We start from the raw sequence: 905,675 nt of genomic DNA, 5'->3' as shown, positions 1-905,675 counted from the left end.
TCATCGGCTGTGAACGGTGCAGCCGTCGGACAGTGCGGCCGCCGTGGCGGGCCAGTTCGGGCTTCTTGCGGGGATCCTTCTTCAGCGCCGCCCGCACCTGCGTTGCGAGGGCGGTGAACTCCGGACCGTCGTCCGGGCAGACGACGCCGGGGTCGGCCGCGCCGCACTGCGTGGCGTGCCGGATCGGATCGGCGATGCGTCAGTCCGCGCGGAAGCTGTCGCCTCACACAGTCATTGACGCATGCCGATATAGGCATATGATGGCGTCATGGCACGAGCGGCGACGACCTCGGACGCGTTCAACGCGATCGCCGAGCCGCAGCGGCGGGAGATCCTGTTGCTGCTGCGGGGCGGCGAGCGGCCCGTGACCGAGCTGGCGCGGGACCTGGGGATGAGCCAGCCGCAGGCGTCCAAGCACCTGCGGGTGCTCCGCGAGGTCGGGCTGGTGCGGGTCCGCGGGGCGGGCAAGCAGCGGCTGTACGGCCTGGACGCCCGCGGGCTGCGGCCGGTCCACGAGTGGGTGGGCGGTTTCGAACGGTTCTGGAACGAGACCTTCGACCGGCTGGACGAGTACGTGCGAGATCTGAAACAAGCACGGCAGGAGGAACCACCGGATGACGACGACCAGTAGCGGCGGCGAGCCCGACCCCACGACCGCGGACCGCGAGATCGTGGTCTCCCGGGCCATCGGTGCCCCACGGGAGCTGGTGTTCGAGGCGTTCACGCAGGTCCGGCATCTGTCGCGGTGGTGGGGGCCGGAAGGGTTCACCACCACGACGCGGTCCTTCGATTTCCGCATCGGCGGGGTCTGGGATTTCGTGATGCACGGGCCGGACGGGACGGATTACCAGGAGTGGATCACCTGGACCGAGATCGTCCCGCGGGAGCGGATCGTGATGGTGCACGGCGAGTCCCGCGACGACCCCAACGCCTTCGAGTCGGTCCTGACCTTCGAGCCGGCCGGTGAGGAGACCCGGATCGTGATGCGCGCGGTGTTCCCCACCAAGGAGCTGCGCGACGAGGCGGTGGAGAAGTACCACGCGATCGAGGGCGGCGAGCAGACGCTGCGGAACCTGGCGGCCTACGTCGCCGAACTCACCCGGAACGAGACCACACCGAAGGGAGCGGAGGGCTGATGGCAGGGAAGGTGTTCTTCAGCGTGACGATGTCGCTCGACGGCTTCATGGCGCCGGAGGCCGTGCCTGTCGAGGACGTCTTCTCGCCCGAAGGCCAGAACGACCCGAGGGTCCAGCGCTGGATGGCGAAGTGGTCGGAGCTGCAGGCGTGGCTGTTCCCGCAGCGGTGGTTCCGGGAGAGCCTCAAGCTCGGCGAGGGCGGCGAGGAAGGACTCGACAACGACATCGCCCGGGCGACGTACGAGCGCACCGGCGCGAGCGTCATGGGTAAGCGCATGTTCGACGCCGGCGAGCTGGCATGGCCGGAGGAGGCTCCGTTCCACACCCCGGTGTTCGTCGTCACTCACACCAGGCGTGACCCGTGGGAGCGGCCGGGCGGCACGACCTTCCACTTCGTCAACGACGGCATCGCCAGTGCACTGGACCAGGCCCGCGAGGCCGCCGGCGACCGGGACGTCCGCATCGCCGGCGGCGCAGAGACGATCCAGGAGTACCTGGACAGCGGTCTGATCGACGAATTCTCGATCACCCTCGCGCCCGTCCTGTTCGGCACCGGCATCCGCCTGTTCGACCGCGTGGACCCGGCCCGCCTCGCCCTCGACCAGAGCCGCACGAACGCATCGTCCCGGGTGACCCACCTGACCTACACCGTCAAGAAGCGATAGCTCGCGCTCCCGCAGGGTTGAGGTGCCGGCGTGCCGCTCGACGTGCCGCGGGTGTGGCCACGCTGACTGCCCGGCTGTGAGGATCGCACGGGCGCGCTCGCGGGGATGGAGGTGAGCAGATGGGTGTGGTCGTGCGGTGGGCGCGGTCCAGGCCGCGCGGCCGGACGGCGAGTGAGGCGGTGACTGCGTGACGGGCCTCGGCGGCTGCGGGTGGCGAGGGCCTTCGTTCGGCGAAGAGCCTGCGCGGTGGCGTTCGGGTTGCCCGTCACGGCCACGGCGCGGGCGGTCAGCGGGGGCAGCTGCTCGTGCCCGCGCACCCACAGTCCAAGGGGGGCAGTCGGCACCGAGGTCGGACAGGGAGGCGGGTCGCACCTCGTCCGACGGGATGACGAACCGGCACGTCGGCTGCGAGTTGGCGAGTCCCTCGCGCGGCTTGTGCCGGGCCAGGCGGCCGGTGGCGTCGTGGCGGACGCCGTACAGCCAGACGCGCTGGGGGAGTGGTGGGCGAGACGGGTGGCGACCTGACGGGGGAAAGTGGACGGTGAGCGCGGCGCGGGCGGCGCGCTCGGACTGGGCGGTGCTGGCCATGGTGTACCTCCGTGAAAGGGGCGGCGGGCATGCTGCTGCCGCGAGGGGCGGCGCGGGATCGAGGGGGAGAGAGCAGTCAGCGGGCGGCGCGGCTGGGCGCGGTGACGGCGTCCCAGGAGCTGCGCGCCTGCGACTGCCACCAGTCGGCGGCCGGTTGGGCGGCGGGAGCTGCGGCCGCGCGGGCGGGCCGGGCGTGGTGAGCGGGTTCGGGTGCGGCGCTCGCACGTGTTGCTGGGGCGGGGGCGCGGCCGGCGAGGACGGCGGGCAGGGCGTCGTCGATGGAGGCGACGTGGTGGGCGAGGTCTGCGCCGACCTGGGCTGCGTCGAGGCATGTTGTCGCGCAGTGCCAGGTTTCCGGTGGCGATCACGTGGACGGAGTCGGTGAGGCACTCGGCGACGTGCCGGGCGAGAGGTCCGGTGACGGTGCAGATGACCGGGACGGGCTGGCCGTCGTGCCACTGGCCTCGGGTGCGGTCGTACTCGCGGCGGACCTGCACGACGGTGAACCGGGCGGCGGGGGTGCCGCGTTCGGTGTGGCGCAGCTGCACGGTTCCGAAGACGCGGCCGCGGATGACGGCAGGGTCGCCGTGCGGCATTACGGCGACCGAGTCCACCAGCCGCACCAGCCGGGGCGGTTGATGGTCGGCGGGCTCACCGGGGTGGCTGCACATGTCCTGGATCGCGGGTCGGCCTCCTGGCGGGTGGGTTCCGCCCTTTCTCACCCGTTCGGGGCGGTGGAAGCGCCGGGAGGGAAACGGGTGGCGTGGGCGCGGTCAGATGTGCCGCGGGAAGCGTTCGGGGCGGAAATCTCCAGGTGGATCGACCAACAGGGGAAAGAGCGTCGGCCCGGGGGCCAGGGGCGAACGCCTGGTTTCCGGGCCGGTGGTGCGTGTGTGGCATGTAGGTTGTCGGACAATGGGGTGGGAGTACCCCGGCCCGATTGCGGCGGGCCGGGGCCCCGTATTGGGCTGCTCGGCTTCGGGGTCAGTCCCAGCCGCCCTCGCCGCCCCGGCCGCCTTCGTCGCCCCGGCCGCCTTCGTCGCCCCGGCCGCCCTCACCGCGGTCGTCGTGGTCGCAGACCACGCGGAAGCTGGCGACGACTCCGTTCTTGACCTTCACGCCGTCCTCCGTCTTCTCGTGGTGCTCGCCGTTCTCGTCGTGCTTGCCGTTCTCGTCGTGCTCGCCGTTCTCGTGGTGCTCGCGCTCCTCGCAGTTCTCGTTCTCGTCCCCGTTCTTCTTCTCGTCCTCGTCCTTGATCCTCGGGCAGACGCCGTCGGAGGAGCTCCAGGGGCCGACGGTGGCGATGGGGGCGCCGTTGTCGCAGACGGCTCCGCGGAAGACCTCGAGACGCTTGTGGCTCTCGTTGCGGATGTTGAGGGTCTTGGCGCCCAGGCCGCTGACGACGGTGATGCAGTCGCCGGGGTGGGCGGAGTAGGACCGCTCGTTGATCTCGATCCGGCCTCTGTCCTCGTGGCGCCGGCCTTCCTCGCGCCGGCCTTCGTTGCCCCTTCCTTCGTTGCCCTTGCCCTGTCCTTCGTTGTTGTTGGCCTTGTTCTGTCCGGAGTCGCCGCCGAAGGGCGCTGCCGAGGCGGCGGCCGGGACCGCCTGGGGTGCCGGGGCGGAGGCCGCCGAGGCGTAGGTGATGCCGGTCACGGCGAGCGCCGCGGCGGCTGAGACACCTGCGGTCACCATGGTGGAACGAGCGAGCTTCATGTCGCCTCTCCTGTCTGGATATCTCGGAGACGTCGGCTCGTCAGCCGACTGCGACCAAACGTACTCACAGCTGTCATATCGGGTCATGTTGAAAGCTGTGCGATGGGGGCCGACCGGGGTATATACGGCCTTGCCTGGTGCCCTGTCAGAATGTGAAGCAACTCGAAGACCAGGCAGATTGAATGACCATTAGCCCTCCCGGATGAACTGCTGACGCCTGCTCACCCTCTGCCGGCTGCGTGTCGCTACGCAAGCCATGACTGATCCGTGTTAAGGGAGCGGCTGCGCCAAAGCCTGCTCGCCGTACAGCCCGGCACGAGACCCCAGCATCGCGGTGAGCCGACTGGCTACGTACGTCATAAGCGGCTGGGCGCCGGCCGGTGATGGAGATTGCCGAGGTGCCGCACGAGCTGATCCGCTGGACCTCCCGGCGCAATGACCAGATCGCCGCCTGCCTCTCCGAGCTGGAGCGCGAGTAGGTCACCGCCGTCGACGACGACGGCGAGCCGCGGTTCCTGCCCGTGGTCTCCGAGCGGGCCCGCGCCAAGCTGAACCAGATCACCGCCCGCAAGACCCACCCGCCGAAGCAGAAGGCCCGGCCGCTCGCGCAGCTGCGCGCGTGGTGGAAGGTGAGCGCGATCCTCACCTCCGGGGTGGCCGTCGACGTCATCAACTCCCTCCTCAAGTACGCCCGTGCTGCGGCTGCGGAGATCCGGTCCCGGGTCGCCGCCGTGGTCGACGTCGCCCAGGCGGCCGTCGACGTCACCGCGACGGTGTTCGTGATGAACGACGGCGGCCGGTTTCACCGTCGGCCCCTGCGCGCCGAAGCCCGCCGCCACCTCGCCCTTGTTCTGCGCGGCCGACGCCGCGACCCCGGCCTGCACGACCAGATCGTGGCCGCCGCTCTCTTCACCCACTGCCTGGATGTCAGCGAGCCGAAGACCGTGCGTGGCCTGGAGTCCGGCTACCGCCTCCACGCCGCACGGTGGGCGCTGTCCGACCTCCCTGCCCGGCGCCGCCCACCAGCCCCTCGCGCACGACCCGGACCGGCAGCCCCCAGCGGATCCCAGCGCGCCAGTTGCGCCCCGGACCCCGGACCAGACAGCGGGGGAGTGGCAGATCCCCCGCCTCCCGCTGAGCTACGACCGGGCTGTCCTCGCCGGCGCGGTGGACCGCGAGAAGCTGCGCACCACCATCGACGTCGGCGTGCGGGGCCGGGAGGACGACGTCGTCGCGCACCAGCAGGCGGCGATGCCCGAGCAGCTGCTCGCGCCCCCGGCCGCCGCCCCGGGCACGGCGACCCGGAGCCGGAGGCCGGCCGACAGGAAGCGGTCGACATGACGGCGCTGCGGGCCCTGCGGGAGTCCCGCACCGACGTGGAAGCCCTCGATCCCACGGCCGAGCGACTGCGCCACCTCCGGGACGCGTTCACCAAGGCGGCCGACGACTCCCGCGCCCGCAAGAGCCGCTATGCCGACCGGGACGATGCTGACGAACCGCACCCGGTGCGCGAGGACGACCAGCAGGCGCACTGTCCTCAGCAGCCCGGACCGCACCGTGGCCGGGAGGTCGGCCACTGAGTACATCCGGTACCGCATCTACCGCCGCGCTGGGCCGTCAACAGCGCGGCACGGCGGTGCGACTGGGGTTTGCGCATGGTTGTTCGGAACCCACTCCGAGAAAGATCCGCATCCGGCGCGTGTGTGCCAACTGCCAACGAGGGACGGGGCTCATGGACGAATTCTGCGTGGCCCCCGGGCCGTAAAGACCTGCACCGGCTGATCGTTCCCGGCGAGAACTTCGCTCGCAAGCGCCTGTACGTGCCGTACCGCCTGCTGTCTGAGCAGCCAGGCCTGCACCCGGTCCAGCCGCAATGGATGCACCTCACCGTGCTGCACGCCGGACCGCAGGACAGCGCCAGCGCCAGGGAGGTCGACCAGATCACCCGGGAGGTGCCCCGGCGGGCCGCCGACACCGACCCGTTCGAGGTGCGACTGTCCCGCCCGGACACCGGCGCCCTGGCGATCGAGAGCAAGGGCTATCCCGGCTGGCCTCACCGGCAGTTGTGGGAGATGACCTGGCAGGCGCACCAGACGGTCGTAGGCGATCGGTGGCCGCGCATCCCGACGGCCTCGTATCCCCATCTCTCCCACGCCTACGCTGGCCTCTCACGCTCGTGGCCGAATGGCATGACCGTCATGAGATCGTGTGGGACGTTCTCGCCGAAGTGCCCCTCGGCACGCGGCCTTAGGACATGGCGCCCGGCTGCACCGCGGCGACCTTGACCCACATCTCCGCCCGAGCGATCGCCTGCTCGGCGTCCAGCCGCTGGTTCTTGAGGTGATCCAGAAGCCACCGCTGCCACTCGCTCAGCTCGCCAGGAGCAGAGTTGCTGAGAGATTTCGCAGCCTCCCATTCCGCCCAGGTGTGTTCCGGACTCCCGGCGACACGTGCCCAGTTGTAGGCCTGAAGCGACGCGTTTGTGCGCCGATCTCCGGACTGGTCCATCAGTAATCCCCTTGGTCCGGCAGGCGGTTCGGTGTCCAGCCCCTACCCACAGCCGAGGCCGCGCCACGGTTTGCCCGGGCGCTGTGAGAGCTTCGCCGTGGCCGACCGCTCTGTCGGCGCTCGCCGGTGACAGCTGGTCCGGCACACGTAACTGCAACCACGGCGTGGCGTTGGACAGATCACAAAGAGGATGACCGTCTCATCGAACAGGAGCATCACAGTGATCATGAAGGCTCTGGCCGGCGCGGCTTTCGCGATTGCCGCAACGACGGCCGTGGCTGTACCCGCATCGGCGACGGACTTCGGAGGACCCAACGGCGGCACCGGCGCCACGGACTTCGGAACCCGCAACGGCAACACCACCATCGCGGGCGAAGCAGGCGGCATCGGCAACACCTATGGTGCTCCGTTCGCCAATGTCGACCTCCGCTGTGCGGTGCCCCTACCGGAAGGTGAGGGCATCGGGGGGCACCTGCTCGGCGGGCCCAAGCCCGCGTGCAACCTCGCGCCCGTCGACCAGTACCAGGCACCGCAGAAGCTGCTCTGACAGCAGCCCCGAGAGGTAGCGCTCCCGCGCCGGCTCCGCGGATCCCGACCACGAACCCCTACCCCCCCCGACCAGGACACCGACCACGCCGACCGCGAGCCCGACGTCTTCGGCCCCGGTCCGTCGTAGGAACTCGGCGATGTCGAGCAATGCTGCACGCCATCCCCATGAACCGGCTGCCGACGTGTACCCGCCGACCGCCATCTTCGGTCGGCGGGTACACGACGACCTTCGGCGTCCCGGTCACTCATCCAGGGTGGGCGGCCGCCGGGAGCGCGCACGCGGGACGCCGGAGCCGTTCGTAGGCTGGTTGCAGGATCTCGCCGCGTCCGACATGTCGATCTTTTGCGACCTGGGCTTTCTTGGTTGTCTCACGGCCGTGTCACCATGATCAGTCTCAAGTCCGTGGCATTTCCTCGTCCGACACCGGGCAGGTCAGCGGTCGTCCAGCCCACCACCGCTGTTGGCCCATTCCAGGGCGCTCAGGGGCGCACGCGAATGACGGTCTTGCCCTTGCGCCGCTCGGTCGGGTTGAGCGCAGGGACGGCGTCGTCGAGGGTCGCGATGGTTCCGATGTGCGTGCGAAGGCGCCCGTCCCGCACCCGGTCGACGATCTCCACCAGCTGACTCGGAACGGATTCGACGACGAAGTCGACCGCCAAGCCGTCGACAGGGCGAGCCTCAACAGGCCCGACCACCGACACCAGCGTCCCGCCAGGCCGGATGATTCTCGCCGAGCGCCTTTGGATGTCAGCGCCGATGACATCGAAGACCACGTCGACCCCGCCGATGTCGTCGAGATCCTCGGTGGCGAGGTCGAGGAACTCGTTCGCGCCGAAGTCGAGCGCCGCCTGGCGGTCCGCTGCCCGCCCGGTCCCGATGACGTAGGCGCCGAACTCCCGGGCGAGCTGCGTAACCACGGACCCGACTGCGCCGGCGGCGCCGTGTGCGAGGACGCTCTGCCCCGCCTGAAGACGACTGTGCTGGAACAGACCTTGCCACGCGGTCAGGCCGGAGATCGGCAGGCTCGCACCCACCGTGAAGTCGACGTTCCCCGGCAGCGGCGCCAGGTTGCGTGCCTCCACGGCCGCGTACTCGGCCAGGGTTCCATCGCGGTGCCAGTCCGTGATCCCGAACACCCGCTGTCCCAGCGAGAGCCCCGTCGTGCCGTAGCCGAGGGAGGTGACCACTCCGGCGAACTCGTGGCCGATGATCGCCTGGGCTCGATCGCGACCGGCGCGATCGACCCACGTCGAGGGCCACTCCCACTCCGCGGGGACGAAGCCCGACGCACGGACTTCAACGACGACGTCGTTGATCGCCGGCGTCGGCTCAGGCCGCTCCGCGAGTGTGATTCCGGCTGCTTCCGCGGCCGGATCCGTCGCGACGATTGCCTTCACGGGTACCTCCGTATATCTCGTGCTCGCCGTCTCTGTGCGCCGCCCAAGCCATGGAGTGGGCTGGTTAACCCACAGAGGAACGGCAACAAGATCCGTCACCGGACGGATGGACGACTGAAACGCGTCGAGTCCAACCGGAGCTCGACGAGCACCACACACCCAGGGCACGCAACACCCACCCACGCGCTAGTCTCACGGCGATGTCGTATACGACATCGGTACGACACGGCTCGTGCGATGACGACATCAGCCGTAAGACCCAACAGGTTCGTGTGGGATCGCAGATGCCACGTCATGGCGCGACGCTGTGAGCTGAGGCATTTCGGTTTGTCTCACGGTGGTGGACGCCGTTGCTGTCTCAGGACTGTGTCCATTTCCCCAGGCCGGTCCTTACTCCGCTACCAGTGCACTGGGAGTGCGGTCATGCGCTGCAGGACGGTGCCGGGCTGGAATCCCGCCGTGGCGGTGGCCGGGTCCAGGTGCAGGTTCGGGAACCGGGTGAGCAAGGAGCGGAAGGCGATGTGCAGTTCGGTGCGGGCGAGGTGCTGGCCGAGGCATTGGTGGGGGCCGGTGCCGAAGGCGAGGTGGCGGGGGGATGCCTGCTTGGTGTCGATGATGTGTGGTGCGGGGTAGTGGGCGGGGTCGTGGCTGGCGAGGGAGAGCGAGACGACGATGCCGTCGCCGGCGCGGATGGCGTGGCCCTCGATGGTGATGTCGGCTGTGGCGACGCGCATGACGATGTCGAATACGCACACCAGTCGCAGCAGTTCCTCGATCACCGCGGGCAGGGACTCGGCCCCAGCCCGCAGCTGGTTCACGCAGTTGGGGTGCTGGAGCAGGGTGTACGTCCCGATCGTGATCACGTTGGCGGTGGTCTCGTGGCCGGCGGTCAGCAGGATCACGGCCATCCGTACGAGCGTGAACCGGTCCAGGCCGCCATCGGTGCGCGCGTGTTCCAGGAGGACATCGAGCAGGCCCTCGCCGTGTCGGGTCTCCTTGGAAGTGAGGAGGGCATCGAGGTGGTCCATCAGCTCGCTGCGTGCGGTGAGAGCCTGGTCAGGGGTTCCGGTGAAGAGCAGGTGCAGCCGGGATTCGAAGAAGTCGCGGTCGCCGGCGGGGACTCCGAGCAGTTGGCAGGCGACCTTGGAGGACAGCGGAGCAGCGAAGGCAGAGACGAGGTCCGCGGGAGGGCCTTGTTCCTCGATCGCGTCGAGGAGGGTGTCAGTGATCTGCTGGATGTGCGGGCGTAGGGCAGCGGCGCTTCTGGCTGTGAAGGCGGGGACCAGTGGGCGACGCTGGCGGGCATGCTCGGGCCCGTCTACGCCCAGCAGCGGGGTGGGGATGTGCCGCAACGCCTCGAAGCGCGCGCCGGGCGAGGGGAAGTCGGGGTGCTGGCGGTCAGCGGACACCTCCCGGTGACTGAGCAGTCGGCGCGCTGCGTCGTGGCCGGTCACAAGCCACACGGTGCGCCCGTCATAGAGCTGCACGCGTGACAGCGGTTCTTGGGCGGTCAGCGGGAGGTAGGCGTCGGCGGGCTGGTACGGGCACGTGCGGTCTTGCGGGAAGGTGGGCACGCCAGAGTTCGCCACGTTCGCCTCTCTCTTCACGACAGCGGGGACGTTCGGGCAGAAGGTCGGCGCGTCCATGGTCTCCAGCACAAATGGCAGAGCATCCCGCACGAACAGGCCAAACCTGCTGATCAGTTCCGAGTTCCTCCAGCCACTGCCCTCGCCTCCCGGGGGCAGCTGTTCGAAGGCCAGAAGCCCGCCGTGGGCGCGACGAGGAGCGAGCTACCGACACTCGGAAGGGTGAATACGCTGACCAGGGAGTCTCAGCATCGCTGCACGTATGCAGCCGGGATGCAGCCGGGCTTGAGATTGTGAAGCCGGATCTGAGATCCCACAATGACTGTAGGTTCTCGTCGCCTGTGGAACAGGCTGTGCTTGTTGACCAGCGGTTCTTCCGCTATTGCAGGCCGATGGCATAGCCTCTCAGTCTCACGGACGTGGCATTTCCTCACGGTCTGGGATGACTGTGAATGACACTGGTGCTCCCGCCCACATGAGATGTTGCACCATCGGTGCCGCTCGTTGCGCTGGCGGCTGTTTCGGTCAGGCTGAAGTGGTGGGTGTCAGGCCGGTGGGGACCTGCCACTGGTAGCGGCGGCCCTTGTTGGTCAGGCGCAGGCCCTGCTTGAAGACGGCCAGGCCGAGTTCGTTGGACGCCTTGGCGAGGAGGGGCACGGTGTCGCCGGCCTTTCCGTAGCCCATGCTCAGCGGGGACTGGGCGGCGAGGGCGAGCTTGGTGTGGTCGGCCGGCGGGACTGAGACGATGTCCGCGGTCCGGTCTCCGGCGAGGTGGCGCATCAAGGTGGGGCCCACCCCCGCGAACAGCGGGGTTGGCAGGACCTCGCGGATGTAGTCCAGGACGCCCTTCGTCAGGACGGTTCCGGCCTCGGAGGGCCGTTGCTGTCGGCGCAGGACGGCGTCCACCAGGGCAGCACCGTCGTCGAAGGTGGACGGGTTGACCTTCTCGGCGACGCCGAGGACGTAGCCGATGATCCGCCAGATGTGGAAGAAGGCGTCCCTGTCTTGGGCGGGAAGCTCGACGCCGAGCCGGGCCAGCCCGCGGGGGATGATGACGGAGAAGCTCATCAAGGTGGCAGCCAGGTCTTCCTGGTTGACGGGCACGCCCCAGGAGGTGTCCCAGTCCTCCTTGCGCGACAGGTGGTACCGCATCGTGGCGTGCAGCAGCCGGATCTTCTGGGCCGTGCGCACCCCGCGTGCACCGGGCCCGAGGCCGCCGGTCTCCAGGACGTCGACGACGAACTGGGCGGTCTCCATCAGCCGGCGGAACACACCCTGGGTCAGGCGGGTGGAGCTGTAGAGGACCTGTGCCCCGTCGCCGCAGCTGTAGCACAGGGGCAGGGAGCCGCACAGCAGCGTGGTGGTGATGTGTCCCTGGTAGCGGCCGAGCAGGCCCTGGCCACGTGCCGTCAGCCGCGTGTCTGCCCACTCGGGCAGGACCGCGCTGCGGGTGAAGTACTCCTGCAGCTTCGGCGGCAGGCCGTCCGGGACGGCCTCACTGTTGCCCTCCAGCGCGAGGAGGGCCTCGCGGACCTGCTCCTGCCGGCCGAGCTCGTAGATCTCTTCGATCGCGGCGTCGGCCAGGGGGTCGCCGGCCTTCCGCAGGGGGTCCAGCAGCTCATCGGTCCACTTCATTGCGGGCACGCGCATCTCCATTGCAACATCACTGCAAGCGGGTGGTGTGTGGGAGTTAGTCCGCCCGCCTTGCTGTGGCTCCGGAGTCCGGCGTGCAGACCGCTCGATCACCTTCCTAGTGGCCTGCGTTCCGCCGTCACCGCCCCAATCACCCGAACAGACCAGGCTGAATCGATCCGTCGTCCCTCTAGTGGGGCCTGTGCCTTTCAGCGGCGTGACGCGCAGCGTGCGAGCGGCTCTGCCCGACGGGGCCGCGCCTCGCTACGACTTGATTACGGCTCCGGCCGGCCGCCGGGATAGCTTCTGGCGAATCCCCGCGGCTTCGGGACGCAGACCCGTCCCCATCGCCTGATTGAGGCCAAGCGCCGCTACGGCCCCACCGACCTCCCCCTTCACGCAGTCCGTCGCCGCGGGCGCCAACCAGGCTGGCCTTAACAGATGTTTCCGACAAGGTTGTCCCAGTTGTCTTCACAGAGCCGTGAAGCTCATGACGAGGGCGTCCCGGTACCCGCCGGTGGGGCCGGCCGAGGTGACGCCGGACGCGCCGTGCAGGGTCCGGCGGTCGTAGAGGAAGAGGAAGCCGCCGGGGCGGAGAGCAGGGCGCCGTGGGTCGGCGCCCCGTTCCCGGCTGCGTAGCTGGCTCTCCGGCTCATCCGAATGCCTGTTTCGCCCCGGAAAGGCGGCATGGATCGTGTGTGACCGCCCGACAACAATGTGCGCCATGAGACGCATAGACGCTGCGAGCCACCGGTGACGAACTCCCGCCCACGCATAGCCCTCGTACTGTTCGGCGCGATACGCCAGCACGGCGGCATCGGCACCAGCGTGCTGCGGCTCGCCCGCGGCCTGTCCGCCGACGGCCGGTTCGATGTGGACGTCGTGGGGCTGCGACCCGCTCCAGACGCGCAAAGCAGCGACTCGCTGACCGGACCCTCGTTCGACAGGGATCCAGGGATCGGCTTCTTCGAACTGCTCCCGGATGACGTGGCGGCGCCGCGGCCGGATCGCGAACTGGTCGTCCAGCAGGCCCTGGTCGCGCTGGCACGCCGCCGCCGGTACACCCTGCTGCACGGTTTCTCCGCCGCCTCGGCGGGCTTCTACGCGACCTTGGCCGCAGCCGAATGCGGCATACCGTCCGTGGTGGGCGTGCGCGGCAACGAGGTCTACGGCCAGGTCTTCGAGCACGCCCGGCTGCCGAGGCTCCTGTGGGCCATGGCCCACGCCACCCACGTCATCGCCGTCAGCGAGGTCGCCGCCCGCAGAGCCGACATGCTCACCGGCTGTGGGCCGCGCACCACGGTCGTCCTCAACACCATCGACCCGGCCGTCTACCGGTCCGGCACGGTCCGGGTGCCGGGATCGCCGGTCATCGGCACGCTCGGACGGCTCACGGCCGGCTCAAAGGGCGTCGATCTTCATGACGGTCTCCTCTCTCAGCCGAAGTGGCGGATGCGGGCCGCGGTCGCGGGGGCGTAGGGCAGCCAGTCGCCGGTCGCTCCGGTGGTGACGAACTCGGCGACGGCGGTCGCGAATTCGAGGCCCAGGGCGCGCTGGGCCTCGCCGGCGCCGACGAGGATCGGGCTTCCGAGGTAGGCGTCGAAGGTGTTGAAGAGGAAAGGCAGTTCGGCGCAGTGGGTGGCGCCCAGGCCGTAGGGGTCCTCGGCGGGGGCGTGGTCGAACTGGTAGACGTAGGTGGTGTTGCCGCCGGCCGCGTGGTGGTCGGCGATCTGAAGCGAGCCGTCGCGGAAGAGGCCGTCGGTCTGCACCGAGGTGAAGATCTGCGACGGTGTCGCCTGCGGGAGGCGGTCGGCGTGCTGCTGGTAGACGTCCCTGGCGGCCTGCCGGCCGACCTGGGCGGTGAGGATGTCCAGGGCGGTGTCGGTGGTGAGGTTCTGGATGCGGGGGTCGAAGGCGAAGAAGGCCGTCGCCTCGTCGCGGGTGGTGCCGATCAGCAGCGGCTTGCCCTCCAGCGCGCCGTCGGTGAGCGCCTGCTGCGGGGCGCGGGGCACGCCGGGGGCGCCGAGGACCGGGTACATCGGCGGAGCCGCGTTGCCCGGAGCCGCGAGCCGGCCGGACAGGCGGCCGTAGGCGTCCAGCAACTGCTCGGCCGGCAGTGCACGTAGGGCCTTGGCAGTGTCCGTGCCGTTCGGGATGTCCAGCAGGCGCAGGTAGGCGTCGGCGTTCTCGGTGGCCTGGTGCGGATCCTGCGGGTTCAGGCCGAAGGGACCGCTCTGCAGCAGCACCCGGGTGATGGACCCGTTCGTCGCGGGGTCGAGCGCGAGCGACAGGGCCGAGTACGCTCCGGCGGACTGCCCGCCGACGGTGACCGTACGCGGGTCACCGCCGAAGGCGACGATGTTGTTCTGCACCCAGCGCAGCACGGCGGCCTGGTCCTGGGGACCGAGGTTGGCCGCGCCGATCTCGGGCAGGTAGAGGTAACCCAGCGGCCCCACCCGGTAGTTGGCGGTGACCACCACGATGTCACCCAGCGCGGCGAGGCGGCCGCCGTCGTACCAGTCCCAGCCGCCGGACCCACTGGTGAAGCCGCCGCCGTGCCACCAGAGAAGGACGGGCCGGGCGGCGCGATCCTCCAGCGCCCGGCGCGGAGTGAAGACGTTCACGGTCAGGCTGCCGTCCTCGTTCCAGTCCGGCACTCGCTGCCCCTGCACCTTCTCCAGCCGGGAGGCCGCCTGCGGAACGGACGGGCCTGCCGCGGCAGCGTCCCGCACCTCCGTCCAGCCGGGGTGCGGCTGCGGCGCGGCGAACCGCAGCGCGCCGACCGGCGACGCGGCGTACGGGATGCCCCGGAAGGACACCGCCTCGCCCTCCGCGATCCCCCTGACCTTGCCCCGGTCGGTGCCCACCACCGTGTGCTCGATGCCGGTCATCGTGCTCACCTGCTCTCTCTCGTCTCGGCTGCTCTGAGACGGTTCTAAGCCGAGGCGAGAATCTGAGCCATGAAAGGCCGCAGAAATTGAGGAAGTGAGACGTATGATCTTAAATCGTGGAGAAAGTGCGCCAACAGTTGAATGAAACGGACAGCCGGATCGCCGCCGCGATGCTGGCCGCACCCCGTGCCTCCTGGCGTACGGTCGGCCGGGTCCTGGGCATCTCGGAGCGCACCGTCGTACGGCGAGCGGCACCGTTGTTCGGCGACGGCACGCTGCGGGCCACGGCCGTACGCAACCCGGTCCACTTCCCCGAGCTGATCCCACTGGCCCTGCGCATCCGGTGCAAGCCCAACCGGATCAGTGCTGTCGCCGCCACCCTCGCCCGCCGTCCTGACACCATCTGGGTGGACGTTCTCGGCGGCGGCGACGAGATCTGCACCATCCTGTTTCTGGACGGACCGGACGCCCGCAACAACCTGCTGCTGCGGGACCTGCCCGCCACCCCCGCGGTCCAGTCCTGGACCTCGCACGTGCTGCTCCGCGTCTTCCCGGCCGCCTTCGACTGGAGCGGCGGCCTGCTGACGCAGACCGAACTGACCAGCCTGCGGCCGGACATGCCCGCGGCACCCAGCCGGCCTGTCCTCCAGTCCCTCGACCACCAGCTGATCACCGCACTGATCGAGGACGGCCGAGCCTCCTACACCGACCTCGCGCGCCGCGCCGACACCACCGCCCTCACCGCCCGTCGCCGGGTAGAGGCACTGGTGGGCGGCCAGGTCCTCAGGCTCGCGACCGAGGTCGACCTGGCCCGGCTGGGGATCCGCACCGAAGCCCTCCTGTGGATCACCGTCGCACCCGGCGGCCTGGAGGAGACAGGACGACAGCTCAGCCGCCACCCGCAGGTCCGCTTCGCCTCCGCCACCACCGGGTTGGCCAACCTCCTCGTGGCCGTCGCGGCAGCCGACCTCAACGCGCTCTACCACTTTCTCAGCGAGACCATCGGAGCCCTCACACACGCCACCACCCTTGAAGTCACCCCCATCCTGACCGGGGTCAAGAGGACCGGCCTGGTCCGCCCCGGCAGCCTCTGAGGCGATCACAGTGCCGGTCAGGCGGGCCCTCAATGCGGGCTACAGCGGACTGGGATGACGCCATCGCCCTTTCGGGCAAGGCGATTCGCACCGTGCAGCAGGAGTATGACCAGGGTGAGCCGCTGGCTGTGCGGGCCGGGGCTTCCGGGACACCAAGTTCTGGGACATGGTGGACCACATTAGAAATGCGGGAGACGGAGCCTTTTTCACCTATCAGTCCGTCAAATACATGACCATGACCACCAAAGAGGACAAGTACCGTGTTTGCGGTCCTCCCTGTATCTCGGTGCACCACGTGACCGGGGAATGCCGGTTCTTCAGCGTTCAGGAACTCAGGGCCGTTGGGGATCCCTTCAACTGGTGGCAGGAGGCCCGGGGCTTCCACCTTGGTCGTGGAGATCGGTTGTCATGCAGTGATGGTCTGTGCAGTTGATCCCTGTTCGAAGGCGACCGGCGACAGCTTTCGTGGACCGACGGCCTGGACGAGGTCGGGCATGGAGCCGCGCACGTCGGCGAAGTAGACGCTGTCGCAGTGCTTGGTGTCGACGCCCCCACCGGACGCTTGCACCGAGCCGAGGAAGCTCTTCTCCACGACCGTGCCGTCCGCCGCGATCTGCTCGGCGAACTCGGCGAGGACCTGCCGCCGGCGGGTGGGTTTGTGCTCGCCGCACAACCAGCCGGCCCAGACCTGACGCGGGCGCATGAGGCCCCCTCGGTAGTGCGGTTGCGTGCGGCCAGAGCGGCAGTCGATCACGGAGCGCGGGCAGTTGTTGTCGGAACGTGACTGCCGCAGGCTCGAAAACGCACGACGCCCCGCCGTCCGGACCGCGCAGGTCTGGAGGCGGGGCGAGACGGGCGAGCCCCGGCTGGTTGATGCACTGGCCGGGGCTCGCCGTGGCGTTGCTAGGCGGGAGTGACGTTCTCCGCCTGCGGGCCCTTCGGGCCCTGGGTCACGTCGAAGTTCACCAGCTGGTTCTCTTCGAGGGACCGGAAACCGCCAGCGTTGATGGCGGAGTAGTGGACGAAGACGTCGGGACCGCCGCCGTCCTGGGCGATGAAGCCGAAGCCCTTTTCCGCGTTGAACCACTTCACCGTGCCAGTAGCCATGTGCCTGTCTCCTTTGTGGGGACTTGTATCGGGCCCCGCACCATGCGGGACCCGGAGGTGATCGCCCTGGTCCGGAGAGGCGTTGAACAGCAAAAACGCCCGCGATGGCGATCACGGGCGAACGGGACTTCGGAACCACGACTGCTGATCACAACGCTACACCGGCGGGTGCCGCTCGGCCACAAAGACCCACGACAGCAACGCGCCTCCGTGGGTCGACCGGGCGCCTCTGGCAGCCGTCTCCCGAGTGCGCCTCACCTGCGACCGGGTGAGGCTGAGGCTATGGCTGAGCCTCGCGTGATCGTATTCCCGCCTGGTGAGGGCGGCGGCCGACAGATCCGAATCGACAGCGAGACGCGGGGAACCGCGTTCGGCCTGCACGACCTCAGCGTGTTCCTGGAGCGTGCCGGCCTGGAAGGGTTGGACGTGGTGGACCTGATGAACTCGCCGCTGATCGAGTGGCGGGGCGGCGGGCCGGAGGTGTGGCCGGCGGTGAAGTGACGCACGATGCCCCGTCCTGGTCCGGTCCGATGAGGCGATGTGCCTGACCCACCTGTCGCCTGGGTGGGCAGCGGCATGCGGGGTGACGGTGTCGGTGGTGAACCGGCGCGCGCTGCTTCCTCGCTGGGCGCGAACACGCGCGCCGGCCGCGCTCGGGTCCCGGGGTCCGTTTCCGATCTGACTTGCCTCTCAGGAAAGTGGGCGCTACTTTCCTCATAGGAAAGTAATCACGTTGAGGGGGCACATCATGAACACGCTCAGTCCCGCCGAGGCCCGGGAAGCGCTGGCCCGCGTCCGCTCGGCCCGCGTCAACGCCGCCGAGTCGCTCCGGACGCCCTGGTGGCTGTGGACCGTCCTCGGCGTCGTCATGGCCCTGGTCTTCGCCGCCAACGACTTCGGTTCTGCTGCCCAGGAGGTCTCCGCTCTCGGTTTCGGCGCCCTCGCCGTCGCCTGGGTCGTCGCCGGCCGGCGCAGCCCCCGCGTCGCTGCTGTCTCCGGCGCCCTGCACCGCAGCGCAGCGCCCCGGAACGCCTGGCTGCCCGTTGTGCTGATAGGCCTCGTCCTCGGTATCGCCCAGCACTTCGCCGGCCCCGCCGTGCACCGCATGCTGACCGGCCCCGGCATGCCGGCCTGGATCCGCGAGCACCCGTACACCGCCGCAGCGCTGCCGTACGCCGTCCTCATGGTCGCTGTGGGCCTGCTGATCAACGTGGTGGTACGGCGGATGGCCCGTCACACGGCGGCCGCGTGAGCATGATGGGCCACGCCGCCGGCACCGCGCCCGATGCCGTTCCCCCCGGACTGGAGCAACTGCTCCTGGACCCGACCAGGTTGACGATCCTCTCCCTGGTGTCCGCCACCAACTGGTGCGAGTTCGCCTTCGTCCGCGACCACGCCAGGCTGAGCGACTCGGCGTTGTCCAAGCAGCTCACCACGCTCGGTGGCGCCGAACTCGTCGAGATCCGCAAGGGGTACACCGGCCAGCGGCGCCGCACCTGGGTGCGGGCCACCGCCGCCGGCCGCGAACGGCTGCGGGCGCATCTGGCCGCGCTCCAGCAGATCGCAGACCGTGCAGAGCAGGCCGCTGCGGCCCACCCCGACGCCGAGGACGAGGTTGGCGGCGACGCACAGTAGCTGTGGGCAGACGGAGGACCGGCGAGTTGCCTCCCCGCGCTGAAGCACGGAGAGGCGGAGGCCGCCGCCGTGGCCTTCGTCGCCTCAGCGGACAGCAGCTTCATGCTCGGCACCACCCTGCACGTCAACGGCGGCGAGAACCAGTTCTGACCCCGCCACACCGACTCCCGCCCCGCCCGGGCGAGTCGCCACCTGCGGCATCCTGCTGGCCGGCACGAGCACCCGCGCAGCACGCCCGGACTGGACGCGGTCTCAACGACGTTAGTCGTCTGTACGACGGTGACCTGGGTGGACTGAGTTGGATGAGACAGGTCGACTCGGTACGTTGAGACGAAAGGCCGGAGCCGGCCCGTGGGACCTCGCTCAAGCGGGGCCCTACGTCGGGATCAGACGGTGAGGACGAGCTTGCCCTGGAGGTGACCTGCGTCGAGCAGCCGGTGCGCGTCGGCGACGCGCTCGAACGGGAACGTCTCCTGCACGTGGACCCGGAGCCTGCCCTGTTCGACGAGTTCGGTGAGTCCTCGCAGGGCGACCGGATCGGGGTCGACCGCGATGCCGCTGAAGCGCATGCCGGCCGCCTCGTACCTGGCGGCGAGCTCCGCATCCTCCTCGGCGACCGCCGTCACCAGGTGACCGCCTGGGCGGAGCACGGTGAGCGACCGTGCGGCGGATTCGCCGCCGATCGTGTCGAGCACGACGTCGACGTCGCGGACCGCCTCGGTGAAGTCGACCGCCGTGTAGTCGATCACCTCGTCGGCGCCGAACCCCTCGACGAACTTCCGCTTGCTCGTGCTGGCGGTCGCGATCACGTGCGCGCCGAGCGCTTTCGCGATCTGGACGGCGACGTGGCCGACCCCGCCGCCACCGCCGTGGACCAGGACGCGGTCGCCCTCCTTCACGCCGCCGAGGTCGACGAGGCCCTGCCACGCCGTCAGCCCGACGACCGGCAGCGCCGACGCCTCGACGTGCGAGAGCGACGCCGGCTTGCGCGCCAGGTGCAACGCCGGCGCCGACACGACCTCGGCGTACGCGCTCGCCGCCCGGGGGAACAGCGGCATCCCGAACACCTCGTCGCCGGGCCTGAACCGCCACGTCCCCGATGCCTGTACGACCTCGCCGCTGATGTCCCAGCCGAGGACGAACGGCGGCCGGCCGATCAGCGGGAACTCGCCGGCGCGCAGACGCGCCTCCAGCGGGTTCAGCCCGATCGCCTTGACGCGGACGAGAACCTCGGTCGGGAGGGGCTGGGGCTCGGGCACGTCCACGATGGTGAGCACCTCGGGACCGCCGAGCGTCTCCTGGGTAATGACTCGCATGACTCTCCTGGCTTTTTTGGAGGGGAGCAGAGAACCCAGGCTATGAATTTGATAGGAACCAGCAGGTACCTTTGGCGCCATGAGCGGTTTCGGTCCCGGTGATCCCTTCCTCGCCGACTGTCCGGCGCGTCTGGCGGTCGAACTCATCGCCGACAAGTGGACGGTGGTCGTGCTCTACGGCCTCAGCAAGGGCCCGGTGCGCCATGGCGAGCTGATCGAGCTGATCGGCGGTGTCTCCCGCAAGATGCTCACCCAGACGCTCCGACGGCTCCAGGCGCACGGACTCGTCCGCCGCCACGCCTACGCCGAGGTGCCGCCCCGCGTCGAATACGAGCTCACCCCGCTCGGGGCAACGCTGATCGATCCGATCCACATGCTGACCGAATGGGCGAGGGCGAACGGCGACGCAGTGCTCGATGCGCTCGACGCCGATCCCGAGCCGGTCGCCCACAGCAACTGAGGCCCCTGCTAAGGCACTGAGTATCCTCTCAGCCCCTACTCGGTATCCGCCCGGCCGCGCCCGGTCTGCAGGCTCTCGGTGCGTTGGACGATCTGCCACATCGGGGTGGCGGTCCTGGTCACGACCACGAGCGTCTCACCCCAGGCGCGGTACACGAGGTCAAGCAGCGGGCGGTCGCCCCGTCCAGCCGCACCCTGTTTGTGCCGCATCATGGCCCCGAAGGCCTGGTCTGCCGCCCGAAGATCTCATACGCCTGATCCTCCGTGCACCGCGCGTTCAGACAGTAGTCGGCCCACTTCGCCACCTGCTCGAAGGAGGAGTCCGCGGCGATGCGGGCCGTGGCGGAGGGAACGTCCAGGAGGGTGCGGCGTAGCTGGACGTCCGGGCCGAGCAGGGCCCAGTGGGCGCCGGGTCTGCCGTACGGCATGCCGATGCTGCCGGGGTTCACGACGAGGCGGCCGGCCGCGAGGCGAGTGAAGGGCATGTGAGTGTGTCCGCAGACGACAGTGGTGACCTCGGGGCCGACGTCGGCGAACGCCTGCGCCCACTGCTCAAGGGGACTGTCGACCAGGAGCACCTCCTCGTCGTCGCGTGGGGTGGCATGGCAGAACAGCACCGTACCGAGCCCCTCGACCGGGAGGGTGAGTGAGGTCGGCAGCCCTTCGAGGAAGTCGACCTGGTCCTCGCGCAGACCACGGGCGGCCGAGGGGCCGATGGGGTCGGGGATGGAGTCCCGCAGCCCGCGCCGGTACTCGACCAGTTCACGGTCGGCGTTGCCCCGGATCCAGGCCACTCGGTCGCCGAGGCCCCTCAGCAGGTCCAGAACCGCGGTGGGCTGCGGTCCGCACGCGATGTCACCCGTGAGGACGATCAGGTCCGCGTCGGTGACATCGGGTTCCGCGAGGACCGTCTCCACGGCCGGCAGCACACCGTGGATGTCGGAGAGGACCGCTACACGCTTCACCATGGCCTCAAGTATCCCGGCTGCACGTCGACTTGGTGACTTGGCATGGCTCGGATCAGGTCAGGGCCGACGCGCGCCGGCAGGCCGAGCAGAAGGCCCGCCAGCAGGAGTACAAGGAGCAGCTGCGCCGCGAGGCCGAACAGCAGAAGGCCGAGCGGGAAGCGCGCCGTCCCGCGTGTGCCGGCTGCGGCACGAAGTTCACCGACGGACGGTGGGAGGCCGCGGAGAACTGTCCGAAGCAGGTAGGGCGGTGGCACCCCACGCTGTGCGGCGAGTGCGAGGAGCGGGTTGTCGAGGCGGAGCAACAAGCCGAGCGAGAGGACCAGGCGGTGCCCAAGCAGAAGGACGGCGGCTGGCTGTCGCGCTTCCGTACCTGACCGGGCGAGCCTCCACTGTCAGTGTTGGCTGCAAGGCTGGACGGATGCACCGTGAAGACGAGCAACCCCTACGGGGCCGGGTCTACGGCGCCGATCACGACCATCCGGGCCCGGTGCCGGGCCAGCGCTACGCCGAACTGGTGGGGCCGCTGGAAGCATTACTGCTCGACATCACCGGCTGACGGCCGGACAGGGCTTCGGCGTAGTCGGGTGACATCCGGTTCGTGACGGTGCGTCGGGTTGGGGCACACGCTTGACGTCCGCCGGGCAGCACCCGTTCGCGGCCTCCTCCCTGACGGACGTCACCATGGCTGCGGCCTGGTACACCATCCCCTCCTGGGGCATCGTTGCCGAGTCCGACAACGTCCATCCCGCCGGCCCTGGTGCGCTGGGAGTACGCGCGCCCACTCCCACGTCGTCCAGGTCTCGGGCGCCTCCCACGTCGGGATGATCAGCCACCCGGCCCTGGTCGCCGACGTCAGCGAGGACGCGGCCCAGGCCACCTCCTGACCGCCCCGCAGACAAAGCGGCGTTGCCGGGACTTCCGTCCCGGCAACGCCGTCTCGGCGTGCGTCAGCCCCAGAACTCGGCGAGTTGACGGGCCAGGGGCAGGCCCTGGTTATAACCGGCCCGAGCGGCGGGCTGACGGGTCGACAGATCCATCAGGTTGGTGCCGAAGTAGACGTTGCGGGACTCGTCGTCCGGCAGGATGCATTCAACCCTGCTGCCGCCTGCACGGAGTTCCCCCGCCTGCGCGTCGAGCTGCATGCCCCACTCCAGCGGGTGCCGTGTCCTGCCGCCCAGGGGCGACAGCACCAGCACCCGCCCGTATCCGGCCGCGAGATCAGCGTTCTCGTTGCGCCGGTAGCCGCCGTCGATATACCGGTTGTCGCCGATGGCGTAGGGAGGGACACCGAAGCCGTTGGCACAGCTGGCGGCGACGGCGTCCGCCAGGTCGACGCCACTGTGGCGGTCGAACAGGACCGGCTCACCGGTGTGGGCGTCGACAGCCACGATCCCCACCGTTCGCTCCGGCCAGGCCTGGCTGGGCAGCCGACCCGCGACGGTGGCCCGCCACCGGGCCTGCGCGGAGCCGTCCGACGCCGCATCCGCTTCGAGCGCCGCCGCACCCATCCGGCGGCGCATGTCGGCCGCATCCTCGGCGGCGCCGATGATGGCGGCTGTCCGCTCCATGTGGCCTGCGGCCGGCCCGATCGGAGGACGCCCACCGCCGGATCCGGCCGGACCGGGCCGGTGCTGGGGCGCAGTGGCCAGGACGGCGCAGAGTAGCTCGGTCGGAGACACAGCCGTCACCTGGGCGGCGGCCGTCGATCCGGCCGAAGTCCCGATGATCAGATCAGCCTGGGTCACATCCAACCCGGCCTCGAACAGACCGGCGATCACGCCGATCAACCACGCATTGCCTGCCGCCCCGCCACCACCGAGGACTACCGCCCGCTCACCAGCGGCACGCACCCGCACGGTGGCGTCGATCGTCGAAGTGGGGGGCATGTTTGAGGAAGAATCAATGTGCATGGGAGTCGCCTTTCGCGAATTGCCTGGCGAGCACTCCCGGTGGCGACTACCTAAGCCGCGCGATCGTGGGCTGCAGGGGAGCACCCAATTACGGACACTGCGGTCATGGTGCTCACCTCCTGCTGCTAGATCACGATCGGAACGACGGTAACACGCCGAAGAAGCGGCGTGCAATCGACACCACCACACCGGCCCAGGACTTCAGCGTAGGTCAGATGACGTCCGGTTTGTGATCATCTGAGGCCGAGGAGTGCAAGTGGGCGGCGGGGGTCGCGGGCGTTGCGCCGAAGGCCGGCGGCGACGCTGACGGCCCCGGCGAGTTTCAGGGCACCGATGGCGAGGTTGCGGCAGGTGGCCATGGCGCGGGGTGCGTTGCCGGTCCGCAGCTGGGAGGCGTCCTCGGCGAAGGTGGTGTCACGGACGTGGTGCAGAGCCTCGACCTGCCAGTGTTCCTTGACCAGTTGCGCGAGCCGGGCGGGCGAGGCCTGCTCGGCCGAGAGACTGGTGACCGCGTAGACGGTCTTGACCGTGGTCCTGCCGGTCTTGCGGTCGGTGCGCCGCCTCTTGATCTGGATGGCCTGCTGAGCTCCGGGGAACAGCGGGTTGTTCACGGTGCAGACCTTGATCCGGCGGATCTCCGAGCGGCCGTGGCCGACGCCGTGAGTCCGCCCCTGCAGCGGGATGTCCTTCCAGGGAAGGGACTTGAGCTGCTTGCGGAGCTCCCTCGTGTTGCCCTTGACGATCACGATGTAGTGGGCCTGCCGCCCAAGCAGATAGGCGGCATGCTCGCGCTGGGTGCGCAGGGCGTCGGCGGTGACGACCATGCCGGCCAGGTCGGCGACGGTCTCCAGCGGTGGCCGAAAGCGGGTGATCTCGATGGTCTTGTCGCCGACGTCGAGCCGGGCCAGGACCAGGCCGGTGGTGTGTTCTAGGGCGACGAGCAGATGAATCTTCCGCCCGCCCGCTTTCGCGGCGCCCCGCAGGCTCTTGCCGTCCACGGCCAGCGCGCGCAGTCCGGACGGCTTTGGGCGACGGTCCGCGAGCCAATGCGCAACCGCCCGGTGCAGGGCGTCGCCGTCGATTCGGGCCAGCAGCCGGCGCACAGCGGACTCCGAGGGCAGTTGCCGCGCGGGCAGCACCGGGTCGGGGCGGACGTCGAGCTGCCCGAGCACGTGAGCTGGCGTGTCGGCGATCCACTCGCCCGCTGTCAGCAGCGAGGTCGCCCCGGCCAGCACCGCGCATGCGGTCAGAGCCAGGACGACGGCCGGGCCGTGCCGTACACCGCGCGGATCGCGCGGGTCCGGCACCTCGGCCAGCCGTTCCAACGGGCCCAAAACCTCCCCAGAGCCGGCCTGCTGCTGATCACGGAGCCCGGCCAAGAACAGGTGGGATCGGAGCTGTTACGCGGGCAGGCACGGTCTTCCAGTTGGATCACGGGGCGTCGACAGCTCCATGATCTTGGAGACCGTGCCTGCTTCCGTTCCCGATCTGCCCCCACCCGACACACCGCCACGAACCGGACGTCACCCGACTACGCCGAAGCCCTGCAACCAGGTCCCCCAGCACGGCAGCACCTACGAGCAGCCGCCGCTGCCGTACTCCATGGGCGGCGGTGAGACCTGGTCCCATGCCAAGCTGCTGGCCTCGGGGGAGTACACCGGCGACGGCAAGGGCGACCTGATCGTGGTCTGGACCGACGGCGAGGTCACCCTGTACACCGGTGATGGCAACGGCGGCTTCACCGGCGAGCGCCAACTGGCTGCACGCCACGGCATCTTCCAGAACGCCAAGTCCATCACCGGCGGGGACTTCGTCGGCGGCAACGGTTCGGACCTGCTGGTGGTGTTCGACTCCGGCGAGGTCAGGCTCTTCCCCGACGTCGGCACCAAGGGTCTGGACGGCGGGATCAAACTGGCCGACACCGGTTCCATCTGGAGCCATGCCGATCAGATCACCGGGGGCAGCTTCGGCACCGCGACGTACGTCAGCGACCTGCTGGTGCGCTGGAGCGACGGCGAAGTCACCGACTGCACCGCCGTCAGCGACAAGGGTTTCGGCACCGAACACCAGCTGGAGAAGCCGAAGAGTGCCTGGAAGGACGCCACTTTGGTGACTGCGGGTGACTTCACCGGCGGCAACAACTGGGACACCCTGGTGCGCTGGTCCGACGGACATGTCTCCCAGTTCCAGGATACCGGCCCCGGCGGCACCGGCATGGAGATCCAGATGGCTCCGGCCGGCAGCATCTGGTCCCGCGACTCGGTGATGACGGCGGGCAGCTACGACTCCAACGGCTGGCCGGACGACCTGCTCGTCCGCTGATCCGACGGCGAGACCACCATGTACACACACCGGAGCCACCTTCGGCACCGAACACATGCTCGTCCCCCCGAAGTAACCGCCCCACCACCTGCCCCACACCGCGGGCGGATCCGGGTGACCGAACCCACCGCGCCACCCGGATCCCCTGCAGGTCCACCCCCGCCGCTCGTTCCTACCGGCCTACGTCCAGCGCATCCCGATCGCGGACAGCTGCTCGTGTCCAGGAGCGGTGTTTTTGATCAAAGGCAGGTGTTCTGGCCTGGGCTGATCAGTTTGGTGTGCTGCTGGACTACTAAGCGACCGCCGTCCTTTGCGCAGTGCGCGTCGAGTCCTGGAGATGCTCACAGATCCTCTCCGTGGACCGCCGGGACGTATGACGAACCCGAGCTGAGGGGGTGGGGCCAGGCCCCCTGGAAGCACGGATGCTGACCGGATGGGAGGGCCGATGGAGATCAGCGAGGCTCTGGCCATGACGAAGAGCATCCGCAACGCCTCACTCCTCGCCGCCACCGCCGTCCTCCTTGTCCTGACCGCTCCGGTCAGGGCCTCAGCCAGTGTCGACGGCCCGCTGCACTGGGCCAGGTGTGAGGGCACTGGCCTTGACCCCCGACAGGAGTGCGCGACCCTCGCAGTGCCGATGGACTACGCCGACCCGAACGGTCCGAAGATCGACCTGGCGCTCTCGCGTATCCGCAGCGAGAAGCCGTCGGCGCGCCGAGGCGCCCTGCTGCTCATCCCCGGCGGGCCGGGCGGCGACAGCCTCGACGAACCGTCCAGCAAGGGGCAGAAGCTTCCTCAGGCCGTGCGGGACCAGTACGACCTGATCGGGTTCGCGCCGCGCGGCAACGCGCCCTCCACCGCGGTTGACTGCGGGGTCGACCACGGCGACCTCGCCCTGACGGCGCTGCGGCCCTGGCCCGACGCCGACGGATCGGTCACCGGGAACATGGCCACCGCCCGGCGCATGGCGGACGCGTGCGCCCGCAACGGCGGCGCGTTGATACGACACATCAGCACGGTAGACAACGCCCGTGACGTCGACCGTATCCGGGCCGCACTGGGCGAGCGCCGTCTGTCGGCGTGGGGCGTCTCGTACGGGACATACGTCGGCGCGGTCTACGCCCAACTGTTCCCGCAGCGCACCAACCGCGTCGTCCTCGACAGCAACGGCAACCCCGACCCGGTCAGGGCGGAGCGCGCCTGGCTCGCCGCGTTCGAGGTGGGCGCCGAGGACAACTTCCCCGTGTTCGCCAAGTGGGCGTCCGCGCCACGCAATCCGTACCGGCTGGCCGGCACGGCTGCCGAGGTGCGCCCGCTCTTCCTCCGCCTCGCCGCCCGCCTGGACCGCGCCCCGATCCCCTGGCCCGGCGCCAACCCGGCCGAGCTGAACGGCAACGTCCTGCGCCAGACCATGCTGAACAGCTTCTACGACCCCGACGACTACCCCGGTCTGGCTCAGCTGATCCTGGCTGCGCGCGAGGGCACGGTCCCGCCCGCACCACAGTCGCCCCCGGACACCGTGCTGCAGAACCTCACCGGCGTGGCCGCCGCCACCATCTGCAACGACGTCGCCTGGGACCGGTCAACCACTCTTTACCAGAAGGCCGTTGACGAGAGCCGCGCCAAGTCCCCCCTGACCGCGGGCATGCCTCGCAACGCAATGGTCTGCGCCGCCTGGCCGTGGCGGCCGGAACATGCGCCGGTGCGGATCACCGACCGCGGACCGGTCGGCCGGATCATGCTTGTCCAGAACGAGCGCGATGTGGCGACCCCACTGAGCGGCGCCCTCAAGCTCCGTACCGCCCTGGGCCGCCGCGCCGTCATGGTCACCGTCAACTCCACCGGTCACGAGGCCTACCTGGCCAACGGCAACGCCTGCGGAGACGAGACGGTGTCGCGGTTCCTGGCCACCGGCCGGCAGCCCGGGGCGGACGTCTACTGCGAGTGAGCGCACGCTGCCGCAGCGCCGAGTCCGCCTTCCCCGCCGCCGGAGCGCTCTGCGCGCTGTCCCGGCCGCTCCTGCTGACGGTACGGATGCGGTCCCTCGGGTCGGGGGACGCGGAGCGGCCGGGGCCCGGCATCGCGCGGCGGCACCTGCTCGACGGGTTGCGCTACATCCGGCGCCACCAACTCATCGGCTCGCTCGTCGCCGCCGACGCCATCTGCGAACTCGGGCTCATCGGCATCCTCGACGTTGGCATGGTGCTCCTCAACGCCGAGCGCGGCCGAGGCTCTTCCCGCTTCGGCTGGATCGTCGCAGCTTCAGCGCAGGAGCAGCGGCCGGCGCCGCGCTGCTCGCGATCGCCGGTCGGCTGCACCCGTGCCAGAACCGGCGCACCTGCAACGAGATCACCAATCGCAGGCTCACCACCGGGCGTTCAGCCAGCCGGCGTGTCTAGCGAGAGTGGATGCGACGCCCTGGACAACCACAGTCCGGACAAGATGGCGTCCAGCCGCAGGCCGACGCCTCGACGACCACCCCCTCTGCGGCGACACAGACCGCCGTGACACGCACATCGATCCCGGGAAACAGCACATCCTCGACCCCCACAACCCTCATATCTGGGCAATCCCCACGAGAAACGTTCCCGCACTCGGGCCATGACCTGGGGATTCACGGCATCGCGGCCAGAACCACTAGCGTGATCGTCCACACGGGACTGACACTGCCTGCCGGTGATGACCGCTTCGGGTACGACCGTGCGCGACTGAGTGTGCTGGTCGGCTGGTTGACCCCGAGGCGTGGGCCCGAATGCTGTGGACGGTGCGGCCGAACCGGTGGCATCGTCAGCGATCGTGACTGAGCACGGTTTCCTGGCGTTGACGCCGCAGTACACCACGACTTCCGAACTGCTCTCGACGTCGGCGTATCGGCGGGGGATGGATGTAGAAGTACTTCCTGCCCACGGTGGTGCGGGCACAGCCACGGAGAGGCGTGGTGGTCACTACTATGGCGGCCCCGCTTTTGCGGCACGCGTCGTGGATGCCCTTGACGTCGCGCTCTTGGAGCCGTCTGACGACTGGCTGGCCACACTGCCCTACGAGTACACGGGACGGCGGATCGCCATGGCGACGCTGGGCGAGGCGCGCAGTCTGTCCCGGCCGGCGTTCGTCAAGCCACCCAGTGACAAAAGCTTCCCGGCCGCCGTCTACGCCAGCGGGAGTTGCCTCCCGACGGGGCCTGAGCTGTCACTGGACGTGCCGGTACAGATCAGCGACGTGGTGACCTGGGCAGCGGAGTTTCGCCTGTACCTCCTGGACGGCGAGGTCCGCACGGGTTCGCAGTACGCCACCTTCGGCCGTCTCGAGACCGAGCGGTTGGACGGGCACCGGTATGAGGACGCTGTCCTGGAGTTCGCGGACGATCTCCTGGCCACGAGCGGCGGTGGCCTGCCCAGCGCGGTGGTGCTGGACATCGGACTCCTGGCCACACCTGAGCACGGCGCCGCCGACCGGTGGGCGGTGGTCGAGGCGAACATGGCATGGTTCAGCAATTGCTATGCCGCGGATCCTGACCGGGTCCTGGACGTCGTCCTGCGCTCAGCCGGTCCGCGGACACAGATAGCTGAGCGAGACCGCCCGTTCTGCCAGAACATCGAGGACGCTCACCTGGCCGGCTGAAATGCCGGCAATGCGGCGTCAACTGCTTGCGGCATACCTGCAGCGGGCGGCGCACGGTCCGCCGCTTCCTCGCAGCGCCCTCGATGAGCAGAACTCGCCACTCGCGGCCTACGGGGCTTTCCTGGGAACTGGTGGCGGGCGCGCTTGAGGTATTCCGTTGTGCTGCGGTGGAACTGCTCGGCGGGTACGAGGGCCGTGATGAGGGCCTTCTGGTCGTCTGGACCGGTACCGTGCCAGGCGAGGTGGCGTCTTCCGCCGCCCGGTTGGGGTTCGTGACGCGGCAGGGCTCCTGGTCGTTCGGTTGATGATCTCACTCATCAACACCCGGACGCAGGAGCCCTGTTGGTCTCGCGTTGGTCAGATACTTACCCGGAAAGCGTCAGGTCCCTGACAATGGCGACCTGGAGCGGGAGCATCGCAGCGTCACTCACACGTCACCGCCGAGATCCACCGGATGCTCCTTATGGAGTGCGGCCTTGGCTCCGCGACCGGAGCTGACCAGGGCTGCTGTGGAAGCGGCAATGGTGACGGCGAGTATGGGCATCGTAACCAGATGGGCTGCGTAAACGGTATTCATGGTCAATGCTGCGGCGCAGGCGATGGCTGTCGTCGTCACGGCGAGTGCCACGGCAACCCCGGACAGGGCAAGCAGCCGCAGGACCTTGACAGATGGCCGGCACCGGGTGACGACGACGGCCGGTGTCACCGCCATGGTGATGAGGAACGCTGCCGGCCCAAGTACCGCCAAGGCCCCGATCAGATAGGAGATCCGGTCGATCGGGTCGATGGAGGCGAACGCCAGGAGCAGCGGCGCGATCAGCCATGTGGGCAGCGTCGGGAGAAGAACCACCAGAGGGCGCCACGCGGTCCGGTTGCCGGTTCTGGAGGTTTCCGCAAGCAGGGCGAGACCGCCGACCAACAGGATGAGCCCAGCGCCGTACATGGCGTACTGCGCAACGTCGAGCAGTCGCCACACCAGGTCCGGAGCCAGCCCGGGTTCCTCGGACAGGACGAAGTGCAGCATCGGCAGGGCATACAGTGCGGCACACCAGGTGACCCAGGTGGTGGCGACGCTTGCCTGCATGCGGCGGCGGCGCCGTTCGGCGGACTCTTCGGGCATCGCCGGGTGAAGCCATGCCCGCAGCGCGCCGACAAGGAGGTCCGCGACGGCGCGAGGGCCGGCGCCGGTGTCCTCGACCAGTGCTTCTAGTTCGCGACCGTAGCGCTCCCGGAACGAGGGAGGGTATGCCCGCAAGGCCACCCGGGCCGCCATGTTGATCACGCGTTTGCCACCCCCAGCCGGGTCAGTCCGGTGCGTGCGAAGCGGGCCATCGCCCGGAGCCTGTCGTCGAGCACGGTCTGGCCTTCCGCGGTGATGCGGTAGGGCCGCCGGCGCTCGTCCTCGTCCAGCGGCGCGACCAGGCCGCCTTCCTCCAGCCGCGCGATGGCGGCATACAGCGTGCCCGGCCCCAACCTGATGGACGTCTGCTCCTCGACATCCTTGGTGATCGCGTAGCCGTGCTTGGGGCCGTCGGCCAGGCTGGCCAGGATCAGCAACGCGGGTTCGGCCCATCCGACGCGGTCCCGTTGACGCGGCATCAGGCACCTCCTTCATCCCTAGCGGCTACTACGTTATACGATACTGCGTCGTACGTAGTATTAGTCGAATCCGGCAAGACCCGGGCGCGATGAATCTCGCTACCCCCCGCCCACCGTGGAGGCCGCGCTGACCAGCGGCAGATCCACCTGGCCCCCCGGCGTGCCGCCTCAGTGAAACCCTTCTCGTCCTGAGACTCGGGGCTGATGGCGCAGGCCTGGTGGGGGTACGTGACGTGGCAGGGCTCCTGGTCGTTCGGCTGGTGATCTCACTCATCAACGCCCGGATGCAGGAGCCCGGTTGGTCCCGCATCGAGCCATGCTCGACATCCCGCATGAGGTAGTCGAGTACGTCTCCTGACTCATCTACGCCCGAAGGCGTGAACTGCGCTCGCGCTGGCGGCGACTGAGCTGCTTCCAGCAGGCCGCCCTCGTGCTGGTGCACCTGCTCTGCCCGGGCGGATCCACGACCTCACGGCCGCTCGCGCTAACGGAGTGATCCAAGCGTGCCTGACCAGGCAGATCCTGGTGCTCGCCGACCGCGCGAACCGCGGGGCCGGCGCAAAGGTCCGCACCCCCTACTATGGCCGCGACCTACCCGAGAAGTACGCCCAGTTCAACGGGGACCACGCCCAGCTGCGGGCACCCGGCGAGCGAGTCTTCGCGCGTTCAAAGCGATGGTGGATCTTCCGCAAGGCCCGCTGCAGCCCGAACCGGATCAACCGGACCGTCGCCGCCGTTCACACCATCGAGACCGCCCGGCGATCAGGATGAGAAAGCTTCAGTGCCTGCGACGTCTCGTCGGGACCCATACCGAACGCCGGCGGCCCCACACCCACGAACGGATCCAGAGTCCATTGCTGCCGTTCGTCGTCCGCCAGCACATGCCACCACTCGAACATGACCACGGAGACTACGGCAGCGCCACGGACCCAGGGCCACCGGCCGCAAGTCCCGCCGGACGGGCTCTGGTCAAGGGCGGTCTTCAGGCGGCGCCAGGCTTCGACGACCCAGCGGTGGACGCCGAGTCCTGAGCCGTGATCGGTACCCCGGCGGGCGATGACCGGGCGGATGCCCAGTCCGCGCAGGTCGCGGCGGTGGATGTCGTAGTCATAGCCGCGGTCGGCGTACAGCGCGCCGGGGCGTCGGCGGGGGCGCCCGCGGTTGCCCTTGACCGGTGGTACGGCGTTGACCAGGGGCATGAGCTGGGTGACGGCATGGCGGTTGCCGCCGGTCAGGGTGGCGGCGAGCGGGATGCCGTGCGCCTCGGTGATCACGTGGTGCTCGCTGCCGGTCCTGCCGCGGTCCACCGGAGACGGCCCGGTCTTTCGCGCCGCCCTTCATCGCCCGCAGGTGCGAGCCGTCCACTGCGGCCCGGGAGAAGTCCGGTTTGCCGGCCGGCCGTAACTCGGCGAGCAGTAACTCGTGCAAGGCCTGCCATACCCCGGCCTCATGCCAGTCCCGCAGCCTGCGCCAGCACGTACTCCCTGAGCCGTGTCCCAGCTCCTGCGGAAGGAACTTCCAGGGGCCCCGTGTACAGGACGAAAAGGATCCCGCTGGGCACCCGCCGGTCATCCAGCCGCTTGCGCCACGGATACCGGGCATGCCGCTCTACCACAGGCGACAGCGAGGTCCATCGGGGTCACCAGGCCAGGGGGGAGGCGCCGAGCGGCTCGGCGGAACGGTCGAGGTGCGGGCGCAGGGTCGAGTACGCGATGCGCGTGGGCAGGTAGCTGACTTCGCCGAACGGCCCGTGAACGGTGGCCAGTTCACCGGTGGCGCGCATCAGGTCGGGGGCGGGCAACGCGGCGACGTCGGCCCGTGGGAACAGTCCGAGGTCCTGCACCCACATGCAGACCTTGGCCAGGTCGACGTGCACCCGCCAGCTGCCGCCCTCGCTCGCCCGGCGGCGCAGCGCCTCGATCACCCCGGCCGCGCCGAGGATCGCCGCGAGGTAGTCGTTGAGGAGGTAGGTCGGCGGCAGCCGCGGACCGTCGAAGGAGCCCTCCTCGGCGGAGAACCCGCTGGCCGCACAGGCGAGTTGGTCGAAGCCGCCGCGCCGCGACCAGGGGCCGGTCATGCCCCAGCCGTGGTAGTCCAGCAACACCAGACCGGGCCGCTGCTCGAACAGGGCCTGGGGTCCGAAGCCCTTGGTGTCCAGGTTGAGGTAGTTGCTGACATACACGTCCGCCTCGGCGAGCACCCGCCGGAAGGCCGCGGCCTGCACGGGGTCGAGCAGGTCACAGAAGGCGGCGCGCTTGCCGATGCCGGTCTCGATGATCATCCCGTTGGGGTCGGGGTGCGTGGGCGAGGAGACGTGCAGTACGTCGGCGCCCAGCTCGGCGGAGATCCGCGAGGCCATCGGGCCCGCGATGACGTGCGAGTTGTCCAGCACTCGCAGCCCGGTCAGCGGCAGGGCCGGCGGCAGCTCCCCGGCGGCCGGGAAGGGCTCGGGCGCGCTCTCACCCGCCTTGTCCAGGTGGATCAGCGGCTGGCCGTCCAGCAGTTGCCCCTGCGGGTGGGCTCGCCACTCCTGCTGCGTGCGTACGGCGACCGCGGTGCCGCCGCGCGAGCAGATCGCCTCCTCAAGCTCGAAAGCGTCCCAGTGGGCGATCGCGTCCGCCATGCGCTGCCGGTCGGGCGGGCAGTCCAGCACCTCGCAGGCGATGTCGCGCAACTCCGGGTAGGAGAGCAGCACATAGATGTAGCGGCCGTCGCCGGCGCGGTAGAAGTCGCTGTTTCCCAACAGGTTGGGGTCCTCGCCCAGCTCGCTCACGGGCACGCCGCTCACCCGCGTGAGGAAGACCGCCATCAGCTGGTGGATCGCGGACTCGGCGGAGACCGTCACGTCCTGGGCGTCCCCGCCCCTCTCCCGCCACAGCGCCGATGCCTCGGTGCCGAGCGCCGCGAGAGCGGCGGCGCAGGCTTCGCCGATGCGGTGCACGGAGGGGGTCAGCGGGTCGGCGCCGGTGATGGTCACCTTCCCGCCGGCCTCCTCACCGGTGATGCCGAGCTGGTGGTAGAGGCCCTGCAGTGCGTCGTAGGAGGTCGTGGTCTCGGTCGCGCTCTCGGTCATGGCCCTCGTCCTTCCGTAGTGGCCGGGTTGGTATTTCCATGACAGCAGCGGGAATTTGCGGGCGTCCAATACCAATGGCAGCGGGCGGCGATATGTGATGCCCTATATAGCCGGTCTGACCTGCTGTCATATCCGGTTCCCTATCGGCTTCCCGGTCAGTCGGTATTGGACGCGACCTGAGGTGCGGGATTTTCCTCGAAGGCGTCGCAACGGCCGAAATGACTACCGTGAAAGGAATGCTATGAATGGAATGCTCTCCGGGGTCCGCGTCGTCGAACTGGGCAGCGTGATCATGGTTCCGTACGCCGGCCAGCAGCTCGGCGACCTGGGCGCGGACATCATCAAGGTCGAGCCCCCCGGCGGAGACATGACCCGCCACTACCCACCGGCCCGCCACCCCGGAATGGGCGGCGCCGGCCTCAATCTCAACCGCAACAAGCGCAGTGCGGTCATCGACCTCAAGGCGCCGAACGGCCGCGACGCGCTGGTCGCCCTGATCCGTACGGCGGACGTGTTCCTCACCAACGTCCGCCCGCAGGCCCTGGCCCGGCTCCGGCTCGGGTACGAGGAGCTGCGGGCCGTTAACCCCCACTTGGTGTACGTCAACGCGCAGGGCTTCCGCGCGGACTCCGCGCTCGGCACCCACGCCGCGTACGACGACATCATCCAGGCGGTCTCCGGGCTGGTGTGGCTCAACCAGCGGGCGGGCGGCGAACCGCGGTTCGTGCCCAGCCTGATCGCCGACAAGATCTGCGGACTGCAGATCAGCCAGTCCGTACTCGCCGCCCTGCTGCACCGCGAGCGCGGCGGCAGCGGTCAGCACATCGAGGTGCCGATGGCCGACACCATGCTCGCGTTCAATCTGGTCGAGCACCTGGCCGGGGCGGTCATGGAAGGCGAGTTCGGCGCGCCGCGCTCGCTCAGCCGCACCCGGCGGGCGCAGCGTACAGCGGACGGCTGGATGTGCATCCTGCCGCACAGCGACCGCAACTGGCGGGACTTCTGCACCTTCGCCGGCCGCCCCGAGTTCGCCGCCGATCCGCGGTTCGCCGACCGCGCGCTGCGGGCCCGCAACGCCGACGAGATGTACCCGGTGCTGGACGAGATGACGGTGACTCGCACCTCCGCCGAATGGCAGGAGTTCTGCGACAGTGCCGGCGTCCCGGCCTCGCCCGTGCACAGCCTGGAGTCGGCTGTCGCCACCGCCTACGCCCGCGAGGGCGGCCTGCTGGCCGAGGCCGAGCACCCTACCGAAGGCAGGTACCGCTCGATCGCCCGTCCGGTGCGCTACTCCGCCGACCCTGCACCGACCGTGCGCCCCTGCCCCGCCCTCGGCGAGCACACCGACGAAGTGCTCCGCGAGGCCGGTTTCGACCCCGCCCTGCTGAACAAGGAGTAGTTCCATGACCACGACCACCGACACCCTGCAACTGCGCCGGGAGGTGCGGGACTTCCTCGCCGAGGAGCGCGCCCGCGGCACCGTGCTCGGCCGCCCCGACTCCTGGCTGACCGGCTGGGACCCGGAGTTCAGCCGCCGGCTCGCCGGACGCGGCTGGGTCGGCATGGCGCTGCCGCCCGAGTACGGGGGCGGCGGGCGCGGATTCGCCGCCCGCGTCGTCGTGATCGAGGAGTTGCTCGCCGCTGGGGCTCCCGTCTCCGCGCACTGGGTCGCCGACCGCCAGGCCGGACCCTCGATCCTGACCCACGGCACCGAGGAGCAGAAGCAGCGGTTCCTGCCCGCCATCGCCGCCGGGCGCTGCTTCTTCTCCATCGGCATGAGCGAGCAGGAGGCCGGCTCCGACCTGGCCAATGTGCAGACCCGCGCCGAGCGCGTGCCGGGCGGCTGGCGGCTGACGGGTACGAAGAAATGGACCGGCGGCGCGCACGTCAACGACTACGCGATCGTGCTGGCCCGTACCAGTGAGCACGAGGACCGGCACCAGGGGCTCGGCCAGTTCATCGTGGACCTGCGCGCCCCCGGCGTACGCACCGAGCCGATCCACCTGCTCACCGGCGAGCACACCTTCAACTGGTTCCACCTCGACGGCGTCGAGGTCCCCGACGGCATGCTGCTCGGCCAGGAGGGCGACGGCTGGAAACAGGTCACCGGCGAGCTGGCCTTCGAACGCAGCGGGCCCGAGCGTTACCTCTCCACCTTCCCGCTGCTGATCTCGCTGACCCGTGAACTGCGCCGGGGCGCAGCTACCCCCGACCAGCAGGCCCGGCTCGGCGCCCTGCTCGCCCGGGTCTTCGCGGTACGGCAGCTCTCGCTGGGCGTCGCCGACGCGCTGGACGCGGGCCGCCCGGCCGACGTGCAGGCCGCGCTGGTCAAGGACCTGGGCACGCGCCTGGAGGGCGAACTCGTCCACGAGGTACGGCGCATCCTGCCTGTCACTGCCGATACCGGGGCCACACCCGGGTCGTACCCCCACCACCTCGCCTACGCGCTGCTGCACAGCCCCGGCTACACCCTGCGCGGCGGCACCAACGAGATTCTTCGCGGCATCATCACCCGCGGTCTGGAGCAGCAGTCATGACCACCACCCTTGCCACCCGCGTCACCGCCCTGCGTGAGGCGGGCCGCCTCGCTGAGCCCGGCCCGTTCGGCGAGGCCGTGCTCGGGCACCTCGAACTCACGCTCCCTGAGGCCTCGCTGACTGTCGCGCTAGCCGACGGCCTCACCCTCGCGTACGCCCACCCTGCCGTCACCCGGGTCGGCCCGGCCGGCACCTCGGGCGAGGACGCCGCCCTGCGCGTCTCGGGCACGCTGCCCCGGGTGCCGTACGGCGCCACGTCCACCGTCATCGTACTGACCGAGGGTCCGGGCGGGCCCGTACTGTTCCCGGTCGACCCGGCCCGTACCACCGTCGTCCCCGGCACCAACCTCGCCGGCGAGCCCCGCGACACCCTCCACCTGCACGACTACGCGGTGTCCGCCGCCGACGTCCGCCCCCTCGCCCCGGGCGAGCTCGCCGAGGCCGGACTCCGCGCCGCTCTCGCCCGCGCCGCGCTGATCGCGGGCGCCGCCGAGCGCTGCGTCGAGCTGACCGTCCGGCACACCACCACCCGCACCCAGTTCGGCCGCCCGCTCAGCCGCTTCCAGGCCGTCAAGCAGGAGGAGGCTCGCCTGATCGAGGAGTCCGCACTGATCCGCGCCGCGGTGGACGCCGCCGCCCGCGAGCTGTCGCTGGTCGGCGTGGCTGCCGCCAAGGCGCAGGCCTCCGCCTCGGTCGCCGAGATCGCCCGCATCGCCCACCAGCTGCACGGCGCCATCGGCTTCACCGAACTCGGCGAACTACGGTTCGCCACCACCCGGTTGTGGTCCTGGCGCGACGAGGAGGGCGACGAGTCGTACTGGGCCACCCGGCTGGGCCGCGAGGCGCTCGCCGCGGACGACGTCTGGGCGCTGCTCGCCGTCTGACCCGCACGTCACCCGGACCCCGGCCGACCGGGCCGGGGTCCGTACTTCCGCCGCCTGCCTACCCACCACCCGATCTACGCTCACCTCATGGATCTCACGCCCCGCCTGCTGGAACAGTTCACCGTACTGGCCGAGGAGAAGCACTTCGGCCGCGCGGCAAGCCGTTTGATGATGAGTCAGCCCCCGCTCAGTCAGGCGGTCCAGCGCCTGGAGAGGATCATCGGCACCCGTCTGCTCGACCGGAGCAGTCAGGGCGTCAGCCTCACCCCCGCCGGTGAGGCCTTCGCGGCCGACGCCCGACGGATACTGGAGGCGCAGGAGTCCGCCCTCGCCCGCGCCCGCCGGATCGCCTCCGGCGAGGAGGGCGAGCTGCGCGTCGGCTTCGTCAACGGCCTTGGCCACTGGCACCTGCCGCGCCTGCTCGCCGACGCCGCCGAGCAACTGCCGGGCCTGCGCCTGCACCTGCGGCAGGGATCCACCGCCGCGCTGATCGAGCTCGTCCGCAGCGGCACCGTGGACCTCGCGCTGGTACGCCAGCCCACGTTCGACGACGACTTGACCGTCCACCGGCTCACCGAGGAACGCCTCGCCGCCGCCCTGCCCGCAGCTCACCATCTCGCCGCGGCCAACCGCCTCTCCCTCGCCGACCTGCGCGAGGAGTCCTTCGCCCTCGCCGGCGACGGGCCACTCCTGCAACTGGCCCAGCGCGTGCTACTGGCCTGCGACCGCGCGGGCTTCGTCCCCACCGTCCGTGCGCACGCCGACGACCTGCCGGGCCTGCTCAGCTACGCCGCCTCCGGCCTGTGCGTCACCCTCGCCCCCGAGCACACCGCCGCGCTCTCCTTCCCGGGCGTGCGCTTCCTCCCGCTCACTGACGAGGCTCCCGAACTCACCACCACCATCGCGGCCCTGCACCGGCCCGGCGCCGACCCGGCCGTACGCTCGCTGCTGGCCCTCGCAGCCGCCTCGCTCGCAGGTTAGCCGCTGGCTCACGCAAATCGGGGCATGGTTCACTCTGCGGTCGTGACGAGGGGGCAGAAGCGTTGTGAGGTTTCTCCAAGGCCGGTAGTTTCTCACGCCCTTTCTGCGAACAAAGATGTCGCCGGAGCACAGCCCACGCGCCGGCTCAGATCGCGAAGGCCCTTCGTGCTGGGTGCATGCCGGAGGCCGGGGAACGCCCAGGTCATCTTGTCCCAGACCCGGCGGTATCCGACCTCGGGGAACAGACACATCGCGAGCAGGAAGCGCACGCCAACCCCCGAGGGAAGATTCCGCAGCCGCTGCTGGACCGTACCAGCTGCTCCGCCGGGCCATGGTGGAGGCAGCCGAATCACGCTTTCCTGGTTTGCGCGCAGGAGGTCACCGAGCAGGACATCGGGGCGATCGTCCGCAGGGTCCTGTCCGCGTTGGCGCCTCAACGCCGTCCCCGCGTCAGCACCCGCACGGTGAAGTCGCCCATCTCCCGCTATGGCGAACGAAAAAGCACGGCCACTGCGCTCGCATTCCCGGTCGCCTCCAGCGCCACCTGGTCGTCCGGACGCAGCTGTGCGGCGAACTCCCGCAGCGCCTCCGTCCGGCACCCCACCCGGCCCCAGTCCGTGACGCGTCCGTCCTCGACCATCGCGACCTGAGCGAAGTCGCGGTGAATATCCAACCCGATGAACCGTCCCATCATCCGTCTCCATGTCTCGACATGAACCCGGTACGGGGATCAGCTGGGCGAAACGACACCTACGGAATCGCGCTCACGACGCAGCCAGACAAGTCGCAGGGGCGGCCATCTACTAAGGCGGGCTCACAGCCCGTCGTTCAAGATCGGCCTGCCCATGCTGATTCCCCGGGCGCCCCTTGTCCTGACGGTCGCACCGTACAACCGGGCCGAAGTCCGGTCACCAGGACGCAGACAGCGGCGCCCACAGATTTCATACCTGGTACGAATCCCATCGAGTCCACGTTCGCCACCGTCCGTCTGCGCACGAAGGTCACCGAGGGCGTCGGCAGCGCGGTCGCCGCCCTTCGCCATGGTCTCCAAACTCGTTGAGTCCGCTCAGCAGCGGTGGCGAGCGGTGAACGCACCCCACCTCGTCGCCCTCGTCCGCGCCGGAGCCCGGTTCGAACGCGGACACCTCGTCGAGCGCCGCAAGGCTCACGCAGCCTGACTCACCGGGTGCTGCGGTCAGTGCGCCGAGCCCGGAGTTCCAACGATCAGTGACAGATCGCCCAGATGCGCGAGCAGCACATCCATGCATGCCCGCGGGTTCAGGATCTCGGGGTGCAGGACGGCGCTGAGGCTGAGCCCGTCCAGGAGCGCCGTGAGCCGCTCGGACTCAAGGTCGAGGTCGAGGCCAGGGCGCAGGGTGCCCGCTGCGTCCAGCCGGGTGAGCACGCGGCGCATCAGCCATCTCGTGCCTTCGGCGGCTTGGCGTGACAGGTCGCCGAAGGCCGGGTTGGTGCGGGCAGCGGTGTTGAAGTCCAGGAAGACGGTGACCTCGGCGCGGCGTTGCTCGTCGAGCGGCAGTAGCTCGGCCAGGAACCCGGCTGCGAGCTGGAGTTGTTCGGGGCGGGGGTGGCCTTCCAGGTCTCCGATTCGCTCGACGTGTTCGAGCAGACGACTGCTGGCCCGGTCGAGCATCGACTGCATCGCGAAGCGCATCAGGTCCTGCTGGCTGGCGAAGTAGTGGCGCAGGGAGCCGATGTTGAGCTGGGCTTCGTCGGCGACGGCTCGCAGCGAGGTGCGATGCAGACCTTCACGGACGACGACTCGGAACAGCGCGTCGACGACGAGGCGACGGCGAGCGTCCGGGTCTACGTGCTTGGGCATGCAGCCTTTCTATCACGGCTGTGATACAACGGTTGTATCACAGCCGTGATACAACGGGTGGAGGCTTCTTCGTGGAGACGTATCTCAATCTCATGCTCATCAGGTTCGGCGTGGTCGTGGGCGGTCTGGTGGTGCTGGCGCTGCTGGTCTTCGCCATCGCTGTGACTCTCAAGCGCAAGGGCAGACTCGACGAGGTACGACAGTATGCAGACCCCGTAGTGAAGGCCGGCCTGCGTGCTGCTGCCCGACGGCTTGAGGGCGGGAAGAACGGGGCGTCCTGGTCGCGGCGACAGGATGGCCGACGATGAACAGCCTCGGAGCGGAGTCGTCGGAACTCCTTCACCACCTGCTGCTGGACCGCGCGATCAAGGTCGTCATCGTGGTCGCAGCCCTGGGCATTCTGGCGCTTGGGATGACGGTGATCTGGCGGAGGGCCGGGCGTTCAAAGAAGCGGCTCGACTGACCGACGACACCAACCGATCCACAGCTATGGACTATTCCTCCAGCAGGCGGCGGTGATCCGCCAGTTGAGTTCGCCGCCGGTGCGGTCCTGAAGCCCTTCGGGCAGGTCGTCCATGCCGTCCTGGAGGATGGGTGCAGCTCTTCTGCAGGGGAGCTGTGACCTGCGTGGATTGGGCTCGTGCGAACACTGGGCGGTGCTCCCACGACCGAACGGGTCATGGGAGCAGCACCGCGCGAAATCCCCGGTTATGTCGGCTACTCCCGTGGTTGAGCACCCTGTTTCCGGAGAGAGGGTGCCGACAGCGGGCGCACAGTCTCAGATTTTCTCCCCGTAGTGGACCGCGCCCTGCCAGTCCACGACCACGACCGGCTCGTCGCTGACCACCCAGGCGTCGTGGCCGGAGGGCAGCACGGTGAGGTCACCCGGCTTCGCGTCGAACTCGGTCCCGTCGGCCATGCGGATGCGGATCGTCCCGGACAGGTGGTACTGGAAGTGCGGAGCCTCGCACCACTCCGTGCCGGCCAGGGGTTTGACGTCCTTCGACCAGCGCCAGCCCGGCTCCAGCACCAAGCGGCCGACCGCACCGCCGCCCACGTTGATGATCTCCGCACGACCGTTGGGGAAGGTGCGGACCTCGTCCGGGGCCGAGAAATCCAGGTGCTCGGGCCGCGCCGGCGCAGTCGCCTCCTGCGTCTCCGCACCCTGGGTCTCCTCGTCCCATGCCTGCAAGCTCGTCTGCGTGGTGATCCGCCCGTGCCGCAGGTCCAGCATCGAGGTCGACAGAACCTTCGTACCGTCCGGGTACCGGCACTGCTCCAGGTACGCCGCGTGGCTACCATCGGCGGAGACCACGACCTGCCCCAGGCGATGCTCCATGTCCCGGCTGCACACGTCCTCGAGGAACTCGCCGATTGCGGCCGTGCCGGCGATCTCATGCGGGTGACTCGGCTGGTCGCGATGATCCACCATGGTCACCCGCGCATCCTCCGCGTACAGGCCCCGCAGGGCCGAGGCGTCACGATCCTCAATCCCGCGGCGCAGCGTTTCGATGTCGAACATCGGACTGCTTTGCGTAGTACTCATTCGCTGCCACCTCTGATTCCGGCAGTCCTTCCGATCTCAGGCGTCGGCGGCTCTCGGGCGTCTCCGGCGGCCGATCCCTCGCCTTGGTGTTTCTCCTTACGACGCTCCTCCTGCCGACAAGACGCCGCAACCAGGCCTGTGCTCGCCCTCTCAGACTGGGGGTCGGTCCCTGACAACAGGGCCAGGGCCGCCTGCCGGCAGGAAGGGCGGCGCTCGGGTGGAGCTGGCCAAGACGGTCGAGGTGGTGCTGCTCGGTCTGGGGGACGGCGTCACTCGGGTCCAGCGCAAGCAGTACACGGCCTACCGGCGGCTGCGGAACTCAGCCCGTGTGTCTGCGCGCTGCAGCAGACCAAGCGGCGCACGCCGGGGCGGGCAGGTGCCACCGAGGGCCTGCGACGCACCGCCGTCATCGGCAGCGGCGGGGCGGGCCTCACCGCCGCGTACATCCCGGCCCCGATCCGCGAAGAGATCGGCATCACGCACCGCACGTGGCTGGAACCGATCCGCAGCCGGCTCCTTGCCAGAGGCCTGACCCTCGACGAACTCGTCTCCCGCTCCGGCTACTTCAAGACACGCCTGTCGGAACTCCTGCGTGGCAAGGGCTACTACCCCGGCTGGGAGATCACCTACAGCGTGGTGAAAGCCCTGGACTTACCACCGTGGCCGCTGCGCCGGCTGTGGACCGTGGCCGCCCGTGAGGCGGAGAAGATCACGATCTGGATCGAGAACGGCATCCGCGCCGTGCAGCCGCTGGGCCCTGAGCGGCCGCCCGTCGCCCACCGCGGCTTTACCCAGGCCATGCGCCCTCCCTACAGCGCCTACGCCCGGGCCTTCCTCCAGACCGAGGACCGCACCCGCCGCGCGGTCGGGGAGACCTTCGATCTCCTGTGGCTCACCTGGGACGCCGCGACCGCAAGCCCCTACACCCCGCGTCACGCCTGGCAGATGCTCCGCTCGCGGTCATGGCACGGGCGGACCAGAGGGACGGGCACCCCGATCTGAGGCACGCGGCGTTCTACACCACCGCCCAGGCCGGCATCACCGACCTGACCGAGCGCATAGCCCATATCGACACGATGGCCCGCTTCTTCGACGCGGTTGCCCGGCTGCCCCAGGACCAGATGGACGTCATCGTCCTGCGCCACCTGTGCGAGGTCCACCCCGACGCCGTGCCCGGCATCGTCGGGCTGACGCCCGCCATGACCCACAGCCTGGACCGCCACGCCCGAGGGCTCCTGAAAAGCCTCCGCCTCCTCGCCGACACCCTGGAGTGATCACCCCGGCCATGAGCATCATCGACGACCTTCTCGCCCAGTGCCGGCTGCTGCCCGATCCGCAAATCCCTTCCGACGTCGTCCCGTACGGCGTGCGTTGTTACCCGACAGTGTTCTCACGTCCGCGGCGTGGGCACTGAGAGCCTGGCACGCCAGGTCTTCGGCGGCGTGCTCCAGGTGGCGCGGTGGCGTCTGGTTGGGATAGTCCCAGACGGCCGGGTGGCGCCGGCCGGGAGGCGGAATGCAGTAGCGGTGGCCCAGGTCGCTGGTGAGCGCGGCCCGGGCGGCGGGCGACAGGAGGTTCTCGCTCGCCACGAGGTTGGCCGTGGTGAGCGGGCGCTGCTCATGGAAGTCGATGAGCTGAAGGATCTGCTGGATCGGAACAGGGCGCGTCTTGGGCATGCTGTCGGCCTCTCAGTGCGATTCCCGGGTGGGTACCACCGTCCATCGACGGTGTTGACACAGTTCCGGCCGCGGGCTCACGACGCCCGGCCACAGATGCTCGTGCGACTGTCGGCGCGAAGAGGGGACGCGGCGGCACGGACTACGGATACTCGGACCGGATCTGCGTGGAGAGCAGGGAATGCGACGTGCGGCTGATTCAGCGCCGGGCCGGAGCGGCTTACTACCCGGAGCGGTTGCTCGGCGCGAGGATCATCAGCACGGTCGGCCGCGGGCGCGGGCGCCTGCTGTACGTGACGGACGTTCCTGTCGCCGACGCCGAGGAGCAGGTCGGCTACTACCTTTTGCTCACCGGCGTCCGCCCGGCGGCGATGCGGAGGGTTGAGCTGGCGAGTGTTGAGGACCCGTCTTGGCGATGGCTCAGCCACAAACTCCTGGACCCCGCGCGTGCGCAGGAACGATCGAGTGGAGCACCACGGACGGCTACAGGCTGCGCAGCGTCGTCAACCTGACCATCGACCGCACCGTCCTCAACGACGCGACCGTGTCCGGCTACGTGACCGAGGGCTTGTTCTAGGGGCACGGCTTCAGCGGTACGTTCTCGACGAGTCTGTTCGGTGGTGCGGGCAAGTGCACCATCGGCGCCCCGTTCGGCGGTGTGAAGGAGGCCGCGTTCACCGGCGAGTACAGCATCGACTGACGCTGCTGCAGTCGGCGTGAGCCGCCGCGACGACTTCGGTGGAACGCCTGGCCCTTTTCGAGCTCGGCGAGTGCCCGGCAGATGCTGGCCAAGGTAGAGATCTGGTCCTTGCGTTTGCCGGTCGGGAATCGGCCCGGGAGCCGCGCCGCCGAGCGCTGGGAGGAGTTCTCGGTGCTGTCCGTCGTGGTCGGCGTGGTGGAGGTCGGTCCTGTTCACCCGCCCATGCGTGCGGATCATGTCAGCCCAGCCTTCGTCCCCAGGTTGCGGCGCAGCGCGTTCTTGTCTGTCTTGCCGGTGGGCGTCAGCGGCATCGCGGCCAGCCATCGCACTATCGCCGGTCTGTGGGCCGGGGCAAGGGCATCCACCACCATCTGGCACGCCTCGGCCGCCGTCTCCTGACGGGGTGAGTGGCCCGGTGAGGGGACGAGGAACGCGACGATCTCTTCGCCGGTCGTCGGGCTGTCACGGCCGACGACGGCAGCCTCGGCTACGGCCGGGTGACGGGTGAGGGCGGCCTCGATGGGGCCGCTGTAGATGTTGCGGCCCTCCACGATGATCATGTCCTTGAGACGGTCGACGATGTGCAGGTAGCCGTCGGCGTCCAGGCGGCCGATGTCACCGGTGCGCAGCCAGCCGTCGTCGAAGACCTCGGCGTCGAGGTCGGGGCGGTTCCAGTAGCCGGCCATCATCGCCGGGGACTGGACCCACACCTCCCCGGCCCGGCTGGCCGGCAGCGGCTTGCGTTCGTGGTCGCGGATCGTGACGTCGACGCCGGGCAGGGGACGACCAGCCGAGGCGAGCAGGCTCGGTTTCCCGTCCAGGGCGGCGGCATGGTCGTCGGGCGTCAGCCGGGCGATCACGCCGGTCTCGTTCGTGCCGTAGCCCTGGCGGAACGCGGCGGTGGGAAAACGGCCGAGAGCTTCGGCGAGCCGTTCCGGGTGGATCCGGGAGTTGCCGTAGCTGATCGACACCAGCTCACGGATGCCCTCCCTGGTGTCGGGGTGCTCGAGCAGCCGGTAGATCTGGGTTGGAGTGAGGTAGGTCGCGGCGACCTCGGCACGGCGGCACGCGGCGGCGAACTCCTCGGGCGAGAACTCCGGCATGATCTCCACTCGCCGCCCCGACAGGAGGTGCTCCAGGCAGCGTCCGCCGGCGCGTTGCGCCAGCGAGGTCGCCGAGACGAACACCAGCTCGGCAAGGCCGCTGTCCTTGCGGGCCCACGCGGTCCGCGCACCCAGGGCGCTAAACCGGGACGCCACACCCTTGGGCAGGCCGGTGGTGCCGCTGGTGTACATGACCCGGGCGATGTCGTCGTCTTCCGCGTGCACAGGCATGGGGTCCGCGCTCTGGGAGTCGGCCCGCTCCAGCAGTTCCGTCAAAGGGAGGGTGGGCGTTTTGACGGCGGGGACCGGGCCGTCGTGCACCACCAGTGCCGGATTGCAGTCGCGCAGGATGTGGGCCAGGGCGTGGGTGTCGGGGGCAATCACCACCGTGGTGATCCGAGCCCCCAGGACGTGGGCGGCCAGGCGAACCAGCAGCGCCTCCGGCCGGTTGCCGCTCACGCACGCGATGCCCGTCCCGCGCCGGACGCCGAGGTCGTGCGTGGCCCGGGCGAGCCGGTAGGCCGTGTCCCTGACCATGCCGAAGGACAGCTCTGTCCCCTGGAAGACGATGGCAGGCCGGTCCGCGTACCGGTCGAACGCCTCAAACAGGCTGGTGACGTACTGGGCGGGCAACCGCGCCACCTCCCGAGTCCAGGGGGACAGACTGTCCACCAGCTTCACACATCGGAAAGAACCGCCCGGGGATCTGTAGAGGACTTCAGGCGGCAGACATCGGTCGGAGAACCAACACCCCGACAACGACGGACCTTGCCCGCACCGCGGGCGCCGTAGCTCGTGACCCTGGTCTGAACGATACCGGTCCGGATGGAGTTGGCGTCCTTGCGAATGTCGGTGGCAGCCACCGCCGCCCTCGAACGCCACGCCCCCGCCAGTGACCAGCCGGGCCCGTCGCCACCACCTGCCACGAACTCCTATGCCTGCCCGGGCTTTTGGGACGATAGAACTGGTTCCTCTCGTACACCTTTTGTGCCGCTGGTAGGGCCCGCATCGTCTGGCAGCACCTATGCATCCGATCGCTGCAGGGCCGCTCCCCGCCGTCACCGGCGTCTCTGGGACCGGACTGCCAACCAGCTTCTGCCCGGCTGCTGTGACAGCCGAAGCGGCGGTGCCCTTCCATCCCCGCTCGTGCGAGGCGATCGCAATCCAGCGCCCAGGCGAGGCGGTCATCGTTGAACAGGCCGGGCTCACCACCGAAAGGCTGCGCGCTTCGCGCTGTCGCGAGCCATGTCACTGTGATTCACCTCTCGCGCCCATGTGAAATCGATCGGATTTCCTTTGGTATTGAATGAAAACCGATCGGTTTACGGCCGTGGTCGGTGTGAGGCCAGGGAAATCTTGATTTCGCATCATAACCAGACAAGGAAACAGGCCCTGTAATCGGAATAGATATCAATGGTGCACTTCCGGGGCGGGATGGACCACTGGGATCCGGCCGTCACCGACGGGCTGGCCGCGAACCGCGAAGTGATCCTGTTCGACTACGCGGGAGTAGCCGGGTCCAGTGGCGAGGTGCCGGAGACGTTCGAGGCTTTCGGTGATGACAGTGCGGCAGTCATCCGGGCGCTGGGCATTTCGCGGGCCGACGTTCTCGGTTTCTCCATCGGCGCCTACATCGCCCAGACCCTGACGCTGCGCCACCCCAACTCGTGCGCCGGCTCGTGCTGGTTGGCACGGGACCGCGGGCAGGTGAATTCGAGGGCCAGGACCCAAAGATCTATGAGGTGGGCGGGCACGATCCGGAGATCACCGACGATGGTTTCCTGTTCCTGTTCTTCGAGCCGTCTGAGACCAGCCAGCAGGCCGGCAGGGACTTCTTGGCGCGGCGCCACCAGCGCACCGCCGACGTCGTCCCGCGGAGCTCGATGCAGGTTGCCAAAGCCCAGGTCGGGGCCATGGCCAAATGGCGCGAGCAGGTTGGTGAGCGGTGGAGCGAGCTGAAGACCATCCAGCAGCCCACCCTGGTCGTCAACGGCAGCCACGACATCATGGTGCCGACGATCAACTCCTACATCCTGCAGCAGCAGATTCCGAACGCGCAGCTGATCATCTACCCCGACTCCGGGCACGGCGCGCTGTTCCAGTACCCCGAGCTGCTCGGGAACCACGTGTCCCGGTTCCTGGACAGCGAACGCGCCTTCGACTGACCGGCACGGCCGCCAGTTGTGGCGCCGGAGAACGGTCATGAGCCGGTCGGCCGGTGAGCGAGGCGGGCCCGGTCATGCTCGCGTCCTACGGGCGCTCCGGCGCGCCCCGCCGCGACCGGGCAGCCGTCCGCGAGTAGCGCGGGAAGGGCCCAGACGCCCGCCCCTGTGGGCTGCCCAGAGGCTGGGCGGTGCGGCCGATCTCTGCCGGTGCCCTGTCTCGCGCCCGCGAGCCAGTAGAGGCACAGCCATGGGGGCGTTCCCGATGCCAGGGTCCGCCCCCACACACTTCCTCAGTGCCGCTCAGGGCCAACCGGCTCGTTGGCTGCGCAGGCGTCGTCCGGGGCTTCCACTGTGTGGCTCTGGGCGATCAGTGTCTGGCAGTGGCCCGCCCGGCGGCCTGGACGGCCTTGCCGACGGCCTGCTCGGCCTTGGCACGGCCTTCTGTTCGGCGGCCAGGCGGCTCACCCATGCCCGCTGCCGGTTTCAGGCAATGGCTGTGCGATGAAGAACGGGGCTCCACCTTTGCGGGCCCAGCGCGAACCCGGTGCGGCCGATGGATGGAGGGCCCCTGGCCATGCCATGCCGACCGCGAGCTCTACCGGCCTAACAACCTTCTGTACACGGACAGGCTTATCTATGGTTGAACGCACCCCCTGGCTCGCGCGACGGCCGAGACCACAGTGGCCCGGGCACTTACCGATTGGCGTACAGCTCGTCAAGTCCCCCCGAGAGCGCGGCGCGTACCCGGCGGGTGACCTCGTCAACCAGCACTTCGGGTTCATCACTGAGCAGCCCCGTCATGGTGGCCTCGGCCACGTCGTCCGCGAGGATTTTCGGGGAGTCGACGTCCGCGGCCAAGTCGGTGTCGACATAGCCGGCATACACGCCGACCACGAGCGTGCCCTGCTCCCGCAGCGCCAACCGGAAGGCGTTCGTCAGTGACCATTGAGCGGACTTGGAGGCCGCGTAGCTCGGAAACTGCCGATTGGCCACCCACGACGCCACGGAGAGCATGTTCACCAGTGCTCCCCCGCCATTGGCGGCCAGCACGGGCGCGAACGCACGCGAGACAGCCCAGGTGCCGAAGTAGTTGACCTCCATCTCGCGCCTGGCACCGTCCAATGAGCCCTCCAGGAGCGACGGGCCACCGGTGACCCCGGCGTTGTTGATGACAATGCTGACATCATCGGCGGCACGTGCGGCTGCGGCGACCTGCTCCTCGTCGGTAACGTCCAGTCGCAGCGGCGTGAGGCCGGAGGCCAGGGCTGCGTTCGGGTCCCGGACGCCGGCGTAGACCTTTGCTGCGCCCTGCGCGAGGAGAGCCTCCGTGAATGCCATTCCGATGCCACGGTTGGCTCCGGTGACAAGGGCTACCGAACCGTTGATGTCCATGATCATCACTTCCGTCAGCGAACGCGGAGGCTCTCTTCTCCAAGGTTAGTACTCCAGCCGAACCTCGGTATTTATCCTGGTCAACGGCCTGGCGGTGACTAGTGCTGCGTTCCTCGAAGGGTGTACAGATAGCGGCGGCGCAAGCGCCTGGTGGGTGGTGCAGGTCTGCCCCAGATCCAGGTTCGGGCACGGGCGTTGAGCTGGGCTGTGGCCACTTCGGTGGCGTGGGTGATGTGGTCGCGGTCGCCGAAGGAGCGGCCGGCCAGGGCGGTCTTGCGGAAGGTGCGCCACCAGCCCTCTTGGAGGTTGAGCCAGCAGGCACCGACCGGGATGAACACGTGCCTGATGCGAGGATGGTCCTCGAGCCAGGTCCGGGTGGACACGCTGTTGTGCGAGGACAGATTGGCGGTGATCACATAGATGTCCCCGGCAGGGTTGGCGTCTTCTACCAGCTGAAGGAACTGCTGGTACGACACGCTGTTGCGGGAGGTGGCGGTCATCGTGAGTTCCTGGCCGTTGCGGATGCGTAAGGCGCCGTAGACCCAGGTTTTCTCCGGTCCGCGGGAGTAGTCGATCTCGTTCTTGATGCGGTGTCCGTCCGGTGACCAGCCCGGTGCCGGCGGGAAGGTGCGGGGGATCTCCGGGCCGTGCTCGTCGGCGCAGACGACCGTCGCGCCGTCGGGCGGGCTGGTGTAGAGCTCGGCGATCCGCGTCCTTTTCCCTCGAAGTCCATATCTCTCGAGCGGGTCCACGAGCGTGCATCGCCAGCGCACGCCCTCGGCCAGCAGGATCCGGCGCACCTGGGAGCGGCTGACCTCGATGCCCAGATCCCGGGCCGCAGCAGCCGGTGTGTCCAAGGTCCACTCCGAAGGCCCCGACTCGTCCGTGGCCCACGTCTCGTTCGACGGCTCCGTCGAGCGGACCGCGCACATCATCGCCGACATTCAAGCTGTGGGAGGCCGACTACGCCAGGTGCGGCTCCTGCACGCCCGGCTCCAACTGCCACTGACCCACTACGGCGTTGAGGACAAGACCCAGACTGGCGAGGTGGTCTTCCCGGCCCTCGCGGTACGCATGGCGGATCTGGCTCTCCAGTACCTCAACTACTCACACCCGGAGACCGCGACCAAACCGTTGATGCCGCCGTGTCCAGTCCGTGAGCAGCGCTGAGCTGCGGCTTCTCCAGCTGCTCGATGCGCCCAGTGTCGAGGCGGTCGCGGGCGTGGAGCCGGCGAGTGTCGGCGATCCACTGCCCGAGTGGGAAGCCGACGAGCGAGGTCGGCCACACCTCCTGTAGCTCCTCGCCCTCGCTCTTGGCTTCCCACTCCTGCTCGTTGGGGACGCGGAACGTGAACGGGACCTTCAGGTCGCCGTGCTCGCGGGTGTAGAAGACGGCGGCTTCCACGCCGCGCCGCCAGTGCTCCTTTTCGGGGTTGAGGACGCGGAGGTTGATGAAGGCGGCGAGGGCGGTCCCGGCCGTGCCGGTCGAATGGTGGCTGCCCGGCTCTGGTGAGGGAGCGGGGCCGGGCCCGCCGCTACGGCCGAAGAACGTCAGTCGGTGTATGCCTGGAACACCTTGAGCGTGTCCTCATAGAGATGGAGCTGGACAATCCGGTCGCTCTCGACGCGGAAGTGCATGGCGACAGGCATGTCGTAGGTCCGGCCGGTGCTCTTGGCCACGCGCGTGAACCGCCGCAGCATGACCGCGTGTTCGCCGTCGATCAGCAGCGCGTCCACCTGGTCCACGTTCCTCTCCGGGATGATGTTGTTGCCGAGGGTCCTGAGGTAATCGGCCACCTCCGCACCCTTGGAACGATGCCCGGTCCAGGGCAGGGACGGCGAACCGGGGACGTACCAGTCGATGTCGTCCGCGAAGACCGGTACCACGGCGTCCGGGTCCCCGGCGCCCAGCAGCCCGAAGAACCGCTCCACCACCTCGCGTGTTGTCATGATCGAGAACCTTCCGTGAGCGAGGTGTGTCGAACTTCCCAGGGCGGCAGCTCAGTTGGTGCCGAGCGCCGTGCGGAGGGTGTGGACGGCCTGCTCGATCGCTGCCGTCGAAGCCTGCGTGGGCCGGACGGGATTGAGCATCATGAAATCGTGGATGATGCCGTTGTAGCGGACGCTCGTCGTGGGCACACCGGCCTGGCTCAGGCGACGCGCATAGGCTTTGCCCTCGTCACGCAGGACGTCGTTCTCGTCCACGATGACCAGAGCCGGCGGCAGTCCGGACAACTCCTCCTCGGCGGCCCGCAGGGGGGGACGCGGTCGTTTCGGCACGCTGCCCCGGGGCGGTCGTGTAGGCGTCCCAGAACCAGGCCATGGCCTTGGCGGTCAGGAACGGACCGTCGGCGAACTCCCGGTAGCTCGCGGTGTCCTGAGCTGCATCCGTGACCGGGTAGTACAGCGACTGGTGCACGAAACGGACATCACCACGCCGCTTGGCCAGGATCGCCAACGCGGCGGCGATGTTGCCCCCGACGGAATCCCCGGCGACCGCCAGACGGGACACGTCCAGGCCCTCGGCCGCGCCGTTCGTGGTCAGCCACCGCGCGGTCGCATAGGCCTGCTCGATCGCCACCGGGTAGTGGGCTTCGGGAGAGCGGTCGTACTCGACGAAGGCAACCGCCGTCCGCGCGCCTACGGCCAGTTCCCGCACCAGCCTGTCGTGGGTTCCCGCGTTGCCCAGAATCCACCCTCCGCCGTGTACATAGAGGGTGACAGGCAGTGGAGCCGCCGCGTTCCGGGGTTTCACGACACGGACCCCGACGTCACCCACCTCCGCCGGAACGGTGATCCACTTTTCCTCGATGTCGAGCAATTCGACGGGTGCTGCCTGGATGTCGTCCAGTACTTTGCGGGCACCTTCCGGGCCCAGTTGATAGAGGAACGGCGGCTGCGACGATGCGTCCGCTATCGCTTGAGCGGCCGGCTCCAGGACAGGAGCACTCATGCCGATCACTTCCTCCGTGCGGATCACAATGGGCCGCGAATACCGACATCGGCGGCCATGCGTCCCACGCATTCCAGGCTGCGCCCCGTCCAGGAAGACCGCCAGCGCGGAGGTGGCTGCCGTCGGCGGCCAGGTCTAGTGTGAAATTGGACAATTCGACCGACGGGGCAGAGAAGTTGAATTCAGGATTCAGCATGTCTCCCCGGCGTTGCATCCAGATGTACCAACAAGTAGTTCATCGTCGCTAAGGGTGACCACCGGAGGCCATCGTGCTCTCTACGCATCACCGGACCGCGACCGTCGACGCACAGCAGGTGTTCTATCGTGAGGCGGGCCCCGAGGAAGCCCCGACAGTTCTGCTTCTGCATGGATTCCCCAGCAGGACACACATGTTTCAACACCTCATTCCCGGCCTCGCCGACCGCTGTCACGTGATCGCCACCGATCATGTCGGATACGGGCCGTCGTCCATGCCCCAGGCCGGTGAGTCCACCTACACATTTGTTCATCTGGCCGCCATCACTGCGGGATTGTCGGAGAAACTGGGGATCAGCCGTTTCTCGGTCTATGTACATGACTACGGCGCGCCCATCGGCTGGTGCCTTGCCCTGAATCCCGCGTTCGAGGTGACCGCCATCATCTCCCAGAGCGGCAACGCCTACATGGAGAGCTTCGCCAAACGCTTCTGGGACGATCTGCTCTCGTACGCGACATCACCCGGTCCCGGTCCCGACACCGAACCCGGCGCGCGGGCGAAGTTCAGCGCCGAGACCACGCGCTGGCAGTACGAGAACGGGGCCGAGGACCCGAGCCCGGTCAGCCCGGACAACTGGCTGCACGACCAGACCTGCTGGACAGGCCGGGCAACGACCAGGTGCAGCTGGCGCTCTTCCGGGACTACCCGACGAACATCGAGGGTGAATCGCAGCTCCACGAGTACTTCCGCGCCAGCCAGGTGCCACTGCCGGCCGTCTGGGGTGAGCGCGACGAGATCTTCGGGCCGGACGGTGCTCACGCCTTCTCGCGCGATCTGCCCGATGCCGAAGTCCATCTGCTCCCAGCCGGTCATTTCGCCCTGGAAACGCACCTGGACGCCATAAGCGGTTACATCCACGGATTCCTCGGCCGTGTGACCGGCTGAGGGTCGACGAGGAGGGCGAGCGGTGGCCACCTTGATCTCAGTCAACGTGGGGATGCCGAAGGACGTCTCCTGGCACGGCAGGACCGTGTACACCGGGGTGCACAAGCAGCCCGTGTCCGGGCCGCGGATGGTGCGGCGGCTGAACATCGACGGTGACGGTCAGGGTGACCTCGGCGGACACGGCGGGGAAATGCGGGCCGTGCTGGTCTACCAACTCGACTCGTACCGCTACTGGTCCCAGGAACTGGGCCGGGACGACCTGACGCCGGGCATCTTCGGGGAGAACTTCACGGTCGACGGGCTCCCCGACGACGAGGTGTGCATCGGCGACCGGTACCGGGTCGGCCAAGCCCTTCTGGAGGTCTCGCAACCGCGGGTGACCTGCTACCGGGTCGGCATGCGCCTGAAGGAACCGCGCATGGCGGCGCTGCTGGTGGCCCACCATCGGCCCGGCTTCTACCTGCGTGTCATCGAAGAGGGCGAGGTAGAGGCCGGGCAGCAGATCGTCAAGGTCTCCACCGGCCCGGAAGCCATGAGCGTCGAAGAGATCGACTCCGTCCTCTACCTCTCCGGGCACACCCCCGACCAGGTGCGCCGTGCCCTGCGCATACCGGCTCTCAGTCCGGGCTGGCAGGGCTCGATGCGCGACCTGCTCGAACAGGCCGACAAGGGCGCGACCACGTCGTCCGGCAGCGCCGGCCTCACCGCCGCGGCCGGCGTCCCGCCCCCGGCGTGGCGCGGCTTCCGTCCTCTGACGGTCACGGACGTCCACCCCGAGAGTGACAACGTGATCTCCCTGAGTCTGGCCGCGGCTGACGGCTCCGCCCTGCCCGCAGCGCTGCCGGGACAGTTCCTGACCGTGAAGATGCGCACGGCCGAAGACGGGACTTCCCTGATCCGCAGCTACTCGCTGTCGGGCAGACCCGGCACGGGTACGTACCGGATCAGTGTGAAGGTGGAACCACACGGCCTGGCGAGCACCTATGTGCGCACGCACGTCCGGGCCGGCGACAGCCTGGAGTTCGCCGCACCGCGCGGCACCTTCTGCCTGCCCAGTGGTGACACGCCGGTCGTGCTGGTGTCTGCCGGCATCGGGGCGACTCCCGTGCTGGCCATGCTGCACTCACTGGCGGACACCTCCTCCCGCAGACAGGTGTGGTGGCTGCATGCCGCCCGCAACGGCCGTGAGCATTCCTTCGCCCAGGAGGTGCGTGACCTGGTGGGACTCCTGGCCGACGCACGGTCCGTCGTCTACTACAGCAGGCCCGACCCCGCCGACGAGCGCGGCAAGGACTACTCGGAAGCAGGCCGCATCTCCGGGGAGCGGATCCTCGGTCTGGGCCTGCCCACCGATGCCGACGCCTACATCTGCGGGCCGGCGGCCTTCATGGACGGCATGACCGACGCGCTGGTCAAGGCCGGCTTGCGGCCGTCCCGCGTGCACACCGAGAACTTCAGCGGCGGCCCCTCCCTCACTCCGGGGATCAAGGGCACGTCCGCGGCGAGGGCGCCGCACCGGCCCGAAGGCGCCCCGGGCACCGGTCCCTCCGTCTCCTTCGCCCGCAGCGGACTGACCGTCCCGTGGAACGACGACCAGAACTCCCTGCTGGAACTCGCGGAAGCATGCGACGTCCCGGTCCAGTGGTCGTGCCGCACGGGCGTCTGCCACACCTGTGAGCTCGCCATGATGTCCGGGTCCGTGGACTACTTCCCGGACCCGGTCGAGCCGCCGGGCGAGGGGAACATCCTCATCTGCTGCAGCAGACCCGCGCAGGACGTCGTCCTGGATCTCTGACACCTGCCCGCCCGGCGGGCGGGCCTTCTCGGCGGAAGGACGAACGGATGGTTCCCAGGACAGCAGCGGTGGATCCGGATCGGTCGGAGTGGGACGTGATCGTCCTCGGCGGTGCCGCGGCGGGCGAGAACGCCGCACAGTACGCGAGCCAGTTCTCCGGCCTGTCCTCGGTGCTCGTGGAGGACCGCCTGGTCGGCGGCGAGTGCTCGTACTGGGCGTGCATGCCCAGCAAGGCCCTGCTCCGGCCGGTCGAGGTGGTCGACGCCGCTGCCCATCTGCCCGGCGTCTCCGCACGGCTGGATCCGGCCGGGGTGTTCGCCCGACGAGACCGCGTGATCAACGGACTGGACGACACCTCCCAGGTGACATGGGCTCTGGACACCGGGATCGACGTGGTGCGCGGCTATGGACGACTGGCCGGTGAGCGCGTGGTCGTGGTGAGCCGGCCCGACGGTTCGACCAGGACGCTGACCGCCCGGCACGCTGTGGTCCTCGACACCGGTTCCTGCCCGGCCGTCCCGGATGTGCCGGGCCTGCGCGCCGCGCTTCCGTGGACCTCTCGCGATGTGACCACGATGAGTGAGGTGCCGCGCCGGGTGGTCATACTCGGTGGTGGTGTGGTGGCCTGCGAGGCGGCCACCTGGCTGCACGGCCTGGGGGCCGAGGTCACGGTCGTCCATCGCGGCGAGCGGCTGCTGGCCCGCAACGAGCCGTTCGCCGGGGCGCTCGTGGCCGAGGAACTGCGGGGCTCGGGGGTCCGTCTGTGCCCCGGGCAGAGCCTGTCCCAGGTGAAGCGGTCGGACACCCGTGACACGGGCGAGGGGCGGGTGCACGGCGGTGAGCTGAGCGTGGCGCTGGACGACGGGACGGTCATCGTGGCGGACGAGGTCGTCGTCGCCGCCGGGCGCACCCCGAACACCGACGACATCGGCCTGGAAACCGTCGGGCTGCCTCCGGGCGGCTTCCTCGACGTCGACGACCAGCAGTGCGTACGGGCGGCGGACGGCAGCTGGCTCTATGCCATCGGGGATGTGTGCGGTCGCGTGCTCCTCACACACATGGGCAAGTACCAGGCGCGGATCGCCGGGGACGCCATCGCGGCCCGCGCCGCCGGCCGCGCCGACCTGCCGTCCGCCGCGGCCGGACACGTCGGGGCACCGCAGGTCGTCTTCACCACGCCGGAGGTCGGCAGCGCCGGTGCCACCGAGCAGCAGGCGCGCGAGGCGGGCCTGGACGTGGAGACCGTGGAGTACGACCTCGCCGCGCTGGCCGGCACGTACGTCATGCGCTCGGACTACCGTGGACGGGCCAAGCTCGTAGTCGACCGCGGTGACGACGTGGTGGTGGGGGCCACGTTCGTCGGCGCGGGCATCGCCGAGCTCGTGCATTCGGCGACCACAGCCATCGTGGGGCGCGTCCCCGTGCCCACCCTCTGGCACGTCGTGCCGAGCTACCCCACCGCGAGTGAGATCTGGCTCCGCCTCCTGGAGACGCTGCGCGGGCAGCGCCACACCGCTGGCTCGGACCGGCGCCACAGCCCATAGGACTGCTTCCCGGTCGACAGAACCTCAGAAGATCCTCGGCGGATACGAGGCCCCCGGCTCGCGGAGGGCGACGTCGCCGTCCTGGCGGCCCGCCCCCGTGCCCGCCGACCGGCGAGGGAACGGGTGACGGCCGCGCGGCGGTTGTCGACGGTGATGAAGTGCCGGCACACATGCCGGAGGCAGCCTCGATCCCTCCGTGCTCACCGGTCGCCACGATGGCACGGATGCCCATGTCGGTGCCCAGCGCGAACAGGGCCAGCAGCAGGCGCCGCTGGAGGGTGGCGCGGTCGATGTGCTCGTACGCGGCGAGCGAGGCGCCCCATAGGGTGATCTCATGTTCGATCGTTTGGAGATCCGGGTGTTGCCGCCGCGAGCCCGGTTCGCTGCCCAGTTGAGGTTCTGGGTCAACGGCGAGGACGTGATCGAAGGGGCGGTCCACGCGGGCGGCCGTGGGCCGTTCGCGGCTGACGTGCTGCCTGCTGGCCGGCCCAGCCTTCTGCGGGCGACCAGCGAGGCACGCCGTCTGGAGCTGGGGGAACCGGAGTGCACCGGCGGTTGCTGCGGTTTCCTGTCCGTCGTCGTGCAACGGTTCGGGGACATCGTGCAGTGGTCGTACTGGGAGGTTCCGCACGCCCCCGCCTCCCCGCCGCCGGAGTTTCACTTTGACGCCGGCCAGTACGACGCCGAAGTGGCACGTGCTGAGGCAGACCGGTGGTGGCAGGCCCACACGTAGTCCAGCACGACGCGCCCCTGCCTGGCTGCGGGCTCTTACCGTCGCTGAGTCCTTGGATTAGGGGGAACGCCCCCAGCCAGCCCGGTGCTGTCGGAAACTCGTGAACATTCGGACCAGGCCGCGGCGGCCGTTCCGCAGGCCGATGTAGCTGTTGGGGTGTGCGTTGTCCCTCCGTTTCCGTTCCGGTGAGCAAGTCCCGTCTCTGCCCGCGTAGATCGCGCGGGCGAGCAACCCGGACGGTACGACGGCGATGTGGGTGCGGGACCGGCTGGACGGGCTGTGGGACGACGAGGACTTCGCCGGCTGGTACCCGCGCGACGGCCGTCCGGGTCTGTCGCCCGCCCAGCTGGCCACCGTTTGCGTGCTGCAGTCCGTGCTGGGGCTGTCGGTCGCTGTTCATGGGGTCCGCAGGGACTGGGGGTGCGGCTGGTGCCCGGCAGGCCTGTGTCACTCGCCCGGGCGGATCCACGTCCGAGCGAGTTCCGTGACCCAAGTGGCCGCCTCGTCGGGAGTTGGCGGGGGCGCGCCGACGACGACGAGTTCGGTGACGCCTGCCGCGGCGAGCTCCGGGAGATGCTCCGGGGTGCTGTCGCTCGGTGCGACGGCGACCGTGAGCTCGTCAAGAGTGCGACCGTGGAGGGCGCACTCGTCGGCGAGCACGGCGATGCGTGCCGGGATGTCGGCCATTGGAAGGTTGAAGCCGTACCAGCCGTCGGCGAGCGTGACCGCGCGGCGCAGTGCACTATCGCTGTTGCCGCCGATCACCACCGGGAGTCGGCCGCCGCGCAGCGGCTTGGGGTTGACCCGGATCGCGTCGAATCGGGTGAACTCTCCGGCGAAGGAGGCAGGGTCCTCGGCCCAGAGAGTACGCATCGCGGCGAGGTACTCGTCGGTGCGCCGCCCGCGTCCGGCGAAGGGGATGCCAAGGGCGGTGAACTCCTCGGCCGACCAGCCGGCCCCGACACCGAGGCTGAACCGCCCGGCGGAGAGTACGTCGAGTGTGGCGGCCTGTTTGGCGACCACGACCGGGTTGTGCTCGGGCAGCAGGAGTACGCCGGTGGCGAGCTCGATCCGGCTGGTGACCGCCGCCGCGAAGCTCAGGGTGAGCAGGGGGTCCAGCCAGTCTGCGTCCGGGGGTACGGCGATCCGGCCGTCTGCGGAGTAGGGATAACGGGAGGCGGGCGCGTCAACGAGCACCACGTGCTCACCACACCACAGCCTCGCGAAGCGGTGCGTCTCCGCAGCCGTGGCCACGGCCCGGATCACCTCTGGACGGGCACCGTCGCCGATACCGAGCGCGTGCAGCCCTACCCGCATTGTCCACCTCCCGACCCCTCACCCTAGGCACGAGAGCGCGGATGCGATCGACGTGGCGCGCCGCGCGCGGAGGGCGGGGCACGCGGCCGACGAGCGAGCCACTACCCAGCTGGGCTGCCGACCTCCGCGTCACCACCGACTTCCAGGCCGCCCGCCGCCACTGCTACGGCACCACCGCCGCCGAACCCCCACCCGCCAGTGCGTCCGCCCGGCCCGCCAACCGGTGGCTCACCCTGCCCGCCCTGGACCGCCTCGCCTCTTACGACAGCGCCGCCCCCTGCGCTGCCCCGTGCACGCCGCCGCCGATCGTCTGGCGACACTGTCCGTCGGCCGGGCGTATGGATGTCGGGGGCCCAGGCGGCTCCCCACGGCCGGAACACCTGCCCGCCCGATCGGCCCCCGGACCGGAGGTCAGTCCGTCCGCCGACGCGGCGCGGGGGAGCCACTGCCGCCGGGCGCCGGCCGGCGGGACCGGCCCGACCGATGTCGCGCCCACCGGACGCGGAGCGGCCCGGCACCGTGTAGCCGGTGCCGGGCCGCCCATGTGTTTCGCGCTTCAGCCCTGGCGGGCCTTGAAGCGCGGGTCCTTCTTGTTGATCACGTATGTCACGCCGTGCCGGCGGACCACCTGGGCGCCGGGCTTGTTCTTGAGCGAGCGCAACGACTTGCGTACCTTCATGGCCGTCTCCTTTCCGTGCGATCGAACCGGGGGCGTCGTCGACGGCACTGCCGTCAACGGCCGGCCCGAGTGGTGCCTGCGTAGCGCCGCTCGAACCGCTGGACCCGTCCCGCTGTGTCGACGACGCGGGAGGTGCCGGTGTAGAAGGGGTGGCTCGCCGACGAGATCTCGACGTCGACGACGGGATAGGTGTTGCCGTCCTTCCACTGGAGCGTGTGCTGCGCAGCGGCGGTGGAGGGGACGAGCAGTTCGAAGCCGGCTGCGCGGTCGCGGAAGAGGACGGGGCGGGAAACGGGGTGGATGCCATGCCTCATGACAGTGTCCTTCCTGGGTGCCCCTGTCGCCCGGGGCGCCGGGCGACAGGGGCGGGGGTCAGCGTTCTTCGCGGAAGAGGACGTGGGCGCCGGCCTTCGGGTCGTACTTGCGCAGGACCAGCCGGTCGGGGTCGTTCTGGCGGTTCTTGCGGGTCACGTAGGTGACGCCGGTGCCGGCAGTCGACCTCAGCTTCACGACGGGCCGCGTGGTGCTGCGTGCCATGAGGTGCCCCTTTCACGTGCACCCGAGTCGGTTGACTCGGGCATGTCAGGCAAGATGTACAACGGCATCCGCCGGTCCCGCATTCCCGGCGCCGGCGGACCTCAGCGCGTGACGAGCGCCGCCCTGTCCCGGGCGGCCCGCACCCGTGGGGTGCTCGGCACCCACAGGCGACGAGCCCGGCATCGCGGCGGCCCCTCGGTGCCGGCGGCCACGCTGATGAGGACTCCCTGCACGGCCCTGCCTGACACACCTTCACAGCGGGCGCAGCTGACGACGGTCACGCTTGCGGGAGCCGTCCCTGTCGAACGCGTTCGAGTAGCGCGCCCCGCGGTCCTTGCGCATCTGCGCGCCTCGGGGTGATCGGTAGAAGGGCGTCTGGCTGGGGCTGTCGATCCGGAAGTACCGGTGGCCGTCAGTGGGGTTGGAGGTTATTGGCTAGGTGGTCTTGGAGTTCTTGGCGGCGGAGCTGGTAGGCGGTGCCGGAGATTCTGAGTAGGCCTGCGTGGCAGGCCCAGGTGAGGAAGTGGTCGAGGCGCCATGGCAGGCGTTGGCGGGTGCATAGCAAGGTGGCGACATGTCGGCGCCAGGCACCCGCCCAGCGCGCCCTCCCACGTCGCCGCAGGCGCCGCAGCGATGATTCGTACCGAGCCGCCGGACCGATTCGAGACCTTTGAACGAGTCAAGAAGGCGGCGGCTGTCATTGCAATGGCAGGCGGGTTCTTCGTCCCCCACACCCTTGGGCCTGTTGGCGCCCTGGCCTCCACCGTGGCACATGGCATCGGGCTCATCTGATCAACTCGCCCGCCGCGCGCAGCCCGCACGATCTGGCCCCGTTCGGCGCTGCTCTCGTCGCCGGTACGCTCCGGTAGCTGAGCGAGCCGTGTCAGGGCTTCCGTGTTACCGGCGTCGGTGGATTGCCGGGCCAGGGCTTCGGCGCGCGGGCCGGGCCGGCGGCGGCCCCGTCATGAGGTGCCGGCGTTCCTGCTGGGTCTGCCTGCCGGCGTCACGTCCCTTTCATTCCCCAGGTGTGCTCCGTGGTGCTGCTCGGCGTTCCCGGCGTCCCCTCATAGTGTTCATCTTCAGATCATTGCAACGAACTGGAGTGAGGGGTGTTGCGTTAACTCTTAATCCGTTGCAACGATGTTGCGGCATCTACCTGCGGAGTTAAGAAATAGGCGCAACGATGCTGTTGCTAGATATATGAATGCAACGTAGCGTTTCTGTCATCGGAAACGACGAGCCAAGGAGTGTACGATGCAGAAGAACCAGAGCACGATGCAGAAGTTCGACACCCCCGCCCCGGTCTCCGCCGTCCTGGACATCCCCGCCGGACGCGTCCGGTTCATCGCCGCGGACCGCGCCGACACCACCGTCGAGGTCCTGCCCGCCGACCCCTCCAAGAGGCGCGACGTCCAGGCCGCCGAGCAGACCACCGTCGACTGCGCCGACGGCGTCCTGCGGATCCGCACCTGCGAGCCCAGGAACCAGCTCTTCGGCCCCTCCGGCTCCGTCGAGGTCACCGTCCAACTGCCCGCCGGTTCCCGCATCGAGGCCAGGACCGCCGGCGCCGAACTGCGGACCGCCGGCCGCCTCGGCGACGTCGCTTTCGAAGGCGCGTACCGTCAGATCGAGATCGACGAGGCCGCGAGCGTGCGCCTCATCGCGGTCGACGGCGACGTCGAGATCGGCCGGCTGGGCGGCCCCGCGGAGATCAGCACCGCGAGGGGCGACATCCGGATCACCGAGGCCATGGGCGGCACGGTCGTGCTCAGCACGCAGTCCGGCGACATCACGGTCGGCGCGGCCGCCGGCGTCTCGGCCTCCCTGGACGCCGGCACCGGCCACGGCCGCATCAGCAACGCCCTGAAGAACGACGGCAGCGCCGATCTCGACATCCGTGCCACCACCTCCAACGGCGACATCGCCACCCACAGCCTCTGACCCACTTGCGCCGAAGCGGCACCCCCAACACCAACCTGGCCACCAAAGCGACCGCGAACGCGCGAACGCCAAGGACGCCACGCCGGGGCGGACATGCCGCAGACGAACGCAGCGCGGCCACCGTCCCGGGAAACACCTGGCAGCAGCCACACCTCACCGCGCCACCACACGCACCCACACACCCCGCAAGGAGCACACAGTCATGTCCCTCAACCTCACCGACCAGCGCAGCGGCTTCTCGGAAACCGGGCTGCGCAGGATCCGCGACGTGTTGGCACGGCACGTCGGGTCCGGAAGGATTCCCGGACTGGTCGCGCTGTTCAGCCGGGGCGACGAGACGCACGTCGAGGCGGTCGGGACGATGCGTCATGACGGTGGTGCGCCGATGCGCCGGGACACGATCTTCCGGATGGCATCGACGTCCAAGCCGGTCACGATGGCGGCGGCGATGGTCCTGCTGGACGAGTGCCGGCTGCGGCTGGACGACCCGGTGGAGCCATGGCTGCCGGAACTCGCCGACCGGCGGGTGCTGAAGCGGATCGACGGCCCGCTGGACGACACCGTGCCGGCACGGCGCCCGATCACCGTACGGGACCTGCTGACCTCCACCTTCGGGCTCGGCATGGACCTGACGGCACTGGGCACCCCGATCATGGACGCGGTCTTCGAGCGGGGCGTCTTCAGCCAGAGCGCGACAGGGCTCGGCACGCCGGACGAGTGGATGGGCCGACTGGGCACGCTGCCGCTGATGCACCAGCCCGGAGAGCACTGGCAGTACCAGATCAGCAACGATGTGCTCGGCGTGCTCGTCGCCCGGGTCACCGGGCAGTCGTTCGAGTCGTTCCTGGGTGAGCGGATCTTCGGCCCGCTGGGGATGAAGGACACCGGTTTCCACGTGCCTGCCGGCCAGATCGACCGACTGCCGCCCTGCTACACGCCGGACCCGCAGACAGGGGAGTTCACCGTGTGGGACGAGGCGGCGGGCGGGCAGTACAGCGCTCCCGCAAAGTTCCAATCGGGCGGCGGCGGCCTTGTCTCCACCGTCGACGACTACCACGTCTACTTCAGGATGCTGCTGAACCACGGGACGCACGGCGGCGAACGCATCCTGTCCCGGCCGGCCGTGGAACTCATGACCACCAACTGCCTCACCCCCGACCAGCAGGCCGCCCGCAGCGACCTGGCCCGCAACAACGTCCACATCTCCTTCGGCCAGGGACAGCACGGCGGCTGGGGCTACGGCATGGCGGTTCGCACCTACCGCGGCGACTACGCGCCCATCGGCCAGTTCGGCTGGGACGGCGGCACCGGCACCACCGCCTACGCCGACCCGCGCAACGGACTCGTCGGCGTCCTCCTCACCCAGGTCGGACTCTCCCTCCCGGCCCCGGCACAGCTCATCCACGACTTCTGGACCACCCTCTACCAGGCAATCGACGACTGACACCGAAGCCCACGCCCCGGCGCGCCCGCCTCTGACACGCGGCAGCCGGCAGCCAGGCCCTGACGCCGAACCGCCGACGTTCTCATAAGGCTTGGCCGTGGCCCTGTCCCAGCGCCCGTGCCTGAAGGAGCTTCGCGTGTGCACACGATCGTCATGGAAGGGCGGTTGCCCTGCGAGTGCGACGGAGCTGGCCTCCATAGGGGGCACAGGAGACAGCCGTCCTCGCGGTTCCGTGGCCATCACGCGCCCACGCGGCCTTCCCTGGGGGCATCCAGGTCATCCGGGCAGCTGTCCCTTGACGAGGGCGGCGGGGAAGGCCTGGTGGAGTACTTGGTCGCGCGGGAAGGAGAGCTGGAAGACCTGCTCGCTGCAGAGCTGGAAGACGTGGGCTCCGTTTCGGTCGAGGCCGTTGGTGTAGCCGGGGCTCATCTGGCCTGGCCAGTGTCGGGCGGCCAGGGCAAAGGAAAGGTCTACGTGAACTCGCCGAGCAACTGCCGGGTCACGGTCCCAGCGAGCAGTTCGACCGGTTCCATGGGGCTGTGCCGCGCGCCGGGGTCACGCAGTGCCCGGCACAGGGGATGTCCTCGCGGGCCAGCCAGGTAATGCCGTCGTCGGCCACTGTTCGTCTCCTCATGCGGGAAGGAAGCGCCGTTCCCGTCGTCCGGACGGCGTGGCGAGAAGTCGACGTTGATGTCGGCTGCAGGAGTAGGCTCAGTGCGCCTCAACGCTTCCTGCCCCGGCACCGGCAAGGTGATCCGTTCTCCTCGGCGCGGTGTTCGCCGGAGATGTGACATGACGGCAGGCCGCCTGGTGCGCAAGAGACCGGGCGATGGTGTGAAGCGGCGTCGATCCGCCGGCGCCGGTGCTCGGACAGACAGCGCAGCCGTCCCTCGGTTTGCTCTCGGCCTGCGTCATCTCCGTGTTCGCGGTCACGGCGAGTACCGGGCGTACGACGTGCAGCTTCCGTCGTGGAAGTAATCGAACGGGCACGGGAGCAGCCGAAATCACTCTGGAGCTGGGGCCATCGGACCGGCTGGCCGGACCCAGCCGTGAGAGGCCGGCTCACGACACACGGATGGTGAGGTCAGATGACCGAAGTCGTACGGAAAGATCGGTCCGGGAGCGCAAAGGGGAACCGTACGGAATTACGGTCGATACTCGGGTTCAGCCTCCCGATGTCGGTCGCCAACTACGTGCAGCAGTCGTACCTGTTGGCCGACAGCATTATTGTCGGGCACTACGTGGGTGTCGGCGGACTGGCCGCGGTTGGCGCCGCTCAGCCGATCTTCTACCTGGTCAACGCCGTGTTCCTGGGGCTGGTGAGCGGTTTCGCCATACGGTTCGCGCGCATGACCGGCTCCGGCCGCGCCGAGCACCGGCAGGACGCGGTCATCGGCCTCGCGGCCTTCACTGTCCTTTGGGCCGGCCTGTGCGTTGCCTTGGTGTTCTGTGCCACCGGTTCTTTCCTGAACGCCATGGGGATCCACGGCACAGTGGCCCACGCCGCCACGACCTATCTGCGGACACTGTCCTTCGGGTTCGTCGGTGTGTTCGGGATCGGCGCGTTGGGCGGCTTCCTTCGGGGACTCGGCGACTCCCGCACGGTCATGTACATCACGGTGTCCAGCAGTCTGGTCAATATCGTGCTCTCCTGGAGTTTCGTGGCGCTGCTGGGACTTGGGGTGCGTGGAGCGGCCCTGGGCACTGTGGCGGCGAGCTCCGTGGCCTTCCTGGCGGGAGTCGTGCTTGTGGCCCGCCGGCACCGGATCCACCGCTACCGCAGCACCCTGCCCTCACTGGCCTGGCAGGCCGCCTCGTCTCTGCGGCTGGGCTTCCCCGTAGGCATCCAGCACGTCATGCTCTCCCTTGGCACTATGGTCCTGACGTCACTGATTGCCCCGTTCGGGACCGCCGCGATCGCCGCGTTCAGCATCGCCGCCCGGCTGGAGGCCCTCGCCGGCCGGTTCTACCTGGACCTGTCCGGCGCCGTGACGGTCTTCGTCGCCCAGCACACGGCAGCCGGGGACGCCCAGCGGGCGCGCCGAGTGCTGCTCCAGGCGTTGCGGGTCTGCCTGTGGGGGACCGTGACGGAATCCGTCCTGGTCATCCTCGTCCGGCAGGACATCGCCGCAGCGTTCACCACCGCAGGGTCGGTTCGCGGGATCGTCGCCTCCTACATCCTCATGGCGTACCCGTTCTTCCTCCTGTACACGGCGATGGCGGTCACTCACGGCTTCCTGAACGGCATCGGCCGTACCGTCTTCCCTCTGGTGTGCACGATGCTGTCGTTCCTCGTCGTCCGCGTCCCCACGGCCTCCCTGCTGAAGGGCCCCCTGGGGCTGGACGGCATCATCTGGGCGGTGCCCATCGGCTGGCTCGTCGGCCTGGCGTACACCACGTTCGCGGTACGCCGGTACATCCAGGATGCCGAGCGGTTCATCCCCCTGCCGACATCTGCCGGATGAGGCGCACGTGCCCACCACGACCTGCCCCCCCGCGATCTCGGGCCTGGGGTCTGTCGTGCCGCGCACACCTGGACGTCCGCTCTGCCTCCTCATCGATAGCTGGGCCCCGGAGGTCCCACCATCACGCTGTACGGCGAGCCGCAGGGGGACGTCTATCGCGTTCTGCACGCAGGCAGGTTCGGCGACGAGTTCCTGCTTCCGGAGCCGTTCGACCTGAAGCTCGACACTGGCGAGTTCGTCGTCGACTGGCCCTCATCCCAACACCGCCGCCACCCCCACCAACACCGGCACCGACACCACCGTCGACAGCAGGATGGACTCTCTCGCCAGGGACTCGGCCACCCGGTACCGGCTCGCGTACGTGAACAGGTTCTGCGCGGCCGGCAGAGCCGAGGTCACCACCACGTCCAGCAGCGGGGCGCCGTGCAGGCCGAAGACGCCCCACGCCAGTACCCACGCCACGGCTGGTTGGCCCAGGGACTTCAACGCCACCGACAGCAGGACCAGTTGGCGGTCTCGCCCCCGGCCAGGGGCCGCGCTGCCGTGCAACGACATGCCGAAGGTGAGCAACGCCGCCGGGACGGACATGTTGCCGATCAGGGTCAGCGGATTCATCACCGGGCCCGGTACGTGCCAGCCTGCCGCCGACACCACCACCCCCGACAGCGAGCCGATCGCTATCGGGTTGCGGAGCGGGGTCAGCAGGCGCTGCCACAGCCCACCCTTCTCGCCCATGCCCGACAGGTCCAGGATCGTCAGCGCCAGCGGAGTCACCAGGACCACCTGGAACAACAACACAGGCGCCACCAGGCTCGCGTCGCCCAGGACGTACGCCGCGATCGGGATGCCGAGGTTGCCCGAGTTGACGTAGCCGGAGCACAGGGCGCCGATCGTCGTACGGCCCGCGTCCCAGCCGCGTAGCATGCCGATCGCCGCGAAGAAGCCGGCCACCGCGGCCGTGCTCAGCGCAGTCACCAGCAGGCGCGAGGAGAAGAGGACCGACAGGTCGGCCTTCGCCAGCGTCGTGAACAGGAGCGCGGGGCCCGCCACCGTGAAGGCCAGCCGGGTGAGGACCTCGATGCCCTGGTCACCGAGGGTGCCGCGGCGGCCGAGGCCGTAGCCCACCGCGATGACGATCGCGATCACCGCGAAACCGCTCAGCACCCCCTCCACAGGGCCAACCCTCTACGGAACAAGGTGTCCCGGTCAATGTGATCTACATCGGTCTCGCGGGGTACGCGATGAGTTCCTGCACTGGCCCGACGACGTCCTTGAGCAGTTCCTCTTCGATCACGGGGACAACGGCGCTTTCGTGTACGACTACGACAGCATCGACCTGCTTGAGGTCAAGCGGCGGCTTGAGACGATCCCGGCCGCGGACTTCATCGGGATGCCGACCGGAGCGTCCGATGCCGACTGCATCGAGAGCTACGCCGAGAACCCGGTGCACTGGGTCAAGGCTCGCCGCCCCGAGGTGGGTCGGCACTGGGAAGAGCACGGGACATGGCTGCGCCCGCCGATCCTGATCGCCCGACGCCTCCTGGACCCATCAGACAGCGGGCTGCAGGTCGTAGAGGGCAGGACACATGTTGGTGTCCTGCGCGGCCGCCTGCGCGAGGGGCTGCACGTCGCGTCCTGCCACCAAGCCTGGGTCGGGCGCGCATGACAACGCTTCGCGCACCACAGTGCGTACGCTGCGAGCGTTTGACCGTTTTTTCGAGGAGACGCTGCGGATGACTGAGAACCCGTCTGTGCCCGGACCGCGCCGGGACCTGGCGATGCACAACGATTGGTGGGCTTCGGGCTGGGACCACGTCTTGCCCCGCCAGGACTTCCCGCTGACGATGCTGATCGGGACCGCGAGTTAGCCCGGTTTCACCGGCTCCCTGGACGACCTCCTCCAGGAGATCTTCGAAGGCCACTGGGACATGATCGGCGGCGATCTCGACGGCGTGCTCACGTTCTCGTGGCCCGACGAGGAGTGGGACTACGAGGAGGCGCCGGAGGGGCGCGAAGCGAACGAGGCACATCGCTGGGAAAAGTTCGGCGTCATGCTTACGGCCGCCGGCTACCCGGTGTCCAAGACCGTGCGGGACCTGTCCGAGCTCTACCTGACGTGGGGCCTGGCGCACTGCGAGGAGACACCGGACGGCCCCCGGTGGTCGATGCCCGCCGCGCGGCCCGGAGTTGAGCAAGGGGAAGTCGCAGTTCGACGCGAGCGACCGGGCGTTCCTGGCTGCGCTGTTGCACCCGCTCTCGCCGAACGCGCTGAGCAGGGTGCGGCTGCTGGTGCGGCCCGACACGGTGCTGCGATGGCATCGCGACCTCGTCGCACGCCGCCACACGGCTCGCTCCCGGAAAAAGCGCCCGGCCGGCCCCAGACCGTCCACTCGATCCGCGCCTTGGCCCTGCACCTGGTGCGCGAAATCCCCGGGTGGGGCTACAGGAGAGTGCGCGGTGAGCTGCTCGTGCTGGGGATCAAGGTTGATGCTTCAACGCTGTCCGGGTGCCGGCATCCAGCCCTATGGGGGGAAGCCGGAGCCCGGGGGAGTGCTGGCACCACCCCGAAGACGGACACCAGCATGATTGTTCGAGCACCGTCCGGGCTCGAACATCGAATCAGGCGCCGTGCGGCCGGGCGCGGCAGTGAGAGGATTCGATGTCCAGATTCTTGAAGTTCACGTCCTCGGTGTGCGGGTCCCGCGCGGTGTGGTGGCCGGCGGTCTCCGTCTCGGGTGTGGTGACCGCGGCCGTCGCGGCGGTGGTGGCGCCAGCCGCGGCACAGGCCGGGCCGGCCATCGGGCCGCCGTCCGCTGCGGCCCACTATGCCGGCCAGCGACTCGACTGGCAGCCGTGCGCCCAGGCCCCGACGCTGGAGTGCGCGAAGATGACCGTTCCCCGCGACTGGCACCACCCGGGCGTCGGCGCGGACCTCACCATCGAGGTGTCCCGGCACCGGGCGGCCGGTTCCGCGAAGCGGCACGGGGTGCTGATGATGGCCGCCGGCGGACCGGGCGCGTCGGGGCTGAACCGGCCCGCGGGGTTTGTGAAGGCGTCGCCCACGGTCGGCGCCGCGTATGACGTGGTCAGCTTCGACCAGCGCGGCGTCGGCAGCAGCTCGCACGCCACGTGCCAGACCGACGCCGAGTTCCAGGACTTCTACGCCGGCGACTTCCGCGACCGCTTCCCCGCCGCGGTCCAGGGCGTCGTGAACCGTTCCCGGCAGTTCGCGAAGGACTGCCAGGAACGCAGCGGCGATCTGGTCAAGTACCTCAATACGGACCAGGCCGTGCACGACATGGACCTGTTCCGTGCGCTGCTCGGCGTGCAGAAGATCTCGTACTACGGCCCCTCGTATGCCACCTGGCTCGGTGCGTATTACGCGACGGAGTTCCCGCAGCACGTCGAGCGCGCCGTGCTGGACAGCAATGAGCCGTTCGGCGCGACCTGGCAGCAGGCCGAGCTGGGGCAGCCGATGAGCTTCCAGCGCCGCTTCGAGCAGGACTTCCTGCCCTGGATTGCGAAGTACGACTCCGTCTACCACTACGGGGGTACGGCGGCCGAGGCGAAAGCCACGTGGGAGGCACGCCGCGCCGCGCTGCACGACCACCCCATCACCATCGGCCCGCTGACGATCGGCCCCAACCAGCTCGACAACGCCACGCTCCAGGGCATGTACAACGCCGACCTGCAGTGGCGCTCTCTGGCATCCGTACTGGCCGCCCTGGAGCACTGGGACACGGCGACTCCGGCCGAGCGGCAGTTGGTCGAGAAGACTTTCGCGAGCTACCTTTCTCCCGGTTTCGCCGCTGCCTTCTTCCCGGTCACCTGCAACGACACCCCTTGGAACCGCGACCTCAACTACTGGCTGCGGCAGAGCGCCACGGACACCAAGAAGTATCCGCTGGTGGGAGCCCGGGAACTCGCGTACGCGGCGACGTGCGCTTCCTGGCCGAAGTCGGACGCGCCGCACGTCAAGGTCACCGGCAAGGGGCTGCCGCCCACCCTCGTGCTCAACTCCGTGCACGACCCGGCCACGTACTACGAGGGCGCGCTGCAGGCGCACAAGGCGCTGAATGGCTCACGGCTGGGCACGGTCACCGGAGGCGGCGACCACGGCCAGTACCAGAATGGCAACGCGTGCGTGGACTCGGTCGTCGACGCCTATCTGCTCAAGGGGAGGATCCCCGCGCACGACATGATGTGCCCTTCTAAGCCCCTTCCGACACCAACGGGTTGATCGTGTACGGGCAGGTCGGTTGCGTCCGCTGGGACCTCGGGCCGACACCGTCCGCCCGGCCCAGGCACAGAGGGCTGTACGCCGGGGACGGTTTGACCGGCGCGCTCACCGACAGGGTCCTGGGCATCCGCCGGGCCCCGGCCGCCTTCAACCCAGCCCCGGCAGCCCTGGACCTGTCCCGCCCGCGACCTGCGGGCATCGTCGGACAGGGCGGCGCCATCGGCCGTCACCTCCGCGATCCGAAAGCACGCATCAGATATGCCCCTCCTTGGTGATCAACGCGCAAGCGCAAGCGGAGCTACAGGCACCCGACCGCACGGCGTAATGACAAATTCACGCCACGTCACCGGCCTTACTCGCACTCACCTCGCCACCTCCTTCCTCTGTGCGCGGGCCAGGCAGGGATGCCGGGCACCGGGATAACCGCCGGTGGCGCCGGCGCCGACAACCAGAATCTTCATGAGGAGGAACCCTTCTTGGCAGGGGGAGTGGGAGGCGGTGGGGAGCACGCAGCGCGGGCGGGCCAGCGCGTGGATGACCAAGTCGGCGTCCTCGCCGGGCGGTTCGGGCCGATCGCCGGTGATTGCTCGTGCGGTGGGCGGCACCGACTCCGCCCACCGCACGCCTCCCTCCCAGCCCCCACGTGAACCGCTGGGGCTGGGAGGGAAACCTACGCAGCACGCTGTCCGGCAGAGATCTGAAGCACGCGTCTGCATGCACATCAAGCGCGGCTGACGAGCACCGCCTGGAGGGCATGGGGAGCGGCCTGCACTTCGGCGCCTCGGCTGGCCGTGGCCGGTCTGGGTGCTGTGTCGCGGAGGAGAAGGGCGTCTTGGCATCGTGTGGCCCGGACAGTCACCGCGCGCCTCGCCCTTCCGGCCGGCTCGCGCTGCCTCACGCGCCGAGGGCGCCTCGGTGCCGTCGCGGGCTCATCCGGGCGTCGGACCGGTCTTCTCGGGGTGGCGGCGGAGCATTTCGTGGTAGGTCTGGCCGCCGCTCATCCCCAGCGCTCGGGCGATGGGACGCTTGGTCAGGGCGGTGGCGATCAGGTCGCCGATGCGGGGGGAGACGGCCTCGCCGAGCAGCAGCATGCCAGCCATGCCGGGCAGGACGACACGCCGCCTTCCGTGCCGGGCCGCGGCCACCACGGCGCGTCCCACATCGTCGGGTGACAGCGGGCTCATGTGCCGGAAGGGGGGCGGCATTTCGTCCTCCTTGGCCTCCCGCAGCAGATCGGTGGCGGTGAGGGCGGGGTGGATGACCGAGACTTGGATGCCGGAGCCGGCCACCTCCTGGCGCAGGCTGTCGGAGAACGCGGAGACCGCGTGAAGAGGCGATCCCGCAGTCGACAGGTGCGGGGTCACTCGTGCTGGGCACCATCGCTGTCGCGCTGATCGGCTTTCCTCTGCTTCCGGCGTCCGTTCCGAACCAACTCCGCTTCCCCCCTCTCTTGTTCATCCTGCCCTGGGGATCTGGGCGGTTGTCTCCGGGGGCATCGCCCTACGAGGCATGCGCGGCGGCGAGGGAGTCAGTCGCATCCGGGCGCGGGCCGGGATCACCCTCGGCACGGTGGCCATCGTGACGGCAATGACCGTCATCGTTCGGGCGTGCTGGGCGCTGCGCCACATCTAGCAGTGCCCATGACGCCCCCAGCGGGAGAACGCACCTCACGTTTTCCGGTCCCACCCGGGGGCCGTCAGGGTCCCGGCCCTGACGGCGGACGAAGCCCCCTGCCAGGGGGTTCGCCGTGTCGGCTGACAGCCGGCTCCGTGTGCGTGCGTGTGGGAACCGGTGGCTACGGCCTCTGTTAGGCGTGGCGGTCGCCTCGCCGCGCGCCTGCTGCGTCAGCTGCAGCCATCATCGTGGCCGGCGTTCATTGATGGAGGCCGAACGGGCCGGTCCTCCGGCTTGACTTCGAGCGCGCTCCAAGTCCTAGTTTCGGAGGCGTTCGTCAGTGCTCAAGGTACCGCCCGGTCCGCCGGGCAGGAGGAGTATCCGCGCATGATCACCCGAACCACGCTCGGCTCGCCCGGTCTCACCGCCAGCGCGATGGGCCTGGGGTGCATGGGGATGAGCGAGAGCTATGGCGCCGCCGACTGGGACGGCGGCCTGGCCACCATCGACCGGGCCCTGGAGCTGGGCATCACGTTCCTGGACACCGCCGACGCCTACGGCACCGGGCACAACGAGGTGCTGGTGGGCCGGGCCATCCACGGGCGCCGGGACCAGGTGCAGCTGGCCACCAAGTTCGGCATCGACCGCAGTGCCGGCGACCGGGCACGCCGCATCCGCGGTGCCCGGGACTACGTGCTGCGCTCCTGCGACGCCTCGCTGCTGCGGCTGGGCGTCGAGGTGATCGACCTGTACTACGCCCACCGCCCGCCTCAGGACGTGGAGATCGAGGAGACCGTCGGGGCGATGGCCGAGCTGGTCGAGGCGGGCAAGGTCCGCCATCTCGGCCTGTCCGAGGTCGACGGTGAGCTGCTGCGCCGGGCGCACGCGGTGCACCCGATCACCGCGGTGCAGAGCGAGTACTCGCTGTGGACCCGCGACGTCGAGGCGGTCACCCCGGTGATGGCCGAGCTGGGGGTCGGGCTGGTGCCGTACTCGCCGCTGGGGCGGGGGTTCCTGACCGGCACCCTGGACCGCTCCACACTGGGCGAGAAGGACTTCGGGCGCACCAACCCCCGCTTCGACGGCGAGGCGGGCGAGGCCAACGAGAAGATCGCGCAGACCGTGCGCGAGGTGGCCGACCGGCTGGGTGCCACCCCGGCCCAGGTGGCGCTGGCCTGGGTGTACGCCCAGGCCGAGCGGCTCGGGGTGGCGGTGGCGACCATTCCGGGCACCCGCAGCCCGGCCCGGCTGGAGCAGAACGCGGCTGCGCTGGAGCTCACCCTGGACGCCGAGGCGCTGGCCGCGCTGGACCCGCTGAGCGACCAGGTGATGGGCGAGCGCTACACCCCCGCGCACACCGCTGAGGTCGCTCGGGGTTAGCTGGTGGGCTCGACGCGCACGACGTCCAGCTCGACGAGTAACGATCAGTGAGCAGGTGGCGGTAGCCGGGGGCGGCAAGACGGCCGTGTCGTGGGCCAGGCAGTGCGCGCAGCCGCGTTTGCGAAATCATCGCAGCACCAGACCAGCACCAGCACCGTTTGGCGGAAGCGACCGGGCGCGCGAGCCCTTCGGGGGGCGACGCGGTGGCACGTCCCGGTCACCCGTCTGTCAGTGCGTGTGGGACGGTGCCGGAATCGCGTCGGGGTGCGCGCAGCCACTCGACGCGGTCGCGGCTGACGTCGTCAGCCGGGGTGCAGTCGTTGATGTAGGTCTCCGGTGTGGCGGTGACGGCGAGCGTGGTGCACCGGTACACCACCTGGCCGACCGCCGGGTTGGCGTACACCCGGAACTCTCTGGTCGCCGGCAGGGCGACTTCCTGGGCGGCCCACAGCACGGCGAACTCCGGGCTCGCCGCCGACCGCCTGCGGACCAGGTCCGTCCAGGCGGGTCCCTTCAGGTGCCGCGCGTACGCGGCACGGAACGTCGCCACCAGCGCCGGCAGTTCGGTTTCCCTGTTCTCCATCGTGTTGCAGCAGGGGGGACGAGGAACACCTCGCAGAGCAGGTTGAGTTCGCCCCGTTCGATGACGCGCGGCCGAGGGCGATCGTCGGCAACAACCGTCGCGATGGGGCCATGACGGATGACAGCCGCCACGTCTGCCGGCGGGGTCCAGTCGCAGTCCGGGGGTGCCGGGCTGCGCTGGCATGGTCATCGCACGTCGACGTAGTCCGTGACCAGGGGGCTCTTGAGGTATTGGCCGCCTATGTTGCGGTTCAGGGCAACTGCCCAGGTGCCGTCCTGGGTGTCGTTTTGGGTGATGTTGCGGATCCGGCCCTTGGAGTCGGTGCTCAGGTCACTGATGTAGCGGTAGGTGGAGGCACCGCGAGGCCGGAAGTACAGGGCGGGGTTGGCGTCGGCGAGCGGCTTCCAGGTGGTACCCGTGTAGTACTGGAGTGTGCCATTGAGGTGGATGAGGCCGTTCCTGCTGACCGGTTCGGGGGTGACGTCGAACCCGGTGATCCGTGTGGGGTAGCGGCGTAGGCGGACGGGCTTGGTGGTGCTGCTCGCGAGGTCGGGGTTGCCGTTGAAGCGGGCACGCCAGTAGGCGTTGTTCTGCGCGGTGAATGACGCGCCGAAGACTTCCTGGAAGTTGGGCTTGTTGTAACGGATCTTCACCGGGATTGTGGAGGCGGACTTCCAGCCGGTCTTGCCGTCCTTGGAGTATTCGATGGTGACGGCGGTGTTGGACGGCCAGTGGGCACGGGGATCGCTGTACTCGATGTCTCCCGAGACGTGTAGTCGGGAGTTCTCGTCGAGCGTGGCGTCCATGGTGAGGTCAGTCGTGTATGCCACGTGGAGGCTGAAAGGCTCAGTGGCAGGCTGCAAGAACGGCGTGTCGCCGAGGACGAGTTGGCCGGTCGGCAACGGATTGTCCGAGGGGACGCGCAGGCTGTAGAACCCCTTGTCGTCCGTGGTGGTCGTCCCCCCGAACCCCTGCGAGGAGCCGGTACCTATGAGGCTGAGTGACGTGTGCGGCAGCGGCTGCCAGCCGTCGGCCGTCTGGATCTCCGCGTGCCCGGTGACCGTGCCCGTCGTTCCCTCGCGCAGGTTGAGGGCCTGTGTGCTCGCCGTGAACCGGGTCGGTGCCTGCACGGGGTTCATGGGCTGCTGGGGCGAGCGCAGGAGGATCGCCCCGGGGTAGGCGCTGGAGTCTTGTGGCCATGCCGTCATGTCGGCCCAGTACACGGTGGGGACGAACGAGAAGGTGAGGCGCCCGTCGGCGCCGGTCTGCGTGTTGAACCTGTTGTATGGGGAGGTGCCCTGGCAGGTGATGACGACCGGCGCGTTGGCGACCGGAACCCGTGTGCCGGGCGTCCGCGGGTCCTCGGCAACTTCGGTACCGCTGACGGTCACTTTTTGATGGAAGTAGTCCGGCTTGGTCGGCGTCACCGCAAGGTCCGGGACAGTGAGAATGGTCTGGTACTGCAGTGTCGAGCGTGAGGCGACGCCGGTGACCGTGGCGCCGGAGGAGTCCTCCATATCGACGGTGATCCGGTACTCGCCGAGGTCCGCGAGGTGCACCGGGGCCCGCCAGACTCCAGAGCGGCCGTCCGTGCCGGACTGCTGGGTGAAGTCGTCAGTGGATCCGGCCTCGGGCGCGCCGTTCGGGCTGCCGACGGGGGTGAAGTGGGCGGTGATATGGGTGATCGCATTGTCCGAGTGCGCGGTGATGAAGACCATTCCGGGATAGTCGTACCAGGAGTCCGCGTTATCCAGGACGGGTCCAGTCCCTGGAGCGGCATCGGCACGGGCCAGGGCAGGGCCGGTGAACATCGAGGTCGCCAGCGCTGTGGCAGTGGCAGTCGAAAGCAGAGCAGCACGTCGCACGGTGTATCCCCCCACAGGATCACATGGCCCCGGCTCAGGGGGCCATCCGGTACCCGGCCCGACATCACCATTGGTGCGGATCGTGACCAAGTGATGGATGAATATAGCGGCTGGATCGAACACAAGCCCTCACCGGCCACCCGAAGCGCTGAGTCACCACTGCGTGTTCGCGGACACTCGGATGCGACCGGACACAACCAGGTATCAGCTGCGCCTTCAAGAGTGAGGCTGCCGGAAGCCGGCCTGCGGCCCGGGGCTCAGTGGATCGCGGGCGCGAAGTGGAAGTTCCGGTGTCGCATCCCGCGCATCCAGCTCCCGTAGCTGCTCCGCCTGTTCGAGAGACACTGACGCGGCATCGGCACGCCGGTTGGCCGGCCACCGCCCCGGATCGAACCCCTCTCGCACCCGGCCGTCGGTGCGCGCGACAGCCAGATGCCCGAACCTGTCCACATGAAGACGGCCCGCTCCAGGCCTTCGGCGAACAACCGCGCCTGCCACTGCTTCAGGCCCTGACCGTGCCCGGTCCGCCGCGGCACTGCCCGCTCCGCCTGCCACCCTCCCGCCGCTACCGGCCCGTCGCGCACCACCGCACCCGAACCCGCACCGGCTGTGGACGTTCGCGTTATTGGTGCTGGTCCCTGCTTCCGTGATGGTTGCGACCGAGGCCCTGTCAGGCTGCATCGCGCGGGCGCGACCTCCACGGAAACAGGGCCGCAACCGAGTTGCCCGCTCTGGCACTCAAACGGGGCCCCGATATCGCCCTGTTGGCCGGGGCTTTGGGAGAGGGGCAGACGATGGTCCGGTCGTTTTCCTGTCAAGCAGCCGCACGGTTGACCAGGATCGCGTCATCTCGGTGGTTGGGCCGAGCAGGGTGAGGCCAGCGCGGGAGCGGCTGGCTCCCCGGCAAACCACTATATTAGGTCAATTACTATGATCACCCCTTAAATCTGTTTTGGTGATGAATCGTTCCGCTTGGGCAGCGTGCAGGCGAACCACATCCGACCGGAGAGGGGTCGCCAGCATGTCCGACTGGAAGCACATCGACGGGTCATTAACGCGGATCGCGGTGGGATCCCGGACCAACGTATGGGGCGTCAACGCCGCCGGTGCGATCTACCGCTACACCAACAACGACGCCAACCCCTGGATCAACATCCCCGGGACACTGTCCGACATCGGCGCGGGCGCCGACGGCACCGTCTGGGGATGCAACGCAGCCCACCAGGTCTTCCGCTACACCGGCGACCAGGACACCAACAACTGGAAGCAGATCAACGGCTCGCTGGTGCGGATCACGGTGGGATCCCGGACCAACGTCTGGGGCGTCGACCCCGCCGGTGCGGTCTACCGCTACAGCAACAGCGACACCAACCCCGCCAACCCCTGGATCAACATCCCCGGGACACTGTCCGACATCGGCGCGGGCGCCGACGGCACCGTCTGGGGATGCAACGCAGCGAACCAGATCTACCGCTACACCGGCGACCAGGACACCAACAACTGGAAGGGCCTCAACGGCTCGCTCAAGGCGATCGACGTCGGCTCACGCACCGCCGTGTGGGGCTGCGATCCCGGCGACGCTGTCTACCACTACAGCTACTGCGACACCAGCCCAGCCAACCCGTGGATCAACATCCCCGGGTCGCTGTCCGACATCGGCGTAGGTGCCGACGGCACCGTCTGGGGAGTCAACGCCGCCGGCGCGATCTACCGCTACACCGGCGACCTGCCCGGCTGACCCGCGGAGCAACCTGGTGTGCCACGCAGCGCCCCTCGGGCACTGCGTGGCACCTCTTGCTCGGGCGCAACTGCCAGCAGCGAGATCGACTGCTGGCACCTTTCTGAAGAGCCTCGCCGCCGCCGCATGCTCATACAGCCGTAGGCTTCATGAAAACGCGGCCAGACCCCCAGTTAGCCAGTGAGTGCTTCAGTTGACCGGCGCTGCGCTCTGTGGGATCGCGATGCCGGTGGGGTGGTTGCGCGCATCTCCTTGGATACGGACGGAGGCGCTTCTACCGCCCGGCGGAGCCGTCACCGGGCGGTAGTGGACTCCTGCTGCTATGGCCCTTCACTGCGACCGACCCGGCCGACGCGCAGGCGGTCCGGAAGCAGCTTTACGAACGGCTTTCTGCGGCGTGCTGCCAGGTCACACCGAGGGCGGAGCCGCTGTACAGGGTGCGTGGAGTCTGCGAGGAGCCGGACGGCTGCCAGCCGAGAGCGTCGAGGATGCCGGCGAGCCGGGCCGGCTCGGGGGGCACTTCAGCCGGGTCTGGAGGCAGCAAGGCGCCGACACCGGCGGACTTCGACAGGGTGTCGACGCCGTCGTCGCTGTACCAGCCGGCGACCAGGTAGCTGAGGGTGCCGTCGGCGAGAGCGGGTTCCCCGTTGCGGTACACCAGGGAGTCGTGGATGGAAAAGACGTCCTGGTTGTAGGGCTGGTAGGCGGCGAACGTCGGCAGGCCGGGGCCGACCGCAGTGAGGAACAGTGCGCCCTCGGGGGCCTCGGGTTCGAGTTCGACCCAGGAGCCGACCCTCTGGTCGAGCCTCCTCCCTGTTGCGGCGGCCCCGGTCCTGCTGTCGTACAACGCGATACTCCGGGCGGTGCCGCGCGCTCCGTGCGGACCGTCGTTGTCCAGGAAGTCACTGTGGACAATCCAGCCGACGGCCTGGCGTGCGTTGGCCGGGCCGTGGTAGCGAGTCACCAGCCAGCGGTTGGGCACCAGGGGGAAGCGGGTCTGTCCGCTGGCGGGGTCCTCGTACCCGTCAGTGAGGGCCTCGGGGAGCTGCCACTGCACGTGCACACCCGCATCGGACTCCTCGAAGCTCCGTGTGTTCGAGATGTTCGCCCGGTTGACGGGCAGCGCGTGGACGTTGATCGGCACAAACAGGTCGGTGTCGCTCATCGTGAACTCCTTGCAGATGCGGAACGCAGCTCCAGCCTCAGAGGGGTGTCCGGCGCGGTCGTGGGCACGGTCAACTCGATGGCGCGGGGCGGCTGACTGGCCTGGTCAGACATACGGGCCTTCCACTTGCCTGCAGCCTTCGCTGGACAAATAGAGTATTCCGCCCACCACCCTCCCGAGATAGATCACCTTTGCGCCACTTGATCCCAGCCATCGGCAGCTCTCTTCACCCACCCAGCTCCCCGTCGGTCACACGAGGGAGTCACAGAGCCAGCCGACACCTGGCGACTTCCCTGAGCGCAGCACTGGCCAACTCAAGCATTCAGTGGCCAACTGGAGCGCGATCGGCCGGGCCGGATGCCGCGCTCGATCCACTTGCGGAAGTCATCCACGGCGTGGTCGAGTTCAAGACGCTCGACCTGTGCCTCGATCAGGTTGTCAGCGACGGCCCGGGCACAGGCGACCAGATAGTCCGAGAGCAGGATCCGGGTCTGCCGGTCGAGGTCCGGGTACGCCCCCCCGCCAGCCGATGCCGCGGACTTGGATGTCCAGGTCGGCGATGATCTCGTCACCGAGTACGCCTGGGTGCTCCTGGTCCAGGCCGAGCGCGTTCCCGAGGCGCAGGAAGTGCGACTCATCGACGGGCAGAGGCTGTGGGTAGTTCTTCCGCAGTCGGTGCACGTCATCGTTCAACATGTGGACCAGGGTCCTGGCCGGAACCCCTTCGAGCAAAGGAATTCTGGCCGCCCGCGCGCCACCCTCATAAGGGGACCGTCTCGGGCTTGAACAACTCGGGTCACCGCTACATCGCCCCCCGAGGCTGACAGCCTTGAGCACATCGAGTTGGCGAACCCGGCAGCGGAGACTTCCTGTGATCGCGCCCTCAGCCCAGGCCTCTTGCTGGCTTTCATCAAGGGCCCGGGCGAGTGCCGCCGACAGGCCTGTCTTCTGCAGCTTGTGCGCTGTCGGCGGCGGACAGCCGTCGCATCTCCTCATCCTCTTCGAGGTACCGGTCGTAGAGAGCCGAATCCGCTTGACGCAGTGCTCTGAGGTACGCCGTCGTGAGGCCGGCGTGTGCCTCCTTCGACAGCGGCGCGGCGAGGAATTGTCATTCCTGAAGGGGCGGGTTCTGTCAACGGTGGTGTTTTTGCTGGTTGTTGGCGGTATCGGGCAGGGCCGACCGACTCGTGGCCGGGGTGTGGTCCCGAGGTAGGTGTGAGCATGCGGTTGTGGGTGTCGCTGTTCTCCAGTCCGCGATGCGGGAGGGCAGGGCCGTACTCGGCTGCCGGTCATTCCTTCGCGGCGCTGGGCCGCATGGAGCGATACGACGTGGGGCAGGCGGGGCCAATCAAATCCACGGCCGCGCCGTTGAGGGGGCCAGACAATTGCCCGGCCGCGCGCCTGCCGCCACCGAGCTGCTCACGCCGTCTGGCGGGCCAGGGCGCGGATGTGTCCGTCGCGCAGCCCGTAGTAGACCAGCGTAAGCAGTTTTCGGGCCGCGGCGACCTTCGCGATGTTCCTGCCGCGGCGGGCCTCGATCCGTGCCCGGTCTTCGGCGATCTTGGGTGTGGTGGCGCGTTGGATGGCCTCCACGACGGCCCAGCGCACGAGCTTGCTGCCCTGCTTGGTGACGTGCCCGCGGCGCACGACGGTGTCGGATTCGTAGTGGCGCGGGGTCAGTCCGGCCCAGGAGCACAACCGGTCGGCGGAGGGGAACCGGTGCACGTCGCCGATTTCGGCGACCAGTACTGCGGCCAGGACCGGTCCGATGCCGGGCAGCCCCCGGATGGCCCCACAGCCGGCATGGCCGCGAAGCCGCTCGGCGATCCGGGTGTTGAAGACGGCTTCCTCGGCGTCGAGGATGTCGATCAGCTTCAGCAGGGAGACCACGCGCTGGGTGTAGGCACCGGACAGCGTGGTCTGCCCCAACTGGCGGCGGCCGTCGGTGCCGAACAAGTCGGAGACGGCGATGAGGACCCCGGCCTTCGCAAGCACCGCGTGGACCTGGGCCTTCAGCCCACTGCGCAGGGCCACCAGTTTGGCCCGGTAGCGGACCAGTTCACGCAACTCCCGCAGGTCGGGCGGGGCGATCCAGGACTCCGGAAGACGCCCCATGCGCAGCAGGTCGGCAAGGTCCGAGGCGTCCTTGATGTCGTTCTTGACGCGCCGGTAGGCGAAGCCCTTCACGCCCAGCGGGTGGGCCAGGTGGACCTCGGCCCCGGCAGCCTGAAGCACGTCAACTGCCCAGTACCAGCCATAGGTAGCTTCCACGACCACGTCCGGGCGACTGCCGGCCTGCTCGATCTGCAGGCCCAGCGCGACCGGGTCGTTTGCGATACGCACTGCGCTCAGCTGCGTGCCGTCCACGGTCTGACGCACGATCACGGAGCGCCGGCGATGCAGGTCGATGCCGACATACTGGTGTCCGTCGTACTCGCTCATCAGGGGCCTCCTTAGCCATGACGAACGTGAACACCGGGTATGTACCCGGCCCCCCGAGGGCGGAGGCCCCGCCCCTTCATCGCATCAAATCCTGTGGACTGGCCGGACAGCCCAATGACCGGTCGGTCAAGCAAGCGGCTTGCGGTAACGGACGTACTCGTTCTGCCGCCGGAACCCCACGCTCTCGTAAAGATCGTAGGACCGGTGCGGGTTTGCCGTGCCCGTGAAGAGCCGGGCGGTCGTTGCACCCTGCTCGCGAAGGCTTCGCAGCCCGTCCAGCAGCAGGGCCCGGCCGATTCCGAGGCGTCGCTGGTCCGTCCGGATACTCAGCTCTTCGACCTCGCCGACGGTGCGGTCGTGACGGCGGATGGAGCAGAGGGCGACGCCGACCATGTCGTGCCCGTTCCATGCAGCCCGCCAGCATGCCGGGTCGGCGGTGTCGACGAAGTCCTGGAAAGGCCATTTCTGCGTGAAACCGGTGTCCGCATACGAATCAACGACCGTCCTCCAGGCTGCACGGTAGTGGCTTGTCCCGATCGGCCCTGTCCGTATCCCGGCTGGCAGTTCGCTGCCCGGCTCGGGCAACTGCTGCAGATCGCCCAGCTCCAGCTCGACCAGACTGAAGACACGTCGGTAGCCGGCTGCGCGCAGAAGTGCCGTGGCGTCCTGCTCGGAGGCCATGGCGTTCGCGCCGATCACTGCCGTCCGCGCCGTTCCGTGCTGTTTGACGAGCTGGCGGATCCGCTCTTCGGCCCAGCTCAGCATGGCTGAGCCGATGCCCTGGTGGCGATGCTCGGGCAAGAGGTAGCCGCGGTGCAGGTATAGCCACGTATCGTCCCGCTCTTGCCACCACCGGATCGTCGAGTAGCCGACGACGCTTCCGTTGCGCACTACCAGGATCTGATTCTTGGACGGCTCCTCCAGTGTGGCAGAGGCTTCGGCGATCTCGGCCGCTGCGGGGAGCCCTTCCACAACCGAGTGGGCATCGACCCGGTCCCGTTCAGCACACCCCAGCCGCACCGCGGCCATGGCGCTGTGGTCTTCGTCGCCGCGATACGGCCGGAACCCGAAGCCGACCGGAAGGTCCTGTCCTGCCGTGCCATCCAACATGACCGGATGATCTCGAACTTCGAGGCAGGTCCGCCACCCTATTCACGCCGCGGTCGGCTGCGGCCGTTCAACGAGCTGGCCGCGTTCGAAACGGGCCCCGGCGCGGACGAGGGCGACGAGGTGCGGTGCGTTCACGGCTCGCCACCGCTGTTGGGCGGACTCGACGAGCTTGAAGACCATGGCCAGGGCGGCGGGCGCGCTGCCGGCACCTCGGGTGACCTTGGTCCGCAGCCGGACGGTGGCAAACGTCGACTCAATCGGGTTCGTCGTGCGCAGGTGGATCCAGTGCTCGGCGGGGAAGTCGTAGAACGCCAGCAGCTCGTCCACGTCGTCGGTGATCTTCTTGACGGCCTTGGGGAACTTCGCTCCGCAGGTCTTGGCGAACGCGGCCACGGACTTGAACGCGTGATCACGGTCCTCGGCGTTATAGATCTCCTGCAGGGCCTTCTTCGCCCCGGGCTGGGCGGACGTCGGCAGGGCGTTCGCGACATTGGCGATCTTGTGAACCCAGCACCTCTGATGGCGGAGATCCGCCCACGAGTCGGCGGATTCGCGGTAGCCGTCGTTCATGGCGATCAGCTCTTTGGTGCCGTCCGCGCGCACGCCCATCAGCACGAGCACGCACGACTTCGCCTCCCGCAGGCGTATGCGCAGGTGGATGCCGTCGGCCCACACGTATACGTAGTCGCTGCTGGACAGATCACGTTCGCCGAATACCCGGTGGTCGGCCTGCCACTGCTGGGTGAGGCGGGTGTCCGTCGCTGCCGACAGGCCGGCCGTGGAGCCGAGGAACTGCTTGAGGGCGGGCACGAAATCGCCGGAGGACAGGCCATGGAGATAGAGCAGGGGCAGCACTTCGCTGATCTTGGGCGACTTGCGGCACCAGGGCGGCAGAATCGCCGAGGAGAACCGCTTGCGCTCGCCGGTCGTCTCGTCGACCCGCTTGTCGTTCACCCGCGGCGCCTTCACCTCGACCGTCCCGGCCGCGGTGGTGACCTTCCTGGGCTGGTGGCAGCCGTTGCGGACCACCAGGCGGCGCCCGCTCTCGTCTCGGTGGTCGGCCAACTCGGCTATGCAGGAGTTGACTTCGGCCTCCAGGGCGGCGGCCAGCATCCGCCCCGCGCCCTCGCGGACGATGTCGTCGATCAGGGAGCCGGTCTCGGTCGTTCCATCGGCATTCACTACGCTCAGCACGGCCGTGCCTTCCCGACCGACGGCGCAACGTCGGCCTACTCGATGACCAGAAGTCGATCTCTCGGGAAGGTACGCCCTTCGCGTCCCAGCCCGAGGCCGATCCACAGGTCATGAGCATTGCTCCGGCGCCGGCACCGGCCGGTGGCTGTGGCCGCGCCGCCGTCCTGCTGTGAGTGGTGGTAGGCGCCCGTCCTGGTCCTCGGCGCCTTGCTGCCGTGGTCACGTCTTGTTGTGCCCTTGGGTCTCTGGGGCTGTTGCCGTCTGGTGGTCTGTGCTCGATTCAGACAGTGTTGGGCGAGAAGAAAAGGGGTGGGATGTGGGTGTTGTTCGCAGTGTGTCGCGGTGGATTCGGGTGTTGGGATTGCTGGGGGCAGTCCTGGCGTTGGGGGTGGTGACTACGTCCCCGGCCGGGGCGGTCGCGGGCGGTGTGCCGGCCAAGTAGTTCGTCCGTCTGCTCGGTCAGGCCGACGAGCGGGTCCATGAGGAGTTCCCGAACGCCCGTTTCCTCTTCGCCAACGGATCGTCTCCCGAGGGTCCGTCGCAGAGCGTCGAGGACTTCGGTGTCTGGCGGTTCGCTTTCAGTGTCGAGGAGGGAACTGTGTTCCTCCAGAACGAGAAGCCCTGGGACCCCTCTTTCGTGGTCGAGTTGGTTACGCATCACCTCGTCGGCGCCCGGGCGATTCCCGTCCCGTCCGTGCAGTTGGACACCGCCGACGCCGACAGGCTCATCAGGGACACCGGCTACACCGGGCCGTACAGCTCGATCCAGCTCAACTGGCCTCTCGCGCCCGGAGTGATCGAGCCGGTCTACAACTTCAGGACTCCCAGCGCAGGGTACTGGTCCATCGGTGTCTACACCGGGAGGATCTCTCATCACGCGTGATCGCGCCCGCGGCGGACGGACGGCGTCGGTCAGTGAATCTGCGTAGTGGCGCGAACATGTACGAGAGCCTGGTCGGCAGCACGGCCCTGTGGCCCCTCCGCGCCCTGTACCCGGCGGCGTAGCGGCCTCCCAACGGCTTATCGGCTGGGTGTAAGGAAACCGGTCAGCGAACGCCGCCACCGGAGCCCCAGGCCCCTGGTGACCTGAGTCAGAGATTCGTCGGCAATACGCGGCTACTTTGTCGAGGATCTCGTCGGTGGTCTTGGTCCAGGCGAAGGGCCTGGGGTCCTCGTTCCAGTCGGTGAGCCAGGTTCGGATGTCTCGTTCGAGGGCTTGGACGGAGCGGTGGACACCGCGCTTGAGCTTCTTCTGCGCCAGCTCGGCGAACCACCGCTCGACCAGGTTGGGCCAGGACGAACTCGTCGGTGTGAGGTGGAGGTGGAACCGCGGGTGTGCCAGCAGCCGCTTCTTGATGGCGGGTGTCTTGTGGGTGACGTAGTTGTCGAGGATGAGGTGGACATCGAGCCCGGTCGGCACTTCCTTGTAGAGCTTGGCCAGGAACTTCTTGAACTCCACGGCCCGGTGGCGCCGGTGCAGGGAACCGATCACCTTGCCGGTGGCGACCGCCAGGGCGGTGGACAGGGTGGTGGTGTCTGCGCGGACGTAGTCATGGCTGCGGCGTTCGGGGACGCCGGGCAACATCGGCAGGACAGGCCGGGACCGGCCCAGGGCCTGGATCTGTGACTTCTCGTCCACGCACAGCACCAGGGCCTTCTCCGGCGGGTCGAGATAGAGGCCGACCACATCGCGGACCTTGTCGATGAACAGCGGGTCCGTGGACAGCTTGAACGTCTCGAAACGGTGCGGGGCCAGGGCGAAGGCACGCCAGATCCGTGAGACGGCCGACTGGGACATCCCGGTCTCCGCCGCCATCGACCGGGTCGACCAGTGCGTGGCGTTCGCCGGCTTCTCCTCCAGCGTCTTGCCGACGACCCGCTCCACATCAGCGTCGGTGATCTTCCTCGGGACACCCGGCCTGGGCTCGTCGGACAAGCCGTCCAGACCGCGGTCGAGGAAGCGCCTTCGCCAGGTGCGGACCGTGTCCGGAGCGACCTTCAGCCTCCGTGACACCTCCATGATCGAGTGCCCGTCGGCACACTCCAGAACGATCCGGGACCTCAAGGCCAGAGCCTGAGCCGTCGACCGGCGACGCACCCGTCCCTCAAGCACAGCCCGTTGGGCATCCGTCACCGACAAAGGCGGGATCTTCGGGCCGCGGCGGGTATGGCGATGGCGGCGGGACGGAATACCGCCTCCGTCGGCACTGTGGCTGCGGGATCTCAGCGGCAGTTGCCTTCCTCGGCGCCCGTTTTTTGCCTGTTCCTTGATCCGTTTCACCGGGGCCGAGCGGTTCTCGTCTCAAGGGCGAGGCCGATTCCCGTTGAGCCCGACTCGGTGAGACACCTGCCCTTGGGCGAACACGTCAGGTGTGTTGCGGCAGGCGTGTGAGGAACTCCTGGAAGGCCGGGATGCCAACAGCGTCCAGTGGAGCGCCGTGGGCGAAGCCGACGGTGGTGAGGTCCTGTGGCAGGCGCTGGAGGCTGGCCGGGCGCAGGGCTGGGTCAGCGGCCAGGGCGGCGGGGCCAAGGGCCAGTTTGCCGCGGTTGAACATCGCGTCGCCGACCAGCAGGGCGCGGCTGGGCTCGTGGAGGAGCACGATGTGTCCGGGCGAGTGTCCAGGGGTGTGGATGACGCGCAGTCCGCCGGAGTTCTCGACCAGGTCGCCGTCGGCGAGGGTGGCGTCCGCGTCGAACGGCGTCCAGTGCAGAGCGGGCAGCCGGTCGATGAATCGGCCCAGCGCGCCGCATCGGCCCTCGGCGGGGACGCGTCCGGCTTGCAGCCAGGGGCGGTCGGCCGCGTGGATGAGGATGCGCGCGCCGGTTTCGCGGCGCAGTGCGGCAGCGCCCTGGACGTGGTCGGGGTGGGCGTGGGTGAGCACGATGCGGCGGATGTCGGAAGGCTTGCGGCCCAGTGAGGCAACGGTGTTGAGCAGTACACCGGGGGCCTTGGCCCAGCCGACGTCGACGAGGGTGAAGCCGTCGTCTCCGTCGATGAGGAAGGCGTTGTCGCGTTTGCTGGTGGTGATGCGGGTGACGCCGGGGGCGATGCGATCGTACATGGGGGTTCCTGAACTGTGTGAAGGGGGCGGGTCAGCGATCGTGGTGGGCGTCGCCGACTTGTTGGAGAGCCCGATGGGCGCCGAGGCGGCGCTGCACGCGCTCGGAGAGTGTGGGGAACTGGGCACCGAGCGCCATGAGTACCCGGGTGCGGGCGGGGCGCCACCGTGACTTCCGCGGTGTTGCGCTCGATGGCGCGGATGACGGCCGAAGCGACCAGGTCGGGGGTGACCTTGGGCAGCACGGTGGGCGCGGTGACGTGGGTGGTGGCGAACTTGCCCGCGTCGCGCACCGCGGTGGGTGCGAGCAGGGACACGCCGACGCCGGTGCCGTGCAGGTCCTGGCGGAAGCCGAGGGCGAAGCCGCGCAGGCCGAACTTGGTCGCGTTGTACACGGCGCCCGAGCGGTGGGTGATCTTGCCCGAGAGGGAGCCGATGAAAACACCAGGTGCCCGCGGCTCTTGGCCACGAGACGCGGTGCGGCGAGCCGGGCCGGCAGCATCCCGGCCCGCAGGTTCACGTCCCCGAAGGCGGGCAGGCCCGCGTTGGAGACGATGACATCGCAGGCGCCCGCCGCCTCAGTCAGCCGTGCCACGTCCTTGGCATCGGTGAGATCAGCGACGACCGCACCGGCGCCGCAGGGTGCGGACAGCTCCTCCAGTTCCTGCGGGTCGGGGCCGGAGAGCACGAGCTGGGCGTCGGCTTGGGACAGCCGGTGGGCCAGGGTGCGGCCGATGCCGCCGGTGGCGCCGGTGAGCAGGACGGTCGCGGCCGCGATGCGCATGAGGTGTTCTCCGGGCTCGTGGTAGCGGAGTGGAGGGAGGTGGCGGGGGCTCCACCGTCTTGCCAAGCCGCCACCACCGGCTGAAGGGACCGCCTTCTAGGCGGGGATGGGGACGTAGCCCTCGCGGGCGAGCTTGGGCAGGATGCCGCCGGCTTCGAGGATGTCCAGGACCATGGGCGGCAGGGCACCGCCGTCCAGGCGGCGGTCCGAGGCTGTGTTCTCGACCCAGCCCTCGGCGAAGTCCAGGCGCATGGTGGCGCCGTCGCTGAAGACGTCCGTGACGCCGGGGACGGTGAGGGCGGGCAGGCCGTGGTTGATGCAGTTGCGCAGGAACAGCGAGTTGAACTCCTCGGCCACCAGCGCGGCTATGCCCAGTTCCCGGAAGAGGGCGGCGACGGGGCGGGAGGAGCCGAGGCCGAAGTTGCGGCCCGCGACGACGATGTCGCCGGGGGAGACCTGGTCGGTCCAGCCGGGGCGCAGTTCGTAGAAGATGTGCTTCGCGGCTTCGGGTACGGGTAGTTTCATGGCGAAGGCGGGGTACATGGCGTCGGTGGTGACGGAGTCGCCGACCGCCCAGACCCTGCCGGTGAGTTGGGTGTCCATCAGTTCTGGGCCCCTCGCGGGTCGGTGACGTGGCCGGTGAGGGCGGAGGCGGCGACGGTGGCCGGGGAGGCCATGTAGATCTCCGCGTCGGGGCTGCCCATGCGGCCGGTGAAGTTGCGGGTGGAGGAGGTCAGGCAGACCTCGCCGGGGGCGAGCAGGCCCATGTGGTAGCCGAAGCAGGCCCCGCAGGTGGAGTTGGTGACCACGGCTCCGGCGTCGGCGAGGTCTTGCAGGTATCCGGCGCGCATCGCGTCCCGGTAGACCTGCTGCGAGGCCGGGGTGATCAACAGGCGGACGCTGGAGGCGATTTGGCGGCCGCGGACGATCTCGGCGGCGATGCGCAGGTCTTCGAGCTGACCGTTGGCGCAGGAGCCGATGAAGCACTGGTTGACCGGGCGCTTCTCGATCGCCGAGATCGGCAGGGAGTTGTTGCTGACGGTGCCGGGCCGGGCGACGTGGGGCTCGAGCGCGGACAGGTCGATGGTGCGTACGGCCGTGTAGGTGGCGTCGGGGTCGGCGTCGGCGGCCTCGTAGGAGCCGGGGGGCGCACCGTGTTCGGCGAGGAAGTCGCGGGCGAGGTCGTCGATGGGGAAGGTGGAGAAGTCGGCGGATATCTCGGCGCCCTGGGTGGCGATGGTGCGCCGGTCGTTCATCGGGATGGAGGCCAGGCCCGGCCCGCCGTACTCGAGGTTGTGGTTGGTGGCATCCCCGTACTGTCCGGCGATGTACAGGAAGATGTCCTTGCCCGAGACGGCGGCCGGCTTGGTGCCGGTGAACTCGTAGTGGATGGTCGGGGCGGCCTGGAACCAGGTCTTGCCGGTGCACATGATGGAGTACACCTCGGCCGGTCCCAGGCCCCGCGCCGCAGTGTTGTACGCGCCGCCGGCACAGGTGTGGGAGTCGGTACAGGCGAGGATCTCGCCCGGTCGGGCGAGTCCGTTCTCGGCGATGACCTGGTGGCAGATGCCGTGCCGGCCGACGTCGTAGAACTTGTCGATGTGGAAGTCGCGGGCGAAGGCGCGGGCGTGGGTGCCGCCGATCGCGTCGTGGACGCTGGGGGCGGGCACCGCGTGGTCCATGATGACCGCGACCTTGTCCGGGTCGTTGATCTTCAGGGGCTGGACCCAGCTGGTGGCGAACTGCAGGTCGATCATGACGGTCATGTCGACGTCGCACACCACGGTCTGCCCCGGGCGGACCTGATCGACGCCGGCCTTGCGAGCGAGGATCTTCTCGATCATGGTCATGGCCATCAGGAGACCTCCTTGGTGTGGTCGCGGTAGCGCTCACCGATCGCGGACCACTCGCGCAGGCCGACGAGTTCGAACAGGCCCTGCGGGTCGGGGGTGGCCTCGGGCATGGTGCCGCCCAGGCGGGTCAGGGCCTCCAGGCCGTGCAGCACGTAGGGCGCGAGCAGTGCGCCGGGGTGAATGGCGATGCGGTAGCCGAGAGCTGCGAGCCGGTCCGGCGCGGTGTCGGGGGTGAGACCGCCCTGCACCATGTTGATCAGCAGGGGCGCCTCGACAGATGCGGCGATCTTCTCGATCTCCTCGACGGACTCGGGGGCCTCGACGAAGATCACGTCAGCGCCGGCGGCGGCGTAGCGGTGGGCGCGCTCGATGGCCGCGTCGATCCCGAGGGGGCCACGGGCATCGGTGCGGGCGACGATCAACGCGTCCGAGCGCGCCTGCAAGGCGGCGTCCAGCTTGTCCAGGAAGGGTTCGGCGGAGATGAGTTCCTTGTCGGGCAGGTGGCCACACTTCTTGGGAAACGCCTGGTCCTCCAGCTGGATGGCGGCGACGCCGGCGCGTTCATAGGCGCGTACGGTGCGCACCACGTTCATCGGGGCGCCGTAGCCGGTGTCGGCGTCGGCGATCAGCGGTACGTCGCCGAGCGCGTCCACCACGAGGTGGGCGCGCTCGGTCATCTCGGTCTGGGTCAGCAGGCCGATGTCGGGCAGCCCGAATCCGGCGACCGCGACACCCGCGCCGGTCAGGTAGGCGGCGCGGAAGCCGGTGCGGGCGACGAGCGAGGCGCCCAGGCCGTCGAACACACCGGGAGCCACGGTGAGTTGGCCTTCATTGATCAAGGTGCGCAGGCAGGCACCTGGGGTAGCGGGCATGGCGTTGCCTTTCCTCCGCGTGCGAGTGAGGGGGGCCAGGGCGTGAGGGCCTGGACCTAGTCGAGGGCGCCGCGGACGGGAGCGGCGAGTAGGTCGATCAGGTCGTCGAGGCGGTCCTGGCTCTCCAGGTCGAGGACCACCTTTTCGATCTCGGCGGCGCGTGCGGTGTCGGTGACCTGGGCGGTCAGTGCCCGGTACTTGTCGCGGATCTCGGCGTTGGTGAGCGGGTCGTCCGGTCCGCCGTGCGGCTGGTTGAGCGCGCGCGTCAGCTGCTCGCCGCCGTGCAGGGTGAGGGTGACGCGGGTGTTGTAGCCCGGTTCGGTCCAGGCGGGGTCCTGGGGCGCGCTGTCGAGGAGCACCTCGGTGCGTTCGATGAGCTGCCACACGTCGTCGGCGTCGATGCGCGCGTCGTGGAACTGCGCGGGGCGCACCTGGCCGTCGAGCAGGGCCACGGCGACGGCGTAGCCGATGTTCATCTGGGCGCCGATGGTGGTCAGCGGGCGCTCGGGCTGCCACCAGCCGTGGTGGTAGATCGCGTCGGGGACCTGGATCCGGATGGACGCGATGTCGTCCGCGTCAAAGTTGTGGTCGGCCGACAGGGACAGGGCGGCGTCGATGGCCGGGTGCAGGCCGCCCATCGCGGCATGGATCTTCACCGTGATGGCCTCGGTGTGCCACTGCTCGCCCAGGTCCTTGGTGATCTGTGCGGCATCCGGGTCGTGGCCCTCGCCGAAGGTCGACAGGAAGCCTCCGTACGGCCGCTCGAAGACCCGCTTGATGCCGGTGTAGCCGGCCTGCGCGAGGCCGGCGGCGTAGAAGCCGTTGCGGGCGGCCAGGCCGTGGTGCATGCGCTTGGACATCGCTTCGTACTGGGCGGCCATCAGCCCGGCGGACTGGGTGGCGGCCAGCCCGAGCGCGTCCTCGAATCCGGCTGCGTCCAGACCGCGCAGCGCGCCGCAGGCGGCGGCCGCGGCGTGCGTGCCGAAGACGGACCCCGAGTGCCAGCCGCGCGAGAGCATCTGTGAGCCGTGCAGGGCGAGCCCCACGCGCGGCCCGGTCTCGAAGCCGAGCACGCTGGCGCGCAGGAAGTCCGCCCCGCGCACCCCGTCGTATGCCGCGACGGTCGACAGCAGGGCGGGCAGCACCAGCGAGGCGCTGTGCAGCGGGGCCCGGGGGTAGTAGTCGTCGAGCTCGAAGCCCTGGATGAACGTGCCGTTCAGTACCGCGGCGGCCGGTCCGCTCGTGGTGCGTCCCCAGCCGATCACCGGCGTATCGCCGGTGCCTTCCATGGCCAGGACGCCGTCCACGGCCCGGCGGGACCAGGGCAGCTGAGCGCCGATCAGGGCGCAGCCCAGTCCGTCGAGTATGAGGTGGACGCCCCGTTCGCGAACGCTCGCGGGGATGTCGTCCAGGGTAGTTGCGGCCAGCCACTCGGCCAGGCGGCCGGTCGGGCCGTCCGGGTCGGTGGGCCCATTCGGGGCGGATGGCTGTCGGTCGGCTGCGGGTGTCGGTGCGGACATGGACACGGCTCTCACCTCCATTGATGCGCAGTAGCGGACGAGGAGGGCCGCCTCAGCCACTCCCATTAGAATATATAACATCTAGTTTTGTGGAGTGGCTCGCTAAGATGCCGGGGTGGCACTGAAACGAACCTCTCTCCCTCGTACCGCCGAGGCCGCGGCCCTGGTCGAGCTGCGCGAGGCCATCGTGCGCGGCGACCTCGCGCCCGGCGCACCGATCCGGCAGAGCGCAGCCGCCGAGCAGCTCGGGCTGAGCGTCATCCCGGTGCGCGAGGCACTCAAGACGCTCGCGGGTGAGGGCATCGTCACCTACGTGCCCCAGCGCGGCTACACCGTCACCGAACTCAGCCCCGACAGCGTCAGCGGCATCTTCCGGGTCCGCGAGCTGCTCGAGGCCGAGGCCGAGCAGTGCGCGGCGGCCCGGCTGCGCGAGCAGGACGTCGCGGCGATGCGCACCGCCCTTGTGGAACAGGCCGCGGCCGTCGACGCGGCCGACGCCCTGGCCGTGATAGGCGCCAACCGGCGCTTCCACTTCGCCCTGCTCGAGCGGTGCGACAACGAGTGGCTGCTGCGCTTCGTCACACAGCTGTGGGAAGCCCTCGAACCGCACCGCGCCCTGTCCTACCGGCGGGCGGCCGCCGTCGGCGACCACGAGCGGGCGCGGGCCATCCTCGATGAGCACGAGGGCATCGTGTGTGCCTTCGAGCAGGGCGATGTCCCGCGCGCGCTGCGCCTGCTGGCCGCCCACCGCAGCGGCGGGCAGGGCGACTTCCGGCGCCTGCTCACGCCGCCCGAGCACGGCTGAGCGCTGCACCGTCTAGATCCCCTCCAGCGCCGTCGCGTTGGTCCTCGGCCCCAGCGCGGCCACGGCGACGCTCAGCGGTGGCGGGCATCGATCGCGGCGTCCAGGACGGCCCGAGTAGCAGGTGTGGCGTTGGCGTATCGGCCCACGAGTGCTGGACCGGCCGCGAGGAACTGCGTTACGCGGCCGTCGTGACTCCAGACAAGCGGCTCAGCGCCTTCACCGACGACGGCAACCTCGAACGCACCCTCCGGCGGAGCCTACGACACATCCAGCTCCGCCCCGCCCTGATCGACGGCTGCCTGGCCGGCACCGGACGGCGCCGGACCGCTTCCGGGACGGCCGGTCGCGGTGCCCAATCACGGCCACACCTCCGGTCACGCCGCCTTCCACCTGCCGGACTCCCACGCAGTGATCACCGGAGACGCCCTGCTCACCGCGCACCCGACCTCGCTCTTCGACGGACCACAACTGTGCCCCTGGTTCTTCGCCCATCCGCTGCAGGACGCGCTGGCGGCACTGGTTGCCCTGGAAGTCCTCGACGCCGACGTCATTCCCACCGGCCACGGCGACCCCCTGCGCATGCCCATCGTGAAAGCCGTCGGCATCGCCCGCCTCCACGCACACGACAGCGGCTGCGCCCCATCACGGAAGGCATGAACCACCATGGCATGCATCGACCTCCCCGACCTCGCCACGATGCCGGACGCGGACCGCGCCGCGTACGACCGGTTCCCGGCAAACTGACCGGCGGACTGCTGTGCAGACGGCCGAGATCGCCGACGGCTACCTGTTCCTGGGCACAGCCTTCCCACGACCCCCCTGGACCCGAAGCTCCGCGAGCTGGTCATCCTCCGGGTGGGCGCACCCAGCCACAGCGCTCACGAGCGGATGCAGCACATCGGCATTGCCCAGTCCGTCGGCGTCACCGACGGAGAAGTCGCCGCGCTGGAAGCCGGCCGCATTGACGAGCTGACCGTGGAGCAGGCGGCCGTCCTGTGGTTCGTCGACGAGTAGCACGCCCCCCGAAGGCCACCGCCGCATTCGATGAGGCCGTCAAGGCACTGGGCGAGCAGGGAATGGCCACGGTCGCCCTCCTCGCGGGCCACTCCATGATGACCGCCCGGCTCCTTGAGACCCTCGACATCGAACTCGACGCCGAACCCACGAGCTGGGAGTCGGCCCGCGCGTAGGCGTCCGATCGGGGCCGTGGCCTCGCAGGAGATGTCCTCCTTCACTCCGTCGGCCGTGCCGGCATGCGTCTGCACCGGCCATTGAAGACTATCGATGCGAAGGACAGAAGCTCAGGGAAAGTAGGCCTTCGCGACGGGTCGCTCCGTCCACATCGCTGGGTGGCCAGGTGGGCGGCGTCGTGATCGCAGGAGGTGAAGGGTGCTCTCGTACGCCCGGGCACTGGGTGCCGGAATCGGCCTCGGAATCATGTACGCGCTGATCAGGGTGCCTTCCCCGGCGCCGCCTCCGGTCGCGCTGACCGGGCTGGCCGGCATGCTGATCGGCTTCGGCATTCTCGAAGCGATCGCATGAGCCGCGCCGTCGTCCGCTACGCGCTCTCCCTCGGTGCCGGCATCCTCGCCGGATTCCTGTGCTGGCTCATGGGCGTGCCTACCCCGGCCCCGCCGTGGATTGCGCTCGTCGGACTGGTGGGCATCGTCATCGGCGAATCCGGGGGACGTCTGCTGCTCACCCGGCTGCGCCGCCGACCCGGCACTACAGCCGATGCCCCCGCTCCGGACGGCGGCGAGTCCGCTCGTCACGTCAACGACTGACAGAAGAAGGGCGTTGCCATGCTTCCCGTGACCTACTATCCAGTCGCCACCCAGGATCTGTTCCGGCGCAACAGCGAACGCATCAAGGGCAAGCCGTACGCCAAGTACTTCAACGGCGACCTGTGGCTCCACGACGACGTGATGCCCGCCATCCAGGGCGCCATGCCCTCCAGCGCTGCCATCACCAGCTCGCCCGAGGACCTCAACACCCTGCTGGACGCCGGCTACCACAAGGTCGAGACCGGCTTCTGCATCACCGACGACGGCCACCCGTACGTCACCAGTCTCACCCGCTTCCCCGGCTGCACACCGGAGATGTTCACCTGGTGGTTCTGGTGGCACTCCGTCGAGCCCGAGCGCTACTCACTGTGGTACCCCTACAACCATCAGCAGGCCATCCCCCGCGACCAGGACATCCTCACCCGGCCCGGTGTCGCCGACATCGATCGCTACATCGGCAACACCCACGACATCATCGAGTACATCGGCCCCATGCGCTCGGAGCTGACCATCCAGTTCCGCCACCCCTCCGAACTGGGCTTCGACACCAACCGCTTCGCCGGCTCCGAGATCAGAGCCCACGCGTGCGGCAAGCTCAGCATCAACAACGGCGTCATGCTCCACCTCGTTCGTACCACGGCCGACGGTTTCGAACTCCGCAGCCGATACATCTTCGACCGCGGCAAGACCTACAGGACCGACGAGGAACGTGCCGAGGCACTCGGTTTCGCCTACGAGATGCTCTTGCACGACCAGACCGAATTCACCCACCTGTCCACCTTCCTGGCGTCCATCTACCAGGAATTCGGCAACCAAGGATGAGCCGCCGGACTGGTCCCGGGCGGCCCGCCGGACAAAGAAGTATCGCCCTCCCCACCCGCCGGCCGGAGGCCCCGGTGGCGGATCCCGTCGTGTCCGACGTCGTGTCCGATTTCCGCTAGCCCGGGTCTCCGGTCCGGCGCAGACCGGACGGTGTGAATGGCCGCTGCCCGAGCAGCGCCGCCAGGCCGAGCGCCGCGTCCGAAGCGGCCATCCCCGTGTCGATGGTGCCCGTCGCCAGTTCGTCAGCGAGCGCGAGCACCTTCTGGCAGTTCTCATACTGACGCCGCTTGCATGTGCCTGAGTCGATTTAAGGCGGGAACGGTTGACAGCCGCCACGGGCAAGCCGACTGGCCTCGACATCCGCCACGGGAGGCGCAACTGCATGGTCGAGGCGCAGACCCGGCCGGGCGTCGACACGATCACGGGACAGAGCCGCCGATGGCACGGACCTTGCCGTGGTCGAGGCCGCGCTCGGCGACCCGTCCTGTACGCCGGAAACCATCAGCACCATCCGGGAAATCGGTGAACGCTGCGGTGTGTCAGTCAGGATGAAATCAGACGTGCTGCACTACGCGGAGCAGGCCTCCATGGTGGCCGTCGGCTGACGGCCACGGTGGCGTGAGGAATCGGTCACCTTCTTCGAGCGCGTGCCGCTGGAGATCGTTGAGAACGTCAAGTGACCGACGCACGGACGGACAGCGTGGCACCTTGCCGGGCCAGGCGCCCCGAGAGCTCCAGGTGTTGAGGGTTTTGGTGCACGGGCCGGACAGTGCAGGTGCGGGCGGAGGTTCCGAAACTCCCGGCGAACGCGGGCCGGGGTGAGCCGTGCGGGCTTGGCCGGTTTCTCCCAGGGGCGGCGGAGGTCCGTCGTGGCTTCGCGGGTGTCTCGACAGAGGCGTGTCCGGGCGGCGGTGTTCCCGAAGTCGACGTGTCGGCAGTGGACGTCCCGTCGTCCGGCAGTGAGGAGCGAACTCGTGATATCGCTCGGCGTTGACCCGCACAAGTCCGCTCGCACCGCTACCGCCGTCGACCCTGCCTCGAATCAGCAGGCCGGTTCGCTGAGGATCGAAGCAGACCTCGCGGATTACCGGCGTCTCCCGACCTGGGGTCGCCGCTGGCCGCAGCACAAGTGGGTGGTGGAGAACGCCAATGGGCTCGGCCGGCACCTGGCCCAGTGGCTCGTCGCCCGCGGCGAGACCGTCGTGGATGTACCTGCCTCGGCGACCAGCCGCGTCCGTCAACTCACCCGTGGTGGCGGCCGCAAGAACGACCGGATCGATGCCGCCGCGGCTGCCGCGGCCCACATCGACGGAGACAGGCGTGAGGTGAACACGGACGATCACACCACGGCTCTGGCCCTGCTCGACGAACGACGCGTCAACCTCGCGCAGGCTCGAGTTCGTACCGTCAACCAGTTGGACGCGGTGTTGCGTGATCTGCTGCCCGGCGGTGCCCCGCCGCAGCCGTCGGCGCACCAGGCCGCCGCGCTGCTGCGTACCGCCCGCCCCGCCGGCGACGTCGAAACGGTCAGCAAGCACCTGGCTGAGGCCTGGTCACGGAGATCCGGGCGCTGGACGAGCGGCTGGCGGAGAATGCCGTACGCATGGAGGAACTGGTCGATTCCGCAGGCAGCACGCTGATGAACACGCCCGGCGTCGGGCCGGTGCCGGCGGCACGGCTCGTCGGTCGCGTCGGACGTGCCGGCCGGTTCGCCATCTGGAACCAGTCACCTGCGTGCCGACCACGGCCGGAACACACCACCGTCACCGGCCTCACCACGCCCGGGCACACCCCTCAGCATCCAGCACACGGACAACCTGACAACGCCGTTCAGTGGCCCATCGCGGTTCGGGTCGCGGTGAGCAGTTCCGGCAGGCCGTGGGGTTTCAGGATGCTGTAGTGGTCGCCCTGCAGTGGGACGACGGTGGGCGGCGTGGCCGAGTATGCGGTGTGGGACTCGATGAAGGAGTAGTCGTCTCCTCGGGCCTTGAAGAGGGTGATGGGTGCCTGCACCGTGCGTTCGGTCAGTTCGCGGAAGGTGTAGTCGAACTCGTAGGTGATGGTGACGATGCGGGTGATGCGGCGGATCGTGTCCTCGTCCAGGGACGGCAGCTGATCGTGGATGCAGGTGACGAAGCTGTCCTCGTCGTGGGTCCGTTCCAGGCAGGCGTCCAGGGCGGGGCCGTGGATCGTGCCGGTGAAGACGGAGAAGAGGATCGTGACGTACGCCGGGTTGTCGTAGGACGCCTCCCGGCCGTGGGTGTTGCCGTTCTCCTGGCGGACCTTGGGGTTGCCGGGGCAGATCAGGAACAGGCGCTCGACCTTCTCCCCGGCCTGTTCCAGCTGCCAGGCCGTCTCGAAGGCGATGCGGGCACCGAAGGAGTAGCCCCACAGGGTGTAGGGGCCGCTGGGCTGGATGCGGCGGATCTCCGCGAGGTCCGCGGCGGCCGTCTCGCGGATGGTGTCGTACGGGATCTCTCCGGCGTTGATGCCGTGCGCCTGGATGCCGTAGAAGGGGCGGTCCAGGTTGGCCTGCTGGCCCAGCAGGCGCAGGTTCATCGGGTAGCCGCCGAGGCCGGGCCAGCAGAAGACCGGGGCGAAGCCGCCGTCCCGGGCGAGCGGGATCATCCGGGAGGCCGCTGCGGTCGCGTTGTCGTCGACGCGGGCGGCCAGGTCGCGCAGCTTCGGTGTCTCGAAGAGGACTTGGAGCGGGAGGCGGGTGCCGAAGTGCTTGTTGATGCGGTTGACGAGGGCCACGGCGATCAGTGAGTTGCCGCCGCAGGCGAAGAAGTCGTCCTCGCTGGAGACGTCCTCGTACTTCAGCGCCGTGCCCCAGACCTCGGCCAGCCATTGCTCGGTCGGTGTGGCCGGTGCCACGCACACGCCGGGCTGCCGGGCGGCGGTCACCTCGGGGGAGGCGGCCAGGGCTTTGGTGTCGACCTTGCCGTTGGCCGTCAGCGGCAGTGCGTCGAGGACGAGGACCCGGTTCGGGAGCATGAAGTCGGGCAGGGAGCGGGCCAGTTCGTCGCGGATCATCTCCGCGGGCCCCTGGGTGTGGACCGCGTCCTCGTACATGTCCTCGCCGGCCACCTGCTCGTCGCTGACGCGGCCGCCGAGGAAGAAGTACGACGGGCCGGCGGGGATGCCGGCCGAGCCGAGGATGTCGTCGAGGCGGCGGGCGGCGGGCAGCGGGTGCCCGGACTTGGAGGAGTAGCCCGAGGACATGAAGCCGAAGCCCGGCGTGCGCTGGAAGTGGTGCAGTCGGGTGCCGAGGGCGATGTACTCCAGCCAGGGTTCGGCGGCCCGGCTGACCGCGCTGATGGCGAAGCTCGCGCGGGCGTACACGCCCTGGTTGATGGCGATGACGTGCCGGGCCTCGATCAGCTCGTCGCCGATGCGCTCCAGCGCCCCGTCGCGGTAGCGGTACTGACCGCCGGGCAGGCCCTGGATGCGGCCCGGGTGGGCCTGGACATACAGCTCGGTGGGGTCCTGGCGGGGCCGGCCGTCGTTCGCGGTGATCTCGAAGGTGCCGAGGTAGTGGTCCTCCTCGGCGACGTCCAGGACGTCCTTGACCGGCGGGAAGTGGCCGAGCGGGGCGATGGTCAGACCGTGGGCGGGCAGCACCCGTTCGAACACGCCGAGCATATGGCCGGTCTCGAATTCCAGCACTTCCTGGATGTTGGTCCGGTAGACGGGTTCGATCGCTTGCCGCTTGCCGAGGAAGTGCACCAGCAGCCCGCCGTCCGGGCAGCGGCCGGTGCCGCCACCGACGCGGACCAGGCTGTGGTCGACCGGATGGTAGTAGTACACGCCGGGCGCGAGACCCGCGACGCCACCGGACTCGACGTACAGCTGGGTGGCGTACAGGGCGCCCGGTGAGGCGTAGGAGTACTTCGGCAGCAGCCGTTCCTCGCTGTGGAACTGGCCGAACCAGCGCAGGATCCGGCCCAGTTCGGCCGGGCTCAGCTCGCTCAGCGGCCGGGAGGACTCCGGGACCGGGCGCGGTGCGAGCACGGCGAGGAGGTCCTCACGGGTGACCGGGCCGCCGTCGTAGAAGCGGTACGTCTTGCGGGCGAAGGTCTCCCGGCGCTGCACGGCGGTCTCCGCACGGCCGGGCAGGGCGATGGCCGGGCGGCCCGCCAGTTGGGCCGGCTCGCGCAGGCCCGGGTTGGACAGCTGTGCCTTGACCTGGAGTTTCGACGCCTTGGACTGGTGGTGGGCGCCGTGCGAGCCCTGGTCCATGACGGCTGCCGTACGGGGGTTCAGCTCGACGCACGCGACCAGCGCCGGATGGCCGGTGCGCACCTCGTCGGTGACGATCGCGGCGGCGCGGCGCACCCAGGTGTGCTCCTCGATGCGCGAGGCCACCTCCTCCAGCTCCACGCGATAGCCGCGCAGCTTGACCTGGTTGTCGGCGCGGCCCGCGAACTGCAGGGTGCCGTCCGGGTTCCACAGGCACACATCCCCCGTGCGGTACAGGCGCTCGCCCGGCTCGAACGGCGAGGCGACGAAGCGCTCCAGCGTCTGCCCAGGGCGGCCCAGATAGCCACGGGCCAGCTGCGCGCCGCCCAGATACAGCTCGCCGGCCACAGCGATGTCGACCGGTGCCAGGTTCTCGTCCAGGACATACGCCGTAACGCCGGTCACCGGTACGCCGATGGGCACCGTGCAGGACGTGCCGCCGTCGATGGCCGCGGGGTCCACCTCGTGGAAGGTGGCGTTGATGGTGGTCTCGGTCGGCCCGTAGAGGTTGACCAGACACGCGCCCGGCAGCCCGTGGAAGAAGTCGCGGGCCAGTTTGTGGGTGAGCGCCTCGCCGCCGGAGAAGACACGCCGCAGCGAGGTGCAGGAGGCGAACTCCTCGGTGTCCAGGAGGGCCTGGAGCAGCGTCGGCACGCACTGCAGGTGGGTGACACCGTGGGCGCGCACGGCCTCGGCGATGGCCTGCGGGTCCCGGTGGATGCCCGGGGTGCCCATGACGACATGGGCACCGGCGGCCGGGGCGAGGATCTCCCACTGGGCGGCGTCGAAACTCATGGGCGTCTTCTGCAGGATGGTGACCTGCGGTCCGAGATAGCCGCGGGAGGCGAGCCAGCGAAGCTGGCTCTCGACGGCCCGGTTCTCGATCCCCACCCCCTTGGGCCGGCCCGTGCTGCCCGAGGTGTAGATGACATACGCGAGATGGCCCGGCTGCCCCTCCAGTGCGGAGGCGCGCTCACCCAGGCCCGGCGTCACCTCGTCCGACGTGAGCACCAGGACGTCCCGGGGGGCCATGGCCGCCAGACGCTCGCGCAGGTGTTCTTGCGTCACAATGACGGGCGCCCCGGAATCCTCGATCATGTAGCGCAGCCGGTCCTCGGGGTAGTCCAGGGACAGCGGCAGATAGGCGGCCCCCGCGCCCAGAATGCCCCACACCCCGATCATCAATTCCAGGGACGGCTCGGTGAACAGACCGACACATGTCTCGGGGCCGACGCCGAGCCGGGCAAGACGGTCACCCAAGTCGCGGCTCTGCCGGTCGAGTTCACGGTAGCTGAGCCGTTCGTCGCGGAAGGTGACCGCCGTGGCCTCTGGACGCAAAGCGGCCTGCCGGGCCAGCAGATCGGGCAGACACAGGCCCGTGAGAGAGGTGCCGGATATCAGTGCGCTCACAGTCCTCATGGCATCGTCCCCACGTAGGTGTGCTCGATGGGTGGCGACGGCGGGCACCGGGCGGGAGACTTCTGCAGATCTCCCGAGCCAGTACGGCCCGGCAGCAAGACGTGCGCGGGAGGTCTTCGGCAATAGCTGCAGTCAGGATCGGGAGCACCATGCCTCGCAACCTGCGCGGGACCAGCGCAACGCGATACTCCCTGACAGCGTGAAAGGCCGACCGCCGTGACAAAAGCATCCTCGCCCCGGAAACCTTCGCCGGGACTCGCTCAACGCCTCCGTTCTTGCCGCCGTGCGCCGGCCGCCAGCCGAACAGGCGGACGGGGCCGAGTGGAACACTGACAACGTTGTCGGTGGAGCGACTCCAAGTGTACGACCGGGACATCGAACAAGCAGGTCGAACGGATCCGGTGAACACGCGACAAGGAACGGGCACGGAACGCCGACGTTCTGGCTGACACGGCACGCGAATCCCGCGGCGACCGGATCCCCCTCGAAGAGGCGGCACCAAGGCAACCCTAGTGAGCCCTGGTGCCACCTGCCGCGGCTCACTCACGTCCAGGTCACTCCAAAGAGTGGGGGAGAGGGGATTGACTGATGGGCCGTACAGGGCCCGTGCGGGCATTGTGCTGCGTCCAGGGGGCCGCGACACCCCGCTCGAAGGCCCCAGAGCCCGCCTTTCGGACTTCGGCGGGTGCTTCCTGCTCCGGCGGGTGTGGCACGACGCCGACTGTCTCCGGCAGCTCGCGCTACTTGGCCATCAGGCCCTGCCACGTGTTGTGCCGGCGTTGCCTGGCGAGCCGCTTCCCGATGTCCATGCGGTGGACCGTGACGCCGGGCAGGACGTCCGCTTGGCCCTCTTCCTCGCCGACCAGCTCGCACAGCGCGGCATAGTGCCGCTGCCAGTCCGGAGTCCAGTCCGGGTTCCAGTGCTCATCGACCGCTTCCAGCGCGGCCTTCCACGTCGAGTGGCCGTTGAGGGCCCCGGGCCGGCGCAGGTTGGACAGTCGCTGTCCCACCGGTCGGTCCAGGGCGGTTGCCGTCCTGGGTGCGCGCAGGGTCCAGTGGACCTCGTAATACGCGCGGGCGGCCTCCAGGTTCTCCTCGAACCGCTCGTCGGCGACCGACCAGACCATGCCGAGCTGCTCCAGCCGCCCGGCCCGTTTGCCCGTCATCTGCCCAGCTGAGTAGGCGCGCCGCTGTTCGGCGAACCACTGGCCGAGCGGGTGCGCCCTCCCCGTGCCCGTACGGCACCCGCGCGTGCCCCGCCCGCTTCGTGAACGCCTTGGTTATGTTCATGAGAACGAACAGCAGATGGGCGCCACTTCGGGAGGACCGCTGTCCGGCGCTGTCCGATTGAGGCAGCGGCACTCGGGGTTCAACATCCGCGGGCGCCGCGCCTGCCATTGCCGCCCCTCCGGGTCATCGATCACGTCTGGCGGGAGCTAGGTGCGATCCTGCACGCATGAATCTTCTCGGCGACGCGCACCTGCGTACTTGGACGCTGCGTTTTGTGGCTCTCCTCGCAGCCGACCCTCAGGCTCAGCTTGCCTGGCTGGGTGAACGGGAGCTGGAGACAGAGTCTGTCGTTGAAGAGGTGGAACTCCTCTGCCGCATCTCCGAGGGACTCGCGGAGCGCGGAGCCGTTGAACCCGAGAATCTGCGGGATCTTCAGGCCATCGGCCGTTGCCTCGCCGAGGCCGAGGCCGTATGCCGCGTCCCCCTCTGGGCCAACGCCCTGGTCACAGATCCGGTGTGGGACGCAATACGTCCTCTCGCCCGCCAGTTTCTCCTCACGACGCTGGGCGACTGGCGTCAGCCACTGCCACGCCCCCTCCACCCGCACACGGGCGACCGATGAGCACATCCAAGCCGCCTGAGCGACTCTGACGCGGTGAGCCCCCGCGGCCGCCTTATGGCGAGACGCCGACCAGCAGGCCGCCGGATCGGGATCGCGGACCCCGTGCTGGGCGATCGCCTACAAGCTGCCCGCCGCCGAGAAGATCACCCGGCTGCTCGAAGTGGAGTGGAACGTGGGCCGCACCGGAATCATCGCCCCGCGCGGCGTCCTGGAACCGGTCGAGATCGACGGCTCCACCCTCACCTACGCCACGCTGCACGACCCGGCCGACATCACCCGCCGCGATCTGCGTCTGGGCGACCACGTCATGGTCCACCGCGCCGGCGACGTCATCCCACGCATCGAGGCCCCCGTCGCCCACCCGCGCACCGGCGCCGAGCAGCCCATCGTGTTCCCGTAGGTGTGCCCCCGCGATGCGGGTCCGGCATCGACACCACCGAGGAACGCTGGCGCTGCGAGCAGGGCCGCAACTGCCACCTGGTCGCCTCCCTCACCTACGCCGCCGGCCGTGACCAGCTCGACATCGACGGCCTCGGCACCACCCGTGTCGTGCAACTCGTGGAAGCCGGCCTGGTCACCGATCTCGCCGACCTGTTCGCCCTCACCCGCGACCAACTGCTCTCACTGCAGCGGATGGCTGAAACGAGCAGCGACAACCTGCTGGCCGCCCTGACCCAGGCCAAGACTCAGCCGCTGTTGCGGGTGCTGTGCGCACTCGGCGTCCGCGGGACGGGCCGCTCCATGTCCCGGCGGATCGCCCGGCACTTCGCGACCATGGACAACATCCGTGCCGCCGACGCCGACGCCCTGCAAGAGGTCGAGGGCATCGGCGCCGAGAAGGCACCCTCCATCGTCGCCGAACTGGCCGAACTCGCCCCGCTCATCGACAAACTCGCCGCAGCCGGAGTGAACATGACGGAGCCCGGCGCCACGTTCGCTCCGACCGCCGCAGACACCGGCACCGAGGGCGCGACCGCGGCCTCCACTGCGGCCGCCGGCCCGCTCACCGGGATGATCGTCGTGGTCACCGGCGCGTTGACCGGGTCGCTGGAACAGCTCAGCCGCAACCAGATGAACGAACTCATCGAACGGGCCGGCGGCCGCTCCTCCTCCAGCGTCTCCGAGAAGACCACCCTGGCGGTCGCAGGCGACAACGCCGGGCGCGGATCACCTCCACCTCGCACATGTCTTCTCCGTCGGCGCCAAGACCAGCCTCCGCTATACGACCGCGGTCGCCGTCTCAGCTGCCGAACACGAGTCGCGTACCTGCTGAGCTGGAACTTTATGGGCGGCGTGCCCAGAACAGGGCATGTCCGCCGTCGCCCTCAGGGACGAACTCCTCCCGCTCGACCGTCAAGCCGGCCTGTTCGATCCACTCACGGTTGGTGGCAGCATCCGCATGGCTCCACCACATCGGGGCGCCGCCCCCGAGCCAGTTCTCCTCGATTCCGGTCCACTCGCCGTGTCCCGTGGTGGCCACGAAACAGCCTCCCGGGCGGAGCCACCCAGCAATCTTCCGCAGCAGGGGCGGCTGCTCGGCCAGTGGAATATGGATCAGGGCGAAGAAGGAGACGATGGCGTCGAAGGACGCGGCGCCGAAGGAGACAGCCGTGGCATCAGAGTGGATGAACTCTGCCTCAGGTACCCGCTCGCGGGCCCGGCGGATCTGCACCTCGCTGATGTCTATGCCGGTGACCCGGTAGCCGGCGGCGGCCAGAGTGCGTGCGACCGGCACCCCGCTGCCGCAGCCCAGGTCCAGCACCGTCCCACCGGCCGGGATCCGCTGGCACAGGTCACCGAGCAGTGACTGGTACTTCGTCTCGGCGCCGTATGCCTCGTCGTAACGCAAGGAGACGGCGTCGTACCCACGTCGGACCAGGTCCTTGGGATCTGTGATGTCCACGGTCGAGACGTTAGCCAGTGGTCCCAGCCAGGGCGAACAAATATCTCGACACAAGCTGAACCGGAGTGCCCATACAGGCCGCCTGCCAGCCTGGACCCGTGGGTTCGCCACGAGGACCTCTCAGAATTCGCGAACTCGCGGAGGTTCGGCTTCACCCCTTCTACTGCGAGCCCGGACTGCGCGGCGCCCATGAGAAGGGCGGAGTGGAGGGCCAGATCGGCTGCTTCCGGCGCAATTACCTCACCCCCGTCCCGCGAGTGGAGACGCTGGAGAACCTCAACGGGCAGATCACGGCGTTCGAGGAGCGGGAGCTTCAGCGGCGGATCGGCTCACGGATCCGCACCATCGGCCAGGACTTCGTGCGGGAGGCGCCGCGCCTGCTGCCGCTGCCGATGGATGCGTTCGAGACGGCGATGACCTTTCAGCCGCGGGTCGACCGCTACAGCCGGATCACGGTGAAGATGTGCTCCTACTCCGTCCCGGTCCGATTCATCGACCACAAGGTCACCGTCCACCTGACCGGCGACATGCTGGTCGTCTTCGCGGGCCGCCGCGAGATCGCCCGCCATGCCCGGCTCGCCGGCCGCGGTCTGGAGCACCTGGTCCTGGACCACTATCTGGAGGTGCTGCTGCGCAAGCCCGGCGCCCTGGATCGCTCCGAGGCACTCCACCAGGCCCGCGCGGAGGGCACGTTCACCGCCGAGCACGAGGCGTTCAGGGCCATGGCCCAGCGGCAGCTCCGCGAGATCGATGGAACGAAGGCCCTGGTCAGAGCTCTGCTTCTGCACCGCCATCAGCAGCACGCGGACGTGCTGGCGGGCCTGAGGGCCGCCGTCGACCTGGGCACCTGCAGCGACGACGTGGTCGCCCTGGAAGCCCGCAAGGCCGCCCAGGCAGCCGGCCGGGCGCCCACCGTCACCGCCACACCGGCATCGGCGGACCCGACGGAACTGTCAGATCCCCAGTTGTCGCAGGTCAACCATTTCACCCCACGCCGTCTGGCCCGGCCCCTGCCTGAGGATGCCCGCCCGCTGTCCCGCCTGGAGCAGTGGGACGAACTGCTGAACCTGCGCCGGAAGGATTCGTCATGACTGCCGCCCATCACGCGCTCACCGCCCAGGCGTCCGACGCCGCGATCGACACCGCCTGACGGATGCTGCGGCTGCCCACCATGCGGGCGCAGGCCGCCGACACCATCGCCCGCGCCGAACGCGAAGGGCTCTCCTACGCCGGATTCCTCGCCGAGCTCCTGCTCGCCGAGTGCGACGACCGCAGCCGCCGCAGGGCCGAACGCCGCATCCCGGCTGCGCACTTCCCGCGCGAGAAGTCGCTGCGCGAGTTCGACTACACCGCCAACCCCAATGTCGATCCGGCCGTCATCTACAACCTCGCCACCTGCGACTGGATCGCCAAGGGCTACCCGCCGTGCCTGATCGGGGACTCTGGCACCGGCAAGTCCCACCTGCTGATCGGCTTGGGCACCGCGGCTGCCATGGCCGACTTCCGCGTCCGCTACACCACTGCGGCTTCCCTGGTGAACGAGCTCGTCGAAGCCGCCGACGACAAGCAGCTCGGCAAGACCATCGCCCGCTACGGACGTGTCGACCTGCTCGAAATCGACGAGCTCGGCTATCTCGAACTCGACCGCCGCGGCGCGGAGATGCTCTTCCAGGTTCTCACCAAGCGCGAGGAGAAGAACAGCATCGCGATCGCCTCCAACGAGGCGTTCACCGGCTGGTCAAAGACGTTCACCGACCCGCGGCTATGCGCGGCCATCGTGGACCGGCTGACCTTCAACGCCACTTTGATCGAGACCGGAACGGAGTCCTATCGACTGGCCCGCACCAAGGCGAACATGACCAACGGGCTGAAATAGCCCTGAGCCGTTCCCCAATACTGTCGCCGTACTCGCATTGCGGCGCGTGTTGCCGAGGCTGTCGGCCCGCTGGCCTACGTTGCTCATCCGCCCGGTTCGGTCACCGTGACCGGGCGTACCGCCGGTTCGAGCAGCGACAACGTTCGCTGCTGCGCGTCGAGGGCGACGCGGATGCCGACCGGCATCGGCAGATTCGGTCCGGCATGTCCGAACTCGACGTTACCCAGGACCGGGATGTCACGGTCGCCGAGGACGTCGAGGACGATCTCGCGCAGGGTCGGGGCCCCGTCGGGCGAGTCGAGTCCGTCGATCGCCTCCGGGATGCCCACGACCATGCCGGAGATCCGATCGAGGATGCCCGCGTGCCGCAGTACCTGCAGATAGCTCCACATATACGCTGCCTGGCCGCCGCTCTCCTCCCAGAACAGCACCGCGCCGTCGAACCACTCGGGCGGCAGCGCGTAGGGCGTCGCCTGCGCCAGCACGATGCGGTTGATCACCCCTCCGATCAGGCGGCCCTCGGTGCGACCAGCACGCCAGCACTCCCACGATGGAGTGGACGGCAGCGCACCGATCGGCTCCGTACCTGTCAGCAGCGTCGAGTAGAGCTTTTCGAGTTCCGCCCTGCGTGCTGCGCTCGCGCGCTGCCAACGCCCGCCGATTCCAGGGGTGGCCACGTCGGTATGGAAGCCGACCAGACCCGTGCGCGCGTAGAGCACCAGATGCAGCAGCGAGATGTCGCTGTAGCCGAGGATCGGCTTGGGGTCGGCCACGATCGCCTCGACATCGATCAGGTCGAGGTAACCGAGCACCGTCTGGCCGCCGTCATGCGCGATGATCGCGCGCACTTCGGGATCCCGCAGAAGAGCATTGAGCTCTTCGGCGATCTCCGTCGGCCGAGCCGCACTCCACCAACGGTGCCGTCCCGCTTCGAGGAGCGGCGCCCGACGCACGCGGAACCCCATCCGTTCCAGCACGACCACCGCCTGCTCAAGGTCGGGCTCGTAAACGGCATGGAGCGGCCCGGACAGCGATGCGACAACGACGAGATCTCCGGGCCTCAGCGCACGAGGACGAAGCAGTTCAGGCAGCGCAGTAAGGATCACCGAGGCAGTATCCCGACACCCTCAGCACCACGCGACACGTTTACCGGCGTCCAGCCACGAAGCCCCCGGGCCCAGAGCAAGCCGCCTTCCGGGGCCACTTGCCGACGCCTGATCTTCGCGCATCCTCCCCAAAGGGGGGCCCGTTGGAGTCGCCCTGAGTGGAGCCAAATAGCGCCGCCCTAGCCAACCGTGCTGCCGGCCGCGGCGATCGTGGTCGCCACGGCCACCGGCCCCCCGGTCTGGCTGGTTGTCTGCACCGCCGCCCTGCTACTCGCCTACCTGCTCGTCACCGACGCCTGGACAGTCGGTGTCAGCGCCCCGCCCGGCCACCCGCAGGCGACACCCGCACCGACATCGCCGCCGCGACCGCAGCGGTACTGCTCGCCGCCCAAGCGCCGGTCGAGGGCACCTCATGGGCACGGCTGCCCGCTTCACTCGCCATCGCCGCGACTAAGGCCTGCCTGGTACTGGCGCTGCGCACCCGTCGCAACCCGCCCGGATGACTGCCGAGACTACTGGCGGGTTTGGCGCTTATCCCGGCGACACCCCAAAGATCGTCAAGTGGGGCTTCGACGTTGCAGAGGGCATCGGCCTCCGCGGACATGAGCGCGTCGGCGAACGTCTTGACGATCGCGCGCAGCAGATCGGGACTCGCCGCTGCGAGGTTGTCCTCGGCGAGGGCGTGCAGGGGCAGACTGTCGGGTGCGGTCATCGTGCTGATCTCCTTCGAGCTTCGACACCTCGAAGATCAGCCGGTGGCCGTTCAACTATGCGGCCCTCACCCCGACGCCGGAGCAAACCCCCGTATCAGGTCGAACCCGTACACCACTTCCTTACTTCCTTGGACGCAACCTGATCGCTCAGTTGGTGTGCAGGATGAGTACCCATACTCAGGTGTATCTGCGGATGGGGCGGCACGCTGGCGGACATGCAGCGTCCTTCGGTGTGGTTGGATCTTGGGCTCACGATCGCGCTTCTACCGGTGTCGGTCATGCTTATTGTCTGGCTCGGGATGCATGTGATGTTCTCGGGTGATGACTTCGGATCCCCCGGCATTCGCACTGCCCAAGCCGGGCAGCGCGGAGCGTGGATCTGTGGTTGCGCAGCGGTCGTGGCGGGAGGTGGGTTGATGGGCCTGCGGTTGTGGATCGCTGGGTCCGTTCACCTGCTCGTTCTCGGTGCGGCGGCTGTTCTGTTTGCCGGCGTTGCTGCTCAGAATCGTTGATCACAGCAGTCGCCGGTAACAGATCAGAGCGCTGGCGAGGCCGACGAAGGCGGAGGAAGCGCTCGGCCTTGCGCTCGTAGGGGCGGTGCAGGCGGCGGCAGCCACCCAGCCACGACAGCGTGCGTTCGATGGGCTTGACTGCGTGAGCGGTTCACGTCCCATCGAGACCCCCGAGCGTGTGTGCAACCGGTGCAACTCACTTCTTACTCTGCGCCCTTGCCCGGTAGAGCGCAGCGGAGTTGAGTGATTACCGGCCGTCCGGTGATCGTTCCCGATCGGCCAGTTGACGGCCTGCCGGTCCCTTTCACCCCCTAGGGGGACCGGCGGGCACCGCGGACGACGAACGAGGCCTGACGATGACGACGCGCGGCACATCTTCCGGCCCGGGCGCCCTGGTGGACGCTCCCGCGCTGCACCTGGACCAGTTGAGCGACCAGCAGCGCACGGGCCGCTCGTGATGCTGGTGCAGCGGCACCCCCGACCCGCGGTTCCCCGTGCGGCTGGGCCGACCGGCAGACACGGTCAGCGCGGACCTGCACGCGTGCGAGCCCTGCGTCGGCATGTGCGGAGTCCCGGCGGCCGAGGCGGACGCGTGGGTGCCGGCGAGGACTTCCCGGCCGGGATGGACTCCTGGACATCGCGTGACTAGGCGGACTACCGGGCCCGGGTCGCGGACGGTGAGGGCAGCGCGCGGGCGATCGACCCAGTGCAGCGCCGCCGGAAGCGGGCCGAGACATCGCAGGTCGGTGCGCGGTGACCGGTACAGCGGTGACACGTCCGGCCGGGGTCGGGGACCTGGTCCGGGCCACGGCGCGTGGCCGGGCGGAGTTCTGACGGATGTGCAGGGCGGTCTGCCGTTCCTTCGGCCCCGGTACGGCGCAGGCGAGCCGTGGCCCACAGTGTGGGCGGCGGTCGAGCAGGTGGCCAGGCGCGGATCGTGGGAGGCGACGTGACCGGCCGTCACTGGGCACCGGCACCACCCGGCAGGGCCGCTCAGGCCTTCACGAGTTGACCCGAGGGGCCGCCCGGAAGCGCTGGTCGGGGGTGCTTCACCTCGCGTGGACTGGGTGCGTAGGGTACGAGCGGCCCGGGAGCGCGCGCCGGGTCGCCCCCGGACGGGCGATGCGACCGAGGGGCCGAGGACGGGGGGGGTAGCGGGGATGACGGACGCGACGGATGTGGGGCGGCGTGCGGACGGGGAGGCCGGCGGGGGGATCGCACCGCTGGACCGGCGGGTGTTCGCCGTCGCGGGGGTGGTCTTAGCCGTGCTGATGGCGCTGTCGCCGCGCTACGGCTTCCATATCGACGAGCTGTACTTCCTGGACTGCGCTCGGCACCTCCAGGCGAGCTATGTGGACCAGCCGGCGCTGGCGCCTCTGCTGGCCCGGGTCTCGCTGTCGCTGTTCGGGGTCTCGGAGGCGGGCCTGCGGCTGTGGCCCGCGCTGGCCGCCGCGGGCACGGTGGTCGTGGGCGGGATGACCGCGCGTGAGTTCGGCGGCGCGCGGCGGGCCCAGTTGCTCGCGGCGGTCGCGACCGCCACCATGCCCGTGCTGCTGGGCGGCGCGCACGTTGCCAACACCACGTCGTACGAAGTGCTGGCGTGGGCGGCGATCGCGCTCGTGGTCGTACGGATCGGCCGTACCGGCGACACGCGGTGGTGGCTCGCTGCGGGAGCGCTGGTCGGCATTGGCGCGGAATTCAACCACCTCGCGGCTATTTTCGGGGTCGTGCTGCTGGCCGCCGTGCTGCTGGGGCCGGCCCGCCGGACCGCGGTTGACCGCCGACTCCTCGCGGGCGCCGCGATAGCCGTGCTGCTCGTGCTGCCGGACCTGTGGTGGCAGGCGCGGCACGGCTGGGCGATGTTCGAGATGGCGCGGGCGCTGAACGGGAAGAACGGGGGCCCGGGGAACATCCTCACCTGGATCGTGGGGCAGTTCGGCATGGCCTGTCTGGCGATGACGGTGCTGTGGGTAGTGGGCCTGCGGTTCCTGTGGCGGTCCGGCCGGCCGCTGTGGCGGTGCCTGGTGACCGCGTACGCCGTGCTGTACGTGCTGTTCGCCGTGACGACCGGAGCGCAGGTGTACTACCTGGGCGGCCTGTATGTGTGCCTGCTGGCGGCCGGGGCCGTGGGACTCGACGGGTGGCTGCACTCCCGACCGGGCCGGCTGCGCGGCTTGATGGTCGCAACCGCCGTCTCGACTGCGCTGCTCGCCGTGATCGTGCTGCCGGTACTGCCGCCCTCCGACGTGGCCTGGACGTACGGCATCAACTCGAATTCGGGGGAATCCCTGGGCTGGCCCCAACTGGTGGGCACCCTGCGGCAGGTATGGACCGGTCTCCCGCCCGAGCAGCGCGCGAACGCGGTGATCTTCACGGCCGACTACGGCGAGGCCGGCGCCATCAACGAACTCGGCCGCGGTACCGGGTTGCCCACCGCAGTGAGCGCCCACAACACCGACTGGTGGTGGGGTCCCGGCAACCCTGACGCCACGACCGTGGTGGCCGTCGCACCCGGCCCCGACCACGCCCCCGAGTACGCCGCCCATCTGCGCCAGTACTTCCGGCACGTCCGCGTGACCGCCACCCTCTCCAACCCCTACGGCGTGCACAACGTCGAATGGGGCGGCCACGTCTACGTCTGCACAGGCCCCCGCCGCCCCTGGGGCAAGATGTGGCCCGAACTGCGCAACTACGCGTGACGGCCCCGCCCCAGCGGCAAGAGCCGGACGGCATGAAGCGTCCTGACCGCTGCACCACTGGGTGTTCTGCGCGGCCGACGCCGCGACCCCGGCCTGGACGACCAGATCGTGGCCGCCGAATCTCCGCCCACTGCGTGGACATCAGCGAGCCGAAGACCGTGCGCGGCCTGGAGCCCGGCTACCGCCTCCACACCGCACGGTGGGCGTTGTCCGACCTCCCTGCCCGGCGCCGCCCACCGACCCCCGCGCACGACCCGGACCGGCAGCCCCGGCCGATCCCAGCGTCCCGGCTGCGCCCCGGACCCCGGACCAGACGGCGGGGGAGTGGGAGATCCCCCGCCTCCCGCTGAGCTACGACCGGGCTGTTCTCGCCGGCGCGGTGGTGCGGGAGAAGCTGCGCACCACCATCGACGCCGGCGTGCGGGGCCGGAGGTACGACGTCGTCGCGCACCAGCAGGCGGCGATGCCCGAGCAGCTGCTCGCGCCCCCGGCCGCCGCCCCCGGGCGCGGCGACCAGGAGCCGGAGGCCGGCCGGCAGGAGGAGGTCGGCATGACGGCGCTGCGGGCTCTGTGGGAGTCCCGTACCGACGTGGAAGCCCTCGATCTCACGGCCAAGCGGCTCCGCCACCTCAGGGACGTTTTCACGGCGGCGGCCGACCGGGTCCGCGCCACCATGGCACGCTACGCCGAACAGGACGATGCCGATGGAGCGCACCCGGCGCGCCAGGACGACCAGCAGGCACACCGCCCGCAGGAGCCCGGACCGTACCGCGGCCGGGAGACGGGCCACTGAGTGGCTCCGCGTGCGGAACAAGGTCAGGCTGTCCGTCGGCACCCCCAGGCCCCTCCTGGCGCGGTCCGATGCCATCAGCTGTCTGTGGCACCTCTCTTCGGTGTCATGGGTTGGCCACCGGCGCATTCGCCGTGGCCAGAACCTCAGCGCAATACGCCTGGGTGGTTTACCCGGCGCGCTCGCCGGTCGGTCGCATGCCCCCAACTACCTTCAACGCGTAGCCAATTGGCTACTACGAGTGAACGGAGACTGTGGATGCGTCCGATGTCTATGGGCCGACTGGCAGCCCTCGCCTCGACAGCCTTGCTGGCACGTCCTGGAAGATCCATGCGACACCCCGTCTCCCGCCTGCGCGCGCGAGCACTGGCCGTGGGACTCGCCCTGGCGGCGTCCGCGCTTGTGCCCTCGGGCTCCGCTGGTGCGGCTGATCGGTACGAGTGGGCCGCGCTGGGCGACTCGTACACCGCCGGCGTCTTCGTCGGGGACCCGCAACCCGCACTGGGTGATACATCGCGGGACGGCTGCGACCGCACCACCGACGCCTACCCCGGCGATGTCGAGCGGGAGCTCGACGAGTTCCCGCCGGGCAAGCCCGTCCACCTGACCAACGTCAGCTGCGGCAACGCCACCATCGCCAACATCGCCAAGGACAAGCAGACGCCGATCAGCCCGGTCCAGCCCCCCGCCGCCGGCTGGCCCGCAGTGGACCCGCAGATCAAGCGGGCCGGCCTCAACGACCAGACCGACGTCGTCACCATCGGCGTCGGCGGCAACAGCCTGCCTTTCGGCGGCATGCTCCTCAAGTGCCTCGAACAGGGCACGAGCGGCAAGTCCTGCCGCGACTACTACACCAATCCCCCCGAGGGGGAGGAGAGCATCCAGGACAAGCTCGCCCGGGTCCAGGACGAGTACATCGAGATGCTGGCCCAGGTGCACCAGGCCGCGCCCAACGCCAAGGTGATCACGGTCGGATACCCGGCCGTCCTGCCGGACAAGGGCAGTGACTGCAACCGCGCGTCCCTCACCGAGCTCGGCTCGATCACCCACGCCGACATCGACTGGCTCCGTGACGACGTCCTCAAGCCGCTGAACAACACGATCCAGCGGGTCACGTCGTTCTTCGGCGACCGCTACGTCGACGTCTACTCCTCCAGCGTGGGCCACGACGCCTGCCAGCCCGCTGACACCAAGTGGGTCGAGGGAATCTGCGGCAACGCCGCGGACTATTGGCCCGCCAAGGTCCCCGGCACGCTGCTGAACTGCACTCTCGTCGGCAAGCGCGCCACCCTGGTCCACCCCAACGCCGCAGGACACGCCAACACCGCCGCCCACGTCGAACGAGCCATCCGCATCGCCCTTCTCGAACGCTGACCAACCAGTCCGAACCCCGCCACCAGAACCACGGCACCCGCACGGAAACGCGGCCCGGGGCCAGCTGACCCGCCAACAAAAAGACCGGCGTCTTCCGGAGACCGGCACTTGCCAGAGCCCGCCGCGCACCTAGCGCGAGATGTACCCGGAAGCCGCCGGACAGGCCCACGCCGACTTCGCCGCCCTCACCGGCGGCGAAGTATGGGCAGCCCCGTAGGCCCCCAATTGGCCAACAGAGTCCACGACCCGTGTCAAGGAGAAGCGCACGCTGCCCTCAACCGGGCCGTTCCACCGCATTGAAGCCACTCGATGCGCACCACTGAGCCTTCGCCATCTTCGAACGTGCTGGTCAGAGGGGCTGGTGTGACGTGCGGTCGGGGTGCCCGTGCTGGTCGTGGGCGGGAGTTGGCAGTCTTGATCGTCCGGCGGATGGCAGCGGTGCGGCTTCGCCGGTTTCTCCGCGTCGCGGGCCCGGCTGCCCGAGTCGGGCGGCGGGGCCTTGTGCGTTGCAGCGGTCAGCCGCCGGTGAAGTCGCCCGGTCCGTGGACGTGCTGCGCTGCGGCAGGCTGGGCCAGGCCGCCGGTCATGTCGCCCGGTCCGTGGACGTGCGTGAACGCGAGCCCGGCGACCGCGAACCCGGCCAACGCGACTGCGGCGACCATGCGCCGGAACAGCGTCGAACGCTTCATGATTATCCCGTTCTGTGGTGGCGAGGGCTCCAGTGTGCGCAATGGCTGGGGCGGACGAAACGGCTCCGCCAATCGGATCCAACCGGAAGCCATGGGGCGGCAGTTGGTGGCGGACAGGACTGGCATGCATCCCGGAGCAGGCGACAGCGCGTCGCGGCACTGTGGCCCTGGGAGCTCGACCGCATGAAGGCCCGCGCGCCTGCGCGCCCGGCCCCCGGGGAGTAGTCGGGTGCACGGGTGGGGGAGCATTCGCTCAGCTGCTGTTCGTCTGTGAGGGGGCCGTCATGAGTTCGTTGGGTCGTCGCGCTGTCCCGCTGGTGGTGCTGTCCTGCCCTGTGCTGGCGGGGTGTTCGCTGATTGTGTCGACGACAAGCGGCAACGCGTGCTGGTGAGTTCCGGGAACGGTTGAGGGTGCTCGGCCGCAGAAATGTCGGCGAGTTTCAGCAACGCTGTGTCCCGGTCCCGATCATCGTCTTCAGGGCGATGGGGCGGCCTGGGGGCGAAGCGGGCGTCCGATGAGAGAGTCGAGGATGTCGCGAGCGGCGATCAGGTCGTCGATCGCTGTGTTGATCCGGCGACGCTCTTTCGCCAGGCCGTCGATGAGTTCTGGGCATTTCCCGGCCAGGACGACGGTGTCATCGACGGCGCAGGGAAGGATCTCTGCGACGGCGGATGTGCCGAGACCTGCGGAGAGCAGGATCTGGATACGCCGCACGGTGGTGACGGTGCGTTCGTCGTAGTCGCGGTATCCGTTCGGCAGGCGCGTCGGGGTGAGTAGTCCTTGCTCTTCGTAGTAGCGCAGTGAGCGCTGGCTCACGCTGGTGCGTCGTGAGAGTTCACCGATCCTCATGAGGGAGAGTCCAGCAGTGCTTGACCTTGACGTCAATGTGAAGGTTTAGCGTTCTGTGCATGATCGCAACCTCTGATGACAACTCTCGACTGACATCCGTGACCGTCCTCGGTCTTGGCCCGATGGGCCGCGCCCTGGCCTCGGCTTTCCTCAATGCCCGCCACCCGGTAACGGTGTGGAACCGCACGCCGGGAAAGGCCGGAGACCTCCCCGACCGGGGTGCGGTAGTCGCCGGCTCGGTCCAGGACGCGGTGCAGGCCGGACAAGTGATCATTGTCTGTCTCATCGACTACGCCGCGGTGCGGGCCACGCTCGAACACTCGCCGGCGGACTGGGAAAACCGACGGCTGATCAACCTCACCAGCGGAGAACCGGCACAGGCTCGCCAGATGTCACGGTGGGCCTCTTCACGCGGGATCGACTACCTCGACGGCGCCATCCTGACGCCGACCCCGACGATAGGCACTCCAGCCGCCGCCGTCCTCCTCAGCGGCTCCCGCGACGTCTACGAGGCCGTTCAGGAGACGATGGCCGCCGTGGGCGGCACGACGATGCATCTCGGCGACGATCCCGGCCAGGCATCCGCCTACGAGGTTGCGCTCCTGGACATCTTTGCCACCTCGGTCAACGGCATCGTGCACGCCTTCGCTCTCGCGTCCGCCGAGGGAATCGAGCCAGAACGGTTTGCCGCCTTCGCCGCCGGTATCGGTGGACTCCTCCCGGAGATGATCACGCGTTTCGCCCAGCAGATCCAGACTGGCCACTATCCGGGAGGCCGGTCCACGATCGCTTCCGCAGCGTCCGGGATTGCCCACATCATCAGCACCGCCACCAGCCACGGAATCGATGTGGGGATGCTTACAGCGGCGAAAAGCATCATCGACCAGGCCGTAGCGGACGGCTATGGGCCAGAGGGACTGGCCCGTCTGACGACCGTCCTTCGCAAGGCCGGCCGAGTGTGAATTCCTGACCTCCTTCAGCTGGTGGCAGATTGCGCGACCTTGGCCCGGGTCTGTACGAGGCGGTAGGAGTCGGTGCCGGTTCCGATGATCGTGCCGTTGAAGGTGAGCCGGTCGACGATCGCGGTGCAGAGCCGGGGATCCGTGAACCTCTTGGTCCATCCATCTGGGGCTGGCCGTGCATGCGTCCCTCTTGGCGAAGCACTCCCAGGCGCTGCATACCGTCCAGACGTCTCGCCCGGCCCCTGCCAGGACTGACAACTGCCAATCCACAGTGCCTATTAGGCTTACTCATCCCGTCGCAACCGCCGCTACCTGCGGCGACGCCAGATCAAGCAGACGATCCCCGAACCGAAGAACCAGCGGGCCAAGCGACAGCACAAAGGCAGCAGGGGCGGTCGGCCTGCCGGCTTCGACAGGACGATCTACAAACGCAGGAGCGAGGTGGAGCGGACGATCAATGCCCTCAACAGCTTCCGGGCTGTGGCGACGAGGTTCGACAGACGCGCCTACGTCTTCTACGGCACCGTCACTGTTGCCTCGATCCGACTTTGGCTCCGGTCGCAACCCACCGGAGAGACCTAGCTAGTAGTACCCTTTCGCCCCGTCGAGCAGTTCCCTCACGATGTCCGCGTGCCGTCCACTCTCCTCAACGAGATTGCTTATGGATGCGCTGGGCCTCGTACGACGCACACACGCGGCCGGGAGTGCACCCATCGCTTCGAGGGAACCGGATGCGCACCACCGGCCGTCGTTCAGGCCCGGGTGTAGCCGCCGTCGGCGAAGAGTTCGGCGCCGGTGACGAACGATGAGGCGTCCGAAGCCAGGAAGAGGGCGGCCTCGGCGAGGCCTGCGGCGGCGCTTGATCTGCATGGCCTGCCGGGCGTCGGGGAAGAGCAGGTTGTTCACCGTGGCGACCTTGATCCGGCGGATCTCGGAGCGGCCCTGGCCCTGGTCGCGGGTGCGCCTGGAGGGGGATCTCCTTCCAGGGGAGGGACGTGAGCTGCTTGCGCAACTTCTTCTGGTTGCCCTTGACGATCGCGATGTAGTGGGCGTGGTGATCCACAAGGTATGCGGAGTGCTCGTGCTGGGTATGCAGCGCGTCGCTGGTGACCACGGTTCCAGGGAGGTCGGCGACCGTGTCGAGTAGCGGCTGGAAGCATGTGATCTCGTTCGTCTTCTCACCGACGTCCAGCTGAGCCAGGACCAGGCCGCTGGTGTGCTCCACTGCGGCGAGAAGATGGATCTTTCGGCCCCTGGTCCTGGTCGCGCCCCGCACGGCTTTGCCGTCCACCGAGAGCCCGCGCAGGTCAGAATCGTGCGCCGGCTCCAGGCGGCGGTCGGCGAGCCAGCGGCCAACGGCCTGGTCCAACGCGTCGCCGTCGAGCCGGGCCAGAAGTCGGCGTACCGCTGACTCGGAGGGCAACAGAGGGCGCGGCGACAGCGGATCCGGTAGCAGGCCGAGCTGTTCGAGCACGTGGGCAGGGGCGTCGGCGATCCACTCGCTCACTGCCAGCAATGAGGTCGCTCCGGCCAGGACCGCGCACGCGGTCAGCGCGAGCACGGCCGCCAAGGCGTGCCGCACGCCGCGCGGATCATGCGGGTCCGGCACTTCCGCGAGTCGTTTCCAGTAACTCCGGGACCTTCCCGGGTTCGGCTTCGAACTGCTCGCACAGTTGGTCAAGAGCGGACAGGGTCGGCGATGATGCGGCGGCGGGCACGGTCTTCCAGACAGGTCACGGGGGCGTAGGAACTCCATGATCTTGGAAGCCGTGTCCGTTCAGGCTTCGGGGGCCACCTGCTGCTGATCCGTCGGACTTCCGCTCAGGGGAGTCAACTTGTTGCCCTGTGGCGGGCGCGGTAGGCCGCGACGGTGGTCCGGCTGGCGCAGGCGTTGGAGCAGAAACGCCGGGTGCGGTTGCGGGAGTCGTCGACGTAGAAACGTGTGCAGCCGGTGGCGTGGCAGCGGCCGATGGTCACGGCCGGGTCGCCGCATACGACGTGGGCGAGGGCTGCGGCGCAGCTGCGGCCGAGCCAGCTGACGGCGTCTGCGGCGTTGGGGGCGAAGTGCAGGTGTGGTGATCCTTCGCCGTCGTGGTCGTCGACGCGGATCAGGGGCGGGTGCTGTTCGAGCAGGGCGTTGACGGGGCCGATCGGCCCAGCCTGGGAGGCGGCCTCCACGGCGGCGCGCAGCGCCGGGAGGAACTGGGCGAGATGTGTGGTGTCGGGCTCGGCGATCCGGTGCTGTCGGAACATCTCCTGTCGCAGCTCGCTTGGGTCATCACCGTTGACGATCTCGACCGCGATGCGGGTCAGGTTCCCGATGTAGTCGACGTAACGCACTTGACCACCTACCTGTCGGAGCTGAAGAGTAGGCATCATGATTACTGATGCCACCTACATGATGGACGGTCCGGCCGCCACCGCGCGAATGCTGCACCGCGTGGGCCACTGGGACATGGCACTCGCCGTCTTGCCGTCGCACGCCGGGGCCGAGCGTGCCGAGATCCTGGTGGACAGCTTCTGGTGGCGCCTGAGCGGCGCCGACGCAGCCGAGGAGGCCGTCGACGCACTCGCCCTCGCCCAGCCGGTGCTCGCCGGGTACCTCGGCGCCCAGATCCGGTACACCCGGCTGCTGTTCGGCCTCAGCCCGCTCGACGACGACCTCCACCGCGCCCGGGAGGGTTTCACCCAGGCCAGATCCGAGCGCCGACTGGCGGGTTGGGCCACCTTCTGGCTCGGCGTGCTCGCCGACAACATCGACGACGACCCGCACGCGGCCGGCCTGGCCTACCGGGACGGTCTGGAACACGCCCGGGAGCAAGGGGACGCCTTGCTGGAGTCCTACGCCGAACGCCACATCGGCGGCCACCTCCTGGAACAGGACCATGAACAGGGCGTCGACCACCTGCGCAGGTCCTACCACCTGCGCGCATCCCTGGGAGCCCGTCCTCAGACGGCTGCGGCGGCCATCACCCTCGCCGGCGAACTGCCACCAGGAACCGAAGCCGACCAACTCCGCGAGGCGGCCGGACTTACTGCCCGCGAACTCGGACTGACCTGGTTGCTGCGCGCGCTGTGATGGCGTCGTCCGAGCCAGGCGTCCGACCAATGGGCTCGATGTCTGCTCGTAGGGTCTGGGGCAGCGCATCGGCCCCGCCCTCAGCCCCCTGGCTGATCATCAATCGACTGGGGTATCCCCAGTCTCTCTGGGGCATCACCCACCACCCTCGCGGGGAAAACCTCTACCGCCATCACTGCTCGACAGACCATCAGGAACCGGACGCCAGCCGACTACGCCGAAGCCCTGGCCGCGCAAGGCGGTTCATACTGGCTCGGCCCGGCTCATTCCAGGTTTCCGAGCTGCGGAATCAGGATTCGGGAATCCCTTGATGATGCTCGTGATGCCGTCGGCCCGGCGAAGGCACTGGCCGGACAGGGCCGGGGCAGTCTGGGGTGTCTGGGGCAGGCCGGACGCCCGGGAGCTGTGGTCCGGCTGCCCGGGCGGGATGCCACACCTTGTGGGGCAGCAGGTGGATGACGACCGGCCCCGCAAGGCGCGGGTGACCCGGGCCGAGCAGGCTGAAGGGCCGGACCTGCGGGCCCGAGTGCGGGCGGCCAGTGAGAATTCCCCACGTACGGCCACCTCCGCTGTCACTCTCCGTCGATGTCCTGGGGTCCGAGTTGCACGGGGCGAATCAGGCCACAGCGGGGCCTGGGCGCGGACGGCATCGCCGTCGGTAGTGCTCTTGGGAATACGGATCCGTGCTTGATCTTTGAATGCGGTGACACGGGTCGGCGTCGGCCCTCTGGCGCGCGGCTGGCCAAGCCTTGTCCGGACGAGGAAGTGCGGTGATCACGCGATGCGGGCGGTGCGGTTTCATGAGTACGGCGGGATCGATGTTCTGCGGGTGGAGGAGGTGGAGCGGCCGGTGCCCGGTCCTGGGCAGGTGCTGGTTGAGGTCCGTGCGACCGGGATCCAGCCCGGCGAGGCGCACATCCGCACGGGCGCGCTGCACGAACGCTGGCCGGCGGCGTTTCCCTCCGGGCAGGGTAGCGATCTGGCCGGCGTCGTGGTGGAGGCCGGCCCGCACGTCCGGGGCTTCGCGGTGGGCGATGAGGTATTGGGCTTCACCCACAGGCGGGCCAGCCATGCGCAGTTCGTCGTGGTCGACGACGTGAATCTGGTCTCCCGTCCGGCGGGGTTGGCGTGGGAGGTGGCCGGGGCGCTGTACGTGGCCGGCACGACCGCCTATGCCACCGTGTTCGCGGTGGACCCCGGCCCGGACGACACGGTCGTCGTCTCCGGTGCGGCGGGCGGTGTCGGGTCGCTTGCCGTGCAGCTCGCGCGGCGGCGCGGTGCCACGGTGATCGGGCTGGCGAGCGAGCGGAACCACGCCTGGTTGAAGGATCGCGGTGTTCTCCCGGTCGAGTACGGGCCGGGTGTGGCCGAGCGGATCCGTCAGGCGTCCGGCGGCAGGGTCGACGCGTTCATCGACACCTTCGGCGACGGCTACGTGGCACTGGCAGTGGAGCTGGGCGTGCGGCCGGAGCGAATCAACACGATCCGCGACTGGCAGGCCGCGGCCACGATCGGCGCGCGGACCTACGGAGAAGGTGCGGCGGCGTGTGCGGTCGTGCTCGGCGAGCTGGCCCGGCTTGCCGCGCGCGGACAGCTGGAGGTGCTGATCGCCCGCACCTACCCGCTGGAACAGGTGCGAGACGCCTTCCGCGAGCTGGAACAGCAGCACACGCACGGCAAGATCGTGCTCCGGCCCTAGCCGCGGCTGCCCGAGGCGACCGTCGAGCAGGCGTCCCGGAACATTAACGCAGCGTCACCGATGGCGGCCAGTTGACTCCCATCAAGTGGCCGCCAGCGGGGAATTGCAAGGCTCTTCGGCACTTTCCGTGAAGCCGTTGATCTTGGGGTAGCCCTCCCCGGTGGGGGATCATGCTTCTGGCCTGCTGAAAGTCCTGTTCCCGTCCCTGTCCGCCGTGGTCATCGATCAGTTGGTCCGGGTCGGCAGCGCAGTACGCATCAGCGCCAGGTGCACGACACCGACGGCCAAGTGCCCCGACTGCGGTACTTCCTCGGGGCGGGTACATGGCCGGTACGCACGAAGACTCGCCGACACGGCTACCGGCGGGCAGCCGACGGCGATCGATCTGGAGGTCGCCGCGAGAGCGCTGCGGGGCTTCTCCGTGTGCTCAGGAGGCATCCACGGCTCGGCCGAAGAGGCGGCCGCCGAGGTCGACGCCGAGTACGGTGCCGGCGGAGTCGCGGGTAAAGAAGCCACGCTGGCCCTTCAGCCCGCCCTCTGTGATGAGGTACTCGTCGCCGTCACCCGGGAGGAAACCCATGGTCGCGGCGGGGTAGTCGGCCGGCATGTCGATGTCCGAGGCGGCGCGGATCTCCGGCTTGATCCCGACGGCCAGGGTGAGTCGGGTGCCGTCGTTAAGGATGTCGAGGTTCATGACGTCGCTTTCGTAGCGGCCGGCCACCTCCCGTGCCCGCTGCTCGTCGTGGGCGATCGGCTCCGGGTCGCGCTCGACGAGCCCCAGGCAGTGTTCGAGGGCCCAGCGGGCGACGGCCTGCGTCAGGACGTAGCCGTCCGGGCCTGCGGCAAGGGCGACCACGGCGAAGTTCCGCTCGGGCACGATGACCAGGTCGGCGAACTGGCCGTTGCCCGAGCCGCCGTGGCCGATCGTGCGGACGCCGTCCACCTCGCGCAGGAACCAGCCGATGCCGAAGCCATCGCCGAGCGAGCTGCCGCGCAGCTCGACCGTCCGCTCCCGCATCCCGTGCAGCGTCCCGGCGGGCAGCACACCGGCCCCGCTGCCGAGCTGGAAGCGGGCCCAGGCCAGCAGGTCGCTCACTGAGGAGACGATGCCGCCGCCGGGGTTGTTGCCGCGCGCACCGGCCCGGTACGACTTCCACGGCCGGGCGGCCCGCAGGGTCCCGTCCTCGTCGCGGTTGTAGCCCACGGCGAACTTGCGGACCATCACCTCGTCCAGGTCGAAGAAGGTGTTCGACAGCCCGATCGGCTCCAGCAGCATCGAGGCGACAGCCTGTTCGTAGCTCTGGCCGGTGACGTTCTCGATGATCCGCCCGACCAGGTTGTAGCCGGCCTGGCTGTACGAGGCCCGGGCTCCGGGCGGGGCGATGAGCGGGAGCTCGGCGAGCTTTGCGACGAAGCCGGCCAGTGTGCCGTCCTCGTCGCCGGGGTCGATCAGGTTCCAGTCCAGTCCGGCGGTGTGGTTGAGCAGGTTCAGCACGGTGATCCGCTCGGCCGCCCGCTCGTCGACGAGCCTGAGCTCGGGCACGTACCGGCGCACCGGCGCGTCGAGGTCGACCCTGCCCTGTGCGGCCAGGCGCATCAGCGCGGTCGCCGTGAAGGTCTTGGTGACCGAGCCGAGGTGGAACAGCGTGCGCTCGTCCACCGGCAGCGGGTGGTCGATGCTGGTCACGCCGTGGGACGCGAAGATCTCCTGACCGTCCACCAGCACTCCGACGGCGACACCCGGGATGCCGAGCTTCTCGGCCGTCGCCGTGACGAACTCGGACAGCTGCTTCTGCGGCATGGTTGATTCCCCCTGCAGGCACTTGAACTAAGTACAGGAAGACCGTATGCGACCGGGTGAACTGAACACAAGAGTGCTTCCTGCACTAAGTTCAACTAAGCTGGCGCCATGCCACGACAGACCATGACCGCCGACCAGATCGTCCGCGCCGCGATCGAGCTGCTGGACGAGGAGGGCCTCGACGGCCTCAACATGCGCAGCCTGGGGACACGGCTCGGCTCGGCCGCCACGGCCATCTACTGGCACATCAAGACCAAGGACGAGCTGGTCCGCCTGGCCGCAGACGCGGTCTGGGCGGAGGTCGAGGTGCCCGAACCCGGCACCACCGGGTGGCGGGAGGCCGCCACCGCCATGGCCACCGGCATGCACGCGATGCTCACCCGGCACCCATGGCTCGGCCAGGCCTTCGGCAGCCACCTGCTGTACGGCCGCGGCAAGGCCCGCCTGGACGACTACAGCCTCGCCGTCTACGAGCAGGCCGGATTCGCCGGCGCCGAGGCGGACCGGGCCGCCGCCACCGTGTTCGTCTTCGTGCTCGGCAGTGCCCTCGGGCCCGCCGCACAGGTCTCGCTCACCCGGCGGCTGAGCCGCAGCGGCGAGAACCCCGAGCAGCAGCTTGCCGACACCATCGCCCGGAGCACCGAGATCGCCATGGAGTTCCCCCGCCTGCGCGAGCGGGTCGGCACCACCGACTACGCCGCCGCACCCGACAGCAGCTTCGAATTCGGCCTGCGAGCCATCCTCGACGGCTTCGCAAGCCGACTTGCCACCGGCAGATAGCGACCTGTGCCGCCCAGTCCCTGCCGGACGCGCCAAACGGGATCATCGCCGGGCTGCCGATGGAAGAAGACCAGAACAGCTGAACCCAGGACAGCTTGGGCCCTCGGTGGCAAAGCCCTGGGTCCGACCTCAAGTGAGCTGTCCCGAGTTTCGTAGCGCATACGGTTGTCACCTCGATTTCGTGGTGGTGCCGGGTCTGGTCGGAGCGGATGCTGGCCAGGGGCGGTGACTTCACGGTGGCGCTGTTTCTGGCGGTGCTGTTCGAGATACTGCTGGCACGCCGCGTGCGTCGCGTTCGCGTGGCAGGTGGCCGCTGTACGACGGCTGAGCCGCCGCCGCTCGGGTTGCTTGTCAGGCCGGTGCGAGGCTGGGTTCCGAGGCTGCTGCTTTCGCAGCTTGCTCTTGAGCCCGTTCTTCCCGCTCCCTCCGTGCCTTGGCCTCCGCCAGGCCCACCTCGATCTGCGTGTTGTTGGTCATCCGGGCCGCGACGATCGTCATCGACGCCAGGATCCCGGCTCCCATGATGAACGGTGCGCGCAGCCCCGCGACGTGCGCGAGCCAGCCGCCGAACAACGCGCCGAGCGGTCCGGCGCACAACGCGATCAGTCGGGCGGTGGCGCCGACCCGGCCCATCAGCTCGTCCGGCACGATCGCCTGCCGGACGGCCGGGGCCAGGCTCATCGTGACGCCCATGGCCATGCCCAGCGTCAGCTCGGCCGCCCCGGCCACCCAGGCGTTCGGCGCGAGGCCGATCCCTAGCAGCGCCGCCGCCTCCACTCCCGCGGTGATCGTCAGCGCGGTGCCGGTGCCGAGCCGCGCGGCCAGCCGCGTCCCGATCGATGTGCCGATCAGCGCGCCGATCGCGTTGGCGGTCAGGTAGACGCCGTAGGCGGTGGTCCCCAGGTGCAGGGTGTCCTTGAGGAACAGCACCAGTACCGCGCTGGCCCCGAGGAAGGCGAAGTTCCCCACCGCCGGGCGCAGCGCCAGCCCCACCAGCAACCGGTTGCCGAACAGATACGCCGCGCCTTCGCGCGCCTCGCGCAGCAACGACCCGCGCGGCTTGGCCGGTTTCGCCGGCGCCTTGGGTAGTGACCGGATCATCAGGGAACTGACGAGGAACGACATGGCTTCGGCCAGTACCGGCACCGCCCGCCCCAGCCCGAACAGCAGCGATCCGGCCGGCGGCCCGACGAACCCCTCGAACGTCTGCTGCGCACCCAGGAGCCGGGAGTTGGCCCGTTGCAACGTGGCCAGATCCCGGTCCTGCAACACCTCCGGCATGAAGGCGGTGGACGCCGTGTCGAAGAAGACCTGTCCGGTGCCCAGGAGGAAGGCTGCCGCGAAAAGCAGATAGATGTCCGCCGTGCCGGATGTCACCAGCACGGTCACCAGCACCAGCAGCGAGAACCGGAACAGGTCGGCGACGACCATCGTCCGCCGGCGGTCCCAGCGGTCGACCAGCGCGCCGCCGACCATGCCGAAGCAGAGCCAGGGCAGCAGAGCGCAGGCCTCCATCGTGCCCAGCAGGATCGGATTGTGAGTAAGGGTCAGTGCCAACAACGGCAAGGCTGCGAAGTAGATCCCGTCACCGAGAGCGGACACCGCCGAAGCAGTCCATATTCGATAGAAGCGCTGAGGCATGCGGCTCGCCAAGCTGATCACACGTCCTTCGGTCGGTAAAACGCCACGAACAGGTCGGCGGCGGGTTGGGTCGGATCGGAGAGCTCGTTCAGCTCGGTCAGCAACGCCGTGAGCCGTTCGTTGAACTGGTCCCATGCCTGCGGGCTGAGCCGTGCGTGCTTCAGGAACACGCTCTTCTGGTCACTTGGCGGCGCCGACTCGATGTCCGTCAACGCGTGCCGCATCAGCACCTCGTGCTGCCCGGCCCCGGTCTCCGGCAACTCGATGGTCTTGCCGGTCATCGCGTAGTACTGCTCGGTGACCCCGCCGATCTTCCGAGTCTCGACGACGTGCACCAGACCGGCCTTCGCCAGCACCTTGATGTGGTGGTTCGAGCTGCCCTTGGCGATCCCGAGCCGTTCGGCGACCTGGGTGATGGTCGCCGGGCCGTCCCGCAGGACGCGCAGGATGCGGTGCCGCATATGGCTTGCGATGGCACGGAGTTGCTCATCGCTCTCGATGTGGACGCGGGCGGCCGAATGTCCAGGGTCATCAGGAGTGGTCACGAGATCTATGGTCAAGGACTCTTGACCGTCAGTCAAGAGTTCTTGACCATCGGGTTGTGCAGGGAGGGGGAGAGGGATGGTTAGGTCCCGTCCTGCGGATCATGTGACTGCCTCGGGTTCGAGTCGTCGGCATGTCCATGGGACGTGGAGATCGGGCCGCCACCACCGCACCCCAGTGCACCGGCACCGTCATCGCCTCCCGGCAGAGCCGTCAGTTCCTCGCCAACCCCCGCCTGGCCGTCTACGACAATCCCCACACGCTGCTGATGTGCGTCTATAAGCGCGACAAGGCCCTGTGTCACCGCGGCCTCAAGGGCACCCTCAGCCTCAACCAGTGCGTCCCCGCCTGCGCGAACATCGCCCGCACCGATCAGCACGCCGCCGGCCTCCGTCGCCGCGCCACCGCGCTTGACCAGCAGGCTGGTCACGTCCCCGGCCTGCCAGGCGAGCGACTGCGCGACAACGCCACCCGGCTGCGTGACCTCGCCAATGCCCACCACCGCACCCGCACCACCCTCCAGGGCGGCACCGCATGAGCCCCGCACGCGACGAACGCGACCATATCCGCGCGGCCATGGACCGCATCCTGCAGGGAACCGCGCAGCACTTCAACGGCGCGCTGACGATCGGCGCCCTGGCCCAGGAAGCCGGCGTACCGCGCAACGCGCTCACCCAACGCCACCTGGACCTCAAGAACTACTTCTACGCACAAGTGAGGGCGAGCGGACAGACGCCGGACTCTGAGATCCGCCTGCGTCAGCAGATCGGCAGACTGAAGGAGCTCCGCGCCAAGGACGCTACCGAATTCGCCCAGCTGCGGACGGCCGTCGATCATCTCGTCCGCGTCGTCAACCAACTGACCACGTACAACCGACAGCTCCTCCACGCGCTGTCCCAGCCCAATCCTCCGGTCCGGGCCCTGCCGACCCAGCCGCACCCGGACCGGGGCCACTGAGCTGCTGGCACCCCGCGCGGTGGAGCACGGTCCGGCACTACGAGAGTTGAGCCGTCCCGCGCCGCTACCCGGGGAACAGCCCAGGTACGCCAGAAATCCGCATGGAATGATCTCGGAGTTCGGATGGCCGCCGACGAACCCGACGCCTGCGCGCCACACTTGGACGTCGACTTCACTCTGATCCGCGGCGACGGGCCGCCGAGACGGATTCAGCGAGGCCGCGTGAGCGACCCAGGGCCGGATGCCTGAGCTGGCCCGGCGCGTGTCGGCGGGCACCTCGCGGAGCTCTGGCACGGCATGCGAGGGCTGATCGCGGGAACCGGGTTGAGGTCACAGCAATCGGTCGACCAGCCCGTCGATGTAGTCCGGAGTGAGCGGGACCATGCCGAACAGGACGCGGATGTACATCGGGGCCAGGATGTGGTCCAGGACGTCGAACGCGTCGGGTGCGTGCTCGCCGCGTTCGCGGGAACGGTCGAGCATGGACTGCAGTTGCCGGGTGCGTTCGTCGCGCAGGTCGTCACGAGCCTGCAGGCCCTGCTGACCGATGGTCGACAGGGCGACGGCCAGGCGCACCAACAGCAGGCCGTCGGGTCCGGTGATCTCGCGGGCCACTTGGGCCGCGTAGGTACGCAGGTCGCCGTCGAGGCTCCCGGTGTCGGGCATCGGCGACTGCGCGTTGAGGCGGGTGAGCGCCACGTCGGTGAGCAGGGTTTCCAGGCTGCCCCACCGGCGGTAGATGCTGCTGTCGGCCACGCCGGCGCGGGCTGCGACCTCGCCGACGGTGAAGTTGCCGTAGCCGCGCTCGCTGATCAGGTCGGTGACGGCCTGGTGCACCTGCGCGCCGACGCGGGCGCTGCGCCCGCCGGGCCGCCGGGTTCGCTGTCGATCGTTCACACCCCCCACTTTAACGCAGTCACTGCTTGCGTTTACGGGCGACCCTCTCTATGGTTATCTAACGCAGCCAATGGCTGCTTTAGGGCATTCGGCTGTATCGCCACCCGCGATGACCGCGGCCGGGCGCAACTATCGATTGAGGGGGACCCCGTGGCTGCATCACATGCGACCGTAGGCAGTCGATCAAACCGGGCCGTGCTGCTCACGGTGACTTGCCTGGGCCAGTTCATGGTCCTGCTCGACAACACGATCGTTGGAGCGGCGCTGCCCGATATGCAGCACCGCCTGCACACTCAACTGACCGGTCTGCAATGGATCGTGGACGCGTACGTACTGCTGGTCGCCATGCTGCTGATGTCCGGCGGCATCTTCGCCGACCGGTTCGGCCGCAAGCGGGTGTACCTGACCGGCGTGGCGGTGTTCACGGCCGCGTCCCTGGTATGCGCGCTCGCGCCCTCGCTCGGCTGGCTGATCGTCGGCCGGGTCCTCCAGGGCATCGGGGCCGCGGCACTGAGCCCCGCCTCGCTCGCCCTGCTAGCCGCCGCCTACCCCGTGCCGCAAGAACGCATCAAGGCGATCGGGATGTGGGCCGGACTCAGTGGAATCGGCCTGGCCGCAGGTCCCGTGGCCGGCGGGGTGCTCACAGAAGCCTTCGGCTGGCCCGCCATCTTCCTGGTCAATCTGCCCATCGGCGTCGTCCTGCTGCTGGTCGGCCTGCGCCACCTCGACGAGTCCCGCAACCCAAGCGCCGCCGCGATCGACATCCCGGGCACGGTGCTGTCCATTCTGGCAGTGGGGATGCTGACCTACGGGCTGATCGAGGGTAGCGTCCGCGGCTGGACCTCACCGGTGATCCTGGGCAGCTTCACCGCCGCTGTGATCCTCCTCGCCGCCTTCGTCACCGTCGAAGCCCGTCGTTCCGAACCGATGCTGCCGCTGCGGCTGTTCCGTCAGCGCCTGTTCACCGTGTCCAACACTGCCATGGTCGTGGTGGGGTTCGCGCTCATGGGCTCGTCGTTCTTCTTCTCCCAGTTCTTCGTGCGCGTCCAGGGCAGCTCGATTCTGCGGGCCGGCCTGCAGACCCTGCCGCTGTCCCTCGCCATGGTGGTCGTCAGCCCGTACGCGGGCCGGCTCGCCGCCCGGTACGGCTTCCGCATCGTGGCCACCACCGGCCTGGCCCTGGCCGGCCTGGGACTGCTGGCGCTCGGCACAGTGCACGCCGAGACCGGCTACGGGAACGTGTGGTGGCGAATGGCCCTCGTCGGCACCGGCTTCGCCCTGACCATGTCCCCCCTGACCGGGGCCGCCATCCAGGCGGTCAGCCCGCAGGAGGGCGGCCTGGCCTCAGGTATCAGCAGCACCACCCGGCAGATCGGCGCGGTACTCGGTGTGGCGCTGCTGGGAGCGATCGTCCGCACCCAACAGTCGGGCGGCGCCTCCTTCGAGGCCGGTCTCAAGAGCGCCTTCCTCGCGGCCGGCGCCGTCACCCTGGCCACCGCCGTGTTCACCGGCCTGTGGCTGGCGAGGTCCAAGCCCGCGAAAGGCGCTGTGGTGACGCAACACTCCACCGATCCAGATGCTGTCACCACCTCGAACGAAGCATCCGCGAACAGCCATTGACAACAACAACGGCCATGGCCGGGAGAAGCGGCTGCGCGCCGATGGCATCAACATCACCATGCCGCTGCCGAGCACCCCTGAACGAACGCTATTTCCAGGTCACCGACCCCAGCGGCGTGATTGTCCAGTCCATCGAGTGGGTCACCCCGCCCAGCCCCGAGAACACCTCAAACCCCACCGAGCCATGTTGATCCGGCCCCGGCCCGGCGACGCCTCCACCAGGGCCGTGCGGCATCCCGTAACCACGTAAAGGACCCCGACCTTGTCCCCTGACCCGACCACCGTGCACCCGCTGCCCGCCCACGACCGCGTGGTGTTCCTCAAACCGCTGGTCACCTCACCGAACATCACCGTGGGCGAGTACACCTACTACGACGACCCGGATGGCGCCACGGACTTCCAGCACCGTAACGTCCTCTACGCCTACGGGCCTGAGCGCCTCACCATCGGCAGGTACTGCGCGATCGCTTCGGGAACCACCTTCCTGATGGCCGGTGCCGAGCACCCGACGATGGGCGTCTCGACGTACCCGTTCACCATGTTCGGCGGGCGGTGGGCCGAGCAGACGCTGGACATCGTCACCGCCATGCCCAGCCGCGGAGACACGGTCGTCGGCAACGACGTCTGGTTCGGGTACCGGGCGACTGTCATGCCCGGCGTACGGATCGGCGACGGCGCCATCATCGCGGCCGGCGCCGTGGTCACCGCCGACGTCCCGCCCTACACGATCGTCGGCGGCAACCCAGCCAAACCGATCCGGCAACGCTTCACCGACGCCGACACCGAGCGGCTGCAGCGCGCAGCGTGGTGGGACTGGCCCGCCGACCTGGTCACCGAACACGCCCGCACCATCATGGCCGGAACCCCGGCCGACATCGAACGCATCGCCGCCGAGCACGGTTTGGGGAAGCCCCTTTGAACCACGTACCCCAGATGTCCATCGAAGAGCACACAGTGGCCGACGACGCGGCCGGACCCTACGCCCTCACCACGGGACCGGACGGTGCTCTGTGGTTCACCCTCGTCCACAGCGGCCGGATCGGCCGCCTCGTCCCCGGCGAGGAGCCCACCAGCCACCGACTCGACCCCGACAGCGGACCGACCGTCATCACACCCGGCCCCGACGGCGCGCTGTGGTTCACCGAATACCGGGCGGACCGGATCGGGCGGATCACCATCGACGGCGTGATCGACGAGTTCGACGTGCCCGGCTCCGGCTGCGGGCCGTTCGGCATCGCGGCGGGACCCGACGGCGCGCTGTGGTTCACCGAGACCGCCGCCGACCGCATCGGCCGCATCACCGTCGAAGGCCACCTCACCCAGTTTCCGCTGCCCGTCACCGGCGCGTTCCCCTCGGCGATCACCGCCGGCGGCGACGGAAGCATGTGGTTCACCCTCAACCAGGCCAACGCCATCGGGCGGATCGGCATGGACGGTGCGGTCTCCCTCCACCCCCTGCCGACCGAGGCGGCGGCGCCCGTCGGGATCGCCGCAGGCCACGACGGAGCACTCTGGTTCGTCGAGATCGCCGCCGGTCAGATCGGCCGGATCACTCCCGACGGGCACATCACCGAGTTCCCGTTGCCCAACCGCGCCGCCCGACCACACGCCGTCACCGTCGACGGACAGGGCAAAGCGTGGTTCACCGAATGGGGAGGCAACCGCGTCGGAACGATCACCCCCGACGGCTCCGTCACCGTCCACGACCTGCCCACCCCCGACTCCGAACCGCACGGCATCACCGTCGGCCCCGACGGCGCTCTGTGGACCGCACTGGAGATCGGCTCACTCGCCCGTATCGCCCTGCCGGACAGCACCGCCTGAACCACCCCCCCTCACACCGTCAGCAGTAGTCGCCCGCACGGCGGCCCGAGAGGAGTCCATTTCCGGGGCGGCCCCGCTGAGGGGTGGACTCCCGCGGAGCCGCGCGAGGATGACGTGAAGTATGTGTGGCTGGAGAACACGGTCTCTGGTGAGTCCGGCCGCTACCGCCGGACCGTTGAGCACGTCTACATCCACGGCGTTCGGCGCGTCATCTTCGAGTACGACCCGAAGTAGCTCGGCCGCGCTACCTCCATCGCTGCCCCGGCTCCTCGTCTGCCGGCACGTCCACAACGCCTCGCGCCGCACACGCGAGGCTGGCGCCCGTTCGGCAGACAGGCTGGGAACCATCCCCCTAAGACTCGGAATACGCACGCGAGGCGTAGTAGGAGCACACGAGTGAGTACCTCTGGCGCTCACCTCGGACACAGAGACGCTGTGCGTCGCGGGACCTGCCACCTCCGGCACTCGGAGCGGGCCGGATCGGTGGAATACCGGTGGGCCAGGAGATTCTCGACTGGCGGTTCACTTTGCGGTCAGGGTCGCTTGGAATAGCCGCGCATCGTATCAATAACCATTTCCTGATATCTGGCGCTCACCATTCGGACGAAGCAACTGGTGCGGACCGCGCTGACGTGGATCACTAGGGCTGGTGTGACATACCAGACGGCCTCCTCGAATTCTTCGCTCAGCCGTGTCGGCCTGCCCAACACTTCGGCCATTCGCTTGGTCAACGTGGCGAAGGCGTCGGCGATGAAGTTCTGTGCTCCGGGTGCCTCCTCGTTGACAGTGTCGGTGACCTTGCAACTGGCCATGGCGATGCCGCGGCCCCAATCGGTAAAGACGGCAATAGGCTCATTCACCTTGACAGTCGTGGTGGTGCGGACTCCGGGGCCGCCGCGTTCCGGCTTGGTCCAGCCCATCCCCGCGCAGAAACTCGGGGCGTCGGAGTGGGTCCACGTCCACTGGAACTGCCTGGCCGCGGCAACGATCGCGACGGCGGCGAAAACGTCTACTCGGGGGCCGGCCGCGACCGACTGCGCAGGCGTCCCGCTAGCGGCGGCCGACATGCTCGCGGCGATCTCGACCACACTGGACACTCCTGGAAGTCTCTGTCCGCTGGCGATGTCCCACACCGTCGTCTCGTCCCGCCCGGCTGCCACCAGAAAGCGGCCGTTGCGGCTCACATCGAGGAAGGTCACCTGGCTGGGGGCCGAGGGGAGAGTCCGTGGGCTGCCAGGAGTCAGGAGATCCCAGACGCGGATACCGTCCGGCCCCGCGGCGAAAGCGTGCGAGTTGTCAGGGCTCAGACACACCGCCGACACCGCGTCTCTCGACGGCCATAGAGTCTGTAGCAATCGGCCATCGGTCAGGTCCCACAGCCGGATCAGCATGGGGTTGTCGCCGTTGAGGACACGCTGGCTGTCCCGTCCTGCGGCCAGCGCTCGTCGACCTTCCGCGTCGACCGCCAAAGCGACGACAGGATGGGGACCCGGCAGCGCCCAGAGACATTCGGTGTCGGTGACGCTCCATAGGCGGATGCTCCCTTCGGCGCCGTTGGCAGCGAGAACCAGCCGTCCGTCGCCGCTCAGGGCCTTCCTACCTGATTCGGGAAGTAGTGTGCCGGCTAACCTGCGGCCCGTGTCGATCGACCACACGGTAACGACGTCGCCCTGACCGGCGGAGGTCAATCGGCGACCGTCGGAGCTGAATCGGAGGACGCCTTGCGGGGGCTGGCCGGAGTCGAATGACCTGAGGAGCCTGCCGGAAGGCAGGTCCCACAGATCGATCCGGCCTCGGAGGCCCATCGAGGCGGCGCTGCTGCCATCCGGACTTATGTCAAACATGGAGACTCCCCTCTGCCATAGCGAACTGATGACTCATCCAATTCCGGTGGCCACGAGGGCCTGGCGGAATTCCCCAACCTGCTGATATCCGATGATCGGCCGCTCGCGTAGAGCGTGGTCGACGACCTCGGCCAGCGCCATCGGAACGGCAGGGTTCCGTTCTCGGATCGGAACCGGCGACTCGGCCAGAACGATCTGCCAGGGGTCTCTTTTCGGCCGGAACGTCCGTGGATAGGCACCGGTGAGCACCCGATACAGGCTCGCGGCCAGCGCCCACACGTCGACGGCCGGTGAGACCTCACGGAAGTTGACGACCTGTTGGCGCGGCAGGTAGTACGGCTTGCCCGCGGTGGTGCCGGTGCGTGTCAGGCCGGACAACCCGGCGTCGTCGAAGGCTTTGGCCAGACCGAAGTCTGCGAGTTTGGCCTGGAGCCCGCCGCGGGGCTGGGACGCGAGCAAGATGTTGGCCGGGCTCAGGTCCCGATGGACGACACCTTGGCCGTGCGCGTGGCCGAGGCCGTCGGCAACCTGGATGATCAGGCCCACGGCCTCGGCAGGAGACAGGCGCCCGCCGCGCTGTTGCAGCAGCTGCTCCAGATCTCCGGAGTCGCAGAATTCGGAGGTGAAATAGAACGCGCCGGCAGCGAAGCCGGCCTCGTAAAGCTCTGCGATGTTCGGGTGTTTCAGGCTCCGGGTGAGGTCCACTTCGCGCTCGAACCGGCGTCGGGCCTCAAGTCGGGGCGCGACCTGCGGCAACATGACTTTCAGCGCGACCGGGCACGGGTCGCCTTGGCGACGTGCCAAGTACACCGCGCCCATGCCGCCGCGGCCGAGTTCCTGTTCGACCTCGTAGCCGGCGATCGACGCCAGCTCCGGGCGGTTGCCGCTGTCGGCCGCCGCCAGCAGAGATCCGACAACCGCCTTCGGTTCGGCCTGGCAGCCTGGGCAGAGGTAGTCGCCGGGCGCGATCGCGGGCTCGCAGGTGATGTCGATGCCGCAACGAGCACAGAGCACGCCTGCCAGGGTTTCCATATCAGCGTCGTTCGACGTAAGAACGGTCAGCCGCAGGACGGTGTCGCCGACCCGGATCTCGTCACCGTCCGTCAAATCATGCTCCGGAAACGCGACGGATGCGGCTTCCCCCGGACTCTGATGCGCCTCGCGTTGCCCGATCTTGCGGCCGTTCAGGTACGTCCCGTTCAGGCTGCCGAAGTCGCGGACGCGAACGGCTGGCGGGTTGATGTCGAGAAGGCAGTGGTGTCGCGAAACTAGGCGGTGGTGCCGATCGTCGGGCAGCTGCGGGGAGCAGTCCGGCGCGCGGCCGAGCAGGGCGGTGGTGCGTTCATCGAACAGGAACTCACTCGTTGCGAGCTCGCCGTTGACGACCGTCAGGACGACGGCAGGCATCTTGGGCGCATGCTTCATGGTCCCTCTCCGATCACCCCGTGACGTCAGGACTCCGGCTCCATACAAGCATCCCGGTCCGAGGACCCGTCCTCCTCGCCCCGTCCTATGCTGACCGACGAGGAGGCACCACCGGCGAGTTCGATGGAGAGGCCCATCATGGAATTCAGGGAATTCATTCCGCAACCGCTGCCGTCGGACATGCCGGCCCTGGCCGGCGGGGTGCCACCTGCGCCGCACGGCACCATCTTCGTAAAGGCCGGGCCCAGCGGTTTCGCCGTGCCGCCGCGCAAGTTCACGCTGCACGTCGGGCGTGCGAAGGCCGACGTACACGTGTCGATCGGCGGTGACGACCGCTTCGTCAGCCGCCTGCACGGCGTGTTCAGTTGTGACGGGGACCAGTGGTGGCTCCGCAACGAGGGCCGTCGTCCGATCCGGATGCCGGGCGCCGACCCGGTGCTGCGGCACCACGTCGTGCGCATACGCACCGGCTACACGCCGTTGACCATCGACACTCCGAACAGTCGCTCGCATCTGTTGGAGTGTCATGTCGTCGGCTCGTCGGACGGCCTGGGCCAGGATCAGTCACAGGAGCTGACCTTGACGTCGGATGTCTACGACCTGTCCCCGGTCCAGCGACTACTGCTCACTGCCTTGGCGCAGCGGTACTTGCGCCGCGAGCCATATCCGGCGCCGGTGACGTGGAAGCAGGTGGCGGACACCCTGAACGAGGCAGCGCCGGATCCAGTACGGCCTTGGACCGCGAAGGGGGTTGAGCTTCGCATCGCCAGCCTCCGTGCCCGACTGGCGACCGGGCCCGGCGCGATCCCTGGCGTCGTGAAGGACGACGATATGGCCGAACCGATCGGCAACACCCTGAACGACAACCTGATCCGGGCGATGTTGGACAGCGGCACGCTGGTGCCGGAGGACTTGTACCTGCTTGGGGAAGAGGCCTGAGATGATCGCGGCAGGGGGGCGCCAGCCGGGAAGCGCCGACAAGGTGCTGGACGGCCGGTACGAAGTCCTGGAGCTGGCCGGGGAAGGCGCAATGGGGCAGGTGTTCCGGGTCCGGCACCTGCAGTGGGGCATCGACCTGGCGCTGAAGCTCCCGCGTCGGGACGCCGTGGCCAGCCGCGGGCGGCGCGAACGGTTCATCGCCGAGGCTGAGGCGTGGGTGCGCCTTGGGGTCCACCCGAACATCTGTGGCTGCCACTATGTCCGCATTCTGAAGGACACCCCCATGGTGTTCGCCGAATACGTTCAGGGCGGCAAGAGCCTGGCTGACTGGATCGATGGCGACCAGCTTTATCAGGGCCCGCCCAGAGAGGCACTCGCCCGAATCCTGGACGTAGCAATCCAGTTCGCGTGGGGTCTCGACCACGCACATACGCGGGGACTGGTCCACCAAGACGTGAAACCCGCCAACGTCCTGATCGAGGCCGGCAGCCGTCCGGTGGCCAAAGTCACCGACTTCGGTCTGGCCCGGGCCCGCACGGTCCCGCCGGCGATCGCGGCGAGCGCCGCCGAGGGAGTGCTTCCACGCCTCAGCGTCGCCGTCAACGACGGCGGGATGACTCCGGCTTACGCATCCCCGGAACAGATCGCGGGTGAGGAGCTGAGCCGGCGCACCGACATCTTCAGCTACGCGGTATCCGTGCTGGAGATTTTCAACGGCGACTTGACCTGGAGATCCGGCGCTGCAGCCGGGGAGGCGCTCAAGAACTACCTTGCCTCGGGTCCGGCCAGGACAGGACCTCCCAAGATGCCACCGGAGATCGCAGTCCTACTCGGGAGCTGTCTCGCCGACGACCCACGCGAGCGGCCGGGCTCGATGGCGGACGTCGCGGAACGGATCATCAAGGTCTTCCGTGCCGTGACTGGCGCTACGTATTTCCGCCAGCTTCCGCGTCCCACAGACCTGCTCGCCGACGGACTCACCAATCACGCGGTCTCCCTCCTCGACCTGAATCGGACTGCCGATGCGGAGGAACTACTGGCCGCCGCACTGACCGCCGACCCCTTGCACCCGGAAGCGACGTTCAACGCAGGACTGCTCAAGTGGCGGCGCGGCGAGATCACCGACGAGGAACTGCTTGCCGAGCTTGAGAGCCTTCGCAACAGCCTGAGTGACGCAGGGCGGACCCGCCACCACGCCGCGCTCGTCCACCTGGAGCGGGGCGATCGGAGCCACGCAGCGGAGATCATCATGGAGCTGCTCACCGAGACGCCGAATGACCGCGAGGTGGCGCAGACCGCGCAGGCGCTGCACTCCGAGCGGGTCGCCGACTCACGCTGTGTCGAGGTGCGAACGGTCCCCTGGCAGGGGTATGCCCGCGATCGGATCCCACCCGAGCACGAGATCCGACTCAGCGCCGACCGCACTCGCGCCCTGGCCGGCCACGCAGATCACACGGTGAAGCTGTGGGATGTCCGCACCGGAAAGCTAGTCAGGTCCCTGTTCGGGCATACGGATCGCGTCGATTCCGTCGACATCAGCGCCGACGGCCGCTACGGCATCTCGACCGGCTGGGACAGTACCGTCAGGTACTGGGACCTGGCCACCGGCTCTATGCAGGCGACGGTTCGCATCACTCGCTGGCTGGACGGCACGGGTCCGGCGAAGTCACTGGAACGAGACCGCCAGAACGAGGCGAACCGGCTTGCGGGCCGTTCGTCTGTCACATCCAGTTCGCGGGTGTCTGACGACTCCGTGATGCTCAACACGGCATCGTCAGCGGTCCGGTTGAACGCCGATGGACGCATCGGTCTATGGGCTGAGCCGGACGGCCGGATTCAGGTCTGGGACTTTCACGCGGGCCGCCACTTGTTCGCCCTGAACGGCCATTCCGGCGGGGAGAAAGCCGAGGTCAGCCCAGACGGACGCTGGGTGCTGTCCGGGAACGGCGTCCGGGAGGACCATGTTCTGCAGCTGTGGGACCTCACGACTGGGGAATGCGTGTGGCAGCCGGCTGATACCGGTTCTCCGGTTCGGGACATGTGGATGGGCCCGAATGGCGACACCGCGATCATCCTGGGCGAGGACAAGGTGATCCGGGTCTGGCACCTGCGCCAGCACCGTCTACTCCATACTCTGAGAACTCCGTCAGACTGGCACGCGCGATCCGCCGCGCTGAGCAGTGACGCGCGGTACCTGGCCATCGGCGACTGGTACGGCCACATCTCCTACTGGGATCTGGAGAACCACCGCTGCCTGCGTACCTTCCAGGGCCACCGCAACGCCGTGAGCTCGATCCAACTGTCCTCCGACGGCCGCACGGCGTGGTCGGCTGGACTAGATGACACGGCACGCCGATGGCGCATGCCAAACACATTCAGGGCGCCGCTTCAACTGAGCCGCCCACGGCGGCACACCGAACTGGCCGATACGGGCCAGCGGCTCGACGCCATGGTCGCTGATGCCGAGGACGCGATGGCCGGAGGTCGGACACGGGCCGCGTTCAGACTGCTGGAACAGGCCCGCACGCTGCCCGGCTGCGATCGTGCGCCGCGAGTCATGGCCGCCTGGAGGGCTCTGGGTAACCACACTGAGCGCGTGGCGCTGCGCGGCGCGTGGCCTGCCAAGACCCTGAAGGGGCGAGTCGGTGAATACCAAGACGTGGTCAGCGGCCGCGCCGTGGATCTCACGGCCGATGCCCGGCTCGGCGTCTACAGCGACATCGAGGGGCGGATCCAGGTGTGGGACTTGAGGACCGGACGACGAGAACGCATATTCGATGGGGAGCAGGGCTCGATCGACAGGCTACGGCTGAGCCCGGACGGTGAGCGGGTGGCGTCCTCGGGTCAAGGCGTCACGATCAAGACGTGGTCGCTCAGCACCGGTAGGTGCCTCAGCACCCTGAAGTTTCCTTACTTGCACGGGGTGCAGTTCAGTGCGGACATGCGGCTGGCTCTTGCCTTGGATCGGGTCGCGCGGCGCATCCTGCTCTGTGATCTGGAGACTGGGCGCACCGTGCAGACCATCCCGTCCCACGGCGGGTTGAGGAGCGCCATGTGGATCGGGCCGAGCGGCCGCCGCGCCCTGAATTTGGGCGAGGACAACCGGATCCGTCTTTGGGACATGGCGTCCGGGAAGTGTGTTCTCGACATCCCTTCGCAAACGGAGTCGGTCCGTTCCCTGAGCATGAGCCCCGACGAGCGGTTCATCATCGCCTCGGGCAGCAGAGACGTCCTTCGGCGAGAGCCGACACCTGCCCCAGACAGGTTCCTGGACCGGATCCGGATGTGGGACGCGGGGACCGGCGAATGCGTCAGGGTCTTCGAACCCCGGCGGTACCCAGCCTCGAAGATCCAGCTCAGCGGCGACGGACGCTTCGCGGTATCCGGCAATATCGACGAAGAGGTCGCGATGTGGGATGTCACCACCGGCAAGTGCCTGTGGACCATGGGTGGCCACACCCGAGGCACCACCGCGCTGGCACTGACGCCGGACGCGAACTTCGTATTCACCGCGGACAGCGACGAGACCATACGTCTGTGGGAACTCGACTGGGACCTCCGGCTCCCCTCGGGAGTCATCCAACGCTGATGTGGAGGAGGGACCTGTGTCACGGCTCAGCAGAGGACGATGGCAGGGCACATGGCAGCACACGGATGGCAGTGCCTTTCCGGGCGACTGGTGCGGTCGCGGATCCAGGGAGCACGAGGACAACGCAGAAACGTACGTCACGGAACTGAAGCGTGGCGTCGATATACGCCGGAGGAGGAGGCGGCGGCTCACGCGGACCTATTGGTCGCTTCGGGTCGCCGTCATCGCAACCGGTGTCGCCATCGCCTTCAGCAGCGCGGCGTCAGCCCCGAAGTGGGTTCTGGGCGTTTTGGGTTCACTTGCCGCAGGCGTGGAGACGCTGCTGACCGCTGCCAAACTGGAGCAGCGCGCAGCCACGCACGAGGTGCAAGCGAATCGCGTAAGTCGTGAGCTGCGTGCGTTCGACCTTGGTGTGCAGCCGTACGACGACGAAAACAGGACAAGCACTCTGTTCCACGCAGTGGAAGCCATACGGCAGCAGGCTTCGCCCAGCGAAATCGAGGTGGCCGCCGAGGCCCGCGGCCAGCTTGAGCCGTCGTGAACTGTCGGCGTACGCCCGAACGTGGCCCTGCATCTGCGTGGAGTTGTCCAGGAGCTTCTTGTCGAGCTGGCGGATCTCGGCGATCAGGCCCCGGACGATCTCCTTGCGGACCTGCTCGACGCCTCCGGCAGGACGGACGGTCCGCAGCAAGGAGACAGCCAGGTCCGCGGACAGCTGAGCCGGAGTGCCGCTAGACAGCAGGTCACGCAGCAGAGCGTTGCAGCTGGTTGACGGTACGGACACGGGCCTGAGCAAGATTCACGCGTCGCTCGTCCATGAGGGGGCCAGGGCCGTCGTACGGTCCTCGGGCTCGACCTCGCGTCCGTCGCCGTGCAGACAGGCCGCGGTGACCGCTGCTGCAGCGTCAATCCGGTCGTTCTTGCGTCGCCCGCCGCGCGAGAGTTCATGCACTCGGCTGGTCGCTGCCGCGGGACCGTCGACGACGCTCTCACGACGGGCAATGAGCCACTGCGCCCAGCCCTTTGGCGTTCTCGACCGCCCACTTGCGCTGCGACCACTGCCTCGCCCAGGTCAGCAAGCGTCGGTACTCCGCCAGGCTCGACTCGATCCGGATCGAGTCGACCTGCTGGTTCGACGACGGATCGACGGCCGCGGCAGTGTGAGTGGATGTAAGGATTTTCCCGGACTAACTCAGGTGGCGTGTGGGGCGTCATGATGGAGACCTCCATGCGAGTGGAGGCGGGGCGCGGCGGCTCTGGTAGGTGGCCGCGCCTCGCGTGCTGGACAGGGGGTTGAGAGTTGTGGAGGCGGGAAGCGCGCGTGGACATCACTGAGCACGAGCTGGCCGATCCGTGGGAAGGACTTCTCGTCGCGCCTGCTCGTGGCAGTGACGTCGGGATGTTGGTCCTGGCAGGATCCGGCGGGCGTATTGAGCGCGAGCGAGCGCGCATCCTGGCTCAGCAAGGATTCACGGTTCCTTCCAGGCTGGAAGTTCCTCTCCTTTGCGGCGCCGATGCGGAATGACCAGGCCGGTGCCTTGATAGCCGCCGTCGGCGATGGTGATCGTGTTGCCGAGGGCGGCCTTGGCGCCGGATTCCTCCCAGCCGCGTGAGTCGTGGCGGTTGCCCGGCAGGGGCCGGCCGACGACCACGACCAGGCGGGTGTCGGCGTCGATGACCACCTGATGGGCCGTGGAATAGCGGTAGTTCTTCGACTGCTCGGCCACCGCATGGTCGCGGGTGGGCACGAGGGTGCCGTCGACGATCAGGACGGTGTCCTTACTGAACCGCTTGCGCGGCTGCAGCCCGAGCAGTGGCCCAAGATGGTCAATGATCCGATCTGCCGCTGACTTCGAGACACCGAACAGCGGAGCGATCTGGCGCATGGTCAAGTTCGTCCGCCAGTAGACCGTGACCAGCAGAATGCGGTCCTCGAGCAGGAGCCCCCAGGGCCGTCCGCGGCGGAGCTCGGCCGCGGTCTCGCGCCTCACAGCGATCACCAACTTGCCGAAGCAGCGCGGGCTCAGCCCGGTGAACGGATTAGGACGGCTCCGACGCCGTGATCACACCAGCCAGACGAAGATCATCTCAGCCGTGGCCAGCCGTTCGTGAGCAGGTTCAACTGCCGCTCAGGGGTGAGTCCCATGCGGGATCGTGCCACGATCTGTTCGTCAAGCGAGCAAGTAGATAGTCCGCCGTGCTGGAAGCGGTATCCTGCGGAGCCCCGACCGCGATGAGGGCGGTGCTGACCCTCTCAGAGGCACCCTCCGAAACGTCCGGATCGCCCAGGAGGGGCAGGATCAGCAGGAGGCGGGCGGCGCAGTCGTCGACCCCAGCGGCCCCGGGTGCTGGATTGTCCGCGATCCTCACAAGGTCCTGCCACGTCAGCCCGGTTCCTGACAGTTCCCCTACCCAGCCGGCGATCCGTTGCACGCCGCCTTGGCCTTCGGGGACGAGCAAGAAGTCGGTGCCGTAGTCGCCGACCAAGTTGCGGTAGACCACGACGATTCCGGGGCCACCCGAGGCCGGCACCCGGAACACAGGCCACCAGTCGGGGTCCATGAGGGTCTCGGACAAGGCTTCAGCATCAGCGCCATCATCGCCGAACCACTCCGGGCTGGGACGCTCAACGCCCGTCCCGCCAGCGCAAATCTCCAGTAGGTAGTTCGACCAGAACCCGGAGTGAGTCAGTAGAGACTCCCCACCAGCCAACGGGCCGTTGTCGTATCCCTCGATCAACATCCCGCAAGCCTGTCACCTGTCGCTGATCAAGCTCGCACCGGGGACTGGAGGGGCCCACCGGTAGGACTTCCCTTAGACCGTGTCCTATGTGGTGAGGCGGGCGTTGACCCGGTTATGGGGCGGGGAACGTGGAGCTGGATCGTGCCGGACGGGCTGTGGGAGATCGCGAGGCCGTTGATCCCGGAGCAACGAACACGGCCGCAGGGCGGCGGAACGGCCAATACCCCTGATGAGACGCTGTTCGCGGCCGTCGTCTACGTGCTGGTCAGCGGGTGTGCCTGGCGAGCGTTGCCGCCGTGCTTCGGCGTCTCGAAGTCGACTGCCCACCGCCGCTTCCTGATCTGCTCCCGTGCTGGGGTGTGGGGCCGGCTGCACCAGGCCGTCCTCGACAAACTCGCGGCCAAAGACCTGCTCGATCTCTCCCGCGTGGTCCTCGATACTGCCCATGCGAGGGCGAAAAAAGGGGCGAACTCACAGGTCCGAGCCCCGTGGACCGGGGTAAGCCAGGTTCCAAGATGCATGCCCTGTCCGACCGGTCGGGACTGCCTCTCGTGGTCGGTATCTCAAGTGGCAACACCCACGACAGCCAGGGACGCAAGCCCATGATCGCCGGGCTCCAATCGAGACACGACCCCGATCGTGGCCGACACTACAAGCCCCGCAAGCTCCACAGTGCCTATTAGGCATATGACCATCCCGACCTGTGTAAATGGGTTCGCGGCAAGCGGATCGGCGTGCGTATCGCCCGCAAGGGTATCGAGTCCAGCGAGCGTCTGGGGCGTCACCGTTGGGTGATCGAACGCACCATGTCGTGGCTGTCCGGCTACCGCCGCCTCAGCCCCCGCTACGAGCGCGATCCCCGCAACTACCTGGCCTTTCTCGGACTCGCCGCCGCCCTGTGCTGCTACAAGCGACTCGCCCGCCTCACCACATAGGACACGGTCTTAACGAACTACCGGTAATCGCACTCAAGGAGGCGACGGCGGACCGTGGTTGAAGGCGGCGCCGTGGTGGCACGTACCGTCGTTCTGCTTGCGGCTGTGTCAGGTGGCTCGCAGAAGAAGCACCGCGATGTCGTCGGTGTGCCGGCCCGTGGGCCAGGTGTGGTGGACCAGGCCGTCGATCAGGCCCTCCAGGTCCGTGTCGTCCGTGCCGGCCAGATGCCCGACCAGGCTGGCGGTGACTTGTGTGGTGTCGGTACCCGCGACCTCCACGAGACCATCGGTGTACAAGGCCAGGGTCGCGTCCGAGGGCAGGGAGACCATGGTGACGGGGTAGTGGGCGAGGGCGTCGATGCCCAGCAGCGGCCCGGGCTCGATGTCGTCCAGGACCCGGGCGTGATGGCGGGCGAGGCGCAGCAACGGGGGGACGTGTCCGGCGCTGGCGAGGGCGATTTCGCGGGCAGCCAGGTCGAGGTGGGCGTAGAGGCAGGAGACAAGCAGGTCGGAGTCGAGTTCGGCCAGGAGCCGGTTGGTGCGGGCCAGGACCTGGTCCGGCGTTGCTCCGGCGGTGACGTGGGCGTGGATGGCGGTGCGTACTTGGCCCATGAGGGCGGCTGCGGCGATGCTGTGGCCCTCGACGTCGCCGATGACCGCGACGGCGCTGGTGTCGTCGAGCCGCAGCAGATCGTAGAAGTCGCCGCCGACCTCGATGCCGTGGCTCGCCGGCAGGTAGCGGGCGGCGATGTCGAGGCCGGCCACGGCGGGTAGAGCGCGCGGCAGGAGTGCCTTCTGGAGGCCGTGAGCGAGGTGCTGCTGGGCGTCGTACATGCGGGCACGGTCGAGTGCCTGGGCAATCAGACCCGCCAGAGCGGTCAGGACGGCCCGTTCATCGGCCGTGAAGGTGTGGGGTCGGTCGTAGGACAGGACGCAGCAGCCCACCGCTCTTCCTCTGATGGTCAGCGGGAGGATGGCCCAGGCCTGTTTGCCGCTGATCTGGGGCGCCTCGGGGTGGCGTGCGGCCATCTCGGCCGGGCTGGCGAAGAAGGCGGGGGTGCTGCTGGCCAGGACCTGGCCGGCCGGTGTGAGATCGGTGTCCAGGGGCAGCCCGTCGATGCGTGCGATGGCATCGGCCGGGTAGCCGTGAAAGCCGATTACCTTCAGACGGCCGGCCTCGGCAGCCCACAGCGTCAGGCCCTGGGCGCCGAAGGCGGGCAGGATCTCCCGGGCGACCAGATCGACGAGATCGCGCACGCTCACGGTTTCGGTGAGCGCGGCGGACAGATGGGTCAGCTGGTACATCCGGCCGGTCCGCGCCACCGGGGCCCGGTGCACGGTTGCTTCCCGCGGGCCGGGCGGGGTCTGTTCCGCGTGTGAGGTGATGCGGACGCTGATGCCGCTGACGTCCGGATAGAACCGGAACTCCAGCCGGTGATCGGGCGGACGCACGGCAGTGAAGGACAGCGGAGCCCGGCTGATGACCGCAGTGCGGTACCGGTCCTCGTACACGGGGTCGTCGAGCCAGGGCAGCGCCTGCCAGGGCCGGGTCCCCAGCAGCTGGTCCGCACTGCGCCCGAGCAGGCGGGCGGCAGTGGTGGTGATGTAGGTGATCCGGCCCTCCAGGTCGAGGGACAGAGCGCCCTCGGGGAGGCGTTCGAGGTACTCGGCGGCGGCCAGTCCTGGCAGTACGGGCCGAACCGGAGCGTTGACAGGGACGACGTGCGGCCGGTCCGGCAGGGTCGGCGGGTGAGGTGCGTCGTCCAGGAGACGGGCCAAGTGGCGGGCACTGGAGGTGATGTAGCCGCGTTCACGGGGCGTGGCCTCACGCGGGACATCAGCGGGCCACATCAGCACGATCCCGCCCCAACAGCGGCGCACTCCGGTCAGCGGGATCGCGGCGAACGCGATCCGATAAGGCAGAACGGCGGCGGTGCGTGGGTAGCGGTGGGCCAAGTCGTCCTGACAGCCGACCCAGACGAACCGGTCCTCACGGATCGCGTCGGTGAGCGGCAGGGAAGCGGTGAGCGACACACGGTGCCATGGGGCAGTAAATTCGAGGGGCAGGCCGCACAGCGCCACCAGACGCATCGCCGGTTCCTCCTCCTCGATCAGGTAGAGGACACCCGTGGAAGCGCCGGTGTGGCGAACGATGTCGGCCAACCCCACATCGAGCGCGTCGTCGAGTGACTTGTGACAGGCCGGTGGGCCAGAGATCCCGGACATGATGTCCTCCGGTCCGGTGTCGTGGCGGTTGGCGGCCCGCTGGACGAGGCAGGAGCGCGGCAACGGTTGCCCACACGGTACGCCCAGAAGGATGAATCGGTACAGAGTGGACATGGGTGGTCGGCCGATCGGAGTGCTTGGGGCCCTGCCCCGTCACGGTCGGTGACGGCCCGGGAGTGACCGGTGGTCGGCAGTCAGTCACCAGTCGGTCGGCGCGAGGAACGGAGTGCGTCCCGCCGAGCGCCTTCCACTACCCGCAGCTCAACGGGCTGAAGATGGCCATCGTGGGTACGACACCGGGGACGAAGGTTCTCGCGCAGACCATCAAGGACAAGGCCGGGGATGATCTGGACGTTCTCACCGTGCACGACCGGCACTAGGGCGCAGAAGATCTGATGGCCCGTGACCTCGCCGGCGCTTTCGTCCCCGCGCGGGAACACGCCGAACTGCTGGTGGCCGGGGCAGGCTCGAACGCCACTGCCGTCGCCATGGATACTGTCTTCCTAGCCGTGTCCGGCAAACTCTGTCAATTGATCATCTACTGGCTCCGGCTGGTGAAATCAGACTGGACGACCTCCGGGACGAGAAATTCGTTCTACCTGACGTGATACCCCAGTTCACCGCGCGATGGGGCTGTAGCTACGGTCAGAACCGGCTGCAAGGCCATCCGGACCAAGCCCCGCACACCGGCGAAGGAGCAGGTCAACAAGCTCATCGCGTCCGTGTGCGCAGTCTGCGAGCAGGCATTCGCGCGCCAGAGGAAAAGGCACATCCTCACCAAGATCCGTCTGCTTGCACGTTACGCAAGCACGCAGGCTTCCGACCGTTTCCGCCGCCGCACTTCCAGGAGCGGGGCACGGTTCGTTCCCCGAAGGCCGCGGCTACAAGGTGCGGGGCGCTGAGTGCCGCCCCTCGACTGCTACCACCCTGCTACCCTGAGGGTGTGACTTCTACGAAGAAGCAGACGCAGGTCAGGCTCGAAGAGGACGTGCTGGCAGCTGGCAAGGCCGCCGCAGCCGCTCGCCGGCTGGACTTCAACAAGTACGTGGAACGGCTCATCATCGAGGACACCACGGGTGCCCGCGCCGCCGGTATGACGGCCGCCCAGCGGCTCATCAATGATCACGGCGCGTTCCTCGACGACCTGGAGGAGCAGCTCGACACCCCGTACGGTCAGCGACAGCCGGGCGCCGCCGCGTGATCCTGCACGTCGACGAGTCTTGGATCCTCGAAGTGGCGGAACGGGCCGGGCACCGCGACCCGGCCGCCGACGACTACGGCGTACCCATCGCGGCCGTCGCCCGCCATCGCGGCGAACTCCTTGAGACACCCGTCTACGACGGTGCCTACGCCCGTGCCGCCGCCCTGGTACACACGTTGGGCCGGTGCCGCTGGCTGGAGCGCTCCAACCTCACCGTCGCCTGTGCCGTCGCGGTCATGTATCTCGAGGCCAGCAACATCCCGGTCAGCCCCACCCGCGAGCAGCTGACCGCGCTCGCCCACGAGCTGAACAATCCGCGTTGCACCGCCGAGCGGATCGCCTCCTTCCTGCGCACCTGGAAGCCTTGACCATAGGCTCCATCCGGTGGAGACCTTTCTGATCACCACGGCGGCCGCCCTGTGGGGCAGTGACGCGGGCGTCTTCATACCTCGGCCCGCGTACCGGCTCTCCGTGTCTGCCGGTACCGCCTGGCGGACAGCATGCCCAGACGGCCGTCCCCTCACCGGCATGGGCAGGGGATGTCTCGGCCGTGCCCGCTGCGCCGGCGACGCCTTCGGCCCGGGCGCCCTCCGCATCGCAGCGGTCACGGGTGTGGTCTGCGCTCTGCTGGCTGCCGCCACCGGCCCCCGATCCGAGTTGATCGACTGGCTGCTGCTCAGCCCGCCGGCCGTGCTGCTTGCGACCGTCGACCACGCGGTGCACCGACTGCCCGATGTCCTCACCCTGCCGAACGCCGCGACCGCGCTCGTCCTCCTCGGCGGCGTAGCATTGCTGCCCGACGCCGGCGGCAGCTGGACGTCCGCGCTGCTGGGCTCCCTTCTCCCGGCCCGCGGCTACTTCGCGCTCTTCCTGATGAGGAGCGGTTTCGGGTTCGGCGACGTGAAGCTCGGCCTGCTCCTGGGCTGGTACGGCTGGCCCATGGTGCTGGTCGGGACCTTCGCCGGATAGCTGATCGGTGTGCTGTACGGCGTCGTCCTCATCCTGGCGGGCCGGGCGGGCCAGGACACCCGCATCCCGTTCGGCCGGCCCTGCTCGCCGGGGCGCTCGTCGGTGTGCTCCTGGCTTCCATCGGTTGAGCCCGTGGGGGGCCTACCCCAGGGGGGCGGTCGCGAAGTGTTCCCACTCGTGCATCTGATTGTTGCGGTATTTGACGATGAGTTCGGCCGTGCAGATCCGGGCGTGCGCCGGCGTGAGTTCGAGCCCGTCGAGGGCCCGGGTGACGGGTTCGGCGGAGCCGTCACTTGCGCTGTAGGCGACGGAGACGTGCGGGGTGAACCCGTCGGCGCTTTCTGGGACTTCGTGGAGGACGTCGCCGATGGCGCCGGGCGCGGTCGCGAGCTCGGCCAGCTCTCTGAGTCCCCGCTCGACCAGGGCGAGCAGCTCGTTGCTCGCCTCGCGGGTGGCGTCCGCCTCGGCCAGGACGCCATCGCCGTCCCGCTGGATGTGCTCGCCCAGCTTCGACAGCTGGTAGCGAGCGCGGGACCGCTGGTACTCGCTGATGCTGGACGCTTTCACGGTGTGACTGCTGCGCAGCAGGTTGCCCCACTGCACCAGTTGTTCCAGCCGGGCGGTGAGGGTGTCGGCGTTCGAGCCCGGCGGCAAGACCTCCGTCCTGGCGCAGTTTCGCCAGGATGTCCGGTACGGTCAGGTCCGCCAGCAGGGCCCCGCACCCGCATGATCGCCAGGTGCTCCAGTCACTCGGGCGCGCTGAGGGTAGGTGTACGCGTCCAGCCGCCGGCGTGCTTCGTCGTGGACATCCTGCGTTGCGGCGTCTTGCGCTGCGCCGGGTGCGGGTGCCTCCATGCCTGCGAGGTTACGCGGCGCATCCGGCCGCCGCCGGTGTGTGGCCGAAAAGGCCACGGACGCATGCCAGCCTGTAGCGGCTTCCGTGGCAGCGGCCTGTGCGGCAAGGGAGTGTTCCAGGTGCGCCCTGAATGGGCTGGAATCCGTGCTCGATGCACACTCGTTGTACTACTGGGACTTGCTCAATTTGAACCGGTCGCCCCGGCCCGCAGAGCGGGCGCCCTCGTGGTCGGTGCTGGGCGCGAGATCCGTTGCGCACTCACCGGAATTGCGTGGGGGTTTCCTGTCCACAGGCATCCACTTCCGGGGTCACACGTAGCCAGGGAAAGGCTGGACGCCCATCAGGACCGCGCCGGCGCCTTCGTACATGCCCTCCTGGAGGAAGGCGTGCTGCGGTACGACCGACGCGTCGCGCAGGTAGCGCTCCAGGGGGCTGTCGGTGGCGATGGCCGTGGTGCCGCCGAGCCGGTAGGCGATCTGCACGACCTCGAAGGAGGTCTTGGCGAGGTGCGCGGAGGCCAGCCGCAACAGGCTGGCCTGCTCGGCAGTCGCATGGTTTCCCGCCTCGATGGTCGCCCAGACCTCCTCGGTGATCTCGTAGAAGAAGGCGCGCGCAGACCGGAGTTGGGCCTCGCCCTGCCCGACCGCGATGCGGTAGGTGGCGCGTTCGGCCGGCTTCGGCGCACCGGTGTAGCCGGAGCGACCGCCTTCGGCGATGACATGGTCGAGTGCGGCGCGGGCCACTCCCAGGCCCACGACGGCCAGGACCTGGGCGGCGTAGGGGACGGTCGGATAGCGATAGAGCGGTTCGTCCACGGTGGGCGCGCCACCGCGGACGAACGTCCACTCCTGAGGCACCACGGCCCCGTCGACCACCAGGTCGTGGCTGCCGGTTCCGCGCAACCCGATGACGTCCCAGTTGTCGGCGATCTCCACCTGATCGGGCCGCAGTACGGCGGTCAGGGGGCGGCCGGACCGGTCGTCGCCGACCTTGATGCCCACGCCGAGGACGTCCGCGCTCGTACAGCCGCTCGCGAACCTCCAGCGGCCCGACACCCGGTAGCCGCCCTCGACGCGCTGAGCGGGCTGTTTCGGGAAAAGGCCGCCGGCGAAAACCACGTCAGGCCCCTCCCCGTACAGCACGGCCTGCGATTCCAGAGGAAGCCCAGCCAGGTAGACGGTGGACGAGCCAAAGCTCGCGACCCATCCGGCCGAACCGTCGACCAGCGATATCCGCTCGACGAGGCGCAGGAATTGGGCGGGCGGCAGGGCGTCTCCACCGAAACGCCGTGGAACACCTGCTCGGTAGATTCCCGCACGCTTGAACTCGCCGATCACCTCCGGCGGGACATGCCGTTTCTCCTCGAATTCAGCTCGTCGTTCGGCCACCATTGCCAGCACTCGATCGAACTGCGTCATAAGGGAATCTCCTTGCACCGCCGGATCGGGAGTCGGCCGGAAGGCCCTCCCCGGACCATCACCACCCCGCAGATCACCCTAAGTTAAAGTTCAGCAGACGCGGACTTACGCGTCGAGTACACATCCTCGGCCGACATTGGCATCAAGATGTACCCCCCCCGAAAAATCTTTCCAACTTTTCGTCAGTTTGTCCTTTGATAACGAAGTTGTCCACCGTGGTGATGTCCCGGGCACGATGGAGGCGAACCGCCACAACGCCGGGCTCGACGCCAACGACATGTTCATCCTGCTCACGCAGGACGGCCGGGTCCAGTCCTGGATGGGCGGCGGGCACGAGGGATAGGGCAGCTTCAAGCTCATGGCTGGCTGGACGGCAAAGGTCACCAAGGTCGGTGAGAATCACTACAGGTAGTTCGTTAGATCCGGAGGTACAGGTCAATGCCGTGTCCTGTGGTGACCGCGTCGATCAGCGCCTGGAGCTCAGAGGGTGGGTCCGTGTCCGTCCAGGCCCGCCGCCATTGGGTGAGGGTGACGGCTGGAGTGAGCCGGGAACGGATGGCCCGTAAGGCCCTGGGCCAGCAAGGCGGTTGGGGCTGGTGGGGTAAGACTGGGCCCCCTCTCTGGCCCCTCGTCGGGGCACGGGTCGGGCGCGGTGGCGTCCAGGGGTCCGGGTGGGGCGAACCATTGGTCCCAGCAGAAGGAGAAGGCGCAGTTGACCAGCATCTGGTGGCGGCGGATGGCGCGGTCGGAGCGGACTTGGAAGTCGGCCCAGCCGAGTTCGTCCTTGATCTGTTTGCGGCTCTGCTCGATCCACGGCCGCAGGGCGTAGAGGCGGACGATCTCCGCGAGGTCGGCTGGCGGGTGGGGGCTGGTGGTGGCGTGGGGTGCGTCGGGGTGGGGCAGGTTGGTGGCCAGGTACCAGGTGGCCTTCTCCGGCAGGCCGGCTGGGTCGGTGGTGGCCACGACCAGCCGGCAGGGTGAGTCGGGTCCGTAGCCGCCCGGGCGGGCATCGGCGGCCCACCAGGTCTCGGTGTGCCCGTCGCGGAAGTGACGCTCAACGGGTGTCCAGTCGCCGGGATGCCTGGCATCGCGCCAGGCCAGGGCGTGGGCGGCTTCGATGGGGGTGTGCGGCTGGTCGGTCCGGGCCCAGGTGCCGCGGTGCGGCTTGAGCGCGACCACGTAGGCCAGGCCGGCCTCGCGCAGCGCGAGGTACCAGTCGTCACTCACGGAGTAGGCGCAGTCGGCGACCACCGCCCGGCAGCCGAAGCCCGCCTCCTTCCCGCGGGCCGCGAGGGCAGCGGCCAGCTGCGGTTTCGTGCGGAAGGACGGATCGGACCGGCCGCGGTCGAAGTGATGGGCAGGGGTATGCAGGGGTATAGGGAGTCGCGTGCAGCGGGTAGTACACGCGGCCGTCGGTCCATACCGTGGTCACCGTGACGATGCCGTTGTCCGTCTTGCCCAGTCGGCCCAGCCACTGCCGGCCCACGTGCGCAGTGGACGTGCCGTCCTTGCGGTCTCCGGAATCGTCGATCACGATGACCCCGCCGTCGTGCGGAGCCGTCGCCGGCTCCTCGCGCAGCAGTTCAGGCCGCCGGTCGTTGACCAGCTCAGCCTCCCAGGGCGACTCGGACAGGAAGAACTGCAGCCGCTGCACCCCAGGCATCCTCGCACCCGCCACCGGTTCCGCACCTGCCACGCAGGTGATCGTCTTGTTCCGCTCCCGCGGCGCCAGCAGTCCGGTCAGGTACTCGCGAAACCCTCGCCGCTGGGCCAGGCTGAAGAAGATGTCGTCGAACCGGGCCGCGTAGTCCTCCAACGGCCCCGGCGCGGGCGGACACGGACGGCGAGCAGCCATCTTCAGCCCCAGCAAGGCAGTTGAACTTGTTGACTCCCATCACCGACCTACGACCAATCCGACCTGCCGTCAACCCGCACCGCCACCGGATTTAACGAACTACCGGTAACCGCGCGCGGGTCCTCGGCGACGCGGCGGCGTGTCCACCACGCTGGACGCGAACGAGCACGACGCCGGTGTCGAGGTCGACCGCGTCTACCTCGTGCTCAGCGACGGCGGCGTGATCAGCGCCCACATGTAGCCGCGGAACCAGGCATCACGGTGGGCCTACCTCCGCCGGTTCCACCGCGGTGACCGAAGCCGCAGCACTCGGCCTGGGCCGGGTCTGATAGTTGATCTCGTGGTGGGCCCGGGGTGGGTCAACGGATGCGGCGCGAGAGCGGATAGCGCCACTGCTGCCAGGTGTCGACTCCCAACGCAGATGATCAGCGCGCCCCGGCATGGCGATTGAGCTGCCTCGGAGGGCTGGTTCCACTGGGCAGCATGCTGAAGGATCCGGCCTGCGTCGCACAGCAGGCCTGCCGCGCGTGCCGCGTCCGGCCCATTGGCCTGCGGCGCCGCGACCAGGCCCGAGTCGACATCGAACTGCTGCCCGCTGCTGTCATATGCCATGGAGGGTCCACCAGTTCGGGGCCCGCGAGGGGAAGTGAAGCCGCACCGTACCGTGGCTACGGGGTGCGGTGCGCCGGAAATGTCAGCGCAACCGGCGCTCGGCGTCGTTCCACCTTGGTGCGGGCGTCTGCGGGTCGGCGAGGAGCCTGCGGACGTGGTCGACGGTGGTGTAGGCGACCCTGAGGTCACGGACGTCGCCGAGTGGATGGGACACAAGAGCGTCGACGTCACGTTCAAGATCCACCGGCAACTTCTGCGGGGCTCGATCGGCAAGGCGGCGCGGGTGCTGGACATGGCACTCGCGGCCCGACGCGGTGGGTGATTCCTGGCCGCGCCGGCGGCCAGGAATCCAGCGTAGGGGGACTCAGCCGATCTTCTGCTGCCGAGCCCAGGCGTGAACATCGGTGATCTTGAACTGAGGCTTTGCGCTACGGCCGTTCCCGAACTTGCAGGGGACGAGTCCGAGCTTGGGTGCATCTCGGTACACCCACGTGATCGACATGTTCAGATACTAGGCGGTCTGCTTGGCGTTCATGAACTGCGTGGGGCATGCAAGGTGCTCAGGGTCACATGGGTCGACGACAGGGCCTGAGCCTCCGCTGTGGGCCACGGTTTGCCGGGGCACCGGATCGAGTGGTAATGAAACGCGGCCTCGTGATTTCCGAGCACCGGCATCTGAGCCCTTGGCCCCAGGGTCGGCGCGCAGTGGTTGACTCGACCGGGGATAGGGGATCCGTCCTTCGGTGCGCTGCACGTTCGTCTCAGCAGTTCCCTGGCTGCTGGTGGTGCACCATCTGCGCGCCTCTGACCCACGCAAATGTCTGATGCCTAAGGCGGTGGCCATCTTCTCGATCACCGGAGCGCCGATGGCCGCGTCCCAGCCGTTGCCGTCTGAGAGGTGATTCAGCAGCTCCTCCAACACCTGGGCTGGGGTGCCGGACCAAGGAGGCCAGTGGGGCGCCCGTCGAGCCCAGGATGGGCGGTTTGTCGTTGCAGGGCTGTGACGGGACGGGGGGATTGTTGTCGAGAACGGCCGAAAGAATGGCGTGCATGGGACAGGCGCGACCTGCCTGTTTACACGTCATGTGCTCTTTCTGGGGGGACCAGTTCTGATGCGTTCCACTATGCCTCGCGCGATGGCTTCGACCGCTGTCGCGGTGTCCGCCGTGTTTCTGCTCGGCGCGTGCAGCAGTACCGGTACTGGTTCTGGGGCTGGTTCGGTTCATGCGGGCGGTTCGGCTGCAGCGGCTCCGGGCGGGACTCAGCCAGCGGCCACCGCGGCTGCAGGCGATGGCCAGACGGTGACGGCTGCGTCTGCGAAGATCACCGGCTGTCGGAACCTGATCGCGACCGCGGCGGTCAAGACGGCGGTCACCCGGGCGTACACCAGCCACAACGCCCTTTTCCACCACATCAAGCCGCGCCCGGGCCAGTTCCTTTACGGGCAGTGCGGGGACACGCGGTACGCCGCGACCGCCTTCGAACTCACCCCGGGCGCGACGCGCCAGGAACAGGTCGGCATCCAGGACGACGGCAGTGCGCGCAAGTACTTCATCCTCCGGGGCGGCCAGCCCTGGGGTTACAGCCACAGCGCCGCCCCGTTCAGCGGCGGCTGCGTCGGAATTCCCCGGGAGCTCTCCCAACTCTGGGACAACTGCCCCTCTGAATGACGGCTGACCAGTGCTGTGGGGCCAGGATGGGGACGAAGCGTCGCCGCCTGGCCTCCAAAAGCAGGTGCCGTTCGTGTCCGGCCTTACACCCAGGGCTCGCCGGGGCGCACGCTTGAAACGAGAACTGGGCCCGTCGGCACGGGGGAGAGCGACGGGCCCAGCGGCCCCACGGTGCCACACCGTCGGCCGAAGCGCACCCAATTCGAGAAGCAGAAGCAAGAGCCGTCAGCTGAGACCGAGCCTGCCGAGCGCCGTGGTCCAGTCGGTAGCGACGGCCTGCTGCGCAGCCGCCCGGGTGACCTTCCCGGAGCAGACGGCCACCTTGTACGAGAACGCGAACCCCTACCTGATCAACGAGCCGTCCGGTGTCCTGGACACCGGACGCGCCAGATACACCGCGCTCGATGACCGCACCGTGCGGGTGAGCGGGGCCGAGTACCACGAGGCGGACACCTGCACGATCAAGCTGGAGGACTCCCGCCTGGTGGGCTGCCAGACCATCGCGATGGGCGGGATCCGCGACCGGGACGTCATCGAGCACCTGGCACCACTGCCTCGCCCGGGCCGTGAAGGTCTCCTTCCCCCCGGCCTGTCCGGCAGGGTGACGGCCACGACCGCGACTGCTGTGGAGGCCGGCAGCACGCGGCGCTGATCGATCTCCTCGTCCCCGCGGCGACCGGCCAACCCGCGGAGGCGACCCGAACACCAGCGGTGGTGGGCCCCGCAGCCGGCACGGCCGGAAAGCGGGTCTGGTGGCCCCCAGGACATGAACCGCGACGAACTCACCTGGCAGGATGTGCTGTTCAAGGGCTTCGAGGTACTGGTCACCGCGGCGGCGCACGGCGGGTGCGGGATGGTGGCGCGGTTGAGCGGCCGCCGCGACGCGGGCTCGTGTCCGGCCTGTGGCCGGGCATCGGCCCGTGTGCAGGACCGCTACGAGCGCCGTCTGCAGGATCTCCCGGTGGCCGGGCACGCCGTGCGGACCCTGCTGTCGGTGAGGCGATTCGTCTGCGCTGACGGCTCCTGCTCTCAGCGCACATGTGTCGCAGAGATACGGGGTTTGACCAGCCCGTACGCGCGGTGCACCGATCGACTGGGCGCGGTGCCGGACCGGATCGCGCCCGCATTGGCCGGCCGGGCCGGAGCTCGGATGGCCAACGCCCGGGAGTCACGGCGGGGCGGATGGGACTGTTGAACCGGATCGGGGCGATGCCCGACCCGCTCTACGACACCCTGCGTATCCTCGGTGTCGACGATTTCGCAGCCGAGGAGGACAGGAAGCCGCGGACCTTCAGCAACCGCAGATCCAGGATCGGGTTGTCGGTGCGGAGCGCGTGCACCGCGAACGCTGCGAGCAGCAGGACCCCGATGGCCAGCGGGACCACGACGTGCCGATCGGCGGAAACGTGCTTGCTGGCCTCGTTCAGGCCGAAGGCCACCCCGGCGCAGGCCGGGGAGAGCACCAGCAGGCCAAGGACATCCAGCTTCCCGGCGGTGCGTGACCGCCTGGTCGGCACGGTCCGCCAGGCGAGCGCGATGGCGGCGATGCACACCGGGACGTTGATGAAGAAGATCCAGCGCCAGTTCCAGTCATCGACGATGGCGCCACCGACCACCGGGCCGACCACCGGGCCCAACGCGAGGCACAGGCCGATGCTCGTGCTCCACATCGTCCGGGCGCCGAAGCGTTCCAGGGTCCAGCCGTCCAGGGCCATTACGGCGGCCATCGCCAGCGGGTATCCAGAAATGCTTGTGGGGCCTGCCATCCGGGCAGGGAAGGCAGGCCCCACAGCGGGCATGGCTGCGGGTCAGGGCTCGGTCGGGGTGTCGGCCGATCCGCCTTCGGGGACGAGGTGGGCCGTCATCTCCTCGTGGGTGGGAGCTGCCGGCAGGGTGTGGGTGCGTTCCGGGCGCAGCCCGTCGAGGAAGACGCCGAGGTGCCGCGCGGCCAGCGCGGTGGCCTGCTGGGGTGGGAGGTAGGGCAGGGGGCGGCAGATCAGCGCGGCAGTGGTGATCAGGTCGACGGCTGTGATGTCGGGCCGGAGAGCCTTGCGGGTGCGCCCTTCGGTGAGGATCTCCTCCAGTGCGGCGGCGATCTCCCGTTGCAGTTCGCGGGCCTGGGGATTGTTCGTCATCGGGCCCCCGATCAGGGGCAGTGAGAGCAGGTCGCGGTTGTCGATGAGGTTCTGCAGGAAGGTCTCCACAGCCGTGAACGGGTCGGTCTGCGCCTGCCTCGCCGCCGCGCGGGCGGTGTCGAGCACGAGGGCGAATCCGTCCAGGAGGACCTGGGCGATCAGGGCGTCGCGGTCAGGGAAGCGTCGGTAGAGGGTGGCGATGTTCACGCCTGCCCGGCGGGCGATCTCGTCCAGGGGGACGGCGGTGCCCGACTCACGGAAGGCGGTGCGTGCCGCGGTCAGGATCTGGGCGCGGTTGCGTGCGGCGTCGGCGCGCAGCTGCGGGGTCCCGTCTCGCCCTGGGGTGCTGCCGGTCACCGTGGTCCACCTCTGCTGTCGTCGTGCTCCGCTTGCGTGCCGAGCGTACGACACTCAGGATAAGTGAAGGATTTACTGCAGTTAGTGCTAGCCTGGTCCGCGTCGGCCCGTGGAACGCGATGGCTGGACCCAGAGCCCCGACCTCCCCTGCATTCGTGGGCAGGGGGCGGCGGCGCGGCTGGTGCACCCGGTGTGTCCCGAGAGTCGGTTCGTCAACACGGGAAGGAAAGAAGACCTATGACCTCACTGGGCAGCAACCGCTTCGCGGGCAAGGTCGCGGTGGTGACCGGAGGCAGCCGGGGGATCGGCGCGGCGGTCGTCGCGCGGCTGGCCGCAGAGGGAGCCGCGGTCGCCATCGGCTACCGCGGCAACAAGCAGGCGGCGGACGAGCTGGTCGACACGGTCACGGCCGACGGCGGCAGGGCACTGGCCGTGCGCACGGACGTCGCCGATCCCGAGCAGACCAGGACCCTGGTCGAGCAGGCGGTGTCCGAGTTCGGTCGGCTCGACGTCCTGGCCTCGTGCGCCGGCATCGAGCACTTCGACGCGCTGGAGAACATCACCCCGGCCGACTTCGACCACGTCTTCGCCGTGAACACTCGCGGTCAGCTCTTCGCCGTCCAGCACGCCGCGGCCCACATGCGGGAGGGTGGGCGGATCGTGCTGACCTCCTCGGTGAGCGCCTCCCGGGCGGTGTTCGGCCACACCCTGTACGCCTCGTCCAAGGCGGCCGTGGAATCCATGGTCCTCAACCTCTCCGCGGAGCTCGGCCGGCGCGGCATCACAGTCAACGCGATCGCCCCCGGCGGCACCGCCACCGACATGGCCGCGGAGCACGGCGCCCGCTATCAGCACCCCCTGCTCAGGGATTCGATGCCGCTCTCCCAGTGGCTGTCGGTCCACGGCGCTCTCGGGCGTCTGGCCAAGCCCGAGGAGATCGCCGCGGGTTATGCCTTCCTCGCCTCCGACGACGCCGCCTACATGACCGGCCGCACGCTGCCCGTGGACGGCGGCTTCTTCTAGAAGCCTTCTGGACCGAGGCCCGCTGCCGTCGACGGCCCATGCCGTGACCGGCGCCGGTCCCGCCACCCCGCTGCGTGACCGGCGTCATGCGGCCGGCCGGCAGCCGCTGACGCGGACTGGCCCGGCCCAGGCGCTCCGCAGACAAGTCCGCACGGATGAAGCCCAGTTGGCGCTCATACAAGAAGTCCCTACCGCAGGCCGCGCGTAAGCGGCAGATACCCACATGCAGCACACCACGCCCGTTCCCCCGCACACGTACCCCGAGGGTGTCGAGTCGAGCCCCTCCACCTCCTCGGTCGACCCGTCGGCGGGGGCGTCCGTCGACGTGCCGCTGAGCTCCCGCCGTGAGAACAGCGAGCGACGCGGCCGCCATGCCCTGCTCGACACCGAGCCGGGTGTCCCCACTTCGGTACTCGCCGCAGGCGCCACGATCCGCAAGGCCATGCTCGTCCCGGTGGTGACCGCGCTGGCGATCGGAACGGTGTTCGTCGCGGTGTACCTGGCGGCCTTCCACGCGCCCACGGCTCACCACCAGCCACTGGGCATCGCAGCCTCCGACCGGACGGCCGCACGCACCGAGCTCGCCCTGAACGACACCGCGCCGGACGCCTACACCTTCCACCGCTACGCCGGCGCCGAGGCCGCCCGCGACGCCGTCACGCACGACCGGGTGTCCGCCGCCCTGGTCACCGAGGGCAAAAGCACGGTGCTCCTCGCGGCGGGCGCCCAGGGGCCGTCCACTGTCGCCGGCCTGCAGGCCGCCGTCACCTCGGTGGTCGGGCACCCGGTAGTGGTCGAGGACGTTGTACCGCTGGCGTCCGGCGATGCCCGCGGACTGTCGGTCTTCTACGCCTCCTTCGGCGTCGTGCTGGCCGGCTTCCTGTTCTCGGTGGCCTCCTACCAGATTGCCCCGCGCCTGCAGCTGGCCGCCCGGCTGGCCTCCACCGCGGTCTTCGCGGCCGCGAGCGGCGTCATGGTGGCGCTCCTCGGCCACCAGGCCTTCCACGCCTTGCCAGCCGCGTTCACCACCGTGGCCGTGATCGCGGGCCTGTTGGCCATGGCCACGGCGGTATCAGCCGGAGTGCTGCTGCGCATATGCGGTCCGATCGGCATGCCTGTGGCGTCGGTGGTGCTGCTGATCTTCGGCAATGCCACCTCCGGGGGCATCCTGCCGCCCTCCTTCCTGCCGCCGTGGCTGGCTCCCCTGGCGCAGATCATGCCTCCGGCCGCCGCCGTCCGGGCACTGCGCGGCGCCGGCTACTACCACTGCGCGCACCTGACCAGCGGCCTGCTCGTGCTCGCCTCCTGGACGCTCGGGTGCCTGGCCGTCCAGTACACCCTCGACGTCCGAGCCGCTCGGCGGAAGGCGCCCGCGGCATGACCACTCCGGGTACGGCGGACGGCCCAGAGCCACCGGAACGCGGCCCGGGCAGCGGCTGAACGTGTTCAGGTGGCCGCGGCCCCGCCCGCGGAGTAGGTGGCGGCCGGAGCGGTCGTCAGGTTCACCTCGATCCGTCTCCGCACCCGCAGGGCTTCTTCGCGCTCCCCGTCCGCCGGCCCTGCGGCGGTGAGCTCTTCCAGGTCGTGCCATGCCCGCTGCACCCGGTCGCGCAGGGCCTGGCCCACGCGAGTGGCGGCCACGACGACAGCCCGACGGTCGAGCGGAGAGGGCCTGCGGGTGACGAAGCCGGCCTGCTCCAGGCACTGCCCGGTCGCCTCGCTGTCGCGATGGCGCTGCGCACCACCCTTGACTGCTATTCAGATCCTCGCGCGAGACGCCGACTCTCCAGACCGTAAGCCAGAACGTTCAGTGCCAGCGAGACGCTCGCTACGACGGTCTGCGGGCCACGGACCCTGGGCGGCCTCGCCGGGACCTGTTCCTCCTGTTCCCGGCCGCTGCCCGGTCCGGACGCCCCGGCGTCCGCGCGGTCAAGGGCGGACGCGGGCCATGGCCCGTCGAACAGGGCTGTTCCCGGGAAGAGGGTCGACGACAATTGCGTGATCCAGTAGACGGACGCGGAGGCGGTGCTGACCTGCAGGCGATCCCGGGTCCAGGGGCCGCGGCGGCCCCACAGTGTGTAAAGGCCGGCCATGCCCACCGCGGTGCCCATGCTCATGGTCTGAGCGTTGTGGAACTTGGCGTGCGGCGGCCAGTTGGGGTTGTGGATGTGGGTTTCGTTCCAGTCGAAGAAGTAGCTGCCATACGCCGTCACGAGAGAGGTCAGGGTCAGCAATGTCTTTCCGGTGCTGATCCTGGTCATAGAAGCCTCCTTGAGTGGATGGTGAGGGGCTGAATTCTCCATAGCTTGGAGCACATTGATGCTCGGCCCTGGGCGGGCCCAGAGCCCAGCCAGCCGGTTGTAGATGGCGATTTTCGACATAGGCAGGCCTGCAGTGGCGATATCCCTGACATTCGACGAGCTCGATCTCAAGATCATCCATGCGCTGCAGGTGGACGGGAGAGCACCCTTCAGCAAGATCGCCGGCGTGCTCGGACTGTCCGACCAGACTGTGGCCCGCCGCTACGCCTCCCTGCGCTCGGCCAAGAAGATCCGTGTCACCGGCCGCACTGACCCAGCGCGAGTAGGCGAGGTCGCATGGTTCGTCCGGGTCCGGTGCACCCCCGACGCCGCCCGGGCTATCGGCGAATCGCTGGCCCGCCGGCCGGACACCTCATGGGTGAAACTGACATCCGGCGGCACTGAGATCGTCGCTATCGTGCGGGCGCCCACTGGCCGCGACAGCGAGACACTCCTGCTGGGAAAACTGCCCCGTACGCCGCGTGTGATCAACGTCAGCGCCAACTGCCTGCTCCACGTGTTCTTCGGGGGACCACAGGGCTATGTCCACGCACTGGCCCCCGAGCAGGTGGCCCAGTTGGAGTCCCCACGCGCCGCGGACGGGCCACAAGTCGACCTGGACGACACTGACAAGCAGTTGCTGGCTCTGCTTGAGCGCGATGGCCGCACGGATGTCACCGCGCTGGCCACGGCCACCGGCCGGCCCGCGACCACCCTGCGGCGCCGCCTCGCCGACCTGAGGTCAAGCGGGGCCCTCTACTTCGACGTCGACTTTGACTACCGCAGCCTCGGCATGGCCCACCAGACCATGCTCTGGCTGTCGGTAGCTCCGGACCAAATGGTCGCAGCCGGCCAAGCCCTGGCCGCCCATCCCGAGGTCCCTTTCACCGCCGCGACCACCGGATCGACGAACCTCTTCGCCAGTGTGCTGTGCCCGGACCCCAGCGCCCTGTACACCTATCTCACCACCAAAGTCGCGACCCTTCCTTCAGTCCAGTGCATGGAAACGGCCCCGGTCATCCAGACGCTCAAGAACTCATGAGTCCAGCGGGTCGCTGACACCGGGCAGCGCTGGCCAAGACGATTGCCACGACAACGAGGGGCACGTCGGCCGGGGTCATTGTCCGAAAGCGTCGCCATTGGGATTCCCGCCGCCGGCGGCCCACACAACAGCCCGGTCCAGCACGTGGTCACCGCGCCGCGTAGGCGCCGCCGTTGACGTGGATCACCTGGCCGGTCAGGTGGCCGGAATCGGGCCGGCAGAGGAAGAAGATCGCCTCTGCGATCTCGTTCGGGGTGCCGGGCCGCCGGTTGAACGCGGCGGACACCCGTGCCGCGACCCATTCCTCGGACACCGTGCCGGCGAAGAACTCGGTGTCCAGGGTGACCCCCGGTGCCACGACATTGGCAGTGATCCTGCGGGAACCCAGTGTCCTCGCGATCTCGACGTTCCACGCCTCCAGGGCAGCCTTGGCCGCGCCGTACGAACCGGATCCCTGCTTGGCAGCCACCGAACCGACGGTGACTATGCGTGCTCCGTCCGCCAACCGCGGCTTGAGTGCCTCAGTGACCAGGACCGTGGTGAGCACGTTGGCCTCGAAGTTGGCCCGCCACGCGTCGGCCACACCGGCAAGGTCGCCTGCGGCGACGGTCGGACGGCGACGGTCGGTGTTGCCGCCGGCGTTGTTGACCAACACGTCGATGGTGGCCGGCAGGTGGTCGAGCGCCGTCCGAACGGCGGCCGGGTCGGCGGCGTCGAACGCGGCGTGGGTCACCCCCAACCGCTTGGCGGTGGTGGCCAGCACGTCACTACGTCGACCTGTGATCGTGACGTCGTGCCCGGTCTTGGCGAACAGTTCTGCGGTGGCGGCGCCGATGCCCGTCCCGCCACCGGTGATGACGACGCTGCGCTTCGTCGTAGGGGTCATGGGGCAGAAGTCTCGACTCTGAATATTCGAGGAGTCAATAGATATTCGAATATCCAGGGTCACTTCGAAGTTGTGTATCCTGCCGTCCATGTCAACCAGCGCGAAGACCCGCACGGACGAGGTGCACGCTCGGCTGCGGGCCGACATCCTCGGCGGGCGCTTCGCACCGGGCGAGCGGCTCAAGTTCACGCCGCTGTGCCAGGCCTACGACGCAAGCGTCGGGCTGATCCGGGAGGTGCTCAGCCGGCTGGCCGAGCAGGGACTGGTACTGGCCAACCCGCAGGCTGGATTCCAGGTCACGCCGATCTCCGTCGACGACCTGCTCGATCTGACCCGGACGCGGACGGACATCGAGTGCCTGGCCTTGCGGCGTGGCATGGAGCGGGGCGACATGGCCTGGCGCAGCCAGCTCGTTGCGACCCATTTCATCCTTGCCGACACGCCTCGCCGCGACGCGTCCGCTCCAACCCGCGTCACCCCGGCATGGGAAGCCGCCCACGCGAACTTCCACGACGCCCTGGTCTCCGGGAGTGGCAGCCCTCGGCTCTACGCGATCGCGACGGCACTGCGGGACAGCGCCTGCCTCTACCGCCGCTGGTCGGAAGCCATCGACCCGTCCGACGCCGCGCGCGATCCGGCCCAGGAGCACGCCACCATCTTTCAGCACGCGATCGACGGCGACGCCGACGCCGCCGTTGCCGCGCTGGCTGCGCACATCGAGTTGACCACCACGTTGATCGTGGCCTCGCGCGCCCCGTCGTGAGCCGGAGTGCGGGGTTCCGGGTGGTCTTCCTGACTAACACCCCAGTGCCGTTTGGTGATCAGGGACCCGCTTGAGCAGCGAGGACTGTGACGGTGTGAGCTGGCTGCCCGGATCGCCGTCGGCCTCTTCCACGCTCATAACGCGTAGCAGGTGATGCATGGCCGAACGCAGCTCGTGGGCCGCCTCCGTGAGCGCATGATGCGAGAGCGGTTCGGGCTCGGACTCGGAACAGCGCATGAAGCAACCACAAGACTTCGAGAGGAAAGCTTGCAAGCTTGGCTGTCGAAATCGGGGGTGCGTGACTATCGGAGGGCGGCAGGTATCTGCTGCGCACGCAAGGGATCCAGAACGAGGTTGCAGGCGTGCGTGTCGAACGGGAGTCCGATTGGCTGGCCGTGGCGTTCCGTGACTCACCGGTTCGGAAACGGCGCATCGCCGCCCCGGTGCTTGGGAGGTGCCCCGGCCGGTGACTGGAGCCTGAGTGTTGACGAGACCATGGTCCGCTCTGTTGGCAGGACTGCGCCGTGATGGGTGGGGAGGCCGATCACCTCACCACATTGAACTCTCCTCCGCTCAACCGGCCTTCGGCGGAGATGGCGCATCGGCCTGTGACGACTGGCCGGGAACGGTCATCGAGATGGATGTTGATGACGCTGGGACGGGCCATGGACTCGCCCTGTGCGATGGCCAGTCGCTTGGAGACGCTGAGCAGGCCGAGGTGGTCCAGGTACGCGCACAGCGGCCCGGCGGCGCTTCCAGTGGCTGGGTCCTCGTCGAGCCCGGAGCCGGGGTTGAAGAATCGTGCCGACACGCTGGTCACGGGGCGTTCGTCTCCGATGGACACCGCGTAGAGACCCTGTGCCTGGCACGTGCGTGTCACCCGGACCAACGCGGCCTTCTCGGGCGCACATCGTGCCAGCGCCGCGGTGTCGTTGATCGCGACAAGGAGATGACTGGCGCCGGTGTCGACACTCCGTGGGGTCAGCGAGAGGTCGAGATCCTCAAGGCTCAGCCGCAGCGCGTCGACTACAGCCGCCGGCTCCGCCAGCCGGCCGATGCGTGCCGGCTCCTGCACCATCCCGAGCGTGTCTTCGAGGACGAGGACGTCCGACTGCCGGTCGCCGATCTGCTGCGAGATACGGCCACTGTCGTCCGGTCGTGTCACACGGCCGGTCTCGAAGAGCCACCACCACGCTCCCAACGCGTTGTGGCCGGCCCCGAAGACCTCGGTCCCGCCTGCGGTGAAGGAACGCAGCCGGGCCGCCGCATTCCGGCCCGCAGCAGCTTTCGGACGCAGGACGAACGTGGTCTCGGCCTGGTTGAACTCACGCGCCACCTTTTGCATCCATGCGACGGGCGGGTCGTCGTCGAGGTGGCTCACGTCGACGACGGCCAACGGGTTGCCGGTCAGTGGCGTGTCGGCGAAGACGTCGACCAGGGCGAACGACACGTAGTCGTCCGGGGTCCGGTGTTCCGACATGGGGCGGCTCCCTCAGTTCTCCGCATCTGCTGCCTTTCCGATCTTGTGACATACCCGTCAAGTGGGAGTCCCCGATGCGGCAGTGTTCCGCGACGCCGACCGGACGGTTCAGCTCCGTCGCCCTGGCGCGTGACTGCCTGGCCCACCGGTTCGCAAACGCTGCCGACAACTGGTCCCGGCAGCCGTGCTGCCCGACGGGCATGACGGACGCGAATTGGGCGGCCATCCGGCTGCTGCTGCCCGTGCCGGGCAGGATGCGCGGTCGGGGTGGCTGTCCGGAGACGTCGGTGGTTGGGATCGCGGCGCTGCGGGTCGCCGCGGCAGTCCAGCTGAGATCGGCCACCGTCGTGCAGCGCGGCCAGGCGGACGTCCGGCGGGCGCGAGTGAGCGGCCCCGGCACAGGGCGTGCCCGAGGCGGTCGCCGATCGCCGCGATCGTCCACTATTTCGCGGTGAGGCCCGGTTCGTCCAGCTCTGGCCAGCCAAGGGGCGCGGTGAGAGGGACGCCGGAGCGCCCTGACATCGTAGGGGGCAACCGGTGTCTGGGCGTTGCGTTGCACGTCCTTCTCGTGGGCATGCTCGACGAAACCGACCATGGCCGGCCCCCATGGCCGCCATGGGGGCCGCCGTGAGCGGCAGGTGCACCAGCATCCACAGCACGGTGCTCGCGCGGGTGGCCTTCGGCAGCCGGTGGCCGGTGAAGTCGAAGTATGTCCACCAGGCGCCGAAGCCGACAACCACGGCGATCAGCCCGACGGCGAGGGTGAGCGCGCTGGTGTGCTCGTGGGCCAGTCCGTCGACCACTCCTGTGACGGTCTCGCCCAGCATGATGATGAACAGCCCGAACCGTTCGGTGAGCGCGTCGGTCACGCTGAGCGTGACCGACCGTTCCGGGAAGGCCCACCCCAGCATGACAGCAAGCCACGCCAGGTACGCGACCGCCAGCAGACCCCACGTCAGCATGCGGAGACCCGCAGGCAGGGCGGCGCTCGCGGCCAGGACGACCGCGCACACGGCCGTCCCGGTCACGAACACCCTGCTGGGACGGCGGAATTCGGCGCTGTTACCGCGTCCGGCGAGTAGCCACAGCACCGCCAGCACCGCGAACAACACCCCCGCGTCCACGGCAGACGCGACTCCTCGGGCGCCGCCCGCCTCGGGGATGAATGTACCCAGTGGGACCAGTAGCGGGATCTGCAGCAGGAACATGCTCGGGCCGCGGGCATCCTCGTGCCCGTGCAGTTCGTGGTGGAGGCTGCCGTTGAACCAGCCGTTGTCCACCAGCTCGAACCACCGCGAACTCACCCAGCCCGCGCCAGGTCAGATGCCCGGCCAAGCGGTGGGCGGCCTGGGCGACCAGTACCACCACGACGAGGTCGTAGAACAGTTCGGGTGGGCCGACCACCCGCTCCCGCGGCTGCTCACCATGGGCACGCGGCGGGCGCCACAACTGGCTGCGCAGCCGGGTCCACTGCTCGTGTCGCGACGTCATGCCGGCAGCGTAGGTCGCTAGCGGGCGAGATCCTCGGACACGGCCCACAACCGGGCCGCGTTCTCCCGGTCCAGGGCGTAGGGCGCTACACCGGCGACCGCACCGGCCCGCTCGGCGACTGGCTCGGCCTCGGCACAGTCCTCGAAATAGCGGCCGGTGATGCCCTCCACCGTCGGCGAGGCTGCCAGCAGCACCGAAGTCGCGGCGCCCTGCTCCACCGTCTTCTGCGGCGGCAGCGCGATGGCGCCCGAGGCGATGAAGTCTGCCACCTGCTGCATGTCCATGTGCCGGGCCAGGGAGGTGTCGCCGACGTTGCCCGGCATCAGCGCATTGGCGGTGATGCCGTCGTCGGCCCATCGTTCCGCGGCACCGACGGCGAACAGGATGTTGGCGGTCTTCGACTGACCGTAGGAGGTCCAGGGGTCGTAGGGGCGGAAGCGGTAGTCCAGGTCGTCGAAGACCACCGGTGAGAAGAGGTGGCCGATGGAACTCACCGAGACGATCCGAGCGCCGCCCGCCGCCGCGAGAGCCGGGCGGAGGCCGACGGCGAGGGCGAAGTGCCCCAGGTGGTTGACGGCGAACTGGGTTTCCCTGCCGTCAGGGGTGTGGGTGAGTTCCGGCAGGGCCATCACCCCGGCATTGCCCACCAGGATGTGCAGCGGTCCCGTCCAGGCGGACACGAACGCCGCGACCGTCGAGCGGTCGGCCAGGTCGAGTCGCCCCACGGTCAACTTCCCCGATTTCGGGGGAAGTTCGGCCTCCAGGCGTGCCACCACGCGCGCTCCCGCGTCAGTGTCACGCACTGCCAAGGTGACGTCGGCTCCTGCCGCTGCGAGCGTCCGAGCTGTCTCCACGCCGATTCCGGAACTGGCTCCGGTCACCACGGCCCGGCGGCCGTGAAGGTCGACGCCGTCGATCACGTCGGCGGCGGTTGTGCTTGCCCCGAACGTGGGGGGTGTCTGAGGCACTGACATGAGTCGAGTCTCCTGATCTGAGAACACCGAGGGCCTCAACGCGTGCGGCATGGTTGCCGATTGCGTTCGGCGGCCTCGGCAATGGGGGTCGGTCGAAAGGCGATGCCGGACCGCCGGGACGGGGTCTGGCCGGGTCACCGGGAAGACGGAGAACGGCCGATGGGAGTCCACGCTGATCCGGGACCGTATGGCCGGCTGGTGGCACGGGAGCTGCTTAAGACGTGGGGGCCTGGCGCTCTGTATCGGGGGCCAGGGGGGCGTGGCCTCGCAATGAATCTTGTGACGGGCCGGTCGGCTGTCAGCCGTTGAGCGTTCCCATCAGCTCGGGTGCGTAGCGGTCGCCGGTGACGACGCCGTGCGGGGCGACGGCCTCGATCGCAGCGATGTCGTCGGACGTCAGAGTCACCTCGGTCGCGGCGACGTTTTCCTTGAGGTAGCGGCGGCGCTTGGTGCCGGGGATGGCCACGGCGCCCTGGTGCTGGACCCAGGCGAGCGCCAGCTGCGAAGGCGTGACGTTCTTGTCGGACGCGATGCGGCGGACCTCGCGGACGACGTCCAGGTTGCGGGCGAAGTTCTCGCCCTGGAACCGGGGGTCGGTACGGCGCCAGTCGTCCTCGGCGAAGTCGTCGGGGCTGGTGATCGCGCCGGAGAGGAAGCCGCGTCCCAGCGGGGAGTAGGCGACCAGGCCGATCCCCAGCTCCCGCAGCGTGTCGCGTAGCCCGTCCTGTTCGATGCCGCGCTCGAAGAGTGAGTACTCGGTCTGAACGGCGGTGAGCGGGTGCACGGCGTGTGCCCGCCGGATGGTCTGCGCCGAGGCTTCGCACAGCCCGATGTGCCGCACCTTGCCCTCGGCGACCAGCTCGGCCAGGGCGCCGACGGTTTCCTCGATCGGCACCTTGGGGTCGATGCGGTGCAGGTAGTAAAGGTCGATGTGGTCAGTGCCCAGGTGCCGCAGCGAGCGTTCGAGAGCCCGCCGGACGTACTCGGGCCTTCCGTTGAGGCCGAGCATGCTGCCGTCGTCGGTGATCTCCGCGCCGGTCTTGGTGGCGACCACCGCGGCATCCCGCCGCCCCGCCAGCGCCTTGCCGAGCAGCTGCTCATTGATGAAGGGGCCGTAGCTCTCGGCGGTGTCCAGCAGGGTGACACCGAGTTCCAGCGCGCGGTCGATGGTGGCCAGCGACTCGGTCTCATCGGTGGCGCCGTAGAAGGCGCTCATGCCCATGCAGCCGAGGCCTTGCGCGCCGACGATCAGACTCTGGCTGCCCAGTGCGCGGTGTTCCATGAGGGTTCCCGTTCTATCGACAGAGGTAACTAACTGGATAGATACACGACCGTAGACCTGCGATCCGCGCGTGTCAATAACTAGATAGTTACTTGCTAGTGTGGCGGGTATGTCACGGGACTCCAGCGCCACAAAGGCCCGGCTGCTCGACGCCGCCTTCACCGAATTCGCCGCGTACGGCATCGCCGGTGCCCGAGTGGACCGCATCGCCGAGACCGCGGGGGTGAACAAGCGGCTGATCTACGTCTATTTCGGTAACAAGGAGCAGCTGTTCGACGAGGTCTTGCGGCGTGCGCTGACCGCGGGTGCCGAGTCTGTGCCGTTCAACGTCGAGGACCTGCCCGGATACGCCGGCGCCATCTTCGACCACCTCGTCGCCCGGCCGGATCTGATGCGCCTGCGACTATGGAAACTGCTGGAGCGCCCCACCGCCACCGGACCCGAGGCCGAGGCCTTCGGTCACAAAACGGCCGAAGTTGCCGACGCGCAGCAGCGTGGTGACCTCGCCCGGGAGATGGAGCCTGCCGATCTCCTGACCATGGTTCTCGCCGCCGCCCAGGCATGGTTCTGGGCCGCCGAGGGCGTCGACCCCAAGGAGGCCGGCCAGTCCTGGTCGGCACAGCGGCTGGCCCTGCACCGCGCGGCGGTCGTTGAGGCCGCCCGCCGTATCAGCGAACCCAGGACCGCTGGTGAGTAGCAACGGGAGGCAAACGTGCCCGAAGCTGCCGGTCACGGTCCGCTACCGCGCCTGAGTGTGCTCGCGTCGCGCTGTGGTGTCGGTGCCGTCCCACTGGTAGCGATCGGTGCCGGGCAGGCCCAGGAACTGCAGGACGCGTTCGACGAACTCGTCCCGCAGTTGCGCGAGTGTCTCCGGCACGTTGTAGTACGTCGGGATCATCGGGTACACGGTGGCTCCCGCCTCCGTGACAGCGACCATGTTGCGCAGGTGGATGAGGTTCAGCGGTGCTTCCCGGAGACAGAGGACGAGTTTGCGCCGTTGCTTCAGCATCACGTCCGCGGCTCGCTCGATGAGGCTCTCGGTCTGGCCGTGAGCGATGCGTCCGAGTACGCCAGCGGCACACGGCAGGATGATCATGGCGTCGGTGGGGTAGCTGCCGCTGGTCACCGGTCCTGACATGTCGGCCGGATCGAGGAAGCGGACTTTCGTCGACGTGGCCTCCAGGGCCTGGACCACCGAGTCCGGATCTTCGCCGGTCTGGAATTCGAACGCCACCAGCTTGCGCCCGTTGGCCGACACCAGAAGGTTGACGTGGCCGACCCGGTCGTCTCTCTGAAGTGAGGCGAGCAAGGCTTTGGCCACTCCGGTGCCGCCTGCTCCCGTGACAGCAACTGTCACATTCTGCTGGGTCACGTCTGTCCCCTTCCTGACGCATCGGGCTGGCGACCGCACCTTCTCGTGCCTGACGAATGCAGGTCTCGAGGCCGTCGTTGAGGACCGCTGTCCGCGTCGGTCCGACACGCACGCTGATCGGTACCTCGCCAGGTGAGCGCCAAATCCCATGAGTCACTCGGCCGGCGGCTTGTCGTGATGACTCATTCACCCGGGCGGTGGCAGCCGCCGGCCCCGAGCGGAGGGTCCCTCGAGGCCGACGGCCGAGCATGCCGGTCGGGAGACGGCCACCTGGTGGATACCTCCCGCGATCCGCGGCACCCAGGCGTCAGCGCGATGCGGCAGAGCCGGTGTCGCCTGCCGACTCGGATTCGGCGGCGAGGACCTTGGCGCGCACATCTGCCGGGAAGACGCCGTCGAACGTTGCGGGCGGTACGCGTCCGCTTCCCATCGCCGGGAGCAGGGCGTCGTGCACGACGATGGCTCCCCAGCCGTTGTGCAGTTCCTCCTCGGTGAAGCACGGGTACCACGGCATGATCGGTCCGTGCCACTGCTCCTGGCGGAGGGACGGGTGCACCCTGGTGGCCAGTGCCCAGAGCAGATCCGAGTCGTTCGACGGATCCACGTCGTCGTCGAGGACGTAGACGACGGGGGAGAGCCGCCCCACCCGGGTGCCGTTCAGCACCTCGCCGATGCGGTGCACGAAGCGCGCGGTGTCCATCCCCGGCAGCGAGTCGCGCCAGTTCTGCGGGACGGTGATCACCGTCCAGAAGCAGGCTGCACCGAGCGGGAGCCATGCCGTCGTGATCGGCAGCCCCGCCTTCCGCAGTACCGCGACGACCTCTGCGGAGATGCCGGCAGCCGGTGCGACGTGCGAGTCGTCGACAGGCCGGCCGGCGGCGGCCAGCGGCCAGATCGGGTCGTCCCGGTAGGTGATCGCCTCGATACTGAAAAGCGGCTGCGGCGACGTCTCGGGCAGTGCCCAGCCGTGGAACTCCGCGAACGGACCCTCCACGGCGTCGCGGGTCGCGGACAGGTGTCCCTCGATGACGACCTCGGCGGAGGCCGGCACCTCCAGATCGTTCGTCTCGCACTTAACGACGTCGACCGGCTTGCCCAGCACCGCTCCGAGATACGCGCCCTCGTCGACCTCGGTCGGGACGGTCATTCCGCCGACGACGGCAATGCCCGGGTCGCCTCCCTGCACGAGGGCGTAGGGCATCGGCTCACCGATGGCCTCCCACTCGCGCCAGATCATGCCGAGGTGCTGGCTCGGCAGCACCAGTCCGGTCATGTGCTGGTCGTCGATCTTCATGATTCGGGAGATGGACCAGTTCGTCCATCGGCCGTCCGGCGTCCTGGCGATGATCACGCCCCAGGTGTTGACGTAGGGGCCGCCGTCGTCCTGGTGCACGCGTGGAATGGGGAACCGGTCGAGACGGGCTTCGTCACCCGTCAGGATGTTCTGCTTGCAGGGCGCCGAGTCGGCTGCCACCCGCCGAGGTGGGAGCAGTTCCTTGGTGCCTGCTTCCCTGAGGTGTTCGACCAGTTCGGCTGCGGTCGTCGTGTGCGGCAGACCGAGAGAGAGGGAGACCCGCGCCAGCGGATGCCCGGGAATGCTCGACAGGGCACCCGGGGCGCCGATCATGCGGAACCCCTCGTCGACTCCGCTGAGGTGCTCGAAGAACGGGGCGGGCCTGCCGTTCTCGGTGGACCGACGAGTGATGGCCGACGCTTCCAGGTTCGGATCGATCACGCGTGAGATCCGTTGAATGTCCCCCAGCTCTTCGAGCTCGGAGATGTAGGACCGGAAGTCATTGATTTCAGACATCAGTTGGTTACGCCTTTCAGTTCGGAGGGGCGCGGCATTCCGTCCCAGCGCTGCGCCGAAGCCACCTGGATATCGAGTTGGTCCAGGACTCGGACAACGACATGCTCAACGAGCTCGTGAATGGTTTTCGGACGGCTGTAGAAGGCCGGCATCGGCGGCACGATCCTCGCTCCCATGCGCGAGAGCGCCAGCATGTTCTCGAGATGGATCTCGCTGAGCGGGGTCTCCCTCGGTACGAGCACCAAGGGGCGGCGCTCCTTCAGCGTGACGTCGGCAGCTCGGGGGATGAGACCGTCGGCATATCCGGTTCGGATTCCGGCGAGTGTCTTCATGCTGCACGGCGCGACAATCATTCCGTCCACGCGGAATGAACCTGATGAGATTGCCGCCCCTTGGTCGTTCCACGTATAGGTCACGTCGGCCAGGTCGGTGACTTCGCGGACCGACAGGTCGGTCTCCAGATGGATGGTCGCCCTGGCCCATTGGGACAGAACGAGATGAGTCTCCACATCCGGCTGCTCCCGCAGTCGGCGAAGCAGTTCGACACCGAAGACGGCGCCGGTCGCTCCGGTCATTCCCAAGATCACACGTCGGGACATGGGATGCACCTTCCGTACACGGTAAGTCCGTACACGGAACAATGTAGCTGCCGAAACTTCCGATTGCAAACAGTCCGTGTACCGACTGACCGTATACGGAGGTAGCCTGTACTTATGACGACCGGAGCGCGATACGACGGGACGCTGGAAGACGGCATGGCCCACCAGCTGCGACGCGCCTCGCAGGCGGTGAACGCCTCGTGGCAGCTGCGCAGCGGTGACCTCACGCCTCCGCAGTTCGCGGTGCTTCACGTCCTGGACGAGCGCGGAAGCCTCGACCAGAAGACGCTGGGCGCCCTCGCCGCGGTCGACCGGTCGACACTCACTCCCCTTCTCGACCGGCTCGTGGCCCGCGGCCTGATCACCAAGAGCACGGATCCCGGCAACCGCCGCCGGCAACTGGTCTCCCTGACTCCTGCCGGGCACGAACGAGCGGCTCTGGGCCGCCAGCAGGCACAGGAGACAAGCCGCTGGATCGAGGAGCTGCTCGGACCCGAGCGGCTCGCGACCCTGACCCTGCTGCTCAAGGAACTCGGAGACGCAGGCCGCGACCAGCAGCCGTAGTGAGGGAGTCAGGAAAGGGGCGTCGTGTCGTGCCGTCCCTGTCTCCGGGGCCGGGGCGCGGAGCCGATGGTTTCGTGGCGCCTGTTGTCGAGCTGTTCGTGACCCACGGCTCGGTCGGACTCGAGACTACCGGCGCGCCGGCCGCGGGTGACGCGGTCCGCTTCCCCGTGAGCGGTGGCCAGCGGATCAGTGTCCGGCGCCCGCCGCACTTATCGTCCGGGAGATGCGCACGGGCCTCGCGATCTGTCCATGCGAGGAGGCAGCGCCGGGTACCGGTCCGCGCGGTCCAGCGCCGCACGGCCGATGGCGCGCGCATCCCGAGACCGCACGGGATCCCTGCCGCCATCAAGCGATCACCCTCACACCGTTCAGAAGCGAGTGGTACTGGACGACGCCGATGCCGAACCGCCCTGGCTCGACAGTGAGTCGCTGTCCTGCGGGCTGGTCGATGGCCCCCGGCATGGACAAGCAGAAAGACACACGTGCCCTTCAGCCACCGGCCCGGCGCAGCCACTGCTCTTCCTCACCTGGTTCGGGCAGCACACGACCGCCCTCCACAGCGGACCCGGCAGGTCCGTCCTGCAGCACCACCATGGTTTGGCGCTCGTCCAGGCCGGAAATCCGGGCGATCGCCGAGGACAGCTCCAGAGCCAGTCGCGTCGCCTCCTTCTGCGGATGGCCCCGTCGCACCCAGCCAGTGACGATCAGTGGTGTCGCCGGCTGCCCGCCCGCGAAGACACTGTCTGCAGGCAGCTCGGAGAAGACCACGTTGACGTAGGCCGGTGAAACATGGTTGATATCCAAGTGGATCCGGGTGATCTCGGCTGCCAGCAGGGCCTTCACCTCGCTGGTCAGCGATCCCTGCGCAGCAGTACAGGTGTAGACGGGCATGACGAATCTCCTTTCCTCGACGTGATCCGTAACGCCGCCGACTTGGTTCGGGAAGCCGGCGCCGCAGTCCCGCAGACCGCGAAGCCCTTGCTTCCCCGTCGGGCCGCCCCACCAGTGGTGGCTTCCGGCCGCGGCACGCCGGACTGGTACGGGCGAGTACTGGCCGCCCAGTTCGGCGCTCCCGGGACGCCCCGGCATGGACACCCGCTCGGTACACGCTCTTGGCCGCTGACGACCACTCTCGCGCCGTCCGCCCCCAGTTCGCGCGCGGCACACCCGGTCCTTCAGTCCGAAGTCCATGGCTGCTGTCCCTTGCTTCGTGGGTCGGCGACGGTCGTTCGACGGGGTGCCCTGGCGTGCTCTGAACCAGCGCTACAGCGCGGCCTTCTGGGGCTGGGTGGAGACCACGATGACGGTGATGGAGTCGGCGTGCAGCGCCGCGTTGAACGCCTTCTCCAGCTCTTCCGCGGTCTCCACCTCGGCGGTGCGGCAGCCGTAGCCGCGGGCCAGGGAGGCGATGTCGATGCCGGGCAGGTCCAGGCCCGGCACGCCCGGGGTCTCCTCCAGTACCGCGAAGGACTTGAGGATGGAGTACTCCCGGTTCCGCATGACCACGTACACGACCGGCAGCTGGTGCTGGGCCGCGGTCCAGATTCCCTGCACGGAGTACTGGAAGGAACCGTCGCCGATCAGCCCGATCACCGGACGGCTGACCCCGTTGGCGCGGTCGCCGAGTGCGACGCCGACGGCGGCCGGGGTGCCCCAGCCGATGCCTCCGCTGGCCGTGGCGAAGAACGATCCGGACCGGATGGTCGGGAGCCACTCGATCTGCTGCGCCATCGTGGAGGTCGACTCGTTCACGATGACCGCGTCGGCGGGCCTGACCCTGCTCAGTGCGGCGTAGACCTCAGGCGGGGACAGCGGGCCGCTGCTGGGGGTCCGCGGGAGCCGCCGGGGCCGCGGCATCGGTGCGGGTGCGGTGCGCGCCGTGCCTTCCTCGACCAGGTCCACCAGCAGTTCGATGGCTGTCCTGGTGTCGCTGAGGAGGCTGTCGCCCATGCGTGCGTACGAGGCGACGGCGGGGTCGGCGGTGATGTGCAGCAGTTCGGTGCCCTCCGGCAGGTACGGCCCGGGCACGTAGGGGTAGTAGCGGAAGACCTCGGCGCCGATCACGATCACGAGGTCGTGTCCGGTCAGCCGGTCGCTGATGGTCTTGACCGACATGCCGAGCGGGCCGCCGAAGAGGGGGTGGTCCTCGGGAAAGGAAGCGCGGTCCAGCAGCGGGGCGCCGTAGACGGCCGCGCGCAGTTTCTCGGCCAGGGCGACCGCCGCGTCCCAGCCGCCGGCGCGGTCCACCTCGGGTCCGAAGACCAGGGCGGGGTTACGGCTCGCGGAGATGCGGTCGGCGAAGCGCCGCAGCCGCTCGGTGTCGGGGGCGACCCGCTCGCTGACGGTGCGTGTCCGGGTGAAGCCGTCCAGGGGCTGGTTCCAGTCGTCCATCGGGATGGAGAGGTAGACCGGTCCCGTCGGGGGCTGGAGCGCGATCGCGTAGGCGCGCAGGAAGGCTTCGGGGACGTCCTGGGCCCGGGCGGGCTCGTACGACCACTTCACCCAAGGCTGGGGCATCGTGGTGGCCTCGCGGTTGCCCAGGTAGGGCTCGCCGATCAGCAGTTCCCGGTGCTGCTGCCCCGAAGTGACGATGAGCGGGGTGTTCCCCCGGTAGGCGGCGACGAGGTTGCCCAGCGCGTTGCCCAGGCCCGCTGAGGAGTGCAGGTTGACCAGCGCCGGGCGGCGCGTGACCTGTGCGAAGGCGTCGGCCATCGCGATGGCCGACGCCTCCTGGAGGGCCAGGACGTACTGGAAGTCCTCGGGGAACTCCTGCAGGAAGGTCTGCTCGGTCGACCCGGGATTCCCGAACACCGTGGTGAGCTGCAGGGAGCGCAGCAGGTCGTAGGTGACGCTGTGGACAGTGGAGTTCTCGGTCATGATGGCGTCCTTCGGCTGTGCGGAGCATCGACGGCGAGACTCAGAACATCGACTGAGCGCGAAACTACGTCGCGGCTCACGGCCTCGTCTTCGGTCGATTGACTGCATGCACGTCAGTCGGTTGCCTCCCTGCCCGACCGCTCCCGGATTGTTCAGTCATCTGACGCATGCGGAACGGCCCCGCCGCGTGGTGAGAATCGGTCGCAGCCAGTTTCGAGCGGCTCGTTCGCACTCAGGACCTTCACGATGCGTGGGTAGTTCCGCTCGAAGTGATCGCGTGCGGAGGCGGTGGATACCCATGCCACGGAGAATGATCGTGGGGATGACGGGGGTGACCGGAGCCGTGTTCGGTGTCGAATTGTTGCGCCGACTGCGGCAGCAGCCGGATGTGGAGACCCATCTGGTGTTGTCCCCGTGGGCCAGGTCGACCGTGCGACGGGAGACCGGATTGTCGGCGCACGAGGTCACCGACCTCGCGGACGCGACGTACGCGTGGAACGACCAGGGCGCGCCGATCTCGTCGGGGTCGTTCCGGGGGGACGCCATGGTCATCGCGCCGTGCGGCTTGAAGACCCTGGCCGGAATATGCACCGGCTGTGCCGAGGGGCTCATTTCCCGTGCGGCCGACGTGACGCTGAAGGCCGGGCGCCGATTGGTACTCGTGGCACGGGACCCGCTCAGCGAGAGTCACCTGGACAACATGCTGGCGCTCACGCGTATGGGGGCTCGGATCGTCCCGCCGATGCCAGCCTGCTACTACCGTCCCGAGACGATCGGGGATCCGGTCAGCCATGTCGTCGTCCGCGTCCTGGACCAGTTGGACATTCACGTGCCGTCGGCACAGCGCTGGAACGGCATGTCCCACTCGCCAGCGCTGTAGGGAACCAGCACCGATGTCCGCGATTACCGACCTCCGGACCCACCTTTGTGAACTCGAAGCGCTCGGGACACCCGCCACGGCCTCGCCTACGGGCGCGGCTCACCAAGCCACCGCTTCCGCCGCCGCGGGTGGACGCCGCCTCCCTGCCCTGCAAACACGACACCCGACCCGCGGACCGGCTCGTGGCCGACGAAGCCGTCGTACCGGAGGTGTAGGCCGTGCGCGTCTACGACTGGAATTGACCCTCGGAATGGGCTTCGTGGGCGCCGGCTTCCAGTGCGGCGCGCAGCGCGGCGCGGGTGGTGATGCCGAGTTTCGGGAAGATCCGGTGCAGGTGGGAGCCGACCGTGCGGTGGGACAGGAACAGGCGGGCGCCGATTTCCTTGTTGGTGAGCCCGGTGGCGGCCAATTCGGCGATCTGCCTTTCCTGGGCGGTCAGTTCGGGTGCTGCCGGGTCGGAGTGCGTGGCGGCGGCCACGCCGGTCGCGCGCAGTTCGTTGCGGGCGCGTTGCACCATCGCTCGCGCGCCGATCCGGTCGAAGGTCTCCATGGCGGCACGCAGTTGGATGCGGGCGCGGGCGGTGTCCCGGGTGCGGCGCAGCCACTGTCCGTAGGCGAACTGGATACGTGCCTGCTCCCAGGGATAGCGGGCGGCTTCGGGCAGGGCCAGGGCCGCCTCGAACAGGGCGCCGGCCTCGTCGTCGTCCGCGGCCACGGCCGCGGCTCCGGCCGTGATGATCGCGATGCGCGTGCCGATGCGGGGGAGGCCCGCCTGCTGGGCGGCGACGACGTGTGCGCGGGCCTCCTCGCGGCGGCCGGTGCGCATCGCCGCCTCGACCAGGTCGAGCACCACCCACCGGTTGGGGATGCCGGCGCTGGGGGCGCTGGGCGGGTCGATCTGCGCCACTTGGGTGTGGGCTTCCTCGAAGTCGCCTTGGCCCATGGCCGCGAGATGGCTGGCCGAGCGGGCGTACCCCATGGTGACGCCCATGCCCCGGGGCGCCGCCCAGGTGGTGGTCTCCTTGCTGCGGGCCCGGGCCAGGTCCACATCGCCGCGCAGCGCGGCACCGGAGGCCAGCACGGCCCGGATCTGCCGCTCCCAGAACGAGTAGCCATAGCCCGTCGCCAACTCCAGCCCCTGCTGCGCGAGGTTCTCGGCCTCGTCCCACCGGCCGTGTACGTAGGAGTCCTGGCAGAGCAGCATCAGCGCGGGCACCACCATGGCGATGGCGCCGCCGTCGCGTTCCCGCTCGATCATGCCGCGGACCGCGTAGCGGTAGTCGGACAGGGTGTCCATCGCGACCGCGGCGAAGGCCAGCGGAATCACTTCCCAGGGCGCAGCGGCCGGCGGGAGCGCGGCGAAGGCGCGGGCCAGGCCCTCCCGGATGGCGTCCGAGGCCCGGGTGGGATCGACGTACGCGTCGTAACACAGCTGGAACGGGACGACCTGCTCGGGCTCGAAGCGGACCATGGCCTTCCTGAGCAGCTCCCACGGCTCCGGCCGCAGGGTGTAGAGGCTGACCAGCAGCAGCGCGTAGAGGATGCCGTACCTGTCCCAGGATTCCGGCCCGGCATCCTCGCCGGCGTCGAGCGCCCGGGTCAGCAGCCGGTACGCGGCGGAAACGTCGCCTTCGTCGTTCGTGAGCAGGTGGGCGGTGGCGGCGAAAACCAGCGCATCCGGGGTCTGCGGGGTCTGCCCGGCGTCCGCCAGCAGCCAGGTGACCTGGTCGAGCTGTCCGGCCATGGTGGCGAGGTGGGCGGCCTCGACCAGGCGCCGGGAGCGGTCTCCGGGGTGCGGGCTGAGTTCAGCCGCGCGCACCAGGGTGGCCACCGCGGTCGAGGCACGGCCGCGCAGCCGCGCGAGCAGGGCCGCCTTGTCCAGCGCCCGAGCCACCGCCTCGTCGGGTCCGGTGCTCGCCTCGGCCAGATGGCACGCCTGCCGCTCGGGATCGAAGACCAGTACCTCGGCGAGTGCCTGGTGCACGGCCCGGCGCTCGCCCGGCGGGGCCAGGTACACAACCGCCGAGCGGGTCAGCGGATGGCTGAAGGTGACCTGTCCGGAGGCGGTGTCGGCGTGGACCAGCCGGGCCCGCTGTGCGGGGGCCAGGTCGTCCAGGTCCAGCGAGCATCGGGTCGTGGCCCTGATGGTGTCCAGGTCGTCGTCGGCCGCCAGTGCGGCCAGCAGGAGTGCCTTTCTGGTCGCGCCGGGCAGCTGGTCGAGCTCGGGGGCGAAGGTGTCCAGCAGCCGCTCGGACAGGGGCAGCACGCTGGGCACCGGCTGTGCGCCGGAGCGCTGCCTGTCGTTCAGAGTCGTCGGTAGCTCCTGGAGGGCCAGCGGGTTACCCGCGGCCTGGGCCAGCAGCCGGCGCCGCACGGTTGGCGCCAGGCCCGGCCACCGGGCCTCCACAAGTTCCGCCGCCGACTGGTCGTCCAGGGGTGGCACCTTCCGTTCCGGCAGCCCGACGTGGTGGAGAAACCCTTTCAGCCCGGTACGGGCAGCGGCCAGCAGTGCCACAGGGGCTTGGCCCAGCCGGCGCACGGCGAAGGCCAGTACCGTGGCGCTGGCCGGGTCGATCCACGGCGCGTCATCGGCCACCAGCAGCAGCGGGCATTCGGCGGCGGCCGCGCCGAGCAGGGCGAGTACGGCTGTCCCGGCGGTCAGCGGGTCCGGGAGAGCCGTCGGCGTCAGGTCGAAGAGCCGGCACAGGACATCGCGCTGCGGGCCGGGCAGGAGATCGGCGTCCGCGCGCAGTGGGTAGAGCATCTGGTGGATCATCGCGAAACTGATCCCGGCCTCGAACTCCGCGCCGTAGGCGCGCAGCACACGCCTGCCGACGGCACTCGACCGGGCCGCGGCGACGTCGAGCAGCGCGGTCTTCCCGACCCCTGGGTCACCACGCAGGAGCAACCCGCGGCCGACGGGGCCGTACCCGGTGCGATCCTGATCGGCGAACAGCGAGTCGATCAGCGCCAGCTCGTGCGCGCGCCCCACGAGGCCGCCAGAGTCGCAACCGGCGGGCTGCGCGGGATACCTCCGGCTCTCGGAAGTCGCCACAGTGGTGAGGATAGGTTCCGCTCGTAGCACGGCACAACGCCGACCGTGCGCGTACCGGCCACCTCACGGGGTGTGCTCAGGCCGATGGCGTGCTTGTTTTCACCGCCGTACGGCGCTTGCGGCGCAAGGGCGGCCATACGGTCTCGGCGCTTCCCCGGCGACCGCCCCAGCGTGAACCCGCTCGGTTCGAGGTCTTGACCGCGGAGACTCTAGAAGCCTTTGCGAACGCCGCCGTCGATCGACAGCATCACGCCCGTGAGGTACGACGCTGCGGGCGAGAGCAGGAAGGCGGCGCTGCGGCCGAACTCGTCCGGGGTTCCGTAGCGGCGCAGGGGGACGCCGGCGGTGGCGCGTTCGCGGGCAGCGTCAGCGTCACCGTGCCGTGCGTCGAGTTCGCGTAGCCGGTCGGTCTCGATGTGGGCGGGCACGAGGCCGACAACACGGATGCCTCTGGGGCCCAGCTCGTTGGCGAGGTTCTTCGCGTAACCGGCCAGGCCCGGCCGCAGGGCGTTGGAGATCGCGAGGCCGGGAATGGGCTCGTACACGGAGCTGGAGAGGACGAAGCCGATGGCACCTCCCTCGCCCAGCTCGGCCGCGACTGCGCGGGAGAGCCGCACCGCGCCGAGGAAGACCGACTCGAAGGCGGCGCGCCACTGGTCGTCGTCGATGGTGTCCGAGGTGCCCGCGGGGGGTCCGCCGACGCTGATGAGCACCCCGTCCAGCCGTTTGAAGGTGTCGCGAGCCGCGGTGATCAGCCGCTGCGGAGTGTCGGTGTCGGCGTTGTCGGCCACGACGCCGACTGCCTGCCCCGGGCCGCCGAGGTCGGCTTGAGCGGCGGCGACCGACTTCTCGTCGCGGCCGCTGACGACCACCCGCGCGCCGTCCGCCACCAGCTCGCGCGCGGCGGCCATGCCCAGCCCGCGGGTGCCGCCGGTGACTATGTACACCCGGTCCTTCAGTCCGAAGTCCATGTTTGTTGTCCTCTCTCCGCTGTTCTTTCCTCGACCGTGCGATCCGCGCGGCCTACAACATCGCCTTCTGGGGCTGCGTGGCGACGACGATGACGGTGGTGGTGCCGGCGGCCAGGGCCGACTTGAACTCGCGCTCCAGGTCCTCGGTGGTCTCCACGTCGACCGCCCGGCATCCGAAGCCGCGGGCGACGGAGGCGATGTCGAGCCCGGGCAGGTCGAGCCCCGGCACCCCGGGGGTCTCCTCCAGCACGGCGAACGACTTGAGGATGGAGTACTCCTGGTTGCGCATGACCACGTACACGATCGGGAGGTTGTGCTGGGCAGCCGTGTAGATGGCCTGCACGGAGTACTGGAAGGAGCCGTCGCCGATCAGGCCGATCACCGGCCGTTCGGCGCCCCTGTCCCGGTCGCCGAGTGCGACGCCGACGGCGGCCGGGGTGCCCCAGCCGATGCCTCCGCTGGCCGTGGCGAAGAACGATCCGGTCCGGCTGGTGGGGAGCCACTCGATCTGCTGCGCCATCGTGGAGGTCGACTCGTTGACGATGACCGCGTCGGCCGGCCGGACCCTGCTGAGGGTGGCGTACACCTCCGGCGGGGTGAGCGGGGTGTTCGGCGCCTGGGGGAGCTCGCGGGGCCGCGGCATCGGTTCCGGCGCGGTCCGCGCCGAACCCTCAGCGACCATGTCCAGGAGCAGCTCGATCGCCGTCTTGGGATCGCCCAGGAGGCTGTCACCGACCCGCGCCGCCGCGGCCACCGACGGGTTGCCGGTGATCTGCAGCAGCTCCGTGCCCTCCGGCAGGTACGGCCCGGGCACGTAGGGGTAGTAGCGGAACACCTCCGCGCCGATCACGACTACCAGGTCGTGGCCTGTCAACCGATCGCTGATGGTCTTCACCGACATGCCGAGCGGGCCGCCGAAGAGGGGGTGGTCCTCGGGGAAGGAAGCCCGGTCCAGCAGCGGGGCGCCGTAGACGGCCGCGCGCAGCTTCTCCGCCAGGGCGACGGCCGCGTCCCAGCCACCGGCCCGGTCCACCTCCGGACCGAAGACCAGCGCGGGACGACGGCTGGCCGAGATGCGATCGGCGAACATGCGCAGTCGCGCGGTGTCGGGGGCGACGCGGCAGCTGACTGTCCGCACCCGGGTGAAGCCGGACAGGGGCCGCTTCCAGTCGTCCATGGGAATCGACAGGTACACCGGGCCCGTCGGCGGCTGCAGTGCCTCCGCGTAGGCCCGCATGAAAGCCTCGGGTACATCTTCGGCGCGGGCCGGTTCGTACGACCACTTCACCCACGGCTTGGGCAGCGTGACGGCCTCTCGGTTGCCGAGATACGGGTCGCCGATCACCAGCTCCCGGTGCTGCTGGCCGGAGGTGATGATCAGGGGTGTGTTGCCGTGGTAGGCCGCCACCAGGTTGCCCACCGCGTTTCCCATCCCGGCCGAGGAGTGCAGATTGACCAGCGCGGGTCGGCCGGTGACCTGGGCGAAGGTGTCGGCCATCGCGATGACGGAAGCCTCCTGCAGTGCCAGGACGTAGGTGAAGTCCTCGGGGAATTCCTGCAGGAACGGCTGCTCGGTGGAACCGGGATTACCGAAGACCGTGGTGAGTTTCAGGGTTCGCAGCAGGTCGTAGGTCACGCTGCGGACGGTGGACTTCTCAGTCATGGTTGCCATCGACTTCCTTGCTGGGGCTGGGTTTCTGGTTCGATGGGTCTGGTGGAGGGGTGCGCGCTATTCCATGCGGTGTCGAGTGCCGTCTTCGGCGTCGTGGGGTGCCGGAAGCGTGCGCCAGTCTGATCCTGCGGCACAAATGGGAACGTGTCATGACATACACACACCGTTCGGTGACGAGCCTGATTGGAGGGCTGGGCCCAGGTCGCTGAGGACGTGGACCATGGCCGACCACTCGGTGAGCGAGGTACCGCCGATGCGTCCGCCCCGACTGGTCGGCGGCTGTCAGGTGAGGCGGCGGAGGGCCTCGGGGGCGAGGTCGGCGAGGGTGGGATAGCCGTCGACGGCCATGATCAGGTCTGCTTCGGCGAGCAGGGACCGCAGGACGTGGACGACACCGGCCTCGCCGCCGTAGGCGAGGCCGTACGCGTAGGGGCGGCCAATGCCGACGGCGGTGGCGCCGAGGGCGATGGCCTTGATGATGTCGGCTCCCGTGCGGACACCGGAGTCGAACAGGACGGGCGTGCCGTCGGCGGCCTGGACCACGCCGGGCAGAACGTCGAGGGCGGGCAGGCCGCCGTTGGCCTGGCGGCCGCCGTGGTTGGAGCAGTAGATGCCGTCCACGCCGCCGTCCTTGGCGCGGCGGACGTCGTCGGGGTGGCAGATGCCCTTCAGGATCAGCGGCAGGTCGGTGATCGAGCGTAGCCAGGACAAGTCGTCCCAGGTGAGGGGGTTGCCGAAGATCCGCACCCACTCGGCGACCGCGGCCGCCGGGTCGTCCTCCGGGCTGTGGGCGAGGCGGGCGCGGAAGACGGGGTCGCTGGTGTAGTTGGTCAGGCAGTTTCCGCGCAGCTGGGGGAAGTTGCTGACGGCGAGGTCGCGGGGGCGCCAGCCGGTGATCCAGGTGTCCAAGGTGACCACGATGCCCTTGAAGCCGGCCTTCTCGGCCCGGTGCACCAGGCTCTCGGCCAGCTCACGGTCTGTGGGCGTGTAGAGCTGGAAGAAGCCCGGGGTGGCGCCGAACTCGGCGGCGACCTCCTCCAGCGGATCGACGGTCAGGGTAGAGGCGACCATCGGCACGCCGGTGCGGGCGGCGGCACGGGCCGTGGCGAGATCGCCGTGGCCGTCCTGCGCGCACAGCCCGATCACGCCGACCGGGGCCATGAACAGTGGTGAGGGCAGGCGCACCCCGAACAAGTCGACGGACGGATCCCGGTCCGTGGCCCCCACCATCATCCGCGGGACGAGGCCCCAGCGTTCGAACGCGGTGACGTTGGCTCGCTGGGTGCGCTCGTCGCCGGCTCCGGCCATTACGTAGGAGCGCACCGAGGCGGGCATCGAGGCCTGAGCCAGCGGCTCCAGCTCGTCGTATGTCATCGGGAAGCGCGGCACCACCCCGCGCAGCCCGTCCATGTAGATCTCGTCCTGATAGTCGCCGTACGCCATGGTTCGGCCCTCCTCACGCTCGACAGGTGCGGGCCCCTGAAGTCCACAATGGGAGAGTGACGCGTGAAAGCCGCCAATCGCAGGATTATGCCTCGCAGGGCGGGGCCATGCAGGATGATGCACCAGCGCTGCTGACAGAGGACGACCTGGCGCTGATCAACGCCCTGCAGCTGCAGCCGCGGGCCTCATGGACCGAGCTCGGGCGTGCCCTGGAGGTCGACCCGGTCACCGTCGCCCGCCGCTTCGGCCGCCTGTCCGAGCAGGGCGCCGCCTGGGTGGGATTCTCACCCGGCCCGCGCTTGTTCGAGCAGATCTGCGTGGCCTTCGTCGTGATCGACTGCGCTCCTGGCGCCACCACCGGGGTCGCCCAGGCACTGAGCGCCCACGCCCACATGCTCACGATCGAGCGCGCGGCCGCCGGCCACGACATCCTCGCCATCGTCGCCACCCGCGACCTGCCGGCCCTCTCCCGCTACACCCTGGACCTGCTCCCGCGCCTTCCCGGTATCACCAAGGTGGAGGCCCGGATCGTCACCCACATGTTCACCGAGGGCGGCCGATGGCGCATCGCCGCCCTGGACCCAACCCAGCGTGCCCAGCTGACCGGCCCGCCCCCGGCCCGAACCCCTGCCGCCCCGGGCGAGATCACCCTCTTCGACCGCGCCCTCATCACCCGGCTCGCCCACGACGGCCGCGCCTCCTACCAGGCTCTGGCGAGCGACCTCGGCGTCAGCCTCAACACCGCAAAACGCCGCACCGAACAGCTCACCCGACGCGGCCTGCTGCGGTTCCGCTGCGACTTCGCCCGCCCCCTCGGTGGCTGGCCCGTTGCGGTCACACTCTGGGCCAGAGTCCCACCCGCCGATCTCCCCGAGATCGGGCACGCCCTCGTCCGTCTGCCCGAGACCCGCAACTGCGCCGCCGTCAGCGGCCCCCACAACCTCATCCTCCAGGCCAGCCTGCACTCCGTCAGCGACGTCCTGCGCCTGGAGACCCAGCTCGCAACCACCCACCCGAGCCTCGACATCGTCGACCGCGTCATCGCCCTGCGCCAGGACAAGCTGATGGGGCGCCTCCTGGACCGCAACGGCCGCTCCGTCGGTATCGTCCCGCCCGACTTCTGGTCGGAGCCGGAGATGTGACTCACACGGTGCCCCGCGCCGCCGACTCCTCCACGTTCGTCAGGGCCCAGCGTGCCTATAGCCATGTCGCGCTGAAAGCGCCAACAGGGCGAGGGATTTGACCCAACCAGTTCGCTGCGGGAGCAGATGCGGAGCTTCGAGTAGACACGCGTGAGGTGGTATTGGACGGCACCCGGCTCACTGGGAGGGCAGGCGACAATGAGCGACCTGGTCTCGGATGTCCTCGAAGCCCATGGCGGCGTGGAGCGGTTGCGGCCACGCGTCGTGACCGCCCCAGCTGCCCAGTATGTGTACGACTTCGCGGAAGCGTCTTCTGACATCTACGCGACCCGATCCGCGAGGATTCGGCTTCAGGGACTGAGCAGGCTGGGGTTCTCACGGACGTATTCGGCCACCCCGGTAGGAGGCCGCCCTGTGACCTGCTCGACGCCGTCCGCCTTGCGGTCGTATCGATTCTCCGCGTGAAGGCGAGCCATGGTGGAGATGTCCTCCGAGCGGGGGCCGGTCAGCTCATAGATGCGGCCGGTGCGCCGGGACGGATCGGCCAGGATCTCCGCCACGACCGCGGCGACGTCCCCGGCGAGCACGACGCCGTGTCGGTACCGTCCGAACGGCCCGGCTAGCTGCTCGCGCGGAAGATGGGCCAGCCGACCTCGGTGACCAACTCGTCCTCGACGGTCACATCGACGGGGCTGCGCAGATAGAACTCGCGCAGCGGGCCGTCAACACTGATCTCGTGGCGCGCGGCATGGGTGCCCAGGTCGCCGTAGGTGAGATCTATGGTCTGCAGGGTCCCGTGGTGAACCGCGACCGCGAGTTCCGCGCCGGGCACGACCACGGCGTCGATCCGGCCGACCGGGCGAACCTCACCGTCGAACGGGACGAACACCAGCGCCTGCCCGTGCTCGTCCTCAAGCAGCTCATTCGCGAAGAGACCGCCCATCGGGCCGGTGGTGCGCAGTCCGCGGGCGGTGGTGAAGCCGTGCAGCTCGCCCAGCGCCCCCTGCCACCAGCCCGCGAGGTCCTGGCGGTGGATGACCTCGCGGATGCCGATGGCCGCCTGGTCACGGACCGTGCGGTATTCGATGGTCGACCCGTGCACGGGCCGGGCCAGTAGGTCGCGCAGCGATTCGACGGCGCTCTGCGCCTGCGCGAGCCGGTTCTCCAGGCGCGCGAGATGCGCGGCGATCAGCTGGTTGCGGGTGCTCACGTCCTCGGCGGCCAGCACCGCCTTCACGTCCGCCACCGGCATGTCCAGGTTCCGCAGGCGCACGATCACCTGAGCGGTGGGCACCTGGTCCGGGGAGTAGTACCGATAGCCGGTTACCGGGTCCACATCGGCCGGCGTGAGCAGCGCGACGTCGTGGTAGTGCCGCAGCGTCTTGACGCTCAGATGGGTCGCGCGGGAGAACTCGCCGACCGTCATGCCCGTGTGCATGGCACCAGTGTCAACCCTCCCCCAACTGGAGGGTCCAGCGGACGATCTCCGGTTGACCCTCCCGTGCAGGTAGGCCCCAGGGTCGGCGGTAGGCGCCGCACAGCGCCGAGGCCTTACGAGGAGACTTCCCATGAACACCAATACCCAGGCCACAGCTCTGCCCGATGTTGTCGCCGCCTATATCGAGGCGGTCAACGCCTTCGACGCGGACGCCGTCCTGGCGACCTTCGCCGACGACGCCGTGGTCAACGACGCGAGCCGCGAGTTCGCCGATCCCGCCTCGATCCGAGCCTGGCTGGACCGCGAGATCGTCGGTGACAAGGTCACGATGAAGGTCACGGAGTTCGCGCGTCACGGCAACCTGATGGTTGTGCGGGCGCGCTACGACGGCGAATACGACAAGACGAACCTGCCCGACGAACTGGTGCTCACCAATTACCTCACGGTCGCCGACGGCAAGATCACCTCGCTGGTCATCGTGCACAACCAGCCCTCTCCCTACTGAGGGCGGCTCCCCGGCGATGGCTGACCTGGCTGCCCCCGCCTCCGCGCGGTGCTCGGGCCGCGCGCTCGCCGGTACCGGGCCGAGTCCGTCGCCATTCGTGGAAGGAACATTCCATGAGCACACTGGTCACTGCCGAGCTGTTCGCCCAAACCGGCCGCGGCGACGACGTCGCGAAGCTGCTGTTGGACATCCTGGGCGAGAGCCTTGAACACGAGGGCTGCGAAGACATCCGCATCCTGCGCGACCAGAACGACCCCGACCACGTGACCGGCCTGACCCAATGGACCGAGGCACACAACTACACCGACTACCTCACCTGGCGCACGGAGCACGGCTTCACCGCTACCTTCGAGGCCATGCTCACCCGCCCGCTGGTGATCCACTACTACGACGAGATCCACCAAGGCCAGGGCATCGCAGCTCGCTGAGAGCCCCCACTCGGGATGAGACTTGCCCCGCTGCGTTACGCCAGCACCGGGAGCTCGACGCGAATGGGCCCCCGGCTACTCTGCGTAACCTGAGCGGCGGCCACGTGAATCGGGTCTCGCAAGATTTTCGTGACGAGGTGACAGACCGTCACGGCGGTGCCATCGTCCGCAGTGTGTGAGGGCCTGCTCGGAATGGTGTTTCCGCGCCTGGAGAAGGTGCTGGTGGACCAACGTCTTCGGCCTGATCGCCCTGAACAAGACGTCCGTCCCGATCTTCCGCAAACAGCGCTCGGGCGTCATCGTCAACGTCAGCTCCGTCAGCGCCGACGCCGGATTGCCGTACACCTCGGTCTACGAGGCGTCCAAGGCCGCCGTCGCCTCCCTCGCCGAGGGCCTGCACGCGGAACTCGCCGAATTCGGCGTGCAGGTCAAGGCGCTGCACCCCGGCAGCCACGAGACCAAGATCTTCAGCAAGGTCGACCGCGCCGAGAACGTTCCCGAGGACTACACCGACTTCTGGAACACCTTCGCCTCGCTCAACCTCGTCCGCTCGGACCCGGCCCTCACCGCCGAGGTGATGTTCCGGATGGTCACCGACGGCGACACCAAGAAGGTCCACTACTACAGCGGCCCCGACGGCGAGGCCATCCCGCGCGTGATGCAACTACTCGGCCAGGACTGGTACTTGGAAGAGCTCAGCGCCCGCAATCGCGGCCAGGCCACCGCGTTGTGGGACGCGCTGATGCCGACCCCCGTCAAGGCGGCCGAGTGACGTGGCCCGCACATCCACGGCGTACGCGTATGTCGCCTCGTACGCGAACAGTTCCGCCGAAGGCGTCCCGGACGGGATCGGTCTGTACGTGTACCGGGTCGATGCGTCCACCGGCGCGCTGAATCCGGTGCAGCAGGTCGCCGGCGCGAGCCCGGTCTGGATCGCGGTCGCCCCGTCCCGTCGCTTCCTGTATGCCTGTTACTCGCTGGAGGACGGCGAGACGCGTCGCGTCGGCGCGGCGGACGCCTTCGCCATCGATCCGGGCACCGGCACCCTGGACTTCCTCAACCGGGTGTCGCTGTACGACAGAGGCTGCGCCCATCTCGCGGTCGCTCCGGACGGACGCCATGTGGTGGTGGCGCACTACTACGGCGGCGCGTACGTCGTGCTCCCCGTCGGCGAGGACGGGCGGCTCGGTCCCGTGAGCGGCCCGCTGCAGAACACCGGCAGCGGGCCGCACCCACGCCAGGACTCGGCGCACCCGCACGCCGTCGTCTTCGACCCGGGCGGCCGGTTCCTCGCCACCGCCGATCTCGGCATCGACCAGGTACGGATCCTCCGGCTCACGGACGGCCGCCTCGAACCGGTCAGCCGGGCGTCCCTGCCGCCCGGCACCGGACTCCGCCACCTCGCCTTCACCGACGACGGCAGCACTCTGTACGTGATCGGCGAACTCGACGCGACCATCACGGTGTTCGCCTAAGACGCCACGACGGGGACGGTCCAGGAGATCCTGCAGACCGTCGCGACCGCACCACCCGGCTACCCGGGCCCGTCCAGCGGCGCCGAGATCGCCGTCCACCCGTCGGGTGACTTCCTCTACGCCTCCAACCGTGGCTCACAGACCATCACCGGCTACCGGATCGACCGGCCCACCGGGACGCTCTCCGTCGTCGGTCACACCGGCCAGGGCGTGAGCGGTCCGACCAGCTTCGTCATCGACCCCGGCGGACGACAGCTCTACGTCAACAACAGCACGGCCGACAACATCGCTCGGTTCGCCGTCGACCCCGAGACGGGCGAGCTGGAGCCCACCGGCCGGACGACTTCCGTGCCCGTCGCTCTCCTCTGATGATGGCGCTGTGCTCCCAGGACTGACAGGCGCACTCAGGAGGGCTGAGGGGATCCGGTGACAAGGGTGTATAGCTCGATGATGGCACCGTCCTTGCAGTGGGCGATGTCCATCCCGGTGACCACGGGCGGTTGGTCGGCCGGACCGTACCGGAAGCCCAGGTGGCCGAGGTCGTCGGTGACGGAGACGGGGCCATCGGCGCGGAAGGTCCAGTCCGGGGCCTGCGCACGCAGCTCCGTCGCACGCTGGGCGAGGGCCGCGCGGCCGTGGACGACACGGTCGGGTTCGTGCCACACGACGTCCTCGGCGTAGGTCTGGGCGATGGCCGCGCTGCGCCGCTCCGGATCCGGCTCGTTGAACACATCGAGGAGGTTGCGGCGCATCAGGTCGGCAACGTTGTGGGGCATGAACACTCCTTCTGATCACGTCTGCCGCAGGATCACGGGATTCCGGCGGGTAGCGTCTCTATGGTGACGTAGCTGCTGACGTTGGCCACGTTGGCGACATGCTGGGTGTGGGCGACCTCGGGAAGCCGGGTGACGGCGTCGCGGCCGTGTCACGCCAGCCGGACGCCCCGTGTCCACCTGCGCTGGGAGCCATGGCCGGGCACGCAACTGTCCCACTTCATCGTCGACGTCGAACCCCGTCTGACTGGCATCCTCACCACGCTGCTCACCGGGCACGACATCAGCGCTATGCAGCAGACGGGCAGCTGAGGATCCTCCGAAGCGGACGCCTCGGCGCCTGGCCCCCCGGCGAACAGGGAGGCTGGCCACCGGTGGCCAGCCGAGGCGGACATCGATGTCGATCCGCTGCATGGCGAGTGAGTCGCTCCCCCTCGGTGGATGCCTACGAGAGCCGCCACGGAGCCCCGCGTGGTGCCCCTCCTCGGTCGTTCGGCTGGCAGGTGAACGACCTCCTGCCTTGTGGCGATCGAAGCAGCACATAAAACTACCCAAGTAACTTTGACAAGTTACTTGGGTAGTTTTATGGTGGAGGCATGAACAAGAGCCCCGAGTCGCAGGAGTCGACCGCGACCGCACAGCGCCTGAACGACGCGATCAAGCGGCTTCGTGCGCGGATGCGTACGGAGTCGGGCCAGTATGCGACCGGGCTGAGCGCCACACAGCTCGGCGTGCTGGCGAGCGTGGTCCGCGAGGGCCCGGTCACCGCCGCCCGACTCTCGTCGATCGAACACGTCAGCGGGCAGGCCATCGCCCAAAGCCTCGCCGTACTGAAGGCCGCGGGCCTGGTGCATAGCGAGGCGGACCCGAAGGACGGCCGCAAAAAGCTGATGAGCGCCGACGACTCCGCGACGGAGCTGATCGACAAGCTGCTCACGGGGCGCGCCGCCTATCTGGCACGCGCCATCGACCAGGTCGTCGCTCCGCACGAACGCAAGGACATGGACAAGGCGATCGAGCTGCTCGAGCGGCTCGCCGACGCCGACTTGAACGAGGCCGCCATATGAGAACCGGCACTGCCGAGGTCGACTCGATATCGACCGGTGCCATCCGCAATCCCTTTACCTGGACCTTCACCACGCCGCTGTACGTGGGTGCCAGTCTCAACCCGATCAACAGCTCCATCATCGCCACAGCGCTGGTCCCCATCGCGACCGAGCTGAACGTGGCGGTGGGCGCCACGGCCGTACTGGTCTCCTCCCTCTACCTCGCCAGCGCTGTTGCCCAACCGACAGCCGGCAAGCTCGCCGAGGTCCTCGGCGCCCGGCGTGTCTTCCTCGCCGGGATCGTGCTCGTGCTGCTCGGCGGTGTCATCGGCAGTCTGGGCCAGAATCTGGCGATGCTCACCGTCGCCCGCGTGCTGATCGGGCTGGGCACGTCGGCCGCGTTTCCCTGCGCCATGGTCATGATCCGGCGCCGCGCCGAACAGGCCGGACTGGACCAGCCACCGGGCGGGGTGCTCGGCGGGCTCGCCATCGCCGGCATGGCCACCGCAGCGATCGGTCCGCCCATCGGCGGACTCCTCGTGGGAGCGGCCGGCTGGCGCTGGGCCTTCCTCATCAACATCCCGGTCACGCTGATCGCCTTGGTGATGGTCCTGTGGCTGCCCAAGGACCCGCAGCGCGAGGCCGCGCAGAGCGGATTGCGTCAGATCGCCGCGCGAATCGACCTGTTCGGCATCATCGGCTTTGCCACCACGATGACTTCTCTGGTCGTCTTCCTGATGCCCCTGCCGCACGTCACGTGGACTGCTCTGATTGTCTTCCTCGTGGCCGCGGCCTTCACCGCCTGGTGGGAGTTGCGCCGCTCTGCGCCCTTCTTTGACCTGCGGGGCCTGGCCTCCAACGGCGCCCTGGCCCGCACCTACCTGCGCCAGGCCCTCACTCTGCTCGGCGTCTACTCGATGATGTTCGGCCTGACCCAGTGGATGGAAGCCGCCTACGGTCTGTCCACCCTGGAGACGGGCCTGATGCTGCTGCCGATGGGAGCCGTTTCCGCCCTGCTCTCCCGGCCACTCGCCCGCCGCAACCTGGTCCGTGGACCGGTTATCGCCTCCGCACTGAGCATGCTGCTCGGATCGGCCGGCATCATGCTGCTCGACGCCGGCAGCCCGGTCATCGCGCTCGTGCTGGTCTCGCTCGTCTTCGGCGTCACCAGCGCGACCACGACCGTCGGCAACCAGACAGCGCTCTATCAAGCAGCGCCCGCCGACCAGATCGGCACCGCCTCCGGCCTGTTCCGCACCTTCGGCTACCTCGGCACCATCACGTCGTCCGTGATCGGCGGCATCGTCTTCCGCGACGGCGCAAGTGACCAGGGTCTGCATTCCCTCGGCCTCGTCCTGGTGGTGGCGGGTGTCGCCGTCCTTCTCCTGACCGTGCTCGACCGCCGCCTCATGCGCCGCGTCACAACATCCTGACCGATGCGCCCCTTCCCGAACCCCGGCTCAACATCCGCAAGGAGCACCGCACATGACCACCCCCGTCCTCCCCGCCCCGATAGCCAAGCGGACCGCCCTGCTGGCCATGGACTTTCAGAACGGCATCGTTCCTCTCGCTCCCGACGCTGACGCGCTCGTCGACCGGGTCGCAGATGCAATCGCCGACTTCCGCGCCGCGGGCGGCACCATCGGCCACGTCCGCGTCGCCTTCACCGAGGAGGACTGGGCGGCGATTCCCGAAACGAACAAGTCGTTCAGCGCGGTAGCCGCGGCCCGCGGTATGCATCACGAGGACGACATCACCCGGATCCACGACCGCCTGACCCCCGAGGACGGCGACATCGTCGTCCGCAAGATCCGCTACGGGGCCGGCTCCACCACCGATCTCTACGAACAGCTCTCCTCCCGCGGCATCGACACGCTGATCCTGGCCGGCATCAGCACCAGCGGCGTCGTCCTGTCCACACTTATCGACGCCGCCGACCGCGACTACCGCGTGTACGTCCTGACCGACGGCGTCGCCGACCGCGACCAAGACGTCCACCGCATCCTGCTGGACAAGGTGTTCCCCTCCCGCGCCCACCTCGTCGACACCGAGGGACTGCGCGCGCTGATGAAGCGGGACTGACATCGAGCCACCGCCTTCGCCCTCGATGGCTTGTTCGTCGTCCGACCGCAGGACCGTCAGGTCGCGACGCATCCGGGCGTATGTCTGAGCGGCGATGACGGTGGCGTCCTCGGCGTCGGTCCTGCCCATGCCCCGGTAGCCGGCCGAGGCCCGGTTGACGGCCAGGCCGGGCATGTAGACGAGGCGCTGGCCGTGGTTGAGCAGCACGCTGATCCACAAGACGGCCATGCCATCGGCGACGTCGACCGCCAAGACCACATCCACATCGAGGGCAAGTACGTCGGCGAGCAGGGCCAGCAGCTCCGGCTCGTGGTTCAGGACACGCCGCGACAGCAGTCGTTCGCCCTCCGCGTTCAGAACCACGCAATGGTGATGGGTCTCGCCGATGTCCGTACCCGCCCAGATCTGGACCACCAGTTCCTCCGGTCGCACGATGCGCTGTTCTCCCGGACGACCTCGCCGGCGCGGTCCTACTCAGCGATCCACTCGAAGGCGGTCGCAGCTCCTAATCAGCGGCCGAGTCGTCGTGAGACACCGGGCAGCAGCTGCTTGACATAGGAGCAAGCGGACGTGACCCGTCGTGGTGGTGGTTCAGTTGGGTGGTGTACGGGTGATGGATCGGTTCCGGATGGGTGTACTGAGGGGCGGTCGGGCAGCGCGGCGTTGTCCGGTCGCGCTCACTTGCCAGATGGCGAGGAGCAGAAGCGTGCCGGTTTCGGCGAGGAGGCTGAGGACGGCTTGTGGTGCCGGTTGCAGACCGCGCTCGGTGAATCCGAACACGCCAACGGTGCGCGAAGCGGTGAAGCCGCCGAGGGCGCCGAGCGCGACGCCTGCCTCGGAGATCCTCAGCAGCAGGGGCGGTGTCCCGATCAGCAGCAGGGCAGCGAGGGCGAAGGACGCGCTGGCCTGGAGCAGGAACAGGGGGCCAATGATGTGGATGAAGCGGTACCCGTCGATGTAGAGCTGGGCGTGGATGTATCCGCCCGCGGCGAGCGTTGCGGCGGTCGCCGCCCGCAGGGTGGGGGCGAGGAATCTTTGAGTGCTCATGCCAGCCTCTGGTCCTTGACGGCCAGTTCGCGGTCGCCTTGGCGGTAGCCGACGCTGCGGATGCCGAGTGCGTCTCTGAGCTGCCGGGCGGGGACGACCTGGGGCGTGGGGGCGGGGGCGCGGCCCGGCTTGGGCAGCGGGTAGGCGGTGGTGGTGGCGGAGTGGAAGGTGATGTTGCCCTCTGTCTTGGTGAACAGCTGGTGTACGTGCCCATTGAGACAGGTGACGGAGGAGAAGCGGCGCAGGAGTGCGATGACCTTGAGGGCGTCGTCGGTGCTCCAGCCCCACTTCGGGTACATGGCGAACAGTGGGATGTGGCTGAAGACCACGACGGGGGTGTCCGATGGCAGTCCCGCCAGGTCCTTGCGTACGAAGTCGATCTGCGCGTTGCCGAGGTGCCCGAGTTTCTCCAGGCTCAGGGTGTTGACCAGGGCGATGAAGTGCACGCCGTGGGTGTCGAAGCTGTACCAGCCGTCGCCGAGCGTGCCCATGCCGAAGGTCCGCCGGTAGGCACGGCCCGCATCGCCGATGGAGTCGTGCTCGCCCGGTACGGTGAAGACGCGGTCTGTCTTCATTCCGGTCATCATCTGCTTGACCTGGTCGAACTGCCCGGCCGTGGACAGGTGGGTCAGGTCGCCGCTGTGCATGACGAAGTCCGGTCTGAATCCGAGTGAGTTGACCTGGTTGATCGCTTCGTTGAACGAACCGGCCACGTCCATGTTCGCCGGGCCCTGGAACCCGATATGGCTGTCGGAGACCTGCACGAACCGCAGCGCGCCGCTTCCCACTGCGACGGCCCTGGCGGCAGCCCCGGCGTTGGTGTCCCGGGAGTCCGCGATGTGACTGATCACCTCTCCGCTGGCCACAGTCAGCACCACCGCGCCGCCGAACCACCCCGCGTGCCGCATGAGTTGACGCCGAGTCATACCGTGTTCCGTTTCGGGCCGACCGGCGTCGTCGGCCGGTGTACCGTCGTGACGGTCGTAGTAGTCGGTCATCGGGTCACCTCCACGGTGGCGGTCATGAACGGATGGATGGTGCAGAGGTAGGCGTAGGTGCCGGGTTTGGTGAACGTGTAGCTGTAGGTGGCGTGGGTGGTCAGGGCGGCCGAGTGCAGGGGACCGGCCGATGCGGCGCTGGTGACGGTGTGGGCGTCGGTGTCCTGGTTCGTCCATGTCACCGTCGTGCCCGCTCTGACCTTCAGCGTGGTCGGGGAGAATGCGAAGTTCTTGATCGCGACGGCATTCCCGGTCACCGGCGCAGCCGCCGCGCCCGCGCTCGAGGTACTCATGGGCATGCTCATGCTGGGCATCGGGGAGGCGCCGGGAGCGGCGTTCGCCGTTTTCCCCGACCCCGTGGCCCCGGGCGTTCCGGCCGCCTGGTGCTGACCCGGACCGGGTGTGATGGCGACGGCCCCGGCGGACGAGGAATGCGACGACTGGCCGCATGAGATGAGGAGCCCCAGTGCACCGGCAGTGGCGATGGTGGCGACGGCCAGCCCGGCCGCAGCACGGGATCGCCGAGTTGGTGGGCGAAGGTTCACGTACATGATGTCCGTTCCTCACTGATCAGGCGGAGACGGGAACTGCGCCGGCTCGGGCGCACGCAACCGCAGAGATGTGGTGGATGCCGCGTTCATGGGCACGCGCCCCTCACGAACTCAGCGAGCGAGCCTGGGTGCTGCCCCGTGCCGACTGCCCGCCTCGAGGTGCTCCGCGCTGCGCATCCGCCCTGCCACGCCACGAAGATGAAGGCGGCACGCGGCAGTTCCCTCGAGCAGGCAGCCGCGAGCGACTCGGGGCAGGTCGGCGTCGCCCATACGGGTGATGCGCACACTGGCCCGGATGGGGCTCTGCCCTGGTCGCCGCACAGCCGCCGATCACTGTGCGTAGCGCTATCGACGTGGTGTGTGCTGGACATCGGTCGGGGCTGCAGAGCGGCACCGGCTTCGATGCACGGGGGCAGGGGAGCGGGGCGGGTGGCGAGAGCGCGTGCGTCGCGTGGTGCATTTCGGTCACCCCTGTTCCATCCCTTGCCGTAGGGGAAGCGATGAGGAGTTGCGCGTAAGCCGGTTCTTGTTCGCCTCCACGGACGGCGTGGCTCCTGCGGTTCGATGGATACGCACCTTTTATGGGACTTCATGGGATCGCTGCAGTTCAGCCGACCCCGGATCCGCGCATGCTTGATCATGGCGAGGCCGTAACGTCGCAAGGGCGTACCGCCTGTAGCACTCACAGTGTGTGACCGGCACGGAGCTGCTCGTACAGGACAAAGCGACGCATATGCCTGATGATCGTCTTATGCCCTGGAGTCTGCGAAAGCGTGGTTCAAGGACCGATCCGGATCGCTCCGCGCACCGTGTCTCTGATAGAGGGACCCTCTCGACCGCAGATGAGGAACTGCTGCGCGCTCTGTACGCGGAGCACGCAGGAGCCCTGTTCCACTACGTGCTGCGACTGACCTCAGGAGACTGGCAATGGGCAGAGGACGTGGTACAGGAGACACTGCTGCGAGCGTGGCAGCATCCCGCCGCGTTCGACCCCGGACGCGGCCCGGCCCGGGCATGGCTGTGTACGGTCGCTCGACACCTGGTCATCGATGCCCACCGGGCCCGGCAGTCCAGGCCGGCCGAGGCCGGCGGCGATGTGCTGGAGCGAGTCGCCGAGCAGAAGCCGGGCAAGGACGAGATCGAGCAGGCGCTCCAGAGCTGGGCGGTTGCCGAAGCCGTCCGGTCACTGCCCCTGGACCATCGCGCCGTCCTGCTGGAGACCTACTACCGGGGCCGGACCATGGCGGAGGCCGCACAGGTGCTGGGCATCCCGCTGGGCACAGTGAAGTCGCGGACGTACTACGCCCTGCACGCCCTGCGGCTGGCGCTGCAGGAACGGGGGATCGAGCCATGACCGTGGCGGGCAGGAGGCGGCGACCATGACCGCGGAGCACGACGCCCTCCGGCTGACGCTGGGAGGTTACGTCTTGGGCACGCTGCCCTCGGCGGAAATGGAACAGGTGCGCATCCACCTCGCGGCATGCACCGAATGCCGGGCCGAACACGCCCAGCTGGCGGGATTGCCTGCGCTGCTGGCGACGGTGACCGAAGCCGAAGCCTCGGGCCAGACGGTGCCGGCGGCCGAATCGGACCTGACCGACCGGCTGATGGCACGGGCAGCCGAAAGCGTGCAGGGCTCCCCGCTGCCCGAACGGCCCGCCGCGCCCGCGGTGTCGAAGACCCCAGAGGGGGGTGTGCTGGAGAGACTGCTCCAGCAGGCTGCGGCCAGGCGCCGCAGGTCTTGGCGTCTGCAACTGGCCGGCGCTGCAGTCTCGCTGACGTTCATCGCGGCAGCGGCCGGTGGCACATGGCTGGCGGCCATCGGGTCCGTGGGCAGTCAGGCGAGGCCGCCCGGGCCGACCGCGCCGACCGTCTGGCGCACCTTCTCCGGGAGCGATCCCACCACCGGCGTCTCCGCCTCAGTGAAGGTCTCGCCCTCTGCCTGGGGCAGTGTCCTGCAGATCTCCGCAGGAGGGGCACCCGCCGGAATCACCTGTCGGCTGCAGGCGGTCGGGCCCGGCGGGGCCAGGACGGACGGCGCTACCTGGCGGGCAGGCGAGTACCCTCCCGGCACCACGATCCCAGGAGCGGTCGCCATGGCTCCGGGAGCCATCGAGCACTTCGAGATCCTCGCAGGCAACGGTCAGAAGCTGGTCACCATCCGAGCGTGAGGCCAGATCATGGCGGTCATGTCACTGGGCGGCCGGTCGCCCAGTGACATGACGGCAGCAGCAGGGCGTGAGGATTGGTGGCACAAGAGGCCAAGACGACGTCGCCTTCGAAAGGCCGGGCGCTCCGCGGCGAGGGACCCCGATCATTCGACAAGCACCGGGCCGCCTCAAGACCGGTGAACCGAGCTGGAGGGCCGCGCACAGGACGTCCAGCTGATGGTCATGGAAGAGGTGTCGTGGGGCACTGGCCTGCTTCCGTCACGCGACCTCCGCAGGGTCCGGTCGGCCATCCCGCGCCGGGCCCCCTGGGTGCCGGCCGCGTACACGGTCGGGCACGGCCGTGCGAAAGGGGGGCGGCGGCATACATCTTCGCTTCCGCCGGAGGAGGCGAAAGCCAACACCCTGGCCCCTCTCGCGACGCGCCGACGGTTTCCGGGCCCTGGTCACTCTCGCCCCCGCTCCGTCGAACCGGCCCAGTCCGCAGCTGACTTCATGCATGAGCGGGCCGACGGGGCGCGCACGACTCTTCTTTTCCCGAAGTCCGTACAACCCGGAGAAGAGGATCCATCACGTCTGCACGCGGAGGACCGCGATCCAGCCGAAATGCACGCACGGACGTCCGTCCCTGTCTACGGCGCGACGCTTCCACGGGGTCGTCCGGAAGACCACGGGCGAGGGGACCGAGCTGCCGGTGCCCAGTCCGGCCGCGCAACAGCGTGCTCTGGACAGAGGCAGCTGAGCCCAGACAGGCGCCGACATTGACATGACTCGCAGGAATCGGAACAAAAAAGGCAAAAAGCTCGAACCATCCGGCATGTGTCGTCCGTGGAACTGATTGAGCGCGCCCACGCAGGATCAGGATCCGGCCTACCGACCACCCCCGAATTGCTTGCGGTCACCCCGTTCCGGTCTCCGCACATCGACAGAAGAGCCAGAAGACCATGTTCGTGACCGATTCCCCCAGCCCGACTGCACTGCTCGGCCGGCCCTGTCGCCGCCATGCACTGCTCACCCTGCCGGCGCAGGAGGCGCACGTCTCCGCCGCTCGTCACTTCGCAGCCGATTTGCTGGAGACCTGGAGTGTGCCCGCGGGTGAGCGGGACTCCGCCATTCTCATCGTCGACGAACTCGCCGCCAACGCTGCCCAGTACGGCCATGAGCGCATGACCCTGCTGCTCGCCCTCGACCACGAAACTCTGCACATCGTGGTCACCGACTCCGGCGCGGCCGTGGAGCGTCATCGCCCTGGCATCGCCTCCGACGAACACGGCCGTGGCACCGGCATCGTCCAGTTCCTTGCCCAGTCGACCGAGATTCGCCAGACACGCAGCGGCCGCGAAGTCCGCGCCTGCCTGAGGTGCTCGCCATGACCGGGCCGGACGCTCCGCACGAGCTGCGACCCCCCGCCGGGGCCGGTACTGCAGCACAGCGACGGACCACAGGGGGCGGCCGCGGCGAAGGGCCACCCGACACCCCCGCCGAGTGGTCCTTCGCGACCCACAAGCCGTGTCCCATCGACGGCTGCCCGGGGCCGGCGCAGGTGCCCATGCGGTCCGCGGCCCGCCCATCGGCACTCGATCGCGGCGGCCCCCACCACGACACGGTGCTGTGTCAACGCTGCGGCGCCGGCCCCTGCGTACCGGCGGAGGTGTGAGCGTGGACGTCACCCCGAACAGCGGCAAGGGCATCGACGCCCCGCCCCCGCACGAGGCATATACGCATGCGCCAGATCTGCGCCGCGAGATGCACCAAGTGCTGGCCCCCGGAGCCGAACGCGCCTGGCTGCTACGCCGGAAGGTCCTCATGGACCGGAGGGCCCTGGAGGACCCCGGCCCCGTCGCAGCTGCCGCAGAACCCGCCCAGCAACTCGTCCCCCACGACCGCCGCCATCTCGTCCTGGCTGCCGGCCCGCACCGCCCCGACACCATCACGCTCGCGTGGCCGACACAGATGAGCCACGCGCATGACCGCCAGTTGTCACAGCCCGCCACCAGCGACAAGGAGCTACAGAACATGGGTGGAAAGCAGAAGACACTCGCCATACTCGCCGGAGCCGCGCTGGCAGCCGGACTCGCCGGCCCGGCCTTCGGGTCCACCACCGCTCACTCGCCAGCCCTGCGCACGGCCGCGACGAGGTCGGGGATGTCGGTCGTGGAGTGGAACCGTGAGCTCATCACCATCCTCAGCGATCCGAAGGCGCAGCCGTCCACCGTCCAGCCCACGCGCAGCTTCGCGCTCCTCCAGGCCGCCGAGTACGACGCCGTGGTATCGATCACCCGGGCCGGCCCCGCCTACGTGTTCTCGGTGTCGGCGCCAGGAGGCGCTCGTGCGGATGCCGCAGCGGACCAGGCAGCCCACGATGTGCTGGTCGCCCTGTACCCGGCCAAGCGCGCAGGCGTGGACCAGCGGCTGAGCAGCCAGCTGTCCGCGATTCCGAGTGGCCCGGGCAAGCAGGCGGGCATTGGTGTGGGAGCCGAGGTCGCCCGCCGACTGATCAGCCTGCGGTCCAACGACGGGTCCTCAGCCAAGCCACCGCGGTTCCGCCCCGGCGACAAGGCCGGTGACTACCGGCCCACCCCGCCCAACTTCCCGACACCGGTGTTCACCAACTGGGGCTCGCTCAAGCCGTTCGTGCTGACGAGCGGACGCCAGTTCCGCCCGGCACCGCCGCTCGCTGTGAGCGGCGCCGCGTACGCCACCGCCTTGAACGAGGTCAAGAGCCTGGGGAGCAAGACCAGCACCACCCGCACTCCCGATCAGACGGCAGCCGCGAAGTTCTGGGCGGCGGCACCCGTATGGAACGTCTGGAACCAGATCGCGCAGAACCTCGTCACCTCCCAGAACGCGAACCTGGAAAAGGCGGTGAAGGTCTTCGCACGGCTCGACCTGTCCCTCGCCGACACCGCGATCGCGATGTACGACGCCAAGTATGTCTACCACCTCTGGCGGCCCGTGACCGCCATCCGGCTCGGCGGTACGCACTACAACCCGAGCATCGTCGGCGATCCCAGCTGGACCCCTCTGCTGCCGACCGCACCGGATCCGTCCTATCCCGGCGCTCACGGCGCTCTCAGCCAGGCTGCGGCAACGACGCTCGCCGGACTCTACGGGGCGCGGCATCATTTCGCGGTGACCTCGAAGGGCGTCACTCGAACCTTCGCCGGCTTCCAGGACGCCGCCACCGAAGCGTGGCTCAGCCGGATCTGGTCCGGTCAGCACACCTCTCTCGACAACCACTCGGGCCAGCAACTTGGCACCCAGGTGGCCGACTTCGTGGCAGGTCGGCTCTGACCGCACCGCCACGCTACAACCATGGACATGGTAGGGCCGAGAAGCCAGTGGTCCCGGTGCATCGGGTACCACTGGCTCGGGCCACGCTCAGAGGGCGGCCATCCTCCGTGCCGAGGGCCCGCAGCTGCCGGCCGGCAGGCCGGATGTCTGCCCACAGGAAGTCCTGGCTTCCTGTCACCGCGACGCATTGACTGAATGACTGTCGTGGTCGGACCCACCCGGTCGCCCCAGGTCGCTGAGCGCGGGCTCGCCCATGTCACATGATCGTCGTCTCGATCGACTACCGGCTCGGCGCTTCGGCTGTCTGCACTCCCCGGGGATCCCCGAAGGCAACCTCGGCGTCTCCGACCAGCTGGCGGCGCTGCGGTGGGTGCGGGACGACATCGCCTCGTTCGGCGGGGCACACCGGCCATGTCACCCTGGCCGGCAGTCCCGCGAGCGCCCAAGGCGTGCAGTGCCTGCTGGGCATGCCCGGGACCGAGGGCCTGTTCCACGGTGCCATCGTGAACAGCACCCCGGCAGGGCTGAGCCTCGGCGAGGCCGACCACGCCAAACGCGCCGCCGAGCGTTTCCTCTCCCGGCTCGGCACGAATCCGCGCGACGCCCCGGTGTCGGACATCCTGGGCGCCCAGAGCGCCGTCGCCCGAGAGGCCGCCGTCAGGCTCGGGCTCAACTCCGTCCACCGTTCGTGCCGGTCGCGGGCGTAGGCCCGCTCCCGGACCGCGCAGCCTGGACCGAAGTTGTCACCCGCCGGGCACCCGGCCTGGACGTCACCATCGGCATCACCGAACGGGAGATGGTCGCCTTGCACGCCATGAACCCGGTGCCGCGCCGGGTGCGCGAGGTCCCCGTCTCGGGCTCCGCTCGCCGCTGACGGCGTGGAACACGCCGCGAGGGAGTTCGCCTTCGCCCGTCCCTCCCGTAAGCCGGCCGTCCAGCTCAGTGAGGGCGCCCGCGTATGGGCCTACCGGTTCGACGCCGCCGCCCCCGACTCCGTCTTCGGCGCCGCCCACCGCATCGAACTGCGCTTCCTCTTCGGCACCGACGTCGACTGGGCCGACGCCCCCATGCTCGCCGGCGCCCGCCCGCAGGACATCGAATCCCTCGGCCGCCGTGTGTGCCCCGCCTGGCTCGGCTTCATCCGCACCGGCACCCCCACCACCGACACCCCCTGGCCGCAGCACACAGCGCATTCCTCCTCCACTTACCACTGGCAAGCCGAAGCCCCATGGTCACGGGACACGTGCCCGATGCACCGCCGACGTCTGCGGACGTGAAGCGAGGCTCGCAGCCGCACCGAGTGCCTGGCGCGCACACACGCCGCCCGGCCCCATGGCCGTCGCGCGACAGCCGTATGCCGGACTGCTATGGGCGAGTTCCGGCGGGACGTCGAGCAGCCGTGCCAGGCGCCCGAGCGGGGCCGTCACGCTCGCCGGCCGGGTACCCGGAAGTCTGCGTCACCGTCAGGGCCGGGGCATTGGCACGCCGGACAGCGGGGGCGCCTCCACCCCCCGGCGGCAGTACGGCGCGTTCCAGTCGCCCGCGGACGTGATCAGCGAAGGCGAGCTCGCCGGCCTCCCAAGACCGCGTGGGTCACGGCCTCGGGCCGGACCATGATCAACGATCGGTCCGGCGTGGGTCCGTCGTCGCCATGGCGTGAACCATCAGGATCATCAGTTACACGAGGAACAACCGACAGCATGTCGTTCCTCCCGGCTTGGAGGAGCTTTTCATGCCTGCAGAACTGGACGGATCCACCGCTCTTGTCACCGGCGCTACCGCCGGCATCGGCCGGGCCGTGGCCCTGCGCCTGGCAGCGTCGGGAGCCTCGGTCATCGTCCACGGGCGGGACGAGCAGCGGGGTGCGGAGACCGTCAAAGAGATCGCTGCCGCAGGCGGGAAGGCTCGATTCGTTGCTGCGGATCTGAATAGCTCTGAAGATGTCCTGCGTCTTGCCGCTGAAGCAGGCGAGGTGGACGTTCTGATCAACAACGCCGGTATCTACCGGTTCGCCAGTACGCCGGACACCACCGCCGAGATGTTCGACGCTCAGATGGCCGTCAACTCACGCGCGCCGATGCTCCTGGTCGGTGCCCTCGCTCCGGGAATGGCTGCGCGGGGGCGTGGCGTCATCGTGAATGTGAGTACAGCGGCGGCTACTACGCCGGTGCGGGAATCGGGTGCTTACGGGGCCTCCAAAGCTGCACTCGAACTTCTCACACGAGTATGGGCTGACGAGTTCGGCGCCCAGGGCGTCCGCGTGAACGCCGTGGCTCCGGGCCCTGTCCATACCCCCGGGACGGAGGAGATGGGAGGTGAAACCCTCCAGGCGATCGGGCGAACCATCGTACTGGGGCGGGTCGCAGACCCTGAAGAAATCGCGGAAGCGGTTCTGTTCCTTGTTTCGTCCCGCGCCAGCTACATCACCGGCGCGGTTCTCGAGGCACGCGGCGGACAGCTCGCGATCGGATGACTTTGGGCTGGGCCGCGATGGATATGCCAAACCCGACGCCCGTGCCCACGATGTCTGCCTCGACCCGCAAAGAAGCTGTTTCTGATCCTGGCGTGAGCAGTTGACGCGGACGCGACGTACGGCGGTGCGTCCGCGCAGCCCCCGGCCGGACCGCCCCGCCTCAGGGACCACGGGGCGATGCGAGCGGAGCGGCTGCGCTCCTGCGTCCGTCCCGATCGAAGTTGGCGCATGATCCGCATATCAGGGTGCACGCATGGCGTGTTTCCTGCGCCGTCGATCCAGATATGGCGGCGAATTGCCGAACGGCTTCTACAACAGTCTCGTCAGCGACACCTTCGAAACGCTGCGAGCTGAGGGAGAAGACGATGTCTGATCACGGAGCCGACCTGCTGATCCGCGCCGGCGCGGTGCACACCCTGGTGCCCGGCCAGGTCCCGCAGCGGGCCCTGGCGGTGCGCGGCGACCGGATCGCGGCCGTGTCCGCCGACCCGCACGGCCTCGACCACCTGGTCACGGAGAAGACCGAGGTCCGCGACCTGCCCGGCGCGACCGTGCTGCCCGCCTTCGACGACACCCACACCCACCTGATCTTCGCCGCGCTCGGCGCCCAGGACGTCCCCGTCCACCAGGCCCGCACCATCCCCGAGTTCCTCGACCTGATCCGGCAGCGGGCCGCGGCCACCCCCGAGGGCGAGTGGATCCGCACCACCACCAACTGGCAGGAACTCAACCTGGCCGAGCGCCGCATGCCCACCGCGCCCGAACTCGACACGGCCACCGAGCGGCACCCGGTTCTGGTCAAGCGCGGCGGCCACAACGACGTCGTCAACAGCTACGCGCTGCGCCTCGCGGGCATCACCGAGGACACCCCCGTACCGCCCGGGGGCACCATCGGCCGTGACGCCGACGGCAAGCTGGACGGCCGGCTGATCGACAACGCCCTGCACCTGGTGGAGCGCCTGGTCCCAGCCCCTGACCGGGCCGAGCGCATCGAAGGACTCCGCATCGCCACCCGCGACTATGCCGCCACCGGCATCGGTACCGTGCGGGACTGCGCGGTCACCCCCGAGGACTACCGGGTGCTCCAAGCCGCCCGCGAGGCGGGCGCGCTGCACATCAGGGTGCGCGCACTGATCTCGGCGCTCGGCATGACCAGCGCGGCCCAGGTGGAGGACCTCCTCGACACCATGGAGGAGTGGCGCGACAACTCCGACCCATACCTGTCCGTGTGGGGCGTGAAGTTCGGCCTCGACGGCGGCCTGGAGGCCGGCGCCACCGAGGAGCCGTACGCCTGTGACCACTCCTTCTCCGGGATGCTGATCTGGGAGCCGGACGCGCTGGTCGAGGCGGTCGAGGCGGTGGTCCGGCGCGGCTGGCGGGTCGGCACGCACGCCTACGGCGACCGCGCGGTCCGCACCCTCCTCGACGTCTACGAACGCGTCCTGCAGCGCAACCCCGGCCTGCCCGCCGGCAGCCTGGTCATGGAGCACGGTGGCCTCGCCGGCCCCGAGCAGCGCGCCCGCGCCGTCGCTTTCGGCATCCCCGTCACCATCCAGCAGCCCCTGCTGCACGACACCGCCGAGGTCGAGGAGGGCTTCTGGGGCCCGGAACGCGTCGCCCGCCTCTTTCCGGCCCGCGGCTGGATCGACCTGGGCGCCCAGGTCAGCGCGGGTTCCGACTTCCCGGTCGGCCAGTTCGGCGCGATGCGCTCGGTATGGGGCATGACCACGAGGCAGACGGTCATCGGCGTCAAGGGACCCGAGCACGCGATCAGCTACGACGAGGCCCTCACCCTGCACACCACCCGGGCGGCCCACCTCACGGGCGAGTCCCATCTGCGCGGCACCTTGACTGCGGGCCGCTGGGCTGACTTCACGATCTGGGACCAAGAGCCCGCCCATTGCCCCGGCGATGCCCTGCGCGACCTCCACCCCACCCACACCTTCGTCGGCGGACGCCTGGTCGCCCCCACCGGAATCCGATAAGCGGGGATCGGGCGTCGGCCCCGAACCCTTGGCTACCGCGGGCACAAGCGCCCGCGGTAGCCAACTGCCCGTGGTGATCAGTCCACTTTGTGGTCAGTGGCCCTGTCCTGACCGCGCGCGTGCCCGTTGGATGAACCCACCTGCTTCCGCCGTGTGCGAGACGCGCAGAATCCGCTGAAGCCGCTACCGGGAGGCCCTCGATGACCACGCCGGGCACTCGCTGGTTCGCACAGGTCGACGTGTTCTCCACGATCCCCTACAGCGGCAATCCGGTCGAGGTGCTCCTGGATGGGACCGGCCTGAGCGATGAGGAGATGCAGCGCCTGGCGCGCTGGACGAACCTTTCCGAGACCACGTTCGTGCTGCCCTCCACCACCCCCGAGGCGGACTACCTGCTGCGGATCTTCACCCCGGCAGGCGAGCTGCCGTTCGCCGGGCACCCTACTCTCGGCTCCGCCCGCGCCTGGATGGGGTGGCGGTAAGAGCCCTGTCACCGATCCTGCTGGCCTATTCGGTCACGCGGCGAGGGAGAGCTTGAGGCGGGCAAGGTGACTGACGCGGGTGCGGTCGAGCGGGTGGCCGTTCCACCAGGCATCGAGGCGAATGAGGTTGAGAGCAACGGCGGAGAATACGTGCTCCAGGTGGGTCTTCTGGAGACCGAGGTAGCGGGCACGTCTCATCCCGGTGACCGCGACGGCCTGGTGGATGGTTCCCTCGATGCCCGCGCGGGTTCCGTACTTGGCTCGCCACTGCTCGTCGCCCTGCTGGAGGCGGGCATGGTCGAGGACTTCTTGAACCTCGCGGGGCTGGAGGGAGAGAGTCCGGCCGCCGGTCTTCGAGCGGGTGCACTGGTCGCGCACCGGGCAGGGACGGCATGTCTCCTTGTCGAACTTGATGACGATGGCCTTGGTGCCGCGCAGGGTGGCGGGGCTCCACCAGGTGCTGGTGTCCCCGCGTGGGCAGGTGGCCTGCCGCTTGTCCCAGTCGATGGTGAACGCGGTGCGGTCGAAACCGGCGCCAGCACGTGCCTGGGGTGAGCTGTTCATCAGGACCGGGGTGACCCCGAAGTTCTTCTTGACGCCCACGATCAACTCGGCGGAGGCGTAACCGGAGTCGAGGAAGTGCTCGGCGGGCAGAAGATCGCGGGCGGCGAGCATGTGATGGACCGGTTCGGTCATTTCCGCGTCGGTCACTGTGGCGTCGGTGGTCGCGATGCCGGTGATCAAGCGCGGCGACGGTCCATCGGCTCCGGGGATCAGCGCCTGGCCGTCGGCAGCCGGGTCCTGGTCATCGGGATCATCGCAGGACTCGCTGATGTGGATCTTGTAGCCAGTCCACCAGGAGCCCTGTTTGAGGCCGTAGCGGGCGTCGGTGTCGTACGGAGAGGCCAGCCGCAGTCTGCCGGGCGGGAGGTCCTTGCTCTCCCGCCGCTTCACCTCCGCTCCGGCTTCGGACACGGTGCGGTGGTAGTTCTGCACCCACATCGCGCGCAGGACCTGCACCGCCGGGAGTTCGCGCAGTCAAGCCGGGGCGTCAGGGGCATGCACCGCCTCCAGCAGCGCGAACCCGTCCCGTCCGTAGACCAGGGCCATCTCCTCGCGCTTGCTCGCGGAGGCCGGCGGATGCCAGGAGTGAGTCCGCGGGCCGTTGCGTTCGGCCCATTCCCGAACGGACACCGCCTGGGTCAGCCAGTCCGGGGCCGCGCAGGCCAGCGCCTCCAGCGTGGTCCGCAGTGTCTCCCCGGCCAGTTCCAGCCTGTTCAAGTCGCGCACTGCCGCCAACACGCGGGTGGAGTCTGTACGCTGCCTGCCTCCGGCCTTCACCACCGCGGTCTGCGGTGAGGCGGCCACTGACCCTCCTCGGACTCGGCTGACCGGCACCGCTCCGACATCACCCGACTTTGCACTCACACTGGGCCGAGTGGGGTGCGGGACGCACGCCACGCAAGATGGTCGAGCGGATCGTCGAGTCCGCACCACGAACGTCGGCGGTTGCGGCCGCGTGTGTGTCTTGAGGCGGCTTGATGCTGTTGTCCAGGTCGGTGAGAAGACGCTCGACATCGGTGATCAGCGATCCATAGACATGCCAGGCGTCCAGCTTGCCCCATGCCCCCCGCTCGATGAGATCGGTCAGCGTTGCGTGCCAGGCCAGCATGCGCTGGATCGCTGTGCGCAACTGCTCTCGGGCATCGGTTGGCGCCGAACAGGCCGCCATCCCGACAGCGGCGTACGTGAGGAACACCTGTCCTGCCAACTCAAGTGCCTCCCCGTATCGAACGGCGAAGCCCCGCTTCACGCCATGGTCCGCGTCGTGGTCGACGTTGTCGGCCAGGGTCCTGGCGATGCCGCGCACCTGGAACGACGCCGTGTGGAGAACTTCCAAGATGTATTCGTGGACCGGGGACATGTGCTGTCGGCGCGCGGTTGTCCGGGCGTTCCAGCGCAGGCTCTCAGCTCCCTTCTGCACCTCCTCACGAGCGTCCGCGGTTTGCTGCTCCAGGTCTCGTGCCCTCTCCAGCCAGATGTGCGCGTGGCTCGGCGACCGCCCTTCCCCCAAGGAGCGGCCCATGTCCCGCAGGAGCGTGCCCGTGCAGCGCGCCAGACTGCGCACGGCGGCATCAGACTGGCTGAGGTATGTGGGTGGGAGGACCAAGGCGTTCACCGCAACTCCCACCGCGGCGCCGGCGAGGGTGGAGACCGCCGGGAAGACCACATGTCCCATCGGAGCCGCGGCGGCAGCCGTCAGCGTGATCACCGCAGTCGATGCGACTTGGAGCCGGTCCTCGCCGTTACGGCGGCCGCCGGTGAGGAGTACCACCGTCAGGACAGCCACGATGGCTCCCGAGGTGGCCCCCAGCAGCCAGGCAGCCACGACAGCCAGGGACACTCCTGACACCTGGATCGCCACCCGGCGCACGGCATGGACCACTGAGCTGTACACCGTGGACGCATTGACCATGACCAGTGCAGCGGCGACGCCCAGGAACTGTTGCTGCCCCGGTAGCCACAGGGCGATGAGCTGCCACGTGAGCACTGCCGCGATCAGGCTTTTCACGCCATGATGCATGAGGTGATCATCCTTGCTCGCACGGGTCGCACTGATCCGTCGCGATACTGCCGTCCAGACCCGCGGTATGACTGCTGCGCGTCTGTGTCGCCAGCCAAGGAGAATATGATCCATATGGCGGAGAATGTCATATTTGGTCCTTATCTTCAGTGGCGCGCTTCACAGAGTCGGCTCGGGTTACGGCGGTGCGTGTGGCGGCGAAGGCGGCCGGCGGCTGGCCGGGCCTGGCCGCCGAGGGCTGACCGGCTCCCCGGGCGTGCGCCGTGAGCCGCAGGCGCGGTTTGGGGCCGTGGAGTCCGCTCCGGGGGAGGGGCTGTGAGGAAGTGGCTGGTGGGGCCCTCGTACGTGTGTGTCCGCCACGTCTCCGGCGTGCCCTGGGTGTGCCTGGATTGCGTCCTGGGCGCGCCGGCTCATTTCCCGGCTGTCGGTGTCTTCCGGTCCCGGATGGGGCGCTGTGCGGCCCGAGATCGACTCCTGGACCGATCGCACTCCGTCCGTGTCGTGAGAGGGGTCACATCCTGAATTCGAGGGGCCCCTCATGTTAGATTGCATGGATGAGACACGAGCACGTCCTGCCCGCGCCCCAGGCGCCGGCCAAGCCGCTGCGCCGCGACGCGCAGCGCAACAGGGATGCGATCGTGGCCGCCGCCCGCAGGGCCTTTGCCGAGCAGGGGCTGGATGCTTCCCTGGAGGGCGTTGCCCGCGAGGCAGGCGTCGCGATCGGGACGCTCTACCGGCACTTTCCCCGCAGGCTCGACCTGGTCGAAGAGCTTTTCACCGCGAAGTTCACGGAGCTGCTGGCCGCGGCTGAAGAGGCCGCGGCCATGGACGACGCCTGGGAAGGGTTCTGCCACTACCTGGAAAAGCTCTGTGAACTACAGGCCTGTGACTGCGCCTTCAACGACCTGGTCTCGGCCCGTCTGCCCCTCCATGCGCTCGGCAGGGGGATGTTTGAGCGTGCGAAAGAACGGGGCGCTCGGATCTTCCGTAACGCCCAGGAACAGGGCGTCCTCCGTGACGATGTCACACCGGAAGACCTTGCTTTCGTGATCTGGTCCCAGGCCGGGATCATCCAGGCCACACGTGCCGTCGCCCCCAACGCCTGGCGCCGGCACCTTCACCTGCTGCTCGACGCCTTCCGCGCTCAGTGTGCCCACGAGCTGCCGGAGCCGCCGCTGACCGCCCAGCAGGTCGACCAGACCCTCACCACTCTCGAGTGCCCCGAAGAGGAATGCCGCGAGTGCGGCGAGGAGGCGTGAGCCGCGGCAGGTGAGGTCGCCGGGCAGCAGAACGCACGGCGAGCCCGGTGCCGTCGTCGGCATCGGGCTCGCTGAGACCCGCTGGGGCGTCACGATCCAGGGGAGGTGTTCAGTTTTCCGCCAGCAACTGTGCCAGTTCGGCGTCCAGGTCGAGCCGGCTGGATTCGGCCCCCGGCGGCACCACGGACCGCGTCTCGCGCAGGAAGGATTCCACGCTCTGCGCGGGGAACTCGAGCAGGGCCGATCCCGAGGGCGAACGGAGTTCGACGAACACCACGTCCCGTCCCGAGTCGACCGCCGGCCGCATGCGCACGTCACCGTGCCCGGTGTGCTCGCTCAGAGCCTGAGTCAGCATGTCGCGGCTGAAGAACCACTCGACCGTTTCACTCTGGCTCAGAGGGGAGGCGAACACGGCACGGACGGCATAGGGGTCATCCGCCTCGTATCGCAGTGCCGCACACATCGGCACCGACAGGTCGTGGGACACCACAAGCTGCACGGGCAGCTCGTACGCCACGGTTCTGAGCGATCTCACTGTCTCTCACTCCCGCATCCCGCGCGCCCGGCACTGTGATCGCTCCCCGCGTGCTTCGAGGCACCGGGATGTAGCGGCACCGTCGGTCCAACCAGTGGCGTCGGAAGACGGGAGCAGTGCACGCGGGTCCTGTGTGGTGGCCTCGTTCGGCCAGGAAGCGATGTCATCGGACCAGGTCTGAAGTCGGCTCGGCGAGCGGTCGGTTTGACGAGCCGCAACGACGCGACCCCGGCCACGTCGTTGCGGCTCGTCAAACCGACCGTGATGGCCTGCGGCCGCATCAGCTCTGGTGCAGATACCAGGCGACCTGGTCCAGGTACCAGCGGTCGCCGCCGACGCCGTACCACGTCGTTGCCTCCTCCCAACGGTGCCCGTCCCAGACGTACAGGTGGCGGCCGTCCCAACGCTCTTCCCAGGTGCGGTAGTGATGGCGGCCGTCGTGGTGACCTTGGCCGTCGTCGTTCGTGTACCAGCCGCGGGGGGCGTCCCAGCCGTTGTCCTGTTCCGCGTGGTGACCGCTCCCGTATCCGTCCTCGCGGTGGTCATCACGGTCGCTGCCGGTAGCGAAGGCGGCGATTGAGGACTGCGTGTGCTCCGCGGGGTCCGGGGCCGTCGCTGCTGATGCCGAGCCGCTGGCTCCGAGAAGGGCTCCGCCTGCCAGTGCCGTGGAAGCAACAGCGATCGAGACGCGCCTGATCCACCTGTTCATAGTCATTTCCTTGTGATGTGCCGCGAGTCCGCCGTGTGGCGACCGCTGTCATGTCCGTGTTGTGCGATCCGGAAATCCCGGATCGCACGGTGCCGAGCTGTGGGGGACATCCGGAGGGGGTCCTCATGTTCGGCTCTGCCCAGCGTACCCGAGGGGTGCCTCATGTTTACGGTGAAGCCCATCACAGCGCGCAGGAAGGGAGCGGCTGGCGCGAGCGGTGCGTATACGGGCGAGACAGCGGACCCCGGCCCTGACCTGCTTCGACGGAGATCCGGGAGCAGGCATCGAGTCCCCGGAAGCATGTCCAGTGCCGATGGGTCGATGGGAAAGGGGGGAGCAGCGCTGCTGCGTGGGTTGGTGTCGTCGAGGCGGGCCCGGGGCCCAATCGTGAGCCGAAGGCGGGCTGGTCAGCTAGGCCTCCACGGCGGCGATGCCGGGAAGACGCGGGAGCAGGTCCAGGGTGTAGAGGGAGAGAGCCGGCGGGTCGCGGGTGGCGACGATGGCGCGTATGTCGTGGCCGGCGGCCGCATGCTCGATCGTGGGCATGTGCGGGTGGGTGCTCAGCGCCCGGGTGACCCCGGCGGCGGCCCCCGCAGCGCAGTCGATCACGAGGAAGGCCGCCTCGGTCCGCCCCCGCTGTTCATGTCCCCGGTTGGCATGCCCGTACTCCTCGACTCCGGCGTTCGCACGGGAGCCGACATCATCAAGGCTCGTCGTGACCACCACCGCCGTCGGCCGCCCCTACGCGTACGGCCTCGCCCACGGCGGTGAGGACAGCTTCGTCCAGGTCCTGCGGACAGAGGGACGGCGTCGAGGGAGACTACGGCGCTGAACTGGTACGCGACTGCTGTGTCGGACGGGACAGCTACGACGTCGGGGCGATCTCCCAGAAGGTGGCGCGGGTCCTGCCGTTCCACACTCACTCCCGGGCGCTTGCCGCGGCGGACAGCTGTCTCTCAGACATCAACGTCAAGGCCGTGAATCTCCCGCTCTGCGAGTGCCTCTGCGTCTGCTGCGACAGGATCCGTGCGTACGCGAGCACCGTGCCGTCCCCGACCGTGGACGGCTACCTCAAGGTGTCTCGAACGCCGTCGCTCAGGGCTGCACCGCGGCCAAGGTGCACAGCGGCGCCCCGTACGGCCTGCCCCGGCTGCCGCGTCCGCCCCATCACGAGACCGACGACGCCTCACCACGTAGGACGCGGTCTTGGGTGCCGAACGGGGGGCGCGGGCCGGGCTGGTTCGGGTGCCCTGGGCAGTCATGGACCGGTGCTTGCCCGTGTCAGGTGCGCAGGAGCCGCAGGTCGATCGCGTAGGCCATGGCCTTCATGCCTTCGTCGTCGGGGTGGATGTGGTCCCCCGAATCGTAGGCCGGGTTGAGGGCGGCTGGATTCGCGGGGTCGCGCATGGTCTTGTCGAAGTCGACGACGCCGTCGAACGCGCCGCTGGTGCGGATCCACTGGTTGACGCTCTGGCGGATCGCCTCGGCGGCGCGCGTGTAGTAGCCGTTGCCCTCGTCGGGCATCAGAGTGGCGCCGATGACGTCGACGTGGGCGGCGTGCGCCTCGCCGATCAGGGTGCGGTAGCCGTTGATGAGGTCCCGGGCCGTCAGCGGCTGGCCGGTGGGGCCGGCGTTGTTTCCGATGTCGTTGATGCCTTCGAAGAGGATCACGTCCTTGACGCCTGGCTGACCGAGGGCGTCGTGCCCGAAGCGCTTGAGGGCGCTGACCCCCTGCCACAGGTTCGGGACGTCGGTGAGGACCCGGTTGCCGCCGATGCCGGCGTCGACGACACCCAGTTTCCGCGGGCCCGGTCGGGCGCCCAGTCGGCGTCCGAGGAAGTCGGGCCACCGGGTGTAGGTGCCGGTCGAGGAGTGGTAGCCGTCGGTGATGGAGTCGCCGAAGGCGACGACGGTGCCCCGCGCGGTCGATGACAGGACGTCAAGTCCCGCCAGGTAGTACCACGAGGTCGTGGTGGTGCCGAACGAGGCGGCGGTGTCGTCGCCGGCGTGGTTGCCGGAGGCGATGTAGGTGGTGTCGAAGGCGTCGGAGTGCCAGGTCGACGTTCCCGTCGTGCCGGGGACGTAGAGGCTGACGAGCAGGTTCTCCCCGGCGCTGACCGAGATCGGGATGATGTCGCTGACGGCCTCGGCGCCGGCGGGGATCGTGACGTGGCGGGAGGCGCCGAAGGTGATGTTCCGGATGGTGCCGCGCGTCGCCTCGCCACCGCTCGCCTGGACCGCCATGTCCGCCTCGGTGACGTCGAGCGGCGTGGTGCTGTACCGGTTGGACAGGGTGATGCGTGCGCCCGAGCCCGCGACGCTGCTGTGCACCACCATCCGGATGGTCCGGTTACTGAAGGACGGACCGCCGGTCGTCATGCTGGGCGACCAGGCACTGACCCGGGTGCCCTTGCTCTGCGACGAGGACGTGGCGGCGCTTGCCGCGTTCGCGGTGCTCAACGGGACGACCGTCAGGGCCACGCTGGTCAGCGCGCCGAACACGGTCGTCAGGGTTCTGCGGCGTGGCCGTCGACAAGCCGCCATGCCTTCCATGTCGGGGGACATCGTCGATCTCCATTCTTCTCGTCGTCCGCGGTGGGCTCGGCTCACCGGCTCCGGCTGTGCTGCCCCGGGGGCACGCGGGGCGGCATCGTCCCTTGTGCACCCGCGAAGACGTGCCGCGCGCCGCGGACACCATGAATTGCTTCTTCCGGAACCGACTGGGGAGCGGCCTCAGCCGAAGTTGCTCAGCGTGACGGACTGGCCGGGCTTGAGGCTGATCTTCCGCGAGGCTCCGCCCGTGAAGACAGTCGTGTTACGGCCACCGACGCTCTTCAGCGTCACCTGAGTGACCTTGCCGTTCTTCCACCTGAGGTCGGCGACGAAGCCGCCGCGGACACCGACGCCGGACACCGAGCCGGATGCCGCCCACGCGGCGGGCAGGGCGGGCAGCAACTCCACGTGACCCGGCCGCGAATAGACCAGCATCTCGATGATCGCCGAGGGGGTGCCGAAGTTGGCGTCGATCTGGAAGATACCGCGGCCTCCCCCCATGTCCATGATGTCGAAGAGGTTCGGTGCCGTGCCGTTGCTGCCGCCCGCCGACGGCTTCAGGTTGTTGACGACGAGTTGGTAGGCCTTCTCCGGGTTCTTCAGCCGCGACCAGCACAGGCTGCGCCAGGCGTTGGACCAGCCGTAACTGTTCATGCCGCGGGCCGTCAGGAGAGCCGTCGCGCCGGCGAGGATGTCCTTCGGCGTGGAGTCGTCCGGGCGGATCCGGTCGCCGGGGAAGAGGCCGAAGAGCGGGGAGAGGTGCCGATGGGTGGTCTCGCCGAGGTTGTCGGGAGACATCCACTCCTCCAGCCAGCCGGTCGTGGGGCTGACCACCGGCAGGTACAGGCGCTGACGCAGACCGTCGACGGTCGCGCCGTAGGAGGTGTCCCTGCCGAGTACCTGGGTCGCGGTGTGGTAGTTGCCGAAGAGGTTCCACACCAGTTCCTGGGCGTAGGTGATGCCCTTGGCGTCCTGCGGACCCTGCTCGGGGGACCAGTCGCAGTCGTCGACGAGGACCTCGCGCGGGACTCCGGAGGCGTCGGTGACCGTCGTGGTGACGAGGCGGGCCTCCCAGAACTCCACGGCGCCCTTGACGAGGGGATAGATCCTTTCGAGGTAGGCGCGGTCCTGGGTGAACTCGTAGTGCTCGAACAGGCTCTGGCAGAGCCAGGCGTTGGCGCCCGGGTGCCACCACCAACCGCTGCCGCCGTATGGGTTGGTGGAGAAGGCCACGGCCCAACCGGCCACCTTTCCACTGGAGTTGCGATACCTGTTGGTGGAGCTGTTGAACAACCGCTGGGTGACGTCCGTCCATGAGGACAGCTGCGCGAGGCAGTAGTCCGCGAAGGCGTCGAAGCAGTCGGACAGGCCTGCCCGGTCGGCCATCCAGTAGTTCATCTGGACGTTGATGTCGGTGTGGTAGTCGCCCATCCAGTCCGGGTCGTTGCCGTCCAGCCACGGACCTTGCAAGCCCATCGGCAGGGTGCCCCGCGACCCGGAGATCATCAGGTACCGGCCGAACTGAAGGTAGGCGGCCTCCAGTTCCGGGTCGGGGACGTTGTCCCGGTAGCGAGCCTGCACCCGCTGCCAGGTGTCCAGCCTGCGCTGTGCTGTGGACGACGTGCCGAGATGGATGTCGAGCTGCTCGAACACCGGGCGGAAGTCGGCTACGTGGGTGTACAGCAGCGTGCTCGCGGAGTGACCGGCCGCGTTCAGGACCTTCGTCCGTGCCAGGCGCTCCGGGGCCAGGGACGGGTCGCGGAAGCCGGCAGCAGCATCGGGCGCGTAGTCGGTGCCGCCGCTGACCACGACGGTGAGATCCTTGCAGCCTCTGAAGGAGATCGCCGTACCCTCGACGACGACCTTGCCGGTGCTGCTGTACGCCGTCACGGCGGCGCCGTACTTCAGGCCGTTGGCGAACGAGGCGCCGAACGAGGCGTAGCGGCGGGCGCTGTCGGCGGTGGTGGACTCGCCGTGGGTGCCGGCGAGGGAGACGGTACCGGTGTAGGTGCCGCCGCCCCGCTGGGAAAAGTACAGGACGATGACGTCGTCGGGGCGGCTGGCGAAGATCTGCCGCTGGTAGGTGACGCCGGACAGGTCGTACGACGCGCTGACAAGGCCCTGTGCCAGGTCCAGGGTGCGACGGTAGTGGTCGACGGAGCCGAGGTCGTGCGCGGGGATGTCGACGGTGAGCTCGGCCAGCAGGGTGAGGGAGCCGAAGTCGTCGCGCCCGTAGGGGAACTGGCCGTCGCTCTGGAGGGTGTCGTTGCGACCGCCGGTCCACAGAGAGGCGTCGGTGATGGTCAGCAGCTCGCTGGAGGGGTCGTTGCTCGCGAGCGCGCCGAGGCGCCCGTTCCCGACCGGCAGACCCTGCTGGATCATCGAGTTGGAGTCGCCGGGAGCCTGCCACCACAGCTGGTTCTTCGCGGCGGCGGCCGCGGACAGCAGGGGCGAGGACGTGGGGCGCAAGGGGGCCGCGGAGGCGGTGAAGACGGGGAGACCGCCGAGGGCGGCGGCCGTCCCGGCTGCGACGGCAAGGGCGAGGAAGCCCCTGCGGCTGGGGTGGTTGTCGCGCGATTCGGTGTGCTGGGTGTCCATGGTGTGCACTCCATGTCCGGGGAACGGCGCATGCGGGAAGGACGGACGGGGGCCGTCGGGCGCTGGGTGAGGCGAGTACGGCGGGCGTACGCCCGGGTGGTGCGGGAGGTGAGTACGGCGGGCGTGCCACCCCGTGTGCTCCGAGACCGTGGGGGCGGGACGGTCCAGGGCGCGGGCCCCGGGTCGTGTCGGAGCCGGGACCCGCGGGAGGGGTCAGGGGGACTTGGGTACGTCGATCCTGTCGATGTCGGGCGAGTAGTCCCAGCCGCTGTCGAAGGTGATGGTGTTGGACCCCGCCTTCAGGCCCAGTTGGACGCTGACCGTTTCGACCGTGTTCCAGTCGCCCGTGGAGGGGAACTTCAGGCTGGTGCCGTTGCCGCTGTTGGAGTAGACGGTCACCGAGCGGGGGTCGCCGCTGACGTAGGCGACCCTGATGGTGTAGATGCCGTTCTTCTTCACCTTGACGTCGTTGAACTGGAGCTTGCTGTCGAGGTAGAGGTTGCCGACCTTCTTGCCGCCCGAACAGGCGTCGCAGGTGGCGACGGAGGCGTTCCCGGTGAGGGTGTTGTCCGCGGACTCGGCCTCGTAAGCGGTGGCCGCAAGCCGAGCTCCGCCGGGCCTGACGGTGAACAGCCGGGAGCCGTGTGCGGGCAGCGTCGCGGTGATCCTGTTCTTGTATGTGCCGAGGTTCTGGTGGTTCCACAGATCGCGTACGGAGGCGGTGCCGGTGAACCCGAAGGATGCCCAGTCGGCGGTGACGGAGGCCGGCGAGTTGCCGAGGTTGAAGAGGGCGACGGTGTAGCTGCCGTCGGAGTTCTTGGTCCCCCAGACCTGCTCGTTGCCCATCGGGGTGACGGGACGTGCGACGGGGGAGTCGTTCTGGTCGACGCCGATGACTTCCTGGTTGGTCAGCAGGGAGAGGCCGTAGCTGTCCAGCCTGGTGAGGTCGTCACCGGTGAACAGAGGCGACTTGTTGATGGCCCACAGGGTCAGGTAGCTCTGCCGCTCGGCATTGGTGAGGCCGTCCATGGCCCCGTTGCCGACGTCGATGGCGTCGAGGTCGTTCCAGCCGCCCGGGCCTGCCTCGCGGCTCCAGGTGGGGGCGTCGTCCCACCGGTCGTTGACTGAGTTCTCCCAGGTGACGAGGGTCTTGCAGTAGCACTCCACGTCGGTGTCGATGCGCCAGCCGTTGGCGTACTTCTTCCAGTCGGCGGCGTGGCCCCTGTCGAGGGACCAGGACAGCTCCAGGTGGAGGGGGCGACCGGTGTCGGCGATGGCCTTGTGCCAGGCGGCGACGTCCGGGACGTTGTTGTAGTTGTCACCGGACTTGAACGAGCCGGGGCCCACCCCGTCCAGCTTCAGGAAGTCATAGCCCCAGTCCGCGAGCATCTGCGCCTGGGAGTCGATGTACTTCTGCGCGCAGGGGTTGTCGAAGTTCAGCTTGTAGGCGCTGTCCCAGCCGTTGGTGGTGCGTAGGTCCGGGTAGACGATGTCCGCGGTGGTGCAGCCGGGGGCGTTCCATATCGGCGCCTTGCCGTCGCCGTACGCACCCTTCTCCAGGCCGACGGGGAGGTAGATACCGGCCTTGAGCCCCTTGGAGTGGATGTGGTCGGCGACGGACTTCATGCCGTGGGGGAACCGGACGGGGTCGGGGGTCTGCCGGCCGTACTGGTCGAACTCGGACGTCCAGTTGCGGTCCATCCACCAGCCGGCGTCGATGTTGACGTAGGTGTAGCCGTACTTCTTCAGCGTGGTGGCGAGGGCGTCCGTCTGCTTCAGGACGTTCGCCTCGGTGAGGTAGCTGTAGTTGCCGTCCGGGTTCAGGCCCGGGTACTGGGAGGACTGCATGCTCCAGCTGGACCAGCCCATGTACGGCTTGGCCGCCAGGCCGGAGGTGGTGTCCGCCGTGGTCGCGGCCGAGGTGGTGGCTGCGATCGGGGACTTGCCGGCGGCGGCCGTGGCCCCGGTGGCGGCGGCGGGGACCGCTGTGGCGAGTCCGGCCGTGACGGCCAGGACCAGCGTGGCTCTGATGGTACGGCGTGGGAAGCGGGGGAGAGCCTCGCGCAGGGCTCTGTAGGGGGATGACCGCATGGGTCGCCTCCTGGCGGCGGGGTGAGAGGAATGGTGCGGTGCTACCCGGTGGGGGACGGGCGTCGGTGAGCTCGCTGATGAACCGTCGCCGCAGCGTGAAGTGCACCAGGAGCGTGGGAATCGCGTTGCCCTGTAGGCAGGTGGGCATGCGCGTGCGGAAGGTGTCGCGAGGTACCGCGTGTGCCGTGCCGTGAGGCCGCTGTCCTTCTGGAAGGGCCCCGCGCGATGGGTGGCGAGAGTGGGCACGGCCAGGGTGGCGGCCGACACCGGACAGCCCGTGGAGCACTGTGCGGCGGCCGGCTCCTGCCGGCGGTCTACGGGCTGCGGCTCTGCAACGTCATCGCTACTCCTCACTCCTCGTACGTGTCCGACGCCATGAAGGACTGGATCGCGGTGGCCGCGGCCCCGCGCGCCCACTCATCGAAGGGCAGCGGACGTGTGAGCACGGCACACTGCGAAGCGGTACCGAAGGCGGAAGCGGCGAACGCGTCCCGGACGCCTTCGGCGAAGAGGTCGTAGGCGGCCAGGCCCTCGCCGGAGATGATCACCCTTTCGGGCCCGAAGATGTTCACCAGGGAGCCGATGGCCTTGCCGATGGCTTCGCCTGCCTGCGCGTAGACCGCGCGCACCCTCGCGTCTCCGCCGTGGGCCAGGTCCAGCGCCTCGGCCGCGTCGGTCACCGGCTTGCCCGTCGCCGCGCGCACTGCGCGCAGTATCGCGGGGTCCGCCGCGATCGCCTCCACGCACCCCCGGTTGCCGCAGTGGCAAAGCGGGCCGAGCGGGTCGAGGGACAGATGCCCGATTTCGCCGGCCACGCCGTGCGCGCCCGACACCACCCGACCGTGCACTACCAGGCCGCAGCCGACGCCGGCGCCCACGGTCACCAGGGCGAAGTCCGACAGTCCGACACCGGCGCCGAACCAGTGCTCGGCGACCGTGAGCGCCCGCACGTCGTTGTCGACCGTGACCGGCAGTCCGGTCGTGGTCCCCGCGAGTTCCGCGAGGGGCACGTCCCGCCACTCAAGGAAGGGCGAGTAGCGGACCACACCGTCCGCGCGGTCCACGTCCCCCGAGATCGCGATGCCCAGTCCCCGTACGCTCTCACCGAATCCGTCGGCCTCGGTGAGCAACTCCTGTACCAGCGCCGTGATGGCGGGGAGCACCGCTCCCGGCTCGCGGCCCGTGAGGGGCTCGTGCCGGGAGATCCGGATACGGCAACACAGGTCGGCCAGCACGGCGATGATCTCGTCGCCCGTCACCTTGATCCCGATGAACAGCGCCCTGCCCCCGTCCACCCACACCAGGTTGGCCGGGCGTCCCACCGACGGCCGCGCCTCTTCGTCCACGCCCTCGACGAGATAGCCGAGTTCCATCAGCGGACGGACCGCCTTGGTGACCGCTGCCGGAGAAAGCCTGGTCCGCCGCCCGACCTCGGCCCGGGTGAGCGGTCCGTGGGAGAGCAGGGTGGTGAAGACCAGGGAAGCGGCCGGCGTCATCGCCGGGACCGCCTCGTGAGAGGGGGTCGAGCGCATGGCCGGAAACTTAGGGAGGTTATTTTTCGCTGTCAATAAAGAAAGCACTGTCTTTTTCAAGACTATGAGTTGATCAGGAAGAACCTGTAATCCAGAGACCCTGGGCGGGCGTTGGCGCGGGATCCAAGGCAGGGTTGGCTGCGGCCTGCTCCTGCGCGGCACTCTCTGAACGTGAGGACCCATGTCTGCCGTCTACGGGGAGGTGCTCGATGCGGCCCGCGGTTTGACGGCCGGGCTCAGCGTGCACGAACGGGCCGGCGTCTTCGGCGGCACGGCCGTGAACGCCTACCGGCTGCACGTGCCGTGGCGTTGCCGACGCCTGCCCCGTCGTCCACCCGGACGATGGCCGTCTGTGGAATCTCACACCGCTGACCGCGGTTGTCACCGCTGAGTTGCCCGGCTCGGACGGCTCAGGGCAACGCCCTCACCTCGTTTAACTACCTTCGTCCCGACAGCCCCGGAGCATCAGGAGCAGGAGGACGGATGCCACCGCACGACAGTTTCTCCGGTTCTGTTCGCCAGGTCCTTTCGGACAGCGGCCATGGTCATGGATCATGAGATCGCTCCCGGCGCACGCGTGGGCATCGAGGCTCTGTCGCGTGCTCTCGCGTTTCGCCCACGCCCGTCCATGAGGCGCTGGCCAGGCTTGAGTCGGACGGACTTGCGGTGAAGAGGTCCCTCTCCGGGTACCGGGCGACGGAGTTGCTGACCCGCGAGGGCCTTGAGGAGCTCTTCGAAATGCGACTCCTCCTGGAACCGAGAGCGGCGGCGCTCGCGGCCGTCAGCGCAACCGAGGAGCAACTCGATGCCATCGAGCGGCTCGTGGAGGAGATGCAGACTCATCCTGGGCCGTCGGGACGGTACGCGGACTACCGCGACTTCGCCGCACTCGACCAGCGTTTTCACGACGCGATCGCGGCGGCCTCGCATCGTCCGCTGCTCGCCGATGCGGTAGGGCGGCTCCACTCCCATCTGCATGTCTTTCGCCTCACGAGTGGCAGGGGCGCCGACGACCCCACGCTGGCGGAGCACAAACGTGTCGTACGCGCGATCCTGCGCCGCAAGCACGACCGTGCCGCGGAAGCCATGACGGACCACCTCACACGCAGCCTTCAGCGCCAGCTCAGCCAGGGGCCGAAGGCCTGACCGGGGTCCCGGCGGTCCGGGAACCGCACTTCGAGTCCCGTTTTTAAGTTAATTAGCAATTAATATTGACAGGCTTCAGGGGTCTGGGCACAGTTTCCGCCGTGGCACCGACCCCCGGTACGACCGGAGCGGGGTGCCCCGTGCCCCCAACTCTCGGGAGAACTCAGTGGCTTCGCATCGTGCAGTGATGGTGCGTGTGTGGCGGACCGCGGCGGCGCTCGGCGCCGTGGTACTGGTCGGATCGGCCGTTCCGGCGGCCCACGCCGCGGACGACCAGGGTGCGCCGCAGTACTACGACAGCGGCCTCGCCCCCACGCCGTACATGGGATGGAACACCTATTACGGGCTCGGTGCCCCGACCGAGGACCAGGTCAAAAAGGTCGCCGACTACCTCGTCAGCAGCGGGCTGCGCGACAGCGGCTACAACATCGTCTGGCTGGACGGCGGTTGGCAGGCGGACCAGCCGCGTGACCCGGAGACGGGCCGGCTCGTGGCCAACCCCACGCGCTTCCCCTCCGGCATCCCGGCACTGGTGACGTACCTTCACGAGCGCGGCCTCAGGGCCGGCATCTACACCGACGCGGGCGAGTACGAGGGCGGCAAGTGGTGCGGGCTCGGCAGCCGCGGCCACTACGAGCAGGACGCCCGCCAGTTCGCCGGCTGGAAGGTCGACGCCATCAAGGTGGACTTCCTCTGCGGCATCGGCGCCGGGCTCGACCCGGGCCCGGCCTTCAAGGAGTTCAGCGACGCGGTCGCCAAGTCCGGCCGGAAGATGCTGCTCAACCTGTGCAACCCGCTCACCGACGACTGGGGCATGCCGCACACCCCCGAGCAGGACGCGCACAACACCTTCGTCTACGGTCCGACGACCGCCGACTCCTGGCGCACCGGCACCGACATCGCCTGGGGTACCCCGACGGCGGGGGAGTGGCCGAACATCCTGCGCAACATGGATGCCAACGCCTGGCACCCCGAGGCCCAGGGCCCCGGTCACTGGAACGACCCGGACTACCTCATCCCGATGCGCAAGCTCGCCGATGGCGGCTACGAGCTCAACCAGGAGGAGTCCACCACCCAGTTCGTGATGTGGGCAGAGATGGCCTCGCCGCTGATGCTCGGCAGCGACCCGCGCACCCTGTCGCAGTCCATGCTCGACACCCTGCGCAACCCCGAGATCATCGCCGTCGACCAGGACCCGCTGGGCATCCAGGGCGCCCGCGTGGCCACCGACTCCGTCGGCGACGTCTACAGCAAGGTCCTTCAGGGCGCGGGCAAGCGGGCGGTCGTCCTGCTCAACCGCTCAGACCAGGCGCAGGACCGCACGGTGAGCTTCGCCGACGCCGGTCTGACGGGCAAGGTCGCCGTGCGCGACCTGCGGGCCCGCACCTCGCGCGGCACCTTCACCGGTTCGTACACCGTGCACGTGCCCGCGCACGGCACCGCGTTCCTCAAGCTGACCGGCACCGACGACGCACCGGGCGCGCAGTTGCCCGGCCGCTCCTCGGCGAGTCCGGCCCTGGTGCGCGACGGCGACACCCTGACCGTCTTCACCCGTGGTACGGACGGGTCGCTGCGGGCGCAGGCCGCGCGCGGCGGTGACTGGTCCGAGGCCCGTACCGCCGATCTGGGCGGCCCGACGCGCGGCCGTATCCTCGGCCAGCCCGCCGCGTACGCCTCGGCCGGCGGACGGATCGACGTCTTCGTGCGAGGTACCGACGACACCGCCTACCGGCGCGTGTACGCGAACGGGCGCTGGGGCCGCTGGCAGAGCCTCGGCGGTACGCTGACGGACGCGCCGACCGTGGCCTTCGCCGGCCCGGACGACTGGACGCTCTTCGCCCGCGGCGCGGACGGCGAGCTGTGGTCGCGCGGCCCGGCCTCCGGCTGGGCCGCGCAGGGCGCCCCGCAGGACAAGGCGTTCTACGGCCGTCCGTCCGGCGTCGTGGACGACGCGGGCCGCCTGCACGTGGCCGTGCGCACCCCCGACGACTCGGTCTGGACGCGGACCCGTGACGCCTCCGGCACGTGGTCGGACTGGACGGCCCTCGGCGGCACGACCAGCGGCAGCCCGACACTGGTGGCCTCCGGTGACACGGTGCGCCTGTACGCCCGTGCCGGTGACTACACGCTCTGGACGCGCAGCTGGACCGCGTCCGGCGACTGGGCCGGCTGGAGCAAGGACAACGGCTTCGTCAGCGGCGCCTTCGACGGTGCGATCGGTGCCGTGGCCGGGCCGGACGGTGGCGTGCTGGCCGCCTTCCGCGGAGTGGACGGGCGCGTCCACCAGACCGGCCTCTGAGCTTCGCGTTCACCCCGCAACCTCAAGAAAATAAATTAGTAATTAATCTTGACCGGCTCCCTGACCCTGCGCCAGGCTGTGCCTGCCGCGCCCGGAGCGGGGCCGTCAGGGGGCCGCAAGCTCCGTTCCGTGGGCACCAAGGGAGTGCACAGATGACCGTCTTCAACGCCACCCGCCGCAGATTCCTCATGGGAACGGGCGCAGTCGGCGCCGGCGCGCTGCTCAGCGGCTGCGTCACCCAGAGCCCGTCCGCCTCCGGAGGAAAGCCCGGCGGCCCCGTGACCCTTCAGTCCAACCTCTCCTCGCCGCAGGCCAAGACCGCGATGCAGCAGCTCGTCGCCGCCTTCGACAAGCGCGGCGGCGCCAAGGCGCAGCTAAACACCGTCGCGTCGGAGACCTTCCGCACGCAGCTGCCGACGTACCTCACGTCGGCCAACCCGCCGGACGTCTACACCTGGTACCCCGGTTCCGTCGCCGAGTCGTACGCCAAGAAGGACCTGCTCCTCGACCTCGACGACATCTGGACGAAGCCCGAGCTCTCGGGCTACTCCGATGCGCTGAAGAAGCTGTGCACCTCGGCCTCCAGCGGCAAGAAGGTCTTCGTGCCCACCAGCTACTACTGGTGGGGCATGTTCTACCGGAAGTCCAACTTCGCGAAGTGGGGCGTGCAGGAGCCCAAGACCTGGGACGAGTTCCTCAACCTGTGCGACAAGCTCAAGAGCAAGGGTGTCGCGCCGGTCGGCCTCGGCGCCGGCGGCGACACCCCGTGGGTCGCCTCCGCCTGGTTCGACTACCTCGACATCCGCGTCAACGGGGCCACGTACCACCGCGAACTCCTCGCCGGGAAGCACCGTTTCGACGACCCCGAGGTCCGCAGGGTCTTCGACAGGTGGGACGAGGTCCGCCCGTACTTCGACCCCAACGGCACGGCGATCCCCTTCCAGGACGCCACCACCGCCCTGCTCCAGGGCCGTACCGGCATGATGCTCATCGGCACCTTCTTCGCCGACGCCGCGCCCAAGGACGCTCTGGGCGACCTGGACTTCTTCCAGTTCCCGATCATCGACCCGAAGGTGCCGGTCGTCGAAGAGGCGCCCACCGACGGCTACTTCGCCAGCGCCCGCACCGAGCGCGCCGACGGCGTCAAGGAACTGCTGCGCTACCTCGCCACCGCCGAGGCACAGGAGCTCTACCTCAAGAGCTCGTCCGGCACCACGCTGCCCACCCACCCGGACGCCAAGGACGCGGGCACCCCGCTCGTCCTCAAGGGCCGCAAGCTCATCGAGAGCGCCGCCGACGTGACGCAGTTCTTCAACCGGGACTCCAGCGACGCGCTCCAGCCGACCGCCGACACGGCGCTGGTGCACTACCTGGCCAAGCCCAAGGAGATCGGCTCCATCCTCACCACGTGGCAGCGCAGCGCACAGAAGATCTGGAGCCAGTGACGATGGCGCTGACCGGATCCGCACCACGGTCCAGGGCCACTCGGGTGCCCCCGGTGGTCCTGGCCTTCGTCCTCGTCCCGCTGCTCGCCGAGGCGTTCTGGGTCTTCTGGCCGGCCCTCCAGGGCTTCTACCTCTCCCTGACGTCCTGGGACGGCCTGGCGGCACCGAAGTTCGTCGGCCTCGGCAACTACGGCGAGATGGTGCACGACACGGTCTTCCGCACCGCCGCGATCAACACGGTGCTGTGGCTGCTGCTCTTCGGCGGGCTCTCCGCCGTGCTCGGGCTCGGTGCCGCGATGCTGCTCCAGAAGGAGCGGCGCGGCATCGGGTTCTACCGGGCGGCGCTCTTCCTGCCGGTGGTCTTCTCGCTGGTCGCCACCGCGCTGGTGTGGCAGGCCATGTACCAGCCGGACGGACTGATCAACAACGTGCTTCAGGCCGTCGGTCTCGGCGGCTGGAAGCACGCCTGGCTCGCCGACCAGGACACCGCCTTCTACGCGGTGATCGTGCCCGCGCTGTGGCGCCAGGTCGGCTATGTGATGGTGCTGTACCTGGCAGGCCTCAAGGGCATCGACCCCGCGCTCTACGAGGCGGCCAGGGTCGACGGCGCCACCCGCCGGCAGCAGTTCCGGTACATCACGCTTCCGCAGCTGCGCAGCGTCAACGCGGTGGTCCTGTCGGTGATCGTCATCGACTCGCTGCGCTCGTTCGACGTGGTGTGGGCGCTCACCCGCGGCGGCCCCTACCACTCCTCCGAACTGTTGAGCACCTACATGTACTCCACCGCGTTCCAGTCCCTGCGCCTGGGATACGGCTCCGCGCTCGCCGTCGTCATCTTCGTGCTGGCCTTCGGCGTCATCGTGAGCTACCTCGTGCGCGCCTTCCGGGAGGCCGACTGATGACCGCCACCCACGCCACCGCGCACACCGAGCGCCAGGCCGGCCCCGCCAAGGTCGCGGCGCGCCACCGCTCCGTCCTGGACAGCCGCAAGCTGCGCACCACCGGATTCCACCTCACCGCGGGACTGCTGTCCGCGCTGTGGCTGCTGCCGATCGTTCTCGTGCTCATCACCAGCACCCGGACGTTCGACGACATCGCCGCGCACGGGGTGGGCAGCTGGCCGCACTCGTTCACCTTCGACGGCTTCCGTCAGGCGTGGGTGGACGGCGGCCAGCAGCGTGCCCTCATCAACAGCATGCTGGTCACCATCCCCACCGTGGCGCTCTCGCTCGGCCTCGCCTCCATGGCGGCCTTCGCGCTCAGCCGCTACGACCTGGTTCTCCGGCGCGTCCTGCTGCTGGTCATGCTCGGCGGCAACCTGCTGCCCCCGCAGATCCTGCTGATCCCGGTCTCCAGGATGAGCGAAATACTCGGCATCTACGACCGGTTGTACGCCCTGGTCGGGGTGCAGGTCGGCTTCGGCGTCGGCTTCTACGTCTTCGTCCTGCACGGCTTCATGCGGGCGATCCCCGGCGAGATCCAGCAGGCCGCCGTCATCGACGGCGCGGGCCCCTGGCAGATCTACTGGCGGATCATCCTGCCGCTGGCCCGCCCGGCACTGGCCGCGCTGACCGCCCTGTCGTTCACCTGGATCTTCAACGACCTGCTGTGGGCCATCACGGTGCTGCGCACCGACAGCCAGATGCCCATCACCGCCTCGCTGATCGGACTCCAGGGCCAGTACGTGTCCATGTGGAACGTCATCGCGGCCGGTTCGGCGATCGCCGCCGCCCCGACGGTGGCCGTCTTCCTCCGCTTCCAGCGTCACTTCGTGGCCGGACTGAACCTCGGAGCCGTGAAGTGACCGCGTCCGACCGGTGGCTGCTGCGCACCGACACCACCACCTACGCCGTCACGCTCGGGGGCGACGGACGCTGGGCCGAAGTCGCCGCCTGGGGGCCGCACGGCGCCGAGGACGGACCGTCGCCCCTGGACTGGTCGCGCCGCACCCACTTCATCACCCCCGCCGACACCGCCCCGGCCGAGTACATCCCGTACGGACTGCGGCCGTTCAGCGGAGCCGACCTGGTAGCCTCCCGCCCCGGCGGCGACCGCGGCAGCTGGTGGCGGTTCGACGGCGCCACGCAGGACGGCGACCGCGCACTGCGCCTGGTGTTCGCCGACGACCTCCTCGGACTGCACACCACGCTGTGCTACGAGACGGTGCCCGGTACCGACGTCGTCCTGCGCTGGACGGAGCTCACCTGCACCGGTGACGACGAGGTGCGGCTGGAGCGCTTCGACTCCGCCGCCGTCAACGTGCCCGTCCAGGGCGGCGCGCGGCTGACGTATCTGGCCGGCCAGTGGTCGCAGGAGTTCCAGCTCAAGAACGTGGAACTGGAGCGCGGACGCTTCGAGTTGGAGAGCACCCAAGGCTCGGCGGGGCACGCCTACCACCCCTGGCTCGCCGTCCAGGACGCCGCCGCCCCCGCCGAGGGAGCCACCCCCACCTACGGCATCGCACTGGAGTGGTCCGGCAACTGGCGGATCACCGCCGACGCCGAGCCCGGCGGCGCGGTGCGCGTCCGCGCCGGCCGCGTGCCGCACGAGGGCGCCGTCCGCCTGGCCCCGGGCACCACCCTCGTCACGCCGCGCCTGGCCTGCGCCTTCAGCCCGGACGGTCTCGACGGCCTGGCTCGCGTCTGGCACCGCTACGAGCGGCACCTGACCGGCGAGCGGATCGACCGGCCCCGCAAGGTCCTCTACAACTCGTGGGAGGCCACCGGCTTCGACGTCGACGCCGCAGGCCAGCTGGAGCTCGCCAAGGCCGCCGCCGAGCTCGGCGCCGAACTCTTCGTCGTCGACGACGGCTGGTTCACCGGGCGCGCCGACGACACCGGCGGTCTCGGCGACTGGGACCCCGACCCGGCCGAATTCCCCGGCGGATTCGACCGGTTCGTCGAGGACGTCCGCGCCCTCGGCATGGACTTCGGCCTGTGGGTCGAGCCCGAGGGCGTCAGCCCGCGCTCGAAGCTCTACGCCGAGCACCCCGAGTGGGTGTACCGCATCGACGGCCGCCCGGTCACACTCGTGCGCAACCAGCTGCTGCTCGACCTCGGCCGTGAGGACGTCCAGGAGTTCGTCATCGGCACCCTGGACCGGCTGCTCGGCTCCCACGCCATCGGCTACCTCAAGTGGGACATGAACCGGCCGCCCACCGAACGCGGCCGCCCCGGCCACCCGGCGGGACCCGACCCGGAGCGGCAGGACCTCGACGCCGCGCACGTCGCCGGCTACCTCCGCGTGCTGGACCAGCTGCGCACCGCCCACCCGCACGTCACGGTCGAGGGCTGCGCCGGCGGCGGCGCCCGCGTCGAACACGCCACCATCGCCCGCACCGACGTGGTGTGGCCCAGCGACAACACCGCGCCCATGGACCGACTGCGCATCCAGTACGGCTACCTCCACGCACACGCCCCGCACACCATGAGCTCCTGGGTCACCGACGCCCCCGGCGTCTTCGACCCCCGGCCGCGCTCGCTCGCCTTCCGCTTCGTCACCGCCATGGCCGGTGTGCTCGGTGTCGGCGCCGACATCCGCCATTGGACACCGGAGCAGCGTGCCGAGGCCGCGCGGTGGATCGCCCGCTACAAGGAGATCCGGGACGTCGTCCACCACGGCGAGGTCCGTCTGCTGGGCAGCCCCGACGACCCGACGTGCGGCGTCCAGTTCGAGGAACGCGGCGGTGCCCGGGTGGTGGTGACGGCATGGAACACCGGACCGCTGGACGGCGCGCCCCTGGTGCCCGGACGGCCCGCCCGGCTCCGCCTGCGGGGCCTCGCCCCGGAGTCCGTCTACACCGCCACCGCCACCGGCACCCGGTACAGCGGCGCGTATCTGCTCCACTCGGGGCTGCCGTTCGCCTGGACCGCCGAACACGACGCGGAGCTGACCGTTCTGGCCCGTCGGTGACGACAGCGGAAGAATCTGCACCCCACCGGCCTCTCGAACAGGAGAAGATCCACCCCATGAATCCAGCCGCCCGCTTCACCAACCGCGTCGCCGTCGTCACGGGGGCCGCGTCGGGCATCGGCGCGGCCACCGCGGCTCGTCTCGCCGCGGAGGGCGCGGCCGTCGTCCTCGTCGACATCGCCGCCGAGCGCGGCGAGGAGAGTGCCGAGCGGCTGCGCAAGGACGGGGCCCGGACCCTCTTCGTCGCCGCCGACGTCGCGAGCGAGGACGACTGGCAGCGGGTGATCACCGCCGCGCACGGCTTCGGGCCCGTGGGCGTCCTGGTGAGCAACGCGTACACGGTGGCCGTCGCACCGGCCCACGAGGCCACTCTCGCCTCCTGGGAGCGCCAGCTCTCGGTCAATCTCACCGGTGCCTTCCTCGGGGTCAAGGCGGCACTGCCGGACCTGCGCGTGCACGGCGGGGCCGTGGTGCTCGTCTCCTCCGTGCACGCGCACCGGGGCATCCCCGGCCATCCGGCGTACGCGGCGAGCAAGGGCGCCCTGCTCTCGCTGTGCGGTCAACTCGCCGTCGAGTACGGCCCGGACGTCCGGGTCAACGCGGTGCTGCCGGGGCCGATCCTGACCGCCGCCTGGGACCGGGTGCCGCAGGCCGACCGCGAGCTCAGCGTCGCGCAGACCGCGGCCCGCCGTTTCGGCACCCCCGAGGAGGTCGCCGCCGCCGTCGCCTTCCTCGCCGCCGACGAAGCCTCCTACATCACCGGATCGAGCCTGCTCGTGGACGGCGGCTGGAGCGTCACCAAGACCTCGGCCTGACAGAGCCGACCGCTTCAGCCCCCATCGAACGGCAAGAAAGGCATAGAACATGACGCCATACGCGCGCCGCGGAGTGCACGGCCAGACCGTGGAGACCCTCGCCCGCCGGGTGCTCAGCGGCGAGATCCCCGAGGGAGCGACGCTCGACATGGCGGCCCTGCAGAGTGAGCTGGACGTCAGCCTGACGGCCCTGCGCGAGTCCCTGAAGGTGCTCGCGGCCAAGGGCATGGTCGACGCCCGGCAGAAGCGCGGCACCTTCGTCAGGCCCCGTTCCGACTGGAACTTGCTCGACGCCGACGTGCTGCGCTGGCAGTTCGCCGAGAGCAGCGGCACCGGTGCCGACCTCGCACTGCTGCGCAACCTCGGCGAGGTCCGCGGCATCATCGAACCCGCGGCCGTACGCCTCGCGGCGGACCGGCGCACCGACGCCGACCTGGAGGCGCTGGAGGCCGCGCTGACCGCCATGGGCCAGGGGGGCGGCGCGAGCGACGCCGTCGAGGCCGACCTCGCCTTCCACCGGGCACTGCTCGCGGCCACCCACAACGAACTGCTGGAACGCATGGAGATGGTCATCGAGTCGGGCCTCGCCCAGCGCGACCAGCTCGTGCACAGCGCCCCGCACAGCGAGGACCCGGTCCCCAGCCACCGCGCCGTCCTCGACGCCGTGCGCGACCGGGCCCCGGACGCCGCCGAACTCGCCATGCGCGCCCTGCTCGACCAGGCGACGCGCGATCTCGACAAGGTCAGCGGCCCGCAGGCGTCCGAGGGCGTGGACGCTTCACCCGAGAAGAAGGACGGCCGGACACAGTGAAGATCGCGCGCGTCGAGACCTTTCTCATCCCGCCCCGCTGGCTGTTCTGCCGCATCGAGACCGACGACGGCGTCGTCGGCTGGGGCGAGCCGGTGGTGGAGGGCAGGGCCGAGGTGGTCCGGTCGGCCGTCGAGGTGCTGGCGGAGTACCTGGTGGGCCAGGACCCGCTGCGCATCCAGGACCACTGGCAGGTGCTGAGCAAGGGCGGCTTCTATCGGGGCGGCCCGGTCCTCTCCAGCGCCGTCGCCGGCATCGACCAGGCCCTGTGGGACATCGCCGGCCGCGCCCTCGGGGTGCCGGTGCACACCCTGCTCGGCGGACCGGTCCGCGACACGGTACGGGTGTACGCCTGGGTCGGCGGCGACGAGCCCGAGCGGCTCAAGGAGGAGGTCACCGCCCAGGTGGAGGCCGGCTTCACCGCCGTCAAGATGAACGCCGCCGGACGCACTCCGCCGATCGGCAGCCCCGCCGAGACGGCCGCCGTCGTCGAGCGCGTGGCGGCCGCCCGTGAGGCCCTGGGCCCGCACCGCGACGTCGCCGTCGACTTCCACGGCCGCTTCGCCGCCGCCAACGCGCGCCGCGTGCTGCACGAGATAGCCCCGCTGCACCCGCTGTTCGTGGAGGAGCCCGTCCTGCCCGAGCAGGCCCACCTGCTGCCGGGCCTGGTCGCCGCCTCGCCGGTGCCGCTCGCCACCGGTGAACGGCTCTACGGGCGAGCCGAGTTCCTCCCGGCCCTGACCGCGGGCGTCGCCGTGGCCCAGCCGGACCTGTCGCACGCCGGCGGGATATCGGAGGTCACGCGGATCGCGTCGCTCGCCGAGACCTTCGGGGCTCATCTGGCGCCGCACTGCCCGCTCGGCCCCGTCGCGCTGGCCGCCAGCCTCCAGGTCGCCTTCGCCACGCCCAACTTCCTGATCCAGGAGCAGAGCCGGGGCATCCACTACAACAAGGACGCCGACCTGCTGTCCTACCTGGTCGACACCGAGCCCTTCCGCTTCGTCGATGGCCAGGCGCACCGCACCGAACTGCCCGGACTCGGCATCGCCGTCGACGAGGACGCGGTGCGCGCCGCCGACCGGTCCGGCCACGCCTGGCGCAATCCCGTCTGGCGGCATGCCGACGGCTCCTTCGCCGAATGGTGAGCGTCACGCCGCTGCCCGTCCGCGTCACCACCGACGTGGACCACGGAGGGCGCTGGACATCGCTGACCGCGGGCGGCCGCGCATGGCTGTGGCACCGCGACGAGCCCCGCCGCCACGCGGTCCGGCCCGGTGAACCCTTCGCCGACGCCGGGGGGTTGGAGGAGTGCGCGCCCACCGTGCGCGGACTGCCCGACCACGGGGACGCCTGGTCGCGGCCCTGGCGGCGGGCCGGGGAGGAGGACATCGTGGAGTGTCCCGACTTCCGCCTGGCCCGGCGCATCCGCGAGCGAGGGGACGCGGTCGTCGCCGACTACACGCTCGCCGCCGAGCCCGGCTACCGCTTCGTATGGGCCGCCCACGCCCTGCTCGACCTCTCTCCGGCCGCCCGGATCGGCGTCGACGGACCGGCGGTCACACGGCTCTACCCGGACGAGGGCGACCGCTGGATCGCAGGCGCCTGGCCCACCGTCGACGGCGTACCGCTGGACCGGCTCGGCCCGGACGACGGGAGCGCAGTCGGCGCGGTCGTCCTCACCTCCCAGGTGTCCGTGCACGACGGCGCCGACACACTGCACCTGTCCGTGGAGACCGCCGGACAGCCGGTCGCGGTCGCCCTCTGGCGCAACCTCGGCGGCTTCCCCCGGGACGCGCCGTACCGGTCGATCGGCGTCGAGCCGATGCTCGGGCGCGTCTTCGACCGCGCCGCGGCGGGCGACGGCGACACCGCCGTCGTACCGCCGAGCGGCGAGGTCGCCTGGCGGCTCACCGTCACCGCGCACCACCGCCCCTGAACACCCGTCACCAGAAGGGATTCCGGATGGACCTGCTCGCCGCGCTGCGCGCCCACCGGTTGCTCGCCATCGTCCGCGGCAGCGACCCGGACGCCGCGCTGACAACCGTGCTCACCCTCGCCGAGGAGGGCGTCACCCTCATCGAGGTCTCCCTCACCGGGCGCGACGCGCTCGATGTCATCGCGCGGGCCCGCGCCGCGCTCGGCCCCGACGCCACGCTCGGCGCCGGAACCGTGCTCACCTCCGACGACGCCCGTGCCGCTCAGCAGGCCGGCGCCGCCTTCCTCGTCACCCCGGCGGTCAGCGACGGCATCGCCACCGGGCGCGAACTCGGACTCCCCGTGCTCGCGGGCGTGCTGACCCCCACGGACATCCTCCAGGCCCAGCGGCTCGGCGCCGACGCCCTCAAGCTCTTCCCGGCAGGCAGCGCCGGGGGGCCCGGCTATCTGCGGGACCTGCGCGGCCCCTTCCCGGACCTGCCCTTCGTACCGGTCGGGGGCGTGGACGCCGCAGCGGCCGCCGCCTATCTGCGCGAGGGTGCCACGGCCGTCGGCGTCGGATCGCCCCTGGTCGGCGACGCGGCAGCGGGCGGCGACCGCACCGCCCTGCGCGAGCGCGCCCGCGTCTTCCGGGACGTCGTTCGCGCCGAGGCACGCCCGTGACCGCCCCCGCGGTCCTGGGGACCGACCGCCTGGAACTGGGCGAGGGCATCCGCTGGACGGACGGCCGCGCCGTGCTCACCGACATCCTCACCGGCCGACTGCTCGCCCTGCCCGACGGGCCCGACGCGCCGCTCGGACCGATCACTCAACTGCCGTGCCCCTTGGGCGCCGTGGCACCCGTGGACGGGCGCCCCGGCCACTGGATCGCGGCGGCGGACACCGGCATCTGCCGCATCGACCCCGCAGGCCGCGTCGACTGGATCGCGCGCCCCGAGGACGGCGCACCCGTGCCGATGCGGATGAACGACGGCGTCGCCGACCCGCACGGGCGCTTCTGGGCCGGCAGCATGGCGTACTCGGCCACCGAGGACGCGGGCTCCCTCTACCGCCTGGACCGCGACGACCGCGTCACCCGGGTCCTACGGGACGTCACGGTTCCCAACGGCCCGGCCTTCAGCGCCGACGGAACCGTCATGTATCTCGCCGACAGCGCCCGGGGCGTCATCCGCCGCTATCCGATCGACCCCGTGAGCGGCGACCCGGGCACCCCCGAACCCTTCGTCGCCCTCGACTCCGGCAGCCCCGACGGCATGACCACCGACATCGAGGGCTGTCTGTGGACCGCGGTCTGGGGCACCGGGCAGGTCCACCGCTACCGCCCCGACGGCAGCCTCGACCGCATCGTCGACCTGCCCGCCGGCCAGCCCGCGGGACTGTGCCTCGGCGGCCCCGACGGCCGTACGCTCCTCGTCACCAGCGCGCACATCGGCCTGCCCGCCCCGGGACCCCTCGACGGCGCCGTCTTAGCGGTCCGGGTCGACGTCCCCGGCGCCCCCGCCGCCCCGTACCGCCCGGCGCTTCCCTCCACCCCCGCCCCGGCGGACCGCGCCGACACACCCTAGGAAACCCACCATGAGCACCCATCGGCCACTGCGTCACGGCCCTGTGGTCTGCGTCGGCGAGACCATGGCCGCCCTCGCCCCCGACCCCCTCGGGCCGCTGGACGGCGCCGACCTGCTGCGCGTGGACATCGCGGGCGCCGAGTCGAACGTCGCCCTCTACCTTGCCGACCACGGAGTCCCCGCCCGCTGGGTCTCCGCGGTGGGCGACGATCCCTTCGGCCGTCGCGTCCGCGCCCGGATCGCCGCGGGCGGCGTCGATGTGAGCGGCGTCCGCACCGACCCGGAACGGCCCACGGGGCTCCTGCTCAAGGACCCGGGCGCGCACGGCACCCGGGTCCACTACCACCGCGCCGGATCCGCCGCCTCCGCCCTCACCCCCGACGTACTCGACGACCCGGCGCTCACAGGCGCCGCACTCGTCCACCTCAGCGGAGTCACCCCCGCCCTGTCGCCCGGCTGCCGCGCCCTCGTCGAACGCGCGCTGCGCCCCGACCGCCCGTGGCCCGTCAGCTTCGACGTCAACCACCGCCCCTCCCTGTGGGCCGGCCGCTCCGCCGCCGACGTGCTGCGTCGGCTCGCGGACCTGGCCGACATCGCCCTCGTCGGCCTCGACGAGGCCCAAGCCCTGTGGGGGGACGGGATCACCGACGCCGAAGGGGTTCGTGACCTCCTGTCCGGGCCGCAGGTCCTCGTGGTGAAGGACGGGGACCGCGCTGCCACCGCATTCGTAGGGGCCGCCGCCCACCGTGTACCCGCTCTGAAGGTGCGCGTCGCGGAACCCGTGGGCGCGGGCGACGCCTTCGCCGCCGGATTCCTCAGCGGCCTGCTGCGCCGCCTGCCTGTGGACCGCGCCCTGCGCCTCGGCCATCTGACCGCGGCCTCGGCCCTGAGGGTCGCCGCGGACCACGGCCCGCTGCCGGACCCCGCACTCGTCACGGCGCTCCTGGACGCCGACGCGGAGACCTGGCGGGCCGCCGTGATCGACTGATTGTGTGTAACGCTGCGCGCCCGAGTGACGTGGTGAGAGACACGTAGTCCTCGCGATCCGGTGAAAGGAGGCCTGCCGGGAACTTTCACTGTGCCTCCTCCGCTCGCCCTCGACTTCACGGGCATAGCGGGGTGGCGCGCGGAATGGGTCGCGCGAAGAGGCGGTTCCTTCGGCCGTGCGCCCAGCGCGCGTGACCGCCTCAGTGACGGCCTGCGTGGACACGGCCGAGCAAGTACACGTTCCAACGGGGGATATCGCACCATGCGTTCCATATCTGTGCCCTTCGCGCGTTGGCGCGGACGGCAGCGCACCGTTCTCGCCGCCACCGGGCTCGCCGCGGCCCTCGCGCTCACCGCGACCGGCTGCGGCGGCTCCGGTTCGCACACGGCGAACGGCGGCGCAGGTGCCACCGCTTCCCAGTCGGCCGGCGGCGCCGACGGCAAGGTCCAGGTTCCGGCCGGCCTCGCGAACAGGCTGAAGGAGCACGGGATCGACGTCTCCCAGTGGGAGAGCGGCGGCTGGAAGAACTGGGACAAGTCCAAGTGGCTCAGGGACGCCAAGGACTTCGTCAACCCGGTGATCAAGGGACTGTGGAAGCCGGACCGGATGCAGTCGGCGCAGGAGGCCAACAAGACGGTCTCCACCCAGGACGCCTCCGCCGGGCAGGGCACGAGCGATCAGCCCCCGCGGCCCGTGCAGGCCCTGCCCGAGAAGACCCCGTACCACTAGTACTCGGCCCCGGTCGGCAAGGTCTTCTTCGACTCGCCCCGTGGCCCGATGGTCTGCTCCGGCACGGTCATCAAGGACGTCAACCACCCCGGCAGGTCCAACCTCGTGTGGACCGCCGGCCACTGCGTGCACGCCGGGCGCGACGGCGGCTGGTACCGCAACATCGCCTTCGTGCCGTCGTACAACGACGACGGCGACTCCGCGGCGCAGATGCGCACCGCCGGTGCCGCCGAGGCCGCTCCGTACGGCACCTGGTGGGCGGACTGGGTCTCGACCTCGAACGAATGGATCCAGCGAGGCGCCGAGGTGGGCAACGACGGGTCCCCGTACGACTACTCCGTCCTGCACGTGAAGCCGGAGAACGGCAGCGGCAAGTCGCTGGAGGAGACCGTCGGCGCGGCGCTCGACGTGGACTTCTCCGCGCCCTCGGCGAACCAGGTCGCCGAGATGGGCGCCTGGGGATACCCGGCGGCACCGCCGTACAACGGCCTGAAGATGTTCAAGTGCCTCGATCGGCCGGGCCGACCACTCCTGGCTCGCGGGCCCGCCGCTGGGCCAGGAGGCGAAGGCGGTGTACGAGAGCATGAGCCGGAAGTACGGCGGACAGTGACACACACGTGACGAAGGGCCGCCTCCGTCGGCCGGTTCTGCGGTCCGCAGCTTTCTCGCGGCGGTTGTCCGCGGCTCGAAGCCGTCAGGAGGCGGCGTCCGTGCGTGAGACCAGGTCGGCGATGCGGGCCTACATCTGCGGCGGGTTGCAGTACGTCGGTAAGTGGGCGCAGTCCCGGATCTCGGCCAGTTCGACGCCGCCTTCGGCCAGGGTCGGGAGATAGGACAGGGTGTTGTTCTGCTCCCCGAACTGGCCTTTGGCCTGGTCAGCGGTCGGCGGGGGCGTCCCCGCGGAACGCCCCGGCCACCACGGGGAACAGCTGCCGCTCGATCTGCTCGGCGGACATGGCGGCCAGCTCGGTGCCGATGGGCGCCAGCGCGAGCCAGTTCAGCAGGCCGGCTGCGCATCGCGTACGGAAGTTCAGTTCCTCCTCGTCGACTCCGGGCAGGTTCGGTGCCAGCGCCCGGACCGCCCCCCGGCGGCTCTGGTCGAACTTGCCGTCCAGCCGGTCCCATCCCTGGGGCGGATCGATGCCGACGCGCGCCACGGTCCGCATCACGGCCAGGTCCTGTCCGCCGGCCGCCAGTGCGCGCACCATCGGCCGGGCGAACGCTGCCGCCACGTCATGGAGTGTCGCGGTGGAGGGGAGGGAATCGAGTTCCAGGATCTTCTCGTCCAGATACTGTTCCAACGCGTGCTCGATCGCCGAGTCGCACAGTGCCTTCAGCGACCCGAAGTGGTAACTCACCGCGGCGACGTTGGCTCCGGCGCGATCTGTGATCTCGCGGAGTGTCACGCCCTCCTGGCCTCGCTGCGCGAGCAACTCCAGGGCGGCCGTCTGTAGGCCGTCCCGCGTGCGCTGACCAGCCTCCCGGCGCAGATCCATCTTTTTCGCCCGTACCATGCCATGTAGTCAAGCGGATGTTTGAGTACATTGTCAACAGTCGCCTCGCGGATCGAGGGCGAACCCGAGCGGATCCGGTCCCGCGAGGAGCGGGCGTCTGGGCCGCTGCCCCGGATCGCTGTCGCAGACCTGCCCTGACCAGCCGCAACGCGCCCGCGCGCACGCCCCTCCGTGGCAGCGCGACCAGAGAATTCAAACATTGGCTTGACATGTCGCACCGTCAGTTCCTAATGTAAAGCGAGCGTTTGAATTACTAAGGGCGTGAGAGGGACCGTTGCGACGGCTCTCGGATCCTGAGAATCAACCTGGAGGAACGCGACATGAAGCTGCTCAGCCGGAAGTCGATCACCGCCACGACCGCGATAGCTGTCCTGGGTGGCCTTTCCATCGCCGCTGCGCCGTCACAGGCCGCAAACCCCGGCCACAGGAGCGCGGCGGTCCACAGCAGTGCGGCGGTCCCGGACCTGACTCCCCGCCAGCTGGCGGAGCTGCCGCTCACGAACCGCCACCTGACCAAGCACGAGACGCACAACCTGGCAGTCGTCCTGCGCGATTACTACGCGGCGGAGGGGAGCCACATCGACGTCCCGACGTTCGTCAACAGCTTCGCCAAGGACGGCGTCTTCGACGACATGGTCAGCGGCGTGGCCTACCGGGGCAAGGCGCTCGGCACCGTTCTGCCCTACATGAAGAGCCTCTTCTCCAATGTCCACCGTGACCTCAAGCGCATCACCGTGAACGGCGACGTGGTCAGCATCGAGCTGTCGATCCAGGGCACGTTCGATGGCCAACTCCAGTCGCCGGCAGGCGTCATCAAGGGGAACGGCCACAAGGTCGACGCGCCGACTGCCGACTTCTGGTACCTGCACAACGGCAAGGTCGAGAAGTTCGACTGCTTCGTCGGGTACTCGAAGATGTACTCCGACATGGGCGTGAACTTCGACTGGGCCTCCGCGGTCAACAAGCACTGAGCCTTTCCCCGGCGGGTGATGCCCGGCACCACCGGCCGCGCATCACCCGCCAGGGCCTGGCCGCCGGCACGCCGGGCCGTGCGGCTCTGCTGGGGGTGAGACGCGGTCACCGGACACGGCGCTGCTCCAATTCCGTGACCGTCCACACCGTGGCGGATGCCGGGCGAGTCCTTGGGACGGCCGGCGTCGTAGACGAACGCGCTCTTCTTCGCCCGCACGGAGAACGCGATCTTCCCGCCGACCTCGGCCAGGTCGGCGATGACCGGGCGCAGCCGGGACGCGCCGGAGGCGATGTGCTGCTTGGCGGTGCGGGCCATCGAGGAGCGGTGGGTGTCGCCGACGACGTTCTGAAGTCCAGCATCAGAAGAGGGTCAACGGTTCGGGTCCGGTGGGCGAAGTCTGACTGGGTGGACCGATTGAGCCTTGACGCAACGGAGCTCGGCCCCGCGACCCGGGCCAGAGCATTGATCACCGCCGTTTGCGGCTGGTGACGATCCTGCTGGCCTATTCCGTGCCCGGCGGGGATGGCGCCTCGTTGGCCGTGACAGCAGCGGCCGTCTCGGCGTTCCCGGTCGCGGGTGGGGTGTGGAATGTCGATGCGGCCGAGGCCGTGACCGAAGGTGCCTGACATGACTGTGCAGGTGGCTCGGGCGGTGGCGGCACGCGGCCCGTACCCGTTGGCGATGCGGGTCCGCGACGAACTGGGCGAGTTGTTCGCGGACGCCGAGTTCGCCGAGGCCTTCGGATCCAGAGGGAGGCCGGGCTGGTCACCGGGCCAGCTGGCGCTGGTGACGGTGTTGCAGTTCGCCGAGAACCTCACCGACCGGGCGGCAGCGCATCGGGGGCGGTACGGCATGGACCTGAGCCATCGACAACATCGCTACCGCACACCGCGATTACGAACGACCCGTCTTTCATTGATCCTGCGCGCCGAGCACCTCGGCGCGCAGGGCGCCCCCATTTCTGTGTGGCAACGCGGTCGCATCTGTCCACGCATGGCACCCCTGCAGTGCCCAGACGCGGATGCTGCCGCCCCTGCGCGGGCGACCTCAGCGACGGCTTCCGGCCAGGTGTTCAGGCCTGGCGCCGAAGGCGGCCCCGGGGCCGGTCGGTCCGTTGGGGTCGTGCTCGCACATCTCCCCTCTCTGGCAAGTTAATTCACACCTTATATTTTGATGTATTGACGGCCGCACGGACTACCTCTACCGTCCGATCCGCATCGCGCCCCACATCGCGACCAAGGAGACACGTGTGACCGACGTTCCCGCCGCCCTTCCCGCCACGCGCCTCCGCGCCCCCCGCCGGCGCAGACGCACGGCCGCCCTCACGACCGCCTTCCTGCTGCCGGCCGCCGCCGGTATCGCGCTGGCTTCTGCCCCGAGTGCCGTCGCCGCGACCATCCCCACCGCCCCCACTACCGTCGTCAACGCAGGCAGCGGCAAGTGCGTCGACGCGAGAGCCGGTGCCACCGGCAACGGCACCGCCGTGCAGCAGTACGCCTGCAACGGCACCGCCGCCCAGTCCTGGCAGTTCACCCCGACCGACAGCGGCTACTACCGGATCGGCGCGGCTTCCGCGCCGGATCAGGTCTGGGACGAGACCGACGTCTCCACCGCCGACGGCGCCCTGACCCAGTTGTGGCTCTACGGCGGCGGCTCCAACCAGCAGTGGCAGCCGGTCGCGGAGGCCTCCGGCACGTACCACTTCGTCAACCGCAACAGCGGCAAGTGCCTCGACGTGCCGTCGGCGTCCACCGCCGACAGCGTTCAGTTGCAGCAGTACGCCTGCAACGGCACCGCCGCCCAGTCCTTCACGCTCTCCGGCGGCCTCACCCCGCCTGCCAACACCCCGGACTTCGGCCCCAACGTCACGGTGTTCGATCCGTCGATGTCGACGTCCACCATCCAGTCGAAGATCAACTCGGTCTACAGCACCCAGCAGACCAACGAGTTCGGCACCGAACGCAACGCCCTGCTGTTCACCCCCGGCACGTACGACGTCGACATTCCCGTCGGCTACTACACCCAGGTCGCCGGGCTCGGGCTGTCACCGGACCAGGTGTCGATCACCGGCGGCGGCGTACACGTCGAGGGTCACACCAGCGACGGCAACGCCACCCAGAACTTCTGGCGCGACGCCGAGAACATGTCGGTGAGCCCCAGTTCGGGCAGCACCATGTGGGCCGTCTCGCAGGCCGACCCGTTCAGGCGCATGGACGTGCACGGCAGCATGAAGCTGTGGGACGACACCCACGGCACCAGCACCAACTGGTCCAGCGGCGGCTACATCGGCGACTCGCGAGTCTCCGGTCAGATCAACTCCGGGACCCAGCAGCAGTTCCTCACCCAGGACACCGCCATGAACGGCGGCTGGACCGGGCACAACTGGAACATGGTCTTCGTCGGCGACACCGGCGCCCCGGCGACCAGCTTCCCCAACCCCCAGTACACCACCGTCGACCAGAGCCCGGTGATGCGCGAGAAGCCGTTCATCTACGTCGACGGCTCGGGCAACTGGCAGGTGTTCGTCCCGTCGGCGCGCACCAGTGTGCAGGGCCCGGACTGGACGAACGGCAGCGCGCCGGGCACCTCGCTGCCGATCGGTCAGTTCTACATCGTCAAGCCCGGTGACACCGCCACGACGATCAACAACGCGCTCGCCGCCGGCCAGAACCTGATCGTCACCCCGGGCGTCTACCACCTCTCCGCCCCGCTGAACATCACCCGCCCCGACACCGTGGTCCTCGGCCTGGGCCTGGCCACCCTCGTCCCGGACAACGGCGTCACCGCGATCACCACCGCGGACGTCGACGGTATCGACATCGCCGGGCTACTGATCAGCGCGAACACCACCAACTCCAACACCCTCATGCAGGTCGGCCCGACCGGCTCGACTGCCAGTCACAGCACCGACCCGATCGTGCTGCACGACGTGTTCTTCCGCATCGGCGGCGACATCGCCGGCCAGGCCACCCAGACACTGGTGGTCAACAGCAACGACGTCATCGGCGACGACCTGTGGCTGTGGCGCGCGGACCACACCAACGGCGTCGGCTGGACGACCAACCCGGCCGCCAACGGGCTGATCGTCAACGGCAGCAACGTCACCATGTACGGCCTGGCGGTCGAGCACTACCAGAAGTACCAGACCACCTGGAACGGCAACGGCGGCCGCACGTACTTCTACCAGAGCGAGACCCCCTACGACGTGCCCGACCAGTCCGCCTGGACCACCAGCGGAGGGGACCTCGGCTACGCCTCGTACAAGGTCGCCAACTCGGTCACCTCGCACGAGGCATGGGGCGTGGGCGTCTACGCCTACCTCCGCGACAACCCCTCCGTCGTACTCGGCCACGCCATCGAGGTGCCCACCACGTCCGCGGTGAAGTTCCACAGCATGGTCACCACGGTCCTGGGCGGCGACGGCACCATCAACCACATCGTCGACAACACCGGCAGCCAGGTCACTCCCAGCAGCAACGTGGCGTACCTGGTGAGCTATCCGTAAGTCCGGCAACGGTCCCGACGGTACACAGGGCGCAGCCCGTCTGCCCGCTCCGTCTGAAGCCGTGTGCCGGGCAGACCGGACGGACGAGGAGAATCGGTCCGGTGCCCGTGCCGAGGTGACACGCGCACCGGACACACAAAAGGCCCCATGCGTCTCGTTCGCCTTCAGCCCGCGTTGTCCGGGCTGATGACGACCGCACGCATCGACCAGGTCATGCAGTGCTGGTCGCACAGATCAGCGAAGATCCGGGAGCCGCATTGGGCACCGTGGTCGGGACACGTCAAGATGTCACCCGATCGTGCAGCGAACCCAAGGTTAGTTACGGAATTCTGTTGGGATTTCTAAGAGGGCATTTGATCCAGGCGAATTGCCCTTTCTACTCTAGTAGGTCCCTCGCCAGGTTGGTGTCGTCTCGTCTGTTATGCGCTTGGTGAGGTTGTCGATCGAGGCGACGTGGATCATGGCCTCGGAGCTGGCGGGAAGGGTCTCGTAATCGCGAGAAAGGCGCCGGTGCAACATAAGCCAACCCAGACTTCGCTCGACTACCCAGCGCCTTTTGGCGACGTGGAAGCCGCGAACTCCTGGGTTTCTGTTGACGACTTCGACGTCGATTCCGAGACGCGCGCCGTGCTCGACGACGGCGTTCTTGAAGCCGGTGTCGACCCAGCTTTTGGCGATGGTTGGATAGGTCTGCTTGGCGTGGTCGAGAAGGCGTATCCCTACGGCGTTCTCGGAGAGGCTCGCGGCGGTGACGGTCACGGCAAGGATGAGGCCGATCGTGTCGGTGAGGATGCCGCGCTTCCTCCCGATCTACTTGGCGGCGTCCGTTCTCTGGCTGGCCAGGGGTACGTTGGTGGAGGTCTTCACGCTCTGGGCGTCTATGACGGACCCTGTGGGTTCGGGCTTGCGCCCTTCCTTCACGCGGGCGAGCCCCGTCAGGTCGTAGTTGAGCTGGGCAAGGATTCCCTCATCGCGCCAGGCGGCATAGTAGGCGTAGACGGTGCCGTAGTTCGGGAAGTCGTGTGGGAGATATTTCCAGGTTATTCCCATGCGGTTGATGTAGAGGAGTGCGTTGAATACGTCGCGCAGGTCGACCTTGGTCGGCTGCCCGGTGTGTCTGCGGTCGAGCCGGACCTTTCTCCAGGCCGCCAACGTCGGCTCGATCAGGGCCCATCGGGCATCGGACAGGTCGCTGGGGTACGGCTTCCGCTGGCTCACCTCCCAGAGGGATCACGGGTGTGACGGAAGATCAGGTTCCGCTGGTCATTGGGCGGTTCTGGTCTATCTCTATGTCAGACGTACTTCGAGGGTTGAAGCTGAGCGAAACGGGCGGGCAGGTCCAGAAGTCTGGAAGTGATGAAGCGCATTGATCCACTGAAAGGCCTCAAAATGACACAGCGACTGAACTCGCATACCGGCATGAGGCATGCCTGAACGCCCACTAAGGGCTCGCCGATCATCAACACGTTGTCTTGATCTTGCTGTGGGGTTCGTCGCTCTGGGCGAGCCCGAGCTTGGAGGGCGGCGAGGGCAGGGGGTGGGGTGGTCGCCGACGGAACAACGATGCCGCGCGCCTTGAGTAGTCTCCCGACCTTCAGCAGGGCGCGGTGCATGGCGGTCCGGCTGCTGTCGAACAGCACGGCGAGGGGTTCCGCGGCCAGGGAAACCCGTAGATGGAGAACCGTGGCCAGAACCTGGTCGGGGAAGCCTAGCCGCGGCGGGCGACCGCATGTTCGCCCTCGCCGCGGGCAAGGCCCGCACCGGCGCCGCGCTGGACAACCGTGCTGAAGACCGAGGGCCGCGTCACCTTGATCGACGGTCTGCTGGCCGCCGCCGTCCTTCTCGGCCTGGTCCTCAATGCAACCGTCGGCTGGTGGTGGGCCGACCCGGCCGCCGGGTACGTGCTGGTCTACTACGCAGTCCGCGAGGTACGGGAGATCTTCTCCGCCGAGCACGGACCGTCCGCACAGGGCTGGGGGAGTGGACGGGACGATGGCAGTGCTGGTGTGGCCATGGGCAGTGTCCGGTCGCGCAGGTTGCATCGGTGGGGCGGTGGTTCCGGTGCTGCGGGTGGAGTCGATGAAGTGGGGTGCGGTCGCTGGTGCGGTCGCGAAGACTCCGGGGCCGGTGCGGAGGGCGGGGTCGCGGTGACCATCCGGTTGGTCCACGGGGCCGGCGCCTCAAGGGGCTCGTCCCAGGGCCGACAGGGCTGTCACGGGGCTGGTTACCCGGCTGGCCTAGGAGGGACGCGGGCCCGTATCAAGATCATTTATGGGTGTCAAGTCACGACATTCAGTGGCGTGACGACGCATGACCCCTTCGGGCTTACTCGAAACACGACCTCACCGATCCGGAGTGAGGCTCATCCACCGAAAGAAGGACAGGTTATGTTTCGAACGCGTAAGAGGATCGCCAAGGTCGCGGCCATCACCGCAACCGCCGCAGGGGCGCTCCTGGGCGGCGGCGCCGCCGCCCAGGCCGCACCCGCCACGACGCACGCCGCCACCGTGGCAAGCGTCAGCAGTTGGGGCGGCTGGGGCGACGACAGCTGGGGTCACCACGGAGGCTGGGGTGGCTGGGGTGACGATGGAGGCTGGGGTGGCTGTCACCACCACGGAGGCTGGGGTGGCTGGGGTGACGATGGAGGCTGGGGCGGCTGGGGGTAGCCGACTTGGGACAGTGGCACCGACACTGTCCTAACCCCTGCGGCACCCCGAGGCGGCGCCTGACCGGCCACGAGGAGCCCCCGGTCAGATCGCCGAGGCCCGGGCGCGGGTGCGGCAGCCACGCCTCAGGTGTGAGTTCGCCGCACCCGCGCGCCCTGTGCCGGGCGCGGGCCCAGCCCCCTTCTGCATCCTCGGGTGCGCACACCGACCTGCAAGCACCAAGACCCAACCCACCGAGTCGACCCAGAGATTCGATCCAGAGAAGAGGAACCCATGCGACCACTACTCCAGGGATCCGACCGGCAGGGGACGCCGGCCGGGACCCCCCGCCCGCCGCTGGGCGGCCCCCATCCGACGCCGAATCCGACGCTGACCGCGCGCCGGGGTGCCGCAGCCGCGATGCAGTGGTCCGGTCGTGCGGTCGGGACGGGACATGCTAGGAAGATCGTGTGTGTCGGTGGTGGGCCGGGCGCGTTGTATTTCGCGATCGCGGCCAAGCGCCGTGATGCCGGTCTTGACATTACTGTGATTGAGCGTGATCCGCCGGGGGCCACCTACGGCTGGGGTGTGGGGTATGGGGATGACCTGCTCGACCACCTCTACCGCAACGATCCCGGCAGTGCCGAGGCGGTGCGTGCGGCGTCGGCGCTGTGGCAGGACCAGGAGGTCCGCCGCGGGGAAGAGACCGTGTATCTGGGCCGGTACGGCTACAGCATCGCCCGCGCATCCCTGCTCGACATCCTGACCCGACGCGCAGCCGAGCTGGGGGTGGATGTCCAGCACCGTCGCAAGGTCGACGACCTGGCCGAGTTCGCCGAGGCCGACTTGATCGTCGCCTGCGACGGGGCGAGCAGCCGGGTGCGCCAGTTGCACGGCGACCACTTCGGCACCCGCCTGGAAGTCGGCCGCAACCCCTACATATGGCTGGGCACCGACAAGGTGTTCCCTCGCTTCACCTTCGCCTTCGAACCGACCCCGGCCGGGTGGATCTGGTTTTACGCCTACCCCTCGAGCGCGGAAATCAGCACCTGCGTCGTCGAGTGCGCCCCAGAGACCTGGCGGGGGCTGGGGCTCGATACGCTCGATACCGCCGATGGTGTGCGGTTGTTGGAACAGGTCTTCGCCTCCGCTCTGGACGGCCACACGCTGCTTGGCCGGTCCCGGGGGGAACCAGCACGCTGGCAGCACTTCACCGAGGTACGCAACGCCACCTGGTGCCACGACAACGTGGTGCTGCTGGGGGATGCCGCCCACACCACCCACTACACCCTGGGCTCGGGCACCCGGCTGGCGCTGCTGGATGCGATCGAGCTCGCGCACAGCCTGTATACGGAGGCAGAGCTGCCTGCCGCTTTGCAGGCCTACGACAGGCGCCGCCGGGCCGCGCTCCATCCCGTGCAGGCCGCGGCCCGCACGAGCATGGCCTGGTTCGAGCATCTCGACCATTACCTTGAGCAGGAACTGGTGGACTTCGCCTACGCGATGTCGGTACGGCAGGGGGCCCAGGCGCCGTGGCACTACCAGCTGCACAGGGCCACCCAGGTCCCGGTGCTGCGCCGGGTACGACGAGAAGCCAACACGGGCCTGCGGAGGTATCTGGCGCTGCGGCGCGGGGAGAGGGTCCTCGGCGCGGGCAGCACCACCGGGAGGGCCGCGGCCACGACGGCCCTGGCGGCACCGGCGGGGCACCAGCGGTGAGGGCACCGGACAGGGTTGATGACGCTCCTGAAAGCGGTTCAGGCAAGATTGTGGAGCGTGACGGAGCGTCATCTACCTGGCATCGTCACCCATGTGTGACGAACTCTTGGACATCGTGTTTCCGCACCTGAAGACGGTGCTGGTGGAGCGTGTGTGCGTGGAGAGTGGCACGGTGCACGTCACCGCGCGTACTCCGGACAACCGCACCGTGGACTGCCCCAGCTGCGGCATGGCCGCGCACCGTGTCCACGGCCGCTATCAGCGGCACCTCGCCGATACCGCTGTCCCCGGTCGCCTGGTGGTCATCGGCCTATTGGTGCGCCGTCTCGTCTGCGATCAGCCAACATGCCCGCGTCGTAGGCTCGTTGAGCAAGTCGAGGGCCTGACCATCCGCTACGGGCGGAGAACCCCGCTGTTGCATCACCCGTTGCTGACCCTCGCAATGGATCTGGCCGGCCGGGCTGGAGCCCGGATGGCGGCAGTACTCGCGTTGGCAGTCAGTCGGGTGACGCTGATCAGCATGCTGATGGCCCTGCCCGACCCTCCCGCCACCAGCTCGGCGTGCAGCCCGCGGGTACTCGGGGTCGACGACTTCGCCTTCCTCAAGGGCAAGACCCACGGCACCGTCCTGGTCGACGTCGATGCCTTGACGCTTGTCGGAGTATGGCTTCGACTGGCTCTGGCAAGAATTTCGTAGTCGGAGATCATCTTGGTGCCGTGGTCGACCGGTCCGCGTAACGGGCAGTCTTGGAGCGTGCTCTGTTGAACTGCCGTACTTGTTACCGCACTTGGCGGGTGTGTTGATTTCTTCCGTCGACGGCTCCGGATCCGGGGTGGTTGTCCGGGCGCGTACGCGGTCGGTTGCTCCCGCACCGTGTACGGGATGCGGGACACCGAGTGGGTGGTGTCACAGCCGTTACGTCAGACGGCTCGGTGATGCATCGCTGGGCGGCCGTCCCGTGCTGATCGAGCTGAGCGTGCGCCGTCTGTACTGCGAGAACGCCTCCTGCGGGAAGGTGACGTTCGCCGAACAGGTGCCGGGTCTGACCGTGCGTTACCAGCGGCGCACACCGCTGCTGCAGCAGGTAGTCGAGGCCGCAGGGATACTGTTGGCGGGCCGGGGCGGGACCCGGATGCTGCGGGTCTTGGGCGTCGCCCTGTCGCGGTGCACCGTCCTGTCGCAGCTGATACGGATGCCGCTGCCGCCCCTTGCCACTCCGCGGGTGCTGGGCGTGGACGACTTCGCACTCTACGGCGATACCTACGGGACCCTTTTGGTCGATGCCACCACCCGTCTTCCTCTCACGCTCTGGGAGGGACGTGACGCCGAACAGCTCAGCCGCTGGCTCCGTGAGCACCCGGGTGTTGAAATCGTCTGCCGCGACGGCTCGCTGACCTACCGGCAAGGCATTACCGCCGGCGCCCCCGATGCCGTGCAGGTCAGCGACCGCTTCCACATGTGGCAGGGGCTGTCGCGGCGCGTCCAGGATGTCGCGGCTGCTCACCGAGGCTGCCTGCCCGCGGCCCTTCCGCCGGTCGCAGAGGCCGACCCGGTGCCGGAGGAAGAGACCGCCGAGGACGACGCGGCGGACACCCGGGCCGGGCGGCACGCCAGGAGGCTGTTCGAGGCCGTGCACACCCTGACCGCATCCGGCCACAGCTACAGCGCCATGGCCCGGGAGCTCGGCCTGGACCGCCGCACGGTGCGCAAGTATGCCCATGCCCGCACTTGGCAGGAGGTCGTGCGCCGCCCACCCCGTAAGCCCTCCACCCTGGACCCTTACCGCGATCCTCTCGTTGGGCTGCTGCCTCATCTGCTGGCGGCGCCTCAGGAGGGCCGAATCGTGATCCGTGGGTGAGATGATCCCTTCTCCAGGGTGGTCAGCCGAACAGGCTCGGGGGATCGAGTGAGCGCGACGGGACGGCAAGGAGCCGAGGGGCAGGCAGCAGGCGGGGAGCGTATTGGTCCCTACGCGATCGAGCGTCGGCTCGGCGAGGGCGGCATGGGGACTGTGTATCTGGCTCGGTCGCGCGGGGGGCGTGCCGTAGCGGTCAAGGTCGCGCGGGCCGAGCTCGCCGCCGATGTTCACTTCCGTGCCCGGTTCCGTGCCGAGGTGACTGCGGCGCGGGCTGTCGGCGGCTTCCACACGGCGCCGGTCGTCGATGCGGACCCGGATGCGAACCCTCCCTGGATGGCCACCGCGTATGTGCCGGGACCGACACTCGCTGAGCGCATTCAGTCCCAAGGCCCCATGGAGACACTGGAGTTGAAGGGACTCGGTGCGGCGCTCGCAGCGGCCCTGGTGACGATCCATGACTGTGGCCTGGTCCACCGCGATCTGAAACCTGGCAACATCATCATGGCTGCGGACGGGCCCCGCGTCATCGACTTCGGGATCGCGCGGGCGGTGGAATCCACGCGTCTGACGGCGACGGGCCATGCCTTCGGAACGCCGGGGTTCCTCGCTCCCGAGCAGGCGATGGGCGCCGATGTTACGGGCGCCGCTGACGTGTTCGCGCTGGGCGCGGTCCTGGTGGCGGCGGCAGGCGGCAGCGCGTTCGGCGAGGGGACGCCGATGGCACTGATGTACCGCTCGGTGCACGAGGCGCCCGATCTGAGCGCCGTCCCGCCCTTGCTGCGGGAATTGGTGGCATCCTGCCTGGAGAAAGACCCCGATCACCGGCCGGCTCCGGCCCACCTCCTCGATCGCCTCGATGAGTTGACGGGAGCGGCGACGTCATACCGACTCCTGCCCCCACGTCTGCCCGTGCCCCCGTACGTGCCCATGGTCTCCGAGGCCTCGACGGACCGGGGCTCCGGACAGGTGCCCCTCCCGAACGACGAGGCGTTCATCGCGGCGGACAAGGATTCCAGCATGGTGGTCGATGCCGGCGGGGTACTGCTGACATTCCATGGGCACGGGCTGCCGCTGGACCAGATCGAGACCGATGAGGACCTCGACCGGGGCGACGCGGAGGCCGAGTTGTCCTGGACAGGGATCGCCGACGTCACCCATCACACCGTCCGCAGGTCCCGGCTGCATGTCACGGTCACACTGCACGACGGCTCGACCTTCGAGGGCGAGATCGATGCCCGCCGCGTCTCCCGCGTTCAACAGTGGCATCGTGACCTGACAGAGGCGGTCATGCGGTACCTGATTCACTGACGCCCCAGCCAGCACGGCTCGGCAAGATCGCGTTACGAGTTCTATGGACGGAGGGCGACACAGGCTCCCGATGTTCAGAAAATACGGCGTCGGCGTGGACATCTGCCCGCCGCGTCGCGGAAACCGCAAGGATGTCGTAGAGAAGGCCAACCACTCGGCCGCGCAACGCTGGTGGCGCACGGTCCCGGACGCGCTGAGCGTTAGCCAGGCCCAATCCGGCATCGATAAACTCGCCGCCCGGATGGACGAGCGCCGCCGGAGCTTGGACGGACTCGTGGTCACCGTCGGCGAACTCGCAGCAGTGGTACCGCTGTTGGACATTCCAGTCCGGCCGTTTCCTGCCGAGCCGGAGGTCGATCGGACGGTCAGCCCGCAGTGTCTGGTGTCCTTTGACGGGAATCTGTACTTCGTCCCGCCGGGGCTGGCCGGGGCCCAGGTCAGGGTCCGGCATCGGCTCAGTGGGGACCACCTCGACATCGCCACCGCCGGACGGCCCGTGATCGGATGGTGTCCCTCGTCGTGGTGTACGGGATCAGCGGCTGGGAGTGCGCGGGCGTCTGCCCGGGGCGCACTTCCACGGGTGAGCACCGCTCCCTCAACAGGAGGCGGGCCATCGCGTAACTCTCCTTGGTGAACGCCCAGTTCAACCACGAGGAGTGCACGATGGCCCTGTCCCGGTCTGAACTGATACGGCTGTTTGAGTCACTACGCTCGACGGACGGAATCGAGCTCATCCGCGCCATCGCCGAGCGGATGGTGCAGGAGCTGATCGAAGCCGAGGCAAGTGCCCACATCGGTGCGGAGTGGAACGAGCACTGACGCGGACTTCTGGTGCGAAGACCGCGACCGCCTCGTCAAGTTTGGAACGGCTGAGGCGCCAAAGGTTGATCGGTCGACTTGCCTGAATGATGTCAGGCGTTACATCCCAGGGTGTCAATTTATTGTTGAATCTCAGTCACCGGCTGGAGGAGGCACCTGAAAGTGCTGGAGGTCCCGATCGTCGCTGAACGCCGAAATAAGGCATCTAGGAACAAGGGAGAATATATTGATTCCAAAGAACGATCGAGATGACGTCCTCGCCATGGAATCACGTCTTTCTTGTATCCATACGGGATGGGAATAGTACCGAGTGTTATGCCTTGCGGGTCAATGCGCAGAGCTATTTTACGGGAATAGGCTGACCAGGCGATCAGTAGAAAGATGATTCCGAAGACGTTTCCGTCAAGCACGGAAATTCATAGTGGCAGCATGAGGGAGGCTGTGACGAAGGCCGGCGATGTCAACGTCAAGAGGATGGTCTTGCCGGTCCAGCCGAGGCGCGATTCATTAATCCGTGTTTCAGTGTCCATGGTGATAACTCGGTAGGTGACTTGATTCCCTCGCCCCCACGTGATGTGGTTACGGTCTTTGATCGCTGCAGCCGCCTTGGGGGCGGGTGTGGACGGACGCGGGTAAGCGTTGGCGGGTTCACCCGGTAGTCGTACGGTCCGCTTTTTACCTCGGGGCCTACTTTACGGCGCCTTGCGTGCCTATGCCACGGGTCTGTTGCAATGCGAAGACGCCGGGTCCGGTGCGGAGGGCGGGTCGTCGTGACCGTCCGGCTGGTCTACGGGGCTTGCGCCTCAAGGGGTCTTTCCCAGGGGCGGCTGGCTTGGGCGGGGGTTTATATCGAGATCATTTTCGGGTGTCAAGTCACGGGATTCAGTGGCGTGACGACGCATGACCCGTTCGGGCTTACTCGAAACACGACCTCACCGGTTTGGGGTGAGGCTCATCCACCGAAAGGAGAACGGGTCGTGTTTCGGACGAGTAGGAAGATCGCCAAAGTCGCTGCCATCACCGTAACTGCTGCAGGGGCGCTTCTGGGTGGTGGCGCCGCCGCGCAGGCCGCACCCGCGACGACGCACGCCACCGTGGCAAGCGTCAGCGGCTGGGGCGACGGCAGTGACGGTTGGGGCAGCTCCAGTAGCTGGGGCAGCTCCGACAGCAGCTGGGGCAGCTCGAGCAACTGGGGTGACAACGGTGGCTGGGGTGACAACGGTGGTTGGGGCAGTTCGAATAGCTGGGGCAGCTCCGACAGCAGCTGGGGCAGCTCGAGCAACTGGGGTGACAACGGTGGTTGGGGCAGTTCGAATAGCTGGGGCAGCTCCGACAGTAACTGGGGCAGCTCGAGCAACTGGGGGTAGCCGGCCCGGGGCGGGTGGCAGCGGTGCTGCCCTGACGCCCGCTGGTGCCCGAGGCGGCGATCCGACCGGCCCGGCCGGTCGGATCGCCGGGGCCCGGGCGCGGGTGCGGCAGACACGTCTCAGTTGTGAGTTCGCCACACCCGTGTGCCCGGTGCCGCGAGCGGGCTCGGCCGCCTTGTGCGTTCTTGGGCGCACACCGCCCACAGGCTCCAAGACCCAGCCCAGCGAGTGGGCCCAGAGATTCAGTCCAGAGATTCGATCCAGGGAAGAGGAACCCATGCGACCACTACTCCAGGGATCCGACCGGCAGGGGACGCCGGCCGGGACCGCCCGTCCGCCGCTAGGCGGCCCCCATCCGTCGCCGACCGCGCGCCGGGCTGCGGCAGCCGCGATGCGGACGTCCGGTCGTGCGGCTGGGCCGGGACATGCCAGTGCTGCTTCGCAGAAGTTCGTGGAGGAGGGTTGATCAGGCGGCCCTGAGTGGGGTGTCCTCGTAGGTCCATTGCTAGGGCTTGGCAGTCTCGTTGTGCCCGATCGTGTACGCCTCTAGCTTGTCGATTAGGTCCTCGCGGCTGGCGAAGTCGCCGTGACGCAGGACCCGGCGGGTCAGAGCGGAGAAGAACAGTTCGACCTGGTTGAGCCAGGAGGCATGCGGCGGGGTCCAGCGGACGTGCCAGTGCGGGTGAGCGGCCAGCCAGGTCCTGGTGTTGCTTGGCGGTGTGTGAGGAGCCGTTGTCGAGGACGACGTGCATCTCCTTGCCGGGTGCGATGGCCTGGTCGAGCTGTTCCAGGAAAGCGGTGAAGGTCGCCGCGTCGTTGCGGCGGATCACCTCGGTGAGTACCTCGCCGGTGCGGACATCGAGGGCCGTGATCAGGGAGGCAGTGCCCGTGACGCCGATATTCAAGCTCCTGCCGGACCGGCTCACCGGGACGGGCGGGACGGCCCGGATGGCGGCGAGAGCGGGTGGCGATCACGGTCTTCTCGTCGATCGAGAACACCATCGCCCCCTCTGGCGGATCAAGGTAGAGCGCACACACGTCGGAGGCGCGCTGCCAGAAGTCCGTGGTGTCGCGCCGGGCGAGCCGGCTGCGGACCCCCTGCGGTTTCAGGTCCAGATCCGCCAGGGTCCGGCCGACCTGGGGGGAGGAGACCGGCGCGAAGCACGTACCGGCCACCCGCTCGGCAATGGACCGGTGCAACCAGGTCGCCTCCGGGTGCGGAGGCTTGCTGGTCGCGGTGGCCACCCTCACATCGGGGCCGTAGACCTTCGGCCGCCCCGACCGTTCGGCGTCCCGTAGTCCGTCAACGCCCAGGATGGCGAATCGGTGGCGCCACTTGCGCACCGTGTTCCCACTGACCGCCAACTCCCGCGCGATCGCTCCGTTGGCGCGTGCGTCCGCCGCCGAGAGCACGATCTGGGCCCGCAACACCGCCCGCACCCCCGACTTCGCCGAAGCGGCCGTCCTCATCAACCGCTCGCGAACCTTGGTCTCCAGCACCACCGCGACCGCCGTCCCCGCCCACTGCCCACCTTTCACGACCAAGATCATGGCGAGCCCACGCCCGGCAGGATGGGGCTGTGCCGAAGAACCCGCCGGAATCGATGCAGCACCACCTGCGCCAGCGCCTGAACCGTCATGCCCGCGAGCGTTGGCCACAGGTGGACGTCATCACGGTCTGGTTCCGCGCCGGATTCGCCTACGTGGACGCGGAGTTGCCTGGCGAGCAGACCATCCCGCTGTGCCGCCTGAGGTTCACGGGCGTGCTGCACACCTGGGGCTTCGCGCTCTGCCTGGCTGGCAGCGACAGTTACCGGGACAACATTCTGCCCAGCGGGCTGCCCACAGGATCCCCCGAAGAAGCCCTCGACTGTGCTGGCAACCTCTACCTCAACGCTCCTGCACCGGGCATGTCCGGGCGGATCCGGGTGCCAGCGGGCCTGGTCATCCTCGTCGGGCCGCCGGCCTCGGGCAAGACCAGCTTCGTTCGGGCGCTGATCGTGCGTCAGCAGATCGACGAGGAAGCCGTGGTATCTAGCGACGAGATCCGCGCGGAGCTCTTCGGCGCCTCACCCGCAGAAGCGGACTCCGAAACGGCGGACGCACACATCTTCGAGGAGCGTGACCGCAGGATCGTCGCCAGGCTTGCTACCGGACACAGCGCAGTCGCCGAGTCTACGAACGTCACTCCCCAGGCGCGCGCACGACTGATCGCCATCGCCAGGCGCTTCAACGCTCCAGTGACCATGTGGCGATTCGACCCGGACGTCACCGATCTCCTCCAGCAGCATGCGGGGCGAGGCGGTACTGACATCACCGCCACGGACGTCCGCGCCTACGCCGCGATCATGGCTCGACATGCCGCCGCAGACCAACTGCGCTCTGAGGGCGCAACCGCCGTCCACGACGTCCCCGGACGCGGCCAAGGAACGACGCCCGCCGAAGCGGCCGCGCGCTTGTCCTTCGCCTGACAGCTCCGGCACGTCCGGACTCGCCTTCCGATACCCCTCCACGAACTTGCGCGGGACATGCTAGGAAGATCGTGTGTGTCGGTGGTGGGCCGGGCGCGTTGTATTTCGCGATCGCGGCCAAGCGCCGTGATGCCGGTCTTGACATTACTGTGATTGAGCGTGATCCGCCGGGGGCCACCTACGGCTGGGGTGTGGGGTATGGGGATGACCTGCTCGACCACCTCTACCGCAACGATCCCGGCAGTGCCGAGGCGGTGCGTGCGGCGTCGGCGCTGTGGCAGGACCAGGAGGTCCGCCGCGGGGAAGAGACCGTGTATCTGGGCCGGTACGGCTACAGCATCGCCCGCGCATCCCTGCTCGACATCCTGACCCGACGCGCAGCCGAGCTGGGGGTGGATGTCCAGCACCGTCGCAAGGTCGACGACCTGGCCGAGTTCGCCGAGGCCGACTTGATCGTCGCCTGCGACGGGGCGAGCAGCCGGGTGCGCCAGTTGCACGGCGACCACTTCGGCACCCGCCTGGAAGTCGGCCGCAACCCCTACATATGGCTGGGCACCGACAAGGTGTTCCCTCGCTTCACCTTCGCCTTCGAACCGACCCCGGCCGACCGTCGTGCAGGACCGAGGTCGGCTCGTACGTGGGTGGACTGATGAGGTTGTACGCCGGCAACGCTGTGCGCAACGGGCACCCTGCGGTGGGCGGCACCTGCCCCGGCCTCGCCTCACACGCAGCCCGGCGGGTTCTGGGGGCCCGCGCAGCCCTGGTTCGGCGCTTGCGCCGTGGCCTTCGTTGTCTGAGGTGTTGCCTCGGCACTGGTCATGCCCACCGTTCCGGCTAGCAGCGCAGCAACGCAAAACGCGCCGAGGAGGTGTCGGATGTGCTTCCGGGTGCTTGCCATCATGATGATCTCCCTTGACTTGAGGTGGATTACTCCTTTTTGTCGGTTTAGTGCTACAGCTTGATACTGCAGCCGGACTACTGTCAACCACTATATTTTCCCTGGTCAACGGCCTGGAGGTAGTGGGGAGTGCCGTGGGGCGGGGGCGAGGGCGGTGGCCCTGACGCTTGGGCCACAGTCGTGCCCGCCCGGCGGTAGGTGCCGAAACCACCGGCCCGCAGCGGCCGACCCGACTTTGCCGCCCCACGCGAGAAGGGGAGGCTAGAAGGTGATCACCGACACCGAATCCGAGCCCTCGTTGGCCGCGTAGGCCCGGTGTCCGTCCGGGGAGACCACCGCCCACACCGGGTACCCGCCGACATGGATGGGGTTGCCTACGGTGTGGTCGGTGGCGGTGTCGATCATCGACACGGAGTCCGAGCCGGCGTTGGCCGTGTAGGCCCGGTTTCCGTCCGGGGAGACCGCCACCGCGACCGGCTTGTTGCCGACATGGATGGGGTTGCCTACGGTGTGGTCGGTGGCGGTGTCGATGACCGACACGGAGTCCGAGCCGGCGTTGGCCGTGTAGGCCCGGTTTCCGTCCGGGGAGACCGCCACCGCGACCGGCTTGTTGCCGACATGGATGGGGTTGCCTACGGTGTGGTCGGTGGCGGTGTCGATGACCGACACCGAATCCGGGCCGGAGTTGGCCGTGTAGATTCGGCTTCCGTCTGGGGATACCGCCACCCCGTACGGCTTGTTGCTGACATGGATGGGGTTGCCCACGGTGTGGTCGGTGGCGGTGTCGATGACCGACACCGAATCCGAGCCGGAGTTGGCCGCGTAGACCCAGCGTCCGTCCGGGGAGACCGCCACCGCGACCGGCTTGTTGCCGACATGGATGGGGTTGCCCACGGTGTGGTCGGTGGCGGTGTCGATGACCGACACCGAATCCGAGCCGGAGTTGGCCGCGTAGACCCGGCTTCCGTCTGGGGATACCGCCATCCCCTGAGGCTTGTCGCCGACACCGATGGGGTTGCCCACGGTGTGCTCGGTGGCGGTGTCGATCACCGACACCGAAGCCGGGCCGAAGTAGTTGGTCGCGTAGGCCCGGTGCCCGTCCGGCGACACCGCCACCGCGCCCGGGGACTTGCCGACCTGGATCGAGGACACGGACGGTGCGGTGGGACCCGAGAAACGGGACTGTGCCAGGTAGATGCCGCCGCCCGCCGCGGCAAGCGCCACCAGCGCCGCTCCCGCGATGAGCCTGGCCCGTCGGTTTCTGGGCCGCGGCGGGCGGGGCCGCAGCCGGGCTTCGTCCCCTTTGTGCGGCAGCGGTTCCGGGGCCGAGCCGGTCGGTTCCTCCGGCTCGGCCAACGACAGGATCTTGGTCGGCGGGGCCGCTTCCTGGGGGAGCGGCGGCTTTGAGGCGGGGGGCCGCTCAGGCGGCGGCACCTCCGGTGAGGGAGCCGGTTGCTGCGACGGGGGCGAGTGGGGCTGGTCGGCGATGGGGGTGAGCAGCCGGGCGGCCTCCTCGCCGTCCATCCTGTCCGCGGGATCCTTGGCCAACAGCCCAACGATGACCGGGGTCAGCTCCGTCGCCCGGCGCGGCGGGCGCGGGGACTCGAACAGCAGGGCGCTCAGCGTGGTGAGGGCGGTGTCGCGGTCGAAGGGCCCCGCCCCCTCGAGGGCGTAGTACAGGGTGGCCCCCAGCGAGAACAGGTCGGCGGCAGGTGTGGGCGGCTGACTGTTGACCCGCTCGGGAGCCATGAAGCGCGGCGTCCCGAGGATCTCCAGGGTGGCGGTCAGGCGGTCCTCCCCGGAGCTCGGCTCCAGCGCGATGCCGTAGTCAGTGAGCATCACCCGGCCGCCGCCCTCTGTCGGATAGGAGGGCTGGGGCCCCGGATTGGTCAGCAGGATGTTGGCCGGTTTGACGTCCCGGTGTAGGACGCCGAGCCGGTGTCCCTCCAGCAGGGCGTCGAGGACCGCCAGACCGATCCGGGCGACGTCGCCGGGAGGCAGCGGCCCCCGTTCGCACACCATGGCCTCCAGGTTCATGGCGCCGGGCACGAACTCCATGACGATCCATGGCAGGCCGTCCTCCTCCACGATGTCGTGCACGGTGACGACATGTGGATGGTTGCGCAGCCGGGCGGCGTGCCGGGCCTCGCCGCGGGCCCTCGCGATCCTGGAGCCCACTTCGCATTCGGGGGTGTCCGGCGGCAGAATGATCTCCTTGAGCGCGACCTCGCACGCCAGTTCCTGGTCGTACGCCAGCCACACACGTCCCATGCCGCCGGTACCAAGCCGACGCAGAAGCCGGTAACGTCCGGTGATCACGCGCCCGGCGGCCTCTTGCGCTCCTGTCATGGCATTCCTCTTCCAGGACCGGGCAACGGGGGTTCTTCGGCGAGCGCTGAAGGGGCCCTCTCCACGTATCGCACATCGCTCGAAGAGCGGCAAGTCCCCCCAGAACGGGTGTAGCCCAGCTCGCGCATTCGCGTGCGTGGTTCACTCCCGCCGTAGACCTTGTCGGCGGCCACCCAGCGGGCCGGACGCCCCGCTTTGCGGGCCCGCTCAGGCGTCGCGTCGGCCGGTTGGGGTTTGATGGCGCAGGCGTGGTCGTCGGGGACACCGGTCCGCTCGCGGCGTTCGTCGTCGGCGACCCAGTCCCGGGTCGTAACGACCCGGTCGATCAGCGCGCGCCCTGAGGCGGTGACGTACCCCTCGCCGGCCAGGCCGTGCAGTGTGGCAGGGGTGGGGGAGGCGGCAAAGGAGGCGCGGGAGGTGCTCCCGGCCAGCCGGGCTGCTTCTCCCTCAAGGATCTGCCAGACAAAGGCAAGCAGGACCTCACGGTGACGGACAAGGCGCGAATCGTGCTCATCGTGATGTCCGGTCACGCGACGAAGGCCGACGTCCCGAAGAAGTACAAGATCTCCGAGAGGGACGTCGACCTGGAAGCGACAGCTCCTGTACGGCGACTTTCTCGGGCTGCTGGGCGATGACTCCGCCCTCCTCCAGTAGCGGGGCGCTTCGGCCCGAGTTCCCGGGCGGGCGCGTTGGCGGCGAAAAGTCCGCGAAATCGTCTTCGAAAGGAGAGAAAACAATGCGTATGTGCTCGTCGAAATTCGGTCTCGGTCTGGCGGTCTCAGCCGCTGTGATCGCCGGAGATGCGCTGGCGCCAGCCGCGACGGCGGCACCGATGCCCCGGACCCGGGCTGCTGCGGCGGACACCGCCCGGCAACTGCTTACCGGCAATGGCAGGGGATCGGGCGCGGGTCAGCCGTTTGGCGTCGGGGCGCTCAGCAGCGTCCAGCTGGGCACTGACAGTATCCGCGTCGGCGACAACGTCTGCGCGGGCAACCGCAAGGGGACCGGCAACGGAACCAATGGCTCCGACCTGCGTTCCGCGGAATTCGCCGCACCTAGAGCAACGATAGTAGCCCTGACCTGCGGAGACGCCCCGAATGGCCTGTTGGGGCGTTTCTCTAGGCATAGAGAAACGGCCAGGTCAGAGAGGTGGCGATGTGCGCCAAGGCTCCAGCAATGCAGCGAAGCATGACCGCCCAAATCCCAATCATTAGGGGCAAGTTGACGATTCTTGTGCCGGGCGAGGCACCGCCCCTCTATCGTGGCTCCCGGCTTGATGGGCCAGGCGCCGCCCGGCAGCCCGCTGGCGTCGGATCCAGGACCTGCCCTGACCTGCGAGAACGTCAAGCCCTAGAGGAACGGCCTGCAGCGCCCGAAGAGGAGAAGCTGCAGGCCAGTAGGCGTGCCGTGGCTCTATGAGCTCCGAATTACGCGGAACGCAGGTCCGACGGAGGGATCCGTGCCGGGCTGTGCAACGGCAGCACCAACGGCGGAGGTGGCACCGACGGGGCACCGGGCCGAGGCGGCACCAACGGTGGCAACGGCGCAGGCGCAGTGGGTGGAGGCGACGGCGGGCGAGGCGGCGACGGTAGGACCTGCCTCGGCATCGGCTGGGAGCGCAGTGGTCAGGGAGGCCGCGGCGGCAACGGCTGACCGCCCGCCCGCAGTCGACCGCTCACTGTCTTGCGCGGGCTGCCGGACGTGCCGGTATCATCCGTCCCTTTCAGATCGCGGCAAGGGACTGCTCGGCCCACACGGTCTTGCCGACGCGGTCGTGCCGGGTGCCCCAGCGCTGGACGAGCTGGGCGACCATCAGCAGGCCCCGCCCTCCTTCGTCGAAGGTTCTGGCGCGCCGCATGTGCGGCGTCGTGCTGCCGGAGTCGAAGACTTCGCAGACCAGGGTGCTGTCCTGATGGATCAGCCGCAGCTGGATGGGCGGCTGGCCGTAGCGGATGGCGTTGGTGACCAGTTCACTGACCACCAGCTCGGTGATGAACGCGGCGTCGTCCAATCCCCAGGCGGCCAGTTGGTCGCCGGTGTGCCGGCGGGCCCGGGAGACGACGGCGAAGTCGAAGTCCAGATCCCAGGTAGCGACCCGGTCGGCATGCAGGGCCCGGGTACGGGCGACGAGCAGCGCGACATCGTCGGCCGGGGGATGCGTCAGCAGGGCGGTGAGTACCCTGTCGCAGATTGTCTCCAGAGCCATGGCCGGGCGCGCCAGAGCAGCGAACATCTTGTCCAAGGCCTCGTCGATGTCGTGTTCACGGGCTTCGAGCAGACCGTCGGTGTAGAGGACGATCAGGCTTCCCTCGGGCAGTTCCGCCTCGACGGCTTCGAAGGGCATCCCTCCTAGCCCCAGTGGTGGTCCGGCGGGGACGTCGAGGAAGCGTACGACGCCGTCGGGCGTCACCACCGCGGGTGGGGGGTGGCCCGCCCGGGCCAGGGTGCACCGGCGGGAGACGGGGTCGTAGATCGCATACAGGCAGGTGCTGCCGATGCCTACGGCAGTCTCGGCGGCCGGGTCCCTTGCGCCCTCTTCCACCGACAGGTGCAGCACCAGGTCGTCGAGGTGGGTGAGGAGCTCGTCGGCCGGCAGGTCGACATCGGCCAGCGTGCGCACCGCGGTCCGGAGCCGGCCCATGGTGGCGGAGGCCCGGATGCCGTGGCCGACCACGTCGCCGACGACGAGAGCCACTCGCGCACCGGACAGCGGGATGACGTCGAACCAGTCGCCGCCCACGCCGGCTTGGGTGACGGCAGGCACATAGCGGGAGGCGATGCCCACTGCCGTCTGGTCGGGCAGCGTCTGCGGGAGCAGGCTGCGCTGCAGGGCCATGGTGGTGGTACGCGCCTGGGTGTGTCGGCGGGCATGGTCCAGGGCGACGGCGGCCTTGGCTGCCAGTTCCTCCGCCACGCGCAGGTCACCGACGTCGAAGGGCTCCCGGTGTCTGTGCCGGGCGAAAAGGGCGATGCCGAGGCTGCTGCCGTCGCTCACCAGGGGCACCACCATCAGCGACTGCATCCCCGCCCCACCCAGCCATGCGGCACCGGCGTCCGCCTGCGCCCACCCGTCCAGAGCGAGGGCGTCCGAGCCGTAGAGGGCGGCGTGGCCCAAGGCCAGGCACTGTGCCGGGGGCGAAGCCGCAGGGTAAAAGGTCGCCGCTCCCGCCGCGGCCGGGAACAGCCCACTGCCCTTAAGGACCGAGCGGTACGCAGCACGACGCACCACGACCGGCTTCGTCGTTGACACAGGGGCGGCCGCGTCCAGCTGCTGCGGAAAGTCGAGCAGGTCGACGGCCACGAAGTCCGCGAAGTCGGGGACGGCGACATCGCTGAACTCCTGTGCGGTAAGCCCGATATCGAGGCTGCTGCCGATCCGCGCTTCCGCCTCGTGCACGAGGAACTCTCGCTGCTGGACGAACGAGCCTTCCGGCCCAGGGTGGGCCGCCAGGCACACTGCGCGCACCCGGCCGCCCGGGTCTTTGAGCGGGGTGAGGTATGCCGACCAGCCCAGCCCAGGGCTGGTGCCCGGCAGGCGAAGGGCCGCGTTCCGCCGCTGCACCTCACCGCACTCCAGGGCCCGGCGCATCCCGCTGTCGATCTGCGTGCTTCCCTCACCAGGCGCGATGTCCGTCATACGCAGTCCGCGCATGACCTTCTCGGTCAGGCGCAGAGCCTGTTGCATGCCCACACTGACCTGTACCAGTCGCCGGTCCGTATCGAAGATTGCAAGGCTGTCGGGCGACTGGCGAAACGCCCATTGCTCCAGTGTTTCGGTGCTCAGCGTGTCCGCCGGCCCCGCCACGGCGGACACCACCAGCCATTCGGCCGGACCGCCGACCGGAGCGCGGCGGTGCGCCAGCACGTCCAACTCCACCTCGTGGCCGTCCCGGTGCCGCAGCGCCACGGTGCCGCTCCACCGTTCCAGCTCGCCCCATGAGTGCCGGGCGGCCTCACCGGCGTCGGCGAGCAGGCTGGCCGCGGCCCGTCCCAAGACCTGGGAGGACGAGTATCCGAGCAGCCGCCGGGCACCTTCGCTCCACCCCGCCACAATGCCCTGATCACTAACGGCCGCCGTGGCCGTGCAGGCCGACTCGAAAGAGGCGTCCGGCTGGCCCGGATCCTTGCCAGGAGGGGTGAAAGATCGTTCCATCGCCGCTCATCTCGCCCTCTGCTCGCTGATCTCGACCCCACACCCTCTCTGGAGGAGACCTCACCCCCAGTCTCTACCGACCAGCATGATCCAGAGAGCCACGAAGCACCAACGCAGCGCTGCGGATGCCAGGACCCCGGCGCAGCGCTTGGCGCCGTCGGCGCTCCGTCCGCGAATACGGCGCCGTGATGCGGCCGCCCGGGTCACGCGCCCAGGGCTATGGCCACCCGGGTGAGTTCGGCCGTGCAGTGGACATTGAGCTTGGCCCTGATACGCCGCAGATACGCGTCGACCGTGTGCTGGGACAGACCCATGAGACGAGCCGTTTGCAGGTAGGTGCGCCCTGCGGCGATGTGGTGCAGAGTCTCCTGCTCGCGCGGGGACAGGGAAGCTATGGATGCTTCGATGGGCGAGGCGGTGATGGGGCTCATGTGCATTTCCTGCGGTGGATCGGCTCGGTCGTCACTGCTCGCACTATCGGAAGCAGAGAGGCAAATGTCTGAATATTGCTATTTGCCCGATATGGACAGGCTGGCTCTGCAGTGTCATGGCGGGGTCCGCAGACTGTCGCAGCTGTGTCACAGGCAAAGACCGATCACCTCCTCAGCGCGCAGAAGCACCCACGGTCGGGCAGGAGGGCGGCGGCACGCCCTGCGCGGTACCCCACCGCATCCCGGCCGGCATCGCACCGCGGGGCGAGAGACGGCTGCCGACAGCATCACGTCGGCGGGGGTGCCGCGTGGAACGAGGAGCCGCCCCTGCGTCAAGCCCTGACATCCAGGAGCATGACGCGGCGCAAGTGCCCGGGCGCAATGGAGTCATGATCCAACCGGACACCGATGACTCACCCGCTAAATCCATTCACTGAATGTTTCGAAGGAGAATTCCACTGAACCTTTCTCATCCTGATCGCCAGGCTGTCTCGATGGCGTGAACGGCGGCAACGGTTCGGCTGATCCGGTTGGTGCTGCAGCGGGCCTTGCGGAAGATCCGCCATTGCTTGAAGCGGGCGAAGGCGCGTTCTCCTGGTGCCCGCAGCCGGGCGTGGTCGCGGTTAAACTGGGCGTACTTCTCAGGAAGGTCTCGGCCGTAGTAGGGGGTGCGTACGGTGGCTCCGGCTCCGCGGTAGGCCCGGTCGGCAAGGACGAGGAGCTGACGGGACAGGCAGGCCTGGATCACACCGTGTGCGCGGGCCGCGGTCAGGTCGTGCGTGCGACCGGGCAGGGCCCGCGAGAACCACAGCGGTGTCCCGTCCGGGGCGACCACGACCTGCACGTTCATCCCGTGGCGGCGGTGCTTCATCGAGTAGTACGGCTCGTCCGCCGCGATGCGGTCTGTGGCGATCAGGGTGCCGTCGAGGATGACGAACCCTTCCGGCGGCAGTTCGCGCAGGGCCTCGTGCAGGCTTGGAGCGTGTTCGGCGAGGATCTCGACCGTCTCGGTCACGTACCGGCCGGCGGTGGCGGTGGAGACGCCGAAGGCAGCTGCGACCTGGGCCAGGGTCTCGTTCATGCGTAGGTGGACCAGGACGAGCAGGGCCTGCCGGAAGCAGCCAAGTCTGCGCCAGCGGGAGTTCAGCTCACACCTTCGGGCGTAGATGAGCCAGGAAACGTGCTCAACGACCTCATGCGGGATGTCGAGCATGGCACGATACGGGACCAACAGGGCTCCTGTGTCGAGACGTTGATGAGTGAGATCACCAGCGCAACGACCGGGAGCCCTGCCGCGTTACGAACTCGCCGCCAGCCGACATCACCCAGAGACCACAAGATGAGAAGGGTTCACTGGCTCGCGTATTCACCAGGCACGCAGGTGTCCTCCTGCCCGCCAGCTCATTCGCTGCCCCCGCGCCCACGGGCGTGCATGCGGCGGTAGGTCGCTGGCAGCCGGTTTGATTTGCCCTGCTTCGCCCAGCAGGAGCCTGCGGTGGACCGGATCCCCAACGGCCCGAACTCGTCGAAGGCGAAGCCCCGGTCCGGGAAGCGGTCCAGAACCTGCTCGATCCGGTCGAGCTCGGCGTCGCGAGCAGGGCAGCGGCACGGTTGTCGGCTGCGTCGCGCTTCCGGCGTGTCCGGACGCCGTGTTCGAGCTGGCAAGGACGGCCGTGGCCCCCGCCGCGCAGGGACGCGGCATCGGCCGCCGGCTCGTGGCCGCGGTGATCGACCGCGCCCGGGCACAGGGTGCGGCCCGGCTGTTCCTCGGCACGAACAGCAAGTCGGCTCCCGCCATCCACCTGTACGAGGAAGCCGGGTTTCGTCAGGATCACCCGCCACCGTCTCCCCGGCCCATGGGCCCTCGGCTGTCCGGCCCAGGGAGCAACGGAGTCGGCGTCCTCCGAGGTCAGGGACGTCACGGAGCGGTAGCACGAGCCGACGCCGATTACCGATGAGGCCGTTGCCTTGGGCGGATGGGCGCCATGACCGAGATTCGTACACCCCGCCTCCTCCTCCGTCGCTGGCATGACGACGACCTCGCGCCGATGGCGGACATCAACGCGGACCCGCGGGTCATGCGCTGGGTCGACGACGGCTCGGTGCGTGATCTGGAGCACACGGTGGAGGACATCGAGCGGCGGGAGGAGGAGTGGGACGAGGAAGGCTTCGGACTCTTTGCCGTCGAGCTGCTGGCCTCGGGTGAGCTGGCCGGCTTCACGGGGCTGTCCGTGCCCGAGTTCCTGCCGGAGGTACTGCCCGCCGTGGCGATCAGGTGGCGCCTCGGCTCACAGTTCTGGGGTCAGGGATACGCATCCGAAGCCGCCCATGCCACGCTGGAGTTCGCGCTTCAGGACCGCGGCCTCGACCACGTCATCAGCATCAACCGAGCGGGTGACGCCGCCTCCGAGAACGTCATCCGCAAGCTCGGCATGGTGCCGGAGCGAGAGACGACGCACCCGGTGTACGGCTGTCCGCTGCGCGTTCACACCATCGATCTCACCGAGTTCCAGGCGTGAACCAGCCGAGCCGTGACATCCGGGGCGAGCCCGATACCGCGACCGCGCGGGCCCCCGAGGTGTGACGCGCCTCACGCCCCCTGCCCCGCCGGCATGTGGACGGGTGTCGGCGGAGTGCGAGCCGCCTGAAATCCGACACGGCTTATTGCCCCCGTCTATTCCGGGCTATTCGGGTGATTTGCTTCACGCGCAAAGTTTATTGTTCAACCATGTATGTGTGAGTAGCTTTGCCAGAGCCAAGACAACGGGGCGTCCGCCGTCAGCAGACACGGCAGGCGGACAGTGCAGGGAGGAAACATCATGAAGAAGCTCATGCGACGTACCGCGACCGTGAGCGTCTCTGCGGCACTCGCCGCAGGCGCCCTCCTCGCTGCCGCCGGCTCCGCGGCCGCGGCCACTGCGCAGGACGCCGGGCCCACCCCTGCCCGGGCCGTCCTGACCGCGCACGCGCAGACCATGGGCCTCCACGGCACACATCACCACCGCGACGGTCGGGCGTACGGTGACCGGCTCCATGACCGCGGTGACCAGGGCTACGGCAGCTTGTACGACGACAGCTACGGCCGCAGCGGCACGTACCGGACGGCGGGTGACCACCTCGTCCGTTGGGTCGAAGACCAGCTGCTGGCGTTCGACCCGTGGATCGAGGATCAGCTGGCGACGTTCGTCCACCCGGCGAACTGGGTCATCGGCACTTCGTGAACGACTGGCGCCGTAGCGTCCACCCGCACTCGGACCGCTGGGGGCCGAACCCGGACCAGTCCCCTGACCGCATGCCTGTCCGCGCGGCCTCCTAATATCATTTCGCATTCTTCGACGGACGCTGATGCCTGCTCGGCCGTGCCCGCCGCCCAACGTCCAAGACGACACGACGACTCCCTCGTACGGCGATGGAGTCGTGCATCGAGGAGGAACGGTCATGCACGCTCGGAGGATCGGCGCGGCCGCCGCGACAGCAGTGGCGCTTCTGGCTGCCCGCGACCTTGTCCAGAAGAGGCATGCGCTGCTCCGGAACTTCCCGGTGATCGGGCACGCCCGGTACCTGTTGGAGACGATCGGGCCGGAGCTGCGGCAGTACATCGTGACCTCCAACGAGGAGGAGCGGCCGTTCAGCCGTGACCAGCGTTCCTGGATCTACGCGTCGGCGAAGGAGGAGAACAACTACTTCGGCTTCGGGACCGACGTCGACGTCGAGCATGTGCAGGGGCACGCCTACCTCAAGCAGCGCACGTTCGCCGGCACTCTGCCCGACGCGCACGACCCGCAGGCGCCGCTGCCCTCGGCCAAGGTGCTGGGCGGGCCGCGCGGGCGTGCCAAGGCGTTCCGGCCGGCGAGCGTGGTGAACATCTCGGCGATGAGCTTCGGATCGCTCTCCGGCGCGGCCGTCACGGCGCTCAACAAGGGGGCGGCGCTGGCGGGCACGATGCACAACACGGGCGAGGGCGGCCTGTCGCCGTACCACCGCAACGGCGGCGACCTCGTCCTCCAGATCGGTACGGCGTACTTCGGCTGCCGCAACGAGGACGGCAGCTTCAACCTCGACAAGCTCAAGGACGTGGTCGCCGGCGCCCCGGTCAGGGCGATCGAGATCAAGCTCTCGCAGGGGGCCAAGCCAGGGCTGGGCGGGATGCTGCCGGGCGCGAAGGTGACCCCGGAGATCGCCCGGATCCGCGGCATACCGGTCGGCAAGGACTGCGCCTCCCCGTCGCGGCACACCGCGTTCAGCGACGTCGACTCGATGCTCGACTTCGTCGAGTTGCTCGCCGCCGAGACCGGTCTGCCGGTCGGGGTCAAGAGCGCGGTCGGGGAGATGGGCTTCTGGCGGGAGCTGGCCGCGCTGATGGCGCGTGGCGACCGCGGTGTCGACTTCGTGACCGTCGACGGCGGCGAGGGCGGCACCGGGGCGGCGCCGCTGATCTTCACCGACTCGGTGTCGCTGCCCTTCCGGATGGGCTTCTCCCGGGTCTACGGCGCCTTCGCCGAGCTGGGTCTGACCGACGACCTGACCTTCATCGGCTCCGGCAAGCTCGGCCTGCCCGAGAACGCCGCGGTCGCCTTCGCTCTGGGGGCCGACATGGTCAACGTGGCCCGTGAGGCGATGCTGTCCATCGGCTGCATCCAGTCGCAGAAGTGCCACACCGACAAGTGCCCCACCGGCATCGCCACCCAGAACCAGTGGCTGGCCCGCGGCCTCGACCCGGCCTCGAAGGCCACCCGGGCCGCCGTCTACCTGCGCACCCTGCGCAAGGAGCTGACCAAGGTCTCGGCAGCCCTCGGGGTCGCCCACCCGGCACTCATCACCGCCAACGACATCGAGATCATGAACGGTGACTACGAGGCCCGCACCCTGGCCGGCGTCTACGGCTACAAGGACGGCTGGGGCGAGCTCGGCCCGCACCTCGCCGATGAGATCACGGCCCTGCTCACCACCAAGCCGACCGCCGTCCAGAAGCCCACCGTCTGACACACCCTCACCCGCCCGTGAACAGGCGGGCTGCGAGAGCGTCGTCGGCCCGCACTCGGCGAGAACCCGCCGGCGCCTCGCCTGTCAGCAGGCAGGCACGCGAGGGGGCCGGGATGCCGCGCTACGACGCCTTCGGGCCGCGCCGCACTACCGCGGCGGCGCGCGTCCGCTCCTTGTGTCCCTCTCCCCTCCGGAGGTTCGCCCATGGGGGTCCTGCCCGCCCGTGTGCTCTTCGGTGCCGCGTACTACCACGAGTACACGCACGCCAACGACTGCACGGCCGACCTGCGGGAACGGCTCAGGAGCGATCTGGACCTGATGGCCGAGGCCGGGTTCACCGTCATCCGGGTCGGCGAGTCCGTCTGGTCGACCTGGGAGCCGGACAACGGCCGCTTCGACCTGGACTGACTCCAGCCCGTCCTCGACGGCGGCTCCGTGCCGGCCCGTGCCCCGCTGGAGCCCGGCCCGTGGGACGTACGGATCCTCGTCACCGCGGACGCAGCGCCGACGGCCGAGGACGAAGCCCCCGTGTTTCCCGCCCGGCGCCCCTCCGGCTGACCGGGCTCCTGTCACCGGGGCCGGCTACCGGTCGGCCGGAGTGATCCGACGGCCTGTGAGGTGCGTGGGCCGGATCGACACCCACATCTCGCGCCCGCCGCCCGCCCACGGCCTGGTGTGGGCCCGTTCGGTGAGCCGGTGGACGGCCCCGGGCTCCGTCACCACGCTCGCGGGGCCGACCGCGAGCACGCTCCAGCCCTGGCTCAGCGCCTCGTCCACATGGTCGACCTCGAAGGCGACCTCCCTGCCCGCGGCTGCCGCCGGCGCGGAACCGGGTGCGGTCCGGAAGGCGATGGCGTCGTCGACGACCTCGTAGTTGACCGGGACGACCGCCGGGCGGCCGTCGGAGGACGACACCGCGACGCGCCCCACACCGTGCGTCGAGAGCAGTTCGCGGCACTCGTCCGGGCTGAGATCCCGCAGCTGCGGGTGGAGCAGCGCGTGGCCCTGTCCCGGTGGGAGATCCATGCCTCCGCCGCGCAGCGCGGCGACCGTGGTGCCCAGGGCGTCGGCCAGCCTGATGACCGTGGCCATGGTCGGATCCGCGGGCCGCTCTTCCAGGTAGGCCAGGTAGTCGGGGGACATCCGGGCGCGGCCGGCCGTCTCCTCCCGGCTGAGCCCCCTCCTGCGGCGCTCGGCCCCCACGCGCCGGCCGATGTCGCCGGGATTCGCCGTCCCGGCGGGAGGGGCGGTCAGGGACCCGGCCTCCGCCTCGTCCGTGCGGGGCCGCGTCCCTCGTGCGGCGGCAGCCGGCCCGACCTGCTCAAGGTGACGGATGTGGGCGTCGGGCCCCGGGAACACGAGGGTGACTTCGTCCGTGTCCGACCAACGCACGTCGTACGGAGGCGTTCCGTCCTCGTGGTGGAGTCCGACGATCTTGCCGTCGCGCGTGGTGGCGCCGGTCGTCGGGCTGTCGATGACGAGCAGGTCGCCGAGGTGAGCTCGCATGATCGCCGCCCTCTCCTCACAGGGGTGCTGTATCCAACCTGCCACGCGGGGCGCGTGGTCGCACGGTCGCGCGGGGCCGTGTTGCCCGGGAGTACGGCGGGGGTGACCGTGGAGAGGGGGAGCGAGGAAGTGAGAACCGTGCGAGCGCTCGTTTACCACGGCCCGGCACAGACCTCCTGGGACAGCGTCCCGGATCCCGTGATCGAGGAGCCGACCGACGCGATCGTACGCATCGACGCCACCACCGTGTGCGGCAGTGATCTGCACATCCGGCGGGGGGACTTTCCCGAGGTGAAACCCGGGACGGTGCTCGGTCACGAAGCCGTCGGCGAGGTCGTGGACGTCGGCGCCGACATCCACCGGCTGCGCCCCGGGGACCAGGTGATCGTGTCGTCCGTGTCGGCCTGCGGTGACTGCGGGGAGTGCCGTGCGGCCAGGTACGGCCAGTGCCGTGGGGGCGGCGGATGGATCCTGGGGAATCTGATCGGCGGGACCCAGGCCGAGCTGGTGCGGGTGCCGTTCGCCGACCACTCCGTGACCCGCTGTCCGTCCGATCTCCCGCTCGACGACGCCGTGCTGCTCGCCGAACTCCTCCCCACCGCCTACGAGGTCGGGGTCCGCAACGGACATGTGTCCCCGGGAGACACCCTCGTCGTCGTGGGCGCGGGCCCCGTCGGCCTCGCCGCGGTGATCGTGGCGCGGCTCTACTCGCCCCGCCGGATCGTCGTCGTGGACCTGGCCGGCGCCCGGCTGGAGACCGCGCTCAGGGTCGGCGCCGACGCCGCCGAGTCGCCGGGCGCGATGATCGCCGAGCTGTCCGAGGGGCCGGGCGCCGACGTGGTCATCGAGGCCTCGGGCGATCCGGACGGCTTCGTGCTGTGCACGCGCGCCGTCCGCTCGGGGGGACACATCGCCAACATCGGCTCGCACGGCAAGCCGGCGACGCTGCATCTGGAGTCCCTGTGGCGCAAGAACGTGACGATCAGCACCGGTCAGGTGGACACGTCCGCCACCCTGTGGCTGCTGGAGCTGCTGCGCTGCGGACGCCTGCCCGTCTCCGGCCTGGTCACCCACACCTTCGGCCTCAGCCGCATGGAGGACGCCTACGAGCTGTTCGCGCACGGCGCCACGACCGGAGCGCTCAAGGTCGTACTGCACCGCGAGTGAACCAGCCCCGGCAACCCGTCCGGCGCGCTGGATCCCCCGAACTGCTTGCCACGGCGACCCCATGAAGGGCGGTGGGGAACATGACGCTCCCTCTGGTCGTGGGCGTCGACGGGTCGGACTCGTGTCTGACGGCGGTCGACTGGGCCGTGGCCGAAGCCGTGCGCCACGGTCTTCCGCTCAGGCTGGTGTACGGCTCCCTGTGGGAGCGCTACGAGGGCGGCCTGCCGGCAGCGGGCCACGAGCGCCCCTCCGAGCAGCTGTTGGCGGAGCACATCGTCGCCTCCGCGGCCGACCGTGCCGCCCGGCGCGCCACCGAGGTGAAGGTCACCACCGAGATCCTCCCGGAGGACGCGGCGGACGCCCTCGTGCGCGCGGGCGACCATGCCTTCGCGCTGGTGACGGGGTCGCGTGGGCGTGGTCGGCTGCAGGGCATGCTGCTCGGGTCGGTCGGTCTGGCCGTGGCTGCCCGCGCGCCCTGCCCGGTGGTCGTGGTGCGGGGCGACCCGGCAGGCCTCGCAGGCACGCACGAGCGGATCCTGCTCGGCCTCGGGGATGCCGACACGGGGGCGGAGGCCGTGCGGTTCGCCTTCCGTGAGGCCGAGGTGCGCGGCTGTGTGCTGGACGTGGTGCGCGCTTGGCGCAGGCCCGCCCACGACCGGATCGGCGACCGCGCAGCGGCCGCCGACACCCACGCGCAGCGTGCCTCGGCGCTGCTCGACGATCTGCTCGGCGCCGCTGCCACCGCGTATCCGCACGTCCGGACGCGCCGGGCCACTCCTGAAGGCACGGCGGGCAGGATCCTCGTGGACCGGTCGGCGGCCGCGGATCTCGTGATCATCGGGGCGGGGCACAGAGCGGGGCGTTTCGGACTTCAGCTCGGTCGGGTGAGCCACACCCTGCTGCACCACGCCTCGTGCCCGGTCGCGGTCGTGCCGCAGCGTCACTGACCGCGTCCGCCGCCGCGCGTCATGCCGCCGGATGCACTTCTCTGGCGGTGCGGCGATGCGTCCCGCAGCGTGGAGTACGGCGCCGGCGCGCACGTCCGAAGAGGCGTCGGAAGGAGAGGTGGCACGCATGGACAAGGATGTCTCCGAGCGCCGGGTGGTGGTCGGTGTCGACGGGTCGCCGTCCTCGTACGAGGCCCTGCGCTGGGCCGTGCGCTACGCCGGCCTGCTGGACGCCACCGTGGACGCCGTCGCGGCGTGGGAGCTGCCGGGCCTGCACGGCTGGTCGGCGCCCGCCGTGGACATGGAGGTCGACGAGGAGGAGACCCGGGAGACGCTGCGCGAGGAGCTGACCGACGTACTCGGCGCGGACGCGGTCCGCTCGGTCCGGCCCCACGTGGTGCACGGCAACGCCGCCGACGTCCTGCTGCGCGCCGCCGAGGGAGCCGAGGTACTCGTTGTCGGCAGCCGGGGCAGGGGCGGATTCGCCCGCGCCCTCCTCGGTTCGGTCAGCCAGCACGTGTCCCAGCACGCGAACTGCCCGGTCGTGATCGTGCGCACCGCGTCGTCATGACCGCGGCGTCGACCGCGACCCCCCTGGCCGACTTCCACGCGGCTCCTGTACCGGTGAGCTCGGCCGTGAGCCGGGGTCAGAGCACGTCGAGCAGGTCCGACACCGCTCGCCGTGGGCTCGCATGCCCTTCGGGGCCGTGGCCGAGCCGGATCACCATCTGGACGTACGCCATGTCCGAGACGGGATCGCGTACGGCCCAGCGGATCTCCGGCCACTCCAAGGGCTGGGACGTGACCGAGGTGACCAGTCCGTCCGCGGTGGCCCGCAGCAGGACCCGCTCCAGTGCCTGGCCCGCACACAGCCAGTCCGCGGGCTCGTCGCGGGCCGTGCCCAGCAGAGCGACGTTCGGGTTCTTCTCGGAGGGCGCCCAGCCTCGTCCGGGCACCGGGCGGCCCGCGGCGAAGTCACGCACCGGGGCGGAGGTGGTGGGTTGGCGTGGACCGAACGCATCGGCGGGGATGCCGTCGGGCACCGCGACGGCATCCGGTGCTTCCGTGTGCGTCCACCGGGCCGTCTCCTGACGCAGTCCGGGGTCGAGCGCTTCCCTGCCCTCGGCGTCCCGCACGAGTTCCAGGATCGACCGCACGTGCCAGGCGCCGGGGAACACCAGCTGCGCACCCTCGGCGCGGGCCGCCTCGCAGAGCCGCTCGCGCACGGCGGCCGGGATCTCCTCGTCGCGGAACGGCACTCGGCTGGAGTGCCGGCGGCGGATCGCGGGCCGCAGCGGGACGAGCGACCCGTCGGGTGCTCCGGTGCCGTGCAGCCGCACCTCGGCGAGGAACTCCGGGCAGGCCGGATCGGGCAGCACTCGCACGGTCGGCGACAGCCCCGCCGCGGCGGCGGCCACCCGCAGGTTGAACAGCGCGGCGCCGCACCCCACGTGCAGGCCCCGGTTGTCGGGGTCGGTCCGCGGCAGAGCGCGCTCCAGGTCGGCGTACAGGCGCAGGACATCGCTGTCGCGCAGGTAGCGGAACGCCCAGGGCTGTGCGTTGTGCAGCGAGGGCGCCGCACCGGCGTCCGCCACGAGCGCGGTGACGGTGTCCACGCCAGGAGACGGTGCGGTCATGGTGACTTCCCTTCGTGCCGGTCCGGCGGCTCACCCGGGGGACGGGACGGCGATGACCGGGCAGCGGGCATGGTGCAGCACGCCCTGACTGACCGAGCCCAGCAGCATGCCGGTGAAACCTCCGCGCCCCCGGGTCCCCACGACCAGGCCCAGCGCATGGGCCGAGGCCTCGGTGAGCACCTGCACGGGATGTCCGACGACCAGTTCGTGACGCAGCTCGACTTCGGGGAAGCGGTCGCGACGGCCCGCCACGACCTCGGAGAGCAGCCGGCGGGCCTCCTGCTGCGGCGCGTGCTCGTCGAAGATCCTCAGCGGCCCGGGTTCCCACACGAGCAGGGCCCGCAGCTCGGCGCCGCGCAGGGCCGCCTCCTCGAACGCCATGTCGACCGCGGCGACGGAGTGCGCGCTGCCGTCGACGCCGACCACGAAGCAGGCCGGGTCCTGAGTGATGTGCTCCGGCTCGGGCACGACCACCAGGGGGCAGCGCGTGTGCGCCATGACCGGCAGGGCGACCGATGCGGAGCCGAACACCTCCTGGCCCCGGCTCAGATGGCGCGATCCCAGGACGACCGCGGTGGCGTCGCGACTCTGCTCGCGCAGCACCCACGCGGGATCGCCCTCCGCCAGCAGGACGTCCAGCTCCAACCGCGGATGCCGGGCCGCGACGAAGTCCCCGGCCTGCTCCAGCACGTGCTTTCCCGCACCGTGCAGGGACTCGTTCCACTCCTCCCAGGAGGGTGGGACCTCTCGCCCCCGCAGGCCCCTGGTCGGCACCCCCTCGACGTGGACCGCCCGCAGTGGCAGGCCACGACGGGCGGCCTCGTCGGCAGCCCACGCCAGCGCCGTGCGCCGGGCGGGATCGGGATCGACGCCCACCACGACCGGAAGACGGTCACCGGGCCGGGACACGGCCGCCTCCAGCCGCCAACTCGCCACAGCCGTATACGGGTTCGCGTACGACCGCCCCGGCCCGCCTGCCGATGGGCCGCGCGGCCCGGTCCTCGTCCTGACGTCGTACGGGAGCCGTCGTCCGTGCGGGAGCCGTCATCGCTCTCGTCTCCTTCCCGCGGTGCCGCGGACGGGCGGCGCCGCCGATTACATCGAAGGTCCCAGCGGTGCCGGCCTGCCAGGGGCCATTGGTCCCCACAGCGGGCCCGCCGGTCCTCGGCAGGGCGGACTACGGTCGTCGGCAGTCTCCCGGGCCTCAGTGGTCCGAGCGCCCCGTCGAGCCCTGCGGCTCCAGGTGGGACGCGAGGACCGCCGCCTGGACCCGGCGCTGGACGCCGAGCTTGGACAGCATCCGCGAGATGTGGTTCTTGATGGTCTTCTCCGACAGGTACAGCTTCTTGCCGATCTCACGGTTGGTCAGGCCGTCGCCGATCAGGGCGAGGATCTCCCGCTCCCGGGGCGACAGGCTCGCGAGCTCCGGCGGCATCGAGGGGGCCGCGCCCGGATTCCGGAGGGAACGCATGAGGCGGGCCGTGGTCGCGGGGTCCAGCATCGACTGCCCCGAGGCGACCGTGCGGACCGCCGAGACGAGGTCCGAGCCCTTGATCTGCTTCAGGACATAGCCGGACGCCCCGGCCATGATCGCGTCCAGCAGGGCCTCCTCGTCGTCGAAGGAGGTCAGCATCAGGCACGCCAGCCCGGGCACCCGGTCGCGCAGTTCGCGGCAGACCGTGATGCCGTCGCCGTCGGGCAGCCGGACGTCCAGTACGGCGACGTGCGGGCGCAGCGCGGGGCCGCGGGTGAGCGCGTGCTCCGCGGTGTCCGCGTCGCCGACCACCCGGATGTCCGGTTCGGCGTCGAGCAGATCGGTCAGTCCACGGCGGACCACTTCGTGGTCGTCCAGCAGGAACACCCGGATCGGGTCCTGCTCGGTGAAGGTGCGTGGCTCGGTCATGGCGACCCCTCGTTCCCCGGTGGCGAACAGACTGCGACTGTCCGTGACGCTGATCATGACCTGCCGGCGCCGCACGCACTAGGGCCGATCGGCCCCCCTCGCTACAGGGTCCTCGTGGACGAGGTCGAACCGCACGTCCACCACTCCTTCGACGGCCCGCACCAGGCGTGCGGCCACCGGGACCAGCGCACGGTCGCGGATGCGGCCCGCCAGTGTCACGACGCCGTCCCGCACCTCCACCTGGACGGCCGAGGCCGACAGGGGGAAGAGGTACGACACGATCTCCCGCCGGACCTCCCCGGCGATGTCCTCGTCGTCGCGAAGGAAGACCGTGAGCAGGTCGGCGCGGCTGACGATCCCCTGCAGCAGCCCGGCCTCGTCGACGACGGGCAGCCGTTTGACGCCACCCCGCGCCATGATCCGGGCGGCCTCGGCGACGGTGGCGGTCGCCCGTACGGTGAGCGCCGGGGAGGACATCACGTCGCCTGCCGTCAGGCCCTCGGCCTTCGCCACGTCGACCGGCTGACGCAGTTGGAGGTAGGCGGCATCGGGGTCGTCCCTCAGCTCTTCCTTGGTCAGCAGGTCGGCCTCGGAGACCACGCCCACCACCCGGCCCTCGCCCTCGATCACCGGCAGCGCGCTGACCTTCCAGTCCTGCATCAGCTGCACGGTCTCCTTGAAGGGGGCCCGGCGGCCGATGGCGGCGACCGTCTGGGTCATGACATCACTGACGATGCGCGAGGTGCCGTACATGGTGAACTCCGTGGGTCCTGTGCCGGTCCTGCCCTTTCCAGCCTGTGCCGATGCGGTGAAGCCGGCCAGGGGCCACCCGGCCCTGCGGGTGCCCGTGCGTTGCGTCATGCGCGCGTCACTCGTGCTCCGCAAGGGGGCCGTTCGGCTCTGTGCAGGGACCTGCGGCCCCTGACCCCGCGACGGCGGTGTCACCACGCTGGTATCGGATTCCTCGTCCCGGGAGGTGGAGGCCATGACCCGAGCCGTCACGGCAGGTCTCGACGGTTCGCCCGAAAGCCGTGCCGCCGCCGAATGGGCGGCCCGCGAAGCGCGGCTGCGTGATCTGCCGCTGAAGATCCTCCATGTCTTCGAGCCCGCGCCCCTGCCCGTGGCGCAGGCTCCGCTGCTCGGCGCCGAGACGAGCCAGGACTGGGCGGAGAGGATTCCGGCCGAGGCCGCGGAGGGCCTGCGACTGCGCCACCCCGGTCTCGAAGTGATCACCGAGCAGGTCACCGGCGAGCCTTCCGAGGTCCTGGCCGAGGCGGCGGGCGCCGCGGAGTTGCTGGCGCTGGGCTCACGCGGTCTCGGCGGGATCGGCGGGTTCATGACGGGTTCGGTCAGCCTGTCCGTCATCGCCCACGCCGTTCGCCCGGTGGTGCTGGTGCGGGCCGGAGAGCAGGCCGCCGACGAACACTCGGCGGACCCCGTGGGGATCCCGTCGGCCGCGACCCCCTTCCGGCCCGTCGTCGTCGGCCTCGACACCGACGACGTGGACGAGACGCTCCTGGAGTTCGCCTTCGACGCCGCCGCACGCCGTGACGCTCCCCTGCGGATCGTGCACGGCTGGCCCGAGCCGCCCACCGCCTTCTACCGCTTCTACGGTGACGCGGAACTCTCCGGCACGCTCTCCCGCGGTCAGGCGGCCGCCCTGACCGAGGCCGTACGGCCCTGGCGGCGGAAGTTCCCGAACGTCGACGTCATCGAGGCGAGCCGCTGCGGCAGCGCCGCGCAGGTCCTCGTCACCGCGGCCCGCGACGCCTCCCTCGCCGTGGTCGGCCGGCGCATCCGCACCAGCCCGCTCGGGGCCCACATCGGCCACGTCACCCATGCGGTCCTGCACCACGTCGTGGCGCCCGTCGCCGTGGTCCCGCACGGCTGACCCGCAGCGGACGAGTGGAGACGAGCAGAGACGAGTGGAACGGAGAGGAGAACCATGACGGATCTTCCGATCGTCGTCGGCGTGGACGGCTCGGAGCCGAGTCTGCGAGCCGTGGACTGGGCAGCCGACGAGGCCGCCCTGCGCGGGGCACCGCTCCGGCTGGTGCACGCGTCCTTGTGGGAACGCTACGAGGGCGCACTGCTCGATCCCGACCCGGACGAGCCGTCCGAGCGCATGCTCATCGAGGACATCGTGGCCGTCGCCTCGCGCCGCGCCGGCCGCAGGCAGCCGGAGGTCGAGGTGACGACGGACGTGCTGCCCGAGGAGCCGGACTACGTGCTGATCCGGGAGAGCCGTGCCGCCCTGATGCTGGTGGTGGGATGCCGTGGCCGCGGCGAGATCGCCGACGCGCTGCTCGGCTCCGTGAGCGTGACGGTCGCCGGACACGCCCACTGCCCGGTCGTCGTGCTGCGCGGCAGCCACGACAACCAGGCCCGCGCCGGGATCCGGGGCCGTGTCGTCCTCGGCGCCGGCGAGAAGCCGCCGGAATCGGCCGCCGCGCGGTTCGCGGCCGAGGAGGCCTTGCTGCGGAGCGTGCCCCTCCGGGTCGTACGGGCATGGCGGCGGCCCGTGCACGCGACCGGTGAACCGGCGGACGTCCACGAGGGTCAGGCCGCCGAGATCCTGGAGGAGGTCCTGCGGGTCGCGCCGGCCGGCCTCGACGTGGACCGCCGCACCGTCGAGGGGTACGCCCGCGACGCCCTGATCGCGGTGTCCCGCGAAGCCGATCTGCTCGTCGTCGGCGCCCGGCGCCGGCCCGGACACCACGGACTCCAGCTCGGCCGCGTCGCCCACGGCGTCCTGCACCACGCGGCGTGCCCGGTGGCGGTCGTACCCGAACTTTCCTGATCAAACCGGCAAAATGGCCGACAACGGACGACGAATCCGAGGTTCCCATGCCCAAGGCCGCTCACCAGGACGACACCGCACCCATCGAACCCACCGAGCTGATCGAACCCACCGGACACACCGCTCTCACGGACGACGAACTGCGCACCCTCGACGCGCACTGGCGCGCCGCCAACTACCTCGCGGCGGGCCAGATCTATCTCATGGCCAACCCGCTGCTCCGTGAGCCGCTGCGGCCCGAGCACATCAAGCCGAGGCTGCTCGGACACTGGGGCACCTCACCCGGCCTGAACCTCGTGTACACCCACCTCAACCGCGTCATCACGGTGCGCGGACGCGACGCGCTGTGCGTGTGGGGACCGGGCCACGGAGGGCCGGCCGTCCTCGCGGGCTCCTGGCTGGAGGGCAGCTACAGCGAGACCTACCCGGACGTGTCACGGGACGCGGCCGGCATGGAGCGGCTGTTCCGGCAGTTCTCGTTCCCCGGCGGCGTCCCGAGCCATGTGGCGCCCGAGACCCCGGGGTCGATCCACGAGGGCGGCGAACTCGGCTACTCCCTCGCGCACGCGTACGGCGCCGCCTTCGACAACCCCGGACTGCTCGTCGCCTGTGTGATCGGCGACGGCGAGGCGGAGACCGGGCCGCTGGCCGCCTCCTGGCACTCCAACAAGTTCCTCGACCCCGTCCACGACGGTGCCGTGCTGCCGATCCTGCACCTCAACGGCTACAAGATCGCCAACCCGACCGTCCTGTCCCGGATTCCGCGGGAGGAACTGGACGCGCTGCTGCGCGGATACGGCCACGAACCCATCCACGTCACCGGTGACGACCCCGCCACCGTGCACCGAGCCCTGGCCGCGGCGTTCGACGAGGCGCTGGACCGCATCGCCGAGGCGCAGCGCGCCGCGCGGGAGGACGGGGCCGGTGACCGGGTGCACTGGCCGGTCATCGTGCTGCGCACACCGAAGGGCTGGACCGGCCCCGCCGAGGTCGACGGCGAACCCGTCGAGGGAACCTGGCGCTCCCACCAGGTCCCGCTGCCCGCCGTCCGTGAAAACCCGGCGCATCTGCGGCAGTTGGAGCAGTGGCTGCGCTCCTACCGGCCGGAGGAACTGTTCGACGCCGACGGACGGCCCGTACCCGACGTGCTGGCCTGCGTCCCCGGCGGACCGAGGCGGCTCGGCGCCACCCCGCACGCCAACGGCGGCCTCCTCGTCCGCGAGCTGCCCCTCCCGCCCCTCGACGGCATCGCCGTACCCGTCGACAAGACGGGCTCGACCCTGCACGAACCCACCCGGATCCTCGGCACCCTCCTCGAACAGGTCATGAACGACACGCGGTCGCGCCGGGACTTCCGGCTCGTCGGCCCGGACGAGACCGCCTCCAACCGGCTCCAGGCCGTCTTCGACGCCAGCGGAAAGGCCTGGCAGGCGGGCCTGCTGCCGGTCGACGAACACCTGGACCGGCACGGCCGGGTACTGGAGATCCTCTCCGAACACCTCTGCCAGGGCTGGCTGGAGGGCTACCTGCTCACCGGCCGGCACGGACTGTTCTCCTGCTACGAGGCGTTCGTGCACATCGTCGACTCGATGGTCAACCAGCACATCAAGTGGCTGAAGACCTCGCGCGAGCTGGCCTGGCGCGCCCCGGTCGCCTCCCTCAACTACCTGCTGACCTCGCACGTGTGGCGCCAGGACCACAACGGCTTCTCCCACCAGGACCCCGGTTTCGTCGACCACGTCCTGAACAAGAGCCCCGACGTCGTCCGCGTCTACCTGCCGCCGGACGCCAACACCCTGCTGTGCGTCGCCGACCACGTCCTGCGCAGCCGCGACTACGTCAATGTGATCGTGGCCGGTAAACAGCCCTGCTTCGACTGGCTCACGCTGGACCAGGCGCGCGAGCACTGCGCGCGCGGAGCCGGGATCTGGGAGTGGGCCGGCACCGAGAACGGCGGCGCACCGGACGTCGTCCTGGCGTGCGCCGGGGACGTACCCACCCAGGAGGTGCTGGCCGCCGCGCAGCTCCTGCGCCGGCACCTGCCACGCCTCGCGGTGCGCGTGGTGAACGTCGTCGACATGACCCGCCTGCTGCCGCACGAGGAGCACCCGCACGGCATGACCGAGTTCGAGTACGACGGCCTGTTCACCACCGACAAGCCGGTGATCTTCGCCTACCACGGCTACCCGTGGCTCATCCACCGCCTGGCGTATCGCCGCACGGGGCACGGGAACCTGCACGTGCGCGGCTACAAGGAGTCCGGCACGACGACGACTCCGTTCGACATGGTCGTGCGCAACGACCTCGACCGCTACCGGCTCGTCATGGACGTCATCGACCGGGTCCCGGGCCTCTCCGTGCGGGCGGCGTCCGTGCGCCAGGCCATGGCCGACGCCCGCACCCGTCACCACGCCTGGATCCGCGCCCACGGGACAGACCTGCCCGAGGTCGCGGAGTGGAGCTGGCAGAGCTGAGCACGGACAGCTCACCGGCCCCGACCACGACAGCGGCGCTCGCGGCACCCGGCGTCGTGCGGGGTGCCGCGCCCGGCCCGGCGGGGGCTCACCGGTAGGGGGGCGGGGTGCGTGGGACGGAACGTGGTCGTGTCAGCCGGACCTGTGGCGCCACTGGGGCTCCACGGTGTCCCACTCCCGGTCCCAGCGGGCCGTGCGCCGCCGGTCCAGGCACGCCCGTGCGACCGTCGCCGCCCCGCACGCGGGGGCGGCGACGGCGAGGGCGGCCGCGGCACCGAAGAGACCCGCCTCGACAGCGCCCTCGACACGTCCCGTCGGCTTCGCGGGGGCCAGCCGGCCCTGGTCGTCCTGCCAGACCAGCACGCGGGACCCGGCACGCAGACCGGCGGCGACCGTCGTCCGCCCGGTGTGCGCGGTGCCGTCCGGGGCCGTCCAGCGGACCGTCGCCAGGACCCGGCCGTCCGCCGACAGGGCGGACAGGGCGCCGCTCGGCGCGTCCGCCGGCAGTACGGCGCGGACGGCGTGCCGGTGGGCGCGCTGCTGCGCGAACACGTCCTGCGCGGCACGGGTCGCCGTCACCGCGGCAACAGCGCCGCCGACCACCACGACGACCCACATCGCCAGGACGATCCAGGACTCCACGACGTCCTCGCGACGGCGCAGCGGGTTCCTGGCGTTCATCGGGCACCTCCTCGCCGCGGCGCTGCCGTCCGCGCCGTGTCAGGGACCGGGGGAGACGTCGGGTGCCGACGCGGGCCGAGGGAGCTCGGGGTGTACGTCGAAGACGTCCCGCAGCCCGGTGACGTGCAGCGCGCGCAAGAAGGCCGCGTCCCCCGCGACCAGGCGCAGCCGGCCCTGCCGGGCGAGCACCCGGTTGCGCGCGCGGCACAGGACGCCGAGTCCGACGCAGTCGATGAACGCGACCGGACGCAGGTCCAGCACCAGGTCGAGGTGGGATGCGCGGGTGACCGTGTCGAGCCGTTCCGACAGCGCGGGCGCCGTCAGCACGTCGATCTCGCCGCACAGGGTCACGACCGTCGCGCCGCTGCTTCCGTGGCGGGCCACGGCCGATACCGGTTCGACGGGCCCGCCGGTCGCGTGCGCCGTGTGCTTCTCGGCCATGGGGAGATCGAACCGGGTACACCGGGCACGACGGTAGGGCCGTCCGGCCCTGGTTGCCGGCCCGTCCCGGACACCTGCGCCACCCGTCTGCTTCCGGTCCGGGCCGTGGGCGCCCGTGCCACCGCCCGCCCGGTGCGAGGGCCGTACGGCCCAAGCGGAACGTCCCGCGCACCGACGAAGCTGAAGGTGCGGGGCGGCCTCCGGGCCGTGCCGGACGGCGCCGGACTCGCGACGGACCGACCGAAGAGAGTGAGGAACGCCATGAAGGGCTTCGTCTTCCACGGTCCCGGACAGGCCTCCTGGCAGGACGTCCCGGACCCCGGCATCAAGGAGCCGACCGACGCGATCGTGCAGGTCGGAGTCGTGACGATCTGCGGGACGGATCTGCACATCCTCAAGGGCGACGTGCCCGAGGTGCCTCCCGGAACGGTGCTCGGCCACGAGGCGGTGGGGGAGATCGTCGAGGTCGGCAGCGACGTGCGCACCGTCCGGCCGGGGGACCGCGTGCTGATGTCCTGCATCACCTCGTGCGGCCGGTGCCGCTTCTGCCGGGAGCAGCGCTACGGCCAGTGCCGGGACGGCGGAGGCTGGATCCTCGGCCATCTGATCGACGGCACCCAGGCCGAGTACGTCCGCGTTCCCCACGCCGACCTGTCGGTGCACGCGCTGCCCGGCGCCGTCCGCAGCGAGGACGCCGTCCTGCTCGCGGACATCTTCCCGACCTCGTACGAGGTGGGTGTCCTCAACGGGCGGGTACGTCCCGGAGACACCGTGGTCGTCGTCGGCACCGGTCCCATCGGGCTCGCCGCGATCGTCACGGCGCGGCTGTTCTCCCCCGAGCGGATCATCGCCGTGGACCTGGCCCCGGCTCGGCTGGAGGCGGCCCACCGGCTCGGTGCCGACGCGGTCGCGGACGTCCGGGAGGCTCCCGCCCAGCTGGTGGCCGACCTCACCGACGGGCTCGGCGCCGACGTCGTCATGGAGGCCGTAGGCGTCCCCGACAGCTTCGAGCTGTGCACCCGCATGGTCCGCCCGGGCGGGCGCGTCGCCAACATCGGCGTGCACGGCAGGCCGGCCACGCTGCACCTGGAAGACCTGTGGATCAAGGACGTGACCATCACGACGGGCCTGGTGGACACCTACTCCACCCCGACCCTGCTGCGGATGACCGCCGCCGGCCGGCTGCCCACCGGGCACCTGGTCACCCACGCCTTCCCGCTCGGGCAGATGGAAGAGGCGTACGACGTCTTCGGCAACGCCGCCGAGACCGGCGCGCTCAAGGTGGTGCTCGGCGGGGAGCAGCACGCGCAGGTGGCCGTTCCCACGGCTCCCACGGCCTGACCGGCGGTGCCTCGACCTGCCGGCCGGCCCAGGGCACGCCGCACGAGGATCACGGTTGCCGATGCCGGCCGGCGTCGGTGAGCAGCACGCCCGTGACCAGTTCGGGACGGATGCGCACCGCGTGGTCCGTGCCGGGATGCGGCGCCCAGGGCTCCAACAGGGCGCGCAGACGGGCCACTTCACCGGGGGCCGAGACGAGGCGGGCGTACCCCGTGACCACCACGCTCCAGCCGAGGTGGGTGACCGGGTCGATGGCGTCGGCCTCGTAGGCGACCACGACCCCGTCTCCCTCGCTCTGCCCGGCGTGCGCGGTGAGCGCCGCGCCCTCGTGGGTGCGGATGACGATGTCGCCGTTGTCCAGGACGTGGCTGGCCGGGTGGATCGTCGGCAGGGCCTGGCGGGTGAAGACGATCCTGCCCAGGGTCACGCTGCCCAGCAGCCGCAGAGCCTCGACCCGGTCGAGGTCGATACGGCGGCGTACGCGCTCGGTTCCTGGGATCATGGCCGGTCTCCGCTCACCTGGTGTCCCCGCCGCCACTCCCGCCGAGCGCGGCCCGGCCCGCCTCCAGCCGGGCCACCGGGACCCGGAACGGCGAGCAGGAGACGTAGTCCAGTCCGACGCGGTGGAAGAAGTGGACGGACTCCGGGTCGCCGCCGTGCTCGCCGCACACGCCGGTCTGCAGCTCCGGCCGGACCGCACGGCCCTCCTCGACGGCGATCCGGACCAGCCGGCCCACACCCTCGCGGTCGAGCGTCTCGAACGGCGAGGCGGCGAAGACTCCCTTGTCGAGGTAGGCGGAGAAGAACGCGGCCTCGACGTCGTCGCGGGAGAAGCCCCAGGTGGTCTGGGTGAGATCGTTGGTGCCGAAGGAGAAGAACGCGGCCTCCTCGGCGATCCGGCCCGCCGTGAGCGCGGCCCGGGGCAGCTCGATCATCGTGCCGACGGGGCAGTCGAGAGGCACGCCGGTCTCCTCGCCGACCTCGGCGAGCACCCGCGTCACCTCCGCGCGGGCGAGCCGGAGCTCCTCGACCGAACCGACGAGGGGCACCATGATCTCCGCCCGGGGCGAGCCGCCCTCGCGCACCCGCTCGGCCACCGCCTCGCCCACCGCTCGCACCTGCATCGCCACGAGCCCGGGGACCACGAGCCCGAGCCGTACGCCGCGCAGGCCGAGCATCGGATTGTCCTCGTGCATCCGGTTGACCGCGGCGAGCAACTCCACGTCGCGAGGGTCGGTCCCGCGCCCCGAGGCCTCGGCGGCGGCGACGCGGACGGCGAGTTCGGTGCGCTCGGGCAGGAACTCGTGCAGCGGCGGGTCGAGGAGCCGGACGGTGACGGGCAGGCCGTCCATCGCCCGGAGGATGTCCGTGAAGTCCTGCCGCTGGAGCGGGAGGAGAGCCGCCAGGGCCCGGTCCCGTTCCTCCTCGGTCCGCGCGAGGATCATCTCCTCGACCAGCGTGCGGCGTTCGCCCAGGAACATGTGCTCGGTGCGGCACAGCCCGATGCCCTGCGCCCCGAACCGCCGGGCCCGCGCCGCGTCCTCGGCGGTGTCGGCATTGGCCCGCACCTCCAACCGGCGTACCGCGTCGGCGTGTTCCAGGGCCCGGGCGACCGCGGCGACCAGACAGTCCGCCTGCTCGCCGCACTCCAGATACCGCATCGTGGCGGAGGCGACGAGCGGCACCGACCCCGCGTACACGGCACCGGTGGAGCCGTCCACCGAGACCACGGTGCCCTCCTCGACGACCGTGCCGTCACGTGTGGTGAAGCGCCGGGCCTCGCCGTCGACGGTGATGTCCTGCGCGCCGCACACACAGACGCGGCCCATGCCACGGGCGACGACGGCCGCGTGACTGGTCTTGCCGCCCCGGCCGGTCAGCACTGCCCGGGCGGCGACCATGCCGGGCAGGTCCTCGGGGGTGGTCTCCTCGCGCACCAGCACCACCGGCTCACCGTCGGCGGCACGCCGTACCGCCGACGCGGAGTCGAAGACGGCCGCACCGGCCGCCGCACCGGGCGAGGCCGGTACACCGTGGGCGATCTCCGGGCCGGCCGCGCGGGTGTCGAAACGGGGGAACATCAGCCGGCCGAGTTGGTCACCGTCCACCCGGCGCAGCCCCTCGTCGGCCGTGACGAGCCCCTCACCGACCAGTTCCGCGGCGATCGCGAAAGCGGCCTCGGCGGTCCGTTTGCCGACCCGGGTCTGCAGCATCCACAGGGTGCCGCGCTCGATCGTGAACTCGATGTCGCACAGGTCGCGGTAGTGCCGCTCCAACGTCTGCGCGTGGTCGCGCAACTGCCGGTAGGAACGCGGGTCCAGCCGCTCCAGCTCGGCCAGGGACACGGTGTCGCGGACGCCGGCGACGACGTCCTCGCCCTGCGCGTCCGGCAGATAGTCGCCGTACAGGCCGGGCTGTCCGGTGGCCGGGTCGCGGGTGAAGGCGACGCCGCTGCCGGAGTCGGGTCCGAGGTTGCCGAACACCATGCGCTGCACGGTGACGGCCGTACCGAGGTCGTCCGGAATGCGCTCCCGCCGCCGGTACAGGCGGGCCCGCTCGGCGTTCCAGGAGCGGAACACCGCGCGGACCGCCAGCCGCAACTGCTCGGCGGGGGACTGCGGGAAGTCGCGGCCCGTCTCGTCGCGGACGAGGTGCTTGTACGTCTCCACCAGCCGGGCGAGGCCGAAGGCGTCCGGACGGAGGCCGTCGGGGGTCTCACACGTATCCCTGAACAGCGTCATGGCCTGGTCGAACAGGGCCGGGTCCACGCCGAGCACCGTGCTGCCGAACATCTGGATGAGCCGGCGGTAGCAGTCCCAGGCGAAGCGCTCGTTTCCGGACACCTTTGCCAGGCCGAGCACGGAGGCGTCGGTCAGACCGATGTCGAGGACGGTCTCCATCATGCCGGGCATGGAGAAGCGTGCGCCGGAACGCACGGAGACCAGCAGCGGATCGTCGGGCTGCCCCAGCAGCCGACCGGTGGCCTCCTCCAGCGCCGACAGGTGCCGGGACACCTCCTCCGTCATGCCGTCCGGCTCCGCACCGGTGGCCAGAAACACGCGGCAGGCCTCGGTGGTGACGGTGAACCCCGGCGGCACCGGCAGCCCCAGCCGGGTCATCTCGGCCAGGTTCGCGCCCTTGCCGCCGAGCAGGTCGGCCATGGCCCGGTCGCCGTCCCGGAAGGCGTACACGTAACGAACCATGGCGCAGCTCCTCGGCCGTACGGTCTGCGTACCCCTCCAGCGTCGGTCCGGACCGGTCGGCGGGGGAGGTGCCCACCGTCCCGGTGACCGGGCCGTTCGGCCCACGGCCGGTGCGGGCGGGCCGGGCGGTTCCGGCAGGGTGGCCGGTTGCCGCGACCATGTGTGCCGCCCCGCGCGGGGCGGGATACGGTGGACACGACCCGGCGGTGCCGGGTCCGTGAACCGAGGGACCGGGAGGAGCACGGTGGGATCTCCCGACAAGCCCCGCGATCTGCTGCCGCAGCTGAAGCTCGACGAGTTGCTGGACGAGCTGCAGTCGCGGATCGATGCTGTCCGCGGTACCCGGGACCGCGTGCACAGCCTGCTCGGAGCGGTCCTCGCCGTCGGCCGTGACCTGAACCTGGAACAGGCCCTGCACTCCATCGTCGAGGCCGCCGCGACCCTGGTGGACGCCGAGTACGCGGCCCTCGGCGTCATCGGCCCGGACGGCAGGACCCTGTCGGCCTTCCACACCATCGGGGTCAGCGACGAGCAGATCGCCGAGATCGGCCCCTTCCCCGAGGGCCACGGCATCCTCGGCGAGCTGATCCGCCACCCGGAACCCCTGCGCCTCGAAAAGATCTCCCAGCACCCCGCCTCGTACGGCTTTCCGGCCCGTCACCCGGCGATGAACAGCTTCCTGGGCGTTCCGATCCGGGTGCGCGACCAGGTCTTCGGCAACCTGTACCTGACCGAGAAGCGCGGCGGGCTGGAGTTCGACGAGGAGGACGAGTCGGTCCTGTCCACGCTGGCGTTCGCCGCCGGTGTCGCCATCGACAACGCCCGCCTGTACGAGGACTCCCGGCTGCGCGAGCGCTGGCTGAGGGCGAACGCGGACATCACCCACAGCCTGATGTCCGGCAGCGACCGCGCCGTGGCGCTGAACCTGATCGCGGAACGGGCCCGGGAGATCTCCGGCTCCGCCCTCGCCGCGGTCGCCATGCCGCTCGCGGGCAGTGGGCTGCTCAACGTGGAGATCGCCGTCGGCGTGGACGCGGAGGCACACCGGGGACTGGTGCTGCCGTTGGACCGGACGCTGATGGGTCTGGCGTTCTCCGCCGCCGCCCCGGTCACCAGCGACGACGTCACCCGCGACGAGCGGATCTCGCCCGAACCCGCGCGCTTTCAGGGGCTCGGCCCCGCCGTGGCCATCCCCATCGGCACCGGCGACGACGGCGCGCGCGGCGTGGTGCTGCTGTGCCGTGAGACCGGCCGGCCGGTCTACTCGGGCAAGGAGACGGAGATGCTGCGCGGCTTCGCCGCACAGGCCGCGATCGCCATGGAACTGGCCGAACGCCGGCAGGACGCCCAGCAGATCGCCGTCCTCCAGGACCGCGACCGGATCGCCCGCGATCTCCACGACCTGGCCATCCAGCGGCTGTTCGCCACCGGCATGACCCTCCAGAGCGCGGGCCGCTTCATCGAGCACCCCGAGGCTTCCGAGCGGGTGCTGCGGGCCGTGGACGACCTGGACGAGACCATCAAGATCATCAGGTCGGCGATCTTCGGCCTGCGGGCCCGCGAGACCACCGCGGCCGAGGGCCTGCGGGCCAGGGCCGTCCAGGTGGTCGGCGAGGCCGCGCAGGTGCTGGGCTTCGCGCCCAGCGTGCGCATGGAGGGCCTGCTCGACACCGACGTGCCGCGCGAGTTCGCCGACCATGTCGTGGCCGTGCTCTCGGAGGCGCTGACCAACATCGCCCGGCACGCGCACGCCAACCGGGCCGACGTGGTGCTCACGACCGACAGCCGCGGGGTGCGCCTGAAGGTCTCGGACAACGGCGTGGGCCTCGCGGCCGGTGGCCGGCGCAGCGGGCTGCGCAACATGGCCGAGCGGGCGGAACAACTCGGCGGGACACTGGACATCAGCGGCCCCGCGAGCGGTGGAACCGTCCTGGAGTGGCACGTTCCGCTCCCGCCCCTGATCTAGTCAGTGCGCGGCCGACGGGGCCGAGGGGGCGGCGTGTCGGGCCCACTCGGCCCATGACGCGGGCGGCCCGGGCGTCGCAGCCTTGAAGGTGTCCCGGGACGGCAGCCGAGCCCATGGAGGACGCCATGAACGGCACTCCGACCGTCGTGAACGACGTGATGACCCACCGGGTCGTCGCCCTGCGCACCGGCGCTGTCTTCAAGGACATCGTGCAGGCCATGCACGAGTGGCGGGTCAGCGCTCTGCCGGTGCTGGACGACGGCGGAGTGGTCGTGGGCGTCGTGTCCGAGGCCGATCTGCTGCCCAAGGAGGAGTACAGCGACGACGTCACCGGACGGTACGGGCAACCGGGGCGGGCCGCCGACGCGTACAAGGCGGACGCGGTGACCGCGGGTGAGCTGATGACCGCCCCGGCCGTCACCGTGCGAGCCGACGCCCCCCTCGCCCACGCAGCGCGCCTCATGGCCCGCACCGGCGTCAAACGGCTTCCGGTCGTCGGCCTCGACGGCGCCCTGAAGGGTGTCGTCAGCCGCTCCGACCTGCTGAAGGTCTTCCTGCGCGCGGACGCCGACATCGCCGAGGAGGTACGGCGCGACGTCGTCGTACGGCTCTTCGGCCCGCGCGCGGACACAGTCCGGGTCGAGGTGCACGACGGCGTCGTCGCACTCTCCGGGCGGGTCCGCGAGACCTTCCTGATCCCGCTGGTCGCCCGGCTCGCGCGGACCGTGCCGGGCGTCGTCGACGTGCGGTGCACACTGACCGGCCCGCCCCGGCACCCGGACCTCGACCCCGGCCTCCCCGGCACCGGGCGGGCCCGCACGGCGTGACGCGGCGCCGCCGGCACAGGGCAGGAGGCGGCGACGATGGCAGGAACACCTCCCGCGACCGTCAGCCCGGTGCGGCTGTGGCGCTGGCGCCGCAACCCGCTGCGGCGCCACAGCGACGTCGTCGAAGGCTGGGTCGTGCTCGTCATCTGGATGCTCACGATCCTGGCCGGAGGCGTCGCCGGGGCAGTGGCCGCGCAGAGCGTCGACCGTTCGCTCGGCGTGCACGCGGTGCACGCCGTCCTCACCGACGCGGCGGCACGCACCCCGGTCGGCGCGGGCGGACACGACGACGGCAGGGTGTGGGCCGCCGTCCGGTGGACCGATGCGGACGGCTCGGCGCACACGGGCCGGGCGAAGGTCTCCCCGGGAGCTCCGGCGGGCACCCGGATCACGATATGGACGGACCCGAGGCACCGGGTGGTGTCCGCACCGCTCACCGGCGCCGCGGCGACGCTGGAGGCGGGCATGACAGGCGCCCTCGTCGCCGTGTCCGTCGGCGCCGGGGCCTGGGGCACGGGCTGGGTGGTCCGCACGCGGCTCATCCGGCGGCGCATGGCCGAATGGGACGAGGAGTGGAAGCAGATCGGACCGCGGTGGGGGAACCTGAGCGGCGGGAGCGGGGGTGCCGGGGGCAGAGGCTGAACGGCGGGGTGACCATGCGTCCCCATGGGGCCGACGACAAGGTGCCGTCGGCCCCGCTCGACGTCTGTCTCCGGATCACCCCTCCCCGGCCGCGGTGAGCCGGCAGTCCACGCCCACCAGGCCCTCGACGCCACGCACCAGCCGGGCGGCGAGCGCAATGTCCGTGACGTCCTGGACCCGACCGGTCAGCGTCGCGACGCCGTCGACGACCGTGATGTGCACGGGCTCGACCGGCGCCGGGAACAGCACGTCGACGATGTCACGCCTGATCTCGTCGGCGAGGTCGTTGTCCGGGCGCAGGAACACCTTCAGCAGATCCGCCCTGCTCACGACGCCTTCGAGCATGCCTTCGGCGTTCACCACGGGCAGCCGCTTGACGTGCCGGAGCGCCATGATGCGCGCCGCTTCGGCGAGCGTGGCGTCGGCGTGCACGGTGACGGCCGGCGCGCTCATCAGGTCCTCGGCGGCCACCGCCCCGGCCTTGGCCAGGTCGGCCAGCCGGCGTCGCTGGGTGAACCGGTCCGGGTCGCTGCCCCGGAACTCCTCCTTGGGCAGCAGATCGGCCTCGGACACGAGCCCGATCACCCGCCCGTCGCCCTCCAGCACCGGAAGCGCGCTGACCTGCCACTGCTCCATGCGCTCGACCATGTCCTTGAACCGGGCCCTGCGGCCCACGGCGACGACGGCCCGGGTCATCACGTCACTGACCCGGTGCGGGGTGGTCTCCATGGTCTCCTCCTCGAAGGGCCGGGCGGCTATGCCGGCTCTCCGCTGCCGTAGGGGGCGTACAGATCGAGCAGACGGACCCGGGACGCGTGCAGGCGCTGGGCGACCACCTGTCCGACCCAGACCGCGATCGCCCGGCCGAACGCGGCGTCCTCGGCGCACAGCGTCCGTACCGCCTCGGCATCGAACTCCCAGGCCCGCACCGGGCTCGTCGCCTCCGCACCCAGGTGCCAGAGGCACGGCGGGAAGTGCCAGGACCAGCCGACGAGTTCGCCGTGTCCGAGGGTTTCGATCACGGCGGCACGGCGGCCGGGCACGTGCAGATCGAGGGCGACGTTGCCGGTGCGCACGATCCAGAAGCGGTCGGCACGCCGGCCCTCCTCGAACAGCCGGGTCCCGGTCTCGAAGGAGACCTCGCGGGCGAGCCGCATCAGCCGCTCGCGATACGCGGGGTCGAGAGCTGCGTTCATGGTCGTCGCGGAGGTCATCGCACCGGCTCCCTTCGTGGCGGTCACCTCCAGCCTCGGCGCCTTCGGCGCCCGCCGCCACGGGCCGCCAGGACCCGGCCCGGGGCCCTTCGGCCCATGCCGCGCGGCCCAAGGGCGCTTCACGGTGCGGCAGGTGAGGGTTCCGGAGCAACACAGTCCGGGCCTCCGGCGCCGCCCGTGCGCCCTGCCCGGCGCCTCTCAGCCAGGTCGAGGGCCCGTTGCGCGAGCCACAGGTCGTGGACGGCGCTCGGGGAGCGCAGCAGGGAGCGTTGGAGCAAGGCCTCGCTCCGGGCGAGACGTTTGCGCACCGCGGACGTCGAGAGGGACAGCGCGGCGGCCGTCGGGCCGATGCGTGCGTCGAGCCGCAGCCAGGTGGTGAGCGTCTGCGCGGTGCAGTCCGGGACGCCGGGCGTCTGTAACGGGCGGAACTGGCGTTGTGCCCAGGCCACGACGTGGGGAAGTGCAAGGAGTTCGTCCAAGGAGGGCGCCGCCCCCACGGTGTCCGTCGCGCGGGGCTGCGGGCCGGGCGGGATGCCGGCGGCGATGGCGCGGAGGGCGAGGGCCAGCGCGGCTTGGTCGTGGAGGCGGTTCAGGTCGAGGCCCAGGAGTCTCTGGACGTGGGTGAGGCGCGCCGTCAGGGTGTTGCGGTGGATCTTCAGGTGTGCCGTCGCACGGGAGGAGAAGCTGAGCCAGGAGGCCGCGGTGGCCAGTAGTTCCCTGCCGTCCGGGTCCTGTGAGCGCCGTGCGGAGTGGGTGTACAGCGGCGTGAGGAGGACAGCGGCCCAGGCCTCCGCCTGGGGTCCGATGGTGAGGGCCAGGTCGGGGTCGGCCGCGAACGAGGCGTGCCGTTCGGCGCGTTGGCGTGCGGCGGCCAGTGCGTGGAAGGCCTGGGCGTATGCGGTGGCGGTGTCGCGTAACGGCAGCGGGTCGCTCACTCCGATCCAGCAGGTGTCCGTCACGGAGCGCAGCCAGACCGGCTCGGCGGCGATGCCGGGGTGCGCCTCGGGACCGGCGGGCTCCAGTACCGCCAGGTGATCGGCGTACACGGGGCACGGCACGACCCACGCGTCGTCGACCGCGGCGGCCAACGCGTCCGCCACCGCGCGGCGTATCGTGGGCGGTCCCTCGACGACGTACAACCGCATCAGGTCGGGCAGTGCGGGGCGCAGCGCCCCGGCGACCTGGCGTGCGGCGCTCACCTGACCGTTCATCAGCAGATGCAGGACGGCCTCGCGCGTCCGGGCATCGGCGAGCCGGAGCGACCGCTGCTGCTGCCGGGCGTGCTCCAACTGCCAGCACAGGCTCAGACAGGACGTGGCGTCCGCGAGCAGGAGCCGCAGACCGGGCGGCGTCGGCCCGCGCAGCACGGCGGCGAGGAGCGGTGTGCGGACGCCCGGCGGGCCGTCGAGGGGAAGGACGAAGCACACGAGGTCTTCCTCGTCGATGGCCAGGGACTTGAGCCCCCGTGCGGTGATCTCCCGTACCCCGTGCCGTACGAGAGCGTGCTCCGCCCTGCCGAGGGGGAACCGGAGCGGGGACGTCACGACGCCCGAGCGGTCCACCAGGAGGACGGCTGCCCCGGTACGGGCCGCCAGCCAGCGGAGCAGTCGCGCGGTGCCGCCTTTTCGGGCGGCACGCTGCATGTTCAGCACGTCCTCGGCCCGTCGGGTCCGTTCGGCCGTTGCCGTGGCGGTACGCGGATCATCACCGTGCATGTCACTCCCCCGAGAGACATCCGAGTCGGTCAGGCCAGAGAGTAGCCGGGCGCTGATGGAGGTGAACAACGGGCTCGCCGTGCCGTCCGGCACGCGCAAGCCGTACTGCGCCGATTCCTCAGGGCGGGGTTTCGCCAGTCAATTGCACGATTGCGCAATTATGTGGCTATGCTGCTGAAGGTTTGAAGAGGCACCTCGTTCGGTGAGGCGTCTTCGCGGACACAGGCCACCGGGAAGACGCCGTGAAGTGCCAAGGCGCCGACGAGTTGGGGTGTGCCGCCCGCCGCGCGCGGACCGGTCCGCTCCTTGAAACCCTGGCTCATTCGGTACGTCCCGGGGCACCGTCCCCGCGCCCCGGGCCGGCCCGAACCGCATCCGACACATTTCTCACCGGAGGCCGCTCCCCATGCTTGTCGCTCTCGACCACGTCCAGCTCGCCGCACCGCCCTCCAGCGAGGACCGCCTGCGGTCCTTCTACGTCGATGCGCTGGGCCTGGTCGAGATTCCCAAGCCGCCGGTGCTGGCCAGGCGCGGCGGCGTCTGGTTCGCGACCGCCGACGGCTGCGTCCAGCTCCACCTGGGCATCGAGGAGCCCTTCCGTCCGGCCAAGAAGGCCCACCCGGGACTTCGGGTGAAGGACATCGACGCCTTCGCCGGGCGGCTGGCGGCGCACGGCGCCCCGGTGGTCTGGGACGACACCCTCCCCGGTCATCGCCGCTTCTACAGCACGGACTCGGTCGGCAACCGGCTCGAATTCCTCGAACCCCTCACCTGACCCGCACGCCACCCGAGCAGATTAGGTAGACTGGTCTACCTAATCTGGAGGGAAGGGTCGTCATGAGCAAGACCGGCGCTGCGGCAGCACGGTCCACAGAGAGGCGGCGGCCGGCGCGTGAACGGCTGCTCGCCGCCGCGGCCCGCCGCTTCTACGCGGACGGCGTGTCCGCCACGGGCATCGACACGATCACCGCGGACGCGGGCGTGGCGAAGATGAGCCTCTACAACAACTTCTCGTCCAAGTCCGACCTGGTGAGGGCCTACCTCGACGCGCGGCACGAGGAGTGGCTCGGTCTGTACCGGCGCCGCCTGGAAGAGGCCCCGGACGCCCGCGAAAGCGTGCTCGCCGTCTTCGACGCGTATGCCGATCACGCGGCCTTCGCCTACGAGCACGGGTTCCGGGGCTGCGGCCTGCTCAACGCCGCCGCCGAACTGCCCGCCGGGGACGAGGGGCGCGCCGTCGTGCGCCGGCACAAGGAGCAGGTCGAGTCCCTGATCGCCGGACACCTGGAGCAACTCCTGCCCGACCGCCCCGAGGAGGCGCGTGCGGTGGCGGAGCATCTCGCGTTCCTCCTGGAGGGCGCGATGGCCCGGGCCGGCCTGGAGGGTGTGGACACCCGCCTGCAGCACGCGCGGACCATGGCGGCCGCCCTCCTGGACCGACTGTGACGCCGCCCGCCGGACGCCCGGCCCGCTCGGTCGGCATGGGATCGCTCTGCGTGCTGCTGGCATCCGTGCTGTGGGGCACCACCGGCACCGCCGCGACCTTCGCCCCCGACGTCGGCCCCCTCGCGATCGGCGCCGCCGCGATGGGCCTGGGCGGCCTGCTCCAAGCCGTCATGGCCGGCCCCCGCATCGCCGGGGAAGCCTCCGCGCTGCGCGAGCGTCGCGGTGCGGTGCTGCTCGGCGCCCTGGCGGTGGGCGTCTACCCGCTGGCCTTCTACAGCTCCATGCATCTGGCCGGAGTCGCCGCCGGAACCGTGGTCTCGATCGGTTCGGCCCCGCTCGCCTCGGCCCTCGTCGAACGCGTCGTGGACAGGCGCCGGCTCACGCGCCGCTGGACGGTCGGTGCGGTGCTGGGCCTGTCCGGTACGGCGCTGCTGTGCGTGGCGGAAGCGGCCGAAGCGGCCGGTGAGCACACCGGCGCCCGATCCGCGGGGTCGACCGTGCTCGGCGTCGGGCTCGGCCTGGTCGCCGGTTTCACCTACGCCCTCTACTCCTGGGCCGCCCACCGCCTGATCAGCCGGGGCATCAGCTCCCGCGCCGCCATGGGCGCCGTGTTCGGAGCGGGCGGCCTGCTGCTCATGCCGGTACTGCTGGCGACCGGCGGTCCGCTTCTCGACTCATGGTCCAGCACGGCCGTCGGCGCCTACATGTCCCTGGTGCCCATGTTCCTCGGCTACGTCCTGTTCGGCTGGGGTCTGGCGCACGTGCCGGCGAGCACCGCGACCACGCTGTCGCTGCTGGAGCCCGCCGTCGCCGCCGTACTGGCCGTCCTGGTCGTCGGTGAACGCATCCCCACGCCGGGCTGGATCGGCATCGCCCTGGTCGTCTGCTGTCTCGCCGTGCTCACCATGCCGTCCCGCCGGGCGGCGGCGCGGGAAGCGGACGACGACGGCCCGGCCTCTCCGGGCCGCGACGGCCTCCCGGCGGGCCCGGACGGAGTGCACCGCGAGAGCGCGCCCTTGTCCGAGGAAGCGCGGGACGAGTTGGTCGGCCGCGCCGGCGGCGGGTAGCGCCACGGCCGTGGCCGGGCGCCCCTTCGGTGCCCGCGCCGGCAGCACGCGGCGTGCGCGGCCGTCTCCGCGGTGAGCGTCGCCTCATGCCCTGGGCCGTGGCGCCCGGCGGACCGCCCGCCGGCGGCCTGCGGTGCCCGGGCGCCGTCACCCCCGGCCACCGCCGCCCGGAGCCGTCAGGGTGTGGGCGATGAGGTAGTCGACGGTGTCGGTCGGGCGCCGCCGCTGCCGCAGAGCGGCGCGCTGCCGGACCGCGCCGGTGCCGTGCAGGTCGAGCCGGGAGAGCAGGGAGTCGAACAGGGCGCTGTCGCCGTGCCGGTCAAGCGCGGGGCGGATCCAGTCCAGCAGGCTGCGCATCCGGCGCGAGGACGGTGTGCGCAGGCGGGAGACCGGGTCGAGAGCCGTACCCGTGAGGCCTTCGCGGGCCGAATGCCACGATGCCGCGCGCAGCAGATGGGGGTCGGGGCGTGGGGCGGACCGACCGGAGCGGACTTCGGCCAGCGCGGTGGCGGCCGCCGCGCGAACCAGGGCGGCGAACAGTACGGTGTCGTCCACGGTCAGGGCCGCGTCGGCGACCCGCACCTCCAGGGTGGGCAGGTGGTGGGAGGGTCTGATGTCCCAGTAGATCCCCCCTGCGTCGAGTACCACACCGGTGCCGATCAGGGTGGCGACGAGGTCGTCGTAGTGGTCGGCCGACTCGAAGTACGGCGGGGGCCCGGCGGCCGGCCAGCGCGCCCAGCACACGGTGCGCCAACTGGCGTGGCCGGTGTCCCGCCCGCCCCACAACGGCGAGTTCGCCGCCACCGCGATCAGCACCGCGATCCAGGCCCGCAGATGATTGCTGACCCGGACGGCCTCCTCACGGCTGTCCATCCCCACGTGGATGTGACACGCACAGCACACCTGCTCCTCGTCCAGCGCGCCGAAGGCCCGCGCACTGCGCTCGTACCGGTCACCGGGCATGAACGGCGGGGCACCCGCGGGGGAGAGGACCGGGGTGCCGCTGGAGACCAGCCCGGCCCCGTGGGCGGAGGCCGCGCGGGACAGGTGCAGCCGGTTGGCATAGAGCTGTTCGGCGAGCGTGCCCAGATCCCGGTGGGGGTCCGTGCGCGTCTCGACCTGATAGCGGGTCAGCTCCGGGGCGACCCGGTCGTCGAGCCTGGCCTCGGCGGTCGCGATGACCGGCGCGGCCACCGGCGTCAGCAGCCGCGTCCGCGGATCGACGAGGAGGAACTCCTCCTCCACCCCCACCGTCAACAACGGCCCCCTCACCCTTGCCACCGGCCCGCTGCCGGTCTCGGGGGCGGGTGATCTCTCGCTGCGGGATATTCGGCTCTCCACAGTCGGGATCCTTCACCGGGCGACCGCCGGGCTCCCGCCGCGAGGGGGAAACGCCGCGAACGAAGCGGCAGATGGCCGAAGAACCCCGGTTCCGTGCCGGCGGAACACCGGTCCGGCTTGGCCCGTACGGTCCGGGCACAGCGGCCCCGCCCCGTGGCCGGCCCGTGTCCGCCCACGGGCGTCGTCCGTGGACCTGCGTCCTTGACACGTAAGTCTCATAAAGCAACTCTGGAGGTCAAGATTACAATTGACGAGGAGGCGGGCGGTCTTGGAATGGACGGGCGCGTGCTACGCGGACACACCCACGACCGAGGTGCGGGTATGGATCGACGCCTCACCCGACACGGTGTGGGCCATGGTCAGCGACATCGAGCTGATGCCGGGCATGAGTGAGGAGCTCCGGTCCGTGGAATGGCTAGACGGGGCGGCCGGTCCCGCGGTGGGGGCGAGGTTCGTCGGCCGCAGCGAGCACGAGGCGCTCGGCAGGTGGGAGACGACGTCCCACGTCATCGAGTGTGAACCGCGGTCCGTCCTCGCCTGGGCGGTGGAGGATCCGGCCCATCCCTCCGCGGTCTGGCGTTTCCGGCTTCGGCCCAGGGACGGCGGGACGGAACTGTCGCAGTGGATGCAATTGGGCCCCGGGCGTTCCGGGCTGTCCATGGCGATCGACCGGATGCCGGAGAAGGAACAGAAGATCGTCTTCGTGCGCATGCGCGAGTTCGAGCGCGCCATGACGCACACGCTGGCGCAGATCAAGCAGCGGGCGGAGGCGTGATGCGGACGGCCACCACCATCGAGGCCTCGGGCGGGGAATCCTGGTCCGGCCACACGGACTTCGTCGTCGAGGCCGAGAAACTGGGTCTGGACATCTGCTGGGTCGCCGAGGCGTGGGGCTCCGACGCGCCCTCGGCCCTCGGCTACTACGCGGCACGAACCGACCGGCTGCTCCTGGGGTCCGGCGTGATGCAACTGGGCACACGGACGCCGGCGGCCGTCGCACAGACCGCCGTCACCCTCTCCAACCTGTCGGGCGGACGCTTCCTGCTCGGTCTCGGCGCATCCGGCCCCCAGGTGATCGAGGGACTGCACGGAGTGCCCTTCGCCCGGCCGCTCAGGCGCATGCGCGAAACCGTGGAGATCGTGAAACGGGTCCTCGACGGCGACCGACTCTCCTATTCCGGCGCGGAGTTCACGATCCCGCTGGCCGGCAGCGAGGCCGTCCCGATGCGACTGTCGATGCGCGCCGAGTACGACATCCCCGTCTACCTGGCGTCACTGTCCCCGGCGATGCTCCGCCTGACCGGCGAGGTCGCCGACGGCTGGCTCGGCACCAGCTTCGTGCCCGAGGGCGCGGCCGACGCCTACTTCGCCCACCTCGACGAGGGGTTGGCCCGCAGCGGTCGTACCCGAGCGGACCTCGACGTCTGCCAGGGCGCCGAAGTCGCCTTCGCACCGGATGCGGACGCGCTCCGCCACATGATCGCCGGACGCAAGAAGGAACTCGCCTTCAGCCTGGGCGGCATGGGGTCGGCGTCCACCAACTTCTACAACAACGCCTACAGCCGACAGGGTTGGGCCGAGGCCGCGGCCGAGGTGCGCGAGCGGTGGCAGGGCGGTGACCGGGACGGCGCCGTCGGTCTCGTGACCGACGAGATGGTGCTCGGTACGACGCTCATCGGCACGGAGGACATGGTCCGCGAGCGGCTACGGGTCTGGCGCGACGCGGGCGTCACCACCGTACGCCTCTATCCGGCCGGAGAAACCCTGGGCGACCGGCTGGACACCCTGGCCAGGGCGATCGAACTGGTCCGTGAGGTCGACGTGAGCCCTGAGCCGTCGCAGAGCGGCTGAGACACCTGGCGCACTTGCTTCCCCGCATACGTGTGTGATCGGCGTCCCGCGAGCGCCGGATCCGGACGCCGAGATCACCCGGCGTCCGGATCCGGCGCCCCTTCCCCCGACTCATCCAGCCGGAAACGCCGCCGGACGGCCGGCCGGTCGAGAAGTCGCGCGGGATAGCCGGGGCCGGGCCGTGCGGTGACGTCCTCCCAGGCGAGGGGCTCCTTGCAGTGCGAGCACACCACCTCCCCGTGGGCGTCATGACCGCAGGTCTCGTGCCGGGTGATCACCGGTGCCCCTTCCTCGTCCGCGAGCCACCGGTCGCCCCACCGCGTCATGGCGAGGATGACACCGTAGAAATCGCGACCGGACTCGGTCAGCACGTACTCGTGGCGCACGGGCTGTGTCTCGTACACCCGCTTCTCCAACAGGCCCGCCTCCACCAGCCTGCGCAGCCGCTCCGCCAGCGTGTTCCGGGCGATGCCCAACTCCTGTTGGAACGCGTCGAACCGGCGGATCCCGTAGAAGGCCTCCCTCAGCACCAGGGGAGTCCACCAGTCGCCCAGCAGATCCATGGTCCTGGCCACCGAACACGGCCAGTTCGCGAACGACGTGCGTCTCATACGGCGATGGTACGAGTCTTCTCGTGAGACTCAGCAGCCGGCGAAGGTGATCGTGCAGATCGCGGGGAACACACCCCACACTACGTCTGGTGCCTCGGCGAGCCGAGCCGGGCAGGAGACCAGGGAACCAGGAGAAGAAGCATGGGCATCGAAGCCGGATCCGGCTCCCTCCCACACGTTTCCGGAGCGGGGTGGCCGGTCCCCGAAGCCGGTCACGCACTGGTGGAGCGGTGGCGTGCGGCGGGCGGCGAACTGGTGGAACTGCTGTCCGAGGTCCGCGAGCAGTTCGGCGGCGTCGCCGCGTTCCGCCTGGGACCGGCCCCCACCGTGCTCGTCACCGACCCGGAGGCGGTCCAACACGTACTCGCCAGGCACCCGGAGCGGTACGTCAAACGGTCGCACCGCGCCCGCCTGCTCATCGGCGACGGGGTCCTGTCCGCCACCGGTGCCGCCTGGAGGCAGCAACGCCGGTTGCTGCAGAGCCAGTTCACCGCCATCGGCATGCGGCGCTACGAACGGCGGATCACCGAGGCCGCCCGGACCACCGCCGGACGCTGGGCCGCGTACGCCCGTACCGGGCAGTCCTTCGACGTCGGGCAGGAGATGCGGCGCTTCGCGTTGGACACCATCTGGCGCTCCCTCACCGGGCACCCCCTCGACGACGAGACCGATCGTGAACTGGCCGCCGTGGCTTCCGTGGCAGCCGCGCTGCCGACGCTGCCGGCTGACGTCCGCCACGCCCAGGACGCCGTCGCCGCCGATCTCGCCCGGATCGACGCGGTCGCCCGGCACGCCATCGAAGCCGTGCGCAGCGGGTCGACCGGGCCGGACGGCCCTGGCCTGCTGCACGTCCTGATCGACGCCGCGGCCGAGTACCCCGCGTACACGGACCGGCTGATCCGCGACGAACTGGTCACGCTGCTCGTGGCCGGGCACGAAACCACGGCCACCACCCTGACCTGGCTCTACCTGCTCCTCGACGCGAATCCCGCTGCCCGTGAGCAAGCCCTCGCGGCGGGCGGTGAAGGATCGGAGCGACGCCGCGAGGCCGTCCAGGCTCTCGTCCATGAGACGCTCCGGTTCTACCCGTCCGGCTGGATCCTGCCCCGCCACGCCACCGAGGACGACACCCTCGCCGGCTACGCCGTCGACGCGGGTACGGACATTCTGGTCTGCCCGTACCTCACCCACCGTGACCCCCGACTGTGGTCGGATCCGGACCGCTTCGATCCGCTGCGCTTCACCACCCCGGACGCCCGCCCCACCCGGCCCGGCGCGTACTACCCCTTCGGCATCGGCCCCCGCGCCTGCCTCGGCATGCAGTTCGCACTCCGGGAATCGACGGTCCTGCTCGAACACCTGCTGCCGCACCACACACCGGTCTTCAGCTCCACCCCCGAGAAGGCCGCGTACGGCATCACCGTCCGCCCGGACGGCCCCACACCCGCCACCCTGCAACCGTCACTCGCGTGAGGCGCGTGTGGTACGAGACGGTTTCCCGCGGGGCGCGCAGGGCGCGACTTGACTTCGAGTGCACTCGAATTCGTAGCGTTCCGGACATGAGCACTGCACAGCACAAGATCGGATCCGGTTTCGGCGCCACCAGCACCGCCGACGACGTCCTGCACGGCATCGATCTGACGGGCAAACTCGCCCTCGTCACCGGCGGCTACTCGGGGATCGGCCTGGAGACCACCCGGGCGCTGGTCAAGGCCGGCGCCCACGTGGTCGTGCCCGCCCGCCGCCCGGCCACGGCCGAACAGGCACTGGCCGGCATCTCCGGCGTCGAACTGGACGAGCTGGACCTCGGCGACCTGGAGAGCGTGCGCGGCTTCGCCGAGCGGTTCCTCGCCTCCGGGCGGACGATCGACATCATGATCGACAGTGCCGGGATCATGGCGTGCCCGGAGACCCGGGTGGGCCCCGGCTGGGAGGCCCAGTTCGCCACCAACCACCTCGGTCACTTCGCCCTCGTCAACCGTCTGTGGCCCGCGCTCGCACGCGGCGGCGCCCGGGTCGTCTCCGTCTCCTCCCGTGGCCACCACTTCTCCGGCATCCGCTGGGACGACATCCACTGGCGGCAGGGCTACGACAAGTGGGAGGCCTACGGTCAGGCCAAGACCGCCAACGTCCTGTTCGCCGTCCAGCTCGACAAGCTCGGCCGGGATGCCGGCGTCCGGGCCTTCGCCCTGCACCCCGGTGGCATCATCACCCCGCTCCAGCGGCATCTGCCCAAGGAGGAGATGATCGAGCGGGGCTGGATCGACGAGGACGGCAACGTGCTCAACCCCAAGGGCTTCAAGACCCCGCCGCAGGGTGCGGCCACCCAGGTGTGGGCGGCGACCTCGCCGCAGCTGGACGGGATCGGTGGCGTCTATCTGGAGGACTGCGACATCGCCGAACTCGCGCCGGAGGGCGACGCCGGGCCCCTCGGCGTCAAGGAGTGGGCGATCGACCCGGAGCAGGCGGCCCGGCTGTGGGAGCTCTCGGCGGAGCTGACGGGAGTCAACGCGTTCCCCGCCGCCCCCGCCGAGGACTCGCTGTAACTTCCGGGAACCCGTGGCCGGTTCGACGACCGGGCGAGATCCTCGGACACGGCCCACAGCCGTCCAGGGCGTAGGGTGCGACGCCGGCGACCGGCTCGGCCTCGGCACGGTCCTCGAAACAGCGGCCGGTGATGCCTTCCACCGTCGGCGATGCCGCCGGCGGCGCCGAGGCCGCGGCGCCCTGCGCCACCTCTTCCGCGGCGGCAGCGCGATGGCGCCCGAGGCGATGAACTCGGCCACCTCACGCATGTCCATGTGCGTGGGCCGGGCGAGCGACCGCGTCACGAAGGTTCCGAGGCCCCGGCGCAGTTCGACCAGGCCGGCCTGCTTCGTGCCGCGGTAGGCCCGGAGCACGGTGTTGGGGTTGATGGCGGTCGCCGCCGCACCTGCTTGGCCGTGGGCACCCTGTCCCCGACCTTCAAGACGCCCATCCGGAGCGCCCGCTCGGTCTGCTCGACGATCTGCACATAGGCCGGGCGTGGTGGATGCCCGACACCGATGTCAAACGCCGAGGGGTGCGCGAGCCCGCGAAGCATCGTGGGCGGTGCCTCCGGCGGGACGAGGTCGCGCCCCGAGATGCCGTCGGTCGTGAGTGTGAAAACGTGTAACCGTGAGATGAACCGGAACGGCGTCCAGGCGAGGAAGGCCGGCGCGCTGCCCGCTCGGCGGTGGAACGGACCTGCGGCCGGAGTGCCGTGGAGTGCCGTTTGGCCCCTGCGGGCGGGAGTCCGACGACAGGGCCCAGGAGGTGCAGCACCGTGCGCGAGATACGCGAGATGGCATCGGTGACCGGGGTCGGACCCAAGATGCTGGCGGACGTCAAGCCGCCGTTCATTCCCGAGGGCGCTTCGGGGATGACCGTCCTCGTCGAGTGGCCTCCCGGTGACCCCGGGACTCCTCCGCACCGCCACTCGGGGCCGTGTTTCGGCTACGTGATCGACGGCGCGGTCCGGTGGGAGCTGGAGGGCGAGCCGGAGCGCGTGATCAAGGCAGGTGAGACGTTCTGGGAGCCCGGTGGTGACGTGATCCATTACCAGGACGGCAACGCCCTGTCGGACGCGCCGGCCAGGTTCGTCCTGGTCATGATGTGCGCCCCGGGCCAGCCGATGCTCACCCTGGTCGACGAGGACGAACTGAAGAAGCGGGCCCATCTGCGCGCCCCACGTCCCACCGGCTGACCTGCCGCCTGATCTCACAGGCCGGGCCCCGCGAAAGCCACCCCTCATATGGTTTCATTCGATACCGTATCGAATGAGTGGATGGCTGGTAATGTTCCCTCATGGCTGCCAATGCTCCTCGTCAACCCGCCGTCCCGCGCGCGACCGACCGCCCTGGGGACCGGTCGCCCTTCGCGCTGGGCTTGTTGCTGCGCCGGGCTCACTGGCGTGCTGCCGCGCTGATGGGGGAAGCGCTTCGGCCGCTCGGCATCGAGTTGCGACATTTCGCCGTGCTGATCGTGCTGGTCAACCACGGGCCCACGGTGCAGCGGGACCTGGCGGCGGCGACCGGGTCGGACAAGGCGGGAATCATGCGGGTCGTGGACGACCTGGAGCGCAAGGGTCTGGCCGTACGCAAGGCCGTTCCGGGGGACCGGCGGGCGCGGGCGGTGGAGATCACCCCTGAGGGAATCGAACTCTTCGATGCGGCCCACGTGGCCGCCGAGCCGCTGGCCGAGCGTCTGGTCGCCGAACTGGCCGCCCGGGAGCCCGAGCAACTGACGGAGTTGCTGACCCGGCTCGCCCATCCCGTGGACGGCGAGGCGTAAGGGCGCCCGCGCGCCGGTTTCCGGCCGCGCCGGTCGCGACGCGCGAACCACCGAGAGCCGAGATCCACGCCGAGATAGTTGAGCTCGATACGGTATCGAGTGATACTATCTTGAGCGTAACGAAGCTGAACTCGTTGAGTGGATGGAGGCGGGCGATCATGGACGTCTATGAGGCCGTCACGAGCCGACGGGCGGTGCGCGCGTTCACCGACCGGCCCGTGCCGAGGGAAACGCTGGAGCGGGTGCTGTCCGCCGCGGCCTGGGCGCCGTCCGGATCGAACATCCAGCCGTGGCGCGCCTACGTGGTGACCGGCGGGCCGCTGGCCGAGATAAAGAAGCGCGCCGGCGAACGGCTGGCCGCAGGCGACCCCTGGGACGAGCGGGAGTACGAGATGTACCCGCCCGACCTGAAGTCCCCGTACCGCGAGCGCCGATCCGACTTCGGCAAGGTGCGCTACGGCGCACTCGGCATCGCCCGCGAGGACTGGGAGGCGCGCCGGAGGGCCGCCACCGAGAACTGGAACTGTTTCGGAGCCCCCGCCGCCCTGTTCTGCTACATCGACCGCGACCTGGGCCCGGCCCAATGGTCCGACGTCGGCATGTTCCTGCAGACCGTCATGCTGCTGCTCCGCGCCGAAGGTCTGCACAGTTGCGCGCAGATGGCGTGGTCGGAGTACCGCAGGACCGTCGCGGAAGTCCTGTCACCGCCGGAGAACCTCGTCCTCTTCTGTGGCATGGCGATCGGATATGAGGACGTCAAGGTCCATGGTGAGCGCACGGGCCGGGCGCCGCTCGACGAGACGGTCACGTTCGTCGACGGACTCTGACGCGGCCCCTCCTCGGTCGGTCCACAGGTGCGACGGGCTGATTCATGCCCCGCCCACACGACGTTCCGTATGCCATATTGCGCACGTAATCCGGACGAAAGGTATGTCATGAAGATCGCAGTCATCGGGGGTACCGGACTGATCGGGTCGCAGGTCGTCAAGGACCTGAACGCGGCCGGACACGAGGCGGTACCGCACTCGAAGTCCACCGGAGTCGACATCATCAGCGGTCAGGGGCTGGACGAGGCGGTGGCGGGAGCCGACGTCGTCGTCAACCTGACGAACTCCCCGACCTTCGACGAAGCCTCCCTGGCCTTCTTCCAGACCTCGATGGACAACCTCCTGGCCGCGGCCCGGAAGGGCGGTGCCGGCCACTTCGTCGTCCTCTCGATCGTCGGCGTGGACCAGGTGCCCGAGCTGGACTACTACCGCGCCAAGCTGCTCCAGGAGAAGATCCTCGCGGCCGGGCCGATCCCCTACTCGATCGTGCGGGCCACGCAGTTCATGGACTTCATGGACGCGGTCCTGTCCTGGACGGCCGACGCCGACACCGTCCGGCTGCCCGCCACGCCCATCCAGCCCATCGCCTCCAAGGACGTGGCCGCCGCGGTGGCGGAGGTCGCCGCGGGGGCCCCGCTGAACGGCATCCGGAACGTCGCCGGCCCCGAGATCTACCCCCTGGACGAGTTGGGCCGGATGACCCTGTCCCGCAAGGGCGACAAGCGTACCGTCGTCACCGACCCCACGGCCGGCATGTTCGCCGCCGTCAAGGGCGACGTCCTCACGGACAGGAACGCCCACCTCGCCCCCACCAGCTACACCGAGTGGCTGTCCTGACATCCCCGCCCGCGCTGGATCCGCGGCGCGCTGGGGTTCACAGGTCGTTCAGCAGTACCGCCGCCCCGTCGAAGCGGCCCGCCTTCAGATCGCTCAGTGCCCGCTGCGCCTCGGAGAGCGGGTAGGGATGTGTGGTGGCCCGGACGCCGTACCGGGCCGCCAGTGCCAGGAAGTCCCGGCCGTTGTCCCGGGTGTTCGAGGTGACGCTGCGCAGTTCCTTCTCGTAGAACAGCTCGCTCTCGTAACGCAGCACCGGGACATCGCTGAGATGGATGCCCGCGACCGCCAGGACCCCTCCCCGGTCCAGTGCCCGCAGTGCCACCGGCACGAGCTCGCCGGCCGGTGCGAACAGGATCGCCCCGTCCAGCGGCTCCGGCGGCTCGTCGTAGGCCCCGCGGGCCGACGCACAGCCCAGGTCGAGGGCGAGCCGTCGCGAGGCCTCGTCGCGGGTCAGGACATGGACCGTCGCTCCCTGTGCCAGGGCGACCTGCGCGCACAGGTGGGCGCTGCCGCCGAACCCGTACAGTCCGAGACGCCCGCCCGGCGGCAGTGACGTCCGCAGCAGTGCCCGGTAGCCGATGATGCCCGCGCACAGCAACGGTGCGAGCGCGACGTCGTCGACGTCCGCAGGCAGCCTGTAGGCGAAGGCGGCCGGGACGGTGGTGTACTCGGCGTAGCCGCCGTCGGCGTCCCAGCCGGTGTACTCGGAGCCGGGGCACAGGTTCTCGTCCCCGCGCAGGCAGTACCGGCAGGTGCCGTCCGTACGGCGCAGCCAGGCCGCTCCCACGCGGTCGCCGGCCGCCCACCCGCTCACACCCGCACCGACGCCGTCGACCACGCCGACCACCTCGTGGCCGGGCGTCACCCCGGCCCGGCGCACCGGCAGGTCACCCTCGGCGACGTGCAGATCGGTACGGCACACACCGCACGCCCGCACCCGCACGAGCAGCTCACCGGATCCCGGTTCCGGCACGGGCCGCTCGACGAGCCGCAACGGCTCCTGCTCGACAGGCCCCGGCCGGGCCACCACCCATGCACGCATCGGCTGTGCCCCCTGTCCTGTGCACGCCTCCCCTTCCAGTGTGGTCCAGCATGACGGCCGGCGCGCGGTACCGCCCCGCTGGTCGTGGCGGAGGCGTGGGGTGAGGCGAGGTAGACGACCAGGTTGGCGATCACCTCGGGCTCGATGCGGGGATGACGACGGCCGAGTCGCTGGCGAGGTTCAGGACGCGTTCCCCCGTCGAGGCTGCGTTCCGCCGGATGCGGTCGGGGAGGGGTGACGGACTCGGAGATCACGATGGTGCCGTCGCTCAGGCGGCCCCTGGCGCCGCGACGCCTTCTGCGCCGGGGTACGCGCCATATGCCTCGGCGATTCCCACGAACGTCTCGTCACCATGGCGATGTGCGGGCGAGGGACGACAGCGAGTTTCATGACTGCCCGTCATGCACGTTGCCACGGGCGGACGTTACGGGGAAGGCGTTGGCCGCGGGGTCGTGGTCGGTGAGGGTGAAGCCCCGCGCGCGACCCGGTCATGGTCGAACACGTCGTCGCCGACCCCGCCGGCCCGTCGCCGATGGGCATCTCCTGCGGGCGGTGCGGCGCTTGACGTCGGCGGCCTGCGCATCGGCAGCCAGGACACCGTGAAGACTTCCTGGTTCCGGCAATGGATTCCGGCGCCTTCCCCGCGATGATCTCCGGACGTAGTCCGTGTTCTCGACCCCCACAAGGAAGGCCCACACATGAGACTGACCCGCGCTGCCCTGGCCGTCGCGGCCACCGCGCTGACGCCCGCGCTCCTGATCGCGACCCCCGCGTCCGCCACCCCCGCGCACCACCCGGCCGGTGCCTCGACCACCTCCGCGGCGGCAAGGTCCGACGCGGACGGATCGACCACCCCGGTGGACGAGATGTCCGACGACGAGGTACGGATCGCGATCATGCGCATCATCGCCGACCCGGGCACCGGCAAGGCGGTCTACGCCGCCGCGCAGAAGGCCATGGACGGCACCATCGAGGACCAGCGGAACTTCCTGAGGACCGGCCGGTCGGCGGCCCGGGCGGAGGACGACCGCGTCGCCGTCTTCCGGATACTCGCCGTCGCTCGCCAGAACAACGACAAGGCGGTCGTCAGGGAGGCCACCAAGGCCCTCGACGACGGCACGCCGGCCGCCCTGCGCGCCTTCCTGGAGACCGGCTACCGCCTCGCCCGGGCCGAGGACGACCGCGTGGCGATCTTCCGGATCCTCGCCGATCCGGCCACCGGCGCGGCACTGCGCACGGCCGCGGAGCGGGCTCTCGACGACGGCACGCCGGAGGCGTTGCGGTACTTCCTGGAGCATGGCCGGTACAAGGTGGGCGCCCAGGGGAGGATGACGAGCGCGGACGCCGCACGCCGCCGTTCCCGCTGATCCAGCCGGGAAAGGCGAACTGCGCCAAGGGAGTTGAGCCGTCGGCCGCTCAGGTCCTGGCCCCTGGAAAATGGTTCGCAGGCTTGGCCGAGCACTGGCACAGTGGCGCACCATGGATGACTCCGAGCTCCTGACGGCTGCGGATGTACAGCTCATGCAGAGCCTGGCGCAGCGGGTCACTGCCGTCCGTCCCGACCTGGTCAACAGCGACGCGTCGTACGGCGAGCTGGCCTGGATCTGGGGCAAGGGGCACGCACGCGCCGGCGAGAGCTGGCTCCGTCGGCTGTGGTTCTCCGGTGCCGATCTGGTCGCGTGGGGCTGGGCTCGACTGCCGCACCGGGCGAGGCGGAGCGACGGGTCGGTGGCGGACGTCACCAGCGCCTGTCTGGTGTACCAGGTTCATCCCGGCCACCGCGAGCTGGTGGACGAGGTGATCGGCTGGTACGACGCCGTGGCGCCCGGCGTCGAGCGCACGGTGGTGCCGGCCGCTGGCGATGAGTTCGCCCTGACGCGATGGGCGGCACACGGTTATCACACCGATCCGGACTCGCTCGGCGACACCGGTTCCTGGACCCAGCTCAACGTGCGGGACCTCGATGTCCTGGAGCAGCCGGTGCTGCCGGACGGTTTCCGGTTCCGCACGGCCGACGAGGCCGGGGCACGGGCCGCGGTCCAGGCTCATGTGGACGCCTGGGCTCCGACGACGTACACGGCCGAGGCCTACGAAGGTGTCCGGCGGACACCGCCGTACCGCGGCGACCTGCACCTCCTGGTGGAGGCACCGGACGGAACGATGGCCGCATCGACGATCATGTGGCTCGACGAGGCGAACCGGACCGCCGAATTCGAGCCGGTCGGCACGCATCCGGACTACCGGCGGCTCGGGCTGGGCCGCGCGATGCTGCTGCACGGGATGCACCTGGCCCGGGAGGCCGGTGCCGGTCACATGACGGTCGCCTGTCTGGGTGCGCCGGGGCATCCCGAGGCACGTGGGCTGTACTACGGCGTCGGGTTCCGTCCGTTCACACGCGACGAGCCGCTCATCAATACCGGGGCCTAGGGCGCCCGAGTCCTCAGCCGCCCCCACTCCCGGTTCGCCCCCCGACCCGGGCGAGGGTTCCGGAATCGCCCTCGGCCGGGCCGCTGCCGACACCTCCGAGGGGCCTGGAGACGTGACGCCACCCATAGGAGCCAGATCACATCCTATCCGGGATCGTAGGACCGGAGCGGTGTGAGCTGGGAATAAATACGTCATAACCCATCATTTCCGACATTGCCACGATGTGGCGTAGTACGTCACATCATTGCGCTCGGCCGGGTCCGCCGCTAACCATTGCTGTCGTTGCCGGGACCAAGCGACGGACCGAGCGGATTCCCGCCGGGACCGTCACTCCCACCCGCAGCACGGGGCCCAGCCCCACGCAGCCGTCAGAGGCGGCCTGCACCGACCATGTCCCCCACGAAGGGTTACTTCCGCATGACCATGACCGCCCGCACCCGCATCGCCCGCCTGCGCACTCTCGCCCTCACCGGCATCACCACGACCGGCGCCGCAGCCGCGGCCCTGACCCTGATGCCGACGACCGCGCAGGCCGCCGAAGCGACGCAGGCGCCCGCCTCCCACGCGGTCACGGCCTCCAAGAAGGTCGCGGGCAGCGAAAGCCGTACCACCTCCCGGCAGAAGTCCGGCACCAGCGGCAACCTCGACGGCTGGATCAAGCAGGCCCTCGGCATCATGAAGGCCAAGGGCATCCCGGGCAGCTACGACGGCCTCAAGCGCAACATCATGCGCGAGTCCGGCGGCAACCCCGCCGCCCAGAACAACTGGGACGTGAACGCGCAGAAGGGCACCCCCTCCAAGGGCCTGCTCCAGGTCATCGACCCCACCTTCAACGCCTACCACGTCTCCGGCACCGCCCAGAGTGTCACGGACCCGGTCGCCAACATCACCGCGGCCGCCAACTACGCCGCCCACCGCTACGGCTCCATCGACAACGTCAACTCCGCCTACTGACCCCGGAGTCGGACGACCACCGACGGCGCACCGCCACCACACAGGACCGACGCGGTGCGCGCGGGAACACGGACGCCGCGGGGCCAGGGCCGGCCCGAGCAGGCGCACTTCAGTGCCCGAAGGCTCGAAGCTGCCGCAGCCGGAACCCGCCAGGCATCGACTCTGCCCGCACATTGCCCGTTTCGACCTGACGGTCGGGACCGTCCTCGCCCTACACCGGAACGGTAAGTCTCGGTGCGGTGAGGAGAGGCGTGCGCGGACACAAGAAGCAACCCGAGGATGCCACCGCGGCCGGGAACACGGGCAAGACCGCCACGGAGCGGTCGAGGGAGCCGCGACGCCCGGAGCGTGCGGACACGCCGCGGCCGGAACCGCTGCGACCGGACGCCGTGATCGCCTTGCAGCAGCTGATCGGCAACGCCGCGGTCGGCGAGGCACTCAGCCGGGCCAGGGCAGAGCACGCCGACGCGGCCGAAGGCCAGTCCGCCTCGGTCCACGAGGTACTGCGCTCTCCCGGACGTCCCCTGGGCGACGCGGTACGTGCCGACATGGAATCCGCGCTCGGCGCGGACTTCTCCGACGTCCGCGTGCACACCGACCGCGCGGCACACGAGTCCGCCACGTCGGTCGCCGCGCAGGCCTACACCTCCGGCTCCCACATCGTCTTCCAGCGAGGCCGGTACGACACGGCGTCCGACTCGGGCCGCGAGGTGCTCGCCCACGAGTTGACGCACGTCGTCCAGCAGCGCCGCGGCCCGGTCGCCGGCACGGACACCGGTGGCGGGCTGGCCATCAGTGATCCCTCGGACCGCTTCGAGCGCGAGGCGGAAAGAGTGGCGGCCGACGTCATGGCCGGCACCCCTGCCGCACCCGCCTCGGCCCCCCACGCCGGGGCCGCTCTGCCTGTCGCACGCCTGATCTCGGTCGTCGAATTCCGGCGGAGGACCGCTGTCGGTCTCCTGGAGAAGCGCGGCTCCTCGATCGTACGGGTCGAAGACGCTCTCGCCGCCTATCACCAGCTGCCGGTGAACAGCTACATGGCCAGGCGCCGGCAACTGGATGCGCTCAGGGGCGCCGCTGAGGAATACCGTGACCAGTCCAAGTCGGGAAGGCACCAACAGGCGGTCGACGCCCTGGTCGCCGAAAGCCACGCGGAATCCAACCGGATCCGGCTGCCGGCCGTCATCGAGGAGATCCTGCGGCAGGTAGCGGCTCACGCGGAGATCTACCAGCAACTGGACGACGTCGACCGGGAAGCCGACCAACTGGCGAAGGCGCGCGGTCTGCTGGCCGCGCAGGAGACGATCCTGCATCAGATCCAGGTCACCAACGCCCCCGTCGACAGCGACCTCTCCGCCGCCAACACCAACCTCGCGAACTGGCTGAACGGGGTCGTCAACGGCCTGTCGGAGGACGATCGGCGCCGCCTCGTCGAGGACGATCTGCGGCTGCTGGGCCAGATCCGGTCGGACGCCGCCGCTCCGCAGATCACCCGGGACGTCCTCGGTGACCTGCTCGCGCACAGCGGCATCGTCAAGTTCACGACCGGAATGCCGGGGACTTCGCTCTCTCCCGATGGAACTGCCGAGAAGTACACCATGAAGCACGCGCTGTCCCAGTCGGCAGGCGCGACGGAGCGCCTCGGCTCGCTCGCCCATGAACTCACCCACGTGGACGCCGGCGAGACCTACGGCAACAGTGAGATCCTGCTGCTCCTGAGGCAGGGGCTGAGCGATGACGAGATCCGGAATCTGGCCAGGGACCGGACAGCCCAGATCGACAGCCTGAAAGCACTGCTGAATCAGAGCCAGGCGCTGACCGCCGAGCAGAAGGACCTCTTCGCGGCCAAGTTGCAGTATGCCGTCGAGCCGATGAAGGGGGTCGGCCGTTACGCGACGCTCTTCAAGTCGAGCGGCAAGATCGATGACGCCACCCACGAACGGCTGATGCACATCGAGCGACTGACCGCCCCCAACAGCTCCGTTGTCGTGGAATACGACACCGTCGTCACCCAGCTTCTCGTCTACCTTCACCGATGGGGAGTGGATCAGCGGGAGCCGCTCTACGCCGCGGTCACCGAGTTGGCCACGCGTCTGCGCGCCGACAGGAGCGCAGCCAAGACCGCGGCCTCCTAGGCGTCCTCCCCGCCGGCAACGCGGGTACACCGGTCACAGCAGCGGACCGGGCCCCGTCCCGTAGCACTCCACGGGCAGGGGGTCCGGACAGCGGTCGGGGTCGACGAGGTGCGCGACGACGCTCGCAGCGGTGCGGTGCCAGAACCGGTGGCGGCGGAGCATCGCGTGGTCACCGTGCCGGACGACGGCCATCGCCGCTCCGGCCGCCGTCTCCCGGGCCCGGCGCACATAGTCGGCCGAGTCACCGGGGGAGGTGACCCGGTCCCGATCGCCGTGCAGGGCGACCACACGACGGCCGGTCAGCTGGCGCACCGGCTCTCCCCTCGGCCACCAGGGCGCCAGGCCGAGCACCGCACACACCTGAGGATGGCCGGCGGCGTGCAGCGCGGCCCTCGCCCCCATGGAGTGTCCGACGAGGACGGTCGGCACCGGGCCGGCCAGCGCGGCGAGTTGGCGCAACGCCTCGTCGGCGTCCGCCACCGGATCGGCGCGGCTGCCGTTCCAGCCGCGTACGCGGTAGCGCACCTGGGCGATCAGCATGTCGTCGTGCGGCCGTGCGAGCGCGATGGCCCGCTGGAAGGGCGTCATGCGCAGTGCCGCGGGGTGCCAGCGGCGCGAGGGACGAAGGCTGGTCTCGCTCCCGCCGTGCAGCAGGAGCACCGCAGCCCGTGGGCGCACCGGGACCAGGCGTGGCACGAGGGCGCCGCCGGGCGCGGGAAGAGACCGGGTTACGTCCTGGTGCACGCTGGGCGCTCCCTCTCGGTCCGTGGGCCCCTGACGCGTCTGCCCGCCGCCGGGTGCCGTCGCCGACAATCTATCCGCCCCGTCAGTCGTCCAGCGCGGCCCGGATCGCTCGCTTCACGGTTGCCTGGAGGACGACGAACTCGGACTCGGTGATGGTGCCGCGCGTCGCGTCCATGATCTGGCGGTGGACGGCGCGCTGTCGGCCGTTCACCTGTCCAAGAGGGACCAGGGAGATGTCGTAACTGATCCAGTCGGCCTGCAGCAGGTCGGGCAGACCGAAGTCGGAGGGGGAGTGTTCGGACTCCATCGGAGCCTCCTGCAAGGAGGCGATGACCTGGAGCCGGATGTCGAAGCCGCGGGCTCGGACCTGGGGAACGAGATCCCTCAGGCCGGTCTCCATCGCCAACTGTTCCGTGTTCACGGCGTTGGTACCGATGACGAGGTTTTCCGGCGCGCTCGGGCCGCCGTCACCGTCACCCACCAGATGGCACCACTCGTACTTGGCGAGCTGCCCCACGCTTCCCCCGTTTCCAGGGCCCATCCACGCATGCGCCTGGGTGTTGCCCATGGCGGCGGCAGTGCTGCGCTGGCCGTCACGGCGGTCCACCTGCGGCCGGGCGGACAGCGCGGTGGCCCACCTCGTGGCGTTGCCCAGAGCGTCGAATCCCTGCGTGGACATGAAGCGCCGGTCGTTGTTGAGGAACTTCGGGTCGTTGCGTCCGGCGGGAACGTAGAAGGTGACAGCCTGGGTGGTGTCGGACGGGAGCTGGGCAAGGCCTTGTCGAGCGGCGTCGCCCTGCTCCACGTAACCGTCGGGATCCAGCCCGTAGAGCTGCGCGGCCGTCTCCTTGCTCAGCCCGGAGGACGGATCGACGCCCCACCTGTCTCCGAAAGCGTACGTGCGCCCACTGGACCGCCCGCCCGAACCGCGTGGAATCCTGCGCGTAATGGTGAACGGGGCGTCGGTGTCTATCAGGGTCCGGCTCACAAGACCGCCGGGGTCGTTGACGAGTTCGATCGTGTAGACGAAGAACGACGACTGGTAGGCGGCGGACCACTGGGTCTGTACCGCGTTGCCCCTGCGCCCCGAGGACTGGCGTGGCGGCGCGAACGAACTCTCGACCCGCAGCAGATCCACGTCGTCCGGGGACTGCCGGGTCAGCCACGCCTGCGTCGGCATGGCAGGTGCTTCCCCGTTCTCGCCGAACGCCTCCACAGGGACGTAGAACGCCACCAGAAAGCCGAGCTGCTGCACCTGCTCGTCCTGTGTCTGCGCGCTTGCCGGTGACGTCGGCATCCGTTGGACCACGTCGCGTCCGCCCGTCCGCCGGCGCGCCCCCGCCTCGTCGGACGAGCGCTGTACGGGGGCGGTGCTCAGCACGCGCCTGGCGTTGGTTTCCGCCTCGCGTTCGTATCGGTCGGAGGGATCGGAGACCTTCAGGCCGGCCCCGTTGTCGGTGCCGGCGACGGGACCTCGGCGCTGCTGGACGACGTGGGTGAGTTCGTGGGCGAGCGTGTGCCGGTCCGCGCCGCCGTCGCCGATGACCACGTGGTGGCCGCTGGTGTACGCGCGGGCGCCGACCTCGGCGGCGGACGCCTTGGCGGCCGCGTCCGTGTGGACACGGACGTCGGAGAAGTCGGTGCCGAACCGGGCTTCCATGTCGGTGCGGGTGGCATCGTCCAGGGGGCGCCCGGGCGTGCGCAGGACGTCGTGCACGGCGGACCGCTGCACCGCGGGCACATTCTGGTCGGCCCGGCGGAGCATCTGGAGGACGGTGGCGTTCCCGACCGTGCCCTGGAGACCGAGCAGGCTGGTTTGTGGCGAGAGAGGTGCGGGTGCGGGCTTACGGACAGGGCCACGGCCGGTGTCGGTCCCGACAGCTCTGGCGTTCTCGCGATCGTGCAACGGGGCCTCTCCTGCCGGGCGGAATGGTCAACTTCTCCTGGATAACCGGTGGGACCGGCCGACGCCAGGTCCGGGCGGGCAGTATGAGGTGCCCGAACAGGCATGACGCGGTGCGCTGCGTCGGCGGCTGACCTGCGGTGCGGTATTCGGCCAGGTCCGATGGGTTTGTGCCATTCGTCGGCAACCAGCCTCCCGTATCGCCGAGGCGCCGCTACACATGAAGGCCGGGGTGGCGGCAGCGCGTTCCCTGTGGGGTGATGGCCGGTCATCGGGGGAGGTATGGACGGTTGCTGACCATGGACGTGGCAGGGCTGCTCACGGTCGTCGTCTTCTTCTGGTTACGGCGTCCCACTCCGGCGGGCCGGAGCGTCCTCGACGTTCTGACGCAGCCGGCGAGCGGCGTCAGAGGGGTCGGCCGGTGAGCCCCCGGACCCGTAAGGGGCGCCCGCAGACGCGGCGGCGTACCCGAAGACCTGCCAGAAGTCGGCGCCAACGTGCGGACGACCGGCTGATCGGTCTCCTCGTGGCCGCGGTCCTGGGCATCACGCTGGTGGTGGCCGTCGTGAACTGGCTGCTGGCGCACTGGTGGATCCTGGCCGTCGTCGCCGTGCTCGCGGCGCTGGTCGGTGGGGGCTGGTTCTACCAACGGCAGCAGGGCGCGCGCTGGGAAGCGGTGCGTGCGCAGGGCCTGCGGTACGCGCTGCCCGAGTTGGACGCCCTGCATCACACCCGGTTCGAGGACGCGGTGCGGGACCTGATGCGCCGTGACGGCTGCCAGGACGCGCTCCGCGTCGGCGGCGGCGGGGACCTCGGCGCCGACGTGAAGGCCACCGACCCCTACGGGCGGCGCTGGGTGATCCAGTGCAAACACCGGCGCAACGGCCTGGCCGGCTCCGCGGTCGGCACACCGGACCTCCAGGTCCTCAACGGCACCGCCCGCCAGGTCCACGGCGCCGACATCGCGGTGATCGTCACGAACGGCCGCGTCACCGCGCCCGCCGTGGCCTTCGCCGAACAGCAGCGGCTGCACGTCGTCGACCGCCACGCCTTAGGGGTGTGGGCATCCGGCTCACGCCCCCTGTGGGAGCTGCTCCGTGCCGTCCCACCGCCACGCAGACCGTCCGGCCTCGCCTGAAGCCGTGACGGGCGTGGAGCGGGAGGCCGGTCGTGCTCGCCGACTGTGACAGCGTTCGCCTGGCCATTTCGCTTCTGTCGCGGGAGCGGGGGAGTCTGGCATCGTGAAGTGTCCGGCCCGTCGCTCTCCCCCGTAGCGGCGGGCCGGGCGTCATGTTCACGGCTGCGGCTGTGGTGGTGGCGGTCGTCCCGTGGCGTACTAGAGCAGTCCGGCCCGGGCCGCCTGGATGCCCGCCTGGAAGCGGGTCCGCGCCCCGAGGTCGTCCATCACCTCGTGCACCCACCGCTGGACGGTGCGCGGTGAAACGCCCAACTGGCGGGCGATGCTGTCGTCGGTGAACCCTGCCGACAGCAGCGTCAGCAGTTCCCCCCGGCGGTTCCCCGCGCGGAGCGCCGGGCCGCCGGCGTCCGGCACCCGTACCGCCCGATGCCAGTACGCCTCGAACATCCCGGTCAGCGCGTCCAGCAGGGACGAGGCGCGGACCAGCACCGCGGCCTGCAACTCGGAGCCGGTGGCCACCGGCAGCATCGCCCAGCGGTCGTCCACCATGGCCAGCTTGCAGGGGAGTTCGGGCAGTATCCGCGCCTCCTCCCCGGCCCCCACCACCTCACGGATCTCGGCCAGTCGGCCGGGGGCGCTGACCGAGCCGGCCTCGTACACCGCGCGGATCCGCACTCTACGGGCCAGCAGGGAGCGCTCCAGTTCGGTGTCGGTGGGGGAGATGTGCGGGGGTTTGTCGAACAGCAGGAGATGACGGCGTGCACCGTCCTGCATCTGCCGCCAGCGCTCGGCGATGGCTGCCTGTCCGGTGACCACCTCCACCAGATCGGCACTCTGCGGTGGCTGGGCCCTCCGGTAGGTCCGCATCAGCTCGCCCACCCGGCCGCGGGTGCGCAGCAGTTCCTCCTCCCGGCGCAGCAGCAGTGCCTCGACGGCGACGTCGGGCGCCGTGGCCGACCAGCGGACCGGGACGCCGTCGTGCCGGGTGACCAGGCCCTGTCGGGCGAGCGCGGTCAGCAGCCGTTCGGCGCGGTCCGCCGTGATGCCTGACTCGGTGGCGAGATCGGCTGTCGTACAGTGCGCAGATGCGAGGACACGAAGATAGGTGTTCTGTTCCGCTTCAGGAATGCCGAGGCCTTCGAGCAGACCACCCGAAGCCGCGCGCATGGGCGCCGGCGGCTGGGCTCCGCCTGACGCAGTGTGGAAACCGGCTGGGAACACCCTGACCGCCCTTCGGCTCCGGGTGGCGAGGCTCGACGAGCGGTACTCGCCACCCGGTCATTGTGTCATGTTCTCGCCATGGCGGGTTCCGGTTGGCGCCTGGCTCTTGAGGGTTCACGCAGGCCACACCCACGATGAACCCCGGTCTGACAGGCCCCCGATCATCGACTCCATCCCCCACAGGAGACCGGTTACATGGGCACGTACACAGAAACCAGACGCAGTCGTTTCACCGGCCGAGCGGCAGCCGCGGGGCTGCTCCTCGCCGCCGTCGCTCTCGTCCCGGCATGTGCCGGAACGTCAGCGGCCGCCACCGGTACGGGTTTCGGCCCGCTCGACGGAGGATTCCAGGACAGCAACTGGGGCGGATACGTCGCCACCGGCAGCTTCGGCACCATCAGCGGCTCCTGGACCGAACCGCACGTCACGTGCAACAGCACCAACGACCTGTTCGCCCCCTGGGTCGGCCTGGACGGCTACGGTTCGCAGACGGTGGAGCAGACCGGCGTACAGACCGACTGCTCCAGCGGGTCGCCGGTTCTCTCCGCCTGGTACGAGATGTACCCTGCCGCCCCGGTGTACTGGAACAACCCGGTCTCCGAAGGCGACAGCATCACCGCCTCAGTGGTCTCCAAAGGCGGCGGCAGCTACACGCTGACCCTCACCGACAACACCAAGGGCTGGACCGAACACGTCACCAAGAACCTCGGCGCCGGCAACGCCAGCGCCGAAGCGGTCATCGAATCCCCCACCCAGAGCTATCCGTCCTTCGGCAAGCTGGACTTCTCGGGTGTGACGGTGGACGGCAAGTCGTTCGACGCGACGAATCCCCAGGCCTTCACCAGCGGCGGCTATGCACCGGGACCGCTGTCCGGCGGCTCCTTCTCCATGACGCCGAGCGGCACCGTCCGTGCGCCGCACACGCCCGCCCAACGGCCGCCGGTCATTCGCTACTGACGGCCGGTCCGCGGTGACGCGGAAACCGTAAGGGGCGCCCGGACCGCACGGTCCGGACGCCCACGGTCGGCCGGCGGGGTTTCTCCCCTTCGCCTGCGGTGCGCTGCGCGGGACGTACGGGTCTGACCGCTCCCCGCGTGACCTGCGCCACCTCTCCTCTCCGGAACTCGGTTGTCGGCCGGTCCGACACATGAAGCGGTACGGCTCGATCCGGCCGACGCCGTACGACGTGATCCGGAGACGCGGTTGATGCACGAGTCGAGGCAATCTTCTTCCCCCTCTTTCTCCGGCGCTGGTGCGGTGGTGCGGAAGCCGTGGTCACCCTGATGACAACGGATCTGACCGTCGGCGGTATGACCTGCGCGGCATGTGTGCGGCGGGTCGAGAAGACACTTGGCAGGCTGGACGGGGTCACGGCGACCGTCAATCTGGCCACCGGGCGGGCCGGGTGCGCCATCCGCCTCAGATCGCGCCCGAGGAACTCGTCGTGGCGGTGGAGAAGGCCGGGTACACGGCCGCCCTGCCGCAACCGCCCGAGGAGCACGGGGGCGAGAAGGGCCACGAGGGCGACGGGGACGACGAGGACGTGGACGCCCGCCGGGAGGAGAACCGGCTTCTCGTCACCGCGCTGCTGGCTGTGCCGGTGCTCGTGCTGTCGATGGTGCCCGCGCCGGTCTCGGCCCTCTTCGGGGCGGTGCTCCTGGTCGTGGTCGACATCGTCTGCCGTACGGCCATGGACACACAGGAGCTGCCGGTGGGCGTGGTCACCGGCGACGAGTCGCCATGCCGCTCAACCCCGAACTCGACCTGCGCATCGGTGAGTTCCGCGACGACACGTACGCGAGCGCCCTGGCCGCCGTACCGCATGCCGACGGCGAGACGCCCGCCGAGCACCGTCAGCGCGAGCTGCAGCACCTGTCGCTGACCCGCTGGCTGCGCCAACTCCTCTACGGCAAGGACCGGTTGAGCATCGTGCAGGGGCTGGAGGCGCGTGTGCCCTACTGCGACCACCACCTGGTCGAGTACGCCTTCTCCGTGCCCTGGGCGCTGAAGAGCCGCACGCCGTACCCTGTCCATCCACCCCCAGCCCGGCGGCGCCGCCAAGTTCGGCATCCGCCTCCTGGACACCCCCGACGCGTGGACCGCCGCCGAAGGCAGGTCCTCTTCAGAGGTCGTTGCCCGCGTAGGAGAGGTTGAAGCTCTTGTTCGTCAGTGGGAAGTCGGGGACGATCGTGTCGGCCAGCGCGACGGGCAGGGCGGGCCAGTTGAAGAAGGACGGGTCGACCGGTTTGACCCGGGTCAGAGTGCCGTCGGCCGCGAGTTCGACGCGCGTGGCGATGGTGCCGCGCCAGCCCTCCACCAGCCCCACACCGTCACCGGCCCGGTCACCGGGCGCGGGGGAGAGCCCCACGACGGTGCGCGCGGCGGTGAGGCCGTCGGCCAGGTGCCGGACCAGGGCGAGGGACGTGTCGATCTCCTCGGCGCGCACGAGGAAGCGGGCCAGGACGTCGCCGTCGGTGTGGACGGGGACGTCCAGGCGTGCGCCGTAGTCGGTGAAGGGGTGCGCGGCGCGGGCGTCGTGGGCGAGGCCGCTGGCGCGGGCGACGTAGCCGAGGCAGCCGATCTCCCGGGCTGCCCGGGTCTTCAGGACGGCGGTGCCGGTGAAGCGGTCGCGCACCGTCGAGTGGCCGAGGGCGAGGTCGGTGATCTCGCGGATGTCCTCGCCGATCGTCCGCAGGGCCCGCGGGTCGGGCACGGACTGGAGGACGGCTCCGCCGGGCACGACGCCGCCGCGCAGCAGCCGGTGGCCGGTGGTCCGCCGGTTCAGGCGCAGGAGCTGTTCGCGGACACGCTGGGCATGGGCGTTGAGGATGCCGTGGCCGACGTCGTTGCAGAGCATCCCGAGATCGGCGACGTGGTTGTGGATCCGCTCCAGCTCCAGCAGCATCGCGCGGGCCCGCTGGGCCTCGGCGGGTACTACGGTGCCCGTGGCCTCCTCGACGGCCAGGCAGTAGGCCAGGGCGTGGCCGACCGCGGTGTCGCCGCTGACGCGTTCGGCCAGCGGCAGACCGGCGGCGATCGTGCGGCCCTGGAAGAGCTTCTCGATGCCCTTGTGAACGAACCACAGGCGGGCCTTGAGCCGCAGGATGGTCTCGCCGACGACGGAGAAGCGGAAGTGGCCCGGCTCGATGAGCCCGGCGTGCACCGGTCCGACGGGGATCTCGTAGACGCCGTCGCCCTCGACCTCAAGGAAGGGGTAGAGGCCCTCCTGTTCGCCGAAGGGCGGCGGCGGTCCGGCGTCGGGGTGCATCGGATACCAGCCGCGGGGCCAGTGGAAGTGCCGTACCAGGCGATGGGGCAGCGGGTGGTGCTGCGGGACGATGCCGAACAGGTCGCGCATCTCACGTTCGAACCGGCCCGCCGGGAAGGAGAGATGGGCCAGCGTCGGCAGTGCGGGACGGTCGGGGTCGAGGCGGACGTGCAGTTCGGTGCGGGTGTCGGGCGGCCCCGCCGCGAACACGTACACCACCCGGATGCCGCGTTCGTCGTGATGGGCGGCGACCAGGGCGAGGCGGTGCCCGCCGGTCAGCAACTCCTCGGCCCTTCGGGGCAGTTCGACGAGGCTGATCTCGTGCGTGGTGCGCATCGGGTCAGTGGCCTCCGATCGCCTGGGCGGCGGCGTGCAGCAGGTCGGTGAGCGGGCCGGTGGCGGTGCCCAGCGCGGCGCAGGCCACCAGACCCAGGACCAGCGGCCACACGCCCGGCCCGCCCGAGCCGGCGGGGGGAGCCGTCGCGGGGCCGAGCAGCATCCGGGCGCAACGGGCGGCGAGTGCGGCGAAGGCGGTCAGCACCAGGAGCAGGGCCGCCGCCGTCACCCAGGCCAGCCCGGACCCGGCGGCGAAACCGGCCCGGGCGATGCCGAGTTCGGAGGCGAACAGGCTGAACGGCGGGAAGGCCATCAGCGCCACCACTGCGAACCCGAACACCCCGCCCAGGGACGGCGCCTGGGCGAGCAGCCCGCGGACCCGGCCGATCCTGGTGGTGCCGGTCAGCTGGAGGATGCGGCCGGAGGCGCAGAAGGCCGCCGACTTGGCCAGCCCGTGCCCGGCGATGTGCAGCAGCACGGCCGCCAGGGCCAGCGGGCCGCCGATCGCCGCGCCGAGGGCGATCAGGCTCATGTGTTCCATGCTGGAGTAGGCGAGCATCCGCTTGTAGTCACGCTGGGCCAGCAGCAGACCGGCGGCGAGGGCGAGGGTGAGCAGGGCGATCCCGGCGAGCAGGACACGCGTGAAGTCCGTGCCCAAGGCCGCGTCGGCGATGACCCGGTACCGCAGGATCGCGGCGAAGGCGACCGACAGCAGCACCCCGGACATCAGCGCGGAGACCGGCGCGGGTGCCTGGCTGTGGGCGTCGGGCAGCCAGGCGTGCAGGGGGATCAGACCGGCCTTGGCGCCGAAGCCGAGGACGACGAGCGTGATGCCGAGCCGGGTGACCGCCGGGTCGAGCCGGTCGGCACGGGCCACGAGGGTGGGCCAGTCCAGTGCCCATGCCTCGGCGATGCCGGCCTGCCGGGCCGCGTAGTAGATCAGCACGGTACCGAGGAAGGCGAGCGCGATCCCGGCCGAGCAGATCACCACGTACTTCCAGGCCGCCTCCACCGAGGTGCGGGTGCGGCGGTGGCCGACGAGGAACGCGGTGACGATGGTGGTGGCCTCGATGGCGACCCACAGCACGCCGAGGTTGGCGGTCACCACGGCCAGGCACATCGCCGCCAGGAACGCCTGCACGAGCACGTGGTAGCGCCAGACCGTGCGCTCACTCGCCCGTCCGGCCGCCCGCTCGCCCGCCAGATACGCCGGCGCCGTTCCGCACGCGATGAGGGCGACGGCCCCGACGACGAGCAGCATCCAGGCGGTCAGGGCGTCGGCCCGCAGCAGCCCGGAGTAGGCGGTTCGCGGCCCCTTGTCGAGGACTCCCGCCGCCAGCAGGCTCCCGCACAGCAGGATCGCCACGGGCGAGGCGAGTGCGGCCCAGTCCGCCGGATACCGCCGAGGGACCGGCCCGGACTCGGGTTCCCCGGCCGGCCGGAGAGCCGTCTCCGCGATCGCCACGGGCTGTTCGGGCGCGCCCACCGGCGCGTGAGGTGCTTGTGTCCCGGTCAGCGCGTACGCGGCGGCGACCACCAGCGGCGCGGCGACCGGAGCGGCCAACAGCAGCGCGGCCCCTCCTGATTGATACGGCATCAGTCGTGCAGCTCCCGCAGGTCGTCGATGTCGGTCGTGCCGAACGCCTCCCGCATCCGGGTGGTGAGGATCTGCAGCACCAGCACCGCGAGCAGTACGTCGAAGGAGACCCCGAGTTCGACGATCAGGGGGACGCCGGAGGTGGCCAGGAAGGCGGTGGCGGTGATGCCGTTGTCCAGCAGCAGGAAGCCGACCACCTGGGCGAGTGCGCGTCTGCGGGTGACCAGGACGAAGAAGCCGATCAGGACGACGGCGAGGCCGACCGGCAGGGCGCGGGTGGCCGGCGTCGGGTTCAGGTCGGTCAGGGGCCGGGCCACGGCGTAGGCGAGCAGGGTCAGCAGGGCCGCGGTGAGCAGGGAGGCGGCGATGTTGACCAGCGGCTGGGTCTCGCGGACCTCCTCGCTCCCGCGGTCGGCGGCCAGTGCGGCCAGCGCGCGCCGGATCAGATACGGCAGTACGCCCGCCCGCAGCACCCCGACAGCGAGGCCCACGGCGGTCAGGTCCCACCGTTCCTCGTGCGCGCCGAGCAGCAGGCCGATCGCGGCCAGGGCGACGCCCTGAAGGGCGAACACGCGGACGATCGCGGCGAGTTCACGGCGCCACAGCACGAGTACGGCCGCCAGCAGGAAGGCGCCGCACGCCAGATCGAGGAGCTGGGTGTACAGGCCGGTGCTCATGCGGCTCCGTTCAGGAAGTACGAGGCGGTCACCGCGAGCAGCGCCAGCAGGAAGGAACCGGCGAGCAGTTCGGGCACGCGGAACAGGCGGATCTTGGCCCAGATCACCTCGGCCGACGCCAGCACGGCCCCGAGCACCGCCACCTTCACCGCGAACAGCGCCAGCGCCACGAACAGGGCGGCCCAGGAGGGGCCGGTGGCGATGCCCCACGGCACGAACAGCGAGGACAGCAGCCCGAGCAGCAGCGTCAGCCGCATCTGCGCGCCGAGTTCGACCAGCGCGAGATCGGGTCCTGCGTACTCCAGCACCATCGCCTCGTGGATCATGGTCAGTTCGAGGTGGGTGGAGGGGTTGTCGACCGGGATCCGGCCGGTCTCCGCGAGTACGGCGACGGCGAGGGCGGCGACAGCCAGCAGCCCGGCCGGTGAGGCCAGTCGGGCCGGCTGGTGGATGGCGCCGGAGACGATCGCGGGAACGTTGGTCGTCCCGGCCGGTATCGACAGCGCGAACACCGACAGCAGCAGGGTCGGCTCGACCAGGGAGGCGACCGTCATCTCCCGCGAGGCGCCCATCCCGCCGAACGCGGTGCCCGTGTCCAGCCCGGCCAGAGCGAGGCTGAGCGTGCCGAGCGAGACCAGCGCCACCACCACGATCAGGTCCGCGTGCCCGCTGACCGGGGTGTCGGTGGACAGCAACGGCACCAGCGCGGCGGCCACGACGGTGGTGGCGACCAGCAGGGCGGGGGCGGCCCGGAACGCGGGTCCGGTGCCCACCGGAGTGATGGGCTCCTTGCGCAGCAGTTTGCGCGCATCCCGCCAGGGCTGGAGCACCCCGGCCCCGGCCCGGCCCTCCAGCCGGGCCCGCACCTGCCGCATCCACCCGGTCAGCAGCGGTGCCCCCACCGCCACGACCACGACCTGGCCGACGACGGCCACGTACCCGATTGCGTTCATCACCAGCCCACCGCGAGTGCCGACAACAGGACGACCAGCCCGGCGAAGCCGTAGCCGAGATACAGGTGCACGCTGCCGCCCGCCAGCCTGCGGGCCGCCTGACCCGTCCTGGCGAGCGCGCCCAGCACCGGCTCGTACAGCCGGTGCTCGATCCGGTCGGGCACCCGGTTCTGGAAGCGGACCCGTTCCACCAGGTACGCCGACTCCCGCACCGGGGTGACGTCCACGTCCTGCTCCGGGGCGAGCACGTCGTCGAAGACGCGTTGCAGCGGCTCGGCGAACGAGGTCGCCGTGTACGCCATGCGCGGCGTCGGCGCACCGCCCCCGCAGTCCCACAGCCGGGCGTTCGCCCGGCGCCGACGGCGACGGTAGAGCCGTGGCAGCCCGACCGCGAGCAGCATCGCGGCGGTGAGAGCGGCCACCACCCACAGCGGCGACAGCGACGCGGAGATGTCCGTCAGCCGCACCTTCAGCCCGCCGCCCGTCAGTGCCCCGCTGCCCGGCAGCCCGACCGCGCCCACGGCCCGGTCGAGACGCGCGCCCAGCAGACCCGGCACCACTGCGAGCGCCACGATCCCCGCGGCGAGCAGGCCCATCCCGGCGAGCATCAGCGGTGGCGCCTCCCGCGCGGCGGCGGCCCGCTCATCGCGCGGCCGGGCGAAGAAACCGACCCCGAGCGCCTTCACGAACACGGCCGCCGCGATCCCGGCCGACAACGCGATCAGCGCCACCGACAGGGGCAGCACGACGGCGACCGCGACACCTGGCACCTTCAGTCCGTGGATGAGGGACTGCAGCAGCAGCCACTCGCTGATGAAACCGTTGCCCGGCGGCAGTGCCACCGCGCCGAGCGCGGCCAGCGCGAAGAACCCGGCCGTGGCGGGCATCCGGGCCCGCAGCCCGCCGAGGCGGTCCAGATCACGCAAGCCTGTGGCGCGCAGGACCGACCCGGCCGCGCAGAACAACAGGGCCTTGAACGCCGAGTGGTTGACGACGTGCAGCAGCGCCGCCGCCAGGGCCAGCGCGGCCAGCGGCTTGTCGCCGTAGTGGGCGAACAGCCCGGACGCCCCGAGCCCGATCAGGACCAGGCCCATGTTCTCGCTGGTCGAGTACGCCAGCAGCCGCTTCAGATCGGAGGCCATCGCCGCCTGGAGGATGCCGTACACGGCACTGATTCCGCCCACCGCCAACAGCCCCAGCCACCACCACGCCGGACCGCCGCCGAGCAGATCGAGCCCGGTGCGGACCAGGCCGTACACGCCGACGTTGACCATCGCGGCGCTCATCAACGCCGAGACGGGGCTGGGGGCTTCGGGGTGCGCCCGCGGCAGCCAGGCGTGCAGCGGTGCCGCGCCCGCCTTCGAGGAGAACGCCAGCGCCACGAGGACGAAGACGAGCCCGCGCACGGCCGGCGACATGTGGTGCGCGCCCGCCCGCAGCGCGGCGAAGGTCTCTCCACCGGCCTGCGCGGCGAACAGCGCCAACCCGGCCAGCAGCAGCACCAGCCCGAGGTGTGTCATCACCGCGTACCAGACACCGGCCTGCCGTACCGAGCCCCGTTCCCGATGCTCGGCCAGTACCAGTGCCAGCGACCCGAGCGCCATCAACTCCCACAGCAGCAGGAACGTGGACACCGAAGCCGCCACCGGTACGAGAACCAGGCTGAGCGCGAACAGCGGCAGCACCGCCTGCGCCGTCCGCGAGCCGAGCCCGTGCGCGCCGTGCCCGGCCGCGTACCCGATGCCGTACGCCGCGACCGCGGCCACGACGGCCCCCGCCACCGCCATGAACCAGCCCGCCAGCGCATCCACCGCCATGTGCGCCCCGGCCAGCGGCACCAGTGCGGGGAACGTGTCCGACCACCGGCTTCCGCCCAGTGCGGCCGCACCCGCCACCGCGCCCGCCACTCCCACGGCGGCCGTCAGCACCCCGACGACGGGAACCCGTGCCCGATACGGCAGAACCAGCCCGGCCGCCGCACCCGCACCGCCAAGCCCGACGGCCGTCGCGAGGGCGGCCGGGATCGCGCTCACCGGCCGGTCACCCTCCTGAGCGCCGCGACGATCGCCTCCGGCTCGGGCGGGCACCCCGGCACCGCCAGATCCACCGGCACGACATCGCCGACCGCGCCCTCGACGCCGTACCCGCCCGCGAACTCCCCGCAGTCGATCGCGCAGTCCCCGACCGCGACGACCAGCCGGGGCTCGCCCATCGCGGCGACCGTACGGCGCAGCGGCTCGGCCATGTTCCGGGTTACCGGGCCGGTCACCAGCGCCACGTCCGCGTGCCGGGGCGAGGCCACCAGCCGCGCCCCGTACCGCTCAGCGTCGTACACCGGGTTGAACGCGGCGGCGATCTCGATCTCGCAGCCGTTGCAGGAACCCGCGTCCACACAGCGCACCTGCACCGAACCCCGCAACTGCCGTGCCGTGGGCGGTACTTCGCCCTGCGGGCGTGGCGGTGCGGGCTCGGCGACCCGACCGGTGCTCCGGATCTTGCGCAACAGGCCCATTGAACCTCTCCTGGCTGGTGATGCCGGCTTCCGCAGGTGACCAACCAGGCAACCAGCGGCTGGAGTTACGACGCTTTTCCGGTGTTTTGCCTACTTTCATCAGGCTTTGCCGCTTGCTGTACGGTCCTGGACCGGGCCGGAACGGTTTCGTGTGCCAGATGACGGTGCCGTCGAGAGTGACCGCCGCCGGTCAGGGCGCCGTCGTCACGACGGCGCCTTCCGTTCCGGCTGGGCGGCCTGTAGATCGGCGAGCAGCTCGGCCTGTCCCGCCAGCACGCCGGACAGGATGGACCGGGCCACCCTCAGCAGGTCCGCGACCTGGGGGCTGGCGAGGGAGTAGTACACGTTCGACCCCTCCTTGCGGGTGCGCACCAGGTTCGCCCGGCGCAGCACGGCCAGTTGCTGGGACAGGTGCGAGGGCTCGACCTTCACCTCGGGCAGCATCTCCGCGACCGCGTGCTCGCGCTCGCTCAGCAACTCCAGGACGCGGATGCGGACCGGGTGGCCGAGCGTTTTGAAGAACTCGGCCTTCAGCTGGTACAGCGGCGCACTCACCGTGCCGCCCCCCGTCCAGCACGGCACGGCCCCACCAGCCGGTGCACTCGGCATCGCATCCACCCACTCGTCAAGAACATGCGACCCATCCTCGCGTGCGGCACCGGCAGAGCCGAACCCGCACCGAGCGGCCGGGCCGCTCATATTCAGCGGTGACGACCTTCCTAATTTCCAATGTTAGCAATTTCATAGGCATGGCGAGGAGGACGGGACGGTACGAACGTGCGGTGGGGTCAGTCCGGCCGGCTCCAGGCCGCGGCCGGAACCGGCGAGGCGGCGGGCGGCCTCGGTGATGGCCAGCCGGCCCTCGGCGGACCGGCCGCGCAGTTCGCCAAGGTCGAGGACGACCGGCCCGCTGCCGCGGGCGACGACCCAGCCGATCGCGCCGGAGAAGCGGCGTACCGCGTCGGGGCCGCTGCGGGGTGCTGCTGGGGGCTGAGGATCAGCAGGGCCGGGGCCACGACGTGGTGCCGCTGTCCGATGCCCCATTCCAGCAGGGCCTGCTCGGCGGTGCCACGGGCCACCGGGACTGTCCTCGGCAGGGTCGACGCCTTGGACATATGACGGTGCGGCGGCACCTCCAGCCGCGTACGGGCTCTGCGAGGGAAGTTGAGGGGTCGTGTCCGTTCCGCTGTGTCAGGCGAAGGCGCGCACGACAGGCGCTGGCCTGCCCCCTGGTGCTTGAACCGGCGAGAGGGGGCCTGCGTTGTGATGAGGCTGGGGGCCGAGACGGCCGGTCAGGTCAGAGCGATGCCAGCCACGCACCGGTTTCGTCGGGGTGGCGGAAGCGGATGGTGTCGAGAGGGGCGAAGCGGGGGTCGTGGACACGGCGTTCGACCTCGGCGTGGCGGGACGCGTGCTGGGACCACGCCCACCAGGCCGGATGCTCCCGTGTCAGCCAGTCGGTCCAGGTCTCCCTGTTGCCGCCGAAGAGAACCTCGCGTGTGATGGTGCGCCGGAGGGACCGGCGCAGCACGCGGGGCATGATGACACGTCTGGGATAGTCCAGCCAGATCACAGTGTCGGCCCGCTCCCACAGCTGGTCGCGGACCTCGGGATGGCCGAGGGAATCGATGACCCAGCCGGGCTCGGCGGAGAGCCTCGACACCTCCTCGGCGAACCTGTTGTTCACCGCCCAGCCGGGGCCGTTGAAGTACAGAGCGTCCATCTCGTGGTACCGCAGGCCCAGACGACCGCTCAGGGCCCGGGAGAGCGTCGACTTACCCGCACCGGTCACTCCCACCACCAGGATCCGCTCCACAGAGGCACCTTAACCCTGGCGCGCACTGCCGGGCCGACGCGGTGATCTCCGGGCCGCCGTTGGTCGACCGCACCGCCGCACCAGGCAGTTCCTCGGATGATCCTCTACTGCCCGACCCGGGATCGTATCCACGACACTGACGATCGGCCGGCGCGGACGGACACGGATGGCGCGGGACGCGTACGCACGGTCGGCGATCCACGCCACCAGGAAGGAGTCCGCACCATGCTGGACGGCTGCACCCCGCTCCTGCCCGAGATCAACGGCCGCTACTACGACCACGGTTACTACCAGGGCGCCGCCCTGCCCCAACTCCTCGCCGAGCACGCCCGCACGTACGCCACGCGCACCGCCCTCGTCCACGGCGATCGTCGCCTCACCTACCGCGAACTGAACCGCCGCGTCGACCGTGTGGCCGCCGGGCTCACGCTCCGGGGCATCCGTCCCGGCGACCGGGTCATCGTCCAGCTTCCGAATGTGCCCGAGTTCGTCATCACCGTCTACGCCCTCATGCGGGCCGGTGCCCTCCCGGTGTTCGCGCCCACCTCGCACCGCGCCGACGAGATCGGATGTCTCGCGCGCCTCACCGAAGCCGCTGCCTACATCGGCCCCACCCTCCACCGCGGCTTCGACCACGCCGCAATGGCCGCGGAGATCAGCGTCGACCATCCGCGTCTGCGCCGTGCCTTCACCCTCCACGACCCCGGAGACACCCGAGGAGGCTTCGCCACCGCGCCCAGCGGATGCCTGTTCTTCCCCCTCCACTCCGTGGACGCGCCGCGCGACCCGGACCGCACGTACAACCCCGACGACGTCGCGTTCTTCCTGCTGTCGGGCGGGAGCGCCGCCGCACCCGAGCTGGTCCCGCGCACCCACAACGACTACGCGTACCAGACCCGAGCCGCAGCCGAACTGATCGGCCTCGGCCCCGAAGACGTCTACCTCGCGGCCCTCCCGGCCTCGTCCAACCTCACCTTCGGCTGTCCCGGCATCGTCGGCACCCTCGCCGGCGGCGGCACCGTCGTACTGATCGACGAACCGGACCCCGCCGATGCCTTCCGTGTGATCGAGACGGAGAAGGTCACCGTCACCACCCTCGTCCCCGCCGACGCGCACCTGTGGCTGGACGCCTCCTCGACGGCCGGCGCGGGCCTCTCCAGCCTGCGCCTCATCCAGATCGGCGGCGCACGCCCCCACCCCGAACTGGCGGCGCGCATCCCGCAGGCCTTCGACTGCCGTCTCCAGCAGGTCTTCGAGATGGCTGAGGGACTGCTCTCGCTCACCCGCCTCACCGACACCGACGAGGTCGTCCGGCACACGCACGGTCGCCCTCTCTCGCCCGGGGACGAGATCCGCATCACCGACTCGCACGGCAGCGACGTACCGGCGGGCACCCCCGGACAGCTCTGGACCCGCGGCCCCTGCACCCTGCGCGGCTACTACAAGGCCCCCGACCGGAATGCCCGCGCCTTCACCGCCGACGGCTTCTGCAGGACCGGTCTCCTCGCCCGCCTCACCGAAGACGCCAACCTCGTCATCCACGGTCGCATGGACGTGGACTCCGCCCTGGCGAGCCCCGGGAACTGAAATACCTCTCAACGCCGCCTGTGCGGGCCCAGATTGAGCAGGACCGTGCCGAGATGGGCGGGCGTGAGGGCCGGTGTCGGCAGAGGGGGCGTGGCGGGGTGGGCGCGCAGGCCGTCGAGGAGGAGGGCGAGCGGGCGGAGCCAGGCATCCGGAGCGACCGTGGTGAGCGCGGGAACAGCCCGGCCCAGGGCTGCCAGCGCGAAGAGCAGGTCCTCGGTGGTGAGGTCCGGGCGGATGGTGCCCTGCTCCTGACCGCGCCGGATCAGCCCGTCGACGGTGGTGCGGTTGTGGGCGTGGATCGCCTCCAGGGAGGTGACGCCTTCCAGGTTCGTGGTCATCAGGTCGTTGGCGCCGCGGTCTGCGGCCAAGCCCGTGAACACCGCGCATAGGTACTCCGTCAGTCCCGTCCACGCGTCCTCCGCGGTTCGTGCCCGCTCGCCCGCCGCCGTGGTCTCGGTGAGCGCATCCCGGAAGACCTCGTCGACGAGCGCGGCACGGCTCGGAAAGTGGCGATAGAGGGTGGCGTTGCCCACGCCCGCCCGCCGTGCGATGTCATCGAGCGGGGCATCCAGGCCCTGTTCGGCGAAGACCTCGCGGGCCTTGTCCGTCAGCAGCTTCCGGTTGCGCAGCGCGTCGCGGCGTCCTGCCGGTGGACGGTCGCCCATCATGTCTCCCTCACCTCGACCCCCGTACCGGGGAACATTCCCCGGTACGGATGCTATCGTCAACACGGCAACCGGGGACTACTCCCCGTTTCGCTTCCCGCGGACGCGCCGTTCGCGGGCGTCATGGGCATGCCGTTCACGGGGCAGGGGGGAAACGTGTCCGACACAGCACTCGTACTCGGCGGCGGCGGACCGGTGGGCGGGGCCTGGCTGGCCGGAGTGCTCGCAGGGCTCACCGAAGCTGGGATCGATCTCCGCAGCGCCGACGTCGTGATCGGCACATCCGCCGGTGCCGTCTTCGGATCCCGGCTCCTGGCCGGCGTCCCGGCCGCGGATCTGTACGAGCGTCAGCTGAAGGGAGCGGACGCGGTCCAACTGCCGGTGACCGCGCGCCAGACGGCGCGCTTCCTCTGGGCGGCGCTGGGCTCCCGCGATCCCCACCGATCCGTCCAACGCCTCGGCCGGGCAGCGCTGCACGCCAGGACCGGCCCGGAGTCGGACGTCTTCGACACGGTCGGCACGCTTCTGGGCGACGTCCGCGACTGGCCCGAGCGCGAGCTGCGCATCACCGCGGTCGACGCACGGACCGGACAACTCGAAGTGTTCGACTCGCGCTCCGGAACGACACTCCTCGAAGCGGTCGCGGCGAGCTGCGCCGTACCCGTCGTATGGCCGCCCGTCACCGTGGCCGGCCGACGCTGGATGGACGGCGGCAGCCGTTCGACCGCCAACCTCCAGCTGGCACGCGGGTACCGGCGGGTGCTGGCGGTCGTGCCGATCCCGCAGGCGGTCGGGCCGCATCCGAGCGCGTCGCGGCAGGCCGCGGAACTGTCCGACGACGGCACGCGCGTCCTCCTGCTGTCACCGGACCGCCCTGCGCGACGCACGATGGGCCGCAACCTGGCGGACGACACCCGGCGCCCGGCCGCCGCCCGCGCGGGCCACGCCCAGGCCGGTGCGGTGGCCCCATCGGTGGTCGACATCTGGCAGGGGTGACGTGGAGTCAAATGTGCGTGGCCCAACATTCCTCGGCTGCCTGAGTCGAGGTCGTCTGCCGTTTGGCGCGAGGAAGGTCCTTGTGGAGGGCACCTGGGGTTCCGCGGGTTCGCTCACTCGATCGACCTGCTCGCGGCGTCACTGCGGCGGCTCGGCAACGACCTCGGCACCCTGCCGCCCGACAACGGCGCGCTCCTTGCCCACGCCGTGCCCTGCGGCCGGCCCGCAGGGCACGGCCCCCGCGGTCGACCCCGTCGCGTCGCTGCCGTACGATCCCGCCCATCCCATCCCGGCCGAGCCGTTCGAACTGCGCACGGTGCTGGATGTGTTGGTCGGTCTGCCCGCACCGCCGTGCACGCTCAGCTGGTGTGGGCTCCCACGGCATCGATGAGTACGGGCCAGAGCTCGCGTGGGCGGTCGTGCCCCATGTCGGGGACCAGAAGGAGCTTGGCGCCGGGCACCAGGTCGGCGGTGCGTTGCCCGCCGCTGACGTCGATCAGCGTGTCGTCCAGGCCGTGGATCACCAGGGTCGGCACCCGCAGTTCCCGGAGTGCGTCTGCGCGTGAGCCGCTGAGGATCATCGCTCCGAGCTGACGTCCCACCCCGGCAGGGTAGTAGGCGCGGTCGTAGCTGTCGGCAGCCAGCTTTCGAACGGCCGCGGGGTCGCCGTAGCGCTTGGACGCCCACACCAGTTCCCGATCCGCCGCGGCGATGTACCCCTCGCGGTCCGGCGGCTTCGGGCTGAACAGCGCCGCCTGGGCCTCGGGGCTGGGCCGGCCGTACTCGCTCTCACCCGTCGAGGACATCATCGACGTCAGTGTCAGCACTCGCTCCGGCTGGGTGATGGCCATCGTCTGGGCGATCATGCCGCCCATCGACGCGCCGACCACGTGAGCGCGTTCGATGCCGAGCGCGGCGAGCAGGCCCAGGCCGTCGTCGGCCATGTCCTGCAATCCGTAGGGAACCATCGCGAGGGCGGAACGGATGTCTCCCGAGCTCACAGCGGCGATGAACTGACTGATGTCGACGGGGCGATCGTCGAACCTGGTGGACAGGCCGCTGTCGCGGTTGTCGTACCGGATCACGAAGCGGCCACGCTCTGCCAGCGCACGGCAGAAGTCCTCGTGCCAGGCGATCATCTGAGCGCCGAAGCCCATCACGAGCAGCACAGGGGGGTCGCCGGGGTCGCCGAAGCACTCGTAGGCGATGGACACTCCGGGCGACACGTCGACGATCGGCATACTTGGATCTTGCCAGGACCGGCTGGCGGAGCGCACCCGGATTGTCGGTGCCCCCGCCGCACGACGGCCGTCGTCCCGGCGGCCGTCGTGTCACTCCCGGTCGGGTCCAGGGGCCGGTCCTACCGCGCTCGGGTCGCCGGCGGCGAGTCCGGACACGCGGTCCTGGGGCGTGTCCCCGGGCTTCGTCTCACCGGCGCGCGGTCACGCGTCCCAGGTGACCGGGAGGCTCTTCACCCCGTAGATGTCCGCGGTCTCCGGGCGCAGGCCGACCTCTTCGGCGGGGACGGCCAGGCGCAGCGTGGGGAAGCGGTTGAGCAGTGCGGGGAACGCGACCCGCATCTCGACGCGGGCCAACTGCTGTCCCAGGCACTGGTGGATGCCGTGACCGAAGGCCAGGTGCCCGCCGTCCTGCCTGTGGAGGTCGAGCAGGTGGGGATCAGTGAAGCGCTCGGGGTCGCGGTTGGCGGTGTTGTACGACAGCACGACCGTCGTGCCCGCCTCGATGGTCTGTCCGCCCAGCTCGATGTCCACGAGCGCGGTCCTCATGAACGTCTTGGCGACGCTCAGGTACCGCAGCAGTTCCTCCACGGCCCGGTCGATGAGCGCGGGATCGGCACGCAGCGCGGCCAGTTGCTCCGGGTTGCGCAGCAGCGCGAAGGTGCCCAGCGCCAGCATGTTCGCGGTGGTGTCGAACCCGGCTGCCAGCAGAATCAGAGCGATCCCCCTCAGCTCCTCCTCCGTCAGATCGCTGTCGGTGAGGTCGCTGAGTACGTCGTCGGTGGGGTTCGCGCGCTTGGCGGCCACCAGCCCCGCGAGGTATTCCTGGGTCGCGGTGTAGGCCGCTATCAGCTCCTCCTCGGTTGTCTCCCCGCCGAGGAACGCGTCGATCTGTTCCTGGAAGGAACCCCGGTCCTCGTACGGCACCCCCAGCAACTCACAGATGATGATGGCGGGGATGGGCTTGGCGAACGCGGTCACCAGGTCCGTCGGCGGCCCGGCTTTCTCCATGGCGTCCAGGCGGGCGGCGGTGATCTGCTCGACGCGCTCGGTGAGCTGTTGCATCCGCCGTACCGTGAACTTGCCCATCAGCGGCTTCCGGTAGCGCCTGTGCAGTGGGTCGTCCGTGAGGAGGAACTCGCCGGGCGGTGCCGGAGGAACCTCGAAGTCGCCCACGTTGAGAAGTTCCTTGCGTGAGCTGAACCGCGAGTCGGCCAGGACCGACCTGACCAGGTCGTATCCGGTGATCAGCCAGCCGGGTCTGCCGCCGGGGTGGGTGTAGCGGCTGATGGGGCCGTGCCGACGGGCGTCGATCAGCTCTGCCGGCGGATCGAAGGGGCACCCGGGCCGACGGGCCTCCGGCAGAGCTGTGACGGTGTGGAGCGATTCACCCATGGCCGTTCCTCATCTCGCGATAGTACGTGTTTAACACGGCTCGAAAGCTACGGCGAGTTCGGAATGGCTGTCAATCAATCAAACCTCATTTCCCCAGGTGAATGGCGGTAAATTGATGCAATGGCGCTGCAGCCGAATGCAATGCGGCGTTGCAATGGACTGCGGAGGAAGGCAATGCTGACGGCCCTTACATGTGGGCGCTGATCACGCCGCCGAAGCTGAGCACGACGTATACGCCGTTGGCGTCGAGCCCGACGTCGTGCTGGTTCGCGTCCAGCGTCCCGTCCACCGCGCCGTCGTTGCCGAGGATCTGTGCGCGGTACCGGTCGTCGCCGAGCTTCGTGACCTTGGCGGTCCAGCCGCCCGCAAGTTTGAAGGTGCCCGGTGCCTGGTGTCCGCCGCCCATCCAGGAGTGGATCTGGCCGTCCAGCGTGAGTACGACGAACATGTCGTTGGCGTCGAGCCCGGCGTCGTGCTGGTTCGTCTCCAGCGTCGCCAGGACCTCACCGCCGTGGACGATCTTGGCGCGGTAGTGCTGGGTGCCGAGCTCGTAGATCTCGGCCTTGCTGCCGTCCACCAGGGTCCGGGTGCGGACCGGGGACGCCTTTCCGGTCCCGGAGGCGGGTGCGGTGCCGGAGTGATGCGCGGTGGCCGTCGACGTCGGCACGCCGGCCTCGGCGTTGCTGGGCGCATCATCGTTACCGGCGGGGCGGGAGGCGGAGGGGGAGCTGGAGACCTTCTTCCCCGAGCCGGTGGCGGCGTCCTTGGCCCCGCCCTGACAGGCGGTCAGCGAGAGTGCCGCAGCGGCGGCGACCGCCACCAGTGCGGCGGAACGGGCGGTGCGGGCGGTATGGCGAGTACGGCGCGTGGTCATGATGGAGCCCCCCATGGGATACCAGGATGCGGCACTTCCACCTGCTCCCCCACAGGGCGGCAGGCCGGATCCGCAGTTCGTCACACCCCGTCAGATGGCGTTTGAACGCGAGTTGTTCATCGGGTTCTGTCCGCATTTGGTAACGAGGGTGACCTGGTGGCCGGCTGCCGCGCCGGGTTGAGCGGCAAGGCGAGACGAGGTGCGGGGGGACGTACGATCGTCCGGGCCTCGCCGGTCCTCGCTCCCGGCTCCATGCCCCGGCCGGTCCGTCGGCTGGGCGAGTACGGGTGGTGACTACTGCCGGGACCAGCCGAGCAGACGGGCGACGGCGGCGGCCAGCTCACGCAGTGTGGACCCGTCGGCGGCCTCCTTGCCCAGCCGGAACTCGAACTCGGTCTTGCCGCCGCCTCGTTTGAAGCGGATGTCGACCTTCGTCTGGAGCCAGGCCACCGTACCGGCCAGAACGACGACGCCCGGAACGGCCAGTTCGCCGCCGAGCCGCGAGTCGTTGGGTGGATCGGCGAGCAGCTCGGCGGCGAAGTCCGCACCGGCGGGCTCCTCGGCGAGCACAGCGAGCAGGCGGCGGGCGGCGGCAGAGGCCGCAGCACCCTCGGGGACGGCCGTGGCCGCCTGCGACTCTGACTCCGGCCGGGCGCCGCGCAGGGCGTCCAGCAGGAGGAGCGCCTCCTCCTGGTCCAGCGGCATCGAATCCGCGGCCGCGCCGGTTGTCAGCTCCTCCGTCAACTCCTGGAGGATGAGGATGACTTCACGGTCTGTGAGGTCTGCCTGGGCGAACGGCGTCGGCGATGTCACCGGATTCTCCAATCTCCGAAGAGCGCGAGCGCGGCCCAATGGTACGGGTGACGCTGCCAGGGCGTGTCGTAGGGCGTGTCGTCCCCCGCGAGCATCGCGCGCTGGGCATCCCACAGCGCCCGCCAGGGTGTTTCGGGGGTGGTGGACAGCCGGCGGTAGAAGTCCGCGAAGAGCCGTCGTGAACTGGTGTCGTCCACGTCCCACAACGTGCCGACGACCGACCGCACACCGGAGGCCTGAAGGAGGTGGGCCAGCCCCTGGAGGTCCCCGGTGCTGTGCAGATCGCGGCGTGCCGTGGAGCAGGCGCGCAGTGTGAGCAGGTCCAACCGCAGCCCGGCGTCCAGTACATGACGGGCGGTCAGCAGGTGCCGGAGCCGGGTCCGGATCTCCACCTCCGGTGGGTACTTGCTCGGGCGCTGCCCGTCGTGGGCCAGCAACAGCCCGGAGTCGAGCGGCTCGGCGCGGTCGAACCAGCCGTGCCCGGTGAGGTGGGCGACGCGTGCGGCGCGCAGAGCGGCCAGTACGGCGTCCGGGGTGGCGGACAGCCGGCCGACTTCGGTCACCGCGTCCCGGCCGGCGTGCCCGGGGGCGATGAAGTCGATGTCGTGCTCCAGGCGCTCCGGGTCCGGGTCCTCCTCGGCCGCGACGCCCGAGACCAGGACGCCGCCGTCGGCCGGAGCGGGGGGCCGGGCGACCGTACGCAGCAGGGCGGTGGCGCTGGACACCTGAACGACGGCGTGGCGGTGGGCGAGCGGCGGCCGGCCTCCCCGGGCGTCCTCGTCCGCCGACGGCAGTGGCAGCGCCGCCAGGGGCAGTGCTTGCAGCGCCGGGTCGGCCGCGACACAGAGCAGCTCCCGTCCCGTCACCGAGGGCAGGAAGGCCAGCAGCCCCGGCGCCAAGTCCTCGAAGAAGTCCAGCTTCCGGCGCCACGGCCGCCGTGCCGGAAGCGGAGGCAACGGCGGGAAGGCGTCCGCGTCCCCGTCGAAGGCCCGCCGCAGCCGTCCCGCCGCACGCTGCATCTCGTGCCCGCCCAGCGCTGATTGAAAGACCGTCAGCCGTCCGGTGTCGGCGTGGACGACGAAGATGACGCAGCCGCCCTCGTCGCCGCTCTCAGCGCAACAGAAGTAGGAGACGAACGCGCAGTGGCGGGCGTCCGGATCCGCTGCCAGGCAGGCCCGCAGTTCACGCAAGGTCGCCGGTGTCCCGGGCACACCCGTGGGCGCCGAGGCCCCCTCGGCCCACGCCCGGTACTCCTCATGGAGATCGAAGGCGAGCTCGACCGCCCCGACTCCTTGCGGCTCGCCCTCCGGCTTTCCCTCCGGCACGGCGAGCCCGGCCCCGTCGTGGTCGAGCAGCATGCCGATCAGCAGGCCGTAGCACTCCTGGTGCCGCGTCACCAGCGCGGACAGGTCCTCCCGCGCCTCGCCGCCACGTCCGGAGACCGTACGCCGCAGCTCGCAGCGTCGCGCCCACAACAGGTCGAAGGCCGCCTGCCGGTCCGCACCGCCGCCCGATCGCGAATCCGCGCCCGCCCCGCCGGCCTCGCCCGCCCCGTCCGTCCTGTCGGTCCACAGCGTCCTCGCCAGCCGCACCTCAAGTCGCAGCAGCGTCGCCAGATCGGCCCGGCGCCCGAGCGCCTCCCGCCGCAGTACCCGCAACGCCGCGGCCGCGCCGCCCGTGTCTCCCGACGCGGCCAGCGCCTCCGCCTCGGCCAGCCGGAACGGCAGATGATGCCCCCAGTACCGGCCGTCCTTGGGGAACGAGTCGCGAAACACCTGCGCCGTGCGCAGCAGCAGCTCCGCCTCCGGAGCCCTGAGCCGTTCCATGCGCGACGCCACCATCCCCATACCCTGCGCGATGGCGTCCCGATTGACCGTCATCGACTTCAACAGGCCCTGGAAATACGCCTCCGCGGCCCCCGCGTGGTCGTCCTCGTCCACCAGCAGGTCCCCGAGCCCGACCCAGGCCTCCGCCGCCCGCAGCACGCGCGGGTCATCGACCCCGGCGTCACCGGCCAGCTCCAGCGTGCGCCGGAAGCAGCGCCGGGCCGCCGCGGCGTCCCCCGCCTGCCGGTACGCCTCTCCGAGCCGGTTGAGCGCCCGCGCCCGTGGTACCGGTCCGGCGCCCACCGCCTCGGCGCGGGTCAGTACCCGGCGGCACTCCCGCACCGCCGGCCGGCTCCGCCCGGCGGCAGCGTGAGCATCCGCCAACTCGCTTCGAATATCGAGCTCATCGCCGGTGTCCCCGATCGACGACACGGCATCGAGCGCCGCCCGGTACTCGGAACAGGCGCGTTCGTACTCGCCCTCCGCCCGGTACAGCCCGCCGCGTAACCGGTGCAGGCGCAGCCGCAGGCCGGGCTGGATCACATCGTCGGTGGTGCCGATCTCCCGGGCGAGGCCGTCCAGGATCCGCAGTGCATCGCGGTGACGCCCGGCGGCCCCCATGGCCTCGGCGACCCGCCACTCCATCCCGAACATCCGCCCGACGGCATAGGAGTCCGGGGGCAGCGTAGCGCCCGCGGACCGCACCAGTTCCAGGGCGGCGTCCAGTCGCCCCTGCGTCATCAGCCTGGAGGCGTCCCGCTCGATGGGTTCCCAGGTGTCGGCGGACTCCGCCCCACGACGCCGGTCGGCCTCCCGCAGTGCCGGTGTGAGCTCCTCCACCAGCGACACATAGAAGTCCACCAGCGCCGCCGCCTTCGCCTGCCCGGCCCTCTCGAAGGCGCGCCGCCCGTCCTGCAACTCCCGTACCAGTACGGCGAGATCGATGCCCGGTGCATGAGTGAAGAGCACGTACTCGGCTCGCCGCAGACTGTCCGCCTCCATCAGCAGCGCGGCAACGCGCCGCTCGCGGTCACCCACCCACGCCCCCCGCCGGATTGCCGATCTCCGCGCCGACGGTACGCGCGGCCAGCCGTACGGTCTCGCGATCCTCCTCGGTCTCCGAGGTCGCCAGCGCGAGGCCGAACTGCCGCCGTGCCTCGTCGCGTTCGCCGAGGTTCCAGAGGAACTGCGCGACGTGGAAGTGGGTGTGGTGTCCCGCCCGTGGAGTGGCGGCGAGTTCGAGGGCGAGCCGGCGCGCCTCGTCGTAGTCCCCGCGGCCGTCCGCAGCCCGGCCGTACACGGCGAAGAGCAGGCCGACCCCGAGCTGCTCGACGTGCGGGTGGCTACGGAGCTCGCGGCGGAGCTCGTCCTCGGCACCGGGGTCGCCGTCGGAGGCCCGGCGGCAGATGTCGTCCCAGCGGCGCTTCAGCTCGCCCGAGCGCTCGCGGAATCCGGGGTCGGTCACCTGCTCGCGCGCGGCCGCGAGCACCGGCGAGTCCGGGGCGACCCGCTCCAGCCGGCGCAGAACCTCAGCCGTTCCGTCCTGGTCGTCCGCCAGTATCCGTGCCATGCCGAGGAGTTCCAGTCCTCCCACGTCGTCCGGTGCCTGGGCGTGGATCCGCTCCGCGACCTCCGCCACCTCGGACGCGGTGACACCGCTGCCCGGCTGCTGAGCGAGGGTGGCCAGGATCCGGCACAGCTCCTTGAGGTCCGCGAGCGAGGCACGGCCCTGGGCGGCCAGCTCCCGGTAGGCGTCCGCACGGACCTCCAGCAGGCGCTGCTCCCTGCCCAACTGACCGCGCAGTCCCTCCAGTTCCGCCAGCCGTCGGCGGACGATCGGGTAGGCCGGATCGTCGTCACGGCAGCGCCGGGCGCACTCCTCCATCACATGGGCGCATTCGTCCAGGCGCCCGGCACTCATCAGACAGGAGGCCATGTTCAGCCGGACGCGTGCGGTTCCCGGCAGATGCTCCACCAGCAGCCGCCAGAACGTGAGCGACTCGGCGTACCGGCTGGCCTGCGCCAGGCCGATCGCGTAGCGCTCGACCGCTGCCGGGTCGGCGCCGGACGCGGCGTCGGACAGAACGCCCAACCACCGCTCCCGGTCCGGAGCGGATCCGGCCTCCTTCACCCCGCGCAGGGCCTCGTCCCCGCGCACGTCCGGCCTCGCCAACAGCCACGGCCAGTCCACGTGGTACTCCGCCACGGCGTCACCCCCGTCTCCTCCGCCACGGCCTTCCTTCCCCTCCTGCATACCAGAACGCCACTCTCCACCACGAGGGCGTTCACGGCCGTCCGGCAGGTCCTCGATGAAGCGGTCGGCGCACCGTCGCGGCCTACGGCTCCGGGTCCCAGTCCACGAGTTGATCGAAGAGACGTCGGTTGCCGCCGAGCTTCAGGGAGTCCAACGGAATTCGGCTGTAGAAGGCGAGGACGAGCTCACTGGCCATGCCTCGGGCGGTGGCGTCGGCCGCGTCCGTGTCCTCGTCGGTGGTGGGGACGGCGGGCATCGTGCCGAGTGAGGGCAGGCGGGCGACCCGTGCGCCGTCGCCGGAGAGCCAGCTGTCCAGCGCCACCTCTTCCGGCAGCGGCTGCGGGGCGCCCACGGTGAGCTGGGCGTCGTAGGTGTGCACCGCTGTCTCGTGGAGCTGACGCCGGGCGGCGCCACCGCAGGTCCGTGGCGGCTGCGACTTGCCCCACCACGCCCAGCAACCGCGATCCGGGCCGCCCTCCGCAGCGAGTCCAGCAGCTGCTGCGTCAGGCCCCGCGGCGATGGTGGCGGCCCAGGCGAGGTGCCCCTCGCCCAAGTTCGCACCCGCATCGGCAGCCGCCCCCTCGCTGACACCGCATCCGGTCACCCGGGGCGCGTAGGCAAGCAAGCATCGCGTGGAGGTCAACACCGGGCAACCAATGGGGTGTTGGAATACGTGGGACGTGCGCGAGGGGATGAGAGAGGGCAGGGCGCCAACGCCTTCGCACGCGATTGCACGCGCGCGGCCTCGGCGACGCTGATGCCCGGTGGGGCTCTTGGGGGGCTTCCGGCTCGCGATGCCGACTTCGTCGCGGACCGGTGATCGCACGCCGCCGTGAGCGTTCGCGCACTGCGGTGAGCTGAACGGAGTTCTCGTTCGATTCCGGATCGCCGACCATGGTTTCGCCGTCTTCTGGCTGTTCGGGTCACGCGATCAGGAGACGTCGCCGTGGGACCGCCGTGACACGAGGCTCCGTACGGGAGTGGTCATGGCTGCCGTGATCAAGATCGGAATCCGGCCCGTACCGGGTGCTCATGACTCTTCCGCTGTACGTCCGCGGACCACCGTCCCCGCGCTCACGATGGTGTCTCGGCGCTCACGATGTCCAGGAGCCCGGGGAAGCGCAGCTCGATGTCGGTCCGGCGGAGGCTGGCCATACGGCTGTTGCCGCGGTCGACCTGCCGGATCAGACCGGCCTCGCGCAGCGTGCGGAAGTGGTGGGTGACCGTCGCCTTGGACACCGGCAATCCGAACGAGCTGCACGTCCGCGCGGTGCCGTCGGGCGCGAGCGCCAACTCGCGCACCACCCGGCGGCGCAGCGGGTCCGCCAGCGCGGCGAGCACCGGGCCGAGCTCGATCTCCTCGACGGACGGGTGGCCTTCTTCGTCGCGCATACGAGAGTCTCCCGGTCACAGCCCTAAGGTACGGCTTGCATCATACCTTTCCATTTCGCTAGCGTGCCAAGGTACGAATCTGATCGTACCTATGTAGAGGGAGAGACCCATGACTCAGCCGTTCACCCTCGTCGGCACTGCCCGCCCCAAGCTCGAACGGGCCGCGGAGCTGAAGCAGTTGCTGCTGTCGTTCGTCGAGCCGACCCGGCAGGAAGCCGGCTGCCTGGAGTACCACTTCCACGAAGATCGCGACGAACCCGGAGTCTTCGTGTTCTACGAGGCATGGCGTTCAGAGGCAGATCTCGACGCCCACCTGGCCCTCCCGCACATGCGGGCTTTCTGGGAACGGCGCATGGACTATCTCGAAACCGACCTTGAGATTCGCTTTCTCACCATGCACAGCCCTTATTGACGCGAGGGGGCAGGGCTCTGAGCAGACATCGGTCGCGCAGGTAGGTGTCAGGAAGCCGGTGTCGTGGTGGCGTCGTAGGTGGTGCGGGCGGCGGTGATGTCTGCTCGGTGGCGCTCTGCCCAGCCGACGAGCCCGGTGAGGGTTGCGTGGAGTTCGCGGGCCATGGGGGTGAGGCTGTACTCCACCTTGGGCGGCACGGTGGGGTAGACGGTCCGGACGAGCAGGCCGTCGCGTTCCAGCTTGCGCAGGTTCAAGGTGAGCATGCGTCGGCTGATGCCTGCGATGCTGCGTTCCAACTCGGTGAACCGAACCGGTCCATGTGCGGCGGCGACGAGGATTCCGATGCTCCACTTGCCCGCGACGTGGTCGAGGACCTCGGTGATCGGGCACGCCTCGTTGCCGACCTGGTCGGACACATCGGTGTGACTGCGTGACATGAAAGTGCCTCCTTCCGCGGCACGTCATGGTTACAGAACATGACTGCTGTAACAAGTCGTGCACCATTGGAAGGAATTCACGTGCGCAGATCCAACGCGGCAGCAGAGACATCACGTTGGTCGGCCCTGGCCGTGTTGTGTGCCGGGCAGTTGATGGTCATCCTCGACGGGACCATCGTGAACGTGGCCCTGCCCTCCATCCAACAGGACCTCGGCTTCTCCTCGTCGGGCCTGGCCTGGGTGGTCAATGCCTATCTGGTCCCCTTCGGCGGTCTGCTGCTGCTTGCCGGGCGGCTCGGCGACCTCATCGGACGCAAGCGCGTCTTCATCGCCGGTCTGTGCCTCTTCACGGCCGCCTCACTGCTGTGCGGTGTGTCCCAGGAACCGGCGGTGCTGCTCGCCTCCCGGTTCGTGCAGGGCATCGGCGGCGCGGTGACCTCCGCCGTCACCCTCGGCATGGTCGTGACCCTGTTCCCGCAGCCGAAGGAGCGCGCCAAGGCCATCGGCGTCTACAGCTTCGTCCAGTCCGCCGGTGGCTCGATGGGCCTCCTCGCCGGCGGCGCCCTGACGCAGGCCATCAGCTGGCACTGGATCTTCTTCGTCAACGTCCCGATCGGCATCGTGGCCGCGCTGTCGGCCGGGCGCGTGCTCGCGTCCGAGCACGGTGTCGCCCTCGACAAGGGAACGGACGTCGTGGGCGCGCTCCTCGTCACCTCCGCACTGATGCTCAGCGTCTACACGATCGTCGAGACCACGGACTACGGTTGGACTTCCACACACACGACCAGCTTCGGCGCAGCGGCACTCGCCCTGCTCCTGGCATTCGTCGTCCGCCAGGCAAAGGCAACCCACCCGCTCCTGCCACTGCGTGTGTTCCGCGCACGCAACGTCTCAGGAGCGATGGGCATCCAGGCCCTCATGGTGGCCGGCATGTTCAGTTTCCAGTTCCTGTGCGTGCTCTACCTGCAGAAGGTGCTCGGCTTCGACGAGATACACACCGGCCTCGGCATCTTCCCGGTCTCGGTCGCGATCGGCGCCCTGTCCCTCGGCCTCTCGCCCAAGCTGATCGCGCGCTTCGGCCCCCGTGCCGTACTGCTGCCAGGACTCTCGCTCATCGCGGCGGGTCTCGCCGTCCTCGGCCGTGTACCGGCAGGCGGGAGCTACGCCGTGGACGTCCTGCCCGCCCTGCTGCCGCTCGGCATCGGCTTCGGCCTCGCGATGCCGTCTCTGGCCACGCTCGCGATGTCAGCGGCCACGCCCCAGGACTCGGGGATCGCCTCCGGCATGTTCAACACCATGCAACAGATCGGCAGCGCCTTCGGCCTGGCGGTCCTCAGCACGCTCGCCACCTCGCACACCGAATCCCTGCTGGTCGACGGGTCCACCAACACCTCAGCGCTCACGGGTGGTTACCAGCTTGCCTTCCGCATCGGCTCGGGCCTCGTCGCCGTCGCTCTTCTGCTCGCCGCCACCGTGCTGCGATCCGTTACCACAGTGCAGCGTCCACTGGCTGCGACGAAGCCGGCCGCCGAGAACGCCACTCGCTGACCAGGCGGCGGCACCGCCCCGGGCCGGGGAGCATTCCGTAGTGCCTCACAGGGCCTTGGCCTGCAACAGCTCGGCGCTGACTCGGTCCCGCCGATCTCGACAGGCACGGGCCGTGAAGCGGCGCTCGTCGCGGCGGCGTTGGTCCCGCCCCGTCTCCGGCGCCAAAGTGTCCGTGCTCGTCGCCGCCCGCCTCGTGGGCCGTGAGTACCGGCTCGATCAGCTCGCCCGGCGGGTCCTGGTCGATGTCGGCCCAGGCCGGGACCATGAGGGTGTCGGCGCGCGTCGGGTGGTCAAGTCCGTGGTCGGGCTCCAGACGAAACCGGCCGACCTGCACGGCACTCGGCCCGCAGACCGAGAAGCGGTGAGGGAGGGGAGCGTGGGTTCGTGCGGGTCCGCTCGGGCTGCGGCCTCGGCAACCTGAAGGCGCTGGCGTACGAACCCGGGCTGGAGGCTCGCCCGGCATCGGTCGAGGACCGTGCCTCGCTGGACCGCTCGCTGGCCGGCGCGGCGGCCTTGATCAACTGTGCGTCCCCTCTCGCCGCGACGGGCGCCGCTGCGACCGAGGAGGCTTGGCGGGCCGGTATCCCGTATCTCGACGTGGCCACCACGACCGAGGCCAACGCCAACACCTGCGCGCACTTCACCGGCCAGGCCCCGGCCCGGGCCGCAGGGACGGTGATCGTACCGGTCATGGCCTTCTTCGGTCACTTCGGCGGCCTGCTGATCACCACGGCGATGGGCGGGTGGCCACGAACGACGTGCCCGACTTCCTGCACGCGCTGTCGCCACACATCACCGTGGAGCCGCCTCCGTAGCGGGCCGCACCGTTTCGGGCGTGGGAGTGTGGAGCGCAGTGCCCCGAGCGGGTGCCGGGAGCACGGCCGTGTGCAGCGGTACCCGTCGGGGCGGTCTGAGGAGACCGGTTTCTCGAACCACCCGCCCCCTTTGCCAGAGAGGCCGGCGACCACGTGGCCCGCCTGCTACGAGCAGCATGACCACTGTGGCGAGGCTGTGATCTCCGAGCCCTTGAGGGAGGGGGGAGCTCTGTGTCCGGTGCCGGTGCTCGGGTCAGGCGCCGACCGTGCCGTCCACGCCTTCGCGGAGGAAGTCCGCGTGGCCGTTGTGGCGGCCGTACTCAAGAATCATGTGGAGCATCACCATCCGCAAGGAAACGTCCTCGCCCCAGCGCGGCTGGTGCCCGGCAAGGTCCAGAGACTCGGCGCTCCGCTCGATGCGGCGTGAGTGCTCGACCTCGGCCTCCCACACCGCGAACGCCTCCTCGGCGCTCGCGTCCGTGATGTCGTAGGCGGCCTGGAAATCGAATTCCTTCTGCGACCAGACCATCGGGGCGGTGTTGTCGTCGAACACCCTGCGAAACCAGGCACGTTCGACCTCGGCCATGTGGCGGACCAAGGCGAGCAGCGAGAGGGTCGACGGCGGGCTCGACCGCTCCTTGAGTTGTTCCTCCGTCAGGCCCTCGCACTTCATCGCGAGCGTCGCCCGGTGGAAGTCCAGGAACGCCCGCAGTGTTTCACGCTCCGTACCGAACAGGGGCGGGCCAATGCGTTCGAAGGCCATGGTGGGTTCCTCTCAATGGCGAGTCCGGGCTCGAACATATCCCGTCTCGCCGACCCACTGCAGCGTGCCTGAGTGCTTCACGTGTGGCGTGCTTCGGTCGGTTTGCCGAGCGGATGAGTACGGTCCCCTCAGTGCACCTTGCGTCGCCGCGCTGGGTGCTGGGGGGCTCTTTGGGTGATTTGTGTGGAGGATGGTCCTCTGTTTGGTGGTTCGTTGATTGTTGGGTGGTCTGTAAACCATATGTTCGGCTTCGGCGCCAGCGGTGGCGGCGCTGGTGCGCAGGGTTTGTTGCTGTTTTTGCTGGCTGTGTTGTCGGGAGGAGCTGTCGTGCGAGTGGCTCGGTCTGTTTTCGCTGCTGCGACGGTGGCGGTTTCTGCCTCTGTCATTGGGTTGCCGTTGTTCTTCACGGATTGGGTGTCGCGGGGTTCGGGGGTCGGGCAGGTTCGTATGGTCGGTGCGGTGGGGGCTTCGTGGGGTGAGGGTGGGGCGTCGGGGTTGCCGTTTGCGGATCCGGGCTGGGAGGGGGCGGGTTGGTCGTGTCGTCGGTATGAGGGTCCGTATTGCGGTTGGGTGAGGGCGTATTGGGGTGGGTGTGACAGGGAGTGGGGTCTGAGTTTCGGGGTGAAGGATCCCGCTGTGTTGTGTCCTCTTGATCCTCGTCCGACTTCTTCTGGTGCGGCGAGTTCTTCGGGTTCGCCGAGTCCCTCTGGTTCGCCGGGTTCTTCGGGTTCGCCGGGTTCTTCGGGTGGGTCGGGTTCTTCGGGTGGGGGTGGTGGTTCTTCTGCGGGGCTGGGCAGCTTAGAGGGCCGCGGCCGTGGGGCTGTGTCGGGTCGTTCGGCCGCTTCGGGCGGTCTCGGCGCTCTGCGGCATCGCCGTGGGGGGCGGTTGGTTCAGGCGGGTTCTGCGGGGAGGCCTGCGGTGGGCGGTGGTGCCGGTGGTGGCGCGCGTTCACCGGAGGTGCGGCAGGGGGAGGCGGGCGTGCCGTCTCCTGGTGCCAGCCTGCATGCCGGGGCCGGCGCAGCGGTGGCGGAGGACGGTGGCCGGGCCGAGTGCGCAACGGGTCTTGCCGAGGCTGCATGCACGGCGGGTCTTGCGCAGGCGATTCTTGCCGCTTCGCGGGATGACACGCTGGTGTGTTCGGTGGCCGGGTGGGCTGTCGGAGACGCGTGTGCGGGTGCGGCGCCGTCCGGGCGTGGCCGGTTCGACTCTCTTTTCGGGGGTGGGGCGTTCGGTGGCTTGTACGACTGGGGTGCCGGCATCTCTGGTTCCCGACCCGGAGTGCGGGAGTGTCCGACGTGGTGCGGCAGCATCTCGGGTTCCTGACGTGGTGTGAGGTCGGGGACCGGGGTGCTGCCGTCTTTTGGGGCGGGTGTCAGTCGTCGGAGCGGTGTCGGCGGTGCCAGGCGGTGGCGAGCATGCCGAGGAGCATGAGCAGTCCGCCTGCTGCGATGAGGATGTGCTGGGTGCTCAGGAGGCCGGTGCTCCAGCGGGCGGCCGTGTCCGCGGGGGCGTCTTTGCGGGGTGAGGGGGAGGTGGAGGGGCTGGTGCCGCCGTGTGGACCGGCGCGGTCTTCGCTGTCGTCGTCGTGGTTGTGGTCGTTGCAGTGGGCTTCGGGGAAGGGGAAGGCGCGTTTGTGGTTGTCGTAGGTTTTCACGACGAAGAGGGGGTGGATTCGGAAGAAGTCGCGGATGGCGAATTCGTACTGTCCGGAGGTCTGGGTGGGGTAGTTCACGCTCAGGAAGGTGGAGACGGTGAAGGTCGACCAGGGCTGTTCCGGTGACCAGGGTGTGGATTTCGGGGTGCCCTGCAGGACGAGGGCTTCGGGCCCGCGGTGGCCGTTGGTGAGGAACGCTCTGATGGTCGGTTCGATGAGGACGACGCGGCGGTGGCTGCGGCAGTCGCGCCAGGGGTTGTGGTGGTCGTGGTCGCGGTCCCCTTCGTGCAGCCGGACAGAGGCGGGGGTGTGCCGTGCGGTCGCGGTCGCGGTTGCGGGCGCGGTGGCGTGGGCCGGTGAGGATGCGAGGGCGATGGCTGCGCTGGCCAGTGGTGCTGCGACCCAGGGGCGATGGTTCATCCGGTGACCTCCGTGAGTGGCGGGCGCGGGCAGCCTCCTGCCGGCCGGGATATCCGAATCCTGGTAGAAACTATGAGAAATCAGCTCGTCATATCGTTAACGTCCACGGGTGCCGTACTACTTGTCACTCCACCGCAGCAGTCTTGGGTGGAAAGGGCAGGAAGGGTGGGTCGGTACAGGTGCCCGGGCGGGCCGCCTTTGGGCTGGTTACGCCGTCGCGCCGGACCCCGTGACGGTAGTTGCCGTACGGAAGGGCACCGCCGGGTGAGGGGCAGCCCGTAAGGCTGCTGGACGGTCGTGGGCGCTGCGCCGTGTACGGGTCCTGCGGCCCGGCTCGGCCCGGTCGGAGACGGCGTCGGTCGGTGCCGGGAAGCGCGCGTTGCCTTGGTGCGACCGCGCGAGACACGGGGTCGTTCATGCCGGGTGGCGCCGTGGTCCGAACCAGACCATGCCCGGCTGCTCGATGTAGGCGTCCGGAGGTGGGTGTCTGTGGTCCGGTGTCCGAGGGGGAACGCGGCGGGAGTGGCGGGCGCGGTGCGGGCAGGGGCCGGCCTGCTGGTGGGTGTCGGGGTGGTGCTGGCGGGTCCCGTTCAGTTCCGGGCCGCCGGGTGCCGGGCCGCCGGGTGCCGGACTGCCGGGTTGCCGCGTCGTCGGGCGAGGGATGTCGGCCTGGCCGGTGCCGTGTGTGCGGCTGCCGGCCAGGCCGGATCCTTGGTGGGGGTATGCCGGGTGATGGGGTGCAGGTGGCCTGCGCGCTGCTGTTCTTCTCAGCGTGTGGTCGGTGGGCGGAAGCGGCGGTAGAGCGTTCCTCCGCCGATCAGGGCTGTGATGCTTGCGGCGGCGGCTGTCCAGATACCGTCAGCGCCGGTCTGAGCGAGGGAATCCTCTGTCTGCTTCTGCGTGATCGTGTGGGGCGTGAGATGCGCCGTGTGCGGTTCGTGGGGCACCGCCGGGGTGGGCGGCACCGGCCGGGCGGGCGGTGTGGTGCGGGCGGGCGGCTCGGGTGTGGTGCGGGTCGGTTCGCTTGGCTGACTGCTGGGGGAGTTCGCGGATGTGTTGCCGAAGACGGGATTGGCGATGCCGGCCACGTCGACCGTGTTGCCGCTCACGTTGAGGGGTAGCTGGACCGGCAGTTGGAGGCCGTTGCCGGAGAGGACGCCCGGCGAGTCCTGTGTGCGGCCGGAGGCGGTGGCCCGGCTCGGTGTCCCGGTGCGGGTGCTGTGTTCCTGGTTGGTGCAGCTGTTGCCTGCGGCGGGGTTGAGGAAGCCGACGACGTCGATGGTGTTGCCGCAGATGTTCACCGGGACGTGTACGGGCAGCTGGATCGTGTTGCCGGAGATCAGTCCGGGGGAGTCGTTTGTGGAGCCGTCTGCCGTGGAGTCTGCGTGTGCCGGTCCCGCGACAGCCATCGCGCCCGAGGCGACGGCGAGGGCGATCGCACCGTTGCGGGTGACCCGTTTCATGAGATTCTGCCTTTCGGAGGTGATTGCGGGTACATGCCCGCGCGGTGTGAAACGTTTGTGAAACTCCATGGGTTATGGCTTGTCGCCTGTTATCGGCTGAATGGGTGGACATTCGTGGTGCCGTGCGGAGCTGGGCCGCGGAGGGTGTGTCAGGTGCCCGTCGGCGGACGGTGCCGGGGCGCGTGGCCTGAGCGGTGGCGTGTTCCATGCCGTGCGCTGTGGCCGGTTGTTCGTCGCCGGTGTTTCCGTGGTCAGCAGCTCTCGCGGCAGGTGACGTCGGGGATGAGGATCTTTCGTTGCTCGTGGGCCAGGCCGTCCAGTTGTTGACGGCAGGTCCCGCGTCTAGGCGGCCGGGTTGGTCTGTGCATGGCGCGGGTTGTGGTGGGCAGTCGCTTTGCCGGGGCCGAGGCCGTCGGGGCCCGGCTTGGGGGTGTGTGGCCGAGAGTCCTGGCGGCGGGGATGCGGCCGCGGCCGGGAGCGGGTGGGCCGTCACGACCTTGACGTGTGGTTGGAGTGACGTACGTCCCGTCGTGGCGTGGGAAGGCAAGGGAGCGTGCCGGGCTGTGCGCCGTGACCGGGATGCATGTCGGCGCCGTACACGGTGGTGGCCGTGTACGACGGAGGCATCTTCTGGACGTCGTACGGGCCGGCGCGGTTGCCCTGCGGCTCGCCGCGCTTCGGCGTGTGGAGGTTCTTCCCGGCCGTACGCCGGTCCCGGTGGGGCGGGTGTCCGGATTCCCGTCGGCGACAACAGCTGCTGGTCGCGCGGAAGGAGGGGTGCGGTGGGTTGCTGCCCGCGTGCCGCAGCAGTGTCTTGTTCAGGGCGTGGGCGTTGCGGGTCCCTGGCGCGAATGTCCATCGCCGGCTTCTCCGGTGGTCGCCGGGAAGGTGCCCTTCGGGCTGGGGAAGGGGCAGGCTTGGGCGGGCGGCTATGACCGTGCGGGTGGGATGCGTGGGTGTCCGGGGAGGCGGTGCGGCCGTCGTGGTGCTCATGGTCGCCGTCGTGCCGTCGGCGGCAGGCGTGCGTTCTGTACCCTCGCGGCGGTCAGGTCAGGTCAGGTGCGAACCGACCTGCCGATTTGTCGAGGTGTCTACCTGCCGGTGTCCGCGTCCCGGTCCGGGTGCCGGTGTGTGTCTTGCCCGCGGCGGCGAGGACGCGGCCGTCGCGGGCGGGCCGCAGGCCGCAGGCGGGGCGCGGGCGGGACGCGGGCAGTTCGGTGCTGGCCGGCTTGCCGGGCTGGTGGCGTACGGCGAGGAGCGCCGAACCCGCCTGGGCGTGTTGTCGGGGCGGGCTGTCGTGACGGGGGGCGCCGGGCGGGCTGCCGGGCCGTGAGCCGGTGCCCGTCCGGCGATTGTGCAGGGTGCGCGGCCCGCGCGCAGACGGTCCGGTCGCGCTGCTGTGCGGTCATCCCGGCACCCACGCATGCCGCCTGACGGGTCTTTCCGGAGCCCAGGGCGGGGACACTGTGGTCCGGGAACCGGACTGTGCCTGGGCCTCGGGCCGTCGGTCCGGAACGCTGCGGTGTGTCAGGACGGCGGCCGCAGTACGGAGTCGATGACGTATACCGTGGCGTTCGCGACCTTGATGTTGCCGCAGACGATGTGTGCCGTGCCGTTGACCTTGAAGTCGGTACCCGATCCCGACGTGGTCAGTTTGCCGCCTTCCAGAGTCGTGAAGGACCCCTTGGGAAGGTCGTTCGGAGTGATTAGTTTGTCCACGACGTGGTAGGTCAGTACCTTCTTCAGTCGGCCCTGATCGGCCAGTAGCGAGGTTGCGGAAGGCGGCGATCAGGGCGTTTTCCTTTGTACTGCGGAGATCCGAGGGGAGTCCTTGCGGGCTGGGGGCGCGGTTCCTGGGCCGCGGGTGGCCGCGATGAACTCGGCAGCCCGCCAGCCCACTTCACGTCCCGGCGGCACGCATGTGCGGCCCGGTACCGCGCCGGCCGCTGGCCGCACGCTGGCTTTCAGCGGCCCGCGCAGTTCCTGGTCCCGTCGGCTTCGTGGCCGTCGCGCGTCTGTCCCTTCCCGGGCCGGGCACGTTCATCCCGGGCCGTGCCCTTGCCGTGCGCGCGCCTGGGGCGATCGGGGCGACGGGGCGGGCGAGGCGGAAGCCGTTGGCGCGGACTGCGAGGCGGTGGGTGTGCGCGGCCGGGTGGCGATGGGCCGCGAGTTTCGGCCGGGCCGTCGGGACGCCTTCGGCTTGGTGGTCACCAGGCCGGGTCGTGGGTGATCGGGTCGATGATGCGGGCTCCGTCGTCGGGGTGCAGCGGCGACGGGTTTGCGCTGTCGTGCTGGATCGCCCGGATCGCCCGTCCGAGCCGGGCGCTGCGTGGGTCATCGCTGTGCAACAGGTGGGTGACCAGGCCTGACGGTACGTCGTGTGCGGCGGACACCAGCTCCTCGCATGCGGGGTCGGCGTCGTGCATAGCGCCTCCGGGTCTCCTGTGCGGGCTGGCTGGAACGCCCCGATCCTGAGAATATCACTATATGTCGTGATTTCATCACAATGGGTTGTGTTGGAGGAGGAGTGGTGGTCAACGCCGTGTGCACACCCCGTCGCCGGGTCGCTCGTCCCGCCGCTCCGGATCCGTCCGCCGACACCGCGCGGGTGCTGGTCACCGACCTCGACGGCACGCTCCTGGCGGGGGACAGCCGCGCACGTCGAAGGCTTCGCCATCTGCTCGACCTGCACCCGTGCATCACCGTGGTCTTCGCCACCGGCCGCTCGGTGCACTCCGTACGCGAGATGGTGGCCGACGACCCGCTGGTGCCCGTGCCGCGCTGGATCATCGCCGATGTCGGGGCCAGCGTGGTCGACGCCGCCGACGGCAGCCGTGCCGAGACCCTCCAGGAGCGGCTGCGCGCCGGATGGCCCGGCACGGACCGGGTGCGCTCAGCCCTGGAGGGCTTCCCAGGCCTGGCCTATCAGGACGCGGTCGCGCAGGAGGGACGGTGTTCCTTCTACCTGCCGCCCGAGCACCTGACCTCGGGCTTGAAAGCGGCGGTGGCCGCACTCGGCTGCTCGTGGACGTACTCCGGCGGCCGCTATTTCGACGTCCTGCCCGTGAACGCGGGCAAAGGGGCGGCCGTACAGGAACTCGCCCGCATGCGGCACTGGCCGCTGAGTTCCCTGCTCGTGGCGGGCGACTCCCTGAACGACCTGTCACTGTTCGACCTGGGCGCCCACGGCGTGGTCGTGGGCAACGCCGAACCCGGCCTGGCCGCTCGCGTGCCCCTGTGCGCACGGGTGCACCGCCCGGCACTGGACGGTGCGGCGGCGATCCTGTCGGCCCTCGAAGACCTCGGCTGGATCAGCAGGCCCTCGCGCGTAGTAGTCGGTTACCACCGCCCGCCCCTGCGTTGGTCGCAGCGCGGATGGCAGGCTCCCGTCAGCCCCAACGGGATCCTGCCCACGCTCACCTCCGCCCTGGATCCGCGTTCCTGCGACGAAGACGTCGTATGGGCGGCCGCACTCGTCACCGACCAGGGCACCGCCCCCGCGCCCGCCCCTGCCTCCGCTCTCGCCCCCGCCCAGGTCCCCACTTTCACGCGCTGTTCCTGTCCGACGCCTCCCACCGCGCTCCGTCTGGCGTTGCTGCCCGTGGCATCCGATACCTGGGCGGGCTACTTCCACGGCGCCTGCAAGGAGACCCTGTGGCCGGCTCTGGTGTCCGCACCCCACCTGATCCGCCACGACACGCGCCACTGGGCCGACTTCGAAGAGGTCAACTCCGCCTTCAGCGACCACATCGACGCCCATGCCGCCCCCGGGGCGACCGTCTGGCTGCACGACTACAACCTCTGGCTCGTCCCCGGCCTGCTCAAAGAACGCCGCCCCGACGTGACCATCGGCATCTTCCATCACACGCCCTTTCCCGCACCGGACACCTTCCGCCGGCTCCCCGTGGCCTGTCAGCTGCGCACCTCACTCACGCATCTGGACTGGGCCGGCTTCCACACCACCGCCGACGCCGACAACTTCCGGCGGCTCCTTGCCGGCACCGCCCGCCCGCCACGCACCGCGGTGCATCCGCTGGGTATCGACCACCAAGCGGTACAGACCCGCGTCGGCTCGCGCGCCGCGGCGCGGCGATCCCGGGGCGACGGGCAACTGGTGCTCTCCGTCGAACGCCTCGACTACGCCAAGGCACCGGTGCACAAGATCCGTGCCCTGGCAGCCCTGTTCGAGAGGGCGCCGCAGTTCCGGGGCCGGGTGCGTTTCCGGCTCATCTGCCCGCCCCCCGAACCGGGCATCCGCGCCTACGAAGCCACCCGGACGCGGCTGGAGCAGGCGATCGCCGACCTCAACTCCCGCTGGGGCACCGATGTCTGGCAACCCGTCGACTATGTGCCCCGGACACTGCCCTTCGGGCACATCGTGGACAACTACCTTGCGGCGGACGTCTTCTGGGTGACCTCACTGGCCGACGGGATGAACCTCACGGCACAGGAGTACGTCGCCTGCCGCGCGGCGGCGGGACGCAGCGGCGTCCTCGTACTGTCCCGGCACGCGGGCCTGGCCGCCCACCTGGGCGGGGCTGCGCTCCTCACCGATCCCGGCACGCCCGACGACCTGGTCGCCACCCTCCACCAGGCCCTGACCATGACCCCCCGGGAGCGACGCCTGCACACCGCCCGCCTCGCGGCCCGACTCACCGCCCCGGCCCCGGACGACTGGGCCCGCGCGATCCTGAAGGAGCTCTCCTCCGCCGCAGGGCACTGACCGCTTCCTCACCGAGATGCGCGCCGCGGACACGACGAACGACCCGCCGTGGCCGTGCCGGGCGGGGCTTCTTCCCGGCGTCGGCCGGACAGACACCGCTCCTGCCGTACTGTCCGTTGACGTCGCCCTGTCCGTACCGCCCGCCTCGCCCGCCCCGCCCGACGTCGTCGGCACTTGTCGGGCCACTGCGGGGGCGGCGCGCTCGATCCCGGCCTCACGCCCGGCCGGCCCCGCACCGGGCAGGCACGGCACCGGCCCGGCTGCCCTCCTCCCTCATGTGATCTGAGTTCTTGATGCCGACCTGCGGCGTCCTGCCCGTCGTCGTCCCGCTCTTCGGCGTCCGTCGCCTCCATGTCCCCATGCCCCGGCGGGCGCGGTCTCTTCAGCGCCCCCGCCGTTTACGACCGCCCACGTGCGCCTTGCTTCTTGCGCTGCGGGCCGTCTGCAGCCTGCCCGGGATGCGGACGCCAGCTGTGCGCCGCGACCGGGTGTTCGCCGGCCGTGTGGCCGCCGGTGGTGCGGCGGTCCGGCTCGCGAGGCGACCGCCGTGGAGTACGGTGCCGTCGGCGGCGGCTCGTGGTGTCGCGGGAGCTGCCGAAGGCGGTGCGGGCGGGGCTCTGCCGGCCGGGTCGGGCGGGATGAGGACCGGGCGGCATGACGGGCGGGTGGCGTTCCTGGAGGTGCTGTGGGGGAGGGCAGCAGCCGGGAAGGGCAGGTCACCGTGTGGTGTAGCCGCCGTTGACGAACAGGGTCTGGCCGTTGGCCCACCAGCCGTCGGTGAGCAGATGGCGTACCCACGGGACGATGTCCTCGATCTTGGTGAGGTCGCCGTTCATGGCCGAGGACTTGTGGTAGGCGATGGAGTCGTCGTCCTCGGCCGGGTAGAAGAACGAGGTGTCCATCGGCCCGGGAGCGAGGGTGTTGACCGAGATGTTCCGGCCGAACAGTTCCTTCGACAGGGCGCGGGTGAAGTGCTCAACCGGGGCTTTGCTGCCGGCGTAGCAGGAGTACAGGCCGGTGTAGGCGGCCAGCAGTGAGGTGACGACCGTGATGATCTTCCCGCCGTCCTCGATCCTGCGGGCCGCCTCACGCATCACGAAGAACGCCGCTTTGGAGTTGACGGCGAACATCCGGTCGTACTCCTCCTCGGTGATCTGCGTGAGGGGCTTCTTCAGCACCATCCCGGCGGTGTTGATGCTGTAGTCGAGCCTGCCGAACCGGTTGATGACATCGTCGAAGACCCGCTCGACCTCGGCAGGCTTCGTGAGGTCGGCTTGTACGGCGAACGCCTCTCCGGGGCCGGTGTTGATCTGCGCGACGATGTCCTCGGCCTTGGTTCGGGAGGAGTCGCTGTTGTAGTGGACGGCCACCTTCGAGCCTTCGGCGCCCAGGGTGGTGCTGACCAGCCCGCCGAGGTTACGGGACGCACCGCCGACGAAGGCGGCCTTGCCGCTGAGCGTCCTGTCCGGGGCGTTGACCATGACAGCCTCCTTGATCAGGCGTGGGAAAGAACTCGCCGGCCGGACCGCCAGCCAGGGGCCGTCGGCCGCGGGCCGGGACGCGCCGGTATCAAGGAATCACCTTCCGGATATCGCGGCATCTCGGATGATCCGATCGGCTCTGCGCTCGCGGCGTGTCCGGCAAGGGGGAGAGGGAGTCGTGGCGATGGGGGGGGGGCTCACCGCAGGAACCGACGGCGTCAGGACCAGCCTGTGCCAGGGCCCGTCTGTGTCAGGACCTGTCGGCGGTGGGCGCCGTCTGCCGCACGGGTGGCCGACTGCGGATCGTGGCGGGCCCGGCCGCTGCCCGCAGTCGTCTCCTGACGTCCCTGCGCCGGTACGCCCGCGACGCGTACGTCGCGCAGACGGTCACCGGCCCGAGCCGCACCGCCGAGCCGACTGCACCGGGCCGGTGCCCGTACGCATCCCCAAGTCCTGTGGCTCTGGGCCGTCCCGGAGCGGGCGTACTGCCGGCGGGCCCCGGTGCCCGGCCCAGGACGAACCTGTGCGTGCACGGCCCGACGAACTCATGCACACCACGCGGTGTCACGAACGGCGCGAGCGGACGCTGTGCAGGACCGCGCCGCGCGGGGCCTGCGGACGAAGTACCGGCAGTGCAGGCCCAGTTCACGGGAACGCGCCTTCGCCGACGCCGCGCCCGGCCCGGCCACGACTCGTCGGTCCGCCCGCACACACGGTCCGCCCCGGCCATGACGGGGAGGTCCCGGTCGGCGGGCCGGGGTGAGGCCTGCCCGCATGGCGGACACCGTCGCCACGCGGAACGGCCGCGCCCCGCCGACCAGTTCCCCTCGACGCCGCGCCGGCGCCGTTCGGGAAGAACGCCTTCTCGCGGTGCGTCGAGGAGGGCACCCCGATCATCGGTTCCGTGAGGCGTCGACCGCGCCGTTGTCCGCAGCGGTACCGGTCCTCACGGCTGGCGGTGCCGAGGCCGGTCGTGCTCCCGCTCCGCCCGCGCGTGGGCCGAGCACCCGGTCACCGATCAGAAGGAGGCGTGGTGAGGCGTGGTGGCCACACCCGGTCCTGAGCCCCGGCCGGACGGCGGACCCGGCGCGATCGCGGCGGCGGACGGCCTGCACATCTAGCAGCTGCGGTTGCACGCCGAGTACGGGCCCGTCGTGCGCTTCCAGCTTCCCGGCGCCGACGCCGCGGTGTCGATCGCTGCCCGGTCCTGCTGCAGGCGACGGCCCACCTCGATCAGCGGCCGGAGCGTCTGTTTTCCGTCCTCGATCCACCGTTCGAGGACGGCAACCCGTACGTTCTCCCAGCCGACGAACATGCCCTGTGGAGAAGGGTGCTGCGACGGCGGCTGCGTGGCCCTGCAGAAGAATGTGAGTACGCCCTGGGCGCGGGCACCTGGACCTGGACGGCGTCGTCACCGACGTCGAGGAGGTGCTCACCGACTACCTCGGACGGCTGTACCAGGTGCCGCTTTCGGGCACCCCGGAGGAACGCGCCGAGCGGACCGGCATGCCCTCGCCCGCATGCGCGCCACGGTCGACCAGGTCGTCGTGGCCCACCGTGTGAACGGCCGTACGCGGCGCAGCGACCTGATCGGCGCACTGATCGAGACCGGTCAGCGGCCTGCCCGGATCCGCAACACCGTCCTGGCCATCCTGGCCGTGCTGCTCGCGGCCCACCACACGACCGCCGCGGCCGTGGCCCGGACTCTGCACCTGCTCGGCCGCCACCCCGAGGCGGCCGAACGGTGCCCGACTACGCGGACCTGAGACGGCTGACGTACGGGGAAATGGTCCTCAAATAGTCGCTGCGTCTGTATCCGCCGGGCCCGTACGGAGCGCGCGAGACCGCCGGTGCGCTCACGCTCGGCGGCCACCGGATCTCGGCCGGACCGTGTTCTTCTATCCGTTCTGGGCGTTCCACCCCGACCCCGTAGTGGCCCGAGGCCGAACTGGTCCTGGCCGTGCTGCTCAAGCGCTTCCGCTTCCGCGCCGTCTCGGGACACGAGGTGACATCGGTCGAAGACTTCGTGCTGTGGGCGGCCGACGACATCCGCATGTTCGCCAGTGCGCGGAGCCTGGCCGGGCACATGGCCGGTCAACCGCAGCGGGCGCTCTTGACCTCGCCGGCCCGCGTCAGCGGTTCGTCCGGCGCGGCCGTGGCCGCCCGTACGGCACCATTCCCTGACGGGTGTCCGGCGTGGAAGTCCTCAGTTGGACCGGATGGTGAGGGAAGGGACGCGGGCCCGGGCACCAGGCGTGTGATGCCTGGTGCCCAGGTCCGGCGGTGTGTGTACGACGTGTGGGTTGTCGGACAATGGTGGGGATCGGGGCCCCGGCTCGATTACGGCGGGCCGGGGCCCCGTGGTGTGCTCGCGGACCGGGATCAGTCGTCGTCCCCGCCGCCACCCCAGCCGCCGCCCCAACCGCCATCGCGGTCGCAGTTCACGCGGAAGCTGGCCACGACGCCGTCCTTGACGTGGACGCCCTCGGTGTGACCCGGGTTCACGCCGTAGCTGTCGCTGTGGGCGCCGACGGTGGCGATGGGAGCGCCGTTGTCGCAGACCGCCCCGCGGAAGACCTCCACGCGCTTGTGGCTGTCGTTGCGGACGTTGATGGTCCTGGCGCCCAGGCCGCTGACCACGGTGATGCACGCACCGGAGTGGGCGGAGTAGGACCGTTCGTTGATCAGGATCCTGCCGCCCTCCCTGTGACCGCGGCCCCGGCCTTCTTCACCGCGGCCCCGGCCTTCTTCACCGCGGCCCCGGTCACCCCGGCCCTCGTCACCCCGGCCCTCGTCACCGCGGCCTTCGTCGCCGCGGCCTCCGTTGCCCTTGTTCTGTCCGGAGCCGCCGTCGAGGGAGGCTTCGGGTGCGGCGGCCGGAGCTGCAGCAGCTGGAACAGCGGCTGGGGCGGCAACCGGTGCAGGAGCCGGTGCGGCAGCGGCCCGGGCCGGCTGCGGCACCGAGGTGGGGGCGGAGGCAGCAGAGGCGTAGGTGATGCCGGTCGCGGCGAGTGCCGCGGCGGCCGAGACACTGGCGACCACCATGGTGGAACGAGCGAGCTTCATGTCGCTTCTCCTGTTCTGGATATCTCGGAGATGCCGGCTCGTCAGCCGACTGCGATCAAACGTACTCACAGCGGTCATATCAGTCATATTGGAGGACTAGGTCAGGGAGCCGATCGGGGTACACGCGACCCCCGCCCGCCGCCCGGCTGGGATGCGAAATGACCGGGAAAACGGGTGGATTGAATGACTATTAGGCTGTCTGGATGATCCACTGATGTCCGCTCATCCACTTCCGGCGGCGTGTCGCTGCGAAAGTCGTGAGCTGATTCGTGTTACGGCTGAGCCGAAGCCTGCTCGTCGCACGGTCGGGCAGGGGATCGCGGGGCGGCGGTGGGTCGGCCGTCTCCGGGGCCGGTCGGTCGTGCGCGGCGGCGTGCCGGTGCCGTCTGCGGCGTGCGGATCCCCGCACCGTACAAGCGGATGCACGGTGTACGGGCGGGATGCGCGGCGACGTCCGCCAGGACGGCCATGAGCGCACCGGCAGCCTGCGCGACCGAGTGGCGGGGGAGCGGCGCCCGGCCGAACGACTTCTCGGCCGACGCCTTCACCAGCGCCGTCCGCGACACGGTGATCCGGACCCCGCGCGATGGGCCCGACCGCCCTTCTGCGCCCAGGAGTTGAGCGTCCCCCAGCCGGGCTGTCCGTGATGTGCGAGCGCACAGCCTGCGCTGGCGCACGGACACCCGGGCCCGGCGCCTCGCCCTGCATCGGCGCGTCGGCCCGCCGGGCGCGCGCGGTTCGTGGCCGTCGTCGGGCTGCCGCTGCCGGGGGCGTCGTGTACATCTGGCACGGCAGGGCACGGTGTGGCGTGGGGGCGCGGGTGCGGGTGCTGTCGTGGGCGGCCGCCCGCGGCCAGGTCCCGGCTGGGAAGGTCGGCCGTGTGCGCGCGTTCCGGTGTGCCCGGGCTCGGGCGAGTCAAGGGCGGCGAGCGCCGTCGCCTTGCCGAAACGGCAGCATTCGGGCGGCCGGTCCGTCCGCCGGGTGGTGTCCGGGAGGACAGGCTCCCATGTCGTGCGGCGTGGCCATCCGGGTCATGGCTGCGGTGCGGCCGATGCGTCGGCGCTGCCCGCACACTTGTGCCGTGCCGACGCGAGAGGGCGGGGCACGCTTGTCCGCTCGGAGGTGAACACTCCTGCCCGCACCTCCCGCGCTCGGCTTCTCCGGGGCGGCGGCGGGGAGAAGGTCTACCTGCCCTCTCCGGAGGGCGCGGGCGGCGGCCGGGAGGCGGCGTATGCCCCCGGCCGGCGTATGCCCCTCGGGCTGGCGGATGTCCCTCGGACCGGTGGATGCCCCTCGGGCTGGGGATGCGGGAGCGTGTATCGAGGCGTGTTTCCCGCCAGAGTGGCGCGGGCCGTGATGCACCTGGCGTGGGGCCTGGCCGTCTCCGGTCGGCGAGATCCCCGGCTGGACGTTCGAGCCCGGGGCGCCGACGGTGTGTCAGGCTCCCTGGGCATCCCGGTGCGGCAGCCCCGGGGTCGGGGCTCCTGCGCCGGGCTCCTGCCGCGGCCAGTCGGGAGCGGGGTCCTGTGCGAGCAGCGGCCGCAGGGCACCGAGCACCGCGCCGACACAGACGTCGCGCAACTGGGTGCGGGTGCAGGTCTCGTGGGTGAGCCAGTCGACACAGAGCACCCGGACGAAGACCAGCCAGCTCTTCAGGACGCCGGACACGGCCTCGCGGGCGCTCTCGTCCGCGAGGGGCAGTACGGCCAGCAGCCGTGCACGGAGCGCGTCCAGCTCGTTCGTCATGATCGTCTGGATCACCGGGTCACCCGCGAGGACCCGGTTCGCGGCGAGGACGGCGTTGCGGTTCGCCACGAAGTACTCAAGATGGAGGTCCATGCCCTGGACGAGCTGTTCCGTCAGGGAGTCGGCGGGGTCGAATCGCGTCCCGGCGAGCAGCTGGTCAGCGGCCTGTTGGTAGACGGCCGCGAACAGGGCGTGCTTGCTGGGGAAGTGACGGTAGAGCAGGGCCCGGGAGACACCTGCCTCTTCGGCGACTTCCTCCATCAGTACGTCGGCGTACGGGTGCGCGGCGAAGAGCCGTGCGCCGACGGCGAGGAGCTGGGCGCGGCGGTCGGCGGGGGCGAGTCGCTGGCGAGGAGGCACGAGCGAAGCCTAGTTGACATGCGTCTACTGGTGCCCCCAGTGTAGTAGACGCATGTCAACTAAGCTTCGCTGCGACGGCTTGGAGGGACGATGGAGAGGGCTCTGCGCGTACTCACCACGCTGATGGGCTGGTCCTGCGTGGCGATCGGCCTGTTCCACGTTGCGCTCGGCAACGCGGCGATCCCCGGCGCCGGTTCCGCCGGCACGACGGTGGACAGCTGGGGCCGGTTCATGGGGGCCAGCTTCGTCGGCTACGGGCTGGCCTGGCTCTGGGCTGCGCGCCAGCGTCCGATCCCGGCCCGGGAGGTGCGGTGGCTGGCCGGAGTGTTCCTGCTGGGAGGCGTGGGCCGGCTGCTCTCGCTCGCCGTGCACGGCTGGCCGCAGTGGTTCCAGATCGTTCTGACGGTGATCGAGCTCGCCCTTCCGCCGGTATTCCTCTGGCTGGCCGGTGCGCAGGAGCGGGCCTCGCGCAGGGACGTGCAGGCCGTGTCCGCCGACCGGTGAAGCGCGCGTGAGCCCGTCCGGCTCAAGGGCCGGAAAGCGAACCCGACCATACGTATGACACAAGGCTGCCTGGCAGATACCCGACAGCCTCGCCGGTTACTGCCGACGCATCAACGCAGGTCATTGGGGCACTAGGTCACTGGGGTGCTTGGCCACGCTGGATTGGATTCGCCTTCTGGGCCAGCCAATACCGCACTATGCCGGGCGGTGCGGCGGCGGTAGCCGCTGTGTGATCCGGTTGAACATGTCGGTCAGCGGCTCGCTGACGTCCTGACCGAACTCGGACAGCCCGTAGGTGACCTGGGGCGGTGTCGTCGGCTCTACCTCTCGCCGGACCAGTCCGTCCTGGACCAGTGCCCGCAGGGTCTGGGCGAGCATCTTCTCGCTGATGCCCTGGATGCTGTCGCGCAGCTCGTAGAACCGAAGGTCGTTGCTCCGCAAGGCGATCAGCACCCAGACGCCCCACTTGCTGGTCACGTGGTCGACCAGGTCACGCGCGGGGCAGTCGGTGTGAAACACCTCATACCGATTGCCCGACTCAGCCTGCGTCAGCTGCGCGCCTTCCGTCATGTACGGAGCTTACCTCTGGGTATGTTCTTACGAAAAGTAAGTCTTCCTCCTAGCGTCAATTACCGCAGTTCACAACGGACTAGGAGCTGAACATGATCGTGGTGACCGGGGCTACCGGGAATGTAGGCCGGCCTCTGACGCAGGCCCTGGCCGAGGCGGGCGAGCAGGTGACGGCGGTGTCGCGGCACGCGGTGGCGATGCCGGACGGAGTCCGGCACGTGACGGCCGACCTGGCCGAGCTGACAAGCCTCACACCCGCGTTGGACGGGGCGAAGGCGCTGTTCCTCCTGCTGTCCGGCGACCTGCACGCCCCTGAAGCCAAGCCGGCCGACATCATCGGCCTGGCCGCGGCCAGCGGGGTCCGCCGGGTCGTCCTGCTGTCTTCGCAGGGCGTGGCGACCAGGCCGCTCGGTCCGTCGCGGGTCGCGATGCGCGCGGTGGAGGACGCGCTGCGGGAGTCCGGCCTGGACTGGGCCGTCCTGCGACCGGGCGGTTTCGCCTCGAACGCCTTGGCCTGGGCGGAGTCCGTCCGCAAGCAAGGGACGGTCGCCGCGCCCTTCGGCGACGTAGGAGTGCCGGTCATCGACCCGGCGGACATCGCCGAGGTCGCGGCGGCCTGCCTGCTGGACGACCGGCACATCGGCGGGGTGTACGAGCTGACCGGCCCGGAGGTAATCACGCCGCGTCAGCAGGCGGAGGCGATCGCCGCCGAGCTCGGCTCGCGTGTACGGTTCCACGAACTCACCCGCGACGAGGCCAAGGCCACGATGACCCGGTTCGTGCCGGCGGAACTTGCCGACGACACCCTGGACATCATCTCCGCCCCGAACCCGGCCGAACTGCGCATCAGCCCGGACGTGGAACGAGTCCTCGGCCGGGCCCCGCGCCCCTTCAACGGCTGGGTCGCCCGCAACATCGCCGTTTTCCGCTGAGGCACAACTCAACCGGGGCGCCCACCTCCCTAGTGGCGCCGTCGTCGGCGCGCGAGGTGCTGGGACGCGCAGGCCCTCGGGCCCGGCTCTTCAGAACAGACGGGCCGCAGGCTCGGCCACGCACTGCCGCACACCGTCGACCGCACCGAGGCCACGTCTGAAGCGCGCACGGCTGCGCGCCTGACGACCACGGCTGTTGTCCGCCGACTCCGGTCCACCGGTATGCGGCGTCGTCGCGCCCGAGCCGTTCCTGCTGAGCGCAGTCCTGGTGCCCCGAGTCGTTGACGCCTTGCCAGCTACTGCTGAGGCGGCGCCGATCGGGGCGGCCCGCACGCGGCACCCGTACGCCACGCGCGGTCTGTGCCCATCCACGCAGGCGCGGCAACCGGACGGTGATCCCCATCCCGGCGGATCAGCACGATTAACTGCTGCGCAAGGCAGCCGCGACGGCGGGCCGCCGTTTCTCGCCCAGGACCTCGGCGAGCAGCGCAACAACGCCGAGCGATGCCGCGGTGCATCAACCGCCTGAAGCAGTGGCGTGGCATCGTCACCTGATGCGAGAAGCCCGCGACGATCTACCTGGCCGGACTCCGAACCGTAGACATCCTCGGCATCTCGCCGCCAGACGGCGGGGTGTGAGGTGCGCGCCGCCTTCGGCCTGGTCGTGGGCGGGATGACTGGTGAAGGACGATCATGAGTGTGAGGGAACCGGACGGTGGGCCCGCGCAGGCTGCGGATCAGAGCGCTACGGCGGCGGGTGCCACCGGTGGCGGTGCGCCACTGGCGGGATGCGCGGCGCTGGTGACGGGCGCGTCCAGCGGCATCGGTGCGGCCACCGCCTTGTCGCTGGCTCGGCAGGGTGCCGCTGTGGCAGTCGTCGCCCGCCGTACGGGGCGGCTGGAGGAACTGGCCGCAGCGATCCGCGATCGGGGCGGCTCGTGCAGCGTTCTCACCGCTGATCTCGGAGACGCGGTGCAGGCGCGTCGGGCCGTCGAGGACGCCGTGGAGTGCTGCGCGCGGCTGGACGTGCTCGTGAACAACGCCGGTTACGTGGCCATGGGCACCATCGAGGAAGGCGACCCCGCAGACTGGGAACGGATGGTCGATCTCAACTTCAAAGCCGTCCTGCACCTGTCACAGGCGGCGATGCCCCACCTGCTCCGCGCGGCGGCGGACGGCCCGCGCGGGATCGCCGATCTCGTGAACGTCAGCTCGGTCGGTGGCCGGGTGGTGCGCAGGAACAACGGCATCTATTCGGCGACGAAGCATGCGGTGGGCGCGTTCAGCGAGGCCCTGCGTCAGGAGGTGACGGCAAGGGGCGTCAGAGTGGGGCTGATCGAGCCGGGGCTGACGGCGACGGAGATGGCGACCGGCCCCGGATCAGCCGCCGCCCGTGGCATGCCGCAGAAGGCTTGGCTGCATGCCGACGACATCGCCCGTGCCATCACCTTCATGGTCACCCAGCCTCCGCATGTCGCGATCAACGAAATCATGGTGCGCCCTACGGCCCAGGAACACTGACCGTCAGCGCGGGAGATCCAGCGGGAGACCCACGCGAGCGAGCCCAAGCACGGCCCTGTGACCAGCTACCTCCCAGGTCACACGACGGGACCGTCCCAGCGGGCACCGGGGGGAGCGCACTTGGGGCGGGTACGCGCGCCTGTACGTCCAAAGGGTGCTACGGAAGGCCGTGATCCGGGTATTTCCCTTGTACCGCCGTCAGCAGCCGCCGGTCGCGGGGTGCGGGCGGAGCCGAACGAGGGGCGGATCGTGCCGTCCCCCAGCGCGGAGGCGGCAGCGACCGGGGTGAACAGCGGGTTCTCCATGAGCACCGCGAGCCGCGCGTGCACGACCGCCGCCCCCGACCGGTCCAGGACGTGCTCGCACAGCTGGCGCAGCCGGTGCAGTCGCTGTTGCCGAGACTCGGCAGTGCTGGTGAGACTCCGGCTCATCTCCGCACCGGCACTCCCCGCGCCCGCAGTTGGGTTGAGGTTCAGGGGGATGCCGAGGGCGAGCAAGTTCCCTGGGGGAATGGGTGGGCCCGAGCACCAGGGTGTGATGCCTGGTGTCCGGGCCCGTTGGTGCGCGTGTGGCGCGTGGGTTGTCGGACAGCGGTGGGGGTGGGGTTTCCCGGCTCGATTGCGGCGGGCCGGGGCCCCGTGTGCTGTCGTCTTGCGGTCAGTCGTCCCAGCCGCCCTCGCCGCCGCGGTCTCCGCCACGGTCGCCGCCGCGGTCCCCGCCCCGGCCGCCCTCGTCCCAGCCGCCTTCGTGGTCGCAGACCACGCGGAAGCTGGCCACGACGCCGTCCTTGACGTGGATGCCCTTGGTGTGGAGGTCGTCGACGCCGAAGCTGGTGCTGTGGGCGCCGACGGTGGCGATGGGGGCGCCGTTGTCGCAGACGGCCCCGCGGAAGACCTCCACGCGCTTGTGGCTGTCGTTGCGGACGTTGAGGGTCTTGGCGCCCAGGCCGCTGACGACGGTGATGCAGTCGCCGGGGTGGGCGGAGTAGGACCGCTCGTTGATGAGGATGCGGCCCTCTTCGTGGCGCCGGCCCTCCTCGCGGCGGCCGCCGCCGCCTTCGTTGCCCTTGCCCTCGTTGCCCTTGCCTTCGTTGTTGTTGCTGTTGTTGCTGTTGTTGTTCTTGCCCTGTCCGGAGTCGCCGCTGAAGGGTGCCTGCGGGGCGGCGACGGCCGCGGGGGCTGCCTGGGGGGCCGGGGCGGAGGCCGCCGAGGCGTAGGTGATGCCGGTGACGGCGAGTGCCGCGGCGGCTCCGGCTGTGGCGGTCACCATGGTGGAACGAGCGAGCTTCATGTCGCTTCTCCTGTCTGTTATCTCCGAGATGTCGGCTCGTCAGCCGACTGCGATCAAACGTACTCATGGCTGTCGTATCGGTCATTTCGGAATGTCGATGGGAGGGGGCCGATCGGGGTACATGCGGCCGCTTCCGCCGCTCGGCCGGGATGTGAAGTGACCGGAGAAAAAGGCGGATTGAATGATTATTGATCCATTCGGATGATCTGCTGACGCCCGCTCACCGAATGCCGACCGCGTGTCGCTGCGGAATGCGTGAGCTGGTCCGTGCTAAAGGATCGGCTGCGCCGCAGCCTGCATCCCCTGCAACCCGGCAGTACAGCGGGTTCCCGGGGCCGCTTACGAGTGCCGTGGCGCCGGGCCGTCAGGAGATATTCGCTGCCCTGGAGCAAGCCGTGGAGGCCGGGTGCGGGGCCCGGTCGGGAGGGACGTCCGCGTATGCGCGCTCCGGAATGCGGCAGCCGGGCGGGGCGTAGGGGGTGCATGGGGCGAACGCCGTCGCCTTGCCGAACGGCCGCATACGGTCGGTCGGTTCATCCGGTGCAGTGGTGTTCGAGAAGGTCACCTCCTCTCGGGCGCGGGCGCGGGCGCGGGCGCGGGCGGCGGCAAGGTCCTGGTCGACGCTCGTCGAACGCCTTGCCGCGGGCGGCGCTCTGGAGGACGGTCCCGCGGCGGGCGGCCGCCGAAGGGGCTGCCCGCCGTGCATTCCTGCGCGATGCCTTCTTTGGGCAGGTCCCCGGCGCCAGGCGCGGCTGCCGTGCGTCCGCGTGGCTGAGCGGCTGCACGTGTTCCCTGTCCACTGGCTGTGCTTGCCTCCTGTGCGGGCGGTGATGTCGCCGTCGTCCGCTCGTCCGTTGGTGAGGCGTAGTGAGGCGCGGTGAGGTGTACGAACGGTCGAGGATATGAGGTGTATATCCCTTACGGTGACGACCGGCGTCATATGTCCGTACGCGGGAGGGGGAGACCGTGGCCTTCGTGGAGCCGGGTGGCGGTCGTGGACCCTTGTCCCGTCATGTGTCGGGCCTCCGGTCCGAGGGGCCTTCCAGGGCGCCGCTTGTGGCTGTGTGCGCCGGGTATTTCATGGTCATCCTGGATGTGACGGTCATCAACGTCGCCGTGCCGGTGATCGGGCGGGATCTGGGCACCTCGCTGACCGGCATTCAGTGGATCACCGATGGTTACACCCTGGTATTCGCCGGATTCCTGCTGACCGGTGGCGGGCTGGGCGACCGGCTCGGCAGCCGGCGGGTCTTCTGCTGGGGCACGGCCGTGTTCACCGTGTCCTCGGCCGCGTGCGCCCTTGCCGCCGATGCCGCTGTCCTGGTCGCTGCCCGGCTGCTGGAGGGGTTCGGCGCGGCGCTGATCGTGCCCGGTTCCCTGGCCCTGCTCCAGCAGGCCTATCCGGAGCCGGTGGAACGCTCGCGGGCCTTCGGACTCTGGGGTTCGATGGCGGGCGTCGCAGCGTCGGCCGGGCCGCTGCTGGGCGGTCTGCTCGTGTCCACGGTGGGGTGGCGTTGGGTGTTTCTCATCAACCTTCCGGTCGGTGCAGCGTGCCTGGTGCTGACCCTGCGCCACGTGGCGCGTTCGCCTCGGCAGCCGGCCCGGCCCGTGGACTGGCCGGCCCAGGCGGCGGTCGTGGCGGCGGTGGCGCTGCTGACCGCGGCGCTCAACGAGTCCGGTCGGCGCGGCTGGACGGATCCAGCGGTCCTGGCCGGGCTGGGCTCGGCAGGGGTGGCCGGTGCGGCCTTCGTGGTGCGTGAGCGACTGGCCCGCTCGCCCGTTCTGCCCCTTCGCCTGCTGCGCTCCCGGGAGATGAGCGGCGGCGCCGTCATCGGCCTGCTGTTCAACTTCGGCTTTTACGGCATGGTGTTCACCGCGAGCCTGGAGTTCCAGCACCAGCGCGGCTTCTCCGCCCTGCGCACGGGGCTGGCGTTGTTCCCGGCGGTGGCCATGACCATGTTCGCGTCCATCCTGTCCGGGAGGTTGTCCCGCCGTACCGGTGATCGTCCCTTGGTCGTCGCCGGGATGCTCCTGGCCGCGCTGGGGCTCACGGGCTGGGCCGCTGCGGGTGCCGATCCCGCCTACCCGCTGCTTGTGGCACCCATGATGGCCGCGGGATTCGGCACCTCGTTCGCGCTCACCGGCTCCACCACGACGGTGATGGGCGCGGCGCCTGCGTCGTACTCAGGCGCCGCCTCCGCCCTGTTCAACACGGCCCGCCAGATCGGCAGCGCCACCGGTGTGGCGCTCGGGGGCAGTCTGCTCGCCGCGGCCGCCCACTACACCAGCGGGCTGCGCACCAGCATGACCGTCGGCGCGCTCGCCTACCTGGCCGCGGCGGTCCTGGCGTGGCGGTGCGTGCCGACGGGGCCCCGAGGGAGATAGCAGCGGTCCTGCGCGGCGCTGGTCTTCAAGAGGGGGCGGACCGGGGCGCGACGAGATCAGGTGAGAAGCGCAGTGCCTGCTGGCACAAGTTCCCGCCGTGTGGACACACTCCACGGCACGGACGTCGGCGGCGGTCGCCATCGGGTCGAGCGCCCGCCCCCCCGGCGGTACCCGGGCTCGCCGTGGGCCTGCCTGGCCGGCGGCCACACATCCGGCCCCGGCGGCCCGGCTCCATCCGAGCCGCGTGCGCCACGTCCGAGGGCTCGACATCTTCCGAGCTGGTCCGGCGCCGGAACCTGACGATGCCGAGCAGTATGTACGCCATCTCGATGAACGTGTACGCCAGCTCCATGGACCGGCCGCCGACGCGGACACGTCCGCTCGCCCGCCGTCCTCGGCCGACCGCGGGCGGACGACGACCTGGGGGCAGCCCCACCTGGCGCCCGGGTGTCAGCTCCATCGATTGCACGAGGGGAGGGGCGTTGACTGGCACTGATCAGCAGAGAGTCGGGCCGAGCACAGAGGTGACAGCGTGGCGGGGAAACGTACGGCGGTCGTGGCGTGCCTGGCGGCACTGATGGCGTGCGGGGCGGGCGAGGCGCCCACGGGAACGCACCCGGCACCCGGCGGCTACTCGGCGGGAGACCTGAGGCGGGATCTGGCGGCGGTGCGGGCCGCCGCCGGCGGTGATGTGAACGTGGTGGCACGGGTGGACGGGCCGGGTGGCGCCGTGCTGCGGGCACGGTACGGGAGCGCGGGCGTGGGCTCGAACGCGCCCGTCCCGTGGGACCCGGAGTTCCGGGTGGCAAGCACCACCAAGACGTTCACGGCGGTGGTGGTGCTCCAACTGGCCGCGCAGGGGCGGCTGTCACTGGACGACACCGTGGAACGGTGGCTGCCCGGGGTGGTGCGCGGACACGGCAACGACGGCTCGCGGATCACCGTACGCGACCTGCTCCAGCACACCAGCGGGATCTACGACTACATCACCGATCCCGGCGTACAGGACAAGCTGGTGAACCATTTCGACGAGAACCGGTACGACGCCACCCCGCCGTCCCAGCTCGTTGCGATCGCGATGCGACACGCCCCGCTGTTCACCCCGCCGCCTCACGGTTCGCCGCGGCGGTGGGCGTACTCGAACACCAACTATCTGCTGGCAGCGATGATCGCCGAAAAGGCGGGCGGTGCGGACTGGCGGGAGCTGGTCGAGCACCGGATCATCGCCCCGCTCGGCCTGCGGCACACCTACATCCCCGGCGAGAACCCGTATCTGATCGGCCCGCACGAGCGGGTGACCATCGACGGGCCCGGGGGCGAGCCGGTGGACCTCACCGAGGAGAGCTATCAGCACACGGCGGACTCCGCGGTGGTGAGCACCCCGGCCGACCTCGACACGTTCTTCCGTGCCCTGGTCACCGGGCGACTCCTGCCCGCCACGCAGTGGGCGCTGATGCGGCAGACGGTCCCCTACGACGACCTGCCGGTACCTCCCGCGGGCAAGCAGGGCGGATACGGTCTCGGGCTGCGGGTCGTGCCGCTGACCTGCGGCGGCGTCTTCTACATGCACGAGGGCGACGGCCTGGGCGTGTACGGCCGGCCGGCGGTCGGCGCGGACGGCCGACGGGCGGTGACCGTGTCGGTGACGTCCACCACCGCGCTCGTCGACGAGGACCGATTGAACAAGGCGGTGCAGACCCTCACCGACCACGCGCTGTGCGCGGCCCGGAGCTGAAGCGGTTCGGCCATCTTCACCACCGGCATGTCCTGGGCGGACAGCAGCACCATCTCGGCCCGCCGCCAGGTCACCACCGAGCCGGCGCCCCTGCGGATGATCCGCAGCAGGCGCTTGCCCTCGTCGTCTTCGGTCTGCCGTCGGGCTCTGCGGGGCCTACGGTCGTGTGAACCCGTGGCTCCGCTCCACCTTCGCCACATGCAGCGTGTAGCTCTGGTACCACTCGGCTTGCCCGCGCTTCTGTGCCGCACGGTGCTCGGCGTTGTTCCGCCACTCCGTGAGGGCGTCGGCGTCGCGGAAGTACCCGACGGTGATGCCGAGTCCGCCAGGAGTCTGCGCGTGGTCCATCCCCAGGAACCCAGGGACGTCCTTCACCAGGTCTTCCATGCGTGCGTTGGTCTCGCTGTAGCCGCTCTGGTCCTGGGTTCGCACCGTAGTGAAGACAGCCACGTAGTAAGGGGGTTCATAGGCTTCGACGGGGGAGACAGGCGCTTCCGGGTGATCGCTCATGGCGCCACCGTAAGGCGGGATGCGCCCGACGCTCCATAGTCTTTCCTGAACGCGATGCATGGGGGACCCGGTTCTTGACCGAGGCCGTCTGAGAATGCCGAAGGCCGCCCGTGCGGGGAAGTCGCGGTACAGAGTCGCACTGCCCACGCCCGCCTCCTTGGCGATGCGGTCCAGGTGAGCGTCCAGCCCCTCCGTCGTGAACGCGCGTACAGCAGCCGTGAGGATCTTCTCCCCGTTGTGCCGTGCGTCAGCTCGCAGTGGCCGACGCGCTCCGTCGCTCGTCGGCGCTGGCCACCCCATCTCGGAGTCTCTCGAATTGGGGAAGCCGATCATGTCGGGAATGCACGAAAGGGCCACCGAGCTGATGCTCGGAGCCCCCCGCGAGGACCGGCTGAACGTTGTCGTGGCCAGCATCACGGCGACGGGCGGCACTCCGTCGGCATTGTCGTTCGTGATCGATTTCGCCTTCCGTGGCAGCGGAATGATCGTGGATGGGGGCGCCGGCGGGAGAGAGCGGCCTGGTGGTCGGTCGGCATCCCGGTCGGGTGCCCGAGGCAAGCCCGGGCAGGGCGGGTCGACACAGTGCTCGTCACGGTGAGCCGTCGTGGTCCTGGTCGTGGTCGCCCAGGACCCTTGCCCCTCACCGGAGGCCGACGGTGCCTCCTTCGGCCGGGAGGCCGAAGGAGGCGACGGGCGTCGGGGATTGGTGATCGCGGCCGCCCGTACCTGAGGGTGCCCGAGCCGCTGCGGTCAGACGGTGACGAACTCGGGGGCGATACGCGCCGCTGCGGCCGCCGCGTGGCGCTTGACCTCCTCCTCGTCCAGGTGCTCCAGGCCGAGGTCGACCACGAGCCGGTCGGCCTGCTGGCGCGCCAGCGCCTCCAGGGTGTGGGACAGGTTCTGGTCGTCGATCGGCTGCCCGGACTTCTTCAGCTTCCGGGTGGCCTCCCAGGCGGCCGCGTGACCGGCCTGCTCCTCGGTGACGAGACGGTCCAGGCTGGAGCTGCCGTAGATGACGGTGTGCGCGGCCTTGTACTGCGCGATGCCCTGGGACACGGTTCCTCCTCGTATAAGGCCCGACCGGGCTCTTGCATGCCGGCCGGATACCGTCCCAGACAAACCCGACCCGGCCGGCCCGGCCCGGTAGCGCCCCCCGAACGGGTGACCTGCCGGTCAGGCGGCCCGGTAGGGGGCCTGACTCGGAGCTCATGCCCTCAGTGGGCGGCGGTCGTCCGGAGTGTGGAAGAGCTCCGCGTTCAGCGGGAGGACCTGCGTGTGTCCGTCGAGTACCCGGCGTCGGTCGGCCGACTGCACCACGGCAGAGCCGGAAGCGACGATCGCCCGGATGGCCTTCTGCAATTGTGGGTGATTGTGCCCGGCAGCGGCCTTCGGCACGGTCGCAGGGAGGGCAGCGGCAGCCGGAGCCTGTCGGTCTGGACGGAGTGGGGGACTCACCCGTGGTCAGTCCCTGTCTCACGTGAAGCCAGGCGACACGACCGTGCCGTGGGGGCGTAGGTGAGGGCGGTGCCTTCGGATCAGTCGAGGGTGGCGGGCAGTTCGAGCAGGCGGCGGTCGGGGACGCCGATGTAAGCCTGACGATCGCGAGCGGCGGGCTGCTGACGGCGCCCGTGCGCAACGGTGCTGCCGATCAGTCAGCTGCCGATCAGCCCGATGGAGCTCATCCGGAGAGGTCCTCACGCTTCTGCCGGCCGAGGCTCAGTTCCTGGCATATGTACCGCATGTCGGTGATCCTGCCTTCGTCCTTCGTCCTTCGTTGTTCGTCGTTGGTGTGCAGCACCGGTGGTGGCGATGTCGCGTTCGGCGGCGGTGTCGTTCATGCCGTTCCTCGCTCGGTGAGCCGGGATGTGTGACGCCCCGCGGCCCGCCGGTAGGCCCCGACGCTCCCGCCTGGGCACCGGGACCGGGAGGAGAATGACTGTCCCGATCAAGATCAACACGAAGGTGGTGTCCGTGTCCGACATCCCCAGCTCCGACTTCTCCGGCCTGGAGGGCGGCGAGGAGCAGGCCGCGGAGGACGCCGTCCAGGACGTGGCGAACTGGTACGACGCCCAGATCGACTCGCAGCGCCGCGCGGCGGTGCCCGACAAGGAGCGACTCAAGGCGCTCAAGGCCGGCCGTGATGCCGCGCTCGCCGACCGGGCGCAGTTGGCGACCGCTGGTACGCAGGAGGCATCCCAGATCGCCGCCATCTATGCGGCCCGGCTGAAGGAGCTCAAGGAGTTGTAGCCCTGGTTCCCACACAGCGCGGGCGGGGGCCAGACGGACGGGTGCGGTCCGGTTCGGTTCGGTTCGGTTCCGGGGCGGCGATGCGATCGACGAAGAGTCCGAGATCCGTCGCCACGGCATTGCGGAAGTTCGGTGCGTATGCGCCGTCGCATGGTGTGCGTACTCGGGCACGACGAGCTGTACTTCTCTTTCGGGTTGTCCGAAGGGCTCCGTTTCTCGGCTGTCTCCAGCAGTCGCTTCCGCCGGAGGCGAGAGACGCCTGGCTTTTCGTATGGCGTGCCCAGGCTGACATTCAGTGCCTTTGCCGCTCCTCGCAGGCTACGTGCCTCGCGGACGATGCCGAGGGACTCCGCCAACCCAAGTGCTCCAGGCGGCAAATGGAATGCTCAGTCACAAGAGGTGTGGCTTCTTGGGCAGTGTCGACGCGGAGATCCGTCGCGTCGATCCAGGAGATCGTCACCACCCGGTCCGGCGCCACGTCCACCGCCTCCGCCGCCAGCAGCGCTCAGTCGCGGCAGGAGACGACGGTCTCGGGCCAGGGGCGGTCGCTGTCGACGTCCCAGTCGATGCCCGGCCCGCCGACGCCGTGGCGTCCGCCGTCGGGTGTCAGCTCCCAGATCTGGAAGTAGAGCACGGCCTGTCCGTGGTCGGCGAGGTCCCGGATCACCTCTGGCAGGTGTTGCACCGGCCAGAGGTCGTTCAGTGTGCCGCCCGAGCCGTGCAGCGCGGCAGACCGCGGCGGCAGGACGGTCCGGCGGGCACCCAGTTCGGTGAGCGCCCAGCGCAGCCCCTCGCCCTCGCTGTCGTCGAGCGCCTCCCCGCGCCGCAGGAACGCGTCGTACGCCTGCCGCAGGCGTGGTACGGCGCGCCGGACCCCCAGTTCGGCCAGGGCCTCGGCGGCCCACTGCCGGACGGTCGCGCTCTCGCTGCTCAGCATGCCGATCAGGACGTCGGCAGGGCGCGGGTCGGCCAGCGCGGTGAACACCTCGATGGCGCACAGCTGCCCGAACGGGTTCAGCGCCGGAGCCGCCGCGATCAGCGGCTCCAGCACCTGCGGCCCCAGGGCGATCAGCGCGTGCTGCGCTTCCTCGGCCACGTCGGTCGACCCCGCGTCCAGTTCGGCCACCCTGCGGGTGATCTCGCCCTCCATGTGCGCCAGTCTGACTCGTGCGGCACACTCGCCGCCGCCCGATTTCCGCCCGGACCATGGAGACGGAAGAATCAGCCGAGTACACGGCGCACGCTGGAAGGACGTCAATTGACCTCGGAGACAAGCACGTTCACCACCTCCTCGGCGGAGCGCCCGCCCTCTTCCGTCCCCATCGACTGGGCAGCCGTCGAGAGCTGGCTCGGACTGCGGCTGCCGGCCGACTACAAGCGGCTCGCCGACCGGTACGGGCCGCTGGACTTCGGTGAGTACGTGTGGATCCACGTGCCGTGCGTCCAGCGCGACCGCTTCGACTACGGTGAGTGGCTGCGCGCCACGCACCGGCAGGCGCGGATCGAGGCACGGGACCTGCCCGAGGCCGAGCGGCCCCTGCTCCACCCCGACCCCGGCGGCCTGTTGGCCTGGGGCTGCACGCGGGGCAGCGACGTACTGTTCTGGGACACCTCGGCCTGTGACGACCCCGACGAGTGGACCGTGGTGGTGCGGCACTCGGGGGTGGTGCCGGGCAGTGGCCTGCTCCGCTGGCACCGGTACGACCTGACGCTCACCGACTATCTGCGGCACACCGTCCGCGACACCTGGGAGCTCCCGTCTCCACCCGGCCCGCTGCTGGGCCCGCTGCCCGGCACTGTCGCGCGGACGGCCTTCCTGCCCGACGCCGAGCCGTGGACCCCGCCCGCGCCGGTCCCGCCCCGGCTCACCGAGGCCGAGCGCAGGGTCGCGCTGGAGACCGGCACCGGGCTGGACGCGCTGCGGCTGCTGTCCCCGCCGCCCGAGCGGCCGTACCTCGGCGACGGCTCCTGGGAGGGGCTGTTCGCCGAACTGGGCACGCGGCTGCCCGGGGAGTACGTACGGTTGATGGACGCGTACGGCGCCGGCATCTGGAGCGGGTGGCTGCGTTTCCACAGCCCGCTCCGGACCGGCGAGCGGCGCTTCCTCACACACGTCGAGGACACCGTGGACGCCTACCAGCAGCTCAAGGACGGCCACGCGGAGTGGTACCCGCTGGCCGTCTGGCCCGAGCCCGGCGGCTTCCTCCCCTTCGGCAACTCCATCGACGGCGACTACCTCGGCTGGCTCACCGAGGGCGCGGATCCCGACACCTGGCCGCTGATCGTCTGGCCCCGCCACGCGGACCAGGGCCCGCCGCTGAAGCGCGGCCTGATCGACACCCTCCTCGACTGGCAGCGCGGCACGCTGGTCACGCATGGGTTCGCCACCCCGGACGAGGACGACGATCCCGTCGAGTTCGCGGACTTCCGGTCCTGGGACGACCGCGCCTATTGGTGAGCCCTCGGCCGGTGATCACCCAATTGCCCATGGCGTCGCGGACGTTCGGATGCTCAGGCCCAGATGTGGACGCTGACGGCCAGGTCCTTCCGGTCGTTGTTCGTCCGTCAGGTCACGTGAGTTGACGGATCGTCACACCCGTGCGCGGCTGCGCGGCGCAGGCGGCGGCGTTCGTGCCACTGTCCGGCACGCCCAGCAGCGCGTCGTCCATCGACTGAAGCCGGCAGTTCCCGTCTGAAGTACAGCCGGCAACATGATCACTCGGCACGAGAGACAGGGACTCCGCACGCGGGCGGACAGGCGGGACGCCGTGCTAACTGATCACTGGCGGGAATCCCTGGGGAGCCGCGACCGGGGTGACGGCGTTCGTGGCCCTGTCCATTTGTACGTAGCTTGCCGTGTATTCGACTCCTTCAGGTACGAGGTATTCGAGTTTGGCCGGATCGGTCGACATCCTGCCGTAGGTGCTGACGGTAAAGGTGACCCCGTACCAGACCGGCGAGTTCGGATTTCCCTCCGCGTGATTCGTGCACTTCCACAGCATCCTCTTCAACGGCTCTTCGAACTGGCGGTTGAAGTTCTGGTTCGTGCTGTCGGTCATGGGCGTCAGGTTTTCCGATACTCCTTCGCCGCCCAAGTTGTCGTTCCACAGGTGCCCCTTGATCCAGCCGCTGCCGTCCCTCGCGTTCAGCTCATTGACGAGCGTGCACTCGGTGGCACCGGGACGTGAGCCCCCGTACGAGTTCGCAGGTGCGTTGACGCTCGGCCCCAAGGTCACCGTGACGCTCGTTCCGCCCATTCGCTGGAGGGGGCCACCGTTGCTCTGCGGGCCGAAGGCAGCGGCGATCCACACCGGAGGGTGCCGGTCCCAGGCCGGGAGCGGCAGACTCCCCGTGGCCCCTCGCGTCGCGACACGCTGGAGCGGCAGATCGGTGTCCGTGTTCGCCCTGCTCCGACGCTCTCGTACCGGCTGCCCGGACCGGGAGGGCAGGCTCATCGCGCGGGTGGCGCTGGCCTCAGCCTCTCGCTCGAAACGGTCGCCGGGGTCGGAGACCTTGAGGCCGTTTCCGTTGTCGGTGCCGGTGACGGGTCCTCGGCGCTGTTGGATGACGTGGGTGAGTTCGTGGGCGAGGGTGTGTCTGTCGTTGCCGCCTTGGCCGATCACGATGTGGTTGCCGCTCGTGTAGGCGCGGGCGCCGACTTCGGCGGCGGAGGCCTGGGCGGTCGTGTCGTCGTGGATACGGACGTCGGAGAAGTCCGCGCCGAGCCGGTTCTCCATGTCGGTGCGCGTGGTGTCGTCCAGGGGCCGCCCGGGCGCGCGCAGGACGTCGTGGACGGCGGAACGCTGCACCGCGGCCGCGGCCTCTGCGTTCTGCCGGCAGTCACAGCCTGCGGTGTGCTGGTGCTGGTCATGGGCCGAGGGGTGTCCGGCCCGGCGGAGCATCTGGACCACGGCCGCGTTGCCGACGGTGGCCTGCAGACCCAGCGGACCGTGCCGTGGTGCGGGCGACGGTGTGTGGGCCGCGGCACGGTTGGTACCGGCTCTGGTGTCCCGGATGTTCTCGTGATCACGCAAGGGGGCCTCGCCTCTGGTGCGGTTCGTCGACTCCTCGTGCATACGCGGTGGCGAACCACTGGTGCCAGGTACGGGCGGGCAGCATTGGCTGTCCGCCTGGGCAGCATCGGCCGGCCGGTCGGGCAAGGCAGGGCAGGGAATGCGCGGAAACCCCCGGCGCTGAGGGTGAATCGGGCGGTTGATAGCCCTTGTCGGCGGCGGAGTGCTGTTCCACGCGCTCAGGCGGCAGGCTCGCGGTCTGCTGCGTTGGTTCCCGATCCGCGCCCCCAGCCGACGTTCTGTGTGGTCCTCGTCGTCGCCCGTGACGATCTCCTGGACGTGTCCCCTGGGTGCCCGGCCCGGCAGGTGGCCCTCGCGTACGTAGTACTGGCGGGGGACGGCGCAGTCCACCGGCCCCCGGTCGGAGCGCGCCCGGCGCGGTGCCGGCTTCTCCTCCTCGGCTGCGGGCTCGATCCTGAGGATGTGTGCGCACATCCATCGCTGGACTCCGGTGAGCGTGTGGAAGCCGAGGATCTGCTGGCGTACCCACTGTTCGAGGTCTTCGCCCTGGTGTACGGCCTTGCCTGGTGCGGTGGGCCGTGTGCCGCCGGCCTCCAGGTGCTGGCGGACCAGGCGCAGTCGCGTTGCCACTCGGCGAGCCGGGCCGGGTACCACGCCGGGTCGATGCCCTCCAACGTCGCGCGGCGCTTCGGAGGCAGCGTCCCGGAGCGGGTGTCGGCTCGTGTGTGCTTCGGCGGCCCGGTGGAGCGCGAATCCCGGGATGCCGGGCACGGGCAACGGTGGGTGATCCGGGCTCTGTTCAGCAGTCGGCCGGTCGCAGGTGGACGGGGAGGTGGGTGTGGCCGTTGCTGATCAGGGAGGGCAGCAGGGGCAGGTCGGTGGCGGGGACGGCGAGCCGGAGGTCGGGGAACCGGCCGAAGAGCATGCGCAGGGCGGTGGCCACCTCAAGGCGGGCGAGAGGTGCGCCGAGGCAGAAGTGGACGCCGTAGCCGAAGGCGAGGTGGTCCCCGCCGGGCCGGGTGGCGTCGAAGCGGTCGGGCTCGCTGTGCCAGCCGGGGTGGCGGTTGGCGGCTGCGTAGGACGCGAGGATGGCGTCGCCCTTGACGATCTTCTGCCCGTCGGGCAGGGGGATGTCGGCGAGGGCGTAGCGCAGCGGCAGGTGTTTGACGGCCGGTTCGTGGCGCAGGGTCTCCTCGACCACCGCGTACCAGCCGGTGCGGCCGGTGCGGATGTGGGCGAGCTGCGCGGGGTCGGTGAGCAGGGCGGTGACGGCTTGGTCGATGACGTTGACCGTGGTCTCGTAACCGGCGCTGATCATCAGCAGCAGCGTGTCGCGCAGCTCCGCGTCCGACAGTGCCTGGCCGTTGCCCTCCTCGTCGCGGGCCGTGATCAGCAGCGATGTCATGTCGTCCCCGGGATGGGCGCGCTTGTCCGCGATCAGCTCGTCCAGCAGCCCGTACAGGACCGCGGTGTTCGCAGCCGCCTCGTCGGCGGAGAGGTTGGTGGAGAACACGCCATCGACCAAGGCGCGGAAGCCGTGCCGGCGGGCCTCGGGGACACCCATGAGCCGGCCGATGACCGCGATGGGCAGCGGGTAGGCGAAATGCTCGCGCAGGTCGACGGCCTCGGTGGCCGGAGCGCGGTCGAGGCCGTCGAGCAGGTGGGCGACCAGGTCCTCCACGACGGGTTCGAGAGCGGCGATGCGACGGGCGGAGAAGGCGGGGGCGATCATGCGGCGCAGGCGGCGGTGGTCGGCGCCGTAAGCGGTGAACATGTTCTCGACGGCGATCCACAGAGCGAGCGGCCAGGTGGCGACGGCGTCGGCGAAGCCCGGCCAGTGGGCGCGGCCGTCCTTGGAGACCTCAGGGCTCCTCAGGAGCTGCCTGAGCAGGTCCGGGTCGCTGACGGACCAGGCCGTCACTCCGAGGATGTCGACAAGGGCCGCCGGACCACGTGCGTGCAGGGCCTTGTGTTCGGCGTGCGGGTCGGAGCCGGTGGGGTCCAGGACGAGGATCTTCTCGGACATGGGCATGCTCCTTCGGCGTCAGTGGGCGGTAGGGAAGGCCACGGGCAGAGTGGCCGGCGGTCGGTGGAACGGACCCGCACGCCGGACGAGTTCGTCCGGCGTGCGGGCGAGGCCGAGTTCGGGGAAGGCGCCGAGGACGTGGCTGATCGCGGTCCCGGCGTCTGCAGGGTGTCATCCGCGGGCAGCGGCTACGCACCACGGTCCTCCCGGAGCCGTCGGCGCCGCGGCCGCCGGATCTGGCCGACCGCGACGTCACTGCGAGTCGGCCCGATCAGCTGTGGGTGGCCGACATGACTTATGTCAGAACCTGGGCGGGCTGGGCGTAATCCCGCGTGATCGTCGGCTGGTAGGTCACGAACAACATGCGGACCGAACTCCCGCTGGATGCACTGGAGATGGCCCCGCGGAGACGGAGGGGTGAAACGAACTCCGGCCTTATCCATCACAATATGCATCAATTCGGTATACCGCGAGGCTGTCCGACACCGGCACCTCCGCGTCGGACGGCTCGGTCGCGGACCGCTGTGACAACGCCATGACCGAGGCCCTCAACGGCACCTGCCGGATCCGGGTATCGGGATGACGCAGTCCTCGTGCGCGACGTACTTGTCGTCCCCCATGCCCTTGAGCGTGCGGGCCGCCACACGGGTGGGGGTAGGGCGTGATCCGGGCGCAACGGCAGCGCACCGCGGGGACGCATCAGCATCGGGTACGGCTCGTGAGGCGTGCGCGGACGCAGGGGCCACTGCCGCCGCGGCCAGGACACGACACACCCCTGGGCATGCAGATGTCCACCCCGGCCTCGTACTTCGCGACGCGACAGCACCGCAAGCAGTATCCCGAGGGCGCCCGTCCCTTCTTGAGGCCCCCGCCTGTTACAGCATTCCCGGCAGAGTCGAATTTCGTGAGCGTACGCAGCAGTGTGCCTTGCGCCATCGAAGCAGCAGGAGGCTAGCCGGTGGCTATGTCTGGTTCGCTGCCTGCTTGACGGTCCTGATCACTGGCGCCGTTTCGAGGTGTGTGATGGCTGGGAGTGAGGCGATCCGGGTGGTCAGGTACCGGTACAGCTCCTGTTGGTTCGTGCACACCACGCTCGCGTACAGGTTGGTCGGGCCGGTCGTGGCGGCGGCGAACGCGATCTCCGGATGTCCGGCCAGAGCCTGACCGGCCTTCTCCAGGTGCGCGGGGGCGACCGAGAGCCAGAGCAGGGTGCGGGCGTTCACGCCGAACATGCGCCAGTCGACGTCGATGTCGAGGTAGAGCAGGCCGTGTTCGCGCAGCTCGGCCATCCGGCGCCGGACCGTCGTCGGTGACCAGCCGGTCGCCGCGGCCAACTGCTCGAACCCGGCCCGGCCGTCGGTGGCGAGCAGGGCGAGGAGCTTGCGGTCACCGTCGTCGAGCCGCACCGGTCCCCGTCGATGTGGCATCGGGGGCGGGCGCAGTCGCTCGATCGCCTCCGCGTCCAGTGACCCGAGTTTCCCGACCAGGTTGTCCGGGCCGCCGTAGAAGGAGTGCAGCACGGAGTGCGCGGTCACGCCCTCCACGCGCGGGGTGCGGGGGAGTTTGGCCAGCAGCAGTGCCTCGCTGTCCTCCTCGCTCTCGGTACGGACCACGCAGGTGATCTCGGTGCCGCCGGAGCTGAGACTCACCCAGGATGTGTCGGGGCGTCTGGCCAGTGCCTCGGCGACCGGGAGCGACGCGGCGGGCGCACATCGCACCCGCAGGAACCACAGGATGGCACCCAGCGCGGTTGGGTCGACCCCGCCCAGGACCCGTACCGCCCCGGCCGACCGCAACCGGGCGTACCGGCGGGCGATGGTGCGATCCGACACACCGAGAACCTCGGCAATGGTGCTGAACGGGGCACGGCCGTCGATCTGCAGGGCGTGTACGAGTCGACGGTCCAGCTCGTCGTAGTCGGATTCCACCGGGCCGAGGCTATGTGGTGTCAGATACCAACGCAATCAAGTTGGTTTCTGGCTCAGGCGGTTCGGCCGATGCAGCGTTGCTTCTGTCCTGATCGACACAGCCACAGGAGAGTCCATGGACACCGATGTGCTCATCGTCGGCGCCGGCCCGACCGGAATGACGCTGGCCAACGAACTGCTGACGGCGGGGGTGCCGACCGTGCTGGTCGACAAGCTGTCGCAGCGCAGCGACCTGTCCAAGGCAGGCGGAGTGCAGTCCCGCACTCTGGAGGCGCTCGACCAACGAGGGCTGCTGGAGCCGTTGCTGGCCACCGGCGATCACCCCGTCACCACCGGCCACTTCGCCGGTGTCCCACTCCCGCTCCACTCCGAGCGGCACCGTCTGCCGTGGCGGTCCGTGCCGCAGGTGGTGATCGAGGGATTCTTCGAGCAGCACCTCGCCGCGCACGGTCTCCATGCCCGGAGGGACCACGAACTGGTCGGCCTCGCCCAGGACGACAACGGGGTCACCGCGACCTTCGCCAACGGCGTCATCCTCCGCTCCCGTTACCTCGTCGCCGCCGACGGAGCCCACAGCACCGTACGGTCGCTGCTGCGGGCCGGATTCCCCGGTCAGCCCGGTACGCTGACGATCACCGCCGCCGACGTGCGGCTGAACGGCGCCGATCCGTCCACGTCGCACACCTGGAACGAGGACGGGTACTGGGCGGCACTGTTCCCGCTCGGCACCGATCCGCAGGGCAGGCCGCTGCGCCGACTGGTCCTCGGCGGCCCTGGCCAGTCACGGCCGAGGGAGACCCCGGTCACCGAGGACGAGATCCGCCAGGGCCTGAGCACCGTGTTCGGAACGCGGGTGCACCTGCTCGAACTGCGCTACGCCCGCCGCATCACCAACGCGTCACGGCAGGTCGAGCAGTACCGGCACGGACGGGTGTTCCTGGCGGGCGATGCCGCCCATGTCCACCTTCCGCTCGGCGCGCAGGGCATGAACACCGGGATGCAGGACGCGCTCAACCTCGGTTGGAAGCTCGGCGCCGCCGTGCACGGCTGGGCACCGAAGAACCTGCTCGACACGTATCACGCGGAACGGCATCCGGCCGGGGCCGCCGTGTTGCGCAACGTCCGGGCACAGAGCCTGCTGATGGACTGGGCCGGCACCCGCGATCCGGACGTACTGGCCGCCCGGGAGATCTTCACGGCCTTGGCCCAACTGCCGGACGTCCAGCACCATCTCACCGACCTGATGTCCGGGATGGCCCTCCGCTACCCGATGCCGGGCACCGAAACCCATCCCCTCGTCGGCCGGCCCGCACCGGACCTGGACCTCGGCCCGGCCCGGGTGCACGAACTGCTGCGGTCCGGCCACGGCATCGTGCTGGACCCGGCCGACACGTTCGCCAGGGTCGCCGGCCCCTGGTCGGACCGGGTGGACCGGGTGGGCCAGGGCGCCGACACCGAGCCGATGCTCATCCGGCCGGACGGCTACGTGTGCTGGGCAGGCGCGGATGATCTCGAACAGGCGCTCGACCGCTGGTTCGGCGAGCCCTGCTGAGCCGATGTTCAGGAAGCCGGCCGTCGTGGAGAGGCTGGCGGTCATGAGTGGGCGCCGATGGCGACAACCATCGCGCTTCGGCTCAATTCCGCACCACGTGTGAGGATGATCGTGTTCCGCACGGGGGGGCGCGCGGCCTGCCCCGGTCTCCGACTGGCCAAGGTTTCCCGAGTGCCGATCTGCCGGCCCGGCCCGGCGCGGGGCCGGACCGCCGCCGGGCCGGCGGGCGTGTCCCCAGAGGGGCCTTCGCGACAGATACTCCCCGTGGACTCCGCCACCGCCGTGCTCGGCGTCGACACTCACAAGGACGTACGCGTCGCCGCTGTCGTCAGCGTTCTCGGTGTCCTGCCTGGGCATCCAGTCCTTCCCCACCACGGCCGACGGACTTCGTCTACGCGCAACTCGCCGAGTGAGCCTGTTCGTTGGGAGTCGTCCGGCGGGCCGGGGTGGAGGGAACCGGCTCCGTAGTCGCCGAGGTGCGTTACCTCGTCCGTCGGCTCGGGGCACCCGGCGGGGAGCTGAATTGTTCGGCGTTTCCCAGAGCACCGTCGAGCGGCACGTGAAACACCAGATCCGCAGACCCCGCGCCGCGCCGACCTCGCCCAGCGCCTGGCCGACGCCATGCTGGCCCACTGGCAGCCGCCGGTGTGTGAGCAGGCCCGCCGCCAGGCTGCGACCAGCGCGGGCCTCGTCATCGAGGCCCGCGCCCGCTTCGGCTTCACCACCGCGCCCGGCACCACCGACGACGCCCGCTTGCACCACGTCCAACAACGAGATCGCCGACGCCCTGTCCCTCTCCCCGGCCACCGTCCGCACCCACGTGGGCCGGGTGATGGCGCAACTCAACGCCCGTTCCCGCGCCCAACTGGTCGTCCTGGCCGTCCGCGCCGGCCTGACGGTCGCGCTCTGAAAGGTTGTTGCGGTGGGCGTGATCGGCAGCGTGCATGTCGCAAGGCCGCGGCCGCCGACGCTAGCGGGGTGGGAGATGCTGGCGGCGATCCTGTTCGTCGCGGCCTCCGGCTGCACTTGGCGGCAGACTCCAGAGTCGTTCGGCCCGGCCTGGTCGACCGGATACCGGCGGTTCGGTGAGTGGACGTCCGTGGTGTCGGGGAAGGCCACGGCTTACCGCGCCGCAGGAGGCGCACCCCGATCATCGGACCGCTGCGGCCGCCCTCACGCCCCGCGCCCTCGGTCTGCGCGAGCGGACCGACCAGGATTTCCGCCTCGCCCGCACCGCCGGTCCCCTTGACCCGGGCACCTCCGGGACGGACTCAGGCCCGAGGCCCCTGTCTTGGGTGACGCCGGTACGGTGGTCACCGGCGAAGCCGGTCCAGGTCGGCCGGCTTACGGATCCGCTCTGCCGCTGAGGGTCGGTGAAGCGATGCCGGGCCTGGCCCGGCCCGGCATAAGCTGAGGTCCGGGCGCGCCGGCGGAGTGTGTGGAGGGGCGGGCGACGGCCCAGGCTGCCTCGATCATCGGAAAGATCTCATCGAGCGCGGTCTGCGGGTCGGCCGCCTCACGGGCCAGTGAATAGGCGTCGATCACGAACCTCGCGATCGTCCGGCGGGCCGTTGTGGACTGTGACAGGTCGGGGTCGGCGGCGATGGCCGTTGCCAGCGCCTCCGCGTGGCGAAGTCTCATCGACTCCTCGTACTCCCGCAGGGCGGGTGATGCGTCGATCATGCGCCAGACCGGGGTGGCGCTGTCCGCCGTGCAGTGCCGCACGAGCGCCTCGACCTCGCGGCGCAGCGCGGGGATGAGCGGCTCGTGGGGCGCCCGGTCGGTGACCGCCTGCGTGAGGCGTTGCTCGAAGTCTTCGTCCTGCTCGAACACCAGGGCCTCTTTCGAGGCGAAGTGGGAGAAGACCGTCGTGACGGCCACGTCGGCCTCGGCGGCCACGTCGCGGATGCCCACCGCGTCGAATCCGCGCTCCAGGAAGAGCCGGAGGGCGGTGTCGGCGATCTTCTGGCGGGTTGCGGCTTTCTTGCGCTCACGGCGTCCAGGCGGCACGGTCATGGTCTGACGCTACCAGAAGCAAAATCAGAACAGATATTAAATCCTAACGGTTAGTGTTACGGTCGGTCGCATGAAGAGAGTGAGTTTCGCCGAGTTCGGCGGTCCGGACGTACTGCGGCTCCTGGACGCCGAGGAGCCCCACGCGGGCCCTGGTCAGGTACGCATCGCCGTGCGGGCGGCGGGCGTGAATCCCGTCGACTGGAGGATCCGTGAAGGCCAGATCCTGGGGGCTCATCCGGTCGAGTTGCCCTCCGGGGTCGGGCTGGACGCCTCCGGGATGGTGGACGAGGTCGGCGAGGGCGTGGAAGGGGTCGGGGTCGGCGACCACGTGTTCGGCGAAGGCTCAAGCACCTATGCCGAGTTCGCCGTGCTGTCGGCATGGGCCCTCATGCCCGAGGGGCTGACGTTCGAAGAGGCGGCTGGTTACCCCTCCGTGGTGGAGACCGCGCTGCGCATCATCCGCGAGGTCGGCGTACGGTCCGGGCAGACGCTGCTGGTCAGCGGTGCGTCCGGGGGAGTCGGATCGGCGGTGCTGCAGATCGCCCGCGACCGCGGCATCACGGTGATCGGCACGGCTGGGGCCGCGAACCAGGACTATCTGCGCGGTCTGGGCGCCCTTGCCACGACGTACGGCGAGGGCTGGGTCGAACGGGTGCGCCGGCTCGGACATGTCGACGCGGCTCTCGATCTGGCCGGCTCGGGCGTGATCCGGGAGCTTGTCGGGCTGACCGGGGATTCGGGGAAGGTGATCTCCATTGCCGATCTCGGTGCGCCGGCGCTCGGTGTCCGATTCTCCGGCGTGGCCGGGAGCATGCCGGAAGCGCTCTCCGAGGCCGTCGGCCTCATCTCGCGGGGCAAGCTGCGCATCCCGGTCGAGAAGTCGTACCAGCTGGCCGAGGCCGCGGCGGCGCACATCGACAGCCAGTCCGGCCACACGCGCGGACGCCGGGTCCTGGTCGTCTGAGAGCCGGCCGCGCGTCGTCGTCAAGCAGGGCCCTGTGGTCCTGGCTGTTGCGCCGGGCGCCTGCCGCGCGCTGATGGGCCCGGCAGACCGTGGAGTCGATGTCGATCCACCAAATGATCAGCAGCCGCATTGGCCCGGCCCTGCAGCCTGGTCAACAGCACCAGCCAGACGCCTTCGCGCTGCCGACGGCGAAGGAGCACGTAGAGAGCGGAAGAGTATGTAGAGGGGAGCTGCCGAGGCCCGTTCCCCCGGGGGAAGATCGCGCCACGGGCACCCGGCCACACCCGTCACCGGATCCCATCGATGAGCCTCGGCCCGTCCACCAGACCTATCCCGCATCACATCCGGCAGTGAAACGCCAGCACCGCCCACTGCTCGTCAGAAAGATCCCCTCGCCCCACACCGAGGCCTTCACGAGGCGGGCCGAGGCGCAAGGCCCACTTCCTCCCGACACCACGCCCGCAGGGCACGGGCTTGACGGGCGCCACGGCCCGCGCCCTACGGGTGCTGCGCCGTGCCCGACGCAGGCTGCTCCGTGCCGCAGTACCGGCACTTGCCTGCCGCGCCGGGAATGTCCTCGGAGAGACAGGCGGGGCATGTCTTCACCGCACCGGCCTCCTTGAAGGCGGCCACACCGCGCCGGGCCTGGAACTTCTTGTACGGCACGACGATCAGGAAGTAGACGACGGCCATGAAGATGACGAAGTAGACGACCGCCGAGATGAACGACCCGATGTCGAGGAAGGTCGCCTTGTTCCCGGGCCGCCCGAGCTGCCACCCGAGCCCGAAGTTCCGGCCCCCCTGAGCCCGGGCGATGATCGGGTTGATCACGTTGTCCGTGAACGACTTGATGAGCGTGCTGAACGCCAGCGCGACGATCAGCCCGACCGCCACGACGACGATGTCGCCACGCATCAGGAAGTTCTTGAATCCCCTGAGCATCTTGTCCCTCCGCGTCGGAGTCGGCTTAACTGATCGATCGTCAGAACGCTAACCTCCCTGTGCGGTGGGCCCAGGATGCGACGCGCAGGAAGCCCGGCATCCGGTCCGAGCTGCCACTCCTTCTCTGCCTTCAGCAGCCGCCGGCTCGCGACCCGCAGCTGGGCCGACTGCTCCGCCGGACTCCGCACGCTGCTGTCTGACGGCTCCGGCCCGGACCGCACAAGCCAAGGTCGACAAGGCGCACACCTCAGACGGCGCAGCCCTGGTTCTCGCTGCAGGACGGACGAGCACACCGCCGCACTCGTCCGTCCTGCGCAACATCAGGTGGGGTGGCAGCAGGGGGTCCTGGTCGGCGACCAGGTCGGGCGGGGTGCCGACAAGTGCGTAGACCTCGCGCGCTGCGGCTGGCAGCGAGCAGCGAGCGTCGCCTCGGCCCGTGCCAGTTCCGCCGTAGGAGTGCCGGCGTTTTCGACCAGAGGCTCGCCCCAAGCGGCAGCGAAGCTGCGGATGAATGTCCAGGCTCGGCCGCGGTCGAAGACCCCGCCGTTCAGAGCGGGCCACGTCGAAGGTGCCACTCATGCCATGAAGGCTGTCGGCGTCCGCGAAGCACTCGCGCTCAGGGGGCGCATCCCTCGCGGGCAGGGCCTGGTATCCGGAACAGCTCCCAAGTACCGTCTCACTGGTGATATCAGCTGATCGACTGCTCGCCTTCATGCTGGCGTCCGCTGTGCTCATCGTGGTCCCGGGGCCTGGCGTGCTCTTCGTGGTGGGGCGGGCCCTGGCGCACGGTCGGCGCGTGGCGCTGGCGACGGTCCTCGGGCACGCTGCGGGCAACTACGTTGTCGCGGCATGCGTGGCTTTCGGACTCGGCACACTGCTGGAGCGGTCGGCGGCGGTGTTCGGGGTGCTCAAGGCGGTCGCCGCCGCCTATTTGGTCTGGCTGGGTGTGCAGGCGATCAGGCGACGCCGTGCGCTGACCGACACGCTCGGTGTCGCGGCAAGTCCTGGCAGCTCCCGGCAGGCGCTGCGTGAGGGGTTCGTCGTCGGCGTCACCAACCCCAAGGCGCTGATCCTCTTCGGAGCCGTTCTGCCGCAATTCGTCGACCGGGCCGGCGGTCACGTTCCCGCTCAGATGCTGTTCCTCAGCCTGGTGTCCGTCGGGATCGGCCTGACGTCCGACACCGTGTGGGGCGTGGCCGCGAGCGGCGTACGGACGTGGTTCGCCCGCTCGCCACGCCGGTACGAACTCGTGGGCGGAGCCGGGGGGCTGGCGATGATCGGGTTGGGCGTGACCGTCGCCGTGACGGGACGCAGGGACTGACCTTCCGCCGCCCGATGATTGTTGAGGACGCCTACCTGGGCGATTGGAGAAGACCGCCGGTGCCCGCCGCCCTCTGCGCGGCACGGCCAAGCACCAGCAGGCCTCCGTACGCGAGCAGTTGCTCCTGTACGCCGCCGAGCAGCAGTTCACCACGGCCGGTCCTACGGCCAACCTCGCGGTTCTGCGCACCGATCTGGAAGCGAGCCGGATTCCGACGTCTGGGCAGACCACCGCCGGGCGTGTGGTTCCAGCGTGCCGGTCAACAGATTCCGCAGCTTCCTGACGGCTCAATTCCTTGCCCTCGGCGTCCGTGACCGATGCGTGCCCATGATCGGTGCGGCCTTCGTGTCGTAAGCCTCGCCGACCGCATCGACCTCGCCGGGCCCTTGGCAGGTGTCGCAGTACGAACTCTGCCCTCTGCCAGAACACACGCCACCACCCAGGCCCACGGCCCGGGTGGTGGCCGGCCGCGTGCACCCGTGGCCACGGCATCGTTGCTGCATGCGCAAGCAGGTCGGCCGTACGTCAGCAGGCGACGGGCATGGCATCGGCCCCGCCCGACGTGCGTGGGAGGCGCCCCGGCGGACAGGGAGCGCGCAGGAGCCTCGGAGCTTACATACGGGGATCCAGGAGGTCTTCGGACGTGATTCCCTGATCGGCTCGGCGGGTGGATCTCAGCTCTTGAGGGCCTGTGCGATCTGCTCGGCGGCCTGGGCCGGAGTGAGGTGGGTGGTGTCGACGACTTCGGCCTCGGCGTGCAGCCACGTGCGTGCGGCCTCTGCGTAGGGCTCAAGGTATTCGAGGCGGAAGGGAGACGGGCCCATCACGGCGTCACCCTCGATGCGCCCGCGGAGGGTGACCTGGTCGGCGTGGAGGACGAAGTGCCGTACCGGGATGGAATGTTGGGCCAGCCCTGCGCTGATCTCCCGCCAATACTGCTCGACCAGGACGGTCATGGGGATCACCAGAGTGCCGCCCGTGTAGTCGAGGACGTGGCGGGCGGTCTCGACGACGAGAGGGCGCCATGGCGGCCAGTGCTGGAAGTTGCCCGTCGCGGGCAGCCCCGGCGTGATGTCCATGAGCGTCTCGCCGACCTTCTCGGCGTCGAACACCCTGGAATCCGGGATCAGTTGCTGGACGAGTGCACTGGTCGTCGTCTTGCCCACACCGTGGGTGCCGTTGATCCATACGATCATGGGTCCCGACGCTAGCGCTGTCCGGGCCGTGAGGCCAGACGGTGCGGCGGGTCGCCCACGGCTGCTCGGACTGTCCCTTCTCGGCGCCGGTCAGCAGCATGGTCACCAGCCGGGTTAGCCGGGGCGCGAACTCGGAGGCCGCGTGGGCGAGGAGCGGGTCCCCGGCGTGGCGGCGACCAGGGCTCCCGGCGGGTTCGACGTCTGCCTGCCGCTGCTGGGCGTCCATCGCGGTCGTACCGGCTATGACGTCGACGGCTTGTCCGGGGGTCATCCCCTGGCGGGGCTGTAGCAGGTCGTAGAGCAGATCGGGGTGGGCAGACCAAGGGGATCATTCGCCTCACGAAGGGAGCTTTCCGATGTCTGCACAGACCATCGTCATCACCGGAACCGCCGGCGGCCTTGAGGAGCTCTTCGAAATGGGCGGGAGCGCCGACGACATGACGCTGGCCGCACACGAACGCGTCGTAGGCGCGATATTGCCCCGCAAACCCGACCGCGCCGAGGAGGCGATGGCGGAGCACCTTACTGAGTGGGCACCGTTGAGGGTCGACTGGAGCAGATGCGCGAGCGGCACTTCGGCGCGGCCGACGATGGCCAACCGGGAAGCCACCTGCGGCCGAGACGTCGTAGCGCCATGAGGCGGGCGCCCATGTTTCCGGCGACCAGAGCGGTCACCGGATCGACACCGTGCAGTGCCGTGTTCAGCGCCGTGACCACCCGTACGGAAAAGATTTGAGCGAGGCAGAGCCTCGCTGCTACTTTCGGGGTGGACCGTGAAGTCGTCGTATGGAGGTGAGACCCGTGAACACAGTTACCCATGGGTGCTCCCTCAACCCGTCACGGTCCGGCGGCTGACATTCGGTGTCGCCAGGAGCGCCTGAGATCGAGGCACTCCTGGGAGGAGACTCCGATGAACACGAAGCCTTTCACATCTGGTCCGGGCGAGAACGCGGTGATGATCACGCGCGTCGCGGACAGGCAATGGCACGCACTGGATGACGACCTGGTGGTCGGCCGCGGGCTTGCGGTGCGCCGGCCAGACGGACGCTTGTTCGTCAGTATCGACGCCTGGCACGACGCCACCTTCGACCGGCTCGCCGAGGCGATGCTGCCGGAGCTGCCGGCGCCGCTGTACACGGTGGTCGACGAATCCGACGTCGAGCTGACGGCCGCCTGGCAGCGAGCCGGTTTCACGATCCGGCGCCGCGAGTGGGAGTACGTTGTCCCGACCGACCCGCAGATCACAGGGCTCGAAGCAGTCCTGCCGCCTTCGGGCGTGACGATCGTGCCCGCCGGTCAGGCGGACGAGACTCTGCTGCGGGCGGTGGACCGCGCGATCCGTGACGAAGTCGAGGCGACCGACGGGTGGTGGCAGTCGATGCCCGCGGAGGTAATTCCCCGCCCCGAAGGCGACACCATCGTCGACCCGTCGAAGTACGCGGTGGCCGCGGCGCCGGACCGCTACCTGGGTCTGATCCGGGTGGTGACGGTGAACCGGCCGCGCATCGGGCTGGTCGCGGTCCGGGCCGGCGAGCAGCGCCGCGGCATCGCGCGGGCGCTGCTGGCCCACGCGCTGGGGACGCTGCACCGCTCAGGGTTCGCCGCGGCCTGGACCGAAGTCCACGAGTCCAACCAAGCAGCCTCGACGCTGTTCGAGGGCATCGGCGCCCGGCCGATGAGCAGCAACCTGGAGCTGGTGCGATGACCAAGAACAAGAACGTCATCGAAGTCGAGGGCAAGGTCGTCGAGTGCCTGCGCAGCGCCATGTTCACCGTGGAGCTGGAGAACGGCCACCAGGTGCTCGCGCACATCAGCGGGAAGATCCGCAAGAACTACATCAAGATCATGCTGGAAGACCGGGTGCTGGTGGAACTCCCGCCGTATGACCTGACGCGCGGCCGGATCGTGTTCCGGTACCGGAACTAGCGGCGGTCGGCGGCTCGGCCCCTTTCTCGGCGGCCGTTGCACCCGCTCCATACTCGTGCGGCAGCCGGGCTGGTTCCCGAATCCCTTGGGAACCAGCCCGGTTCGATGCTTCCGGGCGTCGGCGATGGCGGCTGAGGACCGCTCGGTCACTCGGCTGATCTTGGTTGCAGTAGGCGTCCTCTGCCGCCGAACCGTTGTCGCTGGGGCTGCGAAGCGCACCGGCATCCTCTGCGGCGTCCACCTCAGGCTGTTGGGGCTGGAGGGCTCCGAGCCGGGAGGATGCGGATGACGCGGAAGACGCGGGAGTGCGCGACGGCCGGGGCGCGGCGGTGGTGTTGCCGAAGTGTCCGGCCGCCTTGACGGCTTCGGCGCCGAGTTGGTGCCAGGTCGCGGCGCTGGACGAGGCCGCCGACTTGGAGGTGAGCTGAACGGGACGCCGACGAGGCGCAACCCCCGGTACGCCGAGTCCAGCCACCGGCATCGACGCCGGTTCCGTCGCTGAGCAGGAGGAGGGCCTCAAGCCGCACCGGGTGGCTGCACGGGCGATGTGCTCGGCGGCTGGGGAAACTCACGCACGGCGTTGTGATGCGGGGGAACTCTCGTCCTGGACCGGACGAATGAAAGAGGCAGTAGAAAGGGGGCGGCCTTCTCGGAGAGGGGGAAGCAGCCGCGTAGCAATTGCCTGTCGTGATCGCTGTTCGGATTCCACTCTGCGGATGAATCCCAGCCGTTGCCCGGCATCGGCGGCGTATTCCGTGCAGCGGCCGTGGCTGTGGCTGTGGCCGTGGCCGTGGGCGAGTGCGAGTGCGACGGGTCGACTCGACGTCGCAGGCGCTTTCGGTCCGGGGTCGTCCTCGGCAGCACGCGCCACAAGCTCGGCGACGCCTCCGTCCGGCTCCAGGTCCGCGCCGTCTACGACACCGTGACCTTCCTGCTGGAGAGCGTCGTCTTCGCCCTGATCGGCCTTGAGCTCCCCTCGGCCGTCCGTCATCTCGCGCGCGACGAGCACGGCTGGCCGCTGTGGGTGCCGGTGATCGCCTTCACCCTGCTGGCGATCCGCCTGCTGTGGATCTTCCCGCTGTCCGCCCTGATCCACCACCGGCACGGGCAGGGCGACAACCGCCTGTCGTGGCGGGTCCCGGCCGTCCTGTCCTGGGCGGGCAGCCGAGGCGTCATGCCGCTGGCAGCCGCGCTGTCCATCCCGCTGGCCACGCACGCGGGGGCGCCGCTGCCGCACCGGGCGCTCATCCTCACGCTCACCACGGGCACCGTCGCGGTCACTCTCGTCTTCCAGGGCTTCACCCTGGCCCCCGTCGTCCGCCGCTCCGGCATCGCGCTGGAACCCGAGCACACCGCCCGCGAGGAGGCCCGGACCCGCCGGCACATCGCCCGCGCCGCTCTCGACGAGCTCAAACTGCTCGGCGATCCGGAACACCTCGCCGATCTGGGTACCAATCGATCCTCGCGCGATGCCGCACCCACACGCCAGGTGCCGGGCGAGTACGCCTCGGCGTCGTTCTTCGTCTTCTTCGAGCAGAAGCGCGAACCCGGCCCACTGATCCGTGGAGTCCACCCTCGGCACACGGGTGGTCGGAGGCTTCAGCCGCCGCCCCACTCTGTCGTCGGTGTAGCGCTGCGGATCTGATGGAGTCCCGGGGGACTTTCAGGGGCGGGATCTGCTCTGACAGCGAGGGCCGTGTGGTGACCTGTCCGTGCTCGACCGATCGCAACGGGTACGTCCTGGTAGGCGCAGGCCGGCTGACCGGCCGGGGCGAGTCCCGCGGCGCGTCGTCCGTATGGCCTTGAGCAGCCAATCGTCGCTGAACCCGGCGGCTGCGAGGGCCCGCAACGTGATCGTCCGCTTCCTGGGGACGGAGTTCAGGGGCTGGTTCACCATGCGACCAGGCCGGACAGCCGCGCACGCCGGGAGGGCCGATCACAGCTCTTCGGCCCTGGGGGTGGACGGTTCGGTCTCGCGACGGCCTACGGTGGAGACATGAGCGAGATCGTCGTCTACGAACTCGAAAAGCCTGCGGCACCACGCTCCTCCGCCGGACCGCCGAGTGGCACGGAGCGGCACGTGCGCAAGGTGCACGCGGCGCCCGTCGCCCCGGGGATGCGCACCGCCACCGGACCGAGGACCCTGTGCGGCAAGGACACCTTCGCCATGGAGGCGGCCGACTGGAACCCCTCCGAGCACCCCGGAGCACCGTGGTACCCGGCGGAATACGCATCCGTGGTCTGCCCCGACTGCGATGCCGTGATCGAAACCTGACCGCGGCGAACGGCCGACCGACTGCCTGACGTCGCCGCGCTCACCGTCTTCCTGCCGCTACCTCCGTTCCACGTACTCCTTGAAGTGCTCCAGGTCGCCGCGGGCGAGCCGTTCGATCGCGTTCGTCTGGGCGAACCCCTTGGGCCCGCCGAAGGTGTCCCGGACGGTGTCGGGGTCGTACTCCACGCGTGCCTGGATCCGGGTGTGGTTCTGGTCGATCGGCTCAAGGGAGAAGGAACCCGTCAGCTCGGGGGCGCCCACGCTCAGCCACTCCATCACGCGCTCGCCGCGGTCGGAAACCTCAGCCTCGACCTCCCGGGCTCCGCCCCTTGTCTCGACCTCCAGAAGCGCTCGGCCTCCGGCCCCCGTGCGCGCGCTCCGCACTCCTTGCACGAAGCGTGGATAGTTCTCCACCTGGTGAATGTTCTCCCAGGCCGTATCGATCGGAACGTCGACATCGACGTGCAGTTCGAGGGTGCTCATGGCTCACCTCCACGTGCAGTTCATGACGCACGGCCTTCTGCTCACAGTGTGCGCCCCGCAGGAACCGGGAGGGAAAGGTGGGGAGCTGGAATGGGGTGTCCCGCGTCCGTACTACATGCACTGGCACTCGACATCGTTGTCTGCAGATCCTTGGAACGGGCCGGTCGGACATCACAGCATGACGTGCTTGACCTGCGTGTCGTCCAGCAGGCCGGTGAGGGAGATCTGACGGCCGTAGCCGGCAGCAGGTGTCGCAACGGATCCGACCCACGTGAAGCACAGCAGTGATGCCCGTTCGGAGTCGTCGAAGGTCCTGTCGACCCTCGGTGGTAGGCGACTCGACGGCCACCGGTACACCTGGCGTGATGGATCGGGGCAACGCGGTTCGCAAGCTCGTCACACGCGACGCCGACGGCTTCGTACCCCGTGCATACGAACAGCTCGCGGTCTCGTACCGACGCGTCGGTGATGACGCCGAGGCACAGTCCAACTCGCCAAGCAGCGCCATCGGCGGATCACTCTGCCCTGGTAGGGCCAAGCGATGGGGCTGGCGCATGGGCGGACGGTGGCGCAGCGCCCGCCGCACCGTCTATGACCGCATGGTCTCGACCATCGATCCCGAAGCCCGGCACGGGCCGTTCGGGGAGAGGCTGCAGGCTGAGCTGGGTTGCCTCGCCGGGTTCGCAGATTGGGGAGCAGTCCGCGATCACGGTTGTGACGGGACGAGTTGTCCGGTACACGCGTGAGGTGGCTGTGTTGCGGCTCGCGATCCGGGTCGACCCGCCCGTCGTGCCGGGGATCCTGGGCACTGATCCCATCGAACGGGTGCTGGTTCTTGAGTATTTGGACGATCAACCGGGGGCTGACGACTAGGTCATCGGCTATGCCGCCGAGGCGCTGGGCCGTCTCCACGCTGCCTCCGACACCGACGACGTCGTTGCCGGGGTCGTACAGCCGAGCGTCCATGCGTGTGCGGGATGGGTGCCTCAGGGCGATGGGCTGGTGGGGCGAGCTCGGGAATCTGGGACGGCTCGCCCTGTCGCCCTGACCATGCGCGACGCGATGCTCACCCGCCGGCCCCACGCTTGAGTCAGTGCCCCGGGTCGGTGCCGTCGTCCCGGCCTGCTTGCCTGTGGTGGCCTCGTCCCGGGGGAGCGTGGTTCGGCGTCGCAGCGACCGGTCTACGCCTTGGCAGGTCGTAGGGAGGCCGGTGTACGCCCGATGAAGTCCCGTGCCGTCCGGGTGAGATGGGCCTGTTCGGCGAAGCCCGCGGTGGCTGCGGCCAGGGCGGCAGGTCCGGCCGGCAGGCCCGTGATCGCGGCACGGAGGCGGCCCCACCTCCGCAAGCCGGCGAGCGCGATCCCCACGTCCCGCCGGACCAACGCGCGCAGCCGCGCTGCCGACCCGTCCCTTGGCGCCGTGCCGACGTACCCGAGACGCTTGGACTGGTGGAGGATGGTGCGAGGTACTCGCCGCATCCAACGTCGGCACGAGCGTGCTGGCCCGGCGGGTGACGGTGTTCATCGGGACGTCGGAGCGGAGGCATGGTGGGCGTGAATCGGCCGATGCCCGAGTCAGGTGAAGCGGACGACCGGCAGGCGAGGATGGGGCCGTGGCGGTTCGTCGTCTGGTTCGGCACGGTCAGCCTGCTCGCGGATGCCGTGTACGAGGGCGCCCGCTCGATCACCGGGCCCCTGCTGGCCTCACTGGGCGCATCCGCCCTGGTAGTCGGCGTCGTCACCGGTGCCGGAGAAGCGGCGGCGCTGGGGCTGCGGCTGGTCTCCGGCCCGCTGGCGGACCGCACCCGCCGCTTCTGGGGCCTGGCGATCGCCGGGTACGCCCTGACGGTCGTCTCGGTCCCGCTGCTGGGCGTGGCCGGGGTGCTGTGGGCCGCGTGCGTGCTGGTCGTCGCCGAGCGCGTCGGCAAGGCCGTGCGCTCACCCGCGAAGGACACCATGCTCTCGCACGCCACCGCCGCCACCGGACGGGGCCGCGGCTTCGCCGTGCACGAGGCGCTGGACCAGATCGGCGCCATCTCCGGCCCGCTGCTGGTGGCAGGCGTGCTCGCGCTCACCGGCAACGACTACGGCCCCGCACTCGGCGTCCTCGCCGCCCCCGGGATCGCCGTCCTGCTGCTGCTCTTCTGGCTGCGGGCCCGGGTACCGGACCCGGAGGCCTACGAACGCGAGGTGACCGCTTCGGTACCCGCGGAACCCAGTGCACCGGACGTGCAGGGCGGGCGGTTGCCGCGGACGTTCTGGACGTACGCCGCCTTCACGGCGGCCACCACGACCGGCTTCGCCACCTTCGGCGTGCTCTCCTACCACCTGGTTCAGCGCCACCTGCTGACCCCTGCCTGGGTGCCGGTGCTCTACGCGGCGGCGATGGCGGTGGACGCCGTCTCGGCGCTGGCCACGGGGTGGCTCTACGACCGGTACGGTCCGCGTGTGCTCGTCGCCCTGCCGGTGCTGACCGCGGGCGTGGTGGCACTGGCGTTCACGAGTACGGTCGCGATCGCCGTGGCCGGTTCGCTGCTGTGGGGCGCGGCCATGGGCATCCAGGAGTCCACCCTGCGCGCCACGGTCGCCGACCTGGTGCCCAGCGGGCGGCGGGCGACCGCGTACGGCCTCTTCGCCGGGGTGGTCGGCGTGGCGAGCCTGGCCGGCGGCGCACTGATCGGCGGGCTGTACGGCTACTCGATCCCCGTCCTGATCACGGTCGTCGTCGCCATCCAGGTGCTGGCCGGGGTGTTGCTGGCCGTCACAGGGGTCGGCCGACGCTGAGACCAGGCGCGCCGTCGGCCGGACTGGGGGGCAGGCCAGTTCAGTGCATCCCGACTCAGCTTGACGTGGGGTCGCACTACGGTGTGCGCCATGGGGAGAGAGCCCGGACGCGCGGCTCCCGGACCGCCGTAGGGGTGGCGCTGTTGTGGCGGCTCGATCTGAATGTCCGCACCGCGTCGATCGCGGATGACCGGCACGACGACGCGGGGAATCCGATGGCGCTTGCCCGTGCAGACGCGGCCACGGGCTCTTCGGCCTGCGCCCCACCGTCGTCACCCCGCTGTCCGAAACACCGGCCTGCACACTCGCGCAACTGCGAGCCCGCTTCCGTTACATGACGGCGGCCCGGCAGATGACCTCTGACAGCTGCCGAAATGCCACAGTGCGGCACCCCGGGCTCAGGAGGACGGTGTGGGGCCCTCCATCTGCTCGCTGATCCATTGCGTGGGTCCCTCCATCTGCTTCAGGTAGGTGGCGCCGTTGTGGGTGCCGTTCGGTATCTCCCACAGTCTGGTGTGGACCGGGCCCTTTCCGTAGGTGGTCATGAAGTTCTTGATGGCGTTGATGGTCGCGGGGTTCTCCCTCGTGCCGACCTGGAACGCGACGTAGACGTCCGGTCCCTTGGCGGCCGTCAGCCGTTTGGCCAGCACCTTGGGGTTGTTCTCCCGCATCTCCTTCTCGTGGCCTCGCCACAGCGGGGAGTCAGGGACGATGTCAGGGCCGTTGGCGATGGCGGTCTTGAACTTGTCGGGGTGCTTCAGGACGGCCTTCAGGCTCGCGAAGCCACCGGTGGAGGAACCCATGTAACTCCAGCCCGCACGATCCTTGATGGTGCGGAAGTTGGCCTTCATCAGGTCCGGGACGTCCTCCGTCAGCCATGTGCCCATCTTCGGCTGGTTGGGTATGTCACTGGCGTCCCAGTAGATGCCGTGGGTGTCCGGTCCCGGATTGAGGATCGGCATGGCCAGCAGGAAGGGCTTGCTCCTGCCCTCCTCGTACCACTTGGAGATGCTCTTCTCCAGGGAGAGCCGGTCCGGGCCGAACTCGCCCACCGACCAGTAATTGCTGTCGTTGCCGGGGCCGCCGGGCAGGGCGATCATGACAGGGAAGCCGCTCGTGGCGAACTTCGCGTCCTGGTACTCCTTGGGCGCCCAGACCCACACCTTGCCCTTGAACCCGGACTTGGGTCCGTCCAGGGTGACGACGCTGACGTGGGTGCCGTCGCTGAGGGTCTTGACGTTCCTGAACTCGGCCTTGGGGCCTGTCGGCATCAGCGTCTTGGAGTCGGCGGCCCTGGCGCTCCTCCCGTGCTTCGCGCTGCCGGCCTGGTCGTAGTTGACGGGGTCGCCCTTGTCCGTGAACGGCGGGATCTCGTAGTGGCTCATCACCTGCCAGGCGACCAGTCCGAGCGTGGCCACGGACACCGCCGCGACGATCCAACGGCGGGCACGGGACGCGCGGCGCCGGCCACGGGACCGGTGGGCTCCGGCGGGTCGGTTTCTCATCTTGCGGCTCCGGCTGGTACTGCCCCAAAGGGGGCAAGAAGGTCAGTTCCGTCCCAGCTAGATGGGCGTCCCGGGCCAGAGGTTGCTCCATCAAGCCGTCCAGCAGGTCTTTGATACGAAACTACGACAACCGGACCGAGGTGTGATCGAGACGCTCCGCCCTATTCGTGGACGGACGTCGCCGAGTTCACGCCGGGGGCCGGGTCCGGGGCCGGGGTTGAAGGAGCGGCCTGCCCGGAGTCGCACAACTCGGCGACGAGGCCACGTGCGTAGTCCTCGTTCGTTTCCGGAATCGAGAACACGACCCGGAAATAGAGGGGCGCGACCACGCGGTCCAGCACCCGCTCCAGCGGGGGTGTTCCCTCGCCCCGTCGGGCCGCGGCCTCCAGGGCGGCGTGGAACCGGGTGCTGACCCGTTCCAGGCACTCGCGCAATCCGGCTCGTCGCTCATCCACGTCCGGTGCCACTTCGGCACGGAAGAACGCCACGCCTCCCGGGCGGGACAGGTCGGTGAGCGTCCACACGGCGGCCCGTTCGAGGTCCTTGCGTAGATCACCGAGCAGCTCCGGCGTCCCCTCGTCCTGGTGCTGGGCGGCCACGTCCGCCAGGAGGGCGGAAGTTGTCCCCCAGCGGCGGTAGACGGAGCTGGGGTTGACGCCGGCGCGGCGCGCCACCGCTGGGATGGTCACCTTCTCGGTTCCGAGTTCCTGCACCAGTTCCACCGTCGCCCGGTGCACGGCGGCGCGTACACGGGCGCTCCGGCCTCCTGGGCGGCTGTCTTTGCTTTTGGCGGGCATTCCCTCATCTTAAAGCAATGAATTGCGCTTTAGTGGCCGGTCTGCCTAGAGTGCTTAAAGCGGAGATCACCGCTTTAAGCGTCTACCTGAGGAGAGCCCAATGCCCCGGTACGAGGTTCAGCACCAGCTCGGCAGGACGTTCCACGCCTGTCTCGCCGCCCGTGACTGGGAGGGCATCCGGGCCCTGCTCACCGACGACGCCACCTGGACACTCCCCGGCGACAACGCCGTCTCCGGTACGGCGGACGGCGCCGAGGCGGTCGTGGAACGGGCGAAGAAGATCGCCTCCTACGGTCTCGACTTCGAACTGCTGCACATCCTGGTCAGTCCCGAGAACATGGCCCTGTCCCTGCACAACACCGCCCGCCGGGGCGAGGTCCGGTTGGATGAGTACCTCTCCACCGTCTGCCGCCTTCGCGATGGCAAGATCGCGAGCATCGAGACCTACCTGTCCGACGTTCCCGGCATGGACGCATTCTTCGTCTTGGGTACACCGAACGGCAAGTAGCCCTTTCAGGCGGCGGCTCCCGCCGCCTGAAAGGTAGGGGGCCGTCGGGGCTTCCTGTGCGTGCGGCACGAGGCATTGGACTGCCGACCTGTTGACGCTGTGTCAGGGCCTGGCTGGGGTCGTGGTGCGGCGGGCGTGGAAGAGGCCCCAGCGCAGTAGCCGACGGCGGGTGATGTCTGTCCACAGGGGCAGGTTGGCCAGGAGATCGTCGAGGTAGGCGGGGCTGATGGTGCCGCGCAGCTCGGGTGTGCGGCGGCGCATCTCTTCCTCAAGGCGTGCGTAGTGAGTGGCCAGGTCCGGGGTGCGGTCTTCGAAGTCCGCTGGCAGACCGAGTCTGGACAGACTCTGTCGGTAGAACGACGGCGTTGCCAGACTCTGCACGCCGAGGCGGGACAGCGCGGGCCGCAGGGCCTGGGCCGGTGCCTTCTCGTCCGCCATGATGTCCGAGAAGACGAGCGCTCCGCCCGGTCTGAGCACCCGCACCGCTTCGCCCAGAGCGCCGTCGCGGTCCGCCACATGGCAGAGGACTTCCAGGGACCAGACCACGTCGAAGCGTCCTGCCTCGTAGGGCAGATGGTTGAGCGAGCCTGTGACGACCTCGATCAGGCCGTCCAGGCCGCGTCGGGCGTTGGCCGCGCGATGGCGCCGGTTGTGCGCCTCGCTGAGGTCGAGGGCCACCACCCGGCAGCCGAAGCGCTCGGCGAGCGCGCGGGCTGAGCCGCCGTACCCGGAGCCGAGGTCGAGTACGGTGGCATCCGGGCCGAGCAGGTCCGAGACCTGGTCGGCGGCGTGCTCCACGGTGCGGTGCGAGGCGTCGGCGATCGCCTCCTGCGCGTCGGCGTACACACCGACGTGGATGTCCTCGCCGCCCCAGACAGCGTCGTAGAAGGCGTCGACGTCACTGCTCTCGTAGTAGTGGCGGGTCGATTCCTCGTGGTCCGGTGTGCTGCTGTCACCCTTGGCGGTATCGCTCATGGCGGCTGGATTCCCTGCATCGACAAGGGCGATGCGCACTGCTTGTAAATCGCCGGTGATTATCCGTCATCCGTGTGTCAGTGGTGCAGCAGCGCAGGGATGGAAGCCCAGGAGCTCACGTCTCACTCATACCCTGGCCGCCTACGGTGCGACCTCCTCCAGGCTGCGCCCGCTCGTCTCCTTAGCCCCGGCCGCTGCCGTCAGCGAGCCGACCAGGGCGAGGGCGGCCAGCGTCACGAAGACCGTGCCGATCGCATCGCCCGCGTAGACGGCTCCCACCACGATCGGGCCGAGGGCGATACCCAGGCGGTTCATGGCGTCGCCCACGCTGGTGCCCAACGCCCTGATCTGTGTGGGGAAGACTTCCGGTGTGTAGAGGTAGAGACAGATGTTGCAGCCGAAGACGAAGACTGCCGCCAGGGACGTCCAGACCAGGACGCCGACCGACGTGCCGGCGGCCGACAGGCCGAGGAGGAGCAGGCAGAGGGCCGCGGCTGCGAGGCACCGGACCACCGTGTTGCGGCGGCCGACCCGGTCGACGGTGAGGGCGACGATCAGGCAGCCGAGCAGGCCCGCGCAGCTCGTCACCGTCGAGTAGAGGAGGGCGGTCGACAGGCCGAGGCGGAAGCGGGTTCCGTAGATGGTCGGAAGCCAGGACGTGATGCCGTAGTTCACGAAATGGCCGGTGAACCGGAGGAGCCCGACGACGAGCATCCGCTTGCGCTACCTGCCGCTGAGCAGCTCACGCAGACCGCCCTTGCCCTGGTGCGGCGTCACGGACGGGGCAGGGGTCGGTTCCGGCGGCGGGGCGCCGGTGAGCTTCTCGACCGCGGCCTCGATGGACGCCATCGTGGCAAGACCCTGCTCGTGCCTGCCGTGGTCGGCGAGCCAGCGTGGTGATTCCGGTACGTAGCGGACGACGGCGAGGCACACGACGGCGGGCAGGGCCGCGAGGCCGAACATCCAGCGCCAGCCGAGCGTCGGCACCAGCCAGTAGGCGACGAGCGCACCGGCGGTGAGGCCGGCCGGGAAGACCAGTTCGAAGAGGAGCACGAAGCGGCCGCGCTGGTGGGCACGGGTGATCTCCGCGATGAAGGTGGCGGCGATCGGCACCTCGCCGCCGGTGGCCATGCCCTGGACGAAGCGGATCGCCATGAACGGTTCGGGCGAGGTGCAGAGCGTCAGTGCCAGATTGCAGAGGCTGGCCAGCGTGATGCAGCCCGCGATGACCTTGACCCGGCCGATCCGGTCGGCGAGCCGGCCCGACACCAGCTCACCGACGAGCATGCCGACCGAGCCGACGGTCATCAGGGCGGTGGCGTGACCGGTGTCGAGGCTCCACTCGGTGCGCAGTTGGGGGAGTGCGTACGCGATCAGGAGCTGGTCGAAGGCCTCGAAGACGGTGGCGGTGCCGACGATGAGCCGGACCATCACCTGCCAGCGGCACAGCGGCAGGCGTTCGAAGCGGGCGCCGATGTCTGCTGCCGGCGCGGATGCGTCGTCGTCGCCTGGTCGATCTGTGGCGGCGCGGTGTGCGTCGATCGTCATGGATGGCCTCCGGATCCGTACGGCGGTCGGGGGACGGGACCGTACGGGAGGGTTCGGGCCGCGAGGGCACGACGGTGTCCGTGCGCCGGGGCGGCTGTGAGAGCGGGGACGGGGGACGGCGGGCCGGGACGAGGGCCGTGCGGGCTGCGAGGTGCTGGTGTGCCGATCACGGCCCCCCGCCGCCCCGCGCCCCCATCCCGGTCCGCCTCGTCCTCGCCATGCGACGGCGCCCGGCTGCGAAGGTCCGCACGACTTTGCCGATCCTTTACAACCTGGGTTGATCCTGTCTCGTCTCTCCGCTCGATCCGTCACGCAGCCCGCCCGGCCACCCGCCGGGCCGGCCGACGAAAGAGAGCGATTCATGCGCCGAACAGTCCTCAGCGCCACCGCAGCCGCGGGCGTCGCCGTGCTGGCGAGCACGGTGCCCGCGTTCGCCCACGGGACGAGCGCGTCCCCGACGCCGCGGCCCTCCGCCACCTCCGTACCGTCGCCCCGGCCGAGCGTGCCGGGCAGCGCGGAGCCGAGCGCGGTACCCACCCGGGAGCCGAGCCGGGCGGCCACCCCCGTGCCGAGCGTCGTGCCGAGCTCCGTGCCGAGCGAGGGACGCGGCCAGGTCGGCGTCGTACCGAGTGGTGCTCCCCACACCGGCGTGACCACCGGCTCCAACGGCTCCGGTTCCAACGGCATGCTGATCGGCGGCGGTGCCGCCGGCGCCCTCGCGGTGGGCGGCGCGGCGGTCTTCCTCGTGCGCCGCCGACGGGCGACCGGGGCATGACTGACCTCTCCAGGCGCGCGTTCGTCACCGCGGTACTCGCCGCGCTGCTCGTGAGCTGCGCCGGCCACGGCGGCGAGGGGGTGCGGGCCGGCCGCCCCACCGGCACGCACGTGTCCGCCGGGTCCTTTGCGGACCCGGCGAACGCGCCGTACCCGCTGGGCCGTTCGGTCCCGGTGCGGCTGCGGATCCCCGGGATCGGCGTCGACACCCCGGTCATGCGACTCGGGCTGGCGCAGGACGGCAGCGTGCAGGTGCCCCCGATCACCGCGCACGACCGGGCGGGCTGGTACCAGCACTCCCCGACGCCGGGCCAGACGGGTCCGTCGGTGATCCTCGGCCATGTCACGGTCGGCGCCCACGGGGACGGCGTCTTCCGCCACCTCGACCGGCTGCGCCGGGGCGACGGGATCACGGTGCGCCTGGAGAACGGCAGATCGGCCGGGTTCACCGTCACCTCCGTACGGACCGTCGCCAAGGCCGACTTTCCGACGAAGGCGGTCTACGGCGACGTCGACCGGCCCGAGCTGCGGCTCATCACGTGCGGCGGACCCCGCACCGGCAACGGCTATCTCGACAACGTGATCGTCTTCGCCGCGCTGAGCACCACGAGCCACTGACCGGTCGCCGCCCGCCCCGATCCCGGGCCGATGGAACGTACGCCGTCGGTCCGGGGTCTTTCCCCACGGGCGCCCCGCGCCCCCGGGCGCGACGAGGGCCCTCACCCCCTATGGAGAGCGTTGAAACGGTCCCGCGAGAAGGCGGCAGCAGAGCTGTTCGCCGCTCTCTACCCGCGCCTGGCCGGCTGGTGCCGACGTCTGGTCGACGACGACGAGACCGCCCACGAGATCGCCTCGGAGGCGTTCACCCGCCTCTGGGCCCGCTGGACGTCCGTGTCAGAGCCCCGGGGGTTCCTCTACGTCACGGCCGCCAACATCGTCCGGGACCACTGGCGCCGCCTGGAGCGCGAGCGCAAGGCCATGCGCCGCGCCACCGTCGAGGAATCCGTCCGCCCGCCCACCGAGCAGACCGACCCCTCGGTCCGCCTGCTCGTCCAGGCACTCCCCGAACGACTGCGCATACCGACCCTTCTGCACTACTACGCTGACTTGCCGATCCGGGAGGTGGCCGTGCTGACCGGGCGCAAGGAAGGAACCGTCAAGGCCGACCTGCACGCGGCCCGCGAACTGCTCCGCGCCCACCTGAGGAGAAGCCTTGATCACATTCAATGACGACGGGCCGGACTCCGAACCCGACGACCCCCTCGCCCTCATCATGCGCCCGCCCTCCGAGCACCTCGCCCCGCCCCCCGGCCGGTACGAGGAGATCCGCCGTGGCGCCGCCCGCCGCCGCATCCTGCGCGCAGCCGTCACAACCGGCGCCACCTGCACGGTCGCCGCCCTCCTCGCCCTACCCCTGCTGCACACCACCCACCAGGCCCCCGCCTCCCCGACGGCCCCCCTCGCCCCGCCCCCCGCGACCAGCCCCACGGCCCCGCCGACTCCGGCCGAGTCGGGTCCCGTGAGTGCCACCCCTCGCCCCAGCCCCCGCCCCTCGACGGATACGACGACCTTGCCTCCCCGCCCCCCGGCCACCACCGCCTCACCCTCAGCCGCCCCCTCCACAACCCCGACAGAACACCGGCCCTCGACCCCCACCCCACCCTCGCGCACGGTGGAGCCGTCGGCCGACCCGGCACGCTCCGCGACCCCCTCCGCTGCCGGTACCCGCCCGTGACCCCGGGGACCTGCCCCTGCTGCGGTCCCTGCGGCGGCTGAGCGCGCGGCCGTGCCCGGCGTCGACGCGGCCCTCGCCACGCTCGACGATCGACGCAACAGGGGGACTGACGGACATGAGCATGCACATCGCCGTGTGATGGGGCTCGGTGCATGGGCGGCGAAGCGGTCAGGGAAGCCCCGGCATCCGCCGACAGCCGTGGTGCACCGGACACGTCACCGGGCGGGCACCCCGCCGCCCGCATGTCCGTAGCCGCCCCCTCCGGGAGTGCGGATGACCAGGACGTCGCCGTCGGTGACGTCCGCGGTGTCGCAGCCGCGCAGCCGCTCGGTGCGGCCGTCGGCGCGTTCGATCAGGTTCTCGCCGAGGGCGCCGGGTGCGCCGCCGGCCATGCCGTAGGGCGGGACGCGACGGTGGCCGGAGACGACCGCCACCGTCATCGGCTCGGCGAACCGGATCCGGCGCTCCACTCCGCGGCCGCCGTGCCAGTGGCCCGCGCCGCCGCTGCCCTCGCGGATGCGGAACTCCTCCACGCGTACGGGGTAGCGCCACTCCAGGATCTCGGGGTCGGTGAGGCGGGAGTTGGTCATGTGGGTCTGCACGGCGTCCGCCCCGTCGAAGCCCTCGCCCGCGCCGGAGCCGGAGGCGACGGTTTCGTAGTACTGGACGCGGTCGTTGCCGAAGGAGACGTTGTTCATCGTGCCGGAGCCCTCGGCCTGGGTGCCCAGGACGGCGTACAGGGCGCCGGTGACGGCCTGGGAGGTTTCGACGTTCCCGGCGACGGTGGCGGCCGGGAAGGCGGGGGAGAGCATGGAACCGGCGGGGATGCGCACGTCGAGGGGCTTCAGGCAGCCGCTGTTGAGCGGGATGTCGTCGGCGACCAGGGTGCGGAAGACATACAGCACCGCCGCCATGACGACCGAGGTGGGCGCGTTCAGATTGCCGGGCTGTTGGGGTGAGGTACCGGCGAAGTCCAGGACGGCGCACCGCCGTTCACGGTCGACGCGCAGGGTGACCTGGATGACGGCGCCGTTGTCGGTCTCGTAGCGGTGTTCGCCGTCGTCGAGGGTCGCGATGATGCGCCGTACGCATTCCTCGGCGTTGTCCTGGACGTGCCGCATGTAGGCGTGGACGACGTCGAGGCCGAACTGGTCGATGACACGCCGCAGTTCGTGGATGCCCTTCTCGTTGGCGGCGATCTGGGCGCGCAGGTCGGCGAGGTTGGTGTCCGGGTCGCGGGAGGGGTATCGGGCGCCGGTGAGGTGGCGACGGGTCTCGTCCTCGCGGAAGTGTCCGTCGCGGACCAGCGGCCAGTTGTCGAAGAGCACACCTTCCTCGTCGATGGTGGTGCTGAACGCTGGCATGGATCCGGGGCTGATGCCACCGATCTCGGCGTGGTGGCCGCGCGAGGCGACCAGGAAGAGGAGTGTGTCGCCGGCGTCGTCGAAGACCGGGGTGACCACGGTGATGTCGGGTAGATGGGTGCCGCCGTGGTACGGGTCGTTGACGGCGTAGACGTCGCCGGGCCGCAGTGAGCCTTCGTTACGACGCAGGATCTCCTTGATGGACTCGCCCATCGAGCCCAGATGCACCGGGATGTGCGGCGCGTTGGCGATGAGGTTGCCGTCCGGATCGAAGAGCGCGCAGGAGAAGTCGAGGCGCTCCTTGATGTTGACCGAGTGGGCGGTGCTCTCCAGCCGTACGCCCATCTGTTCGGCGACGGACATGAACAGGTTGTTGAAGACCTCCAGCAGCACCGGGTCGACGCTGGTGCCGGCCGCCGTCCGGGTCGGGCGGGGCCGGGAGCGGGTGAGGACGAGGTCGCCGTGCTCGTCGGCCGTGGCCTGCCAGCCGGGATCGACGACCGTGGTCCCGTCCGCCTCGGCGACGATCGCCGGGCCCTCGATCACGGCCCCCTCGCGGATGTCCTCGCGCCGGTACAGCCGCGTGGACTGCCGGCGGCCCTCCGTGAACATCAGTACCGTGGCGGCCGGTTGGAGTTGGCCGCTCCGCGGCGGCAGCACCGGCGCGGCGGGGGTGCGGGGGCCGGAGGAGCCGGTGGCCTCCACTGCGACGGCCTCCACCACCAGGGGCTTGGCCATGGTGAAGCCGTAGCGGTCGCGGTGTTCGCGGGCGAAGTCGGCCCGCATGTCGTCCGCCGCGCCCAGCGGCACGGGCAGCGAAAAGTCGGTGCCCTCGTACCGCAGCAGGGCGCGTGCGGTGGTCCGTACGGTGTCCTCCGGTACGCCGTCCTCGTGCAGTTGGGTGCGTGCCTGCTCGGCCAGCTCGGCACGGACGGCCTCGACACGAGCCGCGGTGTCCGGGCGGTCGAGGGCGGCTTCGAGGGAGCGTTCGCGCAGGGCGACCGCGTCCGCCGTCCCGATGCCGTACGCGGAGAGCACCCCGGCGAGCGGCGGGATCAGGACGGTGTCGATGCCGAGCCGGTCGGCGACCGCGCAGCCGTGCTGGCCGCCCGCGCCGCCGAAGGCGACGAGCGCGTAGCGGGTGATGTCCCGGCCGCGCTGGACGGAGATCTTCTTCACCGCGTTCGCGATGTTGAGTACGGCGATGTCGAGGAAGCCCGCCGCGACCTCCTCCGGGGCACGGCGCCGCCCGGTCGCGGCGGCGGTCTCCTCGGCGAGCTCGGTGAAGCGGGCCCGGACCGCGCCCGCGTCCAGCGGCTGGTCGCCGGTCTCGCCGAACACCCGGGGGAAGAAGGCGGGTTGGATCCGGCCGAGCATCACGTTGGCGTCGGTCACGGTCAGTGGCCCGCCGCGCCGGTAACAGACGGGTCCGGGGTCGGCACCGGCCGAGTCGGGGCCGACGCGGTAGCGCATGCCGTCGAAGTGCAGGACCGAGCCGCCGCCCGCGGCGACGGTGTGGATGTCGGTCATCGGCGCCCGCATCCGCACCCCGGCCACCTGGGTGCCCAGGATCCGTTCGATCTCGCCCGCGTAGTGGGACACGTCGGTCGAGGTGCCGCCCATGTCGAAGCCGATGGCCCGGGTGTGCCCGGCCCGGCTCGCGGCGCGGGCCATGCCGACGACGCCGCCCGCCGGGCCGGAGAGCACGGCGTCCTTGCCGCGGAAGTGGCCCGCCTCGCGCAGCCCGCCCCCGGACTGCATGAACATCAGCCGCACGCCGCTCAGTTCGGCAGCCACCTGGTCGACGTAGCGGCGCAGGATGGGCGAGAGGTAGGCGTCGACCACGGTTGTGTCGCCCCGAGGCACCAGCTTGATCAGCGGGCTCACCTCGTGCGAGCAGCTGACCTGTGAGAAGCCGGTCGTGCGGGCCGCCTCGGCGACGGCGGCCTCGTGCTCCGGGTAGCGGTAGCCGTGCAGGAAGACGATCGCGGCGCACCGGAAACCGTCCGCGTACGCCGACTCCAGGGCTTCCCGCGCGGCGTCCGCGTCGAGCGGGCGGACGGGTTCACCGCGCGCACCGACCCGCTCGTCCACCTCGATCACCCGCTCGTACAGGGCCTCCGGGAGCAGGATGCGACGGTCGAAGATGCGCGGGCGGTTCTGGTAAGCGATGCGCAGGGCGTCTCGGAAGCCCCGGGTGGTGACCAGGACGGTCGGCTCGCCGTTGTGCGTCAGCAGCGCGTTGGTGGCGACGGTGGTGCCCATCTTCACGACCTCGATCCGGCCGGCCGGAATCGGCTCGTCCGCCTCCAGGCCCAGCACCAGCCGGATCCCGGCGACCGCCGCGTCCCGGTACACCTCCGGCCGCTCCGAGAGCAGCTTGCGGCTGACCACCTCGGAGTCCGGCGTCACCGCCACGACGTCGGTGAAGGTGCCGCCTCGGTCGATCCAGAACTGCCAGCGACCAGTCACAGTCATGCCTCCATTGTGGGCGTCCGGCCGCCCACCGGCCGGTCGGGTGACGTGCCGCCGCCCCGTGCGAGCCGTGGGTCGAGCGAGCGTGCCGGGACGAACGGGTGAGACACGGATGCCTGCCTCGGTACGCACCCGAGGGCGGCATCCGGCCACGGTGGACACCGATCACGGCGGCAACACCAGGGCCGGTCCCTCAAGGGCGGTGAACAGCGGCGCTGTGGGTGGTGTGGAGACATGGGCGGCCTGCGGAGTCGGCGTCCGCAGGGGTGCTGCCGAGTTCCTGACGAGTGCGGCTCTCGGCACACCGGAGTCGCACGACGGCGTCGAGCCCGCCGCCGGGGGCTGCCTCCAGGGTGACCTCACCGCCGCTGGCGCGGCTGAGTTGCCGGACCATCGGCAGGCCGAGGCCGGTGCCGTCGTGGTCGGCGTCGGGGGCCCGCCAGAACCGGTCGAAGGCTCTGTGCCGTTCTGTCTCCGTCATGCCGGGGCCCTGGTCGACCACATGCAGTTCGGCCATGGCAGGGGTGCGGCTGCCTTCCCTCGCGGTGGTGGCGGCTGCGAGCGTGATGGAGGTGTCCGGCGGGGACACGCGCAGCGCGTTGGAGAGCAGGTTGTCGATGATCTGCTCCAGTGCTCCCGGGACGGCCCACACCCATACGGCTTCCGTCCCGGAGGCGATGATGTCGACGTGCTGTTCATCGGCGAAGGCCGCCCAGATGGCCGCGCGATCCGCGACGACGGCGTTGACGTCGACGGCCTCCGGCCTGGTCGCGGAGTTCTCCAGCCGGGCGAGCGCGAGCAGCCCCTGCACCATACGGCTGAGCCGCTCCAGCTCCCCGAGTGCTTTGTCGAGGCTGTCCTGGGCGCAAGGGGCGAGGTGCGGCTCGAAGTTCTCCAGGCGCAGACGGAGTGAGGTCAGGGGAGTCTTCAGCTGGTGGGAGGCTTCGGAGGCGAACGCCTGCTGGGCCTGGAGCAGGTGCTGGAGCCGGGTCGCGGTTCTCGTGAACGACGCGGCGAGCCTGCGCAGTTCCGGCGGCCCGTGATCGGCGGCCGGCGGATCGGTGATGCGGCCTTCCGCGAGTTGTGCGGTGGCGCGTTCCAGGGCCTGGACGGGACGGGTGATCGAGCGGGCGAGCGCGAAGCCGATCAGGGCGACGGCGGCCAGGACCCCGAGCCCGACGGCGGCGAGGACCAGCCAGGTGGCGTGGACCCTCGCCGTGAGCGGGCCCAGCGCATACACCGTGCGCACCACGCAGGCCACGGTGGCGTCGGAACCACCCGGCACGGTGACGATGAGGACCCCGCGGCCTGTGGACGGCTCGCTTCGGGTGCTGACGGCGGGTTGGTCGCGCAGTGCGGTGGAGATGTCCGGCTCGGCGGACAGGTCCCTGCCGACCGGGGCACGGGCAGCGGTGTCGGTCAGGACGGTGCCCCTGTTCCCGGCGACGAGCACCCGGCTGCCGGTGCGCTGCCCGTACGCGCGGGCCAGTTCGGGCAGGTCGGCCGTCAGCCCGTGCTCCATCTTGTCCTCGCAGACCTCGGCGAGCGTCATCGCCCCCTGCTGCGCCGCATGGGAGAAGCGGGACAGCTCGCTGCGGGCGTAGAGGATGCCGAAGGGAACTTCGAGCGCGAGCAGGACGAACAGCATGAGGCTCAGATGGCTGAGCAGCAGGCGACGGGTCACCGGGGCTCTCCGCCGCGCGCCGGTTCCGCAGAGGACGTGGCGTCGGTGTGCGCCGGGGGGACCAGGCGGAAGCCGATTCCGCGGATGTTCTCGATCCAGGCCGCGTCACCGAGTTTGCGGCGCAGCGCGGCGATGTGGACGTCGAGGGTCTTGGTGGGGCCGAAGAAGTTGGGTTCCCATGCCGTGTCGAGGATCTGCCGGCGGGAGCAGACCGCTCCGGGGTCCTCGGCGAGGCAGACGAGCAGGTCGAACTCCTTGGGCGCGAGGGCGATGGGCGCCTCGTGCAGGCGTACCTGACGGGTGCGATGGTCGATGGTCAGCGGGCCGATCCGGTGGATGCGGGACGTCCATGGTTGCCGTACCAGGTCAGCTGAGGGCGGCGGCTCCTCGCGCGGGGTGGCCGGCACGAGGGGCCGGGCGCGGCGTGTCACGGCACGGATCCGGGCGACGAGTTCCCGTACGCCGAACGGCTTGGAGACGTAGTCGTCCGCGCCCAGCTCAAGACCGAGTACCCGGTCCACCTCGTCGTCTCTGGCAGTGATCATGATGATCGGCACGGACGAGCGGGAGCGGAGGGCACGGCAGACGTCGATGCCGTCCATGTCGGGGAGCCCCAGGTCGAGCAGCACCATCTCCGCCTCCGGCGCGGCGAGGCCGTCGGCCCCGTTTCTGGCGTGTTCGACGGTGAATCCGAAACGGCGCAGTCCCTCCGCCAACGGTCCGGCCACCCGGTCGTCGTCCTCGATCAGCAAGACATGCATGGCGAAAGGCTCACAGACCTGGGCCCATGGGTGTGGCGCAAACGCCGTAGTCTCCCTCAAGCCGGTGATCCTCCACGGTCGGCGTAGCCGCCGAAGCGCGGCACGACGACGACATCCAGGGCATGGACAGCGGAGAGTAAGCCCGGAGTTAAGGCCGCGAGTGGCAGCGTCTCATTCCCCCAGGTGACAGCCGAAAGACGGGGAAGGGCCGGGCCGCATGACGGGGAATCCCTCTCGGCGGATTCGGCTGGAGGTGAGGAAGGAAAAACGCTTCATCGGAGGATTCCGGGATCCCCGCTGCATGTGTCCTGGCAATGCGCTTGATCGTCTTCCCATAGTGTCGGTTGCCCGGCCGGTGCCACCGGAGCACCGCACGCCGAGCGCCCCGACCACCAGCACCTGGGATATCCATGTCCATGCCCCTTGATGAACTACGCCGCACACACCCGGACCTGGTGGCACCCTTCACGACCGCGCTGCCGGGAGCACGTGCCACCGTGCTCGCCCGCCTGTGGGGCGCTTTCGTACGGGAGCCGCTGCCCGGCGTGACCGGGCATCGCCGGGAGTCCGGCGCCCTCGTGGTCGAGTTGCGGCGGGGCGGTGCACTCTCGGCGGCCGAATCCAGCGCGCGGCCGTTCGCCGAGGTGCCCGACGACTTCGCCGTATCGGGTCCGAAGGGGCCGATCCATGGGCCGGCGGAGCTGCTGGCGCAACTGGGCCTGCGTACCCCCGCGGCGGAGCGACTGGCGGCCGAACTGGACAACAGCGTGGTCAACCTGGCCCTGGCCAGGGCCGCGAACGCCGGCGAAAGGATCCCGCCGAAGGACTCGGCGGATGCCGAGCAGACGGTGGTCGACGGTCACCCGCAGCATCCCTGCTGCCGGACACGCACCGGCATGTCGATCGACGACGTGCTGGCGTATGCTCCCGAGCACCACCCCGTCGTCCGGCTGGCGCTGCTCCGTGTCCCGGCCGACCGCTGGCAGGGGTCCGGCGACTGGCCGTGGCGACTGCGGGACGGCGACACGATCCTCCTCCCGCTGCACCCCTGGCAGCGGGACCACATGCTCGCGCACCACCCCGACCTGGCCGTCGTGGAGGAGACGATCCCAGCCCGGCCGTTGCTGTCGCTGCGTACCCTCGCCCCGCTGGACGTCCTGCCGGGCTGCCACATCAAGACGGCACTCGACGTGCAGGTCACCAACTACCGGCGCACCATCTCCCCGGCCGAGGTCGCCGACGGGCCCCTGCTGTCCGACCTGGTCGCGGCCGTCATCGACAAGGCCGGGTATCGCGGCAGCCTGCGCATCCTGCGGGAGCTGGGCGGCGGCGCGGTGCGCGTGGACGGACAGCCCTGCGAGAGCCTGGCCGCGATGATCCGGGAGTCGACCGAGTGCTACGTCGACGCCGGAGAGATCGCGGTTCCGCTCACCGCCGTCCACGCGACCGGAGCCGCTGTCGTGTCGGGTGACCCCGTGCGCTGGCTGGCGGACTTCGCAGGGCTCGTGTTGCCGCCCGCGCTGACGCTGCTGTCCATGGGCGTGGCGCTGGAGGCGCACGGCCAGAACACCCTGGTCGTACTGCGGGACGGGCGGCCGGTGCGGGTGCTGTACCGGGATCTCGACGGCGTGCGGGTCAGCCCGCGGCGCCTGGCCCGGTGCGGCTTCGTTCTGCCGCCGTTGCTGGGCACCCGCGCGGGAGACGACGTGGACGCGCTGCGTACCAAACTCTTCGGCGGCCTCGTCAACGGAGTCTTCACCGAGTTGGTCGCCGTCCTCAGCCGGACACGGGCGGCCGACCCCCGGGCGCTGTGGGGCGCGGTGGCCGAGGTCGGCCACCGGGTGTACGCCGGCCTGCCGGACCGGGAGGACGCGGCGGCCTTCTTCGGCGACACGATGCCGCTGAAGGCGACCGTCGCGATGCGCCTGGCCCAGAACCCGGGCAAGGCCCAGTGGACGCCCGTCCCCAACCCCCTGGCGTCCTGCCGTTGATTCCCCGCACCGACCGCTGTCCCCCTGGAGCGACCGTATGAGCACCGGCACCGCCACCCACGCCACACCGATCGGCGCAAGCACGCCGGTGACGACAGCCGACACCGTCACCGCCCACACGCTGCTCAACTGCCTGATCCGCGAGGTGTCGGCCCCCGAGCATCAGGTGACGGTCGACGACGACCACCTCCTGCTACGTCTGCCCCGGCGGGGCATCCTGCTGCGCTCCCCGCTGCGCAGGGTCTCGCTGATCGGAGCCCACCGCTTCCAAGGGCCGGTGCAGCGGCTCGACGACGACGCCTGGGTGACAGTCGGCTGGAAGGAGCTGGCCGGATACATCCAGGAAGAACTGGAACTGCGTACGGGTGTCGCCAACGAGGAGTTCCTGAGCCAGGTCGCCGACAGCCGCGAGACGATCCGCACCGCGCTCGAAGAGCGGGCGGACGCCTCGCCGCACCCGGATCCGTACGTTGCGTCGGAACAGTCCCTCGTCTTCGGCCATCGCTTCCACCCCACCCCCAAGTCCCGCACCGGCGACCCGGCCGACTGGCTGGCGTACGGCCCGGAGACCGGCGCGCGCTTCCGCCTGCGCCACCTGGCCGTGCGCCGCCATCTCGTGCGTGAGGAGGGCGAGTTGCAGGAGATGGAGGCGCTGTGCCCGGCGTCCGATCCGGGATTCGCGATACTGCCGGTGCATCCCTGGCAGTACCGGCTGCTGCAGGGCCACGACCGGCTACGGGAGGCAGTGGCCGTCGGCGATGTCGTCGACACCGGAGTGAGCGGACCGGAGCTGGTGCCGACCGCATCGGTGCGCACGCTGTACGAGCCCGACAGCGACACCTTCCTGAAGTTCAGCCTGAACGTCCGCCTCACCAACTGTCTGCGCAAACACGCCAGTTACGAGCTGCCCGGCGCCGTCTCCCTCAACCGCCTGCTCCAGCCCGTCTTCGCCGACCTCGCCGGCCGCTTCCCCGGGTGTGCGCTGCTGGCCGAGCCCGGCTACCGCACGCTCGCTGCCGAGAGGGAACTCCTGGAGGGCCTCGGCGTCATCGTCCGCTCCGGACTGCGCCGGCATCTGCGTCCCGGAGTGACACCCCTGCTCGCCGCCGCGGTGGCGGACGAGTACCCGACCAGCACAGCCCACGTCTCCCATCTGCTCGCCCGCGGCGACGGGAACGTCCTGGCCTGGTGGGACGCGTACCTACGACTGCTGCTGCCACCGGTGCTGGCCGCCTACTTCGAACACGGCGTCGTCCTGGAACCCCACCTGCAGAACGTCGTCGTGGGCGTGCACCCCGACGGCACCCCCGCACAGATGCTCTTCCGCGACCTGGAGGGCACCAAGCTCCTGGCCGAACACCACCGGCACACCCTTGCCGATCTGCCCGAGGACGTCCGGGGCCCCCTCACCTACGATCCCGAGCGCGGCTGGAACCGGGTCGCGTACTGCCTCCTGGTCAACCACACCGCCGAAGTCCTCAGCGCCCTGGCCGACCTCGAGCCGACGCTGGAACCCGCCCTCTGGGGTCTGGTCCGCGACCACCTGGCCACCTACGCCCGCACCGCCGCCGAACCGCCGCGCCTGCGCGCCCTGCTGTCGGGCGTACCGCTTCCCGCCAAGGCCAACCTCCTGCTGCGCTGGGCCCGCCAGGCCGACCGGCATGCCACCTACGTTCCTCTGCCCAGCCTGCTCGGCGCGGACTTTCCCCGGGAGGTGATCCGGTGAGGCCCGTACTGCTCGACCACGTCGGCCGGCTGACCGACGACGACCTGCCCGCGTACGTCTACGACCTCCCGGCCCTGCGCGAGCACGTGCACGCCATCCGGGCCGCGCTGCCCGAACGCGCCGAGCTGCTGTACGCGGCCAAGGCCAACTCCGATCCCCGGATCCTGCGCGCCCTGGCCGCGTACGTCGACGGATTCGAGGTGGCCTCCGGTGGCGAACTGAGCCACGTCAGCGGGCTCGTCCCCGATGCGCCGCTCGCCTTCGGAGGCCCCGGCAAGACGCAGACAGAGCTGGCCCGGGCACTGGAAGCCGGAGTGGAGCGCCTGCACATCGAGAGCGAACACGAACTACGCCTTCTCACCGCCCTGCTGGGCGACCGGAGCGCCGACGTCCTCCTGCGCGTCAACCTGCCCGTCGACCTGGGCCATGTCGCCCTCGCCATGGGCGGACACCCGAGCCCGTTCGGCATGGATCCCGCACAACTGGACGGCTGCCGGGGGCTGATCGCCGACGACCCGCGCATCCGCCTGCGCGGCCTGCACCTCCACCTGGCCAGCGGACTCCAGTCCCAGGCCCAACTGGCCCTGATCGACAAGATCCTGACCTGGGCCGAAGGCTGGGCCCACGAACGGGGAGTCGACCTGGCCGAGGTGAACGTCGGAGGGGGCATGGGCGTCGACTACGCCCACCCCCACAGGGTGTTCGACTGGTCCGCGTTCGGCGCGGGACTGGCCCGGATCCTGGCCCGCCACCCTCGCCTCACGCTGCGGATCGAGCCCGGCCGTTCGGTCACCGCGTACTGCGGCTGGTACGTCACCCAGGTCCTGGACATCAAGTCCAGCCACGGGGAGGCGTTCGCCGTGCTGCGCGGAGGCACCCACCATCTGCGCACTCCGGCCGCCAAACAGCACGACCAGCCCTTCGAGGTGATTCCCGACGACGTGTGGCCGCGGCCCTGGGACCGGCCGGAGGCCCGTGACGAGCCGGTGACCCTGGTCGGACAGCTGTGCACGCCGAAGGACGTCCTGGCTCGCCGCGTCATGGTGGAGCGGCTGCGCGTCGGCGACCGAGTCGCCTTCGCCATGGCCGGCGCCTACGCCTGGAACATCTCGCACCACGCGTTCCTCATGCACCCTCACCCGACCTTCCATCACCTCGACGATGCCGAGGTGTCCGCCGTCGGCGGCACCTACGCCCCTCACATGTCATGAGCGCGGGCTCCCGCATGCCGGTGAGGGCCACACTCGCCGTCCGCAACTTCCGCCGCTACCTGCTCGGGCAGTTGACCTCGAACATCGGCACGTGGATGCAGCGTGCCGCCCAGGACCTGCTCGTCCTCCACATCACCGGCGACAGCGGCAGCGCGGTCGGCATCGTGACCGCACTGCAGTTCCTGCCGCAGACCCTGTTCGGCCTGACCGGAGGCATCCTCGCCGACCGCTACCCCAAGCGACGGATCCTGCTGGTGACCCAGACGGCCATGGGAGTGCAGTCACTCCTGCTCGGACTGCTGACCGTCACCGGCGCGGTGAACCTGCTGTCCGTCTACGTGCTGGCCTTCGCCCTCGGCACCGCCACCGCAGCGGACAGCCCCGCCCGCAACGCCTACATCTCCGAACTGGTCGACCGGGAGCGCGTGGCCACCGCGATCAGACTGAACTCCGCCCAGTTCAACGTGGCCCGCAGCGTCGGCCCCGCCCTCGCCGGCCTGACCGTCGCCGCCTTCGGCACCGGCCCGGTGTTCCTCGTGAACGCGGCCTCTTACCTGGCTGTCCTCTACGGCCTGATCACCATCCGAACGGACGACCCACCGGGCCCCCGCCGGCCCCGGGCACCCGGCCGTACCCGACTGCGCGACGCCTTCCGCCACATCACCTCGACCCCGGAACTGCTCCTGCCGATCAGTCTCGTCGCCTTCGTCGGCACCTTCGGCCTCAACTTCCAGGTCACCACCTCGCTCGTCGCCATCACGGCCTTCCACACGGGCGCCGCGGCCTTCGGTTACCTCTCCGCCGCGTACGCCCTGGGCAGCCTCATCGGCGCGATCTACGGGGCAAGCCGTGACAAGCCCCCCACCGCACGCCGTCTGATCTCCACCACGATCGTCTTCGGGGCGCTGGAAGCCGCGCAGGGCCTGATGCCGGACTGCGGCTCGTTCATGGCCCTGCTGATCCCCACTGGTTTCGCCGCGGTGATCGTGACCACCACCGCCAACGCACTGACCCAGCTCCACGCCGACCCACATCTGCGGGGCCGCGTCATGTCCGTCTACTTCCTGGTCCTCCTCGGCGGCACCCCCATCGGTGCCCCGCTGGTCGGCCTGGTGTCGGACGCCTTCGGCGCCCGCTCCACCCTGGTCCTGGGCGGCCTCGTCTCGGCGTCCTCCGCGCTCGCGCTCTCCGTCTTGGTCAAGGGCCGAATCCAACGGCCCGTCCGCATCACAGCAACGGCCCCCGTCACCAGCTCACCTTTCGCCGCAGCCCGGCCGGCGGGGGATCGGCAGCCCGATTCCTGAAACGCGCATCGTGAAGGGCGTCGGTCGGGCCAGGACAGAGAGCAACGCCCTTCTCCACGAGGCGTGTTCGCCGACCGGGAGACCGTGCCTGGTCGGTGACCGGATGCTCCGCCCGCGCGCGGGAACACGGCCGGCCGGAACACGCAGACCGATTGTCATCTGGACTGGATGCTGGTCTGGGTTGAGCAGGCGGTTGTGCTGGTGGCCGTCGGGCGGGCCGGTAGGGGGTTCAGGGGGGTGCAGACGGGTGTGGCGACGCCGATGAGTTCGACCAGGCCGTTGCCGCCGGTGGGTGGGACGACCTTGGACCAGTTGTTGGCCAGCCAGACGTTGCCGGACTGGTCGAGCTGGACGGCGGTGAGGTGCTGGATGGACCTGCTGCGGTAGCCGTCGGGCGGCGACAGCGCAGACCCTGTGGAAGAGCCGGGCGGGCACGCGCTGGTGTTGACGCCGCACAGGACGGAGACAGAAGGGGCGCCGAAACCGGCCACCCACACGCGGTCGGAACCGTCGATGGCCACGGACCAGGGAGCGACGGCCGTGGGCAGTTTGTGTACGCCGGAGACCTTTCCGTCTGGCCCGAGTTCGGTGACCGAGTTGCTGACGAAGCTCGGCACCCACACGTTGTTCTTGGAGTCGACGGCGAGTGCGAGCGGCCAGTCGAGTGAGGCGTCCTTGATGGGGGAGAACGAAGTCGGCTTGAAGTCGGGACCGATGACGGTGATGCTTCCGCCCGCATGGCCCTTCGGTACACGCGTGTCCAGGAGTTTCGCCCCGTTGAAGCGGGCGTTCGAGACCCAGGCCCGGCCGTAGCCGTCGATCTGGAGGGAGAACGGGTGGTCGAGTCCGCCGCCGGTGATGGTGATCGCCTTGGAGGGGTCACCGTGGGGGTAGACGACCACGCTTCCCTTACCGCGATTGCCCTTGAGGCCGTAGAAGTTCGCGACCCAGATGTTTCCCCTCTGGTCGACCGCGGTGCCCTGGGGGTGGTTGAGGTCGCCGTTCTTGAATCCTGTGCTGGGCGACAGGACCTTCCCCGTCGACGAGTACTTCGCCATGGCATCACCGGCGTAGCTCGGTGCCCAGAGAGAGCCCTGGTGGTCGATGGCGAGGCCCCAGGCGCCCGCCTTCATGCCACCGCCGCTGATGGGGCTGTTGAAGGCGGGTTTGCCCACCGGGTCCTGCACGGTGAAGTAGGGGCTGGGGTTTCGCGTTCCGGGCAACCAGTTGACGGTGGCCCACACGTTGCCCTTGGCGTCGACGGCGATCCGGCCGGGTGCGTAGACCTCGGGCGCGGTGTAGTGGAGGGCCAGGACCCAGGCTGACGGGGCTGCGGTGAGCGCGGGGCCGTACGTGTGTGCCTTTCCGGCCAGGGCATACAGCTTGGTAGGGGTCAGATTCGGGTCGCGGGCAAGATTGAGCACCGCTTGAGCCGTGTCCCCCGGTGTGCTGTCGCCCTGCGGCGTGGCCAGGAGCAGCATGTCCTTGCAATTCCCGGTGTTCGCTCCCGGCGCGCAGAGCGAGATGAGGTTCGCCAGGGTGCCGAGGGTGGCCAGGGTGTCGTTCTTGCTGCCGTTGTTCTGGTCGGTGACGACCTTGCCGGGCTTGCCCGTTGCCGGGTCGGCGAGGTTGTAGGACGTGGCTGCGGCGTTCTCCAGGCCGGGGCTCGGCCCGGTGATGCCGTGCTGGTCGGTGAACTGGGCCAATGCGTAGGCAGCGGCGACGGTGGTGAACTCGTTGACTGTGACCGCGGATTCGGAGCGCGGGGCGACCGCGCCGCCGGGGCCGAATCCCACGACGGAGCGCAGACGCAACGACCGGTCCCCGGTGGGTGCGGCTTCGACATACAGCACAGAGCCCGAGCGCTGTCCGGGTCGGATCTGGAAGGCCCCGTGGGCGTCGGTCGTGGCGTGCCCCAACGTCCGGACGCCTTGCGGGTCTCCGGCGAAGAGGGTGACGGTGGCGTGGGACAGCGGCTTTCCCGCGCTGGTGACGGTTCCGTGCAACGGGGCCGGAGTGCCGGGGGTCGTGGCTGCGGGAAGCCCCGTCAGAGCCAGAGCCATGGTGCCCGATGCCGCAACGGCGATGCCTGAACGGTGCCGTGAGAACTCCGTCCTTCCAACGCCGCACGAGAATCGCCGCGTTGCTCTGCCGAGGCGCATGGTGAGGGGAAGCAAGATCGGGGCCTTTCGTCGTGTCGGCGCGATGCAGAACCTCCGCCCTCAGGCCGGATGTCTGACGCTCCGACGGGTCTTGCCGAGCGTTCGCAGTGAGCCGCGCTGTCGACGGCGGGGCGCTCTGTGCGATCGTGACCAGGGCGCCGAGGCGTCGGCAGCGATCGGCCCTAAGCGTCGGCGTCGTTCGGGTCGCGCAGCGTGAACCATCCGACCTTGCGGCCGGACAGCCAGATCAGACCCAAGTACAGATGCGGGCCGACCTGACGGATCTCATCGCGCACGCCCCCGAAGACCAGGGACGTGTTGGAGTAGTCGATGACGATGCACTCCTGCTCGTCCAGAAGGCTCGGGCCGGGAGCGACCATGGCGACGATGGACAGAATGTCCATCGGCGTGAGGCGGTTGCTGAGGTAGCCGTCCGGGCTGAAGACCTTGCCGCGCCACGCGAACAGATGCACCAGACCGGCGAGCAGCCACGCCCCTTCAGGGCCTGCATCGGGGAAGATCGCCCGGCCCTCCATCGGGCCCTTGGGAATCTCGCCGGCCGGACTCGCGCGAAACAGTTCCTCAAGCCTCTGATCGTCGGTCTTGAGAAGTTCAGCCTCTGTAGTCATCACGATCTTCCTCGGCCCGGCAACCCTGTGGCCGTGGACTGGTCCCAGTGATCGTCTGCTCGGGACGCGCCCAGCGGGGGAACCAGCTCAGGCAGTGGGGAAGGCGCCAGAAAAATGTGACGATGACCAGTCCAACCACATGATCACCGTTTAGCGTGTCATTCCGCTGTCATCTCCATCGTGGACCCTTTCGGCGCGACTCACCATCGCTGGCAGCGGCCGTGACGTGTACGCATGACAAGCGCCGTACCCCGGGACCGACTTTCGCGCAGCGGCGTGCGGCCATCACAGCGCTCGGTGTCTTCGGCCACCGGTGGACGTCTTGGTGAGCATGAGCTGACGCAAGCCCGCCCCAGCGGCCCGGTTCGTGGACACGTAGTGGGTCGGCTGCACCCATGCCACATCGTGGGCCATCGCGCACCTCCCGTGGTCCTCCTGACGCCACTCACCGCACTGGCGGACCTGGCGGCTCAGGGAGGATGGTGTGTGTGCGGAGGGGATCAGGCCCAGATCGCCTGGGCGAACGCGGCTCCGGTGAAGGCGGCGCCCAGGCCGGCGACGATGCTGCCGACCGCGTTGGCCGCGGCGAAGAAGCGGGCGCCCTCCTCGGCCAGCCGCAGGGTCTCGTACGACAGGGTCGAGTACGTCGTGAGCGCTCCGCACAGCCCCGGGCCCAGCAGGAGCTGGACGTGCGACGAGACACCGCCCGCCGCGACGGCGCCGGTGATCAGGCCGAGGACGAGGCAGCCGACCATGTTGACCGTGAAGGTGCCCCAGGGGAAGACGGTGTCGTGCCTGGACTGCACGGTGCGGTCGGTCAGGTAGCGCAGCGGGGCCCCGACCATGGCGCCGATGATGACCAGCAGCCAGTTCACGCGGTGTCCTTCCGGTCGCGGCCGACGTAGCGGATGACCTCGCACTCGTCGAGGATCACCAGGCCCTCGGTGACCAGTTCGTCGAGCTGGGGCAGGAAGGCGCGGACGCGGTCCTCGGTGTCGACGATGACGATCGCGACGGGCAGGTCCTCGCTCAGCGACAGCAGGCGGCTGGTGTGGATGAGGGAGGTGGCGCCGAAGCCCTCGATGCCCCGGAAGACGGACGCGCCGGCCAGTCCGGCCCGGTGGGCGCGGTGCACGATCTCGGAGAAGACCGGCTTGTGGTGCCAGGTGTCGTTCTCGCCGATGAAGATCGTCACCCGCAGTGCGGTGCCGGTGAGCCTCGTCATGACTGCCTCCACTCGATCACGCGGCGGGTCAGGTTCGCCGTGGTCCACACGGCTGCCAGGGCGCAGAGCATGGTGGCTGCCAGATAGGCCAGCCCGGTCGTGGCGTGACCCTGGTCGACCAGGCGCTGGATGTCCACCGCGTACGTGGAGAAGGTGGTGAAGCCGCCCAGGACCCCGGTGCCGAAGAAGGGGCGCACCAGCCGGTGAGCGGCCCACACGTCGGTGATGATCACCATGAACACGCCGATGACGCCGCAGCCGATCACGTTCACGAGGCAGGTCGTCCAGGGGAAGGTGCCGGCAGGCGTCGGCCACAGCAAGGCCGCACCGTAGCGGGCCGAGGCTCCGACGGCGCCGCCGACGGACACCGCGGCGATGATCGGCCACTGCCCGCGCCGCCGCTCACGGCGCTGTGCGGGCACGTGAAGGTCGATGCCGGGATCGGTGGGTTCGCCTAGCACTCGGGATTGGGCCTCTCCCATGTGGTTCCCCCGCTCGCACGGCGCCCGGCCGATGTCGGGCGCACTGATGTGACAAGCAGGGACCGTTGGCGGCGCCGTTGTCGCGCTTGGGGTACGGCGGGCCCCACCGCCGCGCGGCGACTCGGGTTGCCGCAGACACCCAGCGTAGCGCGATGACCTCGCCGGCTCTCGATGAGAGCGATCCGGGCGGTACCGCGTTGAGGCGAAGGTGCGGGCGCGGGACACTGGTCGCGTACGGCGATGGGGCTCGCCACAACCGCACCTCGACGGTGCTGATGGCCTCTGAGTGGAACAAGCAACCTGGCGGCATGGAGGTGGCGTCGATGCCCAGGATCGCGATCGAGGTCGAAGCGACCGTCGGCAGCACGATCAAGCGCGACGACGGACCCGACAGGCTTTCGCCGGAGGGACAGCCCGAGGCGCGTGGTGCCGGCGGTTGGCCGGTGGGACGAGGACACGTCACGGACACGCTTGGGGACGACGGCCGTCTCCTTGAGGCACTGGTCCTGATGCGTGAGCCCGCCGTGCCGGGGGACGTCGTTCCCGCCTGGCCGGTGGCCGTGCTGCATCTCGCGGCGGAGGACCGCCCGGTCGACGAGGTGCTGTGCGTCGCCGAGGAGCCATGCTTCGTCGACCTGGTGGACATGGGTGATCTGCCGCGGTGGCACGCGGAGCCCGACGTGTGGGCACAGGCCTTCGCGCGGCTCTCGTCGGGTGGCGAGTACCGGGTCACGGGCTGCGGGCCCGTGCGAGAAGCCGACGAACTGCTGTCCTCGGCTCATCACGCGTACCTCCAGCTCACCGGGTGCATGGAATGAGCGCCGGGACGCGGCCGCTCCAGGTGGTCCCGGCAACGGGCGCGAGCGGCCGCGAGCGGCCTCGCGCACACGCTGCGTGTGACGGACGGACCGACCCGCCGCCCGGCGGACATCCGGCCTCCCTTCTGCACCGGGTGGCAAGCGCGCAGTAGGAATCCGTCCACCCGGCGACCAGCCTCCCCTCACGGCACCGATACGGACGTCCACGTGCCGCGCCGGCGCCGCAAGGCGTGGGGATCGGGATGTGGATCGAGATCGATACGGTTCCCGAGCAGACGGCTCAGGACCCGTCGGCGGCCGGAGAAGACACGCACGGGCGACGCGGACCCGCTGGCCACCGGCTGGCTCTCCTGCGCAGCCCTCACGCACAGACCGTGGCGATGACGCCCGCGCACACTCGCCGACGCCTTGGGAACGCCGGCCCTCCTCCGGGTGCTGCGCCACGTGGAAGCCGACGAGAGCGTCCCGGACGGCGCCAACTCCACCGCCCTGAAGGGGTCGCCCGACTGAGCCCCACCGGCAGCAGGGACGAGACCTCGCAGGACCCCGGCGCCGAAGACCGGGCGCCGACAGGTGAGCAACGGTGACGCTCGGTGCCGAGCCGCCGGCCCCGCACGCCTCAACGACGAAGGGCTCAGGGCGTACGGCTCGCCTGCCGCGCCCCCGTCGACCGCCCGGCCGTGCGCTGCGGGCCGATCCGCGCGGCGCCCGGCACCGGTCGGTGCAGGTGGTGGCGGGCGATGAGTTCGAGGGTCACCGCCACTGCGATCGACTGCACGGCCATCAACGCGATCAGGACGAACAACTGCACCGCTCCGGCCATCAACGGGCTGGCCCCGCCCAGGAGCATGCCGACGAATGCGCCCGGGAGCGTGACCAGTCCGACGGTGCGGGTCTGGTCGAGGCCGGGCAGGAGAGCGTCGGAGGCCGCGGGGCGGGCGATCTCCATCCGTGCGTCACGGTCCAGGAACCCCAGCGCCATCGCGGCTTCCACTTCACCATGACGCTGAGCCAGTTCGTCCAGGGCACGGCGACCGGCCATGACGGTCACGGTGAGGGCGCCGCCGATGAGCTGGCCGGTGACGGGAATCAGGGCGATGCCCTTCAGGGGGACGAGTCCTGTCAGCAGCAGCGCCGCGACGACCGGTACCACACCGGCGGCGATCGGGGCGGCCGTCACCCACCAGGTGCGGTTGCCGGTGATTCTCCGTCCCGCAGTCCGGACGGCCACCCCGAACATGACGACGAGGAACGCCAACAGCCCTGGCACGGACTTGACGGCCCAGGTGACGATCACGGAGACCAGGGCGAGCTGGACGGCGGCGCGAAGCCCGGCGAAGAGGATCTCCCGGGCCCGGTCCTTGTAGGGGTGCGGATTGAGGTGGAACCAGCCCGCGACCGCCGCCGCCACCAAGAGCAGAACGGCGAGCAGGACGCCGAGGGTTGTGTTGACCGGTAGGAGAGATGCCGCACTCGACGTCACGTGATCCACCTCAAGAAGCGCTGCCCGGCCGATTGGTGCACGGCCCCCGGCCAACGCCGAGCCCCCGGTTGCCGCCAGCGCAGTGTATGCCGACGTCGGCCGACTCCGGTCAGGCCCTCGCGCCCATGCCTGCCAGCCCCTGTCACCCGCGCCCCCCCGTCGCGCCGATGGCACCGGTCAGGTGGACGGTGAGCGGTCGAAGAGCACCGGGGCGGGCAGCGGGTTCGCGTCGGTCGCGGCCGGCGTGTGCTAGCAGCTCATCGTGATCGAGGTGTGGCCGCCCGGTACGAGGCCGGGGTCGACGTCGAAGGCCGCGAAGCCCCGAAGTACCGAGTGGCCGAACGGAGTTGTCGGACCTGCACGCTACGTTGATCGCATGACCTATGCAGAGGGCAGGATCGAGCGCATCAGGCCGCAGCAGTTCCACGAGACCATCGGCCTCGCCGACTGGCGTGTGCTGGGCGAGGGGGCGTGCGCGTACTACCGCACCGGTTCATTCACGGTCGGCGCCCGGCTCGTGCAGGCGATCAGCGAGTTGCCGGGCGTGGGGGACGGGCACCCGGACGTCGAGCTGCGGCACGAGGGCGTGACCGTACGGCTGATCACGATCACGGACGACTACTACGGGCTGACCGAGCGGCACATCGAGCTGGCCCGGCAGATCTCGGCGGTGGCACGCACGTTGGACATTCCAGCCGACCCGTCCGCCGTGCAGACCGTCCAGGTCACTGTTGACGCCCTCGCTGTTCCCGACGTGGTGCCCTTCTGGCGTGCCCTGCTCGGCTACCAGGACCGTGCGAACAGCGGTGAGGACCTGGTCGACCCGCACCGCCGCGGGGCACCGTTCTACTTCCAGCAGATGGACGCACCACGCCCGCAGCGCAACCGGGTTCACATCGACGTCTGGGTGCCGTACGACCAGGCCGAGGCACGGATAGCCGCGGCGCTCGCTGCTGGGGGCCGCCTGGTGAACGATGCCGACGCGCCGTCGAACTGGGTGCTGGCCGACCCTGAAGGGAATGAGGCGTGTGTCGGCGTGGCGGGCTGGACTGCGCCAGACGGCGGCCACCCGTGAAAGCCCTGCCCGACGAGACCATGTCGCTGGTTGAGCACGGGCAAGGCTGCGTGGCGGTCAGTGATCGAATGCGGTCAGTGATCTTAGAACGGGAGCGTCGGTCTTGTGGTTGTGCCAGATCGCGGCAGCCATCGCGAGGTCGTCCTCGAACTCCTTGGAGGCGAAGCCCTTGTCCGCGATGACCAACAGCCCCGGCCGACCGTTGGCCAGATCCGGCTCGCGGTCCCGCATCGCGTCCAGCACTTCCCGCTCGTCGATCTTCGGGTTCGCGAGTTCCCACGTGATGGGCATGCCGGTCGGGGAGGACATGCCGCATGGCACCGGCGTGGAGTGGCCGAACCAGTGGTTGTCGCACCAGAAGCCGTTGGTCCCGCGCCCCTAACGAAGCCCGCGTGCACCTCTGGTACGAACGGAAGCTCGGTGTGCCCTGTCCGCCGCACGAGTCCACCGAGGCCGCGATCGGCTGCTTCGCCGCGACGACATGCTGTCTGGGTGTCCGGCTGGAGCCCGATGCAGGGTGGCGTGTATATGCGCCTCACGGGCTTTCCGACGTGTTCAACCTGGTCGTGCGCCCCAACTCGGTTCTTGCTCCGCGGGAGGTCTATGAGACCAAGGCTGCGCGTTGGAAGGACGAGTGGCCGGAGCTCACTGCCCTGCCGTTGCCGAACTGATGGGTGATCTGTCTACCCGGCTTCAACGCAAACTGCGAGCGGTGCCCCTTCTCAAAGATCCTCATCACGCAGGCGCCGGCTGTCCTTCCGGATGAGGCGGCCCCTGACAACTGCCCCTGAATGCCGGTCGTGTACCCGGGTCAGTCGCGGCGGGCGCGTGCGGGCCAGATGCGCTCTTGTGCCGGTGCCGTGCGTCGCCGGGTCTCAGGCAGGGAGATGGCCTGCGCGAGGGCGTGGTCGGCCGTGAAGCCCCAGCGACGGCGGAAGCAGATGTGGCTGTGGTGGGCGGTGAGGATCTCCGGGGGTGTTGCCCAAGTCGGAATACCCGGCGGGGGCAGTTGGGTGCTGACAAAGGTGTGGCGGCGGGGTTTCCAGGTGTGGTGGCGGTGGCAGACGAGGCGGCTGGCGGGCAGGTACTGGGAGACGGGGTGCTTGTTCGACTCCGGCGCGGCCGACTGAGCGAAGTCTCGCCCCGCGTAGGCCACTTCACCGGCCGCCGTCGCGGGTCGGAGCCCCGTACCGCACCAGGGGGTGTCGTTCGGATCAGGCTGGCCGGGACGAACGGTGCGGGTCGGCCGGCCCGAGCGGGGTCATAGCGGTCCCGCGTGAGCGAGGTCGGGCGTGGGGGAGTCGGCGGGTGACGACAACGCCGCTGGGGGTGCTCCCACTGGGGGAGTGCGTGCCAGGGCCCGTGACGCCGGGATGATTCGAACGGCACGCGCGACTTCCTCACTGGGTCGCGAGCGCCGCCGCGATGAAGTCGTTGCGGAACGCGGCGCGCGGGTCCAGGGCGGTCATCAGCCGGCGGAAGTCGTCAGCCCGCTCGTACAGCGCGCCCACGGCCTCGGCGCGGAGCGCGAACAGCTTGCCCCAGTGCGGACGGGCGCCCAGCGGCAGCAGCTCTGCCTCGATCAGGGTGATCGCCTGCCGCACGGGCTCCTCTACCGGGTGCCAGGTGCAGTGGACGGCGACGGAGTCACGGCCGTAACAAGGGCTGAGCCACAGGTCGTCGGCCGCCACGGTGCGGATCTCGGAGGTCAGCAGCAGCGGTGCGATGCGCGGACCGAGCGCGCGCAGGGCCGCGACGGCCGCCGGTGCCGCCTCGCGGGGCAGCAGGAGTTCCGACTGGAGCTCGTCGCCGGCGCTCGGGGTGAAGTCGGGCCGGAAGTGCGGCAGCCGCTCGTGCCAGGGGCCGGGGAGGCCGAGCTGCTCGGTGCAGTGCGCCGGGGACAGGCCCGGAACCGGGTGCCGGGGACCGTCGGCGAGGCGTCCGTTCAGCCACCGCTTCCCCGGGTGCGCCCCGCCCTCGCGATCCGTCCGGCGCTTGACCCACACGTTCGCGGTGTCCCCTCCCCAGTCCGTGAACGCGCTGACGCTGTAGGCGGCGCCGAACACCTCGTCGAACCGGTCGGCGATCCGGTCCAGCGGCACGTCGTCGTAGACCCACTGGGCCACCTCGAAGGCGGGCTCGACCGCGAGCGTGAGGCCGACGACCGCGCCGAGCGCGCCCAGGCCCACGACTGATCCGGCGAAGCGGTCGGGGTCCTCGGCCCGGCTGAGGTCGAGCAGCTCCCCGTCCGAGGTGATGAGCCGCAGCGCCGTCACGGCCGAGGCGAGACCCGGCTGGCCGTCCCCCGAACCGTGCGTTCCGGTGGCGCAGGATCCGGCGACGGAGATGTGCGGCAGTGACGCCAGGTTGGCCAGCGCCAGGCCGTGAGGCTGCAATTCCCGGGCGAGTTGGGCGTAGCGCATCGAGCCGGTGACGGTGACGGTGCGCCGGTCGGCGGAAACGTCCAGCCCGCGCGGCAGGCCGTCGAGCATGAGCAGCTCACCCGGGGTGTCTGCGATGCGGTTGAAGGAGTGGCCGCTGCCCAGCACTTTGACCTGGCCGGCGCCGGCGATGATCCGGCGGGCCTCGTCCACGGTAGTGGGCCGCTGGACTCGCGCCGGTCTGAAGTCGATGTTGCCTGCCCAGTTGTGCATGTGTGCGCCTCTCTCATTTCCACTCCCGTCGGCGCGCAGATTTGGCGAAAGTTTCGATGACGTCCGACGAGGACCCGGAGACGCTAAACGTGCATGTACAGCTGTGTCAACGATGCGTGGGGCCATGTGATTCGTCGGGCCTCGGAGGCTTCGAGGAGCTACTCATGATTGGGCGGGCAGGGAATATTTCGATATCGCGTCCGACCTATTGCGATGGCCGGGATCATGGTCCACATTCGTCAAGCCGAAAACCAAACTCCCAGAGGCACCTACTCCGAAGGAGCACATGAGGCATGGACCGCCCTTCCGCCCGGCGCCCATCCCGCAGGAGCGTCCTCGGCATCGGCGTCGCCGCTGCCTCGGCCCTGGCCACCACACCGCTCGGTTCCCCCCTCGGCCTCTCCGCGACCGCGTGGGCCGCGACCCCCACGGGTCCTGTCCACGCCGCCGATGTCGGCGGCCCGGAGGCAACGGACCCCGGCGCCTACATCTCCGCCGTCCCGCGCCGCGGAAGTCTCGCCCTCGTCGCCGGCGGACACGCCCTGCCCATCGTGGTGTGCGCCGCCGACCACCCAGGTGTCCTCCGCGCGGTCGACGACCTGAGGTCCGACCTGGAGAGCGTGACCGGTGTCCGGCCCGCGCTGACCGTCCTCGCTCCGGGCGCGGCGCTGCCGCGCGCCCGGGAATGCGTGGTGATCGGAACCATCGGCCGCAGTCCTCTGGTCGACCGGCTCGTCGGCGTGGGGAAGCTCGACGTCACCGGTGTCCGGGGCGCGTGGGAGACCACGGTCGAGACGATCGTGGAGGCTCCCTTCCCCGGCGTGGACCGTGCCTTCGTCATCGCGGGGAGCGATCAGCGCGGCACCATCTACGGCGTCTACGACGTCTCCAGGGGGATCGGGGTGTCACCCTGGTCCTGGTGGGACGACATCGTGCCGCAGCGTCGGACCGGGCTCCATGTCCTTCCCGGACGGCACACCCAGGGCACTCCGGCGGTGAAGTACCGCGGCTTCTTCATCAACGACGAGAACCCCGCCCTCGGCGGCTGGGCGCCCGCCTACTTCGGTCCGGGCAAGGCGCCCGGCTACCCGGGGGGATTCAACGCCGCGTTCTACGCCAAGGTCTTCGAGCTGATGCTGCGGCTCAAGGCCAACTACCTCTGGCCGGCCGTCTGGGGGCGTGCCTTCGCCCTGGACGATCCGGCGAACCACGCCACCGCCAAGGCCTACGGCATCGTGATGGGCACCTCCCACGAGGCGCCGATGATGCGCGGCATCGAGGAGTGGAACAGGTTCGCCGTCCCGGCGCAGCGCGACGCGAACGGCACCGTCACGGTTCCCGGCAGCGACCCGTACGGCGGCACCGGTGAGTGGAGCTTCCGCCACAACGCCGACGCCCTGAAGAAGTACTGGACCGCCGGTATCCAGCGAATGGTCGACGAGGACTTCGAGGGGGTCGTCACCCTCGGCATGCGTGGGAACGGCGACACCGGCCTGGCCGACGGCGACGGCATCGACCTGATGCAGCAGATCATCGCCACCCAGCGCCAGATCCTGGCCGACGTCACGGGCCGCGACGTGACCACGATTCCGCAGGTGTGGACGCTCTACAAGGAGGTCGAGCGCTACTGGAAGCGCGGCCTGCGCGTCCCCGACGACGTCACCGTCGTCTTCACGGACGACAACTGGGCCAACACCCGCATGCTGCCGGACCCCGCAGAGCCGGTCCGCAGCGGCAACTACGGCCTGTACTACCACTTCGACTACGTGGGCTCGGGCCGCGACTACAAATGGGTGGACACCGCCTCCCTGCCGAACGTGTGGGACCAGCTGAACCAGAGTCACACCTACGGCAACCATGGTGTGTGGGTCGCCAACGTCGGTGACCTCAAGGGCAACGAGCTGCCGACGCAGTTCTTCCTGGACTACGCCTGGAACCCCGACCGCTGGGGACCGGACCGGCTCGACGAGTGGCTGTTCGTCTACTCCCGGCAGAACTTCGGTGCGGCCCAGGCTGCCGCCGTCGCCGACATCCTTGCCCGGTACGGGCAGTTGCAGTCCCGGCGCAAGCCGGAGCTGCTGAACCGCAGCATCACCCTGGACCCCGGCAAGGACCTGGCCACGGACCCGTCCGCGGTCGTGTACGACGACCAGGCAAGCGCCTTCAGCGTGATCAACCACCGCGAGCTGGAACGCGTGACGGCCGAGTGGCGCGATCTGGCGAACAGCGCCCAGACGGTCGCGGACGCGCTGCCGCCGGCGGCTCAGGACGGCTACTTCGAGCTCGTGGGGTACGAGGTGCTGGCGACCGCCAACGTCTACGCCCTGCGGCAGGCCGAGTTCGCCAACATCCTCCACGCGGGCCAGGGCCGCGCGGACACAAACCGTCTGGCCGAGCAGGCGGAGCACTGCCTGGCCACCGACTTCGCCCTGGCCGACCGCTTCAACAGCAAGGTGGCCGGCGGCAAGTGGAAGGGCTTCCAGACCCAGCCGCACATCGACTACGGGGACGTCGCCCGCTACGGCCCGAACGCGCCCTGGCAGGAGCCCGAGCTGAACAACTGGGCCATACCCGACGTGATCTTCCCGCCGGTCCGGCGCCTGACCGCCGCCGACCGGCCGGCACTGGGTCTGGCCCTGGAGGGGTCCGCCGCATCGTGGCCAGGCTCCGGGGAGGCCGCCGTCCTGCCCTCGATCAGCCCGTATCAGACCGCTGAGGCGGCCCCGTTCTTCGAGATCTTCAACCGTGGCGGACGGCCCTTCACCTACCGGGTCACCACCGGTGCGCCGTGGCTGTCGGCCTCGCGGCCGCGCGGCCTGGTGACCGACCAGGTGCGACTCGGCCTGGTCGCGGACTGGTCCCGGGCGCCACAGGGCACGTGCCGGGTGCCGGTCACCGTGACGGGGTCCGAGGGGACCGAGGCCACCTTCACCGCCGTGGTGGAGAATCCGGGCCTGTCCCGCTCCCAGGTGGCGGGCTTCGTCGAAGCGGGCGGACACCTGTCCATCGGCGCGGAGCAGTTCGACCGGGCTGTCGGCGCTGGCGCGGTCCAGTGGCAGCGCGTCCCGCGCATCGGGCGGACGGGCGACGGGATGGAGCCCTTCCCGGTCACCGCGGACCGGCAGGTCCCGGGCGGTGCGAGCCCGCGCCTTGAGTACACCACGACCCTGTTCACCACCGGACCGGTCGTGGTCTGGGCGCATCTGTCGCCGCGTAACCCGGCGTTGGCGCGCGCTGGGCTCCACTACGCCGTCTCCTTCGACGACGAGCAGCCGCAGGTGGTGGACATCATCGCCGCCACGGGGACGGACGACGGCGTGATGAACATGCAGTGGCAGCGCAACACCTCCGACAACGTCAACCGCACGTCCACGACCCACACCATCACCCGGCCCGGGGTGCACACCCTGAAGTTCTGGATGGTGGACCCGACCGTCGTGCTGCAGGAGTTGGTGGTGGACACCGGCGGTCTGCGGCCCTCGCTCCTCGCGCCGCCGCGGAGTCTACGTGTGGGCTGACGCGCGGGCCTGACGACGACACGGCCCAGCCGAGAAGGGAGGGCTCAGGGATGGACGGTGGACGGTGGCGGGGCCGTGCTGCTGCGCTCGACCAGCGTGGTGGCCAGGTCCACGCGCAGCGCGGAGGGCTGGTTGCCGCGGGCGATGTCTATCACCATGCGCGTGGCGACCTCGGCCATCTCGGTGAGCGGCTGGCGCACGGTGGTCAGCGGCGGGCAGGCCCACAGGGCGACGGGCAGGTCGTCGAAGCCGACGACGCTCAGGTCGTCAGGGATGCGCAGGCCCAACTCCCCTGCGGCCTTGTAGAGTCCGAGCGCCTGAAGGTCGTTGCCGGTGTAGATCGCGGTGGGCGGGTCCGGGAGACGCAGCAGTGCGAGGCCCTCCCGGTACCCGGCCTCATGGTGGAAGTCGCCCTCGCGGATCAGGGCCGGGTCGACGGCGACGCCGGCCGCGTCCAGGGCCGCCCGGTAGCCGTCGACGCGGGCGCGGCTGCACATCATCCGGAGCGGTCCGGCAATGACGGCGATCCGCCGGTGGCCGAGGTCGAGGAGGTGGCGGGTGGCGGCGAGGCCGCCGTTCCAGTTGGTCGTCCCCACCGCCGGCACCTCCTGACCGGGGTCGCCGGCCGGGTCCATGACGACGAACGGGATGTCCCGGCTGGTCAGTTGGGCCTGTTGGGCCTTGTCGAGCCCGGACAGCACCAGGACCACGCCGGTGGGCCGACGGGCGAGAACGCCGTCCATCCACGACTGTCCGGGGCTGAGCCGCCCGGAGGACTCGGACAGGACGACGCTGAGCCCCTCCTCGCGGACGACGTTCTCGACGCCGCGGATGACCTCCATCGCCCACGCGCTCTCCAGCTCGTGGAAGACCAGTTCCAGCAGCGGGCTCGGGCTGCTGCTACGTCGCCGCTGGTATCCGTGCTCGTGCAGCAGCTCTTCTACCCGCTCCCGGGTGGACGGTGCGACGTCCGCACGACCGTTGAGGACCTTCGAAACAGTCGGTGTGGACACCCCCGCCTCACGTGCGATTTCGGCGAGTGTCGCCACTCTGGTCACGAGCTCCTCCTGTGCTGCCCTGATGCGCTGGTCTGCCGTCGCTGCGTCCGTACTGCACGGATGCTAGCTGGTCAGGGCTCGGCCGGTACATCCGAATCGAGATCTTCCAGGCCCTTGACGGTGTCCGAGGTTACGCCTAGGTTTCCCGCATCGTTCGACAATCTCTTCGAAACTATCGACGGAGTCGTCAAGCCATGAATTACTTCTCTGCGAGACTTCGCAGCGGTGCGTCCCGCAACAGATTCGCCGCGGTCGCGGCAACGACCGGGCTGGTGCTCGGTCTGACCGCCGCGTGCGGGTCCAGTGGCGGTCCCAACTCCGGGACGATCCACGTCCTCGTATACGGGGACGCCGCGAACAAGGTCGAGAAGCAGATCGTCGATACGTTCAACAAGACCTCGAAGGTCAAGGCGGTGCTGGACACCATCCCCGGCGCCGACTACCAGTCGAAGCTCAACACGATCATCAACACCCCGCAGGCCCCGGACGTCTTCTTCAACTGGGGCGGCGGCAGCATCGCGCCGTTCGTCAAGAAGAACCTCCTGCTCCCCCTGGACGACATGATCGCCAAGGACCCGGGGCTCAAGTCCAACTTCCTTCCCTCGGTGTTCAACACCGCGGTGATCGACGGCAAGTCCTACGGTGTCCCGATGCGCGGCACGCAGCCGGTGCTGCTCTTCAACAACAAGAAGGTCCTGGCGAGCGCCGGCCTGAGCGTCCCGAAGGCCTGGGACGACCTGATCAACGACGTCAAGGTGCTCAAGGGCAAGGGGATCACGCCGATCGCGCTCGGCGGCGGCGACCAGTGGCCCACCCTCATGTGGTTCGAGTACGTTTTCGACAGGCTCGCCGGGCCGGACCTGTTCCGGAAGGCGCTCGCCGGTGACAAGACCGCGTGGGCCAGTCCGGACAGCCAGAGGGCCCTGGGCATGCTGAAGCAGCTGACCGATGCCGGTGCCTTCGGCAGCAACTTCGATTCGGTGAAGTTCACCGACGGCGGTTCCCCGGCGCTGCTGGCCAAGGGCAAGGCTGCCTTCGAGCTGATGGGCTCGTGGGAGTACTCCACCCAGCAGTCCGGCAACCCCGACTTCGCCAAGAACGACCTCGGCTACAGCGCCTTCCCGTCCGTCCAGGGCGGCAAGGGCGACCCGAAGGACGTCGTCGGCAACACGAACAACTTCTACTCCGTGCTGAAGAAGACCAAGCACCCCGACGCCGTGGCGGCGTTCCTCAAGCTCATGTACTCCGACGAGTTCGTGAAGGCTCAACTCGGCATCGGCAACCTGCCGACCACCACCAACACCGCCAACTTCCTGTCCACCTCGGCCAGCCCGGACTACTCGCAGTTCCAGTTCAACCTGGTCAAGCAGGCGCCCTCGTTCCAGCTGTCCTGGGACCAGGCCTACCCGCCGGCGGCGACCACGACCATCCACACGGCCGTCCAGGAGTTCTTCGACGGCAAGACCGACGCCAACGGCTTCATCCAGCAGATGCAGTCGCTGTCCACCTCCTGAGTAGGGACATCATGAGCGCCCTCTCCTTCACTGCAGTGCTCGGCCGCCGTCGCTTCAAGGCGCGCCGGGCCGGCGTCGGGGTGACCCGCCCGGGCTTCGTCTGGGCGGTACCCGCGACCGTCTTCTTCCTGCTGTTCGCCATCCTCCCGCTGGTGCTGGTCGCGGTGCTGTCCTTCACCAGCTGGGACGGCATCACCTCACCGCACTTCAACGGGACGGCGAACTGGACCAAGCTGATCCATGACCCGGTGATGACCCAGAGCATCTGGCTCACCCTCGTGCTCACCGTGCTCGGAGTCGTCACCCAGACGCCCATCAGCATCCTGCTGGGCGTCTGGGCGGCCGGACCCCAGCGCAACCGGGCCGTGCTGTCGGCGATCTTCTTCGTCCCCCTGCTGCTCTCCGCGACCGCGGTCTCGGTGCTGTGGCGCGCCCTGCTCGACCCCAACTTCGGCCTCCCGGGACAGCTGCCCTGGCTGTTCGGCAACGGCAACCTGCTCGGCAGCCAAGCAGGCTCGATCGCAGTGCTGACCTTCGTGGGGATGTGGCAGTTCACGCCCCTGCACGCGCTGCTCTACCAGGGCGGCGCCCGCGCCATCCCCCAGGTGCTCTACCAGGCCGCGTCGATCGACGGCGCCGGCACGGTGCGGCAGTTCTTCCACATCACCCTGCCGCAGCTGCGCAACACCATGATCACCTCGATGATCCTCATGGTCGTCGGCGGCCTGACCACCTTCGACACGGTGCTGATCCTCACCCAGGGCGGACCCGGCACGGACACCACGGTCAGCGCCTACTACATGTACGAGCAGAGCTTCAAGAACTTCGACTTCGGCGCCGGCTCGGCCATCGCGCTGGTCCTGGTCGTCGTCGCCACCCTCATCTCCCTGGCCGTGGTACGGCTCTCCGGCTACGACAAGATGCGCGGCACGGCGGAGGGGATCTCATGAGGCAGCGGCCCAACTACCTGGCCGGGTTCGGCTCCCTGATCTGGCTCTTCCTGATCGGCCTGCCGCTCTACCTGCTGCTGACCGCGACCCTGCGCACCACCTCCGACTACTCCACCCAGGGCCCACTGACCTGGCCGTCGCATCTGACGTTCAGCAACTACCGGAACGCCTTCTCCAACGGCTTCGGCCAGGACTTCCTCAACACGCTGATCGCCACCGTCAGCGTCGTCGGCATCGTGTTGCTGGTGGTCCCCCCGCTCGCCTACGCCATCGTGCGGGCCAGGGGCCGGACCATCGGCGTCGTGTTCCGGGTGTTCCTGCTGGGACTCGCGATCCCTGCGCAGGCGGTGATCGTGCCGATGTTCTACGTGATCAACCAGGCCGGGCTCTACGACCACCTGATCGGCGTCATCCTGCCGACCGCCGCGTTCTCGATGCCCGTGTGCACCCTGGTGCTGACCGGGGCGATGCGCGACATCAGCCCCGAGCTGTACGAGGCGATGGCGATGGACGGGGCCGCCCCATGGCGGGTCTTCCTGCAGCTGGTGCTGCCGCTGTCGAAGGGCGGGCTCTCCTCCATCGTCGTCTTCTCGGCCCTCCAGGCCTGGAACGGCTTCCTCTTCCCGCTCATCCTCACCCAGTCGGACTCGACCAAGGTGATCACCCTCGGTCTGTACAACTTCCAGACCGAACACGGCGTCGACGTCCCCGGGCTGCTCGCCGCCGTGGTCCTGTCCATGCTCCCCATCTTCGTCGTCTACCTGTTCGCCCGCCGCGCCCTGGTCCAGGGCCTCATGGGGGTCGGAGGAAAGTGACCGGCAACATGAACCCCGCCCTCACCACCGAGCTCGACAACGCCGTCTGGCAGGACGCCTCCCTCGATCCCGAGACCAGGGCCGACGCCCTCATCGCGGCGATGACCCTGCGGGAGAAGACAGCCCAGCTCGTCGGCGTCTGGGTGGGCGCCTCCGACGAGGGCGACGAAGTCGCCCCGCACCAGCACGAGATGGAAGAACCGCCCGACCTCGACGAGCTGCTGCCACACGGCCTGGGCCAGCTCACCCGGCCCTTCGGCACCCTGCCCGTCGACGCCGCCGTCGGAGCGCTCTCACTCGCCCGCACCCAGCAGCGGATCACCGCCGCCAACCGGTTCGGCATACCCGCGATCGCCCACGAGGAGTGCCTGGCCGGCTTCGCCGCCTGGGGCGCGACCGCCTATCCCGTCCCGCTGTCCTGGGGGGCGGCCTTCAACCCCGAGCTCGTGCGTGCCATGGCCGCCGCCATCGGCGCCGACATGCGCTCCGTCGGCGTCCACCAGGGCCTCGCCCCCGTGCTCGACGTGGTGCGCGACGCCCGCTGGGGACGCGTCGAGGAGACCATCGGCGAGGACCCCTACCTGGTCGGCACCCTCGCCACCGCCTACGTGCAGGGCCTGGAATCCGCCGGGATCGTCGCCACCCTCAAGCACTTCGCCGGCTACTCCGCCTCGCGGGCCGGACGCAACCTCGCCCCCGTCGCCATGGGCCCGCGGGAGCGCGCCGACGTCATCCTGCCGCCGTTCGAGATGGCGGTCCGCGAGGGCCGGCCCCGCTCGGTCATGCACGCCTACACCGACACCGACGGCATCCCCTCCGCCGCCGACCCGGAACTGCTCACCGGTCTGCTCCGGGACACCTGGGGCTTCGACGGCACCGTCGTCGCGGACTACTTCGGCATCGCCTTCCTCAAGCTCCTGCACGGCGTCGCGGGGAGCTGGGCCGAGGCCGCGGGTCTGGCCCTCGCCGGCGGCGTCGACGTCGAGCTGCCGACCGTCAAGACCTTCGGCCGGCCGCTGCTCGACGCGATCGAGGCCGGGTCCGTTCCCGAGGAGCTGATCGACCGTGCACTGCGCCGGATCCTCGTTCAGAAGGCACAACTCGGCCTGCTCGACCCCGACTGGAGCCCGGTCCCGCAGGCGCTCGCCGACGCGGACCTCGACGCGCCGGAGGCGCTGCGCGGCAGCGTGGACCTGGACCGCCCCGAGAACCGGCGCCTCGCCCGGGAACTGGCGGAACAGGCCGTCGTGCTGCTGCGCAACGACGGCACGCTGCCGCTCGGCCGCCCCCGCCGGATCGCGCTGATCGGCCCCAACGCAGACACCCCGACGGCAGTGCTGGGCTGCTACTCCTTCCCCGTCCACGTCGGCTCGCAGCACCCCGAGGTCCCGGTCGGCATCGAACTGCCCACGCTTCGGGAGACGTTGGCGGCAGAGTTCCCCGACGCCGCGATCGTGTCCGCTCTCGGGGCGACGGTCGACGGTGACAGCACGGAGGGCTTCGCCGAGGCGATCGCCGCGGCGCGCATGGCCGATGTCGTGGTGCTGGCCCTGGGCGACCGGGCGGGCCTGTTCGGCCGCGGGACCAGTGGTGAGGGCTGCGACACCGAGTCACTGCAACTGCCTGGCGTACAGCAGGAGTTGCTCGACGCACTGCTGGACGCGGGCACACCGGTGGTGCTGGTCATGCTGGCGGGCCGCCCGTACGCGCTGGGGCGCGCCCAGGGCGAGGCGGCGGCGATCGTGCAGTCCTTCTTCCCCGGGGAGGCCGGTACCGAGGCCATCGCCGGTGTGCTCAGCGGCCGGGTGAATCCCTCCGGACGGCTGCCCGTGAGCGTGCCGCGCCACAAGGGTGTCCAGCCTTCCACCTACCTGGCCGCCCGGCTGGCTCAGGACAGCGACGTGTCCAGCACCAGCACCAGCCCGGCCTACGGGTTCGGACACGGGCTCGGCTACACCGACTTCGAGTGGTCCGCGCTCGATGTCACCGTCGCGGAGACCGGCACCGACGGCAGTTTCCGGTTCGCCTTCGAGGTCCGCAACACCGGCGAGCGCCCCGGCTGCGAGGTGGTGCAGTTCTACCTGCACGACCCGGTGGCCTCCGTCGTCCAGCCGGTGCAGCGCCTCGTCGGCTACCGGCGCCTCCCGCTCGACGCCGGGGAAAGATTCCGGGTCCTGGTGGAACTGCCGGCGGATCTGGCCTCCTTCACCGGGCGCGACGGCCGGCGCATCGTCGAACCCGGCGAGCTGGAGCTGCGGATCTCCGCCAGCAGCACCGACCACCGCATCACGGTCCCGCTGCGCCTGACCGGCCCGGTCCGCGAGGTCGACCACACCCGCCGCCTGCACCCCGTCATCACCGTCGAGCGCCGCTGACGCCGAGGAGACGGAGGCACGTGCACACCGACCTGCCCGAGGCCGAACCGCGGCGTCACCGCAGCAGCCGGACCGAACGCCGCTTCTGGTTGCAGACGCTCACTTGCTGCGGATGACCCACGCCCGGGGTCGGCCTTCCGATCCCGGGCGTGCAGCTGTCCGAGGGCTCACGCGGGCAGCTCCGCGGTGCCCGCTTCCTCGGGGCCATGTGAGTCAGATCGGTCAATCTGGGACGACACCTGACACCGATAGTCGCCATACGAACACATTGCATCCAGGGGAATTGATGAGTTCCGCCCGGAATGATGCAAGGTCCGGGGCGATGATTCGGTACCGCTCGGCCGATCGGCCCATGATGCCGCTCCAGAGTTGCCAGGTGTGCGGGAAGCCGTTCAGCAGGAGATCCGCAGGTCCGTCCCGGGCGATCTGTTCGATCCCCATTGCCCGACGCGGCAGTTGCTGGACCGCATCGGTACGAAGTGGACGTCCATGGCCGTCAGGACGCTCGCCCATGCCGCACCGGACGAGGTGCGCTTCGCGGAGCTGAGACGCCGGATGCCCGGTGCGTCTCGCCGAAGATGCTGTCCGTGACCCTGCGAAGCCTGACCCGCCACGGGTCTTGTACCGACTCACCGGACTCGTGCTGTCCCCGCAAGCCGCGCTTGCGGAGCTCCCGGGCGGAGGAGCACATGGTTCAGTACTGGTGGCTGGGGCACTCGACGTAGCCGGTGTCGCCGCCCTGTTGCTTCGTCAGGTCGACGCCGGAGGAGGACTTCGCCGCTGCTGCCCAAGGCCGAGCGTCGGACCAGGCACCCGGGACGCAAGCGGCATCCGGACCGGCTGGTGTTCCAAGGCAGCCTGTTCGTCCTGCACGCCGGGATCCCCAGGGAGCATCTGCCGCAGGAACTCGGCTTCGGCTCGGGCATGACCTGCTGGCGCCGCCCGGCCGAATGGAGGACGGGATACGAAGTCCTGATCACCGACGCCACCGGCATCCCGCCCGCCGCCACGCTGACCGGCGGCAACCACAGCGATGTCACCCAGCTCAGATGCCGCCACATGGTCTGGGATCTCGGCGTGAAGCCGCTGATCCCCCGCGGGGCACCCAGTACGGCTCCGGGTCTGGGCACCCAACGCTGGGTCGTGGAGCGGGCGTTCGCCCACCGGCACTGGTTCCGCTGCCTGCGGAGCCGCTGGGAGATCCCCCCCATGCGCCGACGGTGTCGACGAGCGCCAGCAAGGTCCGGCCCAGAGCGGTGAGTTGGTACTCGACCCGTGAGCCGTCGTAGAGCTGGAAGACTCCTACCCGATCGTCAGGACGGTGCGTCAACTGCGGGGCCGGCCCCGCGAGGGCCGCCGGCTCGATCCTCCGCGCGTCTCACATGACGGCATCGGTGTGGAGCGGGCCGGCGGTGATGTGGATGGTGCGGATCCTTCCGCTGTCGTCAAGGCGGTACAGGTGCATGAACGGAGCCCGTACGGTGGTGTCCGGGTCGGTCTTCTTCGCCATGGTGGCCTCCCCGCGCAGGAACAGGACCCCGTCGGGAGTGTCCCAGCACTCCAGGACGGTGTGAGCGATGTGCAGCGGCTCATCGATCTTGACGAAGAACGCTTTGATGGCCTCGGCACCTACCACGTGGGCGGTGCCGAAGAACATCTCGGTGTCGTCGGTCGTCCGGGCAAAACCCTCGCCGAAATCGAGGGTGTCGATCTCGCGCATGAGCTGTCCGACCCAACTCGGCACAGGAACGGGAGTGGCACGGTGCGTCATCGTCCTTCTCCTTCCTCTGATCCTCCGGCGTCGCCGTCAGGTCAGGCGATGGGACTGGCTGCGAGGAAGGCGTCGATCGCCGCGTTGACCTCGTCCGGGTTCTCCCGCGCGGCCAGGTGGCCGGTGCGCAGCAGGACGCGGAAGGTGCTGCCCTTGATGACGTCGGCCATTCTCCGGACGGCGTGCACGGGGAACTGGCTGTCCTCCTCACCGGCGATGACCAGGACAGGGATGCCGACGGGAATGGTCGCCAGCAGCCGGTGCTCGTCCCTGCGCCCGATGAGGATGCTGCGAAGCGCCCAGGCCACAGACTTGGGGTCGTTGTCCAGCACGACGTCGATGTACTCCAGGAAATCGGGGTTCTCGGCCTCTGCGGTCGGTCCGGCGAACGCCGAGCGCGCGGCCCTGGCGGCCAGTCGCGGCATTCGCGCGTGCACCGCGAGACAGGCGGCCAGTCCGGTCGCCCACACGCTCTCGAACGTCGTGGGCAGCGAGGCCGTGCAGTTGATGCCGACGGCGGCGGCGGTGCGCTCCGGGTGGTACGCGGGGAACACCCCGGCCAGCATGCCGCCCCAGCTGTTGCCCACCAGCACACACCTGTCGATGCCGAGCGCGTCCAGGACCTCGACCAGCGCGTCGGCGCATTCCTTGAGGTCGATGATCCGCCGTAGCGCGTCGGACCTGCCGTGTCCGGGGCTGTCGACGAGCACCACGCGGTGCGTGGGGGCGAAGTGCTCGTACTGGAAGCGCCACATGGTGCCGTCCATCATCAGGCTCGGCCAGAAGACCATGGCCGGGCCGTCCGTCCGACCGCCCACCCGCACGTTCATCAAGCCGAGGGATGTCGGTATCAGCTTCTCGGTGACGTCGTTGAGCCAGTCCGTCCGTGACATGGTCACTCCTCACCCGAGGTTCGAGTAGAGCCGGTACTGGTAGCGTACTGCAAGTAGTAGTAAATGATGACTACTTGAGACCGGTTTCCCCTGCCACCTCCTCTGCGCTCACTCCCGCCTTCGCCGGGAGCGGATGCAAATCGGCCGCTTCGATGGGCTGGTGACAATGACTACAGGCGAGATAGGGCTCAGTCTCGTATCCGCAGGAGGTGTGCAGCAGGGGCCGTGCCGGCAACGCCTCGCCGTCGGCATGGCTCTCCGCCCAGCGGGTGACCGCCACGATGGCAGGCACCACCAACTCCCGCGCACCCTCGGTCAGCCGGTACTCGTACCAGGGCTTGTCCTCCCGATACGCGTGCTTCTCCAGCAGGCCCAACTCGGTGAGGTGGTTCAGCCGCGCCGTGAGCATCGTCGCCGAGATGCCCAGCCCGCGCTTGAGTTCGCCGAACCGGTGGATGCCGAAGAAGACCTCACGCAGGATCTGGTAGTTCCAGCGTTCCGAGACCGCCGCCAGGAACGCTTGCCCATGCTGGAAGACGACCGGCCGTGCTTTCTCCGCCACAGGGACTCCTCCTGGTATGGATCCAAAACTAGTATCAACATGATACTGAGGCGTCCCTCGGAGTAGGCCCATGGACTCGGCGACGCCCAGCCCGACCATCGCCAGCAGTGAAGTCGCCGTGAAGTACGCGACCTCAGGAGTCCGCCTACCGCACGGGCTACCGCACCGCGGGCGGGGAGGCGAACTGATCCCGCACCGCACGGACGACGGCCGCCATCGCCGCCGTCGGCCGCCCCGGCAGCCGGGCCGGATGCAGCCGGCGGACGTCTGAGGGCGAGCCCTCCACCCGCAACAGGATCACCCCGGGCGGCAGCACCGGTCCCGACCCGACCACCCTGTCCAAGGCATACTCCGAGGCGGGCTACTTCGAGCGGAACGTCCGCACGATCGAGGTCCTGGTCGACCGGGACACGGTCGCCTCCGCCGCCGCGGGCGGTGAGCCCTGGCAAAGGCAACTTGCAGAAAGTGGCCGTGTCCATCCCGCTGACCGACGACGAACAGGCAGCCATCGAGGACGGCCAGGCAGCCCTGGACCGGCTACTCGACCGCCTCGCCGACACACCCACTCCGGCCGGCCCGACACCACGCGAACTGGACGTGCCGGAGACGGCCCGCCTTCTGCCGCCCGGCGACGTCCGACAGGGCGGGATGGGTTGCGCATCGCGCTGATATCGGAGTGCGCACGGGCGGGGGAGAGTGTCACAGTCACTGCCGTGACCTTGATGAACGTGCTCGTCGACTTCGCCCGAATCGGCCGGATCGGGCCGCTTCACTGCGGAATGCCCCTGACCGAGGCCGAGGATCTCCTCGGTCACGGGCGCCCCCACCCCGCCATCCTCATGAAGGGCCCCGACATCGACGGCTATCCCTATGCGTGGGGAGGCCTTCGACTGCTCGTCACCCAGAGGGCCGTCAGCGGCATCTGGATCAACCTCTGGCCCGGATCAACGGCGAGTCTCCCGCCGCTCGTCCTGCCTGATTCCGAGTCGTTCGAGGCCACTGTGCTCTGCGAGGAACTGATCACGGCCCTCGACACCGCAGGCTGCCACAACGAGGTCAACCCCGTCCTCACCTTCGGCGAGCAGTCGAGCATCCTCACCCGGCCCGCCGAGGTCTGCGCTGTCTTCAGCCTGCCCGGCCGGGACCACCATGTTCGGCACCGCGATCGGCACTACCTCGACGTGATGCACAAGCACACGGCTTGACATGGCTGGTTCCACAGAATGATGCGGTCGACGTGGCCTTCGACGACGCCGGAGCTCCGGGGCAGGGGCAGGCCAGCGGTGACGGCGGCGAGGTCTCGTTCGAGGCTGTTGGCGAAGGCGTGGAGGCTGGGCAGGTCGTCGGCGCGGACCGCTTTGATCCACTGCGGAAGCCGGTCGCCTTCGAGGTGGGTGAGCATCCTCCCGAATGCGCGGACGTGGGCGGTGAGGGCTGCCAGTTCAGGGCAGTGCGCGAGGACGTATTTCATCTTGAGTCGCTCGCTCTCCGGCAGGGTGCCGGGGTGGGTCAGGATCCACCCGGCGACGGTCCGGGGCGAGGGCGGGCGGGCCGCCGGTGCGTTCGGGATTGTGCGGAACGGACGGAGGTAGGCGCACACGGCTCCGTAGCCGCCGCGGTAGCCATGCGTCTTGGTCTCCTCGCCCAGAGAGTCCAGGCGTTCGTGCAGCTCTCAGCCCACCGCTCGCGCAAGTACGGCTTGAAGTCGTCGAGCTTGGTCCTGCGGCCCCGCCACTGCCCATGGAACAGGTCTTCCGGGGCCGCGGCGTCCGCCAGCCGTTGGACGGTGCGGTAGGTCATTCCGAGTTGACGTTGGATCGCGCGTCGGCTGTGTCCGGCGGCCGGCAGCGCGCGGACAGTGGCGCGCTTCACGCGCGTGCGGTCGGCGAACCGGTGCCCGGTGGGCCATGGCGACCTGCTGGCGGGCGGTGCAGGAGTCTCAGCCCGAGGAGCCGGATCGGCGAAGGTCGCGCGCAGACACGGGCGGTGGCGGGAGACGCATCCCTCGCCTGCTTCGCCGAGGTTGCGCCACAGATGGAACCGGTCCGCGACCTGGCCGGCGGTGGGCGCCCCGATGCTGGCGCCCTCAGCGAAGAACGGGGCCCGGTCGCGGCAGACGACCTCGATCCCCGGGTGTTCGGCCAGCCAGGCCGCGAGAGTGCTCGCCTCGCGATCCGGAGTAGGTCCACCGGTCTGCGGGTCTCGATGTCGACCAGCACGGTTTTGTAGACACGTCCTTTGCCCATCGCATACTCATCGACGCCGACCACTCGCGGGATCCGCGACTGGAGTTCTGGGACAGCGTCGACCAGCCGCGGGACCGTGTTCCGGCTGACCCGCACCCCGAATATGTCGGCAAGCCGGGTGCCGGCGCGACCAGCCAACGCGAGGCCGACCTCGGCCGGCGTCGACCGCAGTCGTTCGGTCCGCCGGCTGTACCGGCGGGTCAGGCCCGCGACCTGCTCGACGAACGTCCGCTGCCCGCAGGAGACTTCCTCGCACCTGAACCACCGGACACGCAGACGCAGCACCACCCGTCGTCCCGCACAGCAGGGACGTCGGCGCCCTGCACATGGGCAACCTCGATGAACCCGCATCCCGCAGCACGTTGCGAGCCTCAGGGACGCCTTCACCTGCGTGCCACCCTCCAGGCCCGCAGCCATGTCACCGGCGTCCGGGCCGTTCGGGGTATCCGGTTCGAGGGCGGTGCGGGAAGTGTGCCGTACGGGTCGTCTCAAGATTCCCCCGCTGGGGCGACGGTTTTCTGTCCTCCCGCTGGTCTTTATTGGCGACCGAACCCGACCAGCATGTGGAGCCTCCGATGTCAGATCACCTCCAGACCGCCGTCGTCACCGGTGCGAGCCGCGGCTTCGGGCGCGCGATCGCCGCTGCGCTCGTGGCCCGTGGCACCCGTGTCATGGGTATCGCCCGCAACGAACAGGAGCTGGGCGCCGTACGCGACGAGCTCGGTTCGGCGTTCACGCCCCTCGTAGCCGATGCCACCGCCGAAGCCCTCGCCGAGGAGGTGATCCGTACCCACCGGCCCGGTCTGCTCGTACTCAACGCCGGGGCAACGCCCCACATGGCGCCCGTGCATGAGCAGAGCTGGGAGACCTTCAGCCGCAATTGGGAGGTCGACACGCGGCACGTCTTCACCTGGACGGGGGCTGCCCTGCGAGCGCCGCTGGCTCCGGGCAGCGTCGTGATCTCGATGTCCAGCGGAGCCGCGCTGGGCGGCTCCCCGCTCAGCGGCGGATACGCCAGCGCCAAGGCCGCCATCCGGTACCTGCGCCAGTACGGCGCCGAGGAGTCGCAGCGGGCCGGGCTGGGCATCCGGTTCATCACGCTCCTGCCGGACATGACTCCGGTCGGCGGGGTGGGCGATGCCGGGGTCACGGGCTACGCCGCGCGTACAGGCGTCGACCGGGAGACCTTCATCGAAGGGCGGCAGCCAATCCTCACCCTGGAACAGATCGGCACGGCCGTGGTGGAGCTCGCCGGGGCCCCGGACAGCGGCCCGGAGTACCGGGTCCGCGGCGCCGGGCTGAATCCGATCGACTGATCCACCGCTTACGGTGGCCCCCGCCGCTACTGCGAGGAGAACCCACGATGCCGTCGAACCCCGAGTTCACCGCTCTGGCCGAGCAGTTCCGGCCGGAACTGCTCGCGCACTGCTACCGGCTGCTCGGCTCGGTCCACGACGCCGAAGACCTGGTCCAGGAGACCTATTTGCGGGCGTGGCGCGCGTTCAACGGCTTCGAAGGCCGTTCCTCGGTGCGGCGGTGGCTGTACAAGATCGCCACCATGGCCTGCCTGACGGCCTTGGAAACGCGGTCCCGGCGGCCTCTGCCATCGGGACTGGGCGCGCCGTCGGACGATCACCGTGTGGCGGTGGCTCCTCGCGAGCCCACAGTGCCCTGGCTCCAGCCGGCGCCGGACACACGGTTCGGCGCCGGTGACCCCGCGGCGATCGTGGCCACGCGGACGGGAGTACGCCTCGCATTCATCGCCGCACTCCAGCTCCTGTCCGCCCGCCAGCGCGCCGTGCTGACGTTGCGTGACGTGCTCGGGTTCCGGACGGCCGAGGTGGCCGAGATGCTGGGCACGACGACTGCTGCCGTGGACAGCGCGCTCCGCCGCGCCCGGGCCCGCCTGGCCGATGCCGGACCGGTCGCCGACGACCTGGCCGAGCCGGACGAGGAGACCCAGCGCGTCCTCCTCGACGACTATGTCGACGCCTTCACCCGCGCCGACCCCGACGCGCTGGTGCATCTGCTGCGCGTCGACGTCGAGCTGGAGATGCCCCCGACCCCGACCTGGTTCACCGGCCGCCAGGCCGTCATCGGCTTCCTGTCCGCCCGCGTCCTGCGCCCGGGCCGGTGGCGGATGACCCCCACCCGCGCCAATGGTCAGCCGGCCCTCGTCGTCCACACACACGCGGGCGGCGGGCGGTATGAGCCCTACGGCATCCAGGTCCTGACCCTGCGCGCCGACCACATCGCCCGGATCACCGCCTTCAACGACCCGTCCCTGGTCGCGGCCTTCGCCGACTGCCTCGAAACGAACTGACGCGCGCCTGTGGGTTCCCAGAACCCGCGGCGGCGTTCGCCCCGCTGTGTCGACCGCGTTGTGCAGGGCTTCGGCGATGGCGCGTGCCTGTGTGGTCATTCCCTGTACCTCGGCCGCGGCGAGGTGGCCCGTTGCGGTGGCGGCGAGCAGTGCGAGCACGTGATCGTCGCCCGCCGCCAGCTGTCGGGCTTGCGCCCACTCTGTACAGCACTTGTCCGCCTCGGCCCCTTTGTCCGCGTACTCCTCCGGTACGGCGACCCGGCGGTCGATTCCCTGCCTGATCGTGTCGAGGTGGGCTCGGCGTGTGCCGGGGGGCTTGTGGAACGGGGGAGTGTCGGCCTGCTGGGGGAGTTCGCCGGTGGGGCGGTTTTCTCGGTGAGCTTGCGGGCGATCGCTCAGACTAGCGGCGAGGGGAGGGCCAGGTCGTTCTGCTGGCGGTCGATCAGGTCCTTCTCGTGTACGGCGGTGCCCCAGGACGGTGTCGGCGGCTTTCTGGGCGCGGCCGGCAGCTCTGCAGTATCGGCGTCCAGTTCGGACGGCAGGATGAAGTGGTCCTCGGCCCGAAGCAGTTGACGGTGATCCGCAGCCCGTCCCTGCGTGTCGAGCATGCGCGGGAGCACGGTCATCAGCCCGAACGGGAAGGGGAGAAGCCCGGTGACCAGCAGGTGAAGTCGCCGCTGATCGAGGTCGGTGACTTCTCCTACCACGACGATCCGGACGACCCGACCGCGTTCGAGACGCGCAACGTCCTGTACCACTACGGTCCCGAGCGGCTCGTCATCGGCAAGTACTGCGCACTGGGGACGGGCACCCGGTTCATCATGAACGGCGCCAACCACCGCATGGACGGACCTTCCACCTTCCCGTTCCCCACCATGGGGGGCTCCTGGGCGGAGCACTTCGACCTGATCACCGACCTGCCCTGCCGGGGCGACACGGTCGTCGGCAACGACGTGTGGTTCGGCCACGGCGCCACGGTCATGCCCGGTGTACGCATCGGTCACGGCGCGATCATCGCCGCCGGCGCCGTGGTCACCGGCGACGTCCCCGACTACGGCATCGTCGGCGGCAACCCCGCCCGGCTCATCCGCACCCGCTACGACGCCGCGGACATCGCCCGGCTCCTCGCCGTGGCGTGGTGGGACTGGCCCGTGCAGCACATCACCAGGCATGTACGGACGATCATGTCGGGGACCGTCGCCGACCTGGAGGAGGCCGCCGCGCAGATCGACCAGCCCTGACACCACGGTCCTCGGCACCGGCGGGTCCGGTGCTGTCCGGGTGGGGATCCAGTCCAGCGGCCGTCACAGATCGCCATGGCAGCGGGCGTTTTTGAGGAAGGCGGCTGCGGTCTCGGCCACGGTCAGCGTGTGGCCCGGCCTTCAGCAGCACGGCGGTCGGGTCGGACACGGTCCTGGAGGGCCGGTGCCCGCGCATCTCCAGCCGCTTACAGGCGAGTTGCAGGCTGTTCGGGTGGGGAACCACACCCGGGTCTGACCGGCCCGCGGCAGGATGATGCGGTCGACCAGCCCCTCGGCATGCAGCCTGGCCAACTTGCGCCGGGCCTGCCCGATACGCACCGAGAGGGCGATCACCCGGTGCATCTGCTCGGTGGTGGCCATCCGGCACTGTGTCAGCACGCCCAGCGCCATCCGGTCCGCGCTGCCCACGTCCCCGCCGATCATCACGGATCTGCTCGCTTCCCGTCCGGTGCGGCGCCGTCCTGCCCGACCCCGCCCGGTCACTGCAGCAGCCGGTCCCGACGAGAGCACCGACCATGAAAGCCGACCACGGTCACGAAGCGACAACGCCTCCGTGGACCAGACCCACATCCCCGCCGACACCCCGACCGACAGCTCGGCCGACAACCGTCCGCACCCACTTCCGTATCCGCCCGCAAACCCGCAGGTCACCAGGCTGGCCCTGCGATGGTCGGGAGGCCGACGTCCCTGCTGCGCCCCCGAGTCCACGCCTCACAGCAGGAAGAAGGAAGTGGGTGGGTGGGACAGGTCCCGGGCGGCGGGCGAGGGTTCGGGCGCCGCTGGAGTTCCGCGCGCGTCGGCGGGGCCGTGCGCGTCGGCGGACGGACAGACCGTCCGGCGGCCCCCGGCTGACATCACGGGACCCCGGGTCGTCGCGGCAGCCCTGAGCCACTCCCAACTCGCTACACTGCGCGCCATCGTGTCGCGGCGTTTCGGTGCTGGTGGGGAGCGGCTGTGCTTGGTGGACCTACGGGGGAAGAAGGAACCGTGCGGCGTGCCGTTGCTCTGACGCTCTGTTCGGGGATGTTGGCTGCCACTGCGGCGTGCGCCGGATCCTCGCCGGGGAACTCGGCGGCGCCGCGGAGTCCGTCTGTCGGCGCCACGTCGGTGTCCTCGGCCGGCAGCAGGAGCCCAAGCGGCAGGGTGCCCGCCTCCTGCCCGAATGGCGTGCAGGGCCAGAGCGCGGCCTCACCCGCTGCGGGCAGTGGCACTTCTGCCGACACCGTGCAGGCACAGGCACTTGCGCAGGCCGTCGGCGATGAGGAGTTCAATTCCGAGTATTCGGATATTTTCGGCACGGTGATCGACGGCTACACCCATGGTCGGGTGGCGCTGTGTGTCACGGACGTGGCACGCGGGAGGCTGCTCGCGCAGGCGGCCAAGCGCGCCCACCCGACCGTCGACCTCAATCGGCTCGACATCTTTCCTTGCCGCTACTCCGAGCGGACGCTACACGCGGCCGTTCGCGGCCTCATGGCGCACGACGGTCCGACGATTGCAGGGTTCCCCGTCTACCAGATCGGTCCGGCCACGGACGATTCCGGCATCGAATTGCGGACCAGCCAGGCAGGAAGCGCCTCAGCGGCCTTGCGCCGCTACCTCACCTCGCAGCTGGGCGGCATCGCCTTCACCATCGTGAAGGGTGAGCAGGCGGCCGGATGAGGTGGACCTCGACATGGCTGCCGGCCTTAGTACTCCAGTCAGAAATCGTGTCCTGAGCTGCATCTTCTCGTTGTCCGGTCATGGAGGGGACCGCTGAAGTCGAGGGCTGGGCTGCGGAGTTGGAGTCCGTCTTCGCCCGGGTGGCAGGCCGGTTCGGTCGTGCGGATCTGCGGTGGCGGATGCGGGACTACCTCCGCGGCCTGCTGGCGCCGGTGGGCCGCAAGAACGGCTGGCAACTGGCCGAGGAGTGCAGGCCGTGACCGACGACATCGCCGACGACGAGGGCGCCGTGGGCGCCGGACAGCGGAATGACGTCGAACCAGTCACCGCCCACTTCCACGCCGGTCCCGCCGGGCAGGTGGCGGGATGCCACCTCGACCGCCTCCTGGTTCGGCAGCCCCTGCGGCAGCGGGCCGCGTTGCAGGGTCAGCGCGGTCGTGCGCTCGCGCGAGTACCGGCGGGCGTTGTCGATGGCGACGGCTGCCTTGGGGGTCAGCTCTTCGGCGAGGATCAGGTCGTCGGCGGTGAAGGCCTCGGGCCGGTCGAGGCGGGGCGCCCCGGACGGTAGCGTGGTCCCGGCCGGTACGGCCTGGAGCGTCCACGCCACTGCAGCGTGGTCCGCGGCGGAGGAGCGGCGACGTCACGCCACCGCGGCACCGGAAACAGACCGACAAATCGACAACGAGCCCGGCGCCGGTCTCCGGCACACTCTGCCAGGCCTCGTCGCGGGCCCCCTTTCCGAAGTCACAGGCGCGGAACAGCAGCTCGCCTTTCCGGCCGGTCACGGGGCGACGGCGTCCCTCCGACATCTTCGTGCGGTCCACGATCTCCGTGTCGCTCGGGTCATCGAAGTCCGTCGCGTCCAGGCCTCCCGCCATGACCGGCCGGGGGACGGACGGCTCGCCGTCGAGGTGGACGGTCCGGGTCAGGCGGATGTCCTCGCTGGACGTTCCGACGAGGATCTCGTAGGGGCCCGGTGCCACCCGCCGGCGTCGCTGCGCCGCGTCCCAGAAGGCGAAGGCCGACATCGGCACCCGGAAGGCGATCTCCGTGACCTCCCCGGGCGCGAGCGTCACACGCTGGTGCGCGGTCAGATCCCTGCGAGGCCGTGACACCGACAGTTCCATGGCCCGGGTGTAGAGCTGGGCGACCTCGTCCACGGTGACGTCACCGGTGTTGCCGACCGTGAAGGACAGCTGCAGTGTCCCGTCCTCGACGCGAGTCGTGAGGCCTTCGTAGGAGAAGGACGCGCACGACAGGCCGTGGCCGAACGGGAGGAGTGGCGTGCCTTCGCGGCCGTTGATGTGCGGATCGTTACCCGCGAGCACCAGGACCACGTCCGCCTGCGAGGCGACCCTGCTCACCGCGTCCTCGCCGCGTTCGACGACGACCTCGAAGATCTCACCGTTCCCGTCGGCAACCTTGAGGCCGTCGGCGGCGACAGAGACGTGGTGACCCGTTCCGACGTACCGAAGGAGGTGCCCGTTCTCGTGCCGTTCCAGGCGGAACGTCTCCTGGACGACCCAGCCGCCGGACTGGTCGGCGGAGGCGCGGAAACGGCCGTCCTCGGCCACCGAGAGACAGCGGCTGTCGGGGGAGCGCAGGGTCAGCACGCCCTCGCCCGAGTCGACGAGCGCGAACTCCGTGCCGGTCGCGTCGGTGGTGAGCGAGGGCAGGTCCGTACGGACCGCGAGCAGGGCGGGGTCGAGGGCGCCCTCGGCGCCGCGCGCCTCGTCGGCGGCGTCCGCCTCGGGGACGTGCAGGCAGGTTCCGGCCGAGGTCTTCAGCAGGATCCGGTCGACGCCCTCCGCGAACTCCACACGTTCCGCGCCGAACCGCTCGTACAGGCCCTCCAGCAGGGGCGAGCGGTGGATGAGCATGCTGCTGTACCAGTCGCGCTTGCACTCGTCCGCGAGCAGGCCGACCACGGCGAGCCGGGTGTCGGGCGCGAGCGGCAGCAGGCCGGGGCTGTTCCCGAGCAGGACGACCGCCTGCTCGGCGGCCTCCTGGGCGAGGGCGCGGTGGGCCGGGGTGTCGAAGTCCCTGGTGATCGCGTGCGGGTCGTACTCCGGGTCGAACTCGCCGAGCCTGAAGCGGACCGAGAGCTGGCGCCGTACCGCCGGGTCGATGTCCGACTCGGTCCGGCCTTGTTCCAGGGCTCCCCGGACCCGTGCGGTGATCTTCGAGACGTTCGTGCCGTGGTCGGTGAAGCTGTCGGCGCCGGCCAGCAGCACGGCCGTCGCCTCCTCGTGGGTGCCGAGGGAGTGCTCGGAGTCGACCGGGTCGGAGGGCGCGCCCGCGTCCGAGCAGACGAGGAGGTCCTCATCCGTCCAGGTGCGCAGGTGCTCGCGCCGGTACGGGGAGACGTGGTTGGGGCGGGCGTTGACCAGGTTGTACGCCGGCATCACGCCTGTCGCCGCGCCCGCCTCGACCGTCCCGCGGAAGGCGCGCAGGTCGTACTCGTGGAGCACGCGCGGACGGACCGAGGAGGACGTGACGTCACGGCCCGTCTGGTTGTTGCGGGCCAGCCAGTGCTTGAGGGCGGGCGCGGTGCGCCGCTACGTCGGGTGGTCGCCGCGCAGGCCACGGGTGTACGCGGTGGCGATGGCCGAAGTGAGCTTCGGTTCCTCGGAGTAGCTCTCCTCGTTTCGGCCCCACAGGGGGTGGCGCAGGAGGTTGGCCGTGGGGGACCAGACGTTCAGGCCCACGCGGTCGTCGCGGGCGCGCATCGCGGGTCTCCTCGGAGACGGTCTCGCCGAGCCGTCGTACGAGATCGGTGTTCAAGGCTGCGCCGAGGCCGACGGCCTGCGGGAAGACGGTGGCCGGGCCCATCCAGGCCACGTCGTGCAGAGCCTCTTGACAGTGCGGAACGCGGCGATGCCGAGGCGCTCCACGGTCGGCGCGAACTGGTGCAGGAATCCCATCTTTTCGTCGAGCGTGAGCTACGGCAGAAGGTCGTCGATGCGCTTCGCGACGGGCAGCTGCGGATCGCGGAAAGGTGGTGGCGTGTGCGGGGTGTGTACGGACATGTGGGGTTACCTCAAGACGGCACTGGCAGGCTATTCGAAGCGCTTCGATGCTCTTCAGGCATGGGATGGGTGTCAAGAGATCAGCATCAACGCATCATGCAGGACATACGCAGGGTGCCTTCCAGAACCTCGGATGAATCTTGGAGCCGACCCTTGTGCGGGCATGTGAGTTCACTTAACCTCGCAGCAACATCGAAGCGCTTCGACTGTAAAACACGTCGCAGTAATGGGACGTCTGCTTTCAGCTCAGCCAGTTCCAGTCACGACACCGCAGCCGACGGCCCACCGCCGGGTGTCCAGGTGCGCCATGAAGGGTTGACGCAATGACGCCGAACGCCGCCTCCTCCGGACTGAGCCGGAGAAGCTTTCTCGCCTCCACGGCGGTCGCCACCGCAGCGGTGGCCGGGGGAATGCCGCTGCTCACCGCCTGCGGTGGCTCGGACAACGGGTCGCAAGGCGGCACCACGTCGGGCAAGGCCGCCGAAAAGCTGCTCCCGACTTACGTCGCCAGCGCGGTCGCCCAGCCGGACCTTCCGTCGAAGAACGGTTCGTCGGCCGGTTACACCCGCAAGGTCGACCTCGCGGCCCTCGCCACCTCGGTTCCGCACAAGCTCGGCACCGGCGCTCCCTTCACGATCATGTCCCCCCTCTGGGGCACCCCGCCGAAGACCGATTGCGCGTACTACAAGGCGGTCGACGCGGCGGCGGGCACCAAGGTCACCTGGCAGAACCAGGACGGCAACACCTACGCTCAGAAGCTCGGCGCCGTCCTCGCCTCCAGCTCCATACCCGACATGGTGGTCGTGCCCAGCTGGTTGCTGGTCGGCCAGATCCCGAACGCGGTGGCCTCGAAGTTCATGGACCTCGGCCCCTACCTGGCGGGCGACAAGGTCAAGAAGTACCCGAACCTGGCCGCGATCCCCTCCGACTCCTGGCGCATGTCCATCTTCGGCGGAGCGCTGCGCGGTATCCCGATGCCCACCGCCGCCGCGTCGTCCGTCGTGCCCTACTACCGCAAGGACATCTTCGACAAGAAGGGCTACACCGTACCCAAGTCGCCCGATGAGTTCCTCAGCTGGGCCAAGGACGCCACCAGCGCCAAGGCCAAGGTGTACGCCTGCGGGGACATGGCCTGGGTATCGGCGGGCATCTTCGGCGTCCGCCCCGCCGGGCCGCTCGGCTGGAACATCGGGGACGACGGCAAGCTGACCTACCGCATCGAGCAGCCCGAGTACCTTGAGGCCCTGGAGTGGACTCGCAAGCTGTTCGACGCCGGCGTGGTCCATCCCGACGACAAGGCGCGCACCGGCGACGCGGGCCAGCGGTTCACCTCCGGCCAGATCCTGGTCTGGGTCAGCGACTCCTCGGCCTGGTACGTCAAGACCGCCGAACAGGCGAAGGCCAATCCGGACTTCAAGATCGAGGGCATGGACTACTTCGGCGCCCACGGAGGCAACCCGCAGCTGTGGGCGTCCTCGCCCGCCAGCATCTGGTCGCTGATCCGCAAGGGCGCCTCCAAGGAGACCGTGGAGAACGCGCTGGCCGCGGCCAACTTCGCGGCAGCGCCCTACGGCACCAAGGAGCGCATGCTCGTCGACTACGGCGTCGAGGGCACCCACTACACGGTCAAGGACGGCGTCCCGGTCAAGAACGACCAGGGCAACGCCGAGGTGATCAACGCCTGGGTGATGCTGGCGTCCCCGGCCCCCTACTTCGCCCACCCCGACTTTCCCGATGTCGCCCGCAAGCAGGTCGAGTGGCAGCAGCGGATGGGTGCCTCCATGAAGAAGACGTCCACCTTCGGCATGAACATCGTCGAACCGACCCGCTACGCGAACCTCTCCAGCCAGTTCGAGCAGCTGGAGATCGACTTCGTGCGCGGCCACAAGCAGCTCTCCGATGTGCAGCAGGCCATCTCCACCTGGAAGTCTTCCGGTGGCGACAAGCTGCGCGACTGGTACAAGCAGCTCCTCGACAAGAACGGCAGCGGCAACTGATGTCCATGACGGCCGGTAGCAGGCCCGACGGGACCCGTCCCTCCGTGGCCGTCGAGGAACCGACGGGCGCGGTCGCCACCGCGGCGGCGAAGGACCGGGTGCCACGCAGGACGAGCAAGGCCGCAAAGGCGGGCAAGGTCCCGTGGCGGATCCGGCTGCGCCGCGACCGCGCGCTCATCCTGATGACCTTGCCCGTCATCGTCCTGATCCTGCTCTTCAACTACGTCCCCCTGCTCGGCAACGTCATCGCCTTCCAGGACTACGACCCGTACGTCTCCAGCAACGGCATCACGGCGATCTTCCACAGCCCCTGGGTGGGTGTGGAGCAGTTCTCGCGGATGCTCGACGACCCGCTGTTCTGGAGCGCGGTGAAGAACACCATCATGCTGTTCGTGCTCCAACTGGTGCTGTTCTTCCCGGTACCGATCGTCCTCGCGCTGGTCATCAACAGCGTGATCCGGCCCCGGGTGCGGGCCGTGGCACAGGCGATCATGTATCTGCCGCACTTCTTCTCGTGGGTCCTCGTGGTGACCGTGTTCCAGCAGATCCTCGGTGGCGCGGGCATCATCGCGCAGACCCTGGCGAAGCACGGGTGGAGCGGCTTCGACCTGATGACCAATGCGGACGTCTTCAAGTACCTGGTCATCGGGCAGGCCGTGTGGAAGGACGCCGGCTGGGGGATCATCGTCTTCCTCGCGGCCCTGTCCGCCGTCAGCACCGACCTGTACGAGGCCGCCGCCATGGACGGCGCGGGGCGCTGGCGCCGTATGTGGCATGTCACGCTGCCCGCACTGCGCCCGGTGATCGCGCTGCTGCTGGTCCTGCGGGTGGGCGACGCGCTGAGCGTCGGATTCGAGCAGTTCCTGCTCCAGCGGGACGCGGTCGGTACCAGGGCCGCCGAGGTCCTCGACACCTATGTGTGGAGCGTGGGAATCAAGTACGGCGACTTCAGCTACGCGGCCGCGGTCGGCCTGGTCAAGGGGGCCATCGGAGTGTGTCTCGTCCTGGGCGCGAACAAGGTCGCGCACCTGCTCGGCGAGCAGGGGGTGTACAAGAAATGAGCCTCAACACGCAGCTCATCCGCAGCCTCAAGGCTCCCGCCCGCCCCGTCTGGGAGGAGCCGCCGAGCAAAGCAGGAATCACCGCCAAGAGCGGCTTCCTCCTGTTGTGCTGCCTGGGGGTGCTCGGTCCGCTGTGGATCGTGATCGTCACCAGCCTCTCTCCCAAACCCGTGATCGACCGGGTCGGCGGCCTCGTGGTGATCCCCCAGGGCGTCACCTTCGTCAACTACACCGAACTGCTCGGCGGCGGCCAGGTCAGCCGGGCGATCATGGTGTCGGTCGGTGTCACGCTCTTCGGCACGCTGTTCTCGATGGCGGTGTCGGTGCTGGCGGCCTACGGCCTGTCGCGGCCGGGGAGTCTGGGCCACCGGTTCTTCCTGATGGCCATGATGGCGACGATGTTCTTCGGGGCCGGACTCATACCGACGTACCTTCTGGTGCAGACGCTGGGCCTCACCGACACCTATCTGTCGCTGGTGCTGCCGAGCGCGGTCAGTGTCTTCAACATCCTCGTCCTGCGGGCCTTCTTCATGGGGATCTCACCCGAACTCACCGAGTCCGCCCGCATCGACGGGGCCAGTGACCTGCGCATCCTGCTGACCATCATCATGCCGCTGTCGCGCGCGGTGCTGGCCGTCATCTCGCTGTTCTACGCGGTCGGATACTGGAGTGCCTGGTTCAACGCCTCCATCTACCTCTCCGACCAGAACATGATGCCGTTGCAGAACGTGCTCATCCAACTGGTCCAGAAGAACACCGAGGCGCCGACCGGCCTCCAGCAGCAGGTTCGCACCGGACAACTCTCCTCGCTGGGCCTGCAGATGGCTGTCATGGTCCTCGCGCTGATCCCCGTCGCGGTCGCCTCCCCCTTCGTCCAGCGGCACTTCAAGAAGGGCATGCTCACCGGAGCCATCAAGGGCTGAGACCCCCCGGCGACCCGCGCCGGTGACCGGCGAGGTGCCCGGCACCCACCAGGACTTCTTCTGGCGACGCGGCCGGTCCATCTCGTCGCCGGAGAGGGCCACGTCCTCAGCGAGGGGCGTGGTAGCAACCCCCACATTTCCCCCACCCATGGAAGGGACACCATGGTGAAAAGCAGGATAGGCAAGATAACCATGGCGGTGCTCGCGCCGGCGATGGCTCTCGGTGCCACCGTCGGCCTCGCCTCCGCCCCCGCTTCGGCCGCAGTCTGGAACTCCTGCGACCGGTGGGCCAGCACAAGCCTCGACGGTTACAGGCTCTACAACAACATCTGGGGCTCCGGTGCCGGCAGCCAGTGCATCTGGGCCAACTCCGGGACCAGCTGGGGTGTCTGGGCCGACCACCCCAACACCGGCGGCATCAAGTCCTACGCCGACTCGACGAAGACGATCAACAAGTCGATCGACACCCTCAGCTGGCTCACCAGCGACTACAACGTCAGCGTCCCGTCGTCCGGCGCGTACAACACGTCGTACGACATCTGGGACAGCGCCCACCAGTACGAGATCATGCTCTGGGTCAACCACACCGGATCCGTCGGCCCGATCGGCAGCTGGCAGGCCAACGTCACGCTCGGTGGCCACAACTGGGACGTCTACAAGGGCACCAACGGGTCGAACCAGGTGTTCTCGTTCGTGCGGACGTCCAACTCCGACTCCGGCACCGTGGACGTCAAGCCGGTCCTCAACTGGATCGCCTACACCAGGGGCTGGATGCCCGGCAACGCGGTCATCGGCGACGTGCAGTTCGGCTATGAGATCACCTCGTCGTCCGGCGGACTCAACTTCAACACCAACAACCTGTCCGTCAGCGGCGGCTGACCCGTCATCAAGGCCGAAAGCGCGCGACGCTGCGCATCAGTCCCTCAAGGTCGCGTTCGCCTGCCGGTGTTTGCGCCCCTTCCTGAAGGGCTCCGCTGATCAGGTGTTGAGCGGCCGGCAGGCTGAACGTAGAGGCCCAGGCGTCGTGCTCACGGAGGAGCCCTTCCTTGAGGTCATCGGCGGGCAGCGCGCGCTTGGCTGCTTCTATGACACCGTCGGGCAGCGCGGCGATATCGCGGGCGATACGGTCGACGTACTCGTCGAGCTCGTCGGCCGGCAGGGCCCGGTTGATCCAGCCGTAGGACGCTGCGGTCTCGGCATCGAACAAGTCGGCGGTGAGGACCACCTCCAGTGCGCGGTTGCGACCCACGCGGTCCCGGAGGTACTGCGTTCCGCCTCCGCCGGGGACGATGCCCATGAGTGCTTCGATCTGACCGAGTCCAGCGGTCTCGATGGCGGCGAATGCCATGTCCGCTGCGGCCACGAACTCCGCGCCGCCTCCGCGGGCCTTCCCGGCGAGCTTGACGATGGTCACCTGGGGCTGATGGCGGATCAGTTCACCGATCGCCTGGAACACGTTGACGTCCGTCGGCGCGGATGCGGCGAGTTCCTGGAGGACGTCCATCTCGTCCACGATGCGCATGTCCACGTGAGCGATGAAGAACTCCGGGTCGGCGCTCGAGAAGACGATCACGCGGACGGATGAGTCGTCCTTGAGGCCGGTCAGCACCGTCCGCAGCTCGCGCATCATCGTCGTTCCGAGTGCGTTCACCGGGGGATTGTCGAGGACGATCCGGGCGACGCCGTGTTCGCTGCTCACGCGCAGGGTCGAGCAGGCATCGTTCGTCATGTGGTTCTCCGTTGGTTACCGCTGGGCATGTAGGTTTGCCATGCATACCCACCGTCCGCGACGGCGCCCAGATGGTCAAGAACGCACTTTGGGAGCACCAAGGATCATGAAGGACACCGATCCGCACCACGTGGACGCCGAAACACGGACGGTTTTCCGGGCGGACTGCCCCAGCCGGCCGATCCTCGACCAGATAGCGGACAAGTGGTCGATGATGGTGATGGCGCTGCTTGAGCGGCCCACCCGGTTCAACGAGCTGAAGCGAGGTCTGGAGGGCGTGACGCAACGTGTCCTCACCCAGACACTGCGCCGTCTCGAACGCAACGGCATGATTCGGCGTACGGTGCTGCCGACCTCACCGGTCGGCGTCGAGTACTCGCTCACGCCCCTGGGCGAGTCCCTGCGCGAGCCGTTCGGGCACCTCTACGACTGGACCGTCGAGCACAGCGAGGAGATCCAGAGCAGCCAGCGGGCGTACGACACCAGGGCGGACGCCTGACCGCTGTTCGACGGTGGCAACGCGCAGGTCGCGATGGCGCGCCGGGACTGCTGAGGGTCCTGCGCGAGGCCGATGCGGACTTCGTCCTGGTCATCGGCACGCTCGCCGAATGCGACCCGGTCGGCGACGGACGGGCCGACTACTCCCGCAAGCACCGCCGGCAGGGGGTAGGACGTGCAGGGTCACCGATCGGCCTGCCCGCGATGGGATGGAGGCGCGGACCAAGGGCACAAGGAGTTCGGAATGAGCAGATCGAGGCGCGCGCCCCGCGAGATCATCACGCATGGTGAGGGCGGTCGGGTACCGGACCACGGCCCGGTTGAGGGTGTGCTCTGCCGCCGGGTCGGCAACGGCGCCCAGCGCGGGCGGACGGCGGCCCTCGGCCCGAAGAACGAGCGCACCTTGTCGAAGGCCGCGGCCGGTCTGTAGCGGCTGACCGGACTGTCCGGCCTTGGCATGGCCCGGCGCATCCGGCCCGGTCACGGTCGACTGCCGGGTGGTGCCAGGAGGCTCGCTCGCCTTCGAGGTGTCCGCCGGGCAGTCGGTGCCCCGGGACCGGCAGTTGGTCCTGCAGCCCCGCGACGAGAACATCGCCGCCACCGCGCAGATCCAGTTCGAACAGTCCGACACGTGCGGCGACGGCAGCGTACGGGTCGTCCTCGACGAGCGTCACCGGGACCTCGCCGAGGGCGACTGGGACGTGTTCCTGCGACGCACGGGCGGCAGCAGGTCGCACCCGGTCCGAGCGGGGCTCGTCGAGACGGCGCACCTCCTGGATCCCGCAGCCTGCGGCCCTCGGGCCGGTGGACGAGGCAGGGCGCACAAGGACAGCGCGGGCGTACCACCACCGCTTCCTGGCGCGGCTCCAGGGCAACGGCGGGAATGCCGTCGACACCCCTTGTTTCGTGGATCAGCACGCCGACTTCCGCACCACCCTGCCGGTCGATGTGGTGGCGGAACTCCAGCCCGGGGGAGAGGCGCTGTGGGACCTGCGTCCGAGCGCGTACGGCGGGCCGGAGATCCGCCTGGCGATGCTGGCCGGTGATGTAGTCGCCCCCCGGCATGTCAGCGTGTTTCCGGCCCTCCGGTGCGCGGGCCCCGGCGAAGGGCTGTCGCTGCGGCCCCAGCTGACACGTGATCACGACCTGGTGCTCAGAACCGCCGATACGGTGTTGGGCCGACCGTAGAGTGGCGACAGTCAGAGGGCGAGCAGCCGCCACTGCTGGTTGGTTCCGTCACCGACAGGCCACTGGATCACCGTGGCGCCGTTGTCCGCCGATCCGCCCTCGACGTCCGCGCACAGGCCGTTGCGGACGTTGACGAGCCGCACGTGTCCACCGCCCGCGTCGACGACCGTCCAGTGCTGGTTGTCGCTGTTGCCGTCCGGCCACTGGATGAGCTGGGCGCCCTGTCCGGAGCCCCCGGGGCTGTCGACGACCTTGCCGCTGTGGCGGGCGACGAGGCGGAAGGAGCCGTCGGCGTCGGGCTGGAGCCGCCACTGCTGGTTCTCGCTGCCGGACCAGCCCCACTGGACGAGGCCGGCGCCGTCGGCGGTAGTGCCGCTGGTGACGTCGAGCACCTTGCCGCTGCGCCGGTTTTCGAGCCGGAAGAAGCCGCTGAGCAGGGAGACGGTGATGTCGGTGCGCTGCCCGGCGGTCAGGGAGACCTTCCTGGCGTGGGTGCCGAGGGAGGAGGCTGTGACGGTCGCGGTCGTGGCCACGGAGGTCATGCCGCGGCGGCTGATCAGCGTGACGTCCTGGTCGACGTCGGAGGTGACGGACAGGGTGGCGGTCCGGGCGTTCAGGTCCCAGGCGAAGCTGTGAATCCGGATCCGGCCGCGGGCCCGGACCCCCGTGATCGTGCCCTTCGGCAGCTGGTCGGGCAGCGTGGGGAGGATCTCCAGCACTCCCGGCCGGCTGTAGACCAGGGCCTCTGCCAGCACGCCGGGGACGGCGTTCGCGGCGTCGGCGTTGTAGATGTCGAGGTTCGGGTTGTGCGAGGTCATCAGCGACTTGAAGACCATGTTGTTGCCGAGGATCTTCCGCAGGGTGCCGTAGACCTGTCCGCCGTCCTTCAACCGGGCCCAGGCCAGTGCCCGGTGCAGGCTGCCATGTGCCGAGATGTTCTGGTCGCCGCGCAGCTCAAGGGCCCGCTTCGCCGGGCGGACCAGGGAAGGCGCGTCCTCGGGGTTGATCTCATGCAGCGGCCAGGCGCCGACCCGTGCGTAGTCGTTGACCGTGGTCATGCCGGGTGTGTCGATGTGCAGTTCGTACGCGGGGTGGTAGGCCTGCGTCCAGCGCAGCGACCAGCCCGCGGCGAAGTCCCGGTTGGCCCCCGCGTAGTCACCCGCGAGGGCCTTTTCGCGTGCGCCTCCAGGCGGCCGGAGATCACCGGCGGGTTCACGTCACGGGTGCCGTTCGGGAGCACCAGCCGGTGATGGTTGAAGACCACCTTCTCCAGGGCGGGAGCGCCGTGCAGCACGGCCCCGAATTCGCCGTTTCCGGTGAGGAAGCCGTCGGTCCAGGTGGAGGCCGGGGACGTGTCGTGGATGCCGCGCTCGGGGAGGGTGATCTGCGGGGGGACGGCCGCCAGCGCCCTGCCCGAGAGCGGGCCGCCGGGCAGGGCCGATGCTCCCGCGGTCAGCGCGGCCGCGGTGAGGAACCGTCTGCGGTCGATGGAGCTGTCCGTCAAGGGGACTCCTGTGTCCGGTCGGCGGGGCGTGGTCGTGGGGGAGGCGAGCGGTGACCCGTCGTCGTGGTGACCCACCGCCGCCCGGCCGACTTGGAACGGAATCCGGGCGGCGGCGGGGGCCGCGGGAAAAAGGATCAGACGGCCGTGAAGGACCACAGCAGGTTGGTGCTGCTGCCGGACGCCCACTGCTTGGTGACGGAGCCAGAGTCGACCTCGCCACCGCCGTCGAGCACCAGGCCGGTGGTGCGGTTGGCGATCGAATAGAGGTCGCCGCCCCGGTGGGTGAGCTTCCACTGCTGGTTGGTACCGCCGTTCCAGGGAGCCTGGCGGGCCGGAGAGCCGTTGTCGGTGGCGCCCCAGCCGTCGGCGACCATGCCGTTCGTCCGGTTGACCAGCCGGTAGTAGCCGCCGCCGACCGCCTCCGCCTGCCACTGCAGGTTGGAGCTGCCGTTCCACGTCCACTGCTTGAGGTCGGACCCGGAGGCCACGCCGCCCCCGCTGTCCAGGGCGAGTCCGTCGGTGGCGTTGGTGAGCCGGAAGTACGCCGCAGGGTTGAACTGGACCCTCAGCGAGGCGATCCGGTCGTTGTTGCCGGTGACCCGCAGGTCGGGGTTCTCGGTGGTGAACGTCCAGGAGGTGCCGGTGAAGTCGTCCCCGGAGTAGCCGATGACCTGGTAGCCGGGGGCCGGCCGGAGGGAGGAGATGCTGCCCGCGCCCAGCCCGGCCGAGGTGAGGTCGGCCGTGGTGTAGTCGCCGACGGTGAGTACGGCCGAGTTGCCGCTGTAGTCGACGTCCGTGGAGGCGAGGGTGCCCGCGAGCGGCCGCAGGCCCGGGATCGTGCCGGAGAAGGCGAGCTTCAGGACGTAGGCGTTGGCGTTGTACGGGGCCGAGGACGGCAGGGTGACCGTGAGGCCGGACGAGTTCTGGGCCGGCGTGGGCAGGTCGATGTAGGTGCCGGCGGTGGTGCCGAGGAGCTTCACCGAAGTCAGCGACGAGAGGTTGATCCGGTCCGGGCTGAGCGTCTTGATCGTCAGTGAGCTGCCCGGCCAGCCGAGGACGGTGGCGTACAGGACGGTGCCTGCCTTGTCGCGGGTGAAGCGGATGTCCTGCGGCGTGCCGGCGTGCGGGGTGGTGAAGGCGCCGCCGCCCATCTTCGTCGGGCCCTCGCCGTACGCCGTCCAGGCGCGGGTCGAGTACACCGACTCGCCGAAGCGCTTCAGGTGGTCTCCGATACCGAGCAGGATGTCCTTCTGCGCCTGGGGGATGGTGCCGTCGGCCATCGGCGCGATGTTCAGCAGCATGTTGCCGTTCTTGCTGACCCGGTCGATGAACGAGTGCAGCATCTGCTGGATGGTGTAGTAGCCGATGCCCTGGGTGTAGCACCAGCTGCTGCTGGAGATGCTGTCGTCGGTCAGCCAGTACGGGGAGGTCAGGTCTCCCGGACCGCCGCGCTCGTAGTCGAAGACCTCGCCCTTGCCGTTCATGCCGTCCTTGTAGGTGGCGACGACCTCACGGCCCCAGCTGTTGGCCTGGTTGTAGTAGTACGCCAGGAAGTTCAGGCGCTGTGTCTCGTCCACGGCGTCCAGCTTGAAGTCCTGCCACAGGATGTCGGGCTGGCTGCGGTCGATGACCTCCTTGAGCTTGTCGAACCAGAGCTGGTTCTCCGCGGCCGGGCCCAGTTGTCCGTAGAGCTTCTTGAGGCTGGGGTCCGTCTGGGCGGGGACGAACTCGTAGAAGCCGTTGAAGTGGTACGCGTGGTGCATGGCCACCAGCAGCTTGAGGCCCTTGGCGCGGATGGCCGTGGAGAAGAGCCGCAGCAGGTCGAGCCCCGGGCCCTTCTTCACCGAGTTCCACTCGTTGACCTGGCTGTCCCACATGGAGAAGCCGTCATGGTGCTCGGCGACCGGGCCGGCGAACCTGGCGCCGGCGTCGACGAACAACTGCACCCACTCGTCGGGGTCGAACTTCCCGCCCGCCGACTTCAGTTTCGGCGCGAACTTCACGAAGTCGCCCGCCAGGTCCTTTGCCCCGTTGATGAAGTCGTGGTACGGCCATGCCGATGGCTGGCCGTAGGTCGCGATGTGGTGCTGGTTGGCGTTGCTGCCCGCCTGGTACATGTTGCGCGGGTACCACTCGTTGTCGTAGGCGGGGACGCTGAAGACGCCCCAGTGGAAGTAGATCCCGAACTTCGCGTCCCGGAACCACTCCGGGGCCGGCGGGTGCTGGTCGACCGAGCTCCAGTCGGGCGTATACGTGCTGGGTGCGGCCCGGGCGATGCCGGCATCGAACACGCCTCCGGCAACGGCCGCCGCGGCGACGCAGGTGGCACCGGCCAGGAAGTGGCGTCTGTTGATCGAACTCGACATGGAGACATCCCTGGTGCAGAGGGGGCAGAGGAGTGCAGGGCGCCGCTTGTTACGCATGAAGGTCGGCCATGTCTCCCTGGGATGTCAACCGGTGTGCAGGGATGAAAAGCGACGATCGGTCAGAGAGTTGGCTTTATTTGGTGCCGGTCTGATGCGGTTTGCGACTGACCAGACATGGAATGTCTGTCAGGGCTACATGGCTGATCTGGATCAGTCAAACGCGGGGATTGATGGGATGGGTCTTGCCCCCTTGGTGCCGAGGTTGAAATCTCGGATGGGCTGTGAGCTGACATTTTGATACTCATTCGATCGTGGGGTAGACAGGGTGGCGAGGGCGCGCCTATAAACATCCCATCTCTTTCGGCACGGCGATACGCAGATGTCGTCGAGGCGAAACATCTCCCGCTACGGGACCGGCGCGAGGAAGCACCGATGAGAGTCAGAACCGCCCTCTGTTCAGCCGTCTCCGTCCTGTCCGCCCTGACGTTGCTCAGCGCCTGCAGCAGTGGCTCCGGCACCGGGGCCGGCGGCGCGCCGCTGGTCGGCGTCGACTACCCGCGCTCCGACACCGACTTCTGGAACTCCTACATCAAGTACACGCCCCAGTACGGCAAGCAGCTTGGCCTGGACCTGAAGACGACCAACTCGCAGAACGACGTCGCCAAACTCACCGCCAACGCACAGACGTTCATCAGTCAGGGCGTCAAGGGTCTCGCGATGGCCCCGCAGGACACCGCCGCCATCGCGCCCACCCTCGCGCAGCTGGAGGCGAAGAAGATCCCCGTCGTCACGGTCGACACCCGCCCCGACACCGGCAAGGTCTACATGGTCGTACGCGCCGACAACCGCGCCTACGGCGAGAAGGCCTGCCAGTACCTCGGCGCGAAGCTCGGCGGCAAGGGCAAGGTCGTCATGCTGGAGGGCGACCTCTCTTCCATCAACGGCCGCGACCGCACCGAGGCGTTCAACAACTGCATGAAGAAGAACTACCCGGACATCAAGGTGTTCGGCGAGGCCACCAACTGGGACGGCGCGGTCGCCGCCCAGAAGCTGCAGACCGACCTGACGGCCAACCCGGACATCAAGGGCGTCTACATGGAGGCCAGCTTCGCGCTGTCCGGCACGCTCCAAGTCCTGAAGCAGAAAGGCCTGTTGGTGGGTCCGAAGGACACGAAGCACGTGTTCGTCGTGTCCAACGACGGCATCCCCGAGGAGCTCAAGTCCATCGCCGCGGGCAAGATCGACGCCACGGTCTCGCAGCCGGCCGACCTCTACGCCAAGTACGCCTTGTACTACGTCAAGGCCGCGATCGACGGGAAGACGTTCAAGCCCGGCAAGACCGACCACGACAGCACCATCATCCAGGTCCGCGACGGCGTACTCGAGGACCAGCTCGCCGCCCCGCTCGTCACCGCCGACGGAGGCACCTACGGCGGCGTGCCCAGCGTCAAGAGCGACGACAAGGCGCTGTGGGGCAACAACCTCGGCTGATTCCTCTGACTTCTCATCGGGACGCATCGGTGATTCCACATCAGTGACGCAACGGCGCACGAGGACAAGGAGGTTGAGATGAGCGACGGGGAGCGAGCAGTCACCCCCGCGCCCGCCCAGGGGGACGGCGGGCGGTCCCCCTCGGGCCCGCCCGTCGTCGAGGCGACGGGCATAGTCAAACGATTCGGTCCGACGGTGGCCCTGAACGGCGCCCGGATCACCGTCCGGCCCGGCGAGACCCACGCGCTGGTCGGCCGCAACGGAGCCGGCAAGTCGACCCTGGTGTCGGTCCTCACCGGCCTTCAGGCCCCCGACGAGGGAAGGGTGACCTTCGGCGGCGAGCCGGCCCCCCGGCCCAGCGACCGTGACGCCTGGAGGCAACGCGTGGCCTGCGTCTACCAGAAGTCGACGATCATCCCCGCACTGACCGTCGCCGAGAACCTCTTCCTGAACCGGCACGACCACGGACAGAGCCGGCTCATCAGCTGGCAGGCCACCCGTCGCCGCGCGCAGGACCTGCTGTCGACCTGGTCGGTGGACGTCGACCCGCAGACTCCGGCCGGTGATCTGAGCGTCGAGCAGCGGCAGTTCGTCGAGATCGCCCGCGCGCTGTCCTTCGGGGCCCGGTTCATCATCCTCGACGAGCCGACCGCCCAACTCGACGGGGCGGCCATCAACCGCCTCTTCGGCCGCGTCCGCGACCTGCAACGCCAGGGCGTGACCTTCCTGTTCATCAGCCACCATCTCCAGGAGATCTACGAGATCTGCGACATGGTGACGGTGTTCCGCGACGCCCGGCACATCGTGACCGCACCCGTCGCGGACCTTCCCCGCGCCGACCTCGTCGCCGCCATGACCGGCGAGGCGGCGGCCGACCGGCGCGAGGAACGCACGAGAGTCCTCGCCCACGCTGCCACGGCCGCACTGAGCGTCCGCGCTCTGCGGGGCGACGTCTACGACGACGTCAGCTTCCAGATCGCGGCCGGCGAGATCGTCGGCCTCGCGGGTGCCGCCGGCAGCGGTCGTACCGAGGTCGCCGAGACCGTCGTAGGACTTCGGGCGGCAGCGGCGGGTGAGGTGGAGATCGCCGGGAGGCGGCCCCGGCCGGGAAGCGTGCCCGCCGCGCTCGCCGCAGGTGCCGGGTTCGTCCCCCAGGACCGGCACCACCAGGGCTTCGTTCCCGACATGTCGATCGCGGACAACGCCACCCTGTCCGTTCCCCGCCGGCTCGGCCAGGGCGGGTTCCTCAGCCGCAGCCGCCGCGACCGGCTCGCCGAGGGCCTGATCGAGAACCTCGCGATCAAGACTCCCGGTCCCGAACTGCCGGTCTCCGCACTCTCCGGAGGCAACCAGCAGAAGGTCGTCATGGCCCGCGCCCTCGCCGACGACCCCCGGTTGTTGGTCCTGATCAACCCGACCGCGGGCGTGGACGTGCGCTCCAAGGAGTTCCTCCTCGGCAAGGTCGAGGAGACCGCGGCCACCGGCACCGGAGTGCTCATCGCCTCCGACGAACTCGACGACCTGCACATGTGCGACCGGGTCCTGGTGATGTTCCAGGGCCGTGTGACCTCGGAGATCGCCCGCGGCTGGCACGACCACGACCTCGTGGCCGCGATGGAAGGAGTGGACCTGCATGCCTGATGCGATGCCTGAAACCGTCCTCGCGGACACCGCCGCCGCCAAGGGCACGGAGCCGGTGCCCAGGCGGACCGCGCTGCTCGGTGGCCGGATACCCCTGGCCCGGCTGCGCGACCTCGCGCTCGTCCCGGCCATCGTGGTCATCGCGATCGTCGGCCAGGTCGTCAACCCGGTCTTCCTGCAGGCCGACAACCTCCTCAACGTCCTTCAGACCATGTCCGAGATGGCCCTGCTGGTCCTCGCCCAGACGATGATCCTGATCGTCAAGAAGATGGACCTGTCGCTGGAGTCCACCATGGGCCTCGCCCCCGGCGTCGCGGCCTGGCTGGTCGTGCCGGTCGGCGCGGGCCACGGACTCGGACTGCTCCCCGGCGCGTGGTCCGTTCCTGTCACCCTGGCCGTGGGCGCGCTCGTCGGCGTGATCAACGCCCTGCTGATCATCCGCTTCGGCCTCAACGGCTTCATCGTCACCCTCGGCATGCTGATCGTCCTGCGCGGCGTCCTCACCGGCATCTCCGGCGGCCAGACCTTCTTCCAGCTGCCGCAGTCGATGCTCTACCTCGGCACCGCCGAATGGTTCGGGATGCCCGCGTCCATCTGGGTATGCCTGGTGCTGTTCGCCGTCGCGATCGTGGTGCTCGGCTGGACCAGCTTCGGCCGCTCGCTGTACGCCATCGGCGGCAACGTCGACGCCGCGAAGGCGGCCGGCATCCGTACCGACCGGGTGCTGTGGATCGTCATCGTCACCGGCAGCGTCCTCGCCGCCCTCGCCGGACTGATGCTCTCCGGACGCCTGGCCTCCGTCGCCTCGGCACAGGGCAACGGCTACATCTTCACCGTCTTCGCCGCCGCCGTCATCGGAGGGATCAGCCTGAACGGCGGCAAGGGCACCATGTTCGGGGCGTTCAGCGGCATCCTGCTGCTCTTCATGATCCAGAACGTGCTCACGCTGGCCGGCGTCCCCGCCCAGTGGATCGGTGCCCTCAACGGCCTGATCATCCTGGTCGCCCTGACCATCTCGCGCATCACCGGCGGCAAGGTCCAGGAGTGAGCCCGGCGGCCGTCCAGGCCGCCCGGCACCCTCCACCACACCCCCGTCTCGCCGCAAGGGGCCGTATCGCCCCCGCACCTCACAGGAGTCGCCGCCATGTCATCCGCCCTGTCCGCTTCCGCGTCCGCTGCCCGTATCACCGCCCTGGACGTGCTGGACGTGCGGTTCCCGACGTCAGAGCACCTCGACGGGTCGGACGCGATGAACCCCGAACCCGACTACTCCGCCGCCTACGTCGTCCTGCGCACCGACGCCGGCGACGGCCTGGAGGGCCATGCCCTGGCCTTCACCACCGGCCGCGGCAACGACGTCCAGGCCGCAGCCATCGCCGCCCTCGCCCCACACGTGGTGGGCCTGTCGGTCGACGAAGTCTGCGCCGACCTCGGCACGTTCTCCCGCTCCCTCGTCCACGACCCGCAACTGCGCTGGCTGGGCCCGGAGAAGGGGGCCATCCACATGGCCACCGGCGCGGTCGTCAACGCCGCCTGGGACCTGGCCGCCAAGAGGGCCGGCAAGCCCGTGTGGCGCTTCCTCGGCGAGATGTCACCCGAGGACCTGGTCGCGCAGGTCGACTTCCGCTGGCTGTCCGACGCCCTCACCCCCGATGAGGCACTTGAGATCCTGCGCCGCGCCGAGCCCGGCCGCGAACAGCGCATCGGCCGCCTGCTCGACCAGGGCTACCCCGCCTACACCACCACCCCCGGCTGGCTCGGCTACTCCGACGAGAAGCTGGCCTGCCTGGCCCGCGAGGCCGTCGCCGACGGCTTCACCCAGATCAAGCTGAAGGTCGGCGCGGACCTGGAGGACGACATCCGGCGCATGCGCACCGCGCGCGAGACGGTCGGCGACTCCATCCGCATCGCGGTCGACGCCAACCAGAGATGGGACGTCCAGGCCGCGATCGACTGGATGAGCGCCCTGGCCCCCTACCAGCCGTACTGGATCGAGGAGCCCACCTCACCGGACGACATCCTCGGCCACGCCGCCGTGCGCAAGTCCGTCAGCCCCATCAAGGTCGCCACCGGCGAGCACATCGCCAACCGCGTCGTCTTCAAGCAGCTCCTCCAGGCCGGCGCGGTGGACATCGTGCAGATCGACTCCGCGCGGGTCGGCGGCGTCAACGAGAACATCGCGATCCTGCTGCTCGCCGCGAAGTTCGGCGTCCCGGTCTGCCCGCACGCGGGTGGCGTGGGCCTGTGCGAGATGGTGCAGCACCTGTCGATGTTCGACTACGTAGCGGTCTCCGGCACGACCGAGGACCGTGTCATCGAGTACGTCGACCACCTGCACGAGCACTTCGTCGACCCGGTGCGCATCGTCGACGGCCACTACCTCGCGCCGACACTGCCCGGGCTGAGCGCACAGATGCACCCCGAGTCCCTCAAGGAGTACGCCTACCCCGACGGCCCCGTCTGGACCGCTCGTGTCTGAAGCCCAGGCCCTCGTCGACGCCCACCACCACATCTGGGACCTGGACGTCCGGCCGCAACCCTGGCTGGACGAGCCCGCGCACGAGCCGATCCGCCGCAGCTTCAGCTCGCACGCCTTGCGATCGTCCGCGACCCGGCCGATCGCCGGACGACGACTGACGAGCACGGTGGTCGTCCAGTGCATCGCGTCCGTTCCCGAGACCCGCGACCTCCTCGCCCTGGCCGACAGCGACCCGCTGATCAGTGCCGTGGTCGGCTGGGCGGACCTGACGTCCCCCACGATCGGCGACGTGCTCGACGACCTGCGCACCGGGCACGGGGGCCGGTACCTGCGGGCCCTACGCCACCTCGTGCAGGGCGAGTCCGATCCACACTGGCTCCAACGACCCGATGTGGAAAGGGGGTTGGCAGCGGTCGGGGAGCGCGGGCTCGGATACGACGTGCTGATCCGCAGCCACCAGCTCCCGCAGGCGATCCGTCTCGCGGAACGCCTCCCCGAGCTGCCGCTCGTCCTGGACCACGCCGGCAAGCCGCCGCTCGCCAGGCAGGATCTCACCGACTGGACCCGGCTGGTGCGCGCACTGGCCAGGCATCCCCAGGTCCGCTGCAAGGTGTCGGGTCTGATCACAGAGGCCGACCACGAGAAGTGGACCATCGACGACATCCGCCCCGTGTGGGACGTGCTGCTCTCCGCCTTCGGTCCCGACCGGCTGATGTTCGGCTCCGACTGGCCGGTCTGCCTCCTCGCCGGCGGATGGAACCGCTGGGCCGCAACCGTCGGGGAACTCCTGGACGGCTGCTCCGGCACCGAGATCCACGCGGTGCTGGCCGGCACCGCGACCGCCTTCTACCACCTGCCCCCTGCCCCCACGAAGGAGGGCACACCGTGCTCCTGACGGAACTGCTGCATCCCGGGATCCTCGAATCCCTGGCCGGAGCCGGGCACGGATCACGTGTCCTGCTCGCGGACGGCCACTACCCCGCGAGCACCGCCACCGGCGAGCGCGCCCGGACCGTCCACCTCAACCTGGCGCCCGGCCTGCTCGACGTCACCACCGTGCTCGACGTCCTGCTGCGCGCCCTGCCTGTCGAGGCGGCCCACGTCATGGTGCCGCCCGAGGGCGAACCGGAACCGCCCGCCATCGCCGAGTACCGCGCGATGCTGGCGCCCCTCCCGGTCGACACGCTTGGCCGCTTCGAGTTCTACGACGCCGCCCGCTCGCCCGACCTGGCGCTGGCGATCGTCACCGCCGACACCCGTACCTACGCCAACCTGCTGCTGACCATCGGCGTACGCGCTGAAGGGACCCTGACGACACGATGACTCTCGCCGTCCGTTACACATCCGCCCGCACCCTGGACACGGCTTCCGCGATCGGTGCGCCACCCGGTCCCGGTGAGGTGGAGCTGGCTCCCGCCTACGTCGGTATCTGCGGTACCGATCTGCACATCTTCCACGGCGACATGGACGCCCGGGTCCAGACGCCCGCCGTTCTGGGGCACGAGATGTCCGGCCGGGTCGTGCGGGTCGGGACGGGCGTGGAAGGCTGGCGGGCCGGTGACGCGGTCACCGTGATGCCGCTGCGCTGGGACGGCACCTGCCCGGCCTGCCGCGCCGGACATCAGCACATCTGCCAGCACCTGGACTTCATCGGCATCGACTCCCCGGGCGCGATGCAGCAGCGCTGGACGGTGCCCGCCTCCACGCTGATCCGGCTTCCGGACTCCCTCGCCCTGGACCGGGCCGCGCTCGTCGAGCCGACGGCGGTGGCCGTGCACGACGTGGGCCGGGCGAAGGTCGCCGAGGGCGAGAAGGCCGTGGTGGTCGGTGGCGGGCCGGTCGGAGTGCTGATCGCGCTGGTCGCACGGGCCGCGGGTGCCGAGGTGCGGGTGGTGGAGCCGAGCGCCCACCGTCGGCTGCTGGCAAAGGAGTTGGGGCTGACCGTCTGGGACCCGGCCGCGGACGGCATCGGCGCCCTGGCCGGAGAGTGGACGCAGGACGCGGGCGCGGATGTCGCCTTCGAGGTGTCCGGCGCGGCGGGCGGCGTGGACACGGCCGTCGACGTGCTGGGCGTACGCGGCCGTCTCTGCCTCGTCGCCATCCACCCCCGCCCCCGCGAGGTGAACCTGCACCGCTTCTTCTGGCGCGAACTCACCCTGGTGGGCGCCCGGTTGTACGACCGTGGCGACTTCGAGCGCGCGGTGACCCTGGTCGCGGACGGCACGATCCCGGCCGAGCGCCTCATCAGCAAGGTCGTCCCCCTCACGCAGGCGCCGGCCGCGTTCGAGGCCCTGGAGGGCGGCGGTGACGTGATGAAGATCCTCGTGGACTGCACCGACGACACCGAGGGAGCGGCCGCATGACCGCCTTCGACCTCACCGGGAGGCTCGCTGTCGTCACCGGGGCCCGGCGCGGTATCGGCAGGGCCATGGCCCGCGCGCTGGCCGGGGCCGGAGCGGACGTCATCGGGGTGAGCGCCGCGCTGGAGGAGTCCGGCAGTGCGGTGGAGAAGGACGTGCACGCCGCGGGCCGTTCCTTCGAGGCGATCCGGACCGACTTCGCCGACCCCGCCGCCGTACGAGCCCTGGGCGCGGACCTCGCTGGACGCGAGCGTCCGGTGGACATCCTGGTCAACAACGCGGGCACGATCCGTCGTGCTCCGGCTGCCGAACACACTGACACCGACTGGGAGTTGGTGCTGCAGGTCAACCTCAACGCGCAGTTCGCGCTGACCCGGGCGGTCGGCGGCGCGATGGTGGCCCGCGGCGAAGGGAAGGTCATCTTCACGGCGTCGCTGCTGAGTTTCCAGGGCGGCATCACCGTGCCCGGATACACGGCCGCCAAGCACGGCATCGCCGGTCTGACCAAGGCCCTGGCCAACGAGTGGGCCCCGCACGGGGTGAACGTCAACGCCCTCGCGCCCGGCTACATCGCCACCGACAACACCCAGGCCCTGCAGGACGACCCGGTGCGCAGCAGGGCGATCCTGGACCGGATCCCGGCCGGCCGCTGGGGTGACGCCGACGACCTGGCCGGCGCCACGGTGTTCCTCGCCTCGGACGCCGCCGCCTACATCCACGGCGTCGTCCTGCCCGTCGACGGCGGGTGGCTCGGCCGATGAGCGGCCCCGACCCGGCCACCACACTGGCCGGGGCCCGTCTCCTGCCCGTACTGACCGTGCCGTCCGCGGCCGGCGCAGGCCCACTCGCCGACGCGCTCACCGCGGGCGGGGCACGGTGTGCCGAGGTCACCTTCCGCACACCGGACGCCGAGCAGGTGCTCAAGACGATGGCCGCGCATGGCGGGCTCACCGTCGGCGCCGGCACGGTTCGCACGCCCGAGCAGGCGGAGCGGGCGGTGGCGGCCGGGGCCCGCTTCGTGGTGTGTCCCGGCTTCGACGAGGAGGTCGTCGCGAAGTGCCGCGAGCTGGGAGTGCCCGTGGTGCCCGGTATCGCCACGGCCACCGAGCTGATGCACGCCCTGAAGGCGGGCCTCGACACCGTCAAGCTCTTCCCCGCCGAGCCGCTCGGCGGCCTGCGGACGCTGCGGGCGCTCGCGGCGCCCTTCCCCGGGACGCGCTTCGTGCCGACCGGCGGGATCGACGCCTCCCGCCTGGCGGCCTACCTCGCCGACCCGGCGGTCCTCGCGGTCGGCGGCAGCTGGATGGCCAGGGCCGCCCACCTGGAGCGAGGCGACTACGAGGAGATCCGCCGACTGACCGCCGAGGCGGTGGAGAGGAGCACGACGTGATCGACGTGGTGGCCCTCGGCGAGGTGATGCTGCGCTTCGACCCGGGCGAGGGACGGATCCGCACCGCCCGCTCCTTCCAGGTCTGGGAGGGCGGCGGCGAGTACAACGTGGTACGCGGACTGCGCCGCTGCTTCGGGCTGCGCACAGCCGTCGTGACCGCCCTCGCCGACAACGAGGTGGGCCGGCTCGTCGAGGACCTGATCCTCCAGGGCGGCGTCGACACCTCGCTGATCCGCTGGGTGCCCGACGACGGCATCGGCCGCACCGCCCGCAACGGCCTCAACTTCGTCGAACGCGGCTACGGTATCCGCGGCGCGCTGGGCGTCAGCGACCGCGCGCACACCGCCGTCTCCCAGCTGCGCAAGGGTGACGTCAACTGGGACGCGGTGTTCTCGTCCGGCGTGCGCTGGTTCCACACCGGCGGCATCTTCGCGGGCTTGTCCGACACCACGGTGGACGTCGCCGACGAGGCCATGGCCGCGGCCCGCCGCCACGGTGTCACCGTCTCCTACGACCCCAACCACCGCCCCAGCCTCTGGGCCGGCCGGGGCGGCGCCGACGCCGCCCGCGAGGCCGACCTGCGGCTCGCCCGGCACGCCGACGTCGTGGTGGGCGCCCTGGGCCTGGCCGGGACGTACCCGGGACAGGCGCGCATCGAGGGCGACGAACTGGCGGACGCCATCGCCGAGGTGGCCGACCTGCTGCCCGCGGCGAGAGTACTGGCGACGACCCTGCGCGGCGTACCGTCGGCCGGAGTCAACGACTGGTCCTCGGCCGCCTGGTCCGCCGAAACCGGCTTCATCCACGGCCCCCGGATGCCCGGCCTGCACGTCCTGGACCGCATCGGCTCCGGCGACGCCTTCGCCGCCGGGCTGATCCACGGACTGCTCGACGACGCCGGCCTGGAGCGGGCCCTGGCCTACGGCACCGCCCACGGCGCGCTCACCATGACCACGCCCGGAGACGTCTCCATGGCCTCGCTCGCCGAGGTCGAGGCGCTCATCGCGGGCGGGTCGCCCCACGTCAGACGTTGACCGGCGCCCCGTCGCCCGTATCCCAGGAGCACGTCTTGCACCAGCGTAAGATCCAGAACACGTCCGTCTCACTCACCGAGCTCGGCTTCGGGGCATCCGTGATCGGCAACCTCTACCGCGTCACCCCGGCCGACGACGCGACCGCCGCCGTGGATGCCGCCTGGGAGGCAGGCCTGCGGTATTTCGACACGGCACCGCACTACGGCCTCGGCCTCTCCGAGCGCCGCCTGGGCGCCGCCCTGCGAGGTCGCCCGCGCGACGAGTACGTCATCTCCTCCAAGGTGGGCAGGTTGCTGGTGCCCAACGAGGAGCCACGCGGCGTCGACACCGAGGGCTTCGTCGTACGGGACGACCTGCGCCGGCAGTGGGACTTCAGCCGCGACGGCGTACTCCGCTCTATCGAGGACACACTGGAGCGCACCGGCCTGGACCGGCTGGACATCGTCTACCTGCACGATCCGGACGACCACTGGCCGCAGGCCGCCCTGGAGGCCATGCCCACGCTCGCCGAACTGCGGGACCAGGGTGTGATCGGAGCGATCGGCGCCGGCATGAACCAGTCGGCGATGCTCGCCCGCTTCCTGCGCGAGACGGCCGCCGACGTGGTGATGCTCGCCGGCCGCTACACGCTCCTGGACCAGTCGGCGCTGGACGACGTCCTGCCCGCCGCGCGGGAACTCGGCAAGAGCGTGGTGGCGGTGGGCGTGTTCAACTCGGGACTGCTCTCCCGTGACCGGCCCGCCGAGGGCATGAAGTACGACTATCAGGACGCCCCGCCGGCTCTGGTCGCCCGCGCTCGGGCGATCGCCGAGGTCTGCGAGGCGCACGGGACCAGCCTGCCCGCCGCCGCGATCGCCTTCCCGTACACGCATCCCAGTATCGTCAACGTCACCCTCGGCATGCGGACTCCGGCACAGGTCGGACGAAACGTGGAACTCCATGGTCAGCGCGTCCCGGAGGGCCTCTGGGACGATCTGCGCGCGCAGGGGCTGATCAGGCCGGACGTCCCCGCGGGGCACAGTGGGGGAGGGATGTGCGATGTCTCTGACGGACAAGGCCATCGAGCAGATCCGTGAGCTGATCCGGACCGGCGCGCTGCCTCCGGGCTTCGAAACTCCCACCAGGGGCGGACCTGGCCGCGCAGCTGGGCCCGTCCCACAACCTTGCCCGCGAAGCGGTCAAGGTACTGGCAGTGGCGCGGGTCCTGGAGGTCAGGCGCGGCGACGGCAGGTATGTGACCAGCCTGCAGCCGAGTCTGCTCTTGGAGGGGCTCGGCGGTGCGGTGGAACTGCTGCAGGGCGACTCGCTCGCCCTGCAGGCCCTCATGGAGGTACGGCGGCTCCTCGAACCGATGGCCACGGCCCTTGCCGCGACGCGGATCACCGATGGCAACTGGCTGAGGTGGGGCGGCACTTGGACGTCATGCGTGACTCTCCCCTCGGGCGAACCCCTCCCCTTCGGGACGGCAGCGGGGAAGTGACGTGCGGGCGCCGGGACGGCTCGGGGTGGGTTGTCGGTGTGCCGGATACCGATGCCTGTCGCGTCTTGTCGGCACGCGCGGAGTACGCGCCCCCGCTCTGGTGCTCTCCAACCCGACGGGATCCGGTAACGGATCATCGCGACCGAACTGCGTGGGCGGCGGAGTTCGTCATGTGTACCCCAGCGCCCTGTCACGGCTTGCGGTTAAGGCGTTAATCACTCAACGTGCCGGGCGACGGCAGCCGGGACGGGCCGCCGGGTGAGGAGCGAGCAGATGCCAGATGCCTTCGACGGCGCCTCTGAAGGGCCCGTGCGCGGCCCGCTGCACCGACGGACGCTCCTTGCATCGGCGGCCGTCCGACCCCCGGTGGGCAGGGAAACAGGCATACGCCCTCGCTTCGGCCTGCCCGTATTGCCACTTCACAGGTCATCCGCGAGAAGTTCAACTTCCGCGCCCCGTGGCAAGCCGGTACGCAAGCCATGATCAATCCCAAATAAGCTTCTTCGAGCACGACGTGGATGTGGGTGATGCACGGCCTCACCCAGGCCGGGGGACGTCCGAAGCCGCAGACGATTCGACAGGGAGATGACGATGAGCGTTCTGGACGGGATCCTTGAGGGAGTTCGCCAGGACTTGGAAGAGCGTAAGCATGCGACGCCGTTGGCGGAGCTGCGCTCCCGGGCTGCGGACGCGGCACCCGCGCTCGACCCGCTGCCCGGTTTCCGGGCGCCTGGGGTGTCCGTCATCGCCGAGGTGAAGCGAAAGAGCCCCAGCAAGGGGGCGCTGGCGGACATCCCCGACCCCGCCTCCCTCGCGGCCCAGTACGCGGCGGGCGGTGCCGCTGCGATCAGCGTGCTCACCGAGCGCAGGCGTTTCGGCGGCTCTCTCGCCGATCTGGACGCCGTACGTGCCCGGGTCGACGTGCCCGTCCTGCGCAAGGATTTCATCGTCGACCCCTATCAGCTGTGGGAGGCCCGCGCGCACGGCGCCGATCTTGCGCTTCTCATGGTCGTGTCGCTTGACGACGGTCAGCTCACCGATCTGATGGGGCTGTGCAAGGAGTTGGGTCTCACGCCGCTGGTGGAGGCGCACACGGCCGACGAAGTGCGGCGCGCCGTCGCTGCGGGAGCCGAGCTCCTCGGCATCAACGCGCGGGACCTGACCACGCTGGACGTGGATCGCAATGTGTTCGCCGAGCTCGTGACGGCCATTCCGGAAGGCACCGTCAAGGTCGCGGAATCCGGAGTGACGGGCCCCAAGGATGTGGCGGAGTACCGCGGCTGGGGAGCCGACGTGGTGCTGGTCGGCGAGGCACTGGTCCGCTCGGGGGACCCGCGCACTGCCGTAAGCGAGTTCATCGAGGCGGCCGGGGCGTAACGGCGTGCGGCTCGGTCAGCGGCACGCCTGGAAACGCCCACCGGGATAGGAGACCGATCCGGCTCCACCTCCAGCTCCGGGTGCGGTGGAGGCCGGGGTCGCCCTCAGCCGTTCGCACCTACCCATCATCCGAGGAGCCACCTCATGACCGCTGCCTTCCACGTCCTGACCACCGGTTACGCCGACACGCGGGTAGCCGGCACCGTCACCCTGCTCGTCGACGGCGAGACGGTCGCGGTCGTCGATCCCGGGATGGTCGCGGACCGCCGACTCATCCTGGACCCGCTCGCGGACCACGGACTGAACCCCGAAGACGTCACCGACGTGATCTTCAGCCACCACCCGGACCACACGCTGAACGCGGCCCTGTTCCCCCAGGCCCGCTTCCACGACCACATGGCGATCTACCAGAACGACATCTGGGAGGACCGCGATGCTGACGGATACCGGCTGTCGCCGTCGATCACGCTCATGACGACCCCCGGCCACACCGCCGAGGACGTCAGCACCCTGGTCACGGCCACCGAGGGCCTGGTGGTCCTGACCCATCTGTGGTGGACCGCCGAGGGGCCTGCCGACGACCCCTTCGCGCCCGACCGCGAGCAGCTGCGGGCGGCCAGGGAGAAGGTCCTGGCCCTCGGCCCGGCACTGATCGTGCCGGGACACGGGGCACCGTTCGTGCCGTCGGAGTCGACGCCCCTCTAGCCTGCGCCGCACCTTCGCCGCCCAGCCGTTGACCATCGGCCGACGCCGTCCCGCCCTCCTCCTTCCCGCACTGGTATCGACCCAGGGTGGACCAAGGGGGAGGGCGTATCCGTAACGGGCCTATTGCCGGTCTGCCGCGACTCCGATGCCGACCGCTGTGCGCGAGCACGAGCGCGAACCAGGCCTGGCGCGGGGCGGGGCACCGTGATGCGCCGTCCCATCATCCCGGTCGGGCTGGTGCTTGCGTACCAGAACGGCCTGCTGTCGCGACCGCCGGATCGAGGGCGGGATCGGGCAGTGCGGCCCGCAGCACGTAGCCGGCCTCCTCCTGTCCCGCCGACCACACCACCATTGCCCCGGACAGGTACTGGAAGCGCACGCCCGTCTCGATGGCCTCCCGCAGCGTCTCCGCGGTCATCTGGGCGAACCCCAGGAGGCCTCAGGAGGTCAGGTGTTGCGCGGCACCCACCCGCAGGCCCAGGTGAGCGTCACCGGTGAGCTCCAGCGCACGCCGGACCACAGCACCGCCCTGACGGTAGGAGACCCGCAGCTCCGCCGAGCCCATCATCGTCTCGTCCAGCAAACGTTCGGCGGGGTGGTCGCCGAGGTGCTGCGGCTGGTTCCCGGCGACTGCGCAGGGGCGGGACCGTAGACATGGCGTTCCTTGTGACCGGGCGTTGCTCGCTGCGCGCACAGTAGAAGTGGTCCGACGCCATCCGCGGGGAAGTCCGCTGCTGTTCGCTGCCCAGCAGGCGGCCCCGCCGGTGCCAGGTCGCGCGGGCGGTCGCGGGCAGGGGAAGATCAAGTGGTGAACTCATCTGTGGCGGAGGCCGTCTCCGTCGTTCTGCTGCTGGCGGTGCTGGCGTGCGCCGTCGTTCGCCCGTTCGGGTGGCCGGAGGCGGTGGTCGCCGTCCCGGCTGCGGGCGTGGTGATCGCCACCGGGGCGCTCTCGCTGGGGCACGCCCGTGAGGAGGCCGAGCGGCTCGGGCCGGTGATCGGGTTCCTCGCGGCCGTCCTGGTCCTTGCCCAGCTGTGTGACGACGAGGGACTGTTCCACGCGTGCGGAGCGTGGATGGCCGGTAGTGCGGCGGGGAGCCCGCGCCGCCTTCTGGTGCAGGTGTTCGCAGCCGCGTCGGTGATCACCGCGGTGCTCAGCCTGGACGCCACGATCGTGTTGCTGACGCCGGTGGTGTTCGCCACCGCCGCCCGGCTCGGCGCCCGGCCGAAACCGCACGTCTACGCCTGCACCCACCTGTCGAACACCGCGTCGCTGCTGCTGCCGGTCTCCAACCTCACCAACCTGCTCGCGTTCGCCGCCAGCGGGCTGAGCTTCACGCGCTTCGCGGCCCTGATGGCCTTGCCCTGGCTGGTGGCCATCGCCACCGAGTACGTGGTCTTCCGCCGGTTCTTCGCCACCGACCTGGACGCGGGCGCTCAGGCCCCGCGCACCGCCGGGCAACGCGAACTGCCGGTGTTCGCCCTGGTCACAGTGGCCGCCACGTTGGCCGGGTTCGTCCTCACCTCCATGGTGGACGTCAACCCCGCGTGGGCGGCCTTCGCCGGCGCCCTCGTGCTCGCCGTGCGGGCTCTGGCCCAGCGCCGTACCACGCCCGCCGCCATCGTGCGGGCCGCTGCGGTGCCGTTCCTCGCCTTCGTCCTGGCCCTGGGACTGGTGGTCCGCGCGGTCGTCGACAACGGGCTGGCGGCGGGGCTGGGACACCTGATCCCGGGCGGCACCGGACTGGCGGCGTTGTTCGGCATCGCAGCCCTGGCCGCGGTGCTGGCCAACCTCATCAACAACCTGCCCGCCGTGCTGGTGCTGCTGCCGCTGACCGCCCCGTCCGGTCCGGGCGCGGTCCTGGCAGTCCTGCTCGGGGTGAACATCGGCCCGAACCTCACCTACGCCGGCTCCCTGGCCACGCTGCTGTGGCGGCGCATCGTGCACGAACACGACAGCGACGTCGAACTCGGCGAGTTCACCCGGCTCGGTGTGTTCACCGTGCCTGCCGCCCTGGGACTGTCAGTGGTGGCACTGTGGACCTCGCTCACCCTCATCGGAGGCTGACCGTCATGAAAGTCATCGCCTGGATCACCGAGGGCACCTGGCCCGCCGGCATCGACGCCGCCCGCGCCCACGCGCCCGACGACGCCGACATCGTGCTGCTCCACGTCACCCCGGCCGACGTCCCGGGCGCGGCGCACGGAGCCTTCGCCGGTCTGCTCGGCCGCGGCCATGGTGAACGCGACCCCGGCACGCAGGTGGAGCAACTGGCCGCTGCCTCCGCCGAGACATTCCTGGCCGAGGCCGCACAGCGTCTTGGCCGCCCGTGCGCCCGAGTCGAGCGGACCGGCCGCGTCGAGCGGGAGGTCGTCGCCGCGGCCGAGGGCGCCGACCTGCTCATCCTCGCCCGCGACGGTGACCGCACCCATCTCGGGCCGCGCAGCCTCGGGCATGCCGGCCGGTTCATCGTCGACCACGCCCCGTGCCCTGTCCTGCTGGTGTGGCCCGAGCCCGCACCCGGCATCGACACCATCCCGGCCCCGCCACCCCACCCGCCGCACCATCGATAGCGGCAGGCACCCGGCACCGACATGGCTTGGCAGCCGGTCCGCAGGGAGGCCGCGCCTGGGAGCTCCTCACCCCTCCCGGTGGCGGGGCTTCGCCGGAGCACCCCGTCGACGCCCCGCTGAACCGGTGACGGGTGACTCCGAGGCGTGCAGGTGTTCCCTCAGCCACTGCTCCGTGTTGTGGACGTGTAGGAGCGCGGCGGCCTGGCTCAGGAAGGCGTCGCGGGTGGAGAGGGCCGTGAAGATCGACTCGTGTTCGGCGAGTGTGCGGCCCGCGGCCTGGTCGTCGACCAGGCCGCGCCAGATCCGGGCACGCAGCGTACGGCCCGATATGCCTTCGAGGAGCGTGAGCAGCGAGTCGTTGCCCGTCGCGGAGATCACGGCCCGGTGGAAGGCCGCGTCGTGGGCGTTGAGCTGCTCGACGTCGTCACGGGCCTCGCGCATGGCGTCCAGATGGTGCTTGACCTCGGCCAGTTGGTCGTCGGAGATCCGGGTGGCGGCCAGCGCGGTGGCCGCCGGCTCCAGCAGCCTGCGGACCTCCATCAGGTCCAGCAGCGCGGCCGAGTCGCTCTGGAGGAGTTCCACGGCTCCGCCGAGGCCCTCGAACAGCAGGCTGGGCTCCAGACTGGTCACGTACGTTCCGTCGCCTCGCCGGACGTCCAGCACGCGTGCGACGGCCAGTGCCTTCACGGCCTCGCGGGCGAGGTTGCGGGACAGACCCAGCTGGGCTGCGAGGTCGGCCTCCGGCGGCAGCTTCGAGCCCGGGGGCAACGCGCCGCTGCGGATCAGCTCACGGATGTGCTCGATGGCCTTGTCGGTCAAAGACACCACGCACTCCTCCCGCGACCGGCACGCGCCGGCACGTCCGCCCTGGTCAGGCCCCGAGCGCGAAGGCCGGCCCACAGACCGTCGGGAACGGGCCGATGGTGAAGCTCCGCGTTCCGCTCGACCTGTTCGAGGTTTCGCATGCCCAGGGTGACGTTGATGATACTGGGATGCGTGCCGGGGAAGGCCATGGCCGCGGCGGGCAGTCTCGTCCCGTGCTCCGCGCGGACCTGGGCGACCTGCCGGGCGCACGACCCGCGCCGGCGGAGCCTCGCGCTAGTCGGCCCCGGCCCCGGCCCCGGTCCGGGACCAGGGCCGGGCTGTCACCGGGATGATGGATCGGACGTGGGTGGCGGGATCAGTGCCTGGCGAACTGGACCTGGGTCGGTTGCTCGACGTTCGGCCGTATCGCGATCCCGCTGATGGTCAGCTGCTCTCCGTAGATGTCCGTGAGTCTGATCGCGCTGCCGCAGCCGCGGCCGTCGGCGGAGACGAAGTAGTTGTAGTCGGTGCGGGGCAGCTGCCGCCAGCCGTTGCCGGTGCGGACCTCCAGCCGCGCGACGGGATTGCGGTGGCCGATCGCCTGGAGCGCGCACCAGTAGGGGCTGGAGCCGGTCTTGTACCGGACGGAGATCGTGTCGGACGTGCTGGGGCTCAGCAGGCTCCAGATGATCGGTGTCCGGCCGACTTCGAGTGGGGCGAGCTTGGCGAACGCCTGCTGGCTGAGGTCGAGTTGACCAGGTGCGCAGGGAGCCGGGCATTCGTTGGTGATCCGGACCGTGATGGAGGCGCCGTTGTCCGCGCGGACGCGCACGTACGCGCCGCACGCCCTGGATGTCTCGTAGTCGGTGGTGTTCATCGCGGCGATCATGAGGTCGCTGCTCGGGCCGAACAGACAGGCGCCGTTTCCGTCGCCGGCCTCGTAGGCGGTGGCGACCCCTCGGTAGGTGGCCCCGGGGCGGATCCGTCCCGTCGACGGTGCAGCGGCCTCGGTGGACGCCGTCCGCGAGGGCCGCGGGGTGGCGTTGGCCGATGGTCGTGCTGCCGTGGTGCTCGCACCAGCCGTCGGCGTCGAGGTGCCGGTCGCGGTCGCCGACGTGGACGGGGTGTCCTTGTCGGCCGTGTTGCCGGCTCTCACCTGGGCGCTGGCGGCGGAAGTGGCCGCGGCAGGTGCCGCATCCGCCTTGCGGTCGGGAAGCAGCCCCATGAGCAGGTAGGCGAGAACGCCCGCGGCGGTCAGCCCCACTGCGGTGCCCAGCATCAGCCTCTGTCTGTGCCGGCGCTGTCGCGCGGCCTGCCTCGGTGTCTTCATGTCCGTCCGTTCGGAAGATCGAATCGATGGTGCACCGTTCAGTGGCCGCAGGCAGCGAAAAGGTTGCCGCCGATTTCCTACGGGGCCCGCTCCCGAAGACCCCGGTGGGCTGCCGCCGCCCCGCGCAGTGCGCGCAGCTCGTGCGCGAGCCGCGGCACGAAACCGGCGTTGGAACGCACGGGGCTTTCAGGCGTGTCACCAACGTCCCGGGACAGCACACCTGGGGCCGATGTCATGGCCGTGGTCGGCCTGACGCCGACCGCGAGGCCGACCGCCGGGTACCCGGACGCCACCCACCCGGCCCGCGGCCTGGTGACGGCTCACCGGGACTGGATCCGCACCCTCTTCCAGGACCTGCTCACCCGGCTCGGCCACACCGATCCCAAGTCGGCCGCCGGTGCGCTGCTGATGCTCTACGACGGCGCGATGGCAGCCGGCTACCTGGACGACTCGACGGCCGCCCACAAGACCCTGCTTGACGCGGTCCGACTGATCCGATCGGGAGGCTGACCCCATCGAGGGCGCGCGAAACACCGGCCCTCTCCTGGCCTGCCCGCGCTCCCTGCTTGTCACAGTGTCGCCGGTGGTGATCACCTCATCGCACCTGTCGCGCGAACGGGGCGACGGTGATCCGGTCGATCAGCGGTGCGTAACGGGAGCGGAGCAGGACGCCGGGGAAGGTGTCGGAGGCGTAGGTGGTCCCGTCGAAGTTCGGGAGTTCCTCGGAGCGGAAGGTGATCGTGTTCTGTCCCTTCTTGAGATTCACCGGGACGGTCAGCTCCCAGAAGTTGTTCTGATGGAAGCTGTGCGGGAAGCTCACGCGCTGCCTGTCACCGCCGTTGACGGTGAGGTCGGCGTGGCGGGCGAGTGGGTCCGGGTTGTAGTGGGTGGCTTCGGACTGCTCGGGGTTGGAGTAGCGGATGCGCAGTGCGTGCAGGCCGGCCCGGTCCGCGGCGATGGTGAACGTCGCCGTGTTGCCGTTGCCCGGGTCGCCGCCGATGCCGGTGATCGCCGTGCCGTCGGTGGCCGGCGGGAGCGGGGTGAGCGTGGCCGAGCCGGTGAGCTCGGCGTCCTGAGCCGTGTACGTACGTGCTTTGAGGGTGCCCTCGGTGGGTGTGACCGTGAGGCGGTCCACGAGGGTGGTGGCCGAACCTCCTGTCACCGTCACCTTGTTGAGGCCACCGGACAGGGAGACCGCCACGCTGTCGCCGGCCTTGTCCAGACGCAGGACATCGTGACCGTTGACGGCGACCCGGGCGCCCGAGCCGCCCAGGGTGTCGACCTTCAGCGTGGCCTCGCGGTCGGCGGGTGAGTAGACCCAGAACGTGGCGGTTGCCTTCTTCGGGAGCCGGGCCGCGCCCGAGCCGGTGGCGGGGAGCGTGGTGTGTTCCGCCAGGCCGTAGACGGGTTGCGCGCCGCCGCCCAGCCAGGCCAGTTCGCCCTCGTACACCTGCGTGGCGGCCGAAGGCTCGGGCAATGACAGGGTGAGGCGGTCGACGACGGCGTCGCCCTTGGTGGCGCGGGTGCCGTCCGCGCTCTTCGCAGCGAGTGTCAGGACGTGCTCGCCCTTGGCGAGGTGGACCTTGGTGCCGGTGTGGTCCCACACCACCCACTTGTAGCCGAGCGGCAGGTGAAGCTCCTGCTCGCTGTCAGCCTTGCCGTCCACCCGCAGGAAGACGTTGGTGGGGCCCTGCTCCTGCACCTCGTCGCAGGTGTTGAGGGAGTTGGCGAAGACGCTGAGGTCGTAGGTGCCGTCCTCGGGTACGTCCACCGTGAAGTCGAGCGTGAGGTCCGAGCCGGTGCGCAGGCCGCCCACGTCGTAGCCGCCGGAGGTGTAGAACTTCGACACGTCGCGCGGCGATCCCTCCGGGCCGTTCTTCGAGTAGCCGGACCCGGTGTGGGCGGCGTCCTGCGCCGCGTACGACCCCTCCCATCGCACGGGCGGTGACTGCGTGCTCTTCGCCTTCCCGGTGGGGCTGAGGACGATCTCGTACGCCGAGGACTCCTTCAGCGCCGGCAGCCCGCCGTCGCCGAACTCGACGAGGACCGTGCCGTCGTCACCGACCCGCAGGTTCGTCTCCGTGAGCAGCTTCGGGCCGGAGTTGTCGCCGATCTGGCCGCTCCACTCGATCTCCCTCACCCAGGCGTGCACGCGGTCCCCGAAGACCTTGTCCGGGACGCCCGCGAACGTGATGTGGCCCTTGCCGGTGGAGCCGCCGAAGATCAGCCGGGCCTGTCGCTTCGTCTCGTCCAGCGTGGCGACACCCTGCATGGTGTAGTTCTCGCCCGGGAACGGAGGGGTCACCTCGACCGTGTGTCCGCTCATCGAGGCGTACGAGTGCAGCAGCCACCACTGGCCGTTCCCCCGGTTCGACTGCACCGCGGAGTCGGAGAGGTTGCCGTCGACGTTCCAGTACGCGATGTCGGCATCCACCTTGGATTCCTCGATCGCGGACATCCACTGGATCATCTGGCCGGGGACGGAGGTGTGGTAGTTGAAGGCGTACTCGTTGATGTTGACCGGGAGCCGGGTTCCCTCCTTGGCGGTGCCCTTGAACAGTTCCCTCTCCCACGCCCGGTACGTGGCGACGCTCCGGCGCACCGCCTCCGGGTGGCTCAGCTCGTGCCAGGTGATCACGTCCGGGAGGGTGCCCGACGCCAGGGCATGCGTGAGGAAGCCCTTCACCTGGTCGTACAGGACGCTGGTGTTGGGCCCGGCGATGCGGGCGCCGGGCATCCTCCCCTTGATGAGCTTGTGGACGTCGTCCCATGCTGCGAAGTAGGCATCCGCGTCGGCGAGCCAGCTGACCTTGTCGTAGCTCCACTCACCGGTGCCGAACATGTTGCCCTCGGGCTCGTTGAACGGCACGAAGACGATGTTGTCCTGGTACGGCTCCGGCAGCCGCAGAACCTGGTCGACCTGCTGGGCCAGCTTCTCCCTGTAGAGGTTGAGCTTTTCCTGCGGGGTGGCGCCCGGCCACTCGTACGGGAAGCCGCGGTGGATGTCGGTCATGTAGGTGTACACGTCGCCGTCGGTGGAGTCGGCCAGCGGTTTCACCACCTCCAGCGCGTCGGCACCGGGGTGCTGCGGGCCGTCCTGCGCCTTCGTCGAGACCGTACGCAGGCCCATGCCCTCGATGAGGTTGTTGGTGGGGACGCCCGGCCCGTACACGCCGTAGAGGGCGCCGGAGGCGCCGCCGTGGAACGCGCCGGTGTCCGAGTGCAGGCCGACGGTCAGTTCGCCCTCGCGGACCACGGTGACGGTCGCCTGCACGGCGCGCCCGGCCGCCGTTCCGGCAACGGTGAACCTGCCGGGGCGGGCGTACTTCCCGGGCGGAACGGCGTCCCAGGTGATCGGTGTGTCGCGGTCGTAGCCGTCGGAGAAGGAGGAGTGGATCGCGGCGGGGAGCGACGGGGCCGTCCCGGTCGTCGTACGGGCGTCGAAGGACACCTGCGAGAGCTGCTGGAGGGTCGGCACGTTGCCGACCATGCCGGCGACCTGCTCGGGGCTGAGCGCCGCGTGCCACACGGTGAAGTCGTCGATCGCGCCCTGGAACAGGGGGTCCTGGTGGAAGGACCTGCCGATGCAGCCGGCGGTCGTGGCCGAACTGCCCAGCAGGTCCTTGGCCTTGACGGTCGTCTCGGCGGAGGAGACCGCCACACCGTCGAGGTAGGTGGTGATCCGCCGGGCGGCGGTGTCGAGGGTGACGGTGAGCGTCCGCCAACCGTCGGCAGGGAGCGGCGCGTGACCGCAGACCTGCGCCTCCGCGCCCCCTCCACTTGTGGTCACCGCGGTGCGCAGCACACTGCCGTCGTACGGCGTCGTGAACAGGTAACGGGTGGTGTCGGTGCCCAGGTCGAAGATCCGCTGCCAGGGCGACTTGTCACCGCCCCACTTCACACGGACGGAGACCGTCAAGTCGCTCGCGCTGTCCAGGATTTCGGGAGGCAGCAGCACGTACGCGCCGTCGGAGGTGGGTGCTCCGCCGGGCAGGGCCAGCGCCTTGCCACCGTCCGTGCCCGCGACGGACCGGGCTGTGGAGGCGTTGACCAGGGTCGCCGTGAGGCCGTTGCCGGAACTGTCGGCGATCTCGCCGGAGGCGAGGTCGCCCTGGTCGAAGGTGTAGTGGGCGGCGGGCTGGGGCGCCTCGGCCGCCTTTGCGGGGACGGCCGGGGCGGCCGGCAGGCCCGCGCCGGGAGTCGGTGTCGCGGCGCCCGGCGCGCGGCACCGGGCGGATCCGTCAGCGGAATGCATGGATCGCGTCCTCAATCCTTCAATACCGGTATACGTCGAACCGTCAGATCATCTACGCCACACCTTGTCGAACCGGTTCGGCGAAGCTAGCACCGGGCGACCTGGCCAGCAATCCCCTCGACGCGATCTACCGGCTCCGGATCCGACTCCGGCCCGGGATTACCGGATTGTGTCGAGGGTGTTGACAGGCCCTACGTGCGATTCCTACCTTCACTTCATGCGAACCGGTTCGACAATGCGGAATTCGCCTCTTCACCGTTCCCACCCCAGGCGCCCGGCGCTATGTTCCTCCCGGAGCAGCGAACCGGTTCGAGCAAGGAGTTCCCGTGAACATCGGTGAGATCGCCAAGCGGGCCGGTGTCTCGCGGAGCACCGTGTCGTACGCGCTGAGCGGCAAGCGCCCGGTGTCGGAGGAGACCCGCCGGAAGATCCAGCAGGTCGTCGACGAGCTGGGCTACCGGCCCAGCGCCAGCGCCCGCGCGCTGGCCAACGGCCGGACCAGCACGATCGGTCTGGTCTTCCCGCCGGCCGGGAACCACTACACGGGGATGCAGCTGGATTTCATCGGCAGTGTGGTGGAGGCCGCCGCGGCCTACGACTACGACGTGCTTCTGTCCCCGAGCGGTGTGGACAGCGACCGCTCCTTCCAGCGGCTGCTGGGCGAGCGGCGGGTCGACGGCGCGATCCTGATGGAGATCAGGCTGGAGGACGACCGGGTCGATCACCTGGCCGCGCTGGACTTCCCCTCCGTCGCCATCGGCCGCACCGCCCACCCGGAGGACGGCTGGTGGGTGAGCCTGGACCACACCGCGCTGGCGGCGGCGTGCGTGCACCACCTGGCGGATCTCGGCCATCGCCGGGTCGCCTTCGTCAACCGTCCCGAGCAGCTGCTGCGGGCCGGGTACGAGTCCGCGCACCGCGGCCTGGACGGCTTCACCAAGGCCGCGGCCGAGCGCGGGCTGACGGTGCGGACGTACTGCTGTGGGGACGACGCCGCGTCGGGCCAGGCATGCGTGGAGCAGATCCTGCGCGACGACCCGGCCACCACAGCCCTGGTCACGCTGAACGAGGCCGCTCTGGGCGGCCTCTACCGGGGGCTCGCCCAGGCCGGCCGCCATGTGCCGCGCGACTTCTCCGTCACCGGGGTGGTGGCCGGCCGGTGGGCGGAGACGGTGACCCCGCAGCTCACGGCGGCGGACGTACCGGCGGCGGAGATGGGCCGGCACGCCGTCGACCTGCTGGTGGAGCGGCTCGACCGTCCCGGCGCACCGCCCCGGCACCATCTCCTCACGCCGCCGATCTCTCTGCGAGCCAGCACCGGGCCCGCGGGAGTCACGCCCGCCGCGGACGCGGTGTCCGGCACGACGCCCTGACCGCACCCCCACGCAACCCCCTTTCAGCCCTCGTCACACCATCGGGCGCTCGAACCGCTCAACGGTGCAGTTCGCCGTGCCCGTCTCTCCTGTCACCCCTGGCCCTGTTTCTGTCATGCCCAGAACAAAGGACTCGTAATGAACCACTCCTCCAGACAGCGTCGTCTGACCGCCGCGGCCCTGACCGCCCTGGCCGTGGCCGTCAGCGCCACCGCCTGTTCCTCCGGTTCGGGCAGCACGGACGCCAAGGGTGCCGGCAGCGGCACGTACACCGTCTGGGACCCGTACCCCCAGTTCGACAAGGGCTCGGCCTGGGCGAAGCTGCTGGACCGGTGCGGCACCGAGGCCGGGGTGAAGATCAAGCGGACCGCCTTCGACACCAGCGACCTGGGCAACAAGACGCTGCTGGCGGCGCAGCAGGGCAACTCGCCGGACGTCCTCATCGTGGACAACCCGGTGGTGTCGACCCTGGCCGAGGCGGGCGTGCTCACCACGACCGAGGACACCAGGCTGGACACCTCGAAGGTGGACCCCAACCTGCTCGCGGCCGGCCAGTCGGGCGGCAAGACGTACGGCACGCCGATCGGCGCCAACACCCTGGCCCTCTACTACAACAAGAAGGTGCTGAAGGAGACCGGGGTGGACATCGCCTCGGTCAAGGACTGGACGTCGCTGACGGCGGCGCTGGCGAAGGTCAAGAAGGCGGGCAAGAAGGGCGTCACGTTCTCGGCGATCGGCACGGAGGAGGGCAGTTTCCAGTTCCTGCCATGGTTCTGGGGCGCGGGCGCAAAGCTGACCGGGCTCGACTCCGCGCAGGCCGTGTCCGCCCTGTCGCTGTGGACGGACTGGTTGAAGCAGGGCTACGCCCCCAACTCGGTGCTCAACAACACCCAGACCACCAGCTGGCAGGAGTTCGCCGGCGGCGACTACGCCTTCGCGGAGAACGGCACCTGGCAGCTCGCCAATGCGGGGAAGGCCGGGCTCGATTACGGGGTGCTGCCCATCCCCGCCGCCGCGGGGGGCAACGCGGCGGCCCCGACCGGCGGCGAGTTCGTCACCATCCCGGTCCAGGACGACACCGCCCGCTACACCACCTCCCGGAAGCTCACCACCTGCCTGACCAGCAACGGCAATGTCTACGACACCGACACCGCCCTGTCCTACGTGGCCCCCACCAGCGAGGTCCAGAACAAGCAGGTGGCGGCGAACGCCGCGCTGAAGCCATGGGTCGACGCGGTCAAGTCGGCCAAGGGGCGCACGAGTGACGGCCTGGGCACCAAGTACCCCAAGATCTCCGAGCAGATGTGGAAGGCCGTCCAGTCCGCCCTCAGCGGCTCCAAGTCGCCCAAGGACGCGCTCACTTCGGCGCAGGACGCGGTCAAGTGAGGTGGGACCGATGAAACAGACCACCCATCCGCCGGACCACCGGGCCACGCGCGTCCGGGACGGGGCGGCCACCGCCGCCCCGCCCCCGGCCCGCACCAGGACACGCCGCCGTCCGACCTCCCAGCAGTGGGCCGCCTGGGGATTCCTCGCCCCGGTGACCGTCTACCTCGCCCTCTTCTACGCCTATCCGCTCTACCGCAACCTCGACCTCAGTCTGCGCCACTACACCGTCCGCTCCTTCGTACAGGGCAACGCGCCCTTCACGGGCCTGAGGAACTACCAGACCGTCTTCGACGACCCGACCTTCGCCCCGGCCCTGCTCCACACGGCCGTCTTCACCGCCGTGTGCCTGGTCTTCCAGTACGCCATCGGCCTGGCCCTCGCGGTCTTCTTCAACCAGCACTTCCGGCTGTCGGCCACCCTGCGCGCCCTGTTCCTGGTGCCCTGGCTGCTGCCGCTCATCGTGTCGGCCTCCACCTGGTCGTGGATGCTCAACAGCGACTCCGGCGTCGTCAACGCCCTGGCGAGCGCCGTCGGCATCGCGCCGGTGAACTGGCTGACCTCACCGTCCTGGTCGCTGACCTCGGTGATCATCGCGAACATCTGGATCGGCGTCCCGTTCAACCTGGTCGTGCTCTACAGCGGCCTGCAGTCCATCCCCGCGAACCTGTACGAGGCCGCCGCCCTCGACGGGGCGAACGCCTGGCAGCGTTTCTGGCGCGTCACCTTCCCGCTGCTGCGCCCGGTGTCCGCGATCACCCTGCTGCTCGGGCTGGTCTACACGCTCAAGGTCTTCGACATCATCTGGATCATGACCAAGGGCGGCCCCGCGGACTCGTCCACCACCTTCGCCACCTGGTCCTACCAGCTCGGTTTCGGCAACCTCCTGCCCGCCTTCGGCCCGGGAGCGGCCGTCGGCAACCTGCTCGTGGTCGCCGCCCTCGTCTTCGGCCTGGTCTACGTCCGGGTCCAGCGGAAGCAGGCGCTGTCATGAACCGGAGCACCAGCCGAACGTGGTGGAAGACGACCGTCGGCGTTCTGCTGACCGCGATCATGCTCGTCCCGGTGTACTGGATGCTGAACGTGTCCTTGACCCGCGACCAGGACATGCGCAAGAGCCCACCCGATCTGCTCCCCGTGCACGCCACCCTGTCCGGCTACCGCACCGTCCTCGACGAGCAGTTGCCCTACCTCGGCACCAGCCTCGTCATCGGCCTGGGCACCGTCGTCCTGACCGTCGCCCTGTCCGCGCCCGCCGGCTACGCTCTGGCCAAGCTGCGCCCGCGCGGCGGCGGCATCCTGAGCTTCGTGCTGCTGGCCGCCCAGATGATCCCCGGCATCATCATGGCGATGGGCTTCTACGCCATCTACCTCCAGCTCGGCCTGCTCCAGTCCGTCCCCGGCCTCATCGTCGCCGACTCCACCCTGGCCGTCCCCTTCGGCGTCCTGATCTTCACGGCGTTCATGTCCGGTATCCCCGGCGAGCTGATCCAGGCCGCGCAGATGGACGGCGCAAGGGCCCTGCGGACCTTCTGGGCCGTGGTGCTGCCGATGAGCCGCAACGCCGTCGTCACGGTCTCCTTGTTCGCCTTCCTGTGGTCCTGGTCCGACTTCGTCTTCGCCAGCACCCTCGCGGGCGGCGGCGCCCACGAGCCGATCACGCTCGGCATCTACCACTACATCGGCAACAACAACCAGCAGTGGAACGCCATCATGGCGACCGCCGTCGTGGCCTCGCTGCCGACCGCCGTGATCCTCGTCCTCGCCCAGCGCTACGTCGCCGCCGGCGTGACCGCCGGCGCCGTCAAGGACTGAGCCCCTCCCTCCCGTCACGACCGCTCCGGCTGCACGCCAGTCGGCCGGTTCCCCCTGCCCGAGAAACGAGTCACACCACATGACCGCCGCCCCGACCGGCCCGGCCTTCTCCGTCCACGACATACCGTTCAGCACGTACGGCTCCTGGTTCGACATCTCGCCCGTGGTGGCGGAGAAGACGTACGCCGAGGACCTCCACCTCGTCTCGCACCAGAACGGCATGCACGGCGTCCTGCGCCTGGTCCCGCTTGACCCGGCGACGGGTGAGCGGGCCGAGGCCCGCGTCGAGGCGACACCGGGCCTGCTCAGCTGGACCGGCGAGGGCGGGCACGTCGACCTCGCCTACGAGTCGCCGGACACCGTGCGGCTGCGGGGGAGCGGCCTGGGCATCGGCGTCTTCGCCGCCACGCAGACCCTGACCCCGTTCAGCGGAACGTACTTCTTCCACGACCCGGCAGCGAACGGGCACGTGTTCACCTCGTACGAGACCGGACGCCGGTACCGCGTCACCGTGCTGTCCGGCGCCCTCGCCGACCCCACCGGAACCCAGGCCCTGGGCAGCGGCGACCGCGGACTCGCCGTCACCGCCGCGGCGGACGGGACCTGGGAGTTGGCGATCGAGGAACTCGGCACCTCTCGTCCGCCCTACGCGTCCTCGGCGCCCTTCGGCGAGATCGTGGAGGCCGCGAAGAGAGGGTTCAGGGACTTCGTCGAGGCCGTGGCCCCCTGGCGCTCGTCCGCCACCCCGGCCGCCGAGCTGGCCGCCTACGTCGTCTGGTCGGCGACCGTACGACCGACCGGTCTGGTCACCCGACCCGCCGTGCTGATGTCCAAGCACTGGATGGACAAGGTCTGGAGCTGGGACCACTGCTTCAACGCCCTTGCCCTGGCGCCCGGTTGTCCCGAACTGGCCCTGGACCAGTTCGCCCTGCCCTTCGACCACCAGGACGACAGCGGCGCCCTGCCCGACTCGGTCACCCACTCCGAGGTGCTCTACAACTTCGTCAAGCCACCCATCCACGGCTGGGCCTTCGGCCACCTGCGCCGCCGTCTGCCGACACCTCCCGGCGAGACCGAGCTGGCAGAGGTGTACGGCCGGTTGGAGCGCTGGACCGACTTCTGGCTCACCGCACGACGGGCCCCCGGCGCCGAACTGGCCCACTACCAGCACGGCAACGACAGCGGCTGGGACAACGCCACGACCTTCGACCCCGAGCGGGTGGTCGTCACCGCGGACCTGGCTGCCTTCCTCGTCCTCCAGCTACACGAACTCGCACAGTTGGCAGTGGAGTTGGGCAGGAACGACGAGGCTCGCCGGTGGACGCGGGCGGCCGAGGAGACCCAGACGGCACTGCTGGAGCAGCTCTGGAGCGGGGACAGATTCGTCGCCCAAGGCGTCGCCGGCGGGGACACCTGGAGCAGTTCAAGCCTCCTCGACCTGATGCCCATCGTGCTGGGCGAGCACCTGCCCGGCGAGGTCGCCGGCACGCTCGCCGACCACATCAAGGCCCATCTGACCCCGTACGGCCTCGCCACCGAACTGACCACCTCACCGCACTACCTCGCCGACGGCTACTGGCGCGGCCCGATCTGGGCCCCCGCCACCGTCCTCGTCGAGGACGGTCTGCGCCGCGCGGGCCACCACCGGCTGGCGGACGACATCAGCGCACGCTTCCGTGCCCTGTGCGAGACCCACGGCTTCGCCGAGAACTTCGACGCCCTCACCGGCACGGGCCTGCGCGACCGCGCCTACACCTGGACCGCCAGCAGCTATCTCCTGCTGGCCGAAGCACACGCACACCGAGACAGCCACTGACCGGCTGCCTCCCCCAAGGCCCCCGGACCGTCCGGGGGTCGCCACACTCATGTGGGAGCCGCATCATGAAATCGCTCCGGATACACCCCAGCCCCACCACCCGCACCGGACGCCGAACGGTCCCCTCCGTCGCCGTCCTGCTGACCGCCCTGGCCGCGACGCTGGTGCCCGCAGCCCCGTCACAGGCCGCCGACACCGGCGTCACGGTGGACTTCGCGACAGCCGGAGGCGCGCCCACCTACCGCGCCTCCGGCATGATCTACGGGATGACCCCGGACGGGTCACTGCCGCAGGACCACTTCTTCAAGGACATCAAGTGGCACTTCATGCGGGCCGGCGGCGCCCAGCTCAACAGGGGAGGCTACGGCACGAGCCTCGCGGACTACCAGACCCGCTGGAACGCCACGCTCGCCCAGTACAAGCGCACCGCGGCCCTCGGCGGCACCTTCGTGCTGCTGCCGCACGACCTGTGGGGCGCGGACGGCACCACCAGCCAGGACTGGCCCGGCGACAACGGTGACTGGACGAAGTTCGACAACTTCGTCACGCAGCTCATCAACGACGTCAAGGCCAACCACATGACCGTCGAGTGGGACCTGTGGAACGAGCCCGACGGCAGGGGCTTCTGGGCCCCCTCGCAGAGCCAGTACCTGCAGATGTGGTCGCGCTTCTACGCCCGGGTGCGGGCGGCCTTCCCGGGCCAGCTCATCGTCGGCCCCAGCATGGCGGGCCAGCCGACCTCCTCCAACACCTGGTGGACCACCTACCTCAACTACGTCAAGGCCCACAACGTCGCCCCCGACATCTACAGCTGGCACGACGAACCCGCGGACCCCGTCCCGGGCGTCGTCGGCGCCAACTCCACCCTCGCCGCGGCAGGCCTGACCAACACCCGCCCGTACCAGATCAACGAGTACGCGGCGCTCTCCCAGCAGAACCCCGGCGGTGGCGCCTGGTTCATCGGCCGTCTGGAGCGGGCCGGCGCCGACGGCCTGCGCGGCAACTGGGCCTCCGGTACGAACCTGCACGACGACGAGGCCAACCTGCTCACCAAGAACAGCTCCGGCCAGTACCTGCCGCTGGGCGAGTGGTTCATGTACCGCTACTACGGCTCGCAGACCGGCAACATCGTCAACCTCACTCCGGGCACCAACACCGACGGCCTCGCCACCAAGGACAACACCGCCAAGAACGCCAAGATCCTGCTCGGCAGCAACGGCAACACCGGCAATCTCACCGTCAACCTCACCGGTCTCAACACGACTTCGGTGGTAGAGAGCGGCAAGGTCCGTGCGGTCGTCCAGCGCGTCCCCTACAACGGCGGCGCCGCGGTGACCGGGCCCGAGACGATCTCCGACACCACCCTGAGCGTCAGCGACAACGCGGCCTCGGTGAGCATCCCCTGGAGCAACGCCAAGGACGGCTACACCGTCACCCTGCTCCCGCCGTCCAACACCACCGTCTCGACGGTCGCCGTCAGCGAGAACAGCGGCCAGTGCCTGGACGACACCAACCTGAGCACCGCCAACGGCACCCAGTACCAGCAGTACCACTGCGAGGGCGGCTACCAGCAGATGCTCGACCTCAAGCCGGTGAGCGGCAAGACCAACACCTACACCGTGTTCAACGAGCTGAGCGGCAAGTGCCTCGACGTCTCAGGGGCGTCCAGCGCCGACGGCGCCGCCGTCATCCAGTACACCTGCAGCGGCGCGGCCAACCAGCAGTTCACCCTCAACCCCGTCACCGCACTCGGTAACAACAAGGACTACCAACTCGTCGCGGTCCACAGCGGCAAGTGCGTCGACGTCAGCGACGTCTCCACCGCTCCGGGGGCCCTCATCCACCAGTGGACGTGTGACCCGGCCGGCGCCCTCAGCACCAAGAAGAACCAGATCTGGCGACTGTCCGGCAAGTTCTGACGGCTGGAACGAGTCCGCTTCCGGAGTCGGTTCACGGCCGCGAACCGGTCGAGGGCCTGGAGCACATGGTCGCGTGTCGTCGCGCTGCCCAGATGCTCCGCGCCCTCGACGACGACCGACTCGGGGCCGGGCCAGGCACGATGGAGCCGCCACGCGGTGTCGAGGGAGTTGCCCATGTCCTGACGGCCGTGGACCAGGACTCCCGGGATACCGGCCAACCGGCCGGCCTTGCGCAGCAGCACGCCTTCTTCCGGACGGCCGCCGTAGGGGCTGAAGGCGCCGCCCGTCTCACCGGACAGGACCGCGTCCTCCCAGGCACACCAGTCGGTCGTGGTCTTCTCCCGCACGGCATCGTCGGGGTGCTCCATCAGACGGGCGTAGGCCGCGACGACGTCCTCGTCTCGTGACACACCGTCAGCCTGCTGCCTGAGCCGCTCCATGTCAGCGATCGACTGGTGCGTGGTGTGACATGGTCTTCGTCCCCGGAGCCCGAACGGCGCCGCCTTCCGCGGACTTCGCCAGGGCGGCACAGACCTGGTGAAGGGCCGGGACTACACCCTGTCCGGCAACCGCCTGACCTGAAGGCGGCCGCACTCAACCAGCGTGATCGCGTCCCGCCCGCCCGTGCTGTCGGCCACCACGGGGACGAGCAGCTCCTTCTGGATCCCGACCCGGTTCAGCGGCGATGTGCTGGCCACGGTGCAGGCCACGTACCCCGACGGCACCCCCGCCGGCCCCACCACATGGAGCCCCTACCAGCAGTTCAACACGGACTTCCGGCCCCCTTCCCCTACTGCTGCGGAGCCAGCCCGCGTTCGCGCAGCCACTTCAGCTGCTCCGCGGTGTTGAAGCCGAATCCGCCGCCGTGGTCGGCGAAGGGCCAGGCGGTCATGGTCCGGTCCGTCCCCGCGTAGTGGTTGAAGGCGGCGTAGACGGTGGGAGGCGGGCATGTCGGGTCCATGAGGCCGACGCTGAACAGCGCCGGGGCCGTCGCACGCAGGGCGAAGTGGACACCGTCGAAGTAGTCGAGCGTGGCGAAGGTCGCCTCGGCGCGGTGCGGACTGTGCCAGCGCAGGTATTTGGCGAGTTCCAGGTACGGGCCGTCCCCGCTGGTCCGCGCCGCGTGGCGGAAGTGGCACAGGAACGGGACGTCGGCGAGCACCGCCGCCACCCGGTCCGGGACGAGTCCGCCGACTGCGAGGGCCAGGCCGCCGCCCTGGCTCCCGCCCGCGACGACGACCCGCCCGGCATCCAGCCCGGGCAGTTCGGCGATCGCGTCCACGGCGCGCACACAGTCCGTCATGAGGCGGCGGTAGTAGTGGTTGCCGGGTGAGTCGATGCCGCGGGTCATGAAGCCTTCGACCCACTGTGTGCCGTCGCCCTGGGTGCGGTCCGGGGTGTCGTGGCCCTGGCCACGGCTGTCGACGACGAGTTGGGCGTAACCGGCCGCGGACCACAGCAGGTGGTCGGTGGGCAGCCCCCGGCCGGCGCAGTAGCCCAGGAAGGTGACGACGACCGGCAGCGGCCCTTCCGCGCCGCGCGGGCGCAGCAGCCAGGCGGCCACCGGTTCGCCGTTCCAGCCGGGGAAGCGGACGTCGTCCACGTCGACGGTGCTCAGCAGATACCGCTCGGTGACCCGCTCGGCCTTCACCGCTCCGCCTCGGGCGCGTGCTTCGGCCAGGGTCTGTTGCCAGAAGGCGTCGAAGTCCTCCGGTACGGACACCTCCGGCCGGTAGGAGAGGAGTTCGTCCGAGCTTTGATCGGACAGAGACATGGTGGTCCTCCTGACGGGACGGTACCGGGCTGCGACGGGTTGGTGAAGCGCATCGACGCTGCCATGCACAAAAGGACATGTCAACTCTCCGAATCCCGGGGCCACTTCGTTCGGCAAGGCCTTGCAATACAGGAAAACCCGTCAATAGTGTCGACTCCACTGGCCTGCGCTTTGCAGTCGAAGCGCTTCGACCAACGGAGGCTGTTCATGCCCGTCCTGCCCGCCCGCGTCCTGTTCGGCGCCGCCTACTACCACGAGTACCAGCCCCATGAGCGGCTCAGGGCCGACCTGGATCTGATGGCCGAGGCGAAGTTCACCGTCATCCGGGTCGGTGAGTCGGTCTGGTCGACCTGGGAGCCGGAGAACGGGACGTTCGCCCTCGACTGGCTGCGGCCGGTTCTCGACGGTGCCCACGAACGCGGAATCTCGGTCGTCCTCGGCACGCCGACCTACGCCGTGCCGCCGTGGTTGTCCCGGCAGTACCCGGAGATCGCCGCCGAGCGGGCCACCGGGCAGCGCATCGGCTGGGGCGCCCGCCAGGAGGTGGACTTCACCCACCCCGCCTTCCGGTTCCACGCGGAGCGCGTCACGCGCGAGATACTCACCCGGTACGCCGCCCACCCGGCGGTCATCGGCTTCCAGGTGGACAACGAGCCGGGCCTGCGGCTGCCGCACAACCACGGTGTCTTCCAGCGGTTCGTGGACCACCTGCGCGCCCGGTACGGGGACGTGGAGACCCTGAACCGCGAATGGGGGCTGGTCTACTGGTCGCACCGGCTCTCGACCTGGGCCGACCTGTGGACACCGGACGGCAACGCGCAGCCGCAGTACGACCTCGCCTGGCGGGCGTTCCAGGCGCGGCAGACGACCGAGTTCGTCGCCTGGCAGGCCGACATCGTGCGCGCCTACGCGCGCGACGACCAGTTCGTCACCACCTGTATCTCCTACGGCCACCCCGCCATGGAGGACGACGAGCTGACCGACAGCCTGGACGTCACGGCGGGCAACCCGTACTACGACATGCAGGACGGTCTCGCCCTGCCCGACCGGACACCCGACGACCACGAGCAGCAGTGGAAGACCAGAGGTGTCTGGGCGCTGTTCCAGAGCGGAGACCGGATGTTCTCCTCCCGCCAGGCCCCGTTCCTCGTCACCGAGACCAACGCCCAGGCCATCGGCGCCCCTTGGGACAACAAGCCCGCCTACGACGGCCAGTGGCGGCAGGCGGCCTGGGCGCTGGTCGCACGCGGGGCGCGGATGGTCGAGTACTGGCACTGGCACACGCTGCACTTCGGCGCGGAGACCCACTGGGGCGGAATCCTGCCGCACAGCGGCCGTCCGGGGCGTGTGTACGGCGAACTCACCCGGCTCGGCGCGGAGTTCGACGCCGCCGGGGCGCTGGTCGCCGGCATCGAGCCGGATGCCGACATCGCCATGGTCTACTCGATGCCGACCAAATGGCTGATGCAGAAGTACCCGCCGCTCGCGACTGCCGACGGCGGCCCGGACCCCGCCGCGTACCAGCGCATCTTCGACCCCTTCTACCGGGGTGCGTTCGACGCCGGCCGCCAGGTGCGCATCTTCCACGCCCGCCAGCTGCACGGCTCCCGTGGCGTGAGGGTACCCCTGGCCGAAGGCCGGGGGAGCGGCGGCATGGCACCCGACCAGGCCGCACGCGCTCACCCCGTGCTGGTCGTCCCCGGGCTGTACATCGCCGACGACGCGACCCTGGACTGGCTCGCGCAGTACGCGCACGCCGGTGGCCACCTGGTCCTCGGCCCCCGTACCGGCTACGCCGACCACGAGGCCCGGGCGCGGCACGAGCAGGCCCCCGCACGCCTCGTGGCGGCGGCCGGAGTCTGGTACGACGAGGTCGGCAACCTGCCCGCCGAGCTGCCGCTCCGCGCCGTGCCCGGAAGCCCGCTCGCACTGCCCGAGGGCGGGACCGCGAGGCACTGGGTGGACGGACTGACGGTGGTCGACGCCGAGGTGCTCGCCGAGTACGAGCACCCGCACTTCGGCCGCTGGCCCGCGATCACCACCCGCCGCCACGGCGCGGGCCGTGTCACCTGCGTCGGTACCGTGCCCGGACGCGGCACGGCCCGGGCACTGGCCGAGTGGCTGGTGCCCACGCCCAGCAGCGGATGGGGCACCCTGCCCGCGTCCGTGACCGTGACGACCGGCACCTGCCCCGACGGGCGACGCGCACACGTGGTGCACAACTGGAGCTGGCAGGAAGCCGCCGTCCGTGCGCCCGGTGAGCTGACCGACGTCCTCGACGGAAGTGTGATCGCCGTCGGCACGCCGGTGAGGCTAGGCGCCTGGGACGTCCGGGTCTTCGTCACCTCCTGATGGTGTTCCCGGGAATCGGGGCTCCGGCTGTCGCGGCCGAAGCCCCCTGGGCCGGCTCGCCGGTGCTTACGATCCCAGCTCGGCGGAGAAGGGCCGCTCGTAGACCTCGAAGTTGCGGATGGAGGCCCATGCCCCGGAAGGCAACCCGGTGACCGTGACCCGCACATACCGTGCCCGGGTCCGGAACAGGGCCACCTGGACCTGACTGGTGCTTGTGGTGGCCGTGTTGTCGGCCAGCGTGCTCCACCTGCGGTTGTCGACGGAACCCTCAATCGTGTAGCGGTAGTTGGTCCCGTCCAGTTCCCAGGCGATGCGGGTGCCGGTCAGCGACCGGGGCGAGCCGAGGTCGACCTTGAGCCAGTGGCCGGTGCCGCCGTCGGCCGCGCACCACCGGGTCGAGGTGGAACCGTCCACTGCCCTCGCGGCGGTGTTGCCCTTCGAGGACTCCTCACTGTCGGCCGTCGCCGTCCGGCCGACGGCGATGTCGGCCGGCTGCACGGACCGGTCCAGCGTGACGCCGACGACGCTGTCCTCGGGATGGGCGGTGCGGTCGATGCCGGTGATCGTCACCCGGCCGTCGCCGTCGGCCGAGTACGCCAGGCCGGCACCGGTGCGCACATCGAAGGCCCGCACGATCCTTGCGTCGCCGAGCGACGGGGTGGTGAACGAGGTTCCGCTGTATCCGGGCAGCAGGTGCACGTAGAACGTGTCGTCCTTGCAGGTGAAGCCGTACTGGCCGTCGACCGGGTGCCACGGGCCGCCACGGGTCCCGTAGACCGACCGGCCGCAGGACGCCATGAAGGTGCCGATCCGCCGCAGCAGGCCGGCCTGGGCGTCGGACACCGTGCCGTGCCGGTCCGGGCCGACGTTGACCATCGCGGTCATGTTCCGCACCCAGCAGTTGACCAGGATGTCCATGGCGGTGCCGTAACTCATCACAGTGGCGCCGGAGTTGTAGCCCCAGGTGCCGTCGACGGTGAACACCTTCTCGACGAGGCCGGTGCGGATCGCCCCGCTCGGGACGGAAGGGCCCTCGTCGCTGGCGTAGTCGCCCGTCCAGCCCGAGCGTGAGGTGGCGACGATGCCGGGCTGGTGCTTGCGCACCATGCCCATCAGGCCGAGGGGCCTGCCGTCGCCGTCCGTCTCGCCGTAGATGGCGTCCACCGGCCACTCGTTGGCGGGGTCGCGGTACCGGCCGGGCTCCCAGAAGAACGCGCCGTCCGCGTCGCTGCCCTGCTCCGCCACCCAGCCGCCGTCCCACCACAGGTCGTCGATCGGGCCGTACCGGGTGACTAGTTCCTTGACCGACTGGTACACCTCGGTCTTCATGACCCGCGCGTTCTCCTTGTGCGCGGGATCGGTCGTGTAGTTCCAGGGGTTGGGCGCGCAGTGGGTGCCGCGGACGTCGTAGTAGCCGGGATAGCGCCAGTCGATCGGCGAGTAGTACAGGCCCACCTTCAGGCCCGCCGCCCGTACCGCCGCGACGTAGTCCTTGACGAAGTCACGGCCCAGCGGTGCCTGCCCTGAGTTCCAGCTGCTGGGGTGGTTCAGCGGCCACAGCGCGAAACCGTCGTGGTGGCGCGTGGTCAGTGTCACGTACCTCGCTCCGAAGTCCTTGGCCAGCCGCGCCCAGGCCGCTGGGTCGTAGGCGTCCGCGGTGAACTGCTCGTCGGTGGCGTCGGTGACGTACTTCCGGTAGTCCGCCGGCGTGACCGGGGCGCTGTGCATCCACCACTCGCCCTTGGCCGGGCCCGAGTACACGCCCCAGTGGATGAACATGCCCAGCTTGGCGTCCTGGAGCCACTTGATCGTGGAATCGGGCTGCTGCTCGACCCCCATGTCGGTCCTCGGGATCCGCAGGGCAGGCAGCGGCAGAGGCGCGTCGGGCGCGTCGGGCGCGGCGTACGCGGGTGCCGCCACCGTGACGGAACCGACCGCGGTGGCCACCGTCATGGCCGCCATGGCGGCGAGTACCGCTCTGCGTGACGTGGATTCCGGCAACGTAGATCCTCCTGTTCGGTCGTCTGCCAAGACATTGGATGAATTAACGGACGTTGGTGTCGCTTCTGTCGAGTCCCGTGACGCATGTTGTTGACAAACAGCGGTAGTTGACCGACAAGCTGCCCTCGTGATGGATAGCGACATGGGATGTATGGACGAGGTTGGAGTGGAACTGCCCCCATCGAACGCGTACATTGCGGAGTCCGCGGGCGTCTCGGTCCGGATCGACGACACGGTCGGACGGCGGCCCCGGTGTTGCTGTCGGTGGCGCAGCGCTCCGAGGCGGAGCGGGAGGAACTGGAGGCCAGGGGCGTTCCGTTCGTCGGTGCCACGAACTGGCGAGGCGGACAGGCCGCGACGCGGCAGCTGCTCGAACTGGGACACCGGCGCATCGCCGTGATCAGCGGGCCCGACCACACCTTCTGTCGCGCCCGGCTGTCTGGTTACTTCTCCGCTCTGGCGGAGGCCGCCCTGCCGACGACGTCCGATCTGGTGGTGAAGACCCAGCTCACGCGCGAGCACGGGTACACCGCGGCCACTGGCCGAAATGGCCACAGCAGCCACCGAACTGGCCCTGGCGCTCGGCCGCGGTGAGGAAGTGCCGCCGGCGGGACTGGAGATCGCGACCACCCTGACCGTCCGGGAGAGCACGGCTCCGCCGAAGGAGGCGTGAGGTCGCGTCGGGACACGGGATGTGCCCTGGTCACCCGGCACGGGGCGGGCAACCAGGGCAGCGGGCCGGTCGGTCAGGACGCCGTGCCGGTCACCGAGCTTCCGGACTTCGTCACGTGGTACGTGACGATGGCGCCGCTCCAGAAGTGGAACTTCAGCGTCACCGGCGCGTTGTCGTGCACCGCCTTGAAGAAGTCGGAGGTCAGGGTGATCCTGCCGCCCGCGTAGTCGGGCGAGAAGGACTGGTTGAACTGCTGGTACGGGGTCCAGTCGGCCGGGCCGGCGTTGCTGCCGTCGGCGTACGCGGCCTCCATGGTCGCCAGCACGTCACCGCGGTACTGCGTGGGAAGGGCGAACGAGCCGCTCGTGCCCGTGGTGTTCGACAGCACCGGGGTGTCGTAGGTGATGACGTCGATGTTCCAGGGCAGCCCGCGGGAGAACCGGGCCTGGAGCGTCGCGTTCACCCCGTACGCGCGATTGCCGGTCAGCCGGGTCAGCGCGGTGGGCGTGAGGGTGAGCCGGTCGCCGGACACGGTGTAGTCCCGTCCCGCGACCAGCTTCCTGCTGCCCTGCCACAGGCCCCGGAAGGTGGTGCCGTTAGGGTTCAGGGTGAGGGACTGGGCCGTGATCGGGGCCGACTTCGCCACGAAGACCTTGTCGAGGGAGGCGGTACCCGAGCGGGTGGTCCAGCTCGACTTGATCCAGGCGAACAGGGCGGGGTCACGCCACTTGAGGGTGGAGCGATTCAGGTAGGAGAAGGGGTCCCACAGGGCGGTGGTGACCCCGGCGACCCGCGCCTGGTGTCCGAGCTGCTCCAGGTACTTCAGTCCCTCACCCCGCTCGATGGGGTCGGGATGGTTGTAGTCGGGCCAGCTCAGTGTGCCGTACTCGCCGAGGTAGACGGGGATGCCCTTGGCGACGAACGTGTCGTGCATCCGGGCGAAGGCGTCGGTCAGGTCCTTCTGGGCGGAGGCGTCGTACCGGGTGCCGCCCGCGACGTTCACGCTGAACGGGTACCAGCTGTAGTAGTGCACGGTGGCGACCAGGTTGCGGTCGTGCAGTGCCCCGATCGTGGTGGACAGGTCGTCCATGAGGTCCTGCGCGGGCGTGCAGCCCTGCGTGGGCAGGGCGAGCAGGCGGTTGGTGTTCCCGCCGCCCGTGGCGCGGACGACCCTGTGGAAGGAGGTGTTCAGCTCGTTCAGGAACTGGGTCTTCTGCGCCGGCGTGGCGTTGTTGAACTGCGGCTCGTTGACGCTCTCGAAGAGCAGGGTGCGCGGCTCGTCCCGGAACGTGGTGGCGATCTGCGACCAGGAGGCGTCGAAGCGGGCGAGCACCTTGTCGTGGTTGGTGGCCATGTCGGCGATCCACTGCCACGAGTCGTGGTGGACGTTGAGCACGACGTAAAGGCCGTCGGCCAGCGCCCAGTCGACCACCTGCTTGACGCGCTTCATGTACGTGGCGTCGATGGTGTAGGGCGCGGTGGCTGACTGGTGGTCGGTCCAGGTGACCGGGATGCGGACGCTGTGGAAGCCCTGCGCGCGGATGGTGTCGAACAGGGGCTTGGTGACCGGGGGGTTGCCCCAGGACGTCTCGTCCGGGATGGCGTCCAGGGTGTTGCCCAGGTTCCAGCTGGGCTGCATGGCCGCCACGGCGTCCATGGCGGAGGCCGGAACCCTGACCTGGGTCCGCCCCGGGTGCGCCGGGCTGTCATCGGCCGCCGCCATCGTGGTGCCGCTGGTCAGGCCCACGATGGCGAGCAGCGTCAGCAGCAGGGCGGCCAGACGCCCGGGGCCGCGGCTGTGGTGGCGTGCGGGGTGCCGTATGTCCTTCACCTGTCGTTCCTTTCGCTCGGTTGTCGGGTTGTCGGGTTGTCGGTTCGGTGGTCAGGGTCTGAGGGGCTCGTAGTCGAACCAGTCGAAGTGGACGGTGCCGACCGTGGCGTACATGCCGATGACGCGGCCCGTGAAGCCGCCGGCGACCTCGGTCGACAGGTAACGGCCGTCGAGGGTCGCGAGCACGGTGAAGGTGCCGTCGGGCTGCTCGACGCCGAGAGAGACGGCATCGGGGCCGGTACGGGCGTCGTGTGGCGGCGGGGGGTCGGTGATCGTGAGGCCGAGGACCACCGGCCCGTCGGGTACGGGCTGTGCCGCCACGACCGTGCGCAGCGAGCCGACCCGCGCGATCACCCGCACTTCGCTGCCGGACGCCTCGATGGCGTAGTGGTGCCGCTCGTCCAGCCGTACGGCCAGGCCGCCGGTACCCTCCGCGGGATCGACCAGGGTCCGGGCCCCGCACGACAGGTGCTGCTGGCGCCGGCCGACGAAGATGGCGTCGGGTTCGTCCAGGTCGACGCCCCGCGCGCGGAGCGTCAGCCATCCGGGGCGCTCCTTCGTGGTGCAGAGTTCGGCCGGGCGGTCCCGCACGGAGATCCACGAAGGCCGCAGTTCGCTCAGGTCGAAGTCGTCCCGTGGTTCCTCGACGGGGCCGGGGGCAAGGGGCCACGGAAGCTCCGGCAGGTCCAGGGCGACCTCGCCGACGACCGGCCAGTCGTCCACCCAGGTCACCGGAGCCAGGAAGGTCTCCCGGCCGAGCACGTGCCAGCCGGGCGTGCCGCCGCCCGGCCGTACCCCGAGCAGCACCATCCACCACGAGCCGTCGGGTGCCTGGACCAGGTCGGCGTGCCCGGTGTTCTGCACGGGGTGGTCGGTGCTGCGGTGGGTGAGGATCGGGTTGGCCGGGCAGGGCTCGAACGGGCCGCTCGGCGTGAGACCGCGGGCGATCGCCACGCCGTGGCCGCGCTCGGTTCCCCCCACCGCGATGAGCAGGTACCAGTAGTCGCCTATCCGGTACAGGTGCGGCGCCTCCGGAGCCTTGTCGCCGGGCGCGCCGGACCACAACTTCCGCGGTGTCCCGTACGTTTCCCCGGTGTGCGGATCGATGCGGACCTGTGACACCCCGGCGAAGGTGCACCAACAGGTGCCGTCCTCGTCCCAGGCCAGGTCGGGATCGATGCCGGGCACGCCGGGAAGCCGGATGGGGTCCGACCACGGCCCGGCGGGGTCGGTGGCGGTGACGACCAGGTTTCCGCCGCCTGCGCTCACGTTGGTGACGATCAGCCAGAAGCGTCCGTCGTGGTGGCGCAGGGTGGGGGCGTAGATCCCGGCGGAGGACGGCACGTCGGCCGCCAGACGCAGCTGGCTCGGCCGGTCCAGGGCGTTGCCGATCTGCGTCCAGTGCACCAGGTCACGGCTGTGGAAGAGGGGTACGCCGGGGAAGTACTCGAAGCTGGAGCAGGCGAGGTAGTAGTCGTCGCCGACCCGGCAGACGCTGGGGTCGGGGTGGAAACCGGGGATCACGGGGTTGGCGGGGCCGGTGTCTGACAAGGCACCAGGTCCTTTCGGTATACGGGATGTACGTGGCTCAGCCGGATGTCTCGTCTGGAGAGGACGCCTTGGGGCGGCTGAGCCGGAGCAGCACGGCGGAGGGCGCGGTGGGCAGGGTCACGGTGAGGTGACCGGTGTCCGGGTGCCAGCCGGTGGTGGCCTGGCTGGTCGAGGGGTAGAGCAGGTCCGCGCGGACGTGTGAGCCGCGCAGGTGCGGCAGGCTGAGAGTCGCGGAGCTGTCGGTGCCGGGGCGGCGCCAGGCCGTGAGGTAGGTGGTGTCGCGAGTGCGCAGGGCCAGCGCGAGCCAGGGATCGTCCCAGGCGGGAAGGCCGAGTGGCCAGCAGGGCACGGCCTGCGCCAGGTCGGCGCGGATGGCCTTGTAGACCGTCACCGCCTCATGGACGAGGGCGCGTGCCTCGGGCCGCAGTTCGGGCAGCCGGCCGGAGAGGTGGATGCGGCCCAGGAGAGCGTTGGCCATCGTGAACGCGACCTCGTCGAGGGAGTCCTCCGGCTGCGGGTAGGCCCAGACGGCGCCCTGTTCGGGGGTGACGGCGGTGGGTGCCGAGGCCGCGATGGGTGCGTAGAGCAGGAGGTTCTGCTGGTCGCTGGTGGACTGCACCTGCAGCCGGGACAGCAGGGCGTGGTCCCACCGCATGCCGCCGGAGGAGCAGTTCTCCAGCACCAGGTGGGGGTGCCGGTCGAGGATGCCGTCGAGCCAGTCGAGGTGGGCGCGGTTGTGGCCGAGCAGCCCGGCTCCGGGCGACTCGCCGGGACGGTTGCTGGTCCCGGAGCCGGGGTCGATGTTGTGGTCGAGCTTGAGGTAACCGACGCCCCATGTGCCGGCCAGGCGGTCCACCACCCGGTCCAGGTGGGCACATGCGGCGGGGTGACGGAGGTCCAGGTGGTACCGGCCGCCCTCCACGACGCGGACGCCGTCGCGGCGGAAGAACGCCTCGTCGGGCAGGATCCCGGCCACGGGGCTGTGCACGCCGACCACTTCCGGCTCCAGCCACAGCCCCGGGACCATGCCGCGTGCGCGGATCCGGTCCAGCACCTCGTGGATCCCGTTCTCGCCGGGGAAGCGCGAGGCGGCCGGTTCCCAGGCGCCGACGGTGGTCCACCAGCCGCCGTCGCCGTCGTCGTACCAGCCGGCGTCGATGACGAAGTACTCGGCGCCGGCCTCGGCCGCCGCGTCGACCAACGGCAGGAGTTTGTCGGTGGTGGGGTCGCCCATCAGGCAGTTCATGTAGTCGTTGAAGATGACGGGCAGCCGCCTGTGGTCGGGATGCGGGCGGCGCAGGGCGCGCCGGTAGCGGGTCAGCGCGGCGAACGCGGCGTCCGGTCCGCCGTCGGCGCTGAACGCCACAGCGGCGGGTACGGCGCTGAAGGCCGTCCCGGGTGCCAGGGCGTGCCGCCAGCCGTGGTGCGTGTCGGTCGGCCCGGACAGTGCCGTGTACGCCGCGCCGTGGCGCTCGCCGCACTCCCAGCGCCAGCTGCCGTTGTGCTCGATCTGCCACACCCAGGTGAGGCCGGAGTGACGGTCCGTCAGCCCACCCATGGGTAGATGCCCGCAGCTGGACCAACTGCCCTGCCCGGTCAGAGCGAACCCTCCTCTGCCATTGCCGAATTGCACGCGTCCGCTCAGGACGGGCGAGGTCAGGCGCATCGGACGGCGCTGCCACCGGCATTCAGCGAGCCAGTCGTTGTCCGCCCAGAGCAGGTCCGCGGCGTCGATGGCCGCCGGACCTGCCGCGGTCAGGCCGCCCACGACGAGAGAGCTGACCGACTCCAGGAACACGGTCTCCCGGCCTTCGTTGCGCAGGGTCACCTCGCCGCGCACGACGGGCACACCGTCGGGCGAACGGTACGTCACGTCTGCGACCAACCCGCTCTCCGGATCGTGGAGTTGGACGGTCAGTGTGTGCCAGTCGCCCTCGCGCGCCGTGTGGTGGCCCCGGTGGCGCAGCCGCCCGCCGATCGTGGTGTCGACGAGGCGGTTGCCCGACCAGCCGCGGCCGTGCCCCGCGGCCGTCATCTCCACCAGGGGCAGGGAGGCATGGGGGTTCGCGTCACCGCCGGCGGGCGGTCCGAGGTAGGTCAGGAGGGGGCTGTCGTTCTCATCAAGGGTGATCTGGAGCCGAAGGGCGTCGTGACCCCAGCGGATCGTGTGCTGTTCCTCGGTCATGGTGGCCTCTCGGAGTCAGGTCCTGCGCAGCACCGCGCAACCGCCGGGGGGCAGCTCGCGGACCCTGGCGCCGGTGAGCAGGTCGTGAGCGGAATCCGGCAGCGGCACGGTGTCCGCGCGGTGGTTGAGCAGGAACTGCCAGCGACGGCCGTCGGACGCGTGCCGGGTGACGGCTTCGACACCGTCCGGCAGACCTGGCGACTCCTCCGGCTCGACACCGGCCTCGTGCAGGACCCGGCCGACCAACGCGCCGTAGTCGGTGTCGTCGAGGCGGGTGGAGACGTACCAGCCCTGCCCGGTTCCGTAGCGGTGCCGGGTCAGTGCCGGGCTGTCGGTGAGCATGCCGTGGGTGTAGGCGGCGAGCGTCTCGGCGCCCTCGGCACGCAGGGACTCGCTCCATACCGAGCCGTGCGAGCCGTCCGACAGGGTGATCCGCTCATCCGTCCGCAGCGGGCGGTGCTCCTCGACACGGACGCCCAGGGCCTCGCGCAGCGGCCCGGCTGGATAGCCGCCGAGCCGGGCGTGCATGCGGTCGTCGACGCATCCGTTCGCGTACTGGACGAGGAGTGTCCCGCCGTCGGCGACGTATCGGCGCAGGTTCTCGGCGCCCGCGTCGGACAGGAGGAACAGGGCCGGCGCGACGACGAGCGCGTAGCGGCTCAACTCGTGCTCGGGATGGGCGAAGTCGACCGTCACGCCGGCGTCCCACAACGCCCGGTGTGCCCGGCTCAGCTCCCCGTGGTAACCGAGGGCGGCGGAGGGCAGGCCGTCGACGCTCAAGGCCCACCAGGCGTCCGCGTCGTGCAGGACGGCCACGGACGCGTCGACCGTCGAACCCGCCAGCTCGCCGAGCCGGGCGACCGCCTCCCCGACCTGTGTGACCTCGCGGAAGATACGGCTGTCGGGGCCAGCGTGCGGGACCATCGCCGAATGCCATGTCTCGGCACCGGCCCGGGACTGCCGCCACTGGAAGAAGAGGGCACCCTCCGAACCGCGCGCGATGTGGCCGAGGGTGTGGCGCAGGATCTCCCCGGGTTCCTTGCCCAGCACCCGGTCGCTGTCGTAGACGGTGTTGGTGCCCTGTTCCATCAGCAGCCAGGGGCTGCCGCCGCTCAGGGAGCGGACGCGGTCGGCGTGGAATGCGGCGTCGGCGGCGGCGTCGAGACCTGGCGACCCCGGGTAGTGATCGGAGGTGACCACGTCGAGTTCGCGGGCCAGCGCCCACAGGTCCAGGTTCTGGTAGGCGGGCAGCATCAGGTTGGTCGTCACGGGCCGGTCGCTGTGCGCGCGGATCGCGTCGCGCTGTTCGCGGTAGGCGGCGACGGTCTCGTCGGACCAGAAGCGGCGGAAGTCCAGGCTCTGGCCCGGGTTCTTGTGCCACTGCGTCGCGCGTGGTGGCAGCACTTGTTCCCAAGAGGTGTAGCGCTGGCTCCAGAAGGACGTTCCCCAGGCCTCGTTGAGGGCGTCCAGTGAGCCGTGGCGGGCGCGCAGCCACACCCGGAAGGCCGCCGCCGCGTGCTCGCAGTGGCAGAGCGTGGCGTACTCGTTGTGTACGTGCCACAGCGCGAGGGCCGGGTGGTCGCCGTACCGTTCGGCGAGGGCCGAGGCGATCCTGCGGGCCGCGTTCCGGTAGGCGGGTGCGGCCAGGCAGTAGGTGTCGCGGCTGCCGTGGGTGAGGCGGGTGCCGTCGGGTGTGACCGGCAGGGCGTCGGGGTGGGCAAGGGTGAACCAGGGCGGTGGGGAGGCCGTCGGTGTGGCGAGGTCGACGGCCACGCCGTTCGCGTGCAGGCGCTCCAGGTGGGCGTCGAGCCAGGCGAAGTCGTAGCGGCCCTCCTCCGGTTCGAGCAGGGCCCAGGAGAAGACGCCCACGGTGACCAGGTTGACCCCGGCCCGGCGCATGAGTGTGTCGTCCTCCTTCCAGACGGGCTCGTCCCACTGCTCGGGGTTGTAGTCCCCGCCGAAGGCGAGCCCGCCCAGACGGTCGGTGACGCTGCGGGCGGTCATGGGTGTTCCTCCGGTACGGGAGTCGGGTGTGGTGTGCTCTCGCGGGTGGCCGGCACCGGCGCCAGGGGTGGAGGCCGGCGGCCGGCGTGGCCGTAGTGGGGGAGCGGTCCCTTTCAGGCGGCGGGGAGAGGCGAGCGGGACCGCTCCCGGTCCGGGGATGTGCCGTCGGCGCGGTACCGCTTCAGCCCTTGACGGCGCCGGTGCGCAGGCCGCTGCGGAAGTTCCACTGCGGGGGGCACGCCCGTGACGCCCTTCGGGTAGGCCGGCAGCGCCGCCTTCGAACCCGCCTTCGTGTTCGTATCCGTGTGCCGCTGTCCGCCACCCCCGTGGGCGGACAGGGGCGGAGCCGGTGCGGCCGCTCCCGGGAACGAGGCGGCCGCGCCGACGAAGCTTCTGCGGTTCAACGCGTGCGGCATGGTGGCGACCCCTTTCCCTTGGTGTCGAAGCGCTTCACCTGACTCGCGAAGTTAACGGACATGTTTCGTGCGAAACAAGAGTGCGAACATAAAGAGAGGTTCTTTTCGCAGGTCCATTGACAGTCCGTCATGACGATGAAAGCGTCGATGCGCTTCGACAATCTGTCTTCAGCCCGACATCCACTCCCGCTTGTTGAGGGGCATGACTCGTGGGTTCTCCCTCCCTTTCCGCCACCGCCCGGCTGCCGTTCCGTGATCCCGCGCTTCCGTTCGGGAAACGTGTCGACGACCTGCTGGACCGGCTCACCCTGGATGAGCGGCTCGCCCTGCTGCACCAGTACGTCCCGGCCGTCCCGCGCCTCGGCATCGCCTCGTTCCGCACCGGAACCGAGGCGTTGCACGGCGTGGCCTGGCTGGGAGTGGCGACCGTCTTTCCCCAGGCCGTGGGGCTGGGAGCCACGTGGGACGAGGATCTGGTGCGCACCGTCGGCGAGGCGGTCTCGGTCGAGGCGCGCGCCTTCCACCGACACCGGCCGACCGCGACCGGATCCGGCACGAACAGCCTGCAGATCTGGTCGCCCGTGGTGAACCTGCTGCGCGATCCGCGATGGGGGCGGGGCGAAGAGGGCTACTCCGAGGACCCGTTGCACACCGCGCGCCTCGGCACCGCGTACTGCCGGGGCCTGGCCGGCGACCATCCCGACTACCTGCGCGCCGCTCCGGTGCTCAAGCACTTCCTCGCCTACAACAACGAGAACGACCGCTGTGTCACCTCCTCCGGCCTACGCCCCCGCGTGCTGCACGAGTACGACCTGGCCGCCTTCCGCCCGGTCATCGCCTCCGGCGCGGCCACCGGCGCGATGGCCGCCTACAACCTGGTCAACGGCCGCCCCTGCCACGTCAGTCCGCTCATCGAGGACGAACTGCGGCGCTGGGCAGGGCAGACGGGCCATGAACTGTTCGTGGTCAGCGACGAGGAAGCGCCCTGCAACCTGGTGGAGCTGGAGCACTACTTCGAGGACCACGCCTCCTCCCACGCCGCCGCGCTGAAAGCCGGCATCGACAGCTTCACCGACCACCGCGAGGACAGCGCGGCCGTGATCGGCCGGCTGCGCGAGGCGCTGGAGCGCGGACTGATCGAGGAGGAGGACGTCAACTGGGCGGTGCGCCGCCAGCTGCAACTGCGCTTCCGGCTGGGCGAGTTCGACCCCGATCTCGATCCGTACGCCGGCATCGGCCCGGAGGTGATCGACTGTCCCGAGCACCGCGCCCTGGCCCTGCGCGCCGTGACCGAGTCGGTGGTCCTACTCAAGAACGACGGCCTGCTGCCCCTCGATCCGGAACGAGCACCACGGATCGCCGTCATCGGGCCGCACGCCGACGCCCTGTACGAGGACTGGTACAGCGGCACCATGCCCTACCAGGTGGGCATCGCGACCGGTCTGCGCGCCGCGCTCGCAGACGGCGGCGGCCATGTGGTCCGCGTGCCGGGCGCCGACCGGATCAGGCTGCTCTCCCGTACCTCCGGCAAGCCGCTGGGCGGGACTTCGTTCGATGTCCAGGAGTGGGGCGACGGCGTCCTCACCCTGTGCGACGCCGACACCGGCCGCTACCTCGGCGTCCAGGACGACGCCTCCCTCGTCACCGACCGGGCGCTGCTCAAGTCCTGGTTCGTCGACGAGACTTTCCGGCTGGAGCCCGCCCCGGACGGCGAGGGCGACACCTTTGTGCTCCACAACGTGCGCACCGGCCGCTACGCCGCCCGCGATCCCGCCGACGGCCGGGTGCGCGTCACCGCCGAGACCCCCGGGACGGCCGAGCGCTGGCAGCGCAAACTGCTGCGCGACGGCGCGGCCGAGGCGCGGGCCGCCGCAGAGGAGGCCGACGTGGCGATCGTCGTCCTCGGCAACCACCCGATGATCAACGGCCGCGAGACCGAGGACCGTACCGGAATCGGCCTGCCCGAGACGCAGGAAGCGCTGCTGCGCGCGGTCGCCGCCGTCAGACCGGAGACCGCGCTGGTCGTCATGGGCAGTTACCCCTACGCCGTCGACTGGGCCGACGCCCACCTGCCGGCCGTGCTGTGGACCTCCCACGGCGGACAGGAGACGGGCCGGGCCCTGGCCGCCGTCCTGCTCGGCGCGGCCGACCCCGCCGGCCGGCTGCCGCAGACCTGGTACCGGGGCGAGGACCCACTGCCGCATCCACTCGACTACGACATCATCAAGGCGGGCTGGACGTACCAGTACCACCGGTCCGCACCCCTGTACTCCTTCGGACACGGCCTGTCGTACACCGACTTCACCTACCGCGACCTGCGGCTGTCCACGCCGTCCATGGCCCAGCACGGCGCAGTGGACGTCTCCGTGACCCTGGCCAACGCGGGCACACGGTCCGGGAGCGAGGTGGTCCAGCTCTACGTCCGGGCGGTCGATGCCCGCTACGAGGCACCCCGGCTCCGTCTCGCCGAATTCCGCAAGGTGCGGCTCGCACCGGAGCAGAGCCAGGAGGTGACCTTCCGGCTGCCGGCCGAACGACTGGCGCACTGGGACGTCACCGCGGGCGCCTTCACCGCCGATCCCGGCCGCTACGAGGTGCTCGTCGCGCGCTCGGCCGAGGACATCGTCCTCGGCGTGCCGCTCACCGTCACCGGTTCCCGACCCGCACCACGCGCACTGGTGGGCCGGAGCACCCTCGCTGCCGACTTCGACGACTACACGGACATCGCCCTGGTCGACGCCACCCGTGCGAGAGGCGATGCCGTCGCCCCGGCAGATCCCGCTCACCCCGCGACCCTGCTGTTCCGCGCCGCGGACCTGTCCGGTGCCGCCTGCTTCGAGGCAGAGGTCGCGCGCGAGGCCGCCGGACCGGGTGAGGCACGGCTGGAGGTGCGGGCCGGAGACCGTCTCGTCGCGGAGACCGCAGTACCGGTTACCGGCGACCGCCACACCTGGACGACCGTCACCGTCGCGACGGCGCCACCTGCCGATGGCCCCCACGATCTGCGGCTCACCCTGCACGGCGACTTCCGGCTGGCCTCCTTCCGCTTCACCGCACCGGATGACGCACTCGCCGGAGACCACGCGCCTGCCCCGCGGAGCGAGGAGGGTGCCCGGTGAACACCCCGCCCTTCCCGACGCTCCCCGGCGGCTTCCGCTTCGGCGCGGCCACGTCCGCCTACCAGATCGAAGGCGGCCACGACGAGGACGGCCGCGGGGCCTCCATCTGGGACACCTTCAGCCACACTCCCGGTCGGACGCACGCGGGTGCCACCGGCGACACCGCCGCCGACCACTACCACCGCCACCGCGAGGACATCGCGCTGCTGCGCGGTCTCGGCGTCGACACCTACCGCCTCTCGATCTCCTGGCCCCGCCTGCTGCCCCGGGGCATCGGCCCGGTCAACACCAAGGGCCTGGACTTCTACGACCGCCTCATCGACGGCCTGCTGGCCGCCGGTGTCGCTCCCGCCGTCACCCTCTACCACTGGGACCTCCCACAGGGCCTGGAGGACCGTGGGGGCTGGCGCGTGCGGGAGACCGCCGAGGCGTTCGCGGCGTACGCGGCACTCGCCGCCGAGCGCTACGGCGACCGGGTGGAACGCTGGATCACCCTCAACGAGCCGTACTGCTCCGCGTTCGTCGGGCATGCCGAGGGCCGACACGCCCCCGGCACACAGGAGGGACGGGGCGCACTGGCCGCCGCCCACCATCTGCTCGTCGGCCACGGTCTCGCCGTACACGCCCTGCGCGCCGCGGGCGTCGCCGGGGAGATCGGCATCACCCTCAACCTGGACCGCATCCACGCCGCGTCCGACCGGCCCGAGGACATCGCCGCCCGCCGTCGCGCCGAGACCCTGCACAACGACATCTGGACAGAACCGCTGTTCGCCGGACGCTACCCCGCGCACGAGGCCGAGACCTGGGCCGGGCTCGCCGACGGCCCCTGGCGGTTGCCGGGCGACCTGGACCTGATCGGCACGCCGCTGGACTTCCTCGGCGTGAACTTCTACCGGCCCCTCACCGTGGCCGCCGCACCGCACCGCGTGGCCGACCCCGACCAGCGCACCGCCGTGGACATCGGCGTGGCCGAGCTGGACCCGTACGGCACGCGACACACCACCATGGGCTGGCCGGTCGTCCCGTCCGCGTTCACCGAACTGCTCTGTGGCCTCCATGTCCGCTACCCGCAGTCGCCGCCGATCTGGATCACGGAGAACGGCTCGGCGGAGGCCGACACCGTCGCACCCGACGGCTGCATCCACGATCCCGACCGTATCGGCTATCTCGCCGAGCACCTCGCCGCCGTGGCCGATGCCATGGCCGCCGGTGTGGACGTACGCGGCTACTACGCCTGGTCGCTGCTGGACAACTTCGAGTGGGCACGCGGCTACGACCAGCGCTTCGGACTGGTCCACGTCGACTACGACACTCTGACCCGCACCCCCAAGGACAGCTACCACTGGTACCGGGGTCTGATCACCGCGCACCGTGCGCGTACGGAGGAACCTGCCCGATGAAGTTCACGGACGGCTACTGGCTGATGCGCCCCGGCTGCACGGCCCGCCATGCCACCGAGGTCGCCGACGTACGCGCCGACGACCAGCGGATGACCCTGTACGCGCCGGTGAAACACGTGAGCCGGCGGGGTGACACCCTCAACAGCCCGCTGCTGACCGTGGAGTGCTGGTCCCCGGCCGAGGGGATCATCGGCGTGCGCACGACCCACCATGCCGGATCGGCGCGCCGGGGCCCGGAGTTCGCGTTGCCCGGCGCCGGTGCGGACGCCGGCAAGGTGCGCCGGGACGGGGCGGTGCTGGAACTGGTCTCCGGCGAACTGACGCTGCGCGTGGACACGGAACAGCCGTGGCGGCTGGAGTTCGTCGCCGACGGCCAGGTGCTGACCTCCGCGGGAGAGCGCGGCAACGGGTTCGTCACCGACGCCGAAGGCCGCCATCACATGCTCGCCCAGCTGTCGTTGGGAGTCGGAGAGCTTGTCTACGGCCTGGGGGAGCGATTCACGCCGCTTGTGAAGAACGGGCAGACGGTGGACATCTGGCAGGCCGACGGCGGCACCAGCAGCGAACAGGCCTACAAGAACATCCCGTTCCACCTGACCAACCGTGGATACGGCGTCTTCGTGAACCATCCCGGCAGGGTCAGCTACGAGGTCGGCTCGGAAGCCGTCGGCCAGGTCCAGTTCAGCGTCGAGGATCAGTCGCTGGAGTACTTCGTCGTCCACGGCCCGACCCCGAAGCAGGTCCTGGAGCGCTACACCGCGCTCACCGGCCGCCCGGCCCTGCCGCCGGCCTGGGCGCTGGGCCTGTGGCTGACCACGTCCTTCACCACCGACTACGACGAGGCCACGGTCGGCCGTTTCATCGACGGCATGGCCGAACGCGGTATCCCGCTGAGCGTGTTCCACTTCGACTGCTTCTGGATGCGCGCCCACCAGTGGTGCGACTTCGCGTGGGACGCCGAGACCTTCCCCGACCCGGAGGGCATGCTGGCCCGGCTCAAGCAGCGGGGACTGCGCGTCTGCGCCTGGATCAACCCGTACATCGCCCAGAAGTCACCGCTGTTCGAGGAGGGCATGCGCGAGGGCCACCTCGTACGGCGTCCGGACGGCAGCGTGTGGCAGTGGGACCTGTGGCAGGCGGGCATGGCCCTGGTCGACTTCACCAACCCTGCCGCTCGCGACTGGTACACCGGCAAACTGCGCACACTGCTCGCACAGGGCGTGGACTGCTTCAAGACCGACTTCGGCGAGCGCATCCCCACCGATGTCGTCTGGCACGACGGCTCCGATCCGGAGCGGATGCACAACTACTACACCCACCTCTACAACCAGGCCGTCTTCGACCTGCTGCGCGAGGAGCGCGGCGAGGGCGAGGCGATGCTGTTCGCCCGCTCGGCCACCGCCGGAGGCCAGCAGTACCCCGTGCACTGGGGCGGCGACTGCGACTCCCACTTCAACGCCATGGCCGAGTCGCTGCGCGGCGGACTCTCCCTCGGGCTGTCCGGGTTCGGCTTCTGGAGCCATGACATCGGCGGCTTCGAGGGCACTCCCACGCCGACCGTGTTCAAGCGCTGGGTGCAGTTCGGTCTGCTCTCCTCGCACAGCCGGCTGCACGGCAGCCGGTCGTACCGCGTCCCGTGGGACTACGGCGAGGAGGCTGTCGAGGTCACCCGCGAGTTCACCCTCCTCAAACACCGCCTCGCCCCGTACCTGCAGCGCGCCGCCCAGCAGGCCCACACCACCGGCATCCCGGTGATGCGGGCCATGGCCCTGGAGTTCCCCGGCGACCCCACCACCGGTCATCTCGACCGACAGTACATGCTCGGCGACGACCTGCTCGTCGCTCCCGTCTTCACCGACGACGGCACGGCCGAGTACTACGTGCCCGAGGGCACCTGGACCAACATCCTGACCGGCGTCCGGGTCACCGGCCCTCGCTGGGTGCGCGAGCAGCACGACTTCCACACCTTGCCGTTGCTGGCTCGCCCCGACTCGGTCATCCCCTTCGCCGCCGACGACCAGCGCCCGGTCTCGGCCTGGGCGGACGATGTCGAGCTGAGGGTGCACGCCTTCGCGGACGGGGCTCGCCGCACGGTCGCGATCCCGACTACGAACGGCCCCGGCGAGACGGCCCGCTTCGATGTCCGCCGCGAGGGCGACCGCCTCAGCGTCACGACCGACAGCCCACACCCCTGGCGGCTGCGTACGGGTGGCCCCGACGGCACCCTGCACATCGTCGCCGCGGGGCCCGCGACCACCGAGTTCCGTTACGAGGAGTGAACCTACTTTCCGTAGCCGGCGGCCGCGATGCCGGCCTGTACGGCTCCCTCAGTGGCGTCCGAGGGGTAGCCGGAGGTCATGACGCCCTCGTAGAAGGTGCCGGCGGAGCCGTGGCTGTTGTCGCCGCCGATGCCGAGGATGATGGCGCCTTCCTTCTTCATCGGGTTGTAGCCCGCGACATTGGGGCGGGTTCCGCTGTAGAAGGTCGACAGGCCGCCGGACTGGGCGTTGCCGCCGCGGATGGCCCAGTGGTTGGGCTCGCCCTTGACGACAGCGGTCAGATAGCGGTGGCTGATGGAGGGGTCGTTCGCGTTGTAGTGCTGATTCACCCCGGAGAACAGGCCGTTTTCGAGGTCGGCCATGATCCAGGGACCGTTGCCCGATCCGTAGCCCCAGACCTTGATGTTTCCGAAGTAGATGGCTTCCATGGTGCCGTTGCCGTTGTCGCGGCTGTTGGTCTCGGCGTTGCCGTAGTCGAAGCAGCAGCCGCCGTTGTAGTGGGTGCCGTCGAGTACGGCGTACATGCCCTCGGGCTGGTCGCCCTTGGCGACACCGTTGGTGTTGTTGTTGCGGTACCCGGTGCCCGGGGCGACGTAGACGCCGTAGGCCTTGTGGCCGCCGATGGTGGTCGGTGCGGCGGTGGCATTGGCGAGGTTGTCGTAGCCGCCGGCGGCCGGGCCGGAGAACCCGCCAGGAGGTGCCTGGGTGAGGCGGTTGCCGCGGCCGGACTGGTCGTAGATGACGGTGATGACGCAGGTCGTACCGGCACAGAACGAGTCCTGGGCGGCGGCGTTGGCATATCCGCCACGGCTCAGGACGCCGATGTCGCGGGTGGTGTTGTCGGAGGCGCGGCGGACCTGGTACAGCGGGCCGTTGTAGGAGCCGTACAGCGCGCGGGTCGTGCTGTGCGCCGCCACGCAGGGGGTGCCTCCGGCGGCGTAGAGGTCGCACGGCAGCGAGGCGGCGGCCGGGGCGGGGGAGGCCGCCGGGGTTGCGGGTGCGGTGCCGGTGAGCACGCCGAGGCTGAGCGCGGCGGTCGCTCCGGTGGCGAGCAGTGCACGGTGCAGGGGCCGTGTCCGCGGGCGGACGGTCATGAGTGAGCTCCTTCGATGGTGGGGGGTGTCTCACGTGCCGGCGGTGTGCCGGATTCAGAACTGCGTGAAGAACTTCCAGACCTCGGCCGGCACCCAGGTCCGGGAGCCGCTGTCGCCGCCGGCTCCGTCCTGAGGCGCGGGGATGTGGCCGTCGTCGAAGGCGGCCCACTCGACCGGGTGTCCGGTGGAGCATCCCGAGCAGGTGGTGAAGCGGTGCGTCAGGCTGCCCTGTGCGGGCTCGGGCGGGTTCTGGGGAGTGCAGCCGTTGTTCCTGACGAACCGGTCGCGCAGGGCGCGTCCGCCGGAGATGCCGAGCACGTTGTCCCGGATGCCGTGTATGCCGAGGTACGCCATGGGGCGGGTGCCGCCGTCGCAGCCGCTGAGCCGCCAGCCCGGCTGGACCGCGACCGCACGGAAGACGGTTGCCCGAGCACACGCGAGCGCGTAGGTCATGGTGTCGACGAAGATCGCGGTGCTGTTCGCCGGCCGATAGGCGTGGTCCTGGCCGGAGTTGGCCGGCACCTTCGGGATGTAGCTGCGGCTCTTGCCGTTGATCCGGAGTGTACGGCTCCCGCTCGTCAGCGTGGGGGCCTTACCGCAACCGGCGGTCGAGGTTGTGGCCTTGCTTGCCGTGAGGGAGGCGTTCTGTGCGTCGTGGACGCCGTTGCGCAGAGCTGTGCCGCCGGTGGCCTTGACCAGGGCGAGAACTGTCGCGACCACGGCGGACCATAACGGGGGTTTGGGCATCACATCGCTCCGCCTTCTGTCGGATACGGCTTGCTACTTCCCAATAGGGAACAGGTGGTTCGGTATATCGAACTACGCTCGGAACTTCGGACTCTTCAGGATGATAGGAACCGCGCCGCAGACGTCAATGCCCGTCACTTGATTCACCCGAAGTCGATGGTCGCCGAAGCGGTGGGCAGTCCCGACCGCCACACTGACTTCGGCGATGCCGTGGCGGACGCGTTCGCGCCGCCGGCGGCGTGGTTCACCCGATCGAGCAGCTCGCGCCGTTGAGCCAGAACTGCGACGGATCGGCGTCACTGCTGGACCAGGTGCCCTGGAAGCCCCAATAGACGCTCCCGCCCTGCGCGACCGAGGCGTTGGAGGAGGTGTTCCCGGCGTTGATGCTCGGGCCGCTCTGCTTCACCGTGGCGTTCCACTGGGCAGTGATCTGGGTGTCGCCGCCGAAGTTGAAGCCGAGGTCCCAGCCGTTGATCTGGCCAAGGCTGTTGTTGGTGAGGGTGACGGAGCCGATCAGGCCGCCCGGCCACTCGTTCTTGTTGTAGACGACCCGGCAGGCGGCGTCGGCCGGGTGTATCTGGACGACCACGACCGAGTACGCGGGCACGGTCTGCTGAGTCGCGCTGCCGGCGGTGGCCGACGTGATCGAATGAGCGTTCTTCAGATACGAGTAGACCGTCGGGGCGGCGGCGGACGGGGTGAATCCGCTGTAGCCAAGGCTGACCGTCGCGTCGTTGTCCGGATCCTTGTTGATGAGCATGACGTCCACGTCGCCGTTGGCGCGGCGGACGGTGTGCGCGGACAGCAGCGAGTTGGAGCTGGTGGCCTTGACCATCGTGTCGCCCGCGGCGCCCAGCTTGGTGATCATCTGTGTGCCGTAGTACGCCGGGAACGGGGTGTTCAGCGGGGGCTCGCACGAGGCGCCGCTGGAGAGCATGCCGTAGTCGTTGTAGTCGGTGGCGCCTTCGACGCTGGTCAGCCCGGTGCAGTCGGTGCCGTTGTGCATGTCCCACCAGTCCACGCTGAACGCGCCGTTCTCCAGCCAGGTCACGTACTCGTCGGGGGCGAACAGGCCGTTGGGGGAGGTGTCCCGGTAGGACGTGGCGTTCGCCTCCGTCACCGCGATGCCGACGCTGTCGGCGTTGGTACCCGCGTACTGTTTGATCAGCGAGCGCACCGTGCCGGTGATCCTGGGGATGTCGGCCTGTGGCTTGGTGAGCAGGTCGGCCTCGCTCGTGCTGTTCGGGTAGTGGTGCACGATGACGAAGTCGATCTTCGATCCGACGATCGACAGGACCGTGTGGTTCCAGTCCGCGGTGTCACCGGGCCCGGTGATGCCGTCCGGCCAGCCTCCTGGGGTGGTCAGCACCGCACCGATCTTGATGGAGGGATCGACCGCCTTCATCGCCGATATGTACTGCAGCACGTTGTTCGCGTAGGTCGTGGCGCTGTGGCTGGAGTGGTGGTCGGTCTCCCACGGGGAGCCGTACTCGCCGTTGCCGTACTGCTCGTTGCCGACCTCCCAGTACTTCACGCCGTAGCGCTTGGTGACGTTCGCGTACTGCACCCAGGAGGCCGCCTCCTGCGGCGTCCCGGTGCCGTAGTTCACCGTGATCGTCGGCTGCGCGCCTGCCGCACGCGCCGTTCCCATGAAGGTGTCGAAGTCGGTGTTCGGGGCGACATAACCGCCGCCCTCCTCGGTGTTGGTCTGCCAGTGGTAGACGTCGGCGACGCTGCCGCCGGGATAGCGGACGCTCCCCACGCCTTCCGCGCCGAGCAGGCCCGGGATGTCGGAGCGGGTCATGTTGGGGTCGTAGACCGCGACGTTGGTGCCGACCCCGGTGGACGGGATCGTCGCGAGCTGCTGCGCCGCGTCGACCGACACGGACACGGTGGTCGAGGCGGAGGCGGGCGGCGCGGCCGCGGTGACCGTGCCGGCGGCTGCGAGCAGCAGGGCCGCGGCCAGCGCGACCGTCCGACCATGGAACCTACTGATGGACCATCTCATGTGTCTCTCCAGAGATACTGATCATGGTGCTCTGCAGGACGGAAGTGCCGGGTCTGGTCTTCGGGGCACCGGGCGATCGGTGGCTGTCGAAGCGCTTCACTTTTCCTCAAGGTAACGGAGATGTTTCTCGGGAAACAAGCGACGTGAACTCAAGAGAATTTCTCTGAGAGGGCGTCATGGCAGTGGGTCCCGCGAGGAGTTGAATCCGTCCCCGGGATGCGTCGATGCGCTTCGACAACGCTTCGACAGACCGGGTCAGTTCACCCCACGGGCCATCCAGATGATCGCCCGCGGACAGGTCTCGCTGTCTCGCGAACGGCTCGGGGTGAGGCTCCCAGCTCTCGGCGGCAGGCCTTGTTGAAGGCCTGGAGGTCGGGGATTCCCACCGCGGCGGCGATCGCGGAGATGGAGAGGGTGGATTCGCGCAGCAGGTGACGGGCGCGTGCCAGGCGGCGCTGACGGATGTAGGCGACGACGGTCTCGCCGGTGGCCGCCCGGAAGAGCCGGGTGAGGTGGTTGTGGGAGATCCCGGCGGCGCGGGCCACCTCCGGGACGGTGAGGGGGTCGGTCAGCCGGGACTCGATGTAGGAGATCGCGGCGGTGACAGCCTGGTGCGGGCCGTCCCGGGGGCCCTGCGGGACCGGCGGGGTGAGATGGCCGACGCGCCACAGCGCGGCCCAGACCTCGGCCGCGGCCCGGACCGGGGCGCTCGGCCAGGCCGCGATGGCCTGGAGCATCAGGGCGGACAGCATGGACAGCTCCGGACCCGCGTCCTGTACGACGGGCACCGAGCGGAGCGCCCCGCCGGAGGACAGCCGCAGGTGGGCGTACAGGTGCTCGGAGCGGCCCCGGTAGCGGTACCGGACGGTCGTGGCGGGCGGTACGAGGCTGACCCGGCCGGGGCGGATGACATGGGGCGTGCCGTCGACGGTGAGGTCGGCCTCGTACCGGTACAGGTGCAGCTGCCACAGGTCGGGCAGGCGGAAGACGTCGGTGTGCCCGGCCGGGCCGTGGACGCCGACGCCTACGTTCGCCACGACCGGCGGCTCGTCCAGGCACACCGCCACCTCAAGCATGGTGAAAACCTACCAGCGGTGGTGAGCGGGACCCACGCGCCGGACGCGATGCCTTCCCTAGCGTGGTGCACATGACGACAACCAGAGAGCATCTGCTCAGCTCGGTGCGGATGGCGCACTTCGTCGCCCACGGATCGCTGCGCCTGGACGCCGTGGTGCCCGCGGAGATGAACGCCGGGGCCATGGAGGTCTTCGCCGCCGGCATTCCCCCGGTGCCGTACGGCACGCCGGTCACCGAGGCCTATCCCGAGGGTTCCTTCATGCGCAGGCTCGTCGACCTGCCCGAAGTCGCGGGCGCGTTGCACAGTCTCGTCGGCCCCGATCCGAACATCGACCACCACTTCGTCCACGTCCGGGAGCCACGCGAGGGCCGCGCGCAGCCGCTGCACGCGGACGCGATCATCGACGCACGGACCGCCGCGTTCGATGTGCAGCTCATGTACTACCCGCAGGATGTGACCCTGGAGATGGGTGGCACACTGAGCGTGCCCGGCAGCCATCTGCGGCGCACGAACGAGAGCGACACCGGTCGGTACCAGAATCTGCGCGGCCAGCACCGACTGGTCTGTCCGGCGGGCACCGTGGTGTTTCTGCACCACGGTCTCTGGCACGGCGGCCGGCGCAACGACAGCGACATCCTGCGCTACATGTTCAAGATCCGCTTCAATCCGACGGTACGGCAGCGGCGGCTGTGGGACACCTCGGACCTGGCGGACCCGGGCGTGGCGTCGGAACTGAACACCGGCTTCCCCTGGTACGAGGGGGCGACCGGTCGCCTGGAGCTCTACAACCGCGTCCTGTTGTGGCGGGCGCTGACCGGCGACGCGGACTTCGACCTGGACCACTGGGTCACCCGCGTCTCGAACCGACCGCAGGAGGTGCCCGCATGACCGCGATCGACCCCGCCCCCGCCCCGACCTCCTCGGTCGTCCGCCAGCAACTTCTGGTGCTGTACCTGGGCACGTCCGCGCTGGACTCCGACGTCATCGGCTGGGCACTCTACGACGGTACCGGCCGCACATGCCCTACCACGGGCGACAGCGACGAGCCTCCCTACGCGACGGGCGTGGCCGCCCTGTGCGACGGCTGGCGCCTGATCCAGGCGTCCCAGCTGATCCCGCCGTATCCGGGGCACGAGTACGACGTGTCGTTTCTGAAGCACGAGTTCTTCTTCGAGAAGCTCGCGGAGCTTCGCGAGGACTGAGGGCCCCGGCGCCGGACGGTGTGCGGCCGGACCGGCGGGCTTCCGGGAATGCGTAGCCGACTGGTCGCCGTGCCTGCGGCAAGCGACCAGTCGAACCGCTCGGCTAGGTGACGACGGTGCGATCAGTGCCGTGAGAACTGGACCCCGGTCGGTTGCACGATGTTCGGCCGCGGCTCGATCCCGGTGTTGGTCAGCCGTTCACCGTAGATGTCCGTGATTGTGATCGCGCCGCCGCACTCGCTGCCGTCGGCGGAGAGGAAGCAGTCGTAGTCGGTACGCGGCAGTTGCCGCCAGCCATCCGCGGTGCGGACCTCAAGCGCGGCCACCGGATTCCGGTGGCCGATCGCCTGGACGGCGCCCGACTAGGGACTGGACCCGGTCTGGCGCCGGATGGAGATGGTGCCGGCCGGCGCATGACGGTACCTCGGCGGCGCCTCCGCCGGGACGCACACCGGAAGGGCCGGGGACTGACGTTGGGAGCACTCCCGTTGGACCGAGTCGCCGTAGTGAAACTCTGCGACCCGGCCCGGCAGGCACGTTCTCGGCAGTCCTCCGAGTTCGGGTCCTGAAGCGGAACCCTTACGGTTGGTACGGGGTGTACGTGATCGAGGAGACCTTCAGGTACCTCGCGCCGTCTGCTGTGGCCCATGTCGAGTCGTTGGGGTTGCCCGGCCAGTCGCCGCCGACGGCGGTGTTGACGATGAAGTGCATCCCGACACCCGGTGCCGTGGTGTACCACTTGGTGCCGGTGATGGTGCCGTCCACGGCGAAGTCGATGTGATCGGGCCACCAGGTGAACGAGTACGTGTGGTAGGCGTTGGTCCAGCCCGCAGAATCCGTCTTCGAGAACTGGGTCTGGGCGTTGTTGGAGTCGTGGGAGGTCTGGTACACGGAGTTCGGGTTCTGGCCGACGATCTCGGCGGCGTCGAACTCGGGCAGCCACGGATTCAGGTAGGCCGCCCATACCGCAGGCAGGAGGCCCTGGCCGTTGGGCATGTTCGCGGTGAAGCTGTAAGTGCCGTAGCCGTAGAGGGCCTTGGACTCCACGCGGCCGGAGTAGTACGTGCTGCCCGACTTGTAGGTCTTGATGACGAGGGTGCTGCCCTCGTACCAGACGCAGTCGGGAGTGTAGGTCTCCAGCTCGTTGTTGGCGGTCCACCGTCCGTTGATGGTGTTCCACGAGTTGATGGTCTGGGGGGCTCCCCACGACGCCGCGTGGGCTTGCGGCTGTCCCAGGAGAAGCAGGGACAGCGCCGCCAGGGCGGCAACTATCAGGCGTCCCGGCCTGAGAAGTGCAGATGACATCGCGGTTCCATTGCTCGGATGACATGAGGCGGGGGAGCGGTCCCACGCTCCCTTCAACGCCGGACTCTAGGAGTCCGTTCAATGTTTGACAAGATGCGTGGCGCGGATCGTTTCCTGGCTTCTGGAGTTGAAGACACAAGGTGTCGCACCCCGGCTTGATCACAACTGGACACAAGCCCTGACCCCGCCCCGGCAGGCTTCGCGGCCACGGCCGTTCGGCGTGAGCGAGGTGCGGATGAGCTGGGTTCAGTCCGCGTTCTGGGTGCGCTGGTAGAGCTGGGCGATGTCGCCGTCGAAGTACGAGGCGTAGGAGACATCGTCCTGGTCGCCGCCGCTCTCGTGGCCGCGCAGGACCCGGATGACCGTGCCGGTGTGGCTCTTGGGGTCGTAGTCGGCGAGCCAGGGGCTGCCGCTCGTCCCGTCCTCCAGGCCGGTGCACCGGATGGTGCAGCGCAGCGGCAGCACCACCCAGGTCCACGACGGCACCGTCACCGCGCTGAACGCCAGCCTCAACTACCAGGAAGGCACGGTCAGCGGACTGATCCAGACCGACGTCTGCGCCGAGCCCGGCGACAGCGGCGGCGCCCTGTTCGACGGCGAGAGCGCCCTCGGCCTCACCTCCGGCGGCAGCGGCGACTGCACCAATGGCGGCCGGGCCTTGCAGCGTACGGCGCACAGATCGGCTGGCCCCCGGGCCGAACGGCCCCGTCCAACGGCATGAACCGGCCCCCGACTCGCGTCCTGGGACCGGCGCCCAGAACAGGGCTATGTCCTCGCCGCCGATGTCGGCGATGACGGGCCGGAACTGAGCAGGGAGGCCATCCACGCGGTCAGGGCCGGCCGCGGCGGCCACGGCAGGGGCCGTCTCGGCCAAATCAGATGCGATACGGCTCGGCGGCTTCGCCGTAGGGGACTTGTGCCAGGACAAGTTGACGACGACAGTGAGCAGGCAGGAACGGGGTGCGTTCTGACTGCCTGTCCAGGACACGCGCAGGACACCGCAGGGCTTGCGCCTGCCGGGGGCCGGGTGGGTCGGGCGCAGCGATCGGCAGGCAGTGTGGGCGGTCCATGCGGCGAGGTGTGGCAGGGGCAGGGTGGAGCGGCAGCCGCGGCAGCGGTGCCGGTAGCGGAGCCAGTCGTGGCAGACGGCCCGCCGTGCCATGACTGCAATTCACGGGAGGGCCTGTATGCCGTCGGCCGCACGGTGTGTGTGCATCCTGCGCCGTTCCGTTTCGAGGGCTACTGGGCGGATCCGCCCGCCGCGAGCTTCGCCTGGAGCCGGCCGACATCGCCGAAGAGCGGCAGATGGACCTGGTCGGCGGGGTTCCGCCGGCCGACGGGCGGTTGTGCAAGATGGTCACCGGCATGGACGACCACTCCCGGTTCGTCGGGTTCGCCTCCGCCGTGGCTGTGCCCAGCGCCCGCGCGGTGTGCTCGGCCTTCACCGCCGCGATGCGCCGCTGCGGAGTGCCCTTAGAGGCGCTGACGGACAACGACAAGCAGTTCACCGGCCGTCATACCCGACCTCAGCCCGTCGAGGTGCTGTTCGAGGGCGTCTGCCGGGAGAACGGCATCACGCAGCGGCTGACCAAGCCCCGCTCGCCCCCACCATCGTCAGGACGGAGTGCTTCCATCGCACCCTACGGGAGGAGTTCCTCGATCACGTGGTGCCGTTCGAGTCGCTGGCCGCAGCCCGGGAAGCGACCGACGGCTGGGTGCACGCCTACAACCACCAGAGCCCGCACCAGGCCCTGACCATGGCCACCCCGGTCAGCCTCTTCCGGCCCCACGCCCCTGTCCGTCAGGACGGCGAACGCCCTGAACAAGCAGTCACGTAGCAGGAGTTGTCCATCGAGGTTGGCGAACCGCCGGTTCTGCCGCCGCAAGGGAAACCACCGCAGCGTCCGCTTCCTCCTCAACGGACATCTCGTCACCACGGTTCCGTTCCGGCTTCGACCGGAGGATCTCGCCTACCTGGCCACAAGTACGCGCAGGTCTCATAACGTGGCGGATTGCCGTCACGCGCGCCCTCGGTCGACGCTGGGATGCGCGCGTCTAGCGTGCCCCTGTGCGCATCACCTTCTGCGCCGTGACATGGACGGTGAAGCGATTCGATTACCCGTGCACTCCACGCGTCTCGGTGGCGCATGCCACCTGAACGCCACCGCGGATGCGCCGGAACCCGTTGGTGAACGTCATGAGGTCCTCGGGGGAGCGGGTCGATCTGCGGGGCTGCGCGGGCTGCCGTGGTCGTTGGCATAGCGCGTAGACATCATTTGATCTGCTGTTATTTCATCTCCCGAGCCGAGTTGAACTTCTCGGCGTGTTCGGGTGGACACGTTCAGAGGGTGGCGCGGAATCGGCGATTGACGTATTAGTCATCCCAACAAACAAATCTTCCTGATGATGTGCCGGGCGATATGACAGCTAGGACCACAGTATGTCGAAGCGCTTCAACTTAAGGGCACCCGCCGCAGCACCCGATCCGTCTGCCGCACGCCGCCGACGCTCCCGCAGGGCCGCGGCGCCGCTCGCCACCGTGGCCGTCCTGCTCGCCGGGGCGGCCTTGGGTGGTTGCGGCCAGCAGCGCGACAGTGCCGTGTACACCGTGTTGAACTCCTCGACCGACGACTCCTACCACCGCTGGGACGCGCAGGCGATGGCCCGCTGCGGCAAGCGACTCGGCGTCACCATCGAGCAGCAGAGCGTCCCTGCCGCGCAGGTCATGACCAAGGCGCTGCGCATGGCGTCCTCGGAGTCGCTGCCCGACATCGTGCAGTTCGACGCCTCCGAGATGCCGACGTTCGCCGAGGCCGGCGGGCTGATCGACCTCAGGACGCTGGGCTTGGGCACCGACGACATCCCCCAGGGCATCGTCAACTTCGGCTCCTACAAGGGGACCTACTACGGCGCGGCCCGCTCGGTGAACACGCTCGCGCTTTTCTACGACAAGGACGTCCTCGCCAAGGCGGGCCTGAAGGTCCCGGCCACCTGGGCCGAGCTGCGCGAGACCGCCAAGAAGCTCACCCACGGCAGGCGGTACGGCCTGGCGCTGAGCGCGGGCGGTGCCGAAGACGGCGTCTTCCAGTTCACGCCGTTCATGTGGTCCAACGGTGGTGACGAGAGGCGGGTCTCGCCTGCTGCGACGGTCCACGGACGCCCGCGGTCGTCCGCCGTTGTGCGTTGCTACTTCCGCGACAAGCTGCTGGGTACCGCTGCCGTCAATCGGGGGTGCGAGGACTCCGCGTCCGAGAGACGCGATGCACCGTCCGTAGCACCAAGACGAGCACCGTGACCGCCAGCGCGCCGTTGAGAGTGTCCATGATCATGACGACAGGGTGGGGCGCTAGCAACAGGCTCGGCAGCCTGGCGCTGATCATCCCCAGGCCCATGAGCAGAGGGAGCCATGCCCGAAAGAACCGCATGCCTTGATAGGGACTCTTTCCCTTCCGAATCTCGGTCCGCTCCCACCACCGGAAAGCGAGACTCATGAAGACCAGCGCGCACCCCATCGCGACCACGGACCAGTCCATGAACCGCAGCATCACAACTCCTTTATCGGCAGGAGGATCTTCGTCCCACGGGCGTTCGCGGTCAAGGAGCCGGCGCCCCGCAGTAGCCCTCGGCGCCCCTTGAGCGTCCGTGCCCCGACACGGTTCGAACTTGTGACACCCGCTTTAGCCCGTGTCCTAGGTGGTGAGGCGGACAAGTCGCTTGTAGCAGCATATGGCTGCGGCGAGACCGAGATAGGCCAGGTAGTTGCGGGGATCGCGCTCGTAGCGGGGGCTGAGTCTGCGGTAGCCGGACAGCCACGACATCGTCCGCTCGATCACCCACCTGTGACGGCCCAGCCGTTCGCTGGATTCGATGCCTTTGCGGGCGATCCGGACTCCAATGCGCTTGCCTCGTAACCATTTCCGCAGGTCCTGGCGGTCGTCGGCTTTGTCCGCGTGGAGGCGCAGGGGTTTGAAGTACCTGCCGGGACGCCGACGAGAAGGGGCAGTCCGTTCGCGTCCGACAGGACGTGCGACCGTGACCGTCTACCTGGCTGGACTCCACATCGCTGGCACTTTCCTCTGGTCCGCCAGGCGACCCAAACGACGGCCTTTGGTTCTGGGTGCCGGCAGACGAGTTACGACACGTCGAGCCGCGACAAAACGCCGACGCGCACTGGTCGGCGGCCCCGGCATCGCAGCCGCGGCCCCACGTGCCGCACGACCGGTAATGGCAGAGGCGCGAGCCCAGGGTTGTTCGACTCTCCGCTCTCGCTGCGAACGGCGCACTGAACGGCTCGCGTTGCCGGGCGGGCGGACCATGCACGTGCGCTGCACTCCCACGGCCTCCACCAGCAGGCGTTCGCGTGCGCCGTCTCACCCCGATCCCGCTGTGCGTCCGGGAGCCGGCACCGGCCGCCAGTCATCACCCAGGCAAATTCGCCCTGTGGTTCGATCGCCGAGCGGCAGTGCCGTACTCTCTGCTAGTCCTATCGCCTGCGTGGCGGAGAGTCACGCCAAGTGGGGGGAATTCAGCCCAAAAGTGAGCAGAACTGCAGGGCACCGTGCGAGTCGGCGCGGTGCCTTTCTCGTGGCGGCCGTAGGTGCGATCGCCGCGCTGGCCGGCACCCTCGTCGTCTCGGTCGATACGGCAGGCGCGACGAACGCCCCTCCGGCGTACACGTCCGCGATACCGGACACCGCCCCGCGTCTTCCCGCTGCCGCGCCGCACTGGACAGGCCTTGCGGCCAAGCGGTTCTGGACCGTCCAGCGCATGGCAGAAGCAAAGCCGCTTCCGGACGGCAAACCGCGGACCGCGGGCAAGGTCGCCCACCCCACACTCCAGGGGCTCGTCAAGCCGCCGAGGACCGGTGGTCTGAACGCCCAGGACCTGCGCGAGGCTCCGATGGACACCACGCCGAGCGCCACCGCGGGCCCGACGGACACACCCACCGACACCTCGACCCCGGATCCCTCCGCGACCGCTACGGACACCCCGACCGCCGCCCCGACGGACACCTCGTCCGCCTCTCCGAGCACCTCCCCCAGCGCGTCGGACTCGGCGAGCCCCACCGCCTCGCCCAGCCCGTCCCCCACGAGCACGGGCGGGACAGGTCCCGTCAGCTCCTACTTCGGGGGGCTGCCGATGGTAGGCCGGATGTACATGCAGACCAGCAGCGGCTCCTACTTCTGCACCGCGAGCGTCATCAACAGCCCGCACCACAACATCGTGCTCACCGCCGGGCACTGCATGGACGGGCGGGCAGGGGGCGGCTCGCTCGCGTTCGTCCCCCAGTGGACCGCGGCCAATCCCCAGCCGTACGGCATCTTCCCCGTCGCCACCGACTCCGAAGGCCGCAGCCGGGTCTGGGTCGATCCCCGCTACTACGACCGCGGACACGTCCAGGGCGCCCCGTGGGACGTGGCGTTCGCCCAGGTCGGCGCACGCAGCGACGGCAAGCAGGTGCAGGACGTGGTGGGCGGCAACAACCTGGCCACCGGCCGCGGCTACGCCTTCCCCAGCATTCGGCTGGTCGGCTACCCGGGCACCGCCGCGCAGCCCCTGACCTGCGACAACAACACCACGCAGTACACCCCGACCGACGGCACCCCCGGCTCGTACCTCCGGATCGCCTGCAACGGCTTCGCGACCGGCACCAGTGGCAGCCCGTTCCTGGAGAACTTCGACCCGACCACCGGCACCGGCGACGTGGTCGGCAGCATCGGCGGCTGGGACACCGGCGGACCGACCGACGACGTCTCCTACAGCCCCTCCTACGGCTCCGACGTCCAGAACCTGTACCAGGCGGCGGTCGCCGGCACCGCCCCCGCACGTCCCAATGTGCTGCCCGGCGCCTCCACACTCACCCATGCCACCCTCGTCACCTCGGGCTCCTTCACGCCCTCACCTTCGCCCGATCCGGACAAGAGCGACCAGATCGTGCGCTGGTCGGACGGCGAGCTGACGCTGTACCGGGGTGGTGGCAACGGACGGTTCGACAAGGAAATACAGCTCGTCGCGGCCAATACCACCTGGACGAAGGCCGTCTCCATCACGGCCGGCGACTTCACGGGCACCAACACCTACGACCTGCTGGTGCGCTGGAGCGACGGCAGCCTCACCCTCTTCCCCGACGTCGACGCGCACGGCCTGCACAGCCAGATCACACTCGCCAAGCCGGGCACGCTGTGGCAGCACGAGGTCGCCATGACCGCGGGCCGCTACACCACCGACGACCACTGGCCCGACGACCTGATCGTCCGCTGGTCCGACGGCGAGACCACGCTCTACAAGAACCTCAACTCCACCGGCCTCCACAGCGAGGTCCGGCTCAACCCTGCCAACTCCACCTGGACACACGCCACATCCCTCACGGCCGCCGACTTCGCCGGGAACACCGAGTCAGACCTAGTGGTCCGCTGGTCCGACGGCGAACTGACCCTGTACCCGGACATCAACCAGTACGGCTTCCACGGAGAGGTGCGACTGCGGGCCCCGAGCACGCTGTGGACCCACGCCACGTTGACCACGGCGGGCAACTTCACCAGCACTGACAACCGGTCCAACGACTACCTCGTGCGCTGGTCCGACGGCCAACTGTCCATGTACCAGGACAGCGGCAACAGCCTCGGCACGGAAGTCGTACTCGCGACCGCATCCGGCTCGTCGCTGCCGTACTACCGCCGCTGACCACGAAGTCCTCTGGGCCTGGGCCCAGGGGACCCCTAGCGATGGTTTGTTGACGGCGGTTCGTCTGGGAATGGGCCGTGATGTCTAAAACTGACGATTTATACGGTCCGCCGGTGCGGCCGCGCACCGTCCTGCGTTATGCGTAATTCGGAGCTCATAGAGCCACGGCACGCCTACTGGCCTGCAGCTTCTCCTCTTCGGGCGCTGCAGGCCGTTCCTCTAGGGCTTGACGTTCTCGCAGGTCAGGGCAGGTCCTGGATCCGACGCCATCGGGCTGCCGGGCGGCGCCTGGCCGATCAAGCCGGGAGCCACGATAGAGGGGCGGTGCCTCGCCCGGCACAAGAATCGTCAACTTGCCCCTAATGATTGGGATTTGGGCGGTCATGTTTCGCTGCATTGCTGGAGCCTTGGCGCACATCGCCACCTCTCTGACCTGGCCGTTTCTCTATGCCTAGAGAAACGCCCCAACAGGCCATTCGGGGGCGTCTCCGCAGTTCAGGACTACTATCTGCTCTAGATGCGGCGAATTACGCGGAACGCACGACCGTGCGGCGAGCATTTCCTGGACGGCGAGTGCGGTTTCGTCATCGGTGGCTGCGATCTCCACCACGGCCAGGCCCGGTTCCGCCACCTGCGCTTCCATGGTCTCCGGAGCCCGAAGCGGTTCTCGGATCCCGGTGTCTTCACCAGACCGAGTACGGACGCGAACGCGGCTGCTCTGGAGGATGCGGCGGCCTTGGTGGTGCGCGCGAGTGGCGGCTGGAGTCAAGGCTGCGGACACCGATCGCAGGGGAGTCACTTCGGTTCGTAAGGCCCCGCGTTGCGGTGGGTGTTGCGATGGGCGGCGTGGGCGTGGGCGCGGCTGGGGATCGGGGCGCGCTCGCGGGAATCGCGCGTCGGCGCCGCCGCCGCGCAGGGCCGCCGACAATGCGCCGGTCGTCAGGAGCCAGGCTGCTCCCTGCTCGTGATGATGCTTGAGCGCGTCACGTGCCGGGCGGCGCCCACACGTCCGGACCGGCACCCCACCACTCCACCCAGTCCGCGCTCGCCACGTCCGCGGGCTCGACGTCTTCGGATCCGGCTCGGCGCAGGAATTCGACGATGTCGTACAGCGTGTATGCCATGCCCACGAAGCGGCTGGCGACGCGGACGCGCCTGCCGCCGTCCTCGGCTGGCGGGTAGACGACGACCTGCGGCGTCTCCGTCATGCTCCCAGGGCGCGGCGCGCGCCGGGAGCGCGCATGCGGGACGCCGGAGCCGTCCGTAGTTTGTTGCGGGGTTTCGCCGCTCGCGGCATGTCGATCTTGCGTGACCTGGGCGTTCTTGGCTGCCTCAAGGCCTTGTCATCCATGATCAGTCTCAAATCCGTGGCATTCCCCGCAAGGGCGAGGTCGAGATCAGGCGGCTTGTCCGAGTCGGCCGAGTACACCACGCTGAGTCCATACGCCGGACACCCACGGACGGAAGGCTGGGCCATGCGGAAACTGATCTACGGCATGAACGTGACCCTGGACGGCTACATCGCCGCGGTCGGCGACGACATCGGCTGGAGCGGACCGCCGAGCGACGAGCTGTTCCAGTGGTGGCTCGACCACGAGCAGGCGAGTGGCCTGTCGCTGTATGGGCGCAAGCTGTGGGAGACGATGAGCTCCTACTGGCCGACCGGCGACCAGCAGCCCAACGCCACCCCGGCGGAGATCGAGTTCGCGCGGAACTGGCGGGACACGCCGAAGGTGGTGTTCTCCTCGACGATCGACAAGGTCGACTGGAACACCCGCCTGGTCACCGGCGACGCGATCGCCGAGATCACCCGGCTCAAGGCCGAGGACGGCGGCCCGATGAACATCGGCGGCGCAACGCTCGCCGGGGCGGCCATGCGCGCCGGGCTGATCGACGAGTACGTGATCGCCGCCCATCCGGTCCTGGTGGGCCGCGGCACGCCGTTCTTCACCGCGCTGGACAGCTGGGTGAACCTGAACCTGGTGGAGACGCGGTCGTTTCCCGGCGGCGTGGTCCTGACCAGGTACGAGACGAGGCGCTGAGCAGCGAGAGTCTCAGGGATGCTGCACAAGTGCTGCTGACGTGCAGTCAGCCCTGAGACCGTCTACCTATGCCCCGAACCCTATGTCCAGGCGCCATCAGCTTTGGTCTAGTGACCCTGCTTCCGATCAACGTAGTGAGCGCGACCGAAGAACACAGGGTGCGCTTTCACCAGTACCACCTGAATCTGGAGGATCGCGAGGTCGCCCAGTCCGAGATCGGCAAGGGGTACGAGCTGACCGGGGACCGGGTCATCCCGATCACGCACGAGGAGTTGAGCAATCTGCCGCTGCCGCTGCCGACGGCGATGGCGATCGAGATCGACGCGTTCGTGCCGCTGGAGGACATCGACCCGATCCGTATGGGCGCCGGGTACTACCTGTCCGCCGGTGGGCAGGTCGCCGCTACGGGCGGGGGCGGCTATCAGATGTTGTGCAATGGGGTTGAGCGGCTCGGCTGCGTCCTCGCACCCGCCCAACTTCGGTGTCGACTCCTGGATGTTCTCCCGCTCCGTGTCAGCTTTCGCGGCGAAGGTGCCGAACTGAGAGTGGCTGATCTTTCGGCGTAAGGTCGGTGCCGTACGTGGGATTGCCGAAGCCCTGGTTCGGGCACCGAGGAGCCGTCGATGCTGGGCCACGATTTCCTGCGTACCGCGCGCTTGGCTGGTTACGGGACCGTGAGCACTCAGCTCTCCTTGCTGAGCGACCACCGGCTCGGGGAGGCCGTGGCAGCCGCTACCCCGCTCGGGTCGGGCATCGGCGGCAGGTCGGCAGAGCTGGACATCAACGGAACGCGCGTCTTCGTCAAGCGGATCCCATTGACGGACATCGAATTGCGCCCGGAGAACGTGCGGTCGACGGCGAACGTCTTCGAACTGCCGATGTTCTACCAGTACGGCGTGGGCTCGGCCGGGTTCGGTGCCTGGCGGGAGCTTGCCGTGCACGCCATGACCACGAACTGGGTTCTCGGCGGCGAGTATGCGGGATTCCCTCTGATGTACCACTGGCGGGTTCTGCCTGACTCCCCTCCCGAAGGATTCACCGACGAGTTCGGGGGCCTGGAAAGGGCAGTTGCACACTGGGAGGGATCACCCGCCGTTCGTGACCGGCTGGAAGCCATCGGCCAGTCTTCGTACAGCCTGGTGGTCTTCCTGGAGCACGTGCCGCACACACTCGCCGGATGGCTGGTCGATCACCGCAAAACCGACGCGCCGGGAGGCGGGGACGGCTCGCCCTTCCTTTGGGTGGAAGAAGCTCTGATGGAAGGAGCCGCTTTCATGAGTTCCCGCGGCCTCGTCCACTTCGATGCTCACTTCGACAACATCCTGACCGATGGCCGCCAGCTCTACTTCGCCGACTTCGGACTCGCCCTGAGCTCCCGTTTCGACCTTACGGCGGACGAGTCCGACTTCCTCGCGGACCACTTCGTATTCGACCACTGCTACACCGCGAGCCACCTGCTCCAATACCACGTGCTCGACGGCGTCCGCGGTGAGACGGAACGCGAAGCCTTCCTGCACGACTGGATCGCGGGCCGGCGACCTGGCCACATCCCGCCCGAGATCACGGCCATCATCGACCGGCACGCACGCCCTACCGTCGTCATGGACACCTTCTTCCATCGTCTGTTCACCGAGAGCAAGCAGACGCCGTTCCCGGCCGCCGAGATCGAGCGGCAGTTGGACGCCGGCGCCACAACCCCGACCTGATCCACGCCCTCGCCTCGGCCGCTGCCTACCGACGGGCCTCTGGCACGCACGCGCGGGCCGGTCCAGGGCAGTCTTGAGCTGTTCGGGTCCGACGAGGATGACGGCAGGCGTGGCTCGTGCTCCTGGAACAAGTCCCAGAGCCGGTAGAGGCAGTGGAGGGCGTTGTTGCGCAGCAGGTGGGCGTTGTGGACGATGACTGCCGGCCGGGGGCGTCGCGTGAGTTCTCCCGAGATCGCGATACGCAGGCCGCGGTGTTCCTGGTGGGCGCCGCGTTCATCCGTAGGAGACTCCTGCCCCATCCCGTCGCCGTTCCCGCGGGTCGGGACGGCGCCGCCGTCGCACGGTCGGCCGCCACCGGCCCGCGCACCGGTGAGTCGGTTGCCACGCTTGCGCCACAAGGGCCTGTTCGTCCAGCCGGATTGGCCTCCGGACGACGATGCCGACTGAGTCGACACGCTCCCTGCATAGCCCCGGCCCAGCTCAACGGCGTTGCAGCGGGGAGTTATTGCATGCGTCGATCTGACGCAGGAGCTACAGTGGGGTCGTCCAGGTGCGCAGGCAACGGATCCTTCTTGGAATTGAGGGTTGCGGGTTCAAGTCCCGTCTGGCCAACAGCGTTGGCCGGTAGCTCAATGGGTAGAGCATCAGTCTGTGAGCCGTCGCCGACTCTGACCTCTGGACTACAACTTCAGACTTCTGCACCTCCCGGTGCGCAGGCCGCGGTTACTTCTTTTGGCAGAACCACCTCGGTGGGCGGGGATCGAACCCCGCAGAACCGCAGCCGTCTTGATCTCGGGAGGCTCAAGCATCGGGGGCGCCCGGTGCGCAGGCAGCGGATACTTCTGGATTCACAAATCCTCGCGGGTTCGAATCCCGCCGCCAGTTGCACGGCTGGTGTGGGCGAGCGGCCCAAGCCAACGGGTCCGCAGCCGACTTCCGATCTCGGGCGCCCACTGCTTGCGCTTCCCCTCCATAGTGAGGGGCTTTTGTGTCGCGCTTCAACACCCGCACCGCCCGGCCGACGACCGCGTCCCCGGTCACCACGACCGGCGGGACGACCCGCACCCACGAAGGCGCCACCGGCCACCTCCGCGACGCGCGGTCCGAGCTGTTCGTGCTCGCCATCTCCCACTTCCTCGCGGACACCTTCTACGAGAACGCGAAGGAGCGGGACGACCGGTTCGAGCGTCTCGTCCGCCAACTCGCCGTCGAGGACCCGGCGTGGACCGCAGGCCTGCTCGGCTGGCTGCGCGGCGAGGGCAACATGCGGTCGGCCGCGCTCGTCGGGGCCGCCGAGTTCGTCAAGGCCCGACTCGACGCCGAACAGGCCGTCGCCCGAATCCCGGGCCCGGCCGCGATCGACGGAGCAGTCCCGTACTCGAACCGCGCGGTCATCGCCTCGGTACTCCAGCGAGCGGACGAGCCGGGCGAGATGCTCGGCTACTGGACGACGAAGTACGGGCGCCGGCTACCGAAGCCGGTGAAGCGAGGCATCGCCGACGCGGTCCAGCGGCTGTACAACGGCAAGTCGCTGCTGAAGTACGACACCGCGTCGAAGGGCTACCGCTTCGGTGACGTGCTCAACCTCGTGCATGCGGCCCCGGCCCCCGAGAAGCCGTGGCAGGGAGACCTGTTTCAGTACGCGCTCGACCGGCGGCACAACCCGGACGATGCGGTCCCGCCGGCGTCGAACCGCATGCTGACGGCGCGGCAGGAGCTGCTGGCGCTGCCTGTGCAGGAGCGGCGTGCAGTTGTGACGGCTTCGGATGGCGCGGAGCGTCTGGCGGCGGCCGGGATGACGTGGGAGTCGTTGGCAGGCTGGCTCCAGGGCCCGATGGACGCGGTGGCGTGGGAGGCCGTGATTCCGTCCATGGGTGTGATGGCGCTGGCACGGAACCTGAGGAACTTCGACGAGGCGGCCGTCTCCGATGCTGTAGCCGCTCGGGTGGTGGCGCGCTTTGCTGACCCGGAGGAGGTGCGTAGGTCTCGGATGTTCCCGTTCCGGTGGTGGGCGGCGTACAAGCACGCCCCGTCGCTGCGGTGGGGGCACGCGCTGGAGCAGGCACTGAACCACTCACTGTCGAACGTGCCGCGGCTCGGGGGCCGGACGCTGATCCTGGTGGACCGGTCGCCGTCGATGTTCCCGGGGTACGGGTTCTCGACGCCGAACAAGTCGGACATCCCGCTCGCCGAGCAGGCTGCGGTGTTCGGTGCCGCGCTCGCGGTACGGGCGCAGGACCCGACGCTGGTGGAGTTCGGCATGCGCAGCGCACGGGTGGACGTGCCGAAGGGCGGGAGCGTGCTGCGGCTGATCGAGAAGTTCGGGCAGATCGACGGCACGGACATCCCCTCAGCGGTCAAGGCTCACTTCGACGGGCACGACCGGATCGTCGTTGTCACCGACGAGCAGACCCGGCCGGGCTGGTTCCCATCCAACGCCCACGGATACGGCGGGATGCGCGAGACCGAGATCGACGACCTCGTACCCAGGAACGTGCCGGTCTACATGTGGAACATGGCCGGCTACCGGGCCGGGACGGCGCCGACCGGGAGCGGGAACCGGCACGCCTTCGGTGGCCTCACGGACCATGCTTTCCGGATGATCCCTCTCTTGGAGAGGGGACGGGACGCCCGCTGGCCGTGGCAGGAGGGTGCGGCCTGATCGCGCGAGATGGCTCCGCCGCTTTGGCGGCGGGGCTTTTCGTCATGCGGCCTCGACGACCTCGTCACGTACCGCGAGCGCCCACTCGGCGACGAGCCCCTGGTGGGTGGGCCGGTCCTGTGGTTTCAGGTGGCCGCCGGCGTGCAGCATGAGCGCGCGGATCTCCGCGTTCACCACTGGGGAAGGGCGCGCGGGGTCATGGCTCGGGCGCTGTCCGGACCTCGCTGGCCTCCTGACCGACACCGCTGACAGCAATACCCATATGAGGAACATCAACGACGGCCCGGGCATCACCCCGCCCGGGCCGTCGGCGCGCTTTCGATGCACGCTTTGGTGGATACCGGCCGGTGATGTGGGCTCTGCGGGAGAACCGGCTCCCGCCCGCTGTGACAGGGGCGCGGTGTCCAGGATGTTGTCCCCGTGGTGCATCACGGCGGTCGCCGCCACCACATGCGCCAGCAACGGCCGAGGCAGCAGCAGCCTGGCCGCCAGGTATGCGGTGCGCCGGAAGCGTCGCACCAGCTGCCGCTGACGGTCGTAGTCCTCACGCAACCCCGGCTCCCGGACACCAGCGGCGTTCAGGCTCTTGGTCCCCCTCGCATGGGCCGATCGTAGTCAGTACGGCGTGTGGTGGCGGTCGGCGCGGTTCTGCACCGACGGCGGCACCGGTACGGCCTGCCTAGCGCTGCGCTCCTCGGGTGCCTGCGGAGTTGACGGTGAGGATTGCGGCTTTGCTGGGCACGGCCTGCTGGTTGAGTGCGAAGAGCATGTACGTGCCGGGAAGTGCCACGCCGGGGTCGGCCGGGATGTCGAGTTCGTAGGTGTTGGTTGCGGTCTTGCGGGGCGTCAGCGGAATTCGGCGTTGGTCGTTGTCGACGGAGTGGGTCGCGGCTCCGGCTCGGACCAGGGCGAACTTGTCGATGGGCATGTCGGTCGTCACCGTCAGCCGCTGCCCGTGTGCGACGTCGGTGGGAACGCTGCTGATGATGTGGGGGCGGGGCTTTTCGCTGCCGTCGGGGTTGAGGAGGTAGGGCGGGGTGAAGATCGCTCCGTCGGCGTGGTTGGTTTCGCAGTCGCCGCACAAGCCGCCGCCTCCGGTGAAGATCCGCCCGTCGGGGAGCAGATTGGCGACGCTGTGATAGTTACGGGGGAGCGCCATGGCTGCCATGGGCGTGAAGCGGCCGGTCGCGGGGTCCCATATCTCGGGGCTCAGGACGGAGTGGCCGTCGCTGAAGGGCTTGGCGTAGGACTGTCCCCCGAAGACCGCGACCTTTCCGTCTGGCATGACGACGCTGTTGGCGAAGGAGCGGGCGTAGGCCATGTCGCCGGTGCGGACGCTGGCAGGCGCCTCGTCGGGGCCTTTGACGCCGACGGCGTAGGCGCGGTTGGTGGCCGTCGCGTTCTCGTATGCGGTGGCGCCGCCCAGGGTGAGGAGCTTGCCCACGTCGTAGGCGACGGCATCGCCGTTCATCGCGTCGAGGCTGTCGGCGCGGGTGCCGGCCGGGGTGATGCCGCCCTCGCCATCGGTGGAGATCCAGTTGAGCTGCTTGCTGGGGCCGAACTGCAGGACTCGTCCGTTGGACGTGGCGTACAGCCATTCGTGGTTGTCTGCCCGGTAGGGGCCTGCCGGGTCGGCGGTCAGGGTGGGGGAGACCGGTACGCCGGACAGGGTGCGCCAGGTGCCGGTAGCGGCCGACCAGACCTCGCTGCCCTTGTCCGGGGCGTTGTCGCGGCCCCAGGAACCGCCGATGACGAACGCGTCGCCGTTCGGGAGCGGGGTCATGGCTTGATAGCCGCGCGCGATGTTCATGTCGCTGGTGGAGGTCCACTCGTCGGTGGCGGGGTCGTAGATACTGGCGCGCTCGGCGTTGCTGCCGCCGGTCACCAGCACCCGGCCGTCGGAGAGGATCGCGGTGCCGGGACAGAACATGTCGTGTTTGGTGTTGTCGACGCGGCGCTGGGTGATCTTCCCGGTGGTCAGGTCCATGATGGCGGTCTGGGTGTAGCCGTTGCTTCCGCCGAAGCGGTCGGGGGCGTAGGCGGACCAGGCCAGGAGTTTGTCGTTGGGCAGTACGGCGGTCGCCACCGGCACCAGCGGGAAGCCGATCAGCGGGCCCCACGCGCCGTGTTCAGCGGGGTTGGCCGGACCACTCAGGCGCAGTTCGGCGGCTGAGGACCAACTCCCGCGGCCGCCGGCCTCGGTGATGGCCGTCAGACGGACATAGCGCGCGGTGACGGGCTGGTCGAACGTGGCGCCCTTGACGGTGTCGTCGTCCTTCCAGGTCCCGGTTGCCACCGGTTTCCCGAAGGCGGTGCCGTCCGTGCTGGTGGTGATCGAGTACTGGCCTATGCGGCCGTTGGCGCTGTCGTCCAGTCGTGGTTCGTAGGAGAGGCCTGAGACGACGGCGGTGCGGTGCATGTCGATGGTGATGCTGTGCGGCAGCGGTCGGGTGTCACCGGACCACTGGGTGTGCCAGATGGTGCCGGGGTTGCCGTCCAGTGCGTTCTGGGCGCGACCGTCACCCGCTTGGGTCTCTTCGCTGTCGGCGGTGGCGGTCCACCCGTCGCGCGGCAGGTCGACGCCGGGTCCGGGCGTGCTTGGATCGCCGAGCAGGTTGATCTCCGCCGCCGAGTCCCACGGCCCGCGCGCGCCGGCCTCGGAGGTGGCGGTCAGCCGCACGTAGCGGGTGCGTCCGGCGGCGAACCGCAGCTTCTTGACAGCCGCGTCGTCGGCCAGGGTTCCCGTGGCTACGGGCTTCCCCCAGGTAGTGCCGTCGGCACTCAGGTAGATGGCGTATTCGCCGATCCGGCCGCTGGGGCTGCCGTCCTGGCGCGGCTGGTAGACCAGTCCCGAGACGACGGCGGTGCGGTGCATGTCGATCGTGATGCTGTGTGGCTGTGGCTCCTGGGCGTGGTGGTTGTCCTCGCGGGTGTCCTCGTCGCTGACGGTGGTGGTCCACCCGTCACGCGGCAGGGTGGGAGCGGCGGGTTCAAACGCCTCCCTGGGGACGACCTCGCCGTGTGCTCCTGGAGGCGTCGGCTCGTGCCCGCCGGAGGGTGAGTCTGTGCCGTGTGCGGCCGTCGCACGGTCCGCGACGGCGGGGTTCGGATGCAGCAGCGCGCCGGTCACTGCCGCGGAGGTAAGGAGGACAAGGCTGAGGGCTCGCACCGTGGCCACTCGTAACCTGTCAGGCGCACCTGTCATGGCGTCTCTCCGAACGGTGAGCAAGGGGCCGCAACCACGTCTGCCGCACAGGCAAGGCCCCAGGGCGGCACGCACCGCGAATGCGCGCGGAATCCGGCAAACGGCTTTGGAGCGGTTCGCAGGGTTCAGCTGTCGCAGTGTTCATGCAATCACCGTGCACGTCCTTGAGGCCACATGCGCCCCGAGCGCAGCCGATGGGGGAGTCACCCGCGAACCCTTCTGCGGGCGACCAGCCGGTCTTCGAACGGACCCCGGCGCATGGTCTGGCCCAGTACCACGAGAGCACAGTCGCCGACGTGCACACCACCGGCGGACACCTGCCCGCCACCGGCGTGGGCCTGGCCACATACGGACCGGCGGGGTGGGCAGCTCAGGCGGCCGGTGCACAGACTTCCCCGTCGGACTCGACGGTCCGCCAGGGAACCCAGGGCTCCAGAATTCGACCATTCAGCGTCAGGCCCGCGGGGGCCAGGCCGCTATCAGGGCGAGAGGCCGGGGAACCGGGCATGGGGGTCTTCGATGCGTACGTGGCTGCGGCGTTCGAGCCCGTACTGGCGCTGACGTGTGACCCCGCCCCGCCTCGCGCAGCGCCTTGCACGGGTGGCCGCGTCCCGGTTTCCCGGGCGTGCGGTCGCCGGTGCAGTGTTGACGACCGTCGGGGGCGGGCTGCGTTGGTCGCTGGCGTTGTTCCTCGTGCCTGCCCTTGCGGTGCGCTACGGGGTGAATTGCGGCAGTCTGGCCGTCTGAGCGTCTGCGGATGTCGTTTCGCGGTGTCTTCGGGAGCCACGGGTAGCGCTCACTCAGTTCGGAGGCGGCGAAGGCTTCGAGGGCCGCTCGGTCGGGGCGGTGTAGATCGCGCGCAGGGGCGGCATCAGCTTGGGGCGGTCGCGCACCGACGACAGCCGCGGCGACGCGCGGAACTCTGAGCGCCATCGCCCCCGAGGGCACGAGCCCGCGCCTGGCGGCGTGGCTGCTACCGGAGGGCGGAGGAACGAAGTGGACCACCGACCCGGACGCGCTCGGCATCCCCGCCCCGATCACCCCGGAAAGCCGGCTGTGACGCCGCCAGGGCCGGCCCCGCCACAGCGGGCCTTGGTGGTAGGCCCGGTGGCAGACGTGGTGCCTCGCGGGCGTGCTCTTCGCCCTGACCGTCGTCTTGCTCCGTTTCCTGTAAACCCCGGCTGAGCCGGGCCGGGACGTCACACCCTTCCCGGTTCAGCCGACTCCGCTCCCGCGCCGGGCCCGGACCGTGATCCGTGCATCCGCCGACGGCCCGGAGCGGGCGGTCACACCCGAGCCCCCGGCGGGGCCCGGGACGTCACACCACCCGCCCTGGCCGTGACCGTCGCACCAATCGACGTGAGTCGAGGGACCGTGCACGACCTGATCGTCCGCCCGTTGCTGGATGGCTACCTGGCCGTGCGGCCGGGCAGTACCGCTTGCGTGCGTCTGCCGGCCGAACTGTATGAGGAGGTGCGCGCCGGGCCGATGACCGGGTGCCTGGCTGGCTGGTGGAGGCCACCGCCGATGCCTGGGGCCTGGACTTGGAGGGCAGGGCCGCCGGGTCGGCGCTCCTGGTGCGCACGTCGACCGAACTCGGCTTCGCGCGGGCGAGTTGCGAGATCAACCTCTACTGCAACTTCGGGCGCACGTACTGGTCCTGCGGCTCCAGATCGCGGGCGGTGAGCCGACCGTGGATCCCGACTTCGAGGGCGTCTACCGCTGCGCGTTCGCCAGGGCATGGTGCTCACGGTCTCGACCAACGCCTCCCGACTGTTGAAGCGGGATCTGCTGCGGCTGCCCCGGGACTGGTCGCCGTACCGCGTCGTCGTCAGCCTGTACGGCGCGACGGAGGAATCGCTCGACGAACTCACCCAGTGCAGGAGCGCCTACCGGAACTTCCGGAAGGGCATGGCCGCGGTCCGCAACGTCGGCCCGCACGTGCGGGTGTCCGTCGTCGTCAGGGAGGACAACGCTCACGAGGCCGACGACATGATGGCCGTGGCCGTGGCCGTGGCCGTGGGCTGAGGGCTGGGGGCTGGGCCGTCACGTCTACACCAACATGCAGCCGACGTTCTCGGGTACGGGCGGGCCCCTCCTCGTCGTCCAGTCCGCGGAGTTCCTGCGCGGGCGCCCGGTCTTCGAGGACTGCCACATGGGGGCGGTGCCCGGCGCGCGGGTTTCACCGGGACGGTGGGGCGGGCAGTATGAGGCGGCCATGACACGCCCGTACGGTGCTGACCCGAAGGGAACCGTCTCGTGCTCCGTAAGCCAAGCGCCCTGCTCGCCGCCTCCGCCCTGCTCCTCCTCGGCACCGCGACACAGGCCGCGGCCGACACCCCGCCCCCTGCCGCGCCGTCGGCCGCCTGCACCTACACGCCGGCCGTTCCCGCAGACAACTTCAAGGGGATACCGGTCTTCGACCCGGTGAAGGCCGCCAAACCGTACAGTGCGACGCTGCGCACCGGCCAGGGCCCGATCACCTTCCGGGCACTGACCGACAAGGCTCCCTGCACCACGTATTCCTTCAGGTTCCTCGCCCAGCACGACTACTTCGACGGCTCGCACTGCCACCGGCTCACCACCGCGCGCATCTACGTGCTCCAGTGCGGCGACCCGACCGGCACTGGGAGCGGCGGACCCGGTTACTCCTTCCCCGACGAGAACTTGACCGGGGCGACCTATCCTGCCGGGACGGTGGCGATGGCCAACGCTGGGCCCAACACCAACGGAAGCCAGTTCTTCTTCGTCTGGAAGGACACCAAACTTCCGCCCGCCTACACGCCGTTCGGCAGAGTCACCGCGGGCCTCGACGTGCTCCAGAAGATCGCGGCGGGCGGTGAGGACGACCAGAACGGGCCGGGAGACGGCTTTCCGACGCTGCCGGTGAACATCAAGCGCGTACAAATCAAGAGCAGGTAGTACGGTCCTGCCCCGGCCCTGTCCTTGCCGGAACCCTCGTCCGTCCCGGGTCATGGTCGGCGTCGTACGAGTTGGCGGACGAGATCGTCCGGCGGGGCGGAAATTCCACGGGGACGCGGCCCAGCTGGAGAAGGGCGATCTTCTCGCCGTGGTCGGCGACCTGATGGGCGGCAATCAGGGGGATCTTGCTGGTCGGGTGGGGTACTGTGCCTGCCGAGAATGTCGTCTATGCAGCTCAGGAACCTGTTCGGTGGTGCGGCAGGATGACCCTCGTGTTACCTCGTCTTGCCCTACCCGACCGTCATCAACGTCTTCGCCGCACTGCGGCTGCTGCCGATGAGGGACCACGACGAGGACGTGGAGTTCCTTGCCCAGCGCCACCAGATCACCGTCCTCGAACGGCAGCTTGGCACGGACCGGCTGACACGGTGCTGCGTTGGCACCGCGACCCGATGAAGCAGCGCCACGCCCGCATCTGCCGGCCGAAGCGGCCCGGACGGCCGCCCACCGTCCGCTCGATCCGCGCGCTGGTCCTGTGCTTGGTACGGGAGAACCCGTCGTGGGGTTACCGCAGGGTGCACGGCGAACTCGCCACCCTCGACGTCAAGATCGCCGCCTCCGTCGCCTGGGAGATCCTCAAGGCCGAGGGCATCGACCCAAACCGACCAAAGCGGGGGTACCGGAATCCGGCCCGCACGACCGGGCGCCCGCTCAGAACAGTGCCAGGCCCTCGCCGCTGGTGTCCGCGATGACTGGCCGGATCTGGGTGGGGAGGCCGTCCACGCGGTCGGGTCCGGCCGCGGCGGCCACGGCGGGGGCCGTCTCGGACAACCAGATGCGAAACCGCTCGGCGGCTTCGCGGTAGGGGACTTGTGCCAGGACACGGTGCTCGCCGGAGGGGCAGAAGTCGACGGCGACCGTGAGCAGGCAGGAACGGGGCGCGTTCTGACTGCCCGTCCAGGACACGCGCAGCACGCCGCAGGGCTTGCGCCCGCGCGGGGCGCGGTGGGTCGGGCGCAGCGATCGGCAGGCTATGTGGGCGGTCCATGCGGCGAGGTGAGGCAGGGGCAGGGTGGTGCGGGCGCGGCAGCCGGGGCAGCGGTGCCAGTGGCGGAGCCAGTCGTCGGTGTCGGTGGCAAAGAGGCGTGTGTAGCGGTTCGCCACGCGGATGTCGTTGCTGTACAGGTGGTCGGGGCGTTCCAGTGTGTTGCAGGACTGGCAGACGGGGGCGCGGACGTAGCCGTGTTCGTGGCAATGGTCGAGGACGGTGGAGGGCGCGGTGCGGCAGACGGCGCACGCCCACCCGGCCACCCGGCGGGAGGTGCCGGGCTTCCTGCTGAGGACCGAGTACAGCTGGCCTTCCAGCTCTCCGTTGTACGGGCGCAGACTGGCGGTTGAGCACTCGGGGCTCGTCGTCTGCCGGCCGTCGGCGTCTTGGGCCTGCCGGAGGCGGGAGGGCGGCTCGGTGACGGCTGCGCTTGCCTGGCGGGTCCGCGCGGCTTGCACCCACTGCGTTTCGGCGTGCTCGGCCGCATCCAGCAGCCTGACCACAGCGCGCGGCAGCCACCACGTCCGCCGCGTCCCGTCGCGAATCCGCTCCACGAGTATCCGCCGCCAGTCGATCCCCGCCAGATGGTACGGTCGGCCGTCTTCACGTCGGACTGCCCGCTCGGGGCCGCCCATCCCCTGCAGTTCCCGCGTGATGCGCCGGCGCCAACGCAGCGGCGTTTCCTCGTTGTACTCCTGCCTCGGTGTCCCGTGAAACGGACCGATGCGGACCAGGTCCTGCTCGTCCATCGCAACCGCGTTCAGTTCCGCGGCCGCCCGGCGTACCTCAACTTCCGGAACTCTCCACTGACCGTCGCTCGCGCTCACCGTCGCCACCACGTGGTTGCCGAGGAGGACGTATCCAGCCCGGGCATGGGCAGGAGACCAGGTGAACGCCCCAGAAGCCGTCGGCACAGCACTGTCGGCCGTCAGATCGACCCACAGAGCGTCCGCGGCACCCAGGGTGATCAGGCCGTCCGTGCGACCGGGCATGACACGCTCTGACATACCGACAGGCTAACGGCCTGCAACACGGCAAGGGGTCTCCAAGCGCCTCGGCCGGCCAAGGCGCCGCCCACGCCGCATCCGCCGACCGCAACTCCTTGTTCCTGAGCATCTGTTTCGTCAGTGCTTCCCGTGCCCACAGCCTCACCACCAGAGCGTCAAGAATCGGGCTATTCACCCTCGCGCATCAACGATCCCCGAGCCCAGTTGAATTGAGCAGCAGAGCCAGCGTGCGATGTCTGCGTCTGGTGGCCAGCCTTCTTCCGCTTTGACGGACACCATCGATGTGGTCGTCAGGCCGCCGGGGCGGCCTCGCAATCGGCGGGACTGCGATAGCCGAGGCCGCTGTGCAGTCGGTGCAAGTTGTACCGGCCTGGTGGGCGGGGCGAAGTGCTGCCAAGTGGCTCATGCGAGTGCGCACCCGCGGTGTGTCGGAGAGGTGGGCGTCGATGCGGGCGAGGTTGACCGCGGGGCCGGTGAGCTGGTGTTGCAGGTCGGTCATGGCCAGGCCTCCTAACCAGGAACGGCTGTCGCGGTCACGCCGCCTCGCACGCTCGCCACTGGAGGGGTTCGGCGGTCAGCTGCCGACGAGCGTCTGCCGGGTCTGCGGGCCTTTCTGGCCGTCCACGCCGAGGCCGTGTGCGGACTGGAAGGCCCGGGCGGCGCTGTCGGTGAGGGAGCCGAATCTGCCGTCGACAGCGAGGCCGTAGCCGAACCGGTTCAGTTCGACCTGGGCGGCGCGGACGTCGTCGCCGGTGGAGACCTTCGAGGCAATCGATGGCCGTGGTCAAACAGGTTCATGTCGTGTTCCGATCCTTGACGTCTGGTCGCTGCGCCAAGAGCTGCGCTCGACTCGTACGGGCGCTCTGCACGCGGCTGGACCGCCTCGCCGAACCTCTGCGGGCCGCCGGGTAGTTCGATGGGGGAGCGGTCGAGGTTGCCCGCACGCCCGCCGGCGGCTGAAAGGCCTGTCGGGCGAGCGGCGATGAGCGGCTGCTGAACGGCCGAGAGGTTCACTGTGCAGAGCAGCACCGGAACCCCTCCTTCACTGTGCAACCGGACACTCCACGCGATGCGTTGCCGAGCCTAGATTCGCGATGGACTCACTCACCCGGCTGACCGCACACAGGCAAGCTGTCGTGCGGACTGCCAACGGCCCAGCCAGGGCTGCCATCAGGAGGGGGAAGCATTCTCATGAAGTGGAAATTGGGGCGGCGCGCGGTGCGAGCTGCCATGGTCGGCTCGATGGTCGCCGGCAGTGTGGTGCTGGCCAACGGCTCGGCTCAGGCAGCCGAGGGGCAGTGGACGCTCAGTACGAGCTACTGCTCGGCAGTAGTGAAGATCGAGCTGCATTCCTACCCCGATGGCCTCCACGACGCGCAGGCCATCGATCCGACCCGGATTGTCTCCCCTGGCGCCTGCCACTTCTCCCTTATCGACAACGGCAGGGTCATCTACGACTCGGACGACCAGCCGAACCCCGCTGCACAATCGCCGTGGGAGTACGACGGCCCTTGGCACTCCATGTACGGCAGGGTCTACGACTCGATCACGGGCGAGCAGCCCACCAGTACTCCCAACTAGCCACTGACTTCGGCTCGTCAGGGTGACGTTGGAGTGTCGAGGGTCAGACGGTGCCGGCTAGGAAGCCGTCGAGGGGGCCGGGCCGGTACCGTAGGCGCTTGAGCCGGTTGCGGACGAGGGTTTCGAGTCGGTCGAGGGCGACCATGGTTGGGGAAGCACCAGAACAGGTACGCGTGACGGCCCAGCCAACGGCGTCGGCGGCGCCTGCGGCGGCACAGACCTTGCCTTAGGTGCGCACGAGCCGCTTCCCGGCCAAGCGGCGGCGCAGCTTGATGTGCGACATCCCGTGAGTTCTCTCTCTGACCTCAGCCGCAAGGTAGCCCACGCCGTTGTCCACGGTTCGTCAGGTCGCCCATTGCCTTGGGGGCGCGGGTTCGTTGAGTCGGCCGGGTGATCCGGTGGGCTGAGGCGAGAGGGCGGGCACGTGCGCCACGGCAACCCAAGAGCACTGTTCCCGCGAGGCCCTGACCGCTACTTGCTCCTGCTCAGGTGCCCCGGAACCATACGAACTCGTTTGACGGGCTTCCGGTGTGACCCGAACGTTCCTCAGGCGCTTTCGACTCTGGGTGGCACAGGCAACAACGGGAGGGGATGACATGCCACGAGGACCCGTGGGGCTGGCCGGCCCGACTGGCAGGCCCCGGCGGGTCACTCCGCCGGGGCCGTTTCACCGCTGTGCCGCTCCGGCACCGCCAGCCGCTCGGCATGAGGGAGTGCGGGGATGGTCTCTCCACTGCCATGACGCCCGCAGATCGCTGACCGGCATTCCGTACCGGGCGGTGATGCGGCTCATCAGCGACCAGGTGGTCTCCGCCGGGAGCAGAGCGATTCGTAGAGCAGTGGCCTGCGTCACGGTCCTGCCTTCCGCCCTCGGACGGTGTGTGCCGCTCTCCAAGGTCACTGTCATCGCAGAGCCCGGCCCGGACCGCTTGACACGCCCCCATCCCCACCGACTTGCCGTAACTGTCGTGCGGCCACCTTCCGCCCGGCACGGTTACGCATGCGCCCTTCAATGACACGACCGCGCTTGTGGCGACGCCGCAGGCCGTCACCACCACGGACTTCCCCGGGGCTGTCGACATGGCGCGCTGCATCCGGCCGCGCCGGAGGGTGACACAAGGGAGCCTGCACCGTCGGACAGGGACCGGGGTGCTGGATCTTGAGTCATCACGTGCTCAACTTCCGCGTGTACCTGGGCATTCCACGCTACCCAGAAGTCCGGCCGCCAACTTCCGCAACAGGCCCTGGCGAGCCCCGACATCAGGCGACAGGGTGAAGGCCTACTGCCCGAGACCGGCGGCCAGGGCCGCCGCCTACAGTGCGGGCTGGCGGTAGCGCGCCTGGGTCCAGGACCTGGCCATGTCGGCCGCGCCCCGGCTACGTTGGCGTCTGCGCACAATTGGGCAGACGAAGAGGGGGCCAGGCGTGACGAGCGGGGAACCCGGCGGCGGTTTATCTGTCACCGCAGCAGCCGGCACGGACATCACACCAGACACGGACCCGCACGGGAACCCGGACGCGCGGCCGGACCCGGGGGCCGGACCACTCAGCGGGGGGCGATGCCGGGCAGGGCGAAGCCAGCCTCACCGAGTACCTGTTCTTCTTCCTCGGCCTGTTGCCCACACTCATCGCCGGTGCACGGATCTATCTGATAGCTCACGGCGACCGTACGACCATGCTGGAACTGCTCGGCACCCTGAACGTGAGCGCCCTGGTGCTGGACACCTTCATCCGCTTCATCGGTGTGATCGGCGGTGCGGTGACGGCGTTCCTCCTGGTGCGCCTCCTCCTCGAACGCCCGGAATCCCCTCCCCGCTCCTGGCTTCGCCGCGTCATCTGGGGCCACCGGCGCCCGGCCCTCTGGCTGCTCGCAGGAACCTTCGCGGCGTTCATCAGTACCGCCTACCTGGAAGAGTTCTACGACGCCGACAACAAATGGACCTGGCAGCCCGTCGACCTCTGCAGGATCTACGCCTGGCTCGCCGTGCTGTATGTCGGCCGTGCGCTGGCTGTCCGTGCCTGGCGTCGCCGGTCCGCGTCCCGGCGACCGAGCCGGGACGGAACAGCGGTGGGCACGACGGGCGGCGCCACGGATGACACCACCGACCCGGATCTGGCTCAGACGCCGGGTGCGCCCGTCCGCAGCCACTGGCGTCTGTGGGGAGTGGCGACGTACACCCTTCTCCCGGTGGCCGTCCTGATGACGTGGTCATTGGTCAAGCAGTCCGACGACCGCATGTGGCTGCCCGCCCAAGTGATCACTCTCGATGGCGCCCCGGCTCTGGTCGCGCAGGAGGGCATCGACCAGAACGCGAAATTCCCACATCTGAATGCCGAGCACGACGGTCACTACACCTTCGTCGGCTACGTCCTCGACGACAACGGCACTTCGCAGACCATCCTGTCCTCCAGCGGAATTCTGCTGACCACCGACTCCAAACACATCGTGGACCGGGAGTTCTGCCAGTACGAGCCCACCCGCGACGTCGCCGACGACACCCCTTTCGTCGACCGCATACTCAATCACAACGACTCCTGGAATCCCGGGTTCACCTGTGAGGACCTGCTCAAGACGGTCGTCGGACTCAAGTAGGTCGTCGGATGCCGCGTGGCGCGTCCGCTCCCCCAACTCACCGCCCACCCTGGGATCCGAGCCCCTGCGCTCGCCACGACGGATCCGCGGTCGCGGACGGCCCCTTGCTCCCGGTGCCGGCCGATGCCCCGCAGGAGGGCCGTTCGTGGCCGCGCCGTGATGCCGGTGTGGTCCGTGCCGGTCCTCGGCCCGGTGCCGCGGGCCGTGACGACATGGCCGTGGATGGACCTGGCCGCCCGGGCGCCGGTTGTTCAGGGTTCCCTCCGCGCGCGGCGGTTCGCTGAGCTGACGCGGGACCTGCGGCGCTGGGCATAGGCCCCCGACGGACACGCCGCCCCTGAACTGGGCCTGGGTGTCGGTGGCTGGAGCGCGTGCCGGGTTTGTGTCCCGCGCGCCGGGTGACGCGCCCTTGGGCGCTGGTTGTGCGCTGGCGAAGGCTCTGCGATCACCACCGGCCACCATGCGGGGGTGGTGAGGTGCCTGTGGTAGTGGTGAAGTGGTTCGACCCTCAGCGGAGTGTGGGCCGCGTCGTGCTGGACGGCAAGGGGCTCGGTCCCGTCGCGTGCCGGTCAGCGGTTCAGGGCCGGGGGGAGAGGGCGCTGCACGCGGGCGAGCCGGTGGAGTCCGACCTCACCGTTGACGCCGCAGATGTCCGTGCCGGCAACATCTGCCGTCTTCGCTTTCTCTGAGGGTGACGTCCGCCGGATCGCGCCTGATCAAGCGGCTGGCTGACGTCGCTTGGATGATCGTCCTCACCGCTCTCGCAGCCCCTGATTCCGGCACCGATGCACCATCCTCGGCCAGCCCGGGCGGCGCCGGTGGCACCTCCTCGGCTGGCCTGGCTCCGAAGGCATGTCGAGCGGAATGAGCGGATGAGGGCCGGACAGAAATGGAAGGGTCAAGGCCGAGAAAAGGGATCGCAATACGAAGAATGAATTGTGAGCCGGCTCACAAAAAGCATGATCTGTGACAAAAGGCGCAAATGTCCTCGATCCCTTTATATCGGTCGGACATTCGGTCATGGTCGTAGGGACCCGACATCGCCATCTCGGAATGGCCGACGATGCCAGGAGTAGTACCGCATGCGGAACCCGAACTCTGTCCGACCCCTGTTGCGCCGCGCGGCTGTCGGCTGCACGGTTGTCCTCTCGCTCGCCCTGGCCGGCATGGGTACGAGCGCGAGCGCCGCATCCGGCGCCGGCGCGCGGGCCGCCCAGGCTCACGCCCCGAGCTCCTCGATCGCCTACCGCACGGCGACCGACGGCCGTACCGTGGCACTCACCTTTGACGACGGCCCGGGACCGGCCACCGGTCAGATCCTGGACCTGCTTGCGCAATACCACGTCAAGGCGACCTTCTGCCAGATCGGCACACGGGCCGCTGCGAACCCTGCCATGGTCAAGCGCATCATCGCCGACGGCCACAGGCTGTGCGACCACACCGTGCATCACCCCCAGCCGATGCGCACCCTCCCGCACGCGAAGCAGGTCTACGAGATCACCGCGGCCAAGAACATGATCATCAAGGCTGGGGGGCCAAACACCCAGGTCACATGGTTCCGTGCCCCCGGCGGCGACTTCAGCTCCGAAAACCGCCAGATAGCCGTGCACGCCGGTCTGCGCCCGCTCGGCTGGACCGTCGACCCCCGGGACTGGGCGCGCCCCGGCACTGGCTCGATCCTCGCCACCGCGAAACGGGAACTGCGTCCCGGCGGCATCATCCTCATGCACGACGGTGGCGGTGACCGCAGCCAAACCGTCGCTGCCCTGCGTCAGTTGCTCCCATGGCTCAGCAAACAGGGCTACACATTCGCCTTCCCCGCAAGCTGACGGGGCGGCACTGACCGATCGCCCTTGCTCCGGCCGTCCGGGCCTGGCGGCGCGCGGCCGGTCCGCGCTGCGGCAGGCCGCTGACGACCTCGCCGCAACCACGCACGTGCGCGGGCAGCTGATGCTCGAAGCCGTGCCGACTCACTGGTCCGACGCGGACGCGGCCGACGTCCTGGCACCGCTGTGCGAGGTGATCGGCAAGGACCTCGACCGCGGCCTCGCCGGCCGCCGCCCCGCCCTGTCCGGCTGGCTGGGGCAGCCTGCCGCCGATGCGGGCCCTGCCCGTCTACGGGCAGGGCCCGCATGCTTTGCATACCCTGCAAGCGGTCCGTGCGGTCGCTGGGCGGGGTACTGGCGGCCATGGCCGTATCGCCGACCGGTACTCGGATCTCGGCCGTTCCACTGCCCTGGTTCGTGCACGTGACGACCGGCAGCGCCACCCAGACCGGACCTGTGGCCTTCTGCGGTACGCGGCCGGAGTGATGCGCCACGGGCTTTCGAAATTTCGAAGGTCCCGGCGACTCAATGGTGGTCGGGGGCTGGGGCTGTGCTGCTGCGCTCGACCAGGCTGGTGGCCAGGTCCACGCGTAGCGCGGATGGTGGGTGCTGCGGGCGAGGTCGATCACCATGCGCGCGGCGACCTAGGCCATGTCGGTCAGCGGCTGGCAGACGGTGGTCAGGGGTGGGCCGACCCAGCGGGCGACGGGCAGGTCGTCGAAGCCGACGACGCTGAGATCCTCCGGTATGCGTAGGCCCAACTCCCGTGCGGCCTCGTAGAGGTCGAGCGCCTGCAGGTCGTTGCCGGTGAAGATCGCGGTGAGCCGGTCCGTGAGGCGCAGCAGCTCCAGGCTCACCCAGTAGCCGGTTTCGTGGTGGAAGTTGCCCTCGCGGATCAGCGAGGGATCGAAGGTGCCGCCGGCCGTCTCCAAGGCGGCCCGATAGCCGTCAATCCGGGCGCGGCTGGACATCATCCGTCGTGGTATGTCCCGGCTGGTCAGTTGGGCCTGTTGGGCCTTGTCGAGCCCGGACAGCACCAGGACCACGCCGGTGGGGCGTCGGGCGAGCACCCCGTCCATCCAGGACTGCCCGAGACTGAGCCGACCCGAGGACTCCGACAGGGCGACGCTCATTCCCTCGTCGCGGACCACGTTCTCGACCCCCGCGGATGACCTCCATGGCCCAGGCACTCTCAAGCTCGTGGAACCCCAGCTCCAGCAATGGGCTCGACGGGGCGCTGTTGGTGCGTCGCCGCTGGTAGCCGTACTGACGCAGCAGCTCGTCCACCCGCTCCAGGGTGGCGGGGGCGACGTCCGCGCGGCCGTTGACGACTTTCGAAACAGTCGGTGTAAACCCCCCCCGCCTCACGCGCGATTTCGGCGAGTGTCGCCGCTCTGGTCACGAGCCCTTCTGCGCTGCCCTGGTGTGCGAGTCGAAGTGCGAAGTCGTTGCGGTTGTACGTGACGGATACCAGCTGCTCAGGGCATCGGCCAGTACGTCCGAATCGAGATTCTCCAGAGCCTTGACGGTGTCCGAGGTTACGCCTAGGTTTCCCGCATCGTTCGACAATCTCTTCGAAACTATCGACGGAGTCGTCAAGCCATGAATTCCTTCTCTGCGAGACTTCGCAGCGGTGCGTCCCGCAACAGATTCGCCGCGGTCGCGGCAACGACCGCGCTGGTGCTCGGTCTGACCGCCGCGTGCGGGTCCAGTGGCGGTCCCAACTCCGGGACGATCCACGTCCTCGTATACGGGGACGCCGCGAACAAGGTCGAGAAGCAGATCGTCGATACGTTCAACAAGACCTCGAAGGTCAAGGCGGTGCTGGACACCATCCCCGGCGCCGACTACCAGTCGAAGCTCAACACGATCATCAACACCCCGCAGGCCCCGGACGTCTTCTTCAACTGGGGCGGCGGCAGCATCGCGCCGTTCGTCAAGAAGAACCTCCTGCTGCCGCTGGACGACATGATCGCCAAGGACCCGGGGCTGAAGAGCAACTTCCTCCCGTCCGTGTTCAACACCGCGGTGATCGACGGCAAGTCCTACGGTGTCCCGATGCGCGGCACGCAGCCGGTGCTGCTCTTCAACAACAAGAAGGTCCTGGCGAGCGCCGGCCTGAGCGTCCCGAAGACCTGGGACGACCTGATCAACGACGTCAAGGTGCTCAAGGGCAAGGGGATCACGCCGATCGCGCTCGGCGGCGGCGACCAGTGGCCCACCCTCATGTGGTTCGAGTACGTTTTCGACAGGCTCGCCGGGCCGGACCTGTTCCGGAAGGCGCTCGCCGGTGACAAGACCGCGTGGGCCAGTCCGGACAGCCAGAGGGCCCTGGGCATGCTGAAGCAGCTGACCGATGCCGGTGCCTTCGGCAGCAACTTCGATTCGGTGAAGTTCACCGACGGCGGTTCCCCGGCGCTGCTGGCCAAGGGCAAGGCTGCCTTCGAGCTGATGGGCTCGTGGGAGTACTCCACCCAGCAGTCCGGCAACCCCGACTTCGCCAAGAACGACCTCGGCTACAGCGCCTTCCCGTCCGTCCAGGGCGGCAAGGGCGACCCGAAGGACGTCGTCGGCAACACGAACAACTTCTACTCCGTGCTGAAGAAGACCAAGCACCCCGACGCCGTGGCGGCGTTCCTCAAGCTCATGTACTCCGACGAGTTCGTGAAGGCTCAACTCGGCATCGGCAACCTGCCGACCACCACCAACACCGCCAACTTCCTGTCCTCCTCGGCCAGCCCGGACTACTCGCAGTTCCAGTTCAACCTGGTCAAGCAGGCGCCCTCGTTCCAGCTGTCCTGGGACCAGGCCTACCCTCCGGCGGCGGCCACGCCGCTCCACACGGCCATTCAGAAGTTCTTCGACGGCAAGACCGACGCCGACGGCTTCATCCACGCGATGCAGTCGCTGTCCAACTCCTGAGCAGGACCGATGAGCTCAATCTCTCTCGCAGCTGTGTCCGGCCGTCGCTTCAAGGCGCGCCGGGCCGGCGTCGGGGTGACCCGCCCGGGCTTCGTCTGGGCGGTACCCGCGACCGTCTTCTTCCTGCTGTTCGCCATCCTCCCGCTGGTGCTGGTCGCGGTGCTGTCCTTCACCAGCTGGGACGGCATCACCTCACCGCACTTCAACGGGACGGCGAACTGGACCAAGCTGATCCATGACCCGGTGATGACCCAGAGCATCTGGCTCACCCTGGTCCTCACCGTGCTCGGAGTCGTCACCCAGACGCCCGTCAGCATCCTGCTGGGCGTCTGGGCGGCCGGACCCCAGCGCAACCGGGCCGTGCTGTCGGCGATCTTCTTCGTCCCCCTGCTGCTCTCCGCGACCGCGGTCTCGGTGCTGTGGCGCGCCCTGCTCGACCCCAACTTCGGCCTCCCGGGACAGCTGCCCTGGCTGTTCGGCAACGGCAACCTGCTCGGCAGCCAGGCAGGCTCGATCGCGGTGCTGACCTTCGTGGGGATGTGGCAGTTCACGCCCCTGCACGCGCTGCTCTACCAGGGCGGCGCCCGCGCCATCCCCCAGGTGCTCTACCAGGCCGCGTCGATCGACGGCGCCGGCACGGTGCGGCAGTTCGAAGGCGTCGACCTCGCCGCAGGGACACCGCACCGGGACGCGATCGTGCCGCCATCCACCGTCTTCACGCCTACCACGCCTACGCGGGGGCCCAAGGGCATCGCCATCTGGCGCTACAACGGCCATGAGGCCGTCGACCCGGTCGAGGACCAGGGCGCCCTCGACTTGCTCGCCGAGCGGCTCGGTCCCACAGACGGGGTGGGGTGCACCTGCCCCACAGCGTGAACGCCCGGACCGATCCCTCCACCACGAAGGCAGCGCATTTGTGATTACCGAGGCACGACTGAGACTGCGCCACGACTCCTACGCCGAACTGCCCGACGGGCGACGAGTGAGTCGCTGGACCTTCGGGCCGGCGACCGGGGAGTCCACGCCGAGGCCCTGAACCTCGGTGCCGGCCCGCACGCCCGGCACGCCCCGACCGAGACGCCGCGTCCGCCGACGTCGTGCTCAACGCCAGCTGCTGGGCGGAGCCCGCTGCTTCGGCGCTACGCCAATCGCGTCGTGCGTGGCGAACCGTCCCTCGACGGCGTCGTGCACCGCCTGGAAGCTCAGGCTGGACAGCACCACCGGCCATGGGGTCCCTTGCGCACCGGGTCCGCCCCCCGGTGCCGCACTGTGGTGATCAGCTTTCTGAACTGACGCGGACTCAACCCGGCACGGCGCCCTGGCGCCTGAAAGGAACACATTCTGTGCGTACGTACGACAATCCTGTGATCAGTGGGTTCCACCCCGATCCAAGCGTGTGCCGGGTCGGTGACGACTACTACCTGGTGTGCTCCAGCTTCGAGTACTTCCCCGGGCTGCCTCTCTTCCACAGCAAGGACCTGGTGCACTGGGAGCAGATCGGCAACGTGCTCGACCGGCCCGAGCAACTGCCGCTGCCTCTCCCCGGAGCCAAGGCGTCCGGCGGCCTCTACGCCCCCACGATCCGCCACCACGACGGCCGTTTCTGGGTCATCAACACCAATATCGACGGCGGCGGCAACTTCGTCGTCTCGGCCGAGCGGCCCGAGGGGCCGTGGAGCGACCCGGTGTGGATCGACCTGCACGGGATCGACCCCGATCTGGCGTGGGAAGAGGACGGCACCTGCTGGTGCGCCTTCTCCGGGCCCGAAGGCGGCATCAACATGGCCAGGATCGACCCGGTCAAGGGGGAGGTATTGGAGGGGTCTTTTGCCACATGGTCGGGCAGCGGTCTGAAGTACCCCGAGGCGCCGCACCTCTACCATATCGGCGACTGGTGGTACCTGCTGATCGCGGAAGGCGGCACCGAACGCGGCCACAGCGTGTCCGTCGCCCGCGGCCGCTCGCCGCGCGGACCCTGGGAAGGCGCACCCGCGAACCCCCTGCTGTCCCACAGCGGTACCGGCCGCTCCATCCAGAACACCGGCCACGCCGACCTGGTGGAGGCTCCCGACGGCAGTTGGTGGATGGTGCTGCTCGGTGTCCGGCCCCGCGGCTTCACGCCCGACGTGCACGTGCTCGGTCGCGAGACGTTCCTGACCCCCGTGGAGTGGGACGAGGACGGCTGGCCCGTCGTCGCACCCGTTCCCGAGAGTCACGTGGCCCCGGGTGGTGCCTGGCACCCCGTTCCGGCCCTGCCCGCCCGCGACGACTTCGACGAGTCCGCCCTCGCGCCGCAGTGGGTCTCGCCGTTCACCCGCCCGGAGGGCTCCTGGTCGCTCACCGAGCGCCCTGGCTGGCTGGTCCTCAACGCCACTGGTGCCACCCTCGACCGCCCCGGGTACACCTTCGTCGGCCACCGCCAGCAACACCACGACTGCCGCGTCACTGCAGCGATCGACCCGGGTACGGGACGCGGCGGCCTCTGCGTGCGCCTGGACGAAGCCCACCACTACGAACTGGAGGTCGGGAACGGAGAGGCCGGCGTCGTCGCCCGCATCGGTCCGCTGCGCCAGACAATAGCCAGCCGACCGGTCCCGTCCGGGCCGCTGACCCTCACCGTCGCGATCCGGACGTCCGACCTCGTGCCCGCGTCGCCCGAACTCACCGATGGCGGGACCACCGGCCCTGACACCGTCGCCTTCTGGCTCGGCGATCCTGACGCCTCGGACGCCCAGCCACTCGTCGAACTGGACGGGCGCTACCTGTCCACCGAGGTCGCCTGCGGATTCACCGGCCGCGTTATCGGCATGTACGCCACCGAGGGCGCGGTCGCCTTCGACTGGTTCGAGTACGCACCGGCCTCGGCACCCTCCGCTTGACGCCCGGCGTTCGGCCGCGTGCGTCCCCCGCGTCCGTGCGGACACCGCACGCGGCATGCCGCGAGGTCGCCCTGTCTTGTGCCTGCGTAGCCGGCGCCGATTGCAGAACGTCTCGATGACAGCGAAGACCTCTGCGTGGGCGGTGGCACGGTCGGACCAGGTGCCGGTGCTGGTCTCTTCCTTGAGCAGGGCCCAGAGGCTCTCCGCGGCGGCGATATCGAAGCGCGATCCGGTGCGGCCACAGCTTTGCCGCAGGTTCAAGTCCCTTGTCCCGCCCCGGAATGCGGCTCATATGTATGCGCCGCTGCGATCCGAGTGCGTGATGTGTCCGGGCTGCACGCCGCCGCGGTCGTGTATCTTCACGGCGCGTCGACGACGAGGGAGGCGCGGCGGTGGTCGGCCATGACGTAGCCGCCGACCTCGACGGTGGCCAAGTCCAGCCGGCGGACGAGGTAGAGCCAGCCCTCGGCGGTGGGGAGAAAGGTGATGCCCCCGACCAGCTTCGTGCTCGGCCGCGCGGCGTGGAGGTCGCGGCCGATCCGGTCCGGCGCCCATCTCGACTTCTCGTCCGGCCGGGTCAGCGAGCGTCGTCGGCGGTGGTGGAAAGACCGCCGGTGGCGATGGCGGACTACTCGGACGAGTTCCCCGGCCGATGCCGTGGCCCTGTACGAGTCCACGCCCGGGGCGGCGTACAAGAGCATCGCCGCTGACCTGGGCATCAACCGGGCGACCCTGCGTGAGTGGGTTCTGCGAGACCGCGAACGCCGTGGTGTCGGAGTTCGGGTGGCCAAGCTCGTGACGGGTGAGCGGAAGCCGGCGACCGGACGGGACGTACTCCCCAAGGTGCCTGATTTCGCCAGGGACCAATGTCTGGTGCTGTACCTGGGGCACGACTGCGACGTGTCGTTTCTGACACACGAATTCCTCTTCGAGAAGTTCGGGGACCTCCAGAACGTCTGACGGTTCCGGAGCCGGATGGTGTGCGGCCTGACCGGCGGGTGTCCGGGAGTGTGCCACGGCCACCTGACGACGGTGCGATCAGTGCCGTGAGAACTGGACCCCGGTCGGTTGCACGATGTTCGGCCGCGGCGCGATCCCGGTGTTGGTCAGCCGTTCACCGTAGATGTCCGTGATTCTGACCGCGCCGCCGCACTCGCTGCCGTCGGCGGAGAGGAAGTAGTCGTAGTCGGTACGCGGCAGTTGCTGCCGGACATCCGCGGTGCGGACCTCAAGCGCGGCCACCGGATTGGGGTGGTCCATCGCCTGGATGCCGCACCAGTAGGGGCTGGAGCCGGACTTGTACCGGATGGAGGTGGGCCGGCCGTACCGGGGCTCAGCAGGCTCCGCGTGATCGGGATCCGGCCGACACTGAGGTCGGTGAGAGTGGCGAACGCCTGTCGGCTGAGGTCGAGTTGACCGGGTGGTCGCAGGGCGCCGGGCATTCGTTGGTGATCCGGACCGTGACGGAGGCGCCGTTCGCCGCGCGCACGAGGACGTGCGGCCCGCACGCCCTGGACGACTCGTCGTCGGTCGTGTTCATCGCCGCGAACATGAGGTCGGGGCTGGGGCCGAACAGGCAGGCGCCGTTTCCGTCGCCGGCCTCGTAGGCGGTGGCGACACCCTGGGAGGTGGTGCCGGGCCGGCTCCGAACGGCCGCCGATGCCGTGGCGGGCGTCGGGCGCGGGAGCCGCGGGGTGCCTGTGACCGATGGCTCTGCAGCCGCGGACGCCGCAGCGTGCGTCGCGGTCGCCGTACCCGGCGCCGTCGGGGTGCCGGCCCTGGGGGGAGGTCGTGCTCGCCCGGGCGGTGGCGGCGGTCCCGGCGTCGGCCCTGCGGTCGGGGAGCAGCGCCAGGACCAGAGCGGGCAGAACTCCCGTGGCGGTCAGCGCGACGGCGGTGCCCAGCATGAGCCTGTGTCTGCGCGGCGCTGTCGCGCTGCTTGCCTCGCCGTCGTGGTCGCTGTCCTCATGCCAGTCCGTTCGGGGGATCGAGCCGATGGTGCACTGCTCAGTGGCCGCAGGAAGCGAGAACGTAGCCGACCAATTTCCACACTTCCCGTCTCGGTTCGCGCCGCCGCTCGGTGAGCACCGCCCGCCGCTGGCCCCTCACCTCGGCAGCCTGCCCCGTCCCCCCGGCCGCGATCCAGTACGCGACCAGCACGAGCAACCGTGTCCGACAGGGCTCAGCGGTTGAATGTCAGGCGTGGTACCGCGTTGCGGGCCAGTGCGTGGGCCTGGTCGGGCCACCATGTGCCGGCGGGTGGGTCGACGATGCCGTATTCGGGATCGATCGTGCCGCCGGTGTTGCGTGTGCAGCTGCCGTCGGATTCACCGGGGGTCTTGATCCACAGGTAGGCGTCGACGAGCGGGACGCCGGTGTGGGCGGTGGGGCGTGGGCCGAGACCGCGGCCGGGCGCGTTGCACCAGGCCTCCGGGTCCCCGCTGTACTTGCCCGGCGGAGGGGTCCAGGCGCCCAGGCCGTCGCGGCTGGTGTCGATCACGAAGTGCCGCAGCTCGCCGGCCGGCGCGGTGCCTGCGTTCTGGTCGAACCAGGCATCGGTCCACCGCCAGGTGCCGGGGTCCGCGGGGGAGACGGCGTCGCCGGGGGCGCCGTCGTTGGGGGCGGCGGACGAGTAGTACTGGCTTGCGCACCAGTCGGTGTGGCCGCGTGCCTGCTCGGGGCCTTCGGTGGCGTACCAGACGCACTTGGCGATCCAGGTGCCGTATCGGGCGTTGTGGTCGGTGGGGTGGTTGTTGGACACGTTCAGGGCGAAACCGTCGCCGTACTGGACGCCGGCGTCGAGCAGCCGCTGGGCGATGTCGCCGACGGCCCGCCACTGGACGTTGCCGGCGTCCAGGTAGACCGCGGTGCGGGGCCTCGCCTTCAGGGCTTTGACGGCGTATCGGAGGTCGGCGATGCGGGCGGCGGTGAGTTCGCCGGTCGGGTCCGTGGCGGGCCCGCAGTCGTTGGGGAGGTTGGCGAGGCCGTCGGGTTCGACTACGACCACGGCCCTGTCGCCGCCGATTCCGGCGGCGAAGGCGTCGATCCATTGGCGGTAGGCGGCGGAGGACGCGGCTCCGCCGCTGGAGTACTGCGAGCAGTCCCGGCCGGGTATGTCGTAGGCGACCAGCACGGGGGTCCGGCCGACGGCCCGGGCCCGGCGGACGAGCGTGTGTACCGTGGCGCGTACCTCGTCGGGCGTGCCCTGGGTGAACCATTCGGCCTGCGGCCAGCTCGCGAGTCTGGCCATGTTCGTGGCGTCCTCGATGTCGCCGTTCCCGAGGTCGACGAGGGCCTGTTTCGCCGCCTTACTGTGCGGGTCCACATAGAACTTCGTGGCCGGGGTGATCACGTCCTGCGTGGGCGTGGGCGTGGGCGTGGCCTGAGCCTGTGTCGCGGTGAGGGCGGTGCAGACGGTGAGCGCCGCGATGACGGCGGCGGCACGGCGCCGTAGGCTGCGTGGTTTCATGACTGCTCCTGGGCGGTGGATGGACGAGGGGAGGTCTGGAGGACGGCGAGCGGTGGACCCGGCGGGGCTGTGGCGGACGGTGCCCGTGGCCCGGTGGCGGGGCAGGAACGCGCCAGGTCGGCCAGACGGGGATCCGGGATCAGTAGCCGTAGATCATCTTGTAGGCGACCTCGGGGAGGAACTGTCCGGCCGAGGAGCCGGCTCCGACGCCGCAGTTGCCGTCGGACTCGCCCGGGTTCTTGATCCACAGGAGCATCTCGGCGCCTCCGCCCGTCTGGGTAGGGCTGCCGATGCGGCGGCCTGAGGGGTTGCACCACTGGCCGTCGGAGCCGTGACCGTTGCGGCTGGTGTCCACGACGAACGGCTTGGTGTAGCCGTAGCGGGCGCCCAGTTCGCTGTTGACGGCGTTGCCGTAGGCGATGTTCTCGGCTGTGGTGAAGTAATTGGAGATGTTGAGCGAGAAGCCGTGGGCCTGTCGAAGGCCGGCTTCGTGGAGGCGCTGGGCCGTCGCAGCCGGGCTCGCCCAGGCCGGGTTGCCGGCGTCCAAGTACACCCAGGTGTTGGGAGCTTGGCGGTTGAACTGGGTGAGGGCGTCGGTGATCATGCCTTCGCGTTCGTCGATCTGAGCCTGGGTCATGCAGCCGTAGTCGGCGAGGGAGTCCGGTTCCAGGAGGACGATGGCCGGGCGGCTGGCGATCCCGCCGGCGAACTGGGCGATCCAGCTCGCGTAGGCGGACGGCGAGGCGGCTCCGCCGGCGGAGTGCCCGCCGCAGTAGTCGCGGTGGTAGATGTTGTACGCGACGAGGAGGGGCAGCTTGCGTTGGGAGGCCGCCGCGCCCGCGTAGGCGCCCGTGGCAGTGCCGATGGTGCCGCTCCAGGAGCCGAACCATAGGGCCATCGGAGTGTTGGCGATGAAGGCGTTGATCGCGGGCGCCCGGCCGTCGCCGGGGTTGGCGGCGACCCACCGTTTCGCGCTGGAGTCGGGGTCCACATAGAACCCGCTGGTCATGGTCGTCGGGTCGGCGGCATGGGCGGACGGTGCGGCAACGAGCACCAGCGGCAAAGCGAAGAACGCCGTTACGAGGGCGCGGAGTCTGCGGCGCATGGCTGTACCTCGTTTCCGGGCGGGGATGCGCCGCATGCTCTCGTCTGGAGCGTGCGGCGCGCTGAGGAAGTGCGGGGTGAAAGCATGGGAGCGCTCCCAAACTGGCAGCGGTCCCAGGGACTTCGAGAACCGTGGGCTGTGGCCGGTATCGTGTGGCCCGCCGCTCGACCTGTCAAGAACGTCGCCCGTCCCTCCCTTCACATGGCGGAAAGAAGGCTCTACCGTCTCGGAACTGGAAGCGCTGCCAACAGCGCGGCCGACGGGGGAGGGGCTCACGGGCCATGGCAGGAAACGCGCCACGCAGGCAGTCGACGATGGACGAGGTGGCCGGACTCGCCGGTGTCTCCCGCTCGGTGGCCTCCCGCGTCCTCAACAACGCCCCGCATCTCAGCCGCGCCAAGCGCGAGGCGGTCGAACGGGCCGTACGGCAGCTCGGTTACGTACGCAATCCGACCGCCCGCGCGCCGGCGACCCGTCGGACGGGAGCGGCGGCCCTGGTCGTCGCGGGAGAGGCCCCGTCCATCTTCACGGACCCGTTCTTCGCTCAGGTGATCGTGGGAGCGTCGGCCGCGCTGGAGGAGGCCGCCCTGCACCTGATGCTGTGTCTGGCGGCCTCCGACCGGGGCCGCAAGCGGGTGGAGGAACTCCTGCGGTCCCGGGGCGCCGACGGCGCCATGCTGATGGCGCTGCGCGACGGGGACCCGCTGGCCCGGACGGCCGAGGAAGCAGAGATGCCCGTCATGTTCGGCGGACGCCCGGTCGGTCCGGCTCCCCGGTGGTACGTCGACGTCGACAACGCCGACGGGGCGCGCGAGGCGACCGAGTACTTGATCTCGCATGGCCGGACCCGCGTGGCGGCCATCTGCGGGCGGCTGGACACCGAGGCGGGGCGTGCCCGGTACCGCGGCTACCGGGGCTCCATGCTCGCAGCCGGACTCAAACCGTACCCACCGCATGAGGGGGACTGCACCGAGCCCAGCGGAGCCGCCGCCACGGCCGCGTTGCTGGCCCAACATCCCGACAGGGACGGGGTGTTCGCTGCCGACGACAACATGGGGGCGGGAGCGCTGCGCGCCTTGCGCGAGGCCGGCCGGCTGGTCCCGACGACATCGCGGGGGCCGGCTTCGACCACCGCGCCGTCGCCCAGGTCACAGATCCGCCGCTCACCACCGTCCACCAGCCCACAAGGGCTCTCGGAACGGGAGATGGCGCGCATGCTCGTCCCGCTCGTCAACGGACTGGAACCTACCCCGCTGCCGTAGTTGCTCACCTGAACGGGTGAGCCTGGCCGCCTTCGTGGTGAGACCTACGGTCCTTGACGAGCCCGATTTCGACACGAAGCCGTTGTGCGAGGAGGCGGTCGCGGAGCGCGTGGTCGTGGAAGAAGCCGTTGTCCCACAGGACGGCGGCGACCTCGCTGGTGCGGGCCGTGCGGCACCTTCCATCTACCGGGCGATTCGTGATGGCCGGCCCGATGAGGCGGCCTAGGCCACGCCGGCACGCCTCGACAGCAGTCACGGATCTGTGTCTGCGTACCCGCCGTCATGGAACTGCCCGTGAAGTCCCGGCACTTGCCCGCAACCACCGCACGCAGCACACCCGTCCCGCTGGGCGGCGTGGCGGTCGACGGTGCGTACGGGCACTCGGGCGACAGATCGAGATGCCGGGGAGGTCGGGCAGCGGAATTGGGTGTAGAGGGTGTCGTTGTCGACGAAAGTTTTGAGCCAGGGGATCAGGAACCTTCATCCCGGTGCCGGATCTGGTAGTCCAACGCTGCCAGCGGGGGGGGGTGCCGTCAACGTGATCGTCGCCGCCGGTTCGGTCGTCAGTGCGCCCGGCGGCGAGATCTCGTCTCATCGCGTCTTCTTCGGGTTCGGGCGCCGATTCCCTGCGGCCGTGCGGCGCAAGGGTGATGAGTTCGCGGCGGTGAGCCGGCGTAAGACGTCGCAAATCACTCGACGGACTGGTCTCAAGCGGTGCTGAACGAGCGCCTTGGCCCCCACGGTGTCTCACAGGCGTCTGGGCATCATGAAGGCACAGATGGGCGAGGAGCGTCTGAGCGCCATGTGCCCACGGGGAATGACGTCGGGCCGGGAACCGTCCGGTGGTCAATCGTTTCACGCCTTACGCAAGGTACGGCGCGAACCGGTTCCACGCAAGCGCTTCGACGGATGAGGCTACGGCCGGAGGTGTGCTCGGTCAATGGCGTGCCGCGAGTCGAAGTCAGATGCCGACGCAGGGGTGATGCCCCGCCGCTCGGCCGGTGCACTCGGCAACCGGCGGCCCGGCATCCGAGTTTGTTGGCTGCGCTCCTGTTCACCGGCGGCATGGCAGGTCATCCGGGTGGCCCGGGACCAGCCGGCGGCCATACCCGCCCGCCCTACCGGTCCGCGCGGCCGGCGGACACGCCACCACCTGCCAGCCACGCCGCGGGGCGCGCGTGGACGCGTCGGTCGGCTCTGACCCGCTGGAATCCAGCCGTCGAATCGATTCCGCGACAAGGTTTGCGACAGGGGCTCCAAGAGCCTTGACAGTGCCGCGAAATCGGGAGCACCGTCTCCCCCCGAAACCTCTCTGCAATCTCGCTGCAAAGACAGCACATTCAAGCGCTTCCGGATTCGCCGACGCCACCAACACCAAACCCGACCGGGTTGCGTCGGCATGGTGGGGAGATCAGATGGGCACCGTACGTGCAAGACGTCAGCTGCTGTCCGGCCGCGGTGGCGTCCGGTTGTTACTCGCGGCGGTACGACGCCGTGGCAGGCCGGAAAGCGTGCCGGACCAGGCACACGTCCCTCCGCAGGCAAGCTCGCCCCGCTTTCGGCGGACCATGGTCGCCCGGGTGGGGGCCGCGGCCGCGCTCGTCGCCGGTACTCTGATCGGCGCCACGGCCGCGGCCGGCACAGCGCGGGCCGCCGCCTCCGGGCCGTGCGACATCTACGCGGCGGGCGGTACGCCCTGTGTGGCGGCGCACAGCACGACGCGAGCGCTGTACGCCTCGTACGACGGGCCGCTCTACCAGGTCCGGCGCGGCTCGGACAACACCACCCGGGACATCGGTGTCCTGGGCGCGGGCGGCTATGCCGACGCCGCTGCCCAGGACTCGTTCTGCTCGGGGACGACGTGCCTGATCACGATCGTCTACGACCAGTCCGGCCGTGGCAACAACCTCACCCAGGCGCCCGCGGGCGGCGCCGCGGGCGGGCCCGACAACCTCGCGAACGCGACCGCCGCGCCCACCACGATCGGCGGGCACAAGGCCTACGGCGTCTTCGTGGCGCCCGGCACCGGTTACCGGAACAACCACACCAACGGCATCGCCACCGGGGACAGCCCCGAGGGCATGTACGCGATCTTCGACGGCACGCACTACAACGGCGGCTGCTGCTTCGACTACGGCAACGCCGAGACGAACAGCAACGATGACGGCAACGGCACCATGGAGGCCATCTACTTCGGCAATATCAGGGTCTGGGGCTACGGTTCGGGCAACGGTCCGTGGATCATGGCCGACCTGGAGAACGGGCTGTTCTCCGGAGTCGACCAGCACTACAACGCGGGCGATCCGACCATCAACTACCGGTACACGACCGCCATCATCAAGGGCGGGGCGAACCACTGGGCGATCCGTGGCGGCAACGCCCAGTCGGGGGGGCTGTCCACCTTCTACGACGGGCCTCGTCCCAACGTCTCGGGCTACAACCCGATGCGCAAGCAGGGGGCCATCATCCTGGGCACCGGCGGCGACAACAGCAAGGGCGCCCAAGGCACCTTCTACGAAGGGGTGATGACCTCCGGCTACCCGTCGGACGCGACCGAGAACGCCGTCCAGGCCAACATCACCGCGGCCGGATACAGCAATTCGTCTTCCGGAGGCGGGACGAGCACCGGCGCGCTGCACGCGGTGGGCGCGGGCAAGTGCCTGGACGTGCCGAACTCGTCCACCACGGCCGGCACACAGCTGCAGATCTGGGACTGCAGCGGCGGCACCAACCAGGCCTGGACCCACACGTCGTCCAACCAGCTGACCGTCTACAGCGGCAGCAGCCAAATGTGTCTGGACGCGTACGACAACCAGACGTCCGCCGGGACCAAGGTGGAGACCTGGCCCTGCAACGGCGGCGCCAACCAGCAATGGCAGCTGAACTCCGACGGCTCCGTCACCGGCACCCAGTCCGGACTCTGCCTCGACGTCACCGGTGCCTCCACGGCCAACGGCGCCCTCGCGGAACTGTGGCCGTGCAACGGCGGATCCAACCAGCGATGGAACCTCAACTGACCTGACGGCTCCGGTTTCGTGGCCGGCTCACCGCCGGTCACGAACCGCTCGCCAGCAGGCCTCGACACCACGGGACAACACCCGCCGACACCGGAGGATGAAGCATGTCCAGAGCCAGAGCGCTCCGTGGCCTGTGGGCAGCCCCCGCGGCTCTGCTCGCCCTACCGGCCGGCAGTCCCGCCGCGGCCGGGGTCGGGTACGGGGGTCCGGTGGGGCGCCGAGCGGCGGCTGCCGACCTGTACGTGGCGCCCGATGCGTCCCCCGGCGGGAAGGGCACGGCCGAGCAGCCGTTCGCCTCCGTCGACCAGGCGCAGCAGCCCGCGCACCGGCTCTCGGCCGATTCGAACGTCGTCGTCCACCTGGCCGGTGGCACGAACCGGCCGTCCAAGCCACCGACCTCCGGCTCCGGCGACGGCGGCCAGAACGGCCATTCCATCACCTACCAGGCTGCGCCCGGCCGACAGCCGGTCGTGTCAGGCGCCCAACAGGTAGTGGGTTGGCAGGTGCATGATCGAAGCAAGGATATCTGGTCGGTCCATGTCGGCACCGGCGTGAACACCGGCATCCGCTTCACGGAAACCTCCTGGCTCGGCCCGAGTGGACCCGACGGCTACGCGGACCAGCAGAGCGGCGCGCACATCACCGGTACCTACGCGATGCCCGCCAACTGGCTGAGCACTTGCAAGTCCGGATGCACACGTTTCGAGGCCACCCGTAACCACTGGGCTCAGGCCGGCAGCGGCATCCAGGTCGGCGGGATCCAGCCGGACGCGCACCACCCCGGCAACCCACAGATGACCAACCAGAACATCACCATCAGCAACAACAAGGTCAGCGGGGTGGGTGACGACTACAAGGAGACCCCGGCCATCCTGTCCACCTGTGTCACCAACGCGACGATCACCCACAACCAGTGCGACCACCTGGCCTACGACGGGATCGACATCGGCTGGGGCTGGGGCGTCAACGACCCGGGCGGCAGCCGCGAGTACGTCAACCGGGGCACGTACACCTATCAGCCCGTCTACAGCACTCCCACGACGCTGAAGAACAACACCGTCGCGCACAACCTGATCTACGACACCAAGAACGCGATGTTCGACGACGGCAGCATCTACAACCTGTCCGCGAGCCCCGGCTCGGTGATCTCCGACAACTACATGTACGACAACAACCACGCCGACGACAGCACCTTCTTGGGTAACTGGTACGCCACCAGGCCCCCACGCAACAACGTGCTCACCGGCAACGTCCGGGTCGGCGGTACCAACTGGCCGCAGGGCGCCAGGCAGGTGACCGAGCAGGCAGGCGTCCAGCCGTCGGGCGGTGACGGCTTCCCGACCGGTTACCACCAGTTGGTGATCGGTGGCGGCAGCCTGTGCCTGGACGTGCACGGCGACTCCGGCAGCGCGGGCGCCGCGATCGACCAGTGGACCTGCAACGGGCAGAGCAACCAGCAGTTCCCGTTCGTGCCGGCCGCGGGAGGTTACGGGCAGTTGCCGGTGCGGAACTCCGGGCAGGTGGTTGCCGTGTCGGGCAGCTCCACGGCTGCCGGCGCCCCCCGACATCGTGCAGCAGGCTCCGGGCGGAGCGGCCAACAGTCTGTGGCTGCCGCTACAGCAGTCCGACGGCTCGTACGCCTTCCGGAACCAGGGCAGCGGCCTGTGTCTGCACGTCCACGGCGGCGGCCACGACCCCGGCCGGCAGCTCGGCCAGTGGCCCTGCAAGGACGCCGCCGGGACCAACCAGAACGTCACTCCCCGCTGGCTGCAGCAAGGGGCAGCTTGTTCAACCCCCGCTATTTCCCCCACTTGTGAGGAACGCACATGAAGAAGTGCTCGGTAGCTCTGGCCGCAGCGCTGACGGCCGCGCTCGGCGTGGGCGCCGCACTGCCCGCCGCGGCTGCCACCGAAACCGGTGCGCCGCCGTCCGCCGAGCGGGCCGCCGCGCCCGACCCGTTGCGGCTGATGCCGTTGGGCGACTCGATCACATGGGGCGTCGGCAGCCCGTCCGGGAACGGCTACCGGGGCTTCCTGTGGAACCGGTTGGCGGCCGAGGGGCATGCCCTGGACTTCGTGGGGTCGGGACGCAACGGCACGATGTCCGACCCGGACAACGAAGGCCACTCCGGCTGGCATATCGACCAGATAGCCGGCATCGCGGACTCCGTGCTGGCCCGGTACCGGCCCAACGTGATCACCCTGGAGATCGGCACCAATGATCTGAACGGCGGCTCCCAGGCCGAGCCCGCCGCCGAACGGCTCCATGCGCTCATCGACCAGATCACGGCTGACGCCCCTGACGCGACCGTCCTCGTCGGCACCCTGATCGTCTCCACCAACAGCACCGAGGAGGCTACCCGCCCCGCGTTCAACGCCAAGCTGCCCGGCATCGTCCAGGCTGAGCAGGCTGCCGGCAAGCATGTGCGCCTGGTGGACATGAGCGCTCTGACGACCGCGGACCTGTCCGACCCCCTGCACCCCAACGACAACGGCTACAGCAAGATGGCTGACGCCTTCGACGCGGGCGTCCAGGCCGCGGACGCGGCAGGCTGGATCAAGCCGCCGGTCTCCGTGGGCGGGCCGGTGCACTCCGGGGTCGCGGGGAAGTGCCTGGACGTCAACGGCGGCAACAGCGCCAACGGGACCGCCGCGCAGATCTGGTCCTGCAACGGCGCTGACGCGCAGTGGTGGTCCGCGCGCTCGGACGGCACCTTGCGGGCGCTCGGGAAGTGCCTCGACGCCACGGGCGGTGATACCGCCAATGGCACCAAGATCGAGATCTGGGACTGCAACGGCGGCACCAACCAGCAATGGCAGGCGTACAACGGCGGTTACCGCAACCCCGTTTCCGGCCGCTGCCTCGACGACCCCGGTGCGTCTGCCACCGACGGTACGCAACTGATTCTGTGGGACTGCAACGGCAGTGCCAACCAGCAGTGGACCGCTCTGCCGGTCTCCTGAACCTCGTGAACCGACTCCACAAGATGCCCGTCTCGTGATCGCCGTCTCCCCCCACGCACGAGGAGAATGATCCTTCATGTCCTGGTTCAACGAAGGACCCCGTCTGGGTAAAGTCCTGGCCTCGGCCACCGGTTTGACAGCCGCCACGGTACTGGCCCTGGCCGGGACGGCGGCCCCCGCCGCCCACGCGGCTTCCGGCACGCTGGGCGCGGCAGCGGCCGGCAGCGGCCGCTATTTCGGCACGGCCGTGGCTGCCGGAAAGCTCGGCGACTCGACATACTCCACGATTCTCGACCGGGAGTTCAACATGATCACCCCGGAGAACGAGATGAAGTGGGACACCACCGAACCGTCCCGTGGCAACTTCAACTTCGGCCCGGCCGACCAGATCGTCAACCACGCCACCGCGCACGGTCAGCGGATGCGGGGCCACACGCTGGTCTGGCACTCCCAATTGCCCGGCTGGGTCAGCTCCATCACCGACGCGAACACCCTGCGGAGCGTGATGGACAACCACATCACCACCGAGATGACCCACTACAAGGGCAAGATCTACGCCTGGGACGTGGTCAACGAAGCCTTCGCCGACGGCGGCAGTGGCCAGCACCGCAGTTCGGTCTTCCAGAACGTGCTGGGCAACGGATTCATCGAAGAGGCCTTCCGCACCGCACGGGCGGCCGACCCGGCGGCCAAGCTCTGCTACAACGACTACAACATCGAGAACTGGTCGGACGCCAAGACCCAGGGTGTCTACAGCATGGTGCGCGACTTCAAGGCGCGCGGAGTGCCCATCGACTGCGTCGGCTTCCAGTCGCACTTCGGCGCCGGCGGACCGCCCGCCGGCTTCCAGACCACGTTGTCGAACTTCGCCTCGCTCGGCGTCGACGTACAGATCACCGAGCTGGACATCGCGCAGGCGTCGCCCACGGCGTACGCGAACACCGTCAAGGCGTGCATGAACGTCGCCCGCTGTACCGGCATGACGGTGTGGGGGATCAGGGACAGCGACTCGTGGCGGACGGGGGAGAACCCGCTGCTGTTCGATGCGCACGGGAACAAGAAGCCCGCCTACGACGCCGTCCTGTCCGCGCTGGGCGGTGCTACGGGAAGCTCGGGTGGCATCGTCTCGGGAACGGTGTACTCGCTGACCGACGTCGCCACGGGGCGGGTGCTGGACGTGCCGGGCGGGGAAACGGCGAACGGTACGTACCTGCAGGCCTGGGACCCCAACGGCGGTGCGAACCAGCAGTGGCGGGCGAGCCAGAACAGTGATGGTTCGTACACGCTGACGAACGTCGGCAGCGGGCGGGCCCTGGACGAGCCGGGTGGTCAGACGGGCAACGGCACGCGGATGGAGATCTGGGACGCCAACGGCGGCGCGAACCAGCACTGGCGGGCGAGCCGGAACGGCGACGGTTCGTACACGCTGACCAACGTCACTTCCGGCCGGGCGCTGGAAGTCGCGAGCGGGCAGGGCGCCAACGGGAGCCCCGTCCAGGTCTGGGACTCCAACGGCGGCGCCAACCAGCACTGGAGCCTCAGGTGACGTAGTCGCGCCCTGGGAACGAACGCCCGCGCCCGGTACGGCGGCCGTATCCGGACGCGGGTTTCGCGAGTCTTCCCTGCACAAGCTCTCGGGCGCGCCGACGGGAGCGCTCGACGCCGTTCGGAGCCCCTCAGGAAGCCGTCGTCCTGGGCAGCGGCCGCGGCCCCTGCAAGCCTGGCAGCGCCAACCTGAGCGCCGGCACCTCCAGGCCGACGTCACTGCCGCTGCCTTTCACTGATTGCCCGTCAGTTCCCAACTCGTCCCAGGAGCAGATGACTTATGCCAACGACCACTAGGACAGCCAGGCGCCTTCGGCCGCTGCCTTCACTGCTGTCCCTGCGTAGAATCCTGGCACTCACCTTCTCGGCCGCGCTGCTCATGGTGGCCGCCCCCCTGCTCTCGCTCGGTGCGGCGCATCCCGCCGCAGCGCTCGGCAACGGGCTCGCGGCGACCCCGCAGATGGGCTTCAACGACTGGAACGCGTACGGCTGCAACGTCTCCGAGTCGCTGATCAAGTCCACCGCTCAGGCGATGCACACCAACGGCATGCAGGCGGCGGGATACTCGTACGTCAACATCGACGACTGCTGGCTGACCCACAGCCGCGACTCCGGCGGCCACCTGGTGCCGGACCCGGCCAAGTTCCCCGACGGCATCAAGGGCACCGCGGACTACGTGCACTCGCTGGGGCTGAAGCTCGGGATCTACGAGGACGCGGGCACCGCGACCTGCGCGGGATACCCGGGCAGCCTGGGGCACGAGACCACGGACGCGCAGTCGTTCGCGTCGTGGGGCGTGGACTACCTGAAGTACGACAACTGCAACAACACCGGTGCACCGGCGCAGACCCGGTACACCGCGATGCGGGACGCCCTGGCGGCCACCGGCCGGCCGATCCTGTTCAGCCTGTGCAACTGGGGCCAGGAGAACGTGTGGACCTGGGGCGCGGGCGTGGGCAACAGCTGGCGCACCACCGGGGACATCACCCCCACGTACTCCAGCATGCTGTCGATCTTCCACAGCAACGTGGGACTGGCCTCCTACGCGGGCCCCGGACACTGGAACGACCCGGACATGCTGGAGGTCGGCAACGGCTCGCTGACGGCGACCGAGAGCCACAGCGAGTTCAGTCTGTGGGCGGAGATGGCCGCGCCGCTGATCGCGGGCACCAACATAGCCTCGGCCAGTGCGGACACCTTGTCCACGCTGACCAACTCCCGGGTGATCGCGGTCGACCAGGACCCCCTCGGCAGACAAGGGACCATGGTGGCGTCCTCGGGCGGCCTGGACGTGCTGGCCAAGCCGCTGGCGGGCGGGGACGTGTCGGTGGCGCTGTTCAACGAGACGGACTCGACGGCAACCATCACCACCACCGCGGCCGCGATCGGGAAGACCGGGGCGTCCACCTACACCCTGACCGACCTGTGGTCGGGCGCGTCCTCGACCACCTCCGGCACGATCAGCGCCTCGGTACCGGCGCACGGCACGGTGCTGTACCGGGTCGCGGGCGGCACGAGCGGCGGCGGCACCAGCGCGACCGGTGAGCTGCACGCGGTGGGTGCGGGCAAGTGCCTGGACGTACCGAACTCCACCACGACCGCGGGTACCCAGGCGGAGATCTGGAGCTGCAACGGCGGCGCGAACCAGACCTGGACGCATACCGCCTCCGAGCAGCTCACCGTCTACTCCGGCAGCGGCCAGATGTGCCTGGACGCCTACGACAACCAGACCACCCCGGGGACGAAGGTGGAGATCTGGCCGTGCAACGGCCAACCCAACCAGCAGTGGTCGCTCAACGCCAACGGCACGATCACCGGAGTCCAGTCCGGCCTGTGCCTGGACGTCACCGGAGGGGCCACGGCTGACGGAACCCCCGCCCAGTTGTGGACCTGCAACGGCGGCAGCAACCAGCGGTGGACGCTGGGATGACTCACACCTCCCCCCGGCCACCGGCAGATTCGGTACCGCCGCGCGGCGACACCGCCACAGCACAGGTCTCCTCACCCGGAGCAGCAAGCGCTCGCCGACGAAGGCGAAGCCCGGCCGTGCTCCTGATGGCCCTGGCCGCGTCGGGCACCCCGACGTTCGCCACTTCCTCGCGAACCAGCACGCCCTCTGCGGTCCGAACGGCGCAGGTCTACGCCTTCGCAGTCGGCGCGTCGCTGCCCTGTGACATCCATGCCGCGGGTTGTACGCCGTGCGCGACGGCGCACTCCACGACCAGGGCGCTCTTCGCGTCGTACAACGGGCCGCTCTACCAGATCCGGCGGGCCTCCGACCACGGTTACCGCGACATCGGAGTGCTCGGCGCGGGCGGATACGCCGGCGCCTCGTCCCAGGTGTCGTTCGGCGCGGGCACGCCGTGCACGATCACGAAGATCTACGACCAGACCGCCAGGCACAACGACCTGCCCATCTCCTGGGGCGGCTGCTGGAAGGGCCCCGGACCGGGCGGACCCGACGTCGGAGCGGACGCCATGGCCCTGCCGGTGACCGCGGCCGGCCACCATGTCTTCGGCATCAAGGTCACCCCCGGCGTCGGCTACCGGCTCGACCACGCGAGCGCAGTGGCCACCGGCGCCCAGCCCGTGGACATCTACATGCTGACGTCGTCGAACTACACCAGCCAGTGGTGCTGCTTCGACTACGGCAGAGCGCCTCCCACGAGCTGACCGTCTCCTCCGGCGGCAGCCGCCTGTGTCTGGACGCCTCAGGACAGGGCGCCAGCCCCGGCACCAAGGTCGTCACCTGGACCTGCAACGGCCAACCCAACCAGCAGTGGACGCTCAACGCCAACGGCACCGTCACCAACACCCAGTCCGGTCTGTGCCTGGACGCCACTGGCGCGGGAACGGCCAACGGCACCCCTGTGGAGCTGTGGACCTGCCACGGCGGCAGCAACCAGAAGTGGACGCGCAACTGATCCGGTGACGGCCGAGATTACCCACCCCGTGGACGACGCTGAGAGGCTCCGCATGACTTCCTCCTCCCTCCCGATCAGCCGGCGCCGGCTGCTGGCGGCGACCGGCGCGGCCACGGCCTTCGGCATGCTGCGGTTCGCTCCCGCGGCCGCCGCGACCGACGGCCCGGCGAACTACACCGCGAGCTGGTCCTCCGTGGACCAGCACCCTCCCGCCCCGGCCTGGTTCCAGGACGCCAAGTTCGGCATCTACTACCACTGGGGCGTCTTCAGCGTCCCCGCGTTCGGCAACGAGTGGTATCCGCGCAACATGTACATCAGCGGCTCGGCCGAGAACCAGCACCACATCGCCACCTACGGCGACCCCTCGGTATGGCCGTACAACAACTTCATCGACGGAGCCAGCGACAAGGCCGGCAACCACGTGCAGTTCGCGCCCAAGCTCGCATCCCGGGGCGGCAACTGGGACCCGAACGCCTGGGCGCAGCTGTTCAAGGCCGCGGGCGCGAGGTTCGCCGGCCCGGTCGCCGAGCACCACGACGGCTTCTCCATGTGGAACAGCCGTTCCAACCCGTGGAACTCCGCTCGGCGCGGTCCCATGCTCGACCTCGTGGGGCTGCATGCGCAGGCCATCCGCGGGCAGGGGCTGAAGTTCATGGCTTCCCTCCACCACGCCTACCACTTCAACGGCTACTACGACCACGTGCCGAACCAGTCGGACCCGACACTGCGCGTCCTCTTCGGCCAGCAGGGCCCGGCCGCCGAGAACCAGCTCTGGTACGACAAGCTGGTCGAGGTCGTCGACGGCTACCAACCGGACCTGATCTGGCAGGACTTCGACCTCAACCTGGTGCAGGAATCGGACCGACTCCAGTTCCTCGTGGACTACTACAACCGGGCCGTCTCCTGGAACAAGGACGTCGTCGCCACCTACAAGGACGGATTCGACAACAAGGGCGAGGTCTTCGACTTCGAGCGCGGCGGCCCGGCAGGACTGCTCACCCCCTACTGGCTGACCGACGACAGCATCTCCTCCTCCAGCTGGTGCTACACGGTGGGCATCGGCTACTACTCCACCCAGGCACTGCTCCACTCACTGATCGACCGGGTCAGCAAGGGCGGCACCATGCTGCTGAACATCGCCCCGATGGCCGACGGCACCATCCCTTCCGGACAGCAGTCCATCCTGCTCGGCATGGGCGACTGGCTCGGCCGCTTCGGAGAGGCGGTTTACGGCACCCGTTCCTGGACGAGTTACGGCGAGGGCCCCACCAAGATGGGGGGAGGCGCGTTCAGCGGACCGGTGGCCGGCAAACCGCAGGACATCCGGTTCACCCGAAGCCAGGACAACAAGGTCCTCTACGTCACCGCGCTGGGCTGGCAGGGCGGCACCATGACCGTCACCACGCTGAGCTCGAACCAGATCAACCTCAGCAGCCTGACCGGCGTCCGACTGCTCGACAACGCCGCCGGCACCTACGTCGATCTGCCCGCACCGACCCAGGACGCCACCGGCCTGCACCTGGCCATGCCCTCGCCGAACCCGCCGTTCGACGCCCTGGCGTACACGGTCAAGCTGACCTTCTCCGGTGAGATTCCCGTCCTGGGCGCACCGGGCGGCTCCATGACCTGGGTGAAGATCGCCAACGTGACCAGTGGACTGGTGCTCGACAGCGGAGGCGGCGTCGCCTCCGGCTCCACCCTCAAGCAGTGGAACTACGACGGCAGCGCCAACCTGCAATGGCAGCTGATCGACCTCGGCAACGGCTACTACCGCATCATGAACCGCACCAACGGCATGGCCGCCGACAGCTGGGGCAACTCCGCCAACGGCGCCCCCGCCCGGCAGGCGGCCTGGAACGGCGGCACCAACCAGCAGTGGTCGCTGAGCAGCCTCGGCGGCAACCGCTACCGGATCGTCAACCGGGCCACCGGCACCGCGCTCGACGGCAGCGGCAGCACCGCGGCGGGCTCGACGGCGGTGATGTGGACTCCGAACTCCAGCACCAACAACGAGTGGACGATCACCGGTGTGTGACCCCCCGGCGACAGACGCTCCGTCCCCATTCCTCAACCAGGGAAGAAGGAGTGCATGAAACGCAATCCGCTCTTGATGTCCATCGCGGCCGCGATACTTCTCGTCCTGTCAGCTGCGGGCACCTCGTCCAGCAGCGGCCTCGGCGCGCCCGTGCCGGCCATCACCGGCGCGGCCGGGGCGACCGCCGGCTGTGGCAGGGCTCCAACGCTGACAAGCGGCACCCACACGATCCAGAGCGGCGGCCAGACACGCAGTTACATCCTGCGGGTCCCCGCCGGCTACGACATCAACCATCCCTATCGGCTGGTCTTCGGTTTCCACTGGCGGGGCGGGACCGCCAACGACGTCGACTCGGGCGGAACGGACGGGTACAACTGGTCCTACTACGGCCTGCGGCGCCTGGCGGACAACGCGAACAACGGCACGATCTTCGTCGCCCCCCAGGGCAACGGCAACGGCTGGGCCAACCCCGGCGGCCAGGACGTCGCCTTCGTCGACGCCATGGTCAGCCAGATCGAAGCAGGTCTGTGCGTCGACACCACGCAGTTGTTCTCCGCCGGCTTCAGCTACGGCGGTGCGATGTCCTACGCCCTCGCCTGCTCCCGGGCGACGGTCTTCCGCGCTGTCGCGGTGTACTCCGGCGCGAACCTCAGTGGGTGCAACGGCGGCAATCAGCCCATCGCCTACATGGGTCTGCACGGCATCAGGGACAACGTGCTGCCCATCTCGTCGGGACGGGAACTGCGCAACACTTTCGTCCGGGCGAACGGCTGCACCGCGCAGAACCCGCCCGAGCCGGCGTACGGAAGCCTGACGCACTTCATCACCAGCTACTCAGGATGCAAGTCCGGATACCCCGTGGTCTGGGCCGCGTTCGACGGAGCGGGCCACGACCCCGGTCCGATCGACGGATCCACCGGTGACGGCTGGCGCACCTGGACGTCGGCAGCCGTGTGGCAGTTCTTCACACAGTTCGGCTCGAACCAGCCGCCGCCCTCCGGCAACCAGGAGATCGTCGGCCGGCAGTCGGGGCGCTGCCTCGACATCAACAACTCCACGACGGCCAACGGCACGCAGGCACAACTGTGGGACTGCAACGGCGGCTCCAACCAACGGTGGACCTACGCCGCCGCGAAGCAGCTGATGGGCTACGGCAACAAGTGCCTGGGCGTCGGCCAGTCCGCGGGCAACGGCACCCCCGCGGCGATCTGGGACTGCACCGGGCAGTCGGACCAGCAATGGAACGTCAATCCCGACGGCACGATCACCGCAGCGCAGTCGGGGCTCTGCCTGGACGCCAACGCCCAGGGGACCGCGAACGGTACGAAAGTCCAGCTGTGGAGTTGCACGGGCGGTGCGAACCAGCACTGGCGCCTGGAGAACTGACACGCCGGGGCCAGGCAGGGCACCACGCCCGCCTGGCCCCGCAGACCCCGACCAATGCCGAGCCGGACGGACCCGCGCAGCCCCCCCGCGCTGCTGACGGGAAACGTCGCGGCATCCGGGCTATCAAAATGTCGTGGGAACAGCCCGTCTGTCTGCCTGCCTGGCGGCAGCGGCACACGCTGTGTCGGTGGGCGACTGCGCATTCGCTCTGCTGGGCTTCGACCGGGACGACTTTCGCATCGACTTCGACCGGGCATCGTTCGTGGCGGCCGGGGCGGGGGCCACGTCCGTGATCATGTGGGCAATTCGCGGCATGTGCCGTTACTGCCCCGTGAGGGTGCCCGAGGGCGGGGAGTGTGACGCCGGTGGTGTGATGGGTGCAGTAGTGGGCTGTGTTGGTGGACGGTAGTGTCGCCGCGGATGCGGCCGGTGCGCCAGAGAAGACGCCGACGATGGCTATGGCCACGGCTGAGGCAGCAAGACGTGCGCGCAAAGGAACTCCCTTTGAGCAGACCAAGCACAGGGTGGCTTTATCGGGATATGAGTTGCCTCGTGCACGTGCCACCACGCCGTCGCCCCGCAGACTCCGAATCCGGCACCGACATGTGTCAACGTCTCGTTCTTCCGCAGGTGTGCGAGAAGCAGCAGGACCAGGAGAGGTGCTCGACCAACTCGTGCGGGACGCCGAGCATGGAGGGATACGGAAAGCCCCCGGCCGTCGGCGTGCTGAGTGGGATCTCCACGCCCACGACTCAGAGGCGCGGCTGGAGTGATGCGTGCGGGCTGGATTGTTGGCTCCAACCCTGATACATGACCTTGTCATGGCCATGAATGTGATGGAGCTGCATAGTATCAATCGTTGGGAGGCGTCCTTCCTGCGCGAGGAGGTGGGCGGCTACTTCACCCACGGCGTCGAGTGCATGCCCGGCGCGACGGTGCTCGACGTGGGCGCCAACATCGGTGTGTTTTCAGCGGCCGTCTATGAGCGGTCGGACGGGGACGTGCGGATCTACGCCTTCGAGCCGGTGCCGCCACTGCATGCGATACTCGAACGCAATGCTCGTGAATTCTTCAACGGACGTCTGACCGTGCTCCCTTACGGCCTGGCGTCCCGTGACGACGAGCTCGATTTCAGCTACGTTCCGGCCGCCACGATCTTCTCGTCCTCCTCGCGGGATCAGGGGAACATCGAGGCAGAGCGTCGGCGGGTCACCGCCAGCGTTGTCGAAATGATCCGCCGGGGCGGCCTGGGGCCGGTCCTGCGCCGCGTACCCGTTCCCGTCCTCACTCTTCTCGTCAGCCGCAAGCTGCGGGTGATGCGGCGGCTTGAGACGCACCGGGTGAAGGTCAGGCCCTTGTCATCGGTGCTCGACGAGCAGGGCATTGACCATATCGACCTGCTGAAGGTCGATGTGGAAGGCGCCGAACTCGATGTACTCAGAGGCATCGAGGAGCGGCATTGGCCGTTGGTCCGCCAGGCCGTCGTCGAGGTGGAGCGCTGGCAGCAGAACCGCGACACAGTCCGCGAGGTCTTCCTCACGCAAGGCTTCACTGTCAGCACCGAGCAGGACCCGGTGCAGCAGGCCGGCGACATCGGCATGGTGTTCGCGGTCAGGCCCTGACCACGCGCAGCCCGGCACTCGATTGCGAACTCCAGACCGGTGGCGGTCATCCCCCCTGCGGGGCTCGCAAAGTCATTGGTGCACGTGGGAGGCTGCGTGTGAGACGCCTGGGCGGTGACTGGGATGCTGCATCCGTGATCGTCGCGATGCCGTACGGGGCCGCCCGGGCGTTGCTGTCCGTGCCTCGGTCCTGCTGCGCCGGGACACGGCGAAGGACGCCGAACTGCTGGTGCTGTGGCACGAGAACGTGCTGCTGCCACGGCAACTCGCCGGTCCGGTCCGGCACGAGCCTGAGCACCGGTCAGGAACCCACTCGCTTGACCATGTCCTCGATCGCGTTGATGACTACATCCGGCCGGTCAATGGGGATGTCGTGTGAGCTGTGCTGTGCCACGACGAGGTGGCGGTCGGGTGCGGTGCTGACGAACTCCTGCTGGGCCTGCTTCCACAGCTGTGCGTCGACGGGCGAGGTCGTGAAAGGGGTCTGGGAGGAGACGATCGCGATGGCAGGAACGCTCTGAGGCCAGCTGAGTTTGTGGTACGCGATGTGCACGGGGCCATAGTTCTCGGCCTCGGCGAGGAGTTGGCGCGTCGCCCTGGTCTGCGGCTGGTTTTTCAGCGCCGCGATCCGCTGCTGGTTCGCCGCTACGATCTTGGCCGTCTCGCTGTCGGTGTAGAACTCGGGCAGGCTCGCGTCCACCAGTACCGCGCCGGAGATCCAGTGCGGGTGTTCGTTGACGAAGTACGTGGCGATCTCTCCGGCGAGCGAGTGGGAGACCAGAACCACGTTCTTGGTGACGCCCAGTTGGGTCAGCCCGGCCGCGAGGTCGGACGCGGCGTTCTGTGCCTTCCACGGCCCCGGAACGTCGCTGCTCCTGCCTTCCCCTGAGCGGTCGTAGGTGATGACCTCGGACCCTGTCCGCTGCGCTATGACGGGCGCCACCTTCTTCCAGTACGACGCGTCGAGTCCTCCTCCGGCGTCGAGGACGACGGCCGGCAGGCGGCCGGGGGTGACATAGAACGCCAGCTTATGCCCGCCGTTGGTGATCATGTGGAGGGATGGCTGGGCGCCCGTTGTGGAGGCTGAGGCTGGGGTAGTCGGGGACGTTGTTGCGGCGGGGTGTGCGGCTGCCCGGGCGGGGCCGTCGCAGGCGGCGAGTCCGCAGGCGGCGAGCGTGACGCCGGCCAGGGCGGCGGCGGTGCTTCGCAGACGCCGCAGGCGTGTAGTGGGGTTGGCCACGGAAGTTCCTTCCATGAAGGACAAGGAGAGCAGGGGCCGTTCGGGGCGATGGTCGGTCACCTCGGTCCGCCGAAGGCTTTCTTGCGGGTCCTAGCCTTCATCCGGCACGTGGCTGGCCGCGACGGTGCATGCCCCCGAGGCTGGGGGGTGCCAGCCCTACCTCAGGGCCTGCGGGAATCACCCGGTACGAATGAGGCCGATGGGTGGACCGTCACGGCTTTGCCGGAGGCCGTCTACATCATCGAGGGCCTGCTGAAGAACGCTTCCGAGGTGCGGCCGGGCACGATCCACGTTGATACGCAAGGGCAGTCGAAGCCGCCGACGAGAAACAGCTGACCAAGACCATCGCCCGTTACGGGCGGGTCGACCTGCTCTGCATCGACGAACTGGGCTACCTCGAACTCGACCGCCGTGGAGCCGAGATGCTGTTCCAGGTTCTGACCGAGCGGGAGGAAAAGAACAGTGTGGCCATCGCTTCGAACGAATCCCTCGGAGGCTGGACCAAGACATTCACCGACCCCCTGCTCTACGCGGGCATCGTCGACCGGCTCACCTTCAACGGCACCATCATCGAGACCGGCACCGAGTCCTACCGCCTTGCCAAGACCAAAGCCAAGCAGCAGGCCGGAGTGCGTACTCAAGAGCAGCGAGGAAGGTAGGTGTGCCCCCAGCCACGAGAGTTCCACCGTCATACCGGCGAACCCGGCGAGGCAAGGACTCGACAGCCCCTCCAACAACGCCGGACTCCGGCACAATTGGCGAGCCCCCCATGCGGGTCACCAACCCGCCCAGGCCCGGCCCGAGGGATCCACATGATCGAGTGCGTCCGCGCGGTCCTGCTCACTCCCGCCGACAGGCTGCTGCTGATCCGCCGCACCTGGCCCGGCGGCATCCCCTACTGGACCCTGCCCGGCGGCCACGTCGAGCCCGACGACCTGGACCTGCGCGCAGCACTGACCCGCGAGGTCTGCGAAGAGACTGGTGGCACCCCGGATATCCTCGGCCGTCTGCTGACCTTCGACGATACCCACCAACGCGACCACGTCTACCTTGCCCGGATCACCAGCTGGTCGGAATGCAGCCGAACCGGGCCGGAGATCGGCGACCCTGACCACGGCACCTACCAGCTCGACGAAATCCCCCACACCTCCGCAGCCCTGCACACCCTCCCGTTGCTCCCCGAGGCTGTCGCATCATTTCTGCAACGGACGGCTGCAACCAGAGAGGACCTCACCATCCTTGCCAACCCGACGGCACCGTGAGGACCCTTGACGCCCGTCCGCCGGCCACTGGGGCCAACTGACGCCGGAACTCAGGGCCATCCGAGACCGGATCAGCTCTCCCAGTCCGCTGCCCGTAGGGCCATCTCAGGCCGGAAAGTGGGGCCGGTTCAGACCGTTGACGCCACAGGAATCACTTGCCCACGGCCCAACCGTCCATCTGACGCCGCTCGATGAGCGGCGGCTGCTTCGTCGTGGCGCGGTCCGGGCCGGGAGATGTTCCGCCCGGCCCGCGCTGCGCAACCCCGAGAAACTCCGTCCCAGTCGGATACCGTGTCGGCGGCTTCGAGCCGCTGGGCAGGCAACTGGCCCGAGCCGCGGTCGGTGCCACTGGCCTGGCCGCGATCGGGTGCGCTGAGGGTCCCGAGGGCGTTGAGATTTTAGAGGTCGTGCAGGCAGGCGGTGTGGATGAGGCGGGCGGGATTCGCCGAGTCGTCGACAGCGTCCCGTGCTGAGTGGTCGCATCGCCAAGAAGCGGCCGTGAAATCCATTGGGCGCCCGTTCGACTTCGACCTACCATCGCGCGCATGACGACTCATCACGACATACTCGAAGCCGCGCTGGCCCGGATCACCGCCGGTTACGTGTTCCCCGAGAAGACGGCTGCCATCGACGCGGCGATCCGGCGTCGGCTGGACGAAGGCGCATATCGGGACCTGGACGTGCAGGAGCTCTGCGAGCGAGTCACGGTCGACCTCCAGAATGTCTGTCCGGACAAGCATTTGCGGTTGTTGTGGGCCGAGGAGCCGCAGTCGATGGACGAGGAGCCGGAGGACGTTGCTCGCGCCCGTTTCGCGCAGTACGCAAGGGAGAGCAACTACGGCATCCGGCGGGTGGAGCAGCTCGACGACAACATCGGCTACCTCGACCTGCGCATGATCGCCCCCGCCGATCTGGGTGGTCCCGCAATCGCTGCTGCCATGCAACTGCTCGCAACCAGCGAGGCATTGGTCATCGACCTGCGGCAGTGTCGGGGCGGCTCACCGGAAGGCGTGCAGTTGTGGTGCAGCTACTTCTTCGCTGACGACGGGGTGCACCTGAGCGACATCTACGAGCGGGCCACTGACTTGACCCGTCAGTACTGGACCCTCGGGCACCTCGCCGCACCGCGTTACCTCGACCGCCCGGTCACCGTGCTGACCAGCGACCTCACCTTCTCCGGCGGAGAAGAGCTGGCGTACAACCTGAAGGTGCTGGGGCGCGCCACCTTGATCGGCCAGACCACCCGCGGTGGCGCCCACCCCACGGACCGTATTCCGGTCGCCCCGCACGTCACCGTGACCGTTCCCGCCGCCCGCTCGATCAACCCGGTCACCGGCACCAACTGGGAAGGCGTCGGTGTCGAGCCCGACCTGGCCGTCGCGGCCGGGGACGCGCTGAAAGCGGCGCTGGAGCACCTGCGCACGCGGATCGGCTGAGCAGCGTCCGACGCTTCACAGACAGGCGGCACGGAGGCAGGTGCAGGTGCCGTGATCATGGAGTTTCGACGCTCTGCGATCACGGGAGAAGACTGTGCCTGCGCTGCCTTCATGGCTGATCGAACCGCTCTGGGACCAATTCGCCGCCCTGCTGCCGCAGCGACCGCAGTTCGAACCGCTCCACGCGCTGGGCTGCCACCGACGCCGTATCCGTGACCGGTCGTGCTCGACAAGCTGCTCCAGGTCCTGCGATTCGGCTGCTCGTACGAAGCAATTTAAGACTCCACCTGCTCGGCCACGATCCTCCGCAACCGACGCGACGAGTGGATACGCCTGGGCCTGTCCGCGCGCTTGAAGCGGATCGCCCTCGACGCCTACGACCGCGTCCTCGGTCTCGTCCTGGACCAGATCGCCATCGACGGCGCCATCACCAAGACCCCCGCAGGCGGCGAAGCGGCCGGACGATCCCCGGTCGACCGAGGCAAACAGGGTATGAAACGTTCGAACATGACCGACGGCTACGGCATCCCGCTCGGCCGGGTCCTGGCCGGCGCCAACCAGCAAGACTCCGGCTACGACTCCACCAAGTCCCGTACGGTGCTTGGCAATCGGAGACTGCACGGCCAGATCGCCCGCAAGGGGACCAAGGCGCCGGTCCAGGGGACCCAGCGGTGGCACATCGAGCGCACCCACGCCTGGCAGTACGCCTTCCACCGGCTCGCCCGCCGTTACGAACGCCGGATCACGGTCATCGAAGCCTCCTCCGACCCCGCCGATACGGTCATCACCGTTCGTAGCCTGATCCGCCGGGCGTGGATCACCCACCACTGGGATGTGCGCCCCCGACGCCGATCATGAGCGGCCGCCTATCTGCGTGGCTGCCCGGCTGTGACCTGAGGAGGGCTGGGGGAGGAGCGGTGCGAGGTTGTCCCGTACGAAGTCCGCCGCCTCCTTGACCGATTCGCCGGCCCCGGTCTGGTCTTCGAAGACGCTGGTGGCGAGCATCACTCCGTCTCCGGCATCAACTCGCGGCCCCGGCGGTGGTGACCGGCGGTGACTCACCGCCGACGGGAGATGGCGATACCGGTTAGGCAGAGCACGCCGCCGAGGAGCCCGTATGCCGTCGGGATCTCGGCGAGCAGAAGCCAGGACAACAGCACTGACACAGCCGGAACGGCGTAGGTCACCGCGGAGAGCCGACCGGCGTTCATGCGGCGCAGCGCGTAAGCCCAAGCGGTGAAACCGATGGCCGTGGGAAACACGCCCAGGTAGACGGCGCCGAGCACCGCTCCGGTGGACGCTACCTGCAGCTCGCCGACCAGCTGAGGCGTCCAAGGCAGCAGGACCGCAGCGGCGACGACACAGCCGAGCCAAATCGCGGTGAGCCCGTCGACGTGGCGCAACGTGACCTTCTGGATCATGACGCCCGCGGCGTAGAGCACGGCGGCCAGTAGGCACAGCAGAACGCCTGCCCAGTCACGTTGTGCGGTGGCCCCGGTCGCGATGATCGCGGTTCCGCCCAGCGCGACGAGCGAGCCGACGATGAGAGATCGTGAGAAGCCTTCACCGAGAAACCTCCCAGCAGTGACAGCGACGAGCAGCGGCGCGAGGTTCACAAGCAATGCCGCAGTCCCGGCATCGACGTGCCGTTCCCCCGCGTTGAGGGCAACGGTGTAGCCGGCGAGCCACAACACGGCGTACGCCGCGATCAGCAGGAGCGCCTTGCGGGACAGGCGGACGCGGACCGCACGCTTGGCCACCGCGATCACTGTGAGCGTGGCGGCCCCGACGCCTAGCCGGAGCAGCGCCAGGGGCGCAGGGGACAGCGCGTGCCCAATGCCGCGGATGGCGACGAATGCCGAGGCCCACGTCACTACCGCGAGCCCGGCGGCGGCCGCGATCTTGCCCATGTCTGTTGTGCTGGTGCTGCCGGCGGGCGGGGCGGTCTGAATCAGATCGGTCACCCAGCCATCGTCATCTCCGCCTTCTGTACAGCACAAGCGACGAGTTCTGTACATCCGTTAAGTATGGCTGTACATTCACAACATGTTGGACATCCCACGGCTCCGCGTCCTGAGGGCGGTCGTCGCGACGGGGTCGATCCGCGCGAGCGCCTCCGCGCTCGGCTACACACCGTCCGCGGTGAGCCAGCAGCTCGCCACCCTGCAACGGGAGACCGGGCTGCAGTTGTTCGAACGATCCGGTCGCGGTATCGAGCCCACTGCGGCCGGCCGGACCCTCGCTGCTGAGGCCGACACGTTGTTCGAGGCATTCAGTCAGGTCGAGCGGGTGGTCGGCGATCTGCGCGTCGGCCGGGTCGGCAGCCTTTCGATCGGCTACTTCGGCTCGGCCGGCGCGGCATGGCTGGCGCCGACTGTTGCCACGCTGCGTGCGGAGTTCCCGGACCTCCGGCTGGACCTGATGCTGACCGAGTTCACGCCGGGCGATCCGGACGTTGACATCTTCGTGGAGGAGACGGGTGTCGAGCGCCTCGGGTCCGTCGATGTGCACAGGCTCACCGAGGACCCCTACCTCGCCGTCGTCCGCGTCGACGACCCCCTCGCGGAGGTGCCGGAGGTGCCGTTGGCGGATCTCGCCGAGCGGCATTGGGTGGACAACGACCTCCGCGCAGGGGCGTGCCGCCAGGTGCTCCTGAACGCCTGCGCGCAAGCCGGGTTCTCCCCGAGTTTCGTGGTGGAAACACACGACTACCGGACTGCGATGTCCTTCGTGGCAACGGGAATCGGGCTGACTGTGGTGCCGGCGCTCGGTATCGGCGAACTGCCGGAGGGCCTGACGACGGTCGCCCTGGTGTCCCCCACTCCGGTCCGGAATCTCAGTCTCGCGGTGAAGAAGTCGATTGCGCGGCACCCCGCCGCCCAGCGCGCTGTCGAACTGCTGGAAGGCCTGGTGTGCGCGGGCACATCCCTGGCTGGCTGATGGGCCTTGAGGCAGCGGGCGCCGCATTCTGAACGCCTGCCCGACGTACCGAAGTCATCGTCCGCGTCGGCCGGTTCAGCCGAACAGACCGGGACCCGTCAACTGCTGGCCCTGCGCTTCCGACAACGTTGCCCGCCCGTGGTTGCTTCGCCGGCCTCCACGTTCTTGTTCTTCGTCATCGGACCAGCTCCAGGTTGCTGCTCATCGGCCGGGTCCCGGAACGGGCACGGGGCCCGCATGCGGCGCCGTACCGAGCGGCGGAGAATGGGAATGTGATCTTCCGCGAGGGGCGGGCAGGTGGGCGGGCAATCCCCTGGCGGCCGTCGACCGTATACAGAGGTGTGTCGGGTTTCCGGTTCCCCGTGGGCCGCCTTTCGGACGAGGCTCTGCTGTCCGGGCTGGCCACCGGTGATCCGGAGCTCGCGGTCGTCTTCGTACGAAGGTTCCAGCACCGGGTCTTCGGGGTCGCCATGGCTGTCACCAGGGATGAGCAACTGGCCGAGGACATTGCCCAGTCGACGTTCGAACGTGCGTGGCGTCACGCCCAGATCTACGACTCACGCCGGGGCTCGGTCGCCACCTGGCTGACGAGCATCGCGCACAACCTCGCCGTCGACGCCGTCCGCGCCCGGCGGACCGAGCCGATGGCACCCGAGGACCTCGACGCCCTCATCGGCGCCGTCACCGAGACCCCCGAGCGCTGGGCCCTGGCCGACGAGACCTCCGTCCAGCTGCGGGCCGCCGTCGCGCGGCTGCCCCGGGAACAGGCCCGCGCCCTGGTGATGGCGGGCATCTACGGCATGACCGCCCAGCAGATCGCCGACGCGGAGCGGATCCCCCTGGGTACCGCGAAGACGCGGATCAGGGCCGCCATGGCCAAACTGCGCACCACGCTCGCGCCCGCCAACGGAGGCGACCATGTCCAGTGACGCGCACTGCGAGCGGCTGCGGGAGATCGGCGCCGAACTGGCGCTGGGCGTGCTGCCCGGCCGGGAGCGAGCCGAGGCGCTCGCCCATCTGGACCGGTGCGCGGACTGCCGGGAGTACGTCCGCCAGCTCACTCTGGTCGGCGACCGGCTCATCGGCCTGCTCCCGGATCGCGAGCCACCGCTCAGCTTCGAGACCAGGGTGGCGCGCAGGCTGGCCCAGCGGGCGGGGGCGAGCGAGCCTGCCGCGGGCGCCTTCGGCCGCGCGACCCGGGATCTGCGCGGGCGCGCCAGGCGGGCCCGGCTGCGGCTCGCGGCCGTCGCCGCCGCGCTCACCGTCGCCGTCGGGTTCGCCGGCTGGGGGATCGGCACCGCCGTCGAGAACGTCGTCGCCTCGTCCGGTCCCGCCGCCGAGTCCGAGCTCATGCTGGTCGGGGACATGGTCTCCACGGCGAGCGGCGGCGGCACCGTCGGTGAGGTCTACGCCCACCCGGGCAGCCCCGGCTGGGTCTTCGTATCCGTCGCTCTCACCGGCCCGCACGCCTCGTACACCGGCCGGGTCACCTGCGTCCTTGAGTACTCCGACGGCACGACCGTGCGCGTCGGCGACTTCCCCCTGACCGGTGGACGCGGTGGGTGGGGAGTGGCTGCCCCTGGCGACCTGTCGACCCTCTCGGGCGCCAGGCTGACCACGCTCGACGGTACCGCCCTTGCCACGGCCCACCTGCGCACGGGTCACGTCGTGGAGCCGGACACCTGAGCCGAACGGCACGTCAAGGCCGCTCAGGACACCAGCGCTCCCGCGCTCAGCCGGTGCAGCCGGGCGTATGTCCCCCCGCTGCGCAGCAGGTCGCCGTGGGCGCCCTGTTCCACGATCCGGCCGTGGTCGAGCACCACGATCCACGTGGCGTCGCGAACGGTGAGCAGATTGTGCGAGATGACGATCGTCGTCCGCCCGGCCATGAGCCGGCGCAGCGGATCCATGATCCGCCGGCCGGAACGCACATCGAGCGCGGTGGTCGGCTCGTCCAGCAGGAGCACGGGCGAGTCCCTCATCATGGCGCGGGCGATCGCCAGGCGCTGGCACTGTCCGCCGGACAGGGTCCGGCCCCGCTGGCCGACCAGGGTGTCATAGCCCTGCGGGAGCCGCTCGATGAACGCGTGGGCGTCGGCCGCCCGTGCCGCCGCGACGATGTCCGACTCGCTCGCCGCCGGCCGGCCGTAGGCGATGTTCTCCCGCACGGTGCCGTGGAAGACGAGCGTCTCCTGGAGTACCACGGCGACGCTTTCCCGGACGTAGGTCAGACTCAGCTCCCGCAGATCGACGCCGTCGAGCCGGACCGCTCCCCGGTCCGGGTCGTAGAAGCGCAGCTGGAGGCCGGCGAGCGTCGACTTGCCGGCCCCGCTGGCCCCGACCAGCGCCAGCGTCTCGCCCGGGGCCACGTGGCACGACACGTCCGACAGCGCCCACGCGCAGGTCCCCGGATACCGGAACCAGACGCCGTCGAACTCGACCTCACCCCGCGCGCGGCCGGTCCGTCGGGCCCCGCCCGGCACCTCCACGACCTGTGGGCGCTGGTCCAGCAGCTCGATGATCCGTTCGGCTGAGGCGGCGGCCATGGAGAAGGCGGTACCCAGTGCTGACAGGCCGTGGACCGGGCCGTAGAGCTTTCCGATCAGCGCCAGGAACACGAGCAGTCCGCCGAGTGTGAGCTGGCCCTGGGCCACCTTCCAGGTGCCCAGGCCCATGACCGCGAGCCCCCCCGTCACCTCGATGATGTCGACGACCGGTCCGTAGACGGCCCGGATCCGCACCGAGGCCATCGCCGCCCGGAACCGGCCCGCGTTCTCCCGCTCGAACCGGGCCTGCTCCCACTCCTGCCGGTTGTACGCCTGCACCAGGGCCACGTTGCCGAGCGCCTCCTCGGCGACCGCGCCGAGTGCGCCGCCGCGCCGTCTGCGCTCCCGCGAAGCCACCTTCAGCCGTCGGGCGAAGTGGCGTGCGGCGGCCCAGAACAGCGGCACGATGGCGAGGGAGAGCAGGGTCAGGTCCCAGCGCAGATAGAACAACAGGCCCAGGAAGAAGACCAGTTGTACGACGTAGTACAGCACGTCCGCCACCCCCGACAGCAGGAACGTCTCGACCGCGTCGATGTCCCCGGTGAGGCGGGACAGCAGGTCCCCGAGCCGTCGGCGCTCGAAGAAGCCGAGCGACAGCCCCTGGACGTGCCGGAACACCGCGGAGCGCAGTGTGAGCAGGAAGCGCTCGCCGACCCAGGTCGACGTGACCTCGTCCGCGTACGCCAGCACCCCGGAGCCGACGACGAGCCCCAGATAGAGCGGCGCGATCCACAGCAGCGGCCGTAGGTCCCGGGGGACGAGCACGCCGTCCACGACGGTCTTGAAGAGCCAGATCTCCGCGGCGTCGACAGCGGGTCCGGCCAGGCTGAAGAAGAGAACCGGGACTAGCCAGCGGCGGCCGCCGTGTGTGTAGGGCCAGAACCGCCGGAACACCGCGCGCGGCGAGACGGCGGGCGCGGGCGCGACAACGCTGTCGACGGCCTCGCCCACCGCCGACGGACGCCACAGGATGTGCACCATGTGATGCGTTCCCCGGAGAGCGGCGAAGCGGACCGGTTCACCCGGCCACCGGTCCGCTCGGCCTGGTGTGTGGTCTCAGTAGCGGTCGTCGTGGTCGTGGCGGTCGTCGTGGTCGTGCCGGTGGCCGTGACGGTCGTCGTGGTCGTGACGGTGGTGATCGTGCCGGTGCCCGTGATCGTCATCGTGGCGGTCGTCGTCACGGTGACCACGGAACGCGGGCAGGAGACTGGTGAAGACAGCCATCGTGTTCCTCCCGAAACTTGCTGTACCCGGGATACGTTCGGGAGCGGGAAAGGGATGTCTCCTCAGGGCGACTTTTTTGCCGACCGGCTCCGAGAAGACCAACCGCGACCGTCTCAACCAGACCGCCAGAGCGGCCTCAAAGCCCACGAGGTGGGCCCAAGCCGCAGATGACCGGTGGCCCGCACGCGCCCCGAGAGCGGCGAGGGGGTGGCGTCCCGGGCTGACTGTGCAGCCCGTACCGGGTGAGGCCCTGCGGTTTGGACACGGACAGTGCCGTCGCTGCCAGTAGTGCCACCGGGGGGCAGCGGATTGGACGACGAGTTGGACCCGCAGCCTTTTGAGTTCGCCGCCGGATCACGTCGCGGCCGCGCCATCTGGGAGATCCGGTCGATCGGGCTCGTGTGGATGAGCAGGACCAGGGTGGAAAGGCGGGTGATCACCAGCTTGATCCCGACGCGCTCGTACCGGAACAGGCCCCAGGCAGTACCGAGTGACGAGACCAACCCGGCAGCCAGGGAGGCGAGGCACAGCGGGACGAAGACGAACCAGCCGATCGGCCCCATGACGGCGTAGACGGACCACACCAACAGGGAGTCATGGCTCGTCAGGCAGGTGATCGCGAAGATGAGCAAGACGGCTGTCGCGCCGACCCAGCCGACCGAGACGGTGCCGTGCGCGGTGCGCGCGAGCTTTCGCAGGCGGGGGCGTCCTCTGCTCGAAGCGGAGCCCGTCCGCCCCCTCGTCCTTCGTTCAACTCGCTACGACGAACTCGCGGTCCGCTACGAGGCGACGGTCCTCGTCGCAGCCATCAACGAGTGGCTGTGACCCGCACATTCGACCTGAAGGAGCGTCCGGACTTGGCGCCGTGGAGGCCAGCTGTCGGGATCGCGCCGCAGCTCACGGACGCGGAGCTGGTCAGACCTGGTCCTGACCACCCTTGAGTACGCGCTCGCGAGCTGGGAAGTCGAACCGGGCAAGCTGATCCACCATGCGGATCACGGCTGTCAGTACACATTCGTGAAGCTCCCAACTCGACTACTGTGGGCGGGAGTTGACCAGATGACCAGCGCCTCCCGCACACCGGGGGAACCTCACCGGGTCGACTGTGGTGGCGGTTGGATGTGCGCTGACGTCCGATCGTGCTGGAGGTGCTGGGTTGGCCGAGCCTGTCCGTGTGTACAGACCTGCTGACCAGGAGGGGCACAAGCTTCAGCAGATCGTGCGCCGGGGCAGCACCGGCTCGGTGCGCTGTCGGGCGCGATGATGCTGCTGGCCTCGCGGAAACCGGGTGCCGCTGATCGCCCAGCTGGTCCAGGCCTACGAGGGAACCAACCGGGAAGTGATCCACCGGTTCAACGAGATCGGCCTGGCCTGCCCCGGCCCCCAGTCGGAGGAGCCGTTTCCACCCCTCAACTACCGTCTCGCCGCCCAGTTCCTGGTAGCGGTGACCGGCACGATGGCCGACCGGTACAGCCCCCAACTCATCACCGAGCGCAGCGGCCGCTGGCGCACCGCGTTTCCGCCCGGCCGACGCAACGCACCGCCTCGGTCGTCCCCCAGGAGGGAAAGATCCTCGACTACGACTACGGTTTCGGGCTGCACCCGACGGGGCGCCGGCCAGAGCGTCTTCCGGGGTCGCCGCGGCGGCGCCGTCGAGACGGTGGCACGCTCAGCATGATCGGTGCCGACGACAACCGGCAGATGTCCGTCTCCGTGAATCCGGGGAGGTGGAACACGCTCGACTCCGTCGACAAGCCGCAATCCCTGTCCTCTTGGTGGCCCACTTGCGTGTCCGTACCGCGTGGCGATGTACGGCTGACGGACCGAACAGGAAATCGGCGGAGTCGGCCTCACGCCGACCGGGAGCGGTCGACCAGCCCCGCTGACCGTGCAGCGCGGCGACAGCCGAGTGGAACACCTCGCAGAGGCAGTGGGGGTCAGTTGACCGGCAGTTCGTTGTTCTCCCCTCGGGAGGTAGTGCCGAGCAACGCACGTGCGACGTCTTCCAGTGGCCCAAGCAGCGGGTTGGGGTCGTCGGCGCGCGTGACGAGTACGACCTCGCAGGGATCGATGTCGATGACGGGCACCAGGGCGATGTCCTCGCGCACAGCGGCGCGTCGATCGCCGGCAGGGAAGATCGCGACACAGTGGCCGGTGGCGATGAGTTCCAGCTTGTCCTCGTAGCTGTCGTCGATCGCGGGCGGGGGTGGTGCCGGGCGGTCGCCGACCGGCTTGGGCGTGCTCCAGACAACCGGGGTGCTGACGCAGGCCACCAGTTCCTCGGCCGACAGAGTCCGCAGGCTGACAGCTTTCTCTTTCGCCAGATGGTGTCTGGCCGACGTGACGAGAACCCGCGACTCCTCATGGAGCTTGGTCACCCGGAAGCCGTCCGTGGGGAAGGACAGCGGCCTGTACGCGACGAGGGCGTCGATCCGCCCCTCGGCGAGGGCGTGCATGTCACGCCAGCCGAGGTGCCGGGTGCGGACCTGGCCGTCAGGGTGCCGGCGGCGCAGTTCCTGCATGCAGGCGGTGATGACCAGTCCTTCGGCGTAGCCGACGGTGATGGTGCGGGGCTGGGCGGCTGCTCTGGCCGTGCGAGCGGCTTGCTCGGCCTCTTGGAGCAGTATCCGGGCCCTGGGCAGGAATGCCTGACCGGCGGCGGTGAGGCTGCTGCCCTGCGGAGAACGGTCGAAAAGGCGGACGCCGAGCTGAGCCTCCAGTCGCTGGATCTGACGGCTCAGCGACGGCTGCGCCAGGTGCAGCCTGGTGGCGGCCCGGCCGAAGTTGCCGTACTCCGCCACGACCGTGAAATAGCGCACGAGCCGCAGATCGACGTCCATTCGCCCAGGGTACGTCGCCTGTCGTCATACGCCTGGGACATGACGGCATACGGAACAGGTCTTGGACAGGGAGTGCGGGTGGATATTTGAGTTGGGGGCATGACCACTTATGACGGCAAGAAGATCGTGATCACGGGTGGAAGCAGCGGTATTGGCCTGACTACGGCCCGGTTGTTCGCGGACGGTGGGGCGCACGTACTGATCACCGGCCGCACCCGGTCCACCCTGGACGCCGCGCTGGAGCAGTTGGGGGACAAGGCGGTCGCCGTCCGCAGCGACGCCGCATGCCTGAAGGACATCGAGGCTCTGGCTGACACGGTCAGGGAGCACTTCGGCGCAGTGGACGCGCTGTTCGTCAACGCCGGTGTCACTGCGTCCGCGCCGTTCGACTCGACGACGGAGGAGATGTACGACGCGATGTTCGGCATCAACACCAAGGGCCCGTACTTCACGGTGCAGGCGTTGGCGCCGCTCTTGCGCGAGGGAAGCGGCGTGGTCCTCACCACGTCGGTGGTGAACGTCCTCGGCCTCGACGAGCTCAGTGTCTACTCGGCCACCAAGGCAGCCCTGCGGTCGATGACGCGCACCCTGGCCCGCGAGTTGCTGCCGCGCAAGGTGCGCGTCAATGCCGTGAGCCCCGGCCCGATCGACACCGGCATCCTGGACCGCTCCTTGCCCGCCGACGTCGTCGAGACGATGAAGGGCACCTACCGGAGCACCAACCCCATGCAGCGGCTGGGGAAGGCCGAGGAAGTGGCCGCCGCGGTGGCGTACTTGGCGTTTGGTGCGACCTTCTCGACGGGAACGGAGTTCCCTGTCGACGGAGGAGCATCGCAACTCTAGGTGCTCTGACCGCATCGGTTCACCGTCGTTCAGGCCGCGGTGGCAAGGGGACGTCCTCCCCAGCGGATGCCCCACTCGCTGCGGATGCGGGCGCGTTCCTTGCGCTCGGCGGCCAGGACGTCGCGGTGGCGCGCGTTGGCGCAGGTAGGCGTGGAGGGCTCGGGCCTGCACGGTATGGTCGGGATAGGTCGAGTTGGCGACGGTGAACTGCCGCGGCGGTCCACAGTGCGCCTCGATGGGGTTCGCCACGAGGCGTAGGTCGGGGTGAAGCACAACTCGACCTTGCTCTTGCTCGCCCAACGGCGGATGCCGGCGCCCTTGTGGGCGGACAGGTTGTCCGTTTGTCCGTGATCACGTAGACCGGGGCGCCGTCGAGCCGGACGGCGCGGATCGACTTCAGCGCGGCCAGCGTGTTCACGGAGCCCTCCTTGCGCCGGTTGACGCCCCACAGAGTGTCGGTCGCCGACCGACTAGCAGCCGTGGATGAACCGCACCCCGTGGGTGCGGTGGTAGGTGGCCGGCACCCGGTCGGGGGATTCCTTCCAGGTCTTGGTGCGCTGGAAGGCGACACCGTGGCGGGCGATCAGGCAGCGCAAGGTCTCGCGGCCGATGCGGATGATCCGGCCGTGGGCTTTGCGCAGGTAGGCGACGAGTTTGCGCAGTGACCAGCGGGTGAAGGGCTGGCCGAGCTTGGTGGGGCGGGTGGTGGCCGTCTGGATGACGAAGTGTTCATCGTCATTGCCGAATTGGCGGGGACGGCTGCTGGGCAGGCAACGGCGGCCGCGAGCCGTGGCCGGTACTACTGGCCTGGCCGCGACCGGGTGCACTGCGGGCCCCGGAGGGCGATGAGATCTTCCGGGGGGAGATCCCCACCCGGGTACGAAGGATGGGCCCGCCGACCGGCTCGGCTGCGCCGCTATCCGGCAGCCACAACGTGCCCGGCTGTCACTTGAGGAGGGTTGGGCAGGAGCGATGCGAGGTTGTCCCGTACGAAGTCCGCCGCCCTCTTGACCAATTCGTCGGCCCCGGCCTGGTCTTCGAAGACGCTGGTGGAGAGCATCACTCCGTGCTCGGCATCAACCCAGTAGTAGGCCACAAAGCCCGGGACTTGGCGGAGGAGGGGGACGAACCCCTCGTACTGCCGGACCACCGTGTACTTCACTGATCTGCTCACGGATCCCGAGGCCACCTCATCCAAAACGACCTACCCATCCCCGGGCGTCGTCGCTCGGGGTACGTCCGGAAGGCACTCGGATAGGGGCATCGGCCAGGGGACGTCGGCCCGTCGGGTGGAACGGGGGTGTCAGATGGCGACGGGGGCGAGGCCGACGTCCTTCGCCCGCTTCATGCCGACGATGCCGTGGACGAACGCTTCGTTGAGGCCGCAGCCGACGAGGGCGGTGTGCAGTTCGTCGAGCGGCTGGCGTTCGTGGCGGACGGGGCGGCCGAGTCGCTCGATCCAGATGTCGGCCAGGCCGTTGGGGGACAGGTCCTGCGGGCCGAGGGCCGGGACACTACCGGCGCCGGCTCAGGAGCGGCCAGCAGAAAGCCGGCCGCCACGGCGGCGATATCGGCGGCGACGAGAGGGGCTTCGCGGTCGCCGTCGACGGCGTCGGTGAAGACGCCCTCCTCGCGGATCGAATCGGCCTCCTCCAGGAGGTTCTCGAAGAAGGACGGGCCGGCCAGGGCCCGGAAAGGTCGTAGCCAACGGATGGACGGTGATCGATGTGGACGAGGCGTTGGGGTACTGCGCCTGCGGAGCACTGTTCTGGAGTCAGAGCCAGGGACTCGGCGTGGACGGTATGAAACTCGCGCTGCTTGCCGGTATGTCGCCGGCGCCCCGGCGGAACCGGGACCAGAGTGGAAGGCGCGTTGCCGCTCCGCTGGCCATGCGAGGTGCTGGAAGAGGGCTGTAGTCCAGCTGGGGTGCGCTGCCTTGGAGGGCTGCCGGCGCTGAGGTCGGACTGCGCAAGGGGCTTGTGGGGGCGTCCAGTTGGCGGACGTAGCGGGCTGGGGGAGTGTCGGTGGCGCTGCTCCGACACCCCTGTCGACTGCGAAAAGTAGTGCTGCCGCTACTGAATGTAGTTGCGACGCTGGGTGTGTGCAGTCGGCCGTGTGGCCGGCTCTCTGCCCGCATCCGGCGTCGGCTCCCGCCCGGCGTCATCCCTGCACCCTCCCCTCGTTGCGTTGGATCGAATGCCCGGCCGCAGTCCTTCCATGAAAGCAAGAAACGCCATGAAACTCTCAGCCCGCCTCGCAGCCGGCATCGCGCTCATCACCGCCGCCATGCTGACGGCAGCCGCTCCCGCCTCCGCCGACGCTTCGATCATCCGAGGCCGGGGCCGGGATGCGTGCACCCGCAATTACGTCTGCCTCTACGACAACTGGGACTACAACGTCCCCACTGACGCCCGCATCCTGCGGACCACTGAGGACATCACCCACCTCGACGACTACAACTTCAACGACGTCACCAGCTCCGTCGTCAACAACAGCCGGTTCCTCGTCCGCATCTACCCCGACTGTGACTTCAAGGGAGTGCCCGTGACACTCCTGCCCGGTGAATCCATCAGCTTCAACAACGGCAACGGCTTCAACGACGTGGCCTCCTCGGTCCAACTCCTCCCCTACACCATCGGATAGCCGCACAGCCGTGCCCGTGCTCCTCCCCGGGCGCCCCAGTGGCACCCACCGGGGAGGAGTCAACTCATGGCCCTCCAAGGAATGCTTCCGAGCCAGTCGCGCGCAAAAGCCCGCGTGCTTCGCGAGCGCGCGATCCGTGAGCTCCGAGCCACCGGCCGCCCGATCGCCCACGTTCAGACCGAGGGCCCATCCCCAAGGAAGCCCTGCGTGGTTGGGTCCGCCAGGCCGAGTCCGACCGCGGCGAGCGCGACGACCGGCTGACCAGCGCCGAGCAGGGCGAGCTCAGGCAAGCCCGTGAGGATTTGCCCAGGAGATCGACCGTCCCCGGACGAGGCCGAGCAGGTGATAGACCACCTGCTTGACAGAGGTCTCGGGGTCGATCCCGTCTGCCGGGTTCTTGAGCTGTCGCCGTCGACGTATTTCGGTCGCAAGAAGCGGCCGACGTCGGCCCGCCGACTCCGCGACGAACAGCTCATGCCGCTGATCGAGGAGATCCACGCGGAGCCGGGCGGCACGCACGGTGCACGCCGGATCACCCGCGCGCTTCGGCGCAAGGGCCCACGAGGTGGCCGGCGGCGCCGCATCACGGTTCCGGAGTCGATGCCACCCCGTCCGCCTGACCTGGTCGACCGCGACTTCACCGCGAGCCGGCCCGATCAACTGTGGGTCGCGGACATGAGCGCTGCCAAGATGGTCTTTCGTCTCATGCGCCTGAAATCCGCCCTGTTCTCTGTGTTTTGAGAGCATGACAGGAGATCCCTCTGCCCCCGTCCGCCGGGAGCACTGGGACTGGCAACGCATCGTGCGGAGTGTCCAGTTGCACAGTGGCGCGGGGGTTCCGGTGCCGGACTGCCAGTGAGGCCTTCGCTCACCCACTTCCGGAGTACGTCCGGCGACGCCCCCAGCGGGCTGCCGAGATCGAGACCGGTCGGCCGTGCGTCTGGCATCCTGAGCCTGGGACGTCCGCCTGCTCGTGGGAAACCCGGGCATCCGAGAACCTGTTGACCCAACGACGAACGACCAACGGCAGCACAGCACCCAGGGGGCGTCGTCCGGTCGGGCGCAGCGCACCCGACCGGCTACCTGACGCACCGCCTTCCGCCCCGCCCTCCACGGCTGAGGCGGGGCGGTCGTGCGTTCAGCATCTCGGGCTTGCGGCGCCCGGATGTGAAGCCCGGCGCGCCCCTCGGTCCGCGTGAGAGGCGCGCCTGTCTTTAGAGGGCGCTGTTGTTGCAGCCCATGGTCGAGCCGATGCTGGTCTGCTGTGCGCCCGGGTTGCCCTCGCCGTTGAGGCCGTTGCCCAACAGTCCGTTGAGGAGTCCGACCTCGCCGAGGACGTCGAGGTTCAGGTCGTGCGACCTGCATGTGGAGCTCTGCTGGATGTTGAAGTGGTCGCTGTGGCCGCCCTCGCCGCCGGCGTGGGCGGTGCCGGCGGTCATGAGTCCGACGCTGCCGAGGGTAGCGACCAGGACGGCAGCCTTGCGAAGCTTGTGCATGTGGTCTCCGTGAAAGTGAATGGGTGCGATCTCTGGTGGATCGACTTCTTCCGCGTATGAGACATTAATGTGAAATGTCGCAAATCGGACAATGGCGCGCCGGTTGTGGGCTGCGGTGGCTACACGCGTGCGGGCGCCGGTACCGCTCATAGGCTGATGTAGGGACTCACGGGCTGTGGCACAGGCCGTGGTTGCTGACCAGCGGTTGTTCCGCCGTCTCAGGTCGATGGCACCGCCGGCGGTCCCACGTACGTGGCACTTCCTCACGGCCGGCCTGATCGGGACCGGGCCCAGAGGGATAGGTGACCGGTACCGGGGCGGGCGAAGGCGTCCTCGAAATCGTCGAGGGCGAACCGACTGTCGATCACGGGGCGGAGGGCGCCCTGCGCGGCCAGCGCAGCGATCGTCTTCAGACCGGGGCCGATGGCTTCCTCGGGTTCGTTGGGGATGGCGTAGCCGGTGACGTGTTTTTCGCCGATGAGCAGGTCGACGACGTCGAGTTCGGCCTGCTCGCAGCCGGTGAAGCCAAGAGAGACCACGGTGCCGCCGTTTCGTACGGAGCGAAGCAGTTCACCCAGCCGTACTCCGCCCACGGGGTCCAGGGCGGCATCCGCCCCCCCGCCTGCCGGTGGCCTCGGCGACGGCCTGGTGCAGATCGTGCGTGGACAGGTCGGTGATCGCGATGGCCCTTGCCTCGGCTGCGCGCTGTGTCTTGTGCGGGGTGGAGACCACGGCGACGGGGCGGGCGTCGAGCGCCTTGCCGGTCTGCGCCAGTGCGCCGCCCATGCCGCTGATGGCACCGGAGATCAGGACGGTCTGCCCGAGCTGTACGTGGGCGGCGTCGGTGAGGGCGAGGTAGGTGGTGAGGTAGTTGACGGTGAGGGCTGCGCCTTCGGCCCGGTCGAGGGTGGCGGCAGGGGAAGGAGACGCTGGTCGGGGACGGTGACGTACTGCTGGTAGAGGCCGTCGATGGTGACGCCGATGTCGCCGTGGCCGTGGACGGCGACGCGGGTACCGGCGGGGAGGGTGGCGCTCTCCCCGACGGTGCCCGCTCCTTCGTTGCCCAGGACGATCGGGACCGGCAGGCTGCCGAAGGCGCCGGTACGCAGGGAGTTGGCGAGCTGGTTGATGGTCGCCGTACGCACGCGGACCAGGGTCTGGCCGGGGCGGCGTGCGGGCACGGGCCGTTCCTCGACGGTCATCTCGCCGGGAGTGCCGGAGCGGCGGGTGGCGATCGCCTTCATGAGAGGGGATGCTCCTGGTCGCGCTGTCGCGCTGTCGCGCTGTCGCGCTGTCGCGCTGTCGCGCTGTCGTTGGCGAGGGCTGAGGCTGTCCCCAGGGCCAGGGTGTTCGGGGACGGCCTCAGCGGGTGCCGGGCGGGACGGGGATGGTGATCAGCCGCCGATGAGCGGGAAGCCGTGCAGGACCTGCTGGACGTGGACGACGTCGCGCGGGAAGAACTCGGCGACGGTCGTGCCGGCGACGCCGTACGCGCCGTTGATCTCGTGGACGATCCGGTTGACCTGGGCGCCGGTGAAGCCGCCGGGTACCTTGCCGAGGCCGAGAGGGCCCTCGTTCGCGTCGACGGCGTCGATGTCGAGGTGGACGGCGACACGCGAGCAGCCGGTGGCGGCGAGCCCGTCGAGCAGCGGCCGACTGGAGGCGCGCGGGGAATCGGGGCCGAAGGCGGTGATGCCCCACTCGCCGACATGGGCGTAGGAGTCCTCGACCCGGTCGTGCAGGCAGACGAGGGCGACCCGGTCGGCCGGGACGGTGGCCGGGAGGGGCTGGGACATCGCGGGGTGGCCGTGGCTGGTGATCATGGGGGCCGATCGAAGCTCAAGCGCCTGGTGACGCGGGGCGGGCTGATGGAGAACACCCCCGGCGTGTTTGTTCTGCTGCCCGGCAGCGGGAACGAGCCGTGAGGGGATGGTGACCAAGGGGCCCTTCTCCGTACGGTCGAAGGCGCCGACCAATTCGCGCCGCCCCAGAGAAGAGCCCGCGGTGGAACGCTACGACACCCCGCCGAGTGCTGACCTGTTTGCGGCCTCGGTGAAATTCTTCGACGCCCTCGTGGCCGAGCTGCACGACCTGGCCACCGGCCGACTGGCCCACCATGAACTGGAAGAACTCGTGGATACCCGCGGCCGGCTGCTGATGCGGCAGCTCCTGCGGGACCACCTCGACCTGCGCGAGGGGGAAAGCGTCCGCACCCGCCGGCCGTGGTGACCGGCTCCGACCGTCTGGTCCGTTCCCGCCTGGAGCGTGGCCATCAGCGGCAGCCGGCCACGCTGTTCGGCACCGTGACCGTCCGCCGGTGCGCATGGCGGAGGCCTGGCGCCGTCAACATCTACCCGGGCCGATGCCGCTTTGTCGCTGCCCGCACGGCGGCACTCGCACTCACTGGCCCGGCTGGCCGTCCTGGAATCGGTGCGGGCCTCGTTCGACACCGCGACGGCGGCGATCACGCGCCGCTGTGGGCCGGTGATCGGCAAACGCCAGGTCGAAGACCTCGTCGTGGACGCCGCAGCGGACATCGACGCGTTCTGCCGTGCACGCATTCCCGCTCTGTGCACTGCCCGCACGCTGCTGGTGATCTCGGTGGGCGGCAAGGGCATCGCGATGCGCCCGGACGCCCTGCGGCCCGCGCCCCGGGAGGCCGCTGCTGCCCGTCCTGGCCTGCTCCGCACCCGGCTGGCTTCCGGGGAGAAACCGGCCCGCAAGCGCATGGCCACTCTCGCTGCCGTCTACGACGCCGACCCCGTACCCCGGCGTCCGCACGACATCATCGCCCCGCCTGGCGGCCGCCACGGCCCGACGCAGGCTCAGGCCAGGACCTAAAGCTGCATCGAAGTGGCTGCACGGATCCGTCATCGACGATGCCGCCACGGTCGTCAAGGCGGCCTTCGACCAGGCCGAAGCCCGGGACCCCGGCCATCGCCGTCGCTGGGTCGTGCTCGTCGACGGCGCCCGCCATCAGCTCGACCTCATCCAGACCGAAGCCGCCTGCCGTGGCATCACCATCGACATCGCCGTCGACTTCGTTCATGTTCTTGAGTACCTCTGGCAGGCAGCCTGGTCCTTCCACCACAGCGGTGATCCCGCCGCCGAGGACTGGGTCGCCGTCCACGCGCTCACCATCCTGGCCGGCGGTGCCCAGGCAGCCGGATCGATCGGGAAACAGGCTGACGTGGCAGGCTGACACCTGCTCAACGGCACAGCGCGGACGCCTGCATCCGCTACCTCAGCAGCAAGGAAGCGTTCCTGCGATACGACCGCGCTCGCCGCGGGCTGGCCCATCGCGACCGGCGTGATCGGGGGCGCATGCCAGCATCTGATCGCCGACCGGCTCGACATCACCGGAGCCCGCTGGGGACTCGCCGGCGCCGAATCCGTCCTCAAGCTCCGCGCCCTCATCAGCAACGGCGACCTCGACGCCTACTGGCGTCACCATCTTGCCCACGAGCATCACCGCAGGTATCAGGACCCTGACCAGAACAGATACCGCCCGGCAGCCTGAGCTCAGCAGGGTTCGGACAGAAACGTGGTGACCGCGGCGGCGAACTGCTCCGGAGCATCGTGATGCACGACGTGACCGGCAGCCAACTCGACGAGGCGAGCCAGTCCGCCGCGGCGGGCGACCATGTCACGGGCGTGATCGGCCGTCAACTCGTCACTGTGTATTCCGTGGATCAGCAGGGTCGGGCAGGACACCGCTGTCCAGTCACCCCAGTGATCACCGTTGAGAGCCTTCTGGGACGCCACAGTGTCGTCGATGCCGAACGAGAAACCCCAGCCCTGGACCCTCTGCCGGAACGAGCACTCCAGATAGGGCGCAGTCCCACCCAAAGCCGTGACCAGTTCCTCTCGGGACGGCACGTGAGAGGGGAGACGCGTGGTGAACGACCAGTCGCAGGCGACGACTGCACCGATATCTTCCACAATCAGCTTGCTGACCTTGTCCGGGTGCCGTGCGGCGAACTGGTAGGCATTCACCCCGCCCAACGAGTGGCCCAGCACCGCCACGGAGCCGACTCCCAGATGCCGATGCAAGGCGACGACATCGGCAACGTAATCGTCCCGCTCGTAACGACAGGCGCGGTCGGACTCTCCATGACCGCGCTGATCGAGCGCGATCACCCGCCACCGCGGCGCCAACACCTCTGCGAGCGACGCGAACGCAGCTGCCTCGTTGTAGTGCCCGTGCAGGACCACAAGCGGCCGGCCCGGACCACCGAAGTCCAGATACGACAGCTTCCGCCCACCCGCCATGAGGAAATCACGCATAACGCGGATCATAGGGGTCAACACCGACAACCACGGCTGAACAGCGGCCAGTACGCAGCCCGTCCGCTTCAAGGGAGACAGCCCGCACCCAAGACGAGCTACACCCATCTCACTTTGAAGGCTCTTCGCAGTTGAGGGTGTAGCGCCGAGAATGTGGAGCAGTTGGACGGTTGGGTGTGAGTCGTCAGGAAGTGCGAGAGTCGTAGTTCTCGCGGTTTGCAAGGACCTCGGCCATGTGCGTCTGCGCCCAGTTTCTGAGCCCGCGCGTCATGTGGTGGAGCGAGAGGCCGAGGTCGGTCAGCTCGTAGGAGACGGTGACAGGGACGGTTGGCGTCACGGTACGGGTGAGCAGACCATCGTGCTCCAGCGAGCGTAGCGTCTGGGTCAGCATCTTCTGGCTGACCCCGGCCAGAAGACGATAGATCTCGGAGTAACGCATCGCCTTCGGAGCGTCTGCGTGTGCTTCACCGGGCTGGCCAGGGCCGTTGTCGCCGCCCAGCGCGCACAGGATCAGGACGACCCACTTGTCCGAGATTCGATCGAGCAGCTGCCGACTGGGGCACCCTGCCAGGAACGCGTTGTACTCCATCTTGGCCTGAGCCCTCTTCTGGGCCGCCTTCGCCGTCGTCACTGATCGCACCTCTCACCCATGGGTGGGTTACGCACTCCAAAGTGCCTACTTCCCGACAGGAAGTTTCTCTCCAATGCTGATGCAGGGAGGCAGCAGGCGCCACCCCCAAGTGCACGACGAAAGGTCACACGATGAGCACACCCTCCCTCTCTCTTCCCGGCGGCACCTGGACTCTGGGGGACCTGACCGTCACCCGGTTCGGCTACGGCGCCATGCAACTGGCCGGCCCGTGGGTCATGGGGCCGCCCGCCGATCGCGAGGGTGCCCTGGCCGTTCTGCGTGAAGCGGTCGACCTCGGTATCTCCCACATCGACACCAGTGACGCGTACGGGCCGCGCGTCACCAACGAGTTGATCTGCGAGGCGCTGCACCCCTATGCCGAGTCGCTGCACATCGTGACCAAGGTGGGCGCGACCCGCGACGAACAGGGTGGCTGGCCTCCGGCCCGGCGACCCGAAGATCTGCGCCGCCAGGTCCAAGACAACCTCACGTCCCTCCGGCTCGACGTACTCGACCTGGTCAATCTCCGGCTCGGCAACGCCGAAGGTCCTCAGCCCGGCTCGCTCGCCGAGGCGTTCGAGACGCTCGCCGAACTCCAGCAGCAGGGCCTGATCCGCCACCTCGGACTCAGCAACGCCACCTCGGAGCAGGTCACCGAGGCGCAGGGCATCGCGCCGGTCGTGTGCGTGCAGAACATGTACAACCTCGCCCACCGCCACGACGACAAGCTGATCGACCGGCTCGCCGCCGACGGCGTCGCGTACGTGCCCTTCTTCCCCCTCGGGGGCTTCACCCCGCTTCAGTCCTCGGTGCTCTCGGCGGTCGCCGCTCGATCGGAGGCGACACCGATGTCGGTCGCACTGGCCTGGCTGCTGCAGCGATCACCGAACATCCTGCTCATCCCCGGCACGTCATCGACGGCGCACCTGCGCGAGAACATCACTGGCGCGGGACTCTCCCTCTCTCATGAGGACGTGGCCGAACTGGACGACATCGGCCGCTGAATGCCCCAGAGCTGAACGGCCCACGAGCCACGACCGAAGCCACCGTTCACGTTCCGGCCCCGGTCACCTTCGCGCGGCCAGGGCCAAAGCGGAAAGATTCGCCCTCCCCTGGACGACTGCAGATCATCAACCGTCAGGAACTTGCGTCACACCGGCGGTGGCAGCTCACCCCGCGTCGGTGGCCGGGTAGGCGTCGAGGGCTCCCGAGGAAGGGGGTTCCTGCACCAAGCCCATCCGGAAGACCTCGACGCTGCACGACGCTACCCCTGCGGCGGGCTTCGCCCGCGCTGGCATGAATACGTTCTGCCGCCTTGACGAGCTCGGGCTCAAAGTCACCGGTCAGCGACTCGCCCCGGATCGTGCGGTTCTCGCGTGCCGGGTCGTCGAGTCCGATCAGTGGTGCCGCCGCTGCGGTTGCGAAGGCACACCGCGTGAAAGCCCTTCGCGAAGGCCGTCAGTTAGCCGGCAGAACTGGAACCTGAGAGGTGGGGCAGGTCACCCTGTCACCCAAACCGGCAGCAGACCCCACCGCCTTGCTGACCAGCTCGGACACCAACAGCAGCACCGCGTCCGCCTCCGCGCCGCCATCGGGTGCGAGCACGGCCAGAACGCCCCGTGCCACGTTCCGCCATGCGCTCGGCCAACTGCGGGCTGGCGCCCTCGAAGGGGGCATGGTCCTCCTCGGGTGAATGGGTCATCCAACCCATCCGGGCGGGAAAGACGCGTTTTGCTGCTCGACTGCCCCGGAAAGATCGGGTTCATTCCCGCGCTGGCAGCAGTCCGCAAGCGGGCAGGAGCGCGGATCGCATCAGCTACTCGTGCAGGCCGGCACCGGGCACCGCGCGGGTCAGCGGCTGAAGGTCTCCGTACAGCGCGGCGTGAAAGGCGGCCGCGAGTTCGCGGGCCCGTTCTTCGCTGCGCACGCCGTGCATCATGAAGTAGGCCGGGCCCGTGCAGGCGTCCCATTCGACCTCACGGCTTTGGAGCTGGCGGGTGATCGCGGCCCGGACTGCCTCGTTCACCGCGTCGTCGATGGCGTGGCCGGAGCCGACGGTGAGCGTGTCCGCTTTGACGGTCCACACCTGACGCTTTTCGGATTCGATGGCGACGAATACGGCGTGCTGCGCCATGGCCTGCCGGTACGCGGCGTGGAAAGCGTCGGTGCCGGTGGCGTCCGGGCTGCGGTGAGCGGGGCAGGCAATCGGCAACTGCTGCATAGCGGGCATCGTGACAAAGCCCTGCCGCTCTCGGCTGTGGTGACGCGGCGGACTGCCGGAGCCGCCATGCGACCGCACCAAGCCGCCCGCCTTCCGCCATGGGCGAACCGGGCCTGATCAGTACGGTCGGGTTGTTTGGTCCAGGCGAACGACGACGATGGCGATGTCGTCGTCGGCGCCGCTGGCGAGGCCCAGGCGGGCGAGGAGGGTGTCGGCGAGGTGTTCCGCGCCGAAGTCGGTGCAGGTGGCGAGCGTGGAGGTCAGGCGGGTCAGGCCGGTGTCGATGTCCTCGTCGCGGCGTTCGATCAGGCCGTCGGTGTAGAGGATGAGGGTGTCGCCGGGCGTGTAGGGCGCGTTGGCCTGGGGGCGGGGGATGTGTTCGGGGCGGGCGCCCAGGGGTGGGTCGGTGGCCTGGTCGAGCAGGTCGCAGGAGCCGTCCGGGTGCAGCAGGACGGGCGGGGGGTGGCCGGCGCTGCTGTAGATGAGCAGGTGGCTGTGGCAGTCGACGAGGACCTGGACGGCGGTGGCGGCCAGTGCTCCCTCGACCGAGCGGGCGTACAGTCCCAGGACCTCCAGGGCTTGGGCGGGGCCGTGGACGGTGCGGGTGGCGGCGCTTAGTGCGCTGCGGAGCCTGCCCATGATCGTGGCGGCCATCAGCCCGTGGCCGACCACGTCGCCGACCGTGACGGTGAAGCGGTCCGCGGGCAGGTCGACCGCGTCGTACCAGTCGCCGCACACGTTCAGTGATCCGGTCGCGGGCAGGTAGCGCACGGCGATATTCGGGTGTCGGGCCAGGTCCGGGGAATGGAGCATGGCTTCTTGGAGGGCGACGGCGATGTGCCGTTCACGGGCGTGGGCCTGCCGCAGTTCCTCGTTCAGCTGCTGCAGCTGTCGCGCCCGGGCGTACAGCTCGGCCTCCATGGCCGCCTCCCGGCCGGGGCTGACCGACGGCGGGTGCGCACTGCGGTGGGCACGGACGACGTCGGTCATGTCCTCGGATCGGTGGATGATCCAGGCGACCTTGCCGTCCGTGCCAAGGACTGGCACGTTGATCGCGGTCCACCACCGCTCCTTGAACACCTCGGGATTGCCCTGGACCGGGATGTCGTACTTCTGCAACGCCATGTGATCGGTCTGGCCAGAGGACAGGACACGGTGCAGTGAGGCCTTCAGCGTGTCCACCCCGTCAGCCTCCGGGTCGGCGGGGTTGTCCGGGAAGACATCGAAAAGGTACTGCCCGAGCAGCTCGACCCGGCTCCGTCCGGTCACCTCGCAGAAGGCCCGGTTGGCAGCGCCGATCACCAGGTCCGTGCCGAGCACCAGGCACGGGCTCGGAAGGGCGGCGAACACACCCAGGTAATCAATCTCCGGTGTCACACGCATTCCCTGCCAGCGGCTCCCTCTTCAATTTTACGAGAGTCCGGTCCCCGCGCCCGCCGGGCTCGCTCGTGAGCAGCGGGATGTACCGCTGCCTCGCGGCCGGTGCCGCGGGACGGCGTATGACCGCGTCCCCGGAAGAGGCCTCCGCATGGCCAAGCGATGTGTCGCCTGGCGCCGACTCGTAGGCTGCAGCCATGACCGAGATCCAGAGCCCGACGACCCGCGACGCCTTCGAGCTGCTGCTGGCCGGTAACCAGCGCTTCGTCGCGGGTACCCCTGAGCACCCGAACCAGGACGCCACCCGCCGCACGGAGATCGCACCGTCCCAGCAGCCCTTCGCCGTGCTGTTCGGCTGTTCCGACTCCCGGCTGGCCGCCGAGATCATCTTCGACCGCGGCCTGGGCGACCTGTTCGTGGTGCGCACCGCCGGCCACGTCATGGGACCGGAGGTACTGGGCAGCATCGAATACGGCGTAGACGTGCTGGGCTGCCCGCTGGTCGTGGTCCTCGGACACGACTCGTGCGGCGCGGTCGGCGCGGCGTGCGCCGCGCTGGAGGACGGCATGACACCGGCCGGGTACGTCCGGGACGTCGTCGAGCGGGTGACGCCCAGCGTGCTGGCGGCGCGGGCCGCCGGAAAGGTCGAGCCCGAGGAGATCCTCGCCGAGCACATAAGGCACACCGTCGACCTGCTGCTGGACCGCTCCCGGGCGCTCGCCGAGAAGGTCGCTGCCGGGCAGGCGGCCGTGGTGGGCCTGTGCTACCGCCTGGCCGACGGCAGCGCGCAGCTCGTCGCGGCCCGCGGCCTCGATGTGGCGGTGCCCGCCGCGTCCTGACCGCCACGGCCGTGGCCGCTCGGGCACGCCACCAATCCGATGCTGGTCACGCGGAGGCCCGGGGCCCCGCGGCGCGGCGGAGCCGGTTGGCGATCGCCAGTCCCAGCCCCTCCTCCACCGGCAAGGAGGCGACGATGAGGTCGCACCCCTGCTGGTCGAGTTCGCGCAGGAACCCGTACAGTCCGCGCGCATAGGCAGCCGGCGAAGCGGGGACCGTCACCACGGCGTGTGCCTTCACTGGAGCGTCGGCGAAGGCGGGGGGAAGAAACACCCCAACCTGCTGCCCCAGCTCCTGCGCGAGCTCCGCTTTGGCGATGACCTGCTCGGGCTCGACGAGGACGACTCGCGCACGCGGCGCGTAGTGCGACGGATGCTGGCCCGGCACGCGGACACGGCTGGTCGAGGGGACCGCGAGCGGGCACCCCAGCACCGCTTCAAGGTCCTCTCGCGTCACCCCGCCGGGACGCAGGATGCTCGGGATCTCGCCCGTGGCGTCGACGATGGTCGACTCGACGCCGACCGAGCAGGGACCACCGTCCAGCACGAAGTCGACCGCCTCCCCGAGCTCGGCACGGACGTGGTCCGCCGTGGTAGGGCTGACCGAGCCGAAGCGGTTGGCGGACGGGGCCGTGACACCGCCGCCGAAGGTCGACAGCAGCGCGAGGGCGACGGGGTGATCGGGCACGCGCACGGCCACGGTCTCCAAGCCACCCGTCGCTTCGAGGGGCACTCGGCGACCGCGCCGCAGGACCAGCGTGAGCGGCCCAGGCCAGAAGCGTTCGGCCAGCAGGCGCGCCGTCGCCGGCACGTCTTTGACCCAGTCGTCCAGATGCTCCGCGCCGCCGATGTGGACGATCAGCGGGTGGGACGGCGGACGTCCCTTGACCTGGAAGATGCGCGCGACGGCGACGGGGTCCTCGGCGTTGGCGCCCAGTCCGTAGACGGTCTCGGTCGGGAGGGCCACCAGGCGGCCGGCGCGCAGCACACGGGCCGCCTTCTCGATGTCACTGGTTCTTGCTGGCACCTTCGCAATCCTAGACGGGTAGATCCGAAGTGATCAGTGGTCGAAGGCGATGAGCGGCCGGGCGTCCGGTGCGCCGGTCTTGTTGTCGTGCCAGATCCCGGCTGCCATCGCCGGGACGCGCTGGGCGACGCGGATGGCGACGCCCTCGATGGTCCGGCCGCCGTGTTGTTCCAGGTCGAGTCGGCCCTTGAGGGTGTCGTTGACCGACTCGATCAACTGGCGGACCTTCTTGAGCATCGGTTCGCCGTACCGTTCCTTCTCGCGTTTGAAGGACGGCCGCAGCAACTGGATGCCGAGGCGGGCGAGGTCCTTCTCGAAGGCCTTCGACGCAAAGCCCTTGTCCGAGATGGGCAGGATGCCCTCGCGGTTGGCGACCAGATCGGCGTCGACCTCGAGCATCGCAGCGAGGACCTCGCGCTCGCCGATCTTCGAGTTGGCCGGCGCCCACATGATCGGCATCCCGGTCAGGATGCAGACCAGATAGGGGCGCAGGCCCCAGAAGAATCGCGAGTGTGAGGCGCAGTAGCCGTAGCCGGCCCAGCCTGCCAGGGTGGAGCGCTGCACGGTCGGGCGTGACATCCCGCACGGGACCGGGGTCGAGTCGGTGAACCAGTGGTTGCCGAACCAGAAGTCGCTGCCCCTCGCCAGTTCCCTGATCACGCCTTGACCAGCGGAATCGCGGTGCGGAGCCGCTTGTTGCAGCCCGCGCGCTGCGGCAGGTACGGAGACTTGCCGAAGCTGCCGTCACACACGGATCATCGAGGCCCTCGCCGCCTTGGTGGAACCGAACGTGAGACTTACTCCAGCTCCTCCGCCAACAGGTCCATCAGCAGCCCGTCGTGCCAGCTGCCCTCCGGGCCGCGCTCGTACTGCCGCATGATGCCCACCGGGCGGAAGCCGACCTTGCGGTAGCACCGGATGGCGGCGGCATTGTCGGCGGCCGGGTCGATCACCAGTCGGCGGTATCCGTGATCATCGATCAGATGGCGTGCCAGGGCGCGGACGGCGTCAGTGCCAAGACCGCGCCCGTGCACCGCCGGGTCGAGATAGATGTCGATGTTGGCATGGCGGTAGTCCGGCTCGTCCTCGGCGCCCCACTGGATAGCGCCGACCACTCTGCCGCCGTGCTCGACCGCGAAGGTCCGGGCCCCGGGATCTTCGAGGTCCTCGGCCACCGCGGCCGTCAGGTCGTCGCCGCCCCGCCAGCGCGCGTACACCTCAGGCGTGGTCCGGATCGCGGCCAGAGCCGGGATATCGCCCACCGTCGCCGGGCGAAGCGTCACCAGGGCTCCGCGCAGGACCATCCGCATGCCGCTGATCATCCCCGACTTCGGATCCACTCGTCTAGAGGTTGTCCCGTATGGGGCGTGAGTTATTCAGTGAGGGCCAGGTTGTGGAGCCGGGCGATGCCGGGCAGCGCGTGGTGAACGCCGTGGTCCTTGAGTCGGCAGTCCCGCAGAATTTTCCAGTTCTTCAGCCGGGACAGGGCGTGTTCCATCCGGGCTCGCGCCCGGCGGTGGTCGGCGTTCTCCGCCTCCTGGCGCGGACTGAGGTGCGTCTGTCCTCGTCGTTTGCGGTGCGGGATGAGCAGGCCGGTGCCCTGGTATCCACCGTCGGCGATGGCCGGTGCGCCGCGGCAGACCCGGTCGACGCCGGACTTCGTGAACGCCCGGCAGTCGTTGCGGCTGCCGGGCAGCGGCATGCCGATCGCCACCACCGGGCGGCTGTTGGCGTCGATCACGACCTGCAGGTTGGCCGGGTACCGATAGTTCTTGCTGGACGCGGCCACGCTGCGGTCACGGGTGGGCGCCAGGGTGCCGTCGACGATGTGGACGGTGTCTTTGCGTGGCCGCCGGGCCGGCGAGATGGCCGGCAAGGGCTCCAGGTGGTCGAGGATGCGGTCAGCCGCAGACTTCGAGACCCCGAACAACGGTTCCACCTGCCGCAACGTCAGGTTCGTGCGCCGGTACGTCGCCACCGGCAACACCCGGTCCTCCAGCGGCAGCCGCCAGGGCCGGCCGCACTGCACGTCGCCACCGCGACGCCGCACCAACGCCACCAGCGGGGCGAACTGCGACTCGCTCAGCCCGGCGAACAGCTCGATCCACTTCGGATCATCCGCTGAGATCACCCCACCCATGCCCAGCCAACGCAAAAAACCGACCCACCGGTTACGGGACAACCTCTAGCCAGGAGCGGGTGCGCCCTTGGCAACCAATGCCGACGGCGCACGACGTTACGCCCAACTCCCCCTGATCTAGGACGAAATCGCGACTCGCGGCCTAGGAATCGATCTACGCTGATTGCTGGACACGTGATGCCTGATCTGAGCGCAGGCCGCCGAAAGGCCTGGGCTCGGTGCTTGCAGGCGCGGCCATCCGCCGCCTGTCGCAGGACTGCACCGCGGTGGCGTGCGAGCCGGGATCGGCCGACGGCCGCGAGATGACCGAGGAAGAGCACCCAAGCGCCCGCGAAGCTCGGCCAGTTGTGGTTCACCATCGGTTTCCAGTCCTTCCAGGACGGCGTGCACTTTCTCGACTGCCACCTGAAGCGCCTCCAGGGCCTCCTGGCCGCACGTCAGCAGGAGTTCACCGAGCTGTGCCACTCCTGGCGCAAGCGGCACCCCCTGCTGCGCACCAAATGACCGTCTGCCGCCGGGCCAACCCGTGCGGCGGCAGGGGATCGGTGAACACCGGGCAGTGTCGGCGTGGCGGAGGATGTCGACGTCGTTGTTCACCGCGTCGCGCAACACGATCTGCGGCTTCGTCCCGCCGGCGGGGAAGGTCAGGTTCTTGGAGCTGCCCGACCGCCCCTTGGTGAAATGGAAGCCCGTTGTTTTGCGTGTCCGGTGGCCAGGGCTCGGTGTCCTCGCTGGGCACCCGGTCGGGCAGTCCCAGACGTGCGCCGAGGCGACGCGGGCGGCGGTTCGGCGAAGGTGCACACCCATGGCCACGGTGGTGGTTCCTCGGCGGGGATCCTCATCCGCGCCGACAGTGCTGGATCCGGCGCTGGTCTTGACCGGACGAAAGATCAGCGGCCATGATCGCTGCGACGCTGACGGGGGAAAGCGATCACCGATGGCTGCTCCACCTCCCTCTCAGCACATGAGGATCTACGTCACACCGGCCGGCACGGGGGGATCTGGTCTCTCGGGCTAACCTCTCGGGGCCGTCGATCCAACACCCAGAGGAGGCAGGAACCCATGTTCAAACGGAACAAGGCCCGACGCCCGATAGCCATGATCTCCACAGCGGCCGCGGCAACCGCTGTTGTCTTCGCGGGAGGGCTCATCGGCGCCCCGTCCGCACAGGCAGCCATGAGTTCCGGCGGCTGCCGACTGACCGGCTGGGCCGGCACAAACCCCGGCGTTTCCCTGTACCCCTGTGACTTTCAGGGGGCCGAAGGCTCGATCGGACTGGACGTCAAAATCTCAAACCCCAACGGGCTGAACATCGACCCGTGCGCTCAATTGCTGTTGGTCAACGCCAACGGCAGCACCAGCTGGAGCAGCGATCTGGGTTGTCACGGGTGGACGACATCCACGTTTGAGCAGTGGATCGACAGCGCCTACCCGGCCGGATACGCCAACGGCACGTACGTCATGCAGGTGGGCTACTGGTACAACGGAAGCTACTACGGCAACGCCCAGAGCGCGCGGATCCAGCTCTACTAGCCTGCGCGTTGCACTTGCGGCGGCGTCCGGATGTTGAGCGGGAACGCGAAAGTGCCTTCTGCGCGGGGACGATGAGGCTTGTCCAAGGTCTCCGTCAGCCCAGCGGGAAGGCACGTTCCACGTGCACACTGCCGGTTGCGCCCCTCGCTCGTCCTCTCCGCCGACGAGCGAGAGCAGTGGCATGTCCGGACGTGACGCGTTCGCCCACCGGACTCACCCATGAAGTCTTCGCCTGGCTGCCGGCGTGGTCACGCGCGCCCCGAGGTTCCATGGACTGCGGGTGGTGCCGAATGCGGGCCCTCGGTGAATGGTCGCTGCCCCTACTGATCTCTTCGGATTGGTGTCGGGGGTGGTGACGTGTGGTGATGCCTGCGGTAGGCCGGTGGTATGCGGTACGCGCAGGGTGGTGGGCTGACCGCGGAGCGGCGGCGGTTTCGCGAGCGGATCCGGTACGAGGCGGGTGAGCGGTTCGGTCGCGGTGAGAGGGCCGCAGTGATCGCGCGGGATCTGTGGGTGGGTGAGCGGTCGGTGGAACGCTGGCGGCGTGCCTGGCGGGAGGGCGGGATGGCCGCGCTCGCTTACGCGGGGCCACCGAAACTGCCCAAGCTGTCCGACGGCCGGTTCGGCGAGCTGGAGCAGGAGTTGGTCTGGGACCGGCTGTGCACGGCTGGAAGGACCAGCGTTGGACTCTGGCCCGGATCAGAGCGTTGATCGCCTGGAAGTTCTCACGGGATTGCTCGTCGTCGGCGGTGTGGCGGCTGCTGCACCGGCACGGCTGGTCCTGGCAGTGTCCCGCCCGCCGGGCCCTGGAGCGCGACGAGCAGGCGGTGGGCCTGTGGAAGAAGGATGTGTGGCCGCAGGCGGAATGACTGCGGCGGCGCTGGGCGCGTACATCGTGTTCGAGGACGAGGCCGGGTTCTCGATGACGCCGCCACGGGCCCGCACCTGGGGCCGGCGTGGGCACACGCCGGTGGTGCGGGTACGGGGCCGGTCCTGGCGCCGCTGGTCGATCGCCGTGATGTGCTGCTACCGGCCGGGCGAAGCCTCCCGTCTGATCTATCGGCCGCGCCGTCACCGCAAGCACAGGGGCAAAGGACGCGACACCTTCGCCTGGAGCGACTACCGCGACCTGGTCGTCCGCGCCCACATCCAGCTCCAGGCACCCATCGTCGTCATCTGGGACAATCTCAACACCCACCGGGCAGCCGGAATGCGCGATTACGCGGCCGCACATGACTGGCTCACCATCATCCAATTGCCCTCATACGCACCGGACTTGAACCCGGTCGAGGGCGTCTGGTCGCGCTACGGCGCGGTCCCATGGCCAATACCGCCTTCACCGACGACGACCACCTCGAACGCACCCTCCGGCGGGGCCTGCGTCACATTCAGCTCCGCGCCGACCTGATCGACAGCTGCCTGGCCGGCACCGGACTCAAACTCACCCACCAGCCGACAACAATCCGAAGAGATCAGTAGGAGTGTGGTTGCACATGAAGTGCATCGTGCTCGGGCGGAGTTGGTGTCATTCGTGGCGGATGTGTTCGCGTCGGTGCCGCGTAAGGACCAGCGGGCGAAGGGCGACTGCTGTCTGCGGGGGCTGATGCTGGACGGGCGCCGTAAGTCGATCCAGCCGATGGCGGGGCGGCTGCCGGATGGCAATGAACAGAACCTGAGCAGTTCGTGAACCAGTCGACCTGGGATCCGGTGCCGGTGCGGGTGGCGGATCGCCCAGCGGATGGTGCCGCTGATCGGGCCGGATGCCTGGGCGGTCGATGATGTGTCGTTCCCGAAGGACGGGAAGAATGTCGGTGGCGGTCGCGCGCCAGTACTGCGGGACGTTGGGCAAGCGGGCCAACTGCCAGGTCGCGGTGAGCGTGCACGCGGTCTGTGATGCCGCGTCCTGCCCGCTGCGGTGGCGCATGTTCGTGCCCCAGGAGTGGGCGGACGATCCGGTACGGCGACACAAGACCGGGATACCGCAGGAGGGCGGGCACCGGGAGAAGTAGCGCCTGGCCCTGGACAGCATCGATGAGCTGGCCGGGTGGGGGCTGGTGCCACCGGTGCTGGTGGCCGACGCCGGCTACGGGCAGATCGCAGACTTCCGCGACGGCCTGGACCGGCGGGGCATCGGCTATGTCGTCGCGGTCCGCTCGGATGTGACCGTCCACCCGCACGACGCCGAGCCAGTCACACCGCACTGGTCCGGCAACGGTCCCAGGCCGCAGCCCCGCTACCGGGACAAGCCGTCCCCGGTGGCCGCACTGGCGGCCGGCCACGGACGACAGGCGTTCACCGAGGTCACCTGGCGGGAAGGCTTCCGCGGACCGATGCGCTCGCACTTCCTGGCGCTGCGGGTGCAGCCGGCCGGCATCAGGGCCCGTCGTCTGGCCCGGGCCGCCGCCACCGCCGGACACCGCTGCTGGGACGGTGTCCTGCCCGAAGTCACGCTGCTGGTCGAATGGCCCGAAGGCGCCGAAGCGCCTACCGACAACTGGCCGTCCAACCTGCCCGCCGGTATCACGCCGGCCGAACTGGTCCGCCTGGCCAAGATCCGCTGGCGCATCGAGCACGACTACCGGGAACTCAAGCACGGCCTCGACCTGGACCACTTCGAAGGCCGCTCCTGGACCGGCTGGCACCACCACGTCACCCTGGTCACCGCCGCCCACGCGTTCCTCACCGAACAGCGGCTGGCCCCCAAAGCCGATACAGCGGACTCACCCCCTGCCAGATCCTCGACACCCTCCATGACCTGCTGAACTGCTGGACCGGCACCTGCACCACCTGCCACCGTCCCCTGCCCAGAACAGCCACCACCAGCCCAAACCCAAGAGCCAGGGCAACCTGACGGAGTCCTACTAGAAGGCTCATGAAGATCTTGGGGTTCTGGCCCCGCCGCGTGAGCGGCCGGGCCAGACTCGTGTCGTGGTGATGGGGGAATGGGCCGGGCAGACAGTCGGGCCGGATGTGTGGGAGACCTGCCGGGAGTTGATTCCGGCGGGGAGTGTGTTCGCGTTTCTGTCCGAGCACCCTGGTGCGCTGTTCCCGGCGGAGATGTCCGCGGACATGTACCCGTCGGCGAACGGGCGCCCGAGCACGCCTCCGCAGATCCTGGCCCTGGCGATCACGCTGCAGGCTCGCTCGCGGAGCGGGCATCCGGTGCACAGGCACCCTCGACGAACCCGGTCAAGATGCGGTGCTCGACCGGCTCCTCGACCTTGTGCTCGTGCTGGCCCTGCGGACCTGGTGTGCCGGAGCGAATACGGCGCCCGCGTGGTACCGGGCCCTGGCCGATCCGGCGATCCGTCAGGCGGTACGACTGCTGCACGAGGAGCACGGCCGTCGGTGGACGGTCGCCGAACTGGCCACCCACGTCGGCATGTCACGTGCGGCCTTCGCGGCCCGCTTTCCCGCCCTGGTCGGCGAACCCCCGCTCGCCTACCTCACCGGCTGGCGAATGACCATGGCAGCAGACCTGCTCCGGGATGGCGAGGTGACCGTGGCCGCCGTGGCCCACGAGGTCGGCTACGAAGACCCCTTCGCCTTCAGTGTGGCGTTCAAACGCGCCTGAGGCGTCAGCCCCTCGGCCTGGCGCCGGCAAGCACACCGGCCGTGAAGCGGTCACCGCAAAAAAAATGTCCTCACTGCGCTCATACGATTCCCGGGGAGGCGCCATCGTGCGTGCCATGCGCTATGACCGGTTCGGTGGACCGGAGGTCTTGGAGGAGGTCGAGATGCCCGACCCGGTAGCGGGTGTGGGCGAGACCTTGGTCGAGGTGGAGGCCTCGGGCGTCAACTTCGGCGACATCAAACAGATCGCGGGTGAACTCACCGACGGCCCCTATGCGATGAAAGGACCCCTGCCGCACGTCCCTGGTATGGAGGTCGTCGGCCGGACAGCAGACGGTCGCCGAGTCCTCGGATACGTCCGGCAGGGAGGCTACGCCGCAAAGACCGTGGTCTGCGACCGCGACTTGGCCCTTGTGCCGCAAGGTGTGAGCGCCGGGGCGGCCCTGGCTCTGCTCGTCCAGGGCCTGACTGCGTGGCACCTGTTGCGGTCGGTGGCCCACCCGCGACCCGGGCAGAGCGTCGTGGTTCACTCCGCCGCGGGCGGGACGGGCAGCCTGGCGGTTCAGCTGGCCCGCGAGTTCGGGGCGGGCCGGGTCATCGCGACGGCGTCGTCCGAAGAGAAGCGTGCCCTCACCCTCGAACTCGGTGCGGACGTAGCCATCGACAGCGGCGCGGAAAACTACCGGGAGCGGGTCCTTGATGCCAATCACGGACAACCGGTCGACGTCATTCTCGATGCCGTCGGCGGACCGGTACTCGACGCCGCACTGGACACGCTCGGGTTTCTGGGACGGCTCGTGACCTACGGAGCCTCGTCCCGGCGCGCTGCCACCGCCGTCCTGCCATCCCGCCTCGCAGTGGACAGCATCACGGTTGGCGGGTTCTGGCTCATCCCACTCATCACCCGAAACGGTGCGGGCGGTAGGCCACTTGAGGAGCTACTCGCCCTCACGGCGAGCGGCCGCCTGCGACCGCTGGTCGGCTCGGAGTACGACCTCGGACGCGCTCGCGATGCGCACGAGGACCTCTTGGCGCGTCGGACGAAGGGCAAGCTGGTCTTGCTTCCCTGAGCCCGGCCGACCCGCTGTTGACTCAATCCACGCGGTAGATCTGGTACTCGATGGTGCGTGGTCCGGCCAGTCGGCCCTCACCGACGAACAGACTCTGGGTGAGCCAGCGGTACTGGGGGGCGCCGGTGTCGAACTGGGCGACCATCCGCATGTGCTGGTCGCCGAACCTGGTTTCCCGCCCTTCCCCCAGCGCGAGCAGGAATGCCGGGCTCTCCCGGATCAGCGCGTTGTCGTAGCTCAGCATGATCACTTCACCGTCGCCGTCGGCCAGCGTCACTCGCAGGTCCTGTCGGCGCACCTGGTCCGCGCCGAGCCGGATCCAGTCCATCCCGGGAGTGACCAGCGTGGCGTCGATCCGCTCACCGATGAGGCGCGCCGTGTTCACCTGCCAGCACAGTCGTGCCCCCAAAGGGCTGCCGGTGGTCGGACCCCATGGGCCGTCGATGGTTTCCCGGTAGATCATCTCCGGTACCAGTTCCATGTCGGCTCCAATCGCTTCGAATTCCGAACCACTATCATGGTTCGATATGCGAAGCGCAAGCGGTTCTGGAGCGGTCGAGGGTGCACCGAGGCCGGGCCGACCCGTGCGCGGGTCGAGCACCGGTCGGCCGATGATGGCTGCGCTGGACCTGCTGGGCCGCCGGTGGACGCTGCGTGTGATCTGGGAACTTCAGCAGGAACCGGCCGGCTTTCGCGAGCTGCGCCGACGTGCGGACGACATGTCCTCCAGCGTGTTGGCCGATCGGCTGAGCGAGCTGTCCGAGGCGGGCATCGTGACCACCGACACCGACGGCGTCTACCACCTCACCGAACTGGGTAACGCACTCCGCCCCTCACTCGAACCCCTGCGCGCCTGGGCAGAACGGTGGTCGGCCGAGCTGTCCGTCCATCGGGGAGGCGACAGCTGAGGGCGAACACCGACGCATGCCGACGACTCCGGTGAGGGCTTGGATCCTTTTGGTGGTCTCGGCTGCAGTGCGGTCAGGGGAGGCGGGGAGAGCGTCGAGGGCCATCGGCACGGCCGCGCGGGCGAGCAGGCGGGCGACCTGCGACAACACGTCATCTCCCGCTGTGCCGTGTTCCGCCTGCGTCCAGCCGGGCTTGTGCAGCTCGTACTGGCCGTACGGCTCGTCAGGACTCTCAAGGCTTCCGTCGCGCGCCGGGCGAGCTTCGCGCGAGTGTCGACGGTGAACCGGGAACGGTTGCGGTAGGCGTAGACGCCGGCGGCGGCCGCCACGATCCCGGCGGCCACGGGATAGGCGCGGGCCAGGCGCGCGGCACCGTACAGGCCGTAGCCGGTCCCCATGACCATGGTGACGCCGGCCTCCATGCCGGCCTCCGCCCTGCCGATCCGTCCCAGAGCGGCCCGTACGTCTCTCCACCCCGGTACGGCGATGCCCTTGCGGATCGGGTCCGGGTCCTCATGGGCAGCCCAGGCACGGAGACGACGTGCAGCAGCGGCACGTACTGCTGCCACCACAGCCGCTTTGCCGCCGCGAGATCGAAGGCGCCGCCCTCGCGCTTGAGATCGGCCAGCGCACGGGGGACCTTCGCCCACTAGTGCGGGATACAGCCGCGCAGCGTGCCGTACCGCATCTCGGCGAGGATCGAGGACGGCCGGCCGCGGATCACCGCCGCGGTGACGTCCGTCGTGAGCACCGACGTGTCGAAGACCCCGAGCAGAGGCCGACACCGGTCGTCGGGCGGGGGCGGGCGTAGAGGCTGCACATGACGGGAGCGTAGGCCCCCAGCAGGGCCCTGGCGCATGGGTTTTCCCGGAGGCGGAACCTTGGCAGGACCAGGCTGTCAGCGGGGTGGGCCATCATCGGTGGATGCCGCAGAAGAAGCCCCTCCCGCCGACCTACCGAGAGCGCCTCCTGGAGCAGCTCGATGCGATCGAGCGGGACTACCTCGCTGTGCTGGATACCTCCGAGATCGAGTACGTGAACCCGAACAGGCCGGGGGAGGCTTTCATCCTCGACGCCGCGAACTGGGGCTGAGCACCGAGCGGCCCGGCGCTGGAGTCCCAGCGGATGGACCTGCTGCGTCGCCTGTGGGGCTGGGAGCCGCGGTTCCGGCTGCTGTTCCCGCACCCGACTCCCGAGGCGGCTCGGACCGATCTGCCCGGTGTAGGCGGCGAGGTCAGGATTGTCGATCAGAGCGTTGGCGTCGACGGCCGGGCGCACCGGCCACGGGTCCATCGGCAGCAGATCGGTCAGGCTCCGCAGTTGCTGCACCGACGCCTGCAGGAGCTCCACCGCCTCTGTCATGTACTGCGGGACGGACCAGTCGGACCACTACATGGCGCACCTGCTGCCGGTCGTGCTGCGCGAGCTGGATGACAAGAAGCGGGCCGGACGGACGGATGTCCAAGTCCGAAGCGTTGCCCGACTGGCTCGACCTGGACGTCCCGGACGACCGGTTCATCGCCTCGACGCTGCTCTTGCAGGCCCGGCACCCCGGCACTGCGTGGTACGTCGCCACCAGCGACATCAGCCTCCGGACCAAACTGCACGCCGTCCCGGTGCCGTTCATCGAGCCCTGACCGTACGGCCCGAGATCGCCCGGCAGGAGGTGAGGCCTGTGCGGCTCACAGCTCATTTCCGCAGGTAGACGAGGAGCCGTCCCGCGACGGCGAGGCCGGGGCTGGACCCCTGAGGTCAGGCCGTGGCCTCGACCAGCCGCTTCATGCCGGGCTCGTCGGTCACGCAGCCCACCAGGCCGAGCGTCCGGGCCAGCGCCAGATCGCGCTCGTCGTTGACGGTCCAGGCCATCACGTGGATGCCGGCGGCGCCGCACTTCTCCACGATCGCCTGGTTCAGCTGGCGCAGCTCCACGCTGACCAGGGTGGAACCGACCTTCTGGGCGCGGCCGACGAAGGTGTCGCGGTGCGCGCTGGGGCCTGCCACCAGCACGGTGCGGGCCTGCGGCAGCAGGTGGTGGATCTCGATCAGCGCCGCGTCGTGGAACGACAGCACCGAGACCCGGTCCAGCAGGTCGCGGTCGGTGAGCACCCGGGCCAGCGACCGGGCGGCGGCCACGTCCTTGATCTCCGCCTGGATCGGCAGCGTCGGCCCGACGGCGTCCAGCACCTCCTCGAAGGTGGGGATGCGCTCGCCGAGTCCGGCGTCGAGCTTCTTGAGCGTCTGCAACTCCTGGTCGGCGATCGGACCGGAGCCGTCCGTCGTACGGTCCAGGGTCTCGTCGTGCATGACGACCAGCGCGCCGTCCTTGCTCAGGTGCAGGTCCAGTTCGATGCCGTCCAGACCCTCGCGCTCGGCCCGCAGGGTGTTCTCCGGCTCGGCGGCCATGACACCGCAATGGGCGTCCTTGGGTGTGGTGGTCCGGGGCCGCCGCACGAGCGCCGTACCCCCGCCGCGCAGCGGGCCACCGCCCGGCGCAGCGCCCAAGCCCAATGGGCCGTACGGCCGCACGCTTTCTGAGGCGTGGTCACGCCGACCGCTGCACCGGATGTGGGCATCGGGGTCCTCGGTTGCCGACCGATTCAACCGGGTGAACCATGGCATAGGTGCAGTTTTCATCCTTCGAGTAATGAGGATGGGGTTTTCGCCGGGGCTTGCGCGTGCGACCCGTGGAGGACTCATGTACACGACTCGATCCCGTGCCCGTTCCGCCGCCGTTTGCGCCGCTACCCTGTGCGTCATGGGTGCCACGTCGCTCCCGGCTCTCGCTTCCTCGTCGCCCTCACCGTCGACGGTCTCCGTTCTGGACAGGCAGCTCCTGACCGCGGCCCACCAGGGAAATCTGTGGGAGATCACGACCAGCCAGCAGGCTCAGAGCGCCGCGACCACCGCCTGCGTCAAGCGGGTGAGCGCCGACTTCATCCGCGACCACCGCGTCCTTGACGCCGGTGTCGTCAAGGCCGCGGCAAGGCTCGGCGTGGCACTGCCGTCCGGGCAGTCGGGCGCGCAATTGAGGCAAACCGCTGCCCTCAAGTCCCTTGCCGGCACGTCGGCGTACGATGCCGCGTGGCTCAAGGCCCAGTACCCGGCCCACGTGCAGACCCTCGCGCTCGTCGACAAGGTGATCGCCTCGGGTACCAGCCCGCTCGTTAAGTCCCTGGCCAAGAGCGCGCGCCCGGTGGTCGCACGCCACACCCAGATGGTCAACCACGGCGTGTGTCAGGCGTAGACGGCGTCAACGACAACGCCGACCTGGAACGCACGCTCGTCCCCGACGCCACCCGGCCCCGGATCACCCCGGCTGCTGAGCTGCGGGGCCGTCGGCGGCTGTCGGCGGCCCCCTGCTGGCGGGTCAGCCCAGTCCGCTGACGGTGCCGCCGTAGATTCCGTTGTCGACGGACAGGGCGTAGCCGTCGCCGTTGCTGAGGTACCAGTGGGCGAAGGAGCCGTAGGCGTTTCCGAACCGGAGCACGACCCGGTTCGAGGACCAGGAGACGACAGTGACACCGATACAGTTCGCGCCGTTGCCGTCGCTGTAACCGGCCTCGAAGTTGTTGTCGTCGATGAAGTAGAGCTGGTTGCCGTAGGCGTTGCCGTTGTCGGTGTACGTCCCGCAGCTCGTGACGTTGTTGTCGGCCCCCGCGGGCGCGGTGGTCCCGAAGCCGGAGCCGCTGACCGTGATCGTCGGTGAGGCCACCCCGGGGCCGTGAGTGCCGCTGAACGTGACCGAGGTGATCGAGGGCTGCGCCGCAGCTGCGGCGGTACCGGCCTCGGCGGGCGCGGCCGTCGCCGCCAGACCCGCAGTGAGTGTCAGCGCCGTTGCGGCCAGCGCGATTCTGTGTGCCATGCTCATCTGTGCGTTCTCCTTTGGACGGTGGGACAGGGCACGTGACCGGTGCCCGGGCTGAGGGGATGTGTGTCTTCGTGGTCCTGTGCAGGACGTTCCTCACTGTGACGGGGCGGCATTTCAACCGTCTTACAGTTTTTCCGGATTTCAACCGGTCTGCGATCCTCCTGTGGTCGGGTCCGCCGGCCCCGCGGAGGGATCCGCTGACGCTCCGGCCCACAAGGCGGGTGAACCGGTGATCCTCTGCCGAGTCCTCGGCCCGATCGAGGTCGAGATCGACGGTGTGCCGGTGGAACTCGGCGGGCCGCTTCCCCGCAGGCTGCTGGCAGCGCTCGCGGCCGGTGCGGGGGCACCGGTAGCTCTGTCGGCGCTGGCCGAGGTGGTCTGGGACACCGAGCTGACGGCCGAGGTCACGAACGCGATCCGGGTCACGGTCCATCGGCTGCGCAGCGCGCTGGGCCCGGGGGAGCGGGCGTGCCTGGAGTCGACCCGGCAGGGCTATCGGCTCGCGCTGACGCCGGAGGCGACCGACCACGGCCTGTTCGAGCAGCAGGTCGAGCGAGGCATGGCAGAACTGGCCGACGCCGATCCCTCCGGCGCCGTACGGACATTGGAGGCGGCGCTGGCTCTGTGGCGGGGCCGTCCTTGGGCGGAGCTGGGTGAGTCGCTGCACGTCTTGGGACTGCGGGCGCGGATGACGGAGCTGCGGGAGATCGCGGTGGAGGAACTGGAGGCAGCGCGGCTGGCCCGTGGCGACACCGCTCGGGCGGTCGCGGCCCTGAGCCAGTCGGTGATCGAGGCGCCGTACCGCGAAAGGCGTTGGGAACTGCTCGCCCTGGGCCTGTATCGCAGCGGCCGGCAAGGGCACGCGCTGGCGGAGTTACGGCGCGTGCGCGGGCTGCTCGTCGAGGAGCTGGGTGCAGAACCCGGCCCGGCGTTAAGGGCGTTGGAGCGGCGCATGCTCGCGCACGACCCGAGTCTGCTGGCCGTGCCGGCGGCGGCACGGCCGGATGAATCGCCGTCCGCCGAGCCGGATCCGCCGCCTCCAGCGGTTCCCCGGCCTCTGCTCCGGCCCCTCACTCGGCTGATCGGCCGCGTTCGGGAACTGTCCCTGTTGGACACGGCACTCACCGAATCCCGCCTCGTCACGATCATCGGACCAGCGGGCGTCGGCAAGACCCGCCTCGCCGTCGAGCAGGTCGCCGACCGCGCCGACGCCCGGCTCGTGCGGCTGGCCGACATCCGCGGTGCGGAGATGATCGCACCCAGCATCGCCGTGGCCGTGGGCGTGGCGCACACCACCGGCGATCCGCTCGCCGCGGTCGCCCGTGTGCTCGCCGACCGGCACGAGGTGCTGGTGCTGGACAACTGCGAGCACCTTACCGACGCGCTCGCCGATGTCGTACTGCCGCTGCTCGCACAGTGTCCCGGGCTGCGGATCCTGGCGACCGGCCGATGGCCGCTGGGCCTGGACGGTGAGCGGGTGCTCACGCTGGCGCCGCTGCCGGTCGGCGGCGAGGACGGCACGGCGGTGGAGCTGCTGTTCGACCGGGTGCGCGCCCATCGCGCGGGCTGGATCCCCACCGCACACGACACCGACGCGGCCGTCGCCGTCTGCACCGCGCTCGACGGGCTGCCCCTGGCGATCGAACTGGCCGCCGCGAGGGCGCGGTCGTTCGGTCTGGCCGACATCGCCGCGTATGTGCACGAGCGGCTCGACGCCCTCGGCGCCCCGGCGCGCGGCTCGGTGTCGCCGCACGACTCGCTGTCGGCCGCCATTGCCTGGAGTGTCGATCAACTCCCCGATGAGGAGCGCATGTTGCTGGTGCGGCTGTGGCCGTTCGACGGCGGCTTCTCCTGGCAGGCGGCCGCAGCGGTCGGTCCGGCCGACGCCGACGGCGCGGTGTTCGCGGGTCTGGCCGCGCTGGTCGACCGGTCGGTGCTCACCGCCGATGTGTCCTGCGGGCAGGTGCGCTACCGCCTGCTGGAGACCATCCGCCGGTACTGCCGCGACATCGATCCCGACCGCGACGCCACGCGCGAGGCGCACGCCGAGTGGGTACGGTCCTTCGTCGCCGGCCAGGCCCCGCTGCTGACCGGGCCCCGGTCCGGGCAGGCCACGCACGCGCTGGCGGGCGAACTGGCCAACATCCGGGCCGGTATCGCCCACGACCTGGCACACGCTCCCGTGCAAGCCCTGCGTACGACAGGCGTGTTGCGCTATCTGTGGGTGATGGCCGGACCGGTGCCCGAGGGGAGGCGCCTGCTGCGACGAGCCCTCGACGCGTGTCCCGAGGCTCCACCCGCCGATCGTGCGACCGCGTTGATCGGGCTGTCCGTGACCTCCAGCCATGTCGGTGACACCGACGCCGCGCTCAGCGCCGCCGACACCGCGCTCGATCTGCTCGACGAGGAGGATCCGGCACACGACGAGTTGCTGCTGGAGGCACACCTGCGCCGCTGCAACGCCCTCGCCGACACGGAGGCGGGCGAGCGTATGCGCGCCGCGGCACTGGCGTTCCAGGCGGCCTGCGACCGCCGGGACCCTCCGGGTTCCCTGCGCGCGACGGCGCTGTGGGGCATCGCTCTCGTCCACTTCCAGGACGGGGACACGGCTGCCGTGACCGAGACCCTGAGCAGGGCGCGCGAGATCGCCGCCGGGTGCGGATTCACCCCGGGGGCGGCCATCAGCGATCTCCAACTGGCCTGGTATCTCCTGGCCGACGAGCAGGGAGCCGAGGCGGGGGCGCGCCGAGCGCTGGAGCTGCTGGTGCGCGCGGTGGCCGCTTTCGAACAGCAACCCAACGGCTCCGACGAGTTGGGGGCCCTGTACGCGGGCGTCTTCGCCTTGGCCGTACTCGGGGCCCGCGACACGGCCGCGCGGCTGCACGCGGCGGTCACCGACCACGCCGAACGCGGCGGCACCGATCCGGGCCGGTACATGCGCTTCGCCGGACCGAGCCTGGAGGACCGGGTGAAACGGCTGCTCGCGTCGATCCCTCCCGTGGCGAGCGGCGGCACGATGGCCTGGGCGGAGATGGTGACGCTGTTCACCGGCGCGGCCGGCACCCTGTCCGCACCGTCGTGACCCGCCCTGCCGGAGGGCACTTCAGGTGTAAGCGTGCTGAAATGCCGGCCGGGCACCGTGGGGGACGTGCTGCGCTCCAGGAACAGGACGCAGGAACAGGACGGAGGAGAGCATGACCGATCCCCCGCTCACCGCACGCGACATCGCGGTCCGCTGCGTGCGGATGATGGCCGACGGCAGCCTCGCCGACTTCGAGAAGCTCGTCCACCCCGATGCCGTGAACCGCGAGAGCCGAGCCGAGCCACCGGCGGCTCGCGGCCGGGGACCGCGGGCCTTCCACGCCAGCGCACTGTGGCTGCGCGCCGCCTACTCCGACCTGGGGTGGACGATCGAGGAGGCGGTGGCCGACGGTGACCTCGTGGTCCTGCACACCACCATGTCAGGCCGGCACACGGGCACGTTCGTCACGTACGACGAGAACGCCGCCCCCTCCGGGGCGTTCCCCGCGACCGGCAGGACCTTCGCCGTCACCCAGACGCACTGGTGCCGCATCGCCGACGGCCAGTTGATCGAGCACTGGGCCAATCGAGACGACCTCGGCCAGGCTCTGCAACTGGGCTGGGCGCCACCCACGGCCCTCTACGTCCTGCGCATGCGGCGAGCCATGCGCCGGGCCCGGCGCGACCACGCCCGGGTGGGGACACCGTGAAGGTCTGAATGACGGCGCGCTGTAACGGTGCCCCGAGTCCGCCACCGCGTACTGCTGAGGTCGCCCATCACCTCACGGAGAGCAGCTCCTGGGCCGGCCGGCCGGGCGGCGTGGGCAGCGGGTGGACGGATTTCGCGGCCACGCACCCGCTCAGCCCGGCAATCGTGGACTGACGCCACAGCCCACGGGAAGCAAAGGGGGAGTACTGCCGGTGACCACCGGCCACCCCCGCCCGGCAGGCAGCGCCCCCGGCGCTCGGCCCCGCATCCACGAGGACCAGAACGCCGCCGTCACCGCCTGCACCCGCCGGCGCAACGCCCGCGTCGATGGCCTCGACGATCTCCGCCGGACGAGCTTCGAAGGCCGCCGCGTCGGGGACGTTCACCCGCCTGGTCCGGTGGAGGAGTCGAGTCCAGCGCCTGGTCGGCCCCGCCGCGAACACGGCGGCCCGCCCGGCCGGATCCCGGCCTCTCCGCTCCATCACCGGAACAGGAGTGCACCCATGCGCCTCTACGCTCGGACTCCGGCACGCCGGAGCCGCCAGGTGCTCGCTGACCTGGTCGCCTTGGCCCTCATCGCGGTCGCGGTGGCGTTCGCGATGACGGTGAACGGCGTGATCATGCGGCTGGCCGAGACAGGGCGCAAGGCGCGGACAGCTCGCCACTCGAAGATCACCACCGGACGCTCATCCCAAGGAGTTGATCGGTTGCCCGACGCTCTCTCAGGTGAGGAACTCGTCGATGGCTGCCGCGATCTCCTCGGCGTGCGTCTCAAGGGCGAAGTGGCCGGTGTCCAGGAGGCGGATGACGGCGTCGGGGAGGTCGCGCTTGAACGCCTCTGCGCCGGCGGGCAGGAAGAACGGGTCGTTCCGGCCCCACGTGGCCAGGAACGGCGGCTGGTGCTTCCGGAAGTACTCCTGGAAGGCCGGGTAGAGCGCGACGTTGGTGTGGTAGTCGCCGAAGAGATCCAGTTGAATCTCGTCGGCGCCGGGTCGCGCCAGGTACGCGTCGTCAAGTGTCATGCCGTCCGGCGAGACCGCAGTCGGATCGGCCGTACCGTGCGTGTACTGCCAGCGGGTGGTGTCGGGCGACAGCAAGCCGCGCAGCGCGTCGCGGTTGGCCGGCGACCGGTCCTGCCAGTAGGCACGGATCGGGTTCCAGCCCTCGCTCAGACCTTCCTCGTAGGCGTTGCCGTTCTGCGAGATGATCGCGATGATCCGCTCCGGGTGCTTGGCCGCGATCCGGAAGCCGGTCGGCGCGCCGTAGTCGAAGACGTAGAGCGCGAAACGGTCCAGGCCGATCACCTCGGTGAAGCGGTCGATGACGCCCGCGATGTGCTCGAAGGTGTAGTCGAAGTCGATGCGCGGCGGCATGTCGGACTGGCCGAAACCGGGCAGGTCTGGGGCCACGAGGTGGAACCGTCCGGCCAGGTGGGGAATGAGGTCGCGAAACATGTGGCTCGCGCTCGGGAAGCCGTGCAGCAGAAGCAGTGTCGGAGCGTCGGTGGGCCCGGCCTCGCGGTAGAAGATGTTCAGGCCGTCGACGTTCGCCGAGCGATAGGCGATGGAGGTCATGATGTTTCTCCCTTGACTTTGTAACTGATGAAATGCCTCTAGTCAGGTTACTTTCCCGACTTGGTCACGAGGGCTCCCCGGTCGTCGATGCGCTGCGGGCGGCGTCCAGGATGATGTCCGCGACGACGTCGGGGGCGGTGACCATCGGCGCATGGTCGACCGGCTTCGACACCTGGCGGGCCGACATGCGCTCGGCCATGAACCGCTGGGTCTCGGGGGCGATCATGCGGTCCTCCTCGGCCACGAGGAACCAGCTCGGCCGGTCCTTCCATAGCGGTCGCTGCACCTCCGTAGTGATGTTGGACAGGGCGATCGGCCGCTGGGCGGCTGCGAGAAGTGCCTGCTCCTCGGCCGTGGCGTGCTGGGCGAACGCGGCTGCGAACGCCTCCCGCGGGAGCCAGATCAGGCCCTCGGGGTCGGGGTCGAGCGCGGGGGCCTTCGGATGCGGTTCGGCGCGGCCGAAGACCGCGGCGACCGTCTCGCCCTCATCCGGTGCGAGCGCGGCAACGTACACGAGGGCTTGCACCTTCGGATTGCGTGTCTCGGCGATCACTGCGCCGGCATAGGCGTGGCCGACCAGCACGACCTGGCCCTCGACCCGATCGAGCGTCCGCTCCAGCGCAGCCACGTCCTCCGCCAGTGATGTCAGCGGCAGCTGCGCCGCGACCACGTTCGCACCCGCATCCTGCAGGGGTCCGATCACCTTGCTCCAGCTCGAACCGTCCGCCCATGCGCCGTGTACGAGCGCCACGGACACGCCGTTCAGGGGCATTTCCCACTCCTCTGGATCCGGTCGCCTCGAAGTCCGACACCTAACCTCCTTGCGACAATTTGAAGGTTAGATAGTCGGTTCGTAACTTGTCAAGATCGGACAGGGTGGTTACTCTTGATTCGAGGCTGACATCGACCCATGGAGCGTGTTCCGTGTCGGACCACCGGCCGCCGGCCATCTTCATCGCCGACGCCCTCGGCCTGGACTTTCTGAACTCGGTCGCCACCCCGGCAGGTACCCAGGTCGACTGGATCGCCGACGGCGAGGGTCTGATGGCATGGCTGGACCAGGCTGAATTGGTGCCGGCCGAGGTGCTTGAGAAGCTGCGAGCGGAGGCCATGCCGGGGGAGATGGACCATGTCGCCGCCCAGGCGAGAACCCTTCGTGAGTGGTTCCGGGGGTTCGTCGATGTACGGAAGGGGCGGTCCGTCCGGTCCGAGGACGCCCGCGATCTGGAGCCGCTGAATCAACTGCTCGCACGCGATGAGCAGTTCGTGCGGGTCGTGGCCGGCGGGCCCGCAGGCCCCGACGGTCTGGAACTTCGCACGGAGCGCCGATGGCGGACACCGGATTCGCTGCTGCTGCCGATCGGGCAGGCACTGGCGACGGTCGCCAGCCAGGAGGACTTCACGAACGTCAAGGCGTGCCAGGGATTGACCTGCACACTGGTGTTCGCCGACCATACGCGGAGCCGCGCTCGCCGCTGGTGCAGCATGGCGACCTGCGGCAACCGCGCGAAGCAAGAGGCCCACCGAAACCGCGCCAAGGCACCACGCTGAGGTCGGCGACTCCGGCCGGGGCACCGCAGATTCCGTGACCGCCTGAGGGCCTGGCTCCGCCGGGGACGGGGGCAGGTGTCTCGTGAGCGGATCCGGATGGAGGCCGCCGAGCAATTCGCCGCAGGTGCCTCCACGCGGCATCGCCTCTGTCATCGCTGTTCGCCTGGCGCGCGGCCTGGCGATCCGCCGACCATGGCGGTGAGTTCCGCGGCCACTGCGGCAACGTCGGGTGCCGTCCCTACTCCGAGTCAGATCGCAGAATCCCGTTGATCACCTGCCGGTGGTCGCATCAACGCCCGCTGCGACCACCGGACTTCGGCAGACATGGCTCAAGCCCGCATCCACTCGTCTTCGGTCAGGTCTCCCTGCCCCACGACCAGAGCAACGATCTGATCGCCAGACAGTCACAAGATCCGCCGGACAGCAGACCCTGGAGCCCCTGATGCGGTCGATGAGGTGCAGGGGGCTCGCAGGCGTGTCAGGCGCCCGAGCAGTCCGCCCCGCTCTCGCCGCGGTCAGCCGGTGGGGGTGATGCCGTCGTGGGCGACGCGGACTTCCTCGGGCCCGCGCAGCAGCATGTTCGGCCGGTATGGCGGCGGGTCGGCGACCGGGCGCGGGTTACTCAGCCGCGTCGCGATCGCGGTCAGCGCGGCCTGCCCCTCCATCCGGGCCAGCGCGGCACCGAGGCAGTAGTGCACGCCGCCGCCGAAGGCGAGGTGCGCGTTGCCGGTCCGCTCCGGCCAGAACCGGTCCGGGGCGGCGAAGCGGCGCGGGTCGCGGTTGCCCGCAGCGAGCATCAGGGTGATGCGGTCGCCGGCCGGAACGACCTGGCCCGCGACGCGGATGTCGGCGGTGGTGTGCCGGCCGTTCATCTGCACCGGAGGGTCGAAGCGCAGTACCTCCTCCACGACGGCCGGTGCCAGGCCGGGGTCGGCGCGCAGCCGGGCGAGCACGTCCGGGTTGCGCAGCAGGGCGAGGGTTCCGTTGGCAATCAGGTTCACGGTGGTCTCGTGGCCCGCGATGAGCAGCAGGCCCAGCGTGGCGGCGAGTTCGACGTCGACCATCCGGGTCGCCGGGTCGCCGTCGGTGAGCAGGCCGGAGACCAGGTCCGTGGCCGGGGTGGCGCGACGCTCCTCGATCATGGGCAGCAGGTACGCCAGCCAGTCCGCCCGGGTCACCTCCAGTTCCGCGATCTCCTGCTTGCTCAGGGTCTCGACCGGGTCGAGCGCGCGGGTGAGGCGACCCGCGAAGGAGTGGAACACCGGTTCCTCCTCCGGCGGCACGCCGAGCAGCGCACAGATCACGGCCACCGGCAGCGGATAGGCCAGCGACGCGACCACGTCGATCTCACCCGGGCCGGAGCCGCCGTGCTGGTCGAGCAAGCCCGCGACCATGGCCTCGATGTGCGGGCGCATGCCCAGGATGCGCGGCGCGAACTGATGCACCGTCTGTGCGCGCAGCGCGTCGTGGTGCGGCGGGTCCAGGAGCAGGAACGGCCCGCGGAACGGCCTGCCGTCCGAGCCGAGCGGGCCGGACGGGCCGGACGGGCCGTCGGCGGGGGCCGCGTCCTGGGCGCTGAGCCGGGGGTCGCGCAGCAGCGCGCTGATCTCGCAGTGGCCGGAGACGAGCCAGGTGTGCGCGTCGAGTTGCCAGATCGGCTCCCTGGTGAGTTCGGCGAAGTACGGGTAGGGGTCGTGCCGGTTGGCGTGGTCGAGAAGCCGGCCGAACAGGGCGGCGGCGGGGTAGGGGCGGGCGCTGGTCACGGTCGTCCTCCGTGTCCTAGGGCTGCGATGTCGGAGAGGGAACGGGACAGTGCCGGGCCGAGGAAGCCCGCGCCGAGCACGGAGCTCCCCCCGGGTGAGTCGGTGGCGTTGATCGCGGGCGGGAACGCCGCCCGCTCGGTGACGAGGGCGGCGTAACCGTCCATGACACGCGGCGAGTCGACCGCGACCGCACCGACGGTGATCCCGTCGCGGCCGTACGCGGCGACGAACGGACCGGACGTGAAGGAGCCCTGGGTGAGCGCGACCTCGTCGGCGAGCTGCGGAAGTCCGACGGACTTGATGTTCATACCGAACTGGTCGGACCAGAAGGCGGGCAGCGCCGCGGTGTGCCGCAGGTCCGACGGCGGGCGGGTGAGATTGTGCGCGACGACCTCCGCCTGGTCCACGGCGTTGGCCCAGTGCTCCAGCGACTGCGGTCCGGAGTCGAAGAGCGGATGCCGCGACCGCGCCACATCACCCGCGACGTACACCCCCGGTACGACGGCGCCACCCGTGTCGACGGCGCGGCAGGCCGTGTCGCAGTCGACGCCGCCCGTGTCGGCGCCGAGCCCGCTGCCGGTGAGCCATTCGGTGTTGCGGACCGATCCGGTGGCGACCACGGCGACATCGGCCTCGACGTCATCCCCGTTGGACAGCCGGGCCCGCCGCATCCGGCCGTCGGTACCGCCCTCCAGCGCGCTGACGGTGGTGCCGAGGCGCAGATCCACCCCGTGCGCCCGCTGCCGCGCCCCGATGACCGCCCCGACGGTCCCGCCGAGCGCGCCCGCCAGCGGCGCGGTGCCGCGGTGGGTAACGGTGACCGGGATGCCGAGGTCCCGGCAGCTCGACGCCACCTCCGAGCCGGTGAAGCCGCCGCCGATGACGAGCACCCGGAACGGCCCGGAGGTGAGGTCGGCGCGCAACCGGTCGGCGTCGTCGCGGCCCCGCAGCACATGCACCCCGCCGAGCGCCGCTTCGTCGGCGAGCGGCCAGGGCCGGGCCCGGCATCCGGTGGCGATGACGAGCGCGTCGAAGCGGACGGCGCGGCCGTCGGCAAGGTGCACGCAGTGGTCGGGCAGGTTGAGCCCGGTCGCGGCCACGCCGAGCAGCCAGCGGGCGTTCAGGTCCCGGCTCCGCGGCAGCTGCACCCGGTCGGTGCCGATCCACCCGGACAGCACCGCCTTGGACAGCGGCGGGCGGTCGTAGGGTTCGTGCGGCTCGTCGCCGATCAGCACGAGCTCGCCGGTGAACCCGTTCGCCCGCAGCGACTCCGCAGTGCGCAGGCCTGCCAGCGACGCGCCGACGATGACAATCCGCCGGAGGCTCCCTCGGTTCGGGCCGGTCATTCACACACCTCCCCGGCGCCGGCCGCCCGACCCAGGGTGATCGCCTGCATCGGGCAGGCCAGTGCGGCCCGCTCCACGGCCCGGTCGGACTCCGCGTCCGGCACGTGGTCGTACTCCAGCGACTCCGTGCCCCGGAACCGGAACACTTTCGGCGCCGCGTACACGCACTGCCCATAGCTCTGGCAGCGGTTCAGGTCGACAACGACCCGCATGACAAGCCCCCTTTCCGGTGGCGATGACTGTCGGATCCGTCAGGAGCCGGCCGCGGCGCGCTGCGGCCCAGCCTTCCCGGGCTCGGCCTGCTCCTTCTTCATCGACCAGACGGTCCACAGCGTCAGCCCGCCCATGAAGGTGACCATGAGCAGCTGCGAGACGTTGGATGCGACTCGGATCGGCAGCAGGTAGACGGCTGCGATGCGCAGCGAGGCGTCGATCAGCAGCGTGGTGCCCCAGACCAGGGTGACGCGGCGCCAGCGGGCCCGCATGGCACTCGTATTCGCGGTGGAATGGAACTGTGCCGCCTGCTCCGAGCCGGCCTCGCCGGCGAATCGCAGGGCGGCGTAATAGGCGAGAGGACGCCTGACAACGCAGCTGCCGACGAGCACCAGGCCGGCTGTGGCGGACTGCGCCGAGTCCTTGGCGAGGACGAACCGGGCGTCACCCGTGGTGAAACTCAGCAGCAGACTCGCGCCGAACAGGAAGACCAGGAACAGTGCGAACGGATCGATGCGGCGCTGCCGGATCGCCACCCAGAGCACGCGTAAGCCGGCGACGGCGGTGCCTGCCAGCAGCGCAATGTAGGTGTTCGCCCCGAGCAGTTCGGCGGCGAAGTAGGCGATGGCCGAAAGGCCGACATCGTAGAAGAGCGTGGCGACCATCGCACGCACCACGGAGCCGGATCGCCGTGTGGTGGTGCCGGTTTCGGTGCGGGCAGCCGGACCGGACGGGTTCGAGGACATGGCAACTCCCAGTCGTGAATGGGCAGGTGGAGGGTTGACGCTCTTTTCCGGGCCGGGAACGAAGGTGCGACAGCCGGCGGAATTTCCCGTTTCGAACCAGGCCGACGCTATGTCAGTCCGCGGTGCCGGACATGCGGCGTCCGCCGTAGATCCGGGTGGAGTCGTTTCTCCACCCGGATCTACACCACTCGCCGCAGGACGTCCGTGCCGGGAGGCCCTAGCTTCTCCGCCAGAGCACTTCCAACGCGCGGATCAGCGGAGGCGATTGAGATGAGCGGCCCTGTGGAGATCGTGTTGGTCGTGGCGGCGGTGGGCTACCTGCTGGTCCGCCGCAGGGCGGGGGAGCCGGCACAGGGCAAGCGGATGCTGATGCTGCCGGCCGTGCTGCGCCCTGATCGGCTGGTCGGAAGTGTCCGGGATGGTCCGCACGCCGTCGTCCGTGCCGTACCTGGCCGCCGCCGCGGCGATCAGCGTCGCGTTCGGAGCACTGCGCGGTGCCAGCGTGCGCGTCTCCCGGCACGACGGCTACGCTTTCGTCCAGTAGACGGGCATCACGGTCGCGCTGTGGGCGCTGAACCTGGCGGTCGGGTTCGGCGGGAAGTTCGCACTCCGCTCGTTCGACCCGAAGGACGAGGGCACGATCGGCGACGGCCTGCTGCTCACCCTCGGGCTGGGCATCCTGGCCGAGGGCCTGGCGGCCCTCTACCGATCGATGCGCTGCGGAAGTCAGGTGATGTGGAGTCAGGACCACGTGTTCGGACGGAACACTCGACCCGAGGCGCCTCGCCGACCACCACTGACGATCTGGACCCCGCCACGATGACCAGCACCGAAAAGCGGCCGCCGGCTCCGGCCGGGCCCTTCTGGGATGAAGTGGTCCGGCCGGTCCTCACGATCGTCGCGATCACCCTTACCGTTGCCCAGTGGCCGTCCCGCCGCATCCTGCTGCCCGCGGTCGCGCTGCCGCTGTTCGTCCTCGCCTCGATCGGCGCGGTCGGCTCGCTGTTCCCGTGGACCCGACTGAGCAACCGTCAGCAGCTCGCCACGATGACCGCCTCGATGCTGTCCGCTTCGATGCTGCTGCCGCTCGTGCACGCGACCGACGCGGCCTCGCTCCTCCCGTACATCGCCGCGTCCACGGCGGGCTGGAAGCTCGGCTCCCCCCGGGCCGCCGTCGGTGTCGCCGTGACCGGTTCGCTCGTCGCGACTGGCGCAACCTGGCTCGTCCAACTCCGAGTGCCCGACGCACCGCAGTGGCCGTGGTGGGCTTTGTTGTCCGCCGGCCTGCCCGTCTACATCGGAATGTCCACGCGGTACCGGCTCGACGCGCTGCGCAGCGCCGAGCGCGCGGCTGAGGAGGCTCAGCGTGCCCGGGAGTCCGAGGCGCGCGAGGCCGCGCTGATCGAACGCGGGCGCATCGCCCGCGAGATTCACGATGTGCTCGGCCACTCGCTGTCCGGGATCGCGATGCAACTGGACCTGGCCGACGCGCTGCACGAGGGCGGCCGGGAGGAGGAGGCGACAGCGGCCGTGCGCCGGGCTCGCGCGCTCGCCGTGGACAGTATCGGCGAGACCCGCCGCGCGGTGCACGCCCTGCGCGCGGGCACCCTGCCGCTGCCGGACACGCTGCGCCAACTCGCCGAACATCACGGGGCCGACTTCGCGATCACCGGTGCGGGTGGTGAGGGCGATCCCATCGGTGCCGAGGCGACGCACACGGTCGTCCGGGTGGCGCAGGAGGCGCTGACCAATGCGGCCAAGTACGCTCCGGGCGCGGAGCGCAGCATGCGCCTGGCCCTCACCGCCGACCGCGTCACGCTGACTATGCGCAACGGACCCGCGACCGGGCCCCGCCGAGGCGAGCTGGCCGGCGGCACCGGGGTCGGCCTGGTCGGCATGCGCGAACGCGCCGCATTGCTGGGCGGGACCCTGCAGGCGGAGCCGACCCGGGAGGGCGGCTGGATGGTGGAACTGGAGCTGCCTCGATGACCGGCAACCGCACCGGCGCCATCACCCTGGTGGTCGTCGACGACCAGGCGACCATCCGCGAGGCTCTCGCGGTCATGCTCGACCTCGCCGAGGACGTGACCGTGGTGGCCACCGCGGCCAACGGCGCGGAAGCGGTCGCGGCCGCCGAGGGGCACCATCCCGACGTGCTGCTGATGGATCTCAACATGCCGGTCATGGACGGGGTGGAGGCCACGCAGCGGATCCTCCGGGACCGACCGGACAGCAACATCCTCGTATTGACCACCTTCGACGACGACGAGTCCATCCTGGCCGCGCTGCAGGCCGGTGCGAACGGCTACCTGACCAAGGAGGCCGATCGCAACATGATCCTGAACGCCGTGCGCACCGCGGCCCAGGGCCAGACCGTGCTCGCCCCCGAGGTACAGCGCCGCCTGCTGACCCTCGCCTCGCGGCCCGTGCCCGCACCGGCCACTCCGCACCCGGCCACCGCCCCGTCCCCGCCGGGCGACCGGACCGCCAACCTGACCGCGCGGGAACGCGAGATCCTCGGGCTGATCGGTGAGGGCCTGCGCAACCCGGAGATCGCGGCACGGCTGGTGATCAGCGAGGCCACGGTGAAGACGCACATCAACAACCTGTTCGCCAAGGCGGACCTGCACTCCCGCGCCGACGCGGTCCGCTATGCCCTGCGCCGCCATTACCAGGAGAAGTAGAGGCAGGCTGAAAACTCGTCACGGCACCTGCAGGGTCACACATTTCGTGGCACCGTTGGGCGGGGACGTCGTCGAACATGTCGTCCATCGCCTGTGTGACAGCGGGCCGGTTTTCGGGTCGGGTCGCGTTGAGGACCGCGTTGGTGAGGTCGATCAGGTCGATGTCCCCGAACAGCTCGGTCAGGTCCGCGATGGGCTCCGGGTCCAGGACTGTGCTGTCGGGGCGTTCGCTGTCCAGGTAGCAGCTCATGGCGTCGACGTAGTCGGCGAGCCGGCAGGCCATGGCCGGGGTGACGTCCACCGACCATCTCTTGGACGGCGAATGCCTTGCGTCAGCCGCGTCGAGTGCTTGTTCCCGATGCAGCCATGGCATGATCGCAACCTTCGCGGCCCCGGAGATTGCCGCATCTTGGGGCAGCGGGGTCGCGCTGAGCCACGCGCCGGGCGACCGCGTTGACGTGGGACGGCTGGGCCAAGGACCGAGACGGCCCGGCATCCCCGTTCCCGTAACGAGCCACCGACGAAATACGGTTCTCCAGGTGACGGAAATGCCAGTCGTAGGGTCAGCCGGCCGGACGGCCGCCCCGTAGGAATTGATTCCACCTCCCCGACCGAGCCCAACAGCCCAGCCAGAACCTGGACCAGGCGACTGGGCCGCACCCTGCTACGGCGACCTGCAGCGGACCCGGGATCCAGCCCGAACGGGCCGAGACAGTGCTCCCGCCTCAATGTCGTGACCTTGGCGTCGGAGCTGGCCGCCGGCGAACGGGTCAAGCTGATGCGCCTCAGCTACAGCGACACCGCCGGCAGGAGGGGACTTCGCCCTCTACCTGATGGTGTCCCGCGAAGTGCAACGCCGTTGCATCAGCCGTCAGGCCCGGTCACCTGGACCGACAACGGCACCGGCCCGCCACGGGAAGCAGCCGGCCACCCGGTCCATCAGGCCCTCGAAACCCGCTCCAGCCACTGCCCGGGCGCTACCGTGACGGCGGCCGCCGCTTCCTGATCACGGGGCACGCCCCGTCATACAGCGACGGCCATCATCATGTCCGAACCCGGCCCCCACCTCGCCGACCAGCGCCGACACCACCCGGATCACGAACTACAGCTGCCGTGAGAACACGGAAACCCTGCTCAGCAACCAGAAAGCGCTGCTCGTGCCGACGCCGTAGGCGAGGTGGGCGGTCAGATCGTCACCCAGCGTCTTGGTGTCGTACGTCCAGATGGGTTTGTAGAGTCCCGCGATCGGAAGCAACACATATCCGCTGAGCCACACGAGCGCACCGTACGGGAGCCCGTAGAGGACGTGGGGCTTGCGCAGCGAGGCGCTGACGACGCCGTAGCAGACCGCGTTGCCCATTCCATAGGCCCAGTGCATGAACGCGCTGATGGGGAACGCCGCGCTGTCCGGCAGCTTCCGCAGGGTGAAGGCTTCGGCCAGGCGCTTTCCGACCTGCCCGGGATCCGGCGCCTCCTGCCAGGTGCGGACCTGGGCGAACTCCCAGCGCAGTGCGTTGTGTTCGCCGCCGGTCCGGCGCTGGCGCAGGAACCGCACGGTGTCCATGCAGAGGGTGCCGATCACTCCCGCAGCGAGACCCGCACCGACAGCGCCGAGCGGAGTCAGCTGCTTGCGAGTGCGCATAGGTCGATCACTCCCGATTCCGGTTCTTTCAGAAGCCGGCGCTCTGGCCGCCGTCGACGTGCAGGATCTCGCCGGTGACGAACGAGGCCTGTTCGAGGTACATGATGGCCTCGACGACGTCGTCGACCTCGCCCATCCGCCCGAGCGGGTGCAGCGCGGCGAGCGTGCCGCCCGGGTCGTCCGGGTGCATCGGAGTGCGGATGACGCCGAGTGAGACGGCGTTGGCGCGGATGCGGCGCGCCGCGTATTCGATGGCCAGCTCCTTCGTCGCCGCGACCAGGCCGCCTTTGGTCAGCGAGGCGAGCGCCGCGGGTATGCGCGCGTTGGCACGGTCGACCAGCGTGGTCGACACGCACAGGACGTGCCCGCCGTCGCCGCCCGCGAGCATCGCGGAGATGGCGCTGCGCGTGACGTCGAAGAAGCCGCGCAGGTTGACGCCGATCACCAGGTCGTAGTCGGCGTCGGTGTATTCGGTGAATGGTTTCTCCCGGTAGACGCCGGCGTTGTTCACCAGCGTGTCGATCCGGCCGAAGCGGTCCAGCGCCTGCGCGACGATCTGCGCACCGGTACCGGGCCGACTCAGGTCGCCGGGCACGGCGAGTACGTCCGGATCGTGCGACGAGGGGATGGACCGGGCGGTCACGACGACGGCGTACCCGCGCCTGCGGTACGCGTCGGCGACGGCCGCGCCGATGCCCTGTGAAGCCCCGGTGACGATTGCCACCTTCTTCTCCGCGCTCATGGGTATGTCCAAGCTGAGGTACTCGCGCTGGAAGTCTCCGGCTCACGGCGGGCCACACGCGGCGACGGCGCCCACCGGCTCTCACTCTACGTCTCGCCGAGCCCCGGCGCCGCGCAGAACTCTTCGGGTGCGGCCGGCGGCCGACCGTACGACGCTGGAGACACCGGCCTGTCGAGCGTGGGAGGAGCACAGGTCATGGCCGTTCTGATCGCCGTGAACGTCGGCATGCCCAAGGACGTCCCCTGGCACGGCAGGACCACCCACACCGGCATCTGGAAGCGTCCCGTCGCCGGGCCCGTGATGGCGCGCCGGCTCAACCTGGACGGCGACGGGCAGGGCGACCTCGCCGGGCACGGCGGCGAGCAGCGTGCCGTGCTGGTCTACCAGTTGAGCTCCTACCGCCATTGGCAGGAGTACCTGGAGCGGGACGACTTCACGTACGGCCAGTTCGGCGAGAACCTCACCGTGGACGGACTCGCCGACGACGAGGTGCGCATCGGCGACCGCTACGAGATCGGCGGTGCGGTCTTCGAGGTCACCCAACCCCGTGTGACGTGCTACCGCGTGGGGTTGCCGCTCGGCGAGCCGCAGATGGCCGCCCTGCTGGTGTCCCATCGCCGCCCGGGCTTCTACATGCGGGTGCTGGCTGAAGGGCGGGTGCGGGCCGGGGACGAGATCGTGAAGATCGCCTCGGGCCCCGAGGAGATGACCGTCGCAGAGATCGACGCGCTGCTCTACCTGCTCGGCCACGCCCGGCCGCAGCTCGAACGGGCCCTGCGGATCCCCGCGTTGAGCCCCGGTTGGAAGACATCGCTGCGAGCCTTGCTCGACGACGCCGATCGCGGCTCCGGCGCCGTGGGTGGAAACCGCGGGATGACCACCAGCAGCCCGCCGCCGGCCTGGCCCGGGTTCCGCCGGCTCGAAGTCGCCCGCATCGAGCCTGAGAGCGCGAGCATCTTCTCGCTCACTCTGGCGACAGTTGACGGTGAGCCGCTCCCAGCCGCGCTGCCGGGGCAGTTCCTCACGGTCCGCCTGCGGCCGGACCCACAGGCCTCCCCGGTCATCCGCAACTACTCGCTCTCCGGCCGACCGGGCGCCGAGACGTACCGCATCAGCGTCAAGCAGGAGCCACACGGCGTCGCCAGCACCTACTTGCGTCAGCACGTGAAGGTGGGTGACGTTCTCGATATCGCCGCTCCGCGCGGCACGTTCCTGCTCGCGGACGCGGACACTCCGGTCCTGCTGCTGTCCGCCGGTGTCGGTGTCACCCCGGTCCTGACCATGCTGCACGCTCTGGCCGCGGAGCGCTCGCAGCGCGCGGTGTGGTGGCTGCACGCGGCCCGGGACGGCGAGAACCACCCGTTCGCCGACGAAGTGCGCGCACTGCTCTCCCAGCTGCCCGCAGGGCGATCGTTCGTGTCCTACAGCCGTCCGTCCGGCGTCGACCGCCCAGGTGTCGACTACACGGTCAGTGGGCGGTTCAGTCCCGAGTGGATCCGCAGCCTGGAGCCGCCTCAAGACGCCGACTCCTACATCTGCGGGCCGAGCGCGTTCATGCGCGACATGACCGGAGCCCTGGAGGCCGCCGGCCTGCCGTCCTCCCGGATCCACACCGAGGTCTTCGGGGCCACGTCCGCGGTCACCCCCGGTGTGGTGACCGGATCCGCCCGGGCAGCGCACCAGCCGACCGCTCCTCCCGGCGGTCGCCCGGGACCGTCCGTGGCTTTCGCGCGCAGCGGGCTGATCGTCCCCTGGCACCCTGACTACGGGTCGCTGCTCGGGCTCGCCGAGGCCTGCGACGTCCCCGCGTCGTCTGTCCCTCGCCCTGTCTCGCACGCCGCCTGTCTGCCAGGCCGCCCACCTGGTGATGGGGTGCTTGCGTTGGAAGAGGGAGTGACTCCCGGGCGGAGACACGAAGCCACCGGGCCTGCCCCACTCCGCGGCGCGACCACGACATGGCGGTTCACCGTTGGGGCCGGGGGTGTATTTGGCGCCCCATCCGCGCGCTCGCGAGCCATGTGCGCCTTATGTACACCTTATGCGCCGTTTTTGCTTCCTGTGCCCCCAGGTCCGATATGACATTACGCCGTGAAGCTACTAAAAAGGGATGAAGGGACTGTTGTGTCGGGTGTCGGCGCGGCTGGTCCGGCAGCGGCCTGGTGCTCGCCCGGACACTCTGACTGGTCCGAGTGCTGTCCGCAATCGCTGCCTGGCTGGCTGCCGTGCATGGGCCGATATGGGGAGGTTGCGGGCAAGGTCCCGTGATGCCGCCGTCCTCCTCGGCGGCTGAGCGGCACGGACTGAGGCGGTCCTCGCCGGCTCCGCCCGGGTCGGCGAACGTATCGGTCTGACGGGCGAGCGCACAGAAACGATCCTGCGACGCCTGACAGGACAGTCCTCAGGATTGAGTGCCGACGGTGCTCCGTGAGGAGGCACTCCGGTGGGGGCGCGCGCCGCAGGAGAGGCCGATCCCGGGATGTTCCCGAGCCACTTCGCCAGGTGCCCGGGAGCACGGGGCCGGCGGCAGGCCGGCCCAGCAGCCAACCAGGAGTTCACTCATCGCGTGGGAGTTGTGATGGCTCGTGTAGCAGGAAAGTTCGGCAAGCGCCTCCCTCAGTTCCCTGAAGTCCTGAAGGAGTTGACGGCGTACACGAAGGCTCCGCTAGCCGGTCCGCCGCTGTCGGTGAACTGGGAGGGCAAGGTGAGCATCTGGCCGATGGACGGCAACGACAGGGTCGGCGACTGCACGATGGCCGCGGCGGCCCACATGATCCAGTGCTGGGACGCCCAGACCGGAAAGAACGACTCGGTGCCCAGCGAGCAGCAGGTCGTCGACGAGTACTTCGAGCTCACCCGGGGCAAGGACACCGGCCTTGTCGAGGCCAGGCTCCTCAAGGCCTGGCAGCAGCACGGTCTGTGGGGAAACCAGGTGGTCGCCTACGCTCCGGTCAACGTCCACGCGCTCACCACTCTCAAGCAGGCCATCGACCTCTTCGGCGGCGTCTACGCCGGCATCCAGGTCCCCGCCAACGCCCAGCAGCAGTTCAACGACCACAAGCCCTGGACCCTGGACCCCGGCTGGCAGGAGCAGAGCATCGTGGGCGGGCACGCCATCCCCCTGCTGGGCTACGACGCCGACTGGCTCTATGCAGTCACCTGGGGCGCAGTCCAGCCCGTGGCATGGGACTGGTGGTCCACGTACTCCGACGAGGCCTGGGCCATCATTTCCCAGGAGTACAAGGAAGCGGGCCAAGCCAACGGCATCAACCTGGCAGCTCTCGAAGCCGACCTCCAACTCGTCTGAGGTACGCGTGCGAGCGACGCCGTTGAAGCACGGGCTGGGGCACCCAGTCGCACTGATGCGTTCCTGCTCCTTGGTGTTGCGTTCGAGGTCGCTGGTCACCTGTGCGCCGTACCGCGATGTGAGTTCAGTGCCGGCAATCGTGGTGTCGGCCATGGGCCGACCTTTCTCCCGGTTTCCTGACCGGGCGTGCAGCACCTGTGGAGGACGCGCCCAAGCGCCTGTGTTCTCGGGCTGCGGTCCGAGCGGCTGTGGAGATCACTGCTGCGTGGCTCGGCGTGGAGATGGTACGGATGGGTGGAGTCTGTAGGTCTTCTTGAGTGATGTCTATATCTCGACCTGAGCGTCACGGTCTGGATGAGTGACGCTGACGGGGGCCTGCGACGGGGTGCTTCAGGGAAGTTGGTGGGGGAGTTGCCACACGACTTCGCCGGTGTCTTGGCCGTCCTGCCAGGCGGCCAGAATGCGGCTTCCCGCCAGCCGGTCCAGCAGCTCCGCCCTCTGACGAGAGGAGCGTCCGCGCAGGTGAGCGGGGACGTCCATGACGGTGCTGTGCTGCGTGGAGGTGGCCACCCGTCACGACAGCCAGCGTTGCAACACTGCCCCACACTTCAGATGCTCCAGAACCCGCCCAGCCGACGTCAGAGCCGGCACCTGCCCGGCGACGCCACCCCACTGCGGGTCTGGCTGTGGTCCTCCAAGACCGGCCTGACCGGCATGGACGTCGACGTGCGCTGGCAAGCGTTCTTGAGACGCTTCGACCTGGAACACACCTTCAGAATGATCAAGCAGAGGCTCGGATGGACCCGCCCGAAGCTCCGCACGCCCGAGTCTGCCGACCGCTGGACCTGGCTCATCATCGCCGCCCACACCCAGCTCCGACTCCTGCGCGCAGCTGCCGCCGACCTTCGCCGCCCGTGGGAGAAGCCGGCCGAGTCTGAACGTCTCACCCCTGCTCGCGTCCCGGACACCCACTCGGCTCCCGGGCCGACACCTTCGGAGAGCACGTGCGATTGAAGGGTTAGGTATCAAGCTAAGAGGCTCCCAGCTGCAGTTCTCCTGACATGGCCAACGATTCTGACGCGCAACGGCCTTCCTGCTTACGACATGACAGCGTTCGCAGAGGAGCGCAAGCTGGGAGGAGTGGAGGGGGCGACACCTGGCGATCGATCAGGCGAGGCGAGCTGTACATATGGCGTCGAGGCCCGCCGGAGGTTTCGTGGTTCCTGCCCAGCACGTCCGCCGAGTTCGTCGGGTACTGAGAGACGAAAGGTCACTCATGCCGCAATCCATGCGCGCGCTCGTGGCCGGAGAGGTCGGCGAGCCTGCCGATGTCCTGCGGCTGGAATCCCGGCCTGTTCCCACGCCCGGAGCCGGTCAGGCGTTGATCCGTGTGAAGGCGACTCCGATTCACGCCAGTGATCTGCACGTGCTGCGTGGCCGCTACGGTTTCTCCCCCGAGTTTCCCACTGTTGGTGGTCACATGGAATGCGTGGGCCGTATTGAGGCCCTGGGCCCGGATACCGAGGGATTGAAGATTGGCGAGCGTGTGGTGGTCGCTGCTGTCCCTGCGGTACCAGGCCCGCGTGTGGCCGGCACCTGGCAGGAATACCTTGTTGCCGATACGCGAAGGCTCCTGCCGGTCTCCGACCGTCTGAGCGACTCCACCGCCTGTCAACTCGCCGTCAATCCGTTGACCGCGCTGATCCTCGTGACTCGCGAACTTGACGTACAGCCGGGTGAATGGTTGTTGCAGACGGCCGCGGGCTCCACTGTTGGCCGGCTCGTCATTCAGCTGGCCAGGCATCTGGGTATTCGCACGATCAATGTCGTGCGGCGGCGCGCTGCCGTCGAGGAGATCAAAGCGCTCGGTGGCGACGAGGTCATTTGCACTGAGGACGAGGACCTGTTGCAGCGTGTGGCTGAGATTGCAGGGCTGGCTGGCGTGCGTAAGGCCATCGACTGCGTCGCGGGTCCCGTGGGTGCTCAGGTGTCCCAGGCGTTGGCTCCGGGAGGTGTGGTCGTGGTCTACGGCGCGCTCTCCACCCATCGGCAGACCGACCCGGCGGCGCTGACGATTCCGCTGCAGGCACGCTCGGTCATCTACGAGACCAAGGTGGTCCGTGGCTTCTGGCTGAACCGCTGGTTCGGCACTGCCTCACCTGAGGATGCGCTGCGCGCGCTGTCCCAGGTCCGCAGTCTCGTCGCTGATGAAGTGCTGAGCATCCCCCAGGGCCGGCCGTTCCCGCTCGAACGCTTCGCTGAAGCCATCGCGTTCGCCGAAACACCCGCTCGTGGCGCCAAACCGCTCCTCGTCTTCGAAGACGGCCGGGACAAAGACGACGAGTAGGACGCGGTATTTGGATAGCGGCAGCCGGCGGCGGGGGGCGCAGAGGAGCATCTCATCCGTAGCTCTATAGAGATCGGTCAACCAGGGTCATAGAGGTTGCTATTCGGCCCCTGACGGCCGTTGTCGGTCGTATTCGGTTGCTGAGGCTGCTGTATTTCTCTGCTGTACAGCGCGGGCGGCGGCGAGGTTGTTGCGGCTGTTCAGGGTGTCGGGGTGGGTGTCGCCCAGGACCTGCTCCCACTGGGCGAGGACAGCCTCCAGCAGGGGGATGGTGCGGGCGGTGTGGCCTTGGTGATGGAGGCGATTGGCAGTGGTGTTGTACGCGTCGATGAGCGGCGCGTCCGTGTCCGGGTGGGGCTGTGGCAGCGAGGGTGACGAGGTGCGGGATGACGGCGTCCCACTGACTCTCGGCGGTGCTCTCCTGGCTCGGAGGCAGGGCCAGGCTGTGAAGGACTGCTTGTTCGGCGCTGTCGCGTCCTTGGAGGGGCCGGGGCCGCTGCGGGTTGTCGCTGGTTCGGGGCGTGCGGAGAACGGTTTGGACCAGGCGGTGGATACTGAAGGTGCTTTCGGTGGTGGTGATCATGCTGTAGGCGGCAAGGGCGCCGATGGCTTCCGCCATGTCGTCCCGGGTCGGTCCCGCGCGGCATGAGCAGGGTGTGAGGGATGTCGTCGGGGGCGAGCCAGGTGGCGGTGTGCAGCAGCTGAACGGCCAGCGGATTCGCTTGCTCCAAGGCGCGGAGAGTGACAGTCCAGATGCGGGCGATGGTGCGTTCGGCGTCGAGGCTGATGCCACGGCTCTGGGCGAGGTAGGCACCACCCTGCTTGATCGCCAGAGGAAGATGCCCCAGGTCAGTGGCAAGAGCATGGGCATCGGCCTGCTGGCGCGCAGTGGGGGTGGTGTCCTTGAACACGAGACGGCACAACAGGTTCGTTGCGTCGTCCGGGTGGAGGTTGCCCAGGGCCAGGGTGGGGGCAGCGTCGGGCCAGCCGATGGTACGGCGGCTGGTGGCCAGGTGGTGCCCTTGGTGGAGTGCCCCGATATAGGGGGCGACGTCGTTGGGGTTGTCGACGTTGTCGTGGACCGGCAGCCAGCCGGGATGTCAGGCCAGCCACTGCCGTGCCCACGCCACCTGAGTCCCACGCCCGGCCGTTGCGGCCCAGCCGGGAACCAGAGTCTGGGTGAGGCTGGCCAGGGAGGTCTCGATCTCGTCGGGGGAGGTGGCGTTGATCCACCAGATCAGGGTGTAGTCGCCGCGGTGACGGTGGGCGTAGTGCAAGGCGAGCGTGCTCGTGCCGATCCCGCCCAGGCCGTGCACGGTTCCGCTTTGCGTGATCGCACCCTCGCGCTGGTCGGTCAGGGTGCGCCGCAGCCAGGTCAGTTCTTCCTGACGGCCCGGGCATAGCGGCGCCGGAGGCAGGTTCGAGGTGCCCGGCGCCGCGGTGACTCTCTCCGCCGCCTGCAACGCCTCAGCAGGCAGCACGACGTCACCCGTGTAGGCATTGCCGATGTGCTGAGCTGCTATCGAGCGGTCTGCACCCACCTTGATCCGCGGCCCGGACGCGGCCTCGTCCGTGCGCACGACCGTGGCGGGGTGTGACCGTCACTCGTGATTGCGGTGCCGATGTGCTGCGCGGCGATCGAACCGCTCACCAGATGCCGTGATGGTGACCGCGCCTGCGGCCGAGGCCGGCAGCATGGCCGACAGTTCCTCCCGCAGTTCGGGATCGTCCTGCAACGCGCGCCTCAGGAGCCGGCCCAGCACAGCCGTGGAGTAGGTGTCGTCCTGCTCGTCGGCGGCCTCGCCCACGACCCGTTCCAGCTCTGTCCGGCCCGTCTCGTCCCCGCGCCGCCAGAGCAGTTGCAGGATCCGCTAGCCCAGACCGACCGTCGCCTCGCGGCAGCATCTTGGGTCCGGTTCAGCACTGCCACCCCGTACGCGCCCACCGCGGCTGTCACCGCCGGGCTCGCCTGCTCGACCAACTGCACGATCTCAGCACTCACTTGATGTCCCCGACCTATGCGGCTCCGAAAGAACACCAGGGCAGAAACACCACCGCCGTCTTGAAGCCAAAGCGCCCGAATCATCCACGGCGGTTCCCATGCTGCTTGGCGTCTCCCGCCTCGCGCGATCAGCTTGGGAAGCTGCGCGTATTCACGGCCGCTTCGGGCGCTGAGCTGGGCGAACGGAAGGCTCGTGGCCTCGTCAGGCTGGGCCGCTCTCACCGTGGTTCCCCGCTGTTCCCCGCTCGATCTGGTGCGGTTGTGGTGCGACGTGCTCTCATCAGTGGACGGCCATCGTGCTCCACGACTCCTTTTGCTAGGCCATTTGAACCTCAGGAAGATCCCGAAAGGTGGAGCGGTGCGGTCGGATTGACAGGCCGTTACGAAACTGTACGTGTGGCGTTTCTGCCTCAGTCTCGCCATTGTTCCGGGAAGCACTGAGGAATTCCGATGGTCAGTGCTGTAGTGAGATTCCCATCGGGGGCAGGAAAATGTGCTGGTGTCCGGCAGCGTTGATGTCATCGGCGGATTTCGGTCTGATACGGCGGCCGCCCGGGACGGTGGCCTGCTAGAGCCTGCCTATTGACAGCATGGGGTCAGGCGGATCGTGGCGCTGGCCTGGTGCTTCGGTACGTTGCGCGATTGCGCCGCACGCATGCAGGCCACCGGCGGAGCGAAACGGCCGAGAGGAGAGCGTGTCAGGGCGCATCAAATCCCACCGTCACTTTTAACGTGACGCTCATGAGGACTAATTTTCTGTCACCCTTGGTGCGGCGGCTGTCCGCGTTGACGGCCGCCGTGGCCATCTCAGTGACGGCTGCGGCAGGCGCCGCCTCGGCCAATGGCACGTTCCTCGGCCGACTGCACACCGTGCGCGATATCGCCTCCACGGTCCCCGCGAACGGCGATGTGAACCCCTATGGCACCGCAGTGGTCAGCCAGGACGCCGGGAAACTCCGCAAGGGCAACGTGCTGGTCAGCAACTTCAACAACAGTCAGAACCAGCAGGGCACGGGCACCACCCTTGTCCAGATCAGCCCGCGGGGCCACGCCAGGCTGTTCGCCCGGATCGACCCGGCCAACGTGCCCGGACTCTGCCTCGGCGGCGTGGGTCTCACCACTGCCCTGAGCATCCTGCCCGGCGGATGGGTGGTGGTCGGCAGCCTGCCGACCACCGACGGTACCTCCGCCACCGCCCAGGCCGGCTGCCTGCTGGTCCTGGACAGTCACGGCCGGGTCCGCGAGACGTTCGCCGGGCACGGCATCAACGGCCCGTGGGACATGACCGCCGCGAGCCACGGAGACTGGACCGACCTGTTCGTCACCAACGTGCTCAACGGCACCGTGGCCGGCGGCGGCAACGAAGTGGACGGGGGCACCGTCCTGCGTATCACCCTCAAGCGCCATGGCGACCAGCCGCCGGAGCGGGTGCGGACCACCACGATCGGCTCGGACTTCGCAGAGCGGACCGACCCCGCCGCCCTGGTGGTCGGCCCGACCGGCGTCGGCCTCGCCCAGGACGGCGCGCTCTTCGTCGCCGACACGGTCAAGAACCGCATCACCGTCATCCCGGACGCGCTCACCCGGAAGTCCAGTGCCGGCACCGGCCCGGTCGTCAGCAGTGGCGGCCGGCTCAACGGCCCCCTCGGCCTTGCCGTCGCGCCCAACGGCCACATCCTGACCGTCAACGGCGGTGACGGCAACATCGTCGAGACCACACCGTCAGGCCGCCAAGTGGCCTTCCGGCAACTCGACAACAGCGGCTCCCCGCCGGGTGCGGGCGCGCTGTTCGGTCTGGCGGTGGACCTGGACCGTGACGCGGTCTACTTCGTCGACAACGCCACCAACTTCCTCAACGTCCTGGAGTGATCCACCAGCAACGCCAAGGGCCCCGGGCGTCTCCGGGGCTCCTCACTATCGCCTGTGCACACTCGGCACGATTCGAGCCTGCAACCTTTTGATCCGTAGCTCTACAGAAGATCGGTCAGCGGCGGTCATAGAGGTCGCTGTGCGGTCGTACAAGGGGGCTGTCGGTCATGGTCGATTGCTGTGGTTGCTGTACTTCGCTGCTGTACCGCCACCGGCGGCGCCACGCATTCCAAGAGCGCCATCACAGCCAGCACATGCGAGACCTCGGCCTCGTCCAACACAGCGCCGACATCCTCACCGAACCAGCTCGGGCGTTCGATCTGCCTGCCGAACGCAATGAGGCCGAAGGCATCGTGGACGAACTCTTCACCGCCATCGAGCGCATCGGCCAGATGTTCTCCTTGCTGTCAGCTGAAGTGGATGTCGCTGAGGTCGATCGAGACCATGACCTGATCGAGGGTGGGGTAGCCATCGGCGTCGCGGCGGTAGGCTCGGCGCTTGGTGGGCAGCACGATGCCGTCCGCTTCCACGCAGTCGTAGACGTACTGCGCGGCGGCGAATCCGCCTGCCACGTCGACGTGATAGTCGTGTCGGCGCAGCAGCCGGTCGGGACCGAAGTAGAAGTCCTGGTGGGTGCTGTGGCTGGCGATCTCGGGTGGGAACGTGGCGCGCAGTCCTCGCCACAGTTCGTCCCCTTCCCGCCACGGCTCGATCTCCGTGACCGTGAAGCCGGGCATGGCCAGCAGGAACGGTGTGGTGAGGTAGGTCCACAGGGCGTAGCCGTTGAAGTATGCGCGGTCCAGCGGGTCCCAGGGGGTCTCCAAAGTGTGGCCGCTGAAGGACGACCGTGGGTCCTCGCGTTCGGCCACCACTCGCCCGTCGAGCTTGTCGATGCTCACACGTCCGGGCGTGAAGTCGGTCTTCTGGTCAGGAGAGCCGAAGGGGCTGACCGAGGCGTGCTCCTCGTGGAGGAGAACGGTCATCTCGCGCGGCGCGGGATCCTGCGGCAAGCCTTTCACGGCGAACAGATGACCGCCGCTGACAAGGGTGGCTCGCGCCTGAGTCAGCTGGCGCCAGCGTGTGTTCCCGCCGTGGGCTTCGATCGCCTCGGTGAGTAGTTTGTTCATGGAGGTCTCCTCGGGTGCGGCGCCCGCGCAACGCCCGCGGACTCAAGGCTGAGGATGATGCGGTCGACACAGACGGTTCGTCGACGGGTCCGGGAGGCGAAACGCTCTCCCGCCCAAATCTACGGACAGGTGCCTCAGGCCAGGGGAATCCGTGGGCCCGTGATCACCGAAGCGGCAGACGAGAGCTTGAGCCCCGACAACCGTCCGTGACCGGGTTGATCCATGCGGGGGCTGTCGTGCGCGGCTTCGGGAGCGGTGTTCTCGGAGGTGACGCGGGCGCGTGGTACGAGCCGGGCTGCAGCCTCGGCGATCGCAAATCCGCCTCGGGGAGCAGGCTCGTAAGCTTCGAAGGACGGCGGCCTCGCCGCGTCCCCGAAGGCCGCGCCAATGCCGGCGCCCTCCAGGAGGTCGGTCGACCACGCGAAGGTCGGCAGGTCCTCCGTACGTCGCCGCGCACGGGGCACGACCCATGGCGAGGCAGCAGACGCCCTTGGCTTGTTCTTTAACCTCCGTCCGCTTGGGCTTGCGGGCGTCTCTCCGATAGGGCACGGCTTCTGATCACGCGGAAGGGGAGAGCTGTTTGCGCACCCATTCGGGATCGGGGTTGGTGTGTGGCTGGCCTGCCACGACGACGGTCGGCACGGTCTCGTTGCCGTCGTTAGCTGCCCTCACCGCTGCAGCTCCTGCCGGGTCACGCCAGATGTTGACCCAGTGCAGCTGGCGGGCGCTGCGGCCCAGCCGGATGCGCAGTCGCATGCAGTGCTTGCAGCCCGGCCGCCAGAAGACGACCGGCCGGCCGTCGACCGCGCTGCGGCGTCGTGCCTCCCGTGCGCCGATCGACCTCGGGAAGATCAGGGGCGAGTTCATGCCGGCGAGCACCAGGAACACCAGCAGGAGTGCTGCGGCTGCACCGGGGTTCCCCTCGAAGATCAGCACAGTCGCGACGGCTGAGCCGCAGAGCACAAGCAGTATCGGCAGGATCCAAGCGCGCATCATGATGACGAAGGTTATCGGCGAGTCGAAATACTCCTCGAACTAGGCCGCTCACCTGGGCGTTCGCCGGACACAGGGGCTGCCTTCGCCTGATCATATGCTCCGACCAAGGTGCGCTGATCGAGACGAAAGCCGTGCGGGTGAGTCTGCTGCCTGACACCGGTCCCGGGGAAGCGTTCGCGCAAGCGTCACGCTTCCGGGAGGACTCATTCGACTGCCTGACCGCGCGTGGGGACGAGCAGTTCGAGCTCGTGGACGCGTTGCTGTGCGCGGACGGCCCGGTGACGACGCCGGTGGACCTCACACTGGTTGCCGGGCACCGGCGCGGGTACGGCGCGATGTACGCGAGGCGTTGAACAGGGGGAACATTGACGTGCCCCGGCTACGGCAGGTACTCGCTGGTCTGCCGATGCCGCGAGCCGCCGACGGGCGCCTGGTCCTGGCGGTCGACGTCAGCAACTGGCTTCGCCCCGATGCGCCGACCAGCGCGGACCGCCTGTTCTGCCATGTCTACGGCCGCAGCGGACGGTCCTCGGACCAGTTCATCCCTGGCCGGCCGTACTCGCTCGTCGCCGCCCTTGAATCGGGCCGGACGTCCTGGTGCCAGCTCCTGGCGCCGTCCGTCTCGGACCCGAGGACGACGTCGCCGAGATCACCGCTGCCCAGCTGCGCCGTGTGGTCACCGACCTGATCGAGATGGGCCGCTGGCACTTCGGCGACCGCGACATCCTCATCGTTTCGACGTCGGCTACGACGCCTTGCGCATGGCCCACCTCCTCGACGGCCTCCCGGTCGAGGTGCTGGGCCGGATGCGCTCGGACCGGGTGATGCGACGGCCGACGCCCTCGCTCAAGGAGTACGCCCTGGCCTGTCCCCAGGGCGGGCGACCGCCGAAGCACGGCAAGGAGTTCCGGTTCCCCAAGCCGGAGACCTGGGGCGAGCCGGACGCGGCAACCGCGCAGGTCACCGACCGGTACGGCACCGGGCGCGCGGTGGCCTGGGACCGCATCCACCCCAGCCTGACCACCCGCTCCGCGTGGATCGACCACACCGGCGAACTCCCCATCGTCGAAGGCACACTGAGCGTTTTCAGCGTTGCCACTGATCGGGTGACGGTGGCAGGTTGAGGGCGAGGTCCGCAACAGACGGGGCTCCCGTGCCGTTGAGCTGTCCGGCAGAGCGCTGAAGCTGTTCAGCACTACGGCAGCGTGCGGGGCCAGCAACTGCCAGGCCGACCACGGCGGCCGGTCCTCGGGGGTCGCCGGTCTCCGCGGCGGCTTCGGCCGTGGCGTTCAGTGGACGAGCGGCCAGTTCCGCAAAAGCGAGCAGGTCCGGTACAGGTGCCGGGCGGCTCGTGTCGCGTACCAGCGGGTGCAGCCGTGCGACCGGCAGCGCGTCCAGCCCAGCCGCGGAGTGCCACGTCAGCTTGAGCCTTCCTCCCGCCGCCGGTCATCGCCGGCTGTGGCGGGGATGGCGTTGTCGATGAGGACGGCGGCGATGGCGGCGGCGGTGGGGAAGGCGTCGGCGTTGAGGACCCGGGTGCGGGCCGCGGCGCCGTCGATGAGCAGCGCGAGCTGCTCGCCGAGCTGTTCAGGGTGGGCGGCGCCGGCTTCGCGGGCGGTGTCGGCGAGCCGCGCGGCGACGGCTTTCTTGTACTCGCGCGCGTACTGGGATGCGGGGTGCTGGGGGTCGTGGAGTTCGACGGCGGCGGCGATGTAGGGGCACAGGGGGGTGGTGGGGGGGATGTCGAAGACGGCGAGGAGCCGTTCGCGGGGCGTGAGGTCGGTGCGGTCGAACACGCCGGACAGAACGGAGGGGTCGAACCGGCGCAGGTACTCGGCGACGAGTTCGTCCTTGCCGGTGAAGTGCTGGTAGGCCGTGCGCTTGGACACCTCGGCCGCGGCGCAGAGCTGGTCCATGCCGGTGCGGTTGATGCCCTGCTCGCGGAACAGCTGCCGGGACGCGCTGAGGATGCGCTCGCGGGCGCCCCGGCCGCGGCGGCGGCCCGTGGGGCCCTTCTCCAACTCCGTCATGGATCCACCGTACCGCAGCTGGGTAACGACCGGTGTACATAGTTTGCGTCCCCGCTGCCCGCCCCGTACCGTAAGCACACAGGGCGGTGTACATAACACCGTCGCCCCAGGTACACACGGCACCACCGACCCAAGGGAACGACCATGGGAAAGCTCGACGGCAAGGTCGCGGTCATCACCGGCGGCACCACCGGCATGGCGCTGGCAGGCGCGAAGCTGTTCGTCGACGAGGGAGCGCACGTCTTCATCACCGGCCGCCGCCAGGACGCCCTGGACGAGGCCGTGAAGCAGATCGGCCGCAACGTCACCGGCGTCCAGGGCGACGCCGCCGACCTGGACGACCTGGACCGCCTGTACGACACCGTCAAGCGGGAGAAGGGAAGTCTCGACGTGCTGTGGGCCAGCGCCGGCGGCGGCGAGCCCGCCCCGCTCGGCGAGATCACCGAGGCCCAGTTCGACACCTGGTTCGGGCTCAACGCCCGCGGCACCCTGTTCACCGTCCAAAAGGCCCTCCCGCTCTTCAACGACGGCGGCTCCATCTTCATGACCGGCTCCAACGCCTCCCTCGGCGCTTTCCCCGGCTGGAGCGTCTACGCCGGCAGCAAGGCCGTCCAGCAGGCCTGGGCCCGCGTCTGGCTCAACGAGCTCAAGGACCGCCGCATCCGCGTCAACGTCCTGACCCCCGGCCAGGTCGCCACCGCCAAACAGGAAGAACTCTTCGACGAGGCCACCAAGCGCCAGTTCGAGTCCTTCATCCCCCGCGGCCAGATGGGCCGCCCCGACGAAATCGCCACCGCCGCCCTCTTCCTCGCCTCCGACGACTCCAGCTACGTCAACGGCATGGAACTCGTCGCCGACGGCGGCACCACCGCCATCTGAACCGAACAACCACAACCAGGGCAGGAGATCTCATGAGTAACATCAGCATCATCGGCACCGGGAACATGGCCCGCACCATCGGCGCGCGGGCGATAGCGGGCGGCAACACCGTCGAGGTCCTGGGCCGCGATCAGTCCAAGGCCGCTGACCTGGCCAAGGCTCTCGGCGGCGGCGCCACGACAGGAGAATGGGGCACCGCCCCGGCCGGGGACATCGTCATCGTGGCCCTGTTGCACGACGGTGTCGTGCCGGTCGTCGCCCAGTACGGAGACGCTCTCGCGGGCAAGGTCATCGTCGACATCAGCAATCCGTTCAACTCCACGTTCGACGGGCTGGCCCACCGCGAGGAGACCTCGATCGCGCAGGAAGTCGCCAAGGCGGCCCCGGCCAGCGCCAGCGTGGTGAAGGCGTTCAACACCGTCTTCCGCCATGTCCTGGAGAAGGGCCGGCCCGACGTCTTCATCGCCGGTGACAATGCACAGGCCAAGGCACGTGTGGAGGCGTTCATCGAGAGCCTCGGGCTGCGCCCGCTGGACGTCGGCGGCCTGAAAATGGCGCACTGGCTGGAAGGAGCGGGCGTGGTCACGGTGGGCCTCGCCAACCACGGGGTGGGGAACTTGGACTTCGCCCTCAGCATCACCGAACTTCCCGTCTGAGCAAACGATTGACGGAGCCCTCTTCGGAGCGGCTGCCGATCGGGGGACTGAGCCGGCGTGAGGGCGGGGTGCGCAACGGACAGGGCTCCCGTGCCGTTGAGAGAGGTGTTGGAAGTCTCAACTCAGCAGCACAGGAGCCCTGTTGGTTCCCTACCCTGCCGCACTCGACCTCCCGCACACCCTGGTTGAGTGGGTCACGGTGCTCATCGTCACCCGTGAGGGTGACAGGCGCTGCAAACTCCCGCCGCACCGGCGCGCACTCGTCGCGCTGGTGTACCTGCATCGCCACGACACCCTCGCCCGGATCGCGGCCGGCTTCGGGATATCCGTCGGCACCGCCCACGCCTACGTCACCACCGTCACGGGCCTGCTCGCCGACCGGGCCCCGTGCGTGCTGAAGGCGCTGCGCGAGCACGATCCCGAGTTCGTCCTTCTGGACGGCACCCTCCGAGTGCGACCGCGTCGGCGGCAGCCGCGCTGATTACTCCGCCAAGCACCGCCGCCACGGCGTGAACATCCAGGTCGTAACCGATCCGATCGGCGAGGTTCTGTGGGTCTGGCCCGCGCTGACGGGCCGCACCCACGACCTGACGGCGGCCCGCACCCACAAGATCATCCGGATCTGCGAACGCCAGGGTGTCCCCGTCCTCGCCGACCGCCCCCACACCGGTGCCGGCCTGCACGTCACCACTGGCCTGAGACGTCCGCCCGGCGGGGAGCTCACCCCCACCCAGCGCACCGTGAACCGCGCCCTCGCCCAGACCCGAGCTCCCGTCGAACGCGGCACGGCGCGACTGAAGTCCTGGCAGATCTTCCGCAGATCCCGCATCAGCCCAAACCGCATGACCATCATCGCCAAAGCCATCCTCACCCTGGAGAGGCAACGCTCAAAACGCTCACTGAACTAGGGCCCCGGGGGTCCCTTTCGGTTGCTGGGGTAGCCTGCTGATGCTGTTCGTGGCGTTCCCGTCGCGCCGCCTGCGGTGGGGCGCCACGCACACGGCCGACCTCGACATGAGCATGCATGACGGTGTACCGGGAAGTGATGCTGGGACGCGATTGGAGGCGGTCATGGCAAGCTTTCTCGACCGGGCCAGGGAGCAGGCGCAGAGCGCTCTGGCTCAGGGCAGGGAAAAGGTGGACGAGGTTCAGCAGCACCGCGCTGGTAATGATCTGCTGAAGAAGCTCGGTGCCGCGTACTACGCCGAGAGGCGCGGCAGCGGGACGACCGAGGCCACTCAAGGGGCCCTCTCGGCTCTGGAAGCCCACATCGCGGCTCATGGGGATGGATTCCTGCGCGGGGCGTGAGCCTGCTAAGCCTCGCCCGTGCCCGCTCGATCCGGCACGCTGCACGTCACCGGGTGTCGACCTGTCCGACAGGCCCTAGGCCTGTCCGGCGAGGGGATGCCTTCACGTCTCGGCGCGGCGGAACTTACGGTTTGTGGGTTACCCAGAGCAGTTCCGCCGGCCAGCGGTGTGCCCAGTCGGGCGGGTCGGTTTCGTTGTAGCCGTTGGGCGTTCCGAGTTCGGGCCGCGGCTCGATGAGGTCGTCGATGATGAGACCCGCGCCGCGCAGGACCTTGACCCAGTCGCCGTAGGTGAGCTGATAGCTGGTCGCGCCCTGGTCTTCGGCGATGGTGTCCAGCCCGAAGTAGTCCTGCTGCAGCGGTGTGGTCACGCGGCTGGCGGCTTCGTCGTAGCAGGCCTCGAACCATGCGCTGGCGACGTTGAACACCAGGCGCCCACCGCGGCGCAGGATGCGTGCGGCCTGCGGGACGGCCAGGTGCGGGGGCGCCCAGCTGAGCCCGCCGTAGTCACAGAACACCAGAAGCTGTCGGCGGCGAAGGGGAGTTGTTCGGCGGCGGCTTGCACCAGCGGGTAGCGGGCCGCTCCCATCGCGCGGGCCGCTGCGGCGAGTTGGGCTTCTGACAGGTCGAGCCCGACCACGGTGGCGCCCTCGGCGGCGAGCGCCCTGGACCTCTGGCCGGCGCCGCAGCCGAGTTCGAGGACGCGCTTGCCGGTGACATCGCCCAGGGCGTGCAGATGCGCGTCGGGGATGGAGTACATGCCCCAAAGCCGGGGCGCTGCGCCGATCTGCGGGTCGTGCTCCTGCTGGTAGGCCCTGCTGATCCGGTTCCAGAACCACCAGTTGGCGGGGATGCTGTCCACGTGCCGACTCCAGCACTGCCTGCCGGGGGCGGTCAACACGATGAGGGCACTGGCCGGCCCTCGCCTCGGTCCGGCCCTGGCTCGGCCCATGATCCGCCGGACGAGCCCTGGTCCACGATGCCGAGTGCGGTGGTTGATGGCGCTGGTTGGATTTCCTCAGGTGGCGCTGAGGGGACGTTAAGTCCGATCTTCCTCGGTTCGTGATCGCTCGATCGTGGGACTGATCGTCATACAGGGGCGCTCGCTGGTCATGGGTCTGCTGCACGATCGGGTGACATCTGAACTGGCTTGCCCTGTAGGGCGGGTGGAAAGGATGTCGCTGTGCCCAAGCCTTGTCCGGAAGAGTTTCGCCAGGACGTCGTGCGGGTCGTGAGGAACCGCGGCCCGGGTGTGACGGTGGAGCAGGTGGTCACCGACTTCGGGGTCCACCCGATGACGTTGTGGAAATGGATGCGCCGGGCGGATGTCGACGACGGGGCCAAGACGGGGGTGACCAGCCAGGAAAGCGCAGAACTGCGGGAAGCACGTCGGCGGATCAAGCTGCTGGAGCAGGAGAACGAGGTCCTGCGCCGGGCCGCGGCCTACCTGTCGCAGGCGCATCTTCCGGGAAAAGGATCTACCTGCTCGTGAGAGAGCTGGCCGTGGACGGGGTGCCCGTCACGGTGACGTGCCGGGTGCTCAAGCTCGCCAGACAGCCGTACTACCGCTGGCTGGGCAAGCCGGTTGCCGACGCCGTGCTGAAGGAGGCGTATCGCGCGAACGCGCTGTTCGACGCCCACCGCGACGACCCGGAGTTCGGCTACCGCTTCCTGGCCGATGAGGCCCGCAACTCGGGGTCGGTCATGGCCGACCGGACCGCATGGCGGATCTGCCGGGACGACTGCTGGTGGAGCGTCTTCGGCAAAAGACGCGGCAGGACCAAGAAGGCCGGCCCGCCGGTGCACGACGACCTCGTCCGCCGCGACTGTTGCAGGGCTCGGTGAGCAGTTCCTCGAACTGGTCGATGACCAACAGGAGGCGCTCGTGGCCGGGTTCGGATGCGAGTCTGCGGGTGACGGCCTGGGAGATCCCGGCACTGGCGGCCCCGTGCAGTCCGGCGCGCTCCAACTCGGCCAGCAGATCCTGCCTCGGCCGGGCGAGAACGGGCAGCCATGTGTCGCTTCCCGGCAACGAGCCCGCGGCCAGCGCGGGCAGCACCCCCGCCTGCACCAGGGACGACTTTCCCGAACCGGACGGTCCCAGCAGCAGGGTCACCCGCTGCTGGTGAGCGAGGTTCGAGAGCACCTGCCGTACCGCGTCATCGCGGCCCTGGAACCACTGGGCGTGTTCCGCCGTGAACGGCTCCAGCCCACGGTAGGGACATACGTCGTGCTCGGTCAGGTCGGGCCATATCTCCCGAAGCGTCTGTGTGGGCGTGACGTAGGCGATGTCCTGTCCCCGCTCGTGCTCGTCGGGGGCGGTGATCTCGGTGACCATGCCGATGACCAGACCGGTTACCTCGTCCACGACCGGGGCACCACTGAACCCGGTGGTCAGGTCGTTCGCGGCGGTCAGCTGGAGATGCACCCCCCCTGCCGTCGGTGGCCGGGAGCAGGTCCCCGGCCACGCCGAAACCGAAGTGGCCTCCCGCCGGGGCCTGGGCGGGAAACCCGAACGAACGGACCGCATGACCCCGGCAGCCCGCCGCCGAACCCAACCGCAACGCCGTCACGCCCTCGACGCTGCCGTTCAACCGGACCACGGCCACGTCGTCGTCCTCCGGCGCGCGCCACGCCTCCGCCTGCACCGCCCCCTCGACCTGTGGGGCGCCGGTCGCATGGGAGAAGGCGAGCTGCACCGTGTCACCCGGTCCGGCTCCGGCCTCGAGCGTGACGTGCGCGCAGGTGACGACGATGTCGTCCGCGACCAGGAATCCAGCTCCGACGACCTGTCCGTCCGGTCTGAGGACCTGCGTGACAGCGGCGAGCAGCCCAGACGCACCCCCGCTGCCGGCGCTCACCGTACGCATATCATCCACCGAATCACTCCGGGCGTTCCGCAGCGCCAGGACCGCTCCTCTGCCAAGTCATAGTGACCCTGACGTGGGAGCTGGTGCTGCCTTTCGTGATCACGGTCCTTCCCCGGATGAGGAGTCGGAGCGCAGCGCGGTGCATATCCACCGGCGCAGTGACGAGCGCCGCCCGCCCTCGCCCGGAGCGGGCGGCGGGATCGGCGGGACAGCTTGGCCCGCGCGGGTTGATCATCCAGGACGGTCGGCGCGCACCGGCGGTGGCAGAGACCGGCTCAGGGGGTGACTGCGGTCCCGCCGGCGTCGGTGCCGATGTGTTGATTAGCGGCGCCATTCTTTTTTGCGGCAGCGGGCCGCTCGGCGCAGGGGGAGAGTCGGCGGGACCGGCAGGCCAGCGCTGTCCCGGTCCGGAGGCGTGGGTGGCCGGCTGGCGGACTGTCCGTCTCCGACGAGGTGGGGCGGGGATCGTTCGGCGCGGTGGGCCGTGGCGCCCGCGTAAGGGACGCTGTGCGCAGATGGTGATGTCGGCGCCGCCGGGGAACGCCGAGCTGGCGAAGAGGCTGAGCGCCTGCCAACCTCCTTGGAAGAGCGCCTGGTTCGCGCAGGGGAAGTCCGTGCGTCTGGTCTCGGCACGCTGGCGGAGGGGGAGAGCCGGCGGGCAGGAGGGTCGGCCCGCGGCACGGTGTATCGGCCGCACCAGCCCCGGCTGGGAAGCCTCCCTGCTGTACTGCCTGCGCGGGGCCGGCCTCACCCTCGCCGACGTCGACCGGGTCGCCGTCAGCGGCATCGGCCGCACCCCGCCCACCCGCACCGAGACCGGCCTGACCCACCTCGGCATCGACCCGGGCAGGATCGTCCCGGTCGACCACCACCTCAAGCCACGCCTACACCGCCTACTGCCTCAGCCCGTACGAAGAGGCGACCGCGCTGGTCGTCGACGGTGGCGGCAACAACAACGACACCGAGACCTACTACGCCGCCACCCCCAACGGGATCGAACGCCTCGGCGGCAACCGGCCCACCCGGCCCAGGGCCGGCGGGATCGGCGCGACGTACGAAGCCTTCACCAACTGGCTCGGCCGGCACGAACTGGAAGCCGGCAAGACCATGGCGCTCGCTTCGTACGGAGACCCGGGCCTCTACCTCGCCCCGCTCTTCGACGTCGTCGACACCCAGGTCCACGGACGGCTCACCCGCACCCACGCGCCCGGCGTCGCCGACCTCGCGAGGCGGACCGGCTTTGACTTCGGCCCGCCCGACAGCCGCGGCGCACACGAACTCGGCACCAACGCGGCCGCGTACGTCCAGGCCGAGACCGAGCGCGCCCTGTGCGCCCTCGCCGAGCGGGCCATGGCCCAGACCGACCTGGCCAACCTGTGCGTCGCCGACGGGGTGGCCCCCAACTGCGTCGCCACCGACAAGATCCGCCGCCTGGACACGGTCACCGGCTACTTCGCCCCACCCGCCGCCAGTGACCGCGGCCAGGCCCTCGGCTCCGCCCTGTACGCCTGGCACCGACTCACCGGCACCCTGCCCCGGCGGCCCCTGACCAGCGACTGCTTCGGCCGCGGGTACATCGATCAGGAGATCGAGCAGGCCCTGCGCCGCGATCCCCGCTCCGGCCTGGTCGAACGCCGCCGCACCCCGTTCACGTGGCGACGGGAGAGCGACATCGCCCGCACGGCCGCCCAGATGATCGCCGACGGGAAAATCATCGGCAGGCTCCAGGGCGGCAGCGAACTCGGACCCCGGGCCCTGGGCGCCCGCAGCATCCTCGCCGCCCCCCGCACCACCGCCAGCTCCCAGGCCCCTCAACGAAAGGATCAAACACCGCGAACCGTTCAGGCCATTCGCACCGAGCGTCCTCGCCGACCACGCCCGCGCATGGTTCGACCTTGACGTGCCCAGCCCGTTCATACTGCTCGCCCCGCCGTACGCCCCGACTGCGCCGACAAGGTCGTCGGAGTCGTCCACGTCGACGGCACCGCCCGCGTCCAGACCGTCGATCCGGCCACCGCACCCGCCTACGGAGCGCTGATCGAGCACTTCCACCAGCTCACCGGCGTGCCCGTCGTCCTGAACACCTCTTTCAACGACCGCGAGCCCATCGTCGAAACCCCCGCCGACGCCCTCGCCACGTTCCAGGCCTGCGATCTGGACGCGGCGTGTATCGGCCCCTACCTCGTCCAGGGTCCTGACCCCTCTTCTGGCACTGCCACGCTGGGGAGCATGACGACCTCCACTCCGCCCCCGAGGGAAGCCGCCCGCGCCATCCTCCTCGACCCCGACAGCCGCGTCTTGCTGCTGCGGTATGACGAGAACGGCTGCTTCTGGGCCACACCGGGCGGCTCCCTGGTGCCGGGGGAGGACGACACCACAGCGACGCTCCGCGAGCTGCACGAGGAACTCGGGATCGACGAGCAGGCGGTCGAACTGGGCGTGCAACTCGCCGAGCGCAGCAAGGACCACCTCGTGGGCGGACACCAGGTCCGCCAGGTGGAGAAGTACTTCCTCGCCCGCGTCAGCGCGGCCGCCATCGACCCGGCCCATGCCACGCAGCCCGACAACATCCGCGAATACCGCTGGTGGACCGTTACCGACCTGCGCCGCACCAAGGAGACGGTCTATCCCGCAGACCTCGCTGACTTGGTCTCTCGCGTCCGCGACGGCCGTATCCCTCAGCATCTCGTCGTGCTGGATTGATCGTCACGCGGCAGCCGGCTCCGCCGTTTATGGGCCGACATCCTCAAGCGCCACGGCTTCACGAACATCGCCGCCCGCGTGCTGCCCCACCGGACCCGGCCGCGCGGGCACACTGCTGGCCGCCCAGGCCGCCCTCTGATCTCCGGTGGTCGGCTGCTTCGCTCGCGCTGCTGCGTTCAGTGTTCACAACTTGAGGCGGGCCCTCAGACCCGCCCCGTGCGACGGACGAGGCATCCAGGATGCGTTCGACTTCGCCGGCGTCCCCGCGGCCCGCGCGCAGGCCACCGCCGCGCTCGGTCCCGAGGGAGCCTTGACGCTGGCCGGACTCACCCGGAGCCGATCGCCATCGGCGACAGCATGGGTTTCTGCTTCCAAAACAATCAGATCCGCGGCCACTACGACTCCGGACCCGAGCACGTGGAGCCGCTCATCGGACTGGCTTCCAGCGGACGGATCAACCTGGCCGCGTCCATCACCGCCCACGTTCCACGCTGCTGGTCGTGCGCGCAGTGACGCGTACAACAGCTGCCGGTCCACTGGCCCGGGTTGGCGCCCATCCCGGATCGGCTTTCACACCAGGTCTCAACGAGGGGCGGGCGTGCGCCGTGGTGCGGAGGTCGGCGGATTGCTTCCGTAATGGGTTTGCGGCCAGCGCTGTGACTCGTCTGAGCGGAACCTTCCAAGACCCCTGGTTTGTCGCTTTGTGCATTGGATTGAATGCATAGAGCCATCGAAACATTCCGGTGGGTTGTCTCCGAATCCCGCGAGGGGGAGGGCAAAGAATGGTTAAGTCCGTCGCTGTGGCGAGCGTCGCCGCGGTCGCACTGTGCTGCCAGGTTGCAGCCGCACAGGCAGCTACGCCGATCGCGCCGCCTGCTGATCAGGCCGTGGTGATCGCCAACGCCTCATCCGGCTACTACCTCAGCACTGACAACCAGAACGAGAACCCGAACCAAGACGTCGAGGTCTGGAACCAGCTGCCCATGAACAATGGCGGTTCAGGCGCGGTCTGGAGACTGCGGCACCTCGGCTACGGCGAGTACACCATCGAAACCGAGACCATCAACAGTGGCGAACGGGTCTGTCTCACCCTGCCGGACACCGACGCGAGGAACCACGGCCATGTCATGGTGCGCACCTGCGACTCCGGCAGGCAGTCGCAGCAATGGCGGATCTTCGAAGACGGCGAGACTGAGACATACACCATCACCCCGGCCAACCGCGCCTTCACGGGCTTCGCACTCGCTCCACAGAACTACGGCAGCAACAGCAAGGTCGACCTGGAAGAATACTGGGGGAGCAACGCGCCCGCCTTGATGCGCTGGCAGTTTGGGGCGCGCCATGCTGGGCGCTGAACCTCACGGTTGCCTACGGCTCGTGGAGGGGGAATATGAGCGGGCGTGCTCGGGCCGCGACATGAGAGGAGCCCCACGGGTGAGGTGAGTTGTGAAGCCGACCTCGGCCCGTGCGGTTTGTTCCCACCACCCCTGCAATCCTCCGGCGTCTTTCGTGCGCATCTCGGCGAGTTGCTCGACGAACTCGCTGTCCCGGGGGAAGCCGCGCGCTACTCCGCGCTGCACGCGGAGCATGGGGGAGCGACGCTGCCGAACTCAACGACGGCGGTGCCACCGACCCCGGCTGAACACCTGCCCCGCCACTGTTCCCGGGCCCGCCTCACGGGCACAGAACTCTCGGCCCGGCCCAGAGTGCCAGCAGCCGAGGCAATAGCAGATGGTGATGGCGGCCCAGGTGATCAGCGTCTTGGAGTGTTGGACGAGCCGTTCGCAGTCCCGGGCGCGTCAGCGCGCATGCATCATCGACGCAAGACTGCGTTCGACGACCCAACGACGAGGTAGCACGACGAAGCCGGAGGCGTCCTTGGGACGGCTGACCGGCTTGATCGTCAGGTTGAGGTGCTGCTTGGCCCAGTCGACGAGCTTGCCGGCGTAGGCGGAGTCAACCCACATGGCTTCGTCGATCTGGAGGAACAGCGTTTGTCGACGTGCTCCGGAGTCAGTCGGTGATCACTCGGATCGTGAATGTCGATGAGAAAGGGTTCTGGCACAGATCTTGGGGAGCGGTCGCGGAGAGTAACGGTGCGTTCGATTGGAGGGGAGGCACACGAGGTCGAGGCCCGTCAGCGTTCACGCATTCTGGTCCACCACCAGCCGAACGTCGCCAACTCGATGTAGTTGGGTTCAGGCAAAGTACGGCGCTCGAGTTCCTCATCGATGCGCGTGATCAGTCGGCCCAAGTCCCGTTTGGCTCCCGAAGGAAGGTGCCGCATCGCCCACTCCAGGTCATCACGGGCATCGTTTATCCCGGGCGAGCAGAACGCGGAGGCATCCAGGTACCGGCCAGGCTGCTCGAAGACCCACTCGATACGAGAGAGCGCGTTAGCGACCGCGTTGGGCCACATCTCCTGGTCTTCGACCCGGCGGATCGCTGCACGAGTCCGCGCGGAGACACCGTGGACCTTCAGGACCGGACACTGCCATCGTGGCCGGCACTGCTCTGCGCGGACGGCCTTGGGACGCCTACGCGGCATCGCCCTTTCGGATCGACATGAGGCCATCCTGCCACGGCTGGGCACCTACCTGGGCCTCGATCCGCACACCCGCCGCAGCCAGCGTTCCTGCTACTCAAGTCCTTGCGCGGATCTTGGGTAGCGTTTCGGGGTGCTATTGGAGCAGGACCATCTTGCGGAGTAGTTCGAATCCGGCTCGGCCGTAGAGTTGCCGCTTGATCTTCCTGATGCGGTTCACGGCGCCTTCCGTGCCTCCGGAGTTCCAGTGCAAGGTGAGGCCGGCGGTCACCGCGTCGAGATCGCGGAGCATGTGGAGGGCGAAGTTGGTGAGGCCGGGCAGTTTGCTGGCGTCGACGGCGTCAATCCAGGTGGGGAGCGTGACGCCGAGGCGCTGGGTGAGAATCTCGCCGAAGTCGCGGACGTGTTCGGCGGCGGCATCCAGTTCGGGACAGCGGGGCCTGGACGTCCTTCAGTGCGGCGCGCTCGTCCTTGCTCAAGGGGTGACGCGTGAGCCAGCCGGTGACCTGTCGCACGGTTGGTGGGCAGTTCATGGTGCAGGCGGGTGACGTTCGTATGTCCTGCGGCGAACCGCCGCTCCAGATAGGGCTTGTAGGGGTCTAGTCGGCTGGGCATGTCCGCTTTTTCAGGCGAAGTTGGCGCATTCAGGCACTCGCGGTGGGCGGCGACGCAGGTCTCCACGGCCCGGCCGATGCCCTGCCACAAGTGAAACCTGTCCGCGACCTGGATCGCAGTGGGCGCTCCGAGCCGCGCGCCCTCGGCATAGGCGCCCGCCCGGTCCCGGCAGATGATCTCCACGCCCGGGTGGGTGGTCAGCCACGCGGCCAACGGCCCGGACTCGCGCGTCGGGAGTACGTCGACCACACGGTGGGTCTCCCAGCAGGTCAAGACGGTGGAGTAGGTCTGCCCGCGACGAGTCGCGAAGTCGTCCACGCCCAGTACACGTGGCGTCCCGGGCTGCGGGTCGGGCAGAGCCATGACCCTGCGCAGCAAGGTCGTCCGTCCAACGCGGAAGCCCAGTTGGGCGGTCGGCCGGGCGCCGGCCCATCCGGCGAGCGCGAGCCCGACGCGCTCCAAAATGTGGCCGAGCCGTGAGGTGCAACACGCGTACGGGTCAGTCAGCTGCGCGAACGGCTCGGCGAATGTGCGGCGCGGGCAGTCGGCCGTGCCGCACAGAAAACGCCGGACCGTCAGATGGATCACGACGCTCTGTCCAGCGAGCGGCAGATCCTTCAGCCTGCGCTGATAGGAGTCGTGCACCCGGGCCGATGAACCCCTGCAGTCCGGACATGTGCCACCAGATACCCGACCTCTGACCGTGACGTCGACTGTGCCGAAGGCGGCGGTCACCGTTTCCACATCTACGTCGTCAATCCCGTCAAACACGAGCGCGTCCCTGAACGTTGCGTCGATCTGCATGGCCAGGACCGTCACCGGAAATGACGGACTCTTGCAGGGTCGGGCACAGACCTGACGAAGCGTCGCTTACGGCGTCGAGGCGGGGGCGTACGCGCCGGGGCGAGGTGCTCACCGGTGCCTTCTGCGGGAAGTGCCGGGCGGTACTGAAACCCCGCCGCGTCGATCTCCCCTCAGCCGTGCCAGGGAGCGGTGAAGGAGGACTCCCAAGGTGATGAGCAGAGCCAACAAGACGATCACGCCGATGGACGTACCGAGCCATCCCCACCAGCCGGGATCGTGGTCATACCAGAACATCACGACCGCTCACTTCCTCGACGCGCCAGAGGCGGGACCATCGGGCGCGCTCGGGCTTTCCTGACCGTCTCTGACTGTCCCCCGCCCCGTGGCGCCCGTCTTGGGCCGACAGGGCCAAGGAACAGGTCCGTTGGGCCCGTCAGGGGGCAGACGGGACGCTCGCCGTCGTGTCAGGTCTCCGGTAGGACGAGCGTGCACGTCTCTCCTGGGGCGATGGTCACCGCGCGGTCGGCCAGCACGACGCGTATCGGTGACTCCTCCGAATCGGGTACGGCGATTTCCAGATGTCCGCTCCGGCGTCGTACGCCGACGCCCCAGTGACCGCGATAGCGCAGTGTGAAGCCGTACTCGGAGAGCGCCGGAAGAGGGACCGGGTCCAGCCACAGGGCGTCCTCGCGTGTCTCCAGTCCCGTCAGTCCGCGCTGGACGAGGTCGAGTGTTCCGGCCATGGCCCCCAGGTGGATGCCCTCGCCGGTCGTGCCGCCCTGGATGTCGGCGATATCGGCCTCCAGAGCCTCATGAACGTACTGCCATGCGTCCGCGCGTCTGGCTCTGGCGAGGACCAGGCCGTGCACGAGCTCGCTGAGGGTGGAGCCGTGGCTGGTACGCCGCAGGTAGTAGTCCACGGTCCTGCGCCACACGTCGTCGTCCAGGCCGTACCCGAGACGCCGGAACAGAGCCCGCAGCTCGGCGGGGGAGAACAGGTAGCCGAGCATCAGGACATCGGCCTGCTTGGATGCCTTGTAGCGGTTCACCGTGTCGCCCTCGGCCTCAAGGATCCGGTCCAGGCGGCGGATGGTGCCGTAGCGCTTTCGGTAGGTGTCCCAGTCGAGTTCGGTCAGGTCGTCGTAGCCCGCGAACTGGCTGATGACGCCCTGGTGGAAGGGGACCCGCAAGCGGCGGGAGACCTCCTCCCACTCGGGCAGTTCATCGGCGTCCAGGCCGGTTCGTCGGAGGAGTTCTTCGCGGCGCCAGACAGGAAGGCGCCGCAGGAGTTCCAGGGTGCGGGCAAGGACCCAGGCGGCGGTGACGTTCGTGTACGCGTTGTCGTCCAGCCCGGGCTGTTCGCCGCCGGGGTAGCTGTCGTGGTATTCGTCGGGACCCACCACACCGCGGATCCGGTAGCGGCCGAGGCCGGGGTCGAAGTCGGCGAGGTCCGCCCAGAAGCGGGAGATCTGGAGCAGCATCTCCGCGCCCCTGGTGTGCAGGTACTCCGTGTCGCCGGTGGCTTCGCAGTACTGCCACACGTTGTAGGCGATCGCCGAGCCCACGTGGTGCTGGAGGCGGGAGTGATCCGGCAGCCAGCGGCCCGAGGCGGGATTGAGATGCCACTCCTGGGACTCCTCGCGGCCGTCGCTGCCGCTCTGCCACGGATACATGGCCCCGGTCCGGCCGTTTGCTCTCGCCGCTCTGTGAGCACGCGGGAGGCGCCGGTAGCGGTAATTGAGCAGCGCCCGGGAGACGTCCGGGAAGTGGAGACTGAGATACGGCAGGACGAAGAGCTCGTCCCAGAAGACGTGACCCCGGTACGCCTCGCCGTGCAGCCCTCGTGCGGGCACTCCCACGTCCAGGTCCGCGGTGTGCGGTGAGAGTGTCTGCAGGACGTGGAAGAGGTGGAAGCGCAGGATGCGGCCGGCCTCGCCGGGCACCTGCATGTCCGTGCGCCGCTACAGACGTTCCCACGCGGCGGTGTGGGACTCCAGCAGGGCCGGGAAGTCCCCCGCCGTGGTCACGCGGTCGATCGCCTCGCCGAGTGGGTCACTGATCGCCGTGTCCCGCGAGGTGTGCAGTGCCACGATCTTCTCCATGGCGACCGGGCGGTCCGGCGAGATCGGGACGACCAAGCGGTGGACGGCACGGCGACGAGCCGGACGAAGCTCCGAGGAGGTCGGAACCCCGTCGGTGACCACCCTCGTCCGCGCGGCCAGGGCGACGGCGATGTCGGATGTGCTGGTGCGGCAGCTGAGCCAGACCGTCTGTGGCTCATGTGTGCCGGTCCGCACATGAGTCACATGGCGGCGGTCGAGGGTGCGGTAGCGGTGCACGTTGCCGTTGATCACTTCCCCGTCGAGGCAGCTCTCGATCTCGATCTCTCCCGACCAGTTCTCAGCGGTGAAGAGCGTCCGCAGCGCGGCCAGGTGGGGATCCAGCATGTGCACCAGGCGGATCTGCTCGACGCCGAGCACGCCCGTCCCGTCGGTGCGGTGACGGGAGGCCCGGGTGAGCGTGGCGCGGCGCAGATCCAGGGTGTGGCGGTGGTCCAGCAGGGCGTGCGTGTGGGGGGAGAGCCATGGGCCCCAGTCCTCCTCGGCACGGCGTAGCCGGAATCGCAGGAGCAGCCAGTTGGGGAGGTTGACCAGATCCTCGCTCACCACGTGCCGTCCCGCGACGGTCGACTCCAGGCGGTTGTAGCACCCGGCCGCATACGTTCCCGGGTAGTGCACCAGGCCCGCCCGGCACTCGGGCAGCGCGCCTCGTGTGGCGAAGTAACCGTTGCCGAGCGTGCAGAGCGATTCGCGCAGTTGTTCGCCGGAGGGGTTGTAGCCCGTCCACTCCCATGTCCACTCCGACTCTGACATCCGCCACCCTTCCCTCTCCTCCGGAGAGGACGTGGAGGTTCAGCCTCGCGCGGTCGGCCTCAGACCGGCTGGGGCACGATGGCGACCGGGCACTGCGAGTGGTGAAGCAGGGTGTGGGCGACTCTGCCGAGCTGCAGACCGAAGCGACCGTGTCGGCGAACTGCGCCGACGACGATGAGGTCGGCCTCGGCTGTCGCGTCCAGCAGCACACGGTGGGCTGGGCCCTCGACCGCCTGGCGACGGATGACGACCTGAGAGTCTTCCCGTACGGCCGCGTGCAATGCCTCCTCAAGGCCGGCCGAGGCCCGCTCCTCGCGCAGCCGTGCGGCGTCGTCGGCGATCAGCATGTGGTCCACGGGCTCGGCGGCAGGGGTGCGCCAGGACCGTACGGCGGTCAGGCCACAGCGGCGTGCCGCGGCCTCGCGGACGGCGAACCGCACGGCACCCGCGCTGCCTGTCGGGTCCCCGACCCCCACCACGACCCGGCCGAGGAGCCCCTCGCGGTTGCGCTCCGCGCCACGGACCACGACGACCGGGCACACGGCGCGGGCCGCGACCGCGAGGCTGACCGAACCCAGCAGCATTCCGGCGATCTGGCCGCGCCCACGTACGCCGGTGATCACGGCGGACGCCTCGGGGCCCGCCCGCAGCAGCACCGCGACGGCGTCATCGGCCAAGACCTCGCCCGACACCTTGACCTCGGGGTCGCGGAGCCGGGCACGGTCCAGGCAGGAAGCGATGATGTGCTGCGCCATGACCTCCTCGGCGGGACGGCCGGTGCCGAAGGAGGGCCGGACCGCCTCGTAGCGCTCCCACAAGGAGGCGTGGACCAGACGCAGCGGCAGCCCATGGCGTGCCGCCTCGTCCACCGCCCAGTCGACGGCCAGCAGACTGGAGTCCGATCCGTCGACGCCCACGACCAGCGGGAGTTCCATCGCCGCCACCGCCTCCTCCGTCGGGCTGCAGGGAGACCACCTGTGAATACCGTCGCACGGTCCGCGCACCCCTGCGACACGCCAACCGGCTGTCGGCGCGGCCGGCGTGGCCGGTGCCCCATGGCCGGGGGTGGGCTACTGATCGGCCGGTGTGATCCGACGGCCCGTGAGGGTCGCGGGGCGGATGGACACCCACATCTCGCGCTCGCCGCCCGCCCACGGCCTGGTGTGGGCATGGTGAGTGAGCCTGCGTACGGCCTCGGGTTCCGTCACGACGTTCGCGGGGCCGACGGCGAGTACGCTCCAGCCCTGGCTCATGTCCTCGTCCACATGGTCGACCTCGAAGGCCACCTCCCTGCCTGCGGCCGCCGCGGTCAGGGAGCCGGGTGCGGTCCGGAAGGCGATGGCGTCGTCGACGATCTCGTAGTTGACCGGGACGACGGCAGGACGGCCGTCGGATGCCGGCACCGCGATGCGCCCCACGCCGTGCGTCGAGAGCAGGGTGCGGCATTCCTCCGGGCTGAGATCCCGCAGCCGAGGGTGCAAGAGCGCGTGTCCCTGGCCTGGTGGGAGATCCATGCCGCCGCCGCGCAGAGCGGCGACGGAGGTGCCCAGCGCGTCGGCCAGCCTGATGAGAGTCGCGAAGGTCGGATCTGCGGGACGTTCCTCCAGGTATGCGAGGTAGTCGGGGGACATCCGGGCGCGGCCGGCTGTCTCCTCCCGGCTGAGCCCCTGCCTGCGGCGCTCGACGGCCACGCGCCGGCCGATGTCGCCGGGGCCTGCCGCCCCGGTCGGCGGGGCAACCGCGGACGCGCCCCGCGCCTCACCCGCGTCCGGCTGTGGCGCGCTCGTGGTCCGGGGCTCGGCGGACTCAAGGTGGTGGATGTGTGCGTCGGGCCCGGGGAACACGAGGGTCACCTCGTCGGTGTCCGACCAGCGCACATCGTAGGGGGGTGTTCCGTCCTCGTGGTGGAGGCCGACGATCTCGCCGTCGCGCCTGGCGGCGCCGGTCTTCGTGCTGTCGATGACGAGTTGGTCGCCGACGTGAGCTCGCATGATCGCCGCCCTCTGCTCAGAATGGTGCTGTATCCAACCTGCCACGCGGGACACACCGTCGCACGGGGGCCGCGAGCCCCGTGTCCGCGAGGCGGGCGGCCCGTATCCGGGAGGCACCATGCACCACCGAACGGTCGAGGAGCTCATGTCCCGGGACGTCGTCCGAGCCCGGCGCGACACGCCGTTCAAGGAACTCGTCAGACTCCTGGCGGACAACGACGTCTCCGCCCTGCCCGTGGTGGACGACCTGGACCGCCCCGTGGGGTTGGTGTCCGAGGCCGACCTGTTGCGCAAGAGCGCCGATCAGGCAGACCCGTCGGGCAGGACTCCCGTGCCGAATCTGGAGGCGTGGGAGCGGGCCAAGGCCGAGGGCTCCCGCGCGGAGGAGCTGATGTCGGCTCCCGCGGTGTGCGCGCGTGCGCAGTGGAGTGTGGTCGAGGCCGCGCGTCTCATGGAGACCCGGCACGTCAAACGGTTGCCCGTGGTCGACGAGGCGGACCGGCTCCTGGGCATCGTCAGCCGGGGTGATCTCCTGCGGATCTTCCTGCGTCGTGATGATGCCATCCGTGAGGAGATCACCGGCGATCTCCTGCGCCGGACCATGGGACTCGATCCAAGGGAGGTGTCGGTCGAGGTGCGTGACGGACGGGTCACCCTCGGCGGCACCGTGGAGTACAAGACCCTGATTCCCGTCATCGAACAGCTGTGCCGCGGCGTCGACGGCGTTGTCTCTGTCGGCGGCCACATCGCCTGTCGCACGGACGACGCGCGGAGTTCCGCCGGTGACACCTGAGGAGCCGGACGAGGTCTCCATGGCCCGGCCTGTCGCCGGTTCGCCGCCGATCTCCGGCATTTCGTGTCCGCCGGATGCTCGTCCTCGAAGAGCTGAAGACTCACCCGTACGCGCCGCGCGCCGTGCCCTGCCCGAGGCGCCGGCGCGCCAGGTGCTTCTTGCCCGTGGCCGTCACAATTGGGGCACGACCACGACCGGACACGGCGCGTGATGCAGTACGGCGTGATTGATCAAGCCCAGTTGCAGGCCGGGATGCCCGAGCCGACGACGGCCGCCCACGATCAGGAGATCCGCCCCGGACGCGGCGTCCAGCAGGGCCCGGCGAGCCGGGCCCTCGATCAGCTGCCGGCTCACCAGGGTGTCGGCGTACTGTCCGGCCGGCCCGCGCAGCGCGTCGTCGAGGACCTGTGCGGGCGGGCGCCGGTGGGCCTCCAGCGGCCACGACGGGGCCTGAGCCGTCGTACACGCGCCGGACGGTGCGCTCCAGGCGTGTACCGCCACGAGCCGGCACCGCCGCGCCCGGGCCTCGCGGAACGCGACGTGCACGGCGGTGCCGCTGGTCTTCTCGTCCTTGACACCCACGACGATGCTCCCGAACCGGGCCTCGCGGTGCTCGACCGTGCCGCGGACCACGAAGACCGGACAGTCGGCCCGTGCCGCGACCGCGAGACTCACCGAGCCGAGGAGCAGGCCGGTGAGGTCCCCGAGCCCGCGGGATCCCAGCACCAGCGCGAAGGCGTTGCGCCCGACGTCGACCAGCGCCGTGGCCGCGTCCTCGTACGACACCTCGCTGGACAGCCGTACCGTGGGTGATCTCTCCTCGGCACGTGCAGTGGCGGCGCTGATCACCTGGGACGCGTCACGCGCCCCGCCTGCCGCGTGCAGGAGGTGGAGCGGCACGCCGTGCCGGACCGCCTCGTCAGCGGCCCAGCCGACCGCTTCGCCCGGGATTCAGTCCTCCGGCTCCTCCGCCACAGATCCCTGTGCGCCGCGGCGGGAGCAGGACCATCCCCGAGGGAGAGACCGCAACGCGCCCGGGACGCAGACGAGGCCCGGACCGGCGCTCGGTCCTACGTGCTCGTCGGACCTGTGCGCGGTCGTTTCCAGCTTCGTACGGGACGGAGACCGCCGCCATGCAGCGAGCCCACCCGCGCGCATCGAGGGCATGTCCGAAAGACCGACCTACGCCGACTCGGCGGCTTGCCCGGTCTCCGTGCGGGGGTGACCGTGAAGGTGGGGGGCGAGGAAGTGAGTACCGTGCGAGCGCTCGTCTATCACGGACCGGCACAGATTTCCTGGGACACGGTCCCGGACCCCGGGATCGAGGAGGCTACCGACGCCGTCGTACGTGTCGATGCCACGACCATCTGCGGCAGCGATCTGCGCATCCTGCGGGGAGAGCTGCCGGAGGTGAAGCCGGGGGCCGTCCTCGGCCACGAGGCCGTCGGTGAGGTCGTCGAGGTCGGTGACGAAGTGCGGCGTCTGCGCCCCGGGGACCAGGTGATCGTGTCGTCCGTCTCTTCGTGCGACCGCTGCCCGGAGTGCCGTGATGCGAGGTTCGGACAGTGCCGAGGGGGCGGCGGATGGATTCTGGGGAGCCTGATCGACGGGGCCCAGGCCGAATACGTGCGGGTACCCTTCGCGGACCACTCCACCACCCGACGCCCCTCCGCTCTGTCGCTCAACGACGCGGTGCTGCTCGCCGAGTTGCTCCCGACCGCCTACGAAGTCGGAGTGCGCAACGGACACGTGTGCCCCGGAGACACCGTCGTCGTGGTGGGTGCGGGACCTGTCGGTCTTGCCACGGCGATCGTTGCGCGCCTGTACTCGCCCCGCCGCATCATCGTCGTGGATCTGGCCCGAGCCCGGCTGGAGACCGCGCTCCGTGTGGGAGCCGAGGCCGCCGAATCCCCGGGGACAATGATCGCCGAGCTGGCCGAGGGGCCGGGCGCCGACGTGGCCATCGAGGCCTCGGGCGATCCGGAGGGCTTCGTGCTCTGCACCCGTGCCGTCCGCGCGGGAGGGCACATCGCCAACATCGGTGCGCACAGCGGACCGGCGACGCTGCATCTCGAATCCCTGTGGCGCAAGAACGTGACGATCAGCACGGGTCAGGTGGACACGTCGTCCACTCCGTGGCTGCTGGAACTCATGGGGTGCGGACGCCTGCCCGTCTCTGGGCTGGTCACCCACACCTTCGGGCTCGACCGCATGGAAGACGCCTACGAGGTCTTCGCGGGCGGTACCGTCTCGGGAGCCCTGAAAGTCGTTCTGCGCGGCGAGCGAACCCAGCAGACCCTCAGCGAAGCCACCGCGCCCGCGGCCTGCCCTTCCGGCTCTCAAGGGCAGATTCAAACGTGAGGCCGATCAAGCAGGCCCAGCCGATGGGCTGCAGGGCCCAGAAGCTGACGACGCGGTAGAAGAACGTGACGGCGATCGCCTGTCCGGGCTGCATGCCGTACACGACGAGCAATGCCGACAGAGTCACTTCGGCGATGACCAGGTTTCCAGGGGTCAGGCGCAAGGTGCTCGCGATCTGTGTCAGTGCGTAGACGAAGAGCAGTCCGTGCCAGGGTACGTCGACGCCCAGCGCCCACATTCCGGTGGCCAGGCATGCTGCGTCGAGCATCCAGTTGAGAACGGCGAAGGCGAACGGCCGCAGCCAGGGAAGCAACCGGGGCTGCACCTCCCGGACTTGTTCCGCCAGCTGGATCAGGGCGTCCTCGGCGTTCACCACTCGCCTGGACTGCCGACCCGTGCGGGCCCAAACACGTCTCAGCACACGGCGGAATCCGGTGAAGCGGTACAGACCGAGGATCACCAGCCCGCCCGCAAGAGCCACCATCAGCGCACCGACCACGGGCCGGACGAAAGCGTCGGGACCGCTCGGACCTGCCACGAGCACACCCGTCACCAGCAACAGGAACAGGCTCAGGGCCGACAACGCGCCCGCGGTCACCATGACGGCCGCCGCGAGCGCCTGTCCGGCGCCTCGGCGGGACAAGTACCGGAACATCCAGGCGGCCGAGAACGCCGCACCACCCGGCAGCGCGCCAGCCACCGCATTGCCGGCCATCGTGGTGCACGCCGTCCTGCCCATGCTCCACTGCGAGCCTCCCGTCCGCAGCAGCCAGCGGGGCACGGCGGCGAAGCACAGGACGGACATCGCTTCGAACACCGCGGCGACCACCACGCCCGGCAGGCGTACCCGGGTGATCAGGTGGTACGCCTCCACCAGCTCGTGACGCCGGGAGAGCGCGACCAAACCCGCGGCCACCAGGATGAGCCCGGTGCACAGCCACCAGAGCCACCCCGGCCCGGCTACGGCACCCCGTGTCACGGCGGTCCTCCGAGCCGCGGGAACCTGACCGTGCGACGGCTCGTCACCTGTGAGGGGCCGATTGGTCCGCGATCGTGGCTGCCTCAAGGCGCCCCGCGCCCCCTTACCGAACTCCGTACAGCACGGCGTGCGTCACGTCCTCACCGCGGTCGGCGAGCAAGGAGAGCAGGTGGCGGCGGATCCGTCGCAGGTGGCGGATCGTCTTCCAGACGTCCGCCGTGGCCCGCTGGTCCCACTCGGCCCGGTGCGGGCGTACTGCCGCGTGCTCGAAGGTGAGCAGTGGCTCGCAGACCCGCAGCCGGATCAGGCTGGGCCGGAACGCGTCAGGCTCGCCGTGCGGCAGGCCCACGTCCCGCAGCAGTGCCAACGAGCGAGCGGTGTCCGTCAGCGGGGTGCCGAGGCAGTCGGCGACCTGGCCCCGGGGTGCGCAGCCGGAGGCGACGGCAGGGACACGGACGCCCCGGAACCGTGCCGCCTGCCCGAAGTCGAAAGTGCGGACCGGGAGATGGAGACCGGCCAGTCCGAGCGATGGTGAGAACGCGCTGAACAGACACCGCGTCATGGGCAGGCAACTGCCGCTCAGCAGCAGGCGTGCGCGGTGGGGCAGACCCGCTTCATGCCTTCGCCGACAGGCGCGGTGCAGGACGGAGGGCAACGACGGGCTCCGCCGTACGAGTTCGGGGGAGTCGTCGCGGACGACCGGCACGCTTCGCGTGCCACCCAGCGCCCACGGGGCGTCGACGGCATCATCCCAGCCGTGCCACGTGCGCAGCGGGAGAGCTCCGGTGAACCGGGCGTGCACATCGCTGAGGCGGCTCGGCGATTCGGCCTCTGTCATCCCCTGCGCGTCGAAGACGACGGAGGCGACGAGTGCGTCCCACTCCGCCTGGCGGTCGAAAATGCTCTCGGATTTCACGGTGCCGGCGACCTGGGGCAGTGACATGGCCAGTCCTCCTCTTCGATACGGCTCCCTCCGCGCCCCCTCACGTCGCCGGGTCGGCGCTCGCCTTCGATCTGCCGACCAGGAACCGCGTGGCGTCGGACAGCGTGGTCAGCTCCGGGTAGTCCTCTTCGTCGATCCGGACCCCCGTGCGTTCGTGCAACTGCTCCACCAGGCTGAGGAAATCGAGCGAATCGAGTTCGAGTACGTCACGGAACCTGTCGTCCGGCTCGACCCGAGCGAAGTCCGCATCGGGGACGATCACCGTGATCGACTCCTTGATCACGGACAGAGCTTCCGCATCGTCCAAGGGCTTCATCCCACTCACAACTCCTCCGGTTTCTGCAGCAGCCGGTCGACCGCCGTGAGGTAACGGGCGCCGACGGCGCCGTCCGTGGCGCGGTGGTCGGCGGCCAGGGTCGCGGTCACCACGGGACGCACGCCGAGCATGCCGTCGGCAGCCCAGGGCCGTTCGACGACCGTGCCGAAGCCGACCAGGGCCACCTGGGGCGGATGGATGACGCCGAACACGGTCTCCACGCCCTGATCGCCCAGGTTGGTGACGGTCAGCGTGGCGCCGGACAGCTCGCTGCCGCGCAGCCGTCCTCGGCGCGCCCGCTGCACCAGGTCCTTGAGACGGGCCATGAGAGCGTCGGGCGACATGGCGTCCGTGTGGGCGATCACGGGCGCGAGCAGTCCGCCCTGTCGGAGCGACACGGCGACGCCCAGGTTGATCGCCGGGCCGGGGACGAATCCGCCGTTCTGCCAGTAGCCGTTGAGACTCGGTACCTCCCTCGCCGCCATGGCGGCGGCCTTCAGCAGCAGAGCGGCCGGCACAAGGCGGTCCGTGGGCGGACGGCCACGGTTGAGCCGGCGCAGCCAGTCCACGGCCACCATGAGGTCGATGGTGGTGGACAGGTAGTAGTGCGGGATCTCCCGCACAGAGCGGCTCACCAGGTCGGCGACGGCACGGCGCATGGCGTCCGTACGTTGATCCGTCCGGCTGTCGCTCGCTCCTGCCACGCGGGAGCGTGCTTCCACGTCCCGTCGCCGTGGAGCAGGATGCCCGAGTCCATGCGGCCCGGAGCGCGCCGGAACAGCCGCGCGCACGTCCGCCGCCCGCACGGCTCCGCCGTCCCCCGTTCCGCGTACCGCCGTCAGGTCGATGCCCAGGTCGAGGGCGAGCCGCCGGGCGTAGGGAGTGGCCCGCACCCTGGGGGCCGGTTCCGGCCGGGCGTTCTCCACATCGGCGCGCGTGATCCGTCCTCCTCGCCCGGTGCCGTGCAGCGCCGTCAGGTCGACGTCCCGCAGCACCGCGAGGTGCCGCACGAGCGGTCCGACCCCGAGCGCCGCGTCGGTCGCGGCCGGGACATTCATCGGGGAGTCGCCGGGACGGGCTGACGCGTGTACCCGCGGCCCGTCCGGCGTCCTCTTCGCTTCCGCGCGTATCGTCTCCGGGACGGACTCGGGTCCTCCGACCGCCTTCCCCCGACGATTCGGGCGTTCGTGCCGCTCGGCCGGTTTCTGACCGGCCTTCGTGCGTGTGGGCGTGCCGTTCGTCCTCCGGCCCTCGATCACCGCCAGCGGCGCGCCCACGGGTACCCGGGTCCCCGGTGACACGAGCAGCCGTCCCACGGTGCCCGACTCGAAGCACTCGACCTCGATGGCCGCCTTGTCGGTCTCCACGACGGCCACGACATCGCCCTTGTGTACACGGTCCCCTGGGCCCACGAGCCACTCCTGGAGTACACCCTGGTCCATGTCCGCTCCCAGCGAGGGCATCGTGAACTCGGCCATCTCAGCCCGCCCTCCCGGTGACCGGCTGCGGGACCGCCGCATCGGCTCCGGCCGGCACGGGCTCGCCGACTGCCCGGCGTGCGGCAGCCACGATTCCGGCGGCCTGGGGCAGCGCGGCCTCCTCCAGCCTGCGTGCGTACGGTATGGGCACCTCGGCGCTGCACACCCGCTCGACAGGGGCGTCGAGGTCGTAGAAGTGCCGTTCGGTGAGGCGCGCGGAGATCTCCGCGGCGAGACTGCCGGTGCGCCAGCCCTCGTCCACGACGACCGCGCGATGCGTACGCACGACCGAGCCGCCGATAGTGGTGTCGTCCAGGGGACGAAGGGTGCGCAGATCGACGACCTCGGCGCTGATGCCGTCGCTCGCGAGGTCGTCGGCGGCGGCCAGCGTCTTGGGGAGAGAGCCGCCGTAGGTGATCAGGGAGACGTCCGTGCCGGGGCGGCGGACGGCCGCGTGGTCGATGTCGACCGGCCCGGCGACGGCCGGCAGCTCGCCGGACGCGTTGTACAGGCTGCCGTGCTCGAAGATCAGTACGGGGTCGGGGTCGGCGAGCGCGGGCGCCAGCATGTAACGGGCGTCGGTGAGGGTCGCCGGGGCCAGGACCCGCAGGCCCGGGATGTGCGCGTACCAGCCCTCCAGACTGTGCGAATGCTGAGCCGCGAGCTGGCGTCCCGCTCCGGTGGTCATGCGGATCACGATCGGTACGGGCAGTTGGCCGCCCGACATGTGCAGGAGGGTGGCCGCGTTGTTGAGGATCTGGTCCAGGGCCAGCAGGCTGAAGTTGACCGTCATGATCTCGACGATCGGCCGCATGCCCGCCAGGGCCGCACCGATGCCGGCGCCGACGAACGCGGATTCCGACAGCGGGGCGTCCCGGATCCGTTCGGGCCCGAACTCCTCCAGCAGACCGAGGCTGACGCCGAAGCAGCCGCCGTACCGGCCCACATCCTCACCCATCAGAAACACCCGCTCGTCGGTGCGCAGGGCCTCACGAAGGGCCTCGCGCATCGCCTCCCGGTACGTCGTCTTCCGCTCGGAGGGGGCCGGCGGCCCGGCGGAACGAGTGTGGGTCGCGGTCATGGCGGGCTCGCCTCCACCGGGCTGGTGACGTACTTCAGCAGATCCCCGACGGGCTCTTCCGCAGCCTGCTCTGCGGCTTCGACGGCAGCGTCGATCTCGGCGGCCAAGCGGTCCTCCAAAGCCGTGCGGGCTCTGTCGGTCAGCTCCCTGGCCTCCCGCAGCCGCAGGGCGAGCCCCTCGACCGGGTCCCGCTCCTTCCAGTGCTCGATCTCTCCCTTGTCGCGGTAACGGTCGGAGTCGTACATGGAATGGGCGCGGAACCGGTACGTGCGCATCTCCAGGAAGTGCGGCCCGCCACCGGCACGTACCCCTTCGGCGGCCCGGCGGGCGGCGGCCTCGACGGCGAGTACGTCCATGCCGTCGACGGCCCAGGAGACCATGCCGTACCCGGCGGCACGCAGCGCGAGGTCGGTCTGAGCCTGGTGCCGGGCCAGAGCCGTACCCATCGCGTACAGGTTGTTCTCGCAGACGAGCAGCAGGGGCAGTCCCCAGAGCGCGGCCAGGTTGGCCGTCTCGTGGAACTCACCCTCGGCGAAGGCGCCGTCGCCGAAGAAACAGCAGGTGGGGCGGTTGCGGTCGGCCATGCGGTCGGCGAGCGCGAGGCCGGCCGCGAGCGGCAGCCCGCCGCCGACGATCGCGTTGCCGCCGTAGAAGCGACGGCCGGCATCGAAGAGGTGCATGGAGCCGCCACGGCCCCGGCTGCACCCGGTGACCTTGCCGAACATCTCCGCCATGATCGCCTCGGCGGGAACACCGCGGGCGAGCGCGTGCCCGTGTTCGCGGTACGTCGACACGACCGCGTCGTCGTCCGTGAGGGCCTCGTTGACGCCGACGGCGACGGCCTCCTCGCCGATGTACAGGTGCATGAAGCCCCGGATGCGGGCGGCGCTGTACAGCTCCACGCAGCGTTCCTCGAACCGCCGGACGCGCAGCATCGACTCCAGCAGGGCCAGACGGTGCGCGGCTTGGCGGTTCGGCCGGGTGGCGGGCCGCGATGTCCGCGGGGCGCGGGTGGTGCTCATGCGGACTGCTCCGTCCTCCGCGCCGAGGAGACCTCTGGGGCGGAGTCCTCCAGAGTGGAGATGTCGCCCTCGGGCAGACCGAGTTCACGGGCCCGCAGCAGGCGACGCATGACCTTGCCGCTGCGGGTGTGCGGCAGATGCCGGTCGAAGTCGATCTCACGGGGTGCCACGGCAGGCCCCAGCCGACGCCGTGCGAAAGCCAGCAGTTCCCGCCTGGTCTCGGGGGTGGCCTCGAAGCCCGGCCGCAGCGTGACGAACGCCTTGACGATGTTCCCGGCGACCGGATCGGGCCGGCCGATGACCCCGGACTCGGCGACCGCCGGATGCTCGATCAGGGCACTCTCGACCTCGAACGGCCCGATGAGGTGTCCCGCCGACTTGATGACGTCGTCGGCGCGCCCGACGAACCAGTACCAGCCGTCAGCGTCGCGCCGCACCAGGTCGCCGGTGAGGTACCAGCCGTCCGCGAAGGCCGCTGCCGAACGTGGCTCGTCGTGGAGGTAGCCGCGGAACATGGACGGCCAGCCGGGCCGGAGCGCCAGCTCACCCTCCGCACCGGGCTCCTCCAGCACGGTGACCCGACCGCCGGCGACCTGGGCCCGGCCGTCCTCCCCGCGCCGCAGCACCGCCGCTTCGACACCGGGCAGCGGCCGGCCCATCGAGCCGGGGCGGATCTCGCAGGCGGCGAAGTTGGCGATCATGATGGTGCCGGTCTCGGTCTGCCACCAGTTGTCGTGCACGGGAAGCCCGAGCACGTCCCGGCCCCACACCACGGCCTCCGGATTGAGCGGCTCACCGACCGACGCGATGAACCGCAGTGCGCTCAGGTCGAAGGAGCGGGGCAGGTCGTACGGCCCGGTCCGCGGTGTCGTCCGCATCAGCATGCGCAGAGCCGTCGGCGCCGTGTACCAGACGCTCACCCGCTGTTCGGCGAGGATCCGGTACCAGCGCCGGGCGTCGTAGTCACCCTCGTCCACCACGACCGTCACGCCGTGCATGAGCGGCGCGACGATCCCGTAGGACATGCCGGTGACCCAGCCCGGATCGGCGGTGCACCAGAACACGTCGTCCTGGTGGAGGTCGAGGGCGTACAGCGCGGACGTGTAGAGCGCCACGGCGGCCTCGTGCACGTGCACCGCGCCCTTGGGGATGCCTGTCGTGCCGCTCGTGAAGTGCAGCAGGGCCATGTCGTGCGGCGAGGTCGGCGCAATGGCGAAGGTGTCGGCCGCGTCGGCCATCAGCGCGGTGAACGACACGGTGCCGGGCAGCTCGTCCGCGCCCTCGCCGACGATCAGCACGTGGCGCAGACCGGCGAGTGCGCCTCGTCGCCCGGCGACCTTCTTGAGGTACAGATCAGCCGTGGTGACCATGACCTGCGCGTCGCTCAAAGTGACACGCTGGAAGACCGGATCAGGTCCGAAGGCGGAGAACAGCGGGCACAGGACGCTGGTGTTCTTCAGAGTGCCCAGGACCACGGTGTACAGCTCCGGACACCGGCCCAGCAGCGTCACCACCCGGTCGCCATGACCGATCCCGAGGCCACGGAGCACGTTGGCGAACCGTGCCGTGGAACGGGCCAGCTCCTCGTACGTCACCGACGTGACCGAGCCGCTCCGCCCGACACACCGCAGCGCGACCGCCGTCGCGCGGGCCGATGCCGCGTGCCGGTCCACGGCCTCGTGCGCGATGTTCAGTCCGCGCTCGCCCGGCAGTCCCTGCAGTCCGGCCCGTGCGTCGGACCACGAGAAGCCCGCGCACTCCTTGTCGTAGTCGCCCAGATTGGGGGCGATCGGAGGAGGGGTGTCCTTCTGGATGGTCTCCCACGGCATGCCGGACCCTCCTTCCCTCGGGTCTTCTTCGAGCCTCCGTCCCGGCCGCGCCGGCCACACTGGGTCGAACGGCCTTCGCGCCTGGCCGGACGGCTCAGGTCCGGGGCCATCGCGCGGCTGAGACGAGGACGGGGGCGCGTTCCCGACGGGCGACGGCTCGCCGGAGTGGCGGCGGGCGAGCCGGGCCGTCGCGTCGGTACCCGCTGTGCACGGCCGGCCACCGAGCCCACCGGAGCGGCTTTTCCAGGGGCCGACACCGAAGGGACGATCTGCCACGGCGGCCAGAACTACGCCCGTATGGTGGCGCAGCGCAGCGCGGTGCGGAGGCCGGGGGGCAACTGCGGTGGTCGGCTGCCAGCGGCGCGTCGTAGCGATCCGCGTGCGGAGTCTGTGCGGCTGAGAACGAGAGGCACGGGTCGAGGCAGCCGCCGACACACCCGCCGGACGGTGCCCCGGACCACCCGTCTCCTGGGGCCGAACGCCACTCACGAGGACCGTGGGGCCCTACCGGGCTGATCTGCGGCGCGGGACGGTGAAAGACGTACGGAACCGACGAATCAAGAGCGGAGGGCCGTGCTATGTCGACACCGGAACTCCCCGGCCACCAGCCCTCCTTCGGGTCGCCCGGCCAGGGAGCTCCGCATGGGCGTGACGGTGGCCGGAACCCCCTTGAACGGCCGGTGGACAGACTGGAACGCGGGCTTCGCGTCTTCCTGACGGCGCTCGCCCTGCTGGCCCTGCCGCCCGCGGTGTGGGGCGCCGGACAGGCGACTTACAGCCACCACATGCATGTACGACGGACACAGCTGGCCCGGCTGCATCCCGTCACCGCGCGCCTGCTGACGGACGCGCGGTCGGACAGCGACCGTCCCGGCGCGCAGTCGGGCTTCCACGCGCTCGTGCGATGGAGCGACCACAACGGCGCACACACGGGAGTGGCGCCGGTGCGGCCCTGGAGCCACCGGGGAGCCACCGCGGCCGTGTGGCTGGACGCTCGCGGCGTCATCGCCGCTCCGCCGGAGGGGCGGGATCTCGCGGCGACCGCCGGCGTGGCGGTGGGCTGTGGGACCGCGCTCGCGGTCGCCGCCGGCGCGTGCGGTACGCGGTGGGCCGTCGGACGGTGCTTCGCACGCCGCCGCGCGGCCCTGTGGACCCGCGAATGGGAACGCGTCGAGCCCGACTGGACGACGCGTCGTCGAAGCTGAGCGCGGCTCCGTGCGTCGTGCGCCCAGAGGCGTGAGTCTGGTGCTACTGCCGCGCCTCGCGCAGCGTGGAGACGAAGGCGCGAACCGCCCGAGCGGCGTGAGAGCCGTGGGAGAGGTGAAACAGATGGACAAGGACGTCTCCGGACCGAAGGTCGTGGTCGGTGTCGACGGATCGCCGTCCTCGTACGCGGCGCTGCGCTGGGCCGTGCGCTACGCGGGCCTCCTCGGCGGCGCGGTGGACGCGGTCGCCGTGTGGGAGCTGCCGGGCCTGTACGGCTGGTCGGCGCCCGCCGTGGACATGGACGTCGACGAAGACGAGACCAGGCAGAAGATGAGGCAGGAACTGGCCGACGTGCTCGGTGAGCACGCGGCGGACACCGTACGGACGCATGTGGTGCACGGCAACGCCGCCGACGTCCTGTTGCGGGCCTCCGAGGGCGCCGAGGTCCTGGTGGTCGGCAGCCGGGGCAGAGGCGGGTTCGCGCGGGCCCTGCTCGGTTCGGTCAGCCAGCATGTGTCGCAGCATGCGAACTGTCCGGTGGTGATCGTGCGCGCCGAGCCGTCCTGAGCCTTCCCCCGAGGCCCGAGCGAGCCCGGCGGAATCACTGGAAGGCAGCGTGGATCTCCTGCTCGGTGGCCTCGTGCGAGACGGGCAGGAGTTCGTCGCCCGGCACGAGCCTCACGTCGGGACTCGGCACCGCGGGACGTCCGGCGCGCACGACGGTGCCGACCGGCAGCGTGATCTCGCCCGGCGTGCGGCCCGCCGCCCGGGAGCCCTCGGTGATCGCGGTCTCGATGACCTCGACACCCGCCTTGCTCAGCCGCGGGAGCGCCACCGTGTCCGTGGCACCAGGGGCCTCCTCGATCAGGGAGATCAGCGGGGGCTGACGACGATCCCGGCCTGAAGCATGGTGATCGCCTCCCGGGCGCACATGCCGAGAGCCTGGATAAGAGGATGCGGCCCCCGAGCGCCAGCGCGGGCAGCACGTCCGAGCCCAGGTCGATGGCGAGGACCTGTACGGCCGTGATCGGCACCAGCGGCAACCCGGCGAAGGCCGCCGCGAGGATCGGCGCCAGTTCGGCGATGTTGTGGCTGAAGAGGTGTATCAGGAACTTGCGGATGTTCCGGTAGACCGAGCGACCGAGTCCCACCGCAGTACCGAGTCCCACCGCAGTAGTGATGGAGGCGAAGGAGTCGTCGAGCAGCACCATGACGGCACCGTCCCCGGTGACGGCGACGACCTCGCCACGCCGCTGCAGCGCCGTGACCACCCGCATCTTGTGCTCGGGACTGACCGGCACAGCAGCTCGGCGGAGCCTGGCAGCAGTGCGTTCGGACCGGCGTCGTCCAACACGTCCAGCGGCGCGCCGGTCACGACGGACGGGACCGCTTCCCGCACGATGCCGACGCGGTGGGCGACGGCCTCGGCGGTCAGCGGGTGATCCCCGGTGACCATGACGATACGGATCCCGGCCCGTCGGCACGCGTCCACTGCGTCCCGCACCTCCGGCCGGGGCGGGTCGTACATCCCGGCGAGTCCCAGGCGGGTCAGTCCCGACGCGTCATCACCGAGCGGCGGGTGCGGACCGGCGACCCGCCGCCGGGCGACCGCCAGCACGCGCAGGCCCTGCCCGGCCATCCCGTCCCATGGCGTACGGGCCTCCGCGACCGCCGGATGTGCCTCGACCAGTCGGCAGATACCGCGTCTCCGGCCTCCAGGAGCACGAGATCACCGAGGAGCACCCGGTAGGTGTGCGGCCCCGTCGCCTGCAGGGACTCGGCCGTACGCTCGGCGAGTACTTCTGGGCGAAACGGATGCCGGCGCTGAGTGGGTGACCAGCCGCCGCCATACGTGCCCGCGGCTTGCGTCGGGCAGTTCGTCGGGGCCGTATCGGGCTTGCCGTGCGGCGGCTTCGGCCGGGGTGAGACCACGCGGGAACTGTCCAGAGCGGTGAAGACTTCTGGTATGGGCAGCGAGGGGACGGTCTCGGAGGCACCCGACGGGTCCCGCAGCGACCTGGCTGCCGGGACCGCGGCGTGTGTCGGTGGGCGGCTCTCGCGCAGCGCTGCCGTGGTCCGGCGGGCCGGATCAGGGCACATGCGGACCTCCGGACGCCGATGACGGCCCGGGTGGCTCTTGCAGCACGCTCCAGGCGACCGCTCCCAGGAGGTCACCCAGCCGCCGGAAGACGTCCAGGAAGAGGTCGTCGATCGTCAGCACGCCGACCACCCGGCGCCCGTCGAGAACCGGGAGGCGGCGCACCCCGGTGCTGCGGAACGCCCGGTAGGCCACCTGGAGGTCGTCGTCGGCATTGACTGTGATGACCTCGGTCGACATCACCGCGTCCACGTGTGTTTCCGGGGCCAGGCCGCCACCCATGCCGCGCAGGGCGAGGTCGCGGTCGGTGACGATGCCGCGCAATGAGTCGTCCTCCACGACGAGGACGGAGCCGACGGCGCGGTCGGCCATCCGCCCGGTCACTTCCAGCAGGGAGACGTGCGGCGTGACGCACACCGGCGGGGTGGTCATCACCTCGGAGACCTTCATGCGACTCCTCCTCGTGGCCGGGCCCGGACCGCCCGGCTACGCCAGCGACCCGACGGACGGTCTCGGACGAGGTCCAGCACGCCGTCGACCGGTCGTGCCGCCCACCGCACGTTCGCCCAGTCCAGTGGCTGGGAGATCGTCGCGGCGACCAGCCCGACCGTGGTGGCCCGGAGCAGCACCCGCTCCAGCGCCTGCCCGGCAGGGCGATGCCCACGACCGGGCCCAGCGCGTGGGGATGGTCACTTGGCGGAGATCGGTGGTCGTGGCGTCGGACATGACGATCGTCGCCGCGCGTGGTCGTCCCTCGGTCACCAGTCTCACCACGGGCGGACCGGGCGAAAGGGACTGGAGGGACCCAGGCATGGGCCGTTCGGCCTCAGCAACCGGGACGCGGGCGCGCTGGACTGGAGGTGTCGGCACGGCGACCACACCGAGGAGGTACCGCGATGGCCACACTGAAACGCGCGCAGAGGTTCCCGTTCCCGGACATCCCGGACTGGTTCGAGAACCTCCCTGCCCGGTTCGCGATGCCCACCATGGGCGAGCTGTACACGGTTCGCGTCGAGGACTACACGGAGGGCGACCGTTACGTGATGCGGGCGGAGCTTCCGGGCATGTCGCCCGAGAACATCGACGTCTTCATCAGCGACGGGGTGCTCACGGTCCAGGCCGAACGCACCGAGAAGGACGTGGCGAAGAACCACAGCGAGATCCGGTACGGCGTGATGAGCCGCAGCGTGACGCTGCCGCCCGGTGCCGACGAGGACGACGTCACGGCCGACTACGCCGACGGCATGCTCACGGTCAGCGTGGGCATGGGCGCCGAGAAGCCGTCGGCCAAGCACGTCGAGATCAAGCACAGCGGCTGACCGGAGCCGGCTGGGCACGGCGGGCCCGGTCACGGGCCCGCCGTCGGCGTGCGCTCGGCGGCCGTCACCCGCCTCCGTGTGTGGCGGCCCAGCGCCGTCGCACCGCTTCCTCGTGTTCGGCTTCTTCCAAGGCGAGTTCCACCGACGACAGCTCGCTCTCCAGCCGGGGGATCCAGTGGCGGCGCAGGGCGCGGACCCGCTGCCGGGTCCGTGCCGCTTCGGCGGCGAGCAACTCGGCGGCCGCCTCGTGCGCGGCGTGCTCCGCGGCGGCGCCGACCGCAGCACGGTAGGCGTCCTCGGCGTGCGCCAGCGCCGTGTTGGCAGGTGTCGGCTCCGCGGCGGAGCGAACGGGGGCGGACCAGGCCATGGCCGCGGGATGGCGCACACCCATCAGTGCGTCCCAGCGGACCTCGACGGAGGCCCGGTCTTCGGGAACCGCCTCGGCCAGCGCTCGCTCACCGCCGAGCAGCACCCCACGCACCAGCCACACATCGGCCTCGGCCAGCCGTTCCCGCCATGCGCGGCCGGCTTCCTGCGCCGCCCGACGCTCCACGCGTTCCCGGTCCAGGAGCAGCCGGAGCTTGCGTTCCAGCAGATCCGCTCCGCGCAGCGCGGTGGCGAGGCTGCGGCGAAGCCGCAGTCGGCCGGCGCGTCCCGCCGGTGCCCGGCGTCCCCGCTCGCTCACGTCGCCTCCTTGTGGCGCGGCGGCACATGGGCGTCGATCAGCTCGGCGGGGATCATGCCGAGCTGGCCGGCGGGAAGGGTCGACAGCACCTCCCACGCCAGGTCCAGGGACTCGTCCAGCGACCGGTTCTCGTCCGGGCCCTGGGCGAGGAACCGGTGCCGGAACCCGTCCTCCAGGTCCAGAAAGCGCAGGTCGGTCGGACTGAGCGCGGGCTGTCCGATCAGGTCGGCGAGCTCCCGCACCTGCCGGGAGCGGGCCAGGGCGGCGATCAACTGCGCGGCGACGGAAGGGTGATCCGCACGGGTGCGCTCCGGCCCCGTTCCGTTGCGCATCAGCCGGGACAGAGAGGCCAGCGGGTCGACGGGGGGATACGTGCCGGAGGCGTGGACCTCGGCGGAGAGCACGATCTGCCCCTCTGTGATGTAGCCCGTGAGGTCCGGCACGGGGTGCGTGATGTCGCCCGCGGGCATGGTGAGTACGGGCAGGACGGTCACCGATCCGGGGCGGCCCCTGATCCTGCCGCAGCGTTCGTAGAGGGACGCGAGGTCGCTGTACAGGTAGCCGGGGTACGCCCGGCGCGCCGGTATCTCGCCGCGCGCTGCGGACACTTCGCGCAGCGCCTCCGCGTAGGCCGTCATGTCGGTCATCACGACCAGGACGTGGCGGCCCTCCGCGAAGGCGAGTTGCTCCGCGATGGTCAGCGCGAGCCGTGGGGTGAGCAACCGCTCGATCACCGGGTCGTCGGCCGTGTTGACGAGGAGGGCCAGTTCTCGTGCGGCGGAGCGGGCGGCCAGCCCGTCCTGCACGAACGCCGCGTCGGCGTGCGTGAGTCCCATGCCGGCGAACACGACGGCGAACGGCTCACCGCCGCACGTCGCCTGGGCCGCGATCTGCACCGCCAGCTCCAGATGCGGCAGGCCGGCCGCCGAGAACACCGGCAGTTTCTGGCCCCGTACCAACGTGGTGAGCACGTCCACGACACCGACTCCGGTCAGCACCGGCTCGTTCGGCGGTTCCCGGCGCACCGGGTTGATCGGCGCGCCGCCGACCGGCGCGTAGACGTCGCCCAGCACCGGCGGCCCGCCGTCGGCCGGTTCGCCGCGCCCGTTGCACACCCGTCCCAGCCACCCGGTGCCCACCGGTACGCGCAGCGGCGTCCCGGCGAAGGCGATCCGCGTGCCGGTCCGGTCCATGCCGGCCGTGTCCTCCAGCACCTGCACCACGGCGAGGTCCCGGTCCACTTCGAGGACCAGCCCGTGCCGTCGTTCACCGGAGTCGAGCACGATCGCCGCGAACTCGTCCCAGCCCACCCCCCGCACGCCTTCGACGACCACGAGCGGCCCGCGCAGTTCCCGCACACCCGTGTACTCGACGCCGACCGCGTTGTCCGTGCCGCTCATGTCACCCCCTTGAGCCTGTCCAGTACGGTGTCCCGTGCGGCCGCCACCGGTGCCGTCTCGGCGGGGCCCGCGACCTCGCGGGCACGCTGGAGCGGGGTGAGGTCCACCGCCTCGACCGCGTCCGCCGGGACACCGGAGCCCACCAGTTCCACACAGCGGTCGATCACCGTCAGCGCGGCTTCCACGAGCGCGGCGGTCTTCTCGGGGGTGCTGTAGGCGTCGGCAGGTGACAGTGCGTTCTGCTGGATCACGGCCTCGCGCAGCAGCCGCCCCGCGACCACGCTGATCCGTTCCCGGGGCGGCAGCGCCGTGATGCCCACCAGTTCCACCAGGCCGGCCAGCCGGTCCGCCTCCGCCAACAGGTGCGCCACCCGCCCGCGCCGCTCGGCCCATTCGGGATCCCCGGCCCGGGCCTGCGAGGCGGTGAGCGTGGCTGCATCCCGGGAGAAGGAGTCCGCCCAGGAGACGGCGGGGTAGTGCCGTGCGTAGGCGAGGTCGCGGTCCAGGCTCCACAGGCACCGTACGAAGCGTTCGGTGTGCGCGGTGACCGGCTCGGTGCGGTCGCCACCCGGCGGGGACACGGCACCGATCACGGTGACGGAGCCGGTCGCACCGCCCAGGGTGCGCACAGCGGCGGCCCGCTCGTAGAACGCGGCCAGTTGGGAGGCGAGCCCCGCCGGATAGCCCTCCTCGGCAGGGAGTTCGCCCGTCCTGGAGGCGAACTCGCGCAGTGCCTCCGCCCAGCGGGAGGTCGAATCGGCGATCAGGACGACGTCCAGGCCCATGTCGCGGAAGTACTCGGCGACCGTTGCGCCCGTGTGCACGCTCGCTTCGCGGGCCATCATCGGCATGTTCGAGGTGTTCGCGATGGTCACCGTGCGATCGGCCAGCCGTCCTCCTGTGCGGGGGTCGGTCAGTTCCGCCAACTCCGCTATGACGTCCGCCATTTCGTTGCCGCGCTCGCCGCAGCCGACGTAGACGATCACGTCGGCGTCGCACCACTTGGCGATCTGCTGCAACAGCATGGTCTTCCCGGTGCCGAAGCCGCCCGGCACGGCGACCGTACTGCCGTGGGCCACCGGGAAGAGGAGGTCGACGGCGCGCTGCCCCGTGTGCAACGGCAGCTCCGCGGCCAACCGTGCCGCCACCGGCCGCGGCCTGCGCACCGGCCAGAACCGCACCATCCCCACCTCGTGTCCGTCCACCACGGCGAGTACGGTCTCCGGGCGGTGATCGCCCGCTGCCGTGATCCTGTTCACCGTGCCCGAGAGGTCGGGAGGTACCAGGAGACGCAGAGGCACACTCGCGCCGATCTCCCCGAGTATGTCCCCGGCCGAGACCTGTGCCCCCTCGGCCACTCGGGGAGTGAACGGCCACGTGCGCCCGTCCGGCGCGGTGTTCGGCCCGCTCATCAGGAAGTCACCGGCGCCGGCCAGGGGGCGCAGCAGACCGTCGAACACGCCGCCGAGCAGATCCGGGGCCAGCCGTACCGACAGCGGTCGTCTCTGGGGCTGCACGGGATGTCCGGGGGCCAGTCCGCCGGTGTACTCGTACGCCTGGACGGTAGCTGTGTCGCCCTGAATGGCGACCACTTCGCCCGGCACTTCGGCGGAGCCGAGCGTGACCAGCTCGTGCATGGCGACCGGGGCGGGGCAGACGATCTCCACAAGCGGGCCGGCGACCCGAAGGACTCGTGCGTGCGATGCGTCGTCTCTCCGCGAGGGCGCCGGTCCCGTGCCCGGGGGCCGTGCGTCTGCCCCGTGGCCGCGGCGTGTGGTCACGGCGGCGCCCACAGCGACTCGGCTCGCGCACCCAGCCGGTCCAGGGCGCGGTCGGCGAGGGCGTCCGCCGAAAGATCGACCCGGCGGCCGGGCACTTCGGCGGTCACCCCGCCCCCCACGGCAGCCGAGACCTGTGCGTGCGGGCCCACTACGGCTCGTGCCGTCTCGGCGAGCCGGGCCTGAGGTACGGCGTCCTCCGCCAGCGCCCGACGCACGCCGGCACGGACCGAGGCCCTCAGTTCCGCGTAGACCTCGGCTCGCGACGCGAGTTCCACCGCCCAGGCCTCCCGCACCGCTCGGACCCGTTCCCGCTCCGCTGCGGCGGCGCCGTCGCCCTCGCCGAGTTCCCGCGCCCGTGCCAGCACCTGCTCAGCCGTCGCGCGGGCGGTGCGCAGGGTCTCGTCCGCTTCGGCCCGCGCACGATCCCGGACGGCGTCGGCCGAGGCTCGTGCGGCGCGCAGCAACTGTGCGCGCACGGGGTCCAACGCGTCCACCGGCACGGTCATCAGGGCATCACCACCGTCAGTGGCCGTGACGGGGCAGGGCCGATGGTCTCGGCCCCCAGCGCTTCGGCGGCCTCCGCCGTCAGAATCACGAGGCCGGCCGTGCTGGGAAGCCCCCGCCAAGCCTGTCGGACGGCCTCCGCATCCTCCGCGACGAGGACGTCGACTCCTGCCAGGGCCAGCCCGCACACGCTGGTCCATGCCCCGATGGCGGCCACGGTGCCCATCGTCAGGCCTTTCCGATCAGCAGGATCGCGACCACCAGCCCATACACGGCGATGCCCTCCGCCAGACCGACGATGACCATCGCACGACCGAACATCTCGGGTCGTTCGCTGAGCGCCGCCAGTGCCGCGGCACCCGTGTAGGCCACGGCGATGGCGGCCCCGATCGAGGCCCCGGCCACCGCGATGGCCGCCCCGATCAGCGCGGACCCGTTGACCGCGCCGGACGTGGCGGCCTGCGCCGACGCCCGCGCGGGGCTCGCCAGCGCCGTGGCCAGGAGGACACCGGCGCCGCCCAGCAGGGCCAGGTTCGTCGCCAGGAGCCAGCGGAAGGCATGTCTGGCCCGGCGCCACCGCAGGAGCCGGACGGAGCCGAGCACCGCGACCAGGACCGGCAGGACGATCAGCCAGGTGAGCATGGGATCACCTTCGCAGCGTGGTCGGCAGGCTCCGCCGGAGGAACGTGCCAGGGACGGAAGGGACGGCCCTCGGTGCCGAAGACCCGGGAGAAGAGCTCGTAGAACTCAAGCCGCAGGGCCTGCACACCGGCCACGAGGGCCTCCAGGCCGAACGAGACGGCCGTACCCACCGTGAACAGCAGCACGGCACCGACGGTTGCCGCGGCGCCGCGCCCGGCCAGGCCTGTGGTGCCGCGCCACACGAGATCGGCGAGCGCCGCGTGGGTGAGGCCGAAGGCCGCGAGCCGGGCGAACGAGAGTGTGTTGGTACCTGTGCGTACGACGACGTCGAACAGCTGGACCGCCGTCTCGGCCCATCCCGCGCCGCCGCCCGCCGTGGCCCTGAACAGCCCGAGGGCCACCAGTGTCAGCCCGGCCAGGGCGACAGTGGCCCCGGCGAGTGCTGCAGACGGCCGGTGCAGCAGCAGGCCGGCCGCGACCGAGGCGAGCCCCAGGTAGAACAGCAGGCCAGCGCAGCCCGAGGCGGCGAACAGTGCTGCCCCCCAGCCGTTCTCACGGACACGGTTGGCCGCGCCGGCCGCATGCGCGCCGACGAGCAGTGCGGCCCCGAGGACCACGGCGGCGGCCAGCAGGCGGGCCGGGTCGGTCAGCGGGCTCAGCCACAGCACCGGCAGCAGCCCGGTCGGGCCGAAGAACTCTCCATAGGCGGCGCCCGCGAGCATGGACGCGATGCCCGCGCCCGCCAGGAACGGCCACAGCCGCCTCAGCCGGGCCGCCCGACGGGGCCACCCGAGGCGGAGCCCGAACGCGCCGAGCACCAGCAGCGCCCCGTGCCCCACGTCGCCGAACATGATCCCGAACATCGCGACATAGGCGAGCCCCGCCGGCCACGTGGGGTCCAGGTCCGCGTATGCCGGTGTGCCGTACGTCGTCACCAACGGGGTCAAGGAGACGGACCTGCCCGGCCGCAGCAGCGTCGGCGGATCGGTGCCGCGAGGGAGCGGCAGCGGCAGCAGCGCGCCACCCGCGGCGGCCAGCCGGCCGGCGACGCGGGGTACTTCGGTGGCCGGACACCACCCGGCCAGCGCGGCCACCTCTCCGCGCCGTACCGCGCCTTCCGCGCGCTCCTCCAACTGGGCCTCCCCGGCCAGCAGTTCGACATCGCGACGCTCTTCGAGCAGGTCGAGGTCCGGCGCGGTGGCGGTCAGTGCGGCCGAAGCGGCGGGTTCGGCCCCGCCCGTCGTGGCTCGTCCGCGCAGCCGCCGCAGGCGCACCGCCGCCGCCCCCGGAACCGCCTCCTCGACGCGGTCCAGTTCCACGCAACCGGTCTCGGCGATCCGCACCAGGGCGGCACGCAGCGCCTCCTGTGGCACGATCACCGCCACCCGACGCATCCGGACCGGCGTCATCGCCTCAGACCAGGGCATCGAACGCCTCCCCGAGCCGTCCTCCCCGGGCCGCCGACTCCAGGGCCGCCCGCACCAGCCACGCGTCCACGGAGAGCACCGCGACCGCGCCGACGACCACTCGGGGTCCGTACCGGCCGTCGCGCAGCATGGCCGCGCCGTCGGCGCCCATGGTCCGCCACCAGCGGGCCTCGGCCTTCCACAGCGCGGCCGGCTCCGGCACGTCCGCCAGGACCCAACCGGCCGCGGCGGGGAGACGCTCACGGAACTGCTGGTACGAGGCGGCGGTCGCCGCCCGCGCCCCGAGGAGCCGTGCCGCGTCACGCCGCGCGGGTCCCGGCAGGGAGCGCTGATGTACGAACAGTTCACGGGCCGTCAGCAACGCCGCGCGCCCCTGGGCCCAGCGGCGTGCGGGCGGTACGGCGACGGCGGTGCGCCTCGCGGCGGCCATGCGCATGCCCGTGACCAAGGCCCAGGACGTGTCACCACCCGGATCGCCCCAGGGCGAGGAGGCGAGCGCGGCCCTCAGTTCCGCTGGTGTCCCGGCGCGCTCCAGAATCCGCCAGGCAGTCTCCAGCGCCCCGAGCCGGTACGGCTCCGGGGCCTCCGCGCGGTAGCCGTTCAGCGCGGGCAGCTGGGAGGACACGTTGGCGATCTCGAATCCGGCGGCCAGCGGAACGAGCAGGCGGGCACCGCCCCGGGGCAGCCAGCCGGCCAGCACCCGCAGATGCCACAGCAGCGTGGCGGTCACCGTGTGCTGGGCCTCGGGCAGGCCGACCGCCGTCCGTGAGTACCGCGCGTACGGCGTCGCCGCCAGGCTTCGCAGAGCGTCGTCGAGCGTGTGACAAGCCGCGATCTCCCGTGCTCCGGCTGCGCCGGGGTACCGGCCGACGAGAGCCTTGGCCCGCACCGCCCCGGCGACCCACCCGGCGCTCACGGCGCCTCATCCGCGCCCCGGCCGCCGGCCAGGCGCAGCGCGTCGGCCACCGCACGGTCCACCAGATCCGGCATCCGCTGCCCGGCTCGTGCCCTGACCGCCGCAGCGGCCCGTTCTCCGGCGGCGCGTACGGCGTCTGCTCCCGTCCGGGCTTCGCGGAGGCCGGGTTCCGCGGCCCGGCGGCGGACCTCGGGAGCACCTTCCTGAGCGGCCGCGACGATGCGTGCCGCCTCGCGTGCGGCATCCTGCCGCACGGTCTCGGCCGCCTCGTCCGCCGCGGCCCGGATCCGTGCCGCCTCCCGCTGCGCGTCCGTCAACAGCGCGAGGGCGGGCTCCAGTTCGGCGGCGCGTTCCGCCGTACGGTCGGCGGGTACGCCGGTGGCGGACGCACCTGGTGTCCCCACCGGACGGAACCGCTCCAAGAAGTCCCGCAGGCTCATCGGCGGCCTCCCGCGGTCGGCTGCTCCTTCAGTTTCGCCGTTTCCGCCCCCCTTCGCACCGGATGGGGCCGTCACGACGTTCCACCAGGGCCGTTCGGCTCTTGGCAGGGGTGGCACGAGAGCAAGACTGGGACGGTAGGCGATGCGACGGAGCCGGGAGGCCGCCGTGAACAAGCACGAGAACTTCGCCGCGGAGGCAGCGGCCCGACGAGCCCTGCCCTCCCGCCGCTGGAGCCCCGGCGAGACGGCGCGGCAGGACATGCTGATCCGCTACCTGGGCGCCGTGGCCGCCGCCGCGGCCGCACAAGCACGCGCCGAGGGGCAGGCCCCGGCAGAAGCTGCCGCCCGCCCGGCGCCGGCGGCCGGACCGCCCCCGCAACCGCCGCCCGAAGCAGGGATCCCCTTGGTGCGGGACGTGATGGACGTGCCCGCCGCCTCCGTGCCCGACGACCTGCCGTACCGCGAGGTCGCCCGCCTGCTGGCTCGCGAGCAGGTCGGGGCCGCCCCGGTCGTGGACGCCGGGGACCATGTGGTCGGCGTCGTCTCGGAGTCCGATCTGCTCGCGAAGGTCGCCTTCGAGGCCTCCGGCCACCGGGTCGGACGTATCGGCAGGCTGCGTGAGCGACGGCTGGAAGGCAAGGCCCGCGGCGAGACGGCGGCCGACCTGATGACGAGCCCCGCGATCACGGTGCTTCCCGGTGCGACCGTCGCCGAGGCCGCCTGGCTTGCCGCACTGTCCCGGCTGAAGAGGGTTCCGGTCACCGACCGCGAGGGGCGTCTGGTCGGGGTCGTGCGCCGCAATGCGCTGTTGCAGGCCCTCATCAGGGACGACGCTGGAATCCGCGCGGAGGTCGAGGCCAGGATCGAGGCCTGCTGTCCGCCGGGCGACCGGGAGGCCGTGGCGGTGGCCGTGCACGACGGCATCGTGGAGCTGACGGGCCGGATGCCTCCGGCCGGTTCGGCGCGGCTGGTGGCGGAGGTGGAGAACATCGCCGACGTCGTCGAGGTGAAGAACCTTCTTACCGCCGCCTGACCTCTGCCGCTGTCTGTTCCGTGCCCGGATGGGGTCCTGCTCACCGAAGGTGCGTAGGTCGGTCATGCCGACCCCTCGTCCCGGGGGGACGTACAGCCTGCGGACGATCACCAGCCGCCGGCTCCGCACCCTAGGGTCGACCGGCCCCACTCACCCCACGGTCGTCGCGCGCCAGGTCGAACTGAACGTCCACGACGCCCTCGACGGCCCGCACCAAACGCGCGGCCACCGGGACCAGGGCGCTGTCACGGACGCGGCCCGTCAGGAGGACGACACCGTCGTGCACCTCCACCTGCACGGCCGAGGACGACAGGGGGAAGAGGTACGACACGATTTCGCGACGGACCTCCTCGGCGATGTCCTCGTCGTCGCGCAGGAAGACCTTGAGCAGGTCGGCCCGGCTGACGACGCCCGCCAGCAGACCTCCCTCGTCCACCACGGGCAGCCTCTTGACCCCCGCTCGCGCCATGGTGCGCGCGGCCTCGGCGAGGGTGGCGCCGGCCCGGACCGTGACAGCGGGGGAGGACATGAGGTCGCCCGCGGTCAGGGCGTCGGCCTTCGCCATGTCGACGGGCTGACGCAGCTGCAGGTAGCCCGCATCGGGGTCGTCCCGGAGTTCCTCCTTGGTCAGCAGATCGGCCTCGGACACCACACCGACCACCCGTCCCTCGCCCTCGATCACGGGGAGAGCGCTGACCTGCCGGTCCTGCATGAGCTGCGCCACCTCCTTGAAGGGAGCCCGTCGGCCGACGGCGGCGACCGTCTGGGTCATGACGTCGCTGACGATGTGCGCGGTGCCGTACATGATCTCTCCATGAACTCTGCGTCGGTGCTGCCATCACCAGCCTGTGCCGGTGCGGGAGCGGCGGCCAGGGGCCATCCGACCCCGGCGAGCCCCGCGACGGTGCGACGTCCGGCCGAGCGGACGTGGGCGCCGGTCAGCGGTCGCGGCACCACGTCCGGTACGCGGCCACCGCTGTCGGCATGGTCGGGAAAATGCGCTCGGCGCCGACGGACTCCGCGAGGCCGTACGCCTCCAGGTCGTCCAGCAGGTCCTGCTTGACGCGGGCGAGAGCGAACACGATGCCGCGGCCCGTGAGGTCGCGGCGCAGGGCGTCCACGGCGTCCAGCGCCGTGATGTCCACCTCGACATTGGCCTCGGTGTTCAGGACGAACCAGCGAACCGGCTCGGTCTGTTCGTCGACGGCGGCCAGCGCCCGGCGGTGGAAGTCCTGCGCGTTGGCGAAGAACAGGGGCGAGTCGTAGCGGTACACCAGCAGGCCGGGGATCGTGCGCGCCTGCGGATAGTCGTCGACGTCGTGCATGCCGGCCACCCCGGGCACCAGCCCCTCGATCGCGTCGTGCGGCCGGGCCACCCGGGTCAGCAACTCGGCGACCGACAGGCCGACCGCGACGAGCACGCCGTAGAGGATGTCCAGGGCGAGCACGCCCGCGAGGCAGCCCAGGGCGAGGAGCAGCTCGCGGCGGCGGAACGACGCGAGTCGGCGGAAGCCGACGAGGTCGATCATGCGCGCGGCGGCATAGACGACGAGTGCCCCGAGGACAGCCGCCGGGGTGCGGGTCAGCAGCGGGCTGAGGAACAGCAGCACCGCCAGGACGACCGCACCGGCGACCAGCGAGTACGCCTGGCTGCGAGCGCCCGCGGAAGAAGCGAGCGCGGTGCGGCTGGCGCTGCTGCTGACAGGGAAGCCGTGCAGCACCCCGGCGCCCAGGTTGGCCGCGCCCAGGGCCAGGAACTCGCGGTTGGCATCGAGCGTGCCCGTCGCACCGCCGGGATCCGAGAACGCCCGGGCGGTGAGGATGAAGTCGGTGTACGCGACGAGCAGCACGCCGAGGGCGGGCAGCACCAGGCGCGGCACCACGGTCAGGTCGGGGAGGGCCAGGGACGGAACACCGGACGGCACCGTACCGATCACCTCGACGCCGTACCGGTGGTCGAGGTCGAGGGCGACGACGACCGCCGTACCGAGAATCACGGCGATCAGGGGCCCGGGAAGCCCGGGGACGAAGCGGGCCACGGCCACGAGAAACCCCAGCGCAATGGCGGAGAGAATCAGGGTCGCGGGGTGAACCTGCGACAGGTGAGTGAAGAACGACCACAGCTGCGGAAAGAACGCCGAGCTGTTGGTCCGTACGCCCGTGAGCCGCGGCAACTGGTCCACCGCCATGATCAGCGCCACGCCCGCGAGATAGCCGATCAGGACCGGGCGCGAGAGCAGATCCGCGAGAAAGCCCAGCCGGACCGTCCGGGCCGCCAGACACAACATCCCCACCGTGACGGCGAGGCCCGCCGCCAGCGAGGCGTAGCGACCGGGAGCGCCGTCGGCGAGCGGTCCGACCACCGTGGCCGTCATCAGCGCTGTCGTGGACTCAGGGCCGACGGACAGCAGACGCGAGGAGCCGAACAGCGCGTACATCCCCAGCGCCGGAAGGATCGCCCAGAGCCCGGCGACCGGCGGCAGGCCGGCGACGCCCGCGTAGGCCATGACCTGCGGCACGAGGTAAGCGGCCACCGTCACGCCCGCGATCAGGTCGCCTCTGAGCCGGCCCCGTGGGCGGACGAACAGCGCGCCGAGCCGGGGCATCAGGCAGGCCCTCCCCGGCAACCGTCTGCCCGGGCCCTCGGTCATGCGCTCGCCCTCCGCCGTTCGCTCCCAGGATCCACCGTCGCACGGAGCTCGCAAGCCGCAGCCTCCACGCCTTCCTCGCCCCGTAGGTCGATCGGTCCTGTTCAGGGTCGTCCGGCCCATGACCCGAGCCGCGACCACGTCGTCACGCTGGAACCGAATCCTCGCCGGGAGGTGGAGACCATGTCCCGTACCGTCACCGTCGGTCTCGACGGATCGCCCGAGAGCCGGGCCGCCGTCGAGTGGGCGACGCGCGAAGCGCTGCTGCGCGGCCTGCCGTTGAAGATCGTGCATGTTCAGGAGCCGCTGCCCAGGCACGTGGCCCAGGCCCCGCCGCTGGGTTCCGAGACCCACCGGCGCTGGAGCGAGCAGCTGCCGGTCCAGGCAGCGGAAGGCGTCCGTCTCCAGCACCCGGGCATCGAGGTGAGCACCGAGCAGGTCACCGGAACCGTGGCCGACATCCTGTGCGAGGCGGCTGGTTTCGCCGATCTGCTGGTGCTGGGCTCGCGCGGCTTCGGCGGCATGGGCGGGTTCCTGGTCGGCTCGGTGAGCCTGGCCGTCGTGGCGCGCGCGGAACGGCCGGTGGTGCTGGTGCGGGCCGGGGAACAGGCCGCCGACGAGCACGGGACGGACCCTGCGGGCATGCTGTCCGCTGCGACGCCCTTCCGGCCCGTCGTCCTCGGCCTCGACATCGATCACCCGGACGACACGCTGCTGGAATTCGCCTTCGACGCCGCAGCGCGCAGGGAAGCGCCTCTACGCGCCGTGCATGTCTGGCCCGAGCCGCCCACCTCCTTCTACCGCTTTCCGGGCGACGCCGAGCTCTACGACTCGCTGGAGCGGGAGCATGCAGCAGCCCTGACCGACGCCCTGCGCCCCTGGCGGCAGAAGTTCCAGGGCGTCGAAGTGATCGAGGCGAGCCGGTGCGGCAGCGCCGCGCAGGTCCTCGTCAACGCCGCCCGAGACGCCTCCCTGGCCGTCGTCGGCCGCCGTATCCGCACCGGTTCCTTCGGCGCCCACATCGGCCATGTCACCCATGCCGCCCTGCACCACATCACCGCCCCCGTCGCCGTCGTCGCGCACGGCTGACGCATTCCGCAAGGCACGTGAGCAGGATGAACCTCCCGATCGTGGTGGGCGTCGACGGTTCTGAGCCGAGCCTGAGAGCGGTGGACCGGGCGGCCGACGAGGCCGCCCTGCGCGGGGCGGGGCTCCGACTGGTGTACGCGTCTTTGTGGGAGCGCTATGAGGGCGGGCTCTTCGCACACGACGTGGACAAGCCGTCGGAGGATGTGACGGGGGAGGACATCGTCGCCACCGCCGAGAGCCGGGCCCGTCGTCGCCAGCCGGGAGTGCGGGTCACCACCGACCTGCCTGCTGAGGCCCCGGAGTACGCGCTCGTGCGGGAGAGCCGGACGGCCCTCGCGGTGGTCGTGGGCTGCCGTGGCCGCAGCAGCGTGACGGAGGCGCTGCTGGGCTCCGTCAGCGTCATGGTGGCGGCGCACGCGCACTGCCCGGTGTTCGTGGTGCGCGGCAGCCACGACACTCAGGCCCGTTCGAGGGCACGCGGTCGAATCGTCGTGGGGGTCGGTGAGAAGCCGACGGGCTCCGCCGCCGTGCGGTTCGCCACCGAGGAGGCCCTGCTGCACGGGGTGCCGCTGGAGGCCGTACGGGCCTGGCGCCGGCCCGTACACGCGACCACCGGTCAGCCGCTGATCAGCGGCGAACCGGCCCACCTGTACGAGCAACAGGCCACGGAGGCGCTGGAAGAGGCGCTGCGTGACCTACCGGAGGGCTTGCCGGTACAACGACGCACGGTCGAGGCCCACGCCCGTGACGCCCTCGTGGCCGCCTCCCGCGAGGCCGATCTGTTGGTGGTCGGCGCACGCCGCCGCCACGGTCACCTCGGGCTGCAACTCGGCCGCGTCGCCCACGGGGTGCTGCACCATGCCGCGTGCCCGGTGGCCGTCGTACCGGAGCCTGACTGATTCCAAAGCTTCAATGCCGGTCAGCCGGTCACCCCGATGCCGCCACGGGGAACCGGCATGGTAGGACCGGTGGGTGGCACCGCGCAGGCCATCACGTCTCCTTCGAATATCTGCCGGTGCCGTGCGGCCACCGGTCCTGGGCTCTGGCGGACGGGGCCGGCCAGGTCAGGGCACGGGTGATGTCGGCGATGGTGAGGATGCCGACCAGCCGGCCCTCGTCGAGGACCAACGCCCGGCGTACAGGGCTTGTCTGCAGGCGGGGGAGCAGGTCGAGGACGGGCTCGCCGGGTCGGGCCGTGACGACGTCGGCGAGGGGACGCATCACGTCGTGGACCCTCGTGCTCGTGCGGGCCTCGGGTGGGGTCGCGTCGACGCGCCGCAGGGTCAGCACACCGGTCACCGAGCCGTCCGCCGCCAGCACGGGGAACGCGGAGTGGCGGTACGGGCCGAAGGGCCCCTCCGCGAGGAGGTCGGCGAGGGTCGCCGTGGCCGGCACGGTGACAGGGTCCGCAGTCATGACCCGGCAGACCGGGACACCGGCCAGCACGCTGCGCATCTCGGCCTGACGGGCCTCGGCGGTGGCCGCACCGATGAGGAACCAGCCGATCAGGGCGGGCCACAGGCCGGACAAGTCGTGCCTGAACAGTACGGCCGCGAATCCGGTCACCACCATGAGCCAGCCCAGTGCCCGGCCCGTCGCCGAGGCACCGCGAGTGGCTCGCAGCCGGTCGCCGGTGCGGTGCCACACATACGCGCGCAGCAGCCGTCCCCCGTCCAGCGGGGCGGCGGGCAGTGCGTTGAACACGGCCAGCAGAACGTTGATCGCGGCCAGCCAGACGAATGCCTCGACCACGAGCCCGGACGCATGAAGCGCGTCCAGCCCCAGGGCGACTCCGCCGAGCACGCCTCCGGCCAGCAGGCTCGTGAGCGGACCCACTCCGGCGATGCGCACTTCCGCGGCCGGTGTCGGTGCCTCACCGAGCAGACGGGCGGCACCACCCAGCATCCACAGGGTGATGCCGTCGACCTGAACGCCGTTGCGGCGTGCGACCACCGCGTGCGCCAGTTCGTGCGCGAGCAGTGAACCGAGGAAGACGACCGCGGTCAACAGGGCGAGCGCCCAGTACACGACGGCGGAGTGGCCGGGGTGGGCAACGGGAAACCGCCCGCGCGCCAGGGCGACCGTCACGAGGGCGACGATGACCAGCACACTCCAGTGCAGTCCCACCCGCACTCCGCCGATCCGGCCGAGGGACAGGGTCTCGTTCATGATTCCTCGCCTCACCCTCTGAGCGGAGCCTCGCCCGCCATGGGCGGCGCCGCTCGCGGTGCCACGAAGCAGGTTCGTGGTGCCCTCATCGTCCGGCGGCAGTTGTCCTTCGGGCAGGGGCCGATCGGCTCGCAGACGCGACTTCCGGCCCAGAGCAACTGCTGCCGGAGCACCGCGGAGGGGATGAACGACAGGGCCTGTGTCACCCGTGGCTACCGGCGCCTCAGCAGTCCCGCCCCCGATCCCGTCGCGCCATACGACGCCGGTCACGTCCTGCTCCTAGGAGGCCTCACGCCAGGGCTACGCCGGTCGTCTCACCGGCCTCGGCCAGGATCCGGGTATCCGGGTCATCTCTTCGCGGGTGAGGCGGAGTTCCCCGACGGCGCCCACGTGTGGTACCACGATCTCCGCCCGTGCCGAGCCCCCGGCGCGTGTGCGCTCGGCCACCGCTTCGGTGATCGCCTGTACCCGCACGAGCCCGGGCACCACGATCCCGAGCCGTACGCCGCGCAGGCCGGGCATCGAGTTCCTGCGGCGTTGCTCGCCGAGGCCCTGACCGACATCGCCCGGCACGCGCATGCCGATCGTGCCGAGGAGGTCCTCACGACAGACGGCCGCGAGGTGTCGCCCACGGCCTCGGACGACGGCGTAGGCATCCCGGACGGTGGCAGCCCTGACGGCTCACCCCGGTCGTCCGGGTTCCGGCTTCTCCCCGCGGGTTCTGATCTACCGGTGAACAGTGCTATCCGTCGGCTGCCGTGAGCCGACAGTCCACGCCCACCACGCCCTCGACACCGCGCACCATGCGGACGGCGAGCGGAATGCGCGCGGCGTCCGGAACTCGTCCGGTCAGGGTCGCGAAACCGTCGGTGACCATGATGTGCACCGGCTCGACCGGAGCTGGGAAGAGGCGGTCGACAACCTCGCGCCGGATCTCGTCGGTGAGGTCGTCGTCCGGGCGCAGGAACACCTTGAGCAGGTCCCCGCGGCTGACGACGCCTTCGAGGACACCCACGGCGTTCACGACAGGCAGCCGTTTCACGTGCCGCAGAGCCATGATGCGCGCAGCCTCCGCGAGCGTGGTGTCGGAGTGTACGGTGACCGCAGGCGCGCTCATCAGTTCCTCTGCGGACGCCGCTCCGGCCTTGGCCAGGTCGGACATGCGGCGCATCTGGGTGGAGCGATCCGGCTCGCTGTCCCGGAACTCCTCCTTGGGCAGCAGATCGGCCTCGGAGACCACTCCGATCACCCGGCCGTCGCCTTCGAGGACGGGCAGGGCACTGACCTGCCACTGTTCCATGCGCACGACGATGTCCTTGAACAGCGCCTCGCGGCCCACCGCGACGACCTCACGCGTCATCACGTCACTCACCCGGTGCGGGCTGCCCCGCGTGAAGTCCTCCTCACGAGGCCGGGCGGTCATGTCAGGTCACCGCTGCCGTAGGGGGCGTAGAGAACGAGCAACCGGATCCGGGAGGCGTGCAGCCGCTGGGCGACCGCCTGTCCGACCCAGACCGCGATCGCCCGGCCGAATCCGGGGTCCTCGGCGCATATGGTTCGCACGGTCTCGGCATTGAACTCCCACGCCCGCACGGGGCTCATGGCCTCGGCACCCAGGTGCCAGGAGTACGGCGGGAAGTGCCAGGACCAGCCGACCAGTTCGCCATGGCCGAGCGACTCGACGACAGCGGAACGGCGGCCGGGCACGTGCAGGTCGAGGGCGACGGTGCCGGTGCGGATGATCCAGAAGCGGTCGGCACGCAGGCCCTCCTCGAACAGGCGGGTACCGGCATCGAACGAGACCTCGCGGGCGAGACGCATCAGGCGGTCGCGGTGCTCGACCGACAGGGCCGCGGTCATGGTGGTGGCGGAGGTCATCACACCGGCTCCCTTCAGGTTCTCTGTTCCCAGCGTGAGCCCGGCCGGCCCGCGCCACCACGGGCCGCTCGGATCCGCCCAGGGCCCTTCGGCCCATGCCGGCACGCGTCTGGAGGGAGAGACACCATGAGCGTCTCCCCGCGCATCTCGGTCATCGCGGTCGGCGACCCGTCCCGGCACGAGGCCGGTGTCGGCCGGACCGTACTCTCCCGCCTTCGCGCGCGGGCTCCGGAGAGGCCCTGCCCGCCTGGCACCGTCCTTGCGGGCAGTGTGCCCACACCCGAGTCGCCCCGGTCGCGTCCACTGTCTCCGGCATCTCACGGGTTGCGCAGCCAGTCGTCGGCCACACCGCGCACGGCGGGTCCGGAGGACCGCGCATGCCGGTCGTCGAAGCGGTAGGTGAGGTGGTCGACCACGTCGACGACCCCGTCCAGCCGACGGCTCATGGCGACCGCCACACCGGCATCGCTGCGGCGTTCCAGCCGGCCGGTGAGGGTGACCACACCGTCGTACACCTCGACCTGGACGGTGTCCGGGCCGAGCCACAGCGCGTCGGCCAGCACCTCGCTCCGCACGGCCTGCCGGATCTCTTCGTCGGAGCGGACGAAGACCTGGAGCAGATCTCGGCGGGTGACGATGCCGACGAGCCGGTCCTCCTCGTCGACCACGGGCAGTCGCTCGATGCCGTGCAGCGTCATCAACCGGGCGGCCTCTCGGAGAGTCGCCTGCGCGCGCACCGTCACGGCGGGCGCCGACATCAGCCCCCCGGCCGTACGCGCACGCATCCTGGCGGAGCTCTTCCGGGCGCCACGGCGCAGCCGGTGCACCCACGCGCCGAGACGGCCGCTCGGCTCCAAGGGGTGTGCCTGGCGCTGCATCAGGTCGGTCTCGGAGACGACACCGATGACCTTGTCGTCCTCGTCGATCACCGGCAGCCCGCTGATGCGGTGCTCGTGCAGGAGACGTACGACATCCTTGAACGGAGTGCCGTACCCGACCGTGACGACATCGTCGGTCATGACGGGGCCGATCTTCGTGGGTTTCATGGCGGACCTCCTCCGGAAGTCTGTGATCCCGTCAGCGCAGCCGACGCAGATACGGGTCGTGTTCCTGGCGGGGAACGAGGCGGATGCGGGCGTCGAGCGTCGTGATCCCGTGCGGCCCGGCCAGCACCGGGTTGAGATCGGCGTCCGCCAGCTGGGGCAGGTCCGTGGCCATCCGTGACAGACGGTGCAGCAGCTGTTCCAGATCGCCGAGGTCGGCGGCGGGACTGCCGGCGTACCCGAACAGCAGTGGGGAGCAGCGAGGCGAGGTCAGCAGGTCGTGGGCGTCGAGCTCGGTCAGCGGGGCCAGCCGGGCCGCGTGGTCGGCGAGCAACTCCGTCACCGTACCGCCGAGCCCGAACACGACGAGCGGTCCGAAGACCTCGTCCCTGACGATCCCGGCGAACAGCTCGGTGCCGCGCTCGGCGAGCGGCTGGACGACCACACCGGTCAACCGGTCGCCGAACCGAGTGACCAGATCCCGGTGTGCGGCCCTGACCTGAGAGGGGTTCTGCAGGTCCAGGTGGAGGGCACGCTGCTCGCTCTTGTGCAGCAAGCCCGGCCAATAGGCCTTCATCACGACCCGCCCATCGGGACCCGCGAGCCGTCCGGCCGCGACGACGGCCTCGTCCTCGTCGCGCGCCCATGCCCACGGGATCTGCGGGATGCTGTAGCAGGTGAGAAGTGCCGCGGTCGTCTGCGGATCTAGCCAGCCCCCCTCCGGGTCGTCGTCCAGGCAGGCGGCGACGATCTCACGTGCGCGAGCGGTCTCCACGTCCGGCATTTCCGGGACCGGGCTGGGCAGCCGAGAGAGCCACTTCGTGCGGGCGGTGGCGTGGGCCAGGGCGCGGGCGGCATCCTCGGCGTCCGAGTACGCGGGAGTCGTGGCCGCGCCGACGGTCGGCAGCAGCTCGCGACGAGCCGCCTGAGTGGGCCGTACCGCGAGAACCGGGCGGGGGAGCCGCTCCGGGCTCTGCGTCAGCGTGTGGACGAGGTCCTCGCCGGTGGTTTCGGCGAGGGCCGTCGGGACCAGCGTGACGAGGACCGCGTCGACGGCCCCGTGCCTGGCCAGGAGACCGACGCACGCATGCAGTTGCTCCTCGCCGACCACCGCGGTCACGTCCACGGGGTTGGTGGCGGTGGCGCCGTCCGGCAGCAGATCGAGAAGCTCGTCCACCAGGTCGGCGGCGAGCGTCGGGACGTCGAGTCCGGCTTCTGAGCAAGCGTCGGCTGCGAGGACGCCCACCCCGGCGGCGTTGCTCACGACGGCGACCCTGGTGCCCGTGGGCAGGGGCTGCGCATGCAGCAGGGCGGCGGTGTCGAGAAGTTCGCCGATGGTTCGGGTGGCGGTGATGCCGGCCTGGGCGAACAGGACCTGCCGGGTCATGGTCGGGGTGGCCGCCGCCGCGGTGTGCGAGGCGGCGCCGCGCCGTCCGGCCTCGGACCTGCCCGCGTCGACGGTGAGCACCGGCATGGAGCGGGCCACCCGGCGCGCGGTACGCGAGAAGGCGCGCGGGTTGCCGAAGGACTCCAGGTGCAGCAGCGCCATGTCGGTGCGCCCGTCGCTCTCCCACCACTGGAGCATGTCGTTGCCGCTGACGTCGTACTTGTCGCCGAGCGACACGAAACTCGAAACGCCGATGCCGAGCCGGGAGAGCCCCTCCAGCAGGGCGATGCCCACACCGCCGGACTGTACGGCGACCCCTGCCGTGCCGGGACCAGGGTGATGCGCGGCGAAGATCGCGTCGAGACGGACGTCCGCCTCGGTGTTGGCCAGCCCCAGACAGTTCGGGCCGACGAGCCGCATACCGTGCCGCCGGCATGCCTGGATGAGGGCACCGGACTGATGCCGGTCCAGGCCCGCGGACACCACCAGCAGAGCCCTCACGCCCGCCTTCCCGCACTCCTCGGCCACCTCGGGAACGGCTGCGGCCGGCACGGCGATCACGGCCAGGTCGGCCACTTGTGGCAGGTCGGCGACGGACCGGTAGGCGTGCACTCCGGCGATCGCACCGGCGTCCGGGTGTACGGCGAAGACCGGCCCGGCGTAGTGACCGGTGCGCAGGTTCCGCAGGATCGCCCGCCCCACGGAGCCGGGCCTGCGACCGGCGCCGATCACCACGGCGGCTCTCGGCCGCAGCAGCGGCTGCATGCTGACGACGTCGGCGACCCGTCCCCGGGCGTCGACGGCGTCCAAGTACGTGTTGCCCTCGGCGAGTTCGACTGTGCAGTGCACCTCGGGACCGTCGAAGCGACGGGTGACGAGCAGCCCCAGATCGTGGAAGACCTTCAGCACCTCGTGGTTCTCGGACAAGGCGTCCGCGGTGAACGCTGTTACGCCCGCCGTACGCGCCGCGTCCGCCAGGTGCTCCAGCAACAGGGTGGCCACACCCCGGTGATGCCAGCCGTCGGCGACGGCCAGCGCGACCTCGGCGGTGCTGCCCGCTGGCAGAACCTCGTATTCGGCCAGGCCGACCAGACGTCCCTCGTACTCGGCGGCCAGCGCGCGGTAAGCGGGCCGTACTCCCTCGGCCACCCGATCTGCGGCCTTCCGGGCGGCGGCCGGGCTGACGGAGAAGAACCGCAGCCGCAGGTTCTCCGGCGACATCTCCTCGTACAGCCGCAGCACGTCTTCGCGGTCCGCCGGACCCGCCTGCCGTATCCGCACGGTGGTGCCGTCGCTCAGCAGCGCGTGCGCCGGGGCTTCCTGGATGCCGGTCATCGCGAGATCTCCCTCCGCGCTTCCCCCTTCAGCGTCGGGCGCGTGCTCCCTGGGCCACAGGGGCTGAGAGGGCAAGCGCCCGGGCCGAGTGGCCCCGGTGTCCTGTTCAGGCCGACGTCTGCCCGTGCAGGTCGCACCGCGTTCAGCTCCGAACTCGTCGCCGGGATCCGTGGGCCGGACGCAGCTGAGGCTGGTGCGACTGGGACGGGCTGCTGTGACGCATGCCGCCGTCCCGCTGTGTGTCACGAGGGACGCCGGGCGTTGGGCGGGTGCGGGTCCGATCGCTGTTTTCAGGGCCATGTGGCCCCGTGACAAGGCCGTCCTGAGAGGCCAGTGTGCAAGAGCACGCAGCGGAGCCGAGCGCCCCACGACAGCGCAGGGAGGCGACCGTGGTGGAGAACCCCGTGGTGCGGAGCCTGATGGACCCCGCGCCGTACTCGGTCAGTGAGGACGAGACGCTGACGATGGCCTGGGAGGTCCTGGAACGATCGGGGCAGCGAGCGCTGCCCGTGGTGCGGGCGGACGGTTGCTGCGCCGGTGTCCTGGACCGGGCCGAGCTTGCGGTGGCCTGCGCGGGAGCCGCGCTGCCCCGGCGAAGAGTGCGCGACCTCGTACACCCTCGCCGGAGCGTGAGGCTCCACCCCGACGAGGCCCTGTCGCACGCGGCGGCCGTCATGACGGAGGAGGACACCGACGCCCTGCCGGTCACAGACCGGCGTGGACAACTCGTGGGGCTGCTCACGGCCCGGGACTACGTGGCCGCTGCCGCAGGGCTCCACCGTCGCGCAGCCGCACTCGCGGAGGGACCGGCACGGGTCGCCCTGCCCGGACTCCCGCCGCGGCCCGGGGTGCGGGAACACGGGATCGTCATTCCCTAGCTGGGCGCGCGGGTCCGTGGGCAATCCCCCCGCCACCCCAGATCCTGTGGCAGGACGCCGCGCATTGCCTGAACACGCCGGGGGCTCTGCCGCTTGCCCCGCAGGACTGGTCGTTGGCAGTTCTGGATCGACCGTGGTGGTCGGCGGACCGCTGAACCGTCAGATCCGGCACGCAGCCGCATTCGTCGCCCTCTCTCGGTTCCTACGCACTCCCGCACGCGTCGATCGACTACTGGCCGACCTCACCTCACGGCTGTGTCCCGCCGTGCGGGTCGTGCTGTGAACGCAGCAGGGCTGCCAGCCCGGTCGCAACTCGGGTGGGCCCGTCAGGAGCAGCGCAGCAGGATCATGAAGCCGTAGTCCATGTGCAGCTGTTGGTGGCAGTGGAACAGGGACAGTCCCGGCTGGTCGGCGGTGAAGTCGACGTCGAGTGTCTGGTAGCCGCCGAGCATGACGATGTCTTTGCGCAGGCCGTGCGTGGGGGTGCCGGCGATCTGGGTGACCTCGAAGGTGTGGCGGTGCAGGTGGAGAGGGTGGATGTCGTCGCTGGCGTTGCGCAGCCGTAGCCGGTACCGCCTGCCTTGCTGGACTTCCAGTACCGGCTTGTTGGTCTCCGGTGAGAAGGGGACGCCGTTGAGGGGCCAGATGTTGAATCCCTTGTCTGCGGCGTTGCGTTTCTCCACGAGCAGGTCGATCGTGCGGTCGGGTCGCTGATTCGTGGAGCCGCCTTCGGCGAAGATGCGGTAGTCCCAGGTGAATGCGGGTGGCGCGATCCACTGCGGGGAGCCGCTGCGGCCGGCGTACTCTACCACGATGCCCATGCCGGCGTTGCGGTCGTCGTCCGACGTGTCTCCGAGCAGCCAGACACCCGGGTGGTTCATCTCCACGACGGCTGAGACGCGTTCCGCGGTGCCGATCCACAGCACCGGCACCTCGGCCCGGCGGGGCACCGGATTGCCGTCGAGCGCGACGACCTCGAAGGTGTGGCCGGGCAGGGCCAGGCTGCGGATCTCGGTGGCGCTGGCGTTGAGGACGTGGAACAGCACGCGTTGCCCGGTCCTGACCTTGACCGGCGGGCCGTGGCCGAGCTTGCGGCCGTTGACGCTGAAGACGCGGTAGCCGACTTCGTATCCGCGTGGCATGCCGCGGGCCAGTGAGTCGGCCACCGCCTTCTCGCCCCGGTGCTTCAGGTCCGGCACCGGGGTGCCGGCCAGGAAGGTCTGGACGACGTCCCCGCCGTGGCTGAGGAAGGGCTCGAACTCCTTCAGCGTCAGGAACACCTCCTGGTCGTAGGCTCCGGGGTTGGTCTTCGGCTCGATGTAGACCGGGCCGGCCTGGCCGGAGTACGTACTGCGGGTCAGGTCACCGTGTGCAGTCACATGGGTGTGGTAGAAGCGGAATCCTGCCGGTCCGGGGGTGAACGACAGGCGCCGCATCCCATGCGCGGGAATGTATGGAGTGCCCTCCTCGGCGGCCCCGTCCACCTCGGCAGGAACCCGCTGGCCGTGCCAGTGCAGCAGTTCGGGAGTGCCGGTGTCGTTGTGCACGTCGACCACGACCGGACGGCCCTCGGTCAACCGCAGCAGCGGACCGGGAAACTGGCCGTTGTACGTCGTGGTCGACACGACCGTACCCGGGGCGATTTCGATGAGCCCGGTTGCGATCCGCAGCGTGTGGTCCGCCTTGCGCGAGAGAGCGGCCGCGCTCGTCGCCACCTGCGCGTCGCAGCCTGCAACCCCACCGGCGCCCGCTCCGGCCAGCACGAACGCGCCACCCAGCCTGAGGGCGTCGCGACGAGAGATGGGCACGGCTCTGCTCCCTTTCCCGCTTCCCGACCGGACTGATTCAGGTCGGGCAGGTGTGTGGTCGTGCAGGTCGCCCGGTGCGGACGGTCAGAGGCGACCTGCCACGAAGTCGGCGACGCGCGTGCCGAGTTGCTGTCCCGCGTGGTTGTCGATCGAGGTGTGCTGGCCGGACCAGATCCGGCTGAGCCACGCCTCGGTGGCGGCGTCCTGGAAGCCTGCATAGGTTCGGGTGATGCCTTTCGACGTCACCGCGAGATGGTGCCGCGCGCCGTAGAACCCGGTGAGCGTCGTTGCCGCCGCCTGGCTGAGGGCGGCGTGAGCGCTGGGATACGACGGGTCCGGGGCGGTCGTCAGCAGAGGGGTCCAGTGGGGATCCCCGACGATGCGCGGGCTGTAGTGCGTACCGCCGAGACGAATGGCCGTCACGGGCCGCCAGACGCGGTAGGCGTACTTGGCGTCGTACAGCGCGATCGCGGTGTCGGCGAGGGACAGGTCGAGCCGGGCGAAGACCTTCACCGTGTTCTCCAGGCTCGCGTTCGTGGAGGTGGCAAGGTTCTGCGCGATCTGGTTCCAGACCTTCCAGACGGGTGCCGCCGCCCAGAACTTTGCGGCGGCGGTCTGCTCGGCGGTGCGGGCGGTGCTGGTCTTGCTCCCCAGGCTCTTGACCTCGTTCAAGGCCGTGGCGTACGCGGCGCTGCTCACGGCCGGCGGCGCTGCCGGGCGGAACTGGCGTCCGCTCGTCAGCACGAACGGCTGGACCGAGCCCCAGTTGGTGAACGCCGGTGCCGGGAAGTCGGGAGGGGTGGGCCGGTAGTCTCCGGCACTGTCGCCGGCGCGGAACGGCGGCGGCTTCGCCGAGGACCCGTCGTGGGCCCGCATGCTGATCAGCCGACGGGCGACCGCGGCACCCACGGTCATGCCCGCCTGCTTGTCCGGGCCGCCCGGAATCGCGGACAACTGGCCGCTCAGCAACTGGTCCACGCCTGGGCGCTCGGCCGGGTACAGGGCTACCAGCACATCGTGGGCCGCCTGGTCGGCCGCGGCATCGGCACGAGCGCCTTGCGGCGCCCGCGTCGAGAACAGGTAGGCGGGGCCGGAGCGGGTGATCGAAACCACCGCGTCGTACTCGGCGGCCTGGAGGAGAGCGAAGCTGCGCGTGGGCTGGACGGTGGCCGGCTGCGCCTTCGGATCGGCGAGGATGGTGATGAGCTCGCGGTTCCATTCCACGACCGATGCCCCTGACCCCGTGGCCGTGGTGGGCGGGGCCGGCGAGTGAGCGTCGCCGGCCCCGAAGGCGGGGCTGGTGAGTCCGGCTGCCAGCGCAGTCACGGCCAGTACGACGAGTGCCCTCTGCTTTCCACCCATGGCTCTGTGGCTCCTTGTCACCGACGGCGGGCTGTGGCGACCGCGGTCGTACACGTCACCCATGTGGGCCACGGCGGACCATCAGGCCACCGGACACCACCGCGGGAGCGGGGAGTCCGCAGCGTGTGCCACGAAGAAGTACTCCGGACCGCCGCTACAGAGTGGGACGGGGATGGCGAAGCCAATTCCCGTCCGGCTGGTGCTTGGCTCGGGCGGTCGTTGAAGAATCCCGGACGGGACTGACCGGGATGCCGGCTCGTGAGGCGGCACGCGTCACCCACACCAACGTCGAGCAGGGGCGACCGGGCGCGCATGGTCCAGCAACCCGATCACCTCTTCGCGTCATCAAGGTCGATTGCCAGATCCAGCCTGCCGGGACCCGATCCAGGCCGCAACTCCGGCATCGCGCTTCACAGGCATGGCCACCTGCCTCGGCCCCGACTCCACGACGCCACCGTCGACGGTTGAGGATGACGACGCGTGCCGCCTGATGTTCAACGAGGCGGCGTGTGAACTCCCGGCCGCGGATGTCCGGGGGACGATGATGCGTCGACGGCGTGGTCGTCGTCTCTTCCGTCGGCCGGAGGGCGTTCTTGGCGCAGGACGTCGAGGACGACGGAGCCGTCGACGGTCTCGTGGGCGACCAGTCGTCCGGCCAGGCGTTCCAAGGCGGGCCGGTGACCGCGGAGCAGCGTGATCGCGCGATGTTCGGCCTGGCGCAGCAGGCGGGCGACCTCTTCGTCGACGATGCGCTGGGTCTGCTCCGAGTACGCCGGGCGGCCGGGCTCGTCGGTGGTCTCACCGAGGAAGTGTGGGTGGGTGGAGGCGTAGCCGATGGGGCCGAGTTCGGGGGAGAGACCGAACTCGCGGACCATGCGGGTGGCGATCTGGGTGGCTCCGGCCAGGTCGTTGGCGGCTCCCGTCGATCCCTCGCCGAAGACCACGAGTTCGGCCGCGCGCCCGCCCAGGCGCACGGTCAGCAGGTCGGTCAGGTAACTCTCGCTGTACAAGTGGCGTTCGGCTTCGGGGAGTTGTTCGGTGACGCCGAGGGTGACGCCGGCCGGCAGGATGGTGACCTTCGCCACCGGGTCGGCATGCTCGCACAATGCCGCGACCAGCGCGTGCCCCGATTCGTGGACAGCCACCGAGCGGCGTTCCTCGGGCAGCAGCGCGTTGGAGGACTCCCGGCGTCCGAGCAGCACGCGGTCGCGGGCGGCATCCAGGTCGTGCGGTTCGATCCGGGTGCGGTCCTCCCGTACGGCGTTGATGGCGCCCTCGTTGACGAGGTTGGCGAGATCGGCGCCGGAGAACCCGGGCGTGGCACGCGCGACGGCATCCAGGTCTACATCCGGAGCCAGGAACTTGTCACGGGCGTGGACGGCGAGGATCGCAGCCCGCTCGGACTGGTTGGGCAGCGGCACGGTGACCTGCCGGTCGAAACGGCCGGGGCGCAGCAGGGCCGGGTCGAGGGCGTCGGGACGGTTGGTGGCGGCGAGGACGACGATGCCGCTGGACTGGTCGAAGCCGTCCATCTCGGACAGCAGCTGGTTGAGGGTCTGTTCGCGTTCGTCGTTGGCCCCCAGCCGGGCCCCGCCGGCGCGACGTGACCCGAGCGCGTCGATCTCGTCGATGAAGATGATCGAGGGGCCGCGTTTGCGGGCCTGGTCGAACAGGTCGCGTACCCGGGAGGCGCCGACTCCGACGAACATCTCCACGAACGCGGAGCCGGTGACCGACAGGAACGGCACGTCCGCCTCACCGGCGACCGCTCGCGCGAAGAGTGTCTTGCCGGTGCCGGGCGGTCCGACCATGATCACGCCACGGGGCCCCTTGGCACCTGCGGCGGTGTAGCGGGCGGGGTTGCGAAGGAAGTCGACGACCTCGCTGATCTCCTGCTTGACCCCGTCGTAGCCGGCGATGTCGTGGAAGCCGGTGGTGGGCCGCTCCGCCTCGATGATCTTCGCGCGAGAGCGTCCGATGGCGCTGAGCCCGCCGGTCACCGACCCTGCGGCCCGGCGTCCCATCCACACGAAGAAGCCGATCAGCAGCAGGAACGGCAGGAACGAGAACAGCACGGACGGCCACGCCGAGCCGCCGCCGCTGCTCTGGCTGGCTTTGATCTGCACGTGGTGCGAGGTCAGCTGCTGTTGGAGCTGGGCCCCGGTGCCCAGCGCGGTGGGGATCTGGGTGGTGAACTTCGTGCCGTCCTTCAGGGTGCCGCTGACCGTGCCTTTGTCGTTGATGTCGACCGTCTGTACCTGGCTGGCGCCGACCTTGCCGACGAAGTCGCTGTAGGTCAGTGATGTCGTGTGAGGCCCGGAGCGGGCGCGCGAGAGCAGCAGGACTGTGACGAGCGTCATCAGGATCCACCACACCATCCACCGTCCGCCAAACGGCTGAGGCTGCCGGGACGGAGGACTGGGCGGCTCGCGCGGTGGCCCGGGCCTGGCGGGCGGCGTCAGGTGCCGGTGCGGCATCCGCACTCGTGTGATCACCGATCCCACGCCCTTCGGCCGGCATGAACCCCCGTCTGCCAGCCTCAACCCGGTCGCTCCTGGGCGGCAGGGGCCGAATGGCCCTGATGGGGCCGCCCGGCCACAGCCCGCCCAGGCTCGCGGCCACCGTCCGCCGGCGAACAGGGGTCGACTGACAGGTGCGCACGCCGTCTCGCTGTGGGCCGACGGGAGGGTTCCTTCGACCGTGGGTCTGGGTGATCGGCCATGGACCCGGTTGTCCGTGCGGCGGGACGCCGGCATGCAGGTCGAGACATCCAGCGATGCGCCGAGGGCCTGGGCGGCCCGTGCGGCGACCGGGTCCCCTCCGCGGAGCAGCCCCAGCACGACGACGTCGGAATCCTTGATGTGCTTCAGTCGGGCTGCCAACTGTCGGCCGTATCTCGGTGATCAACGAAGTACATCAGCGGCCTCCTTGCCGCGGCGGGGCACGGCGTGGCAGGGCGAGCAACGCCATGCGCTCCGCACCTCCATCCTCATTTCGCTGAGCCCGTCATTCCGGACCACTTCCGAATTTGTCGGCGTGCGGCCCGTTCCTGCCTCCGTGGGGCTTCAACAGCCCGTGAGACAGGCGGATCCTGGAGTGGGAAAGACCGCGGCACGCCGACCCGAACGTGTCGGGATGCGGCGGTATCTTGGCACGCCCCGCTGTCGGCGGCGCGGACGCGCCCGGCACGCAGGGTCGGACTGTGTTCACCGCGCACGGACGCCTGCCTCTGCTGCACGCGCTGCAACGCGCCAGGGTCAAGGTCCTCTCCCTCGATGACCACCCCGAGTCGCCGTTCCGCCTGTGGGCCGGCTCGGGCTCCCGGCCAACGTGCCCTCACCGAACAGGAACTGCGTTCCTGCGGAATGCGGGAGGCCAGCAGGGAACGAGCCGACAGGGCCCTGGCCCGTGCTCTCGTCGGCGCGAGGGCTGAACTGGCCGTGGTTCAGGGATGTGGATCAACGCCGGTTCTCCGGCCCGGTGCTCAGAGGCCGTGCCCACAGCTCGTCGTGCTGCGGAACGGTGGTGCCGCCGCCGGCCCGTACCGCTTCCACCACGGCTTGGTGCAGGTCACGGCTGCCCTGTCGAGAGGGGCAGGGGACCGGGCTGCCGGTCAGCGTGAACCACAGGGAGGTGCCGCTGTACTGGACCTGGACAACGGCCTGCTTGCCGTCCCACGTCGTGTGCACGGTCAAGTCCCCGGTCACGGTTCCGGCCTCGTCGGTACGCACGCCCCCCTGCCCGGTGAACACGCCGGTGGTCGTCCATGATGTCTGGACCATGACGCCTTCAGCCTTCCTTTGTGAATGTGGTGGTGTCACCTGGTTCCCGAGATTCGCCACGGGACCCACCTCCCTGACGCTCTGAGCTTCATGGTGACCGGGCGACCCGTGGCAGGGGGTGTGCCATCCGTACCGCTGGCAGGGGCCGACCGGCCCCCCGGCGCGCCCGGTGGCTCTGTCGCGGCTTCGTCGCAGAGGTGTGCGGCCGGTCCCGACGGCGTGGGGTCGTTTCCCACAAGCCTGTCGCATGTCGCGGGCCCCTCTTCGACGAGATCGGGATGGACGTGCCCGTGCTCCTCATACGTCACCCGCAGACCGTCCTGCTCGACGAACTGGCCCACGCCATGTTCCGCAGTCTGACAAGGAGGCCGCCCGCCCGTCCGAGAGGCCGGACTTCGGTGGTGACCGAAACCTATACGTCGCCGCGCGTCGCGGTGGTACGGGCATATCGGTGAATCTCGTCGGCGATGCGGTCGGCGAGCGGTCCGACCCTGGCGGCGACCCGTGCGGACAGGCCCGTGCCCAGGCTGGAGTCGGCGCCCTCGACCGCGTAGACGACAAGCCGGTCCGGCAGCCGGTCCAGCAGGCGGGCGAGCTCGACGGCGTCACCGAGGCCGAGACGGTGCGAACTGGTGGCCCCGCTCTGCCGGAGCAGCCGGTCGCCGTCGAGTTCGAGGCGATGGACGCGGCCGGGACGGGCGGGCTCGGCGCGCGCGCAATCGATCACGACGGCCAGGCGGGCGTTCTCCCACAGCGAGATCAGCCGCGCGGGCTCGCCGTCGCACACCAGGAGCGCGGTCCCGGCCGGAAGGAGGTCCTGTCCGGTCCGCTCGGCCAGGACCCCCAAGACCGCCAGGCCGACACCGTCGTCGTGCCGGAATTCGTTGCCGATTCCGATGACGGCGATCCGAGGAGGGTCGGCAGGGGCGTCCATGCCGACACCCCTTCCCGCTCGACTTCGTCCGCAGTTGGGCCGGACGAGGTATCGACGAGGCCTCCCTGGGCCATGGCAGCCCTGTCGGTCAGACCCGAGGCGGGTCGCGCGCTCATAGTGGGGACGTGAGGCGTGAGACAGCGGATGGTGGCGGCACCACGGCGGTGATCGGCAAGGACGGCCTGGATGCGCTGATCGGTGTGCTCGCCGGGCGTGGCCGCACCGTGATCGGCCCGACCGCGCGCGACGGGGCCATCGTGCTGGCCGAGATCTCCCGGGGCGACGACCTGCCCTACGGCTGGGGTGTCGAGCTGGAGGCCGGCCATTACCGGTTGCGGCCGCGTGCGGACGGTGCCGCGTTCGCGCACAGCGCGGGCCCGCAGGGATGGAAGCGGTTCTTGCACCCGCCGCGGGAGCGGCAATGGACCGCCGACCGCACGCCCGACGGCCAGTGGGTGGTGGCAGAGGACGCCGCCACGCCGCCGTCGTATGCGTTCGTCGGCGTGCGCCCGTGTGATCTGCGGGCCATCGCCGTGCAGGACCGTGTGCTCACAGGCGGCCCCTACACCGACCGTGCCTACCGAGGGCGACGGGAGAGAGCCTTCGTGGTGGCGGCGGAGTGCACCGAGCCGGGTGCGACCTGCTTCTGCGTTTCCATGGGCGCGGGGCCGGCTGTCGGTGAGGGGTACGATCTGGCGCTAACCGAGGTGGTGGACGAGCACGGGCACCGTTTCCTCGTGCGGGCTGGGAGCGAGGCGGGGGAGTCGGTCCTGGCCGACGTTCCGCACCGTCCTGCGGATGCCACAACCTGGACCACGGCACGAGAGAGCGTCGAGGCTGCGGCGGGCCGCATGGGCCGGACCATGCCCGAGGTCGACCTGCGGGTGCTGATGCGCGAGACCTTGTCGGCCGAGCGTTGGGACGAGGTGGCGGGGCGTTGTCTGACGTGCGGGAACTGCACGATGGTGTGCCCGACGTGCTTTTGCACCACCGCCGAGGACATCACCGACCTGACGGGCGATCACGCGGAGCGGTGGCGACGCTGGGAGTCCTGTTTCGACCTGGAGTTCACGCACCTGCCCGGCGGCCCGGTGCGGGCCAGTTCCCGGAGTCGCTACCGGCAGTGGGCCACCCACAAGCTCGGTACCTGGTACGACCAGTTCGGCAGCTCGGGATGTGTCGGCTGTGGCCGGTGCATCGTGTGGTGCCCGGTCGGCATCGACATCACCGAGGAAGCGCACGCGCTCAACGGTGAGCGCGAAGCCGCGTCGCAACGGGAGGAGCGATGACGACGGTCGGGCATGGCTTTCTCGGTGAGTTGTCACCGCCTCACCGTGAGCGCCTGCTGTCCATGGCGTGTGGGACGTCCTTCCCTGCCGGTGCGCGAATCTTCGACGAGGACGGGGTGGCGGAGCGGTTCTGGATCCTGCGCTCTGGCACGGTCGCCCTCGATGCCCAGGTTCCCGGCCGCGATCCGGCCGTGGTGGAGACCCTGGGAGAGGGCGAACTGCTCGGCTGGTCGTGGCTGTTCGAGCCGTACCGCTGGCACCTGGGTGCGACCGCCCGGGGTGAGGTCGAAGCGTACGAGTTCGAGGCACGGCAGGTGCGCGCCGCGATCGAGGAGGATTCTGTGTTCGGCCTGGCGATCACCCGATGCGTGGCATCCGTGGCGATCGGCCGGCGCCTGCGAGCCTGCCGCATCCGGTTGCTCGATGTCTACGCGCGGCCGGGCCCCGCAGCGGAGGCGGAGGGGGGCGGGAGGGGATGACCGTCGCGACGGTGGCTCCTTGTGCGGCAGGGCCTCCCGTGCCGTACCGCGTGATGCGACGCACGGCCGACACGCCGGACACGGCGACGATCGCGCTGGAGCCGACGGGCCCGGCGCTGCCGCCGTTCGTGCCCGGGCAGTTCGCCATGGTGTACGCGTTCGGCGTCGGCGACATCCCGGTGTCGGTGTGCGGCATCGACGGGCATCGCCTCACCCACACCATCCGGGCGGTCGGTGCGGTCTCCGCCGCCCTGTACGAGGTGCGGCCCGGAGCCGTGGTGGGGGTGCGCGGTCCGTTCGGCACCGGCTGGGACCTGTACTCTGCCGCCGGGCGCGACGTGCTGATCGTCGCCGGCGGCATCGGCCTGGCACCACTGCGCCCCCTCGTCCTGGCCGCGCTGGACGAGCCCGCGCGGTTCAAGAACCTCAGTCTCCTCGTCGGTGCGAGGACACCGGGCGACCTGCTCTACGCGCGTGAGGTGAGCGCCTGGCGGGAGGCCGGTGCCCGGGTCCTGGCAACGGTGGACCGGCCCGACCGGGCGTGGAACGGCGATGTCGGCGTCGTCACCGCGCTGCTGGAGCGTGCGGCCTTCGATCCCGACGCGGCGGCCGCGTTCGTCTGCGGCCCGGAGGCGATGATCCGGCACACGGCCCGCGACCTGCTCGACCGCGGCCTCGCGCCGGAACGGATCCGCGTCTCCTTGGAACGCACCATGCACTGCGGGACCGGGCACTGCGGCCACTGCCAGCTCGGGCCCCTCCTGCTCTGCCGCGATGGCCCTGTCGTTCCCTGGAGCCTTGCCCAGTCCCTGCTCGCGGTGAGGGAGCTGTGACATGACGTCCCCTGTCGGCCGGCGCAACGGACGGCCGAGGCTCGCCGTATGGAAGTTCGCTTCGTGCGACGGCTGCCAGCTCACCCTGCTGGACTGTGAGGACGAGCTGCTCGGCATCGCCGAGCAGGTGGAGATCGCGTACTTCCTGGAGGGGTCCAGCACGTCCGAACCCGGCCCGTACGATCTGTCGTTGGTAGAGGGATCGGTCACCACCCAGCAGGACGTGGCGCGGATCCGGCACGTCCGCGCCGCCTCCCGACGTCTGGTGACCATCGGGGCCTGCGCGACGGCCGGAGGTGTGCAGGCGCTGCGCAACTATGCCGACGTCGCCGAGTTCCAGGCCGCGGTCTACGCCAGGCCCGACTACGTCGACACGCTCGCCACCTCCACCCCGATCAGCGCGCACGTCCCGGTCGACTTCGAACTGCGCGGCTGCCCGATCGACCGCGGCCAGTTGATCGAGGTCATCACCGCCTACCTCGCCGGACGCACTCCCGACGTGCCCCGGCACAGTGTGTGCTTCGAGTGCAAGACGCGCGGCACCGTGTGCGTGACGGTGGCGCGTGGCACACCCTGCCTCGGCCCGGTCACCCATGCCGGATGCGGCGCGCTGTGCCCGGCGTACGGGCGCGGCTGCTACGGCTGTTTCGGCCCTTCCGACTCCACCAACTTCCCCGCCTTCGTCCCGCTGCTGCGCAGGGACGGGATGGACACCCTGGACGTGGTGCGGGTGCTGCGCACCTTCAACACCGCAGCCCCCGAATTCGACGAGGCCTCACGAAGGGAGGAGGAAGGGTGACCCACCGCGCATCCAGGGTGCTCCGCGTCGGCTCCCTCACCCGCGTCGAAGGCGAGGGAGCACTGCGACTGAGCGTGCACGGCAACGAGGTCGACCGGGCGAGCCTCACGATCTACGAGCCTCCGCGCTTCTTCGAGGCGTTCTTGCGCGGCCGCTCCCACACCGAGCCGCCCGACATCACCTCACGGGTGTGCGGAATCTGCCCGGTCGCCTACCAGATGAGCGCCTGCCGGGCCATCGAGGACGCCTGCGGCACCGTCGTGGACGGACAGCTCGCGGTGCTGCGCAGGCTTCTGTACTGCGGGGAGTGGATCGAAAGCCAGACCCTGCACGTCTACCTGCTGCATGCCCCCGACTTCCTCGGCGTCGGCAGCTTCATCGAACTCGCCCGCACCCGGCGAGCGGACGTCGAACGCGGTCTCCGCCTCAAACAGGCGGGAAACGCCGTCATGGAACTTCTCGGCGGCCGCGCCATCCACCCGGTCAACATCCGTGTCGGCGGCTTCCACCGCGTCCCGGCGGCATCCGAACTGCGGCCGCTGGCCGAACAACTGCGCCGGGCTCGGGACGACGCCGCCGAGACGGTGCGCTGGGTCGCCGGGTTCGACTTCCCCGACGCCGGATGCGACAACGACCTGTTCGCCCTGGCCGAACCCGGTACCTACGCCATCGAATCCGGCACCCCCACCGTGATGCCGGCCCCGAGCACCGCGGGGCTGCCCGCCGACTCCGACCGCGGCCTGGCCACCCGCACCTTCCCTGTCGAGGAGTTCAGCGACCATGTCGTGGAGACCCAGGTGCCGCACTCCACCGCGCTGCACTCACAGCTGGACGGGCGCCGCCATCTGACCGGCTCACTGGCCCGCTACGCGATCAGCGGACAGTGGCTGTCCCCGATCGCACGACAGGCCGCCCAGGACGCCGGGCTCGGCGACCCCCGCGACGGTGTGGTGTGCCGCAACCCCTTCCGCAGCATCATCGTCCGGGCCGTCGAAGTGCTCTACGCCGTTGACGAGGCGCTGCGCCTCATCGAGGCCTACACCCCGCCGCCCCGGCCGTACGTGGATGTCCCGCCCAGGGCCGCCACCGGCCACGGCGCGACGGAAGCGCCGCGCGGTCTGCTCTACCACCGCTACACCCTCGATGCCGACGGCACCGTCACGGATGCCCGCCTCGTCCCGCCGACGGCACAGAACCAGGGTGCGATCGAAGAGGACCTGCGCCGCCTGGTCACCGACCGCCTGGCCGTCGACGAGCCCACCGATACCGAGCTGACCACCCTGTGCGAGAAGGCCATCCGCAACCACGACCCGTGTATCTCCTGCTCCGCCCACTTCCTCGATCTGGCCGTCGAGCGGAGGTGAACGGTCAGCGGAGGCGACCAACGCGACAGATCCTCGCGGTCGAGACGTGGACGGACGGGGGGCGCGGGCGCGTCGGTCACTGATCGGTGGCCGCAGGATGAGAGGGGAGAGGTACCGTGCCGCCGACGGGGTCGTGGCGGATTCGGTCGGCGGGCAGGTTCATGGCGGTCAGCCGTCGCACCGTGGCGGTGACCATGGAGGGCGGGCCGCTCACGTAGGCGAGGTGGCCGGACCAGTCGCCGTGCCGGGCCACCGCGTCGGCCACCGAGCCGTCCTCGGCGGCCGTTCCGGGGCCCTCGCCGATCACCGGGACCACACGCAGCCACGGCAGACACTTCTCCAACTCGGCCAGGGCTGCCGTGTCGTACAGGTCCTGAAGCGTGCGCGCGCCGAGGAACAGGTGCGTGCGGCGGCCGTGCGGGCGGCGTACGGCCAGCTCGTCCAGCAGTGCTTTGGCGGTGGCCCATCCGGTGCCGCCCGCCACGATCAGCACGTCCCGCGTGAGGCGGTCGTCCAGTGTCATGGACCCCTGCGCGGGTCCCAGGCGCAGCGGGTCGCCGACGCGGGTGTGCGCCACCAGCGCCTCGCTCACCCCGCCCGGTCCGGTACGGCGGATGTGGAACTCCAGTTCCCCGTCCGGGCGGGGAGCGCAGGCGAGGGAGTACGGCCGCCAGGTGTGCGGCAGCAGCGGGGACTAGAGGTGCGCGTACTGCCCGGCCCGGTGGGGAAACGGCTCGGCGGTGCGAACGCGGAGGACTGCGAGATCCGGACGGCGCAGCTGGTGGTCCGTCACCGTCCCGTTCCAGTACGGCGGCTCGGCCAGGGCTTCGTCCGCTGCGCCCACCATGGTCTCGACGGCGAACCGCAGCATGCGCAGCCACGCCCGCTCCAGTTCCTCGGTCCACCGTTCGCCCGCGCTGCGGTGCAGCGCTTCGGCGAGCGCCGCCTCGAACACCTCGTAGTGCACGGGCCGCACTCCCAGCTTGCGGTGATCACGGCCCAGCCGGGCACAGAAGGCGGCCACCTCGTCGGGCCGGTCCAGGTGTTCGATCAGGTACCAGAAGGCCCGTTCCAGATGGGCTTGCTGGAACTCCATCGAGTCGGGGAACAGCCCGCGCAGATACGGGTGCCGCTCGAACATCGCCTCGTAGAGGTGCGCGATGAGGTCGCTGAAGGGGGTCACCAGCGGCAGGTACCGGGTGATCGTCCGCCGGTCGGCACTCCCGTCGTAGGCACGCCCGGCCTCCCGCGGTCCGGCGGAAGCCACGGACGGCTGCCGCGCCGGGGACCGCAGTTGCTGACGCAGCCGCATCGCGTCCTGCCGTGCGAGGAGCGCGTGATACTCGTCGTACGCGTCGCCTCCCATGGTGTTCACGAGCTGGAATTCCCCTTGCCGTATCCCACGCGTCGCGGTCCTGCCCCCGGAGGTCGTCAACGGGTCTCCTTGAGTGCTGTCTCCACGCAGCTGACGCACGTGCCGCCGCTCGCACAACCGACGGTCGCGGCCCTGCGTCCGACACCGGCCCGGCGTAGGCCGCCCCAGGCCCGGGTGCCCGTTCCGTTCCCGGCCGTGCCCCCGCCTCGGCGCGCGTAGTACCAGGCCATGTTGGAGGCGAGCCCGGCCGGCAGGACCCAGAGGATCCCTACCCACCCGCCTCGGATGAAGGACACCACCGCGGCGACCACTGCCAGGCAGCAGACACCGCCGGCGTGCGCGGCGAGGCGACGCGGGTACCGCGGACGAGGCAGGGCGGACGTTCCCTGTCGAATCATGAGTACGGCTCCTGTCGGACAGACCGAAACGCGCCTTACCCAGCGGTCGCGCGCACGCCGGGCGATGGCGCGCGGCGGGCACGGGAGGCCGGGCGGACCGGCCGACGCGACAGCGGCTGGGTGGAGGACGCAGCCGGAAGGCACGCCAGTGTCGCACCGCCGCCCCGTCGCCGTCCGGCCCCAGCAGGCAGGGCCGTTCGGCCCTGCCGAGCCCGCTCCACCTGGTGGTTGTCTGGTGCCGCAGCCGGGTGCGCCCTCCCACTGCGGGCTCCCGGTCCCCCAGACCGGAAGCGGGGTCGGGGCACCCGGTATGCGCCAACCACGCGCCCCGTACACGCCAGTAGGACCGAACGGCCCCAGCGGAACCACCGCACGGTCACCTAACTTACGGAACCATAGGTTCCGTCCCCGCGGCGAGAGGCCGGTTTCTTCGCGGCCACCATCCCTCCGTCCCGTTCCGGGTCTTCAGGGCGTGGATGCCGCGCGAGTACGTGCCCTGGAGCCGTGCGCAGGACTTCGACGGCCTGCTGGGTGCGCGGCCGTGGTCGGAGGAGGAGTCCCCGCTGACCGGGGTGGGCCGGGTGTCGCTCGTGGTCCGTCTGCTGACGGAGGACAACCTGCCCAGCTATCACCACGAGATCGCCACCCTGTTCGGCCGGGACGGGGCGTGGGGCACCTGGGTGCACCAGTGGACGGCCGAGGAAGCCCGCCACTCGATGGTGCTGCCCGACTACCTGCTCGCCTCCCGCGCGGTGGACCCGATGGCGCTGGAGCGGGCGCGCATGACCCACAGATGCGGCGGCTGCGTCTCCGACAGCCGGCACTCCCCGCTGCGCACGGTGGCCTACGTCGCCTTCCAGGAACTGGCCACCCGGATCTCCCACCGCAACACCGGCCGCTCCTCCGGCGACCCGGTCTGCGACCGGATGCTGCCGCAGGCCGCCAACGATGCCCGGACGGCATCGCCCACCTGAAGAACCGGAAGGCTCTCGCCCGCCACCACGGCCGCCGCGAGCACATGAGCGACATCGTCCAAGCCGCCGCCGGACTGCTCTCACACCAGCAGACCGCCACCCTCTCCCGCGCCAGTCAAGCGTGAGCACACCCCCGGCTCCGCATGCCTCGACGTGCCGCGGCCGACCATGCACGAGGTCGCTAGCGATCCGTACCCGTGTTGCCATCGTCATTCGAAGAGTCCCGCCGCTTCCTCTCGCCCGGAGCGGATGCGTCTCCCTCCCCGTCCAGCAGCTCCAGGAGTGCAGCATCTGCCCTCTTCTGGTCTTCCTTCGTCAGTTCGATGGGCGCGTTGTTGTAGACGGTGTACCGATCGGGATCGATGATGTTGGCAGCCCTCAAGGTGAACGTCAGCAGGGGTCGCCACCCCTTGCGGTGGCCGACCCTCATTTGTATCTGTGCCTTGTAGTCACGGGCCTCCGGGGCGAATCCGGAAAACGGTGCCTCGAACTCGAGGAAGAGCTGTTGCGCTTCTCTGCCGCCCACCACGAATCCGGCCGGCAGCTTCGCTTCCTCGTCCGGCCCCGGCTGGAGACGGGACGGAGAGGACACCCACAGGAGCGGCAGATGTGAGGCGGGCTCATCAGGGAAGGTCAGTATCAGGTCTTGGACGACTATGGGCTTGGGGCCGGTGTTGTGCAGGACGAGCGGGAGTCGCAGTCGAGCCATGGAACCGTGGACAATTGCCGCGAAGGAATGAGGCTCCCACGCCCTCAGGCGTCCCTGCCTGGCGTTGAGCCACCAGAACGACGCGACGGTGAAGACCAGTGCGCAGGTCGAGACGACACTGGCGCCTGTAAGCGACGAGGACGCAATCTGATCCGCCGCGACCATCAGCGGAACCACAGATTCAGTCTGCCAGCCCCGCCGTGGGCTCGCTAACAGGACGAGTGGCGGCCGAAACGGGCCACAGGTCGGCAAGGAGCACGAGGTACCAGGCGACCAGGGCCGCGCACGCCACCGCGGGGGCGAGCTTGGGCAGCCCGTCGCCCTTGCGTACATGCGTGATCACGGCACCGGCGAGCAGCATCAGCAGCCCGAAACCGGCCAGGCCGCCGTACAGCGGTACGACCCGGCCGAGGGCCACGCCGATGGCGCCCGCCGGCTCCAGGCCGCCGATGACCCGGTAGGCCACGGTCGTGAAGCCGGCGTGGGCAGCCAGCCCGGGAATCGGACCCAGGCCAGGATCTTGGCCGCTTCCAGCAGGGCGAAGATCAACGCGATGAGACAGGTCAGTGATGCGGAGAGGATCACGAGACGCCCTCGGGGGTGTGCGGGTGGCGGACCTGACGGCGTTCGGCTCCCAGGGCGGCGAAGTAGGCGATCAGGTCGGGGTTGTCGACCGCGGAGGGGTTGAGGACCTGCTCGGCGGGGGCGCCCTGGAGGAGGCGTTTGACCGGGACCTCGAGTTTCTTGCCGGTCTTGGTGTGCGGGATGGCCGGTACGGCGAGGATCTCGTCGGGGACATGGCGGGGTGAGGCGCCGGTGCGGATCGCGTCGCGGATCTTCTCGCACAGGGACTCGTCCAGACCGACCCTGTCGGCGAGGACCACGAAGAGCGGCATCCAGTAGCCGCCGTCGGGTTCTTCCGCACCGATGACGAGGGCCTCGGTGATCTCGGGGAGGCGTTCGACGATGTCGTGGATGTCGGCGCTGCCCAGCCGTACGCCGTTGCGGTTGAGGGTGGCGTCGGAGCGGCCGTGGACGATCACCGAGCCGTGGGAGGTGAGGGTGATCCAGCAGCAGCCGTTCCAGCTCTGGCTGGTCGAATATGCTGGTCTGCGGGAAGCCGTGGTGGCCGTGCAGGGACCGTGGGAACTCGGCGATCACGCGGCGCCGGGCGTCCAGCAGCCGCAACCCGGGCGCCAGCCTGGCGAGGGTGGCGAACTCCTCGCGGACGCCGAGGCTCTGCAGGATCCGGCGAACCTCGTCGCCCACGACGACGGCGCGCGGCAGGGGGTAAATGTCCCGGTGGCGTTCGAGGAGCAGGCTGGGCACTCCGTGCCGGGCGAGCAGGAGCGCGGCCGTGACTCCGACGGGCCCCGCGCCGATGATCACTACCGGGTCTCCGGGATGCGGCGCTCACGTCGCGTCCGCCACAGCGGTCCGCTGCTCGCCCAGGTCGATCCGCCCGTCGGGGGTGGCGATCGAGGCGGTCACGAGGTCACCGTCGCGCAGATACCGCGGGTTCTTGGCCTGGCCGTTGAAGAACGCCTTCCACTTCAGCGCGGGCGGCAGCAGCGCGGCGATCTTCTCGACCGGCTTGGGCGGGGCCTTCAGGGCGGTGCCGCCGGGCGTACCGGTCAGCAGCAGGTCGCCCGGGTCGAGGGTCTGGAAGCGGGCGAGCAGGGTGAGCGCCTGCGCAGGCCGCACGATCATGTCGGCCAGGGTGCGGTCCTGACGCGTTACACCGTTCACCGACAGCCGCAGTCGCAGGTCGATCAGACGGTCGAAGTCCTCCGGCTCCAGCAAGGCCAGGTACGGACCCGTCGGCGTGAAGGTCGGGTAGGACTTGCTCTCGTAGAACTGGGTCTTGGTCAGCTGGACGTCGCGGGCGCTGACGTCGTTGGTGAGGACGAGCCCGGCGACGTACGAAGCAAGGTCCTGCTCCTCCACAACTGTGCCCACCGGGAGCGTCGCGCCCATGACGAGGCCGAGTTCGACCTCGTAGTCGAGGAAGTTCACATGTGCTGGGTGGACGATCGTGTCGTGCGAGCCGCTGACCGAGCCGGACGCCTTGCGGAAGAAGGTGGGCGGTATGTCGCCCGTAAAGCCCGAGTCCTTGGCGTGGCTGCGGTAGTTGACCATCTGAGCGACCACCCGGCAGGGGGTGGTGACCGGAGGCAGCGCCACCAGGTCGGCGACAGGCGTGCCGCTCTCGCCGGAGGCGGCGGCCTCCCGGACGGCGGCCCGGTCGGCGAGCAGTTCGGCGGTGGTGACCGCCTTGGTCTCGATGCGGATGGCGCGCTCGTTCCGGACGGCCCACCAGCCGTCGGGGGTGCGCAGCACGTTGGTGCTCATGAGCTCATCGCTTTCATCAGGCCCAGCAGGCGTGCGGGGTCGAGTTCGTTGTCGTCACGCAGGGCCCTCATGACCTCGCGCAGCTTGGCAGGGGAGGGGCTGGCGCCCAGGAAGTCACGCGTGACCGGCGGCCCCCACTGGGCCAGGCCGCTCGCCGACATCGGCGCCCATCCGGGTTGGAGGTCGCAGGAGAACAGGTCGCCGTCGGCGAAGTGCTCCAGCATGAAGCGGTCGGGGTCGCGCCAGTAGTCGAAGAGCTGGCTGCCCTGGATGTGCCGGCCGATGCCCCAGCTGCGCTGGTAGCCGCGTTCGGCCAGGTATTCCCCGCCGGCGGCGATCGCGTCGAGGTCGGTGACCTGGTAGGCGGAGTGGACGTAGCCGGTGCCCGGCCCGAGGTGCAGGGCGAGGGTGTGGTGGTCCACGGGCAGGCTGCCCTGGTCGCAGCGGATGAACGCCATGGTCGGCCCGCGCCGGCGCTGCCCGTCCAGGAACAGGAAGTCGGACACGATCAGGCCAAGGGTGTCCAGGTACCAGTCCAGCGTGCGGGTGAACGTCCGCGTCTCCAGCACCACATGGCCGAGGCGCTGGATACGGGAGGGTTCGCGGGGCGGGCGCTGGGTGGTGTTCGTACGACGGCCTTCGATGCCGGTGTTGAGGATCAGCGGCTGCTGCCCGGGCAGCGCCGGCAGCGGTTCGGCGCAGTGCACCACCCGCACCGGGAGTCCCGAGGGATCGAACAGGGCGACCGACCGGCCGCCGCCGGGGACGTCGATGTCCCGGACGGTGTGGCCGACGGCGGCGGCGAGCCGGTCGACATCGGCCCGCTCGGCCGCGCGGAACGCGGGCCCGAGGAAGCGGGAGGCGCGGCCGCGCCGGATGACCATGCAGGGCGAGCCCGTGAACGTGCCGCGCAGCCACAGCTCGTGATCGGTGCGGGCGGCGATCGCGAAGCCGAAGTCGCGGGCGAACACCTCGGCCCGGTCCAGGTCCGGCTTCTCGAACTCCAGCCAGGCCAGGTCCGGCACTTTGATCACGGGGTTCCGGGCTCGTCCGGGGTGTTCACCGCGTAGGGCGCCCTGCTCACTGTGGAGGTCTTGGTGGGGCGTCAGAGGACCGCCCTTGTTAACGGGGATGTGGGACATGGTGTCCTCCAAGCAACACTGCCGTAATGAGGAAATCATCAACTCTGCTGTTTCTCGTCGTCAATAGGTGCAGCCCAGATAATTGAGGATCTCATCAGTAATGGCAGTGTCATCGTTGCGGTGGTTACACTGGGCCGCATGCCGACGTCAGCCCCGCCCAAGAACCGCTTCGAGCGACGCCGTGCCGAGACACGTCAGGCGCTCGTCCGCGCGGCCCGGCAGATCCTCGCGGAAACCGGGGACACGAGCGCGAGCATCCAGGCCATCGCTGAGCGCGCCGATGTGGGCTTCGGGTCCTTCTACAACCACTTCGAGTCGAAGACGGAGCTGTTCGACGCGGCGGTGACGGACGCCCTGGAGGAGTTCGGGCAGGTCATCGACGAGCGCGTGGAAAGCATCGACGACCCGGCCGAGCTGGTCGCGGCCGGCTTCCGGCTCACCGCCCGGATGGCCGACTCCCACCCGGAACTCATGCGCATCCTGCGCGACCGCGGCCTGTCCCACATCCACTCCGACCGCGGCCTCGCCCCACGTGCCCTGCGCGACCTGGAGATCGGCATCGCCTCAGGCCGTTTCACCTGCGGCAACGCGACCACCGCCCTGTCCGCCCTGGGCGGCATCCTGCTGTCCCTGGTGGCTCTCCGGCTGGACCGCCCGGACCTCGACGGCGACGAGGCCGCCTCCGACCTGGCCGAGATGGTCCTGCGCATGCTCGGCCTCGCTGCGGACGACGCCCACGAGGTCACCCGTCGCCCGCTGCCCGAACTCGCCCGATGACCTCCTGCACCTGAAGCGCGGCCCTTAGTGGTGCTACGCCGGCAGCGACGAGGAACGCGGTTGCCGCGGCCTCGCCCGTGGGGTCGGTCCACGGGCGTGCGGTGTTCTCCTCGGCGAGGGCCAGCATCAGTGCCTCCAGCGCTTGGGCGAGGACAGGTGCGGGAAGGTGGTCCGCGAAGACGCCTTCGCGCTGACCACGTCGTAGGGTTGCGACGGCTTCTGCGCGGGCCGGTGCCAGAGTGGTACGGATCTCGTCCTCTCCCAGATGGCGCCGTCCCAAGGCGATGAGCATGCGGTAGTGGTCGCCCACCGTCCATGCCGCCACCACCATCCGTGTCATCGCCTCGACCGGGTCGGCATCCGCGGTACGGGCTCTGGCGAACGCCTGCCGGAGTTCATGGCCTGCTTCCTGTGCCAGGTCGGCGATCAGCGCATGCCGGCTGGGGAAGTGTCCGTAGAGGGTGCGCCGGGCGACGCCGGCCGCCTGAGAGATGCTGTCGAGACTCGCGTCCGGGTCCTCCCGGAGTTTCTGCCGGGCGGTCGCGAGGATGCGTCGGCGGTTGGAGTGAGCATCCTTGCGCTGCACAGTACGGCCCGGGGTGTCGGTCGTCTGCATGGTTCTTTCTCTCCACGGTTGCCGGAAAGCCGTGGGCGCCGGTGCTCCCTCACGCCCCGGCGCCCACTCACCCCTGCCCAGGGTGGCTTGTTGTCCTGCTGACGGGCGTCAGGGGACGAGGATGAGGCGGATCGGGTCGCCGATCTTGCTCTCCAGTCGGTGGACGGCGTCGGCGGCCTCGACGAGCGGGATGTGGTCGGTGATGGAGGGGGCCAGGTCGAGGCGTCCGGCCGCGGTCAGCTGCACCAGCTCGGAGACGGACTCGGGGAAGCCGCCGTAGTGGCCGCGCACCTGCTTCTGCAGGTAGTTGAAGGTCAGGCCCTCGGTGATGGTCAGTGGCCTGGGGGTGATGCCCACCAGGATCAGGGAGCCGCCCAGGCCGAGCACGGAGGCGGCCTGGTCGCGGACGGCGGGGACGCCGGCGCAGTCGAAGGCGAAGTCGAGGCCGCGTCCTCCGGTGGCTGCGCGGACCTGGTCGGCGAAGTCGGGGGCTGCCGGGTCGAGCGCGAGGTCCGCGCCGAAGGCCAGGGCGCGCTCGCGGGCGCTGGGCAGCGGGTCGACGGCGATGATCGGGGCGGCGCCGACCAGGCGGGCGACGCGGACGTTGTGCGCGCCGACTCCGCCGACTCCCCAGACCCCGACGGACTGGGCGGCACGGACGCCCGCGGTGGCGACGACGGCGGCGTAGGGGGTGGAGACCGCGTCGGGGATGATCGCGGCCTGGTCGAAGGGGAGGCTGTCGGCGATGGGGATGAGGGTGTCCTCGCGGGCGATCACGTACTCGGCCCAGCCGCCGTCGTAGTCGATGCCGGCGGTGAGCATCTGGGTGCAGGGGCGGTGGCGCACGCAGCCGGCGCACTGGCCGCAGGTCTTGCCGGCCTCCAGGGTGACGCGGGTGCCGACGTGCAGGCCGCGCTTGAGGTCGGGGCCGAGCGTGTGGATCACACCGGATACCTCGTGGCCGACGGTGACCGTGTCGGAGGTGGCGAACAGCGGGACGAGGGAGCCGTCGAGCAGGTGGACGTCGGAGAGGCAGACGCCGGCGGCCTTGACCTCGACGAGGACCTCGCCCGGGCCCGGCACGGGGATCGGGACCTCTTCCACGGCGAACTTCTTGCTGTCCAGGTGGAAGCGTCCGGCGAGCATGGTGTCCATGGTGATCTGCTTTCTGTGAGCGGCACGGCCCGGTGGTTGGGCCATGGGTGCCATGGGGTGTCTGGATGGCTGGTGGGGCCGGGAGGCGTACGGGGGAGGCAGGACGTCCGCACGCCTCCCGGCGGCTGGGGGTCAGCGCGCCTTGACGGCGTGCGACGGTCAGGCGAAGACGTCCTGCTGGTAGCGCTCGTCCGCTTCGAGCTGGGCGAGCCACTGCTGGGCGGTCTCGTCGTCGCTGCCCGTCTCCCGGCGGTGGATGGCGGCGAGTGCCTCGCGGACGGCGGGGGCCATGCGGCGGCCGTCACCGCAGACGTAGATGTACGCGCCGTCCTGGATGGCCTGCCACACCGTGTCGGCGGCATTGGCGATGGCGTTCTGCACGAACCGGGCCGGGTGGCCGGTCACCGCGGAGAAGGCGGTGTGGATCTGTGCGATCCCGGCCTGCTCCCAGTCCTGCATCTCCTGCTTGTAGAAGTAGTCGTGCTCCGGGTGGCGGCAGCCGACGAAGACCTGCGACGCGCCCACCTGGGTGCCGTTCGCGTGCTGTGTCGCCCGCTCCTCCAGGAAGCCGCGCAGCGGCGCGATGCCGGTGCCGGGGCCGATGAGGATCAGCGGCGTGGCGGGGTCGGCGGGCGGGGCGAAGGTCGGGGAGGGCACGCGGACATAGCCGTAGACGACGTCTCCGGGCTTGAGGCCGGCGATGTAGGCGGAGCAGGTGCCGCGGTACTGGCCGTCGCCGGACAGGGCCGGGCCTTCCAGCAGGCCGACGGTCAGGCGCACATGGCGCGGATTGGCGGACGGGGCGGAGGAGATGGAGTAGAAGCGCGGGCGGATGGGGCCCGTCATCTCCAGGAACACGGCCAGCGGCAGCTCGACGGCCGGGAAGCGCTCCAGCAGGCCCAGGACGGAGATGCGCTTGCCGAGGATCTCCATCTGGTAGCGCTCCTCGGCCTCCTGGGTGTCGGCGGTGTACGCCTGGAGCTGCGGCCGGGTCCACGGGCACTCGGTGTACTCGGCCAGCGTCTGGATCTGGGACCGGGTGGCCACGTCCTGCAGCTCCAGGAACTCGGTGAGCAGGATGCCGGCGGTGACCGGGGTGCCGACCGGCAGGTGGGTGCGGCCACCGGCCGGCTGGTCGAGCCGGAGCACCTGGTCGTAGTCGACGCCGAGCCGCCTCAGTGCGCGCTCCACCAGGGCGAGTTCGTTCTTGGCGAAGACGGCCAGGTGGTTGCCGGTGTCGTACGTGACGCCCTCGGGCAGCTCGAAGGTGATGGACTTCGCGGACGGGCGCGGCGGCTCGATCTGGAAGTCCCACAGGCCGGTCGCGTCGGCCACGAGCTCGTCGTTGGTCACCACGGTGAGCGGGTACGCCTGCTCGGAGACGATGGCGGGACGCACGTCGGACTCGGTGAGCAGCTGGACCTGGTAGCGGGGGCCGCTCGCCTGGGAGGTGTCGGCGGCGTACTCCTCGGCCAGAGTGGCCCACAGGTTGTCCATCCACCGCGTGGCCATGCCGTCGAAGTCCCCGGCGGCGTCCGCGATGCCGCGCTCGACGACCGGGGTGGCGCCGGCGGCCAGCAGACCTTCCTCGATCCGCTTGGGGAATGCCTGGTAGGTGGCCACCCACTGGGTGTTGCCGGCGCCCAGCAGCGCGTACCGCACATTCGCCAGCGAGCCCTCGGGCAGCCCGGCGGCGAGCAGGTCGTCGAAGCGCTGGGCGTTGTCGGGAGCCTTGCCGTTGTAGCTGGCCGCCACCACGGCGAGCAGGCCCTCGGAGGGCAGGTTGTCACCCAGCTCGTCCAGGCTCACCAGCGTGGTGCCGAAGCCGGAGCGCTCACCTCGGTCGGCGATGGTGCGCGCCAGGTCCTCGCAGGAGCCCAGGCTGGAGCCGTAGGCGACGGTCAGGTTCACACCGACACCGCTGACCGCTGCCTCCGCCTGCGTGTCGCCGGTCTGCAGGTCCGCGGCACCGAAAACGGTCCGCTCGTGCTCCTGACGGCGACGGACGATCAGCTCGAAGTTGCCGGGCTTGCGCGTCAACGCCTCCCGCACGTCCATCTTGTAGTCGCTGGTGTCCGAGAGCTTGAACTTCTGCAGCACCAGCGCCAGGGCCAGGCGGGCCTCGGTGAGCGCGAACTGCCGGCCGATGCAGGCACGCACACCATTGCCGAACGGCTTGTAGGCGTGCGGGTGCTGCTGGGCCCGGTTCTCCGGCAGCCACCGGTCGATGTCGAACTCCTCCGGACGCTCCCATGCCTTGGGATGGGTGTGCAGCGGGCCTTCGAGAATCATGACCTGCGTGCCCTTCTTGAGCTGGTAGTGGCCGCCGATCACGGTGTCCTCCAGCGGGGCCTTGCCGAACGCCGGGATCGGAGCCCACAGGCGCAGCGTCTCCTCCAGGATCCGCGGGATGACGTCCAGCTGCATGATCGTGTCGTAGTCCGGGACGGTGTCGCCGGGCAGCAGGCGGTCCACCTCGGCGTACGCCTGGGTCAGGACGTGCGGGTTGCGCATCAGCGAGTAGGTGGCGAACGCCAGCAGACCACTGGTGGTCTCGTGCCCGGCGATCAGGAACGTCAGCACTTGGTCGCGGACGTTGTCGTCGGCCAGCAGTTTGCCGGTGTCCGGGTCCGTGGCCTCCAGCATCAGGCCCAGCAGGTCCTCCTCACCGGTGCCCTTGCCCTCGCGGCGCTCCTTGATCACGCTCTCGACCAGGTCCTGCATCAGACGGATGTTGTCGCGGTACTTCCGGTCGTCCGCCTTGCGCAGCCTGGTCATCATCGGCAGCTCCTGCGAGCGCCGAAGCGACTCCACCAGCGCACCCAGCAGCGCGTTGAGGAAGGGGTGCAGCTCCTCCTTGTCGAAGGACCGGAACCGGTAACCGAACCCCGACAGGGCGATGGTGTCCAGCGTCAGGCGGGTGTAGTCATCGGTGATGTTGACCGACTGACCCTCCCGGCGCTCCCACTTGCCCGCCAGATTCTGGGCGATCTCCAGCATCTGCCCGTAATAGGCCTTCATGGCCCGCTGGCTGAACGCCGGCAGCAGGACACGGTGTGCCATGCCCCATTCCTCTTCGTACTGGTGGGCCGTGAACAGGCCCGCCCCCGCGAAGTCCCGGACGTGGTGCAGCGGCGTCTTGTCGATCTGCTTGAAGAACCGCGTCTCGTCGCAGACCTCGGCTACCAGGTCCGGGTCGTAGACGAAGACCTGCTCGATGCCGGCGATGTCCATGCCGTAGATGCCCTCGGGGAACTGCTTGGACAGCTCACCGAAGTACTCCACCGGATTGGTGTCGGGGATCTGCGGCGTATTGCCGAGGAAGGGGATCCCACGCGGGGACCGGATGGGGCGAAGGTCGTTCGCGGAGTGCGTAGTCATGGCTTGCTCCTCTGCGCGGAGGGGTGGAGGGGGGATGGGCAAGGGCGCGCTGCGTAGGTCGATGCCGTGGCGCCGTACGGAAACATACGCCGTATGGAATCCAAACCATACGCGGTACGGAAAGTGGAGTGCAACCGCGGGAGCCCAGGTGGCGCTGTGGTGAAGCTCATTTCCGTACCGTGTACGGAACTGGTACCGTACGGGGTATGGAAAAGAAGGTGAGACGTCCCCCGCGGGGAACGAGGAAGAGAGACGTGCCTCTGACCGAGGCCGGGATCTATGCCGCCGCCCTGCGGCTCATCGACGCCGACGGGGTCGAGGCGCTCACCATGCGCAAACTCGCCACCGAGCTCGACGCGAACCCGATGTCGCTGTACCACCACGTGCCGAACAAGGAAGCCGTGCTGCGTGGAGTGACGAGAATGGTCGGAGCGCAGTTCCGCACCGTGACACTGGAGGACGCTCCCTGGCAGGAGCGGATCCGTCTGCTCGCCACGGACTTCCGGACCCTGGCGCATCGTCACCCCAAGCTGCTGGCGTACTCGTTCAGCCACCAGCCGGACTTCATCCAGCCCGACGACCCGTTCTGGACCACCCTCACCGCCATCGTGGCGGCTGCCGGTGTGCCGCAGTCAGAGGTCTCGGAGATCGCCGCGCTGATGGTCGCCGTCGTCATCGGTGTCCTCACCGCCGAACTCAACGGCGCTCTCCACCAGTGGTCGACCCTCAAGTCCCACCGCCCTGAAGCCGCCGAAGACGGGGCCGCGGACGCAGAACCTGGCTCTACGAGTGCGGCCCCTGAAGGCCCTGACCAGGACCACATGTTCCGCCTCGTGATGGACACGCTGATCGCGGGTCTGGAAACCCGGCTCACCGCCGGTCGTGACGGCCGGGACGCCAGCCATTGAGCCAGTCAGCCTGAGACGCTGCGCCCCAAGCGCTGGCCTCTGAGGCGCGCCCGAAGTCGGGCGATCTCAGGCTGCGACACACGGGAGCCACCCCCGCGTCCCCTCGGGTGAGACCGCCTGGCGGGGTGGTTCCACATCCAGCCTCTGCACGGCAGCCGTATGCCGACGCCGAACCGTCAAATGGCCATGGTCGTTGGCTTGTTCCGGGTCTCCCTCCTGAAGGGGGAGACCGTCGGCCTCGTCGAGGACCAGGTCTGCGACCCTGCCGCCGAGTACCTGGACTGGCGCTGGACCATGTACGTCAACGTGATCTTCGCGGTGGTGGCGTTCGTCGGTGGGGCAGCCCTGCTGCACCGCACCCCGCGTGACACGACCTCCAAGCTCGACGTCCCCAGCACCCTGCTGGCCTCCATCGGGCTGCTCTGCCTGGTCTACGGGTTCTCAAACGCCGAAACACACGGCTGGGGCTCGGTGGCGACCTGGGGCATGCCGGCAGTCGGCGCCGTACTGGTGGCCGTCTTCGCCCGGTGGCGGAACAGGGCGGCGTCTCCGCTGCTGCCCCTGCGGGTCTTGCTGGACCGTAACCGCGGCGCCTCCTTCGCCGCCCTCTTCGTCACCGGCGCAGGCATGTTCGGCGTGTTCCTGTTCCTGACCTACTACCTGCAGCAGAGCCTCGGCTACAGCGCCCTGAACACCGGCTTCGCCTTCCTGCCCCTGATCGTGGCCTCGTCGTCCGCATCCGCCGTGGCCAACAACGTCCTGGTGGCGCGCATAGGACCGAAGCCGGTGGTCCCGCTGGGCATGGCCATTGCGGCCGTCGGGCTGATCTGGCTGACCACGCTCGATCTGAACAGCGGATACGTGACGCAGGTACTGCCCCAGCTAGTACTCGTCGGCATCGGGCTGGGCACGGTCATCGCGCCCACCATGAGCCTGGCGACCTCAGGGGTGGCGGCCGCCGATGCCGGCGGAGCGTCGGCCGCTGTCAACACACGTCAGCAGGTGGGCGGCTCCACTGGCATCGCCGTGCTCGGCACGATGGCCTCCGACGCCGCCACCGGCTACCTCTCCGGCCGCAATCCCAAGAACCCTGGCGTGCTGGCTCAGGCCGGCCTGGAGGGCTATTCCACGGTCTACCGGTGGTCGGCGGCCGTCTTCGTCACCGGCCTGGTCGTCACCGCCCTGCTCTACCGCCGGGGGGTACCCCAGCAGAACGAGAACGCTGCACCTGCCGTGCACATGTAGCGGGACAGGCAGTGCCCTGAGGGCCCACCTCCGAGGGGAAGGTGGGCTGGAGTCCGTGACACATCAAACGGTTGCGACTCGTGCCGGCGTCGGCAGGGCAACCGTCTACCGGCACTGGCCGAGCCTTCTCGACCTCCGCCTGGCCGCGCCGGAGGCCGGCATGCCCCCTCTCCCTCCGGTACCCGAGGAGCTTCGGGCCGCTTCGGGCAACGATCCGCGAGCGGAGCCCATTTATCGTCTGAACGTGCTCGCCGAGCGTTGGGACGACGAGCAATCGGGGGCCGTCCTTGCCGCGGTTTTCGGGGGCTCACCGCACGACGAAGCTATGCGCCGGCTCCGGGAGTCGCTGCTGAACCAGATCGCCGACGCCCTGCGTCCCGCGGTCACCACAGCCGTCGAGCGCGGCCGGCTCCGGCCCGACGTCACCCCCGAGACATTCGCCAGGGCCACCGCCGGGCCGCTGTTCTTCGAGCGTTTCTTCGTGGGGAACCGCCTGGGACGCGACACCGTGAACGCCGTCGTGGACGCCGCTTTGCGAGGTTGGTCCTAGGAGCAGCGGCTTGCGGCCGCGAAGCAAGCCAGGCCATCCGTCCGACAAGGTCTCCGCCCTTCAATGCTTCGCAGCGGGTTACGCCTTCCTTCCGCAGCGGCTTCGCCGACCATGTTTGCCGATGCTCTGCTCGCCTGGACGGTGTACATGGCCTCGGTCTCGTAGGGCTCCAGGAAACGCAGCGTCTGGCAGTGGCCAGGACCTTGGGTGCCAGCGTTCGGTCGCTCGCCCCGGATCACGGACCTGATCAGACCTCGGCGGCACCGCCTGGAACCAGTTCCTCCGCTGACCTGGGCTAGTGACCAGCGGTAATGGGCGAGTACTCCCGTCCGCGCTCACATGCAACACCGCAAGCCGTACCGACCTCGACAGGAACCGACGCAGGGGCATGTACGGCCGAAGAGGGCGTAGAAAGGGCGTATGGGTGCGCGAGGGATATCGGATGATCGCCTCTTGGAGCAGCGCGCGGGGCGCGGGCTGCTGGGGATCGCGCTCGCACTGATCGTGGCCATCACCGTGACGGACATCGGCATCGGCACCAGTGTTCATCTGGGCCCGCTGCTGGTCATCGCGCCGACCCTGACCGCCTCCTTCGCCGGTCCGCGGCTGACCGCTGTGGTCGGGGCTCTGGCGCAGGCAGCCCTGGTGATCATCTCGGTCTTCCACGGCGGGCTGACCACGACCAACCACGTGGCGCAGCTCATCGCCCTGGCCGTGCTGTCGGCTCTGGTGGTCTTCATTGCCTATGTGCGGGAGCGGCGTGCCCGGGAGCTGAGCCGGGTGCGGTCGGTGGCCGAGACGGCCCAGTGGATTCTGCTGCGGCCTCCACCCCGCCGGATCGGGCCGTTGCGGGTGGCCTGGCTGTATCTGGCCGCTGAGGAGGAGGCCCAGATCGGGGGCGACCTGTTGGCGGTCGCGCGCGCCGATCACCCTTGCACCCGGGTACTCATCGGCGACGTACGAGGCCATGGGCTGGCCTCCATCGGCGAGGCATCGGTGGTGATGGGTGCGTTCCGTGAGGGCGCTCACCGGTACGACACGTTGCCCGAGCTCGTCACCGCCGTCGAAGACAGCGTCTGCCGGAACCTGGACGAGGTCGCCGATACCGCGCACGACGTCGACGAGCACTTCATCACCGCCATCATGGTCGACATCCCCGATCAGGGCCCGCAGGCTGAGCTGCTCAACTGCGGCCATCCGCCGCCGTTGCTGGTCCGAGGAGACCAGGTGACCGTCCTGTACTCCCGCCGGCCCGCGCCCCCCTTGGGTCTGTGCGCCCTCTGCGTCCGCAAGGACAGCACCGACCCCTTCACCTTGGAACCAGGTGACATGCTGCTGCTCTACACCGACGGCGTGATCGAAGCACGCTCACCAACTGGGGCCTTCTATCCGCTCGCCGAACGAGTCGCCGCCTTCCCCCCTTCAAGCCCCGACGCGCTGCTGCACCACATTCACCGTGACCTGCTCGCGCACACCGGAGGGCGACTCACCGACGACGCCGCTTTCCTGATCATCGAACGCACCCCCTCGCGTCATCTGCACCGGCCGCACCTCATGTCCCGTGCCGGGGAATCTTCCCCGTGACAAGAGCTGTTGGACCGTGGCCGCTATGGCCGAAGCGCCAGCCGCGCGGGAACCGTCAGCGCAAGGGTGAGCCGGAGGTGGGCGTCAGCGCGGTCTCGGTGACCCCGACGATCTGGCCGAGGTCGAAGCCCTCCATGTCGGCGCTGAACTCCGGGCTGGCCAGGTACGCCAGCAGCCGTTCCTGCACGTCGTCGCCGTCCCTGTAGGAGACGAGGGCGTACAGCTTGGGCGTCTCACTTCCGAAAGCCGCGGGCACCGTCCAGATGCCGTGCGTGGTGATCCGGTACTTCGCCATACCGGGGATGTGCTTGGACCAGATGCTCTCGTAGGCGACGAGCGCCTCAGGGCTGCACAGCGTGTAGACACGGAGCTGGTACTGGGACATGGACACTCGTTCCTTTTCCGTCTGAGCGTGGATGGTCAGGGGTCAGCTTTGCGAGAGCAGGTGCGCCAGTTCGACATCCCAGTCGATGCGTCCGGCTTCGGTGCCCCGTGGCACCAGAGCCTCCGTGCGCTCCAGGAATGCCTTGACGTCCTGCATGGGAACCTCGACCAGGGCGGTGCCCGCGCGAGACCCGAGAGCGATGTACATCGCCTGGTCGCCGCGGCCGACGGCCGACCAGATCCGGACGTCCCCATGACCTGCGGAACCTTTCAGGCCATCGGTCAGAAGATCACGCCCCAGGACCCATTCGACCGGCTCGTCGCTGTGAGGGAAGAAGGCGGCACGGACGATATAGGGATCGGCGGGCTCGTACCGTAGACGCATACACAGGGGGAGCGAGTAGGTGCGTGAGACGACGAGCTGCGCGGTCAGTCCTTGAACCACGGTCCTCAAAGACTCCATCGGTATTCACTCCAAGGCATCCCCTGCCTCGGCTGCGTCCTGCCGCTTGTGGCAGCGAAAAGGCATCGGAGGAAGAGGCGTTGTAGCAGGGCTCGGGCGCCGGTCGGTATCGGTGGACCATGCGATTGGTGGCGGCGCGGCAGCGTGGCGGCGCGTGCCTGCGACACGGGTAGGTGTCCGCAGGCAGGATCAAGAGGAACAGGCCCTCACTCAATCGCCCGCCCGGGCGGTGGTCAGGGGACCGCTGATCCTTGACCAGCGGTTGCATCCTTGCCGCCAGCAGGCATCAGAGCAAGGGGTACGGATTCGGCCCATGTGGGCACAAGCAGTACCTGTCTCACCGGTCACCGTGGTTCCGGTCGTAGTGGTCCCAGCCGAGGTGGTCCCGGTCGCCGTGGTACTGGTCGTGGTGGTCCCAGTCCCGGCCGTCGCGCTCGTAGCGGTTCCAGTTGTGCCGGTACGACCTGTCGGACTTCCACCCGCGCCCCTCGTCGTCCCAGCGGTAGCAGCGACCGTTGCGGCTGTGCCAGGACGAGTCGGTGACACGGTCGTCGTGGTGCCAGCCACGGTTTGCGTCCCAGCAATAGTCCTGCTCGATCAGGTAGCCGACGCCGTGGTCCCAACGGTAGTCGGCGGCGTTGACGCCGGCGGCCGACCGCTGGACGTGCACGGATGCGGGAGTCGCGGCCGAAGCGGTGCCCCCGGCACCGACAACGGCGACACCCGCGACCGCCACGGAGGAAACAGCGACAGCAATCCGCCTCGTGAGCTTCTTCATGATCTTTCCTTCCGGTTGGTGCGATCTGCAGCAACGGCTGCTTTTGCAGGCGATGTGAAGCGCCTGGCGTTGTCCGATCCAGCTGTTCCATACGCTGTATGGAACAGCCCTGCCAGGATAACCATACGCCGTATGGAAATGATGGGGCGGCGACAGTGACTCGGGTCACCCGGACGGGCTGACCGCACGGCGCACCACTGCTTCGGTGAGGTGTCACCGCTGAACGCTGATGAGCAACTGGAAGTTAGTTCCCGGGAGTTCATCCATTTCTCTCTCATCGTGCTGGCCCGAATCCCGGCTCTCGATCACAAGGCATGCAGGCATCCGGGTCTGGCCCCATGCTGGAGATGAGGGGGGCGTGACAACGGAGGAAGAAGTGGTGGAGATGCGGACCGTTGTCGACCTCACACGCTGCCAGGGCTATGCACAGTGCGTGTTCCTCGCCCCGGAGGTGTTCGAGCTGCACGGGGAGGAGGGGCTGCTGTACGCCACGGCCGTCCCAGACGACCAGGTGGAGCGGGTACGCCAGGCCGCGGCGGCGTGCCCGGTGCAGGCGATCCTCCTCGGGGAAGAGGTGAGCACCGGTGCCCGGTGACCTGAAAGACGGCCGGATCGTCATCGTCGGCGCGTCGCTGGCCGGGCTGAGAGCCGCGGAGGCGCTGCGCGAGGAGGGCTTCGCCGGGTCTCTGACCGTGGTCGGGGACGAGCCTCATGCGCCCTACGACCGGCCGCCGCTGTCCAAGCAGGTGCTGCTGGGCCAGGCGACGGCGGACACCCTCGAGCTGCCGATGCGTCGGGACCCGGACGCCGAGTGGCGCCTCGGCGTGCGCGCCACCGGTGTGGACCTGCTGGCGAAACGGGTACTGCTGGCCGACGGCGAGTCGCTGCCCTACGACCGGCTGCTGATCGCCACCGGAACGCGGGCGCGGCCCTGGCCCAACCCAGAGGAGGGCGCCCTGGACGGGGTGTTCACCCTGCGCACGCGCGAGGACGGCGCGGGACTGGCCGAGCGGCTGGCCGCGAGACCAGAGCGGGTACTGGTGATCGGCGGCGGCTTCACCGGCTCGGAGATCGCTTCCGCCTGCCGGGAACTGGGCCTTGAGGTGACCGTCGCCGAACGCGGCCCCGCACCCCTGGTAGGTGCGCTCGGCGGCACCCTGTCCAAGCTCGCCGCCGTCATGCAGCGCAACCACGGCGTGGACCTGCGCACCGGGGTGACGGTTACCGCCCTGAACGGCAACGGTGCCTTCACCGGCGCGCAGCTGTCCGACGGCAGCCGCGTCGAGGCGGACGTGTGCGTCGTGGCGCTGGGCGCGGTCCGCAACGTGGAGTGGCTGGCGGAGTCCGGGCTGGCGGCGGGCCCCCGCGGCATCGCCTGCGACGCAGGCTGCCGGGCCTTCAACATGTACGGGATCGTCACCGACGACGTCTTCGTGGCCGGCGACGTCTCCCGCTTCCCCCACCCGCTGTTCGGCTACCAGATGCTCTCCCTGGAGCACTGGGGCAACGCGGTCGAGCAGGCCGCGGTGGCGGCCCACAACATGGTCAACCCGGGGCCGATGCAGCGCCCGCACCTGGCCATCCCGGTCTTCTGGTCGACCCAGTTCGGACTCAACATCAAGTCGGTGGGCGTCCCCACCTACTCCGACCACGTGGTCATCGCCCAGGGCTCCCTGGAGGCACGCCGTCTGGCGATGGTCTACGGCTACCAGGGCCGGGTCACCGCCGCCGTCACCGTCGACATGGCCAAGGCGCTCGACTACTACCGGCACCTGATCGAGACCGCCGCTCCCTTCCCGCCCCCGCCCGGCGCGCAGGACCGTGCGATCGCGGCCGACATCACGATCCCCTCCGCCGTCCCGGACCCCTCCGTGCTGTCCCACGGCCCGACCGTCGCGCTCACCGGTCACCTTCCCGACCGCCGGCTGACGGTGGTGTAGCCCACATCCCGCCCCCCACGAGGAGCCACCATGGACTCCGCGACCTTGCTGGCACGGATCACCGACTACGCCAGCCGTCCCAACCCCTATCCGCTGTACGCGGAACTCCGCGAGGCCGGTCCGGTGGTCCAGCAGGCCGACGGCAGCTACCTGATCGGCACCTACCACCACATCGCCGCTCTGCTCCACGACCCACGGATGAGTGCCGACCCCCGCACCCGCGGCGAGGTGACCCACAAGCCGCCGTTCCTGCGGCTCGACGACCCCGAGCACCACAGGCTGCGCACCCTGGCCATGCGGCCCTTCGGGCCCCCGCACAGCCCGGGCCGGGTCGACGGCATGCGCGGCGAGATCGACCGGATCACCAAGGAACTGCTGGAGCCGTTCGAGGCGGGCCGGCAGGTCGACATCGTCGACGACTTCGCCTACCCGCTGCCCGTCACCGTGATCTGCCGCCTGCTCGGCGTGCCGCACGAGGACGAGCCGCTCTTCCGGGCCTGGTCCGATGCTATCGTCGCAGCCGCCGACGTCAGGCCCGACGACGACTCCACCGAGCCGGACAAGGCCGGCGACCAGGCACGGATGGAGATGGGCGGCTACCTGTTGAACCTGGCCGAGCAGCGCCGTGGCAAGCCGGGCGACGACATGCTCTCCGCCTTCGTCAACGAGCCGGACCCGGCCCTGCGGCTCACCCAGGAGGAACTCGCGGAAACCGCCGTACTGCTCCTCATCGCCGGACATGAGACCACGGTCAACCTGATCGCCAACGGCGCCCTCACCTTCCTGCGCCAGCCCGAGCAGTTGGACCGGCTGCGCCGGGAACCGGAGTTGCTGCCGCGTGCGGTGGAGGAACTGCTGCGCTACGAGCCCCCGGTCCACATGCGCGAGCGCATCCCGCACGCCGACGTGGACGTCGCCGGTACGCTCATCCCCCAAGGCGCCTCCGTGATCCTGGCTCTGGCCTCCGGCAACCGCGACCCCCAGCGGTTCCCCGACCCCGACCGGTTCGACCCCGCCCGCCCGGACAGCCAGCACCTCGGCTTCGGCAGTGGCATCCATGCCTGCTACGGCGGCCCCTTGGCCCGTGTCGAGGCCTACGCCGCGCTCGGCGCGCTGCTTCCCTACCTCGCGACGGCAAGCCTGGTCCAGGATCCGCCCCCCTACCGGCAGAACGCCATGCTTCGCGGCCCCCGCCACCTGCCCGTCCACCTATGAAGCCGAGGGACACGGCGCCCTCGTCAGGCTGCAGCGGCAAGAGGGCGCCGGGCGCCGCCGCGGCCTCGTCCGTGGACAGGTCGAGTGCAGGAGCATCTCAGCCATGCTGGCCGGGGCTTGCCTATTGACCGCTTCGAGCCAGGAGGCACAGCTCCAGTAGGTACGCGCCCAGCGCCGCCGCAGTCATTCCGCCTGCGGCCACACATCCTTCTTTCACAGGCCCACCGTCTGCTCGTCGCGCTCCAGGGCCCGGCGGGCGGAACACTGCCAGGACCAGCCGTGCCGGTGCAGCAGCCGCCACACCGCCGCCGACGAGCACAGGCCGCCTCGATCCTGGAGAAGGAGGACGCCGACTTCCGTCACTTCCTCGCCCAAGGCGAGAAGGCCGCCGGCACCGCCGGCTGGCCAGGCCCGGGACCGGCTCGCCGCCCTGGCGGCGGCCGAGGGTCTACGGATCGTGGCCGTCGAGGAGTTCACGCCGCAGGGTCTGGGTAGGGTCGGCCGGACGACGAGGTGCCTGCTGAGCAGGTCCTTTTCCGTCCGGCCTCCCACCGAACCGGCCATGCCCGCTTTCCGGGCAACCGGCTCTCCAGTGACTACTGCGTGCGCGCGGTCTTCGGCTTCGCCCCGTGGATTCGGTCATGGCAACTCCCGCAGACCACAAGGGACTTGCGACGACGCTCCGCCATCAACTTCACCCAGACGGGGGAAGGCTCACCGGCCCGTTGGAGGTGGCTGAGCGACTTGACGTGGTGGACTTCCACCTCGCCGGGGCGCTCGCAGAGCTCGCATCTATTCGCCAGGAGCCGACGGATCAGCTCTTTATGCGGATAGACCGGTCCGGCCAGACGGTCGGTCAGTTCCGCCGTCTTCTGCCGTTTGAGGGGAATCCCTCCGAATCGGGCGACCAGTTCTCTCCTGCTGTCTCGCGCCAGAGTGGCCTCGAAGCACGTGCGGAGCCCGTACGGGGTCGAGATCTTGGCCTTGAAGCGGGCCGCCATCTTCGTCACCGACGAGCGGTGCTTCCTCGCCAGGGTCTTGAGCATCGAAGTCTCCATGACCCAGCGCAACCGGTGAAGCCGTTGGACATCACTGGCCAGCAGGTAGTACTGGACTATGCCTCTGTACTCGATCCCGTACTTGCCCACGATGACATAGTCGGACTCGTTGACAAGAGGGTTTCGGCACGCGGGTTTTCCACGTGACAAGTACGGGACGCTCTTGGCTTTGAGCACGGTGGCAGGAACGTGCAAGACGATCGTGCCGCTTGCCGACCGGCGGTTGCGCCGGTCGCGGCCCGTCTTGCGGTCGCTGCGTGCGACCGAGATCTCATAGCCGAGGAACCTCGCCCTTTTCGTGCGGGCATGAGTGATGAGCGTCTTGTCACTCGAAAGTTCCAACTTGAGATCATCACGCAGGAACTCCGCAAGCCGCTGTTTCACCTCCTCGGCCTCAGCCTTCGGCCCAACAAACCCGAACAAGGTATCGTCGGCGTAACGCACATATCGCAGCCTCCGGTAGTCCGGATCATCCGGATCCTGACTGGGGAGGCTGTGCAACCGCCGGTAGGCGGACCGCAGTTCAGCACGGTCACCCTTCCGCCGGGCTCTCGCGACTGCGCGTTCCGTCCTTCGATACTCCGGGTTACGTGCCCGGAGCTTTCCTCGGGTGTACTCGGGAATCAGTACCGTCTCGACGAACTCGTCCAGCTTGTGCAGGTAAATATTGGAGATGACGGGGGAGACGACGCCGCCCTGCGGAGCACCGCTGAGCGTCGCGTTCCAGACCCAGTCCTCCAGGTATCCGGCTGTCAGCATGTTGTGCACCAGCCGCAGGAACCGCTGGTCGTGGACCTTCTCGCCCAGCACCCGGAGCGTGACCTCATGGTCGAGACTCCCGAAGCAGTCGGCGATATCGCCCTCAATAAACCAAGTGGTGCCCGTCCAGGTGAGCGACACCTCCCGCAAAGCGGTGTGGCATCCCCTTCCTGGCCGGAATCCATGGGACCGATCAGAGAAGGCGGGCTCGTAGTATGCCTCCAAGAGAAGGCGTACCACTTCGCCGACCAACTTATCTGACCAGGTTGGCAAGCCTAGAGGCCGAGTCTTCCCGCTCTGTTTCTTCGGGATATGAACTCGCCTCACCGGGCGGAACCGGTAACGCTCGTGGCGTATCGCATCGATGATGCGGCCGATCTTCCGCACTGACATGCCGTCCACGGTTTCCTGTGTGGCTCCGGGAGTCATCGCTCCTTTGTTGGCATAGATGCGCCCGTAAGCCAGCAGATACAACTGCGGGTTGAACAGCTGTCGATACAGCTCCTCACACGGCAGGCCACGCCTGCCGCGCTCACGCAGGACACCCAGCACCGTTTCGGCACTCTGCATTTCGCATACCTCCCGACTTCGGATGTCCGATCACCTGGGGCCCTTCGCCCGAATGCGGACGGCTTTCCCGTCCTCCCTGGCCGGTCGTGACTCCGGCGACTACTACGGCCCCTCCGTCGCCATAGGACTCGCGTCCCATAGGCGATCCCACGTTCGTCTCCGTCGTACGTCATAGCGTGACGTAGGCGCCCCACTCATCTCCTTGAATGCCCTCACTGGGCATCGCTCCTGGCCCCGGAGGTTGCACCTTCCTTTTTCCACTCTGGCGGCAGGGCCGGCGCCGGTTTCAGACGTCTTTCCGGCGGATGTGAACTTTCATCTTCTGGAGATTGGAGTTCAGGCAATTCAGCTTTCGCCATATCACGCGGGTCTCCCGGAGCGCCGTCCCCAACGCCTGGACCCGGCCTCCGGTTTGCTGGCATGCTCTGGTCCCCTTCACCTTTCGGATCCAGGTAAGCCATCAGACCCAGGAATCTCCCTCCGAATTCCTCCCGGCTATGCCGGGGATACGACAGAGCGCCTCGTGGCGCACTGGAAGCGTTCGATCTTCCCCGTGGTTGTCGGGGACTGCGGCTTCGTCAGCCGGTGAGCGATGCCGTTCTCCCGACAGATCCGGTCGAACATCGTCTCCCCCGGCTTGCCGGAGCCGAAGCGGGCAGTGAACTGCTTGCCGTTGTCCGTGAGCACCTCGCCGGGCACTCCGAACCGCACCAGCGCCTCGCCGAAGGCCAGACACACCGCCCGGGCCGTGGCCCGCTGCACCACCTTCGCGATCACCATGAACCGGGAGTGGTCGTCGATCCCGGTGACCATCTTGCACTCGCTGCCGTCCGCCAGCAGGATCCCGCCGACGATGTCCATCTGCCACAGTTCCATCGCCGTCGACCGCTCCCACCTGCGGTAATCCGACCGGCGACGCTTGCGCACTCCCGGCTCGATGAGACCGTTGCGGACCAGGACCCGATAAACCGTCGCCCTGGACGGCACCGGCGTGAGGCCTCTGCGTTCCAGCTCGTGCACCAGCCTGCGCGGACCCCAGCCGGGATGCCGGCGCCGTAACTCACACACCACCGCCTCCACCTCCCCGGCGATCCGGTGCGGACACGAGTCCGGCCGGTGCGACCGGTCCGCCAGCCCCGGCAGACCCGACTGCTCGTACTTGCGCACCCAGGAGTGCACCGACTGCCTCGACACCCCATACCGGACCGCGACTTGGGTGACCGGAACCCCCGCGGCGACCTCCATCACCGCGTGATACCGCTGCTCGACCACGCTCAACTCCACCAGCACGGCCCCGGCCCTCCCTGCACGCGGATCAGACGCGCACAGCCAAGCCGAGGCAAGCTGTGTCAAGCATCAGGTGAAGCCACAACGTCAAGCATCAACCGAGACAAGACAGAGACCTGGGCCAGGTCCTCCGGGTCGATCTCCCATCCCTTCTCCAGGAGTTGGCGAACGATCTCGGCGATGCCCAGGGCGTGGTGGAAGATCACCGCGTTCGTGGACGCGTACGGAACTTTGTGTAAGTCCTCGGATTTCACTTGGTGTTGAGCCGGTCCTCGAAGAAGAGTGAGAACTGGTTCAGTGCCTTCTTCCAGTGTGCCGCGACGTGGTTGACATCGCGTGCTCTGGGGGTGATCTGCTCGCGGACGGCGAGGTAGAGCACCTTCAGCGCGGCTTGTTCCGAGGGGAAGTGGCCGCGGTTGCGGGTGGCCTTCCGCAGCCGTGCGTTGATCGATTCGATCAGGTTCGTCGAGTAGACGACCTTCCTTATCTCCGGCGGGAAGGCGAGGTAGGGGGTGAATTCGCTCCACGCGGCCTGCCAGGTCCTCACGATCGCGGGATACCTCTGGCCCAGCTCGCCCGCGGCGAAGTCGGCGAGGGCCTGCTCGGCCGCCTGCTCGGTCGGGGCGGCATAGATGGCCTTCAGCTCCGAGACGAGCTTGGTGTGGTGCTGCTTGGAGGCGAACCTCAGCGAGGCACGGATCAAGTGGATCACACATGTCTGGACGGTGGCTTTGGGCCAGGTCGCGGTGACCGCGTCGGGCAGGCCCTTCAGCCCGTCGCAGGCCACGATGCACACGTCCTCGACGCCGCGGTTGCGGAGCTCGGACAACACGGTCATCCAGGTCGTGGCGCCTTCGCCCTCGTCGCCGGCCCACAGGCCGAGCACGTCCTTGCAGCCGTCCATGTCCACCCCGACGGCCAGGTAGACCGGCCGGGAGGCCACGGACCCGGAGCGGATCTTCACCCACAGCGCGTCGATGTAGATGATCGGCCAGACGGCGTCCAGCGGTCTGTTCTGCCATGCGTCGAGCTCGTCGGTGACGGCGTCGGTGACCTTGCTGACCAGGTCCGGTGAGACCTGGACGCCGTACAGGCCGGCCAGGTGCGAGCGGATGTCGCGCACCGACATGCCGCGGGCATACAGCGACAGGACCTGCTCGTTGAAGCCCGCAAGTCGCCTGGCGTGCTTGGGTACCAGCTGAGGCGCGAAGGACCCGTCACGATCCCTCGGAACGGCCAGCGTGACCGCGCCGGCATCGGTCAGCACCGTCTTCAGCGATGTGCCGTTGCGGCTGTTGCCCGAGCCGCGGCCCGCGGGATCGTGCTTCTCGTATCCGAGGTGATCGGTCATCTCCGCGTCCAGGGCCCGCTCCAGCACGGCCCGGGTCACCTCTGTCAGCAGCCCGCCGTCACCCAGCAGGGCTGCGCCCGAGGCGTCGGCGCGGTCCAGCAGCCGCTCGACGACCTCATCCACGAGCTTGTCCTCGGCCGGTTCGACGGCCGGGATCTCGTTGTCGTTCATGTCCGTCCGTCCCGGCTGGCCAAAGGCCCCAGGTCAGAGCCCTGACCAGCCTGTCACATCACGGACTTACACGATCTTTCAGACACGCCCGCGTTCGTCAACAAAGTATTGAATTTCGTCGCCTTCTCCTGCTCGACGGGGTCGTTGTCGGCGCTGACGTCCTGGTTGCCGAAGCCGACCCACTGGGAGAACCGGTTGAAGGACTCGAGAGTCGTCGACCCGGTCGACGACGCCTACCGTCGGCAGATGAACTGGCAGCTGACCGTCCAGGAGCCGCGGCACAAGCCCGCCCGGGACATCTACCACGGCAAGCGCGGCCAGATCATGCTGGCGTATAGGACGGGGCAGGAGGACCAGCTCGGTGAGCCCGGCATGGTCCTGAATGCCGCCGACCTCTGGGCGACCCGCTAGCTCGACGACGCCGTCGACTACCTGCGGGCTCTGCCACCCGAGGTGCGGGAGCACGACGTCCTGGACGGGGACGTTGTCCGGGTCTCCCCGCTCAAGCACGTCAACCTCAACTGCCTGGGCCGCTACAGCTTCGCCGCCCGCCCGCCGTGCGAGGGGCTGCGACCCTTGCGCGGCCGGGCTGCGGCCCACCTCGACGAGGACGATGACGGCGTGGAAGAGTGAGCGGTTCTTCGCTGGCAACACCCGTGTGGGGTGTCCTCCTTCGAGGGCGCGATTGCATCGCCGCAGCTTGTCCATCTCGGGTTTGAGTAACATCAGGACAACACGGGTCAGGGCTATTGAGCGTGTTCGAACGGCTGTGTTCGGAGGAAGTCCAGCAAGACGGTGTTGAAGCGCTCGGGTTGCTCCGCGCCCGGCAGATGCCCGGCGCCGTCGATGACACTCAGAGTGGCATGGGGAACGAGACTCGCGATGGCCTCGGCCTCGGTGACGGGCGTGTAGACGTCGTCCGCGCCGACCACGATCAGAGTGGGAACACCGGCGGTGGCGACAGTGACGAGGGTGTCGCGGTAGTCGGGACGTTCGGCGCGGCCGCGCAGTGCCGCGGCAGCCCCACGAGGATCGGTGGTGCGCATCAGGCCGAGAATGTGTGCGGCCACATCCGGGAGAGCAGCGACGTTGTAGGAAGCGAGCATTTTGTCGATGACCTCGTCCGCGTAACCACCCATACCCTCGGAGAGCAGCCGGTCGGCGAGGCGGTTGCGGAATGCCCTGCCCGCGTGGGTCTCGGCGAGGGCTGACGTGTCGGACAGGACGAGCGCCCGAACCTGCGCCAGGTGGCGGCGGCAGAACTCCATGGAGATCTGGCCGCCCATGGAGACGCCGCCGATCACTGCGCGCTCGATGTTCAGGTGGTCAAGGAGAACGGCGATGTCGTCGGCGAAATCGGAGAGGAGCACTTTGCCGGGCGTCACGCTGCTTTCCCCGTAACCACGCAGGTCGGGGGTGATCACCCGGTGCCCGGCCGCGCTGAGCGCGTGGGCCTGAGGGGCCCACAGCGTGCGGTTGAACGGGTGCCCGTGGATCAGAACGACCGGAATGCCGTCCGAGGGGCCGAAGTCGTCATAGTGCAGCGTGGCGTCGTTCACGGTTATGCGGCTCATCGCGGGCCTCCCTGGTGCTGCTTTTCGGCACTGGGATCGCAGGCGGTGCGAGAGTGGTTCTGCGGTTCCGCTCGGTACCAGTGGACAGCCCGCAGCCAGGGTGCGGCGGTAGCCGGACGAGGGGTCACTACGGTCCTTCCGTCAGTATTCGAGGTCAAGACTTGGTCGCGGTGATGATGTGTAGACCGCGCGGCCCGTCGGCGCTGTGCTGGATGTGCAGGCCCACATCGCGGCAGCGATCGATCAGCCAGGCGGGGCTGATACGGAGTTTGGGGTAACAGCTGACGTGCTGAGTCCATGTGTTCCAGGCGCGCGTGTGGATCAGATCGTGGACCATGACGGTATCGACGTCGACGTACTCAAGGAAACAGGTCATGATCCTCTCGTCGGTGGCGCGTACGGGAAGGAAGCGGTCGGTTCCTGTGAGAGGCCGGGTCAGGTCGCGGTAACTGAGGATCAGCTGGCCGTTCGTGGCGAGGCACCGGGCCGCGTCGCGCAGCAGTGCTGCCACATCATCTTTGCTCGGCAGATGGGTCAGGGTATCGCCCATGCACACCACTGCGGACACGGTGGCGGGTTGGGTGTGTGCTGCTAGCGCGCCCCGGACGTCCGCCTGTATCGGGCGGATGGCACACGCGTGTCCGGTGCGGCCCATGAGGTCGGTGAGTTCGTCGAGGAGCGGTCGGCTGGTGTCGATGGCGAGGACCGGGGAGAAGCCCAGTTCGGCGAGTGCCAGGCTCTGGGGTCCCGGTCCGCAGCCGAGATCGACGGCGAGCGTGCCTGCCGCGCCAGGGCATACGTCGAGGTCGTTCAGCAGGCGCGCTTGGTCTCGGGCCACGACAGCGACATCTCCGCCGAGCATCCAGGTGTAGTGCGCTGCCAGAAGGCGGTCGTAGTGGTCGGACGCGGTGGTCATGCGGCAATTCCCTTCTCGCGGTTTCCTGCAGCCTCACGGCTTCGTGTGGTCTCGTGAGCTCTTGCGCGTCGTACGGTGCGAGCGGAGGTGCTGACGGTATGGAAGCCGGTGGCAGCAGCAGCCAGGGCAGTGGGCACCAGCAGGAAGGGGCCGCAGAAGATGAGCACGGTGCCGACCATGCCGCAGCTCACGACGGCGCTGATCCGCAGGAGGGCGCGGCCCCGCAGCAGGACGGTCGCGGAGGCGAGTCCGGCAAGAGTGACGGCGGCCAGGCAGGCGGAGGTGGCGCGCAACAGGCTGTCCAGGCCGATGAGCCCGAAGGCCGCGGTCACGGCGATCACTGCCGAGGCAAGCGTGACGACCGTAAGGCTGCGCCGGGGGACAGCCGTGGCCCCCGCGGCTTTGGTGATGCTGCGCGGCATGGCGTCCTGGTGTCCTAGTGCCTCGCCCAGCCGGGCGGCTCCCGCGAGGTAGGCGTTGACCGCGCCGAAGGTGAGCAGGAGCGCGGCGGTTGCCGCCACGGCGCGGGCGGGTGCGCCGAAGCCTTGTTCCAGCAGGAGCGTGAGAGGGGTGGTGGTGGTTCCGGCCCGTGGCCCGAGCACTCCGATGGTGACGAGGGCGAGTCCCAGGTAGAGGACACTGACGATGCCCCAGGCCAGCAGGGTCGCGCGGGGAAGATCACGGCGGGGGGCGGAGAACTCCGCCGAGAGGTGGCTGATGGCTTCCCAACCCGCGAAGGCGAAGAACAGGATGCCCGCCGCAATCCCGACGGAGGTCCAGTCACGGGGCATGAAGGGAGTGAAGTGGGCGCGCTGGACATGAGTGCCAGCCACGGTGATCGTGACCGCCAGCAGGGATGCCAGCAGTCCGACCATGAGCAGTTGTATCCGGCCCGACAGGCGCAGGCCGACGAGGTTGCTGCCGTAGGCCGTGGCCAGGACCAGCAGGGCGACCACAGCCGCGGTGGAATGCCCCCACCCGGCTGCGGCGGCCGTGTACTCCCCGCCGATGAGTGCCGCGGCAGGCACGCCCAGAGGAACGGCCCAGTAGAACCACCAGCCCACGGGTGCGGCGAGTCGCGGTCCAAAGGCTCTTCGAGCGAAGGTCGCCACCCCGCCGCCGTCGGGATGCCGGGCGCCCAGCACGGCGAACACCCAGGCGATCGGCAGGCTCACCACGACGAGTCCGAGCCACGCCAGTATCGACCCCGGTCCCGCGGCTGCCGCGGCCGTGGAGGTCAAAGTCAGTACTCCGGGCCCCAGTACCGCACCGATGCACAGGGCCGTACCTGTCCCGACCCCCAGGCCAGGCCGCCTCTCCACCATGCGCCTCCACTCGTTGTTCGGCTGACGAAGGCAAACATAGAGCGATCAACCACAGTTCGAGAGATGGGCCGAAGGAAATTCGTCTGATGGATGAGAATGGTGGTCATGAACGAACTTGATTCGCTGATCCTGGAACATCTGCAGCGCGATGCACGGATCACCAACAGGGAGCTGGCCCGCGTCTTGGGTATCGCCCCGTCCACCTGCCTGGAGCGCACGCGCGCGCTGCGCCAGCGCGGAGTGATCACAGGCTTCCACGCGGCGGTCGACCTGCGCGCACTCAACCGCCCCGTCCAGGCGCTGCTGTCGATCCAGGTGCGCCCGCTCAGCCGGGATGTCATCGAAGGCTTCAAAACGTACGTGAGCGCCCTGCCCGAGGTCCTGTCCGTGTTTGTCATCGCGGGCAGCGACGACTTCCTCGTCCACGTGGCCGTACCGGACGTCGACCAACTACACACATTCCTCATGGACCGCTTCAGCCAGCGCCGAGAGATCGTCAACTTCCGCAGCAACGTGATCTACCAGCACGTCAGCACACAGGTCGTCAGCCCTCTCCACGACACCACCATGTAGACCGTCCACACGAGCAGTTCACTCCACCGAGACCGGCCCGGGCACGAGCCGACGGCCGCCGTACAAGGCGTGGCAGGCAGGCAGAGCCCCACGCATGGCTACTTTCGCAAACGGTCACTTTCCCCACCCGAGGAGCCTGTAGCCGAGTCCTGTCTCGCCGACCTGATCGCACTGCGCTCCCGCAGCGCCGTGCGCCTCACCCTGGTATGTCATCAGCGAAGACTTACCAGGGCACTGGCGCGCGTTCTGGCCTCGGCGCAGCACCAGGTCGCCGACGCCGAAGTGGCGCTCGCCCAGCCGGAACCTCCGGCCGGCGAGCCCGTGACCGGTGTCCTGCGGCGGCGGTGGATCAGCCTGCCGGCCCTCATGGGACTCAGCGGGTCGTAGGAGGGACTACGGTCCGTAGCCGCCAGCAGGTGAGCACTCACCAGCCCGGAACCACTGAGAGGTTTTCAACCTGAAGTTGCAGGTCGCGGGGGCTGGCGTGGACCGTGGATGGGGTGCTTGTGCGGGTCAGATGCGTGATCGCTAGCAGGTGATCACCGGGCGCGTTGTCGACTCGTTGGAATCGCGGTGCCGGGTTCTGGCTCCTTCGAAGGCTCCCGAGGGAGCGTGTGCGGGAGGAGTTGCTGATGGCGGATGTATGGGTGTGGGTGATGCAGCAGCGGGTGGTTCTGGCCGATCGCGCCGAGCGGCTGCGCAAGGAACTCGCCGAGATCGATGCCGAGTTGGCCCGGCTGGAGGCGGCAGAGGTGGTGATCGGGCAGTTCATCGAGGCCGAACGCGCCGGTGAGGCCGACGACCGGCCGTGGCCGCCGAGTTGGAGCGGGTCACGACTGCCCCGGGTGCGGGCGGGATGCTCCTGGTCCCGCACCGCGAGCCGGCCATGGATGAGAGCGTGCTGCCCGCCGACTGCCAGACGATCATGACGATCGTGGCCGCGACCCCGGATCCGGTCCCGGCCAAGGACATCAGTGTCAAACTCGGCAGGGGTACCGCGCCTGGTCAGGTGGAGCCGGTGCGCGACAAGCTCAGGCGCCTGGCGGACCGGGGCTGGCTGCACCGCACCCCCGCCGGCCCGCTTCACCGCCCTGCCGCAGCCTCCCGCATGACCGCTCTCAGCCGCATGTCGACGTAACACGCGGGCCCCCGGCGGGAGTTGGGGTGTCCGTGCGAGGGAACAACCACCCCGTCGAGGGCACTGACGGCCTTGTCTACCAGTGTCGCCTGCCGCTGCCGAGCGCCAACCCGGACCTCGTCTCCGGCCTGGTCCGCGACCACCTGAAGAAGATCCGCTCCCGCTGGCGCAAGCTCCCGCCCGGCCGGATCGCTCTGATCGGCCTCGCAATCCTCCGCCACGACCAGCGGCTTTCCTACATGGCGGGCGGCAACGGCGACTCCGCCTCCGCCGTGCGCCGCTGGCTGCTGGAAGTGCTCGAGCTCCTCGCAGCGCGTGCCCCGCGTCTGGACCGCGCCCTGAAGAAAATTGCCCGCCAGAGTGGCGTTGTCGTGCTGCTCGACGGCACCCTTGTGCGCACCCGCCGGCGTACCCGCCGGCGTACCGGGGACGGGAACCGGCCGAACTATTCGGGCAAACACAAGGCCCACGGCCTGCCGTTCCTCGCTTTGACCGACGAGCGCGGCAACCTGGAGTGGATCTCGGCGGCGAAGCCGGGGCGCTCCAGTGAGATCACCACCGCCCGCCACAACAAGATCACCACCCGCCTGCGGGAAGCCGGCCTCGATGCCCTGGCCGACCTCGGCTTCATCGGTCCGGACGACGACCCCGACGCCCCTGTGATCGCCACCGGCCGCCGGGCGAGTCGCGGCCATCCGCTCACCGCCGCCCAGAAGGACGACGACCACGTCCCTGACCGGCACGAGCACACCATCCACGGCCCACGCCAGCCCCCGCGACCCAGCAACGGCGTGGCCGCCACGAAGAGATACGCTTCCGCGAGTTCACGACGGTAGACACGTCACAACGCCGGCCCGGCCCGTCGTTGGGCCTGCGCCTTGGGCAGGCCGCGCACTCCAGACGCGAACAGTGGCGTGGCCACGGCGAAGGTCGAGGCATCCACCAAGCCTTGCGCGAGAGGGTGACGGCGTCTTCGCTGCCCCGGGTGGCCTGATCACTTCGCGTGGACAGCGTGTGCTGACATGCCGCACATGGCGTAATGGGCCGCTCAGGCGGCTCTCCAGGTCATCTTGTGCGAAGGCGGTGAGTGGCGTGGGTGGCGGAAGGAGGTGGCGAGACGGGCCATGGCTGAGGAGAGCGTGGACCGGTCGGAGGGTTTCGGCGAGCGGCTGCTGGGGCTGCTGCTGGATCGGGCGCGGCTGCTGCCGGCGCAGCTGATTGCCCCGCTGATCGCGGAAGAGGTGGCCAGGATCGGCGGGCGTGACGTCTCCATCCTGCTGCAGGACTACGCGCAGGAGCTGATGGTGCCGTTGCCGGGTAGGAAGCTGCACGTAAGCCAGCCCGAGCCGGTGGATGATTCCCCCGCTGGCCGGGCCTTTCTGCGCGCGGAGGTCGTCGAGGTGAAGCGGGCCAACGGCGTGCGGATGTACTTGCCGCTGCTGGACGGCAGCGACCAGGTGGGAGTGATGGCCCTCACCCTGGACGCCGTCGGCGATGATGACCGGCGCCTGCTGGGCAGGCTCGCCGGCCTGGTCGCCGACATGCTGGTCACCAAGAACGCCTACACCGACCAGTTCTTCCTGGCCCGGCGCCGGGAGCCGATGAGCGTGTCCGCGGAGATCCAGTGGAGCCTGCTGCCACCGCTGACGATGTCCATTCCGCAGGTCTCGGTGGCCGGCATCCTGGAGCCCGCCTACCGCGTCGCCGGCGACAGCTTCGACTACGCCCTCAACGACAACATCCTGCACGTGGCCGTCATCGACGCGATGGGCCACGGCCTGGACGCCGCCGCGATGGCGACCATCGCCATCGGCGCCTATCGGCATGCCCGGCGCGTGTTCGTCAGCCTGGCTGAGAAGTACGTGTTCATGGACGAAGCCATCTCACGGCAGTTCGGGCCCGACCACTTCGTCACGGCGCAGCTGATGCATGTCAACGTCGCCACCGGTGAGCTGGAACTGGTCAATGCGGGCCACCCCGCCCCGCTGCTGATCCGCGAACGCCAGGTCGTGCGGCAGATGGAAAGCGCGACGACGCTGCCCGTCGGCCTCGGCGGTGCGGCACCCCCGATCAGACAACACATGCTCCAGCAGGGCGACCGGGTGCTGTGCTACACCGACGGCATCATCGAGGAGCACGTCGACGGCGGGGAGCCGTTCGGTGAGGAGCGACTCATCCGCTGCATCAACCGCCTTGGGCAGGAGCCGTCACAGGGGGTGCGGGGGGATCTGCGCCAGCTCTCCCACACGCTGAAGAGGGAGCGTGGCGGGCTCACCAGCGACGACGCCACCCTCTTCATGATCGAGTGGCGCGGGGGCGCCGCTGACCACCTCGCGGTCCTTGACTGATCAGCCTCGACGTTCAGCCGAATCCGCATCGACCAGCGTCGCCCACGCGGATGACGGCCCGGTCCCGGGCGTTGTCAGTTCTCATCGACGTTCTCAAGCCGTCTGATCGGAGTGCTGCCCAAGTCCGTGGACAAACGGTGCTCGCTCTCGCCTACGAATCCAACGGTGCCTTAGTGGTAGTTCTGCACCATGATGTGGCGCAGGGCATGGACACGAGGACCGGAGATGCGGTCGGCAGCCCGTCGGCCACGACGGAGCGGGTGCGGCAACTCGAAGTACGGGGCGTCATCTCCGGTTACCACGCGGTGGTCGACCTGGCGAAGGCCGGCTATCCCGTGCTCGCCCTCGTACGGTTGAAGTATCCGGGCAACCGCCACCAACCGCTGCGTCGCCTGCTGGCCGAGCGACGCGAGATCCTGGGGTGCCTGCGCACCACCGGCGACGACTGCTACACCCTGAAGGTGGCCGCGACCTCCATGGGGCATCTGGAAACGCTCATGGACGAGCTGGCCGGCTTCGGCAGCACGACCACCAGCGTCGTCTACAGCCAGACGCTGCCCGGTCGCGGGCCCGACCGGCCCTGACCAACAGGTGACCGCACGGAGGGCCCTGCTGAACTCGGCCCGGGGCGACTCGTTCTTGCTGTTGCGGCTGGCCGGAGGCGGCGAACTCGCCCTTGCGGGTTCCCCGGACCACCGGGTTCTCGTGCTCGACGGCCGGCTCTCGATCGCGGTCGGCGGCACTGGCCCTGCCGTGGACCACCGGACCGGGGCGTACGCCGCCCTGCCGGGGGACAGGGGCGCCGTCGTGTCCAGCTCCGACGGCGCCCTGGCCCTCGTACTGACCGGGAAGCGGCTGGGAACTCCGGCCGACGACGTGTTGGGTCCATAGGGGGGCAGCAGTCGGGACCGGGCCAGTGGTTCCGGCTGCTCCTCGACGTCGCTTTCGACGAGCACTTCGACGAACGGGTTGTCGGTCTGTCCTGTTTCGAGCCGGGCTCCTTCTCGCCCCGGCACCCGCACCGCACGGCGCACCGCTTCCTGTTCCTCGACGGTGAGGCCGACGACGAACTGGTCTTCCCCGACGGGGCCCGGCACACCGCGCACCGGGCCAAGGGCGACTTCGTCGACTACCCGCACCCCGTCGAGCACCAGACCTTCAGCGGGACCGGCTGCACGATCCTCTTCGTGCACGAACCGCTCCCGGCGGCGGAAGAATGATTCCGCGGCGCTGTTCGGCCGCGAAGCGGGCGGGACGAGGAGGAGTTCCGCACAGCGCCGGTCCTCCTCCCGCCCGCAGCCATGACCATGCGGGTGGCCGCCCGCCCCCGGTGCCGGGTGGCCGAGCAGCGCCGTGACGCAGCGGGTCCGGCCGACCACGACGCCGTGTTCCGGGATCACCGCGGCCGCGTAGGTGCACGCGTCGAAGAGGTCCCCGGGCTCCGGGGCGGGCCCCTTCCCTGTGCGCGTCCTGTGGTGGACACTCGCCCACCGGGCCGATGTCGTCACTTCGGTCGAGCAGTTCTCCTTCACCCCTCTTCACGCAAGGGCCTCCCAGATGTCGTTCGCACCTGTCGCCCTACGGCTCGCCGTCGCAGCCGCAGGCCTCCTGCTCGTCGCCGCCCCGACCACGGCGGCATCCGCCGCCCCTCCCACGGCAGCAGTCCATGCGAGTACGCCGGGTACACCGAGTACGCCGGTCAGAGCCGCCGACACACCCTCCTGGTCCGCTCCCCTGTCGACGCAAGGCCGTTACGTCGTCGACAGCCAGGGCAGGAGGTTGCGCCTCAAGGGCGCCAACTGGGACGGCGCACAGGGCTCCTGGCTGGGCAGCGGCGGCGTCACCGACCCCGCCAACCACCACGCCGGCCAGGACTCCCACGGCATCCCGCTCGGCCTGGACCGCGTCCCGCTGGGCCAACTCCTCGCCGACTTCCACCAGTTGGGCATCAACAGCATCCGGCTGCCGTTCTCCAACGAGATGATCCACAGCACGACCCCGGTCCCCGACAACGCGGTCACCGCCAATCCGCAGCTGCGCGGAAAGACACCGCTGGAGGTGTACGACGCGGTGGTCGGCGCGCTCAGCGGGAGCGGGTTCGCCGTGATCCTCAACAATCACACCAACACCTCCCGCTGGTGCTGTGGCGTCGACGGCAACGAGCGCTGGAACAGCTCGCAGTCGACGCAGGCGTGGGCCGACGACTGGGTGTTCATGGCCCGCCGCTACGCCGGTGTCCCGCGTGTCGTGGGAGCCGACCTCTACAACGAGGTCCGCCGCGACGTACTCAACGATCCGAACTGGGGCATGGGCGACGGCCACGACTGGTACGCCGCCGCCCAGCTCGCCGCCGACCGTATCCTCACCGAGGCCAACCCCCGGCTCCTCATCGTCATCGAGGGCATCAACTGGACCGGCATCCCGGCGGACGGCCTCCCGCACGGTCGGCCGGTGCTCACGCCCGCCGGTACCCTGTCCCACACCCTTGTCGACGCCCACAAGCTGGTCTACTCGGCGCACTTCTACGGATACACCGGCCCGCACCACAGCGGCGCGACCGGCATCGGCGAGACACACGACCCTCGCTACCAGGACCTGAGCCGTGACGAGCTGTACGCGGCGCTGAAGGACGAGGCGTTCTTCGTCGAGGAGTCGGGCCGGCACTACACCGCACCGGTCTGGGTCAGCGAGTTCGGCATCGGCGCCAACGAGACGAACCCGGCCGCCCGCACCTGGTTCACGAACATCACCGACTACTTCGCCGACCACGACACCGACTTCGCCTTCTGGCCGCTGGTCGGCTTCGCGGGCCACGACGACTGGGCGCTGCTCAGCTACGACGAGTCCGGTCACCGCTCCGGCATCCTCGACTCCGGCGACTGGCGCGCGACCGCGTGGCAGCACCTGATGTCGGCGCCGAGCGACACCGGCCAGGTGGCGGCCGTTCCCACGTGGCGGATGCTCGCCGTCGACCACGGCGACGCGGTGGAGTCCCTGCGGGTGCGGGTCACCGGTGACTGGGACTCCGGGGCGTACAAGGCCGCCTGCCCGGACGGGCTGCGGCTGATCGGCCTCGGCCATACCAGCGGGCGCGGGCTGTGTTCCGACACCACGGGCAGCGGCCCGGCCGACCTGCGTGCGGCCTTCGACGGCCAGACGGTCGTCACCGACGAGCGCTATGTCCCGGCGGGCGGCGACTGGGCGTCCGGATACACCAAGTTGCAGTGTCCCGCGGGCAGTTACCTCATCGGCTACAGCGTGCGCGGCGAACGCGTGTCGGCGGCGCTGTGCGCGCCCGCGCGCACAGCGCTGGCGGGAGCCGGCCGCACGGTGTGGTTCGACCGGTCCGACAACCGCCCTGCCGACGCCTCCGGCGGCGACTTCGCGTACGGCGACTACAAGGGCCAGTGCGCCGACGACGAGTACGCCGCCGGCATCGCCTTCACCACCAGGGTGGGCAGCCGCCCGGGGCCCGCTGCCCTCCTGTGCCGTCGGCTCGCCTGAAAGCCGCCGGGACCGACCGGCCGGCGGCCCCCTGCGCGAGCAGCAAGAGGGCGCCGGTCAGGTCGTCCGCGGGGCTGCTGCCCGTGGCCGGGCGGCCCAGTTCGCAGGTCCATGACGAGAGGGCGAGCGTCGTGGCGGCCAGGCACCGCGCGTCCGGGACGACGCCCCCGGACTCCTGGGAGCAGCGGGCGCTCCTCAACGCGACCGGCAGCTCTGGCCGGACGGGGCGATGGCTGGCACATACCCGGCTGGTGGATGCGCCGGGGCATCCACGTGGGTCGTCAGGCGGGGCGGATGTTCTCCGCCTGAGGGCCCTTCTGGCCCTGCGTGATGTCGAAGGTCACCTTCTGGCCTTCCTGGAGCTCCCGGAAGCCCTTGGCATCGATATTCGAGTAGTGAGCGAAGACGTCCGGGCCGCCGCCGTCCTGCTCGATGAAGCCGAAGCCCTTTTCCGCGTTGAACCACTTCACGGTGCCAGTAGCCATGTGCTTGTCTCCTTCGAAGGGACTCGTATCGGATCCCGCACCGTGCGGGACCCCGAGGTGATCGCCCTGGTCCGGAGAGGCGTTGAACAGCAAAAACGCCCGTGACTGCGATCACGGGCGAACGGTACTTCGGAACCACGACTGCTGATCACGACGTTACACCGGCTGGTGGGACTCGGCCACTGGAACACGGAGTTGGGGCTCGCCGGCCGCATGCGTCACCCCTCAAGTCCCGAGGCCGGCGACCGTCGCAGCACCTGCGCCGCCGACCTCGCCCGGCGAGGCGATGGCACCGCGGGGGTTTCGCTGAGGAGTACGCGCCAATACGGTGGCCCGGTGATGTCGATCAAGAAGTTCCAAGTCACCTTCGACTGCGCGGAACCTGAGCGCCTCGCCCGTTTCTGGTGCGAGGTGTTGGGGTACGTCGTACCGCCGCCGCCCGAGGGGTTTGCCACGTGGGACGATTTCAAGCGCTCGCAGCCACCTGAGCAGCAGGACGCATGGTTTGCCTGCATCGACCCCTCGGGCGTGGGTCCGCGCCTGTACTTCCAGCGCGTCCCCGAGGGGAAGGCCGCCAAGAACCGGCTGCACCTCGACGTGCGGGTCGGCACCGGACTCGTGGGTGAAGAACGCCTCGCCGCACTTGAGGCCGAGTGCGCACGGCTGGTCCCGCTCGGGGCGGTACACGTACGAACGCTGTATGACGGCAATGACTCGTGCATCCCGATGCTGGACATCGAGGGCAACGAGTTCTGCATCGACTGAGCTTGGCGTTTATCGTCTCTGGTCGAACATGGCCTCGCACTTGCTGACGTTTTCGTCTGAGTGCCTGACGCGAGAGCGGCCTTCGTCTGATCCTGTGCTCCGTCACAGAGGCGCTTGATCGGTACGAAGGCCGTAGCAATGAGTCTGCTGCAGCGGGGTGTCCGGCGGGATGCTTTTGCCGAACTGTCTTGCTTTCGGGCCGAGTTCTGTGCCTGCATGACCCAGCGGCCCGACGCCTTGTTCGAGCTGAGTGACGCCTTGCCGTGTGCGGACGGCCCAGTGAGGACGTTGGTCGAACTGTCCCTGGCACCTGAGCACCGGCGCGGTCACGGCGCGTTGTACGGCGGACTGAACCACGGGCGTATGGATCTGTCCGGGCTGCGCAGGGCACTGGCAGGATTACCGCTTCCCCGGACGGCGGAGGGGCGGCTGGTCCTGGCAGTCGATGTGAGCAACTGGCTGCGGCCGGATGCGAATACCAGCCCGGAGCGGCTGTTCTGCCACACATACGGCCGGGGCAGGGGCGCGGCCCAGATGATCCCCGGGTGGCCCTACTCCTTCGTCGCCGCCCTGGAGCAGGGCCGGACATCGTGGACTGCCGTGCTGGACGTGATCCGGCTGTGTCCGTGGGACGACATCATCACGGTCAGCGCCGCCCAGGTCCGGGAAGTGTTCCAGCGGTTGTATGCGGCGGGCCAGTGTCTGATCGGCGACCCTCCCGTCCTGGTCGTCGTCGATGCCGGCATGACGTGACCCGCCTGGCTTTCCTGCTCGCGGACCTGCCCGTCGAGCTGCTGGGCCGCATGCGTTCGGACCGCGTCCTGTACTTCCCGCCCCCACCGCAGCCGGTGGGCAAACGCGGGCGCAAGCTCAAGCGCGGGGCGGAGTTCAAGTTCGAGGATCCTGCCACCCAGCCAGTCCCGTCCGTCACCACGCTGAGCGACACCACCCACTACGGGAAAGCCGTCGCCACTGCCTGGGACCGCCTGTACCCGCTGCTGGTCCGGCGCTCGGCCTGGGCCGACTACCCCGAAGGCGAGCTGCCGGTCATCGAAGGCACCGTCATCCGTCTTCAGGTCGACCGCCTCCGTGGAGAGCGCAGCCCCCGGCCGGTCTGGCTGTGGTGGTCGGCAACCGCTGCTACTACTGTGGATGTGGACCGATTCCGGCAGGCATTCCTGCGCAGATTCGATCTTGAGCACACCTTCATGCTGTTCAAGCAGCCGTTGGGGTGGACCACTCCCAAACTCCGCGAGCCGGCCGCCGCCGGTCGCTGGACGTGGCTCGTCATCGCCTCACACGCCCAACTCCGCCTTGCCCGGCCCCTCGCAGAAGGCCCCCGCAAACCCTGGGAACGGCCTGCACGCCAAGGGCGCCTCACACCCGCACGCGTCCGTCGAGGTTTTCGCCGCCTCCGCAGGAAAGCCCCCTCAGCCGACCAGCGCGCCGAAACTCACCGCCGCAGGCCCCGGCTGGCCAACCAGCGTGAAGAACAAGCACCGGGCACGCGAGCACCCCGTCGGGAAACAGGGCAAACCGAACCTCGCGGCAGCCATCACGAGCAGCAAAGCTGCATAAACGCCAAGCTAAGACCGCCGCGCCCGCGAAGGTCACAGTGGCCAACACGCCCGCGCCGAAGCCGGCGACCGCCGAGGCCCGGAGGAAGGCCGCAGCGATCCTGGAGCAGGAGGACCAGTCTTTCCGTGACTTCCTCGCGAAGGGTGAGGACGTGGTCGGTACGGCCCAGTTCAGCGCCTCGTACCAGAAGGCCATCCTCGGCCTGGACATGAAGCAGACCGCGTTCAGCAAGGCGGACGCCAACTTCACCGCCGGCAACGAACCCACCGACCTGCTGGACGACTGGCGGTGGAACAACGGCAACGCCGACGGGCTGATCAGCCAGTTCGCGAGCGACGGCACCTCGCCTGACGCGCCGGACACAGAGACGCGGAAGGACGTCGCCGACTGCCTCGCAGACCTGTCGAAGGCCGACAAGGACGCTGAGAAGATTGCGAACGGCGGCTGACGCGGCGCAGCGCATACTGGGCGCCAGCCAAGGCCCCTCAAGGGGAACGGCACGACGGATATCGACGCTGTTGAAGATCTTCTGCACATGATCAAGATCCTGCATAATGCATGCCGAACACGTACACGCGTTCGATGACAGGAGAGACGTGAACTTCTTCAAGCGGGCAGCCCGCGCCGCGGCCGCTCTGGCGCTTTCGGTGGCGGGAGTCATCGCCCTCGGCGGTACTGCCCACGCTGGTTCATCCGGCCAGCAGTTGATGGTCGTGGACAACAAGAACACGGCAACTTCGGTCAAGGTCATCGGCCTCGACCAGAATGGCAACAGCGCCCAGGGCTGCTTCAACACGCCCGACTTCAAGAACGCCATCAGTGGCTGGTGGTGGCAGGGTAACGTCACGGTGGTCGCCTACAACGGCCAGAACTGCACCGGTGGCGACAACTGGTCCGGCTCCACGAATGTGCCCGCCAGCCGGCCCGGCGGGGACTGGTGGGCCATAGTCACCGGCGACAACTCGCCCGCAGCCACCCAGCAGATCGAATTCTTCGACAACCAGGGCATTGCCTACTCCATGTACGTCGAGGGCACCAACCAGGCGAACCAGTGGGTCGGCCACTGCGTGGCAACTCCTGGTTGGGACAGTCTCGACAGCAACTGGTGGTGGCGTGGCGAGGTGCACATCACTACCTACCCGACCAGCGACTGCTCGGGCTCGTCGAACGGCTACTACGTGCGGTACGTCAACGGAAGCGGCTCTGGCGCATACTGGTTCGGCGTCACCGACTAGGTCCTGTGTGATGTCGTGATCAACCGGTTGTCTTCAGGAGGTCGTTGATCCAGATCATCGAGGCACGGAGGTGGAGGCCGGCGAGGTAGCTCTCGGGTGTTTTGTCGTGTCGACTCGCGATGCACCGCCAGGCCTTTAGCTTGTTGATCAGGCGCTCGACGGTGTTCCGTTCTTTGTAGAGATCGGTGTCGTGGCGTGTAGGGCGGCCGCCTCGGCTGCCCTTCTTCTTCCGGTTGGCGGCCTGGTCCTTCTTCTCCGGGATGACTGCCTTGATGTTGCGTTTCCGCAGGTAAGAGCGGTGAGCGCGGGACGAGTAGGCCTTGTCGGCGGCGACAGCGTCGGGCCGGGTTCGGGGCCGATCAACGGGAACACGGATGCGCACCTTCTGCAGCACGGGGACGAACTGCCGGCTGTCGGCGGCCTGTCCTGCGGTCAGTACGAGAGACAGCGGGCGGCACGTGCAGTCTGCGGCGAGATGAATCTTGCTCGTCAGTCCACCACGGGATCTGCCGAGCAGGGCCTGACTCAGGCGAAGCTTGCGCCGTCGTCTGATGTGCCGCCGCTCTTCCTGATCGGGGTCGTCACGGCCGTGCTGTCCGTCCTGTTCTGGCGAGCCACCCCCTTTTGCCGGGCCCGCTCCTGCTCGACGGCGGCCTCTTCAAGGGCGTCCATGACTTCCCTGTCGATGCGCATCCCGGCTGCGTCGTGGTGGGCGTGGGCCGTGGTGGAGTCCACGCTGACCAGGGACAAGTCCGTCTGTCCCTGGCGGGCGGCCTCGGCGATCAGGCCTTCGAGCAGTGCGGTGAAGACGCCGGCATCCCTCCACACCCGGAAGCGGCCGTAGACCGTCGGCCACGGGCCGAACTCGCCGGGCATCTCCCGCCATTGGCTGCTGGTGCGGAACCGCCAGATCACCCCCTCGAACTGATCCCTCAGCCGCTCGGGGTACGGCCCGTACTCGCCTATCGGCAGATACGGCTAGATCAACTTCCACTGCTCGTCAGTGAGTTGCCTGCGTGTCACGCTCGTCTTCCTACCGGATCCCTCTTCCTGAAGGACCCAAACCGGCAAGATTGATCACGACATCACACAGGACCTAGGGGTGTCGTCACATCGGGGTCGGCGGGCTCTCGCCATGTGGCCGTGAACTTCCCGATCCCCGACGGGAGTTCATGAGTTCCAGCCTGCAGCTGTCTGTACCCCGGCCCGCGGCCAACGAATGGGTTCCGCGCTGTCAGGCTCGGCGGGCGCAGGACGCGAGGCGATCGGCCAGCGCGATGACCAGGTCGCGTAGTTCATCGGGGCGTTCGATGACGAACGGCCGGTCCAGTGACGCGAGCAGCGGAGGCAACCAGTCGAGCCGCTCCGCACGCAGCTCGACGCGCAGCCAGCGCTCGGGCGCCCGTTCCTGGTCCCGTTCCTGGTCCCGGTCCTGGTCCTGGTCCGCCTCGGGCTCGTGCTCCTCCAGGCTCGCGATGCTGGCGGGAAGGCGGGCACGGATCTGCTCAACTGTCCCGTGGATCCGCAAGGTCACCTCGTGCCGGTACTCCGCTGTGGCGAACCCTGACAACAGGCGCTGCGCCGGAGCGGGACCCTCGGGCGCAGCGAATGAGCCGGGCAGGGCCCGCGCGTCCGCGATGCGATCGAGCCGGAAGGTCCGGTCCTCGCCGATCTCGGGGTCCTTGCCCGTGACGTACCACCGGCCCGAATGGGCGACGATCCCGTACGCGTGCAGGGTGCGTTCGCTGCGCCGTCCGTCGCGGTCGGTGTAGCGGATCGAGACCGGTCGGCGGTGGCGTACCGCATCGGCGACGGTGAGCAAGACCCCGGCGTCCGGGGTGTCGAACTCACCGGGCTGATCCGTGAAGGCAAGCGATTCCAGGAGCGTGTCGAGCCTGTGGGCGATGTGCTTGGGCAGTACCCGCCGGATCTTGGCCGAGGCCGTCTCGCTTGCCGTCAGCTCCGTCGTCGTCAACCTCGCTCGGCGGCCGGAGACCAGGCCGAGCAGCACGGCCAGCGCCTCGTCGTCGCTGAACATGAGCGGGGGCAAGCGGTATCCGGAGGCGAGCCGGTACCCGCCGTAGCGGCCGCGCACCGATTCGACGGGCACGTCAAGGTCGATCAGCTGGTCCACATAGCGCCGCACGGTGCGCCCCTCGACGCCGAGCCGGTCGGCGAGTTCGGCCACTGTCCGGGTGCCGCCCGACTGCAGCAGCTCCAGGAGTGTCAGCACGCGGCCGGTGGGTCGGGTCATGTTCACAGCCTACGTGAATACAGGACCGATTCTGTCCACTATTTCTCCTAGTCTGCGGCGTGCAGCGCATCCATCTGTCAAGGAGATCACCATGGACTTCGTCTCGATCCGCATCATCACCGGCGACGTCGCACGGCTCGTCGAGTTCTACGAGCGAGCCACCGGAGTGCAGGCGATGTGGGCCACCGAGGACTTCGCCGAACTCAAGACCCCGGGCGCCACCCTCGCGATCGCCGGCACCCGTACCGTCCCGCTGTTCGCCCCGGGCTCTGCCCGCCCGGCGGACAACCGGAGCGTGATCACCGAGTTCCTCGTCGACGACGTGGACCGCGTGCACCAGAACCTGACCGGCTTCGTCACCGACTTCGTCAACGGGCCCACCACGATGCCCTGGGGCAACCGGTCGCTGCTGTTCCGCGACCCCGACGGCAACCTCGTCAACTTCTTCACCCCCGTCACCCCGGCAGCCATCGAGAAATTCGCAAGCTGATGCCGCGCGCGGCCGATCACGCGGGAGCCCCGAGACACTCCTGCGCGCGTCGGCGCCCCGGAGGCGCCGGGCTCTTGTCCACCTCGCCCGCACTCGCTAACTTGTAGGTACAAGATTCATCTTGTACCTACAAGATGGGGAGGTGTGATGACGGACCAGGGCGATGCCCTCTACCTGGAAGTGGTGGTCCGGCTGCGCAGGGCGATCGCCGACGGGGTGTTCCCGCCGGGGTCCCGGCTGCCGTCGGAGCATGTCCTCGCTCAGGAGTACGGCGTGTCCCGCAACACGGTGCGCCGTGCTCTGGAGGTGCTGCGCGAGGACGGTCTGATGGCCTCACAGCAGGGCGCGCGCCGTACGGTGCTCGCCCTGCCCCGGTTGCAGAGTTTCGGGGAACTGAGGTCGTTCTCGCGCTGGGCCCGTTCGATCGGGGAGGTGCCGTCCGGACGTGTCGATGTCCTGGAGCGCCGGCCCGCCGATCTGGCGCAGGCGCACGCGCTCGGACTGGAGCCCGGCGACCCGGTGGTCCATCTGGTGCGCGTCAGACTGCTGACCGGTGTCCCGGTGATGATCGAGCGTACGGCGTATCCGGAGCGGGTCGGCACGCTGTTCGCCTTCGTCGACCTGGAGCGTGAGTCGATCTGCGAGCGGCTGGAGGAGCACGGCATCGTCTTCGCACACGCCGAACACACCATCGACGCGGTCAACGCCGACGCCGAGGACGCCCGGCTGCTGGAGATCCCGGCCGGCATCGCGCTGCTGCGCGAGCGACGACGGTCCACCGATCACCAGGGCCGGCCGCTGGAATGGTCGCAGGACCGCTACCTCGGCGACGCCGTCGCCTTCACCGTCCGCAACTCCGTCGCGGCCTCTCCGCTCGTCCGCGACCGGCCCCCGGTGACAGGGAAGTGACCACCACCGTGCAAACGGAACTGATCCGCCAGGACGGGACGCGATTTCCCGCCCTCTGGCTTCGTGACAACTGCCCGTGCGGCACATGCCAGATCCCGGGCAGTGGCCAGAAGTTGTTCGACATCACCGACCTGGCCCGCGACGTCCTGATCGCGCAGGCGGACGAGGATGCCGACGGCGTTCAGGTCGTCTTCGCCCCGGACGGGCACCGCTCGCGCTTCACCCACACATGGCTGGAGACCTACCGGCCCGGCACGGCGCCTCCCTACGACGACCGGACCGAGGACGCCAAGTCCCTGTGGACCGCCGCGGACCTTCAGGGCGTCACACCCACCGGTGACTGGCCTTCCTTCGCGGACGATCCCGCCGAACGCGCGCGTTGTCTGCACGCGCTGCTGACCCAGGGCTTCGTCATCCTCCGCGGCGTACCCCGCGCAGATCGTGCCGTGCTGGACGTCGCGAGGTCGTTCGGCTACGTGCGCGAGACGAACTACGGCGAACTCTTCGAGGTGCGTGTCGAGCAGAATCCGGCAAACCTGGCGTTCAGCTCTCGTCCGATTCTGCCCCACACCGACAACCCCTACCGCGATCCGCTCCCGACCGTCCAACTGCTGCACTGTCTCACCAACGCGGCAGCCGGCGGTGACTCCGGCCTCGTGGACGGCTTCCACGCCGCGGCCACGCTGCGCCGTGAGCAGCCGGATGCCTTCGAGTTGCTCACCCGCACCCCGGTGACCTTCCGCTACGCCGATTCCGGCGCGGACCTGAGCACCAGCGCACCACTCATCGGACTCGATCCACTCGGCCGGATCCGGCAGATCCGCTTCAACAACCGCTCGATGCGGCCGATCGCACTGGAGCCGGACTGCATAGCCGCGTTCTACGAGGCCTACCGCGCCTTCGCCGAACTGCTCTACCGCCCCACCGCACAGCTGAGCTTCCGACTCGAACCCGGCGACTGCGTGATCTTCGACAACACCCGGATCCTGCACGCCCGTTCCGGTTTCACCGCCGACGGCGCCCGGCACCTGCAAGGCTGCTACGCCGACCTCGACGCCGCCGCCAGCGATCTGGCCGTCCTGCGCCGCAGCCTCGACATCGTCGCCCAACTCGAACAGCTCTTCAACGACGAGGGCAACAGCGAGTACCTCGGCGAGCCGCTCACACAAGCCGCGCACATGCTGCAGACGGCCGCGCACGCCGAGGCCGCAGCCGCCCCCGACGCTCTCGTCGCAGCGGCACTCCTGCACGACATCGGCCACTTCACCGGTCGGATCAGCGGCCACCAGCTCATGGCCGGCACCGACAACCGGCACAGCCACACCGGCGCCGACTGGCTCGCCACCTGGTTCCCGCCGGAGGTCACTGAACCCATTCGGCTGCACGTCGCAGCCAAACGCTACCTGTGCGCCGTCGAACCCGACTACCTCCAACGCCTCTCACCGGCCTCGCTCTACACGCTCAACGTGCAAGGCGGCTCCATGTCGGCCGCCGAAGCCGACGAGTTCGCCGCCCTGCCCCACGCCCGACAGGCCACAGACCTCAGGCGCTGGGACGAGGCGGCCAAGGACCCGAAGGCCGCGGTGCCCTCCTTCGCGCACTACCGCCCACTCCTGTACCGCCTACTGCGCGCCTAGATGAATGAGTCCGATTCTCAGTGGCCGGGCTTGCCGGCGCCCTGGTGCTCGACGGCGGATGAACGGGGCGTCGATGCTCACTGCACGGTGACGAACAACAAGACGACACGGATCACTGTGATGGCGATGCCCGGACGCCTTGTCGCCGATCCCCGTAGTTGAGGTCGAGAGGTCAGAGGGCTGTGGGTCGGCCGATGAGTGGGCCCCGGCCATCGCCTGGATCCCGCAGGAGCCGCAACAGCGGCTCCCAGGTGGCGAAGTCGTTCAGCGCGGACAACGAGGACGTCCAGACCCGGGGATCATGACGACCGCGATTATGGCCGCCACCACCGACAGCCGGCCGCTGCTGCCGGGCGCCTGGCCCGGTTCGTCCAGTCCCAGGGCGTGCTCGGCGACTCCTACTGCTTCTTCCGCTGAGTCACTCGCGGTCGCGGCTGCCTGAGGACTTGAGTTCGGCGTCCGGCTCGGCCTGATCCGCCGACCGGGCGGCGGGCTGGGCCTGGCGCGGGGCCAGCGCGGGCAGTGCGCGGCCCAGGCGGGCCAGGGCGGCGTCGAGGTCGGCGAGCGGCCACTCAGCGGCCGGGGCGTGCCGCAGACCGAGCGCCGTGCCGGGGGCGGCGAGCCAGTGCCGCAGCGCCGTCACGGTGGCGGCGGTCCCGGCCGCCCCGGCTGGGTGGCCGGGCACCGCGCCGAGAGCGGTGAGGGCGCGGACCGGCGCGCGGCAGTCGTGCAGGGCGTCCGCCAGGTCAGCGCGATGGGGTCGTCCGCGCCGTGTGCCGAGCAGGCGCCGGTGGATGCGGTGCGGCCGGGCGACGGACTCCGCTGCGTCGGCGGCGCGTTCGAAGCGCAGCAGCGCCACATCGACCGGGGTGCCGCTGTGGTGGGCGTCGAGGAGCGCCGCCAGCGCGCGCAGTGCGGCGGTCAGGCGCAGCCGCAGCACCTCGCCGGCCCGCACGGGTGCCACGAACCAGCCCACGGCAACGGCCAGCGCCGCGCCCACGGCGACGGCCTGGAACCTGATCAGCAGCAGGTGCGCGGCCGAGTGGCCGAAGTACTCGTGCAGCAGGGACATCAGGGTGGTCAGGGTGGCGGTGAAGAGCGCGTAACTCCTGGCGCGGAACCCCGCGGCCGTGGCGAGGACCGCGAAGATCACCACCAGGCCCAGGGTCCCGTGCGGGTGGACCACGACGGCCAGACCGGCGGCCAGCAGCGCGCCGGCCATCGCTCCGGCGCCCCGTTCGACGCCGCGCAGCGCCAGATCGCCGCGGCCGCCCCGGCCCAGGCCCACCACCAGGGCCGTCACGACCGTCCACTGCCAGTGATGCGCGAAGAGCCGGTGGCCGACGGCGAACGCAGCGGTGAGAGCGACACCGGTCTGCACAGCGGCCCTCGTGCTGACCAACAGGCCGACAGAGCGCCGCTGGGGCAGCGGTGCCACCGGACGCCGAGCCGGCCCGGACCTGCCGGCCATCCGCCGGCCTGCCCACCGCACCGCGTGCACCCACCAGAAGGCCGCGAAGCCGATCACGGCCACCCAACAACCGGCCGGCCACCACCCGCGGGCCGCACCACCGTGCGGAGTCATCAGCGCCACGAGCAACGCGCGCGGCACCATCGCGCCCAGCCGCACCGCCCTGGCCCCGAACCGCCGCGCCCAGACGGACACGGTCATCAGCGCGACGAACAAGCCGGCGCCCACGATAGGCTGACGCGGCATCCGCCAGGTGATCCAGGTGCCGGCCGCCATCAGCACCGCGAACGCGGCAGCCGATGCGAGGCCCCCACGCCACGGATCGCCACCGCGCTGCCCGCTCAGCATGAAGGCGGCCGCGGCCCCCGACACGGCCAAGGGCGCCACCGGCGAGCCCACGAGGTGCGCGAGCGCCACCGCGGTGGCGAGGGCAAGCAGGACGGCGCACATGGCGGTCAGGGCATCGCGGACGGCCCGCATCAGTGACGTGGAGCGGTGGCGCATCAGTGCGGCAGGCTGCCGTTCTCAAGCCCGTGACTCGGCGGGGGCAGCTCCTCGGCAGCACGCGCCCGGTCCTTGAGCTGGTCGATCAGGAGCCGCCGACTCACCTTGCCCAGCTCTGTGCGGGGGAACTCGCTCACGTGCTCGACCCGGACGGGCAGGTACGACTCGTGGAAGCCGAGCCCGGCCACGTGGTCACGGAGTTCGCCGAGGTCCGGTGGCGTCGAGCCGACCACGACCGCGCACGGGACTTCGCCGCCCTCGGCGTCCGGCCAGGGCAGCAGCACCGCGTCGTCGACTCCGGGGTGGGAACACAGAGCCTCTTCGACGTCAGCCACCGGAATCTGCCATGCCCGGCCGACGCGTCCGGCGCGCCGTCCGATGAACCACAGCGCGCCCTGCTCGTCGGGCGCCACCACGTCGCCCGTGTCCAGCCATCCTTCGTCGTCAGCCGGTGACCAGATGACCTGTCGGCTGGCACGGCCGATGGTGGCCAGGCACACGCCTGGACCGCGGACGTACAACTGGAAGGCATCCGTGTCCCGTGTCCGGCCGTCCGGCTCCAACCGGACTTCTCCCGCGCCCCTCAAGCGGCCGAGCCGATGCCCTGCCCGATGCCGGGGATCGTCCGCCGACGTGGAGATCACGTGGCCGCACTCGGTCGTGGCCCAGACGCTCAGCACGACCGGGCAGATTGTCCCGCGCGCCTGCGCCACGAGCGTCGGGGACAGCGGGCCGCTCGAGCAGCGGACCGCCTGCAGGCTGGAGAGGTCACGGGCCTGGCGCTGCTGCTCCTCGGTCAGGGCGCGCAGCGAGCCGGGCGTGGTCCACAGCTGGGTGACACCGGTCCGCTCGATCAGCTGCAGCCAGCACCCCGCCTCGCGGCTGTCGCTGTAGAGCGTGGGGACGCGCCGGGCCGTCGCACGAAGCGCCCGGCTGAACCCTCCGATGAACGTCATGCCGGAACTGGTCGCGTGGAGCCGTTCGGCCTCGGAAGGCGCGCTCAGCAGCGATCCGCCGTGCAGCGTATTGGCGCTGTGGGCGACGAGGTGGGGTTCGCCGGTGGTGCCGGAGGTGAGCAGGAGTGCGCACACCTCGTCGGCGCCGAGCGGCTCGCCGCGAGCCGTTGCGGGTCGCTCGCCGCTGAAGGCGCCCTGCAGGCTCTCCGCCGCGGTGGCCGCCGCGTCACCGATGACGATGCGATGCCGCAGTGCCGGCAGCCTGCCGGCCTGTTCGGTTAGTCGGCGGCCGTACTCGACGCCGTCCCAGCTGTCCGGCACCACGCACGCCACCGCCCCGGTGGCCGCGAGCATCCGCTCCACCTCCTGCGGTCCGTACAGCAACGGCATCGGGGCCACCACCACGCCGGCCCGCAGGCACGCCACCGCGAGCACGGCTGCCTCCCACCAGGCCGGAAGCTGGTACGCTACGACCTCGCCGCGACGCACCCCGAGCTCTCGCAAGGCCGCCGCGACAGCGTCGGCGCGCGCATCGAACTCTCCGAACGACAGCGTGACGAGTGTGTCCTCCAGATGCCGCCAGGTCAGCAGAGCCGGGTCATCGGGCCGTTCGAGCGCCGCAGTGCGCAGATCGTCGGAGAACGTCGCATCGCGCCACCACCCCTGCTCGCGATAACGGTCGGCGACCTCAGCGGACGGAACCACCGAATCCAACACAGTGCGCACGCAGACCTCGCAGGGGTTCAGGACTCGGCGGATGCCAACTCGGTGATGTGCCGGTCACGATCCCTCAGCTGGTCGAGCAGGACCTTCCGGCGCACCTTGCCCATGTCGGTGCGGGGGAACTCGGTGACACGCTCGATCCGGACGGGCAGGCAGGACTCGTGAAAGCCGAACCGGGCCACATGCTCGCGCAGTTCGCTCAACTCCAGTGGTGCGGCGGAGATGACGGCCGCACAGGGGACCTCCCTGCCCTCGCCGTCCGCCCACGGCACCAGCACCGCGTCCTCGATGACGGAGTGGGCGAGAAGCGCCCGCTCGACGTCGGCCACCGGGATCTGCCATGCGTCGCCGATGCGTTCGGCCGTACGCCCGACGAACCGCAGACCGTCGGCTCCGTCGGGAGCCACCACGTCGCCGGTGTCCAGCCATCCGTCGTCGGACTCCAGCGACCAGGTGACCGTGCCGCTGTCGCGGCCGATGGTCGCCAAGCCCACCGCGGGACCGCGCAGGTGCATGCGGAAGGCTCCGCCGCCGACGGGGTCCAGCCGGAGCTGCGCCGATCCGTGGGGGCGGCCCAGGCTCTGTGCCGCCCAGTGGCCGGGGTCGGCCGGGTCCGTGCTCAGCAGGTTGCCCGTCTCGGTCATCCCCCAGCTGTTCAGCACCACCGGGCACAGCGTCGCCCGCACCTCGGCCAGCACCTCCGGGTACAGCGGTCCGGCGGTGCTGTGCACGGTCTTCAGGCTGGCCAGGTCGCGGGGACGGCGCCGCTGCTCCTCGATGAGCGAGCGCAGCATCCGCGGGGCCGCCCACAACAGCCGGGTGACGCCGACCTCCTCGATGAGCCGCAGCCAGCACTCCGGATGCCTGCAGTCACTGAAGAGCGTCGGAACCCCCTGGGCGAGCGTTCGGACGACCTGACGGAACCCGGTCGAGTGCCCCATCCCCGAGGTGGTGCCGAACAGCTCTCCGGTCCTGGGCCGGGGCTCCCAGTCCGTCAGGGCGACCCCCAGGGTGTTGGCACTGCGCGCCACGAACTGCGTTTCGCCCGTGGTGCCGGAGGTCAGCAGCAGCACGCACACCTCGTCGGCCCCGAGCGGCTCGGCGGGCGCCGGCGCGGGACGCTCGCCGCCGAAACTGGCCCGCAGGCTCACCGCCCCGCTGTCCGCCGCGTCACCGATCACGATGCGATGCCGTAACAGCGGCAACCTGCCAGCCGGTTCGGCCAGTTGACGGCCGTACGCGACCCCGTCGAACTCATCGGGCACCACGCACACCACCGCCCCGGTGGCAGCGAGCACCCGCTCCACCTCGAACGGGCCGAACAGCAACGGCACCGGAGCCAGCACCGCACCGGCGCGCAGGCAGGCCACCATCAGCACGGCCGTCTCCCACATGGCCGGAAGCTGATGTGCCACGACGTCGCCGCGGCGCACCCCGAGCTCCCGCAGGGCGGCGGCGACGGCGTCGGCGCGGGCATCGAACTCGCCGAACGACAGGCTGGACAGTCGCTGCTCCTGGTGCCGCCAGGTCAGCAGGATGGGGTCATCGGGACGTTCGAGGGCGGCCGTGCGCAGATCGTCGGAGAACGTCGCATCGCGCCACCACCCCTGCTCGCGATAGCGGACGGCAACGTCCGCAGACGGAACCACCGACTCCAGCACAGCACGCATGCCTTGACCACCCTCAGCCATCGACCGATTCCCCCTACGTAATTGATGTGTGCTGTTGCTGACGCGCCGTCAGGCGTGAGCCGGATCCGTGCGACAGAGGCGGTCCTTGAGGTGGTCGAGCAGCAGGTGCCTGCGTACCTTCCCGGTTTCCGTGCGGGGGAACTCGTCCACCCGTTCGATCCGGACGGGCAGGCAGGTCTCATGGAAGCCGGACCGGGCCAGGTGGTCGCGCACCTCGCCCAGCTCAAGGGGTTCGGAGGAGATGACGACCGCGCACGGGTCCTCGCCGCCGTCGGCGGCCGGCCAGGGCACCAGCACCACGTCGTCGACGCCCGGGTGGGTCAGCAGGGCGCGCTCGGCATCGGCCACCGGAATCACCCTCGGGTGACCGATGCGGTCGGCAGCCCGTCCGACGAACCGCAGCACCCCCGCCTCGTCGGACGCCACCAGGTCGCCCGTGTCCAGCCAGCCCTCGTCGTCGACCGGCGACCATGCGACCGTCCCGCTGTCGCGGCCGATGGTGGCCAGGCACACTCCCGGACCGCGCACATGCAGTCGGAAACCTTCCCCGTCCCGGGTGCGGCCCGCCGGCTCCAGCCTGACCTCTCCTCCCCGCCTCATCCGGCCGAGCCGTTCAGCTGCCCAGTGCGGGGGATCGTTCGGGGCGGTGGCGATGGCATTGCCGCATTCGGTCATCGCCCAGACGTTCACCACGGCCGGGCAGAGTGTCAGCCGCACCGCTGCCAGGAGCTCGGGCGACAGCGGGCCACCCGAGCAGGTGATGAGCTGCAGCCCGGACAGGTCGCGGGCCTGGCGCCGCTGTTCCTCGGTGAGGCGGCGCAGCGTCAGGGGCGAGACCCACAGGTGACTGACGCCTGTTTCCTCGATCAGGCGCAGCCAGGTCGCGGCATCCCAGGTGTCGCCGTACAGCGTGGGGGCTCGCCGGCTCGTGGATTGCAGCACCCTGCGGAACCCACCGATGAACGTCATGCCGACGACGACCGCATGGAGCCGCTCGGGGCTGGTGCGCGGGCGGAGTCTCGGCGAGGCGTTCAGGGTATTGGCGCTGTGGGCGACCAGGTGGGGTTCGCCGGTGGTGCCGGAGGTGAGCAGGAGTGCGCACACCTCGTCGGCCCCGAGCGGCTCGCCGGGAGCCGTTGCGGGACGCTCGCCGCTGAAGGCGCCCTGCAGGCTCTCCGCCGCGGTGGCCGCCGCGTCACCGATGACGATGCGATGCCGCAGTGCCGGCAGCCTGCCGGCCTGTTCGGTTAGTCGGCGGCCGTACTCGACGCCGTCCCAGCTGTCCGGCACCACGCATGCCACCGCCCCGGTGGCGGCGAGCATCCGCTCCACTTCCTGCGGTCCGTACAGCAACGGCATCGGGGCCACCACCACGCCGGCCCGCAGGCACGCCACCGCGAGCACGGCTGCCTCCCACCAGGCCGGAAGCTGGTACGCGACGACCTCGCCGCGACGCACCCCGAGCTCTCGCAAGGCCGCCGCGACAGCGTCGGCGCGCGCATCGAACTCTCCGAACGACAGCGTGACGAGTGTGTCCTCCAGATGCCGCCAGGTCAGCAGAGCCGGGTCATCGGGCCGTTCGAGCGCCGCAGTGCGCAGATCGTCGGAGAACGTCGCATCGCGCCACCACCCCTGCTCGCGATAGCGGTTGGCGACCTCAGCGGACGGAACCACCGAATCCAACACGACACGCATACGAACCCCGGACACTTTAGGTAGGCGATCAATTTCGAGGAGTGATGGTACTGGCTCAGGCTGCACCCGGCGCACTCTGTTCGAGCGCACGCGTGCCACGGGCGAGTTGATCGACCGCCGTTCGAGGGGGCGCCAGCAGCAGCTGCGGCGGCACGGACCGTAACCAGTCGCGTGCGCTCTCCGCGCGATCGGCCGGGACGCCGAGGACGGCCCGGTAGTACCCGAGGTGGAAGGGCCCGCGGTTGGCGGAGTTGCCCGTGAAGCAACGCAGCTCGGTCCCCACCGGAGCCGGCGGCAGGACCGCATCGTTGCGCACCGGCAGTTCGAGCGCCACCTGTTCGGCCCGGCACGGCGGCACGGGCTCGCCGAGGGCGGCGGCGACGTGTGCGGCCTGCGGGTCCACGCCCGAGCTCGTCCAGCTCAGATTGGACATGCCGCTGAGCCGGCCGTTGATCTCGATGATCTGCAGCCGCCCGTCATCGCCGACCGCCAGGTCCATCTGCCACGGGCCCGCCGGGCCGAAGCCCGCCGTGATGTCCTCGACGACCCGCAGCAGCTCCCGGTGCGGCTCGTCCGGCATCGGCGCTGGCGCGACCCGGGCCCGCTTCCCGGGTGAGCAGTCACTGTCGAGCCGCCCCATGGAGGCGATCGGCCAGACAACCGTGCCCGAGGGGGCCGTCAGCAGCTCGACGCCGAATTCTTCCCCCGCCACGACGGCCTGGACCAGGACCGGGAACCGCACCTGCTCGCACGCCTGTCGCAGGGACCGGCCGTCCGGCACGTAGTGACGGCCGGCGAACGGTTCGCTGCACGCTTCCTTGACCATCGCGGGCAGTCCGATCGTCTCGGCGGCAGCCAGAACGGCCGCCGGTCCGTCGCAGACGACTCCCTGCGGGGTCGGCCAGCGCCGCTGCCGCGCGACCGTGTGCAACCACACCTTGTCGGTGGCGAGTCGCGCGAACTCCTCGGAGTGCGCGAGCATCCGACGCCCACGCGCCCGCCAGGCGGCCCCCACCCGGGCGTAGACCGGGAGCATGCGTTCCTGGCCGATCTGGCCCAGGTTCGCGACTGCCAGGTCCGCGTCGTGCTCGCGCAGCAGCGACAGCAGCCCGGCATCCGTCAGTTCGGCCGGCAGCTTCGCGCAGCTGGCCTCCCCGCCCAGCAGCTCGTCCAGATCCACGAAGCTCAGGACCACCACCTCCGCGCCGGCGCACGCCAGCGGCGGCACCATTCGGTCCGCGCGATGTTCGCCCAGCAGAACAACTCGCATGTCACACATCCCAATCGAACGCATCGGGCCCTGGCAGCCGGATTGCTTCAGCGGTGAGCCGACCATGGCCGAATTCCTGCTCTGCTCCGCGGCGGCTTCAGCCCGGCAGTATGTAACGGGCAGGGCGCCCCGCAGGACTTGGCGAGCGTCCGTCTCCTCCCCTCTGCGGGTGACTCGATTCACCCCACGGGGCTACAGTCGGCGGAGATCCGCGACAAGGCCCAACTGGGTTCGTGCCGTCCCGAATAGCATGGCCGACGATCGTGCCCGCGCTTCTCGGGACGCGGTCGGCAGCACACCACTCGGCACAGCACTCGGCAGACAAGAGGACATGATCTCAGCCAGCGGATCACAGCCGGCGGGCCGCATCCCGTCCCTCGTCATCGTCGGGGCTGGGCCCCGCAGCACCGGAGTGGTCGAACGCATCGCCGCCAACGCACCAGAGCTTCTGGGCCCCGAACGGCTGGATCTTCATATCGTCGACCCCTATCCACCAGGCGGTGGCCGGACCTGGAGGCACGAGCAGTCACCACTGCTCTGGATGAACTCCAGGGCCAAGGACGTCACCATGTACACCGACGACTCGGTGACGATGGAGGGCCCGGTCAGGCCCGGCCCCACGCTCGCCGAGTGGGCAGCCCTGGCCGCACCGCCCCTTTCGTCCCCCGAGCTCACCACCGAGGCAAGGGAGTTGACCGCGCAGAGCTTCGCGAGCCGCCGGCTGCAGAGCGCCTACCTGCGCGAGGTGTACGCGCGGGCGATCGCCGCTCTGCCGCCGGGCATCACTGTCCACGAACACCGTGCGACCGCCGTTCGCCTGGCCGGCCCGCGCACCGGGCGCCAGCGGGTCTGGCTCGACGGCCGGGCCGACCCACTGACCGCCGACCTCGTCGTGATCGCCGTTGGTCACTTCGCGTCGGAACCCGACGACGAACAGACCACGCTCGCCGCCTTCGCCGCCCGCCACGGTCTGGTCTACCTTCCCCCCGACTTCACGTCCGAGGCCGACCTGAGCGTCCTGCTGCCCGGCACCTCTGTCCTGGTACGCGGCCTGGGTCTCGCCTTCACCGACCTGATGGTGCTGCTCACCGAAGGCCGCGGCGGGCGCTACACGGACGACGGCTCCGGGAAGCTCACCTACCACCCCACCGGCCGCGAACCCGTCCTTCACGTCGGCTCCAGGCGCGGAGTGCCCTATCACGCGAAGATCGGCTACGGGATGCTCGGTCGACCACTGCCGCCGCCACGCTACTTGGGGCCGGCTGCCATCGACGAGTTACTGCGCCGCCCCGACCGCATCGATTTCTCGCAGGACGTGCGTCCCCTCGTCGCCAAAGAGCTGGGCTTCGCCCACTATCACGAACTGTTCGCCGCACACCCCGAGCGCACCCGCCTCACCTGGGACGCGTTCGACGTGAAGTACGCCGCCTGCGCGCCGGGCAGTGCCGAACTCCGCGCGCTGGTCGAGTCCTCGGTACCCGACCCGAACGACCGGCTCGACCTCGACACCCTTGACCAGCCGTTCGTCGGCGTCAGGTTCCCTGACGCCCAGTCTCTCCAACGTGGTCTGCGCGCCTACATCGAGGCCGACCTCGCCCGCAGGGACGATCCTCGACACAGCCCCGATCTTGCGGTGATCCGCCGTCTGTTCCCCGTGCACCGCCAGCTCCGGCGGCTGGAAGGCATCGGCCCCTGGTGGTACGGCTTCTTCAGTTACCTGGCATCCGGCCCGCCGGCTCCGCGGCTGCGGCAGCTGCTCGCGCTCTCGCGTGCCGGGGTGGTCCGGTTCCTCGGTGCGGGCACGACCATCGAGGCCGACCCGGTGCGCGGTGTCTTCCGGGCGCACAGTGCAAGCCTGCCCGGCCGCGTCACCGAGGCCCGGACGCTCGTCGAGGCCAGGCAGCCGCCACCGTCCGTCACGCGCGCCCGGGAACCCCTGCTCCGCTCTCTTGGTGCACACGCCCGCGTGACTCCTCGCGGACTGCTCGTTGTCGCCCCGGCCGACGGACGCGTGCTCGACCGCGACGGTCGGCCCCACCCCCGGCGCTTCGCGCTCGGACCGTTCACCAACGCCCGCATCCCAGTGGGACTCCCGCGGCCACGAGCCAATGCCGCCAGCCTCCGCCAGAACGACGCGACCGCACGTGCCGCGCTGACCTTCCTGCGCGCGCTGCAGCCATGAGGGGCGCTCCGGCAACTGGGGCATCCCGCTACCCCGTGGAGCGCATCAGGGTCACGCTGCGTCCTCGGTTCTCGATGCCCACGCAGGTGTTGACGAGGAAGGGAGCCAGCTTCGGGGTTGCCCGGTCGGCGCCGCTGCGGGCGTCGAGGACGACATTGCCGTTGGTCGTCCGGCCGTACACCGCTCCATGCCACACGGCGGTGACCTCCGGCACGATTCGTCCTTCCGGCGCCTCGGTGATCGACCACAGCCATTTCATCGACGTCGCGTCCAAAGCCGCGATCGAGTGCGTCTGACCGAACAGCCGGTCGTTGCAGAGGATGACGGACGTTCCGTCGAAGTCACGGTGCCAGAGGTGCACATACGCCCCTGGCCCCGGGTGGGCGCGGACCGCTCCGGTACGGGCGTCGACGATGACGAACCCATCAGAGGCCGACATCACAAGCAGGCCCGGACGGCGGATGAGGCGACCGCTCGACTTCCCGCGCGGACGGCCGACGATCCACGGCACGGCGCAGCGAGAGCCGAGGGACCGGTTGATCACGGGAAGGACTCCGAGATCGTCATCCTCGCGGGCCCCGGTGACTGGCTCGTTCAGCAGGTCCAGTGATTGCTAGGGTCCGTCTTCAAACGGATCTTGCCCGGAGCAGGAACGACGCGAGAGTGACCGCTGCCTCGTAGGAGGTGGCGGTCTTTTGGTATCGGGTGGCAGTGCCGCGGAAGCCCTTGAGCCGGTTGAAGCAGCGCTCGATCATGTTGCGTCGGCGGTAGATCTGCCTGTCGAATCCTGGTGGTCTGCCGCCGTGGCGGCCGCGACTGTAGCGATGCCGCTGTTGGTCCGCCTTCTCGGGGATGGTGTGTGCGATGCCGCGTTTGCGCAGGTAGGAGCGGAAGCCACGGGAGCTGTAGGCCTTGTCTGCGATGACCTGGTCGGGCCTGCAGCGTGGTCGGCCCAGGCCGGTGCGGGGAACGCGGATGCGTTCGAGTAGCGGGCGTGCGCAGATGCTGTCGTGGACCCCCGTCAGGCGGACCTGCTGGGTCGCAGAGAGGCGGGCGTACGGCCGATGAAGTCCCGTGCCGCACGGGTGAGGTGGGGCTGGTCGGCGAAGCCCGCGGTGGCCGCAGCCAGGGCCGCAGCCCCGTCCGGCAGGCTGGCGATCGCGGTACGGCGCCGGCCCCATCGCCGCAAGTGAGCGAGCGCGATGCCCAAGTCCTGCCGGACCAAGGCCCGCAGCCGCGGTGCCGGGTGTCAGCGTGAGCGGCATCGCCCGGCAAGCCGGCGGACTGCACCTTGCTCTACCGCCACCGCGACCTGCTCGCACTGATCCACGTGGCCGAACGCGAGCCAAACGCATCGCCGTCCTCAGCCAGCGGCCCGCCCGTCAGCCTGACGTCGCTTCAAGCCGACCTCGCCAACTCCCACGCCCGCAACACCCGGCTCGTCTCACAGATCCGGCGCCTGGAACGGCGTAGGTGGGCATGCCAAGGAGTTCGTTCAGCTCGCGGGCTCGGAACTCCTGGTCGGGGTGCTGGTTGAAGGCTTTCAGGATGGCTTGGTAGGTGGTGTGCGTCTCGGGTGGGTCGGGTTCGCCGCCTGCCGGCGCTCAGCCTTCGGTGACGTAGGCGTTCAGGGCCGATACGCCGCGCAGGTCTGTCTGCAGCCCGTGCACGCTCTTCGACGCCGGATAGGGGCGGATCGGTACGAAGACGGGGACCGCCATCATTTGCCCCATCACTTGGCGGTCGACGTCCGCCCACAGGGGTCCCGCCGATTTCAGGTCCGGGGCGGCATTGGCCTTGTCGATGGCTTGGTCGACATCTTTGTCGGAGAACTGGATTCCGAGGGCCTGGCCGTTGCTGCCGAAGTTGTCCGGTAGGTCGGTCGAGCCGATGGGCAGACTGGCCTCGAGAGTGGCAAGGAAGACGTCGTAGGAGCTGGTCTTGCTGAAGTAGGTGGAGGTATCCGCGACGTGGATCGCGACCGTCAACCCGGCCTTGGTCAGAGCCTGTTGCACGACCGTCGCCTCGTCCGCCTTGACGGGCCTGTCATCCGGGACCGTGAGCGTCAGCTTTGTGCCGAGCTTGCCCGCCTGGATAAGGAGGGAACGGGCCTCGTTTGCATCGCCGTTGTCTCCGGCCGGGAACCTGTAGAAATCCTTGGAGCCCGGGACGCCCGGCGGCAGCAGGTGGTGGGTGATGGTGCCGGGCTTGCCGAAGGCCGCCAGGACGTCCTTCGAGGGCATGGCCAGGGCAATGGCGCGGCGGACCGCCAGATCCGGTACGCGCTTGGTGTTGATCACATAGGACGTCACGTAGAACACCGGGCTCTTGAGAACCTGCAGTCCTGCGGTCGCGGCCGGGGTGCTGTTCTTCGTGACCGCCGGGTCGCCGGTGAAGCTCATCACAGGCTTCGTCGCCAGCTTCTCCATGCTGGTGGCGAGGGAGCCGGGTGCGACGGTGCTGTCCACTATGAACTTGTCCGGGTACGCGGTACGTAGAGGATCACTCGCGGGCTGCCAGTGCGTATTGCGGGTCAGGGTGACTTTGCCCTGCTTGTTGGCGGCCGCCGAACTCGTGATCCGATACGGCCCGGTGGTCGGGACGGCCTCGTACGCATCCGGTTTCCCGTCCCAGCCTGCGGGTACCGGAGCGCCGGCAGGACCGGACAGGGCTACGTTGAAATCGGCGCGGGCCGCGGCCAGATGGAAGACGACGGTGCGGTCGTCCGGGGTGTCGATCGCCCCTGCGGGCAGCTTGGCCCCGGCTTTCTGTGCGGAGCCCTTTGGGCCGAGCAGCCAACTGCGCAGCAGTCCGTAGCCGTAGTTGAACGACGGGTCGAGGGTGCGCTCCACTGCGTGGGCGAAGTCCTTCGCGGTCACCCGGGCACCGTCGTCGTACGTCACACCGGACTTGAGGTGGAAGGTCCAGGTACGGTTGCCGTCGCTCGCCGTCCCCGCGTCGTCGGCGAGATCACCGACGACGCGTACGGTGCCGTCGGGCGCTGTCTTCAGGCCGGTGAGGCTGCGATAGGCGAGCTGCATCAATTTGGAGTCGGTGCCGTACTCCGCGTTGCCCGGGTCGATCGTCTTGATCTGGTGCGGCTCCAGGACCGTGATCGTTCCTCCGCGCCTGGCACCTTTCACCGCCGGTGCCGGGCCCCTTGAGTCGTCCGCCGTGCCCTCGCTGAGGGTCTGGGTCAGTGCGGCAGGGGCGACGGTGATTCCCCCGCGATCGCCGCCGTGGGTGGATCCTTCCCACGGTGCGAGGGCGAGGAGCGTAGCCGTGAGCACGCCCGCCGCCAGTACCGCAACGGCTGTCACCCACAGGGCCCGGCGCGGTGCGGGGGCGACCGGTCGGGGCGGGGCGATGACATACGAGGTGGGAGGGGCGGGATCGGGTAAGACTGCGGTGACCGGTTCGGACACAGGTGCCACCACCCGGGCCAGCGCGTCGAGCCTCCCCGCCAGGGACGCGGCATCCGACCGAGCCGCCGGATCCTTGGCGAGGAGCTGCAGAACCAACTCATCCCAGACTCCCCCTAGTTCGGGCCGCAGTTCAGACGGTCGCCGGGGCTCCTCGTATACATGGCTGTGCATAAGTACAGCGGCAGAAGCACCCGTGAACGGGGTGACCCCGGTCAGCATCTCGTGCAGCATGCAGCCGAGTGAATACAGATCGCCCGCGCTGACGTCCCCGCCCTGGGTGAACCGCTCGGGTGCCATGTAGTGCAGTGTGCCGACAGGCGAGTCGGACGACCTGGTCAGGAACCCAGCACCGGCGGTGGCCTCCATGAACTTCGCGAGCCCGAAGTCCAGGACCTTCGCGGTCCCCTCGTTCGTGAGGATCACATTCGGCGGTTTGATGTCCCGGTGCACGATGCCCGCGCGGTGCGCCGCCGTGAGCGCACGGCACACCTGGGCGGCAATGTCCGCTGCGCGCGTGGGCTCCAACAGGCCGTCCTCGTCAATGAGTTCACGTACTGTGCGCCCGTTGAGGAGCGGCATCACCAGATACGGGGTGTCGTCCTCGGAGCTGTGGTCGAAGACCGGCACGATGTACGCGCTCTCCAGCGCTGCGGCGGCCCTGGCCTCCCGCATGAACATCCCGAGGAACCGTTCCTGCTCCTGGTCGGTCAGACCGGCGGGCATGTTCAGCAGCTTCACGGCGACCGCCCGGTCGAGCCGGGCGTCGGTGGCCTGCCAGACGACGCCCATGCCGCCAGCGCCGATTCGCTCGGACAGCTTGTACCGGCCCCCGAGAACCGCACCACTGCCAATCTCCACGCCACGCCCCCCTCAGGCCACGCCGACCACGCTCGCGGACAACGTACCCAGCGGGCTCAGGGTTGCTGCACGTTGTCACCAACTCAGGACGTACGCGCCGCGGAGCCGGAAGCGGCGGTCTCACCGGAACTACGCGAAGGGATCCATGATTTGACAGCCGTTTCGGCAAAGACCGAGGCTCGCCTGGCGGACCTCGCACCAGCCGGGGTAGAACCCGAACCAGCCGAGGCTCCCACCGTCTACCAGGCCATCTTGAACGCCTCCCTCGTCGCGCAGGCCACGGTGGGTCCTCTAATCGCCGGGCTCTCTCCCGTACAGCGCGTCGTGGTGCTGGCCGCCTCCGCCCACGACAACGCCGCCGGCATCGCTCTGCTCGACCAGGCGGCCGAGCGGTGCGGGATGCGTTGGAGATGGCGCTGGTGGACCAGGGATTCGAGGACGAGGTTCTCGTCCTCGACCTCATGGCCGCGCTGAACGAGTCGGTGCAGAAGGCCAGGGCCTCCCGCGCCGCTGGCGCGGGCCCGGCACAGGTGCACGAGTTGCCGAAGCCGACGAAGAAGGCGGCCGCGAGGAAGCAGCCGGTGAAGAAGGACGCGGCGAAGAAGACCGCTGCGAAGGAGACGGGCGGGAAGAAGCCGGCGGGCCGTCGGCCCCGCAGCGCGTAGACGAGGGACCGGGCTGTTGTCCGCGGGAGGGGTCAGGAGCGTGTGCTCGGGAACCGCACGGTGCGGCCCACCACTGGCACAGCGGTTTCTCTGAGGCAAGTCGTCTGGTGCGGGGCGGAGTTCATCAAGGCAGTGCAGCTCAGCGCCGGTGTGGCTGACGCTACCGGACACAACAGGTGTGGCGCCATCGCTGGATCGAGCGACTGCGCCATCCCGGTGGGCACATCTTCAGCCCTGGCAGCCGCAGCCCGCGGCGCTCTTGACCTCGCTCACGGTGACGGACGGGTCGGTTGCCTGCTCGGCCGGGGCGCAGCAGGCAGTGACGTCGCAGCAGGAGTCGTCTGTCGCGGAGGCGCCCGGTCCGGTGGCGGTGGTGGGCTTGATGGCGCGGACGATGGCGGATTGCATGCCGTCGGCGACCTGGTGGGTCGGGGTGATCACGATGTCCGTGAACCCGGCCGTTTCCAGGCCGGCGCGGTATTCGGCGAAGGACAGTGCGCCGGCGATGCAGCCGGCATAGTCGCCGCGCTCGGCACGCTGGTCGGGGGTGAGGGCGTCGTCCGCGACGACGTCGGAGACGCCGATCCGGCCGCCCGGCTTGAGGACGCGGAAGGTCTCGGCGAAGACGGCGGGCTTGTCGACGGACAGGTTGATCACGCAGTTGGAGATCACCACGTCGATGGTGTTCGCGGGCAGCGGGACCGCCTCGATCGCGCCCTTGAGGAACTCGACGTTCGTCGCGCCGGCCTTCGCGGCGTTGGCTAGGGCCAGGGCGAGCATCTCCTCGGTCATGTCAAGTCCGTACGCCTGGCCGGTGGGGCCGACGCGGCGGGCGGAGAGGAGGATGTCGATGCCGCCGCCCGAGCCGAGGTCGAGGACGCGCTCGCCCTCGCGGAGTTCGGCGACGGCGGTGGGGTTGCCGCAGCCGAGGGAGGCAGCGACGGCCTCGGCGGGCAGGGCGTCGCGCTCGTCGGCGGCATAGAGGGCGGAGCCGAAGTTGTCGTCGATCTCGACCGGCTCGGGCCCGCAGCAGGCGGTTCGGCCCTCGGTGACCTTCACGGCCGCCGCGGCGTACCGCTGGCGGACGGTTTCCCGCAGGTCGGTGGTGGTCTGCTCGCTCATGAATCACTCCCAGATGACGGGCCACAGAATGGACTCGAACTGCTTGTATTGACGTTCATTGATGCAACCTTGCGCCTTGAATTGAAAAACGTCAACATAGAGGCATGTCGAAACAAGAGCTTGAGGTGCTCGGCCAGGACGCCGTCTGCTGCCCGGGCCTGTCCGCCGCGCCGCTGGACGAAAACCAGGCCGCAGACCTGGCGAAGGTCTTCAAGGCCCTGGGCGACCCGGTCCGACTGCGCCTGATGTCGATGATCGCCTCCCGCGGCCAGGACGCGGAGGTCTGCGTGTGCGAGCTGACCCCGGCCTTCGACCTGTCCCAGCCGACGATCTCCCACCACCTCAAGCTCCTGCGCCAGGCCGGCCTGATCGACTGCGAGCGCCGCGGGACCTGGGTCTACTACTGGGTGCTGCCCGGCGTCCTCGACCAGCTCGCCGCGTTCCTGACCACCACGCAGCCCGCCGGAGCCACTGCGTGAACGCCTCCCTCAGCCGCCGCGTCGCCGCCGAGACGATCGGCACCGCACTACTGGTGGCGGTGGTAGCGGGCTCCGGCATCCAGGCCACCGAGCTGTCGCACGACGTCGGTGTGCAACTGCTCGCCAACTCCCTCGCCACTGTCTTCGGCCTGGGCGTGCTCATCCTGCTGCTCGGGCCCGTGTCCGGCGCGCACTTCAACCCGGTCGTCACGCTCGCCGCCTGGTTCACCGGCCGTCGTGATCCGGACGGCCTGGCCCTGCGGGACGTCGCCGCATACGTGCCCGCCCAGATCGCCGGCGCGATCGGCGGCGCGATCCTGGCCGACGCGATGTTCGCCCGGCCGCTGGTCAAGTTCTCCACCCACGACCGGTCCGCCGGGCACTTGCTGCTGGCCGAGGTCGTCGCCACGGCCGGGCTGATCCTCCTGATCTTCGGCCTCGGCCGGATCGGCCGCGCCGCGCTCGCCCCGGCGGCGGTGGCCTCCTACATCGGGGGCGCGTACTGGTTCACCTCCTCCACCTCCTTCGCGAACCCGGCGGTGACCATCGGCCGGACGTTCACCGACACCTTCGCTGGCATCGCCCCTGCCTCCGTTGCCCCGTTCATCGCGGCCCAGCTGCTGGGAGGGGTGGTCGGGCTGGGGGCCGTCGCTGTGGTCCACGGCCGTCCTGCTCCCGTCCCGGATGAGGTCGTCGTCCCGCACGGCGAACCGGAACCCGCCGTCTCCTGACCGATCCGTTCTCCCGAGAAAGCCCCCGCTCATGAGCTCTTCCACCACGCCGCGTCCGTCGGTGCTGTTCGTCTGCGTCCACAACGCCGGCCGCTCCCAGATGGCCGCCGCCTTCCTCACTCACCTCGCGGGCGACCGCATCGAGGTCCGCTCCGCCGGCTCGGCTCCCGCGGACACCGTCAACCCAGCCGTTGTGGAGGCGATGAAGGAGGTCGGCATCGGCATCTCCGCCGAGATCCCGAAGATCCTCACCGTTGAGGCCGTCCAGGCGTCCGACGTCGTGATCACCATGGGATGCGGCGACCACTGCCCTGTCTTCCCTGGCAAGCGGTACCTCGACTGGCAGCTCGACGACCCGGCCGGGCAGGGTGTTGACGCCGTGCGTCCCATCCGTGACGCGATCGAGGCGCGTGTACGGGTGTTGATCTCGGAGGTGGCGCCCGGCTGACGGCCAGGTCACTCGCGCTGGTTCAGGGCCCGGGTCAGCTGCCGGTTGGCTTCCCGGGCAGCCTCCAGTTCGGCCTCGCGCTCCTCCAGGGACGCGCTCACGTCCACGGCCTGCTGTTCCAGGCGAGTGATCGTCTGCTGGAGTTCCTCGATGTCGGTGGTGGCCCCGACGCCGGACTCGCGCCAGACCTGTGCCTCCAGTACCTCGGAAAGGCGTTTCTCCAGTTGCTGGATCCGGGCGACGAGGCGGGTGTTGCGGGCGTGGGCGTTGGCGAGGTCGGCCTCCAGGGAAGCCCTGGTGACGGGTGCTCCGTTCGCGGCTGCTGGACCGGTGGGTTCGCGGGCTGCGGTGTGGAGTCGCTCCAGCAGGTCAAGGTGGCGGTAGAGGAATGTGCGATCGACGCGTGCGGCGCGGGCGATGGCTGAGGCGGTCAGATTGGTCCCGTCCCGTGTGGCGGCAGCGATAGCCGCCTCCACTCGGTCGCGGCGGCGTTCGGTGCCGGCGTATCGCCCGTCGTTCATCGCGGTCGTCACACGGCGGTCCCTGGGGGTCGGACGTCGGGCAGTGACTGGCGGACTCGCGGCATGCCGAGCAGGACGGTGCGGCCGCGCCGTACGACGCCGACGGCCTGCTCGATCTGGGCGCGGTCCTCGGGTGTGAGGTCGTCGAGGTCGGACTTGACGCGTGTGATGAGGCGTCGAACTCGTCGGATCTCTTCCTCGGCCGGCATGGCCTGGGTTCGTGCCCAGTCGTCGGCCTCGAAGGCGGACATCAGGCGTTCGCGGTTGCGGAGCAGGTCGGCGAGATGGGCTTCGAGGTCGGGCAGGTAGGACACGTCGGTGCTTAAGTGCTCGCAGCCCAGGCAGCGGAACCGGAGCGGGCAGGAGCGGCCGCTGGCTGCGACGTTGGATGGTTCCCGGCAGACGCCGTAGGCGGTCGCGACCTCGCCGATCGCCCGGCGGACGTGCTCGGAGTCCAGCAGGCTCTTCGCAGTGCGCCAGACCCGCTGGCCGTGCCGGTCGAACTGAAGGGCGGTGACGCGGTCGACGGCCTCCCGGCGCCGTTCGGAGCCGACTAATGGTGACGTCGGGTTTCCGCTGTCGCCTCAGCTTGGTCACCTGCTTCCTGTGCCGTGTCGGCGATGGTTTGAAGTGCTGCCAGATGGCGGGCGAGGGCCGTGCGGCCCATGGGTGTGAGCGACAGCCAGGTGCGTGGGCGCTTGCCGATGTATCCCTTGCGTACTTTGAGGTAGCCGGCGGCTTCCAGGGCAGAGGTGATCCGGCTAACGCCGGCGTCAGAGATCTGACTGTAGTCGCGAAGCTGATCGACGGACTGGATGCCGAGGAAGTTCTGTTCAACGGCCGCATCGGGGACGGCTTTGCGACCATGCCGGCTACCGGGCCGTCCAGCAACTGCCGGGCATCGGCACCACCCTGGCGGCGGTGCTCGTGGCTGAGATCGGCGACGTGCACCGGTTCGCCTCCGCCGACCGGCTGTGCTCGTGGGCGGGGCTGACCCCGCGGCACTACGAGTCCGACACCGTCGTCCGCCGCGGGTACGTCACCAAACAGGACAGCAAGCTGGTGCGCTGGGCCGTGGTGGAAGCGGTCCAGCGCAAGACCACCCCCAAGACCACCGAGGACCGGGCCCGGATCGAGGCCCGTCGCCGCGGGAACATCGCCAAGATCGCCGCGGCACGCAAGCTGCTCACACTGGTCTACGACGGGCTGTGCGACGGACAGATCCGCGCCCTGGCCCGCCAGGCAGCGTGAGCACCTCGGACGCGGCAGGCGCGCGGTCGGGCAATTGTCTGACCCCCTGCACGGCGTGGTCGCGGTTTTGATCGACCCCGCCTGTCGCACGTCGCACCGCTCCATGCGGCCCCGCGCCGCGAAGGAATGACCGGCAGCCGAGCACGGCTCTGCCGTCACCCCATCAAGGGCTGGAGAACGGCCCCCACAACCGCATATCCGACGAGCAGCCCCGTCCCACCCGCCGTCACCATCCCACCGACGGTGCGCCGATCAACGCTGCCCAGAACCACCGACAGCCAGCGGAAATACCCCGCTTGACACACCCGGCCCCTTCAGGAATGGCAATTACACATGGTCGCGCCTGAGCTCGTGATCAGCTTCGGCGGCGTCTGGCTGTGGGAAGGAAGCGGGTGAGCTTCCCGCGGTTCGGTGCCAGCCACTGTGCAATGTCGGTGACGACGGCATGGTCGACGTGTTGGGGCGCGTCATAGTCCGTCGGCGTGGATGGCCCTTCGCCGGGGAAGAACAGGTGGTTGTCGGCGTCGTAGATACGGATCGTGACATCCGAGCGGTGGGCGAGGCCACGCCTCCACCGTGCGAGGTCGTCGTCGACGGTCACCTGGTAGTCGCGTCGTCCTTGGAGAATGAGCATCGGTTTGTCCGTGTCGGCCGCAGCGGAGACGGGGTCGTAGCCGCGCATGTCCAGCCAGTACTGTCCTGTGAAGCCATACGGAAGGTCCTCGGCCGGCGTCGTGGCGGACAGCTCCGGGCTGTCGACACGTGCGGCCTGTTCGGCGGCGATGGTGACGGCGGCCTCGATGGCAGGGCCTGGGTTCACGGTGGATAGGTAGCGGGCGACCCGGACGGCGGCGTGATGCATCGGCTCGGCGTCCCCGGCCAGGATGATCAGGCCGGCGACGGACGGTTCGGCGGCTGCTACGCGCGGCGCTGCCTTGCCGCCCATGCTGTGGCCCAGCAGGAAGACTCGTTCGGCGTCCACGGCCGGGTGTCGGTGCAGCAGGTGGACGGCGGCGACCGCATGCGGCACGTACTCGTCCGACATGGTGAAATCGGGCGCGGAGGCGACGTCTGGGTGGGTGTGGGTCACCTTGTCGAACCGCAGCACCGCCACGCCGCGGCTGGCCAGTCCCCAGGACAGGTCCTTCAGTGGCTTGTTCGCTCCGCTGGTCTCGTCGCGGTCGAAGGGGCCGCCGCCGCTGAGGAGTACGACGCCGGGCCGCGGGCCGCGCCTGCGGGGCAGCGTCAGCGTGCCGGGCACGGCGAGTGGGCCGGTGCCGACTGTGACCTCCTGCTCGGTGAACCCGCTCCGGGCCGCGTAGGGCGGCGGTGTCCACGACGTGGTGGACAGGGGTGCGAATCGTAGGCCGTGCAGCATGCCGGTGTCGTCCACCGACATGACCACGGTCAGGCCCCCGCGTTCGCAGGTCACCGGGACGCTCACGCGGACCAGCCCCGGGTCGCGCCGTTCGGTCGTCGGTTGACCGATCTCCGAGACCGATCCTTTCATGCCCGTCTCGGTGACCCAGGCCGTCCGCACCGTTTCCGCGGACACGACTGCTCGCAGCCGCGGGGCGAAAAGCTCTTCGATCTCGGTGAAGCGCCCGCTGCATGCCAGGTCGACGACCCACGTCGCACTCCGTATCGGACTCGCTTCCATCCCCTGCTACCTTTCTCATTTTTTGCGAACGGTAGCAGATTGCGAGAAGGTTGGCTCATGGACACGTTGGAACTCCTGGCGCACCCCGTGCGCCTGCGGATCGTGCACGCCATGCGTGGCGGGCGGATGCTGACCACGTCCCAGTTGTGCGCGCTGATGCCGGACGTGTCGAAGGCGATGGTCTACCGGCATGTCGACCTGCTCTCCGGGGGCGGAATCCTCGAAGTGGCCGAGGAACGGCGGGTGCGGGGCGCGGTGGAACGGGTCTTCCGCCTGCGCCAGGACCGGGCGGTCATCGACGCCGACACCGTCAAGTCACTCTCGCTCGACGATCACCGTGGCGCGTTCGCCATCGCGCTCGCCGTGCTGGCCGCCGAGTTCAATGCCTACCTCGGACAAGACCACGCCGACCCGGCCGCGGATCTCGTCGGCTACCGGCAGCACGCCGTCTGGCTCAGCCGCGACGAACTCCACGAGCTGATCAGTGAGCTGCGCAGCGCGATCGCCCCCCGGCTGGCCAACCAGCCCGCAGGCGACCGCGCGCGGTACTTGCTCAGCCCGATCCTCTTTCCGATCGAGGAACCGCCCAGAGACTCGGCCACCGCCTGAAACGCCGGCAACTCGAAGATGCCAGATCGCCGAGAACCAGCGCGCGACGGCCTTGCCGCGCCCGGGGTCGTAGCGGTCGACGGCCTTGACCAGTCCGAGGGCCGCGACCTGGCGCAGGTCCTCGTAGCTTTCCCCGCGGCCGCGGAAGCGGCTCGCGATGCGGTCGGCCATCGGCAGCCAGGCCCCGACCACCTCCTCACGGAGGGTGTCGTGCTGGGGTCCCGGCGGCAGGGTGGCCAGTCGGCGGAACGCTTTGTCGGTGTCGGGGGCATCCCCGTGCGGACGGCGTTGCGTGCTCGTCTGGGTTTGCATGGTGCATCGCAACTCTCATGTCCGGTGGATCGATGATCACCGTGGAATCGCGACCGCGTGGGCCACGGACGTCCACACGCCGGTGAGTATCTGGTCGGTCATCTCCTCGCCCGGGAAAGCGGACAGCGGACGGGCGGCGTGCTCGACCGTCACCAGGAGTGCGCCGCCCCTGGCCACCCGGTACGGCACGCGAACACGAGATTGAGGAGTTCGTGCTCGACCGCGGCGAGTGGGGTATGCGCGTCCGTGTCGGCGGGGTGGCGCAGCAGCGCGAGCCGGGCGAGCCGGGCGAGCCGGTGGAAGAGATAGCGGTTGCGGTCCTCGGGGCCGAGCACGATGGCGGCGGCTGCGATGCTCAGCCCGGCGCACCCGAGGGCCGGCGTCCACCACGTCCGCCGCAGACGCGTGTCCGGCCACGGACCTGCCGCCACGACCACCGCAACGCAAGCGGCCAGATACGCGCTGGCGGCCAGCCGGCATCCACCAGCGCGCCCCGCCCCGCCAGCACCTGCGGCCATACGCCTGGACTGCTACGCGTCATGGCCAGGTGGGTGACGGGCCACGAAAGCACGCGCCCAGCGCCGCCGCGGGCACGATCCGGAGAATCGCGTCGCCCCGCCGCCGGGCGACCAGTACGCCGACGGCCACCACCGGCGCGACGACAGCGACCACCTGCACCGCCCGACGACACCATCGCGCAATCCCGGCGGTAGCGCGGTCGCCGCGTCGAGCAGCCCCTGCTGCATCCTGCGGGTGGGGGCGAGCGCCGCGACGGCCGACAGCACTGCCACCACCAGCACGGCGCCGGAGACGAGCAGCCGCGACAGATCGGTTGCCCGGCGCACCTGGCGCGGCGGCGGAGCGTCGATCAGCGGTGCCGACCGTTTGCGATCGTCGGAAGGCGGGACGAGTATTTTTAGGGCGCGACGACCGGGGTCCACCTGATGTCGACGCTGTCGATGTACCGCCCCGTTCCAGCTGTGACGCTCACAGCTGACAAGCGTCACCGTGAACGCTGCGGCGCAGCGAACAGGACCGAACCTGCTCAGTCGGTGGCCGCGGCCCAGGCGACGAGTGGGACATCCAGCCCGGTCGCCTCACGGGAGGGTTGAGAACCGCCCCATAGCTTCATGACCGAGTCGATGGTCGCAGTGGGGGCGGTAGGCAGAACGGAAGGAGTCTGCCCATGCGGATCGTCGTGGACCTGAATCGATGCCAGGGATACGCACAATGCGTGTATCTGGCGCACGAGGTCTTCAGGTTGAACGGTCAAGAGGCGCTCACCTATGAGCCGAACCCCGATGACGCGCGGCGCCTGCAGGTCGAGCGAGCCGCTGCGGCGTGCCCCGTGCGGGCGATCGTCATCGACCGCTTGGACGGCGCGGAGCGGGGCGAGACGTCATGACCTTGCGGGCAACGGTCGCGGAGCTGGTGCGCGAGTTCCGCGCCAGCGGCCGGATCGTCATCGTGGGTGCCTCTCTGGCCGGGCTTCGGGCCGCGGAGACCCTGCGTGAGGAGGGCTTCACCGGTTCTTTGACCATCATCGGGGACGAGCCGTACGAGCCCTACGACCGTCCCCCGCTGTCCAAGCAGGTGCTCAAGGGCTGGGTGCCGGCCGACCACACCAAGCTGCCCCGCATACGAGAAGTGGATGCGGACTGGCGGCTCGGGGTGGCCGCCGTCGCGCTGGACCGGGTCACCAAACAGGTGCGCCTGGCCGACGGTGAGCAGGTTCCGTACGACCGGTTGCTGATCGCCACGGGCACCCGCGCGCGACAGTGGCCGAACCCGGCCGAGGCCGCCCTGGACGGGGTCCATACGATTCGCTCGCGTGATGATGCCGCGCAGCTGCAGAAGGCGTTGGCCGAGTCGCCGTCGCGGGTCCTGGTCATCGGCGCCGGATTCATCGGCTCGGAAGTGGCTTCTGTCTGCCGGGAGCTCGACGTCGCGGTGACCGTCGTCGAGCGGGGTTCGGCGCCGCTGGTCGGCGCGCTCGGTGGGGTGATCGGGGAGATCGCCGCGCAGATGCAGCGTGATCACGATGTGGACCTGCGCTGCGGGCTGGGCGTGCCGTCACTTGAGGGCGACGCCGCCGGACATGTGCGGCGTGCCGAGCTCTCGGACGGATCCACCGTCGACGCCGACGTGGTGGTGGCCTCGCTGGGGTCGATCCGCAACGTGGAATGGCTGGAGGGCTCTGGGCTGGCGGCCGGTTTCTGGGGTGTCGGGTGCGATGCCGGTGGCCGTGCCTTCGACATCAACGGGGTGGTAACCGACAGCATCTACGTGGCGGGTGACGTAGCCCGTGCGCCGCATGTGCTGTACGAGTACCAGTTCCTGGCGATGGAGCACTGGGACAACGCCGTTCTGGGCGCCGAGGTCGCGGCGCACAACATGGTGAACCTCGAGCCCCACTATCGCCCCCATCTGCTGCTGCCCGGCTTCTGGTCGGGTCAGTTCGGCATCAATATCAAGTCCGTCGGTGTGCCGCCGTTCGGTGACGAGATCGTCTTCACGCAGGGGTCTGTTGCAGAGCGTCGTTTCGCAGCGGCTTACGGTCACCGGGGTCGCATTGTCGCGGCCGTGACCTTCGATCACGGCAAGTGGCTGGAGTACTACGGAAAGCTGATCGAGCAATCTGGTCCGTTCCCGCCTCCGCCGCCGGGCTGGGACCAGCCGTCCGACACGAAGCCGATGCCGGCCGAGTTCCCGGACCCGAGGGTCCCGACGGCGATCCCCGACGTCGTCCTGACCGGACACGCCCCGAGCGAGCGGACGGCTGAGTTCCGGCCGCGCCGTCACTGACGCGCTCGTCGGGGCGAGCGTGTAGGCGGACAGCACCGACAGGAAGAAGGAGGGGAGCCTCGTGGTCGAGGAAACCCCCTGGCAGCAGGCCCTCCGCTACGGCAACCGCGCCAACCCGTACCCCTTCTACGAGGAACTCCGCAAGACACCGGTGGCGCGGCAGCCGGATGGCACCTATGTCGTCAGCACCTACCGGGAGATCGTCGCGCTGCTGCACGACCCCCGGGTCAGTTCGGACCCACGAAAGTGCCCCGCCCCGGCCGCGGCTCAGGCAGAGAGCTCCGCGGAGCCGATCAGGCAAGTGCTGAACGAGCCGAACATCATTACGTGCGATCCACCCGAGCACGATCGGGATCGACGGACGATGATGCCGCACTTCGTCGGCCCGCCTCCTTCACCTCACTTGATCTCCGACCTGGAGCCCGAGATCCGCCGCATCGTCGATGGACTCCTCGACGACATGAAGGGCAAGAAGCGGATCGACGCCGTCGACGACTTCGCCTACCCCCTGCCGGTGACGGTGATCTGCAAGGTCTTGGGCGTGCCGCTGGAGGACGAGCCACGCTTCCACCAGTGGATCGAGACCGCCCTGGACGCTTTGGACTTCGGCCCCGAGGCCACCTCCGAAGAGATCCGAAGCCGCCAGGCCGGGGGCCGACAGGCCGTGCGGGACTTCGGGCAGTTCGCAGCCGAGCTGCTCGACCGGTACGCCCGGCAGCCCGGCCCGGGCATGCTCTCGGCGATGGTGAACGAGGACGGCCCGGAGGGACGGATGTCCAAGGGCGTGCTCGTGAGCAACGCCCTGCTCCTGATATTCGCGGGACACGAAACCACGGTCAATCTCATCGCCCACAGCGTCCTCACCCTGCTGCGCCACCCCGACGCGTTCGAGAAGCTGCGGCGCCGGCCCGAGCTGATCGTGCCCGGGGTGGAGGAACTGCTGCGCTTCGAGTCGTCGGTGCAGTTCTGGCACACCCGCTCCGCCCTGGAAGACATCGACATCGCCGGCACCACCATCCCCAAGGGGGCGCCGATCTTCCTCGCGTACGGCTCGGCGAACCGCGACCCGCACCGTTTCACCGACCCCGACGAACTCGACCTCGAACGCCCCAACAACCAGCACCTCGGATTCAGCCAGGGCATCCACTTCTGCTTCGGCGCTCCTCTCGCCCGGCTCGAGGTCCAGATCGCGGTCGGCGAGTTCATCCGCCGGGTGCAGAACCCCCGGCTCGTCGAGGACCCGCCGCCGTACCGGCACAACCAGATCTTCCGCGGCCCGCGCCACGTCCTGGTCGACATCGACGGCATCCACGACTGACCCAGTGCGTGTAAAGGATCGCTATGCAGGCTTTTCAACTCGTCGGTTGGCGGCAGCCGCCCGAGCTGCGAGAGGTGCCGGTGCCCGAGCCCGGGCCTGGGCAGGTCCTGGTGAAGGTGGGGGGTGCCGGTGCATGCCATTCCGATCTGCACATCATGCAGGCCCCCGCACCGCTACCCGGCTTCACACATCTGCCCTTCACGCTCGGCCATGAGAACGCGGGATGGGTGCAACGACTGGGGCCCGGTGTTACCAGGTTCGCGCCGGGAGACCCTGTGATCGTCTACGGCTCCTGGGGCTGCGGGGTGTGCGCCAACTGTCGTCAGGGCCGGGAGAACTACTGCCAGAACCTCCGTGGTCAGGGCCCGGGCCTGGGAGGGGGGCGCGACGGCGGAATGGCCGAGTACCTGCTGGTCCCGGCGGCGCGACACCTCATTGCGCTGGGCACCCTTGACCCCCGCCAGGCCGCCCCGCTCAGCGACGCCGGACTGACCAGCTATCACGCCGTCAAACGCTCGCTGCACCTGCTGGGACCGGGCTCGACCGCCGTCGTGATCGGGGCCGGCGGCCTGGGCCAGATGACCATCCAGATCCTGCGCGCGCTCAGCGCGGCGACCACCGTTGTTGCCGTGGACACAGACGCCGACAAGCTGGAAACCGCCAAGCGCATGGGCGCCCACGAAGCACTGCTCTCGGGCGACGAGACGATCGCGCGCATCAAGGACATCACGGCGCAACAGGGCGCTCAGCTCGTGCTGGACATGGTCGGCATAGACCCGACGCTGCGGATGGCCGCACAGGTGGCCAGGACGCTCGGCCACCTGACCATCGTCGGCCTCGGCGGCGGAGCCCTGCCCGTCAACTTCTCCAGCCCGCCGCACGAGTGCTCGGTAGCCTCGCCCTACTGGGGCTCGCTCACCGAACTCATGGAAGTGATCACCCTCGCCCAGCAGGACAAGATCAAAATGCTGGTCGAGCACTTCCCCTTGCAACGCGCCGGCGAGGCCTACCAGCTCCTGTACGACGGCAAGATCCAAGGACGCGCCGTCATCACCCCCGACGCATGAGTACCGACGTGTCAACCCGAACGGGACAGCAGGACATGCGCCACAAAGCCCGCCCTCTCCGCCGAGCAACATGAGGCCGAACGGGTGACGATGGAAATAGACCGATGTGACGACGCTGCTCCGAGAAGGAGGCAGGTGCCATGACAGCTCCTTCACACTCCTCCGGGCCCGTTTCTCCGCGCGGCACCGAGCCGCAAGAGGGCCCCCTGACCGAAGGCATGGCAGCCCTGGCGAACATGGGCTGGCAGATCCTGCTCACCCTGGGCCTCGCCACCATCGCCCTGGGCGTCATCGCGCTGGTCTGGCCCGGTGCGACGCTTCGCGTGATCGGCGTGCTCTTCGGCGTCTACCTGCTTGCCACCGGTGTCTTCCAACTCGCCGCCGCCTTCGGCACCCACGTCCCCCGGCATCTTCGCGTACTGCACTTCATCACCGGCGCGGCCTCCATCCTGCTCGGACTGATCTGCTTCAGGGGCCCCCTTGAGTCGATCTTCCTGCTCGCCCTGTGGATCGGCTTCAGCTGGCTCCTGCGGGGCACCCTGGAGACGATTGCCGCAGCCTCCGACCAGACCATGCCGGCGCGCGGCTGGCACGTGGCCTTCGGCATCATCGGCACTATGGCCGGCATCGTGATGATCATCATGCCGTTTGCATCCATCGCGACACTCACACTGGTGGTGGGCGTCATGGCCATAGTTCTCGGCCTGACCGAGGTGGTCCGCGCCATCAGGACACGCGTCGAGATCGGCCATCTCGCTCCCGGCACAGCCACCCAGCGGCGCCCTCTGTTCCACGCGCGTGCGCACCCCCAGCACTGATCGGCCGGCGGGGGCGTTCTCGAGTATCGGCCCATCAGGGCCGTACTCACGCTCCACCCGAGTCAGAGGAGTGCAGAAGCGTCGAACTCCTCCCGGTCCCGGCCACGAAAAGCATGCATAGCGCATGAACGGCTCAAGTGGACGGACAGGCTCGGCGAGCATGCGTTTGTTGGGCCTGCCTTGCGAGGGCGGATCACCGACTGCGTCGGCCGTAGAAGCGCGACCGGCCGGAAAATTGCGGATTCGTACGGCGGACGGATGCAGGATTCCGGCGGATCACGCAGATGGGGTCCGAGGAACGGGCGCGCGGGAAGACACGGTCGCGCCCGTCGGGTGTGGACCCTCCACCGGCGGAGGGCGGAGGGCTTGCCGGTGCGGCAGGCGGGTGACGGTGCTGAACCGTGCTGCACGGCGGCGCAGATGCCGGTGGCCGGGAGCAGGTTCGGGGCGAGCCGGTGGACGCGCGGTCCGGTAGAAGATCCGTTTGCCGAGCTCGACGAGGAGCAGGTAGACGATGACCATGACGGCCACGGCGGCGAAGAAGGCGGTCGGCAGTTGTTGGAAGCCCAGGACGTGGGCCAGGGGAGTGGCCGGCAGGACGGCGCCGAGGGCGACGACTCCCAGCGCGGTCAGTGTCAGAGGCAGACTGGGGCGACTGCGCCAGAACGGTATGCGGCGGGTACGGATGGCGAAGATCACCAGAGTCTGCGTGGCGAGGGACTCCACGAACCAGCCGGTGTGGAACTGGGCGGCGTCGGCGTGGAAGACGCCCAGCATCACGGCGAAGGTGACGAAGTCGAACAGGGAGCTGATCGGCCCGAAGCAGATCATGAAGCGCCGGATGAAGGCGATGTCCCAGTGCGCGGGGCGGCGTACCTGCTCCTCGTCGACCTCGTCGGTGGGGATGGCGAGCTGGCTGGTGTCGTAGAGAAGGTTGTTGAGCAGGATCTGGGAGGGCAGCATCGGCAGGAAGGGCAGGAACAGTGAGGCTCCGGCCGCACTGAACATGTTGCCGAAGTTGCTGGACGTGCCCATCAGGACGTACTTGATGGTGTTGGCGAAGATGCGTCGCCCCTCGGCGACCCCGTCGGCCAGAACATCGAGGTCCTTCTCCAGCAGGATCGCGTCGGCGGCGTCCTTGGCCACGTCGGTGGCCGAGTCCACCGAGATGCCGACGTCGGCGGCGTGCAGCGCGAGGGCGTCGTTGACGCCGTCGCCGAGGAAGGCGACGTCTCCGCCGGTCTTCCGCTGGATGCGCACGATGCGAGCCTTGTGCTCGGGGCTGACCCGGGCGAAGACGGTTGTGTCGTGGATAGCTGTGGCGAGTTGCTCGTCGTCCATGGCGTCCAGGTCGGTCCCGGTCAGCACGGCGGCGTCGGTCAGCCCCAGGTCGCGGCAGACCTTGGCGGCGACCGTGGGGTTGTCCCCGGTTACGATCTTCACCGTGACGCCGAGCGCGTCCAGCCGTCCCAGCGCCTCGGCCGCGTCGGGTTTGGGCGGGTCGAGGAAGACCAGCAGACCGGCCAGACGGAGGTCCCGCTCGTCGGCCTTACTGAGTGCGGTGGCCGGGTGAGCGGGCCGGGTCGCCACCGCGACGACTCGGTTCCCGGCGGCGAACTCCGCGTCCAGCGCCTCGCGGATCGGCCGGGGGACCTCTGCGCAGCGTTCCAGTACCGTCTCCGGAGCGCCCTTGGTGATGAGCAGGGTGTCACCGGCGGGATCGGTGACGGTGACGGAGACCATCCGCCGCTCATGGTCGAAGGGCAGGACGCCGGCCAGCTTCCAGCCGCTGAGCAGCGGGCGCTGGGCGGTGGCGGCCGGTGAGTCCCACAGGGCGTCGTCGAGCGGGTTCCCGCCTACCGGCCGGCCTTGGCCGTCAACGTCCGATTCGGTGCACAGCAGTCCCCGGCGCAGCACTTCCTCCGCCGACGTGCCGGGGACGGGTACGGCCCGCATGAAGTCGATGCGGCCCTGGGTGAGGGTTCCGGTCTTGTCGGTGAACAGCACATCGACGTCGCCGAGGTCCTCGATGCACACCAGCCGCTTGACCAGCACCTTGCGCTGGCTCATGCGCCGGGAGCCGGCGGCGAGGCTGGTGGAGACGACCGCGGGCAGCAGTTGCGGGGTGATGCCGACCGCGATGGCAAGGGAGAACAGCAGTGCGTCGATCAGCGGCTTGTGCAGTGCGACGTTGATGATGAAGATCGACGTGGTCAGTGCCCCGGCGACGTAGACCAGGAGCATGGAGAAGCGGCGCAGCCCCACCTGGAACTCGGTCTCCAACTGGTGTCCGCTCAGGCCGGCGGCGATCTTCCCGAACTCGGCTTCGGCACCGGTGGCGACCACGACACCGCGGCCGGTTCCGGAGTGCACCACCGTGCCCATCAGGGCGCAGCCGGACAGGTCCGCCAGCGCCGTTCCGGCTGGCACGGCAGCGGTGTCCTTCGCGACCGGCAACGACTCGCCGGTCAGCACCGACTCGCTGCACTCGAGCCCGGCTGCCTGAAGCAGCCGTAGGTCCGCGGGCACGATGTCGCCGAGCCGCAGCTCGACCACGTCACCCGGGACCAGAGCGGTGACCGCCACCTCCTGCGGTCGCCCGTCGCGCAGTACGACCGCGCGGTGCTGGATCTTCGCGTGCAGCGACTGGGCGGTCTTCTCAGCCCGGAACTCGTTGACGAAACCCAGGCCGACGGAGAGCGCGACGATCACCGCGATGATCACGGCGTCGCTGCGCTCCCCGACGAAGTACGACACGACGGCCGCGGCCAGCAGCAGGCCGAGCAGCGGGGACCGCAGCTGATGCCACAGCACCAACCACGCCCGAGCTCGGTGGGAGTGGACGGCGTTCGGGCCCCAGCGCTTCAGCCGTCTTGCCGCCTCCTCCGACGACAGGCAGCCTTCCGGCACCTGGAGATCACGGAGCACCTACGCGGTGGGCAGGGCGGCCGCCGAGACGGCGCGCCCCCTGGCCACCGGCCTCGGCCCGACAGCGGTCACCATCAGCGTCCACCGCCCGGGCGGTGGGCGCTCCACACAGGCGAACACGTCCGCGCACAGCCGGACGAACGTCCGGCAGCGCTGAGCGGACGGGGGGACGGGCCCGCACACAGATCACCTGACAGCGGCCTCACCATCTCACCTTCCACCTTTAGCCGCCACGCCCCAATGGGCCTTCGGGCCCTGTCTCCGCTGCCCACTGTGCGACCTGCTTCGGTCAAGCGGTGTGACGGCCATGAAACCGCCCGACAAGTGAAGCAGCCCGCTGGGCGACGGACCATCCCGGCGGTCGCCATCCGGTGGGCGCGATGCCCGGCCGATGGCGGGGAACCCATACCCGAAGCGTCCGGGGACTGATCCGGCACCGCACGGGAGTGCGCAGGGTGACGGCTTCGCCGTCCAGCCCGACGGGGACGACCGGGGGATCGGCGTGGATGACGACGTCGTCGGGTGTCGCCAGACGGGTCAGTCCGTGCATCTGCCCGCTTCGCAGCCTGGCGGCCGTTTCGGCGGGGGTCTCCGCCCTGGCGGCCAGTACTCCCAGGAGCCCGGAGTCGAGCTGCGCACGCCTGTCGAGCCCGGCCGGGTCGTCGATCTGGTAGGGGTTGTTGCTCACCAGTACGGCGTCCGGCCGGTCCACGGTGAGCAGCCCTGTGCGTACCACCAGCTCCGGACCCTGGTGGTGGGCCAGGAATTCCGGGAGGATCCGTACCATCGTGCCGATCTTGTCCTCCCGGTAGGCGGGGTCCTGCACCAGGGCGGCGTACGCTCCGAACGACACGTTGTTGACGAACGCCCGCTCGCCTGCGTACCCGAGATCCACGCGCAGCTCGACGCCGTCCCTGAGGGCCTCCAGCGCGGCCGAAGGGTCCTCACGGTCCAGACCGAGATCCATCGCGAAGTGGTTGCGGGTGCCCGCCGGAATGACCATGAACGGCAGGCCGCTCTCCGCGGCCACCTCGGCGACGAGCGCCTGCGTGCCGTCTCCCCCGGCGACCCCGAGCAGATCCGCACCGTCGTCCACGGCGCGTCGCGCGACAGTCGCCAGGTCCTGGGGCAGGGAATGATCGATCAGGAAAACCTGAGCTCCGAACGCACGGGCGCGTTGCGCGATCCGGAACCGGCTCGCCTTCCCTCCCCCTGAATGCGGGTTCACGATCAGATAGGGCCGTCGTGCGCCGGTCGCCGGTCGCGACGCGTTCTCAGTCACGGCATGTACCGGCAAGCCGCATGCATCAGCCCGGCGCACATCACAGGCGACAGCAGGGCTGCCCCGATCACACCCTCGGCTGGCGGCGCCGTCCCCCACCGGGTCGACGCTCCGGCGATCCCACGTGTGGCCACCGCCACCACGACACTTCCTTCGACAGTTGCGGCCTACGGCACCAGCTTGCAGCGTGGCCTGAGCATTCGCACCTGGGACGTGCCTGGTCGACCCGCCACCCCCGTTAAGTCCACCGTGCACGGACCGATCCCCGGGACACCAGGTGGGCGTATTCCTTCCCCCGACCTTCGCCGGCACTGCGGTGAAGGCGCACGCTTTGGTGAAGGTCCCCAGCTCTCTCGCCGCCTACGCGCGCGGGCTGTACGGGTTCCTGCGCGAACTCGACCAGCAGGGATGCGACCTCATCATCGCCTCCCTGCCGACGGAGGAGGGACTAGGACTGGCGATCGTCAACCGGCTTCGCCGCGCCGCGGGGCCACGGTCTACCGCGTGACCGGCGCCGGGCGCCGTGCTCTCACTGCTCTTGGAGACGGGGCGGGGCGGGTTGGGGACGGGTTCGGCTGAGCGGCCACCGTTCTGGCAGGCCAGGCACAGCTCGTGCCGCCCGTCGTCGGTGACGACCGTTCCTCATCCCCGGCACACCTCGCAGCCCGCGGCCCGCGCCAGATCAGGGCGGGGGACGGTGCTGGGCGCGCGCCTCATCCACGTACATAGGCGTGTCCTGCGGCCGCGGCACATCGCGCTGAGCAGCCACGGCCGGGGCGGTCAGGACGCGGCGGGGACTGTGGCGTCGAGGCCGCGGGCGGCGACGAGCTGTGCGCTGCCGTCGGCTAGGCGGTAGTGCAGGCCCACCACGGCGGCCTGCCCGGCGGTGACCTTGTCGGCGAGGACTCGGGAGCGGTCCAAGAGCAGGTCGGCGGTGTGCCTTATGTGCTCGGCCAGGATCTGATCGGGCTCGACCTTTCCGGCGGCCCGCGCGGCCAGCACGCTGGGCGTCACCCGCTCGACGACGTCCCGGACGTATCCGGCCGGTGTCATGCCGTCCTCCAGCGCGGCGCACGCCGCGCCGACCGCGCCGCACGAGTCGTGACCGAGGACCACGACCAGCGGGCAGCCCAGCACGTCTACGCCGAACTCGATGCTGCCCAGCACCTCCGGGCCCATGACGTGGCCGGCGGTGCGCACCACGAACAGGTCGCCCAGGCCGCGGTCGAAGATGATCTCGGCGGCCAGCCGGGAGTCGGAACATCCGAACAGCACGGCGAAGGGCTGCTGGGACGGTGCAATCTCGGCGCGGCGGGTAGCGTCCTGGTTCGGGTGCTCGGGGGAGCCCGCGACGAAGCGCTGGTTACCGGCCAGCAGCAGCTCGAAGGCGTCACGGGGCGTCGGAGTCTTGATCTCTGCCATGGCCGAAGCCTACGAGTCGGATCACTCGTTGGCAGTGCGTGGATGCTCACAACGCTGGTGCGGAGCCTTTTGCGGCTTCGCTGGGGCGTACCGGCTGCCGCCCGAGTCGGATAGTCCCAACAACGCCGACGTGCATGAACGCACGGCGAAGCGGCCGGCGTCGTGGAGCAGACGCCCGGTGATAGCCGCCATCACGGTGGCCACCGTGATCCTCGCGGTGGTGTCCGCCGTGGTAGGTGACCTGCCCAGGTGAGCGTCCATGGGCTGTTTGGAGAACTGGTAGTGCGGAGCCGGCGCGCCGCAGCCAGCCGGTCACAGTCGTCCGCGCCGTGCCCGGACATCCTGACAGCGCCTCCCGGCAGCAGATCCCTCTCGGCGCCGACAGCTGTACCGGTCAAAGCACCGGCTCAGTCGGAGGCGGCGGAGGTGGTGTCGGTGAGGGCGTCGAGTCGGGAGGCGAGGTCGGGGCGGAGGTGTGTCAGGTAGGGGCGAGTGGCGTTCAGGGGGCGGACGAGGGCGGCGGGATCGTCTTGGGCGAGGGCCGCGTCGAGCTGGCTGACGGGGCCGCGGGCGGCGGCGGGGAGTTGGGTGAGGGCGGTGATCTGGCCGGCGATGCGGCGCAGGTCGGCGGCGTTGCGGCGGGCCCAGGCGGTGAGGGCGCGGTCGGCGGCGCGGCGTTCGCGGGTCGCCTGGACACGTTGTTCGCCGGTGGCGCCGGCGGGACCGGGCCGGCCTCGCAGGTAGCGGCGTTCGGCGGCCTGGCGGCTGGCGACGCCGAGCGGGTGGGCGAGGTCGGCCCAGCTGGCGCCCGCGGCGCGGGCTGTTTCGATCAGGCCGTTCTCCCAGCCGGCGAGCTGCTCGCGAACCTGCCGCAGCAGCAGCAGCGAGGCCAGGGCCTGCTCCGGCTCAGGGCCGGTATCAGGGGCGTCGGAGGTCGCTTGCCGGGCAGCCTCCAGAGCGTCGTCTATGGCGTGCAAGGCCGCGGCGGCGGCGAGGAACGAGGTCGGGCTGCGACCGTCGGTGCTGGAAGAGGCCGGGTGGTCGGCTGCTGCCATGGGCACCTCCTTCAAGCGTGTCGTCCGTTCGATGACACCATGTTTGTCATCCATTGGATGACATGTTACAACGGTTTCAGTGAAGCGCATTGGCAGCAACTGCCCGAACCTTCTGGAGGTGTTTCACGATGTTGATGCGCACCGACCCCTTCCGTGAACTCGACCGGCTGGCTCAGCAGATGATGGGTCCGGGCACCTGGTCGCGGCCGTCCGCGATGGCGATGGACGCCTACCGCGAGGGTGACGAGTACGTGGTGGCCTTCGACCTGCCGGGCGTCAGCCCCGAGGCGATCGACATCGACGTCGAGCGGAACATGCTGACCGTCAAGGCCGAGCGCCGACCCGTGGCGAAGGGCGACGACGTGCAGATGGAACTCTCCGAGCGGCCCCTGGGCGTCTTCTCCCGCCAGATCGTGCTCGCCGACACCCTCGACACCGAGCACATCACGGCCGACTACGACGCCGGGGTGCTCACCCTGCGCATCCCGATCGCCGAGCGTGCCAAGCCGCGCAAGATCTCCATCGGCGTCGGATCCGGCCGCAAGGAGATCTCCGGCTGAATCGGCAGGCGAGAGGAGCCGATCAGCAGCGCAGGGCGGGCATCTCCCCCTCACCCGCCCTCCGCACCCACCGGAGCACAGAAGCCGAAGAAGGGCGGCGGCCGACGTGACCCTGCGAATCGAAGCGTTCCTCGACCAAGTCAAGGAACGCGGCGAGTACGAAAACGAGCAGGAAGCAGAACGCGCAGCCCGCGTGGTCCTCGCCCTGCTCGGCGCACACCTGGTCGGCGAGGTACGCGCCCAGCTGGCGGCGCGCCTGCCGGAGGCCTTCGCCCTGATCCTGCTCAATCCGCTGCAAAGCGCCGAACCGCTGCCGCCGGAGCGGTTCGTGCGGGCGACGGCGGCCTGGATCGAGGGGGCCACCGAGCAGACCGCAGCCTGGGACGTCAGCGCCGTCCTCAGTACGGTCGCCGACGCTGCCGGGGACGACCTCCTCAAGCAGATCCTGCTTCAGCTCCCCGCAGGCTACGACCTGCTCTTCGGGCGCCCCCAGCCCACCTGACCATCCCACTCCCGGTGTCCGCGCAATCCGTGCGGACACCGGCACCCCAGCGAGAGAAAGGCAGCGGTGGAAGCCACCGCAAGGGACTCAACAGCTGAAACCGGAGCCGATCCCTTCGCAGGTCACTTCCAGGGCACAGGCAGATGCCCGGGGGCCTGCCGCACCCCGGCACCGATGTCTCGTTTGACGGGCCGCTGGTGACTACTGGCACAGGGTTAAGCTGGCACATACCCGGCGTACCTTCATGAAGCAGACGATCAGCTGGGAGACTGTGGGGTCGCCGACGCTGAGGCAGCAATCGCAGTCGACCGATGCGGGGCGGGTTTCGCCAGCTCTACGTTGAACTGAGCGCCGATCAAGAGGGCCAGGTTGGACAGCCACAGCCAGATGAGAAAGACCACCACGCCCGCCAGCGAACCGTACAGGCGGTGGTAGGTGCTCACGTGCGAGGCGTAGAGGGTGAAGCCGAGGGAGATGGTCAGCAGAAGCACGATCGCCAGCCCACCACCCGGCGCCGTTTTCCGCACCCGTCTCGAGGGGGCGGGACCTGACCGGTAGAGCACCAGGACGAGGGCAACCGCCACCGCAGCCAGAACGGGCCAGCGCAGCGCGTCCCACGCGGTCTGAGGCACGGTGCCCAGGTTGAAGGCCCGGCCCAGGCGCCTGGCCAGGCTCCCGCTCACCAACAGCGCGAGAGTCGTGGTGAGCAGCAGGCTGATCAGTACGATCGCAGTGATGATGATGCGCGGGGCGGTGCGCCATACCGGCCGGTGTGCGTTGGCGTGGTGGATCGCGTGCAGGGCCCTGCGGAAGACACTCAGATAGCTGCAGCCCGACCACAACGCCCCGACGGCGCCGAAGAAGACCAGCATCCATGCCGCGGACGACTGTTCGGCCATCTGCAGAAGAGCACCGCGCAGCAGCCCGCGGGAGGCGACCGGGACGACCCCCGTCACCCGGTCGATCACCTCAGGCGTCGTAGTGGGCATGGTCAGCCCCAGAACCGAGAGAATCACCAACAGGACGGGGAACAGGGCGAGGACGGCGTAGTAGGTCAGAGCGGCGGCCCAGTCGGTGACGTCATCGTTCCAGACCGCCACCGGTGTGCGGCACAGCGCCGCCCACCACTCTTGCTTACGGCCGTCAGTATCATCCATGATCGTCTACTCCCCACAGGAATGACTGGGCATCCTCACAACTGCCTCGCCGGTCCGCTGCCGCGCGCGACTCCGCTGTCGAACCGGGGGCAGCGCGGAAGCCGGGCCGCAGCTCGATGAGCCATGACCCGCCTTCGTCAGGAATGCAACTCAGTCCCTGAAGAGGTCCTTCGCCGCGTCCTTGGCTTTCTCGTCGGCCTGTTTGACGTCGCCTTCGACCTGGTCGACCTTGCCTTCTGCTTGCAAGCGTTCGTCGCCGACCGCCTTGCCGAGTGCTTCCTTTGCCTTGCCCTTCTTCTTGTCGCCGGTGTTGTCGGCCTTGTCCGCTGTGCTCATCGAAACCGTCCTCCTCAGCCTGCGCTCCTCGCGGTCCCAGCTCCTCTACCCGCGTCGCCTCATGCGATGTCCGCTCCGCGCCCGGACCACCGACGCTGCCTCCCCACCGACGACGCGCCGGTAACAGACGCACCACGGCTTCCACACCCCACCGTCAGGGCGCCTCGGGCAGTGGGCGGTAGACGGTCAGTGCGCTCGGCGCCTTGTCCAGCAGCAGTGCGGGCGGGGCCGGTGCGGTCTCACCGTCGTAGGCCACATGGGAGGCGCCGTCCAAGCCGGTGACGCGTAGGCGCTTGACGCGCCGCGCTGACAGCACGGGAGAGTGGCGCAGGGTGCCGGACAGGGCGGCGGCCACCAGGCGCAGTCGGGCCAGGTGTCCGGCCCGCACGACCCGTACGTCGAGCAGGCCGTCGGCCAGGTCGTGGCGGCGTACCGGTGCCAGGCCCAGGCCACGGTAGGTGCAGTTACCGGCGAACAACAGCCAGATCTGACGCCGCCGCCCGTCGAACTCGGCCTCCACCGGACGCGCGGTACCCAGCACGTGCAGCACCGCGAGAGCGCCCGCAGCCAAGCTACCCAGCCGCGGCGACCACTTCTCCCGCACTCTCACCAGGTCGGTGTAGGCGCCGATGCTGAAGGTGTTGACGAAGTAGGCCTCGCGGCCGTGCGGCCCCGGCCGGAACCGGGCCACGTCCACGCTCACCGCGTGTCCGCCGGTGACGGCCTCGGCCGCGTCCTCGACCGAGTGCAGGTCGAGGTCGTAGGCGAAGTGGTTCAGCGTCCCGCCGGGCAGGACCGCCAGCGGCAGCCGGTGCCGTACGGCCGCGGTGACGGCCGCGTTCACCGTGCCGTCGCCGCCGATCACCCCCAGTGCGGTGGCGCGTCCGGCGGCCTGGTCGAACAGCTCCTCCAGCGAAGCGTCCGGCCTCGCAGTGACGAACTCCGCCTCCGGCAGTGCGGCGCGTGCCTGCCGCAGCGCCTCGCCCCCGGTGCCTGCCGCGCTGTTGGCCACGACCACCAGTCCGCGCCCGGCGGGCAGAGCCGGTGCCTCGGCGCGCGGTCGGGCCTGCGGGCCCAGCTGCTCCCTGGTCGGGGCAATACCGCGCACGGCGTACGCCGCACCCACCCCGAGGGCCGCCCCCGCCAGTACGTCGCCGGGGTAGTGCACTCCGGTGTAGATGCGAGAGAAGGCCACCGACCAGGCCAGTGGGGCCAGGGCAACGCCCCAGCGGCGGGACTCCAGGCCGGCGCCGACGGCGAAGGCCGCGGCCGAGGCCGCATGACCGGAGGGAAACGAAGTGGTGAAGGGGAGACGGGCGAGGTGCCGCACCGCCGGTACACCGTCCAGCGGCGGACGGGGGCGCCGCGCCGACCGTTTGGCGAGGGTGTTCACGGTGGCCGAGGCCACGGCCAGTGACGCGACGGCGCGGACGGCGGCCCGTCGCCGAGGCCGCCCGCCTAGCGTGGCCATTCCGGCCGCGACACCGAACCACAGCAGCCCGTGGTCGGCGCTGCGGCTCAGCCGGGGCAGCACCTTCTCGGCGAGCGGCCAGTGGCGGGCGGCGACCTCCTCGAAGACGCGGCGGTCGGCACGGGCCAGCAGTGTCCGGAGCGGCCCGTGGAAGGAGTCGGCCCTGCCCCGCGCAGCGGGCGGCCGCGTGAGCAGGGTGAGCAGCGTGCGTGCGGTGTACTGAGGACGGGGCACCATGTGATCAACGTGCCCGCTGGGTACGGGGTGATGCCTTGGGCCGGCCAGGTCATTCCGGTCGGTCCTCTCGCCCGGCGGTGCCCGCAGCCGCTGACGTCACCCGATCAGCGCGAGTACGAGGCGCGTTCCGCTGGACGGTCAACACTGTAGAAGTCCGGGAAAGCAAGGTGCGGCGCACGAGCGAGGAGCAGGGACGGTACCGGTGGCGGACGAGGCGACCACGACGACGACCGGCGACGGGGCGACGACTCACGAGCCACTGACCTGTCTGGTGACCGGCGCGAGCGGCTACATCGGCGGTCGGCTCGTGCCCGAGCTGCTTCACGCCGGGTACCGGGTGCGCTGCCTGGCGCGCACACCGCGCAAGCTGCGCGACCATCCGTGGGCCGACCGGGTGGAGGTCGTCCGGGGCGACGTCCTCGACGCCGCGTCGGTGGCACGGGCGATGGGCGGCGTGGACGTGGCCTACTACCTGGTGCACGCCCTCGGCACCGGGCGCGACTTCGAACGGACCGACCGTGACGCGGCCCGCGTCTTCGGCGAGCAGGGCCGTCGGGCCCACGTCCGCCGCCTCGTCTACCTCGGCGGACTGACCCCGGAAGGGGTTCGGGAGTCGGATCTGTCTCCCCACCTGCGTTCCCGTGCCGAGGTGGGCAACATCCTGCTCGACTCAGGTGTGCCGACCGCCGTCCTGCGCGCCGCCGTCATCATCGGTTCCGGCTCGGCCAGTTTCGAGATGCTGCGCTACCTCACCGAGCGGCTGCCCGTGATGGTCACCCCGCGCTGGGTACACACCCGTCTCCAGCCCATCGCTGTGCGGGACGTCCTGCGCGTCCTGGTGGGCTGCTCCCGTCTGCCCGCCGACGTCAGCCGTGCCTTCGACATCGGCGGCCCGGAGGTGCTGACCTACCGGGAGATGATGCAGCGGTACGCCGCCGTCGCCGGACTGCCCCGGCGGCTCATCGTGCCCGTGCCCGTGCTGACACCCCGACTGTCAAGTCACTGGGTCGGCCTGGTGACCCCCGGTGCCCGCCTCGATCGCCCGCCCGCTCACGGAGTCCCTGCGCCACGAAGTGGTCTGCCGAGAGAGGGACATCGAGCGGTACCTGCCCAGTCCGCCCGGTCATCCGCTCGGCTTCGACCAAGCAGTCACCCTTGCGTTGCAGCGCGTCCGTGAAGCCCAGGTCGCCACACGCTGGTCCTCGGCTTCCGTGCCCGGCGCCCCCAGCGACCCGCTGCCGACCGACCCGGACTGGGCAGGCGGCAGCCTGTACGCCGACGTCCGAGAACGCGAGGCGGACGTAGCGCCGGAGGCACTGTGGCAGGTCATCGAAGGCATCGGCGGCGAGAACGGCTGGTACTCCCTCCCGCTGGCCTGGGCCGCGCGCGGCTGGGTCGACCGCCTCGTCGGCGGCGTCGGCCTGCGCCGGGGCCGGCGGGACGCCCGACGGCTGCGGGCCGGTGACTCGCTCGACTTCTGGCGAGTCGAGGAGATCGAACGCGGCGGGCTGCTGCGACTACGCGCCGAGATGCGGCTCCCCGGCCTGGCCTGGCTGGAGATGCGAGTGGACGGCAACGGCAGTGGCCCGGTCCGATACCGGCAGCGGGCGCTGTTCCACCCCCGCGGCCTGCTGGGCCATCTGTACTGGTGGAGTATCAAGCCCCTCCACGCGGTCGTCTTCGGAGGCATGTCCCGCAACATCGTCCGCGCCGCCGCCCGCGCCCAGCACGACCACACCACACACCACTGAGCCGGCCACGACACCTGTCGCGTCCGCGACGCCCTCAGCGACGTACTGCGGCGCAGCGAGGCCGGCATCCCCCTGCCGGACCATCGGACACCATCACAGCGGCCGGATGACCTGTCCGCCCGCTTCACCGCGCCCCACATCGACCCTGAGTGAGACGTCACCGCAACTACCCAGCCGGAAACGGCGGCATTCGGGTCGTCTCCGTGTTGCGGGCATCTGAGGTTCCCCCGAGATGCGGAGTGTGTTGACAGAGGGTCAGATGGGACTCATGAGAGGAACATCGACCATGGCCGCCCCCAGAAAGTACTCGCTGGAGTTGCGTGAGCGTGCGGTACGGATGTATCGCACGCCGATCCGAAGCCGCAGATCAAGAAGCTCGCCGTCAGGGCCCGCAGGCTGAGACGCTCAACTGCGGCCATCCGCCACCCCTGCTGATCCATGGAGAGCAGGTGACCGTCCTGAATTCCCGGCGACCCGCGCCTCCCCTGGGCCTGTGCGCCCTCTGCGTACGAAACGACCGCGCCGACCCGTTGAGCTTCGAAACAGGCGACATGCTGCTGCTGTACACCGACGGCGTGATCGAAGCCCGCTCACCGACCGGAGCCTTCTACCCGCTCGCCGAGCGGGTCGCCGCCTTCCCCGCCTCAAGCCCTGAGGCTCTCCTGCACCACCTTCACCGCGACCTGCTTGAGCACACCGGTGAGCAGCTCACCGACGACGCCGCCTTCCTGGTGATCGAACGCATCCCCTCGCGCCACCTGCACCGGCGGCACCTCATGTCCGATGCCGGCGGGTCTCTCCCGTCCACGACCGGGTGGCGGTCACCGTCCTCCCCGCCAGGTGACGCATGCACGGCGGCGCGAGCGTCAGCGAACCCGTCGTCCGGTCCGCTGAGCCCGCTCCGCGGATTCGTCAGCCGGCGAACCGCATTTCGTTGGTTAACCCGAACCGCGGGCACCTCGTCGGCGGCATACTTCACTTGAAGCGGCGGGGGCCGGAAACGGAGCGGAAGCCACCGCTCCAGTCCCGACCCTACTCAGCCCAGGTTCCACTCCTGGTTCGCCTGACTGTTACAGCTCCAGAGCTGGAGCTTGGTGCCGTTGCTGGTGCCGTTGTTGCTCACGTCGAGGCACAGGCCGGAGTACAGGTTGGTTATGGTCCCGTCCGGGTTGAGCCTCCACTGCTGGTTGACCTGGCCGGTGCAGGTCCAGATGCTGGCCGCCGTGCCGTTGGTGGTGCCCCACCCGGCGTCGTCCAGGCACATCTGGCTGCTGCCGTTGAACAGGGTGATCTGGTTGGCCGAGTTGTGTGTCCAGGTCTGGTTCGACTGGCCGTTGCAGTCCCAGATCTGCTGCTGGGTTCCCGGCGTGGTGCTCCAGTTGTTGTCGTCGATGCATTTGTTCGCGCCGACCGCGTGGATCGCGGCGGTGCCGATGCCGCTGTTGGTGGTGACGCCGGCTTGCGCGATGACTTCCTGCGCTCCTGCGGGCCAGTTGTAACCGCTGACCTGGACGTTGCCGGTCAGGACGTTGTTGTGCGGGGAGCCGGTGGCGACGACGGTGGCGCCAGCGTTATACCAGTTGTCGGCGAAGGTGTTGTCATCGGTGTTGTTGTTGGCGCTCGCGTTCGTGTTCGCCCAGACTCCGGTGTCCTGCAGGACGTTGTTCTGCAGCGTGATGTAGCGGGAGCCTTCGTCGAGGTAGAGTCCTACGGTGTTGTGGTTGTTGTAGACGTAGTTGTCGGCGATGAAGCCACCGGGGTTCGCGGACAGGTTGTAGATGCTGCCGCCGTCGTGGAAGACCTCCTTTGTGTCGTGCACCTTGTTGTAGGTCACGATGGTTTTGTTCAGTGTGGTCGGCGTGGTGTATATGGGCTGGTAGTTGTAGGTGCCTCGGTTGACGTAATCCTGGCTGCCTCCGCGGTCGTTGATGCCCCAGCCCCAGCCGACGTCGATGCCGTCGTAGCCGAGGTTCGAGACCTCGTTGTGTGTGATGACGGCGTGCGAAACGTACGTGGACAGGATGCCGGGCATGTCTTTGTAGTCCTGTGCAACGCCAGTCACGAGGTTGTTGCTGATGGTGATGTTCTGGTCGGTCATTGCGGAGTTGGACGGGTGGTGCGCGTTCGGCTGGACTCCGCCGACGACCACGCCCCCTCCGGAGTCGTTGGTGAAGGTGTTGCCGTTGACGGTGATGTTCGAGGCGCCGAGTCCGGTGCCGGAGTCGACGGCGTCGTTGTCCTGGCCGATGCCCAGGCCGACCTCGCCGAGGTCGGTGAAGGTGTCGCCGCTGAAGCTGATCCCGTTCGCGGCGGAGACCTGAACCGCCGCGGGGGCCTCGCCCCAGCTGTTACGGGTGGATTCGAAGGCCTGGCAGCCGGTGGCACACGAGGTCAGGAAGTCAGAAGGCTCGTTGGAGTAGGTCTGGTTGAGGAACGTGCCGGTCTGTTGGTCGGCGTAGCCGATGTCGCTGCTGGGGGCCAGCCAGGTGGTGTCTTCGAAGCTGATGCCCTGGAACGCGAGGTTTTGCACGGGGGTGCTGTAGCTGCCGCTGATGTCCAGGAGCGAGGTTGTCAGGGGCAGTTCGACGTCGTGGACGGAGGGGTTCCAGCCGGACGGCGCCTTGTAGTAGAGCTGGCCGGCCTGCGGGTCGAGGTACCACTGCCCGGCCGTGTTCAGGAATGCGTACGAGTTCTCCAGCTGGAGAGTCCCTCCGGCGAAGGGGTTCTCCATGGTGTCGTAGCCCCAGCCGTTGTTCTGCCAGGCCGGTTCCTGCATGGTGATGCTCGTGCCGCTGATGCTCTTCACCGGCGTGAAGCGGTCGGTGAAGGAGTTCTGGGCCTCGAGCTCGATCCGGTTCTGCTTTGGCAGGTTGGCGATCCAGTTCAGGTTCGAGTTCTGGATCGTCAGGCCGGCGCTGGTGAAGGCGACATCGCTGCGGGCGATGGTCATCGCGGCGCGCGGTGCCAGTGAGCCGTCGACGAAGAGCTGGCGCGAGTCGACTCCGACGGGGACGGACGCGGCGTAGATGTTGTTGGTCGAGTCGTGCAGGGTCCAGCCGGTCACCTGCTGGCCGCCGGAGATCACCGGGGACTGGCCCGGGGCGGCCTGCCATCTGACCGTGTGTCCGTTCGTGCCCGAGTCCGCGCTGGTGAGGTTCAGAGGTGAGGTCAGGCGGTAGGTTCCGCCGGCGAGCTGTACGACGATGTCGCCGCTCATGTGGCCGTCGATGGCTTCGACGGACGTCTTCGCCTGGGTCAGGGAGCAGGGCGTGGTCGAACTGCACGCCGTCCCGGAGCCGGTGGGGGAGACGAAGACGGTGGCGGAGACGGAGGCGTGGGCCGCCGTCGGTGTGACGAAGGCGGCGGAGACCAGGAGGCCTGTCGCTGCCGCGATCGTCGCGGTGAGGCGTCGGCCGACCCGTCCTTGGTAGGGGTGTGACGACATTGTCCGGTTCCCTTTCGCTGGCATTTCCTTGTGCGCCCTCTAGAGGGCGCTGTGGAGCACTGCCGGCCGGTCGCGGCGCGGCGGGGACTGGGCGACGCGGATGCGCCTGGATTTCACAGGCTCAGGGCTGTGTCGTTTCGTGCAGGTGCCAGATCTCGGGCGCCTCGGACCAGCGGCTGTCCTGGGGGGCGTCCGGCCAGGGCTCCTGGCAGGGGTCGGTGAAGGTCCACCAACGCTGCGTTTCGGGGTCGGCTTTGACGGAGGCGAGGTCGGCCTCGAAGTCGTCGCCGTGGTACTCGAAGTAGGCGAACAGGGTGTCGCCGTGCAGGAAGATGCTGTAGTTGCGGATCTGCGCGGCACGCAGGGCGGCCTCGACGGCCGGCCAGACGGCGCGGTGCAGGGCGAGGTACTCCTCCCGGCGTTCCGGGAGCAGCCGCGTGGTCTGAGCGATGCGCCTCATCGTGCTTCCTTTCGGGCCAGGTCGGCCGCCTGGAACCGGGAGGGAACGAGCCGGTAGCGACGCTCCGCGTTGCCGCGCAGCACCGCGTCGTTGGCGGTCCACGAGGAGAGGCCGAGCGCCTCGCGGACCAGGTCGAGCCAGGCGCGGTAGTCGGTGGCGAGCAGCATCACCGGCCAGTCGCTCCCGAACAGGCAGCGGTCGGGGCCGCACACGTCGAGCGCTTCGCGCAGGAGCGAGAGCGCGAACGCGGACGGGATGTCCGGTGCCAGTGGGGTGGCCAGGCCGGAGAGCTTGCAGACGACGTTCGGTTGTTGCGCAAGCCGTCGCCATGCCTGCGACCACTGGCTCCTGGCGGCCGGCTTCGGCTTGCCGAGGTGGTCGAGGACGATCGTGGTGTGCGGGCAGGTGACGGCCAGCTGCGCCAGCTCGGGCAGCCGGTGTTGGCTGACGCATGCGTCGAAGGGGAGGCCGGCCTCGCGATCAGCTGGATGCCCTCGCGGATGTGCGAGTCCTCGGTGAAGCCGGGTGCCTCGTCCTCGATGTTGCGGCGCACCCCGACGACGAACGGGTCCGCCGCGTACCGTCGGATCGTCGCGAGGGCTTCGGCGGGGCGTTCGAGCGGGACGTGGGCGACGGCGCTGCGGATCCAGGTGTGGTGTTCGGCCTGGCTGCGGACCCACTCGATCTCGTCCGTGGCCTGCCCATTTTCCCGGTCGGCCTCCACGAAGGTCACCTCGATTGGCGCGGGACGGATCGCCGCGAATTGGTCTGCGGTGAAAGGCCAGTTGAGATCGGGGGCCTCGACCAGCCACGGGTAGGCAAGGCAGCGCGGGTCCCAGAGGTGGACGTGGCGGTCGTGGACCGAGGGTGTGGCGCGACCGCTCACCGTGATCCGCCCTCGCACGGCCCGTCGGACGGCTCGTCGAACGGGGTGCGGTAGGACGCGGGACGGGTGCGCAGCTCTAGTTCGAGGGAAAGGCGCACCCGGGTCGAACGGGGGAGGTGCACGCGCAGCCAGGGCCCGTTCACGTCGTGGGCCTCGGAGGTCTCCTCGACCGGCTCCGAGTGTCCGTAGTCGTAGAGGTCGCCGATCCAGGAGTCGTCGCGGCTGCGAGTGTGGCGGACGTTGCGGATGGTGTGCTCCGCGAAGGCACCCGCCTGGACGATCAGCGTGTGGTCCGCGGTCGGGTCGAGATTCACCAGTTCCACGACAGTCGCCTGCGGGTCGATGCTGGAGACCAGGGCCGCGACCGAGGGCGGCAGGCCCGGCCGGCGGGAGTCGGCGTCGTAGTAGCGCACCCGCGCCTGCTGCAGTCCGCCGTTGTAGAGGACCTGCGGACCACCCCAGGTCAGCTGCACCAGCGCCTCGGTGACCACCGGGTTGGACAGCTGCCACAGGTGGATGTCGGCCTCGGCGACCTCCAGGCCGCGATAGCGCTCCATTCGCTGCATCCGGTGCCGCACCTGCGCCTGGGCGGCCGCGAGGATCCGCTCGGGATAGTCCGGGTCGTCGCCGGAGAGATAGGCGAACCAGGACTCCTCGTGGTGCGCCTCCTCCTTGCTGCGGAAAGGTCGCACCGTGCGCCAGTCGATGCCGCTGGCCTCGCGCAGCCGTTCGATCCGTGCGCGGTCGGCGTCTGCGGCGGTGTGGTGCCACAGCGCGACGGGCACCGGCAGGGTCATTGGGTTGTAGTCGAACCAGCCCTCGTCGCCACGTCGGAAGGGGACATGCAGGGTGGGCGTGTGCACGTCCTCGCGCAACTGCGCGACCCACTTGGACTGGAGGCTGGAGTCGGCCTCGGTAAAGGGCATCACCTTGCCGCGGGCGATCATCTCGTCGAGCGCGGGGCGGACCAGGTCGAGGTAGGAGTCGTCGCCGGTGGCCTCGGCTGCGGCCAGTGCGGCGACCGTGGCCGCGTGTCCGACGCTATGCCAGCCGTGTGGCCAGGACCATCCGTAATGGCCGCCGTAGGGGCGTCCTTCGTGCAGGCCACCGACGGTGCCGTCCGGGGCGACGTTGTCCGGCAGTACTCCGCCGGCGGCCGCCGCGCGCTCGCGCCACGCGCCGACGTACTCGGCGATCCAGTCCCGGTAGCGGGTGTCGCCCGACAGGATCAGCGCGTTGAGCACGAGTCCGCTGGCGGCGAGGTTGACCGCGGTGTCGCCCCGGCCCATGCGGCGGCGCATCTGCTCACCGAGGCGAGGGTCGCTCTCCAGAGGCGGGCTCTCTCCGTCGGCGAGAATCCAGTTGAGCGGGAAGCCGTACATCTGCGCTTCCTGCGGCAGCCAGGGATAGGCGTCGCCGTCGGACAGGCCTTCGCGCTCGGGATCGCTGCCGTTGTGCGGACGGGTGATGATGCGGTGCGCGGGGTCGTAGTTGCCGTGTGCCGGGTCGACGTAGAGCTCGGCGAACCGCAGTGCCCGCTCGGTCCAGCGCTTTGGGGCGGCCATGCACAGGAAGTAGAACAGCAGCAGGCTCTCGCTCTGGTGGAACCAGTCGTAGCCGCGCTCGTACTCGTCCTTGAGCATGCCCAGCTCGGTGAGCTGGCGGGTCACGCCTTCCCAGTGCCGCTCCGACTCGGCCAGCAGGTCGTCCGCGCCGCCGAGCAGATAGAGCTGCGGCCAGTTGAAGAAGGTCTCGTAGAAGTCGTCCACGCCGTCGCGCGTGGTCAGCTGCCCGTCGTAGTTCAGGCGTCCGTCCGGCCCGGTGAAATCGCGGGCGAAGCGCCGCCAGACCTGGTCGAGCAGGTCGAACAGCTGGCGCTGCGCCGTCGCCCAGCCCGGCGGTTCGAGGAGTGGCACCGAGGCCATGATGACGGGGTCCATGGGACGGTTCTCCGTTTCGGGCAGTGCGGCACCCGCACCCGGCGGCGATGCGGGCGGGCGTGGTGACGCGGTCGGGACGTGTCGTGGTGAGTTGGTCGCTCAGTCTTTGGTGGCGCCGGCGAGCATGCCCGCGACCAGGAAGCGCTGGGAGAAGAGAAAGACCACGAGCACGGGGGTGATGGCCAGCAGGGTGGCGAGGGCGAGCTCCGGCCGCTGGACGGCGAGCGATCCCACCGTCGGGTTGAACTGCGGCACGTCGTTCAGGAGAGTGCCGAGCCCCACCTGGACGGGGAACTGGTCGCTCTGCGGCAGTAGCACGTACGGCAGGAAGTAGTTGGTCCAGTTGGCGACGAAGCTGAAAAAGCCCACGAGCGCGACGACGGGTGTGGCCAGAGGCAGCGCGACCCGGCGAAAGGTGCCGAACTCCGAGCAGCCGTCGAGCCGTGCGGCCTCCAGCAGTGACCGGGGAATGGCCGTACTGAAGTAGATGTACGCCAGGTAGACCCCGAACGGGTAGAACGAGTAGGGCAGGATGACCGACCACATCGAGCCGATCAGGTGCACTGCGTTCATCTCCAGGAACAGCGGTACCACCAGCGTCGCGCTCGGCATCAGCATGACCACGAGCGTCGCCACCAGCAGCGTGTGCCGGCCGCGGAACTCGGTCAGGGCGAGGGCGTAGCCCGCCGGGATGGCGACCACCAGGGTGATGGCGAGCGCGAGGAACGTGTACAGCGCGGAATTGCGCAGCCACAGGAAGAACGTGTCGCCCTGATAGCCCGTCAGCGCGTTCCAGTTGGCCCGCAGGGCGTGGAAGGAGCCGAACGACAGCGGGTTGGAGTGCACGAGCTGCTCGTCGGTCTTCGTCGCGGCCAGCACTAGCCACAGCACCGGCAGGACGAAGAAGACCGCGAAGAGAAGCAGTACCAGGGTGGTGAGCGGGTTCTTCAGAGCGCGTCGCGCGGGGTTGTGGAAGTCAGTCCGCATCGAAGAACCCCGATCTGGCGACGAACACCGCGGCGACCCCGAGTCCGAGCAGGAGCAGTTCGACCGAGACGGCGGCAGCGGTGTTGACGTTGTTGTTCTGGAAGGCGAAGTCGTAGGAGAGCTGGTTGAGCGAGTAGTCCCGCCCCGCCACTCCGACGCTCGCCTGCGAGAGCAGTTGCGGCTCGACGAACAGCTGAGTGCCACCCGCGAAGGCGAGGATGACCATGTAGACGATCCACTTGCGCAGCATCGGGATCTGAATGCGCCGGGCGGTCTGCCACGGGCCGGCGCCGTCGATGCGCGCAGCTTCGAGGATGTCCGGCGCGATGTTGTTGAGAGCGCCGTACATCACCAAGATCCAGCCGCCCGCGCCGGTCCAGAACGCGATGAGGGTGAACAGGAGCGGCAGCCCGCCGGGGGCCACGACCTCGTCGAAGGTGGTCAGGCCCAGAGCGCGCAGCAGGAAGGCGACGGGGCTGACCGTCGGGTCCAGGATGAACAGCCACACCATGACGCTCGCCGCGCCGGCCAGGGCTCCGGGGAGGTAGTACACGAACCGCAGAGCCTTGCTGACGCCTCGGGACGCGAGCCGGTGCAGCAGCAGCGCGAGCCCGACGACCAAGATCACCAGGGAGACGAGCCAGAAGACGAGGTAGAGCGCCACGTGTTCGACGGCCGGCAGGAACCGGAAGTCGTCCGCCGCGCCGGTGAAGTTCGAGAACCCGGCGAAGGTGTCTCCGGCGGCGGTGAAGGCGAAGTAGATCGCGTAGACGGTAGGGACGACGCCGAACGCGATCAGCAATACCACGTACAGGGCGACGAAGCCGTGCCCGGCCCGGACGGGCCAGAGCGTGCGCCGCCCGGCGTGCTCCGACCCGACCCGGTTGTCTTCCGTCATGTTCACCGGCTGACCTTGTATCCGTCGGCCTGCGCGTAGTTGGATATCGCTGTCTGCCAGGCCGGCAGCAGCGAGACGATGCTCTTGCCCGCCGTCATGCCGGGGGTGATGGTCGCCGCCCAGATCGCCTCCTGGCTGTACTGCGGGTAGCCCCAGCCCGGCCAGATCTGGTCTGCGGCGCTCTGCAGGGTTGGGGAGACGTCGTTGGCGTAGTACCCGGACGTGCTCTGGGCCTTCAGCCAGGTCTTGGCCGCTGGCGCGTAGGCCGGGTATCCCGGGGCGAGTTTGCCCTGGTAGTCGTCGGAGGTCGTCACCCACTTCAGGAACGCGGTCGCGTCCTTGAGGTTCTTGCTGTGTGCGGACAGCAGCCAGGTACCGCCGCCGACGTTGCCGACCGACGGACTGGTGTCGCCGGCCCACTGCGGCATCGGCGCGGCCGCGATCCGGCCCTTGGGGGTCTTGAAGGTGCCCTGGAACAGCGCGCCGCCGAACCAGGAGGGGCCGGGCAGCATGAGGATCTTGTCCGGGTCGTTCTTGTCGAAGTCCGCGCTGAACACGCTGCTGGTGGACATGGTGTGGGCCTTGACGAGGGTGTCCAGCAGCGAGGCCATCTTGGTGCACTCGGCGCTGCTGGTGTTCACCGTGGCAGCCTTCGGCCCGGTGACCTGGTTGGCGCCGCACTTGCCCGCCCACATGTAGATCTCCGGCGTGAAGGTGTCACCGGCCGAGCCGACCAGGTACCCCGGGTGCTCGGTGGCGACCTTCTGACCCAGGGCCTGGTACTGCTCCCAGGTGGTCGGCACCTGGTAGCCCCACTTCTTCATCAGCGAAGCGTTGTACCACAGAGCCGTCTGTGACAGGTCGTTGCGCAGACAGTAGAGCGTTCCGCCGACGGTGCACGGCGCGTTGGCGCCCCTCGCCCAGTTGTCCAGGGTGGACTGAGGTATCAGGCCCTTGTTCAGCGGGGCGGTGAAGCCGGACTGGACCGCCCAGGTGCTCTCGTTGTTCTGGGAGCTGAAGACCACGTCTGGCCAGCCGCTGCCGGTGCGGTTGAACAGGCTCACCTTGGTCTGCAGGTAGTTCGAGCCGTTGGAGTCCCCGTCATAGGTGACGATGTCCATTTTCACCTGAGGGTTTTCCTTCTGATACAGCTGCGCTGCGGCCAAGCGGGTCGAGTCCACCCACACGGTCAAAGTGCCGCCGGTCTGGGCGGCGGGCGAGAAGCTGGACGGCCCACCCGCCGTGGCTCCGCCCGTACCCCCGCCACAAGCGGTCGCGGCGCCAAGGGCAAGAGTGACCACGGCGGTGGCGAGAGCGACGCGTACCCGGCCGCTCCTTGCTCTGCCGGCGTCGGCTCCTCGGGATGTGCGTGTCATGGAGGACTCCACTGCGTCGGGGTGCGGACGTATCCGACTGGACAGGCGGGCTGTGACAACCGAAATGTGTATGACTCAAATTGCGCCCGCTGCTTCCTGCTGTGGGGAGCGACTCGCACCGGCCGACAGGCCAGCGGGTCACCGTGATGTGACATCAGAGCCGGTAGCCGCCGGATGCGTCAAGAGGATGTGCGGGCCTATTTCCGTGGCGTTACGGCTGCGTCTCCTCGACTCCTGACGTCGCCCCAGGTCGGAGCATCGTGACCGCTCCTTGGTGAGAATGAGTCGTACTTATCTGGGATCCCAGGACGGTAGAAGGTATGCTCTTGTGCGGCGGAGGCAGTCGGTCATGCGGAACGTGGCCCTGACGAAGGAGAAGCACCCGGTGGACGGCGCGCCATCAGAGAGGGCATCGGATGCGCGACCGGGTGCCCCGGCAGCGAACGGCGCCGCATACCGGCCCGGTTACGAAGTCGTCTCGGAGCAGATCCTCAAGTTGATCGCGGCGAGGCAGCTGCAACCGGGCGACCGGATGCCGACGGAGAACGAGCTGGCCTCGTCGCTCGGCACCAGCAGGACGGTCGTGCGCGAGGCGGTGAAGATCCTCTCGGCGATCGGCCGGGTCCGCGCCCAGAAGGGGCGGGGACTCTACGTCGCGGACGATGAGGGCATGCTCGGCTCGTCGCGCTGGGGCGGATTCTTCATGCCGACGGACCTCGACCAGATCTTCATGCTCTTCGAGTTCCGCCGCGTGCAGGAGACGGCCGCAAGCCGGCTCGCCGCGACCCGCGCCATCCCGGCGGAGCTGCGGGCGATCAAGGACGCCATGGATCTGTGCCGGGAGGGGCACGAGACGGGCCGCGACGCGCTCTTCGACCAGGGCGACGACGCGTTCCACCTCGGTGTCGCCGAGGCCTCGCACAACCCCTTCCTCGTCGCCGCCGTCCGCGAGGCCCGGCGGCTGCAGCGTCAGTCCAACACCATCGGCATGCACGGAGCGCTCGGCGACCACGCCAAGGACGCGATCGTGGAGCACGCCGCCATCTACGGCGCGATCCGCGACGGCGACCCGGACGCCGCGGCGGAGGCGACCAACGTTCATCTGGACAAGACGCTCGAGGACTACCGGCGAGAGATCCAGCGCCGCGTCTTCGGCTCGGGTTCGACCGAGAGCTGTTGACCCCTTCAGTGGGTGTGGACCGTTGGCGCGATCTTCGACAGCGATCACGGAGCGGCAGTACGCTTCACGTCAATTCGCCGACCTCTGCGCCGAGTCGAGTGTCATCCAGTCCATGGGCGCGGTCGGCACGAGCGCGAACAACGCCGCCTGCGAGTCCTTCCACACCTCTCTGAAAGACTCCGTTGGCCGATTCGCTGAATCGCTGTTCTGATCTTGGACGCTGGGCCAGTCTGGTGAGTACCAGCTCCAACTCGCGGGGAAGCAAGGAGGACTTGGCGATGTCGCTGCGTCCGGTTCCTGTCCCGCCTGTTCCCGAGATGAATGATTCCAAGGGGTGGCTGCGGACGTGAGGCGAGGGAGGCCAAGGTCCGGATGTGACGCCGGACTTGGACTCCCTCGCGACCGCACTCTATGTGAAGACCGACGACCTGTTGAAGGATTCGCCGCAGCTCGCTCCGTGGCGTTCCGGCGGTCGGTAAATCGCCGCGGCTCAGCGATGCCGGGCTGGAAACGCTGGCGATGATGCAGGCGATGCTGGGCTCCACCTCCGAGGCCAGGTGGCTGCGTCATGGGCACGCTCACCTGCGGCATCTGTTCCCGTACGTGCCGAAGCAGCCCGGCTACAACAAGCGCCTGCGCAAAGCTGCCGGACTCATCCGGCACGCCAGCCGGGTACTGGCCATGGACACCGCGCGGTGGACCGACGACGTGTGGGTGGTGGACTCCACACCGGTCGAGTGCGGCCGCTCCCGGGAAACCGTCAAGCGGTCCGACCTCGGGGGCTGGGCCCAGTACGGCTACTGCGCCAGCCATTCGCGCTACTTCTGCGGACTGCGACTGCACCTGGCATGCACCCTCGGCGGGCTGCCGATCGCCTTCGCGCTGACCAGGGCGAAGGCCGACGAGCGCCGAGACCCTGCTCGACATCCTCGACATCCTCGCCATCGAGCCGACGCTCGCGGACGAACGGCCCGGGCAGACACTGATCGGTGACAAGAACTACTTCGGCCGTGAGTTCGAGACGCAACTGGCCGCGTTGGGCGACGAACTGCTGCGTCCGGCCCGCAAGGGCGAGGCCGAGCGGGCCGGGGCGCAACTGTTCAAACCGCTGCGGCTGGTCATCGAGTTGATTAACGAGACGTTCAAAGGGCAGCTCGACCTGGAGCGCCACCGCGCCCGCACTCCTGGTGGGGTGATGGTCCGTGTGCTCCAGCGGATCCTCGCGATGACCGCCGCCAAGTGGCACAACCACCACACCGGCCAGCCCGTCATGCGCTCACTGACCGCCTACGATCACTGACTGCGAGGCTGGTCGTCGGCGCGTCACGGGGGCGGCGACCGAGTCCCGCTGTCGGCGAACGCGCCGGGGTCGAGCATCGGAGAACTCGCGACCTGCGGCGCCGTACTCGCGTTACTTGCCGTCCAGTGCTGCCACCAGCTGCGGCAGGGTGCCGCTGGCCGCAATGAGAGCCAAGTGGTCGTGGAAGTCCCTGCTGTGGACGATCACGCCGTCGCGGACCCTCAGTACCTGGATGTTGGCGGACTCGAAGGTCTTCCCAGTCGGCCGGTGGTGCACCTGGTAGTCCCATTCGGCGACGATCAGCTCTGGGTCGTCGGTCTCCCGGATCACCACGTTCGCCGGGGTCAGCTCCACCGGACTGGCTGCGGCGACCTGAGCGAACCGCTCCTTGAGTGCGGCCCGCCCCTCGGTGCGGCGCGGGCCGACCGGTTCGAAGACGGTCTCCACCACGGCGTCATCGGCGTAGAGCCCGGCCAGTTCGGAGTATCGGCCTGCGGCGATGTTGTCGAGCAGCTTGGTGAAGACCTCGCGTGGTGTCAGCGTTTCGGGCATGGCCAGCCTCCGCCGGAATCCGTCGCTAGAATCGGACTAGCGAGTCCGCTTTGACGATACGGACTGGACACTCCGCTTGTCCAGCAGGGCTCTGCGGAGGCGAGGAAGGCTGTAGGGGATGAGTGGTGCCAAGGAGCGCCCGCTGCGGGCGGACGCGGCCCGTAACCGGGCCAGGCTGCTGGACGTCGCCACGGAGGTGTTCACCACCCGTGGCGTGGGTGTGCCGACCGAGGAGATCGCCCGGACCGCGGGGGTCGGAGTCGGCACGCTCTTCCGGCACTTCCCGACCAAGGAAGCGCTGCTGGAAGCCGTGATGGTGCGCAGGCTGGAGGCGATCGCAGCCCAGACCGCGCGTCTGGCCGCCGAAATGGAGCCCGCCGACGCCTTCTTCGCCTGCTTCCGCCTGGTTGCCGAACAGTCCGCGGGCAAGAACGAGTTCGCCCGGGCACTCGCCGCAGCGGGAATGGACGCGCATGCAGCCCTACGGGAGTCCAGCGAGGTGATCCAGGCCCAGCTTGCCGCACTTCTGGACGCGGCACAGCGGGCCGGAGTTGTCCGCCCGGACCTCAGCCTGCCAGAACTGATCGCCCTGCTGGCCGGCACCAGCACGACGATGGAGCACCTCGGAGCAGACCCAGCCTCCCAGCAACGGATCTTCAATGTGGTCTTCGACGGACTCCGACCGCACTGACCGACCACGTGCCGCGTTCGCCGTGCCCTTGCTGAAGGGAATGCGGGCCAGACAGTCAATGAAGGCACTGGACTCAGGCGACTGACCCCTTGGAATCGATCATCGAGGCGACCGCGCGGGTGGCATGTGCCGCGTTCCGCAAGGGCTGTCCGGCCATGCGGTACCTGACGAGCTGGGCCCGCTGTTCTGCGACGAGCAGTTCGCTTCCGCCTTCCCACGGCGGGGTGGTCCTGCACTCTCGCCGGGGCAGCTGGCGAGCCGATCTCCAGGACGAGGTGGCCGGGCTGGAGTCGGGCGGACTCGAGCATGTCGGCCTGCAGCCACGGTGCAGAGATGGAACTGCGGACTTTCCCCTCTGTCGTGTACAGGGTGGGGATCTTGTCGTTGGCGTACGCCGTCTCAAGAGGCACTTCGGGGGCGAAAGCGTGCCGGGGCACGGTGCGCAGGGCCTTGTCGACCGCAAAGGTGCGGATGTGGCCGTCGTCGGCGAGCTGGTCAGTCAACTGGTGGCGCAGCGAGCCTGCTTCGTCGAGGCCGGTGGTGGGGGGTGTCGTCACGGCGGGCCTTCCGGTCGATCGGGTCATGCGGGATCCGCGACGGTGGGTGCGGCAGGTTTCGGGATGCTGGCGGCAGGGGCGTACTGGGCGGCCTGTGCGTCGAACATGGCGGCGTACCGGCCACGTGCGCCGATGAGTTCGTCGTGGGTGCCGTGTTCGGCGAGGCGGCCCTGATGCAGGACGTAGATGCGGTCGGCGTGCCGGACGCCGGACATGCGGTGGGTGACCAGGACGACGGCACGGTTCGGGGCGGCGAGTCGGCGGATGCGTTCGAAGGCTTCGATTTCGGCTTCCGGGTCGAGGGCGGAGGTGGGCTCGTCCACGATGAGCACGCCGTCGGCTGCCGAGGTGGAGCTGCGCCAGTGGGTTCGAGCGAGCCCGATCTTCTGCCACTCCCCGCCGGACAGTTCGCTGGCACCGCGGAACATTCGGGCCAGCAGGCTTCGCAGGCCGTCGGGAAGTTTCGCGATGACCGGCGCCGCCCCCGCATAGTCGACGGACGGCTGGAGACTCTCGGCGTCGGCTTCCTGGGCGGGTCGGCCGATCCGGATGTTCAATGCCGCTGTCACGGGCCAGCGTTGAAAGTCCTGGGTGAGCAGTGCCACGCGTTCGAAGACCTCGGAGCGGTCCAGGCAGGCGACCTCCGCCTCGCCCCACAGGACGGTCCCGCCCTGCGGCAGCAACAGGCCCGACAACACCTTCATCAGTGTGCTCTTACCGGATCCGTTCTCCCCGACCACAGCGGTGACCGAGCCCATGGGCAGCGTGAGTGACACCTCGTCCAAGGCGGGAGCATCGCGGTCCGGGTAGCGGTAGCGGACCCGGTCCAGTACGACCTGCTTCACCCGCACCGGAACGGGAGCGCCCCCGCTGGGAATGGTGCGTTGCGCCGCCTCGTCCAGGAAGCGGGCGTGGTCACGGACGTAGAGGGACTCCTCGTGCAACTGGTTCACGTTCATCACCAGCGCGCCCAGGCTCGCCGAGCCGGACCGAACGGCGACGACGGCGGTCCCGGCCACGGCCAGACTCATGTGCCCGCTCATGATCAGCAAAAACATGGCCCCGTACGTCGCGGCCATGGCGAGGCCGGACAACGCCGAGGCCACCCACTCGGTGACAGCCTTGCTGGACGCCAGCCGCTCCTGCTCCGTCTCGGCACTCTCGGCCATCCGCTCGTAGCGGCTGAGCAAGAACGGACCCACAGCGTGGATCCGCACCTCCTGCGCGGCGCTGCGCTCGGTCAACAGGTTGCCGATGAGGCGGCTGGCCCGTACGTGCTCAATCCAGCTCATGACCGACACGTACCGTTCCTGCGCCACCCGCATCGCGCCCCAGCCGCGCGGCGCCGCGATCAGGATCATCATCGGCAAGAGGACCGGGTGGAGGATGGTGAGCACGCCGGCCGTGGAGATCAAGGAGATGCTGCCGTTCAGCGCGGCCACGCACGCAGAGATCATGCGTCGGGCGGAACTGGCGCCGTACTGGGCGACGTCGATCAGCCGCCGGAACTCCGGGTCCTCAATGGCCTCCAGCTCCACTGACGCGGCAGCGGCCAGGTACTGAGTCGTGGCGATCCGCTCGACCATCGGCTCCAGCCGGCCCGCCCGCGAAGTGGACCACCCGGCCAGACCCGAGTTGGCCATGGCAGCACAGGCGGCTCCTGCTAAGCCCGGCAGCACTGCCTGCAACCGCTGCTCGGGAGTGCCCGAACCGAGTAGCGCGTGCATGACGGCGTTGACCGCGAGCAACCCGATCGCCGCGGCGACACCCTGCCCGATCTCGCTGATCGCGACAGCGACCAAAGCGCGCCGGTCCGCGTGCCACGCCATCCGCAACGTCGCCCCGACCAGTCTCGGCATGGAGCGCAGAGCGGAGATCATGGTCAAGTCCAATGATGCGTGCTCGTGCTTGGACCAGCCCATGTCGTAGCGCAAAGGACCGCCGAACAACTCCCGCTCGGCGTCGGAGACCTCCGGCTCGGCCATCCGTACGCGTCCGAAGAACCTCTTCACCACGCACCCCCAAATGCAGGCCAGTTCAGTGCCCCATGCGAGCGCCCGCGGGCGGGCACCTGGACAACGGTGCGGCATGGGGAGCCAGTCCGCGCCGGGCATGCGGGGATCCGTCCCCTCATGACCGCGGATACGACACGGTCGTAAACAGACCAGTACGACTCCGTCAGACTCGTGGTGACGCCGCCGTCCTCAAGCCCCGCAGTGGGCGGCTGCGACAGGTGTGCATGGCGCGGAGTCGGTGCCTCGCCCTGCAGGCTGCCACCGGCAGCGCTGCTGGCACTCATACGCCCCGCCTCGTATTCGCTTGTGATGAGCGCAGAGCGGCGGCGTCAGCGTGCTGCACCGGGTTGGCGGGGTGCAGGACTCCAGGCTGATGCTGTTCGAATCCAGCGGGCTGATTCACGGTGAGGGGCACGGGGGTCATGAAGTCCTCCATTTGGGGTTCGGAATGGACGTGACGCTCTGAGAACGCGTCCGTCGTGCTCGCGTCCGGTGCATCAGGGTCGGTTCCTCGTGTGTTTTGGCCGTAGTCAACGGACCTTTCGCGCATGAGCTGGCTCGTTCGTGGGGCTCAACGAGCCAGCGGGAAGTTCGAACACATGTGTTTCGGTCGGACGTAGAACCCCGGGATAGAGCGCGCGTGGGTGAGTGCGGGGTGCACCGACCCTTGCTGTGCACGGGGTCGGGTTCGGTGCGGTGGTGGCCGAAACGCCGAGCGCGCTACTGACGCGTGAGTGCGGCACGTCGCGCAGGGCCTGGCCGGGTTAGAGCTGTTCGCAAGAGCGCCCGTACGTACTGGTCTACGGACATCTTGAGGACTGCCGCGGTCGTGGCCCGGCGCCGGTGCAGCCCGCAGCCGGCCCGGACAACGCGGTGGCAACTGCTCCGCGCAAGAAGGCTTCTGCCGAATCCGCTACTGGCGAGCCCACGGGAGCGAAGGAAGCCGCTGGCATGCAGGGCGCCACGACCAGAAAGAAGTCGGTGACCAAGATGCAGGCGAATAAAGCGTCCACTCGAGGTCTGGAGATGGTCGACGGTGTCCATGTCGTGATCTTCCTGCGCTCGCCGCGCCCAAGCAGCTGCGACAGCGCCAGTCCGCGCTATGGTGGTTGCTCGCCGTTGCGGAGGACTCTTTTGAGCGTGGCCCACGGGGCATGTACCCAGTGGATTCCCCCAGCTCCAGCGATTCGCCGCTTCCGGCAGTTGCCGGTTCCGGAAGGGGCCACAGCCTTCCGCGGCGGTGAGCGCCCTCGTAACTTTGGTGTTGAGCACGCGGGATGCGCTGCTCACGGGCTCATTCCTCGTGGAGGGAGAACACGATGAAGCAGGTTTACGAGGCTCCGATGCTGGTTGCGATGGGCGCCTTCCGGGTCATCACCGGTCTGCTGGAATTTCACGGCAACGACGAGCTCGTCCTCAGCAAGAACGGCTGACGCCTACCAAGTCGCCGGGACAGTGATGTCTGAGCGGAGCGTCATGCCGGGCCATGGCGAGTCGTGCTTCGCGGTCCTACCGGACCGGGAAGTGGCGCTCGCCGTGGCCCCTCTTGTGGGCGGCGCGAGGGGCCCGCGGTTGTGCCACCCTTCGGGGCGGCCGTGGCTGGTCGGCCGGTGGGCCGAGGGCGAACTGGTGGCGGCAGCCGTCCGCGATACCCGGCTGGTGGTGATCGGCGACCATGCGGTGGGCGAAGGCCAACTGGCGGCCGAGGCCGCGCGGTTGCGGGACCCGGCCGAACTAGGTGCCATTGCCCGCCGGTTGCCCGGCTGCTTCCATCTGCTGGCGCTGGTGGACGGCACAACGCGGGTGCAGGGGCCCGCGTCTGGCCTGCGCCTGGTATTCCACGGGCGCGTCGACGGAATGGAGATCGTGGCCGACCGGGCCGATACCCTCGCCGCGCTGATGGGCGCGCCGGTCGACGAACGACAGGTGGCAGCACGGTTGTTGTGGCCGGTTCCACATCCGCTGCTCCACAACAGCCTCTGGCGCGGTGTCGATACGGTACCTCCCGGGGAAGCCCTGGTGATCGCCCCGACCGGAAGCGCCTCCCGACGGACACGCTGGTGGACGCCGCCGGAACCGGTACGCCCGCTGGCCGCCCAGTCCGAGCGGATTCGCGACGCACTCTCCGAGGCCGTGCAGGTACGTACCCGCGCGGGAGGTGTGATCAGCTGCGACCTGTCCGGCGGTCTCGACTCCACCTCCGTGACCTTCCTCGCCGCCCGCGGCAAGGCCCATGTAGTGGCCGGAACCCGTCCCGGCCGCGACCCCGCCGACGACGACCTGATGTGGGCGCGGCGAGCCATCGCCCATCTGCCCGAGGTGGAACACGTGGTGTGGCCGCCCGAAGCCAAACCACTGGTCTACGAAGACCTGTCACGGATCGACGATGTGCTCGATGAGCCCACCATCGGTGTGATGGACCGGGCACGGCTGGTCACCCGCCTGCCCGCGCTGATCGCCCGCGGCAGCCGACGGCATCTGACAGGCATCGGCGGTGACCATGTCGCCTGGCCGGCGGAGGCACACTTCCACGCGGTGCTACGCCGACGGCCGCTGTTCGCACTGCGGCAGTTGCGGGGGTTCCGCGCCCTGTGGGACTGGCCACTGCCCGGCATGGCGCGGGCGCTTGCCGACTCCCGGCCGTATCAGCGCTGGCTGCGCGACGCCGCAGAGGGGTTGGGGCGCCCCCAACCGGCCAGGGTCACCGGCACCTTGGGCTGGGGCATGCCGCCGAGGCTCTTCTCATGGGCGTCGCCCGAGGCGCTCCGACTCGCCGCGGATGTGCTCGGCGAGGCCGCCGACTCCGCCGTACCGCTGGGCCCAACCCCAGGGGAACACAAGGACCTTCAGCAGATCAGGAGCACCACGCGTATCATCCGCCAGTGGGACTGGGCCTGCGCCAGAGAGGGCCTGCCGATGTCCCACCCGTACTTCGACGACCAGGTGATCGAGGAGTGCCTCGCGGTCCTCCCGGAAGACCGCGTGTCGCCCTGGCAGTACAAGCCGCTGCTGGTGGCGGCGATGCGCGGAGTCGTTCCCGACGAGTGTCTGGCCCGATCCAGCAAGGCGCAGGCGGCGCTGGATGCCGCCCAGGGACTGCGTAGCCACCGAGGCGAGTTGCTGGCCCTGTGGAGCGATTCACGGCTGGCCCGGATGGGGCTGATCGACACCGCGCACCTGCGCGGCCTGGCACTGCGGCCGGACACACCCGAGCTGCGCGAGGCGATCCTTTACTCCACGATCGCCTGCGAGATCTGGCTGCGCACCTTGGAGAACCGGCCGTCCGCCGTGCCGTCCTCCGGCGCACCGTAAGCAGTCGTGAGCAATCGCAAGCAGTCACAAGCGGTCGTGAGCGCGTGTGATCAGTCGTGAGCAGGAGGCGAAGAGAGATGGCCCTGCGGTTCCGGTCCCAAGTGTCCACCGTGGATACCGAATACGGCACCGTGCTGCTCGACGAGCGCACCGGAGCGTACTGGCAGCTCAACCCCACCGGTGCGGCGGTGGTCCGGATGCTGCTCGACGGATACGACCCGGAGCAGGCGGCGGCCGCGCTGACCGAGAAGTACGACGTCGACGCCGAACAGGCCCGCCGCGATGTGGCCGCGTTGGTGGACGGTTTGCGCGGCGCTGAGTTGGTGACCTCGTGAGTTCGCCCGGAGCGCTGTACCGCCCCGGTCCGGTGCCGTGGCGGCTGCGTGCCGTCGCGCGTATCGCGGTGGTGCTCGCACGGGCGCTGGTGCTGCTGCCGCCGCGGCGCATCCGGTCGTTGCTCGGCGCGGTACGGCACGGCGCCCGCCCCGCCACGTACGCACAGGCCAGCGATGCGCGCAACGCCGTGCTCGCGGTCAGCCTGCGATGCAGCGGCCCCAAGGGGTGCCTGCCGCGCTCCCTGGCGACGGTACTGGTCTGCCGGGCGCGCGGCACCTGGCCGAGCTGGTGCGTCGGGGTGCGGGCGCTGCCGCCGCCCGCGGCGCACGCCTGGGTGGAGGCGCAGGGCCGTCCCGTTGATGAACAGGTGCCGGCGGAGTACTTTCGCGCGCTGTTCACCGTTCCTCCGGTGGTATCGGAAGACCCTGCTGACTGCTTGGTTGACGTAGTTTCGGACCGATCTCAACTGCCCGCCGAATAGGCCACGCGAATTTTAGGTAGAAGTAGGGCAGGTACGTGGCGGAGCGGCCGCAGCTGGGCCGCCGATGGCAGGAGGTAAGGGTCGTGTACGCCCGACTGAAGATAACGCAGCGCTGACACTTGCCGTCCACTCTCTGCTATTTGGCAAGGACATGGTCCTGTGGCGCTGTCCGAAGAAACTTCCGAAGAGTCTTCCGAAGTTACCGCCGAGCATCTCTTTGACCGATTCACTGATTATCTGGAAATCCTCCTCGGTTCAGAGGCGGTTGAGCACCGTTTCGGCCAACTGCTCGCCGCGGCCGAGCATGTGTACAGCGTGCTCCCATCCGCCCTCTGTCATCCGCAGGCGACCTGGCGCCACCTTCTGGCGACGCACAAGCACACACGGGTCCTGGTCGAGGGAAGGGCGGCGCGTTGCCAGGCCGCGGTCCGGTGGATCAACGAACTCACCAGGCACGGGCCGGAGGTACGTGTCCACGTCGGCCTCAACGGCCCTTCCGCGCACCCGGTGTTCGTCTTCGACGGGCAATTCTCGGTGGTGCTGTTGGACCGGTCGGACACCGACCGCACGGCGCTGCTCTGTAAGGGGGTGCTCGCGGCGGCGCATCGCATGCTGTTCGAGGCCCTGTGGGCCTGTTCGCTGCGGCAGGCGAGCGAGGGGTCGGCCGGGCTCTCCGTCCGGGAGGTGCGGATCATCGGGCTGCTGCTGGCGGGCGCCACCGATGAGCAGGCCGCGACCCGGATGGGAGTGAGCGCGCGCACGATACGTACCGTCGTCGCCCGACTCCAACAGCGCTACGGCACCAACTCCCGTATGGCGCTGGGTTTTCATCTCGCTTGTTCTGGCGGATGCGCCGACCGCGCTCTGCTGTTCCAGCCGATTTCGGCTCATCGACCAGGCGCTCACCGGCCACCCCGCGATTCCCTTTCTTGAGGTAAGCAGCGGTCGAGAAGCCGCCTCAGCTTGGGTAGTTGTTCCTCGCCTGTCCAGCCACGCTTCGTGCGGTGACTGGGACGCCAAGGCCCATCAGAACATTGTCATCTGCAGGGCAGGGGCTCACAGGTTTCGCTCGGTGAAGCGGCGCGGCCGGGGGAGGTGCTGCCACCGGGGCGGTGAGCAATGCTCAGGACTTGTGGATCGGTTCCGGGAGGGCATGCGGAGGGGGTTGAGTGGCCCGGGCCACTCACTCGTGATGTGGTCAGCGTCGAAGGTCGGCGGGTTGGCCTGCTCGACGTAACGCGTGTTCAGGGGCTCGCCAGCCAGTCGGTGTACCAGGTGCGAAAACCGGGGCTCACCGGTACGAACCCACCCCAGTCCGGATCGATCTGCCAGACCTGGCCAGCTCGGGGGCCGTTTAGGACCAGCCGCGTGAAGATGCCGCAGCCCTGTTCGGCCAACATGAGTGTGCCCTGGGTCGGTGCATCGGCCGGTGTGCGGATCCGGCCGGGCAGAGGTGCGGTGAGAGGGAACGGCTCAGCGAGTCGGCCCGGCAGTCGGTCGTCCCGCCACTCGGCGTCCACGGCCCACTCCTCGTCGGCTTCCGGGCGGGCGACGGTCAACGGCATCAACCCATGGCTGGGGCCGGCGGGGCCGTTGCCCACTTCAGCGACGAAAGACCGGTACTCCAATGGCAGATCGACGCCGTGGGATTCCTCGAACGCCCGGATCTCCGCCTCCGGCAGCCGAGGCGCCAACTCGTACCGGTGCGTGTCCGCCCCGAAGCGCACCAGTCCCGGATCCCGTGCTGCCATCTCCCGGATCCGTGCGCGTACGCCGTCCCCGTCCCAGCTCTCCATCCAGTGACCGTAACAAGGGCGTCTGCGGGTCTGCTGCACGATCGGGTGACATCACCCAAACCTGCAGCAGACCCGTGCACCTGTCTGTCTGCGGCGAAGCACCCATCGGACTGGCCAGCCCAGGTGCCCCGCCGCATGCCGCCGACTCCGAGCCGTCCCAGTGGCGCGAAGTGTCCGATCTGCCGTGGCACTGTCCCCGCGCCACTCACGGTTGCTTCCAGGAGCCGTCACCAACAGCCCTGAAATTGAGGGCAATTGGGAACCGGCAGTAGCAAGGTCATCACGATACTGTGGACCTGCTCGCCCTTATGGCCACAGAAAGTTGTATGCGATGAAGGTGTACAAGATCATAGTGATCCACAACGGTGAGGCACCCCGGCCCGATGAGGTTCAGGCGATTGCCGACTACGTACAGAACAACTTGGGGCACGACACCGCAGGTGCCGGGCTCACCGTGTCCCGGATTCTTGCTTCGGTCCCGGACAATGACCTGATGATGGCGATCTTGGTCAGGATGGACGCGGAGGGAGAGCTTCCCGGCGGGGACATCTCCAAGGCTTTCTTGCAGGAACTGAACACCACGAAAGGAAAGGTCGTCCTGGGGATCGTGCCTCGGGTGTAGGCCCCTCCGCTGCAGCGGAGTTGGGTTCGCAACCGCCGCAACACGCCGTGAGCTGCAAAGGCACGAATCGCCTCGTTCGTCGATCGAAACTGAGCGAGCGGGCCAGCACGGCCGGTTGCGTCGGCATGAACGCCGTTCTGTGGCCTGGGTGTCGGCCGCGTCTCGACGGCTGTCAATGCATGAACAGGCGTCCGCCCATTAGGCACCCGACAGGTCACTGCCCGCTACGACCCAGTGATCTGGAGGTCAGGGCGTCGGCCTGAGCCGTTCCAGGATATGAGTGCCCAGCAGCCTGACATCGTTCGGGCGTTCCGTCCCAAGCTTCTCGGAAAGGTCCGCCAGATGCAGATCGACCGCGGTATCCACACCGTCGGCGAGACGGTCCACGGTCGGCTTCGCTCGGACACGACAGGCGAGGAACGCGGCTGAGGCGACGATGGCCGCAGGCCACCATAGCGAGGCGGCGGCAGCATACCCCACGCCCCACACGGCGAGGCAAGCACTCGCAATATAGTCGGCTCGGGCCGGCGCGATAGCGGCCTGGAGCTGCTCAGGAACGACGGCGTGAAGGCGTGGCCAGACCAGTTGCAGGTCACTGAGGCCATAGAGCTCCTCCGTTCGCCGGGCCGTCGCGCCGAAGCGCTCCGCGATCCTGGTCGGGCCGGTCGGCCATGCCGGTCCGATGCGATGAAGGCGCCTTCGGAGGAGGACGATCCTGCCCTCTCGACGTGATTCCCCAGAGGTCGATCCGGGCGGCAGGGCACTGGCCCGGATCGCTGCCTTCAAACGGTCCGCTGCCTTCTGCCACCGCTTCCTGCGCCTCCGCAACAGCCAGCTCGCGGGCGGCTGATGGGCTGGCGACGTCCAGCACATCTGGACAGCCGACCCAAGAGCGTCAGCGAGCAGCCCGGCGGCCGCAGATGCCAGCGACACTCCGACTGCGATCAACACGCCAACAAGAACGGAGTGGGCCGTCGAGCGCGTGGCGAGATCGTTCAGTTATGCCGCGAGGGACGGAAGACTCAGCGCTCTGCGCTGCCCCGACAGCAGCCCGATGGCCAGGGTGGCCGTAAAGAAGAGGCCCGGCAGCAGCAGGACCTGCCCCCAACGATCAGCGGCTTTCGAGCTCAATGCCGCGGCGAGAGTCGTCACCGTGGGTGAATCCTGTACGGCCTCATCCGGCTGTCGCCCGGCTACGCAGGCGGGAGGCCCGGTTGTCTCCTCCGGCAGCACGACGCGAGGACAGCGAGCCAAAGAGCACGTCCATCCGACGGTGGTGGGCCTCGCGGTCATGTCCGGCGGCAAGGTGGACTCCGCGGCAGGGGTGAGGAAGGTCCGAGCCCCACGCTGCGCAGTACCCGTTCAATCTCATGAACAAGGTCGGCGATCCGCTCCGCTCCGCCGCCGTCCTCAATGATCCGCCTCAGCTGCGGCCTGTCGCTCAGTTGCGCGCACAGGACCGCTACGCGCATACGGGGTGCCCCATGCTGTTCCCCTCCCCGGCAGCCCCGGTGCGTCGCTCGGGGCGCTCATGCAACGGATATCCCGCTAAAAGCTACACCGCCCGGTCGGAGGGCTCGTAGCATCGACCGTGGCCGGCGCATCAGTTCCTGCGTCAGCGAACCTCGGGGGTGCAGGTCACAGTGATGGACCGTCAGAAGAGTCTTCAGGAAATCTATTCCACTGCGATGGGCTTGCTGATGGCATACGAGGAGTCCGGGCGCCAACAGGACCTCATGTCCGGGATGGAACTCCTGCGCAAGGCGATCGGATTCCTGGCGCCAGGTGATCCCACGCGGGGACTGCTGTGGGGGAACTACACCGTGGCACTGCAGATGTTGTACGAGGAGACCGGGGACGTCCGCGATCTCGAACAGGCGGTCTCCGCCGCAGGAACCGCGACCGCTGAGGTCCCTCGCGACCACCCGGCTCGCATCGCGTTCGTTGGGGACCACGTCAATGTGCTCCGCAAACTCTACGAACGGACGGGGCGCGCCGCCCACCTTGAGAAGGCCGTGGAAATCGGTGAGCGGGCGGCACGGCAGCTCCCGGAGCATCCGGGCGCCGCGCACGGTGGTTTCCTGAACAACCTGGCGATCGCGCTGCGGTGTGAGTCCGAGCGAACCGGGGATGTCGACGCGTTGCGCAGGTCCGCTCATTATGCGCGTGTGGCGGTGGCGGCAGCGCCGTCGGAGGCACCGCAGAGAACGGAGGCACTCCTGTCGCTGGGGGTCGCGTTGCAGGAACTCGGCAAGCGGACCGGTGACGACAGCGCTCTGCGGGAGGCGGTGGCCTGCGGCCGCGAGGCGGTGACCATGGCCCACAACGAGTCGATTCGTGCTACCGCCCTCGACGATCTGGGAATCGCGTTGCGCATGTCCTTCGAACGCACCGGTGAGCTCAGCGAGATCCAGGAGGCCGTGGAGTGCGGCCGTCAAGCGGTGGCCGATGGTGTCCGGAGACACCGGGAGCCGACCTTTTTCGCCAATCTGAGTGTCTCGTTGAACGCCCTTGCCGAACGTACCGGATCGCTGGACGCGCTCGAAGAGGCGGTGGACACAGCCAGAAGAGCGGTGGCTCAGGGGTCACCGGACCAGACCGACCATGGGGTGTTCCTCGATACCCTGAGCAACACGTTACGCGCGCGCTATCGACGCAGCGGTGACATGGCCTCCTTGGAGGAGGCGGTGGAGGTCGGCAGGCTGGCGGTTGCCGCAACCCCGCCCGGCCACGTCGATCACCACACGTCGAAGAACAACCTCGCTCTCAGCCTGCGATCGCTCCACACGCGGACTCGTCGCCACGGTGCGCTCGCGGAAGCCGTCGAGCTGACACGCGACGTCGTGGTGGCCACGGACGGACAGGCGAGCCACGGCCTCTACCTGTACAACCTGAGTGGCGTCCTCGGCGAGCTGTACGGGGAGGAAGGGGATCTCAACACGCTGCGGGAAGCCGTAAGTGTGGCCCGCGCGGCGTCACGGGCCACACCGTCCGACCACCCCGATCAGGCACGCCGACTCGGAATGCTGGGCCAGCGGCTTGTCCAGCTCTTCGAAGAGACTCGGGACCGGACGCTTCTGGTGGAGGCGTCTGACGCCCTCAACGCAGCGGTGCGAAGCACACCCGGCGATCACCCCCTGCGGACGTCGTATCTGTACGACCTTGCCCGAGCGCTCAAGTTCCGGGCCGAGGAGAGTCAATCCGTCGATCTCCTTGAGGAGGCCTGCGCCTGCTACCGCGAGGTCGCGGAGCAGGCCGCAGCCTCGACACTGAACCGAATCCTGGCGTATCGGGAACTCTCCCTGCTGACCATTGACGCCGGCCGTCCGGCCGAGGCGCTGCAATGGATCGAACGGGCGGTGGACCTGCTGGAGATGCTGGCTCCGGGCACTCTGCAACGCGATGACCGCCAGTTCCGATTGGCTCAGCTGAACAGCAGCATCTCCGGTGACGCCGTTGCGGCAGCCCTGCACGCCGGTGATCCGGGCAGGGCTATCGAGCTTCTGGAGCGCACCCGCGGGATCCTCGCCGCCGACACCGTCGGCGTGCGGGGGCCGGACCACGTCAGGCTGCGCGAACACGCTCCCGATCTGGCCCGACGACTGGACCAGGTCCGATCCCTCCTGGACAACCTGGAGAGCGCTCAGGCCGCCCAGGTCATGGACGACGTCTCTCCTGGCCGGCGCCGGGATCACGGCATTGCCCAGCAGGTCGCGGTCGAACGGCAACATGCCTACGAAGAATGGCAACATCTTGTGGCGCAGGCACGGGCGCTGCCTGGCTTCCAGACCTATCTCAGGCCGGGGATCGAGCAACTGTCGCAGAACGTTCCCGAAGACGGCGTGGTGGTCTTCATCACGACGAGCAGCGTGCGGTGCGACGCACTAGTCGCCACGGGCGATCCAGGACAACCGGTCCTTGTGGTGCCCTTGGAGGGCCTCACTCAAGAACGTGCGTACGAGCAGGTCAATCGGCTGATCGACGCACGGCTGCTGGCTGCCGACAACCAGCAGGATCCCCTTCACCGTATCGCCGCCCAACAGGAAATCCTCTCGGTCCTGACCTGGTTGTGGCACACCGTCACCGACCCCGTACTCACCCGGCTCGGCCATGTAGCCACGCCTCAGGACGACGACCGCGAGCCACGCGTCTGGTGGTGCCCGGTAGGGGGCATGGCGCCGCTTCCGTTCCATGCCGCGGGCGACTACTCGCGGGCCGGGGCCGTCACCTGTGGAAGCTCGGTGCTCGACCGAGTCGTCTCGTCGTACACCACTACGCTGCGCTCGCTTGAACGGAACAGCGCGATGCCGGTGGCGCACTCTGATTCCTCGACGGTGATCGTCCCGGTTCCCGACGTAGCAGGGGCCCCACTCCGCGGCGTCACACGGGAGGTGCAGTCGCTGTCCACAGTGCTTCCGGACGCGCGTGTGCTCGCTTCTCCCACGAGGGGCGCCGTCCTCAGCGCGTTGCCGAACCATCGGATCGCCCACTTCGCCTGCCACGGTTACGCCGACATCACACGCCCCAGTGAGAGCCGGCTCATCCTCACCGATTACGTGACCGACCCCCTGACGGTCGCAGACATTAGCCGACTGCAACTCTCAGCCGAGCTGGCCTTCCTCTCGGCGTGTGACACGACGGTCACCCCGTCCAGACTGGCCGACGAAGCCGTGCACATCACCGGGGCATTCCAGCTGGCGGGATTCCGTCAGGTCATCGGGACCCTGTGGGCTGTGGACGACCAGGTAGAGGCGGATCTCGCCATCGACTTCTACCACCGGCTCACCAACGGCGGCACCACTGCACCCGAGACCGCCCGCTCGCCGTACGCGCTTCACAGGGCGGTCCGGAAGCTGCGCGCTCAGTATCCGAAGTCGCCGATGCTCTGGGCGGCTCAGGTACACGTCGGTGCGTGAGCACGATTCTCACTGCTCTGGCGCGTAGTGGGCGGTGAACAGGTAGAGCTGAGCCTGAATGGGGACGTCGGGTGGCAGCGCGTTGTTCCGCGTGCTCACCGCGGTCGGCCTACCGTTGCGGCAGACCCAAAATCGGTCGTCCATGCCGACGGTCACCGGCGGACCGGGGTGAACGTTGCGTCTTCACCCTCGCCGCTCTGCGCGGCGAGGGTGTGCGCGGGCGGGCGATGCAGGCCCCCTACCCGAGGCAGCGCGCGGTCGGAGACGCCCCCTACGAGGCGGACGAGGCCGGGGACGTACGGTTCAGTCTGACGGGTCAGGTCGGCGGGCTGCCGATCGCAGCGGCTGGACGAGATCCCGTTGTCGCTGGCAGTCCCGGCGGCCTGGCCGCGCCCGTAGCCGGCGACCTTGCCGGTGCCGCTGGCAATGGCTCAGCTGGACGCCCTTGGCATGCCGGCGCTCCACCCACCCAGGGGCGGGCTCCCGAGAGCAGCCAACGGCTGGAATGACCTGCGCGGTCGACATTTTGAAAGTCACCAATCGCCCGCCTTGACGCACATTCACGATACCCCCCGGCAACGAGGGTCAGACCGGTTGGGTGGGGGCGGCCGGCACGGGCACCTTGTCGTCCGGTGTGACGGCGGTGCGCGAGCGGGTGCGGTGGTGGAAGGTGAGAAGGCTGATCAAAGCGGCTGCCGCGAACCACAGCAGCTGAGCTAGTAGGTAGGCAGGTGTGCGCTGGGTGGAGAAGCAGGCGGCGGTGGCGGCTTGGACAGTGCCGTAGGAGGGCAGCAGCCGGATGAAGGGGCTGTTGGCCCCGGAGCTCGCCAGCGGGTTTTGCATGGCCACGTCGATGACGCTGGTCATGATCAGCGCGAACATGCCCTCCACTTCCCGACGCAGCACCGAGCCGTAGATGACGCCGAGGGCTCCGTAGGTGAGGGCGGCGCTGAACAGGGCCGCGCCGAGCTGGAGTGGTTGCACAGGTGACCAGGCGGCGCAGATGACGGCGGTGGCGTAGGCGGCGACCGCTGCGGAGGCGAGGGTCAGGGAGGTGGTCTTGGCGGCGACCAGGTGAATGCGGGGGTAGCCCGCCATGGCCAGGCGCCGGTCGAAACGGCCTCCGCTGAAGGTGGCGGCAAACATCATGAAACCGGTGATCAGCGTGACGGCGTTGACTGCCCCCGTGATCTGCGTGAGCAGGTTGCCGGCCGGGGCCAGACGCTCCCCGGTGGCGTCCAGCCGGAACGGCACAGATCTGTCAGGGATGTTGAGGTACACGAGCGTGATCCACGCGGGCACGAATAGGACGACCAGCAGCATCGCGAAGCGGTTGCGGGCGTGCTCGACCAGGTCGTACCGAGTCGCGGTGGTGTACAGGGTGAGATGTCTCCTCATGCCGCCACCGCCGGATCAAGCACGAGGATGCCGCCGTCCAAGCGCCACAGTTCGTCCAATCGTTCCAGGTCGTACGCCAGGTGGGATACGACGAGCACGGAGCGCCCCTCGGCGCGCAGGCCGTCAGCGAGGCGCCAGAACCGCTGGTAGGTGTCCCAGTCGAAGCCCTGGTAGGGCTCGTCCAGCAGCAGGACCTGCGGGTCGTGCATGAGCGCGAGCGTCAGGTTGAGCTTCTGCCGGGTGCCGCCACTGAGCACTCCAGCGCGCACGTCGGCGTACTCGGCAAAGCGCAGCTCATCCATGATCTCCTCGGCGCGCTGAAGGTCTGTCAGGCCATACGCGGCCTGGAAGAACTTCAGGTGCTGGCGGACGGTCAGGGCGTCGTTGAGGGCGACGTCCTGCGGGCAGTAACCGAAGCGTCCCTGGTGGAACGCTGTTCCGGCATCCGGGCACAGCTCGCCAGAGAGAATCTTGAGCAGGGTGGACTTGCCGGCTCCGTTCTCTCCGACGATGCCGACCAGCACTCCCGGTGCGAGGTCCAGGTCGATACCGCGCAGCACCTGCCGCCGGCCGTAGGCGTGCCGCAGACCCCGGACCTTCATCACTCACCTGACACGGTCGACGACCGTGATGGTCAGCGCTTCCAGCAGATCCCGGGCCTGCGATGGGGGAAGTGCGGCCAGCGCTTCGCGGGCCTTGACCGCGTACCCGCGAGCCATCTCGGCGGCCTGATCGACAGCCTCGCCGCGGGCGAGGATCTGAGCCAGCAGGCGGTGGGCGGTGACGGCGTCGGAGTCGTCACAGAACAGCTCCTGAAGCCTGTCCAAGTCCTCCGCGCTGGTGGCGTCCCGGGCCAGGAGGACCGGCACGGTCGGCTGCCGGTTGGCCACATCAGTCAAGCCCCCCGACTCGGCGGCGCCGACGTAGGGAAGAAGGTCATCACGGATCTGGAACGCCATGCCCAGTTCCTCACCGTAGGCGCCAAGCGCCGCCTCGTGGGCAGCGGGTGCGTCGGCCAGAATCGCTCCGGCCTGACACGCTGCGCCGAACAACGCGGCAGTTTTGCCGCGGATGATCTCCAGAACCTTCTCCAGCGTGCAGCCGAGGTCCTCTCGTACCAGGGTCTCCTCGCCGATGGCGGCCACTGTGCGCTTGACCGCGGCTGCCACCACGCGAGTCGCCTGCACGGCACGGGCGGCCGGCACGCCTGCCTCCGTGGACGCGAGCATGGCCTCATAGGCGGTGGAGGCCAGCCCGTCGCCGGCCATGAGAGCCACGCTGATCCCGAAGTGCTCGGCCGAGGAGGCCCGCCCGCGACGCTCGGGGGCACGGTCGACGACGTCGTCGTGCATCAGCGTCGCCACGTGCATGCACTCCAGGCCCGAGGCGAAGGCCAGGGCCTGCTCCATGCTGCCGCCCACGGCGGCCGCCGACCACAGACACAACCGCGGCCGCAGTAGCTTGCCCGACGGAAACAGCGCGTCGCGGCAGGCCACCCCCATCAGATCCTCCTCGGCGCCCGCCCACCGCCGAAGTTCACCTTCCACCAGCTCATTGACCGCCCTCTCATCCTCTGCGGACTGCACCCCATCCGCGGTGTAGGGCCCCTTCGTCGTGGTCATGAGTTCCCTCCCAGAACTTTGCTCAACGTCATCTCATTCACCGGGAGGTCACGTGGGCGGAGCGCCACAAACTCATCCCTCCCCGGACCATCGGTCCCATCGGCGGAACGGCCACTCGACGCAGCAGGGAAGGCCCCGCTTCCAACACGGCCGCGCACAAGGGGCGGATGTACTCGTCCAGGGCCGAGCAGAACGGATACAGCCATGGATGAGCGCGTGCCATCTCCAGCACGGCCGGCATGCGGCCGGTGATGCGCGCTACTTCGAAGGCGACCAGGTCGGCCGTGGCCGACGTCCAGCGTCCGGCCTCCAGATCCTCCCTGCGGACACCGAACCGGTCGAGATCCTCAAGCGGCAGATACAGCCGGCCCTCCCTCGCATCCTCGGACACATCGGCCAGGCAATCCACCAGCTGAGCCATGTACCCGTATTCCCGGATGATGCGTTCGCCGCTCTCGCCGTACTCTCCCCGCATGGACAGCGTCCACAGCATCGCCGCGCCGGCACTGCCGGAGGCATAAACCTGCCAGTCGGCATAGGTGGGGAACTCACGAAAATCAAGATCGCTGCGCGCGGCCGCGAAGGCCTGATCCATCAGCGCCCGCGTCGGCTTTACAGGAGCGACGCGGTGCGCGTGCGCCGCCGCGTGCAGAATGGGATCGGCACTGGAACCGGAGTCCAGCGCGGCATACCAGGCGCCGACCCACTCTTCGAAACGCTGAAGACGCTGCTCGTGGGGCCCTTCGTCCGCCCGGGCGTCAGCCTCCAAGATCACCATTGCCGCGGCTGCAGTCAAGGGACGCGCGCGTGACGGTACTGACAGAATCCCCAGCCAGGTAACGCCGGCACGATCGCTCAGAGCCCTGCGGCATGCGACGCTGTAAGCCGCCCTCAACGCCGGATCAAAGACCCCGGCCACGTCCAACCACCGTCGTACCAGCACCAAAACCCCCCACTCAATGCCTCGGGCCGACAGGACGCTCCCATGCCCGCTGGGTGATACGAGCCGGGTCGGGATCCGGTTGACTCGATCGAGTGAACCGACCAAGCCTCAGCTTGATCACCAAGGGTCAGCGCTGACGCCATGCAACGTAGGTCTCCTGGTTTTGATCCTGAGGCTGATCCTTACGTTGTTGGTGGGTCGTTTTCGGTCACTCGTAGGATCGGGAGCCCGTGCATCACCCTGGAACTGCACTCGTAACGGTCCGTGCCCCGACCTCGCGCAAGGCACCACCTCCCAGCGCGTGATCGAAACGAACGGCGGTGTCGTTGGCCAGTGGATCTGCGCAGTGGCGCATGCGCTGACCTGGGATTTTACAGATTGTCTGGAGGGGATTGTGGTTGGCGTTGGGATGCCCACCCGGTTGCTCTAACCCCGAGCGCAATCGCTACCCGATCTACGTCGCCAGGCAGCACGCATGGCCCCTAGTCCTACCTCCGACCCCAGCCGCAAGGTAGCTCGCGCTGCTTGTCCACGGTTCGTCAGGTCGCCCGTTGCCGGGTCTGTGCGGTTATCGGTGTAACTCCCGATCATGGAGTAGCACCTGATGAGCGACGTGACTGCCTCGGTTGAGGCGGTTGAAGAGGTCCGACCGGTCGAGCTGGCGGCGGGCCTGTTGGGCGGCCAGTTGATCGGGCAGTTGACCGCCCTGCGTGCCGCGCCGGGGACGGAACGCGTCCACGTTTCTTCCCCGGCACGGGCCCTGAAGACTGGTCTGGGGGTGCTGTCGCCCAGGTCACTGGGCCGTAAGGAGCGAGGCGATCACGGAGGGTGCCGGAGGGCCGTCGAGGAGGTGGCGCAGTTCCGCGACTCCTGCGCGCCGCTGTTCTGGTGGGAGGAAGAGGTATCGCTCGATGCGTTCGTTGAAGGTGCTGCGGAACCGCGCGTACAGGTCGTCGTTCTCCAGGATCTTGCCCGCGACGGCCACGAGGGCCTGGGTGCCGGAGTAGTCGTCCTCGGGCAGTTCGTGGCCGGGCAGAACGTCCGCGAACCGGGCCGCCAGGCGTCCGAAGAGAGTGTCCGCGAGGTTGCGGATGGTGAACGTGTGCGCGTAGTGCTGGTCGGGCAGTGCCAGAGGCAACTGGCCCAGGAGCGTGGTTTCGTGGAGCGCCGACAGGCCGGGAGCTAGCAGGGAGTGCGGGGTTCTCGCCACCTGCCGCAGCAGCTCGCGCTGAGGGACGAAACGGCGGTCGACACGTCGTGCGGAAGTCCGTTGGCTGCTGGCGCGGGGTCCGGCGTACGGGCCGCCGCAGACCAGGACGCGGGTGAACCGGGGCCAGTCGGTGAGCAGATCCGGGATCCAGCGGTCGATGAGCCGGAGGTAGTCGTTGTTGACCTCGAAGTCGAGGAGGAAGTTCTTGAAGCCGCCGGTGTTGATCAGCAGGTCGTAGTCCGGTCCGCCGGCCGCCCGTTCACCTGCTGGCGCCTTCGCCAGGCCGTCCAGGTCGACCAGTGGGCCGGTCAGCAGCATCGTGCGGTCCGTGCCGGCATTGGTGAACTCGGCCATGCGCCGGAAGACGCCGGGGAAGTTCTGGATCACGCTGTGGTCGGCCAGCAGGTGGGCGGCGAGGACGCGTTCGTGTGGCGAGAGGCGGGACAGGTGGCGGCGGGCCGCGGGGAAGGAGGTGCGGGGAAGGGTCGCGCACAGCTCGTGGATCCGTGTCAGGGGGGTGCGGTGCTGCCAGAAGCTGAACAGGCAGTCCACCAGGACCACCGGCCGGCCTGCTACGACCGCGCGCAGGACGAGGTCGGCGTCCATGGCGGAGACGACGTGGTCGCTGTCGGCGAGCAGACGGTCCAGGAGTACGGATCCGTTCCCGGACGGCTCGCTGAGTTCGTGGACGGCGTCGAAGGCGCTGGCGTTGTGGCGGGCGAACGCTGCCGCGACGCTGTCGCCTACGAATACTCGCTCGTGTCCGCGGAGCTGCCGGGAGACGGCGACGAGCACGGAGGCCGGGCCGAAGCCGCAGTTCTGGGCTCCCATCAGGATGCGCATGGCGCGTCAGCAGGCCGCGGGCCGTGGGGTAACCAGGATCCCCGCGAGTTGCCGCGCGAACGCGGCGGGGTGTTTGGCGTAGCCGACGTGCCCGCCGGGGAACTCGACCAGTTCCCGGCCGAGTTGCTGCGCGAGGAAGGCTGCCGGCTGGTGCACGTCGTAGGTGCGCGATTCCCGGCCGCCGGCCATGACGATGCGGTCCGCCACGGCCGCCAGCGCGGTGAGGTCGGGCACGCAGCGCGAGGAGGGCAGCATCACGTGAGAGAGGAAGAACTCGCTGTTGTCGGCCGCTTCGCGGAGCTTCGGGGCGGGCCGGCCGCCGAAGAGGGCCCGGAACCTGTCCAAGGCCGCTGGGACGCCGTCCCGGCAAAACGTCGTGTACACCTCGTCGAAGAAGGCGGCGTGCCGTGGCGCGTCCGGCAACAGTCCCACGGCGGGAGGCTCGTGGACGACGGCCAGCCGGACCCGTTCCGGATCGCGGACCATGAGTTCCAGGGCGATGAGCCCGCCGGCGCAACTGCCGAACACCTGCGGAGTCTCACCGTTGCGGGCGAGGTGGTCGAGCAGACGTGCGGCGTCGTCGGTCTGGACGTCGAGCCATGGTACGGGCGGCGGCCCGTCCAGGCGGCTGCGGGAGATGCCGCGTGGGTCGTAGGTGACCACGCGGTGGCATGCCGCGAGCTCGTCGGCCAGATCGCGGAAGACCTCGGCGTCGGAGGCGCCACCCGGGATGAGCAGCAACGGTGATCCGGTGCCGCGCACTTCGAAGTACAGCCGAGCCCCCGGCACGGTCAGCGTGGCGCTCTCCAGGGTGTGCATTCTCTCTCCAACTCACTCCGGCGCAGGGCCCTGAGGATGGTGGTCAAGGGGCGGCACGAGGCTATGCGCGAGACGATCGGTGCGGGTAGGCGCGTGCGAAGCGACTCGTGCGCGCTTCCCCAGCCCGCGCACCCGTCGAATGCTCCCGTGCGCCGGTCTCCGGACCGTGCAAGCTGGGCACGGTGTGCCCCATGGTCCTCAATGTGAAGAGATCCTCCGTGACGGCGGGTAAGAAGCGGCTGCGTGCAGTCGTTCTGGCGGCCACCGTGGTGTTCGGCGTGGCCGCGCCTGTGGTTCCGGCGTCCGCTCACCCCCAAGGCTCAGGGCTGCTGCAGTGTGAGGGAACTGAATCCGTCGGCTACTCCCCGGGGCTCACCCTCCAGGCGCGACCCGTGCACGTCACGATTGACGGGCGCCTCACCTCTTGTGCCGGGGGCAATGGCGCGGTGCGCAGCGGCAGCTACCACGAGGAGTTCACGCTCTTCACGGGCTGCAACAACCTTCTCGAAGGCTTCCGGGCCCGCCGGACCTATGTCTGGAACACGGACGACTCCAGCACCGCCGACATCAGCGGCAGCAGCACAGCCGTGGCGGGTCAAGTGGTCACCCCAGTCACCGGCACCGTCACCCACGGCCGCTTCCACGGTCAAAAGCTGCTCCAGGTCATTCCGGTGCCCCAGCTGAGCGCGCTGCAGTGCCTGGCGGGCGGCGCGACTGGCGCGACCGGAGTGACGACATTGACGATCCTGTAGGCCGGGCTGGGTGGTCCGGCCCCTGGGAGGCTCCACAGGGCAGCCCGGTCATGTATTAGTGATAATCCCGATTTGGGTGACTGAGGACATGTCAGCGCGAAGATGCGGGAAACGGGGAGGGCATAAAGCCTGATTCATGGCTCCGATGATGCGGGCTTCCCGGGGCATGGTGCCGTCGTTGAGGCAGCGCCTGAGCTGGTCCTGGAGGTCTTGTTCGTCCAGGAAGTCGGAAGAGTTCTTCCTGTTCGGCCGGGCGATGGCGAGCTTGCCGGTGAGGCGTCGGGCCACCGCCCACTGGATGAAGGTGACGGTCGTCCGGTGCAGGGCGAGGCGGTCGACGAGCCAGCGGTCCAGGTCGCTCTGAGTGGTGTCCTTCAGAGCGGTCTCGTTCTCGTCCAGCCAGGTCATGAATTCGATGGCGGCCTTGATGTCGTTGATGTCATCGCTGGCGGCCGGCGTGGCGGGAATCGGGACTCGGTGCCCCGCCGACCAGGAAGAGCTTCAGCGTCGAGTCTCCCGCCTAGAGCAGGCGAACACCGAGCTGCCGGCGCGCCTGGAGGAACTGGACGCGGAGTTGGAGGCTGCCCGCGCGGCCAACCGCGAACTGACACGGGCCCTGAACCAGAAAGGAGCCGCGGACCGATAGGCAAGGCTGCCGGGCGGCAGCATGGGTGTCCTGTCGCGTCGAGCTTGTCTGTGGATCTTGTGCCGAGCTGCGGTGTTGCCAGGTCGAGTGAGAACAGTCGGTTCGGGATTCTCAGTGCATCTGGCTTCTGCGGAATCCGGGGGCGGCCGACTCCTCGATGCCGGGGAAGATCGGACGTGGGAGTGTGGTGGTGTCGAGAAGTCAGACGCGGAGCAGGTCGGTCGAGACCGCCCAGAGGCGCTCGGCGGCACCGGGATCGAGCGCCCATTGCTTGACACCGTGCGGATGTTGCGCGAGGTCGGCGTCGTTCGGCACGGTATAGGCCACCTGCGAATCATCGAGGTAGTGGCCTCCGGAGTGGGCGAACTGTGGGGCAACGGCCGCGACCATGGTGGTGGCGGCTCCCTGCTGGACCGTTTTGTACCTGAAGACGCCGGCGGCCTCGGCCGCATCGAGCGACTGCTTCTGCCGAGCGGTGAAATTCCGCTGCAGCCCCGTCGCGACACCGCCCGGGTTCACTGCATTGGCGACGATGCCGTCGGACGCCCACAGTCGGGTCGCCTCAACGGCGAACAGGGAGTTCGCCGTCTTCGACTGGGCGTAGGCAATCTGCGGGTCATAGCTGCGCCGCTCGAAGTGGAGGTCGTCGAAGTCGATGCCGGAACGCATGTGCGCCGTCGAACTGACCGAGACGATCCGTGCCCCGCCACAGTCGGACGCTCCGAGGGCCAGGGCGTCGTGCAGGCCGATGGCGAGTGCGAGGTGACCCAGATGGTTTGTCGCGAACTGCAACTCCCAGCCCTCGCAAGTTCGTTCGAGGCCGCCGGTGACCACGCCCGCGTTGTTCACCAACAGGTGAAGCGGACCACTCCACGCGGCGACGAATGAGGTGACGGTGGCTCTGTCGGTCAGGTCCAGCCGGACGACTCGGGGGCGGACCGCTCCGGTCGAGCTCTCGATCGATCCAGCGACGGCGTCACCCGCAGCCGTGTTCCGCACGGCGAGCGTCACCTGCGCCCCAGCTGCGGTCAACGCGCGGGCCGTCTCGATCCCGATTCCGGAGGAAGCTCCCGTCACGATCGCGCGGATGCCGGTCAGGTCAACGCCCCGCGCCACCTCATCCGCTGTGCTGGAGGCGGTGAAGGAGGTGGAGAGGGGTTGGCCAGCCGTCATGACAGCGAGGCTATACATACTGGACTGAACTTGTATAGCTGGATTTCCGATCCTATGCTCGTGCCATGAGCAGCCCCCAGGCCGGCCCCCTGTCGTCGTCAAACACCGATACCGACCGTCGGACCACGGTCCTGGACTCCGCTCTGGCCACGTTCGCGCGATTCGGCTACCGGAAGACCTCGATGGAGGAAGTGGCGCGGGCGGCACACATCTCCCGCCCCGGGCTCTACTTCCTCTTCTCCTCCAAGGAGGCTCTGTTCCGTGCCGCTGTCACCCAGGCCTTGGAGCGCGACATCGCAGCGGTCGAACACGTCCTGGCCGACGTCGACCGCCCTCTTCTGCAGCGCCTGGTCGAAGCCTTCGACCGGTGGGCGGGCCGCTACGTCGGCCCGCTGACGCGCGATGTTGCGGTGGTCGTCGAGGACAACCCCGATCTCCTCGGCGAGATCACGGAGAGCACACCGCAGCGTTTCGAGGAGCTGATCACAGACGCGATCGCCGTCGAGTCAGGACAGGAGACGGCCGCTCTCGTCGCACAGACGATGATCAGCACGTCGATCGGCCTCAAGCATCAGGCCACATCGCGGGAGTTCTACCTCGAACGCATGAAGGTCGCCATCGAACTCCTGGTGCACTGAAGACACGCGTCAAAGCCGCGCGGGAATCCGGTCGCCTCGGGGCCGTGGTCTCAGATGGCCACAGGTGCCGCCACCCTCGCCGCAGTGACGCGGCGCGCCGCGTCGCGTCGCGCATGCCGGCGGCCGGCCCGGCGAGACGGGAGAAAGCCGGTTCTGCCGGCCGAGCCCGGTCGAGAATCCGACAACTCGGATGAGACCGAGGGGGAATCCGCCAGATACAGGGAGACGGGACATTGCGATCTCAGCTCAGTGTCGGATCCGACTTAGATCCGACATCGACCGTGAGATTCCGACACGAGATTTGAGACCCTGCATCAGAAGTTTAGGTTCTCACCTCGGGTTTCATGCGGCGACGCGTTGACCTGGGATTTCTCAGGCTTTCTCACGCCGTGTCACCTGTCTGCCATCTCAGATTCGCGGCATATCATCGGGTAAGCCGTCGTGCCATCTTCGCCTTGAGACTTGACCTGTCCCTGGTTCGGCGGCGGAGAACCTGTACCCGGTGAAGTCAGTGACGTGGAGGTATCCGATGCGCTGATAGAGCGCGTTGCTGGTGGGGTTGGTCGGGTCCGCGAACAGGACAACGTCCGTCGCGCCGGCGGCCAGCGCGGCCCTGCTCACCTCGACCGTTCACGGCACCCGCGTAGCCGCGGCCGCGAAGATGGGCCGGGGTGTAGACGGGATCCACCCAGATCATGCTGCAGACCATCGACGTCGAGCCAGCCGTGGATAGCGGAACGCCGCGCGGGGTCTTCCAGAAGGTGAAGTCCTTGTCCGTGACACGTGTGTCGGCTCAGGAGCCAGCGTGTGCTCGTGGTCCTTCTCGCCCGTGCCCCGGCCCCGCCTTCCGGGTGCGGCGGTTCCGGCGCAGTGAGTGTGCCGAGTCGGTAAAGGCGAGTCCGCCAGAGGGGCACCGTCGTGGCCGCCGAACTGCAGGGCGCAAGACTCGATGCGGCAACTCGCCGTCGAGCGCGAACAGATCGCGGTGAAGCCGATCGAGCAGAGCGGTCCGGCCAGGCCCGAGGGTCTCGGCCGCCACGGGCCGGTGTAACGGGTCAGTGCGGGACGGCATCCTCAACTGCCTTGGTCCAGGCCGTCGAGGATCACTGGTCCTCGTTGCAGGTCAGGCGATCAGTTTCCACCACCATGCGAGCTCCGGTAATGCCGACGGCACCAAGGGATCTGGCGGCGCGGCAGCAACTACCCGAAACGGCACGGCGTCTCCTTGCACGTCATACCGAGGCGCTCGGAGCCCCCAGTCCAGGTTTCCTCGCACCAGGTGCTCCAGTTGATCGAGGTATCGCGACAGTTCAGCGCTCGCATCTGCACGCGCCTGTCGGATCAACTGCATGAAGAGCCCCATCACCGTGTTCCGTAGCGCGAACGCTTTCCTCACAGCGTGCCCGGCTGAGTGTCCCTCCTGCATCAGAGCCGAGACAACGTTCATCTCCAGCGTCCCCTCCAGGGCCTCCTTCTTGTAGGAGTACAGATCGCTGTCCACGGTCACCAGCAGATACGCGGCCTCCGTCACTGCCCGCACCAGCGGCGACTCCAACTCGGCGTTCGGCAGCACTGTCCCTTCCGCGATCTGGATCACCACCACGCAGTAGCGGATGGCCCGGTCCATATAGCCGAGGTTCAGATAGTCCCGGAAGCCCAGCACCTTGCCCATCTGCCGGTGCGCCACCACCGACAGTGCACCCGCATACCATTCGACCATCGAGTCGATCCATCTCCGCACCGTGTCCGGCTGGCACTTGGCTCTGATCTCCGCTGAACACTCGCGTTGCGCGGCGACCGCACGGTCGAGCGCGGACAAGCCGCTGGGCAGAGGCTCTGCCTCGGGCGACGCCAAGGAACGGACCAGCCGACCGACCAGCAAGGACACTTGGTCAGGGCTCCTGCAGAGTGGCCCGCTGTCGAAGAGCAGGTCATCCAGTGCGAAGGTCACGTACGCGTGGCGCGTTGCCAGATCGAGCAGTTCCCGGTCCCCAGCAGGAGCCCAGCGACACACCATCTGGCCGTAGTCACTTTTGTCATGTCGCGTACCTGTCCCGAACCCCATCTTCCTTGCCCAGCGCCGCGCCGCCTCGTCAACCCGCGCTGCCTCCGGATGAATTGCAGGCTCGATCGGGCCCGAGGTCCCTGCCGGTCGCTGGAGACACGAACGGCTCACGAGATGGCGTGCCCCGAGCACTTCTATTAGAGCGCCGCGTGCTCCGCACAGACTCGCACACACGCGCCGACGAGCGAGGAGAGAGGGAACGTTGACCAGGATGTTCTGCGGCATCGACTGGGCGGAGAACCATCACGACATAGCCCTGGTCGACGGGGCCGGCGACCAGGTGGCCAAACTGCGGATCATCGACGACAGTGCAGGCTTCCATGCCCTGCTGGAACTGCTGGCCCGCCACGGCGACTGCCCCGAGGATCCGATCCCCGTGGCCATCGAGACGCCCAGGGGCCTGCTGGTCGCCTGCCTGCGCACCACCGGCCGCAAGGTCTATGCGATCAACCCGCTGGCCCCGGCCCGCTACCGGGACCGCGGCAGCGTCTCCCGCGCGAAGTCTGACGCCGCCGACGCCCGCGTCCTGGCCAACATCCTGCGCACCGACAGCGAACTCGGCCAGGCCATCGCCGTGCTCGCCCGCGCCCACCAGGACGCGATCTGGGACAAGGGACAGCTGGTCAACCGACTCCGCTCCCACCTGCGCGAGTACTACCCTGCCGCGCCCATGGCCTTCCACGGCAGCGGCAAGCTCGGCCTGGACTCCGCTCACGCCCGTGCCGTGCTGGCCGCGGCGCCGACGCCGGCCGCCGCTGCCAAGCTCACCCGAAGCCAGCTCCGCGCGCTGCTGAACCGGGCCGGCCGCTTACGCCGCTCGCTCGACGACGAGGTCGAACGCCTGCGGGAGGTCTTCCGTTCGGAGCAGATGCGGCAGCTGCCACTGGTCGAGCAGGCCATGGGCCACCGGACCACGGCCCTCCTGCAGCAGATCATCACCAGCCTGCCCGGCCTGTCCGTCATGTCCGGTGCGCGGGTGCTGGCCGAGATCGGCGACGACCGCACGCGCTTCACCAATGCCAAGGCCCTCAAGGCCTACGCCGGCGCCGCACCAGTGACGCGCGTTTCAGGCCGTAGCCGCGTCGTGGTCGCTCGCACCTCAAGAACCGGCGTCTGACCGCCGTCGGCTACATGTGGGCCTTCGCTGCCCTGCGATCGGCAGAGCCACGTACCCACTACGACCGCCGCCGGGACACCGGTGAACGACACACCGCAGCCCTCCGGAACCTGTTCAACAAGCTCCTGGGCTGCCTCTAGCACTGCCTGCAAGCGCGCACGCCTTACGACCCCGAGCGCGCTTTCGGACGCTCCCTCGCGCTGGCGGCATAGCGACCCGTTCGACCTGCACGACGCACCGGCTCGCGTCGTTGACGAGCGCGCGGTCAGCAGACCCACGACCCAGGGAGCTCAGCACGAATGGTTTCGAGATCGGCAGGCGTGCGTCCACGCACGTGAATCCAGGACTGGTCCTCGATGCCGTCCCGGCGCATCAACCGACCCGGAGCCGCGTACCAATGCACCGGCGAGTCGTCCTTGCCCGCCCACATCGGATGGTCAGGCAGGTCCACCCGCGCATAACGGGCGTAAAGGCTCGGCACCAGCGCGTCCGGGAGCTCGCAGGCGTCGTAGAGGCTGTCCGCCCCCAAGAGCGACTCACTCAGCACGAGTTCCACCCAGGCCAAGGACATCCGATCGAGGAAGGGAATCCAACCCTCGCGTGATTCCACCACCACCGGCGGATCCTCCTGCTCGATCTCGTCCAGCGGAATCCCCCAGTACGCGCAGTCCTGGTTCTCACGCCGGAAGATCAGAACACCGTTCAAGGCGTCATCGACGTAGAACTCAGTCGGCCGGACCAGAGGGCCCTGCTGTCGGGTCAGGTCGTCCCGTCGACCGAAGAGTTCAAAACCCTCACGCAGGGCAGCCGGAAGCTCGAATCCCAGATCAGCCTCCGCAGCCGCCAACTCGTCGTCGACACACCCGGCTTCCAACTGCAGGGGGCAACCCATCCATGCGTCGGCATACCAGCGCACGAAGTCCCACGCTTGCGAGCGAGTTTGCACCCCGCCTCGCAGCACCACCGACACGTCAAGGCCGTCCGGCATGCCGAGGACGCTACCGCCTCTCTCGACCACCCGACCGTGCGGGAGGCACGAGCGGCCCAGCCTCGTGATCGTTCGCGACTCGACTTGACCCACCGACGACATGAGATGTCTCGTCGACACCGGTCAGCCTGCGCCGGCGCTTCTTGACGATCTGCGGCTCGAAGCTGCCCTCCCGGTCTCGCGGGACGGCGATCTCGACCGGGCCGACATCCGTGACCACCGTTCTTGGAACGGACACCGTTTCGGCTGTGGCCGCTGCCTGCGCCGGCCTGGTCGTGCTTCTCGTAGCCGAGGTGGTCGGTGATCTCGCCCTCCGGGGCGGACTCCAGCACACGCTTGGTCAGCTGCTGCAACAGCCCGCCCTCGCCGGTCAGCTGGAGCCCGCTCGCACGGGCCCGGTCGACCAACTGCCCGATCAACTGGTCGTCCAACAGGTCCGCCGCCAGCTCGACCGGTCGGACCTCTTCAACCGCCTCAACCGAGGCAGTCACGTCGCTCATCAGGTGCTACTTCCATGATCGGGAGTTACACCGATAACCGTACAGACCCACTCACACCAGAACTGCGACCTGCGACTTCAGGATGAAAGATCTCAGTGCTCCATGTCGAGGTCTCCGATTACTTGCCTGGTGTCAACAGGCCGGGAATGGTGCGGGTCTTCCGCGTTTCGGGGGCTTCGGGGACGCTCCGGGTCAGGTCGTGGCGGTGGGCGTGAAGGAAGATCCGTTCGTCGGTGTAGACCGCGAAGAAGAAGACGAGCGCGACGCCGAGGCCGATCACCGAGGGGCGGTGGCCCGTGGTGGGGGCCAGGACGGCGGTCATCGCCAACCACAGGAAGACGTTCGGGGTGTTCTGTGTGATGAAGAGGTCCCGGCCGAGGCCGGTGCGGTGGGGGCGCAGGTGCAGGAACAGCGTCGTCAGGAGGCGCAGGGCGGTCAGGGCCGCCGCTGCGGCGGACATCACCAGCAGGAGTCGGATGGCCGTGTGGGCGGTCAGACCGGTCGGCGGGGTGAGGGCGAAGGTGGCGAGGCCGGCCACGGGGACCAGGGCCAGGCCGCCGAGCCAGTTCCAGTTGGTGCTGAGGGCGCCCGCCCGGATCGGGTCGCGCCGGCGCAGGGCCTGCGCTCCCACCCCGGGCAGTACAAGGGCGGCGAGCAGGACGGCCGCGTAGGCGAGGAGGGCCGGTTCGAGCCTGCCCAGGGTGAGGGTCGGGGCGGTGCCTGGGAGGGAGAGGGGGAGGGCAAGGCCGGTGAGCAGGAGCGCGGGGAGGGCGAGCGAGGCGGCCACTGTGTGGCGTACGGCGAAGAAGTAGTCGCCTCCCCAGAGCAGTGAGAGGGTCGGGGCTATCAGCGCGGGTGGGAGGAGCAGAAACAGACCTGCCAATTCCAACGGGAGCGAGTGTCCGGCCCAGATGAGGACCAGGCCCAGTGCAAGACGGGGGAGCAGCAGGGGCCAGGCCGCGCGGAGGCTGCTCAGGGGGCGGCGCAAAGTGGGTGGGTCCACGCGCAGCATGGCGAAGAAGGAGCCGACGGCCAGGAGGGCGGTAAGAGCGGTGGTGAAGACTGTGGCCGGAACCTGGATGCCGAGCGCGAGCTGGACCGCCACGCCCATCGCGGCGGCTGTGGCCACCAGCAGGGGGAGGCGGATCTCCACGATCTCGCCCAGGTCGTTGACGAGCCCTGCCGCAGCGGGGGCGGCAACCGCGCGGAGCAGGTCCTGCTCGGAGAGCGGGCGCGCGTTGGGGATCTTGAAGTCGCGGTACGTGTCCGGGCTCGCGTCCGCGACGACCAGGGCGAACATCTCGACGACGTACTTGTGGGCGACGACCAGAACAGTGCGTCCCGCGCGGGAGGCGGGCAACAGGACGTCCTCGTAGTACGCGGCGACCCGGTCGTACATCTCCCGCCAGCTCTCGCCGCCTGGCGGGCGGCCGGTCGGGGAATGGAAGGCCTCGGTGTAGCCGGCGAAGCCGATCGTCTTCTTCACCAGGCTTTTGTTGCGGCCGCTGTAGACGCCGAAGTCGCGCTCGGTCAGTGCTTCATCGACGGTGATCCGGTCCGGAGGTTGTGGGAGCCGATCGATGATGGTCCACGCTGTCTGGCGGGCGCGTTGGAGCGTGGACATGTGCACTTCGTCGATGCGTACGCCGCTCGCGGCGAGCGCGGCGACCCGCTCGGCTGCCTGGTCGGCCTGGCGGCTGCCGAGGGCGGTGAGCGGGGTGTTCAGGCGCCCGGCGAACCGGTTCTGTTCGTTCGCCTGGGACTCGCCGTGGCGAAGGAAAAGGAGGGGCATTGAGTGTCCCTTGCGTGGGGGGCGTAGGAGTTGTGGGCTGTGGCAGGGGTGTGAGTGACAGCCGTGCTTGTTTAGCATTCAAGTACATGGTGAGAGGTGTTTGTTTTCCGTGGGAAGGCTGTGCGGGAACGTTCAGATTTCTTTGGCCTGAAGCTGCGGCTGATTGGCCGAAGCCGTGGCGGTGAGCGGCCACGGGTGCGTGTACGTGTGTCGTCTCTCGCGCCGTGCCGCGGCTGTCGGCCGGAGTCGTTCGCTGAGGCCACTGGGCAGGCGCATGGCACGACGCCGCAGCAGGCGCCGCAGAGCAACCGGGTCGATCACGTGACCTGTTCAGCGGACCGCGCGGATGCGGCAAGAGGGCTGGCGCACGGATCCTCGCCTGCTGCTCGGCCGGTCACGCAGTGGGCCGCCGACGCGTCCTGACCTGCTGTCGTCACGCTGCGGGTCCCGGGAGACCAACCACACAATCCCCCGGGGCCCGGCCCATATGGAGCGCGCTGTTCAACGACGGCGCGAGGGGCGGCGTTACGCCGCTGCCGGCAGCGGTTCCTCCAGCGCGTCCGCGACCTTGCAAGCGATCTGTGCGATGTGCGGGGGCAGGTAGCCGTCGAGGGAGTCGACGTCGCCGCACAGCCGCGCGCGCAGCCCATGCAGGCACGCCTCGGTGAGGAGCTTTTGCGGGTCGTCCTCGCGAATCAGTGCGTTCTCGGCATGGCGCTTGCCCCACGCATACCGCAGTCCGTCGGCGTCGTCGGCGGGAGGCGGATCGCCCAACAGTCCGGCCAGTTCGTGGTGGTCGGATTTCCGTGGCCCGGCAGCCCGGTCTTGCTGCTGGCGGACTTGGAGGTAGGACGCGAGCGTGTCCATGGGCGTCTCGATGCGCTGGCAGTACGCGGCGATCAGCAGAGCGGCCATGTTCAGGGTGTCGGCCGCGTCCGTGGTCCGGTACAGCGTCATCCGCTTCCAGTTGCGCGCCTGGTCGGGCTCGGTGCACCGCAGCACCTCCTGACAGTTCAGGACCGCCTCGGAGACCAGCTCGTGAATCGCCGAATCGCCCGCCGCAGCGGCTCGGGCATCGGGGTGGATTCCATGGCCCGCACGCTAGAGGGCCCAAATCCCCGGGCACCGAAAGCCGGAACCCTCGCTCACCCGGGCGGCCTACGGCCTCACCTGATCGCCGACGCCGCCAACCTCGTGGGTGAACTGGAGAGGGCCAAGACGTCCGCGGCAACCCGCCATTCTCCCGGAGCAGTGCACAGACGGCGTTCCTGCTGCCGTACCCGGGATGCCTTGGCGAGCTGGGAGGGTGCCCGGCAGACAGGAGTTCTCGATGGGTGCGGATCCTCTGAGGTGATGGTGGGGATCACGCTTTGAGGCTGAAGGAGGGCCTGGCCCGACGCGGTGGCGGAGGCTAGGTTCGGACGATGCGGATCTTGCATCTCTCTGACACTCATCTCGACGCGGCAGGCATCCCAGATGCCGACGGGGCCGACGGCACGGCGGCACTGCGTCTTCTGCTGGACGAACTCCAGTACCTGGACGACCTCGACGCGGTGGTCATCACCGGTGACGTTGCCGATGACGGTTCCCGCGAGGCGTACACGCGGGCCGGCGAGCTCGTGTCCGCCTACGCCGGACGCCGCGGGGCGGCGGCCTTTTACACAACGGGGAACCACGACGACCGCCGCGCGTTCCGTGAGGTGCTCGGCAGTGGCCACAGGCAGCCCGAGGCTGCGTACGAGGGGGCGGCAGGTGAGCGGGCTGCGGTAAGCACCGTAGGCGGTTGGCGGTTGATCACGTTGGACACGCTCGTTCCGGGCAAGGGCTACGGCCGCCTGGACAGCGGTCAGCTCGAGTGGCTACGCGGACTGCTGGCCGAGCCTGCCCCGTCGGGCACCGTGCTGGCTTTCCATCATCCGCCGGTCGCCCTGGATGTCGAGGTCCAGCAGGCGCTGGGACTTGAGAACTCCGCGGAGTTGGCCGAGACGATCCGCGGGACAGATGTCCAGCTCATTTTGTGCGGGCACTTCCACCTGCAGATTCTGGCGCGTCTGGAGCAGGCGACGGTCTGGGTCACCCCGGGGGTTGTCAGCCGCATCGACCTGACCGCCCAGCCGGGTACCGAGCGGGCAGTCCACGGCCCTTCGGCTTCTCTGGTCAGTCTGGGGACACCCTACGGACCGCTGATCCATACGCTTCACGCCCGGGATCCGCGCATGGGTGAGACGGTTTACGAGGCCGACGAGGCGGAGATGCGCGACGTCATCAGGAGGCTCGGTCCTGCGCAGCGGGCCTGAACCTGCGGGCTGAGCTGGGAAGAAGCCAGTTGTTGTGTGGTGGGGCCGTGGTCCTCCTGCCGTTGTGGAGTGGAGGTGGGGCACCATGGCGTCGTTGACGGAAGAGCTCCGGGCGCGGGAGGCTGCGGCTCGCCGCCGTGTGGAGGAACTCCAGGCTGAGGCTGTGGAGTTGGCCATCCGGCTGGACAAGGCGCGGGAGGATCTGTCGCGACTGGAGATCACGCGGGAGACCGTCACGCAGGTGCTGGCGGACCTGTCAGCCGCGGAGGCCGAACCGCACGTTGCGCCGGGGGTTGTTCCGGAAGCCAGCGAGGGGTCGGTGCCTCACGGCGTCGGGGTGATGATGGTGCCGCCGTGGCGGGAGGGCCAGGTCGTGGCGGTGCTGCCGGATGTCTACCGGGAGTCGAGATCGTCGCTGACGAGCCGGGACCGGTGCAGGCCAAGCAGATCGTGCCACGGATCGGTCTGCCGACAACGACCGGGAAGATCGAGGAGACCCGGGGCAAGCTGAAGCGTCTAGTGGAGTGCGGCTGGCTGGACGAGGACGCGCCGGGACAGTTCACTCTCGCCCGACGTGGGCCGGGGCGAGACCACCTCTCGAAGGGGGACTGTAGGGGTTGTGCAGCGCTGATGACCGGCACGGGGCACGCGAAGAGGGCCGGTGAGCTGTGCGAGGGCGCCGACAGATGTCGCGGCCATGAAGAGGGTCCGCAGAAGCGGTTGCCTCGGAAGCAACGGAGGGGGCCCGGCCGTTGGCCGTTGTCGCAGAAGGCGATGCCGATTTTCACGATAGAGCAGGGGTGATGGTCGTCGTGGCCTTTCCTGCTTTGGTTGCCAAGCGCGCCGGGCCGGCGCCGTAAAGTTCTCGCTGTGACGGTTCACCGAATGCCTGCCGCGGAGGTGTCAGTCTCTGTCGACTTGGTGCGACGTCTGCTCGGCGAACAGCACCCCGACCTGGCGGACTTGCCGATCGAGGTACTGGCCAACGGCTGGGACAACCTTGTGTGTCGGCTCGGTGAGGAGTTCCTCGTCCGGTTGCCTCGGCGCGCTCTGGCCGCCGAGCTCGTCGCGCACGAACAGCTGTGGTTGCCGGAGTTGGCCGACCGCCTGCCGTTGCCTGTGCCGGCGCCGGTGCGTGTCGGGCAGCCGACGGATCAGTACCCGTGGTCCTGGAGCGTCGTTCCCTTCTTCCCGGGCCGGATCGCGGCGCGATCAGAGCCCGACGACCCGTGGTCGGCCGCAACGACGCTCGGCGGTTTCCTGGACGCGCTGCACGCACCAGCCCCTCCGGAGGCGCCCGTCAGCCCAGTTCGAGGAATTCCCCTGGCCGGACGCGCCAAGGGCGTCCTGACCGGGCTGGCACAGGTCGACCCGGACGACCGCGCCACCGCACTGCAGATCTGGGAAACGGCCGCCGCGGCACCCGCTTGGAACGGGCCGCCGGTGTGGCTGCACGGAGACCTGCACCCGGCCAACATCCTGGTCGACCACGGCCGAATCAGCGCTGTGATCGACTTCGGCGACATCACCTCCGGCGATCCCGCCACCGACCTGTCCGTGGCCTGGATGCTGTTCACCGCGCAGCAGCGTGCTGCCCTTCGACAGGCGTACGGCCGCGCGGACCACGCGACCTGGGAGCGGGCCCGCGGATGGGCGCTCGCCCTGTCCCTGGTCTTCCTGTCGCACTCGGCGGACAACCCAGTGATGCGCGGCATCGGCGAGCGCGCATTCCATGCGGTGCTGGAGTAACGGACGGCCCTTCAGGATCTACCCAGTTCACCGTGCATCGCATTCTCGCATCGGTTGTTGATCCGGCTGAGCGGTGGGCGGCGATCGAGGACGCCCCGCTCAACCTGCGCACCGGAGCGAGGACACCTGAACTGGTCAGCATCACTCTCATGACCAAGAGGCTGACCCGGAAGAAGCCCTCGCCCAGTTGGGCAAGGAAGCCGAAGGCGACCGGCTGAGCCGACGAAGCGTCATGCTCGGCGAGGGCGCTGGAAGACTGGCGGCATGTTCACCGAGGAACTCATCGCCGTGTCACAGCAACCGTGCGTCGAACTGTTCGTCGCCCGGACGACAGGACCTTCGCACCGCACCGTGCTCGTGATCCACGGCGGTCCCGATTGGGACCACACCTATCTTCGAGAACCTCTGAGCAAGCTTGCCGGAACACACCGCCTCGTCATGCCCGATCTGCGGGGATGCGGAGGCTCCACCCGCGGTCTGTCCGACGACCAGTACACCCCGGACACAGCCGTCAACGACCTGATCGTCCTCATGGACACCATCGGGGTCGACCAAGCCGACGTCCTCGGCTTCTCCTATGGCGGACTCCTGGGCCAGCGACTCGCCCTCGCAGCACCCCACCGGGTACGTAGCCTCATCCTCGCCTCCACCACGGTCAAGGCTGTCCCCGCCGACGCCTTCGATGACTGGCCAGATGCGGTGGACCGCCGCACAGCACAAGCCCGCGTCTGGTCAAACCCACACCTGGTCGGACCGGAACTGACCCGCGCGGCAGCCGTCGCAGCCGCACCGGCGAACCTCTGGTGCCACGAGATTCTCCCCGCCTACCTACGCCGCTTGGAGTCCGTCCGCTTCTCAGCGGAGTGGCTGAGGCCCTTGCGCGCCGGCATCCTGCCCCAAGCAGTCCTCGAACACGCCGTGCCCCGTCTCACAGCCCTTGCGATCCCCACGCTCTTCCTGCACGGCCGATACGACATGACCTTCCCTGCCCTCTTCGTCCAGCAGGCCGCCGACATGATCCCCTCCGCCAGCGCCAAGATCCTGGAGGCAGCTGGGCACATGGCTCATATCGATCAACCGGACACTTGGCTGGCCGCTGTGTCCCAATTCCTTGATTGAGCACGGCACCGCTCTCAACCCGCGCTCCCTGTCCGGAAGTTCAAAGACACTCACTCAACGGCACGGGAGCCCTGTGCGTTGCGCATCCCACTCTCACGCCGGCTCAGTCTCCCGATTGGCAGCCGCTCCGGGAGTGTCTAATCATCGGAACGGTTGGCATGCCGACGGGCGCGCCCGGGGCCGGGCCGGCGCACAGTGACTTCGCAGGTGACGGTGAGCGGCAAACGCTCGGGACGGCTTTCGGTGGCCGGACTGATCGCCCTGAGACCCGAGATGGCCAGTCACCTGGTCGACGGTCCAGCCTCCGTCGGCCGAGAGAGCAGAAGGAGCCGAAGGAGGCGGGTGCCGGCGCGTGACCGCCGGCACCCGGTGGCGCACAGGACGCCGCCGCGGTCAGGCGGTGGCGAACTCGGGGGCGATACGCGCCGCTGCGGCCGCCGCGTGACGCTTGACCTCCTCCTCGTCCAGGTGGTCCAGGCCGAAGTCGACCACGAGCCGGTCGGCCTGCTGGCGGGCCAGCGCCCCCAGAGTATGGGCCAGGCTCTGGGTGTCGGTCGGCTGTCCGGACTTCTTCAGCTTCTGGGCGGCCTCCCAGGCGGCCGCGTGACCGGCCTGCTCCTCGGTGACGAGACGGTCCAGGCTGGAGCTGCCGTAGATGACAGTGTGCGCGTCCTTGTACTGCTTGATGCTCTGGGACACGGATTCTCTGGACCGGCAGCTCATGCGGACGACGGCCCCAACTGATCGACAGCACCTGACCGTTGCCCGGACCGCGTCAGGTGGCCGACCCGAACGGCTCGCCGCGCAGCAGGTCAGGGCGGACATCGGCCAGGGCGAATGCCCGATAGAGGCCGGCCACGAGTCCGTCGTCGATTTGGTAGCGCCGGGCTCGTTCGTCTCGCTGGAGGAGAGGGCCGCAGCTGTCCGGTCCGACGCGGCGCTGGACCGCTTTGATGCTGGTCAGCGTGCCGCCGATCGTCGACGGCAGGATTGGCGTCGACGGATGGTCGGCGAAGTACCGCTGGACGTCGTCGTAGGAGGCAGTGCCGCCCAGCTCGGTGACCCGGCGCAGCGCCGCCCGAGCTCCGGGCACCAGCGAGGCGATCACGCGGAACAGCAGCTGGTCCGTCCAGCCGCCGGTGAGGGCGTCGTCGGCGAGGTCCTGCGGGCCGGGGCGGGGTTTCGCGTCCGGGGCGTCGCGCCAGGCATCGGGGACAGCCGGTCGCAGCCCGTACGCGGCCTGGACGGCGGCTATCGCCTGCTCGTAGGTGTCCGTCTCGGTGTCCATCGTCAGCCGCATCCGCGGTCCTCCTGTGATCGGTGCCCCATGATCCCCGTCGCTCGGAGTCCTCTGTCCGCAGGGGACCCGGCCGACCCTGCCCGGTATGGATGATCAGCACACCATGCAGCAGCAGGCCCGGCTCCGGGACAAGATCCTCGACAGCCTCGGGCGGGCGGAACGCGCCCTGTTCACCCGTCTCGCGCCGAAATCCCCGCGCGCCCAGATGAAATTCCTTCGCACGCGCGCCAAGGGCTCCACGCAGGCAGTAGCCGAGCGTCTGGGCGTCTCCCGTAGCACCGTGGAGCGCTACCTCTCGGGCGCCTCCAGGAGGCCGCAGAAACGTCTCCAGGCGGCTCTGGTGGAGGAGACCGAAGCACAGTGGCAACCACAGGTCAGGGCGCAGGCGAGGCAGCGCGCGGCCACCACCGGTGGGCTCGTCATCTCCTGCCGGGCGTACTTCGGGTTCGGCCCGGAAGGGACCTCGGACGCGGGCCGGATGCGGGACATCAGCGCGGCTGTCTCACCCGCGCATGCCGACCGGATCCTAGCCGCGCAGGAGGGCGGGGCGACGGATGACGATCTGCACGAGTTGGTAGCGGACGCCTATTTCCGCCGAGACGGCGGCGGGCGCGCGGGCGTGCACGTGGAATTCAAGGACGTGGAGTGGCTGAATATCAAGTTTTAGGGCGCGGAATTCAGGATTGCTATAAACCTGTCCTGCGCCCACAGCGCGCCACATGCTGCGGGCCCGGTATCCGTTCCTCCCGCGACGATTGGGAGGCTCGTGTGAGCACCCGTGCACCCTGGTCCCGCCAGCGCCCTCGCGTCCCGGTCTCCCGCGCCGCCGCCGACCGTGAGCCGGTCGACCAGGCGGAGATCGGCCGCCACTCGGTCCGGCGGCGAACCCGCGGTATGACGCACCCGGAGGCGGCGGCCGCCCTCGAGGACCTGGCCGACGATGACCGCGGCACGGCAGAGGCCGCGGAATGGGCGCGCATCGTGCAGCTGCTCGCCACCGTCGGCGGCCCGTACGACCCCGACGCCGACGCCGTCGTCCAGGACGAGCTGGCGGCCGGCGCCGAACGCGAGCGGGAGAAGCAGCGGCAGAAGGAGAAGCGCCTCCAGGAGGAGGAAGCCGAAGCCGCCCGCCACGCCGCCCTCGCCCCGGACGTCCTGCGTCACGCCCTGCTGGGCACGCTGGCCCGTACCGGCCTGCTGGACTCGCTCAGCGAGGACGAGCGGGCGGCCGTGGGCCGCCCGGCGCACGCCGCTACTACGACAAGCAACGAGCACGGGAATCCGGCTACAACGCTGCCCTGCGTAAGGTCGGCAACCGGCTCGTCGGCATTTTCCACGGCTGCCTCAAGTCCCGCACTCTCTACGACGAGGCGACCGCTTGGTCGCATCACGCGCACCTCCAGTCCGCTTGACCTCAAATGTCATGGGGTGTCTACTCAGCCCTGACGACGAGGACTTCGTCATCCAGACGGCCACCACCCGCCCCGCCAAGCTCGGCCAGCCCTTCACACGCTGGTCATTGCGTAAATTCGTCGACTACCTGCGGAAAGTGCAGGGCCGGGTGATCCGCATCGGCCGCGAAACCTTACGGCGCCTGCTCGCCCGCCGCGGTGTCACCTTCCAGCGCACCAGGAAATGGAAGGAATCCCCCGACCCGGACCGCGAGGCGAATCTGGACCGGATCGAGGAGGTCCTGGACCGCTTCCCACGGGCTGCTACTCCATCGGCGACGACCGGCTGTGGGGGTGTCAACCGCTGCAAGAAAGGTGCCGCGAACACGCTGGCCGCGCTGAAGTCGATCCGTGCCGCCCGGCTCGACGGTGCACCGATCTACGTCATCCTGGACAATCTGTCCGCCCACAAAGGCGCCGACATCCGCCGCTGGGCGAAGAAGCACAAGGTCGAGTTGTGCTTCACCCCGACTTACGCCTCGTGGGCGAACCCGATCGAAGCGCACTTCGGGCCGCTGAGGCAGTTCACCATCGCCAACTCCCACCACGCCAACCACACCGTGCAGACCCGGGCCCTGCATGCCTACATGCGCTGGCGCAACGCCAACGCCCGCGCCGCGACGTCCTGGCCGCCGAACGCAGGGAACGCGCCCGCATCCGCAGCGAGAAGGGCATCCGCTGGGGCGGACGCCCCCTCAAAGCCGTAGCCTGACGCAGCTCGGCGAGCCTGTGCGGTCATAGCGCCTGGCGGGCATCGACAGCGCCGCCCGTGGGATCGACGCTCCAATGCGAGCCGTGCTGGACGAGGAACTCCAGGAAGTCGGCGGGTGAGTAGGCCTGGGCCGGGGCAAGGACACCGGGCTTGGCGCCGTCGGCAACGAGCCGACGCGCGCTTTCGACCGCGATGACCGCGGTGGTCCCCTGCATGTCGATGCCTTGGACGATGCCGCAAGCGTGCCGCCCGTCCTCGCTGGTCGCCTCAACGACGATGATCCAGCGCGCAGTGCGGCGGCTGTCCGCGGGCGGTCCTTCGGGAACGCTGTCGATGAGCGCGGGGGTAATGTCGGCGAATGCGGCCGCCAGTTCCGCACGGACCACCCCCTCGACCCGGCGTGCCGCGACGTGGTGGGGAACCGTGACCACCGCCGGAAGAGGGAACTTCACCACCGGCATCGGGTCGGAGCGGTCCGGAAAAGTGAGTGCCGTACGCCGTGCGGCGATATCGGGATGCCAGCGGCCGTCTTCGTAGCCGAGGCCGCCGCCGGTGAACGTGTCGATGTTCTCCAGCGCCGACTGGAGAGTCCCGCGGGACGGCATTGCGCCAGTGCGGACCAGTTCCAGGCCGATGACGAGTTCGCGTACAGGACGGACACGTGCGGCAACGAGGTGAGCGAGCAAGTCGCTGGGCAGGCCATCGTCGTTGGCGCCCGGGACCACTGTCACCCCCGCCGCCTCGGCTGGCACGGCGAAGGCGCTGAAGACGCGATCGAGGTGGCGCTGTTCACCAGCAATGTCGACGTAATGGCATCCGGCGGCGATGGCGGCCTGCACGACCGCTTCGCGGGACAGAACGAATGGCCCCGCGCAATTGATGACCGCGGAGCAGTCCTGGAAGGCATGGACGAGTGCGGAGTGGTCCCCGGATTCGGCGCGCCGTATTGCGGCGCCGTCGACTGCGGTGAGTCCAGCTCGGGCGGCTGCCTCGCTGAGGCGTTCGACGTTCCGGCCGACCAGTACCGTCTCGATGTCCCGCCGGGCCAACTCGGCGACGACGAGCTTGCCGGTGTAACCACCGGCGCCGTATACCGCGATCCGCATGTCCGATGTCCTTTCCACGACCTCCGAAGGCAGCGTATGGCTCTTCGACGAGATGGTTAATTCGTCAGGGTCTCCTCTGTATACGTGATCGTCTCGGGTGCCGAGGATTCGAATACGCTGGCCGAATGGACCTGCTCAGTGACGTGATCGCCGCCATGCGCATGGGGCGGCCGCACTATGCGCGCACCGAGCGACGCGCGCCGTGGGCGGTACGCCACCGGCCCTTCGCCGGTGCCGGCTTCCACCTCGTCCTCGAGGGCAGGAGCTGGCTGATCCCTCCGGATGGCTCACCGATCGAACTCCAGGCCGGGGACGTTGCCTTCCTCCCCCACGGCAGTGCCCACTCTGTGGCCGGTGATCCCGCGGTGCTGGTGGCCGACCTCCCCTCCTCGCCGCTCGCCGATCCCCACCAAGGCGATCACCTCGACGGCGCCAGGGCTGGGTCCCGGACCGTGATGCTCTGCGGCGCCTACCTCATGGACCGCGCCCGGCCCCACCCACTACTAGGCGAGTTCCCGGAGCTCGTTCACCTGCCAGCCCGCCTCGGACAACACTCGTCACTGCGCGGAGCCACCGAACTCCTCGCGACCGAACTGGCGGAGCCCCGTCTCGGCAGTGACGCCCTGCTGCCCGCACTGCTCGACGCCCTGTTGCTGTACGTCATGCGGGCCTGGCTCGACGAGCGGCCCCGGCACGATGCAACCACCGGCTGGACCGCGGCCCTGCACGACCCGGCCATCCACGCCGCACTCCAGGGCATTCACCGCGCTCCGCACCGGCCATGGACGGTGGAAGAGCTGGGAGCACTGGCCGGGCTGTCCCGAGCGGCATTCGCACGGCGGTTCACCGCCCTGGTGGGTCAGCCACCGCTGTCGTACCTGACCTGGTGGCGTATGACCACCGCAGCCCGGCTCCTCCGCAACTACGATGCTCCGCTGAAGACCGTGGCCAACCGGGTCGGATACACATCCGAGTTCGCGTTCAGCACCGCCTTCAAGCGGGAGCACGGCCTGACCCCCGGCGCATACCGCCGCCAGTCGACATCCGCAGATCCTGACACCACGGACGCCGACCGTCGCGTCACCGGATCCGGCGAACGTATGCGGCCAGAGCAGTAAGAGAGAAGGAGGGCTCTTCAGCAGGGGCAGGATCGCGGTACGGACGCCCGTCTGCCCCCTGCTGAAGAGCCATGGTGGGCCGTGAGAGCGGAACGGGCCCGGCGGCACTCACCCAAGTCTGCCGCCCGCCCCTTGGAAGGCCCTGCGCATCACGCCTATGTGGAAGGGCAACGCATGAGAAGAAGGCTCCCACATTCACGGGGAGCCCTCTTCACTCAAGCGCGGTCATGCGGCACCCGGTCGTGGGTGCAGCGCGGCAACGGCCAAGACATCCTCCGACGCCAGCCCAGCCGGATGGGCCCTGCGTGGTCAGGGGTAGATGGGCCCGTAGGCGCCGGTGAGGTACTCCAGGCAGCTGTTGGTGTTGGGGCCCGCCTGGCCGTCGACGCCCTGCGAGCAGGGCGAGTCGTTCTGGAACTTCTTGACCCAGGACTCGGTCTGCGGCCCGAAGTTGCCGTCCACGGCCAGCGGGGTGCCGCCGTAGTACTCGTCGATGCCCTTCTGCAGCAGCTTCACGCAATAGTCGCCGTAGTCGCCGTAGGCCAGATTGTGGTTGGGGACCAACTGCTGGAACAGCAGGGCGTTGTTCTTGTAGTACACCGTGGTGCAGCTGGTGGAGGAGTACGCCGCGGAGACCTGCGCGGCAGTGGTCGCCGCGTCCGCAGTGGGCGCCACGGCGAGTCCGCCGCCGGCGAGGGCTACCGAGGCGAGTCCGAGGGCGAGCAGCTTGCCGATGACCTTCATGAGCGTGGGTTCCTTCTGTGCGTGGGTCGCTGAGGCACCGCACCGTCGACGGACGTGAGGATCCGGGCCGTCGGGGCGGCGCGGTTCCGATATTGGGGGCGGCGACCGTCGGCGCACCACACCCGGCCGCCGATTGACGAGATTGCGGGTCATCGAAGCTCTGACCTGCTCTTCTCTCGTCCCGGGTGACGGTGGGACGGGTCATGCCCAGGGAGCGCGAACCTCTCAGAAGCGTGCGCGCCGGGAGCAAGCCCGCGCACACCTCACCCGTGATCGGCTACACCACACAGCGGGACGCCGTCCCGAACTGGTCGGCGGCCCGCTCGATGGGCTGCTGCTCGACATCACCGGCTGGACAGCGGACGAGTGGCTTCGTGCACTTCCAGTAGCAGCGTTTGTTGGTGAGTTCAGGAGGCGCTGGGCGGGTGGGCGCATCAGGAACGTTGACGAGAATTGACGTCAGTCCGGAGGGGGATAGGCCGTGGCGAGTTGCTCCCCCAGCTGAGAACGCTGACCGGTGTGAGCGTGGTGCGTCTACTACAGTGCGGTGTGGGCCGTGACTGGCGCTGAGGTGGAGCACCACCGGGGAGCGGTCTGACGAGACGTCGTTGCCGTGCGCCTGGGCGAGTGGTCAGCAACGCCTGGAGGCAACGATGTCCGCGACTCAGACGGCCCAGCTCATGGGCGGCACCGGCCTCGCCACACGCATCATCGAAGAGGCTGCTGCCAAGGCGGCAGAGATCTCAGGCGTGCAGGGACCAGTCCCTGTCTGGCGACGGTGCTGGTGGGAGAGGACCCCGCGTCGGTCACGTATGTCCGCATGAAGCGGGCGCGGTGCGCGAAGGCGGGCATCCAGTCCCGGCACATCGCCCTGCCCGCCAGTACCACGACCGCCGAACTGATCGATACCCTCGCCGGGCTGTCCGGCGATCCGTACGTGCACGGCATCCTGCTCCAGCATCCTTGCGGCCCGCACATCGACGAGCGAGCGGCGTTCGAGGCCATCGCCCCGGAGAAGGACGTCGACGGGGTCACGATGCATTCGTTCGCCGCGATGAGCTTCGGGCTGCCGGGCTTTGTGTCCTGCACTCCGGGCGGCATCATGCGACTGCTGGAGGCGTACGACGTCGACCTCGTCGGCAAGCACGCCGTCGTGGTGGGTCGCAGCGCGATTCTTGGCAAGCCCGCCGGGATGCTCCTGCTCGCCGAGGACGCAACAGTCACGTACTGCCACTCCCGCACGGCGGACTTGTGGGAAATCGTCCGGGAAGCGGACGTCGTGGTAGCGGCCGTGGGACGGCCCCGGCTGATCCGGGGTGAGGACATCAAGCCGGGCGCGGTGGTGATCGACGCCGGATACAACCCGGGCAACGTCGGCGACGTGGACTTCGACACCGCCCGCACTCGCGCCCGCCTGATCACTCCGGTGCCCGGTGGCGTGGGGCCGATGACCATTGCGGTCCTGCTCGCGCAGACCGAGGACGCCGCCGCGAACCAGCTCGGAATCCAGCACCACTGACCTCCTGACCAGCAGCCCCTTGGGACCAAGCCAGAAAGGCCCCCGCTCAGAATGGAGACCTCGCATCGGACTGGCCGGCAGTTCGATCCGATAGCGAATCGCCGCCCGTGAGGGCGGTGAGCCGCCGAGGACGCGAGTCCGCAGTGTGTCGGCCAGCCTTGGCGGGTTCCTCGGCTCGCGCTCGGGTGCTGGCCAGGCGTTGAACTTGCACAGCCTGACCGCGACACCGGGAGAGCCGCGCGTACACCGCGCGGTCCCCTCGCGGCGGTGGGTGTGTGGTGTCGGCCGCGGATGCGGCCCTGGGTGAGGAGGTCTCGCATGGTGGGTCCGCCGGAGGTGGAGGTGAGGCCGCCGTCCAGGACGAGGCATTCTCCGGTGACCAGGCGGGCGGCGTCGCTTGAGAGGTAGACGGCGGCGCCGGCGATGTCCTCGGGCTCGCCCCAGCGGCCGGCCGGCACGGCCCGCATCAGGCCGTCGGAGATCTCTGGTGTGGTGGTGAAGCCGTCGGTCATCTCGGTGGTGATCCAGCCGGGGCAGATGCCGTTGCCCCGTACGCCGGCGGCGGCCCATTCGGCGGCCAGGGTTGCCCGTGCCGAAAACCTCATCCGTCCTGGTGGGAGGCGGTGTGGCGGCGTGCCGGGAACTGCGGGAACATGACCGACCGTGCTGCTGCGACTGACGTATCTCGCTGTGACGAACGCGTTCGCGATGCTGCGCCTGCTGCCTGTGAGCGACCACGGCAAGGACATCGAGATCCTCGCCCTGCGCCATCAGCTCATGGTGCTGGAACGCCGACTCGGCAGGGAGAGGGCACGGTTCGCCCCGGGCGACCGGGCGTTCCTGGCCGCGCTGCTGCACCGTCTCCCGCGTGGCGTGCTGCGCCAGGTGGGCTGCTCGTGCACCCCGATACGGTGCTGCGGTGGCACCGCGACCTGCTCGCGCGTCGGCACGCGGCCCGTTCCCGGCCGGGCCGCCCGGGCCGGCCCCGCACCGTGCGCTCCGTCCGTGTCCTGGTGCTGCGTCCGGCCCGGAAGAATCCCGGTTGGGGCTACCGGAGAGTGCATGGCGAACTGCTCGTCCTGGGCGTGCGGGTGGCTGCTTCCACGGTATGGCAGATCCTGAAGGGGGCCGGGATCGATCCCGCGTCCGAACGGAGTTCCAGCACGTGGGCAGGTTTCCTGCGTTCCCAGGCCGACGCCCTTGTGGCGTGCGGCTTCTTCGAGATGGTCACCCTGACCGGGGCGCGGCTGTACGTGTTCGCGGTGATCGAGCACGCGACCCGCCGGATCCGGGTCCTGGGTGCCACCGCGCACCCGACCGCCTCCTGGGTGGTACAGGTCGTGAGGAATCTCGTCATGGACCTTGAGGAGTCGGGCTGCCGGGCACGGTTGCTGATCCGGGACCGGGACGGCAGGTTCCCCGAGTTGTTCGACAGCGTCCTGGAAGACGCGGGGATCGAGGTCGTACTCAGCGGCATCCGTATGCCGCGCATGAACTCGATCATGGAACGCTGGGTACTGACCTGCCGACCGATCACCGACCCGGACGCCGTCGCCCACCTCGACGTACGACGACGCGACCGCCTCGGCGGAATCCTCCACGAGTACGAACATGCCGTGTGACCTTCGCGGACGAGTTTTCCGGCAAGAGCAATGTCACCGAGTTGCGGCCCTGGCCGGATGAGCGTTTCAGAGTGTCGGCAGGCCGAGCGCGATCATGGTGGACGACAGTCCGTGCCAGGTGCGTACGTCCCAGTCGGTGAGTTGCTGCCAGCGCTGAAGGCGGTACTTCACAGTGTTCGGATGCACGTGCAGGACGCGGGCTGTCGCGGTGAGCGAGAAGCCGTTCTCGGCGAACCTGAGTACGGTCTCTGCCAGGTCGGGGTGTTGTTGCGCGGCCTCTCGGCGCGGTTCGAGCAGCACCGCGAAGCGTTGCGCCGTGGGCGCCAAGGTGGCGAGCAGCCAGTGGTCTGCGAAGGATTTCACCTGTCCCGGATCCGCCAGGGGAAGCGCCGCTCTCGCGTCCGCCATGCTCATCGCGGCGCCGGGGAGCCCGGTCCGCGGCAGGCCGATGCCGAAGCTCGCGTCAGGGGCCCTGCCCTGCGCAGGCGGTCAACGGCGGGCGTCGCCGGGGGCGAGCAGGCTGGTCAGCTCGGCGATCGCCTCGGGGGAGGGCTTGAAGTAGCGGCGGACGTTCTCCGGCTCCTTGTGCCGGGACTTCTGTGCCGTGGGGACCAGTGGAACAGCCGTTGGCACTGAGATTGATCATGGTTGCGTAGCAGGTCGGATGCCCGATCGGGGGGCTTGCGTGGAAGACCGGCGACGGGCTGTCGTTTGGGGTTAGGGTCGCCGGGCATGTAGTCGTACGCGAGGTGGAACCCGCGCGATGCCCGAGCGGATGTGGCACCCCATCAGCAAGCTGGAGTTCTTCATCGACCACACCCGGCGCTGGGCGGTCGACGTGCGGGAGCATCTGGAGACGCTGGAGGAGGCTCGTGCCAAGCCGCACGTCCTGGCCGATGCCGACGTAGCGCGGATCAAGCGGGTCTACACCGAGCAGGCCGGCGATCTGACCTGTTCGAGGAGCAGCCGGAGAAGTGGGCCGGCGGTGGACTCCGCGCCAGCCTTGGCGATCTGGTCGGCGATGACCGAGGGGTCGATGTACCGCAGGGCAGAGCGGGGTTGGATGCCCACGCGCTCGGCGACGGTGTTCACCGCGTGGGCGACCACGTTGTGCACCCCGACGGGCACGACGTCCAGGCCGCGGGTGAGCAACTCGGCCTCGGTCTGCGCAAGGAGGGCCTTGAAGCCCTGGGTGTTCTTGGTGTCTGCCACGGCATCGAGCCTACGGCCCGGCGCAGATCGGCCGGGCCCCGGCGACGTACGGCGCTCGTACGGGGGAACAGCGGTGGCCGGGGCCCGGCCGAGGCAGATCAGCGGCGGGGGCGCCAGCGGGTGAACATGCACTGGTCAGCGCCGGCGCCGAGCCTGAAGGGCAGGCGGCGCGGTCGAGCATGAAGGGGCGTGGACGGTCCAGCCGCACCGGGTGCAGAAGGCGCCCAGGTCGCGGTCGGCCTCATACGAGCCACACAGCAGAACGCAGCCGAGCTGCTGGTACACCTGCCAGGTCCGCTTGAGACGTTCGGGGCGAGTTGGAGGGCACGCGAGGGTTGACCCCGGCTTCAAGTACCTCGAACGGGTCATCTCAGGCTCAGCGGATCGGGTGCCGCCGGGCGACGAGGGCGGCGATGTCGTCGTCGAGCTGGCCGCCGCTGTAGGCGATCAGGTCGCGGTGGAGATGGTCGAGGAGCTGGCGGGGAGTCTCGCCGCTCCATGAGCGGATGCGTTCGGCGAGGGGGTAGAAGGCGCCGGAGCGGTCGCGGGTCTCGGTGACCCCGTCGGTGTACAGCAGGAGCTGGTCTCCGGGATGGAAGGGGGCGAGGTCGACGTGGTACCCGTCGCGCACCCACATGCCCAGGTTGAGCGGCGGCGAAGGAGCAGTGGGCTGCAGCTCCCGGACCTCGCCGCGGTGCAGCAGCAGCGGGGGCGGGTGGCCGCAGGTGAGGGTCCGGACGACCGGTTCATCGTCCGGGATCTCGGCGAGGAGAGCGGTGATGAAACGTTCAGAGATCTCCGAGCCCGGGACCCCCGGGTACTGGGAGGCGTGGCGGCTCATGCTCGTCTCCAGGCGGCGCGCGAGGTGGGGCAGGTCGGGCGCGTCGTGGGCGGCCTCGCGGAAGGCGCTGAGCAGCGTCGCGGCCGTCTGGATCGCGAGCAGGCCCTTGCCGCGTACGTCGCCGATGAGCAGCCGTACGCCGTGCGGGGTGTGTATCGCCTCGTACAGGTCGCCGCCGATCCGGGCTTCCGCCGCGGCGGCCAGGTACAGGCTCTCAAGCGTGACGTGCCCGAGGTGTCGCGGTACCGGATGCAGCACCGCCATCTGGGCGATCTCGGCTACCGAGCGGACCTGAACCAGCTGATGGGCGTGGCGGTGGAGCATGCGGTTGAAGAAGACGGAGAACGCCGCAATCGCCCCGAGGGTGGCCAGCTCGGAGTAAGCGGTCGCATCCCGCAGATCATTGAAGTCCGCCATCAGGCCGACGAAGATGGCACACGCGCCCACTCCGATGAGCACGGTCCCCCACAGGGGCAGCAGCGCGGCGGCGGACACCATGGCCGTGATGAGGAGGGCATTCGGCCTGACAGCGCGGGGTGTGAACAGGCCGACGAGCAGGCCGATGACCAGCAGCAGAGCAGGCAGCATGGGCAGCCACCTGCCCCGCGCACCAGCACTGTGCGTGACTCCGCGTTCCTCAGGTGACCTTGCCACCGTGCCGCTCCCAAGGTCGCACAGGCCGCCGATTTGGGTAATTTTATCGCTGTTCGTTCATAGCCTACGAACAATCTGGTGTCCGGTGGCGACGCGCATAGGTGTCATCAGGTCACCGTGCCCCCTATCGACAAGATCGATGGAGAAGGTACACACAAGGTCACCAGGGGGTTCATCATCGGTGTGCTCCGTTTGCATGCCGCTCATCACGGCCGCGATCCCTCTCCTGGGCCAGTTGGGCAGCAGCCGGCCTCACTCGCAGCCGCCTGAAGATCCTTGCATTGCCCGTTCGGGCGCCCGCCCGTCGTGCCAGCGGCCGAACGGCCCGAAGGGCTGCTCGGGGTGGCGCCGAGTACGCCGGGTCCCTTCCTGCTGCGGGAGCCACATCTCTACAAGTTGATCACGAGCCACTTGCTCCGATCACGTGTGGCATGCCGCGTTCGGCGTAATGCCTGGTGTTGGGCCGTTTGGCGGGTCATGCCGTGCGAACTGTTGATCACGGCCGTATCAGGAGTCCGTGGGGTGTACAGATCGCGGGACAGGCACCGGTGACGGCAGGGAAACCGGACGAGCCCGGACCGTCGGATCAGTCCAGTCAGGCCAGCCGTCTGCGCCTGGGCGTCGAGCTTGAGCAGATTGCCGAGCAGCTCAGAACACTGGGCCGGGCACAGGAGCGGCTGCATGACCTGTATGAAGCGGTCCTCGCCCGGGACGTGGACCTTTCCATGGTGCTACAGCTGATCGTCGATACCGCGATGGAACTGGCCGGAGCCGGCTGCGGTGCACTCGGCGTACTCGATGAGAACGGCGAGTACATCGACCGGTTCATCCCGGTCGGCCTGTCGGAGCAGGAGCGGGCTGACCTGGCGGGGGTGGAGTTCCCGCATGGCCGCGGCCTGCTGGGACGCTTGATCGCCTACCCGGAACCGCTACGCGTCGACGACATCCCCGCCCACCCGGACTCGGCCGGCTTCCCTCCCGGCCACCCGCACCTGCGCACCCTGCTCGGAGCCGCGATCAGCACCCGCGGCAAGATCTACGGAGACGGCAGACGCAGGGGTGAGCCGCCTCGAAGAAGGGCAGGCGGCGCAGTCCGATTGCCGTGACGGCCATGGCGGCCCGTCAGGTTCGGCTCGACCCGGCACGGGCTCGGGTTGCGGAGCGCGGGTGCCCGGGGCCGAGAGCGGGTAGTTGGCCGCCGCTGCGGTCCCGGTCCTCGGGCTGCTTCTCGGGTTCGCGGCCCGGCTCGTCCTGTCCGTCGTCGATGGTCAGCCGCGCACGTGCAGCGCGAAGCCGGTGCGGCCTGCGGGCTCCAGTCCCTCCTTCAGGTGCAGCGAGGGGATCTCGTAGTCGCCGAAGTTCTGCCGCCGGAACGCGATCGGATCGGTCGACTCCAGGGTGAGCAGGCGCTGCTTCCAGGCATTGGCGATGTCAGGGTAGTCCTCGTCGGTCATCCGGTCGGTGCCGTACAGCACGAACGGCGGCAGCACCTCGACGCCCGGGTAGTAGAGGATGCCGTGGTGGATCGGGAACAGCAGATCGTCGATGGGGCCGTTGATCCCGCGAGCGGCGTAGTGCGACTGCGGGCCGCCGGTGGTCACCGACAGCAGAGCCTTCCTGCCCGCGAGGGTGCCTTCGCCAAAGCGCTCGCCGTACTTGGTGTCGCTGTGCTCGCCGACGCCGTACGCGAAGTGGAAGGTGAACACCCGGTCCACCCAGCCTTTGAGGATCGCAGGCATCGTGTACCACCACAGCGGGAACTGGAAGATGATCGTGTCGGCCCACAGCAGCTTCTCCTGCTCGGTCAGGACGTCCAGGGTGAGCGTGCCGGCGTCGAAGGCCCGGCCTGAATCCAGGGCGATCTTCAGCGGACTTGAGGCATCGGGTCCGTAGTCCGCTGCGTCCACGACCGCCTTCCATTTCATCGCGTACAGATCGCTCACCCGTACCTCGTGCCCCGCGGCCTCCAGCGTGGACACCGCGAGGTCCTTCAGCGAGCCGTTCAGCGACTTCGGCTCCGGGTGGGCGTAGACGATCAGCGTCTTCATGGGAACTCCTTCGGATCGGGTGCCTTCGATCCTGGATGCCGCGGCACCCGGCGTTCAGGGGCTCCTCTTCCGTCGGACGGGACTTCCTGGTAATGGCAGGACCACCTTCATGGGCATCGCCGAGGCCATACTGAGGGCATGGACGATCTCGCGGGCTTCCTGCGGACCCGGCGTTCCCGGGTCGACCCGACGGCCGTCGGCATCCCCACCGACAACCGGCGCCGAGTCGAAGGGCTGCGCCGCGAAGAGGTCGCGCACCTGTCCGGAGTCAGCGTCGACTACTACGTACGCCTGGAGCAGGGCCGCGCGACCCAGCCCTCCGAGCAGGTCCTCGACGCGCTCGCCCGCGTCCTCGGCCTCGACGAGACCGAACGCGGGCACCTTGACCGGCTCGCCCGGCAGCGCCGCCGCCGCGCGAAGTCGCCGAGCGGGCGGGTTCGGCCGGAGCTGCTGCGCGTCCTCGACCTGGTCTCCGACGCACCCGCGCTGATCATGGACCACCGCCTGGACGTGCTCGCCGGGAACCGCCTCGCCGGGCTCCTCTACGGTCGGCCGATGCCGGGCCTGAACACCGCCCGGCACATTTTCCTTGAGGAGGCCGAGCGCGGCCTTTACGCGGACTGGGAGAACTGCACCCTCGACGTGGTTGGGCACCTGCGCCTGGCCGCCGGCAAGTACCCCGAGGACCCCCGCCTGGCCTCGCTCATCGGCGAGCTGGCGATGGGCAGCGAGCGCTTCCGCCGCCTCTGGGCCCGCGCGGACGTCCGCGCCCGAACACATGGACGCAAGGCGTACCGGCACCCGCTGGTCGGACTGCTGGAACTGCACCAGGAGAACTTCGCACTGCCGGACGAATCAGGCATGGAGCTGCTGGTGTTGTCCGCGGCCCCCGGCAGCCCCGCCGAGGACGGGCTGCACCTGCTCACGGGCCTGGGCGCGGACAGCGCTGACGCGCATTCCCCAGTGAATGCTCAGGTCCGCGAGTAACTCAACGACGCCCACCCACCGCTGGGAGCGCCTCAACACTTGTGTCGGCCGCTGTCGTTTCTGCTGGACAGTTCGATTTCCGTCTGCGGCGGGAGGGCTCCCGAAGTGGTGTGCATCTGCTGTCCGTTCTCGGGTTCTGGCTCACTTTCCGGATGCTGTTGGTGATCTTCACTCGGTGGGGTGGCGTCTGCGGACCGCGATGGTGTTGATGTCTTCGTGGTGCTGCGCTGGTGGGAGCGGGGCGGTTTCGGCTGTCGGAGGGGTGACCGCGGTGGCGATGGGTTCGGTTTCGGGGCGGGTGATTCCGCCGTTGACGGTGCGGATGGCACGGGCGAGTAATCCGCGTGGCACGGCTGCGATGTGGGTGCGAGATCGGCTGGACGGTCTGTTCAGGGATGCTGACTTCGCTGGCTGGTATCCGGCTGACGGGCGGCGTGGGCTGTCGCCAGCTCAGCTGGCTCTTGTGTCGGTGCTGCAGTATGCGGAGAACCTCACCGACCGGCAGGCGGCGGACGCAGTCCGCTGCCGTCTGGACTGGAAGTACTGTCTGGGCCTTGAGCTGGACGATCCAGGGTTCGACTTCACGGTGTTGAGCGAATTCCGCGGCCGGGTAGCCGAAGACGACCGCGCGGACCGGCTCTTGGCGCTGGTCGTAGACCGGCTTGCGGAGGCTGGGCTGGTCAGGCGGAGGGGACGGATCCGGACGGATTCCACCCACGTACTGGCGGTGGTCCGCCGTCTGAACCGGGGCGAACTGGTCGGCGAGACGCTGCGTTGTGCTCTGGAGGATCTCTCGCTCCAGGGCGAGGAGTGGCTGGCCGCGCTCATCACTTCGGACGGGGCGGACCGCTATGGCCGACCGGTTCGCTATGACCGGCTTCCCCGCGGCGCAGATGCATTGATCGCCTGGGTGCTGCGGGTGGGTGAGGACGGACTGCACATCCTGCGGGCCGTCCATCACGACGATGCCCCGCCTGGCCTGCGGGAGTTGAGGTCGGCGCAGGTCCTGCGGCAGGTCTGGGTGCAGCAGTACTGGCACGACGCATCAGGCCAACTCCGCTGGTGGCAACCGAAATCGACCCGTGATCGGGCCAGCCGGAGGAAGACCGAGCAGCGCAACACCGGCAAGTCCCAGGCGGACGGCCTGCCGGATCCTGATTCGGCACGGGTGCCGTGGTCGACGATGGAGATCGTCACCCCGCACGATCCCGAAGCCCGTTACAGCCAGAAGGTCACCGCGGCCGGCCAACGCGACTGGATGGGCTATCGCGATCACCAGACCGAGACCTGCGACGAGACCAGCCCCAACGTCATCGTTCAGGTGGTCAGCCGTCCGGCGCCGCAGCAGGACATCGACGCGCTCGATGACATCCACAAACAGCTGATCCGCCAAGGGCTTTCAGCCCCTGGAGCACGTCGTCGACGGCGGTTACGTCACCCCGGACAGCATCTATCAAGCAGCCGTGAAGTGGGAGATTCCTCTACTCGGCCCGGTCCGTGCCGATCCGCAGGCCGCCCAGCGGCCGGGCTTCACGAAAGAGGACTTCCACATCGACTGGGACAACCGGACGCTCACCTGCCCGCACGGCGTCACCAGCCCGCCCTGGAAGCCCACCCTGGGCGACGGACATCCCCGACTGTCTGTCCTCTTCCCCCGCAAGGCATGCCGGGAATAGGACGACCGTCTGAAGTGCACCGGCAACGTCGACGGCAAAGGACGCCACATCCTCCTGCTGCCAGAGCCGCAGCAGAAGATCCAGACGCAGGTCAGGAGAGACCAGAAGACCAGCAGCTGGCAGCGGCGCTATGCCATCCGCGCGGGCTGCGAAGCAACGGTGTCGGAAACGGTCCACGCTCACGGCCTGCGTCATTGCCGCTATCGCGGCCTGACGAAGACGCACGTCCAACACGTGCTCACAGCCGCCGGAACTAACGTCATCCGCCTGAGCGAATACTTCCCGCCCGGCACCACACCGTCTGCTTCGACACGATCACCCACTCACTTTCAGCGGCTCTGCCAAAGGTTGACGGCCTAGACATCACCAACAGCATCAGTTCCGTGAATCCCCAGGTCAGCAGCTGGAACGGGGGATCGTTTCAGCAGGGTGTTTCCTGCCGTGGCGAGCAAGACGGTCGAGGATGTGCTGTTTCCCGGGATCGATGTGCGGGTGGAGCGGGTGAACGACTCCGTGCACGCGGTACGCGGCCAGCGCTTCGGCCCCATCGCCAGCCCCGGCTACAGCACCTGGAGCGAGGCACTTTCCGCCTCCTTCACCGCCATCGCCGCCGACCCCGACGCCGCAGGACTGGACGCTACTGACCTGCGCAAGGGCGCAGACCTGGTCGACCAGCACCCAACTGCCTTCGACGAGATCGCCGAAAATCGTCTCTGTCGGGCGATTTCTGGACAATCAACTGCCTTCTGAACGCGTCGGCCCCCGTGCCCACACTCAGCGGAGTGATCGACTTCGACCGCACCCTGTGGGGAAATCCGGCAGCTGACTGGACCATCCGGATGGCGAAGGCCCAAGCCCGACGAGCGAGAGGCGTTCGCGCCCCACACGACCCGGCGATCCAGCTGCTGCTCGTCGACGTGCTCGGCATGCTGTACAAGTTGCACACGAAGCGGGGCGAGCAACGCCTTGCTCTGCGCGCCGCCAACGGCGCCGTGCAACTACTGCTCGACCAAAACGGAACCGACGATGGCCACAGGGCCCAGCTCCTCGACGCGCTGCTCACCCTGGACCATGCCTATGCCGACTTCCACGCCCCCGACCGCGCGACCGCCACACTCGAAACGGCCCTCGCCCTGTACGAAGACCGCGTACGGTCACCGACCTACGACGAACTCGACCGCTCCGACCTGCTCAACCGGCGCGGCAACCGGCGTGCCGCAGCCGGTGACCACTCTGGTGGCCTCGCCGACCTTACCGAGGCCGTCCGACTGCGCCGTGCCGCCGCCGAACGGGACCCGGCCAAGCAACTGCGCCACGCCCTCACCCTGAACGACTTGGCCAACTACGAGCTGGTGGACCGTCCGCAACGTGCGGTGGACACCCTGGAGGAAGCCCTCCACATCCTCCGTGCTGAGCACCGTCGAGGTACCGTCTCCACCTACAAGCTGGTCGGGACCTTGATGAACTTAGCCTCGGCGCTGCGCCACGCCGAGCGTCCGGATAAATCCCTGGACGTCATTGAGGACGCCTTGGCCTCGTGGAAGCCGGTAGCCTCGACCAGCCGTCAGGACCAAGAACTGCTCGCCATGCTCTGGACGTGCCGCGCCCAGACCCTGTACGCCCTGAACCGCACAGCAGACACTCTTCACGCCGCGGACCGAGCCTTGGCAGTGTACGAACGGCTGACACGGGACGGCCACCCGCCCGTCGACTCCGCCACCTTCGGCCTCGCACTGGTTCGCCGGGGCACCGCGGTGCTGGATCTGCACAGCGGCGACAAAGAAAAGCTAAGGGACAGAGCCCATACGCTCCTGAACGCCCTCCAGCTCGCCGCTCATCTCGGCCGGCAGGACCTCGCCGCTGCCGCGCTCACCGCCCTGCAAGAGGCCGGGATCGAAGTCACGGCTGGCCAACCTCTGCCGCCCCATCGCTGACCTGATCGACAACGGACTGGCTCAGAACCCCGCCGTTGAGACAAACCACGCGACTTCACCCGCTCAAGTCCAGTAACTCGCTCGTGAGATCGGTGTCGCATGCCCACAGCACGGAGCCCGACGACATCAAGCCCGACAACCGACTTGCCTAGTGAACCGTCCACAAGTCCCCGGTGAGAAGACGGGGTTCGCTGACGGCATCGAGCACACCACGCTGCTCGGCGGCGAGGTCAGCGACCTTGCGTACGTCCGCAGCGTCCAGGCCAGAGGCGCTCAGATCGTCCGCGATCGCGTGCAGGGAGGCGAGCACGGCCTCACTCCACGTAAGGAAACCGGGACCGGCGACAGGGCCGAAGTACGGGCCGCACACAGAGTGGACGCGGCTGGCGATCTCGCCGAGCTGAGCGAAGAAGCCCCGCCAGAGGGGACGGTCGTAGGCGCCGAGACATTCGGGGGCCGGCGCTGTGGACGCTCACGTAATTCGGCTCTGGCGCTGATCTTGTGACGCGGTAGGTGTGAGTGGACATCGCCGCTACGGCCACCGGCCCGCTGTGGATGCAGTTGTATTGGCTCAAGCGCCGTGACCTGATCCGCCGGGCCGAGGCCGCCGGTTTCCGTGCGCTGGCCCTCACCATCGACGCGCCCAGGATGGCGTTCTGTCCGGGGGAGGCCATCAACGGGTTCGCGGTGCCCCGGGCATCTGGGCGGTCAACGTGGCGCACGACGTGATGGCCGCCTCGCACGGCAGCCAGGACGGGGAGCCGGCCATCGCCCGGCAGTCCAAGGAGCAGTTCGACGCCTCGATCACCCGGGAGGATCTCGCCTGGCTGCGCGTAGTGACCTCCCTGCCCCTGGTGCTTAAGGGCGTGGTCACCCGCCTTCGGCCTGCACCGCGTGGTACGCGGAGGGGCCGAAGGCGCCTTGTCGTACGGTCGTTGGGGGCGCGGCGTCAGCCGACCTGTCCGGTCGGCCGCATGGTGATGTGGTTGATGTCCACGCCCGCGGGCTGGTTGACGGCGAAGACGATCGTGTCCGCGATCTGCTCGGCGGTCATCGCCGGCGCCGCCTCGGGGGTGCCGCCGCGCTCGTCCCAGAACGGGGTGTCCACCACCCCGGGGGCGACGACGGTCACGCCGACTCCGTCCTTGCCGACCAGCAGCCGGGCGTTCTCGGCCAGCGCGTGCGCGGCCCACTTGGTGACCGAGTACAGGTTGCCAGGCGTGTTGCGCACCCCGGCGACCGAACCGATGATCACGATCCGGCCCTTGGACTCCCTGAGGTGCGGCAGGGTCTCCCGCACCAGCAGGGCCGGGCCCAGGACGTTGGTGAGGACCATGGCGCGCATGTCCTCGGGGGCGTGGCTCTCCAGGTTGCCGGGCAGTGAGAAACCGGCGTTGGCGATGACGTTGTCCAGCCGGCCCCACGCCTCCACCACGCGGCGCACGGCGGAGGCGACGTCGTGCGCGTCGCTGGTGTCGCCAGTGATCGTCAGCAGCCGCTCGCCCGCTGCGGCCGAAGCGGCGAAGGCGGCCAGCTTGTCCGCGTCACGCCCGGTGACGGCCACGCGGTGGCTCTGCTTGAGCAGGGCGCGGGCGGTGGCGGCGCCGATTCCGGTCGAGCCACCGGTGATCAGCGTGGCGGGTTCCATGGGACGGCCTCCTCAGCGATGTGGTCATCGGGGCTCCGCCAGGGCCCCCGATGCCGATGAACACGAGGTGGCGCGTGAGGTCGACCGACTCCGAGTCGCCGGTTCTCCGAAACGCCTGCACTATACCCAGCGATCTTCCCGCCAAGCCGGTACGCCATCGCTGGCTGGCCATGATGCCGCACGAATGGGGCCGAACCCGCACTGCTGGCCGCCCTGTTGGGACCTGCGCGGCGCGCAGGTCGCCAGGCTGCGCTCACGCTGCCGGTGTCAGCGGTGGCTGTGATCATGGCTCGCGTGTTCTTCGCGGAGTTTCGAGACGTTGTTCCCTCATCTGGCCGGTGTCGTGGTGGAGTTGGTCGAGCGGGCCGTGTCTGGAGTGGTCACGATGCATGCGCGGGCCCGCTCGGCGGGCTCGGACTGCCCGCACTGCGGTAGTGCGTCGGTCCGGGTGCACGGCCGGTACATGCGACGGCTCGCGGACGCCGCTGTCGGTGGGGACAGACCTCCGTCCCCATCCCGGGCTGCCAGTTCGGCACCGTCAGCACCCCGATGACCTGCCGCTCGGCCCCTGCATACGCAGACGCCACTGAATCACCCGCGCTCGGCCTGGCGCTATCCACCGCGACCGCCGACTTCTCCGGGGTCATCTCCGCGAGAACCTCGGTGACCGTCTCCCGCGCGATCCGCAACCGCTCCAGGCTCTCCCGGGCCAGTTCCAGCTTCCCCGACAGCTCGGCGACCTCGGCTTCCAGCTCCTCCACCCGAACCCGGGCAGCTGCTTCGCGTGCTTCCAACTCCTCGAACAGCGAACCCATCCGCCACCCCCTCCACCACCACGGTAGATACGAGCGGCCTCAAGTACAGCCCAGCTCAGCATTCTTCCAACTCAACCCTTCCCTTCAGAGGAACCGCACCCGTCGTCATTCGCACTTTCCGACAGGCACGGGCGTGGATGCGAGCGGATCCCGCGGCGTTGTCAGGCTTGCACGGTGGGCCGAACGCCCCCCTCCTGGCGCCCGGCTGGTCAGGCATGGTGCCGGATTCAGGGGCGGCCAGGCTCGTCGCAGGCAGTCCAGATGAGGCGACGGACGAGCTCGCCGGTGCGCTGGGCGGGGCCCTGGGGGCCGAGGACGGTGGCGGTGACGTAGACACCATTGAGGACGAGGACCAGATCGTCGGCGAGCTGCTCGGGGTCGGAAGCGCAGGCGTCGGCTGCCAAGTCACACATCCACTGGCGGACCCTCTGCTCGTGGGTGACCGCCACACGGTTTGCGGAGTGCTGCGGGTCGGGGAACTCGGTATGGGTGTTGAGCATGGGGCAGCCACGGAAGGTGGGCAGTCTGGTCTCCTCGATGACGGCCGTAAAGATCGCGAGGAGCTTCTCGCGCGGGTCGTCGACCTGGTCGGAGACCTGGCGCATACGCGCGAACCAGGCGTCGGCGCGGTCCTGTGTATAGGCGCTGGCAAGAGCGTCCTTGTTGGGGAACTGCCGATAGACGGTGGCGTTGCCGACCCCGCTCTCTTTGACCACCAGGTCCATACCGACAGCGCGGATGCCGCGCTGGTAGTACAGGCGGCTCGCCACGGCCAGGACGTGGCGCCGGTTCTCCTCTGCTGTCTTGCGAGCCATGACGCGCTCCTTCTGCTTGCCATGCGTCACATCGAGTCGACGCGGTGCGCGGTGGGCCCTTGGCCGCGCGCTGGGCACGGGGTCAGTTTGACAGACGGATCGTTCCGTCACAAACTCCGTGACGGAACGATCCGTCACAAGTAAACGTGGCATGGGACACGTGCTCCCTCAAGTGAGTGACACCTACGTCACCGGCAGACGTGATTGACGTCGACGGTGGCGTAGGGATCATCTGCTCCGCCTCTCCCGTAAGCCGACCACAGCCAAGGATCAACTCCGATGCGTCATCCCAGCCTTCCCTCCTCGACCTCAGCCGGCTCGCCCTCCTCGCGCACCCTGGTTGTCGTTGCCCACCCCGATCTGGCCTCCTCCCGCATCACTGCCCGCCTGGCTGAGGCCGTGAACGACCTCGCACACGTCACCGTCCATGAGCTCGGCCCTGTCTACCGTGATGGCTGCTTCGACGTCGCCCGTGAGCAGCAACTGCTGCGCGACCACGACCGGATCGTGTGGCAGTTCCCCTGGTACTGGTACTCCGTCCCCGCAGTGCTCAAGGCATGGATCGACCAGGTCCTCACCTACGGCTTCGCCTACGGCAGCAGCGGTTCCGCACTGCGCGGCAAGACACTCCAGTTGGTCACCTCCACAGGCGGGCCGGAAGAGTCGTACGCTTCCGTCGACCCCACTTCCCGTTTCACGATGACCCAGTTGCTCGCGCCCCTCGACGCCACCGCCCGCCTGATCGGCATGCGTCTCGCCGAGCCGCTGGTTCTGCACGGCGCCCGCACCATGTCCGACGAGAACCTCGCCATGCACGCAAAGCGCTACCGCGAGCTTCTCGGCTCCACCCGACGGACCGACTGAGCCTCGCGCACAAGGCGGTCCGGGCCGGAGTCATAGGGAATGAATCCAGCCCGGACCGCTTTCGACTGTACGGGCGCCCGGCTCTCGTCCTCGCCGTCGTCCGTCTCGTCGTGACTGTTCGGGTCGGACAGTTGCTGCAGGCCCGGCGTCGGCGGCCGGGTGAAGGCGTCGCGATGAGCCCTCCGAGGTCTTCCGCGACGTACGAAGATGACGGGCTGCTGTTCCCCGCCCGGGCAGGTGCCGGCAGGGGGGCCTCAGAGTTCCTCGGCGGCGAGGCCCGCTCCCTGATCCTGCTGCGGCATCCGCGCGCCTCGAGTGACCGCGGCGGACGGCGCCGCCGCTGGGCCACCCGTTGCGGGGCGGCACGTTGGTGCCCTGCCCCGTGGCGCCCATAGCCGTCGAGAGGGGCTGCATCGCCGGCCGGAGGGATCTGTCACCGTGATCGCCGTCGCTGTGTTGCTGCTGCCTGTACTGAGCCTGCTGCTGTACGGGATGGACCGCATCGAGGACTGGCTGCCGGACCGGCCGAGGGTGGCCGGGCACGCCCGTGGACATCATCTGCGGCTGGTCCACAGCACAAGCCGGTCGCAGGGCGCTGACCGGCTCCCGCGCTACCGCGACGTGGCCTGATCACGTCGGTATGGCAGCTGGCCATGGGGCTGCCCGCTGCGAGCAGGGTTCGCAAGCAAGCCCCGCCGAGCCGAGCGAGTCCCATCTCGGAGAGCTCACCTCTTTTCCGGCCATGGTGCTGTGACCTTCCCTCGGCGCGGGGATATCCAAGGGGTGACGGGGGCAGGCGAACCTGCGTCCCGCTCCGCCGGCACCCACGGTGATACGCATGGCCCCACCCGCGCTCCCTGGCCGAGAACCCAGCGCTGGTCTGCGCGTCGACGGCCTCGTTCAGCAGGTCAAGCAGCTGCGGGCGGAGGCCAAGCAACTGCAGGCGAAGAACGCACCTGGGCGGTGGCGTACGGGGCACCGAACGACGACGCGACGGAATTGGCCGACCCGGCGCACCGTCGTCACGACGTACTCTCGGCGCACGGATGCCTCATCCCTGGTCCCAGCAGTCGGATATGGGCGCAGCTCTCGAACACACCTCCCGCCTACCTGGCCGGGAACCCCGCCCGTACAGGGCCAGTCCACGCCCTGGTGCCGAAACGCGGGCACCCTCGGCCGCGCCGCGGTCGGCCCTGTCTGCCTCCCGCGTGGTGGGCCTTTCACCGGCCGGCGAGCACGAGCCAGACGTCAGCGGCTGCCCCGGCGGCAGTGCCGTGCCAGGGACGAACCGCCGGTCGCTGGTCGACGAGGTGGCAGGTCACCTCGTCGGCGTCCCAGTTGTGACAGCAGGACGCCAGTGCGCGCGTGGCGACCAGCCCGTCGGGAACTTCCCGCTGTCTGGAGGGGGAGTGCCCGCACAGGCCGGCGAGTACATCCCTGTCAGCGGCGTGTGCCACACTGGGGGATAGGCGCGCGCCAAGGACCACTGCCACCAGCTGCACGGCCGGCGGTGCGACATTGCCCCGTCGCCACCTGATGGGGGAGGGGCAGCATCAGCGAACGGTAGGGCTGGGCTCGTCCACTGGTGACTGCCGTCTGCTCGCGGATGTGGCGCCAGGGACGTTGACCGCCCAGCGGGCGAAACGCCGGGTCGGCTGTCGCCGCGGCGGCAGCGCGCTGCCTGCGCGGACTTGCCTCGTCTAGGCCGGCATGGCCGTCTACTCGGCGGTGTCAGGGGTGGTGTAGAAAACGGAGGCGCCCTGCTTGGTCCGCTTGGCCTGGTTCTTGGCCACGAGTCCTTCGAGGGTGGTCCGGACCACGGTGGTCTTGATACCGCGCTCGGAATGGGCCTTGCCGAGTGCCGTGGCGACGTCGGCTGCGGAGCGCGGCTCGCTCTGCTCGGCGAGGTGACCACGGACGAGTTCGACCAGCGTGGGCCGGCCTGCCTTCGCGGCCGTGTCCGTGTGCGTCGGCTTCTTGTTTGCCGGCTTCTCGCTGGTTGTGGCGCGCTGCGTGCCAGCGGCCTGCTTCACGCGCGTCCGCTTGCCGGCTGCGGATTCGGCAGAAGCCTTCTTGTGCGGAGCAGGTACCGCGGCGCCGTCCGGACCTGCTGCGGGCTGTACCGGTGCCGGAGCAATGCCAAGCGCCTGCTGCACGTTGACCAGGACACGGTGGTCATGCTGCAGCGCGGTGAGGTGTTCCTGCAGCGTGGCGATCTCCGCAGTGATGCGTTCCTGCTCCTTGGTGTTGCGTGCGAGGTCGCTGGTCACCTGTGCGGCGTACTGCGATGTGAGTTCAGTGCCGGCAAGCGTGGTGTCGGACATGGGCCGACCTTTCTCTCGGTTTCCTGACCGGGCGTGCAGCACCTGTGGCGGACGTGCCCAAGCGCCTGTTCTCGGGCTGCGGTCCGGGCGGCTGTGGAGATCCCTGCTGCGTGGCTCGGCGTGGAGATAGTACGGATGGGTGGAGTCTGTAGGTCTTCTTGAGTGATGTCTATATCTCGACCTGAGCTTCGCGGTCTCGATGAGTGACGCTGGCGGGGCCTGCGGCGGGGTGCTTCAGACAGGTTGGTGGGCGAGTTGTCGCACGACTTCGTCGGCATCCTGGCTGTGCTGCCGGGCGGCGAGAATGGGGCTTCCCCCCAGCCGGTCCAGCAGCTCCGCCCTCTGACGAGGGGGGGCGTTCGCGCAGGTGAGCGCGGATGTCCATGACGGTGCTGCGGTGAGTGGCTAGCAGTCACGACCACCAGCGTTGCAGCGCTGCCCCACGCTTCAGTTGCTTCAGAACCCGCCCAGTCGACGTCTGACCGGCACGGGTGGCGGCTCCCGCGCGGCCGCCGATTCGCTTGCACACCTCGTGGCACGCAGGGTTCCGGAGGCGGGCGATACGCCCCAGCCATTCAGGGCGGGAGAACCGGCCCTTACCCGATACGCGGCATCTTCCTGTACGCGCAGGGCGCCGTCGGTCGTGAGCGCTGGCTGGCCACCTGCCAGGCCGCCTCATCGGTGTCCCGGTCGTGATGCCAGGACGCCAGCGCGCGTGTGACGACGAACCGGTCCAGCAGTTCCGCTGTCTGATGGGGTGAGTGACCGCACAGACGGGCCAGTACGTCCATGTCAACAGTGTGGTGTGCCGAACTGGGGGACAGGTACGCTGCGAGGGCCAGTGCCACCAGCCGGACAGCTGGGGGAGTGGCACCACGGACGGCCATCGGCCAGGGCCGAAGCGCCCAGTGGCCTCACCGAAGACATCTGCATCGGCGAACGCAAGATCTCCCAACGAGCCCTGCCCAACGCCGTACTGCGCACGGTCAGCCGCTTCTGCCACACGGCCGACCAGACGATCACCCACCGCCACGTCCCGAAGCTACGTGGCCTGGAGGACAAAGACCTGCACCGCGAACTCGCCAACCACCTCGTCCCGTTCGCCCACAAAGCCTGGAAGGACCTGCAGAACCCCGAGGAGGGCTGCGTCCGCTTCGAACATGACCACTACCTGAAGATCTGGGCCCTCACCCCACCCCGACTGGACGCCGACTACCTGCTCCTGGACGAAGCCCAGGACACCGACCCTGTCGTCGAGGCGATCTTCCTCGCCCAACGCGACCACGCCCAACTCGTCATGGTCGGCGACTCCGCCCAGGCCATCTACCACTGGCGCGGCGCCAAAGACGTCATGACCGGCTTCAACGGCACCCAGCTGCCCCTGTCGCAGTCCTTCCGCTTCGGTCCCGACCTCGCCGCAGAAGCCAACCTGTGGCTGCACCTGGCCAAGGCCCCCATCCGGTTCACCGACACCCTCACCGTGCCCACCGAAATCGGCCCTGCCACCTGCCCCGACGCCGTCCTGTGCCGCACCAACGTCGGAGCCATGGCCCAAGTCATCACACTCATGACCGCGGGGCAGCGTGTCGCCCTGGCCGGAGGCGGCGACTCTCTGCGGACCCTGGCCGAGGCAGCACGGGACCTGAAAGAAGGACGACCCACCCACCACCCCGAACTCGTCCTCTTCCTGAGCTGGGGAGACCTGAAGGACTACGCCGCCCACGACCCAGCCGGACACGACCTGCAACCCCTGGTCAATCTCGTCGACAATCACGGCACCGACGCGATCCTTGCCGCCGTCGCGCGCCTTGTGTTTGAAGAGCACGCACAGGTCACCATCTCCACCGCGCACAAAGCCAAAGGCCGCGAATGGCCCTGTGTAGTGATCGCCGACGACTTCCCCCGCCCCAAAGAGCACCAGCCGCAGGACAGCAAGGGCTCAACGCCGCTGCCGGAACCGATCGACAACGCCGAAGCCCGCCTGGCCTACGTAGCAGTCACCCGCACACGCCAGCGCCTGGACCTGGGAGGCCTGTCCTGGATCCACGACACCCCTGCTCCGTCAGCTACTTGACGACTGCGCGCCACCACCGGAAACCCTGGATCGGCACTGCCGACTTCGAGGAGGCAGGTGGAGCAGGTGCAGCGGGAGTCTATTGCGGTTTGAAGGACATGTCGGCGTTGGTGGCTCATCGTCATCCCTTCGCCTGAGCTTGCTGTTTACGGCCGTGTACGGTGATCACCGGCGTCGGCGAGGGGACGGGGCATTGGTGGATCTGCGGCATCAGACGGAGAACTTCGCCAACGCGTCATGGTCGATGGTGGGGCTGCGTGATCTGGTCTATGAGATGGTGGGCCTGCTGTTCACCGAGCTGAGTGCCCATGGCGGTATGGCCGGCGACGGGGCGGCCGGCAGAGCCTTTGCCAAGGTCTACACCGCAGCCGTCAAGTCCGTCTTCGACCAGTCCGGCTTCGCCCACCAGGTGATGGCCAACGGCGCGGGTGCTCTGCTCAGCGCGTCCGAGGAACTCCTCAAGCGCGACGACAAGGTCGCAGCCAAGCTCCTGGAACAGAGCCCCTTCACGCCCGGGATCGGTGATCAGCCGGCCGGCCCCGACTGCAGCCCGCGCGCCAGTCACAACGCCGAGGACCTGCCGAACGTCGTCGGCGAGACCAGCGGCATCGATCAGTACCTCTTCAACGAGCGATTCCTCTGCCAGCCGGACAAGTTGCGGGCCGTCGCCACAGCCTGGCGCAGCGCCGCCAAGATCCTCCACGACGCCTACTGGGGCTCCCGCGACGCATGGAAGACAGCCACCCTCGATCAGGCGGGCCATGCCGCTGACGCCGTCGAGAGCTTCTTCGAGAAGTTCGTCGGCAAGACACCCCCACCCAGCGAAGTGGGCGACCACGACACCCTCCTGGCAAACCTCCCCACGGCCTGCACGATGCTCGCCAACGCCTGCGACGCCTACGCCGACCACGTCGAAACCGCCAAACAGCGCCTGCCCATGGCCTGCGTTCCGCGGAATTCGCCGCACCTAGAGCAACGATAGTAGCCCTGACCTGCGGAGACGCCCCCGAATGGCCTGTTGGGGCGTTTCTCTAGGCATAGAGAAACGGCCAGGTCAGAGAGGTGGCGATGTGCGCCAAGGCTCCAGCAATGCAGCGAAGCATGACCGCCCAAATCCCAATCATTAGAGGCAAGTTGACGGTTCTTGTGCCGGGCGAGGCACCGCCCCTCTATCGTGGCTCCCGGCTTGATGGGCCAGGCGCCGCCCGGCAGCCCGATGGCGTCGGATCCAGGACCTGCCCTGACCTGCGAGAACGTCAAGCCCTAGAGGAACGGCCTGCAGCGCCCGAAGAGGAGAAGCTGCAGGCCAGTAGGCGTGCCGTGGCTCTATGAGCTCCGAATTACGCGGAACGCAGGCATGGAGAACAGCGGGCTCGACGGAGACTTCCTGTGGCCCTGGGAACAGCCACGGTTCGGAGGCGACGGCCACGACGGCAGCCTGCACGACCTCATAGCCGACGACACACGCATCACCTCGCTCGGCAACATCCCTCACGCACTGGACAGCTCCCAGTCCCGAGTGAAGATGCCGCAGCCGGACAACGGCGGCCTCTTTCCCAACCTCCCGCCGCTCCTCGGTCCCCTGATCCGCGTCCCGACGTTGATACCAGCCGCTTACCGTCCCCTGCCCGCCAACACTCCCCACATTCAGCCGGTCCCTCCGACGATTCCTCCCGACCCGTGCTTCCCGCAGCTCACGCCCAGCCAGGGGCAGAACTTCCAGACCTGGCTCGACTCACTGCGCAAGGGCGACATCTCCGGCGGGAGGCCGGCCGAGCAGGCCTACCAGAGGCGCGTGTCGGGCTTCCCGGAGTTCGAGGTACCCATCCCGGCAGGGATCAGTCCGTCCAACACGCTGATGGTGGACGGATTCCGCAACTCGGATGGGATGGCGGGCGAGGCAAAATACGTGAACAAGCCGAACCAACGCTGCTACCGCTCACTGGAAGACCTCCGCAAGAACCACGCGACCGGCGACAGAGACTTCCTCTACAAGGACGACCGCCTCGAACTCCGCAAGTACGCCGCCGCGCTCAACGACCCACGCAACAAGGAGATGCGAGGTGTAGAGACGGTCACCAACAATCAGGATGCCGTCCAGTACTGGCGCATCATGATGGCCGCCTACGGCGTCAAAGGCCACGCCCGCTACGTTCCCTGACCAGCCCACCCCCAGGAAAGTACCGCTATGGAACCCGAAAAGATCGCGGAACTGCGCACCATGTACGTCTTCACCCCACCGCGCGGGCAGAGCTGGGGCCTGACCTACGAGGGATTCGAGGCACGGCTGCGCGAACGGAATCCGGACACATTCATCCGTATCGATGACGAAGGAGACGGCCCGGTTCGCGGATCATCGATGTTCTTCGGGATCACTTTCGACGGCGAGACCCTGGAAGGCTTCGCCAGCCTGGAACCCGAGGGCGTGTCCGTCCGCGAGTGCAACGCGCACATGGCAGCCCGGGTCGCCCTGTGGATCCGGAACAACGTGGCACCGGCTGACGTCCCCGTCATGTTCAACACGGACTGGGGAATCGAGGAAGGCATGGAACCCACCTTCGTTCCCGACGCCACTCGCCCACGGATCGTGGCAGCACTCGTGCAGCACGTCGAAGAGACCGGCGGCCTCGGCTGACAGTGCCCCCAACCGGTGGCCGCAGACGCGCTCACCACTGCCAATCGCTGCCGGCGCCATGGCGTGGCTGCGGCTGGTGCGCCCGAGGACAGGGCGGGTCGCCCGGAGTGCCGCTGTAGCTGACCGGTAAGCGCGTGATTGTCAACTCAGAAACATTGATGGTGCTCTTGCTGCCACCCTGGCATCCGTCAGGATCAATTCCTCGGGAGCACCGCGATGACGAGCACGTCGCCGCCCACGTCCGCGCAGCAGCGGCGTGTGCGCTGGAAGACTATAGACAAGGCCTTGTCGCCTTACTCGACCGAGTCGCTGCTGCCGTTGCTGGAAGCGGCGTTGATGGCGCCGACCTGCTCCCGCTTCCATGACCATCTGCTGTTGCTGTGGACCCGCGTCGTGCGGGGCGGGCGCTGCTCCGGTGCAGTGGCCCCGGCCGACGTCCTGCCGGTACTCGTCGACGCCGCGGTACACGCCGCCCCAGGCCGTGGTGTCCTCACCGAGGGCGTACCGAACGACGTACGAGCTGGCGTGTGCTTCGACGGGATGCTGCTGCACCCGGGAGACTTGGATCACCCGCTGCTGGTCCTGCGCAGCCTGCAGCTGAGGGCACTTGGGACGTCGGTCCCTTCGACAACGACACCGCAGCGGACTTTGGTGGTGACCTTGATGAGGTAGCTGCAGGTGAACGTGAGGGCATCGTCCGCAGTGCTCTGACATGTGTGAGCGACAACGCGGTTTACCTCGAAGCACCCGAATCCGAGGTAGCCGTAGCCGCAGCCGCGCTGGTCGCGGCGCAGTGCCCCGGGGGTGAGCCGGCCGATCCAATCTATGGGCCGGAAGAGCCCCTCCCTGATCTCACTGGCCTGCGTGATCTCGCCCTTCAGGCCCTCGACCGCATCATGACCGAACCGTCCGAACTGATGGACCTATGGGCTGAGTCGGATGGCGGGCCCTGGCGCGCGAACATCCACCGCCTGCAGAACGTGCTCCTGCCGCAGCCGTCGGGTGAACAGCTCAGCCTGATCTGACCCACCCTGACCTGCACCCGTCCTACCCGGAAGGTCACTATGAGCTGGGACGTCCTTCTCATGCGTCTACCCGCCGACGTCACCTCTGTGCGCGAGATCCCCGCCGACTACATCCCGGACCCGCTCGGCCGGCGCGACGACGTACGCGCAGCTGTCAGTCAGGCTTGCCCCGAAGCTGACCTCTCGGACCCAGGCTGGGGCGAGCTTTCCGGCCCAACTTGGTCCGTCGAACTCAACATGGGGTCGGAAGATCCGGTGGACTCGATCATGCTCCACATCCGGGGCTCCGGCGGAGACGTGCTGACGGACGTCTTCCGTCTTGCAGAGGCTCTGCGGTGCCAAGTGCTCGACTGTGCGAATGGGGACCTGATAACCCCTGGGCATACGTCAGGCTGGGAGGAATTCCAGAAGTACCGGGATCGAGCGCTCGGACGCGCTCAGTGATATCCCCTGGTCGCAGCACTGGCATCCGGCCCATGCACCCTGAATCCCGATCGAGCCTTGATGGCCTGCTCCCGCCCGGTCGGATGGTCACATCCGATGAAGGCGACGGAGATCGCCTGCCCTTGTGACTCAGTGACGGGCCAGCCGCGGCTGGGCTGTGGACGCGGATGCACACGGAACACGCGCGTTCCGGCTTGTGGCCGCTGCTCCTCGACGCGCTGGACCCGAACGATGGCGAGTTCCGCCCTTGGGGGTCCGGGGAGGTCTTTCCTGAGCGGATGTCCTCCCCGGCAAGCCATGATCCTGCTGGCCTCCTCGCACAGTGGTGGGCGACCTACACGGCCGTCGATGAAGACGACGACATGCTCGACGTCAAAAGGCGCCTCGCTGTTACGGCCCCCTTCGGACAGGTATGGCCCAGCCTTACGGCCAGCCGGGAGACGGTAACGAACCCTGAGCAACTGGCTTCAGAGTTCGCGGAGGCGTTCCTCACCGACTGCCCGCGGACACGTCTTGGACTGGTTGCCGCTCCGTCCGGTGCCGAAGCGCTGACAGCCGTGGGCTGGGCTGGCCCCTGCAACTACGAAAACGACACGGCGAAATTCTCTGCGGTCGTCCGGGATTGGGAACACCGATTCGGAGCCCGTGTCGTCGCGGTCGGGTTTTCCACGCTGCACCTCAGCATCGCCGCGCCACCGGTGAGCGAGCATGAGGCTCTGCTGGTTGCAGCCGAGCACTTTGCGTTCTGCCCTGACAGCATCTGGCAGGGCAGCAGACCGTACACACTGGCCGCGTATGCCGAGCGGATCACTGGCGCCCACCGTTGGGATTTCTGGTGGGACTGATCCGGCACTCGCTGGGTGACAGCTCGGTGGCGCACCTGATTGGTGGCGACGGAGTCGGTCATCGGGGGCGGCGGGTCAGCGGGGTGACAGCGCGGGCATCGTGAAGGGCGGCGCGCAGGAGGCCGTTGTCGATGCTCAGGCGTTGGATGGTGGCGATGGCGAGTTCGAGCTGTTCGGCGAGGTCGCGGTTGTCCCGTCGCAGCCGGGCGTTGTTGGCCTGGACTTTGCTGTAGGCGTCGGCTGCGGTCGTGCCGCTTGGCGTGCGCGCGATGGCGGCGAGCTCGGCACAGATGTCTGGGGCTGCAGGAGTACCTCAACCGCGCCCGCCGGGCCGGGATGATCCCCATGGACGCCATCCCAGAGCTAGCTGCGTCGAGATTGCCGCCAACGTCCTTGGCGCGGTGCCGGTTCGTGACTCCAAGGACCCCGAGGGCCCGGCGCTTTCCTTCCCGCCGGCCGCCTTCGCCGCGTTTGTGACCGGTGTGAAGGGCGGCGTGTTCGGCGAGGTCTGAGCCCGGGTTGCTCAGGGGCGCAGCTGCGCGGCAGGCACGGTGGCGAGGAGCGCGCGGCTCTCGGCGATGTAACGGTCGCTGTAGGCGGGGTCGCTGACCTGTCGTGAAGCCGCCATGAGGCGGCCCTTCTCGTCGTAGTACGTGCCGGTATCCCCGGAATCGTCGGTGAGGACCCGCGCGATGATCTGGGCGGCCCGCTTCGGTGTGCTGAAGTGTGGCAGCAGCGACAGCAGTGGGCTGAGTGCCTTGCCGGTGACGACCGCCGCGGCCGACATGTCCCGCCCGAGGTTGGAGCCGGGGGTCACGCCAGGCTCGACCGCGCGGAAGCGCAGCCGAGGGAACTCCCGTGCGAGGCTGAAGGCGGCCGCGATTCCGCCCTGCTTCGAGGTCGCGTAGGCGTCGAAGCCGGGCTTGGTGGAGCCGCCGGGAAGGTACTCACCGCGGGCGGTCGCCTCGGCGCTGAGGTAGCGACTGCCGCGGTAGCCGGCTCGGACGGAGATGGTGCGCTCCGGGTCCTCGACGGCCGACACGACGAACACGACATTCGCCCCGTCGGGCAGCGACGGGATCAGCGCTTCGGTGAACGCCAGCGGGCCGAGGTGGTTCGTGGCGAACGCGCGGTCCCAGCCCTGCGGGCTGGTCGAAGCGCGGATCGGGAAGATTCCGGCGTTGTTGAGCACGCCCGCGATGGGCAGCCCGAGCTGCGTGATCTCGCCTGCGGCGCGCCGGACGCTCAGGATGTCCGACATGTCGGCGACCACGGCGACCGCGCTGCTGCCGCCGGCTTCGATCTCGGCCCTGAGCTTTTCGAGCTTGGCGGCGTCGCGCCCGACCAGGACGAGCGTGCCGTGGGAGGTGAGTTCGAGAGCGGTACGGTAGCCGATCCCCGAGGTCGGGCCGGTGATGACCCAGGCCTGATGCTGACTGGTGCTGCTGTTCGCGGGCAAGGCACTCTCCTTGCTGGTCAGTGGTCGGGCAGCGCCGGCGCGCTACCCGGCAAGTACGCGCCAGACGGCCTCGAAGGCCAGGTGGCCGCGGTCGGCGGGCCCGTCCGGATCCCGGATCACGGCGTCCATGGTCGAATCGGCGATGGCGCCGATCAACGTCAGGACGAACGGCAGCGGCACGTCCGCCATGGGCCCGTCGCGGCGACTGCGCTCCAGGAGCTCCGCGACGGGGCGGTTCGCCGCGTCGACGATTTCGTGACTCTCGGCCGTGATGTCGTCGGAGACCTCGAGTCGGGCCAGCGCGCGCCGCCTGTCCGGGTGGCTGGTCGCCCAGTGCAGCCACCGCGTCCAGATGAGCCGCAGTTGCTCGCGTACCGGCTGCTCCGCGGACGGTTCATCGCCGAACGCCGCCTGCGCCATCTCGGTCTTGAGCGACACGTACAGCTCGTTGAGCAGCGTGTACTTCGTGTCGAAGTACACGAACAGCGAACCGTTCGAGACTCCGGCTTCCTTGGCGATGGTGGCGGTCGACGCGGCGGTCAGCCCTTGAGAGGCGATGACGCGGGTCGCCGCGACGAGGATGGTGTTACGCCGCTCGTCACTTCGTGGTCGGGCCATGCCGCCAATGTATAAAAGAGTGATCAGTCGGTCAATCTCTTGGCGACAGGGCCGCCGTGGTGCGGCTCAGGTGCCGGACGAGCGCGGCGGTGGCGGCGGGATCGCGGGCGAGTGCCGCCCGCTCCAGGTCTGAGTGTTCGTCAGAGGCCGAGCGGTCGGCGCTGCGATGGGTGGCCAGGCGGCGGGCCAGCTCGCTCGCGGTCCACAGCCGGTCGAAGGTCTCCAGCAGGATCGGGTTCCCGCAGCCCTCCAGCAGCGCGCGGTGGAAGCCGCGGTGCGCCTCGGCCCAGGCGTCGCTGTAGTACTCGTCGTGGTCGGGATCGAACTGCGGGGTGCGGGCCAGCCGGTGGTGCGCCGCTCGCACGCGGGTCTCCCATTCGAGGTCGCCGCGCTCGATCGCCAGCCGCAGCATCTCCGGTTCGACGGTCAACCGGGCTTCCGTGATCTGCTGCCAGCGGCGGTCGGAAAGGGCCGGCGTCGCGAAGCCGCGGTTGGGCAGGCGGACGGCGAGCCCGTCGCCCACCATCCTGACGAGTGTCTCCCGCACCACGGCCAGGCTGACGCCTTGCCGCTGCGCCAGCTCCTGCGGCTTGAGGGCGGCGCCGGGGGCGAACATCCCGTGCAGCACGTCCGAACGGAGCCGGTCGTAGACGCGCTCGGAGAGCATCTGCTTGCCCGCCGGGGCGGGGTCATCGGTCGCCTGTGTCACGGGGGCAGTCTAATCGGGATAGAGATAATCGATTATTGGCGATATGATCGATAGCGTTGAGAGGGATCCACCCCGTGGAAGGAAGCACCGCGATGAGCGCCATCGACGCCGTCCGCCAGGTCAGCCTCGCCGTCAACGCGGCCCACCGGTTCATCTACCTCGTCCCGGAAACCGCCCGGCAGGCCGCCGAACTGGGCGTGCCCGACCGCGCGCCCGCCTACTTCGCGTTCCGCTCCGCCCCGATGGGCGCGGTCGCATGGCAGGTCACCCTCGCGACGTTCTACAACTTCAGCCCCCGCGCGGTGCGGTCGATGGCGGGCGTCTGGGACGCCGCGCCGCCCGAGCGCTGGCAGGCCGCCCGCTTCACGGCGGCCGAGCAGGCGCTGCGGCGCGCCGGGGTGAGCCTGACGGTTGATCAGATCGCCGAAGCGCGCTCGCTGATCGACCCGGTCGTCGCCGCGGCCGACTACGCCGGCAAGCCGCTCGCCGCGGCCAACGCCGCCGTCCCGCTCCCCACCGACCCGCTGACCGCGCTCTGGCAGCAGCTCACCGTGCTGCGCGAATGGCGCGGCGACGCACACCTCGTCGTTCTCGCCGCCAACCGCCTCGGACCCTGCGACTGCAACGTCATCCACACCGCCACCGGCCGCCTCCCTGCACCGGTCATCCGCGCCACCCGGCACTGGAACGACGAGGAGTGGGCGGCGGCCACCGAACGGCTCGTCACCCGAGGCTGGCTGGCGCACGACGGCGTCGCGACCGCCGCGGGCACCGCAGCACGCGAGCGGATCGAGGCCGAGACCGACGAACAGTGCGAGCGGCTGTGGGGACCGATCGGCGCGACAGGCGCCCGCCGCCTGGCCGAGCTCCTCGGGCCCATCGACGAGGCGTTCACGGCGGCGGGAACCTACGCCGCGCTGAACTGATCGGCGATCAGGGCGGAGGATGCCTGCGACCGGGAGGACTTGGACTGGGTCCTTCGACTACGGTGTCAGCACGATCCTTCCGAAGACCTCACCCGCGGCCATCTTCTGGTGCGCCAGTACGGCTCCGTCCAGTGGCAGCACCTCGTGCACCACTGTCTCCAGTTCGCCGCGAGCGGCTGCGGCGAACTGCTCGCTGCGCACGGCACACCGGTCGGCCCGGGCCACCGTGGCGGCGCTGAAAGCGGCGAACGACAGCGACTTTTGGAACGCCGCCATGATCTTCGTGCCGAAGTCCGTCGGCGGCTGCCCCGCGACCGCGCCCACGGCCACCAAGCGGCCGTTCGGGTTGAGCCGGTCGAAGAACGACGGCATCTCCTCACCGGCTACGACGTCGATGATGACGTCGTAGCCGGCGGGAGCCCGTTCCCCTCCGTTGCCGGAGCGGTCCAGCACGTGCCGTTTCGCTCCCGGGGAGACGGTCTTGGTGCGCGGCGCTGCCGGCGGTATCGGGATCATGGCCGTGCAGCTCGCGGCTCGTGGCGGTGCCGCCGCGGTGGCGGTCACGACTTCGTCGGCCGAGCGCGGCGACCGGCTGCGCCGACTCGATGCGACCCTGCCTGTGGTCTCCGAGCGGGCCCGCGCCAAGCTGACCGGGATCGCCGTGAAGATGACGCGCCCGCCGAAGCAGAAGGCCCAGCCCCTCGCCAAGCTGCGCAAGGAGTGGAAGGTGAGCGCGATCCGCGCCTCCGGGGTGGCCGCCGGCGTCATCAACTCCCTCCTCAAGTACGCCCGTGCTGCGGCTGCGGAGATCCGGTCCCGGGTTGCCGCCGTGGTCGACGTCGCCCTGGCGGCCGTCGACGTCACCGCGACGGTGTTCGTGATGAACGACGGCGGCCGGTTCCACCGTCGGCCCCTGTTCGCCGAAGCCCGCCGCCACCTCGCCCTTGTTCTGCGGGGCCGACGCCGCGACCCCGGCCTGCACGACCAGATCGTGGCCGCCGAATCTCCGCCCAATGCCTGGATGTCAGCGAGCCGAAGACTGTGCCTGGCCTGGAGTCCGGCTACCGCCTCCACGCCGCACGGTGGGCGCTGTCCGACCTCCCTGCCCGGCGCCGCCCACCAGCCCCTCGCGCACGACCCGGACCGGCAGCCCCCGGCCGATCCCAGCGCGCCAGTTGCGCCCCGGACCCCGGACCAGACAGCGGGGGAGTGGCAGATCCCCCGCCTCCCGCTGAGCTACGACCGGGCTGTCCTCGCCGGCGCGGTGGACCGCGAGAAGCTGCGCACCACCATCGACGTCGGCGTGCGGGGCCGGGAGGACGACGTCGTCGCGCACCAGCAGGCGGCGATGCCCGAGCAGCTGCTCGCGCCCCCGGCCAGCACCCCCGGGCGCGGCGACCCGGAGCCGGAGGCCGGCCGGCAGGAGGCGGTCGACATGACGGCGCTGCGGGCCCTGCGGGAGTCCCGTACCGACGTGGAAGCCCTCGATCTCACGGCCGAGCGACTGCGCCACCTCCGGGACGCGTTCACCAAGGCGGCCGACGACTCCCGCGCCCGCAAGAGCCGCTATGCCGACCGGGACGATGCTGACGAACCGCACCCGGTGCGCGAGGACGACCAGCAGGCGCACTGTCCTCAGCAGCCCGGACCGCACCGTGGCCGGGAGGTCGGCCACTGAGTACATCCGGTACCGCATCTGCCGCCGCGCTGAGCCGCCACCAGCGCGACAGGGCGGTGCGACTGGGGCTTGCGCATGGTTGTTCGGAACCTACCTCCGGGAAAGATCCGCATCCGGCGCGTGTGCGCCAAAATGCCACTGAACCGAGCCCGCAAGCCTGTCTGTCTCACTTGAGTGCCGGGGGAGTTGGGGGCCCGTCCGGCGGGACGGGAGGCGAGGTCCCCGGGTCGGCTGCCGGGACGCGGCCGCCATGTTCGCCACAGTCCCGGCTCGGAGCCGCGAGGGTGAAGCGGAGACCCAACGAAGCACGAGGAGGCCCTCGCATGGTTGATCCAGTTCCGCTGCGCCTGTCGCTGGAGCGACGGAAGCGACTCGAAGAACTGAAAGACGCCGCCTGCCTGCGAGCGGTGCTGTATGCGGCTCCTCAGCCGCTGGCTCGGCGCCGTTCACGGCGGTGCCCCCGTAGCCGGACGTACTCCTGGCAGTACGCGCGCCAGACTTGGCACCGCCACCGCTGAACGCGCTGCGCTCGCGCGCCAGGAGTGGACAGTGAAGGACAAGGCGCTACGGACGATGCAGAGCACTCCCAGCCCGCTGCTGCCGGTTCCCGTGGCTCCTGTCTGCCCGTCAACGCCTGGCTGAGGCCTGGCGGATAGGGGTCTACGGTCGCCCGCTAGCTTCACGTAGCCAATCTGCTACTTTCCGTGCATGACTTTCGAACCAACGCGCCGCCAGGCGCTCCGGGCCACGTTCGGCGGCCTTGCTGTGTCATGCCTGGCAGGTCGTGGGCAACCTGCAGCCGCCGCACCCAGCCGCAGGAAGGACCGCCTGGAGTACCAGGCCCGCTACCGCGAGCTGTTCAAGGCCTGCGGCAAGGACCTGGACAGGAAGGCACTTGTCGGACAGCAACTTCTCGACAACTACGACCGCGACGCGGGTATCTACCACGTCCCCGACCGTGCTGCCGTGGTGCGCATGCACGCGGCTCTCGAACGTCAGCGACACGCCCGCCGGATCGACGCGAGCTCCTGACCAGCAGAGCGGCGAACGTTCACTTCCGGAAGTGACTGGGGTAGTCGTTGGCGGCTACCTTGCGCCGGAGATCGTCGTCGTCAGGGTGCAGGCTCAAGGCTCGGTTGATCAGGACGTCCTCGGTCTCCACCCTGTCCGGATCCGGCAGGCAGCACTCCACCGGGCACACGGCCTGGCACGCCTCATGGTCGTAGAATCCCACGCACTCCGTGCAGGCGTTGGGGTCGATCACGTAGATCTCGTCACCCTCCTTGATCGCCTCGTTCGGGCACTCGGGCTCGCAGGCACCGCAGTTGATGCAGTCTTCGGTAATCTTGATGGCCATTGCCGGTCGCTCCTGTCTCCTGGTGAGGTCCGATGACCAACGAGCGAACAGCCAGGCAGTACCGCGTAGCGCCTGCATAGGGGCCGCGGGTCAGAGATTCATCAGGGACCACTAGGACTGTCGGTCTGTCGCCCCGAGGTCTGGCACCCTGCGACAGGTGGGCCGCCGCCTGAACGGTGGCGCATGGACGTAACCGTGCCAGGCTGCTCGTGGTGGTGCTTGGGCGCGTCGCGTTCCGGGCGGCGCCACACACCTGCGACTGAGCCCCCGCAGTGCCCACTGCCGCATCCCGGCGTTGGGAGCCAGCAGACTCCATCGCGGCCCCGCCCCTCAGCGACTGAGGGGCGGGGCGCACAGCGCTCCCGGACAGTCCGCAGCAGCACGACGGCGCCGCCTTCTGATCTCCGCCGGTCGGCTGTTTTGCTTGCGCTGCCGCGTTCCGTGTTCACGACGTGATCGGGGCGGGGCCGCAGTCCCGCCCCGTGCGACAGGCGTCAGTAGTCGAGCCGTTCAAACTTCCAGAGCTGAGCAGGCGAGCCGTTGGCGGGCTTCAGCTCGACGTGATGGTCGACCTCGGTCCACACCGCGTCCTGTCCCCGCTTGCTGATGGTGAAGACCCCGGGTCCTGCCGGCTGGATCGACCAGACCGCGTTGCCGGGGTCGAATTCCGAGGTACCGAGCACCTGCCCGTCCCGGTCCGTGGCCCAGAAGCCAGTCCCGACGTCCCGGATGGCATACCCGTCCTCGAACCGCTCGACGTTCCACCTCTCGTAGATGGACGCGAAGTTCCGGTCGAGGACGACGCTCGTCGCGAACGGTGGCCGCTGCCCCCCGGGAGGGAAGTTCTTCGCCCAGTCGCCAGTCCCCTCATCGACAAGCCTGAACGAAGGGCCATCTGCGCGGGCACTGCTCGCCTGAGCCGGTGCACTGCCTGCCAGTCCCGCAGCCAATACGACGGCGGCCGCCACCAGGGCCCTACGGCACTTCGACACATTCACTCCTGTGGGTTGTCGCGCAAGCCGCCCCTGGGGAACGGCTCACAGCAGTCGCCACGGCGTCTACCTCCCCCGACGCGCGCCAAGAACGTCCCCGCGAGCCCAGAAAGCGTCCGCCTGATGTCCCTCAGATCATTCGTGTCGCGGCATAACGGGCCAAGACCACCCGCATACGGCGTTGACGCCCACATGTCTGAAACAGGTCCCGACACACTGAGGATTCCCCACGGACACCGGTCTGCTCCGGACGGCCGGATGTCTGGATCTCATTTCCCCCGGCTGAGCGGTTTGCAGCGGGAGGCTGCCCGTGTAGCCGCATCCGACGCGGCGTAGATGTCCCCAGCCCCTCACGTTGGATGCGAGGTGTGTCGTGGGTGCGGGCCGGGCTGGGAGACGTTCGGCCCGGCCCGCGTTGCCTGTGACAGCGCCCGGTCCAACGAACCGCTGACCGTCTGGTCACCCGGCACCCCGGCCTGGATCGCGTCAGCTGACGGTGAGGCGGCGTCAGATGTAGACGCAGCTCTTCAGGCTGGTAAGCGGGGGCCGGTCCAGGACAGTCTCAAGCTGCTCGGACCCGATGAGGATGACGGGCATGCGCGGTTGGTGCTCCTGGAAGACGTCCCATAGCCGGTAGAGGTAGTGGAGGGCGTCGTTGCGCAGCAGGTGGGCGTTGTGGACGACTACTGCCGGCCGGGGGCGTCGTGTGAGTTCTTCCGCTGACCCGGGGCACAAGCCAGGCTCTGGGGTCAAGAACTTGAAGGACCCGGTGGAGACCAAGCTGCACACGGCTGTCTGCTCCGGCAAGGTCACGCTCAAGGCGGCGCCGAACGCGATCGTCACCGACTGGACTACTGTGCTGAGCAAGCTCGGCCTGGCGGCGTGAACCGCGACCAGAACATGACAGAGCAGCCGTTCGAGGAAGCTTGGCGTCAGGTAACTCTGCGCTCGCGTCGGTCCGTTAGAGCGCTGCCAGTTCGTTGGTGAGGTCGTCGAGTCCGATGGGGCCCTGGGACAGTGCTGCCATGTGCCAGGTCTTGATGTCGAACCGGCCGCCGTGCCGGGTGTGAGCATGGCGGGCCGCCGCCCGGCCGCTCAGCCAGGCGCGTTCGCCGAGTTTGTAGCCGATGGCCTGGCCGGGGTTGCTCTGGTAGCGCAGGAGTTCGGCGTCGATGAATGAACGGGGCCGGGCGCAGTTGCGGCGCAGGAACTCTCCCGCCGCGGGGGGCGTCCACCTTTTCCCGGGCAGGGGGGCGGCGTCGTCGGGTATGGGCAGGCTCAGGTGGATGCCGATGTCGATGATGACGCGGACGGTGCGCAGCATCTGGGCCTGGAGGTAGCCGAGGCGGTAATCGGGGCGGGTGAGGAAGCCGAGTTCGTCCATGAGGCGTTCGGCGTACAGGGCCCATCCTTCGACGTTGGCGTTGACGACACCGGATGAGGCTTGGAAGCGGGTGAGCCGGTCCGCGCCGACGAGGGTCCACTGTGCCACTTGGAGATGGTGGCCTGGCACTCCCTCGTGGTACCAGGTCGACACCAGGTTGTGCACGGGGAAGCGGGAGCGGCCGAGGGCGGGCAGCCAGGTGCGGCCCGGTCGGCTGAAGTCCATGGCGGGACCGGTGTAGTAGGCGGCGGCGGTGCCCTGCGGTGCCAGCCGAGTTTCGACGCGCTTGACCTCTTCCGCGAGGGTGAAGTGGGTGCCGTCGAGTGCCTCGATGGTCTGTTCGGTCAGGGACTGAAGCCAGCGCCGGGCGGCTTCGGCGCCCTCGATGGCCTCGCCGTGCTCCTCCAGATGGGCAAGGGCCTGCCAGGGGTCGTCGCAGCCGGGCAGTACATGTTGTGCCGCATCGTGCATCTCCGCCTTCAGGCGGTGGTATTCGGACCACCCGTAGGCGTACGCCTCTTCCAGGTCGATGTCGGCGCCGTTGTGGTAGCGGGACCAGAGTCGGTAGCGATCGCGGCCGAAGGTGTCCGGGGCACCCGCGACGCGGGGTGCGTAGGTGTCACGCAGCCAGGTACGCAGATCCGCCTGACTGCGGACGGCCTGGCCGGCGGCTTGCGCGATGTCGGTGCGTAGCGCTTTCGGAGCGCTCGCCGCGAGGGTGTGGAACGAACCGGTGCCGGCTCCGGTCCAGGTGCCGAGTTGGGCGAGGAGTGCACCGACCGCGGAGGGCCCGGCCGGCAGTCCCTTGTCGAGTCCGCTCGCCAGGCACGCCCGGTATCCGTCGAGTGCGGCGGGGACGGCGCGCAGTCTGCGGGCGAGTGCGTGCCAGTCGTCCTGGGTGCGGGTGGGGGCGAGGGCGAAGGCCTTGCGTATGCGATGGAGGGGCGAGCCGAGGGTGGTCACGCGCCGCAGGTGCTCGCCGGCGTCGTGGAGGGCGAGTTCGGCGTTCAGCCGTTCCCGCAGAAGGCGGGCGCAGATCCGCTCGCTCTCGGCTGCCGGGGTGGGTGCGGCCGCGAGTGCCGTGAGGGTGCGACGGGCGAGGGCGGCCCGTTCGTCGTGTCCTTCGGGGGAGAGGTCGGGCAGCCGGTCGGCGCAGCCTGGTTCACCCAGGTAGCTGCCGATGACCGGGTCAAGGGCGACCAGCGCGGTCATGTGAGCTTCCGCGATGGCCCGCGGGCTCGCTGCCGCGGCGCCGGCCGGCGGACTCGGCTGCATGGATCGGGGGTTGTTGAGCACTGTTCGGTCTCCAGGGGCTGAGGCAGGACGGGTGTGTCGGGGTGTCACTCGCGGGACCAGGTGGTCAACGTGACCAGGAGTGCGGCGGCCGCGCCGACGGTGCACAGACCCCACACGAGGAGGTAGGCATCCAGGGTCGGGATGTCGGTACCGCTCGTCACCAGCGTGTCGAGCAGAGAGGTGAACACGGCTCCGGCGATGGTGCCGCCGATGACCTTGATGTTGCTGTAGACGGCCACCGCGCTGGCGGAGCGGTCCGTCGGGCTGGCTTCGACGATCACGGTGGGCAGGCCGCTGATCGCCAGACCCATCCCGGCTCCGGCGACCGAGTAGGCCAGAGCGAACAGGTACAGCGAGGAGTGCGCGGCGATGAGGCCGGCGTGACCGGCGGTGAGCAGGACCAGGCCGGTCAGCAGCAGGCGGCGCATGCCGATGCGCTCCGCCAGGGCTCCGGACCTGCTGGCGACGAGGAAGGCCAGCAGGTGCGGGATGCCTCCCCAGATGCCGATGCCCAGAGCCGAGAGGCCGAATCCGTAGCCGTCCTCGTGCGGGGCGGCTGCGAGGTAGGTGATGGAGACGACGGGCGCGGCGAGCATGATGACGCCGAGCATGAACGTGGTCAGCACATGCGGGGCGACCCGACGGCCGGCGACGGCGCGGACATCCACCAGCGGGGCCGGGTGGCGCAGCTCCCAGCGCACCCATCCGGCGAACAGGGCCAGCGCCACCAGGATCGTCCCCATCGTGCTCGGCTGGAGCCAACCCCGGTCGCTCCCCTGGGAGAAGGCGGTGAGGAACAGGACCAGCGAGATGCTGAGCATCCCGGCCCCGGCCCAGTCCATCCGCCCCGACGCCCTTTCGCGGCTCTCCGGCACGCCGAAGAAGGTGACCACGGCACAGAGCACGGCCAGCACGGCGAACGCCCACAACGTGAAGTGGATGTCTCCCAGCACGTGGTGGAGCGGGCCGGAGAGGAACGAGCCAAGCATGGAACCCAGCGCGAGCGAGGCGACCAGCATGCCCACCGCCTTGCGGTTGTCCGCGGTACTCAGCCGGTCCCGGCACAGCCCGACCTCCAGCGGGAGCAGGGCCGCCAGCGGCCCGAGGAGGACCCGGCCGAGCAGCAGCAGTCCAAGGTTCGGGGCGAGTGCCACAATCACACAGCCGACCGTGATGCACAGGACGGCCACCCGCAGCATCCGCCGGTGCCCGAACCGGTCGCCCAGTCTCCCGAAGACGGGGACCGACACCGCGGACGCGAGGAACTGAAGTGTGGTGATCCACTGGGCGTCGCCAGTGCTCACCCCCAGCGCGTCCCGCATCGCGGGGATGAGCGGAATGGTGCCGCCCTGGAGGAAGCCGCTGGTGAGCTCCACGAAGACGAGCAGCCCGACCACGGCACGCATCCTCGTTCGGCACTCCTCGGGAACGACGCCGTCCGGGGTGGGTTTGGTATCGCTCATCTGCTGCACCTTTCGGATGACGACGGGGTGGCTGCCGGACGAGGTACAGGGCTCACGGCTGCTCGACTGGGGGACGACGAGCGCTCATCACGCCGCTGTCCACGGGGGTGTGATACGCGCCCTGCGGTCGGGGGACTGCGGTCACGCCCCCTCACGCGTACTGACGGGGTCCGCGATCGAACTCGTGCGGGAGAGGCGAGCGGTGGCGAGTTCGGTGAGGAGCGCTGCCTGGCGGGGCAGTACCGCGTCGTCGAAGACGGCCTGCGGCGAGTGGTTCATCGGCGCCGCCGCCGGATCGCACCCCTGCGGTGCCGCTCCGAGTAGCAGCATCGCGCCGGGCACCCGATGGAGTACGAGGGAGAAGTCCTCCGAGCCGCTGGCCGGCTGCGGGGAGACCCACACCTGGTCGTCGCCGACCAGGTCCCGCGCGCTCTGAAGCGCGAAGCCGGTCTCCTGCACATCGTTGACGGTGACCGGGTACAGCATCTGGTAGTCGACGTCCGCGTCGAGTCCGTGGGCGGCGGCGATGGAGTGCACGAGTCGGGGCAGGCCCTCGGCGAGCCGGTTGTGGTTTGCGTCGGAGTAGCTGCGCACGGTGGCTTCGAAGGTGGCGGTCTCGGGGATGACGTTGTGCTGGGAGCCGGCACGGAAGCTGCCGACGGAGACCACGACCGGGTCGAAGATGTCGAAGGTGCGGGTGGTCCAGCTGTGCATGGCGGTGACCATTTCGCACGCGGCCGGTACCGGGTCGAGAGCCGAATGGGGCGAGGCCCCGTGCCCGCCACGGCCTCGCACGGTCACCCGCAGGACGTCAGAGGCGGTCATGACCGTGCCCGGCCGGCTGACGACCAGGCCCTGCGGGATCCGGTTCGCCGAGACGTGGATGGCGAAGGCCGCGTCCATGGCCTTGCCGGCGGCCTCAAGCACCCCTTCTTCGATCATCATTCCGGCACCGTTGTGGCCTTCCTCACCGGGCTGGAACATGAAGACCACATCGCCGTGCAGCGACTCACGTCGTTCCGCGAGCAACCGAGCCGCGCCCACCAGCCCGGCCGTGTGCAGGTCGTGGCCGCAGGCGTGCATCCGGCCCGCCGTGCGGGAGGCATAGTCGACTCCGGAATCCTCCTGTACCGGAAGGGCGTCCATGTCGCCCCGCAGCAGCACCGCACCGCCCGGGCGGCCACCGCGCAGCACCGCCGTCACCGAACTCAGGTTCTTCCCCAGCGTGATCTCCAGTGGCAGCCCGTCCAGGGCCGCCAGGACCTTCTCCTGCGTGCGCGGCAGCTGAAGCCCCAGCTCGGGTTCGCGGTGCAGGTGCCGCCGCAATGCGACCAGTTCTGCCCGCAGCTCCTCGGCATCCGCCAGTACCGACATCTGTCCGTCGCCCTCTCGTCACATTCAGCCCACCGATGCGTATGCACCGCCGCCGTGGGCCCAGAATGAAGTGACGACCCCATGACCGGCGAGGAAATGCCGGAAAACCGCAGATGGGAAATCAGGGTGAAGGAATACAAGATCCTGGATGAGGTGGACTCGGCACTCGTCCACGCCCTCCAGATCAGTCCCAGGGCCAGCTGGGCCCGCATCGCCAAGGTCCTGGACCTGGACGCCGTGACACTGGCCCGGCACTGGAAACGGCTGACCGACGACGGCGCCGCATGGATCAGCTGCTACCCCGGCCCCGCCATGGCGGAAGCCGGACACGGATGCCTGGCCTTCGTCGAGGTCGACTGCGCCGGCGGTCGACTGGCGGAGGCGGCCGAGCAGCTGGCCCGGCTGCCGATGGTCACCACCGTGGAACACGTCACCGGCGACCGCGACCTGCTGCTCACCGTGATGGCACCGGACCTCGCCATGCTCTCCCACTGGATCACCCACACGCTGGCCTCGTTCCCGGCCGTCACCGCCAGCCGCACAGAGGTCGCGGGCTCCATCTACACCGAGGGCAGCCGCTGGCGGCGCCGCTCCCTCACCACCGCGCAGGCCGCACAACTCGCCGAAAACCGGCCCGTCGGCGAATCCACCGGCCCACTGACACTGTCGGAACTGGACCGCCGCGTCATGGTGGCCCTCTCCGCGGACGGAAGGGCCTCCTACGCCACGCTGGCCGAGCGCTGCGGCACGAGCCCGGACACGGCAGGCCGGCGCGTGAGCGGTCTCCTGGCGGCCAAGGCCGTACACCTGCGTTGCGAGGTCGCCCGCCCGCTCTCGGAACGCCCCGTGGCCGCCGTCCTGTGGGCGCAGGTCTCATCCCGCTCCGTGGAGACGACGGCGCGCCGCATCGCGGGAATGCAGGACGTCCGCCTGTGTGCGGGCATCACAGGCCGGCACAATCTCCTCGTCATCGCATGGGTACGCTCGGTGAACGACATCCAGGAGCTCGAAACCCGGGTCGCCGAACTCGCTCCAAGCGTCGTCATCGCGGACCGGGCCATCGCTCTGTGGACCGCAAAACTCAGCGGCCACCTCCTGAACGAGCACGGCTACCGCCGCGGGACGATCCCCATCGACCCCTGGAATCCGTTGCCGCTCGACGTCGACGCGCAGACGACCGGCAGACACACCTCAGACGCCGGGAACAACTACCGGTAGTTCGTCAGACCCGGCAGTAGATCAAATCTGTGCCCTGCGGAGACTGCGTCGAGCAGGGCCTGGAGTTCGGCGAGCGGATCCTTGTCCGGGCAGTGTGAGGAGGCGTGCGCCTGTGCGTCCGGCCCCCGGAGAGTAGCCGGGTGCAGGGGTGTGCACCCCACTGTGCCGTACCACCCGAGCGGTCGGCAGATAGGGCAACACGGAGTTCTGCGCCTCCCCACCGGGAAGCCTCTCACCTCAACCCGGGAGATCCACGCATCGCGAGCCACGTTTGGGTCGGTCAGTGAATTGCGTCGGTTCCCCTGGGGCGTTGTACTTCCGGAAGACCGCCGCCCGACCCGTCACGGAGACACGATGACCGAGTTCCACGACTTCCAGGACCTCACCGACCCCCGGATGAACGGGGCATCGTGGCGGGCTCACGATCTGTGGCGGGCCTACGCTGCGCGGGACCGCGCCTCGGTCGCCGAGCACCTCGCGCACCTGGACGACGACCAGCTGGAGTTCGCCCGGGGCGTGACCGCGAACTTCTACAACGACACCCTCCCTTAAATGCCAAGCTCACTCGGCGACGGTGAGCACCATCTTGCCCGTCGTGCGCCGGGTCTCGCCCCGACGATGAGCCTCGGCGGCCTGCGCCAGCGGCAGGACGCTGTCGATCTCGGCGCGCAACCGTCCCTGTTCGATCAGCGCGGCGACGGCCTGCAGGCCGGTCCGGTCGGCTTCGACGGTGAGCTCGGCGACGCGGACGCCCCGCTGCTTCGCCACCGGTTCGAAGTCCTGGTCCCGCGGGAACACGATGGCGACGAGCGTGCCGCCGCGGCGCATGGTGCGCAGGGAGCGGATGCAGTAGTCGCCGCCGACGCCGTCCAGGACGAAGTCGATGGCGCTCACCGCCTCGGCGAAGTCCACTGTGTGGTAGTCGATCACTTCGTCGGCGCCGAGGCCGCGGACGAAGTCGTGCTTGGCCGCGCTGGCCGTGCCGATGACGTATGCGCCGAGGGCCTTCGCGACCTGGACGGCGACGTGGCCGGTGCCGCCGGCGGCGGCGTGGATCAGCACCCGCTGACCGGGCTGGACGTCGGCGGTGTCGACCAGGGCCTGCCACGCGGTGAGGCCGGCCACCGGCAGCGCGGCGGCGTGCACGTGGTCGATCGTCAACGGCTTGCGGACGAGGTTCCGGGCCGGCGCCGCGGCGTATTCGGCGTAGCCGCCGGCGCCGCGGGGGTAGTCGAGCATGCCGAAGACCTCGTCCCCGGGCTGGTGCAGGGTGACGCCGCGGCCGACGGCCTCGATCACGCCGGACACGTCCCAGCCGACGACGAACGGCGGAGCGCCGAGGTAGAGGCCGGTCCTGCGGTGCCGCCAGTCGGTGTCATTGACGCCGGCGGCGTGGACCCGGACGAGGACCTCGTTGGGGCCCGGGACCGGGTGGTCGAGCTCGACGGGCGTCAGGACGTCGGGCTCGCCGAGGGTGTGCTGGCTCATGGCGCGCATCAGTGTGCTCCTTCATGCTGGCTGGTGCCCGGGCGGGCGGGACGTGACCAAGCCTGCTGCCTGCGCCGACGCCGCAACATTGGCCGGATGGCCAATGTGTGCAAGGATCTGGCCATGGCCGTGCACCGCGTCGTCGTCCTGGCGCTCCCCCGCGTCTATCCCTTCGAGCTCGGCATTCCCGCGCGGGTCTTCCGCGCGGCGCGCGGCCCGGACGGCGAGCGCCTCTACGAAGTGGCCACCTGCTCGCTGGACGGCGGACCGGTCAGCACCGCCGAGGACTTCGACCTCGTGGTCGCCCACGGCGCCGAGGCGCTGGCCGCCGCGGACACCGTGGTGGTCGCGCCGTTCCAGTGGGATCCCGAGGACGCCGCGGCCGACTCCGTGCTCGAACCGCTGGCCGCGGCGTTGCGGACGCTGCGGCCGAGCACGCGGGTCGTGTCGCTCTGCACGGCCGCGGTCCCGCTGGCCGCGGCCGGTTTCCTCGACGGCCGTCCGGCGACGACGCACTGGCAGGAGGCTCAGCGCTGCCAGGAGCTGTTCCCGGCGGTGAAGTGGGACGCGGACGTGCTGTTCGTGGACGACGGTGACGTGCTGACCTCCGCGGGGGTCGCGGCGGGTGTCGACCTGTGCCTGCACATCGTCCGGCAGGACCACGGGAGCGCGGTCGCCAACGGTGCCGCGCGCTACTGCGTGGTGCCGCCCTGGCGCGAAGGCGGGCAGGCGCAGTTCATCGAGCGGGCGGTGCCGGCCGACCCCTCGGCCGCGACCGCGGCCACCCGGGCCTGGGCCTTGGCGCGGCTCGACCAGCCGATCGCGTTGGCGGAACTGGCCGGCCACGCCCGGATGAGCGTGCGGAACTTCAGCCGCAGGTTCCGCCAGGAAGTCGGGATGACGCCGGTCGACTGGCTGATCAGGCAGCGCGTGGACCTGGCCCGGCACCTGCTGGAGGCCACTGACCTGCCGATCGACCACATCGCCGCGCGTGCCGGGTTCGGCACGGCCGCCTCACTGCGCCAGCACGTGCGCGCCGCGATCGGCGTCTCGCCGAACGCCTACCGCCGGACGTTCCGGGCTGCCGAGACGACCGAGACGACGGCGTGACGCGGCCTGATGTCGGCGCGGGTGCGGGTCGATGAGCTGCGCACGGAGGCGGACTGGGTTCTGGGCGAACTGGCGGATGCAGAGGCGGTGTTGGAGCGGCGGGCCATTGCTGTCGGAGTACGGGGTTTTCAGGTGCACGCCGACAATTGCCCGTGCGGAGTTGGCCGAGGCCCTGGCTGCGCCGGAGCCGGATGCCGCGGAGCGGCCGTGTCCCGTGCCGGTTCCGGCGGTGGGGCCGCTTCGCTTTCGAGCGCACCCCCTCGACCTTCGCCGGCACCGGCTCCAGGCCCAGCCGCCCATACCAGCGGTGACGGCCGTTGGTCAAAGGAGATGGCCGGCGGCCTGATGCCAGGCATCGACAGCCTGAGCAATTTGCGATGATGCTCCAGCGGCGGCGGTGATCGCAGCCATCGCGTTCCTGACACGGTTGAGCCTGCGGGGTTCTTCCGGAGCAACCGCCGCGTCGGCAATATCGGCGGCGCTGTCGAGGAGTTGGGCACGGCGATCTTCAGCAAGCTCCGGTGCTTGCTGAATGGCCCCGGTTAGGCCGCTAAGAGCGGCCGCGACGTCAGTCTGCCCGCGGTCCGCGATGGTCGTGATGGTCGCGCCGATGCTGGTGACCGTGTCGGCTACGGAGATGTGGCTGTTGTTCACCTCGCTGTGGATCGCCCCGACGTTGCCGTAGACAGTGACCGGGTCTCGCCGCTTTCCCTGGCCGGACGCCTCCGCGTAGTCAGGCATGAGCTCCAGTACCTCCGCAAGGTAGTTGATCGCGATCGCAACATAGGCCGCGTGGACCCGAGGGGCGATTCCGGCGGCAATCTCCCGGAACTCCCGTTGTCGTCGCTTGTTGATGGTCGGCCACGGGGTTTGGCCGGTCGCCAGCAGCTCCGCGTAACCGAACCCGTAGGTCGACGCCTGGTACCGCTGGCGGACCTCCGCGGTGAGGAACGGTTCAAGTAAGTGCTCGAAGCGGCTCCAGTTCCGAGCACCTTGTACCGAGCCGGGCGGACTGCCCTTCCCCGCCGCTTCGTAGAGCTCAACGCCCTCGTTTACGAGCTGGGCGAGCTGATCGGCGACTGCCTCCGGAGCGGCATCCTCGCGGAGCCGGGCGAACTTGGGCGGGTGCTGGGCTGGGAGGACTGGACGCGGGACCGATCTTCCCCGGCTGTTCGCTAGCGTGACCAGGCCTGCGTGAAGATTGTTGAGGATCGATGACAACTCGCCGTTGGATGCCCCCCTGAGCCGCTCGTGCCCGTCCCGGTTCAGGACTTTGGCGATTGGCCAGACCGCCTTCGAGATTCCAGCGGTGCAAGCCGAACCGCCGGGATCCCCAGGAGGAAAGAAGCCGCGGAGCATCACCGACATGCCGCTGCCCCACTTGTTGATGTCGGACATGAGATCTTCCGCCTCCCTCCTGGACGCTCGCAGCCTTCGCCGCTCCAGGAAAGGGCGCAGGGCCGTCGCGTGAACCGACGCCTGCGCGGCGATGCGTGCTCCGAACTCCGGCACGGCTTCGCTGATCACCCTGCGTGCGACGTCGGGATCGCACCGCCGGGCGTGGTAGTAAATCGCCCATCGGCAAACGACTGATGACAGGCTGCCGACGCGTCCAATGAACCCGCGGAATCAGGGGGTTCGCGGCGGCGCGATGTCAGCCTCCGAAGTCGGCTGCACGGATGACTGGAGTCGGCTGCACGTACTGAGACAAATCGTCAGTTACCCCTGCGGGTAGCGCGACGGCGCAGGAGGATCATGAGCGTCTCGCGTGCGTCCCGCCGCTCCGCTAGCCGGTCAAGAAGGGGAGCGCCGACCTGTCCAGGACGGGCGATGCCCAGCATGTAGGCCCGTCGACACCGCCAAACCGGCCGAGGATGCGGGGGCCATCTGGTGGCGATCGCTCCGATCCCTTCCTCCATTCATGACACTTCGTCAAACTACATTCATGACCGAGGCGGTATCGATTGCCCGTGCGCGGCCGATCCTGGGCGACCTCGCCCGCCGGGTCGCCACCACCCGTGAGCCCATCGTCCTGACCGACCACGGCCGGGCCATCGCCACCATCGTGCCCATGCCCCCAGGGTGCGCCGACGATCCCGGTGGCAGACCCGAGGAAGCGGCCGGAACGGCGCCGGCCGGATGAGCAGCCCACAACGGCGCATCGCCAACCAATACCGTCTGGTACGCGAGCTGGCTGGAGGCGGCTTCGGCCGCATCTGGCAGGCCCACGACGAACATCTGGACGTCGATGTGGCGGTCAAGGAGGTGTGGTTCCCTCCCGCCATCGACCCGGCCGAGCACTCCCGGCGGCTCGAATACGCCGCGCGGGAGGCCCGCAACGCCGCGAAGCTGCGCAGTCATCCGCACATCGTGCCGGTCTACAGCGTCGTCATCGAGGACGATCGGCCGTGGATCGTGATGGAGCTGGTCCGCGGCGGTTCGCTGGCAGACCGGCTGGCGCAGGGCTCGCTGCCGCCGAAGGAGGTGGCCGATGTCGCGGAGGCGATGCTGAAAGCGCTGAACGCGGCCCACAAGGCCAGGGTGGTCCACCGGGACGTGAAACCGGCGAACATCATGCTGGCCGACGACGGCCGGATACTCCTGACCGACTTCGGTATCGCCGCCCACCAGGACGACACCCGCCTCACCACCGTCGGCAACGTCATCGGGACGCCGGAATACCTTGCCCCCGAGCGCATCAACGGCGCGGAGGCCGGGCCCGCGAGTGACCTGTTCGGCCTCGGCGTCACGCTCTACCGCGCAGCCGAGGGCAAATCCCCGTTCCGGCGTGAAACGGACGCTGCAACCCTGGGCGCGGTGGCGACGCAGCCGCCGCCGCCGATGAAGAAGGCCGGCGGTCTCGAACCGTTGATCTTCGGCCTATTGGACAAGGACCCCCCAAAGCGTCTGACTGCCGCTGCCGCGCTGGAGAGGCTGCGCGGTTGGCGGACGGGCCAGAAGCCCCCGGACGACAGCCCGTTCGAGGTGGTCTGGACGGGCAAAGAACCTCTGGACACCTATGCCGAGAAGCCCCCCAATCCTCGGTCTTCGCAGACGTTCGCGGGATGGTTCGGAACAAAGAAGTTTGCAGTGCCTGAGGTGAGATCGGGCTGGGTCTTGCACGTTGGCCCGAAATACATCATGACCACCGACTCCACAGAGCGCCGTGAATTCACTTGGGACCGGATCTTGTACATTTCCATCAGGGAGTTCCGGAACTGGGGTCTCTACCAGTTCACCGTGCTCTACCTGACGTTCATGCCAGGCTCCGAGCCTCCCTTGCTGAAGCCGGCGGGATGGCCCTATCCGAAGATGTCTCCCCCCGAAAGCTTCCCAGAAGTCCCGGTCTGCGTCCTGGGCCCGATGACGCCGGAGCAGCGGGCTGAGTTGGCCGAGGCCCTCGGCAGATACGGCGGCAGGCGCTGGAAGCCCTTCGCACGTGCTGCCAATGAGTTCATCACAAGGATTCGTGGATGGAGACGGTGAGCGTGGCCTGGAGACTCGCAGTCGGCGGTCGAGTAGGCCGTGGCGTACCGGTCAGCGGTTCGAGGTCCTGGGGATGGGACGTTGAGCGCGGGCGAGCCGGTGGAGTTCGACCTCACCTCCGACTCTGCGGGCGTCCGCGCGGACAACATCTGCCGCGGCGGGGATGGGACTGGGGCCAGGTCGGGGTTGCCGGGATAGCGTGGGTCAGTGGTGCGAGGTGTCCGTAGAGGGCCGCGTGGAGTGCGGCGGCCAGTTCGCGGGCCCGCTGCTCGCTCTCCACGTCGTACAGCACGAAGTAGACGGGTCCGGCGCAGGAGTCGGGGCGGATCTCGCGGGAGCGGATCAGATGGATCACCGCGGTCCGGACGGCGTCGTACACGGTGGCGTCGATGGTGTGCTGCGGGGCGGTGAGCGCGTCGGCCTTGAGCGTCCAGTGCAGGCCGAGGCGCTCGACGGCGACGAACACGGCCTGCTGTTACCTGGCCGCCTGGTACGCGGCGTTGAACGGCTCCTGGCCCGTCGCGTCCGGGATCAGGTCGGCGGGGCAGGGTGTGGGCAGGGGCTGCATGAGACGCATCGTTCCCGCACCTGCGGGCCTTGGTGACACCGACACGGGGTGCGTTCGGTGTTCAGGCGCCGGGCCGGCTCCGGGGTGAGTCGCCCCGGCCGCGCAGGACGACGCCGGCCTCGGTGAGGATGCGGTGGACGAACCCGTAGGAACGCCCGGTGTCTTCGGCCAGGGACCGGATGCTCGCCCCGCCCCGTACGCCTTCTTCAGCTCGCTCGCGAGCCTGTCGCGTGCCTCGCCGTGATCCGTATGCCCCTGGCCATGACTCGTCTCCTGCTTCGCCGTTCGACGTCCGAGTGGCGATCATCGCGCATCGGCATGGTCTCCGGCAGCCGAGGGCCCGTTTCTCGTACGGACGCCGTGACGTGGGTCATGCGCCGGCCGCGCACCCGAGGGTGAGCGGGCGACGCCCGACGACGTCATGGACGTCGCCTTCCATGAGTTCGCCCTGCTGCTCGACGCCGAGCAGGCCTCCACCGCCCTCCGCGAATCCGGTACAGCCCGTGGGTGACCCGGACGGCCCAGCCCGCGTTGAACCCGCCGTGACCACGACGACGCGGCTCGCCCCCGCCATCGGCGGCCGGTGCAACGGAAGCGGAGCGGGTCCCCGCCCCGAGCTGGAGCCGATCTTCACCGCGCTCACCCGGCAGTGGGAGACGAACGGCCGTCTCGTCCCGGGCCGGCCGGACGAGGAGTGGACGATCCTCGCCCGCCGCTACCCCTGGCCCAGACACTGACCGCACGGTGCGGGAACGGCCCCTACCGCCCCCGCACCGCGCCCCCGGGGAGCCCGCAGATGCCCTCGGCGCCGCGCTCCCGGACTGCCGGACCGGTACACCGTGGTTGGGCCCACCAGTCCACCACCCCGCCCGGGCCGTACGGAACACCGCCCTGCGACACCGCCGTGACCTGCACATCCGTGAGGTCACCATGACTTTGCAATCGCCTTGATCGCCGCCTACCGTGCGGCCCGGGAATGGGCTCACTGTTGGCCGCCTCCACGCCGTCACTGGGTCGCGGCGTGCTCTGTCCACATCGCGCCCACAACTTCAGGAACTGGCCTTGTGCTCCATCTCGGCCAGCAGCTCTGCTAGCGCGGGTATGGCCGCGCGCAGCGCGTCGCGGCTCTGCGGGCGCAGCGCCTCCACCGCCTCTCGCAGCGCGCCGGTGCTCGCCCGGTCGTACTGGTTCAGCAGCTCCAGCGCTCGCGGCGAGGGTGCCAGCCGTACGGTGCGCAGATCGGTACCGGAGGGACCGCGTTCGACCAGGGCCGTGGCGGTCATCACGCGGACCAGGTTACTGACCGTGGAGGGTGCGACGCGCAGCCGTTCGGCGACCTCCCGAGGGGTCGCCGAACCAGCCGCCGCCAGCACCCGCAGCAGCTCGATCTGCGCCTCCGGCAGGTCAGGCAGGTCTTCCGCGGTCCGCGTCCGCCGCAGGACGGCCCGCCGCAGCGGGCCCAGCAGTCGGCCGAACTCCATTGCGGTGTCCGCGTCACTCATCCCCATGGCGCCAGTCTGCCGAAGAGCCGATTTTGCCGCAAAATAGTTTTGTGACAAAATGAAGTCATGGCTAAAAACGGAAGCCTCACCACGACAGTCGAGCAGCCGATCCCCCTGCAGGACCTCTCCGGCATCGTCGGCCACCGCTTCATCTACACCTACGCCAACGGCTGGCAGTACGAGATGTACGTCAAGAACGACCGCACCATCGACTACCGCATCCACAGCGGCCACGTCGGCGGCCGCTGGGTCAAGGACCAAGAGGTCGACCTCGTCCAGGTCGACGACGACTGCTACAAGGTCTCCTGGACTGAGCCCACCGGCACTTCGGTCAGCGTCAACGTCATGCCCGGCAAGCGCCGCCTTCACGGCGTGATCTTCTTCCCGGACTGGATCCGCACCCACGGCGAGCGCACCGTCTGCTTCCAGAACGACCACCTGGAGGAGATGCGCCGCTACCGTGACCTGGGCCCCACCTACCCGATCTATGTGGTCCCCGAGTTTGCGAAGATCACCCTCTTCGAGTACGTCGGCGCGGACGACGATGCAGTGATCTCCGTCGCGCCCGGCGACCTGCCTGCAGGGTGGTCCGACCGCACGAACTGACCCGGCATCCCTCGGCGAGCCGCATTCCTGGCCCCCCAGTGCCCCGTAGGTGGCAAGGCCCGCCGCGAGCACGAGAACCGCGTCAGCGCCCTCGGCCAGTGACCAGACCGCCAGCCCCGCTGCGGCTGCCCTGATCCACTCCCATCGATGGGAGGCTGGGGAGTGGTCTCGGTCGGTCGCATGCTCGCCTCCTGGGATGCTTCTGTTGTCAGTGCTGCCTGTCATGGTTCTGGTCATGTTCGACGGACTTGATGACATCGACTGGGCGTCGATGGAGCACGCGTACGGCCCGGCCGAGGAGGTGCCGGCTCTGCTGTGGGCACTGCGCTCCCCGGAGGGGGAGGAGCGCCGCAAGGCCTTCGACCGCTTCTACGGCGCGGTCCACCACCAGGGCAGCGTGTATGCGCCCACGGCAGCCAGCCTGTCCTTCCTGTTCGAGCTGGCCGCCGACGGTGCCACGCCCGACCGGGCCGCCGTCGTCGCGTTGGTGGTCAGCATCGGCCGGGAGTCCCTCGACCGGGGCTTCGAGGACGACGGCACCGAGATCGAGTACTACCCGCCGATGGGCTGCGCGCAGGCCGTCGCCTTCCTGCGCGAGCGGGGTGCGGGGTTCGCCGAACTCGCCCGCGACCCTGATCCGGACGTGCGTCTGGCCGCGATCCCGGGGCTCGGGCTCTTCCTCGACGACGCCGGCCGGGCCGCCGCGGTGCTATGCGAGAGGCTGGCCGCCGAGCGCGGCATCGCGGCACGGCTGCGGATCGTGGAGGCGGCGGCCACCCTGGCACTGCGCCTGCCGGCCGCCTCGCACCAGGTGACGGACTGGCTCGCCGATCTCGCCGCCGACCCGGGCCAGGGCCCGGCGACCCGGCTCGCGGCCCTGGTCCAGCGGGCTCACTGTGCCCCGCACGAGATCGGCGAGGACGTCGTCCGGCCGCCGTCGGCCTGCTGCGCGAGACCGCCCGCGCCATACCCGTGCGGCGGATCGCACCGGCGCCGAGCCGCCCGGCGCCCACGCAAGGAGTTGCGCCCCAGATCGTTGCCGCCTTCGAGGACCTCGGCCGGCACACACGCGTGCACACACCGACCACGGGCCTGCTGCGTACGTTCCACGAAGCCCTGGGGGCACGGCTGCCGAGCGCACCACAGTGCTGGCCGAGCAACTGAGCAGCCCCGACCCCGGCTCGTGCCTGGATGCGCTCCGTATGAGCGGGGAGCTGATCCGGACCTGGCGCGGAGACCACACCCGGCTCCTCCTGCTTGTCGCCGACCAGCTCACCACGGCCGACCAGGAGGTCGCCGCCGAGGCTGCGGCCGTCCTGGAGTCCTGCCACCCGATCGCCGCCCCGACCCGGGAGGCACTCGCCGCGCACATCGACGCCCAACGCGCGGCCCACGGCCCTCACGTATGGGCCGCACCGGATGCGCCACTACGCAGAAGCCACCAGGAGGCCGTCCGGGCCCTGGCGCGCCTCGGCGACGCACGCGCACTGCCGAGTCTGCTGGCCGCGCTGGACAGCGACGTCGACGCCTGGCGCGCGATCCAGGTCGTAGAGCATCTCCCGCAGGCGGCGGACCAGTTGGTGCCCCGGCTCTGCGACCACCTGCGCCGGATCGACCTCTCCCAGCAGCGCACCGAGATGAGCGCCAACGCGATCCTCTCCGCCCTGGCCGCGCTGGCCGACCCGGCCGCGGTACCGACGGCAGTGGACACGCTCGGCGCCGCAGTGCGCCATGACCAGTACGGCGTCACGCGATCAGCCCTGAAGGCACTGGGGGCATTCGGCCCGGCGGCGACCGGCGCACGGGACACGATCCGGTCGCTGACCACCGCCACCGACGCGCAGGTACGACCTGCCGCCGTCGCCGCGCTGTGGGCCCTCGGCGGTGACCTGGCCGAAGTCATGCCGCTCCTGCTCGACCTCCTCGACGACCGCATCACCTTCCGGATCCGTGACGCGGCTGATCTGCTCGGCGAGATAGGACCGCCCGCCTCCGACGCCCTGCCACGCCTGCGGAACCTCCTGACGCACGACTACGAATGGGTTCGCGTGCATTGCGCGGCCGCACTCTGGGAGATCGGCGGCGAAGCTGAGGCACCGGCCGTCCTGGACACCCTGCTGCAGGCCATGGCCCAGAACCCAGCGACGGCCAACCACGTCGTGGCCTGCCTGAACCGCATCGGCCCCCTCGCGGCACCGGCCCTGCCCCTGCTCCGCGAGCAACTGGCCATGAACCGGCGTGGCGGCAGATTCGGAAGCGTCGACCACGACGAGGAACTCCAGCGGCTCGGCCGTACGCTCATCGCCCGGCTCGATCCTCCAGCGCCGGGAGCACCCGTTGCGCGAACAGTCTGAGGCTGCGCCGCCCCTCCGCTACCGGTATCCCGCCCACCAGCCGGTGCAGCACTTGGCAGTCCACCGCCCCAGACAGCCCAGGCCCGATCGACGCCTGCAGTGTCCTGCCGCAGGCCGGAGGACGCTGGGGTTCCGCGCGCTGACTCCCAC

General features: G+C 69.6%; 781 protein-coding genes, 121 pseudogenes and 2 riboswitches. Of the genes and pseudogenes, 460 read left to right on the top strand and 442 right to left on the bottom strand.

The window, feature by feature from the left end; genetic code table 11:
* The first annotated feature begins 268 nt into the window (after positions 1–268).
* From AC4OXY_RS04510 to AC4OXY_RS04495, 4 genes are all read left to right on the top strand, one after another.
* Entirely contained in the window at positions 269–631 is a 363-nt protein-coding gene (locus tag AC4OXY_RS04510; RefSeq protein WP_071380999.1) for an ArsR/SmtB family transcription factor, read from the top strand.
* Positions 615–1,136 carry an SRPBCC family protein gene (locus tag AC4OXY_RS04505; protein ID WP_376294175.1) on the top strand — a complete coding sequence of 174 codons (522 nt, stop codon included), beginning with the start codon at positions 615–617 and terminating at the stop codon, positions 1,134–1,136. Before AC4OXY_RS04510 ends, AC4OXY_RS04505 begins: the two co-directional genes overlap by 17 nt.
* Positions 1,136–1,801 carry a dihydrofolate reductase family protein gene (locus tag AC4OXY_RS04500; RefSeq protein ID WP_362817499.1) on the top strand — a complete coding sequence of 222 codons (666 nt, stop codon included), beginning with the start codon at positions 1,136–1,138 and terminating at the stop codon, positions 1,799–1,801. The genes AC4OXY_RS04505 and AC4OXY_RS04500 overlap by 1 nt, the downstream gene beginning before the upstream one ends.
* 617 nt (positions 1,802–2,418) lie before the next feature.
* The gene (locus AC4OXY_RS04495) at positions 2,419–2,589 is read left to right on the top strand and encodes a hypothetical protein (protein WP_356028139.1); all 171 of its coding nucleotides are present in this window, start codon (positions 2,419–2,421) and stop codon (positions 2,587–2,589) included.
* A 784-nt stretch (positions 2,590–3,373) separates the two neighbouring features.
* Here AC4OXY_RS04495 and AC4OXY_RS04490 read toward each other — a convergent pair.
* Positions 3,374–4,102 (bottom strand): hypothetical protein, encoded by a 729-nt coding sequence (locus tag AC4OXY_RS04490; protein WP_491993224.1) that lies wholly within the window; start codon positions 4,100–4,102, stop codon positions 3,374–3,376.
* Between the two features lie 356 nt (positions 4,103–4,458).
* A complete protein-coding gene (locus tag AC4OXY_RS04485; RefSeq protein ID WP_491993223.1) occupies positions 4,459–5,019 on the bottom strand; it encodes a hypothetical protein in 561 nt (186 codons plus the stop codon).
* Between the two features lie 31 nt (positions 5,020–5,050).
* Between AC4OXY_RS04485 and AC4OXY_RS04480 the strand changes: the two genes are divergently transcribed.
* On the top strand, positions 5,051–5,443 hold the full coding sequence (locus AC4OXY_RS04480; protein ID WP_491993222.1) for a hypothetical protein: 393 nt from the start codon (positions 5,051–5,053) through the stop codon (positions 5,441–5,443).
* On the top strand, positions 5,440–5,682 hold the full coding sequence (locus AC4OXY_RS04475; RefSeq protein ID WP_491993221.1) for a hypothetical protein: 243 nt from the start codon (positions 5,440–5,442) through the stop codon (positions 5,680–5,682). The genes AC4OXY_RS04480 and AC4OXY_RS04475 overlap by 4 nt, the downstream gene beginning before the upstream one ends.
* A gap of 667 nt (positions 5,683–6,349) precedes the next feature.
* On the opposite strand, the gene AC4OXY_RS04470 is transcribed toward AC4OXY_RS04475, so the two are convergent.
* On the bottom strand, positions 6,350–6,610 hold the full coding sequence (locus AC4OXY_RS04470; protein ID WP_491993220.1) for a hypothetical protein: 261 nt from the start codon (positions 6,608–6,610) through the stop codon (positions 6,350–6,352).
* Positions 6,611–6,836: 226 nt separating this feature from the next.
* Here AC4OXY_RS04470 and AC4OXY_RS04465 point away from each other — a divergent pair, with 226 nt between their 5' ends.
* Positions 6,837–7,157 (top strand): hypothetical protein, encoded by a 321-nt coding sequence (locus AC4OXY_RS04465; RefSeq protein ID WP_491994783.1) that lies wholly within the window; start codon positions 6,837–6,839, stop codon positions 7,155–7,157.
* Positions 7,158–7,639: 482 nt separating this feature from the next.
* On the opposite strand, the gene AC4OXY_RS04460 is transcribed toward AC4OXY_RS04465, so the two are convergent.
* From AC4OXY_RS04460 to AC4OXY_RS04450, 3 genes are all read right to left on the bottom strand, one after another.
* Positions 7,640–8,557, bottom strand: coding sequence for an NADP-dependent oxidoreductase (locus AC4OXY_RS04460; RefSeq protein WP_376294184.1), 918 nt, complete (start codon positions 8,555–8,557; stop codon positions 7,640–7,642).
* A gap of 398 nt (positions 8,558–8,955) precedes the next feature.
* Entirely contained in the window at positions 8,956–10,203 is a 1,248-nt protein-coding gene (locus tag AC4OXY_RS04455; RefSeq protein ID WP_491993219.1) for a cytochrome P450, read from the bottom strand.
* Positions 10,204–10,668: 465 nt separating this feature from the next.
* A complete protein-coding gene (locus AC4OXY_RS04450) occupies positions 10,669–11,793 on the bottom strand; it encodes an oxygenase MpaB family protein (protein WP_491993218.1) in 1,125 nt (374 codons plus the stop codon).
* Between the two features lie 735 nt (positions 11,794–12,528).
* Between AC4OXY_RS04450 and AC4OXY_RS04445 the strand changes: the two genes are divergently transcribed.
* Positions 12,529–13,254 carry a glycosyltransferase gene (locus AC4OXY_RS04445; protein ID WP_356028153.1) on the top strand — a complete coding sequence of 242 codons (726 nt, stop codon included), beginning with the start codon at positions 12,529–12,531 and terminating at the stop codon, positions 13,252–13,254.
* On the opposite strand, the gene AC4OXY_RS04440 is transcribed toward AC4OXY_RS04445, so the two are convergent.
* Positions 13,212–14,666, bottom strand: coding sequence for a carboxylesterase/lipase family protein (locus AC4OXY_RS04440; protein ID WP_491994782.1), 1,455 nt, complete (start codon positions 14,664–14,666; stop codon positions 13,212–13,214). The genes AC4OXY_RS04445 and AC4OXY_RS04440 overlap by 43 nt on opposite strands.
* Before the next feature lie 116 nt (positions 14,667–14,782).
* On the opposite strand from AC4OXY_RS04440, the gene AC4OXY_RS04435 reads away from it, so the two are divergent.
* Positions 14,783–15,760 (top strand): Lrp/AsnC ligand binding domain-containing protein, encoded by a 978-nt coding sequence (locus AC4OXY_RS04435; protein WP_491993217.1) that lies wholly within the window; start codon positions 14,783–14,785, stop codon positions 15,758–15,760.
* A gap of 406 nt (positions 15,761–16,166) precedes the next feature.
* Here AC4OXY_RS04435 and AC4OXY_RS04430 read toward each other — a convergent pair whose 3' ends face one another.
* Positions 16,167–16,463, bottom strand: coding sequence for a hypothetical protein (locus AC4OXY_RS04430; RefSeq protein ID WP_491993216.1), 297 nt, complete (start codon positions 16,461–16,463; stop codon positions 16,167–16,169).
* Positions 16,464–16,663: 200 nt separating this feature from the next.
* On the bottom strand, positions 16,664–16,867 hold the full coding sequence (locus AC4OXY_RS04425) for a cold-shock protein (RefSeq protein WP_356028159.1): 204 nt from the start codon (positions 16,865–16,867) through the stop codon (positions 16,664–16,666).
* A 282-nt stretch (positions 16,868–17,149) separates the two neighbouring features.
* Here AC4OXY_RS04425 and AC4OXY_RS04420 point away from each other — a divergent pair, with 282 nt between their 5' ends.
* From AC4OXY_RS04420 to AC4OXY_RS04410, 3 genes are all read left to right on the top strand, one after another.
* The gene (locus tag AC4OXY_RS04420) at positions 17,150–17,368 is read left to right on the top strand and encodes a hypothetical protein (RefSeq protein WP_356028161.1); all 219 of its coding nucleotides are present in this window, start codon (positions 17,150–17,152) and stop codon (positions 17,366–17,368) included.
* Positions 17,369–17,615: 247 nt separating this feature from the next.
* Positions 17,616–18,119, top strand: a complete 504-nt coding sequence (locus tag AC4OXY_RS04415; RefSeq protein WP_491993215.1) for a hypothetical protein — start codon at positions 17,616–17,618, stop codon at positions 18,117–18,119.
* Positions 18,120–18,121: 2 nt separating this feature from the next.
* Positions 18,122–18,502: a transcriptional regulator gene (locus AC4OXY_RS04410; RefSeq protein ID WP_491994781.1), complete on the top strand. Its 381-nt coding sequence runs from the start codon at positions 18,122–18,124 to the stop codon at positions 18,500–18,502.
* 386 nt (positions 18,503–18,888) lie between these two features.
* On the opposite strand, the gene AC4OXY_RS04405 is transcribed toward AC4OXY_RS04410, so the two are convergent.
* A complete protein-coding gene (locus AC4OXY_RS04405; protein WP_491993214.1) occupies positions 18,889–19,818 on the bottom strand; it encodes an NADP-dependent oxidoreductase in 930 nt (309 codons plus the stop codon).
* Between the two features lie 79 nt (positions 19,819–19,897).
* Between AC4OXY_RS04405 and AC4OXY_RS04400 the strand changes: the two genes are divergently transcribed.
* Positions 19,898–20,278: a winged helix-turn-helix transcriptional regulator gene (locus AC4OXY_RS04400; protein ID WP_356028168.1), complete on the top strand. Its 381-nt coding sequence runs from the start codon at positions 19,898–19,900 to the stop codon at positions 20,276–20,278.
* Between the two features lie 208 nt (positions 20,279–20,486).
* Here AC4OXY_RS04400 and AC4OXY_RS04395 read toward each other — a convergent pair whose 3' ends face one another.
* Positions 20,487–21,245: a metallophosphoesterase family protein gene (locus AC4OXY_RS04395; RefSeq protein ID WP_491993213.1), complete on the bottom strand. Its 759-nt coding sequence runs from the start codon at positions 21,243–21,245 to the stop codon at positions 20,487–20,489.
* A gap of 32 nt (positions 21,246–21,277) precedes the next feature.
* Here AC4OXY_RS04395 and AC4OXY_RS04390 point away from each other — a divergent pair, with 32 nt between their 5' ends.
* Both AC4OXY_RS04390 and AC4OXY_RS04385 read left to right on the top strand, forming a co-directional pair.
* On the top strand, positions 21,278–21,619 hold the full coding sequence (locus tag AC4OXY_RS04390) for a hypothetical protein (protein WP_491993212.1): 342 nt from the start codon (positions 21,278–21,280) through the stop codon (positions 21,617–21,619).
* Positions 21,620–21,663: 44 nt separating this feature from the next.
* Positions 21,664–21,801, top strand: coding sequence for a hypothetical protein (locus AC4OXY_RS04385; protein WP_491993211.1), 138 nt, complete (start codon positions 21,664–21,666; stop codon positions 21,799–21,801).
* Between the two features lie 391 nt (positions 21,802–22,192).
* Here AC4OXY_RS04385 and AC4OXY_RS04380 read toward each other — a convergent pair whose 3' ends face one another.
* Complete coding sequence (locus AC4OXY_RS04380) at positions 22,193–23,101, bottom strand: patatin-like phospholipase family protein (protein WP_491993210.1); 909 nt, start codon at positions 23,099–23,101, stop codon at positions 22,193–22,195.
* A gap of 446 nt (positions 23,102–23,547) precedes the next feature.
* A pseudogene (locus AC4OXY_RS04375) lies at positions 23,548–24,462 on the bottom strand (ISAs1 family transposase); the annotation flags it as partial.
* Between the two features lie 160 nt (positions 24,463–24,622).
* Between AC4OXY_RS04375 and AC4OXY_RS04370 the strand changes: the two are divergent.
* The 4 genes and pseudogenes from AC4OXY_RS04370 to AC4OXY_RS04355 all read left to right on the top strand — a co-directional run bounded on the left by AC4OXY_RS04370 (position 24,623) and on the right by AC4OXY_RS04355 (position 29,098).
* Positions 24,623–25,477: a hypothetical protein gene (locus AC4OXY_RS04370; RefSeq protein ID WP_491993209.1), complete on the top strand. Its 855-nt coding sequence runs from the start codon at positions 24,623–24,625 to the stop codon at positions 25,475–25,477.
* Positions 25,478–25,946: 469 nt separating this feature from the next.
* Positions 25,947–27,425 (top strand): alpha/beta hydrolase, encoded by a 1,479-nt coding sequence (locus tag AC4OXY_RS04365; RefSeq protein ID WP_491993208.1) that lies wholly within the window; start codon positions 25,947–25,949, stop codon positions 27,423–27,425.
* 26 nt (positions 27,426–27,451) lie between these two features.
* Positions 27,452–27,792, top strand: a pseudogene (locus tag AC4OXY_RS04360) (MFS transporter); the annotation flags it as partial.
* 478 nt (positions 27,793–28,270) lie between these two features.
* Positions 28,271–29,098 (top strand): ATP-grasp domain-containing protein, encoded by an 828-nt coding sequence (locus tag AC4OXY_RS04355; protein ID WP_491994780.1) that lies wholly within the window; start codon positions 28,271–28,273, stop codon positions 29,096–29,098.
* Between the two features lie 427 nt (positions 29,099–29,525).
* On the opposite strand, the gene AC4OXY_RS04350 is transcribed toward AC4OXY_RS04355, so the two are convergent.
* Positions 29,526–30,380, bottom strand: a complete 855-nt coding sequence (locus tag AC4OXY_RS04350; protein ID WP_491993207.1) for a hypothetical protein — start codon at positions 30,378–30,380, stop codon at positions 29,526–29,528.
* Positions 30,377–30,697: a PadR family transcriptional regulator gene (locus AC4OXY_RS04345; RefSeq protein WP_491993206.1), complete on the bottom strand. Its 321-nt coding sequence runs from the start codon at positions 30,695–30,697 to the stop codon at positions 30,377–30,379. Before AC4OXY_RS04345 ends, AC4OXY_RS04350 begins: the two co-directional genes overlap by 4 nt.
* A gap of 414 nt (positions 30,698–31,111) precedes the next feature.
* Between AC4OXY_RS04345 and AC4OXY_RS04340 the strand changes: the two are divergent.
* A pseudogene (locus tag AC4OXY_RS04340) lies at positions 31,112–31,468 on the top strand (transposase family protein); the annotation flags it as partial.
* A 206-nt stretch (positions 31,469–31,674) separates the two neighbouring features.
* On the opposite strand, the pseudogene AC4OXY_RS04335 reads toward AC4OXY_RS04340, so the two are convergent.
* Positions 31,675–32,321: pseudogene (locus AC4OXY_RS04335) on the bottom strand (IS5 family transposase); the annotation flags it as partial.
* A 15-nt stretch (positions 32,322–32,336) separates the two neighbouring features.
* The gene (locus AC4OXY_RS04330) at positions 32,337–33,770 is read right to left on the bottom strand and encodes a CoA transferase (protein WP_491993205.1); all 1,434 of its coding nucleotides are present in this window, start codon (positions 33,768–33,770) and stop codon (positions 32,337–32,339) included.
* A 241-nt stretch (positions 33,771–34,011) separates the two neighbouring features.
* On the opposite strand from AC4OXY_RS04330, the gene AC4OXY_RS04325 reads away from it, so the two are divergent.
* The 4 genes from AC4OXY_RS04325 to AC4OXY_RS04310 all read left to right on the top strand — a co-directional run bounded on the left by AC4OXY_RS04325 (position 34,012) and on the right by AC4OXY_RS04310 (position 38,172).
* Complete coding sequence (locus AC4OXY_RS04325; protein ID WP_356039622.1) at positions 34,012–35,169, top strand: CaiB/BaiF CoA transferase family protein; 1,158 nt, start codon at positions 34,012–34,014, stop codon at positions 35,167–35,169.
* A 4-nt stretch (positions 35,170–35,173) separates the two neighbouring features.
* Positions 35,174–36,307 carry an acyl-CoA dehydrogenase family protein gene (locus AC4OXY_RS04320; RefSeq protein ID WP_362817535.1) on the top strand — a complete coding sequence of 378 codons (1,134 nt, stop codon included), beginning with the start codon at positions 35,174–35,176 and terminating at the stop codon, positions 36,305–36,307.
* Positions 36,304–37,191: an acyl-CoA dehydrogenase family protein gene (locus AC4OXY_RS04315; protein ID WP_376294239.1), complete on the top strand. Its 888-nt coding sequence runs from the start codon at positions 36,304–36,306 to the stop codon at positions 37,189–37,191. Before AC4OXY_RS04320 ends, AC4OXY_RS04315 begins: the two co-directional genes overlap by 4 nt.
* A gap of 87 nt (positions 37,192–37,278) precedes the next feature.
* Positions 37,279–38,172 (top strand): LysR family transcriptional regulator, encoded by an 894-nt coding sequence (locus AC4OXY_RS04310; protein ID WP_491993204.1) that lies wholly within the window; start codon positions 37,279–37,281, stop codon positions 38,170–38,172.
* 92 nt (positions 38,173–38,264) lie between these two features.
* Here the strand turns inward: AC4OXY_RS04310 and AC4OXY_RS04305 are convergent, their stop codons facing one another.
* Complete coding sequence (locus AC4OXY_RS04305; protein ID WP_491994779.1) at positions 38,265–38,525, bottom strand: transposase domain-containing protein; 261 nt, start codon at positions 38,523–38,525, stop codon at positions 38,265–38,267.
* A 131-nt stretch (positions 38,526–38,656) separates the two neighbouring features.
* Entirely contained in the window at positions 38,657–38,866 is a 210-nt protein-coding gene (locus AC4OXY_RS04300; protein WP_402067947.1) for a hypothetical protein, read from the bottom strand.
* 258 nt (positions 38,867–39,124) lie between these two features.
* Here AC4OXY_RS04300 and AC4OXY_RS04295 point away from each other — a divergent pair.
* Positions 39,125–39,350: pseudogene (locus AC4OXY_RS04295) on the top strand (IS256 family transposase); the annotation flags it as partial.
* Between the two features lie 17 nt (positions 39,351–39,367).
* On the opposite strand, the gene AC4OXY_RS04290 reads toward AC4OXY_RS04295, so the two are convergent.
* Entirely contained in the window at positions 39,368–40,012 is a 645-nt protein-coding gene (locus AC4OXY_RS04290; protein WP_069776396.1) for a TetR/AcrR family transcriptional regulator, read from the bottom strand.
* A 71-nt stretch (positions 40,013–40,083) separates the two neighbouring features.
* On the opposite strand from AC4OXY_RS04290, the gene AC4OXY_RS04285 reads away from it, so the two are divergent.
* Together AC4OXY_RS04285 and AC4OXY_RS04280 are read left to right on the top strand one after the other, a co-directional pair.
* Positions 40,084–40,320 (top strand): hypothetical protein, encoded by a 237-nt coding sequence (locus tag AC4OXY_RS04285; RefSeq protein ID WP_491993203.1) that lies wholly within the window; start codon positions 40,084–40,086, stop codon positions 40,318–40,320.
* Complete coding sequence (locus tag AC4OXY_RS04280) at positions 40,317–40,475, top strand: hypothetical protein (RefSeq protein WP_491993202.1); 159 nt, start codon at positions 40,317–40,319, stop codon at positions 40,473–40,475. Before AC4OXY_RS04285 ends, AC4OXY_RS04280 begins: the two co-directional genes overlap by 4 nt.
* Before the next feature lie 315 nt (positions 40,476–40,790).
* On the opposite strand, the gene AC4OXY_RS04275 is transcribed toward AC4OXY_RS04280, so the two are convergent.
* Complete coding sequence (locus AC4OXY_RS04275; protein ID WP_491993201.1) at positions 40,791–41,558, bottom strand: nuclear transport factor 2 family protein; 768 nt, start codon at positions 41,556–41,558, stop codon at positions 40,791–40,793.
* A 138-nt stretch (positions 41,559–41,696) separates the two neighbouring features.
* Here AC4OXY_RS04275 and AC4OXY_RS04270 point away from each other — a divergent pair, with 138 nt between their 5' ends.
* Positions 41,697–42,560, top strand: coding sequence for a hypothetical protein (locus tag AC4OXY_RS04270; RefSeq protein ID WP_491993200.1), 864 nt, complete (start codon positions 41,697–41,699; stop codon positions 42,558–42,560).
* Complete coding sequence (locus tag AC4OXY_RS04265; protein WP_491993199.1) at positions 42,521–42,832, top strand: hypothetical protein; 312 nt, start codon at positions 42,521–42,523, stop codon at positions 42,830–42,832. The genes AC4OXY_RS04270 and AC4OXY_RS04265 overlap by 40 nt, the downstream gene beginning before the upstream one ends.
* An 18-nt stretch (positions 42,833–42,850) precedes the next feature.
* Here the strand turns inward: AC4OXY_RS04265 and AC4OXY_RS04260 are convergent, their stop codons facing one another.
* Entirely contained in the window at positions 42,851–43,234 is a 384-nt protein-coding gene (locus AC4OXY_RS04260; protein WP_356038634.1) for a PLP-dependent aminotransferase family protein, read from the bottom strand.
* A 415-nt stretch (positions 43,235–43,649) separates the two neighbouring features.
* Here AC4OXY_RS04260 and AC4OXY_RS04255 point away from each other — a divergent pair, with 415 nt between their 5' ends.
* Positions 43,650–43,811, top strand: coding sequence for a hypothetical protein (locus AC4OXY_RS04255; RefSeq protein ID WP_356038632.1), 162 nt, complete (start codon positions 43,650–43,652; stop codon positions 43,809–43,811).
* A gap of 356 nt (positions 43,812–44,167) precedes the next feature.
* Here the strand turns inward: AC4OXY_RS04255 and AC4OXY_RS04250 are convergent, their stop codons facing one another.
* Positions 44,168–45,670 carry a class I adenylate-forming enzyme family protein gene (locus tag AC4OXY_RS04250; RefSeq protein WP_491993198.1) on the bottom strand — a complete coding sequence of 501 codons (1,503 nt, stop codon included), beginning with the start codon at positions 45,668–45,670 and terminating at the stop codon, positions 44,168–44,170.
* A gap of 780 nt (positions 45,671–46,450) precedes the next feature.
* On the opposite strand from AC4OXY_RS04250, the pseudogene AC4OXY_RS04245 reads away from it, so the two are divergent.
* Both AC4OXY_RS04245 and AC4OXY_RS04240 read left to right on the top strand, forming a co-directional pair.
* Positions 46,451–46,729 (top strand): annotated as a pseudogene (locus AC4OXY_RS04245) (alpha/beta fold hydrolase); the annotation flags it as partial.
* Entirely contained in the window at positions 46,705–47,202 is a 498-nt protein-coding gene (locus AC4OXY_RS04240; protein WP_491993197.1) for an alpha/beta fold hydrolase, read from the top strand. The pseudogene AC4OXY_RS04245 and the gene AC4OXY_RS04240, both read left to right, overlap by 25 nt.
* Before the next feature lie 693 nt (positions 47,203–47,895).
* Here AC4OXY_RS04240 and AC4OXY_RS04235 read toward each other — a convergent pair.
* From AC4OXY_RS04235 to AC4OXY_RS04215, 5 genes and pseudogenes are all read right to left on the bottom strand, one after another.
* Entirely contained in the window at positions 47,896–48,594 is a 699-nt protein-coding gene (locus tag AC4OXY_RS04235) for an SDR family oxidoreductase (protein WP_491993196.1), read from the bottom strand.
* A gap of 98 nt (positions 48,595–48,692) precedes the next feature.
* Positions 48,693–49,451, bottom strand: coding sequence for an IS630 family transposase (locus AC4OXY_RS04230; protein ID WP_491993195.1), 759 nt, complete (start codon positions 49,449–49,451; stop codon positions 48,693–48,695).
* A gap of 242 nt (positions 49,452–49,693) precedes the next feature.
* Entirely contained in the window at positions 49,694–50,047 is a 354-nt protein-coding gene (locus tag AC4OXY_RS04225; RefSeq protein WP_491994778.1) for a helicase associated domain-containing protein, read from the bottom strand.
* 98 nt (positions 50,048–50,145) lie between these two features.
* On the bottom strand, positions 50,146–50,544 hold the full coding sequence (locus tag AC4OXY_RS04220) for a nuclear transport factor 2 family protein (RefSeq protein WP_491993194.1): 399 nt from the start codon (positions 50,542–50,544) through the stop codon (positions 50,146–50,148).
* Positions 50,545–50,595: 51 nt separating this feature from the next.
* A pseudogene (locus AC4OXY_RS04215) lies at positions 50,596–51,547 on the bottom strand (alpha/beta hydrolase).
* 269 nt (positions 51,548–51,816) lie between these two features.
* Here AC4OXY_RS04215 and AC4OXY_RS04210 point away from each other — a divergent pair.
* The 4 genes and pseudogenes from AC4OXY_RS04210 to AC4OXY_RS04195 all read left to right on the top strand — a co-directional run bounded on the left by AC4OXY_RS04210 (position 51,817) and on the right by AC4OXY_RS04195 (position 56,760).
* Positions 51,817–52,688, top strand: a pseudogene (locus AC4OXY_RS04210) (alpha/beta fold hydrolase).
* A 22-nt stretch (positions 52,689–52,710) separates the two neighbouring features.
* Positions 52,711–54,483: an MOSC domain-containing protein gene (locus AC4OXY_RS04205; protein ID WP_491993193.1), complete on the top strand. Its 1,773-nt coding sequence runs from the start codon at positions 52,711–52,713 to the stop codon at positions 54,481–54,483.
* Between the two features lie 47 nt (positions 54,484–54,530).
* Positions 54,531–56,027 carry a dihydrolipoyl dehydrogenase family protein gene (locus AC4OXY_RS04200; RefSeq protein ID WP_491993192.1) on the top strand — a complete coding sequence of 499 codons (1,497 nt, stop codon included), beginning with the start codon at positions 54,531–54,533 and terminating at the stop codon, positions 56,025–56,027.
* A gap of 334 nt (positions 56,028–56,361) precedes the next feature.
* Positions 56,362–56,760, top strand: coding sequence for a hypothetical protein (locus AC4OXY_RS04195; protein WP_491993191.1), 399 nt, complete (start codon positions 56,362–56,364; stop codon positions 56,758–56,760).
* A gap of 447 nt (positions 56,761–57,207) precedes the next feature.
* Here the strand turns inward: AC4OXY_RS04195 and AC4OXY_RS04190 are convergent, their stop codons facing one another.
* The 4 genes from AC4OXY_RS04190 to rpmG all read right to left on the bottom strand — a co-directional run bounded on the left by AC4OXY_RS04190 (position 57,208) and on the right by rpmG (position 59,293).
* The gene (locus AC4OXY_RS04190) at positions 57,208–58,077 is read right to left on the bottom strand and encodes an LLM class F420-dependent oxidoreductase (RefSeq protein ID WP_362817569.1); all 870 of its coding nucleotides are present in this window, start codon (positions 58,075–58,077) and stop codon (positions 57,208–57,210) included.
* Between the two features lie 556 nt (positions 58,078–58,633).
* Positions 58,634–58,756, bottom strand: coding sequence for a type B 50S ribosomal protein L36 (gene ykgO / locus AC4OXY_RS04185; protein ID WP_270086932.1), 123 nt, complete (start codon positions 58,754–58,756; stop codon positions 58,634–58,636).
* A gap of 53 nt (positions 58,757–58,809) precedes the next feature.
* Complete coding sequence (locus tag AC4OXY_RS04180; RefSeq protein WP_491993190.1) at positions 58,810–59,070, bottom strand: type B 50S ribosomal protein L31; 261 nt, start codon at positions 59,068–59,070, stop codon at positions 58,810–58,812.
* Between the two features lie 58 nt (positions 59,071–59,128).
* Positions 59,129–59,293: a 50S ribosomal protein L33 gene (gene rpmG / locus AC4OXY_RS04175; RefSeq protein WP_225102430.1), complete on the bottom strand. Its 165-nt coding sequence runs from the start codon at positions 59,291–59,293 to the stop codon at positions 59,129–59,131.
* 1,275 nt (positions 59,294–60,568) lie between these two features.
* On the opposite strand from rpmG, the gene AC4OXY_RS04170 reads away from it, so the two are divergent.
* Positions 60,569–61,234, top strand: coding sequence for a DUF4097 family beta strand repeat-containing protein (locus tag AC4OXY_RS04170; protein WP_491994777.1), 666 nt, complete (start codon positions 60,569–60,571; stop codon positions 61,232–61,234).
* Positions 61,235–61,436: 202 nt separating this feature from the next.
* Positions 61,437–62,678, top strand: a complete 1,242-nt coding sequence (locus AC4OXY_RS04165; protein ID WP_491993189.1) for a serine hydrolase domain-containing protein — start codon at positions 61,437–61,439, stop codon at positions 62,676–62,678.
* A gap of 276 nt (positions 62,679–62,954) precedes the next feature.
* On the opposite strand, the gene AC4OXY_RS04160 is transcribed toward AC4OXY_RS04165, so the two are convergent.
* On the bottom strand, positions 62,955–63,107 hold the full coding sequence (locus AC4OXY_RS04160; RefSeq protein WP_491993188.1) for a hypothetical protein: 153 nt from the start codon (positions 63,105–63,107) through the stop codon (positions 62,955–62,957).
* A 746-nt stretch (positions 63,108–63,853) separates the two neighbouring features.
* Here AC4OXY_RS04160 and AC4OXY_RS04155 point away from each other — a divergent pair.
* A complete protein-coding gene (locus AC4OXY_RS04155) occupies positions 63,854–65,143 on the top strand; it encodes an MATE family efflux transporter (protein WP_491993187.1) in 1,290 nt (429 codons plus the stop codon).
* A 64-nt stretch (positions 65,144–65,207) separates the two neighbouring features.
* A pseudogene (locus tag AC4OXY_RS04150) lies at positions 65,208–65,386 on the top strand (Uma2 family endonuclease); the annotation flags it as partial.
* A 9-nt stretch (positions 65,387–65,395) separates the two neighbouring features.
* On the opposite strand, the gene AC4OXY_RS04145 reads toward AC4OXY_RS04150, so the two are convergent.
* Positions 65,396–66,316, bottom strand: a complete 921-nt coding sequence (locus tag AC4OXY_RS04145; protein ID WP_491993186.1) for an AEC family transporter — start codon at positions 66,314–66,316, stop codon at positions 65,396–65,398.
* Between AC4OXY_RS04145 and AC4OXY_RS04140 the strand changes: the two genes are divergently transcribed.
* The 3 genes from AC4OXY_RS04140 to AC4OXY_RS04130 all read left to right on the top strand — a co-directional run bounded on the left by AC4OXY_RS04140 (position 66,273) and on the right by AC4OXY_RS04130 (position 69,383).
* Positions 66,273–66,809: a hypothetical protein gene (locus AC4OXY_RS04140; RefSeq protein WP_491993185.1), complete on the top strand. Its 537-nt coding sequence runs from the start codon at positions 66,273–66,275 to the stop codon at positions 66,807–66,809. The genes AC4OXY_RS04145 and AC4OXY_RS04140 overlap by 44 nt on opposite strands.
* Before the next feature lie 262 nt (positions 66,810–67,071).
* On the top strand, positions 67,072–67,818 hold the full coding sequence (locus AC4OXY_RS04135; RefSeq protein ID WP_491993184.1) for a DUF6042 family protein: 747 nt from the start codon (positions 67,072–67,074) through the stop codon (positions 67,816–67,818).
* Positions 67,803–69,383, top strand: a complete 1,581-nt coding sequence (locus tag AC4OXY_RS04130) for an alpha/beta hydrolase (protein ID WP_491993183.1) — start codon at positions 67,803–67,805, stop codon at positions 69,381–69,383. The genes AC4OXY_RS04135 and AC4OXY_RS04130 overlap by 16 nt, the downstream gene beginning before the upstream one ends.
* 929 nt (positions 69,384–70,312) lie before the next feature.
* On the opposite strand, the gene AC4OXY_RS04125 is transcribed toward AC4OXY_RS04130, so the two are convergent.
* Positions 70,313–70,747 carry an SDR family oxidoreductase gene (locus tag AC4OXY_RS04125; protein ID WP_491993182.1) on the bottom strand — a complete coding sequence of 145 codons (435 nt, stop codon included), beginning with the start codon at positions 70,745–70,747 and terminating at the stop codon, positions 70,313–70,315.
* Positions 70,748–71,384: 637 nt separating this feature from the next.
* Here AC4OXY_RS04125 and AC4OXY_RS04120 point away from each other — a divergent pair.
* On the top strand, positions 71,385–72,377 hold the full coding sequence (locus tag AC4OXY_RS04120; protein ID WP_491993181.1) for an aldo/keto reductase: 993 nt from the start codon (positions 71,385–71,387) through the stop codon (positions 72,375–72,377).
* A gap of 217 nt (positions 72,378–72,594) precedes the next feature.
* Here AC4OXY_RS04120 and AC4OXY_RS04115 read toward each other — a convergent pair whose 3' ends face one another.
* Both AC4OXY_RS04115 and AC4OXY_RS04110 read right to left on the bottom strand, forming a co-directional pair.
* Positions 72,595–73,143 (bottom strand): MmyB family transcriptional regulator, encoded by a 549-nt coding sequence (locus AC4OXY_RS04115; protein ID WP_491994776.1) that lies wholly within the window; start codon positions 73,141–73,143, stop codon positions 72,595–72,597.
* A gap of 2 nt (positions 73,144–73,145) precedes the next feature.
* Positions 73,146–74,678: a hypothetical protein gene (locus AC4OXY_RS04110; RefSeq protein WP_491993180.1), complete on the bottom strand. Its 1,533-nt coding sequence runs from the start codon at positions 74,676–74,678 to the stop codon at positions 73,146–73,148.
* A gap of 1,168 nt (positions 74,679–75,846) precedes the next feature.
* Here AC4OXY_RS04110 and AC4OXY_RS04105 point away from each other — a divergent pair.
* The gene (locus tag AC4OXY_RS04105) at positions 75,847–76,563 is read left to right on the top strand and encodes a tectonin domain-containing protein (protein WP_491993179.1); all 717 of its coding nucleotides are present in this window, start codon (positions 75,847–75,849) and stop codon (positions 76,561–76,563) included.
* A gap of 376 nt (positions 76,564–76,939) precedes the next feature.
* Here the strand turns inward: AC4OXY_RS04105 and AC4OXY_RS04100 are convergent, their stop codons facing one another.
* The 13 genes and pseudogenes from AC4OXY_RS04100 to AC4OXY_RS04040 all read right to left on the bottom strand — a co-directional run bounded on the left by AC4OXY_RS04100 (position 76,940) and on the right by AC4OXY_RS04040 (position 90,562).
* Entirely contained in the window at positions 76,940–77,728 is a 789-nt protein-coding gene (locus tag AC4OXY_RS04100; RefSeq protein ID WP_491993178.1) for a hypothetical protein, read from the bottom strand.
* A gap of 314 nt (positions 77,729–78,042) precedes the next feature.
* Positions 78,043–78,366, bottom strand: a complete 324-nt coding sequence (locus tag AC4OXY_RS04095) for a hypothetical protein (protein ID WP_491993177.1) — start codon at positions 78,364–78,366, stop codon at positions 78,043–78,045.
* Positions 78,367–79,147: 781 nt separating this feature from the next.
* Positions 79,148–80,170, bottom strand: coding sequence for an IS110 family RNA-guided transposase (locus tag AC4OXY_RS04090; protein ID WP_362817419.1), 1,023 nt, complete (start codon positions 80,168–80,170; stop codon positions 79,148–79,150).
* A gap of 126 nt (positions 80,171–80,296) precedes the next feature.
* A complete protein-coding gene (locus AC4OXY_RS04085) occupies positions 80,297–81,280 on the bottom strand; it encodes a GNAT family N-acetyltransferase (protein ID WP_491993176.1) in 984 nt (327 codons plus the stop codon).
* Positions 81,281–81,322: 42 nt separating this feature from the next.
* A complete protein-coding gene (locus AC4OXY_RS04080) occupies positions 81,323–82,474 on the bottom strand; it encodes a transposase (RefSeq protein ID WP_491993175.1) in 1,152 nt (383 codons plus the stop codon).
* 1,099 nt (positions 82,475–83,573) lie between these two features.
* Positions 83,574–84,665, bottom strand: a pseudogene (locus tag AC4OXY_RS04075) (IS630 family transposase); the annotation flags it as partial.
* Between the two features lie 175 nt (positions 84,666–84,840).
* Positions 84,841–85,536, bottom strand: coding sequence for an MBL fold metallo-hydrolase (locus tag AC4OXY_RS04070; RefSeq protein WP_491993174.1), 696 nt, complete (start codon positions 85,534–85,536; stop codon positions 84,841–84,843).
* A gap of 344 nt (positions 85,537–85,880) precedes the next feature.
* Positions 85,881–85,928, bottom strand: a pseudogene (locus AC4OXY_RS04065) (hypothetical protein); the annotation flags it as partial.
* 62 nt (positions 85,929–85,990) lie between these two features.
* A pseudogene (locus AC4OXY_RS04060) lies at positions 85,991–86,317 on the bottom strand (SDR family NAD(P)-dependent oxidoreductase); the annotation flags it as partial.
* A gap of 96 nt (positions 86,318–86,413) precedes the next feature.
* Positions 86,414–86,920, bottom strand: a complete 507-nt coding sequence (locus tag AC4OXY_RS04055; RefSeq protein WP_356038996.1) for a LeuD/DmdB family oxidoreductase small subunit — start codon at positions 86,918–86,920, stop codon at positions 86,414–86,416.
* Positions 86,920–88,173 (bottom strand): 3-isopropylmalate dehydratase large subunit, encoded by a 1,254-nt coding sequence (locus tag AC4OXY_RS04050; protein WP_491993173.1) that lies wholly within the window; start codon positions 88,171–88,173, stop codon positions 86,920–86,922. Before AC4OXY_RS04050 ends, AC4OXY_RS04055 begins: the two co-directional genes overlap by 1 nt.
* The gene (locus tag AC4OXY_RS04045) at positions 88,173–89,042 is read right to left on the bottom strand and encodes an isocitrate lyase/PEP mutase family protein (protein WP_491993172.1); all 870 of its coding nucleotides are present in this window, start codon (positions 89,040–89,042) and stop codon (positions 88,173–88,175) included. Before AC4OXY_RS04045 ends, AC4OXY_RS04050 begins: the two co-directional genes overlap by 1 nt.
* Before the next feature lie 56 nt (positions 89,043–89,098).
* A complete protein-coding gene (locus AC4OXY_RS04040; protein WP_491993171.1) occupies positions 89,099–90,562 on the bottom strand; it encodes an MmgE/PrpD family protein in 1,464 nt (487 codons plus the stop codon).
* A 115-nt stretch (positions 90,563–90,677) separates the two neighbouring features.
* Between AC4OXY_RS04040 and AC4OXY_RS04035 the strand changes: the two genes are divergently transcribed.
* The 7 genes and pseudogenes from AC4OXY_RS04035 (at position 90,678) to AC4OXY_RS04005 (ending at position 93,973) form a co-directional block, all read left to right on the top strand.
* Positions 90,678–91,367: a GntR family transcriptional regulator gene (locus tag AC4OXY_RS04035; RefSeq protein ID WP_356038985.1), complete on the top strand. Its 690-nt coding sequence runs from the start codon at positions 90,678–90,680 to the stop codon at positions 91,365–91,367.
* Between the two features lie 209 nt (positions 91,368–91,576).
* Positions 91,577–91,681 (top strand): annotated as a pseudogene (locus AC4OXY_RS04030) (transposase); the annotation flags it as partial.
* Positions 91,682–91,712: 31 nt separating this feature from the next.
* Positions 91,713–92,024 (top strand): annotated as a pseudogene (locus tag AC4OXY_RS04025) (MBL fold metallo-hydrolase); the annotation flags it as partial.
* Between the two features lie 162 nt (positions 92,025–92,186).
* Positions 92,187–92,381, top strand: a complete 195-nt coding sequence (locus tag AC4OXY_RS04020; protein ID WP_491994775.1) for a carboxymuconolactone decarboxylase family protein — start codon at positions 92,187–92,189, stop codon at positions 92,379–92,381.
* Between the two features lie 375 nt (positions 92,382–92,756).
* Positions 92,757–92,909, top strand: coding sequence for a DUF1427 family protein (locus tag AC4OXY_RS04015; RefSeq protein ID WP_491993170.1), 153 nt, complete (start codon positions 92,757–92,759; stop codon positions 92,907–92,909).
* On the top strand, positions 92,906–93,151 hold the full coding sequence (locus AC4OXY_RS04010) for a DUF1427 family protein (RefSeq protein ID WP_356038974.1): 246 nt from the start codon (positions 92,906–92,908) through the stop codon (positions 93,149–93,151). The genes AC4OXY_RS04015 and AC4OXY_RS04010 overlap by 4 nt, the downstream gene beginning before the upstream one ends.
* A gap of 27 nt (positions 93,152–93,178) precedes the next feature.
* Entirely contained in the window at positions 93,179–93,973 is a 795-nt protein-coding gene (locus AC4OXY_RS04005; RefSeq protein ID WP_491993169.1) for a DAPG hydrolase family protein, read from the top strand.
* A 115-nt stretch (positions 93,974–94,088) separates the two neighbouring features.
* Here the strand turns inward: AC4OXY_RS04005 and AC4OXY_RS04000 are convergent, their stop codons facing one another.
* Complete coding sequence (locus tag AC4OXY_RS04000) at positions 94,089–94,232, bottom strand: hypothetical protein (protein ID WP_491993168.1); 144 nt, start codon at positions 94,230–94,232, stop codon at positions 94,089–94,091.
* Between the two features lie 196 nt (positions 94,233–94,428).
* Here AC4OXY_RS04000 and AC4OXY_RS03995 point away from each other — a divergent pair, with 196 nt between their 5' ends.
* Positions 94,429–94,578: a hypothetical protein gene (locus AC4OXY_RS03995; protein WP_491993167.1), complete on the top strand. Its 150-nt coding sequence runs from the start codon at positions 94,429–94,431 to the stop codon at positions 94,576–94,578.
* On the opposite strand, the pseudogene AC4OXY_RS03990 reads toward AC4OXY_RS03995, so the two are convergent.
* A pseudogene (locus tag AC4OXY_RS03990) lies at positions 94,542–94,862 on the bottom strand (NF041680 family putative transposase); the annotation flags it as partial. The gene AC4OXY_RS03995 and the pseudogene AC4OXY_RS03990 sit on opposite strands and share 37 nt — an antisense overlap.
* Between AC4OXY_RS03990 and AC4OXY_RS03985 the strand changes: the two are divergent.
* Entirely contained in the window at positions 94,792–95,613 is an 822-nt protein-coding gene (locus AC4OXY_RS03985; protein ID WP_491993166.1) for an IS110 family transposase, read from the top strand. The pseudogene AC4OXY_RS03990 and the gene AC4OXY_RS03985 sit on opposite strands and share 71 nt — an antisense overlap.
* A gap of 190 nt (positions 95,614–95,803) precedes the next feature.
* Here the strand turns inward: AC4OXY_RS03985 and AC4OXY_RS03980 are convergent, their stop codons facing one another.
* Both AC4OXY_RS03980 and AC4OXY_RS03975 read right to left on the bottom strand, forming a co-directional pair.
* Entirely contained in the window at positions 95,804–99,634 is a 3,831-nt protein-coding gene (locus AC4OXY_RS03980; RefSeq protein WP_491993165.1) for a non-ribosomal peptide synthetase family protein, read from the bottom strand.
* Positions 99,635–100,374: 740 nt separating this feature from the next.
* A complete protein-coding gene (locus AC4OXY_RS03975) occupies positions 100,375–100,800 on the bottom strand; it encodes a helicase associated domain-containing protein (protein WP_376295582.1) in 426 nt (141 codons plus the stop codon).
* Positions 100,801–101,090: 290 nt separating this feature from the next.
* Here AC4OXY_RS03975 and AC4OXY_RS03970 point away from each other — a divergent pair, with 290 nt between their 5' ends.
* Both AC4OXY_RS03970 and AC4OXY_RS03965 read left to right on the top strand, forming a co-directional pair.
* Positions 101,091–101,486, top strand: a complete 396-nt coding sequence (locus AC4OXY_RS03970) for a hypothetical protein (protein ID WP_376295581.1) — start codon at positions 101,091–101,093, stop codon at positions 101,484–101,486.
* 64 nt (positions 101,487–101,550) lie between these two features.
* Positions 101,551–102,647: pseudogene (locus AC4OXY_RS03965) on the top strand (helix-hairpin-helix domain-containing protein); the annotation flags it as partial.
* Positions 102,648–102,768: 121 nt separating this feature from the next.
* Here AC4OXY_RS03965 and AC4OXY_RS03960 read toward each other — a convergent pair.
* A complete protein-coding gene (locus tag AC4OXY_RS03960; RefSeq protein WP_356040391.1) occupies positions 102,769–103,389 on the bottom strand; it encodes a class I SAM-dependent methyltransferase in 621 nt (206 codons plus the stop codon).
* Positions 103,390–103,487: 98 nt separating this feature from the next.
* Between AC4OXY_RS03960 and AC4OXY_RS03955 the strand changes: the two genes are divergently transcribed.
* Together AC4OXY_RS03955 and istB are read left to right on the top strand one after the other, a co-directional pair.
* On the top strand, positions 103,488–104,480 hold the full coding sequence (locus AC4OXY_RS03955) for a Mu transposase domain-containing protein (protein ID WP_402067959.1): 993 nt from the start codon (positions 103,488–103,490) through the stop codon (positions 104,478–104,480).
* Positions 104,477–105,265, top strand: a pseudogene (gene istB / locus AC4OXY_RS03950) (IS21-like element helper ATPase IstB). Before AC4OXY_RS03955 ends, istB begins: the two are co-directional and overlap by 4 nt.
* An 83-nt stretch (positions 105,266–105,348) precedes the next feature.
* Here istB and AC4OXY_RS03945 read toward each other — a convergent pair.
* Entirely contained in the window at positions 105,349–106,371 is a 1,023-nt protein-coding gene (locus AC4OXY_RS03945; protein ID WP_376295577.1) for a S66 peptidase family protein, read from the bottom strand.
* A gap of 577 nt (positions 106,372–106,948) precedes the next feature.
* Positions 106,949–107,083, bottom strand: a pseudogene (locus tag AC4OXY_RS03940) (IS256 family transposase); the annotation flags it as partial.
* Positions 107,084–107,299: 216 nt separating this feature from the next.
* Between AC4OXY_RS03940 and AC4OXY_RS03935 the strand changes: the two are divergent.
* The 4 genes from AC4OXY_RS03935 to AC4OXY_RS03920 all read left to right on the top strand — a co-directional run bounded on the left by AC4OXY_RS03935 (position 107,300) and on the right by AC4OXY_RS03920 (position 112,459).
* Positions 107,300–107,596, top strand: coding sequence for a hypothetical protein (locus AC4OXY_RS03935; RefSeq protein WP_376295576.1), 297 nt, complete (start codon positions 107,300–107,302; stop codon positions 107,594–107,596).
* A 1,160-nt stretch (positions 107,597–108,756) separates the two neighbouring features.
* Complete coding sequence (locus AC4OXY_RS03930; RefSeq protein WP_491993164.1) at positions 108,757–110,295, top strand: ArnT family glycosyltransferase; 1,539 nt, start codon at positions 108,757–108,759, stop codon at positions 110,293–110,295.
* Between the two features lie 199 nt (positions 110,296–110,494).
* On the top strand, positions 110,495–111,088 hold the full coding sequence (locus AC4OXY_RS03925; protein ID WP_491993163.1) for a hypothetical protein: 594 nt from the start codon (positions 110,495–110,497) through the stop codon (positions 111,086–111,088).
* 327 nt (positions 111,089–111,415) lie between these two features.
* On the top strand, positions 111,416–112,459 hold the full coding sequence (locus tag AC4OXY_RS03920) for an SGNH/GDSL hydrolase family protein (protein ID WP_362823956.1): 1,044 nt from the start codon (positions 111,416–111,418) through the stop codon (positions 112,457–112,459).
* A 515-nt stretch (positions 112,460–112,974) separates the two neighbouring features.
* On the opposite strand, the gene AC4OXY_RS03915 is transcribed toward AC4OXY_RS03920, so the two are convergent.
* Positions 112,975–113,148 (bottom strand): hypothetical protein, encoded by a 174-nt coding sequence (locus tag AC4OXY_RS03915; RefSeq protein WP_356039123.1) that lies wholly within the window; start codon positions 113,146–113,148, stop codon positions 112,975–112,977.
* A 475-nt stretch (positions 113,149–113,623) separates the two neighbouring features.
* Positions 113,624–113,998 (bottom strand): MerR family transcriptional regulator, encoded by a 375-nt coding sequence (locus tag AC4OXY_RS03910; protein ID WP_356039126.1) that lies wholly within the window; start codon positions 113,996–113,998, stop codon positions 113,624–113,626.
* Between the two features lie 59 nt (positions 113,999–114,057).
* Here AC4OXY_RS03910 and AC4OXY_RS03905 point away from each other — a divergent pair, with 59 nt between their 5' ends.
* Complete coding sequence (locus tag AC4OXY_RS03905; RefSeq protein ID WP_491993162.1) at positions 114,058–114,960, top strand: NAD(P)-dependent oxidoreductase; 903 nt, start codon at positions 114,058–114,060, stop codon at positions 114,958–114,960.
* A gap of 14 nt (positions 114,961–114,974) precedes the next feature.
* Here AC4OXY_RS03905 and AC4OXY_RS03900 read toward each other — a convergent pair.
* A pseudogene (locus AC4OXY_RS03900) lies at positions 114,975–115,121 on the bottom strand (ATP-binding protein); the annotation flags it as partial.
* Positions 115,122–115,242: 121 nt separating this feature from the next.
* On the opposite strand from AC4OXY_RS03900, the pseudogene AC4OXY_RS03895 reads away from it, so the two are divergent.
* A pseudogene (locus AC4OXY_RS03895) lies at positions 115,243–115,542 on the top strand (IS5/IS1182 family transposase); the annotation flags it as partial.
* Between the two features lie 170 nt (positions 115,543–115,712).
* Here AC4OXY_RS03895 and AC4OXY_RS03890 read toward each other — a convergent pair.
* From AC4OXY_RS03890 to AC4OXY_RS03880, 3 genes and pseudogenes are all read right to left on the bottom strand, one after another.
* Positions 115,713–115,805 (bottom strand): annotated as a pseudogene (locus tag AC4OXY_RS03890) (SDR family oxidoreductase); the annotation flags it as partial.
* A gap of 185 nt (positions 115,806–115,990) precedes the next feature.
* A pseudogene (locus AC4OXY_RS03885) lies at positions 115,991–116,716 on the bottom strand (ISAs1 family transposase); the annotation flags it as partial.
* Positions 116,717–116,790: 74 nt separating this feature from the next.
* The gene (locus AC4OXY_RS03880) at positions 116,791–117,300 is read right to left on the bottom strand and encodes a CGNR zinc finger domain-containing protein (protein ID WP_491993161.1); all 510 of its coding nucleotides are present in this window, start codon (positions 117,298–117,300) and stop codon (positions 116,791–116,793) included.
* 37 nt (positions 117,301–117,337) lie between these two features.
* Here AC4OXY_RS03880 and AC4OXY_RS03875 point away from each other — a divergent pair, with 37 nt between their 5' ends.
* The 3 genes and pseudogenes from AC4OXY_RS03875 to AC4OXY_RS03865 form a co-directional block, all read left to right on the top strand.
* Entirely contained in the window at positions 117,338–118,039 is a 702-nt protein-coding gene (locus AC4OXY_RS03875) for a hypothetical protein (protein WP_491993160.1), read from the top strand.
* Positions 118,040–118,820: 781 nt separating this feature from the next.
* Complete coding sequence (locus tag AC4OXY_RS03870) at positions 118,821–119,738, top strand: NADP-dependent oxidoreductase (RefSeq protein WP_376295570.1); 918 nt, start codon at positions 118,821–118,823, stop codon at positions 119,736–119,738.
* A 160-nt stretch (positions 119,739–119,898) separates the two neighbouring features.
* A pseudogene (locus tag AC4OXY_RS03865) lies at positions 119,899–120,117 on the top strand (transposase family protein); the annotation flags it as partial.
* Positions 120,118–120,165: 48 nt separating this feature from the next.
* Here AC4OXY_RS03865 and AC4OXY_RS03860 read toward each other — a convergent pair.
* The gene (locus tag AC4OXY_RS03860; RefSeq protein WP_491993159.1) at positions 120,166–121,539 is read right to left on the bottom strand and encodes a serine hydrolase domain-containing protein; all 1,374 of its coding nucleotides are present in this window, start codon (positions 121,537–121,539) and stop codon (positions 120,166–120,168) included.
* Positions 121,540–121,647: 108 nt separating this feature from the next.
* Between AC4OXY_RS03860 and AC4OXY_RS03855 the strand changes: the two genes are divergently transcribed.
* Positions 121,648–122,319 carry a TetR/AcrR family transcriptional regulator gene (locus AC4OXY_RS03855; protein WP_362823138.1) on the top strand — a complete coding sequence of 224 codons (672 nt, stop codon included), beginning with the start codon at positions 121,648–121,650 and terminating at the stop codon, positions 122,317–122,319.
* A gap of 351 nt (positions 122,320–122,670) precedes the next feature.
* On the opposite strand, the gene AC4OXY_RS03850 is transcribed toward AC4OXY_RS03855, so the two are convergent.
* Positions 122,671–123,981 (bottom strand): MFS transporter, encoded by a 1,311-nt coding sequence (locus tag AC4OXY_RS03850; protein ID WP_491993158.1) that lies wholly within the window; start codon positions 123,979–123,981, stop codon positions 122,671–122,673.
* Positions 123,978–124,505, bottom strand: coding sequence for a helix-turn-helix domain-containing protein (locus AC4OXY_RS03845; RefSeq protein WP_491993157.1), 528 nt, complete (start codon positions 124,503–124,505; stop codon positions 123,978–123,980). The genes AC4OXY_RS03850 and AC4OXY_RS03845 overlap by 4 nt, the downstream gene beginning before the upstream one ends.
* Positions 124,506–124,636: 131 nt before the next feature.
* Between AC4OXY_RS03845 and AC4OXY_RS03840 the strand changes: the two genes are divergently transcribed.
* Both AC4OXY_RS03840 and AC4OXY_RS03835 read left to right on the top strand, forming a co-directional pair.
* Positions 124,637–125,041 (top strand): hypothetical protein, encoded by a 405-nt coding sequence (locus tag AC4OXY_RS03840; RefSeq protein WP_491993156.1) that lies wholly within the window; start codon positions 124,637–124,639, stop codon positions 125,039–125,041.
* Complete coding sequence (locus AC4OXY_RS03835) at positions 125,038–125,460, top strand: hypothetical protein (RefSeq protein WP_491993155.1); 423 nt, start codon at positions 125,038–125,040, stop codon at positions 125,458–125,460. The genes AC4OXY_RS03840 and AC4OXY_RS03835 overlap by 4 nt, the downstream gene beginning before the upstream one ends.
* Positions 125,461–125,790: 330 nt before the next feature.
* Here AC4OXY_RS03835 and AC4OXY_RS03830 read toward each other — a convergent pair whose 3' ends face one another.
* The gene (locus tag AC4OXY_RS03830; RefSeq protein WP_402067975.1) at positions 125,791–126,357 is read right to left on the bottom strand and encodes a TetR/AcrR family transcriptional regulator; all 567 of its coding nucleotides are present in this window, start codon (positions 126,355–126,357) and stop codon (positions 125,791–125,793) included.
* 150 nt (positions 126,358–126,507) lie between these two features.
* Here AC4OXY_RS03830 and AC4OXY_RS03825 point away from each other — a divergent pair, with 150 nt between their 5' ends.
* From AC4OXY_RS03825 to AC4OXY_RS03815, 3 genes are all read left to right on the top strand, one after another.
* Entirely contained in the window at positions 126,508–127,977 is a 1,470-nt protein-coding gene (locus AC4OXY_RS03825) for an MFS transporter (RefSeq protein WP_491993154.1), read from the top strand.
* 262 nt (positions 127,978–128,239) lie between these two features.
* The gene (locus AC4OXY_RS03820) at positions 128,240–128,896 is read left to right on the top strand and encodes a CatB-related O-acetyltransferase (RefSeq protein ID WP_491993153.1); all 657 of its coding nucleotides are present in this window, start codon (positions 128,240–128,242) and stop codon (positions 128,894–128,896) included.
* Between the two features lie 14 nt (positions 128,897–128,910).
* Complete coding sequence (locus AC4OXY_RS03815; RefSeq protein WP_491993152.1) at positions 128,911–129,801, top strand: Vgb family protein; 891 nt, start codon at positions 128,911–128,913, stop codon at positions 129,799–129,801.
* Positions 129,802–130,334: 533 nt separating this feature from the next.
* Here the strand turns inward: AC4OXY_RS03815 and AC4OXY_RS03810 are convergent.
* Complete coding sequence (locus AC4OXY_RS03810) at positions 130,335–131,489, bottom strand: DUF6301 family protein (RefSeq protein WP_491993151.1); 1,155 nt, start codon at positions 131,487–131,489, stop codon at positions 130,335–130,337.
* 189 nt (positions 131,490–131,678) lie between these two features.
* The gene (locus AC4OXY_RS03805) at positions 131,679–133,070 is read right to left on the bottom strand and encodes a protein kinase domain-containing protein (RefSeq protein ID WP_491993150.1); all 1,392 of its coding nucleotides are present in this window, start codon (positions 133,068–133,070) and stop codon (positions 131,679–131,681) included.
* A gap of 138 nt (positions 133,071–133,208) precedes the next feature.
* Here AC4OXY_RS03805 and AC4OXY_RS03800 point away from each other — a divergent pair, with 138 nt between their 5' ends.
* A complete protein-coding gene (locus tag AC4OXY_RS03800) occupies positions 133,209–134,009 on the top strand; it encodes an FHA domain-containing protein (protein ID WP_491993149.1) in 801 nt (266 codons plus the stop codon).
* A 1-nt stretch (position 134,010) separates the two neighbouring features.
* Positions 134,011–137,598 (top strand): WD40 repeat domain-containing serine/threonine protein kinase, encoded by a 3,588-nt coding sequence (locus AC4OXY_RS03795; protein ID WP_491993148.1) that lies wholly within the window; start codon positions 134,011–134,013, stop codon positions 137,596–137,598.
* A 295-nt stretch (positions 137,599–137,893) separates the two neighbouring features.
* On the opposite strand, the gene AC4OXY_RS03790 is transcribed toward AC4OXY_RS03795, so the two are convergent.
* The 3 genes and pseudogenes from AC4OXY_RS03790 to AC4OXY_RS03780 all read right to left on the bottom strand — a co-directional run bounded on the left by AC4OXY_RS03790 (position 137,894) and on the right by AC4OXY_RS03780 (position 140,340).
* Positions 137,894–138,289: a hypothetical protein gene (locus tag AC4OXY_RS03790; RefSeq protein ID WP_491993147.1), complete on the bottom strand. Its 396-nt coding sequence runs from the start codon at positions 138,287–138,289 to the stop codon at positions 137,894–137,896.
* A gap of 784 nt (positions 138,290–139,073) precedes the next feature.
* A pseudogene (locus AC4OXY_RS03785) lies at positions 139,074–139,674 on the bottom strand (transposase family protein); the annotation flags it as partial.
* Between the two features lie 42 nt (positions 139,675–139,716).
* On the bottom strand, positions 139,717–140,340 hold the full coding sequence (locus AC4OXY_RS03780; protein WP_491993146.1) for a hypothetical protein: 624 nt from the start codon (positions 140,338–140,340) through the stop codon (positions 139,717–139,719).
* A gap of 114 nt (positions 140,341–140,454) precedes the next feature.
* On the opposite strand from AC4OXY_RS03780, the pseudogene AC4OXY_RS03775 reads away from it, so the two are divergent.
* Positions 140,455–141,275, top strand: a pseudogene (locus AC4OXY_RS03775) (IS5 family transposase).
* Between the two features lie 108 nt (positions 141,276–141,383).
* Here the strand turns inward: AC4OXY_RS03775 and AC4OXY_RS03770 are convergent.
* A complete protein-coding gene (locus AC4OXY_RS03770) occupies positions 141,384–143,501 on the bottom strand; it encodes a SpoIIE family protein phosphatase (RefSeq protein ID WP_491993145.1) in 2,118 nt (705 codons plus the stop codon).
* Between the two features lie 395 nt (positions 143,502–143,896).
* Between AC4OXY_RS03770 and AC4OXY_RS03765 the strand changes: the two genes are divergently transcribed.
* The 4 genes from AC4OXY_RS03765 (at position 143,897) to AC4OXY_RS03750 (ending at position 145,671) form a co-directional block, all read left to right on the top strand.
* The gene (locus AC4OXY_RS03765) at positions 143,897–144,109 is read left to right on the top strand and encodes a hypothetical protein (protein ID WP_491993144.1); all 213 of its coding nucleotides are present in this window, start codon (positions 143,897–143,899) and stop codon (positions 144,107–144,109) included.
* A gap of 335 nt (positions 144,110–144,444) precedes the next feature.
* Positions 144,445–144,702 (top strand): hypothetical protein, encoded by a 258-nt coding sequence (locus tag AC4OXY_RS03760; RefSeq protein WP_491993143.1) that lies wholly within the window; start codon positions 144,445–144,447, stop codon positions 144,700–144,702.
* Positions 144,699–145,070: a fic family toxin-antitoxin system, toxin component gene (locus AC4OXY_RS03755; protein ID WP_491993142.1), complete on the top strand. Its 372-nt coding sequence runs from the start codon at positions 144,699–144,701 to the stop codon at positions 145,068–145,070. Before AC4OXY_RS03760 ends, AC4OXY_RS03755 begins: the two co-directional genes overlap by 4 nt.
* Positions 145,071–145,086: 16 nt before the next feature.
* On the top strand, positions 145,087–145,671 hold the full coding sequence (locus AC4OXY_RS03750; RefSeq protein ID WP_491993141.1) for a prepilin peptidase: 585 nt from the start codon (positions 145,087–145,089) through the stop codon (positions 145,669–145,671).
* A 141-nt stretch (positions 145,672–145,812) separates the two neighbouring features.
* Here AC4OXY_RS03750 and AC4OXY_RS03745 read toward each other — a convergent pair whose 3' ends face one another.
* The 4 genes and pseudogenes from AC4OXY_RS03745 to AC4OXY_RS03730 all read right to left on the bottom strand — a co-directional run bounded on the left by AC4OXY_RS03745 (position 145,813) and on the right by AC4OXY_RS03730 (position 150,626).
* Positions 145,813–146,325, bottom strand: a complete 513-nt coding sequence (locus tag AC4OXY_RS03745) for a DUF2397 family protein (protein WP_491993140.1) — start codon at positions 146,323–146,325, stop codon at positions 145,813–145,815.
* A 510-nt stretch (positions 146,326–146,835) separates the two neighbouring features.
* Complete coding sequence (locus AC4OXY_RS03740; protein WP_491993139.1) at positions 146,836–147,945, bottom strand: acyl-CoA dehydrogenase family protein; 1,110 nt, start codon at positions 147,943–147,945, stop codon at positions 146,836–146,838.
* A gap of 480 nt (positions 147,946–148,425) precedes the next feature.
* Positions 148,426–149,800, bottom strand: a pseudogene (locus tag AC4OXY_RS03735) (IS701 family transposase).
* 694 nt (positions 149,801–150,494) lie between these two features.
* Positions 150,495–150,626, bottom strand: a complete 132-nt coding sequence (locus AC4OXY_RS03730; protein WP_491994831.1) for a hypothetical protein — start codon at positions 150,624–150,626, stop codon at positions 150,495–150,497.
* Between AC4OXY_RS03730 and AC4OXY_RS03725 the strand changes: the two are divergent.
* The 4 genes and pseudogenes from AC4OXY_RS03725 to AC4OXY_RS03710 all read left to right on the top strand — a co-directional run.
* A pseudogene (locus tag AC4OXY_RS03725) lies at positions 150,597–150,734 on the top strand (tyrosine-type recombinase/integrase); the annotation flags it as partial. The gene AC4OXY_RS03730 and the pseudogene AC4OXY_RS03725 overlap by 30 nt on opposite strands.
* Positions 150,735–151,713: 979 nt before the next feature.
* A complete protein-coding gene (locus AC4OXY_RS03720) occupies positions 151,714–152,082 on the top strand; it encodes a hypothetical protein (protein ID WP_491993138.1) in 369 nt (122 codons plus the stop codon).
* 253 nt (positions 152,083–152,335) lie between these two features.
* Entirely contained in the window at positions 152,336–152,734 is a 399-nt protein-coding gene (locus AC4OXY_RS03715) for a hypothetical protein (protein WP_491993137.1), read from the top strand.
* A gap of 114 nt (positions 152,735–152,848) precedes the next feature.
* Positions 152,849–153,277, top strand: a complete 429-nt coding sequence (locus tag AC4OXY_RS03710; RefSeq protein ID WP_491993136.1) for a transposase family protein — start codon at positions 152,849–152,851, stop codon at positions 153,275–153,277.
* A gap of 28 nt (positions 153,278–153,305) precedes the next feature.
* Here the strand turns inward: AC4OXY_RS03710 and AC4OXY_RS03705 are convergent, their stop codons facing one another.
* On the bottom strand, positions 153,306–153,809 hold the full coding sequence (locus tag AC4OXY_RS03705) for an MFS transporter (RefSeq protein WP_491993135.1): 504 nt from the start codon (positions 153,807–153,809) through the stop codon (positions 153,306–153,308).
* Between the two features lie 81 nt (positions 153,810–153,890).
* Positions 153,891–154,574: a TetR/AcrR family transcriptional regulator gene (locus AC4OXY_RS03700; protein ID WP_491993134.1), complete on the bottom strand. Its 684-nt coding sequence runs from the start codon at positions 154,572–154,574 to the stop codon at positions 153,891–153,893.
* Positions 154,575–154,811: 237 nt separating this feature from the next.
* Here AC4OXY_RS03700 and AC4OXY_RS03695 point away from each other — a divergent pair, with 237 nt between their 5' ends.
* Together AC4OXY_RS03695 and AC4OXY_RS03690 are read left to right on the top strand one after the other, a co-directional pair.
* Positions 154,812–155,597, top strand: coding sequence for an SDR family NAD(P)-dependent oxidoreductase (locus tag AC4OXY_RS03695; protein WP_491993133.1), 786 nt, complete (start codon positions 154,812–154,814; stop codon positions 155,595–155,597).
* Positions 155,598–155,820: 223 nt separating this feature from the next.
* A complete protein-coding gene (locus AC4OXY_RS03690; RefSeq protein WP_491993132.1) occupies positions 155,821–156,978 on the top strand; it encodes an ABC transporter permease in 1,158 nt (385 codons plus the stop codon).
* A 65-nt stretch (positions 156,979–157,043) separates the two neighbouring features.
* On the opposite strand, the gene AC4OXY_RS03685 is transcribed toward AC4OXY_RS03690, so the two are convergent.
* Together AC4OXY_RS03685 and AC4OXY_RS03680 are read right to left on the bottom strand one after the other, a co-directional pair.
* Positions 157,044–157,238 carry a hypothetical protein gene (locus AC4OXY_RS03685; RefSeq protein WP_491993131.1) on the bottom strand — a complete coding sequence of 65 codons (195 nt, stop codon included), beginning with the start codon at positions 157,236–157,238 and terminating at the stop codon, positions 157,044–157,046.
* A 113-nt stretch (positions 157,239–157,351) separates the two neighbouring features.
* A complete protein-coding gene (locus tag AC4OXY_RS03680) occupies positions 157,352–157,858 on the bottom strand; it encodes a DUF6640 family protein (RefSeq protein ID WP_491993130.1) in 507 nt (168 codons plus the stop codon).
* A 103-nt stretch (positions 157,859–157,961) separates the two neighbouring features.
* Here AC4OXY_RS03680 and AC4OXY_RS03675 point away from each other — a divergent pair, with 103 nt between their 5' ends.
* On the top strand, positions 157,962–158,939 hold the full coding sequence (locus AC4OXY_RS03675) for an Lrp/AsnC family transcriptional regulator (RefSeq protein WP_491993129.1): 978 nt from the start codon (positions 157,962–157,964) through the stop codon (positions 158,937–158,939).
* A gap of 148 nt (positions 158,940–159,087) precedes the next feature.
* On the opposite strand, the gene AC4OXY_RS03670 is transcribed toward AC4OXY_RS03675, so the two are convergent.
* A complete protein-coding gene (locus AC4OXY_RS03670; protein ID WP_491993128.1) occupies positions 159,088–159,939 on the bottom strand; it encodes an SDR family NAD(P)-dependent oxidoreductase in 852 nt (283 codons plus the stop codon).
* Between AC4OXY_RS03670 and AC4OXY_RS03665 the strand changes: the two genes are divergently transcribed.
* Positions 159,914–160,588, top strand: a complete 675-nt coding sequence (locus AC4OXY_RS03665) for a GntR family transcriptional regulator (RefSeq protein ID WP_376294959.1) — start codon at positions 159,914–159,916, stop codon at positions 160,586–160,588. The genes AC4OXY_RS03670 and AC4OXY_RS03665 overlap by 26 nt on opposite strands.
* Positions 160,589–161,132: 544 nt before the next feature.
* Here AC4OXY_RS03665 and AC4OXY_RS03660 read toward each other — a convergent pair.
* The 5 genes and pseudogenes from AC4OXY_RS03660 to AC4OXY_RS03640 form a co-directional block, all read right to left on the bottom strand.
* Positions 161,133–162,068: a PhzF family phenazine biosynthesis protein gene (locus AC4OXY_RS03660; RefSeq protein WP_356039642.1), complete on the bottom strand. Its 936-nt coding sequence runs from the start codon at positions 162,066–162,068 to the stop codon at positions 161,133–161,135.
* Complete coding sequence (locus AC4OXY_RS03655) at positions 161,996–163,276, bottom strand: low temperature requirement protein A (RefSeq protein ID WP_491993127.1); 1,281 nt, start codon at positions 163,274–163,276, stop codon at positions 161,996–161,998. The genes AC4OXY_RS03660 and AC4OXY_RS03655 overlap by 73 nt, the downstream gene beginning before the upstream one ends.
* A gap of 133 nt (positions 163,277–163,409) precedes the next feature.
* Positions 163,410–163,559, bottom strand: a pseudogene (locus AC4OXY_RS03650) (low temperature requirement protein A); the annotation flags it as partial.
* Positions 163,560–163,576: 17 nt separating this feature from the next.
* Positions 163,577–164,533 (bottom strand): SDR family NAD(P)-dependent oxidoreductase, encoded by a 957-nt coding sequence (locus AC4OXY_RS03645; RefSeq protein WP_491993126.1) that lies wholly within the window; start codon positions 164,531–164,533, stop codon positions 163,577–163,579.
* Positions 164,534–164,831: 298 nt separating this feature from the next.
* Positions 164,832–165,815 (bottom strand): aldo/keto reductase, encoded by a 984-nt coding sequence (locus tag AC4OXY_RS03640; RefSeq protein ID WP_376294951.1) that lies wholly within the window; start codon positions 165,813–165,815, stop codon positions 164,832–164,834.
* 109 nt (positions 165,816–165,924) lie between these two features.
* On the opposite strand from AC4OXY_RS03640, the gene AC4OXY_RS03635 reads away from it, so the two are divergent.
* Positions 165,925–166,512, top strand: coding sequence for a TetR/AcrR family transcriptional regulator (locus AC4OXY_RS03635; protein ID WP_351929040.1), 588 nt, complete (start codon positions 165,925–165,927; stop codon positions 166,510–166,512).
* 42 nt (positions 166,513–166,554) lie between these two features.
* On the opposite strand, the gene AC4OXY_RS03630 is transcribed toward AC4OXY_RS03635, so the two are convergent.
* From AC4OXY_RS03630 to AC4OXY_RS03620, 3 genes are all read right to left on the bottom strand, one after another.
* Positions 166,555–167,187 carry a UbiX family flavin prenyltransferase gene (locus AC4OXY_RS03630; RefSeq protein WP_351224914.1) on the bottom strand — a complete coding sequence of 211 codons (633 nt, stop codon included), beginning with the start codon at positions 167,185–167,187 and terminating at the stop codon, positions 166,555–166,557.
* Between the two features lie 307 nt (positions 167,188–167,494).
* Positions 167,495–168,997 (bottom strand): UbiD family decarboxylase, encoded by a 1,503-nt coding sequence (locus tag AC4OXY_RS03625; protein WP_491993125.1) that lies wholly within the window; start codon positions 168,995–168,997, stop codon positions 167,495–167,497.
* Positions 168,997–169,596: a non-oxidative hydroxyarylic acid decarboxylases subunit B gene (locus AC4OXY_RS03620; protein WP_376294947.1), complete on the bottom strand. Its 600-nt coding sequence runs from the start codon at positions 169,594–169,596 to the stop codon at positions 168,997–168,999. Before AC4OXY_RS03620 ends, AC4OXY_RS03625 begins: the two co-directional genes overlap by 1 nt.
* Before the next feature lie 114 nt (positions 169,597–169,710).
* On the opposite strand from AC4OXY_RS03620, the gene AC4OXY_RS03615 reads away from it, so the two are divergent.
* A complete protein-coding gene (locus AC4OXY_RS03615) occupies positions 169,711–170,160 on the top strand; it encodes a MarR family winged helix-turn-helix transcriptional regulator (RefSeq protein WP_067051826.1) in 450 nt (149 codons plus the stop codon).
* A 489-nt stretch (positions 170,161–170,649) separates the two neighbouring features.
* Here AC4OXY_RS03615 and AC4OXY_RS03610 read toward each other — a convergent pair whose 3' ends face one another.
* A complete protein-coding gene (locus AC4OXY_RS03610; protein ID WP_376294945.1) occupies positions 170,650–171,051 on the bottom strand; it encodes a tautomerase family protein in 402 nt (133 codons plus the stop codon).
* 372 nt (positions 171,052–171,423) lie between these two features.
* Entirely contained in the window at positions 171,424–173,037 is a 1,614-nt protein-coding gene (gene mdlC / locus AC4OXY_RS03605) for a benzoylformate decarboxylase (protein ID WP_491993124.1), read from the bottom strand.
* 298 nt (positions 173,038–173,335) lie between these two features.
* Between mdlC (AC4OXY_RS03605) and AC4OXY_RS03600 the strand changes: the two genes are divergently transcribed.
* Positions 173,336–173,917, top strand: a complete 582-nt coding sequence (locus tag AC4OXY_RS03600; RefSeq protein WP_402070057.1) for a UbiX family flavin prenyltransferase — start codon at positions 173,336–173,338, stop codon at positions 173,915–173,917.
* Positions 173,918–174,143: 226 nt separating this feature from the next.
* Here the strand turns inward: AC4OXY_RS03600 and AC4OXY_RS03595 are convergent, their stop codons facing one another.
* The 4 genes from AC4OXY_RS03595 to AC4OXY_RS03580 form a co-directional block, all read right to left on the bottom strand.
* Positions 174,144–176,972 (bottom strand): AAA family ATPase, encoded by a 2,829-nt coding sequence (locus AC4OXY_RS03595; RefSeq protein WP_491993123.1) that lies wholly within the window; start codon positions 176,970–176,972, stop codon positions 174,144–174,146.
* A gap of 209 nt (positions 176,973–177,181) precedes the next feature.
* The gene (locus AC4OXY_RS03590) at positions 177,182–177,943 is read right to left on the bottom strand and encodes an SDR family oxidoreductase (RefSeq protein WP_491993122.1); all 762 of its coding nucleotides are present in this window, start codon (positions 177,941–177,943) and stop codon (positions 177,182–177,184) included.
* Between the two features lie 52 nt (positions 177,944–177,995).
* A complete protein-coding gene (gene mdlC / locus AC4OXY_RS03585) occupies positions 177,996–179,615 on the bottom strand; it encodes a benzoylformate decarboxylase (RefSeq protein ID WP_491993121.1) in 1,620 nt (539 codons plus the stop codon).
* 282 nt (positions 179,616–179,897) lie between these two features.
* Positions 179,898–181,058: an alpha-hydroxy-acid oxidizing protein gene (locus tag AC4OXY_RS03580; protein ID WP_491993120.1), complete on the bottom strand. Its 1,161-nt coding sequence runs from the start codon at positions 181,056–181,058 to the stop codon at positions 179,898–179,900.
* 107 nt (positions 181,059–181,165) lie between these two features.
* On the opposite strand from AC4OXY_RS03580, the gene AC4OXY_RS03575 reads away from it, so the two are divergent.
* Complete coding sequence (locus tag AC4OXY_RS03575; protein ID WP_491993119.1) at positions 181,166–182,200, top strand: Lrp/AsnC family transcriptional regulator; 1,035 nt, start codon at positions 181,166–181,168, stop codon at positions 182,198–182,200.
* A 350-nt stretch (positions 182,201–182,550) separates the two neighbouring features.
* Here the strand turns inward: AC4OXY_RS03575 and AC4OXY_RS03570 are convergent, their stop codons facing one another.
* Complete coding sequence (locus tag AC4OXY_RS03570; RefSeq protein WP_402070069.1) at positions 182,551–182,787, bottom strand: hypothetical protein; 237 nt, start codon at positions 182,785–182,787, stop codon at positions 182,551–182,553.
* Between the two features lie 32 nt (positions 182,788–182,819).
* Positions 182,820–183,638 carry a MerR family transcriptional regulator gene (locus tag AC4OXY_RS03565; RefSeq protein ID WP_491993118.1) on the bottom strand — a complete coding sequence of 273 codons (819 nt, stop codon included), beginning with the start codon at positions 183,636–183,638 and terminating at the stop codon, positions 182,820–182,822.
* Between the two features lie 130 nt (positions 183,639–183,768).
* Here AC4OXY_RS03565 and AC4OXY_RS03560 point away from each other — a divergent pair, with 130 nt between their 5' ends.
* From AC4OXY_RS03560 to AC4OXY_RS03545, 4 genes and pseudogenes are all read left to right on the top strand, one after another.
* A complete protein-coding gene (locus AC4OXY_RS03560) occupies positions 183,769–184,143 on the top strand; it encodes a nuclear transport factor 2 family protein (RefSeq protein ID WP_356038276.1) in 375 nt (124 codons plus the stop codon).
* A gap of 113 nt (positions 184,144–184,256) precedes the next feature.
* Positions 184,257–184,571 (top strand): putative quinol monooxygenase, encoded by a 315-nt coding sequence (locus tag AC4OXY_RS03555; RefSeq protein ID WP_376294920.1) that lies wholly within the window; start codon positions 184,257–184,259, stop codon positions 184,569–184,571.
* A gap of 175 nt (positions 184,572–184,746) precedes the next feature.
* Positions 184,747–185,343, top strand: a complete 597-nt coding sequence (locus tag AC4OXY_RS03550) for an SDR family NAD(P)-dependent oxidoreductase (protein WP_491993117.1) — start codon at positions 184,747–184,749, stop codon at positions 185,341–185,343.
* Position 185,344: 1 nt separating this feature from the next.
* Positions 185,345–186,415 (top strand): annotated as a pseudogene (locus tag AC4OXY_RS03545) (lactonase family protein).
* Positions 186,416–186,450: 35 nt separating this feature from the next.
* On the opposite strand, the gene AC4OXY_RS03540 reads toward AC4OXY_RS03545, so the two are convergent.
* Positions 186,451–186,822, bottom strand: coding sequence for a nuclear transport factor 2 family protein (locus AC4OXY_RS03540; protein WP_491993116.1), 372 nt, complete (start codon positions 186,820–186,822; stop codon positions 186,451–186,453).
* A gap of 593 nt (positions 186,823–187,415) precedes the next feature.
* On the opposite strand from AC4OXY_RS03540, the gene AC4OXY_RS03535 reads away from it, so the two are divergent.
* Genes AC4OXY_RS03535 through AC4OXY_RS03525 form a run of 3 tightly spaced genes read left to right on the top strand, consistent with a single transcriptional unit; the run spans position 187,416 to position 189,947 of the window.
* On the top strand, positions 187,416–187,886 hold the full coding sequence (locus AC4OXY_RS03535; RefSeq protein ID WP_356038270.1) for a MarR family winged helix-turn-helix transcriptional regulator: 471 nt from the start codon (positions 187,416–187,418) through the stop codon (positions 187,884–187,886).
* Positions 187,883–189,298: an MFS transporter gene (locus AC4OXY_RS03530; RefSeq protein WP_491993115.1), complete on the top strand. Its 1,416-nt coding sequence runs from the start codon at positions 187,883–187,885 to the stop codon at positions 189,296–189,298. Before AC4OXY_RS03535 ends, AC4OXY_RS03530 begins: the two co-directional genes overlap by 4 nt.
* A gap of 52 nt (positions 189,299–189,350) precedes the next feature.
* Complete coding sequence (locus AC4OXY_RS03525; protein ID WP_356038266.1) at positions 189,351–189,947, top strand: cysteine hydrolase family protein; 597 nt, start codon at positions 189,351–189,353, stop codon at positions 189,945–189,947.
* A 21-nt stretch (positions 189,948–189,968) separates the two neighbouring features.
* Here AC4OXY_RS03525 and AC4OXY_RS03520 read toward each other — a convergent pair.
* From AC4OXY_RS03520 to AC4OXY_RS03505, 4 genes and pseudogenes are all read right to left on the bottom strand, one after another.
* Positions 189,969–190,361: pseudogene (locus AC4OXY_RS03520) on the bottom strand (IS110 family transposase); the annotation flags it as partial.
* A 177-nt stretch (positions 190,362–190,538) separates the two neighbouring features.
* Positions 190,539–190,994, bottom strand: a complete 456-nt coding sequence (locus AC4OXY_RS03515) for a hypothetical protein (protein WP_376294907.1) — start codon at positions 190,992–190,994, stop codon at positions 190,539–190,541.
* Positions 190,991–191,920, bottom strand: coding sequence for a metallophosphoesterase family protein (locus AC4OXY_RS03510; protein WP_356038262.1), 930 nt, complete (start codon positions 191,918–191,920; stop codon positions 190,991–190,993). Before AC4OXY_RS03510 ends, AC4OXY_RS03515 begins: the two co-directional genes overlap by 4 nt.
* 68 nt (positions 191,921–191,988) lie before the next feature.
* Entirely contained in the window at positions 191,989–192,285 is a 297-nt protein-coding gene (locus AC4OXY_RS03505) for a plastocyanin/azurin family copper-binding protein (RefSeq protein WP_356038260.1), read from the bottom strand.
* Between the two features lie 1,009 nt (positions 192,286–193,294).
* Here AC4OXY_RS03505 and AC4OXY_RS03500 point away from each other — a divergent pair.
* From AC4OXY_RS03500 to AC4OXY_RS03455, 10 genes and pseudogenes are all read left to right on the top strand, one after another.
* Positions 193,295–193,897 (top strand): sigma-70 family RNA polymerase sigma factor, encoded by a 603-nt coding sequence (locus AC4OXY_RS03500; protein ID WP_376294905.1) that lies wholly within the window; start codon positions 193,295–193,297, stop codon positions 193,895–193,897.
* 25 nt (positions 193,898–193,922) lie between these two features.
* A complete protein-coding gene (locus AC4OXY_RS03495; RefSeq protein WP_356038256.1) occupies positions 193,923–194,714 on the top strand; it encodes an anti-sigma factor in 792 nt (263 codons plus the stop codon).
* Positions 194,715–195,655: 941 nt separating this feature from the next.
* Positions 195,656–196,084, top strand: coding sequence for an ATP-binding protein (locus AC4OXY_RS03490; protein ID WP_376294902.1), 429 nt, complete (start codon positions 195,656–195,658; stop codon positions 196,082–196,084).
* 286 nt (positions 196,085–196,370) lie between these two features.
* Positions 196,371–198,005: a vanadium-dependent haloperoxidase gene (locus tag AC4OXY_RS03485; protein ID WP_491993114.1), complete on the top strand. Its 1,635-nt coding sequence runs from the start codon at positions 196,371–196,373 to the stop codon at positions 198,003–198,005.
* Between the two features lie 253 nt (positions 198,006–198,258).
* Positions 198,259–198,396, top strand: a pseudogene (locus AC4OXY_RS03480) (hypothetical protein); the annotation flags it as partial.
* 76 nt (positions 198,397–198,472) lie between these two features.
* Positions 198,473–198,712 carry a hypothetical protein gene (locus AC4OXY_RS03475; protein ID WP_402070147.1) on the top strand — a complete coding sequence of 80 codons (240 nt, stop codon included), beginning with the start codon at positions 198,473–198,475 and terminating at the stop codon, positions 198,710–198,712.
* A gap of 171 nt (positions 198,713–198,883) precedes the next feature.
* Entirely contained in the window at positions 198,884–199,282 is a 399-nt protein-coding gene (locus tag AC4OXY_RS03470; protein ID WP_491993113.1) for a carboxylesterase family protein, read from the top strand.
* A 455-nt stretch (positions 199,283–199,737) separates the two neighbouring features.
* Complete coding sequence (locus AC4OXY_RS03465) at positions 199,738–200,478, top strand: SDR family NAD(P)-dependent oxidoreductase (protein ID WP_491993112.1); 741 nt, start codon at positions 199,738–199,740, stop codon at positions 200,476–200,478.
* A gap of 365 nt (positions 200,479–200,843) precedes the next feature.
* Positions 200,844–202,463, top strand: a complete 1,620-nt coding sequence (locus AC4OXY_RS03460; RefSeq protein WP_491993111.1) for an amidohydrolase — start codon at positions 200,844–200,846, stop codon at positions 202,461–202,463.
* A 200-nt stretch (positions 202,464–202,663) separates the two neighbouring features.
* Positions 202,664–202,945, top strand: coding sequence for a PhzF family phenazine biosynthesis protein (locus tag AC4OXY_RS03455; RefSeq protein WP_356039746.1), 282 nt, complete (start codon positions 202,664–202,666; stop codon positions 202,943–202,945).
* A gap of 33 nt (positions 202,946–202,978) precedes the next feature.
* Here the strand turns inward: AC4OXY_RS03455 and AC4OXY_RS03450 are convergent, their stop codons facing one another.
* The 3 genes from AC4OXY_RS03450 to AC4OXY_RS03440 form a co-directional block, all read right to left on the bottom strand.
* Positions 202,979–203,920, bottom strand: coding sequence for a transposase (locus tag AC4OXY_RS03450; RefSeq protein WP_491993110.1), 942 nt, complete (start codon positions 203,918–203,920; stop codon positions 202,979–202,981).
* Positions 203,921–203,983: 63 nt separating this feature from the next.
* Positions 203,984–204,226, bottom strand: a complete 243-nt coding sequence (locus tag AC4OXY_RS03445; RefSeq protein ID WP_376294882.1) for a hypothetical protein — start codon at positions 204,224–204,226, stop codon at positions 203,984–203,986.
* A 127-nt stretch (positions 204,227–204,353) separates the two neighbouring features.
* Complete coding sequence (locus tag AC4OXY_RS03440; RefSeq protein WP_376294879.1) at positions 204,354–205,529, bottom strand: FUSC family protein; 1,176 nt, start codon at positions 205,527–205,529, stop codon at positions 204,354–204,356.
* A 554-nt stretch (positions 205,530–206,083) separates the two neighbouring features.
* Here AC4OXY_RS03440 and AC4OXY_RS03435 point away from each other — a divergent pair.
* On the top strand, positions 206,084–206,788 hold the full coding sequence (locus AC4OXY_RS03435) for a TetR/AcrR family transcriptional regulator (RefSeq protein WP_491993109.1): 705 nt from the start codon (positions 206,084–206,086) through the stop codon (positions 206,786–206,788).
* A 109-nt stretch (positions 206,789–206,897) separates the two neighbouring features.
* Here AC4OXY_RS03435 and AC4OXY_RS03430 read toward each other — a convergent pair whose 3' ends face one another.
* From AC4OXY_RS03430 to AC4OXY_RS03400, 7 genes are all read right to left on the bottom strand, one after another.
* Positions 206,898–207,305 (bottom strand): SsgA family sporulation/cell division regulator, encoded by a 408-nt coding sequence (locus AC4OXY_RS03430; RefSeq protein ID WP_402070109.1) that lies wholly within the window; start codon positions 207,303–207,305, stop codon positions 206,898–206,900.
* Positions 207,306–207,603: 298 nt separating this feature from the next.
* Positions 207,604–208,032 (bottom strand): hypothetical protein, encoded by a 429-nt coding sequence (locus AC4OXY_RS03425; RefSeq protein ID WP_356038091.1) that lies wholly within the window; start codon positions 208,030–208,032, stop codon positions 207,604–207,606.
* 411 nt (positions 208,033–208,443) lie between these two features.
* Positions 208,444–208,758: a hypothetical protein gene (locus tag AC4OXY_RS03420; protein WP_491993108.1), complete on the bottom strand. Its 315-nt coding sequence runs from the start codon at positions 208,756–208,758 to the stop codon at positions 208,444–208,446.
* 555 nt (positions 208,759–209,313) lie between these two features.
* Positions 209,314–210,534 carry an SGNH/GDSL hydrolase family protein gene (locus AC4OXY_RS03415; RefSeq protein ID WP_491993107.1) on the bottom strand — a complete coding sequence of 407 codons (1,221 nt, stop codon included), beginning with the start codon at positions 210,532–210,534 and terminating at the stop codon, positions 209,314–209,316.
* 231 nt (positions 210,535–210,765) lie between these two features.
* Positions 210,766–213,183 (bottom strand): glycosyl hydrolase family 95 catalytic domain-containing protein, encoded by a 2,418-nt coding sequence (locus tag AC4OXY_RS03410; RefSeq protein WP_491993106.1) that lies wholly within the window; start codon positions 213,181–213,183, stop codon positions 210,766–210,768.
* Positions 213,184–213,396: 213 nt separating this feature from the next.
* On the bottom strand, positions 213,397–215,274 hold the full coding sequence (locus AC4OXY_RS03405) for an alpha-galactosidase D (RefSeq protein ID WP_491993105.1): 1,878 nt from the start codon (positions 215,272–215,274) through the stop codon (positions 213,397–213,399).
* 350 nt (positions 215,275–215,624) lie between these two features.
* Positions 215,625–216,806 carry an ROK family protein gene (locus tag AC4OXY_RS03400; RefSeq protein ID WP_356038101.1) on the bottom strand — a complete coding sequence of 394 codons (1,182 nt, stop codon included), beginning with the start codon at positions 216,804–216,806 and terminating at the stop codon, positions 215,625–215,627.
* Between the two features lie 541 nt (positions 216,807–217,347).
* Between AC4OXY_RS03400 and AC4OXY_RS03395 the strand changes: the two are divergent.
* The 14 genes and pseudogenes from AC4OXY_RS03395 (at position 217,348) to AC4OXY_RS03330 (ending at position 233,058) form a co-directional block, all read left to right on the top strand.
* A pseudogene (locus AC4OXY_RS03395) lies at positions 217,348–217,952 on the top strand (GntR family transcriptional regulator).
* Between the two features lie 187 nt (positions 217,953–218,139).
* Entirely contained in the window at positions 218,140–220,251 is a 2,112-nt protein-coding gene (locus AC4OXY_RS03390; protein ID WP_491993104.1) for a DUF8189 domain-containing protein, read from the top strand.
* A gap of 152 nt (positions 220,252–220,403) precedes the next feature.
* Positions 220,404–221,696, top strand: a complete 1,293-nt coding sequence (locus AC4OXY_RS03385; protein ID WP_491993103.1) for an ABC transporter substrate-binding protein — start codon at positions 220,404–220,406, stop codon at positions 221,694–221,696.
* A gap of 2 nt (positions 221,697–221,698) precedes the next feature.
* Entirely contained in the window at positions 221,699–222,595 is an 897-nt protein-coding gene (locus AC4OXY_RS03380; RefSeq protein ID WP_356038116.1) for a carbohydrate ABC transporter permease, read from the top strand.
* A complete protein-coding gene (locus AC4OXY_RS03375) occupies positions 222,595–223,500 on the top strand; it encodes a carbohydrate ABC transporter permease (RefSeq protein WP_491993102.1) in 906 nt (301 codons plus the stop codon). The genes AC4OXY_RS03380 and AC4OXY_RS03375 overlap by 1 nt, the downstream gene beginning before the upstream one ends.
* Positions 223,497–225,608 (top strand): alpha-galactosidase, encoded by a 2,112-nt coding sequence (locus tag AC4OXY_RS03370; protein ID WP_491993101.1) that lies wholly within the window; start codon positions 223,497–223,499, stop codon positions 225,606–225,608. Before AC4OXY_RS03375 ends, AC4OXY_RS03370 begins: the two co-directional genes overlap by 4 nt.
* 56 nt (positions 225,609–225,664) lie before the next feature.
* The gene (locus AC4OXY_RS03365) at positions 225,665–226,423 is read left to right on the top strand and encodes an SDR family NAD(P)-dependent oxidoreductase (RefSeq protein ID WP_491993100.1); all 759 of its coding nucleotides are present in this window, start codon (positions 225,665–225,667) and stop codon (positions 226,421–226,423) included.
* Positions 226,424–226,472: 49 nt separating this feature from the next.
* A complete protein-coding gene (locus tag AC4OXY_RS03360) occupies positions 226,473–227,234 on the top strand; it encodes a FadR/GntR family transcriptional regulator (protein WP_376294859.1) in 762 nt (253 codons plus the stop codon).
* Positions 227,231–228,376 carry a galactonate dehydratase gene (gene dgoD / locus AC4OXY_RS03355; protein WP_491993099.1) on the top strand — a complete coding sequence of 382 codons (1,146 nt, stop codon included), beginning with the start codon at positions 227,231–227,233 and terminating at the stop codon, positions 228,374–228,376. The genes AC4OXY_RS03360 and dgoD overlap by 4 nt, the downstream gene beginning before the upstream one ends.
* Positions 228,370–229,167 (top strand): hypothetical protein, encoded by a 798-nt coding sequence (locus tag AC4OXY_RS03350; RefSeq protein WP_491993098.1) that lies wholly within the window; start codon positions 228,370–228,372, stop codon positions 229,165–229,167. The genes dgoD and AC4OXY_RS03350 overlap by 7 nt, the downstream gene beginning before the upstream one ends.
* Before the next feature lie 26 nt (positions 229,168–229,193).
* Complete coding sequence (locus AC4OXY_RS03345) at positions 229,194–229,829, top strand: bifunctional 4-hydroxy-2-oxoglutarate aldolase/2-dehydro-3-deoxy-phosphogluconate aldolase (protein WP_491993097.1); 636 nt, start codon at positions 229,194–229,196, stop codon at positions 229,827–229,829.
* Positions 229,826–230,731, top strand: a complete 906-nt coding sequence (locus AC4OXY_RS03340; RefSeq protein ID WP_491993096.1) for an SMP-30/gluconolactonase/LRE family protein — start codon at positions 229,826–229,828, stop codon at positions 230,729–230,731. The genes AC4OXY_RS03345 and AC4OXY_RS03340 overlap by 4 nt, the downstream gene beginning before the upstream one ends.
* 10 nt (positions 230,732–230,741) lie before the next feature.
* Positions 230,742–231,719, top strand: coding sequence for a sugar kinase (locus AC4OXY_RS03335; RefSeq protein ID WP_491993095.1), 978 nt, complete (start codon positions 230,742–230,744; stop codon positions 231,717–231,719).
* Positions 231,720–231,980: 261 nt separating this feature from the next.
* A pseudogene (locus tag AC4OXY_RS03330) lies at positions 231,981–233,058 on the top strand (trypsin-like serine peptidase).
* Between the two features lie 265 nt (positions 233,059–233,323).
* Here the strand turns inward: AC4OXY_RS03330 and AC4OXY_RS03325 are convergent.
* The gene (locus tag AC4OXY_RS03325) at positions 233,324–233,962 is read right to left on the bottom strand and encodes a TetR/AcrR family transcriptional regulator (RefSeq protein ID WP_376296076.1); all 639 of its coding nucleotides are present in this window, start codon (positions 233,960–233,962) and stop codon (positions 233,324–233,326) included.
* 320 nt (positions 233,963–234,282) lie between these two features.
* Here AC4OXY_RS03325 and AC4OXY_RS03320 point away from each other — a divergent pair, with 320 nt between their 5' ends.
* From AC4OXY_RS03320 to AC4OXY_RS03305, 4 genes are all read left to right on the top strand, one after another.
* Complete coding sequence (locus AC4OXY_RS03320) at positions 234,283–234,933, top strand: nuclear transport factor 2 family protein (RefSeq protein ID WP_376296077.1); 651 nt, start codon at positions 234,283–234,285, stop codon at positions 234,931–234,933.
* A gap of 478 nt (positions 234,934–235,411) precedes the next feature.
* Positions 235,412–235,561: a hypothetical protein gene (locus AC4OXY_RS03315; RefSeq protein WP_491993094.1), complete on the top strand. Its 150-nt coding sequence runs from the start codon at positions 235,412–235,414 to the stop codon at positions 235,559–235,561.
* Between the two features lies 1 nt (position 235,562).
* Positions 235,563–236,090, top strand: coding sequence for a transposase (locus AC4OXY_RS03310; protein ID WP_491993093.1), 528 nt, complete (start codon positions 235,563–235,565; stop codon positions 236,088–236,090).
* Between the two features lie 94 nt (positions 236,091–236,184).
* On the top strand, positions 236,185–238,440 hold the full coding sequence (locus tag AC4OXY_RS03305; protein ID WP_491993092.1) for a pectate lyase-like domain-containing protein: 2,256 nt from the start codon (positions 236,185–236,187) through the stop codon (positions 238,438–238,440).
* Between the two features lie 381 nt (positions 238,441–238,821).
* On the opposite strand, the pseudogene AC4OXY_RS03300 reads toward AC4OXY_RS03305, so the two are convergent.
* Together AC4OXY_RS03300 and AC4OXY_RS03295 are read right to left on the bottom strand one after the other, a co-directional pair.
* Positions 238,822–239,658 (bottom strand): annotated as a pseudogene (locus AC4OXY_RS03300) (IS5 family transposase).
* Positions 239,659–239,899: 241 nt separating this feature from the next.
* Positions 239,900–240,167: pseudogene (locus AC4OXY_RS03295) on the bottom strand (helix-turn-helix domain-containing protein); the annotation flags it as partial.
* 660 nt (positions 240,168–240,827) lie between these two features.
* Here AC4OXY_RS03295 and AC4OXY_RS03290 point away from each other — a divergent pair.
* The 7 genes and pseudogenes from AC4OXY_RS03290 to AC4OXY_RS03260 form a co-directional block, all read left to right on the top strand.
* Complete coding sequence (locus AC4OXY_RS03290; protein ID WP_079173594.1) at positions 240,828–241,106, top strand: hypothetical protein; 279 nt, start codon at positions 240,828–240,830, stop codon at positions 241,104–241,106.
* Between the two features lie 474 nt (positions 241,107–241,580).
* Positions 241,581–242,804 carry an FAD-dependent monooxygenase gene (locus tag AC4OXY_RS03285; RefSeq protein ID WP_491993091.1) on the top strand — a complete coding sequence of 408 codons (1,224 nt, stop codon included), beginning with the start codon at positions 241,581–241,583 and terminating at the stop codon, positions 242,802–242,804.
* 91 nt (positions 242,805–242,895) lie between these two features.
* Positions 242,896–243,501: a transposase gene (locus AC4OXY_RS03280; protein ID WP_491993090.1), complete on the top strand. Its 606-nt coding sequence runs from the start codon at positions 242,896–242,898 to the stop codon at positions 243,499–243,501.
* Between the two features lie 100 nt (positions 243,502–243,601).
* Complete coding sequence (locus tag AC4OXY_RS03275; RefSeq protein WP_491993089.1) at positions 243,602–244,663, top strand: ISL3 family transposase; 1,062 nt, start codon at positions 243,602–243,604, stop codon at positions 244,661–244,663.
* 144 nt (positions 244,664–244,807) lie between these two features.
* Positions 244,808–245,971, top strand: a complete 1,164-nt coding sequence (locus tag AC4OXY_RS03270; RefSeq protein ID WP_491994774.1) for a serine/threonine-protein kinase — start codon at positions 244,808–244,810, stop codon at positions 245,969–245,971.
* Between the two features lie 43 nt (positions 245,972–246,014).
* Positions 246,015–246,605: a Mu transposase domain-containing protein gene (locus AC4OXY_RS03265; RefSeq protein WP_491993088.1), complete on the top strand. Its 591-nt coding sequence runs from the start codon at positions 246,015–246,017 to the stop codon at positions 246,603–246,605.
* A 29-nt stretch (positions 246,606–246,634) separates the two neighbouring features.
* Positions 246,635–246,787, top strand: a pseudogene (locus tag AC4OXY_RS03260) (IS256 family transposase); the annotation flags it as partial.
* A 1,875-nt stretch (positions 246,788–248,662) separates the two neighbouring features.
* Here AC4OXY_RS03260 and AC4OXY_RS03255 read toward each other — a convergent pair.
* The 3 genes and pseudogenes from AC4OXY_RS03255 to AC4OXY_RS03245 form a co-directional block, all read right to left on the bottom strand.
* Positions 248,663–248,851 carry a transposase gene (locus AC4OXY_RS03255; RefSeq protein WP_491994773.1) on the bottom strand — a complete coding sequence of 63 codons (189 nt, stop codon included), beginning with the start codon at positions 248,849–248,851 and terminating at the stop codon, positions 248,663–248,665.
* Positions 248,852–248,870: 19 nt separating this feature from the next.
* Positions 248,871–249,083: pseudogene (locus AC4OXY_RS03250) on the bottom strand (transposase); the annotation flags it as partial.
* A 208-nt stretch (positions 249,084–249,291) separates the two neighbouring features.
* A pseudogene (locus AC4OXY_RS03245) lies at positions 249,292–249,627 on the bottom strand (helix-turn-helix domain-containing protein); the annotation flags it as partial.
* Between the two features lie 110 nt (positions 249,628–249,737).
* Between AC4OXY_RS03245 and AC4OXY_RS03240 the strand changes: the two are divergent.
* Both AC4OXY_RS03240 and AC4OXY_RS03235 read left to right on the top strand, forming a co-directional pair.
* Positions 249,738–250,628, top strand: coding sequence for an AAA family ATPase (locus tag AC4OXY_RS03240; RefSeq protein WP_491993087.1), 891 nt, complete (start codon positions 249,738–249,740; stop codon positions 250,626–250,628).
* Positions 250,629–250,819: 191 nt separating this feature from the next.
* Positions 250,820–251,278 (top strand): hypothetical protein, encoded by a 459-nt coding sequence (locus AC4OXY_RS03235; protein ID WP_491993086.1) that lies wholly within the window; start codon positions 250,820–250,822, stop codon positions 251,276–251,278.
* 509 nt (positions 251,279–251,787) lie between these two features.
* On the opposite strand, the gene AC4OXY_RS03230 is transcribed toward AC4OXY_RS03235, so the two are convergent.
* The 6 genes and pseudogenes from AC4OXY_RS03230 to AC4OXY_RS03205 all read right to left on the bottom strand — a co-directional run.
* Positions 251,788–253,875, bottom strand: a complete 2,088-nt coding sequence (locus AC4OXY_RS03230) for a protein kinase domain-containing protein (protein ID WP_491993085.1) — start codon at positions 253,873–253,875, stop codon at positions 251,788–251,790.
* On the bottom strand, positions 253,872–254,405 hold the full coding sequence (locus AC4OXY_RS03225) for a transposase (protein WP_491993084.1): 534 nt from the start codon (positions 254,403–254,405) through the stop codon (positions 253,872–253,874). Before AC4OXY_RS03225 ends, AC4OXY_RS03230 begins: the two co-directional genes overlap by 4 nt.
* A gap of 1,193 nt (positions 254,406–255,598) precedes the next feature.
* Positions 255,599–258,028, bottom strand: a complete 2,430-nt coding sequence (locus AC4OXY_RS03220) for a SpoIIE family protein phosphatase (protein WP_491993083.1) — start codon at positions 258,026–258,028, stop codon at positions 255,599–255,601.
* Positions 258,029–258,231: 203 nt separating this feature from the next.
* Entirely contained in the window at positions 258,232–258,459 is a 228-nt protein-coding gene (locus AC4OXY_RS03215; protein WP_491993082.1) for a response regulator transcription factor, read from the bottom strand.
* A gap of 469 nt (positions 258,460–258,928) precedes the next feature.
* Positions 258,929–259,690 (bottom strand): transposase family protein, encoded by a 762-nt coding sequence (locus AC4OXY_RS03210; RefSeq protein WP_491993081.1) that lies wholly within the window; start codon positions 259,688–259,690, stop codon positions 258,929–258,931.
* Between the two features lie 197 nt (positions 259,691–259,887).
* A pseudogene (locus AC4OXY_RS03205) lies at positions 259,888–260,058 on the bottom strand (IS630 family transposase); the annotation flags it as partial.
* 50 nt (positions 260,059–260,108) lie between these two features.
* Here AC4OXY_RS03205 and AC4OXY_RS03200 point away from each other — a divergent pair.
* From AC4OXY_RS03200 to AC4OXY_RS03175, 6 genes and pseudogenes are all read left to right on the top strand, one after another.
* Complete coding sequence (locus tag AC4OXY_RS03200; RefSeq protein ID WP_491993080.1) at positions 260,109–260,417, top strand: GNAT family N-acetyltransferase; 309 nt, start codon at positions 260,109–260,111, stop codon at positions 260,415–260,417.
* A gap of 27 nt (positions 260,418–260,444) precedes the next feature.
* The gene (locus AC4OXY_RS03195) at positions 260,445–260,978 is read left to right on the top strand and encodes a GNAT family N-acetyltransferase (RefSeq protein ID WP_491993079.1); all 534 of its coding nucleotides are present in this window, start codon (positions 260,445–260,447) and stop codon (positions 260,976–260,978) included.
* Between the two features lie 300 nt (positions 260,979–261,278).
* Positions 261,279–261,680: a hypothetical protein gene (locus AC4OXY_RS03190; protein WP_356040494.1), complete on the top strand. Its 402-nt coding sequence runs from the start codon at positions 261,279–261,281 to the stop codon at positions 261,678–261,680.
* Between the two features lie 217 nt (positions 261,681–261,897).
* Complete coding sequence (locus AC4OXY_RS03185) at positions 261,898–263,442, top strand: FMN-binding glutamate synthase family protein (protein ID WP_491993078.1); 1,545 nt, start codon at positions 261,898–261,900, stop codon at positions 263,440–263,442.
* 204 nt (positions 263,443–263,646) lie between these two features.
* Positions 263,647–263,847: pseudogene (locus AC4OXY_RS03180) on the top strand (beta-galactosidase); the annotation flags it as partial.
* 30 nt (positions 263,848–263,877) lie between these two features.
* On the top strand, positions 263,878–264,000 hold the full coding sequence (locus AC4OXY_RS03175; RefSeq protein ID WP_356036288.1) for a hypothetical protein: 123 nt from the start codon (positions 263,878–263,880) through the stop codon (positions 263,998–264,000).
* 24 nt (positions 264,001–264,024) lie between these two features.
* On the opposite strand, the gene AC4OXY_RS03170 is transcribed toward AC4OXY_RS03175, so the two are convergent.
* The gene (locus tag AC4OXY_RS03170; RefSeq protein ID WP_356036291.1) at positions 264,025–264,948 is read right to left on the bottom strand and encodes a pyridoxamine 5'-phosphate oxidase family protein; all 924 of its coding nucleotides are present in this window, start codon (positions 264,946–264,948) and stop codon (positions 264,025–264,027) included.
* Positions 264,949–265,086: 138 nt separating this feature from the next.
* On the opposite strand from AC4OXY_RS03170, the gene AC4OXY_RS03165 reads away from it, so the two are divergent.
* The 3 genes from AC4OXY_RS03165 to AC4OXY_RS03155 all read left to right on the top strand — a co-directional run bounded on the left by AC4OXY_RS03165 (position 265,087) and on the right by AC4OXY_RS03155 (position 267,633).
* Positions 265,087–266,115 (top strand): alcohol dehydrogenase catalytic domain-containing protein, encoded by a 1,029-nt coding sequence (locus AC4OXY_RS03165; protein WP_356036293.1) that lies wholly within the window; start codon positions 265,087–265,089, stop codon positions 266,113–266,115.
* A gap of 80 nt (positions 266,116–266,195) precedes the next feature.
* On the top strand, positions 266,196–267,062 hold the full coding sequence (locus tag AC4OXY_RS03160; protein ID WP_356036296.1) for a universal stress protein: 867 nt from the start codon (positions 266,196–266,198) through the stop codon (positions 267,060–267,062).
* 127 nt (positions 267,063–267,189) lie between these two features.
* Positions 267,190–267,633 (top strand): universal stress protein, encoded by a 444-nt coding sequence (locus AC4OXY_RS03155; protein ID WP_356036298.1) that lies wholly within the window; start codon positions 267,190–267,192, stop codon positions 267,631–267,633.
* 76 nt (positions 267,634–267,709) lie between these two features.
* On the opposite strand, the gene AC4OXY_RS03150 is transcribed toward AC4OXY_RS03155, so the two are convergent.
* The 5 genes from AC4OXY_RS03150 to AC4OXY_RS03130 form a co-directional block, all read right to left on the bottom strand.
* Entirely contained in the window at positions 267,710–268,699 is a 990-nt protein-coding gene (locus AC4OXY_RS03150; RefSeq protein ID WP_491993077.1) for an Acg family FMN-binding oxidoreductase, read from the bottom strand.
* Between the two features lie 30 nt (positions 268,700–268,729).
* The gene (locus AC4OXY_RS03145) at positions 268,730–269,608 is read right to left on the bottom strand and encodes a universal stress protein (protein WP_356036303.1); all 879 of its coding nucleotides are present in this window, start codon (positions 269,606–269,608) and stop codon (positions 268,730–268,732) included.
* Positions 269,592–269,747, bottom strand: coding sequence for a hypothetical protein (locus AC4OXY_RS03140; RefSeq protein WP_362818021.1), 156 nt, complete (start codon positions 269,745–269,747; stop codon positions 269,592–269,594). Before AC4OXY_RS03140 ends, AC4OXY_RS03145 begins: the two co-directional genes overlap by 17 nt.
* 156 nt (positions 269,748–269,903) lie before the next feature.
* Complete coding sequence (locus tag AC4OXY_RS03135) at positions 269,904–270,602, bottom strand: response regulator (protein ID WP_491993076.1); 699 nt, start codon at positions 270,600–270,602, stop codon at positions 269,904–269,906.
* A 78-nt stretch (positions 270,603–270,680) separates the two neighbouring features.
* Positions 270,681–271,355, bottom strand: a complete 675-nt coding sequence (locus AC4OXY_RS03130; RefSeq protein ID WP_356036382.1) for a CBS domain-containing protein — start codon at positions 271,353–271,355, stop codon at positions 270,681–270,683.
* A 232-nt stretch (positions 271,356–271,587) separates the two neighbouring features.
* Here AC4OXY_RS03130 and AC4OXY_RS03125 point away from each other — a divergent pair, with 232 nt between their 5' ends.
* Genes AC4OXY_RS03125 through AC4OXY_RS03115 form a run of 3 tightly spaced genes read left to right on the top strand, consistent with a single transcriptional unit; the run spans position 271,588 to position 275,876 of the window.
* On the top strand, positions 271,588–272,493 hold the full coding sequence (locus AC4OXY_RS03125; RefSeq protein ID WP_491993075.1) for a universal stress protein: 906 nt from the start codon (positions 271,588–271,590) through the stop codon (positions 272,491–272,493).
* Positions 272,494–272,547: 54 nt separating this feature from the next.
* Positions 272,548–273,402 (top strand): universal stress protein, encoded by an 855-nt coding sequence (locus tag AC4OXY_RS03120; RefSeq protein ID WP_491993074.1) that lies wholly within the window; start codon positions 272,548–272,550, stop codon positions 273,400–273,402.
* A gap of 47 nt (positions 273,403–273,449) precedes the next feature.
* Positions 273,450–275,876: a phosphoketolase family protein gene (locus AC4OXY_RS03115; protein ID WP_491993073.1), complete on the top strand. Its 2,427-nt coding sequence runs from the start codon at positions 273,450–273,452 to the stop codon at positions 275,874–275,876.
* Positions 275,877–276,008: 132 nt separating this feature from the next.
* Here the strand turns inward: AC4OXY_RS03115 and AC4OXY_RS03110 are convergent, their stop codons facing one another.
* Complete coding sequence (locus AC4OXY_RS03110; RefSeq protein WP_356036315.1) at positions 276,009–276,557, bottom strand: Rv1733c family protein; 549 nt, start codon at positions 276,555–276,557, stop codon at positions 276,009–276,011.
* 39 nt (positions 276,558–276,596) lie between these two features.
* The gene (locus AC4OXY_RS03105) at positions 276,597–276,998 is read right to left on the bottom strand and encodes an STAS domain-containing protein (protein ID WP_356036317.1); all 402 of its coding nucleotides are present in this window, start codon (positions 276,996–276,998) and stop codon (positions 276,597–276,599) included.
* Between the two features lie 261 nt (positions 276,999–277,259).
* Here AC4OXY_RS03105 and AC4OXY_RS03100 point away from each other — a divergent pair, with 261 nt between their 5' ends.
* A complete protein-coding gene (locus tag AC4OXY_RS03100) occupies positions 277,260–278,339 on the top strand; it encodes a zinc-dependent alcohol dehydrogenase family protein (protein WP_356036320.1) in 1,080 nt (359 codons plus the stop codon).
* A 49-nt stretch (positions 278,340–278,388) separates the two neighbouring features.
* Here AC4OXY_RS03100 and AC4OXY_RS03095 read toward each other — a convergent pair whose 3' ends face one another.
* Both AC4OXY_RS03095 and ppdK read right to left on the bottom strand, forming a co-directional pair.
* On the bottom strand, positions 278,389–278,841 hold the full coding sequence (locus tag AC4OXY_RS03095) for a pyridoxamine 5'-phosphate oxidase family protein (protein ID WP_356036323.1): 453 nt from the start codon (positions 278,839–278,841) through the stop codon (positions 278,389–278,391).
* Positions 278,842–278,854: 13 nt separating this feature from the next.
* Complete coding sequence (gene ppdK / locus AC4OXY_RS03090; protein ID WP_376295410.1) at positions 278,855–281,542, bottom strand: pyruvate, phosphate dikinase; 2,688 nt, start codon at positions 281,540–281,542, stop codon at positions 278,855–278,857.
* Between the two features lie 244 nt (positions 281,543–281,786).
* Here ppdK and AC4OXY_RS03085 point away from each other — a divergent pair, with 244 nt between their 5' ends.
* From AC4OXY_RS03085 to AC4OXY_RS03075, 3 genes are all read left to right on the top strand, one after another.
* On the top strand, positions 281,787–283,508 hold the full coding sequence (locus tag AC4OXY_RS03085; protein WP_491993072.1) for a sensor histidine kinase: 1,722 nt from the start codon (positions 281,787–281,789) through the stop codon (positions 283,506–283,508).
* A 125-nt stretch (positions 283,509–283,633) separates the two neighbouring features.
* Positions 283,634–284,335: a CBS domain-containing protein gene (locus AC4OXY_RS03080; protein WP_356036331.1), complete on the top strand. Its 702-nt coding sequence runs from the start codon at positions 283,634–283,636 to the stop codon at positions 284,333–284,335.
* A gap of 36 nt (positions 284,336–284,371) precedes the next feature.
* Positions 284,372–284,977: an Rv1733c family protein gene (locus tag AC4OXY_RS03075; protein ID WP_491993071.1), complete on the top strand. Its 606-nt coding sequence runs from the start codon at positions 284,372–284,374 to the stop codon at positions 284,975–284,977.
* Between the two features lie 75 nt (positions 284,978–285,052).
* On the opposite strand, the gene AC4OXY_RS03070 is transcribed toward AC4OXY_RS03075, so the two are convergent.
* From AC4OXY_RS03070 to AC4OXY_RS03060, 3 genes are all read right to left on the bottom strand, one after another.
* Positions 285,053–285,706 carry a CBS domain-containing protein gene (locus AC4OXY_RS03070; RefSeq protein ID WP_356036337.1) on the bottom strand — a complete coding sequence of 218 codons (654 nt, stop codon included), beginning with the start codon at positions 285,704–285,706 and terminating at the stop codon, positions 285,053–285,055.
* Positions 285,707–285,732: 26 nt separating this feature from the next.
* A complete protein-coding gene (locus AC4OXY_RS03065) occupies positions 285,733–286,191 on the bottom strand; it encodes a cyclic nucleotide-binding domain-containing protein (RefSeq protein WP_356036339.1) in 459 nt (152 codons plus the stop codon).
* Between the two features lie 119 nt (positions 286,192–286,310).
* Entirely contained in the window at positions 286,311–287,906 is a 1,596-nt protein-coding gene (locus AC4OXY_RS03060; protein WP_491993070.1) for a helix-turn-helix domain-containing protein, read from the bottom strand.
* Positions 287,907–288,312: 406 nt separating this feature from the next.
* Between AC4OXY_RS03060 and AC4OXY_RS03055 the strand changes: the two genes are divergently transcribed.
* From AC4OXY_RS03055 to AC4OXY_RS03045, 3 genes are all read left to right on the top strand, one after another.
* Positions 288,313–288,681, top strand: coding sequence for a VOC family protein (locus tag AC4OXY_RS03055; RefSeq protein ID WP_356036345.1), 369 nt, complete (start codon positions 288,313–288,315; stop codon positions 288,679–288,681).
* Positions 288,682–288,743: 62 nt separating this feature from the next.
* Entirely contained in the window at positions 288,744–289,352 is a 609-nt protein-coding gene (locus tag AC4OXY_RS03050) for a TetR/AcrR family transcriptional regulator (RefSeq protein ID WP_491993069.1), read from the top strand.
* A gap of 50 nt (positions 289,353–289,402) precedes the next feature.
* Positions 289,403–290,419 carry a DMT family transporter gene (locus AC4OXY_RS03045; protein WP_491993068.1) on the top strand — a complete coding sequence of 339 codons (1,017 nt, stop codon included), beginning with the start codon at positions 289,403–289,405 and terminating at the stop codon, positions 290,417–290,419.
* Between the two features lie 147 nt (positions 290,420–290,566).
* Here the strand turns inward: AC4OXY_RS03045 and AC4OXY_RS03040 are convergent, their stop codons facing one another.
* Positions 290,567–291,670, bottom strand: coding sequence for a carboxylate-amine ligase (locus AC4OXY_RS03040; RefSeq protein ID WP_356036385.1), 1,104 nt, complete (start codon positions 291,668–291,670; stop codon positions 290,567–290,569).
* A 358-nt stretch (positions 291,671–292,028) separates the two neighbouring features.
* On the opposite strand from AC4OXY_RS03040, the gene AC4OXY_RS03035 reads away from it, so the two are divergent.
* Both AC4OXY_RS03035 and AC4OXY_RS03030 read left to right on the top strand, forming a co-directional pair.
* Entirely contained in the window at positions 292,029–292,535 is a 507-nt protein-coding gene (locus AC4OXY_RS03035; protein WP_356036353.1) for an SRPBCC family protein, read from the top strand.
* Positions 292,535–293,611 carry an LLM class flavin-dependent oxidoreductase gene (locus AC4OXY_RS03030; RefSeq protein WP_491993067.1) on the top strand — a complete coding sequence of 359 codons (1,077 nt, stop codon included), beginning with the start codon at positions 292,535–292,537 and terminating at the stop codon, positions 293,609–293,611. Before AC4OXY_RS03035 ends, AC4OXY_RS03030 begins: the two co-directional genes overlap by 1 nt.
* A 74-nt stretch (positions 293,612–293,685) precedes the next feature.
* On the opposite strand, the gene AC4OXY_RS03025 is transcribed toward AC4OXY_RS03030, so the two are convergent.
* Positions 293,686–294,222, bottom strand: coding sequence for a winged helix-turn-helix transcriptional regulator (locus AC4OXY_RS03025; RefSeq protein WP_376295420.1), 537 nt, complete (start codon positions 294,220–294,222; stop codon positions 293,686–293,688).
* Positions 294,223–294,363: 141 nt separating this feature from the next.
* On the opposite strand from AC4OXY_RS03025, the gene AC4OXY_RS03020 reads away from it, so the two are divergent.
* Together AC4OXY_RS03020 and AC4OXY_RS03015 are read left to right on the top strand one after the other, a co-directional pair.
* A complete protein-coding gene (locus AC4OXY_RS03020) occupies positions 294,364–295,695 on the top strand; it encodes a cytochrome P450 (protein WP_491993066.1) in 1,332 nt (443 codons plus the stop codon).
* An 86-nt stretch (positions 295,696–295,781) separates the two neighbouring features.
* Positions 295,782–296,768, top strand: a complete 987-nt coding sequence (locus tag AC4OXY_RS03015; RefSeq protein WP_356036364.1) for an SDR family NAD(P)-dependent oxidoreductase — start codon at positions 295,782–295,784, stop codon at positions 296,766–296,768.
* Between the two features lie 261 nt (positions 296,769–297,029).
* On the opposite strand, the pseudogene AC4OXY_RS03010 reads toward AC4OXY_RS03015, so the two are convergent.
* Positions 297,030–297,304 (bottom strand): annotated as a pseudogene (locus AC4OXY_RS03010) (GntR family transcriptional regulator); the annotation flags it as partial.
* A gap of 240 nt (positions 297,305–297,544) precedes the next feature.
* Between AC4OXY_RS03010 and AC4OXY_RS03005 the strand changes: the two are divergent.
* The 4 genes from AC4OXY_RS03005 to AC4OXY_RS02990 all read left to right on the top strand — a co-directional run bounded on the left by AC4OXY_RS03005 (position 297,545) and on the right by AC4OXY_RS02990 (position 300,197).
* A complete protein-coding gene (locus AC4OXY_RS03005) occupies positions 297,545–297,946 on the top strand; it encodes a cupin domain-containing protein (RefSeq protein WP_356036388.1) in 402 nt (133 codons plus the stop codon).
* Between the two features lie 101 nt (positions 297,947–298,047).
* A complete protein-coding gene (locus tag AC4OXY_RS03000) occupies positions 298,048–298,533 on the top strand; it encodes a MarR family winged helix-turn-helix transcriptional regulator (RefSeq protein WP_491993065.1) in 486 nt (161 codons plus the stop codon).
* A gap of 158 nt (positions 298,534–298,691) precedes the next feature.
* Positions 298,692–299,360: a nitroreductase gene (locus tag AC4OXY_RS02995; RefSeq protein WP_356036369.1), complete on the top strand. Its 669-nt coding sequence runs from the start codon at positions 298,692–298,694 to the stop codon at positions 299,358–299,360.
* A 108-nt stretch (positions 299,361–299,468) separates the two neighbouring features.
* A complete protein-coding gene (locus AC4OXY_RS02990) occupies positions 299,469–300,197 on the top strand; it encodes an SDR family oxidoreductase (RefSeq protein WP_356036371.1) in 729 nt (242 codons plus the stop codon).
* Positions 300,198–300,234: 37 nt separating this feature from the next.
* On the opposite strand, the gene AC4OXY_RS02985 is transcribed toward AC4OXY_RS02990, so the two are convergent.
* Positions 300,235–301,239, bottom strand: a complete 1,005-nt coding sequence (locus AC4OXY_RS02985; RefSeq protein WP_402065419.1) for a zinc-binding alcohol dehydrogenase family protein — start codon at positions 301,237–301,239, stop codon at positions 300,235–300,237.
* Positions 301,240–301,937: 698 nt separating this feature from the next.
* On the opposite strand from AC4OXY_RS02985, the gene AC4OXY_RS02980 reads away from it, so the two are divergent.
* The 4 genes from AC4OXY_RS02980 (at position 301,938) to AC4OXY_RS02965 (ending at position 306,755) form a co-directional block, all read left to right on the top strand.
* Positions 301,938–302,606: an ALF repeat-containing protein gene (locus AC4OXY_RS02980; RefSeq protein WP_402065417.1), complete on the top strand. Its 669-nt coding sequence runs from the start codon at positions 301,938–301,940 to the stop codon at positions 302,604–302,606.
* Between the two features lie 112 nt (positions 302,607–302,718).
* Positions 302,719–303,666, top strand: a complete 948-nt coding sequence (locus AC4OXY_RS02975) for a GNAT family N-acetyltransferase (protein WP_491993064.1) — start codon at positions 302,719–302,721, stop codon at positions 303,664–303,666.
* A 417-nt stretch (positions 303,667–304,083) separates the two neighbouring features.
* On the top strand, positions 304,084–304,620 hold the full coding sequence (locus tag AC4OXY_RS02970; RefSeq protein ID WP_402065757.1) for a transglycosylase SLT domain-containing protein: 537 nt from the start codon (positions 304,084–304,086) through the stop codon (positions 304,618–304,620).
* Positions 304,621–304,871: 251 nt separating this feature from the next.
* On the top strand, positions 304,872–306,755 hold the full coding sequence (locus AC4OXY_RS02965; RefSeq protein WP_491993063.1) for an eCIS core domain-containing protein: 1,884 nt from the start codon (positions 304,872–304,874) through the stop codon (positions 306,753–306,755).
* Positions 306,756–306,788: 33 nt separating this feature from the next.
* Here the strand turns inward: AC4OXY_RS02965 and AC4OXY_RS02960 are convergent, their stop codons facing one another.
* Both AC4OXY_RS02960 and AC4OXY_RS02955 read right to left on the bottom strand, forming a co-directional pair.
* Positions 306,789–307,499: an alpha/beta hydrolase gene (locus tag AC4OXY_RS02960; protein WP_356039199.1), complete on the bottom strand. Its 711-nt coding sequence runs from the start codon at positions 307,497–307,499 to the stop codon at positions 306,789–306,791.
* Positions 307,500–307,581: 82 nt separating this feature from the next.
* A complete protein-coding gene (locus AC4OXY_RS02955) occupies positions 307,582–309,264 on the bottom strand; it encodes an eCIS core domain-containing protein (protein WP_491993062.1) in 1,683 nt (560 codons plus the stop codon).
* A 559-nt stretch (positions 309,265–309,823) separates the two neighbouring features.
* Here AC4OXY_RS02955 and AC4OXY_RS02950 point away from each other — a divergent pair.
* A complete protein-coding gene (locus tag AC4OXY_RS02950) occupies positions 309,824–310,540 on the top strand; it encodes a restriction endonuclease (protein WP_362818061.1) in 717 nt (238 codons plus the stop codon).
* 198 nt (positions 310,541–310,738) lie between these two features.
* On the opposite strand, the gene AC4OXY_RS02945 is transcribed toward AC4OXY_RS02950, so the two are convergent.
* Entirely contained in the window at positions 310,739–311,707 is a 969-nt protein-coding gene (locus tag AC4OXY_RS02945; RefSeq protein WP_362818064.1) for a helix-turn-helix domain-containing protein, read from the bottom strand.
* Positions 311,708–311,956: 249 nt separating this feature from the next.
* On the opposite strand from AC4OXY_RS02945, the gene AC4OXY_RS02940 reads away from it, so the two are divergent.
* The 4 genes and pseudogenes from AC4OXY_RS02940 (at position 311,957) to AC4OXY_RS02925 (ending at position 313,915) form a co-directional block, all read left to right on the top strand.
* Entirely contained in the window at positions 311,957–312,718 is a 762-nt protein-coding gene (locus AC4OXY_RS02940; protein WP_491993061.1) for a G1 family glutamic endopeptidase, read from the top strand.
* Between the two features lie 326 nt (positions 312,719–313,044).
* Positions 313,045–313,388: pseudogene (locus AC4OXY_RS02935) on the top strand (cation transporter); the annotation flags it as partial.
* Positions 313,389–313,487 (top strand): annotated as a pseudogene (locus tag AC4OXY_RS02930) (iron chelate uptake ABC transporter family permease subunit); the annotation flags it as partial. It lies immediately after the preceding pseudogene.
* Between the two features lie 14 nt (positions 313,488–313,501).
* Complete coding sequence (locus AC4OXY_RS02925; RefSeq protein ID WP_491993060.1) at positions 313,502–313,915, top strand: asparagine synthase-related protein; 414 nt, start codon at positions 313,502–313,504, stop codon at positions 313,913–313,915.
* On the opposite strand, the gene AC4OXY_RS02920 is transcribed toward AC4OXY_RS02925, so the two are convergent.
* The 9 genes from AC4OXY_RS02920 to AC4OXY_RS02880 form a co-directional block, all read right to left on the bottom strand.
* Positions 313,884–315,365, bottom strand: a complete 1,482-nt coding sequence (locus AC4OXY_RS02920; RefSeq protein ID WP_356039187.1) for a hydrogenase large subunit — start codon at positions 315,363–315,365, stop codon at positions 313,884–313,886. The genes AC4OXY_RS02925 and AC4OXY_RS02920 overlap by 32 nt on opposite strands.
* Positions 315,366–315,369: 4 nt before the next feature.
* Positions 315,370–316,962, bottom strand: coding sequence for a proton-conducting transporter transmembrane domain-containing protein (locus AC4OXY_RS02915; RefSeq protein WP_491993059.1), 1,593 nt, complete (start codon positions 316,960–316,962; stop codon positions 315,370–315,372).
* Complete coding sequence (locus tag AC4OXY_RS02910; RefSeq protein ID WP_356039179.1) at positions 316,962–317,639, bottom strand: hypothetical protein; 678 nt, start codon at positions 317,637–317,639, stop codon at positions 316,962–316,964. Before AC4OXY_RS02910 ends, AC4OXY_RS02915 begins: the two co-directional genes overlap by 1 nt.
* Entirely contained in the window at positions 317,636–318,592 is a 957-nt protein-coding gene (locus AC4OXY_RS02905; RefSeq protein WP_402065399.1) for a respiratory chain complex I subunit 1 family protein, read from the bottom strand. The genes AC4OXY_RS02910 and AC4OXY_RS02905 overlap by 4 nt, the downstream gene beginning before the upstream one ends.
* Positions 318,592–320,625 carry a proton-conducting transporter transmembrane domain-containing protein gene (locus tag AC4OXY_RS02900; RefSeq protein WP_491993058.1) on the bottom strand — a complete coding sequence of 678 codons (2,034 nt, stop codon included), beginning with the start codon at positions 320,623–320,625 and terminating at the stop codon, positions 318,592–318,594. Before AC4OXY_RS02900 ends, AC4OXY_RS02905 begins: the two co-directional genes overlap by 1 nt.
* Positions 320,622–321,104: an NADH-quinone oxidoreductase subunit B family protein gene (locus AC4OXY_RS02895; protein WP_376295436.1), complete on the bottom strand. Its 483-nt coding sequence runs from the start codon at positions 321,102–321,104 to the stop codon at positions 320,622–320,624. The genes AC4OXY_RS02900 and AC4OXY_RS02895 overlap by 4 nt, the downstream gene beginning before the upstream one ends.
* A gap of 204 nt (positions 321,105–321,308) precedes the next feature.
* Positions 321,309–321,659: an ArsR/SmtB family transcription factor gene (locus tag AC4OXY_RS02890; protein WP_362818078.1), complete on the bottom strand. Its 351-nt coding sequence runs from the start codon at positions 321,657–321,659 to the stop codon at positions 321,309–321,311.
* 186 nt (positions 321,660–321,845) lie between these two features.
* Entirely contained in the window at positions 321,846–322,148 is a 303-nt protein-coding gene (locus AC4OXY_RS02885; RefSeq protein ID WP_356038496.1) for a hypothetical protein, read from the bottom strand.
* A 253-nt stretch (positions 322,149–322,401) separates the two neighbouring features.
* Entirely contained in the window at positions 322,402–322,920 is a 519-nt protein-coding gene (locus tag AC4OXY_RS02880; RefSeq protein WP_362818082.1) for a P-loop NTPase family protein, read from the bottom strand.
* A 225-nt stretch (positions 322,921–323,145) separates the two neighbouring features.
* Here AC4OXY_RS02880 and AC4OXY_RS02875 point away from each other — a divergent pair, with 225 nt between their 5' ends.
* A complete protein-coding gene (locus AC4OXY_RS02875) occupies positions 323,146–324,507 on the top strand; it encodes a (2,3-dihydroxybenzoyl)adenylate synthase (protein WP_491993057.1) in 1,362 nt (453 codons plus the stop codon).
* Positions 324,508–324,515: 8 nt separating this feature from the next.
* Here the strand turns inward: AC4OXY_RS02875 and AC4OXY_RS02870 are convergent, their stop codons facing one another.
* Positions 324,516–325,172 (bottom strand): TetR/AcrR family transcriptional regulator, encoded by a 657-nt coding sequence (locus AC4OXY_RS02870; RefSeq protein ID WP_362818118.1) that lies wholly within the window; start codon positions 325,170–325,172, stop codon positions 324,516–324,518.
* A gap of 156 nt (positions 325,173–325,328) precedes the next feature.
* Here AC4OXY_RS02870 and AC4OXY_RS02865 point away from each other — a divergent pair, with 156 nt between their 5' ends.
* Complete coding sequence (locus AC4OXY_RS02865; RefSeq protein WP_491993056.1) at positions 325,329–326,168, top strand: patatin-like phospholipase family protein; 840 nt, start codon at positions 325,329–325,331, stop codon at positions 326,166–326,168.
* Positions 326,169–326,527: 359 nt separating this feature from the next.
* Here the strand turns inward: AC4OXY_RS02865 and AC4OXY_RS02860 are convergent, their stop codons facing one another.
* The 8 genes from AC4OXY_RS02860 to AC4OXY_RS02825 form a co-directional block, all read right to left on the bottom strand.
* Complete coding sequence (locus AC4OXY_RS02860) at positions 326,528–327,409, bottom strand: alpha/beta fold hydrolase (RefSeq protein ID WP_491993055.1); 882 nt, start codon at positions 327,407–327,409, stop codon at positions 326,528–326,530.
* A 201-nt stretch (positions 327,410–327,610) separates the two neighbouring features.
* Positions 327,611–328,801 (bottom strand): cytochrome P450, encoded by a 1,191-nt coding sequence (locus AC4OXY_RS02855; RefSeq protein ID WP_491993054.1) that lies wholly within the window; start codon positions 328,799–328,801, stop codon positions 327,611–327,613.
* A gap of 187 nt (positions 328,802–328,988) precedes the next feature.
* Entirely contained in the window at positions 328,989–329,675 is a 687-nt protein-coding gene (locus tag AC4OXY_RS02850) for a hypothetical protein (RefSeq protein WP_491994772.1), read from the bottom strand.
* A gap of 294 nt (positions 329,676–329,969) precedes the next feature.
* Entirely contained in the window at positions 329,970–330,488 is a 519-nt protein-coding gene (locus tag AC4OXY_RS02845; protein ID WP_362818091.1) for a hypothetical protein, read from the bottom strand.
* Entirely contained in the window at positions 330,485–333,352 is a 2,868-nt protein-coding gene (locus tag AC4OXY_RS02840; protein ID WP_491993053.1) for a CHAT domain-containing protein, read from the bottom strand. The genes AC4OXY_RS02845 and AC4OXY_RS02840 overlap by 4 nt, the downstream gene beginning before the upstream one ends.
* Positions 333,345–334,520 carry a tetratricopeptide repeat protein gene (locus AC4OXY_RS02835; RefSeq protein ID WP_491993052.1) on the bottom strand — a complete coding sequence of 392 codons (1,176 nt, stop codon included), beginning with the start codon at positions 334,518–334,520 and terminating at the stop codon, positions 333,345–333,347. The genes AC4OXY_RS02840 and AC4OXY_RS02835 overlap by 8 nt, the downstream gene beginning before the upstream one ends.
* A gap of 130 nt (positions 334,521–334,650) precedes the next feature.
* Positions 334,651–335,172, bottom strand: coding sequence for a maleylpyruvate isomerase N-terminal domain-containing protein (locus tag AC4OXY_RS02830; protein ID WP_491993051.1), 522 nt, complete (start codon positions 335,170–335,172; stop codon positions 334,651–334,653).
* 470 nt (positions 335,173–335,642) lie between these two features.
* Positions 335,643–335,960 (bottom strand): ArsR/SmtB family transcription factor, encoded by a 318-nt coding sequence (locus tag AC4OXY_RS02825; protein ID WP_356038468.1) that lies wholly within the window; start codon positions 335,958–335,960, stop codon positions 335,643–335,645.
* 109 nt (positions 335,961–336,069) lie between these two features.
* On the opposite strand from AC4OXY_RS02825, the gene AC4OXY_RS02820 reads away from it, so the two are divergent.
* Positions 336,070–336,372: a putative quinol monooxygenase gene (locus tag AC4OXY_RS02820; RefSeq protein ID WP_356038465.1), complete on the top strand. Its 303-nt coding sequence runs from the start codon at positions 336,070–336,072 to the stop codon at positions 336,370–336,372.
* A 47-nt stretch (positions 336,373–336,419) separates the two neighbouring features.
* On the opposite strand, the gene AC4OXY_RS02815 is transcribed toward AC4OXY_RS02820, so the two are convergent.
* Entirely contained in the window at positions 336,420–336,809 is a 390-nt protein-coding gene (locus AC4OXY_RS02815) for a winged helix-turn-helix transcriptional regulator (RefSeq protein WP_491993050.1), read from the bottom strand.
* Positions 336,810–336,848: 39 nt separating this feature from the next.
* Here AC4OXY_RS02815 and AC4OXY_RS02810 point away from each other — a divergent pair, with 39 nt between their 5' ends.
* Positions 336,849–338,357, top strand: coding sequence for an MFS transporter (locus tag AC4OXY_RS02810; RefSeq protein ID WP_491993049.1), 1,509 nt, complete (start codon positions 336,849–336,851; stop codon positions 338,355–338,357).
* 1,068 nt (positions 338,358–339,425) lie between these two features.
* Here the strand turns inward: AC4OXY_RS02810 and AC4OXY_RS02805 are convergent.
* The 5 genes and pseudogenes from AC4OXY_RS02805 to AC4OXY_RS02785 all read right to left on the bottom strand — a co-directional run bounded on the left by AC4OXY_RS02805 (position 339,426) and on the right by AC4OXY_RS02785 (position 345,898).
* Positions 339,426–339,935 (bottom strand): DinB family protein, encoded by a 510-nt coding sequence (locus AC4OXY_RS02805; RefSeq protein ID WP_356038456.1) that lies wholly within the window; start codon positions 339,933–339,935, stop codon positions 339,426–339,428.
* A gap of 1,372 nt (positions 339,936–341,307) precedes the next feature.
* Complete coding sequence (locus AC4OXY_RS02800; RefSeq protein WP_491993048.1) at positions 341,308–342,009, bottom strand: hypothetical protein; 702 nt, start codon at positions 342,007–342,009, stop codon at positions 341,308–341,310.
* A gap of 767 nt (positions 342,010–342,776) precedes the next feature.
* Entirely contained in the window at positions 342,777–343,472 is a 696-nt protein-coding gene (locus tag AC4OXY_RS02795) for a chaplin (RefSeq protein WP_402066278.1), read from the bottom strand.
* 1,527 nt (positions 343,473–344,999) lie between these two features.
* Positions 345,000–345,242: pseudogene (locus AC4OXY_RS02790) on the bottom strand (fasciclin domain-containing protein); the annotation flags it as partial.
* Between the two features lie 437 nt (positions 345,243–345,679).
* Complete coding sequence (locus tag AC4OXY_RS02785; protein WP_356039098.1) at positions 345,680–345,898, bottom strand: hypothetical protein; 219 nt, start codon at positions 345,896–345,898, stop codon at positions 345,680–345,682.
* A 104-nt stretch (positions 345,899–346,002) separates the two neighbouring features.
* Between AC4OXY_RS02785 and AC4OXY_RS02780 the strand changes: the two genes are divergently transcribed.
* Complete coding sequence (locus AC4OXY_RS02780) at positions 346,003–348,195, top strand: trehalose-6-phosphate synthase (protein ID WP_491993047.1); 2,193 nt, start codon at positions 346,003–346,005, stop codon at positions 348,193–348,195.
* A gap of 716 nt (positions 348,196–348,911) precedes the next feature.
* Here AC4OXY_RS02780 and AC4OXY_RS02775 read toward each other — a convergent pair.
* Positions 348,912–349,676 carry an SDR family oxidoreductase gene (locus AC4OXY_RS02775; RefSeq protein WP_491993046.1) on the bottom strand — a complete coding sequence of 255 codons (765 nt, stop codon included), beginning with the start codon at positions 349,674–349,676 and terminating at the stop codon, positions 348,912–348,914.
* A 1,117-nt stretch (positions 349,677–350,793) separates the two neighbouring features.
* Positions 350,794–350,991 (bottom strand): hypothetical protein, encoded by a 198-nt coding sequence (locus tag AC4OXY_RS02770; protein ID WP_376289806.1) that lies wholly within the window; start codon positions 350,989–350,991, stop codon positions 350,794–350,796.
* Positions 350,992–351,196: 205 nt separating this feature from the next.
* Between AC4OXY_RS02770 and AC4OXY_RS02765 the strand changes: the two genes are divergently transcribed.
* The gene (locus AC4OXY_RS02765; protein ID WP_376289804.1) at positions 351,197–351,442 is read left to right on the top strand and encodes a cytochrome P450; all 246 of its coding nucleotides are present in this window, start codon (positions 351,197–351,199) and stop codon (positions 351,440–351,442) included.
* A 616-nt stretch (positions 351,443–352,058) separates the two neighbouring features.
* Here the strand turns inward: AC4OXY_RS02765 and AC4OXY_RS02760 are convergent.
* A complete protein-coding gene (locus AC4OXY_RS02760) occupies positions 352,059–352,742 on the bottom strand; it encodes a hypothetical protein (protein ID WP_491993045.1) in 684 nt (227 codons plus the stop codon).
* Between the two features lie 468 nt (positions 352,743–353,210).
* Between AC4OXY_RS02760 and AC4OXY_RS02755 the strand changes: the two genes are divergently transcribed.
* Positions 353,211–353,363: a hypothetical protein gene (locus AC4OXY_RS02755; RefSeq protein ID WP_376289800.1), complete on the top strand. Its 153-nt coding sequence runs from the start codon at positions 353,211–353,213 to the stop codon at positions 353,361–353,363.
* Positions 353,364–354,179: 816 nt separating this feature from the next.
* Here AC4OXY_RS02755 and AC4OXY_RS02750 read toward each other — a convergent pair.
* Positions 354,180–354,848, bottom strand: a complete 669-nt coding sequence (locus AC4OXY_RS02750; protein ID WP_356039111.1) for a TetR/AcrR family transcriptional regulator — start codon at positions 354,846–354,848, stop codon at positions 354,180–354,182.
* 90 nt (positions 354,849–354,938) lie between these two features.
* Between AC4OXY_RS02750 and AC4OXY_RS02745 the strand changes: the two genes are divergently transcribed.
* Complete coding sequence (locus AC4OXY_RS02745) at positions 354,939–355,352, top strand: DUF4345 domain-containing protein (protein WP_402066293.1); 414 nt, start codon at positions 354,939–354,941, stop codon at positions 355,350–355,352.
* A 195-nt stretch (positions 355,353–355,547) separates the two neighbouring features.
* On the opposite strand, the gene AC4OXY_RS02740 is transcribed toward AC4OXY_RS02745, so the two are convergent.
* Entirely contained in the window at positions 355,548–355,922 is a 375-nt protein-coding gene (locus AC4OXY_RS02740) for a winged helix-turn-helix transcriptional regulator (protein ID WP_356039116.1), read from the bottom strand.
* Positions 355,923–356,014: 92 nt separating this feature from the next.
* Between AC4OXY_RS02740 and AC4OXY_RS02735 the strand changes: the two genes are divergently transcribed.
* Positions 356,015–356,854 (top strand): SDR family oxidoreductase, encoded by an 840-nt coding sequence (locus AC4OXY_RS02735; protein WP_491993044.1) that lies wholly within the window; start codon positions 356,015–356,017, stop codon positions 356,852–356,854.
* A gap of 693 nt (positions 356,855–357,547) precedes the next feature.
* Positions 357,548–358,375, top strand: a complete 828-nt coding sequence (locus AC4OXY_RS02730) for an SDR family NAD(P)-dependent oxidoreductase (protein ID WP_491993043.1) — start codon at positions 357,548–357,550, stop codon at positions 358,373–358,375.
* A gap of 657 nt (positions 358,376–359,032) precedes the next feature.
* On the opposite strand, the gene AC4OXY_RS02725 is transcribed toward AC4OXY_RS02730, so the two are convergent.
* The gene (locus tag AC4OXY_RS02725; RefSeq protein ID WP_491993042.1) at positions 359,033–359,665 is read right to left on the bottom strand and encodes a hypothetical protein; all 633 of its coding nucleotides are present in this window, start codon (positions 359,663–359,665) and stop codon (positions 359,033–359,035) included.
* A 1,002-nt stretch (positions 359,666–360,667) separates the two neighbouring features.
* Between AC4OXY_RS02725 and AC4OXY_RS02720 the strand changes: the two genes are divergently transcribed.
* Entirely contained in the window at positions 360,668–362,050 is a 1,383-nt protein-coding gene (locus tag AC4OXY_RS02720) for an MFS transporter (RefSeq protein WP_491993041.1), read from the top strand.
* A gap of 532 nt (positions 362,051–362,582) precedes the next feature.
* Positions 362,583–363,785, top strand: a complete 1,203-nt coding sequence (locus AC4OXY_RS02715) for a serine hydrolase domain-containing protein (RefSeq protein WP_376289788.1) — start codon at positions 362,583–362,585, stop codon at positions 363,783–363,785.
* Positions 363,786–363,790: 5 nt separating this feature from the next.
* On the opposite strand, the pseudogene AC4OXY_RS02710 reads toward AC4OXY_RS02715, so the two are convergent.
* The 4 genes and pseudogenes from AC4OXY_RS02710 to AC4OXY_RS02695 all read right to left on the bottom strand — a co-directional run.
* Positions 363,791–363,985 (bottom strand): annotated as a pseudogene (locus tag AC4OXY_RS02710) (hypothetical protein); the annotation flags it as partial.
* Complete coding sequence (locus AC4OXY_RS02705; RefSeq protein WP_356039048.1) at positions 363,942–364,295, bottom strand: antibiotic biosynthesis monooxygenase family protein; 354 nt, start codon at positions 364,293–364,295, stop codon at positions 363,942–363,944. The pseudogene AC4OXY_RS02710 and the gene AC4OXY_RS02705, both read right to left, overlap by 44 nt.
* Before the next feature lie 102 nt (positions 364,296–364,397).
* Positions 364,398–364,595 (bottom strand): annotated as a pseudogene (locus AC4OXY_RS02700) (TetR family transcriptional regulator); the annotation flags it as partial.
* A gap of 450 nt (positions 364,596–365,045) precedes the next feature.
* On the bottom strand, positions 365,046–365,351 hold the full coding sequence (locus AC4OXY_RS02695; protein ID WP_356039032.1) for a DUF3759 domain-containing protein: 306 nt from the start codon (positions 365,349–365,351) through the stop codon (positions 365,046–365,048).
* Between the two features lie 876 nt (positions 365,352–366,227).
* On the opposite strand from AC4OXY_RS02695, the gene AC4OXY_RS02690 reads away from it, so the two are divergent.
* Positions 366,228–366,542: a hypothetical protein gene (locus tag AC4OXY_RS02690; protein ID WP_376289786.1), complete on the top strand. Its 315-nt coding sequence runs from the start codon at positions 366,228–366,230 to the stop codon at positions 366,540–366,542.
* Between the two features lie 505 nt (positions 366,543–367,047).
* Here the strand turns inward: AC4OXY_RS02690 and AC4OXY_RS02685 are convergent.
* Positions 367,048–367,692 (bottom strand): HEAT repeat domain-containing protein, encoded by a 645-nt coding sequence (locus tag AC4OXY_RS02685; RefSeq protein ID WP_376289784.1) that lies wholly within the window; start codon positions 367,690–367,692, stop codon positions 367,048–367,050.
* A 108-nt stretch (positions 367,693–367,800) separates the two neighbouring features.
* Here AC4OXY_RS02685 and AC4OXY_RS02680 point away from each other — a divergent pair, with 108 nt between their 5' ends.
* Positions 367,801–369,000, top strand: coding sequence for an SMI1/KNR4 family protein (locus AC4OXY_RS02680; protein WP_491993040.1), 1,200 nt, complete (start codon positions 367,801–367,803; stop codon positions 368,998–369,000).
* A 313-nt stretch (positions 369,001–369,313) separates the two neighbouring features.
* Here AC4OXY_RS02680 and AC4OXY_RS02675 read toward each other — a convergent pair whose 3' ends face one another.
* The 3 genes from AC4OXY_RS02675 to AC4OXY_RS02665 all read right to left on the bottom strand — a co-directional run bounded on the left by AC4OXY_RS02675 (position 369,314) and on the right by AC4OXY_RS02665 (position 374,530).
* Positions 369,314–370,576, bottom strand: coding sequence for an eCIS core domain-containing protein (locus AC4OXY_RS02675; protein ID WP_376289780.1), 1,263 nt, complete (start codon positions 370,574–370,576; stop codon positions 369,314–369,316).
* Between the two features lie 799 nt (positions 370,577–371,375).
* Positions 371,376–372,602: a cytochrome P450 family protein gene (locus AC4OXY_RS02670; RefSeq protein WP_491993039.1), complete on the bottom strand. Its 1,227-nt coding sequence runs from the start codon at positions 372,600–372,602 to the stop codon at positions 371,376–371,378.
* 962 nt (positions 372,603–373,564) lie between these two features.
* Positions 373,565–374,530, bottom strand: coding sequence for an Lrp/AsnC family transcriptional regulator (locus tag AC4OXY_RS02665; RefSeq protein WP_491993038.1), 966 nt, complete (start codon positions 374,528–374,530; stop codon positions 373,565–373,567).
* Positions 374,531–374,645: 115 nt separating this feature from the next.
* Here AC4OXY_RS02665 and AC4OXY_RS02660 point away from each other — a divergent pair, with 115 nt between their 5' ends.
* From AC4OXY_RS02660 to AC4OXY_RS02650, 3 genes are all read left to right on the top strand, one after another.
* A complete protein-coding gene (locus tag AC4OXY_RS02660; protein ID WP_491993037.1) occupies positions 374,646–376,082 on the top strand; it encodes an FAD-dependent monooxygenase in 1,437 nt (478 codons plus the stop codon).
* Between the two features lie 649 nt (positions 376,083–376,731).
* Positions 376,732–376,992 carry a response regulator transcription factor gene (locus AC4OXY_RS02655; RefSeq protein ID WP_376289774.1) on the top strand — a complete coding sequence of 87 codons (261 nt, stop codon included), beginning with the start codon at positions 376,732–376,734 and terminating at the stop codon, positions 376,990–376,992.
* Positions 376,993–377,004: 12 nt separating this feature from the next.
* On the top strand, positions 377,005–377,331 hold the full coding sequence (locus AC4OXY_RS02650; RefSeq protein ID WP_376289772.1) for a transposase: 327 nt from the start codon (positions 377,005–377,007) through the stop codon (positions 377,329–377,331).
* Positions 377,332–377,426: 95 nt separating this feature from the next.
* Here the strand turns inward: AC4OXY_RS02650 and AC4OXY_RS02645 are convergent, their stop codons facing one another.
* Entirely contained in the window at positions 377,427–378,098 is a 672-nt protein-coding gene (locus tag AC4OXY_RS02645; RefSeq protein WP_491993036.1) for a TetR/AcrR family transcriptional regulator, read from the bottom strand.
* A 70-nt stretch (positions 378,099–378,168) separates the two neighbouring features.
* Here AC4OXY_RS02645 and AC4OXY_RS02640 point away from each other — a divergent pair, with 70 nt between their 5' ends.
* Entirely contained in the window at positions 378,169–379,062 is an 894-nt protein-coding gene (locus AC4OXY_RS02640; protein ID WP_491993035.1) for an NADP-dependent oxidoreductase, read from the top strand.
* Between the two features lie 498 nt (positions 379,063–379,560).
* Here the strand turns inward: AC4OXY_RS02640 and AC4OXY_RS02635 are convergent, their stop codons facing one another.
* On the bottom strand, positions 379,561–380,004 hold the full coding sequence (locus tag AC4OXY_RS02635; protein WP_491993034.1) for a large conductance mechanosensitive channel protein MscL: 444 nt from the start codon (positions 380,002–380,004) through the stop codon (positions 379,561–379,563).
* Positions 380,005–380,686: 682 nt separating this feature from the next.
* Here AC4OXY_RS02635 and AC4OXY_RS02630 point away from each other — a divergent pair.
* The gene (locus AC4OXY_RS02630; protein WP_491993033.1) at positions 380,687–381,325 is read left to right on the top strand and encodes a LysE family translocator; all 639 of its coding nucleotides are present in this window, start codon (positions 380,687–380,689) and stop codon (positions 381,323–381,325) included.
* A gap of 674 nt (positions 381,326–381,999) precedes the next feature.
* On the opposite strand, the gene AC4OXY_RS02625 is transcribed toward AC4OXY_RS02630, so the two are convergent.
* A complete protein-coding gene (locus AC4OXY_RS02625; RefSeq protein WP_356040336.1) occupies positions 382,000–382,521 on the bottom strand; it encodes a P-loop nucleotide/nucleoside kinase family protein in 522 nt (173 codons plus the stop codon).
* A 142-nt stretch (positions 382,522–382,663) separates the two neighbouring features.
* Between AC4OXY_RS02625 and AC4OXY_RS02620 the strand changes: the two genes are divergently transcribed.
* From AC4OXY_RS02620 to AC4OXY_RS02595, 6 genes are all read left to right on the top strand, one after another.
* Entirely contained in the window at positions 382,664–382,810 is a 147-nt protein-coding gene (locus tag AC4OXY_RS02620) for a hypothetical protein (RefSeq protein ID WP_491993032.1), read from the top strand.
* 67 nt (positions 382,811–382,877) lie between these two features.
* Entirely contained in the window at positions 382,878–383,159 is a 282-nt protein-coding gene (locus tag AC4OXY_RS02615) for a hypothetical protein (RefSeq protein ID WP_402066326.1), read from the top strand.
* 272 nt (positions 383,160–383,431) lie between these two features.
* Positions 383,432–384,226 (top strand): GNAT family N-acetyltransferase, encoded by a 795-nt coding sequence (locus AC4OXY_RS02610; protein WP_376289762.1) that lies wholly within the window; start codon positions 383,432–383,434, stop codon positions 384,224–384,226.
* Positions 384,223–384,447 carry a translation initiation factor IF-1 gene (infA, locus tag AC4OXY_RS02605; RefSeq protein ID WP_010981942.1) on the top strand — a complete coding sequence of 75 codons (225 nt, stop codon included), beginning with the start codon at positions 384,223–384,225 and terminating at the stop codon, positions 384,445–384,447. The genes AC4OXY_RS02610 and infA overlap by 4 nt, the downstream gene beginning before the upstream one ends.
* A 766-nt stretch (positions 384,448–385,213) precedes the next feature.
* Positions 385,214–386,092 carry a cation:proton antiporter domain-containing protein gene (locus tag AC4OXY_RS02600; protein WP_491993031.1) on the top strand — a complete coding sequence of 293 codons (879 nt, stop codon included), beginning with the start codon at positions 385,214–385,216 and terminating at the stop codon, positions 386,090–386,092.
* Between the two features lie 351 nt (positions 386,093–386,443).
* Positions 386,444–386,722 (top strand): hypothetical protein, encoded by a 279-nt coding sequence (locus tag AC4OXY_RS02595; RefSeq protein ID WP_491993030.1) that lies wholly within the window; start codon positions 386,444–386,446, stop codon positions 386,720–386,722.
* A gap of 57 nt (positions 386,723–386,779) precedes the next feature.
* Here the strand turns inward: AC4OXY_RS02595 and AC4OXY_RS02590 are convergent, their stop codons facing one another.
* Positions 386,780–387,205: an SRPBCC family protein gene (locus AC4OXY_RS02590; protein WP_356025098.1), complete on the bottom strand. Its 426-nt coding sequence runs from the start codon at positions 387,203–387,205 to the stop codon at positions 386,780–386,782.
* Between the two features lie 1,181 nt (positions 387,206–388,386).
* Positions 388,387–388,683, bottom strand: a complete 297-nt coding sequence (locus AC4OXY_RS02585) for a hypothetical protein (protein WP_491993029.1) — start codon at positions 388,681–388,683, stop codon at positions 388,387–388,389.
* A gap of 87 nt (positions 388,684–388,770) precedes the next feature.
* Here AC4OXY_RS02585 and AC4OXY_RS02580 point away from each other — a divergent pair, with 87 nt between their 5' ends.
* Entirely contained in the window at positions 388,771–389,988 is a 1,218-nt protein-coding gene (locus AC4OXY_RS02580; RefSeq protein ID WP_376289754.1) for an MFS transporter, read from the top strand.
* A 398-nt stretch (positions 389,989–390,386) separates the two neighbouring features.
* Here the strand turns inward: AC4OXY_RS02580 and AC4OXY_RS02575 are convergent, their stop codons facing one another.
* Positions 390,387–391,412, bottom strand: coding sequence for an alpha/beta hydrolase (locus AC4OXY_RS02575; protein WP_491993028.1), 1,026 nt, complete (start codon positions 391,410–391,412; stop codon positions 390,387–390,389).
* A 242-nt stretch (positions 391,413–391,654) separates the two neighbouring features.
* A complete protein-coding gene (locus AC4OXY_RS02570) occupies positions 391,655–392,290 on the bottom strand; it encodes a TetR/AcrR family transcriptional regulator (RefSeq protein WP_491993027.1) in 636 nt (211 codons plus the stop codon).
* 100 nt (positions 392,291–392,390) lie between these two features.
* Between AC4OXY_RS02570 and AC4OXY_RS02565 the strand changes: the two genes are divergently transcribed.
* Positions 392,391–392,798 carry a nuclear transport factor 2 family protein gene (locus AC4OXY_RS02565; RefSeq protein ID WP_356025088.1) on the top strand — a complete coding sequence of 136 codons (408 nt, stop codon included), beginning with the start codon at positions 392,391–392,393 and terminating at the stop codon, positions 392,796–392,798.
* Between the two features lie 102 nt (positions 392,799–392,900).
* Here AC4OXY_RS02565 and AC4OXY_RS02560 read toward each other — a convergent pair whose 3' ends face one another.
* From AC4OXY_RS02560 to AC4OXY_RS02550, 3 genes are all read right to left on the bottom strand, one after another.
* Positions 392,901–393,773: an SAM-dependent methyltransferase gene (locus tag AC4OXY_RS02560; RefSeq protein WP_491993026.1), complete on the bottom strand. Its 873-nt coding sequence runs from the start codon at positions 393,771–393,773 to the stop codon at positions 392,901–392,903.
* 141 nt (positions 393,774–393,914) lie between these two features.
* Positions 393,915–394,487, bottom strand: coding sequence for an MFS transporter (locus AC4OXY_RS02555; protein ID WP_491993025.1), 573 nt, complete (start codon positions 394,485–394,487; stop codon positions 393,915–393,917).
* 9 nt (positions 394,488–394,496) lie between these two features.
* On the bottom strand, positions 394,497–395,321 hold the full coding sequence (locus AC4OXY_RS02550; RefSeq protein WP_491993024.1) for an MFS transporter: 825 nt from the start codon (positions 395,319–395,321) through the stop codon (positions 394,497–394,499).
* Positions 395,322–395,682: 361 nt separating this feature from the next.
* Here AC4OXY_RS02550 and AC4OXY_RS02545 point away from each other — a divergent pair, with 361 nt between their 5' ends.
* The 4 genes from AC4OXY_RS02545 (at position 395,683) to AC4OXY_RS02530 (ending at position 397,830) form a co-directional block, all read left to right on the top strand.
* Positions 395,683–396,096, top strand: coding sequence for a sortase-dependent protein (locus tag AC4OXY_RS02545; protein WP_491993023.1), 414 nt, complete (start codon positions 395,683–395,685; stop codon positions 396,094–396,096).
* Positions 396,093–396,713 (top strand): class F sortase, encoded by a 621-nt coding sequence (locus AC4OXY_RS02540; protein ID WP_491993022.1) that lies wholly within the window; start codon positions 396,093–396,095, stop codon positions 396,711–396,713. The genes AC4OXY_RS02545 and AC4OXY_RS02540 overlap by 4 nt, the downstream gene beginning before the upstream one ends.
* A gap of 120 nt (positions 396,714–396,833) precedes the next feature.
* Positions 396,834–397,325 carry an RNA polymerase sigma factor gene (locus tag AC4OXY_RS02535; RefSeq protein ID WP_356025076.1) on the top strand — a complete coding sequence of 164 codons (492 nt, stop codon included), beginning with the start codon at positions 396,834–396,836 and terminating at the stop codon, positions 397,323–397,325.
* Positions 397,309–397,830: a hypothetical protein gene (locus AC4OXY_RS02530; RefSeq protein WP_402066343.1), complete on the top strand. Its 522-nt coding sequence runs from the start codon at positions 397,309–397,311 to the stop codon at positions 397,828–397,830. Before AC4OXY_RS02535 ends, AC4OXY_RS02530 begins: the two co-directional genes overlap by 17 nt.
* Positions 397,831–398,045: 215 nt before the next feature.
* Here AC4OXY_RS02530 and AC4OXY_RS02525 read toward each other — a convergent pair whose 3' ends face one another.
* From AC4OXY_RS02525 to AC4OXY_RS02515, 3 genes are all read right to left on the bottom strand, one after another.
* The gene (locus AC4OXY_RS02525) at positions 398,046–401,666 is read right to left on the bottom strand and encodes a hydantoinase B/oxoprolinase family protein (RefSeq protein ID WP_491994771.1); all 3,621 of its coding nucleotides are present in this window, start codon (positions 401,664–401,666) and stop codon (positions 398,046–398,048) included.
* Between the two features lie 196 nt (positions 401,667–401,862).
* Entirely contained in the window at positions 401,863–403,353 is a 1,491-nt protein-coding gene (locus AC4OXY_RS02520) for a sensor histidine kinase (RefSeq protein ID WP_356025071.1), read from the bottom strand.
* Positions 403,350–404,114, bottom strand: coding sequence for a response regulator transcription factor (locus AC4OXY_RS02515; RefSeq protein ID WP_362823450.1), 765 nt, complete (start codon positions 404,112–404,114; stop codon positions 403,350–403,352). Before AC4OXY_RS02515 ends, AC4OXY_RS02520 begins: the two co-directional genes overlap by 4 nt.
* Before the next feature lie 455 nt (positions 404,115–404,569).
* On the opposite strand from AC4OXY_RS02515, the gene AC4OXY_RS02510 reads away from it, so the two are divergent.
* Genes AC4OXY_RS02510 through AC4OXY_RS02495 form a run of 4 tightly spaced genes read left to right on the top strand, consistent with a single transcriptional unit; the run spans position 404,570 to position 410,346 of the window.
* Positions 404,570–406,105: an IucA/IucC family protein gene (locus tag AC4OXY_RS02510; protein WP_491993021.1), complete on the top strand. Its 1,536-nt coding sequence runs from the start codon at positions 404,570–404,572 to the stop codon at positions 406,103–406,105.
* A gap of 37 nt (positions 406,106–406,142) precedes the next feature.
* Positions 406,143–407,831 carry an IucA/IucC family protein gene (locus AC4OXY_RS02505; protein ID WP_491993020.1) on the top strand — a complete coding sequence of 563 codons (1,689 nt, stop codon included), beginning with the start codon at positions 406,143–406,145 and terminating at the stop codon, positions 407,829–407,831.
* Entirely contained in the window at positions 407,828–409,042 is a 1,215-nt protein-coding gene (locus AC4OXY_RS02500) for a type III PLP-dependent enzyme (RefSeq protein WP_491993019.1), read from the top strand. Before AC4OXY_RS02505 ends, AC4OXY_RS02500 begins: the two co-directional genes overlap by 4 nt.
* Positions 409,039–410,346 (top strand): MFS transporter, encoded by a 1,308-nt coding sequence (locus AC4OXY_RS02495; protein ID WP_491993018.1) that lies wholly within the window; start codon positions 409,039–409,041, stop codon positions 410,344–410,346. Before AC4OXY_RS02500 ends, AC4OXY_RS02495 begins: the two co-directional genes overlap by 4 nt.
* A 155-nt stretch (positions 410,347–410,501) precedes the next feature.
* Here AC4OXY_RS02495 and AC4OXY_RS02490 read toward each other — a convergent pair whose 3' ends face one another.
* From AC4OXY_RS02490 to AC4OXY_RS02470, 5 genes are all read right to left on the bottom strand, one after another.
* Positions 410,502–412,409 (bottom strand): NHL repeat-containing protein, encoded by a 1,908-nt coding sequence (locus tag AC4OXY_RS02490; RefSeq protein WP_491993017.1) that lies wholly within the window; start codon positions 412,407–412,409, stop codon positions 410,502–410,504.
* 281 nt (positions 412,410–412,690) lie between these two features.
* Complete coding sequence (locus AC4OXY_RS02485) at positions 412,691–413,137, bottom strand: hypothetical protein (RefSeq protein ID WP_356025123.1); 447 nt, start codon at positions 413,135–413,137, stop codon at positions 412,691–412,693.
* Positions 413,138–413,637: 500 nt separating this feature from the next.
* A complete protein-coding gene (gene crcB / locus AC4OXY_RS02480; RefSeq protein WP_491993016.1) occupies positions 413,638–414,012 on the bottom strand; it encodes a fluoride efflux transporter CrcB in 375 nt (124 codons plus the stop codon).
* A complete protein-coding gene (locus tag AC4OXY_RS02475; protein WP_356025051.1) occupies positions 414,009–414,362 on the bottom strand; it encodes a DUF190 domain-containing protein in 354 nt (117 codons plus the stop codon). The genes crcB and AC4OXY_RS02475 overlap by 4 nt, the downstream gene beginning before the upstream one ends.
* On the bottom strand, positions 414,359–414,844 hold the full coding sequence (locus AC4OXY_RS02470) for a fluoride efflux transporter FluC (RefSeq protein ID WP_356025048.1): 486 nt from the start codon (positions 414,842–414,844) through the stop codon (positions 414,359–414,361). Before AC4OXY_RS02470 ends, AC4OXY_RS02475 begins: the two co-directional genes overlap by 4 nt.
* A gap of 227 nt (positions 414,845–415,071) precedes the next feature.
* A riboswitch (Fluoride riboswitch) is annotated at positions 415,072–415,136 on the top strand.
* Positions 415,137–415,167: 31 nt separating this feature from the next.
* On the opposite strand from AC4OXY_RS02470, the gene AC4OXY_RS02465 reads away from it, so the two are divergent.
* Positions 415,168–415,662 carry an inorganic diphosphatase gene (locus AC4OXY_RS02465; RefSeq protein WP_362823458.1) on the top strand — a complete coding sequence of 165 codons (495 nt, stop codon included), beginning with the start codon at positions 415,168–415,170 and terminating at the stop codon, positions 415,660–415,662.
* Between the two features lie 634 nt (positions 415,663–416,296).
* On the opposite strand, the gene AC4OXY_RS02460 is transcribed toward AC4OXY_RS02465, so the two are convergent.
* The gene (locus tag AC4OXY_RS02460; RefSeq protein ID WP_491993015.1) at positions 416,297–417,145 is read right to left on the bottom strand and encodes an ABC transporter permease; all 849 of its coding nucleotides are present in this window, start codon (positions 417,143–417,145) and stop codon (positions 416,297–416,299) included.
* 376 nt (positions 417,146–417,521) lie between these two features.
* On the opposite strand from AC4OXY_RS02460, the gene AC4OXY_RS02455 reads away from it, so the two are divergent.
* The gene (locus AC4OXY_RS02455) at positions 417,522–418,220 is read left to right on the top strand and encodes a 4a-hydroxytetrahydrobiopterin dehydratase (RefSeq protein ID WP_491993014.1); all 699 of its coding nucleotides are present in this window, start codon (positions 417,522–417,524) and stop codon (positions 418,218–418,220) included.
* 57 nt (positions 418,221–418,277) lie between these two features.
* Here the strand turns inward: AC4OXY_RS02455 and AC4OXY_RS02450 are convergent.
* A pseudogene (locus AC4OXY_RS02450) lies at positions 418,278–418,580 on the bottom strand (hypothetical protein); the annotation flags it as partial.
* Between the two features lie 20 nt (positions 418,581–418,600).
* Between AC4OXY_RS02450 and AC4OXY_RS02445 the strand changes: the two are divergent.
* Positions 418,601–418,891, top strand: a pseudogene (locus AC4OXY_RS02445) (nucleotidyltransferase family protein); the annotation flags it as partial.
* Between the two features lie 140 nt (positions 418,892–419,031).
* Here the strand turns inward: AC4OXY_RS02445 and AC4OXY_RS02440 are convergent.
* Complete coding sequence (locus AC4OXY_RS02440; protein WP_491993013.1) at positions 419,032–419,376, bottom strand: hypothetical protein; 345 nt, start codon at positions 419,374–419,376, stop codon at positions 419,032–419,034.
* 244 nt (positions 419,377–419,620) lie between these two features.
* A complete protein-coding gene (locus AC4OXY_RS02435) occupies positions 419,621–420,874 on the bottom strand; it encodes an FAD-binding protein (protein WP_376289722.1) in 1,254 nt (417 codons plus the stop codon).
* 293 nt (positions 420,875–421,167) lie between these two features.
* Between AC4OXY_RS02435 and AC4OXY_RS02430 the strand changes: the two genes are divergently transcribed.
* Positions 421,168–424,392: a glycosyl hydrolase 115 family protein gene (locus AC4OXY_RS02430; protein WP_491993012.1), complete on the top strand. Its 3,225-nt coding sequence runs from the start codon at positions 421,168–421,170 to the stop codon at positions 424,390–424,392.
* A gap of 44 nt (positions 424,393–424,436) precedes the next feature.
* On the opposite strand, the gene AC4OXY_RS02425 is transcribed toward AC4OXY_RS02430, so the two are convergent.
* Complete coding sequence (locus AC4OXY_RS02425) at positions 424,437–425,450, bottom strand: LacI family DNA-binding transcriptional regulator (protein ID WP_356025032.1); 1,014 nt, start codon at positions 425,448–425,450, stop codon at positions 424,437–424,439.
* Positions 425,451–425,644: 194 nt separating this feature from the next.
* Between AC4OXY_RS02425 and AC4OXY_RS02420 the strand changes: the two genes are divergently transcribed.
* The 4 genes from AC4OXY_RS02420 to AC4OXY_RS02405 are packed head-to-tail and all read left to right on the top strand — an operon-like array spanning position 425,645 to position 431,104.
* Positions 425,645–426,964, top strand: coding sequence for an ABC transporter substrate-binding protein (locus AC4OXY_RS02420; protein WP_491993011.1), 1,320 nt, complete (start codon positions 425,645–425,647; stop codon positions 426,962–426,964).
* A gap of 11 nt (positions 426,965–426,975) precedes the next feature.
* Positions 426,976–427,914 carry a carbohydrate ABC transporter permease gene (locus AC4OXY_RS02415; protein WP_491993010.1) on the top strand — a complete coding sequence of 313 codons (939 nt, stop codon included), beginning with the start codon at positions 426,976–426,978 and terminating at the stop codon, positions 427,912–427,914.
* Positions 427,911–428,729 (top strand): carbohydrate ABC transporter permease, encoded by an 819-nt coding sequence (locus AC4OXY_RS02410; RefSeq protein WP_356025026.1) that lies wholly within the window; start codon positions 427,911–427,913, stop codon positions 428,727–428,729. The genes AC4OXY_RS02415 and AC4OXY_RS02410 overlap by 4 nt, the downstream gene beginning before the upstream one ends.
* Positions 428,730–428,737: 8 nt before the next feature.
* On the top strand, positions 428,738–431,104 hold the full coding sequence (locus tag AC4OXY_RS02405; RefSeq protein WP_491994770.1) for a beta-xylosidase/alpha-l-arabinosidase: 2,367 nt from the start codon (positions 428,738–428,740) through the stop codon (positions 431,102–431,104).
* 294 nt (positions 431,105–431,398) lie between these two features.
* On the opposite strand, the pseudogene AC4OXY_RS02400 reads toward AC4OXY_RS02405, so the two are convergent.
* A pseudogene (locus tag AC4OXY_RS02400) lies at positions 431,399–431,545 on the bottom strand (alpha/beta fold hydrolase); the annotation flags it as partial.
* Here AC4OXY_RS02400 and AC4OXY_RS02395 point away from each other — a divergent pair.
* Both AC4OXY_RS02395 and AC4OXY_RS02390 read left to right on the top strand, forming a co-directional pair.
* A pseudogene (locus AC4OXY_RS02395) lies at positions 431,507–431,721 on the top strand (winged helix-turn-helix transcriptional regulator); the annotation flags it as partial. The pseudogenes AC4OXY_RS02400 and AC4OXY_RS02395 sit on opposite strands and share 39 nt — an antisense overlap.
* A 163-nt stretch (positions 431,722–431,884) precedes the next feature.
* Positions 431,885–432,058 (top strand): annotated as a pseudogene (locus AC4OXY_RS02390) (transposase); the annotation flags it as partial.
* 424 nt (positions 432,059–432,482) lie between these two features.
* Here AC4OXY_RS02390 and AC4OXY_RS02385 read toward each other — a convergent pair.
* The 4 genes from AC4OXY_RS02385 to AC4OXY_RS02370 form a co-directional block, all read right to left on the bottom strand.
* Complete coding sequence (locus tag AC4OXY_RS02385) at positions 432,483–432,875, bottom strand: nuclear transport factor 2 family protein (RefSeq protein ID WP_402066372.1); 393 nt, start codon at positions 432,873–432,875, stop codon at positions 432,483–432,485.
* Between the two features lie 41 nt (positions 432,876–432,916).
* Entirely contained in the window at positions 432,917–433,768 is an 852-nt protein-coding gene (locus tag AC4OXY_RS02380) for an alpha/beta fold hydrolase (protein WP_356025019.1), read from the bottom strand.
* A gap of 70 nt (positions 433,769–433,838) precedes the next feature.
* Entirely contained in the window at positions 433,839–434,330 is a 492-nt protein-coding gene (locus AC4OXY_RS02375) for a winged helix-turn-helix transcriptional regulator (protein WP_402066374.1), read from the bottom strand.
* A 157-nt stretch (positions 434,331–434,487) separates the two neighbouring features.
* Positions 434,488–434,673: a hypothetical protein gene (locus AC4OXY_RS02370; RefSeq protein ID WP_362823296.1), complete on the bottom strand. Its 186-nt coding sequence runs from the start codon at positions 434,671–434,673 to the stop codon at positions 434,488–434,490.
* A 128-nt stretch (positions 434,674–434,801) separates the two neighbouring features.
* Between AC4OXY_RS02370 and AC4OXY_RS02365 the strand changes: the two genes are divergently transcribed.
* Positions 434,802–434,999, top strand: a complete 198-nt coding sequence (locus AC4OXY_RS02365) for a hypothetical protein (RefSeq protein WP_362823295.1) — start codon at positions 434,802–434,804, stop codon at positions 434,997–434,999.
* A 44-nt stretch (positions 435,000–435,043) separates the two neighbouring features.
* Entirely contained in the window at positions 435,044–435,535 is a 492-nt protein-coding gene (locus AC4OXY_RS02360) for a hypothetical protein (RefSeq protein ID WP_491993009.1), read from the top strand.
* Here AC4OXY_RS02360 and AC4OXY_RS02355 read toward each other — a convergent pair.
* Positions 435,502–435,930, bottom strand: coding sequence for a hypothetical protein (locus AC4OXY_RS02355; protein WP_491993008.1), 429 nt, complete (start codon positions 435,928–435,930; stop codon positions 435,502–435,504). The genes AC4OXY_RS02360 and AC4OXY_RS02355 overlap by 34 nt on opposite strands.
* A complete protein-coding gene (locus AC4OXY_RS02350) occupies positions 435,840–436,457 on the bottom strand; it encodes a transposase (RefSeq protein ID WP_491994769.1) in 618 nt (205 codons plus the stop codon). Before AC4OXY_RS02350 ends, AC4OXY_RS02355 begins: the two co-directional genes overlap by 91 nt.
* Positions 436,458–437,151: 694 nt before the next feature.
* Here AC4OXY_RS02350 and AC4OXY_RS02345 point away from each other — a divergent pair.
* Both AC4OXY_RS02345 and AC4OXY_RS02340 read left to right on the top strand, forming a co-directional pair.
* On the top strand, positions 437,152–437,892 hold the full coding sequence (locus tag AC4OXY_RS02345) for an SDR family oxidoreductase (RefSeq protein WP_491993007.1): 741 nt from the start codon (positions 437,152–437,154) through the stop codon (positions 437,890–437,892).
* Positions 437,893–437,939: 47 nt separating this feature from the next.
* Entirely contained in the window at positions 437,940–438,899 is a 960-nt protein-coding gene (locus AC4OXY_RS02340) for an RNA polymerase subunit sigma-70 (protein WP_356025006.1), read from the top strand.
* Between the two features lie 395 nt (positions 438,900–439,294).
* Here AC4OXY_RS02340 and AC4OXY_RS02335 read toward each other — a convergent pair whose 3' ends face one another.
* Entirely contained in the window at positions 439,295–439,525 is a 231-nt protein-coding gene (locus AC4OXY_RS02335; RefSeq protein ID WP_491993006.1) for a hypothetical protein, read from the bottom strand.
* A 39-nt stretch (positions 439,526–439,564) separates the two neighbouring features.
* Here AC4OXY_RS02335 and AC4OXY_RS02330 point away from each other — a divergent pair.
* Positions 439,565–440,140 (top strand): annotated as a pseudogene (locus tag AC4OXY_RS02330) (CatB-related O-acetyltransferase); the annotation flags it as partial.
* Between the two features lie 141 nt (positions 440,141–440,281).
* Here AC4OXY_RS02330 and AC4OXY_RS02325 read toward each other — a convergent pair.
* Entirely contained in the window at positions 440,282–440,551 is a 270-nt protein-coding gene (locus AC4OXY_RS02325) for a replication-relaxation family protein (protein WP_491994768.1), read from the bottom strand.
* Positions 440,552–441,304: 753 nt separating this feature from the next.
* On the opposite strand from AC4OXY_RS02325, the gene AC4OXY_RS02320 reads away from it, so the two are divergent.
* Both AC4OXY_RS02320 and AC4OXY_RS02315 read left to right on the top strand, forming a co-directional pair.
* Positions 441,305–441,823: a hypothetical protein gene (locus AC4OXY_RS02320; RefSeq protein WP_491993005.1), complete on the top strand. Its 519-nt coding sequence runs from the start codon at positions 441,305–441,307 to the stop codon at positions 441,821–441,823.
* A gap of 80 nt (positions 441,824–441,903) precedes the next feature.
* Positions 441,904–442,068, top strand: a pseudogene (locus AC4OXY_RS02315) (IS701 family transposase); the annotation flags it as partial.
* On the opposite strand, the pseudogene AC4OXY_RS02310 reads toward AC4OXY_RS02315, so the two are convergent.
* Positions 442,059–442,373, bottom strand: a pseudogene (locus tag AC4OXY_RS02310) (PAS sensor protein); the annotation flags it as partial. The pseudogenes AC4OXY_RS02315 and AC4OXY_RS02310 overlap by 10 nt on opposite strands.
* Before the next feature lie 259 nt (positions 442,374–442,632).
* Positions 442,633–444,747, bottom strand: a pseudogene (locus AC4OXY_RS02305) (glycoside hydrolase family 3 N-terminal domain-containing protein); the annotation flags it as partial.
* A gap of 428 nt (positions 444,748–445,175) precedes the next feature.
* Between AC4OXY_RS02305 and AC4OXY_RS02300 the strand changes: the two are divergent.
* From AC4OXY_RS02300 to AC4OXY_RS02285, 4 genes are all read left to right on the top strand, one after another.
* The gene (locus AC4OXY_RS02300) at positions 445,176–446,849 is read left to right on the top strand and encodes an extracellular solute-binding protein (protein WP_356024999.1); all 1,674 of its coding nucleotides are present in this window, start codon (positions 445,176–445,178) and stop codon (positions 446,847–446,849) included.
* A complete protein-coding gene (locus tag AC4OXY_RS02295) occupies positions 446,849–447,910 on the top strand; it encodes an ABC transporter permease (RefSeq protein ID WP_402066382.1) in 1,062 nt (353 codons plus the stop codon). The genes AC4OXY_RS02300 and AC4OXY_RS02295 overlap by 1 nt, the downstream gene beginning before the upstream one ends.
* Positions 447,907–448,833, top strand: coding sequence for a carbohydrate ABC transporter permease (locus tag AC4OXY_RS02290; RefSeq protein WP_362823288.1), 927 nt, complete (start codon positions 447,907–447,909; stop codon positions 448,831–448,833). The genes AC4OXY_RS02295 and AC4OXY_RS02290 overlap by 4 nt, the downstream gene beginning before the upstream one ends.
* Before the next feature lie 162 nt (positions 448,834–448,995).
* Positions 448,996–449,712, top strand: coding sequence for a glycoside hydrolase family 12 protein (locus AC4OXY_RS02285; protein WP_491993004.1), 717 nt, complete (start codon positions 448,996–448,998; stop codon positions 449,710–449,712).
* Between the two features lie 7 nt (positions 449,713–449,719).
* On the opposite strand, the gene AC4OXY_RS02280 is transcribed toward AC4OXY_RS02285, so the two are convergent.
* Positions 449,720–450,562, bottom strand: coding sequence for an enoyl-CoA hydratase/isomerase family protein (locus AC4OXY_RS02280; protein WP_362823286.1), 843 nt, complete (start codon positions 450,560–450,562; stop codon positions 449,720–449,722).
* 106 nt (positions 450,563–450,668) lie between these two features.
* On the opposite strand from AC4OXY_RS02280, the gene AC4OXY_RS02275 reads away from it, so the two are divergent.
* The 4 genes and pseudogenes from AC4OXY_RS02275 to AC4OXY_RS02260 all read left to right on the top strand — a co-directional run bounded on the left by AC4OXY_RS02275 (position 450,669) and on the right by AC4OXY_RS02260 (position 452,248).
* Positions 450,669–451,061, top strand: a complete 393-nt coding sequence (locus AC4OXY_RS02275; protein WP_362823285.1) for a winged helix-turn-helix transcriptional regulator — start codon at positions 450,669–450,671, stop codon at positions 451,059–451,061.
* A gap of 38 nt (positions 451,062–451,099) precedes the next feature.
* Positions 451,100–451,231, top strand: a pseudogene (locus tag AC4OXY_RS02270) (IS5/IS1182 family transposase); the annotation flags it as partial.
* Positions 451,232–451,304: 73 nt separating this feature from the next.
* On the top strand, positions 451,305–451,490 hold the full coding sequence (locus AC4OXY_RS02265; protein WP_356024984.1) for a hypothetical protein: 186 nt from the start codon (positions 451,305–451,307) through the stop codon (positions 451,488–451,490).
* A gap of 374 nt (positions 451,491–451,864) precedes the next feature.
* Positions 451,865–452,248 carry a hypothetical protein gene (locus tag AC4OXY_RS02260; RefSeq protein ID WP_491993003.1) on the top strand — a complete coding sequence of 128 codons (384 nt, stop codon included), beginning with the start codon at positions 451,865–451,867 and terminating at the stop codon, positions 452,246–452,248.
* A gap of 11 nt (positions 452,249–452,259) precedes the next feature.
* On the opposite strand, the gene AC4OXY_RS02255 is transcribed toward AC4OXY_RS02260, so the two are convergent.
* The 3 genes from AC4OXY_RS02255 to AC4OXY_RS02245 all read right to left on the bottom strand — a co-directional run bounded on the left by AC4OXY_RS02255 (position 452,260) and on the right by AC4OXY_RS02245 (position 456,118).
* Positions 452,260–453,306, bottom strand: coding sequence for an RICIN domain-containing protein (locus AC4OXY_RS02255; RefSeq protein WP_491993002.1), 1,047 nt, complete (start codon positions 453,304–453,306; stop codon positions 452,260–452,262).
* Entirely contained in the window at positions 453,303–453,752 is a 450-nt protein-coding gene (locus AC4OXY_RS02250; RefSeq protein WP_491993001.1) for a glycoside hydrolase N-terminal domain-containing protein, read from the bottom strand. Before AC4OXY_RS02250 ends, AC4OXY_RS02255 begins: the two co-directional genes overlap by 4 nt.
* Before the next feature lie 134 nt (positions 453,753–453,886).
* A complete protein-coding gene (locus AC4OXY_RS02245; RefSeq protein ID WP_362823282.1) occupies positions 453,887–456,118 on the bottom strand; it encodes an alpha-L-fucosidase in 2,232 nt (743 codons plus the stop codon).
* Between the two features lie 432 nt (positions 456,119–456,550).
* Here AC4OXY_RS02245 and AC4OXY_RS02240 point away from each other — a divergent pair, with 432 nt between their 5' ends.
* From AC4OXY_RS02240 to AC4OXY_RS02175, 14 genes and pseudogenes are all read left to right on the top strand, one after another.
* Positions 456,551–457,609, top strand: a complete 1,059-nt coding sequence (locus tag AC4OXY_RS02240) for a sugar ABC transporter substrate-binding protein (RefSeq protein ID WP_356024973.1) — start codon at positions 456,551–456,553, stop codon at positions 457,607–457,609.
* A 78-nt stretch (positions 457,610–457,687) separates the two neighbouring features.
* Positions 457,688–459,250 carry a sugar ABC transporter ATP-binding protein gene (locus AC4OXY_RS02235; protein WP_491993000.1) on the top strand — a complete coding sequence of 521 codons (1,563 nt, stop codon included), beginning with the start codon at positions 457,688–457,690 and terminating at the stop codon, positions 459,248–459,250.
* A gap of 4 nt (positions 459,251–459,254) precedes the next feature.
* Positions 459,255–460,298: an ABC transporter permease gene (locus AC4OXY_RS02230; RefSeq protein ID WP_491994767.1), complete on the top strand. Its 1,044-nt coding sequence runs from the start codon at positions 459,255–459,257 to the stop codon at positions 460,296–460,298.
* 96 nt (positions 460,299–460,394) lie between these two features.
* A complete protein-coding gene (locus AC4OXY_RS02225; protein WP_491992999.1) occupies positions 460,395–461,729 on the top strand; it encodes an L-fuconate dehydratase in 1,335 nt (444 codons plus the stop codon).
* Positions 461,722–462,624 (top strand): amidohydrolase family protein, encoded by a 903-nt coding sequence (locus AC4OXY_RS02220; RefSeq protein WP_491992998.1) that lies wholly within the window; start codon positions 461,722–461,724, stop codon positions 462,622–462,624. The genes AC4OXY_RS02225 and AC4OXY_RS02220 overlap by 8 nt, the downstream gene beginning before the upstream one ends.
* Entirely contained in the window at positions 462,615–463,052 is a 438-nt protein-coding gene (locus tag AC4OXY_RS02215) for an RbsD/FucU domain-containing protein (protein WP_356024961.1), read from the top strand. Before AC4OXY_RS02220 ends, AC4OXY_RS02215 begins: the two co-directional genes overlap by 10 nt.
* On the top strand, positions 463,049–464,092 hold the full coding sequence (locus tag AC4OXY_RS02210) for a zinc-dependent alcohol dehydrogenase (protein WP_356024959.1): 1,044 nt from the start codon (positions 463,049–463,051) through the stop codon (positions 464,090–464,092). Before AC4OXY_RS02215 ends, AC4OXY_RS02210 begins: the two co-directional genes overlap by 4 nt.
* Complete coding sequence (locus AC4OXY_RS02205; RefSeq protein WP_362823278.1) at positions 464,089–464,850, top strand: SDR family NAD(P)-dependent oxidoreductase; 762 nt, start codon at positions 464,089–464,091, stop codon at positions 464,848–464,850. Before AC4OXY_RS02210 ends, AC4OXY_RS02205 begins: the two co-directional genes overlap by 4 nt.
* The gene (locus AC4OXY_RS02200; protein ID WP_362823277.1) at positions 464,847–465,479 is read left to right on the top strand and encodes a bifunctional 4-hydroxy-2-oxoglutarate aldolase/2-dehydro-3-deoxy-phosphogluconate aldolase; all 633 of its coding nucleotides are present in this window, start codon (positions 464,847–464,849) and stop codon (positions 465,477–465,479) included. The genes AC4OXY_RS02205 and AC4OXY_RS02200 overlap by 4 nt, the downstream gene beginning before the upstream one ends.
* A complete protein-coding gene (locus tag AC4OXY_RS02195) occupies positions 465,476–466,513 on the top strand; it encodes a sugar kinase (RefSeq protein WP_491992997.1) in 1,038 nt (345 codons plus the stop codon). The genes AC4OXY_RS02200 and AC4OXY_RS02195 overlap by 4 nt, the downstream gene beginning before the upstream one ends.
* 35 nt (positions 466,514–466,548) lie before the next feature.
* Positions 466,549–467,589: an aldo/keto reductase gene (locus tag AC4OXY_RS02190; RefSeq protein ID WP_491992996.1), complete on the top strand. Its 1,041-nt coding sequence runs from the start codon at positions 466,549–466,551 to the stop codon at positions 467,587–467,589.
* Positions 467,552–467,947: pseudogene (locus AC4OXY_RS02185) on the top strand (FadR/GntR family transcriptional regulator); the annotation flags it as partial. The gene AC4OXY_RS02190 and the pseudogene AC4OXY_RS02185, both read left to right, overlap by 38 nt.
* Before the next feature lie 637 nt (positions 467,948–468,584).
* Complete coding sequence (gene trpC / locus AC4OXY_RS02180) at positions 468,585–469,370, top strand: indole-3-glycerol phosphate synthase TrpC (RefSeq protein WP_356024946.1); 786 nt, start codon at positions 468,585–468,587, stop codon at positions 469,368–469,370.
* Between the two features lie 144 nt (positions 469,371–469,514).
* On the top strand, positions 469,515–470,075 hold the full coding sequence (locus AC4OXY_RS02175) for an MBL fold metallo-hydrolase (RefSeq protein WP_491992995.1): 561 nt from the start codon (positions 469,515–469,517) through the stop codon (positions 470,073–470,075).
* Positions 470,076–470,340: 265 nt separating this feature from the next.
* On the opposite strand, the pseudogene AC4OXY_RS02170 reads toward AC4OXY_RS02175, so the two are convergent.
* Positions 470,341–470,771: pseudogene (locus AC4OXY_RS02170) on the bottom strand (AraC family transcriptional regulator ligand-binding domain-containing protein); the annotation flags it as partial.
* 112 nt (positions 470,772–470,883) lie between these two features.
* On the opposite strand from AC4OXY_RS02170, the gene AC4OXY_RS02165 reads away from it, so the two are divergent.
* Both AC4OXY_RS02165 and AC4OXY_RS02160 read left to right on the top strand, forming a co-directional pair.
* A complete protein-coding gene (locus tag AC4OXY_RS02165; protein WP_376289676.1) occupies positions 470,884–472,140 on the top strand; it encodes an SLC13 family permease in 1,257 nt (418 codons plus the stop codon).
* A 5-nt stretch (positions 472,141–472,145) separates the two neighbouring features.
* Positions 472,146–472,646, top strand: a complete 501-nt coding sequence (locus AC4OXY_RS02160; RefSeq protein ID WP_356024939.1) for a universal stress protein — start codon at positions 472,146–472,148, stop codon at positions 472,644–472,646.
* A gap of 66 nt (positions 472,647–472,712) precedes the next feature.
* Here the strand turns inward: AC4OXY_RS02160 and AC4OXY_RS02155 are convergent, their stop codons facing one another.
* Complete coding sequence (locus AC4OXY_RS02155; RefSeq protein WP_376289674.1) at positions 472,713–473,471, bottom strand: FadR/GntR family transcriptional regulator; 759 nt, start codon at positions 473,469–473,471, stop codon at positions 472,713–472,715.
* 355 nt (positions 473,472–473,826) lie between these two features.
* Positions 473,827–474,729, bottom strand: a complete 903-nt coding sequence (locus AC4OXY_RS02150) for an expansin EXLX1 family cellulose-binding protein (protein WP_491992994.1) — start codon at positions 474,727–474,729, stop codon at positions 473,827–473,829.
* A 285-nt stretch (positions 474,730–475,014) separates the two neighbouring features.
* On the opposite strand from AC4OXY_RS02150, the gene AC4OXY_RS02145 reads away from it, so the two are divergent.
* Positions 475,015–475,290, top strand: coding sequence for a hypothetical protein (locus tag AC4OXY_RS02145; RefSeq protein WP_491992993.1), 276 nt, complete (start codon positions 475,015–475,017; stop codon positions 475,288–475,290).
* An 85-nt stretch (positions 475,291–475,375) separates the two neighbouring features.
* Here AC4OXY_RS02145 and AC4OXY_RS02140 read toward each other — a convergent pair whose 3' ends face one another.
* Positions 475,376–479,035, bottom strand: coding sequence for a LamG-like jellyroll fold domain-containing protein (locus AC4OXY_RS02140; protein WP_491992992.1), 3,660 nt, complete (start codon positions 479,033–479,035; stop codon positions 475,376–475,378).
* A 326-nt stretch (positions 479,036–479,361) separates the two neighbouring features.
* Between AC4OXY_RS02140 and AC4OXY_RS02135 the strand changes: the two genes are divergently transcribed.
* The 6 genes from AC4OXY_RS02135 to AC4OXY_RS02110 all read left to right on the top strand — a co-directional run bounded on the left by AC4OXY_RS02135 (position 479,362) and on the right by AC4OXY_RS02110 (position 487,344).
* Positions 479,362–480,408, top strand: a complete 1,047-nt coding sequence (locus AC4OXY_RS02135) for a LacI family DNA-binding transcriptional regulator (protein WP_491992991.1) — start codon at positions 479,362–479,364, stop codon at positions 480,406–480,408.
* Positions 480,409–480,546: 138 nt separating this feature from the next.
* Positions 480,547–481,794, top strand: a complete 1,248-nt coding sequence (locus AC4OXY_RS02130) for a sugar ABC transporter substrate-binding protein (RefSeq protein WP_491992990.1) — start codon at positions 480,547–480,549, stop codon at positions 481,792–481,794.
* Positions 481,795–481,804: 10 nt separating this feature from the next.
* Positions 481,805–482,788 (top strand): carbohydrate ABC transporter permease, encoded by a 984-nt coding sequence (locus tag AC4OXY_RS02125; protein WP_356024923.1) that lies wholly within the window; start codon positions 481,805–481,807, stop codon positions 482,786–482,788.
* Positions 482,785–483,609, top strand: coding sequence for a carbohydrate ABC transporter permease (locus AC4OXY_RS02120; RefSeq protein WP_491992989.1), 825 nt, complete (start codon positions 482,785–482,787; stop codon positions 483,607–483,609). Before AC4OXY_RS02125 ends, AC4OXY_RS02120 begins: the two co-directional genes overlap by 4 nt.
* 79 nt (positions 483,610–483,688) lie before the next feature.
* Positions 483,689–485,425, top strand: coding sequence for an amylo-alpha-1,6-glucosidase (locus AC4OXY_RS02115; protein WP_491992988.1), 1,737 nt, complete (start codon positions 483,689–483,691; stop codon positions 485,423–485,425).
* Between the two features lie 65 nt (positions 485,426–485,490).
* Complete coding sequence (locus AC4OXY_RS02110; RefSeq protein ID WP_491992987.1) at positions 485,491–487,344, top strand: RICIN domain-containing protein; 1,854 nt, start codon at positions 485,491–485,493, stop codon at positions 487,342–487,344.
* A gap of 38 nt (positions 487,345–487,382) precedes the next feature.
* Here the strand turns inward: AC4OXY_RS02110 and AC4OXY_RS02105 are convergent.
* Both AC4OXY_RS02105 and AC4OXY_RS02100 read right to left on the bottom strand, forming a co-directional pair.
* Positions 487,383–487,781: pseudogene (locus tag AC4OXY_RS02105) on the bottom strand (alpha/beta hydrolase family protein); the annotation flags it as partial.
* Positions 487,782–487,895: 114 nt separating this feature from the next.
* Positions 487,896–488,042: a hypothetical protein gene (locus AC4OXY_RS02100; RefSeq protein WP_491994830.1), complete on the bottom strand. Its 147-nt coding sequence runs from the start codon at positions 488,040–488,042 to the stop codon at positions 487,896–487,898.
* Here AC4OXY_RS02100 and AC4OXY_RS02095 point away from each other — a divergent pair.
* Positions 487,972–488,193, top strand: coding sequence for a hypothetical protein (locus tag AC4OXY_RS02095; RefSeq protein ID WP_491994766.1), 222 nt, complete (start codon positions 487,972–487,974; stop codon positions 488,191–488,193). The two genes, AC4OXY_RS02100 and AC4OXY_RS02095, sit on opposite strands and share 71 nt — an antisense overlap.
* Here AC4OXY_RS02095 and AC4OXY_RS02090 read toward each other — a convergent pair.
* Entirely contained in the window at positions 488,135–489,118 is a 984-nt protein-coding gene (locus AC4OXY_RS02090; protein ID WP_491992986.1) for an acetylxylan esterase, read from the bottom strand. The genes AC4OXY_RS02095 and AC4OXY_RS02090 overlap by 59 nt on opposite strands.
* 207 nt (positions 489,119–489,325) lie before the next feature.
* On the opposite strand from AC4OXY_RS02090, the gene AC4OXY_RS02085 reads away from it, so the two are divergent.
* Positions 489,326–491,470, top strand: a complete 2,145-nt coding sequence (locus tag AC4OXY_RS02085; protein ID WP_491992985.1) for a beta-galactosidase — start codon at positions 489,326–489,328, stop codon at positions 491,468–491,470.
* Positions 491,471–491,536: 66 nt separating this feature from the next.
* Here the strand turns inward: AC4OXY_RS02085 and AC4OXY_RS02080 are convergent, their stop codons facing one another.
* Complete coding sequence (locus tag AC4OXY_RS02080; protein WP_491992984.1) at positions 491,537–493,471, bottom strand: alpha-L-fucosidase; 1,935 nt, start codon at positions 493,469–493,471, stop codon at positions 491,537–491,539.
* A 147-nt stretch (positions 493,472–493,618) separates the two neighbouring features.
* On the opposite strand from AC4OXY_RS02080, the gene AC4OXY_RS02075 reads away from it, so the two are divergent.
* On the top strand, positions 493,619–494,065 hold the full coding sequence (locus AC4OXY_RS02075) for a hypothetical protein (protein ID WP_491992983.1): 447 nt from the start codon (positions 493,619–493,621) through the stop codon (positions 494,063–494,065).
* Complete coding sequence (locus tag AC4OXY_RS02070; RefSeq protein WP_356024903.1) at positions 494,019–494,144, top strand: hypothetical protein; 126 nt, start codon at positions 494,019–494,021, stop codon at positions 494,142–494,144. The genes AC4OXY_RS02075 and AC4OXY_RS02070 overlap by 47 nt, the downstream gene beginning before the upstream one ends.
* A gap of 73 nt (positions 494,145–494,217) precedes the next feature.
* Here the strand turns inward: AC4OXY_RS02070 and AC4OXY_RS02065 are convergent, their stop codons facing one another.
* From AC4OXY_RS02065 to AC4OXY_RS02045, 5 genes are all read right to left on the bottom strand, one after another.
* The gene (locus AC4OXY_RS02065) at positions 494,218–495,975 is read right to left on the bottom strand and encodes a cellulase family glycosylhydrolase (protein WP_491992982.1); all 1,758 of its coding nucleotides are present in this window, start codon (positions 495,973–495,975) and stop codon (positions 494,218–494,220) included.
* 51 nt (positions 495,976–496,026) lie between these two features.
* Complete coding sequence (locus AC4OXY_RS02060; protein WP_491992981.1) at positions 496,027–497,526, bottom strand: glycoside hydrolase family 43 protein; 1,500 nt, start codon at positions 497,524–497,526, stop codon at positions 496,027–496,029.
* A 37-nt stretch (positions 497,527–497,563) separates the two neighbouring features.
* A complete protein-coding gene (locus tag AC4OXY_RS02055) occupies positions 497,564–499,711 on the bottom strand; it encodes an alpha-galactosidase (RefSeq protein ID WP_491992980.1) in 2,148 nt (715 codons plus the stop codon).
* Between the two features lie 15 nt (positions 499,712–499,726).
* Positions 499,727–501,715, bottom strand: coding sequence for a beta-galactosidase (locus AC4OXY_RS02050; RefSeq protein WP_491992979.1), 1,989 nt, complete (start codon positions 501,713–501,715; stop codon positions 499,727–499,729).
* A gap of 113 nt (positions 501,716–501,828) precedes the next feature.
* A complete protein-coding gene (locus AC4OXY_RS02045) occupies positions 501,829–502,131 on the bottom strand; it encodes a hypothetical protein (protein ID WP_376289643.1) in 303 nt (100 codons plus the stop codon).
* Between the two features lie 209 nt (positions 502,132–502,340).
* Here AC4OXY_RS02045 and AC4OXY_RS02040 point away from each other — a divergent pair, with 209 nt between their 5' ends.
* The 3 genes from AC4OXY_RS02040 to yicI are packed head-to-tail and all read left to right on the top strand — an operon-like array spanning position 502,341 to position 508,929.
* Positions 502,341–505,250: a glycoside hydrolase family 3 C-terminal domain-containing protein gene (locus AC4OXY_RS02040; protein ID WP_491992978.1), complete on the top strand. Its 2,910-nt coding sequence runs from the start codon at positions 502,341–502,343 to the stop codon at positions 505,248–505,250.
* Complete coding sequence (locus AC4OXY_RS02035) at positions 505,247–506,650, top strand: GH1 family beta-glucosidase (protein WP_491992977.1); 1,404 nt, start codon at positions 505,247–505,249, stop codon at positions 506,648–506,650. Before AC4OXY_RS02040 ends, AC4OXY_RS02035 begins: the two co-directional genes overlap by 4 nt.
* Positions 506,647–508,929 carry an alpha-xylosidase gene (gene yicI / locus AC4OXY_RS02030; RefSeq protein WP_376289637.1) on the top strand — a complete coding sequence of 761 codons (2,283 nt, stop codon included), beginning with the start codon at positions 506,647–506,649 and terminating at the stop codon, positions 508,927–508,929. The genes AC4OXY_RS02035 and yicI overlap by 4 nt, the downstream gene beginning before the upstream one ends.
* An 11-nt stretch (positions 508,930–508,940) precedes the next feature.
* Here the strand turns inward: yicI and AC4OXY_RS02025 are convergent.
* The 4 genes and pseudogenes from AC4OXY_RS02025 to AC4OXY_RS02010 form a co-directional block, all read right to left on the bottom strand.
* Positions 508,941–510,023, bottom strand: a pseudogene (locus tag AC4OXY_RS02025) (arabinofuranosidase catalytic domain-containing protein); the annotation flags it as partial.
* A 57-nt stretch (positions 510,024–510,080) separates the two neighbouring features.
* A pseudogene (locus tag AC4OXY_RS02020) lies at positions 510,081–510,770 on the bottom strand (CE1 family esterase); the annotation flags it as partial.
* Positions 510,771–511,014: 244 nt separating this feature from the next.
* Positions 511,015–512,778 (bottom strand): cellulose binding domain-containing protein, encoded by a 1,764-nt coding sequence (locus AC4OXY_RS02015; RefSeq protein WP_376289634.1) that lies wholly within the window; start codon positions 512,776–512,778, stop codon positions 511,015–511,017.
* A 260-nt stretch (positions 512,779–513,038) separates the two neighbouring features.
* Positions 513,039–513,854 (bottom strand): AraC family transcriptional regulator, encoded by an 816-nt coding sequence (locus tag AC4OXY_RS02010; RefSeq protein ID WP_362822671.1) that lies wholly within the window; start codon positions 513,852–513,854, stop codon positions 513,039–513,041.
* A 71-nt stretch (positions 513,855–513,925) separates the two neighbouring features.
* Between AC4OXY_RS02010 and AC4OXY_RS02005 the strand changes: the two genes are divergently transcribed.
* Both AC4OXY_RS02005 and AC4OXY_RS02000 read left to right on the top strand, forming a co-directional pair.
* Positions 513,926–514,744, top strand: coding sequence for a phytanoyl-CoA dioxygenase family protein (locus AC4OXY_RS02005; RefSeq protein ID WP_491992976.1), 819 nt, complete (start codon positions 513,926–513,928; stop codon positions 514,742–514,744).
* Positions 514,741–515,058 carry a hypothetical protein gene (locus AC4OXY_RS02000; RefSeq protein WP_402066438.1) on the top strand — a complete coding sequence of 106 codons (318 nt, stop codon included), beginning with the start codon at positions 514,741–514,743 and terminating at the stop codon, positions 515,056–515,058. The genes AC4OXY_RS02005 and AC4OXY_RS02000 overlap by 4 nt, the downstream gene beginning before the upstream one ends.
* A gap of 122 nt (positions 515,059–515,180) precedes the next feature.
* On the opposite strand, the gene AC4OXY_RS01995 is transcribed toward AC4OXY_RS02000, so the two are convergent.
* The 3 genes from AC4OXY_RS01995 to AC4OXY_RS01985 form a co-directional block, all read right to left on the bottom strand.
* Entirely contained in the window at positions 515,181–515,384 is a 204-nt protein-coding gene (locus tag AC4OXY_RS01995) for a hypothetical protein (RefSeq protein ID WP_491992975.1), read from the bottom strand.
* A 253-nt stretch (positions 515,385–515,637) separates the two neighbouring features.
* A complete protein-coding gene (locus AC4OXY_RS01990) occupies positions 515,638–516,363 on the bottom strand; it encodes a glycoside hydrolase family 16 protein (RefSeq protein ID WP_356024874.1) in 726 nt (241 codons plus the stop codon).
* A 246-nt stretch (positions 516,364–516,609) separates the two neighbouring features.
* Positions 516,610–516,828: a hypothetical protein gene (locus AC4OXY_RS01985; RefSeq protein ID WP_491992974.1), complete on the bottom strand. Its 219-nt coding sequence runs from the start codon at positions 516,826–516,828 to the stop codon at positions 516,610–516,612.
* On the opposite strand from AC4OXY_RS01985, the pseudogene AC4OXY_RS01980 reads away from it, so the two are divergent.
* The 3 pseudogenes from AC4OXY_RS01980 to AC4OXY_RS01970 all read left to right on the top strand — a co-directional run.
* Positions 516,797–517,084 (top strand): annotated as a pseudogene (locus AC4OXY_RS01980) (S1 family peptidase); the annotation flags it as partial. The gene AC4OXY_RS01985 and the pseudogene AC4OXY_RS01980 sit on opposite strands and share 32 nt — an antisense overlap.
* 581 nt (positions 517,085–517,665) lie before the next feature.
* Positions 517,666–518,162, top strand: a pseudogene (locus AC4OXY_RS01975) (integrase core domain-containing protein); the annotation flags it as partial.
* A gap of 641 nt (positions 518,163–518,803) precedes the next feature.
* A pseudogene (locus AC4OXY_RS01970) lies at positions 518,804–519,496 on the top strand (ABC transporter substrate-binding protein); the annotation flags it as partial.
* A 556-nt stretch (positions 519,497–520,052) separates the two neighbouring features.
* Here the strand turns inward: AC4OXY_RS01970 and AC4OXY_RS01965 are convergent.
* Positions 520,053–520,414: pseudogene (locus tag AC4OXY_RS01965) on the bottom strand (transposase); the annotation flags it as partial.
* A gap of 533 nt (positions 520,415–520,947) precedes the next feature.
* Between AC4OXY_RS01965 and AC4OXY_RS01960 the strand changes: the two are divergent.
* A complete protein-coding gene (locus tag AC4OXY_RS01960) occupies positions 520,948–523,047 on the top strand; it encodes a trypsin-like serine peptidase (RefSeq protein ID WP_491992973.1) in 2,100 nt (699 codons plus the stop codon).
* Positions 523,048–523,498: 451 nt separating this feature from the next.
* Here AC4OXY_RS01960 and AC4OXY_RS01955 read toward each other — a convergent pair whose 3' ends face one another.
* Both AC4OXY_RS01955 and AC4OXY_RS01950 read right to left on the bottom strand, forming a co-directional pair.
* Positions 523,499–523,690, bottom strand: coding sequence for a DUF6207 family protein (locus tag AC4OXY_RS01955; protein WP_491992972.1), 192 nt, complete (start codon positions 523,688–523,690; stop codon positions 523,499–523,501).
* Between the two features lie 340 nt (positions 523,691–524,030).
* Complete coding sequence (locus AC4OXY_RS01950; protein ID WP_402066458.1) at positions 524,031–524,255, bottom strand: hypothetical protein; 225 nt, start codon at positions 524,253–524,255, stop codon at positions 524,031–524,033.
* A gap of 267 nt (positions 524,256–524,522) precedes the next feature.
* Here AC4OXY_RS01950 and AC4OXY_RS01945 point away from each other — a divergent pair, with 267 nt between their 5' ends.
* The 4 genes from AC4OXY_RS01945 to AC4OXY_RS01930 all read left to right on the top strand — a co-directional run bounded on the left by AC4OXY_RS01945 (position 524,523) and on the right by AC4OXY_RS01930 (position 529,457).
* Positions 524,523–525,089, top strand: coding sequence for a dihydrofolate reductase family protein (locus AC4OXY_RS01945; RefSeq protein WP_491992971.1), 567 nt, complete (start codon positions 524,523–524,525; stop codon positions 525,087–525,089).
* Positions 525,090–525,223: 134 nt separating this feature from the next.
* The gene (locus AC4OXY_RS01940) at positions 525,224–525,655 is read left to right on the top strand and encodes a Ku protein (RefSeq protein WP_491992970.1); all 432 of its coding nucleotides are present in this window, start codon (positions 525,224–525,226) and stop codon (positions 525,653–525,655) included.
* A 57-nt stretch (positions 525,656–525,712) separates the two neighbouring features.
* Complete coding sequence (locus tag AC4OXY_RS01935; protein WP_491992969.1) at positions 525,713–526,795, top strand: protein kinase family protein; 1,083 nt, start codon at positions 525,713–525,715, stop codon at positions 526,793–526,795.
* A 988-nt stretch (positions 526,796–527,783) separates the two neighbouring features.
* A complete protein-coding gene (locus AC4OXY_RS01930) occupies positions 527,784–529,457 on the top strand; it encodes a TROVE domain-containing protein (RefSeq protein WP_491992968.1) in 1,674 nt (557 codons plus the stop codon).
* A 42-nt stretch (positions 529,458–529,499) separates the two neighbouring features.
* Here the strand turns inward: AC4OXY_RS01930 and AC4OXY_RS01925 are convergent, their stop codons facing one another.
* The 3 genes and pseudogenes from AC4OXY_RS01925 to AC4OXY_RS01915 all read right to left on the bottom strand — a co-directional run.
* Positions 529,500–529,634 carry a hypothetical protein gene (locus AC4OXY_RS01925; protein ID WP_356024835.1) on the bottom strand — a complete coding sequence of 45 codons (135 nt, stop codon included), beginning with the start codon at positions 529,632–529,634 and terminating at the stop codon, positions 529,500–529,502.
* A 502-nt stretch (positions 529,635–530,136) separates the two neighbouring features.
* Complete coding sequence (locus AC4OXY_RS01920) at positions 530,137–532,587, bottom strand: galactose oxidase family protein (protein WP_491992967.1); 2,451 nt, start codon at positions 532,585–532,587, stop codon at positions 530,137–530,139.
* Between the two features lie 528 nt (positions 532,588–533,115).
* Positions 533,116–533,243: pseudogene (locus AC4OXY_RS01915) on the bottom strand (ArsR family transcriptional regulator); the annotation flags it as partial.
* 1,159 nt (positions 533,244–534,402) lie between these two features.
* Between AC4OXY_RS01915 and AC4OXY_RS01910 the strand changes: the two are divergent.
* The 3 genes and pseudogenes from AC4OXY_RS01910 to AC4OXY_RS01900 form a co-directional block, all read left to right on the top strand.
* Positions 534,403–534,690 carry a hypothetical protein gene (locus tag AC4OXY_RS01910; protein WP_491992966.1) on the top strand — a complete coding sequence of 96 codons (288 nt, stop codon included), beginning with the start codon at positions 534,403–534,405 and terminating at the stop codon, positions 534,688–534,690.
* 231 nt (positions 534,691–534,921) lie between these two features.
* Entirely contained in the window at positions 534,922–535,584 is a 663-nt protein-coding gene (locus AC4OXY_RS01905) for a peptidylprolyl isomerase (protein ID WP_491992965.1), read from the top strand.
* A 336-nt stretch (positions 535,585–535,920) separates the two neighbouring features.
* Positions 535,921–536,243, top strand: a pseudogene (locus tag AC4OXY_RS01900) (integrase); the annotation flags it as partial.
* Between the two features lie 52 nt (positions 536,244–536,295).
* On the opposite strand, the gene AC4OXY_RS01895 reads toward AC4OXY_RS01900, so the two are convergent.
* A complete protein-coding gene (locus AC4OXY_RS01895; protein WP_491992964.1) occupies positions 536,296–537,639 on the bottom strand; it encodes an endonuclease domain-containing protein in 1,344 nt (447 codons plus the stop codon).
* A 574-nt stretch (positions 537,640–538,213) separates the two neighbouring features.
* Complete coding sequence (locus tag AC4OXY_RS01890) at positions 538,214–538,411, bottom strand: peptidoglycan-binding domain-containing protein (protein WP_356025110.1); 198 nt, start codon at positions 538,409–538,411, stop codon at positions 538,214–538,216.
* 419 nt (positions 538,412–538,830) lie between these two features.
* On the opposite strand from AC4OXY_RS01890, the gene AC4OXY_RS01885 reads away from it, so the two are divergent.
* A complete protein-coding gene (locus tag AC4OXY_RS01885; RefSeq protein ID WP_362822646.1) occupies positions 538,831–539,220 on the top strand; it encodes a hypothetical protein in 390 nt (129 codons plus the stop codon).
* 17 nt (positions 539,221–539,237) lie between these two features.
* Here AC4OXY_RS01885 and AC4OXY_RS01880 read toward each other — a convergent pair.
* A pseudogene (locus AC4OXY_RS01880) lies at positions 539,238–539,368 on the bottom strand (IS630 family transposase); the annotation flags it as partial.
* 1,467 nt (positions 539,369–540,835) lie between these two features.
* Between AC4OXY_RS01880 and AC4OXY_RS01875 the strand changes: the two are divergent.
* The 3 genes and pseudogenes from AC4OXY_RS01875 to AC4OXY_RS01865 all read left to right on the top strand — a co-directional run.
* Positions 540,836–541,813: a hypothetical protein gene (locus AC4OXY_RS01875; protein WP_491992963.1), complete on the top strand. Its 978-nt coding sequence runs from the start codon at positions 540,836–540,838 to the stop codon at positions 541,811–541,813.
* A 1,238-nt stretch (positions 541,814–543,051) separates the two neighbouring features.
* Positions 543,052–543,642, top strand: coding sequence for a polysaccharide deacetylase family protein (locus tag AC4OXY_RS01870; RefSeq protein WP_356025107.1), 591 nt, complete (start codon positions 543,052–543,054; stop codon positions 543,640–543,642).
* A gap of 303 nt (positions 543,643–543,945) precedes the next feature.
* Positions 543,946–544,119: pseudogene (locus AC4OXY_RS01865) on the top strand (MFS transporter); the annotation flags it as partial.
* A gap of 45 nt (positions 544,120–544,164) precedes the next feature.
* On the opposite strand, the pseudogene AC4OXY_RS01860 reads toward AC4OXY_RS01865, so the two are convergent.
* Positions 544,165–545,041 (bottom strand): annotated as a pseudogene (locus AC4OXY_RS01860) (LacI family DNA-binding transcriptional regulator).
* Between the two features lie 200 nt (positions 545,042–545,241).
* On the opposite strand from AC4OXY_RS01860, the gene AC4OXY_RS01855 reads away from it, so the two are divergent.
* The 3 genes from AC4OXY_RS01855 (at position 545,242) to AC4OXY_RS01845 (ending at position 549,440) form a co-directional block, all read left to right on the top strand.
* Positions 545,242–546,561, top strand: coding sequence for an ABC transporter substrate-binding protein (locus tag AC4OXY_RS01855; RefSeq protein WP_491992962.1), 1,320 nt, complete (start codon positions 545,242–545,244; stop codon positions 546,559–546,561).
* Between the two features lie 9 nt (positions 546,562–546,570).
* Positions 546,571–547,437 carry a carbohydrate ABC transporter permease gene (locus AC4OXY_RS01850; RefSeq protein ID WP_491992961.1) on the top strand — a complete coding sequence of 289 codons (867 nt, stop codon included), beginning with the start codon at positions 546,571–546,573 and terminating at the stop codon, positions 547,435–547,437.
* A 467-nt stretch (positions 547,438–547,904) separates the two neighbouring features.
* On the top strand, positions 547,905–549,440 hold the full coding sequence (locus AC4OXY_RS01845; protein WP_491992960.1) for a glycoside hydrolase family 43 protein: 1,536 nt from the start codon (positions 547,905–547,907) through the stop codon (positions 549,438–549,440).
* A 359-nt stretch (positions 549,441–549,799) separates the two neighbouring features.
* Here AC4OXY_RS01845 and AC4OXY_RS01840 read toward each other — a convergent pair whose 3' ends face one another.
* Complete coding sequence (locus AC4OXY_RS01840; protein ID WP_491994829.1) at positions 549,800–550,141, bottom strand: hypothetical protein; 342 nt, start codon at positions 550,139–550,141, stop codon at positions 549,800–549,802.
* A gap of 82 nt (positions 550,142–550,223) precedes the next feature.
* Here AC4OXY_RS01840 and AC4OXY_RS01835 point away from each other — a divergent pair, with 82 nt between their 5' ends.
* Entirely contained in the window at positions 550,224–550,400 is a 177-nt protein-coding gene (locus AC4OXY_RS01835; RefSeq protein WP_376289857.1) for a hypothetical protein, read from the top strand.
* A 78-nt stretch (positions 550,401–550,478) separates the two neighbouring features.
* Here the strand turns inward: AC4OXY_RS01835 and AC4OXY_RS01830 are convergent, their stop codons facing one another.
* The 3 genes from AC4OXY_RS01830 to AC4OXY_RS01820 form a co-directional block, all read right to left on the bottom strand.
* The gene (locus AC4OXY_RS01830) at positions 550,479–550,700 is read right to left on the bottom strand and encodes a hypothetical protein (RefSeq protein WP_491992959.1); all 222 of its coding nucleotides are present in this window, start codon (positions 550,698–550,700) and stop codon (positions 550,479–550,481) included.
* Positions 550,701–551,622: 922 nt separating this feature from the next.
* On the bottom strand, positions 551,623–552,909 hold the full coding sequence (locus AC4OXY_RS01825) for a glycoside hydrolase family 6 protein (RefSeq protein ID WP_491992958.1): 1,287 nt from the start codon (positions 552,907–552,909) through the stop codon (positions 551,623–551,625).
* 139 nt (positions 552,910–553,048) lie between these two features.
* Entirely contained in the window at positions 553,049–554,014 is a 966-nt protein-coding gene (locus AC4OXY_RS01820) for a glycoside hydrolase family 6 protein (protein WP_491992957.1), read from the bottom strand.
* A gap of 281 nt (positions 554,015–554,295) precedes the next feature.
* Between AC4OXY_RS01820 and AC4OXY_RS01815 the strand changes: the two are divergent.
* The 13 genes and pseudogenes from AC4OXY_RS01815 to AC4OXY_RS01755 all read left to right on the top strand — a co-directional run bounded on the left by AC4OXY_RS01815 (position 554,296) and on the right by AC4OXY_RS01755 (position 570,768).
* A pseudogene (locus tag AC4OXY_RS01815) lies at positions 554,296–555,276 on the top strand (LacI family DNA-binding transcriptional regulator).
* Positions 555,277–555,292: 16 nt separating this feature from the next.
* Entirely contained in the window at positions 555,293–555,502 is a 210-nt protein-coding gene (locus AC4OXY_RS01810) for a hypothetical protein (protein WP_356024805.1), read from the top strand.
* Between the two features lie 1,342 nt (positions 555,503–556,844).
* A complete protein-coding gene (locus AC4OXY_RS01805) occupies positions 556,845–558,293 on the top strand; it encodes an arabinofuranosidase catalytic domain-containing protein (RefSeq protein WP_491992956.1) in 1,449 nt (482 codons plus the stop codon).
* 104 nt (positions 558,294–558,397) lie between these two features.
* Positions 558,398–559,795 (top strand): annotated as a pseudogene (locus AC4OXY_RS01800) (RICIN domain-containing protein); the annotation flags it as partial.
* 67 nt (positions 559,796–559,862) lie between these two features.
* Complete coding sequence (locus AC4OXY_RS01795; protein WP_491994765.1) at positions 559,863–560,123, top strand: RICIN domain-containing protein; 261 nt, start codon at positions 559,863–559,865, stop codon at positions 560,121–560,123.
* Positions 560,120–561,256: a ricin-type beta-trefoil lectin domain protein gene (locus AC4OXY_RS01790; protein WP_491992955.1), complete on the top strand. Its 1,137-nt coding sequence runs from the start codon at positions 560,120–560,122 to the stop codon at positions 561,254–561,256. The genes AC4OXY_RS01795 and AC4OXY_RS01790 overlap by 4 nt, the downstream gene beginning before the upstream one ends.
* 76 nt (positions 561,257–561,332) lie before the next feature.
* A pseudogene (locus AC4OXY_RS01785) lies at positions 561,333–562,799 on the top strand (glycoside hydrolase family 10 protein); the annotation flags it as partial.
* 282 nt (positions 562,800–563,081) lie between these two features.
* Positions 563,082–564,731: a glycoside hydrolase family 27 protein gene (locus AC4OXY_RS01780; protein WP_376289568.1), complete on the top strand. Its 1,650-nt coding sequence runs from the start codon at positions 563,082–563,084 to the stop codon at positions 564,729–564,731.
* Positions 564,732–564,856: 125 nt separating this feature from the next.
* Entirely contained in the window at positions 564,857–565,474 is a 618-nt protein-coding gene (locus AC4OXY_RS01775) for an arabinofuranosidase catalytic domain-containing protein (protein ID WP_491994764.1), read from the top strand.
* Positions 565,435–565,725: an RICIN domain-containing protein gene (locus AC4OXY_RS01770; RefSeq protein WP_491992954.1), complete on the top strand. Its 291-nt coding sequence runs from the start codon at positions 565,435–565,437 to the stop codon at positions 565,723–565,725. The genes AC4OXY_RS01775 and AC4OXY_RS01770 overlap by 40 nt, the downstream gene beginning before the upstream one ends.
* A 52-nt stretch (positions 565,726–565,777) precedes the next feature.
* Positions 565,778–567,760, top strand: coding sequence for an alpha-L-fucosidase (locus tag AC4OXY_RS01765; protein ID WP_491992953.1), 1,983 nt, complete (start codon positions 565,778–565,780; stop codon positions 567,758–567,760).
* Positions 567,761–567,835: 75 nt separating this feature from the next.
* Entirely contained in the window at positions 567,836–569,146 is a 1,311-nt protein-coding gene (locus AC4OXY_RS01760) for a ricin-type beta-trefoil lectin domain protein (RefSeq protein ID WP_491994763.1), read from the top strand.
* A gap of 821 nt (positions 569,147–569,967) precedes the next feature.
* Positions 569,968–570,768 carry an FkbM family methyltransferase gene (locus AC4OXY_RS01755; protein ID WP_362823597.1) on the top strand — a complete coding sequence of 267 codons (801 nt, stop codon included), beginning with the start codon at positions 569,968–569,970 and terminating at the stop codon, positions 570,766–570,768.
* A gap of 301 nt (positions 570,769–571,069) precedes the next feature.
* On the opposite strand, the gene AC4OXY_RS01750 is transcribed toward AC4OXY_RS01755, so the two are convergent.
* On the bottom strand, positions 571,070–572,008 hold the full coding sequence (locus AC4OXY_RS01750) for an alpha/beta fold hydrolase (RefSeq protein WP_491992952.1): 939 nt from the start codon (positions 572,006–572,008) through the stop codon (positions 571,070–571,072).
* A 48-nt stretch (positions 572,009–572,056) separates the two neighbouring features.
* Between AC4OXY_RS01750 and AC4OXY_RS01745 the strand changes: the two genes are divergently transcribed.
* The 5 genes and pseudogenes from AC4OXY_RS01745 to AC4OXY_RS01725 all read left to right on the top strand — a co-directional run bounded on the left by AC4OXY_RS01745 (position 572,057) and on the right by AC4OXY_RS01725 (position 575,564).
* Positions 572,057–572,344 (top strand): Tn3 family transposase, encoded by a 288-nt coding sequence (locus tag AC4OXY_RS01745; RefSeq protein ID WP_491992951.1) that lies wholly within the window; start codon positions 572,057–572,059, stop codon positions 572,342–572,344.
* Positions 572,317–572,667, top strand: a pseudogene (locus AC4OXY_RS01740) (ATP-binding protein); the annotation flags it as partial. The gene AC4OXY_RS01745 and the pseudogene AC4OXY_RS01740, both read left to right, overlap by 28 nt.
* A gap of 153 nt (positions 572,668–572,820) precedes the next feature.
* A complete protein-coding gene (locus tag AC4OXY_RS01735; RefSeq protein WP_376289556.1) occupies positions 572,821–573,270 on the top strand; it encodes an NUDIX domain-containing protein in 450 nt (149 codons plus the stop codon).
* Between the two features lie 545 nt (positions 573,271–573,815).
* Complete coding sequence (locus tag AC4OXY_RS01730; RefSeq protein WP_356024783.1) at positions 573,816–574,706, top strand: S41 family peptidase; 891 nt, start codon at positions 573,816–573,818, stop codon at positions 574,704–574,706.
* Positions 574,707–574,800: 94 nt separating this feature from the next.
* Positions 574,801–575,564: pseudogene (locus AC4OXY_RS01725) on the top strand (transposase family protein).
* On the opposite strand, the gene AC4OXY_RS01720 reads toward AC4OXY_RS01725, so the two are convergent.
* Together AC4OXY_RS01720 and AC4OXY_RS01715 are read right to left on the bottom strand one after the other, a co-directional pair.
* Entirely contained in the window at positions 575,559–575,711 is a 153-nt protein-coding gene (locus AC4OXY_RS01720) for a hypothetical protein (protein ID WP_376289552.1), read from the bottom strand. The pseudogene AC4OXY_RS01725 and the gene AC4OXY_RS01720 overlap by 6 nt on opposite strands.
* A 53-nt stretch (positions 575,712–575,764) precedes the next feature.
* Complete coding sequence (locus AC4OXY_RS01715) at positions 575,765–576,670, bottom strand: DMT family transporter (RefSeq protein ID WP_491992950.1); 906 nt, start codon at positions 576,668–576,670, stop codon at positions 575,765–575,767.
* Between the two features lie 82 nt (positions 576,671–576,752).
* Between AC4OXY_RS01715 and AC4OXY_RS01710 the strand changes: the two genes are divergently transcribed.
* From AC4OXY_RS01710 to AC4OXY_RS01700, 3 genes are all read left to right on the top strand, one after another.
* Positions 576,753–577,646 carry a LysR family transcriptional regulator gene (locus tag AC4OXY_RS01710; RefSeq protein WP_491992949.1) on the top strand — a complete coding sequence of 298 codons (894 nt, stop codon included), beginning with the start codon at positions 576,753–576,755 and terminating at the stop codon, positions 577,644–577,646.
* Between the two features lie 341 nt (positions 577,647–577,987).
* Positions 577,988–578,575: an RNA polymerase sigma factor gene (locus tag AC4OXY_RS01705; RefSeq protein WP_356024775.1), complete on the top strand. Its 588-nt coding sequence runs from the start codon at positions 577,988–577,990 to the stop codon at positions 578,573–578,575.
* The gene (locus tag AC4OXY_RS01700) at positions 578,565–579,332 is read left to right on the top strand and encodes a zf-HC2 domain-containing protein (protein WP_356024773.1); all 768 of its coding nucleotides are present in this window, start codon (positions 578,565–578,567) and stop codon (positions 579,330–579,332) included. The genes AC4OXY_RS01705 and AC4OXY_RS01700 overlap by 11 nt, the downstream gene beginning before the upstream one ends.
* A 23-nt stretch (positions 579,333–579,355) precedes the next feature.
* Here AC4OXY_RS01700 and AC4OXY_RS01695 read toward each other — a convergent pair whose 3' ends face one another.
* Both AC4OXY_RS01695 and AC4OXY_RS01690 read right to left on the bottom strand, forming a co-directional pair.
* Positions 579,356–581,173, bottom strand: a complete 1,818-nt coding sequence (locus AC4OXY_RS01695; RefSeq protein WP_491992948.1) for an ABC transporter ATP-binding protein — start codon at positions 581,171–581,173, stop codon at positions 579,356–579,358.
* Positions 581,174–581,248: 75 nt separating this feature from the next.
* Positions 581,249–581,416, bottom strand: coding sequence for a hypothetical protein (locus tag AC4OXY_RS01690; RefSeq protein WP_356024768.1), 168 nt, complete (start codon positions 581,414–581,416; stop codon positions 581,249–581,251).
* Positions 581,417–582,040: 624 nt separating this feature from the next.
* On the opposite strand from AC4OXY_RS01690, the gene AC4OXY_RS01685 reads away from it, so the two are divergent.
* Both AC4OXY_RS01685 and AC4OXY_RS01680 read left to right on the top strand, forming a co-directional pair.
* On the top strand, positions 582,041–582,241 hold the full coding sequence (locus tag AC4OXY_RS01685; RefSeq protein ID WP_491992947.1) for a hypothetical protein: 201 nt from the start codon (positions 582,041–582,043) through the stop codon (positions 582,239–582,241).
* Positions 582,242–582,704: 463 nt separating this feature from the next.
* Positions 582,705–583,094 carry a hypothetical protein gene (locus AC4OXY_RS01680; protein ID WP_491992946.1) on the top strand — a complete coding sequence of 130 codons (390 nt, stop codon included), beginning with the start codon at positions 582,705–582,707 and terminating at the stop codon, positions 583,092–583,094.
* A gap of 259 nt (positions 583,095–583,353) precedes the next feature.
* Here the strand turns inward: AC4OXY_RS01680 and AC4OXY_RS01675 are convergent, their stop codons facing one another.
* Complete coding sequence (locus AC4OXY_RS01675; protein WP_491992945.1) at positions 583,354–584,256, bottom strand: LysR family transcriptional regulator; 903 nt, start codon at positions 584,254–584,256, stop codon at positions 583,354–583,356.
* 99 nt (positions 584,257–584,355) lie between these two features.
* Between AC4OXY_RS01675 and AC4OXY_RS01670 the strand changes: the two genes are divergently transcribed.
* The gene (locus tag AC4OXY_RS01670; protein WP_356024760.1) at positions 584,356–585,099 is read left to right on the top strand and encodes an SDR family oxidoreductase; all 744 of its coding nucleotides are present in this window, start codon (positions 584,356–584,358) and stop codon (positions 585,097–585,099) included.
* A 29-nt stretch (positions 585,100–585,128) separates the two neighbouring features.
* Here the strand turns inward: AC4OXY_RS01670 and AC4OXY_RS01665 are convergent.
* Together AC4OXY_RS01665 and AC4OXY_RS01660 are read right to left on the bottom strand one after the other, a co-directional pair.
* A pseudogene (locus AC4OXY_RS01665) lies at positions 585,129–585,857 on the bottom strand (transposase); the annotation flags it as partial.
* Positions 585,858–586,015: 158 nt separating this feature from the next.
* Positions 586,016–586,273 (bottom strand): hypothetical protein, encoded by a 258-nt coding sequence (locus AC4OXY_RS01660; protein ID WP_491992944.1) that lies wholly within the window; start codon positions 586,271–586,273, stop codon positions 586,016–586,018.
* A gap of 1,061 nt (positions 586,274–587,334) precedes the next feature.
* Here AC4OXY_RS01660 and AC4OXY_RS01655 point away from each other — a divergent pair.
* Positions 587,335–587,742 (top strand): peptidase inhibitor family I36 protein, encoded by a 408-nt coding sequence (locus tag AC4OXY_RS01655; protein ID WP_491992943.1) that lies wholly within the window; start codon positions 587,335–587,337, stop codon positions 587,740–587,742.
* A gap of 342 nt (positions 587,743–588,084) precedes the next feature.
* Entirely contained in the window at positions 588,085–588,483 is a 399-nt protein-coding gene (locus tag AC4OXY_RS01650; RefSeq protein ID WP_491992942.1) for an IS3 family transposase, read from the top strand.
* Between the two features lie 473 nt (positions 588,484–588,956).
* Here the strand turns inward: AC4OXY_RS01650 and AC4OXY_RS01645 are convergent, their stop codons facing one another.
* The 5 genes from AC4OXY_RS01645 to AC4OXY_RS01625 all read right to left on the bottom strand — a co-directional run bounded on the left by AC4OXY_RS01645 (position 588,957) and on the right by AC4OXY_RS01625 (position 591,061).
* On the bottom strand, positions 588,957–589,238 hold the full coding sequence (locus tag AC4OXY_RS01645) for a hypothetical protein (RefSeq protein ID WP_376289534.1): 282 nt from the start codon (positions 589,236–589,238) through the stop codon (positions 588,957–588,959).
* A gap of 263 nt (positions 589,239–589,501) precedes the next feature.
* Positions 589,502–589,831: a zinc-binding dehydrogenase gene (locus AC4OXY_RS01640; protein WP_491992941.1), complete on the bottom strand. Its 330-nt coding sequence runs from the start codon at positions 589,829–589,831 to the stop codon at positions 589,502–589,504.
* On the bottom strand, positions 589,809–590,024 hold the full coding sequence (locus tag AC4OXY_RS01635; RefSeq protein ID WP_491992940.1) for a hypothetical protein: 216 nt from the start codon (positions 590,022–590,024) through the stop codon (positions 589,809–589,811). The genes AC4OXY_RS01640 and AC4OXY_RS01635 overlap by 23 nt, the downstream gene beginning before the upstream one ends.
* A gap of 20 nt (positions 590,025–590,044) precedes the next feature.
* Positions 590,045–590,482 (bottom strand): alcohol dehydrogenase catalytic domain-containing protein, encoded by a 438-nt coding sequence (locus tag AC4OXY_RS01630; protein WP_491992939.1) that lies wholly within the window; start codon positions 590,480–590,482, stop codon positions 590,045–590,047.
* Between the two features lie 150 nt (positions 590,483–590,632).
* The gene (locus AC4OXY_RS01625; protein WP_491992938.1) at positions 590,633–591,061 is read right to left on the bottom strand and encodes an arginase family protein; all 429 of its coding nucleotides are present in this window, start codon (positions 591,059–591,061) and stop codon (positions 590,633–590,635) included.
* A 181-nt stretch (positions 591,062–591,242) separates the two neighbouring features.
* Between AC4OXY_RS01625 and AC4OXY_RS01620 the strand changes: the two are divergent.
* A pseudogene (locus AC4OXY_RS01620) lies at positions 591,243–592,758 on the top strand (ISKra4 family transposase).
* 2 nt (positions 592,759–592,760) lie between these two features.
* Here the strand turns inward: AC4OXY_RS01620 and AC4OXY_RS01615 are convergent.
* Together AC4OXY_RS01615 and AC4OXY_RS01610 are read right to left on the bottom strand one after the other, a co-directional pair.
* Positions 592,761–593,525, bottom strand: a complete 765-nt coding sequence (locus tag AC4OXY_RS01615) for an alpha/beta fold hydrolase (RefSeq protein WP_491992937.1) — start codon at positions 593,523–593,525, stop codon at positions 592,761–592,763.
* A 184-nt stretch (positions 593,526–593,709) separates the two neighbouring features.
* On the bottom strand, positions 593,710–594,156 hold the full coding sequence (locus AC4OXY_RS01610) for a winged helix-turn-helix transcriptional regulator (protein ID WP_491992936.1): 447 nt from the start codon (positions 594,154–594,156) through the stop codon (positions 593,710–593,712).
* 131 nt (positions 594,157–594,287) lie between these two features.
* On the opposite strand from AC4OXY_RS01610, the gene AC4OXY_RS01605 reads away from it, so the two are divergent.
* Together AC4OXY_RS01605 and AC4OXY_RS01600 are read left to right on the top strand one after the other, a co-directional pair.
* A complete protein-coding gene (locus tag AC4OXY_RS01605) occupies positions 594,288–595,160 on the top strand; it encodes an aldo/keto reductase family oxidoreductase (RefSeq protein WP_491992935.1) in 873 nt (290 codons plus the stop codon).
* Between the two features lie 250 nt (positions 595,161–595,410).
* Positions 595,411–595,611: pseudogene (locus AC4OXY_RS01600) on the top strand (ISL3 family transposase); the annotation flags it as partial.
* 361 nt (positions 595,612–595,972) lie between these two features.
* Here the strand turns inward: AC4OXY_RS01600 and AC4OXY_RS01595 are convergent.
* Positions 595,973–596,377: a hypothetical protein gene (locus tag AC4OXY_RS01595; RefSeq protein ID WP_491992934.1), complete on the bottom strand. Its 405-nt coding sequence runs from the start codon at positions 596,375–596,377 to the stop codon at positions 595,973–595,975.
* 117 nt (positions 596,378–596,494) lie between these two features.
* Positions 596,495–597,754, bottom strand: coding sequence for a SpoIIE family protein phosphatase (locus tag AC4OXY_RS01590; RefSeq protein WP_491992933.1), 1,260 nt, complete (start codon positions 597,752–597,754; stop codon positions 596,495–596,497).
* 197 nt (positions 597,755–597,951) lie between these two features.
* Here AC4OXY_RS01590 and AC4OXY_RS01585 point away from each other — a divergent pair, with 197 nt between their 5' ends.
* Positions 597,952–598,593 carry a carbonic anhydrase gene (locus AC4OXY_RS01585; RefSeq protein ID WP_356039389.1) on the top strand — a complete coding sequence of 214 codons (642 nt, stop codon included), beginning with the start codon at positions 597,952–597,954 and terminating at the stop codon, positions 598,591–598,593.
* 46 nt (positions 598,594–598,639) lie between these two features.
* On the opposite strand, the gene AC4OXY_RS01580 is transcribed toward AC4OXY_RS01585, so the two are convergent.
* The 4 genes and pseudogenes from AC4OXY_RS01580 to AC4OXY_RS01565 all read right to left on the bottom strand — a co-directional run bounded on the left by AC4OXY_RS01580 (position 598,640) and on the right by AC4OXY_RS01565 (position 601,757).
* Entirely contained in the window at positions 598,640–599,617 is a 978-nt protein-coding gene (locus AC4OXY_RS01580) for an L-threonylcarbamoyladenylate synthase (protein ID WP_491992932.1), read from the bottom strand.
* A gap of 33 nt (positions 599,618–599,650) precedes the next feature.
* Positions 599,651–600,342, bottom strand: a pseudogene (locus AC4OXY_RS01575) (transposase); the annotation flags it as partial.
* Positions 600,343–600,414: 72 nt separating this feature from the next.
* Positions 600,415–600,921 (bottom strand): GNAT family N-acetyltransferase, encoded by a 507-nt coding sequence (locus AC4OXY_RS01570; protein ID WP_356039417.1) that lies wholly within the window; start codon positions 600,919–600,921, stop codon positions 600,415–600,417.
* A gap of 68 nt (positions 600,922–600,989) precedes the next feature.
* On the bottom strand, positions 600,990–601,757 hold the full coding sequence (locus AC4OXY_RS01565; RefSeq protein ID WP_491994762.1) for a transposase: 768 nt from the start codon (positions 601,755–601,757) through the stop codon (positions 600,990–600,992).
* A 345-nt stretch (positions 601,758–602,102) separates the two neighbouring features.
* Between AC4OXY_RS01565 and AC4OXY_RS01560 the strand changes: the two genes are divergently transcribed.
* From AC4OXY_RS01560 to AC4OXY_RS01535, 6 genes and pseudogenes are all read left to right on the top strand, one after another.
* On the top strand, positions 602,103–602,261 hold the full coding sequence (locus AC4OXY_RS01560; RefSeq protein WP_491992931.1) for a hypothetical protein: 159 nt from the start codon (positions 602,103–602,105) through the stop codon (positions 602,259–602,261).
* A 558-nt stretch (positions 602,262–602,819) separates the two neighbouring features.
* Positions 602,820–603,290, top strand: a complete 471-nt coding sequence (locus tag AC4OXY_RS01555; protein ID WP_356039381.1) for a hypothetical protein — start codon at positions 602,820–602,822, stop codon at positions 603,288–603,290.
* A 387-nt stretch (positions 603,291–603,677) separates the two neighbouring features.
* Positions 603,678–604,769, top strand: a pseudogene (locus tag AC4OXY_RS01550) (IS630 family transposase).
* Positions 604,770–604,773: 4 nt separating this feature from the next.
* Positions 604,774–606,052, top strand: a pseudogene (locus AC4OXY_RS01545) (IS701 family transposase).
* A 416-nt stretch (positions 606,053–606,468) separates the two neighbouring features.
* A pseudogene (locus AC4OXY_RS01540) lies at positions 606,469–606,864 on the top strand (helix-turn-helix domain-containing protein); the annotation flags it as partial.
* A gap of 115 nt (positions 606,865–606,979) precedes the next feature.
* Positions 606,980–607,933: a quinone oxidoreductase family protein gene (locus AC4OXY_RS01535; RefSeq protein WP_491992930.1), complete on the top strand. Its 954-nt coding sequence runs from the start codon at positions 606,980–606,982 to the stop codon at positions 607,931–607,933.
* 22 nt (positions 607,934–607,955) lie between these two features.
* Here the strand turns inward: AC4OXY_RS01535 and AC4OXY_RS01530 are convergent, their stop codons facing one another.
* Positions 607,956–608,414 (bottom strand): DUF3237 family protein, encoded by a 459-nt coding sequence (locus tag AC4OXY_RS01530; RefSeq protein ID WP_491992929.1) that lies wholly within the window; start codon positions 608,412–608,414, stop codon positions 607,956–607,958.
* A 130-nt stretch (positions 608,415–608,544) separates the two neighbouring features.
* Here AC4OXY_RS01530 and AC4OXY_RS01525 point away from each other — a divergent pair, with 130 nt between their 5' ends.
* Positions 608,545–608,841: a winged helix-turn-helix transcriptional regulator gene (locus tag AC4OXY_RS01525; RefSeq protein ID WP_376289514.1), complete on the top strand. Its 297-nt coding sequence runs from the start codon at positions 608,545–608,547 to the stop codon at positions 608,839–608,841.
* Positions 608,842–609,490: 649 nt separating this feature from the next.
* Here the strand turns inward: AC4OXY_RS01525 and AC4OXY_RS01520 are convergent.
* Entirely contained in the window at positions 609,491–609,661 is a 171-nt protein-coding gene (locus tag AC4OXY_RS01520) for a hypothetical protein (RefSeq protein ID WP_491992928.1), read from the bottom strand.
* Between the two features lie 104 nt (positions 609,662–609,765).
* Between AC4OXY_RS01520 and AC4OXY_RS01515 the strand changes: the two genes are divergently transcribed.
* Together AC4OXY_RS01515 and AC4OXY_RS01510 are read left to right on the top strand one after the other, a co-directional pair.
* Positions 609,766–609,933 (top strand): hypothetical protein, encoded by a 168-nt coding sequence (locus tag AC4OXY_RS01515; protein ID WP_376289512.1) that lies wholly within the window; start codon positions 609,766–609,768, stop codon positions 609,931–609,933.
* 365 nt (positions 609,934–610,298) lie between these two features.
* Positions 610,299–610,478: a hypothetical protein gene (locus AC4OXY_RS01510; protein WP_491992927.1), complete on the top strand. Its 180-nt coding sequence runs from the start codon at positions 610,299–610,301 to the stop codon at positions 610,476–610,478.
* Between the two features lie 115 nt (positions 610,479–610,593).
* Here the strand turns inward: AC4OXY_RS01510 and AC4OXY_RS01505 are convergent, their stop codons facing one another.
* Positions 610,594–611,244 (bottom strand): glycerophosphodiester phosphodiesterase, encoded by a 651-nt coding sequence (locus AC4OXY_RS01505; RefSeq protein ID WP_491994761.1) that lies wholly within the window; start codon positions 611,242–611,244, stop codon positions 610,594–610,596.
* A 352-nt stretch (positions 611,245–611,596) separates the two neighbouring features.
* Between AC4OXY_RS01505 and AC4OXY_RS01500 the strand changes: the two genes are divergently transcribed.
* On the top strand, positions 611,597–612,085 hold the full coding sequence (locus AC4OXY_RS01500) for a DUF4142 domain-containing protein (RefSeq protein ID WP_491992926.1): 489 nt from the start codon (positions 611,597–611,599) through the stop codon (positions 612,083–612,085).
* Complete coding sequence (locus AC4OXY_RS01495) at positions 612,073–612,225, top strand: hypothetical protein (RefSeq protein WP_491992925.1); 153 nt, start codon at positions 612,073–612,075, stop codon at positions 612,223–612,225. Before AC4OXY_RS01500 ends, AC4OXY_RS01495 begins: the two co-directional genes overlap by 13 nt.
* Here AC4OXY_RS01495 and AC4OXY_RS01490 read toward each other — a convergent pair.
* Positions 612,209–612,709, bottom strand: a complete 501-nt coding sequence (locus AC4OXY_RS01490) for a hypothetical protein (protein WP_356035146.1) — start codon at positions 612,707–612,709, stop codon at positions 612,209–612,211. The genes AC4OXY_RS01495 and AC4OXY_RS01490 overlap by 17 nt on opposite strands.
* A gap of 229 nt (positions 612,710–612,938) precedes the next feature.
* On the opposite strand from AC4OXY_RS01490, the gene AC4OXY_RS01485 reads away from it, so the two are divergent.
* A complete protein-coding gene (locus AC4OXY_RS01485) occupies positions 612,939–615,791 on the top strand; it encodes an AfsR/SARP family transcriptional regulator (RefSeq protein ID WP_362823785.1) in 2,853 nt (950 codons plus the stop codon).
* A 112-nt stretch (positions 615,792–615,903) separates the two neighbouring features.
* The gene (locus tag AC4OXY_RS01480) at positions 615,904–616,440 is read left to right on the top strand and encodes an ester cyclase (RefSeq protein ID WP_356035142.1); all 537 of its coding nucleotides are present in this window, start codon (positions 615,904–615,906) and stop codon (positions 616,438–616,440) included.
* Between the two features lie 67 nt (positions 616,441–616,507).
* Here the strand turns inward: AC4OXY_RS01480 and AC4OXY_RS01475 are convergent, their stop codons facing one another.
* From AC4OXY_RS01475 to AC4OXY_RS01465, 3 genes are all read right to left on the bottom strand, one after another.
* On the bottom strand, positions 616,508–616,825 hold the full coding sequence (locus AC4OXY_RS01475; protein ID WP_491992924.1) for a hypothetical protein: 318 nt from the start codon (positions 616,823–616,825) through the stop codon (positions 616,508–616,510).
* A gap of 336 nt (positions 616,826–617,161) precedes the next feature.
* Positions 617,162–618,013: an alpha/beta fold hydrolase gene (locus AC4OXY_RS01470; RefSeq protein WP_491992923.1), complete on the bottom strand. Its 852-nt coding sequence runs from the start codon at positions 618,011–618,013 to the stop codon at positions 617,162–617,164.
* Positions 618,014–618,077: 64 nt separating this feature from the next.
* On the bottom strand, positions 618,078–618,770 hold the full coding sequence (locus AC4OXY_RS01465; RefSeq protein WP_491992922.1) for an alpha/beta fold hydrolase: 693 nt from the start codon (positions 618,768–618,770) through the stop codon (positions 618,078–618,080).
* A gap of 167 nt (positions 618,771–618,937) precedes the next feature.
* On the opposite strand from AC4OXY_RS01465, the gene AC4OXY_RS01460 reads away from it, so the two are divergent.
* A complete protein-coding gene (locus AC4OXY_RS01460) occupies positions 618,938–619,564 on the top strand; it encodes a CGNR zinc finger domain-containing protein (protein WP_491992921.1) in 627 nt (208 codons plus the stop codon).
* Between the two features lie 515 nt (positions 619,565–620,079).
* On the opposite strand, the gene AC4OXY_RS01455 is transcribed toward AC4OXY_RS01460, so the two are convergent.
* The 4 genes from AC4OXY_RS01455 to AC4OXY_RS01440 are packed head-to-tail and all read right to left on the bottom strand — an operon-like array spanning position 620,080 to position 623,551.
* Positions 620,080–621,327 (bottom strand): cytochrome P450, encoded by a 1,248-nt coding sequence (locus AC4OXY_RS01455; protein ID WP_491992920.1) that lies wholly within the window; start codon positions 621,325–621,327, stop codon positions 620,080–620,082.
* Positions 621,324–622,673 (bottom strand): NAD(P)/FAD-dependent oxidoreductase, encoded by a 1,350-nt coding sequence (locus tag AC4OXY_RS01450; RefSeq protein WP_491992919.1) that lies wholly within the window; start codon positions 622,671–622,673, stop codon positions 621,324–621,326. Before AC4OXY_RS01450 ends, AC4OXY_RS01455 begins: the two co-directional genes overlap by 4 nt.
* Positions 622,670–622,885 (bottom strand): ferredoxin, encoded by a 216-nt coding sequence (locus AC4OXY_RS01445; RefSeq protein ID WP_491992918.1) that lies wholly within the window; start codon positions 622,883–622,885, stop codon positions 622,670–622,672. Before AC4OXY_RS01445 ends, AC4OXY_RS01450 begins: the two co-directional genes overlap by 4 nt.
* A 39-nt stretch (positions 622,886–622,924) precedes the next feature.
* Positions 622,925–623,551 (bottom strand): VC0807 family protein, encoded by a 627-nt coding sequence (locus AC4OXY_RS01440; protein WP_491992917.1) that lies wholly within the window; start codon positions 623,549–623,551, stop codon positions 622,925–622,927.
* A 499-nt stretch (positions 623,552–624,050) separates the two neighbouring features.
* Here AC4OXY_RS01440 and AC4OXY_RS01435 point away from each other — a divergent pair, with 499 nt between their 5' ends.
* From AC4OXY_RS01435 to AC4OXY_RS01425, 3 genes are all read left to right on the top strand, one after another.
* Positions 624,051–624,176 (top strand): hypothetical protein, encoded by a 126-nt coding sequence (locus AC4OXY_RS01435; RefSeq protein ID WP_356035125.1) that lies wholly within the window; start codon positions 624,051–624,053, stop codon positions 624,174–624,176.
* Between the two features lie 275 nt (positions 624,177–624,451).
* Entirely contained in the window at positions 624,452–625,621 is a 1,170-nt protein-coding gene (locus AC4OXY_RS01430) for a sensor histidine kinase (protein ID WP_491992916.1), read from the top strand.
* Complete coding sequence (locus AC4OXY_RS01425) at positions 625,618–626,316, top strand: response regulator (protein WP_491992915.1); 699 nt, start codon at positions 625,618–625,620, stop codon at positions 626,314–626,316. Before AC4OXY_RS01430 ends, AC4OXY_RS01425 begins: the two co-directional genes overlap by 4 nt.
* A gap of 1,102 nt (positions 626,317–627,418) precedes the next feature.
* On the opposite strand, the gene AC4OXY_RS01420 is transcribed toward AC4OXY_RS01425, so the two are convergent.
* Positions 627,419–627,958 (bottom strand): hypothetical protein, encoded by a 540-nt coding sequence (locus AC4OXY_RS01420; protein WP_491992914.1) that lies wholly within the window; start codon positions 627,956–627,958, stop codon positions 627,419–627,421.
* Positions 627,959–627,986: 28 nt separating this feature from the next.
* A complete protein-coding gene (locus tag AC4OXY_RS01415; protein ID WP_376289477.1) occupies positions 627,987–628,700 on the bottom strand; it encodes an SDR family NAD(P)-dependent oxidoreductase in 714 nt (237 codons plus the stop codon).
* 195 nt (positions 628,701–628,895) lie between these two features.
* On the opposite strand from AC4OXY_RS01415, the gene AC4OXY_RS01410 reads away from it, so the two are divergent.
* Positions 628,896–630,779 carry an MOSC domain-containing protein gene (locus AC4OXY_RS01410; protein ID WP_491992913.1) on the top strand — a complete coding sequence of 628 codons (1,884 nt, stop codon included), beginning with the start codon at positions 628,896–628,898 and terminating at the stop codon, positions 630,777–630,779.
* Between the two features lie 496 nt (positions 630,780–631,275).
* A complete protein-coding gene (locus tag AC4OXY_RS01405) occupies positions 631,276–632,004 on the top strand; it encodes a hypothetical protein (RefSeq protein ID WP_491992912.1) in 729 nt (242 codons plus the stop codon).
* A gap of 390 nt (positions 632,005–632,394) precedes the next feature.
* Here AC4OXY_RS01405 and AC4OXY_RS01400 read toward each other — a convergent pair whose 3' ends face one another.
* The gene (locus AC4OXY_RS01400; protein WP_491992911.1) at positions 632,395–632,544 is read right to left on the bottom strand and encodes a hypothetical protein; all 150 of its coding nucleotides are present in this window, start codon (positions 632,542–632,544) and stop codon (positions 632,395–632,397) included.
* A gap of 135 nt (positions 632,545–632,679) precedes the next feature.
* Between AC4OXY_RS01400 and AC4OXY_RS01395 the strand changes: the two are divergent.
* A pseudogene (locus AC4OXY_RS01395) lies at positions 632,680–632,964 on the top strand (NF041680 family putative transposase); the annotation flags it as partial.
* A gap of 328 nt (positions 632,965–633,292) precedes the next feature.
* Entirely contained in the window at positions 633,293–634,351 is a 1,059-nt protein-coding gene (locus tag AC4OXY_RS01390) for a zinc-dependent alcohol dehydrogenase family protein (protein ID WP_491992910.1), read from the top strand.
* Positions 634,352–635,451: 1,100 nt separating this feature from the next.
* On the opposite strand, the gene AC4OXY_RS01385 is transcribed toward AC4OXY_RS01390, so the two are convergent.
* Both AC4OXY_RS01385 and AC4OXY_RS01380 read right to left on the bottom strand, forming a co-directional pair.
* On the bottom strand, positions 635,452–635,931 hold the full coding sequence (locus AC4OXY_RS01385) for a hypothetical protein (RefSeq protein WP_491992909.1): 480 nt from the start codon (positions 635,929–635,931) through the stop codon (positions 635,452–635,454).
* A gap of 21 nt (positions 635,932–635,952) precedes the next feature.
* Complete coding sequence (locus AC4OXY_RS01380) at positions 635,953–636,159, bottom strand: hypothetical protein (protein ID WP_402067604.1); 207 nt, start codon at positions 636,157–636,159, stop codon at positions 635,953–635,955.
* A gap of 935 nt (positions 636,160–637,094) precedes the next feature.
* Here AC4OXY_RS01380 and AC4OXY_RS01375 point away from each other — a divergent pair.
* Positions 637,095–638,222 (top strand): NHL repeat-containing protein, encoded by a 1,128-nt coding sequence (locus AC4OXY_RS01375; protein ID WP_356035098.1) that lies wholly within the window; start codon positions 637,095–637,097, stop codon positions 638,220–638,222.
* A gap of 407 nt (positions 638,223–638,629) precedes the next feature.
* Here AC4OXY_RS01375 and AC4OXY_RS01370 read toward each other — a convergent pair whose 3' ends face one another.
* Both AC4OXY_RS01370 and AC4OXY_RS01365 read right to left on the bottom strand, forming a co-directional pair.
* Positions 638,630–639,349: a hypothetical protein gene (locus tag AC4OXY_RS01370; protein WP_491992908.1), complete on the bottom strand. Its 720-nt coding sequence runs from the start codon at positions 639,347–639,349 to the stop codon at positions 638,630–638,632.
* A gap of 558 nt (positions 639,350–639,907) precedes the next feature.
* Complete coding sequence (locus AC4OXY_RS01365; protein WP_491992907.1) at positions 639,908–640,345, bottom strand: glutaredoxin domain-containing protein; 438 nt, start codon at positions 640,343–640,345, stop codon at positions 639,908–639,910.
* Positions 640,346–640,607: 262 nt separating this feature from the next.
* Here AC4OXY_RS01365 and AC4OXY_RS01360 point away from each other — a divergent pair, with 262 nt between their 5' ends.
* A complete protein-coding gene (locus AC4OXY_RS01360; RefSeq protein ID WP_491992906.1) occupies positions 640,608–641,033 on the top strand; it encodes a transposase in 426 nt (141 codons plus the stop codon).
* Complete coding sequence (locus tag AC4OXY_RS01355; RefSeq protein WP_491992905.1) at positions 640,921–641,469, top strand: transposase; 549 nt, start codon at positions 640,921–640,923, stop codon at positions 641,467–641,469. Before AC4OXY_RS01360 ends, AC4OXY_RS01355 begins: the two co-directional genes overlap by 113 nt.
* Positions 641,470–641,763: 294 nt before the next feature.
* Here AC4OXY_RS01355 and AC4OXY_RS01350 read toward each other — a convergent pair whose 3' ends face one another.
* On the bottom strand, positions 641,764–642,375 hold the full coding sequence (locus AC4OXY_RS01350) for a TetR/AcrR family transcriptional regulator (protein WP_356035090.1): 612 nt from the start codon (positions 642,373–642,375) through the stop codon (positions 641,764–641,766).
* 144 nt (positions 642,376–642,519) lie between these two features.
* Here AC4OXY_RS01350 and AC4OXY_RS01345 point away from each other — a divergent pair, with 144 nt between their 5' ends.
* From AC4OXY_RS01345 to AC4OXY_RS01330, 4 genes and pseudogenes are all read left to right on the top strand, one after another.
* Positions 642,520–643,254 (top strand): SDR family NAD(P)-dependent oxidoreductase, encoded by a 735-nt coding sequence (locus AC4OXY_RS01345; RefSeq protein ID WP_376289462.1) that lies wholly within the window; start codon positions 642,520–642,522, stop codon positions 643,252–643,254.
* Positions 643,255–643,286: 32 nt separating this feature from the next.
* A complete protein-coding gene (locus AC4OXY_RS01340) occupies positions 643,287–643,910 on the top strand; it encodes an NADPH-dependent F420 reductase (RefSeq protein ID WP_356035087.1) in 624 nt (207 codons plus the stop codon).
* Positions 643,911–644,052: 142 nt separating this feature from the next.
* Positions 644,053–644,818: pseudogene (locus tag AC4OXY_RS01335) on the top strand (transposase).
* A 163-nt stretch (positions 644,819–644,981) separates the two neighbouring features.
* The gene (locus AC4OXY_RS01330) at positions 644,982–645,218 is read left to right on the top strand and encodes a hypothetical protein (protein ID WP_491994760.1); all 237 of its coding nucleotides are present in this window, start codon (positions 644,982–644,984) and stop codon (positions 645,216–645,218) included.
* 124 nt (positions 645,219–645,342) lie between these two features.
* On the opposite strand, the pseudogene AC4OXY_RS01325 reads toward AC4OXY_RS01330, so the two are convergent.
* Positions 645,343–646,079, bottom strand: a pseudogene (locus AC4OXY_RS01325) (class I SAM-dependent methyltransferase).
* 321 nt (positions 646,080–646,400) lie between these two features.
* On the opposite strand from AC4OXY_RS01325, the gene AC4OXY_RS01320 reads away from it, so the two are divergent.
* Both AC4OXY_RS01320 and AC4OXY_RS01315 read left to right on the top strand, forming a co-directional pair.
* Entirely contained in the window at positions 646,401–646,709 is a 309-nt protein-coding gene (locus tag AC4OXY_RS01320; RefSeq protein WP_491992904.1) for a transposase, read from the top strand.
* Complete coding sequence (locus AC4OXY_RS01315) at positions 646,706–647,062, top strand: hypothetical protein (RefSeq protein ID WP_491994828.1); 357 nt, start codon at positions 646,706–646,708, stop codon at positions 647,060–647,062. Before AC4OXY_RS01320 ends, AC4OXY_RS01315 begins: the two co-directional genes overlap by 4 nt.
* A gap of 46 nt (positions 647,063–647,108) precedes the next feature.
* Here the strand turns inward: AC4OXY_RS01315 and AC4OXY_RS01310 are convergent.
* Together AC4OXY_RS01310 and AC4OXY_RS01305 are read right to left on the bottom strand one after the other, a co-directional pair.
* Positions 647,109–647,426, bottom strand: a pseudogene (locus AC4OXY_RS01310) (nSTAND1 domain-containing NTPase); the annotation flags it as partial.
* A complete protein-coding gene (locus tag AC4OXY_RS01305) occupies positions 647,377–648,087 on the bottom strand; it encodes a trypsin-like peptidase domain-containing protein (RefSeq protein WP_491992903.1) in 711 nt (236 codons plus the stop codon). The gene AC4OXY_RS01305 and the pseudogene AC4OXY_RS01310, both read right to left, overlap by 50 nt.
* 885 nt (positions 648,088–648,972) lie before the next feature.
* Here AC4OXY_RS01305 and AC4OXY_RS01300 point away from each other — a divergent pair.
* The 5 genes and pseudogenes from AC4OXY_RS01300 to AC4OXY_RS01280 form a co-directional block, all read left to right on the top strand.
* A pseudogene (locus tag AC4OXY_RS01300) lies at positions 648,973–649,578 on the top strand (carbamoyltransferase N-terminal domain-containing protein); the annotation flags it as partial.
* 201 nt (positions 649,579–649,779) lie between these two features.
* Positions 649,780–649,986 carry a carbamoyltransferase C-terminal domain-containing protein gene (locus tag AC4OXY_RS01295; protein ID WP_491994759.1) on the top strand — a complete coding sequence of 69 codons (207 nt, stop codon included), beginning with the start codon at positions 649,780–649,782 and terminating at the stop codon, positions 649,984–649,986.
* Positions 649,910–650,217, top strand: a pseudogene (locus AC4OXY_RS01290) (carbamoyltransferase C-terminal domain-containing protein); the annotation flags it as partial. The gene AC4OXY_RS01295 and the pseudogene AC4OXY_RS01290, both read left to right, overlap by 77 nt.
* A 99-nt stretch (positions 650,218–650,316) precedes the next feature.
* Positions 650,317–650,790 (top strand): NUDIX hydrolase, encoded by a 474-nt coding sequence (locus AC4OXY_RS01285; protein WP_491994758.1) that lies wholly within the window; start codon positions 650,317–650,319, stop codon positions 650,788–650,790.
* A gap of 782 nt (positions 650,791–651,572) precedes the next feature.
* Positions 651,573–652,145, top strand: a complete 573-nt coding sequence (locus tag AC4OXY_RS01280) for an RICIN domain-containing protein (RefSeq protein ID WP_491992902.1) — start codon at positions 651,573–651,575, stop codon at positions 652,143–652,145.
* Between the two features lie 375 nt (positions 652,146–652,520).
* Here the strand turns inward: AC4OXY_RS01280 and AC4OXY_RS01275 are convergent.
* The 7 genes and pseudogenes from AC4OXY_RS01275 to AC4OXY_RS01245 form a co-directional block, all read right to left on the bottom strand.
* Positions 652,521–652,754: pseudogene (locus AC4OXY_RS01275) on the bottom strand (transposase); the annotation flags it as partial.
* A gap of 173 nt (positions 652,755–652,927) precedes the next feature.
* Positions 652,928–653,209 (bottom strand): hypothetical protein, encoded by a 282-nt coding sequence (locus tag AC4OXY_RS01270; protein WP_356037467.1) that lies wholly within the window; start codon positions 653,207–653,209, stop codon positions 652,928–652,930.
* Positions 653,210–653,471: 262 nt separating this feature from the next.
* On the bottom strand, positions 653,472–653,657 hold the full coding sequence (locus AC4OXY_RS01265; RefSeq protein ID WP_491994757.1) for a hypothetical protein: 186 nt from the start codon (positions 653,655–653,657) through the stop codon (positions 653,472–653,474).
* A complete protein-coding gene (locus AC4OXY_RS01260; RefSeq protein ID WP_491992901.1) occupies positions 653,603–654,754 on the bottom strand; it encodes an ISL3 family transposase in 1,152 nt (383 codons plus the stop codon). Before AC4OXY_RS01260 ends, AC4OXY_RS01265 begins: the two co-directional genes overlap by 55 nt.
* Positions 654,755–655,218: 464 nt before the next feature.
* Positions 655,219–657,627, bottom strand: a pseudogene (locus tag AC4OXY_RS01255) (glycoside hydrolase family 65 protein).
* A 59-nt stretch (positions 657,628–657,686) separates the two neighbouring features.
* On the bottom strand, positions 657,687–658,562 hold the full coding sequence (locus tag AC4OXY_RS01250; protein ID WP_491992900.1) for a universal stress protein: 876 nt from the start codon (positions 658,560–658,562) through the stop codon (positions 657,687–657,689).
* A 135-nt stretch (positions 658,563–658,697) separates the two neighbouring features.
* Entirely contained in the window at positions 658,698–659,618 is a 921-nt protein-coding gene (locus AC4OXY_RS01245) for a DUF1918 domain-containing protein (protein ID WP_356037477.1), read from the bottom strand.
* Positions 659,619–659,736: 118 nt separating this feature from the next.
* Between AC4OXY_RS01245 and AC4OXY_RS01240 the strand changes: the two genes are divergently transcribed.
* A complete protein-coding gene (locus tag AC4OXY_RS01240) occupies positions 659,737–660,411 on the top strand; it encodes a CBS domain-containing protein (protein ID WP_491992899.1) in 675 nt (224 codons plus the stop codon).
* 171 nt (positions 660,412–660,582) lie between these two features.
* Here AC4OXY_RS01240 and AC4OXY_RS01235 read toward each other — a convergent pair whose 3' ends face one another.
* On the bottom strand, positions 660,583–661,362 hold the full coding sequence (locus AC4OXY_RS01235) for a universal stress protein (protein ID WP_491994756.1): 780 nt from the start codon (positions 661,360–661,362) through the stop codon (positions 660,583–660,585).
* Positions 661,363–661,668: 306 nt separating this feature from the next.
* On the opposite strand from AC4OXY_RS01235, the gene AC4OXY_RS01230 reads away from it, so the two are divergent.
* Positions 661,669–662,772: an alcohol dehydrogenase catalytic domain-containing protein gene (locus AC4OXY_RS01230; RefSeq protein ID WP_402067707.1), complete on the top strand. Its 1,104-nt coding sequence runs from the start codon at positions 661,669–661,671 to the stop codon at positions 662,770–662,772.
* Here the strand turns inward: AC4OXY_RS01230 and AC4OXY_RS01225 are convergent.
* From AC4OXY_RS01225 to acsA, 7 genes are all read right to left on the bottom strand, one after another.
* A complete protein-coding gene (locus AC4OXY_RS01225; RefSeq protein WP_491992898.1) occupies positions 662,711–663,751 on the bottom strand; it encodes a lysylphosphatidylglycerol synthase transmembrane domain-containing protein in 1,041 nt (346 codons plus the stop codon). The two genes, AC4OXY_RS01230 and AC4OXY_RS01225, sit on opposite strands and share 62 nt — an antisense overlap.
* A gap of 103 nt (positions 663,752–663,854) precedes the next feature.
* The gene (locus tag AC4OXY_RS01220) at positions 663,855–664,694 is read right to left on the bottom strand and encodes a hypothetical protein (RefSeq protein ID WP_491992897.1); all 840 of its coding nucleotides are present in this window, start codon (positions 664,692–664,694) and stop codon (positions 663,855–663,857) included.
* 40 nt (positions 664,695–664,734) lie between these two features.
* Positions 664,735–665,010 (bottom strand): acyl carrier protein, encoded by a 276-nt coding sequence (locus AC4OXY_RS01215; protein WP_356037489.1) that lies wholly within the window; start codon positions 665,008–665,010, stop codon positions 664,735–664,737.
* 5 nt (positions 665,011–665,015) lie between these two features.
* The gene (locus AC4OXY_RS01210; protein WP_491992896.1) at positions 665,016–666,488 is read right to left on the bottom strand and encodes a dihydrolipoamide acetyltransferase family protein; all 1,473 of its coding nucleotides are present in this window, start codon (positions 666,486–666,488) and stop codon (positions 665,016–665,018) included.
* A gap of 1 nt (position 666,489) precedes the next feature.
* Complete coding sequence (locus AC4OXY_RS01205) at positions 666,490–667,569, bottom strand: alpha-ketoacid dehydrogenase subunit beta (protein WP_491992895.1); 1,080 nt, start codon at positions 667,567–667,569, stop codon at positions 666,490–666,492.
* The gene (pdhA, locus tag AC4OXY_RS01200) at positions 667,566–668,591 is read right to left on the bottom strand and encodes a pyruvate dehydrogenase (acetyl-transferring) E1 component subunit alpha (RefSeq protein ID WP_356037497.1); all 1,026 of its coding nucleotides are present in this window, start codon (positions 668,589–668,591) and stop codon (positions 667,566–667,568) included. Before pdhA ends, AC4OXY_RS01205 begins: the two co-directional genes overlap by 4 nt.
* Positions 668,588–670,420: an acetate--CoA ligase gene (gene acsA / locus AC4OXY_RS01195; protein ID WP_491992894.1), complete on the bottom strand. Its 1,833-nt coding sequence runs from the start codon at positions 670,418–670,420 to the stop codon at positions 668,588–668,590. The genes pdhA and acsA overlap by 4 nt, the downstream gene beginning before the upstream one ends.
* A 578-nt stretch (positions 670,421–670,998) precedes the next feature.
* On the opposite strand from acsA, the gene AC4OXY_RS01190 reads away from it, so the two are divergent.
* Positions 670,999–671,625 (top strand): Rv1733c family protein, encoded by a 627-nt coding sequence (locus tag AC4OXY_RS01190; RefSeq protein WP_491992893.1) that lies wholly within the window; start codon positions 670,999–671,001, stop codon positions 671,623–671,625.
* Between the two features lie 124 nt (positions 671,626–671,749).
* Positions 671,750–672,193, top strand: a complete 444-nt coding sequence (locus tag AC4OXY_RS01185; RefSeq protein WP_491992892.1) for a universal stress protein — start codon at positions 671,750–671,752, stop codon at positions 672,191–672,193.
* Between the two features lie 34 nt (positions 672,194–672,227).
* Here the strand turns inward: AC4OXY_RS01185 and AC4OXY_RS01180 are convergent, their stop codons facing one another.
* From AC4OXY_RS01180 to AC4OXY_RS01165, 4 genes and pseudogenes are all read right to left on the bottom strand, one after another.
* The gene (locus AC4OXY_RS01180; RefSeq protein ID WP_491992891.1) at positions 672,228–672,461 is read right to left on the bottom strand and encodes a hypothetical protein; all 234 of its coding nucleotides are present in this window, start codon (positions 672,459–672,461) and stop codon (positions 672,228–672,230) included.
* 270 nt (positions 672,462–672,731) lie between these two features.
* Complete coding sequence (locus tag AC4OXY_RS01175) at positions 672,732–673,265, bottom strand: HAD family hydrolase (protein ID WP_491992890.1); 534 nt, start codon at positions 673,263–673,265, stop codon at positions 672,732–672,734.
* A gap of 90 nt (positions 673,266–673,355) precedes the next feature.
* Positions 673,356–673,556 (bottom strand): annotated as a pseudogene (locus tag AC4OXY_RS01170) (cation-transporting P-type ATPase); the annotation flags it as partial.
* A gap of 159 nt (positions 673,557–673,715) precedes the next feature.
* On the bottom strand, positions 673,716–674,174 hold the full coding sequence (locus AC4OXY_RS01165; protein WP_356037508.1) for a CBS domain-containing protein: 459 nt from the start codon (positions 674,172–674,174) through the stop codon (positions 673,716–673,718).
* Between the two features lie 446 nt (positions 674,175–674,620).
* On the opposite strand from AC4OXY_RS01165, the gene AC4OXY_RS01160 reads away from it, so the two are divergent.
* Positions 674,621–675,043, top strand: a complete 423-nt coding sequence (locus AC4OXY_RS01160) for an Hsp20/alpha crystallin family protein (RefSeq protein ID WP_356037513.1) — start codon at positions 674,621–674,623, stop codon at positions 675,041–675,043.
* 64 nt (positions 675,044–675,107) lie between these two features.
* Here the strand turns inward: AC4OXY_RS01160 and AC4OXY_RS01155 are convergent, their stop codons facing one another.
* The 9 genes from AC4OXY_RS01155 to AC4OXY_RS01115 are packed head-to-tail and all read right to left on the bottom strand — an operon-like array spanning position 675,108 to position 682,838.
* Positions 675,108–675,728 (bottom strand): V-type ATP synthase subunit D, encoded by a 621-nt coding sequence (locus AC4OXY_RS01155; RefSeq protein WP_491992889.1) that lies wholly within the window; start codon positions 675,726–675,728, stop codon positions 675,108–675,110.
* Entirely contained in the window at positions 675,725–677,128 is a 1,404-nt protein-coding gene (locus tag AC4OXY_RS01150; RefSeq protein WP_491992888.1) for a V-type ATP synthase subunit B, read from the bottom strand. The genes AC4OXY_RS01155 and AC4OXY_RS01150 overlap by 4 nt, the downstream gene beginning before the upstream one ends.
* On the bottom strand, positions 677,125–678,909 hold the full coding sequence (locus AC4OXY_RS01145; RefSeq protein ID WP_491992887.1) for a V-type ATP synthase subunit A: 1,785 nt from the start codon (positions 678,907–678,909) through the stop codon (positions 677,125–677,127). The genes AC4OXY_RS01150 and AC4OXY_RS01145 overlap by 4 nt, the downstream gene beginning before the upstream one ends.
* A complete protein-coding gene (locus tag AC4OXY_RS01140; protein ID WP_491992886.1) occupies positions 678,906–679,415 on the bottom strand; it encodes a hypothetical protein in 510 nt (169 codons plus the stop codon). The genes AC4OXY_RS01145 and AC4OXY_RS01140 overlap by 4 nt, the downstream gene beginning before the upstream one ends.
* Positions 679,415–679,639: a hypothetical protein gene (locus AC4OXY_RS01135; RefSeq protein WP_362820989.1), complete on the bottom strand. Its 225-nt coding sequence runs from the start codon at positions 679,637–679,639 to the stop codon at positions 679,415–679,417. The genes AC4OXY_RS01140 and AC4OXY_RS01135 overlap by 1 nt, the downstream gene beginning before the upstream one ends.
* A 2-nt stretch (positions 679,640–679,641) precedes the next feature.
* Positions 679,642–680,055: an ATP synthase subunit C gene (locus AC4OXY_RS01130; protein ID WP_491992885.1), complete on the bottom strand. Its 414-nt coding sequence runs from the start codon at positions 680,053–680,055 to the stop codon at positions 679,642–679,644.
* On the bottom strand, positions 680,040–681,482 hold the full coding sequence (locus AC4OXY_RS01125) for a V-type ATPase 116kDa subunit family protein (RefSeq protein ID WP_491992884.1): 1,443 nt from the start codon (positions 681,480–681,482) through the stop codon (positions 680,040–680,042). The genes AC4OXY_RS01130 and AC4OXY_RS01125 overlap by 16 nt, the downstream gene beginning before the upstream one ends.
* Positions 681,469–682,398, bottom strand: coding sequence for a hypothetical protein (locus AC4OXY_RS01120; protein ID WP_356028819.1), 930 nt, complete (start codon positions 682,396–682,398; stop codon positions 681,469–681,471). The genes AC4OXY_RS01125 and AC4OXY_RS01120 overlap by 14 nt, the downstream gene beginning before the upstream one ends.
* Complete coding sequence (locus tag AC4OXY_RS01115; RefSeq protein WP_356028816.1) at positions 682,395–682,838, bottom strand: hypothetical protein; 444 nt, start codon at positions 682,836–682,838, stop codon at positions 682,395–682,397. The genes AC4OXY_RS01120 and AC4OXY_RS01115 overlap by 4 nt, the downstream gene beginning before the upstream one ends.
* 166 nt (positions 682,839–683,004) lie before the next feature.
* On the opposite strand from AC4OXY_RS01115, the gene AC4OXY_RS01110 reads away from it, so the two are divergent.
* Positions 683,005–683,871 carry a CBS domain-containing protein gene (locus AC4OXY_RS01110; RefSeq protein WP_356028814.1) on the top strand — a complete coding sequence of 289 codons (867 nt, stop codon included), beginning with the start codon at positions 683,005–683,007 and terminating at the stop codon, positions 683,869–683,871.
* Positions 683,872–684,001: 130 nt separating this feature from the next.
* Here AC4OXY_RS01110 and AC4OXY_RS01105 read toward each other — a convergent pair whose 3' ends face one another.
* The gene (locus AC4OXY_RS01105) at positions 684,002–684,676 is read right to left on the bottom strand and encodes a CBS domain-containing protein (protein WP_491992883.1); all 675 of its coding nucleotides are present in this window, start codon (positions 684,674–684,676) and stop codon (positions 684,002–684,004) included.
* A 133-nt stretch (positions 684,677–684,809) separates the two neighbouring features.
* On the bottom strand, positions 684,810–686,522 hold the full coding sequence (locus tag AC4OXY_RS01100; RefSeq protein WP_491992882.1) for a SulP family inorganic anion transporter: 1,713 nt from the start codon (positions 686,520–686,522) through the stop codon (positions 684,810–684,812).
* Positions 686,523–686,702: 180 nt separating this feature from the next.
* Here AC4OXY_RS01100 and AC4OXY_RS01095 point away from each other — a divergent pair, with 180 nt between their 5' ends.
* Both AC4OXY_RS01095 and AC4OXY_RS01090 read left to right on the top strand, forming a co-directional pair.
* On the top strand, positions 686,703–687,608 hold the full coding sequence (locus AC4OXY_RS01095) for a universal stress protein (RefSeq protein ID WP_491992881.1): 906 nt from the start codon (positions 686,703–686,705) through the stop codon (positions 687,606–687,608).
* Between the two features lie 26 nt (positions 687,609–687,634).
* The gene (locus tag AC4OXY_RS01090) at positions 687,635–688,507 is read left to right on the top strand and encodes a universal stress protein (RefSeq protein WP_362821101.1); all 873 of its coding nucleotides are present in this window, start codon (positions 687,635–687,637) and stop codon (positions 688,505–688,507) included.
* A gap of 91 nt (positions 688,508–688,598) precedes the next feature.
* Here the strand turns inward: AC4OXY_RS01090 and AC4OXY_RS01085 are convergent, their stop codons facing one another.
* The 6 genes and pseudogenes from AC4OXY_RS01085 to AC4OXY_RS01060 all read right to left on the bottom strand — a co-directional run bounded on the left by AC4OXY_RS01085 (position 688,599) and on the right by AC4OXY_RS01060 (position 695,420).
* The gene (locus tag AC4OXY_RS01085) at positions 688,599–689,777 is read right to left on the bottom strand and encodes a site-2 protease family protein (protein ID WP_362820994.1); all 1,179 of its coding nucleotides are present in this window, start codon (positions 689,775–689,777) and stop codon (positions 688,599–688,601) included.
* Positions 689,778–690,116: 339 nt separating this feature from the next.
* A pseudogene (locus AC4OXY_RS01080) lies at positions 690,117–690,305 on the bottom strand (hypothetical protein); the annotation flags it as partial.
* Positions 690,306–690,519: 214 nt separating this feature from the next.
* The gene (locus AC4OXY_RS01075; protein ID WP_491992880.1) at positions 690,520–691,200 is read right to left on the bottom strand and encodes a CBS domain-containing protein; all 681 of its coding nucleotides are present in this window, start codon (positions 691,198–691,200) and stop codon (positions 690,520–690,522) included.
* Positions 691,197–691,655 carry a cyclic nucleotide-binding domain-containing protein gene (locus AC4OXY_RS01070; RefSeq protein ID WP_491992879.1) on the bottom strand — a complete coding sequence of 153 codons (459 nt, stop codon included), beginning with the start codon at positions 691,653–691,655 and terminating at the stop codon, positions 691,197–691,199. The genes AC4OXY_RS01075 and AC4OXY_RS01070 overlap by 4 nt, the downstream gene beginning before the upstream one ends.
* Positions 691,656–691,972: 317 nt before the next feature.
* A complete protein-coding gene (locus AC4OXY_RS01065) occupies positions 691,973–692,701 on the bottom strand; it encodes a CBS domain-containing protein (RefSeq protein ID WP_491992878.1) in 729 nt (242 codons plus the stop codon).
* Between the two features lie 31 nt (positions 692,702–692,732).
* Positions 692,733–695,420: a bifunctional acetate--CoA ligase family protein/GNAT family N-acetyltransferase gene (locus tag AC4OXY_RS01060; protein WP_491992877.1), complete on the bottom strand. Its 2,688-nt coding sequence runs from the start codon at positions 695,418–695,420 to the stop codon at positions 692,733–692,735.
* 389 nt (positions 695,421–695,809) lie between these two features.
* Here AC4OXY_RS01060 and AC4OXY_RS01055 point away from each other — a divergent pair, with 389 nt between their 5' ends.
* On the top strand, positions 695,810–696,298 hold the full coding sequence (locus AC4OXY_RS01055; protein ID WP_491992876.1) for a CBS domain-containing protein: 489 nt from the start codon (positions 695,810–695,812) through the stop codon (positions 696,296–696,298).
* Positions 696,299–696,624: 326 nt separating this feature from the next.
* Here AC4OXY_RS01055 and AC4OXY_RS01050 read toward each other — a convergent pair whose 3' ends face one another.
* The 5 genes from AC4OXY_RS01050 to AC4OXY_RS01030 form a co-directional block, all read right to left on the bottom strand.
* Entirely contained in the window at positions 696,625–698,106 is a 1,482-nt protein-coding gene (locus AC4OXY_RS01050) for a multicopper oxidase family protein (protein WP_491992875.1), read from the bottom strand.
* Positions 698,107–698,190: 84 nt separating this feature from the next.
* Positions 698,191–699,468, bottom strand: coding sequence for a vanadium-dependent haloperoxidase (locus tag AC4OXY_RS01045; RefSeq protein ID WP_491992874.1), 1,278 nt, complete (start codon positions 699,466–699,468; stop codon positions 698,191–698,193).
* Positions 699,469–699,962: 494 nt separating this feature from the next.
* Positions 699,963–701,945 (bottom strand): ATP-dependent zinc metalloprotease FtsH, encoded by a 1,983-nt coding sequence (gene ftsH / locus AC4OXY_RS01040; protein ID WP_356028865.1) that lies wholly within the window; start codon positions 701,943–701,945, stop codon positions 699,963–699,965.
* A gap of 981 nt (positions 701,946–702,926) precedes the next feature.
* Positions 702,927–703,250 (bottom strand): hypothetical protein, encoded by a 324-nt coding sequence (locus AC4OXY_RS01035; protein WP_356028783.1) that lies wholly within the window; start codon positions 703,248–703,250, stop codon positions 702,927–702,929.
* 412 nt (positions 703,251–703,662) lie between these two features.
* Positions 703,663–704,184: a hydrogenase maturation protease gene (locus AC4OXY_RS01030; protein WP_376293901.1), complete on the bottom strand. Its 522-nt coding sequence runs from the start codon at positions 704,182–704,184 to the stop codon at positions 703,663–703,665.
* A 167-nt stretch (positions 704,185–704,351) separates the two neighbouring features.
* Between AC4OXY_RS01030 and AC4OXY_RS01025 the strand changes: the two genes are divergently transcribed.
* The 5 genes from AC4OXY_RS01025 to AC4OXY_RS01005 are packed head-to-tail and all read left to right on the top strand — an operon-like array spanning position 704,352 to position 708,948.
* A complete protein-coding gene (locus AC4OXY_RS01025) occupies positions 704,352–705,473 on the top strand; it encodes a 4Fe-4S dicluster domain-containing protein (protein ID WP_402067710.1) in 1,122 nt (373 codons plus the stop codon).
* Entirely contained in the window at positions 705,470–705,952 is a 483-nt protein-coding gene (locus AC4OXY_RS01020; RefSeq protein ID WP_356028778.1) for a cyclic nucleotide-binding domain-containing protein, read from the top strand. Before AC4OXY_RS01025 ends, AC4OXY_RS01020 begins: the two co-directional genes overlap by 4 nt.
* Positions 705,953–706,005: 53 nt before the next feature.
* Positions 706,006–706,785, top strand: coding sequence for an FAD/NAD(P)-binding protein (locus tag AC4OXY_RS01015; protein ID WP_376293905.1), 780 nt, complete (start codon positions 706,006–706,008; stop codon positions 706,783–706,785).
* A 1-nt stretch (position 706,786) separates the two neighbouring features.
* Positions 706,787–707,584, top strand: coding sequence for an NADH-quinone oxidoreductase subunit B family protein (locus AC4OXY_RS01010; RefSeq protein ID WP_376293907.1), 798 nt, complete (start codon positions 706,787–706,789; stop codon positions 707,582–707,584).
* Entirely contained in the window at positions 707,581–708,948 is a 1,368-nt protein-coding gene (locus tag AC4OXY_RS01005) for a Ni/Fe hydrogenase subunit alpha (protein WP_491992873.1), read from the top strand. Before AC4OXY_RS01010 ends, AC4OXY_RS01005 begins: the two co-directional genes overlap by 4 nt.
* A 76-nt stretch (positions 708,949–709,024) precedes the next feature.
* Here AC4OXY_RS01005 and AC4OXY_RS01000 read toward each other — a convergent pair whose 3' ends face one another.
* Both AC4OXY_RS01000 and AC4OXY_RS00995 read right to left on the bottom strand, forming a co-directional pair.
* Positions 709,025–709,540 (bottom strand): ferredoxin reductase domain-containing protein, encoded by a 516-nt coding sequence (locus AC4OXY_RS01000; RefSeq protein WP_491992872.1) that lies wholly within the window; start codon positions 709,538–709,540, stop codon positions 709,025–709,027.
* Positions 709,541–709,642: 102 nt separating this feature from the next.
* Entirely contained in the window at positions 709,643–710,314 is a 672-nt protein-coding gene (locus AC4OXY_RS00995) for a globin domain-containing protein (protein WP_491994755.1), read from the bottom strand.
* Positions 710,315–711,197: 883 nt separating this feature from the next.
* Here AC4OXY_RS00995 and AC4OXY_RS00990 point away from each other — a divergent pair.
* A pseudogene (locus tag AC4OXY_RS00990) lies at positions 711,198–711,671 on the top strand (acyl-ACP desaturase); the annotation flags it as partial.
* 205 nt (positions 711,672–711,876) lie between these two features.
* On the opposite strand, the gene AC4OXY_RS00985 reads toward AC4OXY_RS00990, so the two are convergent.
* From AC4OXY_RS00985 to AC4OXY_RS00960, 6 genes and pseudogenes are all read right to left on the bottom strand, one after another.
* Positions 711,877–712,581, bottom strand: a complete 705-nt coding sequence (locus tag AC4OXY_RS00985) for a hypothetical protein (protein ID WP_402067673.1) — start codon at positions 712,579–712,581, stop codon at positions 711,877–711,879.
* Positions 712,582–712,585: 4 nt separating this feature from the next.
* On the bottom strand, positions 712,586–712,870 hold the full coding sequence (locus AC4OXY_RS00980) for a DoxX family protein (protein WP_491992871.1): 285 nt from the start codon (positions 712,868–712,870) through the stop codon (positions 712,586–712,588).
* Between the two features lie 115 nt (positions 712,871–712,985).
* A pseudogene (locus AC4OXY_RS00975) lies at positions 712,986–713,516 on the bottom strand (AMP-binding enzyme); the annotation flags it as partial.
* Positions 713,470–713,793 (bottom strand): annotated as a pseudogene (locus AC4OXY_RS00970) (FAD-dependent monooxygenase); the annotation flags it as partial. The pseudogenes AC4OXY_RS00975 and AC4OXY_RS00970, both read right to left, overlap by 47 nt.
* A gap of 24 nt (positions 713,794–713,817) precedes the next feature.
* Positions 713,818–714,756, bottom strand: a complete 939-nt coding sequence (locus AC4OXY_RS00965) for a fumarylacetoacetate hydrolase family protein (RefSeq protein ID WP_491992870.1) — start codon at positions 714,754–714,756, stop codon at positions 713,818–713,820.
* The gene (locus AC4OXY_RS00960; protein ID WP_491992869.1) at positions 714,753–715,898 is read right to left on the bottom strand and encodes a VOC family protein; all 1,146 of its coding nucleotides are present in this window, start codon (positions 715,896–715,898) and stop codon (positions 714,753–714,755) included. The genes AC4OXY_RS00965 and AC4OXY_RS00960 overlap by 4 nt, the downstream gene beginning before the upstream one ends.
* Positions 715,899–716,036: 138 nt before the next feature.
* On the opposite strand from AC4OXY_RS00960, the gene AC4OXY_RS00955 reads away from it, so the two are divergent.
* Entirely contained in the window at positions 716,037–716,675 is a 639-nt protein-coding gene (locus AC4OXY_RS00955) for a TetR/AcrR family transcriptional regulator (protein WP_491992868.1), read from the top strand.
* Here AC4OXY_RS00955 and AC4OXY_RS00950 read toward each other — a convergent pair.
* From AC4OXY_RS00950 to AC4OXY_RS00940, 3 genes are all read right to left on the bottom strand, one after another.
* On the bottom strand, positions 716,641–717,291 hold the full coding sequence (locus AC4OXY_RS00950; protein WP_491992867.1) for a TetR/AcrR family transcriptional regulator: 651 nt from the start codon (positions 717,289–717,291) through the stop codon (positions 716,641–716,643). The two genes, AC4OXY_RS00955 and AC4OXY_RS00950, sit on opposite strands and share 35 nt — an antisense overlap.
* A 108-nt stretch (positions 717,292–717,399) precedes the next feature.
* Positions 717,400–718,446, bottom strand: coding sequence for a zinc-binding dehydrogenase (locus AC4OXY_RS00945; RefSeq protein ID WP_491992866.1), 1,047 nt, complete (start codon positions 718,444–718,446; stop codon positions 717,400–717,402).
* Positions 718,447–718,605: 159 nt separating this feature from the next.
* Positions 718,606–721,827, bottom strand: a complete 3,222-nt coding sequence (locus AC4OXY_RS00940) for a bifunctional cytochrome P450/NADPH--P450 reductase (protein ID WP_491992865.1) — start codon at positions 721,825–721,827, stop codon at positions 718,606–718,608.
* Between the two features lie 254 nt (positions 721,828–722,081).
* Between AC4OXY_RS00940 and AC4OXY_RS00935 the strand changes: the two genes are divergently transcribed.
* The 5 genes and pseudogenes from AC4OXY_RS00935 (at position 722,082) to AC4OXY_RS00915 (ending at position 726,114) form a co-directional block, all read left to right on the top strand.
* A complete protein-coding gene (locus tag AC4OXY_RS00935) occupies positions 722,082–722,735 on the top strand; it encodes a TetR/AcrR family transcriptional regulator (protein WP_356028734.1) in 654 nt (217 codons plus the stop codon).
* A 198-nt stretch (positions 722,736–722,933) separates the two neighbouring features.
* Entirely contained in the window at positions 722,934–723,980 is a 1,047-nt protein-coding gene (locus AC4OXY_RS00930; RefSeq protein ID WP_491992864.1) for an MFS transporter, read from the top strand.
* Positions 723,958–724,104 (top strand): annotated as a pseudogene (locus AC4OXY_RS00925) (TetR/AcrR family transcriptional regulator); the annotation flags it as partial. The gene AC4OXY_RS00930 and the pseudogene AC4OXY_RS00925, both read left to right, overlap by 23 nt.
* Positions 724,105–724,224: 120 nt before the next feature.
* On the top strand, positions 724,225–724,530 hold the full coding sequence (locus tag AC4OXY_RS00920) for a TetR-like C-terminal domain-containing protein (protein ID WP_491994754.1): 306 nt from the start codon (positions 724,225–724,227) through the stop codon (positions 724,528–724,530).
* Positions 724,531–724,983: 453 nt separating this feature from the next.
* The gene (locus AC4OXY_RS00915; protein ID WP_491992863.1) at positions 724,984–726,114 is read left to right on the top strand and encodes a PP2C family protein-serine/threonine phosphatase; all 1,131 of its coding nucleotides are present in this window, start codon (positions 724,984–724,986) and stop codon (positions 726,112–726,114) included.
* Positions 726,115–726,169: 55 nt separating this feature from the next.
* Here AC4OXY_RS00915 and AC4OXY_RS00910 read toward each other — a convergent pair whose 3' ends face one another.
* The 3 genes from AC4OXY_RS00910 to AC4OXY_RS00900 form a co-directional block, all read right to left on the bottom strand.
* Entirely contained in the window at positions 726,170–726,499 is a 330-nt protein-coding gene (locus AC4OXY_RS00910) for an NIPSNAP family protein (protein ID WP_491992862.1), read from the bottom strand.
* A gap of 42 nt (positions 726,500–726,541) precedes the next feature.
* Positions 726,542–726,943, bottom strand: coding sequence for an SsgA family sporulation/cell division regulator (locus AC4OXY_RS00905; protein ID WP_491992861.1), 402 nt, complete (start codon positions 726,941–726,943; stop codon positions 726,542–726,544).
* A 355-nt stretch (positions 726,944–727,298) separates the two neighbouring features.
* On the bottom strand, positions 727,299–727,739 hold the full coding sequence (locus tag AC4OXY_RS00900; RefSeq protein WP_491992860.1) for a hypothetical protein: 441 nt from the start codon (positions 727,737–727,739) through the stop codon (positions 727,299–727,301).
* A 385-nt stretch (positions 727,740–728,124) separates the two neighbouring features.
* On the opposite strand from AC4OXY_RS00900, the gene AC4OXY_RS00895 reads away from it, so the two are divergent.
* Genes AC4OXY_RS00895 through AC4OXY_RS00885 form a run of 3 tightly spaced genes read left to right on the top strand, consistent with a single transcriptional unit; the run spans position 728,125 to position 730,894 of the window.
* The gene (locus AC4OXY_RS00895; protein WP_030176846.1) at positions 728,125–728,334 is read left to right on the top strand and encodes a ferredoxin; all 210 of its coding nucleotides are present in this window, start codon (positions 728,125–728,127) and stop codon (positions 728,332–728,334) included.
* Positions 728,324–729,679, top strand: coding sequence for an NAD(P)/FAD-dependent oxidoreductase (locus tag AC4OXY_RS00890; protein WP_491992859.1), 1,356 nt, complete (start codon positions 728,324–728,326; stop codon positions 729,677–729,679). Before AC4OXY_RS00895 ends, AC4OXY_RS00890 begins: the two co-directional genes overlap by 11 nt.
* Positions 729,680–729,709: 30 nt before the next feature.
* Positions 729,710–730,894, top strand: a complete 1,185-nt coding sequence (locus AC4OXY_RS00885) for a cytochrome P450 (protein ID WP_491992858.1) — start codon at positions 729,710–729,712, stop codon at positions 730,892–730,894.
* Positions 730,895–731,048: 154 nt separating this feature from the next.
* Here the strand turns inward: AC4OXY_RS00885 and AC4OXY_RS00880 are convergent.
* From AC4OXY_RS00880 to AC4OXY_RS00865, 4 genes and pseudogenes are all read right to left on the bottom strand, one after another.
* Positions 731,049–731,212: pseudogene (locus AC4OXY_RS00880) on the bottom strand (helix-turn-helix domain-containing protein); the annotation flags it as partial.
* A 278-nt stretch (positions 731,213–731,490) separates the two neighbouring features.
* Positions 731,491–733,281 carry a reverse transcriptase domain-containing protein gene (locus AC4OXY_RS00875; protein WP_491992857.1) on the bottom strand — a complete coding sequence of 597 codons (1,791 nt, stop codon included), beginning with the start codon at positions 733,279–733,281 and terminating at the stop codon, positions 731,491–731,493.
* 507 nt (positions 733,282–733,788) lie between these two features.
* Positions 733,789–734,559, bottom strand: a pseudogene (locus AC4OXY_RS00870) (IS481 family transposase); the annotation flags it as partial.
* 259 nt (positions 734,560–734,818) lie between these two features.
* On the bottom strand, positions 734,819–736,090 hold the full coding sequence (locus AC4OXY_RS00865) for an IS256 family transposase (protein ID WP_491991204.1): 1,272 nt from the start codon (positions 736,088–736,090) through the stop codon (positions 734,819–734,821).
* Positions 736,091–736,297: 207 nt separating this feature from the next.
* Here AC4OXY_RS00865 and AC4OXY_RS00860 point away from each other — a divergent pair.
* Positions 736,298–736,723 (top strand): annotated as a pseudogene (locus tag AC4OXY_RS00860) (Tn3 family transposase); the annotation flags it as partial.
* A 113-nt stretch (positions 736,724–736,836) separates the two neighbouring features.
* Here the strand turns inward: AC4OXY_RS00860 and AC4OXY_RS00855 are convergent.
* The 3 genes from AC4OXY_RS00855 to AC4OXY_RS00845 all read right to left on the bottom strand — a co-directional run bounded on the left by AC4OXY_RS00855 (position 736,837) and on the right by AC4OXY_RS00845 (position 739,905).
* Positions 736,837–737,664 (bottom strand): alpha/beta fold hydrolase, encoded by an 828-nt coding sequence (locus AC4OXY_RS00855; protein WP_362821023.1) that lies wholly within the window; start codon positions 737,662–737,664, stop codon positions 736,837–736,839.
* Positions 737,665–737,818: 154 nt separating this feature from the next.
* Positions 737,819–738,580: a class I SAM-dependent methyltransferase gene (locus AC4OXY_RS00850; RefSeq protein ID WP_491992856.1), complete on the bottom strand. Its 762-nt coding sequence runs from the start codon at positions 738,578–738,580 to the stop codon at positions 737,819–737,821.
* The gene (locus tag AC4OXY_RS00845) at positions 738,577–739,905 is read right to left on the bottom strand and encodes an APC family permease (protein ID WP_491992855.1); all 1,329 of its coding nucleotides are present in this window, start codon (positions 739,903–739,905) and stop codon (positions 738,577–738,579) included. Before AC4OXY_RS00845 ends, AC4OXY_RS00850 begins: the two co-directional genes overlap by 4 nt.
* Positions 739,906–740,010: 105 nt before the next feature.
* On the opposite strand from AC4OXY_RS00845, the gene AC4OXY_RS00840 reads away from it, so the two are divergent.
* From AC4OXY_RS00840 to AC4OXY_RS00805, 8 genes are all read left to right on the top strand, one after another.
* Complete coding sequence (locus AC4OXY_RS00840) at positions 740,011–740,478, top strand: Lrp/AsnC family transcriptional regulator (protein WP_356028707.1); 468 nt, start codon at positions 740,011–740,013, stop codon at positions 740,476–740,478.
* Between the two features lie 632 nt (positions 740,479–741,110).
* The gene (locus AC4OXY_RS00835; RefSeq protein WP_362821026.1) at positions 741,111–741,407 is read left to right on the top strand and encodes a hypothetical protein; all 297 of its coding nucleotides are present in this window, start codon (positions 741,111–741,113) and stop codon (positions 741,405–741,407) included.
* Positions 741,408–741,412: 5 nt separating this feature from the next.
* On the top strand, positions 741,413–741,616 hold the full coding sequence (locus AC4OXY_RS00830) for a hypothetical protein (RefSeq protein WP_362821027.1): 204 nt from the start codon (positions 741,413–741,415) through the stop codon (positions 741,614–741,616).
* A 26-nt stretch (positions 741,617–741,642) separates the two neighbouring features.
* A complete protein-coding gene (locus AC4OXY_RS00825) occupies positions 741,643–742,452 on the top strand; it encodes a transposase family protein (RefSeq protein ID WP_491992854.1) in 810 nt (269 codons plus the stop codon).
* 288 nt (positions 742,453–742,740) lie between these two features.
* Complete coding sequence (locus tag AC4OXY_RS00820; protein WP_491992853.1) at positions 742,741–743,964, top strand: PP2C family protein-serine/threonine phosphatase; 1,224 nt, start codon at positions 742,741–742,743, stop codon at positions 743,962–743,964.
* 206 nt (positions 743,965–744,170) lie between these two features.
* Positions 744,171–744,548, top strand: a complete 378-nt coding sequence (locus AC4OXY_RS00815; RefSeq protein ID WP_491992852.1) for an Lrp/AsnC family transcriptional regulator — start codon at positions 744,171–744,173, stop codon at positions 744,546–744,548.
* A gap of 7 nt (positions 744,549–744,555) precedes the next feature.
* Positions 744,556–744,855, top strand: a complete 300-nt coding sequence (locus tag AC4OXY_RS00810; protein WP_491992851.1) for a hypothetical protein — start codon at positions 744,556–744,558, stop codon at positions 744,853–744,855.
* A gap of 666 nt (positions 744,856–745,521) precedes the next feature.
* Positions 745,522–747,468: a glycoside hydrolase family 5 protein gene (locus AC4OXY_RS00805; RefSeq protein WP_491992850.1), complete on the top strand. Its 1,947-nt coding sequence runs from the start codon at positions 745,522–745,524 to the stop codon at positions 747,466–747,468.
* Between the two features lie 281 nt (positions 747,469–747,749).
* On the opposite strand, the gene AC4OXY_RS00800 is transcribed toward AC4OXY_RS00805, so the two are convergent.
* A complete protein-coding gene (locus tag AC4OXY_RS00800) occupies positions 747,750–747,953 on the bottom strand; it encodes a cold-shock protein (RefSeq protein WP_356028690.1) in 204 nt (67 codons plus the stop codon).
* A gap of 336 nt (positions 747,954–748,289) precedes the next feature.
* On the opposite strand from AC4OXY_RS00800, the gene AC4OXY_RS00795 reads away from it, so the two are divergent.
* From AC4OXY_RS00795 to AC4OXY_RS00780, 4 genes and pseudogenes are all read left to right on the top strand, one after another.
* On the top strand, positions 748,290–748,718 hold the full coding sequence (locus tag AC4OXY_RS00795; RefSeq protein WP_362821033.1) for a VOC family protein: 429 nt from the start codon (positions 748,290–748,292) through the stop codon (positions 748,716–748,718).
* A 138-nt stretch (positions 748,719–748,856) separates the two neighbouring features.
* A pseudogene (locus AC4OXY_RS00790) lies at positions 748,857–750,296 on the top strand (NF041680 family putative transposase).
* A gap of 37 nt (positions 750,297–750,333) precedes the next feature.
* Complete coding sequence (locus AC4OXY_RS00785; RefSeq protein WP_491992849.1) at positions 750,334–750,744, top strand: hypothetical protein; 411 nt, start codon at positions 750,334–750,336, stop codon at positions 750,742–750,744.
* Between the two features lie 148 nt (positions 750,745–750,892).
* Positions 750,893–751,531 (top strand): hypothetical protein, encoded by a 639-nt coding sequence (locus AC4OXY_RS00780; RefSeq protein ID WP_402071958.1) that lies wholly within the window; start codon positions 750,893–750,895, stop codon positions 751,529–751,531.
* Positions 751,532–751,550: 19 nt separating this feature from the next.
* Here the strand turns inward: AC4OXY_RS00780 and AC4OXY_RS00775 are convergent.
* Positions 751,551–752,503 (bottom strand): annotated as a pseudogene (locus AC4OXY_RS00775) (IS5 family transposase).
* Positions 752,504–752,765: 262 nt separating this feature from the next.
* A complete protein-coding gene (locus AC4OXY_RS00770; RefSeq protein ID WP_491992848.1) occupies positions 752,766–753,785 on the bottom strand; it encodes a helix-turn-helix transcriptional regulator in 1,020 nt (339 codons plus the stop codon).
* A 91-nt stretch (positions 753,786–753,876) separates the two neighbouring features.
* On the opposite strand from AC4OXY_RS00770, the gene AC4OXY_RS00765 reads away from it, so the two are divergent.
* The 3 genes from AC4OXY_RS00765 to tmpA all read left to right on the top strand — a co-directional run bounded on the left by AC4OXY_RS00765 (position 753,877) and on the right by tmpA (position 756,821).
* Positions 753,877–754,275 (top strand): VOC family protein, encoded by a 399-nt coding sequence (locus AC4OXY_RS00765; protein WP_356028682.1) that lies wholly within the window; start codon positions 753,877–753,879, stop codon positions 754,273–754,275.
* 147 nt (positions 754,276–754,422) lie between these two features.
* The gene (locus tag AC4OXY_RS00760; protein ID WP_356028680.1) at positions 754,423–755,184 is read left to right on the top strand and encodes a GntR family transcriptional regulator; all 762 of its coding nucleotides are present in this window, start codon (positions 754,423–754,425) and stop codon (positions 755,182–755,184) included.
* Complete coding sequence (gene tmpA, locus AC4OXY_RS00755; RefSeq protein WP_491992847.1) at positions 755,181–756,821, top strand: 2-trimethylaminoethylphosphonate dioxygenase; 1,641 nt, start codon at positions 755,181–755,183, stop codon at positions 756,819–756,821. Before AC4OXY_RS00760 ends, tmpA begins: the two co-directional genes overlap by 4 nt.
* Before the next feature lie 418 nt (positions 756,822–757,239).
* Here the strand turns inward: tmpA and AC4OXY_RS00750 are convergent, their stop codons facing one another.
* The 5 genes from AC4OXY_RS00750 to AC4OXY_RS00730 form a co-directional block, all read right to left on the bottom strand.
* Complete coding sequence (locus AC4OXY_RS00750) at positions 757,240–758,796, bottom strand: FUSC family protein (protein ID WP_491992846.1); 1,557 nt, start codon at positions 758,794–758,796, stop codon at positions 757,240–757,242.
* Entirely contained in the window at positions 758,796–760,457 is a 1,662-nt protein-coding gene (locus AC4OXY_RS00745) for an AMP-binding protein (RefSeq protein ID WP_491992845.1), read from the bottom strand. The genes AC4OXY_RS00750 and AC4OXY_RS00745 overlap by 1 nt, the downstream gene beginning before the upstream one ends.
* Positions 760,458–760,495: 38 nt before the next feature.
* Positions 760,496–762,145 carry an AMP-binding protein gene (locus AC4OXY_RS00740; RefSeq protein ID WP_491992844.1) on the bottom strand — a complete coding sequence of 550 codons (1,650 nt, stop codon included), beginning with the start codon at positions 762,143–762,145 and terminating at the stop codon, positions 760,496–760,498.
* Between the two features lie 69 nt (positions 762,146–762,214).
* Positions 762,215–763,960, bottom strand: a complete 1,746-nt coding sequence (locus tag AC4OXY_RS00735) for an AMP-binding protein (RefSeq protein WP_491992843.1) — start codon at positions 763,958–763,960, stop codon at positions 762,215–762,217.
* Complete coding sequence (locus AC4OXY_RS00730; RefSeq protein ID WP_491992842.1) at positions 763,917–765,131, bottom strand: ATP-binding protein; 1,215 nt, start codon at positions 765,129–765,131, stop codon at positions 763,917–763,919. The genes AC4OXY_RS00735 and AC4OXY_RS00730 overlap by 44 nt, the downstream gene beginning before the upstream one ends.
* Positions 765,132–765,462: 331 nt before the next feature.
* Between AC4OXY_RS00730 and AC4OXY_RS00725 the strand changes: the two genes are divergently transcribed.
* Positions 765,463–767,313: an FAD/NAD(P)-binding protein gene (locus tag AC4OXY_RS00725; protein ID WP_491992841.1), complete on the top strand. Its 1,851-nt coding sequence runs from the start codon at positions 765,463–765,465 to the stop codon at positions 767,311–767,313.
* A gap of 28 nt (positions 767,314–767,341) precedes the next feature.
* Here AC4OXY_RS00725 and AC4OXY_RS00720 read toward each other — a convergent pair whose 3' ends face one another.
* The 3 genes from AC4OXY_RS00720 to AC4OXY_RS00710 form a co-directional block, all read right to left on the bottom strand.
* Positions 767,342–767,752 carry a hypothetical protein gene (locus AC4OXY_RS00720; RefSeq protein ID WP_491992840.1) on the bottom strand — a complete coding sequence of 137 codons (411 nt, stop codon included), beginning with the start codon at positions 767,750–767,752 and terminating at the stop codon, positions 767,342–767,344.
* Between the two features lie 187 nt (positions 767,753–767,939).
* Positions 767,940–768,494 (bottom strand): transposase, encoded by a 555-nt coding sequence (locus tag AC4OXY_RS00715; protein WP_491992839.1) that lies wholly within the window; start codon positions 768,492–768,494, stop codon positions 767,940–767,942.
* Positions 768,495–768,917: 423 nt separating this feature from the next.
* Positions 768,918–771,596: an ABC transporter substrate-binding protein gene (locus tag AC4OXY_RS00710; RefSeq protein WP_491992838.1), complete on the bottom strand. Its 2,679-nt coding sequence runs from the start codon at positions 771,594–771,596 to the stop codon at positions 768,918–768,920.
* A gap of 392 nt (positions 771,597–771,988) precedes the next feature.
* On the opposite strand from AC4OXY_RS00710, the gene AC4OXY_RS00705 reads away from it, so the two are divergent.
* A complete protein-coding gene (locus AC4OXY_RS00705; RefSeq protein WP_491992837.1) occupies positions 771,989–772,261 on the top strand; it encodes a hypothetical protein in 273 nt (90 codons plus the stop codon).
* Between the two features lie 228 nt (positions 772,262–772,489).
* Here the strand turns inward: AC4OXY_RS00705 and arsM are convergent, their stop codons facing one another.
* Positions 772,490–773,383 carry an arsenite methyltransferase gene (gene arsM, locus AC4OXY_RS00700; protein WP_491992836.1) on the bottom strand — a complete coding sequence of 298 codons (894 nt, stop codon included), beginning with the start codon at positions 773,381–773,383 and terminating at the stop codon, positions 772,490–772,492.
* A 104-nt stretch (positions 773,384–773,487) separates the two neighbouring features.
* Here arsM and AC4OXY_RS00695 point away from each other — a divergent pair, with 104 nt between their 5' ends.
* From AC4OXY_RS00695 to AC4OXY_RS00685, 3 genes are read left to right on the top strand one after another with little or no spacing between them, the layout of a single operon-like run.
* A complete protein-coding gene (locus AC4OXY_RS00695) occupies positions 773,488–773,862 on the top strand; it encodes an ArsR/SmtB family transcription factor (RefSeq protein ID WP_362821045.1) in 375 nt (124 codons plus the stop codon).
* Entirely contained in the window at positions 773,859–774,593 is a 735-nt protein-coding gene (locus tag AC4OXY_RS00690; RefSeq protein ID WP_491992835.1) for an aquaporin, read from the top strand. Before AC4OXY_RS00695 ends, AC4OXY_RS00690 begins: the two co-directional genes overlap by 4 nt.
* A gap of 31 nt (positions 774,594–774,624) precedes the next feature.
* Positions 774,625–775,041 (top strand): arsenate reductase ArsC, encoded by a 417-nt coding sequence (locus AC4OXY_RS00685; RefSeq protein ID WP_356028657.1) that lies wholly within the window; start codon positions 774,625–774,627, stop codon positions 775,039–775,041.
* A gap of 8 nt (positions 775,042–775,049) precedes the next feature.
* On the opposite strand, the gene AC4OXY_RS00680 is transcribed toward AC4OXY_RS00685, so the two are convergent.
* The 3 genes from AC4OXY_RS00680 to AC4OXY_RS00670 form a co-directional block, all read right to left on the bottom strand.
* Positions 775,050–775,574, bottom strand: coding sequence for a hypothetical protein (locus AC4OXY_RS00680; protein ID WP_491992834.1), 525 nt, complete (start codon positions 775,572–775,574; stop codon positions 775,050–775,052).
* Positions 775,571–775,876, bottom strand: a complete 306-nt coding sequence (locus AC4OXY_RS00675) for a transposase (RefSeq protein WP_491992833.1) — start codon at positions 775,874–775,876, stop codon at positions 775,571–775,573. Before AC4OXY_RS00675 ends, AC4OXY_RS00680 begins: the two co-directional genes overlap by 4 nt.
* A 239-nt stretch (positions 775,877–776,115) precedes the next feature.
* Positions 776,116–776,379, bottom strand: coding sequence for a transcriptional regulator (locus AC4OXY_RS00670; RefSeq protein ID WP_491994753.1), 264 nt, complete (start codon positions 776,377–776,379; stop codon positions 776,116–776,118).
* Between the two features lie 71 nt (positions 776,380–776,450).
* On the opposite strand from AC4OXY_RS00670, the pseudogene AC4OXY_RS00665 reads away from it, so the two are divergent.
* Positions 776,451–776,813 (top strand): annotated as a pseudogene (locus AC4OXY_RS00665) (transposase); the annotation flags it as partial.
* Between the two features lie 355 nt (positions 776,814–777,168).
* Here AC4OXY_RS00665 and AC4OXY_RS00660 read toward each other — a convergent pair.
* Positions 777,169–778,323, bottom strand: coding sequence for an alpha/beta hydrolase family protein (locus tag AC4OXY_RS00660; protein ID WP_491992832.1), 1,155 nt, complete (start codon positions 778,321–778,323; stop codon positions 777,169–777,171).
* Positions 778,324–778,530: 207 nt separating this feature from the next.
* Between AC4OXY_RS00660 and AC4OXY_RS00655 the strand changes: the two are divergent.
* A pseudogene (locus AC4OXY_RS00655) lies at positions 778,531–778,689 on the top strand (helix-turn-helix domain-containing protein); the annotation flags it as partial.
* Between the two features lie 99 nt (positions 778,690–778,788).
* Here AC4OXY_RS00655 and AC4OXY_RS00650 read toward each other — a convergent pair.
* The 3 genes from AC4OXY_RS00650 to AC4OXY_RS00640 form a co-directional block, all read right to left on the bottom strand.
* On the bottom strand, positions 778,789–779,394 hold the full coding sequence (locus AC4OXY_RS00650) for a sigma factor (protein ID WP_362821051.1): 606 nt from the start codon (positions 779,392–779,394) through the stop codon (positions 778,789–778,791).
* Positions 779,395–779,543: 149 nt separating this feature from the next.
* Positions 779,544–779,825, bottom strand: a complete 282-nt coding sequence (locus tag AC4OXY_RS00645; RefSeq protein ID WP_491992831.1) for a hypothetical protein — start codon at positions 779,823–779,825, stop codon at positions 779,544–779,546.
* Positions 779,826–779,924: 99 nt separating this feature from the next.
* Positions 779,925–780,335: a hypothetical protein gene (locus AC4OXY_RS00640; protein WP_491992830.1), complete on the bottom strand. Its 411-nt coding sequence runs from the start codon at positions 780,333–780,335 to the stop codon at positions 779,925–779,927.
* Positions 780,336–780,580: 245 nt separating this feature from the next.
* Here AC4OXY_RS00640 and AC4OXY_RS00635 point away from each other — a divergent pair, with 245 nt between their 5' ends.
* From AC4OXY_RS00635 to AC4OXY_RS00615, 5 genes are all read left to right on the top strand, one after another.
* Positions 780,581–780,799 carry a ferredoxin gene (locus tag AC4OXY_RS00635; protein WP_491992829.1) on the top strand — a complete coding sequence of 73 codons (219 nt, stop codon included), beginning with the start codon at positions 780,581–780,583 and terminating at the stop codon, positions 780,797–780,799.
* Positions 780,796–782,199: an NAD(P)/FAD-dependent oxidoreductase gene (locus AC4OXY_RS00630; protein WP_491992828.1), complete on the top strand. Its 1,404-nt coding sequence runs from the start codon at positions 780,796–780,798 to the stop codon at positions 782,197–782,199. Before AC4OXY_RS00635 ends, AC4OXY_RS00630 begins: the two co-directional genes overlap by 4 nt.
* Positions 782,200–782,260: 61 nt before the next feature.
* On the top strand, positions 782,261–783,517 hold the full coding sequence (locus tag AC4OXY_RS00625; protein WP_491992827.1) for a cytochrome P450: 1,257 nt from the start codon (positions 782,261–782,263) through the stop codon (positions 783,515–783,517).
* 23 nt (positions 783,518–783,540) lie between these two features.
* Entirely contained in the window at positions 783,541–784,584 is a 1,044-nt protein-coding gene (locus tag AC4OXY_RS00620; protein ID WP_491992826.1) for an NAD(P)-dependent alcohol dehydrogenase, read from the top strand.
* A 140-nt stretch (positions 784,585–784,724) separates the two neighbouring features.
* Entirely contained in the window at positions 784,725–785,402 is a 678-nt protein-coding gene (locus tag AC4OXY_RS00615) for an HdeD family acid-resistance protein (protein ID WP_491992825.1), read from the top strand.
* Positions 785,403–785,678: 276 nt separating this feature from the next.
* Here AC4OXY_RS00615 and mgtA read toward each other — a convergent pair whose 3' ends face one another.
* Together mgtA and AC4OXY_RS00605 are read right to left on the bottom strand one after the other, a co-directional pair.
* On the bottom strand, positions 785,679–788,312 hold the full coding sequence (gene mgtA, locus AC4OXY_RS00610) for a magnesium-translocating P-type ATPase (protein WP_491992824.1): 2,634 nt from the start codon (positions 788,310–788,312) through the stop codon (positions 785,679–785,681).
* Between the two features lie 307 nt (positions 788,313–788,619).
* Positions 788,620–789,558 carry a diacylglycerol/lipid kinase family protein gene (locus tag AC4OXY_RS00605; protein ID WP_356028841.1) on the bottom strand — a complete coding sequence of 313 codons (939 nt, stop codon included), beginning with the start codon at positions 789,556–789,558 and terminating at the stop codon, positions 788,620–788,622.
* A 322-nt stretch (positions 789,559–789,880) separates the two neighbouring features.
* Between AC4OXY_RS00605 and AC4OXY_RS00600 the strand changes: the two are divergent.
* Positions 789,881–790,120, top strand: a pseudogene (locus AC4OXY_RS00600) (Sua5 family C-terminal domain-containing protein); the annotation flags it as partial.
* Positions 790,121–790,392: 272 nt separating this feature from the next.
* Here AC4OXY_RS00600 and AC4OXY_RS00595 read toward each other — a convergent pair.
* Together AC4OXY_RS00595 and AC4OXY_RS00590 are read right to left on the bottom strand one after the other, a co-directional pair.
* Positions 790,393–791,034, bottom strand: coding sequence for a carbonic anhydrase (locus tag AC4OXY_RS00595; protein ID WP_376294010.1), 642 nt, complete (start codon positions 791,032–791,034; stop codon positions 790,393–790,395).
* 407 nt (positions 791,035–791,441) lie between these two features.
* Positions 791,442–792,089, bottom strand: coding sequence for a type III effector protein (locus AC4OXY_RS00590; protein WP_362821060.1), 648 nt, complete (start codon positions 792,087–792,089; stop codon positions 791,442–791,444).
* 128 nt (positions 792,090–792,217) lie between these two features.
* Between AC4OXY_RS00590 and AC4OXY_RS00585 the strand changes: the two genes are divergently transcribed.
* Both AC4OXY_RS00585 and AC4OXY_RS00580 read left to right on the top strand, forming a co-directional pair.
* Complete coding sequence (locus AC4OXY_RS00585) at positions 792,218–792,649, top strand: Hsp20/alpha crystallin family protein (protein ID WP_071386621.1); 432 nt, start codon at positions 792,218–792,220, stop codon at positions 792,647–792,649.
* A 106-nt stretch (positions 792,650–792,755) separates the two neighbouring features.
* Complete coding sequence (locus tag AC4OXY_RS00580) at positions 792,756–793,151, top strand: DUF2267 domain-containing protein (protein WP_362821061.1); 396 nt, start codon at positions 792,756–792,758, stop codon at positions 793,149–793,151.
* 257 nt (positions 793,152–793,408) lie between these two features.
* Here the strand turns inward: AC4OXY_RS00580 and AC4OXY_RS00575 are convergent, their stop codons facing one another.
* The 3 genes from AC4OXY_RS00575 to AC4OXY_RS00565 all read right to left on the bottom strand — a co-directional run bounded on the left by AC4OXY_RS00575 (position 793,409) and on the right by AC4OXY_RS00565 (position 796,352).
* Positions 793,409–794,308, bottom strand: a complete 900-nt coding sequence (locus tag AC4OXY_RS00575) for a YihY/virulence factor BrkB family protein (RefSeq protein WP_491992823.1) — start codon at positions 794,306–794,308, stop codon at positions 793,409–793,411.
* Between the two features lie 150 nt (positions 794,309–794,458).
* Positions 794,459–794,644, bottom strand: a complete 186-nt coding sequence (locus tag AC4OXY_RS00570) for a CsbD family protein (RefSeq protein WP_356028618.1) — start codon at positions 794,642–794,644, stop codon at positions 794,459–794,461.
* Between the two features lie 154 nt (positions 794,645–794,798).
* Positions 794,799–796,352, bottom strand: a complete 1,554-nt coding sequence (locus tag AC4OXY_RS00565; RefSeq protein WP_362821064.1) for a bifunctional phosphatase PAP2/diacylglycerol kinase family protein — start codon at positions 796,350–796,352, stop codon at positions 794,799–794,801.
* 259 nt (positions 796,353–796,611) lie between these two features.
* Here AC4OXY_RS00565 and AC4OXY_RS00560 point away from each other — a divergent pair.
* Together AC4OXY_RS00560 and AC4OXY_RS00555 are read left to right on the top strand one after the other, a co-directional pair.
* Positions 796,612–798,103 (top strand): annotated as a pseudogene (locus AC4OXY_RS00560) (SDR family oxidoreductase).
* Positions 798,104–798,423: 320 nt separating this feature from the next.
* A complete protein-coding gene (locus AC4OXY_RS00555; protein ID WP_491992822.1) occupies positions 798,424–799,086 on the top strand; it encodes a PP2C family protein-serine/threonine phosphatase in 663 nt (220 codons plus the stop codon).
* Between the two features lie 53 nt (positions 799,087–799,139).
* On the opposite strand, the gene AC4OXY_RS00550 is transcribed toward AC4OXY_RS00555, so the two are convergent.
* The 7 genes from AC4OXY_RS00550 to AC4OXY_RS00520 all read right to left on the bottom strand — a co-directional run bounded on the left by AC4OXY_RS00550 (position 799,140) and on the right by AC4OXY_RS00520 (position 808,095).
* Positions 799,140–801,548 (bottom strand): RICIN domain-containing protein, encoded by a 2,409-nt coding sequence (locus tag AC4OXY_RS00550; protein WP_491992821.1) that lies wholly within the window; start codon positions 801,546–801,548, stop codon positions 799,140–799,142.
* 121 nt (positions 801,549–801,669) lie between these two features.
* A complete protein-coding gene (locus AC4OXY_RS00545) occupies positions 801,670–802,008 on the bottom strand; it encodes an L-rhamnose mutarotase (RefSeq protein ID WP_356028608.1) in 339 nt (112 codons plus the stop codon).
* Positions 802,005–802,688, bottom strand: coding sequence for an amidohydrolase family protein (locus AC4OXY_RS00540; protein ID WP_491992820.1), 684 nt, complete (start codon positions 802,686–802,688; stop codon positions 802,005–802,007). The genes AC4OXY_RS00545 and AC4OXY_RS00540 overlap by 4 nt, the downstream gene beginning before the upstream one ends.
* 202 nt (positions 802,689–802,890) lie before the next feature.
* Positions 802,891–804,834: a DUF8034 domain-containing protein gene (locus tag AC4OXY_RS00535; protein WP_356028603.1), complete on the bottom strand. Its 1,944-nt coding sequence runs from the start codon at positions 804,832–804,834 to the stop codon at positions 802,891–802,893.
* 99 nt (positions 804,835–804,933) lie between these two features.
* The gene (locus AC4OXY_RS00530; RefSeq protein ID WP_356028601.1) at positions 804,934–805,821 is read right to left on the bottom strand and encodes a carbohydrate ABC transporter permease; all 888 of its coding nucleotides are present in this window, start codon (positions 805,819–805,821) and stop codon (positions 804,934–804,936) included.
* A complete protein-coding gene (locus AC4OXY_RS00525; RefSeq protein ID WP_491994752.1) occupies positions 805,811–806,719 on the bottom strand; it encodes a carbohydrate ABC transporter permease in 909 nt (302 codons plus the stop codon). The genes AC4OXY_RS00530 and AC4OXY_RS00525 overlap by 11 nt, the downstream gene beginning before the upstream one ends.
* Before the next feature lie 2 nt (positions 806,720–806,721).
* Positions 806,722–808,095: an ABC transporter substrate-binding protein gene (locus AC4OXY_RS00520; protein ID WP_491992819.1), complete on the bottom strand. Its 1,374-nt coding sequence runs from the start codon at positions 808,093–808,095 to the stop codon at positions 806,722–806,724.
* A gap of 349 nt (positions 808,096–808,444) precedes the next feature.
* Between AC4OXY_RS00520 and AC4OXY_RS00515 the strand changes: the two genes are divergently transcribed.
* From AC4OXY_RS00515 to AC4OXY_RS00505, 3 genes and pseudogenes are all read left to right on the top strand, one after another.
* Positions 808,445–809,275: a FadR/GntR family transcriptional regulator gene (locus tag AC4OXY_RS00515; RefSeq protein ID WP_491992818.1), complete on the top strand. Its 831-nt coding sequence runs from the start codon at positions 808,445–808,447 to the stop codon at positions 809,273–809,275.
* Between the two features lie 24 nt (positions 809,276–809,299).
* Positions 809,300–809,450, top strand: a pseudogene (locus AC4OXY_RS00510) (IS3-like element ISRhosp5 family transposase); the annotation flags it as partial.
* A 199-nt stretch (positions 809,451–809,649) separates the two neighbouring features.
* Positions 809,650–810,575 (top strand): annotated as a pseudogene (locus AC4OXY_RS00505) (IS982 family transposase).
* A gap of 111 nt (positions 810,576–810,686) precedes the next feature.
* On the opposite strand, the gene AC4OXY_RS00500 reads toward AC4OXY_RS00505, so the two are convergent.
* On the bottom strand, positions 810,687–811,127 hold the full coding sequence (locus AC4OXY_RS00500) for a nuclear transport factor 2 family protein (RefSeq protein WP_376295767.1): 441 nt from the start codon (positions 811,125–811,127) through the stop codon (positions 810,687–810,689).
* Positions 811,128–811,245: 118 nt separating this feature from the next.
* Here AC4OXY_RS00500 and AC4OXY_RS00495 point away from each other — a divergent pair, with 118 nt between their 5' ends.
* A complete protein-coding gene (locus tag AC4OXY_RS00495) occupies positions 811,246–811,818 on the top strand; it encodes a TetR/AcrR family transcriptional regulator (protein WP_491992817.1) in 573 nt (190 codons plus the stop codon).
* A gap of 266 nt (positions 811,819–812,084) precedes the next feature.
* On the opposite strand, the pseudogene AC4OXY_RS00490 reads toward AC4OXY_RS00495, so the two are convergent.
* Both AC4OXY_RS00490 and AC4OXY_RS00485 read right to left on the bottom strand, forming a co-directional pair.
* Positions 812,085–812,402, bottom strand: a pseudogene (locus tag AC4OXY_RS00490) (methyltransferase, FxLD system); the annotation flags it as partial.
* Positions 812,399–814,387, bottom strand: a complete 1,989-nt coding sequence (locus AC4OXY_RS00485) for an ATP-binding cassette domain-containing protein (RefSeq protein WP_376295765.1) — start codon at positions 814,385–814,387, stop codon at positions 812,399–812,401. The gene AC4OXY_RS00485 and the pseudogene AC4OXY_RS00490, both read right to left, overlap by 4 nt.
* Before the next feature lie 1,322 nt (positions 814,388–815,709).
* On the opposite strand from AC4OXY_RS00485, the gene AC4OXY_RS00480 reads away from it, so the two are divergent.
* The 5 genes from AC4OXY_RS00480 to AC4OXY_RS00460 all read left to right on the top strand — a co-directional run bounded on the left by AC4OXY_RS00480 (position 815,710) and on the right by AC4OXY_RS00460 (position 819,452).
* Complete coding sequence (locus tag AC4OXY_RS00480) at positions 815,710–815,823, top strand: keywimysin-related RiPP (protein ID WP_376295764.1); 114 nt, start codon at positions 815,710–815,712, stop codon at positions 815,821–815,823.
* A 139-nt stretch (positions 815,824–815,962) separates the two neighbouring features.
* Positions 815,963–817,702: an asparagine synthase-related protein gene (locus AC4OXY_RS00475; protein WP_402070909.1), complete on the top strand. Its 1,740-nt coding sequence runs from the start codon at positions 815,963–815,965 to the stop codon at positions 817,700–817,702.
* 77 nt (positions 817,703–817,779) lie between these two features.
* Entirely contained in the window at positions 817,780–818,037 is a 258-nt protein-coding gene (locus AC4OXY_RS00470; protein ID WP_376295761.1) for a lasso peptide biosynthesis PqqD family chaperone, read from the top strand.
* Positions 818,034–818,519, top strand: coding sequence for a lasso peptide biosynthesis B2 protein (locus tag AC4OXY_RS00465; protein ID WP_402070912.1), 486 nt, complete (start codon positions 818,034–818,036; stop codon positions 818,517–818,519). Before AC4OXY_RS00470 ends, AC4OXY_RS00465 begins: the two co-directional genes overlap by 4 nt.
* Positions 818,520–818,678: 159 nt before the next feature.
* Positions 818,679–819,452, top strand: a complete 774-nt coding sequence (locus AC4OXY_RS00460) for a helix-turn-helix transcriptional regulator (protein ID WP_491992816.1) — start codon at positions 818,679–818,681, stop codon at positions 819,450–819,452.
* A gap of 311 nt (positions 819,453–819,763) precedes the next feature.
* Here AC4OXY_RS00460 and AC4OXY_RS00455 read toward each other — a convergent pair whose 3' ends face one another.
* A complete protein-coding gene (locus tag AC4OXY_RS00455; RefSeq protein ID WP_491992815.1) occupies positions 819,764–820,315 on the bottom strand; it encodes an SMI1/KNR4 family protein in 552 nt (183 codons plus the stop codon).
* Between the two features lie 331 nt (positions 820,316–820,646).
* Here AC4OXY_RS00455 and AC4OXY_RS00450 point away from each other — a divergent pair, with 331 nt between their 5' ends.
* Positions 820,647–820,937, top strand: coding sequence for a hypothetical protein (locus AC4OXY_RS00450; protein ID WP_376295755.1), 291 nt, complete (start codon positions 820,647–820,649; stop codon positions 820,935–820,937).
* Between the two features lie 246 nt (positions 820,938–821,183).
* Here AC4OXY_RS00450 and AC4OXY_RS00445 read toward each other — a convergent pair whose 3' ends face one another.
* A complete protein-coding gene (locus AC4OXY_RS00445) occupies positions 821,184–821,324 on the bottom strand; it encodes a hypothetical protein (RefSeq protein ID WP_491992814.1) in 141 nt (46 codons plus the stop codon).
* 1,259 nt (positions 821,325–822,583) lie between these two features.
* Between AC4OXY_RS00445 and AC4OXY_RS00440 the strand changes: the two genes are divergently transcribed.
* Complete coding sequence (locus AC4OXY_RS00440) at positions 822,584–825,853, top strand: CHAT domain-containing protein (protein WP_491992813.1); 3,270 nt, start codon at positions 822,584–822,586, stop codon at positions 825,851–825,853.
* 585 nt (positions 825,854–826,438) lie between these two features.
* Here the strand turns inward: AC4OXY_RS00440 and AC4OXY_RS00435 are convergent.
* The 6 genes from AC4OXY_RS00435 to AC4OXY_RS00410 all read right to left on the bottom strand — a co-directional run bounded on the left by AC4OXY_RS00435 (position 826,439) and on the right by AC4OXY_RS00410 (position 832,688).
* On the bottom strand, positions 826,439–827,251 hold the full coding sequence (locus tag AC4OXY_RS00435) for an ABC transporter permease (RefSeq protein ID WP_491992812.1): 813 nt from the start codon (positions 827,249–827,251) through the stop codon (positions 826,439–826,441).
* Positions 827,248–827,853 carry an ABC transporter ATP-binding protein gene (locus tag AC4OXY_RS00430; protein WP_491992811.1) on the bottom strand — a complete coding sequence of 202 codons (606 nt, stop codon included), beginning with the start codon at positions 827,851–827,853 and terminating at the stop codon, positions 827,248–827,250. The genes AC4OXY_RS00435 and AC4OXY_RS00430 overlap by 4 nt, the downstream gene beginning before the upstream one ends.
* A gap of 3 nt (positions 827,854–827,856) precedes the next feature.
* Positions 827,857–828,873, bottom strand: a complete 1,017-nt coding sequence (locus AC4OXY_RS00425; RefSeq protein ID WP_491992810.1) for a polyprenyl synthetase family protein — start codon at positions 828,871–828,873, stop codon at positions 827,857–827,859.
* 37 nt (positions 828,874–828,910) lie between these two features.
* Complete coding sequence (locus AC4OXY_RS00420; protein WP_491992809.1) at positions 828,911–829,792, bottom strand: phytoene/squalene synthase family protein; 882 nt, start codon at positions 829,790–829,792, stop codon at positions 828,911–828,913.
* Between the two features lie 817 nt (positions 829,793–830,609).
* Entirely contained in the window at positions 830,610–831,869 is a 1,260-nt protein-coding gene (locus tag AC4OXY_RS00415) for a hypothetical protein (RefSeq protein WP_491992808.1), read from the bottom strand.
* Positions 831,870–831,875: 6 nt separating this feature from the next.
* Positions 831,876–832,688, bottom strand: a complete 813-nt coding sequence (locus tag AC4OXY_RS00410; RefSeq protein WP_491992807.1) for an alpha/beta fold hydrolase — start codon at positions 832,686–832,688, stop codon at positions 831,876–831,878.
* 191 nt (positions 832,689–832,879) lie between these two features.
* On the opposite strand from AC4OXY_RS00410, the gene AC4OXY_RS00405 reads away from it, so the two are divergent.
* Positions 832,880–833,440, top strand: coding sequence for a hypothetical protein (locus AC4OXY_RS00405; protein WP_491992806.1), 561 nt, complete (start codon positions 832,880–832,882; stop codon positions 833,438–833,440).
* 48 nt (positions 833,441–833,488) lie between these two features.
* Here AC4OXY_RS00405 and AC4OXY_RS00400 read toward each other — a convergent pair whose 3' ends face one another.
* Positions 833,489–833,848 (bottom strand): hypothetical protein, encoded by a 360-nt coding sequence (locus tag AC4OXY_RS00400; protein WP_491992805.1) that lies wholly within the window; start codon positions 833,846–833,848, stop codon positions 833,489–833,491.
* Between the two features lie 439 nt (positions 833,849–834,287).
* Positions 834,288–835,259, bottom strand: coding sequence for an SDR family NAD(P)-dependent oxidoreductase (locus AC4OXY_RS00395; RefSeq protein WP_491992804.1), 972 nt, complete (start codon positions 835,257–835,259; stop codon positions 834,288–834,290).
* A 65-nt stretch (positions 835,260–835,324) separates the two neighbouring features.
* Here AC4OXY_RS00395 and AC4OXY_RS00390 point away from each other — a divergent pair, with 65 nt between their 5' ends.
* Complete coding sequence (locus tag AC4OXY_RS00390; protein WP_491992803.1) at positions 835,325–835,897, top strand: TetR/AcrR family transcriptional regulator; 573 nt, start codon at positions 835,325–835,327, stop codon at positions 835,895–835,897.
* Between the two features lie 408 nt (positions 835,898–836,305).
* On the opposite strand, the pseudogene AC4OXY_RS00385 reads toward AC4OXY_RS00390, so the two are convergent.
* Both AC4OXY_RS00385 and AC4OXY_RS00380 read right to left on the bottom strand, forming a co-directional pair.
* Positions 836,306–836,826: pseudogene (locus AC4OXY_RS00385) on the bottom strand (GNAT family N-acetyltransferase); the annotation flags it as partial.
* 194 nt (positions 836,827–837,020) lie between these two features.
* Complete coding sequence (locus AC4OXY_RS00380; RefSeq protein WP_491994751.1) at positions 837,021–837,914, bottom strand: terpene synthase family protein; 894 nt, start codon at positions 837,912–837,914, stop codon at positions 837,021–837,023.
* Between the two features lie 259 nt (positions 837,915–838,173).
* On the opposite strand from AC4OXY_RS00380, the pseudogene AC4OXY_RS00375 reads away from it, so the two are divergent.
* Positions 838,174–839,291: pseudogene (locus AC4OXY_RS00375) on the top strand (IS110 family RNA-guided transposase).
* A 53-nt stretch (positions 839,292–839,344) separates the two neighbouring features.
* Here the strand turns inward: AC4OXY_RS00375 and AC4OXY_RS00370 are convergent.
* From AC4OXY_RS00370 to AC4OXY_RS00355, 4 genes and pseudogenes are all read right to left on the bottom strand, one after another.
* Positions 839,345–840,067 (bottom strand): SMI1/KNR4 family protein, encoded by a 723-nt coding sequence (locus AC4OXY_RS00370; RefSeq protein ID WP_491992802.1) that lies wholly within the window; start codon positions 840,065–840,067, stop codon positions 839,345–839,347.
* A gap of 109 nt (positions 840,068–840,176) precedes the next feature.
* Positions 840,177–840,567: pseudogene (locus AC4OXY_RS00365) on the bottom strand (transposase); the annotation flags it as partial.
* 118 nt (positions 840,568–840,685) lie between these two features.
* Positions 840,686–842,359, bottom strand: coding sequence for a histidine phosphatase family protein (locus tag AC4OXY_RS00360; protein WP_491992801.1), 1,674 nt, complete (start codon positions 842,357–842,359; stop codon positions 840,686–840,688).
* A gap of 525 nt (positions 842,360–842,884) precedes the next feature.
* Positions 842,885–843,361: a hypothetical protein gene (locus AC4OXY_RS00355; RefSeq protein WP_491992800.1), complete on the bottom strand. Its 477-nt coding sequence runs from the start codon at positions 843,359–843,361 to the stop codon at positions 842,885–842,887.
* Between the two features lie 422 nt (positions 843,362–843,783).
* Here AC4OXY_RS00355 and AC4OXY_RS00350 point away from each other — a divergent pair, with 422 nt between their 5' ends.
* The 5 genes from AC4OXY_RS00350 to AC4OXY_RS00330 all read left to right on the top strand — a co-directional run bounded on the left by AC4OXY_RS00350 (position 843,784) and on the right by AC4OXY_RS00330 (position 847,524).
* Positions 843,784–844,656 carry a metallophosphoesterase family protein gene (locus tag AC4OXY_RS00350; protein ID WP_402070933.1) on the top strand — a complete coding sequence of 291 codons (873 nt, stop codon included), beginning with the start codon at positions 843,784–843,786 and terminating at the stop codon, positions 844,654–844,656.
* An 85-nt stretch (positions 844,657–844,741) separates the two neighbouring features.
* Complete coding sequence (locus AC4OXY_RS00345; RefSeq protein ID WP_491992799.1) at positions 844,742–845,167, top strand: hypothetical protein; 426 nt, start codon at positions 844,742–844,744, stop codon at positions 845,165–845,167.
* Between the two features lie 410 nt (positions 845,168–845,577).
* A complete protein-coding gene (locus tag AC4OXY_RS00340) occupies positions 845,578–846,405 on the top strand; it encodes an aminoglycoside phosphotransferase family protein (protein WP_491994750.1) in 828 nt (275 codons plus the stop codon).
* Complete coding sequence (locus AC4OXY_RS00335) at positions 846,306–846,623, top strand: DUF6192 family protein (RefSeq protein WP_491992798.1); 318 nt, start codon at positions 846,306–846,308, stop codon at positions 846,621–846,623. The genes AC4OXY_RS00340 and AC4OXY_RS00335 overlap by 100 nt, the downstream gene beginning before the upstream one ends.
* A 46-nt stretch (positions 846,624–846,669) precedes the next feature.
* Positions 846,670–847,524 carry an alpha/beta fold hydrolase gene (locus AC4OXY_RS00330; protein WP_491992797.1) on the top strand — a complete coding sequence of 285 codons (855 nt, stop codon included), beginning with the start codon at positions 846,670–846,672 and terminating at the stop codon, positions 847,522–847,524.
* Between the two features lie 393 nt (positions 847,525–847,917).
* Here the strand turns inward: AC4OXY_RS00330 and AC4OXY_RS00325 are convergent, their stop codons facing one another.
* Positions 847,918–848,223 (bottom strand): DUF3759 domain-containing protein, encoded by a 306-nt coding sequence (locus AC4OXY_RS00325; protein WP_376296032.1) that lies wholly within the window; start codon positions 848,221–848,223, stop codon positions 847,918–847,920.
* 76 nt (positions 848,224–848,299) lie between these two features.
* Entirely contained in the window at positions 848,300–848,824 is a 525-nt protein-coding gene (locus AC4OXY_RS00320; RefSeq protein WP_376296033.1) for a hypothetical protein, read from the bottom strand.
* A gap of 85 nt (positions 848,825–848,909) precedes the next feature.
* On the opposite strand from AC4OXY_RS00320, the gene tpg reads away from it, so the two are divergent.
* The 3 genes and pseudogenes from tpg to AC4OXY_RS00305 all read left to right on the top strand — a co-directional run.
* A complete protein-coding gene (gene tpg, locus AC4OXY_RS00315) occupies positions 848,910–849,491 on the top strand; it encodes a telomere-protecting terminal protein Tpg (RefSeq protein WP_491992796.1) in 582 nt (193 codons plus the stop codon).
* A gap of 101 nt (positions 849,492–849,592) precedes the next feature.
* The gene (locus AC4OXY_RS00310; RefSeq protein WP_402071314.1) at positions 849,593–850,270 is read left to right on the top strand and encodes a hypothetical protein; all 678 of its coding nucleotides are present in this window, start codon (positions 849,593–849,595) and stop codon (positions 850,268–850,270) included.
* A pseudogene (locus tag AC4OXY_RS00305) lies at positions 850,260–850,987 on the top strand (transposase); the annotation flags it as partial. The gene AC4OXY_RS00310 and the pseudogene AC4OXY_RS00305, both read left to right, overlap by 11 nt.
* A 23-nt stretch (positions 850,988–851,010) precedes the next feature.
* Here AC4OXY_RS00305 and AC4OXY_RS00300 read toward each other — a convergent pair.
* Positions 851,011–852,093: a saccharopine dehydrogenase family protein gene (locus tag AC4OXY_RS00300; protein WP_491992795.1), complete on the bottom strand. Its 1,083-nt coding sequence runs from the start codon at positions 852,091–852,093 to the stop codon at positions 851,011–851,013.
* Positions 852,094–852,218: 125 nt separating this feature from the next.
* Here AC4OXY_RS00300 and AC4OXY_RS00295 point away from each other — a divergent pair, with 125 nt between their 5' ends.
* Positions 852,219–853,211 (top strand): AraC family transcriptional regulator, encoded by a 993-nt coding sequence (locus AC4OXY_RS00295; RefSeq protein WP_491992794.1) that lies wholly within the window; start codon positions 852,219–852,221, stop codon positions 853,209–853,211.
* 309 nt (positions 853,212–853,520) lie between these two features.
* On the opposite strand, the gene AC4OXY_RS00290 is transcribed toward AC4OXY_RS00295, so the two are convergent.
* The gene (locus AC4OXY_RS00290; protein ID WP_376296038.1) at positions 853,521–853,955 is read right to left on the bottom strand and encodes a peptidoglycan-binding domain-containing protein; all 435 of its coding nucleotides are present in this window, start codon (positions 853,953–853,955) and stop codon (positions 853,521–853,523) included.
* A 546-nt stretch (positions 853,956–854,501) separates the two neighbouring features.
* Positions 854,502–854,587, top strand: a riboswitch (ZMP/ZTP riboswitch).
* 21 nt (positions 854,588–854,608) lie between these two features.
* Here AC4OXY_RS00290 and AC4OXY_RS00285 point away from each other — a divergent pair.
* A pseudogene (locus tag AC4OXY_RS00285) lies at positions 854,609–855,474 on the top strand (bifunctional 5,10-methylenetetrahydrofolate dehydrogenase/5,10-methenyltetrahydrofolate cyclohydrolase).
* A gap of 353 nt (positions 855,475–855,827) precedes the next feature.
* Here AC4OXY_RS00285 and AC4OXY_RS00280 read toward each other — a convergent pair.
* Positions 855,828–856,079, bottom strand: a pseudogene (locus AC4OXY_RS00280) (SDR family NAD(P)-dependent oxidoreductase); the annotation flags it as partial.
* Positions 856,080–856,137: 58 nt separating this feature from the next.
* On the opposite strand from AC4OXY_RS00280, the pseudogene AC4OXY_RS00275 reads away from it, so the two are divergent.
* Positions 856,138–857,096, top strand: a pseudogene (locus tag AC4OXY_RS00275) (transposase family protein).
* A 66-nt stretch (positions 857,097–857,162) separates the two neighbouring features.
* Here AC4OXY_RS00275 and AC4OXY_RS00270 read toward each other — a convergent pair.
* From AC4OXY_RS00270 to AC4OXY_RS00255, 4 genes and pseudogenes are all read right to left on the bottom strand, one after another.
* Positions 857,163–857,459, bottom strand: a complete 297-nt coding sequence (locus tag AC4OXY_RS00270; RefSeq protein WP_376296040.1) for a helix-turn-helix domain-containing protein — start codon at positions 857,457–857,459, stop codon at positions 857,163–857,165.
* Between the two features lie 126 nt (positions 857,460–857,585).
* A pseudogene (locus AC4OXY_RS00265) lies at positions 857,586–857,693 on the bottom strand (site-specific integrase); the annotation flags it as partial.
* 327 nt (positions 857,694–858,020) lie between these two features.
* Positions 858,021–858,308: a hypothetical protein gene (locus AC4OXY_RS00260; RefSeq protein ID WP_491992793.1), complete on the bottom strand. Its 288-nt coding sequence runs from the start codon at positions 858,306–858,308 to the stop codon at positions 858,021–858,023.
* Positions 858,309–858,684: 376 nt separating this feature from the next.
* Positions 858,685–859,737 (bottom strand): PP2C family protein-serine/threonine phosphatase, encoded by a 1,053-nt coding sequence (locus AC4OXY_RS00255; protein ID WP_491992792.1) that lies wholly within the window; start codon positions 859,735–859,737, stop codon positions 858,685–858,687.
* Positions 859,738–860,351: 614 nt separating this feature from the next.
* Here AC4OXY_RS00255 and AC4OXY_RS00250 point away from each other — a divergent pair.
* Positions 860,352–860,909 carry a GAF domain-containing protein gene (locus AC4OXY_RS00250; RefSeq protein WP_491992791.1) on the top strand — a complete coding sequence of 186 codons (558 nt, stop codon included), beginning with the start codon at positions 860,352–860,354 and terminating at the stop codon, positions 860,907–860,909.
* A 162-nt stretch (positions 860,910–861,071) separates the two neighbouring features.
* On the opposite strand, the gene AC4OXY_RS00245 is transcribed toward AC4OXY_RS00250, so the two are convergent.
* On the bottom strand, positions 861,072–861,851 hold the full coding sequence (locus AC4OXY_RS00245) for an NAD(P)H-dependent oxidoreductase (RefSeq protein ID WP_491992790.1): 780 nt from the start codon (positions 861,849–861,851) through the stop codon (positions 861,072–861,074).
* Between the two features lie 138 nt (positions 861,852–861,989).
* Between AC4OXY_RS00245 and AC4OXY_RS00240 the strand changes: the two genes are divergently transcribed.
* The 5 genes and pseudogenes from AC4OXY_RS00240 (at position 861,990) to AC4OXY_RS00220 (ending at position 866,448) form a co-directional block, all read left to right on the top strand.
* Entirely contained in the window at positions 861,990–862,838 is an 849-nt protein-coding gene (locus AC4OXY_RS00240) for a helix-turn-helix transcriptional regulator (protein ID WP_491992789.1), read from the top strand.
* Positions 862,819–863,436 (top strand): annotated as a pseudogene (locus tag AC4OXY_RS00235) (transposase); the annotation flags it as partial. The gene AC4OXY_RS00240 and the pseudogene AC4OXY_RS00235, both read left to right, overlap by 20 nt.
* A gap of 1,087 nt (positions 863,437–864,523) precedes the next feature.
* Entirely contained in the window at positions 864,524–864,874 is a 351-nt protein-coding gene (locus AC4OXY_RS00230) for a transposase (RefSeq protein ID WP_491994749.1), read from the top strand.
* An 81-nt stretch (positions 864,875–864,955) separates the two neighbouring features.
* Entirely contained in the window at positions 864,956–865,264 is a 309-nt protein-coding gene (locus AC4OXY_RS00225; protein ID WP_491992788.1) for a hypothetical protein, read from the top strand.
* Positions 865,265–865,296: 32 nt separating this feature from the next.
* Complete coding sequence (locus AC4OXY_RS00220; protein WP_491992787.1) at positions 865,297–866,448, top strand: hypothetical protein; 1,152 nt, start codon at positions 865,297–865,299, stop codon at positions 866,446–866,448.
* Positions 866,449–866,596: 148 nt separating this feature from the next.
* Here the strand turns inward: AC4OXY_RS00220 and AC4OXY_RS00215 are convergent, their stop codons facing one another.
* On the bottom strand, positions 866,597–866,758 hold the full coding sequence (locus AC4OXY_RS00215; protein WP_376296064.1) for a hypothetical protein: 162 nt from the start codon (positions 866,756–866,758) through the stop codon (positions 866,597–866,599).
* A 209-nt stretch (positions 866,759–866,967) separates the two neighbouring features.
* Here AC4OXY_RS00215 and AC4OXY_RS00210 point away from each other — a divergent pair, with 209 nt between their 5' ends.
* Positions 866,968–867,177, top strand: coding sequence for an alpha-hydroxy-acid oxidizing protein (locus AC4OXY_RS00210; RefSeq protein WP_491992786.1), 210 nt, complete (start codon positions 866,968–866,970; stop codon positions 867,175–867,177).
* A 220-nt stretch (positions 867,178–867,397) separates the two neighbouring features.
* On the opposite strand, the gene AC4OXY_RS00205 is transcribed toward AC4OXY_RS00210, so the two are convergent.
* The 3 genes from AC4OXY_RS00205 to AC4OXY_RS00195 all read right to left on the bottom strand — a co-directional run bounded on the left by AC4OXY_RS00205 (position 867,398) and on the right by AC4OXY_RS00195 (position 869,726).
* Positions 867,398–868,096, bottom strand: a complete 699-nt coding sequence (locus AC4OXY_RS00205; RefSeq protein WP_491992785.1) for an SDR family oxidoreductase — start codon at positions 868,094–868,096, stop codon at positions 867,398–867,400.
* Positions 868,097–868,476: 380 nt separating this feature from the next.
* Entirely contained in the window at positions 868,477–868,911 is a 435-nt protein-coding gene (locus tag AC4OXY_RS00200) for a hypothetical protein (protein WP_491992784.1), read from the bottom strand.
* A gap of 227 nt (positions 868,912–869,138) precedes the next feature.
* Positions 869,139–869,726, bottom strand: a complete 588-nt coding sequence (locus AC4OXY_RS00195) for a TetR/AcrR family transcriptional regulator (RefSeq protein ID WP_491992783.1) — start codon at positions 869,724–869,726, stop codon at positions 869,139–869,141.
* A 279-nt stretch (positions 869,727–870,005) separates the two neighbouring features.
* Between AC4OXY_RS00195 and AC4OXY_RS00190 the strand changes: the two genes are divergently transcribed.
* Complete coding sequence (locus tag AC4OXY_RS00190) at positions 870,006–870,590, top strand: NAD(P)H-dependent oxidoreductase (RefSeq protein WP_356039501.1); 585 nt, start codon at positions 870,006–870,008, stop codon at positions 870,588–870,590.
* 438 nt (positions 870,591–871,028) lie between these two features.
* Positions 871,029–871,220, top strand: coding sequence for a hypothetical protein (locus AC4OXY_RS00185; protein ID WP_491992782.1), 192 nt, complete (start codon positions 871,029–871,031; stop codon positions 871,218–871,220).
* Between the two features lie 1,088 nt (positions 871,221–872,308).
* On the opposite strand, the gene AC4OXY_RS00180 is transcribed toward AC4OXY_RS00185, so the two are convergent.
* Both AC4OXY_RS00180 and AC4OXY_RS00175 read right to left on the bottom strand, forming a co-directional pair.
* Complete coding sequence (locus tag AC4OXY_RS00180) at positions 872,309–872,914, bottom strand: hypothetical protein (RefSeq protein ID WP_491992781.1); 606 nt, start codon at positions 872,912–872,914, stop codon at positions 872,309–872,311.
* Positions 872,915–873,510: 596 nt separating this feature from the next.
* Positions 873,511–873,705 carry a hypothetical protein gene (locus AC4OXY_RS00175; RefSeq protein WP_491992780.1) on the bottom strand — a complete coding sequence of 65 codons (195 nt, stop codon included), beginning with the start codon at positions 873,703–873,705 and terminating at the stop codon, positions 873,511–873,513.
* 50 nt (positions 873,706–873,755) lie between these two features.
* On the opposite strand from AC4OXY_RS00175, the gene AC4OXY_RS00170 reads away from it, so the two are divergent.
* The 9 genes and pseudogenes from AC4OXY_RS00170 to AC4OXY_RS00130 all read left to right on the top strand — a co-directional run bounded on the left by AC4OXY_RS00170 (position 873,756) and on the right by AC4OXY_RS00130 (position 880,449).
* Complete coding sequence (locus tag AC4OXY_RS00170; RefSeq protein WP_491992779.1) at positions 873,756–874,988, top strand: UvrD-helicase domain-containing protein; 1,233 nt, start codon at positions 873,756–873,758, stop codon at positions 874,986–874,988.
* A gap of 196 nt (positions 874,989–875,184) precedes the next feature.
* Positions 875,185–875,970 carry a WXG100-like domain-containing protein gene (locus AC4OXY_RS00165; RefSeq protein WP_491992778.1) on the top strand — a complete coding sequence of 262 codons (786 nt, stop codon included), beginning with the start codon at positions 875,185–875,187 and terminating at the stop codon, positions 875,968–875,970.
* 375 nt (positions 875,971–876,345) lie between these two features.
* Positions 876,346–877,149: a restriction endonuclease fold toxin-2 domain-containing protein gene (locus AC4OXY_RS00160; protein WP_491992777.1), complete on the top strand. Its 804-nt coding sequence runs from the start codon at positions 876,346–876,348 to the stop codon at positions 877,147–877,149.
* A 27-nt stretch (positions 877,150–877,176) separates the two neighbouring features.
* Entirely contained in the window at positions 877,177–877,623 is a 447-nt protein-coding gene (locus AC4OXY_RS00155; RefSeq protein ID WP_491992776.1) for a hypothetical protein, read from the top strand.
* 216 nt (positions 877,624–877,839) lie between these two features.
* Positions 877,840–878,295: a hypothetical protein gene (locus tag AC4OXY_RS00150; protein WP_491994827.1), complete on the top strand. Its 456-nt coding sequence runs from the start codon at positions 877,840–877,842 to the stop codon at positions 878,293–878,295.
* Positions 878,226–878,648 (top strand): annotated as a pseudogene (locus AC4OXY_RS00145) (DUF4259 domain-containing protein); the annotation flags it as partial. The gene AC4OXY_RS00150 and the pseudogene AC4OXY_RS00145, both read left to right, overlap by 70 nt.
* A 39-nt stretch (positions 878,649–878,687) precedes the next feature.
* Complete coding sequence (locus tag AC4OXY_RS00140) at positions 878,688–879,092, top strand: hypothetical protein (RefSeq protein ID WP_402071205.1); 405 nt, start codon at positions 878,688–878,690, stop codon at positions 879,090–879,092.
* Between the two features lie 167 nt (positions 879,093–879,259).
* The gene (locus AC4OXY_RS00135; protein ID WP_491992775.1) at positions 879,260–879,937 is read left to right on the top strand and encodes a DUF4253 domain-containing protein; all 678 of its coding nucleotides are present in this window, start codon (positions 879,260–879,262) and stop codon (positions 879,935–879,937) included.
* Between the two features lie 269 nt (positions 879,938–880,206).
* A complete protein-coding gene (locus AC4OXY_RS00130; protein ID WP_491994748.1) occupies positions 880,207–880,449 on the top strand; it encodes a DUF397 domain-containing protein in 243 nt (80 codons plus the stop codon).
* An 11-nt stretch (positions 880,450–880,460) separates the two neighbouring features.
* On the opposite strand, the gene AC4OXY_RS00125 is transcribed toward AC4OXY_RS00130, so the two are convergent.
* Genes AC4OXY_RS00125 through AC4OXY_RS00115 form a run of 3 tightly spaced genes read right to left on the bottom strand, consistent with a single transcriptional unit; the run spans position 880,461 to position 882,723 of the window.
* Complete coding sequence (locus AC4OXY_RS00125) at positions 880,461–881,396, bottom strand: SDR family NAD(P)-dependent oxidoreductase (RefSeq protein WP_491992774.1); 936 nt, start codon at positions 881,394–881,396, stop codon at positions 880,461–880,463.
* 42 nt (positions 881,397–881,438) lie between these two features.
* Entirely contained in the window at positions 881,439–882,014 is a 576-nt protein-coding gene (locus tag AC4OXY_RS00120; RefSeq protein ID WP_491992773.1) for a TetR/AcrR family transcriptional regulator, read from the bottom strand.
* Between the two features lie 31 nt (positions 882,015–882,045).
* Complete coding sequence (locus tag AC4OXY_RS00115) at positions 882,046–882,723, bottom strand: GntR family transcriptional regulator (protein WP_491992772.1); 678 nt, start codon at positions 882,721–882,723, stop codon at positions 882,046–882,048.
* Between the two features lie 92 nt (positions 882,724–882,815).
* Here AC4OXY_RS00115 and AC4OXY_RS00110 point away from each other — a divergent pair, with 92 nt between their 5' ends.
* On the top strand, positions 882,816–883,649 hold the full coding sequence (locus tag AC4OXY_RS00110; protein WP_376295803.1) for an SCO6745 family protein: 834 nt from the start codon (positions 882,816–882,818) through the stop codon (positions 883,647–883,649).
* Positions 883,650–883,706: 57 nt separating this feature from the next.
* Here AC4OXY_RS00110 and AC4OXY_RS00105 read toward each other — a convergent pair.
* Positions 883,707–884,105, bottom strand: a pseudogene (locus AC4OXY_RS00105) (zinc-binding dehydrogenase); the annotation flags it as partial.
* A 1-nt stretch (position 884,106) separates the two neighbouring features.
* On the opposite strand from AC4OXY_RS00105, the pseudogene AC4OXY_RS00100 reads away from it, so the two are divergent.
* Together AC4OXY_RS00100 and AC4OXY_RS00095 are read left to right on the top strand one after the other, a co-directional pair.
* Positions 884,107–884,262, top strand: a pseudogene (locus AC4OXY_RS00100) (NADPH:quinone reductase); the annotation flags it as partial.
* 1,773 nt (positions 884,263–886,035) lie between these two features.
* A complete protein-coding gene (locus tag AC4OXY_RS00095; RefSeq protein WP_491992771.1) occupies positions 886,036–886,359 on the top strand; it encodes a hypothetical protein in 324 nt (107 codons plus the stop codon).
* Between the two features lie 19 nt (positions 886,360–886,378).
* Here the strand turns inward: AC4OXY_RS00095 and AC4OXY_RS00090 are convergent, their stop codons facing one another.
* The 5 genes from AC4OXY_RS00090 to AC4OXY_RS00070 form a co-directional block, all read right to left on the bottom strand.
* Positions 886,379–886,684, bottom strand: a complete 306-nt coding sequence (locus AC4OXY_RS00090) for a YfhL family 4Fe-4S dicluster ferredoxin (protein ID WP_491992770.1) — start codon at positions 886,682–886,684, stop codon at positions 886,379–886,381.
* A 494-nt stretch (positions 886,685–887,178) separates the two neighbouring features.
* Positions 887,179–887,652 (bottom strand): RICIN domain-containing protein, encoded by a 474-nt coding sequence (locus AC4OXY_RS00085; protein WP_491992769.1) that lies wholly within the window; start codon positions 887,650–887,652, stop codon positions 887,179–887,181.
* A gap of 985 nt (positions 887,653–888,637) precedes the next feature.
* The gene (locus tag AC4OXY_RS00080) at positions 888,638–890,272 is read right to left on the bottom strand and encodes a DUF885 domain-containing protein (RefSeq protein WP_491992768.1); all 1,635 of its coding nucleotides are present in this window, start codon (positions 890,270–890,272) and stop codon (positions 888,638–888,640) included.
* A gap of 128 nt (positions 890,273–890,400) precedes the next feature.
* A complete protein-coding gene (locus AC4OXY_RS00075) occupies positions 890,401–891,819 on the bottom strand; it encodes an MFS transporter (protein WP_491992767.1) in 1,419 nt (472 codons plus the stop codon).
* Between the two features lie 141 nt (positions 891,820–891,960).
* Positions 891,961–893,193 (bottom strand): M20 metallopeptidase family protein, encoded by a 1,233-nt coding sequence (locus tag AC4OXY_RS00070; RefSeq protein WP_491992766.1) that lies wholly within the window; start codon positions 893,191–893,193, stop codon positions 891,961–891,963.
* A 126-nt stretch (positions 893,194–893,319) separates the two neighbouring features.
* On the opposite strand from AC4OXY_RS00070, the gene AC4OXY_RS00065 reads away from it, so the two are divergent.
* The gene (locus AC4OXY_RS00065) at positions 893,320–894,411 is read left to right on the top strand and encodes an Lrp/AsnC family transcriptional regulator (RefSeq protein WP_491992765.1); all 1,092 of its coding nucleotides are present in this window, start codon (positions 893,320–893,322) and stop codon (positions 894,409–894,411) included.
* A 354-nt stretch (positions 894,412–894,765) separates the two neighbouring features.
* On the top strand, positions 894,766–894,963 hold the full coding sequence (locus AC4OXY_RS00060) for a hypothetical protein (RefSeq protein WP_356039822.1): 198 nt from the start codon (positions 894,766–894,768) through the stop codon (positions 894,961–894,963).
* 9 nt (positions 894,964–894,972) lie between these two features.
* On the opposite strand, the gene AC4OXY_RS00055 is transcribed toward AC4OXY_RS00060, so the two are convergent.
* Positions 894,973–895,908, bottom strand: coding sequence for an NADP-dependent oxidoreductase (locus AC4OXY_RS00055; RefSeq protein WP_491992764.1), 936 nt, complete (start codon positions 895,906–895,908; stop codon positions 894,973–894,975).
* 87 nt (positions 895,909–895,995) lie between these two features.
* On the opposite strand from AC4OXY_RS00055, the gene AC4OXY_RS00050 reads away from it, so the two are divergent.
* Positions 895,996–897,009 (top strand): GlxA family transcriptional regulator, encoded by a 1,014-nt coding sequence (locus tag AC4OXY_RS00050; protein ID WP_491992763.1) that lies wholly within the window; start codon positions 895,996–895,998, stop codon positions 897,007–897,009.
* A 321-nt stretch (positions 897,010–897,330) separates the two neighbouring features.
* Here AC4OXY_RS00050 and AC4OXY_RS00045 read toward each other — a convergent pair whose 3' ends face one another.
* Positions 897,331–898,407 carry a hypothetical protein gene (locus AC4OXY_RS00045; RefSeq protein ID WP_491992762.1) on the bottom strand — a complete coding sequence of 359 codons (1,077 nt, stop codon included), beginning with the start codon at positions 898,405–898,407 and terminating at the stop codon, positions 897,331–897,333.
* 547 nt (positions 898,408–898,954) lie between these two features.
* Between AC4OXY_RS00045 and AC4OXY_RS00040 the strand changes: the two genes are divergently transcribed.
* Together AC4OXY_RS00040 and AC4OXY_RS00035 are read left to right on the top strand one after the other, a co-directional pair.
* Positions 898,955–899,152, top strand: coding sequence for a type II toxin-antitoxin system prevent-host-death family antitoxin (locus AC4OXY_RS00040; RefSeq protein WP_491992761.1), 198 nt, complete (start codon positions 898,955–898,957; stop codon positions 899,150–899,152).
* A complete protein-coding gene (locus tag AC4OXY_RS00035; protein WP_491992760.1) occupies positions 899,149–900,495 on the top strand; it encodes a serine/threonine-protein kinase in 1,347 nt (448 codons plus the stop codon). Before AC4OXY_RS00040 ends, AC4OXY_RS00035 begins: the two co-directional genes overlap by 4 nt.
* A gap of 112 nt (positions 900,496–900,607) precedes the next feature.
* Here AC4OXY_RS00035 and AC4OXY_RS00030 read toward each other — a convergent pair whose 3' ends face one another.
* A complete protein-coding gene (locus AC4OXY_RS00030; protein ID WP_491992759.1) occupies positions 900,608–900,961 on the bottom strand; it encodes a hypothetical protein in 354 nt (117 codons plus the stop codon).
* Between the two features lie 163 nt (positions 900,962–901,124).
* Positions 901,125–901,303, bottom strand: a pseudogene (locus tag AC4OXY_RS00025) (helix-turn-helix domain-containing protein); the annotation flags it as partial.
* Between the two features lie 302 nt (positions 901,304–901,605).
* On the opposite strand from AC4OXY_RS00025, the gene AC4OXY_RS00020 reads away from it, so the two are divergent.
* Complete coding sequence (locus AC4OXY_RS00020; RefSeq protein ID WP_491992758.1) at positions 901,606–901,800, top strand: hypothetical protein; 195 nt, start codon at positions 901,606–901,608, stop codon at positions 901,798–901,800.
* Positions 901,801–902,112: 312 nt separating this feature from the next.
* Here AC4OXY_RS00020 and AC4OXY_RS00015 read toward each other — a convergent pair whose 3' ends face one another.
* On the bottom strand, positions 902,113–902,571 hold the full coding sequence (locus tag AC4OXY_RS00015; protein WP_491992757.1) for a MarR family winged helix-turn-helix transcriptional regulator: 459 nt from the start codon (positions 902,569–902,571) through the stop codon (positions 902,113–902,115).
* A gap of 60 nt (positions 902,572–902,631) precedes the next feature.
* On the opposite strand from AC4OXY_RS00015, the gene AC4OXY_RS00010 reads away from it, so the two are divergent.
* Positions 902,632–903,171, top strand: a complete 540-nt coding sequence (locus AC4OXY_RS00010; RefSeq protein WP_491992756.1) for a phenolic acid decarboxylase — start codon at positions 902,632–902,634, stop codon at positions 903,169–903,171.
* A gap of 1,202 nt (positions 903,172–904,373) precedes the next feature.
* Complete coding sequence (locus AC4OXY_RS00005; protein WP_491992755.1) at positions 904,374–905,525, top strand: HEAT repeat domain-containing protein; 1,152 nt, start codon at positions 904,374–904,376, stop codon at positions 905,523–905,525.
* The last annotated feature ends 150 nt before the right edge of the window (positions 905,526–905,675 follow it).

Source organism: Streptomyces sp. HUAS MG56 (assembly GCF_058673395.1).
This window is presented reverse-complemented; position numbering and strand designations above follow the sequence as displayed.

Coding starts and splice junctions, on each gene's coding strand:
- AC4OXY_RS04510 (WP_071380999.1), top strand. CDS start 269: ATGGCACGAGCGGCGACGACCTCGGACGCGTTCAACGCGATCGCCGAG.
- AC4OXY_RS04505 (WP_376294175.1), top strand. CDS start 615: ATGACGACGACCAGTAGCGGCGGCGAGCCCGACCCCACGACCGCGGAC.
- AC4OXY_RS04500 (WP_362817499.1), top strand. CDS start 1,136: ATGGCAGGGAAGGTGTTCTTCAGCGTGACGATGTCGCTCGACGGCTTC.
- AC4OXY_RS04495 (WP_356028139.1), top strand. CDS start 2,419: ATGCTGCTGCCGCGAGGGGCGGCGCGGGATCGAGGGGGAGAGAGCAGT.
- AC4OXY_RS04490 (WP_491993224.1), bottom strand. CDS start 4,102: ATGAAGCTCGCTCGTTCCACCATGGTGACCGCAGGTGTCTCAGCCGCC.
- AC4OXY_RS04475 (WP_491993221.1), top strand. CDS start 5,440: ATGACGGCGCTGCGGGCCCTGCGGGAGTCCCGCACCGACGTGGAAGCC.
- AC4OXY_RS04470 (WP_491993220.1), bottom strand. CDS start 6,610: ATGGACCAGTCCGGAGATCGGCGCACAAACGCGTCGCTTCAGGCCTAC.
- AC4OXY_RS04465 (WP_491994783.1), top strand. CDS start 6,837: ATGAAGGCTCTGGCCGGCGCGGCTTTCGCGATTGCCGCAACGACGGCC.
- AC4OXY_RS04455 (WP_491993219.1), bottom strand. CDS start 10,203: ATGGACGCGCCGACCTTCTGCCCGAACGTCCCCGCTGTCGTGAAGAGA.
- AC4OXY_RS04450 (WP_491993218.1), bottom strand. CDS start 11,793: ATGCGCGTGCCCGCAATGAAGTGGACCGATGAGCTGCTGGACCCCCTG.
- AC4OXY_RS04440 (WP_491994782.1), bottom strand. CDS start 14,666: ATGACCGGCATCGAGCACACGGTGGTGGGCACCGACCGGGGCAAGGTC.
- AC4OXY_RS04430 (WP_491993216.1), bottom strand. CDS start 16,463: ATGCGCCCGCGTCAGGTCTGGGCCGGCTGGTTGTGCGGCGAGCACAAA.
- AC4OXY_RS04425 (WP_356028159.1), bottom strand. CDS start 16,867: ATGGCTACTGGCACGGTGAAGTGGTTCAACGCGGAAAAGGGCTTCGGC.
- AC4OXY_RS04420 (WP_356028161.1), top strand. CDS start 17,150: ATGGCTGAGCCTCGCGTGATCGTATTCCCGCCTGGTGAGGGCGGCGGC.
- AC4OXY_RS04415 (WP_491993215.1), top strand. CDS start 17,616: ATGAACACGCTCAGTCCCGCCGAGGCCCGGGAAGCGCTGGCCCGCGTC.
- AC4OXY_RS04410 (WP_491994781.1), top strand. CDS start 18,122: ATGATGGGCCACGCCGCCGGCACCGCGCCCGATGCCGTTCCCCCCGGA.
- AC4OXY_RS04405 (WP_491993214.1), bottom strand. CDS start 19,818: ATGCGAGTCATTACCCAGGAGACGCTCGGCGGTCCCGAGGTGCTCACC.
- AC4OXY_RS04400 (WP_356028168.1), top strand. CDS start 19,898: ATGAGCGGTTTCGGTCCCGGTGATCCCTTCCTCGCCGACTGTCCGGCG.
- AC4OXY_RS04395 (WP_491993213.1), bottom strand. CDS start 21,245: ATGGTGAAGCGTGTAGCGGTCCTCTCCGACATCCACGGTGTGCTGCCG.
- AC4OXY_RS04385 (WP_491993211.1), top strand. CDS start 21,664: ATGCACCGTGAAGACGAGCAACCCCTACGGGGCCGGGTCTACGGCGCC.
- AC4OXY_RS04365 (WP_491993208.1), top strand. CDS start 25,947: ATGACGAAGAGCATCCGCAACGCCTCACTCCTCGCCGCCACCGCCGTC.
- AC4OXY_RS04345 (WP_491993206.1), bottom strand. CDS start 30,697: ATGCCGCGTCAACGGGACCGCGTCGGATGGGCCGAACCCGCGTTGCTG.
- AC4OXY_RS04330 (WP_491993205.1), bottom strand. CDS start 33,770: ATGACCGAGAGCGCGACCGAGACCACGACCTCCTACGACGCACTGCAG.
- AC4OXY_RS04325 (WP_356039622.1), top strand. CDS start 34,012: ATGAATGGAATGCTCTCCGGGGTCCGCGTCGTCGAACTGGGCAGCGTG.
- AC4OXY_RS04320 (WP_362817535.1), top strand. CDS start 35,174: ATGACCACGACCACCGACACCCTGCAACTGCGCCGGGAGGTGCGGGAC.
- AC4OXY_RS04315 (WP_376294239.1), top strand. CDS start 36,304: ATGACCACCACCCTTGCCACCCGCGTCACCGCCCTGCGTGAGGCGGGC.
- AC4OXY_RS04310 (WP_491993204.1), top strand. CDS start 37,279: ATGGATCTCACGCCCCGCCTGCTGGAACAGTTCACCGTACTGGCCGAG.
- AC4OXY_RS04300 (WP_402067947.1), bottom strand. CDS start 38,866: ATGATGGGACGGTTCATCGGGTTGGATATTCACCGCGACTTCGCTCAG.
- AC4OXY_RS04290 (WP_069776396.1), bottom strand. CDS start 40,012: ATGCCCAAGCACGTAGACCCGGACGCTCGCCGTCGCCTCGTCGTCGAC.
- AC4OXY_RS04280 (WP_491993202.1), top strand. CDS start 40,317: ATGAACAGCCTCGGAGCGGAGTCGTCGGAACTCCTTCACCACCTGCTG.
- AC4OXY_RS04275 (WP_491993201.1), bottom strand. CDS start 41,558: ATGAGTACTACGCAAAGCAGTCCGATGTTCGACATCGAAACGCTGCGC.
- AC4OXY_RS04265 (WP_491993199.1), top strand. CDS start 42,521: ATGGCACGGGCGGACCAGAGGGACGGGCACCCCGATCTGAGGCACGCG.
- AC4OXY_RS04260 (WP_356038634.1), bottom strand. CDS start 43,234: ATGCCCAAGACGCGCCCTGTTCCGATCCAGCAGATCCTTCAGCTCATC.
- AC4OXY_RS04255 (WP_356038632.1), top strand. CDS start 43,650: ATGGCTCAGCCACAAACTCCTGGACCCCGCGCGTGCGCAGGAACGATC.
- AC4OXY_RS04235 (WP_491993196.1), bottom strand. CDS start 48,594: ATGGACATCAACGGTTCGGTAGCCCTTGTCACCGGAGCCAACCGTGGC.
- AC4OXY_RS04220 (WP_491993194.1), bottom strand. CDS start 50,544: ATGACAACACGCGAGGTGGTGGAGCGGTTCTTCGGGCTGCTGGGCGCC.
- AC4OXY_RS04200 (WP_491993192.1), top strand. CDS start 54,531: ATGGTTCCCAGGACAGCAGCGGTGGATCCGGATCGGTCGGAGTGGGAC.
- AC4OXY_RS04195 (WP_491993191.1), top strand. CDS start 56,362: ATGTTCGATCGTTTGGAGATCCGGGTGTTGCCGCCGCGAGCCCGGTTC.
- AC4OXY_RS04190 (WP_362817569.1), bottom strand. CDS start 58,077: ATGCGGGTAGGGCTGCACGCGCTCGGTATCGGCGACGGTGCCCGTCCA.
- ykgO (WP_270086932.1), bottom strand. CDS start 58,756: ATGAAGGTACGCAAGTCGTTGCGCTCGCTCAAGAACAAGCCCGGCGCC.
- AC4OXY_RS04180 (WP_491993190.1), bottom strand. CDS start 59,070: ATGAGGCATGGCATCCACCCCGTTTCCCGCCCCGTCCTCTTCCGCGAC.
- rpmG (WP_225102430.1), bottom strand. CDS start 59,293: ATGGCACGCAGCACCACGCGGCCCGTCGTGAAGCTGAGGTCGACTGCC.
- AC4OXY_RS04170 (WP_491994777.1), top strand. CDS start 60,569: ATGCAGAAGTTCGACACCCCCGCCCCGGTCTCCGCCGTCCTGGACATC.
- AC4OXY_RS04165 (WP_491993189.1), top strand. CDS start 61,437: ATGTCCCTCAACCTCACCGACCAGCGCAGCGGCTTCTCGGAAACCGGG.
- AC4OXY_RS04160 (WP_491993188.1), bottom strand. CDS start 63,107: ATGAGCCCCGGCTACACCAACGGCCTCGACCGAAACGGAGCCCACGTC.
- AC4OXY_RS04155 (WP_491993187.1), top strand. CDS start 63,854: ATGTCGGTCGCCAACTACGTGCAGCAGTCGTACCTGTTGGCCGACAGC.
- AC4OXY_RS04140 (WP_491993185.1), top strand. CDS start 66,273: ATGACGATCGCGATCACCGCGAAACCGCTCAGCACCCCCTCCACAGGG.
- AC4OXY_RS04135 (WP_491993184.1), top strand. CDS start 67,072: ATGATCGGCGGCGATCTCGACGGCGTGCTCACGTTCTCGTGGCCCGAC.
- AC4OXY_RS04130 (WP_491993183.1), top strand. CDS start 67,803: ATGTCCAGATTCTTGAAGTTCACGTCCTCGGTGTGCGGGTCCCGCGCG.
- AC4OXY_RS04120 (WP_491993181.1), top strand. CDS start 71,385: ATGATCACCCGAACCACGCTCGGCTCGCCCGGTCTCACCGCCAGCGCG.
- AC4OXY_RS04115 (WP_491994776.1), bottom strand. CDS start 73,143: ATGCCAGCGCAGCCCGGCACCCCCGGACTGCGACTGGACCCCGCCGGC.
- AC4OXY_RS04110 (WP_491993180.1), bottom strand. CDS start 74,678: ATGGTCTTCATCACCGCGCACTCGGACAATGCGATCACCCATATCACC.
- AC4OXY_RS04105 (WP_491993179.1), top strand. CDS start 75,847: ATGTCCGACTGGAAGCACATCGACGGGTCATTAACGCGGATCGCGGTG.
- AC4OXY_RS04100 (WP_491993178.1), bottom strand. CDS start 77,728: ATGAGCGACACCGACCTGTTTGTGCCGATCAACGTCCACGCGCTGCCC.
- AC4OXY_RS04095 (WP_491993177.1), bottom strand. CDS start 78,366: ATGAGTCGCACTTCCTGCGCCTCGGGAACGCGCTCGGCCTGGACCAGG.
- AC4OXY_RS04090 (WP_362817419.1), bottom strand. CDS start 80,170: ATGAGCGAGTACGACGGACACCAGTATGTCGGCATCGACCTGCATCGC.
- AC4OXY_RS04085 (WP_491993176.1), bottom strand. CDS start 81,280: ATGTTGGATGGCACGGCAGGACAGGACCTTCCGGTCGGCTTCGGGTTC.
- AC4OXY_RS04070 (WP_491993174.1), bottom strand. CDS start 85,536: ATGTACGATCGCATCGCCCCCGGCGTCACCCGCATCACCACCAGCAAA.
- AC4OXY_RS04055 (WP_356038996.1), bottom strand. CDS start 86,920: ATGGACACCCAACTCACCGGCAGGGTCTGGGCGGTCGGCGACTCCGTC.
- AC4OXY_RS04050 (WP_491993173.1), bottom strand. CDS start 88,173: ATGGCCATGACCATGATCGAGAAGATCCTCGCTCGCAAGGCCGGCGTC.
- AC4OXY_RS04045 (WP_491993172.1), bottom strand. CDS start 89,042: ATGCCCGCTACCCCAGGTGCCTGCCTGCGCACCTTGATCAATGAAGGC.
- AC4OXY_RS04040 (WP_491993171.1), bottom strand. CDS start 90,562: ATGTCCGCACCGACACCCGCAGCCGACCGACAGCCATCCGCCCCGAAT.
- AC4OXY_RS04010 (WP_356038974.1), top strand. CDS start 92,906: ATGAGCCGCGCCGTCGTCCGCTACGCGCTCTCCCTCGGTGCCGGCATC.
- AC4OXY_RS03980 (WP_491993165.1), bottom strand. CDS start 99,634: ATGAGGACTGTGAGCGCACTGATATCCGGCACCTCTCTCACGGGCCTG.
- AC4OXY_RS03975 (WP_376295582.1), bottom strand. CDS start 100,800: ATGACGGGCAAACGGGCCGGGCGGCTGGAGCAGCTCGGCATGGTCTGG.
- AC4OXY_RS03970 (WP_376295581.1), top strand. CDS start 101,091: ATGAATCTTCTCGGCGACGCGCACCTGCGTACTTGGACGCTGCGTTTT.
- AC4OXY_RS03935 (WP_376295576.1), top strand. CDS start 107,300: ATGCAGCGTCCTTCGGTGTGGTTGGATCTTGGGCTCACGATCGCGCTT.
- AC4OXY_RS03930 (WP_491993164.1), top strand. CDS start 108,757: ATGACGGACGCGACGGATGTGGGGCGGCGTGCGGACGGGGAGGCCGGC.
- AC4OXY_RS03920 (WP_362823956.1), top strand. CDS start 111,416: ATGCGACACCCCGTCTCCCGCCTGCGCGCGCGAGCACTGGCCGTGGGA.
- AC4OXY_RS03915 (WP_356039123.1), bottom strand. CDS start 113,148: ATGAAGCGTTCGACGCTGTTCCGGCGCATGGTCGCCGCAGTCGCGTTG.
- AC4OXY_RS03910 (WP_356039126.1), bottom strand. CDS start 113,998: ATGAGGATCGGTGAACTCTCACGACGCACCAGCGTGAGCCAGCGCTCA.
- AC4OXY_RS03905 (WP_491993162.1), top strand. CDS start 114,058: ATGATCGCAACCTCTGATGACAACTCTCGACTGACATCCGTGACCGTC.
- AC4OXY_RS03875 (WP_491993160.1), top strand. CDS start 117,338: ATGATTACTGATGCCACCTACATGATGGACGGTCCGGCCGCCACCGCG.
- AC4OXY_RS03870 (WP_376295570.1), top strand. CDS start 118,821: ATGCGGGCGGTGCGGTTTCATGAGTACGGCGGGATCGATGTTCTGCGG.
- AC4OXY_RS03860 (WP_491993159.1), bottom strand. CDS start 121,539: ATGCCGCAGAAGCAGCTGTCCGAGTTCGTCACGGCGACGGCCGAGAAG.
- AC4OXY_RS03855 (WP_362823138.1), top strand. CDS start 121,648: ATGCCACGACAGACCATGACCGCCGACCAGATCGTCCGCGCCGCGATC.
- AC4OXY_RS03840 (WP_491993156.1), top strand. CDS start 124,637: ATGTCCATGGGACGTGGAGATCGGGCCGCCACCACCGCACCCCAGTGC.
- AC4OXY_RS03835 (WP_491993155.1), top strand. CDS start 125,038: ATGAGCCCCGCACGCGACGAACGCGACCATATCCGCGCGGCCATGGAC.
- AC4OXY_RS03815 (WP_491993152.1), top strand. CDS start 128,911: ATGTCCATCGAAGAGCACACAGTGGCCGACGACGCGGCCGGACCCTAC.
- AC4OXY_RS03805 (WP_491993150.1), bottom strand. CDS start 133,070: ATGAAGCATGCGCCCAAGATGCCTGCCGTCGTCCTGACGGTCGTCAAC.
- AC4OXY_RS03800 (WP_491993149.1), top strand. CDS start 133,209: ATGGAATTCAGGGAATTCATTCCGCAACCGCTGCCGTCGGACATGCCG.
- AC4OXY_RS03795 (WP_491993148.1), top strand. CDS start 134,011: ATGATCGCGGCAGGGGGGCGCCAGCCGGGAAGCGCCGACAAGGTGCTG.
- AC4OXY_RS03780 (WP_491993146.1), bottom strand. CDS start 140,340: ATGTTGATCGAGGGATACGACAACGGCCCGTTGGCTGGTGGGGAGTCT.
- AC4OXY_RS03770 (WP_491993145.1), bottom strand. CDS start 143,501: ATGTCCGGGATCTCTGGCCCACCGGCCTGTCACAAGTCACTCGACGAC.
- AC4OXY_RS03765 (WP_491993144.1), top strand. CDS start 143,897: ATGGCCCGTGACCTCGCCGGCGCTTTCGTCCCCGCGCGGGAACACGCC.
- AC4OXY_RS03740 (WP_491993139.1), bottom strand. CDS start 147,945: ATGACGCAGTTCGATCGAGTGCTGGCAATGGTGGCCGAACGACGAGCT.
- AC4OXY_RS03710 (WP_491993136.1), top strand. CDS start 152,849: ATGAACCGCGACGAACTCACCTGGCAGGATGTGCTGTTCAAGGGCTTC.
- AC4OXY_RS03705 (WP_491993135.1), bottom strand. CDS start 153,809: ATGGCCGCCGTAATGGCCCTGGACGGCTGGACCCTGGAACGCTTCGGC.
- AC4OXY_RS03695 (WP_491993133.1), top strand. CDS start 154,812: ATGACCTCACTGGGCAGCAACCGCTTCGCGGGCAAGGTCGCGGTGGTG.
- AC4OXY_RS03690 (WP_491993132.1), top strand. CDS start 155,821: ATGCAGCACACCACGCCCGTTCCCCCGCACACGTACCCCGAGGGTGTC.
- AC4OXY_RS03680 (WP_491993130.1), bottom strand. CDS start 157,858: ATGACCAGGATCAGCACCGGAAAGACATTGCTGACCCTGACCTCTCTC.
- AC4OXY_RS03675 (WP_491993129.1), top strand. CDS start 157,962: ATGGCGATTTTCGACATAGGCAGGCCTGCAGTGGCGATATCCCTGACA.
- AC4OXY_RS03665 (WP_376294959.1), top strand. CDS start 159,914: ATGTCAACCAGCGCGAAGACCCGCACGGACGAGGTGCACGCTCGGCTG.
- AC4OXY_RS03660 (WP_356039642.1), bottom strand. CDS start 162,068: ATGTCGGAACACCGGACCCCGGACGACTACGTGTCGTTCGCCCTGGTC.
- AC4OXY_RS03655 (WP_491993127.1), bottom strand. CDS start 163,276: ATGTTCCTGCTGCAGATCCCGCTACTGGTCCCACTGGGTACATTCATC.
- AC4OXY_RS03645 (WP_491993126.1), bottom strand. CDS start 164,533: ATGTCAGTGCCTCAGACACCCCCCACGTTCGGGGCAAGCACAACCGCC.
- AC4OXY_RS03640 (WP_376294951.1), bottom strand. CDS start 165,815: ATGGAACACCGCGCACTGGGCAGCCAGAGTCTGATCGTCGGCGCGCAA.
- AC4OXY_RS03635 (WP_351929040.1), top strand. CDS start 165,925: ATGTCACGGGACTCCAGCGCCACAAAGGCCCGGCTGCTCGACGCCGCC.
- AC4OXY_RS03625 (WP_491993125.1), bottom strand. CDS start 168,997: ATGTCTGAAATCAATGACTTCCGGTCCTACATCTCCGAGCTCGAAGAG.
- AC4OXY_RS03620 (WP_376294947.1), bottom strand. CDS start 169,596: ATGTCCCGACGTGTGATCTTGGGAATGACCGGAGCGACCGGCGCCGTC.
- AC4OXY_RS03615 (WP_067051826.1), top strand. CDS start 169,711: ATGACGACCGGAGCGCGATACGACGGGACGCTGGAAGACGGCATGGCC.
- AC4OXY_RS03610 (WP_376294945.1), bottom strand. CDS start 171,051: ATGCCCGTCTACACCTGTACTGCTGCGCAGGGATCGCTGACCAGCGAG.
- mdlC (WP_491993124.1), bottom strand. CDS start 173,037: ATGACCGAGAACTCCACTGTCCACAGCGTCACCTACGACCTGCTGCGC.
- AC4OXY_RS03600 (WP_402070057.1), top strand. CDS start 173,336: ATGCCACGGAGAATGATCGTGGGGATGACGGGGGTGACCGGAGCCGTG.
- AC4OXY_RS03590 (WP_491993122.1), bottom strand. CDS start 177,943: ATGGACTTCGGACTGAAGGACCGGGTGTACATAGTCACCGGCGGCACC.
- mdlC (WP_491993121.1), bottom strand. CDS start 179,615: ATGGCAACCATGACTGAGAAGTCCACCGTCCGCAGCGTGACCTACGAC.
- AC4OXY_RS03580 (WP_491993120.1), bottom strand. CDS start 181,058: ATGGCGTACGGCGACTATCAGGACGAGATCTACATGGACGGGCTGCGC.
- AC4OXY_RS03575 (WP_491993119.1), top strand. CDS start 181,166: ATGCAGGATGATGCACCAGCGCTGCTGACAGAGGACGACCTGGCGCTG.
- AC4OXY_RS03565 (WP_491993118.1), bottom strand. CDS start 183,638: ATGCACACGGGCATGACGGTCGGCGAGTTCTCCCGCGCGACCCATCTG.
- AC4OXY_RS03560 (WP_356038276.1), top strand. CDS start 183,769: ATGAACACCAATACCCAGGCCACAGCTCTGCCCGATGTTGTCGCCGCC.
- AC4OXY_RS03555 (WP_376294920.1), top strand. CDS start 184,257: ATGAGCACACTGGTCACTGCCGAGCTGTTCGCCCAAACCGGCCGCGGC.
- AC4OXY_RS03540 (WP_491993116.1), bottom strand. CDS start 186,822: ATGCCCCACAACGTTGCCGACCTGATGCGCCGCAACCTCCTCGATGTG.
- AC4OXY_RS03535 (WP_356038270.1), top strand. CDS start 187,416: ATGAACAAGAGCCCCGAGTCGCAGGAGTCGACCGCGACCGCACAGCGC.
- AC4OXY_RS03530 (WP_491993115.1), top strand. CDS start 187,883: ATGAGAACCGGCACTGCCGAGGTCGACTCGATATCGACCGGTGCCATC.
- AC4OXY_RS03525 (WP_356038266.1), top strand. CDS start 189,351: ATGACCACCCCCGTCCTCCCCGCCCCGATAGCCAAGCGGACCGCCCTG.
- AC4OXY_RS03515 (WP_376294907.1), bottom strand. CDS start 190,994: ATGAGCACTCAAAGATTCCTCGCCCCCACCCTGCGGGCGGCGACCGCC.
- AC4OXY_RS03510 (WP_356038262.1), bottom strand. CDS start 191,920: ATGACTCGGCGTCAACTCATGCGGCACGCGGGGTGGTTCGGCGGCGCG.
- AC4OXY_RS03505 (WP_356038260.1), bottom strand. CDS start 192,285: ATGAGTACCTCGAGCGCGGGCGCGGCGGCTGCGCCGGTGACCGGGAAT.
- AC4OXY_RS03500 (WP_376294905.1), top strand. CDS start 193,295: ATGCCCTGGAGTCTGCGAAAGCGTGGTTCAAGGACCGATCCGGATCGC.
- AC4OXY_RS03495 (WP_356038256.1), top strand. CDS start 193,923: ATGACCGCGGAGCACGACGCCCTCCGGCTGACGCTGGGAGGTTACGTC.
- AC4OXY_RS03490 (WP_376294902.1), top strand. CDS start 195,656: ATGTTCGTGACCGATTCCCCCAGCCCGACTGCACTGCTCGGCCGGCCC.
- AC4OXY_RS03475 (WP_402070147.1), top strand. CDS start 198,473: ATGCCCGGGACCGAGGGCCTGTTCCACGGTGCCATCGTGAACAGCACC.
- AC4OXY_RS03465 (WP_491993112.1), top strand. CDS start 199,738: ATGCCTGCAGAACTGGACGGATCCACCGCTCTTGTCACCGGCGCTACC.
- AC4OXY_RS03460 (WP_491993111.1), top strand. CDS start 200,844: ATGTCTGATCACGGAGCCGACCTGCTGATCCGCGCCGGCGCGGTGCAC.
- AC4OXY_RS03455 (WP_356039746.1), top strand. CDS start 202,664: ATGACCACGCCGGGCACTCGCTGGTTCGCACAGGTCGACGTGTTCTCC.
- AC4OXY_RS03440 (WP_376294879.1), bottom strand. CDS start 205,529: ATGCATCATGGCGTGAAAAGCCTGATCGCGGCAGTGCTCACGTGGCAG.
- AC4OXY_RS03435 (WP_491993109.1), top strand. CDS start 206,084: ATGAGACACGAGCACGTCCTGCCCGCGCCCCAGGCGCCGGCCAAGCCG.
- AC4OXY_RS03425 (WP_356038091.1), bottom strand. CDS start 208,032: ATGAACAGGTGGATCAGGCGCGTCTCGATCGCTGTTGCTTCCACGGCA.
- AC4OXY_RS03410 (WP_491993106.1), bottom strand. CDS start 213,183: ATGGACACCCAGCACACCGAATCGCGCGACAACCACCCCAGCCGCAGG.
- AC4OXY_RS03405 (WP_491993105.1), bottom strand. CDS start 215,274: ATGCGGTCATCCCCCTACAGAGCCCTGCGCGAGGCTCTCCCCCGCTTC.
- AC4OXY_RS03400 (WP_356038101.1), bottom strand. CDS start 216,806: ATGCGCTCGACCCCCTCTCACGAGGCGGTCCCGGCGATGACGCCGGCC.
- AC4OXY_RS03390 (WP_491993104.1), top strand. CDS start 218,140: ATGGTGCGTGTGTGGCGGACCGCGGCGGCGCTCGGCGCCGTGGTACTG.
- AC4OXY_RS03385 (WP_491993103.1), top strand. CDS start 220,404: ATGACCGTCTTCAACGCCACCCGCCGCAGATTCCTCATGGGAACGGGC.
- AC4OXY_RS03380 (WP_356038116.1), top strand. CDS start 221,699: ATGGCGCTGACCGGATCCGCACCACGGTCCAGGGCCACTCGGGTGCCC.
- AC4OXY_RS03375 (WP_491993102.1), top strand. CDS start 222,595: ATGACCGCCACCCACGCCACCGCGCACACCGAGCGCCAGGCCGGCCCC.
- AC4OXY_RS03365 (WP_491993100.1), top strand. CDS start 225,665: ATGAATCCAGCCGCCCGCTTCACCAACCGCGTCGCCGTCGTCACGGGG.
- AC4OXY_RS03360 (WP_376294859.1), top strand. CDS start 226,473: ATGACGCCATACGCGCGCCGCGGAGTGCACGGCCAGACCGTGGAGACC.
- AC4OXY_RS03350 (WP_491993098.1), top strand. CDS start 228,370: ATGGTGAGCGTCACGCCGCTGCCCGTCCGCGTCACCACCGACGTGGAC.
- AC4OXY_RS03345 (WP_491993097.1), top strand. CDS start 229,194: ATGGACCTGCTCGCCGCGCTGCGCGCCCACCGGTTGCTCGCCATCGTC.
- AC4OXY_RS03335 (WP_491993095.1), top strand. CDS start 230,742: ATGAGCACCCATCGGCCACTGCGTCACGGCCCTGTGGTCTGCGTCGGC.
- AC4OXY_RS03325 (WP_376296076.1), bottom strand. CDS start 233,962: ATGGTACGGGCGAAAAAGATGGATCTGCGCCGGGAGGCTGGTCAGCGC.
- AC4OXY_RS03320 (WP_376296077.1), top strand. CDS start 234,283: ATGAAGCTGCTCAGCCGGAAGTCGATCACCGCCACGACCGCGATAGCT.
- AC4OXY_RS03310 (WP_491993093.1), top strand. CDS start 235,563: ATGACTGTGCAGGTGGCTCGGGCGGTGGCGGCACGCGGCCCGTACCCG.
- AC4OXY_RS03290 (WP_079173594.1), top strand. CDS start 240,828: ATGTTTCGAACGCGTAAGAGGATCGCCAAGGTCGCGGCCATCACCGCA.
- AC4OXY_RS03280 (WP_491993090.1), top strand. CDS start 242,896: ATGTGTGACGAACTCTTGGACATCGTGTTTCCGCACCTGAAGACGGTG.
- AC4OXY_RS03270 (WP_491994774.1), top strand. CDS start 244,808: ATGGGGACTGTGTATCTGGCTCGGTCGCGCGGGGGGCGTGCCGTAGCG.
- AC4OXY_RS03265 (WP_491993088.1), top strand. CDS start 246,015: ATGGACGGAGGGCGACACAGGCTCCCGATGTTCAGAAAATACGGCGTC.
- AC4OXY_RS03230 (WP_491993085.1), bottom strand. CDS start 253,875: ATGACAGGAGCGCAAGAGGCCGCCGGGCGCGTGATCACCGGACGTTAC.
- AC4OXY_RS03220 (WP_491993083.1), bottom strand. CDS start 258,028: ATGGAACGATCTTTCACCCCTCCTGGCAAGGATCCGGGCCAGCCGGAC.
- AC4OXY_RS03215 (WP_491993082.1), bottom strand. CDS start 258,459: ATGAGCCCCATCACCGCCTCGCCCATCGAAGCATCCATAGCTTCCCTG.
- AC4OXY_RS03195 (WP_491993079.1), top strand. CDS start 260,445: ATGACCGAGATTCGTACACCCCGCCTCCTCCTCCGTCGCTGGCATGAC.
- AC4OXY_RS03190 (WP_356040494.1), top strand. CDS start 261,279: ATGAAGAAGCTCATGCGACGTACCGCGACCGTGAGCGTCTCTGCGGCA.
- AC4OXY_RS03185 (WP_491993078.1), top strand. CDS start 261,898: ATGCACGCTCGGAGGATCGGCGCGGCCGCCGCGACAGCAGTGGCGCTT.
- AC4OXY_RS03170 (WP_356036291.1), bottom strand. CDS start 264,948: ATGCGAGCTCACCTCGGCGACCTGCTCGTCATCGACAGCCCGACGACC.
- AC4OXY_RS03160 (WP_356036296.1), top strand. CDS start 266,196: ATGACGCTCCCTCTGGTCGTGGGCGTCGACGGGTCGGACTCGTGTCTG.
- AC4OXY_RS03155 (WP_356036298.1), top strand. CDS start 267,190: ATGGACAAGGATGTCTCCGAGCGCCGGGTGGTGGTCGGTGTCGACGGG.
- AC4OXY_RS03150 (WP_491993077.1), bottom strand. CDS start 268,699: ATGACCGCACCGTCTCCTGGCGTGGACACCGTCACCGCGCTCGTGGCG.
- AC4OXY_RS03140 (WP_362818021.1), bottom strand. CDS start 269,747: ATGACGGCTCCCGCACGGACGACGGCTCCCGTACGACGTCAGGACGAG.
- AC4OXY_RS03135 (WP_491993076.1), bottom strand. CDS start 270,602: ATGACCGAGCCACGCACCTTCACCGAGCAGGACCCGATCCGGGTGTTC.
- AC4OXY_RS03130 (WP_356036382.1), bottom strand. CDS start 271,355: ATGTACGGCACCTCGCGCATCGTCAGTGATGTCATGACCCAGACGGTC.
- AC4OXY_RS03125 (WP_491993075.1), top strand. CDS start 271,588: ATGACCCGAGCCGTCACGGCAGGTCTCGACGGTTCGCCCGAAAGCCGT.
- AC4OXY_RS03120 (WP_491993074.1), top strand. CDS start 272,548: ATGACGGATCTTCCGATCGTCGTCGGCGTGGACGGCTCGGAGCCGAGT.
- AC4OXY_RS03115 (WP_491993073.1), top strand. CDS start 273,450: ATGCCCAAGGCCGCTCACCAGGACGACACCGCACCCATCGAACCCACC.
- AC4OXY_RS03110 (WP_356036315.1), bottom strand. CDS start 276,557: ATGAACGCCAGGAACCCGCTGCGCCGTCGCGAGGACGTCGTGGAGTCC.
- AC4OXY_RS03105 (WP_356036317.1), bottom strand. CDS start 276,998: ATGGCCGAGAAGCACACGGCGCACGCGACCGGCGGGCCCGTCGAACCG.
- AC4OXY_RS03100 (WP_356036320.1), top strand. CDS start 277,260: ATGAAGGGCTTCGTCTTCCACGGTCCCGGACAGGCCTCCTGGCAGGAC.
- AC4OXY_RS03095 (WP_356036323.1), bottom strand. CDS start 278,841: ATGATCCCAGGAACCGAGCGCGTACGCCGCCGTATCGACCTCGACCGG.
- ppdK (WP_376295410.1), bottom strand. CDS start 281,542: ATGGTTCGTTACGTGTACGCCTTCCGGGACGGCGACCGGGCCATGGCC.
- AC4OXY_RS03080 (WP_356036331.1), top strand. CDS start 283,634: ATGAACGGCACTCCGACCGTCGTGAACGACGTGATGACCCACCGGGTC.
- AC4OXY_RS03075 (WP_491993071.1), top strand. CDS start 284,372: ATGGCAGGAACACCTCCCGCGACCGTCAGCCCGGTGCGGCTGTGGCGC.
- AC4OXY_RS03070 (WP_356036337.1), bottom strand. CDS start 285,706: ATGGAGACCACCCCGCACCGGGTCAGTGACGTGATGACCCGGGCCGTC.
- AC4OXY_RS03065 (WP_356036339.1), bottom strand. CDS start 286,191: ATGACCTCCGCGACGACCATGAACGCAGCTCTCGACCCCGCGTATCGC.
- AC4OXY_RS03060 (WP_491993070.1), bottom strand. CDS start 287,906: ATGCACGGTGATGATCCGCGTACCGCCACGGCAACGGCCGAACGGACC.
- AC4OXY_RS03055 (WP_356036345.1), top strand. CDS start 288,313: ATGCTTGTCGCTCTCGACCACGTCCAGCTCGCCGCACCGCCCTCCAGC.
- AC4OXY_RS03050 (WP_491993069.1), top strand. CDS start 288,744: ATGAGCAAGACCGGCGCTGCGGCAGCACGGTCCACAGAGAGGCGGCGG.
- AC4OXY_RS03030 (WP_491993067.1), top strand. CDS start 292,535: ATGCGGACGGCCACCACCATCGAGGCCTCGGGCGGGGAATCCTGGTCC.
- AC4OXY_RS03025 (WP_376295420.1), bottom strand. CDS start 294,222: ATGAGACGCACGTCGTTCGCGAACTGGCCGTGTTCGGTGGCCAGGACC.
- AC4OXY_RS03020 (WP_491993066.1), top strand. CDS start 294,364: ATGGGCATCGAAGCCGGATCCGGCTCCCTCCCACACGTTTCCGGAGCG.
- AC4OXY_RS03015 (WP_356036364.1), top strand. CDS start 295,782: ATGAGCACTGCACAGCACAAGATCGGATCCGGTTTCGGCGCCACCAGC.
- AC4OXY_RS03005 (WP_356036388.1), top strand. CDS start 297,545: ATGGCATCGGTGACCGGGGTCGGACCCAAGATGCTGGCGGACGTCAAG.
- AC4OXY_RS03000 (WP_491993065.1), top strand. CDS start 298,048: ATGGCTGCCAATGCTCCTCGTCAACCCGCCGTCCCGCGCGCGACCGAC.
- AC4OXY_RS02995 (WP_356036369.1), top strand. CDS start 298,692: ATGGACGTCTATGAGGCCGTCACGAGCCGACGGGCGGTGCGCGCGTTC.
- AC4OXY_RS02990 (WP_356036371.1), top strand. CDS start 299,469: ATGAAGATCGCAGTCATCGGGGGTACCGGACTGATCGGGTCGCAGGTC.
- AC4OXY_RS02985 (WP_402065419.1), bottom strand. CDS start 301,239: ATGCGTGCATGGGTGGTGGCCCGGCCGGGGCCTGTCGAGCAGGAGCCG.
- AC4OXY_RS02980 (WP_402065417.1), top strand. CDS start 301,938: ATGAGACTGACCCGCGCTGCCCTGGCCGTCGCGGCCACCGCGCTGACG.
- AC4OXY_RS02975 (WP_491993064.1), top strand. CDS start 302,719: ATGGATGACTCCGAGCTCCTGACGGCTGCGGATGTACAGCTCATGCAG.
- AC4OXY_RS02970 (WP_402065757.1), top strand. CDS start 304,084: ATGACCATGACCGCCCGCACCCGCATCGCCCGCCTGCGCACTCTCGCC.
- AC4OXY_RS02955 (WP_491993062.1), bottom strand. CDS start 309,264: ATGCTCCGCCGGGCCGACCAGAATGTGCCCGCGGTGCAGCGGTCCGCC.
- AC4OXY_RS02945 (WP_362818064.1), bottom strand. CDS start 311,707: ATGCGCGCGGCTTCGGGTGGTCTGCTCGAAGGCCTCGGCATTCCTGAA.
- AC4OXY_RS02940 (WP_491993061.1), top strand. CDS start 311,957: ATGGGCACGTACACAGAAACCAGACGCAGTCGTTTCACCGGCCGAGCG.
- AC4OXY_RS02925 (WP_491993060.1), top strand. CDS start 313,502: ATGCCGCTCAACCCCGAACTCGACCTGCGCATCGGTGAGTTCCGCGAC.
- AC4OXY_RS02920 (WP_356039187.1), bottom strand. CDS start 315,365: ATGCGCACCACGCACGAGATCAGCCTCGTCGAACTGCCCCGAAGGGCC.
- AC4OXY_RS02915 (WP_491993059.1), bottom strand. CDS start 316,962: ATGCCGTATCAATCAGGAGGGGCCGCGCTGCTGTTGGCCGCTCCGGTC.
- AC4OXY_RS02910 (WP_356039179.1), bottom strand. CDS start 317,639: ATGAGCACCGGCCTGTACACCCAGCTCCTCGATCTGGCGTGCGGCGCC.
- AC4OXY_RS02905 (WP_402065399.1), bottom strand. CDS start 318,592: ATGAACGCAATCGGGTACGTGGCCGTCGTCGGCCAGGTCGTGGTCGTG.
- AC4OXY_RS02895 (WP_376295436.1), bottom strand. CDS start 321,104: ATGGGCCTGTTGCGCAAGATCCGGAGCACCGGTCGGGTCGCCGAGCCC.
- AC4OXY_RS02885 (WP_356038496.1), bottom strand. CDS start 322,148: ATGGGGCATCGGACAGCGGCACCACGTCGTGGCCCCGGCCCTGCTGAT.
- AC4OXY_RS02875 (WP_491993057.1), top strand. CDS start 323,146: ATGCTGGACGGCTGCACCCCGCTCCTGCCCGAGATCAACGGCCGCTAC.
- AC4OXY_RS02870 (WP_362818118.1), bottom strand. CDS start 325,172: ATGGGCGACCGTCCACCGGCAGGACGCCGCGACGCGCTGCGCAACCGG.
- AC4OXY_RS02860 (WP_491993055.1), bottom strand. CDS start 327,409: ATGCCGATCGTCGACGTGTCGCCCGGAGTGTCCATCGCCTACGAGTGC.
- AC4OXY_RS02855 (WP_491993054.1), bottom strand. CDS start 328,801: ATGGGTGAATCGCTCCACACCGTCACAGCTCTGCCGGAGGCCCGTCGG.
- AC4OXY_RS02850 (WP_491994772.1), bottom strand. CDS start 329,675: ATGACCACGCGCCGTACTCGCCATACCGCCCGCACCGCCCGTTCCGCC.
- AC4OXY_RS02825 (WP_356038468.1), bottom strand. CDS start 335,960: ATGCGCGACGAAGAAGGCCACCCGTCCGTCGAGGAGATCGAGCTCGGC.
- AC4OXY_RS02820 (WP_356038465.1), top strand. CDS start 336,070: ATGACTCAGCCGTTCACCCTCGTCGGCACTGCCCGCCCCAAGCTCGAA.
- AC4OXY_RS02815 (WP_491993050.1), bottom strand. CDS start 336,809: ATGTCACGCAGTCACACCGATGTGTCCGACCAGGTCGGCAACGAGGCG.
- AC4OXY_RS02810 (WP_491993049.1), top strand. CDS start 336,849: ATGACTGCTGTAACAAGTCGTGCACCATTGGAAGGAATTCACGTGCGC.
- AC4OXY_RS02805 (WP_356038456.1), bottom strand. CDS start 339,935: ATGGCCTTCGAACGCATTGGCCCGCCCCTGTTCGGTACGGAGCGTGAA.
- AC4OXY_RS02800 (WP_491993048.1), bottom strand. CDS start 342,009: ATGAACCATCGCCCCTGGGTCGCAGCACCACTGGCCAGCGCAGCCATC.
- AC4OXY_RS02795 (WP_402066278.1), bottom strand. CDS start 343,472: ATGAAACGGGTCACCCGCAACGGTGCGATCGCCCTCGCCGTCGCCTCG.
- AC4OXY_RS02785 (WP_356039098.1), bottom strand. CDS start 345,898: ATGCACGACGCCGACCCCGCATGCGAGGAGCTGGTGTCCGCCGCACAC.
- AC4OXY_RS02775 (WP_491993046.1), bottom strand. CDS start 349,676: ATGGTCAACGCCCCGGACAGGACGCTCAGCGGCAAGGCCGCCTTCGTC.
- AC4OXY_RS02770 (WP_376289806.1), bottom strand. CDS start 350,991: ATGTTCGTCGGCTGGGAGAACGTACGGGTTGCCGTCCTCGAACGGTGG.
- AC4OXY_RS02765 (WP_376289804.1), top strand. CDS start 351,197: ATGCGCGCCACGGTCGACCAGGTCGTCGTGGCCCACCGTGTGAACGGC.
- AC4OXY_RS02760 (WP_491993045.1), bottom strand. CDS start 352,742: ATGAAGCTCGCTCGTTCCACCATGGTGGTCGCCAGTGTCTCGGCCGCC.
- AC4OXY_RS02755 (WP_376289800.1), top strand. CDS start 353,211: ATGAGCGCACCGGCAGCCTGCGCGACCGAGTGGCGGGGGAGCGGCGCC.
- AC4OXY_RS02745 (WP_402066293.1), top strand. CDS start 354,939: ATGGAGAGGGCTCTGCGCGTACTCACCACGCTGATGGGCTGGTCCTGC.
- AC4OXY_RS02740 (WP_356039116.1), bottom strand. CDS start 355,922: ATGACGGAAGGCGCGCAGCTGACGCAGGCTGAGTCGGGCAATCGGTAT.
- AC4OXY_RS02735 (WP_491993044.1), top strand. CDS start 356,015: ATGATCGTGGTGACCGGGGCTACCGGGAATGTAGGCCGGCCTCTGACG.
- AC4OXY_RS02730 (WP_491993043.1), top strand. CDS start 357,548: ATGAGTGTGAGGGAACCGGACGGTGGGCCCGCGCAGGCTGCGGATCAG.
- AC4OXY_RS02725 (WP_491993042.1), bottom strand. CDS start 359,665: ATGAAGCTCGCTCGTTCCACCATGGTGACCGCCACAGCCGGAGCCGCC.
- AC4OXY_RS02705 (WP_356039048.1), bottom strand. CDS start 364,295: ATGAGCGATCACCCGGAAGCGCCTGTCTCCCCCGTCGAAGCCTATGAA.
- AC4OXY_RS02690 (WP_376289786.1), top strand. CDS start 366,228: ATGACTGTCCCGATCAAGATCAACACGAAGGTGGTGTCCGTGTCCGAC.
- AC4OXY_RS02685 (WP_376289784.1), bottom strand. CDS start 367,692: ATGGAGGGCGAGATCACCCGCAGGGTGGCCGAACTGGACGCGGGGTCG.
- AC4OXY_RS02670 (WP_491993039.1), bottom strand. CDS start 372,602: ATGTCCGAGAAGATCCTCGTCCTGGACCCCACCGGCTCCGACCCGCAC.
- AC4OXY_RS02660 (WP_491993037.1), top strand. CDS start 374,646: ATGGACACCGATGTGCTCATCGTCGGCGCCGGCCCGACCGGAATGACG.
- AC4OXY_RS02645 (WP_491993036.1), bottom strand. CDS start 378,098: ATGACCGTGCCGCCTGGACGCCGTGAGCGCAAGAAAGCCGCAACCCGC.
- AC4OXY_RS02640 (WP_491993035.1), top strand. CDS start 378,169: ATGAAGAGAGTGAGTTTCGCCGAGTTCGGCGGTCCGGACGTACTGCGG.
- AC4OXY_RS02635 (WP_491993034.1), bottom strand. CDS start 380,004: ATGCTCAGGGGATTCAAGAACTTCCTGATGCGTGGCGACATCGTCGTC.
- AC4OXY_RS02625 (WP_356040336.1), bottom strand. CDS start 382,521: ATGATCGTATGGATCAACGGCACCCACGGTGTGGGCAAGACGACGACC.
- AC4OXY_RS02615 (WP_402066326.1), top strand. CDS start 382,878: ATGTCTGCACAGACCATCGTCATCACCGGAACCGCCGGCGGCCTTGAG.
- AC4OXY_RS02610 (WP_376289762.1), top strand. CDS start 383,432: ATGAACACGAAGCCTTTCACATCTGGTCCGGGCGAGAACGCGGTGATG.
- infA (WP_010981942.1), top strand. CDS start 384,223: ATGACCAAGAACAAGAACGTCATCGAAGTCGAGGGCAAGGTCGTCGAG.
- AC4OXY_RS02595 (WP_491993030.1), top strand. CDS start 386,444: ATGAGCGAGATCGTCGTCTACGAACTCGAAAAGCCTGCGGCACCACGC.
- AC4OXY_RS02590 (WP_356025098.1), bottom strand. CDS start 387,205: ATGAGCACCCTCGAACTGCACGTCGATGTCGACGTTCCGATCGATACG.
- AC4OXY_RS02585 (WP_491993029.1), bottom strand. CDS start 388,683: ATGCGGCGAGTACCTCGCACCATCCTCCACCAGTCCAAGCGTCTCGGG.
- AC4OXY_RS02580 (WP_376289754.1), top strand. CDS start 388,771: ATGCCCGAGTCAGGTGAAGCGGACGACCGGCAGGCGAGGATGGGGCCG.
- AC4OXY_RS02570 (WP_491993027.1), bottom strand. CDS start 392,290: ATGCCCGCCAAAAGCAAAGACAGCCGCCCAGGAGGCCGGAGCGCCCGT.
- AC4OXY_RS02565 (WP_356025088.1), top strand. CDS start 392,391: ATGCCCCGGTACGAGGTTCAGCACCAGCTCGGCAGGACGTTCCACGCC.
- AC4OXY_RS02560 (WP_491993026.1), bottom strand. CDS start 393,773: ATGAGCGATACCGCCAAGGGTGACAGCAGCACACCGGACCACGAGGAA.
- AC4OXY_RS02555 (WP_491993025.1), bottom strand. CDS start 394,487: ATGCTCGTCGTCGGGCTCCTCCGGTTCACCGGCCATTTCGTGAACTAC.
- AC4OXY_RS02550 (WP_491993024.1), bottom strand. CDS start 395,321: ATGACGATCGACGCACACCGCGCCGCCACAGATCGACCAGGCGACGAC.
- AC4OXY_RS02545 (WP_491993023.1), top strand. CDS start 395,683: ATGCGCCGAACAGTCCTCAGCGCCACCGCAGCCGCGGGCGTCGCCGTG.
- AC4OXY_RS02540 (WP_491993022.1), top strand. CDS start 396,093: ATGACTGACCTCTCCAGGCGCGCGTTCGTCACCGCGGTACTCGCCGCG.
- AC4OXY_RS02515 (WP_362823450.1), bottom strand. CDS start 404,114: ATGCATGTCTTGCTGATCGAGGACGACGACCGGGTGGCCGGACCGTTG.
- AC4OXY_RS02505 (WP_491993020.1), top strand. CDS start 406,143: ATGAGCACCGGCACCGCCACCCACGCCACACCGATCGGCGCAAGCACG.
- AC4OXY_RS02495 (WP_491993018.1), top strand. CDS start 409,039: ATGAGCGCGGGCTCCCGCATGCCGGTGAGGGCCACACTCGCCGTCCGC.
- AC4OXY_RS02490 (WP_491993017.1), bottom strand. CDS start 412,409: ATGGCTCTGGCTCTGACGGGGCTTCCCGCAGCCACGACCCCCGGCACT.
- AC4OXY_RS02485 (WP_356025123.1), bottom strand. CDS start 413,137: ATGACTACAGAGGCTGAACTTCTCAAGACCGACGATCAGAGGCTTGAG.
- AC4OXY_RS02475 (WP_356025051.1), bottom strand. CDS start 414,362: ATGACGAGGCTCACCGGCACCGCACTGCGGGTGACGATCTTCATCGGC.
- AC4OXY_RS02470 (WP_356025048.1), bottom strand. CDS start 414,844: ATGGGAGAGGCCCAATCCCGAGTGCTAGGCGAACCCACCGATCCCGGC.
- AC4OXY_RS02465 (WP_362823458.1), top strand. CDS start 415,168: ATGCCCAGGATCGCGATCGAGGTCGAAGCGACCGTCGGCAGCACGATC.
- AC4OXY_RS02455 (WP_491993014.1), top strand. CDS start 417,522: ATGACCTATGCAGAGGGCAGGATCGAGCGCATCAGGCCGCAGCAGTTC.
- AC4OXY_RS02435 (WP_376289722.1), bottom strand. CDS start 420,874: ATGCACAACTGGGCAGGCAACATCGACTTCAGACCGGCGCGAGTCCAG.
- AC4OXY_RS02430 (WP_491993012.1), top strand. CDS start 421,168: ATGGACCGCCCTTCCGCCCGGCGCCCATCCCGCAGGAGCGTCCTCGGC.
- AC4OXY_RS02420 (WP_491993011.1), top strand. CDS start 425,645: ATGAATTACTTCTCTGCGAGACTTCGCAGCGGTGCGTCCCGCAACAGA.
- AC4OXY_RS02415 (WP_491993010.1), top strand. CDS start 426,976: ATGAGCGCCCTCTCCTTCACTGCAGTGCTCGGCCGCCGTCGCTTCAAG.
- AC4OXY_RS02410 (WP_356025026.1), top strand. CDS start 427,911: ATGAGGCAGCGGCCCAACTACCTGGCCGGGTTCGGCTCCCTGATCTGG.
- AC4OXY_RS02405 (WP_491994770.1), top strand. CDS start 428,738: ATGAACCCCGCCCTCACCACCGAGCTCGACAACGCCGTCTGGCAGGAC.
- AC4OXY_RS02385 (WP_402066372.1), bottom strand. CDS start 432,875: ATGACGCACCGTGCCACTCCCGTTCCTGTGCCGAGTTGGGTCGGACAG.
- AC4OXY_RS02380 (WP_356025019.1), bottom strand. CDS start 433,768: ATGTCACGGACGGACTGGCTCAACGACGTCACCGAGAAGCTGATACCG.
- AC4OXY_RS02345 (WP_491993007.1), top strand. CDS start 437,152: ATGTCAGATCACCTCCAGACCGCCGTCGTCACCGGTGCGAGCCGCGGC.
- AC4OXY_RS02340 (WP_356025006.1), top strand. CDS start 437,940: ATGCCGTCGAACCCCGAGTTCACCGCTCTGGCCGAGCAGTTCCGGCCG.
- AC4OXY_RS02335 (WP_491993006.1), bottom strand. CDS start 439,525: ATGACCGTGCTCCCGCGCATGCTCGACACGCAGGGACGGGCTGCGGAT.
- AC4OXY_RS02325 (WP_491994768.1), bottom strand. CDS start 440,551: ATGGCGCTGGGCGTGCTGACACAGTGCCGGATGGCCACCACCGAGCAG.
- AC4OXY_RS02300 (WP_356024999.1), top strand. CDS start 445,176: ATGACGCCGAACGCCGCCTCCTCCGGACTGAGCCGGAGAAGCTTTCTC.
- AC4OXY_RS02295 (WP_402066382.1), top strand. CDS start 446,849: ATGTCCATGACGGCCGGTAGCAGGCCCGACGGGACCCGTCCCTCCGTG.
- AC4OXY_RS02290 (WP_362823288.1), top strand. CDS start 447,907: ATGAGCCTCAACACGCAGCTCATCCGCAGCCTCAAGGCTCCCGCCCGC.
- AC4OXY_RS02285 (WP_491993004.1), top strand. CDS start 448,996: ATGGTGAAAAGCAGGATAGGCAAGATAACCATGGCGGTGCTCGCGCCG.
- AC4OXY_RS02280 (WP_362823286.1), bottom strand. CDS start 450,562: ATGACGAACGATGCCTGCTCGACCCTGCGCGTGAGCAGCGAACACGGC.
- AC4OXY_RS02275 (WP_362823285.1), top strand. CDS start 450,669: ATGAAGGACACCGATCCGCACCACGTGGACGCCGAAACACGGACGGTT.
- AC4OXY_RS02265 (WP_356024984.1), top strand. CDS start 451,305: ATGAGCAGATCGAGGCGCGCGCCCCGCGAGATCATCACGCATGGTGAG.
- AC4OXY_RS02255 (WP_491993002.1), bottom strand. CDS start 453,306: ATGACCACGGTCAACGACTACGCACGGGTCGGCGCCTGGCCGCTGCAT.
- AC4OXY_RS02245 (WP_362823282.1), bottom strand. CDS start 456,118: ATGTCGAGTTCGATCAACAGACGCCACTTCCTGGCCGGTGCCACCTGC.
- AC4OXY_RS02240 (WP_356024973.1), top strand. CDS start 456,551: ATGAGAGTCAGAACCGCCCTCTGTTCAGCCGTCTCCGTCCTGTCCGCC.
- AC4OXY_RS02235 (WP_491993000.1), top strand. CDS start 457,688: ATGAGCGACGGGGAGCGAGCAGTCACCCCCGCGCCCGCCCAGGGGGAC.
- AC4OXY_RS02230 (WP_491994767.1), top strand. CDS start 459,255: ATGCCTGAAACCGTCCTCGCGGACACCGCCGCCGCCAAGGGCACGGAG.
- AC4OXY_RS02225 (WP_491992999.1), top strand. CDS start 460,395: ATGTCATCCGCCCTGTCCGCTTCCGCGTCCGCTGCCCGTATCACCGCC.
- AC4OXY_RS02210 (WP_356024959.1), top strand. CDS start 463,049: ATGACTCTCGCCGTCCGTTACACATCCGCCCGCACCCTGGACACGGCT.
- AC4OXY_RS02205 (WP_362823278.1), top strand. CDS start 464,089: ATGACCGCCTTCGACCTCACCGGGAGGCTCGCTGTCGTCACCGGGGCC.
- AC4OXY_RS02200 (WP_362823277.1), top strand. CDS start 464,847: ATGAGCGGCCCCGACCCGGCCACCACACTGGCCGGGGCCCGTCTCCTG.
- trpC (WP_356024946.1), top strand. CDS start 468,585: ATGAGCGTTCTGGACGGGATCCTTGAGGGAGTTCGCCAGGACTTGGAA.
- AC4OXY_RS02175 (WP_491992995.1), top strand. CDS start 469,515: ATGACCGCTGCCTTCCACGTCCTGACCACCGGTTACGCCGACACGCGG.
- AC4OXY_RS02160 (WP_356024939.1), top strand. CDS start 472,146: ATGAAAGTCATCGCCTGGATCACCGAGGGCACCTGGCCCGCCGGCATC.
- AC4OXY_RS02150 (WP_491992994.1), bottom strand. CDS start 474,729: ATGCTGGGCACCGCAGTGGGGCTGACCGCCGCGGGCGTTCTCGCCTAC.
- AC4OXY_RS02145 (WP_491992993.1), top strand. CDS start 475,015: ATGGCCGTGGTCGGCCTGACGCCGACCGCGAGGCCGACCGCCGGGTAC.
- AC4OXY_RS02140 (WP_491992992.1), bottom strand. CDS start 479,035: ATGCATTCCGCTGACGGATCCGCCCGGTGCCGCGCGCCGGGCGCCGCG.
- AC4OXY_RS02130 (WP_491992990.1), top strand. CDS start 480,547: ATGAACCACTCCTCCAGACAGCGTCGTCTGACCGCCGCGGCCCTGACC.
- AC4OXY_RS02125 (WP_356024923.1), top strand. CDS start 481,805: ATGAAACAGACCACCCATCCGCCGGACCACCGGGCCACGCGCGTCCGG.
- AC4OXY_RS02120 (WP_491992989.1), top strand. CDS start 482,785: ATGAACCGGAGCACCAGCCGAACGTGGTGGAAGACGACCGTCGGCGTT.
- AC4OXY_RS02115 (WP_491992988.1), top strand. CDS start 483,689: ATGACCGCCGCCCCGACCGGCCCGGCCTTCTCCGTCCACGACATACCG.
- AC4OXY_RS02110 (WP_491992987.1), top strand. CDS start 485,491: ATGAAATCGCTCCGGATACACCCCAGCCCCACCACCCGCACCGGACGC.
- AC4OXY_RS02090 (WP_491992986.1), bottom strand. CDS start 489,118: ATGTCTCTGTCCGATCAAAGCTCGGACGAACTCCTCTCCTACCGGCCG.
- AC4OXY_RS02085 (WP_491992985.1), top strand. CDS start 489,326: ATGCCCGTCCTGCCCGCCCGCGTCCTGTTCGGCGCCGCCTACTACCAC.
- AC4OXY_RS02075 (WP_491992983.1), top strand. CDS start 493,619: ATGTATGGACGAGGTTGGAGTGGAACTGCCCCCATCGAACGCGTACAT.
- AC4OXY_RS02070 (WP_356024903.1), top strand. CDS start 494,019: ATGGCCACAGCAGCCACCGAACTGGCCCTGGCGCTCGGCCGCGGTGAG.
- AC4OXY_RS02055 (WP_491992980.1), bottom strand. CDS start 499,711: ATGACCGAGGAACAGCACACGATCCGCTGGGGTCACGACGCCCTTCGG.
- AC4OXY_RS02050 (WP_491992979.1), bottom strand. CDS start 501,715: ATGACCGCCCGCAGCGTCACCGACCGTCTGGGCGGGCTCGCCTTCGGC.
- AC4OXY_RS02045 (WP_376289643.1), bottom strand. CDS start 502,131: ATGCCGCACGCGTTGAACCGCAGAAGCTTCGTCGGCGCGGCCGCCTCG.
- yicI (WP_376289637.1), top strand. CDS start 506,647: ATGAAGTTCACGGACGGCTACTGGCTGATGCGCCCCGGCTGCACGGCC.
- AC4OXY_RS02015 (WP_376289634.1), bottom strand. CDS start 512,778: ATGAGATGGTCCATCAGTAGGTTCCATGGTCGGACGGTCGCGCTGGCC.
- AC4OXY_RS02010 (WP_362822671.1), bottom strand. CDS start 513,854: ATGCTTGAGGTGGCGGTGTGCCTGGACGAGCCGCCGGTCGTGGCGAAC.
- AC4OXY_RS02005 (WP_491992976.1), top strand. CDS start 513,926: ATGACGACAACCAGAGAGCATCTGCTCAGCTCGGTGCGGATGGCGCAC.
- AC4OXY_RS02000 (WP_402066438.1), top strand. CDS start 514,741: ATGACCGCGATCGACCCCGCCCCCGCCCCGACCTCCTCGGTCGTCCGC.
- AC4OXY_RS01990 (WP_356024874.1), bottom strand. CDS start 516,363: ATGTCATCTGCACTTCTCAGGCCGGGACGCCTGATAGTTGCCGCCCTG.
- AC4OXY_RS01955 (WP_491992972.1), bottom strand. CDS start 523,690: ATGGAAGCGCAGGTGGCGGAACCGGGCCTGGCCGTGGTGGAGATCGCA.
- AC4OXY_RS01950 (WP_402066458.1), bottom strand. CDS start 524,255: ATGACGGAGACGCCGCAGGTCGTCGTCTACCCGCCAGCCGAGGACGGC.
- AC4OXY_RS01945 (WP_491992971.1), top strand. CDS start 524,523: ATGCGGAAACTGATCTACGGCATGAACGTGACCCTGGACGGCTACATC.
- AC4OXY_RS01935 (WP_491992969.1), top strand. CDS start 525,713: ATGCTGGGCCACGATTTCCTGCGTACCGCGCGCTTGGCTGGTTACGGG.
- AC4OXY_RS01910 (WP_491992966.1), top strand. CDS start 534,403: ATGGTGCTCACGGTCTCGACCAACGCCTCCCGACTGTTGAAGCGGGAT.
- AC4OXY_RS01895 (WP_491992964.1), bottom strand. CDS start 537,639: ATGTCAGAGCGTGTCATGCCCGGTCGCACGGACGGCCTGATCACCCTG.
- AC4OXY_RS01885 (WP_362822646.1), top strand. CDS start 538,831: ATGAAGTGGAAATTGGGGCGGCGCGCGGTGCGAGCTGCCATGGTCGGC.
- AC4OXY_RS01855 (WP_491992962.1), top strand. CDS start 545,242: ATGAATTCCTTCTCTGCGAGACTTCGCAGCGGTGCGTCCCGCAACAGA.
- AC4OXY_RS01850 (WP_491992961.1), top strand. CDS start 546,571: ATGAGCTCAATCTCTCTCGCAGCTGTGTCCGGCCGTCGCTTCAAGGCG.
- AC4OXY_RS01840 (WP_491994829.1), bottom strand. CDS start 550,141: ATGCTCTTGTACGCCGCCCCGGGCGTGGACTCGTACAGGGCCACGGCA.
- AC4OXY_RS01830 (WP_491992959.1), bottom strand. CDS start 550,700: ATGGACCACCCCAATCCGGTGGCCGCGCTTGAGGTCCGCACCGCGGAT.
- AC4OXY_RS01825 (WP_491992958.1), bottom strand. CDS start 552,909: ATGAAACCACGCAGCCTACGGCGCCGTGCCGCCGCCGTCATCGCGGCG.
- AC4OXY_RS01820 (WP_491992957.1), bottom strand. CDS start 554,014: ATGCGCCGCAGACTCCGCGCCCTCGTAACGGCGTTCTTCGCTTTGCCG.
- AC4OXY_RS01805 (WP_491992956.1), top strand. CDS start 556,845: ATGGTCGCCCGGGTGGGGGCCGCGGCCGCGCTCGTCGCCGGTACTCTG.
- AC4OXY_RS01790 (WP_491992955.1), top strand. CDS start 560,120: ATGAAGAAGTGCTCGGTAGCTCTGGCCGCAGCGCTGACGGCCGCGCTC.
- AC4OXY_RS01780 (WP_376289568.1), top strand. CDS start 563,082: ATGCCAACGACCACTAGGACAGCCAGGCGCCTTCGGCCGCTGCCTTCA.
- AC4OXY_RS01775 (WP_491994764.1), top strand. CDS start 564,857: ATGGCCCTGGCCGCGTCGGGCACCCCGACGTTCGCCACTTCCTCGCGA.
- AC4OXY_RS01765 (WP_491992953.1), top strand. CDS start 565,778: ATGACTTCCTCCTCCCTCCCGATCAGCCGGCGCCGGCTGCTGGCGGCG.
- AC4OXY_RS01760 (WP_491994763.1), top strand. CDS start 567,836: ATGTCCATCGCGGCCGCGATACTTCTCGTCCTGTCAGCTGCGGGCACC.
- AC4OXY_RS01755 (WP_362823597.1), top strand. CDS start 569,968: ATGGCCATGAATGTGATGGAGCTGCATAGTATCAATCGTTGGGAGGCG.
- AC4OXY_RS01745 (WP_491992951.1), top strand. CDS start 572,057: ATGGTCGGTCACCTCGGTCCGCCGAAGGCTTTCTTGCGGGTCCTAGCC.
- AC4OXY_RS01735 (WP_376289556.1), top strand. CDS start 572,821: ATGATCGAGTGCGTCCGCGCGGTCCTGCTCACTCCCGCCGACAGGCTG.
- AC4OXY_RS01730 (WP_356024783.1), top strand. CDS start 573,816: ATGACGACTCATCACGACATACTCGAAGCCGCGCTGGCCCGGATCACC.
- AC4OXY_RS01720 (WP_376289552.1), bottom strand. CDS start 575,711: ATGCTCGCCACCAGCGTCTTCGAAGACCAGACCGGGGCCGGCGAATCG.
- AC4OXY_RS01710 (WP_491992949.1), top strand. CDS start 576,753: ATGTTGGACATCCCACGGCTCCGCGTCCTGAGGGCGGTCGTCGCGACG.
- AC4OXY_RS01700 (WP_356024773.1), top strand. CDS start 578,565: ATGTCCAGTGACGCGCACTGCGAGCGGCTGCGGGAGATCGGCGCCGAA.
- AC4OXY_RS01695 (WP_491992948.1), bottom strand. CDS start 581,173: ATGGTGCACATCCTGTGGCGTCCGTCGGCGGTGGGCGAGGCCGTCGAC.
- AC4OXY_RS01690 (WP_356024768.1), bottom strand. CDS start 581,416: ATGGCTGTCTTCACCAGTCTCCTGCCCGCGTTCCGTGGTCACCGTGAC.
- AC4OXY_RS01685 (WP_491992947.1), top strand. CDS start 582,041: ATGAGCAAGACGGCTGTCGCGCCGACCCAGCCGACCGAGACGGTGCCG.
- AC4OXY_RS01675 (WP_491992945.1), bottom strand. CDS start 584,256: ATGGACGTCGATCTGCGGCTCGTGCGCTATTTCACGGTCGTGGCGGAG.
- AC4OXY_RS01670 (WP_356024760.1), top strand. CDS start 584,356: ATGACCACTTATGACGGCAAGAAGATCGTGATCACGGGTGGAAGCAGC.
- AC4OXY_RS01655 (WP_491992943.1), top strand. CDS start 587,335: ATGAAACTCTCAGCCCGCCTCGCAGCCGGCATCGCGCTCATCACCGCC.
- AC4OXY_RS01645 (WP_376289534.1), bottom strand. CDS start 589,238: ATGCACAAGCTTCGCAAGGCTGCCGTCCTGGTCGCTACCCTCGGCAGC.
- AC4OXY_RS01635 (WP_491992940.1), bottom strand. CDS start 590,024: ATGGGCGGCGCACTGGCGCAGACCGGCAAGGCGCTCGACGCCCGCCCC.
- AC4OXY_RS01630 (WP_491992939.1), bottom strand. CDS start 590,482: ATGAAGGCGATCGCCACCCGCCGCTCCGGCACTCCCGGCGAGATGACC.
- AC4OXY_RS01625 (WP_491992938.1), bottom strand. CDS start 591,061: ATGATCACCAGCCACGGCCACCCCGCGATGTCCCAGCCCCTCCCGGCC.
- AC4OXY_RS01615 (WP_491992937.1), bottom strand. CDS start 593,525: ATGCGTGATTTCCTCATGGCGGGTGGGCGGAAGCTGTCGTATCTGGAC.
- AC4OXY_RS01605 (WP_491992935.1), top strand. CDS start 594,288: ATGAGCACACCCTCCCTCTCTCTTCCCGGCGGCACCTGGACTCTGGGG.
- AC4OXY_RS01595 (WP_491992934.1), bottom strand. CDS start 596,377: ATGCAGCAGTTGCCGATTGCCTGCCCCGCTCACCGCAGCCCGGACGCC.
- AC4OXY_RS01585 (WP_356039389.1), top strand. CDS start 597,952: ATGACCGAGATCCAGAGCCCGACGACCCGCGACGCCTTCGAGCTGCTG.
- AC4OXY_RS01570 (WP_356039417.1), bottom strand. CDS start 600,921: ATGGTCCTGCGCGGAGCCCTGGTGACGCTTCGCCCGGCGACGGTGGGC.
- AC4OXY_RS01565 (WP_491994762.1), bottom strand. CDS start 601,757: ATGGGTGGGGTGATCTCAGCGGATGATCCGAAGTGGATCGAGCTGTTC.
- AC4OXY_RS01555 (WP_356039381.1), top strand. CDS start 602,820: ATGTTCAAACGGAACAAGGCCCGACGCCCGATAGCCATGATCTCCACA.
- AC4OXY_RS01535 (WP_491992930.1), top strand. CDS start 606,980: ATGCGCTATGACCGGTTCGGTGGACCGGAGGTCTTGGAGGAGGTCGAG.
- AC4OXY_RS01530 (WP_491992929.1), bottom strand. CDS start 608,414: ATGGAACTGGTACCGGAGATGATCTACCGGGAAACCATCGACGGCCCA.
- AC4OXY_RS01525 (WP_376289514.1), top strand. CDS start 608,545: ATGATGGCTGCGCTGGACCTGCTGGGCCGCCGGTGGACGCTGCGTGTG.
- AC4OXY_RS01515 (WP_376289512.1), top strand. CDS start 609,766: ATGCCGCAGAAGAAGCCCCTCCCGCCGACCTACCGAGAGCGCCTCCTG.
- AC4OXY_RS01510 (WP_491992927.1), top strand. CDS start 610,299: ATGTCCAAGTCCGAAGCGTTGCCCGACTGGCTCGACCTGGACGTCCCG.
- AC4OXY_RS01505 (WP_491994761.1), bottom strand. CDS start 611,244: ATGGCCGCCGAGCCGGAGAACACCCTGCGGGCCGAGCGCGAGGGTCTG.
- AC4OXY_RS01500 (WP_491992926.1), top strand. CDS start 611,597: ATGGGTGCCACGTCGCTCCCGGCTCTCGCTTCCTCGTCGCCCTCACCG.
- AC4OXY_RS01490 (WP_356035146.1), bottom strand. CDS start 612,709: ATGAGCATGGCACACAGAATCGCGCTGGCCGCAACGGCGCTGACACTC.
- AC4OXY_RS01480 (WP_356035142.1), top strand. CDS start 615,904: ATGACCGATCCCCCGCTCACCGCACGCGACATCGCGGTCCGCTGCGTG.
- AC4OXY_RS01470 (WP_491992923.1), bottom strand. CDS start 618,013: ATGACCTCCATCGCCTATCGCTCGGCGAACGTCGACGGCCTGAACATC.
- AC4OXY_RS01450 (WP_491992919.1), bottom strand. CDS start 622,673: ATGACCGGCCCGAACCGAGGGAGCCTCCGGCGGATTGTCATCGTCGGC.
- AC4OXY_RS01445 (WP_491992918.1), bottom strand. CDS start 622,885: ATGCGGGTCGTTGTCGACCTGAACCGCTGCCAGAGCTATGGGCAGTGC.
- AC4OXY_RS01440 (WP_491992917.1), bottom strand. CDS start 623,551: ATGGTCGCCACGCTCTTCTACGATGTCGGCCTTTCGGCCATCGCCTAC.
- AC4OXY_RS01435 (WP_356035125.1), top strand. CDS start 624,051: ATGGTCCGCACGCCGTCGTCCGTGCCGTACCTGGCCGCCGCCGCGGCG.
- AC4OXY_RS01430 (WP_491992916.1), top strand. CDS start 624,452: ATGACCAGCACCGAAAAGCGGCCGCCGGCTCCGGCCGGGCCCTTCTGG.
- AC4OXY_RS01425 (WP_491992915.1), top strand. CDS start 625,618: ATGACCGGCAACCGCACCGGCGCCATCACCCTGGTGGTCGTCGACGAC.
- AC4OXY_RS01420 (WP_491992914.1), bottom strand. CDS start 627,958: ATGCGCACTCGCAAGCAGCTGACTCCGCTCGGCGCTGTCGGTGCGGGT.
- AC4OXY_RS01415 (WP_376289477.1), bottom strand. CDS start 628,700: ATGAGCGCGGAGAAGAAGGTGGCAATCGTCACCGGGGCTTCACAGGGC.
- AC4OXY_RS01410 (WP_491992913.1), top strand. CDS start 628,896: ATGGCCGTTCTGATCGCCGTGAACGTCGGCATGCCCAAGGACGTCCCC.
- AC4OXY_RS01405 (WP_491992912.1), top strand. CDS start 631,276: ATGGCTCGTGTAGCAGGAAAGTTCGGCAAGCGCCTCCCTCAGTTCCCT.
- AC4OXY_RS01400 (WP_491992911.1), bottom strand. CDS start 632,544: ATGGACGTCCCCGCTCACCTGCGCGGACGCTCCTCTCGTCAGAGGGCG.
- AC4OXY_RS01390 (WP_491992910.1), top strand. CDS start 633,293: ATGCGCGCGCTCGTGGCCGGAGAGGTCGGCGAGCCTGCCGATGTCCTG.
- AC4OXY_RS01375 (WP_356035098.1), top strand. CDS start 637,095: ATGAGGACTAATTTTCTGTCACCCTTGGTGCGGCGGCTGTCCGCGTTG.
- AC4OXY_RS01370 (WP_491992908.1), bottom strand. CDS start 639,349: ATGAACAAACTACTCACCGAGGCGATCGAAGCCCACGGCGGGAACACA.
- AC4OXY_RS01365 (WP_491992907.1), bottom strand. CDS start 640,345: ATGATGCGCGCTTGGATCCTGCCGATACTGCTTGTGCTCTGCGGCTCA.
- AC4OXY_RS01350 (WP_356035090.1), bottom strand. CDS start 642,375: ATGACGGAGTTGGAGAAGGGCCCCACGGGCCGCCGCCGCGGCCGGGGC.
- AC4OXY_RS01345 (WP_376289462.1), top strand. CDS start 642,520: ATGGGAAAGCTCGACGGCAAGGTCGCGGTCATCACCGGCGGCACCACC.
- AC4OXY_RS01340 (WP_356035087.1), top strand. CDS start 643,287: ATGAGTAACATCAGCATCATCGGCACCGGGAACATGGCCCGCACCATC.
- AC4OXY_RS01330 (WP_491994760.1), top strand. CDS start 644,982: ATGGCAAGCTTTCTCGACCGGGCCAGGGAGCAGGCGCAGAGCGCTCTG.
- AC4OXY_RS01305 (WP_491992903.1), bottom strand. CDS start 648,087: ATGCGTACGGTGAGCGCCGGCAGCGGGGGTGCGTCTGGGCTGCTCGCC.
- AC4OXY_RS01295 (WP_491994759.1), top strand. CDS start 649,780: ATGATCGCCGACGGGAAAATCATCGGCAGGCTCCAGGGCGGCAGCGAA.
- AC4OXY_RS01285 (WP_491994758.1), top strand. CDS start 650,317: ATGACGACCTCCACTCCGCCCCCGAGGGAAGCCGCCCGCGCCATCCTC.
- AC4OXY_RS01280 (WP_491992902.1), top strand. CDS start 651,573: ATGGTTAAGTCCGTCGCTGTGGCGAGCGTCGCCGCGGTCGCACTGTGC.
- AC4OXY_RS01270 (WP_356037467.1), bottom strand. CDS start 653,209: ATGTGGCCCAACGCGGTCGCTAACGCGCTCTCTCGTATCGAGTGGGTC.
- AC4OXY_RS01260 (WP_491992901.1), bottom strand. CDS start 654,754: ATGCAGATCGACGCAACGTTCAGGGACGCGCTCGTGTTTGACGGGATT.
- AC4OXY_RS01250 (WP_491992900.1), bottom strand. CDS start 658,562: ATGGAACTCCCGCTGGTCGTGGGCGTCGACGGATCGGACTCCAGTCTG.
- AC4OXY_RS01245 (WP_356037477.1), bottom strand. CDS start 659,618: ATGCGAGCTCACGTCGGCGACCAACTCGTCATCGACAGCACGAAGACC.
- AC4OXY_RS01240 (WP_491992899.1), top strand. CDS start 659,737: ATGCACCACCGAACGGTCGAGGAGCTCATGTCCCGGGACGTCGTCCGA.
- AC4OXY_RS01220 (WP_491992897.1), bottom strand. CDS start 664,694: ATGTCACTGCCCCAGGTCGCCGGCACCGTGAAATCCGAGAGCATTTTC.
- AC4OXY_RS01215 (WP_356037489.1), bottom strand. CDS start 665,010: ATGAAGCCCTTGGACGATGCGGAAGCTCTGTCCGTGATCAAGGAGTCG.
- AC4OXY_RS01210 (WP_491992896.1), bottom strand. CDS start 666,488: ATGGCCGAGTTCACGATGCCCTCGCTGGGAGCGGACATGGACCAGGGT.
- AC4OXY_RS01205 (WP_491992895.1), bottom strand. CDS start 667,569: ATGACCGCGACCCACACTCGTTCCGCCGGGCCGCCGGCCCCCTCCGAG.
- pdhA (WP_356037497.1), bottom strand. CDS start 668,591: ATGAGCACCACCCGCGCCCCGCGGACATCGCGGCCCGCCACCCGGCCG.
- acsA (WP_491992894.1), bottom strand. CDS start 670,420: ATGCCGTGGGAGACCATCCAGAAGGACACCCCTCCTCCGATCGCCCCC.
- AC4OXY_RS01190 (WP_491992893.1), top strand. CDS start 670,999: ATGTCGACACCGGAACTCCCCGGCCACCAGCCCTCCTTCGGGTCGCCC.
- AC4OXY_RS01185 (WP_491992892.1), top strand. CDS start 671,750: ATGGACAAGGACGTCTCCGGACCGAAGGTCGTGGTCGGTGTCGACGGA.
- AC4OXY_RS01175 (WP_491992890.1), bottom strand. CDS start 673,265: ATGGCCGGGCAGGGCCTGCGCGTGCTGGCGGTCGCCCGGCGGCGGGTC.
- AC4OXY_RS01165 (WP_356037508.1), bottom strand. CDS start 674,174: ATGAAGGTCTCCGAGGTGATGACCACCCCGCCGGTGTGCGTCACGCCG.
- AC4OXY_RS01160 (WP_356037513.1), top strand. CDS start 674,621: ATGGCCACACTGAAACGCGCGCAGAGGTTCCCGTTCCCGGACATCCCG.
- AC4OXY_RS01150 (WP_491992888.1), bottom strand. CDS start 677,128: ATGAGCGGCACGGACAACGCGGTCGGCGTCGAGTACACGGGTGTGCGG.
- AC4OXY_RS01140 (WP_491992886.1), bottom strand. CDS start 679,415: ATGACCGTGCCGGTGGACGCGTTGGACCCCGTGCGCGCACAGTTGCTG.
- AC4OXY_RS01135 (WP_362820989.1), bottom strand. CDS start 679,639: ATGGGCACCGTGGCCGCCATCGGGGCATGGACCAGCGTGTGCGGGCTG.
- AC4OXY_RS01130 (WP_491992885.1), bottom strand. CDS start 680,055: ATGCTCACCTGGCTGATCGTCCTGCCGGTCCTGGTCGCGGTGCTCGGC.
- AC4OXY_RS01125 (WP_491992884.1), bottom strand. CDS start 681,482: ATGCCCTGGTCTGAGGCGATGACGCCGGTCCGGATGCGTCGGGTGGCG.
- AC4OXY_RS01115 (WP_356028816.1), bottom strand. CDS start 682,838: ATGAGCCTGCGGGACTTCTTGGAGCGGTTCCGTCCGGTGGGGACACCA.
- AC4OXY_RS01105 (WP_491992883.1), bottom strand. CDS start 684,676: ATGTACGGCACCGCGCACATCGTCAGCGACGTCATGACCCAGACGGTC.
- AC4OXY_RS01100 (WP_491992882.1), bottom strand. CDS start 686,522: ATGACCGAGGGCCCGGGCAGACGGTTGCCGGGGAGGGCCTGCCTGATG.
- AC4OXY_RS01095 (WP_491992881.1), top strand. CDS start 686,703: ATGTCCCGTACCGTCACCGTCGGTCTCGACGGATCGCCCGAGAGCCGG.
- AC4OXY_RS01090 (WP_362821101.1), top strand. CDS start 687,635: ATGAACCTCCCGATCGTGGTGGGCGTCGACGGTTCTGAGCCGAGCCTG.
- AC4OXY_RS01085 (WP_362820994.1), bottom strand. CDS start 689,777: ATGAACGAGACCCTGTCCCTCGGCCGGATCGGCGGAGTGCGGGTGGGA.
- AC4OXY_RS01075 (WP_491992880.1), bottom strand. CDS start 691,200: ATGACCGCCCGGCCTCGTGAGGAGGACTTCACGCGGGGCAGCCCGCAC.
- AC4OXY_RS01070 (WP_491992879.1), bottom strand. CDS start 691,655: ATGACCTCCGCCACCACCATGACCGCGGCCCTGTCGGTCGAGCACCGC.
- AC4OXY_RS01065 (WP_491992878.1), bottom strand. CDS start 692,701: ATGAAACCCACGAAGATCGGCCCCGTCATGACCGACGATGTCGTCACG.
- AC4OXY_RS01060 (WP_491992877.1), bottom strand. CDS start 695,420: ATGACCGGCATCCAGGAAGCCCCGGCGCACGCGCTGCTGAGCGACGGC.
- AC4OXY_RS01045 (WP_491992874.1), bottom strand. CDS start 699,468: ATGGGTGGAAAGCAGAGGGCACTCGTCGTACTGGCCGTGACTGCGCTG.
- ftsH (WP_356028865.1), bottom strand. CDS start 701,945: ATGCCGCACCGGCACCTGACGCCGCCCGCCAGGCCCGGGCCACCGCGC.
- AC4OXY_RS01035 (WP_356028783.1), bottom strand. CDS start 703,250: ATGGTCCAGACATCATGGACGACCACCGGCGTGTTCACCGGGCAGGGG.
- AC4OXY_RS01030 (WP_376293901.1), bottom strand. CDS start 704,184: ATGGACGCCCCTGCCGACCCTCCTCGGATCGCCGTCATCGGAATCGGC.
- AC4OXY_RS01020 (WP_356028778.1), top strand. CDS start 705,470: ATGACGACGGTCGGGCATGGCTTTCTCGGTGAGTTGTCACCGCCTCAC.
- AC4OXY_RS01015 (WP_376293905.1), top strand. CDS start 706,006: ATGCGACGCACGGCCGACACGCCGGACACGGCGACGATCGCGCTGGAG.
- AC4OXY_RS01010 (WP_376293907.1), top strand. CDS start 706,787: ATGACGTCCCCTGTCGGCCGGCGCAACGGACGGCCGAGGCTCGCCGTA.
- AC4OXY_RS00995 (WP_491994755.1), bottom strand. CDS start 710,314: ATGGGAGGCGACGCGTACGACGAGTATCACGCGCTCCTCGCACGGCAG.
- AC4OXY_RS00965 (WP_491992870.1), bottom strand. CDS start 714,756: ATGAGCACCAACGTGCTGCGCACCCCCGACGGCTGGTGGGCCGTCCGG.
- AC4OXY_RS00960 (WP_491992869.1), bottom strand. CDS start 715,898: ATGTCCCACATCCCCGTTAACAAGGGCGGTCCTCTGACGCCCCACCAA.
- AC4OXY_RS00955 (WP_491992868.1), top strand. CDS start 716,037: ATGCCGACGTCAGCCCCGCCCAAGAACCGCTTCGAGCGACGCCGTGCC.
- AC4OXY_RS00950 (WP_491992867.1), bottom strand. CDS start 717,291: ATGCAGACGACCGACACCCCGGGCCGTACTGTGCAGCGCAAGGATGCT.
- AC4OXY_RS00945 (WP_491992866.1), bottom strand. CDS start 718,446: ATGGACACCATGCTCGCCGGACGCTTCCACCTGGACAGCAAGAAGTTC.
- AC4OXY_RS00940 (WP_491992865.1), bottom strand. CDS start 721,827: ATGACTACGCACTCCGCGAACGACCTTCGCCCCATCCGGTCCCCGCGT.
- AC4OXY_RS00910 (WP_491992862.1), bottom strand. CDS start 726,499: ATGTCCCAGTACCAGCTCCGTGTCTACACGCTGTGCAGCCCTGAGGCG.
- AC4OXY_RS00900 (WP_491992860.1), bottom strand. CDS start 727,739: ATGAAGAAGCTCACGAGGCGGATTGCTGTCGCTGTTTCCTCCGTGGCG.
- AC4OXY_RS00895 (WP_030176846.1), top strand. CDS start 728,125: ATGCGGACCGTTGTCGACCTCACACGCTGCCAGGGCTATGCACAGTGC.
- AC4OXY_RS00885 (WP_491992858.1), top strand. CDS start 729,710: ATGGACTCCGCGACCTTGCTGGCACGGATCACCGACTACGCCAGCCGT.
- AC4OXY_RS00875 (WP_491992857.1), bottom strand. CDS start 733,281: ATGCAGAGTGCCGAAACGGTGCTGGGTGTCCTGCGTGAGCGCGGCAGG.
- AC4OXY_RS00865 (WP_491991204.1), bottom strand. CDS start 736,090: ATGAACGACAACGAGATCCCGGCCGTCGAACCGGCCGAGGACAAGCTC.
- AC4OXY_RS00855 (WP_362821023.1), bottom strand. CDS start 737,664: ATGAGCCGCATAACCGTGAACGACGCCACGCTGCACTATGACGACTTC.
- AC4OXY_RS00850 (WP_491992856.1), bottom strand. CDS start 738,580: ATGACCACCGCGTCCGACCACTACGACCGCCTTCTGGCAGCGCACTAC.
- AC4OXY_RS00845 (WP_491992855.1), bottom strand. CDS start 739,905: ATGGTGGAGAGGCGGCCTGGCCTGGGGGTCGGGACAGGTACGGCCCTG.
- AC4OXY_RS00840 (WP_356028707.1), top strand. CDS start 740,011: ATGAACGAACTTGATTCGCTGATCCTGGAACATCTGCAGCGCGATGCA.
- AC4OXY_RS00835 (WP_362821026.1), top strand. CDS start 741,111: ATGGCGGATGTATGGGTGTGGGTGATGCAGCAGCGGGTGGTTCTGGCC.
- AC4OXY_RS00820 (WP_491992853.1), top strand. CDS start 742,741: ATGGCTGAGGAGAGCGTGGACCGGTCGGAGGGTTTCGGCGAGCGGCTG.
- AC4OXY_RS00815 (WP_491992852.1), top strand. CDS start 744,171: ATGGACACGAGGACCGGAGATGCGGTCGGCAGCCCGTCGGCCACGACG.
- AC4OXY_RS00805 (WP_491992850.1), top strand. CDS start 745,522: ATGTCGTTCGCACCTGTCGCCCTACGGCTCGCCGTCGCAGCCGCAGGC.
- AC4OXY_RS00800 (WP_356028690.1), bottom strand. CDS start 747,953: ATGGCTACTGGCACCGTGAAGTGGTTCAACGCGGAAAAGGGCTTCGGC.
- AC4OXY_RS00770 (WP_491992848.1), bottom strand. CDS start 753,785: ATGACCCGACCCACCGGCCGCGTGCTGACACTCCTGGAGCTGCTGCAG.
- AC4OXY_RS00765 (WP_356028682.1), top strand. CDS start 753,877: ATGGACTTCGTCTCGATCCGCATCATCACCGGCGACGTCGCACGGCTC.
- AC4OXY_RS00760 (WP_356028680.1), top strand. CDS start 754,423: ATGACGGACCAGGGCGATGCCCTCTACCTGGAAGTGGTGGTCCGGCTG.
- AC4OXY_RS00750 (WP_491992846.1), bottom strand. CDS start 758,796: ATGCGCCACCGCTCCACGTCACTGATGCGGGCCGTCCGCGATGCCCTG.
- AC4OXY_RS00740 (WP_491992844.1), bottom strand. CDS start 762,145: ATGCGTGCTGTGCTGGAGTCGGTGGTTCCGTCTGCGGACGTTGCCGTC.
- AC4OXY_RS00730 (WP_491992842.1), bottom strand. CDS start 765,131: ATGCGAGTTGTTCTGCTGGGCGAACATCGCGCGGACCGAATGGTGCCG.
- AC4OXY_RS00725 (WP_491992841.1), top strand. CDS start 765,463: ATGATCTCAGCCAGCGGATCACAGCCGGCGGGCCGCATCCCGTCCCTC.
- AC4OXY_RS00720 (WP_491992840.1), bottom strand. CDS start 767,752: ATGTCGGCCTCTGATGGGTTCGTCATCGTCGACGCCCGTACCGGAGCG.
- AC4OXY_RS00715 (WP_491992839.1), bottom strand. CDS start 768,494: ATGGGGCCGGCGCCGTACCGCGATCGCCAGCCTGCCGGACGGGGCTGC.
- arsM (WP_491992836.1), bottom strand. CDS start 773,383: ATGAGCGAGCAGACCACCACCGACCTGCGGGAAACCGTCCGCCAGCGG.
- AC4OXY_RS00695 (WP_362821045.1), top strand. CDS start 773,488: ATGTCGAAACAAGAGCTTGAGGTGCTCGGCCAGGACGCCGTCTGCTGC.
- AC4OXY_RS00685 (WP_356028657.1), top strand. CDS start 774,625: ATGAGCTCTTCCACCACGCCGCGTCCGTCGGTGCTGTTCGTCTGCGTC.
- AC4OXY_RS00660 (WP_491992832.1), bottom strand. CDS start 778,323: ATGAAAGGATCGGTCTCGGAGATCGGTCAACCGACGACCGAACGGCGC.
- AC4OXY_RS00650 (WP_362821051.1), bottom strand. CDS start 779,394: ATGCAAACCCAGACGAGCACGCAACGCCGTCCGCACGGGGATGCCCCC.
- AC4OXY_RS00635 (WP_491992829.1), top strand. CDS start 780,581: ATGCGGATCGTCGTGGACCTGAATCGATGCCAGGGATACGCACAATGC.
- AC4OXY_RS00630 (WP_491992828.1), top strand. CDS start 780,796: ATGACCTTGCGGGCAACGGTCGCGGAGCTGGTGCGCGAGTTCCGCGCC.
- AC4OXY_RS00620 (WP_491992826.1), top strand. CDS start 783,541: ATGCAGGCTTTTCAACTCGTCGGTTGGCGGCAGCCGCCCGAGCTGCGA.
- AC4OXY_RS00615 (WP_491992825.1), top strand. CDS start 784,725: ATGACAGCTCCTTCACACTCCTCCGGGCCCGTTTCTCCGCGCGGCACC.
- AC4OXY_RS00595 (WP_376294010.1), bottom strand. CDS start 791,034: ATGGCAGAGATCAAGACTCCGACGCCCCGTGACGCCTTCGAGCTGCTG.
- AC4OXY_RS00590 (WP_362821060.1), bottom strand. CDS start 792,089: ATGGCAGCAGCCGACCACCCGGCCTCTTCCAGCACCGACGGTCGCAGC.
- AC4OXY_RS00585 (WP_071386621.1), top strand. CDS start 792,218: ATGTTGATGCGCACCGACCCCTTCCGTGAACTCGACCGGCTGGCTCAG.
- AC4OXY_RS00575 (WP_491992823.1), bottom strand. CDS start 794,308: ATGGATGATACTGACGGCCGTAAGCAAGAGTGGTGGGCGGCGCTGTGC.
- AC4OXY_RS00570 (WP_356028618.1), bottom strand. CDS start 794,644: ATGAGCACAGCGGACAAGGCCGACAACACCGGCGACAAGAAGAAGGGC.
- AC4OXY_RS00565 (WP_362821064.1), bottom strand. CDS start 796,352: ATGGTGCCCCGTCCTCAGTACACCGCACGCACGCTGCTCACCCTGCTC.
- AC4OXY_RS00550 (WP_491992821.1), bottom strand. CDS start 801,548: ATGTCGTCACACCCCTACCAAGGACGGGTCGGCCGACGCCTCACCGCG.
- AC4OXY_RS00545 (WP_356028608.1), bottom strand. CDS start 802,008: ATGAGGCGCATCGCTCAGACCACGCGGCTGCTCCCGGAACGCCGGGAG.
- AC4OXY_RS00535 (WP_356028603.1), bottom strand. CDS start 804,834: ATGGACCCCGTCATCATGGCCTCGGTGCCACTCCTCGAACCGCCGGGC.
- AC4OXY_RS00530 (WP_356028601.1), bottom strand. CDS start 805,821: ATGCGGACTGACTTCCACAACCCCGCGCGACGCGCTCTGAAGAACCCG.
- AC4OXY_RS00525 (WP_491994752.1), bottom strand. CDS start 806,719: ATGACGGAAGACAACCGGGTCGGGTCGGAGCACGCCGGGCGGCGCACG.
- AC4OXY_RS00520 (WP_491992819.1), bottom strand. CDS start 808,095: ATGACACGCACATCCCGAGGAGCCGACGCCGGCAGAGCAAGGAGCGGC.
- AC4OXY_RS00515 (WP_491992818.1), top strand. CDS start 808,445: ATGCGGAACGTGGCCCTGACGAAGGAGAAGCACCCGGTGGACGGCGCG.
- AC4OXY_RS00500 (WP_376295767.1), bottom strand. CDS start 811,127: ATGCCCGAAACGCTGACACCACGCGAGGTCTTCACCAAGCTGCTCGAC.
- AC4OXY_RS00495 (WP_491992817.1), top strand. CDS start 811,246: ATGAGTGGTGCCAAGGAGCGCCCGCTGCGGGCGGACGCGGCCCGTAAC.
- AC4OXY_RS00480 (WP_376295764.1), top strand. CDS start 815,710: ATGAAGCAGGTTTACGAGGCTCCGATGCTGGTTGCGATGGGCGCCTTC.
- AC4OXY_RS00470 (WP_376295761.1), top strand. CDS start 817,780: ATGGCCCTGCGGTTCCGGTCCCAAGTGTCCACCGTGGATACCGAATAC.
- AC4OXY_RS00455 (WP_491992815.1), bottom strand. CDS start 820,315: ATGGAGAGCTGGGACGGGGACGGCGTACGCGCACGGATCCGGGAGATG.
- AC4OXY_RS00450 (WP_376295755.1), top strand. CDS start 820,647: ATGAAGGTGTACAAGATCATAGTGATCCACAACGGTGAGGCACCCCGG.
- AC4OXY_RS00440 (WP_491992813.1), top strand. CDS start 822,584: ATGGACCGTCAGAAGAGTCTTCAGGAAATCTATTCCACTGCGATGGGC.
- AC4OXY_RS00435 (WP_491992812.1), bottom strand. CDS start 827,251: ATGAGGAGACATCTCACCCTGTACACCACCGCGACTCGGTACGACCTG.
- AC4OXY_RS00430 (WP_491992811.1), bottom strand. CDS start 827,853: ATGAAGGTCCGGGGTCTGCGGCACGCCTACGGCCGGCGGCAGGTGCTG.
- AC4OXY_RS00425 (WP_491992810.1), bottom strand. CDS start 828,873: ATGACCACGACGAAGGGGCCCTACACCGCGGATGGGGTGCAGTCCGCA.
- AC4OXY_RS00415 (WP_491992808.1), bottom strand. CDS start 831,869: ATGCGCATCCTGATGGGAGCCCAGAACTGCGGCTTCGGCCCGGCCTCC.
- AC4OXY_RS00410 (WP_491992807.1), bottom strand. CDS start 832,688: ATGCACACCCTGGAGAGCGCCACGCTGACCGTGCCGGGGGCTCGGCTG.
- AC4OXY_RS00405 (WP_491992806.1), top strand. CDS start 832,880: ATGGTCCTCAATGTGAAGAGATCCTCCGTGACGGCGGGTAAGAAGCGG.
- AC4OXY_RS00400 (WP_491992805.1), bottom strand. CDS start 833,848: ATGACCTGGCTGGACGAGAACGAGACCGCTCTGAAGGACACCACTCAG.
- AC4OXY_RS00395 (WP_491992804.1), bottom strand. CDS start 835,259: ATGACGGCTGGCCAACCCCTCTCCACCTCCTTCACCGCCTCCAGCACA.
- AC4OXY_RS00390 (WP_491992803.1), top strand. CDS start 835,325: ATGAGCAGCCCCCAGGCCGGCCCCCTGTCGTCGTCAAACACCGATACC.
- AC4OXY_RS00380 (WP_491994751.1), bottom strand. CDS start 837,914: ATGGTGTGTCGCTGGGCTCCTGCTGGGGACCGGGAACTGCTCGATCTG.
- AC4OXY_RS00370 (WP_491992802.1), bottom strand. CDS start 840,067: ATGCCGGACGGCCTTGACGTGTCGGTGGTGCTGCGAGGCGGGGTGCAA.
- AC4OXY_RS00360 (WP_491992801.1), bottom strand. CDS start 842,359: ATGCCCCTCCTTTTCCTTCGCCACGGCGAGTCCCAGGCGAACGAACAG.
- AC4OXY_RS00350 (WP_402070933.1), top strand. CDS start 843,784: ATGCGGATCTTGCATCTCTCTGACACTCATCTCGACGCGGCAGGCATC.
- AC4OXY_RS00345 (WP_491992799.1), top strand. CDS start 844,742: ATGGCGTCGTTGACGGAAGAGCTCCGGGCGCGGGAGGCTGCGGCTCGC.
- AC4OXY_RS00335 (WP_491992798.1), top strand. CDS start 846,306: ATGGGCGCTCGCCCTGTCCCTGGTCTTCCTGTCGCACTCGGCGGACAA.
- AC4OXY_RS00330 (WP_491992797.1), top strand. CDS start 846,670: ATGTTCACCGAGGAACTCATCGCCGTGTCACAGCAACCGTGCGTCGAA.
- AC4OXY_RS00320 (WP_376296033.1), bottom strand. CDS start 848,824: ATGCGGCTGACGATGGACACCGAGACGGACACCTACGAGCAGGCGATA.
- tpg (WP_491992796.1), top strand. CDS start 848,910: ATGGATGATCAGCACACCATGCAGCAGCAGGCCCGGCTCCGGGACAAG.
- AC4OXY_RS00300 (WP_491992795.1), bottom strand. CDS start 852,093: ATGCGGATCGCGGTATACGGCGCCGGTGGTTACACCGGCAAGCTCGTC.
- AC4OXY_RS00295 (WP_491992794.1), top strand. CDS start 852,219: ATGGACCTGCTCAGTGACGTGATCGCCGCCATGCGCATGGGGCGGCCG.
- AC4OXY_RS00290 (WP_376296038.1), bottom strand. CDS start 853,955: ATGAAGGTCATCGGCAAGCTGCTCGCCCTCGGACTCGCCTCGGTAGCC.
- AC4OXY_RS00255 (WP_491992792.1), bottom strand. CDS start 859,737: ATGCTGCCTGCTCTGCTGCTGGTCATCGGCCTGCTCGTCGGCCTGTTC.
- AC4OXY_RS00245 (WP_491992790.1), bottom strand. CDS start 861,851: ATGAAGACGCTGATCGTCTACGCCCACCCGGAGCCGAAGTCGCTGAAC.
- AC4OXY_RS00240 (WP_491992789.1), top strand. CDS start 861,990: ATGGACGATCTCGCGGGCTTCCTGCGGACCCGGCGTTCCCGGGTCGAC.
- AC4OXY_RS00205 (WP_491992785.1), bottom strand. CDS start 868,096: ATGGAACCCGCCACGCTGATCACCGGTGGCTCGACCGGAATCGGCGCC.
- AC4OXY_RS00200 (WP_491992784.1), bottom strand. CDS start 868,911: ATGGGTTCGCTGTTCGAGGAGTTGGAAGCACGCGAAGCAGCTGCCCGG.
- AC4OXY_RS00195 (WP_491992783.1), bottom strand. CDS start 869,726: ATGGCTCGCAAGACAGCAGAGGAGAACCGGCGCCACGTCCTGGCCGTG.
- AC4OXY_RS00190 (WP_356039501.1), top strand. CDS start 870,006: ATGCGTCATCCCAGCCTTCCCTCCTCGACCTCAGCCGGCTCGCCCTCC.
- AC4OXY_RS00180 (WP_491992781.1), bottom strand. CDS start 872,914: ATGTCCGACACCACGCTTGCCGGCACTGAACTCACATCGCAGTACGCC.
- AC4OXY_RS00175 (WP_491992780.1), bottom strand. CDS start 873,705: ATGGACGTACTGGCCCGTCTGTGCGGTCACTCACCCCATCAGACAGCG.
- AC4OXY_RS00160 (WP_491992777.1), top strand. CDS start 876,346: ATGGAGAACAGCGGGCTCGACGGAGACTTCCTGTGGCCCTGGGAACAG.
- AC4OXY_RS00155 (WP_491992776.1), top strand. CDS start 877,177: ATGGAACCCGAAAAGATCGCGGAACTGCGCACCATGTACGTCTTCACC.
- AC4OXY_RS00150 (WP_491994827.1), top strand. CDS start 877,840: ATGACGAGCACGTCGCCGCCCACGTCCGCGCAGCAGCGGCGTGTGCGC.
- AC4OXY_RS00140 (WP_402071205.1), top strand. CDS start 878,688: ATGAGCTGGGACGTCCTTCTCATGCGTCTACCCGCCGACGTCACCTCT.
- AC4OXY_RS00135 (WP_491992775.1), top strand. CDS start 879,260: ATGCACACGGAACACGCGCGTTCCGGCTTGTGGCCGCTGCTCCTCGAC.
- AC4OXY_RS00130 (WP_491994748.1), top strand. CDS start 880,207: ATGGCGGCGAGCTCGGCACAGATGTCTGGGGCTGCAGGAGTACCTCAA.
- AC4OXY_RS00120 (WP_491992773.1), bottom strand. CDS start 882,014: ATGGCCCGACCACGAAGTGACGAGCGGCGTAACACCATCCTCGTCGCG.
- AC4OXY_RS00110 (WP_376295803.1), top strand. CDS start 882,816: ATGAGCGCCATCGACGCCGTCCGCCAGGTCAGCCTCGCCGTCAACGCG.
- AC4OXY_RS00095 (WP_491992771.1), top strand. CDS start 886,036: ATGACTTTCGAACCAACGCGCCGCCAGGCGCTCCGGGCCACGTTCGGC.
- AC4OXY_RS00090 (WP_491992770.1), bottom strand. CDS start 886,684: ATGGCCATCAAGATTACCGAAGACTGCATCAACTGCGGTGCCTGCGAG.
- AC4OXY_RS00080 (WP_491992768.1), bottom strand. CDS start 890,272: ATGACCGCGCTGGTCGCCCTTGACCCGGTCATCGGCAGCTACCTGGGT.
- AC4OXY_RS00075 (WP_491992767.1), bottom strand. CDS start 891,819: ATGAGCGATACCAAACCCACCCCGGACGGCGTCGTTCCCGAGGAGTGC.
- AC4OXY_RS00070 (WP_491992766.1), bottom strand. CDS start 893,193: ATGTCGGTACTGGCGGATGCCGAGGAGCTGCGGGCAGAACTGGTCGCA.
- AC4OXY_RS00060 (WP_356039822.1), top strand. CDS start 894,766: ATGACCGAGTTCCACGACTTCCAGGACCTCACCGACCCCCGGATGAAC.
- AC4OXY_RS00055 (WP_491992764.1), bottom strand. CDS start 895,908: ATGCGCGCCATGAGCCAGCACACCCTCGGCGAGCCCGACGTCCTGACG.
- AC4OXY_RS00050 (WP_491992763.1), top strand. CDS start 895,996: ATGGCCAATGTGTGCAAGGATCTGGCCATGGCCGTGCACCGCGTCGTC.
- AC4OXY_RS00045 (WP_491992762.1), bottom strand. CDS start 898,407: ATGTCCGACATCAACAAGTGGGGCAGCGGCATGTCGGTGATGCTCCGC.
- AC4OXY_RS00040 (WP_491992761.1), top strand. CDS start 898,955: ATGACCGAGGCGGTATCGATTGCCCGTGCGCGGCCGATCCTGGGCGAC.
- AC4OXY_RS00035 (WP_491992760.1), top strand. CDS start 899,149: ATGAGCAGCCCACAACGGCGCATCGCCAACCAATACCGTCTGGTACGC.
- AC4OXY_RS00015 (WP_491992757.1), bottom strand. CDS start 902,571: ATGGGGATGAGTGACGCGGACACCGCAATGGAGTTCGGCCGACTGCTG.
- AC4OXY_RS00010 (WP_491992756.1), top strand. CDS start 902,632: ATGGCTAAAAACGGAAGCCTCACCACGACAGTCGAGCAGCCGATCCCC.
- AC4OXY_RS00005 (WP_491992755.1), top strand. CDS start 904,374: ATGAGCGGGGAGCTGATCCGGACCTGGCGCGGAGACCACACCCGGCTC.